This window comes from Bradyrhizobium sp. CCGUVB1N3 (assembly GCF_024199925.1).
Lineage (GTDB): Bacteria > Pseudomonadota > Alphaproteobacteria > Rhizobiales > Xanthobacteraceae > Bradyrhizobium.
Genome location: NZ_JANADR010000001.1, coordinates 6,810,274 through 7,733,019 on the forward strand (window position 1 = coordinate 6,810,274; position 922,746 = coordinate 7,733,019).

Annotated in this window: 790 protein-coding genes, 2 tRNA genes, 86 pseudogenes and 1 riboswitch (2 of these 879 cut by a window edge); of the genes and pseudogenes, 487 read left to right on the forward strand and 391 right to left on the reverse strand. The window is 61.0% G+C overall.

Features of this window, described 5'->3' with window-relative positions:
• The 4 genes from NLM33_RS32400 to NLM33_RS32415 all read left to right on the forward strand — a co-directional run.
• A protein-coding gene (locus NLM33_RS32400; protein WP_254102333.1) for an aspartate aminotransferase family protein crosses the window boundary here: on the forward strand, window positions 1-713 show its 3' portion. The gene continues 496 nt to the left of window position 1, outside the view; 713 of the gene's 1,209 nt are visible here — the last part of the coding sequence; its start codon lies off the left edge, out of view; it ends in the stop codon at window positions 711-713.
• Window positions 713-1,636 carry an ornithine carbamoyltransferase gene (gene argF / locus NLM33_RS32405; RefSeq protein ID WP_254102335.1) on the forward strand — a complete coding sequence of 308 codons (924 nt, stop codon included), beginning with the start codon at window positions 713-715 and terminating at the stop codon, window positions 1,634-1,636. Before NLM33_RS32400 ends, argF begins: the two co-directional genes overlap by 1 nt.
• 150 nt (window positions 1,637-1,786) lie before the next feature.
• Entirely contained in the window at window positions 1,787-2,794 is a 1,008-nt protein-coding gene (locus tag NLM33_RS32410) for an Hsp33 family molecular chaperone (protein WP_254102337.1), read from the forward strand.
• A gap of 180 nt (window positions 2,795-2,974) precedes the next feature.
• Entirely contained in the window at window positions 2,975-3,352 is a 378-nt protein-coding gene (locus NLM33_RS32415; protein WP_254102339.1) for a hypothetical protein, read from the forward strand.
• A gap of 185 nt (window positions 3,353-3,537) precedes the next feature.
• Here NLM33_RS32415 and apaG read toward each other — a convergent pair whose 3' ends face one another.
• Window positions 3,538-3,933, reverse strand: a complete 396-nt coding sequence (gene apaG, locus NLM33_RS32420; RefSeq protein ID WP_254102341.1) for a Co2+/Mg2+ efflux protein ApaG — start codon at window positions 3,931-3,933, stop codon at window positions 3,538-3,540.
• A 178-nt stretch (window positions 3,934-4,111) separates the two neighbouring features.
• On the opposite strand from apaG, the gene NLM33_RS32425 reads away from it, so the two are divergent.
• The 3 genes from NLM33_RS32425 to NLM33_RS32435 are packed head-to-tail and all read left to right on the forward strand — an operon-like array spanning window position 4,112 to window position 7,167.
• Window positions 4,112-5,371: an OpgC domain-containing protein gene (locus NLM33_RS32425; protein ID WP_254102344.1), complete on the forward strand. Its 1,260-nt coding sequence runs from the start codon at window positions 4,112-4,114 to the stop codon at window positions 5,369-5,371.
• A complete protein-coding gene (locus NLM33_RS32430) occupies window positions 5,371-6,150 on the forward strand; it encodes an SGNH/GDSL hydrolase family protein (protein ID WP_254102347.1) in 780 nt (259 codons plus the stop codon). The genes NLM33_RS32425 and NLM33_RS32430 overlap by 1 nt, the downstream gene beginning before the upstream one ends.
• 12 nt (window positions 6,151-6,162) lie before the next feature.
• Window positions 6,163-7,167, forward strand: coding sequence for an SGNH/GDSL hydrolase family protein (locus tag NLM33_RS32435; protein WP_254102349.1), 1,005 nt, complete (start codon window positions 6,163-6,165; stop codon window positions 7,165-7,167).
• A gap of 119 nt (window positions 7,168-7,286) precedes the next feature.
• On the opposite strand, the gene NLM33_RS32440 is transcribed toward NLM33_RS32435, so the two are convergent.
• Window positions 7,287-8,483 (reverse strand): O-succinylhomoserine sulfhydrylase, encoded by a 1,197-nt coding sequence (locus NLM33_RS32440; RefSeq protein ID WP_254102352.1) that lies wholly within the window; start codon window positions 8,481-8,483, stop codon window positions 7,287-7,289.
• Window positions 8,484-8,553: 70 nt separating this feature from the next.
• Window positions 8,554-8,633: riboswitch (SAM riboswitch) on the reverse strand.
• 79 nt (window positions 8,634-8,712) lie between these two features.
• Between NLM33_RS32440 and NLM33_RS32445 the strand changes: the two genes are divergently transcribed.
• From NLM33_RS32445 to NLM33_RS32455, 3 genes are all read left to right on the forward strand, one after another.
• A complete protein-coding gene (locus NLM33_RS32445) occupies window positions 8,713-9,849 on the forward strand; it encodes a 2'-deoxycytidine 5'-triphosphate deaminase (protein ID WP_371930007.1) in 1,137 nt (378 codons plus the stop codon).
• A gap of 201 nt (window positions 9,850-10,050) precedes the next feature.
• A complete protein-coding gene (locus NLM33_RS32450; protein WP_254102356.1) occupies window positions 10,051-11,106 on the forward strand; it encodes a hypothetical protein in 1,056 nt (351 codons plus the stop codon).
• 253 nt (window positions 11,107-11,359) lie between these two features.
• Entirely contained in the window at window positions 11,360-12,826 is a 1,467-nt protein-coding gene (locus tag NLM33_RS32455; protein ID WP_254102358.1) for an MATE family efflux transporter, read from the forward strand.
• Here NLM33_RS32455 and NLM33_RS32460 read toward each other — a convergent pair.
• From NLM33_RS32460 to NLM33_RS32480, 5 genes are all read right to left on the reverse strand, one after another.
• Window positions 12,823-13,317 carry a hypothetical protein gene (locus NLM33_RS32460; RefSeq protein ID WP_254102360.1) on the reverse strand — a complete coding sequence of 165 codons (495 nt, stop codon included), beginning with the start codon at window positions 13,315-13,317 and terminating at the stop codon, window positions 12,823-12,825. The two genes, NLM33_RS32455 and NLM33_RS32460, sit on opposite strands and share 4 nt — an antisense overlap.
• 227 nt (window positions 13,318-13,544) lie before the next feature.
• Window positions 13,545-13,937, reverse strand: a complete 393-nt coding sequence (locus NLM33_RS32465; RefSeq protein ID WP_254102362.1) for an SRPBCC family protein — start codon at window positions 13,935-13,937, stop codon at window positions 13,545-13,547.
• Window positions 13,938-14,087: 150 nt separating this feature from the next.
• Complete coding sequence (locus tag NLM33_RS32470; RefSeq protein WP_254102364.1) at window positions 14,088-14,447, reverse strand: VOC family protein; 360 nt, start codon at window positions 14,445-14,447, stop codon at window positions 14,088-14,090.
• Window positions 14,448-14,504: 57 nt separating this feature from the next.
• Complete coding sequence (locus NLM33_RS32475; RefSeq protein ID WP_254102367.1) at window positions 14,505-15,344, reverse strand: AraC family transcriptional regulator; 840 nt, start codon at window positions 15,342-15,344, stop codon at window positions 14,505-14,507.
• Between the two features lie 96 nt (window positions 15,345-15,440).
• Window positions 15,441-16,016: a methylated-DNA--[protein]-cysteine S-methyltransferase gene (locus NLM33_RS32480; protein ID WP_254106011.1), complete on the reverse strand. Its 576-nt coding sequence runs from the start codon at window positions 16,014-16,016 to the stop codon at window positions 15,441-15,443.
• Window positions 16,017-16,648: 632 nt separating this feature from the next.
• Between NLM33_RS32480 and NLM33_RS32485 the strand changes: the two genes are divergently transcribed.
• Both NLM33_RS32485 and NLM33_RS32490 read left to right on the forward strand, forming a co-directional pair.
• Window positions 16,649-16,894: a hypothetical protein gene (locus NLM33_RS32485; protein ID WP_254102369.1), complete on the forward strand. Its 246-nt coding sequence runs from the start codon at window positions 16,649-16,651 to the stop codon at window positions 16,892-16,894.
• Window positions 16,895-16,968: 74 nt separating this feature from the next.
• Window positions 16,969-17,871: a Uma2 family endonuclease gene (locus tag NLM33_RS32490; protein ID WP_254102371.1), complete on the forward strand. Its 903-nt coding sequence runs from the start codon at window positions 16,969-16,971 to the stop codon at window positions 17,869-17,871.
• A 278-nt stretch (window positions 17,872-18,149) separates the two neighbouring features.
• On the opposite strand, the gene NLM33_RS32495 is transcribed toward NLM33_RS32490, so the two are convergent.
• The 3 genes from NLM33_RS32495 to NLM33_RS32505 form a co-directional block, all read right to left on the reverse strand.
• Window positions 18,150-18,320 carry a hypothetical protein gene (locus NLM33_RS32495; protein ID WP_254102373.1) on the reverse strand — a complete coding sequence of 57 codons (171 nt, stop codon included), beginning with the start codon at window positions 18,318-18,320 and terminating at the stop codon, window positions 18,150-18,152.
• Window positions 18,321-18,382: 62 nt separating this feature from the next.
• On the reverse strand, window positions 18,383-19,369 hold the full coding sequence (locus NLM33_RS32500) for a hypothetical protein (protein ID WP_254102375.1): 987 nt from the start codon (window positions 19,367-19,369) through the stop codon (window positions 18,383-18,385).
• A 522-nt stretch (window positions 19,370-19,891) separates the two neighbouring features.
• Window positions 19,892-20,737 carry a hypothetical protein gene (locus NLM33_RS32505; RefSeq protein ID WP_254102377.1) on the reverse strand — a complete coding sequence of 282 codons (846 nt, stop codon included), beginning with the start codon at window positions 20,735-20,737 and terminating at the stop codon, window positions 19,892-19,894.
• A gap of 676 nt (window positions 20,738-21,413) precedes the next feature.
• Between NLM33_RS32505 and NLM33_RS32510 the strand changes: the two genes are divergently transcribed.
• Window positions 21,414-21,487: transfer RNA gene (locus NLM33_RS32510), tRNA-Gly, on the forward strand.
• A 21-nt stretch (window positions 21,488-21,508) separates the two neighbouring features.
• Here the strand turns inward: NLM33_RS32510 and NLM33_RS32515 are convergent.
• Entirely contained in the window at window positions 21,509-22,003 is a 495-nt protein-coding gene (locus tag NLM33_RS32515; RefSeq protein ID WP_254102378.1) for a DUF5615 family PIN-like protein, read from the reverse strand.
• Between the two features lie 349 nt (window positions 22,004-22,352).
• Between NLM33_RS32515 and NLM33_RS32520 the strand changes: the two genes are divergently transcribed.
• Complete coding sequence (locus NLM33_RS32520) at window positions 22,353-30,446, forward strand: RHS repeat-associated core domain-containing protein (RefSeq protein ID WP_254102380.1); 8,094 nt, start codon at window positions 22,353-22,355, stop codon at window positions 30,444-30,446.
• 389 nt (window positions 30,447-30,835) lie between these two features.
• The gene (locus tag NLM33_RS32525; protein ID WP_254102381.1) at window positions 30,836-31,129 is read left to right on the forward strand and encodes a hypothetical protein; all 294 of its coding nucleotides are present in this window, start codon (window positions 30,836-30,838) and stop codon (window positions 31,127-31,129) included.
• A gap of 149 nt (window positions 31,130-31,278) precedes the next feature.
• Here the strand turns inward: NLM33_RS32525 and NLM33_RS32530 are convergent, their stop codons facing one another.
• Window positions 31,279-32,352, reverse strand: coding sequence for a hypothetical protein (locus tag NLM33_RS32530; RefSeq protein WP_254102382.1), 1,074 nt, complete (start codon window positions 32,350-32,352; stop codon window positions 31,279-31,281).
• A gap of 152 nt (window positions 32,353-32,504) precedes the next feature.
• Window positions 32,505-33,692 carry a type IV secretory system conjugative DNA transfer family protein gene (locus NLM33_RS32535; protein WP_254102384.1) on the reverse strand — a complete coding sequence of 396 codons (1,188 nt, stop codon included), beginning with the start codon at window positions 33,690-33,692 and terminating at the stop codon, window positions 32,505-32,507.
• A 274-nt stretch (window positions 33,693-33,966) separates the two neighbouring features.
• On the opposite strand from NLM33_RS32535, the gene NLM33_RS32540 reads away from it, so the two are divergent.
• The 5 genes from NLM33_RS32540 (at window position 33,967) to NLM33_RS32560 (ending at window position 39,689) form a co-directional block, all read left to right on the forward strand.
• Window positions 33,967-34,209, forward strand: coding sequence for a hypothetical protein (locus tag NLM33_RS32540; protein ID WP_254102386.1), 243 nt, complete (start codon window positions 33,967-33,969; stop codon window positions 34,207-34,209).
• Window positions 34,210-34,218: 9 nt separating this feature from the next.
• Window positions 34,219-34,560, forward strand: a complete 342-nt coding sequence (locus tag NLM33_RS32545; protein WP_254102388.1) for a DUF3768 domain-containing protein — start codon at window positions 34,219-34,221, stop codon at window positions 34,558-34,560.
• Window positions 34,561-34,921: 361 nt separating this feature from the next.
• On the forward strand, window positions 34,922-36,463 hold the full coding sequence (locus tag NLM33_RS32550) for an ATP-binding protein (protein ID WP_254102390.1): 1,542 nt from the start codon (window positions 34,922-34,924) through the stop codon (window positions 36,461-36,463).
• A 62-nt stretch (window positions 36,464-36,525) separates the two neighbouring features.
• Entirely contained in the window at window positions 36,526-38,703 is a 2,178-nt protein-coding gene (locus NLM33_RS32555; protein WP_254102392.1) for a Z1 domain-containing protein, read from the forward strand.
• Complete coding sequence (locus tag NLM33_RS32560) at window positions 38,700-39,689, forward strand: PD-(D/E)XK motif protein (protein ID WP_254102394.1); 990 nt, start codon at window positions 38,700-38,702, stop codon at window positions 39,687-39,689. Before NLM33_RS32555 ends, NLM33_RS32560 begins: the two co-directional genes overlap by 4 nt.
• A 65-nt stretch (window positions 39,690-39,754) precedes the next feature.
• On the opposite strand, the gene NLM33_RS32565 is transcribed toward NLM33_RS32560, so the two are convergent.
• From NLM33_RS32565 to NLM33_RS32575, 3 genes are all read right to left on the reverse strand, one after another.
• Window positions 39,755-40,984: a DNA cytosine methyltransferase gene (locus tag NLM33_RS32565; RefSeq protein ID WP_254102396.1), complete on the reverse strand. Its 1,230-nt coding sequence runs from the start codon at window positions 40,982-40,984 to the stop codon at window positions 39,755-39,757.
• Between the two features lie 101 nt (window positions 40,985-41,085).
• Entirely contained in the window at window positions 41,086-41,490 is a 405-nt protein-coding gene (locus tag NLM33_RS32570) for a very short patch repair endonuclease (RefSeq protein WP_254106013.1), read from the reverse strand.
• A gap of 160 nt (window positions 41,491-41,650) precedes the next feature.
• A complete protein-coding gene (locus tag NLM33_RS32575) occupies window positions 41,651-42,385 on the reverse strand; it encodes a hypothetical protein (RefSeq protein WP_254102398.1) in 735 nt (244 codons plus the stop codon).
• 1,447 nt (window positions 42,386-43,832) lie between these two features.
• On the opposite strand from NLM33_RS32575, the gene NLM33_RS32580 reads away from it, so the two are divergent.
• The 3 genes from NLM33_RS32580 (at window position 43,833) to NLM33_RS32590 (ending at window position 46,846) form a co-directional block, all read left to right on the forward strand.
• Window positions 43,833-44,393, forward strand: coding sequence for a hypothetical protein (locus tag NLM33_RS32580; protein WP_254102400.1), 561 nt, complete (start codon window positions 43,833-43,835; stop codon window positions 44,391-44,393).
• A 12-nt stretch (window positions 44,394-44,405) separates the two neighbouring features.
• Entirely contained in the window at window positions 44,406-46,145 is a 1,740-nt protein-coding gene (locus tag NLM33_RS32585) for a hypothetical protein (protein WP_254102402.1), read from the forward strand.
• A gap of 122 nt (window positions 46,146-46,267) precedes the next feature.
• Window positions 46,268-46,846 carry a hypothetical protein gene (locus tag NLM33_RS32590; protein ID WP_254102404.1) on the forward strand — a complete coding sequence of 193 codons (579 nt, stop codon included), beginning with the start codon at window positions 46,268-46,270 and terminating at the stop codon, window positions 46,844-46,846.
• Window positions 46,847-47,343: 497 nt separating this feature from the next.
• On the opposite strand, the gene NLM33_RS32595 is transcribed toward NLM33_RS32590, so the two are convergent.
• The 3 genes from NLM33_RS32595 to NLM33_RS32605 form a co-directional block, all read right to left on the reverse strand.
• Window positions 47,344-48,054 (reverse strand): site-specific integrase, encoded by a 711-nt coding sequence (locus NLM33_RS32595; protein WP_256570567.1) that lies wholly within the window; start codon window positions 48,052-48,054, stop codon window positions 47,344-47,346.
• Between the two features lie 423 nt (window positions 48,055-48,477).
• Entirely contained in the window at window positions 48,478-48,687 is a 210-nt protein-coding gene (locus NLM33_RS32600) for a helix-turn-helix domain-containing protein (protein ID WP_254102408.1), read from the reverse strand.
• A gap of 84 nt (window positions 48,688-48,771) precedes the next feature.
• The gene (locus tag NLM33_RS32605; protein WP_254102410.1) at window positions 48,772-49,242 is read right to left on the reverse strand and encodes a hypothetical protein; all 471 of its coding nucleotides are present in this window, start codon (window positions 49,240-49,242) and stop codon (window positions 48,772-48,774) included.
• Between the two features lie 231 nt (window positions 49,243-49,473).
• On the opposite strand from NLM33_RS32605, the gene NLM33_RS32610 reads away from it, so the two are divergent.
• Together NLM33_RS32610 and NLM33_RS32615 are read left to right on the forward strand one after the other, a co-directional pair.
• The gene (locus NLM33_RS32610; RefSeq protein ID WP_254102412.1) at window positions 49,474-49,866 is read left to right on the forward strand and encodes a helix-turn-helix transcriptional regulator; all 393 of its coding nucleotides are present in this window, start codon (window positions 49,474-49,476) and stop codon (window positions 49,864-49,866) included.
• 17 nt (window positions 49,867-49,883) lie between these two features.
• Window positions 49,884-50,369 (forward strand): hypothetical protein, encoded by a 486-nt coding sequence (locus NLM33_RS32615; RefSeq protein WP_254102414.1) that lies wholly within the window; start codon window positions 49,884-49,886, stop codon window positions 50,367-50,369.
• A 161-nt stretch (window positions 50,370-50,530) separates the two neighbouring features.
• Here NLM33_RS32615 and NLM33_RS32620 read toward each other — a convergent pair whose 3' ends face one another.
• From NLM33_RS32620 to NLM33_RS32665, 10 genes are all read right to left on the reverse strand, one after another.
• A complete protein-coding gene (locus NLM33_RS32620; protein ID WP_254102416.1) occupies window positions 50,531-51,019 on the reverse strand; it encodes a hypothetical protein in 489 nt (162 codons plus the stop codon).
• Window positions 51,020-51,034: 15 nt separating this feature from the next.
• On the reverse strand, window positions 51,035-51,331 hold the full coding sequence (locus tag NLM33_RS32625; protein ID WP_254102418.1) for an H-NS family nucleoid-associated regulatory protein: 297 nt from the start codon (window positions 51,329-51,331) through the stop codon (window positions 51,035-51,037).
• Window positions 51,328-52,056, reverse strand: coding sequence for a hypothetical protein (locus NLM33_RS32630; protein WP_254102420.1), 729 nt, complete (start codon window positions 52,054-52,056; stop codon window positions 51,328-51,330). Before NLM33_RS32630 ends, NLM33_RS32625 begins: the two co-directional genes overlap by 4 nt.
• A gap of 4 nt (window positions 52,057-52,060) precedes the next feature.
• A complete protein-coding gene (locus tag NLM33_RS32635; RefSeq protein ID WP_254102422.1) occupies window positions 52,061-52,486 on the reverse strand; it encodes a phage N-6-adenine-methyltransferase in 426 nt (141 codons plus the stop codon).
• 159 nt (window positions 52,487-52,645) lie between these two features.
• Window positions 52,646-53,644 (reverse strand): hypothetical protein, encoded by a 999-nt coding sequence (locus NLM33_RS32640; protein ID WP_254102424.1) that lies wholly within the window; start codon window positions 53,642-53,644, stop codon window positions 52,646-52,648.
• A 50-nt stretch (window positions 53,645-53,694) separates the two neighbouring features.
• Window positions 53,695-55,509 (reverse strand): hypothetical protein, encoded by a 1,815-nt coding sequence (locus NLM33_RS32645; protein WP_254102426.1) that lies wholly within the window; start codon window positions 55,507-55,509, stop codon window positions 53,695-53,697.
• Window positions 55,506-56,462 (reverse strand): hypothetical protein, encoded by a 957-nt coding sequence (locus tag NLM33_RS32650; protein WP_254102428.1) that lies wholly within the window; start codon window positions 56,460-56,462, stop codon window positions 55,506-55,508. The genes NLM33_RS32645 and NLM33_RS32650 overlap by 4 nt, the downstream gene beginning before the upstream one ends.
• A gap of 792 nt (window positions 56,463-57,254) precedes the next feature.
• Complete coding sequence (locus tag NLM33_RS32655) at window positions 57,255-57,479, reverse strand: AlpA family transcriptional regulator (protein WP_254102430.1); 225 nt, start codon at window positions 57,477-57,479, stop codon at window positions 57,255-57,257.
• A 161-nt stretch (window positions 57,480-57,640) separates the two neighbouring features.
• Complete coding sequence (locus NLM33_RS32660; RefSeq protein WP_254102432.1) at window positions 57,641-58,774, reverse strand: integrase family protein; 1,134 nt, start codon at window positions 58,772-58,774, stop codon at window positions 57,641-57,643.
• A gap of 239 nt (window positions 58,775-59,013) precedes the next feature.
• Entirely contained in the window at window positions 59,014-60,006 is a 993-nt protein-coding gene (locus NLM33_RS32665) for an alpha/beta fold hydrolase (RefSeq protein WP_254102434.1), read from the reverse strand.
• Window positions 60,007-60,152: 146 nt separating this feature from the next.
• Here NLM33_RS32665 and NLM33_RS32670 point away from each other — a divergent pair, with 146 nt between their 5' ends.
• From NLM33_RS32670 to NLM33_RS32795, 26 genes are all read left to right on the forward strand, one after another.
• Window positions 60,153-60,617 (forward strand): GNAT family N-acetyltransferase, encoded by a 465-nt coding sequence (locus tag NLM33_RS32670; RefSeq protein ID WP_254102436.1) that lies wholly within the window; start codon window positions 60,153-60,155, stop codon window positions 60,615-60,617.
• Window positions 60,618-60,720: 103 nt separating this feature from the next.
• Window positions 60,721-61,773: a LacI family DNA-binding transcriptional regulator gene (locus NLM33_RS32675; protein WP_254102438.1), complete on the forward strand. Its 1,053-nt coding sequence runs from the start codon at window positions 60,721-60,723 to the stop codon at window positions 61,771-61,773.
• A gap of 82 nt (window positions 61,774-61,855) precedes the next feature.
• A complete protein-coding gene (xylB, locus tag NLM33_RS32680; RefSeq protein WP_254102440.1) occupies window positions 61,856-63,313 on the forward strand; it encodes a xylulokinase in 1,458 nt (485 codons plus the stop codon).
• The gene (xylA, locus tag NLM33_RS32685) at window positions 63,310-64,632 is read left to right on the forward strand and encodes a xylose isomerase (protein WP_254102442.1); all 1,323 of its coding nucleotides are present in this window, start codon (window positions 63,310-63,312) and stop codon (window positions 64,630-64,632) included. Before xylB ends, xylA begins: the two co-directional genes overlap by 4 nt.
• 12 nt (window positions 64,633-64,644) lie before the next feature.
• On the forward strand, window positions 64,645-65,409 hold the full coding sequence (locus tag NLM33_RS32690) for an ATP-binding cassette domain-containing protein (RefSeq protein WP_254102444.1): 765 nt from the start codon (window positions 64,645-64,647) through the stop codon (window positions 65,407-65,409).
• Window positions 65,409-66,491: an ABC transporter permease gene (locus tag NLM33_RS32695; protein WP_254102446.1), complete on the forward strand. Its 1,083-nt coding sequence runs from the start codon at window positions 65,409-65,411 to the stop codon at window positions 66,489-66,491. Before NLM33_RS32690 ends, NLM33_RS32695 begins: the two co-directional genes overlap by 1 nt.
• Window positions 66,492-66,585: 94 nt before the next feature.
• Window positions 66,586-67,518 carry a sugar-binding protein gene (locus NLM33_RS32700; protein ID WP_254102448.1) on the forward strand — a complete coding sequence of 311 codons (933 nt, stop codon included), beginning with the start codon at window positions 66,586-66,588 and terminating at the stop codon, window positions 67,516-67,518.
• Between the two features lie 152 nt (window positions 67,519-67,670).
• A complete protein-coding gene (locus NLM33_RS32705; RefSeq protein ID WP_254102450.1) occupies window positions 67,671-68,519 on the forward strand; it encodes an amidohydrolase in 849 nt (282 codons plus the stop codon).
• Window positions 68,520-68,727: 208 nt separating this feature from the next.
• Complete coding sequence (locus NLM33_RS32710; protein WP_254102452.1) at window positions 68,728-69,075, forward strand: hypothetical protein; 348 nt, start codon at window positions 68,728-68,730, stop codon at window positions 69,073-69,075.
• Window positions 69,072-69,230, forward strand: a complete 159-nt coding sequence (locus NLM33_RS32715; protein ID WP_254102454.1) for a hypothetical protein — start codon at window positions 69,072-69,074, stop codon at window positions 69,228-69,230. Before NLM33_RS32710 ends, NLM33_RS32715 begins: the two co-directional genes overlap by 4 nt.
• Before the next feature lie 49 nt (window positions 69,231-69,279).
• Window positions 69,280-69,585 (forward strand): hypothetical protein, encoded by a 306-nt coding sequence (locus tag NLM33_RS32720; protein ID WP_254102456.1) that lies wholly within the window; start codon window positions 69,280-69,282, stop codon window positions 69,583-69,585.
• 71 nt (window positions 69,586-69,656) lie between these two features.
• Window positions 69,657-69,845 carry a hypothetical protein gene (locus NLM33_RS32725; protein ID WP_254102458.1) on the forward strand — a complete coding sequence of 63 codons (189 nt, stop codon included), beginning with the start codon at window positions 69,657-69,659 and terminating at the stop codon, window positions 69,843-69,845.
• Between the two features lie 304 nt (window positions 69,846-70,149).
• Window positions 70,150-70,572, forward strand: coding sequence for a hypothetical protein (locus NLM33_RS32730; protein ID WP_254102460.1), 423 nt, complete (start codon window positions 70,150-70,152; stop codon window positions 70,570-70,572).
• Entirely contained in the window at window positions 70,569-71,837 is a 1,269-nt protein-coding gene (locus NLM33_RS32735; protein ID WP_254102462.1) for a DNA cytosine methyltransferase, read from the forward strand. The genes NLM33_RS32730 and NLM33_RS32735 overlap by 4 nt, the downstream gene beginning before the upstream one ends.
• The gene (locus NLM33_RS32740; RefSeq protein ID WP_254102464.1) at window positions 71,837-72,799 is read left to right on the forward strand and encodes a DUF1376 domain-containing protein; all 963 of its coding nucleotides are present in this window, start codon (window positions 71,837-71,839) and stop codon (window positions 72,797-72,799) included. Before NLM33_RS32735 ends, NLM33_RS32740 begins: the two co-directional genes overlap by 1 nt.
• A gap of 92 nt (window positions 72,800-72,891) precedes the next feature.
• Window positions 72,892-74,409 (forward strand): bifunctional DNA primase/helicase, encoded by a 1,518-nt coding sequence (locus NLM33_RS32745; protein ID WP_254106015.1) that lies wholly within the window; start codon window positions 72,892-72,894, stop codon window positions 74,407-74,409.
• 2 nt (window positions 74,410-74,411) lie between these two features.
• Window positions 74,412-74,933, forward strand: a complete 522-nt coding sequence (locus NLM33_RS32750) for a hypothetical protein (RefSeq protein WP_254102466.1) — start codon at window positions 74,412-74,414, stop codon at window positions 74,931-74,933.
• On the forward strand, window positions 74,933-75,136 hold the full coding sequence (locus tag NLM33_RS32755) for a hypothetical protein (protein ID WP_254102468.1): 204 nt from the start codon (window positions 74,933-74,935) through the stop codon (window positions 75,134-75,136). The genes NLM33_RS32750 and NLM33_RS32755 overlap by 1 nt, the downstream gene beginning before the upstream one ends.
• Window positions 75,133-75,309, forward strand: a complete 177-nt coding sequence (locus tag NLM33_RS32760) for a hypothetical protein (RefSeq protein ID WP_254102470.1) — start codon at window positions 75,133-75,135, stop codon at window positions 75,307-75,309. The genes NLM33_RS32755 and NLM33_RS32760 overlap by 4 nt, the downstream gene beginning before the upstream one ends.
• Window positions 75,310-75,316: 7 nt before the next feature.
• Window positions 75,317-75,928 (forward strand): hypothetical protein, encoded by a 612-nt coding sequence (locus NLM33_RS32765; RefSeq protein WP_254102472.1) that lies wholly within the window; start codon window positions 75,317-75,319, stop codon window positions 75,926-75,928.
• Between the two features lie 151 nt (window positions 75,929-76,079).
• A complete protein-coding gene (locus NLM33_RS32770) occupies window positions 76,080-76,322 on the forward strand; it encodes a hypothetical protein (RefSeq protein WP_254102474.1) in 243 nt (80 codons plus the stop codon).
• On the forward strand, window positions 76,319-77,086 hold the full coding sequence (locus NLM33_RS32775) for a glycoside hydrolase family 25 protein (protein ID WP_254102477.1): 768 nt from the start codon (window positions 76,319-76,321) through the stop codon (window positions 77,084-77,086). Before NLM33_RS32770 ends, NLM33_RS32775 begins: the two co-directional genes overlap by 4 nt.
• A 1,009-nt stretch (window positions 77,087-78,095) precedes the next feature.
• Window positions 78,096-79,415, forward strand: coding sequence for a site-specific DNA-methyltransferase (locus tag NLM33_RS32780; RefSeq protein ID WP_256570568.1), 1,320 nt, complete (start codon window positions 78,096-78,098; stop codon window positions 79,413-79,415).
• Complete coding sequence (locus NLM33_RS32785; protein WP_254102481.1) at window positions 79,412-79,903, forward strand: phage terminase small subunit P27 family; 492 nt, start codon at window positions 79,412-79,414, stop codon at window positions 79,901-79,903. Before NLM33_RS32780 ends, NLM33_RS32785 begins: the two co-directional genes overlap by 4 nt.
• Entirely contained in the window at window positions 79,881-81,461 is a 1,581-nt protein-coding gene (locus NLM33_RS32790; protein WP_254102483.1) for a terminase large subunit, read from the forward strand. Before NLM33_RS32785 ends, NLM33_RS32790 begins: the two co-directional genes overlap by 23 nt.
• A 98-nt stretch (window positions 81,462-81,559) precedes the next feature.
• Entirely contained in the window at window positions 81,560-81,757 is a 198-nt protein-coding gene (locus NLM33_RS32795; RefSeq protein WP_254102485.1) for a hypothetical protein, read from the forward strand.
• Between the two features lie 244 nt (window positions 81,758-82,001).
• Here the strand turns inward: NLM33_RS32795 and NLM33_RS32800 are convergent, their stop codons facing one another.
• The gene (locus tag NLM33_RS32800) at window positions 82,002-82,931 is read right to left on the reverse strand and encodes a ketopantoate reductase family protein (protein WP_254102487.1); all 930 of its coding nucleotides are present in this window, start codon (window positions 82,929-82,931) and stop codon (window positions 82,002-82,004) included.
• A 257-nt stretch (window positions 82,932-83,188) separates the two neighbouring features.
• On the opposite strand from NLM33_RS32800, the gene NLM33_RS32805 reads away from it, so the two are divergent.
• The 4 genes from NLM33_RS32805 (at window position 83,189) to NLM33_RS32820 (ending at window position 87,981) form a co-directional block, all read left to right on the forward strand.
• Window positions 83,189-84,190, forward strand: coding sequence for an ABC transporter substrate-binding protein (locus NLM33_RS32805; protein WP_254102489.1), 1,002 nt, complete (start codon window positions 83,189-83,191; stop codon window positions 84,188-84,190).
• 251 nt (window positions 84,191-84,441) lie between these two features.
• On the forward strand, window positions 84,442-85,431 hold the full coding sequence (locus NLM33_RS32810) for an ABC transporter substrate-binding protein (RefSeq protein ID WP_254102490.1): 990 nt from the start codon (window positions 84,442-84,444) through the stop codon (window positions 85,429-85,431).
• Between the two features lie 224 nt (window positions 85,432-85,655).
• Entirely contained in the window at window positions 85,656-86,648 is a 993-nt protein-coding gene (locus tag NLM33_RS32815) for an ABC transporter substrate-binding protein (protein ID WP_254102492.1), read from the forward strand.
• 349 nt (window positions 86,649-86,997) lie between these two features.
• Window positions 86,998-87,981, forward strand: coding sequence for an ABC transporter substrate-binding protein (locus NLM33_RS32820; protein ID WP_254102494.1), 984 nt, complete (start codon window positions 86,998-87,000; stop codon window positions 87,979-87,981).
• 152 nt (window positions 87,982-88,133) lie between these two features.
• Here NLM33_RS32820 and NLM33_RS32825 read toward each other — a convergent pair whose 3' ends face one another.
• On the reverse strand, window positions 88,134-88,484 hold the full coding sequence (locus NLM33_RS32825) for a hypothetical protein (RefSeq protein ID WP_254102496.1): 351 nt from the start codon (window positions 88,482-88,484) through the stop codon (window positions 88,134-88,136).
• A 305-nt stretch (window positions 88,485-88,789) separates the two neighbouring features.
• On the opposite strand from NLM33_RS32825, the gene NLM33_RS32830 reads away from it, so the two are divergent.
• Window positions 88,790-89,221 (forward strand): hypothetical protein, encoded by a 432-nt coding sequence (locus NLM33_RS32830; RefSeq protein WP_254102498.1) that lies wholly within the window; start codon window positions 88,790-88,792, stop codon window positions 89,219-89,221.
• Between the two features lie 246 nt (window positions 89,222-89,467).
• Here the strand turns inward: NLM33_RS32830 and NLM33_RS32835 are convergent, their stop codons facing one another.
• The 5 genes from NLM33_RS32835 to NLM33_RS32850 all read right to left on the reverse strand — a co-directional run bounded on the left by NLM33_RS32835 (window position 89,468) and on the right by NLM33_RS32850 (window position 92,632).
• Window positions 89,468-89,974, reverse strand: a complete 507-nt coding sequence (locus tag NLM33_RS32835; protein ID WP_254102499.1) for a hypothetical protein — start codon at window positions 89,972-89,974, stop codon at window positions 89,468-89,470.
• A 78-nt stretch (window positions 89,975-90,052) separates the two neighbouring features.
• The gene (locus tag NLM33_RS49330; protein WP_256570569.1) at window positions 90,053-90,184 is read right to left on the reverse strand and encodes a hypothetical protein; all 132 of its coding nucleotides are present in this window, start codon (window positions 90,182-90,184) and stop codon (window positions 90,053-90,055) included.
• 164 nt (window positions 90,185-90,348) lie between these two features.
• The gene (locus tag NLM33_RS32840; RefSeq protein ID WP_254102500.1) at window positions 90,349-90,513 is read right to left on the reverse strand and encodes a hypothetical protein; all 165 of its coding nucleotides are present in this window, start codon (window positions 90,511-90,513) and stop codon (window positions 90,349-90,351) included.
• Window positions 90,514-91,487: 974 nt separating this feature from the next.
• Window positions 91,488-92,096 (reverse strand): tyrosine-type recombinase/integrase, encoded by a 609-nt coding sequence (locus tag NLM33_RS32845; protein WP_254102501.1) that lies wholly within the window; start codon window positions 92,094-92,096, stop codon window positions 91,488-91,490.
• Between the two features lie 122 nt (window positions 92,097-92,218).
• A complete protein-coding gene (locus tag NLM33_RS32850) occupies window positions 92,219-92,632 on the reverse strand; it encodes a hypothetical protein (RefSeq protein ID WP_254102502.1) in 414 nt (137 codons plus the stop codon).
• Between the two features lie 1,052 nt (window positions 92,633-93,684).
• Between NLM33_RS32850 and NLM33_RS32855 the strand changes: the two genes are divergently transcribed.
• A complete protein-coding gene (locus NLM33_RS32855) occupies window positions 93,685-97,569 on the forward strand; it encodes a response regulator (RefSeq protein ID WP_254102503.1) in 3,885 nt (1,294 codons plus the stop codon).
• Between the two features lie 150 nt (window positions 97,570-97,719).
• Here the strand turns inward: NLM33_RS32855 and NLM33_RS32860 are convergent, their stop codons facing one another.
• A complete protein-coding gene (locus NLM33_RS32860) occupies window positions 97,720-98,070 on the reverse strand; it encodes a hypothetical protein (RefSeq protein WP_254102505.1) in 351 nt (116 codons plus the stop codon).
• 469 nt (window positions 98,071-98,539) lie between these two features.
• On the reverse strand, window positions 98,540-99,574 hold the full coding sequence (locus NLM33_RS32865; RefSeq protein WP_254102507.1) for a sulfite exporter TauE/SafE family protein: 1,035 nt from the start codon (window positions 99,572-99,574) through the stop codon (window positions 98,540-98,542).
• A 1,153-nt stretch (window positions 99,575-100,727) separates the two neighbouring features.
• On the opposite strand from NLM33_RS32865, the gene NLM33_RS32870 reads away from it, so the two are divergent.
• Both NLM33_RS32870 and NLM33_RS32875 read left to right on the forward strand, forming a co-directional pair.
• Complete coding sequence (locus NLM33_RS32870) at window positions 100,728-101,051, forward strand: HNH endonuclease (RefSeq protein WP_254102509.1); 324 nt, start codon at window positions 100,728-100,730, stop codon at window positions 101,049-101,051.
• A 4-nt stretch (window positions 101,052-101,055) separates the two neighbouring features.
• A complete protein-coding gene (locus tag NLM33_RS32875) occupies window positions 101,056-101,475 on the forward strand; it encodes a hypothetical protein (protein WP_254102511.1) in 420 nt (139 codons plus the stop codon).
• A gap of 27 nt (window positions 101,476-101,502) precedes the next feature.
• Here the strand turns inward: NLM33_RS32875 and NLM33_RS32880 are convergent, their stop codons facing one another.
• Window positions 101,503-102,828, reverse strand: a complete 1,326-nt coding sequence (locus NLM33_RS32880) for a transposase (protein ID WP_254102513.1) — start codon at window positions 102,826-102,828, stop codon at window positions 101,503-101,505.
• Window positions 102,829-102,997: 169 nt separating this feature from the next.
• On the opposite strand from NLM33_RS32880, the gene NLM33_RS32885 reads away from it, so the two are divergent.
• Window positions 102,998-103,282: a hypothetical protein gene (locus NLM33_RS32885; RefSeq protein ID WP_254102515.1), complete on the forward strand. Its 285-nt coding sequence runs from the start codon at window positions 102,998-103,000 to the stop codon at window positions 103,280-103,282.
• A 39-nt stretch (window positions 103,283-103,321) separates the two neighbouring features.
• Here the strand turns inward: NLM33_RS32885 and NLM33_RS49740 are convergent, their stop codons facing one another.
• From NLM33_RS49740 to NLM33_RS32935, 11 genes are all read right to left on the reverse strand, one after another.
• On the reverse strand, window positions 103,322-103,528 hold the full coding sequence (locus NLM33_RS49740; protein ID WP_371930008.1) for a DUF4314 domain-containing protein: 207 nt from the start codon (window positions 103,526-103,528) through the stop codon (window positions 103,322-103,324).
• Window positions 103,528-103,938 (reverse strand): DUF3085 domain-containing protein, encoded by a 411-nt coding sequence (locus NLM33_RS32890; protein ID WP_254102516.1) that lies wholly within the window; start codon window positions 103,936-103,938, stop codon window positions 103,528-103,530. The genes NLM33_RS49740 and NLM33_RS32890 overlap by 1 nt, the downstream gene beginning before the upstream one ends.
• A complete protein-coding gene (locus NLM33_RS32895) occupies window positions 103,926-104,093 on the reverse strand; it encodes a hypothetical protein (protein WP_254102517.1) in 168 nt (55 codons plus the stop codon). The genes NLM33_RS32890 and NLM33_RS32895 overlap by 13 nt, the downstream gene beginning before the upstream one ends.
• Window positions 104,094-104,134: 41 nt before the next feature.
• A complete protein-coding gene (locus NLM33_RS32900) occupies window positions 104,135-104,491 on the reverse strand; it encodes a hypothetical protein (protein ID WP_254102518.1) in 357 nt (118 codons plus the stop codon).
• On the reverse strand, window positions 104,488-104,844 hold the full coding sequence (locus NLM33_RS32905; RefSeq protein ID WP_254102519.1) for a hypothetical protein: 357 nt from the start codon (window positions 104,842-104,844) through the stop codon (window positions 104,488-104,490). The genes NLM33_RS32900 and NLM33_RS32905 overlap by 4 nt, the downstream gene beginning before the upstream one ends.
• 85 nt (window positions 104,845-104,929) lie before the next feature.
• The gene (locus NLM33_RS32910; protein WP_254102520.1) at window positions 104,930-105,067 is read right to left on the reverse strand and encodes a hypothetical protein; all 138 of its coding nucleotides are present in this window, start codon (window positions 105,065-105,067) and stop codon (window positions 104,930-104,932) included.
• A gap of 2 nt (window positions 105,068-105,069) precedes the next feature.
• A complete protein-coding gene (locus NLM33_RS32915) occupies window positions 105,070-105,384 on the reverse strand; it encodes a DUF3489 domain-containing protein (RefSeq protein ID WP_254102521.1) in 315 nt (104 codons plus the stop codon).
• Between the two features lie 105 nt (window positions 105,385-105,489).
• Window positions 105,490-105,912 carry a hypothetical protein gene (locus NLM33_RS32920; protein WP_254102522.1) on the reverse strand — a complete coding sequence of 141 codons (423 nt, stop codon included), beginning with the start codon at window positions 105,910-105,912 and terminating at the stop codon, window positions 105,490-105,492.
• Window positions 105,899-106,105 (reverse strand): hypothetical protein, encoded by a 207-nt coding sequence (locus NLM33_RS32925; RefSeq protein WP_254102524.1) that lies wholly within the window; start codon window positions 106,103-106,105, stop codon window positions 105,899-105,901. Before NLM33_RS32925 ends, NLM33_RS32920 begins: the two co-directional genes overlap by 14 nt.
• A 13-nt stretch (window positions 106,106-106,118) precedes the next feature.
• A complete protein-coding gene (locus NLM33_RS32930) occupies window positions 106,119-106,352 on the reverse strand; it encodes a hypothetical protein (RefSeq protein ID WP_254102525.1) in 234 nt (77 codons plus the stop codon).
• A 77-nt stretch (window positions 106,353-106,429) separates the two neighbouring features.
• Window positions 106,430-106,633: a hypothetical protein gene (locus NLM33_RS32935; protein ID WP_254102528.1), complete on the reverse strand. Its 204-nt coding sequence runs from the start codon at window positions 106,631-106,633 to the stop codon at window positions 106,430-106,432.
• 218 nt (window positions 106,634-106,851) lie between these two features.
• On the opposite strand from NLM33_RS32935, the gene NLM33_RS32940 reads away from it, so the two are divergent.
• The 6 genes from NLM33_RS32940 (at window position 106,852) to NLM33_RS32965 (ending at window position 113,588) form a co-directional block, all read left to right on the forward strand.
• Window positions 106,852-107,910, forward strand: a complete 1,059-nt coding sequence (locus NLM33_RS32940; RefSeq protein WP_254102530.1) for a phage major capsid protein — start codon at window positions 106,852-106,854, stop codon at window positions 107,908-107,910.
• Window positions 107,844-109,088, forward strand: a complete 1,245-nt coding sequence (locus NLM33_RS32945; RefSeq protein ID WP_254102532.1) for a hypothetical protein — start codon at window positions 107,844-107,846, stop codon at window positions 109,086-109,088. The genes NLM33_RS32940 and NLM33_RS32945 overlap by 67 nt, the downstream gene beginning before the upstream one ends.
• Window positions 109,066-109,683: a class I SAM-dependent methyltransferase gene (locus NLM33_RS32950; protein WP_254102534.1), complete on the forward strand. Its 618-nt coding sequence runs from the start codon at window positions 109,066-109,068 to the stop codon at window positions 109,681-109,683. Before NLM33_RS32945 ends, NLM33_RS32950 begins: the two co-directional genes overlap by 23 nt.
• Window positions 109,640-111,766 carry a phage major capsid protein gene (locus NLM33_RS32955; RefSeq protein WP_254102536.1) on the forward strand — a complete coding sequence of 709 codons (2,127 nt, stop codon included), beginning with the start codon at window positions 109,640-109,642 and terminating at the stop codon, window positions 111,764-111,766. Before NLM33_RS32950 ends, NLM33_RS32955 begins: the two co-directional genes overlap by 44 nt.
• A gap of 118 nt (window positions 111,767-111,884) precedes the next feature.
• Entirely contained in the window at window positions 111,885-112,169 is a 285-nt protein-coding gene (locus NLM33_RS32960) for a hypothetical protein (RefSeq protein WP_254102538.1), read from the forward strand.
• A gap of 3 nt (window positions 112,170-112,172) precedes the next feature.
• Window positions 112,173-113,588, forward strand: a complete 1,416-nt coding sequence (locus NLM33_RS32965; RefSeq protein WP_254102540.1) for a phage portal protein — start codon at window positions 112,173-112,175, stop codon at window positions 113,586-113,588.
• On the opposite strand, the gene NLM33_RS32970 is transcribed toward NLM33_RS32965, so the two are convergent.
• On the reverse strand, window positions 113,578-114,627 hold the full coding sequence (locus NLM33_RS32970; protein WP_254102542.1) for a hypothetical protein: 1,050 nt from the start codon (window positions 114,625-114,627) through the stop codon (window positions 113,578-113,580). The two genes, NLM33_RS32965 and NLM33_RS32970, sit on opposite strands and share 11 nt — an antisense overlap.
• A gap of 69 nt (window positions 114,628-114,696) precedes the next feature.
• Between NLM33_RS32970 and NLM33_RS32975 the strand changes: the two genes are divergently transcribed.
• The 28 genes from NLM33_RS32975 (at window position 114,697) to NLM33_RS33120 (ending at window position 138,222) form a co-directional block, all read left to right on the forward strand.
• Window positions 114,697-115,008 carry a collagen-like protein gene (locus NLM33_RS32975; RefSeq protein ID WP_254102544.1) on the forward strand — a complete coding sequence of 104 codons (312 nt, stop codon included), beginning with the start codon at window positions 114,697-114,699 and terminating at the stop codon, window positions 115,006-115,008.
• A complete protein-coding gene (locus NLM33_RS32980; RefSeq protein WP_254102546.1) occupies window positions 115,001-115,654 on the forward strand; it encodes a hypothetical protein in 654 nt (217 codons plus the stop codon). Before NLM33_RS32975 ends, NLM33_RS32980 begins: the two co-directional genes overlap by 8 nt.
• Window positions 115,647-116,036 (forward strand): hypothetical protein, encoded by a 390-nt coding sequence (locus NLM33_RS32985; protein WP_254102548.1) that lies wholly within the window; start codon window positions 115,647-115,649, stop codon window positions 116,034-116,036. Before NLM33_RS32980 ends, NLM33_RS32985 begins: the two co-directional genes overlap by 8 nt.
• Window positions 116,027-116,383 (forward strand): hypothetical protein, encoded by a 357-nt coding sequence (locus NLM33_RS32990; protein ID WP_254102549.1) that lies wholly within the window; start codon window positions 116,027-116,029, stop codon window positions 116,381-116,383. The genes NLM33_RS32985 and NLM33_RS32990 overlap by 10 nt, the downstream gene beginning before the upstream one ends.
• The gene (locus NLM33_RS32995) at window positions 116,383-117,069 is read left to right on the forward strand and encodes a hypothetical protein (protein WP_254102550.1); all 687 of its coding nucleotides are present in this window, start codon (window positions 116,383-116,385) and stop codon (window positions 117,067-117,069) included. The genes NLM33_RS32990 and NLM33_RS32995 overlap by 1 nt, the downstream gene beginning before the upstream one ends.
• The gene (locus NLM33_RS33000; RefSeq protein ID WP_254102551.1) at window positions 117,059-117,349 is read left to right on the forward strand and encodes a hypothetical protein; all 291 of its coding nucleotides are present in this window, start codon (window positions 117,059-117,061) and stop codon (window positions 117,347-117,349) included. Before NLM33_RS32995 ends, NLM33_RS33000 begins: the two co-directional genes overlap by 11 nt.
• A gap of 228 nt (window positions 117,350-117,577) precedes the next feature.
• A complete protein-coding gene (locus tag NLM33_RS33005; RefSeq protein WP_254102552.1) occupies window positions 117,578-118,066 on the forward strand; it encodes an NUMOD3 domain-containing DNA-binding protein in 489 nt (162 codons plus the stop codon).
• A 2-nt stretch (window positions 118,067-118,068) separates the two neighbouring features.
• Complete coding sequence (locus NLM33_RS33010; protein ID WP_254102553.1) at window positions 118,069-119,634, forward strand: phage tail sheath C-terminal domain-containing protein; 1,566 nt, start codon at window positions 118,069-118,071, stop codon at window positions 119,632-119,634.
• An 84-nt stretch (window positions 119,635-119,718) separates the two neighbouring features.
• Complete coding sequence (locus NLM33_RS33015; protein WP_254102554.1) at window positions 119,719-120,087, forward strand: phage tail tube protein; 369 nt, start codon at window positions 119,719-119,721, stop codon at window positions 120,085-120,087.
• Window positions 120,084-120,551 (forward strand): phage tail assembly protein, encoded by a 468-nt coding sequence (locus tag NLM33_RS33020; RefSeq protein WP_254102556.1) that lies wholly within the window; start codon window positions 120,084-120,086, stop codon window positions 120,549-120,551. Before NLM33_RS33015 ends, NLM33_RS33020 begins: the two co-directional genes overlap by 4 nt.
• 160 nt (window positions 120,552-120,711) lie before the next feature.
• Complete coding sequence (locus tag NLM33_RS49335) at window positions 120,712-123,321, forward strand: hypothetical protein (protein ID WP_256570570.1); 2,610 nt, start codon at window positions 120,712-120,714, stop codon at window positions 123,319-123,321.
• Window positions 123,318-123,878, forward strand: a complete 561-nt coding sequence (locus NLM33_RS33035; protein ID WP_254102562.1) for a DNA circularization N-terminal domain-containing protein — start codon at window positions 123,318-123,320, stop codon at window positions 123,876-123,878. Before NLM33_RS49335 ends, NLM33_RS33035 begins: the two co-directional genes overlap by 4 nt.
• A complete protein-coding gene (locus tag NLM33_RS33040) occupies window positions 123,875-124,543 on the forward strand; it encodes a hypothetical protein (protein ID WP_254102564.1) in 669 nt (222 codons plus the stop codon). The genes NLM33_RS33035 and NLM33_RS33040 overlap by 4 nt, the downstream gene beginning before the upstream one ends.
• Window positions 124,544-124,546: 3 nt before the next feature.
• Complete coding sequence (locus NLM33_RS33045; RefSeq protein ID WP_254102566.1) at window positions 124,547-125,686, forward strand: phage baseplate assembly protein; 1,140 nt, start codon at window positions 124,547-124,549, stop codon at window positions 125,684-125,686.
• An 11-nt stretch (window positions 125,687-125,697) separates the two neighbouring features.
• On the forward strand, window positions 125,698-126,513 hold the full coding sequence (locus NLM33_RS33050; protein ID WP_254102568.1) for a phage baseplate assembly protein: 816 nt from the start codon (window positions 125,698-125,700) through the stop codon (window positions 126,511-126,513).
• Window positions 126,514-126,516: 3 nt separating this feature from the next.
• Window positions 126,517-127,038 (forward strand): phage GP46 family protein, encoded by a 522-nt coding sequence (locus NLM33_RS33055; protein ID WP_254102570.1) that lies wholly within the window; start codon window positions 126,517-126,519, stop codon window positions 127,036-127,038.
• The gene (locus tag NLM33_RS33060; protein WP_254102572.1) at window positions 127,038-128,153 is read left to right on the forward strand and encodes a baseplate J/gp47 family protein; all 1,116 of its coding nucleotides are present in this window, start codon (window positions 127,038-127,040) and stop codon (window positions 128,151-128,153) included. The genes NLM33_RS33055 and NLM33_RS33060 overlap by 1 nt, the downstream gene beginning before the upstream one ends.
• A gap of 4 nt (window positions 128,154-128,157) precedes the next feature.
• Entirely contained in the window at window positions 128,158-128,880 is a 723-nt protein-coding gene (locus NLM33_RS33065; RefSeq protein ID WP_254102575.1) for a YmfQ family protein, read from the forward strand.
• 1 nt (window position 128,881) lies between these two features.
• Entirely contained in the window at window positions 128,882-129,577 is a 696-nt protein-coding gene (locus NLM33_RS33070; RefSeq protein WP_254102577.1) for a hypothetical protein, read from the forward strand.
• 12 nt (window positions 129,578-129,589) lie between these two features.
• On the forward strand, window positions 129,590-130,801 hold the full coding sequence (locus NLM33_RS33075; RefSeq protein ID WP_254102579.1) for a hypothetical protein: 1,212 nt from the start codon (window positions 129,590-129,592) through the stop codon (window positions 130,799-130,801).
• A gap of 10 nt (window positions 130,802-130,811) precedes the next feature.
• Window positions 130,812-131,420 (forward strand): DUF4376 domain-containing protein, encoded by a 609-nt coding sequence (locus NLM33_RS33080; RefSeq protein WP_254102581.1) that lies wholly within the window; start codon window positions 130,812-130,814, stop codon window positions 131,418-131,420.
• 3 nt (window positions 131,421-131,423) lie between these two features.
• Complete coding sequence (locus NLM33_RS33085; RefSeq protein WP_254102583.1) at window positions 131,424-131,801, forward strand: hypothetical protein; 378 nt, start codon at window positions 131,424-131,426, stop codon at window positions 131,799-131,801.
• On the forward strand, window positions 131,801-133,429 hold the full coding sequence (locus tag NLM33_RS49500) for a tail fiber domain-containing protein (RefSeq protein WP_305880495.1): 1,629 nt from the start codon (window positions 131,801-131,803) through the stop codon (window positions 133,427-133,429). The genes NLM33_RS33085 and NLM33_RS49500 overlap by 1 nt, the downstream gene beginning before the upstream one ends.
• Complete coding sequence (locus tag NLM33_RS33100; RefSeq protein WP_254102587.1) at window positions 133,426-135,108, forward strand: hypothetical protein; 1,683 nt, start codon at window positions 133,426-133,428, stop codon at window positions 135,106-135,108. Before NLM33_RS49500 ends, NLM33_RS33100 begins: the two co-directional genes overlap by 4 nt.
• Complete coding sequence (locus NLM33_RS33105) at window positions 135,108-136,397, forward strand: hypothetical protein (protein WP_254102589.1); 1,290 nt, start codon at window positions 135,108-135,110, stop codon at window positions 136,395-136,397. Before NLM33_RS33100 ends, NLM33_RS33105 begins: the two co-directional genes overlap by 1 nt.
• Window positions 136,398-137,750: a hypothetical protein gene (locus NLM33_RS33110; protein ID WP_254102592.1), complete on the forward strand. Its 1,353-nt coding sequence runs from the start codon at window positions 136,398-136,400 to the stop codon at window positions 137,748-137,750. It abuts the gene before it with no gap.
• Window positions 137,750-137,917, forward strand: coding sequence for a hypothetical protein (locus tag NLM33_RS33115; protein ID WP_254102594.1), 168 nt, complete (start codon window positions 137,750-137,752; stop codon window positions 137,915-137,917). Before NLM33_RS33110 ends, NLM33_RS33115 begins: the two co-directional genes overlap by 1 nt.
• The gene (locus NLM33_RS33120) at window positions 137,914-138,222 is read left to right on the forward strand and encodes a hypothetical protein (protein WP_254102596.1); all 309 of its coding nucleotides are present in this window, start codon (window positions 137,914-137,916) and stop codon (window positions 138,220-138,222) included. The genes NLM33_RS33115 and NLM33_RS33120 overlap by 4 nt, the downstream gene beginning before the upstream one ends.
• A gap of 56 nt (window positions 138,223-138,278) precedes the next feature.
• Here NLM33_RS33120 and NLM33_RS33125 read toward each other — a convergent pair whose 3' ends face one another.
• The 13 genes from NLM33_RS33125 to NLM33_RS33190 all read right to left on the reverse strand — a co-directional run bounded on the left by NLM33_RS33125 (window position 138,279) and on the right by NLM33_RS33190 (window position 147,874).
• The gene (locus NLM33_RS33125) at window positions 138,279-138,710 is read right to left on the reverse strand and encodes a hypothetical protein (protein WP_254102598.1); all 432 of its coding nucleotides are present in this window, start codon (window positions 138,708-138,710) and stop codon (window positions 138,279-138,281) included.
• Window positions 138,711-138,716: 6 nt separating this feature from the next.
• Window positions 138,717-138,890: a hypothetical protein gene (locus NLM33_RS33130; protein WP_254102601.1), complete on the reverse strand. Its 174-nt coding sequence runs from the start codon at window positions 138,888-138,890 to the stop codon at window positions 138,717-138,719.
• Window positions 138,887-139,204: a hypothetical protein gene (locus NLM33_RS33135; protein WP_254102603.1), complete on the reverse strand. Its 318-nt coding sequence runs from the start codon at window positions 139,202-139,204 to the stop codon at window positions 138,887-138,889. Before NLM33_RS33135 ends, NLM33_RS33130 begins: the two co-directional genes overlap by 4 nt.
• Window positions 139,205-139,267: 63 nt before the next feature.
• A complete protein-coding gene (locus NLM33_RS33140) occupies window positions 139,268-139,645 on the reverse strand; it encodes a hypothetical protein (RefSeq protein WP_254102605.1) in 378 nt (125 codons plus the stop codon).
• Entirely contained in the window at window positions 139,638-140,312 is a 675-nt protein-coding gene (locus tag NLM33_RS33145) for a hypothetical protein (protein ID WP_254102607.1), read from the reverse strand. Before NLM33_RS33145 ends, NLM33_RS33140 begins: the two co-directional genes overlap by 8 nt.
• A gap of 12 nt (window positions 140,313-140,324) precedes the next feature.
• Complete coding sequence (locus NLM33_RS33150; protein WP_254102609.1) at window positions 140,325-140,657, reverse strand: hypothetical protein; 333 nt, start codon at window positions 140,655-140,657, stop codon at window positions 140,325-140,327.
• 410 nt (window positions 140,658-141,067) lie between these two features.
• A complete protein-coding gene (locus NLM33_RS33160; protein ID WP_305880496.1) occupies window positions 141,068-141,790 on the reverse strand; it encodes a LuxR family transcriptional regulator in 723 nt (240 codons plus the stop codon).
• 88 nt (window positions 141,791-141,878) lie between these two features.
• Window positions 141,879-142,295 carry a hypothetical protein gene (locus NLM33_RS33165; protein ID WP_254102610.1) on the reverse strand — a complete coding sequence of 139 codons (417 nt, stop codon included), beginning with the start codon at window positions 142,293-142,295 and terminating at the stop codon, window positions 141,879-141,881.
• A 229-nt stretch (window positions 142,296-142,524) separates the two neighbouring features.
• Window positions 142,525-143,898, reverse strand: coding sequence for a site-specific integrase (locus NLM33_RS33170; protein ID WP_254102611.1), 1,374 nt, complete (start codon window positions 143,896-143,898; stop codon window positions 142,525-142,527).
• A 349-nt stretch (window positions 143,899-144,247) separates the two neighbouring features.
• On the reverse strand, window positions 144,248-144,613 hold the full coding sequence (locus tag NLM33_RS33175; RefSeq protein WP_254102613.1) for a nuclear transport factor 2 family protein: 366 nt from the start codon (window positions 144,611-144,613) through the stop codon (window positions 144,248-144,250).
• Between the two features lie 117 nt (window positions 144,614-144,730).
• A complete protein-coding gene (locus tag NLM33_RS33180) occupies window positions 144,731-145,081 on the reverse strand; it encodes a RidA family protein (protein ID WP_254102615.1) in 351 nt (116 codons plus the stop codon).
• Between the two features lie 212 nt (window positions 145,082-145,293).
• Window positions 145,294-146,211 carry a PHB depolymerase family esterase gene (locus NLM33_RS33185; RefSeq protein ID WP_254102617.1) on the reverse strand — a complete coding sequence of 306 codons (918 nt, stop codon included), beginning with the start codon at window positions 146,209-146,211 and terminating at the stop codon, window positions 145,294-145,296.
• Between the two features lie 4 nt (window positions 146,212-146,215).
• A complete protein-coding gene (locus NLM33_RS33190; RefSeq protein ID WP_254102619.1) occupies window positions 146,216-147,874 on the reverse strand; it encodes an FAD-binding dehydrogenase in 1,659 nt (552 codons plus the stop codon).
• 261 nt (window positions 147,875-148,135) lie between these two features.
• Between NLM33_RS33190 and NLM33_RS33195 the strand changes: the two genes are divergently transcribed.
• The 5 genes from NLM33_RS33195 (at window position 148,136) to NLM33_RS33210 (ending at window position 152,450) form a co-directional block, all read left to right on the forward strand.
• On the forward strand, window positions 148,136-148,657 hold the full coding sequence (locus tag NLM33_RS33195) for a hypothetical protein (RefSeq protein ID WP_254102621.1): 522 nt from the start codon (window positions 148,136-148,138) through the stop codon (window positions 148,655-148,657).
• A 190-nt stretch (window positions 148,658-148,847) separates the two neighbouring features.
• The gene (locus tag NLM33_RS49340; protein ID WP_256570571.1) at window positions 148,848-148,973 is read left to right on the forward strand and encodes a hypothetical protein; all 126 of its coding nucleotides are present in this window, start codon (window positions 148,848-148,850) and stop codon (window positions 148,971-148,973) included.
• A gap of 25 nt (window positions 148,974-148,998) precedes the next feature.
• The gene (locus NLM33_RS33200) at window positions 148,999-149,589 is read left to right on the forward strand and encodes an SCO family protein (protein ID WP_254102623.1); all 591 of its coding nucleotides are present in this window, start codon (window positions 148,999-149,001) and stop codon (window positions 149,587-149,589) included.
• Between the two features lie 93 nt (window positions 149,590-149,682).
• Window positions 149,683-150,609 (forward strand): transporter substrate-binding domain-containing protein, encoded by a 927-nt coding sequence (locus NLM33_RS33205; protein ID WP_254102625.1) that lies wholly within the window; start codon window positions 149,683-149,685, stop codon window positions 150,607-150,609.
• A gap of 197 nt (window positions 150,610-150,806) precedes the next feature.
• Window positions 150,807-152,450: a lysine--tRNA ligase gene (locus NLM33_RS33210; RefSeq protein ID WP_254102627.1), complete on the forward strand. Its 1,644-nt coding sequence runs from the start codon at window positions 150,807-150,809 to the stop codon at window positions 152,448-152,450.
• A 111-nt stretch (window positions 152,451-152,561) separates the two neighbouring features.
• Here the strand turns inward: NLM33_RS33210 and NLM33_RS33215 are convergent, their stop codons facing one another.
• Window positions 152,562-153,212 carry a helix-turn-helix transcriptional regulator gene (locus NLM33_RS33215; protein ID WP_254102629.1) on the reverse strand — a complete coding sequence of 217 codons (651 nt, stop codon included), beginning with the start codon at window positions 153,210-153,212 and terminating at the stop codon, window positions 152,562-152,564.
• Between the two features lie 188 nt (window positions 153,213-153,400).
• On the opposite strand from NLM33_RS33215, the gene NLM33_RS33220 reads away from it, so the two are divergent.
• Both NLM33_RS33220 and NLM33_RS33225 read left to right on the forward strand, forming a co-directional pair.
• Window positions 153,401-153,745, forward strand: a complete 345-nt coding sequence (locus NLM33_RS33220) for a DUF952 domain-containing protein (RefSeq protein ID WP_254102631.1) — start codon at window positions 153,401-153,403, stop codon at window positions 153,743-153,745.
• The gene (locus NLM33_RS33225; protein WP_254102633.1) at window positions 153,742-154,839 is read left to right on the forward strand and encodes a quinone-dependent dihydroorotate dehydrogenase; all 1,098 of its coding nucleotides are present in this window, start codon (window positions 153,742-153,744) and stop codon (window positions 154,837-154,839) included. Before NLM33_RS33220 ends, NLM33_RS33225 begins: the two co-directional genes overlap by 4 nt.
• Window positions 154,840-154,999: 160 nt before the next feature.
• Here NLM33_RS33225 and NLM33_RS33230 read toward each other — a convergent pair whose 3' ends face one another.
• The 4 genes from NLM33_RS33230 to NLM33_RS33245 all read right to left on the reverse strand — a co-directional run bounded on the left by NLM33_RS33230 (window position 155,000) and on the right by NLM33_RS33245 (window position 160,144).
• Complete coding sequence (locus tag NLM33_RS33230) at window positions 155,000-156,325, reverse strand: MATE family efflux transporter (protein ID WP_254102635.1); 1,326 nt, start codon at window positions 156,323-156,325, stop codon at window positions 155,000-155,002.
• Between the two features lie 258 nt (window positions 156,326-156,583).
• A complete protein-coding gene (locus NLM33_RS33235; protein WP_254102637.1) occupies window positions 156,584-156,889 on the reverse strand; it encodes a DUF6460 domain-containing protein in 306 nt (101 codons plus the stop codon).
• Window positions 156,890-157,196: 307 nt separating this feature from the next.
• On the reverse strand, window positions 157,197-159,110 hold the full coding sequence (locus NLM33_RS33240; protein ID WP_254102639.1) for an ATP-dependent DNA ligase: 1,914 nt from the start codon (window positions 159,108-159,110) through the stop codon (window positions 157,197-157,199).
• Complete coding sequence (locus NLM33_RS33245; RefSeq protein ID WP_254106020.1) at window positions 159,107-160,144, reverse strand: ligase-associated DNA damage response exonuclease; 1,038 nt, start codon at window positions 160,142-160,144, stop codon at window positions 159,107-159,109. Before NLM33_RS33245 ends, NLM33_RS33240 begins: the two co-directional genes overlap by 4 nt.
• A gap of 69 nt (window positions 160,145-160,213) precedes the next feature.
• Between NLM33_RS33245 and NLM33_RS33250 the strand changes: the two genes are divergently transcribed.
• From NLM33_RS33250 to pdeM, 4 genes are all read left to right on the forward strand, one after another.
• The gene (locus NLM33_RS33250) at window positions 160,214-161,140 is read left to right on the forward strand and encodes a class I SAM-dependent methyltransferase (RefSeq protein ID WP_254102641.1); all 927 of its coding nucleotides are present in this window, start codon (window positions 160,214-160,216) and stop codon (window positions 161,138-161,140) included.
• Between the two features lie 117 nt (window positions 161,141-161,257).
• Window positions 161,258-162,487 carry an ABC transporter substrate-binding protein gene (locus NLM33_RS33255; protein ID WP_254102643.1) on the forward strand — a complete coding sequence of 410 codons (1,230 nt, stop codon included), beginning with the start codon at window positions 161,258-161,260 and terminating at the stop codon, window positions 162,485-162,487.
• 358 nt (window positions 162,488-162,845) lie between these two features.
• Window positions 162,846-165,518, forward strand: coding sequence for a ligase-associated DNA damage response DEXH box helicase (locus tag NLM33_RS33260; RefSeq protein ID WP_254102645.1), 2,673 nt, complete (start codon window positions 162,846-162,848; stop codon window positions 165,516-165,518).
• A 66-nt stretch (window positions 165,519-165,584) separates the two neighbouring features.
• Window positions 165,585-166,283, forward strand: a complete 699-nt coding sequence (pdeM, locus tag NLM33_RS33265; protein WP_254102647.1) for a ligase-associated DNA damage response endonuclease PdeM — start codon at window positions 165,585-165,587, stop codon at window positions 166,281-166,283.
• A 138-nt stretch (window positions 166,284-166,421) separates the two neighbouring features.
• Here the strand turns inward: pdeM and NLM33_RS33270 are convergent, their stop codons facing one another.
• Window positions 166,422-167,285, reverse strand: a complete 864-nt coding sequence (locus NLM33_RS33270; protein ID WP_254102649.1) for a LysR family transcriptional regulator — start codon at window positions 167,283-167,285, stop codon at window positions 166,422-166,424.
• 108 nt (window positions 167,286-167,393) lie between these two features.
• On the opposite strand from NLM33_RS33270, the gene NLM33_RS33275 reads away from it, so the two are divergent.
• Together NLM33_RS33275 and NLM33_RS33280 are read left to right on the forward strand one after the other, a co-directional pair.
• The gene (locus NLM33_RS33275; protein WP_254102653.1) at window positions 167,394-168,320 is read left to right on the forward strand and encodes a DMT family transporter; all 927 of its coding nucleotides are present in this window, start codon (window positions 167,394-167,396) and stop codon (window positions 168,318-168,320) included.
• Window positions 168,321-168,332: 12 nt separating this feature from the next.
• On the forward strand, window positions 168,333-169,106 hold the full coding sequence (locus tag NLM33_RS33280) for an MBL fold metallo-hydrolase (protein WP_254102655.1): 774 nt from the start codon (window positions 168,333-168,335) through the stop codon (window positions 169,104-169,106).
• A gap of 136 nt (window positions 169,107-169,242) precedes the next feature.
• On the opposite strand, the gene NLM33_RS33285 is transcribed toward NLM33_RS33280, so the two are convergent.
• The 4 genes from NLM33_RS33285 to NLM33_RS33300 all read right to left on the reverse strand — a co-directional run bounded on the left by NLM33_RS33285 (window position 169,243) and on the right by NLM33_RS33300 (window position 175,935).
• Window positions 169,243-170,028 (reverse strand): TIGR02186 family protein, encoded by a 786-nt coding sequence (locus NLM33_RS33285; RefSeq protein WP_254102657.1) that lies wholly within the window; start codon window positions 170,026-170,028, stop codon window positions 169,243-169,245.
• Window positions 170,025-170,942, reverse strand: coding sequence for a sulfite exporter TauE/SafE family protein (locus tag NLM33_RS33290; RefSeq protein WP_254102660.1), 918 nt, complete (start codon window positions 170,940-170,942; stop codon window positions 170,025-170,027). Before NLM33_RS33290 ends, NLM33_RS33285 begins: the two co-directional genes overlap by 4 nt.
• 591 nt (window positions 170,943-171,533) lie before the next feature.
• Window positions 171,534-174,938 (reverse strand): hypothetical protein, encoded by a 3,405-nt coding sequence (locus tag NLM33_RS33295; protein ID WP_254102661.1) that lies wholly within the window; start codon window positions 174,936-174,938, stop codon window positions 171,534-171,536.
• Window positions 174,939-175,347: 409 nt separating this feature from the next.
• A complete protein-coding gene (locus NLM33_RS33300; RefSeq protein WP_254102663.1) occupies window positions 175,348-175,935 on the reverse strand; it encodes a PadR family transcriptional regulator in 588 nt (195 codons plus the stop codon).
• Window positions 175,936-176,118: 183 nt separating this feature from the next.
• Between NLM33_RS33300 and NLM33_RS33305 the strand changes: the two genes are divergently transcribed.
• The 4 genes from NLM33_RS33305 to NLM33_RS33320 all read left to right on the forward strand — a co-directional run bounded on the left by NLM33_RS33305 (window position 176,119) and on the right by NLM33_RS33320 (window position 182,079).
• Window positions 176,119-176,502 (forward strand): nuclear transport factor 2 family protein, encoded by a 384-nt coding sequence (locus NLM33_RS33305; protein ID WP_254102665.1) that lies wholly within the window; start codon window positions 176,119-176,121, stop codon window positions 176,500-176,502.
• Between the two features lie 104 nt (window positions 176,503-176,606).
• Entirely contained in the window at window positions 176,607-178,397 is a 1,791-nt protein-coding gene (locus NLM33_RS33310; RefSeq protein WP_254102667.1) for an acyl-CoA dehydrogenase C-terminal domain-containing protein, read from the forward strand.
• Window positions 178,398-178,452: 55 nt separating this feature from the next.
• A complete protein-coding gene (locus NLM33_RS33315; RefSeq protein WP_254102669.1) occupies window positions 178,453-179,661 on the forward strand; it encodes an acetyl-CoA C-acetyltransferase in 1,209 nt (402 codons plus the stop codon).
• 204 nt (window positions 179,662-179,865) lie between these two features.
• The gene (locus NLM33_RS33320) at window positions 179,866-182,079 is read left to right on the forward strand and encodes an FAD-dependent oxidoreductase (RefSeq protein ID WP_254102671.1); all 2,214 of its coding nucleotides are present in this window, start codon (window positions 179,866-179,868) and stop codon (window positions 182,077-182,079) included.
• Window positions 182,080-182,192: 113 nt separating this feature from the next.
• Here NLM33_RS33320 and NLM33_RS33325 read toward each other — a convergent pair whose 3' ends face one another.
• The 3 genes from NLM33_RS33325 to gstA form a co-directional block, all read right to left on the reverse strand.
• Entirely contained in the window at window positions 182,193-182,375 is a 183-nt protein-coding gene (locus NLM33_RS33325; RefSeq protein ID WP_254102673.1) for a hypothetical protein, read from the reverse strand.
• A 174-nt stretch (window positions 182,376-182,549) separates the two neighbouring features.
• Window positions 182,550-182,837, reverse strand: coding sequence for a hypothetical protein (locus NLM33_RS33330; protein WP_254102675.1), 288 nt, complete (start codon window positions 182,835-182,837; stop codon window positions 182,550-182,552).
• A gap of 311 nt (window positions 182,838-183,148) precedes the next feature.
• On the reverse strand, window positions 183,149-183,763 hold the full coding sequence (gene gstA / locus NLM33_RS33335; protein WP_254102676.1) for a glutathione transferase GstA: 615 nt from the start codon (window positions 183,761-183,763) through the stop codon (window positions 183,149-183,151).
• 125 nt (window positions 183,764-183,888) lie between these two features.
• Between gstA and NLM33_RS33340 the strand changes: the two genes are divergently transcribed.
• The 3 genes from NLM33_RS33340 (at window position 183,889) to NLM33_RS33350 (ending at window position 186,534) form a co-directional block, all read left to right on the forward strand.
• Window positions 183,889-184,377, forward strand: a complete 489-nt coding sequence (locus NLM33_RS33340; RefSeq protein WP_254102677.1) for a MarR family winged helix-turn-helix transcriptional regulator — start codon at window positions 183,889-183,891, stop codon at window positions 184,375-184,377.
• A gap of 99 nt (window positions 184,378-184,476) precedes the next feature.
• Window positions 184,477-185,847 (forward strand): glutamate--cysteine ligase, encoded by a 1,371-nt coding sequence (locus NLM33_RS33345; RefSeq protein WP_254102678.1) that lies wholly within the window; start codon window positions 184,477-184,479, stop codon window positions 185,845-185,847.
• Between the two features lie 108 nt (window positions 185,848-185,955).
• Window positions 185,956-186,534, forward strand: a complete 579-nt coding sequence (locus NLM33_RS33350) for a PAN domain-containing protein (protein WP_254102679.1) — start codon at window positions 185,956-185,958, stop codon at window positions 186,532-186,534.
• A gap of 215 nt (window positions 186,535-186,749) precedes the next feature.
• Here NLM33_RS33350 and NLM33_RS33355 read toward each other — a convergent pair whose 3' ends face one another.
• From NLM33_RS33355 to tldD, 5 genes are all read right to left on the reverse strand, one after another.
• A complete protein-coding gene (locus NLM33_RS33355; RefSeq protein ID WP_254095913.1) occupies window positions 186,750-187,721 on the reverse strand; it encodes an IS110 family transposase in 972 nt (323 codons plus the stop codon).
• Window positions 187,722-188,026: 305 nt separating this feature from the next.
• Window positions 188,027-188,593, reverse strand: coding sequence for a nucleotidyltransferase family protein (locus NLM33_RS33360; RefSeq protein WP_254106021.1), 567 nt, complete (start codon window positions 188,591-188,593; stop codon window positions 188,027-188,029).
• Window positions 188,594-188,601: 8 nt separating this feature from the next.
• Entirely contained in the window at window positions 188,602-188,940 is a 339-nt protein-coding gene (locus tag NLM33_RS33365) for an MmcQ/YjbR family DNA-binding protein (protein WP_254102680.1), read from the reverse strand.
• A 9-nt stretch (window positions 188,941-188,949) separates the two neighbouring features.
• Window positions 188,950-189,750 (reverse strand): signal peptidase I, encoded by an 801-nt coding sequence (lepB, locus tag NLM33_RS33370; RefSeq protein WP_254102681.1) that lies wholly within the window; start codon window positions 189,748-189,750, stop codon window positions 188,950-188,952.
• Window positions 189,747-191,174, reverse strand: coding sequence for a metalloprotease TldD (gene tldD / locus NLM33_RS33375; protein WP_254102683.1), 1,428 nt, complete (start codon window positions 191,172-191,174; stop codon window positions 189,747-189,749). The genes lepB and tldD overlap by 4 nt, the downstream gene beginning before the upstream one ends.
• A gap of 196 nt (window positions 191,175-191,370) precedes the next feature.
• Here tldD and NLM33_RS33380 point away from each other — a divergent pair, with 196 nt between their 5' ends.
• Window positions 191,371-191,658 carry a hypothetical protein gene (locus NLM33_RS33380; protein WP_254102685.1) on the forward strand — a complete coding sequence of 96 codons (288 nt, stop codon included), beginning with the start codon at window positions 191,371-191,373 and terminating at the stop codon, window positions 191,656-191,658.
• Between the two features lie 13 nt (window positions 191,659-191,671).
• On the opposite strand, the gene NLM33_RS33385 is transcribed toward NLM33_RS33380, so the two are convergent.
• The gene (locus tag NLM33_RS33385) at window positions 191,672-192,253 is read right to left on the reverse strand and encodes a hypothetical protein (RefSeq protein WP_254102687.1); all 582 of its coding nucleotides are present in this window, start codon (window positions 192,251-192,253) and stop codon (window positions 191,672-191,674) included.
• Between the two features lie 136 nt (window positions 192,254-192,389).
• Window positions 192,390-192,926, reverse strand: coding sequence for an invasion associated locus B family protein (locus tag NLM33_RS33390; RefSeq protein WP_254102689.1), 537 nt, complete (start codon window positions 192,924-192,926; stop codon window positions 192,390-192,392).
• A gap of 452 nt (window positions 192,927-193,378) precedes the next feature.
• On the opposite strand from NLM33_RS33390, the gene coxB reads away from it, so the two are divergent.
• The 14 genes from coxB (at window position 193,379) to NLM33_RS33460 (ending at window position 205,895) form a co-directional block, all read left to right on the forward strand.
• Window positions 193,379-194,218: a cytochrome c oxidase subunit II gene (gene coxB, locus NLM33_RS33395; protein WP_254102691.1), complete on the forward strand. Its 840-nt coding sequence runs from the start codon at window positions 193,379-193,381 to the stop codon at window positions 194,216-194,218.
• A 68-nt stretch (window positions 194,219-194,286) separates the two neighbouring features.
• The gene (ctaD, locus tag NLM33_RS33400; RefSeq protein ID WP_254102693.1) at window positions 194,287-195,912 is read left to right on the forward strand and encodes a cytochrome c oxidase subunit I; all 1,626 of its coding nucleotides are present in this window, start codon (window positions 194,287-194,289) and stop codon (window positions 195,910-195,912) included.
• Between the two features lie 64 nt (window positions 195,913-195,976).
• The gene (locus tag NLM33_RS33405; RefSeq protein WP_254102695.1) at window positions 195,977-196,915 is read left to right on the forward strand and encodes a heme o synthase; all 939 of its coding nucleotides are present in this window, start codon (window positions 195,977-195,979) and stop codon (window positions 196,913-196,915) included.
• Window positions 196,916-196,922: 7 nt separating this feature from the next.
• The gene (locus NLM33_RS33410; RefSeq protein ID WP_254102697.1) at window positions 196,923-197,087 is read left to right on the forward strand and encodes a CoxF protein; all 165 of its coding nucleotides are present in this window, start codon (window positions 196,923-196,925) and stop codon (window positions 197,085-197,087) included.
• Window positions 197,088-197,092: 5 nt separating this feature from the next.
• The gene (locus NLM33_RS33415) at window positions 197,093-197,743 is read left to right on the forward strand and encodes a cytochrome c oxidase assembly protein (RefSeq protein WP_254102699.1); all 651 of its coding nucleotides are present in this window, start codon (window positions 197,093-197,095) and stop codon (window positions 197,741-197,743) included.
• Between the two features lie 77 nt (window positions 197,744-197,820).
• Window positions 197,821-198,717, forward strand: coding sequence for a cytochrome c oxidase subunit 3 (locus NLM33_RS33420; RefSeq protein WP_254102701.1), 897 nt, complete (start codon window positions 197,821-197,823; stop codon window positions 198,715-198,717).
• An 81-nt stretch (window positions 198,718-198,798) separates the two neighbouring features.
• Window positions 198,799-199,185: a DUF983 domain-containing protein gene (locus NLM33_RS33425; RefSeq protein ID WP_254102703.1), complete on the forward strand. Its 387-nt coding sequence runs from the start codon at window positions 198,799-198,801 to the stop codon at window positions 199,183-199,185.
• Window positions 199,182-199,934, forward strand: a complete 753-nt coding sequence (locus NLM33_RS33430; RefSeq protein WP_254102705.1) for an SURF1 family protein — start codon at window positions 199,182-199,184, stop codon at window positions 199,932-199,934. The genes NLM33_RS33425 and NLM33_RS33430 overlap by 4 nt, the downstream gene beginning before the upstream one ends.
• Before the next feature lie 120 nt (window positions 199,935-200,054).
• Window positions 200,055-200,420 carry a nuclear transport factor 2 family protein gene (locus NLM33_RS33435; RefSeq protein ID WP_254102707.1) on the forward strand — a complete coding sequence of 122 codons (366 nt, stop codon included), beginning with the start codon at window positions 200,055-200,057 and terminating at the stop codon, window positions 200,418-200,420.
• A 152-nt stretch (window positions 200,421-200,572) separates the two neighbouring features.
• Complete coding sequence (locus NLM33_RS33440; protein ID WP_254102709.1) at window positions 200,573-201,217, forward strand: response regulator transcription factor; 645 nt, start codon at window positions 200,573-200,575, stop codon at window positions 201,215-201,217.
• A gap of 558 nt (window positions 201,218-201,775) precedes the next feature.
• The gene (gene thrC, locus NLM33_RS33445; protein ID WP_254102711.1) at window positions 201,776-203,194 is read left to right on the forward strand and encodes a threonine synthase; all 1,419 of its coding nucleotides are present in this window, start codon (window positions 201,776-201,778) and stop codon (window positions 203,192-203,194) included.
• Complete coding sequence (locus tag NLM33_RS33450) at window positions 203,191-204,480, forward strand: pitrilysin family protein (RefSeq protein ID WP_254102713.1); 1,290 nt, start codon at window positions 203,191-203,193, stop codon at window positions 204,478-204,480. The genes thrC and NLM33_RS33450 overlap by 4 nt, the downstream gene beginning before the upstream one ends.
• Before the next feature lie 45 nt (window positions 204,481-204,525).
• The gene (locus NLM33_RS33455; RefSeq protein ID WP_027521429.1) at window positions 204,526-205,113 is read left to right on the forward strand and encodes a GNAT family N-acetyltransferase; all 588 of its coding nucleotides are present in this window, start codon (window positions 204,526-204,528) and stop codon (window positions 205,111-205,113) included.
• Between the two features lie 101 nt (window positions 205,114-205,214).
• Window positions 205,215-205,895 carry a hypothetical protein gene (locus NLM33_RS33460; RefSeq protein WP_254102714.1) on the forward strand — a complete coding sequence of 227 codons (681 nt, stop codon included), beginning with the start codon at window positions 205,215-205,217 and terminating at the stop codon, window positions 205,893-205,895.
• A gap of 216 nt (window positions 205,896-206,111) precedes the next feature.
• Here the strand turns inward: NLM33_RS33460 and NLM33_RS33465 are convergent, their stop codons facing one another.
• From NLM33_RS33465 to NLM33_RS33485, 5 genes are all read right to left on the reverse strand, one after another.
• Window positions 206,112-206,597: an ATP F0F1 synthase subunit B gene (locus tag NLM33_RS33465; protein ID WP_254102716.1), complete on the reverse strand. Its 486-nt coding sequence runs from the start codon at window positions 206,595-206,597 to the stop codon at window positions 206,112-206,114.
• A gap of 5 nt (window positions 206,598-206,602) precedes the next feature.
• Window positions 206,603-207,169: a F0F1 ATP synthase subunit B gene (locus tag NLM33_RS33470; RefSeq protein WP_254102718.1), complete on the reverse strand. Its 567-nt coding sequence runs from the start codon at window positions 207,167-207,169 to the stop codon at window positions 206,603-206,605.
• Window positions 207,170-207,229: 60 nt separating this feature from the next.
• The gene (locus NLM33_RS33475; protein ID WP_018643436.1) at window positions 207,230-207,457 is read right to left on the reverse strand and encodes a F0F1 ATP synthase subunit C; all 228 of its coding nucleotides are present in this window, start codon (window positions 207,455-207,457) and stop codon (window positions 207,230-207,232) included.
• A gap of 53 nt (window positions 207,458-207,510) precedes the next feature.
• On the reverse strand, window positions 207,511-208,260 hold the full coding sequence (locus NLM33_RS33480) for a F0F1 ATP synthase subunit A (RefSeq protein ID WP_254102720.1): 750 nt from the start codon (window positions 208,258-208,260) through the stop codon (window positions 207,511-207,513).
• A 107-nt stretch (window positions 208,261-208,367) separates the two neighbouring features.
• Complete coding sequence (locus NLM33_RS33485) at window positions 208,368-208,742, reverse strand: AtpZ/AtpI family protein (RefSeq protein ID WP_254102722.1); 375 nt, start codon at window positions 208,740-208,742, stop codon at window positions 208,368-208,370.
• A gap of 346 nt (window positions 208,743-209,088) precedes the next feature.
• Here NLM33_RS33485 and NLM33_RS33490 point away from each other — a divergent pair, with 346 nt between their 5' ends.
• Together NLM33_RS33490 and NLM33_RS33495 are read left to right on the forward strand one after the other, a co-directional pair.
• Window positions 209,089-209,610, forward strand: coding sequence for a hypothetical protein (locus NLM33_RS33490; protein ID WP_254102724.1), 522 nt, complete (start codon window positions 209,089-209,091; stop codon window positions 209,608-209,610).
• A 149-nt stretch (window positions 209,611-209,759) separates the two neighbouring features.
• Window positions 209,760-210,224: a secondary thiamine-phosphate synthase enzyme YjbQ gene (locus NLM33_RS33495; RefSeq protein WP_254102726.1), complete on the forward strand. Its 465-nt coding sequence runs from the start codon at window positions 209,760-209,762 to the stop codon at window positions 210,222-210,224.
• Window positions 210,225-210,317: 93 nt separating this feature from the next.
• Here NLM33_RS33495 and NLM33_RS33500 read toward each other — a convergent pair whose 3' ends face one another.
• Entirely contained in the window at window positions 210,318-211,943 is a 1,626-nt protein-coding gene (locus tag NLM33_RS33500) for an MFS transporter (RefSeq protein ID WP_254106022.1), read from the reverse strand.
• A 345-nt stretch (window positions 211,944-212,288) separates the two neighbouring features.
• Between NLM33_RS33500 and NLM33_RS33505 the strand changes: the two genes are divergently transcribed.
• Complete coding sequence (locus NLM33_RS33505) at window positions 212,289-212,960, forward strand: response regulator transcription factor (RefSeq protein WP_254102728.1); 672 nt, start codon at window positions 212,289-212,291, stop codon at window positions 212,958-212,960.
• Window positions 212,961-213,103: 143 nt separating this feature from the next.
• Here the strand turns inward: NLM33_RS33505 and NLM33_RS33510 are convergent, their stop codons facing one another.
• Entirely contained in the window at window positions 213,104-216,613 is a 3,510-nt protein-coding gene (locus NLM33_RS33510) for a PAS domain-containing hybrid sensor histidine kinase/response regulator (RefSeq protein WP_254102730.1), read from the reverse strand.
• A gap of 398 nt (window positions 216,614-217,011) precedes the next feature.
• Window positions 217,012-218,241 carry a 5-aminolevulinate synthase gene (hemA, locus tag NLM33_RS33515; RefSeq protein ID WP_254102732.1) on the reverse strand — a complete coding sequence of 410 codons (1,230 nt, stop codon included), beginning with the start codon at window positions 218,239-218,241 and terminating at the stop codon, window positions 217,012-217,014.
• 349 nt (window positions 218,242-218,590) lie between these two features.
• Between hemA and aroQ the strand changes: the two genes are divergently transcribed.
• Window positions 218,591-219,022, forward strand: coding sequence for a type II 3-dehydroquinate dehydratase (gene aroQ / locus NLM33_RS33520; RefSeq protein ID WP_254102734.1), 432 nt, complete (start codon window positions 218,591-218,593; stop codon window positions 219,020-219,022).
• A 196-nt stretch (window positions 219,023-219,218) separates the two neighbouring features.
• Here aroQ and NLM33_RS33525 read toward each other — a convergent pair whose 3' ends face one another.
• The 4 genes from NLM33_RS33525 to NLM33_RS33540 all read right to left on the reverse strand — a co-directional run bounded on the left by NLM33_RS33525 (window position 219,219) and on the right by NLM33_RS33540 (window position 224,095).
• Window positions 219,219-220,280 carry an MBL fold metallo-hydrolase gene (locus NLM33_RS33525; RefSeq protein ID WP_254102736.1) on the reverse strand — a complete coding sequence of 354 codons (1,062 nt, stop codon included), beginning with the start codon at window positions 220,278-220,280 and terminating at the stop codon, window positions 219,219-219,221.
• A gap of 232 nt (window positions 220,281-220,512) precedes the next feature.
• Entirely contained in the window at window positions 220,513-222,654 is a 2,142-nt protein-coding gene (locus tag NLM33_RS33530) for a methyl-accepting chemotaxis protein (RefSeq protein ID WP_254102738.1), read from the reverse strand.
• Between the two features lie 165 nt (window positions 222,655-222,819).
• Complete coding sequence (locus tag NLM33_RS33535; RefSeq protein WP_254102740.1) at window positions 222,820-223,551, reverse strand: outer membrane protein; 732 nt, start codon at window positions 223,549-223,551, stop codon at window positions 222,820-222,822.
• 223 nt (window positions 223,552-223,774) lie between these two features.
• On the reverse strand, window positions 223,775-224,095 hold the full coding sequence (locus tag NLM33_RS33540) for a hypothetical protein (RefSeq protein ID WP_254102742.1): 321 nt from the start codon (window positions 224,093-224,095) through the stop codon (window positions 223,775-223,777).
• 122 nt (window positions 224,096-224,217) lie between these two features.
• Here NLM33_RS33540 and NLM33_RS33545 point away from each other — a divergent pair, with 122 nt between their 5' ends.
• Window positions 224,218-224,556 (forward strand): hypothetical protein, encoded by a 339-nt coding sequence (locus NLM33_RS33545; RefSeq protein ID WP_254102744.1) that lies wholly within the window; start codon window positions 224,218-224,220, stop codon window positions 224,554-224,556.
• A gap of 5 nt (window positions 224,557-224,561) precedes the next feature.
• On the opposite strand, the gene NLM33_RS33550 is transcribed toward NLM33_RS33545, so the two are convergent.
• The 4 genes and pseudogenes from NLM33_RS33550 to NLM33_RS33565 all read right to left on the reverse strand — a co-directional run bounded on the left by NLM33_RS33550 (window position 224,562) and on the right by NLM33_RS33565 (window position 229,788).
• A complete protein-coding gene (locus NLM33_RS33550) occupies window positions 224,562-226,181 on the reverse strand; it encodes an ABC transporter ATP-binding protein (RefSeq protein ID WP_254106024.1) in 1,620 nt (539 codons plus the stop codon).
• An 8-nt stretch (window positions 226,182-226,189) separates the two neighbouring features.
• On the reverse strand, window positions 226,190-227,029 hold the full coding sequence (locus NLM33_RS33555; protein ID WP_254102746.1) for an ABC transporter permease: 840 nt from the start codon (window positions 227,027-227,029) through the stop codon (window positions 226,190-226,192).
• Entirely contained in the window at window positions 227,026-227,997 is a 972-nt protein-coding gene (locus NLM33_RS33560; RefSeq protein ID WP_254102748.1) for an ABC transporter permease, read from the reverse strand. The genes NLM33_RS33555 and NLM33_RS33560 overlap by 4 nt, the downstream gene beginning before the upstream one ends.
• 242 nt (window positions 227,998-228,239) lie before the next feature.
• Window positions 228,240-229,788, reverse strand: a pseudogene (locus NLM33_RS33565) (ABC transporter substrate-binding protein).
• Window positions 229,789-230,007: 219 nt separating this feature from the next.
• Here NLM33_RS33565 and NLM33_RS33570 point away from each other — a divergent pair.
• The 6 genes from NLM33_RS33570 (at window position 230,008) to NLM33_RS33595 (ending at window position 235,196) form a co-directional block, all read left to right on the forward strand.
• The gene (locus tag NLM33_RS33570) at window positions 230,008-230,616 is read left to right on the forward strand and encodes a TetR/AcrR family transcriptional regulator (RefSeq protein WP_254102750.1); all 609 of its coding nucleotides are present in this window, start codon (window positions 230,008-230,010) and stop codon (window positions 230,614-230,616) included.
• Between the two features lie 254 nt (window positions 230,617-230,870).
• Window positions 230,871-231,533 carry a DUF3313 domain-containing protein gene (locus NLM33_RS33575; RefSeq protein WP_254102752.1) on the forward strand — a complete coding sequence of 221 codons (663 nt, stop codon included), beginning with the start codon at window positions 230,871-230,873 and terminating at the stop codon, window positions 231,531-231,533.
• Window positions 231,534-231,551: 18 nt separating this feature from the next.
• Window positions 231,552-232,124 (forward strand): DUF2147 domain-containing protein, encoded by a 573-nt coding sequence (locus NLM33_RS33580; RefSeq protein ID WP_254102754.1) that lies wholly within the window; start codon window positions 231,552-231,554, stop codon window positions 232,122-232,124.
• A gap of 189 nt (window positions 232,125-232,313) precedes the next feature.
• Window positions 232,314-232,793: a Fur family transcriptional regulator Irr gene (irr, locus tag NLM33_RS33585; RefSeq protein ID WP_254102756.1), complete on the forward strand. Its 480-nt coding sequence runs from the start codon at window positions 232,314-232,316 to the stop codon at window positions 232,791-232,793.
• Between the two features lie 157 nt (window positions 232,794-232,950).
• Window positions 232,951-233,856, forward strand: coding sequence for a helix-turn-helix domain-containing protein (locus tag NLM33_RS33590; protein ID WP_254102758.1), 906 nt, complete (start codon window positions 232,951-232,953; stop codon window positions 233,854-233,856).
• A gap of 95 nt (window positions 233,857-233,951) precedes the next feature.
• The gene (locus NLM33_RS33595; RefSeq protein ID WP_254102760.1) at window positions 233,952-235,196 is read left to right on the forward strand and encodes an acyl-CoA dehydrogenase family protein; all 1,245 of its coding nucleotides are present in this window, start codon (window positions 233,952-233,954) and stop codon (window positions 235,194-235,196) included.
• A 12-nt stretch (window positions 235,197-235,208) separates the two neighbouring features.
• Here NLM33_RS33595 and NLM33_RS33600 read toward each other — a convergent pair.
• Window positions 235,209-235,367 (reverse strand): annotated as a pseudogene (locus NLM33_RS33600) (cytochrome b/b6 domain-containing protein); the annotation flags it as partial.
• Window positions 235,368-235,518: 151 nt separating this feature from the next.
• Between NLM33_RS33600 and NLM33_RS33605 the strand changes: the two are divergent.
• Window positions 235,519-236,358 carry an alpha/beta fold hydrolase gene (locus NLM33_RS33605; RefSeq protein ID WP_254102762.1) on the forward strand — a complete coding sequence of 280 codons (840 nt, stop codon included), beginning with the start codon at window positions 235,519-235,521 and terminating at the stop codon, window positions 236,356-236,358.
• Window positions 236,359-236,364: 6 nt separating this feature from the next.
• Here the strand turns inward: NLM33_RS33605 and NLM33_RS33610 are convergent, their stop codons facing one another.
• Window positions 236,365-237,906, reverse strand: coding sequence for a winged helix-turn-helix domain-containing tetratricopeptide repeat protein (locus NLM33_RS33610; RefSeq protein WP_254102764.1), 1,542 nt, complete (start codon window positions 237,904-237,906; stop codon window positions 236,365-236,367).
• Between the two features lie 132 nt (window positions 237,907-238,038).
• On the opposite strand from NLM33_RS33610, the gene mddA reads away from it, so the two are divergent.
• Both mddA and NLM33_RS33620 read left to right on the forward strand, forming a co-directional pair.
• Window positions 238,039-238,824, forward strand: a complete 786-nt coding sequence (mddA, locus tag NLM33_RS33615) for a methanethiol S-methyltransferase (RefSeq protein ID WP_254102769.1) — start codon at window positions 238,039-238,041, stop codon at window positions 238,822-238,824.
• A gap of 214 nt (window positions 238,825-239,038) precedes the next feature.
• Entirely contained in the window at window positions 239,039-239,461 is a 423-nt protein-coding gene (locus tag NLM33_RS33620) for a GFA family protein (RefSeq protein WP_254102770.1), read from the forward strand.
• A gap of 88 nt (window positions 239,462-239,549) precedes the next feature.
• On the opposite strand, the gene NLM33_RS33625 is transcribed toward NLM33_RS33620, so the two are convergent.
• Both NLM33_RS33625 and NLM33_RS33630 read right to left on the reverse strand, forming a co-directional pair.
• Window positions 239,550-241,112, reverse strand: coding sequence for a winged helix-turn-helix domain-containing tetratricopeptide repeat protein (locus tag NLM33_RS33625; RefSeq protein ID WP_254102771.1), 1,563 nt, complete (start codon window positions 241,110-241,112; stop codon window positions 239,550-239,552).
• Between the two features lie 254 nt (window positions 241,113-241,366).
• On the reverse strand, window positions 241,367-241,756 hold the full coding sequence (locus NLM33_RS33630) for a BA14K family protein (protein ID WP_371930009.1): 390 nt from the start codon (window positions 241,754-241,756) through the stop codon (window positions 241,367-241,369).
• A gap of 318 nt (window positions 241,757-242,074) precedes the next feature.
• Here NLM33_RS33630 and NLM33_RS33635 point away from each other — a divergent pair, with 318 nt between their 5' ends.
• Window positions 242,075-243,331 (forward strand): aminopeptidase, encoded by a 1,257-nt coding sequence (locus tag NLM33_RS33635; RefSeq protein ID WP_254102773.1) that lies wholly within the window; start codon window positions 242,075-242,077, stop codon window positions 243,329-243,331.
• 10 nt (window positions 243,332-243,341) lie between these two features.
• Here the strand turns inward: NLM33_RS33635 and NLM33_RS33640 are convergent, their stop codons facing one another.
• Window positions 243,342-243,902, reverse strand: a complete 561-nt coding sequence (locus NLM33_RS33640; protein ID WP_254102775.1) for a hypothetical protein — start codon at window positions 243,900-243,902, stop codon at window positions 243,342-243,344.
• Window positions 243,903-244,140: 238 nt separating this feature from the next.
• On the opposite strand from NLM33_RS33640, the gene NLM33_RS33645 reads away from it, so the two are divergent.
• Window positions 244,141-244,596: a cupin domain-containing protein gene (locus NLM33_RS33645; RefSeq protein ID WP_254102777.1), complete on the forward strand. Its 456-nt coding sequence runs from the start codon at window positions 244,141-244,143 to the stop codon at window positions 244,594-244,596.
• Window positions 244,597-244,673: 77 nt separating this feature from the next.
• On the opposite strand, the gene NLM33_RS33650 is transcribed toward NLM33_RS33645, so the two are convergent.
• From NLM33_RS33650 to NLM33_RS33670, 5 genes are all read right to left on the reverse strand, one after another.
• Complete coding sequence (locus tag NLM33_RS33650) at window positions 244,674-245,729, reverse strand: amidohydrolase (protein WP_254102779.1); 1,056 nt, start codon at window positions 245,727-245,729, stop codon at window positions 244,674-244,676.
• Window positions 245,730-245,829: 100 nt separating this feature from the next.
• Window positions 245,830-246,354, reverse strand: coding sequence for a hypothetical protein (locus NLM33_RS33655; RefSeq protein WP_254102781.1), 525 nt, complete (start codon window positions 246,352-246,354; stop codon window positions 245,830-245,832).
• A 75-nt stretch (window positions 246,355-246,429) separates the two neighbouring features.
• On the reverse strand, window positions 246,430-247,242 hold the full coding sequence (locus NLM33_RS33660; protein ID WP_254102783.1) for an MBL fold metallo-hydrolase: 813 nt from the start codon (window positions 247,240-247,242) through the stop codon (window positions 246,430-246,432).
• Between the two features lie 92 nt (window positions 247,243-247,334).
• A complete protein-coding gene (locus tag NLM33_RS33665) occupies window positions 247,335-248,858 on the reverse strand; it encodes a permease (protein ID WP_254102785.1) in 1,524 nt (507 codons plus the stop codon).
• Window positions 248,855-249,607, reverse strand: coding sequence for an ABC transporter ATP-binding protein (locus NLM33_RS33670; RefSeq protein WP_254106027.1), 753 nt, complete (start codon window positions 249,605-249,607; stop codon window positions 248,855-248,857). The genes NLM33_RS33665 and NLM33_RS33670 overlap by 4 nt, the downstream gene beginning before the upstream one ends.
• A gap of 265 nt (window positions 249,608-249,872) precedes the next feature.
• On the opposite strand from NLM33_RS33670, the gene NLM33_RS33675 reads away from it, so the two are divergent.
• The 6 genes from NLM33_RS33675 (at window position 249,873) to NLM33_RS33700 (ending at window position 256,643) form a co-directional block, all read left to right on the forward strand.
• Window positions 249,873-250,748, forward strand: a complete 876-nt coding sequence (locus NLM33_RS33675) for a branched-chain amino acid ABC transporter permease (RefSeq protein ID WP_254102787.1) — start codon at window positions 249,873-249,875, stop codon at window positions 250,746-250,748.
• A gap of 5 nt (window positions 250,749-250,753) precedes the next feature.
• Window positions 250,754-251,905, forward strand: a complete 1,152-nt coding sequence (locus tag NLM33_RS33680) for a branched-chain amino acid ABC transporter permease (protein ID WP_254102790.1) — start codon at window positions 250,754-250,756, stop codon at window positions 251,903-251,905.
• On the forward strand, window positions 251,902-252,660 hold the full coding sequence (locus NLM33_RS33685) for an ABC transporter ATP-binding protein (protein ID WP_254102792.1): 759 nt from the start codon (window positions 251,902-251,904) through the stop codon (window positions 252,658-252,660). The genes NLM33_RS33680 and NLM33_RS33685 overlap by 4 nt, the downstream gene beginning before the upstream one ends.
• A 4-nt stretch (window positions 252,661-252,664) precedes the next feature.
• Window positions 252,665-253,453: an ABC transporter ATP-binding protein gene (locus tag NLM33_RS33690; RefSeq protein WP_254102794.1), complete on the forward strand. Its 789-nt coding sequence runs from the start codon at window positions 252,665-252,667 to the stop codon at window positions 253,451-253,453.
• A 72-nt stretch (window positions 253,454-253,525) separates the two neighbouring features.
• A complete protein-coding gene (locus tag NLM33_RS33695) occupies window positions 253,526-255,364 on the forward strand; it encodes a long-chain fatty acid--CoA ligase (protein WP_254102796.1) in 1,839 nt (612 codons plus the stop codon).
• A gap of 79 nt (window positions 255,365-255,443) precedes the next feature.
• A complete protein-coding gene (locus NLM33_RS33700) occupies window positions 255,444-256,643 on the forward strand; it encodes an ABC transporter substrate-binding protein (protein ID WP_254102798.1) in 1,200 nt (399 codons plus the stop codon).
• 205 nt (window positions 256,644-256,848) lie between these two features.
• On the opposite strand, the gene NLM33_RS33705 is transcribed toward NLM33_RS33700, so the two are convergent.
• Together NLM33_RS33705 and NLM33_RS33710 are read right to left on the reverse strand one after the other, a co-directional pair.
• Entirely contained in the window at window positions 256,849-257,964 is a 1,116-nt protein-coding gene (locus NLM33_RS33705; protein WP_254102800.1) for a lysozyme inhibitor LprI family protein, read from the reverse strand.
• Window positions 257,965-258,049: 85 nt separating this feature from the next.
• On the reverse strand, window positions 258,050-258,799 hold the full coding sequence (locus NLM33_RS33710) for a transglutaminase-like cysteine peptidase (RefSeq protein ID WP_254102802.1): 750 nt from the start codon (window positions 258,797-258,799) through the stop codon (window positions 258,050-258,052).
• 624 nt (window positions 258,800-259,423) lie between these two features.
• On the opposite strand from NLM33_RS33710, the gene NLM33_RS33715 reads away from it, so the two are divergent.
• The gene (locus NLM33_RS33715; protein ID WP_254102804.1) at window positions 259,424-267,553 is read left to right on the forward strand and encodes a FecR domain-containing protein; all 8,130 of its coding nucleotides are present in this window, start codon (window positions 259,424-259,426) and stop codon (window positions 267,551-267,553) included.
• A gap of 123 nt (window positions 267,554-267,676) precedes the next feature.
• Complete coding sequence (locus tag NLM33_RS33720; protein WP_254102806.1) at window positions 267,677-269,905, forward strand: CHASE2 domain-containing protein; 2,229 nt, start codon at window positions 267,677-267,679, stop codon at window positions 269,903-269,905.
• A 145-nt stretch (window positions 269,906-270,050) separates the two neighbouring features.
• Here the strand turns inward: NLM33_RS33720 and NLM33_RS33725 are convergent, their stop codons facing one another.
• Window positions 270,051-271,646 carry an ABC transporter substrate-binding protein gene (locus tag NLM33_RS33725; protein WP_254102808.1) on the reverse strand — a complete coding sequence of 532 codons (1,596 nt, stop codon included), beginning with the start codon at window positions 271,644-271,646 and terminating at the stop codon, window positions 270,051-270,053.
• 201 nt (window positions 271,647-271,847) lie between these two features.
• Between NLM33_RS33725 and NLM33_RS33730 the strand changes: the two genes are divergently transcribed.
• The 13 genes from NLM33_RS33730 to NLM33_RS33790 all read left to right on the forward strand — a co-directional run bounded on the left by NLM33_RS33730 (window position 271,848) and on the right by NLM33_RS33790 (window position 286,346).
• The gene (locus NLM33_RS33730) at window positions 271,848-273,506 is read left to right on the forward strand and encodes an ABC transporter substrate-binding protein (protein ID WP_254102810.1); all 1,659 of its coding nucleotides are present in this window, start codon (window positions 271,848-271,850) and stop codon (window positions 273,504-273,506) included.
• 218 nt (window positions 273,507-273,724) lie between these two features.
• Window positions 273,725-274,678, forward strand: coding sequence for an ABC transporter permease (locus NLM33_RS33735; protein ID WP_027521379.1), 954 nt, complete (start codon window positions 273,725-273,727; stop codon window positions 274,676-274,678).
• 210 nt (window positions 274,679-274,888) lie between these two features.
• On the forward strand, window positions 274,889-275,791 hold the full coding sequence (locus tag NLM33_RS33740; protein WP_254102811.1) for an ABC transporter permease: 903 nt from the start codon (window positions 274,889-274,891) through the stop codon (window positions 275,789-275,791).
• A gap of 3 nt (window positions 275,792-275,794) precedes the next feature.
• Window positions 275,795-276,856, forward strand: a complete 1,062-nt coding sequence (locus NLM33_RS33745) for an ABC transporter ATP-binding protein (RefSeq protein WP_254102813.1) — start codon at window positions 275,795-275,797, stop codon at window positions 276,854-276,856.
• Window positions 276,853-277,050 (forward strand): hypothetical protein, encoded by a 198-nt coding sequence (locus NLM33_RS33750; protein WP_254102815.1) that lies wholly within the window; start codon window positions 276,853-276,855, stop codon window positions 277,048-277,050. The genes NLM33_RS33745 and NLM33_RS33750 overlap by 4 nt, the downstream gene beginning before the upstream one ends.
• Window positions 277,047-278,462, forward strand: a complete 1,416-nt coding sequence (locus NLM33_RS33755; protein WP_254102817.1) for an amidase — start codon at window positions 277,047-277,049, stop codon at window positions 278,460-278,462. Before NLM33_RS33750 ends, NLM33_RS33755 begins: the two co-directional genes overlap by 4 nt.
• Window positions 278,459-279,436: an ABC transporter ATP-binding protein gene (locus NLM33_RS33760; protein ID WP_254102819.1), complete on the forward strand. Its 978-nt coding sequence runs from the start codon at window positions 278,459-278,461 to the stop codon at window positions 279,434-279,436. Before NLM33_RS33755 ends, NLM33_RS33760 begins: the two co-directional genes overlap by 4 nt.
• A 390-nt stretch (window positions 279,437-279,826) precedes the next feature.
• Window positions 279,827-280,096: a GlsB/YeaQ/YmgE family stress response membrane protein gene (locus NLM33_RS33765; protein ID WP_254102821.1), complete on the forward strand. Its 270-nt coding sequence runs from the start codon at window positions 279,827-279,829 to the stop codon at window positions 280,094-280,096.
• A 236-nt stretch (window positions 280,097-280,332) separates the two neighbouring features.
• Entirely contained in the window at window positions 280,333-282,084 is a 1,752-nt protein-coding gene (locus NLM33_RS33770; protein ID WP_254102822.1) for a type I secretion system permease/ATPase, read from the forward strand.
• Window positions 282,081-283,415, forward strand: coding sequence for an HlyD family type I secretion periplasmic adaptor subunit (locus tag NLM33_RS33775; protein ID WP_254102824.1), 1,335 nt, complete (start codon window positions 282,081-282,083; stop codon window positions 283,413-283,415). The genes NLM33_RS33770 and NLM33_RS33775 overlap by 4 nt, the downstream gene beginning before the upstream one ends.
• A gap of 209 nt (window positions 283,416-283,624) precedes the next feature.
• Window positions 283,625-285,115 (forward strand): AMP nucleosidase, encoded by a 1,491-nt coding sequence (locus NLM33_RS33780; protein WP_254102826.1) that lies wholly within the window; start codon window positions 283,625-283,627, stop codon window positions 285,113-285,115.
• Between the two features lie 156 nt (window positions 285,116-285,271).
• Entirely contained in the window at window positions 285,272-285,916 is a 645-nt protein-coding gene (locus NLM33_RS33785) for a lipopolysaccharide assembly protein LapB (protein WP_254102828.1), read from the forward strand.
• A 154-nt stretch (window positions 285,917-286,070) separates the two neighbouring features.
• On the forward strand, window positions 286,071-286,346 hold the full coding sequence (locus NLM33_RS33790; RefSeq protein WP_254102830.1) for a DUF1488 family protein: 276 nt from the start codon (window positions 286,071-286,073) through the stop codon (window positions 286,344-286,346).
• Between the two features lie 155 nt (window positions 286,347-286,501).
• Here the strand turns inward: NLM33_RS33790 and NLM33_RS33795 are convergent, their stop codons facing one another.
• On the reverse strand, window positions 286,502-286,984 hold the full coding sequence (locus tag NLM33_RS33795) for a CinA family protein (RefSeq protein ID WP_254102832.1): 483 nt from the start codon (window positions 286,982-286,984) through the stop codon (window positions 286,502-286,504).
• Between the two features lie 138 nt (window positions 286,985-287,122).
• Between NLM33_RS33795 and NLM33_RS33800 the strand changes: the two genes are divergently transcribed.
• The 3 genes from NLM33_RS33800 to NLM33_RS33810 all read left to right on the forward strand — a co-directional run bounded on the left by NLM33_RS33800 (window position 287,123) and on the right by NLM33_RS33810 (window position 289,811).
• A complete protein-coding gene (locus NLM33_RS33800; protein ID WP_254102834.1) occupies window positions 287,123-288,181 on the forward strand; it encodes an amidohydrolase family protein in 1,059 nt (352 codons plus the stop codon).
• A 23-nt stretch (window positions 288,182-288,204) separates the two neighbouring features.
• Entirely contained in the window at window positions 288,205-289,317 is a 1,113-nt protein-coding gene (locus NLM33_RS33805) for an amidohydrolase family protein (protein ID WP_254102836.1), read from the forward strand.
• 80 nt (window positions 289,318-289,397) lie between these two features.
• Complete coding sequence (locus NLM33_RS33810) at window positions 289,398-289,811, forward strand: Rieske (2Fe-2S) protein (RefSeq protein ID WP_254102838.1); 414 nt, start codon at window positions 289,398-289,400, stop codon at window positions 289,809-289,811.
• Between the two features lie 54 nt (window positions 289,812-289,865).
• Here NLM33_RS33810 and NLM33_RS33815 read toward each other — a convergent pair.
• Window positions 289,866-291,195, reverse strand: a pseudogene (locus NLM33_RS33815) (MFS transporter).
• Window positions 291,196-291,335: 140 nt separating this feature from the next.
• Window positions 291,336-292,229 carry a transcriptional regulator GcvA gene (locus tag NLM33_RS33820; RefSeq protein WP_254102840.1) on the reverse strand — a complete coding sequence of 298 codons (894 nt, stop codon included), beginning with the start codon at window positions 292,227-292,229 and terminating at the stop codon, window positions 291,336-291,338.
• A gap of 111 nt (window positions 292,230-292,340) precedes the next feature.
• Here NLM33_RS33820 and NLM33_RS33825 point away from each other — a divergent pair, with 111 nt between their 5' ends.
• Window positions 292,341-292,544 (forward strand): DUF1127 domain-containing protein, encoded by a 204-nt coding sequence (locus NLM33_RS33825; protein WP_254102842.1) that lies wholly within the window; start codon window positions 292,341-292,343, stop codon window positions 292,542-292,544.
• 70 nt (window positions 292,545-292,614) lie between these two features.
• Complete coding sequence (locus tag NLM33_RS33830) at window positions 292,615-293,238, forward strand: GNAT family N-acetyltransferase (RefSeq protein WP_254102844.1); 624 nt, start codon at window positions 292,615-292,617, stop codon at window positions 293,236-293,238.
• Between the two features lie 150 nt (window positions 293,239-293,388).
• On the opposite strand, the gene NLM33_RS33835 is transcribed toward NLM33_RS33830, so the two are convergent.
• Both NLM33_RS33835 and NLM33_RS33840 read right to left on the reverse strand, forming a co-directional pair.
• Window positions 293,389-294,219: an enoyl-CoA hydratase gene (locus NLM33_RS33835; RefSeq protein WP_254102847.1), complete on the reverse strand. Its 831-nt coding sequence runs from the start codon at window positions 294,217-294,219 to the stop codon at window positions 293,389-293,391.
• A gap of 119 nt (window positions 294,220-294,338) precedes the next feature.
• Window positions 294,339-295,040 carry an SDR family NAD(P)-dependent oxidoreductase gene (locus NLM33_RS33840; RefSeq protein ID WP_254102849.1) on the reverse strand — a complete coding sequence of 234 codons (702 nt, stop codon included), beginning with the start codon at window positions 295,038-295,040 and terminating at the stop codon, window positions 294,339-294,341.
• A gap of 245 nt (window positions 295,041-295,285) precedes the next feature.
• On the opposite strand from NLM33_RS33840, the gene NLM33_RS33845 reads away from it, so the two are divergent.
• Window positions 295,286-297,070, forward strand: coding sequence for an acyl-CoA dehydrogenase family protein (locus tag NLM33_RS33845; protein ID WP_254102851.1), 1,785 nt, complete (start codon window positions 295,286-295,288; stop codon window positions 297,068-297,070).
• Window positions 297,071-297,116: 46 nt separating this feature from the next.
• On the forward strand, window positions 297,117-298,205 hold the full coding sequence (locus tag NLM33_RS33850; RefSeq protein WP_254102853.1) for a Zn-dependent alcohol dehydrogenase: 1,089 nt from the start codon (window positions 297,117-297,119) through the stop codon (window positions 298,203-298,205).
• A gap of 198 nt (window positions 298,206-298,403) precedes the next feature.
• On the opposite strand, the gene NLM33_RS33855 is transcribed toward NLM33_RS33850, so the two are convergent.
• From NLM33_RS33855 to NLM33_RS33875, 5 genes are all read right to left on the reverse strand, one after another.
• Entirely contained in the window at window positions 298,404-298,757 is a 354-nt protein-coding gene (locus tag NLM33_RS33855) for a nuclear transport factor 2 family protein (RefSeq protein ID WP_254102855.1), read from the reverse strand.
• 183 nt (window positions 298,758-298,940) lie between these two features.
• Window positions 298,941-299,912 carry an iron exporter MbfA gene (mbfA, locus tag NLM33_RS33860; protein WP_254102857.1) on the reverse strand — a complete coding sequence of 324 codons (972 nt, stop codon included), beginning with the start codon at window positions 299,910-299,912 and terminating at the stop codon, window positions 298,941-298,943.
• An 88-nt stretch (window positions 299,913-300,000) separates the two neighbouring features.
• Entirely contained in the window at window positions 300,001-301,143 is a 1,143-nt protein-coding gene (locus tag NLM33_RS33865; protein ID WP_305880497.1) for an alpha/beta fold hydrolase, read from the reverse strand.
• A 165-nt stretch (window positions 301,144-301,308) separates the two neighbouring features.
• Complete coding sequence (locus NLM33_RS33870) at window positions 301,309-302,853, reverse strand: acyl-CoA synthetase (RefSeq protein WP_254102859.1); 1,545 nt, start codon at window positions 302,851-302,853, stop codon at window positions 301,309-301,311.
• A 176-nt stretch (window positions 302,854-303,029) separates the two neighbouring features.
• Window positions 303,030-304,202, reverse strand: a complete 1,173-nt coding sequence (locus tag NLM33_RS33875) for an acetyl-CoA C-acetyltransferase (RefSeq protein ID WP_254102861.1) — start codon at window positions 304,200-304,202, stop codon at window positions 303,030-303,032.
• 152 nt (window positions 304,203-304,354) lie between these two features.
• Here NLM33_RS33875 and NLM33_RS33880 point away from each other — a divergent pair, with 152 nt between their 5' ends.
• From NLM33_RS33880 to NLM33_RS33910, 7 genes are all read left to right on the forward strand, one after another.
• Window positions 304,355-305,014 carry a TetR family transcriptional regulator gene (locus NLM33_RS33880; protein WP_254102863.1) on the forward strand — a complete coding sequence of 220 codons (660 nt, stop codon included), beginning with the start codon at window positions 304,355-304,357 and terminating at the stop codon, window positions 305,012-305,014.
• 83 nt (window positions 305,015-305,097) lie between these two features.
• Window positions 305,098-305,856, forward strand: a complete 759-nt coding sequence (locus tag NLM33_RS33885; protein WP_254102865.1) for an SDR family NAD(P)-dependent oxidoreductase — start codon at window positions 305,098-305,100, stop codon at window positions 305,854-305,856.
• Between the two features lie 289 nt (window positions 305,857-306,145).
• A complete protein-coding gene (locus tag NLM33_RS33890; RefSeq protein ID WP_254102867.1) occupies window positions 306,146-308,017 on the forward strand; it encodes an AMP-binding protein in 1,872 nt (623 codons plus the stop codon).
• Window positions 308,018-308,117: 100 nt separating this feature from the next.
• Window positions 308,118-309,248, forward strand: coding sequence for an acyl-CoA dehydrogenase family protein (locus tag NLM33_RS33895; protein WP_254102869.1), 1,131 nt, complete (start codon window positions 308,118-308,120; stop codon window positions 309,246-309,248).
• A gap of 140 nt (window positions 309,249-309,388) precedes the next feature.
• Entirely contained in the window at window positions 309,389-310,633 is a 1,245-nt protein-coding gene (locus tag NLM33_RS33900) for an acyl-CoA dehydrogenase (protein ID WP_254102871.1), read from the forward strand.
• A 132-nt stretch (window positions 310,634-310,765) separates the two neighbouring features.
• Window positions 310,766-312,010 (forward strand): acyl-CoA dehydrogenase, encoded by a 1,245-nt coding sequence (locus NLM33_RS33905; RefSeq protein ID WP_254102877.1) that lies wholly within the window; start codon window positions 310,766-310,768, stop codon window positions 312,008-312,010.
• Window positions 312,011-312,146: 136 nt separating this feature from the next.
• Window positions 312,147-312,845 (forward strand): nitroreductase, encoded by a 699-nt coding sequence (locus tag NLM33_RS33910; RefSeq protein ID WP_254102879.1) that lies wholly within the window; start codon window positions 312,147-312,149, stop codon window positions 312,843-312,845.
• Window positions 312,846-312,905: 60 nt separating this feature from the next.
• Here the strand turns inward: NLM33_RS33910 and NLM33_RS33915 are convergent, their stop codons facing one another.
• The 5 genes from NLM33_RS33915 to NLM33_RS33935 all read right to left on the reverse strand — a co-directional run bounded on the left by NLM33_RS33915 (window position 312,906) and on the right by NLM33_RS33935 (window position 317,159).
• Window positions 312,906-313,139, reverse strand: a complete 234-nt coding sequence (locus tag NLM33_RS33915; protein WP_254102881.1) for a hypothetical protein — start codon at window positions 313,137-313,139, stop codon at window positions 312,906-312,908.
• Between the two features lie 182 nt (window positions 313,140-313,321).
• Window positions 313,322-314,107: an enoyl-CoA hydratase/isomerase family protein gene (locus NLM33_RS33920; RefSeq protein ID WP_254102889.1), complete on the reverse strand. Its 786-nt coding sequence runs from the start codon at window positions 314,105-314,107 to the stop codon at window positions 313,322-313,324.
• A gap of 12 nt (window positions 314,108-314,119) precedes the next feature.
• Window positions 314,120-315,229, reverse strand: a complete 1,110-nt coding sequence (locus tag NLM33_RS33925) for a cyclic nucleotide-gated ion channel (RefSeq protein ID WP_254102891.1) — start codon at window positions 315,227-315,229, stop codon at window positions 314,120-314,122.
• 159 nt (window positions 315,230-315,388) lie between these two features.
• Window positions 315,389-315,607: a hypothetical protein gene (locus NLM33_RS33930; RefSeq protein ID WP_254102899.1), complete on the reverse strand. Its 219-nt coding sequence runs from the start codon at window positions 315,605-315,607 to the stop codon at window positions 315,389-315,391.
• Between the two features lie 103 nt (window positions 315,608-315,710).
• Window positions 315,711-317,159: a TAXI family TRAP transporter solute-binding subunit gene (locus NLM33_RS33935; RefSeq protein ID WP_254102902.1), complete on the reverse strand. Its 1,449-nt coding sequence runs from the start codon at window positions 317,157-317,159 to the stop codon at window positions 315,711-315,713.
• A 405-nt stretch (window positions 317,160-317,564) separates the two neighbouring features.
• Here NLM33_RS33935 and NLM33_RS33940 point away from each other — a divergent pair, with 405 nt between their 5' ends.
• Both NLM33_RS33940 and NLM33_RS33945 read left to right on the forward strand, forming a co-directional pair.
• Window positions 317,565-317,912 carry a DUF3307 domain-containing protein gene (locus tag NLM33_RS33940; protein WP_254106031.1) on the forward strand — a complete coding sequence of 116 codons (348 nt, stop codon included), beginning with the start codon at window positions 317,565-317,567 and terminating at the stop codon, window positions 317,910-317,912.
• A gap of 125 nt (window positions 317,913-318,037) precedes the next feature.
• Window positions 318,038-318,436 (forward strand): hypothetical protein, encoded by a 399-nt coding sequence (locus tag NLM33_RS33945; protein ID WP_254102903.1) that lies wholly within the window; start codon window positions 318,038-318,040, stop codon window positions 318,434-318,436.
• Window positions 318,437-318,538: 102 nt separating this feature from the next.
• Here the strand turns inward: NLM33_RS33945 and NLM33_RS33950 are convergent, their stop codons facing one another.
• Both NLM33_RS33950 and NLM33_RS33955 read right to left on the reverse strand, forming a co-directional pair.
• The gene (locus tag NLM33_RS33950) at window positions 318,539-318,865 is read right to left on the reverse strand and encodes a YkgJ family cysteine cluster protein (RefSeq protein WP_254106032.1); all 327 of its coding nucleotides are present in this window, start codon (window positions 318,863-318,865) and stop codon (window positions 318,539-318,541) included.
• A gap of 23 nt (window positions 318,866-318,888) precedes the next feature.
• Entirely contained in the window at window positions 318,889-319,587 is a 699-nt protein-coding gene (locus NLM33_RS33955; protein WP_254102904.1) for a YafY family protein, read from the reverse strand.
• Window positions 319,588-319,700: 113 nt separating this feature from the next.
• Here NLM33_RS33955 and NLM33_RS33960 point away from each other — a divergent pair, with 113 nt between their 5' ends.
• Together NLM33_RS33960 and NLM33_RS33965 are read left to right on the forward strand one after the other, a co-directional pair.
• Window positions 319,701-319,964, forward strand: coding sequence for a hypothetical protein (locus NLM33_RS33960; RefSeq protein ID WP_254102905.1), 264 nt, complete (start codon window positions 319,701-319,703; stop codon window positions 319,962-319,964).
• A gap of 36 nt (window positions 319,965-320,000) precedes the next feature.
• Window positions 320,001-320,729, forward strand: a complete 729-nt coding sequence (locus NLM33_RS33965) for a glutathione S-transferase family protein (protein WP_254102906.1) — start codon at window positions 320,001-320,003, stop codon at window positions 320,727-320,729.
• 267 nt (window positions 320,730-320,996) lie between these two features.
• On the opposite strand, the gene NLM33_RS33970 is transcribed toward NLM33_RS33965, so the two are convergent.
• From NLM33_RS33970 to NLM33_RS34010, 9 genes and pseudogenes are all read right to left on the reverse strand, one after another.
• Complete coding sequence (locus tag NLM33_RS33970) at window positions 320,997-322,148, reverse strand: ABC transporter substrate-binding protein (protein WP_254102907.1); 1,152 nt, start codon at window positions 322,146-322,148, stop codon at window positions 320,997-320,999.
• 91 nt (window positions 322,149-322,239) lie between these two features.
• Window positions 322,240-322,659 carry a thioesterase family protein gene (locus NLM33_RS33975; protein WP_254102908.1) on the reverse strand — a complete coding sequence of 140 codons (420 nt, stop codon included), beginning with the start codon at window positions 322,657-322,659 and terminating at the stop codon, window positions 322,240-322,242.
• Window positions 322,660-322,671: 12 nt separating this feature from the next.
• Window positions 322,672-323,433 carry an SDR family NAD(P)-dependent oxidoreductase gene (locus NLM33_RS33980; protein WP_254102910.1) on the reverse strand — a complete coding sequence of 254 codons (762 nt, stop codon included), beginning with the start codon at window positions 323,431-323,433 and terminating at the stop codon, window positions 322,672-322,674.
• 25 nt (window positions 323,434-323,458) lie between these two features.
• On the reverse strand, window positions 323,459-325,342 hold the full coding sequence (locus tag NLM33_RS33985) for a feruloyl-CoA synthase (RefSeq protein ID WP_254102912.1): 1,884 nt from the start codon (window positions 325,340-325,342) through the stop codon (window positions 323,459-323,461).
• A complete protein-coding gene (locus NLM33_RS33990) occupies window positions 325,339-326,148 on the reverse strand; it encodes a crotonase/enoyl-CoA hydratase family protein (protein WP_254102914.1) in 810 nt (269 codons plus the stop codon). The genes NLM33_RS33985 and NLM33_RS33990 overlap by 4 nt, the downstream gene beginning before the upstream one ends.
• Window positions 326,149-326,517: 369 nt before the next feature.
• Window positions 326,518-326,976: a DUF3237 domain-containing protein gene (locus NLM33_RS33995; RefSeq protein ID WP_254102916.1), complete on the reverse strand. Its 459-nt coding sequence runs from the start codon at window positions 326,974-326,976 to the stop codon at window positions 326,518-326,520.
• Window positions 326,977-327,210: 234 nt separating this feature from the next.
• Window positions 327,211-328,530, reverse strand: coding sequence for a TRAP transporter large permease (locus NLM33_RS34000; RefSeq protein ID WP_254102918.1), 1,320 nt, complete (start codon window positions 328,528-328,530; stop codon window positions 327,211-327,213).
• A gap of 2 nt (window positions 328,531-328,532) precedes the next feature.
• Window positions 328,533-329,042: a TRAP transporter small permease gene (locus NLM33_RS34005; RefSeq protein WP_254102920.1), complete on the reverse strand. Its 510-nt coding sequence runs from the start codon at window positions 329,040-329,042 to the stop codon at window positions 328,533-328,535.
• A gap of 260 nt (window positions 329,043-329,302) precedes the next feature.
• A pseudogene (locus NLM33_RS34010) lies at window positions 329,303-330,190 on the reverse strand (TRAP transporter substrate-binding protein); the annotation flags it as partial.
• A gap of 88 nt (window positions 330,191-330,278) precedes the next feature.
• Between NLM33_RS34010 and NLM33_RS34015 the strand changes: the two are divergent.
• A protein-coding gene (locus NLM33_RS34015; RefSeq protein WP_254095161.1) for an IS3 family transposase occupies window positions 330,279-331,408 on the forward strand; the annotation gives its coding sequence in 2 pieces (ribosomal slippage) (window positions 330,279-330,531 and window positions 330,531-331,408; 1,131 coding nt in all).
• A 147-nt stretch (window positions 331,409-331,555) separates the two neighbouring features.
• Here the strand turns inward: NLM33_RS34015 and NLM33_RS34020 are convergent.
• A pseudogene (locus NLM33_RS34020) lies at window positions 331,556-331,687 on the reverse strand (C4-dicarboxylate ABC transporter); the annotation flags it as partial.
• Between the two features lie 260 nt (window positions 331,688-331,947).
• Here NLM33_RS34020 and pobA point away from each other — a divergent pair.
• Window positions 331,948-333,117 (forward strand): 4-hydroxybenzoate 3-monooxygenase, encoded by a 1,170-nt coding sequence (pobA, locus tag NLM33_RS34025; RefSeq protein ID WP_254102922.1) that lies wholly within the window; start codon window positions 331,948-331,950, stop codon window positions 333,115-333,117.
• 206 nt (window positions 333,118-333,323) lie between these two features.
• Window positions 333,324-333,743 carry a PaaI family thioesterase gene (locus NLM33_RS34030; protein WP_254102923.1) on the forward strand — a complete coding sequence of 140 codons (420 nt, stop codon included), beginning with the start codon at window positions 333,324-333,326 and terminating at the stop codon, window positions 333,741-333,743.
• A 133-nt stretch (window positions 333,744-333,876) separates the two neighbouring features.
• On the opposite strand, the gene NLM33_RS34035 is transcribed toward NLM33_RS34030, so the two are convergent.
• The gene (locus NLM33_RS34035) at window positions 333,877-334,761 is read right to left on the reverse strand and encodes a LysR family transcriptional regulator (RefSeq protein ID WP_254106034.1); all 885 of its coding nucleotides are present in this window, start codon (window positions 334,759-334,761) and stop codon (window positions 333,877-333,879) included.
• Window positions 334,762-334,880: 119 nt separating this feature from the next.
• Between NLM33_RS34035 and NLM33_RS34040 the strand changes: the two genes are divergently transcribed.
• A complete protein-coding gene (locus tag NLM33_RS34040) occupies window positions 334,881-335,507 on the forward strand; it encodes a pyridoxamine 5'-phosphate oxidase family protein (RefSeq protein ID WP_254102924.1) in 627 nt (208 codons plus the stop codon).
• A 258-nt stretch (window positions 335,508-335,765) separates the two neighbouring features.
• On the opposite strand, the gene NLM33_RS34045 is transcribed toward NLM33_RS34040, so the two are convergent.
• The 3 genes from NLM33_RS34045 to NLM33_RS34055 are packed head-to-tail and all read right to left on the reverse strand — an operon-like array spanning window position 335,766 to window position 339,309.
• Window positions 335,766-336,497, reverse strand: coding sequence for an ABC transporter ATP-binding protein (locus NLM33_RS34045; RefSeq protein ID WP_254102925.1), 732 nt, complete (start codon window positions 336,495-336,497; stop codon window positions 335,766-335,768).
• Window positions 336,494-338,263, reverse strand: coding sequence for an ATP-binding cassette domain-containing protein (locus NLM33_RS34050; RefSeq protein ID WP_254102926.1), 1,770 nt, complete (start codon window positions 338,261-338,263; stop codon window positions 336,494-336,496). Before NLM33_RS34050 ends, NLM33_RS34045 begins: the two co-directional genes overlap by 4 nt.
• Before the next feature lie 5 nt (window positions 338,264-338,268).
• Window positions 338,269-339,309, reverse strand: a complete 1,041-nt coding sequence (locus NLM33_RS34055) for a branched-chain amino acid ABC transporter permease (protein WP_254102927.1) — start codon at window positions 339,307-339,309, stop codon at window positions 338,269-338,271.
• A 174-nt stretch (window positions 339,310-339,483) separates the two neighbouring features.
• On the opposite strand from NLM33_RS34055, the gene NLM33_RS34060 reads away from it, so the two are divergent.
• The gene (locus NLM33_RS34060) at window positions 339,484-340,014 is read left to right on the forward strand and encodes a MarR family winged helix-turn-helix transcriptional regulator (protein ID WP_254102928.1); all 531 of its coding nucleotides are present in this window, start codon (window positions 339,484-339,486) and stop codon (window positions 340,012-340,014) included.
• A gap of 177 nt (window positions 340,015-340,191) precedes the next feature.
• On the opposite strand, the gene NLM33_RS34065 is transcribed toward NLM33_RS34060, so the two are convergent.
• Window positions 340,192-342,297 (reverse strand): bifunctional diguanylate cyclase/phosphodiesterase, encoded by a 2,106-nt coding sequence (locus NLM33_RS34065; protein WP_254102929.1) that lies wholly within the window; start codon window positions 342,295-342,297, stop codon window positions 340,192-340,194.
• Window positions 342,298-342,547: 250 nt separating this feature from the next.
• Between NLM33_RS34065 and NLM33_RS34070 the strand changes: the two genes are divergently transcribed.
• Genes NLM33_RS34070 through NLM33_RS34100 form a run of 7 tightly spaced genes read left to right on the forward strand, consistent with a single transcriptional unit; the run spans window position 342,548 to window position 349,949 of the window.
• Window positions 342,548-342,820 carry a helix-turn-helix domain-containing protein gene (locus tag NLM33_RS34070; protein ID WP_254106036.1) on the forward strand — a complete coding sequence of 91 codons (273 nt, stop codon included), beginning with the start codon at window positions 342,548-342,550 and terminating at the stop codon, window positions 342,818-342,820.
• A 34-nt stretch (window positions 342,821-342,854) separates the two neighbouring features.
• Window positions 342,855-344,855: a hydrogenase 4 subunit B gene (gene hyfB, locus NLM33_RS34075; protein WP_254102930.1), complete on the forward strand. Its 2,001-nt coding sequence runs from the start codon at window positions 342,855-342,857 to the stop codon at window positions 344,853-344,855.
• Window positions 344,852-345,808 (forward strand): respiratory chain complex I subunit 1 family protein, encoded by a 957-nt coding sequence (locus NLM33_RS34080; protein ID WP_254102931.1) that lies wholly within the window; start codon window positions 344,852-344,854, stop codon window positions 345,806-345,808. Before hyfB ends, NLM33_RS34080 begins: the two co-directional genes overlap by 4 nt.
• Window positions 345,809-345,811: 3 nt before the next feature.
• Window positions 345,812-346,474, forward strand: coding sequence for a hydrogenase-4 component E (locus NLM33_RS34085; protein ID WP_254102932.1), 663 nt, complete (start codon window positions 345,812-345,814; stop codon window positions 346,472-346,474).
• Window positions 346,471-347,910 (forward strand): hydrogenase 4 subunit F, encoded by a 1,440-nt coding sequence (locus tag NLM33_RS34090; protein ID WP_254102933.1) that lies wholly within the window; start codon window positions 346,471-346,473, stop codon window positions 347,908-347,910. Before NLM33_RS34085 ends, NLM33_RS34090 begins: the two co-directional genes overlap by 4 nt.
• A 2-nt stretch (window positions 347,911-347,912) precedes the next feature.
• Entirely contained in the window at window positions 347,913-349,421 is a 1,509-nt protein-coding gene (locus NLM33_RS34095) for an NADH-quinone oxidoreductase subunit C (RefSeq protein WP_254102934.1), read from the forward strand.
• Between the two features lie 3 nt (window positions 349,422-349,424).
• The gene (locus tag NLM33_RS34100) at window positions 349,425-349,949 is read left to right on the forward strand and encodes an NADH-quinone oxidoreductase subunit B family protein (protein ID WP_254102935.1); all 525 of its coding nucleotides are present in this window, start codon (window positions 349,425-349,427) and stop codon (window positions 349,947-349,949) included.
• 57 nt (window positions 349,950-350,006) lie between these two features.
• Here the strand turns inward: NLM33_RS34100 and NLM33_RS34105 are convergent, their stop codons facing one another.
• From NLM33_RS34105 to NLM33_RS34145, 9 genes are all read right to left on the reverse strand, one after another.
• Complete coding sequence (locus tag NLM33_RS34105) at window positions 350,007-351,290, reverse strand: glycerate kinase (RefSeq protein WP_254102936.1); 1,284 nt, start codon at window positions 351,288-351,290, stop codon at window positions 350,007-350,009.
• Between the two features lie 205 nt (window positions 351,291-351,495).
• Complete coding sequence (locus NLM33_RS34110) at window positions 351,496-352,725, reverse strand: ABC transporter substrate-binding protein (protein WP_254102937.1); 1,230 nt, start codon at window positions 352,723-352,725, stop codon at window positions 351,496-351,498.
• 271 nt (window positions 352,726-352,996) lie between these two features.
• Window positions 352,997-354,223, reverse strand: coding sequence for an ABC transporter substrate-binding protein (locus NLM33_RS34115; RefSeq protein ID WP_254102938.1), 1,227 nt, complete (start codon window positions 354,221-354,223; stop codon window positions 352,997-352,999).
• Window positions 354,224-354,339: 116 nt separating this feature from the next.
• Complete coding sequence (locus NLM33_RS34120) at window positions 354,340-355,566, reverse strand: ABC transporter substrate-binding protein (RefSeq protein WP_254102939.1); 1,227 nt, start codon at window positions 355,564-355,566, stop codon at window positions 354,340-354,342.
• A 20-nt stretch (window positions 355,567-355,586) separates the two neighbouring features.
• Entirely contained in the window at window positions 355,587-356,606 is a 1,020-nt protein-coding gene (locus NLM33_RS34125; RefSeq protein ID WP_254102940.1) for a branched-chain amino acid ABC transporter permease, read from the reverse strand.
• 2 nt (window positions 356,607-356,608) lie between these two features.
• On the reverse strand, window positions 356,609-357,487 hold the full coding sequence (locus tag NLM33_RS34130) for a branched-chain amino acid ABC transporter permease (RefSeq protein WP_254102941.1): 879 nt from the start codon (window positions 357,485-357,487) through the stop codon (window positions 356,609-356,611).
• A 13-nt stretch (window positions 357,488-357,500) separates the two neighbouring features.
• The gene (locus tag NLM33_RS34135) at window positions 357,501-358,214 is read right to left on the reverse strand and encodes an ABC transporter ATP-binding protein (RefSeq protein WP_254102942.1); all 714 of its coding nucleotides are present in this window, start codon (window positions 358,212-358,214) and stop codon (window positions 357,501-357,503) included.
• Window positions 358,211-359,008, reverse strand: coding sequence for an ABC transporter ATP-binding protein (locus tag NLM33_RS34140; RefSeq protein ID WP_254102943.1), 798 nt, complete (start codon window positions 359,006-359,008; stop codon window positions 358,211-358,213). The genes NLM33_RS34135 and NLM33_RS34140 overlap by 4 nt, the downstream gene beginning before the upstream one ends.
• A 66-nt stretch (window positions 359,009-359,074) precedes the next feature.
• Window positions 359,075-359,941 (reverse strand): IclR family transcriptional regulator, encoded by an 867-nt coding sequence (locus NLM33_RS34145; protein WP_254102944.1) that lies wholly within the window; start codon window positions 359,939-359,941, stop codon window positions 359,075-359,077.
• A gap of 131 nt (window positions 359,942-360,072) precedes the next feature.
• On the opposite strand from NLM33_RS34145, the gene NLM33_RS34150 reads away from it, so the two are divergent.
• The 9 genes from NLM33_RS34150 to NLM33_RS34190 all read left to right on the forward strand — a co-directional run bounded on the left by NLM33_RS34150 (window position 360,073) and on the right by NLM33_RS34190 (window position 371,757).
• Window positions 360,073-362,169, forward strand: coding sequence for a 3-hydroxyacyl-CoA dehydrogenase NAD-binding domain-containing protein (locus NLM33_RS34150; RefSeq protein WP_254102945.1), 2,097 nt, complete (start codon window positions 360,073-360,075; stop codon window positions 362,167-362,169).
• Window positions 362,170-362,392: 223 nt separating this feature from the next.
• Entirely contained in the window at window positions 362,393-364,078 is a 1,686-nt protein-coding gene (pimA, locus tag NLM33_RS34155) for a dicarboxylate--CoA ligase PimA (protein WP_254102946.1), read from the forward strand.
• Window positions 364,075-365,262, forward strand: a complete 1,188-nt coding sequence (locus tag NLM33_RS34160; RefSeq protein WP_254102947.1) for an acetyl-CoA C-acyltransferase — start codon at window positions 364,075-364,077, stop codon at window positions 365,260-365,262. The genes pimA and NLM33_RS34160 overlap by 4 nt, the downstream gene beginning before the upstream one ends.
• 137 nt (window positions 365,263-365,399) lie before the next feature.
• Window positions 365,400-366,590, forward strand: coding sequence for a pimeloyl-CoA dehydrogenase large subunit (pimC, locus tag NLM33_RS34165; protein WP_254102948.1), 1,191 nt, complete (start codon window positions 365,400-365,402; stop codon window positions 366,588-366,590).
• 131 nt (window positions 366,591-366,721) lie between these two features.
• Window positions 366,722-367,864: a pimeloyl-CoA dehydrogenase small subunit gene (gene pimD / locus NLM33_RS34170; protein ID WP_254102949.1), complete on the forward strand. Its 1,143-nt coding sequence runs from the start codon at window positions 366,722-366,724 to the stop codon at window positions 367,862-367,864.
• Window positions 367,865-368,279: 415 nt separating this feature from the next.
• Complete coding sequence (locus tag NLM33_RS34175; protein WP_254106038.1) at window positions 368,280-368,603, forward strand: endonuclease domain-containing protein; 324 nt, start codon at window positions 368,280-368,282, stop codon at window positions 368,601-368,603.
• 295 nt (window positions 368,604-368,898) lie between these two features.
• Window positions 368,899-370,401 carry a glycerol kinase GlpK gene (gene glpK / locus NLM33_RS34180; RefSeq protein ID WP_254102950.1) on the forward strand — a complete coding sequence of 501 codons (1,503 nt, stop codon included), beginning with the start codon at window positions 368,899-368,901 and terminating at the stop codon, window positions 370,399-370,401.
• A 7-nt stretch (window positions 370,402-370,408) separates the two neighbouring features.
• Window positions 370,409-371,002 (forward strand): N-acetyltransferase, encoded by a 594-nt coding sequence (locus NLM33_RS34185; protein ID WP_254102951.1) that lies wholly within the window; start codon window positions 370,409-370,411, stop codon window positions 371,000-371,002.
• Window positions 371,003-371,127: 125 nt separating this feature from the next.
• The gene (locus NLM33_RS34190) at window positions 371,128-371,757 is read left to right on the forward strand and encodes a glutathione S-transferase family protein (protein WP_254102952.1); all 630 of its coding nucleotides are present in this window, start codon (window positions 371,128-371,130) and stop codon (window positions 371,755-371,757) included.
• A gap of 156 nt (window positions 371,758-371,913) precedes the next feature.
• Here the strand turns inward: NLM33_RS34190 and NLM33_RS34195 are convergent, their stop codons facing one another.
• Entirely contained in the window at window positions 371,914-372,480 is a 567-nt protein-coding gene (locus tag NLM33_RS34195) for a YbhB/YbcL family Raf kinase inhibitor-like protein (RefSeq protein WP_027521665.1), read from the reverse strand.
• Window positions 372,481-372,898: 418 nt separating this feature from the next.
• On the opposite strand from NLM33_RS34195, the pseudogene NLM33_RS34200 reads away from it, so the two are divergent.
• Window positions 372,899-372,991 (forward strand): annotated as a pseudogene (locus NLM33_RS34200) (glutathione S-transferase family protein); the annotation flags it as partial.
• A 15-nt stretch (window positions 372,992-373,006) separates the two neighbouring features.
• On the opposite strand, the gene NLM33_RS34205 reads toward NLM33_RS34200, so the two are convergent.
• From NLM33_RS34205 to metF, 3 genes are all read right to left on the reverse strand, one after another.
• Window positions 373,007-374,014 (reverse strand): DUF3592 domain-containing protein, encoded by a 1,008-nt coding sequence (locus NLM33_RS34205; protein WP_254102953.1) that lies wholly within the window; start codon window positions 374,012-374,014, stop codon window positions 373,007-373,009.
• A gap of 482 nt (window positions 374,015-374,496) precedes the next feature.
• Complete coding sequence (gene metH, locus NLM33_RS34210) at window positions 374,497-378,357, reverse strand: methionine synthase (RefSeq protein ID WP_254102954.1); 3,861 nt, start codon at window positions 378,355-378,357, stop codon at window positions 374,497-374,499.
• Between the two features lie 3 nt (window positions 378,358-378,360).
• Window positions 378,361-379,293, reverse strand: coding sequence for a methylenetetrahydrofolate reductase [NAD(P)H] (gene metF / locus NLM33_RS34215; RefSeq protein WP_254102955.1), 933 nt, complete (start codon window positions 379,291-379,293; stop codon window positions 378,361-378,363).
• Window positions 379,294-379,397: 104 nt separating this feature from the next.
• On the opposite strand from metF, the gene NLM33_RS34220 reads away from it, so the two are divergent.
• The 3 genes from NLM33_RS34220 to NLM33_RS34230 all read left to right on the forward strand — a co-directional run bounded on the left by NLM33_RS34220 (window position 379,398) and on the right by NLM33_RS34230 (window position 381,876).
• Window positions 379,398-379,673 (forward strand): hypothetical protein, encoded by a 276-nt coding sequence (locus NLM33_RS34220; protein ID WP_254102956.1) that lies wholly within the window; start codon window positions 379,398-379,400, stop codon window positions 379,671-379,673.
• 7 nt (window positions 379,674-379,680) lie between these two features.
• Complete coding sequence (locus NLM33_RS34225; RefSeq protein WP_254102957.1) at window positions 379,681-380,700, forward strand: LLM class flavin-dependent oxidoreductase; 1,020 nt, start codon at window positions 379,681-379,683, stop codon at window positions 380,698-380,700.
• 234 nt (window positions 380,701-380,934) lie between these two features.
• A complete protein-coding gene (locus NLM33_RS34230; RefSeq protein ID WP_254098909.1) occupies window positions 380,935-381,876 on the forward strand; it encodes a transposase in 942 nt (313 codons plus the stop codon).
• A 39-nt stretch (window positions 381,877-381,915) separates the two neighbouring features.
• Here the strand turns inward: NLM33_RS34230 and NLM33_RS34235 are convergent, their stop codons facing one another.
• Together NLM33_RS34235 and NLM33_RS34240 are read right to left on the reverse strand one after the other, a co-directional pair.
• Window positions 381,916-382,773: a prephenate dehydratase gene (locus tag NLM33_RS34235; protein WP_254102958.1), complete on the reverse strand. Its 858-nt coding sequence runs from the start codon at window positions 382,771-382,773 to the stop codon at window positions 381,916-381,918.
• A 21-nt stretch (window positions 382,774-382,794) separates the two neighbouring features.
• The gene (locus NLM33_RS34240; protein WP_254106040.1) at window positions 382,795-383,535 is read right to left on the reverse strand and encodes a 3-deoxy-manno-octulosonate cytidylyltransferase; all 741 of its coding nucleotides are present in this window, start codon (window positions 383,533-383,535) and stop codon (window positions 382,795-382,797) included.
• A 219-nt stretch (window positions 383,536-383,754) separates the two neighbouring features.
• Here NLM33_RS34240 and NLM33_RS34245 point away from each other — a divergent pair, with 219 nt between their 5' ends.
• The 6 genes from NLM33_RS34245 to NLM33_RS34270 all read left to right on the forward strand — a co-directional run bounded on the left by NLM33_RS34245 (window position 383,755) and on the right by NLM33_RS34270 (window position 392,276).
• Window positions 383,755-384,306, forward strand: a complete 552-nt coding sequence (locus NLM33_RS34245; protein ID WP_254102959.1) for a cytochrome c family protein — start codon at window positions 383,755-383,757, stop codon at window positions 384,304-384,306.
• A gap of 223 nt (window positions 384,307-384,529) precedes the next feature.
• Window positions 384,530-386,431: an extracellular solute-binding protein gene (locus NLM33_RS34250; RefSeq protein WP_254102960.1), complete on the forward strand. Its 1,902-nt coding sequence runs from the start codon at window positions 384,530-384,532 to the stop codon at window positions 386,429-386,431.
• 14 nt (window positions 386,432-386,445) lie between these two features.
• Window positions 386,446-388,344, forward strand: a complete 1,899-nt coding sequence (locus NLM33_RS34255; protein WP_254102961.1) for an extracellular solute-binding protein — start codon at window positions 386,446-386,448, stop codon at window positions 388,342-388,344.
• A gap of 3 nt (window positions 388,345-388,347) precedes the next feature.
• A complete protein-coding gene (locus tag NLM33_RS34260; protein WP_254102962.1) occupies window positions 388,348-389,457 on the forward strand; it encodes a microcin C ABC transporter permease YejB in 1,110 nt (369 codons plus the stop codon).
• On the forward strand, window positions 389,457-390,635 hold the full coding sequence (locus NLM33_RS34265) for an ABC transporter permease (protein ID WP_254102963.1): 1,179 nt from the start codon (window positions 389,457-389,459) through the stop codon (window positions 390,633-390,635). Before NLM33_RS34260 ends, NLM33_RS34265 begins: the two co-directional genes overlap by 1 nt.
• Window positions 390,636-390,638: 3 nt before the next feature.
• On the forward strand, window positions 390,639-392,276 hold the full coding sequence (locus NLM33_RS34270; RefSeq protein WP_254102964.1) for an ABC transporter ATP-binding protein: 1,638 nt from the start codon (window positions 390,639-390,641) through the stop codon (window positions 392,274-392,276).
• A gap of 56 nt (window positions 392,277-392,332) precedes the next feature.
• Here NLM33_RS34270 and NLM33_RS34275 read toward each other — a convergent pair whose 3' ends face one another.
• The 4 genes and pseudogenes from NLM33_RS34275 to NLM33_RS34290 form a co-directional block, all read right to left on the reverse strand.
• Complete coding sequence (locus NLM33_RS34275; protein ID WP_254102965.1) at window positions 392,333-393,175, reverse strand: NlpC/P60 family protein; 843 nt, start codon at window positions 393,173-393,175, stop codon at window positions 392,333-392,335.
• Window positions 393,168-393,494 (reverse strand): annotated as a pseudogene (locus NLM33_RS34280) (leucyl aminopeptidase family protein); the annotation flags it as partial. The pseudogene NLM33_RS34280 and the gene NLM33_RS34275, both read right to left, overlap by 8 nt.
• Before the next feature lie 7 nt (window positions 393,495-393,501).
• Window positions 393,502-394,571, reverse strand: a protein-coding gene (locus NLM33_RS34285; RefSeq protein ID WP_254096555.1) for an IS630 family transposase whose coding sequence is annotated in 2 segments (ribosomal slippage) — window positions 393,502-394,085 and window positions 394,085-394,571 — 1,071 coding nt in all. Because the reading frame shifts where the segments join, the coding sequence is not laid out codon by codon here.
• 79 nt (window positions 394,572-394,650) lie between these two features.
• Window positions 394,651-395,712: pseudogene (locus NLM33_RS34290) on the reverse strand (M17 family metallopeptidase); the annotation flags it as partial.
• Window positions 395,713-395,929: 217 nt separating this feature from the next.
• Here NLM33_RS34290 and NLM33_RS34295 point away from each other — a divergent pair.
• Together NLM33_RS34295 and NLM33_RS34300 are read left to right on the forward strand one after the other, a co-directional pair.
• On the forward strand, window positions 395,930-396,133 hold the full coding sequence (locus NLM33_RS34295) for a hypothetical protein (protein WP_254102966.1): 204 nt from the start codon (window positions 395,930-395,932) through the stop codon (window positions 396,131-396,133).
• Window positions 396,134-396,320: 187 nt separating this feature from the next.
• Window positions 396,321-397,133, forward strand: coding sequence for a tetratricopeptide repeat protein (locus tag NLM33_RS34300; RefSeq protein ID WP_254102967.1), 813 nt, complete (start codon window positions 396,321-396,323; stop codon window positions 397,131-397,133).
• Between the two features lie 123 nt (window positions 397,134-397,256).
• Here the strand turns inward: NLM33_RS34300 and NLM33_RS34305 are convergent, their stop codons facing one another.
• The 10 genes and pseudogenes from NLM33_RS34305 to NLM33_RS34345 form a co-directional block, all read right to left on the reverse strand.
• Window positions 397,257-398,231, reverse strand: coding sequence for a type II secretion system F family protein (locus NLM33_RS34305; protein ID WP_254102968.1), 975 nt, complete (start codon window positions 398,229-398,231; stop codon window positions 397,257-397,259).
• A 10-nt stretch (window positions 398,232-398,241) separates the two neighbouring features.
• A complete protein-coding gene (locus tag NLM33_RS34310; RefSeq protein ID WP_254102969.1) occupies window positions 398,242-399,219 on the reverse strand; it encodes a type II secretion system F family protein in 978 nt (325 codons plus the stop codon).
• 13 nt (window positions 399,220-399,232) lie between these two features.
• Entirely contained in the window at window positions 399,233-400,702 is a 1,470-nt protein-coding gene (locus NLM33_RS34315; RefSeq protein WP_254102970.1) for a CpaF family protein, read from the reverse strand.
• Between the two features lie 20 nt (window positions 400,703-400,722).
• Window positions 400,723-401,991 carry an AAA family ATPase gene (locus NLM33_RS34320; RefSeq protein WP_254102971.1) on the reverse strand — a complete coding sequence of 423 codons (1,269 nt, stop codon included), beginning with the start codon at window positions 401,989-401,991 and terminating at the stop codon, window positions 400,723-400,725.
• Window positions 401,988-402,725, reverse strand: coding sequence for a CpaD family pilus assembly protein (locus NLM33_RS34325; RefSeq protein WP_254102972.1), 738 nt, complete (start codon window positions 402,723-402,725; stop codon window positions 401,988-401,990). The genes NLM33_RS34320 and NLM33_RS34325 overlap by 4 nt, the downstream gene beginning before the upstream one ends.
• A gap of 21 nt (window positions 402,726-402,746) precedes the next feature.
• Complete coding sequence (locus NLM33_RS34330; protein ID WP_254106042.1) at window positions 402,747-404,222, reverse strand: type II and III secretion system protein family protein; 1,476 nt, start codon at window positions 404,220-404,222, stop codon at window positions 402,747-402,749.
• A 191-nt stretch (window positions 404,223-404,413) separates the two neighbouring features.
• Window positions 404,414-404,551, reverse strand: a pseudogene (locus NLM33_RS49745) (Flp pilus assembly protein CpaB); the annotation flags it as partial.
• Window positions 404,552-404,678: 127 nt separating this feature from the next.
• Window positions 404,679-405,203, reverse strand: coding sequence for a prepilin peptidase (locus tag NLM33_RS34340; RefSeq protein WP_254102974.1), 525 nt, complete (start codon window positions 405,201-405,203; stop codon window positions 404,679-404,681).
• Window positions 405,204-405,301: 98 nt separating this feature from the next.
• A complete protein-coding gene (locus NLM33_RS49345; RefSeq protein ID WP_256570626.1) occupies window positions 405,302-405,436 on the reverse strand; it encodes a hypothetical protein in 135 nt (44 codons plus the stop codon).
• Between the two features lie 78 nt (window positions 405,437-405,514).
• Complete coding sequence (locus NLM33_RS34345; protein WP_027521689.1) at window positions 405,515-405,679, reverse strand: Flp family type IVb pilin; 165 nt, start codon at window positions 405,677-405,679, stop codon at window positions 405,515-405,517.
• A gap of 282 nt (window positions 405,680-405,961) precedes the next feature.
• On the opposite strand from NLM33_RS34345, the gene NLM33_RS34350 reads away from it, so the two are divergent.
• The 4 genes from NLM33_RS34350 to NLM33_RS34365 all read left to right on the forward strand — a co-directional run bounded on the left by NLM33_RS34350 (window position 405,962) and on the right by NLM33_RS34365 (window position 409,088).
• Complete coding sequence (locus NLM33_RS34350; protein WP_254102975.1) at window positions 405,962-406,789, forward strand: sterol desaturase family protein; 828 nt, start codon at window positions 405,962-405,964, stop codon at window positions 406,787-406,789.
• A gap of 148 nt (window positions 406,790-406,937) precedes the next feature.
• Window positions 406,938-407,747, forward strand: coding sequence for a Flp pilus assembly protein CpaB (cpaB, locus tag NLM33_RS34355; RefSeq protein WP_254102976.1), 810 nt, complete (start codon window positions 406,938-406,940; stop codon window positions 407,745-407,747).
• 148 nt (window positions 407,748-407,895) lie between these two features.
• Window positions 407,896-408,483 (forward strand): TadE/TadG family type IV pilus assembly protein, encoded by a 588-nt coding sequence (locus NLM33_RS34360; protein ID WP_254102977.1) that lies wholly within the window; start codon window positions 407,896-407,898, stop codon window positions 408,481-408,483.
• Between the two features lie 23 nt (window positions 408,484-408,506).
• Entirely contained in the window at window positions 408,507-409,088 is a 582-nt protein-coding gene (locus NLM33_RS34365) for a TadE/TadG family type IV pilus assembly protein (protein ID WP_254102978.1), read from the forward strand.
• Window positions 409,089-409,174: 86 nt separating this feature from the next.
• Here the strand turns inward: NLM33_RS34365 and NLM33_RS34370 are convergent, their stop codons facing one another.
• The 3 genes from NLM33_RS34370 to NLM33_RS34380 all read right to left on the reverse strand — a co-directional run bounded on the left by NLM33_RS34370 (window position 409,175) and on the right by NLM33_RS34380 (window position 411,463).
• A complete protein-coding gene (locus tag NLM33_RS34370; protein WP_011084262.1) occupies window positions 409,175-409,387 on the reverse strand; it encodes a cold-shock protein in 213 nt (70 codons plus the stop codon).
• 278 nt (window positions 409,388-409,665) lie between these two features.
• Window positions 409,666-409,956 (reverse strand): translation initiation factor IF-1, encoded by a 291-nt coding sequence (infA, locus tag NLM33_RS34375; RefSeq protein WP_254102979.1) that lies wholly within the window; start codon window positions 409,954-409,956, stop codon window positions 409,666-409,668.
• Between the two features lie 28 nt (window positions 409,957-409,984).
• Complete coding sequence (locus NLM33_RS34380; protein ID WP_254102980.1) at window positions 409,985-411,463, reverse strand: DEAD/DEAH box helicase; 1,479 nt, start codon at window positions 411,461-411,463, stop codon at window positions 409,985-409,987.
• Between the two features lie 504 nt (window positions 411,464-411,967).
• On the opposite strand from NLM33_RS34380, the gene urtA reads away from it, so the two are divergent.
• The 15 genes from urtA to NLM33_RS34455 all read left to right on the forward strand — a co-directional run bounded on the left by urtA (window position 411,968) and on the right by NLM33_RS34455 (window position 426,083).
• A complete protein-coding gene (gene urtA / locus NLM33_RS34385; RefSeq protein ID WP_254102981.1) occupies window positions 411,968-413,290 on the forward strand; it encodes an urea ABC transporter substrate-binding protein in 1,323 nt (440 codons plus the stop codon).
• 83 nt (window positions 413,291-413,373) lie between these two features.
• A complete protein-coding gene (gene urtB / locus NLM33_RS34390) occupies window positions 413,374-414,981 on the forward strand; it encodes an urea ABC transporter permease subunit UrtB (RefSeq protein ID WP_254102982.1) in 1,608 nt (535 codons plus the stop codon).
• On the forward strand, window positions 414,978-416,147 hold the full coding sequence (urtC, locus tag NLM33_RS34395; protein WP_254102983.1) for an urea ABC transporter permease subunit UrtC: 1,170 nt from the start codon (window positions 414,978-414,980) through the stop codon (window positions 416,145-416,147). The genes urtB and urtC overlap by 4 nt, the downstream gene beginning before the upstream one ends.
• A gap of 6 nt (window positions 416,148-416,153) precedes the next feature.
• Window positions 416,154-416,915 carry an urea ABC transporter ATP-binding protein UrtD gene (gene urtD, locus NLM33_RS34400; RefSeq protein WP_254102984.1) on the forward strand — a complete coding sequence of 254 codons (762 nt, stop codon included), beginning with the start codon at window positions 416,154-416,156 and terminating at the stop codon, window positions 416,913-416,915.
• 3 nt (window positions 416,916-416,918) lie between these two features.
• A complete protein-coding gene (gene urtE / locus NLM33_RS34405; RefSeq protein ID WP_027521699.1) occupies window positions 416,919-417,614 on the forward strand; it encodes an urea ABC transporter ATP-binding subunit UrtE in 696 nt (231 codons plus the stop codon).
• A 35-nt stretch (window positions 417,615-417,649) separates the two neighbouring features.
• Entirely contained in the window at window positions 417,650-418,480 is an 831-nt protein-coding gene (locus NLM33_RS34410) for an urease accessory protein UreD (protein WP_254102985.1), read from the forward strand.
• Between the two features lie 24 nt (window positions 418,481-418,504).
• The gene (locus NLM33_RS34415) at window positions 418,505-418,807 is read left to right on the forward strand and encodes an urease subunit gamma (protein ID WP_254102986.1); all 303 of its coding nucleotides are present in this window, start codon (window positions 418,505-418,507) and stop codon (window positions 418,805-418,807) included.
• A gap of 112 nt (window positions 418,808-418,919) precedes the next feature.
• Entirely contained in the window at window positions 418,920-419,225 is a 306-nt protein-coding gene (locus NLM33_RS34420; protein ID WP_212405934.1) for an urease subunit beta, read from the forward strand.
• A 3-nt stretch (window positions 419,226-419,228) separates the two neighbouring features.
• Complete coding sequence (locus NLM33_RS34425) at window positions 419,229-419,768, forward strand: HD domain-containing protein (protein ID WP_254102987.1); 540 nt, start codon at window positions 419,229-419,231, stop codon at window positions 419,766-419,768.
• A 37-nt stretch (window positions 419,769-419,805) separates the two neighbouring features.
• On the forward strand, window positions 419,806-421,521 hold the full coding sequence (ureC, locus tag NLM33_RS34430) for an urease subunit alpha (RefSeq protein ID WP_254102988.1): 1,716 nt from the start codon (window positions 419,806-419,808) through the stop codon (window positions 421,519-421,521).
• Window positions 421,522-421,650: 129 nt separating this feature from the next.
• Window positions 421,651-421,950, forward strand: coding sequence for a putative quinol monooxygenase (locus tag NLM33_RS34435; protein ID WP_254102989.1), 300 nt, complete (start codon window positions 421,651-421,653; stop codon window positions 421,948-421,950).
• A 12-nt stretch (window positions 421,951-421,962) separates the two neighbouring features.
• Window positions 421,963-422,586, forward strand: coding sequence for an urease accessory protein UreE (locus NLM33_RS34440; protein ID WP_254102990.1), 624 nt, complete (start codon window positions 421,963-421,965; stop codon window positions 422,584-422,586).
• Window positions 422,567-423,295 (forward strand): urease accessory protein UreF, encoded by a 729-nt coding sequence (locus NLM33_RS34445; RefSeq protein WP_254106044.1) that lies wholly within the window; start codon window positions 422,567-422,569, stop codon window positions 423,293-423,295. Before NLM33_RS34440 ends, NLM33_RS34445 begins: the two co-directional genes overlap by 20 nt.
• A gap of 167 nt (window positions 423,296-423,462) precedes the next feature.
• Window positions 423,463-424,086 carry an urease accessory protein UreG gene (gene ureG / locus NLM33_RS34450; RefSeq protein WP_254102991.1) on the forward strand — a complete coding sequence of 208 codons (624 nt, stop codon included), beginning with the start codon at window positions 423,463-423,465 and terminating at the stop codon, window positions 424,084-424,086.
• A gap of 338 nt (window positions 424,087-424,424) precedes the next feature.
• A complete protein-coding gene (locus NLM33_RS34455) occupies window positions 424,425-426,083 on the forward strand; it encodes an HWE histidine kinase domain-containing protein (RefSeq protein WP_254102992.1) in 1,659 nt (552 codons plus the stop codon).
• Window positions 426,084-426,366: 283 nt separating this feature from the next.
• Here the strand turns inward: NLM33_RS34455 and NLM33_RS34460 are convergent, their stop codons facing one another.
• A complete protein-coding gene (locus tag NLM33_RS34460) occupies window positions 426,367-426,915 on the reverse strand; it encodes a sigma-70 family RNA polymerase sigma factor (RefSeq protein WP_254102993.1) in 549 nt (182 codons plus the stop codon).
• Window positions 426,915-427,145, reverse strand: a complete 231-nt coding sequence (locus tag NLM33_RS34465) for a NepR family anti-sigma factor (RefSeq protein WP_254102994.1) — start codon at window positions 427,143-427,145, stop codon at window positions 426,915-426,917. The genes NLM33_RS34460 and NLM33_RS34465 overlap by 1 nt, the downstream gene beginning before the upstream one ends.
• A gap of 208 nt (window positions 427,146-427,353) precedes the next feature.
• On the opposite strand from NLM33_RS34465, the gene NLM33_RS34470 reads away from it, so the two are divergent.
• From NLM33_RS34470 to NLM33_RS34490, 5 genes are all read left to right on the forward strand, one after another.
• On the forward strand, window positions 427,354-428,160 hold the full coding sequence (locus tag NLM33_RS34470) for a response regulator (protein ID WP_254102995.1): 807 nt from the start codon (window positions 427,354-427,356) through the stop codon (window positions 428,158-428,160).
• 171 nt (window positions 428,161-428,331) lie between these two features.
• The gene (locus NLM33_RS34475; protein WP_254102996.1) at window positions 428,332-428,925 is read left to right on the forward strand and encodes a nuclear transport factor 2 family protein; all 594 of its coding nucleotides are present in this window, start codon (window positions 428,332-428,334) and stop codon (window positions 428,923-428,925) included.
• 129 nt (window positions 428,926-429,054) lie between these two features.
• Window positions 429,055-430,392: a site-specific integrase gene (locus NLM33_RS34480; RefSeq protein ID WP_254102997.1), complete on the forward strand. Its 1,338-nt coding sequence runs from the start codon at window positions 429,055-429,057 to the stop codon at window positions 430,390-430,392.
• 1,478 nt (window positions 430,393-431,870) lie between these two features.
• Entirely contained in the window at window positions 431,871-432,173 is a 303-nt protein-coding gene (locus tag NLM33_RS34485) for a hypothetical protein (protein WP_254102998.1), read from the forward strand.
• Window positions 432,174-432,465: 292 nt separating this feature from the next.
• On the forward strand, window positions 432,466-432,627 hold the full coding sequence (locus tag NLM33_RS34490; RefSeq protein ID WP_371930010.1) for a hypothetical protein: 162 nt from the start codon (window positions 432,466-432,468) through the stop codon (window positions 432,625-432,627).
• A gap of 14 nt (window positions 432,628-432,641) precedes the next feature.
• Here NLM33_RS34490 and NLM33_RS34495 read toward each other — a convergent pair whose 3' ends face one another.
• On the reverse strand, window positions 432,642-435,560 hold the full coding sequence (locus tag NLM33_RS34495; protein WP_254102999.1) for an FAD-binding and (Fe-S)-binding domain-containing protein: 2,919 nt from the start codon (window positions 435,558-435,560) through the stop codon (window positions 432,642-432,644).
• Window positions 435,561-435,818: 258 nt separating this feature from the next.
• Complete coding sequence (locus NLM33_RS34500; protein WP_254099478.1) at window positions 435,819-436,523, reverse strand: GntR family transcriptional regulator; 705 nt, start codon at window positions 436,521-436,523, stop codon at window positions 435,819-435,821.
• Between the two features lie 149 nt (window positions 436,524-436,672).
• Between NLM33_RS34500 and NLM33_RS34505 the strand changes: the two genes are divergently transcribed.
• Together NLM33_RS34505 and ggt are read left to right on the forward strand one after the other, a co-directional pair.
• Complete coding sequence (locus NLM33_RS34505) at window positions 436,673-437,854, forward strand: alanine--glyoxylate aminotransferase family protein (RefSeq protein WP_254106046.1); 1,182 nt, start codon at window positions 436,673-436,675, stop codon at window positions 437,852-437,854.
• A 453-nt stretch (window positions 437,855-438,307) separates the two neighbouring features.
• On the forward strand, window positions 438,308-439,894 hold the full coding sequence (ggt, locus tag NLM33_RS34510) for a gamma-glutamyltransferase (RefSeq protein WP_254103000.1): 1,587 nt from the start codon (window positions 438,308-438,310) through the stop codon (window positions 439,892-439,894).
• 194 nt (window positions 439,895-440,088) lie between these two features.
• On the opposite strand, the gene NLM33_RS34515 is transcribed toward ggt, so the two are convergent.
• The 7 genes from NLM33_RS34515 to NLM33_RS34545 are packed head-to-tail and all read right to left on the reverse strand — an operon-like array spanning window position 440,089 to window position 447,650.
• Window positions 440,089-441,951 carry an ABC transporter ATP-binding protein gene (locus NLM33_RS34515; RefSeq protein ID WP_254103001.1) on the reverse strand — a complete coding sequence of 621 codons (1,863 nt, stop codon included), beginning with the start codon at window positions 441,949-441,951 and terminating at the stop codon, window positions 440,089-440,091.
• Window positions 441,948-442,826 (reverse strand): ABC transporter permease, encoded by an 879-nt coding sequence (locus NLM33_RS34520; RefSeq protein ID WP_254103002.1) that lies wholly within the window; start codon window positions 442,824-442,826, stop codon window positions 441,948-441,950. Before NLM33_RS34520 ends, NLM33_RS34515 begins: the two co-directional genes overlap by 4 nt.
• Entirely contained in the window at window positions 442,823-443,764 is a 942-nt protein-coding gene (locus NLM33_RS34525; protein WP_254103003.1) for an ABC transporter permease, read from the reverse strand. The genes NLM33_RS34520 and NLM33_RS34525 overlap by 4 nt, the downstream gene beginning before the upstream one ends.
• Window positions 443,761-444,882 carry an FAD-binding oxidoreductase gene (locus NLM33_RS34530; RefSeq protein ID WP_254103004.1) on the reverse strand — a complete coding sequence of 374 codons (1,122 nt, stop codon included), beginning with the start codon at window positions 444,880-444,882 and terminating at the stop codon, window positions 443,761-443,763. The genes NLM33_RS34525 and NLM33_RS34530 overlap by 4 nt, the downstream gene beginning before the upstream one ends.
• Complete coding sequence (locus NLM33_RS34535) at window positions 444,879-446,258, reverse strand: FAD/NAD(P)-binding oxidoreductase (protein WP_254103005.1); 1,380 nt, start codon at window positions 446,256-446,258, stop codon at window positions 444,879-444,881. The genes NLM33_RS34530 and NLM33_RS34535 overlap by 4 nt, the downstream gene beginning before the upstream one ends.
• Window positions 446,255-446,566, reverse strand: a complete 312-nt coding sequence (locus NLM33_RS34540; RefSeq protein WP_371930011.1) for a (2Fe-2S)-binding protein — start codon at window positions 446,564-446,566, stop codon at window positions 446,255-446,257. Before NLM33_RS34540 ends, NLM33_RS34535 begins: the two co-directional genes overlap by 4 nt.
• A complete protein-coding gene (locus NLM33_RS34545; protein WP_254106051.1) occupies window positions 446,535-447,650 on the reverse strand; it encodes an FAD-binding oxidoreductase in 1,116 nt (371 codons plus the stop codon). The genes NLM33_RS34540 and NLM33_RS34545 overlap by 32 nt, the downstream gene beginning before the upstream one ends.
• An 87-nt stretch (window positions 447,651-447,737) precedes the next feature.
• Between NLM33_RS34545 and NLM33_RS34550 the strand changes: the two genes are divergently transcribed.
• Window positions 447,738-448,640 carry a LysR substrate-binding domain-containing protein gene (locus tag NLM33_RS34550; RefSeq protein ID WP_256570572.1) on the forward strand — a complete coding sequence of 301 codons (903 nt, stop codon included), beginning with the start codon at window positions 447,738-447,740 and terminating at the stop codon, window positions 448,638-448,640.
• 65 nt (window positions 448,641-448,705) lie between these two features.
• On the opposite strand, the gene NLM33_RS34555 is transcribed toward NLM33_RS34550, so the two are convergent.
• Entirely contained in the window at window positions 448,706-450,265 is a 1,560-nt protein-coding gene (locus tag NLM33_RS34555; protein WP_254103007.1) for an ABC transporter substrate-binding protein, read from the reverse strand.
• 340 nt (window positions 450,266-450,605) lie between these two features.
• Here NLM33_RS34555 and NLM33_RS34560 point away from each other — a divergent pair, with 340 nt between their 5' ends.
• From NLM33_RS34560 to NLM33_RS49750, 4 genes and pseudogenes are all read left to right on the forward strand, one after another.
• Entirely contained in the window at window positions 450,606-451,448 is an 843-nt protein-coding gene (locus tag NLM33_RS34560) for an IS5 family transposase (RefSeq protein WP_254099474.1), read from the forward strand.
• Between the two features lie 606 nt (window positions 451,449-452,054).
• Window positions 452,055-452,447, forward strand: a complete 393-nt coding sequence (locus tag NLM33_RS34565) for an SDR family oxidoreductase (protein ID WP_254103008.1) — start codon at window positions 452,055-452,057, stop codon at window positions 452,445-452,447.
• 472 nt (window positions 452,448-452,919) lie between these two features.
• On the forward strand, window positions 452,920-453,636 hold the full coding sequence (locus NLM33_RS34570) for a GNAT family N-acetyltransferase (protein ID WP_371930012.1): 717 nt from the start codon (window positions 452,920-452,922) through the stop codon (window positions 453,634-453,636).
• Window positions 453,637-453,731: 95 nt separating this feature from the next.
• Window positions 453,732-453,884: pseudogene (locus NLM33_RS49750) on the forward strand (transposase); the annotation flags it as partial.
• A 79-nt stretch (window positions 453,885-453,963) separates the two neighbouring features.
• On the opposite strand, the gene NLM33_RS34580 reads toward NLM33_RS49750, so the two are convergent.
• Both NLM33_RS34580 and NLM33_RS34585 read right to left on the reverse strand, forming a co-directional pair.
• A complete protein-coding gene (locus NLM33_RS34580) occupies window positions 453,964-454,449 on the reverse strand; it encodes a hypothetical protein (RefSeq protein WP_254103009.1) in 486 nt (161 codons plus the stop codon).
• On the reverse strand, window positions 454,446-455,267 hold the full coding sequence (locus NLM33_RS34585; protein ID WP_254103010.1) for a hypothetical protein: 822 nt from the start codon (window positions 455,265-455,267) through the stop codon (window positions 454,446-454,448). Before NLM33_RS34585 ends, NLM33_RS34580 begins: the two co-directional genes overlap by 4 nt.
• A gap of 568 nt (window positions 455,268-455,835) precedes the next feature.
• On the opposite strand from NLM33_RS34585, the pseudogene NLM33_RS34590 reads away from it, so the two are divergent.
• Window positions 455,836-456,084, forward strand: a pseudogene (locus NLM33_RS34590) (hypothetical protein); the annotation flags it as partial.
• Window positions 456,011-456,859 (forward strand): annotated as a pseudogene (locus NLM33_RS34595) (transposase family protein); the annotation flags it as partial. The pseudogenes NLM33_RS34590 and NLM33_RS34595, both read left to right, overlap by 74 nt.
• 341 nt (window positions 456,860-457,200) lie before the next feature.
• Here NLM33_RS34595 and NLM33_RS34600 read toward each other — a convergent pair.
• The 3 genes and pseudogenes from NLM33_RS34600 to NLM33_RS34610 form a co-directional block, all read right to left on the reverse strand.
• Entirely contained in the window at window positions 457,201-459,363 is a 2,163-nt protein-coding gene (locus NLM33_RS34600; RefSeq protein WP_254103012.1) for a prolyl oligopeptidase family protein, read from the reverse strand.
• Window positions 459,364-459,383: 20 nt separating this feature from the next.
• Window positions 459,384-459,521 (reverse strand): hypothetical protein, encoded by a 138-nt coding sequence (locus NLM33_RS34605; RefSeq protein WP_254103013.1) that lies wholly within the window; start codon window positions 459,519-459,521, stop codon window positions 459,384-459,386.
• A gap of 47 nt (window positions 459,522-459,568) precedes the next feature.
• Window positions 459,569-459,836 (reverse strand): annotated as a pseudogene (locus NLM33_RS34610) (insulinase family protein); the annotation flags it as partial.
• A gap of 632 nt (window positions 459,837-460,468) precedes the next feature.
• Between NLM33_RS34610 and NLM33_RS34615 the strand changes: the two are divergent.
• The 4 genes from NLM33_RS34615 to NLM33_RS49755 are packed head-to-tail and all read left to right on the forward strand — an operon-like array spanning window position 460,469 to window position 461,572.
• Window positions 460,469-460,585, forward strand: coding sequence for a helix-turn-helix domain-containing protein (locus NLM33_RS34615; RefSeq protein WP_254103014.1), 117 nt, complete (start codon window positions 460,469-460,471; stop codon window positions 460,583-460,585).
• Entirely contained in the window at window positions 460,570-460,827 is a 258-nt protein-coding gene (locus NLM33_RS34620) for a hypothetical protein (protein WP_254103015.1), read from the forward strand. Before NLM33_RS34615 ends, NLM33_RS34620 begins: the two co-directional genes overlap by 16 nt.
• A gap of 26 nt (window positions 460,828-460,853) precedes the next feature.
• A complete protein-coding gene (locus tag NLM33_RS34625) occupies window positions 460,854-461,216 on the forward strand; it encodes an SDR family NAD(P)-dependent oxidoreductase (RefSeq protein ID WP_254103016.1) in 363 nt (120 codons plus the stop codon).
• On the forward strand, window positions 461,117-461,572 hold the full coding sequence (locus NLM33_RS49755; RefSeq protein ID WP_371930147.1) for an SDR family NAD(P)-dependent oxidoreductase: 456 nt from the start codon (window positions 461,117-461,119) through the stop codon (window positions 461,570-461,572). The genes NLM33_RS34625 and NLM33_RS49755 overlap by 100 nt, the downstream gene beginning before the upstream one ends.
• Window positions 461,573-461,887: 315 nt before the next feature.
• Here the strand turns inward: NLM33_RS49755 and NLM33_RS34630 are convergent.
• Window positions 461,888-462,973: pseudogene (locus NLM33_RS34630) on the reverse strand (IS110 family transposase).
• Window positions 462,974-463,091: 118 nt separating this feature from the next.
• Window positions 463,092-464,159, reverse strand: a complete 1,068-nt coding sequence (locus tag NLM33_RS34635) for a YeiH family protein (RefSeq protein ID WP_254103017.1) — start codon at window positions 464,157-464,159, stop codon at window positions 463,092-463,094.
• A gap of 84 nt (window positions 464,160-464,243) precedes the next feature.
• Here NLM33_RS34635 and NLM33_RS34640 point away from each other — a divergent pair, with 84 nt between their 5' ends.
• The gene (locus NLM33_RS34640) at window positions 464,244-464,534 is read left to right on the forward strand and encodes a LysR family transcriptional regulator (protein ID WP_256570573.1); all 291 of its coding nucleotides are present in this window, start codon (window positions 464,244-464,246) and stop codon (window positions 464,532-464,534) included.
• 260 nt (window positions 464,535-464,794) lie between these two features.
• Here NLM33_RS34640 and metC read toward each other — a convergent pair whose 3' ends face one another.
• The gene (gene metC, locus NLM33_RS34645) at window positions 464,795-465,958 is read right to left on the reverse strand and encodes a cystathionine beta-lyase (RefSeq protein WP_254103019.1); all 1,164 of its coding nucleotides are present in this window, start codon (window positions 465,956-465,958) and stop codon (window positions 464,795-464,797) included.
• A gap of 716 nt (window positions 465,959-466,674) precedes the next feature.
• Here metC and NLM33_RS49760 point away from each other — a divergent pair.
• From NLM33_RS49760 to NLM33_RS34660, 4 genes and pseudogenes are all read left to right on the forward strand, one after another.
• Complete coding sequence (locus tag NLM33_RS49760) at window positions 466,675-466,827, forward strand: hypothetical protein (protein ID WP_371930148.1); 153 nt, start codon at window positions 466,675-466,677, stop codon at window positions 466,825-466,827.
• A gap of 714 nt (window positions 466,828-467,541) precedes the next feature.
• Entirely contained in the window at window positions 467,542-468,906 is a 1,365-nt protein-coding gene (locus NLM33_RS34650; protein WP_254103020.1) for an FAD-dependent oxidoreductase, read from the forward strand.
• Window positions 468,907-468,927: 21 nt separating this feature from the next.
• Window positions 468,928-469,932, forward strand: a complete 1,005-nt coding sequence (locus NLM33_RS34655) for an ABC transporter substrate-binding protein (RefSeq protein WP_254103021.1) — start codon at window positions 468,928-468,930, stop codon at window positions 469,930-469,932.
• 113 nt (window positions 469,933-470,045) lie between these two features.
• A pseudogene (locus tag NLM33_RS34660) lies at window positions 470,046-470,135 on the forward strand (ABC transporter ATP-binding protein); the annotation flags it as partial.
• Here the strand turns inward: NLM33_RS34660 and NLM33_RS34665 are convergent.
• Together NLM33_RS34665 and NLM33_RS34670 are read right to left on the reverse strand one after the other, a co-directional pair.
• Window positions 470,130-471,018, reverse strand: a pseudogene (locus NLM33_RS34665) (IS5 family transposase); the annotation flags it as partial. The pseudogenes NLM33_RS34660 and NLM33_RS34665 sit on opposite strands and share 6 nt — an antisense overlap.
• 572 nt (window positions 471,019-471,590) lie before the next feature.
• Window positions 471,591-471,779: a hypothetical protein gene (locus tag NLM33_RS34670; protein ID WP_245288299.1), complete on the reverse strand. Its 189-nt coding sequence runs from the start codon at window positions 471,777-471,779 to the stop codon at window positions 471,591-471,593.
• A gap of 1,208 nt (window positions 471,780-472,987) precedes the next feature.
• On the opposite strand from NLM33_RS34670, the pseudogene NLM33_RS34675 reads away from it, so the two are divergent.
• From NLM33_RS34675 to NLM33_RS34685, 3 genes and pseudogenes are all read left to right on the forward strand, one after another.
• Window positions 472,988-473,686: pseudogene (locus tag NLM33_RS34675) on the forward strand (group II intron reverse transcriptase/maturase); the annotation flags it as partial.
• Window positions 473,687-473,764: 78 nt separating this feature from the next.
• A pseudogene (locus tag NLM33_RS34680) lies at window positions 473,765-474,522 on the forward strand (IS5 family transposase).
• Between the two features lie 43 nt (window positions 474,523-474,565).
• Complete coding sequence (locus NLM33_RS34685; RefSeq protein ID WP_254103022.1) at window positions 474,566-474,991, forward strand: group II intron maturase-specific domain-containing protein; 426 nt, start codon at window positions 474,566-474,568, stop codon at window positions 474,989-474,991.
• A 48-nt stretch (window positions 474,992-475,039) separates the two neighbouring features.
• Here the strand turns inward: NLM33_RS34685 and NLM33_RS49355 are convergent, their stop codons facing one another.
• Complete coding sequence (locus NLM33_RS49355; RefSeq protein ID WP_256570574.1) at window positions 475,040-475,168, reverse strand: hypothetical protein; 129 nt, start codon at window positions 475,166-475,168, stop codon at window positions 475,040-475,042.
• A gap of 317 nt (window positions 475,169-475,485) precedes the next feature.
• Window positions 475,486-475,728 (reverse strand): annotated as a pseudogene (locus tag NLM33_RS34690) (segregation and condensation protein B); the annotation flags it as partial.
• 127 nt (window positions 475,729-475,855) lie between these two features.
• Here NLM33_RS34690 and zigA (NLM33_RS34695) point away from each other — a divergent pair.
• Together zigA (NLM33_RS34695) and NLM33_RS34700 are read left to right on the forward strand one after the other, a co-directional pair.
• A complete protein-coding gene (gene zigA / locus NLM33_RS34695; protein WP_254103023.1) occupies window positions 475,856-477,061 on the forward strand; it encodes a zinc metallochaperone GTPase ZigA in 1,206 nt (401 codons plus the stop codon).
• A gap of 23 nt (window positions 477,062-477,084) precedes the next feature.
• Window positions 477,085-478,062 (forward strand): hypothetical protein, encoded by a 978-nt coding sequence (locus NLM33_RS34700; RefSeq protein WP_371930149.1) that lies wholly within the window; start codon window positions 477,085-477,087, stop codon window positions 478,060-478,062.
• 29 nt (window positions 478,063-478,091) lie between these two features.
• On the opposite strand, the gene NLM33_RS34705 is transcribed toward NLM33_RS34700, so the two are convergent.
• Together NLM33_RS34705 and NLM33_RS34710 are read right to left on the reverse strand one after the other, a co-directional pair.
• A complete protein-coding gene (locus tag NLM33_RS34705; protein WP_254103025.1) occupies window positions 478,092-478,562 on the reverse strand; it encodes a hypothetical protein in 471 nt (156 codons plus the stop codon).
• Window positions 478,540-479,470, reverse strand: a pseudogene (locus NLM33_RS34710) (ISNCY family transposase); the annotation flags it as partial. The gene NLM33_RS34705 and the pseudogene NLM33_RS34710, both read right to left, overlap by 23 nt.
• 186 nt (window positions 479,471-479,656) lie before the next feature.
• Between NLM33_RS34710 and NLM33_RS49360 the strand changes: the two are divergent.
• From NLM33_RS49360 to NLM33_RS34730, 4 genes and pseudogenes are all read left to right on the forward strand, one after another.
• A complete protein-coding gene (locus tag NLM33_RS49360) occupies window positions 479,657-479,794 on the forward strand; it encodes a transposase family protein (RefSeq protein WP_256570613.1) in 138 nt (45 codons plus the stop codon).
• A gap of 12 nt (window positions 479,795-479,806) precedes the next feature.
• A pseudogene (locus tag NLM33_RS34720) lies at window positions 479,807-480,811 on the forward strand (ISL3 family transposase); the annotation flags it as partial.
• Window positions 480,721-481,164, forward strand: coding sequence for a transposase (locus NLM33_RS34725; protein WP_254103027.1), 444 nt, complete (start codon window positions 480,721-480,723; stop codon window positions 481,162-481,164). The pseudogene NLM33_RS34720 and the gene NLM33_RS34725, both read left to right, overlap by 91 nt.
• Window positions 481,165-481,315: 151 nt before the next feature.
• Window positions 481,316-482,292, forward strand: a pseudogene (locus NLM33_RS34730) (IS110 family transposase).
• 288 nt (window positions 482,293-482,580) lie between these two features.
• Here NLM33_RS34730 and NLM33_RS34735 read toward each other — a convergent pair.
• The 3 genes and pseudogenes from NLM33_RS34735 to NLM33_RS34740 form a co-directional block, all read right to left on the reverse strand.
• A pseudogene (locus NLM33_RS34735) lies at window positions 482,581-482,925 on the reverse strand (transposase); the annotation flags it as partial.
• Window positions 482,926-483,316: 391 nt separating this feature from the next.
• Window positions 483,317-483,475: pseudogene (gene tnpB, locus NLM33_RS49765) on the reverse strand (IS66 family insertion sequence element accessory protein TnpB); the annotation flags it as partial.
• On the reverse strand, window positions 483,472-483,714 hold the full coding sequence (locus tag NLM33_RS34740) for a hypothetical protein (RefSeq protein WP_254103028.1): 243 nt from the start codon (window positions 483,712-483,714) through the stop codon (window positions 483,472-483,474). The gene NLM33_RS34740 and the pseudogene tnpB (NLM33_RS49765), both read right to left, overlap by 4 nt.
• Window positions 483,715-483,778: 64 nt before the next feature.
• On the opposite strand from NLM33_RS34740, the gene NLM33_RS34745 reads away from it, so the two are divergent.
• Window positions 483,779-484,369, forward strand: coding sequence for a hypothetical protein (locus NLM33_RS34745; RefSeq protein WP_371930013.1), 591 nt, complete (start codon window positions 483,779-483,781; stop codon window positions 484,367-484,369).
• A gap of 171 nt (window positions 484,370-484,540) precedes the next feature.
• On the opposite strand, the pseudogene trbD reads toward NLM33_RS34745, so the two are convergent.
• Window positions 484,541-484,724: pseudogene (trbD, locus tag NLM33_RS34750) on the reverse strand (conjugal transfer protein TrbD); the annotation flags it as partial.
• Window positions 484,725-485,400: 676 nt separating this feature from the next.
• A pseudogene (locus NLM33_RS34755) lies at window positions 485,401-485,603 on the reverse strand (transposase); the annotation flags it as partial.
• Between the two features lie 585 nt (window positions 485,604-486,188).
• Here NLM33_RS34755 and NLM33_RS34760 point away from each other — a divergent pair.
• The 3 genes from NLM33_RS34760 (at window position 486,189) to NLM33_RS34775 (ending at window position 489,662) form a co-directional block, all read left to right on the forward strand.
• Window positions 486,189-486,518 carry a hypothetical protein gene (locus NLM33_RS34760; RefSeq protein WP_254103030.1) on the forward strand — a complete coding sequence of 110 codons (330 nt, stop codon included), beginning with the start codon at window positions 486,189-486,191 and terminating at the stop codon, window positions 486,516-486,518.
• 337 nt (window positions 486,519-486,855) lie between these two features.
• Window positions 486,856-488,772, forward strand: a complete 1,917-nt coding sequence (locus NLM33_RS34765; protein ID WP_254103031.1) for a DUF885 family protein — start codon at window positions 486,856-486,858, stop codon at window positions 488,770-488,772.
• 347 nt (window positions 488,773-489,119) lie between these two features.
• Window positions 489,120-489,662: an outer membrane protein gene (locus tag NLM33_RS34775; RefSeq protein ID WP_371930014.1), complete on the forward strand. Its 543-nt coding sequence runs from the start codon at window positions 489,120-489,122 to the stop codon at window positions 489,660-489,662.
• A gap of 97 nt (window positions 489,663-489,759) precedes the next feature.
• On the opposite strand, the pseudogene NLM33_RS34780 reads toward NLM33_RS34775, so the two are convergent.
• The 4 genes and pseudogenes from NLM33_RS34780 to NLM33_RS49370 form a co-directional block, all read right to left on the reverse strand.
• A pseudogene (locus NLM33_RS34780) lies at window positions 489,760-489,982 on the reverse strand (transposase); the annotation flags it as partial.
• A gap of 190 nt (window positions 489,983-490,172) precedes the next feature.
• Entirely contained in the window at window positions 490,173-490,433 is a 261-nt protein-coding gene (locus tag NLM33_RS34785; RefSeq protein ID WP_254103032.1) for a hypothetical protein, read from the reverse strand.
• A 792-nt stretch (window positions 490,434-491,225) separates the two neighbouring features.
• Window positions 491,226-491,657 (reverse strand): annotated as a pseudogene (locus NLM33_RS49365) (IS5 family transposase); the annotation flags it as partial.
• Complete coding sequence (locus NLM33_RS49370; protein ID WP_371930015.1) at window positions 491,555-491,947, reverse strand: transposase; 393 nt, start codon at window positions 491,945-491,947, stop codon at window positions 491,555-491,557. The gene NLM33_RS49370 and the pseudogene NLM33_RS49365, both read right to left, overlap by 103 nt.
• Window positions 491,948-492,543: 596 nt before the next feature.
• Here NLM33_RS49370 and NLM33_RS34795 point away from each other — a divergent pair.
• The gene (locus NLM33_RS34795) at window positions 492,544-493,374 is read left to right on the forward strand and encodes a nodulate formation efficiency C protein (protein WP_254103033.1); all 831 of its coding nucleotides are present in this window, start codon (window positions 492,544-492,546) and stop codon (window positions 493,372-493,374) included.
• Window positions 493,375-493,395: 21 nt separating this feature from the next.
• A complete protein-coding gene (locus tag NLM33_RS34800; protein ID WP_254103034.1) occupies window positions 493,396-494,013 on the forward strand; it encodes a hypothetical protein in 618 nt (205 codons plus the stop codon).
• A 10-nt stretch (window positions 494,014-494,023) separates the two neighbouring features.
• On the opposite strand, the pseudogene NLM33_RS34805 reads toward NLM33_RS34800, so the two are convergent.
• Window positions 494,024-494,316: pseudogene (locus NLM33_RS34805) on the reverse strand (IS3 family transposase); the annotation flags it as partial.
• Window positions 494,317-494,554: 238 nt separating this feature from the next.
• Between NLM33_RS34805 and tnpB (NLM33_RS49770) the strand changes: the two are divergent.
• On the forward strand, window positions 494,555-494,854 hold the full coding sequence (gene tnpB, locus NLM33_RS49770; protein ID WP_371930150.1) for an IS66 family insertion sequence element accessory protein TnpB: 300 nt from the start codon (window positions 494,555-494,557) through the stop codon (window positions 494,852-494,854).
• 3 nt (window positions 494,855-494,857) lie between these two features.
• The gene (locus tag NLM33_RS34810; RefSeq protein ID WP_254103035.1) at window positions 494,858-495,616 is read left to right on the forward strand and encodes an acetoacetate decarboxylase family protein; all 759 of its coding nucleotides are present in this window, start codon (window positions 494,858-494,860) and stop codon (window positions 495,614-495,616) included.
• A gap of 1,026 nt (window positions 495,617-496,642) precedes the next feature.
• Here NLM33_RS34810 and NLM33_RS34815 read toward each other — a convergent pair.
• The gene (locus tag NLM33_RS34815; protein WP_254103036.1) at window positions 496,643-496,846 is read right to left on the reverse strand and encodes a hypothetical protein; all 204 of its coding nucleotides are present in this window, start codon (window positions 496,844-496,846) and stop codon (window positions 496,643-496,645) included.
• 54 nt (window positions 496,847-496,900) lie between these two features.
• Here NLM33_RS34815 and NLM33_RS34820 point away from each other — a divergent pair, with 54 nt between their 5' ends.
• Window positions 496,901-497,662 (forward strand): glucose 1-dehydrogenase, encoded by a 762-nt coding sequence (locus NLM33_RS34820; protein WP_254103037.1) that lies wholly within the window; start codon window positions 496,901-496,903, stop codon window positions 497,660-497,662.
• Between the two features lie 38 nt (window positions 497,663-497,700).
• Window positions 497,701-499,464, forward strand: a complete 1,764-nt coding sequence (locus NLM33_RS34825) for an oleate hydratase (protein WP_254106056.1) — start codon at window positions 497,701-497,703, stop codon at window positions 499,462-499,464.
• 75 nt (window positions 499,465-499,539) lie between these two features.
• On the opposite strand, the pseudogene NLM33_RS34830 reads toward NLM33_RS34825, so the two are convergent.
• Window positions 499,540-499,890 (reverse strand): annotated as a pseudogene (locus NLM33_RS34830) (transposase); the annotation flags it as partial.
• A gap of 717 nt (window positions 499,891-500,607) precedes the next feature.
• On the opposite strand from NLM33_RS34830, the gene NLM33_RS34835 reads away from it, so the two are divergent.
• Window positions 500,608-500,823 (forward strand): cold-shock protein, encoded by a 216-nt coding sequence (locus tag NLM33_RS34835; RefSeq protein WP_254103038.1) that lies wholly within the window; start codon window positions 500,608-500,610, stop codon window positions 500,821-500,823.
• Window positions 500,824-501,901: 1,078 nt separating this feature from the next.
• Window positions 501,902-502,507 carry a hypothetical protein gene (locus NLM33_RS34840; protein WP_254103039.1) on the forward strand — a complete coding sequence of 202 codons (606 nt, stop codon included), beginning with the start codon at window positions 501,902-501,904 and terminating at the stop codon, window positions 502,505-502,507.
• A 79-nt stretch (window positions 502,508-502,586) separates the two neighbouring features.
• Here NLM33_RS34840 and NLM33_RS34845 read toward each other — a convergent pair whose 3' ends face one another.
• Window positions 502,587-502,910 (reverse strand): hypothetical protein, encoded by a 324-nt coding sequence (locus tag NLM33_RS34845; protein WP_254103040.1) that lies wholly within the window; start codon window positions 502,908-502,910, stop codon window positions 502,587-502,589.
• On the opposite strand from NLM33_RS34845, the pseudogene NLM33_RS34850 reads away from it, so the two are divergent.
• A pseudogene (locus NLM33_RS34850) lies at window positions 502,891-503,554 on the forward strand (Tn3 family transposase); the annotation flags it as partial. The gene NLM33_RS34845 and the pseudogene NLM33_RS34850 sit on opposite strands and share 20 nt — an antisense overlap.
• 40 nt (window positions 503,555-503,594) lie before the next feature.
• On the opposite strand, the gene NLM33_RS34855 reads toward NLM33_RS34850, so the two are convergent.
• Both NLM33_RS34855 and NLM33_RS49775 read right to left on the reverse strand, forming a co-directional pair.
• Window positions 503,595-504,257 (reverse strand): hypothetical protein, encoded by a 663-nt coding sequence (locus NLM33_RS34855; RefSeq protein ID WP_254103041.1) that lies wholly within the window; start codon window positions 504,255-504,257, stop codon window positions 503,595-503,597.
• A 309-nt stretch (window positions 504,258-504,566) separates the two neighbouring features.
• On the reverse strand, window positions 504,567-504,722 hold the full coding sequence (locus tag NLM33_RS49775; RefSeq protein ID WP_371930016.1) for a WGR domain-containing protein: 156 nt from the start codon (window positions 504,720-504,722) through the stop codon (window positions 504,567-504,569).
• Between the two features lie 449 nt (window positions 504,723-505,171).
• Between NLM33_RS49775 and NLM33_RS34860 the strand changes: the two genes are divergently transcribed.
• A complete protein-coding gene (locus tag NLM33_RS34860) occupies window positions 505,172-505,753 on the forward strand; it encodes a transposase (protein ID WP_254103042.1) in 582 nt (193 codons plus the stop codon).
• Here NLM33_RS34860 and NLM33_RS49780 read toward each other — a convergent pair.
• The 4 genes and pseudogenes from NLM33_RS49780 to NLM33_RS34875 all read right to left on the reverse strand — a co-directional run bounded on the left by NLM33_RS49780 (window position 505,659) and on the right by NLM33_RS34875 (window position 507,355).
• Window positions 505,659-505,904, reverse strand: coding sequence for a helix-turn-helix domain-containing protein (locus NLM33_RS49780; RefSeq protein WP_371930151.1), 246 nt, complete (start codon window positions 505,902-505,904; stop codon window positions 505,659-505,661). The two genes, NLM33_RS34860 and NLM33_RS49780, sit on opposite strands and share 95 nt — an antisense overlap.
• Window positions 505,905-505,958: 54 nt before the next feature.
• Window positions 505,959-506,481: pseudogene (locus tag NLM33_RS34865) on the reverse strand (IS21 family transposase); the annotation flags it as partial.
• 33 nt (window positions 506,482-506,514) lie between these two features.
• Window positions 506,515-506,958: a DUF1842 domain-containing protein gene (locus NLM33_RS34870; RefSeq protein ID WP_254103043.1), complete on the reverse strand. Its 444-nt coding sequence runs from the start codon at window positions 506,956-506,958 to the stop codon at window positions 506,515-506,517.
• Between the two features lie 49 nt (window positions 506,959-507,007).
• A complete protein-coding gene (locus NLM33_RS34875; protein WP_254103044.1) occupies window positions 507,008-507,355 on the reverse strand; it encodes a hypothetical protein in 348 nt (115 codons plus the stop codon).
• A 744-nt stretch (window positions 507,356-508,099) separates the two neighbouring features.
• On the opposite strand from NLM33_RS34875, the gene NLM33_RS34880 reads away from it, so the two are divergent.
• On the forward strand, window positions 508,100-508,306 hold the full coding sequence (locus NLM33_RS34880) for a cold-shock protein (protein WP_254103045.1): 207 nt from the start codon (window positions 508,100-508,102) through the stop codon (window positions 508,304-508,306).
• 1,365 nt (window positions 508,307-509,671) lie between these two features.
• On the opposite strand, the pseudogene NLM33_RS34885 reads toward NLM33_RS34880, so the two are convergent.
• Window positions 509,672-509,896 (reverse strand): annotated as a pseudogene (locus tag NLM33_RS34885) (acyl-CoA synthetase); the annotation flags it as partial.
• Between the two features lie 971 nt (window positions 509,897-510,867).
• Between NLM33_RS34885 and NLM33_RS34890 the strand changes: the two are divergent.
• Together NLM33_RS34890 and NLM33_RS34895 are read left to right on the forward strand one after the other, a co-directional pair.
• Window positions 510,868-511,548 (forward strand): hypothetical protein, encoded by a 681-nt coding sequence (locus NLM33_RS34890; protein WP_254103046.1) that lies wholly within the window; start codon window positions 510,868-510,870, stop codon window positions 511,546-511,548.
• A gap of 1,276 nt (window positions 511,549-512,824) precedes the next feature.
• Window positions 512,825-513,586 (forward strand): annotated as a pseudogene (locus tag NLM33_RS34895) (IS5 family transposase).
• Window positions 513,587-513,606: 20 nt separating this feature from the next.
• Here NLM33_RS34895 and NLM33_RS34900 read toward each other — a convergent pair.
• On the reverse strand, window positions 513,607-513,888 hold the full coding sequence (locus NLM33_RS34900; protein WP_254103047.1) for a LexA family transcriptional regulator: 282 nt from the start codon (window positions 513,886-513,888) through the stop codon (window positions 513,607-513,609).
• Between the two features lie 38 nt (window positions 513,889-513,926).
• On the opposite strand from NLM33_RS34900, the pseudogene NLM33_RS34905 reads away from it, so the two are divergent.
• Window positions 513,927-514,161: pseudogene (locus NLM33_RS34905) on the forward strand (helix-turn-helix domain-containing protein); the annotation flags it as partial.
• Here the strand turns inward: NLM33_RS34905 and NLM33_RS34910 are convergent.
• The 5 genes from NLM33_RS34910 to NLM33_RS34930 all read right to left on the reverse strand — a co-directional run bounded on the left by NLM33_RS34910 (window position 514,112) and on the right by NLM33_RS34930 (window position 517,376).
• A complete protein-coding gene (locus tag NLM33_RS34910) occupies window positions 514,112-514,468 on the reverse strand; it encodes a transposase (RefSeq protein WP_371930017.1) in 357 nt (118 codons plus the stop codon). The pseudogene NLM33_RS34905 and the gene NLM33_RS34910 overlap by 50 nt on opposite strands.
• Complete coding sequence (locus NLM33_RS34915; RefSeq protein WP_254103049.1) at window positions 514,377-515,438, reverse strand: IS66 family transposase; 1,062 nt, start codon at window positions 515,436-515,438, stop codon at window positions 514,377-514,379. The genes NLM33_RS34910 and NLM33_RS34915 overlap by 92 nt, the downstream gene beginning before the upstream one ends.
• 35 nt (window positions 515,439-515,473) lie before the next feature.
• Window positions 515,474-515,827, reverse strand: coding sequence for an IS66 family insertion sequence element accessory protein TnpB (gene tnpB, locus NLM33_RS34920; RefSeq protein WP_254103050.1), 354 nt, complete (start codon window positions 515,825-515,827; stop codon window positions 515,474-515,476).
• Window positions 515,824-516,285 (reverse strand): transposase, encoded by a 462-nt coding sequence (locus tag NLM33_RS34925; protein WP_254103051.1) that lies wholly within the window; start codon window positions 516,283-516,285, stop codon window positions 515,824-515,826. The genes tnpB (NLM33_RS34920) and NLM33_RS34925 overlap by 4 nt, the downstream gene beginning before the upstream one ends.
• An 833-nt stretch (window positions 516,286-517,118) precedes the next feature.
• Window positions 517,119-517,376 carry a hypothetical protein gene (locus NLM33_RS34930; RefSeq protein WP_254103052.1) on the reverse strand — a complete coding sequence of 86 codons (258 nt, stop codon included), beginning with the start codon at window positions 517,374-517,376 and terminating at the stop codon, window positions 517,119-517,121.
• Between the two features lie 775 nt (window positions 517,377-518,151).
• Between NLM33_RS34930 and NLM33_RS34935 the strand changes: the two are divergent.
• A pseudogene (locus NLM33_RS34935) lies at window positions 518,152-518,397 on the forward strand (transposase); the annotation flags it as partial.
• Between the two features lie 239 nt (window positions 518,398-518,636).
• Here NLM33_RS34935 and NLM33_RS34940 read toward each other — a convergent pair.
• On the reverse strand, window positions 518,637-519,026 hold the full coding sequence (locus NLM33_RS34940; RefSeq protein WP_254103053.1) for a transposase: 390 nt from the start codon (window positions 519,024-519,026) through the stop codon (window positions 518,637-518,639).
• On the opposite strand from NLM33_RS34940, the gene NLM33_RS49375 reads away from it, so the two are divergent.
• The gene (locus NLM33_RS49375) at window positions 519,020-519,151 is read left to right on the forward strand and encodes a hypothetical protein (RefSeq protein ID WP_256570576.1); all 132 of its coding nucleotides are present in this window, start codon (window positions 519,020-519,022) and stop codon (window positions 519,149-519,151) included. The genes NLM33_RS34940 and NLM33_RS49375 overlap by 7 nt on opposite strands.
• Window positions 519,152-519,167: 16 nt before the next feature.
• Here NLM33_RS49375 and NLM33_RS34945 read toward each other — a convergent pair whose 3' ends face one another.
• Window positions 519,168-519,356: a hypothetical protein gene (locus tag NLM33_RS34945; protein WP_254106057.1), complete on the reverse strand. Its 189-nt coding sequence runs from the start codon at window positions 519,354-519,356 to the stop codon at window positions 519,168-519,170.
• Between NLM33_RS34945 and NLM33_RS34950 the strand changes: the two genes are divergently transcribed.
• Window positions 519,312-519,617, forward strand: coding sequence for a hypothetical protein (locus NLM33_RS34950; RefSeq protein WP_254106223.1), 306 nt, complete (start codon window positions 519,312-519,314; stop codon window positions 519,615-519,617). The genes NLM33_RS34945 and NLM33_RS34950 overlap by 45 nt on opposite strands.
• Here NLM33_RS34950 and NLM33_RS34955 read toward each other — a convergent pair.
• On the reverse strand, window positions 519,609-521,063 hold the full coding sequence (locus NLM33_RS34955; RefSeq protein WP_254103054.1) for a GntP family permease: 1,455 nt from the start codon (window positions 521,061-521,063) through the stop codon (window positions 519,609-519,611). The two genes, NLM33_RS34950 and NLM33_RS34955, sit on opposite strands and share 9 nt — an antisense overlap.
• A 1,503-nt stretch (window positions 521,064-522,566) precedes the next feature.
• Here NLM33_RS34955 and NLM33_RS34960 point away from each other — a divergent pair.
• The 4 genes and pseudogenes from NLM33_RS34960 to NLM33_RS34975 all read left to right on the forward strand — a co-directional run.
• Window positions 522,567-522,737: pseudogene (locus tag NLM33_RS34960) on the forward strand (IS3 family transposase); the annotation flags it as partial.
• Window positions 522,738-522,872: 135 nt separating this feature from the next.
• Window positions 522,873-523,268 carry an ISAs1 family transposase gene (locus NLM33_RS34965; RefSeq protein ID WP_371930018.1) on the forward strand — a complete coding sequence of 132 codons (396 nt, stop codon included), beginning with the start codon at window positions 522,873-522,875 and terminating at the stop codon, window positions 523,266-523,268.
• Window positions 523,241-523,558 carry a hypothetical protein gene (locus tag NLM33_RS34970; RefSeq protein ID WP_371930019.1) on the forward strand — a complete coding sequence of 106 codons (318 nt, stop codon included), beginning with the start codon at window positions 523,241-523,243 and terminating at the stop codon, window positions 523,556-523,558. Before NLM33_RS34965 ends, NLM33_RS34970 begins: the two co-directional genes overlap by 28 nt.
• 1,235 nt (window positions 523,559-524,793) lie before the next feature.
• Entirely contained in the window at window positions 524,794-525,189 is a 396-nt protein-coding gene (locus tag NLM33_RS34975) for a hypothetical protein (protein WP_254103055.1), read from the forward strand.
• A 231-nt stretch (window positions 525,190-525,420) separates the two neighbouring features.
• Here NLM33_RS34975 and NLM33_RS34980 read toward each other — a convergent pair whose 3' ends face one another.
• From NLM33_RS34980 to NLM33_RS49785, 5 genes are all read right to left on the reverse strand, one after another.
• Window positions 525,421-525,660 (reverse strand): type II toxin-antitoxin system RelE/ParE family toxin, encoded by a 240-nt coding sequence (locus tag NLM33_RS34980; protein ID WP_371930152.1) that lies wholly within the window; start codon window positions 525,658-525,660, stop codon window positions 525,421-525,423.
• A 51-nt stretch (window positions 525,661-525,711) separates the two neighbouring features.
• The gene (locus tag NLM33_RS34985) at window positions 525,712-525,987 is read right to left on the reverse strand and encodes a type II toxin-antitoxin system ParD family antitoxin (RefSeq protein ID WP_254103056.1); all 276 of its coding nucleotides are present in this window, start codon (window positions 525,985-525,987) and stop codon (window positions 525,712-525,714) included.
• Window positions 525,988-526,079: 92 nt separating this feature from the next.
• Entirely contained in the window at window positions 526,080-526,568 is a 489-nt protein-coding gene (locus tag NLM33_RS34990; protein WP_254103057.1) for a UPF0149 family protein, read from the reverse strand.
• A 201-nt stretch (window positions 526,569-526,769) separates the two neighbouring features.
• Window positions 526,770-527,591, reverse strand: a complete 822-nt coding sequence (locus tag NLM33_RS34995; RefSeq protein WP_254103058.1) for a transposase — start codon at window positions 527,589-527,591, stop codon at window positions 526,770-526,772.
• Between the two features lie 38 nt (window positions 527,592-527,629).
• The gene (locus NLM33_RS49785; protein WP_371930020.1) at window positions 527,630-527,785 is read right to left on the reverse strand and encodes a transposase; all 156 of its coding nucleotides are present in this window, start codon (window positions 527,783-527,785) and stop codon (window positions 527,630-527,632) included.
• On the opposite strand from NLM33_RS49785, the gene NLM33_RS49790 reads away from it, so the two are divergent.
• On the forward strand, window positions 527,786-527,965 hold the full coding sequence (locus NLM33_RS49790; RefSeq protein WP_371930021.1) for a hypothetical protein: 180 nt from the start codon (window positions 527,786-527,788) through the stop codon (window positions 527,963-527,965). It begins immediately after the preceding gene.
• On the opposite strand, the pseudogene NLM33_RS49795 reads toward NLM33_RS49790, so the two are convergent.
• Window positions 527,926-528,402, reverse strand: a pseudogene (locus tag NLM33_RS49795) (IS66 family transposase zinc-finger binding domain-containing protein); the annotation flags it as partial. The gene NLM33_RS49790 and the pseudogene NLM33_RS49795 sit on opposite strands and share 40 nt — an antisense overlap.
• On the opposite strand from NLM33_RS49795, the gene NLM33_RS35005 reads away from it, so the two are divergent.
• From NLM33_RS35005 to NLM33_RS35015, 3 genes are all read left to right on the forward strand, one after another.
• Entirely contained in the window at window positions 528,317-528,859 is a 543-nt protein-coding gene (locus tag NLM33_RS35005) for an AAA family ATPase (protein ID WP_254103060.1), read from the forward strand. The pseudogene NLM33_RS49795 and the gene NLM33_RS35005 sit on opposite strands and share 86 nt — an antisense overlap.
• The gene (locus NLM33_RS35010) at window positions 528,852-529,373 is read left to right on the forward strand and encodes a hypothetical protein (RefSeq protein ID WP_254103061.1); all 522 of its coding nucleotides are present in this window, start codon (window positions 528,852-528,854) and stop codon (window positions 529,371-529,373) included. The genes NLM33_RS35005 and NLM33_RS35010 overlap by 8 nt, the downstream gene beginning before the upstream one ends.
• Window positions 529,374-529,617: 244 nt before the next feature.
• Window positions 529,618-530,352 carry a hypothetical protein gene (locus NLM33_RS35015; RefSeq protein ID WP_254103062.1) on the forward strand — a complete coding sequence of 245 codons (735 nt, stop codon included), beginning with the start codon at window positions 529,618-529,620 and terminating at the stop codon, window positions 530,350-530,352.
• A gap of 341 nt (window positions 530,353-530,693) precedes the next feature.
• Here the strand turns inward: NLM33_RS35015 and NLM33_RS35020 are convergent, their stop codons facing one another.
• Both NLM33_RS35020 and NLM33_RS35025 read right to left on the reverse strand, forming a co-directional pair.
• Window positions 530,694-532,373, reverse strand: a complete 1,680-nt coding sequence (locus NLM33_RS35020) for an outer membrane beta-barrel protein (protein WP_254103063.1) — start codon at window positions 532,371-532,373, stop codon at window positions 530,694-530,696.
• Between the two features lie 388 nt (window positions 532,374-532,761).
• Window positions 532,762-532,938 (reverse strand): hypothetical protein, encoded by a 177-nt coding sequence (locus tag NLM33_RS35025; protein ID WP_254103064.1) that lies wholly within the window; start codon window positions 532,936-532,938, stop codon window positions 532,762-532,764.
• Window positions 532,939-533,215: 277 nt separating this feature from the next.
• Between NLM33_RS35025 and NLM33_RS35030 the strand changes: the two genes are divergently transcribed.
• Window positions 533,216-534,025, forward strand: a complete 810-nt coding sequence (locus tag NLM33_RS35030) for a nodulate formation efficiency C protein (RefSeq protein ID WP_254103065.1) — start codon at window positions 533,216-533,218, stop codon at window positions 534,023-534,025.
• A gap of 1,095 nt (window positions 534,026-535,120) precedes the next feature.
• A protein-coding gene (locus NLM33_RS35035; RefSeq protein ID WP_254095161.1) for an IS3 family transposase occupies window positions 535,121-536,250 on the forward strand; the annotation gives its coding sequence in 2 pieces (ribosomal slippage) (window positions 535,121-535,373 and window positions 535,373-536,250; 1,131 coding nt in all).
• Between the two features lie 350 nt (window positions 536,251-536,600).
• On the opposite strand, the pseudogene NLM33_RS35040 reads toward NLM33_RS35035, so the two are convergent.
• Window positions 536,601-537,731: pseudogene (locus NLM33_RS35040) on the reverse strand (IS630 family transposase).
• A 38-nt stretch (window positions 537,732-537,769) separates the two neighbouring features.
• On the opposite strand from NLM33_RS35040, the gene NLM33_RS35045 reads away from it, so the two are divergent.
• The 3 genes and pseudogenes from NLM33_RS35045 to NLM33_RS35055 all read left to right on the forward strand — a co-directional run.
• The gene (locus tag NLM33_RS35045) at window positions 537,770-538,087 is read left to right on the forward strand and encodes a LexA family transcriptional regulator (RefSeq protein ID WP_254103066.1); all 318 of its coding nucleotides are present in this window, start codon (window positions 537,770-537,772) and stop codon (window positions 538,085-538,087) included.
• 511 nt (window positions 538,088-538,598) lie between these two features.
• On the forward strand, window positions 538,599-539,861 hold the full coding sequence (gene ltrA, locus NLM33_RS35050; RefSeq protein WP_254103067.1) for a group II intron reverse transcriptase/maturase: 1,263 nt from the start codon (window positions 538,599-538,601) through the stop codon (window positions 539,859-539,861).
• A gap of 142 nt (window positions 539,862-540,003) precedes the next feature.
• A pseudogene (locus NLM33_RS35055) lies at window positions 540,004-540,418 on the forward strand (transposase); the annotation flags it as partial.
• Between the two features lie 329 nt (window positions 540,419-540,747).
• Here NLM33_RS35055 and NLM33_RS35060 read toward each other — a convergent pair.
• Complete coding sequence (locus NLM33_RS35060; RefSeq protein ID WP_254103068.1) at window positions 540,748-541,866, reverse strand: IS110 family transposase; 1,119 nt, start codon at window positions 541,864-541,866, stop codon at window positions 540,748-540,750.
• Window positions 541,867-541,970: 104 nt separating this feature from the next.
• On the opposite strand from NLM33_RS35060, the pseudogene NLM33_RS35065 reads away from it, so the two are divergent.
• Window positions 541,971-542,929: pseudogene (locus NLM33_RS35065) on the forward strand (IS701 family transposase); the annotation flags it as partial.
• Between the two features lie 295 nt (window positions 542,930-543,224).
• Here the strand turns inward: NLM33_RS35065 and NLM33_RS35070 are convergent.
• Window positions 543,225-544,196 (reverse strand): hypothetical protein, encoded by a 972-nt coding sequence (locus NLM33_RS35070; protein WP_254103069.1) that lies wholly within the window; start codon window positions 544,194-544,196, stop codon window positions 543,225-543,227.
• Between the two features lie 28 nt (window positions 544,197-544,224).
• Window positions 544,225-544,887 (reverse strand): ParA family protein, encoded by a 663-nt coding sequence (locus NLM33_RS35075; protein WP_254103070.1) that lies wholly within the window; start codon window positions 544,885-544,887, stop codon window positions 544,225-544,227.
• A 320-nt stretch (window positions 544,888-545,207) separates the two neighbouring features.
• Between NLM33_RS35075 and NLM33_RS35080 the strand changes: the two genes are divergently transcribed.
• The 7 genes from NLM33_RS35080 (at window position 545,208) to NLM33_RS35110 (ending at window position 552,066) form a co-directional block, all read left to right on the forward strand.
• Window positions 545,208-545,984, forward strand: a complete 777-nt coding sequence (locus NLM33_RS35080) for an outer membrane protein (RefSeq protein ID WP_254103071.1) — start codon at window positions 545,208-545,210, stop codon at window positions 545,982-545,984.
• Between the two features lie 113 nt (window positions 545,985-546,097).
• Window positions 546,098-546,358, forward strand: coding sequence for a hypothetical protein (locus NLM33_RS35085; protein ID WP_254103072.1), 261 nt, complete (start codon window positions 546,098-546,100; stop codon window positions 546,356-546,358).
• A gap of 1,295 nt (window positions 546,359-547,653) precedes the next feature.
• Window positions 547,654-548,484 (forward strand): nodulate formation efficiency C protein, encoded by an 831-nt coding sequence (locus NLM33_RS35090; protein WP_254103033.1) that lies wholly within the window; start codon window positions 547,654-547,656, stop codon window positions 548,482-548,484.
• Window positions 548,485-548,505: 21 nt separating this feature from the next.
• Window positions 548,506-549,123 (forward strand): hypothetical protein, encoded by a 618-nt coding sequence (locus NLM33_RS35095; protein WP_254103034.1) that lies wholly within the window; start codon window positions 548,506-548,508, stop codon window positions 549,121-549,123.
• A gap of 381 nt (window positions 549,124-549,504) precedes the next feature.
• Entirely contained in the window at window positions 549,505-549,912 is a 408-nt protein-coding gene (locus NLM33_RS35100; RefSeq protein ID WP_254103073.1) for a hypothetical protein, read from the forward strand.
• 953 nt (window positions 549,913-550,865) lie between these two features.
• On the forward strand, window positions 550,866-551,366 hold the full coding sequence (locus tag NLM33_RS35105) for a hypothetical protein (protein WP_254103074.1): 501 nt from the start codon (window positions 550,866-550,868) through the stop codon (window positions 551,364-551,366).
• 403 nt (window positions 551,367-551,769) lie between these two features.
• The gene (locus tag NLM33_RS35110) at window positions 551,770-552,066 is read left to right on the forward strand and encodes a hypothetical protein (RefSeq protein WP_254103075.1); all 297 of its coding nucleotides are present in this window, start codon (window positions 551,770-551,772) and stop codon (window positions 552,064-552,066) included.
• Window positions 552,067-552,341: 275 nt separating this feature from the next.
• On the opposite strand, the gene NLM33_RS35115 is transcribed toward NLM33_RS35110, so the two are convergent.
• The 3 genes and pseudogenes from NLM33_RS35115 to NLM33_RS35125 form a co-directional block, all read right to left on the reverse strand.
• Window positions 552,342-553,001: an ABC transporter substrate-binding protein gene (locus NLM33_RS35115; protein ID WP_254103076.1), complete on the reverse strand. Its 660-nt coding sequence runs from the start codon at window positions 552,999-553,001 to the stop codon at window positions 552,342-552,344.
• Entirely contained in the window at window positions 553,002-553,337 is a 336-nt protein-coding gene (locus tag NLM33_RS35120; RefSeq protein ID WP_254103077.1) for a hypothetical protein, read from the reverse strand.
• A gap of 191 nt (window positions 553,338-553,528) precedes the next feature.
• A pseudogene (locus NLM33_RS35125) lies at window positions 553,529-554,558 on the reverse strand (IS110 family transposase).
• A 539-nt stretch (window positions 554,559-555,097) separates the two neighbouring features.
• On the opposite strand from NLM33_RS35125, the pseudogene NLM33_RS35130 reads away from it, so the two are divergent.
• Together NLM33_RS35130 and NLM33_RS35135 are read left to right on the forward strand one after the other, a co-directional pair.
• Window positions 555,098-556,365 (forward strand): annotated as a pseudogene (locus NLM33_RS35130) (IS256 family transposase).
• 599 nt (window positions 556,366-556,964) lie between these two features.
• Window positions 556,965-557,913 (forward strand): IS630 family transposase gene (locus NLM33_RS35135; protein WP_254096327.1). Its coding sequence is split into 2 segments (ribosomal slippage): window positions 556,965-557,306 and window positions 557,308-557,913, totalling 948 coding nucleotides; the frame shifts between segments, so codons are not numbered across the junction.
• A 12-nt stretch (window positions 557,914-557,925) separates the two neighbouring features.
• Here NLM33_RS35135 and NLM33_RS35140 read toward each other — a convergent pair.
• Entirely contained in the window at window positions 557,926-558,240 is a 315-nt protein-coding gene (locus NLM33_RS35140) for a hypothetical protein (protein WP_254103078.1), read from the reverse strand.
• Window positions 558,241-559,130: 890 nt separating this feature from the next.
• Between NLM33_RS35140 and NLM33_RS35145 the strand changes: the two genes are divergently transcribed.
• The 5 genes and pseudogenes from NLM33_RS35145 to NLM33_RS35160 form a co-directional block, all read left to right on the forward strand.
• A complete protein-coding gene (locus NLM33_RS35145; protein ID WP_254106061.1) occupies window positions 559,131-559,562 on the forward strand; it encodes a hypothetical protein in 432 nt (143 codons plus the stop codon).
• 1,755 nt (window positions 559,563-561,317) lie between these two features.
• Complete coding sequence (locus NLM33_RS35150) at window positions 561,318-561,464, forward strand: hypothetical protein (protein WP_254103079.1); 147 nt, start codon at window positions 561,318-561,320, stop codon at window positions 561,462-561,464.
• A 538-nt stretch (window positions 561,465-562,002) separates the two neighbouring features.
• Entirely contained in the window at window positions 562,003-562,302 is a 300-nt protein-coding gene (locus tag NLM33_RS35155; protein WP_254103080.1) for an HNH endonuclease, read from the forward strand.
• Window positions 562,303-562,341: 39 nt separating this feature from the next.
• Window positions 562,342-562,539: pseudogene (locus tag NLM33_RS49800) on the forward strand (HK97 family phage prohead protease); the annotation flags it as partial.
• Between the two features lie 134 nt (window positions 562,540-562,673).
• Window positions 562,674-562,913, forward strand: a pseudogene (locus NLM33_RS35160) (ISNCY family transposase); the annotation flags it as partial.
• Between the two features lie 205 nt (window positions 562,914-563,118).
• Here the strand turns inward: NLM33_RS35160 and NLM33_RS35165 are convergent.
• The gene (locus NLM33_RS35165; protein WP_254103081.1) at window positions 563,119-563,526 is read right to left on the reverse strand and encodes a hypothetical protein; all 408 of its coding nucleotides are present in this window, start codon (window positions 563,524-563,526) and stop codon (window positions 563,119-563,121) included.
• Between the two features lie 206 nt (window positions 563,527-563,732).
• Here NLM33_RS35165 and NLM33_RS35170 point away from each other — a divergent pair, with 206 nt between their 5' ends.
• From NLM33_RS35170 to NLM33_RS35180, 3 genes are all read left to right on the forward strand, one after another.
• On the forward strand, window positions 563,733-564,305 hold the full coding sequence (locus tag NLM33_RS35170) for a hypothetical protein (RefSeq protein WP_254103082.1): 573 nt from the start codon (window positions 563,733-563,735) through the stop codon (window positions 564,303-564,305).
• Window positions 564,306-564,469: 164 nt separating this feature from the next.
• Complete coding sequence (locus NLM33_RS35175; RefSeq protein WP_254103083.1) at window positions 564,470-564,706, forward strand: hypothetical protein; 237 nt, start codon at window positions 564,470-564,472, stop codon at window positions 564,704-564,706.
• A complete protein-coding gene (locus tag NLM33_RS35180) occupies window positions 564,696-564,968 on the forward strand; it encodes a hypothetical protein (RefSeq protein ID WP_254103084.1) in 273 nt (90 codons plus the stop codon). Before NLM33_RS35175 ends, NLM33_RS35180 begins: the two co-directional genes overlap by 11 nt.
• A 193-nt stretch (window positions 564,969-565,161) precedes the next feature.
• Here NLM33_RS35180 and NLM33_RS35185 read toward each other — a convergent pair.
• A pseudogene (locus tag NLM33_RS35185) lies at window positions 565,162-565,437 on the reverse strand (helix-turn-helix domain-containing protein); the annotation flags it as partial.
• On the opposite strand from NLM33_RS35185, the gene NLM33_RS35190 reads away from it, so the two are divergent.
• From NLM33_RS35190 to NLM33_RS35200, 3 genes and pseudogenes are all read left to right on the forward strand, one after another.
• A complete protein-coding gene (locus NLM33_RS35190; protein ID WP_254106225.1) occupies window positions 565,353-565,901 on the forward strand; it encodes a hypothetical protein in 549 nt (182 codons plus the stop codon). The pseudogene NLM33_RS35185 and the gene NLM33_RS35190 overlap by 85 nt on opposite strands.
• Before the next feature lie 736 nt (window positions 565,902-566,637).
• The gene (locus NLM33_RS35195) at window positions 566,638-566,859 is read left to right on the forward strand and encodes a hypothetical protein (protein WP_254103085.1); all 222 of its coding nucleotides are present in this window, start codon (window positions 566,638-566,640) and stop codon (window positions 566,857-566,859) included.
• A 1,411-nt stretch (window positions 566,860-568,270) separates the two neighbouring features.
• Window positions 568,271-568,773: pseudogene (locus NLM33_RS35200) on the forward strand (reverse transcriptase domain-containing protein); the annotation flags it as partial.
• On the opposite strand, the pseudogene NLM33_RS35205 reads toward NLM33_RS35200, so the two are convergent.
• Window positions 568,765-568,980: pseudogene (locus NLM33_RS35205) on the reverse strand (transposase); the annotation flags it as partial. The pseudogenes NLM33_RS35200 and NLM33_RS35205 sit on opposite strands and share 9 nt — an antisense overlap.
• Before the next feature lie 605 nt (window positions 568,981-569,585).
• On the opposite strand from NLM33_RS35205, the gene NLM33_RS35210 reads away from it, so the two are divergent.
• Window positions 569,586-569,939: a carboxymuconolactone decarboxylase family protein gene (locus NLM33_RS35210; RefSeq protein ID WP_254103086.1), complete on the forward strand. Its 354-nt coding sequence runs from the start codon at window positions 569,586-569,588 to the stop codon at window positions 569,937-569,939.
• Window positions 569,940-570,247: 308 nt separating this feature from the next.
• On the opposite strand, the gene NLM33_RS35215 is transcribed toward NLM33_RS35210, so the two are convergent.
• Both NLM33_RS35215 and NLM33_RS35220 read right to left on the reverse strand, forming a co-directional pair.
• Window positions 570,248-570,772 carry a LysR substrate-binding domain-containing protein gene (locus NLM33_RS35215; RefSeq protein WP_254103087.1) on the reverse strand — a complete coding sequence of 175 codons (525 nt, stop codon included), beginning with the start codon at window positions 570,770-570,772 and terminating at the stop codon, window positions 570,248-570,250.
• A complete protein-coding gene (locus tag NLM33_RS35220) occupies window positions 570,751-571,149 on the reverse strand; it encodes a LysR family transcriptional regulator (RefSeq protein WP_254103088.1) in 399 nt (132 codons plus the stop codon). The genes NLM33_RS35215 and NLM33_RS35220 overlap by 22 nt, the downstream gene beginning before the upstream one ends.
• A gap of 121 nt (window positions 571,150-571,270) precedes the next feature.
• On the opposite strand from NLM33_RS35220, the gene NLM33_RS35225 reads away from it, so the two are divergent.
• The 3 genes from NLM33_RS35225 (at window position 571,271) to NLM33_RS35235 (ending at window position 576,358) form a co-directional block, all read left to right on the forward strand.
• On the forward strand, window positions 571,271-572,209 hold the full coding sequence (locus NLM33_RS35225) for an MBL fold metallo-hydrolase (RefSeq protein ID WP_254103089.1): 939 nt from the start codon (window positions 571,271-571,273) through the stop codon (window positions 572,207-572,209).
• Window positions 572,210-573,788: 1,579 nt separating this feature from the next.
• Window positions 573,789-574,028 (forward strand): hypothetical protein, encoded by a 240-nt coding sequence (locus NLM33_RS35230; protein WP_254103090.1) that lies wholly within the window; start codon window positions 573,789-573,791, stop codon window positions 574,026-574,028.
• A gap of 941 nt (window positions 574,029-574,969) precedes the next feature.
• The gene (locus tag NLM33_RS35235; protein ID WP_254103091.1) at window positions 574,970-576,358 is read left to right on the forward strand and encodes a methyl-accepting chemotaxis protein; all 1,389 of its coding nucleotides are present in this window, start codon (window positions 574,970-574,972) and stop codon (window positions 576,356-576,358) included.
• 354 nt (window positions 576,359-576,712) lie between these two features.
• Here NLM33_RS35235 and NLM33_RS35240 read toward each other — a convergent pair whose 3' ends face one another.
• Window positions 576,713-577,153, reverse strand: a complete 441-nt coding sequence (locus tag NLM33_RS35240; protein WP_254103092.1) for a VirK family protein — start codon at window positions 577,151-577,153, stop codon at window positions 576,713-576,715.
• Between the two features lie 630 nt (window positions 577,154-577,783).
• Between NLM33_RS35240 and NLM33_RS35245 the strand changes: the two genes are divergently transcribed.
• Window positions 577,784-578,581, forward strand: coding sequence for a hypothetical protein (locus tag NLM33_RS35245; protein ID WP_254103093.1), 798 nt, complete (start codon window positions 577,784-577,786; stop codon window positions 578,579-578,581).
• A 1,632-nt stretch (window positions 578,582-580,213) separates the two neighbouring features.
• Here the strand turns inward: NLM33_RS35245 and NLM33_RS35250 are convergent.
• Window positions 580,214-580,600 (reverse strand): response regulator transcription factor, encoded by a 387-nt coding sequence (locus NLM33_RS35250; RefSeq protein ID WP_254103094.1) that lies wholly within the window; start codon window positions 580,598-580,600, stop codon window positions 580,214-580,216.
• Window positions 580,601-580,684: 84 nt separating this feature from the next.
• Entirely contained in the window at window positions 580,685-581,356 is a 672-nt protein-coding gene (locus tag NLM33_RS35255) for a response regulator transcription factor (protein WP_254103095.1), read from the reverse strand.
• A gap of 434 nt (window positions 581,357-581,790) precedes the next feature.
• On the opposite strand from NLM33_RS35255, the gene NLM33_RS35260 reads away from it, so the two are divergent.
• From NLM33_RS35260 to NLM33_RS35285, 6 genes and pseudogenes are all read left to right on the forward strand, one after another.
• Window positions 581,791-581,973 (forward strand): hypothetical protein, encoded by a 183-nt coding sequence (locus NLM33_RS35260; protein ID WP_084801912.1) that lies wholly within the window; start codon window positions 581,791-581,793, stop codon window positions 581,971-581,973.
• A 1,382-nt stretch (window positions 581,974-583,355) separates the two neighbouring features.
• Window positions 583,356-584,789 carry an MATE family efflux transporter gene (locus NLM33_RS35265; protein WP_254103096.1) on the forward strand — a complete coding sequence of 478 codons (1,434 nt, stop codon included), beginning with the start codon at window positions 583,356-583,358 and terminating at the stop codon, window positions 584,787-584,789.
• A gap of 343 nt (window positions 584,790-585,132) precedes the next feature.
• Window positions 585,133-585,567: pseudogene (locus NLM33_RS35270) on the forward strand (DJ-1/PfpI family protein); the annotation flags it as partial.
• Between the two features lie 3 nt (window positions 585,568-585,570).
• A pseudogene (locus tag NLM33_RS35275) lies at window positions 585,571-585,855 on the forward strand (transposase); the annotation flags it as partial.
• A gap of 254 nt (window positions 585,856-586,109) precedes the next feature.
• Window positions 586,110-586,397 carry a type II toxin-antitoxin system ParD family antitoxin gene (locus NLM33_RS35280; protein ID WP_254103097.1) on the forward strand — a complete coding sequence of 96 codons (288 nt, stop codon included), beginning with the start codon at window positions 586,110-586,112 and terminating at the stop codon, window positions 586,395-586,397.
• A gap of 7 nt (window positions 586,398-586,404) precedes the next feature.
• On the forward strand, window positions 586,405-586,761 hold the full coding sequence (locus tag NLM33_RS35285) for a type II toxin-antitoxin system RelE/ParE family toxin (RefSeq protein WP_254103098.1): 357 nt from the start codon (window positions 586,405-586,407) through the stop codon (window positions 586,759-586,761).
• Between the two features lie 70 nt (window positions 586,762-586,831).
• On the opposite strand, the gene NLM33_RS35290 is transcribed toward NLM33_RS35285, so the two are convergent.
• Window positions 586,832-586,896 (reverse strand) — tRNA-OTHER (locus NLM33_RS35290).
• A gap of 300 nt (window positions 586,897-587,196) precedes the next feature.
• Here NLM33_RS35290 and NLM33_RS35295 point away from each other — a divergent pair.
• The 3 genes and pseudogenes from NLM33_RS35295 to NLM33_RS35305 all read left to right on the forward strand — a co-directional run bounded on the left by NLM33_RS35295 (window position 587,197) and on the right by NLM33_RS35305 (window position 590,115).
• Window positions 587,197-587,523 (forward strand): HU family DNA-binding protein, encoded by a 327-nt coding sequence (locus NLM33_RS35295; RefSeq protein WP_254103099.1) that lies wholly within the window; start codon window positions 587,197-587,199, stop codon window positions 587,521-587,523.
• A 1,078-nt stretch (window positions 587,524-588,601) separates the two neighbouring features.
• Window positions 588,602-589,162 (forward strand): annotated as a pseudogene (locus NLM33_RS35300) (DUF932 domain-containing protein); the annotation flags it as partial.
• A 59-nt stretch (window positions 589,163-589,221) separates the two neighbouring features.
• A complete protein-coding gene (locus NLM33_RS35305) occupies window positions 589,222-590,115 on the forward strand; it encodes an ArdC family protein (RefSeq protein ID WP_254103100.1) in 894 nt (297 codons plus the stop codon).
• Here NLM33_RS35305 and NLM33_RS35310 read toward each other — a convergent pair whose 3' ends face one another.
• From NLM33_RS35310 to NLM33_RS35330, 5 genes are read right to left on the reverse strand one after another with little or no spacing between them, the layout of a single operon-like run.
• Window positions 590,116-590,574 (reverse strand): TetR family transcriptional regulator, encoded by a 459-nt coding sequence (locus NLM33_RS35310; protein ID WP_254103101.1) that lies wholly within the window; start codon window positions 590,572-590,574, stop codon window positions 590,116-590,118.
• Window positions 590,561-591,688: a hypothetical protein gene (locus NLM33_RS35315; protein WP_254103102.1), complete on the reverse strand. Its 1,128-nt coding sequence runs from the start codon at window positions 591,686-591,688 to the stop codon at window positions 590,561-590,563. Before NLM33_RS35315 ends, NLM33_RS35310 begins: the two co-directional genes overlap by 14 nt.
• The gene (locus tag NLM33_RS35320) at window positions 591,616-592,425 is read right to left on the reverse strand and encodes a hypothetical protein (RefSeq protein WP_254103103.1); all 810 of its coding nucleotides are present in this window, start codon (window positions 592,423-592,425) and stop codon (window positions 591,616-591,618) included. Before NLM33_RS35320 ends, NLM33_RS35315 begins: the two co-directional genes overlap by 73 nt.
• Window positions 592,426-592,429: 4 nt before the next feature.
• Window positions 592,430-594,196 carry a site-specific integrase gene (locus NLM33_RS35325; RefSeq protein ID WP_254103104.1) on the reverse strand — a complete coding sequence of 589 codons (1,767 nt, stop codon included), beginning with the start codon at window positions 594,194-594,196 and terminating at the stop codon, window positions 592,430-592,432.
• Complete coding sequence (locus NLM33_RS35330; RefSeq protein ID WP_254103105.1) at window positions 594,189-595,331, reverse strand: tyrosine-type recombinase/integrase; 1,143 nt, start codon at window positions 595,329-595,331, stop codon at window positions 594,189-594,191. Before NLM33_RS35330 ends, NLM33_RS35325 begins: the two co-directional genes overlap by 8 nt.
• Before the next feature lie 177 nt (window positions 595,332-595,508).
• Between NLM33_RS35330 and NLM33_RS35335 the strand changes: the two are divergent.
• The 7 genes and pseudogenes from NLM33_RS35335 to rfbC all read left to right on the forward strand — a co-directional run.
• Window positions 595,509-596,150: pseudogene (locus NLM33_RS35335) on the forward strand (DUF932 domain-containing protein); the annotation flags it as partial.
• 214 nt (window positions 596,151-596,364) lie between these two features.
• Window positions 596,365-596,617: pseudogene (locus NLM33_RS35340) on the forward strand (DNA-binding protein); the annotation flags it as partial.
• A 314-nt stretch (window positions 596,618-596,931) separates the two neighbouring features.
• A pseudogene (locus tag NLM33_RS35345) lies at window positions 596,932-597,906 on the forward strand (strawberry notch-like NTP hydrolase domain-containing protein); the annotation flags it as partial.
• Window positions 597,907-598,154: 248 nt separating this feature from the next.
• A complete protein-coding gene (locus tag NLM33_RS35350; RefSeq protein ID WP_254103106.1) occupies window positions 598,155-599,210 on the forward strand; it encodes a toprim domain-containing protein in 1,056 nt (351 codons plus the stop codon).
• Between the two features lie 473 nt (window positions 599,211-599,683).
• Window positions 599,684-600,271 carry a LuxR C-terminal-related transcriptional regulator gene (locus tag NLM33_RS35355; protein ID WP_254103107.1) on the forward strand — a complete coding sequence of 196 codons (588 nt, stop codon included), beginning with the start codon at window positions 599,684-599,686 and terminating at the stop codon, window positions 600,269-600,271.
• Window positions 600,272-600,316: 45 nt separating this feature from the next.
• Window positions 600,317-601,288, forward strand: coding sequence for a glycosyltransferase family 2 protein (locus NLM33_RS35360; protein ID WP_254103108.1), 972 nt, complete (start codon window positions 600,317-600,319; stop codon window positions 601,286-601,288).
• A gap of 179 nt (window positions 601,289-601,467) precedes the next feature.
• Window positions 601,468-602,040 carry a dTDP-4-dehydrorhamnose 3,5-epimerase gene (gene rfbC / locus NLM33_RS35365; RefSeq protein ID WP_254103109.1) on the forward strand — a complete coding sequence of 191 codons (573 nt, stop codon included), beginning with the start codon at window positions 601,468-601,470 and terminating at the stop codon, window positions 602,038-602,040.
• Between the two features lie 651 nt (window positions 602,041-602,691).
• On the opposite strand, the gene NLM33_RS35370 is transcribed toward rfbC, so the two are convergent.
• The 7 genes from NLM33_RS35370 to rfbB form a co-directional block, all read right to left on the reverse strand.
• Window positions 602,692-603,699: a glycosyltransferase family A protein gene (locus tag NLM33_RS35370; RefSeq protein WP_254103110.1), complete on the reverse strand. Its 1,008-nt coding sequence runs from the start codon at window positions 603,697-603,699 to the stop codon at window positions 602,692-602,694.
• A gap of 392 nt (window positions 603,700-604,091) precedes the next feature.
• Window positions 604,092-604,874, reverse strand: a complete 783-nt coding sequence (locus NLM33_RS35375) for an ABC transporter ATP-binding protein (RefSeq protein ID WP_254103111.1) — start codon at window positions 604,872-604,874, stop codon at window positions 604,092-604,094.
• Between the two features lie 2 nt (window positions 604,875-604,876).
• The gene (locus NLM33_RS35380) at window positions 604,877-605,641 is read right to left on the reverse strand and encodes an ABC transporter permease (protein WP_254103112.1); all 765 of its coding nucleotides are present in this window, start codon (window positions 605,639-605,641) and stop codon (window positions 604,877-604,879) included.
• Between the two features lie 157 nt (window positions 605,642-605,798).
• The gene (locus tag NLM33_RS35385; protein ID WP_254103113.1) at window positions 605,799-607,757 is read right to left on the reverse strand and encodes a glycosyltransferase; all 1,959 of its coding nucleotides are present in this window, start codon (window positions 607,755-607,757) and stop codon (window positions 605,799-605,801) included.
• A gap of 39 nt (window positions 607,758-607,796) precedes the next feature.
• On the reverse strand, window positions 607,797-608,669 hold the full coding sequence (rfbA, locus tag NLM33_RS35390) for a glucose-1-phosphate thymidylyltransferase RfbA (protein WP_254103114.1): 873 nt from the start codon (window positions 608,667-608,669) through the stop codon (window positions 607,797-607,799).
• On the reverse strand, window positions 608,666-609,559 hold the full coding sequence (gene rfbD / locus NLM33_RS35395) for a dTDP-4-dehydrorhamnose reductase (RefSeq protein ID WP_254103115.1): 894 nt from the start codon (window positions 609,557-609,559) through the stop codon (window positions 608,666-608,668). Before rfbD ends, rfbA begins: the two co-directional genes overlap by 4 nt.
• A gap of 7 nt (window positions 609,560-609,566) precedes the next feature.
• Window positions 609,567-610,610: a dTDP-glucose 4,6-dehydratase gene (rfbB, locus tag NLM33_RS35400; RefSeq protein WP_254103116.1), complete on the reverse strand. Its 1,044-nt coding sequence runs from the start codon at window positions 610,608-610,610 to the stop codon at window positions 609,567-609,569.
• Between the two features lie 1,385 nt (window positions 610,611-611,995).
• Between rfbB and NLM33_RS35405 the strand changes: the two genes are divergently transcribed.
• Entirely contained in the window at window positions 611,996-613,237 is a 1,242-nt protein-coding gene (locus tag NLM33_RS35405) for an O-antigen ligase (protein ID WP_254103117.1), read from the forward strand.
• Between the two features lie 469 nt (window positions 613,238-613,706).
• On the opposite strand, the gene NLM33_RS35410 is transcribed toward NLM33_RS35405, so the two are convergent.
• A complete protein-coding gene (locus NLM33_RS35410) occupies window positions 613,707-615,668 on the reverse strand; it encodes a glycoside hydrolase family 127 protein (RefSeq protein WP_254103118.1) in 1,962 nt (653 codons plus the stop codon).
• A gap of 2,404 nt (window positions 615,669-618,072) precedes the next feature.
• Between NLM33_RS35410 and NLM33_RS35415 the strand changes: the two genes are divergently transcribed.
• The gene (locus tag NLM33_RS35415) at window positions 618,073-618,708 is read left to right on the forward strand and encodes a Ulp1 family isopeptidase (RefSeq protein WP_254103119.1); all 636 of its coding nucleotides are present in this window, start codon (window positions 618,073-618,075) and stop codon (window positions 618,706-618,708) included.
• Window positions 618,709-619,120: 412 nt separating this feature from the next.
• Here the strand turns inward: NLM33_RS35415 and NLM33_RS35420 are convergent.
• Window positions 619,121-619,271: pseudogene (locus NLM33_RS35420) on the reverse strand (IS5/IS1182 family transposase); the annotation flags it as partial.
• Between the two features lie 263 nt (window positions 619,272-619,534).
• On the reverse strand, window positions 619,535-621,262 hold the full coding sequence (locus NLM33_RS35425) for an NEL-type E3 ubiquitin ligase domain-containing protein (RefSeq protein ID WP_254103120.1): 1,728 nt from the start codon (window positions 621,260-621,262) through the stop codon (window positions 619,535-619,537).
• Window positions 621,263-621,926: 664 nt separating this feature from the next.
• Between NLM33_RS35425 and NLM33_RS35430 the strand changes: the two genes are divergently transcribed.
• Entirely contained in the window at window positions 621,927-622,184 is a 258-nt protein-coding gene (locus NLM33_RS35430; protein ID WP_254103121.1) for a hypothetical protein, read from the forward strand.
• Between the two features lie 169 nt (window positions 622,185-622,353).
• Here NLM33_RS35430 and NLM33_RS35435 read toward each other — a convergent pair whose 3' ends face one another.
• The gene (locus NLM33_RS35435) at window positions 622,354-623,037 is read right to left on the reverse strand and encodes a septation protein A (RefSeq protein WP_371930022.1); all 684 of its coding nucleotides are present in this window, start codon (window positions 623,035-623,037) and stop codon (window positions 622,354-622,356) included.
• 88 nt (window positions 623,038-623,125) lie between these two features.
• On the opposite strand from NLM33_RS35435, the gene NLM33_RS35440 reads away from it, so the two are divergent.
• On the forward strand, window positions 623,126-623,725 hold the full coding sequence (locus NLM33_RS35440; protein WP_254103122.1) for a nucleotidyl transferase AbiEii/AbiGii toxin family protein: 600 nt from the start codon (window positions 623,126-623,128) through the stop codon (window positions 623,723-623,725).
• 742 nt (window positions 623,726-624,467) lie between these two features.
• Here NLM33_RS35440 and NLM33_RS35445 read toward each other — a convergent pair.
• Window positions 624,468-626,330, reverse strand: coding sequence for a trehalose-6-phosphate synthase (locus NLM33_RS35445; RefSeq protein WP_254103123.1), 1,863 nt, complete (start codon window positions 626,328-626,330; stop codon window positions 624,468-624,470).
• Window positions 626,331-626,892: 562 nt separating this feature from the next.
• Here NLM33_RS35445 and NLM33_RS35450 point away from each other — a divergent pair.
• Window positions 626,893-627,831 carry a DUF2493 domain-containing protein gene (locus NLM33_RS35450; RefSeq protein ID WP_254103124.1) on the forward strand — a complete coding sequence of 313 codons (939 nt, stop codon included), beginning with the start codon at window positions 626,893-626,895 and terminating at the stop codon, window positions 627,829-627,831.
• A 278-nt stretch (window positions 627,832-628,109) separates the two neighbouring features.
• Here the strand turns inward: NLM33_RS35450 and NLM33_RS35455 are convergent, their stop codons facing one another.
• Entirely contained in the window at window positions 628,110-628,316 is a 207-nt protein-coding gene (locus NLM33_RS35455; protein WP_254103125.1) for a hypothetical protein, read from the reverse strand.
• A 103-nt stretch (window positions 628,317-628,419) separates the two neighbouring features.
• On the opposite strand from NLM33_RS35455, the gene NLM33_RS35460 reads away from it, so the two are divergent.
• The 5 genes from NLM33_RS35460 to NLM33_RS35480 all read left to right on the forward strand — a co-directional run bounded on the left by NLM33_RS35460 (window position 628,420) and on the right by NLM33_RS35480 (window position 633,686).
• Window positions 628,420-628,680, forward strand: a complete 261-nt coding sequence (locus NLM33_RS35460; RefSeq protein ID WP_254103126.1) for a hypothetical protein — start codon at window positions 628,420-628,422, stop codon at window positions 628,678-628,680.
• 1,096 nt (window positions 628,681-629,776) lie between these two features.
• Entirely contained in the window at window positions 629,777-630,022 is a 246-nt protein-coding gene (locus NLM33_RS35465; protein ID WP_254103127.1) for a hypothetical protein, read from the forward strand.
• A gap of 826 nt (window positions 630,023-630,848) precedes the next feature.
• Window positions 630,849-631,274: a hypothetical protein gene (locus NLM33_RS35470; protein ID WP_254103128.1), complete on the forward strand. Its 426-nt coding sequence runs from the start codon at window positions 630,849-630,851 to the stop codon at window positions 631,272-631,274.
• A 557-nt stretch (window positions 631,275-631,831) separates the two neighbouring features.
• A complete protein-coding gene (locus tag NLM33_RS35475) occupies window positions 631,832-632,152 on the forward strand; it encodes a DUF736 domain-containing protein (protein ID WP_254103129.1) in 321 nt (106 codons plus the stop codon).
• A 715-nt stretch (window positions 632,153-632,867) separates the two neighbouring features.
• Window positions 632,868-633,686, forward strand: coding sequence for a calcium-binding protein (locus NLM33_RS35480; RefSeq protein WP_254103130.1), 819 nt, complete (start codon window positions 632,868-632,870; stop codon window positions 633,684-633,686).
• 383 nt (window positions 633,687-634,069) lie between these two features.
• On the opposite strand, the gene NLM33_RS35485 is transcribed toward NLM33_RS35480, so the two are convergent.
• A complete protein-coding gene (locus tag NLM33_RS35485) occupies window positions 634,070-634,582 on the reverse strand; it encodes an Mpo1-like protein (RefSeq protein ID WP_254103131.1) in 513 nt (170 codons plus the stop codon).
• Between the two features lie 525 nt (window positions 634,583-635,107).
• A complete protein-coding gene (locus NLM33_RS35490) occupies window positions 635,108-636,073 on the reverse strand; it encodes a LysR family transcriptional regulator (protein WP_254103132.1) in 966 nt (321 codons plus the stop codon).
• Between the two features lie 167 nt (window positions 636,074-636,240).
• Between NLM33_RS35490 and NLM33_RS35495 the strand changes: the two genes are divergently transcribed.
• The gene (locus tag NLM33_RS35495; RefSeq protein WP_254103133.1) at window positions 636,241-637,314 is read left to right on the forward strand and encodes an aromatic ring-hydroxylating dioxygenase subunit alpha; all 1,074 of its coding nucleotides are present in this window, start codon (window positions 636,241-636,243) and stop codon (window positions 637,312-637,314) included.
• Between the two features lie 10 nt (window positions 637,315-637,324).
• Window positions 637,325-638,332, forward strand: a complete 1,008-nt coding sequence (locus tag NLM33_RS35500; RefSeq protein WP_254103134.1) for a PDR/VanB family oxidoreductase — start codon at window positions 637,325-637,327, stop codon at window positions 638,330-638,332.
• Window positions 638,333-638,821: 489 nt separating this feature from the next.
• Here NLM33_RS35500 and NLM33_RS35505 read toward each other — a convergent pair whose 3' ends face one another.
• Entirely contained in the window at window positions 638,822-641,095 is a 2,274-nt protein-coding gene (locus NLM33_RS35505; protein ID WP_254103135.1) for a hypothetical protein, read from the reverse strand.
• A gap of 1,300 nt (window positions 641,096-642,395) precedes the next feature.
• Between NLM33_RS35505 and NLM33_RS35510 the strand changes: the two genes are divergently transcribed.
• Window positions 642,396-642,716 (forward strand): DUF736 domain-containing protein, encoded by a 321-nt coding sequence (locus NLM33_RS35510; protein WP_254103129.1) that lies wholly within the window; start codon window positions 642,396-642,398, stop codon window positions 642,714-642,716.
• Between the two features lie 105 nt (window positions 642,717-642,821).
• On the opposite strand, the gene NLM33_RS35515 is transcribed toward NLM33_RS35510, so the two are convergent.
• Window positions 642,822-643,076, reverse strand: a complete 255-nt coding sequence (locus NLM33_RS35515) for a helix-turn-helix domain-containing protein (protein WP_254103136.1) — start codon at window positions 643,074-643,076, stop codon at window positions 642,822-642,824.
• Between the two features lie 165 nt (window positions 643,077-643,241).
• Here NLM33_RS35515 and NLM33_RS35520 point away from each other — a divergent pair, with 165 nt between their 5' ends.
• The 3 genes from NLM33_RS35520 to NLM33_RS35530 all read left to right on the forward strand — a co-directional run bounded on the left by NLM33_RS35520 (window position 643,242) and on the right by NLM33_RS35530 (window position 644,448).
• Window positions 643,242-643,517 carry a DNA -binding domain-containing protein gene (locus tag NLM33_RS35520; RefSeq protein ID WP_254103137.1) on the forward strand — a complete coding sequence of 92 codons (276 nt, stop codon included), beginning with the start codon at window positions 643,242-643,244 and terminating at the stop codon, window positions 643,515-643,517.
• A 162-nt stretch (window positions 643,518-643,679) separates the two neighbouring features.
• Window positions 643,680-643,868, forward strand: coding sequence for a transcriptional regulator domain-containing protein (locus NLM33_RS35525; RefSeq protein WP_084801356.1), 189 nt, complete (start codon window positions 643,680-643,682; stop codon window positions 643,866-643,868).
• A 58-nt stretch (window positions 643,869-643,926) separates the two neighbouring features.
• Window positions 643,927-644,448, forward strand: a complete 522-nt coding sequence (locus NLM33_RS35530; protein WP_254103138.1) for a DUF2285 domain-containing protein — start codon at window positions 643,927-643,929, stop codon at window positions 644,446-644,448.
• Between the two features lie 636 nt (window positions 644,449-645,084).
• Here the strand turns inward: NLM33_RS35530 and NLM33_RS35535 are convergent.
• Window positions 645,085-646,287 carry a sulfotransferase gene (locus tag NLM33_RS35535; protein WP_305880498.1) on the reverse strand — a complete coding sequence of 401 codons (1,203 nt, stop codon included), beginning with the start codon at window positions 646,285-646,287 and terminating at the stop codon, window positions 645,085-645,087.
• 1,297 nt (window positions 646,288-647,584) lie between these two features.
• On the opposite strand from NLM33_RS35535, the gene NLM33_RS35540 reads away from it, so the two are divergent.
• From NLM33_RS35540 to NLM33_RS35575, 9 genes are all read left to right on the forward strand, one after another.
• Window positions 647,585-647,863 carry an AlpA family transcriptional regulator gene (locus NLM33_RS35540; RefSeq protein ID WP_254103139.1) on the forward strand — a complete coding sequence of 93 codons (279 nt, stop codon included), beginning with the start codon at window positions 647,585-647,587 and terminating at the stop codon, window positions 647,861-647,863.
• A gap of 91 nt (window positions 647,864-647,954) precedes the next feature.
• Window positions 647,955-648,200: a replication initiator protein A gene (locus tag NLM33_RS49805; RefSeq protein ID WP_371930023.1), complete on the forward strand. Its 246-nt coding sequence runs from the start codon at window positions 647,955-647,957 to the stop codon at window positions 648,198-648,200.
• Between the two features lie 154 nt (window positions 648,201-648,354).
• Window positions 648,355-649,101, forward strand: a complete 747-nt coding sequence (locus tag NLM33_RS49810; RefSeq protein WP_371930024.1) for a replication initiator protein A — start codon at window positions 648,355-648,357, stop codon at window positions 649,099-649,101.
• Window positions 649,098-649,556, forward strand: coding sequence for a DUF2840 domain-containing protein (locus NLM33_RS35550; protein WP_254103140.1), 459 nt, complete (start codon window positions 649,098-649,100; stop codon window positions 649,554-649,556). Before NLM33_RS49810 ends, NLM33_RS35550 begins: the two co-directional genes overlap by 4 nt.
• A complete protein-coding gene (locus tag NLM33_RS35555; RefSeq protein WP_254103141.1) occupies window positions 649,556-650,062 on the forward strand; it encodes a S26 family signal peptidase in 507 nt (168 codons plus the stop codon). Before NLM33_RS35550 ends, NLM33_RS35555 begins: the two co-directional genes overlap by 1 nt.
• A 212-nt stretch (window positions 650,063-650,274) precedes the next feature.
• Entirely contained in the window at window positions 650,275-650,973 is a 699-nt protein-coding gene (locus tag NLM33_RS35560) for a lytic transglycosylase domain-containing protein (RefSeq protein ID WP_371930153.1), read from the forward strand.
• A gap of 241 nt (window positions 650,974-651,214) precedes the next feature.
• A complete protein-coding gene (locus tag NLM33_RS35565; RefSeq protein ID WP_254103142.1) occupies window positions 651,215-652,945 on the forward strand; it encodes a DUF3363 domain-containing protein in 1,731 nt (576 codons plus the stop codon).
• Between the two features lie 91 nt (window positions 652,946-653,036).
• Window positions 653,037-655,013, forward strand: coding sequence for a conjugal transfer protein TraG (locus NLM33_RS35570; protein WP_254103143.1), 1,977 nt, complete (start codon window positions 653,037-653,039; stop codon window positions 655,011-655,013).
• 10 nt (window positions 655,014-655,023) lie between these two features.
• The gene (locus tag NLM33_RS35575) at window positions 655,024-655,473 is read left to right on the forward strand and encodes a CopG family transcriptional regulator (RefSeq protein ID WP_254103144.1); all 450 of its coding nucleotides are present in this window, start codon (window positions 655,024-655,026) and stop codon (window positions 655,471-655,473) included.
• Between the two features lie 807 nt (window positions 655,474-656,280).
• Here the strand turns inward: NLM33_RS35575 and NLM33_RS35580 are convergent.
• Entirely contained in the window at window positions 656,281-657,177 is an 897-nt protein-coding gene (locus NLM33_RS35580; RefSeq protein WP_254103145.1) for a LysR family transcriptional regulator, read from the reverse strand.
• A gap of 37 nt (window positions 657,178-657,214) precedes the next feature.
• Here NLM33_RS35580 and NLM33_RS35585 point away from each other — a divergent pair.
• Window positions 657,215-658,639, forward strand: a pseudogene (locus NLM33_RS35585) (PAS domain-containing protein); the annotation flags it as partial.
• Window positions 658,640-658,725: 86 nt separating this feature from the next.
• Here NLM33_RS35585 and NLM33_RS35590 read toward each other — a convergent pair.
• Window positions 658,726-659,205, reverse strand: coding sequence for a transposase (locus tag NLM33_RS35590; protein ID WP_254103146.1), 480 nt, complete (start codon window positions 659,203-659,205; stop codon window positions 658,726-658,728).
• 708 nt (window positions 659,206-659,913) lie between these two features.
• On the opposite strand from NLM33_RS35590, the gene NLM33_RS35595 reads away from it, so the two are divergent.
• Entirely contained in the window at window positions 659,914-661,167 is a 1,254-nt protein-coding gene (locus tag NLM33_RS35595; RefSeq protein WP_254103147.1) for an APC family permease, read from the forward strand.
• Window positions 661,164-662,297 carry a radical SAM protein gene (locus NLM33_RS35600; RefSeq protein ID WP_254103148.1) on the forward strand — a complete coding sequence of 378 codons (1,134 nt, stop codon included), beginning with the start codon at window positions 661,164-661,166 and terminating at the stop codon, window positions 662,295-662,297. The genes NLM33_RS35595 and NLM33_RS35600 overlap by 4 nt, the downstream gene beginning before the upstream one ends.
• A 377-nt stretch (window positions 662,298-662,674) precedes the next feature.
• On the opposite strand, the gene NLM33_RS35605 is transcribed toward NLM33_RS35600, so the two are convergent.
• The 3 genes and pseudogenes from NLM33_RS35605 to NLM33_RS35615 all read right to left on the reverse strand — a co-directional run bounded on the left by NLM33_RS35605 (window position 662,675) and on the right by NLM33_RS35615 (window position 665,067).
• Window positions 662,675-663,754, reverse strand: a complete 1,080-nt coding sequence (locus NLM33_RS35605) for a Ulp1 family isopeptidase (RefSeq protein ID WP_254103149.1) — start codon at window positions 663,752-663,754, stop codon at window positions 662,675-662,677.
• A 401-nt stretch (window positions 663,755-664,155) separates the two neighbouring features.
• Window positions 664,156-664,511: pseudogene (gene tnpB, locus NLM33_RS35610) on the reverse strand (IS66 family insertion sequence element accessory protein TnpB).
• Window positions 664,512-664,596: 85 nt separating this feature from the next.
• On the reverse strand, window positions 664,597-665,067 hold the full coding sequence (locus NLM33_RS35615) for a hypothetical protein (protein WP_254103150.1): 471 nt from the start codon (window positions 665,065-665,067) through the stop codon (window positions 664,597-664,599).
• A 40-nt stretch (window positions 665,068-665,107) separates the two neighbouring features.
• On the opposite strand from NLM33_RS35615, the gene NLM33_RS35620 reads away from it, so the two are divergent.
• Both NLM33_RS35620 and NLM33_RS35625 read left to right on the forward strand, forming a co-directional pair.
• Complete coding sequence (locus tag NLM33_RS35620) at window positions 665,108-665,419, forward strand: hypothetical protein (protein WP_254103151.1); 312 nt, start codon at window positions 665,108-665,110, stop codon at window positions 665,417-665,419.
• A 778-nt stretch (window positions 665,420-666,197) separates the two neighbouring features.
• On the forward strand, window positions 666,198-666,380 hold the full coding sequence (locus NLM33_RS35625) for a hypothetical protein (RefSeq protein WP_254103152.1): 183 nt from the start codon (window positions 666,198-666,200) through the stop codon (window positions 666,378-666,380).
• Between the two features lie 16 nt (window positions 666,381-666,396).
• On the opposite strand, the gene NLM33_RS35630 is transcribed toward NLM33_RS35625, so the two are convergent.
• From NLM33_RS35630 to NLM33_RS35645, 4 genes are all read right to left on the reverse strand, one after another.
• Window positions 666,397-666,567, reverse strand: coding sequence for a DUF1508 domain-containing protein (locus NLM33_RS35630; RefSeq protein WP_254103153.1), 171 nt, complete (start codon window positions 666,565-666,567; stop codon window positions 666,397-666,399).
• Window positions 666,568-667,081: 514 nt separating this feature from the next.
• Window positions 667,082-667,717 (reverse strand): hypothetical protein, encoded by a 636-nt coding sequence (locus NLM33_RS35635; protein WP_254103154.1) that lies wholly within the window; start codon window positions 667,715-667,717, stop codon window positions 667,082-667,084.
• A 136-nt stretch (window positions 667,718-667,853) separates the two neighbouring features.
• Window positions 667,854-668,270, reverse strand: coding sequence for a hypothetical protein (locus tag NLM33_RS35640; protein WP_254103155.1), 417 nt, complete (start codon window positions 668,268-668,270; stop codon window positions 667,854-667,856).
• 27 nt (window positions 668,271-668,297) lie between these two features.
• Window positions 668,298-668,495 carry an AlpA family transcriptional regulator gene (locus NLM33_RS35645; protein WP_254103156.1) on the reverse strand — a complete coding sequence of 66 codons (198 nt, stop codon included), beginning with the start codon at window positions 668,493-668,495 and terminating at the stop codon, window positions 668,298-668,300.
• Window positions 668,496-669,050: 555 nt separating this feature from the next.
• Between NLM33_RS35645 and NLM33_RS35650 the strand changes: the two genes are divergently transcribed.
• Together NLM33_RS35650 and NLM33_RS35655 are read left to right on the forward strand one after the other, a co-directional pair.
• Window positions 669,051-670,754, forward strand: coding sequence for a recombinase family protein (locus NLM33_RS35650; RefSeq protein ID WP_254103157.1), 1,704 nt, complete (start codon window positions 669,051-669,053; stop codon window positions 670,752-670,754).
• A 122-nt stretch (window positions 670,755-670,876) separates the two neighbouring features.
• Window positions 670,877-676,690: an AAA family ATPase gene (locus tag NLM33_RS35655; RefSeq protein WP_254103158.1), complete on the forward strand. Its 5,814-nt coding sequence runs from the start codon at window positions 670,877-670,879 to the stop codon at window positions 676,688-676,690.
• A 25-nt stretch (window positions 676,691-676,715) separates the two neighbouring features.
• On the opposite strand, the gene NLM33_RS35660 is transcribed toward NLM33_RS35655, so the two are convergent.
• Window positions 676,716-676,961: a hypothetical protein gene (locus NLM33_RS35660; RefSeq protein WP_254103159.1), complete on the reverse strand. Its 246-nt coding sequence runs from the start codon at window positions 676,959-676,961 to the stop codon at window positions 676,716-676,718.
• Window positions 676,962-677,593: 632 nt separating this feature from the next.
• On the opposite strand from NLM33_RS35660, the gene NLM33_RS35665 reads away from it, so the two are divergent.
• Window positions 677,594-678,100 carry a Spy/CpxP family protein refolding chaperone gene (locus tag NLM33_RS35665; RefSeq protein WP_254103160.1) on the forward strand — a complete coding sequence of 169 codons (507 nt, stop codon included), beginning with the start codon at window positions 677,594-677,596 and terminating at the stop codon, window positions 678,098-678,100.
• A 129-nt stretch (window positions 678,101-678,229) separates the two neighbouring features.
• A pseudogene (locus NLM33_RS35670) lies at window positions 678,230-678,586 on the forward strand (transposase); the annotation flags it as partial.
• A 479-nt stretch (window positions 678,587-679,065) separates the two neighbouring features.
• Here the strand turns inward: NLM33_RS35670 and NLM33_RS35675 are convergent.
• A complete protein-coding gene (locus tag NLM33_RS35675; protein WP_254103161.1) occupies window positions 679,066-679,206 on the reverse strand; it encodes a hypothetical protein in 141 nt (46 codons plus the stop codon).
• Window positions 679,207-679,947: 741 nt separating this feature from the next.
• Between NLM33_RS35675 and NLM33_RS35680 the strand changes: the two genes are divergently transcribed.
• Window positions 679,948-680,232, forward strand: a complete 285-nt coding sequence (locus tag NLM33_RS35680) for a DUF3892 domain-containing protein (RefSeq protein WP_027555922.1) — start codon at window positions 679,948-679,950, stop codon at window positions 680,230-680,232.
• A gap of 182 nt (window positions 680,233-680,414) precedes the next feature.
• Window positions 680,415-680,921 carry a hypothetical protein gene (locus NLM33_RS35685; protein WP_254103162.1) on the forward strand — a complete coding sequence of 169 codons (507 nt, stop codon included), beginning with the start codon at window positions 680,415-680,417 and terminating at the stop codon, window positions 680,919-680,921.
• Window positions 680,922-681,371: 450 nt separating this feature from the next.
• Here NLM33_RS35685 and NLM33_RS35690 read toward each other — a convergent pair whose 3' ends face one another.
• The gene (locus tag NLM33_RS35690; protein WP_254103163.1) at window positions 681,372-682,109 is read right to left on the reverse strand and encodes a hypothetical protein; all 738 of its coding nucleotides are present in this window, start codon (window positions 682,107-682,109) and stop codon (window positions 681,372-681,374) included.
• Window positions 682,110-684,132: 2,023 nt separating this feature from the next.
• Window positions 684,133-684,303 (reverse strand): annotated as a pseudogene (locus tag NLM33_RS35695) (transposase domain-containing protein); the annotation flags it as partial.
• A gap of 328 nt (window positions 684,304-684,631) precedes the next feature.
• Here NLM33_RS35695 and NLM33_RS35700 point away from each other — a divergent pair.
• The gene (locus tag NLM33_RS35700; protein ID WP_254103164.1) at window positions 684,632-684,787 is read left to right on the forward strand and encodes a hypothetical protein; all 156 of its coding nucleotides are present in this window, start codon (window positions 684,632-684,634) and stop codon (window positions 684,785-684,787) included.
• Window positions 684,780-686,855: a recombinase family protein gene (locus NLM33_RS35705; protein WP_254103165.1), complete on the forward strand. Its 2,076-nt coding sequence runs from the start codon at window positions 684,780-684,782 to the stop codon at window positions 686,853-686,855. Before NLM33_RS35700 ends, NLM33_RS35705 begins: the two co-directional genes overlap by 8 nt.
• Before the next feature lie 150 nt (window positions 686,856-687,005).
• Here NLM33_RS35705 and NLM33_RS35710 read toward each other — a convergent pair whose 3' ends face one another.
• Window positions 687,006-689,084 carry a recombinase family protein gene (locus tag NLM33_RS35710; protein WP_254097555.1) on the reverse strand — a complete coding sequence of 693 codons (2,079 nt, stop codon included), beginning with the start codon at window positions 689,082-689,084 and terminating at the stop codon, window positions 687,006-687,008.
• Window positions 689,065-689,256 carry a hypothetical protein gene (locus tag NLM33_RS35715; protein ID WP_254097554.1) on the reverse strand — a complete coding sequence of 64 codons (192 nt, stop codon included), beginning with the start codon at window positions 689,254-689,256 and terminating at the stop codon, window positions 689,065-689,067. Before NLM33_RS35715 ends, NLM33_RS35710 begins: the two co-directional genes overlap by 20 nt.
• Window positions 689,257-689,591: 335 nt before the next feature.
• On the opposite strand from NLM33_RS35715, the pseudogene NLM33_RS49815 reads away from it, so the two are divergent.
• Window positions 689,592-689,726, forward strand: a pseudogene (locus tag NLM33_RS49815) (transposase domain-containing protein); the annotation flags it as partial.
• A 108-nt stretch (window positions 689,727-689,834) separates the two neighbouring features.
• Here NLM33_RS49815 and NLM33_RS49820 read toward each other — a convergent pair.
• From NLM33_RS49820 to NLM33_RS35770, 11 genes and pseudogenes are all read right to left on the reverse strand, one after another.
• Window positions 689,835-689,969: pseudogene (locus NLM33_RS49820) on the reverse strand (transposase); the annotation flags it as partial.
• Between the two features lie 570 nt (window positions 689,970-690,539).
• Complete coding sequence (locus NLM33_RS35725; protein WP_256570614.1) at window positions 690,540-692,159, reverse strand: tetratricopeptide repeat protein; 1,620 nt, start codon at window positions 692,157-692,159, stop codon at window positions 690,540-690,542.
• A 142-nt stretch (window positions 692,160-692,301) separates the two neighbouring features.
• Complete coding sequence (locus tag NLM33_RS35730; RefSeq protein WP_254103168.1) at window positions 692,302-692,727, reverse strand: hypothetical protein; 426 nt, start codon at window positions 692,725-692,727, stop codon at window positions 692,302-692,304.
• Between the two features lie 242 nt (window positions 692,728-692,969).
• The gene (locus NLM33_RS35735; RefSeq protein WP_254103169.1) at window positions 692,970-693,668 is read right to left on the reverse strand and encodes a hypothetical protein; all 699 of its coding nucleotides are present in this window, start codon (window positions 693,666-693,668) and stop codon (window positions 692,970-692,972) included.
• 759 nt (window positions 693,669-694,427) lie between these two features.
• Entirely contained in the window at window positions 694,428-695,147 is a 720-nt protein-coding gene (locus NLM33_RS35740) for an energy transducer TonB (protein WP_254103170.1), read from the reverse strand.
• Entirely contained in the window at window positions 695,144-695,578 is a 435-nt protein-coding gene (gene exbD / locus NLM33_RS35745; RefSeq protein WP_254103171.1) for a TonB system transport protein ExbD, read from the reverse strand. The genes NLM33_RS35740 and exbD overlap by 4 nt, the downstream gene beginning before the upstream one ends.
• A 6-nt stretch (window positions 695,579-695,584) precedes the next feature.
• Window positions 695,585-696,382: a tonB-system energizer ExbB gene (exbB, locus tag NLM33_RS35750; protein WP_254103172.1), complete on the reverse strand. Its 798-nt coding sequence runs from the start codon at window positions 696,380-696,382 to the stop codon at window positions 695,585-695,587.
• Between the two features lie 34 nt (window positions 696,383-696,416).
• Window positions 696,417-698,840, reverse strand: a complete 2,424-nt coding sequence (locus NLM33_RS35755) for a TonB-dependent receptor (RefSeq protein ID WP_254103173.1) — start codon at window positions 698,838-698,840, stop codon at window positions 696,417-696,419.
• A gap of 124 nt (window positions 698,841-698,964) precedes the next feature.
• The gene (locus NLM33_RS35760; RefSeq protein ID WP_254103174.1) at window positions 698,965-700,149 is read right to left on the reverse strand and encodes a ParB/Srx family N-terminal domain-containing protein; all 1,185 of its coding nucleotides are present in this window, start codon (window positions 700,147-700,149) and stop codon (window positions 698,965-698,967) included.
• 190 nt (window positions 700,150-700,339) lie between these two features.
• Window positions 700,340-700,651 carry a hypothetical protein gene (locus NLM33_RS35765; RefSeq protein ID WP_254103175.1) on the reverse strand — a complete coding sequence of 104 codons (312 nt, stop codon included), beginning with the start codon at window positions 700,649-700,651 and terminating at the stop codon, window positions 700,340-700,342.
• 125 nt (window positions 700,652-700,776) lie between these two features.
• Window positions 700,777-701,625, reverse strand: coding sequence for a nodulate formation efficiency C protein (locus NLM33_RS35770; RefSeq protein WP_254103176.1), 849 nt, complete (start codon window positions 701,623-701,625; stop codon window positions 700,777-700,779).
• Between the two features lie 432 nt (window positions 701,626-702,057).
• Here NLM33_RS35770 and NLM33_RS35775 point away from each other — a divergent pair, with 432 nt between their 5' ends.
• From NLM33_RS35775 to NLM33_RS35790, 4 genes are all read left to right on the forward strand, one after another.
• Window positions 702,058-703,230, forward strand: a complete 1,173-nt coding sequence (locus NLM33_RS35775) for a hypothetical protein (RefSeq protein ID WP_254103177.1) — start codon at window positions 702,058-702,060, stop codon at window positions 703,228-703,230.
• A gap of 263 nt (window positions 703,231-703,493) precedes the next feature.
• A complete protein-coding gene (locus NLM33_RS35780; RefSeq protein ID WP_254103178.1) occupies window positions 703,494-703,730 on the forward strand; it encodes a hypothetical protein in 237 nt (78 codons plus the stop codon).
• Window positions 703,727-703,912, forward strand: a complete 186-nt coding sequence (locus NLM33_RS35785) for a hypothetical protein (protein ID WP_254103179.1) — start codon at window positions 703,727-703,729, stop codon at window positions 703,910-703,912. Before NLM33_RS35780 ends, NLM33_RS35785 begins: the two co-directional genes overlap by 4 nt.
• A gap of 410 nt (window positions 703,913-704,322) precedes the next feature.
• Window positions 704,323-704,631 (forward strand): hypothetical protein, encoded by a 309-nt coding sequence (locus NLM33_RS35790; protein WP_254103180.1) that lies wholly within the window; start codon window positions 704,323-704,325, stop codon window positions 704,629-704,631.
• Between the two features lie 65 nt (window positions 704,632-704,696).
• Here the strand turns inward: NLM33_RS35790 and NLM33_RS35795 are convergent, their stop codons facing one another.
• Complete coding sequence (locus NLM33_RS35795) at window positions 704,697-705,095, reverse strand: hypothetical protein (protein ID WP_254103181.1); 399 nt, start codon at window positions 705,093-705,095, stop codon at window positions 704,697-704,699.
• A gap of 378 nt (window positions 705,096-705,473) precedes the next feature.
• Between NLM33_RS35795 and NLM33_RS35800 the strand changes: the two genes are divergently transcribed.
• Window positions 705,474-705,842: a hypothetical protein gene (locus NLM33_RS35800; protein WP_254103182.1), complete on the forward strand. Its 369-nt coding sequence runs from the start codon at window positions 705,474-705,476 to the stop codon at window positions 705,840-705,842.
• Window positions 705,843-705,844: 2 nt separating this feature from the next.
• Here the strand turns inward: NLM33_RS35800 and NLM33_RS35805 are convergent, their stop codons facing one another.
• The 6 genes from NLM33_RS35805 to NLM33_RS35830 all read right to left on the reverse strand — a co-directional run bounded on the left by NLM33_RS35805 (window position 705,845) and on the right by NLM33_RS35830 (window position 709,243).
• Window positions 705,845-706,273: a hypothetical protein gene (locus NLM33_RS35805; protein ID WP_254103183.1), complete on the reverse strand. Its 429-nt coding sequence runs from the start codon at window positions 706,271-706,273 to the stop codon at window positions 705,845-705,847.
• Window positions 706,270-706,674, reverse strand: a complete 405-nt coding sequence (locus tag NLM33_RS35810) for a helix-turn-helix transcriptional regulator (protein WP_254103184.1) — start codon at window positions 706,672-706,674, stop codon at window positions 706,270-706,272. Before NLM33_RS35810 ends, NLM33_RS35805 begins: the two co-directional genes overlap by 4 nt.
• 7 nt (window positions 706,675-706,681) lie before the next feature.
• Window positions 706,682-706,942, reverse strand: a complete 261-nt coding sequence (locus NLM33_RS35815; RefSeq protein ID WP_254103185.1) for a hypothetical protein — start codon at window positions 706,940-706,942, stop codon at window positions 706,682-706,684.
• Between the two features lie 197 nt (window positions 706,943-707,139).
• Complete coding sequence (locus NLM33_RS35820; protein WP_254103186.1) at window positions 707,140-707,454, reverse strand: hypothetical protein; 315 nt, start codon at window positions 707,452-707,454, stop codon at window positions 707,140-707,142.
• Window positions 707,451-708,557, reverse strand: a complete 1,107-nt coding sequence (locus NLM33_RS35825) for an IS5 family transposase (protein WP_254103187.1) — start codon at window positions 708,555-708,557, stop codon at window positions 707,451-707,453. The genes NLM33_RS35820 and NLM33_RS35825 overlap by 4 nt, the downstream gene beginning before the upstream one ends.
• Window positions 708,558-709,090: 533 nt before the next feature.
• Entirely contained in the window at window positions 709,091-709,243 is a 153-nt protein-coding gene (locus tag NLM33_RS35830; protein ID WP_254103188.1) for a hypothetical protein, read from the reverse strand.
• A 115-nt stretch (window positions 709,244-709,358) separates the two neighbouring features.
• On the opposite strand from NLM33_RS35830, the gene NLM33_RS35835 reads away from it, so the two are divergent.
• The 3 genes from NLM33_RS35835 (at window position 709,359) to NLM33_RS35845 (ending at window position 710,781) form a co-directional block, all read left to right on the forward strand.
• A complete protein-coding gene (locus NLM33_RS35835; protein WP_254103189.1) occupies window positions 709,359-709,862 on the forward strand; it encodes a hypothetical protein in 504 nt (167 codons plus the stop codon).
• Window positions 709,855-710,031 carry a hypothetical protein gene (locus NLM33_RS35840; protein WP_254103190.1) on the forward strand — a complete coding sequence of 59 codons (177 nt, stop codon included), beginning with the start codon at window positions 709,855-709,857 and terminating at the stop codon, window positions 710,029-710,031. The genes NLM33_RS35835 and NLM33_RS35840 overlap by 8 nt, the downstream gene beginning before the upstream one ends.
• A 468-nt stretch (window positions 710,032-710,499) precedes the next feature.
• A complete protein-coding gene (locus tag NLM33_RS35845; protein ID WP_254106065.1) occupies window positions 710,500-710,781 on the forward strand; it encodes a helix-turn-helix domain-containing protein in 282 nt (93 codons plus the stop codon).
• A 451-nt stretch (window positions 710,782-711,232) separates the two neighbouring features.
• On the opposite strand, the gene NLM33_RS35850 is transcribed toward NLM33_RS35845, so the two are convergent.
• Complete coding sequence (locus NLM33_RS35850; RefSeq protein ID WP_254103191.1) at window positions 711,233-711,424, reverse strand: hypothetical protein; 192 nt, start codon at window positions 711,422-711,424, stop codon at window positions 711,233-711,235.
• Between the two features lie 371 nt (window positions 711,425-711,795).
• Here NLM33_RS35850 and NLM33_RS35855 point away from each other — a divergent pair, with 371 nt between their 5' ends.
• Together NLM33_RS35855 and ltrA (NLM33_RS35860) are read left to right on the forward strand one after the other, a co-directional pair.
• The gene (locus NLM33_RS35855) at window positions 711,796-712,197 is read left to right on the forward strand and encodes a hypothetical protein (protein ID WP_254103192.1); all 402 of its coding nucleotides are present in this window, start codon (window positions 711,796-711,798) and stop codon (window positions 712,195-712,197) included.
• Window positions 712,197-713,447, forward strand: coding sequence for a group II intron reverse transcriptase/maturase (gene ltrA / locus NLM33_RS35860; protein WP_254103193.1), 1,251 nt, complete (start codon window positions 712,197-712,199; stop codon window positions 713,445-713,447). The genes NLM33_RS35855 and ltrA (NLM33_RS35860) overlap by 1 nt, the downstream gene beginning before the upstream one ends.
• On the opposite strand, the gene NLM33_RS35865 is transcribed toward ltrA (NLM33_RS35860), so the two are convergent.
• Window positions 713,428-714,623 (reverse strand): IS3 family transposase gene (locus NLM33_RS35865; RefSeq protein WP_371930025.1). Its coding sequence is split into 2 segments (ribosomal slippage): window positions 713,428-714,371 and window positions 714,371-714,623, totalling 1,197 coding nucleotides; the frame shifts between segments, so codons are not numbered across the junction. The two genes, ltrA (NLM33_RS35860) and NLM33_RS35865, sit on opposite strands and share 20 nt — an antisense overlap.
• 203 nt (window positions 714,624-714,826) lie before the next feature.
• On the reverse strand, window positions 714,827-715,699 hold the full coding sequence (gene aepX, locus NLM33_RS35870; protein WP_254106069.1) for a phosphoenolpyruvate mutase: 873 nt from the start codon (window positions 715,697-715,699) through the stop codon (window positions 714,827-714,829).
• 837 nt (window positions 715,700-716,536) lie between these two features.
• Between aepX and tssA the strand changes: the two genes are divergently transcribed.
• From tssA to NLM33_RS35950, 16 genes are all read left to right on the forward strand, one after another.
• On the forward strand, window positions 716,537-718,132 hold the full coding sequence (tssA, locus tag NLM33_RS35875; RefSeq protein WP_256570615.1) for a type VI secretion system protein TssA: 1,596 nt from the start codon (window positions 716,537-716,539) through the stop codon (window positions 718,130-718,132).
• Between the two features lie 34 nt (window positions 718,133-718,166).
• Complete coding sequence (tssB, locus tag NLM33_RS35880) at window positions 718,167-718,658, forward strand: type VI secretion system contractile sheath small subunit (RefSeq protein ID WP_254103195.1); 492 nt, start codon at window positions 718,167-718,169, stop codon at window positions 718,656-718,658.
• A gap of 20 nt (window positions 718,659-718,678) precedes the next feature.
• Window positions 718,679-720,163 carry a type VI secretion system contractile sheath large subunit gene (gene tssC / locus NLM33_RS35885; protein ID WP_371930154.1) on the forward strand — a complete coding sequence of 495 codons (1,485 nt, stop codon included), beginning with the start codon at window positions 718,679-718,681 and terminating at the stop codon, window positions 720,161-720,163.
• Between the two features lie 15 nt (window positions 720,164-720,178).
• Entirely contained in the window at window positions 720,179-720,592 is a 414-nt protein-coding gene (tssE, locus tag NLM33_RS35890; protein WP_256570577.1) for a type VI secretion system baseplate subunit TssE, read from the forward strand.
• 4 nt (window positions 720,593-720,596) lie between these two features.
• On the forward strand, window positions 720,597-722,348 hold the full coding sequence (tssF, locus tag NLM33_RS35895) for a type VI secretion system baseplate subunit TssF (protein WP_254103198.1): 1,752 nt from the start codon (window positions 720,597-720,599) through the stop codon (window positions 722,346-722,348).
• Window positions 722,312-723,295, forward strand: coding sequence for a type VI secretion system baseplate subunit TssG (gene tssG / locus NLM33_RS35900; RefSeq protein WP_254103199.1), 984 nt, complete (start codon window positions 722,312-722,314; stop codon window positions 723,293-723,295). The genes tssF and tssG overlap by 37 nt, the downstream gene beginning before the upstream one ends.
• A 639-nt stretch (window positions 723,296-723,934) precedes the next feature.
• Window positions 723,935-725,686, forward strand: coding sequence for a type VI secretion system-associated FHA domain protein TagH (gene tagH, locus NLM33_RS35905; RefSeq protein WP_254103200.1), 1,752 nt, complete (start codon window positions 723,935-723,937; stop codon window positions 725,684-725,686).
• Complete coding sequence (tssJ, locus tag NLM33_RS35910; RefSeq protein WP_254103202.1) at window positions 725,683-726,189, forward strand: type VI secretion system lipoprotein TssJ; 507 nt, start codon at window positions 725,683-725,685, stop codon at window positions 726,187-726,189. The genes tagH and tssJ overlap by 4 nt, the downstream gene beginning before the upstream one ends.
• A gap of 84 nt (window positions 726,190-726,273) precedes the next feature.
• On the forward strand, window positions 726,274-727,638 hold the full coding sequence (gene tssK / locus NLM33_RS35915; RefSeq protein WP_254103203.1) for a type VI secretion system baseplate subunit TssK: 1,365 nt from the start codon (window positions 726,274-726,276) through the stop codon (window positions 727,636-727,638).
• Window positions 727,631-728,512 carry a type IVB secretion system protein IcmH/DotU gene (gene icmH / locus NLM33_RS35920; RefSeq protein WP_254103204.1) on the forward strand — a complete coding sequence of 294 codons (882 nt, stop codon included), beginning with the start codon at window positions 727,631-727,633 and terminating at the stop codon, window positions 728,510-728,512. The genes tssK and icmH overlap by 8 nt, the downstream gene beginning before the upstream one ends.
• A 13-nt stretch (window positions 728,513-728,525) precedes the next feature.
• Window positions 728,526-732,131, forward strand: coding sequence for a type VI secretion system membrane subunit TssM (tssM, locus tag NLM33_RS35925; RefSeq protein WP_254103205.1), 3,606 nt, complete (start codon window positions 728,526-728,528; stop codon window positions 732,129-732,131).
• Between the two features lie 268 nt (window positions 732,132-732,399).
• Window positions 732,400-733,338 carry a serine/threonine-protein kinase gene (locus NLM33_RS35930; protein ID WP_254103207.1) on the forward strand — a complete coding sequence of 313 codons (939 nt, stop codon included), beginning with the start codon at window positions 732,400-732,402 and terminating at the stop codon, window positions 733,336-733,338.
• Window positions 733,339-733,453: 115 nt separating this feature from the next.
• A complete protein-coding gene (locus tag NLM33_RS35935) occupies window positions 733,454-734,935 on the forward strand; it encodes a type VI secretion system Vgr family protein (protein WP_254103208.1) in 1,482 nt (493 codons plus the stop codon).
• Between the two features lie 22 nt (window positions 734,936-734,957).
• Window positions 734,958-735,317 (forward strand): hypothetical protein, encoded by a 360-nt coding sequence (locus NLM33_RS35940; protein WP_254103209.1) that lies wholly within the window; start codon window positions 734,958-734,960, stop codon window positions 735,315-735,317.
• A 188-nt stretch (window positions 735,318-735,505) separates the two neighbouring features.
• The gene (locus NLM33_RS35945) at window positions 735,506-736,018 is read left to right on the forward strand and encodes an Hcp family type VI secretion system effector (RefSeq protein ID WP_254103210.1); all 513 of its coding nucleotides are present in this window, start codon (window positions 735,506-735,508) and stop codon (window positions 736,016-736,018) included.
• Between the two features lie 214 nt (window positions 736,019-736,232).
• Window positions 736,233-736,532, forward strand: coding sequence for a hypothetical protein (locus tag NLM33_RS35950; protein ID WP_254103211.1), 300 nt, complete (start codon window positions 736,233-736,235; stop codon window positions 736,530-736,532).
• A 618-nt stretch (window positions 736,533-737,150) separates the two neighbouring features.
• Here the strand turns inward: NLM33_RS35950 and NLM33_RS35955 are convergent.
• Complete coding sequence (locus NLM33_RS35955; RefSeq protein ID WP_254103212.1) at window positions 737,151-738,584, reverse strand: hypothetical protein; 1,434 nt, start codon at window positions 738,582-738,584, stop codon at window positions 737,151-737,153.
• A gap of 323 nt (window positions 738,585-738,907) precedes the next feature.
• On the opposite strand from NLM33_RS35955, the pseudogene NLM33_RS35960 reads away from it, so the two are divergent.
• Window positions 738,908-739,028: pseudogene (locus NLM33_RS35960) on the forward strand (IS481 family transposase); the annotation flags it as partial.
• Window positions 739,029-739,196: 168 nt separating this feature from the next.
• On the opposite strand, the gene NLM33_RS35965 reads toward NLM33_RS35960, so the two are convergent.
• The 18 genes and pseudogenes from NLM33_RS35965 to NLM33_RS36050 form a co-directional block, all read right to left on the reverse strand.
• Window positions 739,197-740,972 (reverse strand): lipopolysaccharide assembly protein LapB, encoded by a 1,776-nt coding sequence (locus NLM33_RS35965; RefSeq protein ID WP_254103213.1) that lies wholly within the window; start codon window positions 740,970-740,972, stop codon window positions 739,197-739,199.
• A gap of 5 nt (window positions 740,973-740,977) precedes the next feature.
• Window positions 740,978-741,631: a DUF3540 domain-containing protein gene (locus NLM33_RS35970; RefSeq protein WP_254103214.1), complete on the reverse strand. Its 654-nt coding sequence runs from the start codon at window positions 741,629-741,631 to the stop codon at window positions 740,978-740,980.
• 17 nt (window positions 741,632-741,648) lie between these two features.
• The gene (locus NLM33_RS35975; RefSeq protein ID WP_254103215.1) at window positions 741,649-742,593 is read right to left on the reverse strand and encodes a hypothetical protein; all 945 of its coding nucleotides are present in this window, start codon (window positions 742,591-742,593) and stop codon (window positions 741,649-741,651) included.
• Between the two features lie 31 nt (window positions 742,594-742,624).
• A complete protein-coding gene (locus NLM33_RS35980; protein ID WP_063621679.1) occupies window positions 742,625-743,032 on the reverse strand; it encodes a DUF4150 domain-containing protein in 408 nt (135 codons plus the stop codon).
• A 3-nt stretch (window positions 743,033-743,035) separates the two neighbouring features.
• Window positions 743,036-744,112, reverse strand: coding sequence for a pentapeptide repeat-containing protein (locus tag NLM33_RS35985; RefSeq protein ID WP_254103216.1), 1,077 nt, complete (start codon window positions 744,110-744,112; stop codon window positions 743,036-743,038).
• Window positions 744,102-747,221 (reverse strand): DUF2169 domain-containing protein, encoded by a 3,120-nt coding sequence (locus NLM33_RS35990; protein WP_254103217.1) that lies wholly within the window; start codon window positions 747,219-747,221, stop codon window positions 744,102-744,104. The genes NLM33_RS35985 and NLM33_RS35990 overlap by 11 nt, the downstream gene beginning before the upstream one ends.
• Window positions 747,222-747,720: 499 nt before the next feature.
• Entirely contained in the window at window positions 747,721-747,891 is a 171-nt protein-coding gene (locus NLM33_RS35995) for a hypothetical protein (protein WP_254103218.1), read from the reverse strand.
• Window positions 747,892-748,261: 370 nt separating this feature from the next.
• On the reverse strand, window positions 748,262-749,335 hold the full coding sequence (locus tag NLM33_RS36000) for a Gfo/Idh/MocA family protein (protein WP_254103219.1): 1,074 nt from the start codon (window positions 749,333-749,335) through the stop codon (window positions 748,262-748,264).
• A 1,657-nt stretch (window positions 749,336-750,992) separates the two neighbouring features.
• Window positions 750,993-751,535 (reverse strand): hypothetical protein, encoded by a 543-nt coding sequence (locus tag NLM33_RS36005; protein WP_254103220.1) that lies wholly within the window; start codon window positions 751,533-751,535, stop codon window positions 750,993-750,995.
• Window positions 751,536-751,582: 47 nt separating this feature from the next.
• On the reverse strand, window positions 751,583-752,491 hold the full coding sequence (locus NLM33_RS36010) for a S1/P1 nuclease (RefSeq protein WP_256570578.1): 909 nt from the start codon (window positions 752,489-752,491) through the stop codon (window positions 751,583-751,585).
• Between the two features lie 127 nt (window positions 752,492-752,618).
• A pseudogene (locus tag NLM33_RS49380) lies at window positions 752,619-752,789 on the reverse strand (DUF4011 domain-containing protein); the annotation flags it as partial.
• On the reverse strand, window positions 752,717-753,463 hold the full coding sequence (locus tag NLM33_RS49825) for a transglutaminase-like domain-containing protein (RefSeq protein ID WP_371930155.1): 747 nt from the start codon (window positions 753,461-753,463) through the stop codon (window positions 752,717-752,719). The gene NLM33_RS49825 and the pseudogene NLM33_RS49380, both read right to left, overlap by 73 nt.
• A 694-nt stretch (window positions 753,464-754,157) precedes the next feature.
• Complete coding sequence (locus NLM33_RS36025; protein ID WP_254103223.1) at window positions 754,158-755,894, reverse strand: ATP-binding protein; 1,737 nt, start codon at window positions 755,892-755,894, stop codon at window positions 754,158-754,160.
• On the reverse strand, window positions 755,891-756,940 hold the full coding sequence (locus NLM33_RS36030) for an SIR2 family protein (RefSeq protein ID WP_254103224.1): 1,050 nt from the start codon (window positions 756,938-756,940) through the stop codon (window positions 755,891-755,893). The genes NLM33_RS36025 and NLM33_RS36030 overlap by 4 nt, the downstream gene beginning before the upstream one ends.
• A gap of 62 nt (window positions 756,941-757,002) precedes the next feature.
• A complete protein-coding gene (locus NLM33_RS36035) occupies window positions 757,003-759,639 on the reverse strand; it encodes an AAA family ATPase (protein WP_254103225.1) in 2,637 nt (878 codons plus the stop codon).
• Window positions 759,639-760,757, reverse strand: a complete 1,119-nt coding sequence (locus NLM33_RS36040) for a DNA repair exonuclease (protein WP_254103227.1) — start codon at window positions 760,755-760,757, stop codon at window positions 759,639-759,641. The genes NLM33_RS36035 and NLM33_RS36040 overlap by 1 nt, the downstream gene beginning before the upstream one ends.
• A 1,282-nt stretch (window positions 760,758-762,039) precedes the next feature.
• The gene (locus NLM33_RS36045) at window positions 762,040-762,321 is read right to left on the reverse strand and encodes a BrnA antitoxin family protein (protein WP_254103228.1); all 282 of its coding nucleotides are present in this window, start codon (window positions 762,319-762,321) and stop codon (window positions 762,040-762,042) included.
• Window positions 762,302-762,552 (reverse strand): annotated as a pseudogene (locus NLM33_RS36050) (BrnT family toxin). The gene NLM33_RS36045 and the pseudogene NLM33_RS36050 overlap by 20 nt, the downstream one beginning before the upstream one ends.
• A gap of 624 nt (window positions 762,553-763,176) precedes the next feature.
• Here NLM33_RS36050 and NLM33_RS36055 point away from each other — a divergent pair.
• From NLM33_RS36055 to NLM33_RS36080, 6 genes are all read left to right on the forward strand, one after another.
• A complete protein-coding gene (locus tag NLM33_RS36055; protein WP_254103229.1) occupies window positions 763,177-764,898 on the forward strand; it encodes an outer membrane beta-barrel protein in 1,722 nt (573 codons plus the stop codon).
• Window positions 764,899-764,985: 87 nt separating this feature from the next.
• Window positions 764,986-765,795: an IS5 family transposase gene (locus NLM33_RS36060; protein WP_254103231.1), complete on the forward strand. Its 810-nt coding sequence runs from the start codon at window positions 764,986-764,988 to the stop codon at window positions 765,793-765,795.
• 508 nt (window positions 765,796-766,303) lie between these two features.
• Window positions 766,304-767,647, forward strand: a complete 1,344-nt coding sequence (locus NLM33_RS36065) for an IS1380 family transposase (RefSeq protein ID WP_254094818.1) — start codon at window positions 766,304-766,306, stop codon at window positions 767,645-767,647.
• 816 nt (window positions 767,648-768,463) lie between these two features.
• Window positions 768,464-769,756 carry a pitrilysin family protein gene (locus tag NLM33_RS36070; protein ID WP_254103233.1) on the forward strand — a complete coding sequence of 431 codons (1,293 nt, stop codon included), beginning with the start codon at window positions 768,464-768,466 and terminating at the stop codon, window positions 769,754-769,756.
• Complete coding sequence (locus NLM33_RS36075) at window positions 769,753-771,126, forward strand: pitrilysin family protein (RefSeq protein WP_254103234.1); 1,374 nt, start codon at window positions 769,753-769,755, stop codon at window positions 771,124-771,126. Before NLM33_RS36070 ends, NLM33_RS36075 begins: the two co-directional genes overlap by 4 nt.
• Window positions 771,127-771,968: 842 nt before the next feature.
• Entirely contained in the window at window positions 771,969-772,478 is a 510-nt protein-coding gene (locus NLM33_RS36080) for a hypothetical protein (protein WP_254103235.1), read from the forward strand.
• Window positions 772,479-773,158: 680 nt separating this feature from the next.
• Here the strand turns inward: NLM33_RS36080 and NLM33_RS36085 are convergent.
• Window positions 773,159-774,841: a glycosyl hydrolase family 18 protein gene (locus NLM33_RS36085; protein WP_254103237.1), complete on the reverse strand. Its 1,683-nt coding sequence runs from the start codon at window positions 774,839-774,841 to the stop codon at window positions 773,159-773,161.
• Window positions 774,842-775,165: 324 nt separating this feature from the next.
• On the opposite strand from NLM33_RS36085, the pseudogene NLM33_RS49830 reads away from it, so the two are divergent.
• Both NLM33_RS49830 and NLM33_RS36090 read left to right on the forward strand, forming a co-directional pair.
• Window positions 775,166-775,444, forward strand: a pseudogene (locus NLM33_RS49830) (P-loop NTPase fold protein); the annotation flags it as partial.
• Window positions 775,445-775,673: 229 nt separating this feature from the next.
• The gene (locus NLM33_RS36090; RefSeq protein WP_254103238.1) at window positions 775,674-776,528 is read left to right on the forward strand and encodes a type IV toxin-antitoxin system AbiEi family antitoxin domain-containing protein; all 855 of its coding nucleotides are present in this window, start codon (window positions 775,674-775,676) and stop codon (window positions 776,526-776,528) included.
• Between the two features lie 3 nt (window positions 776,529-776,531).
• Here NLM33_RS36090 and NLM33_RS36095 read toward each other — a convergent pair whose 3' ends face one another.
• Together NLM33_RS36095 and NLM33_RS36100 are read right to left on the reverse strand one after the other, a co-directional pair.
• On the reverse strand, window positions 776,532-776,897 hold the full coding sequence (locus tag NLM33_RS36095; protein ID WP_254103239.1) for a hypothetical protein: 366 nt from the start codon (window positions 776,895-776,897) through the stop codon (window positions 776,532-776,534).
• 1,340 nt (window positions 776,898-778,237) lie between these two features.
• Window positions 778,238-778,537: a LexA family protein gene (locus NLM33_RS36100; RefSeq protein WP_371930026.1), complete on the reverse strand. Its 300-nt coding sequence runs from the start codon at window positions 778,535-778,537 to the stop codon at window positions 778,238-778,240.
• Here NLM33_RS36100 and NLM33_RS36105 point away from each other — a divergent pair.
• Together NLM33_RS36105 and NLM33_RS36110 are read left to right on the forward strand one after the other, a co-directional pair.
• Window positions 778,536-779,084: pseudogene (locus NLM33_RS36105) on the forward strand (IS630 family transposase); the annotation flags it as partial. The gene NLM33_RS36100 and the pseudogene NLM33_RS36105 overlap by 2 nt on opposite strands.
• Before the next feature lie 216 nt (window positions 779,085-779,300).
• Window positions 779,301-780,254: pseudogene (locus tag NLM33_RS36110) on the forward strand (IS481 family transposase).
• A 5-nt stretch (window positions 780,255-780,259) separates the two neighbouring features.
• Here the strand turns inward: NLM33_RS36110 and NLM33_RS36115 are convergent.
• Window positions 780,260-780,754 (reverse strand): annotated as a pseudogene (locus NLM33_RS36115) (IS110 family transposase); the annotation flags it as partial.
• 71 nt (window positions 780,755-780,825) lie between these two features.
• Here NLM33_RS36115 and NLM33_RS36120 point away from each other — a divergent pair.
• The 5 genes and pseudogenes from NLM33_RS36120 to NLM33_RS36135 all read left to right on the forward strand — a co-directional run.
• A pseudogene (locus tag NLM33_RS36120) lies at window positions 780,826-781,383 on the forward strand (IS630 family transposase); the annotation flags it as partial.
• Between the two features lie 621 nt (window positions 781,384-782,004).
• The gene (locus NLM33_RS49385) at window positions 782,005-782,130 is read left to right on the forward strand and encodes a hypothetical protein (RefSeq protein WP_256570579.1); all 126 of its coding nucleotides are present in this window, start codon (window positions 782,005-782,007) and stop codon (window positions 782,128-782,130) included.
• A 1,026-nt stretch (window positions 782,131-783,156) separates the two neighbouring features.
• Window positions 783,157-783,873 carry a tyrosine-type recombinase/integrase gene (locus NLM33_RS36125; protein WP_254103240.1) on the forward strand — a complete coding sequence of 239 codons (717 nt, stop codon included), beginning with the start codon at window positions 783,157-783,159 and terminating at the stop codon, window positions 783,871-783,873.
• Between the two features lie 35 nt (window positions 783,874-783,908).
• On the forward strand, window positions 783,909-784,364 hold the full coding sequence (locus NLM33_RS36130) for a hypothetical protein (protein ID WP_254103241.1): 456 nt from the start codon (window positions 783,909-783,911) through the stop codon (window positions 784,362-784,364).
• Entirely contained in the window at window positions 784,357-784,593 is a 237-nt protein-coding gene (locus tag NLM33_RS36135; protein WP_254103242.1) for a hypothetical protein, read from the forward strand. Before NLM33_RS36130 ends, NLM33_RS36135 begins: the two co-directional genes overlap by 8 nt.
• A gap of 487 nt (window positions 784,594-785,080) precedes the next feature.
• Here NLM33_RS36135 and NLM33_RS36140 read toward each other — a convergent pair whose 3' ends face one another.
• Window positions 785,081-785,401 carry an integration host factor subunit beta gene (locus tag NLM33_RS36140; protein WP_254103243.1) on the reverse strand — a complete coding sequence of 107 codons (321 nt, stop codon included), beginning with the start codon at window positions 785,399-785,401 and terminating at the stop codon, window positions 785,081-785,083.
• A gap of 2,034 nt (window positions 785,402-787,435) precedes the next feature.
• On the opposite strand from NLM33_RS36140, the gene xopAD (NLM33_RS36145) reads away from it, so the two are divergent.
• Window positions 787,436-793,306, forward strand: coding sequence for a XopAD/skwp family type III secretion system effector (xopAD, locus tag NLM33_RS36145; RefSeq protein WP_254103244.1), 5,871 nt, complete (start codon window positions 787,436-787,438; stop codon window positions 793,304-793,306).
• 75 nt (window positions 793,307-793,381) lie between these two features.
• A pseudogene (locus NLM33_RS36150) lies at window positions 793,382-793,527 on the forward strand (IS3 family transposase); the annotation flags it as partial.
• Between the two features lie 379 nt (window positions 793,528-793,906).
• Here NLM33_RS36150 and NLM33_RS36155 read toward each other — a convergent pair.
• The 3 genes from NLM33_RS36155 to NLM33_RS36165 all read right to left on the reverse strand — a co-directional run bounded on the left by NLM33_RS36155 (window position 793,907) and on the right by NLM33_RS36165 (window position 798,666).
• Window positions 793,907-794,932 carry an IS110 family transposase gene (locus NLM33_RS36155; protein ID WP_254103245.1) on the reverse strand — a complete coding sequence of 342 codons (1,026 nt, stop codon included), beginning with the start codon at window positions 794,930-794,932 and terminating at the stop codon, window positions 793,907-793,909.
• Between the two features lie 588 nt (window positions 794,933-795,520).
• Window positions 795,521-797,089: a S8 family peptidase gene (locus NLM33_RS36160; protein ID WP_254103246.1), complete on the reverse strand. Its 1,569-nt coding sequence runs from the start codon at window positions 797,087-797,089 to the stop codon at window positions 795,521-795,523.
• A 575-nt stretch (window positions 797,090-797,664) separates the two neighbouring features.
• Window positions 797,665-798,666, reverse strand: a complete 1,002-nt coding sequence (locus NLM33_RS36165) for an AAA family ATPase (RefSeq protein WP_254103247.1) — start codon at window positions 798,664-798,666, stop codon at window positions 797,665-797,667.
• A gap of 557 nt (window positions 798,667-799,223) precedes the next feature.
• Here NLM33_RS36165 and NLM33_RS36175 point away from each other — a divergent pair.
• Window positions 799,224-799,721, forward strand: coding sequence for a helix-turn-helix domain-containing protein (locus NLM33_RS36175; RefSeq protein WP_371930027.1), 498 nt, complete (start codon window positions 799,224-799,226; stop codon window positions 799,719-799,721).
• Window positions 799,722-799,883: 162 nt separating this feature from the next.
• Window positions 799,884-800,987: a Fic family protein gene (locus tag NLM33_RS36180; protein ID WP_254103248.1), complete on the forward strand. Its 1,104-nt coding sequence runs from the start codon at window positions 799,884-799,886 to the stop codon at window positions 800,985-800,987.
• A gap of 92 nt (window positions 800,988-801,079) precedes the next feature.
• On the opposite strand, the gene NLM33_RS36185 is transcribed toward NLM33_RS36180, so the two are convergent.
• A complete protein-coding gene (locus NLM33_RS36185) occupies window positions 801,080-801,496 on the reverse strand; it encodes a hypothetical protein (RefSeq protein WP_254103249.1) in 417 nt (138 codons plus the stop codon).
• A 1,556-nt stretch (window positions 801,497-803,052) separates the two neighbouring features.
• Here NLM33_RS36185 and NLM33_RS36190 point away from each other — a divergent pair.
• Window positions 803,053-803,436, forward strand: coding sequence for a hypothetical protein (locus NLM33_RS36190; RefSeq protein WP_254103250.1), 384 nt, complete (start codon window positions 803,053-803,055; stop codon window positions 803,434-803,436).
• A gap of 395 nt (window positions 803,437-803,831) precedes the next feature.
• Here the strand turns inward: NLM33_RS36190 and NLM33_RS36195 are convergent, their stop codons facing one another.
• From NLM33_RS36195 to NLM33_RS36225, 7 genes are all read right to left on the reverse strand, one after another.
• Window positions 803,832-805,199 carry a condensation domain-containing protein gene (locus tag NLM33_RS36195; RefSeq protein ID WP_254103251.1) on the reverse strand — a complete coding sequence of 456 codons (1,368 nt, stop codon included), beginning with the start codon at window positions 805,197-805,199 and terminating at the stop codon, window positions 803,832-803,834.
• A gap of 28 nt (window positions 805,200-805,227) precedes the next feature.
• A complete protein-coding gene (locus tag NLM33_RS36200; RefSeq protein WP_254103252.1) occupies window positions 805,228-806,475 on the reverse strand; it encodes an MFS transporter in 1,248 nt (415 codons plus the stop codon).
• Complete coding sequence (locus tag NLM33_RS36205) at window positions 806,472-807,413, reverse strand: sulfotransferase (RefSeq protein ID WP_254103253.1); 942 nt, start codon at window positions 807,411-807,413, stop codon at window positions 806,472-806,474. The genes NLM33_RS36200 and NLM33_RS36205 overlap by 4 nt, the downstream gene beginning before the upstream one ends.
• Window positions 807,414-807,442: 29 nt before the next feature.
• Complete coding sequence (locus NLM33_RS36210; RefSeq protein ID WP_254103254.1) at window positions 807,443-808,753, reverse strand: aminotransferase class III-fold pyridoxal phosphate-dependent enzyme; 1,311 nt, start codon at window positions 808,751-808,753, stop codon at window positions 807,443-807,445.
• A gap of 27 nt (window positions 808,754-808,780) precedes the next feature.
• Window positions 808,781-810,295, reverse strand: a complete 1,515-nt coding sequence (locus NLM33_RS36215; protein WP_254103255.1) for a GMC oxidoreductase — start codon at window positions 810,293-810,295, stop codon at window positions 808,781-808,783.
• 542 nt (window positions 810,296-810,837) lie between these two features.
• Entirely contained in the window at window positions 810,838-811,257 is a 420-nt protein-coding gene (locus tag NLM33_RS36220) for a gamma-glutamylcyclotransferase family protein (RefSeq protein WP_254103256.1), read from the reverse strand.
• Between the two features lie 346 nt (window positions 811,258-811,603).
• Window positions 811,604-812,470: a radical SAM/SPASM domain-containing protein gene (locus tag NLM33_RS36225; protein ID WP_254103257.1), complete on the reverse strand. Its 867-nt coding sequence runs from the start codon at window positions 812,468-812,470 to the stop codon at window positions 811,604-811,606.
• Window positions 812,471-813,878: 1,408 nt separating this feature from the next.
• Between NLM33_RS36225 and NLM33_RS36230 the strand changes: the two genes are divergently transcribed.
• The gene (locus NLM33_RS36230) at window positions 813,879-814,115 is read left to right on the forward strand and encodes a YopT-type cysteine protease domain-containing protein (protein WP_254106074.1); all 237 of its coding nucleotides are present in this window, start codon (window positions 813,879-813,881) and stop codon (window positions 814,113-814,115) included.
• Window positions 814,096-814,524 (forward strand): YopT-type cysteine protease domain-containing protein, encoded by a 429-nt coding sequence (locus NLM33_RS36235; RefSeq protein WP_254103258.1) that lies wholly within the window; start codon window positions 814,096-814,098, stop codon window positions 814,522-814,524. The genes NLM33_RS36230 and NLM33_RS36235 overlap by 20 nt, the downstream gene beginning before the upstream one ends.
• Before the next feature lie 710 nt (window positions 814,525-815,234).
• On the opposite strand, the gene NLM33_RS49835 is transcribed toward NLM33_RS36235, so the two are convergent.
• Together NLM33_RS49835 and NLM33_RS36245 are read right to left on the reverse strand one after the other, a co-directional pair.
• Complete coding sequence (locus NLM33_RS49835) at window positions 815,235-815,507, reverse strand: transposase (protein WP_371930028.1); 273 nt, start codon at window positions 815,505-815,507, stop codon at window positions 815,235-815,237.
• 369 nt (window positions 815,508-815,876) lie between these two features.
• A complete protein-coding gene (locus NLM33_RS36245) occupies window positions 815,877-816,923 on the reverse strand; it encodes an IS630 family transposase (protein ID WP_254103259.1) in 1,047 nt (348 codons plus the stop codon).
• Between the two features lie 407 nt (window positions 816,924-817,330).
• Between NLM33_RS36245 and NLM33_RS36250 the strand changes: the two genes are divergently transcribed.
• The 3 genes and pseudogenes from NLM33_RS36250 to NLM33_RS36260 form a co-directional block, all read left to right on the forward strand.
• Window positions 817,331-819,142, forward strand: coding sequence for a trehalose-6-phosphate synthase (locus NLM33_RS36250; protein WP_254103260.1), 1,812 nt, complete (start codon window positions 817,331-817,333; stop codon window positions 819,140-819,142).
• Between the two features lie 372 nt (window positions 819,143-819,514).
• Window positions 819,515-820,700 (forward strand): annotated as a pseudogene (locus tag NLM33_RS36255) (IS3 family transposase).
• A gap of 118 nt (window positions 820,701-820,818) precedes the next feature.
• Window positions 820,819-820,964 (forward strand): annotated as a pseudogene (locus NLM33_RS36260) (transposase); the annotation flags it as partial.
• Window positions 820,965-821,061: 97 nt separating this feature from the next.
• Here the strand turns inward: NLM33_RS36260 and NLM33_RS36265 are convergent.
• From NLM33_RS36265 to NLM33_RS36290, 6 genes and pseudogenes are all read right to left on the reverse strand, one after another.
• Complete coding sequence (locus NLM33_RS36265) at window positions 821,062-821,238, reverse strand: hypothetical protein (RefSeq protein ID WP_254103261.1); 177 nt, start codon at window positions 821,236-821,238, stop codon at window positions 821,062-821,064.
• Between the two features lie 126 nt (window positions 821,239-821,364).
• Window positions 821,365-821,840: pseudogene (locus NLM33_RS36270) on the reverse strand (transposase); the annotation flags it as partial.
• 289 nt (window positions 821,841-822,129) lie between these two features.
• Window positions 822,130-823,173, reverse strand: a complete 1,044-nt coding sequence (locus NLM33_RS36275) for an IS110 family transposase (RefSeq protein ID WP_254103262.1) — start codon at window positions 823,171-823,173, stop codon at window positions 822,130-822,132.
• 80 nt (window positions 823,174-823,253) lie between these two features.
• A pseudogene (locus NLM33_RS36280) lies at window positions 823,254-823,853 on the reverse strand (transposase); the annotation flags it as partial.
• Between the two features lie 421 nt (window positions 823,854-824,274).
• On the reverse strand, window positions 824,275-825,501 hold the full coding sequence (locus tag NLM33_RS36285) for an IS91 family transposase (RefSeq protein ID WP_254103263.1): 1,227 nt from the start codon (window positions 825,499-825,501) through the stop codon (window positions 824,275-824,277).
• 21 nt (window positions 825,502-825,522) lie between these two features.
• A complete protein-coding gene (locus NLM33_RS36290) occupies window positions 825,523-826,383 on the reverse strand; it encodes a tyrosine-type recombinase/integrase (RefSeq protein ID WP_254103264.1) in 861 nt (286 codons plus the stop codon).
• A gap of 575 nt (window positions 826,384-826,958) precedes the next feature.
• On the opposite strand from NLM33_RS36290, the gene ltrA (NLM33_RS36295) reads away from it, so the two are divergent.
• The 4 genes from ltrA (NLM33_RS36295) to NLM33_RS36310 all read left to right on the forward strand — a co-directional run bounded on the left by ltrA (NLM33_RS36295) (window position 826,959) and on the right by NLM33_RS36310 (window position 835,474).
• Entirely contained in the window at window positions 826,959-828,344 is a 1,386-nt protein-coding gene (ltrA, locus tag NLM33_RS36295) for a group II intron reverse transcriptase/maturase (protein WP_254103265.1), read from the forward strand.
• Window positions 828,345-828,989: 645 nt separating this feature from the next.
• Window positions 828,990-829,235, forward strand: a complete 246-nt coding sequence (locus NLM33_RS36300) for a TIGR02391 family protein (protein WP_254103266.1) — start codon at window positions 828,990-828,992, stop codon at window positions 829,233-829,235.
• An 882-nt stretch (window positions 829,236-830,117) separates the two neighbouring features.
• Window positions 830,118-831,878 (forward strand): HrpF/NolX family T3SS translocon protein, encoded by a 1,761-nt coding sequence (locus NLM33_RS36305; RefSeq protein WP_305880499.1) that lies wholly within the window; start codon window positions 830,118-830,120, stop codon window positions 831,876-831,878.
• 1,061 nt (window positions 831,879-832,939) lie between these two features.
• Entirely contained in the window at window positions 832,940-835,474 is a 2,535-nt protein-coding gene (locus NLM33_RS36310) for a Ulp1 family isopeptidase (RefSeq protein ID WP_254103267.1), read from the forward strand.
• A 57-nt stretch (window positions 835,475-835,531) separates the two neighbouring features.
• Here the strand turns inward: NLM33_RS36310 and NLM33_RS36315 are convergent.
• A pseudogene (locus tag NLM33_RS36315) lies at window positions 835,532-835,684 on the reverse strand (IS5/IS1182 family transposase); the annotation flags it as partial.
• Between the two features lie 24 nt (window positions 835,685-835,708).
• Here NLM33_RS36315 and NLM33_RS36320 point away from each other — a divergent pair.
• Window positions 835,709-835,837 (forward strand): annotated as a pseudogene (locus NLM33_RS36320) (IS256 family transposase); the annotation flags it as partial.
• Between the two features lie 518 nt (window positions 835,838-836,355).
• On the opposite strand, the gene NLM33_RS36325 reads toward NLM33_RS36320, so the two are convergent.
• Window positions 836,356-836,631, reverse strand: coding sequence for a DUF3892 domain-containing protein (locus NLM33_RS36325; protein ID WP_254103268.1), 276 nt, complete (start codon window positions 836,629-836,631; stop codon window positions 836,356-836,358).
• Entirely contained in the window at window positions 836,618-838,072 is a 1,455-nt protein-coding gene (locus tag NLM33_RS36330) for an IS4 family transposase (RefSeq protein ID WP_371930156.1), read from the reverse strand. The genes NLM33_RS36325 and NLM33_RS36330 overlap by 14 nt, the downstream gene beginning before the upstream one ends.
• Before the next feature lie 159 nt (window positions 838,073-838,231).
• Between NLM33_RS36330 and NLM33_RS36335 the strand changes: the two genes are divergently transcribed.
• From NLM33_RS36335 to NLM33_RS36370, 9 genes and pseudogenes are all read left to right on the forward strand, one after another.
• Window positions 838,232-838,372, forward strand: coding sequence for a hypothetical protein (locus NLM33_RS36335; protein WP_254103270.1), 141 nt, complete (start codon window positions 838,232-838,234; stop codon window positions 838,370-838,372).
• 152 nt (window positions 838,373-838,524) lie between these two features.
• Complete coding sequence (locus tag NLM33_RS36340; protein WP_254103271.1) at window positions 838,525-839,262, forward strand: type IV toxin-antitoxin system AbiEi family antitoxin domain-containing protein; 738 nt, start codon at window positions 838,525-838,527, stop codon at window positions 839,260-839,262.
• Entirely contained in the window at window positions 839,259-840,173 is a 915-nt protein-coding gene (locus NLM33_RS36345; protein ID WP_254103272.1) for a nucleotidyl transferase AbiEii/AbiGii toxin family protein, read from the forward strand. Before NLM33_RS36340 ends, NLM33_RS36345 begins: the two co-directional genes overlap by 4 nt.
• 207 nt (window positions 840,174-840,380) lie before the next feature.
• A complete protein-coding gene (locus NLM33_RS36350) occupies window positions 840,381-841,607 on the forward strand; it encodes an ISAzo13 family transposase (RefSeq protein ID WP_254103273.1) in 1,227 nt (408 codons plus the stop codon).
• Window positions 841,507-842,082, forward strand: a complete 576-nt coding sequence (locus tag NLM33_RS49840; RefSeq protein ID WP_371930029.1) for a DUF6650 family protein — start codon at window positions 841,507-841,509, stop codon at window positions 842,080-842,082. The genes NLM33_RS36350 and NLM33_RS49840 overlap by 101 nt, the downstream gene beginning before the upstream one ends.
• Window positions 842,083-842,310: 228 nt before the next feature.
• Window positions 842,311-842,440: pseudogene (locus NLM33_RS36355) on the forward strand (segregation and condensation protein B); the annotation flags it as partial.
• Window positions 842,441-842,931: 491 nt separating this feature from the next.
• Window positions 842,932-843,438 (forward strand): annotated as a pseudogene (locus tag NLM33_RS36360) (DnaB-like helicase C-terminal domain-containing protein); the annotation flags it as partial.
• A gap of 378 nt (window positions 843,439-843,816) precedes the next feature.
• On the forward strand, window positions 843,817-844,059 hold the full coding sequence (locus NLM33_RS36365) for a DUF6516 family protein (RefSeq protein WP_254103274.1): 243 nt from the start codon (window positions 843,817-843,819) through the stop codon (window positions 844,057-844,059).
• Window positions 844,060-844,062: 3 nt separating this feature from the next.
• Complete coding sequence (locus NLM33_RS36370; protein WP_057844126.1) at window positions 844,063-844,410, forward strand: transcriptional regulator; 348 nt, start codon at window positions 844,063-844,065, stop codon at window positions 844,408-844,410.
• Window positions 844,411-844,533: 123 nt separating this feature from the next.
• On the opposite strand, the gene NLM33_RS49845 is transcribed toward NLM33_RS36370, so the two are convergent.
• From NLM33_RS49845 to NLM33_RS36405, 7 genes and pseudogenes are all read right to left on the reverse strand, one after another.
• Window positions 844,534-845,004 carry a S1/P1 nuclease gene (locus tag NLM33_RS49845; protein WP_371930030.1) on the reverse strand — a complete coding sequence of 157 codons (471 nt, stop codon included), beginning with the start codon at window positions 845,002-845,004 and terminating at the stop codon, window positions 844,534-844,536.
• Complete coding sequence (locus NLM33_RS36380) at window positions 844,959-845,120, reverse strand: hypothetical protein (protein ID WP_254103276.1); 162 nt, start codon at window positions 845,118-845,120, stop codon at window positions 844,959-844,961. Before NLM33_RS36380 ends, NLM33_RS49845 begins: the two co-directional genes overlap by 46 nt.
• A gap of 56 nt (window positions 845,121-845,176) precedes the next feature.
• A complete protein-coding gene (locus NLM33_RS36385) occupies window positions 845,177-845,371 on the reverse strand; it encodes a hypothetical protein (protein WP_254103277.1) in 195 nt (64 codons plus the stop codon).
• Between the two features lie 65 nt (window positions 845,372-845,436).
• Window positions 845,437-845,580 (reverse strand): annotated as a pseudogene (locus tag NLM33_RS36390) (transposase domain-containing protein); the annotation flags it as partial.
• A 17-nt stretch (window positions 845,581-845,597) separates the two neighbouring features.
• Window positions 845,598-846,500 carry a Fic family protein gene (locus NLM33_RS36395; RefSeq protein ID WP_254103278.1) on the reverse strand — a complete coding sequence of 301 codons (903 nt, stop codon included), beginning with the start codon at window positions 846,498-846,500 and terminating at the stop codon, window positions 845,598-845,600.
• Window positions 846,501-846,514: 14 nt separating this feature from the next.
• Window positions 846,515-847,357, reverse strand: a complete 843-nt coding sequence (locus tag NLM33_RS36400; RefSeq protein ID WP_254099474.1) for an IS5 family transposase — start codon at window positions 847,355-847,357, stop codon at window positions 846,515-846,517.
• 36 nt (window positions 847,358-847,393) lie between these two features.
• Window positions 847,394-848,131 carry a leucine-rich repeat domain-containing protein gene (locus NLM33_RS36405; RefSeq protein ID WP_254103279.1) on the reverse strand — a complete coding sequence of 246 codons (738 nt, stop codon included), beginning with the start codon at window positions 848,129-848,131 and terminating at the stop codon, window positions 847,394-847,396.
• A 201-nt stretch (window positions 848,132-848,332) separates the two neighbouring features.
• On the opposite strand from NLM33_RS36405, the gene NLM33_RS36410 reads away from it, so the two are divergent.
• The 5 genes and pseudogenes from NLM33_RS36410 to NLM33_RS36430 form a co-directional block, all read left to right on the forward strand.
• A complete protein-coding gene (locus NLM33_RS36410; protein ID WP_254103280.1) occupies window positions 848,333-848,599 on the forward strand; it encodes a hypothetical protein in 267 nt (88 codons plus the stop codon).
• A 146-nt stretch (window positions 848,600-848,745) separates the two neighbouring features.
• Window positions 848,746-849,102 carry a tyrosine-type recombinase/integrase gene (locus NLM33_RS49850; protein WP_371930157.1) on the forward strand — a complete coding sequence of 119 codons (357 nt, stop codon included), beginning with the start codon at window positions 848,746-848,748 and terminating at the stop codon, window positions 849,100-849,102.
• A gap of 155 nt (window positions 849,103-849,257) precedes the next feature.
• The gene (locus tag NLM33_RS36420) at window positions 849,258-849,563 is read left to right on the forward strand and encodes a hypothetical protein (protein ID WP_254103282.1); all 306 of its coding nucleotides are present in this window, start codon (window positions 849,258-849,260) and stop codon (window positions 849,561-849,563) included.
• A 253-nt stretch (window positions 849,564-849,816) separates the two neighbouring features.
• A pseudogene (locus tag NLM33_RS36425) lies at window positions 849,817-850,611 on the forward strand (ISNCY family transposase); the annotation flags it as partial.
• A 234-nt stretch (window positions 850,612-850,845) separates the two neighbouring features.
• Window positions 850,846-851,028: pseudogene (locus tag NLM33_RS36430) on the forward strand (nickel transporter); the annotation flags it as partial.
• 117 nt (window positions 851,029-851,145) lie between these two features.
• On the opposite strand, the gene NLM33_RS36435 reads toward NLM33_RS36430, so the two are convergent.
• Together NLM33_RS36435 and zigA (NLM33_RS36440) are read right to left on the reverse strand one after the other, a co-directional pair.
• A complete protein-coding gene (locus NLM33_RS36435) occupies window positions 851,146-852,204 on the reverse strand; it encodes a murein L,D-transpeptidase catalytic domain family protein (protein WP_254103283.1) in 1,059 nt (352 codons plus the stop codon).
• Window positions 852,147-853,352, reverse strand: a complete 1,206-nt coding sequence (zigA, locus tag NLM33_RS36440; protein WP_254103284.1) for a zinc metallochaperone GTPase ZigA — start codon at window positions 853,350-853,352, stop codon at window positions 852,147-852,149. Before zigA (NLM33_RS36440) ends, NLM33_RS36435 begins: the two co-directional genes overlap by 58 nt.
• A gap of 241 nt (window positions 853,353-853,593) precedes the next feature.
• Between zigA (NLM33_RS36440) and NLM33_RS49855 the strand changes: the two genes are divergently transcribed.
• The gene (locus NLM33_RS49855) at window positions 853,594-853,728 is read left to right on the forward strand and encodes a hypothetical protein (RefSeq protein WP_371930031.1); all 135 of its coding nucleotides are present in this window, start codon (window positions 853,594-853,596) and stop codon (window positions 853,726-853,728) included.
• 657 nt (window positions 853,729-854,385) lie between these two features.
• Here the strand turns inward: NLM33_RS49855 and NLM33_RS36455 are convergent.
• Window positions 854,386-855,045, reverse strand: coding sequence for a hypothetical protein (locus NLM33_RS36455; RefSeq protein ID WP_254106076.1), 660 nt, complete (start codon window positions 855,043-855,045; stop codon window positions 854,386-854,388).
• 314 nt (window positions 855,046-855,359) lie between these two features.
• Window positions 855,360-856,258 (reverse strand): annotated as a pseudogene (locus NLM33_RS36460) (IS1380 family transposase); the annotation flags it as partial.
• A gap of 112 nt (window positions 856,259-856,370) precedes the next feature.
• Here NLM33_RS36460 and NLM33_RS36465 point away from each other — a divergent pair.
• From NLM33_RS36465 to NLM33_RS36480, 4 genes are read left to right on the forward strand one after another with little or no spacing between them, the layout of a single operon-like run.
• Window positions 856,371-856,832 carry a transposase gene (locus NLM33_RS36465; protein WP_254103285.1) on the forward strand — a complete coding sequence of 154 codons (462 nt, stop codon included), beginning with the start codon at window positions 856,371-856,373 and terminating at the stop codon, window positions 856,830-856,832.
• Window positions 856,829-857,182, forward strand: a complete 354-nt coding sequence (gene tnpB / locus NLM33_RS36470) for an IS66 family insertion sequence element accessory protein TnpB (protein ID WP_254103050.1) — start codon at window positions 856,829-856,831, stop codon at window positions 857,180-857,182. The genes NLM33_RS36465 and tnpB (NLM33_RS36470) overlap by 4 nt, the downstream gene beginning before the upstream one ends.
• A 50-nt stretch (window positions 857,183-857,232) precedes the next feature.
• Window positions 857,233-858,792, forward strand: a complete 1,560-nt coding sequence (locus tag NLM33_RS36475; protein ID WP_254106078.1) for an IS66 family transposase — start codon at window positions 857,233-857,235, stop codon at window positions 858,790-858,792.
• Window positions 858,793-858,821: 29 nt separating this feature from the next.
• Window positions 858,822-859,412, forward strand: a complete 591-nt coding sequence (locus tag NLM33_RS36480) for a UPF0149 family protein (protein WP_254103286.1) — start codon at window positions 858,822-858,824, stop codon at window positions 859,410-859,412.
• A 559-nt stretch (window positions 859,413-859,971) separates the two neighbouring features.
• Here NLM33_RS36480 and NLM33_RS36485 read toward each other — a convergent pair.
• Both NLM33_RS36485 and NLM33_RS36490 read right to left on the reverse strand, forming a co-directional pair.
• Window positions 859,972-860,829: a host specificity protein gene (locus tag NLM33_RS36485; protein WP_254103287.1), complete on the reverse strand. Its 858-nt coding sequence runs from the start codon at window positions 860,827-860,829 to the stop codon at window positions 859,972-859,974.
• A gap of 722 nt (window positions 860,830-861,551) precedes the next feature.
• Window positions 861,552-862,031 (reverse strand): GNAT family N-acetyltransferase, encoded by a 480-nt coding sequence (locus NLM33_RS36490; RefSeq protein WP_254103288.1) that lies wholly within the window; start codon window positions 862,029-862,031, stop codon window positions 861,552-861,554.
• 448 nt (window positions 862,032-862,479) lie between these two features.
• Between NLM33_RS36490 and NLM33_RS36495 the strand changes: the two genes are divergently transcribed.
• Window positions 862,480-862,875 (forward strand): helix-turn-helix domain-containing protein, encoded by a 396-nt coding sequence (locus tag NLM33_RS36495; RefSeq protein WP_256570580.1) that lies wholly within the window; start codon window positions 862,480-862,482, stop codon window positions 862,873-862,875.
• A gap of 231 nt (window positions 862,876-863,106) precedes the next feature.
• The gene (locus NLM33_RS36500) at window positions 863,107-865,728 is read left to right on the forward strand and encodes a PAS domain S-box protein (RefSeq protein WP_371930032.1); all 2,622 of its coding nucleotides are present in this window, start codon (window positions 863,107-863,109) and stop codon (window positions 865,726-865,728) included.
• A gap of 179 nt (window positions 865,729-865,907) precedes the next feature.
• Here NLM33_RS36500 and NLM33_RS36505 read toward each other — a convergent pair whose 3' ends face one another.
• On the reverse strand, window positions 865,908-867,497 hold the full coding sequence (locus NLM33_RS36505; protein WP_305880500.1) for an HrpF/NolX family T3SS translocon protein: 1,590 nt from the start codon (window positions 867,495-867,497) through the stop codon (window positions 865,908-865,910).
• Between the two features lie 851 nt (window positions 867,498-868,348).
• Between NLM33_RS36505 and NLM33_RS36510 the strand changes: the two genes are divergently transcribed.
• The 9 genes from NLM33_RS36510 (at window position 868,349) to NLM33_RS36545 (ending at window position 878,511) form a co-directional block, all read left to right on the forward strand.
• On the forward strand, window positions 868,349-868,534 hold the full coding sequence (locus tag NLM33_RS36510; RefSeq protein WP_254103291.1) for a hypothetical protein: 186 nt from the start codon (window positions 868,349-868,351) through the stop codon (window positions 868,532-868,534).
• Between the two features lie 232 nt (window positions 868,535-868,766).
• A complete protein-coding gene (locus tag NLM33_RS36515; RefSeq protein ID WP_254103292.1) occupies window positions 868,767-868,925 on the forward strand; it encodes a hypothetical protein in 159 nt (52 codons plus the stop codon).
• 123 nt (window positions 868,926-869,048) lie between these two features.
• The gene (locus NLM33_RS36520; RefSeq protein ID WP_254103293.1) at window positions 869,049-869,942 is read left to right on the forward strand and encodes a hypothetical protein; all 894 of its coding nucleotides are present in this window, start codon (window positions 869,049-869,051) and stop codon (window positions 869,940-869,942) included.
• Window positions 869,943-869,978: 36 nt separating this feature from the next.
• Window positions 869,979-870,518 carry a hypothetical protein gene (locus NLM33_RS36525; protein ID WP_254103294.1) on the forward strand — a complete coding sequence of 180 codons (540 nt, stop codon included), beginning with the start codon at window positions 869,979-869,981 and terminating at the stop codon, window positions 870,516-870,518.
• Window positions 870,519-870,520: 2 nt separating this feature from the next.
• A complete protein-coding gene (locus NLM33_RS36530) occupies window positions 870,521-870,964 on the forward strand; it encodes a M48 family metallopeptidase (protein ID WP_254103295.1) in 444 nt (147 codons plus the stop codon).
• Entirely contained in the window at window positions 870,945-873,065 is a 2,121-nt protein-coding gene (gene sctV, locus NLM33_RS36535; protein WP_254103296.1) for a type III secretion system export apparatus subunit SctV, read from the forward strand. Before NLM33_RS36530 ends, sctV begins: the two co-directional genes overlap by 20 nt.
• 1,993 nt (window positions 873,066-875,058) lie before the next feature.
• Entirely contained in the window at window positions 875,059-875,811 is a 753-nt protein-coding gene (locus NLM33_RS36540) for a glycosyl hydrolase (protein WP_254103297.1), read from the forward strand.
• A 170-nt stretch (window positions 875,812-875,981) separates the two neighbouring features.
• Window positions 875,982-876,116, forward strand: coding sequence for a recombinase family protein (locus tag NLM33_RS49860; RefSeq protein ID WP_371930158.1), 135 nt, complete (start codon window positions 875,982-875,984; stop codon window positions 876,114-876,116).
• Between the two features lie 835 nt (window positions 876,117-876,951).
• Window positions 876,952-878,511 carry a S10 family peptidase gene (locus NLM33_RS36545; RefSeq protein WP_254103298.1) on the forward strand — a complete coding sequence of 520 codons (1,560 nt, stop codon included), beginning with the start codon at window positions 876,952-876,954 and terminating at the stop codon, window positions 878,509-878,511.
• 432 nt (window positions 878,512-878,943) lie between these two features.
• Here the strand turns inward: NLM33_RS36545 and NLM33_RS36550 are convergent, their stop codons facing one another.
• The 3 genes and pseudogenes from NLM33_RS36550 to NLM33_RS36560 all read right to left on the reverse strand — a co-directional run bounded on the left by NLM33_RS36550 (window position 878,944) and on the right by NLM33_RS36560 (window position 881,165).
• Window positions 878,944-879,246 carry a prolyl oligopeptidase family serine peptidase gene (locus tag NLM33_RS36550; protein ID WP_254103299.1) on the reverse strand — a complete coding sequence of 101 codons (303 nt, stop codon included), beginning with the start codon at window positions 879,244-879,246 and terminating at the stop codon, window positions 878,944-878,946.
• Window positions 879,247-879,350: 104 nt separating this feature from the next.
• Window positions 879,351-879,923, reverse strand: a pseudogene (locus NLM33_RS36555) (prolyl oligopeptidase family serine peptidase); the annotation flags it as partial.
• A gap of 57 nt (window positions 879,924-879,980) precedes the next feature.
• Window positions 879,981-881,165 (reverse strand): annotated as a pseudogene (locus NLM33_RS36560) (hypothetical protein).
• A gap of 648 nt (window positions 881,166-881,813) precedes the next feature.
• On the opposite strand from NLM33_RS36560, the gene NLM33_RS36565 reads away from it, so the two are divergent.
• Window positions 881,814-882,155 (forward strand): hypothetical protein, encoded by a 342-nt coding sequence (locus tag NLM33_RS36565; protein WP_254103300.1) that lies wholly within the window; start codon window positions 881,814-881,816, stop codon window positions 882,153-882,155.
• Window positions 882,156-882,366: 211 nt separating this feature from the next.
• Here the strand turns inward: NLM33_RS36565 and NLM33_RS36570 are convergent, their stop codons facing one another.
• Window positions 882,367-882,684, reverse strand: a complete 318-nt coding sequence (locus tag NLM33_RS36570; RefSeq protein WP_254103301.1) for a hypothetical protein — start codon at window positions 882,682-882,684, stop codon at window positions 882,367-882,369.
• Between the two features lie 505 nt (window positions 882,685-883,189).
• A complete protein-coding gene (locus tag NLM33_RS36575; RefSeq protein ID WP_254103302.1) occupies window positions 883,190-885,640 on the reverse strand; it encodes an NEL-type E3 ubiquitin ligase domain-containing protein in 2,451 nt (816 codons plus the stop codon).
• A 465-nt stretch (window positions 885,641-886,105) separates the two neighbouring features.
• Here NLM33_RS36575 and NLM33_RS36580 point away from each other — a divergent pair, with 465 nt between their 5' ends.
• Entirely contained in the window at window positions 886,106-887,095 is a 990-nt protein-coding gene (locus NLM33_RS36580; RefSeq protein WP_254103303.1) for an Effector protein NopP, read from the forward strand.
• A gap of 940 nt (window positions 887,096-888,035) precedes the next feature.
• Here NLM33_RS36580 and NLM33_RS36585 read toward each other — a convergent pair.
• Window positions 888,036-888,731, reverse strand: a complete 696-nt coding sequence (locus tag NLM33_RS36585; RefSeq protein WP_254103304.1) for a secretin N-terminal domain-containing protein — start codon at window positions 888,729-888,731, stop codon at window positions 888,036-888,038.
• Window positions 888,732-888,936: 205 nt separating this feature from the next.
• Here NLM33_RS36585 and NLM33_RS36590 point away from each other — a divergent pair, with 205 nt between their 5' ends.
• The 12 genes from NLM33_RS36590 (at window position 888,937) to NLM33_RS36645 (ending at window position 899,539) form a co-directional block, all read left to right on the forward strand.
• Window positions 888,937-889,434, forward strand: coding sequence for a nodulation protein NolB (locus tag NLM33_RS36590; protein ID WP_254103305.1), 498 nt, complete (start codon window positions 888,937-888,939; stop codon window positions 889,432-889,434).
• 9 nt (window positions 889,435-889,443) lie between these two features.
• Window positions 889,444-890,313: a type III secretion system inner membrane ring lipoprotein SctJ gene (gene sctJ, locus NLM33_RS36595; RefSeq protein WP_254103306.1), complete on the forward strand. Its 870-nt coding sequence runs from the start codon at window positions 889,444-889,446 to the stop codon at window positions 890,311-890,313.
• A gap of 13 nt (window positions 890,314-890,326) precedes the next feature.
• On the forward strand, window positions 890,327-890,959 hold the full coding sequence (locus NLM33_RS36600) for a nodulation protein NolU (RefSeq protein WP_254103307.1): 633 nt from the start codon (window positions 890,327-890,329) through the stop codon (window positions 890,957-890,959).
• Complete coding sequence (gene sctL, locus NLM33_RS36605; RefSeq protein ID WP_254103308.1) at window positions 890,956-891,579, forward strand: type III secretion system stator protein SctL; 624 nt, start codon at window positions 890,956-890,958, stop codon at window positions 891,577-891,579. The genes NLM33_RS36600 and sctL overlap by 4 nt, the downstream gene beginning before the upstream one ends.
• A gap of 44 nt (window positions 891,580-891,623) precedes the next feature.
• Window positions 891,624-892,934: a type III secretion system ATPase SctN gene (gene sctN, locus NLM33_RS36610; RefSeq protein ID WP_254106081.1), complete on the forward strand. Its 1,311-nt coding sequence runs from the start codon at window positions 891,624-891,626 to the stop codon at window positions 892,932-892,934.
• On the forward strand, window positions 892,910-893,443 hold the full coding sequence (locus tag NLM33_RS36615) for a hypothetical protein (RefSeq protein WP_254103309.1): 534 nt from the start codon (window positions 892,910-892,912) through the stop codon (window positions 893,441-893,443). Before sctN ends, NLM33_RS36615 begins: the two co-directional genes overlap by 25 nt.
• 236 nt (window positions 893,444-893,679) lie before the next feature.
• On the forward strand, window positions 893,680-894,564 hold the full coding sequence (gene sctQ, locus NLM33_RS36620) for a type III secretion system cytoplasmic ring protein SctQ (RefSeq protein WP_371930033.1): 885 nt from the start codon (window positions 893,680-893,682) through the stop codon (window positions 894,562-894,564).
• Window positions 894,557-895,222, forward strand: coding sequence for a type III secretion system export apparatus subunit SctR (gene sctR / locus NLM33_RS36625; RefSeq protein WP_254103311.1), 666 nt, complete (start codon window positions 894,557-894,559; stop codon window positions 895,220-895,222). Before sctQ ends, sctR begins: the two co-directional genes overlap by 8 nt.
• 2 nt (window positions 895,223-895,224) lie before the next feature.
• Entirely contained in the window at window positions 895,225-895,500 is a 276-nt protein-coding gene (locus NLM33_RS36630) for an EscS/YscS/HrcS family type III secretion system export apparatus protein (protein WP_027522073.1), read from the forward strand.
• Between the two features lie 633 nt (window positions 895,501-896,133).
• Window positions 896,134-897,261 (forward strand): YopJ family acetyltransferase, encoded by a 1,128-nt coding sequence (locus tag NLM33_RS36635; protein WP_305880502.1) that lies wholly within the window; start codon window positions 896,134-896,136, stop codon window positions 897,259-897,261.
• Window positions 897,262-897,683: 422 nt separating this feature from the next.
• Window positions 897,684-898,505 (forward strand): type III secretion system export apparatus subunit SctT, encoded by an 822-nt coding sequence (gene sctT / locus NLM33_RS36640; RefSeq protein ID WP_254103312.1) that lies wholly within the window; start codon window positions 897,684-897,686, stop codon window positions 898,503-898,505.
• Window positions 898,502-899,539: an EscU/YscU/HrcU family type III secretion system export apparatus switch protein gene (locus NLM33_RS36645; RefSeq protein WP_254103313.1), complete on the forward strand. Its 1,038-nt coding sequence runs from the start codon at window positions 898,502-898,504 to the stop codon at window positions 899,537-899,539. The genes sctT and NLM33_RS36645 overlap by 4 nt, the downstream gene beginning before the upstream one ends.
• 45 nt (window positions 899,540-899,584) lie before the next feature.
• Here the strand turns inward: NLM33_RS36645 and NLM33_RS36650 are convergent, their stop codons facing one another.
• The 4 genes from NLM33_RS36650 to NLM33_RS36665 all read right to left on the reverse strand — a co-directional run bounded on the left by NLM33_RS36650 (window position 899,585) and on the right by NLM33_RS36665 (window position 904,146).
• Window positions 899,585-900,247 carry a CpaD family pilus assembly lipoprotein gene (locus NLM33_RS36650; protein WP_254103314.1) on the reverse strand — a complete coding sequence of 221 codons (663 nt, stop codon included), beginning with the start codon at window positions 900,245-900,247 and terminating at the stop codon, window positions 899,585-899,587.
• A 10-nt stretch (window positions 900,248-900,257) separates the two neighbouring features.
• Window positions 900,258-901,724 (reverse strand): type II and III secretion system protein family protein, encoded by a 1,467-nt coding sequence (locus NLM33_RS36655; RefSeq protein WP_371930034.1) that lies wholly within the window; start codon window positions 901,722-901,724, stop codon window positions 900,258-900,260.
• Window positions 901,725-901,752: 28 nt separating this feature from the next.
• The gene (locus NLM33_RS36660) at window positions 901,753-902,442 is read right to left on the reverse strand and encodes a response regulator transcription factor (RefSeq protein ID WP_254103315.1); all 690 of its coding nucleotides are present in this window, start codon (window positions 902,440-902,442) and stop codon (window positions 901,753-901,755) included.
• A gap of 574 nt (window positions 902,443-903,016) precedes the next feature.
• Window positions 903,017-904,146, reverse strand: a protein-coding gene (locus NLM33_RS36665; RefSeq protein ID WP_254095161.1) for an IS3 family transposase whose coding sequence is annotated in 2 segments (ribosomal slippage) — window positions 903,017-903,894 and window positions 903,894-904,146 — 1,131 coding nt in all. Because the reading frame shifts where the segments join, the coding sequence is not laid out codon by codon here.
• 2,385 nt (window positions 904,147-906,531) lie between these two features.
• On the opposite strand from NLM33_RS36665, the gene xopAD (NLM33_RS36670) reads away from it, so the two are divergent.
• Window positions 906,532-914,511, forward strand: a complete 7,980-nt coding sequence (gene xopAD / locus NLM33_RS36670; RefSeq protein WP_254103316.1) for a XopAD/skwp family type III secretion system effector — start codon at window positions 906,532-906,534, stop codon at window positions 914,509-914,511.
• A 1,267-nt stretch (window positions 914,512-915,778) separates the two neighbouring features.
• On the opposite strand, the gene NLM33_RS36675 is transcribed toward xopAD (NLM33_RS36670), so the two are convergent.
• On the reverse strand, window positions 915,779-916,033 hold the full coding sequence (locus NLM33_RS36675; protein ID WP_254103317.1) for a hypothetical protein: 255 nt from the start codon (window positions 916,031-916,033) through the stop codon (window positions 915,779-915,781).
• A 681-nt stretch (window positions 916,034-916,714) separates the two neighbouring features.
• Between NLM33_RS36675 and NLM33_RS36680 the strand changes: the two genes are divergently transcribed.
• On the forward strand, window positions 916,715-918,199 hold the full coding sequence (locus NLM33_RS36680) for a coproporphyrinogen-III oxidase family protein (RefSeq protein ID WP_254103318.1): 1,485 nt from the start codon (window positions 916,715-916,717) through the stop codon (window positions 918,197-918,199).
• Window positions 918,200-918,322: 123 nt separating this feature from the next.
• On the opposite strand, the gene NLM33_RS36685 is transcribed toward NLM33_RS36680, so the two are convergent.
• Entirely contained in the window at window positions 918,323-918,454 is a 132-nt protein-coding gene (locus tag NLM33_RS36685) for a DUF930 domain-containing protein (RefSeq protein ID WP_254103319.1), read from the reverse strand.
• Window positions 918,455-918,938: 484 nt separating this feature from the next.
• Window positions 918,939-920,318: an FAD/NAD(P)-binding protein gene (locus NLM33_RS36690; RefSeq protein ID WP_254103320.1), complete on the reverse strand. Its 1,380-nt coding sequence runs from the start codon at window positions 920,316-920,318 to the stop codon at window positions 918,939-918,941.
• An 854-nt stretch (window positions 920,319-921,172) separates the two neighbouring features.
• Here NLM33_RS36690 and NLM33_RS36695 point away from each other — a divergent pair.
• Complete coding sequence (locus tag NLM33_RS36695; RefSeq protein WP_254106084.1) at window positions 921,173-921,820, forward strand: DUF938 domain-containing protein; 648 nt, start codon at window positions 921,173-921,175, stop codon at window positions 921,818-921,820.
• Window positions 921,821-921,983: 163 nt separating this feature from the next.
• Here the strand turns inward: NLM33_RS36695 and NLM33_RS36700 are convergent.
• Both NLM33_RS36700 and metK read right to left on the reverse strand, forming a co-directional pair.
• Window positions 921,984-922,463, reverse strand: a pseudogene (locus NLM33_RS36700) (helix-turn-helix domain-containing protein); the annotation flags it as partial.
• A gap of 247 nt (window positions 922,464-922,710) precedes the next feature.
• A pseudogene (gene metK, locus NLM33_RS36705) lies at window positions 922,711-922,746 on the reverse strand (methionine adenosyltransferase); its annotated part runs 846 nt beyond the window's last position; the annotation flags it as partial.

The following is a 922,746-nucleotide window of genomic DNA, read 5'->3' on the forward strand; positions in this document are numbered from 1 at the left end:
GCGACCTCGAAGCCGTCAAGAAGGCGATCGGCCCGCAGACTGCCGGCATCCTGATCGAGCCGATCCAGGGCGAGGGCGGCGTGCGCTCGGCTCCTCCCGCCTTCTATCGCGCGCTGCGCCAGCTCTGTGACGAGCATGGCCTGTTGCTCGCCTTCGACGAGGTGCAGACCGGCATGGGCCGCACCGGCGAACTCTTTGCACATCGCCGCCTCGGCGTGACCCCCGACGTGATGTCGCTTGCGAAAGCGCTCGGCGGCGGCTTTCCGATCGGCGCGTGCCTTGCGACCGCCGAGGCCGCCTCCGGCATGACGCCCGGCTCGCACGGCTCGACCTTCGGCGGCAATCCGCTCGCCGTGTCCGCGGCGAACGCCGTGCTCGACGTCATGCTCAAGCCCGGCTTCTTCGATCACGTGCAGAAAATGTCGCTGTTGCTCAAGCAGAAGCTCGCCTCCGTGATCGACCGCCATCCTGATGTCGTCAGCGAGGTGCGCGGCGAGGGGCTTTTGATCGGCCTCAAGGCCGTGGTGCCCTCGGGCGATCTCGCCACGGCGTTGCGCAACGAAAAGCTGCTCACCGTTGGCGCCGGCGACAACGTCGTGCGCTTCCTGCCGCCTTTGATCGTCACCGAGGCGGAGATCGAGGAGGGCGTCGCGCGGCTCGAGCGTGCCTGCACGGCGATTGAATCCACTCTCAAGACGCCGGCGGCAAGCTGATGAGCAAGACGCCCAAGCACTTCCTGGACATCAACGAGCTGCCGCTGTCGGAGCTCAAGAGCATGCTCGCCGCTTCCTCCGCCATGAAGGCGAAGCAGAAGGCGCATCAGCCGGTCAGGCCGCTCGAGGGCAAGACGCTGGCGATGATCTTCGAGCGTCCGTCGACGCGGACGCGGGTGTCGTTCGATGTCGCCATGCGCCAGCTCGGCGGTGAGCCCATCATGCTCACCGGTGCGGAGATGCAGCTCGGCCGCGGCGAGACCATCGCCGACACCGCGCGCGTGCTGTCGCGCTATGTCGATGCCATCATGATCCGCATCCTCAATCACGATGCGCTGCTCGAACTCGCGGCCAACGCGACCGTGCCTGTCATCAACGGCCTGACGCGGCGTTCGCATCCCTGCCAGGTGATGGCCGACCTCATGACGTATGAGGAGCATCGCGGGTCGATCGAGGGCAAGACGGTGGCCTGGACCGGCGACGACAACAACGTTCTCGCCTCCTGGGCGCATGCCGCCGAACGCTTCAAGTTCAACCTCAACGTCGCGACCCCGCCGGAGCTCGCGCCGAAGAAGGCGATGCGCGACTGGGTCAAGGCGACGGGCGCCCCGATCATGCTCGGCACCGATCCGGAAGCCGCGGTGCGCGGCGCCGATTGCGTCGTCACCGACACCTGGGTCTCGATGGGCGACAAGGAAGGCGAGCATCGCCACAACGTGCTCAAGCCCTATCAGGTCAACGCCAAGCTGATGTCGCTGGCCAAGCCCGATGCGCTGTTCATGCACTGCCTGCCCGCCCATCGCGGCGAGGAGGTCACCGATGAGGTGATCGATGGTCCCCAGTCCGTCGTGTTCGACGAGGCCGAAAACCGCCTGCACGCGCAGAAGGGTATCTTGGCTTGGTGCTTTGACGCGGTGAAGTAATTCGACGCGGTGGCGTAGATCCGAAGCGTCGTCCTGGCGAAAGCCAGGACGACGCCGAATTTGCTGTATCGTTTGCGATCAAAACAGCGTCCGGGCTGCGTTGCCCCGCGCCCCTTCCATTTCATCTCCTCCGACCCCAGATAGAGCGCCATGGTCTCCCAATCCCCTGACATCAAAGCCGGGCCCGAAAGCCCGGTTCGCGCGCCGTCTTCCGTTCCCGTCGACGATGCGGTGCTGCCTTTCGAGGTCGATGCGCTCGACGTGCGCGGGCGCTTGACCCGGCTCGGGCCTGCGCTCGACGAGGTCCTCACCAAGCACGATTACCCCGCGCCGGTCGGCAAGCTACTCGGCGAGGCGATCGTGCTGACGACGCTGCTTGGCTCGGCGCTGAAATTCGAGGGCCGCTTCATCCTCCAGGCCCAGACCGACGGCCCGGTGTCGTTCCTGGTGGTCGACTTCAATGCGCCCGACCGCCTGCGCGCCTATGCCCGCTACGACGCCTCGCGGCTCGGCGAGGCCAAGGACTCCGGCTCGCTGCTCGGCCGCGGCCATCTCGCCATGACCATAGACCAGGGCGCGGATATGAGCCGCTACCAGGGGCTCGTCGCACTCGACGGTGGCAGCCTGGAAGATGCCGCGCATGAGTACTTCCTGCGCTCCGAGCAGATCCCCACCCAGGTGCGCCTCGCCGTCGGCGAGGAATGGCGCTCGAGCGACGGCGGCAAGCGCCGCTGGCGCGCCGGGGGCCTCTTGATGCAGTTCCTGCCGAAGGCTCCGGAGCGCGCGCGACAGGCCGACCTGCATCCCGGCGACGCGCCCGAAGGCACCACGCCGCACACGGTTGCCGAGGACGATGCCTGGGTCGAAGCGCGCTCGCTGATCGGCACGGTCGAGGACGTCGAGCTGATCGATCCCGATCTTTCCGGCGAGCGGCTGTTGTACCGCCTCTTCCACGAGCGCGGCGTGCGCGTGTTCAATCCGCATAATCTGAAAGCGGAATGCTCCTGCTCGCGCGATGCGGTGGCAGCGATGCTGAAGAGCTTTTCGCCGGACGATCGCGCCGCGATGGTGAAGGACGACAAGGTCGTCGTGACCTGCGAGTTCTGTAGCTCGGTGTACGAGTTCTCGCCGGATGAGGCCGGTGTCGAGAACGCATAGATTTCGTAGGGCGGGTTAGCCTTGCGACTGCGCGAAGCGCAGTTCGCTAGGCGTAACCCGCCACGCCTACGTGCCCCCGTAAAAGAATCCCACGAAAATCTCCCGCAATCCCGCGCGCTCTCTCGACGCGCGGCAATTTCCGCGTGTATCGTCGCTCGCCATTGGGCTTTGGGGGATACCATGCGAATTGTACTGAGTATCGTTGCGTCGTTGATGTCGGCGGGCCTCGCGCAGGCCGACAAGGTGGTTGCTTCGGGCCGGCCACTGATGCTCTATCAGGCTTGGTCGACCAATCCCGATTGCACCTCCGCCGGCGCCGTCGTCTTGCGAGTGGCTCAAGGTCCCGAGCACGGCCGCGTTGCGATCCGCCAGACCGGCGTCTTTCCGCGCTTTGCCGAAAGCAACGTTCGCAGCGCCTGCAACCGCCGCCGCGTCCCCGGCGTCCAGGCCATCTACACCTCCCAGCGCGGCTATCTCGGCTCCGACCTCGTGATCCTCGAAGCGCTGTTTCCGGCTGGACGGGGCGTGAAGGTGACGCTTCCGATACGGGTGATGTGACGGGTTCATCGGCTCGACTTTCACAATGGCGGCCGGCTACCCACACACGCGGTGCCATCGCCCGATAGATCGGGCGATCCAGTATTCCAGAGACGACAGTGATTGAATCGAAGAGCCGCGGCGTATTGGATGCCCCGGTCAAGCCGGGGCATGACAGCTGTGGTGTAATGATCAGCGCGAACGCCTTAGTTCAACACCCGCTTGCCGCCGTCCGGGCTATCGAGCGAAAACGTCGGCACGTCGATCTCAAAGCGCTCGCCGCTTTCGTTGACCATCTGGTAGCGGCCGGTCATGAAGCCCGAGGCGGTCGAGAGCGGGACGCCGGAGGTGTATTCGTAGCGCTCGCCGGGCCCGAGGATCGGCTGCTCGCCGATCACGCCTTCGCCCTTGACCTCCTGTTGCCGCCCCGTCGCGTCGGTGATGATCCAGTGCCGCGTCTTGAGCTGCACGGTCTCGTCGCCGGAATTGGTGATCACGATGGTGTAGGACCAGAAGTAGCGCGAGCGCTCGGCCGACGACTGCTCCGGGACAAAGTTCGGCTCGACGGTCACTTCGATCTGGCGGGTCACGGCACGGTACATGGTTGCCATCATAACGAAAACCTAGCCGGGAACCAATCGTGGCCCGCGGCGTCAGCGACATCGTGCCGCCCGAATTGGCACCGTAGTTACACCCCAATGTGATCCGGTCGCTTTGCGAGCAGGCCTCCGGCCCGGTACACTCCTCAAACGCCGCGATTTGCGCAAGGGTTTTGGCCCGATGACCATTGCCGACCAAGTGACGGGATCGCCGGTCGCGGGAACCGCGGATGCCAAGTCCGCCGTGGAGGCGAAGCCGCGCGCGGCGGCGCCCGCCATTACGCTGCCCGTCATCGGCGAGCGCGAGCTTCGGCTCGACCTCTTCCGCGGGCTGGCGTTGTGGCTGATCTTCATCGACCACTTGCCGCCAAACCTGCTGACCTGGTTCACCATCCGCAACTACGGCTTCAGCGACGCCACCGAGATATTCATCTTCATCTCCGGCTACACCGCAGCCTTCGTCTACGGCCGCGCGATGCTGGACTCCGGCTTCGTCATCGCCACCGCGCGCATCCTGCGCCGGGTCTGGCAGATCTATGTCGCCCACGTCTTCCTGTTCACGATCTTCCTCGCGGAAATCTCCTACGTCGCGACCAGCTTCGAGAACCCGCTCTACACGGAAGAGATGGGCATCATGGATTTCCTCAAGCAGCCCGACGTCACCATCGTGCAGGCGCTGCTCCTGCGCTTCCGGCCCGTCAACATGGACGTGCTGCCGCTTTATATCGTGCTGATGCTGGCGCTGCCGCTGATCCTCTGGTTGATGAAATGGAAGCCGGATCTCACGCTCGGCCTGTCGGTCGTGCTCTACGTGGTGACCTGGGAGTTCGATCTCTATTTTTCGGCCTATCCGAATGGGTTCTGGGCCTTCAACCCACTCGCCTGGCAATTGCTGTTCGTGTTCGGCGCCTGGTGTGCGCTCGGGGGTGCGCGGCGCATGTCGCGGATCCTGGCATCACCCGTGACGATGTGGATCTCGATCGCCTATCTGGCCGCGGCGTTCTACGTGACGCTGACCTGGTACCTGCCGCAGCTCTCCCACTTCATGCCGAAGCGGATCGAGCAGTGGATGTATCCGATCGACAAGACCGACCTGGACGTGCTGCGCTTCACGCATTTCCTGGCGCTGGCCGCGCTCACCGTGCGCTTCCTGCCGCGGGACTGGCCGGGCCTGAAATCGCCCCTCCTGAGGCCGCTGATCCTCTGCGGCCAGCATTCGCTGGAGATATTCTGCCTCGGCGTGTTCCTGGCCTTTGCCGGCCATTTCATCCTGGCCGAGGTGTCCGGCGGCCCGGGCATGCATGCGCTGATTAGTCTCTGCGGAATCCTGATCATGTGGGGGATGGCCTGGGTGATTTCGTGGTACAAGCAGGTGGCTGACAAGAGCGGTTCGAAAACCAAAAACGCCGTCGGCAACGCCGATTTGGCGGGAGGGGGCTGATGAAGGCGAAGGTTCTCCTGAGCCTGGTCCTGCTATGCGGTGCTCTCGCCGCGCCTTCTGTGCGCGCCGAGGATAATGCTGCGCCTCAAGCTCCCGCAGGGCCTGCGGCATGCGAGGTGCCGTCCTATCTGCTCGCCACCGAAAGCCAGATCCCGAGGGTCGCCGAAACGGTGAAGAGCGAAAAACCGCTCGAAATCCTGGTCATCGGCAGCCGGTCGACCACCATCCCGTCGTCGGAAGAAAGCTCCTATCCGGCCCGGCTTCAGGCGATCTTGAAGGAGAAGCTGCCGTCGGAACCGGTGCACGTCTCCGTAGAACTACAGAGCAAGAAGACCGCAGAAGAGGCCGCATCCGGCTTCGTTAAGCTGATGGAAGCAAAAAAGCCTACTTTGGTCATCTGGCAGACCGGGACCGTGGATGCTATCCGATCCATCGATCCCGATGAGTTCCGCAGTGCCGTCACGGATGGCGTTACTGCGCTGCAAAATGCGGGGGCCGACGTTATATTGATGAACTTGCAGTACAGCCCGCGGACCGAAACGATGATCTCGGTGCCGCCCTATCTCGATAATATGCGCGTGGTGGCGCAGGAGCATGATATCCCGCTGTTCGATCGTTTCGCGATCATGCGTCAATGGAATGATCAGGGTCAGTTCGACCTGTTCAATCCGTCGCGCGGACCGGAGTTGGCGAAACAGGTCCATGATTGCCTTGGCCGGGCGCTGGCGCAGTTTGTCGTCGATGCCGCCCATCTCGGTCCGGCCCAGCAGCAAAACTGAGGTTTAGCGTAAATGAGTTCTTTCCGCCCTTTTGGCCTGACGGCATGGCTGGCTGCGCCCATGGCGGCTGCGCTGCTGATGCCTGTAACCCTGTCGCCCGCCTGCGCGCAGGCTGTGGCCGTCGCGCCGACGGCCCCGCAGGCCGCTAGTCCGGCGCCCGGGCCGCAGACCACGACCCCTGCGACCAGCCAGCAGGAATCTCCCGAGCAGCGTGGCCTCACCGCGCGGGCCATCGACAAGGTCAAGCAGGTCGCCAAATCCGCCGGCGACATCTTTAGCCGCGTGCCGTGCCTGCCGCCCAAGGACGCGCACAAGGGTGGCGCGAAATCGATGGGCTCGCTGCCGCATGTCGCCAGCAAGCTGGTCGCGGGCAAGCCGGTCGTGATCGTCGCGTTCGGATCGTCGTCGACCGCGGGCTTCGGTGCGAGCTCGCCCGATTTCAACTATCCGAACCGTCTCGCCGCGCAACTGCACCGGCAATATCCGACTGCCGACATCACCGTCATCAACGCGGGTGTCGGCGGCGAGGACGCGCCCGAGATGATGAAGCGCCTCCAGAAGGAGGTGATCGACGTGCATCCGGATCTCGTGATCTGGCAGGTCGGGACCAACGCGGTGCTGCGCAACCTCGATCCCGGCGACACTGCAAAGCTCGTCGAGGACGGCATCACGCGCATCCAGGCGGTCGGCGATGCCGACATCGTGCTGGTCGATCCGCAATATTCGCCGCGCGTCACCGAGCGCCCCGAGAGCGCCGGCAAGATGGTGAAGCTGCTCGGCCGCGTCGCGGAGCTCCGCCACGTCGGTATCTTCCCGCGCTTCGAGGTGATGCGCGACTGGCACGAGAAGCAGGACATTCCGGTCGAGAGCTTCGTGATCTCCGACGGCCTGCACATGAATGATTGGGGCTACGCCTGCTTCGCGCAGCTCCTCGGCGACGACATCATCCGCTCCGTCGGCCAGATCAAGCTCGGCGTCAACGTACCTGCGAACGTGCGCACCTACCGGCCGATGTGAGCTCTTGTAGGGTGGGCAAGGGCGCGCTCTTCGCGCGCCGTGCCCACCATCTATCGGCAGTGAGATCGTGAATGGTGGGCACGCTGCGCTTTGCCCACCCTACGATTTTGAGTACGTGGCTACGCCTTCTCCAGCGCCGCGGTGAGATCCTCGATCAGATCATCGGCGTGCTCGAGCCCTGCGGAGAAGCGGATAAAGCCCTCGCTGATGCCGAGTGCGGCGCGGTCTTCCGGCTTCAGGCGCTGATGCGTCGTGGTTGCCGGATGCGTCACCAGGCTCTTGGCGTCACCGAGATTGTTGGAAATCTTGGCGAGCCTCAGCGCATTGAGCACGCGGAACGCGGCCTGCTTGCCGCCCTTGACCTCGAAGCCGACCAGCGTCGAGCCGCCGCGCATCTGCTTCTTCACCAGCGCCGCCTGCGGATGATCGGCGCGGCCGGGATAGATCAGCCGTGAGATCTTGGGATGGCTCGCGAGCACCTCGGCGACGCGGGCCGCGGTGTCGGTCTGCGCACGCACGCGCACGCCGAGCGTCTCCAGCCCCTTGAGCAAAACCCAGGCGTTGAACGGCGAGATCGACGGCCCGGTCTGGCGCATGAAGTTATGGATGTGCTCGGCGATGAAGGATTCCGACGACAGGATGATGCCGCCGAGGCAGCGGCCCTGGCCGTCGATATGCTTGGTCGCGGAGTAGACGACGACATCGGCGCCGAGCGCGAGCGGGCTCTGCCAGATCGGCGTTGCGAACACGTTGTCGACGACGAGTCGCGCGCCGCCCTTGTGCGCGATCTCGGCGATGGCGGGAATGTCGAGCACGTCGAGCGTCGGATTGGTCGGGCTTTCCAGGAAGAACGTCTTGGTGTTCGGCTTGACCGCGCGCTGCCACTGGTCGAGATCGAGACCGTCGACCAGCGTGGTCTCGATGCCGTAGCGCGGCAGCAGATCCTGCACCACGTAGAGGCACGAGCCGAACAGCGCCCGCGAGGCCACCACATGATCGCCAGCCTTCAAGGGCGCCAGGATCGCGGTCGTCACCGCCGCCATGCCGGTTGCTGCCGAGCGGGCGGCTTCGGCGCCCTCGAGTTCGATCATGCGCTGCTCGAACATCGCGATCGTCGGGTTGGAATAGCGCGAATAGATGAAGCCGGGATCCTCGCCCTTGAATCGCGCCTCGCATTCCTCGGCGCTCGCGTAGACGTAGCCTTGCGTGAGGAACAGCGCCTCGGACGTCTCGCCATATTGCGAGCGCAGGGTGCCGGAATGGACCAGGCGGGTTTCGGGACGGTATTGCGCGGCGGACGCCGGGGACTTCGACATAGGACCTCCAACGTGACCAGTTCGAAAATGGTCACAAAAAAACCGGCCTGGATATCTCCACTGGCCGGGATCACAGAGGTCCCCGGCCTGTTTAGCGATTTATTTAACGTGGCTGCAAGCCGGCCGGCTCAAATCACCACGGGATAAGTCATGCTCATATTCCGCCATGCCCTTTTCGTCAAGGCATCCATCGGATAGCGGTAAAACGTTCGTTTTTCCGCATTTTTGGATGCGTTTGACCCGAGATGAGGACCACCGGTTGACGTTCACGGTCGCCGCCGACGCCAATGGTATCCTGCCCGACCGCATGATCGCGGCGATGGCGGATGGCGGGCTGATCCTGCCCGCCTACGACTTCGTCGAGAGCCAGATCCAGCCGGCGAGCCTCGATTTGCGCCTCGGCGACATCGCCTACCGCGTGCGCGCGAGCTTCCTGCCCGGGCCCGGCGCCACCGTCGCGGAGCGCATCGACGAGTTGAAGCTGCACGAGTTCAGCCTCGCCGACGGCGCGGTGCTGGAGACCAATTGCGTCTACATCGTGCCGCTGCTCGAGAGCCTCGCGCTGCCGCCGGAGATCGTCGCGGCCGCCAATCCGAAAAGCTCGACCGGCCGGCTCGACGTCTTCACCCGCGTGATCGCCGACGGCACCCGCCGCTTCGACATGATCGGCGCCGGCTATCACGGCCCGCTCTACGCCGAGATCAGCCCAAAAACGTTTCCGGTGCTGGTGAGCGAGGGCTCGCGCCTGTCCCAGGTGCGCTTCCGCACCGGCGATGCCATCCTCAACATCGACCAGCTCGAGGCGCTGCATGCGACCGAGCGCCTCGTCGATATCGACGAGGCCGATCTCACCGGCGGCGTCGCCGTCTCCGTCGATCTCTCCGGCGAGAAGGGCGGCGGCTTCGTCGGCTATCGCGCCAAGCGCCACACCGGCGTCGTCGATGTCGATCGCCGCGCCGGCTACGCGGTCGAGGATTTCTGGGAGCCGATCTCGGCGCGTCCTGACGGCAGCCTCATCCTCGATCCCGGCGAGTTCTACATCCTCGCCTCCAAGGAAGCGGTGCAGGTGCCACCGGACTACGCCGCGGAGATGGTGCCGTTCGATCCCCTGGTCGGCGAATTCCGCGTGCATTATGCCGGCTTCTTCGATCCCGGCTTCGGCTATGCCGGCGCCGGCGGGCAAGGCGCCCGCGCCGTGCTCGAGGTGCGCTCGCGCGAAGTGCCCTTCATCCTCGAGCACGGCCAGATCGTCGGCCGCCTCGTCTACGAGAAGATGCTGGCGCGGCCCGACGCCATGTACGGCCAGCGCATCGGCTCGAACTACCAGGCGCAGGGCCTGAAGCTGAGCAAGCATTTCCGGGTGTAGCCGCTAGCCCACTCTCCGGTGTCGTCCTGGCGAAGGCCAGGACCCATAACCCCAGGGAGTGGTTTGGCGAAGACACTGGGTTGAGAGCTTCGCGCCACAACCGCTCCCTGTGGTTGTGGGTGCCGGGTCGCGCTTCGCTTGCCCGGGACGACAGGGTAAAGTGTTGCGGCTTCAACGATAACAACAAGCCGGGGAGCGAACATGGGCACCGCAGCGGACACCGCCGAACAGCAAGCCCAGTGGCAACGCTGGCGCGCCATCGCCGATCTCTATCACGCCTATTTCACCGGCCTGATCCTCACCGTGGTGACGCGGCGCGGCACGGCGGATGCGGCTGAATTCGTCTTCCGCGTGTTTCGCCGCCAGCAGCACGAGCGCTTCCTGCCTGGGCTCGACAAGCTCGGGCTCCGTCATCTGCCGCCGGCGGTCGCGGCCGCGCAATATCACTATCTCTCCAACTGGATCGGCGGCGTGCATGTCGAATACATGTATGAGAGCGACGCCAAGGCCTGGATCCGCTATCCGCCCCCGCGCTGGATCTGGAAGGGCCCCGCGATCTGCGGCATTCCCGGCGAAGTGTCGCGCGCGATGCTGCGCGGCTGGCACGCCAACAATGGCGTCGTGCTCGGTGATCTCAGGCTCGGCTTCGTCTGCACCAAGCAGAGCGTTGACGGCCAGGACGGGCTCGAAGGTTACTACTACCAGTACGATCATCCGCTCGAGCTCGACCAGCGCCTTGTATTCGCGCGTCATCTCGAAGCCCCACTATTCGATGCGAACAGTGCGCCGGCGCTGCCGGTCGCGAGCTGGCCAAAACCACGGCTCGAAAAGGCCTATCGTAACTATGCGATGGAATACGTTCGCACGGCCGCGCCGGTGATGGTGCAGTTGTTCGGTCCTGGGGATGCCGGATATCTGCTGCATCTGACGGGCAAGCTGATCGGCATGCAGAGTTTTGACGAGGTCGCGGCGGCGCTGGGGATGAGCCACGGTGGCGCGAAGGAGTTTGCGGCCTTCCTGAACGCGCTGCTCGCCGCGCAGGACGATGCGGCCGATCTTGTGCAGTCCGAACATGGCTTCGAGATCCGTCAGCGGAGCTGGACGTTGATGGACGACGTCGCCGATTATCATCCGGCTATGGCGAAGGTGCTGGAAGGATTGTGCGAAGGTCTCGCTGCGGGATGTGGGCGGCATATTGGCGTCAGGCTGAAAGCCGGTGCAGGCGGCAAGCCGCCGCTGGTGTGGAGCGTCGGCTAGCGAAGATTCGATCCGCGCACTCCACCTCACCCCGCTTGCGGGGGAGTAAAGTACCTTCCATGTGCCGAAATGCACTGCCGCAGGGGGCCTGTGCGCCGGACGCAGGTGGAATTGGCGCGTGGCGTGCTAACACGGGCCATTCATCGCGTTCGTTCATGGGTTGAATCCGGTCAATTGGCGGTGAACGCGATCATTTTCGCAAGACGCCGCGGTCAAATCGCCGTAGCGCTGCAAAGAGCTTTTCGGAGAGGAAATGTCCGACGTCGGCGTCGCCGAGCTTCCGGTCGATGAGGAGGAGCGTCCCGAGCCGCCGCCATCGCGGCCGGCGAGGCCTGGTGCGCCTCGCAGCGCGCTGGTCGACGGGCCGATCCTGCGCACGCTGCTCAGCCTCGCCTGGCCGAACGTGATCGGACTGTCCGCGGGCACCTGCGTGGTCATCGCGGAAACCTCCTATATCGGACGCTTAGGGGTGGAATCGCTCGCCGCGATGGCGCTGGTTTTTCCGTGCGTGATCCTGATGATGACGATGTCCGGCGGCGCCATGGGCGGCGCTGTGGCTTCCTCGATCGCGCGCGCGCTGGGTGCGGGCGACCGCGAGCGCGCCGGAACGCTTGCCGCGCATGCGCTCCTGATCGGCATCACCTTCGGCCTCGTCTTCATGCTGGGCATGCTGATCTTCGGGCCGCATCTGCTCGAACTGCTCGGCGGCCGCGGCAACGTGCTGGCGCAGGCGATCGCCTACACGCAGGTGTTCTTCGGCGGCGCGGTGCTGGCCTGGCTGCTCAATACCCTGGCCGGCGTGCTGCGCGGCACCGGCAACATGAAGCTGCCGTCGCTGTTGATGCTCAATTCGGCGGTGTGCCAGATCATTTTGGGCGGCACGTTGGGTCTCGGGCTTGGGCCGATCCCGCAATTCGGCATGCGCGGCGTCGCCGCCGGCGCACTGACCGCCTACACGATCAACATCGGCGTGATGAGCTGGTACCTGTTTTCCGGCCGCGCCCGCGTCGTGCCCAAGCTGGCCGGCTTGAAGGTCCAGTGGGCGATGTTCTTCGACATCCTGAAAGTGGGTGCGATCGCCTGCTTTTCGCCGCTGCAATCGGTGCTGACCATCTCGATCCTCACCCACATGCTGGCGAAATTCGGCACCGCGATCCTCGCCGGCTACGGCGTCGGCGCGCGGCTCGAATTTTTGCTGATCTCGATCGCGTTCGCGTTTGGCATTGCCTCGGTGCCGATGGTCGGCATGGCGATCGGCGCTGGCAAGATCGCCCGCGCGCGCCGCATTGCCTGGACGGCCGGCGTGGCCGCGTTTCTCGCCGTCGGCACGCCCGCGAGCCTCGTCGCCATCTTCCCCGATCTCTGGGTCAATATCTTTACCGACAGCGCGACCGTGCGTGCGACCAGCCATCAATATCTGTCCACCGTCGCGCCGTTCTACGCCTTCATGGGCCTCGCCACGGCGATGTATTTTTCATCTCAAGGCGCGGCCAAGGTGCTGGGGCCGGTGCTGGCACAGACCGCGCGGCTCGTGTTCATCGCGGTCTGCGGCTGGTGGCTGTCGACGCATGAAGCGACCGCGCAGAGCTTCTTCTGGCTTGCGGCAAGCTCGATGGTCGTGCTTGGAACGCTGTCCTGCTCCAGCGTCGTGCTGACGCGCTGGGGACCGCGCAAGACGCAGCCGGACATCCCGCCCGCTCTGTCGAGAGTCGCGGATTAGTGATGCCTGTGGCGGCGATGGCCGCCACCGCCGCCCATATTCGCGAGCCGCATCAGTTGCGGGATCATCGCCATCATGTCGCCGCCGCCCGAACCGCCGAGCATGCCCATGATGTCGCCGCCGCCCATGCCCATGCTGCCCATCGGCGCGTAGCCGCCATAGCCGCCGCCGAAATCGGCGCCACCAAGGCTACCAGTAGCAAGGCCACCACTTCCAAAACCGCCACCGCCCATCATGCCACCAAGGCTGCCGTTCTCCATCATGCGGCTCATCATCGGGCCCATGGTCTGCATCAGCATGGCAAAGCGGCGCTTGCCCATCCTCGCCTTCATCATCTCCAGCATCGGCGCCATCTGGGTCATCATGTCTTGACCGCCGGCCCCTCCGCCGCCACCGAGACCTGCGATCTGCGCGCGGGCCGGCGCGCTCGTGATGGAAAACAGCAGCAGCACCGCGGCCGCCTGGCAGATCACCTTGTCAGCACCTCTCATGGCTAGCTCCCTTGGCTTGCTCCCTGCATCCGTGGCGCCGCGGCGAGGCGGAGCCAAACGGACGCATGGGGCCATGGTTAGAGCCGGCGCGGGCAGGGCTCTGTGAAAATCGTCACAGAGGAACCGCCAAAGCACGATCCGGAAAAGTGCGCAGCGGTTTTCCGAAAGATCGTGCGCAAACAAAAAAGGCTAAAGCGCGATAACACTTCAGCCTAGGCCATCGCGCTTTAGCCCGGGAATGCCCTATTCATGGCGTGCACCGCCTCTTTCGTCTGCCCCTGGACGTAAGCAGCGAGCTCGTTCGGCAGCATGTCGATGGTCCAGACCAGCCGGCATTTCGCCTCGCCGTCGGCGATCACCTGAACCGAGGCGCTGTAATGCTTCAGCCGCTCGTTGTTGATCGCATAGACCAGCCGCTGCCGCGCCTCGTCGCAATCGACCAGCACCTCGCGCGCCACCGAGCCATTGGAGAAGGTCACGATGCGCGCATCGCCGTTGAGCTGGCACGCCGTGACGAAGCCCGGCACGAGACGCTCGTGCAAGGCACCGAAATCGCGCACCGCTTCCCACACTTTGTGAGCGGGGGCGTTGAGAGGAATGTCGTTGTGAATGGAGGCCATGAGGGGTGTCCTATGAGGGAGTCATTCCGGGGCGCGCGAAGCGCGAACCCCAATGCGCAATTGCGCATTGTGGAATCTCGAGATTCCGGGTCTGGTGCTGCGCACCGCCCCGGAATGACGGAGTATGTGGAGCGCGCGTTCGTCACGACCTCACGTGCAAACCGCTTCGACATTGTTGCCGTCGGGGTCGATCAGGAACGCCGCGTAGTAGGTCGGGCTGTAGTCCTTGCGCGGACCCGCGCCGCCATTGTCGCGTCCGCCGGACTTCAGGCCTTCGCTGTGGAATTTCTTCACGCCGTCATGGTCCTTGGCGCGGAAGGCGATATGAGCGCCGTCGGCCTTGCGTCCCTTGTTCAGATGCAGCCAGAGCGCCGGCTCGCCCTTGGGCCCGAAGCCGGCATAACCGTCGCCGCTCGAGCACAGCACATAGCCGAGGGGGCTGAGCACCGCGGTATAGAACCGCATGCTGGCGTCGAGGTCGGCAACGCGCAATCCGATGTGGTCATACATGATCGTCTCCATTCCAAAAGCGCACGCGTGGCGGCGCGCTGTCGGAGACGACCCTACTCAGTTGAGGGCAAGCTGCTCTTGGAAAATCTTGCGCATCCCGCGCGCGGCCTGGCGAAACTTCGTCGGCGATACACCGGCGGCGCGATGGAAGGTGCGGACGAAGTTGGAGAGGTCGCCGAAACCGACGTCATAGGCGATGTCGGTGACCGCGATGTCGTCATCGCTCAAGAGGCGCGCCGCGTGACGGAGCCGCGAGCGCACGAGATATTGATGCGGGGTGGCGCCGAGCACGCCGCTGAACAGGCGCAGGAAGTGGAACGGGCTAAGGCCCGCCTGCCGCGCGGCGTCGTCGAGGTCGATATCCTTTGCTGAATTCTTGTCGATCCACAGCGCGCTCTCCACCGCGCGGCGGCGGTCGCGCGCCGTCGGCGCGACCTGTTTGCGCACCTTGCCCGAGACCACCTCGACAAAGCGGCCCGCAAAAATCTGGCCGATCTCGTCGATGCCCAGATCGCTGTTGCCATCTGCTGCCGTCTGGGCCAGCTCGCCCAGCACCATCAACTCGGGCAGCGGCGGCGTGGCGCCGACCTGCCAGACTTCGCGCCGTCCGCCCAGCGCCTCGACGAGGTCCTCGCCGATGAAGAACGACAGGCACTCGTCGCCGCTGACGTGTTCGTGTGTGCAGGTGTATTCCTCGCCGGGATGGCCGACCAGCACCGAGCCCGCCACCAGCTCGAAGAAGCCGGCCCGGCAACGGCAGCCGAAGCTGCCTTCGCGGACATAAGCGAGCGAATGGCCGGTGCGGTATTCGGCAAACGGCTTGTCGTCCGGTCCCGCATCGCAGCGAAACCGCGACACCGTCATCGAAGGCGTCGTCTTCAGCGTGGTCGCTTCCATCCCACGTATCTAGGCATGATCCGGAAAAGTGTTAGCGGTTTTCCGATAAGATCATGCCCAAAAAAAAGAAGGCTAAAGCGCGAGTACCCTCGCGCTTTAGCTCGCGCGCGGCGGGGCAACGGGCAGCAGCACCTCGAACAGCGTCTTGCTGGCGACCGGATGGGCGCCCTCGAGCGAGAGCAGCCGGCGTTTCGAGATCACCCCGCCATAGGGCGAGATCCGGTCGGCGTAGTTCCCGACCTCGAGCACGCGATGGCAGGGCACGATGATCATGAAGGGATTTTTGCCGATCGCCTGCGCCACCGAATGCGAGGCACCTGAGGCGCCCAGCGCCTTGGCAATCTCGCCATAGGTGCGGGTCTCCCCGCGCGGAATGGCGCGGGCGAAGTCGTAGACACGCCGGTTGAATCCGGGCACGCCGCTCATGTCGAGGCTGATGTCGGGGAGATCGGCGGCCTCGCCATGCAGAAAGGCCGCGACGGCCTCGATCGCAAGCTCGGTATTGCCGGACGGCCGCTGCTCGCGCGCCTCGGGATGGACCTGAAAAATCCGGCGGCGGGTGTCGAGCTCCCGCGCCTCCGGCAATTGCACGGCCACGATCCCGGCGCCGCTCCAGACGATGCCGCAGCGGCCGATCGCCGTATCGAATATCAGGTAAGACCGCCCCACCATGTGCACGCCCCACTCATGCACGTCCTTAGCCCGGACGAAGATCATAACACCGCCACAATCCGGCGCACCTGGATTCTTGCCAAGGCGTTAACAAGCGTGAGGGCAGAGGCGCCAAAGCGCTTGGCGCGAGACGCCGTCTCGGCCAGGGATACTGTGGAGCACATCAAACGGGAAGACGAGCAGCTTACGCTCGGATTATCACGCCTGACTGCGTGAGCTGCGGCCACGCTGATGTACACCACCAATGGTGTGTTCGTCGTGAATGGGGCCGCTGCACAATCCGCCATAAAGGGCGTCGCTGCTAATGTCTCGGCTTCGTTTCCAATAGCAAAGACACTGATCGGCGACTGCGGAAATGGACATAAAGGACGGCCCGAAACGGAACTCGCTCCGCTCGCTCAACCCACACGCCTCAAGAACACTCTCGAACAGCTCCCTCCGGTCGCCATCATGAGAGCGTCCATGAGCCGCTAATTTTCCCGACAGCACTTAGCCGAATATTAAGGATGTCGCGCTATCCTCATTCTGCCCAAGTCCGGTTTTCCTAGCAGTTTTGAGGTTCTTGATGACGAATCAAAGCGAAAATGTCCAGTCACTGGACGTACAGTTTTTGGACATGCCGGAGCGCTCCCATGCTCGGTACTGATCTTCCTGACTGGCGCAGGCGCAACCGCTTCACCCAGGACGCGCTGCGGATGGCGCTGGGACTCGGCTCCCGGCAGACGATCATCACTTGGGAGAAATCGACCGAGAAACTTCCACGGATGGTGGAGCTGGCACTGCTCGCCCTGGAGCATCTGCCGGATCAGCGGAAAGTAGACGGCTACGCCTATACGCCTGCCGATTATGCCGAGCAGCGGGCTAGGCCGACATTTTGACAGCCATTAGCCAGATAGCCCGTGACGCAATCACCCGTTTTGCGGGTATGCTCCCGAATTGGGAGGGCCGGGGAATGGCTAGGAAGGCTGTGCCTGCATACGATGCCGGCGAGAAGGAAACTGTCGAGCATTTAACGAAGTTGTTTGAAGCTGCGAAGTTTGAAATCCAGCGTGAAATGGATCTCGGTGACCGCCCGCGCTGGGACCTGGTCCTCACGCGCCAGGAGTTAGGCCGTTACCGGCGGTTTGTCGTCGAGATTGCATTGACGAGGAATGCACGGGACCTCCCGGAGAAATTCTCCGGCACTATCGCCTATGCGCGGTCGCGGAAGGTCCAGGATGTTGACGAATACTGGCTCGTATCGAACCTCTCGCTGCCCGAGTCGCCCCGTATTCAAACCGAGCGCTATCCGAACGTTCGATTTTTCACCATCAAAGAGCTTGAGCGGATGCTCAACCGCCTCAATCCGAAGCCCCGAGGCGGCGGGAAGGCTAAGACCAAAATCGGCAAAGCCATCGAGGCCGACGAGAAATCGATCCTCCTCGCCATCGAGGCGTTGAAACTCCAAATCGAAGACAAGATTGCCAAGCTCCGAGACGAGCGGCCGAACGATCCCGACGCGATCAAGAAGTTGGACGCTTCAATTACGCAGTTCGAGGAAATTCACGCCGAGTTAGAGCGCATAAAGGCCGCGGTTCAGCAGTTCAAAAAGAACGAGGTGAAGGAGAAAGAGATCGTCGAGATCGTTCACGCCTTCAAGGATTCTATTGGTAAGTGGTGGAACAAGAACCACGACACGATTTATAGCAGCGCATCGAACAGTGCGTTTTTCATCGGAGCCACTGGGCTGCTGCACACCATCGGTGCTGACAGCGCGACAGCCTTAGCTATCGCCGGCTCGCTTATTGGTGGCGAGACGGTCGCGAAGGTGCTGAAATCATTGCCCCGTGGGTTGTTTACCAAACACAAAGACTAGGCTTTCTTTTTCTTTTCTAGTCGGTCTTTGGCAACGACCAAGAAGCTGCTCGCCATAGAAAACGCGACGACCACGAGCTGTGTTTCAGTCAGCTTGTCTGCGTCGCCTTTTCGTTCAGGGATTAGAGAATCCCGATAGGCGTTGCGGAGCTCACATTTTGGCCGCTATAACGCCTTCCTTGTGTCCATGAGCGACGGCGTTTCTGAGATCGTTGCCCGCCCGTAGGATTGTCCAGACATGCGGGTGAAGCTCGTCAATCAGCAGCTTTTCACCGATGTCTATCTTGCTTGCGAAGCTACGTTTCTTCCATCGACGGGACGCAGATCGTTCAAGACCTGCTCTGCCCCGAGGTGGGCCTTCAAGACAGTGACGATGCGCTCCTCGTACTTCTCGATGCGCTCCGTCATCTCCTTATGCGCTTGAATCAAGCGTGGATCGTCAGCCTTCATCGCTTCCCCCTGCCGATTATCGCGCGGCTAATGATGGGGCCTCTCCGCAAGGGGAGGCTTTTTCATTTGGCAGTTCGTTTCTTCACGGGCTTTTTCTTCCCCGCCCTGAGCTTCATGCTGATCTGCTGTTCAGCGGGCGTGAAGTCCAATACCTCGATGATCTTGTAGTGAGTCTCGAGGTGTTCATCGTTTGGCGGCGTGACTTCCATTTTCACTTTGTAGCGGTCGTTCATGAACGAGGCGCCGCGCTTCACCGCTTCCTTTGCGATGTTCGTTTGCCTGATGTCGGCGTAGATCGGTTTTTTCCGATACAGGAAGCGCCAGTTAGGCGCCTTGGGCTCGAACACCGGTCCATGAGAATACAAAACGGCAGTTACGACCTTTGGCTCTTCTTCGTCTTCCTCGACGAACTCGACGCCGCCAGGGTCTTCACACGAAGCAACAATCGCTTTGACATCGTTCTCTTTAAAGGTGACGAGCGGCTTGTCATCCTTCCGAAACTCAATCGCTTTGGCTTCCTTGTGCTCGATAGGCGTCAACGTGCCCTCGACAGCTTCCAAGACCTCGGGATTTTTTGAGAGCCGGAAAACGTCGCTGCCGATTTGGAAGGTGTTGTTATCGCCTTCGACCTTGATAACGACTGCACCAGGCGATTCCTTCACCTCTTGGGCTGATTCGACCTTCCGACCATTGCGCCATTTGAGATAGCCAAACAGCCCTGCCGCCGTTGTGCCGGCGGTGACGCCGACCTTCTGCAGAACATCGGCCGCGTGCTTAACGCCCTCGTCGTTCAGAAAGTCTTTGACCGTATCGAGGATGGTTTGAAGCGTCTCGAAATTTATAAGGAAGCACTTGTGCTCGAACTTTGAATCAACGAGCACCTTCATGGTTGCTCGGTTCTGATTGAACTCGGTATTGGCGGCGCGGAGGAGTTGGCCGAACGCCAGGAGCGCCGGAGCCAAAGCCTCCACATCCATGCTGTAGTTGTTGTCATCGTCGCCGACGTAGGCGACCTGGAACCGCTCTCGGTTCTGCTCACTGTCAGCCACCAAATTCCCCCACTACTGGTGGGGGTTACAATCATACATTGCGCAAAAACCGTCTACCCGCCCGTTTGACTCGGCCTGTGCGTGTTCGTTATCTGTTCTCACGGTCGAGACGACTGGCGAGGCTGGCAGCTCGGTTACCAATGCAATCCGAGCATCGCGGCGCGAATGTCGGGCGCGCTCTCGGCGTTGTCCAATGTAAATTTCTTGTCGCCAACGGCCGTGATGCGGTTCTCACAATTGGCATTATCGGAAAACTATGAACGATCAAGAAGACGCGGAAAGAAGAGCAGATGGATCAATCCAAAAAGTTAGTACAGGTCTCGCAAGAGACGATGGTGCGATTGCGATCATACTGACGAGTTTCCGGATTATATTCGTAACGAATACACTTCGTTTCGTCCGCTGTCCGCGTGCATGCGTAGCGTGGTATCGGGACAGCTCTCGGTTTCTTTGCCGCTGCCTTTGCGGCTTTCTTTACAGTCTTCGTCTTTCGCGCTCTTTTCTTGGCCATCCATCTCTCCCCTAGCGAAGGTTAGTTTTGATGTTGTTTGCAACAGCAAGGCCGATCTGCGAGGCAAGGTGAGAATTCAATGCTGCTTGTGACGGCCTTGCGACGGCTCTCGTGATAGCTCTGCCACTCGCGTCTCTTTCGACAACCAGTACTTCGTCTGTCGGACCAAACGTAATCGTCAAATCGTGTATTCGACCTCGATTTGCAGACAACAATGACGCGTCTTGATTGACGGAGACATTTGTTAGCTTCCAGCCAGGAGTTAGGTTGCCATCAGTTATGACTTCGAACTTAACCTCGTGAGATAAAACATCGTTTCCAAATGTGCTCTTCGGGGTGTCACGCTTGTAGTTCACTTGGCCTGTTACACCGACATCTAAAACATCGAAGAGCCATTCTTTCAGTTTTAGGTCACTTTGAAGCAACATGGGGCCATTGGTGCGCTCAACACAAATTCGATATTTCAAGAGTTCTTGAACGGTGAAAAACGAATTCAGCTTGTCGACTCTCGTCGCCTCCGATGATGCACTAAGCCCTGCATTGAGGTTAAACACGGCGGTTGCTGGGCTGGGCGGCAGCCAGGCAACGGTCGGGTTGACTGTGCCCTTCTCCGATACTTGGAGACTCAGTGCAATTTGGACTCCCCAGTTGTCGAGCAGAGTGTGCTTGCGATTTTTGTACAGAGCCCACACGGCTTGCTGAACTTCACAGTTGACGTTGCTTACAATGTCATGAACCAAAACTTGGCCTTCGGCCGGGCCTCCTGGAAATTCCTGCAGGCTCGGTACGACAGACCCGCAATTGATCAATGGCGTGGATAACGACAGAACAACGGCTGCTCGAAGATACACCTGCATTGCGGTCCCCCCTTCGAAATTTCGGAGACCCATCGAGCGGTATCGGTGCCGTGGCCTCTCCGGAATAGAATCTCGTATGCGGGAGCAATAGTCGTCGGGTGGATGCGCTCGCTGGTGCGCCTAGAACCAGGCCTCTCGTGGTGGTCTCCGAAGATCAGTGGCACACGCCCCGCCAATTGTCTCCGATTCCGCGGAGAGGAAAAGAGACCACCGTCGTCTATTGCAAAGACCAGCTCACATAGCGCTGACGAAAAATGCTCACTTCAAAATCTAGACCTTTCGCGCCCCCGCCGCGAAGCTTCAGGGGCTCAACCTTAGCGAGCCGATCCCAACTTGCAAGTGCGTCTGTCGATGATCGAGGCGTGAAATCGTTGCCTACAGCGCGGGGGTGGCGACTACCGCGGCGCAGCACGTCAAGAGTTCAAGGACGAGAATGAGGCGCGTCGGCAATCGCCCACTCGTGCGATTGATCTGAACAACGGGAAGGCTCCTTTGAGGCGGGTATTTTTTCTGCTTTCCCTTGCGGCTCCTATTGGTTGGCGGCTGGGCCACGGCCGAGATTGCAAAATGTCACTTGGTTTGCTCTAACTATCTGGTGTACGGCCCTCGCCGCCGTGCCAAAATCGTGCCAAGCCAATTTGGTTGGGTCGAAAAAACTAAGCAATCGCAAAGGATTGCGGGCGTAGTTCAATGGTAGAACACTAGCTTCCCAAGCTAGTTACGTGGGTTCGATTCCCATCGCCCGCTCCAACATCCCGAAAGTTTCTCGCGCTATTCTTCCCATTGCTCGGCGCCGTCTTTCGTCAATCTATATCGCTCGGTCGTTACTTGGCCGCTCGCGTTGCGGCGGCGAATAGTCATTTCGCCGTCGGGACTCACGGTCGACTTGGTCTTTGACCAGATTTGGCTCCCATGTCCGAATACTGTCAGCGCTGTCCGCAGTCCTCCCACCGTTGACTGCAGATCGCCGTTAGCCCCGGGGAGCACAACAACTCCTGGATTTCGATGCTCTGGAAGCAGCGTGTCGTCCAAGAAATCACTATCGTGCGTCCATATCATTCTTTTCTCTCGCCATGCGTACGCGGCGATCTCCGCATCATCTTTCCCAGCTAGCCCGACATCACCCGCAAACTCCACATTGCAGCCTTGGTCTCTCAGAAATTGGGCAACATCCGCACCGACGTTCTCGTCTACTAGGATGCGTGCCTTGCCCTTTAGCGCGTCTAGAACGCTCTTGGGTGCTTCCGGTAGTTCCTGCCACGGCATGATGCTCTCCCCATTGCGATCAACAGACTCGACGCAGATCGTTGCGTCCCAACAATTTCTGTGGTGTATCGCTTTTTAATGCAACTGTGGATAACTTTTCTTGACGACCGTGCGCGCGCGCATCTTGAGAATTTCTTGAGTTTTGTCATCTCGGATAGCCGAGAACTCAAATGTTTGCTTCATGAAAGCAAACTATCTCGGATAGCCGAGATGGTGCTTTCCGGAAACAGTTTCTAGGTCTGTCAACTTTTCTGAACATTTTTCTCGCGAAAAACGCGTTCGTTTTGCGGCTTGACAGATTTTAGCTCGCGTACACTTGCGGGCATAGCAATCTAAATTTCCAAACCGTATGGAGCTGGGGCAAACACTTTGGAACGTTCGGCTACTCGCACTCAAGAGGTTCGTTGCGGCTGCGCTCGCGATCTCATTTGCCCTTGCTCCAGTAAGCACTGCGCTCGCTCAAGAGGCCGGCACGGATACCGTAGCGACAGATACCGGAGCAACTACTCAAACAGCCGACCCGACGACACCGCCGCCAGCTCTATCGATCCCAGGTGTCGATTCGATTTCATCCAATGCTGAGAGTGATTCCGCGGCATCTTCCGCGGGTAGCGGCTCTCAAGTAGCCTCACCGACTGACGCAAAATCAACCGAGACTACAGATTCATCGCAGACTACCAACGCCAGTACGCAGTCGCTATCGAGCAGCTTTGGTGGTGGAGATCCAACCTCACCTGAGCCATCACTCTTCACCTTGCAAAATACGCGACCCAAGGCGGATGGACAGTCGGGAGCGCTCATCCAGAATATCGCCATTGACGTCCCGCCAGGCCGCAATGGCCTGCAGCCAGACCTGTCACTTCAGTACAACAGCCAACGAACAGAAGACAGCATCGTCGGGTATGGCTGGACGGTTACCATTCCATACATCAAGCGGCTCAACAAGACTGGTTCGCAAGATCTCTACAACACGCAATACTTCACTTCGTCCATCGACGGAGAACTAGCGACCACCTCAACGACGACAACCGCGTTTGGTGCGAAGGTCGATGATGGGCACTTCAATGCGTACTCGTTCGTCAACAATGTGTGGACGATGTATGACAAGAGCGGCACGCGGTACACTTTCGGCGCAAGCGATAACGCTCAGCAGAATGCGTCTGCGAGTTCGACCAAGATATATACCTGGATGTTGCAAGAAATCCGCGACACCAACAACAACTACGTACGGTACGTTTACGCGAAGGATAGCGGGCAAATATATCCGCTGAAAATCTTATACACCGGAAATGGTTCGACAGACGGTGTCTTCACCGTAACATTCGCGACCTCAACACGATCTGACGCCTACACGAACTATTTGCCGGGCTTCAAGGCTACCACCAATCACCGCATCTCGCAGATCACCGCGGCCGTAAACGGAAATGTCGTCCGTGAATATAACTTGTCATATACGACAGGAAACAACGGCAACCGCTCACTCCTCTCAAGCGTGCAAGAAAACGGATACGACGCCAATCATCAGAATCAGGTCTCATATCCGGCGATAACTTTCGGCTATATTTCGAGCACGACGGCGTTTGTCTGGCCGGTTGCAGGTCTTGGATCCGGCGCAGCTTCCGGGCACGTGATTGCTGATGTAAACGGCAACAGCATCAATGACGTTACGGCATTTGTATCGAATGGCGGAGCCCCGCCAACGCTCACTGGCACGGTTTGGCAAGAAGGCAATACAAATTCAGCGGCGAGCGTAACTCCACCTGAATTCTGGAGCGATACCCAAAGCGGCTGCGACGCACCAAGGCCGGACGAACGCGGCACGCGCTTTGTCGATGTGAATGCTGACGGAAAAGCCGACGTGGTGCAATCCATCATGGTAGCTAGTTCTACTCAGCAGCTGTTCTTGAATGCATATTCTACATCGACTGGGTATAGCTGGGTCGCGCAGGCGAGCACGAGTTGGAACGGGGTGCTTCCCGCATTTGCAAGCTTCAACACTGACAGTACGCGCACGACACTCGGCATTTTCGGCGACGTTAACGGCGACGGCTTGCCCGACTTTGAGCAGCGTGTAGATTCCGTATCGACCGGCGCCTACCTGGGAAACGGCTCAGCTTGGACTAGTGCTTCATCTACTAATTTCTCGCCAGCCCTAGCGATGCCTTGGCCGACCCCGACTGGCTACAATTCGCAGCTTGTCGATATCAATAGCGACGGACTCGATGATTGGGTGTCGTCGCAAAACGGCATAACGCAGGTCCAGCTGAACAACGGCACTGGATGGGACAGTGGTCCAGATCACACGTGGGATCTCGGGACGACAACGCTGTATCAGTCGCCCGATGACGCCACAACGTTTTACGATCGCGGCATTCGCTTTGTCGACATCAACGGTGACGGACTGATCGACGTGGTACGCTCGTATCAAATGACCCAGCCCGCGAACAATCTCGCGCCGCGAGCGGAGGTCGGCACTCTAAACTGGGTGTTTCTGAACGCTGGCACGGGCTGGGCTACCAGCACGCTGTATACGTTTCCGACACCAATTTCCCAGCCGCAGGTCGTTGGGGGAGCCTGGAGCGGCGTCGTTTGTCACAACGAATATGCAAACTTCACCGGCAATGGCCAGAATGCGCAAGATGTACTCTCTTCCATTACGTACCCGCAGGGCGGGACGACAACGATCGCATACTCAAAGACCGCACAGCAGGGCACTAACAACAATGAACTTCCTGTTTCTCTCCTGACGGTCTCCAGCATCACTACGAGCGACGGCTTGGGCACCACATATCGAAAGGACTACACGTATTCAGGTGGTCAGATGTACCTTAGCCAAGGCGTCCGCAATCGAAAGTTCGGTGGGTTCCTGACCGTCACGGAAACAGACCCGAATACGATCACGAAGACATACTACGACCAGGGCAATTCCGTTAGCACGTCAGTCGGAGAACAGAGCGACGGCTACGGACAAATCAATCATCCGTTCCGCATTGATGTGCAGAGCGCCGCCAACAATCAGTTGGTGAAGCAAACGTTCAGCCGTTGGGACGCGACATCAACCTTCGTTGGGAACACCACATTTGTAAACCTCGCGCGGCAGGTAACGCAGGACTACGACTCCGCGGGAGTAACGCATCGTGATACCGCAACAGACTATGCGTACTCGACGAGTACGGGAAACGTAACGACCATAACTCGCTATGGCGAAGTCACTGGCAACTCCGATGGGACGTTCAGCGACACCGGCTCGGACAAGAGCACGGAGACATTCCTGTATGCAGTTTCCACGACCACACAGGCGACCGGCCTGCCATATGACGATACGGTAGTCGACCAGAGCTCAAACAAAGTACGCGAGACACGCCACACGTACGACGGCCTCTCGCTCGGAAGCCTCACTAAAGGCAATGAGACAAAGACTGAGAATTGGATATCGAGCTCGACTTACGCCTCCAGTACCAAGGCATATGATGGCACCTACGGCCTGGTGACACAGTCGCGCGATCCGATAGGCAACCTTTCGACCTCTACGCTCGACACCAACAACTTGTATGTGGCAACGACGACCAATCCGCTTTTCCAGACCACAGGATATTCGTACGACTACTCGACAGGGAAGACAAAGACCGTCTTCGACGCCAATCGCCGCCTCTATGTAACCCTATACGATGGCCTGGGACGAATAGCGACGACAAGCATTCCCGACCCTAGCAGCGGCTCAACGGTGACGAAAACTACGTACGCTTACACGGACAGTTCAACACCTGGCTCGACGAGCATCACTCAGACCGACTATCTAAACGCTGCAACGTCCTCGGTAGCGTATACGTACTTCGATGGCCTCAACCGCAAATTACAATCTCGAAGGCAGGCGCAGAACAGCAACTACATCATCAAGGATTGGTCGTATAACAATGTAGGGCTGCTGCGCAGAGAATCACTCCCATATTTTGCAACGGGCGCTGCGCGAAGCAGTGCGACCACGAGCGCTGCGCTCTTTAGCACCTACACATACGACCCATTGCGGCGGGTCACGAATATCGCAACCGCAGTCGGAAGCACGACAAACTCGTACAACGCGTGGACGGTCTCGACCGTAGACCCACGAGGGAAAACGAAGGATTTCACTAAAGATGCATACGGAAATCTGGCTACCGTCGCTGAGCACATTGCAACGACCACAGCAACCACGACATATGCTTGGGATCTCAACAAGAACCTGACGAAAATTACGGACTCTCTCGGCAATGTCCGCAACTTCACCTACGATGGCCTCGGCAACAAGCTTACGGCGCAAGACCTCCATGCCACGGGTGACTCTTCGTTTGGAACCGCGACGAGCACGTACGATGTTGCAAGCAACGTAACGCAAACGGTCGACGCCAAGAGCCAGACAGTCAATTACACCTACGACGCCTTAAACCGCGTTCTCACGGAAGACTACACGGGCTCTGCAGGGACCGAAGTATCGTACGCATATGATGCCTGCCAGGACGGCGCGGGGAGATTGTGCGCAGCAACTACGACTGATGCTGTAACAAATCTGACCTATAACCCTGACGGCGCGGTAGCATCGGAAAAGAAGACCATCGACTCCATCTCGTACACGACCTCGTATGTGTATGATCGACAGGGAAATGTCACGGACATGACGTATCCGGACGGCTCACTCGTGAAATATCTGTTCGACAATAACGCGCTTCTCTACACTATTGCGAGAAAAGCGCCAGGCGGGCCAAAGTTCGTAAATGCAGTCATTTCTATCCAATACAGCCCGACCGGAGCACCAACATCCATTCTCTTCGGCAGCGGCGTAACGACGAATAAGACGTACGACGGCAACAATCTATACCGGCTCATCCGCATTAATTCCGTCGCCTCTACCACGCAGATCGGCGGAGGCAGTGGCGGCACAGGCCAACTCGGTGCCGCTCAAGACCCTCTCGGCACGCTGGCGCTTGCAGGTACTAAAGCAGTGGAGGTAACAGCGAAGGTTGCGGCTGCGATCCAGCCGCGCGTACTGCAGAAAGTAACGGCCGAGCCTATTGCAGTTGCTGGCGGCGCTTCGGTAACTCTGATTGCAACCACATCCACCACTACACAGCCGAGCATCCTCAGTAAGCTTACCGGTCAATCTGCAAAGCAAAGAGCCGACGTAAAAGGTCAAGAGCTCGCGAAAGTAGGCCCGCTGGCCCGCCTTACGCACGGCAACTACGACATCCAGATCGTCTCGATGGGCCACATCAAGGGCGGCGTCGTTGTCTTCGCTCGCGCATGGGATTCGAGTGGAAGGCAAATGGGATTTGGGCCCGACGGTAGCGTCGATATCGAACGCTTCCTCATCTACAATCCGCCGATCCTGGTGCCAGACGCTGCTGGACCTATTGCTCGCCAGCATACAAGCACCACGACGGGGGAAAATGATACGCAGCGCTTCCGCGAAGACCCGAAAGAGGCGCTGTTACAGACCCTCGACCATATCATCAGCGTCAAAGGCCTCAAATTCGGGCCGGAAAATATCGTCGCCGGAAAAGTCGGAAACACGACATCAACATTCTTCCCGGATGCCAACCCTGAAACGTCGTCGGTGGACGGGTCTGTCGGCCGATGTTCAATGTGCCATGGCGGAAGCAACGAAACATGGTCGGCACTAGTAGCCGGGACAGGAACGGATGCTAACGACAGCACATCGAACCAATACCTGGTATATGCGCGATGCGACAACACGAACACCAACTGCAACGAGCTCGATCGCGCGATCTTTGAGTTCGATACGTCCCCAATTCCGATTGGCAACTACATATCATCCTCCACGCTCTCCGTATATGGGCTAGAGAGCGGAGGCACTGCTGGCTTCATGACAGACGCAACGATAAGCGTCTACGGCGTAAGTCCTGCCTCGACCACGGCACTTACGGCGAGCGACTACCAGACATTCGGCACGACCGCATATAGCAGTACGACATTGCAGTTGGACACGACATGGAACGAGGCTGGCTACAACAATTACTCCCTGAACGCGGCAGGTATTGCGGCGATTCAGAAAGGTGCGGTCACGAAACTCGGCATGCGAAATGCCAACTACGACGCCGCAAATGTCGCTCCTTCCGTGCCGGGCATTCCTGCCTCAGTACACTTCGAAATCCAAACGGCCGATTTCGCGGGGACCACAGAAGACCCGACGCTCGTCGTGGAACACAATTCCAATAACACAGGAGCGCTTCAGGATCTGTACTACACGTACGACGCCGACGGAAACCCTGCGCAAATCAATGATCAATCGAATCACAATGGAGCGCGAGACGTCTTTTACACTTACGACGATGTAAACAGAATGACCTCCGCTTCTACCACAATTGCGAGCACCACGCCGTATTCACAGACATTCACGTACAACTTGATTGGCGGGTTCACTAACAAGTCCGATGTTGGAAACTACACCTATGCGGGCACCGGCAACGCAAACCCGCACGCGCCGACGACGATCAATGGTGTGACACAAACGTACGATAATAATGGCAACCTCACTTCTGCTGGCTCGCAGAAGAACGCTTGGGACTATCGTAACCGTGTGACCTCTGCCGGTAATGGCGCAGCGACGTCGACGTACGGGTATGACTACCAGAACCAACGCGTCCGCAAGGTATTCCAGAATGCGACGACGACCTACCCGAACAAATACATGATGAAGACGTCGGCCACGACAACTGACTACATCTACATGGGCGACACCATCATTGCCGAGATAGAAGCCGGAAGCGCATCGTCTACGGGGAGCGGCGGAGGAGGTGGAGGTGGCACTTCAACATCGACACCCGCCCTTGTGCAGAGCACCCTTGCGCATGGTGCGACATCGGCAACATTTGGAAGCGCAGTAACCAGCGGGAACCTAGTCCTCGTCGGCATCACTGCCTACAACCAAACGCTCGCGTCCAATCAGATCACCGACAACAAAGGCAACACGTATACGAAAGCCGCGGAAGCCATAAACGGCACCGACCATGCCGCCATCTACTACGCCAAAAACGTAACCGGCGGCTCTAGTTTCCAGGTCTCTTCCGGCGCAGTCGACGGCACCATCGCCATTCACGAATACTCAGGCATTGCGACTTCCACCAGTCCCTTCGTCGCATCCAGCACCCTCACCGGCACCTCCAACAAACCCCACACCAACGCTGCCGCCTCCACGGTAGGCAACTCGCTCTTCTTCTCAGTCGCATGGAGCAATACGAGCGGCGATACGTGGACGGCTGGTAACGGCTACGCGATCCGCCAGCAGGAGACCGACAACAACACCTACGAACGCCTCGCGACTGAAGACCAGGTCATCGCAAACGCGTCAAGCTCGGTTGCTTGGTACACAACCACATCAAATGATTCCTACGCTGCAGCCCTCGCCATCTTCAAGCCGCTGGTCACGACAGGCGGCGGCAGCGGAGGAGGAACAAGCACCACAACCTACGCCACCACAACCCGCTACTTCCTGCCTGACCACCTGAACAGTACGAATGTGGTGACCGACGCGAGCGGCACACCTATCCAAGTGCTCGACGCTTACCCGTACGGTTCAACCCGCATCAATCAGCAATTCAGTGGATATAACGAAGCGAAGCAATACGTCGGGCAGTACGCGGACCCCGAGACGAATCTCTCATATCTGCAGGCAAGGTACTACGATGGCAGTAAAGGAGAGTTCCTAAGTGAGGACCCGGTCTTCCTTGGTGACCCGCGGCAGCAAGTGCTTACCGACCCGCAGACCCTAAATAGCTATAGCTACGCGAACGACAACCCCATAACGAACAGCGACCCGACGGGGCGAGCTGGGGCTAGTGCTATACTTTTCCAAGGAGCGCCGTCAGCTGTCGCAGGTGCAGGGGCGTACTTGACCCCTCAAACCTTGGGCCTCTCCGCGCTCGTGGTCGGAGCGGGCTTTGGTGCTGTTTATCTAGCGGGCCGCCTAAGTGCGGAGGCCCCGTACCCCTATGGCACTCCAGGGTATTTCCAAGCCGCTACACTGGCGCGCGGCAACGCGGGTGGTACAGATTTTCAGCCTCCGAACATGCCGCCCAAAAATCCTTGGGGGAAGGCGATACTTACCGTCGGAGTTTCGATTGCAGCAACAGTGACGCTTGCGGATTATTGCGGCGACTGGTGCATGAATGCCATCTTTCCGGGAATAGTCCCGCGGGGCTTCGACCCAAATAATCCTAATCCGGTTGTTAGTCTTCCTGGCATGACAATCGGTGGAAGCCCTTCCGCTCACACTGCTTGCGGCACGCTTTGCTCTGCGCCGCAGCAGCCGAGAGCTTCCAGCAATTCCGCATCCGCACCGAGAACATCGTCAGGCTCTTCAGCGGGTGCATCTTCTGGCGGAAGCGGTTCGGGTGCAGGTACTTGGGGCGTAGTCGGTCCTGGGTCGTTCAATCCGTATATGCCGCACTAGGTATGCAAGGAAGCGAATTTCATTATCAATTAGCATTCAAATTATCTCTATGACCGTGTCTTCGTTAGTCGAACTCGTAGGGTCAATGGCAATGATCGTTATTGGCTCGTACCTGTTCATCCAGAATTATCGCTATTGGCAACGATATGGATTTCGCATCTATGTTTATGGGTTCACTGCTGGAGGAAGCTTCGCTCTCGTCGCGTGTTGGGTAATCATTTCGCGCTATCTTCTACCGGAGTTCTTTACACTAGACAGTCACACGGTAGATTTGTTGACTTTGTCGCGCCGCATCTTATTGCCCATCGTGCTCGTGTACTTCGCGGTCACAGGCTATTGGCAATATTTTCTGAACGAGTAGAAAGCTGCTCGTCCCGACACTCATGCGCATGGACTACAACTCATGGCAAGAAATCCAGAAGAACGAAGTCGTTCGCAAACGTCTTGCGAAAAGGATTGTGCGTGAATGCTTTCGCGATGGAGAGTTCGAGAATATTCATGCAAATGCTGTCGAGCTGGACGATGATGCAGTGCAGGCAATCATGACCGATGCTGTTAATCGCACGCATGTGTTTCTGTCGAAATTGTCCAACGCAATGGGCGACTTAATCGTCGAACGCCTCAAAGAACAGGACGACGTTCCAGACTGGGACGACCCGGAAGACGCAAACCTTTTCGGATGACCCCGGTCAAAGTTAATGCAGGCGTTGCCGTAGCTTCTTGATAATCGCTCGCAAATCGTCCGCGTACTCTTGAACTATTCGGCGCGCCTCTTCCAACCGCGACCCCGGCGCGCCTTGCCTCTCATGGTGTCTTGCACGCGACTGCTAAATCAAACGTTGCCTCTGAACTTTTGAATTTCGCTACTGATGGCGTTCAGATCTTCTCGGTTTAGGAATGGATTAAAGCGTGAGGTATCCCCCTTGCTCCAAAACTGGTAGCCGCGACGTTTCTGATAGTTCGCGAGCATGTCCATGTATTCGTCATCCAGCATCAAATTGACTAAGTCGCGCGCCGCTTCTTCCACTTTCGCCTGTGGGTTGTCCGAAAGATACTTTCGGCGTCCCCACCATTCTGATAATGACCCCCAAACGAGCAATGGATGTGCTGATTTCGCCAACGGCTCTATATGAGCTAGCTTCGCAGCCTCCTCAGAACTAGCATACATCGTGAGCATAATAAGCCGCTGGTACGGCGTCGGGTGCGTGCTAGTACGATCCTTCGCTTTATCCGCGCGAAGGTGGTCAAAGATCAGAAACAGAGATATGACAGCGATAGACCACAACAAATCGGGGTTAAGGCTTAGGTCAGCATGAACCTCAAGAGGATTGTCACGCCATTTCATCCGCCACCAATTCAAACTGGTAAAAGCAGCGAGATGATCCGCTTGAACCTCCAAACATCTTCTAATTCGCGCTTCTTTTTCGGAGATCGCGATAAGCGGAAGTTCTTCATAATACTCAGCGGCGAACTCGTCGCGCACCAAGTGTAGGTGACATAGTTTGATATGTCCCATTTCGTGGAAAAGAACAAAAAATTGCGCGCAAAGAGAAAGAGCTTGCGCTGCGCGGGAACGAACTTCACATTTGGGTGGACGTTCCACATCGTGTTGATCAATTGCCTCTTTTGAGGGATCTCCTATCTCGACAAATGCGTCGGGATCAGAAAGTAGAATGTCGAAGTAGCGCGAGAGGTAATTCGGCAGCCCGGAGAAAATGCCGATGAGCTCGACGCCTGCCTGCAGCGAGGCTATTGCATTGATATCGCGTCTATCAATGTAACCGAACAGGATTTCTCGGACGCCATCCTCATCGAGGCGTGTCACGGAACTAGTCGGCCCGTACCGCTGAAAGGATGCGCGAAAGACGCGTTCATCTTCAGAAAAATCGTCCCGTCCCTTACTCATAGCCGACCTCCTGGAGGACTTGAGGAATTGGATACGGATTTGCGACGCATGGTCGCAGAATTTTCCAGAAATATCAAACTTGTCAGTAGAAGACGATAATTTGTCCCACCGCTTCATGCGGCACGCGTCTTGAGCATACTCTTTTTAGCCAATCAGTTTGCGAACTGAGCCACCGAAGAGCTTGGCAGTGTTCGCGCGCTAAAGGGCCAGCTTGGCATGCCGTCGATCATGATCTTGATATAGATCGAGTAGTTCGGCAGCTGCACGAAATCTATGCTGTCGAACTCTTCTTGAAATTCCCTTACGAGATATGGAGCATCCTCTGGACCGACCCGGAAGGAGATGAACGTTCCGACATTGCCCAGTACCGAGTGTCTGATCTCTGGTGTCAGCTGGTGCAGGAATTGATGCGCGACAGCGAACCCAACGCGATACTTGCGAAGTTCTGAGAGCATATTGGCAAGCGCCAACGTCGTGAAGCTCTGGAACTCATCTATATAGATGAAGAAGTCGCGCCGCTTCTCTGCAGGAACGTCGACGCGAGTATACGCAGCAAGGCCCAGCGTAGTGACGAGAAGTCCGCCTAAGAGCGACGAACTATCCTCTCCGATGCGGCCCTTGGCCAAGTTTGCTATGAGCACCTTGCCTTCGTCCATGACCTGACGAACCCGGACCTCTTGCTTCGGAGTGGTCAGCATGCGCGCTAGCGCTGGATCGGCAAGGAACGCACCGACCTTGTTCTGTATCGGAGCACTCGCGTCGTTGCGATAGCCGGATGAGAACTTCTCAAACTCTTCTTCAAAGAAGCGGCGCACCGGCCGGTTCTGCACCGATCGCGCGATCTGTTTCCGGTAATCTTTATCCGTAAGCACGCGCAAGATGTCATGCATCGTCGCGGTTGGCTGCTCTAAAAGAGCCATGAGCACGTTGCGGAGTATATGCTCCATGCGTACGCCCCAGGCGTCCGGCCACATCTTCTTGAAGACTTCCATGAAGCCGGACGCGGCGAGCGCTACGTATTGCGGTGCGACATGCCTAAGCGGATTGTATCCCCAAGGCTGATTTACATCGCCGGCATTCAAGTAAATGAGATCGTTCTGGCGCGAAGGCGGGACGCGAGAGGCAACGTGCTCGGCTAAGTCGCCGAGTGGATCGATAAGGGCGAAGCCATTTCCATTCGCGAGATCTTGCAGCGCCATGCCCTCAAGCAGGTTGGACTTTCCGGTGCCGGTTTTTCCAATTGCGTAGAGATGCGCGAAGCGGTCCTCCCGCTTTATCCCAAAGACCCGAAGGTCGTTCCTAAAATCCACTCTTCCCAGATACGTGACGTCTCCAGACATCCCTTGAGTGTTTCAGTTTCTCGTTTCGTCGGCACGGATAGGGAATTTGCAGCAGGAGCACATTCTCGCGTCTGGTTCGAGACACGTTCAAAGACGATCATGCGGTCAGAGTTAGACAGTGCTCAGTCTCGCGCTCCGGCACCGCTTTGGAGCGGAGGTGTCGGTTGCGGGACGGAGCGGGTACGACGGAGCACCTTTAAGAGCTAACCCGATCGTTTCTCCGCCCCGCATTCCAGCACCTGAATTGTCGGTTGCTGGCAGCGAGGAGGAGTACATGTCTGACATCGTTCTTTCAGCAAGGGGCACAAAGCTCATGATTGTTTGCGAGGCAGAAGGCTTCGCAAGCATCGACGACTTATTTGTCTTGCTCGCAGCCGACAACTTGTGCCCGGCCATCTGCATGACCGAAGGATGCGATCACATCGAGCAATTGGAGGCCGATCAAGAGGAAGGCTACTGCGAGAAGTGCAGCGGCAACACTATGGTCTCCGTTCTTATCCTGGCCGGCCTCATTTAGGAGACGGCGATGGACGTAGAAACCAGAGACCGCAGCGTTCGTATCCGCGCCTTGAATGATGCCTTTCGGCAGACGTTCCAGGGTGGAAGGGTAATGATGACGAGCGGCGTGGCGGACCTTCCCGACGAAGTGAAGGCAGCGGTGCTACAGCTAGTCGCCTCGTTCAATCAGTTCACCGAAGACAATGATCCGCATGGTGAGCATGACTTCGGGAGCTTCGTGCTCGCGGATCAGAAGCTCTTTTGGAAGATCGACTATTACGATGAGCGCTGCGAGTTCGGCTCAGAAGACCCGAGCGATCCAAAATGCACAACCCGCGTGCTCACGGTGATGAGCGCAGACGAGTATTGAATAGAACAAGAAAGTGACCGCCTCCCGTCTAGACGCACCGGAGCAATGCTCCAGCAGGAGGAGTACCGTTGTGGGGACCATCGGATGGCCTGCCGGATCCTTACGGGTTAGGCGCCCGATCAGCGCGGATTTTCCTTGGACACTATGTAGTCCGGCCCTCATCTTCTGGGGGCCATTTTTTGCACCTCCGTAAATTTGCGGGTCCCATCAAGCCTCGCTCCTCGATATGCACAAGTGTGAGAGTGCTCGATGCTTCAATAGTTTAATACCGGGACGGCGATTCGCTCGGTAAATACCACGCAGCCGTGCAACTAGCGGTTGGTCGGGTATACTGCGTGGCATGGCTGGGGGAGAATCACTGATGTCGGCCAATAAGAAGGTCAACATTCGGCCGGGCGTGAGCGTTTTGTCGGTGCTAAGGCACCTCAACTACAGTCCTTGGTTCGCGCTGGCGGAATTCGTCGACAATTCGCTCCAGAGTTACGTGGAGAACAAGACGAAGCTTCACGAGCTGCATGGACCGGCCTGGAAGCTCAAAGTCTCCATTGACGTCGATACTTCTCATCCAGGCCGCATCACCATCAGGGACAACGCGGGTGGCATAGCCAGCGACGCATTTCCTCGTGCCTTCCGACCAGCGGTAATTCCGCCGGATCGGACGGGCTTATCCGAGTTCGGCATGGGTATGAAGAGCGCCGCATGCTGGTTCGCTCCCAGATGGCAGGTTCGCACAAAGGCGCTCGGTGAGCCTGTCGAGCGGACTGTTCGTTTCGATATTGCAATGATCGTGCGCGATGAGCTGGAGGAGCTCGACATCGACGAACGGCCAGCTACGGCAAACGAGCACTTCACCGAAGTATCTCTGGACGACTTGCACCACATCCCTGTGGGGAGAACACTCGGCAAGATCAAGGAACATTTGACCGACATCTATCGCGTGTTCCTTCGCGACGGAACCCTCGACCTGCGTTTCAACGGCGAAAGTCTGTCCTACGAGGAGCCGCCAGTGCTGACGGCCCCTTTTTATAAGGAGGCGGACGGCCCTGATATGATTTGGCGGAAGGAGATAGAATTTGAGTTTGGGCATGGTCTGTCGGTCCGCGGTTTCGCCGCGCTGAGAGATCCTGGAAACTACGCGCGATCTGGCTTTGCCCTATTCCGACGAGGAAGGCTTATCCAGGGAAGTGGCGAGGACGGCTATCGACCGCCAGTTCTCTTCGGCACTTCTGGCAGCAGCAGCTATGCTCGCTTGCGCCTGTTTGGAGAGCTGCATCTGGAAGGCTTCGACGTCAGTCACACCAAGGACGGATTCCGCTGGGACGAGAATGAGGAACCGTTTCTGGACCTGCTCAAGGAATATCTTGACCAGGACAGTTTTCCCCTGATGCGGCAGTGCGAGCACTATCGCTCGCTTGCATCAAAAAAAGATCGCACAAAGGCCGCCACTCAGGGTTTGACCAAGGCCAGTGACGCGATCGCATCATCCGTCGCAGATGTACTGCCTAAAGTAGCGGATCAACCGCTCGTTGATACGCAAACTACGCCGTTGACACTTCAGCCAACCCTAGCCAAACGGGAATTGAGCTTCAATTTCCGCGGCTCACCATGGCGAATCCGTATTGAATTGTCGGATGATCCGGCTGAAGGCGACTGGTTGTCAGTCAGCGATCTGGGAAGCGAACAGAGTGGCGCCCCTGATACAATCGACATTCGGGTCTCCATGACTCATCCTTTCATGGTCTCATTTGCGCAAACCGATCCTGAGGTCATAGACGCGCTGTTGCGTGTAGCAGCTGCGCTTGCCTTGGGTGAAAAGCTTGCTAGGCGTGCGGGGGTGAAATCGGCCGGCACGCTCCGTAGAAATTTGAACCAGATATTGCGCGAAGGATTGTCGCAGCCATGACTACTATGGGGAAGAAGAACGATATTGTCGCGACCTCCGCTGGAACTTCGCTGAAGCCTGGCATGAAGTGGCTGCCAGTAGAAGGTGAGCAAGCTGCAGGAGTCGCCAAGAGAAGCAAACTTCCTCCGGATGCTCAGAACAAGCTCGTCCAATCCTCCGCGGAAATCTTAGGCAAGGGCATCAACCCTAAGGCGGGGCCAGGCAGTGCGACTGGGTTAGTTGTCGGGCACGTGCAAAGCGGCAAGACGCTTTCTTTCACGACAGCGATCGGCCTTGCTCGGGACAACGAGTTTCCGCTGGTGATCGTCATTGCCGGCAATAAGGATAACCTACTCACCCAGTCTCACGAACGGCTCGAAAGAGACCTCGATGTCAACGGCGGCGAAGGACTGCCTGCCTGGAAGATGGAGAAGAATCCTCGAGCGCAGGAAAGCCAGTTTGAGCAGCTGATCAGGCAAGCCATCGACAACTGGCAGGACCCGACGCGAGACGCGGACGAGAAGTCGACCCTACTGCTCACGGTGCTGAAACAAAACCAACGCTTAGCGTCCCTGACGGCATTGCTAAGAAAAATGAATCTTCAGAATGTCCCAGCGCTTCTCATCGATGACGAGGCCGACCAAGCCAGCCTGAACACAAAGGTTCAGCGGGGCGAGGAGAGCACCACATACACGAGATTGCGCGAGTTGAGGGAAGCGCTTCCGTGTCACACCTTTCTACAATATACGGCGACGCCGCAGGCACCGCTGCTCATAAACATCGCCGACAACTTGTCGCCGGACTTCGTGCATGTGCTTGAACCCGGCGACGGTTATGTCGGCGGAGCCGCTTTCTTTGCTCCGAACAGCCCCTATATCAAGATCATCCCGCCCGGGGATCTTTTGCAGCCAAACGCACCCCTGCCAACGGAGCCTCCTCCGAGCTTGCTCGATGCTATGCGGGTCTACTTCGTGGGCCTTGCTGCTAGCCTGATCTCGAAATCTGGACGCCGCTCTATGTTGATCCATCCAGCGCGAGAGCGCGCAGCGCACCAGGCCGCTGCGGGCTGGGCGAGCGCGGCGAAAGACGAGTGGGCTAACGCGCTGAGCGCCGGTGAAAGCGATCTGGACCGCATCGAGGTCATACGAGATTTTCGTGAAGCGTACGCGGAGCTACAAGTCACCGAGAGCGGACTTCCGAGTTTTGACGAGATAATCCAGAAGTTGCCGCGCGCCCTCAGAAATACGACTGTGATCGAGTTCAATACACGCGGAAGACCGAAGACGCCGGAGATAAACTGGAGGCATGCCGAGGGTTGGATATTGGTCGGAGGGCAAGCTGTTGACCGAGGCTTCACAGTAGATTCGTTGACTGTCACGTACATGCCCAGAGGAATGGGGATGGGTAACGCCGATACATTGCAGCAGCGGGCGCGCTTTTTCGGCTACGCGAGAGCTCGAGGCTATTTTGGCATCTGTCGTGTCTATCTTGAGCAGACGCTGCGAGTATCATACGAAGACTACGTCGAGCACGAAGAACTCATGCGCAGTGAGCTTCGCCGAGTTGCGGAAAAGGGGGAAAGTCTCAGGACTTGGCGGCGCCGATTCATCCTTGATCCTAGCCTGAAGCCTTGCCGGCGCTCGGTGATCTCCGATCCCTACACGCGAGGCAGCATGGCGGGCGGCTGGACGCGGCAGATCGGAACCATAGTCGATTCGGAGATACGCGATGCAAACATGCGGCTGATGAATAAGCTCATGAGCGAGCTGAACCTAGTGGATGATACGAGCTATCCAGCGAGGTCTGCCGCGCAGCAACATCAGGTCGATCGCGACGTTCCGCTCCAAAGGATCTTCGATACACTGGTCGAGTATAGCTTTGAGGATCCGAGGGATACCGCGAGCTTCATGGGCCTACTGATGACGCTCGCTGAAGGTCTTCGTCAGGACAAGAACGCCACCGCTGCGGTCTACCGTATGAGGCCCAACGCACCCGGTGAGCGTAAAGTGAAGAACGCCGGCGGCGAGATAGACCAGTTCCAGCAGGGACCGACAAGGACGGCCGGTGGTGGAAGGAACTATCCAGGCGACGCATCCTTCGCAGCTCCGGACAAGGTGTCGCTCCAATTTCACGTGTTCGATCTCACGCTAGGCGGGAGCCCATTTGCGAGTTCGGTCCCCCTTATTACGGTGAATGTCCCAACGCCGTTGGCTGCTGCGTGGCTTGTCCAAGTGCAAAGCGGCCAGCAAGGCACTTCATGACCGAACGTCTCCGAACGTTGCTGAGTGAGATAGCGCCTTCCTCACGTGAGGGAGTTTTCAACGTTAGGCGGCTGGAGGACGGATCGGTATTTTACGCTGGGCGAGATCATCGGGGCTGCGCTGCGGTCTTGATAGAGACATCAGAAGGCGGTCGTACCGTGCCGCTTCGTCTGGCCGGAATCGAGGCGACATTTTCGACGCCATACCAGATCGTGGAGCCTGATACCTCGCCGAAAACGCAGATCATGACGTCGATTATCTGCATCAACCTGGAAGCTGAAGTAGTGGCGTATTTCGCCAACGTGATGGAATCGCTCCTTCCCCTCATGGGCAACAGACCGCCCAGCGGAAAGATCGCCGAAACAGTTCGGCAGCTTGTTGAACTCTTCCAAAGGCTTCGAGTTCCGGCACGTAAGTCGGTGGTAGGTCTGATCGGTGAGTTGAGCATCATCGATGCCGCAGCGGACACGACAGTTGCCGTTAGATCATGGAGAGCTGATCCTGATGACCGCTTTGACTTCGGGGCCGGCAAGGTGCGTCTCGATGTGAAAGCATCGAGCAATCGTCAACGATTGCATGAAGTATCATTTGATCAAGCAAACCCTCCTTCGGCGACCGCCGCAATTATTGCTTCCATCTGGATAGAGGCGTTGGGGGGCGGGGTGGCCCTCTCTGAGCTTCTGGCTACAATCGAAGGCAAGCTTGCGGGACGACAACAGGAGGTGCTGAAGTTTCGAACGGTTGTTGCTGATACGTTGGGCGATTCTTTGCCACAGGCAATGGACTGGCGCTTCGACAAGCAACTAGCGGACAGCTCGCTGCGCTACTTCGATGCAGCAATCATTCCTGCAATTCGCCCACCCCTACCTAAGGGAGTTTCATCAGCTCGATTCGTGTCCGACCTCAGCAGATGCAGCCCGGCTGAACTTTCCAGCTTGAGGAGATCATTGGACCAAGTGGAGCAAGGGCTCTTGCCCGCCGAGTGAACACCGACGTAGAAGACGGCGGCATCGCCTAACCGAAAAAAGAGATTGATCCCCGCAGAAGCAAATCAGCTTGAAAGCTCTACGCTTCGCAATCGGGCGCGAGGCCCCAGCGCGGTGCCAGGATGATCGGGGTGAGCGCCTTTTAATGAGAGATAAACGCTTCGCACCGGGGCGGCTGCGTGACGACGTGGGACGGAGCGTCGACGAGGAGGCATAAGCTCCAGCTTTTGCTCCCGCAAGGGCGCATCAAGCAACTGTCTGCGGATCTCCCTGGCCAGGACTTCGGCTAAGAGCGAAGGCACAGCGTTGCCTAACATCCGCTGGACTTGCGCGCGGTCGCAGTCGAACAGAAAATCATCCGGAAACGTCTGCAGACGCGCGAGCTCTCGTGCAGACAGCTTCCTGTTCGTCCAATGGAATGGGCCCGTAGCCGGTCCAGGCTGCGCTTGTACCGTCCACGACGGCTTATCCTTGGCGAGCTTCAGAAGAAAGCTCCAATAGCGTGTCCGCCATCCAAAAAGAGGAACCCCACCGCCGCGTGGGGTATGCCAGAGATAGTTTTGCCCTTCCGGAATGCTGGGAAGAAGACCGGCCCATTTGCCTGTTAGCTCGAGCTCGGGGACGTCTGGCCGTTGAGGAAGATCCCCAATCGCGTCCCATGACGTATGGAACGGCTTTAAGCCTAGCGGGAGTTGGTCGGCTGCATTCTCGCCGTGCGTTGGTTGGGGAAATTTGAACTCGCGACCGTCACGACTGGCAATCACGAAAATCCGCTCGCGCCGCTGCGGAACGCCATAGCTTGCCGCATCGAGGACAGCCCAGACCGGTTTGTAATTTGTCTTGGCGCTCTTGTTTATGTCTTGGATGCCATGCAGGATCCGATCCAGCCCCTCGCGCTTTCCCGAGTAAGCGAAGCCGTAGACATTCTCTAGGAGCAAGGCCTTCGGCCTCGTGTCCCTCACGATCCGCAAATACTCGTCGAGGGTATTAGCGTTCGGATCACTAAGTCTTGGAGCGTCACCATTGGCCCAGTATCCGCTTTTAGAAAACGGCTGGCAGGGTGGTCCACCGATAAGGACGTCTGCCTCTCCTGTCGCCAACCCGGCGGCCTTAAGCAATCGCTTTGATGAGACCCCTGCGATGTCTTCCTCGACCACCGTCCACCCTCGGTTAAGGCGGAGCGTTTGGCAGCAGATGGGGTCGATCTCGACGGCAACGCGCGTTTTGAAGCCGGCGGCCTCGAAACCGAGATCAAGCCCACCGGCCCCCGTGAATAGGCTTATAGCTTTAAGCATATGAATACGCCGTAGCCGTAGTGTACCAGATTTCGAATCGAGTATTGGTATTCAGTAAAGCACGATGAGACTCTTGCAAAGCCCCGTGAGAGCGGCTCAGGCTACTCATTCGGAGTTCTTGTGGACTTCTTGCGGAGGGGCCGCAAGAAACTGACGAGCCGGCGATTCAAGGTCTGCAAATCGGATACCTCGCACTCCCACACGGTCAACGTTGTCCAACCGAGCGATTTCAGTTCAGCCAGGTTCTTGGCATCGCGCATCTTGTTGCGGGTGAACTTAGGGACCCAGTAGTCAGGATTGGCAGCCGGCACCTTCCTTCCTGCCGGGCAGTCGCGCCGATGCCAAAAGCATCCGTGCACAAAAACGACCTTCCTGGAGCTTGGAAAGACAATGTCTGGTGTGCCCGGCAGATCGGATCGATGTATGCGGTACCGAAATCCGCCGGCAAAAAGCATCTTCCGGACTCTCAGCTCCGGCTTTGTGTCGGCTTTTCGAATTCGGGCCATTCGTTCGGAGAGGCTAAGCGGCAGTCGCTTCTTTGATTTAGGAACTCGCAATGCTCACTCCTGAATCAAAATGCCGCCCCAAATAGCGTAAGAGAGGCGGCATCGCGAGATGCCTAGATCGCAGAATAGCGATCAAGAGAAACATGGAGTCAAAAAGACATCACCGGTGCGGCTCAGGAGCGTAAGCAATCTGCTGCAGCGCTTTGTTCGCATCACCTCGCCCCTGATACGTTCCGAGTAAATCACCTTTGTCAGCAAGTTCCTTGATGCGATACAGTGTCCAGCGTTTGTCCTTACCCTGTATGATGCGAAACGCGCGGCCATTACGACGGCAGTAGAGCGCTTCTGACTTCTCGATCCGGGTCCAACCGCAGTCTGCGCCGGAGAGGAAGCGCTGCTCCAGCTTCACCCGTTCGTCTTCCTTCCAGTGACGATACTGCTCTTGCTGCTCGTTCCGGAGCCGTTCCTCTTCACGCTCTATATGCTCCTGCAGCGCACCGATGATTGCCCGCATCCCTGTTCCTTGGGACTTTTCGGCCAGGTACACCGCTAGACACCCCTCCTTGAGCTCGTCCTTTGGATAGGTTGTGTGTGGCTCCTCCCAGATCGCGCGCAAACGCTGCTCGACATCCGTTTTCGTTAGTGGGGGACCAGGCAATGTGTTTAGGAATGACTGGAGATCCTCTGTCGGTATCCAGCAAGGCGCTGCAGCCTTTGCGATCTCCTCTCGATCCGGTTCCCACTTCTTCCAAACTGAACTCGCCCTATCGAGCGCGTTCACGATATCTCGGGCAAGCTTATGAACGCTGTGCGGGTCTCGCAGATGCCGCAACGAGGGACTCTTGACGTAATCAAACAGCAGCGAGGCAACTGCGTATTGGCGATCAGGGGCCATCCAGCATTCCTCCACTTTGTGAGGTTGATGTTGGGCAAGTGCACGCAGAATCCGCTCTCAAGGACCCGCTACCACCCGAATGCAGTCACTGTCACCATCAATATGGTAAGTGCTAGATAGGTGTAGAACCAGTAATTCAGATCATCATGATATTGGCTGCACGTCTTTTGGCGAGCATTGAGATCTCCGAGTGCGACCTGAGCGTCATCCAAATACTTTCTCTTAGAGAGTGGATCTACGCTTACAAGCTCAAAGTCGTTTGTAATGCGATCTCTCATCGGTTGAAGGGCGGTGTGGCAGGCATATATCTTGTAGTCGGAGTAGTAGATCGTCCCACCTACGGCAATCAGCAACGTTGCTAAAAGGAACCTCGATAATTGGCTTCTGCGACTGCGTAGATCCATACTTCGATTGATGTGGGCAGTTTACCAAAGTTCGGCGCCGTCACCAACTGTCCTCAGACACGAACGGTTCGAGACCTAGACAGAGCCCAGTCTCGAAGACGCTGAACTGTGAAACGAAACGTAACAGGTAAATAGGATTGGGGGATTTGGAGTACTCGAAAATCACGAGTATCTCGAAGTGCGCGATCGGAAGATTTTCAATCTTCCGATAAGCGTCAACTTTCGAGAGATGCTCGTGGGTTTTTCAGAGAAAGACGTGTGAGCGATGCTGCCCTTACAATTAGACCCATCGATCAACACACAAACGCACGAGCGACTAGACGCGAGAAGTTGCCGCAGCATCATCACGCGTCTAGCCGCTCGCACGTTCGTGTTGCCGACACGTGTTTGGTTCTGGACCGCAACTTTTCGCGTCTATCCGGAGTCAAGCAACGTTCTAAGATCGACGAAAGCGGCATAGAACCGGACCTTCGACAGGTAGCGTTGGCAACATCAACACTGAGCCACTTGTTAGGGTGGCTAGGTCTCGATAGCTCCAAAAAAAAGCTGAGATGCGAAGCGCATTCGCGGCAGTGTGTTGAAGCCTCGCCCATGGGAGTTGAGCGCCGCTATTCATGCGCGCGCATGACCGAGATCACGCGTCTAAGACGAAAGTGATACTCCGTTCTGGGTAGAACATCTTAGGTTGCGCTACATCCTCCGATTGCATATCATCGAACGCGCGGGAGAAGCCAAATGAGAAGGCCAACGACCAAGTCCGCATTACTTGTCGTCTTATCCGTTTGCATTTTGATGCCCGCTATTGCGCTGCGAGCAGCTGAACATTGTGAGGACAAGTCCAGGCAGGAGAGCACCGTCGCTTCCGCTAATCAGGATCGACCTTGTAGCTTCAAATGTACTGTCAAGCGGACGGACAGCAATCACAGCGTCACAACATGTGATGCCGCGGCATCGCTGGCGACCGCAAACTGCAGCTCTCAGGACATCGACAAGACGATACAGAGCGCGTTGGCATCTATTCCGCGTTGCGAGGAGAAGAAACAATGATCGGAGCGGCAGGCGCTCGGACAGCACTGATTATTTCGTCACTTGCCATGTTCGCGACGAGCGCTAGCGCGGAGATCGTTGCTGGACACGCAAATTCGATCGACCCGTCCAAGGCGTCCCAGCTCGATACTTGTGTTAAGCAGACCTATGGCGAGTTTGTTACTCGGTCCGAGACCACCTGCGTTGGCAATCGCCATGAATACGGCTCTGGAAATACCAGTGACGACTCTTACAGCATTGACTATCAAATGGGACCAGATTTTCCCGGCTACAAATACATTCCGGGATCAGAAACAACAAGCTTTTACGGGCGATGCACTTTCGACATGAAGGGCACGGGCGTTCAATCAGACACGTCTTTCGTGTGCATTTGGCACACCGCCGGCTGCGGCTTCACTAAGGATGGTGGCTACATAAACGGCGCATGTTCTGTGAAGATGCATTATCTACCGCGCGATGGTGATGTCGCAGCAATCAAAGAATATTGTTTTGGCCTGATTGCGGGCATCCCTATCGCAAAACCGGTTTCTTATTCGAAAGGTTGTATTTTGCCCTAAAAGGAAAAGTCGATGAAGAATAGAGTTCGACTGTTCTGTCAGGTGATTCCATTCATCGCTTTAACGACCTCCGCGGCAGCGGAAACTGTCGGCTATATACCGAACGGAGGTGTTTACCTAGGTAAGGGGTTTGACCTGCTATTTCCGTCCAAGGTGTTTCCTCTGTGCCTCAAGGCCGGAGGCGAGTGCCAGACGGGAATTAAGGACGCCATTGTTTGTCTGACAACAAATGCCCAAGCGCCCGTACAGTTTGGTGAAACAACCGCGTTCTCCATCAAGCAAATACATTCGAAATCGGAATTCTTTCAGGAGGTAAACATATCAGCCTCCCTTTCTGCTTCTTACGGCCCGTTTTCCGGCAGCGGAAGCTTTTCTTCAAGCGCGCTTGACCAAATCAACCAGGACAGTCTCAGTTGGATGGTGTCTGCCAAAGGATATTACGGCTCCTTTGCATTAAGAAACCCCGAGGTAGATAGATCACTTTCTAGATTGTCTCCAGAACAGCTTGTGGCGAGATGCGGTCAACAATACGTCTCGTCGATTGAACGAGGGGTAGCGGCCGTTGCGCTGTTCACCGTATATAATTTGGATGAGCAGCATAAAAGGGTGATCCAAGCATCTATGAGTGCGGGATTCTCAACGGGCGCCTTCTCTGCAGCAGCCGGAGCGACCTTCTCCAGTGTGATGCAAAGTGCCCTTCAATACGGCTCGATGTCGATAAATGTCTTTACGATCGGTGGTGCTGGTGATCCGCAGTTGCAGGAGCTTGTTCAGGCGAACCCCACCGAACTAGACAAAATAAAGCAGATCCTTAAGGCATACGTCGGCACTCAAGATCCGGCACGTGCGGCAATCGTTGGGTTCAAGACCACGGGTTTCGGAAAGCTTATCAACAACGCTTCGATAGATCCCGATCAGTCCAACTATCTTTACTTTCTGAATTCCGCAAATGGCTACAGACTTAGCGTGCTGGACTATTTGACCAAAGTCGACAACCTGCTGCAGCGCCAAGCCGACTTCGATGCCACAACTGTGGCCAACGCGAAGACGTACCGAAATCGGTTGCTTTGCGAGCAGCAATATATCGACGCCTCGATCCAAGCATGCCGTTTGGCGACTGATCTGGTCCGTCGTGAGCTGGTTACGGCGAGAGACAGCTCCACTCGTCGAGCAGCGGGGTTAGCTCTCGACTACGGTGTTTCGGACGCAACGAGGGGCTTCCGAGCTTGCAGCAATGCACCAACCGGCACCGTGCAGTCCCTCGGGTGGTCGCGACGAGGAATCAACTCTTCTGTCGGAGCGTCGAGGCACAGTATCGCGCCCACTTGCGACGATCGAGTGAAGGCTATGCAACAGCAATTTGCGGCAATGCTGGAAGGTGCGAATTCTGGACGTGCGTGCATTGCGGAATGCGCATACGAGGCCAACGATGATTTGGTCGCAAGCGTTAGGGCGCTGCCGGAGCTGCCGTTTGAGATGACGTACTGGTATGATCCAGGCTCTTCTAGTTTTGGAGGCGCCACAAATCCGGGTCTCTACGTCGCGCTCAAAGGTGCGGCCAATGTGCATGAGGTCAGATTTTTTAAGGATCAAGACGAATCTGCGTTTGGGGCTCGAACAACCGGGGGCGCTGCAAATGTGGTGATCTTTGTCGATCTCACAAAGTTTACGGGCCACTCGGTTCGAGTGGAGGCGAGTACCGTTAAGGGAAACACTTATGTAATCGCGTTGCCTAACATCGCTCCGCTGTAGGAAGCCAAGCTTCTTCGTGACGCATGGCGTTCTACAACATTGAGGTCTTTTCCACCAGCTAGGTGCTCATCAGGCGAGGCGGAGTTGCAGGCCATCGAGCTCAACGCACAAAGGATAGGAGCATGGCCGACAAGAATACCAAGCTCACCTCAGTTCTGACACACGAGGAAATTGAGCAACAGCTTTCAAAGGAGCTTGGGCCGGCGGCGGCTGCCAATTTGCTCCTGGTCCCACAAGATGGAAGTGACGTGGCGACGCTTTCGTTCGATTGGTCAAAAGCAAAAGAGTATTACTCAGAATACTGCCCACAAGGAGCCGGTAACGACTGCCCCGACGGGGAATTTGCGCTCGATTGCACGCACTTTATTTGCCATGGTCTGTCCAAGAGCAAAGTGATTGTCAACCAACCGAGCGCTACGTGCACGAACGGTGTTTGCGTGCGCGTTGCCGAGCTAGCGGCAGCATTTAAGAACTCCGTTGCAAAATACTCTAACGTTAAGAAGATTGACGATTTGGCTCAAACGCAGGAAGGCGATTTCTGCTTCGTCGTAAGCTGGTTTGGGCTATCCAAAGATCATGCCATGGCGCTGGCTGATACGATCAGTCCGTCTGGCGGTAAGGTATATGGACATACCAATGCGCGGTGCGGCCAAAATGTCGATCTCACGGGACAGTCCTTGGTGATCTATCGGATCGTATGACACCTACAGCAGACTATCGCGAGAGGCGATCGAGCATGTGTGGGCTAAACGAAGCATCCTGCGCACGAATTCCGTCCGGCGACGCTACGTTCCAAGTTGCGGGGGTTAGTAGCGACTGATACGTGCGGCCAAGCATCCAAAGCGAGGATAGCTGACCAGGGCAGCACAAAGCCGCCCAAGAGGCCGCTTGTGTGTCTTCCATCAGTTTCGCTTATCCCGCTCCATGCTTGTAATCCGCCGTCTCAATCATATTCGGTTGACGACGGGTTGCCGTAAAACTGACAAAAGGCGATCTGTTCTAGTCTGTTGTTCGTCAAACAACTCAGGTCGATGTTAGCTCATACAACCTTCATTTAAGCCAATAATTGATGATAACCGCGCTCGATTTTTGGCCTGGTACACTTACGCCATACAGGGTTCGAGTCCCTGGCCGGCAGCAATCGATCGACGAGGGTTCCTGCTCTGATTTCACGGCTCATTCCTTTGACATTCTCAGGCTAGGCCGCTTCAGTCAGCAGTTGTTTCCGTTGCTCTTCGATCCACCGGTTGACCGTCGGTTGCCCAAAATCGTCACTTGGGACGCTCTTGGGGCTCAGCATTTCGATCGCTGCTTTCAGGGCCGACGGTGCCACGTGCGAGTACCGCAGGGTGGTCGTTATGCTTGCGTGGCCCAAAAGCACTTGCACGATATGCAGCGGTGTTCCTTGCAGGGCCAAGTGTGATGCGAAGGTGTGACGGAGCACGTGCCAGCTGGCGGCTCGCAAGCCAGCCTTCGTGCATGCCTGCTCCAGGCGCCGATTCACTCGACTCCCGTTGAACGGGTCTCCGTCGGCATCCACGAACACGTAACCTGCCTTCCTCCTCCGCGCACTGAGCATCTCGTAGACCTCTCCATCAAGAGGAATATGTCGCTCTCGGTTGTTCTTCGGTGTGTCGAGGACCTTCCGAGTATCACAATGTGAATGACGGATCGCGACACTTCGGTTTTCCCAGTCAATAGAGGTCCATTGAAGGCCGATCACCTCTCCACGACGCATACCCGTGCGCAGTGTAATCAGAATCATTTCGCGGACGACGCCCTGTGCCCGGGACAGAAGAGCCTCACATTCCGCTGGCGACAGATAGTCCGTTTGCGGAGGGCGGCACTTTGGCCATTTGATCTTAGGTGGAGCTCCAGCGAGTTCAAGCCATTCATATGCACAAGCCAAGCACTTGTTGAGTACCGTCAGGCGATTCTTGATCGTCTTGTTTGACGTGCCATCTCGTACCTGCAGTGCTTTAAACTGCTCAATATGATGCGCGGAAATCTCGCTTATATACTGCCTTCAGAAATATGGGACGAGTGTCTGACGCAGGATGCGCCTCTTTGCGCACTGTTCGGAAAACTTGTTGTTCGGCACCACATATTCTTCAAGCCAGTGCCACGCGAACTCCTCGAAAAGCTGGTCGCGGCGTGCTAGATCGTTGCTCGAGTCTGCTATCGGCTCTCCGCGAGAGAGCTTCTGTCTTAGAGTGATTTCGTACGTTAGGGCTCCTGTTCTGGAATTGTCGGGGCTTCGTTTCCTGTATCGCCTGTGATTGAACGTAAAATCGATCCACCACGAGTTTCCTATCTTTCGTACTGCCATACATTATTGGTATTCGTCGACTGAGCGCACGCGGCGCTTCTGCAGATATGCGTCAATGTCGCTTCGAATGAAGCGGACACATCCACCCACCTTGAAGAAGGGAATCTTGCGCTGCTGCTGTAGCCGCCGAACCGTCGGCACTGAAATCTTCAGTATGGTTCCGACTTCTGGGATCGTCAGCAGTTCCAACCCGGTGCGGTTCTCAATCGACATAGTTGTCAAAGAGCGGGATAAGCTCGGCAACTAAGGCCAAGAATACCGCGGCGTTATGGTTTTTGCGAATCGCTCCTTGCATACTCAATGTGGCGCGATAGCTAAGTCCCGCAAGTAAATCGCCCCAATTCGTTTTAGCAGGTCGACGCTGGTTCCGTTTCTAAAGGCGAACCTGTTCAGTTGTCGGGTAAACGCCATATCCAGGGAAATGTGATGAAACAACCGGAACGCACTGTCCCGAACGGTGTAGAGGTCCAGCGGCGCCATCGTCCGTAGCTGACCTGTTAGCTCGTCTCGGCGGCGATCAATATATGATTTGAGCCCACTGTCCCGTAGCAGCTGTTCCCCAGTTTCGGTCAGCGAGATGGGTGAGTGGACGTCAAAAGCGCGGGCTGAAATGTTTTCCGCTTTGATCGTGAGGTCGCGCACCGTATCCGCCAGCCACTCGAAATTCGTCTCGATGCGAGTGAAGCGGCCGTTAGCGTAGTAGGCGAGAGCAATGAGCGTTCCGATTATTCCGAAGAAGCATTCCCAATTTACGTTGATCGTAAGCATATGCCGCAACGATAGCGGCAGGGGGAGCGTACTTCCAGACGCGAGAATTTGCCGGGGCGCAGGTTCTTACCAGTTAGCCTTGTCGGACTCGATCCGGACTTTTAAAAAGCTTGACACCATCTCGGTGGCAATGCCCGGCTGAGGCACATGAAAGATACATGAAAGCGGCACGTCTACTTCTACGTGCGCGTAAAATTTCGCGTCTATTAGAGTCCGAAATAATGAGAGACCATGGCGCAGGTGCCCCTCGGGGCGCACCAAGTTATGGATCATCGGCTTATCTCATACGTTCGTCCTCTTCGTCGCCGCTGGGGCCTCACCCAGGCCGAATTCGCTTTTCTAATCGGCACCAAGACGGACGCTGCAGTTTCCAGGATAGAGGCGGTGAAGACATATCCGTCTCTCGCCCAAGCAATCGCCTGTTCAATCATCTTCGATACTCCGCCTCTAGAGCTCTTTCCCGAACTTTACGGCAAAGTCTACGAGTTCGTGCTTAAGCAGGCCGAGGAACTCTACGAAACGCTCCAGGGAGATCCTTCGACGAAGACGCGCGCAAAGCTCGATCTTCTAGAAGATGTACTCGCTCGCGCTCATCCGCTCATCCGCGATACTTCAAGCGTATGACGTACAGGTTCCTGGTAATGGCCATTCATCTGAATTCGCGGGGACTTGCATTTGTCATCTTTGAAGGCGAGCTGGCGCCATTGGATTGGAGCATAGTTGAGGCACGGGGAAGCGAGAGGCGGGAGAAGATCTTGGCTCGCATAGACGCCCTATTTGCGCGGTTCAGACCAAATGTGGTCGTCCTAGAAGCCATGTCGGAGGTAGCGCCGCGTCGGCCGCAGCGCATACGTAGCCTGAATGAAGCCATCATGGAGGCGGCAAAGAAATATGCGTTTCCGACTGTCTTCTTCTCCCGAGCCGCAGTCCGTCAGCAGTTTACACATTTAGGCACCGTGACAAAGGAGGCCGTCGCTATGGCGATAGCAAAGCATATACCTGCGTTCGAGCGTTTCCTGCCGGGCCCTCGCAAGCCTTGGGAGAGCGAGGATGCAAGAATGGGTATCTTCGATGCCGCGGCTCTTGCGTTGACCTTCTACCACACGCGGTTCCAATCTGGAGTCTAGCGGTACCGCCTCAATACGCTACAAGATGCCGATAAAGAGCATCTTCACGCGCTACTACTAGGCAAAAACTTGCCCCAGTGGTCTGTGGTAAAGAGCGGTCTTCCGGTGACTGTGCGCGATACCCCCAGGAAATTGAGGCTTTCCAAACGCCAGAATCGGCGTCAAGGGCTCTTTATCGCTTTTGCCAGAAACGGATTGACTGATTTGATGCCTCTCGTCGCCCGCTTCGCGTTCCGCACGGCCGCCTCCTGCTTCCTGATGCGGGCAGCTCGTGGTCCATACTGGATGCGCTCGTCTTCGCGACGCAGCGTCTCTTCATGCTTTTCGTAGGCTCGCTTGTCTTCCCCCGTGAGATGTGCCGTGTTGGGGGTGAGCTGGCGAATTGCTTCTTCTGGAATTACCGGCACGGCGGGTGATCTAGTGATTTGTGCATTGGAAAAGACGATGTAGCTGTCTCCTGAGCCCACTATCGTGTTGGAGTACACTATGCCGTCGTAGCCTTTTGACTGAAGCAGTTCGCGAATACCAGAGCCAGCAGGACCGATGTACCTATTCTCCGTCTTCACTGACTTGCCGACGCGGAAGGTGCGTTGCCAATAGTCGTAGAGGCGGCCGTTGATCCGCTTGGTGACCTTGTACCAAGAGCCCATGGCCGCCCTCTATTCTTAAGCCGAAAAATCTTCGAGGGAGTGACCCTCGTCGAGTTTCTCTTGGAGCCAACCAGGTCTCTTACCCTTGCCGGTCCAGCTATTGCCATTGCCGTCTGAATACCTCGGTGCGCCGCCCGTCTTCTTCTTCGCAGAGGTCGAGGGAAGAAGCTCGCTGGGGGTGAAGCCAAGGATCGAAGCTTCCTCGCGAAGCCGCTCCAATGCCTCATGCCGACGCTGCGCGATGAGCGAAGCCACTTCTCTACTGAGGGTGCGAAGTTGTTCGAATGTCAGTCCTTTGATGTCAGGGGTCATTGCTGTGGTTCCTTGTGGATGCGATGCTTCGATCCACCACTGGCGGGAAATCCGATGATGGTGGAGCGCTTGGCGCGGGAACAGAGCCCGCAATCGGCGCAGGTGACCCCATGCGTATTAGTCGGACAAATCACGACGGTACGGCCCTTCGGCGTCTTCGTGTTCTGTGTCGAGTTCGCAGGGAGAATTACGGTAACGGGTGCAATCTGCAGATTAGCAAGTTCGTCGGCGTGCGCGAGCGAATTGCCGCTGACATTTATAGTGAAGCCGTTTTCGTTAGCTTCCTTGATCGCTATGCGATTTGCAGCATTTGCGACAACGTCGTAATGCGTAAAGGTGAAGCCGCGTCGACCCTTATTCGCTTCGACAATTGCCCGCAGGGCCGTACGGTCTATCGTTACCGCGTCGTTACTCATCAGGTCGCCCGCGACGTTGTGCCGCCACAGTGATCCGGGCTCGAGAGAGCGGATCGCGAATAGAAGATCCTCAAAACCGAAGATGCGGATGTTGTTCATTATCCTGCGGCCAATCGCTGTCCTATCCAGCAGGGTCCAGAGAAAGCCGCCGATCGCACCGTGCTCGGCGTAACAAACGCCAGCGAGCGGGCCCCCGCCGTGCTTTCGAAAGGCACAGACCCGCGGACAGGTGAACCGCGGGCTCGTCGTGGCCATGATCGGCCCTGTAACCGGATTGGCAGTACGAGAGGTGATGAGAAACTTGTCCATCATTTTACCCTGGTGTGTAGATTGCGATGAGAGAGGGGAATGGCGCGGACTGAGTGCCGTGACCAAAGCGCACTCGGCCGCGCAGAAAGCGCAGCTTCGCTTTCCGGTAGACCCACTCATGGAACCAGCGCGTGTCAGTTCGCGCATGCGCGAGCATCACGACTAGGGCGCCATTCTCAGAAGCGAGAAAGCATTTGCGCGCCCATTCCCACATATGGCGGCCATACGGGGGATTGCAGAAAACGCGCTCTTTGCCCCAGTCCTGGAGAAGGCCGTTATCGTCCGAGGTGAAGAACTTGCGGCATTTGGTATTGAAGGGCGTGGCGCAGGGGTCGAGCGTGAAACGAAATTCGTTGTCGAGCTCTTCAAAGAGGTCGCGTGGCGTTGGCCACTCTTCCGAACGACTTGAATAAAGCGCGTCGTGCACCATAGAAGTGCATTTGAGGAGTGCACTTCCTCCGTGCAATCTGTCGCTATGCTGCAGCTCGCGTTGGCACGTTCTTAGTGGTGCTATATGAGAGGGAGAAATATTTTGAAAAAAAGTGGCGTGCCGTTCAACGTGCTGTTGGAAGGAGGATCTACCGCGAGCTCACTTCCAAAACTCCGCCAGTACGAAATCGCTGTAACCGAAGCGCTTTCCGGGCGCGGTGAATACGTAGTCGTCCCACGTAATGAATGAGCGTTCGCTGACCCAGTCTTTCCAATGGTAGTTCACAATGTACGGGCATTTCTTGCCGAAGGTCTGCTCTTGCAATTCCATCGCAGATTCCATGCGCGTCTTGTTGGTGAAGACGAAGAGTACGAGGCTATTCGGGAAGTTGTAGTGCGCGCGGTAGAGTTTGCCTTCGAACAATTGCTTATAGCCTTCATGCTTCTGCTTGATGTTACGGCGGCTCGCATGCGTAGTGGTAAGCGGCTCGGTGCCGCGATCGATCTCGTTGCCCAACAAGAAAAGCTCGAGTCCGCGATACTTCAGAAGGATAGGTGCCTCATCCGGACGCACATGGCCGCCCGGGACTTTGATCCTATGCGGGTCGGGCGCGTTGAGCGTCACATCCGGCACGAAGGTCTGTCGACTATCCTCGATCCAGCCTGCATCGCGTATCTGTGGCCATAACACTACCTCGAAGCCTGGGACCTTCGATGCGCCGAACTCGATGGAGGCTTTCACGAGATCTTGCTGGAGCTGGTGCGCGAATGGCTGCTTGCTACGGTGTGGGTGTGGCTCATCTGCGACCATGTCGCCGTGCTGGGTGCGCGAGTACACGGCGTGCTTGTATGGCACTTGATGCCGCTGCAGATACGGAGACGTTTTGTCCGTTCCAGACCCTTGCCAGCGCGCGAGGGTCGCAAGGCGTTTGGCGTGCCGAATGTAGTTCTTCTTCGGAACGACGAGCGCATGATGCACAGGGGCGGGGAGATAAGTATAGAGCTCGGGGTTGAGCTTCCTGATGCCGGCAATGTCGTCAGGTGTCAGGCGAAGCGGCCCAGTGTGCGCGTTCTCGCCATTGTATTCAAACTGGGAACGGTGTGTGCGTGCCATGGCGTTGAAAATAGGCGTGGCCCGATGGGCTGCCACGTTTCCCATGGCGCGGTATGTTGGGGATGACGCGGGAGGTTTGGAAAGATTGAGCGAAATTATTCTCGCGCCGGACGAACATGGTCGTCGTCCTTTATGGCGTCGTCCTGCTCCCGTACTGCGTCTTTGGGGGCTTCTGCGGAGCCGTCATCCTCGTATTGAGCGAACGGATTGCTTTCCTCTGCCTTCTCTTTCGTGAGGGGATCGCTGTATTGCGGAGCGATGTCAGCCGGAGTGTGTAGCTCCGGCATCCCCTTCAGCGCTCCATACGGGACTTTTACCACTATGCCTTTTTGCGTGACTGAGCGGACAAAGAAGCACCACTCAGCATAGCCGCGCGGCACGTTGTGAAGCCCAGTTATCGTTTCAAGCGGGACTTTTTGGTCTCGGAATAATGCGCTCGCTTCATCGTGGCCAAGCTGCCCCAGGATACGAATGCCCGTTGAGCCGAGGACTGCTGGCCGTACTTCTTTGGCGACGTGCTCCCAGAGCTGGGTAGCTGCGATGAATGAGCAATTGTATTTGCGGATTTCGGTCAAGATGTCGGCGATAATAGGCGACTGCATTATTACGGATGCTTCGTCGAAGAAGAGCTGTGCGAGATGTCGTTCGCCTGGATGAAGCGCATCACGGCGCTTTGCTGCGGCGTAATACTGGCCGATGATGTACAGGAAGAAGAGTCGCGTTCCTTCCCTGTCGAGCTGGTCGCTCGACTTCACTAACACTACCTTGCGCTCTTCGATCCATTTGGAAACCGTTATCGAATTGCGCTTCGCGGAGAACATGCGGTTGAATGTCGGATCATCAATCGTTGCTCCGACTTTCCACATGAGTGCTTCGCGAGTGTCGCTGAAACTGCCCGAGAACCAAAGTCGCTGGAAGAAGGCGCGATGAACGGGAGAGAGCTTTGCAAAGTACTTGGCAAACTGCGATTTCTCTGCCTTTGCAACAGGCTCGCTGATAATCTCGTGTAGTGTTACGAGCGTCGCTCCGCTAATTTCCCTCAGCAATGAGAATAGCGGCCGGACGCATCCCTCTTGCTTTGCCGTCAGCCCGCCTGCGAGCGATGAGATGAGAAAGCGGAACGTGTGAAGTGCATCGCGCTCGGGAGTGACGCCGTGGTCGAGGATGTTCAGATCCGGCGGATTTCTCGTGAGATCGATGGCGATTAGGCGGTCTGCTGGGATGCGGGTAAGCGCATCTTTATAGAGGTCACCGTGCGGATCGCAGAGAATGATGGCGCGCGGTTCTGGATCTTCGAGCGCTTCTCTTAAAAATAGTCCGGTGAGTTGGCTCTTGCCCCATTCGCTCGGAGCGAGAACAACGCAATGTGTTGGCCATCGGTCGCGCGGAATTTCAAACGCGACCTCTGTATTGAACAGAAGCTCGAACGGGGTCCCTTTCAGATACGCATAGGCTAGATCACCGGGTTCCATGTCTAGGCTGGTCGGTAGTGGTACGCCTTTGGTTCTCCGGCTGTAGGGCGTCAGGCCGTGAATGGCATTCTCGTTATCCTGGAGCTTTTTCCGTATTTCATAGCCCACATCTTCGACCTCGTAATAGAACTGGTACAGGATCTCGATAAGGACTTTCGGGACGTTTACCACTTCATAGAGCGGGATCGTCGGACCGCTGGTGCGGTTCTCGGGAAAGGCGTCCTTCTGCCGATATAGCTCCGGCATGTCGACTTTGTAGCTCTCGGGCAGTTGGCGATTGATGGCCTGGAAGATGCTGAGCAATGCGCTGGAGATTTTCGGATGCTCGGGAAAGTTCGCGCAGATGATGTCGTAATTGATGCACACATTGAAGGGCGGCAAGCGCCCATGCTTATGCTCTTCCAGGAAGCGGCCCAGCACTTCCTCGGTGTGGCTCATATCTCAATGCGCTCCCGCTCAGGGGTGCCACCTTTGGAGGAGCGCATATCATCGATACGAGAGCGGAAGACATGCAGGCCCTTTATCAGCTTCTCTTTTGCCGCTTCTGCTTCAGAGATATTAGGGAAGTCCCGATAGGCCGGCATCGTCTTGAGGCCATGACCTGGAAAGCTATCCTCGATCTCTGGGAATTCGACATTGGGCGATGAAAACAGTTCGTACTCTAAATACCCGGAGCGTTCCAAGAATTGCCAATCCTCCTTGCTAAGTTGGATATTCATATGCATCCGCCACCAATTGCCGCCACCGAAGAGCCGGTGCTTTTGCGTGCGCGGTGAGACTTCCTCGAAGGAGATATCGACTTTCATAGGGCCATGGTCAGGCGCGGCCTTAAGGCGCTGCATGTCGCGGACAACCGGGTGTACGAATAGGGCATAGACAAGGACGGCAGCAATGACGCCCAAGATGAGCAGTACCGTTTGCAGAAGGGGTTTTACATGTTCCTCCCACGCGGTTTTTACATCTTGCACGAACCCTTCCGGGCCTGGGTGGAATTCTGTAGCAGGTCGCGGCGGCTGTGATGGGGTCGGAGCACGGTAGTTTGGATCGCAGACAGATTGGTTATTACTGTTTTGCTGTAGGCAGCGAGCGAGTTGCTTTGCGGCCATTTCTTTCTCGATAGCCTTGATCTTCTCTTCTACCTGCTCCCGCTGCGCAGGGGTGATGTTCGCAGAAGAGTAGCCGAGAGCGTACTTGCAGGCGGGGTATTCAGAGCGATTGAGGCAAGCATTTAAATTCCGTTCGAAGTCTAGGTATTGGCCAAAGGCCGGTCCACAGAAGGCGGATAGGACGACTATGATGAATACAAACCGTGCCAGCATTGCCGCCCCCGATTGTGAACGATTGTCCAAAAGCCTCGGCGTACGCAGATCGGCAGAAAGCGGGAAGTACATCACAATTGCACGTTGCGGTCGATACGGCCGCTCACTCCTTGAGGAAATCAATCGAGGGAAGGTTTCGTGACGTGACAAAAGGCGGTGCTGAAGCCGTCTGTATCCGGGATACTACGGGGCGGGCGAGTTCAAACGTCCAATGTACAGCCGCGGAACAGGCGACCTTGTCGCCGTCCAGTTGCTGAAAGCCGTAGTGTTAAATGCGTCCGGGCGGCGCATGTAGGCCGATGGTGGCACGTCAGAGCAGCTCGGCAATCGCGCTATTTTGGATTTTGTTGTTTGAGAAATTTGAGAAACGGAAAAAGCAAAATCGGATTATTCCGGAAGAAAATCTGCGGGATTTCGTCGTGTGAATTTATCTGATTTCGGACGGAAGTATGCAGCCAGGCAGTAGGAACGGTATCCGCCGTCGTCACGCAAGTAAGAGCATTAGGTGCGTCAGCGCACTACGTAACCAAATATATATAGACAGCCTCCTCGTCTGTTAGTCCGACCTTGTTGTCGGACGGTTAGAACGGACGAGGAGCGAAGCCGGCGCGGTTTACGGAGGTGCAATGAAGATGAAGCCGGAGAGCGCCGGGCGCTATTTGGGTCACGTAGCCGTAGGAGAAGTGCGGCGGCGAATTGTCCTTAGTTATCAATGTACTCTTTGTTTCGTCGAAGAATTTTTGCGTGCCATCGCTATAACGCGGTCAGTAGCATGATGGCACGGCTGAGAGAGCCTCATGGTACGCGCGCTGGAGAGCCATGAAACGAGAAGAGCCCAGCGGTGGAACGCTGGGCTCTAGCTCCTCACTTGGAGGACACGTCGCGCGCTAGCGCTGCTGCGATCTGCTCGGCCATCCAGTTTCTGATGGAGCTCCAGAGGAATACTCGGCGCGAATTACGAAAGGGTCCCAGAGCAATGCTCGGCGGGAATGTTCCTTTGCGCTGACGCCGGGCAATTTCCGCGTAGCTCAGTTTCACCTTCGACCGGACTTCGGCTTTCGAGAGAAACGCATCATCATGTTCTAGCATCTGCACAGTCTCCAAAATTGGAGCTCTGCGCAGAGCAGGTTACGCCCACACGGACGCGGAACTAGATTACCGACGTTTCGGCTTTGGTTTCAAGAGCCTTATCACTTCCTGCTCCCGATCCATTAGCCTCTTCGCTAGGGGCCAATGGTGATGGGCTTTATTCAGCCTTCCGACGGTGAGGCGGTTGGGAATGTGGAATTTGCCATGATCGCAAACGGCGGCGTGAGAGCGGTAGAGCATAGCGGCTCGCCTATGATTTCTTCGAGATGCGCTTCGTACTTCCCGAACGCTTCTTTGATTTCCGGGAGGTATTTGTAGCGGTTGTAGATTTGCGCGAGCGGCGTGATCTCGCCGCTGGAAACGTGATTAAGGATTCGCTCGATGATATGAGGCGCAATACCCAGCATCGCAGCTCGGGTGGCCATGGTGCGGCGAAGGTCATGCAGTCTCAACCAATCCAGACCAGCGTTCTTCTTCATCTTATTCCAACTATTCCAATTCGGCCTCGTGCCTCCCGCAAATTTGTCGGCATAGTGCCTTGCAGCAACAGTTAAGGGTAGGACATGGGTCCTGCCGTTTTTGGTGACTTCGCCGGGAAGTGTGAGATTCTCTGTGATCCACTGCTTATCAATCGCTGAGGTCTCGCTCTTTCGAGTGCCGAGCAAGACGCACAGGCGGATGACCAGGCCGTACGGTCCAAGGCGTCCAGCCCTTTGCCATGCCTCTTTGAGCTCGGCATCGGTAAGTACCCTGTCGCGGGTCCTATCGCTTCCGGGGGCTTCTAACCCGGCAAGGGGAGTGGTCTTGGTGTAGTCGCGTAGCACGCACCAATTATAGAAAGCTCTGATAGCGCGATGCGCATGCAGTTGTTCGCTCGGCGTGCCGGAGAGCTTGTCGGTGATCTTGAGGATTTCGACTTTGGTCGTCTTGGTCAGGTTGGATACTTTGGGAAGCAAGTGCCGGCGCAAGAGGCGGTTCTGTTCGTATTTGTAGCGAGCGGAAGCGTCCAGCTGCTTGATGTATTCCTTAATGCGTTCTTCGGGATCCTGCGCGGCGACTATGCCGACGGTGCCGTCTATGATAGTGACAGCTTTCAAGCGGGCGGCCTTCAGAGTGATGGCGGGATACTTGCCGAGCATCTCAATGCGACGCTCGTTGCCGTGCATCACGAAGAAGGTCTTCTTGCGCTTGCCCACCAGGATGCCAAATCCAGGAAGGCCGGCGCAGAGATAGCGGGTCTGCTTTTTCGCAGAGAGTTTCGATAACGACAGGTCGGTGAAGGGAATGACGGGCATTTTATTCTCCGATTAGTCTCAAAGGGGCGCGTATTGAGACGGTCCTGCTAGAGAAGGCATGCGCCGTAAAAGTATGTAGCTTCAAAGGGTTGGATGTGAATTTGAAGCGATATGGCACAGCCTGAGAAGGCATCGATACTGCTTCCCAAGCTGCATACGAGGGTTCGATTCCCTTCGCCCGCTCCAAAGCTCTCTCGCCAGTTCAGCGCGTATGCTGAGCGCGGCTGGCTCGGCCGCCGTCAGCTCGGCAAACTCCGCAAGAACTCGATCATCGCCGCATTCACCTCGTTCGGCCGCTCCTGCTGGGTCCAGTGACCGCAGCCGGGGAGCATCTGGATGTCGCGCAGCAGCGGCACCGATTGTTTCATGTTGGCGAGGTGCTCGGCGGCGCCGGGGAATGCGATGACCATGTCGTGGTCGCCGGCGATGAAGAGCGCAGGGATCGTGACCTTCACGCCCTCGAAGGCCGCCATCAGCTCCCAGTTGCGATCGACATTGCGATAATAGTTGAGGGGGCCGCGAAACCCGCTGCGGGCGAACTCGGCGGCATAGAAGTCGAGATCGCTCGCGCTCAGCCATGACGGCAACGGTATCGGCACGTTCGGCAGCATGCCGTGCGTGCGCGACACCATGCCGACGCCGACGGTCCTGCCGGCGCTCGCGGCCCTGGCGCGGATCGCGGCGGCGCCTTCGCCCGATCCGCCATAGAGCATCGCACCGAGCGTTTTCCGCGGATCCTTTTCGAACTCCCCTTCGGCTGTGCCGGGCTCCTGGAAATACAATTGATAGAACTGCGCCTCCGCCGTCCGCGGCATCAGGCTCGTCGGGGGCGCCGGGCTGCGCGGCCGGAACGGCACACTGAGGATGGCGGCGGCGCGGAAACGATCCGGCCGCAGACGCGCCGTGTGCCAGGCGATGGTCGCGCCCCAGTCGTGTCCGACGATCACGGCGGTGGGGGCTTCAAGTGCGTCGAGCAGTCCGACCAGATCGCCGACCATGTGGAAGATCGTGTATTGCTCGATCGCCTCCGGCCGGTCGCTCTTGCCATAGCCGCGCATGTCGGGCGCAACGGCATGGAAGCCGGCCGCGGCCAATGCCGCGAGCTGATGGCGCCAGGAGTACCAGCTCTCGGGAAAGCCGTGGCAGAGCAGCACGAGCGGCCCTTCACCCTGCTCGGCGACGTTGAGGCTGATGCCGTTGGTCCTGATCATCCGCTGGGTTGGCTGGCTCATGTGACTGCCTCGCTCATGGGTTGCCGCGTGCGCGTCGGGCCGATCGAGGCATCCTAATCGGGCGTGCGAGGCGCGCAAAGATTCTAATATATTGGCCTCTCGGTTCCGGTGCGCGCCGCGCATCGCGCCAGGAGATGAGGAGTGACATGCAGATACGTACCGGCGACACCTATGATCCGCGCGTCATCGCGCTGCTCGACCATCACGTCGCGACGGCGCGGGCGCAGACCGCGCCGGGCAGCGCGCATGCGCTCGATCTCAGCGGCCTTCGCGCAGCCGATGTCGCCTTCTGGACCGGTTGGGACGGCGAGACGCTGGTTGCCGTCGGCGCGCTGAAGACGCTGTCGGCGTCCCATGGCGAGGTCAAATCGATGCATACGCTTCAGACCGCGCGCCGGCGCGGTTTTGGCGCGCTCATGCTCGGCCACATCATTGAAGAGGCCCGCAAGCGCGGCCTGGCGCGGCTGAGCCTGGAAACCGGGTCGTGGGATTATTTCAAGCCCGCGCACGCGCTCTATCGCGCGCACGGCTTCGTCCTCTGCGATCCGTTCGAAGGCTACGTCGAGGATCCCAATAGCCTTTTCCTGACGCTCGACCTGATCAGGCGCTGACACCCGCGGGTGGCCCGCGCCAACAACCGGGCGACCGGCTCTCACCAGCCTGTCCCTCAAAATGAGTTGCGTACCTCAGAAAACCTCTGCTAGCCTTCAGGCCATGAAGCAGGATGCGCCCGCCGCGCTGACATTGAGGGACATCGCAAGCCAGGCTGGCGTCAGCCTCGCCACGGTGGACCGCGTGCTGCACAACCGGCCCGGCGTGCGGCCGGACACGGTTCGGCGCGTCAAGGAGGCGATCGAACGCAATTCCTTCCAGCCGCATGTTGCCGCCGCCGAGCTCGCCCGCGGCCGCGCCCGGCGCTTTGCCTTCGTGATGCCCTCGGGACCGAACCTGTTCATGCAGCAGATCCAGTCCTATCTCGGCGAGATGACGGCCTGGCTCTCGGCCCGCCGCCTCGCGGTCGAGATGGTCCCAACCGACGTGTTCGATGCTTCCGTGCTCGCATCTTCGCTCGAAGCTCTCGTCGGCACGTATGACGGCATCGCCGTGGTGGCGCTCGATCATCCCGGCGTGCGGGCGGCGATCAACGATCTCGTCGATGGCGGGGCCAAGGTGGTGACGCTGGTCTCCGACGTGCCGTCGTCACGGCGCCACCATTATGTCGGCATCGATAACATCGCAGCCGGGCGCACCGCCGGCGCGCTGGTCGGCCGGCTTGTGGGCCCAAGATCTGATTTGAGCTCCGGCAAGGTCGCGATCGTCGCGGGCTCGCAGGGCCTGCGCGACCATGCCGAGCGCATCTTCGGCTTCAACCAGGTGATGGCCTCGGAGTTTGTAGAGCTAAGCGTGCTGCCGGTGCTGGAGGGGCGCGACGAGGACGAGCGCTCCTGGCAGCTATTGGCGCGGCTGCTCGCCAAACACCCCGATATCGTCGGCCTCTACAATGTCGGCGCGGGCACGCAGGGCGTTGCCAAGGCGCTGATGGAGTCCGGCCGCGACAAGCAGATCGTGTTCGTCGGGCACGACGTCACGGTCTTGACGCGCAAGCTGCTGCTCCAGGGGGTGATGGATGCGGCGATCTCGCAGAACCCCGGGCACGAGGCGCGCGCCGCCGTGCGCGTGCTGCTGGCACTGGCGCGCGGCGAGCCGATCTTGAGCGAACAGGAGAAGATCCGCATCGACATCGTGATGCGGGACAATCTGCCTTAGCCGGCAGAACGGATATGTGAGGACGGTTCGTGCGGGACAGGCGACGGAGATCGCCAGCCGGGCCGGAGAGGGAGGACGAAACGTGTTTCTCGGAATGGACATCGGCACGTCCGGTGTGAAAGCGGTGCTCATGAGCGAAGCTGGCGCGATTGTCGCGACGGCCGCGCGCGAGCTTGCGCTGTCGCATCCCGCGCCGCTGTGGTCCGAGCAGGATCCGGATGCCTGGGTCGAGGCCGCGATCGGCGCGGTCGACGATCTCGCTGGCACCCATCCCAGCGAGGTTGCGCTCACTCGCGGCATCGGGCTGTCCGGCCAGATGCATGGCGCGACGCTGCTCGGCGATGACGGCCGTCCGCTACGCCCGGCCATTCTCTGGAACGACGGCCGCTCGCATGCCGAATGCGCCAAGCTGGAGCGGCGCTGCCCGTCGCTGCATGCGATCGCGGGCAATCTGGCGATGCCGGGCTTCACCGCGCCGAAGCTCTTGTGGGTCGCCGGGCACGAGCCCGAAATCTTCAGGCGCGTCGCAAAAGTGCTGCTGCCGAAGGCCTATGTCCGCTACCGTCTGACTGGCGAGATGGTCGAGGACATGTCGGATGCCGCGGGCACGCTGTGGCTCGACGTCGGCCAGCGTCGCTGGTCCGCACTGCTGCTGCACGCCACGGGCCTCGATCTGCATCACATGCCGCGGCTCGTCGAGGGCAGCGAGGTCGCTGCGGTGCTGGCGCCGGAATACGCGCAGCGCTGGGGCATGGCGAAGAACGTCGTGGTCGCGGGCGGCGCCGGCGACAACGCGGCGAGCGCGATCGGGCTCGGTGCGATCGCGCCCGGCGATGCCTTCCTGTCGCTCGGCACATCCGGCGTCATCTTCCGCGTCACCGACCGGTTTGCGCCGGCGCCGGCTTCCGCCGTGCACGCCTTCTGCCACGCGCTGCCCGGCCTGTGGCACCAGATGGGCGTGATGCTTTCGGCCGCCGCCTCGCTCGCCTGGCTTTCCGACGTGATGGCGACGCCTGCGGCCGCGCTGCTTGCGCCGCTCGGCGAGAGCGTCGATGGGCCGAGCCCGATCAAGTTTCTGCCCTACCTCGATGGCGAGCGCACGCCGCACAATGATGCTGCGGCGAGCGGCGCCTTCGTGGGCTTACGCGGTGCCAGCGGACGCGATCAGATCGTCCAGGCCGTGCTCGAAGGCGTCGCCTTCGCCGCGCGCGACAATCTCGCCGCGCTCGCCAGCGCGAGCTCGGCGATTTCGGAGGTCGATCTCGTCGGCGGCGGATCGCGCTCGGCATTGTGGGCGCAGATCTGCGCCGACGTGCTCGGCATCCCCGTCCACCGCGTCGAGGAGGGCGAGGTGGGCGCGGCGCTCGGTGCCGCGCGGCTCGGCCGGCTTGCCGCCACAGGCGAAGAGCCCGCGCAGGTCTGCACGCGTCCGCGGCGCCTTGCGAGTTTCGCGCCGCGCGCGTCCGCTGTGGCCGCCTATGACGACGCCTATCATCAGTGGCGAAAACTGTATCCCGCGCTGAAGGAGTTCTCCCTGTGAACGCATCCCCAAATTTCTTCGGTGCGACCGCGCCGGCCGCCTATGGCGGCACGAACGCCAAGAGCCCGCTTGCGTTTCGCTGGTACGACAAGGACCGCATCGTCCACGGCCGCAGGCTGGAGGATCATTTGCGCTTTGCCGTCTGCTATTGGCATTCGTTCTGCTGGCCGGGCGGCGATCCCTTCGGCGGCGAGACGTTCCTGCGGCCCTGGCATCACGGCAGCGATGCGATGGCGATGGCGCGCGCCAAGGCCGATGTCGCTTTCGAGCTGTTCCGCCTGTTGGATGTACCCTTCTTCACCTTCCACGACGTCGACGCAGCGCCCGAGGGCGCTTCGCTCGCGGAGTCCGTCGCCAACCTCAATGCGATTGCGGATCTGTTCGAACAGAAGATGGCCTCCGCCAAGGTGCGCCTGCTGTGGGGCACGGCCAATCTGTTCACGAACCGCCGCTACATGGCGGGCGCAGCGACCAATCCGGATCCCGACGTCTTCACCTATGCCGCCGGACAGGTGCGCGCCGCGCTCGAGGTCACGCACCGGCTCGGCGGCCAGAACTACGTGCTGTGGGGCGGGCGCGAGGGCTATGAGACGCTGCTCAACACCGATATCGGCCGCGAGCTCGACCAGCTCGGCCGCTTCGTCTCGCTGGTCGTCGAGCACAAGCACAAGATCGGTTTCAAGGGCCCGATCCTGATCGAGCCCAAGCCGAAGGAGCCGACCAAGCATCAATACGATTTCGACGTCGCGACCTGCTACGGCTTCCTCCAGCGCTATGACCTCCTCAAGGACGTCAAGCTCAACATCGAGCAGAACCACGCCATCCTCGCCGGGCACTCGTTCCAGCACGAGGTTGCGCTCGCCGAGGCGCTCGGCGTGTTCGGCTCGCTCGACATCAACCGCGGCGATGATCTGCTCGGCTGGGACACCGACCAGTTCGCGATGAACGTGGGCGAGCTCGCGCTGGTGTTCCACGAGATGCTGAACCGCGGCGGCTTCACCACGGGCGGTCTCAATTTCGATGCCAAGATCAGGCGGCAATCCATCGACCCCGACGATCTGATCCACGCCCATGTCGGCTCGATGGATGCCTGCGCGCGGGCCTTCCTTGCGGCGGCCGATATGTTGGATGCGAGCGCGCTCACGGCGCCGCTTGCCGAGCGCTACCAGGGATGGGCCGGCAACGAGGGCCGCGCCATCCTTGCCGGCCAGCGCTCGCTCGCCGATCTCGCCGATCGCGCGCTCGCCCCCGGCTTCGATCCGCAGCCGCGGTCGGGCCGTCAGGAATATCTGGAATCCCTGGTCAACCGGTACGTCTGAGCGAGGCCGCTGATGACAAACGTTGAAGCAACACGGCAGCCGGTCCTTGAACTGACCGGGATCGGCAAGGAGTTCGGCGCCATTCGCGCGCTGCACGACGTCGACATGCAGGTCTATCCGGGCGAGGTGGTCGGCTTGATGGGCGACAACGGCGCCGGCAAGTCGACGCTGGTGAAAATCATCGCCGGCAATTTCCGTCCCAGCCACGGCGAGATCCGCTTCGACGGCAACGCCGTGCATTTCTACCGGCCGATCGACGCCCGCGCCGTCGGCATCGAGGTGGTCTACCAGGACCTCGCGCTCGCCGACAATCTGACGGCGGCGGCGAACGTCTTCCTCGGCCGTGAGCTCAAGCGCAAATTCGGCCCGATCTCGCTGCTCGATCACAAGGCGATGGCGGCGCGTGCGCTGGACCTGTTCGGCGAGTTGCGCTCGGAGACGCGGCCGCACGATCTCGTCAAGCAGATGTCGGGCGGCCAGCGCCAGGCGGTCGCGATCGCGCGGACGCGGCTGTCGAACGCCAAGCTCGTGATGATGGACGAGCCGACGGCCGCGATCTCGGTGCGCCAGGTCGAGCAGGTGCTAAGCCTGATCCACCGCCTGAAGGAGCAGGGCGTCGCGGTGATGCTGATCTCCCACCGCATGCCCGACGTGTTCGCGGTCTGCGACCGCGTCGTCGTCATGCGCCGCGGCGAGAAGCGCGCCGACAAGGCGATCCACGATACCAGCCCCGAGGAAGTCACCGCCCTCATCACCGGCGCGAAGGAGGCGGCGTAATGGCCATCCAGATGGAATCCCCGATCACCTTCACCAATGTCGGCAAGACACGATGGTGGCAGCGCGGTCTCTTTGCGACGCAGACCGGCTACGTCCTGCTTGCGCTCCTGGTGCTGCTCGCCATCATGCATTTTGCCAGTCCTTATTTCTTCACCGAAGGCAACATGCAGAACGTGGCGAAGAACTTTTCCTTCATCGCCATCGCAACCCTCGGAATCACCTTCGTCATCATCACCGGCGGCATCGATCTCTCGGTCGGCTCGATGATGTGCTTTTCCGCAATGATCACCTCAATGGTCATGACGGAGCTGTCGGCGCCAGGCGGACTGGGATCATCGCTGTTCGTCCATTTGGCCGCCGACGGCAAGACCGTCGTCGCCAATGTGCCCGGATTGATCCTTCTGGTCTCGGTGCTTGCAGGGCTCTGCGTCGCGCTGATCGTCGGGCTCGTCAACGGCTTCTGCATCGCGGTGCTCGGGCTGTCGCCCTTCGTCACCACGCTCGGCATGCTCTCGATCGTGCGCGGGCTCGCCTATGTCGTCTCGAACGGCCGCGGCAGCTTTCCGGGCGGGCCCGATGCCGATTACTTCTACGCCCTTACGTCGGGCGATGTGCTCGGCGTGCCCGCGCCCTTCATCTATCTGATGATCCTTGCCGTGCTGATGGCGGTCGTGTTGCACCACACGACCTTCGGCCGCCACGTCTTCGCGCTCGGTGGCAACGAGAAGGCGGCGGAATTGACCGGTATCTCGGTCGTGCGGGTGAAGGTCGAGGTCTACGTGATCTGCGCGCTCGCCGCGGGGCTTCAGGGCATCATCATCTCCGGCTGGCTCGGATCGGCGCCGGCGAACATGGCGACGTCCTACGAGCTCAACGTGATCGCGGCCGCCGTCATCGGCGGCGCCAATCTCGCCGGCGGCATCGGCGGTCCGTTAGGGGCCATCGTCGGCTGCGTGCTGCTCGAGGTGATCCGCAACGGCCTCGTGCTCGCGCAGGTCAACTCCTACTGGCAGCAGACGCTGGTCGGCGTGATCATCATCCTGGCCGTGCTGGTGGACCGCATCCGCTCGCGCATGGCCTGACAAGAGTTACTCCGGGAGGGCAACGAATGCAGCGTCTATCCGCCTTCCGGAGCCATGGTTTTCAAGAGGATAGGCGTAAAGTGGAGGGAACGTAATGAGGAAGATCCTGCTTGCCGGCATGGCCATCGCGATGATGGCGACCCCGGCATTTGCCCAGACCTACAAGTTTGCGGTCGTGCCCAAGGCGATGAACAATCCGTTCTTCGACGTGGCCCGCGACGGCTGCATGAAGCGCGCCAAGGAGCTCGGCAACGTCGAGTGCATCTACAAGGGGCCGATCGAGCACGAGCCGGCGACGCAGGCGCAGATCATCCAGGACTTCATTACCCAGAAGGTGGATGGGATGGCGATCTCGGTCGCCGACGTCGCGGCGATGACCAAGTCGATCGAGGCGGCGACCGCGGCCGGCATCCCCGTCATCACGTTTGACGCGGATGCGCCGGGCTCCAAGCGCATCGCCTATATCGGCACCAACAACAAGGACTTCGGCCTCGCGCTCGGCAAGCAGTTGCTCCAGCTCCGGCCCGAGGGCGGCAAGTACGCGATGGTGTCCGGTGGCCCCGGTGCCAAGAATCTTGCCGAACGAGTCGATGGCGTGCGCGAGGCGCTCAAGGGCTCGAAATGGGTCGAGGTCGCAGGCTCGCCGACGTTCTGCAATGATGATTCCACGCTCGCGATCCAGCAGATGGCGGACCTGCGCACCGCTACGCCGGACCTCGCCGCGATCGTGCCGGTCGGCGGCTGGCCGATGTTCGCGCCGGAAGGCTTCAAGGCTTTCGTCAACAAGAACAAGAAGGACATCGACTCCGGCAAGCTGACGCTCGTTGTCGCCGACACGCTCAAGATGCAGCTTGAGCTCCTGCGTGACGGCTATTCCAACGCGCTTACCGGCCAGCGCCCGTTCGAGATGGGTGAGAAGTCGATGGACGCCCTGCTCGCGATCAAGAAGGGCGAGAAGGTTCCGGAGATCATCTACACCGGCCTCGACCTCGTGACGAAGGACAACGTCGCGAAACTCTTGAAGTAGGAGTATTCTCAGCCCCAATACTCCTGCAATCCCTCTCCCGCTTGCGGATCTCGCAAGCGGGAGAGGTCAGGTTCGTCCGCCGCGCACGAGCAGACTGAGATGAAGCACGTGCGGCTTGCGGATCGTCGCCATCGCCGCGCGGAGTAGCAGGCATGATCATCGACGGACATCAGCACTTTTGGGACCCGGCACGCGCCGACTATCCCTGGATGGCAGCGACCGAACTCGCCCCGATCCGCCGCGCCTTCGGCCCCGCCGATCTTGCGCCGCTCCTGAAGCAGAACGGCATCGACGCGAGCATTTTGGTGCAATGCCGCTCCTCGGTCGTGGAGACCGAGGAGTTCTTGCGCGTTGCCGCCGCGACGCCCTTCGTCGTCGGCGTCGTCGGCTGGGTCGATCTGACCGACGCTGCGGTCGGCGCAACGCTCGACCGGCTGCGCAGCTTGCCGGCGGGCGACAGGCTGGTCGCCATTCGACACCAAGTCCACGACGAGGCCGATTCCGACTGGCTGCTGCGCGAGGACGTGCGGCGCGGTCTTGCAGCGGTGTTCGCGCATGATCTCACCTACGATCTCCTGGTCCGCACCCGCGAACTGGCGGCCGCGATCGCGACGGCGCAGGCCTTTCCGCAAGCGCGTTTCGTGCTTGACCACGGCGCCAAGCCGCCGATCGCCGACGGCTTCAGCCGCGATTGGGCCGATCGCATCGCCGCGCTCGCTGACTGCGGCAATGTCTGGTGCAAGATCTCCGGCCTCGCGACGGAGGCCCGCTGGAACGACTGGGACGCGGAGCGGCTATTTCCTTACGTCGAGCACGCCGCCAAATGCTTCGGCGAGGATCGCCTGATCTTCGGCTCGGACTGGCCCGTGTGCCTGCTCGCAGGGAGCTACGGTGAGATCAAGGGCGCGCTTGATGCGTGCCTGACGAAGCTCGGCGGGAATGTGCGCGAGAAGGCGTTTGGGGTGAATGTGAAGGCTGCGTATCGGTTGGCGGTTGGTTGAACCTTGCCGCGCGCTCCTCTTCCTTCTCCCCTTGTGGGAGAGGGACGTTTCCGCACAACGCTTTGACACGTCGGCAGAACTGCCGTTTACGGTATAACGCGGTACCGTAAATCCGGTACCGTATTTGGCTCCGAAACGGTATCGGAAAATATTTTTGGGAAAAGCCCCGCCCGCAAGCCCAGAAGGCCGATCCGGCCCCGAAACCGTTGTGCGGGTGGTTGCCCCGGGCTTCGTGGCTGGGTTCGAAAGCGACGGCACGGTGCGCTGCGCCGCGCCGATCCTCAAGGCGCTCGTCGGCATGACCGACGATGAGGCGCGCGCCTACATCAAGGCGAAAGGCTGGACGGCGAGCGTCATTCCGAACCAGCCAAGAATCCATCATCACTTCGCGGATTTCGGCGGCTGGCACGCCGGGAGCTTCGAGGTCCGGCACGTCGGCGGACGAAAGTTTTTCTACTATGACGACAACGCCGGACGGCGCGCCATCTCCGGCAAGATGTCGAAAGAACAGGCGCTCAAGGCGGCAGAGGAATTTCTCGGAGGACCCCAACGATGAAGCGGCCGAAGGATGACGGCACCACGCTTGGCGAGGCGCTCCGCCTCGTCTGGGACTGGAAGGAAGCAAACGACCTTCGCTACCTGTCGCCTAGGGCGAGCCGTGATCTGGCCGAGCGCATCGAGCGCGCTCTGCTGGAGGAACGCCATTCGTAAGCAGGCGACGCCCCTACATTAGTTGCCGGATCATCTGGCGGGGCGAGCTGTGACGGCGCGGATCATCGATCTGCCGCCCGATGTCCAGCCCGCGCCCGTCCGGCAGGTTTACAGCCAGTGCATTCTGGAAGGCCGCGCGTCGCGCGCCGTGAAGGTGCCGCTCAGTGAATGTCCGCCCTATGTGGACGAGGACATGGCGATTTGCTGGCGCATGGGCTGGCGCTGGGAGGATGAGGAGCGCCGCATGAAGGTCGGCGACCGCGTGGAAAAGATCGAGGGTTACAGGTGGCCGGGCGTGATCGTGGCCAGCTTCACCAACATCAAGGGCGAGGCGCGTGTCGTGGTCGAAGTGTGACGAGCCCGCCGTCGCTGGCGCGCTGCACATCTACGCACCCGAGCAACTGCGCGTGGTGCCAGGAGAGCGCAATGCAAAATGAGCAAACCAGCGGGCTGGTGCATGACATCTGCGAGCTGATCAACGGTGCCGAGCTGGGCCACGCTCAGAGCGCGCTCAGCCACGTCCTGATCACCATCAGCGTCGCCATCGGCTATCCGAAGGAACTGGCCATGCAGTCGTTCGAGGCGCAGCGGGATGACATCGCCCACCGCAGGTGAGCTGTCGCCTCGAGCAGCAGAACTTCGACACCTATACCCACATGTTTGAAGCCGCTCGCGCGAGCGGTGACTTCAACCTAATGGAGCGCGCTGCGGCTGAGGACCAGCGCGCGCTCAATGCAGAAAGCTCGGAAGCAGGAGCAGGGCGAGCACAATGATGGCGGCTAGGATTCCCCAGCCTCTTCCCTCGAACTCAAAGTGAGGACCCCGGAAGCGAAGGTGGGGGGGGGGGGGGGCACTCGGCGCGCCGACCGACGCAACGCCGCTGTCCGGCTCGGTGCGCTTTGCGCGCGAGGGCGCCTCGATGGGCGCCGTGTTTGCGGGCTGCCGCAATTGGCTGGGGCAGTTTCTCGATGCGCACAACGACGTCGAGCTGATCGTCTTTGAAGCGCCGATGGACCCGATGCTGTTCGTCGGGCGGCCGAGGCGCCCCGAGACCGCGCGGCAACTGATCGGACTCGCCGCCATCGTCGAGGAACGCACCTATGATCGCGGGTACGACGTGCGCGAGGCCCGCGTCACCGATATCCGCAAGCATTTCATCGGCGCCAACCTCAAGCGCAGGGCCGCGAAAGAGGCGACCATCGATACCTGCCACCGCCTGGGTTGGGCGCCGGCCGACGACAATGCCGCCGACGCGCTCGCGCTCTGGCACTATCAAGCCTCGATCCTCGATCCGAAGCTCGCGCTGCAGACCTCGCCGCTGTTTCGACGGAGGATCGCATGAGCCTGCGCTATCTCAGCGTCTGTAGCGGAATCGAAGCAGCCACCGTTGCGTGGCACCCGCTCGGATTCATTCCGGTCTGGTTCGCCGAGATCGACCCGTTCGCCCGCGCCGTGCTGCTGCACCATTACCGCAGCGTGCCGAACCGCGGCGACATCATCCGTTTCAGGGAGTGGCCCGATGCAGTTGTCGATGTTCTCGTCGGAGGAACGCCCTGCCAGTCGTTCTCGATCGCAGGACTTCGCGCTGGGCTGGCTGATCCCCGAGGCAACCTCGCGCTCGTCTATCTTGCGATTGCTGAGCGGTATTGGCCCCGCTGGCTGGTCTGGGAGAACGTCACCGGCGTCCTGTCGTCGAACGGAGGACGGGATTTTGGTGCCATCCTCGGAGGCCTGGTCGAACTCGGGTATGGCGTCGCCTACCGAGTGCTTGACGCTCAGTACGTGCGAGTGGACGGATTCCCCTTCGCTGTCCCCCAGCGGCGCCGTCGTGTCATCGTTGTCGGACATCTTGGAGACTGGCGACGTGCCGCAGCGGTACTTTTTGAGCGCGAAAGCCTGTGCTGGGATCATCCGCCGCGCCGCTCGCCGGGGCAAAGAATTGCCCCCACAATTGAAGCACGCGCTGATGCAGGCGGCGCAGGCTGGGGCACCGACTTCCTTGTCGATGGCGGTTTAGTCCCCGAGGTAGCCAATCCGCTGACCGCCCGGATGACGAAGGGCGTCAACACCACCATGGACGAAGGCCCGACGATGGTTGCCTTCAAGCCGTCGCACTTCACGCGCGGCAAGGATGGCGCGCCTTCCGACGTGTTTCCGCCGCTGTCGGCCGATGCCGACAAGGGCGACCAGGACGCGCTCGTCGCCTTCTCCTGCAAGGACTACGGCGCCGATGTGGGCGCCGTTGCGCCGCCGATCCGCGCGATGGACTTCGACAGGAGCCACGCCAACGCCGGCGGCCAGCTCGCCGTCGCCTTCGCCCAGAACCAGCGCAACGAACTGCGCGAGCTCGATGTCGCCGGGGCCGTCTCCTCGATCCGGCGCGGCGACGCCAAGAACGAGACGCTGCTTGCCGCCTGGAAAGTGCGGCGCCTTACGCCGCACGAATGCGAGCGCCTGCAGGGCTTCGCCGATGATTACACGCTGGTGCCCTATCGCGGTGGCCTCGCAGCCGATGGCCCGCGTTATCGCGCGCTCGGCAACAGCTTTGCGGTCAACGTCATGCGCTGGATCGGCCGGCGCATTCAGCTCGTCGAGGGAGTGGCGTGATGGTGACGTTCTACAAGCACCACATTCCCGATTGGATGGACGGCACCGAAGACCTCGATGACGGCCCTTATCGCGCCTATCACGTCGTCTGCCAGCTGATCTACCTCAACGAGGGACCGATCACGCTGCACGAAAAGGGAATCGCTGGCCGCTGCCACCAGCACGTTCTCGCGTTTCGGAAGAACCTTCGGGTCCTGATCGACGCCGGAAAGCTGCAGCTGATCGACGGCAGACTCCACAACAACCGCGCTGCAACCGAGCTTGAATCTGTCGTCGACCACCGGGCAACCTCGGCCAGAGGTGGTAGGGGTTCGGCCGGGGTTGCCAAGGGGTCCGCGAGGGGTTCGGCAGAGGTTCGCGATAGGTTTGATGCTGGTCCGCCGAATAACACGTTGAAAAATAACGATCAGGCAACAGTACCACTGTTCGACCAGCAACAGCATAAGACTAGAGAAGAGAAGACTAGAGAAGAGAAGACTAGAAAAGAATGCAGCGATCTCTCTGAATCCGCGCCTGACGGCGCGGGAATTCAAGAAACCAGGGTCCTCGGGAACTACGACTTCGTCTCCGACGACGGATCGGTCTTGATCCTCGCCGACGAATTCGAACAGCTCCAAGCCGAACTGCCATCGATCAAAAACATTCGCGGCGTGGTTCGCCACGCGTGCCGGACGTGGCTGGATACTTTCGAGCCTAGTGAGCGCAAGGACGGGCTGCTGCGCTGGCTTCGCAAGAAGCACGCCGAAAACGGGCAGCGGCAATCATCAGTCAAACGCGAAGACGCCAAGGAGGCCGCGCGCCGCGCGGTCGAGGCGGACATCGAGCGCCGCAAGCAGGCGGACAAGGCGCTCGCTGTGCGCGAGCGGCTTGCGCAAGAACGGCAACAGCGAAGGGAGGCGAACCATGCACAAGCCGGACCCGGAGGAGAACTGGCACCTCCTCACCCGCACGGGAGCCACTAAGCCGGGGACGTTCCGCTGCCCCATGTGCAGCCATCAGCGGAAGCACCACAAGTCGCAGAAGTGCCTGTCGGTCAAACAAGCGAGTGTCGGCGATGGTTTCATTTTCAAATGCCACCACTGCGGATTTGCAGGTTATGCAGTCGCGCCTGGCGGACAACGCCATCGAGTGGGCGCGCCTCGAGCGCAAGATCAGTTTAGAAACCTTGCGCAAGCTGCCCGTCGCATCCGGCAACGTGTTTTTTCCCGATTTGAACCGCCGTAGCGATGCGCTGATCTTCCTGTACCCGGAAGGCTGGAAGGCGCGTGCATTTCCGGAAAAGGCGTTCACGTCGCGCAAGGGAACGGCGCTGACGTTCTGGAACATCGAGGCGGTGCTCAATGGCCCGTTGAGCGACGTCTACATCGCCGAGGGCGAACTCGACGGCTGCGCGCTCGTCGAATCCGGGCTGCCGGTCGATCAGGTGCTGGCGGCGCCGGCGGCGAGCGGCGGCAGCTATCAGTACGTGATCGAGGCGCTGGAGAGCGGCCTTGCGAAGGCAAAGCGTGTCATCTGGTGCGGCGACCAGGACAGCGCCGGTCTGAAGCTGCGCGCCGTCATGGCGCAGCTGTTCGGCATCGCACGGTTCTATTTCGTCGAATGGCCCGAGGGTTCGAAGGATGCCAATGATCATCTGCGGACGGACGGCGCGCAGGCAGTGCGCGACCTTGTGCTCTATGGCTTGATGCCGTGGCCGACGAGCGGCCTGTATCGGATGAGCGAGCTTCCCGATCCGCCGCCGATGACGATCTGGACCCCGGGCTTCAACAGCTGGGGCCACCGCTGCAAGCTCGCGGCTGGCACGCTGTCGGTGGTCACCGGCCATCCCGGCATGGGCAAAACCACGGTCTTCGGGCAGGTCTGGTTTCAGGTCGTCCAGTATCACGAACTGGTCGCGTGCATCGCGAGCTTCGAGACGCGGCCGAAACCGCATCTGCGGCGCCAGCTGCGCACGCTGCTCAGCCGAAAGCTTGAATCGGTGATGACCGACAGGGAGATCGCTGATGCGGACCGCTGGATCAACGAGCACTACCTGTTCATGGCCCATCCGGAGCGGCGCCCCGATCTCGGATGGCTGCTGTCGCAGGCCGAAGCTGCCGTGCATCGGCACAGCGTGAAGATTCTGCAGATCGATCCGTGGAATCGGCTGGAGGCGAGCCGCGAGCCGCGCGAAAGCGAAACCGACTATATCGGCCGCTGCCTGCGCGAGCTGTACAACTTCGCCGTCGATCTCGACTGCCATGTGCAGATTCTCGCGCATCCGGCCAAGGCTGGCGACGGTTATCGCCGCAGCGATCCGCCCGAGCTTGAGCACATCCACGGCTCGAAACACTGGGACAACATGGTCGACCAGGGCTTCGTGGTGCATCGGCCGCAGTTGTTCAACGACCGCGGCGAACGCGAATTTTACACCGAGCTGCACCACAAGAAATCACGCTTCGAAGAGCTGGGCTACGCGACGAAGTTCGGCCTCGAATACCAGACTGACACCGGGCGGTTTGCTGAATGCGATCTGGTCAAAAAGAAATCGAAGCAGCAGGCAGCTGCGCCGCTGTTTGACGAAGGGAGGTAAAGATGGACTGCGTTTTGATCCGGCGGGACGACCCGCTGAAGTTCAACCCGCTGGAAGACGCGGTGCTGGAAGATATCGCACCGCCGATCTGGCACGGCCCGCATGTCGGCAAGCGTCTCGCCGAGGCCATGCGGACGCTGCGCAGTTTGCCGATGGGTGGCGTCGGCGGCTACGGCGGCAGCTGGCCGCCCTACGCTTACGAGTTCGAAGACATGCTGGCGCAGGCCGAGCAAGGCGAGCTCGAGAAAACGCAGCGGCTGCAGAATCGGGTGCGGCTGCTGCCGTCCTACGCCGACGTGACGCGCATGGAGGCGGCGATCTGCTGGCCTGCGCAGTATCTCGCGCGCACCAGCTGGCTCCTGGTCGCCGTCAATGCTGTGGCGTTTGCGCGCTCGATCGAGCGTGACGCGAGCTGGGTGGCCAACCGGCGCGGCGGCTTCGCCGAGACGTGGCGCGACCGCCATGATCGCGGCTGCGAGATCATCGCCGCTGGTCTCCGTGACGAATTGGCTCCGGTGTTCTGATGGAAGCAACGATCACGATAGACGGCCACACGCTGACAATGGGCCAGAGCATGTCGGTTCGCGTCGCCATCACCGCGTTCCTGATGGAGCTGAACAACGACAAGGAGTTCGCGGCAGACCTCGGGCAGATCGGCATCCAGTATCACGCCCGCCTGACCGAGGTGCTGCACCTGATCCACGAAGAGGCAAGGAGGAGCGAATGAGCTACGACTCGCGCGTCTATGATCTCGCCGAGCTGTTCCTCTCCGACGAGACGGCAAAAATTAACACGGAGGAAAACCGCAAGGCGCTCGCGCAGCATCTGCAGGACGAGCTGGAGCTTTTCATCGCCTATCTGCGGCCCGAGGCTGAACAGCAGAAGGAACATGGACATTGAGTTCGAATTGCCGCGCGGCGCCGAGCGCGAGTACCTGATCGTGTTTGGCGTGGCAGCGATCTACATCGCGACGGCGCCTTCCGGCGAACCGGCCATTGTCGGCGCCTCGCGCGATCTCGAACGGACGCAGCGGGCAATCCAGGCGAAGTGGCCCTCGTTCGAAATCACCGCTGCCTTCTGGGTCAGGGATCGCCATGCTGCGGAGAAGATCGCCTCGGCCGTGAACGCCAATTTGCGCCACAACACTGACGGCAGGCTTACAGCGCGCGGCGAAACTGCGGCGCGATTGATCGAAACTGTCGCTGCCGAGCGCGAAATTGTGCTGACACGCCACGAGACCGCTATGGAGCGCGTCCACGTCGCTGTTGAGCGCGTTGCGACGCAAATCAGCGAGTCAAATGCTTCGGGTGAGTTGGCCTGGTTCAATGCTGCCTATCGCGAGTGGCGTCTTGAAGCAAAAAAATTTGGCCTCGGAATGAGCTATGCTGAAGCGCGCGCGAGGCTTCGGAAAGAAGTCACCAAGCGTCTCATTCGGCTGAACAAACTCGATTTACGCGAAGACCTGTTGCCGAGCATCTTTCCAGCGTTGCCACAACATCGTCGAAAAAAATTTCGTTGACGCCCTGAAAAAAGGGGTGTCTGCTACGCGCACGCGCCCGAGGCCAGAGCCATGCGCTCGATCGGGCGGCGCCCGTAGTGAGACGAACACACCAAAACTTCTTGAGCCGATCTCGTTTCTGCGGGATCGGTTTTTTTGCGGACATTGCAGCATGAGGCAGCTCGCTGGTCGCGTGATCGCGCTCGCGGTCGGCGCCCTTGTCGTGCTGCACACGGTCGATGGGCGCGAGATCATCGTCAACCCGGCGCAGATCACGACCATGCGCGAGGCACACGACGCCGATGATCCAAACCGGGCGTTCACCGAGCAGGTACGCTGCATGATCAACACAGCCGATGGGAAATTCGTCACCGTGGTCGAAGAGTGCGAAGCCATCAGGGAGATGCTGAAATGAGCGACACGATCAACCCGCTCGCGGTCGATCTCTCGCACTGGGACCCGGCTGATGATTACCGCGCCGTGCGCAGCGCTGGCATTGTCGGCGTGATCTACAAGGCGACCGAAGGCCAAGGCTACACCGACGACACCTACGGTCAGCAGCAGCACGCTGCGAAGGCGGCTGGCCTGAAATGGGGTTCGTACCATTTCGCTGACGCCAGCGATGTTGGCGGCCAGATCGCGAACTATCTCGCCTTCGCTGCGCCCGATCCCGACGAGCTGTTCTGCCTCGACTGGGAGGACAACGGCGGCGACACCATGTCGGCCGACGACGCGAAGGAATGGATCAGCAAGGTCGAGGCCGCGCTGGGTCGTCCAGGCGAATGCGTGATCTATTCCGGCAACACAGCGAAAGAGCTGATCGACGGGCGCGATCCCTTCTTCGGCTCGCGGCGTCTATGGCTTGCGCAGTACGGGTCGGAGTGGGAGACGCAGGAAAGCTGGGCAGCGCCTTGGCTCTGGCAGTACACCGATGGCGTCTATGGACCGTCGCCGCATTCCATCAGCGGCATCGGTCCGTGCGATATCAACAGCTACGACGGGCCAGCGACCCAGCTGATCGAGCAATGGGCATCAGGATCGGCGCAGCCCATGCCACCGCCATCGCCAAGGCCGCAACCGAAGCCCGCCGTCACCATCGACGTTGCCGCGCCTGATGGGGTGCGCGTGCGTGTGCTGATCAACGGCATGCCGGTTGGACGATCTTTGCGGAAAGGCTGACCATGTGCTTCACGCTTGGATGGTTGGAACAACTGATCGTTTGGCTGATCGTCATCGTCGCCGTGGTGGCGATCATTAGGCTGCTGATCCCCTTCCTCGATAGCCTCACGTCCGCTGTCCTGACTGCTCGGAGGCAGCGGCACGCTTGGCTTTCCCCACCCAAGGTAGCCAAGTCGACGATCTGCCTCCGTATCCACCAGCGCCACCCTCGATCTGCAGGGGCTGCTAGCAAAGCGGTAGTAGATAGCTTCAACAACGGATAAAGTGATTCCGCTCAATAGCTTAGCGTTGATAAGCACCCGGTTTGGCAATACGGGAGGTCGAAATTGGTCATTGTGGGATGGCGGTCGACTGAGGATCAGGCTCAGCACAGTAGAGGCAATCCGAGCTCCAGCACATGCGAATGCGATAGCCTGGAGCAGGCGGCCACGTTTGTGATGGAAAAATTGAGTGATGCTGATCGGAAAACCGTGACGATCAGAGACGGCCTACGATTGGTTGAAATGCCTGAGATCGAGCAGATTTACCGCCGTGGCGGCCAAGCCTAAATGAACGGAACCAGCGATAGACGAACATTCCACGTTTGGAAGCTCGGGTTCCAAGGCGATGTCGGTTAGATCAGCTAAACCCTGCCTTCCGAACACCCGAAGTCACTTAGCAGCAAGCACTTGCATTGAAGTGCGCTTAAACCCTAGAAGTCTCGGGGAGATTTCATTCTCCGGGCGGGGGGGATAGGGAAAAAGGTAGCCCGCTAAAATTTCCGAGCGCGGCGGCGCCGCAATTTTAACGGCCGCGGTTAGCAAAAATCGCTCAAGAAAAGAATTTTCCCCGGCCGAAAACCGGCGAAGCTTCAAGGCTTTGGCCGAAAAACGGTAAACTCGGCAATTTCACTTAGCGCCTTCGCTGCTGCGGCAAGTGCGTTCCCGGTTTTCCCCGCCTGAAAGGGCCGCCGGAACCAGCGCCGCCGAAATAGAAAACCCTTCTATCCCCCTGAAAGATAGGACGCTCAATGGGTTACAGCCCCGGTTCCGAGCCGGTTCCCCCGGGCTTGCCCGGAACCCCTTGGCCAGCTGATCGGGTGGAGCGGCGCCCGATATCGGCCCTCGTGCCCTATGCCCGGAATGCCCGCACGCATTCGGAAAACCAGATCGCGCAGATTGCGGCCTCGATCCGCGAGTGGGGCTGGACGGCGCCTGTGCTGGTGGACGAAGCCGGGTCGATCATAGCTGGGCACGGGAGAGTCCTAGCTGCGCAGCGGTTAGGGCTGGGTGAGGTCCCGGTTATGGTGGCTCGCGGCTGGTCCGAGGCGCAGAAGCGCGCCTACGTGATCGCCGATAACAAGCTCGCCGAGAACGCGGGCTGGGACGAGGCGCTGCTGAAGATCGAAATTGCCGATCTTGCGGCCATGGGTTTCGACCTGCCGCTGGTCGGGTTTTCGGACCGCGATATCGCGCGGCTGTCGAATCCGTCCGGTGGGCTGACCGATCCCGACGCGACGCCCGTGTCGCAAGGGACGGTCATAACGCGGCGCGGCGATATCTGGGTGCTCGGTCGGCACCGCCTGGTTTGCGGCGACGCGACCAACGAGGCCGACGTTGCGCTCGCGCTCGGCGGGATCGCGCCGCACCTCATGGTTTCCGATCCGCCCTATGGCGTCGATTACGATCCGGCGTGGCGCAACCGGGTCCGCCGCAAGAACGGCACCCTCGTTGGCGCCCGCGCGCTCGGCGAGGTGACGAACGACGAGATCGCCGACTGGCGCGAGGCCTATGCGCTGTTCCCCGGCGACGTGGCCTACATCTGGAACGGCGCGCTGAAGAGCGCCGAGGTCGCGGATTCGCTGCTCGCGGTTGGCTTCGGGCTGCGCGCGCAGATCGTCTGGTCGAAAGAGCACTTCGTCATCGGCCGCGGCGACTATCACTGGCAGCACGAGCTGTGCTGGTACGCCGTGCGCAAGGGCAAGCCCGGGCGCTGGGCCGCCGGCCGCGATCAAGGCACCGTCTGGCACATCGGCGTGCCGAATGGCTGGGCGCAGGTTCGCGAAGGCCCTGACGGCCATCAGGGAATCCATTCGACGCAGAAGCCGGTCGAATGCATGCGGCGCCCAATCGAAAACAATTCCTCGGTCGGACAGGCGGTCTACGACCCGTTCGTCGGCAGCGGCACCACGATCATCGCGGCGGAAATGACCGGCCGCGCGTGCTGCTCGATCGAGATCAAGGAGGCCTACGTCGATATCGCGATACGGCGCTGGCAGAACTTCACTGGCGAGGACGCGCGGCTGGAGAACGGCCCGACGTTCGCCGAAAAGAGCGAGGCGATTCAATGACTGGGCGTCCGTTGCCGACGCAGCTGAAAGTGCTGCGCGGGAATCCAGGCAAGCGGCCATTGCCGAAGAACGAGCCGCAGCCGCTGATCGCGCCCAACGTGCCCGATCCGCCGCCGTTCATTTCGGGCTACGCGGCCGACGAATGGTGGAGCACCGGAGAGGAGCTGCACCGGCTCGGGTTGCTTACCAAGGTCGACGTGCAGCCGCTCGCTGCCTACTGCTTCGCCTATGCGCAATGGCGCATGGCGGCTGAGGCGCTTGCGAAAATGCAGGCCAACGATCCGGTCATGAACGGCCTGATCATCAAGACGAAGTACGGCGACGCTGCAGTCAATCCGCTGATCTCGATCGCGCGCAAGGCGGCGGCCGACATGGTCCGCTACGCCACCGAGTTCGGGCTGACGCCCGCAGCTCGCAGCCGGATCGCCGCCGGCGTCGGCGCCGAACCGGCAAGGCTGAGCAAGTTTGCAGGCCTCCTCGCAGGTTAGGCGCTCTGCGGACGGCAGGCGCCGCGCCAAGGCCGTCATTGACTTCATCGAACGCCTCACCGTGCCCAGCGGCACCGGCCAAGGCGCGCCGTTCAAGCTGCTACCGTTCCAGAAAGAGTTCATCCGCGACATTTACGAGCCGCACATCGATTTGAACCGTGCGGTGCGCCGCGCGATCCTCTCGATGGCGCGCAAGAACGGCAAGACGGCGCTGATCGCTGCCATCGCGCTCGCGCACCTCGTCGGCCCCGAGGCCATCGTCAACGGCGAGATTTATTCCGCTGCCAACGACCGCGACCAAGCGGGCATCGTTTTCAAATTCGCGCGGCAGATCGTCGATCTGGAGCCAGAGCTGCGCGAGGAAATCGAGGTGATCCCCTCGACGAAAACGATGGTCGCGCGGCGAACCGGCTCGATCTATCGCGCCGTCTCCGCTGAAGCGGGCACCAAGCACGGCTACCTGCCGAGCTTGGTGATCTATGACGAGCTGGCGCAGGCCAAGAGCCGCGATCTCTATGACGTGCTTGATACCTCGTTCGGCGCGCGCACCGAGCCGCTGTTCATCACGATCTCGACGCAGTCGAACGATCCCGAGCATGTGCTGTCGAAGCTGATCGACGACGGCCTGTCCGGTGTCGATCCGGCCATCGTCTGCCACCTCTATGCGTCCGATGATGATTGCGCCCTGGACAACGAAGAGCAGTGGGTCAAGGCCAACCCGGCGCTCGGCAAGTTCAGGGATCGCGAGGACCTCGTCGCGGCGATCCGCAAGGCGATGCGAATGCCCGCCGAGGAGCCGAAGGTCCGCAACCTGTTTCTGAACCAGCGCGTGTCGCCGGTCTCGTCGCTGATCAGCCGCGCCGAGTGGATGGCCTGCGCTGATGCGGTCGAGATCGCGCCCGGAGAGGACGTCTATCTCGCGCTCGATCTGTCGAGCGTCGTCGATCTCACTGCGCTCCTGGTCGGCTCGGTCGCGGAGCCAGCGCGGGTGCTGCCCTACTTCTGGAAGCCGCGCGATCTCATTCTGGAGCATTCGGCGCGGGACTTCGGCACCGGCAACCAGCGTTATCGCGAATGGGCCGAGGCCGGACACCTCAAGCTCTCGCCCGGGCGCACCATCGATCCCGAGGCGATTGCGCTGTTCATTGCCGAGCTGACGCAGCGCTATCGCGTCAAGGGCCTCGCCTATGATCGCTGGCGCATCAACGATCTGCTGCGCGAGTTCGACCGCATCGGATTGCAGGCGTTCCAGGACGGCGACAAAGGCGACGGCCTGCGGCTGGTGCCGTGGGGCCAAGGCTACAAGGACATGGGTCCGGCCATCGACGCGCTGGAGCTGACGATCATCGAGCGACGGCTCAAGCACCCGAACAACCCGATTCTGAACTGGAATATGGCTAACGCGGTAGCCACGATGGACCCGGCTGGCAACCGCAAGCTCGACAAGGACAAGGCGCGGTTTCGCATCGACGGCGCTGTGGCACTCGCGATGCTGCTCGGCCTGCGCTCGCGGGATCGCGCGTCCAGGCCCATCGATATCGAGACGCTGATCGCATAGGGGGCGAAAATGTATCTGAGCACGAGAGAGGGCCTGAAGGTCCTGCTGATCGTCGTGGTGGTTGCGCTTGTCATCGGCCTGATCGTATGGGCGGCGCAGTGAATCCTTCCGTCCTGCAGGTCTTTCCGCCGGTCCGGCTCACCGTTACCGGCAACGACTACGCCTACGAGGGCTGGCTCGCTTCCGTCGTGATCAAGCGCAGCGGCGCCATTCGCTACGTCATCGAGGACGATAACGGGCGGCTGTTCATCCACGACGCTGGCCAGATCGGACACGAGGAAGGATGGCTGCCTTGAAGGGCGATTTTCGAAGGCGGCCGTGGAAGCGCGTCGTGTTCGCGGCCGACTGCGAGGAGCACAGTAACTGCCCGGGCGGCATCGACTATGCCGAACGCGCCGCATCGGCCATCGCAAAGTTACCTTTGAGATTAGGAGCTGCAGATGTCGGCTTATGGTGGCGAAGCAGAAATCTTCTGTTCAATGAGAGCATTTCTGTTCATGACCCGAGGCGGACATGTCGAAGTGCTCTGGGATGCTTCGCTCAGTTGGCGTGGGCGTTACCCATCCGGTGCAGCTTGAGCATGGCATAGACCGCATTGTTGGCTGGCGTAGGAACGCCAAGCGGGCGCCCGAACTCCACCACCTTTCCGGCGAGCCAGTCGAGTTCGAGCCGGTTGCCGCGTTCGAGATCGTGCAGCATGGAAGCCTTGAAGGTCGGTGGCGAGGTTTCTGCGAATTTCATTCTGTCCTCGGCGAAATTCTCCGGTATCGGAACGCCCTTGGCGCGGCCCACCGCCACCACCTCGCTCATCAGGCTGTAAAAGAACGCTCGCGTATCCGGGTCCGCCAGGATTGGCCCCAGCGGCTGGCGAGTCGTTGCGGTCGCGCCCGATAGCCCAACGAGAAATACAAATTTCTGCCAGCGCTCCCGGTCAATCGCGTCGGATACCGAGATGTCGATCCCGGCCATATGAGCGGCGTCGGCAAAGGCTTTGAGACACCCATCGGGCTTTCCGTCGGTCCTCCCGCAGACCATGCGCGCGAACTGGCTCGTGTGGGTAACGACGCCAGGCGCAGACAGCACTGTAGCAATATAGGCACTCCCGGCGACCACATTGTCGGTGCCGAGAATTGGGGCGATCCTCTCCGCGCTATCAACGCCGTTTTGCAATGGGATCACCCGCGTGTGGGGTCCGACCAGGGGGAGGGACAGCCTGGCCGCCTTCTCGCTGTCCCAGAGCTTGACAGCGAACAGAACGATATCAACCGGGCCGACCGTGGTCGGATCATCGGTCACATTGGGTTCAGGCAAATGAAGATTGCCAAGCACACTCTCGACCCTGAGACCGTTTTTCCTGATTGCCGCGAGGTTAGAGCCGCGTGCGATAAAGAAGACATCGTGCCCTGCCGCAGCCATACGTGCTCCAAAATAACCGCCGAGGGCACCGGCCGCCATCACAGCGATACGCATGTCATCCTGCCTCCCTATAACGACACTCAGCCGATAGAGGATACCACGCGACGGACCCGGGTTCGATCCATTGAACGCCCGCTTCTGGCCCCATCGCGACGTATTGCACCGCCGCACGAGCCCGGTCGCTAAAGGCGCTATAGCAGAAATCGAGAGGCCGCTGTCTATTGCGAAGCGCGACGCTCATGACCCGATGCGAACACCTGTCCAGACGCTTCCTTTCTGATGTGCTAGACGAGTCTCACGAGGGTCTCCAGATGAGGCGGAGGGATTTCATCGCGGCTGTTGGCGTTGCCGGATTGCGTTCGTTTGCGGCACGCGGGCAGCAACCGACGAAAATGAAGCGTGTCGCAATGGTTCATGACACGATGAAGGCCGCTAACATGAGAATGGGCGGCGACGCGAACTATCAGATCATTTTCGAGGAGTTGAAGCGTCTCGGCTATGTCGAGGGGCAGAACCTAATCGTTGATCGATATTCGGCAGTGGGACGATTGGACAGCTTCCGCGACGTTGCGCGCGATGTCGTCAGCACACAACCGGATGTGGTCTTTCTCGTAACGGACGGGCTGGCCCGGGAGTTTCTAGCAGCGTCGAGCACAATTCCAATTGTAGCCCTGACCGGTGATCCAGTCGCTGGAGGATTGGTTTCGGGCCTTGCGCAGCCTGGCCGCAACATCACAGGCGTAAGTATCGATGCTGGGTATGAAGTCCAAGGTAAGCGCCTCGCGTTGTTCGGGGAAGCTATACCAAGACTGCGCAATGTCCGTCTTCTCGGGACCAAGTATAGTTGGGAAAGCGTTGGTGGTAGAGCGATTCGCGAGGCCGCGCAGAAGTTAGGAATATCTTTGCAATTTGCGGCTTTGGACGATCCCGCGAACGAGGCGGCCTACAGGCGCATCTTCAATTCGATGCGGCAATATCAAGTCGATGGAATTTTGTTCAGCAGCGACAGCCCCAACTACATCTATCGTTTTTTGCTGGTCGAATTAGCCAATGAGAGTCGGATACCGGCAATCGGTCAGTACCGCGATGCGACTGAGGCCGGAGGCCTGATGTCCTATTCGTACGATGTCAAAGGCGCGGTTCGCCGCATCGCGCAGCAGATCGCTGAGGTTTTGAACGGAGCGAAGCCGAGCGACATGCCGTATTTTCTGGAGGCTCGTTTCGAGTTGGTGATTAATCTCAAGACGGCCAAGGCGCTCGGCCTCGAAATACCTGCTGGGCTGATCGCCCGGGCTGACGCGGTGATCGAGTAGCCTCTCTTTGCTGCAGTGCATGAGTCCGGAATTGGCCCATCTCTGCCGATCTCCGACGTCAGCTTTGACGGCGAGTTTCGGAGGCATAGCGGACTCGTTATGCTCACTTGGAGTTTTGTCGAGATTGACCCATTTGCGACGTTGGCCGAGCGTTCCCGAGCGTTCAAGAGCTGTGTAGGAAACCAGACCCTGCTCCTGCAACTGTGCTAGTTTGCGCGGGTCAGGTGCCTTGCCCGGAGCGCGGAGCGGACATGAGACGGCGCGAGTTCATCACCTGTGTTGGCGCCGCCACCGTGGGGTGGCCGCTCGCAGCGCGTGCGCAGGAGAAAAGGCGGCGCATTGGGGTGCTATTGGGACGCTCGCCCGCCGACCCCGAAGGAAAGCAACAGGCCGAAGCACTCGAGCAAGGGCTAGCGCAGCTAGGGTGGAATCGGGATCGCAACGTTCTGGTTGAATACAGATGGTCTGGCGGCGATCCCGTGCGGACGCGGATGCTCGCGAAGGAACTGGTCAGTCAGCAGCCCGACGTCATCGTCGCTCAGAACACTGCCATCGTGACGGCATTACTCGGCGAGACACGCACCACTCCCATCGTTTTCGTGATGGTTACCGATCCAATCGCAACTGGCTTCGTTGCCAGCTTGGCCAAGCCCGGTGGCAACGCCAGCGGACTTGTCGATCTGGAGCCTTCACTTGCAGGAAAGTGGATAGATCTGTTGATGCAGATCGCGCCCCGGCTCGCGCGGGTCCATTGCATCTTCAACCCTGAGACTGCTCCGGGAGCCGGATCATATTACTTGCGCCCGCTGGAGCTGGCTGCAACATCGCTCGGTGTCGAGCCGATCGCTGCGCCGGTGCGCGACGCGGCCGGCATCGAACAAGCAATTGCGGGGGTTGCCAGCGAACCCAATGGAGGGCTCGTGGTGATGCCGGACATTTTCAATGGAATCCATCGCGAGTTAATAATCTCAACCGCGGCCCGCGACCGTGTGCCAGCAATCTATGCCTTCCGCTTCTTTGCTTCTGCCGGCGGACTGATGTCTTACGGTGTCGATGTCCTTGACTTGTATCGGCGAGCCGCGGCTTACGTCGACCGCGTCCTGAGGGGCTCGCAAATTGCGGATCTTCCCGTGCAACTGCCGATCAGGTTCGAGCTTGTCATCAACTTGAAAGCTGCAAGAGCGCTTGGCGTCGATGTTTCCCCGTCGCTGCTCGCTCAAGCCAACGAGGTGATAGACTAGATCCTGCCCAATGTCGCTTGCTGGTCCTTCGCGACATATTGCAAGGCCGCGTGATCTGGGTCGCTAACGGAGCATAGCGGAAATTGAAGGGCGGCCGTTTGTTGTCGAGGGCGACGCTGATGACCCGGACCGGTCATCAGCTGCTCAGTTTTGTTGTGATGCACAACGTGGCTCTCATTTAACGATGTGATAGCGTGTCGGTCTCGCTTGGAGACAAAAGCCGCATGAGGCGACGCGATTTCATGACGCTGGTCGGCGGCGCGGCGACTGCGTGGCCGCTCGCGGCGCGTGCGCAGCAAGCTCAACGCATGCGGCGCATCGGCGTGCTGATCGGCTTTGCGGAGACCGATCCGGATGTGAACTCTTGGTTCGCGGCTTTCCGGGGCGCGCTCGCGAAGCTGGGGTGGACGGAAGGCAGCAATTTTCAGATCGAACTTCGCTGGCCCAGCGATGATCTGGATAGGATGAAGGCATTCGCAAAGGAGCTTGTCGATCTGCGACCCGACGCAATCCTCAGTGTGACCACGCCCGTGACCAACGCTCTTGTCCGCGAGACGCAGACAATTCCAATCGTGATCGTGACCGTAGCCGATCCGATTGCCAGTGGTTTCGTCACGAACGTCGGACGTCCGGGCGGCAATGTTACCGGGTTCGCGCTTTACGAGCCCTCGATGGGCGGGAAATGGCTGGAACTGCTGAAGCGTATCGCGCCGGGCGTGAAGCGAGTGGCGCTGCTTTTCAACCCGACGACAAGCGTCCCGATCAAATTCTACATGGCTTCAATTCAAGCCGGCGCGTCATCGTTTACCCTCCAGGCGAGTGCTGCTCCGGTTCACGCCCAGGATGAGATCGAAGGCGTTATCGCCGCACTAGCGGGTAATCCAGGTGCCGGCCTTATCGCAATGCCGGACCTATTCAACACGATAAATCGTGACGTGATTATTGCGGCGGCGGCCCGCTACCGCATCCCCGCGATCTATTTCGTTCGCTCTTTCGCGGACTCAGGCGGCCTGATCTCTTATGGGCCAGATTTCGCCGAACAATATCCGCGGGCAGCAGGGTACATCGACCGCATCCTCAAGGGCGAGAAGCCAGGGGACCTTCCGATCCAAATGCCAATCAAAGTACCGTTGATCATCAACTTGAGGACGGCAAATGCGCTTGGCCTCGACGTGCCGCTGGGCCTGCTGAACGCTGCCGACGAGATTATTGAATAGGTGCGCGGTTTTTCCGCAATTGCTCACAGCCTGGTTCTGGGCCCTTCGCGTCATTTCGCGGGCGCGAAATAATCAGGTCGCTTTCAGAAATCGGACATCAAATAGCAGGCAGGACCGGTTAGCTCAGTCGAGAATGACCCTTTCCAGAAATCCAAGATGTCTCCTGGCGGATCGTACAGGGCATAGAAGCGGTAGTCAGCTTCTGCCTTCGCTTTCGCGTGCAACGCCGTCTGCAGTTTCTGAACACTCTAAGTGAAAATTGACTCTCGAACCCTATTTCGCAGGTCGCAAATCCCTGCTGTAATTGGAAAAAAGCAAGTCGCGCAGTTTTGGGCCTTGGGGAAAGGCAATGCGGCGACGTGATTTCATCGGCATTATAGGTTCGGCAGCTGCTTGGCCGCTAACTGCGCACGGGCAGCAAGCTGCGATGCCGGTGATCGGGTTTCTTCACCTCACGTCGCTCGAATTAACGCACGAAAATCTCGCCTCTTTTCGTCGGGGCCTGGCTGAAACCGGTTACATAGAGGGCAAGAACGTCGCCATCGAATACCGGTGGGCACAAGGCCGAAACGATCAGTTGCCGGCCCTTGCTGCCGAATTGGCCCGCGATCGGGTATCCGTAATCGTTGTACTGGAGAGCACACAGGGTGCTCTTGCAGCCAAAGCGGCAACCCAAACGATCCCTATAGTTTTTATGCAAGCTGCGGATCCAGTCCGTATTGGTCTTGTCGACAGTCTCAATCGGCCTGGCAGAAATCTGACCGGCATAAATTTGATGTGGGCCGAGGTGACTGGAAAGCGGCTTGAGCTGTTGCTCGAATTGGTACCTGCGGCCAAGTCGATCGCTTACCTCGGCAACCCGAGCAACCCCGTTTTTACCGAGGGCGAAACGAGGGAGCTGCAGGCTGCCGCCCGTGCCCATGGGTTACGCCTAGTGATTGTGAATGCAGGTCGCCCAGACGAGTTTGAGACGGCCTTCGCGGACATTGTTCGGCAAAAGGCCGATGCGCTCGTGGTGAGCAGTGCAGTTTCTCTTCTTACCCACCCCGATCAAATCGTGGCACTGGCGGCCCAGCATGCTCTACCAGCGATTTACGCCTGGCGCCCTTCGGTAGCTGTTGGCGGTCTTATTAGCTATGCTACGGGCCTCCCTAATGCTTGGCGGCAAGCCGGTGTCTACACCGGTCGGATTCTGAAGGGCGAAAAGCCGGCCGATCTGCCGGTCTTGCAGCCGACCAAGTTTGAACTTCTAGTAAACCTCAAAACCGCCAAAGCACTTGGGCTTATAGTCCCGCAGACTCTGCAAGTAGCTGCCGACGAGCTGATCGAATAGCCCGGAAGGTTCGTGCGGCGCATGAGTCCGAAAATGTGTTGGTTTTTGGACGCCGGCAATAACGAGACGTTCCGCACGCTCAACAGGCCGGCGTCCAAAAAGCGCCAAGGCACGAAGTCGCGGGAAGTTGGGCACCGGCTGGGCAGCGAGCGCTACGAGAATTTAATGCCGGCGCCGCTCGCGATGGTAAGCGCGAAGTACAGCAACGGACGGCGTGTGAATTGATCGACGGGTATTGCTTCGACAGGCGGCAACCCGGCAGAACGCTTCCACAACTTCTGCGTTTCGGCATGAGTGTTGCAAAAGAGTACTTTTAATGTTCTCGGCATGTGTAATTTCAAATAGTTGCGCGTGGCAGAAATGGCACATCCGACAACCACTGCGCGATTAATCGGTCGATCGATGTCCAGCGGCATGGCGTGAATCAATTTCTTGCGAGCGAAAATATCGACGGCACATTCAAGCAAACTGGTTGGCGCTTTCGTCAAGGCAATTTTTATCATTGCATTATCGGTGTGGCCGACGATGTGGATGGCCGCATGAGGATACGAGCCACGCGATCATGTGTTGCACGCCAACAGTACGCTGGTTGATCGTGTTGACCTGGCACCCCGCTAGCACTGTCCTCTCAACCGGCTACCGGCCTCTCGGCTCTTGCTCCCGCGCAGCGGGCTGGAGCGCAGCGACTTCGTGCGTTGACCCCGAGCGGACGTTCGGTGGCAAAGGTGTGAGACTGAACGCTTGCAGCACAATGGAAGCAGTGGTTTCTTCTGGGCGATACAAACTCGATGTTGAGCGGGGGCACGTCATGTCAAAAGTTATCTGGAATGTCTCTCTCGCAATTTTGCTGTTGGCCTCAACCTCTATTGCTGTTCGGTCAGAGGAACTCTGCTCGGTGGGCGTCCTGAAGGGCAGCTACATCTTTGCCGGGAGAGGTTTTATTGAAGCCGTCGAGCCGACGATACAGCGCGTTCACTATGGGGTTTTCATTTTTGACGGCGCGGGGAAGCTATCTGGCAAACAATCGTCCAGTCGCGGTGGCAAGATCGGCCGCGAAAAACTGGAGGGGACCTACACCTTGGATGCCGACTGCACGGGCACGCTCATTCTCGCCACGGTCGGGTATGGCAAGCCGGGGTTCGAGACCCATTGGGACCTCTACGTCACCGAGGACCATAAGCGCGGGCACATCGTTCGGATGGACGAAGGCAACATGGCGGTCCGCAGCTTTGAGAAATAATGTCGCAACTGCGGTAGGCCGGTTGACGGCAGCTTAGGGCACGAAACGGACTGGCTGGTGTGGCGGGCAATGTCGTTATTGAGTGAGGAGCGGAAAAGATCAGCTCTCATTGAGCATTTCCGGGTTTGACCTGAAGGCGACTCTGGCAGCAGCCGGTGGAAAGCGCTTGGATGCCCGCTGGCTGATCCTCGCAAATTCGATATCTGCCCAGTTCAGGCCTGGGGGGAAGAAGTGGAAAGGGGTCGATCAATTGAACCGACACAATTTTGGGGCCGCGCGTGGTGTTTCGTCAACCTCGCGAGCGCCCGAGGTGGCCGAGATCAACTGCATGACTTGCTCGACATTTTCTTGAACGCGTTGAGATTTTCCGCTCGCCAAATCGAGCTGAGTCCGCGCCCCAGGTACTTCAGTATCAGGCCTTCTTATGGAGATTATTTGTTCCACCTTGATATAAACCGGATCACCATCTGGTTCAGTCAATTCGATCCAAGGCTTCGTTCTGCCGGAGCCGCCACCTCGACAGAACGGGGCACTCGGTACGAACGGTGATGCGGCGAACGCCCCCTTCTCCTCTTCGTTGAATAGCTTCGCGGCATCATTCACAGCCCAAGTGCGGCCGTCGAACATCGTCGACATGGGGCGTTGCACGAATAAGCCATGACGGCCGGTCCGGTGATCGGTATCCGCCAAAACAACTGATTGAAGGCCAAAAACGAGCAGGGCGATCAACGCCGCGGAGACCGTGCGGGGCATTTTCCGTCACCTTGGTTGGAGCGTCTTTGTGCAAGGTTGATCACCTCAGACCGCTTCTTATTCCTGTGGTGCTCGGATTCAGGACCGGCGGTCCAGGTGATTAATCTCGGTCCAGCACATCGCCTGTTCGACGAGGGCAAAGTAATTGCCAAGCAATCTCTCGGCTTGCGCGCGGGTGACGTTCGCAAAATCGCAATTGACCGAAGCCATGGCAATCTCGGCGGCCACGAAAGCGCGGGCGATGTTGGCCTATTCGGTGATGGTCATAGGTCAAGCTCCTATCGATTGATACTTTCTTCTCGATCTAGCTCGCGAACTCAGCGCGGCGCGCGTACTTCGCTCGCCAATTTGGGCCGGGGCCACGCACAACGCGATCAATGGTTTGGCGTGGGATGCTGATTCCCAACTTTTTCACTGCCTGCCAGCAGTTGATCGTACAATCGGTCGATCTCGCGCGCCTGATCGGGCGAGACATCTTTCAGATGCAACGCCCTTAGCTCATCCTCGGTTGGCTGGTAATTGCGACGTGAATCGGCCATCGTCCACTGTGAAGTGGCGGGGCGCTCTCTGCGTTAGCGGCAAACGCAGTGGGAGTACAAAGCGCAATGGTCCTCACAACCAACAGCGCATAAACGAGGATGGCACGTCGAGTATTATCAGCTATCATTCGCGAGTCTCCGCGCCGAGGGGCTACGACGAAAGATGGAGCGGACACCGACAGGCTCGCTCTTCTTTCGAGATCGATTTGTCGCCGCCTTAGTCCAACAACATTATGTGATGGATGCGTCGCCGCGAGGCGCCGTCGGGCGATCTGCTGAGCGCGCGGGTCAATGTCAGAAGGCCTTCTTGAATTGCGCGACATAGTCGGGGCTCCCATAGACCCACATGGGCTCGTCACATTGCTGTGGACCTACGTCGTTCATGCAGGCCGAACTCCATGGCGGAGCTGCGATCTCGCGGCCTTCGATCCCGTATTTTTGCAGTCGACTGCCGACAGTCGGTCGAATACCGACATGCGCTCGATTGCTGCTTTTGTTGGTTCGCGCAAGAGTCGTGCCTTGGGTCGCAAGAGGTGGCACAAGCAATAGCGCCGCCAGAAGGTATATGGTCTTCATTGCTCGGCTTCCTTGATTGAGCTCTGCGGCGGGCGGAGGCATGAGCGTTTCTGAAAGGAAGACCGAAATTCGAGTCTGGATATTTCCCGATCACGCAAATGTTTGGCAGTGTCGCCATCTATCTCGACGAGGCAGACATCGCATGGATTCAGGGCAAGGCCGACCACTTCAGCATCGGCGAGACGGCGGCGGTTAGAAGATGCCATCGCCGCCGCGAGTACCGTCGTTCAGCCGCGAGGCAACACTGTGAGGTTTGATTGGCGCGCCTCGCCGCGTGGGTAAAATGATTGAGACCCTAGGCCTCCGTGCTATCACGATCCGACGCGACCCGACTTCGGCTTCTGGCCCAAACCGGCTGTTAGAGGACGGGCAGAGCATGTCCGCTCTGCCCGGGCATTTCAGACATCAACCTGTTCCGCTATTGCCAAGGCGTCATCGACCTCGATGCCGAGATACCTGACCGTGCTCTGGATAGCCCTGAGATTGCCCGTCCGCCGGTAGATCAGGGTAGCTTTCGTGCGTCGCAGTGAATGCGTCCCGAACAGCCTCGGGTCAAGCCCGACGCTTCCGATCCACTCCGATACGAGGCGCGCATATTGGCGGGTCGTCATGCTGGTGTTGGGACCACGACGACCCGTAAACAAGAACTCACCGGGCCTCTTGCTGGCGGCCTTTAGATAATCATCGATGGCTTGGCGGGTCTGCTCGCTCAATTCAAATCTGACGGGCCGCCCAGTTTTCTTTTGTCGAACGGTTGCACGGTCCGCCGTGTAACCGCAGGCAGCCACATCCTCGACCCGGATGGCAACGACATCACAACCGCGAAGCTTGCTGTCGATCGCCAGATTGAACATGGCAAGGTCACGCGTTCGGCCCTCAACCATTAGCCGCGTTCTGATGGACCAGACGTGTTTTGGCCGCAGCGGTGGCTTCGCGCCGATCAGCTTGCCCTTGTTCCAGGGCGTGCGGGTTGGGCTTTTCAACAGGCAGGCTTCGTTGTCTGACATGGTCGTACTCCTCTGTTACTGAGGATGACCATCATGCGCGGCTGATAGTCTGCTTTCCGGTCTTTCCGGTGGCAGATTTCGAAGATGGCGACCATCCCTCACCTTTGGCGAGGGGCCGCGGGTCAGGCTCGCACGCCAAAAATGATGTGCACGATGCGTTTGATTTCACTGAAACGCTTCGCGTTGAGGTCGAAGGTGACTTCGACGTATTTGTGATCCTTCCTGACGATCTCGAACGCGAGGCGTGTGGGTGTGAAGTCAATGAGCCGCAGGCGGTAGTGGCCGGTGTAGGTATCGTGATCGAGGGTCTCGATGTAGCAGACGCCGCCATCATCATCCTCGAACTGACGCTGAACGAGAAGATAGGGCTGATCGGGGGGCGACAAATCCAGGTCATCGTCGCTGGGGTCCTCGTTATCGAACGAGACCTGGAAATATTCACCGCCGGCCTCTCCGATGGACACATGTTTGGCATGGAGTCTCACTGGCGGTGGCCTTGCTTCAGTGACTTCCTTCGTCCGTATCTTGACCCCCATTGCCAGAAGGGCCACCTCAAGGCAACGGCCTCGCACGCATCCCGTAAGCCCGTTCACATTCCGCGTCGCCGAGCCTGCCTTTCCGTCCGGCCGACATTGGAGTGGAGCGAAGCCGGGCCGTCACTGCCATTACGTTCCGGCTAGCGTGACTTGCGCAATCAGCTTCGGATCGTCGCTGTTGCCGGTCCGGTCGACTCGCAGCGACACCGGCCGGCACGGCGAAATCATGTCAGCTTTCAGACGGTTGCGGTCATCCGAGAGGGATCACGGCGCCTGGGTCGGTCGCTCATGACCCATAGCGGAGTGCGCCAGGAAAGCTGGCAAAGAATAGGAGGTGAAAGTCCCCCATGGGGTAAGGACTAGCCATCCGCCCCGACCCCGAGTGATGCGCGGCGTCCCGCGAGGGCCGACGTGAAGCGTTCACAGGGGAGACCACGGGCCAAGTATTGAGCTGCGAAACGGGTCTAATTCCGAGGTGCCGATCTCGTTCCGTTGAAGAGAAGGCAACATCGTCCCATGGCGTAATGGCTTGCATGGGAAGAACCTCGCGCAGTCGGAGACCTTGTGCACGTGGAGAAGTTCTTTGCACGGAACCTGGGAGGTCTCATCCATACCCGGACTCGTGTGCCGGGTCGGCTCGGGAAGGCGACAAGCCGCACGCCGAGCATGTACGTGGATGAGAAGTCGGATGAGGCCATAGTACCTGTGAAGCGACTGAACAAGGGGAGGCAACTCTCGGCGGAAGTCGTGGAGGGAAGGGCCTCACCCAAGGGGAGCAGCCGTTAGGCGGCCGCGGTTCGGACACTGAGCCGAAATGCCGCGTCGATCCGAATGATGGCTGTGCGGCGGGCGACGAGCGTGACTAAATCGTTCATCGCACGACGTCTGACCCGAGGGAGGAGCCCGGTGCGTTAGCAGCGCCCGCCGGGATCTGTGCGGGGGGCGAGGAGAAATCCTCGTCCCTACCGCGACCTTATTACCCTGGACGAATGGAGCGGTGAGTCCTATTCTGCGCGAAATTGTACCTCGCGTTTTGACAGCGGGGTTACTTCATGATCGGCGTTGATCCCACAAGCCCAGCATGGCTCGCTGGTGGCGGCGAGATGGGCGCTCGGATGCGCGCCAAGGATTGGTCTGCATCACCACTTGGGCATCCGGAGACATGGTCGCAAAGCGTCAAAACGGCGGTCAGCATATGTCTCAACGCGCGCGTTCCGATCGCGCTCTGGCTCGGTCCTGAGCTGAGGCTGATCTACAACGACACTTACATTCCCTTTCTCGGCGAGACGAAGCATCCGGCAATGCTCGGCGCACCCGGACGCGAGGCATGGGGTGAGATCTGGGCGGCGATCGAGCCGATGCATGACGAGGTGGCGGCTGGAAGAGCGACCTCGGTCGAAGACGTGCAGCTGTTTTTCACCCGGAGGCTGCCGCGCGAGGAGGTCTATGTCAGCTGGGGCTACAGCCCAATCCTAGCGGCGGACGGCGTGACGATCGAGGGCACCTTCGATGCCTGCACCGAGACGACCGCGAAGGTCGTTGGCAAGCGGCGGCTCGCGACATTACGCGATCTCGGCGCCCGTTCGACAGAACAGCGGAGTGCCGAGGTCGCTTGCCGGGATGCGGCCGAGGTTCTGCGCGCCAATCCGCTGGATATTCCATTTGCGGCAATCTACCTGCTCGACGAAGAGGGAATGAGCGCGCGCCGCGTCGCCGGGACGCGATTGGATAATGGTTCGGCAGTCTTCCCCGAGAGCCATCCGGTCATCCACGGCAGCCTCGTGAGCGAGCCCTGGCCGCTGAGCCGAGTCGCGGAGACCAGCCGGTCGTGCCAAATATCCGATCTTCCCGGCACTGTCGGTGTCTTCCCCGCCGATCCATGGCCGGATCCGGTCGAGACTGCCTTTGTGCTTCCGCTGGCTGCACCGACCCAGCCGCGACCCGCTGGCTTCCTGATCGCCGGTGTGAGCCCGCGCCGCATCCTCGACCCCGACTACTACACCTTCCTCGATCTCGTTGCAGGCCATATCGCCACGAGCATTGCGGATGCGCGTGCTTTCGAAGCGGAACGCAAGCGCGCCGAGGCGCTGGCCGAGATCGATCGTGCCAAGACAACTTTCTTCTCCAACGTCAGCCACGAGTTCCGTACCCCGCTGACACTCATGATGAATCCGATTGAAGAAATCTTGGCAGAACCTCCTTCCCGGCTTGTATCTGAGCATCGCTCGCTTCTACATGTCGCTCACCGCAACTCTCTGCGCTTACTCAGGCTGGTTAATACCCTGCTTGATTTTTCCCGAGTAGAGGCCGGACGTATCCAGTCGAATTATGAACCGGTCGACCTTGCCGCGCTCACAGCAGACCTCGCCTCAAATTTCCGCTCGGCATGCGAACGAGCGGGCGTGGCTCTGGACGTGCGCTGTCTTTCATTCGGACAGCCCGTCTATGTCGATCGCGACATGTGGGAAAAAGTCGTTCTCAATCTCATCTCCAATGCATTCAAATTCACGTGGGATGGCCGGATCGAGGTCGCGGTCCACGCCGATGGTACCGACGCAGTGCTCGTTGTGAAAGACAGCGGTGTCGGCATTCCCGAAGCGGAGTTGCCGCGCGTGTTCGAACGATTCCATCGCGTCGAAGGTCAGCGCGGCCGCACTCACGAGGGCACCGGAATCGGTCTCGCGCTCGTGCAGGAACTGGTGCGCTTGCACTGCGGCGAGATTCGGGTCGAAAGCAAGGCGGGACTTGGTACGACCTTCATCGTGACGATACCATTCGGTCGAGATCATCTTCCCGCCGATCGTGTCCAGGGTTCACGTCCGCTCGCTTCGACGGCCATCGGCGCCGACGCCTTCGTCGAAGAAGCATTGCGCTGGCTGCCATCAGCTCAAGCGTCCGACATTTCCGAAACCATGGTCGACGACCTCGGTTCCCAAACGGACGTGGTCCCTGCCGAAGGTCAACGGTCGCGCGTGCTGATCGTGGATGACAATGCCGACATGCGCGAACATCTCATTCGACTGCTGGCAAAGTGGTGGGACGTCGAAGCCGCGAGCGACGGATTGGCCGCGCTCGAGGCCGCAAGGCAAAACATACCCGATCTCGTACTGGCCGACGTTATGATGCCGCGCCTCGACGGGATCGGCCTTCTAACCGCCCTGCGGTCCGACCCCAAACTGTCCGACATCCCAGTGATCCTTCTGTCGGCCCGGGCCGGAGAGGAGGCGCGGATCGAAGGACTGAACGTTGGTGCCGACGATTATCTCGTCAAGCCGTTCTCCGCCCGCGAGTTGGTCGCAAGGGTGCGGTCACACCTTTCGATGTCCCGGCGACTTCATGAAAGCGAATCTCGGCTCCAAGCTGCCGTCGACCTCGTGAAGCTTGGCCGTTACACTTGGAATCCGCAAACGAACGAGTTGCAGTGGGACGACACACTGAGGGCCATGTGGGGTCTGCCAGCAGGCGCACCGGTCGATTACGATGTGTGGCGGTCCTGCGTGCATCCGGACGATCTTGCGCGCGTTGATGCCGTCGTCCAGCAATGCGCCGACCCACGCGGCGACGGGGTTTACGATATCGAGTACCGGGTGATTGGAAAGATCGACGGCGTCGAACGCTGGATCGCGACCCGGGGGCGGACCAACTTCAAGAATGACGTGCCGGTTTCGTTTTACGGGGTGGCGCTGGATGTCACCGACTGCAAACGTATCGAGAAAGCGCTCGAGCGCCGCGTTGAGGCTCGGACGCGCCAACTGGAAGAAGCCAACAGGAAGCTGCGCTCCTCGATCGAGCAGCGGGAGATCGCGGAAGCCGAGGTCCAGCAATTGCAGCGGCTCGACGCGATCGGGCAGATCACTTCAGGGGTCGCGCATGATTTCAATAATCTTCTGACCGTGGTGCTGACAAATGCGCGCTTATTGTCACGAAATCTCCGTAACATCAGCGATCAAGAGGGTGCGGAACTGATTCGGACGGCAGCTGAACACGGCGTGAACCTCACGAAGCAACTTCTTGCCTTCTCGCGCAAGCAACGGCTCGAGCCTCAGGAGGTCGACCTCAACGCCAAGATCGTTGGAATGAACGATCTTCTCAGGGCCACGTTGAGAGGGACAATACAGCTACGGACTGTGCCGGCCACAAATCTGTGGCCTGCCTTGGTCGATCCGACCCAGCTCGAATTGGTCATCCTCAACTTGGCCATCAATGCCAGAGATGCCATGCCATCAGGGGGAGTCTTAACCCTCGAAACGTTTAACGCCGTGATGGACACTGTTGCGCTGAGCCCGGCCGGACCACGTCAAGGATCGTACGTGGGCGTTTCTGTACACGATACCGGGGTCGGTATTCCTGACGACGTGCTTCCCCGAGTGTTCGAACCATTTTTCACCACCAAGGAACCAGGAAGAGGCTCCGGCCTCGGACTGGCGCAAGTCTTTGGTTTTGCCAAGCAATCGGGAGGAGGCGTGGAAATCAAGTCGCGCGTTGGGGAGGGTACCTTGGTCAAGGTCTTCTTGCCTCGTGCCGACAGGTTGCCGAGCGACCGCGAACTGGCGGATGTCGATCAGGGTTCCAAGCCCGAAGAAGCAAGGCTGACCATCCTCGTCGTCGACGACGATCGTACCGTCCTCAGGAGCACAGGCAGAATGCTCGACAGCCTCGGATATCTGGCGGTTCCAACCGCGAGTGGACGGGAAGCGCTTCGGTTGCTTGAGAGCGAACCCAAAGTTGATCTCGTTCTCGCAGACTTTGCCATGCCTGAAATGACAGGCGTTGAGCTGGCGAAAACGATCCAAAGCACGCATCCGGCCTTGCCGGTCATCCTCATCACAGGCTACGGCAGTCACGAGGAACTAAAGGATTTAGGCGAAGCGCGAATACTTCAGAAGCCCTATACCGAAGGCGAATTGATGGGAAAGATTACAGAGGCATTGAACTAAGCGACCCATACCGACGTTTTGATTTCCGCTGTTGTGTTGGTTTTTGGACGCCGGCAATAACGAGACGTTCCGCACGCTCAACAGGCCGGCGTCCAAAAAGCGCCAAGGCACGAAGTCGCGGGAAGTTGGGCACCGGCTGGGCAGCGAGCGCTACGAGAATTTAATGCCGGCGCCGCTCGCGATGGTAAGCGCGAAGTACAGCAACGGACGGCGTGTGAATTGATCGACGGGTATTGCTTCGACAGGCGGCAACCCGGCAGAACGCTTCCACAACTTCTGCGTTTCGGCATGAGTGTTGCAAAAGAGTACTTTTAATGTTCTCGGCATGTGTAATTTCAAATAGTTGCGCGTGGCAGAAATGGCACATCCGACAACCACTGCGCGATTAATCGGTCGATCGATGTCCAGCGGCATGGCCTGAATCAATTTCTTGCGAGCCAAAATATCGACGGCACATTCAAGCAAACTGGTTGGCGCTTTCGTCAAGGCAATTTTTATCATTGCATTATCGGTGTGGCCGACGATGTGGCTGGCCGCATGAGGATACGAGCCACGCGATCATGTGTTGCACGCCAACAGTACGCTGGTTGATCGTGTTGACCTGGCACCCCGCTAGCACTGTCCTCTCAACCGGCTACCGGCCTCTCGGCTCTTGCCCCCGCGCAGCGGGCTGGAGCGCAGCGACTTCGTGCTGTGGCCCTTCGGGTCATTTCGTTGCCATGCAGTAAGCTGGTCGGTTTCGGGGAAGAGCAGACATCGAAGGGCAGCCGAAACCCGGAGAGCCGGTCGAGAATGACCCATCTCGGACATCTCACAAAAAGACATCTTCTCGCCCGGGTCGCGTCGGTGCGGGTGCCACCTGAGCCTTGCTGATCCAACGGCAGGCAGGGAAGCGTGTGTGCCCGCTCCCTGCAACCGTGCGACCGGTCGACCCGCAAAGGCGAGCACACGTTTCCAACTGTGCCGCGCTCTACGGCAAGCGAATCGGAGGCAAAACTGCAAAGGCGAGCATCGCGATAGCAAGGATCGCCACAACGTAACCGAGATCGATGTTAAGCCGAGCAAGCGGGTCGTAGGGAGGTTCGGTCGTGTCCGAAGCGATGCGATTATCCGGCCCACTCGGAGCGCCAGGCGTAAGCAAAGTTCTTTCCAATCGCCTTGAGGCCGCCCTCCGCGTGAAAAACATGTACAGCAAATAGCCGTCGATCAACAATGTGAGGACCAGGACGACGTAGGCCCAGGGGCTTTGCACCAAATTCAGCTCGATCAATACCCGGGAGAAGCCAAATCCCACGACCCACGCATCAAAGCTCATGCATATCCGACGAAACGTCTCCGCATCCAGATGGCGGATGACATAGGCGCCGAGCGGTACCCCAACCGCAACGCAGGGAACAAGCACCCATAAGATGTTCCCGCTTTCCGCCGTAAACAGGCCAAGCTGATAATAGACGATGGCGGTCACGCTCGATTCGGCCACGCGAACCAATGCGAGACCGGCCCGGAACTCGGTTTTGACCAGACCTTGGTTGTTGAACAGCATCGCCAGCGGCGGTCCCGAGATGGTGGTGACCGAATAGAGGATGCCCAACGCCGTTCCAAAGGGAAGACCGACCCACCATGTCTGCCGAATTGGTCTCCGAAATCCAGCTGCCTGAATCAGTATGAGGGGCAGAATGAGGGCGTAGGTGGCGAGTTTGATCCAGCCTGGCTGAACCGTCGCGAGAACCAAGGCTCCGATTCCGATGCCGGGCAGGAGCCCGGCGACGATTGGAAACACCCTCTTCCATACAGCTGCAACGCCGTTCAGATTGATAAAGAGAACGTAGAAGTTGGTGGCCACCTCGACCAGGACGACGGCGGGATTCAGGATGCGGTTTGCATAGAAAACGAGAGCCACCGGCACGGTGAGCGAGGAAAACCCATAGCCGAGCGCGCCGTTTACGAAGGCTGCAAGAAAAGCGATGCCAGCGAGAACGATCACCGCAGTATCAAGAGGAGGCATCGTTGGCTTCTCCAATACCGGCAAATGGTCCTTATCCTACCACTCCTAACGTTCGGCGTGCAGTTAGAACTCGGCGAGGCCGAGCCCGGCCCGCAATGTTTAGAGCCGCCTCGGTTGGCGGCCTCTTTCGTCTCGAATGTCACCTGTTGGCCCGATGGCGAAGTTCGGCTTGACTCCGAAATTGTCTGCTGATCGAAACAGACTGGAAGTGGGTAGGGCGCCTGTCAAACTGGCGCTCTTGACCCAACTCGGACATTCCTTGGAACAGCCACACCATCATACTTCTGCTTAACACTTGAGCTTGCGGAAACCGAAAGTTGACGCTTCCATGAACTAGCGGGTCTTTGGCGTGACACCTAGACTCCTCCAAGACTAGCCTCACGCCATCCACCGCAACGGGCCCCCGTCGGATGCAGCGCACTCGGCGGGGGTTTTTTGGTCAAATACGGCAATGCGCAACGGACGTGCAGCCGGACTCTGACAGGAACGCTGCTCGCCGGATGGACTGTGGATGACCTGCCCGCGTTGCTATGACACACGTTTTGTCTGCGAGGCCCATCCCGAACGGCCTTGGGAAGGAGGTCCGCGCGCATGCGGTTGTGGCGCGCCCGGTGAGCCCTGTCCGGTCTGCAATCACCCAGATGCTGATGCCGTTCCGAAAATGCCGGAGGGGTCCGTGGTCGACAACAAGAATGAGGACAGGGAATAGAACAATGCACTAAGGACCGCCGTTGTAAGCCGTCCATCAGGTCGACACTCCAATCTGTCGAAGCATGGCAATAGAGCAAGACTTTTACATAGTCACCTTCGACACGGACCGAGGCCCCTTCGCATGGCGCTGGGAGCTAAGGCGACGCAGTAGCCCCATGGGAGTGAGGATTGGCGCAGGCGGATACCAGTCTCAGACAGCAGCAGAGTTCGCTGGGCAGCGGGCTCTAGATGATTTCCTGAAGGCACTCGCCAGAGAAGAAAAACGGAGACGATAGACGTAAGCCGCTTCAGTTGACGGCCTCCTTAATTTCTAATGTCGCCTTTTGGCCCCAAGCGGCGGTTGAGGGATTTCTGCTATTCCGCCGCTGTCAGGGGAGCAGCAGACATCGAGCGAGCGGACCGCTCCCCACTCTCCACCCCACCTCTATCCAACCCGCCCGTGATGGACAAGTCCTCGACCCGGACGCGATGGCAGGCCTATTACAGCACCTCGTTCTGGCTTCGGCGCCGCAAGCTGCAGCTGAAGAACGAACCGCTGTGTCGGATGTGCTTGGCGCGCGGCATCGTCACGCCAGCCAAGGTCGCCGACCACATCGAGCCGCATCAGGGCGACTGGAATAAGTTCAAGCTCGGTGCGCTGCAGTCGCTGTGCTTTGACTGCCATGATCGCGCGAAGCGGCTGATTGATCTGCATGGCTACGGCCTGGACGTCGATGACGATGGCTGGCCGACCGATCCGAAGCACCCGGCGAACAAGATGAGGTGATGACGTGCCGATTCTGCACTGGCGTTGCGCGCACGGTGAAGCTCCAGCTGTCACGCTTCCGTGCTGGCCGGTTGTCCCGCTTTCGCCGCGCGACGACGCCGTCGACAGCAACACGGTCCGGATCGTCGGCGAAGGCGTCATCTGGTCCTTCGGCGAGGGCTGCTGGATCACAAAGCGGGTCATCTTTCCCCCGGGCGTGACGCTGAAGCAGAACCCGCCCTACCTGGAATTGCTGACCTTTGCCGACCGCTTCATCGACGTGCCCGCCATCGGCATCTATGCCTGCGACGGCGCCAGCCATTGGGGCGAGATACACTTCATGGAGACCGGCGCCAGGGAGCTTACGCGGCGGCTCGACGCTATCGAGGCGCGGCTGGCGGGGATCGAGGCCCGGGTGGGCAAAGAAAAAGCCCCGGCGCGATAGCCGGGGCTTAGCTCGACTTTGGCCGATTTATGCGGCGTAGGCGAGCGCGTTCTCCATCCGGTGCCAGATATGGCGCGGAATTTCTATGCTGTCACGGCGCGGCCGGGACATGAAAGAAATCTGATGAGCCCATATTTGGCGTCGAACGGCGGCGATCGCATCGCTAAAGGTCAGGGTGGCTTTTGGATACCAAGCTGCGGTTCTGGGCTTCAGCTTTCGTGCCTTGGCGAGGTCGTGGGTCCATAGAGTGATGATGGAGTAGAGGCCGAGCAAAATCGGGGTGGAGCGCAGAATGGCTTTGTCCGACCACTGGCGCTGGGTCTCGACACCGAGGTGAGCGCGAACTTCCTCGAAGGTGACTTCGACCTGCCAGCGACTGACGAACCAAGCGAGGATGTCGCGGGGATGAGCGTTGAGATCGGTCGCCAGGAAAGCCTGTGGGTCGAGTTCGCCGGTTGGGTCGCGGACGAGCAGCCAGCGGATCGGCACCGGCGGAACACCGCCGCGATACCACAGCGCAGTGCCGGTTGCGATCTCGACGGTGCGATTGGTTCGGCCGTACCAGAGACTGACCCGATAACGCGTCCAGGACACGTTGCGATCCTTGAGGATGGCAGAGAGTTTTTTGTGGGGCTTGCCTCGAATTGGAGGGCGGCCACGAGCTTTGCGCTTTGGTCGGGGAAATTCGAACAGGTTGGCATCGAGGCGCAGGCGGGTGACGACGCAGACGTGCTTGCGGACTGCGGCAAGGAATTCGATGGCCGCAAAGGCGCTGTCGGCGACCAGTACGATATATCGATCGGGCAACCAGCGGCGGATTTGCCGGGCGGCCTGGCGGGCCCAATCGAGCAGCGTCTTGGGCGAGCGCGATTTGCCGTCATAGAAGCGTTTGGAGGGGGCGAGCAGCGTGAGGAAAGGCAGCGCCATGACGCGATCGGCCCACGGCACGCGCACCAGCAACATGGCAGAAAGCCAGCGCAGGCCGCTGGCTTTGACGAAGTGCCCCTTGGAGGAGCGCACCGGATCGCGATAGATGCCGCGGGCGCTGATCTTGGGCCCCCAGCGCCGCTCAATGGTGTCATCGAGCCCGATCACCACCGCCTCGCCGGCCGGCACGAAGACCTTGATCAGCAGGAGCAGCAGGTGGCCTGCCGCGGCCCGCGACGACCACGCCACTCGGTTGAGGACGCGATGGAAAGTACAGAAATCGCGATCGCGCTCCCGCCCTAAGATGCGCAGCGCCGCCGTGACAGTGCGCCGGCCGGGCGCCAGGATAACGCCGGCGAGCAGCGTCAGAACATTCAGCCAAGTGGGGCGTGTGAACAGATCGGTGAAGACGGCAAGCCGGGCCACAAAACGCGGCGGCAGCGGATCGCAAGAGCGGGGGAGAAGGCGGGCGTGTTGCATCCCATCGGTAGAATCGGCACGATGAATCGCAGCAACCTCGTCCAGCTGCGACAAATTGAGTCGGCAAACCGATTCATCCTGGCCCGCGCGGCACCCATCGAGCACATTGAGCGCTATGGCAAAATCCGACCCAACGCTTGCCCAGATTGCTGCTCAGTTCACGCATCACGACATAGAAAAGAGCAGTGGCGGTTATTTAGTTATCAACCGTCGGACTTCAACTCCGGTCGCACGGCTGCGCCCCATTCCAGATACCGATCGCTTCGAGCTCTTCTACTGGTCGAACGTGAAGGGGCGCTGGACGACCTTTGGCAATATGGGGCGCATGAAACTCATGCTCACGAGCGCTCATGAAATCGTCGAGAACGATCCGATGTTCAGGGTTCCGCGTACAAGATGAACAAGTGTAAAATTGGCCAAAGTCAAGCTTAGGAGGCTTTCATATTTTCACTGCTTGATCGGGCGGGACAACGAGTCCGAGCGAGCGCCCGTTGTCCCAATTCACCGAAACATCCCACGCGTTTTGAAAGAACGTGGGGGTTCTTGCGACCGTGCCTTCCGATCCGGGCGGGATCGGATCGGGATCGTCGGCGCCCATCCGGACAAGCCGGATGCGGTCGCCAGCACCGAATGGTGGTGTTTGCATCAGCCCCTCACGATCTCGATGGTGCTCTGGGTGAAGTTCAGCGAGACGGTCTTGGCGCCGCTGTCGATCAGCTGCTTCAATTCCCGCGCCCACGGCAGCGTCTCGCCGAAGTCGTCGCCGCCAACCAGCGCATGCGCGGTGTCGTACCAATCCGGGTCGCGATCCGGGTGGCAGCCCTTGGCATAGGCGACGAAGGACGACTCGCCCTTGACGATATCGCGCGGCTGGCCGTTCGACATCAGGTAGACGCCCTGATCGTGAACCAGCAGAACCGCTGGCGCCTCGACCGGCTTGGTGATCGCCTCGAAGTTATCGTCGTAGTCGACCAGCTGCTCGCCCTGCGTTGGCGCGTTGATCGAGTGCTCGACGACGCGGCGAACGTCGGCCGCATCGAATGTCAATGTAGGCATTGCGCTATCTCCTCTTCGTCGTCGTTGATCGGTTCTCCGGTTGCCGCTGCGAGGGACTCCCGCAGGCTGTTTGTCAGCGCCTCGTGCTGTTTAAGCTCGGCTTCCATCCGCCTGAGCCATTCCAGCCGCGCCTTGAGGCGCGCGATCTCGTCCATTTTCCATTTCCCTGTTTCCCGGGCGGCGGGATTGCCGCCCCTCACGACCGCAGGCCCGGAAGGTCCAAAGGGGACCGCCGGGGCAACGGGCGCCGAGGGCAAGCCGGGGGTTCAGGCGCGTTTGATGAATTGCAGCACTCGCTCCAGTCATCGGTTTCGAGCAGCGCCTCGTCGGTCGTGAAGTGCCCCTCCGGGGCAAGCCCGTGCACCAGAAAGCGGGGACCGCCCTGACATTCGCGCAGCTGCGGATCGAGGTAGTCGATCCATACGCTGAAGCGATCATCAGGCGTCTGGAAGCTCGGCGCCGTATTGTTGTGCCAGCTGGTGTCGGTCCAGCCCGCCGGGATATCCGGCAACGTCGCCGGGTCGTAATCTGGAAACTCGGTCTGGTAGGTCATCGGCTGACGCCTTTGTTGTTGGCGATCATCGCGCGCACGGCGCCGCATACGGAGCCGACCGCAATCGGGTCGCGATCAACCGCCTGCATGTAGATCGGGTGGTCGACGAGAAAGGGACCGACGTAGGTTTTGTTGCCGATCATCTCGTCCCACGAAAAGCCGCTGCCCTCGATCACGTATGTCGACATGCCCTTCAGCGTGCGATCCTCCTCGGCCGAAAGGTTGCAAACGGTTTTCGCGGTGACGTAGACCACCGTCGCCATCGCGGCGTTGTCCTGCGCCTTGGTATTGGCCGCCAGCGCTGGGGTCGAAACCGCCAGCGCCGCTGCGGCGAGTAGTGCTTTGACTTTCATTTCCGTGCTCCATGTTGTGGGGCGACCATCGCCCTCACTGGCTCAAGCCCGGAAGCCGAAGCACCGGGCAAGAGCAGCGCGGGGATCATTCGCCGCTGGCGCGTTTGCGAGGCTTCACCAAGCGCGGGAGCGCGGCGATCAGCAGCGCGAAGCCGAATGGTGGCAGCAGGCAAGAAAGCACGATCAGGGAGATGGCGAGTTTCGTCGTCTTCCTCGCGGCCATCGTTACGCCAGCTTGTAGGTGGTGACGCCTTCCTCACGCGTGCGCTCGGCCTTCGCACCACCGGGCAAGCGGGTGAGCGCGGCGCGCAGCGTGTGCGCCTGCCAGCCCAGCTTCTCGCAGAGGCGATCAACCGTGGCGCCGTCCTTGAGCAGCGTCATCAGCTGCTCGGTCTTGGTGCCTGCCTTCGGCGCGGCGGCAACAGCGCGAGGCTTCTTGGCGGCGGCCGCCTTCTTGGCGCTGGCCTTCTTGCCGTTGGTCTTCTTGGCAGCCGCCTTCTTGGCGGGGGCCTTCTTCGCAGTCTTCTTCGTGGTAGCCATTTTCGGGTCTCCTGTTTGCGCGGCGACCGGAATGGTCCCGCTGTACTGCCCTAAGCCCGGAAGCCGAAGCGCCGAGCGGTTAGGGTTGCGCAGGAGAGCGCGCTGCTATCTCGGGTGGGTGATGACCCGGCTCTTGCCGTTTTTGCCGACGATCTCCTCGCGGTCGCGCAAGGCGGGCGCATTCAGTTCGAACTCGACAACCGTCAGGTCCTCGACGTACTCGCTCCACCAGTCGGCCTTGATCCGATACTGCTGGCCGTGCTTGATCAGTCCGGCGATCAGCGCACCGCGCGCATTCTCGACCGAGTCGCCCAGCGCTTCGAAATGAAAATTCCGGGTGTGCAGTTCGGCCTTATAGATCGTGCGCTGCGCGCGGCCCGCGTCGTAGGCTGCCTCCAGCGCGGCCTTGGCTGTCCAAACCGCAACGTCGCGGAAGTCGGCGCCGTCGCTGTTGCGAGTCTCCAAGGTTTCGAAGCCCAGCGTGTCCTTCGCGATGCTGGCCAGCGTCTCTTGTTTAGTCGTCGTCACGTTCAATCTCCTTCGGCTCGCCGATCCAAGTCACAACCGGCTCCTCTGCTGCGCGGCCCTGTTCCTGCGCCCAGCGACGGTCGCTGTAGCCTTCGGCCGCAAGCTGCTTGGCTTCGTCGGGGCTATCGGCCTCGATCTCGAACACCCAGTTCAGCTTGATGGTTGTCACCACCTCGATCTCGTATTTCGGCATGGCGCTGGGTCCTTCAGGCGACAATGTTGTTGGCAACGTGCCACTCGCCATCGCGCTGCTTGAGCACCGCTACGCGGAAGTTCGTGATGCGTTGGCCTGCTGTGTCGGGGTGCACCGAGTTCATCATGTGCACGTATTGGACGATCACCGCGTCCCCGAGCGAATTGGTCGACCAAACTTCGGTCTGACCCGTGAGATGGCTGTCCTTAATCAGGGCCGCGATGCGGGCGTTAGTCGGCATTGTCATTCGTTAGCTCCTTCGTTCCTTTCCACTGCCTTAAACCCGGAAGCCGAAGCGCCGGGTGAAAGGCCGATTTGTTGGAGCTATTCGGCGGGGTACTCGTTGAAGGCCAGCCAAGCCCGATAAGCGCGCTGCAGTTCGTCAAACCGCTTCACCGGCAATTGCGTGCCGTTAGGGATCGACGCGACGGCGCTGTAGCGATGGCCCACCGAGTTCTTGCCAATGGCGTAGGCCGCTTGCGCGAACCGCGCCCATTCGTTCTTCAAGTATTGGTCGACGGTAATCATCGGCCTTTTCTGCTGTTGCCCGGGCTTGCGGTTTGCTCCCCGGCGCAAAGGGACCATCGCTCTGGTGCCCGCGTACAGCCAGCATAATCGCAGCAATGGCACTGCTGAATTGGGCCAGAGCCAGCAATTTCAGAACAGCACCCACTGGTTTCAGAACGCCTGCGAGACGCGCGCCTCGCTGGATCGCAGCGCTGCGCGCGCTGCAGAAGGGAAAGAGCATGAAGCACGAAAGCCAGAGCGCGTTTCGCCGCGAACCGCGCGAGCCGGAAGTCAGCGGCAATCTGTTCACGCGCTCGCTCACCGCTCGCACGCTTGCAAGCCTGCGCCGCTGCAGCGTCGCCGATATCGCCGCGCAGATGTGGCCGAATGATCGCGCGCTGTTGCAGCATCTCGCGCGCGCGGCCTCGAACCCTGCGATGACGAGCGTGGCTGGCTGGGCCGCCGAGCTGGTGCAGAAGCGCACCGCAGATGTGCTTGAGGCGCTCGGGCCCGCATCGGGCGCTGCCGACGTGCTCAAGCAGTGCTTGGCGCTGGATTGGGATGGCGCGGGCCTGATCAGCGCGCCTGGATTCACTGCGTCGGCAGGCAACAGCGGCTTCGTCCAGGAGGGCCAGCCGATCCCGGTGCGGCAATTCGCTGTCGGTCCCGCGCAGCTACAGCCTTACAAGCTGGTGAGCATCGCCCCGCTCACGCGCGAGATGGTCGAGAGCAGCAACGCCGAGGCGCTGATCAGCGATGCGCTCGTGCGCTCGACCGGCCTTGCGCTCGACGTTGTGTTCTTCGGCAGCGCCGCAGCGACCGCAGCGCAGCCCGCTGGCATCCGCAACGGCATCGCGGCATCAGCGGCCAGCGCCAACACCGACCCGTTCGCAGCCGTGTTCGAAGACGTGGCCACGCTGATCAACGCGGTCGCGCCGGTTGGCGGCAAGGGGCCGTACATTATCGTCGCCGGTCCAGGCCGAGCGGTGAGCTTTGGTATGCGCATCGGCAGCGCCGAGAGCACGATCATCCCGGTGGCGTCGAGCGCGGTCGGCAACGATCTGATTTGCATCGCGCCGAAGGCCATCGCGGCGGCGCTCAGCGCCGATCCCGACGCAGAAACCGCGAACGCCGCAACGCTGGTGATGGACACCGCGCCCGGAGCCGCAGGCACGACAGGCTCGGGCGAGAAGGAGATGTGGCAGACCGACAGCGTCGCCGTGAAGGTGCGATGGCCGGTGACCTGGGCGCTGCGAGCTGCGGGCGCGGTCGCGTGGCTGACGCCGGCATGGAAGTGACGATGCAGATTGAGAGTTTTCTCGACGACCTGCCCGAACTCGACCCGGTCATCTATCACGAACTCACCGACTATGGCTGGCGCGGGCTGACGGCACAGGGCGAAGTGCTGGAAGTCAGGAGCAGCAACGGCCACGCGATCGAGGTGCCGAGCGAGATCATCGTGTCGTGCGGTGGTGAGCGCATCGGTCGCCGTGCGATCCGCAACGACCAGGCGGTCGACATCGACGACTACCTCGCGCACTTCAATGCCGTCGTCGCGCTCTATAAGGAAAACCGCGTCGACGAGGCGCTGATCGAGTCCGACGCGACGCTACGCGCGGCACCGACGCTGCGGGCCAAGTTCAACCGGGCGATGATCCTGCTGGCGTCCGGCCGCTGGGCCGAGGGCCTCGACGAATATTGGCAGTGCGAGCAGGACGCGCCGTTCATGCGGCCACAGGTCCGCGCCGCGCTCGATAGAGGCCTGCAGCCTTGGCGCGGCGAGGATTTGCGCGGCAGGCGGCTGCTGGTGCTGCACGCCCACGGCTTCGGCGACACCATCATGATGCTGCGCTATCTGCCGCAGCTTGCCGCGAGGGGCGCCGACGTTGCCTTGGAGATGCCGCCCGAGCTGCAACGGCTGACGAAGCGATGGCCGCACGCGAGCGACGGCGACTACTTCTGCCCGATCCTGCATCTGCTCCGCTTCCTGCACGTCGCGCCGCAGTCGGTCGATGGCAGCCCCTACATGGCGGTCGACGCCGAGCTCGTCGCGCGGTGGAGCATCCCGAAAGGCCGCAAGCGGATCGGCATCGCGTGGTCGATAGGCAAGCCGAGCGACGGCGATTATCCGCGCGAGATTCCGCTCGGTGATCTCGTTGCAGCGCTGGGCGACGCCGAGCTGCACAGCGTGCAGGTCCAAGGCGGCGCCGAGGCGAAGGCTCTGGGCGTCCAGGCTCACGAGTTCGACGACTTCGCCGATTGCGCGGCGCTGATGCTGCAGATGGACGAGATCGTCAGCGTCGATACCGCGGCGCTGCATCTGGCAGGCGCCATCGGTCATCCGCGCGTCTATGGCCTGCTCTCGCATTGGTCGAGCTGGCGCTGGGTTGCGCCTTGGTATTCGAACGTGCGGCTGTGCCGTCAGGCGGCCGCAGGCGATTGGGCGAGCGCCCTTGCGCAGCTTCACGGGCACTGATCTCGGCGTCGCGCCGATCAAGGGTCCGTTCAGCCGATACCTCAACGCGCACGAGACGGCCCTCCTGGTCGCGCTGGTCAAGAGCGTCGCGCCGAAGGTGGCGATCGAGTTCGGCTGCAATCTCGGCATCACGGGAGCGCGGCTGCTCGACAATGTGCCGACGCTGGAAAAGTACATCGGCATCGACGTGCCGCCCGATCATTTGCCGTCGCTGCAATGCCAGCGCGACGAAGTCCCGACCGTCGCGGGCTGTTACGCCGCTCACGACGAACGGTTCTATCTGCTGACGGCACGCTCGCAATTGCTGCGCACCGGGCACCTTGAGCCGTGCGACGCGGTGTTCATCGACGGCGATCACAGCGAAGAGGCCGTGCTGCATGAAAGCAGGCTCGCGCGACGCCTGATCCGAGGGGCCGGGATCATCGTCTGGCACGACTTCACCAATCCCGCCGTGGAAGTGACGCAGGCGCTCAACCGCCTGCACGACGAAGGCTGGCCGATCAACTGCGTCGAGAACTCGTGGCTCGCCTTCATGAGAGTGGAGAACGCCGATGAACAAGGTGATCAGGGGCGACCTCGAACCAGACGACAGTGAGTCCTACGAGGATTTCATGGACCGCTGCAGCGACGAGATCGGCGACGAAGACGTCTGCCAGATGATCTGGGACGAGAGCGGCAACGAGGAAATGGCCGCGAGCGGCGTCAAGCGCAAAACGCTCGCCAGCCAGGCCAGCGGCGGTCTCGAGTTCGTCCTCTCCGACGAGTCGCCGGATCGGATGGACGACGTCATTCTCAGCGACGGCTGGGATTTGAAGGCCTTCAAGAACAACCCCATCGCGCTGTTCAACCACCAGAGCAGCTTCCCGGTTGGCAAGTGGTCGAACCTCCGGGTCGAGAACAAGCAGCTGCGCGGCCACCTTGAGCTTGCGCCGTTTGGCACTTCCGAGCGCATCGACGAAATCAGGAAGCTGGTCGACGCAGGCATTCTGCGCGCCGTCAGCGTCGGCTTCAGGCCGCTGGAGGCCGAGCGCCGCGAAGGCACCGACTGGGGCACCACGTTCAAGCGCTGCGAGCTGGTCGAAACCTCCCTCGTCAGCGTGCCAGCCAACGCGAATGCGCTGGCCGTCGCAAAGTCTCTGAAAATTTCCCCCGCAACGATTGATCTCGTGTTCGCCGAGCAAGGCAAGAAAAGCACGGGCATCAAGCGGCGCGGGTTCACTGGCGAGCACGCCTCTCGATCTCGCACACGAAAGGGCAGCGCCATGTCTGGCCTCGCTCAACGCATTACCGACTTGGAGACGCAGATCGTCGCCAAGCGGGATGAACTCGAAGACCATCTCGACAAGATGGACGACACCAACGTCAGCGATTCCGATCTGGAAACGACCGGCAAGCTGAACGCCGATATCGCCCAGCTCGAAAAGACCCGAGCGGCGCTCGTCGACTCCGAAAAGCTGCTGGCGAAGTCGGTTGACAATGGCGGCAACGGCGGCACGCGCAGCCGTGCGCTCTCCACGACCGTGATCGTCGGCGGCGAGCGCGAGCGCATCGCCTCGCCTGCAATCATCGTCAACCGCAAGAAGGACCTCGATCTCCTGGACTACGTCGTTCGCGGCGCCACGGTGGCGGTTATCGCCAAGGTGACGGGCAAGAGCGTCGAGGAGACCCGGCAGCGCATCTACGGCGACGACGAAGGCACGAAGGCCATTGTCGAGATCGTCACGCGCGCTGCCAGCGCACCGGCCATGACCACGGTCACGGGCTGGGCGCAGGAGCTGGCGCAGACGACCTATGCCGATCTGATGCCGCTCCTGATGCCGAAGGCGATCCTGACCCGGCTTGCGCCGAAGGGATTGACGCTGAGCTTCGGCACCTCTGGCCGCATCGTCATCCCGACCCGCTCGCGCACGCCGTCGCTGGCTGGCTCGTTCGTCGGCGAAGGCATGGCGATTCCGGTCCGTCAGGGTGCGTTCACCTCGCAAACCCTGACGCCGAAGAAGATGGCGGTCATCTCGACCTGGACGCGAGAGATGGGCGACCACTCCGTGCCCGCGATCGAGGGGCTGATCCGTCAGGCGATTCAAGACGACACCAGCGTCGCCATCGACTCCGTGCTGATCGACGCCAACGCGGCGACCACGATCCGGCCCGCTGGCCTGCTCAACGGCGTGGCGGCAACCGGCGCGACGGCGGGCGGCGGCATCGCTGCTATCGTCGGCGACATCGTCGGCCTGATCAACGCCATCTCGGCCAGCACCATGGGCAACGTGCGCAATCTGGTCTGGCTGGCGAACCAGACCGACATGCTGCGTGCCTCGCTGCTGTCTGCGGCGAACACCGGCATCTTCCCGTTCCGCGACGAGATTCGCGGCGGCACGCTGGCGACGATCCCGATCATCGACAGCGCGACTGTCCCGGCCAAGACGCTGATCCTGGTCGACGCCGCCGACTTCGTCGTGGTCGGAGGCGAGGCTCCGCGCATGGAGATGAGCGATCAGGCGACGCTGCACATGGAGGACACCAATCCTCTCGATCTGGTCGCTTCCCCGAGCACGGTCGCTGCTCCGCAGCGCTCGCTGTTCCAGACCGACTCGCTCGCGCTGCGGATGGTGATGCCGCTGAACTGGCTGCAGCGCCGCGCCGGCACCGTCGCGTGGACGCAGAACGTGACGTGGTGAGCAATCGTCCGCGCCTTCCATCGTTAGCTTAAAGCAAAGCGGCATGGGTTCGCCCAGCGATGCGGAGTAGCGCCCGATTAGATGAGGGCGCGGACACCCTTCAACCGGAGATCAGATCATGACGACCAAACTTGCAGACGATCCGGCGACCGAAGCTGCCAAGAAGCAACTCGCCGAGGAGCAGAAGGCCACCGCGCAGTCGCGCGCCGAGTTTGCCGCACGCACGCAAGGCAAGCCGACGCCGACGCAGGAGGAGAACGACATCGTCGCGCTGGGCGGCCACGTCCTTGAGCACGACGATGACGGCAGCGCGCCCGATCCGCACCAAACCAAGAACCTTGAGGCCGAGAAGCCGCACGCGAGGCCGCAGAACTACCAGACCCGAGCGCATCGCGCCGAGTGACAGGTGGCGAACTGGCTGTCCCGCATCTCTCGGCTGATTGGAAAGGCCGAAGGCGAATACCGTCCCGGTCCATGGTATTTGCCGATAACGGGCGGCTGGCTGCCTGCCGACGTGGGCAAATTCACCAACTGGTGGCAGCTGGGTTACGACCCCATCGGCCTGTCGTCGCAGTCGGCGATGGTCGAGGCCTGCGTCTCGGCTTACTCCCAAACCGTCGCGATGTGTCCAGGCGATCACTGGCGGCTCAACAGCAAGGGCGGGCGAGATCGAGTGAAGAACTCGGCACTCGCCCGCTTGCTGCGCTATCCGAACGACTACCAGACGATCAGCGATTTTCTGCTCAACGCGGTGCGCTCGCTTTACCTCACCGGCAATTGCTATGCGCTGGCCCTACGCAATGATCGCTACGAGATCGACGAACTGCATTTGATGAAGTCGGAGCTATCGCGCCCTTTGCTCGCCTCGACCGGCGAGATTTTTTATCAGCTGTACGGCAACGACATCATTGCCAAGCGCATGAACGAGGAAACGCTCCTTGTGCCGCAGCGGGACGTGCTGCACATCAAGCTGCACACTCGCCGGGAGCGCTATCCCGTGCCGCTGATCGGCGAGAGTCCAATCCTCGCGGCCTATGGCGATATCGGCGTCGGCAACGCCATCGCGCGGCAGCAGCAGGCGTTCTACATGAACGAGGCGCGGCCATCGGCGGTGCTGTCGACCGATCTGGTGCTCGACAAGGATCAGGTGCAGGCGCTGCGCGACCGCTGGAATGATCAGGCCAAGGGATTGTATCAGGGCGGCACGCCGATCCTGACCGCTGGATTGAAGGTGCAGCCATGGGCGGTCGGCGGCAAGGATGCTGCGACAGCCGAGATGCTGAAACTCTCGAACGAGCACATCGCGCTGGCCTTCCGCATCCCGCTTCAGATCCTTGGCCTCGGCGGCGCGGCCTACAATTCCACTGAGCTGCTCATGCAGAGCTGGATCGCATCCGGCCTCGGCTTCTGCCTGAACCACGTCGAGGAAGCCATTGGCGTGCTGTTCCTGCTGAAAGGGCAGCCGGACGAATACGTCGAGTTCGATACGGCGGCATTGCTGCGGTCGGCGATGAAGGACCGTATCGAGGCGCTGGCGCGCGGCGTTCAGGGCGGCATCTTCGCGCCCAACGAGGCTCGCAATTCCGAGGGGCTTCCAGACGCCAAATTCGGCGACGAGCCGCGCGTGCAGCAACAGGTCGTGCCGCTGAGCGCGGCTGGCGCGATCCCGGCTGCGCCGCCGGCACCGTCCGCAGCACCACAGCCCGCACCGCACGCCGCACCATTGCCACCCAAAAAGGGCAATCGCGATGACCTTGCAAGAGAAGTCCGAAACCTATTTGAACTCACCGAGCGCATCGGAAGGCGGCGACTTACTCCTTGACGCCTGGCGGATCTGTCTCGCCGAGGCGCTGGAGAGGCAACAGCGCGAGTGGGGCCGTCTGCATGAACTGGAAGTGGCGCGATCCACTGCGATCATCAGCCAGTTGGAGGCGAAGATCGCGACCCTTGAAGCGCGGATTCAATCCCGGCTGGTCGAGCTGAAAGACGGTGAACCGGGTCCAACCGGGCCGCAGGGCGAGCAAGGTCCGGCTGGCGAGAAAGGCGAACCCGGCGACCGAGGCGAGCAAGGACCGGCCGGGATTGGATTCGCTGGCGAGCGCGGCGAGAAAGGCGAGCTGGGTCCGCAAGGCGAAAAAGGTTTCCCCGGCGAAGCGGGTCTTCCCGGTTCGCAGGGCGAGCGCGGCGAACCAGGAGAGCGAGGCCAAGATGGCAAGCGCGGCGAAATCGGCGAGCGCGGTGAACGCGGCGAGCGCGGCGAAACAGGCGAGCGTGGGCCGCAGGGCGAAAGCGGCGCGCCGGGACCGGCTGGCGAGCAAGGGCTTCGTGGCGAGATAGGTCCGCAGGGCGAGCGCGGCGAAACAGGCGAGCGTGGGCCGCAGGGCGAAAGCGGCGCGCCGGGACCGGCTGGCGAGCAAGGGCTTCGTGGCGAGATAGGTCCGCAGGGTGAGCGCGGCGAAACAGGCGAGCGTGGGCCGCAGGGCGAAAGCGGCGCGCCGGGACCGGCTGGCGAGCAAGGGCTTCGTGGTGAGATAGGTCCGCAGGGTGAGCGCGGTGAGAAGGGCGATCCCGGCGAGAAAGGCGACAGGGGCGATCCCGGTGAGATCGGCCCCGCTGGCGCCAAGGGCGCCCCCGGCGAGCGCGGCGAAAACGGCGAAGAAGGCAAGCAGGGCGAACAAGGCCCGCACGGAGAACCGGGTGAGCGCGGTGAGAAGGGCGACCGTGGCGAAAAGGGCGAGCGCGGCGAGTTGCCCATGGTCCGCGAATGGATTGCCGACGAGATTTCCTATCAGGGCGACGTTGTGGCGTGCGATGGCGGAACATGGCAGGCGCAGAAAGACACCGCGCAGAAGCCGCCGCATCGGGATTGGGTGCCTCTGGCTGTTGCTGGTCGCGCCGCTGTCTCTCCTGTGGTTCGCGGCACTTTCGATGTGGCTCAGAGCTACGACGCATTGAACATCGTGGCGCTGAACGGTTCATCGTTCATCGCGCGCTGGAACGATCCCGGCGAATGTCCCGGTGACGGCTGGCAGTTGATCGCGTCATGCGGCCGCGCTGGCAAACCGGGGCCGAAGGGCGAGCGCGGCGAACAAGGTCCGCGCGGATTGCCCGGGCCCAGCCTCGTGCGCGGCGAGATCGACCGCAAAACCTACACCATGAAGCTGATCATGTCGGATGGCAGCGAGGTGCAGCTGCATTGCCGCGGCTTCTTCGAGCAGTATCACGAGGAAAGCGATGGCTGACATTATCGTCAAGGTGCTCGATCCGGCCGACAGCTACGATCTCGCGTCGCTGGATGAGATCAAGACCCTGCTGGGCCTGCCAGCCGCCGACACCAGCGAGGACGAACTGCTTGGGATGTGGATCACGTACTATTCCGACGTGATCGCGACGCTGTGCAATCGCGTGTTCGCGAAAGAGAAGGTGATCGAGTCGTGGCGCGGCGACACCAAGCCGTTCGATACCGACAACGGCCGCGTGTTTCTCACCCACTATCCGGTTGTCGACACCGACATCGAGTCGATCACCGCGCCGGATGGCACCACGATTGATGCGGGCTACGAACTCGAGAATGCCAGCGGCAAGCTGCAGTTTTTCGACGCGACATGGAGCGAGCCGATCCGCATCACCTATACCGGCGGCTACGACTTGCCCGATGAAGCGCCGCCCGCGCTGAAGCAGGCACTGGCGCTGCTGGTGCAGAACGCGCGCATCTGGCAGTCGCGGGCGCTGACTTCGGGCGTGCGCTCGATCTCGCATCGGGAATCGCGGGTGCAGTTCTTCGACATCAATCAGGCCGTCGCCAAGATGGGCGGCGCTGGGCCGCTGGCGATGGCCAACGAGATGGTGAGCGGGCTGCTGTACAAATACACCCGCTTCTATGCTTGAGGTGAAGGTCGAAGGCCTCGACGAGCTTCTGAAAAAATTCGAGGCGTTCGACAAGCAGATCGAGGACCTGCACAAGGAAGTGCCGCAGCAGCTGGTCGAGTGGCAGACCGAGGATACGCGGCGGAAATATCCGAACATCAAAGTCGATGAAACCGAGGAGTCCGTCGAGGCATCGACGGAAATCTGGCCGCGCTCGCGGCTGGAGCTGGAGCCTGGATTCAAGCGACCGCGCCCGACCGTGAAGAAGGGGCCGACGATGGCCCGGATCAAGGGCGTTGGCCGCCCGCCGCCGTCGACACGGCCACTGCTGCGCACCGAGCTGTTCACCAAGCTGGTCGACCGGATGACGAGGGCTGTCAACGAGGCGATGAAATGGCCATAAACCTCGACGTGCTGCTGCAGGCGCCGATCTTCGATTTCTGGGCGGTTGATTGCACGTTCCTGCCGATCAAGTCGCAGCCGTCCGCTGGCAGCTATCCGGGGCGCGGCATCCTCGGCACCTATTCAACCGCCGTGCAGGCGCTCGACGGCTCGCTGTATTCCGATCAGCGCACCATCCTCGATATCCGCGAGAGCGAGTTCGCGGTGCTGCCGATCCAGAATGATCACGTCATCATCCCCCTGGACTGCAACGGCGTGCCGAAGGGTGAGTACCAGATCGTCGATGCATCAAGCGACGGCGGCGGCGCGACGATGCTGACCATCCGCAAGTACGAAACGATCATGTGATGGGCGTTACCGACACGCAGAGCTATTCGCACGTCATCCGCGACGTGTTGTTCGGCGCCCTGCAGGCAGACCCATTTTTCGTGAGCTATACCTGCCGCAAGAACAAGATGCTGGTCGCGCGGCCCGAGTGCCTGCCTTACCTCGGCGTCTACATCATCGACGAGACGATGACACCAGATGGCGACGGCAACGCCGGCGAGGTGCGCTTCATTCACGCCACGCGCATCGGCTTCTCGGTGATGATCGCCAACAACGATCAGGATGCCTGCGAGCTGCAACTCGACGCCGCGTTCTGGCGGATCATGAACCGGCTGTGGCCGGACGAGTACATCATGAACCTGCTGGACACAGAGAACCCGAACACCGGGCAGAGCAATCCCGACAACACCCGGATTGAGAGCATCGAGCGCGGCCTGCGCCGCTATGTCTGGGGCAACGCCGCCTTCAACAACGAAACCCCGCTCGGAGAGATGCAATACGACATCACCTGTCGGCATCGCACCTATTGGTCGCCCGGGCCGTTCGACGATCTGCTCACCATCGACATGAAAACCGGCATCAAGCCGGGTGACACCCAAGACGAGATGGACCAGCGGCAGCAGCTGCACCGCGTCTGCCAGTTCGACCCGTCAAGCTTCGCAGCGAAGCGGGAGTTCAAGCAAAGGAGCAAGACCAATGGCCGTTAGCAAAGCGTCGCTGCGCGGGCTGCGCATGAATGAGCGGATGCAAAAAATTCGGGAAGCGAACAAGCCGAGGACCGTTCGCGTCACGCCAGCGAACGACGACATGCGTCGATTGTTGAAGCATCCGCACGCTGGAGGCTTCGGCAAAGAAGGCTCAGCCGAATGGCCGGATGACCGCTTCACCCAGCGCCGCCTCGCCGATGGCGACATCAGGAGCGACGACGGGCCGCCGCACCACGAGCGACGATCTCACCGCAGGCAAGAGGACAACAGCGGCGCCTAATCAGGCGGCGCTTTCATTTTGGCCGCTATGGCTGATGTCAAGTGCGTTGTTTACTGGCTGTTCGATGAACAATGCATTTGCTTGTGGCGGCATGGGTATATCGGCATCACGAGCAATTGGAAGAAGCGACTAAACCGACATAGGCGTAACGGCTCGTTCCCACGCGGATTTAGCTGGAAGATTCTATTTCGCGGGCCAAAGAGTGTGTGCCGCAAATTGGAATGGCAGTTGCGACCGACGCGCGGCATTGGATGGAATCGCGGCGTTGGTGGCGGCCTTGCGCGGCTTGGTTATCGAGCGACCGAAACTGCAAAGCAAAATATGCGTGAGGCCGCGAAACGAAAACCGGCGATCTCAGATGAAACGCGCGAGAAGTTGCGGATCGCCAGCACGGGCCGAACAAATCGCGGTCGTATCGGTCGAAAACAATCCGAGGATTCGAAAGCCAAAATCTCTGCAGGCAATACGGGTAAGCGCAGGACCGATGAGACGGTCCGCAAAATGTCGGAGCGAATGCTCGGGCAGAAGCTTCACCTAGGCCATTCTCACAGCGAACGAACCAAGCAACTCATCAGAGCAAGGAAATCCGGCCTCGCGATTCATTCCGAGGAGGAGAAGTGCAAGCGTGCCGAACGCATGAAAGGCAACGCTTTGACGGAAGGCAAACCGTGGTCTGCCGCGCGGAGACTTGCGTGGCTGCAGCATAAGGAGACGTAGCCGTGCCCATCTCGTTCGCCAACATTCCCCAAAATATTAAAGTGCCGCTCTACTGGGTCGAAGTCGATCCCTCGATGGCGGGCCTGCCGACGATCAATCTGCGCGCGCTGCTGGTCGGCGTCATGAAGGGCGGCACCGCGACGCACGATATCGCCGTTCCGATTGGCAGCCAGGCGCAGGCTGATGCGCAATTCGGCGAAGGAAGCGAGCTGGCGCGGATGTTCAAGGCGTTCTTCGCCAACAACTTCGCCAACGAGGTCTGGGGCCTGCCGATGGCTGAGCCGACCGGCGCGGCTGCGGCGACCGGGACCATCGTCATCAGCGCGGCGCCCACCCAAGCTGGCACCATCCATCTCTACGTCGGCGGCGAGTACGTCCCGGTCAACGTGCTGACGACCGACACGCCGACGACCATCGGCGAGGCCATCGCGGATGCGATCAACTCCGACACGTCGCTGCCGGTTACGGCGTCCAATACGGCGGGGACCGTGACGTTGACCTCGGTGTTCAAGAGCGTGAACGCCAACGAGATCAACGTGTCGCTGAACTACTACGGCACGATTGGCGGCCAGCAGACCCCGGTTGGCCTCGGCATCCAGCTGCCTGCGACCGGCTTCCTTACGGGCGCCAGCGGCACGCCCGTGTTCACGACGGCAATCACCAACCTGGGCGAGGAGCCGTTCGAATACGTGGCCATGCCCTATACCGACTCCAACTCGCTGTTCGTGTGGGATCAGGAGTACGGCTTCACCGATCAGGGCCGCTGGGGCTGGGAGCGCGAGCTATTCGGCCATGTGATCTCGTCGAAGCGCGGGACCTATGCTGATCTGCTGTTGTTCGGCGACACGATGAACAGCGGCGTCGAGTCGATCATGGGTTTCGAGGTGGCGTCGCTCTCGCCGTGCTTCGAATGGGCCGCAGCCTATACCGCCAAGGCGCAGCGCGCCTTCATCAACGATCCGGCCCGCCCGCTGCAGGCGTTGACGCTGAACCAGATCAAGGCGGCGCCGATCCACCAGCGGTTCGACTTCGTCGAGCTGAACTCGCTCGCGTCCAACGGCATCGCCATCCAGAAGATCGGCTCGGATGGCCAGCCGATGATCGCCCGAGAGCAGACGACCTACCAGATGAACCTCTACGGGCAGCCGGACGATGCCTACGAGCTGATGACCACGCTGGCGACACTGGCGAAGCTGCTGCGCAATCAAAAAGCGGCGATCACCTCGAAATTCCCGAGGCACAAGCTGGCGAACGACGGCACCAAGTTTGGTCCAGGCCAAGCCATCGTCACCCCGGGCATCATCAAGGCCGAGCTGATCAACCAGTACCAGATGGATATGTACAACGGCCTCGTTGAGGACCTCGTCAACTTCAAGCGCAACCTGCTGGTGGAGCGCGACCCGAACGATCCGAACCGGGTCAACGTGCTCTATCCGCCCGACCTGATCAATCAGCTGCGCATCTTCGCCGTGCTCGCGCAATTCCGCCTGCAGTACGACCGCGGCATCGACACGCTGATCATTGGCCAGCCGCAGCCGCCGTTCAACGCGGCGTCCGGCGCGTCCTAACCGTTCCATCACATCACCGGCCTGCACAACCGCGCCAACCCTGTCGCGGCTTTCGGTGCTGGTCGACCGAAAGGAGACTGATCAATGGCCCAAAGGATTGCAGGCATCGCTTTTCTGACGGTGGACGGCACGCAGCTTGCGCTGCGCGGCAACTTCACCGTCAGCCCATCGCCGGTCGAGCGCACCATGATCGCGGGACAGGACGGCGTGCACGGCTATCAGGAGCTGCCGCGCGTGCCGTATATCGAAGGCGATCTCTCGACGATGCCGGGTTTCTATCTGGAAGACCTGCTCGCCGAGACCGACGTTACCGTCGTCGCGCAGCTTGCCAACAACATGCAGTACATCCTGACCGGCGGTACCTGCAAAGGCGGCTTCGAAAACAACACGCGCGACGGTCAGGTCCGCGTGCGGTGGGAGGGCGTGACCTGTCAGGAGGTTAGCCTCGCATGAACGTACAGCGAAAACGCGAAGGCTTCATCGACGAGCAGCAGCCGCAGCCGACCGCGAAGATTATCGACGCGACGCCGCAACAGCCCGAACCCGAGGCCAAGCCGTCGCGCACGATGCCGCCGCCCGATATCGAGGCCTCGCCCGCCGAGCTGCCGCCGATGTGGCAGGACGAATGGCCGCTCGTCATCAAGCTGCTGAACAAGCCGATCCACAACAACAGGGGCGAGCTCGTCCACGAGCTGAAGCTGCGGGAGCCGCGCGCGGGCGACATCAACCGCTACGGCAACCCGGTGCGGATCAATCAGGACGGCGACGTGGTCTGGGACGAGCGCAAGATGACCTACATGATCTCGGCGCTGTCCGACATACTCGCTCCATTCATCGAGGACATGCATCCCCGCGACTGGAACACAGCGGCGATGAAGCTCCGAAATTTTTTTCTGCCCGATCCACGGGCCTGGTAGGCGACGAGGACGACATCATCCTCGACTGCTATCGGCTGGCCCGCTGGTACCACGTCAGTCCGGACGTCTTTCTGTCCATGCCACTCAGCGAGGTTCGGATTCACATGAGCCGCAGTGCCGAGCTTGATCGCAGGCAGCAGCCAGTGAGCGACGACGAATAATGCCTACGGAGCAAGAAGAATTAAAGCTGATCGTCACGCTGGTCGACAACGCCTCGGCTGGCCTGGACAAGATCGTCGAGAAAACCAAGGAGATGGGCGGCCCTCAGATGAAAGAGGCGCACGCCAAGATGACCGAGGGCACGAAGGAGCTGAACAAGGCCTTCAAGGAAATCACTGGCGGCTTCGGCGATGCCTTCAAGGCCCTCGGCGAATTTCGCGGCGGTCTGGTTGCTGGCGTCGGTGGTCTGGCGATATTCGGCGCGGCGGTGAGCAGGCAAGTCGGCGAGATAGCGAAGCTCGCTGCCGAAATGCGCAGCCTCAATCAGGCGGCGCGCGCTATCGGCGTCGATCCCACGTCGATGAAAAACATCATCGATCAGTTCGAAGCCATCGGCGTCAGCGCGGATCAGACGAAAGCCAATCTCGGCAAGATGGCGGGAGCCGTCGCCGATCTCAGCCACGTTGGCAGCGCGCTGCGCCGGGACTTGATGCACATGGCGGGGTCTGACCCGGAATCCCGACGCGCCATGGACGAGTTTCTGACGAAAGTCACGCAGGCGAGGACGGAGGAAGAGCGATACAACGCGGTTGCTGCGGCGGCCGAAAAAGTTCGGCAGCACGCATACGAACAGCAGATCGCGAGAGGAGCAACCCAGCAGCAAGCGGAGATCGAAGCAGCCAATCGTCGGAACGAATTTGCCTCGCGCTTCTGGGACAGCACCATGGTGCAGATGCAGCGCCTGCAGCAGATGCACGAGGAGGAGCGCACATTCTGGAAGGAGCGCTACGACTCGGCAGAAAAGCTGGCAAACAAATTCGGCGAGATCAAAAGCACCTGGGGCGATATCGCCAACGTCGTGTCTGCACCGACGCAGATGATGCAGAACCTCAAGACGGTCCTCGATTACATCGCGCCAGCGCTTGAGCACATCAAGGATGCGTTGATATGGCTCGATAAATGGGCGTCGAAGCCATCGGCATTTGGCGGCAGCGGCAAGGACGACAACAAGATCGTGCCGATGTCGCCGAGCAAGGGCGCCGAAGACCCGTTCTGGCGGCGCTTCGGCGATTACTTCAACAAGGACCTCGGGCGCACCGACGAGGACAAGAAGAAAGCGCAGGAGGACAACACCAAGGCCCTCAAGGAGCTGAACGACGCGATCAAACCAAAGGTGCCGTGGGGCTATCGGCCGACGTCGGGCACCGGATTTGATCGCAGCATGGTGCAGAACGCCTCGTTCACGACGGGCGGCGGCGCCGGCGGCGGCGCTGGCGGCAATTACGGTTATGGGCCGTTCGGCGGCGGCGGTGGGTTCGGCGGCGTACCGGGCGGCGGCGGCTCGTATGGCGGTGGCGGCGGCGGCAGCTATGGCGGCAGCGGCAAGGGCGGCTATGGCGGCGGCGGTGCGCCGTATGGCAGCGACACTGGCGGCGATACAGGCGGCCCGCACTCCGGTCCCGCCGGCGATCCCAGCGTGCCGTCCGATATTCTGGCCAAGGCGAGATCTGTCGCGCTGCACGGCGGCCCTGGCGCTGTCGAGAAGTTCATGGCCAGCCAGGGCTATCCCAAGGCGGGCAGCTGGTGCGGCGAGTTCGCGGCCTCGGTCGTCAAGTCGGTTGGCGGCACGCCGCCGAAGGGCGCGGCCGTCGCGTCGAACTGGCGCAATTGGGGCACGCCGGTCGCCCCAGGAGACGTGCAACCTGGCGACATCGCGGTGGCCGATCGTGGCGTGCGAACCGGCGCGACGGGTAGTCACGTCACCATCGTCGAAGACGTTAACAAGAAAGCCGGGACGTTCAACGGGCTTGGCGGCAACCAGGGTCGCGGCTTCGAGTCCCAGTTTGCGCTGAAGGGGTACAGCTTCCGCCGCGCATCCGGCGACATGCCCAACGGGCAGACCGCTGGCCCCGGTGGCGGCAAGGGCGCGGGCGAGACGCCAGCAACAGCGGATGGAGCCAAGGGCGCTGGCGGCGTCGCCGATCAACGCGCGGCGATGATGGCCGAGGTCAACCAGGACCCTGCCACGAAGCAGTTGCTGTATCGGATGATGCGCTCCGAGGGTGGCGGCGCTCCCACCGTCGAAGCGCTGTTCAATCGCACGCAGATGATCCGGCAGAAGGTGCCGGGGTACAAGATCGGCGATGAATTGCGGAGCGGCTTCTATGGCCCGATCAACAGGGGCCAAACTGGCGGCCCTCTCAGCGAGAACGAGCGGGCGAAATACGACAAGACGCTGAGCGAAGTGGTTGGCGGCAGTGACTACATTCAGGGCCGCACCAATCAAGGTATGGCGTCCGACCCAGGCGCGAGGCTTCCGGGCCGCGTGCCGATCCCCGGCTCGCACGAGGTTTACAATTATTGGGAAGGCCGACGCAAAGGCGTCGACTTCTCCGTCGCTGACAGCGCGCGATTTGCGCGCGAGCAGCTCGACCGGCGCATGGCCGCTGCCAACAAGGTCGAAGGCTCGGGCAAGATCAGCGTGGACGTGAACGCACCGAAGGGCACCAAGGTCGATGCCCAGGGCGGTGGCATCTTCAAGGATGTTGAGATCAACCGGCAGACCCAGATGGAGCCTGCCCGCAAGGGTCCTGAGACGATATCGATATGACAACCATCTTCGAGATCACACCGGGCAAGCCGAGTTGGCGCGACGATTGGATTCGCGCGACCTATAACAATGCGCCCTTCCATTGCGAGGCCAACAGCCGCGAGAGCGGGCGGCGCATCGTCGAGCACCAGTTTCCGAAGAAAGAGTATCCCTATGCCGAGGACATGGGGCGCATGGCGCGCGAGTTCACCATCCGCGCCTATTGCATCGTCTACTCCCGCGACGATGACGATCTGTTCCGCACCGACTATCGCAAGGTGCGCGACCGATTGATTGATGCGCTGGAAACGGAAGGCCCTGGCACGCTTCAGCTGTCCACGCAGCCGCCGCAAACTGTGGTCGTGACGCGCTATCGCATGACCGAGGAGGAACGCTTCGGTGGCTTCTGCACGTTCGACATCACATTCCTCGAGTATGGTATCGATCCGCTGTTCGATCCCGGACAGGAGGACACCCAGGCGACAGTCGCAAAAGCTTCGCAGGCCGTGCGCGATCAGGTGCAGCGCACGCTTGCACCTCCGTCGCCATCCATCGGCACGAGAGCGATTGAAGCATGAAACGGGGCGATGCCAGCGAAGCGGCACCGCTCGTGGACCGCATGTTGGCGCGGCTGCTGTCATTCGTTCCGGCTAAGGGTCACGCTGGTAGCAACGCACGGACGGTCATCGGTGACACGAGGGCCAATGCCTACAAGCTGCTGTCCGACGACGCTATGGGGCCGCCGCTCGATGATTGCTTCGATCAGGCGCGGCAAGCAGGCATCACATGGCAACAGCTTGAGGACGTGCGCCAGCAGACCGCGCAGGAAGCGCCTCTCTCGCTCGGCGCGAAGCTGATCCAGAACGCGGGCATTCGTCTCTGCTTGGCAACGGAGGCCTACATCATCGCGGGTATGACGTTCATCAGCCGCCAGCAAGTTGATGCAATGAAGACTGCGCTATTGCAGCCGTTCGTGGATGCCGAGGAGATTGCCGCCGACGACATGGATCAGATGACGTTTCAATCTCTGATCACGCTGCACGGGGCGCTCACCAACCATCTGGTGCAGACCGCGATGCCGCTGCCGCGCATGCTCAACTATCAGTTCTTCACCCCGCTGCCGACCCTGGTCATGGCATACAAGCTTTATCAAGACGCCTCACGCGCCGACGAGTTGCGCGACGAGAACAAGATTGTGCATCCCGCCTTCTGCCCGATGCTGGGCGAGGCGCTGTCCGGTTGACCCATGCCGAAGCCCCAGGAAGTCGCTGTCCTCGTCGTCAACGGACGCAAATTCGAGGACTGGGAATTCGTCATGGTCCGCCGCAACTGGGGCGACTCCTACGCCTATTTCCAATTCAGCGCGGCCGAGCGCGACCCGATCTTTAAGAAGGGCGGCCAGTTTCCCGATTGGCAAAAGCTGCAGTTCAAGCCTGGCGATCTTTGCAGCGTCTACCTGGCGGGCTTCCTCGCGATCACCGGCTTCATCGAGGTGCGCCAGGTCGCCTATGACGCGAACAGCCACGGTGTGATGCTCATTGGCAAGAGCTACACGGCGCTAGGTGCCAAATCTAGCGTCGATACCAAGACCGGCAGCTTCGACAACAAGAACATCGTGCAGGTCGCGCAGGAGGTCTGGGCCCCTTACGGCGCAGGCGTCAAGGTGGTCGGCCAGGTCGATATGACGCCGTTCGACAAGCTGCAGAACAATACTGGCGAGCCGGTCTGGGACTTCTGCGAGCGCATCGCACGCGACCGGTGCGCGCGATTGGCCTGCGATGCCTTCGGCAACTTCCTGCTGATCGGCGAGCACACCGGCAACGTCGTCGGGGGACTGGTCGAGGGCAAGAACATCCTGTCGTGCCAGTGCATCATCGACAGCACTATGGTGTTCGAGACCTACGACGTTCGCGGCAGCTCGCAGGCCAGCGACGATCACAACATGACCGATGCCAGCGAGCAGCAAGCGGTCCAGAACACAAGCATCAAAAACGTTCTCTATAGCAAGCTGATCACGCCGATTGAGGAGTCGGTCAAGTCGCAAGGGGAGATGAAGCTGCGGGCGGATTTCGAGCAGCGCATCCACGACGGCCAACAAATCCAGGCGACCATCACCGTGCAGGGCTGGCTGCGCGAAGGCGTCGCGCTCTGGCAGGAGGGCGATCACGTCCACGTCTACTCGCCGATGGCGATGCTCAACGAAGAGCTGGCAATCCAGCAAGTCGTCTTCATGCAGGACGACAAGCGGGGCAGCGTGACGGTGCTCACCTGCGTCAATCCGGCGTTCCTGAACGCGCACCCGACCTACAATGTCGGTCCGACCAACACGTCAAACGCACCCAGCACTCCTAGTTCATCCTCGAACTCGTCGACCATCTCAGTTTGAAGGAAGCGCATATGCACCGTGCCACACCGCTCAACAGTTCGTTGCGCAGCTATTCCGCTGGCGGCGCGCGCGGCGTTGTCGATCAAGTCGATGACTCCAAGTTTTTGCAGGAGATGGCCGGAAACTTCATGCACAACGAGTCGCGCAAGGGCTGCGAGGCTCCGCAGAACTATGGTTTCACGTCCGTGGTGTTCGACGCCGAGAAGGATGCGCAGGGCAAGATCAAGTCCGCCGCCGAGCACTTCACCAGTTTCATGGGCGGCAGCCGCTCTTTCCCCATCGCGCTCATGGATGATCGCCGCCACCGGCTCTTTAAACTGGAGAAAGGCGACACCGCGATGTTTCGCGGACGCGGCGACAAGCAGCAATTCCACATGACGCAAGACGGCGGCTTCTGGACCGCTCCGCAGGACAAGACCGTTCGCATGCACCTGGTCCAGCAGGACAGCGAGAGCAATGCGACGATGGACCAGGGCGGCCAGGGCAGCGGTTCCGGTGGCTTGGGTGGCGGGGCTGGCGTCGCGGCATTTGACGCGAGCGGCGGCGGTTCGGACAGCCAGCAAGGCGGCCAGCAGCAACAGCAGAAGCGCGGACAGGAGGCGCTCTACAAGGATGGCAAGAAGTCGCCGTTGTTCGTCGAGGTCACAAAGGACAAGACGCGCATGGGCGGCAACCAGTGTCACCTCGCACTCGCCGATGGCAACACCTACCTGCATTGCCATACCGACAAGCAGGTCTACGTCGGCGCGGAAGCGGGCAAAGCGTCGTTCGATTATCTCGTCACGCTGTCCGGCCCGTGCGTCAACTCGCTCGGCAAGATCGGGTGACGCATGCCAGCGGGCTACAACGTCCCTGACATCCGGCTCGTCCAGAACAATGTCTTTCCGCAATACTCTGTCACAGTTGATTGGTCGCTGCTCCCCAATGGCACGCTTGACGATACCCAGGCGCTGGCAACGGCAGTCATCGTCGCGCTCGGCACCAACGCACTGGCTGGTCCGAACGACGATCTGCCCGACCCGGATTCCACCGACCGCATGGGATGGTGGGGCGATCTCGACGCGCAGGCGATCTGGGGCGGTTGGCCCATCGGATCGAAGCTATGGCTGCTCAGGCGATCCAAGATCACGCCAGCGGCGGCGCGGCAGGGCTCAACCCTGGTCGTGGTCGAGAACTACATCCGAATGGCGATCCAACCGTTCGTCGACCGCAAGATTTGTTCGGGTTTCGACGTTTGGGTCACTAGGGTCGATCCTCAACGCATTGATGCCTTGCTGCGCATTTATCGCGGGCCGCTGCCCGAGATTGAGTTGCGCTATGCCGTTCTCTGGGATGCGATGGTGAACCGCTGATGCCTTGGTCAACGCCAGCTCTCCGTGATGTTCGTTCGCTGGTTCGCGATGCGGTTAACGCCTCGCTGCCAGGGGCCGATGCGAACGTACCAAACAGCGTGTTGCGTGTGTTATCGGACAACCAGGGTGCGCTTTGTCATCTGACGCTGCAATATATCGATTGGCTGGCGCTGCAGCTGCTGCCTGATACCGCAGAGACCGAATGGCTCGACCGCCACGGGCAAATCTGGCTGGTCAACTCAGACGGCTCGACCGGCCGCAAGATGGCTACGCTGGCGCAGGGTACCGCTAGCTTCCAGGGCACCACGGGCGGCGGGCTGATCCCGACCGGCACCCTATTGCAAAGTGCGCTGGGGATTCCGCCTGGCTCGGACTCACCAAACACCGTCGTCAGTTACGAGCTGCTGGACGATGTCGTCGTCTCGACTGCTACGGCGTCCACCGGCAATATCCGTTGCCTCGATGCCGGATCGTTCGGCAACCTGCCGACCGGGTCCGTTCTGTCGATGCCACAAACCATCGCTGGCGCGAGCCAGTTCGCGGAAGTGCTTGAACTGAACGGAGGCGCGGACCCCGAGACCGACGACCAGCTTCGGGCGCGTATCCTGCGCCGCATCCGCCAGCCTCCGATGGGCGGCGCGGCTTATGACTACGAGGCGTGGGCGCTCGCGGTCCCCGGCGTCACGCGGGCGTGGTGTGCGCCGCTGGAGATGGGCATCGGCACGGTCACCATCCGCTTTATGATGGACGATCTGCGCGCCAGCAACGGCGGCTTTCCGCTTCCTGCCGACATCACTGCGGTCAAAGCTTACATCGACCAGATGCGACCGGTGGCCGTCAAAGATGTCTTCGTTGAAGCACCGATCCCCTATCCGATCAATCTGCGGATCTCCTATCTCGATTGGGACGACGGCTCGACACGCGCATCCATCACGCAAAGCCTGCTGCATGAATTCTTCGTCCGGGCATCTCCCGGTCAGCTCTGGTATCGGTCGTGGTCGGACGAAGGCATTGCCAACGGGGTTGGCGTCAACGCCTATGACCTGGTTGCCAGCGACACGCCAATGCCAGCACCTGGCTACATGCCGGTGCTCGGTGACATAACCTACGGTTAGCGCGATGTCTGACCGGCACATCCGCCGCGCCGGGAGCGACTATCGAGACGCCTTTCTTGAGCTGCTGCCCAACGGCCAGGCATGGCCGAAGCATTCCATCGACAGCGTGCTGTGGCAGGCCTGCGATGGGTTGTGCGACTACTGGGGTTTCGTTGATGGTCGCGCGGCCGATCTCTTGGAGACGGAGAGCGACCCGCGCCTGACGCTTGAGCTGCTGCCTGACTGGGAGCGCAATTGGGGCCTGCCTGACGAGTGCCTGAAAGACCCGCCGACCTCGCTCGCCGACCGCCGCGCGGCGCTGCTTGCTAAGATGACCTTGTTAGGCGCTCAGTCGCGCCAGTTCATGATCGAGGTGGCCAAGGCCTACGGCTACGACATCACGATCACTGAATATGCGCCCTACATGACCGGCGTTTCGCGAGTAGGAGATACTCGTTGGTACAACGAGGGCGATCCCGACCATTATCGCTGGTATCTCGGCCCGCCGGAGATGCGGTTTTTTTGGACCGTGCACGTCAACGCGACCAAGATGACCCGCTTCCACGTCAACAGCAGCCAGTGCGGTATCGACCGGCTGTTGAAGATCTGGCTGGCCGACGATCTCGAATGCATCCTCGACAAGATCAAGCCAGCGCAGACCAACATCATCTACGACTACTCGCCGATGGATTCGCTCGACTTCAGTCAGCGGTACAACACCGAATACCTCGCGCTCGGGATTATGTGAGATGGCCGACAACAAACAGATCAAGGATGGTCTCGGCAACCTCTTCACCATCCGCATGCACGACCTGACGCAGGTCCAAGACGGCAGCCTGCAGCGCTCGATGGTGTTCTCGACGTTGCTGCCAGTCGACTATACGAGCGGCGGTGCCTTTCAGCGCACCTCCAGAAGCAACATCATGGCGGCGGGTGCAGCCGCGCAGTCGCCAATCTACTCGTTCTGGTGGCCGTCAGCGACGACGCTGGCGCTGGTCCGGCGCATTCGCATCTCGGCATGGAGCGACAGCGTCGGTTTCACGGCGGGGCTGGCGATCTTCAATCTGCTGACGTTGCGCCAGTTTCTCGCCGAGATGACGCCCGGTCTGGTCAGCGACCTTACCGGCAATTCGGCCAAGCTGCGCACCTCGATGGTGACATCGCAGGCGTCAATCGTGCATTCGGACACCGCGCCATTGACCGGTGGCACCTACACCGCCGATCCCGGCGCGACCGATATCTGGGTCGGTAGTGTGGGGGCCAATGCTTTCACACCGTTTGCTGCCGCTCCTGTGAAGCTGTTCGAGAAGCTGCAGGGCGAGATGCCGTTGCTGTTTGCGCAGTACGAAGGGTTCATGATCACCGCCACGGTGCCAGCCACTGGCACATGGCGTTTTGCCGTCACGACCGAGTGGGATGAGCTTCCGCCGACCGCCGGATATTGAGGGGACATCACCGTGCAATACAATCAGCCGCTCGACCAACCGTCCAATCCCAACGCGCCCTATATCGACGGCAATCCGGCGGCGGGCATCCAAGGCTCCATCGTTCCGGCCGCCTCCATCGAGTACGATCAGCGCGAGGTCATCGAGGTCATCACCCGCGCCAATGTGCGCGGTTACTTCGACTTCTCCAACACGCCGTGCGCGATCCCGGCCAACTCCGATCTGACTCAACTGCGAAAGGCGATCGAAGGCTTCATCACATCGCAGAGTTGGATCATCGATAAGGTCTTGACCAAGACCGTGCATGGACCCGGAGCGGATTTCGCCGATCTGAACGCGGCGATTTATTGGCTGTCGCACTATCGGATCACGACCAAGGGGTTTGTGCACTTCAACATCGCTGGGGCCACGTCTGGCACGGCGCAGATGTTCACCTATACCCAGACGGTGAACCTCATCCATCCCGACCTCCTCTATACCGACTGGAATGGGGCTCCGTTGATCGGCGCACCGCCCAACGTGAATGACTTTCAATTCACCGGTTTTTCCAACAGGACGGTGGATGCCAACGCCCATCTGGCGATGCTTCGAACGAGACTGGGAACAGAGCTGCGCTTCGTGACCGGCGCTCAGTTTAACATCGGCTCCTCGACGTCACTCAGAACGCTATTGATAAGCAATGACGGCTCGACGGTCCAGCTCTTGGTGTTGAACGGTGGCATCCCCGGTCTCTACAACATGGCGGTCCACGGAGCGCAGGCCTTTGGCATCGTGCTCAACATGTGCAACGCGTGGACCAGCGGGACATGGGTGTCCGCCTCCGGCACGGTGAACGGTGACGCGTGGGAGTTGCAAGGTGATCTGAGCTTGGCGGCGACGCAGACGATTGGCGCTGGAAGTGCACACGGAATTACGATGCAGCCGGGCACATGCATCAGACAGGGTGGGGCCTTCAAGTGGGTCTCCAAAGGATGCGACACTGGCGTCGTTATGATCACTGGCTCATCCGCCTCGCTTCAGGGCTGTATGTTTCAGAACTGTGGGACCGGCATCAGTTGTGACAGCTCTTTTGCCAATGCTTACAGCTCATCCTATTCGGGCAACACGACCGACATCTATTGCGCCCACAGCGGTCACGTGGTCGCCGTTGGTGGCACCGGCATCACTTCCACTTCTCCGGCGCTCAACGCCCTCGGCAATGCCAATGGCATGATCAGCTACTAGGAGAGCAAAGATGCAACTGCTCTATAGCGTCAACGGTGTAGTCGTAGCCGTCCACGACAGCGCACTGAATGTGTCGTCGTCTAGCTATGGCACTGATGTTCGGATCATTCCATACGACCAACCGTTGAGCACGCTTGAGCGTATTGGACCTGAGCCAGAACCGCCTCCAGCAGTGCCGCCAGATGGGCGACCCACGGTGATGCTGCGGCCGGACACGCGGCCATATGCCGAGCCGCCACCGACGCCTGACATCTTGAAGCATTTCTCGGGTCAAGTGCGATGGGAGACCGCTACGGCTGGGATCATGATTAGTGGCGTTCCGGCCAATACTGATCGCATCAGCCAGACGTTGGTCAGCAGCCTCGCGCAGTACGCCGCCACCATCGATCGGAATGATCCAATAGATTTTACTCAGGCAGGTGTCGCGTACAGGATCACCGCGCAGGACGCCATCGACATGAATACCCAGATAGCGGCGCTGGTCCAGCAATGCCACACGATCGAGGCTCAGTGTCTAACCGATCTCAATTCCGGCTCCCCGACGATCCTGACTTATGAGGACGTAGAGGCGAGGTTCTCTGGTCTGCGCGCGAAGACCCTGCGCTTTGGAAAGCAGTAAGCGATGGCCGGTCCGTCCTACTACAGCGGTGTGATGAACATCGCGAAGAATGAGGATTGGATCGTCCCCTTCGTCTACGGCACGGTCGATCCAACCGGGGCCAACTTCACACCCATCGATCTCACCGGCTCGACCTTGAAGCTCGAAATCCGCACGCAAGAGATCGACCATGAAGCGTTGGTGTCGGTATTCTCGCCGGACGGCGGCATCTTCATCACCAACGCCGCGCAGGGCCAGTTTCAAATCCTGATCAATCGGCTGCATCTCACGCATCTCGCAGCGGGACAATACTTCACCGATCTCGTGCGGCTGATGCCGAATGGCTATCAGGAGCGCATCTGGGAAGGCACAGCCTATGTTGTTGAAGGGACGAGCCGCTGATGGCTGAGCCGCTGTTCGATCTCGCGGAAGGCACGCCGCGCATCACGCTCGCGACGTACGCACCGAGCGACACGCAGCTCGGCGTGCCGCAGGTCGGCCCGATGGGGCCGCAGGGTGCGCAGGGTGTGGCTGGACCTTCAGGACCGCCGGGGCCGCCCGGCGGATCAGGCGCACAGGGCTTGATGGGACCGCCCGGCGAGCAAGGACCGGTCGGTGCGACGGGTCCAACCGGGCCAAAGGGCGATCCCGGACCGCAGGGCGTGCCCGGCCCTCCGGGCGGCTTGGGCGAAGCGCCGACTGACGGCAAGAGCTATGGGCGCATGAGCGCAGCGTGGGCGCAGGTGCTCGGCATCTCTGGCGGCACTCTCACGGGTGCGCTGATCCTGAACGCTGACCCGACTGTGGCGCTCGGTGCGGCGACCAAGCAATATGTCGATACGCATCTGACCGGCGGCGGGTCCGTGCGCTATGACGTGGCGCAGAGTCTGACAGCGGCGCAACAGACGCAAGGTCGGCTCAATCTCGGCATCAACCAGACGACGCAGTTGCCCGCGAACTGCGATTTCAACACAATCAAGAACCCCGGTGCCTATCACACCCAAGACCAAAACTCCGCGAACGTGCCGGTCGGTGGGCGGCACTGGTATCTGCAAGTGTTCGTGTATTACGACGCGACGACCGGCTACACCTTGCAGCGCGTTACTTATCTCGATACCGCGCCCGCGATCACCTTCGAACGCATCCAGGCTGGAGGTGCGTGGCAGGCGTGGCGGCAAGTGCTCTACACCGACAATGGTCTTCCGCTGACTGGAGGCACCATCACTGGCGCTCTGACGGTCAACGGCGCGTTCTATGAAAATGGTGGGGAGTTCACCTCTAGAACGGCGTCTGGCAACCAAGCCCGCTTGATGGCACCGGGTGGCAACAACTCTGTGCTGCTCCGGAACGACGCCAGCAATTTTTACATCATGGCCACCAACAACGGTGACCCATGGGGTGGCTGGAATGCGCTGCGGCCATTCTCTTTCGATATGTCAAACGGCAACGTGAACTTGGGCCACAGCGTCAGCGTTGGCGGCAATTTAACGGTCAACAATTATCTGACGGTCAGTGGCGATTGCACGCACGGCGGCAGCATACAGATCAGCGGCGGCCTCACCGCCAACAGCAAGATCAATAGCGGCCATAGTTACTCGACCAAGACCGGCATTTCGGGCGGCTATCAGAGCTACGGCCAGAACGTTTCGTGGGACGGCACCTTTGTTCATATGTGGATTGATAATGTCGATATCGCGCTTTCTGGTACGCGGCCATCTGATCCGCGCCTCAAGCGCGAGGTGCAGCCGCTCGATGGCAGCGGGCTCGGTCGTGTCAAAGAGTTGAAGCCGGTCAGCTTCCGCTGGAAGGACGTCGGCATCTTCAAGGATGACGGCAAGCAGCACGTTGGCCTGATGGCCGACAACGTTCAAGATGTGTTGCCCGATGCGGTCGTTGGTTCGTTACGCGCATTGACAGCAGATGGCGACATCCAACCCGCGAGCATCGATGCGATGCCGCTGGTGGCGCTGCTGGTCAAGGCTGTGCAGGAATTGACCGCGAAGGTGGAAGCGCTGGAGGCCGCACGATGAGCATCCAGCCCGTCATTCTTCAGGTGCCGCAGACCGGACCCGCGGGGCCGCAGGGGCCTCCTGGACCGCAGGGACCTTCAGGACCGCCGGGGCCGCCCGGCGGATCAGGCGCGCAAGGGATTCCGGGACCGCAGGGCGATCAGGGTCCGGTCGGTCCGATTGGCCCGCAAGGCGTAAAGGGCGACCAAGGCGATACCGGCCCGCAGGGCGTGCCCGGCGAGGTACAGGAAGCCCCGACCGATGGTCAGACTTATGGGCGCAAGAACAGCGCGTGGATCGCCATCACCTCTGGTTCGACGGTCTATGTTTCCGACACGCCACCGACAGGCGCACCGGACAAGAGCCTGTGGTGGAATTCGACCAACGGCCTGCTCTATGTGCTCTACAACGACGGCGACAGCACTGCGTGGGTGGTGGCGTTCAATCCAGTCGCCGGAACGTCGGTGCCTGCCATCGCCGACGCCGCGCCGCCGACGACTGGCTTGCCTGGCTCGCTGTGGTGGAATTCGACGAACGGCACGCTTTACGTGCTCTACAACGACGGTGACAGCGTCCAATGGGTGACGGCCAATCCGAGCGCTGCGCTCACCGGGATGCTGCGCTATGACGTGGCGCAGACGCTGACAGCAGCGCAACAGGCGCAGGCACGATCCAACCTGTACGCTGCGCCGTTCGACGTGATGGCATTTTCAGGAATGCAAGTGAACGGCTCATGCGAAATTAGTCAGGAACTAGGCGCAGGATCGCGGACTTTTGCCGCTGGAAATGCTTACGCTATGGATGGATGGGCCGTTGGAGTGTCTGGCCCCGCTGTTGTATCAGGAGCGCAAGTTGCCGATCGGCCTCCGGGTTTTTTCAATTCGATTAAGATCACGGTGACGACGGCTGATGCAGCTCCTGCGGCGAGCGATGCACTGATTTTGTTTCAGACAATCGAAGGTTATCGGGTCGAACGACTGGCTTTTGGCACGGCCAGTGCTCAACCGCTATCAATAGGTTTTTGGACGAAGATACATCGTCCCGGCACTTATTCCGGATCGATCAGAAACGCGGCGCAAAATCGCTCCTATCCATTTTCGTTTGTGCAAAATGTCGCTGATGTCTGGGAATTCAAGACCGCAACTATTCCCGGCGATGTAACCGGGACGTGGGCTGGCTCAAACAATCCTAGCTTGCTCGTGATTTTCGCGATCATGGCTGGTTCAACTTATCTTGCTGCCGCAGGCGCGTGGGCCGCTGGAAACTACTACGGCGTAACAGGTACGGCCAACGGAGCCGCAGCAACGTCCGATATTTTCCAGATCACTGGCCTTGTCGTGTTGCCCGGCGTCGAGCTTCCATCAGCAGCGCGTGCTCCATTCATCATGCGGACCGCCGATCAAGAGCAGGTCCTAAGTCAACGCTATTACGAAAGGGTATTCATCAAATCCGTAACCAACGGCGGATATTTTGGCGGCACGTGGCCGCATAAAACCGCCAAGCGCACTACACCAACGTTCAGCTATACCGACAGCGTGGGAGCCGTTGGAAAAATCCAAACATCTGTTGGAGGAAATGGCCAAACGGTTACGGGCGGTGGCATAAGTTCAGATCCGATTTCTGTGAGTGCCGATTTAAACTATTCCGGTACAGCTGGCACTTGGGTTGCCTTCTGGGCGCAATCAGACGCGAGGATGTGATGGGCCTGAATTTTCCCAACGCTCCAACCGTCGGCCAGCTCTATCCGCAACCGGCCGTCGCTGGTGTGCCGGTGTTTCGCTGGAATGGTTCGGCGTGGGACACGCAGGGACCGGCGATGGACGGGTCGGTGCATTGGGATGCACCGCAGACGTTGACTGATCCACAACGCGCGCAGGCGCGAGCGAATGTGTTTGCAGCGCCGTTCGACGTGATGGCGTTTTCAGGAATGCAAATCAATGGCTCTGGCGAAATCAGTCTGGAGCGAGCGAGCAATTCCTTCGTTCCGGCGGTTGCTAGTACTGTTTACGTTCAAGATGGCTGGAAATTTTATTTTACTAGCGCACCTTTGGTGATGGGTTGTTTCCCTGCCAATGGTCCGGGGCCGCCGTTGGCAGGATTTTCGAATTGCATCTCGATCGACTGTTCGACTGGCAAGGCCACGCTGGCGGCGGGCGATCGAATCATTCTCGATAACATGATCGAAGGATACAGGGTGGCCCGGCTCGGCTGGGGCGCAGCGAACGCGCAGCCCGTCTCGATTGGATTTTGGGTGACAGCCACGATTCCCGGCACGATGGCGGTGACGATCACAAACAGCGCCGCTAATCGCGCCTATGTCAGCAACGTCGTCATCAACTCCGCCAACGTATGGGAGTACAAGACGCTGACCGTGCCGGGCGACGTGACCGGGACGTGGGACAGGATCAACGGCGCTGGCATGATCATCCGGTTCGGCTTCGGCTCCGGTTCGATTTACCAAGTGCCTGCTGGCGCGTGGAGTTCGACTTACGGCGAAGCAACAACAGCAACGACGAATTTTTTCGCCACGAACAATAACGCCGCTTCGATCACTGGCTTGATCGTCGTCCCCGGCAGTGAGCTGCCGTCCGCATCGCGTTCGCCGTTCATCATGAGAAGGTTCGATCAGGAATTGCTCGACTGTCAGCGCTACTATCAAAAGAGTTACGCCTATACGCAAATTCCCGGCACCAATATCGGCGGCAGCATCCAGACTGGTCTTGGCGTGCAGACCGCCAACGGCACTTCAAATCCATGGCTCGGATCGAGCTTTCTTCTGCCGGTGAGAATGCGAACTACACCGACCATGACGGTGTATGATTTGGCGGGAGCGCCGGGCAAGATTTCAGGCCGCGTTTCGAACGCGTGGGTGAGCGGGCAAACACCATCTGCTGGCCCGATCAATGAATGTTCGCTTTCTGTTACGGCTGGCAACGTCGCCAATATTGACGCCATCGCGTATCACTTCGTTGCGGATGCGAGGCTCTAGATGGGCATGAACTTCCCAAGCGCGCCGCTGGTAGGTGATACCTATCCGACGCCGCCAGTCGCAGGCTCGCCCGCCTACAAGTGGGACGGCAACGCGTGGCAACCGTTAGGTGCCGTGCCCAGCAACAAGGTGCCGGTGTACACGGACGGCTCCAGCCCGATGGCAGCGCAGCTCAGGTTGGTCGCGCCGCCAATAGCGGCCAACGATGCAGCGGCGAAGTCTTACGTTGACGGCGCGGTGCGCTGGGATAGCGCGCAGGCTTTGACGCTGGTGCAAAAACTCCAAGCGCGCCAGAACGTGGCCGCAGCACCGTTCGATCCGATGGCCTATTTGGGTTTGCAGGTCAACGGTTCGTGCGAGCAAAGTCAAGAGCGCGGCAACACCGCGTTCACCATGGCCGCTGGCGTGTGGCAATATATTCAAGATGGCTGGGAAGCCTTCTTTAGCACCGCTGGTTCGCTACGTTGCAGCGGCTTTCCGGCCTACACTGGTAGTCTGCCGCAGGGCTACATATCGAGTGTCCTGCTTCAAGCGCAGACTGGTCAAGCCTCGCCGGTCACGGCTGATCGCGCGATGCTCGGTCATCCTGTCGAAGCTCTTCGTTGGGCCAAGCTGGCTTGGGGCACGCCCCAAGCTCAGCCGGTTACGGTGGCGTTCTGGCTTAACACACAATATGCGGGCAACTTCGGCGTTGGCATCCAGAACTACACCAATCCACGAAGCTGCGTCGTGGATGTGCCTGTTGTGGCCGGATGGAATTATTGTGTAGCGACATTCCCGGCCGATACTGGCGGCAGTTGGTCTGGTGTCAATCCGGTGATTGCCTTCTGCCCCATCGGTGGACCCAGCGTCATGACGGCGGCACCGGGGACATGGGTTAACGGTGCCAACAATTATGTGACGAGCAATTCTGGCAATTTTTTCCCTGCCAATGGCAGCACACTCTGCATCACCGGGCTGGGAATTTTTCCGGGCTCAGAAGCACCCAGCGCCGCACGCGCGCCGTTCGTGCAAAAGGATTTCCAGCAGACCTATCTGGAGTGCCAGCGCTATCTCTATCGCTGGTCTAGCACGGCATTCATCCGGCTGGGCCTTGCCTTTTGCGACACGGCGACCACCGCGCAAATGGTGTTGTCATTGCCTGTTCCGATGCGAGTAACGCCAACCACGACGATTGCCAATATCGGGGGCAGCGGTGGCACGAACCCATTCACCAGCGGTGCCGTGCAGGCGATTTACGCCAACATCGCACATCTTGCTTTTCAATCATCAGGCTTGACGCCCGGTCAAGTCATCCAAGTCTATGCGCCTGCGAGCACGAACGGACTTCTCCAACTCGATGCGAGGATGTGATGGCAGACTATCGGCTGACGACCGAGGATGAAAACGGCCCGGTGATCCGCGAGGCTGATCAAGCTAGCATTCCGGCTGATCCCGCCAACTGCGACTGGATCGCCTATCAGGAGTGGCTGAAAGCTGGCAACAAGCCTGATCCTTACGCGCCGCTGCCACAGTCATGATCGATGACGACAATGAGCGGGGCGAGCGAGTCCCGGAACACATCCTCGGCGTCCTGAACATCCAGCAGGATGCGCAGAAGCACAACGTCATGAGCCTGTGGGCGATCTACGATCTGCCGGTCGATGGACGGCATGTCGCGCGGCGGTTCGAGGCCAGCGACAAGGGCGCCGGGACCCCGACGCTGACCGAAGACAGTTTGCACGGGCAGCTTGAGTGGCTGCGCAGCACCCTGCGGCTCGCCGGACTGGTGTGCATCCAGCGTGAGAAACAGGACGAAGGTCGGATCATGGAGACGTGGATGTAACCATCCTCCTGTAACTGCCTCCCTGAAGCTCGGCCCCGCTTCGGCGGGGCCTTTTTTTATTTGACCACGCGAAGGTGGCCACGGCGAACCAGCTCGACGGCTTCCGCATGCATCGCCTCGGCCTCGTCCCACGTCGAGCAGCGCTCCTGATAGTTGTCGTGCTTGCCGCCGAACACCATCGTCTCGAACAGGACCGGCGGATCGGCGCCGCGAAAATTGTGGTTCAACCCAAGGAAGACGGTCGAGACGTGAACGTCGCGGAGGAAGGTCTCATCAACGCGCCACGGGTCGACGCCGTGCTGTCTCTTGAGGCTGAAGCGCTCGGCCATGGCGTTGGCCCATTCGATGGGGCTTTCGAGCCTGACAGGCGTGTGGCCGATAAGGCGGTAGCAGCCAAGCAGATTTAACGCTTTTGACAGCGCGTCGACATGCTCGATCTCGATCCGCTCGATATGCGGGAAGTGGAGAATGTTGTCGTCGTCGGGCATCTTGGATCAGCTCCCTTCGCCACCCGGCTCCTTTTTCGGGAGGCGCTGCGCGGTCTTCAGCGCTTCCTGCAGCAACAGCAGGGCGTCGTCCGTCCTGCCGTGCCGCAGCCTCGACAGCCCGCTGACGAGCAGGCTATCGAGACGATCTGCGAGTTCGTCGATCTCTTCCTGCTCCGTCATTCCTCTTCCTCCAACCTCCCGAACTGGGCCAGCAGCGTGCGGCGCCGCTCGGCGCCGGGGCTAAGGTTCTGTGAAAGGTTCATCGTCCGCGCGACCTCCATAATCTGGGCGAGCTGGCTGTGGGCCTCCTGAAGCGCGTCGAGCAGCTCAGTGATGCTCGACATCGGCCCATTGAGAACCTTAACGGCCTTGCGCGTCGCCTCCTCCTGCCGACGGATCAGCGCGTCGTTCAAGGGTCGCTTCTCCGGAAAGGCGTGCGGGTCGATCTCGCGGGCCGCCTGGGCCACAGCTTCGTCTCGGTCGGTAGTCTTCATTTCCCCGTCCTCCTAGAACCATGTGCTTTGATCTCCTTTGATGAGTAAAATGCTCCCCCGCGATTATCGGCGCGCTCCTTTCTTGGCGTGGCCGTTGCGGCCTTTTTTCTTCGCCATCGTCTCCTTGTAGGCTTTCCACTCCCCGCGCGCCTGCGGGATCGCCGCCTCGTAATCCGGCTTCTCTGTGCGCACGAGGTCGTATCGAAAGCCCATCGCCGCTGCCATTTTGGCGAAGGTCGCGTGTTGCGGCCGCCTTGTTTTCCCGTTGATAAGATTTTTCACCGTCGAGGTCGCGAGACCGCCCAGCACGGCGAGGTCGCTCTCCTTGATCCGCTCCTTGTTGAAAATGCCCCGGTAGCGGTCGCATTCCGGATCGCGCTCGACAGCATTGTAAACGCGCGTCGCCCAGACCATGCGCGAGTTGTGACCGATCTTAACCATGGGCCGGCGCCTCGATTGCGGTGCCGTTCAGCGCCTTCGGCGCGAGCTTCGCCTTCGGCTTCTGCGCGGCCTTTCTTGCCTTGGCGAGCGGCATGTATTCGCCCGAGCCGGACGGCCCGGTGCGCTTGATCAGCTTCTGCTTGGCCATCTTGTCGAGGATCGGACTGACAGAGTGCGGGTTGCGGCCGTGCTCGCGGAACAGGTCTTTCAGTTGCGCGGTATTGAAGTGCTTGCGGCCACGGATGAAGCGGCGGATGTCCTCGGTGCCGCTCGATTCGTGCCCGCCTGGCTTGGCGTGCGCCAGCGCCTTCACGTCAGAGCGAGCGTAGTTGCTGCCAGCGAGCTTTTTCAGCAGACCTTTCTCGACCAGAACCTTCGCTGCAGTGTAGCAGGACGCAGGCGAGCGACTGTTAGCGCGGAAGTGCGCGACGGCTTCCTTGATCGGGAACGTCGGATGTTCCATCGTCCATTCGCCAAGGAAGTCCTCGGCCTTGACGTCGTGCTTCTTGTTGCCAGCGAAGGCGAGCGTGTCGGTCACCAGCTCATGGCCGACGACTTTCAGGCCCGCCTGCTCCATCTTGACGAGCATCGCGCCGAGTTCGGGCACTTCGCATTCGGAAATGACCCTGAATTTGTAGATTGCTGGTACTTGCTTTCGTGCTGCCATTGGCGGTTTCCCTCACTGTTGGAACTTCATGGTGGCCTTGCCGAGGGCGGCCTCGACCTCGGCGAAGCTGTGGCCGGCGCCCGCGCGCATCCCGGTTTTGATCTCGTGCCACTCGCCGCTCTTGTCGAATGGCGGCGCGAAGATCACCCAGGCGTCGCGTTCATTGAACCGGATCAACGCAGCGATGCCCTGCTCGGCGCGGCGGATAAGCCAGTGCCGCAGGGCGGGATCGCGATGGGCGTCGGGGTGCTTGGGATCAACCCAGATCTGAACGACCTGAATGTGTTGCGGCTCGCTGCCGTCGTCCGGCTTGATCGTGATGAAGTCCGGCATGAGATCGAGCACGTAGTGCGATCTATCGGGGCGGGACAAATCGGCGGCGTCGTCGTTGACGAGCCAGCGGCAATTCCAGAGCGCGCACTCACGCGGAAATCTCGCAGTGCGATATATCGTGCAGCCCTTGTGGAATTTCTGGAAGCGGCAGGCGGTGCCCGCAGGCTTCGAAAGCGAAACCACGGGGACCAATTTACAGCAAAGCTGACACTCACCGCATTGCCGCATGACAATGACGCTCACCCGATTAGACGTTCACCACACCACGGCTTGCTCGGCAGTTTTTGATTCTGCTCTTGGTTGCCGTTGATGACACTTCCCTTACGGAATTGTGGCTGTTGTGGGCCAGCTGTCCGCAAAGTTTTCGAAGTGCGTTTTTATTTGCGTATCGCAACTGTCGGAAGCGACAGTTGACACGCCGATCACGGCTCGATGAATCCATTGCGCCGCGCGATCGCTATCGCTTGCGTGCGGTTGATGGCGTCAAGCTTGCGCATGCTATTGCTGACGTGCCATCGGACCGTCCGCTCGCTGATGTGGAGTCGTCCGGCGATTTGATCCGTCGTCAGGAACATTGCCGCCAGCGTCAGTATCTCGCGCTCGCGCTCGTTCAGCGGGTTTTCGATTTCGACAGAGGCGCCGTCAATTTGCATGATGCGATCAAACGCATATTGCGCCGACAGGTGCAGCGCGGGCCAAAAATCGTCGGACAAATGAAATTCTGCGCCGCCAAACCAGATTTGCCCGAGCCGACCAAGGCGCCTTGAATTGACCGGAATCACAACACCGTCGACCAAACCAGCCTCGCGACATGCCTCCACAGCTTTGACTGCGCGAGGCTCGCGCTCGGGATCGAACGGCGCCTCCTTCTGCCAGCGAAAGGGAAAAAGCGCGGTGCGGACTTTACGCATCGCCGGATCGTCCTTGACGTAATCCTGCTCGGTGTAGTGCTCGATAAAGCCCGCAGGAAATCGCGAAGCCAACGTCACCTCATTGAAGCTTTCCGTGGCCGACGGGAGGAAACTGAGGCAATAGTGCGAAATGCCCTCATCATTCAGCATGCGCTCCAGCGCGCGCATGATTTCGTCCGCAGACGAGAGCTGACCAGCGTGCTCAAGAAAATAGTTCGCGCGGCGCCAAGGCATCAGAAAACTTTCCCAACATGATTGAGGCTGTTGTGGGCCAGCTGTCCGGAAATCTGAAGATGGGGGAAGTCCCCACTCTTGCCGATGTTTAATGTTTGCGCCTGACGGCTCGGATGTCGTCCGCTGCCTTCTCGACCATATCGGCCAAGCGATCCCAGTCGACGCGACCCTCCTTTACGATCAAGCCATAGAGGGGAATGCTGCCGTCCACAGCGTCGACAATTTCGGCTTTGACCAGGTAGTCGAGAGTGTCGCGCGCGACGCGGCGATCAATTGCCAGCTCTTTCGCAATCTGGCTGACGTTGAGCCGTTTGCCTTCGCCTTGCGGATCGTTTGCGGCGATCGAGAAAGCGACCAAGTGGTCGGTCGTCATCGCGGCGGGTGAGTGGTTGTTGCGCCGGTAGCCAGCGTGAATGAGGCGCACCCAGTCGATGGCCAATCGCGCGAGGATCGAGACCACCTTCAGCTTGGTGACGTAATCGGGCGTGCGAGGAGAGGCTTCCATTTGCAACCCTCCTTACGGTTTCGCGCCCGCGCCGTTCGCGCCCCACAGGCGCCCACACGCGCGTTTGGGCGCTCGCGGCGCCCGTACCTGCGTCAATTTGCGTAAACCCCTGTGTGGCCCGGAGTTTCCCGGTAAACGCGAAATAAAACGGCCACCGGGTAGCTGTTCCTATCCCGGGCCAAAAAAGCCCGCCAGAGCGGCGGGCTTGTGGTTTTGGCTTTGGGTTCCCTTACGCTGCGAACGGCAGGACCTGCGCGCCCTTGCGGATCGCGTCGAGCCGGTCGGCCCAGAACTGCATCAGCTCGATCCGCTCGGGCAACCTGTCGTCGCGGTCGTAGATCGCGCGGGTCGAGGCGTCGAGCCGATCCTGCTGCATCTCGACCAGCGCCGTCTCGAACCGGCGGCGCCCGCCAGCGACGCGCTCGCGGTTGAGCATGGTCGAGGCAGTCGAACGCCATCCGTGGCCACAGTGGGTGCCCTTATAGCCGAGATCGTGCAGCGCGTCGTTGATCGTGCCCTTCGCGATCCTGCCGCTCGACGCCTTGCGCTTGGCCGTGGCCGGACGATCCACGCCGGGAAACAGGAAGCGCGAGTGCCCGGTGATCTCCTTCAGCTCGCGCAGGATCGCGACCGCCTGCTTCGGCAGCGGCACGATATAGTCGTCCTTCGGTTTGTTGGTCGCGGCGCGCTCGGTCCGCATCTTGAGCTTGGCGAACGGCACGATCCAGAAGCCCGCGTCGAGATCGAACTCCTTCCATTCGGCCATCTCGAGTGTGCCCGGACGCACGAAGACGTAGGGCAGCAGCTGCAGCGCAAAGCGCACAAGCCTGCGTCGCCTTGGCGTACCCTGCGTGGCCAACGTCTCGTAGTCGTCGATCCGCTGCAGCAGATCGGCGAGGCCGGTCGCCTCGGTGATCGCGGGGCGGTTCTTGGTCTGGTGCGGCGCGAATCCTTCCGAGGCGCTGATGCCGTCGAAGGGCGAGACCAGCTGGTGCGGCCAGTGGTTGTTGGCGCGGCCCCAGCTGATGGCCTTTTGCGCCACTTCGATCAGGCGGCGCCGCGTCTCGAAATTGAAGTGCTTGAGCATCGGCTGAAGGTGGCGATAGGTGACCAGCTTGGTCTCGACGCTGCCGAAGCCAGCAATCTTGCCCTCGGGGCTGTCGAAGCCGTCGCAGAGATATTCGGCCATCTTCTTGTCGCGGCCGACGCTCGACGGCGCCATGTGCAGCCGCGTGTTGCGATAGGCCGTGATGGTATCAAGGAAGAAAGGGCCGCCGGGTTTCTCCTCGGGAGCGGCCTCGGCCTTGCGCCGCTTCTCGACCGGGTCGATCCCGGCCTTCACGTCCGCCTTGGCCTGCTTGAGCGCGGCAGCAGCGGCCTCGGCGTTGGTCTCGGGAAACGAGCCGATGGCGAACGTCCGGCGTGCGCCCTTGAAGGCATAGTCCCAGCGCCAGAGCTTTGCGCTGTTCGGCTTGACGAGGACGTAGAGGCCCTTGGCGATCTTTTGCTTGTAGCTCCTGGTCGCGAGGGGCTTCAGCTCCTCCACGGCCTTGTCGATTTCGGCAGCCGTCAGCCCCAAGCTGCCTTTCTTCCTGCGCGGCATTGCGTTGATCCTTTCCGGTCGGTACCGTGTTTCGGTACCGCGTTTTGCGTTGAAACCCCTCGAAAGGTTTCGAAGGGTTGTGAACGCCACATAACGAAATGTCCGGAGAGTTCAACATGTTGGCGGCCGGATTGAACGAATGCGGAAGCCAGCGAAACGTAAATAATGGCCTTCCTTATCCCCTTGTGGGAGAAGGTGGCGCGAAGCGCCGGATGAGGGGTTGCTTCCGCAAGCCCAACTGCACGAGAGTCGTGCGTGGAGAGGACCCCTCACCCCAGTGAGCCCCGCGTCTACGAGCGGAGATGCCCTCTCCCACAAGGGGAGAGGGCACAGCAGCGAGCAGTGCCCCTCACACGCCTGCGGGCACCTGATCCAAGAATCCCGTGATGCTCTTGATGCGGCCGTCTTTCAGCACGGCGAAATCGGTGCCCTTGATCGGGCTGTCGACGCCGTCGGGGCCGAGGCCCCAGGAAAAGCGCAGGTTCTCGCCATAGCCGTTGGGCTCGCCGATCAGCTTGAACCTGAACTCGGGAAAGCGCTGCTGCACGCCGGCGATCAGCGCGTCGACGCCGTCATGGCCGTCACCGCGCATCAAGGGGTCGACGTAGCTCGCATCCGCCGTCCAGTTCTCGCTGAGCAGTTCGCGCCGTTTGCCCGGCATGCGCTCGTTCCAGAGATCGATATAGCGACGGGCGAGGGTGATGTGGTCGGTCATGGTGGCCTCCTTCGAAAAGCGCCGGATGGTTCGGCTGTCCCTGACTATCGAAGGTTTGCGCGCGCCAATCGATTACCTCAGAGGTCATCGGCGCGCGCAATTTCGTCCAAGCGCGGCTTACTTCGCCGCAGTCACCATGATCTCGACGGTGTATTGCGGGGCGGCGAGCTTGGCTTCCACGGTGGCGCGCGCGGGTGTGTTGCCGGGCGACACCCAGGCGTCCCACACCGCGTTCATCTCCTGGAACGTCTTCATGTCGGTGATGTAGATCGTTGCCGACAGCAGTTTCGATTTGTCGGTGCCGGCCTTGGCGAGATGGCCGTCGATGGTTTTCAGGATGTCCTGGGTCTGCTTGGTCACGCTTTCGCCGGCGGCGTTGCTGGCGACGACGCCGGCGAGATAGACGGTGTTGCCGTGCACGACGGCCTGGCTCATGCGCGGGCCGGCTTCAAAACGTTGAATGCTCATCTGGATCTCCTGTTGGAATGGCGGCCCTGTCTAGCGCAGCGTCCTGTGCTCTGCCACCCCGGTGACGCATGCGTTGCCGGTGACGCATGCGTCGGCTGATGCATGCGGGGCTTAAAGCGCGATGAGATTGAGATTAATCGTCATCGTGCTTTAGGCTCTTGATTGCGCATGATCTTTTCGGAAAACCGCTTCGCACTTTTCCGGATCATGCTTTAAGGAAAGCGGCTGAAGAAGGCCCAGATCGTGTCGGCGCCGTCGATGTCGCCGTTCTGTGGGCCGAGCAGGCCGTTCGCGAGCTTTGGGAAATGCGCGTCGGGGAAATGCCCGGGCATGCGATGACCGCCGCCATTGACGCGATAGAGCATGACGTCGCGTCCTTTCGGACAGCGTGAGCCGATCTGCGTCACGTTGGACTCGTCGTGAGGATTCCTGTCGGGCAGATTGGTCGCCGCGGCATCATCGGCTTCGCAGCCATTGATGCTGCGCCAGAACGCCAGCGTCTTCGCGGTCGACCAGAAGCCGTCGGCGGCGAAATAGCTCGTGCCGCGGCCGCCGTCATAGGGGATCAACGGATCGACTGTGCCATTCATGATCAGCATCGGCAGCGGACGTGACGGATGGCAGGCGGCGGCCAATTCATCGGTGAGGTTCATGATCACGCTGGCGGCGGCCGCGAACAGATCGGCGCGGTTGCAGGCCAGCGTCATGGTCATCGCGCCGCCATTGGAGATGCCGGTGATGTAGACGCGGCGTGCGTCTGCCGTGCCGTCCTTCACGAGCTTGTCGACCAGGGCTGCGATGAAAGCGATGTCATCGGTGCCTTCGGGCGGTCCGCGGCCGGCGCGTCGTGCATCCGGCCGCGCATCGGCCCAGGCGTTGTTCAGCCCATCGGGAAACACCAAGGCAAAGGAGTCGCGCCTTGCGATCAGCGGCCAGGATGTCCGTGTCACCATGTCGGCCCCGCGCTGGGTCTTGCCGTGCAGCACGATGACGAGCGGCGCCGGCTTGGTCGGCGCCGGCATCATGATGAACGTGCGCGTCACGCCATTGACGTCGATCGTATCGGCCCGGGCGGGTGCGGCGAACAGCAGCACCGCAACCAGAACTGCAATGCCCACCCGCCACGACATCGGGCTACCCCACAGCCTTGGCCGCAGCGCGCCCGGCGTTGCGGCCGGAGAACAGGCAGCCGCCGAGGAACGTGCCTTCCAGCGAGCGGTAGCCATGCACGCCGCCGCCGCCGAAGCCGGCGGCTTCGCCCACCGCGTAGAGGCCTGGAATGACCTGTCCGCTCCCGCCGAACACGCGCGAGTCCAGATCGGTCTCGAAGCCGCCGAGCGTCTTGCGCGTCAGGATGTTGAGCTTGACCGCGATCAGCGGCCCGTGCTCGGGATCGAGGATGCGATGGGGGGACGCGGTGCGGATCAGCTTGTCGCCGATGTAGCGGCGCGCATTGTGGATGTTCATCACCTGCGCGTCCTTGACGAAGGGATTGGCGATCTCACGGTCGCGCGCCTCGATCTGCATCCTGACATGGTCTAGCCCGAGGAGATCGCTGCCGGCGAGCTTGTTCATGGCCGCCACGAGCTCGTCGAGCCTGTCGCGCACAATGAAGTCGACACCATGGCTCTTGAACGCTTCCACCGGCGCCGGCGCGCCCTTGTTGGTGGCGCGCCGCAACGTCATGCGCCAGCTCTTGCCCGTGAGATCCGGGTTCTGCTCGGAGCCTGAGAGCGCAAATTCCTTCTTGATGATGCTCTGCGTCAGCACGAACCAGGAATAATCATAGCCGGTCCCCATGATGTATTTGAGCTGGCCGAGCGTGTCCGAGCCAGGAAAAAGCGGCGCCGGCAGCCGGGTGCCCGTGGCGTCGAACCACATCGAGGAGGGGCCGGGCAGGATGCGGATGCCGTGGCGCGGCCAGATCGGTGACCAGTTCTGGATGCCCTCGACATAATGCCACATGCGGTCGCGGTTGATCAGCCGCGCGCCGATGCCTTCCGTGATGCCGATCATGCGGCCGTCGACATGCTCGGGCACGCCGGAGATCATGAATTTTGGCGGCTCGCCGAGCCGCTTCGGCCAGTTCTGCCGCACCAGCTCGTGATTGCCGCCGATGCCGCCGGAGGCGACGATCACCGCCTGCGCCTTCAGCGTGAATTCGCCGACCACGTTGCGCGAGGAGCTCTTGCCCCGTTCGACGTTATCAGGCGCGAGGATTTTTCCGCTCACGCCGTCGACGGTGCCGTTCGTGATATTCAACGCATCGACACGATGGCGGAACTTGAAGGTCAGCCGGCCGCTTCTGGCCGCCTCGCGCGCGCGGCGCTCGAACGGCTCGACGATGCCGGGCCCCGTGCCCCAGGTGACGTGAAAGCGCGGCACCGAATTGCCGTGCCCCATCGCGTCATAGCCGCCGCGCTCGGCCCAGCCGACCACCGGAAAGATGCGGTGGCCCATCGCGCGCAGCCATGATCGCTTCTCGCCGGCCGCGAATGCCACATAGGCTTCCGCCCATTTCCGCGGCCAGTGATCCTCGTCGCGGTCGAAGCCGGCGGTGCCGAGCCAGTCCTGCAATGCGAGGTCGAAGGAATCCTTGATGCCGAGCCGGCGCTGCTCCGGCGAGTCGACCAGGAACAATCCGCCGAACGACCAGAACGCCTGACCGCCGATCGATTGCTCGCCTTCCTGATCGACGACGATCACGCGCTTGCCGGCATCGGCAATCTCGGTTGCGGCAACCAGCCCCGACAACCCCGCGCCGACGACGATGACGTCCGCCTGCTCAGCCATTTGAGTTCCACCCCTGTAATCATCCGGATTGAAGTCAGCCGCCGTCGCTGAGATCAAGGGGACCGGCGTAAGAATCCGTTAACTTGTTCCACTTTGGGATTGGGACGGCCAAGGGATTGGCGAAGTGCAGCGCGGGCGCAACACCGGATTTGAATTTGTTTTGAGCTAGCCCACGCGCCTAGACAAAACCACGGTTACGACGGACGCTGGCGCCGCATCACCACCTGACATACAGATTCGAATGCGACTGGGGCGGGGGACATGAAGTTTCTGACGGGGTTGCTCGCAGCGGTTCTCCTGTTGGCGGGCATGGGGGCCTCTCACGCGGTGGTTCGTATCGCGGACGACCGTGGCGGCCGGATCGGAACCTATGTCGACAGATACCAGGACCTGCGCCAGTCCGGCGAGACCGTCATTATCGACGGGCTCTGCGCCTCGGCCTGCACCATCGTCCTCGGCGCCATCCCGCGCGACCGCATCTGCGTGACCTCGCATGCGACGCTAGGCTTCCACGCTGCCTGGGATTTCGGCACCAACGGCCGCGCCATCACCAATCCCGAAGCAACCCAGATGCTGTACGCGATGTACCCGTCGCAGGTAAGGCGCTGGATCTCGCAGCGTGGCGGCCTCACCCCGCATATGATCTTCCTGAGGGGCAGGCAGCTCCAGGCGATGTACAAGCCCTGCTACCTGGACGTGCAGGTCGCGCCTAACCGACCGTCGCGCCGAGTCCTCCCGCAAGCGGATGAACTGGAGTCCGCCCGGGGTCAGCTGCTCCACTGATACCATCAGCACGACCTGATCCGAGGAGCTGTTCCCTGGCTCGCGCGTGGAGCTTGCCCGGGCGTGGGCCAGCGCCTATCTGAGGGGCAGGGAACCGGCGCGTATCGCCCCGGTCATTGTCATGGCTCAACCACTGCAATCAGCACATCCGGTATCGGACAATTCGCCCACTGCCTTCAGGACGCCGTCCGTGCTGCTATTTGCGGGCGCAGGGCTTGGCGGTCTTGTCGTGCTCGCCGCGCTGGCGCTGTGGTTCCACTACGGCACCCAGGTGTTCTTCGAGGTGATCAGGGCCGGCCTGTCCGCCTGCTTCTGATCCGTAAAACGGGATTCTCTCCACGATGAGCCGGACTGCCCGCCCGCTGGTGATCGCGACCGCCTTCGCCGCAAGCCTCGTCGTCGGACTGCTCGTGATGTTCTGGGCCATGGGCGGCGTCAGCAAGGTGGCGCAGCCGGCGGCGATCGGCGGGCCGTTTGCGCTGACCGACCAGAACGGCAAGACCGTCACCGACAAGAGCCTGAAGGGCAAGCCGACCCTGATCTTCTTCGGCTATACCCATTGCCCCGACGTCTGCCCGACCTCGCTGTTCGAGATCTCGGAAGTGCTGCGCGCGATGGGCAAGGACGCCGACAAGGTGAACGCCTATTTCATCTCGGTCGATCCCGAGCGCGACACGCCGTCGACGATGAAGGACTATCTGTCGAGCTTCGATCCGCATCTGGAAGGCCTCAGCGGCGATCCCGCCGAGACCACCAAGGTGCTGACGTCCTACCGCGTCTATGCCAAGAAGGTCCCGACCAAGGACGGCGACTACACAATGGACCACACCGCGCTGATCTACCTGATGGACCGCGACGGGAGGTTCGTCGCCCCGTTCAACATGAAGCGCACGCCCGAAGAGGCTGCGATCGAGCTGAAGCGGTATCTCTGAGGCCTCGGACCAGTCGCAATCGGCGCTCGCGTTCCCGGCGGGATGGTCTATAAGGCCCTCCGATCCCAACGAAATCCCGCTAATCTCAAGCCGATGGCCCCATCGCAACAGGCGAAATCGCTCAAAACTGTCCGCCGCCTCCTGATCGGGCTGGCGGCGGTCGGTGCCTGCCTGTTATCGGCAGCGCCCGTCGCCCTTGCGCAGACCCCGGCCAAGCCGGCTCCTGGCGCGCCCCAGGCCGCGCCTCAAGCCGCCCCCCAGGCCGTGCCCGGTTTCTGGGATCCCCGGCGCCGGCCTGAACGGCCGGACCTGTCGCGCCTGACCGTGATCCGCTTTCTGACCGAGACCGATTATCCGCCGTTCAACTACACCGGCGCCGACGGCAATCCGGCCGGCTTCAACGTCGATCTTGCGCGCGCGCTCTGCGAGGAGATCAAGGTCACCTGCACGGTGCAGATGCGCCGCTTCGAGACGCTGGTGGATGCGCTCAGCTCGAACCGGGGCGATGCCATCATCGCCTCCATGGCGGTGAGCCCGCAGCTTCGCGTGCGCGCCGATTTCACCGATCCCTATTATCGCGTGCCGGCGCGCTTCGCCTCGCGCAAGGACGCGGTGATGCCGGAGATCCGTCCCGAATATCTCGAAGGCAAGAAGGTCGGCGTCATCGCGGGCTCCGCGCATGAGGCGTATCTCAAGGCGATGTTCACCGACGCCGAGCTGCACGGCTATCCCAATGACGAGGCCTTGCGCACAGCGCTTCGCCGCGGCGAGGTCGACTTCATCTTCGGCGACGCCATGTCGCTCGCGTTCTGGATCAACGGCACGGATTCCGGTGATTGCTGCGCCTTCTCCGGCGGTCCCTTCGTCGAGAGCCGGTTCTTCGGCGAAGGCGTCGGCATCGCCGTGCGCAAGGGCAACGATTTGTTGCGGCAGGCGCTGAACTGGGCGCTGTTCCGCGTATGGGAAAAAGGCCGCTACACCGATCTGTGGCTGCGATACTTCTCGGTGAGCCCGTTTTAGGTCCACGACCCGCTACCAGCCCCTCATCCTGAGGAGCTTGCGGAGCAAGCGTCTCGAAGGATGAAGGCCCGGCTCTCGGCCTCGCCCTTCGAGACGCGCGCAAAGAGCGCGCTCCTCAGGGTGAGGGTCTAACGTCGCTCCACAAAATTGCATTCTGCCCGGAAATCGCTATTTTCCGCGGCCCGGAGGCCCCCTGAATGTCCGTTATCGATCCTGCCGCCAGCCCGAGCGATCTTCGTGCGCTCGCCGAACAATCCAACGCCTGGCCGTTCGAGCAGGCGAAGGCGCTTGTCGCGCGGCTGAAGAAGAGCCCGAAGGACGAGGTGCTGTTCGAGACCGGCTACGGCCCGTCCGGCCTGCCGCACATCGGCACCTTTGGCGAGGTCGCGCGCACCAGCATGGTGCGTCACGCCTTCCGCGTGCTCACCGAGGACAAGATCAAGACCCGGCTCCTGGCGTTCTCCGACGACATGGACGGGTTTCGCAAGGTCCCCGACAACGTGCCCAACAAGGAGATGCTGGCGGCGCATCTCGGCAAGCCGCTGACGCAGGTGCCGGATCCGTTCTCCAACGAGTATCCGTCGTTCGGGCACCACAATAACGCGCGCCTGCGCGCCTTTCTCGACAGCTTCGGCTTCGACTACGAGTTCGCCAGTGCGACCGATTACTACACCTCGGGCCGGTTCGACGCGACGCTGCTGAAGATGCTTGCGGCCTACGACAAGGTGATGGCGATCATCCTGCCGACGCTCGGGCCGGACCGCCGCGCGACCTATTCGCCCTTCCTCCCGATCAGCAGAACCACCGGCGTCGTCCTCCAGGTGCCGATGATCCGCCGCGACGTCGCTGCCGGCACCGTCACTTACGTCGATCCGGACACCGGCGAGGAGGTCGAGACATCAGTCACCGGCGGCCATGTGAAGTGCCAGTGGAAGGCCGACTGGGCGATGCGCTGGGTCGCGCTCGGCGTCGACTACGAGATGGCCGGCAAGGACCTGATCGATTCGGTGAAGCTCTCGGGCGCCATTGCGCGAACGCTCGGGAGCACGCCGCCGGAAGGCTTCAATTTCGAGCTGTTCCTCGACGAGAAGGGCCAGAAGATCTCGAAGTCGAAGGGCAACGGCCTGACCATCGACGAATGGCTGCGCTACGCGCCGCCGGAATCGCTGTCGCTGTTCATGTATCGCGAGCCGAAGGCGGCGAAGCGACTCTATTTCGACGTCATCCCGCGCAACGTCGACGACTACCAGCAGTTCCTCGACGGCTTTCCGCGGCAGGATGCCAAGCAGCAGCTCGGCAATCCCCTCTGGCATATCCACAATGGCCATCCGCCGAAGGCGGACATGCCCGTCACCTTCCAGCTTCTGCTCACGCTGGTGTCGTCGTCGAATGCGGAGAATGCCGAGACGCTGTGGGGCTTCATCGGCCGCTATCGCCCCGGCGTGAGCCCGCAGACGCATCCGAAGCTGGACGCGATGGTCGGCTACGCCATCAACTATTATCGCGACTTCGTCGCGCCGACGAAGCAGTTTCGCGAGCCGACCGATGGCGAGCGCGCCGCGTTGCAGGACCTGCGCGATGCGCTCTCGCAATTGCCGCAGGATGCCTCGGCCGAGGACATCCAGAACGTCGTCTACGAGATCGGCCGCCGCGAGCCGTTCCTCGACCAGGTCAAGAAGGGCAAGGACGGCCGTCCCGGCGTGACGCTGGACTGGTTCAACATGCTCTACCAGGTCCTGCTCGGCCAGGAGAAAGGCCCGCGCTTCGGCTCCTTCGTCGCGGTCTACGGCATCCAGAACGCCGTCAACATGATCGACGGCGCGCTGGCGAGGAGCGCGTGAGATGAAGCCCGGATGGAGCGCAGCGAAATCCGGGAAGCACTATCTCCCCAGTGTCGTCCTGGCTTGCGCCAGGACGACAGCGGTAGTTGACACGCCCACGTCCGCGCCCCCTCACTGGCTCGCCCATACGATCCTTGCGATCCAGGCGACATCGGCGACCGCGAGCGTGCGCTCGTTCTGCGCGCCGTCGAGTGACTGCAATTCCAGCAACTTCGCCGTGCGGCGCTTCAGCGCCTTCACCAGCATCTCGCCGGCCCTCGTCTTCACCACCACGCGGTCGCCCTTGCGGATCGGCGTGCCCGGCGACACCAGGATGACGTCGCCGTCGCGATAGGGCGCGAGCGCATCGCCGGCGATCTCCAGCGCAAAGCTGTGATCGTCCTCCCCCGAGGGCAGCGCGACTTCGGTCCAGCTCTTGCCGGAGGGAAAGCCCTGCTCGTCGAAATGGCCGCTTGTCGCGGCCTGCGCGAAGCCGAGCAGCGGCACCGAGCGACCATCGCGTGCGCCGTCACCGATGAGTTGCACGAAGGTCTCGATCGAGGAGTCGGCCGCGGCGAGCGCCTTGGCGATCGATTCGGTCGAGGGCCAGCGCTCGCGGCCGTCGGAGGTCACGCGCTTGGACTTGTTGAAGGTGGTGGGATCGAGCCCTGCGCGCTTGGCGAGCCCCGACGGCGACAGCCCGGCGCGCGCCGCGAGCCGATCCAGGGCGCCCCAGATCTGCTCGTGGGTCAGCATCCTCTGCGCTTTGGCCTGTCTGATCATCCTCGATCCGGCCCGCCTAGGAAAACTAGCCTCAAATCAACCGGTTTTCCGTTTTCGGTGCAAGAGGAGGCAGGCAAGTCTTGAGTTCGAAAGTTGTGGCCTTTACGGTCGCGCCCGGGTTCTGGCCCGCTTGGGAGCGAAAACCCCAAGAGACTCAATGATCAAGCGCGAGCAGGACACCGCACCAGGTGGTCAAGATCTATAAAATTTGTGCCGCATCGGCCTGGCGGGAGGCCGAGCGGGAGGGTGTGTACCGGGGCAGCGCGGACGACGCACGCGACGGCTTCATCCATTTCTCCACCGCCGCCCAGGTCTCCGAGACCGCGCGAAAGCATTTCTTCGGGCAGCGCGCGCTGTTCCTGGTCGAGATCGACGGCGATGCGCTCGGCGACGCCTTGCGCTGGGAGCGCTCGCGCAACGACGAGCTGTTTCCGCATCTCTATGGCGAGCTCGATCTTGGTGCGGTGATCTCGATCATCAATCTCGCCATGCGCTCCGACGGCAATCACGACATTCCGGAGCTTGCCCCGTGATCCGCGCGTTCGATGCCCTCTCGCTGCCGGTCCTGCGCTGGCTCGATCCGGAGGATGCGCACCGCCTGGCGATCCAGGGCCTGCGCTTCCTGCCGCCGACCAAGCCGCGCGCCGACGATCCGAAATTGGCGGTGCGGGCCTTCGGCCTGAATTTTCCCAATCCGATCGGCATGGCGGCCGGCTTCGACAAGAGCGCGGAAGTGCCGGATGCGCTGCTCAGGCTCGGCTTCGGCTTCGTCGAGATCGGCTCGGTGACGCCGCGCCCGCAGAGCGGCAATCCGCGGCCGCGGCTGTTTCGCCTGGAGCGCGATGAAGCCGTCATCAACCGCATGGGATTCAACAATGACGGTGCGGCTATCGCGCTGCGGCGCCTTGCGGCGCGCGCAGAGAACGGCGGTATCGTCGGCGTCAATGTCGGGGCCAACAAGGACTCGCCCGATCGTGTCGCCGATTACGTCAAGCTGATCGAGACCTTCGCGCCGGTCGCGAGCTATTTCACCGTCAACGTCTCCTCGCCCAACACGCCGGGCCTGCGCAATCTCCAGGAGGGAGCGCTGCTCGACGATCTCCTCGCGCACGTGATCGACGCGCGCGAGCGGGTGCGCCAGAAGGCCGGCGACACGCCGGTGCTGCTGAAGATCGCGCCGGATTTGAGCCTCGCCCAGCTCGACGACGTCGTGCAGGTCGCCCGCGCGCGCAAGGTCGACGGCATGATCGTCTCGAATACGACGATCGCGCGGCCGAGCACGTTGCGCGAGCAGATGCGCGCCAAGGAGCAGGGTGGTCTCTCCGGCCGGCCGTTGTTCCGCCTGTCGACGCGCATGGTCGCGGAGACCTATGTGCGCGTCGAGGGTGCGTTCCCGCTGATCGGCGTCGGCGGCGTGGATTCCGGCGGCGCGGCGCTGACCAAGATTCGCGCCGGCGCGAGCCTGATCCAGCTCTATTCGTCGCTGGTCTATAAGGGCCTCGGCCTCGTCGACGAGATCAAGCGCGATCTTGCCTCGACGCTCCTGCGTACTGGGCGCGACTCGCTGTCCGAGATCGTCGGCGCCGACGCCGCGACGCTCACGGCCGAGGACTGGCCCGGGATGTAGGGTCTCGTGCCCCGGATGCAGCGCAGCGCGCCGCTCTTCGCGGCGTGGTGCGCTGCTGATCCGGGGCCCACAACCGCTGGGTCCCGGCTTTGCGTCGCGTCATTACCGGACGATGCTTCGCATCGCCGAGACATGCCGCGCCGCGTCCGGGACGCGATAGCTATGATCGCGGAAACGTCGCCCTGTACAGCGCCGGATAGCGCATTCCCTGCAACCCGCCGCGCGCGACGTAGAAGCCGAGCAGAGCGGTCCACAGTCCGGTATTGCCCAGAGATTGCAGCGCCCACCACGTGCCGAGAAAAATTCCGAGCGAGGCCAGCATCAGGTTGCGCATCTCGCGCGCCCAGGTTGCGCCGACATAGATGCCGTCGAAGCCGAAGGCGAACACGCCGGGCAGGGGCGCGAGGATAATGAAGACGAGGAAATCCCGCGCGCTGCGGCGGACCTCTTCGCTCGCGGTCATCAGGTCGATCAGCGCCGGGCCGAACAGCGCGAACAGCACCGCCACGGCGACCGAAAAGCCGACGCCCCAGCGCAGCACCAGCCGCGTCGAATCGGCAAAGCCGCGCGCGTCGCGGGCGCCAAAGGTGCGGCCGCAGAGCTGCTGTGCGGCGTTGGCGAGGCCGTCGAGGAAGAAGGCACTGACCAGCAGGAAATTGTTCAGCACCGCATTGGCCGCGAGCGTGACGTCGCCGGCCCGCGCGCCCTTGGCGGTGAAGAACAGGAACACGGTGATCAGCGCCGCGGTGCGCACCATGATGTCGGAGTTGACCGACAGCATCCGGATCAGCTTGGCGCGATCGAACAGCGTTGCGCGGGGAATGGTGAGGCCGCCTTCGGCGAGGCGCCGCGCCAGCATCACGCTGAGCAGGAAACCCGCGGCCTCCGCGATGACGGCCGCGATCGCAGCACCCGCAATGCCGGTGTCGTAGACCAGCACCAGCAGCACGGTGGCCGCCATGTTGATGAGGTTGATCACGATCTGCTGGAGCAGCGCCAGATTGGCGCGGGCGAGCCCCACCAGCCAGCCGAGCACGACATAGTTCGCGAACGCCAGCGGCGAGGACCAGATGCGGATCGCAAAATAGGCCTTTGCTGCCCGCGTGACGCCTTCGCTGCCGCCCATCAGGTTGAACAGCACGGCGCCGAGCGGCACCTGGAGCGCGATCAGCGCGACGCCGATCAAGCCGGCCACGATGAAGCCGCGCACGAGGATGGCGCTGGTCTCCTGCGTCTCGCCGGCGCCGAGCGATTGCGCGGTGAAGGCGAGCGTGCTCATGCGCAGGAAGGCGAACAGCCAGAACAGGCAGTCGAAGATCACCGACGCCATGGCGACGCCGCCGAGCAGCGCGGCGTCGTCCAGCCGCCCGATCGCGGTGGTCGAGACCACGCCGATCAAGGGCGTCGTCAGGTTCGCGACCATCGCCGGGCCCGCGATGGCGAACACCTGCCCTGTGGTGATCCTGGGATGAACGGGGGCGTGCATGGTCAGGTGCGTCTACCCGACCTCCGCGCCAAATGCACCAGCCGAGCCGGCATGGCGCCGTTGCATCGGCTCGTCGTCGGGGGAAGCGGTGAGTTGCCGACCCTCATGGTGAGGAGCGCGGAAAGCGCATCTCCGGACGATGCTGCGCATCGCCGGGCGAACCATGAGGCCTCGATTTTACCCGCGGCTATCCTTCGAGACGCCCGCTTTTCGCGGGCTCCTCAGGATGAAGGTTTGAGCTGTTTGTGACTCGGTCGTCTAGCGGCCGCGCGGCGCGCCGAACAGGCGCGACAGGAACCACACGGGGATCACGATGACGGCGCCAAGCAGGAAGTAGCGCCACAACCAGTTCACCGCGTCGAAGCCGAGGTCCCACAGCCGCTGGAACAAGAGGCGAATGCTATGGATGATATTCCAGGGATCGAAACCGATCGCGGCCAGCACGACGCCGACCAGGATCGAGAGCAGGACCAGGCGGAATGCGACCGCCAGCGGCGAGCCACCGAGAAAGCGGTTCAGGCCATCGCTGTGGCCGGCCGGCAAATCTCTGACGTCGTTGGCCATCTCAAAAAAACTCCTCAGCGGATTCGATCCCCATTATAGGGCACGGCGAGGCAGATGGGGAACCCGCGTTCCCCCGTCAATCGGCTTACGGGATTTTAATTCGGGCAAGCGGGGGACGCCTTGGTTGCGGGATGATCGTGCCGCACGCTCGGTGCAACCTCTCCCGCTTGCGGGAGAGGTCGGCGCGGAGCGCCGGGTGAGGGCTCTTTCCTCATTGAGAATCCCAATGCGGAGACACCCTCACCCCAACCCTCTCCCGCAAGTGGGAGAGGGGGCGCACTGCCTTCGTGGCCGCGATCGAACGCTTTCACGCCTCGACCTCCGCCGTCTCCGCCTTGAGCATTTTTTCCAGTGTCTCCAGCCGGTCCGCCTCGCGCGGCGGCTTGTCCCAGCGTAGGCGGCTGATGCGGGGAAAGCGCATGGCGACGCCGGACTTGTGGCGCGGCGAGCGCTGCAATCCTTCGAAGGCGACCTCCAGCACCAGCCCCTTGTCGGGCTCGTGCATGACATGGCGCACGGGGCCGAACTTTTCCGTGGTGTTGCGGCGGACGAAGCGGTCGATCTGGAGCAGCTCTTCATCCGTGAAGCCGAAATAGGCCTTGCCGACCGGCACCAGCTCGTCGCCGGCTTCGCCTTCGGTCCAGACACCAAAAGTATAGTCGGAATAATAGGACGAGCGCTTGCCGTGGCCGCGCTGCGCATACATCAGCACGGCATCGATGATGTGCGGATCGCGCTTCCACTTCCACCACTGCCCCTTCGGTCGCCCCGGCAGATAAGGCGCATCGCGCCGCTTCAGCATCACGCCTTCGACGGCTTCCGCGTCTTCGCCGGCGCCGGCGCTTGCGGGATCCGCGCGCGCGGCGGTGAGCGCGTCCCAGCTATCGAAAGCAATCGTTGGTGAGAGATCGATACGGGAATTACCGAGCTTCCTGATGAAGGTTTCGAGATGCCTGCGCCGCTCGGCAAAGGGCAGCTCGCGCAAATCGTTCTCGTCGTCGCCGAGCAGATCGTAGGCGCGCAGGTGGATCGGAAAATCCTTGATCAGTTTTGGCGAGACCACCTTGCGGTTGAGGCGCTGTTGGAGGACGTTGAAACTCTGCACGCGGCCGTCGCGCACGACGAGCAGCTCGCCGTCGATCGCGCCGGGCAGGTGTAGCGTCGGCACGAGATCCGGGAAGCTCCCCGTGATGTCCTCGCCGGTGCGCGAATAGAGCCGCGCCGTGATGTGTCCGCGATCGTCGCGGCCTGCGACCGCCTGCACGCGGATGCCGTCCCATTTCCATTCGGCGATGTAGTCGGCCGGATCGAGAGCGGCAAAATCCGCGTCCTCGATCGCATGTGCCAGCATCACCGGGCGGAATGGAGCCGGATCGCGGTTGACGGGCTTTTCCGCACGGCCCTCGAGCCAGGCGAACAAATCGAGATAGGGCGGGGCGAGGCCTGGCCAGATCAGCTCGATCTCGTGTGGATCCTTGTCGCCGAGCGCGGCCGCCGCGGTCTTGGCGAGACGCGCGGAGATGCCAATGCGCAGCGCGCCGGTGACGAGTTTCAACAACGCCCAGCGGCCGGTCTCGTCGAGCTCGTCGAGCCAGCGCGCAAGTTGCGCGGGCAGCTCGGTCTTGCCGAGGGTGCGCAGCGTGGTGACGACGTCGGTGAGGGTTGGGGGAGGCGGGTTGTTGTGAAGTCGGGAGGTCTCACTGCCATCTCGCCCGCGGCACCCCCCTCCCTGTCCCTCCCCCACAAGGGGGGAGGGAACGGTGAGGCTCATGCCTCCATCACGCGACGATACGTCGGCAACCGTGACGGCTTCGCTAACTACTGCTTCAGACTTGTTCTTCGACGTGTCGCTCCTGGGCTGCCCCGCGCTCCGCTGCGCTCCCTCCCCCCTTGTGGAGGAGGGCGGGGGAGGGGGGTGGCCCAGGAAAGATTGGTTGTCGTTGACGACTCCCTTCGGCCACATCAGCGCCACCGTCTCCGAGAGATCGCCGACATAATCGTAGGACAGTCCGAACAACACCGGATCGGTGCGCGCTGCAATCAGGTCGCGGATCAGGCCTGGCTTGGCGTGCTTGAAGCTCAGTGCGCCCGTCAGCGCGGCCAGCGCATAGCCGCGATCGGGATCGCCGACCTCGCGAAAATAGCTCGTGATCAGCCGCAGCTTGTTGTTGCGTCCGGGCTCGTAGGCGAGGCGGTCCAGCAATTCGGCGAAGCGGTTCATGCCTCGGCCTCGCCTGCAAGCGGCGTCTCGGTCTCCTCCTCATCGCCATAGCCGACGAGATCGAGCGGCTGGGCCCGCAATCCCTTAGTTCTGCACCAATGCACCAGCGCGTCTTCCTGGCCGTGGGTGACCCAGATTTCGCCGGCGCCGGTCGCAGCAATCGTCGCCGTGAGGCCGTCCCAATCGGCGTGATCGGAAATCACCAGCGGCAATTCCACGCCGCCCTGCCGCGCCCGCGCGCGTACGCGCATCCAGCCCGAAGCAAATGCCGTGACCGGATCGGGAAACCGCCGCGTCCAGATATCGGAGGTGGCGGAGGGCGGGGCCAGCGTAATAGTGCCAGCGAGATCGGCTTTCTTCGTGCCCTTCACTGGGCGCAGCTCGCCGAGCTCGACGCCGCGGCTCTGATAATAATGCGTGATCGTCTCCATCGCGCCGTGCAGGTGGATCGGCGCGTCGTAGCCCGCCTCGCGGAGCAGCGCGATCACGCGCTGCGCCTTGCCGAGCGAATAGGCGCCGACGAGATGCGCGCGCTCCGGAAACAGCGCCACGGAGGCGAGCAGCTTCCTCACCTCGGCGGACGCATCGCCGTGGCGAAACACCGGCAGACCGAACGTTGCCTCGGTGATGAAGACGTCGCAGGGCACCAGTTCGAACGGCGCGCAGGTCGGATCAGCTGCGTCCTTGTAATCGCCGGAGGCGACGATGCAGGTGTCCTGACAGGTCACCGCGATCTGCGCTGAGCCCAGCACGTGGCCCGCGGGGTGAAACTTCACCTTGACGTCGCCGAGCCGGATCTCCTCGCCATAGCCGATCGCTTGCGTCGTGCCGGCAAAATTCTCGCCGTAGCGCAGGCGCATCATGTCCAGCGTCTCCTGCGTCGCCAGCACGGCGCCGTGGCCGGCACGCGCATGGTCGGAATGGCCGTGGGTGATTACGGCGCGCTCGACCGGGCGGACAGGATCGATATGGAAGCCGCCCGGCCTGCAGCACAGGCCGGCAGCAGTTGGCAACAGGATGTCTTGCGGGCGCATTTCTGTCATATAGGCTGCGCCACCGCGTCCTTCGAGTCATCGGCCCGCATCGTCTTTCTGGTTCCAAAAATGCCCCTGCGCCTGTTCCTGTCCTCCGGCGATCTGATGGCCGACCGCCGTTTCGAGTTCGCGCGCGACCTCCAGCTCAAGGGGGATTTGCCGGCCGCGGCCGATCTGTTGGAGCAGGCGATCGAGCTCGCGCCGAACTTCACTTCGGCCTGGTTCACGCTCGGCGAAATCCGCGGGCAGCTCGGCGAGCGCGACAAGGCGATCGCGGCGTTTCGAGAAGCGCGCCGATCCGATCCCGGTGACCAGCACGGTGCCGGCCTGCATCTGATGCGGCTCGGTGACGAGCAATTATCGGAGATGCCCAAGGCCTATGTGCAGGCGCTGTTCGATCAATACGCGCCGCGTTTCGAGCATGCGCTGATCAACGATCTCGGCTATCGCGCCCCGTCACTGATCTTCAAGGCGGTGCTGGCGGCGCGCGTCGCGGCGAAGAAGCCGGCCTTCTTCAAGCGCGCGATCGATCTCGGCTGCGGCACGGGGCTCGCTGCCAGTGCCTTCGCCAAGCAGGTCGACCATTTCATCGGCATTGATCTTTCGCCCGGCATGATCAAGGAGGCGCGCGCCACCGGCCTCTATGCCGAGTTGGAAGTCGCCGACATGATCGAGGGCCTGTGCAGCGAACCGGACGGGAGCGCGAATCTAATCGTAGCTGCGGATGCGTTTGTGTATCTGTCCGATCTCGCGCCGGTGTTGATGGAGGCGAGACGGGTGCTGGCAGCCGGAGGTACGCTCGCCTTCACGCTCGAGACGCATGACGGCAGCGGCGTCATTCTCGGCGACGGATTGCGCTATGCCCATGCCGCGGAATATGTGCGCGGCGCCATCGCGAAGGCAGGCTTCAAGCTCCTGACGCTGGAGCCGGCCTCGCCACGCAACGAGAACAACGAGCCGGTGCGCGGCCTCGTCGTCGTTGCCGAGAAAACTTGAGTCTAGGCGCTAGGGTCGCTGCAAATTGAGCGGCATTGCGCCGCAACGTGCCGCCTTGCCACTTGCGATGCGCGCCCTGATGTCCGCACAATGCGCGGCATTAGGGAGACAACGCCAATGACAAAAAATCCATCGCGGCGCGATTTCAGCGTCGGCGCATTTGCAACGATCGCAGCCTCGACCTTGCCGGCGCCCTATGTCTGGGCGGCTGAGAAGAAATATGATGCGGGCGCCAGCGACACCGAGATCAAGATCGGTCAGACCGTGCCGCATTCCGGCCCCGGCTCGCTCTATGGCGTGCTGGGTCGCGTTGGCGAAGCCTATTTCCAGATGCTGAACGAGAAGGGCGGCATCAACGGGCGCAAGGTCAAGTTCCTCACCATGGATGATGCCTACAGCGCGCCGAAATGCGTCGAGGCGACGCGCAGGCTCGTGGAGCAGGAGGAGGTGCTCGCGCTCTACGGCTCGCTCGGCACCGCGCCGCAGACCGCCGTGCACAAATATCTGAATTCCAAGGGCGTGCCGCAGCTCCTGCTCAACACCGGCGCGTCGAAGTGGAACAATCCGAAGGAGTTCAAATGGACGATGGCGGGCCTGCCGCTCTATCCGACTGAAGCGCGCATCCTCGCCAAGCACGTTATCGGCGTGAAGCCGAACGCCAGGATCGGCATCCTCTATCAGAACGATGATTTCGGTCGCGACTTCCTCGGGCCGTTCAAGAAGGTGCTGGCGGATGCCGGCGGTACCGCGCAAGTGATCCTGGAGCAGACCTACGACCTGACCGACCCGACCATCGACTCCCAGCTCATCAATCTCTCCAAGTCGGGCGCCGACGTCTTCTACAACATCTCCACCGGCAAGGCGTCGTCGCAGTCGATTCGCAAGGCCGCCGAGCTCGGCTGGAAGCCGTTGCAACTGCTCTCCGCAGGCTCGACCGGCAAGTCGATTCTGAGTGCTGCCGGCTTCGAGAATGCATCCGGCATCGTCGCGATCCGCTATTCCAAGGACGCCGGCCCCGGCCCCTGGGAGAATGACAAGGACGTCGTCGCGTTCGACACGCTGCGGAAGAATTATCTCCCGAGCATCGATCCCGACAACACCACCGCCTATGCCGGTTACGGCCAGGCGGTGAGCATGGGCGAGATCCTGCGCCGCTGCGGCGACGAGCTCACGCGCGAAAATGTGCTCAAGCAGGCCGCAAACCTCAAGGGCTTCCATTCGCCCTTCTTCCTCGACGGCGTCGACTACAGCTACACGCCCAATGACTACACGCCGATGAAGACGCTGTTCATCTCGACCTTCAACGGCAAGGACTGGCAGGTCTCCGACAAGCCGGTGACGGAGTAGCGGAGCGGCTGCCCCTCGACGAAGTGCCGTAGGGTGGGCAAAGGCGCGTCAGCGCCGTGCCCACCATCTCTCGATGATCGCAACAGAAGAGGTGGGCACGCTTCCGCCTTCGCTCTACGAGCTACGGCGGACAAGTCGTTTTGCCCACCCTACAGGACTTCCTCTCCCTCTCCCCGTTTTTACGGGGAGAGGGTCGGGGTGAGGGCTGTATCCACGAATACGATGAGAGTTGGACTCGCGGAGGCCCCCCTCACCCGGAATTCAAGATGCGCTTGAATTCCGGCCTCTCCCCGCAGGCGGGGCGAGGCGAACAACCCACCCCTCGACGAACCCGTCCCCACGGCTTACCTCTATCGCCGTGCCGCCCCGTATCCTCACCGCATCGGCCGAGCCGGCCGCGCTGTTGCCCGACCGCTTCCAGAGATGGTTCGCGGCCCGCGGCTGGTCGCCGCGCACGCATCAATTGGCGCTGCTGGAAAAGGCCCGGGAGGATCGCTCCGCGCTGCTGATCGCACCAACCGGCGCCGGCAAGACGCTGGCGGGATTTCTGCCGACGCTGGTGGAGCTTTCTTCCGACGCCGACGCAAGACCACGATCGCCGCAACCAGCTCAGTCGTCATCACAAGCGCTGGCGCCCGTGGCTTACCCCTCTCCCCAGCCCTCCCCCACAAGGGGGGAGGGAGCGCAGCAGAGCGCGTTGAAGCGGGTGATCTCCACCGGCCGCGCCGTTCAGCGCACCGGCGGTCTCCACACCCTCTACATCTCGCCGCTCAAAGCGCTCGCCGTCGATATCGCGCGCAATCTGGAACGGCCGATCGCGGAGATGGGGCTGCCGATCAAGGTCGAGACCCGCACCGGCGACACGCCGGTGTCGCGGCGGCAGCGCCAGCGTCGCTATCCGCCGGACATTCTGCTGACCACACCCGAGCAGCTCGCCTTGCTGCTCTCGTCCGACGATGCGCCGTTCCTGTTCTCCTCGCTCAAGCGCGTGGTGCTCGACGAACTGCATGCGCTGGTCACCTCCAAGCGCGGCGATCTGCTCTCGCTCGGGCTTGCGCGGCTGTGGCGGCTTGCGCCTGACATGCGCATGATCGGCCTGTCGGCGACGGTGGCCGAGCCGGAATCGCTGGCGCGCTTCCTGATGCCGCAACCGGGCGGCAAGGCGGCCGCCGCTGACATCGTCATCGCCGGCGGCGCGGCGACGCCGATCGTCGAGATGCTGGATACAAGCGAGCGCCTGCCCTGGGCCGGCCACACCGCGCGCCATGCGCTGGCCGAGGTCTACGAGCTGATCAAGGCGAACAAGACCACGCTCGTCTTCGTCAACACCCGCAGCCAGGCCGAGATGCTGTTCCAGGATCTGTGGCGCATGAACGACGACGGCCTTGCGATCGCGCTGCATCACGGCTCGCTCGACGTCGCGCAGCGCCGCAAGGTCGAGGATGCGATGTCGGCGGGAAAACTGCGCGGCGTGGTCTGCACCTCCTCGCTGGATCTCGGCGTCGATTGGGGCGACGTCGATCTCGTCATCAATATCGGCGCACCAAAGGGCTGCTCGCGCCTGATGCAGCGCATCGGCCGCGCCAACCACCGCCTCGATGAAGCTTCGCGCGCGGTGCTGGTGCCGGCCAACCGGTTCGAGGTGCTGGAGTGCCGCGCCGCAATCGATGCGATCGCGGAGAATGCGCAGGATACCCCACCCTTGCGCATCGGCGCGCTCGACGTGCTGGCCCAGCACGTCCTCGGCTGCGCCTGCGGCGAGCCGTTCCTGAGCGACGAGCTGTATGACGAGGTGCGCACCGCCGCGACTTACGCCGATCTGTCGCGGCAGGATTTCGACGACGTCGTCGATTTCGTCGCCACCGGCGGTTACGCGCTTAAGACCTATGAGCGCTTCGCCCGCATCAAGCAAGACAAGCAGGGCCGTTGGCGTGTCGCCAATCCAAAGGTGCGGCAGAGCTATCGCCTCAATGTCGGCACCATCGTCGAGGAGCCAATGCTCAAGGTGCGGCTGGTGCGCTCGCGCTCGACTGGTACCGGCTCGACCGGCGTGATCGCGCGCGGTGGCCGCGTGCTCGGCGAGATCGAGGAATATTTCATCGAGGGCCTGAGCCCAGGCGACACCTTCGTGTTCGGCGGCGAGGTGGTGCGCTACGAAGCGCTGGCCGAGGACCAGGTCTACGTCTCCCGCGCCCATGACGCGGATCCCAAGGTGCCGTCCTATATGGGCGGAAAATTTCCGCTGTCGACCTATCTGGCCGAGCGCGTGCGCCGGTTGCTGGATGACAAGCGCGCGTGGGGTGACCTGCCGGAGCAGGTGCGCGACTGGCTGTCATTGCAAAAGGATGTTTCACGCGTGCCGGCGGTGCGCGAGCTGCTGGTCGAAACTTTTCCGCGCGGCAACAAACACTATCTGATCTGCTATCCTTTCGAGGGCCGGCTCGCGCACCAGACGCTCGGCATGCTGCTGACGCGCCGGCTGGAGCGCGCCCGCGCCCGGCCGCTCGGTTTCGTCGCCAATGAATATGCGGTTGCGATCTGGGGGCTGGGTGATGCCTCCTTCATGATCCGCAATGGCCAGCTCGATCTCAACGCGTTGTTCGACCCTGATATGCTTGGCGACGACCTCGAGGCCTGGCTCGCCGAGTCCGCGCTGATGAAGCGCATGTTCCGCAATTGCGCGCTGATCTCCGGCCTGATCGAGCGCCGTTTCACGGACGAGGACAAGAGCCGGCGTCAGGTGCTGTTCTCGACCGACCTCGTCTACGACGTCCTGCGCAAGCACCAGGCCGATCACATGCTGTTGCGCGCCGCACGCGCCGATGCCGCGACCGGCCTGCTCGACCTGCGCCGGCTGGGGGACATGCTCGCGCGCATCCATGGTCACATCACGCACCGGGAACTCGACCACGTCTCTCCGCTCGCCGTCCCGGTGATGCTGGAAATCGGCCGCGAGTCAGTTTATGGCGAAGCTGCAGACGAGCTCCTGGCGGAGGCCGCCGACGAGCTTGTCAAAGAGGCGATGTCGTAGACGACAACCATGAAAGCTTGGGGCGCAACTCCTGCCAAATCGTCTGTCAAGTCGGCGAGCCCGACCATGACGGAGCAGGCGGCCATTTCGATCACGTCGACGCGCACGCTTGAGATTGCGGGCGCATCGTTCATTGCCGATCTCTCCGGCGCGCTGTTCTGGGACGCGCAGCGCCTGCTCGTCGTTTCCGACCTGCATCTCGAGAAAGGCTCGAGCTTCGCCGCGCGCGGCGTGCTGCTGCCGCCTTACGACACGGTTGCTACGCTCAGCCGTCTTGCGGTCGTGATCGCGCGGCACGATCCGCGAATTGTGATCGCGCTCGGCGACAGCTTTCATGATCGCAGCGCCCACGAGCGGCTGTCGATTGAGGATCGCGGCGCCATGGCCTCGCTCCAGACCGGCCGCGACTGGATCTGGATTTCGGGCAACCACGATCCGGCATTGCCGCGCGATCTCGGCGGCACGGTCGCGGACGAAGTCGCGATCGGCCCGATCATTTTCCGCCATGAGCCGACCGGCGCACATGGCGAGATCGCGGGCCATCTTCATCCCAAGGCGCGCGTCACCGCCCGCGGTCGTTCGATGGAGCGGCGCTGCTTCGCCTCCGACGGGATGCGCGCCGTAATGCCGGCCTTCGGCGCCTATGCCGGCGGCCTCAGCATCCGCGATGAAGCGTTCGCACGCGTGTTCGGCGCTCGCAGCTTCACCGCACATCTCCTCGGCGACCGCCGCGTCCACGCCATCGCAGCGTCGCGGTGTTGTTGAGGTCCGCACTTCGTAGGGTGGGTTAGCGAAGCGTAACCCACCTCTTTCGCATCCGGGAGACAAACAGTGGTGGGTTACGCCGAGCGGACTGCGCCTCGCGCAGCCGCGGGGCTAACCCACCCTACGCATCCCACAAGATCACGCCGCCTTCGCCTGCACCGTATCGCAGAACTCGGCGAGCCGATCCGCCAGTCGCAACGTGGCTGGGCTGGCGTCCGGCGAGGCCATCAGCGCGACTTCGGTCTTGTTGATCGGCGCAAAGCCGTCCTTCGCCGTCAGCACGCGGTGATCGGACTGGATCGCCATCTCCGACAAAATGCTCAACCCCATGCCGGCGGCAACCGCCGCCTGGATGCCGGCGAGGCTCGATGACGTATAGGCCATGTGCCAGGGCCGGCCGGCGCTTTCCAGCGCATGGATGGCGCCGGCGCGATAGAGGCAGCCGAGCGGAAAACCGATCAGCGGCACCGACGACACGTCGGCTTGAATCGGATGGCTCTTGCTGGTCACCCAGTGCACCCGCTCCGGCCATACCGCGATCGCGCCCTTCTCGCCGGCCTCGCGCTTGAACAGCGCAAGATCGAGTTCGCCGCGTTCGAGGTCGCGGGACAGGTTCCTGCTCTGGTCGGCGCGCACGTCCAGCCGCAGGCCCGGATGCGAGCGCGAGAACGTTCCGAGCAGCTTGGCCAGCCGATAGGCGGCGAAATCCTCGGGGATGCCGAGCCGGATCGCGCCTTCGCTGCCCGGCTGGCTGAGCACGTCGCGCGCCTCCTCGGCAAGCGACAACAGTCGCCGCGCGTAGGACAAGAGCCGTTCGCCCGCCTCCGTCGGCCGCACGTCCTTGCCGTCACGGTGCAGCAGCATTTGGCCGACGTCCTCTTCCAGCCGCTTGATCTGCTGGCTCACCGTCGATTGCGTGCGATGGACGCGCTCGCTCGCGCGGGTGAAGCCGCCGGCATCGACCACCGAGACGAAGCTGCGCAAGAGCTCGAGATCGAGCATCGCCGCCTCCATTCATAAATCCACTAGATGGCAGTTAATCATTTAATTTTCAAATGACAAGGGAGCTCCCTAGATCGAGGGCTCAGGACAATCCCAAGAGAAACTGCCATGTCGCTCGCCCCCTCGATCGCCGTCCCCCGCAGCCGCTTCAATCCGCTGCCGCTTTACATCGGCCTGTTCTGCCTGCTCTGGAGCTTTGCCTTCGTCGCCGGCAAGATCGGCGTCACCGACTGCCCGCCGCTGATCCTGCTCGCGGCGCGCTTTTCGCTCGCCGGCATCCTGATCCTCGGCGTCTCGCCGCTGCGTCGCGATGCCTGGGACATGACCTGGCGCGACGCCGCAATGTTTGCCGTGCTCGGTATCGCCAACAACGCGCTCTATCTCGGCCTCGGCTATACCGGCCTGCAATCGGTCTCCGCCGGCCTCGGCGGCTTGATCGTCTCGGCCAATCCGGTGTTCACGGCGGCACTCGCCGCGCTGCTGCTCGGCGAGGGCATGACCTGGCGCAAGGCGAGCGGCCTCCTGCTCGGCGTCCTGGGGGTTGCCTTCATCGTCTGGCATCACCTCGCGGTCGGCACCGACAGCCTGCACGGAATCGTCTTCACGCTGGCTTCGCTCGCCTCCATCGTCGCCGGCACCATCCTGTTCAAGCTGTTCGCGCCGAAGGGGAGCTTGTGGATCGGCAACGGCATCCAGAACATCGCGGCCGGAATCGTGCTCACGCCGATCGCGCTCGGCTTCGCCGACATCCACGCAATTCAATTCACGCCCGGCCTCATTGGCGCCTTCACCTTCCTGGTGCTCGGCGGCTCGATCCTCGCTTATCTGCTCTGGTTCCATCTCCTGAAAGTGTGTGGCGCGACCGCGGCCAGCGCCTATCATTTCCTGATGCCCCCACTCGGCATGCTGTTCGCCTTTCTCGTGCTCGGCGAGCATGTCGAGGCGCGCGATCTGCTCGGGATCGTTCCGGTGGCGATCGGCATTTATCTCGTGACGCGTCCCGCCCAATCCGCAGCGATCAAGCCCGTCTCGTAACAGGAGTCCGTCATGCCCATTTCCATCACCCTGATCGGCGGCCCGACCGCGCTGATCGAGATCGACGGCTTCCGCCTCCTCACCGATCCGACCTTCGATGGCCCGGGCGCCTATCAACTGCCGCATGTGAAGTTGGAGAAGACGATCGGCCCCGCGCTGAAGGCCGACGCGATCGGCCCGGTCGATGCGGTGTTGCTCAGCCATGACCAGCATTCTGACAATCTCGACAATTCCGGCCGCGAGCTTCTGTTCAAGGTGAAACGCGTGCTGACGACGGAAGCGGGCGCAAGACGGCTCGGCGGTCACGTCGAAGGCCTTGCGCCCTGGGACACGACGCAAGTGAGGGATCGTGATGGCAACACGCTGACGATTACCGCAACTCCGGCGCGCCACGGTCCGGCCGGCATCGAGCCGCTGTCGGGCGACGTCATCGGCTTCGTGGTGTCCTCCAGCAACAAGGACAGCCGCCCGGTCTATATCAGCGGTGACACCACCTGGTTCGACGGCGTTGCGGAAGTGGCGCGCCGTTTCGATTGCGGCGTGGTGCTGCCCTTTGCCGGCGCAGCGCAGACGCGCGGGCCGTTCCATCTCACCATGGACACCAATGACACCATCGAGACCGCGCGCGCCTTTCCCGATGCGGTGATCGTGCCCGTTCATACCGAAGGCTGGGCGCATTTCCGCCAGAACGGCGAAGACCTGCGCAAGACCTTCGACGTCCTCGGCTTCGGCCCGCGCCTGCGCCTGCTCGAGCCCGGCGTGCCGACGGTGATCGAGGCGCCGTGATATCAGTTGTCATTCCGGGGCGATGCGAAGCATCGAACTATGGTGCGCAATTGCGCACCTGAGAATCTCGAGATTCCGGGTTCGGTCCTGCGGACCGCCCCGGAATGACGACGCGGAGGAAGCTCGGCTCCCCACCTCAATCCTTCCTGAACACGATCGACGCGGACCAGCCGCACATCAGCGCCAGGGCGGCGGTGACGAGGCCGTAGATCAATCCGTTCTGCCGCGCGCTGGTGGCGACGAACTGCTCGAAGCCGACCTTGACGATCTCGAACGCCGTCTCGGTCTTGGTCACGAGCGCACCGTTCGCGAACAATTTTATTTCGACCTCATAGGTCCCGATCGGCACCTCTGCGGGCAGCGGAATGCCGGTGCGGAACAGCGTTGGCGTCAGGAACGTGACCGCGGACGGATCCTCGCGATAGAGCCCGCGCTGCGTGCGCAAGCGGATGAAGGCACTGCGGAACGCGTCGTCCGGCACTACGTCGGCATAGTCGGTGCCGACACGCTGGGTCAGCAGCACGTTGTTGAGCCCGATCTGCTGGCGCCGCGCGATCTCGGGCGAGGTGACCTGATCGAAGGGGCGATTGGCGAACAACGCGAGATAGCTCGGCACCTGCAGGAATTGCCGGTAGTCGGTGTTGATCCAGATGCCGAACTTTCGTTCCTTGCGCCGCGTCACCATGTCCGCGCGCGGGCCCAGCACGGTGACGACGAGATCGTAGGCGTTGCGATTCGCCGGCGTCGCCGCGTCCCTCTCCACCGAGCCGAACAGCACCAGCTCCTCGCCGGAATAGTTCGGCGTCACGGTGACGCGGTGGTTGGAGACCGACACGATCAGCCGCTCGGCGCGCGCGGCGCCGCCGGGCAGCAGCATCAGGAGAGCCGCCAGGAAATTGGCGATGAATGCGCGCGCGATCATCCCGTCACTCCGATCTCGCGGATGGTGAAGAGGTCTTCGGGGCGGAGCACGAGCTCGACAGCGAAGCGCAAGCCGACGGCGAGGATGAGCAGACCCAGGAGCAGCCGCAACTGCTCGCCGCGGATCCTCTGCCCGGCGCGCGCGCCGAACTGTGCGCCGGTGACGCCACCGACCATCAGGATCAGCGCCAGCACCGCATCGACCAGATGATTGGTCATTGCATGCAGCATGGTCGCGAACAGCATGGTGACCAGCGTCAGGATCATCGACGTCCCGATCACTGTCGAGGTCGGCACCCGCAACAGATAGATCATCACCGGCACCAGGATGAAGCCGCCACCGATGCCCATAACCGCGCCGATGAAGCCAATGACGATGCCGACCACGACGATGGGGATCACCGACAGATAGATCTTCGAGCGCTTGAAGCGCATCTTCAGCGGCAGGCCGTGGATCCAATTATGGGTGCGCCGGAGCGGCACGGCACCGCGTCGGGTCCGCATCATCGCGCGCAGGCCTTCGGAGAACATCAGGCTGCCCACGGTCGTGAGCAGCACCACGTAGGAGAGCGCGATCATCAGGTCGAGCTGGCCGAGCGCGCGCAGCTGCGTGAAGGTCCAGACGCCGAGCGCGGTGCCCGTCACGCCGCCGCATAACAGCACGGTCGCGAGCGCCGGATCGATCGCGCGCCGCCGCCAATAGGAGATCGCGCCGGAGAACGAGGACGCCGCGATGTGGCTCGCAACGGAGGCGACCGCGACGGCGGGGGTGATGCCGATGAAGATCAGAAGCGGCGTCATCAGGAAGCCGCCGCCGATGCCGAACATGCCGGAGACGAAGCCGACCGCGGCGCCCATCGCGAGCACCAGGAACACATTGACCGGCAGATCAGCGATGGGGAGGTAAAGCTGCATCGGGCACGTTCCGGCGAGACGGACCAAGCATGATCCGGAAAAGTGTGACGCGGTTTTCCGACAAGATCATGCTCAAATAAGAATCGGGAGCATGATGATTTCAACTTGAAATCATCGTGCTCCATTTGCGGAATGCTCGCGGGAGGGCGGAACGATTGCCGCGTCCCTCATTAGCCGAATTCGCCCGACGGCGGACCAGGAATTTTCCAGCGTGCGGCGTTTTTCGCCCGTGATCCGATCAGGACCGCTCGGCGTGGTGAATAGTTCAGACTAACGCGAGCCGATCCTCAGGGCTTGCCGACGGGATCGGTGATTCGCCATGGCCTGGTCGGGCGCGAGCCAGCGCACGTCCCTGGTTTGCGACATGGCCTCGGCCTCGAATGGTTCGAGACGCGACGCAAGCGGCGCTCCTCACCATGAGGGTCTAAGATCTTGCCGCGAAAAATGCCCTCATCCTGAGGAGCCCGCTCAAAGCGGGCGTCTCGAAGGATGGGCCGCAAGGAAAGCGCTCAAATGTGATTGCCCTGGCCCGCAAGCGGGAGAGGTTCATCGAGTCCGCGGTTAGATGGAGCTAGGTGGGCTCTTGATGCCTTAATGCGCGGCCGAGGCCTGGCGTTTGGTCGCGACAGGCTTGGGCGCGGGCTTGGTGCTGGCCTGCGCGGGAGCGCTGTCCCAGCCGCCTGCGGGGGCTGCGACGTTGACGGCGTCGTCCGGCTGCGGCTCGGCGCTGAACGTCTGGATCGCGAGCTTGGCAGCGGCGAGCGACTGCGGGTCGAGGCGCTTGGCAACGTCGTCGCGCTTGGTCGCTGCATCGGAGTCGCCCTGGGCGGCAGCCAGGCTGAACCATTTGTAGGACTCGGCAAGGTTCTGTTCGACGCCGATGCCGCGAGCATAGAGGATGCCGAGATTGTACTGGCTGTCGGCGACGCCGCGATCGGCGGCCTTGCGGAACCACTGCGACGCGCTCTTGTAATTGGCGCCGCGTCCGCCGCCGTCGGCGTCGAGCACCGCGAGGTTGTGCATGGCCTTGGCGTTGCCGCGCTCGGCGGCCTGCGTGTAGTAGCGGCGGGCGATGTCGGCGTCCTTCTTCACCCCCAGGCCCTTCTCATAGAGCGTGCCGAGCCGGAAGGTCGCGAGCACCACGCCGGCCTGCGCCGCGCGGTCATACCATTTGACGGCTTCCTCGTAATTCGCGGCCACGCCTTTGCCTTCGGCAAAGCGCAGGCCGATCTCGTAGGCCGCGGTCGCATCACCCCTCATCGCGGCGGCGCGTAAGCCCGGACCGCCGATGCCGTCGGCCAGCCGCTCGCTTGACGGCACCTGGACGGTGCCGAGCCGCGTGCGCGACGGCGTCGTCGGGATCGCGCCGGTGATGTCGCTATTTCCAGTTACCGCCGGTGGGGGCGGGATCTCGACCGACGCGGTGCTGCCGGAGTTGGCGGGAACGGCATTGTTCAGGGATTGCCGGCCGAGCGGGGTCGGCGATGTCATCGACGGCGTGACCTGCTCGGGCACGGCGGGTTTCATGCTGCTCTCGGCGGGGGCAGGGGCTTGTGGCGCGGGCGCGCTTGCGGGGCTCTCCATCGCCGGCACCGGCGGGGCGCTGCCGCCGCCCTCGAGCAGGTTCATCGCCATCTTGAAGGTGCCGAGCACGATCACGACCACGCTCGCGCCGACCAGCAGCGAGCGGATCTTCGAGGTGATGGTCGAGCCTTCCTTGCCCTTGTCCTTGACAGCGCCGCCCGCGGCAGCCTTGCCGCCACGGCCGGGCTTCTCGGGCTGCGCGGCTGCGGCCTGTGCGGCCCGGCGTGCGGCGGCGATGAAGCTCGACGACGACACGGGCTCCTTTGGCGGGGCGGGAATTTCGCTGATCGCGCTTTCGGACGCGGCAATGCGCTCCGAAGGCGTGGCAGCGCGCCCGCTCGGCCGCGTGCCCGGCTCCAGCGGATGATCGGGCGGAAGCTCGGGCGCGATCGCAGCGCGCGCAGGCGCAGCATGCGGCTCCAGGATTTCGCTGATTGCGCGCGGCGGCAAGGGAGGCATCGCGGGCGGGGCCGCCAGCACCGGCGGCGGAGCAGCCGGCGTTGCGGCGTGGAATTCGCGCGGCGCGGCGACGAAGGCCGCCTGCGCCGCGGCCGGATTCGGCAGATCGGGCTTGAGGTCGGCTCTGGGCGGCTGCTGCGGCATCGCGCTGCGCGCCGGTTCGGCCGGCATCGCCGGTGCGTCGAACGCTTGCGGCGCGGCCTGGGGTGGCGAACTGCGCACCGCGCGCAGATCGCCCTCGATCATCGAAAGGCGATCGACGACATGGCCGAGCGTGCTGTGCACGGCTTCGAGCGAATCCTGCGTGTGGCGGTTGGTCTCGGCCTGGCTGAAGCGGATGTCGGAGAGCTCGCGCTTGACGAGGTCGACCACGCCGGAATCGGATGGGGGTGCCGAGCTGCGGCTTTCGGCAAGCGCGGCATAGGTCGCCTGCTGCCGCTCCAGATGCCGCAGGATGTCGTGCAGCCCGTCTTCGACGCGGCTCAAATTGCCGTTGCGCGGATCGGAGGCAGCCTCGATCCGCTCCAGGAGATACGACACCCGCTGCTCGAGATGCGCGAAGGTGGAGGCGGAGTCGCCACCGACCTGCATGCGGTCGAAGCGATCGGACAGCGCGCGGATCGCGTTCTCCAGATGCTCGGTGCTTTCGGACGGCGCAGGCCGCTCGCGTGTCTCCAGCGCAGCCGTGAGTGCGGCGATGCGCTGCTCCAGCGCCGCAAAGCTGTCGTTGCTGGGGGCAGAAGGGCGGGTGATCTGGTCGACCTTGGACGACAGCAGCTGCACGTCCTCGGACAGCCGTGCCAGCGCGTCGTTGGAGGCGACATTGGAGACGATGCCGCGCAGCGCCGAGATCGCGCCTTCGAGCTGCTGCACCGTGCCGGGATCGTCGTTGGCGCGCAGGATCAGGTCGAGCTTGCCGCCGAGATTGCGGATCGCCTCGTCGTAGCCGGTGAGCTGCTCGGCCGGCGTCAGCGTACGCAGCACCTGCTTGATTTCGGACAGCGCGCGCTCGACACCGGCGAGCGCCTGGCCGTCGGTGTTGGAGGTGCGCGTCTCGTCGATGCGACGATGCAGCGAGCGGATCTCGTTCTCGATCGATTCGATCGCGCGGCGCGGCATCGCCTCGGTGATGGCGTGGCGGATCTCCGCAAGCTCGTTGCGGAACGCCGTGATCGACTGCTCGATGTGATCGGGGCGCTGCAGCGCCTCGATCTGGCTCGTGATCTTGAGGAGATGCCGCTCGAGCGCCGAGAAGTCGGCACCCGGCTGTGGAGGCGCATAGGCGGGGGCAGTTGGCGCCAAGGGAGGTGCCAGGGGAGGCGCCAAGGCGGGCGCTACGTGCGCGGCGGGTGCAATCGAGGGCGCTGCGCGCGGCGGCATCTGCCGGGGCGCAAAGCTGTCGAGCTCGTTCTGCCGCGCGGTGATTTCGGCCACCGCCACGTCGAGCGAGGCGGGACTGAGCGGCGGCGCGTTGCGATAGACCTGCGCTGCCGCGCGCTCGACCATCTCGGCCTGGCGCTGGCGCGTCTCGACCGGAGCAGTCCGCGGCGCCTGCGCCTGCGGCCGCGAGATCTGCGACAGCCGTGCGTCCAGCCGTGAGATCGCATCGTTCAGCTGGCGCGCGACGCCCTGCTCGCGCGACGTGTCTTGTCGTGAAGCGTCTTGCCGCGAAGAGTCCTGGCGCGGCGCGGGTTTTGAAATCCGTTCGATCTGCTGGGTGATCGCGTCGAGCCGCTGGTGGATGTCGGCGACGTCACGGCTTTCCTGACTCGGTGCTTGCGGGACTTGCGGACGCTGCTCGTAGGATGCGCGGAAGTTCGGCGGGGTGGTGTCGCCGAGGGTGGAGTTCAGCCAATCGTTGAGTGACATGCCGGCACGGCGCGCAGCGGCTTCGGCCCGCTCCCTGACGGATGGATCGATGCCGTCAACACTCCACGATACGCGCGAATTCATGACTTCTGTCCGGTTCCGACTTCGGCACCCCACCCGATGCCTCCAGCTTTCCCGCGCGTCCCAGTTGCAGAGACAATTCCATTCGGCGCGGGTCGTCTGCCTCAAAAACCGACTTTTCTCTGTTACGGTAAATAACGGGTTAAGGAAGCCGTCGCCGCTGTCTTAAAGTTGGGCGCGGGGGACCTGTGGCCGCATTGTGGGTGCACTCCCTCCCCCGCAAGCGGGAGAGGTTGATCGAGTCCGTGGCTCGCTTCCGGTTGCCACATTCACCCGTGTCATGCCCCGCGCAGGCGGGGCATTCAGTACGCCGCGGCTTATCGATTCAATCACGACCGTCTCGGAGTACTGGATCGCCCGGTCCAAGCCGGGCGATGACGGCGGAGTGAGTGGCGGAGCGTCGCGCTTTTGCTCAGCCCTTCTCGCGCTTGCCCTCGTCGATCGGCACCACCGTGCCGCGCGCGTTCATGGTCGACAGCGCCTCAAGCGCTTCCTCGCAGAAGTCGGCCACCATCTGCTCGTGCCGGGCACCGAGGCGGAGCAGCAGCAAATTGCCGAGGTCGAGCATGCCCGATGCCTCGCCGTCCGGAAAGCGCTTCTTCAGGATGCGCTCGTAGTTGGCATGGCGGTCGCGGTGGTGCTCCAGGCGGGCCATCAGATCGGTGCGCAGGGGCTCGATGTCGATGCTGTCCAGCGCATGGAGGCGGACCAGGAGGTCGTCCTTGGTCGAGGCCGGGGTGCTCGGCCGCGCGGCCCAGTGCCGCAGCGCTGTTCGTCCCTCCTCGGTAAGCGTATAAACCAGCTTGTTGGGCTTGCCGGACTGCACGACCTCGCGGCCCTGGATGTAGCCGCGGTCACGCAGCTTGGAGAGCTCACGATAGATTTGCTGATGGTCGGCCTTCCAGAAGAAGCCGATCGAGGAGTCGAACGTCTTGGCGAGCTCGTAGCCCGTCATCGGACGTTCCGTCAGGCATGCGAGAATTGCGTCGCCCAGTGCCATGACACGGCTCCCTTAAGACGTACCCGACCAATTGACTTGACTTTATGCATATCCGCGCATATGCGTCAATGTGCATATGACGGTAGGCCGGTTGCCGGCCGGCGTCGGCCTTCGCGCTACTTTGCATGGGGTTGTTTTCAAGCTTTTTGCCAACGCCTTTTCATGAAGGGAGGCACCCTGAGAATGACCGGCCTCGATTCCTGGTACGGCTACATGAAGTCCCATAACCGCGCCGCGCTATGGGACCTACTTCATCCCGATGCCATCTTCGAAAGTCCCGTCGTGCACACGCCGCAACGCGGGCGCGACATCACCTTCAAGTACCTGTCGAGCGCCGAGAAGGTGCTCGGCGGCCCCACCTTCACCTATGTCGGCGAGTGGAAGAGCGCGAGCGGTGCCGTGCTCGAATTCAAGACCATGATCGACGGCATCGAGATCAACGGCGTCGACATCATCACCTTCGACAATGACGGCCGCATCACGCATTTCAAGGTCATGGTGCGTCCACTCAAGGCCATCAACATGCTGCACCGCCTGATGGCGGAGCAGCTCGCTACTCAATCATGACACTGCCCTGCGGTAGCGGAAACGGTTAGACTCGCGACAAAGACTGCGCCGCAGGGCGTTTTCAAGAATACCACCACTTAACGGCCCCATGCCGGGAGAACGCCATGCCGATCTACAAAGCCCCCGTCGAAGACGTGAACTTCCTCTTCAACGACGTCTTCCAGATCGACCGCTACGATAATCTGCCGGGCTTCTCCGACGCCTCGAGCGACGTGCGCGAGGCGATCCTGGGCGAAGCCGCCAAGCTCGCAGAAGAGGTGCTCCAGCCGCTCAATCGTGTCGGCGATCTCGAGGGTTGCAAGCGCGCAGACGACGGCAGCGTCACCACGCCGAAGGGTTTCAAGGACGCCTTCAAGCAGGTCGCCGAAGGCGGCTGGCTCGGCCTTTCCGCGCCGACCGAATATGGCGGCCAGGGCCTGCCGGTCACGCTGAGCCAGGCGGTCAACGAATTCCAGTGCTCGGCCAACATGGCCTTCTCGATGTATGGCGGTCTCACCATGGGCGCGACCGCGGCGCTGCTGGTCCATGGTACGCCCGAGCAGAAGAAGACCTACGTGCCGAAGATGGTGGCTGGCGAATGGACCGGCACCATGAACCTGACCGAGCCGCATTGCGGCACGGATCTCGGCATGCTCCGCACCAAGGCGGTGCGCCAGGCTGACGGCAGCTTCAAGATCACGGGCACCAAGATTTTCATCTCCGCCGGCGAGCACGATCTCGCTGGCAACATCATCCACCTCGTGCTCGCGCGCATCGAGGGTGCACCCGCCGGCATCAAGGGCGTCTCGCTGTTCGTGGTGCCGAAGTTTCTGGTCAACGCCGACGGCTCCGTCGGCGCGCGCAACGGCGTGGTCTGCGGCTCGATCGAGCACAAGATGGGCATCCACGGCAATTCCACCTGCGTGATGAACTACGACAACGCCACCGGCTGGCTGATCGGCGAAGAAAACAAGGGCATGCAGGGCATGTTCGTGATGATGAACGAGGCCCGCCTCGGCGTCGCCGTGCAGGGTCTCGCGCAGTCCGAGGTTGCCTACCAGAACGCGGTTGCCTATGCCCGCGAGCGCATCCAGGGCCGGGCGCTCACTGGTGCGAAGGCGCCGGACAAGGCGGCCGATCCGATCATCGTGCATCCCGACGTGCGCCGCACGCTGCTGTCGATCCGCGCCTTCAACGAGGCCGCGCGTGCCTTCGTGGTGTGGACCGCGCTGAAGAGCGACGTCGCCCACCGCTCCGAGGATCCCAAGGACCGCCAGGCCGCCGACGATCACATGGGCCTGATGACACCGGTGCTGAAAGGCTTTCTCACCGACTACGGCTTTGCCAACGCGGTGCAGGCGCAGCAGATGTATGGCGGCCACGGCTACATCGCCGAGCAGGGCATGGAGCAGTTCGTGCGCGATGCGCGCATCGCCATGATCTATGAAGGCGCCAACGGCATCCAGGCGCTCGATCTGGTCGGCCGCAAGCTGCCGCGCGACGGTGGCCGCGCCATCATGGCGTTCTTCGGCGAGGTGATGGGCTTTGCCAAGGAGAACGGCGGCGACGAGGCGCTGAAGCCGTTTGTCGCGCCGCTCTCGACCGCGCTCGGCCATCTCCAGCAGGCCACCACCTGGCTGATGCAGAACGCGATGGCGAAGCCGGACAATGCCGGTGCCGCCGCAACCGATTATCTGCATCTCTTCGGCTTCGTCGCGCTCGGCTACATGTGGGCGCGGATGGCGAAAGTCACCCAGGCCAAGATTGCCGAGGGCGGGGCGACGCCCTATCTCTCGACCAAGCTCGTCACCGGCCGCTTCTTCATGGAGCGGATGCTGCCGGAAACAGCGGCCAACCTCGCGCGCATCCAGGCCGGCTGCGCCACCGTCATGGAACTGCCGGCGGAAGCATTCTAAGCCAGCTTCCGTCGCCAGGTCCCAATCGCATTGAACATCACATCAGGAGGGCGTCATGCCTGAGGCATTCATCTACGACCACGTTCGCACGCCGCGCGGCCGCGGCAAGCCGGATGGCGCGCTGCACGAGGTTACCGCGCTGGCGCTCGCCACCGTCCCGCTGCAGGCTCTGAAGGAGCGCAACAACCTGCCCGTGGACTCCGTCGACGACGTCGTGCTCGGCGTGGTCGATCCCGTCGGCGAGGCGGGAAGCGACATCGCGCGCTTCGCGGCACTCAAGGCCGGTCTCGGCGAAGCCGTCCCCGGCGTGCAGATCAGCCGCTTCTGCGCCTCCGGCCTCGATGCCGTGAATTTCGCGGCAGCCCAGGTCATGAGCGGCCAGCATGAGCTGGTGATCGGCGGCGGCGCCGAATCCATGAGCCGCGTCGGCATCGGTGCCTCCGGCGGTGCATGGCCGATGGACCCCTCGATGGCCGTGCCGGCCTATTTCATGCCGCAGGGCGTCTCGGCCGATCTGATCGCCACGAAGTACGGCTTCTCCCGCGACGACGTCGACGCCTACGCGGTGCAGAGCCAGCAGCGCGCCGGCAAGGCCTGGGACGAAGGCCGCTTCAACAAGTCGGTGGTGCCGGTGAAGGACATCAATGGCCTCACCATCCTCGCCAAGGACGAGCATATGCGGCCCACCACGACCATGCAGTCGCTGGCGCAACTCCAGCCGTCCTTCACCATGATGGCACAGATGGGCGGCTTCGATGCGGTCGCGGTCCAGTCGCATCCGGAGATCGAGCGCGTGAATTACGTGCACCACGCCGGCAACTCTTCCGGCATTGTCGACGGAGCCGGCGCCGTGCTGCTCGGCAGCAAGGAGGCGGGAGCAAAGTACGGCATGAAGCCGCGCGCCAAGATCCGCGCCTTCGCCAATATCGGCTCGGAGCCGGCGATGATGCTGACCGGTCCGGTCGACGTCACCGAAAAGCTGTTTGCGCGCTCGGGCATGAAGAAGTCGGACATCGACCTGTTCGAGCTCAACGAGGCCTTTGCCTCCGTCGTGCTGCGCTACATCCAGGCCTTCGAGATCGACAATGCCAAGATCAACGTCAATGGCGGTGCGATTGCACTCGGCCATCCGCTCGGCGCTACCGGTGCGATGATCCTGGGCACCGTGCTCGACGAGCTCGAGCGCACCAACAAGTCGACCGCGCTGGTGACGCTGTGTATCGGCGGCGGCATGGGCACCGCGACGATCATCGAGCGGGTCTGAATTCTTCCCCTCTCCCCTTGTGGGAGAGGGTGGCGCGAACACGCGAAGCGGGTTCGCGACGGGTGAGGGGTCTGTCTCCGCGGATACAGACCCCTCACCCCCTCGCTTCGCTCGGACCCTCTCCCACAAGGGGAGAGGGGAAGACGAGATCACAGTTCAACCGCCGCGCCTGACATCGGCTGCCGGCACCGAGGAGCAACCAACATGGCTTACAAGAATTTCAAGGTTGAGACCGACGCCGACGGCATCGCGCTCGTCACCTGGGACATCCCGGGCCGTTCGATGAACGTGCTCGACGAGACCTCGACCAGCGAGCTCGACGCGATCGTCAAGGAAACCACGGCGAATGCGGCCGTGAAGGGCGTCGTCATCACCTCCAGCAAGGAGGCGTTCTGCGCCGGCGCCGATCTCTCGATGCTCGAGGGCATGAACCAGGCCTACGCAAAAGTCTTCAAGGAGCAGGGCGAGACGGCCGCGAACCAGATGCTGTTCGACCAGAGCCGGCGCTTCTCGCAGGTGCTGCGCTCCATCGAGACCTCCGGCAAGCCGTGGGCGGCCGCGATCAACGGGCTGGCGCTCGGCGGCGGCTTCGAGATCACGCTGTGCTGCCACTATCGCGTGGCGGCTGAGAATCCCAAGACGCGCCTCGGCCTGCCCGAGGTCAAGGTCGGCCTGTTCCCCGGCGCCGGCGGCACGCAGCGCGTGCCGCGCCTGGTGCCGCCGCAGGATGCGATGACCATCCTGCTCAAGGGCGATCCCGTCGCGCTCGACAAGGCCAAGCAGCTCAACCTGATCCACGCCATCGTTCCCGCGGCCGATCTGATCAAGGCGGCGAAGGACTGGATCAAGGGCGGCGGCAAGGCGGTCGCGCCCTGGGACGAGAAGGGCTTCAAGCTTCCCGGCGGCCCGGTGTTCTCCAAGAACGGCATGATGATGTTCCCGGCCGGCAACGCCATCTACCGCCGCGAGACCTACGACAACTATCCGGCCGCGCGCGCGATCATGAGCTGCGTCTATGAAGGCCTGCAGTTGCCGATCGACGCCGCGTTGCGCGTGGAGTCGCGCTACTTCACCTCGGTGCTGCGCTCGAAGGAGGCGGCCGCGATGATCCGCAGCCTGTTCCTGTCGATGCAGGAGCTCAACAAGGGCGCGCGCCGTCCGAAGGACGTGCCGCCGACCAAGGTGAAGAAGATCGCCGTGATCGGCGCCGGCTTCATGGGCGCGAGCGTCGGCTACGTCTCGGCCCGCGCCGGTCTCGACGTGGTCCTGATCGATCGCGACCAGGAGAGCGCCGACAAGGGCAAGGCGCATGCGCAGAAGGTGATCGAGGAGCAGATCAAGAAGGGCCGCGCCAAGCCCGCGGATGCCGAAGCGCTGCTCGCGCGCATTACGCCGACCGCTGATTATGCTGCGCTGAAGGACGTCGACCTCGTCATCGAGGCGGTGTTCGAGGACCGCAAGGTCAAGGCGGAGACGTTCGCCAAGGCGCAGGAGTATCTGAAGCCGGATGTGGTCTTCGCCTCCAACACCTCGACGCTGCCAATCACCTCGCTGGCGGAAAGCTTCAAGGACCAGGGCAAGTTCGTCGGCATCCACTTCTTCTCGCCGGTTGAGAAGATGATGCTGGTCGAGATCATCCTCGGCAAGAACACCGGCGATCTCGCGCTGGCAACGGCGCTCGACTATGTCCGCACCATCGGCAAGACGCCGATCGTCGTGAACGACAGCCGCGGCTTCTTCGCCAACCGCTGCGTCGGCCGCTACGTCGCCGAAGGCAACGAGATGTTCCTCGAAGGCGTCCCGCCGGCGATGATCGAGAATTGCGCCAAGATGGCCGGCATGCCGGTTGGCCCGCTCTCGCTGTCCGACGAGGTCGCGCTCGACCTCGGCCTGAAGATCATGAAGGCGACCGAAGCCGATCTCGGGCCCAATGCGATCAACCCTGATCAGAAGAAGCTGATGGTCGAGATGGTCGAGAAGCAGGGCCGCCTGGGGCGCAAGAACAGCAAGGGCTTCTACGACTATCCGGAGAAGGGCAAGGGTCAGAAGAGCCTGTGGCCGGGGCTGTCGGCGCTCCAGCCGAAGCAGCTCGACCCCGACACGCTCGATGTCGAGGAGCTGAAGCAGCGCTTCCTGGTGGTGCAGGCGGTGGAAGCCGCGCGCACGGTGGAGGATCACGTCATCACCGATCCGCGCGAAGCGGACGTCGGCTCGATCCTCGGCTTCGGCTTCGCACCGTTCACCGGCGGCACGCTGTCCTATATCGACTTCATGGGCACGAAGAAGTTCGTGGAGCTCTGCCACAGACTGGAAGCCAAATACGGCTCCCGCTTCACCCCGCCAAAGCTTCTCGAAGAGATGGCGGCGAAGGGCGAGACCTTCTACGGCCGCTTCGCCCCGAAGAAGTCGGCGGCTTAAGACTCCGCTGTCGCTATGTAACGAAAGGCCGGATCACCGATCCGGCCTTTTTGCTTTTCGACTGCTCATTCCACGCAGTTCTCTCAACCAACGGTCAGCAGTCCGGCCACACCTCAAGTTTTTGCCGACTTGTGGCGCGATTCCCACACATCTTTGACGGGAAGATGCCATAATCCGGGCGGGCCTGCGTTGCGTAAGGGGCACACGGCTTTTTGCGTGCCGATCTCGGCACTTCTCTTGCTTTTGAAAGTTATTGCACGTTTTGCCAGTTCATCCGGCAAGACGACGATCTGCAACGAAGGTCTTCCTGAATGCGCACTCTATCCCACGAGAGGAGAGCGGTTGGTCACGGCCTGACCGCGAAATACTCTTTCATGGCCTTGCTGGGCCTGTCGCGTCGAATGATCGCGCGCCTGCGCCGCAAGGGACCGTTCTGGGCAGGCCTGGTACTGCTTGTCCTTGCCGCGGATTTATTGCTTGCCTGGCTTGCCTGGATCGCCGTCGATTTCGTCGTGAAGTAACAACTCGCGTTTGCACAGGAAGAAGATTGCCGCCAGATAGGCGAGCTGGGCAACGACAAGGCAGGCGGCAATAGCGAACACGCCGCCAACGGGTCCAAAGCCGGCGGAACGAACAACGACCGCCGCCGAGATCGCGATCACAACCGAGACCGGGATCAGAGCTTGGACCTTGAACGTCAGACCGGTCGCCATTCCCATCATCGTGCTCAGCACAAGCAGGATGAGAATAATCGTCAACTTCAGCTCCAATTGAACGCAAATCAAATACCAGCCGAAGTTTGACCTGATCCTTGGCAGTAACAAGGCAGCATTGCTTACGCTCAAGGAGTGAGCGGTTCGTAAGTCAGCACGGCGCCGATAAGACCATCTGGTTCCGTGCGTCGCGAGGGTGAAGTGGTATTGGCGTATAGTCGAGCTGGACGCCGCGGAGGGGCGCTTGCAACACCCGCAAGCAAAGTTCCACGCTCGGATCCGGCGACATCAAATTCAGGAAAAGAAAAAGCCGGATTGATCATCCGGCTTTTTGTGTTTGCGCGTGGGTGAGATCCTCACGCCGCCTGCGCGAGCCCTTCGCGCTTCAAGGCTTCCTGCACCTTCGGCCGCGCAGCGACGCGCGCTTTGTAGGCGAGGAGGTTGGTGAGGGCTGAGAGGTCGAACTTGAGCCGCTCGGCCCAGGTCAGCATGGTGAAGAGATACCCGTCGGCCACCGTGAACTGCTTGCCCATCAGGTAGTCGCGCCCGGCAAGCTGGCCGTCGATGTATTTCAGCTTGCCCATCACGCGTTCCTTGAAGAAAGCCTTGGCATCGTCGGCCAGCACCGGCGAGAATAGCGGACCAAAGCTCTTGTGCACCTCCGAGGTGAGGAAGTTCAGCCACTCCAGGAGCTTGTAACGCTCGGCGCTGTCGCGCGCGGGCGCCAGGCCCTTGGCCGAGGCCTGATCGGCGATCATCTGGACAATGACCGGGCCTTCGGTCACGATCTCACCGCTATCAAGACCGAGCGCCGGCACCTGGCCCTTCGGGTTGACCTTCAGAAAATCCTGACCGTCTTCGAGCTTCTTGGCGCGGATATCGACCTTGACGAGTTCGTAGGGCAGGTCGGCTTCGAGGAGGGCGATGTGGGGGGACAACGAGCACGCTCCCGGCGAGTAGTAGAGTTTCATGGAATTTTCTCCTGCCGATGGTTGGTGGGGGCGAAAGAATGCCTACATGCATCTGCATGGAATAGTCAAGATTGATGCAGGTGCATCAAGTGCGCTAAGAACAGGCTACTAGCTTGAGCGGGACCATGAAACGCAAACCATCGACCGAGGCGACGTCCGCCTGGATCCGCCTGATGCGGGTGCAGAGCCGCGTGCTCGATTGCGTGGAGCAGGACCTGAAGAAGGCCGGCTTCCCGCCGCTCGCCTGGTATGATGCGCTTCTGGAGCTCTCGCGCGCGCCCTCGGGCGAACTGCGGCCCGTGGAGCTCGAGCGCCAGATGCTGATCCCGCAATATTCGACCTCGCGGCTGATCGACCGCCTGGTCGACGAGGGCCTCGCCGTGCGCCGCGAATGCAAGATCGACAAGCGCGGGCAGTTCGTCGAGATCACCGAAGCCGGTCGCGAGTTGCAGAAGCGGATGTGGGGTGCCTATTCCGCCGCAATCGAGAAGTATGTCGGCTCAAAACTGTCCGATGCGGACGCCGTCAAGCTCAGCGGTCTGCTCGACCGTCTCGGTTGCTCCTGCGGCGAGATGAAGCTGCCGGTCGCCAACGAAAGCACACCGTTGCGATGATCCCGCAGCAAAACAACATGTCCACGCAACCGGTGGGTTCGCGGACCATCCCTGTCACCCGCGCGCGTTCGGTCGAAGCGCTTTTGATTAGAGTTTGATATGGCGCGAGACCAGATCGATATGACGCCGCTGCAATCGCGCGACGAACTCGTCGCGTGGTTCGAGGCCGGCTGCAAGCCGGTGGACGACTTCCGCATCGGCACTGAGCACGAGAAGACGCCGTTCACGCTCGAAGGCCGCCGTCCGGTTCCTTACGAAGGCGCACGCGGAATCGGCGCGCTGCTCGAAGGCATGAAGCTCCTGCTCGGCTGGGAGCCGATCATGGAGAAGGGCAACATCATCGGTCTTTACGACGTTACCGGCGGCGGTGCGATCTCGCTCGAGCCGGGCGGGCAGTTCGAATTGTCCGGCGCGCCGGTCGAGACCGTGCACCAGACGCAGAGCGAGCTGATGGCGCATCTGGCGCAGGTGCGGGAGATCGCGACCCCGCTCGGCATCGGCTTCCTTGGTCTTGGCATGACGCCGTCCTGGTCGCGCGCCGACATTCCAGTGATGCCGAAGGGCCGCTACAAGATCATGACCAACTACATGCCGAAGGTCGGTAAATACGGCCTCGACATGATGTACCGCACCTGTACGGTGCAGACCAATCTCGACTTTTCCTCCGAAGCCGACATGGTCAAGAAGCTGCGCGTCTCGCTCGCGCTTCAGCCGGTCGCAACCGCCTTGTTTGCCAATTCGCCCTTCACCGAAGGCAAGCCCAACGGCTTCCTGTCCTTCCGCTCGGAGATCTGGCGCGACACCGACAATGCCCGCGCCGGGATGCTTCCCTTCGCCTTCGAGGACGGCATGGGCTTTGAGCGCTATATCGACTATGCGCTCGACGTGCCCATGTATTTCGTCAAGCGTGGCGATGACTACATCGACGTGTCGGGCTCTTCCTTCCGCGCCTTCTTCGACGGTCGCAACAACAACCTGCCGGGCGAGCGTCCGACGCTGTCGGACTGGGCCAATCATCTCTCGACCATCTTCCCGGAAGTGCGGCTGAAGCGCTACCTCGAGATGCGCGGCTCCGACGGTGGTCCCTGGGGCCGGCTGCCGGCGCTGTCGGCGTTCTGGGTCGGGCTGCTCTATGACAACGCCTCGCTCGATGCTGCCTGGGATCTGGTGAAGCACTGGAGCGCGCATGAGCGCCAGGCGCTACGCGACGATGTGCCGCGCTTCGGCTTCAAGGCCCGGATCAAGGACCGCTATCTCTTCGAGATCGCCAAGGAATGCCTGGTGCTGGCCCATGCCGGCCTGCGGCGCCGCGGCCGGATCGACCAGCTCGGCCGCGACGAGACCCGCCATCTGGAGCCGCTAGACCGCATCATCGATTGCGGACGCACGCCGGCCGAGGAGATGCTTGAGAAATTTCACGGCGCCTGGAAGGAATCCGTGGAACCGGCCTACGAGGACTACGCGTTCTAGCTCAGCCGGAACAGCGGCGCGCCGCCGTTCATCGCCCGTACAGGTTTGCGGCGATCAAATGACCGGCTGAAAAACTCAAGCGCGCTCAGTAACTCGAAAGCTGTTCTGATGGGGAAAGGCCGCCTGCCTGGGGCCTTGATGACAAGGGTCGTGGCACAGGGTATGGCGTGGGTCATGCTGCTGGCGGTCCTGCTTGCCATCGTGCCGGCGAGCGCCCAGACCGCATTCGACAGGCCCGGCGGCGATTATTTCAACACGCCCGTGACCTCAGGCGATCCTGAGGACTGCGCGCTCCTCTGCGAGCGCGACCGCCGCTGCCGGTCCTGGAGCTTCAGCTATCCCGACGTCGAGGGCGCGCCTGCAGTATGCTGGCTGAAGAACACCGTACCGCCGCGCACTCCCGCCAATTGCTGCATCTCCGGCGTCCGCGGCGCGGGCGTGATCGAGCCGCGCGTGGAGGGCGTCGAGACGTCGATCGACCGTCCCGGCGGGGACTTGCGCAATTTCGAACTGAAGGCCGACGAAGGCGAGGAGGCCTGCAAGGCCGCCTGCATCGCGGACAACAAATGCCGCGCCTTCACCTTCGCCCGCCCGGGCTACACGGGCCGCGAAGCGAAATGCTTCCTGAAGAAGGAAATCAAGCCGCCGCGCAGGAAGGCGGGGTTTACGTCGGGCGTGGTGCGGTGATGCCCAGGTGCGTAGCGCCGTAGCAACCATTAAAGCGACGTCCGATTGCCGGGAGGATGACGCCGTGCTCGTGGCCGTCAAGGCGTGGCCTGGCAGCGGCGGATGTGAGGCGGGGCCGGCACGACGGCCAGCCTTGACGGCCGCTGTGCGCGGCGTCATTTGCGAGGGCAGGTCGGGACGAAGAAACGGTGCTTCGGCCGAACAAAGAAACGCGATCAGGTGGCGGGCACGCTCGCGATTTTGGGCGGTTCGGCGAGCCACGGCGTTCCGCGTGCGACGACGGCGTTGATGACGACGAGCAGCTTCCTGGCACAGGCGATGAGCGCGCGCTTGTGGCCCTTGCCGGCGGCGATCAGCCGGTTGTACAGGGCCATGAGCTGCGGATTCCAGCGGAATGATGCCGGTAGAGCCGCGGTGTAGAGCGCCCGGCGCAAGCGTTCGCGCCCGCCTTCGATGTGACGGACGCCAACGTGATCGCCGCTGTCGTTGTCGTAAGGCGCAAGCCCGACGAGGGCTGCGGCTTGCTCGCGCGTGACCTGGCCAATCTCGGGCATCCTGATCAGGATGGAAACCGCAGTCGGAAGGCCGCTGCCGGCGACGCCGTAGATCAGATCGAGCCGTTCGGCGAGATCGCGATGCTTGCGGATCGCTGCCACCAGAGCCTTGAACTCGGCTCGTTTGTGCCTGGCCAAGAGAGCAATCTGCTCCTTCCAGAGCTTCTGGATACGCGCGTTGCGGCAGCTCTCCAACCGGTTTTTGAGCTTTGCAATATCCTCTCCGATCTGCTCGATCATTGTCAGATGCTCGGCAAAGGGCCCCAGCCGAGGATCCGGAGCGGGGTGGATCTTCTTGGCCGCGGCGGTGCAGGCTGCAATCAGCGCTGCATCGATCTTGTCATTCTTGGCCCGCTGCAGGTGGAACATGGCAAAGGCGCGCACCTGGACCGGCTGAAAGACCACGACGACAAAACGTTTGCGTCGCAGCTCGGCGACGACCGCCCGCTCATAGCCCCCGCTCGCCTCGATCCCGACCCGTTTGACCTTCCGGCGCTGCAACCATTCCACCAGCACCTTGTAGCCTTCCGGTGTGTTCTCGACCTGCAACGGCTCCGAACAGCCATCGACTGCCACGTCAAGTTTGCGCTTGCCGGTATCGATCCCGGCACAGATCGTGATACGCTTGGCCATCTTCCTCGACCCTCCCTTGTGATGCGAACCTGAAGTTCGTTCAACCATGCGGGTCCCGATGAAGTGCCGATCGCGATCTTGCTACGAAACGCAGCCCTCAAGGCTTCGGTGGGCATCGATCCGATCGATCGGCGGCCCAGCTCGGGTGGCCGCCCGGGCTGGGCCATTCCTCACGGAACCAGGCCATTGTAATCCGGCGCGCTAATACAAGGGTGGGCAAAGGCGCACTTTCGCCGTGCCCACCATCTTTCCACGCGTGCAACAGAAGTGGTGGGCACGCTTCGCTTTGCCCACCCTACGGTATCTCACTCCGCCGCAATGATCGTGAGCTCGGGCCAAAGCGCTTTCCATCGCTGGGTCTTCGCCGCGTAATTCGCCGCGGAAAAATTCGCACCCGGATTGGGACGTGCGATCAACGCGGCGATATCGTCGAATCCATGCGGCGCATAGACGTCGTAGCTCTCGCGAGCACGCCGGATGCCGATCTGCGTGTTCCGTGTCAGGAAGCGGTCGATGCCATCGGTCGAACGGGTCAGCGGCGGATAGGGCAGGCCGTGCTTGTCGGGGTACCACAGATGCACGCGCGCCTGGTTGCGCGCTTCGATCTTGGCGCCGAGATGCGCAAGGCTGGCCGCCAGCTTGCGGATTACCGTGTCTTCCGCCTCCCACGAGGTGTCAGGGTCGAAATAGAACACGTCGTAGTCAGCGATGCCGTGATCGATCGCGCGCCCCGTGATTGCGTTCCACGCCGTCTGCACCAGGCATCCCGACACCAGCCAGGCATCCGGCAATGCAGGCTGCGCGAGCGCGTCGGTGATCGCGACGTTGATCGGATTCTTCAGGGCCAGGGCGAGAAACGCGTCGCGGTCCATCGCGATCATCAACCCGCGTCATACTGCGCCCGCGCCGATTTGGACGCGAGGATGCGCCAGCGCCGTCGCAGGAACGGCTCGACGTCGGCGCGCTTCGCCTTCGACAGGCGGATCAGCACCATCGGATAGTCGGCATAGTGATCGGTGAAATAGAACAGCTTTGGCCGGCTCTCGACCAGCATCGCGCGCTCGTCGATCGGCACATCCGGCAGCACCAGGCTGTCGCCGTCCTCCTTCAGGCGCGCCAGCATCTTCTTGCGTACCTTCAGGGCGGGCGTGCCGTAGGAGGTGCCGTCCTCGACCTCCGGCCACGTCAGCACAAATTTTCTGACGTCGTCGAAGGTCACGCGATCGGCCTAGCGAACGGCGGTGAAGAACCGCGCCATCCGGAAGCCCGACAGCCAGGTCCACATCGGCTGACTGCGCATGCCCAGATCCCAGGAGCCGAGCACGGCATCGGCGCGGCCGACGAGATTGTCGATCGGCAACAGCCCAACACCGCCGGAGCGAAGGGGCACGCGGCTGTCGGCGGAGTTGTCCCTGTTGTCGCCGAGCACGAAGAGATGCCCGGCCGGCACCGTCACTTCCGGCGTGTTGTCGAGCGGACCGTTGTCGCGCATCTTGAAGATGAGATGCGACACGCCGTTCGGCAGCGTCTCGACATAGCGATAGGCGGGTTCGCTGCCACCGCTGTCGTCCTCGGCTTGGCCGAGGCCATCCGGCTTCAGCTCGGCGGGACGGTCGTTGACGAAGAGTTGGCCCTGCCGCATCTGGATGCGGTCGCCGGGCAGACCGACCACGCGCTTGACCCAGGCCTGCGAGCGGTCGCCGGGCCAGCGGAACACGACGACGTCGCCGTGCTTCGGCGTCTCGGCGAAGACGCGGCCGGTCTCTGGCAAATTGATCTGGATCGGCAGCGATGAGGTGCCGTAGCCATAGGGGAATTTCGAAGCGAGCAGCGCGTCGCCGATCAGCAAGGTCGGCTCCATCGAGCCCGAGGGCACGTAGAACGGCTCGGCCAGCGCGCCCTTGGCGATGAACACGGCGGCGACGATGCCGGCAAGCTGCACCAGCTGTCCGCGCCAGCTGCTGCTCTTGCCGCTGTTCTTGCCGCTGCTATTGGGCTTGGTTGCTACAGTCATTTTCTCAACACTCATGCGCCCGTACCACCCACCGTAATCCGTTCCATCAGAAGCGTCGGCTGGCCGACGCCGACCGGCACGCCCTGGCCGTTCTTGCCGCAAGTGCCGATGCCGGTATCGAGCGCGAGATCGTTGCCGATCGCGCGGATGCGATGCAGGTCGGTCGGCCCGTTGCCGATCAGCATGGCGCCCTTCAGCGGCGCGCCGATCTTGCCGTTCTCGATCTTGTAGGCCTCGGTGCACTGGAAGACGTATTTGCCCGAGGTGATGTCGACCTGGCCGCCGCCGAAATTCGCGGCAAAGACGCCGTTCTTGACCGAGGCGAGGATCTCGCCCGGCTCGCGGTCGCCCGCCAGCATGTAGGTGTTGGTCATGCGCGGCATCGGCACGTGGGCGTAGCCCTGGCGGCGGCCGTTGCCGGTTGGCTTCATATTCATCAGGCGCGCGTTCTGGCGGTCCTGCATATAGCCGACCAGGACGCCGTCATCGATCAGCACCGTGCGGTTGGTCGGCGTGCCCTCGTCATCGATCGAGAGCGAGCCGCGCCGCGAGGCAATGGTGCCGTCGTCGACCACGGTGACGCCCTTGGCCGCCACCTGCTGGCCCATCAGGCCGGCAAACGCCGAGGTCTTCTTGCGGTTGAAGTCGCCCTCCAGGCCGTGGCCGACCGCCTCATGCAGCATCACGCCGGGCCAGCCGGCGCCAAGCACCACGTCCATCTCGCCGGCGGGCGCCGGCACGGATTCCAGGTTCACCAGCGCCTCGCGCAGCGCGCCGTCAGCCGCGTCGCGCCAGTTCCTGGTCTCGATGAATTCGGCATAGCCGGCGCGGCCGCCATAGCCCTTGCTGCCGCTCTCCTGACGATCGCCCTGGCCGGCGACGACGGAGATGTTCACGCGCACCAGGGGGCGGATGTCGCGATAGCTCTCGCCGTCGGGCCGCAGGATCTCGACGACCTGCCAGGTCGCGCCGAGGCTGACGCTGACCTGCCGCACCCGCGGATCCTTGTCGCGCAAATAGGCGTCGATCTCGGCGAGCAGCTTGACCTTGGCCTCGAAGCCCGGCGCATCCAGCGGATTGTCGTCAGCATAGAGCCGTACATTGGTGTGCGGCGGCGGTGCGGCAAAGCTTCCCGAATAGCCGCCGCGGACTGCTGCGACAGCATCGGCGGCGCGGATCAGCGCCGGCAGCGAGACGTCGGAGGAATGCGCGTAGCCGACCGCGTCGTCCTTCACGGCGCGCAGGCCAAAGCCTTGCGAGGTGTCATAGGTCGCCTGCTTCAGCCGCCCATTGTCGAACATCAGCGCTTCGGTCTGGCTGTATTCCAGGAACAATTCGCCGTCGTCGGCGCCCGAAAGCCCGCGCGTAACTTCGTGGCGAACCTGGTCGCGGTCGAGATTGGCGCGGTCGAGCAGGGAGGTCGTGGCGGGATTGGTCATTGGCGATCCATTATCGGGAGATGTGGGGCAAGATAATGGTTTCAAAAGCGTTCGGCGAGGGGGCCGGCCGTCACATTACCGAAACGACATGGTTGCGATCGCACCCTGCCATCCCTTCGGATGCCCTCGTCTTAAGCCGGTTTTCAAGATTTTCAGCCTATACCGGCGCGCTCTTGTGTGAACCGGCGGCCAAAGCATGTGGAATTCCCTGCTTGCGTTCTGGGACCAGTATCACGGCCTGATCATCGGCTTTGCCGTGCTGGCTCTGGTCCTGTTCGTCAACCAGCTGATCTACCGCCGTGGCTGGAAATCCTATCCCACGCGCGAACAGTACGTCGCGGCCCATCCAGGCAGCGCGACGACGGGCGGCGTCGTCTGCGCCAAGTGCCGGCAAAAGGCCGCGGGAATGGCCGTCGCCAGTGCAGGCCGCATCTACCGCTGCACCTGGTGCGACACGGAGCTTTATCGGGTCGACAGGGCGTAGGCTGTGACTATCGCTAATTCCTCGTTTGCCCGCGCGTGGGCATCTGAGGCTTTTCAATCGACAACAGCTCTGCGTCCACAGCCAGACGGCAGCTGGTAGTATATCTTTTCAGCGTATCGGCGCACCACTCATACCACTTGAACTCTTCAATGATATCCTTGCCGATCAGGCGCTTAGCTTTATCATTCCCAAAAAATGTTACCGGAACGATCTCAAAGTCTTTTCTGTTGCCGTGAAGTGCAATTGAGCACGGGGCGTGGACCGCATTGTTGCGTCGGTCCGCGAGACTATTTGTCTCATGCAACAAGTCGTTGATTGCGGCCGTCACGCTTGGACGTTTGGCTACCCAATCCGTCTCCTGTGCTCTGGCGTCGATTGCGCCTTTCAAGATGTCGCGCTGACTTCGATCGCTCTTCAGTTTGTGCCAGATTGCCATCCCATGATGCAGCTCTAGCCCTGTGACCGAGCAGAAGAGCTTACCCAGCTCCTCGTGCAAGTGATTCCACGAATGCGCTACCCTTCCGAGGGCGGTAAAATAAGGTTCGAGAGCGGCGGTGGCAGCATCGACTTCGCCTTCGCTCGGCAAGTTAACCATCTAAGTGCCCCACCTTCTCAAGCTCTCGCTCGGGCGTTAGGCGCGATGCAACCGAAGCCTCAGGCCGAAGAGAGTCGCCATCTGGAGTTTTTCGCAGTTTTCTGGCCGCAATCGATGCCACCAGCGCCAAGCCGCCCTACGGCAACTTGTCATACCCCTCGCCCAGGCCGTTCAAGCTGAGCGGGAAGCCGATGCCTTCCTCGGGGGTTTCGAAGATGATGAAGGTCGCGGTCTTGGCCGAGCGGAGCTGGCCGAGCAGCTTGTCGTCCATCACGACCTCGGCGACGCAGCCGTTGGGCAGGCAGCGGACGAAGCCGGCGCGGCCGACGTCCTGATTGTCGAGCTTCAGGCCGAGGCCGGAGGGCAGCAGCACGCCGAGCGGCGCGACCACCCGCATCAGCCGGCTCTTCTGGTCGGCCGTCTTGAGCACGATCACGGTCAGGCCGGCATTGGAGCGGTCCTCGGCGACGACGCTCTGGATCAGGGCGCATTGCTCGGCCTGGGCGCCCGGCGGGGTGTCGCAGCGGATCTGCCAGTCGCCATGGACCGAGCGCACCGCGCCTTGCGCGTGTGCAAGGCCCGGCACGAGGAGGACGGCGGCCACCAGGAGACAAGCCAGCGCGCCAAAATGGCGGTAAGGAGCGGGTTTCGCCATGCGTGTCGAAAGCCCCATGGGGTCGATCCCTCTGTTCACAACCTGCTTGGGCGGCTTCGCTTCCACTCAGGTACGGAAATGACGGCGGCTTGAAGGCGGATCCCAAGCAGCCAACAGGCAAATCTCGCGCCGCGCCGGTCGCCTTTTCCCGCGCGAATCAGGCGCCTGCGGGGGCGACGGGGCAGTGCCTACAGCGGGCAATCCTGCTGTCAAGCCGCGACACTCCCGGGACCGGCAATTTTGTCTGAAATATCTTGCGTGTGATGGCTGGCAGACCGGGCTCAAGACTGCATTGCGATACATCAAGAATTATGGTTTGAGAGGCTTGATTTCGGCGTTCTAGCGATCTGGCCCCAATTCCTCTTAGAGGTATTCTTGCGCGGCGGTTTGTCGGACGGGCGGATCGAATAAGCGTTCCCCAAAAATAGGGGAGTGCATTGGGGTGATTTCGTAAGGGGAGCGCGAACGGCATGAAGATGTCGATGGGCCCGGTGGGCCGGCACTTGCTGGGATTGGCCGTAGCGGGCCTGACGCTGGCTACGGGCGGCGCTGCGTTTGCCGAGCTTGGGCAGCCGGAGCCATGGGAATGGCACCTCCAGGCCTCCGGCTCGCCGGTGATGGACAATATCGTCTGGTTCCACGATTTCCTGTCCGTACTCATCATCGTGATCACGCTGTTCGTGCTCGCGCTGCTGGTCACGGTGGTCGTGAAGTTCAATGCGAGGGCCAATCCGGTGCCGTCGCGGACCACCCACAACACGCTGATCGAGGTGGTCTGGACGTTGGTGCCGGTGCTGATCCTGGTCGGCATCGCGGTGCCGTCGTTCCGCCTCCTGTTCCTCGAGCTCGACGTGCCGAAGGCGGACCTGACCATCAAGGCCACCGGCAAGCAGTGGTACTGGTCCTACGCCTATCCCGACAACGGCAAGTTCGAGTTCGACTCGCTGATGGCGCAGGACAAGCAGCCTCGCCTGCTCGGCGTCGACAACGAGATGGTGGTGCCGGTCAACAAGGTGATTCGCGTTCAGACCACCGGCGCCGACGTCATCCACGCCTTCGCGTTGCCGGCCTTCGGCGTCAAGATCGACGCGATTCCGGGGCGGCTCAACGAGACCTGGTTCAAGGCGACCAAGACCGGCATGTATTACGGCCAGTGCTCAGAGCTCTGCGGCAAGGACCATGCCTTCATGCCGATCGCGATTCGCGTGGTCAGCGACCAGGAATTCGCCTCCTGGGTTGAAACGGCGAAGAAGAAATATGCGAGCGGCGGCACGAGCACTTACGCCTCCGCGGCCGGCCCGGCGCAGTAAGCGCCGGTTCAGGGACGAAAGGGCGGGACCTCTCGGGGTCCGAACGGGACGCAAGGCAGGATTTGAAAATGGCAACGAGTGCACCGACACACGGCGATCACGCCCAAGACCACGCACACGACGATCACGGCCATCCGACCGGATGGCGGCGCTACGTCTATTCGACCAACCACAAGGACATCGGCACGATGTACCTGATCTTCGCGGTCATCGCGGGCATCATCGGTGCGGCGATGTCGATCGCGATCCGTGCCGAGCTGATGTATCCGGGCGTGCAGATCTTCCACGAGACCCACACCTACAATGTGTTCGTGACCAGCCACGGCCTGATCATGATCTTCTTCATGGTCATGCCCGCGATGATCGGCGGCTTCGGCAACTGGTTCGTGCCACTGATGATCGGTGCGCCGGACATGGCGTTCCCGCGCATGAACAACATCTCGTTCTGGCTGCTGCCGGCCTCCTTCGCGCTGCTCCTGTGCTCCTCCTTCGTCGAGGGTGAGCCGGGCGCCAACGGCGTCGGCGCGGGCTGGACCATCTACGCGCCGCTGTCGACCTCGGGCCACCCGGGACCGGCGGTCGACTTCGCGATCCTGTCGCTGCACCTCGCCGGTGCCTCGTCGATCCTCGGCGCGATCAACTTCATCACCACGATTTTCAATATGCGCGCGCCGGGCATGACCCTGCACAAGATGCCGCTGTTCGTCTGGTCGATCCTGGTGACGGTGTTCCTGCTGCTGCTGTCGCTGCCGGTGCTCGCCGGCGCGATCACCATGCTGCTCACCGATCGCAACTTCGGCACCACCTTCTTCTCGCCGGACGGCGGCGGCGATCCCGTGCTGTTCCAGCACCTGTTCTGGTTCTTCGGTCACCCCGAGGTGTACATCCTGATCCTGCCCGGCTTCGGCATGATCAGCCAGATCGTGTCGACCTTCTCGCGCAAGCCCGTGTTCGGCTATCTCGGCATGGCCTACGCCATGGTCGCGATCGGCGGCATCGGCTTCGTGGTGTGGGCGCACCACATGTACACGGTTGGCATGTCCTCGGCGACGCAGGCCTATTTCGTCGCCGCGACCATGGTGATCGCGGTGCCCACGGGCGTGAAGATCTTCTCGTGGATCGCCACCATGTGGGGCGGCTCGATCGAGTTCCGCGCGCCGATGGTTTGGGCGGTGGGCTTTATCTTCCTGTTCACCGTCGGCGGCGTCACCGGCGTCGTGCTGGCGAATGCCGGCGTCGACCGCGTGCTCCAGGAGACCTACTACGTCGTCGCGCACTTCCACTACGTGCTGTCGCTCGGCGCGGTGTTCGCGATCTTCGCCGGCTGGTACTATTGGTTCCCGAAGATGACGGGCTACATGTACAACGAGGCACTCGCGAAGTTGCACTTCTGGGTCACCTTCATCGGCGTCAATTTGGTGTTCTTCCCGCAGCACTTCCTCGGCCTGTCGGGCATGCCGCGCCGCTATGTCGACTATCCCGATGCGTTCGCAGGCTGGAACTACATCTCGTCGATCGGCTCCTACATCTCCGGCTTCGGCGTGCTGATCTTCCTCTACTGCGTGTACGACGCGTTCGCCCGCAAGCAGGAGGCAGGAGCCAATCCCTGGGGTGCAGGCGCAACCACGCTGGAGTGGACGCTGCCCTCGCCGCCGCCCTTCCACCAGTTCGAAGTGCTGCCCCGCGTGCAGTAAGCAATCCTTCGTCGCGGCGCCTTTTACGGGCGCCGCGGCTCAATCAGCAAGCGAGTAGGTTTAAGTGTCGGTTCTCGATCAGAACGCCATCGATATCAGGGTCTCCGAGGCGGAGGTCGGCGACTACATCGCGCTTTTGAAGCCGCGGGTGATGTCGCTCGTGATCTTCACCGCGCTGGTCGGGATGATGTTGGCGCCGGGACATTTCCATCCCGTGCTCGCGATCACCTCGCTGCTCTGCATTGCGGTCGGCGCCGGCGCCTCCGGTGCACTGAACATGGCGCTGGAAGGCGACATCGACGCCAAGATGTCGCGCACGGCGAACCGGCCGATCCCGCGCGGCCGCATCACCAAGCCCGAGGCGATGACCTTCGGCATGACGCTCGCCTTCTTCTCGGTGATGACGCTCGGCATCCTCGTCAACTGGATCGCGGGTGCGCTGCTTGCCTTCACCATCTTCTTCTACGTCGTGATCTACACGCTGCTCCTGAAGCGCTGGACCGCGCAGAACATCGTGATCGGTGGTGCCGCCGGCGCGCTGCCGCCGGTGGTGGCCTGGGCCGCCGTAACCGGCACGGTCGACGTCGAGCCGCTGCTCCTGTTCCTCATCATTTTCTTCTGGACCCCACCGCACTTCTGGGCGCTGGCGCTGTTCCGCTCCGACGATTACGCCCGCGCCGGCATCCCGATGCTGCCCAACGTCGCCGGCCCCGATGCGACGCGGCTGCAGATCCTGCTCTACACCGTCGTCCTGATCGCGGTGGCTGCGGTGCCCTGGGCGCTCGGTTATTTCGACTGGATCTACGGCGTCACCTCGCTGGTGCTCGGCGCCGGCATGCTGGTGCTCGCCATCAACGTCTATATGCGGCGTGAGCGCAGCCAGTCGCTGCGCGCGACGCGCAAATTGTTTGCTTTCTCCATTCTTTATCTGTTCGCGCTGTTTGCGACCCTGCTTGCCGAGGTCGTGTTCCGCGCCCTTGCTCCGATGGTAGGGGGCGCATGACGCCGGCATGCCCGACAAACCCGAACCAGATGGAATCGTCCTCACCGAGGCGCAGAAGAAGAGCCGCCGTCAGCGCTCGATTGCGATCGCACTCGCGCTCGGCGTGCTCGTGGTGTTGTTTTTCGCGGTCACCATGGTCAAGGGACCAGCGGTGCTAGTCCGGCCATTGTAGGAAAGATGGATCAGAAGCCGACCATATCGCGGGATGAGAGCCGGAGGGCCACGAAGGGTCGTGGTCTTTTTAGTGGTCTTGGCCGCGACGCGCTGGTCGCCTCGATCTGCGGCGGCGTGGTCGCGCTGATGGTCGGTGCGTCCTATGCGGCGGTGCCGTTCTACAACTGGTTCTGCCGCGCCACCGGCTTCAACGGCACGACGCAGGTCGCGACCTCAGCGCCGGCGACCGGTCCGATCGCGCGCAAGATCGCAGTGCGCTTCGATTCCAACGTCGCGCCGGGCTTGCCCTGGAAGTTCGAGCCGGAGCAGACCGAGATCGAAGTCAATATCGGCCAGGTCACGACCGTCTACTACACCGTGACCAACCAGGCCGCGCGCACCACCGCAGGGCAAGCGGCCTACAACGTCGCGCCGCTGACGGTCGGGTCTTATTTCCAGAAGATCAACTGCTTCTGCTTCACCGAGCAGACCATGGCGCCGGGCGAGAAGCGGGAGATGCCCGTGGTGTTCTACGTCGATCCGTCGATCGTCGACGACCATGACAATGACGGGCTGGGCACGATCACGCTGTCCTATACCTTCTATCCGGTGCGCGAGCCGGCGGCGAAGCCGCTCGCAGCCGGCGAGGACGACAAGCGCAAAGGCAATCTTTGATCGCCGGGCTCACATCCGGGGATTGGAATTAAAGGGGATAAGTGCCTGACGGGCACGGGCTAAGGAGAGAGACGGAAATGGCGACCGCGCAAGGCAAGCATCACGACTATCACCTGGTCGATCCGTCTCCGTGGCCGGCCGTCGGCTCGGTCTCGGCCTTCGTCATGGCATTCGGCGCCATCGCCTGGATGCACCACATGTTCGCAGCCGCGCCGATCATCTTCGGCATCGGCACAATCGGCGTGCTCTACACGATGGCGAGCTGGTGGGGCGACGTGATCAAGGAAGCCCAGTACAAGGGCGACCATACCCGCGTGGTGCAGCTGCACCACCGCTACGGCATGATCCTGTTCATCGCCTCCGAGGTGATGTTCTTCGTCGCCTGGTTCTGGGCCTTCTTCAATGCGGCGCTGTTCCCTGCCGACCCCGTCCACGCCACCCGTGATGCCGTGTTCGGCTGCGGTCTTGGCACCCAGATGGGCGCCTGCAGCGTGCCCGGCACTTGGCCGCCGCACGGCATCGAGACCTTCGATCCCTGGCATCTGCCGCTCCTCAACACGCTGATCCTGCTGACCTCCGGCACCACCGCGACCTGGGCGCACCATGCGCTGCTGGAGAACGACCGCCAGGGCCTCAAATACGGTCTGATCCTCACCATCCTCCTGGGCGCGACCTTCACCTGCGTGCAGGCCTTTGAGTACAGCCACGCGGCGTTCTCCTTCGCAGGCAACGTCTACGGTGCGACCTTCTTCATGGCGACCGGCTTCCACGGTTTCCACGTGCTGGTCGGTACCATCTTCCTCATCGTGTGCCTGGCGCGCGCCTATGCCGGTCACTTCACGCCGAAGCAGCACCTCGGCTTCGAGTTCGCCGCCTGGTACTGGCACTTCGTCGACGTGGTCTGGCTGTTCCTGTTCATCTGCATCTACGTCTGGGGACGCGGCGCCGAGACCATGGCCCACGGCGCGCATTAACGCCTCGTCGATCGTGATATAAGGGGGCGGCCTCATCGGCCGCCCCTTTTGCTTAAGGTGTCGAGAGGGGAAGGAAAGTGCATGACCGAGTATCCTCCCGCGACCGTTCTTCAGAGCGCGATGCGCGGGCTTGCCTGCAAATGCCCGCGCTGCGGACAGGGCAAGCTCTATGCGGGCTTCCTTACGCTCGCTCCGTCTTGTGAGACCTGCGGCCTCGACTACGCCTTCATCGACGCCGGCGACGGGCCGGCGATCTTCATCATCATGCTGGCCGGCGCCATCGTGGTGGCCTGCGCGCTGATCGTCGAGGTCAAGTACCAGCCGCCGTTCTGGCTGCATGCGGCGCTGTGGCTGCCGCTGATTCTGGTCACCACGCTGTTGCCGCTGCGGTCGATGAAGTCGCTGTTGATCGCGCTGCAATTCCACCACAAGGCGGCGCCGGGCCGGCTGGTCGATCGCGCGAAATGAACGGGATCGCGATGCGCCGCGGCGTGGCGGGTTTTGGCCTGTTCACGCTCGCCATGATCGCGGCCTTCATCGCGCTCGGTGTCTGGCAATTGCAGCGTCGCGTCGCCAAGCATGAATTGATCGCAGCGCTGACCGAGCGGCTTGCGGCTTCGCCCGTCGCGCTGCCGGCGCCCGCACAGTGGAGCATGCTCAACGCGGCCACTGACGAGTTTCGCCGCGTCAGCTTCACGGCGACCTATGCGCCGCTCCCCGACGCCATGGTCTACAGCTCCGGCTCGGCCGTGCGCAAAGATGCCTCCGGTCCCGGCACCTGGGCCTTCCTGCCGGCACGGCTGCCGACCGGCGAGATGATCGTGGTCGATGCCGGCTTCGTCGAGAACACGATGCAGGATCGGTCCGTCGAGGATCGTGCGGTAACGAAGCTCGTCACCGGCGGGCAGGTCGCGCTCACCGGGTACTTGCGTTTTCCGGAAGAGGCGGGCTGGCTCACGCCAGCGGAGAACCGCACCAAGCGGCTGTGGTTCGTGCGCGATCAGCATCTGATGGCGAGCGCGCTCGGCTGGGGCGCGGTCGCACCGTTCTATATCGATCTGGAACAGCCTGCGCCGGAGAACGGCATCCCGCGTCCCGGACCGCTCGACGTGCATCTGAAGGATGACCACCTGCAATACGCCATCACCTGGTTCACGCTCGCAGGTGCGGTGCTGATCGCATTCGGCGTGTGGGTGAGGGGACGGCGGCGGAACTGATCCGCCGCGGTTTTTTGACGCGGAACCCGGAATCTTCCGGGCTTTACCATCCAGTGTCCATTCGCGACTGTGGCCGTAAGCCACCAAACGAAATTCGCGTGGGCAGATCGGGATGGATGCGTGAGTGATTTCGACCAGATGGGCATTGTCGTCGACTGGCTGGACGCCTGTCGCAAGGGCGACCTCAGGTCGCTGATCGATCTCTATACCGATGATGCGAGCCTCGAATGCCAATGCGGGGGCACGCATCTCTACCGCGGCCGCAGCGAGCTCGAAGCCTATTGGGGATCGCGGCTTGGCGCACTCTCCTCTGTCGGATTCGGGCTCGAGGACATCAGCCCCGCGCCGCAGGGTGTCGAGCTCGAATATACGATCGCCGGCTCGTTGCGTATCCGCGCCAGCTTCGGCTTCAGCGCCGATGGCAAGATCTCCCGGACCATCTGCGCGCCGGCCCGGCAGAATCCGATGGACTGCTCTGCGTGCTAGCGGCATGGCCCCGCGCCGCCAAATATGCAGACGGGCGCAGCCAAATGCACGCAGCGGTGTTCCCCATTTAGTTAAATTCTAACACCGGTCGTATTTTCACTCTTTCCATTTATTCCCGCTGGCTTATCTGTTTTGGAAAGCGAGCCAGAACAATGCAAGACATCGTCAAGCCGGCCACGCGGATATTGATCGTCGACGACCATCCGGTCGTCGTATTCGGTTGCAGGTCGCTGTTCGCGTCAGATCACTCGATCCGGATCGACGAGGCCAGTGACGCAAAGTCCGGTCATCGCGCCTTCGTCAGCAAGCGCCCCGACATCACCCTCATCGACATCAGCCTCCCCGACGTCTCCGGCTTCGAGCTGATGCGCCGTATCCGCAAGGATGATCCAGGCGCAAAGATCATCATGCTCAGCGCCAACGACGATCCGGCCTTCGTGGTTCGGGCGGTCGAGATGGGCGCGCAGGGCTACGTCTCCAAGGGCGACGACACCAAAATTCTGGTCAAGGCGGTGCGCAAGGTCGCGGCCGGCGATAATTTCATCTCGCCGCAGCTGGCGGAGGCCGTGACCTTTTCCGGCGCGGCGATCAAGGCCAACCCGGCTTCGCAGATGACACCGCGGGAACTGGAAATCCTGCGGCTGCTCGGGCGCGGCGACAAGATCGTCGAGGTCGCCGAAGCGCTCGGCATCTCCTACAAGACCGTCGCCAACACCACGTCGCTGTTGAAGCAGAAGCTTGGCGCGAAAAACCACTCCGACCTGATCCGGATCGCGGTGGCGATCGGAATGAACTGAGCTCGGTCGTCCGCACTGGACGGCCACGCACCAAAAGCGCGATGAGATCGGATGAATCGTCATCGCGCTTTAGGTCATTGTTTGAGCACGATCTTTTCGGAAAACCGCCTCACAGTTTTCCGGATCATGCTCTGGCAGCGGGAAAAGGTAGCAGGCGCGTCACGCCGAGCTGCACAGCGGGTTGCGATCCGCGATAATCGGCTTGGTACGATCGGGAAAAGCTGGAACGTTATCCGGCGCAAACCGTTTTTGCCTTGACGATGGGATGACACCCGACCAAAAAACGCACGGCGAATGATTTGACGAGGCCTTGGTTTGCGATCCGGCCTCCGAACGCGGATAAATCAGGTCTGCACACGTAACGACAGACCCTTCCAGGAGAGGGCTGCGGCATCGCCGCAGCCCTTTTTCTTGCGCCACCTTAAGCTGAGGCGACACGGGAAGCGGTTTCCCGATCCTGCAAAACGCTCTATGGTGCCGCCCAGCTTGCTACGGCAAAACAAAGTAACTTCATTAAAATCAAAGGTTTAGGCGAACGGCCGGCCTTTGGAGGGCGGTTTGACTCGATATATCTCCACCCGGGGCGAGGCCCCCGAGCTTGGCTTCTGCGACGTGATGCTGACCGGGCTTGCCCGCGATGGCGGGCTCTATGTGCCGGTCGACTGGCCGCAGCTCTCGCCTGAGACGATCGCAAGCTTCTTCGGTCGCCCCTATTGGGAGGTTGCGGTCGAGGTGATCCGCCCCTTCACCGGCGGTGAGATCTCGGATGCGGATCTCGGCCGCATGGCGAACGAGGCCTACGCCACCTTCCGCCACCCGGCCGTGGTGCCGCTGCGCCAGATGTCGCCGCATCAATTCGTTTTGGAGCTGTTTCACGGTCCGACGCTCGCCTTCAAGGACGTCGCGATGCAGCTGATCTCGCGGCTGATGGATCACGTCCTCGCCAAGCGCGGCCAGCGCACCACCATCACGGTCGCGACCTCGGGCGACACCGGCGGCGCCGCCGTCGAGGCCTTCGCGGGCCTGGAGAATGTCGACCTGATCGTGCTGTTTCCGCACAACCGCGTCTCCAACGTGCAGCAGCGCATGATGACGACGACAGGTGCCGCCAACGTGCACGCGCTCGCCATCGAAGGCACGTTCGACGATTGCCAGGCGCTGGTGAAGGGGATGTTCAACCATCACCGCTTCCGCGACACGGTCGCGCTGTCCGGCGTCAACTCGATCAACTGGGCGCGCATCGTGGCGCAGGTTGTCTACTACTTCACCTCGGCGGTCGCGGTCGGCGCGCCGGCGCGGCAGGTCGATTTCACGGTGCCGACCGGCAATTTCGGCGACATTTTCGCGGGCTATGTCGCCAAGCGCATGGGGCTTCCGGTGCGCACCTTGCGCATCGCCGCCAACGTCAACGACATCCTGGCGCGCACGCTCAAGACCGGCATCTACGAGGTGCGTGAGGTCCATGCGACGGCCTCGCCCTCGATGGACATCCAGATCTCATCGAACTTCGAGCGGCTGATGTTCGAGGCGAGCCGGCGCGATGCGGCCGGCGTGCGCCGTCTGATGGACTCGCTGAAGCAGTCGGGCCGCTTCGTGCTGACCGACGTCACGCTCGCTGCGATCCGCGAGGAGTTCGATGCCGGCCGCGCGGACGAGACCGAAACCTCGGCTGCAATCCGTGCCGCCTGGCGCGAGGCCGGCGAGCTCGTCGATCCCCATACCGCGGTGGCTCTCGCCGTTGCCGATCGCGACACCACGGACACGACGGTGCCCAACATCGTGCTGTCCACCGCGCATTCCGCCAAATTCCCCGACGCGGTCGAGGCCGCCTGCGGCATACGGCCGCAATTGCCGGCCTGGCTCGACGGCTTGATGACCAAATCCGAACACATGAAGGTGATGAAGAACGACCAGGCCGAGGTAGAGCGGTTCGTGTTGTCGGTCAGCCGGGCCGCAAAGCAGGGAGTTGCCGGATGAGCGTCGAGATATCCAAGCTTGCCTCCGGCCTCACCGTCGTCACCGACAACATGTCCCATGTCGAGACCGCCGCGCTCGGCGTCTGGGCCGGCGTCGGCGGCCGCGACGAGAAGCCGAACGAGCATGGCATTTCCCATCTGCTCGAGCACATGGCGTTCAAGGGTACGACCCGGCGCTCCTCGCGCGAGATCGTCGAGGAGATCGAGGCGGTCGGCGGCGATCTCAACGCCGGCACCTCGACCGAGACGACGTCCTACTACGCGCGGGTGATGAAGGCCGACGTGCCGCTGGCGCTCGATGTGCTCGCCGACATCCTCGCCAATCCCGCCTTCGAGCCGGAAGAGCTCGAGCGCGAGAAGAACGTCATCGTGCAGGAGATTGGAGCTGCGCAGGACACGCCCGACGACGTCGTGTTCGAGCATCTCAACGAGCTCTGCTATCCCGACCAGCCGATGGGCCGCTCGCTGCTCGGCACCGCCAAGACGCTGCGCGGCTTCAACCGCGACACGCTGCGCGGCTATCTCACCACGCATTATCGCGGCCCCGACATGGTGGTGGCCGCCGCAGGCGCGGTCGATCACCGTCAGGTCGTGGACGAGGTCGAGCAGCGGTTTGCAAGTTTCGAGGCGACGCCGGGACCGAAGCCGGCGCCTGCGATGTTCGGCAAGGGCGGGGCGAAGGTGGTGCATCGCGAGCTCGAGCAGGCGCATCTGACGCTGGCGCTGGAAGGCGTGCCGCAGACCGACCAGTCGCTGTTCTCGCTCCAGGTCTTCACCAACATCCTCGGCGGTGGAATGTCGTCGCGGCTGTTCCAGGAGGTGCGAGAGAAGCGCGGGCTGTGCTATTCGATCTACAGCTTCCACGCGCCCTATACCGATACCGGTTTCTTCGGGCTCTACACGGGCACCGATCCGGCGGACGCGCCGGAGATGATGGAGGTCGTCGTCGACATCATCAATGATTCGGTGGAGACGTTGACGGAAGCCGAGATCGCGCGTGCGAAAGCACAGATGAAGGCGGGCCTCTTGATGGCGCTGGAGAGCTGCTCTTCGCGCGCCGAGCAGCTCGCGCGGCACGTGCTGGCCTATGGGCGGCCCCAGACGGTGCAGGAGCTGGTGGCCCGAATCGACGCCGTCAGCGTCGAATCGACGCGTAATGCGGCACGAGCGCTATTATCGCGGAGCCGCCCTGCGGTCGTTGCATTGGGCAGCGGCAGGGGTCTGGACACGGCGGTGTCTTTTGCGGAAGGATTGACCCGGGCGCGGGCCAAGGCGAGGCTCCATTAGGAGCTGTGCCGGAAGGGCTCACGTTGCGCCCCCGGGAAGCATCACATGGCCCTCTTCCGCTTGCCATCCAGTGGACCCGCCGCCCTCGCCCCGCGTGGCAACGGGCTGCTGTTGCGTGCGCCGCAGATGTCGGACTTCCTGCAATGGGCGCATCTGCGCGAGGGAAGCCGTGACTACCTGACCCCTTGGGAGCCGATCTGGCCGTCCGATGATCTCACCCGCTCGGGCTTTCGCCGGCGCCTGCGCCGCTATGCCGAGGATATCGCGGCGGACCGCTCCTATCCGTTCCTGATCTTCCGGGAACTCGACAGCGCCATGGTCGGCGGCATTACGCTAGCCAATGTCCGCCGCGGCATCGTCCAGGCAGGCACGATCGGCTACTGGGTCGGGCAGCCCTACGCCCATCGCGGTTACATGACGGCGGCGCTGCGGGTGCTGCTGCCGACCCTGTTCGGCGAGCTCAACCTGCACCGGGTGGAGGCCGCCTGCATCCCCACCAATGCGCCGTCGATCCGGGTGCTGGAGAAATGCGGCTTCTCCCGTGAGGGGCTGGCGCGCCGCTATCTCTGCATCAACGGGGTCTGGCAGGACCATCTGCTGTTCGGCCTGCTGCACGAGGATTTCCGCGGCTAACCAAGCCGAAAGTCCCATTGTGTTGTCTCGTTAGTTGCCTTGGGTTCGCCGATATTGGCGATATAAACCCCAACAAGCCGGCGATCCGCCGGGACATTGTCATGGAGTATGGTCCCTTGAAGGTGAGAGAGGTTCGGTCGTCGCAGACCGCGCTGCGGCGAGGTCCGGCGATCGTGCTGGTATTGTCGATTGTGTTCGCGGCGGCTTCGCCGGCGGCGGCGCAGTCGCTGACTGACCGCTTCAAGAGCCTGTTCGGCGGGTCCTCGGACGAGCCGCCGGCCCAGACCACGACGCCGGCGCCCGGCCAGCCGGCCGACGCCCAGTCCGAGATCGATTGCCCGCCGGTCACGGTGCGCGCGGGTGCGTCCACCTATGCCGTGGCCGCCCCCGGCAAGCAGGCGGTCGGCAACGACGTGCGCTACCAGGCCTCGATCACCAAGATGGCGCGCGAATGCGTCCGCAACGGCAGCGAGATCACCGCGCGGATCGGTATCCAGGGCCGTATCGTCGCGGGCCCCGCTGGTGCGCCGTCGTCCGTCGAGATTCCGCTGCGCGTCGCGGTCGTGCAGGGCGGCATCGGCGAAAAGGTGATCGGGTCGAAGGCCTATCGCACCACGGTGACGATGTCCGAGGACGGCAGCGTGCCCTTCACCTTCGTCGCCGAGGACATGGCCTATCCGATGCCGTCGGCCGCGGTCGCTGATTCCTACGTGTTCTATGTCGGCTTCGACCCGCAGGCGTTGTCGGGATCGTCGAAGCCGGCGCCGAAGAAGAAGAAATGATTCTCGTGCCCCGGACGCGGCGCAGCGCGTAGCGGTGCGCCGCAGAGCCGGGGCCCAGTGCCTCTCTCGCCGCGTGGGTCCCGGCTCTGCATCGCGTCATTTCATGCCGCGCCGCGTCCGGGACACGAGACCTGTTCGGTCACATTCATCTGTGCTTCCCAACAAAAAAGCCGGCGCTCATCGCGCCGGCTTTTTTGATTTGTGAGGAAGCTCGCCTCAGTTCAGCTTCTGCCGAACCTCGGTGATGCCCTTGGCGAGCAGGTCGTCGGCGACCTGGCCCTTGACCGACTGCGACAGGATCGTGGAGGCGGCCTGGACCGCGGCCTCTGCGGCCGCGGCGCGGACGTCGGCGAGCGCCTGGGCCTCGGCGAGCGCGATCTTGCTCTCCGCGGTCTTGGTACGACGGGCGACGAAGTCTTCCATCTTGGCCTTGGCCTCAGTCGCGATGCGCTCGGCTTCGGACTTGGCGTTGGCGATGATGTCGGCGGCCTCGCGTTCGGCCGAGGCAGTGCGCGCCTTGTAGTCGGCGAGCACCTTGGCGGCTTCCTGCTTGAGGCGCGTCGCGTCGTCGAGCTCGGCCTTGATGCGGTCGGCGCGATGATCGAGCGCTGACATTGCCGACTTGAAGATCCCGAGATAGCCGAACACGACCATCAGGATCACGAAGGCGACGGCGACCCAGGTTTCAGGATCGAAGAACATATCGACTAACCCTTCAAGGACGCATCAACGGCGGCATTGACCGACGCCGCATCCGGAATGACGCCGGTGAGCTGCTGCACGATGGTGCCTGCCGCATCGGCCGCGATGCCGCGGACGTTGCCCATGGCGGTGGCGCGGGTCGAGGCGATGGTCTTCTCCGCCTCGGCGAGCTTTTTCGCCAATTGCTCTTCCAGCGTCTTGCGTTCGGCTTCCGCCTGCGCGTTCGACTTTTCGCGGGTCTCGTTGCTGATCGCCTGTGCGCGCGAACGCGCCGAAGCGAGCTCGCCTTCATAGGCCTTCAGCGCCGCGTCGGACTGGTCCTTCAGCGCCTGCGCCTCAGTGAGGTCGCCCTCGATCTTGTTCTGACGCGCTTCGATCGCACCGCCGACCTTCGGCAGGGCGAGCTTGGACACGATCACGTAAAGCGCGACGAAGAAGATCGCGAGCGACACCAGCTGCGAAGCAAAGGTGCTGCTCTCGAACGGCGGAAAGCCGCCGCTGTGATGACCGCCGTCGGCTTCGGTGTGGGCGTTGGTCGCTGGACCTTTCGCCCCGCCATGACTCTCGGCCATGGAGTACTCCTGTTGCTGTCACGCGCCGCTTCGGATGAAGCGGCGCGAAAGAAGTCGTTCTCAGAAAACGAACAGCAGAAGCAGCGCGATCAGCAGCGAGAAGATGCCGAGCGCTTCGGTCACGGCGAAGCCGAAGATCAGGTTGCCGAACTGGCCCTGAGCGGCCGACGGGTTACGGACGGCTGCAGCGAGGTAGTTGCCGAAGATCACGCCCACGCCGACGCCCGCGCCGCCCATGCCGATGCACGCGATGCCCGCGCCGATAAGTTTTGCTGCTGCCGGATCCATTTTAGACTCCTTGGAAGAAAGATTGGGTTGTGGGTGGAAATTCCCCGGACCGCTTAGTGTCCCGGATGAATGGCGTCGTTGAGGTAGATGCAGGTCAGGATCGCAAACACATAGGCTTGCAGGAACGCGACCAGAATCTCGAGAGCGTACAGCGCGATCGTGAGCGCCAGCGGCAGCACGCCGCCGACCCAGCCGATGGCGCCGAGGGAGAAGCCCAGCATGGCGACGAAGCCCGCGAATACCTTCAGCGCGATGTGGCCGGCCAGCATGTTGGCAAACAGACGAATGCTGTGCGAGACCGGCCGCAGGAAGAACGACAGGATCTCGATGAACATGACCAGCGGCAGGACGTAGCCCGGGACGCCGTGGGGAACGAAAATCTTGAAGAACTTCACGCCGTTCTTGGCGACGCCGTAGATCAGCACGGTGAAAAACACCAGCAGCGCCAGCCCTGCGGTGACGATCAGATGGCTCGAGATCGTGAAGGTGTAGGGAATAATGCCGACCAGGTTCGAGACGCAGATGAACATGAACAGCGAGAAGATCAGTGGGAAGAACTTCATGCCTTCCGCACCGGCCGTCGAGCGGATGGTCGAGGCGACGAACTCATAGGAGATTTCGGCGACCGACTGGAGGCGGCCCGGAACCAGCTGCGTGCCGCTGGCAAGCATCAGGATCGAGATAATGGCGACGGCCACCAGCATGTAGAGCGATGAATTGGTGAAGGCGATCGTTTGATTGCCGATATGGCCGATCGTGAAGAGAGGCTCGATGTTGAACTGGTGGATCGGATCGATTTTCATCAGCGCGGCATCTCTTGTCTGCCGGGCGAGCCGGCTGGTCTCGGTCAACCGGCCGGGCCGGCCCGTACCGGCGAGGCCGGCACGATCAAATCCTCTGGCAGGAGGGGCTACGAACCATTGCGCCTGTTTGGACCCGCGCCCGCCGATCTCACCACGTTCACCACGCCGGCCACGAAGCCCAGCAGCGTGAACACGATAAATCCGAAAGGCGACGTCGACAGCAAGCGGTCGAACCCCCAGCCAATCCCCGCTCCGACAATGACCCCGGCGATCAACTCGGAGGATAGCCGGAAACCAAGCGCCATCGCCGAGGCTCTGGCCGCTCCGTCTCCACCTTCACCTGCGGGTTGCTCGGTCTTGCTCCTGCGGTCGCGAATTTCGGACAACCGCTGATTAAGACTTCCGAGCCTTGCGGAAAGCGCAGCTTCCTCAGGCGATTCATCGCCATTTCCATTCTCGCCGTGTCTCGTGCCTTGAGCCATGAAACGAAGACCCAAAACGCCGCGGTTGAATGAAAATTACGCCGCCACCCTCGAAAGCCGCGCGGACCATACTGACCGCACATAATCAAGTCAAGCCAAGTCACGATTGCGTCGTTTTCATCTATCTATTTGATATTACTTGCGATAACGCTGCGTTCCACAGCGCTGCGCACAGCGTGACGCCGCACCGCAGCAGCTGGCGCCGCAATCGGCGGGTCTTGCCCGGATATGGTCGCCCTACCGGTATCGAACGAGCTGCGGAAATCAGCCGTCCCGCCGGCGCGTTTTTCGCGCGCGGGGTGTAGGATTGCGGGCGGGTCACATCATTTTCCGACGGAGCAGCGCCATGAGGTCAGCGACGTCATCCACAGCATCATGGTTTTCGACGGCCTTCATCGCCGTGGCTATCACGGCGGGCGGCGGTCTCGTTGCCGCGCAATCGGCGCCCGACAGCGAGAACGGCCGCTACACTATGACGCCGACCCCGGACGGCGTGTTGCGGCTCGATACCCGTACCGGGATCGTGTCCACCTGCTCGAACAACGGGGCGGGATGGGCCTGCTACGCCGTGCCCGACGAGCGCTCTGCACTCGACGCCGAGATCGGCCGCCTGCAGGCCGAGCTTGAGAAGCTGCGGGCGCAGTTGGCCGCCGGGCCGCCCGTGTCCGGCAAGATCGAGGACGCGCTGCCGAAATCCGACTCGCTGAAGAAGGCCGAGCCGAAGGTCGCGGAGAACAACCGCAAGATCGAGGTCCCGCTGCCGAGCGATCAGGACGTCGACCGCGTGATGTCGTTCCTGGAGCGCGCCTGGCGGCGGTTGATAGAGATGGCCAACCGCGTGCAGAAGGACGTGTCGGGGAAGATTTAGGACCCGCTAGCGTGCCCGCGCGTTGTCCTTCGTAGGGTGGGCAAAGGCGCGAAGCGCCGTGCCCACCATCTTTCGACGATCGGGACAGACAAGGTGGGCACGCTTCGCTTTGCCCACCCGACAGCAGTGTCCGAATTGAAAGAGTTTCGATGACATCGACGACCCGCTCCGCGCCATCGACCGTGCAGGCCACCACGATCAGCACATCGTTGCTGACAGTGCGCACCTCAGGCCGCGGCTTCGTCGACCTCACCGCGGAGGCTGCAGAATTCGTGCGCGACGTCCACGCGCGCGAGGGCGCATTGACGCTGTTCATCCGTCATACCTCGGCCTCGCTGACGATTCAGGAAAATGCCGATCCCTCCGTGCTCGTCGATCTCTCCACGGCGCTGTCGCGGCTCGCGCCGGAAAATGCCGGCTGGGTGCATGACACCGAGGGACCCGACGATATGCCGGCGCATATCAAGACCATGCTGACCGGGACATCGCTGCAGGTGCCCGTGCAGAACGCCCGGCTCGCGCTCGGCATCTGGCAGGCGATCTATCTGATCGAGCATCGTGCGCAGCCGCACCGGCGCGAAATCGTGCTGCAATTCATCGGCCAGGCGAACTGACCGGCGTGGGCTGACAAAACAAAACCGGCCGCGGATTTCGCGGCCGGTTTGCGTTTGGCTTGCGCCGGCGGCAGGCGCCGGCAGCTTGCGCGATCAGGTCGCCTTGATGTCGACGTCCTTGGTCTCCGGCAGGAACAGGAAGCCGACCACCGCGGTGATCACCGCGAACACGATCGGGTACCAGAGGCCGGCATAGATGTCGCCGGTCGAGGCCACGATCGCAAACGCGGTCGCCGGCAACAGGCCACCGAACCAGCCGTTGCCGATGTGGTAGGGCAGCGACATCGAGGTGTAGCGGATCTTGGTCGGGAACAGCTCGACCAGCATTGCCGCGATCGGCCCGTACACCATGGTGACGAAGATCACCAGGATGAACAGCAAGCCGATGATCGCAGCCACCTGCGGACGGAAGATGTCGAACGGATGTGCCATCTTGACGATGCCGGCGTCGCCCGCCTTGGGATAGCCGGCCGCCTGCACCGCCGCGAGGACGGCCGGGTTGCTGTCCTTGGCGTTGGCGTAGGGCACTTCCTTGCCGTTGACGACGACCTTGACGCCGGAGCCGGCCGCGCCGGGCATCGTCACGTATTTGACCGACGACTGCGACAGGAAGGCGCGTGCGGTGTCGCAAGGTGCGGTGAAGACGCGGGTGCCGACCGGGTTGAACAGGTCGCCGCAGCCCGCGGGATCTGCCCACACCTCGACCTTGCCCGATTCGATCGCCTTTTCCAGCGCCGGGTTGGCGTTGGTGGTGATCATCTTGAAGATCGGGAAGAAGGTCAGCGCCGCGATCAGGCAGCCGCCGAGGATGATCGGCTTGCGGCCGATCTTGTCCGACAGCGCGCCGAACACGACGAAGAAGCCGGTGCCCAGCAAGAGCGACCAGGCGATCAGCAGGTTCGCGGTGTAACCGTCGACCTTCAGGATCGATTGCAGGAAGAACAGCGCATAGAACTGGCCGGTGTACCAGACCACGCCCTGACCCATGGTGCCGCCGAGCAGAGCGAGCAGCACGAGCTTGCCGTTCTGCCAGTTGGCGAAGGCCTCCGTCAGCGGCGCCTTGGAGCTCTTTCCTTCATCCTTCATCTTCTGGAAGATCGGCGATTCATTGAGGCGGAGCCGGATCCAGACCGAGACGCCAAGCAAGAGCACCGAGACCAGGAACGGGATGCGCCAACCCCACTTGGCAAACTCGGCTTCACCGGTCGCGGTGCGGGTGAACAGGATCACCAGCAGCGACAGGAACAGGCCCATCGTCGCCGTGGTCTGGATGAAGGAGGTGTAGTAGCCGCGCTTGCCGTTCGGCGCGTGCTCGGCGACGTAGGTTGCCGCACCGCCATATTCGCCGCCGAGGGCGAGACCCTGGGCGAGGCGCAGCGCGATCAGGATCACCGGAGCCGCGAACCCGATCGTCGCCGCGTTCGGCAGCAGGCCGACGATGAAGGTCGACAGACCCATGATCAGGATGGTGACGAGGAAGGTGTATTTGCGGCCAACGATGTCGCCGACGCGCCCGAACACGATGGCGCCGAACGGGCGCACCAGGAAGCCTGCCGCGAAGGCCAGCAGCGCGAAGATGTCACGGGTCGCTGGCGGATAATCCGAGAAGAATTGCAGGCCGATGATGCCGGCGAGCGAACCGTAGAGGTAAAAATCGTACCACTCGAAGACGGTGCCGAGCGAAGAGGCGAGAATGACGAACCGTTCGTCCTTCGTCATGCCTCCTGCGCCAGCACGGGACACAGTCATTGTCGTCATGTTGAATTCGCTCCCCGAAAATCGTTTCCTCGCTCCCTGCGGATGTCCGGACGCAGCCGGGCAGCCTCTGGGCTTGCCCCCAAGGTAACATCGCCGTGAAACCGGCCCCAATACGACTTTCGGCCTTTCGCACTGACGCGTGGCTGACGGGTGCTGGCATGCAATGCCGCGTGAGGTAGAAGATCGGGATTAACCCCTTTGCCGCAAAGGGATAATGTGGGCTTGCATGCCACGGCCGCTCGGGGAAGAATTGACCCGCCGGTGCCTTGGCTTGTTGGCCCCGATCACAACGACAGCAAGAGATCGATGAACGCTCCCGCAACCCGCCTCGTCATCGCCGATGACCATCCCCTGTTCCGCGATGCGCTGCGCCAGGCCGTGGCCGGCGTTCTGACCTCGGCGAGGATCGAGGAGGCCGGATCGTTCGAAGATCTCACCAAGCTCCTGGAACAGGACTCCGACGTCGACCTGGTCCTGCTCGACCTGTCGATGCCGGGAATCTCGGGATTTTCCGGCCTGATCTATCTGCGTGCGCAATATCCGGCGATCCCGGTGGTCATCGTCTCGGCGTCCGACGACAGCGCCACGATTCGCCGCTCGCTCGACTTCGGCGCCTCCGGTTTCATTCCCAAGCGGTTCGGCGTCGAGACCCTGCGTGACGCCATCCTGAAGGTGATGGACGGCGACGTCTGGGTGCCGCCGGATATCGACCTCAACTCCGCCGCCGATCCCGACATGATGCGGCTGCGCGACCGCCTGGTGACGCTGACGCCGCAGCAGGTGCGGGTGCTGATGATGCTGTCGGAAGGTCTCCTGAACAAGCAGATTGCCTATGAGCTCGGCGTCTCCGAGGCGACCATCAAGGCCCACGTCTCCGCGATCCTGCAAAAGCTCGGCGTCGAAAGCCGCACCCAGGCCGTGATCGCCGCCGCCAAGATCGCCGGCGGCCAGTGGAAGCAGGGCACGCCGACCACTTAAGCTATTGCTGGTCCCGTCATCCTGAGGCGCTCGCGCAGCGAGCCTCGAAGGATGAACGGCCCTAGTCGGGCCGTCGTGCTTCGAGACGGCCGCTACGCGGCCTCCTCAGCATGACGGATCGGGTAAAGGCAGCGGCCCTTCGTTCACTCCGCAGCCACCATCTGCTGTGTGCGCCATTGTCCGAGCAGCGCGCGGAGCGAGGCCGGCTTCACCGGCTTGTTCAAGACCGCGATCTGCTCCTCACGCGCGGCGACCTGCACGGCCGGGCTGCGGTCGGCGGTGATCAGGATCGCCGGAATATTGTCGCCGAAGCGGCGGCGGATGTCGCGGATGGCGGCAATGCCGTTGCCGCGGTCGAGATGATAGTCGACGAGCAGGCCCGTCACGTTGCGGCCGGCCGCCTCGATCGCGCTGATCGCGCCCTCGGGATCGGCGACCGCGATGACCTCGGCATCCCAGGCCTTCAGCAGCGTGCGCATGCCGTCGAGGATCGCCGCATCGTTCTCGATGCACACAATCAGCGCGCCGGCAATCGGTGTGCGTGCGAGCGGCGTCGCGCTGGTCACGGCCGCGGTATGGGTCGCAGCCTTCGCGGTCGGCACCGTCACCGAGAACATCGAGCCGCCGCTCGTATTGGCATCGATGGCGATGCCGTGCTTGAGCACGCGCGCCAGGCGTTCGACGATCGACAGGCCCAGCCCCAGGCCGCGCGCGATCCGCGCGCCCTGTTCGAGGCGGTGGAATTCCTTGAAGATCTCGCTGCGTTTCGCGGCGGGGATGCCGACGCCGGTGTCGTAGACGCAGACTTTCAGCGATTGTCCATGGCGGCGGCAGCCGACCAGCACGCGCCCGCGCGGGGTATATTTGATCGCGTTGGAGATCAGGTTCTGGAGCAGGCGCCGCAGCAGCAGCCGGTCGGATTTGACCGCCAGCGAGCAAGGCATGAAGGTTAGCCTCAAGCCCTTTGCGCGTGCAATCGGCGCGAACTCGATCTCAAGCGACCGCATCAGGTCACCGATCTTGAAGCTCGAGATCGAGGTCGTCATCGCGCCTGCATCGAGCCGCGAGATGTCGAGCAGCGCGCCCAGGATCTCCTCGATCGCCTGGAGCGACTCGTCAATGTTCTCGACCAGCCGCGTCTCCTCGCCGCCATGCTGGCGCTCGACCAGGCTGGTGGCGTAGAGCCGCGCGGCGTTCAGCGGCTGGAGGATGTCGTGGCTCGCCGCCGCGAGGAAGCGCGTCTTGGAAATGTTGGCGTCTTCGGCGGTGCTCTTCGCCTGCGCCAGCTCCGAGTTCAGCCGCGTCAGCTCCTCGGTGCGGTCGCGCACCCGCTTTTCCAGCGTGGCGTTGGCGCGCTCAAGTGCCTCCGCCGCCTCGAAGGACGGCGTGACGTCGGTGAAGGTGATGACGAAGCCACCGCCGGGCATGCGGTTGGTCAGGACCTCGATGACCATATGGCGGTCGGGCAGGCGCTCCAGATACGGCGCGCTGTCGGTCGTATAGGCGACGAGCCGCCGCGCCAGCATCGCCTCGTGATCGTCGACTTCCGCAGGGTTGCCGGCGCCCATGAATTCCAGGATCTCGCGCAGCGGCGTGCCGAACTGGATGAAATGCGGCGGCACGCTCAGCAACTCGCCGAACTGCCGGTTCGAGCAGATCAGCTGCAAATCCTCGTCGAATACGGCGATGCCCTGGCGGACATGGTTGAGCGCGGTCTGGAGGATCTCGCGGTTGAAATGCAGTGCCGCATGGGAATCGTCGAGCAATTTTAGCGCGGCTTTTGCCGACACGGTCCGCTTACGCAGCAGCAGCGACATCACGAGCCGCGAGGAGGCCGCCCCGATCGAGGAGGCGATCATATGCTCGGCATGCTGCAACAGCTCGAAATCGGCCGGCGCCCCGGCTTCGAGCCGCACGTTGCGCCGCGCCGCAAAGGCCTCAAAGGATTGCCGCGCGCGGTCGGGCCCGAGATATTGCGCGACCGTGCTCTGGATGTCCTGCACGGTGACGGTGGTGCGCCAGCGGCGGAAATTCGGTGCGATCGGCGCGAGCGTATTGGGGACGAACAGGTCGCCCTGCACGAGCTCGATCGAGCTCGGCTGGCGCGCCAGCGAGAGCAGCACGTAGGTGAGGATGTTGAGCGACAGCGACCAGGCGACGCCATGCAGCAGCGGCGGCAGGTCGGCGCCGAACAGCGCCTGTGGCCGCAACGCCTCGATGCCGAACGGGCCGTGCTGGAGCAGCAGGATGCCCGAGGTCGAGGAGTCGAGGAAGCTCGGCAGGAACAGCGTGTAGAGCCACACCGCGAAGCCGATCAGCATGCCGCCGATGGCGCCGCGCGCGGTGGCGCGCCGCCACAACAGGCCGCCGAAGAAGCTCGGTGCAAGCTGGGCGATGGCGGCAAAGGACAGGAGACCAATTGCCGCGAGCTGGGTGTTGCCGAGCGCGCGATAATAGAAATAGGCCATCACCATGATGGCGAAGATCGCGAGCCGCCGCGAGCGCAGCAGGAAGTCGATGAAGTCCGTCGCGCCGGTGCGGCCCTCCGGCCGCCGCTTCAGCACCAGCGGCACCACCAGGTCGTTGGAGACCATGATGGAGAGCGCGACGCATTCCACGATCACCATCGCGGTCGCCGCCGACAATCCACCGACGAAGATGGCGACGCTGAGCAGGTCGTTGCCGCCCTCCATCGGCAGCGCCAGCACGTACATGTCGGGGTCGATCGCGCCGAACGGGAAGGTCACGAGACCGGCGAGCGCGATCGGGATCACGAAGACGTTGATGGCAACGAGATAGAGCGGGAACAGCCAGCGGGCGCGGCCGACCTCGGCATCGGACGAGTTCTCGACCACGCTGACGTGGAACTGGCGCGGCAGCAGCATGACCGCGCAGAACGACAGCAGCGTCATGGTCAGGAAGTTGCCGATCGAGGGCGAATAGTTGATGGCGCGCACCGCCTCCGGCGTCTTCATCGCGCGTTCGATCAATTCGTGCGGCGAGAACATCCAGAAGGTGACGAAGGCGCCGGCGGCGAGGAACGCCACCAGCTTGACGATGGATTCGGTCGCAACCGCGAGCATGAGCCCGTGCTGGTGCTCGGTGGCGTCGGTTTGGCGCGTGCCGAACAATACGGCGAAGGCGGCCATCGTCAGCGTCACCATCAGCGCCATGTCGCCGAGGATCGGGATGTGGGAGAAGGCCTGGTCTTCGCTCAAGATGGTTTCGAGCGAGGAGGCGACGGCCTTCAGTTGCAGGGCGATATAGGGCACCGAGCCGATGATCGCGATCAGCGCGACCGTCGCCGCCACCGCTTGGCTCTTGCCGTAGCGCGCGCCGATGAAGTCGGCGATCGAGGTGATGTTCTGTGCCTTGGCGAGCTGGATCACGCGGCGGAGAATGCCGGTGCCGATCCCGATCATCAGGACCGGACCGACATAGATCGCGAGGAAGTCGGTTGAGGTGCGGGTGGCGAAGCCGACCGAGCCGAAGAACGTCCAGGACGTGCAGTAGATCGCCAGCGAAAGCGGGTAGATCAGGCCGGAGGCACGGCCGGCTCGCGCCTTGGAACGGCGGTCGCCATGGCTCGCCACCAGGAACAAGAAGCCGATATAGCCGAAAGCGGCTGCGATCACGCCCCAGTCGTGCAGCATTGCTGGGGGACCTCTCCCTTGCGTCGCGGCGAAAGCCGCGTCCGAACTCATTTTCCGAAGGGAATCTAACGCTTAAGCGTGCCGCAAGCGACAGCCATTTTTCCGGTTGTCGCAGGAACCATCATCGTCGTTAAGCCAGCGCGCTGGTCTCGAGACGACTGAGAGAGTCCCCGTGTGGCACCCCCTCCCTGACCCTCCCCCACAAGGGGGGAGGGAACGGCGAGAGCAGCGCCCGTGGCACGGGAGAGGAGACGAGCTCGGCGCCAGGTATTTGCGTTTAATCGATGTGAGGTGAGCATAACCGTCTCGCTCCCTCCCCCCTTGCGGGGGAGGGCTGGGGAGGGTGGTAGCCCCGGGGAGGGTGAGAATTGGATTCTCGGGCGCTGCAGTAGCGCGACTTACTCCGCCGCCAGCGACTTCTGGCGCAGCGGCAGGCCGAGGCGGTCCCAGACCTGGAGCAGGGCTTCGGCGAGCTGATCGATCAAGCCGTCGTCGTGATAGGGCGAGGGCGTGATGCGCAGCCGCTCGGTGCCCTTGGCGACGGTCGGATAGTTGATCGGCTGGATGTAGATGCCGTGCTCTTCGAGCAGGAGGTCGGAAGCCTGTTTGCACTTCTCGGGATCGCCGACGAACAGCGGCACGATATGGGTGTCGCTCGACATCACCGGCAGGCCGGCGGCATCGAGGATCGCCTTGACGCGGGCGGCGCGGTCCTGGTGGCGCTCGCGCTCCCAGCTCGAGGTCTTCAAATGCTTGATCGCGGCGGTCGCGGCGGAGCAGATCGCCGGCGGCAGCGCGGTGGTGAAGATGAAGCCCGGGGCGTAGGAGCGCACGGCGTCGATGATCTGGCCGTTGGCCGCGATATAGCCGCCGAGGCAGCCGAAGGCTTTCGCCAGCGTGCCTTCCAGGATGTCGATGCGATGCATCACGCCGTCACGCTCGGCGATGCCGCCGCCGCGCGGGCCGTACATGCCGACCGCGTGGACTTCGTCCACATAGGTCATCGCGCCGTATTTCTCGGCGAGGTCGCAGATTTTTGCGAGCGGGGCGACATCGCCGTCCATCGAATACAGGCTCTCGCAGGCGATCAGCTTCGGCCGATTCGGGCCGGCGGCCTTCAAGAGCGCTTCGAGATCGGCGAGATCGTTGTGGCGGAACACGATCCGCTCGCAGCCGGACTGGCGGATGCCCTCGATCATCGAATTGTGGTTGAGCTCATCCGACAGGATCAGGCAGTTCGGGATGAGTTTTGCGATGGTCGCGATGCCGGTCTGGTTCGAGACGTAGCCGGAGGTGAAGAGGAGAGCTGCCTCCTTGCCGTGGAGATCGGCGAGCTCGGCTTCGAGCTGCACCAGCGGATGATGCGTGCCGGCGATGTTGCGGGTGCCGCCCGCGCCGGTACCGACCCGGGTCGCGGTCTCGACCATGGCGCCGACCACCTTCGGGTGCTGGCCCATGCCGAGATAGTCGTTGGAGCACCAGATCACGACGTCGCGCTTGCCCTTGGGCGAGTGCCACACCGCATGCGGAAACCTGCCGGCCATGCGCTCGAGATCCGCGAACACGCGATAGCGCCGTTCGGCGTGGAGGCGGTCGAGGGCGGAAGAGAAGTACTGGCTGTAATCCATCGGCAGACCTGCAGCGGAACTTGAGGGCCCAAGCGGCTAATCTTCTTAGAGCTTTTCAAGCTCTAATGTCTATGCGCCAGCCCACATTTGGCAATGCGACCGGCAGGACCATTCATAGCGGCCGAGGATCAGCAATTATTGATGTGGATCAACCAGCTAGCGCCTTGGTGTCCCGGCCGGGGACGGGCGCCGCGAGATGCGCTGCCGCGCCGGGGGCTGCACGGACATTTTGTCCAAGGCGGTTCGCCGTTCATGATCCTCGGAGCTGGCCGAGCCGGATGTCCGGCCTGTTGCCCGAAAGCGGGCAGGGCCGCCAACTCGGCGAAGCGCTTTTGCAAAGGGAGGCCCCATGAAACGCGTGATGATCCTGAACGGCCCGAACCTCAATCTCCTCGGCGTGCGCGAGCCGCACATCTACGGCACGACGACGCTTCCCCAGATCAAGGCGAGTTGCGAAGAGGCCGCTTTGAGGCTCGACCTCACGGTTGCCTTCCACCAGTCCAACCACGAGGGCGTGCTCGTCGACCTGATCCAGTCGGCGCGGCAGGATGCCGATGCCGTCATCCTCAATCCGGCCGGCTTCTCCTTCACATCCGTCGCGATCATGGACGCGATCAAGACGTTCGAGGGACCCGTGCTGGAGGTGCACGTCTCCAACATCCACGCCCGCGACGAATATCACCGTCACTCCAAGATTTCGTTCGTCGCGACGGGCGTGATCTGCGGGCTCGGGCCGTACGGCTATATCGCGGCGATGCACGCGATCGCGCAGATGAAGTGAGGCGGGGCCGCAGCGAAGGTCTGCTCCCTCGCCCCGTTCTTACGGGGAGAGGGTTGGGGTGAGGGGCGCTTCCACAATCACGGCGGCAGTTGGACTCGCGGAGAGTCCCCCTCACCCGAATTTGCGCGTCGCGCAAATTCGACCTCTCCCCGCAAGCGGGGCGAGGTAAGGGACATCGCCATTCAGAGTTTGAAGCTCAGGTCGTCCTGAACTGCAGCACGCCGTCCTTCTCTTCGGCGGTCAGCCGTCCCTCGACCAGCATGTAGTTGACGTGGGCGATCAATTCGCCCGCGGCAAAACCCATCTGGTGGGGGTCGAGCACGTGCTTGTGGAACACGACAGGCACGAGCTGTGACGAGGTCTGCGGCACTTCCCGGCAGGCTTCCGCGATCATGCGGCAGCGCTCCTCGTGATGATCGGCAAGCTGCTTGATGCGGGTCTTCAAGCCGTAAAACGGCACGCCGTGGCCGGGCAGCACCAGCACGTCATAGGGCAGCGTCGTGGTGAGGCTTGCCAGCGAGGCCAGATATTCGCCGAGCGAGTTCTGGTCGGGCTCGACTGCCCAGACGCTGACGTTCGGCGAGATCTTGCTCAGCACCTGGTCGGCGGAGAGGAACAGCTTGTCGTCGGCGCAATACAGCATCACCTGGTCGAGCGCATGACCGCCGCCGGTGATCACCTTGAAGCGGCGCGGGCCGATCACGACCTCGTCGCCATGCGAGATGCGCCGATAGGACGCCGGCAGCACCGACACGCGCTTCAGATATTCCTGGCCGCGGCCGAGCAGCTTGTCGGTCAGTGTCTCGTCCATCCCATGGCGGCGGAAGAACAGCCGCTGCGCGTTGCGCCGCTCCTCGGTGCCGCGGTTCTGGTGATAGACCGATTGCAAATATTCGACCTGCGACATTTCGAGCGGACAGTCGAACCGCTCGACGATCCAGCCCGCGAGCCCGACATGGTCGGGGTGCGAATGGGTGACGATCAGGCGCGAGATGTGGACGCCCTTCAGCGGCCCGTCGAACAGCTTCGTCCAGGCCTCGATCGTCTCCTCATTGCCGAAGCCGGAGTCGATCATCGCATACCCGTCGCCATCGGCGAGCAGGTAGATGTTCACATGGTTGAGACGGAACGGCAGCTTGAGCCGTACCCACAACACGCCGGGCCGCACCTCCACGACCTCTTCGGGGCCGGGGTGCTGTTCCCAGGGGTAGCGCAGGGCCTCGGCCGAGGACTGCACGCTGTCGCTCTTCGAATGCATGGACACTATCGGTACCCGCACATCGAGCGGGACGCCAGCCGAAAAACCACGTGGGGCGGCGTTCGCATGGCCGTCATTCCGCCCGTAATTTTCCGTAGCCCGGGTTGCGCGCGGTGCAATCCGGATACGCATGCACCGTCATTCCGGGGGCGCGCGCAAGCGCGAACCCGGAATCCCGAGGTTGCTGTGGGAGATTCCGGGCTCGGTGCTGCGCACCGCCCCGGAATGACGATCAGGCCGCGCGGATATTGCTGAGGAACGCGTCGATTTCCCCGCGCAGCACGTCGGCCTCGCGGCGCAGCGCATCGGAGGCGCCCAGCACCTCCGTCGCCGCGGCGCCCGCCTCGGCCGAGGCCGTGGAGACGCCGACGATGTTGCTGGAGACCTCGCTGGTGCCACCGGCGGCGTGCTGGATGTTGCGGGCGATCTCGCGCGTCGCGGCACCCTGTTCCTCGACGGCGGCGGCGATCGCCGTGGTCACGTCGTTGATCTCGCCGATGATCTGGCCGATGCCCCTGATCGCGCCGACCGCAGAGGTCGTGACCTGCTGCATGCTGGCGATCTGGGTGCGGATCTCGTCGGTGGCTTTCGCGGTCTGGCTTGCAAGGCTCTTCACTTCGGAGGCGACCACGGCGAAACCGCGGCCGGCTTCGCCGGCGCGCGCCGCTTCGATCGTGGCGTTGAGCGCGAGCAGATTGGTCTGCGAGGCGATGGTCTGGATGAGATCGACGACCACGCTGATGCGGCTCGCGCTGTCGGCGAGGCCCTGCACGGTCGCGTCAGTTGCCCCGGCCTCGTGGACCGCCTTCTTGGCGATCTCGGCCGAGGTGACCACCTGGCGGCTGATCTCGGCAATCGACGACGACAATTGCTCGGTGCCGGCCGACACCGTCTGCACGTTGACCGAGGTCTCCTCGGCGGCCGACGCCACGGCGTTGACCAGCGCATTCGACTGGTCGGCCGTCGACGACATGCTCTGGGCGGTCGTCTGCATCGAATTGGCCGATTGGGCGAGGCTGTCGAGGGCCGTGCGCACCGTTCCTTCGAACGATCCGATCTGCGCTTCCATGCGCGCGGCGCGCTCGGCCTTGGCGGCGCGGTCCTTGTCCTGCTCGCTGGAGAGCGCGCGGGCCTCGATCATGCTCTGGCGGAACACCTGGAGCGTATCGGTCATGGTGCCGATCTCGTCACTGTGTTTGGTGCGGACGATCTCTGCGTCGAGGTCGCCGGCCGAGAGCAGCTGCATCGCGCGCTGCAGTCCCCCGATGCGCCGCAGGATGTTGCGTCCGACATAGAGCCAGACGAACAGCGCCGAGCCGACCAGGGTCAGCGCGCCCAGCGCCAGCATGACTATGGTGGCGAATGAAATCTGCCTGCGCGCCTGGAAGGTCGAGTCGTTGGTCTCCTTCTGCACGCCTTCGACCAGTTGTTGCACGCTGATGCCGAGGCCGACATTGAGCTTGCGGGTTTCATCGAGCACGGTCTGGCCGTAGTCGGTGGCGTCGAGCTCCTTCTCGCGCAGATTGAACACGCCGGTTTTCCCGGTGCCCAGCGCAAGCAGCTTTTCGGCCGTCTCGCGCAGCATCTTGCTGCCCTGATTGTCCGGCAGCAGGTCGAGGTTGGAGCGCAGGCGTCCCTGCGCCGTCTTGAATTCCTTCTGGATGTCGTCGAGCTTATCGGCGGTGTTGGCCGAGAGCGCCGCGCTCATGTCGGCGGCCGCGAGATTGCCGCTGGCGACGACATTGCCGAGCTGGCCGACGGTCTGCGCCGCTTCGGTGGCGTCCTCGGCCGACAGGTTCGCCGAGCCGAGAATCGCGTTCACCTGGGTCTGCGCATTGAGCATCGCGGGGCTTGCCGCGCCGACGAAATCGCCCTGCGCCTTGCGGAGCGCATCGTATTGCTTGTCGTGAAGGGCCGCGACGTCGAGCCGCTCGCGCGCGGCCGAGGTCAGGCTTTGCGCTGCCTCATTGAGGTTCTTGATGGTGTCGTTAAGTCCCGTGACGACCGTCTTGTCGGCGCCGAGCTCGATGATCTCGCCGAGCTTCTGCTGGACCTGCTGCTGCAATTCCTTGAGCTTCTTGGTGCGCTCGTTCAGCGCGTCATCGCTCGGCGCGGCGAGCAGTGCCGGTCCCTGTGCCGCGAGGCTCGCGCTCAGGGCGGATAGTTGCAGGCTTGCGGCGAGACGCGGAATGTCGCGTCCGCTCAGATCGACCATGCGCTCGCCGAGATTTTGCAGCACATAGCCGGCTCCCGCCGAGATCACGAGGCCCATGCCCGCGATCACGGCAAAGGCGGCGAACAGGCTGCCGCGCACGCCCCATTTCGGCAACGAGACACGAGGCCTTGATCTGCCCAGGCCCACACGGATCGCCATCAGAATTCCCCCACGCCGATTACTTTATATTTTGCGGGCGGCAGTATCGGGGTAGCGAGTTAAAAAATCGCAAGTGCCGCAATTGCTTGCGCTCTTTCCACACGACGAAAAAAGAAGGGCCGGCGAGATGCCGGCCCTTCCCGCAAGATCGGTTGTGGTTAGCGATCAGTAACGCGCGGCCATCGGGGCGCCCCAGTTGAAGCGGTAGTTGACGCCCGCCTTCACGGTGTGATCGTCGGTGGTGAAGCTGCCGGCCGGCACGAGCGCGGCCGGAGCGGTGAAGGTGGCGCTGCCGAAATTGTAGTACTGGTATTCAGCCTTGGCCGACCAGCTCGGGGCGAACATGTATTCGAGACCGGCGCCGACCGTGTAGCCGTTGCGATGATCGCCCGAGATCGCGAACGCGACCGGCGCGCCGCCGAGCGCCACACGCTCGTTGTTGTCCGAATAGGCGTAGCCGCCCTTCACGTAGATCAGGCCCGGACCCCAGGTGTAGCCGACGCGGCCGGTGATCGAGCCGAGCCCACGCTGGTCGTTGGTGTAGGCATAGCCGCTCGGGAACACCGCGCCGACGCTGCCGGAGAGCCAGGAGTACTGGCCTTCGACGCCGACCACGAAGTTCGGGTGGAACTGCCAGTCCGCGCCGACCTGGAGACCGCCGAGGAAGCGGCCGTTGCCGTTGTTGCCGGTGGTGAGGCCGTTGAAATTGCTGTCGCTCGAGAACGCGCCGCCGAGATGCGCACCGAGATAGAAGCCGGTCCAGTTGTAGATCGGCGCGGCATAAGCCGGCGCAGGCGCCTTGTTGTAATAGGGGCGGGCGCCGAGATCGGCACCGACGGCGGGCGCGGCGGCGCTTAACGAGAATAGCGCAACGGTCGCGAACAGAATCTTCTTCATCGTCTCTAACTCCAACACTTCATTCCCGGCAGGCGCGCTTTCCGCGCCGTCGTTGCTTTCGCAGATAGCGGGCTTTTGACTAAAATGCTGTCACATGCGTGGCACAGTCGCCGCCAAGCCAACCTATTGGCGGGCAAATGCGTTTCGTGCTTAACAGGGCTTTAAGAAACGGTGAAGGATGGCTTAACGCGCAGCGTTTGTGGAGACGATTGGCCGCTCTTCCTCAAGCCAAACGCCTGCGTACTTCCTCGCGCATCTGCTCGCGAAACTTTTCGCGTTGCGCGGGCCGGTCCTTCTCGGCGATGGTGTGGCGATCGAAGATGTCGAACTTGTCGAGGATCGGATAACGCTCGCTCGCCATCGCGAGCACGCCGAGCACCTTGGCCGCCGATGCACTCGGGCCGCGCACCTCCCAGCGCCGGATCGTCACGGTCCCGCTCGCAGCCGGCAGGCCGCACAGCTTCGCCATATCCGCGACCGTGAGCTCCCGGCCGATCGCCTCGGACAGGTCGACGCGCAATTGCTTCAGTTCGGGGCCCGTCATGTCACCTCGGTTAAGCGAAGTCGATGAGGTGAATGCACTAGCGCTGATTCGGGTCGATCCGAAGGCGGGCGCGATCGTGCTAGTCTCTCGCCGCCGGTCGAGCGTCAGCGAGGGGAATTCGCATGCCTGTGTTCAAGCTGCCCCTGTCGGGGGATGTCGTGCAGTCTATTTATCCGTCGTTCTTCAGCCCCACCGGCAGCCAGTTCGGGCTGGTCAACATCACGGTCGGGCAATCCTCGGCGCCCGAGGTCGAGAGGGACGTGCTGTCGGATGTCGGCAGCTACGGCAGGCAGATCGGCCAGATCGCGGACGCGCTGCTCGCGGTCATCGAGCATTTGGAAGGCGATGCCGATGGTACGCTCAAGCGCGACCAGGCGATCAAGGACTTCAAAACGATGCTGCACGCGGTGGTTAAGGTCAAGAAAGGCCACGGTCGCGAGGCGCGTCGTCCGCGCGACTGATCGCCTCACGTCGCCGGCGTGCGCTCCTTCTGTCCCGGCACGGCGGCGAGCAGCTCGCGGGTGTAGCTGTGCTCGGGCGCCGCGAAGAGCTGCGCCGTCGGCTTCAACTCGACGATAGCGCCGCGCTGCATCACCGCGATGCGGTCGCAGATTTGCGCCGCGACGCGCAAATCGTGGGTGATGAAAAGCATCGAGAGGCCGAGCCGCGTCTTCAGGTCTTCCAGCAGCCTCAAGACCTGCGCTTGCACGGAGACGTCGAGCGCCGAGACCGCCTCGTCCGCGACGATGATCTCGGGCTCGAGCGCGAGCGCCCGGGCAATGCCGACCCGCTGACGCTGGCCGCCGGAGAATTCGTGCGGAAAGCGCTCGAGCGCGCCCGCATCCAGGCCGACCAGCTTGAGGAGATCGCGCGCGCGGTCGAACGCCACCTTCGGCTCTGTGCCGGCGGCGATCGGGCCGTCGGCGATGATGTGGCCGATCTTGCGCCGCGGGTTGAGCGAAGCGAACGGATCCTGGAAAATCATCTGGATGCGGTGGCGCTCGGCGCGCAGCGCCCTGCCGGCAAGCGACGTCAGATCGGTGTCGCCGATTCGCACCGTGCCGCGATCCGGCTCGATCAGCCGCATCACGAGCCGCGCCACGGAGGATTTGCCGGAGCCGGATTCGCCGACGAGACCAAGCGTCTCGCCTTTGAGAATGCTGAAATTGACCTCGCGCGCCGCGTCCACTCTGCGGTCCTCGCGGAACCAGCCGCCCGAGGTGACATAGGTCTTGTCCAGCCCGATCACTTCGACGGCCTTGGCCCGATCATCGAGCGGCGTTCGCGCAGGCGGATCCATCGAGGGCACGGCCGCGAGCAGCGCCTTGGTGTAGTCGTGCTGCGGTTTGGTGAAGACGGCCGTGGCCGGGCCTTCCTCCACCACCTTGCCATGGCGCAGCACCACGACCTGGTCGGCGATATCGGCGACCACGCCGAAATCATGGGTGATGAACATCACCGCCATGTTGCGGTTGCGCTGGAGGTTGCGGATCAGCTTCAGGATCTGCGCCTGCGTGGTGACGTCGAGTGCGGTGGTCGGCTCGTCCGCGACCAGCACCGCGGGCTCGAGCGCCAGCGCCATCGCGATCATCGCGCGCTGGCGCTGGCCGCCGGAGAGCTGGTGCGGATAAGCCCGAACGATGCGTTCGGGGTCGGGCAGGCCGACCTCGCGCGCCAGCGACACCGCCTTGGCGCGGCGCTGCTTCGGCGTCAGCAAATCATGCGCCTCGAACATCTCCGCCATCTGGTCGCCGATCCGCATCAACGGGTTGAGCGCGGTCATCGGCTCCTGGAAGATCATCGCCAGGCGCCGGCCGCGCAAATCGCGCCAGCCGTCATCGTCGAGCTTCAGGAGATCGCGGCCCTCGAACTGGACCTCGCCGGCGGTGACGCTGACGGTGCCGGGCAGCAGCCCCATCAGCGCATGCGCGCACATCGACTTGCCGGAGCCGGACTCGCCGACGACGCAGACGATCCTGCCGGGCATCAGATCGAGCGAGACGCCGTCGACGGCGAAGGGCCGCTCGGCGCCCTTGGGCAGCGCGATCCGCAAATCCTTGATCGAGACGACGGGCGGGGCGGTCATCATCATCGTCATCGCCCCTCGCGCGACAGCCGCGGATTGAGCGCGTCGTTGAGGCCCTCGCCGATCAGATTGAGGCCGAGCACCGAGATCAGGATCGCGATGCCGGGAAACACGGTGATCCACCAGGCCTGCCGGATCACGGTACGGCCGGCGCCGACCATGTAGCCCCAGGAGATCAGGTTGGGATCGCCGAGGCCGAGGAACGACAGCGAGGATTCCAGCAGGATCGCGGTTGCGACCATCAGCGAGGCCAGCACGATCACGGGCGACAGCGCGTTGGGCAGGATCTCGCGCCAGATGATCCAGCCATTGCTCTGGCCGGTGACAACGGCGGCCTGGACATATTCGCGGGTGCGCAGCGACAGCACCTCGCCGCGCACCAGACGCGCGACCGGCGGCCAGCTCACCACCGCGATCGAAGCCACGATCGAGTAGATCGACGGCTGGAGGATCGCGACCAGCACGATCGCGAGCGCAAAGCTCGGAATGGTCTGGAAGAGCTCGGTGAAGCGCATCAAGACGTCGTCGACCTTGCCGCCGAAATAGCCGCCGATGGCGCCGATCGGCACGCCGACGATCAGCGCGACCAGCGTCGAGACGAGGCCGACCAGCAGCGACACGCGCGCGCCGAAAATCAGGCCGGCGAACACGTCGCGCCCGAGCGCGTCGGTGCCGAGCGGCACGGTCGAGAGCGTGAAGGGCGGCAGGAACGGCCGCTGCACCATGCGCCACGGCGAGTTCGGGAACAGCAGCGGGCCGAACACGGCAACCGCGATCGCGAGCAGCAGGATGATCAGTCCGATCAGCCCGCTCGGGTTGCGCAACATCGAGGCTAAGAACTGCTTCATGCGGCGAACTCGATGCGCGGATCGACCAGGCGGTAGACGAGGTCGGTGATGAGGTTGAAGATCAGCACCATGGCCGAGCAGATCACGAAGACGCCGAGCAGGAGGTTGTAGTCCCGCTGCAGCAGCGCGTCATACATCAGGCGTCCGATGCCGGGCCAGGCGAACACGGTCTCGGTGATCACGGCGCCGCCGATCAGCGTTCCCGAATGCACGCCTGCGAGCGTGACGACCGGGAGCAGCGCATTGCGCAGCACGTGGCGGCGCTGGATCACTGCGTCGGAAAGGCCCTTGGCGCGCGCGGTCTTGACGAAGTCGAGCCGCTTCACCTCCAGCATCGAGGCACGGGTCATGCGGGTATAGGTCGCCATGAAGAACAGGCCGAGCGTCATCGCCGGCATGATCAGATGTGCGGCGACGTCGAGCACGTGGGCAAAGCCCCGGTAGTTGCCGCCGACGGTCTCGAAGCCGAAGCTCGGCAGCCAGTCGACGGTGACCGAGAACAGGAGGATGCCCATCAACGCCACCCAGAAGATCGGCGTCGCATAGAAGATCAGCGCGAACACGGTGACGGCGGTATCGAGCCAAGTTCCGGCGAAACGCGCAGCTAGCGTGCCGAAGAGGATGCCGAGCGCAAGCGAGATCGCGAAGGCCGTGAGCGTCAGCAGCAGCGTTGCCGGCAGCCGCTCCAGGATCAGCTTCGCGACCGGCGCCTGCTGGCGGAAGGAGAAGCCGAGATCCAAGGTCACGACGCCCCTGACGTAGATGAAGAGCTGCTCGGGCAGCGGCTTGTCGAGGCCGAACTTCTCGCGCAGCTGCTTGACGAAGACCTGGTCGCTGGCCCCGGCCTCGCCCGCCATCACGATGGCGGGGTCGCCGGGCGCAAGCCGGATCAGGAAGAAATTGAGGACGACGATCGCAAGCAGCACGATCACGCCCTTCACGACACGCTGAGCAATGAAGGAGAGCATATCTATAGCGCAGTGAGATTGAGTCGGATGTTGCCGCGACGGCGGTGCACTCCCTCTCCCGTTTGCGGGGGAGGACAGGGGTGGGGGTGTCTCTGCGGAGAAGGCCCCTGAGTGGAGAGAGCCCCCACCCGCCGCACTGCGCGCGGCGACCTCCCCCGCAAGCGGGAGAGGTGCAGCGAGTTTGCGGCTCGATCGGAGCTCATGCGGCGACAGTCATGGCAGAGGTCAGGCGCAAATCATCACTACTTGTCGAGCCATGCGTCCTTGAAGCCGTCGTTGACGCCGATCGCCGTGGTGATCAGGTCCTTGACCTTGCAGCGGGTGATGGTCGGGAATTGCAGCTCGAGCTGCCATGCCACCGGCACGTCGTCGACCAGGATCTTCTGGGCCTTCTCGTAGATCTCCTTGCGCTTGGAATCCGGGGTTGCCACCGCGCCGTCGGCGAACAGCTTGTCGATCTCCGGATTGGAGTAGCCCTCGACATTGTTGAACACCTGGCCCTTGGCGATCGCGCTGGAGACGTAGTTGCGCCCTACCCCGAGCGCGGGATCGCCGTACTGGTAGAGATAGGTGAAGGCGATGTCGTAGTCCCAGTCGGAGATCTTCTGGTTGCCGCCGGCGACATCGGTCGCGATCGTCTCGATGTTCATGCCGACGTCCTGGAGGTTCTGCTTCACGGCCTCGCCCCAGCGCTGCCAGGTCTCGCCATAAGCGAGCGGCAACAGGCGGATCTTCTCGCCGTTGTAGCCGGCTTCCTTGAGCAGCGCCTTGGCCTTGGCCGGGTCGTAAGCGTATTTCGGCACGTCGTCGGTGTAGAACTTGATGGTCGAGGCCGACGGGCCCGTCGCGACCTTGCCGAGACCGTTCCAGATCACGTCTTTCGCGAAATCGCGGTCGATCGCATACATGATCGCCTGGCGCACCTTCTTGTTCGCGGTCGGACCCTGGCGGTTGTTCAGCCACAGCCATGACAGCGGCGAGAAGAATTCCCAGCCCGCGCCGGTGACGCAGGTGTCCTTCAGCTTGGACAGCCGCGGCACGTCGAAATTTTCCACGGAGCCGCCAGGCAGCACGTCGACCTTGCCGGTCTCATACGCCACCGAGCGCGCGGCGGCATCGGGAATGATCTGCCAGTAGATTCTCGTCGAGATAGGGTTTTCCTTTCTCGTAATAGTTCGGATTCTTCACCAGCCGAATGAAAGAGCCCTTCTGCCACTCCTTGAACATGAAGGGGCCGGTACCGACCGGCGCGTTATTATAAGGGTTGGTCTTCCAGTCGGTGCCCTCATAGAGATGCTTCGGCACCATCGGCATCGAGCCGACCTCGAAGATGCCGAGGAACGGGCCGAACGGCTGCTTCAGCGTGAACACCACGGTATAGTCGTCCGGCGCTTCGACCTTGTCGACCTGCACGAGGTTGTTGCGGGCGCGCGCGTGAGTCTGCTTCAGCATCTCGATCGAGAAAAGTACGTCGGCGGAGGTGAAGGGCTTGCCGTCATGCCAGGTCACGCCCTTCCTGAGCTTGAAAGTGTAGGTCTTGGCGTCTTCGCTGACCGCCCAGCTCTCGGCGAGCTCCGGCTGCGGCTCGAGCTTGGGGCTGTAGCGGAGCAGGCCCTCGAAAATATTGCCCGACACCATCTGGACCGGACCGTTCTGGACCATCGCAAGCATTAGGCCGGGGGGCTCGGGCTGGATCACCGCGTTGATCACGCCGCCCGTCTTGGGCTCCTGCGCCGCCGCGGCCGCCACACCGATGCTCAGGAGGAGACCAAGCAACACTCGTTTCGACATGTCTTTTCTTTTCTTTCCTAGGCGACACCCGCGAGCGCGCACGCGTCATCGTCGCGCGCAAGGCTGCGGCCGGCCCATCCAAATCCCCATCCATCGTCGAGGCTCACAGGTCCCGTTCCGCGCTGCAAGATGAAAGTCTCGACAGTCGTCGCACAAAAAATGTACAGCGCGATCCTGTTTTCACTTGATTCATCTCCCTGTCACGGAGACAAGTCCGCCATGGACAACGCCACCCGCTCGGAACGATCTCGCAACGCTGCGCTGGAAGCGGCGATTGCCATCATTGCGCGCGACGGACCCGGCCGGCTGACGCTCGACGCCATCGCGCGCGAGAGCGGCCTGAGCAAGGGGGGCGTGATGCACCAGTTCCGCACCAAGGAAGCGGTGCTCAAGGCGCTGCTCGAGCGGCAGATGGCGCATTTCGAGGAATTTTCGACCCGTTATATGGCGAAGGTGAGCGCGACTTCCGCGAACCCCGCGCTCGCAACCCAGCTCGCGACAGTCCGCGAAGCGGCCGCGTCGCCGAATTCGGCGGCGCTGGCGCTGGTTGCGGCCATGGTCGAAAACCCCGGCCTGATGTCGTTGCCACGCGATCGTGAGATGAAGAGGGTCGCGGCCATCAAGGCTGAGGCCGCCGACCCGGATCTTGCATTGCTGCGCTGGGCCGCTGCACGCGGACTGCTGCTCAGCGGTCTGTTCGGCATGTCTCCGCTCAGCAAGGAGGAGCATCAGCGCCTGTTCGCGCGCCTGCTCGACGACAGCCAGTGGAGCGCGCTGGAAAGGCCTGCCAAGCCGCGCGCCGCGAAGGCGGCGCGCAAGCGCGCCTGATTCGCCGTTAACAATCCTGCTTCGATCGCCTCATTAACCTCTGTCCGCGACCAAAGGCGTCAGCCGTATTTCCATGCTTTACAAACCGTCTAGTCGGTTTTATAGAAGGAAGCACTGAGAGCCGGCCCAAGGCGTCGGATCATGGCCCCGGAAGATGCCTTGGGTCGGTAATTGTGAGCACCGCAGCCGCGTTCTTGTCCCGTACGCGGCTGCGGTCGCCGCTGCCTCTCGTTGCGCCTTAAGAGGAGTATGGAATGGATCGCTCGATCGCCATGCGCGGTCTGGTAACGCTCGCGCTGTGCGCCGTTGTGGTCGGCTGCGCCAGCGTGACGCCGGTGCCCTATTCGGAGATGGCGTCGTCGGCCTACATGGCGCCGGACAAGTCGGACACCTCCGGCCGCGTGCCCTACCGCTACTCCACGCAGGTCGACTGGCGCACCTACAATAAAGTCATCCTCGACCCCGTCACGATCTACCGCGGCAGGGATCACCAGTTCGGCGACATGTCCGACAAGGACAAGGCGACGCTCGCTGCCTACATGCAGAACCGCTTTGCCGACAGGCTTCGCGGCCGCTTTGCACTGGTGAACGCCCGCGGCCCGAACACGCTGCGCGTGCGGCTGACCTTGACCGGCGCGGTCACCAACACGCCGGTGCTTGGCACGCTGTCGCGCTTCGATGTCGCGGGCGCCGTCTATAACGGCGTGCAGGCCGCACGTGACGGCGAGGGCACGCTGACCGGCTCGGTCATCTACGGCGTCGAGATCTTCGACGCTTCGACCTCGCGCCTGCTCAGCGCTTACGTCACCAAGCAATACCCGAACGCCTATGACATCAAGGCGAGCGTCGGCTCGCTCGCCGCTGCCACGGCCGGCATCGACAAGGGCGCCGACGCCTTCATGGCGCAACTGAATTGAAGTGAGAGAGGCCGAGAGATGAACATCCTTCTTCGCATCGTCGTCCGCGTCGCGATCACCGTCGTGCTGATGATCTTCGACGGCCGCGCCGGCGCGATGAGCCCCGCCGATCCCGCCGGCACATGGCTCACCGAGGACGGCCGCGCCCGCATCCGGCTCGAGCGCTGCGGGGTGGGCCGCGACCGCATCTGCGGCTTTATCGTCTGGATGAAGACGCCGCTGGATGCACGCGGCCAGCCGCTCCGCGACAGCGAAAATCCCGATCCCGACAAGCGCGCCCGCGCGCTGCTCGGCCATCAGCTCATCATGGGCCTCGAGGCGACACCGGATGGCCGCTTTGCAGGCGAGATCTACAACGCCGAGGACGGCAAGCGCTATTCCGTCTCGCTGTGGCGCGAGGCCGCCGACAGACTGAAGCTCAAGGGCTGCCTGATCAGGTTCTTGTGCCAGACCCAGACCTGGCAGCAGACCCTCGACGTCCAGTCCGGCCAGCTCGTCGGCCTGACCGGCGACGTCAACGGTCCCCGCGCCGACAAGGAATGGGCCGCCGCCTCGCCGCCGAAGCCGACGCAGGTGAAGGCCACGAAATAAGGACTTTGCCTCGGCGGCCGCTCGCCCGTCCGATGAAGCGTCGTGCGCTGCCGCAACAAGCCCGTCATTGCTTCGCTGCGCTCGCAATGACGGAATGGCTGCAGTTGCGTGCTGGTTCGTTAGACGGCCCGTCCGCTGAATTTGATCCGGATCAAAGCGGAACAGCCATTTCTGCGATCCGATTGCAACATGGATAACCTCCCGAACGTCTTCACGGGCGATGCCATCGAAGCTGAGCTTGTGACGGAATGCGATGCGCGCGACCTCGGCCTTGCCCGCTGCGTGCAATTGCTGCGCGATGCCGGATTGAGACCGACGCGCCAGCGCGTGGATCTGGGGCAGCTCCTGTTCCTGAACGGCCACCGGCATGTCACGGCAGAGCTGCTGTTCGAGGAGGCGACCGCGGCGAACATGCGGTTGTCGCTCGCAACCGTCTACAACACGCTGAACCAGTTCACCGAGGCGGGCCTGTTGCGCCGGATCGCAGCCGATGGCCTGAAATCGTTCTTCGATACCGACACCAGCGTGCATCCGCACTTCTACCTCGAAGGCGAGGACATTCTGGTCGACGTCTCCGAGGGGCTCAGTTTCACGAAGATGCCGGAGGCGTTGCCGGGGCACGATATCGTCCGCCTCGACGTCGTCGTGCATCTTCGCAAGGCGAAGTAGGCGATATCGCCGTCCGCCCCGCCGGCGCTTCCTCGATTTGACCGGCTATCAGCTCGACGGTATGGTTTTGCCCGCCGGCGTCTAAACAGAATTCATGTCTGCAGCTTCCTCCAATTCAGGGCGCGCGCCCATGGAATGGTCAGCAAAACCCTTTCGCGTGGATGAGCCTTTCGGTAGCTGGGCCGACGATCTCGCCGCGGCCTTCGTCCGGCTCGAGCCGCAGAAGCTTGCCGACCGTCCCTTCGAAGGCTCGATCGCGCGCAGCGCCGCCGCGCCGATCCAGATCTCGCTGGTGAAGGCCACGAGCCACCGGGTGCTTCGGCTGCGCAGCCATATCGCGCGCAGCTCGGACGATCTCTGCTTCGTCAATCTCCAGCTCGACGGCCTGGGCCGCACCATGCAGCGCGGTCACGAGCAGGTCTCTACGCCCGGTGATCTCGCGGTCGCCGATACCACCGAGCCGTTCGAGATCGCCAACGTCCGCGACTTCCGCCTCTATTGCTTCGCCGTCCCGCGGCGGCTGCTGCCGCAAAGCTTCTCCGACCGGCCGCGGCTGGCGCTGTCGCGAACCGAAGGCGGCCGCGCGCTCTCGCGCACGCTCGCAAGCTATGCCGAGCTGTGCCTCGCCGCGCCCGCTGTCGCCGCGCAGAGCGGTGCGCATGTCGTCGAATTGATCGCACATGCGCCGGCGCTGATGGCTGATCTGCCTGCCGCGCGCGTCCACGCACCGGTGCTGCTGCCGATGATGCTCGACCATATCGACCGCCACAGCGACGATTCCGAGCTCGATGCCACGCAACTCGCGGCGCGCTTCCGCTGCTCAGAGCGCTACGTGCACCGGCTGTTCGCCACCACCGGTCGCTCCGTCGGCGAGCATGTCAACGACCGGCGGATCCTGGCCTGTGCGCGCAACCTGCTCGACGTGCGGCATGGTGAGAAGACCATCGCCGAGATCGCCTTCGAGGCCGGCTTCAGCGACATCTCCCACTTCAACCGCCTGTTCAAGCGCCAGCACGGCCTCGCCCCGCGCGAGTTCCGCCGCACCATGGGGAACGGCGGCTAGTTCACTCTCGTCCAAGAACTCGGGCGCTGCCGTCCAAGATTTTCCGTGCCCGCATCGCGCACCCTCGCAGCCGACCGCAGCGAGGGAGACGTTCAATGGCGATCGATTTCACGCTATCACCGGCGCAGCGCGAGCTGCAGCTTCAGTCCCGCAAATTCGCGAAAGATGTGCTGGCCGAAGCGCGCAAGGCCGAACGGCTGGTAACGCCCGAGGAACGCTTCCTTGCGACCCGGCCGACCTATGAAGCCATGGTCGCCGCCGGCTATTTGCGCCAATGCATCCCGCAGCCCGCTGGCGGCGACAATGCCGGCCTCGTCGATATGGCGATCATGGCGGAGGAATTTTACGCGGTGAACCCGAGCGTGACGCTGACCATGCTCGGCACGGTACTCGGTCTGCTGCCGCTGCTGCTCGGCGGCACGCCGGAGCAATGCGGCCGGCTGCTTGCGCCGTTCCTCAAAACGAGCGGCGCGCCACTTGCGGGTTTCTGCTCGTCCGAGCCCGGCGGCAGCGCCAATGCGGCCTCGCCCCCGCCAGGTGAGGGCGTGCGCACCACCGCAAGACTCGTCGGCGACAATTGGGTGATCAATGGCCGCAAGAAATGGGTGTCCTCGGCCACCGGCTGGAATCGCACGGGTGCCGACGTGCTCTGCGTGGTGTGCCGGACGAGTGCGAACGCGCCGCCGGAGCAGGGCGTGTCGATCATCGCGGTCGAGGGACCGTCGAGCGGCATCGTGTTCGAGCGCGCCATCGACGCGATCGGCCATCGCGCGCATCTCGTGCCGCAGTTCGGCCTGCGCGAGGTCACCGCGCCGCGCGAGAATCTTCTGGGCCAGGAAGGCGCAGGCCTGATGCTGGCGTCCGCTGCCTTCACCGGCACCGCGGCGCTGGTCTGCATCTTCGGCGTTGCGCTCATGCGCGCCGCCTTCGATTACGCGCTGCATTTCGCCCGCACCGAGAAGCGCGGCGGCGTGCATGCGGTCATCGAGCATCAGGCGGTCGGCTATGCGCTGGCCGATGCCAAGACTACGATCGAAGCCGCGCGCTATTTGAGCTGGCGCGCCTGCCACGCGCTGGATACGCAATCGCCCGGCGCCGATGAGCTCGCGATCCAGGCCAAGATTTTCGGCTCGGAGGCTGCCGTCCGCGTCATCACCGACCTGATGCGCGTCGTCGGCATCGACAGCTACGACAATGAGGCGCCCTTCGGCCGCCTGTTGCAGGACGCGCTCGCGCTGCCGATCTTCGACGGCGGTAACATGGGCATCCGCCGCCGCCAGCTCCACGCGATGCTGATGCGCAATGACTACGATCCGCTGACCGCGTGCGGCGGGGTGTGACAGGTCGGCTGGTCAGCCCCGCGACCACGGCAGCATGCGCTTAAGGGTGCGGTCGCGCAGCACGTAGTGGTGAAGAAGCGCGGCGGCGGCATGCAGGCCGACCAGGATCAGGAGCGCGTTGGCGAGCGCCTCGTGCACCTCCCTGAGGTCACGGGCGAAGGCCCGGTCGGCCGTCCGGAGCAGCCATTGATGCAGGTCAATTTCGCGAGGGTGTCGCGTTCATCATTGCGGGCGAAGCGCAATGGCGATGGCACTGTTCGGCGCCGCCTGCCAAGATGCGTCAGATCGCCAAAAACAGTTTCAACAACCAGATCGGTGGATCATGAATGATCAGCCTTTTCCAGGACCCGGCCTACGTCCGCTGCGCCTGCAGATCGGCGCCCAGAACATCGCAGGCTTTGAGAGCGCAGGCACCGGCCGCCCGATCCTCCTGATCCACGGTAACTCGTCTTCGTCCCGGATCTGGCAGAAGCAATTGCAGGGGCCGCTGGGTGCAAAATTCCGCGTGATCGCGATCGACCTGCCGGGCCACGGCGCGTCGTCGCCGCCGCCCGATCCGGAAGCCGACTATTCAGGCCCGGGCTATGCGGCCGTCATCGCCGCGATCGCCCGTGAGCTCGATCTGAAAAACGCCGTGGTGGTCGGTTGGAGCCTCGGCGGCCATGCCGTGCTCAATGCGGCGGCTGCGCTGCCGATGGCCGCCGGCCTGATGATCTTCGGCACGCCGCCGGTCGGCAAGATGCCGGACGGCTTTTCCGGCTTCAAGAGCCTGTCGGCCACGGTGTTCACGCCGAAGCCGGGCGAGGCCGAGATCGAGGAATGGACGAAATCGGCCTTCGCGCCCGGCTATGCGCCGATTCCCGATTTCGTCGTCGCGGACTTCCGCAACACGGACGGCAACGCCCGGGGCTATCTCGGCGCCCACGTCCAGGCCGGCCACATCTCCGACGAGGCCGAGATCGTCCGCAATCTCAAAATTCCGCTTGCGATCGTCCACGGCCGTGACGAGCAGATCGTCGATCTCGGCTATCTCCAGCGACTGGCGGCGCCGACGCTGTGGCGCGGCGAGGTGCAGGTGATCGACGGCGCCGGCCATGCGCCGCAATGGGAGAAGGCGGAAGCGTTCAACAAGGTGCTCGACGAATTCGCATCGAGCGTTTGATCTTCCTCAGCTCAACCCCGCCCTTCGAAATCCCTCCAGATAGTGCTCGCGATCCGCTTCGCTCCGCCAGGGCAGTTGCGTCGTGATCCAGGCGAGTGAGATGTTGGGTTGGGTGCGGCGCAGCTCCCGCAAGGCTGATGCGGCGAGCTCCTGATCGCCGGCCATTCCGGCCGAGACCGCGAGCACGCGATAGGCGCCGGTGAGATCGCCGCGGTGGCGGATCGCCTCTCGGGCCAGTGCGATCGCCTCGTCATAGCGGCGCTCGGTGAAGCGGGCATAGCCGGCGATCCCGTAGTAGATCGCGAGCGACGGATCGCGCGGACTGAGGCGGATGGCCTTTTGCGCCGCCTCGAACGAGCAGCTCGAACGGCCGGCATAGGACAGCGCCAGCGCGTAATAGCCCTGCGCCAGCGAGAAATTCGGGTTGAGCCTGAGCGCCTGCTCGAACTCCGACAGCGCGTCGTCGAGCCGCCGCGTCGAGAAGTAGACGCTGCCGAGCGCGGTATGCGCCCAGGCATCCTCATGGTCGCACTTGACCGCCGCGAGCGCGGCGGCCTCCGCGACCGGTGCCGCGGTCGCAAGCTCCGCCCAGCCGAGATGCACGCCGAACATGTGGCTTGCCGCCAGCATCGACTGGGCCTGGCCGTAGTCGGGATCGATCGCGATGGCCTGCGCGAGCAGCGCCTGCGCCATCAGATGATCCTGCCGCGTCACGCGCCAGTAGTGCGACAGCCCTCGCATCACGAGATCCCAGGCGTCCAGGCTCGCCGGCTGCTTGCGCCGGGCGTGAAAATTCTCCGCCGCGTAGATCTGCGGCTCGACCGCCGCGACGATCGCGTTGGTGATCTCGTCCTGAACGGCGAAGACGTCGCCGAGCTCGCGATCGTAATGCTCGGCCCAGATGTGGCTGCCGGTGACGGCATCGTTGAGCTGTGCAGTGATCCGCACGCGGCCGCCGGCTTTGCGCACGCTGCCTTCGACGACATAGCCGACGCCGAGTTCCTCGGCGATCTGCCTGATATGGACGGCGCGTCCCTTGTAGGTGAAGGACGAGTTGCGGGCGATCACCAGGAACCAGCGCACCTTCGACAGCGCGGTGAGGATGTCCTCGGCGATCCCGTCGCAGAAATACTCCTGCTCGGGATCGTCGCTCATGTTCTCGAACGCCAGCACCGCGATCACCGGGCGCTCGGGCGCGCTCCGTGGCGCCCTCGTCTCGGCTGCAGGCGGCGCCGGCGTCTCGTCCAGGACGTCGCCGACGAAGCGAAAACCCTTGCGCGGGATGGTCTTGATCAGCCGCTGCGCCGCGCCGTCATCGCCGAGCGCCTTTCGCGCCGCGTTGATGCGGCTATTCAGCGCAGAGTCCGAGACGATGCGGTTGTCCCAGACCTGGCTGATCAGGTCGTCCTTGGTGACGACGCGGCCCCGCTGCGTCACGAGGTGCACGAGCAGATCGAAGACCTGCGGCTGCAATGGAACCGGAGCGCCGTCACGCGTCAGCTCGCGCAGGTCGCTGTCCAGCACATGATTTTCAAAGCGAAATCGCACGTCTGTTGGTCTCAAGCAAAAATCAGCGTCGTCTCAGGCGAAAATCAATCGTCCGCAAAAGTTCTGGCACGTCCAATGCGGCACGGTGCAGCGACCAAAGAAGTGCCGACTCCCGGCACAACGGAGCTACATATGAGCCAAGTTCATTCCGACGTGCATATCAGCCCGGATGTCGCGGGCTCCAAAGTCTTCAGGTTCATCGCCTTTCTGTACGGAGTTGCGGCCTATCTCGTATTTCTCGTGACCATCCTCTATGCCATCGGCTTCGTCATGGGCCTGGTGGTGCCGAAAAGCATCGACACCGGAACCGACTCGTCCGCGATCGAGGCCGTCACCATCAATCTGCTCCTGATGGCGCTGTTTGCCGTTCAACACAGCGTGATGGCACGGCAGCAGTTCAAGGCGTGGTGGACGCAGTTTGTGCCAAAGCATGTGGAGCGCAGCACCTATGTGTTGCTGGCGAGCCTGTCGCTGCTGCTGCTGTTCTGGCAGTGGCGGCCGCTGCCGGCGATCATATGGGACGTCCAGGACCCGGATGTTGCCGCGACCATCGTCACGCTATCCTTTGCCGGCTGGGTGCTGGTCTTCACCTCGACCTTCCTGATCAATCATTTCGAGCTGTTCGGCCTGCAGCAGGTCACCCAGCGACTGGTCGACAAGCAGGCCTCGCCGCCGCGGTTCAGGACGCCACTGTTCTACAAATTCGTCCGCCATCCGCTCTATCTCGGCTTCATCATCGCAATCTGGGCCGCGCCGACGATGACCGTGGGGCATCTGCTGTTTGCATCCGTGATCACGCTCTACATCCTGCTCGGCATCATGCTCGAGGAGCGCGACCTCGTCGCGCTGTTTGGCGACGAGTACCGGCAATACAAACAGCGCGTATCGATGCTTATTCCCTGGCGCCGGTCGGCGTGATCAGCTCTTCGCCTCTCCCCGCCTGCGGGGAGAGGCCGGAATTCGAGCGAAGCGCGAATTCCGGGTGAGGGGGAGCTTCCGCGAGTCCGGCTGTCAACGTGAATGCGGAAGCAGCCCCTCACCCCAACCCTCTCAGCGCGAGCGAAGCTCGTCGCGGCCCCGTAAGAACGGGGAGAGGGAGACGAGGCATTCATCATCCAAGGAGAACACCGAAATGAAACACGTCGGAAACTGCTTCTGCGGCGCAGTCGCGATCGAAGTGACGGGCGCGCCGGAGGCGATGGGTTATTGCCATTGCCGCTCCTGCCGCTCGTGGTCGGGCGGACCGGTCACTGCGTTCAGTCTGTGGAAGCCGGAGGCTGTGCGCATCACTGAAGGCGCCGATCACATCGCGACCTACGCCAAGACGCCGCTCAGCCAGCGCAAATATTGCCGCAAGTGCGGCGGCCATCTCATGACCAGCCATCCGCCGCTCGGCTTGATCGACGTCTTCACCGCCGCCATCCCGACGCTGGCGTTCGTGCCCGCCGTCCACGTCAACTACGCCGACACCGTGCTGCCGATGCACGACGGCCTGCCCAAGCTGAAGGATTTTCCGGCAGAGTTCGGCGGCAGCGGCGAGATGATGAAGGAGTAGGCGAGACGGCACGGAAGTAGCCAAGCAGCGCGCTGCGTTCCCTGCTCCCCTTGTGGGAGAGGGGGCGCGGTCAATGCGGCCCCGACTTCTACTGCAATCCCGCCCGCCGCAAGCCCTCGAGATAATGCTCGCGATCCTCGGCGCGCTGCATCGGCAGCTCGCTGGTGATCCAGGCGAGCGAGACGTTGGGCTGGGCGCGACGCAGGCCCTCGAGTGCGGAGGCCGCCAGCTCGCGATTGCCGAGCATGCCGGCGGCGGCCGTCAGCGCGCGATGCGCGCCGACGAAATCGCTGCGCTGCCTGAGCGACTCGCGCGCGAACTGGATCGCTTCCTCGTAGCGATGGCCGATGAACTGCGCATAGGCAGCGACCCCGCAGTAGATCGCCGAGAAGGGATCGCGCGGGCTCAGCCGCAGCGCGCGGCGCGCGGCCGCATCGCCGTCTTGCCAGCGGCCCGCATAGCACAGCGTCACGCCGTAGAAGGCATGCGTCATCGCGAAATTGGGATTGAGCCGCAGCGCCAGCTCGAATGCGGCAATGGCGTCGTCGAAGCGTCGCCGGAACAGATAGGTGTAGCCGAGCCCGTGATGGGCCCAGGCGTCGTCGCGGTCGGCCTCGACCGCGGCGAATGCTGCGCGCTCCGCGACCGGCAGCGTGGCCGCCATGGCGGCCCAGCCCATATGGGCGCCGAACATGTGGCTGGTCGCAAGCAGGCCGAGCGCCTTGCCGTAGGCCGGATCGATCGCGATCGCCTTCTCGAGCAGCTGCTGGGCTACGACATTGTCGCCCCGCGTGATGCGCCAGTAATGCGACAGCGCGCGCATGACGAGATCCCAGGCATCCAGACTTCCCGGCGGTTTCTGCTGGGCGCGAAAGCTTTCGGCGGCGTAGAGCTGCGGCTCGATCGCGGCGACGATGGCGTCAGTGATCTCGTCCTGCACGGCGAAGACGTCGGCGATGCTGCGGTCGTAGCGCTCGGCCCACAGATGGCTGCCGGTTGTGGCGTCGTTGAGCTGCGCGGAGATGCGTACCCGATCGCCGCTCCGCCTGACGCTGCCCTCGACGACGTAGCGCACGCCGAGCTCGCGGGCGATCTCGCCGATGTGCACCGCGCGGCCCTTGTAGACGAAGGAGGAGTTGCGCGCGATGACGAAGAACCAGCGCAGCTTCGACAGCGCAGTGATGATGTCCTCGCTGATCCCGTCGGAAAAGTAATCCTGCTCGCGGTCGCCGCTCATATTGGTGAAGGGCAGCACGGCGATTGCAGGGCGATCGGGCAGCGGCAGCGCGGCCGGGGCTTCCCTGGCCTGGCCGGCCGGTTCGGCCGGGCTGGCCTGGCCTTTCCGCATCTCGACGTCGCCGACGAAGCGAAAGCCCTTGCGCGCGACGGTGCGGATCAGCGCCTGGCTCGCGCCCGAATCGCCGATCGCCCTGCGCGCGGCATTGATCCGGCTGGTCAGGGTCGATTCCGAGACCGAGCGCCCAAGCCAGATCTTGTCGATCAACTCGTCTTTCGTCACCACGCGGTCGCGATTCCGCATCAGGTGAACGACGAGATCGAACACCTGCGGCTCGACTGCGACGGGAACCTGATCGCGGCTCAGCTCCCGCCTGTCGGTGTCAAGTAGATGATCGCTAAACAGAAACTGCACTGCGACGACTCTGGCCTCACGACAAAATCAGGCATCTGAAACGGCAATATCAATTGGGTATGGATTCTATGAGTCCATCGAAGCGCACTCCTGGTTCATCGCAATCACGACGGTTGCTCTGAACTGGAGAGATGCCAGCTATGTCGCCGATGGGCGGCGCGGACGATGGAACCGGGGGAGGGGGTGTTCAGGATCTGCGCAGGGTGGGCAAAGGCGCAATTGCCGCGCCCACCCGGGCGGTTACGGCGAGGTGGTCACGGACACGGATGACGGCGGCCGTCATTGCCGAGAAAGGTGCCGCTGTTCGGATCAAAGGACCGGTAGCGCTGCACGCAATAGGCGACCGCATCGTCGGCAGGTGGTGCTGCATAATAGGCGGGCGGCGGAGGCGGATAGCCTGGACCATAGTAATAAGGTGCAGCGAGTGCACCGCCGATCAACGCGCCGGCGGCGAGGCCGCCGACGAATGCGCCGCCACCCCAGCCGCGATGTCCGTACCAGCGGACCTGCTCGACATTTGCGGATTGCGATGGTGCGACCGCCAAAGGATGGCCGATCGGCGCGGCGGACGCCGGCGACATCGCGCCGGCCGCGAGGCTTGCAAGCAGCACGGCTCCAGCAACAGAACGAAACGACTTCAACATCAAGGTCTCCTCGTCATGCGAAGGCGATCGACGCCTCACGCTAGAGGTAAAGCAACCTGCCGGTGCCGATGGATTAAAGTTTCGACAGGATGACGGCTCGTAGCGACTGCGCTGAAGCAGCCGCGCCACGATCGCGGCGCCTATCTCACCGAAATATGCCCCTGGCGTTGCTCAATCGGGCCGCCGGCGCGGCAACGTGTTGAAAACCAAGATGCGTGAAACTGCGTATCTCGGCTCACGGGGCGCAATTGGCTCGCGCACTTGCGCCGTGCGATGCTAGACTTAGATGGAACAGAGCCCGTCAGCAGAGGATCCGGCATGACCGATCAACGCAATACCTCAACTCCCATCGATCCCGCAAAACTCGACCGGCTGGCCGAGGTGGCGGTGAAGGTGGGCCTGGGCTTGCGGCCGGGCCAGGATCTGCTGCTGACCGCACCGGCGATCGCGCTGCCCTTGGTACGCCGCATCGCCGTGCACGCCTACAAGGCCGGCGCGGGCATCGTCACACCGATCCTGTCGGACGAAGAGATGACGCTGGCGCGCTACCGCCACGGTCACGACGATAGTTTTGATCGCGCTGCCGGCTGGCTCTACGAGGGCATGGCGAAGGCGTTCTCGGAGAATACGGCGCGGCTGGCCATCGTCGGCGACAATCCGATGCTGCTGTCGGGCGAAGATCCCGCCAAGGTGGCGCGAGCCAGCAAGGCCAATTCCATGGCCTACCAGCCGGCGCTGGAAAAGATCGTGAATTTCGACACCAACTGGAACATCATCGCCTATCCGAGCTCGTCCTGGGCGAAGCAGGTGTTTCCCGATGATCCCGAGGAGATCGCGATCGGCAAGCTCGCAGATGCGATCTTTGCCGCGTCCCGCGTCGATCGCGAGGATGCGATGGCGAACTGGGCGCAGCACAATGCGGTTCTGCGCGAGCGCACGGACTGGCTGAACGGCAAGCGTTTCCGCGCGCTGCAATACTCCGGTCCCGGCACCGATCTGACCATCGGCCTCGCCGATGGTCATGAATGGGAAGGCGGTGCCTCGCTCTCCAAGAACGGCATCAGCTGCAACGCCAACATCCCGACCGAGGAAGTCTTCACCACGCCGCATTGCCGGCGCGTCTACGGTCACGTCGTCAGCTCGAAGCCGCTATCCTATCAGGGCACGCTGATCGACAACATCGCCGTGCGCTTCGAGGACGGCAAGATCGTCGACGCAAAGGCCTCGCGTGGCGAGGAGGTGCTGAACAAGGTGCTCGACACCGACGAGGGCGCGCGGCGGCTCGGCGAAGTGGCGCTGGTGCCGCATTCCTCGCCGATCTCGCAGAGCGGGCTGTTGTTCTTCAACACGCTGTTCGACGAGAACGCGGCCTCGCACATCGCGCTCGGCCAGTGCTATTCGAAGTGCTTCGTCAACGGCGCCAAGCTGACGCCGCAGCAGATCGCGGCGCAGGGCGGCAACCAGAGCCTGATCCACATCGACTGGATGATCGGCTCGGCCGAGACCGACATCGACGGCATCTTGGCCGACGGCAGCAAGGAGCCGGTGTTCCGCAAGGGCGAGTGGACGAAATAGGCTGCGAGCCTCACGCCGCCGCGTTGCGCAGCATCGGATTCCTGTCGATCGTGAAGCGGTTGAACAGCGTGGTGAACGGACTCCCGTCGGTCGCGCGCACGATGGCGTCGGACGCGGCGACCGCTTCATAGAGCGCGCCGACGGGATCCTCTAGCGCGGGAAGGTCGAACGCGTCACGGATCGTGTCGCGCGCGTCGTTGACGTCGTCCTCGTCGTCGAGCGTCGCCTCCAGCGCGACCGCCGCGCGCCGCATCTCCTCGAGGTCGCCGCCGGCGGAGAACTTGAGGATGTCGAGCCAATAGGGACAGGCGACGACGATCTGGATGAAGTCCTCGAATGTTGTTGCGATGATCCCGGCGCGGCCCTCGGACGACGCATAGAGCACATGGCTTGACGGCAGCAGCACGAACGTGCCGCCCGCGCCGTCGCTGCCGACCTGCCGGGGCGCCTCGATGCCGTCGATGGAGAACCAGTCGGGCGGCCCGTCGACGGCATCAAGGGAGACGTCGAGAGCCGCGAGCTGCTCGGCAACCTCGCTATTGGCGCTGACGGCCTCGGGGAAGAGGGGCATCGGACAGGCTCCTTCCTGGTTGAATTCCGCGCATTTTGTCGCACCCCGCGAAAGGCGGGTTCATATGCGCGGAATCCGCTGCAAATCGGCGCGTTAGGCGCGCCGCACATGCAACTTGCGGCTGATTGTCCGGGCCCGCGTAAGGAAGAATTAAAAAACGGCCTCTAGCGTCATCGCACTGTTTGAAACGGCCCGGGGCCTGGGCCAGCCAGTCATATTCTATTTCCAGAGGATGCCGATGTCGCGCGCATTGATTGAAACCGGAAGCTGTGCCGTCGATCTGGAGCTGCGGCCGATCGAGCCGTCCTGGATCATCGAAGGCAATCCGGTGTCGCGGTCGCATATCCTCTCGACCAGCGCCGACGGCACCGCCTCGACCATCATCTGGTCCTGCACCGAAGGCCGCTTCAACTGGTACTACGATTTCGACGAGACCATCATGATCCTGGAAGGATCGATCGTGCTCGAGAGTGAAGGCATGCCGCCGAAGCGCTACGGCGTCGGCGACGTGATCTTCTTCCGCGACGGTGCGCATGCCAAATGGCACGTTGAGGGCCACGTCAAGAAGATCGCCTTCTGCCGCAAGACCAATCCGGCACTGATCGGCTTCATGGTCCGTGTCGTCAACAAGCTGAAGCGGATGTTCTTCTCGCCCGGCGAGCGTCGTCCCGCAACCCTCATGGGTGCCGGCTAACGCCAAGTTCTACCAAGGCGCTTCCCAGCGAATGGCGTCGAAAGGGGTCGGGACTGACGTCCCGGCCCCTTCTCATGTCACGACGGCAGTTCGAGCCGGTAGAAATTGGTCGCCGTCTGCGAAAACAGAGCCGTCTTCTCGGCTTCGCTCAGCGGCGCCGCGATGCGCTTGAAGGCATTGAAGATCACCTGGTAGCTGCACTGGCCCTTGTCCGGCGGAAAATTGCTCTCGAACATCGCACGCTCGGCACCGAACGCCTCGATGCAGGTCTCGACATAAGGCCGCCACGCCGCCGCAAGCTCCTCGGAAGACGGTGGCCTTTCGTGTAGATGGAAGTCATAGCCGAGCAGGCACATCGCAAGTCCGCCGAGCTTGACCACGACGTTCTCGCATCTCGCGATCTCCTGGATTGCGGCCCGCCACACCGGAAACACCTCCTCGCGCCTACCTGTGAACCGGCCGGTGCCGGCCGGCCCGCCGCAATGGTCGAGCACGATCTTGGTGTCGGGAAAGGCGCGCGCCAATTCGGTCAATTCGCCGATCTGTGGATGAAACAGCCAGGCGTCGAAGCTCAGGCCCAGCGGCGCGAGGCAGGCAAAGCCTTGGCGGAAGGTCGCGTCCTCCAGCAGCCCCTTCGGCCGGTTCGCATACATGCCGGCGACGACCGGATCCTCGTCCCAGGCGGAGGAATGCCGGATGCCGCGAAAGCGGCCGTTGCCGGCGGCGATCTCCGCCTCCAGCACCTGCTTTGCCGCATCGCCCAGCAGGAGATTGACGTGGCTGACGATGCCGGCACAGATCGCGGCCTTGCCATAGCCGCCGCTCGCGCTCATCGCGGCGACGCCGCTCGCGAACTCGACCTCGCCGACGGGGCGGAAGGCCTCAGGCCCGTGCGCGCGGTACATCGAGCGGCAGTCGACATAGACGGTCGCAATGACGTTGTGACCGGAGGCAATGTCGGCTGCCATTTCCTCGATCAAATAGCGCTGTCCGCCACGATCCCAGAGGTGGTGGTGGGGATCGACGATCGGCCGCGAGGGATCGATGATCTCTTCCTGGTGCAGCGCGAGCCAGTCCTCGCGCGGGTCGGCAAAGAGCCCGCTCTTGTTGGCGGGCACGCTGCTCGCGGCCATCGGCATTCGCTCCCCTGATTGTCGTTGCCGATAAGGCTAGCATCCGGGGGCGCTGCGCGGCAGCGCGTGTTGCGCAACCGCGCCCTTCGGCGAGAGCGCATCAGGCCGCCTGGCGCCGCCGCGCCTTCACTTCCACCACCAGCCGCCAGTCCGGAGCCGTGGCCGGCTTGGCTTCGCCGCGCCAGCGGAACGCATTTTCGGTGATCTCCGTAAAGCTCCAGCGTGACAGGTCGCCGTTGTCGGTGGTGCCTTCCTGCACGATGTCGGCGCCGCTGCGACGGCCGATCTGCTGACGGAACACGCTGCGGCCGGGATCGAGCCAAAAAATCCGCCAGGCGTCGACGGTCGGATCGTACACGCGCAACGTCGTGCCGTACCAATTGCCGGCGATCGGGAACGGTGGTGCGCCGGCGGGGCGAGGGATCATCCAGATATCCTGGACGGCCCGGCCCTCCAGCACCCAGCCGAAATGGATCTCGCCGGCCGCGCGATGGGTGGCGCCGTCAGGCGCGTGCGCGGTGATCTCGGCATCCCAATCGCCGATGAACTGGCCGTAAAGCCTTAGCGCTTGCGCGTGCTCGGGGTTGGGCCCGTCGGCGTGCAGAAATCTGACAAAGTCGGTCATGTCGGCCTCCGTTTCTGCGGAGATACCATCACGCGCAGACGGCAACCGGCTTGGAGAAAATTGCGCGGGAGCCCCTCACACGCCGTCGAGGATGATCACCGTCGGCGTGCCCGGCAGCGAATCCCGCGAGATGCGCAAGGAGCGTTCCAGGCGCCGGTCGATCTGGAAGTCGCGGCCGATCCGGCGCATGAAGTCGTCGAGCGGCGTGGCGAAACGGTGCATCGGCAGCACGACCGAGGCTCGCAGGCGTTTCGTGATCTCCGAGATGCCGTCTAGCGACATGGTGTAGGTGCCATCGATCGGCACCATGACGATGTCGAGCCGGCCGATCTGGGCAAAATGGCTGTCGTCGAGCTTGTGGTGGAGATGGCCGAGATGGCCGATGCAGAGGCCCGCGACCTCGAAGATGAAGATCGAATTGCCGTCGCGGATCATATCGGTGCCGGCATCGTCGCCGAAGTAGCGGCGGATGTCGGTGGTGACGTTGCGGATGAAGGTGTCGCCGATGCGCTCGGAAATCACCGCCGGCTTGCCGTCCTCGCCCCAGCCATGCAGCACATGGGGAATGCGCTTGTCGGGATATAAGGAGTAATGCGTGCTGTGCGCCCGGTTCATGGTGGCGACGTCGGGCAGCCGGCCGACCTGATAGGCGCCGCTATAATCGGTCGCGATGCGTAAGCCGCCGGGCGTGTCGATGAAATAGGTGGAATGGCCGGCATAGGTGATCTCGACCTCGGCGGCATTCGCCGCTTGCCGAAAGGCGACCGGCAGCGCGCGCGGCGCCGCGTTGGCCATTGCCAGGCACTCGCTGCGCTGTGGCTGTTGGGCCGTCGCAGGCGCGAGGGAAGCGCCGAGCAGTGTGAGGATCGCGGTTAGGAGTCGCCACATAGATCCGTCCCCCATGACGTCGGGGAAGTCTAGCGTGCAATTCCGCCTGCGGCCAACGGCAGCCGATCAACAGCGCGTCAGTGTCGCAGGCGTCACTCCCGCCGCGGGCTGAACCTCCAGGTGACGGCGACGAGGCCTGCGGTGATCAGGCCGCTGACGAGGCCGGCTAGGGGAAGCGCGAGCAGCAGCGCGGCGGTGGCTGCCCAGCCGATCGAGGAAAAAGCCTCGGCGAAGGTCGCAAGGCGCGACGAGGTCTGGCGGCGGCGGAATTGGCTGCGCCGCGCCTGCACGCGGAACCAGAGCTGGATCGCGGTGGCCGACGCCGCGCTGACGATGATCGCGCCTGCCGTGATCGCCGCCTGGAGCGGCGAGGTAAAGCCAAGTGCTGCGATCAGCGGAGCGAAGATGGCGGCAATCGCGATCAGCACGACCTCGATCTTGGCGCGGATGGCGCGTGAGGGCGACAGCGGGGCGGTCGCGACGAGATCGGGGGCGTCCTCGCCCGAAATCGTCAGCCAGGCGAGACCGCCGGCAAGCTGTCCTGCGGCCATCACGATGACGGGCGAGATCAGCACCAGCGCTGCAGAGCTGCCGGCAAAGCTCCGCCACAGCAGAAGCGCCGGCGGCACCAGATAGAGCAGTTGCATCAAGGTTTGCGAGATCAGCCAGGGATCGCGCCACAGCAGCATGAACTCCTTGCGCCGCAGCGCCTGGGCACGCGAGCCAGCGCGGAAAGGCCGCTCGCGCGGGGTCTGACGGCCGGTCGTGCCGCGGGCGGCGGCGTCGATTGCGGTGTCGGCGAAGCGGCCCGAGAACAGCGCCATCACGCCGCCCAGCATGACGAGGCCGAGCGCGAGCAGCAGCGCCAGCGCCTCGTTGTCGCCCATCACGGCCCGCGCAGGCCACCAGACGATGCTGTCGACGTCGGGCGCATGGCTGGCCGTGGCATCCGAGGTCAGCACCGCGAAGCGCGATAGCGTGCCGTAGGAGATGATCGCGGCGATCTGGAGCGCGATGACGAAACCCGCGCCGATGATCGCGGCGAGGATCTGCGCGATGAAGCGGGTCCGCGCCGGGCCGATCAGCCGGAACAGCAGGATCGTGATCGCGATCGCGATGGCCGCGGCCGACAGCCCCATGGCGATGACCACGCCGAACGCCGCGAGCCATCGCGGCCCGCCCCAGATCACCAGCACGTCGATGAAGGGCGTGGAGAACAACAGCGCCATCGCCGTGATTGCGAGCGCAATCGCGGCGATGCGCACCGAAAACAGGTTGGTGAGCGTTGCCGGTGACGACATGATGAGATCGAGATCCGCGCGGACGTAAAATACCCGCGTCACCGATTCGATCGCCTGCGACAGCATCAGCGCCCAGGCGAGCGCGATCGTCGCCGTGATCACGATCAGCGACGGCTTGTCGAGCGGCAATCGAAGTCCGGCGAAGCGGCTGATCACGGCCCAGGCCGGCAGATGCAGGAGCGCGGCAAAGACGACCAGGCCGATCACGGCGGCGCGCTTCCGCTTGCGCTGGCCCGTCATCATGGCGAGCCATTCGCGCCAGGCGAGCCTGAGCTCGTGGCGGGCAAACCACGACAATGCTGTCGCCGAGTTCATGCGGCGGCAGCCTCCAGCGTGACCAGCGCGATGAAGAGATCCTCGAGACTGGTGTCGGTGTGGCCGTTCTGCTGGCGCAGTTCGGCGAGCGTGCCTTCGGCAACCAGACTGCCTGACGCGATCACGCCGATCCGGTCGGCCATGCGCTCGGCGACCTCGAGAATGTGCGTGGTCATGATCACGGTGCAGCCGGCGCGGACGCGCTCGGCCAAAAGGCCCTTCACATGGCGGGCGGAGACGGCGTCGAGCCCGGTCAGCGGCTCGTCGAGAATGATGAGGCGGGGGTCGTGCACCAGCGCGCCGGCAAGCGCCACCTTCTGGCGCATGCCCTTGGAAAATCCCTCGCAACGCTCGTGGCGGTGCGGCGCAAGGCCGAGCGAGTTCAATAGCTCCTGCGCCACAGGTTCCGAGACGGTGGGCGCAATGCCCCAGAGGCCGGCGACGAATTCGAGATATTCGGGCGGCGTCAGCTTGTCATAAATCATCGGCTCGTCCGACACCCACGCCATCACCTGCTTGGCGGCCACGGGATCGGCCAGTGCATCGATGCCGAAGATCGACACCGCGCCGGCATCGGGCCGCAGCAACCCTGCGACCATGCGCAGGGTGGTGGTCTTGCCGGCGCCGTTGGGGCCGACCAGCGCGTAGAATTCACCGGCGTGAATGGTGAGATCGAGGGAATCGACCGCCAAACGGTCAAAACGCTTCGTTAACCCTCGTACGCTCAGCGCCGAGCTGTCCGGTTTCATGACGGCCACACCATACGGTTTCGCATCGCTCGCGACCTTGATCTGAAGATGTTTCGGCACGGTGAATCATCCTGCCACAAATTCCGTCATCCGGCACGGTTGCATCCGCCTCTCCCTTTATTGACAGCGCTTGGCGGTTCAGGCTGAATTGTGCCGGGCAAATGACGCTTTTCCGCGACTCACATGATCGCGTAGCGACTGGACAGAAGATGCGACGAGACGGCCGCCAAGAGCCGCAAGATCGCATCGGGGAGGATGCTCGGCGATGCTGGACTTCGTTCAGCAGCTGGTCAGTGGCATTGCACTCGGCTGCGTCTACGGCCTGATCGCGCTTGGCTTCGTGCTCGTTTACAAGGCAACCGAGGTCGTCAACTTCGCCCAGGGCGATCTGATGATGCTGGGCGGCTTCTTCGCCTTCACCTTCATCGGCATGATGGGCCTGAACTACTGGGTCGGCTTCGCCGGCGCGGTCGCCGCCATGGCGCTGTTCGGCATGCTCGCCGAACGCATCGTGGTGCGGCCGATCCTCGGCTACCCGCAATTCTCCATCATCATGGCAACCATCGGGCTCGGCTACTTCCTGCGCTCGATCGCGGGGATGATCTGGGGCACCGACGACTTCAAGATCGAGACGCCGTTCAGCCAGGGTGTGCTGCGCATCGGCGCGCTGGTACTCGCCTATGACAAGCTGTCCGTGATCGCGGCAACTGTCATCCTCTGCGCGCTGTTCTATGTCTTCTTCAACAAGACCACGCTCGGCACTGCGATGCGCGCCAGCTCCGAGAACATGCTCGCGGCCTACTACATGGGCATTCCCGTGAAGCGTATCGTGTCGATCGTGTGGGCCATCAGTGCGGCGGTCGCGACCTGCGCCGGCGTGCTGCTGGCCCCGATCACCTTCATTCACTCCAATGTCGGGCTCGTGCTCGGGCTGAAGGCCTTTCCCGCCGCCGTGCTCGGCGGCTTCGGCTCGATACCGGGCGCGGTCGTCGGCGGCGTCTTGATCGGCGTGATCGAGAGCATGGCCGGCTTCTATCTGCCGGAGGGTTGGAAGGACGTCGCGCCCTACTTCGTGCTGCTGGCGGTGCTGCTGCTCAAGCCCGAAGGCCTGTTCGGCCTTCACGTCCGCAAGAAGGTCTGAACGCCATGCGCTTCCTGTTCAAGACCGACTACGAGGACGACATCCGACTGTTCCCGCATTCGGGCTACCTGGTCTCCTACGGGCTCCTGATCGCGGTGCTGCTGGTCGCGCCCTACGTGCTCTCCAGCTATCTGATGAGCCAGCTCGTCTTCGTCTGCATCTATGCGACCGTCGGCGTGGCGCTGCTGATCCTCACCGGTTTCACCGGGCAGGCTTCGCTCGGGCATGCTGCGTTCCTCGCAATCGGGGCCTACACAGCCGCCTATTTGCAGAAATACAACGTGCCGTTCCCGGTCTACTTCCTTGCCGCAGGGCTCCTGACCGGATTGATCGGCGCGCTGGTCGGTTTCCCTGCGCTACGCCTCCAGGGCATCTATCTCGTCATCGCCACGATCTCCTTTGCCTTCATCGTCGAGGAAATTCTGGCGCGCTGGGAAAGCGTCACCAACGGCAATGAGGGCATGCGCATCAAGGCGCTGTCGCTGCTCGGCGCCGGCGTGCCGCGCGACAGTCCGACGTTCTATTTCCTGTGCCTCGCCGTCTTGATTCTGACCATCGTCGGCACGCTCAACCTGTTGCGCTCGCCGACGGGGCGGGCCTTCGTCGCGATCCGCGACTCCGAGACGGCGGCGCGCAGCATGGGCGTCAATGTCGCGCTCTACAAGGTAAAATCCTTTGCGATCTCGGCGGCGATCACCGGCTTTGCCGGCGTGCTGTTCGCGCACAAGCTCTCCTTCATCTCGCCGGAGATGTTCACGCTCCAGCTCTCGATCGAGTTCATCATCGTGATCCTGATCGGCGGCACGTTCAGCCTGCACGGCGCGGTGTTAGGGGCGATCTTCATCGTGATGATCGATCCGTTCCTGACCTACCTCAAGGACGACATGCCGGGCATCATTGCCGGCATCGCCGCGACCTTCGGGGCGAGCGCCGACAGCGCGGCGAACGTCCAGTCGAAAGTCGCAGCCTTCGCCTCGCTCAACGGCCTGAAGGGCGCGATCTACGGCATCATCATCGTGCTGTTCGTGCTGTTCGAACCGCTCGGCCTCTATGGCCGCTGGCTGAAGATCAAACTCTTCTTCCAGCTCTTCCCGCTCTACAAGCGCGCGACCTTCAAACGCCAGAAGATCTACGTGAAGTCGGAGCGGAACCGATGAGCTATTTCCGCGCCGATAACCTGTCGCTGCATTTCGGTGGCCTCAAAGCGGTCGACGCGGTCTCGTTCGCGGTCGAGAAGGGCGAGATCCTCTCCATCATCGGGCCGAACGGCGCCGGAAAAAGCTCGATCTTCAACCTGATCTCGCGGATCTACCGCCCGACCGCGGGCCGTATCTATTTCGAGGACCAGGACATCACGGAACAGCCGCCTTACGACATCGCAAGGCTCGGGATCGCCCGCACCTTCCAGAACATCGAGCTGTTCGAGAATGCGACCGTGCTCGCGAACCTCTTGGTCGGGCGTCACCGTCACTCGACGACGCAACTCTGGCAGGAATTGCTGTTCCTGCCGAGCGTGCGCGCGAACGAGAAGCTGCACCGGCGCCGCGTCGAGCAGGTGATCGAGTTCCTCGATCTCGAGCCCTATCGCGACAAGCTGATCTCGGGTCTGCCCTACGGCGTGCGCAAGGTGATCGAGCTTGCCCGCGCGCTCTGCTCCGAGCCGAAGCTGATCCTGCTCGACGAGCCCTCGTCGGGGTTGAATGTCGAGGAGACCGATGACATGTCGTTCTGGATCCGCGACATGAAGAGCGAGCTCGGCATCACCGTGCTGATGGTCGAGCACGACATGTCGCTGGTCAACCGCGTCTCGGACCGTGTGATCGCGCTGAACTACGGCCGGGTGCTGGCGATGGGCTCGCCGGCCGAGGTGCAGCAGCATCCCGACGTCGTCGCCGCCTATCTCGGAGCCTGACGCGATGGACGCCGCCGTTTCGCCCGACATCATCCTGAAGCTCTCCAATGTCGAGAGCTACTACGGGCCGATCATGGCGATCCGCGGCATCTCGCTCGAGGTGCAACGCGGCCGCATCGTGACGCTGCTGGGGGCCAATGGCGCGGGCAAGACCACGGTGCTGAAGACCATCTCCGGCATCCTCGATCCGCAGAAGGGAACGATCGAGTTTCTGGGCAGGCCGATACAGCGCATGGAGGCCGACAAGATCGTCCGTCTCGGCCTCAGCCACGTACCGGAAGGGCGCGAGGTGTTTCCGTTCCTCTCCGTGCGCGAGAACCTGATGATGGGCGCCTATCCGCGCAGGGATCGCGACGGTGTCGCGGAGGATCTCGAACGCGTCTATGGTTATTTTCCGCGGTTGAAGGAGCGCCTCAACCAGCCGGCCGGCCAGCTCTCCGGTGGCGAGCAGCAGATGCTCGCTATCGGGCGTGCCCTGATGAACCGGCCGACGCTGCTGCTGCTCGACGAGCCGTCGCTTGGCCTGTCGCCGATCCTGGTGAAGGAGATCTTCACGATCATCCGCCGCGTCAACGAGGAGCAGGGCATGTCAATCCTGCTAGTCGAACAGAATGCCAAGGTGGCGCTGGAAACGGCGCATTACGGCTATGTGCTGGAGATCGGGCGTGTCGTCATGAACGACACCTGCGACCGCTTGATGCATTCCCAGGACATCCAGGAGTTTTACCTTGGTGCCAAGGAGGCCGGCGCGCGGGGCGAACGGCGCTGGAAAAAGAAGAAGACGTGGCGTTAAATGAGGTTCCCGACATAGACCGCCGGCAAAGATAGGCAGCGCGAGGGGACGAAGCGACAAGGAGGAAGTGGCATGGCCCGACCGGCGGTGCTGACGGTCGCTGACACGATCGCGAGGAGCTTTCTGCGCGCCGCGGAGACGCGCGGGGACAGGCCCGCGATCCGCGAGAAGAAGTTCGGCATCTGGCAGCCGACAAGCTGGCGCCAATGGCTGGAGATCTCCAAGGAGATCGCCTATGCGCTGCGCGCCCGCGGCTTCGTGCCCGGCGACGTCGCCTCCATCATGGCCAACGCCGTGCCGGAATGGGTCCATGTCGACATGGGCATTCTGTGCGCCGGCGGCGTCTCCTCGGGAATCTATCCGACCGATTCCTCCGCGCAGGTCGAATATCTCGTCAACGATTCCGTCACCCGCATCGTCTTCGCCGAGGACGAGGAGCAGCTCGACAAGATCCTCGCCTGCCGCGCCCGGTGTCCGACGTTGCAAAAGATCATCGTGTTCGACATGGAGGGCCTGAGCGGCTTTACCGACGATATGGTGATGTCGCTGGACGAGTTTCGCGCGCTCGGGCGCAATCACATGGTCGGCCGTGAGCCGCTCTGGCAGGAAATGATCGACAGCCGCGGCCCGGGCGATCTCGCCATTCTCGTCTACACGTCGGGCACGACAGGCCCGCCCAAGGGCGCGATGCACTCCAACCGCAGCGTGACGCATCAGATGCGCCACGCCAGCGATTTCATTCCGGCGAGGGAGGACGACGACCGGCTGATCTTCCTGCCGCTCTGCCACGTCGCCGAGCGGGTCGGCGGCTACTATATCTCGGTGGCGCTCGGTTCGGTGATGAATTTTGCCGAAAGCTCGGAGACCGTACTGGACAATCTGCGCGAGGTGCAGCCGACCGTCTTCCTCGCGGTGCCGCGCGTTTGGGAGAAGTTCTATTCCGCGATTACCATCGCGTTGAAGGATGCAACGCCGTTCCAGCAATGGGTCTATCGCCGCGCCATCGACATCGGCTTCCTCATGACCGATCGCCGGCTCGAGGGCACAGCGCCGTCGCTCGCGCTCAGGATCGCGAACCGCTTCGCCTATTGGCTGGTGTTCCGCAACATCCGCCGCATGATCGGGCTCGATCGTTGCCGCATCGCCTTCACCGGCGCTGCGCCGATCTCGCCGGACCTGATCCGCTGGTATCTCGCGCTCGGCATCGACATGCACGAGGTCTACGGCCAGACCGAGAATTGCGGGGTCGCGACCATGATGCCATCCGACCGGATCAAGCTCGGCTCGGTCGGCAAGGCTGTGCCCTGGGGTGAGGTCAGTCTCTCAGCCGATGGCGAGATCCTGATCAAGGGCGACTTCCTGTTCATGGGCTATTTGAACCAGCCGGAGAAGACGGCCGAGACCATCGATACGCGCGGCTGGCTGCACACCGGCGACGTCGGCACCATGGACGATGAAGGCTTCGTCAGGATCACCGACCGGATGAAGGACATCATCATCACCTCCGGTGGCAAGAACATCACGCCGTCGGAGATCGAGAACCAGCTCAAATTCTCGCCCTACATCTCCGACGCCGTCGTGATCGGCGACAAGCGGCCGTATCTCACCTGCCTCGTCATGATCGACCAGGAGAACGTCGAGAAATTCGCGCAGGATCACGACATCCCCTTCACCAACTATGCGAGCCTGTGTCGGGCGATGGAGATCCAGGGCCTGATCCAGCGCGAGATCGAGGCGGTGAATTCCAATTTCGCCCGCGTCGAGACCATCAAGAAATTCTACCTGATCGAGCGCCAGCTCACGCCGGAGGACGAGGAGCTGACGCCGACCATGAAGCTCAAGCGCAGCTTCGTGAACAGACGCTACGCCGACGAGATCGACGCGATGTATCGCGAACGCGCGGTGGCGTGAACGAGCCATTCCGAGGAAAGCGAAGGAGCGACGGGCCCCGCTCTTCGCGCAGCACGGGCCTTGAGGAGAGGAGACGTCGATGTCGAAATCGTTTCGGGCGTTCAGCCTTGCGGCGGGCGCGGTGGTGCTCACCTGTCTGCCGGCCGCCGCGCAAACCAGGTTCACCAATGAAGGCATCTCGGCCAACGAGATCGTCATCGGCACCCATCAGGATCTGTCGGGCCCGATCAAGGGCTGGGGCGTGCCCGTCGCCAATGGAATGAAAATGGCGGTCGAGGAGATCAACGCCGCAGGCGGCATCAACGGCCGCAAGATTCGACTGGTCGTCGAGGACAGCGGCTACGATCCGAAAAAGGCAGTGCTGGCCTCTCAAAAGCTGATCGAGCGGGACAAGGTCTTCGCTATGGTGGGACCGATGGGATCGCCGACCGTGCTCGCGGCGCAGGACATCCTGTTCGACGCCGGCGTGCTCCAGCTCTTCCCCCTGTCGGCAGCCGAGTTCACCTTCAAGTTCGATCCCGCCAAGCCGCAGGAGCGGCTGAAGTTCAGCAATCTGCTGCCTTACGTCGAGAGCACGCGGGCCGCGCTGAAATACATGATGGAGTCGAAGAGCTTCCAAAAGCCCTGCATCATGCACCAGGATGACGAGTACGGTAAGAACGTGCTCGACGGCTTCAATCAGCAGCTCGCCGCGATGAAGGTGCAGCCGGCTTCGGTGACGAGCTACAAGCGCGGCGCCTCCGATTTCAGCGCGCAGGTCGCCAAGATGAAGTCGGACGGCTGCGATCTCGTGGTGCTCGGTACCGTGATCCGCGAAACCATCGGCGCGATGAGCGAGGCGAAGAAGCTCGGCTGGGACGTCACCTTCCTGGGGGCTACGCCGACCAACGTGCTGGAAGTGCCGGCCCTCGGCAAGGACGCGGTCGAAGGGCTCTACGCGGCGAGCCAATTCGAGATTCCCTACGAGGACACGGCCAAGGAGAAGGTCAAGGAGTGGCTCGCCAGCTACAAGAAGATGTTCGGCGTCGATGCCAATACGCAGGCGATCATCGGCTACAATACGGTGACGACCTTCGCCTTCTATGCGCAGAAGGCGGGCAAGGAGTTGACCGGCCAGAAGATGCTTGATGCGCTGGAGTCAGGCGACAGGTATCTCGACATCTTCAACTCGCCGCCGACCAAGTTCTCCAAGACCGATCATCTCGCCAACACCGTCACCCAGGTGCAGCAGGTCAAGGGCAGCCGCTGGGTGCTCGTGAAGGACAATCTGATGTTCTGATCTTCGCCTCTCTCCGCGCGGATGGTGCACCCTCTTCCCTTGTGGGAGAGGGTGGATTCGATGCGAAGCATCGAAGCCGAGTGAGGGGTCTCTCTCCGCGCGTGAAACTCTAGCGGTGAACTCGTGGAAGCACCCCCTCATCCGGCGTGCTACGCGCGCCACCTTCTCCCACAAGGGGAGAAGGAAGAAAGAGCGGCGGCGCGTCTCACGATCCCCCGCCCGCGACGCCGGACTCCACCGGCGCCAGCTCGTCTTCCCTGCAGCGCCAGCCGTCGGCGGCTTTCTGGAAGGCGAAGGTTCGCTGGATCCTGAGCCGGCGCGTCACATTGAAGCTTTCCCGGGAGTTCTGCCTGGCCGCAGCGGCCGGTTGCGCCTTGCCGGACCTGGGGTCCCAGCAGGTGCCGGTGCAGGTCGATGCGACCGGGCTGCAGGTGGTGAAGGGCGACAGCACGACCATATCGATATCGGCGGTGACCTTCGCCTCCTGCTCTTCGACGTCGCTGCCGGTCGCGAACACACGACTGATGCGGACGAAGCCGCCGCAGGAATTGGCCGCATGGATCTTGGCGACGCAGAAGTCGGCGGCATCGGTATCAGGCAGCCGTGCAGCGATCTGGCGGCCGAACACCCGCTTCGGATCGCCCTTGGCACCAAGGATATCGGCGGTCTTCCGTCTCAGATATTCGGCGAGACAGCCTTGCGCGGACGACAGCTCGGCGAGCGGCACGTTTTCCTTGCCGACGAGGTCGCATTTGCGATCGCGCTCCCTCGTCCAGCGGCCGTATTCGGCGAAGGCAAAGCGGGCTTCGGTCGGGTTCAGCTTGCCGATCAGGCCGAGGACCTGGCCGTTGAGCTCCTCCTCCGCCAGCGCCAGCTCCGGGTCGCTGCAGATCAGCGCGCCGGCCGCCGTGTTGGCCGCGAGGCAATCGAAATCGGGGTCGCGCAGGATCGCGGCGCGCTCCTCGGTCTCCCTCAGCAGGCAGGTCTTGACGCGATCGATGTCGTCGGTGCGGACCGCGGTCTGGCCGAAGATGCCGCAGCTCAGGTTGCGCTGCCGGATCCACAGCGCGTTCTCCTCGATCGCCGGCAGACGGTCCGGCAGGCGGGAGAGCCGCGCCTCGATGGCCGTGCCGAGCTTCTCGGCCGCTGCGGCAAGCTCGCCGTCGCCGCAAAACAGCTGACCCGCGGGATCGCGCTGTTGCTCGCAGTGGTTTTGTGTAAAGAGCGGCAGCTTGTCGGCGATCGCTAGATCATTGGCCGCCTGCGCGCGGGCAGGCGAGATCAGCGACACCGCAATGATCGCCAGCACGAACGCCCGCATTCCACTTGTCCCCGGAGCCCGCATGATAGGTCATGCTAGCTTCCCGCGCGGCGCGGCGAAACCGTGAATGTGGAGCTTAGAGCTGTTAGCGTGCCGCGATCACCGCCGGGCGGTCGCTCTGCGGCGCCGCGACGAGAGCCGGCTCGTCGACATATTTCAGCACCGCGGACTGATAGAGCACGAACAGCGGCTGATAGGTCCGCGCCGTCTCATCCTCGACCATGGCCATGCGGCGGTTGTCGAGCATCAGCCAGTGGCCGTCGAGCCTGGCAGCCGCGACCGCATGCTCCTCGGCGACTTGCGTGTCGCGCACGAAAACGATGCGCAGATCCTCCGGCGCAACGCCCGCGAGGCGAAGCGCGGCGAGCTTGGCGATCGCATAGTCCTCGCAATCGCCGGCGCCGCGCTGGAAGGTGGCGAGCGGCGAGCTCCAGACATCATCAGTGCCGTCGCTGGCCGCCTTGATCGCGAGATTGATGGCGCGGTTGGCTTCACCGAGGCGGGCGCGGCCTTCGCGGCTACGGGCCTGGTCGACGATGGCGAGCAGCTTCAATGCGGCGGGCGAGGCGCAGTTGTCGCGATCGCCGTCGCACAGCGCGAGCTGCACCATCTCGTCGTCGAGCTTGTCCTTCAGGTGAAACCACTTGTCGCGGACGCGACCTGCGGAGATCGCGAAGGCGAACACGCCGAACGGTTCGGCGGATTTCCGCACGAGGACGGCGGACCCGGGCGACAGCAGCGTGCCGGCGCGTAGGTCGGCGGCCGATCCGAGCAGGATCAATCCGCACAAGAGCAGGACTGCGCGCCAGGCGCGCGAGTGAGCAACGGTCTCCATCTGACTTCCCCTGTCCAGCATCGGCAGGACACCCCTGACCCGCACGTGCCGGCTTTGTTTCTGGTGCGGAGACAGTGAAGGAAGGGCCGTTTTGTTCTGCTTAACGCGCCCGGCAGGGGTCCCAAAACCGCGGAACAGGCTGAAACCGGTCTCTCCGGTTTACGTAAAATTTTACCCGCCAGGCCCGGGAAAGGCGGCGGCTGCCGCGAAATGGAACCAATTGCAGGTTGAGCTTGAGTCAGCAGCCGAATCTGCTGCTTATGACTAATGGCGGGCTTATTCCGCCAGTTCTGTTAGCCAAGTCACAGTTAAAGCTCCGTATTTGCCACAGTATGTTGCAGGGCACTGCAAAGAACAGATGACGTAAGTATCTGTGCGCGGGTTTAAACATCGGAATACTTGGAGTGATTGGATATGTCGCCGATTTGGTGGGGCTGTACCTGTAAATATTCCAGGGATTACTTTTGCTCCTCTGCTCTCCTGCCGTCTCTTCCCGGTTATGTTGGGGTGGCCGTCTCGATTCGCGTAGGAAATAGACGGTTCCGCTAAGGACTTGGTAATGATATGCAAGCATAGGCAGCAGATACTCCTTTAAATATTAACCCTTTTTGCGGTGCTTCCCCGTTGAACTACGCTGGCAAATTTGACGCCGCGCTCTCCTTGCATGGCCAGGGTTTCCACGCGCCCGCCCATGACCACGTCGATACATTTTCCGTCTTGGGTCATGGGCACGCGCCGCAGGGCGCGTTCGTTGTTCCCGATCCCAATCTCCTGTTCCATGGCGACTTCAAGCGCGCAGGCGTCGATCTCGTGCTGTCCAATGACGGACACGAGTTCGTCATCCACGATTACTTCAAGGGCGAGAAGCGCGCCGCGATCGCCTCGCCCGATGGCGCCCATCTCACCGGCGACATCGTCAACGCGCTCGCCGGCAACGTCCAGTACGCGCAGGCGGCGTCCGGCGCCGCCGCCGCGCAGGTCATCGGCCATATCACCAAGCTGACCGGCAGCGCGACGGCGGTCCGCAACGGCGTCTCGATCATCCTGAACAACGGCGACAACGTCGAGAAGGGCGACGTGCTATCGACCGGGTCGGATTCGACCCTCGGCGTCACCTTCATCGACGGCACCGTCTTCGGCCTTTCCTCCAACGCGCGAATGGTGCTGAACGAGATGGTCTACGACCCCAACGGGTCGAGCAACTCGTCGCTGCTGAGCCTGGTCGCGGGCACGATCACCTTCGTCGCCGGCGAGACCGCCAAGCACGGCGACATGAAGATCGATACGCCGGTCGCCACCATGGGCATCCGCGGCACCGCCGTGCTGACGGAGATCAGCTTCTCGGTTCCGTCGGGCGGCGGCGATCCGCAGCCGCAGGCGAATTTCCAGGTGCTGGTCGAGCCGGACGGCACCACCGGCTCCTACATCCTGTTCGACAAGGTCACGCTGCTGCCGATCGCCACCGTCAACCAGGCGGGGCAGATGATTCAGATCAGCGGCGGCAACGTCTCGGTCACCAACGCGCTGCTGTCGCCGGACGTGCAGAAGCTGATCACGGACGTGTTCTCGCTGAAGTTCACGGACAACAACACCAACACCAAGCTGACGAACAACTCGACCGATTCGATCACGCAGGATGCCAACCTGGTGGTGATCAAGACGGCGGACGGCGCGACGGCGCAGGCGACTTTCGTCAACACGGTCACCAGCGGCAGCGGGCCGTCCACAGCCACCTCCGACAAGTCATCGACCTACAGCCGTATTCCCGGCGCGCCGGACGCACGCAGCCTCGACCTCACCGGCAACGTGAAGACGGCGTTCGCGCTCACCGAGCTCGACGGCAAGACCGGCGATACCACCGATCTCGACGTGATCGGCGGCAAGGTCACCTTCTTCGACTTCAATCTCGGTGACCGGCCGACGGTGAAGGTGAACTTCGCGTCCTTCACCTACCAGAACGCCAATCACGACGACGTCACCGCGGGATTGTCGGACCTGCAAAAGGCCGACATTGCCGCGACCGAGGCCAAGATCACCGTCGTTGCCGCCTCCGACAATAGCAACACGGGCTCGGCGACCTGGACCTACAGCGTTCCGGACAACGCCTTCGACTTCCTTGCCGCCGGCGAAACGCTGACGCTGACCTACCGGGTCCGTGTCGACAACAATTTTACCGCCCTCAACGAAACCGCCTTCATCGACATCACCGTCACGGTCACCGGCACCAACGACACACCGGTGATCACCTCGAGCGTTCCGACCATCACCTTCGAGGGCGGCACCAGCGTGCCCGGCGGTCCGCTCACCTCAGAGGTGCCGACCTCGGGAACGCTGACCTTTACCGATGTCGATCTTACCGACACCCACAAGGTGTCGGTGAAACTGACTGGCGCGACCCTGCCGGACGGCAGCACCGTGCCGCCGGGACCGCTGGCGACCTTCGAAAAGGCGATGTCGGTTGCGATCGATACCGACAGCACCGGGACGGGTGACGGCGTCATCGACTGGTCGCTCGCCGATCTGCCCGTCTACCTCGCCGACTTCATTCCGAAGGGCGAGGTCCTGACACTGACCTACACCGTGACGGTCACGGATTCGCAGGGCGCGACCACGACCCAGACCATCACCGTCACCATCAAGGGCACCGACAGCCCCGCGGTGGTGTGGGTCGCGACGAGCGATGCCGGCTCCCCGCCCGGCGGCTTCTGGAAGGACGCCGCCAACTGGGAAACAGGCACCGTGCCGACGATCGATGACGACGTCATCGTCATCACCGATCAGCTGCACGGCCTGACGCCGTCCTATCCGGTCACGATCGACGAGGCGGCGTTCGCCAAGTCGCTGACCATGAACGATTTCGACACGTCCGCCGGGCATGCGGCGCCGCAGGTCATCAACCAGAGCACACTGACGATCGCAGGAGCGCTCAATCTCAGCGCCGACTCGATCCTGACCAACTCCGTAGGCGCCACGATTTCCGTCGGCGGCAAGGCGGAGATCCTGGACACCAGCGTGCTGACCAATTCCGGCACCCTGACGCTCGCGGGCGGCGGCGATTTCGCGGCGGGCACCTCGATCACCAATGCCGGCACGATCGAGCTCTCCGGCGGCACGCTCAAGATGCTGGCCGAGATCCACAATGCCGGCGGCACGTTCAAGGTCGATGCCGGTGCGACGCTGGACGTCGACGGCGGCACCATCGACAGCGGCAAGCTGACCATCGGCGGCACGTTGGTGCTGGAGGGGACGAGCGTCCTGACCAATGGCAAGCTGGACAATTCCGGCGCCGTCACCGTCACGGGGACCGTCGCCCTCGACAAGCAGACCGTCGACAACGATTCGACGATCGAAATTCAGGCCGGTGCGACGTTGACGCTGGACCAGGGGATCGCGGTCGCCAATTCGTCCGGCACCATCACCGTCGACGACCATGGTGTGCTGGTCCTCAATCAGGCCGAGGTCACCGGCGGCACGATCAACAATTTCAGCGGCGCGCTCGGCGGCAGCATCGACGTCACCGGCGACAGCAGCATCGACGGCGGCGCTACGCTCAACAAGGGCGCCGTGACCGTCGAAAGCGATGTCACGCTGACGCTCGACGATGCGACGGTGTCCGGGACCTCGATCACCGACAACGGCACCCTGAAGATCAACGCCGGCAAGACGCTGACGCTGAACGGTGCGAGCATCGCCGGCGGCGCGCTCAGCGTGTCCGGCACGCTCTCGTCCAGCGGCGCCAGCACGGTTACCAATAGCTCCATCACCAACAACAATCTGATCGAGGCGATCGGCGGCGTGCTTGCGCTCGTCGCGACGAGTTCGGCCACGATCACCAATGCCGGCACGCTGCAGGCCAATGGCGGCGAGCTCGACGTCAATGGCGAGGCGGTCACCAATACCGGAACGCTGGCGGCAATCAACGACGGCACGCTGAAGCTGATCTCGACGACGGTCACCAACACCGGCGCTACGGTTTCGGTGGACGCGGGCTCGGCGCTCGATCTCGTCGGCGCGACCATCAACGGCGGTACGCTGACGCTGTCCGGCACGCTGGTCTCGACCGGCATCAGCGCCATCAACGAAGCCGACATCAGCAACACCGGCACGATCGACGTCACCAGCGGAACGCTGACGATCGACCCTGCGGTGCTGCACACCATCACCAATCAAAACCTCATCGAGGCGAATGGTGGCGTGCTCGACATCTCCGGCGATCTGATCATCAACGCCGGTACGCTCGAGGCGATCAACGGCGGCACGCTGAAGCTCTCCGCCGTTACGGTCACCAATACGGGCGGAACGGTAACGGTCGACGGCACCTCGAAGCTGTATCTGTCCGGTGTCGAGATCGACGGCGGCCACCTCGGCAATGCCGGCCATCTCTACAGCGTCACGGGCGGCAACATCGTCACCGCCGTGGTCACCAATACCGGCATCATCGAAGTGCAGGCCGGCACGCTCGATCTCGCTGGCGGCCTCAGTGGCGCCGGCGCGCTGATCATCGACAACGGTGCGACGCTCGAGCTTGCCGGCGCGACCGCCCAGACTGTCACCTTTGCCGGCGGCAGCGCTACGCTTGAGCTCGACAATGTCGCGGGCCAGAGTTTTACCGGCACCATCGCCGGCCAGTCCTCGTCCGGCGGAACGTTCACCGTCACGGGTGCTGGCGACATCACCACCGCCAGCGGTGTTGCGCTCGACTTCACGGCGTCCGGTGGCACGATCGGTGCTCCCGCCGACATCGTGCTCACGCCGACCGGCGCGCTGACGGGCGCGGCTAACGGCATCTTCGTCACCCAGAGCGGCGTTGGCGACATCTCGCTGACGGCGACAAAGGACATTACGGGCCAAAGCGGCAACGGCATCTGGCTGCGCGACAGCGCAACCGGGTCCGGCGACATCACCGTGACCAATCTCACCGGCAAGGCGACCGGCACGGGCGCCAATTCAGTTGGTCTGCTCGTTGAAAATCTCAACAAGGCCAACGATGGCGATATCACGATCGAGCAGCTCGGTGGCGCCGCGGGCGGTGCCTACGGCATCGACGCCACCACCCATGGCGATGGCGACATCAGCGTCGAAGCGGGCGGCAACGTCACCGGCAGCACGGTTTACGGCATCCGTGCGCGCAGCTACGGCAGCGGCAGCGAGACCGTCACCACGGATGCAGGCACCGTCGTCAATTCCGGCAGCTCCGGCATCGTCGCGGTCAACCGGGCAACCTCGATCGATGCGGCCGACGACAGCACGATCACAGTCAATGCCTACGGTACGATCAATTCCGGCAGCAGCCTGAACCAGAGCGGCAATACGCCAGGCGGTATCCAGGCCGGCTACAACGGCGCCACGACTGGCTCGGTGGCCAACACGGATGTGAACGGCAGCGTCATCATCAACAACTACGCCAACATCACCTCCGGCGGCCACGGCATCCACGCCTTCAACTACGGCAATGGCGACATCACGGTGAACGATGGTGCCGGCACCACCGTGACCGGCGCAGTGGCCGGCATCAAGGCGGTGGCGCTCAGCGGCGGCACAGGCGATGTGACGATCAACATCGGCGCCGATGCTCATGTCACGGGAACATCCGGCTACGGAATCGATGCCTACAGCCTCAACGCCGGCGACATCAGCGTTGTGATGTCCGATGGCGACGTCCTCAATTCGGGCAGCGTCGGAATTGACGCAGTCAATGAGGCGACCGCGATCGGCAGCGACGTACAAAGCACGATCTTCGTCAGCGCGCACGGAACCATCCATTCCGGGTCAACCACGACCCAGAGCGGCAATCCGCCGGCCGGCATCATGGCGGGCTACACGGCGGGCGGAAGTGGTCAATTCGGTAACGCCGTCTATGGTGACGTCACCGTGGAGAGCGACGCCACGATCACTGCGGATGCAGGCCTTGGCATCAACGCCTTCACCTGGGGTGTCGGCGACGTCACGGTGACGGCCGACAAGGGGTCGTCGATCACGGCCGCCGGCACCGCGATTGGTGCCTTCGACCATGGTGGCGGCGACGTCAGCGTCACCAATGAAGGCTCGGCGACCGGCTTTGTCGGACTCTCGGCCGTTGCCACCGGCGCCGGCGACATCACCATCGTCAATGACGGCGATCTCACCGGCACCGGTGCGGTCGGCATCGTCGTCACGCAGAACAGTGACGGCGCGACCGGTTCGACCCACATCACCAACACCGGCTCGGTCGTCGGCGCGGACGGCCACGCCGCGATCGTCGTCCAGGAGAACACCACCGGCACCGCGCTGATCGACAATTCCGGCACCATCGGGCCGGATGACGCGGGCAGCGTGACGTCCACGACCTATGCCATCGTGGAGACCGGCGGCCACGTCACGATCAACAACACCGGCGACATCAACGGCAATATCTCGGTCGCCAGCGCGACCTTCAACAATGAGCTAGGGGGCACCTGGACGGTGTCCGGATCGAGCTTCTTCGGCGCCCTGTCCACCTTCGGCAATGCCGGCGAGATCGATCTGCACAACGGCGCCTCGATCTCCGGCGCGGACGGTGCGGCCTTCGCCATCACCAATTCCGGCGAGATCGAGAGCTGGGGCTCGACCTCCATCAGCGGCGCCATCACCAACACCGGCAGCATCAAGATCGACAGCGGCACCATGACGCTGTTCGGCTCGCTGTCCGGCTCCGGCTCCGTCACCATCGACGCCAATGCGACGCTCGACGTCAAGGCCACGGTCGCACAGACCGTCACCTTCTCGGGGAGCGGCGCCGAGCTCCAGATCGATACCGCGAGCTTCGGCGGTTCGGTCGCGGGCTTTGCCGCGACCGACAAGCTGGACCTGTCGACGATCACCTTCGACGGCGGCACCACCGTGACCTACGACGCGGAGACCGGCAACCTCGTCGTCAGCGATGCCTACGGGCACAGCATCACGGTGAAACTGGTCGGCGACTACAGCAACGCGCATTTCGCCGGCAGCGACGACGGCACCGGCCACACGCTGATCACGCTGAATGCGGCTGACGACTCCAACGTCGATGTGTGGACGGGGAGCGTCAACCAGAGCTGGAACAATGACGGCAATTGGTCGCTCGGTCACGCGCCCACCGCGACCGAGACCGCAATGGTCGATACCGAGAGCACGGTCTATCTGAACCTCGACGACAACGGCAGCGTGATCGGCGGGCTGTCGCTCAGTAGCGTCACCGAGCTCGACATCACCGGCACCGGCTATAACCCCGAGTACGAAAGCGTCGGCAGCTACCTGGTGGTGAACGGCACTCTCGTCAATCACGGCCATATCGACGTCGCCGACACCTATCTCGACGCTCTGCAGCACGTCGTCAACACCGGCACCATCGACGCCGACGGACGATATGGGATCGTGAGCTTCGGCAACCTGCCGGGCAGCACCATCGACAACGCCGGCGGCACGCTGGAGGCCGACGATGGCGGGCATATCGCCTTCTTCCACAACACGATCAACGGCGGAACGATCGACCTCGTCGGAGAGGACTCGGTCGCGTTGCTGCGCGCCTCGATCGTTAACGGCACGACGCTGAACGCCGACACGAGCTCCTATTTCGAGGTGCTGGGCACCACGACCTTCAACGGCACCGCGAGCACCATGTCGGTCGACGGCGACATCCATATCGACGTCAACGGCAAGCTCGTCCTCGAGGGCACCATCAACGACACCGGCTCGGTGGCCAACCACGGCGTTCTCGTCGCCGATACCGGTGCGGCGACGATCCTCGGCGATCTCACCGGCTCCGGCACCGTGCAGATCATGAGCGCGAGCGTCGAACTCGGCGGCACCTCCGATTCCGCGATCCAGTTCGCAGGCTCCGGCGTCGGCACGCTGCATCTGGACTCGACGTCGCACTTCACGGGCACGGTGACGGGCTTCAGTTACGGCGACAATATCGACCTCGCGGGCATCGACCCCAAGAACGTTTCGCTGGTCTCGACCGAAGGCGGGCTCCAGGTCCATTACGGCACGGGCGACGGCGACTACTTCACCATCACCGGCGGTTACGACGAAACCGGCTTCAGCACGAGCAGCGACGGCAGCGGCGGCACGGAGCTCGTCTGGAGCCACCAGTCGCCGGTGATCGACACCACGCATTTCACCCACGTCCACGACGAGGCGACGAATACCGACACGGTCACGGGTCTGTCGGTCTCGGGGTCCTCGACCGAAACCTACACGGTGACTGCGGAGACCGAGGGCGCGAAGGAAGGCAGCAGCGTCACCCCGACCTCCATCGATGGTGCGTCGCTCGACCAGGTCAACACGGCTCTCCACAGCGTGACCTACGATCCGGGCGCCACCCCGCCCGATGTCGACATGATCACCTTCAAGGTGACCGACAGCCTTGGCGCCAGCGACACCGTCAACTTCATCTTCGACGAAGGCGGCTCGAACCCGGTCACGCTGACCGGCACCAGCGGCAAGGACGTCATCTTCGCCACCGAGTCCAGCGACACGCTGATCAGCGGCGGCGGGCAGGATCAGTTCGTGTTCGGCCCGGCATCAACGACGGACGCCGTCCAGCACACCGTCTACGGTTTCGATACGACCCAGGACAAGATCGACCTGCGGCAGTTCGACGCCATCAATTCGGTCGCCGACCTCACCATTACCCAGCAGAACGCCGATACGCTGATCACGCTGGACGATCACGAGACGATCCTGCTCAAGAACGTGGCCGCCGGCAACCTCCACGCCAGCGATTTCATCGTTACCAACCACGGCACGACGTAGCGCGGGCCTCGCTCTCCCGCTGCGGGCAGCAAAAAATCCCCGGATCGTCGCTTGAGGCCATGGCCATTTGCGTCCTGACGATCCAAGATTGAACCCGATCGGGTTCCGGGAAGTCCAACGGGCATGAAGCGGCTCAGGATATGGCGGCGGTGGTTCGCGCGCAGGTTCGGCTATGCGCGGCTGGTCTGCCTTGTGCTGCTCGTCGGCTTCGCAGCCGTGCGCCTCGCCGACTGGAGGCTGGTCGAGGAGGTTCGCGTCCGGACCTTTGACTGGTACCAGCGCATCGATCCCCGCGAGAAGACCCAAAAGCCGGTCGTCGTCGTCGATATCGACGATCGGACGCTGAAGGCGGTTGGCCAGTGGCCATGGCCGCGAACCAAGCTCGCCGAGCTCACCACCGATCTGACGCGGCTCGGCGCCGCCGCCATCGGCTTCGACGTGATGTTCCCCGAGCCCGATCGGCTCAATCCCGATCTTGCGGTCGAGACCTTCCGCAATCTGGACGAGGCGACCCGCGAAAAGCTCAGGGCGCTGCCGAGCAACGACCAGGCGTTTGCCGAGGCGATCAAGGGCTCCCGCGTCGTGCTCGGCGAGACCGGTCTTCCGGCCAGCAACTCGGAACTCGATGAGAAGCTTCCGCAGACCGGGTTGGCAACCCTGGGTGAGGATCCGCATCCTTTTCTGTTCGAATTTCCCGGCTTGCTGCGAAATATTGCCGTTCTCGAGGCTGCCTCTGCCGGCCGCGGTTTGCTGACCATCAAGCCCGAGCGCGACGGCATCGTCCGGCGGCCGCCGATGATCACGCAGGCCCAGGGCGTGATTCTCCCGTCGCTGAGCTTCGAGATGCTGCGGGTGGTGTCCGGCTCCAACACGATGCTGGTCAAGGCCGATCGCGAAGGCATCCTCAGCGTCGGCGTGCCGCGCTTCCCGATCCCGACCGACAAGAACGGCCTGCTCTGGGTGCATTTCGCCCACCATGATCCCTCGATCTACGTCTCGGCGGTCGACGTGCTGGAAGGACGAGTAGCGCCAGACAGGATCGCGCAGCGGCTGGTGCTGATTGGCACCTCGGCGGCGGGACTGAACGATATCAAGACGACGCCGGTCGACCCCGCTGTGCCGGGCGTCGAAATCCACGCCCAGATGCTGGAAAGCGCGATAGCCGGCTCGATCATCTCGCAGCCGAACTACGGCCTCGCGATCGAGTTCTTCGCCGCCATGATCTCGGGCATTCTGGTGATCATCTTCGCTCCGAAGTTCGGGCCGGTCACGCTGGTCGGCGTCGGCGCGCTGTTTGCTTCGGTTTTGATCGGCTTCTCCTGGTACTATTATTCGCATTATCGCCTTTTGATCGATGCCACCTATCCGATGGCCTCGACAACCGCGATCTACCTGACCCTGGTCTTCGCGAGCTTCGTCCGCGAGCAGCAGCAGCGCAAGCAGATCCGCGGCATATTTGCGCAATACATGTCTCCCGTTCTGGTCGAGCAGATGGCGCAGTCGCCGGAAAAGGTCGTGCTCGGCGGCGAGGAGCGCGAGATGACGATCATGTTCTCCGACGTGCGCGGCTTCACCACGATCTCGGAGAGCTACAAGCACGATCCGCAAGGGCTGATCGCGCTGATGAACCGCTTCCTGACGCCGCTCACCGACGTGATCATCGAAGGGAAGGGCTACGTCGACAAGTACATGGGCGACGCCATCATGGCGTTCTGGAACGCGCCGCTCGACGACAAGCAGCACGAGATCAACGCCTGCGAGGCGGCGGTTGGCATGTTGGAGAAGCTCGACGAGGTCAACAAGGAGCGCGAGCAGGAAGCCGCCGATGGCGGCCACGTCTACATCCCGCTCAATGTCGGCATCGGTCTCAACACCGGCATCGGCGTGGTCGGTAACATGGGTTCCGACCTGAAGAAGAACTATTCCGTGCTGGGCGACAGCGTCAATCTCGCCTCGCGGCTGGAAGGGCAGACCAAGGACTACGGCTTCCCGATCATCGTCGGCTCCAAGACCGCGCTCGCCGCCAAGGACAAGTTCGCGGTCCTCGAGCTCGACTTCATCATGGTGAAGGGCAAGACCGAGCCGGAGGTGATCTACGCCATCGCCGGCCGCGAGGACGTGATGCATTCGGGAGCCTTCCAGCGCCTGCGCAACATCACCATCGAGATGCTCGCCTGCTATCGCAGTCGCGACTGGCAGGGCGCGCTGGACGCGATCGAGCGCGGCCGCAGAAGCGAGGACGCGGACACGCTGGAGAAGCTGTTCCGCCTCTACGAGGCGCGCATCAGGAATTACCAGACGAGCCCGCCGCCGGACGACTGGAACGGCGCCTATGCGCTGCTGACGAAGTAGCGGGGCGCGGCAGCATATTCAGATGCCGTAGGGTGGGCAAAGCGAAGCGTGCCCACCACTTGCATGAACGATGCTGAACGATGGTGGGCACGGCGCAAGTGCGCCTTTGCCTACCCTACACTGCGTGGCGCAGCTTGCGCCCGCCTTACTCCACCCCGATCGTCGTCAGATCCTGGAACCAGTGCTGCGCCTGCACGAACTGCTTGATCCTGGGCGACAGCGCATGCGGGTTGGTGTCGTGGACGACCCAGACCAGCGCGGCATCGTCGACGATCTGGGCGTGCGCCTGCGCCAGCAGCTCGTCCTGCTTGCCGGTGTCGAACGTCTGCTTGGCTTCGTCGATCAGCGCATCGACCTTCGGGTTCTTGTAGCCGCCCCAGTTGACGCCGACCGGCGCGATCTGGCCCGAGTGGAAGAAGCGCACGATGGCGTAGAGCGGGTCGGAGGTGACGTAGGCGATGTTGTTGGCGGTAATGCCGGCGTTCATCTCGTCGGCCGCGCCCTTGCGCCAGTGGGTGTAGAGGGTCTCGAGCTCGACGACCTTGAAGTCGATGTCGATGCCGATCTCCTTGAAGCTTTGCTGCAGGAATTCGTTCATCGGCAGTGACAGCATCTGGCCGGTGCCGCCTTGCGCGATGATGAAGGTGGTCTTGAGTGGCTTGTCCTTGCTGTAGCCGGCCTCCTCGACCAGCTTCTTCGCGGCAGCGAGGTCGTACTTCAGTTCAAACGTCGGCTTGCCGAACCACGGGCTCGACGGGTCGACCTGGCCCTTCGCAGGCTTCGCAAGCCCGTTCATCAACCCGACCACCGCGTCGCGGTCGATTGCGAGATTGAGCGCCTTGCGCAGGCGGATGTCGGTCCAGGGCGAGCCCGGCAGCACGCTGAGGTGATAATTCCACACATGCGGCGTGACGTTGTCGACGATCTTCATGCCGGCGGCCTTGAGCTGCGGCACGGCGTCGGGGGCGGGCGTCTCGATCAGATCGACTTGTCCGGCCAGCAGCGCGTTGGTGCGCGTCAGCGCTTCCGGCATTGGCACCAGCACGAGCTTGTCGACCTTCGGAATCCGCTTCTTGTTCCAGTAGTCCGGATTCCTCGTCAGCTCCGCGAGCTCGCGCGGCACGAGCTTCGTGAGCTTGAACGGGCCGGTGCCGGAGGGCTGGCTTGCAAACTTGTCCCAGTCCTTGCCGAGCTTTTCATATTGCGCCGGGCTCGACACCAGGAACCAGAGCATCTGGTAGGGGAAGAAGGAATCGACCGTCTTGGTGGTGATCTCGACCGTATCGTCGTCGATCTTGGCGTAGCTCGCGACGGAAGGAAGCCGCGTCTTCACCTGCGCGCTCTGCCGCTTGTCGAACTGCGGCGCCTTGTCATTGAGCACCTTGTCTAGATTCCAGATCACCGCGTCGGCGTTGAAGTCGCTGCCGTCGTGAAACTTCACGCCCTTGCGCAAGGTGAAGCGCCATTTGGTCTTGTCGGTGTCGTCGACCTTCCATTCGGTGGCGAGCCCCGGCACCAGCTTGCCCGGCCGTTCCGCGACGTCCATCTCCCACGCAACGAGCGGATCGTAGATCGTGTAGGCCGTGAACTGATAGGCGCCGGCGCCGCGATCGGGCTGGCCAGTGGTCAGCGGAATATCCGCCATCGAGATGCCGTAACGCACTACGGTCTCGGCGCGTGCCGGGATTGCGGAGAACGCCAGCGCAAGCACGGCGAGACCGATCGAGATTCGATTGCGCATGACCAAAGCTCCCAACGAAAAATCTGGGGCCGAACTTGCAATCTTGATGCCAGAATAGGCAGCGCAGTGCCTCTAGCGGCGCAGCATCACAAGGACTTGTCGTCGCAGGGGCAATTTGCAGAATAAGTTCCCCCATTGGCATAGCCATTGCATAAGCTTGCATCAAAAATAATCATCGAAAGCCGGAAAAGGATTGAGGCGATGCTTATCGAAAAAACCACCCGCGCAGCATTGATTGCGGCGCTGGCGCTCACGACCGCAGCCACCTGGCCGCGCGCGGCCAGTGCCGAAACCGTGCTGCGCATCGGCATGACCGCTGCCGATATTCCGCGCACGCTGGGCCAGCCCGACCAGGGGTTCGAAGGCAACCGCTTCACCGGCCTCACCATGTACGACGCACTGACCATGTGGGACCTCTCCTCGGCCGACAAGCCGAGCGTGTTGATTCCTGGGCTTGCGACCGAATGGAAGATCGACGAGACCGATCACAAGAAGTGGACTTTCAAGCTGCGCCCCGGCGTGAAATTCCATGATGGCAGCGACTTCAACGCCGATGCTGTGGTGTGGAACGTTGACAAGGTGCTGAACAAGGATGCCCCGCAATACGACCCGAGCCAGGTCGGCCTCACCGCCTCGCGCATGCCGACGCTGCTGTCCGCCCGCAAGATCGACGACCTGGCGGTGGAGCTGACCACCAAGGAGCCGGACAGTTTTCTGCCGATCAATCTCTCCAATCTGTTCATGGCGAGCCCTGCGAAATGGCAGAAGCTTTATGACGCCGCCAGCGGCGCTGATGCGAAGGCGAAATCGGCCGCCGCGTGGGAAGCATTTGCGCGCGATGCCTCGGGCACCGGTCCGTGGAAGATGACGAGTTTTACGCCGCGTGAGCGGCTGGAGCTCGCCAGGAATGAAAACTACTGGGACAAGGCACGCGTTCCGCATGTCGACCGCATGGTGCTGTTGCCGATGCCGGAGGCGAACGCGCGCACCGCGGCGCTACTGTCGGGGCAGGTCGACTGGGTCGAGGCGCCCGCGCCCGACGCGATTGCCCAGATCAAGCAGCGCGGTTTCGTCATCTACTCCAACGAAGAGCCCCATGTCTGGCCGTGGCAGTTCTCGCGGGTCGAAGGCTCGCCCTGGAACGACATCCGCGTCCGCAAAGCGGCCAATCTCTGTATCGACCGGGAGGGCCTGCGAGACGGCCTGCTCGGCGGATACATGGTGCCGGCGACCGGGACCTTCGAGGCCGGCCATCCCTGGCGCGGCAATCCGACCTTCCTGATCAAGTATGACAAGCCGGCCGCGCTGAAATTGATGGCAGAGGCGGGCTATGGTCCCAACAAGCACGTGGCGGTCAAGATCCAGACCTCGGCCTCGGGGTCCGGCCAGATGATGCCGCTGCCGATGAACGAATATCTCCAGCAGGCGCTCGCCGAATGTTACTTCGACGTGCAATTCGACGTCATCGAGTGGAATACGCTGGTCAACAACTGGCGGCGCGGTGCCAAGGATGCTTCCGCCAACGGCTCCAATGCGGTCAATGTGACCTATGCGGCGATGGATCCGTTCTTCGCCCTGGTGCGCTTCCTGCAGTCGTCGATGGCGCCGCCCCTGTCGAACAATTGGGGCTACATCAACAACCCCAAATTCGACGAGCTGGTCACCAAGGCGCGTCAGACCTTCGACTCGGCCGCGCGCGATGCGGCACTCGCCGAGCTGCACGCCGCATCCGTTGACGACGCAGCCTTCCTCTACGTCGCCCATGACGTCGCCCCGCGCGCCATGAGCCCCAAGGTGAAAGGCTTCGTGCAGCCGAAGAGCTGGTTCGTCGACTTCTCGCCGGTGTCGATGACGCCGTGAGGTGCTAGCAGTGTACTCGGTGCACCCTCTCCCCTTGCGGGAGAGGGTGGCCTCGCGAAGCGAGGCCGGGTGAGGGGTTCTCTCCGCGGATGACCCTCTCTCGTTTGAAATGACTCTACTCGCGGAGAGAACCCCTCATCCGGCGCGCTCAGGAGCGCAATTGCGCTCCAAAGCGCGCCACCTTCTCCCACAAGGGGAGAAGGAAGAAGAGAGACAACGTGCTCGCCTATATCGCCAGACGCATCGTCTATGTCATCCCGATCGTCATCAGCGTGGCGCTGGTGTGCTTTCTGCTCGTGCACATCACGCCGGGTGATCCGCTCGTTGCCGTGCTGCCGGCCGATGCGTCGCAGGAGCTCGCGGCGCAGCTCCGCGCGGCCTACGGCTTCGACCGGCCGCTGCCGGTACAGTTCGGCCTCTGGCTCTTGCGCGCGCTGCACGGCGATCTCGGTAATTCCATCGCGACGGGGCGTCCCGTGCTCGCCGAGGTAATGCGCGCGGTCGGCAACACCGTGACGCTCGCGATTGCGGCGGCCATCATCGGCTTCACGATGGGGATCCTGCTTGGTCTGATCGCCGGCTATTTCCGCGAGACCTGGATCGACAAGCTCGCAACATCCTTTGCCATCGCCGGCGTCTCGGTGCCGCACTATTGGCTCGGCATGCTGCTCGTCATCATCTTCTCGGTCGAGCTGAACTGGCTCCCCGCGGTCGGGGCCGGCCCCGGCGGCTCCGGCGCATGGGCCTGGGATTGGGCGCATCTGCAATATCTCGTGCTGCCGGCGATCACGACGTCGGTGATTCCCATGGGCATCGTCACCCGCACCGTGCGCGCACTCACCGGCGACATCCTCAGCCAGGATTTCGTCGAGGCCCTGCGTGCAAAGGGCCTGCGCGAAACTGGCGTGTTCCGCCACGTCATCAAGAATGCCGCGCCCACCGCGCTTGCGGTGATGGGCCTCCAGCTCGGCTACATGCTCGGCGGCTCGATCCTGATCGAGACGGTGTTCTCCTGGCCGGGCTCGGGCTTCCTGCTCAACTCCGCGATCTTCCAGCGCGACCTGCCGCTGTTGCAGGGCACGATCCTGGTGCTTGCGCTGTTCTTCGTCTTCCTCAACCTGCTGGTCGATATTGCGCAAGCCGCGATCGATCCGCGCATCAAGCGGGGCTAGCGGGATGAGTCTAGCTGCGGCCCGGAGAGAGGTGCGCTCCCTCCCCCGCTTGCGGGGGAGGGTTGGGGAGAGGGTGTCTCCCCAAGCGATGGCCTCCAAGAGGAGAGAACCCTCACCCGCGCCTACGGCGCGACCTCTCCCGCAAGCGGGAGAGGTGCACTGCGTCCTTGGCGTGCACCGATTGAACCAAGACCAGCCGGGAGCTAGCCGATGAGCGAGCTTCCGTTGTCAGCCACCAGCGACGCCGCGCTTCAGGCCGCGCCGGCGACGAAGGCGCGCGGCTATTGGGCGACCGTCGGCCGCCGCATCCTGCGCGACAAGGTCAGCATGGCCTGCGCGCTGGTGCTGCTGTTGATCTTCCTCTGCGCGCTGCTCGCACCGTGGCTTGGCCTCGAGGACCCCTACAAGGGCTCGATGATCCGCCGCCTGCGCCACATCGGGACGCCAGGCTATCCGCTCGGCACCGACGAACTCGGCCGCGACATGCTGGCGCGGCTGATCTATGGCGGACGTCTCTCCCTCGTCATCGGCATTCTGCCCGTGATCCTCGCCTTCGGCATCGGCACCTCGCTCGGCCTCGTTGCCGGCTATGTCGGCGGCAAGCTCAACACCGCGATCATGCGCACCGTCGACGTGTTCTACGCCTTCCCCTCGGTGCTGCTTGCCATCGCCATCTCCGGCGCGCTCGGAGCCGGCATCCTCAATTCCATCGTGGCGCTGACCATCGTCTTCGTGCCGCAGATCACCCGCGTCGCCGAAAGCGTCACCACCGGCGTGCGCAACATGGATTTCGTCGAGGCTGCACGCGCCTCCGGCGCGGGTCCAATCACCATCATGCGCGTGCACATCCTCGGCAACGTGCTCGGCGCGATCTTCGTCTATGCGACCAGCCTGATCTCGGTCTCGATGATCCTGGCCGCCGGTCTCTCCTTCCTCGGGCTCGGCACAAAACCGCCGGAGCCGGAATGGGGGCTGATGCTGAACACACTGCGCACCGCGATCTACGTTAATCCCTGGGTTGCAGCATTGCCCGGCGCGATGATCTTCGCGGTCTCGATCTGCTTCAACCTGCTCTCGGACGGCCTGCGCAGCGCCATGGACATCAGGAACTAGGACATGAGCGAGGCGAACCTTTCCGTCGAGACGCTCGTGCCGGTCGAGGATCGCGGCGGCGTGGCTCAGCCGCTGTTGAGGGTGAACGGCCTGACCAAGCATTTCCCCGTGCGCGGAGAGCTGTTCAGCGCCAAGCGCACGGTGCGCGCCGTCGACAACGTCTCCTTCTCCGTTGCCAAGGGCGAGACCGTCGGCATCGTCGGCGAATCCGGCTGCGGCAAGTCGACCACCGCGCGGCTCCTCATGCATCTGATGCCGCGCGATGCCGGCGACATCATCTATGACGGCATGACCGTCGGCCAGGCGCTCAGCTTGCGCGAGCTGCGCCGCGGCATGCAGATGGTGTTCCAGGATTCCTATGCCTCGCTCAATCCGCGCCTGACGATCGAGGAATCGATTGCCTTCGGCCCGAAGGTCCACGGCATGGCGGACGGCGCGGCCCGTGCGCTCGCGCGCGAGCTGCTCGGCAAGGTCGGCCTGCGTCCGGAGAATTTTGCCAACCGCTACCCGCACGAGATCTCCGGCGGCCAGCGCCAGCGCGTCAACATCGCGCGGGCGCTGGCGCTGTCGCCGCGGCTGGTGATTTTGGACGAGGCCGTTTCCGCGCTCGACAAGTCGGTCGAGGCGCAGGTGCTCAACCTGCTTGCCGACCTCAAGCGCGAGTTCGGCCTGACCTATCTCTTCATCAGCCACGATCTCAACGTCGTCCGGTACATCTCAGATCGCGTGCTGGTGATGTATCTCGGCGAGGTCGTCGAGCTCGGCCCGGTCGATGCAGTCTGGGACGCGCCCGCCCATCCTTATACGCGCGCGCTGCTGGCGGCGATGCCGTCCTCCGATCCCGACAAGCGCACCGAGACGCCGCCGATCTCGGGCGATCCGCCCAACCCGATCGATCCGCCCTCCGGCTGCCGTTTCCACACCCGCTGTCCGTTCGCGGAGCCGCTCTGCGCAAATGCTACACCAAAGCTCACTGCGCTCGATACAATGGGCCACGAGGCCGCCTGCTATATGGCGATACCGGGATCGGGCCACAGCCGCGCGCCGCAAGAGGGAGCCGCATGACGAGACCGACTGCAAAGGACATCAAGGCCATGGCCGAGGTGGCCGGAGTGCCCGTGGACGAGGCGACCGCGACCCGTATCGGCACTTCCATGGGGCCGGTGTTCGACGGCTTTGCGACTATCGCCGGCACTCTGCCGATGGACCTCGAGCCGTCGCTCTATGTGCTCGCGCAAACCACCAGGGTTCCGGCATGAGCACCGAGCCCGCTTTGATGACGCTGACCGAGGTCGCACGCGCGATCGCGATGAAGCAGGTGTCCTCGCAGGAAGTGACACGTGCGCTCTTGCACCGCATCGCAGAGTGGCAGCCGCATCTCAACGCCTTCATGGCGATCGAATCAGAGGCCGCGTTGAAGGCCGCTGAAGAGGCCGACGAGGCGCTCGCCAAGGGTCAAGTGCGCGGGCCGCTGCACGGCGTGCCGCTCGCGCACAAGGACATGTACTACGACGCGGGCAAGGTCGTGACCTGCGGCTCGCTGATCCGCCGCGACTATGTCGCCACCACGACGTCGACGGCGCTGCAGCGCCTGAAGGATGCCGGCCAGGTCCGGCTCGGGTCGCTGCACATGGCCGAGTTCGCCTATGGGCCGACCGGCCACAACAGCCATTATGGTCCGGTGCGCAATGCCTGGAATGTCGCGCATATCACCGGCGGCTCGTCGTCGGGCTCGGGCTCGGCGGTCTCCGCGCGGCTGACCTTCGCCGCGCTCGGCTCCGACACCGGCGGCTCGATCCGCATGCCCGCGAATTTCTGCGGCGTCACCGGGTTGAAGGTGACCTGGGGCCGCGTCAGCCGCGCCGGTGCGATGCCGCTGTCGCAATCGCTCGACACCGTCGGCCCGCTGGCGCAGACCGCGGAGGATTGCGCGCTGCTGCTCGCGCTGATGGCGGGGCCTGATCCCGAGGATCCGACCGCGAGTGCCGAGCCCGTGGCCGATTACGTTGCCGCGACGAAAGGTTCGCTGAAGGGCCTCAAGATCGGCGTGCCCGCATCCTTCTATGTCGACGATCTCGACGGCGAAGTGGCGCGTGTGCTCGACGAGACCATTGCGGTGCTCAAGCGCGAGGGTGCCGACATCGTCAAGGTCGAGCTGCCGGATCAGCGGCAATTGTCGGCGGCGAGCCAGCTCGTGCTGGCGGTGGAGGCCGCCGCCTTCCACAAGCGCTGGCTGATCGAGCGTCCGCAGGACTATGGCGCGCAAGTGTTGATGCGTCTCCAGAACGGGCTTGCGGTCCCCGCCATCACCTATCTCGAGGCGATGCGCTGGCGCGGACCTGCGCTTGCCGCCCATCACGCGGCCACCGCCGGCGTCGATGCGGTGATCGCGCCGGTCTCGCCGGTGCCGGCGCCGACGATTGCCGAGAGCGATGTCGGCGGGAATGCGAATGCGCCGGCGGTGTTGCAGCAGCTGACGCTGTTCACGCGTCCGGTGAATTATCTCGGCCTGCCGTCGCTGGTCGTGCCGTCGGGCTTCACCAAAGGTGGCCTGCCGGTCGGCATGCAGCTCATCGGGCGCGCATTCGATGAAGCGACCCTGCTCACCATCGGCGCAGCGTTCCAGCGCGCCACCGACTATCACGCCAGGGTGCCGAAGCTGCCGTCATGACCAAGCTCGTCGAGATTTCAGGCCTCAACATCCGCTTCACCGGCGAGCGCACGGTCTATGCCGTGAACGATCTCGATCTCTCGCTCGGTGACGGCGAGGTGCTGGGCCTGCTCGGCGAGTCCGGTTCGGGCAAGAGCGTGACGCTGCGTGCCCTGATGCGGCTTCTGCCGAAGAAGCGCACGCAGATCACTGGCTCCGTCAACGTCATGGGCCGCGACGTGCTCGCCATGGGCGAGGAGGATCTCTCCGCGTTCCGCGGCCAGACGGTGTCGATGATCTTCCAGGAGCCCGCGCTCGCGCTCGATCCGGTCTACACCATCGGTGCGCAGATCGCCGAGAGCGTGGTGCGTCACGAAGGTAGGAGTTACGCGGAAGGCAGGGCGCGCGCGCTGGACATGCTGGAGGTCGTCCGCATCCCCTCCGCAAAGCGCAGGCTCGATGCCTATCCGCACGAAATGTCCGGCGGCATGCGCCAGCGTGCGATGATCGCGCTGGCGCTCGCCTGCCGGCCCAAGATCCTGCTCGCGGACGAGCCGACCACCGCGCTCGATGCCACCGTGCAGATCCAGATCCTCTTGCTGCTGCGCGAGCTGCAACGCGAGTTCGGCATGTCCGTCATCTTCGTCACCCACGATATCGGGGTGGCGATCGAGATCTGCGACCGTGTCGCGGTGATGTATGCCGGCCAGATCGTGGAGCAGGGGAGCTTGCGCGATATCGTGCGCGCGCCGGTGCACCCGTATGCCAAGGGCCTGCTCGCCTCGACCATTCACGGCGCCAAGCGCGGCGCACGACTCGAGACCATCCCCGGCACGCCGCCCTCGCTGAGCCAGAAACCGCACAACTGCTCCTTCGCCCCCCGCTGCGCCGTCGCCCAGCCGCAGTGCCTGGAGCAACTGCCTGCGAATGTGGAGGTGGGACCGGGCAGGGCGGCGAGGTGTGTGCTGGCGGAGGCGGCGACGGTTACGTCGTAGCTTGCTGGTGTCGATCTGAATTTGTCGATGTGAACTGAAGTAGCCCCCCGGGCGCGCTGCGCTCCCTCCCCCTTGTGGGGGAGGGTTGGGGAGGGGGGTAGCCCCGGGAGAGGTCTGAGTTCGTGGCTACCCCCCTCCCTGCCCCTCCCCCACAAGGGGGGAGGGAATGAGAGAGCGGTGTGCTCCTGACCTCGAAAATCTCAAGCACAAGGACCGAGTTGCCGCGTTTCACCGGGCGCATCCTGCCAAAGGCCAGTTCTACTTTGCATGGGGTTGTTTTCGACCTTTTTGTCGGAGTGAGGCCTTCGGGGAGAAGTGACGAATATTCAGTTCCCATTCATCCCCGACAGGGTTCCATGCGCCCCCATTCACGGAGAGGGACTTCGACTTATGTATATTTCTGGCCAAAGCCTGATCGTCATCCTGTTCGTCGGCCTGGTTGCCGGCTGGCTCGCTGGCAAGGTGGTACGCGGAAGCGGGTTCGGCATCATCGGTGACATCGTGATCGGCATCGCCGGCGCGTTTGTCGCGAGCTTCCTGTTCCCGCGGCTCGGCATCCATCTCGGCGTCGGGCTGATCTCGGAGATCATCTACTCCGCGATCGGCGCCATCATTCTGCTTTTGGTGGTCCGCCTGGTGCGCGGCGGCGGGCGGCTCTAGCAATCCGTTGTGAAAAACCGGCTGCCGCGGTGGCAAACTCATCGCGGCAGCCGCAAAACCGTGAAATTTCCGGATTTGCGCCGCAACGCGGCTGCGCTAGAGGTTTTGAGCCAGATTGTTGATCGACTGTCGTGCATTGGACGATCGCCACAAACGCGATATTAATCGGGGGCGAGTACCCCAAATTTAGTTTGTGAAATCAGGGGTTTTACCCCTCATCCGATGAGAAGCGACTGATGGCAGCGGTTCCCGGCTTCCGCCGTTCCGAGCTCGGTGACGCCTTGCGCGCCTGCCGCGCTGTGTTTCTCGGCGTCGGCCTGATGAGCTGCATGATCAACCTGCTCTATCTGACCGGGTCGATCTTCATGCTGGAGGTCTACGACCGGGTGCTGCCCAGCCGAAGCATCCCGACGCTGGTCGGCCTGATCATCCTCGCCGGCGGTCTCTACATCACGCAAGGCGTTCTGGACCTGATTCGCGGCCGCATCCTTGGCCGTATCGGCACCGCGCTCGACGAGGCCCTGAACAAGCGGGTGTTCGATACCATCGTGCGCCTGCCGCTTCTGGTCGGCAGCCGCAACGAAGGCCTCCAGCCCCTGCGCGACCTCGACAACGTCCGTTCCTTCCTCGGCGGCATGGGACCGAGTGCGTTCTTCGACCTGCCGTGGCTGCCGCTCTATCTCGCCATCTGCTTTGCGTTCCACGTCATGATCGGCGTCACCGCTCTGGTCGGTGCGATCATCCTGGTTGGCCTCACGCTGGTGACGGAGTTCATGTCCCGCCGGCCCGCGCGCGAGGCGACGAGCCTCGCCGCACAGCGCAACGATCTCGCCGCCTCCAGCCGCCGCAACGCCGAGGTGCTGGTCGCGATGGGCATGGCCGGCCGGCTCAACCAGCGCTGGAGCGAGGCCAACGAAAAATATCTCGCCGGCAATCAGCGCGCCAGCGATGTCGCCGGCGGTCTCGGTGCCATCGCAAAAGTTCTGCGCATGATGCTGCAATCGGCCGTGCTCGCGGTCGGCGCCTATCTCGTCATTCATCAGGAGGCGACCGCCGGCATCATCATCGCGGGCTCGATCCTCTCGGCGCGCGCGCTAGCGCCGGTCGATCTTGCGATCGCGCACTGGAAGTCCTTCGTCGCCGCGCGGCAGAGCTGGCAGCGGCTCAGCCGCCTGATGGAGCAGATTCCGGCCCAGGTGATGCCGACCCAGTTGCAGGCGCCCTCGAGCCGCCTCGCGGTTGAAGGCGTCAGCATCGTGCCGCCGGGCGATCAACGCCTCATCGTGCAGGACGTGACATTCGTGCTCAATGCCGGCATGGGCCTCGGCGTGATCGGCCCGAGCGGTTCGGGCAAATCGTCGCTGATCCGTGCGCTGGTCGGCGTCTGGCAGCCGGTGCGCGGCAAGGTGCGGCTCGACGGCGCGGCGCTCGACCAGTGGGCCTCGGACGTGCTCGGCCGCCACATCGGCTATCTGCCGCAGGACGTCGAGCTGTTCGGCGGCAGCATCGCGCAGAACATCAGCCGGTTTGATCCCGATGCGACCTCCGATGCGATCATCTCCGCTGCGAAAGAGGCCGGCGTGCATGAGATGATCATCAAGATGCGCGAGGGTTACAACACGCAGGTCGGCGAGCAGGGCACGGCATTGTCCGCCGGCCAGGCGCAGCGCGTGGCGCTGGCGCGCGCGCTCTACGGCAATCCGTTCCTGATCGTGCTCGACGAGCCCAACTCCAACCTCGATACCGAAGGCGACGAGGCCTTGACCCGCGCAATCCGCGCCGCGCGCGAGCGCGGGGCCATCGTCGTCGTCGTGGCGCACCGGCCGATCGGCGTCGAGGCGGTCGACCAGATCCTGGTGCTGCGCGACGGCCGCATGCAGGCCTTCGGCCCGAAGGAGCAGGTGCTCGCGCAGGTGCTCCAGCCGCGCGTCGCCCCGCCGGCACCGCCGATCAAGATCGTCAGCGAAGGCGGGGTGGCCAAACCATGAGCTCGATGACGATGGCGGGCACCAAGCCCGCGGCAAAGAGAAGCGTGCGGCAGTCGATCAGGTTTCACCTGCTGCTCGGCCTCGGGATCGTGCTGCTGCTCGCGGGCGGGCTCGGCGGCTGGGCTTCGACCGTGCTGATCTCCGGCGCGCTGATCGCGCCGGGGCAGATCGTCGTCGAATCCAACGTCAAGAAGGTGCAGCATCCGACCGGCGGCGTGGTCGGCGAATTGCGCGCCCGCGATGGCGACGTGGTCAAGGCCGGCGATATCGTGGTGCGGCTCGACGACACCGTCACCAAGGCGAACCTCGCCATCGTCACCAAGAACCTCGACGCCGGCCAGGCGCGCGCGGCACGGCTGCAGGCCGAGCAGCGCGGTCTCTCCAAGATCGAATTCCCGCAGGCGCTGCTCGAGCGCGCAAGCGACCCCGACGTGGCGACGCTGCTCGCCAGTGAAGGCAAATTGTTCGACGTCCGCGTCAATGGCCGTGCCGGACAGAAGGCGCAGCTTCGTGAGCGCATCCAGCAGCTCAACGAGGAAATCGAGGGCCTCAAGGCGCAGGAGACCGCCAAGGACAAGGAGATCGTGCTGGTGCAGCAGGAGCTCACCGGCGTCCGCGATCTCTATGACAAGCACTTGGTGCAGCTCTCGCGCCTGACCACGCTGGAGCGCGACTCGGCCCGTCTCAACGGCGAGCGCGCGCAGTACATCGCCTCGCGCGCCCAGGCCAAGGGCAAGATCACCGAAACCGAGCTCCAGATCATCCAGGTCGACAAGGACATGGTGAGCGAGGTCTCCAAGGATTTGCGCGAGACCAACGACAAGATCGGCGAGCTGATCGAGCGCAAGGTCACCGCCGAGGATCAGCTCCGCCGTGTCGACATCCGTGCGCCGCAGGACGGCATGGTGCTGCAATCGACCGTGCATACCGTCGGCGGCGTCGTCACCGCCGGCGATACCCTCATGCTGATCGTGCCGCAGCAGGACGATCTCCAGGTCGAGGCCAAGGTCAATCCGACCGACATCGACAAGCTCCAGGTCGGCCAGAAGACGCTGCTGCGCCTGTCCGCCTTCAACCAGCGCACCACGCCGGAGCTCAACGGCGTCGTGAGCCGCGTCTCGCCCGACGTTACCACCGACCAGCGCACCGGGCAGAGCTATTACACCATCCGCGTCTCGATGCCGCCGGCAGAGGTCGCCCGCCTCGGCGAGGTCAAGCTGATCCCCGGCATGCCGGTCGAGGCCTTCGTGCAGACCGGCGACCGCACCATGCTGTCCTACCTGATGAAGCCGCTGCACGACCAGCTGATGCGGGCGTTCCGGGAAAAGTGAGGCGAGCGGTATCGCGGGGCGCGCGAAGTGCGAACCCGGGATCGCGTGCCGCAGGTTCGGTCTCGTAGGGTGGGCAAAGGCGCAAAGCGCCGTGCCCACCGATTTCTCTCCTCATAATTGACATGGTGGGCACGCTTCGCTTTGCCCGCCCCACGCCCTACATTCTTGGTATAGTTCGAACGCAAGCAGCTACCTCCAGCGTCAGACACATGCATCACGCCCCGATCCAGACCCCGCCGGCGATCGCCACCGAAGCCTTCACCGATGCGAGCCTTGCGGTAGCCCGCCTCGAAGAGATCTACGAGCGCAACACGAAATTCCTGCGCGATCACTTCGAAGCGTATCTCAACGGTAGTCCGCCGGCGACGCGCGTACGCGCGTTCTATCCGTTCGTCCGCATCACCACAGCGACGCATGCCCGGCTTGATTCGCGCCTCGCCTATGGCTTCGTTGCCGGACCGGGCGTGCACGAGACCAGCGTGACGCGGCCGGACGTGTTCCGGACCTATCTGACCGAGCAGATCGGCCTCCTGATCAAGAATCACGGCGTGCCGGTCGAGATTGGCGAGTCCTCCGAGCCGATCCCGATTCATTTCGCCTATCGGCGGGACATCAACATCGAGGCGGCGATCAGCACGGGCGATACGGTCGGCACGCGGCTGATGCGCGACGTGTTCGACACGCCGGATCTCGCCACCATGGATGATGCGATCGCCGACGGCACGCTCGCGCTGCCACCCGGAGCGCCGGAGCCGCTGGCCCTGTTCCGCGCGGCGCGCGTCGACTATTCGCTGCGGCGGCTCTATCACTACACCGGCACCGATCCCGAGCACTTCCAGAATTTCGTGATCTTCACCAACTACCAGTTCTATGTCGATGCCTTCGTGCAGCTCTGCCAGCAGCGGCTCGCCTCGGGCGAGGACGGCATCGATGCCTTCGTCGGGCCGGGCAACGTGATCACCCGCAACGCGCGGCTCGGCGGCGGCACGAGCGGGGTGGCGCCGGAACGCGCGCCGCAGATGCCGGCTTTCCATCTCGTCGAGCCCGGCTATCAGGGCATCACCCTGATCAATATCGGCACGGGCCCCTCCAATGCGCGGAACGTCACCGACCATGTCGCGGTGCTGCGGCCTCATGCCTGGCTGATGGTCGGGCATTGCGCGGGCCTGCGCAACACGCAGCGGCTCGGCGACTACGTGCTGGCGCATGGTTACGTCCGCGAGGACCACGTGCTCGATCAGGAGCTGCCGCCCTGGGTGCCAATTCCGGCTCTTGCCGAGGTGCAGGTCGCGCTCGAGGAGGCGGTCGAGGAGGTGACGGGATTGTCCGGCTTCGAGCTCAAGCGCCTGATGCGAACCGGAACGGTGGCGAGCGTCGACAACCGCAATTGGGAGATCAGCGGCGCTTCGGTCATTCACCGTCTGTCGCAATCCCGCGCCGTTGCGCTCGACATGGAATCGGCGGCGATCGCCGCCAATGGCTATCGCTTCCGCGTTCCCTACGGCACCCTGCTGTGTGTCTCGGACAAGCCGCTGCACGGCGAGATCAAGCTCGCAGGGATGGCGAGCGCGTTCTATCGGCAGCGCGTCAGCCAGCATCTCGAGATCGGCCTGAAGGCGCTCGAACGGCTCAAGCATCAGGAATCGGAGCGCCTGCACTCGCGCAAGCTGCGCAGCTTTGCCGAGGTCGCGTTTCAGTAGCTTCAGCGTCTGATGCTGGCGCGCGATTAGGGCAGCGAAACTGTCATACGCGGCACTGACGTCTGCGTGAGCGCGCATACCGTCCGGAATATTCACCGGAGGAGCAGGGTTTACACGTCGTCCGGGGCTCCCTTGACCAAGGCCACAGGAGCAGACATGAGCAATCCTCTGATCAGGTACGTCGTGCTGGGAGCATGTGTGGTGGCGCTGTTCGCGCTGCCGGCATTCGCCCCGGTCTTTGCGGCAGGCGGTGGTGGTGGCGGAGGAGGAGGTGGTGGAGGTGGAGGCGCCGGGGGTGTTGACCCCTTTGCGAGCACTTCCGCAGGCCAGAATCGGAATACGCCGGCGCCGTCCTATCCGAATCGCTTCGGCACGAAGGCCACCCAGAAAGGCAAGAAGCCCAACAATCAGTCGAGCATCGGCGACCCGGCCTTTGCGGCTGCCTATCGCGTAGCCTACGACACGATCTACGAGCGCAACGAGTACGCCTCCGCGATCGCGCAGCTGAAGGTGCTCGGCCGCGACGACAATCCGAACGTCGCCAATCTCATCGGCTATTCCTACCGCAAGCTCGGCGACTACAAGCAGTCGCAGGTCTGGTATGAGCACGCCCTGGCGATCGATCCGAACCACGTGCTGACCTGGCAGTATTACGGCCTGTGGCAGCTCGAACAGGGCAATCGCGAGCAGGCGATGTATCACCTGGAAAGGATCGCGGCGATCTGCGGCACGAGTTGCGAGGAATACAAGTCGCTCGCGGCAGCGCTGGACAAGCCGACGGGCACGGCGCTGGTGTATTGAAGGGCTGCCTCGGGCAGTTTAGTGCCGCCTCCGTTTCTCGCGTTCCGCTAAGAGCGCCTCCCTTTCTTACCCTCCACTTCGACGGGAGGGTAAGAGTGACAAGCCGAAAAAATTTCCGCATTGTCCCGGCCGGGGGCGCGACCGGGACAATTGGATGCCGCTGACGCGCGACAAGATCATCGGCCATGACCTCGAACGTCTGGCCTTCCGCTTCACCATGCTGAATGATGGCGAAGAAGTGACGTGCCAGATCAGCGATGCCGCGATGGATGAGCTCGCGGGTATGCAGGGCACGGAGAGCAGCGCGCGCCAGGCGCAATTCCTCTCGCTGCGCGAAACCATCGAACGGATCGCGTCAGACCTCTACGACGATGCACCGCGCTTCAGGGGATATGTGGTGCGGATCTTTACCAAGCATCTGGGCAGATAGCGTGAGCACTCTCGCCGTCATCCTGAGGTGGCCGCGAAGGACGACGGACCGGCTGCATCCGCCGTTCATCCTTCGAGGCTCCCCGCGCAATGCGTTGCATCGCGCGGCTTCGCACCTCAGGATGACGGAGCAAATGGTGCGGAGGATTTGAAAGGTCACTCGTCCAAATTCGTTAGCAGCAATCGCAGCGCCGTCGCGGCAAACATTTGCATGTTTGCGAAGCGGTCGTTGCTGGCCGTCTCCAGCGTCATCACTTCGGTCGCGGGGCCGGCGATCGCCATGCAGCTATGGCCGGCGGCGTCGCCGTAGCGATTGCCGGTCGGGCCCGCCGCGCCGGTCTCGGACAGGCCCCAGTCGCAGCCGAAACGCTCGCGCATTCGTTCGGCGAGCAGTGTTGCGTAAGGCTCGGACGAGGAGCGAAAACCCTTCATGCCGTCATCCGAAATACCCATCAGCACGCGCCGCGCATCGCGCGTATAGACCACCGCGCCGCCGAGAAAGTAGGACGACGCGCCGGGCACCGCGAGCAGGCTAGCGGCAATCAGGCCGCCTGCGGAGGATTCCGCCACCGCGATGGTCTGTTTGCGCGCAATCAATTTGGCCGCGACCTGCTCCGCAATCCCCACGAGATCTTTCATCTTGCCTCTCACTCCCGACTAACCCGGCTGCGCTGTTCTAGCATATGACAGCGGCGCTGGCCGAGTTGCAGGCGGCGGGCAGGCCTGCTTGAATGGCTGCAACAAGCGGCGCGGACAAGCGCGTGAAGAGGAAGCGTCATGACGTTCCTGATCGCCGGCGGCGTGGACTGCGACGTGCACCCGGCGGTGCCGCATCTCACCAGCCTGCTGCCGTATCTGAACGATTACTGGCGCGACCAGGTGACGACGCGCGGCATGGTCGATCTGGTCTCGCAGTCCTATCCGCGGAATTCGCCGATCACGGCCCGCCCCGATTGGCGTCCGGAAACCGGAAAGCCGGGATCGAATCTCGGTGACATGCAGCGTCATGTGCTCGATCCCTTCGCGCTCAGCTACGCCATCTGCAACCCGCTCTACGGCGTGCAGCTGGTGTTTTCCGAAGACATGCAAAACGCCTTCTGCCGCGCGCTGAACGACTGGCTGGCGAAGGAATGGCTCGACCGGGAACCGCGGCTGCGCGGCTCGATCGTCATTCCCCTTCAAAATGTCGAGAAGTCGGTGGCCGAGATCGAGCGCTGCGCGGCGGACAAGCGCTTCGTGCAGGTGCTGATGCTCGTCATGGGCGATACGCCGCTGGGAAAGCGCGCGTTGTGGCCGATCTATGCGGCGGCGGAGCGGCTCAATCTCGTCGTCGGTGTCCATGCCGGTTCCGCCTATCATAATCCGCCGACAGCGGTGGGGTGGGGCTCCTATCACATCGAGGACTATGTCGGGCAGGCGCAGGCGTTCCAGATCCAGCTCACCAGCCTGATCGTCGAGGGTGTGTTCGCCCGCCATCCGCGGCTGAAGATGGTGATGCTGGAATCCGGCATCTCGTGGCTCGCGCCCTATCTCTGGCGACTGCACAAGTTCTGGCGCGGCGTGCGAATGGAGACGCCCTGGGTTGATCGCGCGCCACTGGAAATTGTGCGCAGCAACATCCGCTTTTCGTTGCAGCCGTTTGACGCGCCGCCGGATCCGGCGACATTAATTCGCCTGTTTGATCATATGCAGTCCGACGAATTAGTCCTATTCTCCACGGACTATCCGCACTGGCAATTCGACGGCCAGGACGCGCTGCCCGAAGGTCTCACCCCCGATCTCGTGCGCAAGATCATGATCGACAATCCGCACGCAACCTACCCCCGCCTGACTTAGCCGCTGCCAAAGGAGGCAAGGCGATGAATATCCAGTTCCGCGAAGCGACCGAGTCCGCATCTGCCCTGACCACCAAAACCGCAATTGCGGACTGCGATATCCACCCGGCGCGCGCGACCCGAACCGAACTCTATCCCTATCTCGCCAAACGTTGGCAGCATCATCTCGACGTCTACGGCGTGCATGCCTATCAGGGGATGATGGAGGGCCCGCCCTATCCGAAAGCCCAGCCCAACGCTTCGCGCCGCGATGCCTATCCGCCGGAAGGCGGCCCGCAAGGCTCTTCGCTCTCCTTCATGCAGCAGCAGCACCTCGATCCCAACAATGTGCAGCTGGGGGTGCTCAATCCGCTCGGCACCGGGCAGGGCATTCGCAATCACGAACTCTCGGCGGCGCTGTGCTCGGCGATCAACGACTGGCAGATCGACAAATGGACTTCGAAGGACAAGCGGCTGAAGGCCTCGATCGTCGTCGGCAATGAGGATGCGATGACGGCGGCTGCGGAGATCCGCGAGCGCGCAGGCGACAAGAACTTCGTTCAGGTGCTGCTGCTCAGCCGTAATGTCGAGCCGATCGGCCAGCGCCGTTACTGGCCGATCTATCAGGCCGCGGAAGAGGCCGGCCTCCCGGTCGGCGTGCACGCCTTCGGCTTCGGCGGCAATCCGATCACGCCCTCGGGCTGGCCGAGCTACTACATCGAGGAAATGGTGGGACATTCGCAGTGCCAGCAATCGGCGCTCGCGAGTCTGGTGCTCGAAGGCGTGTTCGAGCGCTTCCCGAAACTGAAGATGGTGATGATCGAGGCCGGCTTCGGCTGGACGCCGTCGCTCGCCTGGCGGCTCGACAAGGTCTGGCAGCGGCTGCGCAGCGAGGTGCCGCATGTGAAGCGGCCGCCGTCCGAATATATCCGCGAGCAGGTGTGGTGGACGACGCAGCCGATGGAGGATCCGGAGCGGCGCGAAGACCTGCTCGACGTCATCAAATGGATCGGCTGGGACCGGCTTCTGTTCGCGACCGACTATCCGCACTGGGACTACGACGAGCCGTCGCGCGTGCTGCCGCCCGGCGTCAGCGAAACCAACCGCGAGGCGTTTTACCTGGGCAATGCGCGGAAGCTTTATGGGATCACCGCATGATCCGAAAAAGTGGGAAGCGGTTTTTCCTCGCGACAAACGCGGAACGCGTTTGCGCGGAGATCATGTGGAAGACATAAGGCATGGCGCGACACGTGATCGCGCCGGTGGATGAACTCCCGCCCGGCACGCGCAAATTTCTGGAGATCGACGGCAGGCCGATCGCGGTCTTCAACATCAAGGGCGAGTATTTCGGCCTCTTGAATCGCTGCCCGCATCAGGGCGCGGCGCTGTGCGAGGGACCTCTGATCGGGCTCGCGCAATCCAAGGATCCGGGCGAGATCGAGTACAGCAAATTGGGGGAGATCATCCGTTGCCCCTGGCACGGCTGGGAATTCGACGTGCGCACCGGCCAATCCTACTGCGACCCCCGCCGCTTCCGCGTCAAGGCGTATCCGGCTCATGTCGAGCCGGGCGCGAGCGTCGTGAAGGGGCCGTATGTCGCCGAGACGATCCCCGTCAAGGTCGAGAGTGACTACGTGGTGGTGGAGCTTTAGCACCATTGTCATTCCGGGCTCGCCTCTTCGAGGCGCCCCGGAATGACAATATGGTTAGTGACCTGCAACCGGCTCCGCCACCGGATCGTACGTTGCCACCGCCTTGCCGCCGCCGCGATAGACGGTCGAGGCCGCGATGATGCCGAGCACGGCGGCGAACATCAGCCAGAAGCCCGGGGACGCCTTGTCGCCTGTGCGCTCGATCAGCCAGGTCGAGGCGAACGGCGTGAAGGTGCCGAACAAGGCGGCCGCGAGTGCGAAGGCGAGCGAGAAGCAGGGTGCGCACATGCGCCGGCACGATCTCGACGAGCGCACCGAGCATGGTGCCGCTGTAGACGCCGAAATAGAACGAGAACATCATCTCGACCGCGAGCAGCTTGCCGAAGGTCGGCGCGGCCACCAGCCAATGCAGCGCCGGATAGGCTGTGACCAGCGACAGGCAGGCGATGGTGAGCAGCACCGGCTTGCGGCCGATGCGGTCCGACAGTGCGCCGCCGACCGGATTCCAGATGAAGTTCGTCACCGCGACCAGCAGCGTGACCAGCAGCGCATCCTGCGTCGACAGCTTCAGCACCGTCTTGCCGAAGGTTGGCGTGTAGACCGTGACGAAATAGAACGTCGTGGTGGTGAGGATCGCGATCATCATGCCGAGGATGACGATGCGCCAGTTGGCGAGGGCCGACGAGAACACTTGCGCGGCGGTCGGATGCTTCTTCATCGCCAAAAATTCCGGCGTCTCCTGGAGCGTCCGCCGCAGGAAGAAGATCAGCGGAATGATCAGGCAGCCGACGAAGAAGGGAATGCGCCAGCCCCAGTTGGCGACGGTGTCGGCCGGCATCAGCTCGGAGAGGATGTAGCCGAGGATCGATGCCACGAAGATCGCGACCTGCTGGCTCGAGGACTGGAACGAGGTGTAGAAGCCGCGATTGCCCGGCGTCGAGATCTCCGCAAGGTAGACCGACACACCGCCGAGCTCGACGCCGGCGGAGAATCCCTGGAGCAGGCGGCCGAGCAGAACGATGATCGGCGCGGCGATGCCGATCGTCGCGTAGCTCGGGCAGAACGCGATCACGACCGTGCCCGCCGCCATGATCGCGAGCGTGACGATCAGGCCCTGGCGGCGGCCGATGCGGTCGATATAGGCCCCTAACACGATCGCGCCGACGGGGCGCATCAACGCGCCGAGCCAGAACACGCCAAAGGTGTTGAGCAGCGAAGCCGTCTCATTGGCTGCGGGGAAGAACGCCTTGCCGATCGCGGCGGCATAGAAGCCGAACAGGAAGAAATCGAACTGTTCGAGGAAATTGCCCGACGTCGCGCGCAGGATCGCGCCGATGCGCGACTTGATCTCGGGTGGATTGGTTGAAGTGGCCGGTCCAGCCATGACGCTTGCTCCCTGAAGATGTAGCCGGACCGGAACTCATTTTCACGGCAGGCGACGGATCGTGCTGCGACAATCTGTCTTACCCCTCTCGCACGAGGTTGCGGGAGTCAACCGATTTCGCCGCCGAAGTTGATGATTTTTCAGGCTTTATTCTGCGCTGCAGCGACCAACCAGTCGCGGAACGCGACCAGTTTCGGCGCCTCGCGGCGGCCGTCTGGTGCGACCAGGTAGAACCCGGCATCGGCGGGAAGTGCGATCCGGAAGGGGACCACGAGGCGGCCCTTGGCGATATCGTCCTGGACGTAGGTAGTCCGCCCCATCGCCACCCCCATGCCGTCGATCGCCGCCTGCACTGTCATGAGCGTCATGTCGAAGGTGATGCCGGGCTGCTTGGAAATGCTGGTCGATAGTCCCGCAGCCGTCAGCCACAGCCGCCAGTCGTCGCCGTTGTTGGTGTGCAGCAGCACGTGGTCTTTCAGGTCCTGAGGTGCGCGCAGCGGCTTGTCGCCCCTGAGCAGCGAGGGGCTGCACACCGGGAACAGCTCGTCCCGCATCAGCCACTCGGCGCGTACGCCCGGCCATTGGCCGCGGCCGTAACGGATCGCGGCATCGACATTGTCGCGCTGGAAATCGACCAGGCTGGTCGATGTGGTGATGCGGACGTCGATGCCGGGATGCTGCTCCTGGAAATTGGTCAGCCGCGGCAGCAGCCATTTGGCGGCGAGCGAGGCGATGGTCGAAACGGTCAGCACCTTGTCGTCGTCCTTGCGAAGCAGCCGGTCGGTCGCGAGCCTGAGGTCGTTGAAGGCGGCGCGGACGCCGGGAAGGTAGTCTCGCGCTTCGGGCGTCAGCGCCAGGGCGCGGTTCTGGCGCACGAACAGGCGGATGCCGAGCTCCTCCTCGAGCCTGCGGATCTGATGGCTGATCGCGGTCTGCGTCACGTTCAGCTCGGCCGCAGCCAGCGTGAAGCTGAGGTGGCGCGCGGCGGCCTCAAACGCCCGCAAACCGTTCAGGGAGGGCAATCTGGCAGTCATTTGGCAGCAGGATGCATGAGCTTATTTCATGCGAAAGGGTTCAAATTGTCGTTTGTCGAAACGTCAGGCAAGGCAGATATTGCGTGTGGAAGTTAGCTCCAGGAGCTGAAAATGTCTACGCTCACCGACAATTCGATGACAAATCATCATGCGCCAAGCTTGCTGTACCAGATCGGGGAGACCCTCCATGTCTGGCACGAGCGCTACCGCACCCGCAAAGAGCTGTCCCAGTGGACCACGCGTGATCTCCAGGACGTCGGTCTCTCCTGGGGTGACATTGCCTTCGAGGCTGAAAAACCCTTCTGGCGGGCCTGATTGGCCGCCCGGCCGGCGCCGCCTCAGAAGAGGGGCGCCGGCGGTCCCTTTCTCGCCGCGGGAGACTCCCATGAGCACGCTGCGCCTGGATGATCTCAAGCAATATTCGGACACGCTGCGCACCCGTCACGGGGACGCGCTCACGCTGCGCTTCGTCGAGCCGCGCGACACGGAGGAACTCCAGCACTATTTCCGCTCGCTGTCGTCCCGCTCCCGCTACAACCGTTTCTTCGGCGCGTTGAGTGAGCTGCCGAAGGCGCTGCTGCACGACTTCACCCATGTCGGCGAGCGTGAGCGCTTTAGCGTAATCGCGACCATGATGGTCGATGGATTCGAGACCGTTGTCGGCGAGGCGCGCTACGCCTTCCACGCCGAGACATCGGCCGTCGAATTCGGCCTGTCGGTCGACGACCGCTGGCAGGGCCACGGCATCGGCACGGCGCTGCTCAAAAATCTCGAATGCCGCGCGGCCGCCTTTGGAGCCGAGCACATCTTCGGCGACACGCTGCGTTCTAACGCTGTGATGGTGTCGCTGGCCCGCAAATCCGGCTTCGCCTTCGTCAATCATCCCGACGATTGGAAGCTGGTGCGGTTCGACAAGGAGATCGCCATCGAGCCGAAGGACATTCCCTGCGCAAGCTGGCGTCTCGCCGCTCTTTCCCGTCAGGCCGAAAGCCCCTCAGCCACAGCCTGACCGTACTCGAAGCCCGGTTCTGGTGAGCCAGAACCGGGCTTGTTTTTTGCCCAGATCACGCGGTGGCAGCGCCGGTAAAGTCGGTCGAGGTCGCGACCGTCAGCCCGGGCTACGAAATATCGAGCGCTTCCGAATGAACGGCGGAGCCCGTTACTTGCCCGTGAACACCGGCTTGCGTTTATCGATGAAGGCCTGCACTGCCTCCTTGTGGTCGGCCGTCGTGGTCAGGCGGATCAGCCGTCCGGCCTCGTGGTCGCGGGCGGTCTCGAAATCGAACAGCAGGGCCTCGTCGAGATTGTCCTTCATGTAGCGCAGCGCGAGCCGGGGGCCCTCGGCCAGCGATCTGGCCAGCGCGAAGGCATCCTCTTGTAATTTGTCGTCCGGCACGACGCGATTGACGAGGCCGATCGCCTCGCACCTGATGGCATCGACCTTGTCGCCCGTGAACATCAATTCGCGCGCCCGCGCCGTGCCGACGAGACGCGTGAGCAGCCAGGCGATGCCATAGTCGCCGCTGAGCGCAACGCGGGCATAGCCGGTGGTAACGAACGCCGATTGTGCGGCGATACGGATGTCGCAGGCCATGGCGATCGCAAGGCCTGCGCCGACCGCGGGGCCGGGCAGCGCCGCGATGGTCGGTTTGCGCACGGACACCAGCGCGCCGGTGAGCAACCGCTGCCGCTCCTGCAAATCGGCGACCCGGTCGTCGAAGGACATTTCGAGCTTGGCCTTGTCGCGATGCACGCCCATGCCCTTGACGTTGCCGCCGGCGCAGAAGGCTTGTCCCGCGCCGGTGATCAGGAGCGCGCCGACATTTTGATCCTCGCCGCAGGTCCGGATGATGGTGCGTAGCGCCGGCGTCAGCGTGTCCGACAGCGAATTGCGCGCCTCGGGCCGGTTCAGCGTGATCACCGCGACGCGGTCGCGAATGACGCAGAGGAGTTCGTCGGTGCCGGTGTCGATGATGGTTTCGGTGGTCATGCTTGCCTGCTCCCGTAGGGTGGGCAACGCGCAGCGTGCCCACCACTTCTGCATTCCGTGTTGATCATGAGAGGTGGGCACGGCGCTGCGCGCCTTTGCCCGCCCTACGGCAGTTCACTTCAAAACTTCTCCACCCAGGGTCGCAGCTCCATTTCCCAGGCCCAAGCGCTGCGCGGCTGTTGCAGGACGTTCCAATAGCTCTGCGCGATCGCATCGGGATCGAGCATCGAATCCGGTCTGTCCGGCGCCTCCGTGCGCGCTGCGCTGCGGATGCCGCCGTCGATGACGAAATGGGCGACATGGATGCCCTGCGGCGCCAGCTCGCGCGCCATGCTCTGCGCAAGCCCGCGCAGCGCGAACTTGCCCATCGCGAATGGCGCGGACTGCGCATAGCCCTTCACGCTCGCGGACGCGCCCGTGAACAGGATCGCGCCGTGCCTGTTGGGCAGCATGCGTTTGGCCGCCTCTTGCGCCACCAGAAAACCGCCGAAGGCGCTGACCGTGATCGACTGCGCGACATCGGCTGCGACGAGCTCAACGAACGGTCCGCGCGTCCGGCCGCTGGCGTTGTAGACCACGACGTCGGGCGTACCGATCTCTCGCGCGACGAGGCCGAACAGGCGCTCGACCTCCTCCGGTTTGGTTGCGTCGCAGACATAGGCCTTCGCGCCCGTCTCGCCGCAGAGCGCGCCGAGTTTTTCGATCTTTCGCGCGGCGAGCGCCACGCGCAGGCCTTGCGCAGACAACAGTCTTGCCAGCGAAGCGCTCAGGCCCTCGCCGGCACCGACGATGAGCGCAATGTTGTACTTGGGATGTTCCATGGTGCGATCCTCTGGGGAGCAGGAACAGCGGATCTATGCATGCTTCGCTCGAGCGACCAGCCGTGTCCACTGAGGCGGCCGATCACAATTCCGCAGGGCGGTCCAGGCCATCGCCACGCTCATGCCTCCCTGACGATTTGCGGCTTTATCCGCATCCTCGCCTGGAGCATGATCGACATCATCCCAAGCAGCAAGCACCAAAGCGGCGGAAAATGCCGCGGGACGGAAACGAAAAGAGGTCGATCATGCACAAGCCGGGCACGTCGCAGCAGGAAAGCGCCGCGGCCGAGCAGTCAGGCCTGCTTGCGCCCGATACTACAGGCATGAATTTCTACCGCGCCGATCCGACGTTGACGGACCTGTTGCGCATCCATTTGCCCGATCCGCTCTTCCGTCACATCGAGCCGCATCTCGACCGTCTCGGCGAGCTCGCCGGCGGCACTCTCGACGAATGCGCACGGCTCGCCGACCGGCATACGCCGGTGCTGCACCAGCGCGACAAGTTCGGCCGCGACGTGCAGTGGATCGAATATCATCCGGCCTATCGCGAGCTGGAGAAGGCTGCGTTCGGCGAGTTCGGCATTCACGCGCTGTCGATTCGCAAGGGCATCATGGGCTGGCCGGACAAGTATCCCGTCGTGGCCAAGCACGCCTTCACCTTCCTGTTCAACCAGACCGAATTCGGCATGGGCTGCCCGATCAATGTCACCGATGGCTGCGCCAAGCTCTTGGCGAATTTCGGCAGCGAGGCGTTGAAGGCAAAATATCTGGACGGCCTGACCCAGACCGACATGAGCAAGCTGACGCAGGGCGGCCAGTTCATGACCGAGAAGGAGGGCGGCTCGGACGTCGGCACGCTGACGACGCGCGCGGTGCAGGACGGCGATCATTGGCGGCTCACCGGCGAAAAATGGTTCTGCTCGAATGCCGACGCCAAAGTCGTGATGCTGCTTGCGCGCCCCGAGGGCGCCGGCCCCGGCACGCGCGGCGTCGGCCTGTTCCTGATGCCACGCTTCCTCGACGACGGTTCGCAAAACCACTACCGGATCGTGCGGCTGAAGGACAAGCTTGGCACTCGTTCGATGGCCTCGGGCGAGATCAAGCTCGAAGGCGCAATCGCCTATGCGGTCGGCAAGCTCGACCGCGGCTTCGTGCAGATGGCGGAGATGGTCAACTCCTCGCGGCTCTCGAATGGCGTGAAGTCGACGGCGCTGATGCGCCGCGCCTACCACGACGCGATGACGGTCGCGACCAACCGCGTGGTGTTCGGCAAGCGCATCATCGACCTGCCGCTCGGTCGGCGGCAGATGATGAAGATCCTGCTGCCGGTCGAGCAGGCGCTGTCGATGAGCTTTCTCACCGCCGACGCGCTCGACCGCGCCGAAGCCGGCAGCCAGGATGCCGCGGCGCTGCTGCGCATCCTCACGCCGACGCTGAAGTTCCGCGCCACGCGCGATGCGCGAAAGGTCTGCGGCGATGCGCTCGAGATGCGCGGCGGCATCGGCTATATCGAGGAGTTCGCCACATCGCGGCTGCTGCGTGATGCCCATCTCGGCTCGATCTGGGAAGGCACCGGCAACATCGTCGCGATCGACGCCTTGACCCGCGCGGTCGGCCGCCACGGCGCGGAGGCCGCGCTCGCGGCCGATCTGCACGCCCGGCTCGACGACAGCCCGACCGTGCCGCAAGCATGGCGCGATCGCCTGCGCGGGCTCACCGATCGCGCGGTCGGCTTCGCGCGCGAGGTCGCTGATAGCGCCGACAACGAAGCCGATGCGCGGCGCGCCACCAGCCTGCTCTATCATGTCGCAAGCGCCGTCGCGCTTGCATGGGAATCGCATCGCATCCACGAGATGCGCGGCGATGCGCGACGACTGCTGTTGTCGCGGCTCGTGATCGATCATCGGGTATCGCCAAGCGATCCGTTCCGACTCACGGAAAATCCAACCCAACAAGCCATCGTGTCGCTGCTACTGGGCGTCCGTACGGCTGCGATGGCCGAGGTTGGCGAACTGATCTTGGCAGCGTAGGCTGCGCCTCGCGTATAAACCAAAGAAAAGCGATAGGGAGTGCCCGATGAAGGCTGCCGTCCTCTACGAAGTCAACAAGCCACTCGTCATCGAGGATGTTAGCCTGCCGAAGCCGGGCCCGCGCGAGGTCCTGATCCGCACCGCGGTCGCCGGCCTCTGCCACTCCGACCTGCACTTCATGGAAGGGCTCTATCCGCATCCGCTGCCCGCGGTGCTCGGCCACGAATCGGCAGGCATCGTCGAGCAGGTCGGCTCCGATGTGACCTATGTGAAGCCGGGGGATCACGTCGTCACCTGCCTCTCCGTGTTCTGCGGCACCTGCGACAACTGCACGACGGGACGCACGGTGCTCTGCACTGACACCACGGTGAAGATGCTGCCGGGTGTCTCCGATCGGATGCAATGGTCGAAGCCGGAGAAGCTGCACCAGTTCCTCAATCTGTCATCCTTCGCCGAGCAGATGCTGGTGCATGAGAACGCGATCGTCAAAATTCGCAAGGACATGCCGCTCGAGCTTGCTGCGCTGATCGGCTGCGGCGTGATCACCGGCTATGGCGCGGTCGTGAACACCGCAAAAGTTCAGGCTGGCGAGACCGTGGCGGTGATCGGCTGCGGCGGCGTCGGCATGGCCGCGATCAACGGCGCCGAGATTGCGGGTGCCGGTCGCATCATCGCGATCGATACCAACCCGGCCAAACTCCAGCTCGCGACCAAGCTCGGCGCCACCGACATCATCAATCCCGCCGACGGCGACGTGGTGAAGCAGGTGCGCGACCTCACCAATGGCGGCGTGCATCATTCCTTCGAGGTGCTCGGTCGCAAGGAAACCGCGGAGCAGGCGTTCGGCATGCTCGCCTCCGGCGGCACAGCGACGATCGTCGGCATGATCCCGTTCGGGCAGAAGATCGAGCTTCACGGCTTCGACTTCCTGCGCGAGCGCAAGATCCAGGGCTCGTCGATGGGCTCGAACCACTTCCGCGTCGACATGCCGCGCCTGGTCGAGTTCTACCTGCGCGGCCGCTTGCACCTGGAGGACTGGATCTCGGCCAAGCTGAAGCTTTCCGAGATCAACGAAGGCTTCGCCAACATGAAAGCCGGCAAGACGCTGCGCAGCGTGATCATGTTTGATAGTTAGGCAACGATCTCTAGCGTCGCTCCTCAGTCAGGCGTCATCGCCCGCGAAGGCGGGCGATCCTGTATTCCAGAGGCGACGACGAATACGGAGAGGCTGCCGCGTACTGGATGTCCCGCCTTCGCGGGGCATGACAGCGGAGATTGTGTGGGCGATGTGCTCGCCTCACCGTGATACGTTGCCCTCGCGGCATCACCCGCCTCACCGCGACACGTGCGCCGACACCGCGAGCCATTTTCCGTTCTGCCTGGCCCAGCAGTCGGTATAGCGGCCGGTGGCCTGCTGGCCGTCCGCCGTGGTGTAGCTGGTGGCGCCGTGGATGATGGCGAAGTCGCCCATGATGCGAATTCTGACGTCGTGCTCCCTGAGATTCCGGATCGCGATCGGCTGCGCCGTCTGCCTCAAAAAGCCGGCGCGGTCGACCAGCGTCTTGTCGGGATTGGTGCAGTAGAACTCGGGCGCCAGGATCTCGTCGAAGCGCTTGACGTCGCAATTCTGCACGGATGCGACGTAGTCGCGGTTGAGCGCGGTGAGCTGTCCCAGATCCTTGCTCATGTGGTTCCTCTACTTTCCGCGGCGCGAAAGCGCGAACCCGCAATCCCGAACTTGTCAGCGTCATTTCGGGTTCAGCCCTGCCGGCCGTTCCGGAATAACGCGCTGCTGTCTAATCATCTAACATGAACGGCGGTATGAAGCCGCCGAATTCCCGCTCTTCGCGAGCGATGACCGAGAGCGACGCTACGCCGCCCCGATCAATATTCCGACTCCGAGCACGATGGCGCCGCCGAGCACGATCTGGAACACCGCCTGCAGGAAAGGCGTATCCATGTAGCGCGCGCGGATGAAGGCGATCGCCCATAATTCGAAGAACACGACGACGCAGGCGATCGCGGTCGCGATCCAGAACGCATTGGGCCAGGAGTCCGGGACGAGATAGGGCATGGTGTGGCCGAGGCCGCCGAGCGTCGTCATCAAGCCGCAGGTGACGCCGCGCAGCCAGGGCGAGCCGCGACCGGTGAGCGAGCCGTCGTCCGAGAGGGCCTCCGCAAAGCCCATGCTGATGCCGGCGCCGATCGAGGCGGCGAGCCCAACCAGAAACGTCTGCCAGTTCTGATGCGTGGCGAAGGCGGCTGCGAACAGCGGTGCCAGCGTCGAGACCGAGCCGTCCATCAGGCCGGCGAGGCCCGGCTGCACATATTGCAGCACGAACATGCGGCGGCGCGTGCGGTCTTCCTCTGCGCGCACGTCGGGCTTGAGAATCTCGTCCGTCAGCTTGGCGGCGGTGTTCTCGTGATGCTTCTCCTCCTCGGCGAGATCGCCGAGCAGGCGGCGCACGCCGACATCCTCGGCCTGCTCGGCGGCGCGCGCGTAAAACCGCTCGGCCTCGAGCTCCATGGTCTCGACCTCTTTCCGGATCGTGTCGAGCGGCAGGTTCTTGGTCAGCCAGATCGGGCGGCGGCGCAGGAAGCCCCGGACGTCATCGCGGCGGATCGGCGGCAGATGCGGGCCGAAGCGTTCTTCGTAGAGCTGAAGCAGGCGATGGCGGTGGCCGCGTTCCTCCTCGGCCATCTGCTCGAAGATCTTGGCCGAGTCCGGATAGCGCTCCTTCAGGTCCTCGGCGAAGGTCATGTAGATGCGGCTGTCTTCCTCCTCGGAGGAAATCGCAACCGCGAGCACCTCTCGCTCGGTCAGATCGGCAAAATTCTTCACGGACGCGTCCCAGTCAATTTAGAATGGTTCTAAATTGTTATAGAGCGCGCCGGTTTCGGGGTCAAATCATGCTGCGTGAGGCTTGGTCTCAGCGGGTCTTGGCGAGAAACGCGATCAACAGCCGGCTCACCTCGGCGGGCTGCTCCTGCTGCACCCAATGTCCGGCGCCGTCGACGAGATGGCAGCCGAGCATGTTGGTACAGGCGAGGGCCTGCATCGCCTCGAACACGCCGGGGCGCTGATAGGTGCCCCAATCCTGCTTGCCGGAGATGAAGCAGGACGGCACGTCGATCGTGCGGCCCGCGAACAGTTGCAATTCGTTATTGAAAGCGCCCGACGTGCCGCAGCGATACCATTGCAGCCCGCCCTGGAATCCAGTGCGGCCATATTCGGCGCTGTAATAGGCCAGCTCGCGATCCGGCAGCCACTGGTTGGCGGCGATCTCGGCTCGCGAGGGCATCTCCTTCGCGACCGTGTGCGACATGGTCTCGTCGAGATCCATCACGTAGTAGGTCGGCAGCTTTGCGAGCTCGCCTGCGGACCAGGATTTCAGCGGATAGGGCTTGTTGTCTTTCCAGTCCGCGCTCTTGTGATGATAGTAGGCGCGCAGAAAATCGTGCACGCCCTGTGGCGCGCGGTGCATGTCGGTATTCGCCTCGCGTGTCGAATAGTACCACTGGTAATGCTTGCGCGGCCGCGGCAGCGCGACCAGCTCGCGGTGCACCGGATCATCGCTCGGCGGAGCCGCCGGCTTGTCGACTGCGTTGAACGGCAAGGGCGGCGGCCCGCCGAACGGCGCGCTCATCATCGCCACGGAGCGGAACACGTCGGGCCGCATCAGCGCGCACCAGGACGCAACCGGACTGCCGAAATCATGCCCGATCACGTCGACGTGCCGGTAGCCGAACGCCGACACCAGCCCGAGCGCGTCGTGCACCAGGTTGAACAGCCGGAAGGGCGCGAGATCGCCGTCGTAGTCCGCCTGCCATCCGGTGGTGCGCCCATAGCCGCGCTGGTCCGGCGCGATCACGTGATAGCCGGCCTCGCTGAGCGCCGGCATCACCTTGCGCCAGGAGAAGGCGAGCTCCGGGAAGCCGTGCAGTAGCAGCACGCAGGGCCGTCCCCGCGTCTCGAAGCCGGCTTCGAGCACGTGCATGCGCAGGCCGTTGATGCCGTCGACGTAGCGCGAGCGGATGCCGGCGGGCAGAGGGATGTCGGGGAGAGATGTCATGGCGCGTCTCGCTTTCTCGTGCCCCGGACGCAGCGCGGCATGCAATGACGCGCTGCTGAGCCGGGGCCCAGCCCGTCGACACTACACAAGAAATCATCGTGGGTCCCGGCTCTGCGGCGCACCGTGAAGACACGCTGCGCCGCGTCCGGGACACGAGAGGCGATCCTAAATCTTCGCCGCCGTCTTCGGCCAATACCTGTCGCGCAAATGGCGCTTGACCAGCTTGCCGGTGGGAGTGCGCGGCAGCTCGGCCTCGAAATCGATCGAGCGTGGGCATTTGAGGGCGGAGAGGCGGGTCTTGCAGTAGGCGATCAGGTCGGCTTCGAGCTCCCTGCCGGCGCGACTCATGTCGTGCGGCTGCACGACCGCCTTCACCTCTTCGCCCATCTCCTCGTTCGGTACGCCGAACACGGCGACGTCGGCGACATCGGGATGGCTGATCAGCACGTCCTCGGTCTCCTGCGGATAGATGTTCACTCCGCCCGAGATGATCATGTAGGACTTGCGGTCGGTGAGATAGAGGAAGCCGTCCTTGTCGAGATAGCCGACATCACCGAGCGTCGACCAGCCCTTGGCGTTATAGGCCTTCTTCGTCTTCTCGGGATCGTTGTGATAGGTGAAGACTGGCGCGTCGGCGAAATACACTGTGCCAATCTCGCCAACCGGCTGCTCCTCGTCGTTCTCGTCCAAAATCTTGATCTTGCCCACCACCGCGCGGCCCACGCTGCCGCGGTGCTCGAGCCATTGTGTGGAGTTGCAGACGGTGACGCCGTTACCTTCCGAGCCCGCGTAGTATTCGATCAGGATCGGCCCCCACCATTCGATCATCTTGGCCTTGACGTCGGCCGGGCAGGGAGCCGCGGCGTGGATCGCGCCCTTGAGCGTGGAGACATTGTACTTCGCGCGGGTCTCGTCCGGCAGCTTGAGCATGCGCACGAACATGGTCGGGACGAGTTGCGACTGCGTCACCTTGTATTTCTCGACCAGCTTCAAGAACTCCTCGGCGTCGAAATGCTCCATGATGATCGAGGTGCCGCCGAGCACGATCGCCATCATGTTGAAACGCAAGGGAGCTGCGTGATAGAGCGGGGCGGGTGACAGATAAGTGGTCCCGGGATTCATGCCGCACATGTCGGCGCAGAGCACGCGCAGGAAGGCGTTTGGCTCGTCGATGGACTTGCCCTCGAAGGCCTTCTTGATGCCTTTCGGGCGGCCGGTCGTGCCCGACGAATACAGCATGTCGTAGCCGGCGACCTCGTCCGCGATCGACGTCGCCGGCTGAGCCGCGGCTTCCTTGTCGTAGGAGCGGAAGCCGGGCAGCGGCTCATCCATTATGTAGAAGATGGGCTCGCCGGCTGCGCCCTTGATCAACCCCTTGATCTGGTCGGCGCATTTCGGCGTGGTGATGACGACCTTGGCGCCACAGTCTTTGACGATGTAGTCGATCTCGTCCTGCTTCAGATAACGGCTGATCGCGGTGTAGTAGAGCCCGCTGCGCTGCGCGGCCCAGCAGATCTCCATGAAAGCGAGGCGGTTCTCCATCAAGAGCGCGATGTGATCGCCGGCCCTAAGCCCCAGCGAGCGGAAGAGCTGCGCGCCCTGGTTCGAGAGCTCGTCGAGCTCGCGATAGGTGATCGCCTTGCCGGTTCCGGCCATCTGATAGGCGATCTTGTCGGGCGTGGTGCGGGCGTAGACGGAGGGGTGAGTCATCGCGGAGGTCCCAAGGCAAATGAGATGTCGTCCCGGCGAAGGCCGGGACCCATAACCACAGGGCGTAGTTTAGCGGATAATCGTCGTTCGGTACTGCGACCAACCACGGTCGATGGACTTCGCGGTATGGGTCCCGGCCTTCGCCGGGACGACACCGTTAGTGTGGCCGCAACGGCTTACAGCCGCTCCACGATCGTGACGTTCGCCATGCCGGCGCCTTCGCACATGGTCTGGAGGCCGTAGCGCTTGCCACGTTGCTTCAGCGCATGGACCAGCGTCGTCATCAGCTTGGTGCCGGAGCCGCCGAGGGGATGGCCGAGCGCGATCGCGCCGCCATTGACGTTGAGGCGGGCGGGATCGGCGCCGGTGGTCTTCAGCCACGCGGTCGGAACCGAGGCGAAGGCCTCGTTGACCTCGAACAGGTCGATATCGTCGATTCCCATGCCGGTCTTCTCCAGCGCGCGCTTGGTGGCGTGCAGCGGTGCGTCCAGCATGATGACGGGATCGCCGCCCATCATGGTCATGTGATGCACGCGCGCGAGCGGCTTGACGCCGAGCGATTTGAGGCCGCGTTCGTTCACCACCATCACGCCGGAGGCGCCGTCGCAGATCTGGCTGGCGCTCGCCGCCGTCAGCCTGCCGTTCTCGGCGATCAGCTTGACGCTCCTGATGCCATCGAGGCTGGCGTCGAAGCGGATGCCTTCGTCGATGTGATGGGCGTCCTTCGAGCCGTCGGCACGGGTGATCTCGAGCGGCACGATCTCGTCCTTGAAATGGCCTCCTTGCGTCGCCGCAATCGCGCGCTGATGGCTGTTGTAGGAGTATTCGTCGAGTTCATCCTTGGAGAGGCCGTACTTCTCGGCCATCATCTCCGCGCCGGTGAACTGGCTGAACACGATGTTCGGATAGCGCTGCTCGATGCCCGGGCTCTTGTAATGGCCAAAGCCGTTCTTGGCCGCGAGTTGCGAGGAGAGGCCCATCGGCACGCGCGTCATCGATTCCACGCCGGCCGCGATCACCACGTCCATCGCGCCGGACATCACGGCTTGGGCAGCGAAATGCAGCGCCTGCTGCGAGGAGCCGCACTGCCGGTCGATCGAGGTGCCCGGCACGCTCTCCGGCAGTTTCGAGGCCATGATCGCGTTGCGCGCGACGTTGTTGGACTGCTCGCCGACCTGCATCACGCAGCCCATGATGACGTCCTCGACCTGCGCCGGATCGACCTTGGCGCGGTCGACCAACTCGTCCAGCACTTTTGCGGCGAGATCGGCCGGATGCCAGCCGGCGAGGCGGCCCCCCTTGCGCCCGCCGGCGGTTCGCGCGGCGGCGACGATGTAAGCCTCGGCCATCTCGGTTTCTCCCTGAATTCTTTTGAATGGTTGGTTGTCGGGGGCGGATTAAAGGGGTCGACGATGATTTAGTCAATCGATCAATTAACTCTTGTGGGGAGGCGCTGCATGCGCTTATCTGCGCGCCTCTCGAGGCCAGATCAGGGATCTCCGTGACTACCAGCGTACCGAGCAGGCTTCCGAGCGGCAAAAATTCTACGGCGGAGAAGCTGCTGGTGGCCGCGAGCGAGCTGATGATCGAGCGCTCCTCGATCGAGATTTCGCTCAGCGACATCGCCCAGAAGTCCGGCGCCAACGCCGCGCTGGTCAAATATCACTTCGGCAACAAGGACGGCCTGTTGCTGGCGCTGCTCGCGCGCGATGCCGGGACCGAGCTGTCGAACCTCGAATATCTCCTGGTGCAGCCGATCACGCCGACCGCGAAGCTGAGGCTGCACATCGGCGGGATCATCCGCGCCTATCACCGGTTCCCCTACATGAACCGGCTGATCCACTATCTCCTGCATGAGAGCACGGCAGAGTCTGCCGACGAGGTCTCAAAATTCTTCGTCGCGCCGCTGCTCGACTTTCATCGCCGTCTGCTCGCCGAGGGCGTCAGCCGCGGCGAGTTCCGCGTCACTGATCCCGTGCTGTTCTACACCAGCCTGATCGGCGCCTGCGATCACCTGTTCTTCGGCCGGCACGCGATGTCTCGCGCGACCGGCGTCGGCCCGGTCACCGACGAAGTCTGCCGGCAATACATCAAGCACATGGAAACGCTGATCTGCGGCGGCATCCTCACGCAAGCCGAGGAAGCAGCCGCGGCCGGATAATCGGCCCAAAACGTTCAAGAGAGACGTTCAAGTCCAAAGACGTTCAAGTCCAGAGAAGAAACGCCCAAGGAAAGGTACTAGCGATGCAGTTGAAGGATGTTGCCGTTCTCATCACCGGCGGTGGCTCGGGCCTGGGCGCCGCGACCGCCCGCGCCATGGCGGCCAAGGGCGCCAGGATCGGCGTGATCGACCAGAGCAAGGAGAATGCCGAGAAGGTCGCGGCGGAAGTGAAGGGCGTCGCGCTGCATGCCGACGTCACCGACGAGGATGGCATCAAGGCGGCCATCGCCAAGGCGGAAGCCGCGCACGGCATTGCGCGCGTGCTGATGAACTGCGCCGGCATCGGCGGCTCGCAGCGCATCGTCGGCAAGGATGGCGTCTATCCGCTGGCGAAATTCGCGCGCATCATCAACGTCAACCTGATCGGCACCTTCAACTGCCTGCGCCTGTTCGCCGAGCGTCTCGTCACGGCAGAACCCATTGGTGAAGAGCGTGGCGTCATCATCAACACGGCGTCCGTTGCGGCCTATGAAGGCCAGATCGGCCAGATCGCGTATTCGGCCTCAAAAGGCGGCGTCGTCGGCCTGACGCTGCCAGCCGCGCGCGACCTTGCGAGCCAGAAGATCCGCGTCAACACCATTGCGCCCGGCCTGTTCTTCACGCCGCTGCTGATGGGGTTGAGCGAAGAGGCACTGAAGAGCCTTGGCTCCCAGGTGCCGCATCCCTCGCGTCTCGGCGATGCCGCCGAATACGGCGCGCTCGCCGTGCACATCGTCGAGAACGCGATGCTCAACGGCGAGACCATCCGCCTCGACGGCGCCATCCGCATGGCGCCGAGGTAAGGCTCTTCTTTCCTTCTCCCCTTGTGGGAGAAGGTGGCGCGCTTTGGAGCGCAATTGCGCTCCTGAGCGCGCCGGATGAGGGGTCTCTATCCGTGGAGACAAACCCCTCACCCAAGTGAACTTTTGGCTCACAGCGATCATGCCCTCTCCCACAAGGGGAGAGGGCACAGCAATCGGCACCTCGTTCCGCAGGTGCAGGAAGATCACTTCCTCGATAAGCGAAAGCCTGTCTATATCAAGCGCTGAACGAGAATGATCCGCAAAGGACAATAATTCCGGGAGACGCAAAATGAGTGGGAGTGCGGCGGCGATGATGACGAAGCCCGCTTTTCGCAAGATCGAATGGCTGCCGCGCGACATCGACGTCGAGCGGCGCGACGACGGCACGGTGGTGCTGAAGTCGCGCATTCCGCTGCGGCCTTACGAGGCGCACATTCCCGCCTCGCTTGCGAAATGGGCGAGGGAAGCGCCCGAGCGCATCTGGCTCGCGCAGCGCGGCGGTCCCGATCGCACGTGGCGCAAGGTCTCCTACGGCGAAGCCAAGCGCACGGTCGATGCGCTGACGCAAGGCCTGCTCGATCTCCGCCTCGACGGACGGCCGGTCGCGATCCTCTCCGGCAATTCGATCGAGCACGCGCTGATGACGCAGGCCGCGATGCAGGCGCGCTCTCCGGCAGCGCCGGTGTCGCCGGCCTATTCCTTGATGAGCCACGATCACGTCAAGCTGAAGTATCTGTTCGACTTGATCAAGCCGGCTGTCGTGATGGTGCAGGATGGTCCGACCTTCGGGAAGGCGCTCAGGGCGATCGACCTCACCGGTGTCACCGTTGTTCACGTCGCTCGCGCCTGCGAGGGCATCAAGAGCGTCAGTTTCGCTGAGCTCGCGGCAACGCCCGTGACGCCCGATGTCGACGCGTCGATCGCGAAGATTACGCCGCAGACCGTCGGCAAGCTCCTGTTCACCTCCGGCTCGACCGGCATGCCCAAGGCCGTCATCAATACTCAAGCGATGATGTGTGCGAACGCGGCGATGATGATGCAGGTGCGGCCGCGCGACCCGAACGGTCCGATCTCGACCATGCTGGACTGGATGCCTTGGAATCACACCATGGGCGGCAATGCCGCGTTTCATCCGATCCTGGTCGATGGCGGCACGCTCTATATCGACGATGGACGGCCGATGCCGGGCCAGTTCGAGGAGACGCTGCGCAATCTGCACGAGATCTCGCCGACCTATTACGCCAACGTGCCGGCGGGTTACGCCGCGCTTGCTGCGGCGATGGAGAAGGACGACGCGCTTTGTCGCTCGTTCTTCAAGAACCTCTCCATTATGGCCTATGGCGGGGCGCGGCTGCCGGACGACCTCTACGACCGCATGCAGGCGCTGGCGGTGAAGACCACCGGCGAGCGCATCGTGTTCTACACCGGCTGGGGCTCGACCGAGACCGCGCCGACCTCGACCGGCACCTATTGGGACACCGAGCGCGTCGGCCTGATCGGCCTGCCGTTCCCCGGCGTCGAATTGAAGATGGTGCCGTGCGGCTCGAAATACGAATTGCGCCTCCGTGGCGTCAACGTCACGCCGGGCTATTTCGGCCAGGCCGAGCTGACCAGGAAGATGTTCGACGAGGAAGGTTTTTACTGCATCGGCGATGCCGGTATCTTCGTCGATGACAGGGATCCCGTGCAGGGCATCATCTTTGCCGGGCGCGTCGTCGAGGATTTCAAGCTCACCACGGGTACCTTCGTGCATGTCGGCTCGCTCCGCACCGACGCGATCGCCGCCGCGACGCCGGTCGTGCATGATGCGCTGGTTGCCGGACAGGATCGCGCCTGCATCGGTCTGCTCGCCTGGCCGAACCTGCATGCCTGCCGCCAGCTCGTCGGCAATCCGGAGCTGAGTTTTGAGGATGCGGTGAAGCACCCCGAGGTGATCGCCTGCTTCAGGCGCGGGCTGGAGACGCACAACAGGGAATGCGAAGGCGCGAGCAGCCGCATCATTGCCCGCGCCATGCTAATGGTCGAGCCCCCCTCGATCGACGGCAACGAGCTGACGGACAAGGGCTACATCAACCAGCGTGCCGGCGTGGAGCGCCGTGCCGCGCTGGTGGAGCGGCTGTATGTCGAGAAGCCGGATGAAGGCGTGATCGTGCTGCGATGATCGTGCAACTCTCTCCACTGTCATTCCGGGCTCGCGACTTCGTCGCGCCCCGGAATGACGGCCACTATGAATGAGAACGAATAAACAAGGGTAGGCCGCCATGAACTTCGATTTCTCTGACGACCAGAAACAACAGCTCCGCGATCAGGCGCGCAAATTCCTCGGCGAAAAATGTCCGCCCAAGGCGGTGCGCGTCGTGCTCGATGGCAAGTCGCCTTATGACAAGGAGCTATGGAAAGGTCTGGCAGAGATGGGCTTCCTCGGTGTCGCTATCCCCGAGGAGTTCGGTGGTGCAGGTGCCGGCCATCTCGAGCTTTGCGTGATCGCCGAGGAGATGGGCCGTGCGAATGCGCCGGTGCCGTTCTCCTCGACCGTTTATCTGGCCGCCGAAGCGTTGCTGATCGCCGGGAGCGAGGCGCAGAAGACAAAATGGCTGCCTGCGATCGCCTCGGGCGAGGCGATCGGCACGTTGGCGCTGTTCGAGGGCACGGGCAACCCGTCGCCGAAGAACATCAAGCTTACCGCTTCCAATGGTCTGCTCAACGGTGTGAAGAAGCCGGTGCCGGACGGCGCGATTGCCGATTTCGCGATCCTTGCTGCGCGCACGGGATCGAGCGGCCGCGATAGCGATATCTCGTTGTTCCTCGTCGACCTCAAGGCCGGCGGCGTCGAGGCCAAGAGCCTCACCAATCTCGATCCGACGCGCGGCCAGGCCGAGCTCACCTTCAAGAACTGCAAGGCCGAGCCGCTGGGCGCGGCCGGCGAAGGCTGGAGCATCCTGACCCAGGTGCTCGATCGCGCCGCGGTGCTGATGGCCTTCGAGCAGGTCGGCGGCGCCGATCGCGCGCTGGAGATGGGACGCGACTACGCGCTCGACCGCATCGCCTTCGGCCGTCCGATCGGCTCGTTCCAGGCCATCAAGCACATGTTGGCGGACATGTATGTCTCGGCAACGTTGGCGCGCTCCAACAGCTATTACGGCGCCTGGGCGCTTTCGACAAATGCCGCGGAGTTGCCCGAGGCCGCTGCCGCCGCGCGCATCAGCGCGACGCAGGCGTTCCAGCATTGCGCCAAGAACAACATCCAGGTTCACGGCGGCATGGGTTTCACCTGGGAGTTCGACTGCCACATGTACTACCGCCGCGCCAACGTGCTCGCGCTGGGGCTCGGCAGCCTATCGTATTGGGAAGACCAGCTCATCGACCGCATGCGCAAGAAGAACGCGGCTTAACACGCCGTTCGTGTCCCGGACGCGATGCAGCACGTAGTGCTGCTTCGCAGAGCCGGGACCCAGGCTGCAATGGACCCCGGATCTGCAGCGCATCACTTTGTGCTGCGCTGCGTCCGGGGAACGAACCGAGAGATACTAAGATGAACTTCGACGACACCCCGCAGGAAGCCGCGTTCCGCGCCACGGCGCGAGCCTGGATCGCCGCGAATGCGCCGAAGCAGCATGAGGACGAGCTCCGCAAATCATCGCTTGGCCGCACGCAACTGAAGAACGCCAATATTCTCGACGTCGCAAAAGCCTGGCAGAAGAAGAAAGCGGATGCGGGCTGGGCCTGCCTGCACTGGCCGAAGGACTATGGCGGCCGTGGCGCCTCGCCGATCGAGCGCGTGATCTGGCAGCAGGAAGAGGGCGTATTCGGCAAGCTCTCTGCGATGTTCATCATCGGCCATGGCATGTGCGGGCCGACGATGATGGCGTTCGCGCGCGAGGAGCATAAGCGCAAATATCTGCCGCCGCTTGCCTCCGGCGAAAAGGTCTGGTGCCAGCTCTTCTCCGAACCGGCCGGCGGCTCCGACGTTGCGGGCCTGCGCACCCGCGCCGAGAAGGACGGCGACGACTGGGTGATCAACGGCCAGAAGATCTGGACCTCAGGCGCGCATTATTCCGACTATGGCATCCTGCTCACCCGCACCGATCCCAACGTGCCCAAGCACAAGGGCCTCACCATGTTCTTCCTGGACATGAAGAGCCGAGGGGTTGAGGTGCGGCCGATCAAGCAGGCCAACGGCAATTCCGACTTCAACGAAGTCTATTTCACCAATGTCCGCATTCCCGATCACCAGCGCCTCGGCGAGGTCAATGACGGCTGGAACGTGTCGCTGACCACGCTGATGAACGAGCGGATGTCGATCGGCGCGGGCGTTGCCACCGGATTCCCGGAGCTGTTCGACTATTGCTCGAGCCTGATGCTCGACGGCGGTCCTGCGATCGAAGACCGCAGCGTGCGCTCAAAGCTTGCAAACTACGCGGTGAAGGCGAGCGGCTTGAAATACACCAGCATGCGCGCGATCTCGGCGCTGTCGCGTGGCGAGCGTCCGGGGCCGGAAAACTCCATCGGCAAGCTGGTCGCAGGCTCCATGATCCAGGAGGTCGCGATGTACGCGCTCGACCTGCAAGGTGCGGCCGGCGTCGTCAGCGGCCCCGAGGACGCCGAAGTCGCAGGCCGTTTCCAAGCCATGCTGCTCCGCGCCCCCGGCACCCGCGTCGAGGGCGGCACGGACGAGATCATGCGCAACATCATCGCGGAGCGCGTGCTGGGCCTGCCCGGCGACATCCGCGTCGACAAGGACGTGCCGTTCAACAAGATCCCGACGAAGGGAAGATGAACTCGAATCGTAGAGTGGGCAAAGGCGCGGAACGCGCCGTGCCCACCACTTCTGTTGCGAATATGTCAAGGTGGTGGGCACGCTTCGCTTTGCCCACCCTACGCAGACTGAGCAAGGATTGAGAGGTCGGCCATGAATTTCGACGACACGCCGCAGGAAGCCGAGTTTCGCGCAACCGCCCGCAAATGGGTCGCCGCCAACGCGCCGAAGGAATTCGAGGAGGAGTTGTCAAAATCCTCGCTCGGTCGCATCCGGCTTGCCAAGCACGACATGGTCGAGGTCGGCAAGGCCTGGCAAAAGAGGAAGTCGGAGGCGGGTTGGGCCTGCCTGCACTGGCCGAAGGACTATGGCGGCCGTGGCGCAACGCCGATCGAGCGCGTGATCTGGCAGCAGGAGGAGGGCGTCTACGGCAAGCTGACGCAGCCGTTCCAGATCGGCGAGGGCATGTGCGGCCCGACCGTGATGGCCTGGGGCAGTGAGGAGGCCAAACGCCGATATTTGCCAAAACTGGCCTCGGGCGAGGAGATCTGGTGCCAGCTTTTCTCCGAGCCGTCAGCCGGCTCCGACGTCGCAGGGCTTCGCACCCGCGCGGAGAAGAAGGGCGACAGCTGGGTCGTCAACGGCCAGAAGATCTGGACCTCGGGTGCGCATTATTCCGACTACGGGCTCCTGATTGCGCGGACCGATCCCAACGTGCCCAAGCACAAGGGCCTCACCATGTTCTTCCTTGATATGAAGAGCCCGGGCGTCGAGGTGCGGCCGATCAAGCAGGCCAACGGCATGCAGGAGTTCAACGAGGTCTATTTCACCGACGTGGTGATCCCGGACAGCCAGCGCCTGGGCACCGTCGGCGACGGCTGGAACGTGTCGCTGACCACGCTGATGAACGAGCGCATGTCGATCGGCTCGCGGCTTGCGACCGGCGTGCCGGAGATGTTCGAGTTCTGCTCGAACCTGATGCTGGAGGATGGCCTTGCGATCGACGATCCCGCCGTGCGCTCGAAACTCGCGAGCTGGGCGGTGAAATCGAACGGGTTGAAATATACCAGCTACCGCGCCATTTCGGCGCTGTCGAAGGGCGAGCGTCCGGGCCCGGAAAACTCCATCGGCAAGCTGGTGTCGGGCATGATGCTCCAGGACATCGCGGCTTACGCGATGGACCTGCAAGGCGCGGCGGGTGTTCTCACCGGTGCCGACGAGGAGACGGTTCACGGCCAATTCCAGCAGATGCTGCTGTCCTCGCCCTCGATGCGTATTGCGGGTGGCACCGACGAGATCTTGCGCAACATCATCGCCGAGCGCGTGCTCGGCCTGCCCGGTGACATCCGCGTCGACAAGGACGTGCCGTATAACAAGATCCCCACGAAGAGGCGTTGAAGATTCTCGTGTCCCGGACGCGATGCAGCACGCAGTGCTGCTTCGCAGAGCCGGGACCCAGGCCACAATAGGCCCCGGCTCAGCAGCGCATCACTTCGTGCTGCGCTGCGTCCGGGGCACGAGAGCGAGTTAAGCGATGGACGCTACCGTTAATCAAAAAGACCGCATCGGCGTGCTCGAAGAGCTCCTCAACGAGCGCTATTCGGTGCGCGCCTTCCTGCCGAAGGAGGTCGATCGCGCGACCATCGCGCATGTCCTGACGACGGCCCAGCGCACCGCATCCTGGTGCAACAGCCAGCCCTGGCAGGTCGTGATCGCCAGCGGGGAGGCCAAGGAGCGCTTTCGCAAGGCGATCTACCAGGAAGCCTCCCGCGGCCTCGGCGACGATTACGATTTCACCCCGCCGCGCGAGTATGTCGGCGTGTATCTGGAGCGCCGCCGCGAGAGCGGCTTTCAGCTCTACAACACGCTGGGCATCGCCCGCGGCGACAAGGCCGCCTACGCAAAACAGGCGCTGGAGAACTACAACTTCTTCGGCGCGCCGCATATCGCGATCATTCACACCAACGAGCCGCTCGGCATTTATGGAGCGATCGATTGCGGCGCCTATGTCTCGAACTTCATGCTGGCCGCGCAGGCGCTCGGTCTCGGCACGATTCCGCAGGCCGCGCTTGCGCGCCATTCCGGCCTGATCCGTCGGCATTTTGATCTGGCCGATGACCGCCGCGTCGTTTGCGGCATCTCGTTCGGCTATGCCGACCATGCCCACAAGGTCAACAGCTACCGCACGTCGCGGGCAAGCCTGGCTGACACCGTGACCTTCGTGGACGAATGACCTTCGCACGACGAAAGCCCCGATCGTCATGATCGGGGCTTCGTTGTCGGACGCTGTCGCTTAGTAGATGCCGTAGCCGCAGACGTTCACGATGCGCACGCGTGGACCGTGGCGGGTGGGCACGACGCGTTCCTGGTAGCAGCCGCTCACGCCGGTGTTGACATAGATGCCACCAAAGCCCCAGCCGGGACCCCAGTGATGATGAAAGCCGTGGGCCGAAGCAGCGCTGGGCGCGAGGGCGGCAATGCCGAGCGAACCGGCGGCGACGAGACCAAGGGCAAGCTTGCGAAACATTCTCTTCTCTCCAGTGTGGCACGAGGCCGTTGTTGTGTCCCTGCATCTCGGTCGGCATGACTCCGAAACGCGTTCATTCGCGCCGGCAGGAATCGTGTTTCAGGATTGTTTCGTGAGGAGAGGAAGACGTTGGCCTCAGGCTTTCCGCGTCGTGAATGCTGCTTCGTGCGACGGGCCTTTTCTCAAAACCGCGGCGGCCGCTTCTCGGCAAAGGCCTTGATGCCTTCCTTGATCTCGTCGCCGCGCATGCTTTCGCGATGGCGGCGGTCGGTCGCCTCCCCGTCGAGCGCGCCGCGGGCGAATTCGTTGATCGCGCGCTTCATGCCGCGCATCGCGATCGGTGCGTTGCCGGCGAGGATGTTGGCGAGCTTGTCGACCTCCTCGTCGAGAAGCTCCGGCGCCACCATGGCGGTGAGATAGCCGATCCGCAGCATCTCCGGCGCGCTGATCTTCTGCGCGGTCAGGAACAGCATTTTGGCGTTGTCGACGCCGAGCCGGGTCACATAACGCCTGATGCCGCTGGCGTAGTAGTGAAGGCCCAGCCGTGCCGCCGGCATGAACATCTCGGCGGTGTCGGCGCCGATGCGGAAGTCGCAGGCGAGCGCGAGGTCGGTCGAGCCGCCATAGACGCCGCCGTTGAGGCGGCAGATCGTGGGCACGCCCAAATCCTCCAGGCGGTTGACCACGACCTCGAACGCCGAGCCCGCGCTCTGCTGCTCCCTGGCGCTCACCGCGCGCTCGGCCACCGAATTGAGATCGTAGCCGGCGGAGAAGGCGCGCCCGGTGCCGGTCAGCACCAGCACGCGGACCGCAGCATCGGCCTCGATCCGGTCGAACAGTTTCATCAGCTCGCCGAGATCTTCAGCCTGCAACCGGTTGAGATGCCTGGGACGGTTGAGGCGGATGGTGGCACGCGCGCCGTCGATGTCGAGCAGGGGCGCGCTGGCGGTCTCGGCCGCATCCGACATTGCTGTCTCCATTTACTTGTTTTCGAGCGCGCGGCGTTTGGCTTCGGCATCGATGGTCTCGGCGAGATCGGGATGCCGCGCCATCAGCACGCGGAAATCAACGAGGTCGAGCACGAGCAGCCGCGAGACCTTCACGGTCGTGACGTTGGCGCCGCGCAAATTGTTGCCGAGAAGCGCCATCTCGCCGAAGAAGGCGCCTTCGCCGAGTGCCACCTTCTTGCCGGGCAGATCGACTTCGACCTCGCCGGAGGCGATGAAATACATGCAGTCGCCCTGCGCGCCCTTCCTGATGATCATGGTGCGGGCAGGCAGGTCCATGGTGCGCAGCATATGGGTGACGTCGGCGATCGCGGAAGGGCCGAGCGCGGCAAAGAACGGCACCTTGCTGACGGTCTCCCACGTCTTGAGGAAATTGTCGCGGCGGGTCTCTGCTGCGAAGCCCGTCGCCAGAATACCTGTCCAGAGGCCGAACACGCCAAGGCCCGAGATCATCACCAGCGCGGCTACCATCCGCCCGAGCGGCGTCACCGGCACGACGTCGCCATAGCCGGTCGTCGTCAGCGTCACCACCGCCCACCATAGTGCCGACGGCACGCTGCCGAAGGTCTGGGGCTGCACGTCACGCTCCAGGAAATATTCAGCAACGGAGGCGAGGAACACCACCATCAGGAAGATCACGAGCACGCTGAGCAGCGGCCCCGATTCCAGCACCAGCACGCGGCGAAGCTGCCGCAGGCCCGGGATGCCCGGCACGACCTTGAGCACCCAGAGCACGCTGAGGAGCCATGCCGTCTTGGGTTCGACGCCCAGCACCAGCGCAACGGGCACTGCCAGCGCCCCAATCGCATCGACCAGCCCGCTCGAGGACAGCATGTAGAGCGCCAGCCGCTGCTGTCTTGCCATATGGCGCAGCCGGACCAGCCATTCGAACACGAAATAGGCCAGGCACGCCCACAGCAAGGCATTTGCCCCGTGATGCGCGGCTTGATAGGCCGGGTCGACCGTCAACAGCATCATGGTCACGACGCCGACCATGACCGCGACATAGGCCGCCGTGGTCATGTTCCGGCCGGCCGTCGCGGCCACGAATTTCGCCAGAGCGGGGATCAACGGCTTGGACATACGGGATTGCGGTCCGGTCTTGGCTGGATTGCCCGTCCCGGTTGGGACCGACGCGCCAAAGTGCCTGCGCGGGCGGGGGCCGTCAACGACAGGACGCTGACAGCGTTATCGGCGTCCGCCATGCAAGCCGCAATCCTGGGGTCGGATCGGCCGAGACCGTTACTTGAAATGCGGCGGCTCGTCGAAGCCGCGGCGGCTTGAGAAGAACAGCAGCGCCATCAGCCCGACGCCGACGATCACCGAGAAACCCGCGCCCAGCGCGAGCGCCACGTAACCTTCGGTCGGAATCGGCTCACCGTCGACGGACAGGGCGGAGTAAGCGAAATAACCGACGCCGGCGAGCATCGCGAGCAGGATGATGATGAGCAGTGAACGCATGGCCGATCTCCGGTTGCGCGGAGCATCAACGGTTGCAGGTCAAGTCGGTTCCAGGTGCGCGATGCCGCGCGCGGGTTCCCCGCGTCACGTGCGCGGCCGGGCCTCACGCGCTGTGTGCGGTCTTCACCACCACCACATTGGTGTCGTCATGCGCAGCCACCTCGCGCGCTGAGGCGTCGGTTTCGGCATCGCCAGCGTGCCGCTTCAGATGCTCGCGTCGCATGCCGATCTCGTCCCGGACGAATTCATAGCCGAGCTTGAACGTATCGAGCCCGTCGGTACTGATCGTGCCGTCCCTCAGTCCCACCACCGCTCTGCGCAGGATCGCTTCGAGCTCGTCCGCCAGGCACTCGAGCTCGTCGAGCGAATGGGCATGCTCGATGCGCTCGCCGACATCGAGGATGGCCGTGGACAGTTCGCTGGCCTTCTCCGGTGCGATCCTGGTGATCTTGGCGTAGATCGCCGCGAAGATCGAGCCGATGACGCTGAGCGCGCCGGCGCCCAGATACATCATGTCGCTGTATTTTTCCATGAACGACTTGGTGTCGTCGTTGATGTAGTCGGCCGCGCCCTGGTGCGCCATGACAAAGGCGTCCTTGTCGACGGAGGCCGGCTCGATCCGGGTCGCGAACCCGCTTTCGAGGCCGAGCCCGGACTTGTTCTCGTAGACGATGCGCGCGAGGTCGCCTGCGGTGGACAACGACATTTTCGACTGTGCGACCAGCAGCCATTCGAGCCCGATCGTGTCGAGATCGTCGTCGGGAATCTCCGGCGAGGTCGACAGCGTGCCCGCCGTCAAGGTCTCCTCGGAAATGCCGGGAATCTTGCGCGCCAGCGCCTTGGCCTCGTCGATGGCGTTCAGTGTGAAGCCGCCGCGCTTGGCGACCTGCTCATAGGCCTTGTCGCGGACCGCCTTCGAGGCGTGGACGACGGCGATCACCGCGGAATAGCCGCTCGCGGGCGCCAGCAGCTTGTCGAGTGTTACGCCCTGCGGGGCCATCTGCACGCGTGCCGCAGCGTCCGGCGTGTCGGGGACGTCGAGGATGCTGCGGACAAAGGCGAGCGAAGAGTCGTTCTCGGCCAGCACCGCGACCTTCTTCTTCTTCAATTCCGCGAGCGACTTGACCTTCTTGTTGCCGGGGCCGAGCAGCAGCACGAGATCATGCTCGAGGATGGCGAGCGCGCGCGCCCGCGACGGCACCTTGCCGTCGGTACGCAGGATGGCGAGGTCGGCCTGCTTGCGGTCGAATTGCGCAATCGCCTTGGCATTGTCAGGATTGTTGACGATCTTGATCCGGAACCGAGAGGCGTCATTCTTAAGCACTGTTGCGAGCTTTTTGGCGAAACGTGCCTCGTCGCTGTTGGGATCGCCGACTGCAAAGGTCAGGGTTTCCGAATTATGCAGCATGGCCCGGCCGCCCCAGACGGTGGCAAGCGACAGGATCAAGGTCAGCACGACATACAGCATGACCTGCTGCTGATTGGTCTTGATCACCTTCGGGCGCGACGGTGGGGGCTGCTCGGTCGATGACATCTGGCCTTCAGCACTCATGGCTGGCCTTATCCCGCTGCCAGGCGACGGCCGTCTTGCCGGCAAGGGCCGCCCGAAAATTCGTAAACACCTGAAAAAAGAACGATAATTCTCTGCTTGGGATGATAGCTAGCTCTCCGGCGGCAGAATGCAAATTTCGAGCCGCGGGTAACGTTACCGCGAGGAGAGGCGGCGGCGATCGGTTCCTATATCGTCGTTCGGTCACACCTTGCGATTTCCGGTTCCTTCCGGGGTGCATTCCGCCGCGAGAGATGTCATAAAAGCGCGATCTCGGCGATTTGGCCGGGGCCCAAGAAGAAGTCGCACTGAACGCTCCATTTTTTCTTCCACGTTCAATGAGGGCGTCCAGCTTTGTCGTTTCCACCCATGTCATCGGCGGTTCCGGTCGAAGCGCTCATTGGCTGGATGCTGCTGCTCACATTCAAGCACATCATCGCCGACTTCGTGCTTCAGACCGCCTGGATGGCGCACGGCAAGGACCAGAAGCATGGCTGGGCCCTGCCGCTCCTGGTGCACTGCCTGGTTCACCTTGCGGTTGCGCTACCGCTGATCCTGATAGTCGCGCCAAAATTCTGGTTCGTCGCCCTGATCGATTTCGCGATCCACATCACGGTCGACCGGGCCAAGGGGTTTGTCTCGGCCAATTTCGGCGTCAACCAGGAGCACCCCTGGTTCTGGACCCTGATCGGCGTCGACCAGGCGCTGCACCATCTCACCGGTTTTGGGCTGTCGATCTTCATGGCGGCGAACTGAGCCCGCAGGCTTCGGCGGCGTTCCGATTCGCAAGTGCGGAGAAAGACCCCGGGACACTCCGGCCCGTGTGGTTAACCTTTCGTTAGAGAATTGCGCAGCATCTTCGGCATACGAGGAGAATCGCAATGTTTTCAAGCCGAGACGCCTACGAAAGCGATTTCTGCCCGGTCCGCGACGAGCTCCTTGGCGAGATGTATCGCGCCAGCGAAAGCGGTCTGCCGAGACTGGTTGAGAGTGTTGCCCCCGAGGCCCGCGCCAGGCTGGCCCTGTTTTGCTACCGCCGCAGCCATCTGCATTCGCTGGCGGTCGCGATCGCGGCGAGCTGCACGGAGCGCGAACTGATCGAGAGCGGGGGGCGCGTCGGCTCCACGCTTTACGCGCTGTCGCGTGAAGGCACGGCCAAGGCATCGCCGTCGCCGTCGGGCAGCCGCAAGCCGATTACGCTGTCGACCAAGCCGCTCTCGGTGCTTGCGCCGCTCGAGGACGAGCTCGACGACGATCTCGCTGAAGCCGTTCCAGCCTGAGCTCTCTTTGTTGGCGCATGATCTCCGCGCCAACGTGTCCCGCGTTTGTCGCGAGGGAAAGCCGCTACGCACTTTGCGCTAACGCGGCCCTTCGGGTCCGGATCATGCGCTGGCCTCGATCACCGGCAGTCCGAACTTCCGCCGCGCCATCGCGCATTCGGCATCGCCGGGCATGCAGGTGCGACACACCTCCGGCCGCACGGCATAGATACCGCAGACGGTTGCATCCCCGATCTTTCCTTTCAGTGCCGAACAGCGATCGCCGTCGCAGCGCATGCCCGATTGCCGCTCGTTGACCAAGGCTTGCGGGATGGCTGCGAGTTCCTCCTCGCTCTCGATCGAGAAGCGCGGCCAATTCGCCGAATAGGCGCAGCAGGCGCCGCAAGCCTGGCAGAGCTGCGACAGATCGGTCGTGGAGTTCTGGTCCATGTCGCTCAAGTGGTCCTTGTCGCTCAATTGTCCTTCGGCGGTCCCCAGACCAGGCTCTGCCGCCACTTGGCGCGCAGCACGTCGCGCCGCTCCGGATATCTCTCGTCGAGATAGGTCGCATCCACCACACGATCGGTGCGGAAGCTGCGGAAATCGTTGCGCAGTTCGCACCAGGCTGCGAGCAGTCGCACGGCTTCGAGATAGCCGACCGCAATTGGCCAGATCGTGCGCTGGCTGTCGCGGCCCTGCTCGTCGCGATAGCGCAGCGTGATCTTCTTGCCCTCATGGATTTGCGTGCGCGTGCGCACCATGTCCATGCGGTCGGGTTCACGATTCCAGCTTGGTCGCGCGCGGCTTGCCGGCTCCAGGACGAAGGGACGCAGGCGCTCGGGCACGGTGTCGGCGATTTTCGCCATCAGATCCTCGGCGGCGCGCGCCAGCGCCGTGTCGGCGTGGCCGGCAACCCATTGCGCGCCCAGCACCGCCGCCTCAATCTCGTCGGGCGTCAGCATCAAGGGCGGCAGGTCAAAACCCTTTTCGAGGATGTAGCCCATGCCGGCCTCGCCGCGGATCGGCACGCGCTGGCCGATCAGCGTTGCGATGTCCCGATAGACGGTGCGCTTGGAGGTTTCGAGCTCGGCCGCGATCGTCTCCGCCGTCAGCGGTTTACGGCTGCGCCTTAAGACCTGGATGATCTGAAACAGCCGGTCGGCACGTCTCATGACACGTCTTCCGATTTGGCGCCGTTCAAAAACCGGCGCGCGGATGCTGACAGGATGTTGGCAGCAGGGGAGTTCTATACCGGGACAACACTTCGAATGAAGAGGATTTGTCCATGATGCTTCCCACCACCTTCAGCCAGGCGGGCCCGCTGTGGCGGGTGCAGGCCTTGCTGCAAACCTTCACTCTTGGCCGTCTCGGCGCGTTCGATCTCATGTTCGTCGACCTCCGTCTCGCGATCGTCGCTCTCATCGCGCGCTCGCTGCTCGGGGCTGCGGACGCCGTGGTTTGCCACGTCATGGGCCGCGCCTGGCAGGGGGCCCGCTTCACGCAGGATATCACGGCTGCTGCCACCACGGTGGCAGCAGCCGGTCGATAGGTTCCAACAACTGTTTCGGGGATCAGGAGCAATAGCATGATCACGCTTTACGGCTTTGGCATTGGCTTCGGCCTGCCGGAAATCAGCCCCTTCGTCACCAAGACGGAGGTGCAGTTGAAGATGGCAGGACTGCCCTATCGGAAGGAGCGGGCGATGCCGCCAGCTTCGCCCAAGGGGCAATTGCCGTTCATCGACGACGACGGCGAAGCAGTTGCCGATTCCACCTTCATCCGGGCGCATATCGAGCGCCGCTATGGTTTCGACTTCGATGCCGGCCTGTCGTTGCAGGAACGCGCCCAGGCCTGGGCGTTCGAGCGCATGATCGAGCATCACGTCTATTGGGGACTGGTCGGTGCGCGCTGGGTGGATCCGGTCAATTTCGCCAAGGGCCCGGCGCATTTCTTCGACGGCGCGCCGGAGCACAACCGCGAGAAGCTGCGCGAGGATGCGCAATTCCGCGTCGCCGAGAACTATCTGCTGTCAGGCCTTGGCCGGCACGCGCCCGATGACGACGTCGATCTTGCCGTGCGTTCGCTGTTTGCGCTGTCCGTGCAGCTCGGAGACAAGGCTTATCTGATGAGCAACAAGCCGAGCGGTGTTGATGCAACGGCCTTCGGCGCGCTCGGCGGAATTTTGACGCCGTTCTTCGAATCCAAGCTTCGCGAGCGCGCGGAAGAGTTTCCGAACCTCACCGCCTATGTCGACCGCATGATGGATCAGTACTATCCGGAGTTCGCCTGGACGAAGCTCCGGGAGGCGGCGTAAGGCGCATATCGCTTCCACAGGTTGGCTGCACCTCTCCCGCTTGCGGGAGAGGTCGGCGCGAAGCGCCGGGTGAGGCCTTTCTCCACGATGGGATTTGTTCCGGATATCTCGAACGATCCCCTACGCGGAGGCACCCTCACCCCACCCCTCTCCCGCATGCGGGAGAGGGAGCGCGGCAACCCCGGGGCTGCAACTCGGTTGTAAGCCAAAAAAAGAAAAGAGCCGGCCCTTGAGGGCCGGCTCTGATCGCCTTCGAGTGATGGGCTCTTACTTGACCAGCTTGTACTTGCCGTTCGTCACAGTGAGCAGGATGCGCGAGCGCTCGTCGAGGCCGTAGCGGTCCTTTTCGGTGAAGTTGTAGACGCCCTGGCTCGCGGCCAATTCCTTTTCCGACAGCAGGGCCTGGCGGATCGCCTCGCGGAATTCCGGCGTGCCGGGCTTGGCGGTCTTCAGCGCCGTCGGAATGATGCGCTTCAGGAGCTCGAACGCGTCGTAGGAGTGGCCGGCGAACTGGCTGCGGCTGTTCGGGCCGTACTTGGCTTCATAGGCGGTGTTGAGCGCGAGGCCCGGCTTCTTGGTCTGCGCCTCGTCCGGCTGGTCCTCCGGATCCATCACGGGTCCTGAAGCCATCAGCACGCCTTCCGCCGCCTTGCCGGCGATGCGGATGAAGTCCATGCTCGCCGCACCATGGGTCTGGTAGATCAGGCCCTGATAGCCGCGCTCGCGCAGCTCGGTCTGCGGCAGCGCGGCCGCGGTACCGGACGCGCCGACCAGGATCGCGTCGGGGTTGGCGGCGACGAGCTTGAGCACCTGTCCGGTCACCGACGTGTCGGGACGCGCGAAGCGCTCCTCGTCGGCGATGGTCATGCCCATCGGCCCAGTCTGCGCCTTCAGGTCGTTGAACCAGAGGTCGCCATAGGAGTCGGAATAACCGATATAGCCGACCGTCTTCACGCCCTTGGCCTTCATGTGGTCGTACAGCACCTTGCCTACGATCGGGATCGGCTGCGGCATCGCCACCGACCACTTCATGCGCTCGGGGGTGATCGGGAAGGGGGCGAGGCCGAAATGCGGAATGCCGGCTTCGTTCGCGACGTTGGAAACCGCGATCGTCGGCGGCGTCAACGCCGAGCCCATGATGATGTCGGCCTTGGATTCCGTGACGAAGCGGCGCGCATTGGTGGTCGCGGTGGTCGGATCGCCGCCGTCATCGAGCACGATCACCTTCAGCGGCACGCCGGCGATTTCCTTCGGCACGAACTCCAGCGCGTTGCGCTCGGGAATGCCGAGCGCCGCGCCCGGGCCGGTCGTGGTGGTGGTGATGCCGATGGTGATTTCGTTGGTCTGGGCCATCGCGGGCAGGGCCGGCAGGGCCAGTGTTGCCGCTGTTATCGCGACGCTCAAGTAAAACCGTTTCATTTATTCCTCCCTTAAGGTGTGTCTTTGAAAGCAGACTTTGTGATCGAATTCAGCCCCGTCTTTGGGCGGTGCGGCGATTTAGCTCCAGAATCTAATTGCCCACGAATTTGGCCACCATCTCCGGCGGAAACGGTGCGGATTTCAGCCTGTCGGGATTGGCCGGGTCGCGGCCGACGAGAACGCGGGTCTCGAAGGCCTCGATTGCCAGAGCCTCGCCCTTGTAGACGTTGTGCTTCACCTCGAAGCTCGAGCGCTTGATGCTCTCGATCTTCGTTTCGATGGTGATCCAGTCGCCATGGGTCGACGGGATGTAGAACTTCGCCCGCGTGTCGACCATGGGAATGCCGACCAGTCCGTATTTGTGGACCAGGTCCTGTTTCGAGAAGCCGGCCTTCTCGAACAGGACCGAGGTCGAATCGTCGAACATCGAGAAATAGCGCGGGTAATAGACGATGTTGGCGGGGTCGCAGTCACCCCACTGGATCTGAACGTCGCGCCGGTGAAAGAACATCCGTGATGGGCCCTACTTCGGCGCCATGCGCAGCGAGCCGTCGAGCCGGACCACCTCGCCGTTGAGATAGGCATTCTCGACCATGTGCAGCGCAAGCGCTGCGAACTCGTCGGCGCTACCGAGGCGGCGCGGGAACGGGATCGCGGCAGCGAGCGAATCCTGGGCCTCCTGCGGCAGGTTGGCGAGCAGCGGCGTGAGGAACAGGCCGGGCGCAATGGTCAGCACGCGAACGCCGAACTGCGCGAGTTCGCGCGCGATCGGCAGCGTCATGCCGACGATACCGCCCTTGGACGCCGAATAGGCGGACTGGCCGATCTGGCCATCATAGGCTGCGACGGAAGCGGTGTTGATGATGACACCGCGCTCGCCGCTCGCCTGCGGCTCGAGCTTGGACATCTCGGTGGCGGCAAGACGCAGCATGTTGAAGGTGCCGATCAGGTTGACCTTGATCACCTTGTCGAAATCGGCAAGCGCCATCGGACCATCGCGGCCGACCACGCGCTTGGCAACACCGATGCCGGCGCAGTTGACGAGCACGCGGGCCGGGCCGTGGGCCTTGGCGGCCGCCGCGATCGCGGCTTCGGCCGAGGCGGCGTCGGAGACGTCGCAGGTCACGGCGACGCCCTTGATCTCGGCCGCAACGGTTTCGGCGAGCTTGGTATTGAGGTCGCAGACCGCGACCTTGGCGCCCTGCGCCGCCAGCTTGCGTGCGGTCGCCGCACCCAGTCCCGATGCGCCGCCGGTGACGATGGCTGCCTGATCCTTCAACAACATGGCGTTCTCCTTTGGCGGATTGTTTCTAGGCGACCGATATCACACGGTCCGATGGATTTGCAGCATAGAGCTCGTCAATCAGCGCGGTGCGGTGCTCGAGCACGGCGCGCTGGTTGATCGAGCCTTTGTCGGTGACCTCGCCCTTGTCGATCGAGAGCGGCGTGTCCAGAAGGATCGCGCGGGTGATCCTGGTTGAGGAGCCGGTGGCCGAGCCGAGGAACTGGGTGAGGCGCTCGCGGAACGCCTCGCGGACCAGGCGGTCGCGCGCGGTGACGACGAGATCGTCGGCCGGCAGCGTCGGATTGATCAAGCGGCAGCCATCGAGGTCGAGCACCACGAGCGCGGAAATCTCGTCGCGGTTGATGCCGGCGATGACGACGTCGCGCACCAGCGGCGCGCAGGCCGCTGTGAGGCGCGCCCGCAAGGGGCCGACGCTGACCCAGGTGCCGCTCGCGAGCTTGAAGTCCTCGCTGACGCGGCCGTCGAAGTCGAAGCCGGCATTGAGGTCATCCGGGTCGGCGGGCTTCAGCGCATCGCCGAGCTTGTAAAAGCCCTCCTCGTCGAAGGATTTTGCCGTGACTTCGGGCTGGCGCCAGTAGCCAGGCATGACGTTCGGGCCCTTGCAGCGAACTTCCAGCTTGCCGTTGTTCGGCACGAGCTTGGCGTCATTGCCGGAGACGGGCAGGCCGACATGGCCGGAGCGGCTGGTGCGTGGATTGACCGACATGAAGAACGGCGCGGTTTCGGTGGCGCCCAGTCCCGTCAGCATCGGGACGCGATAGCCCTTCTCCTTCACCGCGAGCTCGTCGAGGCTGTTCCAGACGAAGGGAGAGAGCGCCGCGCCGGAGAAGAACATCGCGTGCAGGCGGTCGAAGAATTTTGCACGCAGGCCCTGGTCGTCGCGCAAGTACGGCAGTAGCGACTCGTAGCCTTTGGGCACGTTGAAATAGACTGTCGGCGAAATCTCCTGGAGATTGCGCACGGTCTCCTCGATGCCGCCGGGCACCGGCTTTCCGGCATCGAGATACATCGAGCCGCCGTTGTAGAGCGTCAGGCCGATATTGTGATTGCCGCCAAATGTGTGGTTCCAGGGCAGCCAGTCGATGATGACCGGCGGCTCGTCCTTCAGGAACGCCAGCGTCTCGCGCAGCATCACCTGGTTGGCGCAGATCATGCGCTGGGTGTTGATGACCGCCTTGGGATTGCCTGTCGAGCCTGACGTCAGCAGGAATTTTGCGATCGTGTCGGGGCCGATTCTGTCGTGCTGCTCATCGAGCGCAGGATGGATCGGCGTCGCCATGAGGTCGGCGAGCAGCGTGACGTCGCGCCCCGGCACGGTGCCATAGGACGCGGCGATCTCGGTGCCGAGCGAGACGTTGATGGCAAGCGCGTCCGCAAACTTGTCTGCGTCCTCGGCAAAGACGAGGCCCGGCGTCAGCAGCTTCATCAGATAAGAGAGCTTGCCGTAGTCCCTGGAGACCAGCGAATAGGCCGGCGAAACCGGGCAGAACGGCACGCCGGCATAGTATGCGCCGAAGGCAAGCAGCACATGGTCGATCGAATTGCCGGAGAGGATGACGACAGGCTTCTCCGCCGACAGGCCGCGCTGGATCAGGCCGGAGGCGATGTGCCGGCTCGCGGTGAGCAGCTCGGCATAGGTGATCTTGCGCCAGCCGCGGCCGCCTTCGCGCTCGGCCATGAAGACGCGATCCGGCGTGGTCTTCGCCCAATGATGCAGGCGGTCAGTGATGCGAACCGGATAGTCGCCCAGCGGCTGTTCTGGCCGCAGGTAAATCGTGCCGTCATCGCGCCGTTCGATGTTGACGACGGGATCGCCGAACGAGATCGGCCGCAGCGGGGAGGAGCTTGCGCCGCGCTCCGTGGTGGAAGAGGACGGCTTCGCGCTCATGACTTTGGCTTCACCTTGGCGGTCTTGTGCTCGAGGAACTCGCGGATCCGGCGCTTGGCTTCCTTGTCGCTCTGGGCGACCGTCGCCATCAGCGATTCCATCAACAGGCCGGCCTGCGGATTGGCCTCTGCGATCATCGGCAGCGCCTGGAGGACGGCAAAATTCGTCAGCGGCGCGTTGGAGGCGATGCGCGCGGCGAGCTCGAGCGACTTCGTCAGCGAGCCACCTTCCTCGGTCAGATATTGCGCAAAGCCGTAGGAGGCGCCTTCGGTCGCGGGATAGACGCGGCCCGTCAGCATCATGTCCATCATTCGTGCGACACCGATCAGGCGCGGCAGCCGCACCGAGCCGCCGCCACCGACGAAGATGCCGCGCTGGCCTTCCGGCAGCGCGAAATAGGTCGAGGGCTCGGCGACGCGGATGTGCGCGGCGCAGGCCAGCTCCAGTCCGCCGCCGATCACCGCACCCTTGAGCGCCGCGATCACGGGGACGCGGCTGTACTGGATGCGGTCGAACACCCGATGCCACATCTGGGAGTGCAGAAGGCCGCCGGTCGCGTCATGGTCGGTCAGCTCGGAAAGGTCAAGGCCGGAGGAGAAATGGTCGCCGATGCCATGGATGACGACCGCGCCGATGTCGTCCGGCAGCGTCGCAAAGCAGTCGCCGATCTCGTGAATGATGCCGTCATTGAGCGCATTGCGCTTGGCCGGCCGGTTCAGACCCACGGTCAAGACCCTGTCCGCCCTCTCGATCTTGAGCAGCGCATCAGGTCCCGCGGCTGCGGTCTCGGCGTTTCCCTGTGTCATTTGCGTCCTTTTCAGAATAGTTATGTTGTATAACGAATTTCCGGAGAGTCAACAAGGGAGACGGGCCGCTGGGGGCGGGTGATCAGGGGCGGGTAAGGGAACGCCCCATACTCGCCGTCGTCCCGGCGAAGGCCGGGGACCCCCGCGCGAGCGCTTGCGCTCGTCGAGATAACCCCTGGGAGACGTTTTGCGAAGGCTGGTGGCCCGAGTTTTCCCGAACAACTCGATCCTGTGGGTATGGGTCCCGGGCTCGCGCTCCGCGCGCCCCGGGACGACGAGCGCAGTGTGAGGCGCCGCTATTGCCACACCCTCCGTCATTGCGAGCGAAGCGAAGCAATCCAGGAATGTCGTCGCGGAGGAGCGCCCGCCTCACATCACCTGATGCACGTCGATCACCACGCGGTCTGCGTGGCGCGCGGCTGAGGCCACGAAGATGTGCTGCATCAGCCAGCGGTACTTCTCGTGCCCGGTCTCGAACTTCGGCACGGTGCGGAAGTAGATCAGCGCGGGATCGACGGGCTCGCCGCGCTTGAGTTTTTGCAGCAGCTCGACGGGCCCGAAGCGGATGCCCTTGTTCTCGACATAGACAGTGGCGCCGTCGTCGGTCTCGAAGGCGTATCTGGCCTCCAGGTCGATCAGCTCGTTGGGGCGGATGATCTGGAAGTCGGCACCGAACGGCAAGACCTTGCCCTCGATCGCGCCATGCACCTCGCCTCCGATGATCGGGATGATGCGGCGGACACCGATGCCGGTCTCGCCGGCGGTAATGACATCGCCGATGCGCGCGGTGATGGTGAAGACGTATTTGGTTACGAGGGCAGTGCTCATAAATCACCTCTGACATGATGCGACGAACAGGCGCTGCTTTTCCTTCTCCCCTTGTGGGAGAAGGTGGCGCGCGTAGCGCGCCGGATGAGGGGTTGCGTCCACAAACTCTATTGCGCGAGATGCGTGCGCGGAGAGAGACCCCTCACCCGTCTCGCCGCTGCGCGGCGAGCCACCCTCTCCCACAAGGGGAGAGGCGAAGATAGCTCGCCGCGTGACGAGCAGCGCGATCATTCCCTAATGCGCCATCATCCGGGTCGGCAGCCAGGTTGCCAGCAGCGGGAAGGCGATCAGGATCACCAGACGCACCAGGTCGGTGGCCACGAACGGGATCACGCCTTTGAAGATGGTGGAGAAGGAGACGTCCTTCACCACGCTCTTGATGACGAAGACGTTCATGCCGACCGGCGGGTGGATCAGGCCGAGCTCCACCGTCATAACGATGATGACGCCGAACCAGATCGGATCGAAGCCAAGATGCGAGATCACGGGGAAGATGATCGGCACGGTGAGGATGATCATCGCCATGGCGTCCATCAGGCAGCCGAGCACGAGATACATCACCATGATCAGCGCCAGCACGCCGTAAGAGCCGAGGCCGAGGCCGGTGAGGAATTCCGTCACCTTCTGCGGGGTCTGCGTCACCGTCAGGAAATAGCCGAAGATCAGCGCGCCGATCAGCACCGTGAACACGGCGGCCGCGGTACGCGTTGCCTGCAGGAGCGAGGCCAAAATCTTCTCGCGGTCGAGCCGCCCGGTAAGCACGCCGATGATGAAGGCGCCGGTGGCCCCGACGCCGCCGGCTTCCGTCGGCGTGAAGCGCGGCAGGAACGGCAGGCCGTAGAGGCCGCCGATGACGAAGAGGAACAGCAGCACCGGCGCCCAGATGTCCTTGAGGCCCGCGAAGCGCTCGTTCCAAGGCAGCTTCTTGCCCTTTGGCAAGAAGTCCGGACGGAAGTATCCGATCAGGCCGATGGTGATCATGTACATGGTCATCGCGAGCAGGCCCGGGATGATGCCGGCGATGAAGAGCTTTCCGATGTCCTGCTCGGTGATGATGCCGTAGACCGCGAGCACGGTGGACGGCGGCAGCATCGCACCCAGCGTGCCGCCGGCCGCGATCACGCCGGTGGCAAAGGATTGCGGATAGCCGAAGCGGCGCATCTCGGGATAGGCGACGGCGGAGAAGGTCGCAGCGGTCGCGACGGAGGAGCCGCAGATCGCGGCAAAGCCACCGCAGGCGCCGACGGTTGCAATGCCGAGGCCGCCGCGCAAATGGCCGACGAACCCGTTGGCAGCGCGGAACAGCTCGCGGCTCATGCCCGAATTGCTGACGAAGGAGCCCATCAGCAGGAACATCGGGATCACGCCAAAGGTGTAGTCGGTGACCGTTCGCATCGAGGTCTGGCCGACCAGTTTCAGCGCCGGCGTGGCGCCGACGAGATAGGAGAAGCCGGAGACGCCGACGAGGCCCATGGCCATACCGACGGGCACGCGCAGCAGCATCAGGAGAAATAAGGAAACGAAGCCGAGTACGGCGACGGCATCGGTGCTCATGATTACTCCGTCGCCTTCAGCTTGGGATCGTGCATTTCTTCGGGATGGAAGATCAGCCGGTAGGTGCGGATTGCGATCAGCAGCACCGCGGAGACGTCGCCGATCCAGGCGATCGCGAAGAACGGCCAGGTCGGCATGTGCATGTCGAAGGTCTGCACATTGTCGTTGTAGGTGCCGCGCACCTTGTCGAACAGCGTCCAGGTCTGCACGGTGACGACGAACAGCAGCACGAGCGTTGCGAACACGTCGATCCAGCGCTGATAGCGCGGGCTTGAATTGGCCCAGATCAGGTCGACGGTGATGTGCGTGCCGCGATAGGAGGTCGCGGCGATCCCCCAGAAGATCAGGATGCCGAGCAGCATGCGGCCGATGTCGAAGGAATCGGGGATCGCATAGTTCAGCGTGTTGCGCAGCAGGACAGAAACGAAGATGTCGAGCGCGACAAGGCCGACGAAGCCGGCCGCGATCCATTCGATCGTATCGATAAAGCGATCCATCCAGGCGCGCTTCATGGGGTGGTGATCCCTTTGCGTGATGTCATTTGCTTGCGTCCGGTCCTGCCGCGCACTCCAGCTCGCCCCGCTTGCGGGGAGAGGTCGGAATGCGCGCGTGAGCGCGGATTCCGGGTGAGGGGGACTCTCCGCGAGTCCATCCGTCACCATCTTTGCGGAAGCGGCCCCTCACCCCAACCCTCTCAGCGCGAGCGAAGCTCGTCGCGCCCCCCGTAAGAACGGGGAGAGGGTGGGGAAGAGCTTACCGCAGCATCGCAGCGTCACTCCGCCAGCGCGTTGTACTTCTTCAGCGAGGCCTTCAGCTCGGCGAGCGCCGCGTCCGGATCAGTGCCGGTCTTCTTCACGCCATCGCCCCAGGTCTTGACCAGCGGCTCCGCCGCCTTCTTCCAGGACGCGGTCTGTTCCGGGTTCAGCTTGTAGACCTCGTGACCCTCTTCCGCCTTGATCTTGTCGATGCCGGCATCCTCGAACTTGCCCCAGTGCTCGCCGACCACGCCGGCCATCTCGGTCGTGCAGTTCTTGTCGATCGCTGCCTTCTGCTTGTCGGACATCGCGTTGTACTTGTCCTTGTTGATGACGAAGACGAAGGTCGTGACATAGAGCGGCGCCTCCATGTCGTACTTCGTCACTTTGTCGATGCCGAACAGCAACAGCGAGCCCCAGGGAAAGGTAACGCCGTCGGCGACGCCGCGCTCGATGATGTCGCGCACCTCAGGCGCAGACGACTGCACGTTGGTGCCGCCGAGCGCGGTGACGAAATTCGCCATGGTGGCGTGGGCCGGGCGGATCTTCAGGCCCTTCACATCCTCCGGCACCACGATCTTCTTGGTGCGGGAGTGGAAGGAGGAGGGAGAATGGACGAAGGCGAGGCAGTATTTGACGTCCTTCATCTCCTTCTCGGCATATTTGCGATACCAGGCATCGAGCCCCATCGAGCCTCCCTTGGCGTCCGAGACCAGGAACGGCAATTCGCCGGCGCCGACGATCGGGAAGCGCCCGGGCTGGTAGCCGGGATTGACGTAGGTGACGTCGGCGATGCCGTCGCGCGCCATGTCGTAATGGTCGAACGCCTTGCCGAGCTGCTGCGCCGGGAACACCTTGCTCTTGATGGTACCGCCGGAGTCCTTCTCCACCGCGGCAGCCCAGTCAGAGCTGGCTCCGCAAATTCGGACAGTAGCTTGAGTGGATTTTCTGCCTGAGAGCGGCGAGGCTTCTTGCCGCGAATCAGGAGCGAAGATGACGAAGAGGAGTCGCCGGACGCATTCTCCGGCATTCAAGGCAAAGGTGGCTTTGGCGGCCGTGAAGGGGGAGAAGACGTTGGCCGAGCTGGCGCAATTGTTTGATGTCCATCCGAACCAGATCACGACCTGGAAGACCCAACTCCTGGAAGGCGCCGCCGGAGTGTTTGGGCAGGACAACGGACCGGCCGAGGCGCCGGTCGATTTGAAGGCGTTACATGCCAAGATCGGCGAGCTTGCGTTGGAGAACGATTTTTTGTCCGGCGCGCTCACCAAGGCGGGCCTGCTGAGCGCAAAGCGATGATCGACCGCGACCATGATCTGTCTGTCGTGCGCCAGGCGAAGGTCCTGAACCTTGCCCGCAGTACGGTTTACTATGAACCTCGGCCGGTTTCGGCCGAGGACCTTGTCTTGATGCGCCGGCTCGATGAGCTGCACCTCGATTATCCCTTCGCAGGGGCGCGCATGCTGCGATCGCTGTTGCAGCGTGAGGGCATGCAGATTGGCCGCCGCCACGTCGCGACGCTGATGAAGCGCATGGGGATCGAGGCGATCTATCGCCGTCCGAACACGAGCAAGCCCGCACCGGGCCACAAGATCTACCCGTACCTATTGCGCGGATTGAAGATCGAGCGGCCGAACCAGGTCTGGGCAATGGACATCAGCTACATTCCGATGCGACGTGGATTCGTCTACCTCGCGGCGGTCGTCGATGTGTTCAGCCGACGGGTGTTGGTCCATCGCGTATCGATCACGATGGAGACGATATTCTGCGTCGAAGCGCTCCAGGAGGCGTTGGCGAAGCACGGCAGGCCCGAGATCTTCAACACGGATCAGGGTAGCCAGTTCACCAGCCTCGACTTCACCGGCGTGCTGCTGGACGCGAACATCGCCATCAGCATGGACGGCAAGGGTGCCTGGCGCGACAACGTGTTCGTCGAGCGGCTGTGGCGCACTGTCAAATACGAGGAAGTCTATCTGCGTGCTTACGACAGCGTGCTCGAGGCGCGAGCATCGATTTCCAAATATCTGGCGTTCTACAACCGAGGACGTCCTCACTCGAGCCTTGACGAACGCACGCCCGACGAGGCTTACTTCGGCGCGCAAACGATGGTGACGGCCGCATGATCGTCGCCAACGATTTTGCTGCGGCTCTGGTCGGGCTTACGCCCTCCCGACGCCACAGCAAAATCGTAAAGCCCCGCCTTCAGCATAACCCGGCAGGAATCCACTTAATTTTCGCGGGGCGCTGTCCAAACAACCGGGGCCAGCTCTGTCTTCCAGCGACTTCTGGAGCGGATGCGAGGCTGGCACCCAGTGCGAGATCTTCAGGTCGAAATTTTTGTCCTGCGCGAAGGCAGGCGTCACGCTTGCTGCCAACAGCAACGCCAGACAGGCTTTCCTCATCGCTCGTCTCTCCCTGTTCTTGACCGCAGGCTTCTTCGGCCCGGTCTCGTTAGTTAACATGTTATATAATTGGATCGCCGGTTCAAGCCGGAACTGGTAGCGCGGCTGCTTTCGTCTCGCGGAAAGCCGTTGCCCGGATATGTCGCGCTGCGGCGAATGCACTCCCTTTAGCTCAAACGTTATATGTTATAATTATCGCGCGCGGACGACCGCGACAAGCAAGCTCGCGCCGCACCCTACAGGATCGGGAGGAGCAAGTATTGCGGACAAAAGTCGCAATCATCGGTGCTGGGCCGGCGGGACTGCTGCTTGGCCAATTGCTGCATAGTTACGGCATCGACAATGTCATTCTCGAGCGGCAGAGGCCGGACTACGTGCTCGGGCGCATCCGCGCCGGCCTTCTTGAAGAGGGAACTGTGGCGCTGCTCGACGAAGTCGGCGCGGGAGGGCGCGCGCATGCCGAGGGTCTCTTGCATGAGGGGATCGAGCTTGCCTTTTCCGGCCGCCGTCACCGCATCGACATGAAGGCTGCGACCGGCAAGACAGTCATGATCTACGGCCAGACCGAGGTGACGCTCGATTTGATGAATGCGCGGAAGGCGGCCGGGCTGACCTCGATCTATGAGGCCAAGGACGTGCAGCCGCATGATTTCGACGGCAGTCACCCGCGCGTAACCTACATCAAGGACGGTGTCAGCCACGAGGTTCTCTGCGACTTCATCGCCGGCTGCGATGGTTTCCACGGCGTCAGTCGCGCCAGCATCAAGCCATCCGCCATCGAGGAGTTCGAGCGGGTCTATCCGTTCGGCTGGCTCGGCATCCTCTCGGATACGCCGCCGGTCAGTCACGAGTTGATCTATTCCAACCACGCCCGCGGTTTTGCGCTCTGCACCATGCGCTCGACCAAACGCAGCCGGCATTACGTTCAGTGCTCGCTCGACGATCACGTCGACCAGTGGCCGGACGATCGCTTCTGGGACGAGTTGAAGCGCCGGCTCGACCAGGAGGCGGCCGACAGCCTCGTGACCGGCCCCTCGATCGAGAAGAGCATCGCGCCCTTGCGCAGCTTCGTCGCCGAGCCGATGCGCTTCGGCCGGATGTTCCTGTGCGGGGATGCCGCCCACATCGTGCCGCCGACCGGCGCCAAGGGGCTGAACCTTGCGGCGTCGGATGCGCATTACCTCGCAACCGCTCTCCGGGAATATTACGACGAGAAGTCGAGCGCGGGGATCGATGCCTATTCCACCATAGCGCTGGCGCGGGTCTGGAAGGCCGTGCGCTTCTCCTGGTGGATGACCTCGATGCTGCACAAATTCCCCGACACCGGCACCATCGGCGCGCGCATCCAGCTCGCCGAGCTCGACTACGTCACGCAGTCGCAGGCCGCGATGACCTCGCTGTCGGAGAATTACGTGGGGCTGCCGTTTTAGCTTGTAGGGTGGGCAAAGCGACAGCTTGCCCACCACTTCTGTCTCAGTCGCGGAGAGATGGTGGGCACGGCGCGATGCGCCTTTGCCCACCCTAGGGGCCAGCAATCGTTTCAATCGCCTCCGCAAATGTCGTTTAAAACTTTGTAGGTGATGCATCCGTCACGTCCATCGCGTTCAATGGTGGCAACCAACGACGCGAGATGCACATGACCGCCACCGCCATCCCTGACGGCTTCGAGCCGCATTTCCGCAAGAGCCCGCTCACCGATCCCTGGGAGCCGCTTTATTCAAAGCGCACCGAGAAGGCCGTTGTCGTCGGATTGCGGCTGGCAAAGCCGCACACCAACGCGCGCGGACGCATTCACGGTGGTCTCATCGCAGCGCTGGCCGATGCCGCGATGGGCTATAGCTGCGCGCAGGCAACGGGCTGGACGACGTCGTTCGTGACGATCTCGCTCGCCGTTGATTATGTCGGCGCCGCCGAGATCGGCCAGTGGTGTGCGGTCGAGAGCGAGGTGATCAAGACCGGCAGCACGATCTGCTTCGCGCAATGCCTGATCAAGGCTGACGACGCCGTGATCGCGCGGGCCAACGGCACGTTCCGCGTGGTGCCGAAGAAGGAGTGAACGGTCTCGTGTCCCGGGCGCGGTGCGGCGCGAAGCGCTGCTCCGCAGAGCCGGGACCCATGCGTCCGCGAAGAGATGGGCCCCGGCTCAGCAGCGCATCACTGCGTGCTGCGCTGCGTCCGGGGCACGAGAGCTACCCAAGCCGCCAGTTCGTCGTCTCCACCACGAGATCGATGAACGCGCGCACCTTGGCCGAGAGCAGCCGCGAGGTCGGATAGACGATGTGGATGGGCAGGGCAGGCTGCTCGAATTTCGCCAGCACGATTTTCAGGCGCCCGCGCCTCAAGCCCTCGGCGGCCTGATAGGCCAGCACGCGCGTCACGCCGCCGCCGGCTTCGGCATATTGCAGGGCCGCATCGGCGCTGTTGCTGATGAAGCGGGGAGATGGCGTCACCTCGATCTCGCGGCCGTCGCGCAGAAAGCGTCGATCGGTCGTCGGGCCGAACTGGATGGTCTGATGCTCGAGCAGGGCCTCCGGCGTCTTCGGTTCGCCGTACCGCTTCAGATAGCCGGGCGAGGCCACGACGATGCGCCGCATCTCGCCGACCTGACGCGCGACCAGAGACGAGTCGGCGAGATGGCCGATCCGCACCGCGGCATCGACGGCGTCCTCCACGAGGTTGACGAGATGATCCGACAGCCTGAGTTCGCAGGCGACTTCGGGATAGCGCTTGAGATAGGCGGTCATGACCGGCCCGACATGGAGCCGGCCGAACCCGACCGGTGCCGACACCACGAGACGTCCGCTCGGCCGGTTGCGCTCCTCCCGCGCCGAGCCGTCCGCCTCCTCGACATCGGCGAGGATCCGCCGCGCACGCTCCAGATAGCGCGTGCCGACGTCGGTGAGAGTCACGGAGCGCGTGGTCCGCTGCAACAGCCGCGCGCCGAGATGCTCTTCCAGCGAGGCGATCATGCGGGTCACCGCCGACGGCGACAGCCGCAGCTTGCGCGCCGCCGGCGCAAAGCCACGCAGCTCGGCGACGGTGACGAAGACGTGCATGGCCTCGAGCCGGTCCATGGTCATTATTGCATATATCGCAATGATGAAGTGTCAAGCGGGCTGATTGTTCTAGACGTAAGAGGGCGCATTTTAGCGGTCAAAGGACGCGAGAATGCGCCAGCTCTGGAGATACTCCGATGCCGTCCGCCCACGCCTACGCCAGTGACGTCGCTTTCACTCCGGCAGTCAAATCGATCCAGACCCGGAAGGGCTCGCGCGAGGCGTATTCCCACGCCGAGCAGCGTGGTTGGCGCACCGAGGTCGACGAAAATCTCGCGGCGTTCCTGGCCGATGCCAGTAGTTTCTATCTCGCCACGGCCTCAGCTGACGGCCAGCCCTATATCCAGCACCGCGGCGGCCCGAAGGGCTTTTTGAAGGTGCTGGACAAGCAGACGCTCGCCTTCGCCGACTACGCCGGGAACCGGCAGTATCTCACGCAAGGCAACCTCTCCGAAAATCCCAAGGCCTATATCTTCGTGATGGACTACGCCCATCGCCGCAGGGTGAAGATCTGGGGCGAAGCGCGCGTGGTTGAGGACGATCCAGCGCTGACGCAGTCACTGATGCCAGGAGGCTACAAGGCGCGCCCCGAGCAGGTCATCGTGTTCAAGATCGCGGCCTGGGACACCAACTGCCCGCAGCACATCCCGCAGAAATTCGACGCGGCGGACGTGGCGTCAGCGCTGGCGGCGCGGGATGCAAGGATTGCGGAGCTCGAAGCCGAGGTGGCGGCGCTGAAGGGGCAGGCGATGGCGGTGGGCTGAGGCGCCACGTTGAGTCTAGCGCAGCACAGGCGCTGCATTTCCCTCTCCCCTTGTGGGAGAGGGTGGCTCGCCGCGTAGCGGCGAGACGGGTGAGGGGTTCTCTCCGCACGTTCGTTCTGTACTTGAATTCGCGGATGCAACCCCTCATCCGGCGCCATAGCCGATGCGGAGCATCGGCGTTCTTGAGAACGGCGGCCGAAGGCCGCCTATGCCACCTTCTCCCGCAAGGGGAGAAGGGAAGAGGAGTTCGCGGCAAGCCTACAGCGCGCTGGCGCCTTCGTGCTGGAAGCCGAGATAGCTCGCCGCGACGCGTTCGTTGGCGGCGATGTCGCTGGCCTTGCCGCTGAGCACGAACTCGCCGAGCTCCATCACGTAAGCCTTGTCCGCGATCTTCAGCGCGGCCTGCGCGTTCTGCTCGACCAGCAGCACCGAGACGCCGCTGGCGCGCAGCTCGGTGACGATGCGGAAGATGTCGGCGACGATGATCGGCGCCAAGCCCAGGCTCGGCTCGTCCAGCATCAGCAGTTTCGGCTCTCCCATCAGCGCACGGCCCATGGCGAGCATCTGCTGCTCGCCGCCGGAGAGCGTGCCGGCGAGCTGCTTGCGTCGCTCTTTCAGTCGCGGGAACAGCGCGTAGACGCGCTCGATCGAGCTCTTCGCCCTGCTCTTCTCGATGCGGAAGGCCCCTAACTCCAGATTGTCCTCGACGTTCATGGTCACGAACAATTCGCGGTGCTCCGGCACGAGGCCCAGCCCCATCGCAACGCGGTCCTCGATGTCGAGCCGTGCGAGGTCTTGCCCGGCAAAGGCGACGCGGCCCTTCAGCGGCAGGATACCCATGACAGCCGAGAGCAGCGTGGTCTTGCCGGCGCCGTTGGCGCCGACGATGGTGACGATCTCGTCTTGGCCGACCTCGAGCGAAACCGAGCGGACCGCCTCGACCTTGCCGTAGGCGACATGCGCGTCGGTGACTGACAACATAGCGCTCATGCCGCCACTCCGAGATAGGCCTTGATCACTTCGGGATTGGTCTTGATCGTGGCGGGCGTGCCTTCCGCGATCTTGGTGCCGAAATCGAGCACCACGATGCGGTCGGCGAGATTCATCACGAAGCCCATGTCGTGCTCGACCAGGAGGACGCTCATGCCGCCGTCGCGCAAGTCGCGCAGCAGCTTTGCGAGCTGCTGCTTCTCCATGTGGCGTAGGCCGGCCGCCGGCTCGTCGAGCAGCAGCAGCATCGGATCGACGCACAACGCGCGTGCGATCTCGACGATGCGCTGCTGTCCGAGCGAGAGCGAGCCTGCAAGCTGATGCATCTGTTCGCCAAGGCCGACGCGCTCGATCTGGCGCGCGGCTTCCGCCAGCAGCCGGGCCTCGTCAGCGCGGTCGAGCCGCAGCATCGAGGCAATCGGTCCCGAGTGGCCGCGCAGATGCGCGCCGATCGCGACGTTTTCCAGCACGGTCATGTCGGGCACCAGCTTCACGTGCTGGAAGGTGCGGGAAATGCCGAGCTTGACGATCTCCTGCGGCGGCGCCCTGTCGACCTTCTTGCCGAGCACCGAGATCGAGCCCGAAGTCGCCGACAGCACGCCGGTGATCAGGTTGAACGTCGTGCTCTTTCCGGCGCCGTTCGGACCGATCAGCGCGACGATCTCGCGGGCCTGCACATCGAAGGAGACATTGTTCACCGCGATCACGCCGCCGAACTGTTTTCGTGCTTTTTCGACCTGGAGCAGCACGCTTGCCTCGCCGGGCGCGCGGACGCGCGCCGGCAGGGTCAGCGAGGTGTCCGGCTTCCTGCCGCCAGCCTTCTGCGGCAGGAACGACATCAGCCACGGCCAGACGCCGCCGGGCGCAAGCTGCAGCAGCGCCACCAGCATGATGCCGAACACGATGGTCTCGACCTGTCCGGAGCCGGGCAGGATGAGCGGCAGATAGCTCTGCAGCACTTCCTTCAGGACAACGACGATCGCCGCGCCGAGCACGCCGCCCCAGACATAACCGGCGCCGCCAACCACCGCGATGAAGAGATACTCGATGCCGGCCTGCGCGCCGAACGGCGTCGGATTGACCGCGCGCTGGAGATGCGCATAGAGCCAGCCGGAGAGACCTGCGAGCACCGCGGCATGAATGAACACCAGCATCTTTGCGCGCGGCGTCTGCACGCCAAAGGCTTCGGCAGCGACATGTCCACGCCTGAGCGCGCGGATGGCGCGGCCGGTGCGGGAATCCAGCAGGTTCATGGTGAGCAGCGCCGAGACGATCACCGCAACCCAGATCGCGTAATAGATCGAGCCGGGTGAGAGCATTTTGAACGTGCCGATCGACAGCGGGGGGATCGCGGAGATGCCGTCGTTTCTCCCCAAGAATTCGAGCTTGCTGAAGAGATAGAACAGTCCGAGCCCCCAGGCGAGCGTGCCGAGCGGCAGATAGTGGCCCGACAGGCGGACCGTGACCAGCCCGAGCAGCACCGCGAGCAGGCCACTGACCAGCAGCGAGAGCGGCAAGGTCAGCCAGGGCGACAGGCCATACGCCGTCGACAGCACCGCAGTGGTGTAGGCGCCGAAGCCGACGAAGGCCGCCTGTCCGAACGAGGTGAGGCCGCCGACGCCGGTCAGCAGCACGAGGCCCATGGCGACCAGCGCGGTGAGGCCGATATTGTCCAGGAGCACGATCCAGAATGGCGGCATGCCGGGAATGAACGGGATCGCCGCCATGAGAATCGCGAAGACGAGAATGGGGAGCCGGTCGTTCATCGTGCTCAGTCCTTCTCTTCCTCGACCGCGGGGGCTGCGAGCGAGCGCAGCAGCAGCACCGGGATCAGCAGCATGAAGACGATGACCTCCTTGTAGTTGCTGGCATAGAAGGACGAGAACGCCTCGACGATGCCGACAAAGAGCGCGGCGATGGCCGTCAGGGGATAGCTGACGAGGCCGCCGATGATTGCTGCGACGAAGCCTTTCAGGCCGATCAGGAAGCCGCTGTCGTAATAGAGAGTTGTAATTGGGACGATAAGTATGCCCGACAGCGCGCCGATGACGGACGCCAGCAGGAACGCGATCTGCCCCGACAGCGAGGTCCGGATGCCGACGAGCCGCGCACCCAGCCGGTTGACGGCGGTCGCGCGCAGCGCCTTGCCGTAGCGTGTGAAGCCGAAGAACAGCCAGAGGCCGACGATGAAGGCGATGGTGATGCCGTAGACCGTGATGCTCTGGCCGGTGAAGCGCAACGCGCCGAGCGTGAAGGCCGTCGACAGCACCGCCGGTCCGCGCTGGCCTTCGGCCCCGAAGAACAGAAGGCCGAGGCCCTGCAGCGCAAGATGGACGCCGACGGAGGCGATCAGCAGCACGAGCACCGAGGTGTGGGCCAGTGGCTGGAACACGATGCGATAGAGCGACACGCCGATCAGCGCGACGATCACGAGCGACAGCGCCATCGAGATCGCAACCGGCGGCTTCTGGCCGGCGAAGTAGAGGGTCACCGCCAGCACGATTCCCGGCAGCACGATGTTGGTGAGGAAGGTGCGGAGGATCAGCCGCCCGTGCAGCGCTTTGCGCGCCGCGAACAGGTCGAACACAAAGGCGACGATGCCCATCGCGAGCGCAAGCTTGGCCGTGCCCGGCATCTGGCCGGAGGCGAGCGAAGCATAGGTCAGCGCGCCATAGGTGACGAATTCGCCTTGTGGAATCAGGATGACGCGGGTGACGGCGAACACCAGCACCAGTGCCAGTCCGAGCAGCGCGTAGATCGCGCCGTTGGTGATGCCGTCCTGGACCAGGAACAGCAGGATGGTGGTATTCAAGACCGGACGCTCCCCCTTAAGATCCGGACCGATCCCCCTTTCGCGGTGGATCGTCCCTCACAGCCATTGAAAATCGCTGACGATATTTGATATGGTCAATAACAATTATCGAATATAACTTCAAGGGCCGGGGAACACCGGGCCTAAATCTAACGGGATTGCGAGCAACAGGCGATGACCGTTTCCAAAGCGGCGGAAAAATCGGCGGAAGCAACCACAAAGGGCGCGGAGGCGGCCAGGGCGCGCAAGGACGCGAGCGAGGAGGCCGGCGAGGCCCTTCAGCTTGGCGAACTCTCCGGACAGCTCGGCTACGTGCTCAAACGTGCCCAGCTCAAGGTGTTCGAGAATTTCCTGCGCTGCATGGCCTCGCTCCAGCTCACGCCGGCGCAGTTTTCCGTGCTGCTGCTGGTCGAGAAGAATCCCGGCCGCAATCAGACCGAGATTGCCTCCACGCTCGGCATCCTGCGCCCGAATTTCGTGGCCATGCTCGACAACCTCGAGAGCCGCGACCTTTGCGCGCGGATTCGCTCCACCAACGACCGCCGCTCGCACATCCTGGTCCTGACCGACAAGGGCAAGGCCGTGCTCGGCCGCGCCAAAAAGCTCGTCGCGACAAAGCACGAGGCGCGGCTGAACGAGCTGTTGGGCGGGGCCAACCGCGAGTCCCTGATCGCGATGCTCTCGAAGATCGCCAACGAGTTCTGAACAATCTCGTCACGTTGAAACTCGGCACTCGCCGCGCGGCCCCCTGCGCTCCCTCCCCCACAAGGGGGGAGGGAACACACCTGCCGTGCTGAGAGAGATTCGTTTCCCGAACGCTCGGCAAATTCATGTTCGCGCTTGATCCAAAGGCGAATGCCTTTGCAGCATGATCGAAGGCGATTACGCCGCAGCGATCCGGTCAGGCAAGGTGGGCGCTTCCGGGGACAGGAAGCGGCGTTCGATTTCGGCTGCGGGCAGGGGGCGGCTGAACAGATAGCCCTGCATCTCGGTGCATCCTTCCGCCGCGATCCGGTCGAGCTGCTCGCGCGTTTCGACACCTTCCGCCGTCGCCGTCATTCCCAACCCGCTTGCGAGCGCGGCAATCGCCCGCACGATGTTGAGTGATCCGGTATCGGTGGCGACGTCGCGCACGAAGGAGCGGTCGATCTTGATCTTGTCGAACGGGAAACATTGCAGATAGGTCAGCGACGAATAGCCGGTGCCGAAATCGTCCATTGCGATCCGGATCCCGAGATCGCGCAGCCGGTGCAGCGTGGCGAGCGTCCCCTCCTTGTCCTGCAAGAGGACGCTCTCGGTAATCTCGATTTCGAGCCGGCTGGCGTCCAGCCCCGCGGCGGCGAGCGCGCCAACGATCACCTCGGCAAGACCGGCGTAGCGGAATTGCACGGCCGATATGTTGACGGCGACGTGGAGGTGCTTTGGCCACCGGCTGGCGGTCATGCAGGCCTGCCGGATCACCCACTCGCCGATCGGCACGATCAGGCCGATCTCCTCGGCAAGCGGAATGAAGCTGTTGGGAGGGATCAGTCCGCGCTGCGGGTGCTGCCAGCGGATCAGCGCCTCGAAGCCGCTGATCGCGCCGCTGTCGCTCTTCACCAGCGGCTGATAGTGAAGCTCGAATTCGCCGCCGGCGAGCGCCTTGCGCAGATCGAGCTCCAATGCGCGGCGGCTTTGCACCTGCTCCTCCATGGCCGGCTCGAAAAAGCGGTACATGCCCCGGCCGTCGCTCTTGGCCCGGTAGAGCGCAAGGTCGGCGTTGCGCAGCAATTGCTCGGGTGTCGCTCCATCGGCCGGCGCAATGGCGATGCCGACGCTTGCTCCCGCGATCGTCTGCTGCGCGTCGATCTCGAACGGGGCGCTCATCTGCCCGATAATGCGCTGCGCAAGCGTGCCTGCTTCTCTCGCCTCGCTGATCGGGGTCTGCAGGACGACGAATTCGTCGCCGCCCATCCGGGCGATCGTGTCGCCCGGACGTACGAGGCGGCGCAGACGCTCGCTCACGCCCTTGAGCAGGGCGTCGCCGGCATGATGGCCCAGCGTGTCGTTCACCGACTTGAACTTGTCGAGGTCGATGTGATGCACGGCGAACATCTGGTTCGTCGCGAACGCCTGCTCGAGCCGCTGGTTGAGCAGGGCGCGATTGGCAAGGTCGGTCAGCGCATCGTGATGCGCCATATGCGCGATTCTGAGCTCGGTCCGCCGCTGCTCAGTGATGTCTTCGTGGGTCGCTACCCAGCCGAGGTCCGGCATCGGGCGATGGCGGATCTTGAAGGTGCGCCCGTTTCGCATCTCGACGATACTGTCGACAGGCTCGGCCGAAACCACGACGCCGGTGCGCCATTTCATGTACTCGGCCCGTGACATCGCGGGCACGCTGCCGGCCTCAAAGCGCATGTCGACGATGTCCGACAGGGGCGTGCCGGGACGGACGCGCTCGGGCGGCAGTCCGTACATGTCGATGAAGTCCTTGTTGCACACGATCAGCCGGTGATCGGCATCGAAGAAGCACAGCCCGTGCGACATATTGTTGATCGCGATGTCGAACTGCATGTTGCGCTGTTGCAGCCTTGCGCTGAGCTCCTCGCGCTCGGTGATGTCTTCGTGGGTGGCCATGCCGCCGCCGTCCGGCAGAGGGTGGATGGTATAGGCGATGATCCGCCCGTCCGCGAATTCCTGCACCGCCCGTTCGCTGACGATTGTGCGCTCCGTGCGGGCGCGAACATAGTCCTCGGCCTCACCGCGGACCTTCAATCCGAGCTTGAGCCGATGCTGGATCAGGTTGCTGACCGGCGTGCCCGGCCGCACCTCGTCCGGCGCAAGGCCGTACATGTCCATGTAGCGCTGGTTGCAGTAGATGACTTCGCGGCTCCGGTTGAACAGGATGATGCCGAGCCAAAGATTGTTGACGGCCTGCTCGAGCAACCCGCCCAAGGCGAGCGAGCCGAGCGGGCCGCTCTCGGCGGCCTGCCTGTCGCGATCCTGCATGTATGTTCGCCCCCTTCAAGCGCGGAAGGCATTAGAGCAGAGGCTGGTGAATCGTCTTCACGATCTGCCTCCCGCACAGGCAGCTTCCTGAAGTTGCAGCGAATTTCACGTTAAGGGGCGCGATGAGATTGCACCAGGCAAGGCGATCGCTTCCTGATGCGCAGTGCAGCATAACTGATGCTTGATACATCAGTATAGATGTAATATGATTGCTTTATCAATCATGGCACTTGCCATGGAGGCGCTCTCAGTGATTACCGCCGCGCAGCTTCGGGCCGCTCGGGCCCTGCTTGGGATCGACCAGCGCGAGCTGGCACAGCGCTGCTCGCTGTCGCTGCCGACGATCCAGCGCATGGAGGCCTCCGAGGGCGTCATTCGCGGCAATGTCGATTCCCTGATGAAGCTGGTCGAGGCGCTCGCGGCGGCGGGCATCGAGCTGATCGGCGAGGGCGTCCCCTCGATCGGCGGTGGCCGCGGCGTGCGGCTGAAATCTCTGCCCAGCGCCGGCGAGGACAACAAATGACGACGCGCGCACAACTCGCAATCCGGGAGCTCTGATGATCTCGGTGGCGCTATGGTCGGTGGCACTGCTGCTGGCGCTGGCGCCGGTCGGGATCGCGCTGTCGACGCGCCCGCGCGGTTCGGTCGCGATCTATGGCGCCTGCTTGGTTGTCACTGCTGCGCTCTGCGTCACCGCGCTCCTTCACTTGCTCGATCCCGCGCATCTGGTGTTGAGCACGACGCTGCCGATCGGCCTGCCCTGGCTGGGGGCCCACTTCCGTCTCGATGCGCTGTCGGCGTTCTTCCTGGTCGTGATCAATCTTGGTGGCGCAGCCGCGAGCCTGTTCGCGCTCGGCTATGGCGCGCATGAAGAATCTCCCGGCCGCGTGCTGCCGTTCTATCCGGCCTATCTCGCCGGCATGAACACCGTCGTGCTCACCAACGACGCCTTCAGCTTTCTGGTGGCATGGGAGTTCATGTCGCTGACCTCATGGGCGCTGGTGGTGGCGCATCATCGCGAGGCGGACAACGTTCGCGCCGGCTATGTCTATCTCCTGATGGCGAGCTTCGGCACGCTGGCGCTGCTGCTGGCCTTCGGCCTGCTCGCCAATGGTGCCGGTTACGATTTCGATGCGATCCGCGCTTCGCATCCCTCGGCCGCGCTTGCCGGCATGGTGGTGATCCTCGTCCTGCTCGGCGCCGGCTCCAAGGCAGGCCTCGTGCCGCTGCACGCCTGGCTGCCGCTTGCCCACCCCGCCGCACCCAGCCACGTCTCGGCCCTCATGAGCGGCGTGATGACCAAGGTCGCCGTCTACGGTTTTGTCCGCATCGTCTTCGATCTGCTGCCGGAACCCGAGTGGTGGTGGAGCATGGTGGTGCTGCTCGTCGGCGGCCCTACCGCGACGCTGGGCGTGCTCTATGCGCTGATGCAGCGCGACATCAAGCGCGTGCTGGCCTATTCGACCATCGAGAACATCGGGATCATCTTCACCGGCCTCGGGCTCGCGCTCGCCTTCAAGGCGCAGGGGCTCGACTGGGTGGCGGCGCTCGCCTTCACCGCGGCGATGCTGCACGTCTTCAATCACGCGCTGTTCAAGAGTCTTCTGTTCTTCGGCGCCGGCGCGGTGCTGGAAGCAACCGGCACGCGCGACATGGAGAAGCTCGGCGGGCTGATCCATCGCATGCCGCGCACGGCCTTCGCGATGCTGGTCGGCTGCGTCGCGATCTCGGCACTGCCTCCGTTCAACGGTTTTGTCTCGGAATGGCTGACGTTCCAGGCGATCCTGCTGTCGCCGCAACTGCCGTCCTGGGGCCTGAAGCTCGCCATCCCCGCGGTCGGCGGCTTGCTGGCGCTGGCGGCGGCTTTCGCTGCGGCCTGCTTCGTCAAGCTCTACGGCATCAGCTTCCTCGGCCGTCCCCGCTCCGACGTCGCGGCGGGCGCGCACGAGACCGATCGCTTCTCGCTGGCCGCGATGTTTGCGCTTGCCGCCCTTTGTCTCGTCGCCGGCATCCTGCCCGGCCTGTTCATCGATACGCTGGCGCCGGTGAGCAAGGCCATGGTCGGCAATGTCATGCCGCACCAGACGGGGCTGGAGTGGCTGACGATCGTGCCAATTGCCGAAAGCCGCAGCTCCTATAACGGACTTCTGGTGTTCCTGTTCGTCGCGTTCAGCGGCACGGCAGCGGCGTCCGCGATTCATCGCCTCGCCTCCGACCGGCTGCGCCGGGCGCCTGCCTGGGACTGCGGTTATCCTGATCCCAATCCCGCCATCCAGTACTCGGCCTCGAGCTTTTCGCAGCCGATCCGCCGTGTGTTCGGCAGCGTGATCTTTGCGGCACGCGAGATCGGCGAGATGCCGCCGCCATCCTCGTCCGCGCCGGCACGGCTCACCGTCGAGCTGCATGATCTGATCTGGGAGGCGCTCTACGCGCCGATCGCGAAGGCGATCGGCTTCGCCACCGAGCACATCAACGTCCTCCAGTTCCTCACCATCCGCCGCTATCTGACCCTGGTCTTCGTGGCGCTGATCGTGCTGCTCCTGGTGGTGGCGCTATGAATGCGCTGCGCGACATCCTCTCGCAAGGCGTCCAGATGCTGCTGGTGCTGCTGCTGGCCCCGTTGCTGACCGGCTTCGTGCGCAAGGTGAAAGCGCGGCTGCTCCGCCGGCGGGGGCCACCGGTGCTCCAGCCCTATCGCGACCTCGTCCGCTTGATGCGCAAGGATGTCGTGCTCGCGGACAACGCCTCCTGGCTGTTCCGCGTCATTCCCTATCTGATGTTTGCCGGAACCTGGGTCGCGGCCACGCTCGTGCCGACCTTCGGCAACGGCCTGTTGTTCTCCTGGACCGCCGACCTCATCGCCATCATCGCGCTGCTCGGCAGCGCCCGCTTCTTCCAGGCGCTTGCCGGCATGGATGTCGGCACCGCTTTCGGCGGCATCGGCTCCAGCCGCGAGGTGATGATCGCGTCGCTCGCCGAGCCCGCCATCCTGATCACTGTGTTTTCCATCGCCATGATTGCGGGCTCGACCCAGCTTTCCAACGTTGCGGAGTTCATGGGCTCGGACGCAGTTGGTTTGCGCGTGTCGCTGGGCATGGCGTTTGTCGCGCTGACCATCGTGGCGCTGGCGGAGAACGCCCGTATCCCCGTCGACAATCCCGCCACCCATCTCGAGCTCACCATGGTGCATGAGGCCATGGTGCTGGAATATTCCGGTCGCCATCTCGCGCTGGTCGACCTGTCGTCGCAGCTCAAGCTTCTGCTTTACGTTTCACTGATCGCCTGCGTGTTCGTGCCCTGGGGTACGGCAACCGCCGATGCGAGCGTTGCGCCGCTGGTGCGTGGCGCGCTGCTCTATCTCGGCAAGCTTGCAGTGCTTGGTTTCCTGCTCGCGCTGTTCGAGACGTCGATCGCCAAGATGCGCGTCTTTCGCATCCCTGAATTCCTGGGGGCGGCGCTGATGCTGGCGCTGCTTGCGACCCTGCTGCGCTTCGTGTCGGGGAGCCTGTAAGAGATGAGCAGCCTGCAATTCGACATCGCCCACCTGCTCGCCGGCTCGCTCGTGCTGGCGAGCTTCATGCTGCTTTATCAGGACCGGCTCTATGCGCTGCTCAACGTCTACGCGCTACATGCGACCGTGCTGGCGCTGTCGGTGGCCTGGCAGGCCTACGTCCAGGCCGCGCCGCATCTCTATGTCACCGCGCTGATCGCCCTCGTCTTCAAGGCCATCATCATTCCGGTGGCGCTGCACCGGATCATCAGGCGGCTCGGCATTCACCGCGAGATCGAGAACGTGATCGGGATCGGGCTCACCATGATGGCCGGCATCGGCCTCGTCGCGCTGTCGATGGTGGTGATGCTGCGGGTGACGCCGGGCGCCGATGCGCTGGCGCGCGAGGATCTTGCCTTCGCGCTGTCGGTGGTGCTGCTCGGGCTTTTGATCATGGTGACGCGGCGCAACGCCGTGAGCCAGGTGGTCGGCTTCATGTCGCTGGAGAATGGCCTCGTGCTGGCGGCGACCGGCGCCAAGGGCATGCCGCTGGTGGTCGAGATCAGCGTCGCCTTCTCGGTGCTGATCGCCTTCATCGTGATCGGCATCTTCCTGTTCCGCATCCGCGAGCGCTTTGACAGCGTCGACGTGCAGGCGCTCGACCGCTTCAGGGGAGAGCGGCGATGACGATCGACGCGCTGGGTGCCATCCTGCTGATCCCGGCCGTCTCGGCCGCGCTGCTGGCGATCCTGCCCGGCTACCTCTTGACGGCCAAGCTCAACGTCGTTGCGTCGCTCGCGACCTTCCTCACCTCGCTCTCGCTGTTCGTGATCGAGCCGACCTCGGGGCAATATCTGCTGCTCGACGACCTCAACAAGGTCTTCATCGTGCTGACGACCTTTGTCGGCTTCACGACATCCGTGTTCAGCGCGAGTTACATTCACCACGAAATCGAGAGCGGACGGCTGACGCCGGCCTTCCTGCGCTTCTATCACGCGATGTACCAGACGCTGATGTTCGCGATGAACCTCGCGCTCGTCGCCAACAATATCGGCCTGATATGGGTTGCGGTCGAGGTCGCGACGCTCACGACCGTGCTGATGGTCGGCATCTACCGCACCCATGAGGCGCTGGAAGCCGCCTGGAAATATTTCATCCTCGGCAGCGTCGGCATTGCGCTGGCGCTGTTCGGCACCATCCTGATCTATATGGCGGCGCGGCCTGCGGTGGGTGAGGGGCTCGACGGCATGGTGTGGACCGTGCTGGTGCAGCACGCCGCCGCGTTCGATCCGGCGCTGCTCAACGTCGCCTTCGTCTTCCTGCTGCTCGGCTACGGCACCAAGGTCGGCCTCGCGCCGCTGCACGCCTGGCTGCCCGACGCGCATGCCGAAGGTCCGACGCCGATCTCGGCGGTGCTGTCGGGTCTCCTGCTCAACGTCGCGCTCTATGCGTTGTTGCGCTTCAAGATGATGCTGGCGGTCAATTCCGCGGCGATTGCGCCGGGGCCGCTGATGGTGACGATGGGCCTGATCTCCGTGATCTTCGCGGCGCTGATGCTGTATCGCCGCCGCGACATCAAGCGCATGTTCGCCTATTCCTCGATCGAGCACATGGGCATCATCGTCTTTGCCTTCGGAATGGGTGGGCCGCTTGCGAATTTCGCCGGCCTTCTGCACATGACCATGCATTCGCTGACCAAGTCGGCGATCTTCTTCGCGGTCGGCCACATCGCACAGGTCAAGGGCACGCAGAAGATCGCCGACATCGGCGGGCTCACGGTGACCAACCCGGTGCTCGGCTGGGGCCTGATGCTCGGCGTCATCGCCATCGTCGGCCTGCCGCCGCTCGGCATCTTCATGAGCGAGTTCCTGGTGGTCAGCTCGACCTTCTCCCGCGCGCCATGGCTGACCGCGATCCTGGTGCTCGGGATCATCATCGCGCTCGGCGGGCTCTTGCTGAGGGTCGGCGTCGTGATGTTCGGCGAGCCCAAGGGCATGACCGCACCGGCGGAGGCCTCCTACGTGCCGATGTTCACACACCTGGCGCTGGTCGCGACGGCCGGCATCTATCTGCCGCCGGTCCTGGTAACCGGCTTCACGAACGTCGCAAAGCTGCTGGGATAGCGATGGGCATCCTCGACGGCATCCCCCATGTTCGCGCGGTGCCGTCGCACCGGCCCTGGCCGCGTGTCGTCGTGACGGAGGCGGGCTGGCAGGCCGCGATCAACCAACTGGCCGCCGGCCGTCTGACGCTGCTCGGCTTCTGGGGTGAGTCGTCCGCGGTGCACATCGCTCTGCTCGATGACGCCGCCACCGAGATCGCGGTCGTCACCTACGAATGTGCGGCGGGTAGCTTTCCCAGCGTCGCCCGCCAGCATCCGCCCGCGCTGCGGCTGGAGCGTGCCATCCACGACCTGTTCGGGCTCACACCAACCGGCGGCGACGATACGCGGCCGTGGCTCGATCATTACGTCTGGGGCAAATCGTTCCCGCTTGGCAGCCGCAACGCGCCGCGCGAGGTGGTCCCGTATCGGTTTCTGCCGACCGAAGGCGAGGCGCTGCATCAGGTTGCGGTGGGACCTGTCCATGCCGGCATCATCGAGCCCGGTCATTTCCGCTTCACCGCCAATGGCGAGCATGTGGTGCGGCTGGAGCAATGGCTGGGCTACACCCACAAGGGCATCGAGTCACTGATGCCGGGTGCGGGCGTTCAGGCCGCGGCAAAACTCGCGAACCGCACCTCCGGTGACAGCGCGGTCGCCTACGCCTTTGCCTTTGCGCGCGCCGTGGAGGCCGCGCTTGACATCGAGGCGCCGCAGCGCGCGACCTGGTTGCGGGCGCTGATGGCGGAACTGGAGCGGCTCGCCAACCATTTCGGCGATATCGGCGCGATCTGCAACGATGCATCCTTCGCGCTGATGCATGCCCAGACCGGCATCTTGCGCGAGCGCTGCTTGCGTGCCGCGAATGTCGCGTTCGGCCATCGCCTGATGATGGACGTCATCGTGCCCGGCGGCGTGACGTGCGACATCGCGCCGGACGGCGTTGCGGCACTGCGGACGCTGCTTGCCGAAATCAACAAGGTGTTTCCGCGCCTGATCGAGCTCTACGACAACACGGCGTCACTTCAGGACCGCACCGTCACCACGGGCATCGTGAAGACGGAGTATGCGCGGCAGTTCGGCGCCGGCGGCCATGTCGGCCGCGCGTCGGGGCGCAATTTCGACGCGCGGCGCGCGCTTGCCTACGCGCCCTACGATCGCTTGTCGTTCGAGGTTCCAGTGCTTGAGGCGGGCGATGTCAATGCGCGGGTCTGGATCCGCATCCGCGAGGTCGAGCAGAGTGTCGCGTTGATCGCGCAGATTCTGGACCTGATGGCGCCGGGCGAGATCATGCGCGCGCTGCCGGCTGGGCGCGGTGAGTGCGAAGGCCTGGCTGTGACGGAGGCGTTTCGCGGCGACGTGCTGGTCTGGCTGAGGCTGGACACCGAGCTGCGTGTGCAGCGCTGCCACCTGCGCGATGCCTCGTGGTTCCAGTGGCCGCTGCTGGAGACCGCGATCGAGGGCAACATCATCGCTGACTTCCCGCTCTGCAACAAGTCGTTCAACTGTTCCTATTCGGGCGTGGATCTCTGAGCCATGCGCAAGACCCTGCTTGAAAGTCTCACCCACGGCTCTCTGACCGAGCCCGCCCCGGCGCCCGACGAGAGCGCGCTGGCTGAGCTTGCCAGCAAGGTCGACCGCGCCGCGCAGGCACGACTCGGCCGGTCGCTCGCGATCCGCCAGGTCGATGCCGGCTCCTGCAATGGCTGCGAGCTCGAGATCCACGCGCTCTCCAACGCCTTCTACGACATCGAACGTTTCGGCCTGCGCTTCGTCGCCTCGCCGCGCCACGCCGACGTACTGCTGGTCACGGGACCGGTGACCAAGAACATGAGGCAAGCGCTGGAGCGGACCTGCGACGCCACGCCCGATCCGAAGTGGGTCGTCGCCGTCGGCGGCTGCGCGATCGATGGCGGCATTTTTGGCGGCAGCTACGCCTGCGTCGGCGGCGTGTCCGAGGTCGTTCCGGTGGATCTGCACATCAAGGGCTGCCCGCCGACGCCGACGGATTTATTGAAGGGCCTGCTCGCGCTGCTCGAGCATGTCGGCGGGAAGAGGTGAGCTGCGCCCACACATTCCGTCATTGCGCGCCTCGCAATGTCAGGGGAGAGCCGTGGCTCAATCGACCAAAATCACCCTGATGTCGTTTACGTTCGTCAGCGTCGGCCCTGGCAGCAGCAGGTCGCCGGTCGCGGCGAAGAACGCCGTCGCGTCGTTGTTGTCGAGATAGGCCCGCGGCTCCAGCGCCAGCGCCTTCATCTTCGCAAACGTCGCCGCGTCGATCAGTGCGCCGGCGGGGTCGGTGGGCTTGCCGGCGCCGCCATCGGCACCGTCGGTGTCGCCGGCGAGCGCAGCGACGTCGGGCGTGTCCTTCAACAGGCCGGCGAGCGCCAGCGCGTATTCCTGGTTAGGGCCGCCTCGGCCATTGCCGCGCACGGTCACCGTGAGCTCGCCGCCGGAGAGGATGGCGGTACGTTTGCCGGCGGCGCGCGCCTTCAAGGCCAGCTTCGCATGCTCGGCGGCGACCTCGCGCGCCTCGCCTTCGAGATCGGCGCCGAGATCGATCACCTCATAGCCCGCATCCTTCGCGAGCTTGACTGCAGCGTCGAGCGACTGCTTGGGCCGCGCGATCAGTTCGAAATGCGCGCGCGCAAACGCGGCATCGCCGGGTTTGCAGCTCTCGTTGCCGGGATCATCCAGCGCACGGCGCACGGCGTCGTCGATGTCGAGCTTGTATTTCGCGACGATCGCGCGCGCGTCAGCCAGCGTAGTCGGATCGGGCACCGTGGGGCCGGAGGCGATCGCGGAGGGCTCGTCATGCGGCACGTCGGAGATCGCGAGCGTCACGATCTCGGCGGCATTTTTGCCGGCGCGCGCCAGCCGCCCGCCCTTGATGCGCGACAGATGCTTGCGCACGACATTCATCTCGCCGATCGGCGCGCCCGACCGGAGCAGCGCCTTGTTGACCGCCTGCTTCTGCGCAAAGCTGATGCCGTCCACCGGCGCGATCCAGTTCGCCGAGCCGCCACCGGTGAGCAGCACCAGCAGCAGATCATCAGGACCGGCCTCGCCTGCGAGCGCGAGCGTGTCGGCGGCGCCCCTCAAGCCTGCTTCGTCAGGCACGGGATGGCCGGCCTCGACCACCCTGATACGCCGCGTCGGCACGCCGTGGCCGTGGCGGGTGGTGGCGATGCCGACCAGTCGCTCCGGATCGAGCTTGAGCGTGTCGAGATAGTGCCGCTCCGCGGCCGCGGCCATCGCGCCTGCGCCCTTGCCGGCGGCGAGGCAGATCACGCGGCCCCTCGGCGCGGGGCGCAGATGCGGCGCCAGCACCATTTCGGGATGGGCGGCGCCGACGGCGGCGTCATAGAGGGCACGGAGCAGGGGGCGTCGGTCGGTCATGGCGATGCTTTCGTCAAGGAGAGGCGGTTTCCGGCGACCTCGCCGGAGTTCGCCGCATACTTGCCTAGCGCATCGCCGCGCAAAGCGTAAGCGGGCTTGCCGATCATTCGATTATGCAATTGCGTGATGATAATCGAAAGGCAATGAAAAGCCCCCCGCGAGGCTCTCGCGAGGGGCGTTCTCGTAGCTCAGATCTGCCGGACGGCTAGCCGCCGACGTCGGCGCTAATGACGTCGCCGAACAGCTCCCACTTCTCGCCCTTGAACCTCTCAAGCTGGAGCTGGCTGATCGGCGCAAAGTCGGTCGGCGAGGTGTTGATCTGGATGCCCGGCAGCAGCACCTCTGTGCGGAAGTTCTTCAGGCCCGCGGCCTGCTTCATGACGTTCTCCCGCGTGAGATTGTCGCCGCACTGCTTCAACGCCTGTACCAGGGTCTGCGCCACGCCGTAGCCGACGATGGTGCCGTGGTCGAGCCTGTCCCCGTCAGGGAAGTACTTCGTCATGAAGGCGAGGAATTCCTTCATTCCGGCGTCGTTGGCCCATGTCGGATCCGACACGTCCTTCAGGTAGTCGGCGGAGATGATGTCCTGCGAGTTCTCGAAACCAGCCGGCTTGAGCACGGTGCCGACCGAGGCCGAGACGTTGTTGAGGAAGTGCAGCGGCTTCCAGCCGATCTCGGCGTTCTTCTTGATCGCTTGTGCCGCGAATTTCGGCGTCGTGATGTTCATGAAGACGTCGGCGCCGGTCGATTTCAGCTTGACGATGTGGTTGTCGATCGTCGGCTCGGAGGTCTCATAGCTCTCCTCGGCGACGATCATGCTCGCCGCCTTCGCGCCGAGGCCGTCCTTTAGGCCCTTGAGATAGTCCTTGCCGTAATCGTCGTTCTGGAACAGCACTGCGATCTTGGCGTCCGGCTTGTTCTTCAACAGCCACTTCGCGTAGATCTGCGTCTCGCTCTGGTAGTTGGGCTGCCAGCCCATGGTCCAGGGGAAGTTTTGCGGATCGTTCCACTTGGTGGCGCCGGTCGCGACGAAGAGCTGCGGCACCTTCTTGGAGTTCATGTATTTCTGGATCGCCGAGTTCGGCGGCGTGCCGAGCGAGTTGAAGACGAACAACACCTCGTCGCTCTCGACGAGCTTGCGTGCCTGCTCCACCGTCTTCGGCGGCGAATAGGCGTCGTCATAGGAGATGAAGTTGATCTTGCGGCCGTTAATGCCGCCTTCCTCGTTGATCTTCTTGAAATAGGCGGCCTCGGTGCGGCCGATGATGCCGTAGGCGGACGCCGGTCCGCTATAGGGCATGATGTTGCCGATCTTGATCTCGGTATCGGTCGCGCCGGTATCGTATTTCTTCTGGGCTGATGCAGTGGAGGTCGAGGCCGCGAACAGCGCAAGCGCGACTGACGCGGCAGCAAGTTTGCCAGTGACAGCGGGCATTCCAGTCTCCCTAACTTTCTTGGTGTGTGTGCGTCCTTTTTCTTGTCGTTGGTTTCTTTGCGACGCGGTTGCAATTGAATACGATTTGCGTTGCAGCATCAAGAAAAAGCCCCTGTGGCGGCGTCACAGGGGCTGCTCCTTTAGTAGTCATCCGTCTGATGGAGGTCCGCGAACCGGTTGCAGTTGCGAGATGGCGGCACGCGTTAACCAAGCTGTTGGAAGTTGCGACATCCGTCGCTACCGATTATCGGTTGCGCTGCTTCCGTGCACCCTAATGGCCGAGCTCACTGGAGATGACGTCGCCGAACAGCTCCCACGACTTGCCTTTGAAGCGCATCATCTGGAGCTGCGCGATCGGCGCGAAATTGTCCGGCGAGGTGTTGATCTTGATGCCGGGAAGCAGCGTGTCCGGCGCGAAGTCCTGCAAGCTCGCCGCCTGCCTCATGACGTTCGCGCGCGTGAGATCGTCGCCGCACATCTGAAGAACCTTCGCCAGCGTCTGCGCCGCGCCGTAGCCGAACGCGACGGCGGCATCGAGCCTGTTCGCCTTGGGATCAAACTGCGCGAGGAAATCGTAGAACCTCTTCATCCCGTCGTCGGCGTTCCACTGCGGGTCGGAGCCGTCCTTGACATAGGTCGCCGAGAGGATGCCCTGCGACACCTCGAAGCCGGCCGGCTCGATCACGCCGCCGACCGACGCCGAGACGTTGGAGATGATGTGCATCGGATGCCAGTTGATCTCGGCCGCCTTCTTGATCGCCTGGGCCGCGAATTTCGGCGTCGTGATGCTGATCAAGACGTCGGCGCCCGAGGCCTTCAGCTTCACGATGCGCTCGTCGATCGCGGGTTCGGAGGTATCGTAGCCGTCCTCGAGCACGATCATCGAGGCCTTCGGCCCGAGGCCGTCCTTTAGGCCTCTCAGATAGTCCTTGCCGAAATCGTCGTTCTGGTAGAGCACGCCGATCTTGGCTTCCGGCTTCTCCTTGATGATGTATTTGGCGTAGATGCGCGCTTCGCTGGCGTAGCTCGGCTGCCAGCCCATGGTCCATGGGTAGTTCTTCGGATCGTTCCATTTGGAGGCGCCGCTCGCCACGAACAATTGCGGCACCTTGTTCTCGTTCATGTACTTGCGGATGGCGCCGTTGGTGGAGGTGCCGAGCGATCCGAAGATCAGGAGCACCTCGTCGCTTTCGACGAGCTTGCGGGCCTGTTCGAGCGTCTTCGGCGGCGAGTAGGCATCGTCGTAGGAAATGAACTTGATCTTGCGGCCGTTGATGCCGCCTTCCGCATTGATCTTGTTGAAATAGGCCGCTTCGGTCTTGCCGATCACGGCATAGGCCGAGGCCGGACCGCTGTAGGGCATGATATTGCCGATCCTGATCTCGGTGTCCGAGGCGCCGGTGTCATATTTCTTTTGCGCCAGAGCGGTTCCGTTCGTTGCAGCGCACAAGACGAATGCAGCTGACAGGGCCGCGAACTGAAGACGGACGGCAGTCATTGCTCCCCCACCCGGTTGGATCGGCTTTGCATTGAACAAGATTGGCGCCGGCCGTCAACAAAAAGCCCCCGCGATCGCTCGCGGGGGCTTGGGCCTAATGCCGCTGCGTCAGCCCATCATTCGGGAGCGACGTCGCCATTAATGATTTCGCCGAAGAGTTCCCACTTTTCGCCCTTGAAGCGTTGCATCTGGAGCTGGCTGATGGGGGCGAAATCGGTCGCGCTGGTGTTGATCTTGACGCCGGGCAGCAGCGTATCGGGCGCAAAGTCCTTGAGGCTCGCCGCCTGCTTCATGACGTTTGCGCGGGTGAGATCGTCGCCGCACATTTCCAGTACCTTCACGAGCGTCTGCGCTGCGCCGTAGCCATAGACGACGAAGCTGTCGTTCTTGTCGGTGCCCGGCATGTACTTGTCGACGAACTCCGACCACTTCTTCATGCCGGGGTCATCGTTCCACTGCGGGTCGCCGGCGTCCTTGCCGTAAGTGGCAGACAGGATGCCTTGCGAGTTTTCAAGGCCGGCGGGCTTCATCACGCCACCGACCGAGCTCGAAACGTTGGTGACGATCTGGAGGGGCTTCCAGGAAAGCTCGGCCACCTTCTTGATGGCCTGGGCGGCGAATTTCGGCGTTGCGTAGATCACGAGCACGTCGGGATTGGCAGCCTTGAGCTTGACGATATGGCCGTCGATCGACGGCTCGGACACCTCATAGCTTTCCTCCATGATGATGTTCGAGGCCTTGGCGCCGAACCCGTCCTTGGTGCCCTTCAGGTAGTCCTTGCCGAAATCGTCGTTCTGGTAGAGCACCGCGACCTTGGCGTCGGGCTTCTCCTTCAACAGCCACTTGGCATAGATCTGTGCTTCGCTCTGGTAGGAGGGCTGCCAGCCGATGGTCCAAGGGAAGTTCTTCGGATCGTTCCACTTGGTGGCGCCGGTCGCGACGAACAGCTGCGGGATCTTCTTGGCGTTGAGATATTTCTGGATCGCTGTGTTGGAGGGCGTGCCGAGCGGGTTGAACACGGCCAGCACCTCGTCGCTTTCGACGAGCTTGCGGACCTGCTCGACCGCCTTCGGGGGCGAATAGCCGTCGTCATAGGTGACGAAGTTGACCTTGCGACCGTTGATGCCGCCCTTGTCGTTGATCATCTTGAGATAGGCTTCTTCGGTCTTGCCGATGACGCCGTAGGCGGAGGCCGGACCACTATACGGCATGATGTTGCCGATCTTGATCTCGGTGTCGGTCGCGCCGGCATCGTATTTCTTCTGGGCGAGAGCTGCGCCGGAGGTGATCGTCGCGACCGCCGTTACAACTGCGGCAGTTCCCAGTATTCTTGCAAACAGCAATTCAGTCTCCTTTAGACGTTTCAGTTCTTCTTGAGTTTGCCAATCAACTGTTGGCTGACGATCGCAACCTGCCTTGCGCCATGCGGCACCAGGAAGATGACGAGGAACAGGAGCACGCCGAACACCGCGCCGGAGAGGCCTTTTGAGATGCTTTCCGCCATGTTCGGTACGAAGATGATGAAGGCTGCGCCGACGAACGAGCCGGGCAACCAGCCGACGCCGCCGACGACCATGCCGAGGAACAGCGAGATCGCGAGCGTGATGTTGTAGCTGTCGGGCGCCACGAACTGCACGGCGATCGCGCTGAGGCCGCCGGCGACGCCGGTGATGCCGGCGGAGACACCGAAGGCCAGCGTCTTGTACAGCGCGACATTGACGCCCATCGACGAGGCCGCGATCTCGTTGTCGCGGATCGCCATGAAGGCGCGGCCCGAGCGGGAGCGTAACAGGTTCACCGAGAAGATGTAGATCGCGAGCGTGACGACGAGCGTGAAGTAATAGAGCCACATGTCCTGGCCCATCGGCAGGCCGAACGGGGCGTCCGGCTTGGTGACGACGAGGCCCTGGACGCCGCCGGTCCAGTGCTCGAGGAAGTTCAGCTTCAGAAGTTGCGGCATGGCGGTCGCGAGCGCAAACGTCGCGAGCGCGAGATAGACGCCGGAGAGCCGCAGCGCCGGCTGGCCGAACAGGAAGCCGAAGCCGAAGCAGATCACGCCGGCGACCGGCAGCGTCAGCGCATAGTTGACGTTGAACTGCTCCATCAGCACCGCGGTGACATAGGCGCCGACGGCATAGAAGGCGCTCTGGCCGAGCGAGAACTGGCCGCTCCCGCCGGTGAGAATGTTGAGCGCCAGCACCGCGAGCCCGTAGATCAGGAGCATTGTCAACTGGAAGATGATGAAGTTCTTGGCGAACAGCGGAACGATCAGGAACGCTGCGAGCACCACCAGCGAGGTGGTCGTGCTCAGCGTCATGGCCCGCTTCGGAACGGCCTCGACCGCCTCGTGGCCTTCGGCAACGACTTCTTCTGCTGCGCTCATGATCAAACTCGCTTGACGATGTGCCGGCCGAACAGGCCAGCGGGTTTGACGACCAGGACGGAGATGATCAGCGCGAGCGCGATCGGAAGCTTCAGCTCGTTGCCGACGCCGGGGATGTAGGTGCCGGCGAGGTTCTCGAAGATGCCGACCAGGAAGCCGCCGACCACCGCGCCGAACGGGCTCGACAGGCCGCCGAGCACGGCCGCGGCGAAGCCGTAGATCAGGACGCCGCCCATCATGTTGGGCTCGAGGAACACCACCGGTGCGATCAGCATGCCGGCGATCGCGCCGATCGCGGAGGCCATGCCCCAGCCGAGCGCGATCATCCAGCTCGTGTTGATGCCGACGAGGCGCGCGGATTCAGGCAGCGAGGCCGCCGCCCGCATGGCAAGTCCGATCCGCGTGTACTGGAAGAAGAAGAACAGTCCGAGCAGCAACAGCAGGGTGACGCCGATCATCCCCGCCTGATGGGTCGAGATGAGCTGGCTGCCGAGAAACGGTGAGGAGCCGAACGGGGTCGGATATTGCTTGATGGTGAAGTCCCAGATCAGGCCGGCCGACGAATTGATGATGGCAAACAGCGCGATGAAACCGGCGACATTGGTCAGGATCGGCGCTTTGGCGAGCGGCTTGAACAGGATGCGCTCGATCGCGATGCCGCCGACGAAGGCGAACGCCAGCGTGATCACGAAGGCGGCCCAATAGGGCACGCCCCATTGCATCAGCTGCCAGGAGATGAAGGTCGCAAACATCGCCATCTCGCCTTGCGCGAAGTTGAGATGGTCGATCGCCTGGTAGATCATGACCACCGCGAGCGCCATGCAGGCATAGATCGCGCCGGTCGCAATCCCGGCCAGGACCTGGTTGGTGAAAAGCTCCATCGTCCCGGCTCCCTCAGTAACCCAGATAGGATTTGCGGATGTCTTCGTTGTTCGCGATGTCCTTGGCGTTGCCCGACATCACGATACGGCCGGTCTCGATCACATAGGCCTGGTCGGCGAGCTCGAGCGCGAGCTGCGCGTTCTGCTCGACCACCAGGATCGTGACCTTGTCCTCGCGATTGATCTTGCCGAGGATCTTGAAGAGGTCGCGCACGACCAGCGGCGCAAGCCCGAAGGACGGCTCGTCCAGCAGCATCAGGCGCGGCCGCAGCATCAGCGCGCGGGCAACCGCGAGCATCTGCTGCTCGCCGCCCGACAGCGTTCCCGCCTGCTGGGTATGCCGCTGCTTCAGGACCGGGAAATGCGCGTACATGCGCTCGATGTCGGAGACGATGCCGGCATTGTCCTTGCGGGTAATGGCCCCGAGCTGAAGATTTTCCTCCACCGTCATGTTGGTGAAGGTGCCGCGGCCCTGCGGCACATGCGCGATGCCGAAGCGCACGATGTTCTCGGTCGAGCGGCTGGCGAGCGGCTTGCCGTCGAACTCGATCGCGCCGGTGGAGCGCACCATGTTGCAGATCGCGCGCAGCGTCGTGGTCTTGCCGGCGCCATTGGCGCCCAGCAGCGTCGTCAGCGAGCCCTCGTTGAGCGAGAAGGACAGGCCGTGAAGGGCCTGCACCTGACCGTAATAGGCGCGCAGGTCCTTGACGTTGAGCAGCATCGTCATTGGTCCTTGCTCCCGAGATAGGCCTTGATGACGTCGGGATCCGCCTGCACCTGGGCGGGCGTGCCTTCCGCGAGCTTCTTGCCGAAATTCAGCGCCACGACATGGTCCGCAATCGACATCACGAGGCCCATGTGGTGCTCGACCAGCAGCACTGTCATGTGGCGGTCGTCACGGATGCGGCGGATGAGGTCGCCGAGCACGTAGACCTCTTCATGGTTGAGGCCGCCGGCCGGTTCGTCGAGCAGCAGGATCTTTGGATCCGCCGCCAGCGCCCGCGCCAATTCGACGCGCTTCTGCGTGCCGAAGGGCAGGCCGGAGACGGTGGTGTGGGCGACGTCCTCGAGGTCGAGATAAGCAAGGATCTCGTGGACCTTCTTGTTGACGCTCGACTCGCTGCGGCGAACCCAGGCGAGGCGAAGCGAGTCGCTGATGATGTCGCTGGAGGTGCGCGCATGCGTGCCGACGCGCACATTGTCCATCACCGACAGGTTGGGGAACAGCGCCACGTTCTGGAAGGTGCGGCCGATCCCGATCTCGGCGATCCGGTGCGGCGGGCGCGTCAAAATGCTCGCGCCTTCCAACAGGATGTCGCCGGACGAGGGCTGGTAGAGCCGGGAGAGGCAATTGAACAGCGTGGTCTTGCCGGCGCCGTTGGGGCCGATGAGCCCGAGGATCTGGCCCTTGTGCATGTCAAAGGACACGCCGTTGAGCGCGACGATGCCGCCGAACACGACGCTGACGTCGCGAACCGCGAGCAGAGGAGAATTCCCCTGCGCGAGCTGTACCTGCGTCATCTCGTCTCGCCTACGCCGTTGAGTGGGTCGGAGGGCGACACGAAGTGCCCTCTGCAACGACGATGGCTATCTGATCCCCTCGGCCACACGCGCAACTTTTCCTCCTGATTTCAGCTTCTTGCCGGCTTCTTTTTTGAATTGCGGCGCTATTCCGCCGAGCGCCGCTTCGATGTTCCTTACCATCGCCAAGAGACGTGGTCCAATGTCGGCGATCAAACGCTCTTCCGTGAAGCGGAATGCGGGCGCGCCGCAATTGAAAGCGTAGGGGCCGGTTCCGTCGTTCAGCCTGAGCGCGACGCCCGCGGCGCCGATGTCGTCGTGCCAATCGCCGACCGAAATAGCAAAGCCGTATTTCGCGACGGTCTCGCCGGAGCGCTCCAACCCATCGCGCAATTTCGGCCAGCGGCTGCCGTAATGTTCGCGCAGGTCGCGCAGGAGCGAAGCGCGTTCCTCTTCGTCCAGCGCCCAGAAATAGGCGCGCCCCATCGCACTGGTTGCAATCGGTACGCGGGAACCGACGTCAAGTTGAACGCCGACCGTCTCGCTGCCCCGGCTCTGCCCGAAATAGATCATGCTCTGGCGGTCGCGACCGCCGACCGCGACCGCGCCTCCCGTGGCGCGCATCACTTCCTCGCGAAACGGCTCGGACAGATGTCGAATGCCGAGATTGGCGAGCGCCGCATAACCGAGCGCCAAAGCGGCGGGCGCGAGCTGGTACTTCTCGAAGCGGGGAACCGGTGTAAGATAACCGAGCTTCGTCAACGTATAGGTCAGCCGCGACACGGTTGGCTTGGGCAAATTCGTGCGGGCCGCGATCTCCTGATTGCCGAGAAGCCCGTCGTTGGGTTGGAATGCGCGCAATACATCGAGCCCGCGGGAAAGCGCGACGACGAAGTTCCGATCGGTCGCTGGTTTCTTTCCTGTACGCTTCATCCCTGATCTGCTTCTTGCGCGGAGTCGTTGACAAGCCACGTGCTTCAAAATAACCCTGCCGTCAAGATGCGGAATTAAATTCCGCACTGCGAAATTGAAACAAAAGTAAATCCTTAACTGGAGGGTATGCCGTGAGCGAAGTGGTCAAGCTTGAGCGTCATGACGAGATCGGGGTCGTCACGGTCAACAGCCCTCCGGTGAACGCGCTCAGTGCGGCCGTCCGCGGCGGAATCCTGGAATGTGTCAAGCAGGCGGTCGCCGATCCCGCCATCAAGGGTATCGTGCTGACCTGCGCGGGCCGCACCTTCATTGCCGGCGCCGACATCACCGAGTTCGGCAAGCCGCCGAAGCCGCCCGCGCTCAACGACGTGCTCGCGGAGATCGAGAATTCGCCGAAGCCGGTGGTTGCCGCGATCCACGGCACCGCGCTCGGCGGCGGCCTCGAGGTTGCACTTGCATGTCATTTCCGCGTCGCAACCAAGGAGGCCAAGCTCGGCCTGCCCGAGGTGAAGCTTGGTCTCCTGCCCGGTGCCGGCGGTACCCAGCGCCTGCCGCGCGCGGTCGGCCCGGAGCTCGCGGTCAAGATGATCGTCGGCGGCGATCCGATCGGCGCGACGGAGGCGCTGAAGCACGGCCTGATCGAAGAGATCATCGAGGGGCCGGCGGCCGGCGGCGAAGCCTTCGTCCGCAAGCTGCTCGCCGAGAAGCGTCCCTTACGCCGCCTGCGCGATGACGACAGCAAGATCGCGGCGGCCAGGGCCGATCGCTCGATCTTCACCAATGCGGTCGCCGCCATCACCAAGAAGTCGCGTGGCCTGGAAGCGCCATTCGCGGCTGCCGACGCCGTCGGCTACGCGATCGACCTGCCGTTCGACGAGGGTCTCAAGAAGGAGCGCGAAGGCTTCCTCAAGCTCCTCACCAGCGACCAGTCCAAGGCACAGCGCTACGCCTTCTTCGCCGAGCGCGAGGCCAACAAGATCGCCGGCGTGCCTGAAGGCACGAAGTCGCGTCCGGTCGAGCGCGTCGCCATTCTCGGCGCCGGCACCATGGGCGGCGGCATCGCGATGTCCTTTGCCAATGCCGGCATTCCCGTCACCCTGATCGAGACCGGCGAGGAGCAGCTCAAGCGCGGCTTGGGAATTATGCAGAAGAACTGGGAAGCGACCGCGGCACGCGGCGGCATCCCGGCGGACGCGCCCGCCAAACGCATGGCGCTGATCAACGGTGTCGTCGGCATCGAGAATGTCGGCAATGCCGACCTCGTCATCGAGGCCGTGTTCGAGACCATGGCGGTCAAGAAGGAAGTGTTCGGCAAGCTTGATCAGTACGTCAAGCCGGGCGCCGTGCTCGCCTCCAACACCTCGTATCTGAACATCGACGAGATCGCGAAGGCGACCAAGCGTCCGCAGGACGTGCTCGGCATGCACTTCTTCTCGCCGGCCAACGTCATGAAGCTGTGCGAGATCGTGCGCGCCGACAAGACCGCGCCGGATGCGCTGGTGACCGCCGTCACCATCGCGCGCAAGATCGCGAAGGTGCCGGCCGTGGTCGGCGTCTGCGACGGCTTTGTCGGCAACCGCATGCTGGCGCAGCGTGGCAAGCAGGCGGAAAAACTGCTGTTCGAAGGCGCGCTGCCGCAGCAGGTCGACGCCGTCGTGACCAAGTTCGGCATGCCGATGGGGCCGTTCGCGATGGGCGATCTTGCCGGCCTCGACATCGGCTGGCGCTCGCGGAAAGATCGCGGCATCAAGTCGGAGATCGCGGACGCGCTGTGCGAAGCCGGCCGTTTCGGCCAGAAGACCGCCAAGGGCTACTACAAGTACGAAGCCGGCTCGCGCGCGCCGCTGCCCGATCCCGAGGTCGAGAAGCTGATCGACGAGACGCTGCTGCGCCTCGGCCGCAAGAAGCGCGTCGTCAGCGATGAAGAGATCCTCGAGCGCATGATGTACCCGATGATCAATGAAGGCGCGAAGATCCTGGAAGAGGGAATTGCGGCGCGTCCGTCGGATATCGACGTGGTCTGGCTCTACGGCTACGGCTGGCCGATCTATCGCGGCGGCCCGATGTACTGGGCCGACACGGTTGGCCTGAAGCACATCGTCGATCGCCTGTCGGTCTACGCCAAGGAGACCAACGACCCGAGCCTCGAGCCCGCGCCGCTGCTGAAGAAGCTCGCGGCCGAAGGCAAGACGTTTGCTTCGCTAGCAGCCGAGTCGAAAGCGGCGTGATGGGGCTTGGTCCCTACCACGGGCAGCACTCCGTTCCGGGGACTCTCTCTCCGTTCCCTCCCCCCTTGTGGGGGAGGGACAGGGAGGGGGGTAGCCCCAGGCGACGTCGGCGTTCGTGGCACCCCCTTCCCCAACCCTTCCCCGCAAGGGGGAAGGGAGCCCCTCCGCTTGTGCCCACCTCACGCGACATTCTCGCGACCGCTTTGCAGAGCATCGATCGCCTATGACCCATCCCGGCGAACAGTTTTATCCCGAAGGCGTGCATTGGGACGACGCGATTTCCCAGGGCACGGTGCCTGATCTCCTCTCGCAAGCCGCCGCCGACCACGGCGGGCGCGCCGCGCTCGAATTCCGTGATCGTCCGATCAGCTACGGCGAGCTCGACGCGATGGCGGAATCCGCCGCCGCTGCCTTCCTGCGTGCCGGCTGTGGCAAGGGCGCTTCCGTCGCGCTGTTTCTCGGCAACACGCCGGACCATCCCGTCAATTTCTTCGGCGCGATGAAAGCGGGTGCGCGCGTGGCACATCTCTCGCCGCTCGACGGCGAGATCGCGCTGTCGCACAAGGTCTCCGATTCCGGTTCGCGCGTGCTGTTGACTTCCAACCTGGCAGCGCTGCTGCCGACCGCGCTGAAATTCCTGGACAAGGGCCTGATCGACCGCTTGATCGTCTGTGAGGACGACCATTGGGGCAAGGTCGGCACGCCGCAGGCCGCAATCCCCGCCGATCCCCGGATCATCACTTTCAAAGCTTTCGTCGACGGCGCGGTCAAACCGGCGCAATGGCCGGTCGTCACGGCCGACGACGTCGCGCTGTTGCAATATACCGGCGGCACCACCGGCCTGCCGAAAGGCGCCATGCTCACGCATGGCAATCTCACCTCGGCCGTGTCGATCTATGACGTCTGGGGCAAGCCGGCCCGCGCCGCGCGCGGCAACGTCATCGAGCGCGTGATCTGCGTGCTGCCGCTATTCCACATCTACGCGCTCACTGTCGTCCTCTTGTCCTCGCTTCGCCGCGGCAATCTGATCTCGCTGCACCAGCGCTTCGACGTCGAGGCGGTCATGCGCGACATCGAGGTGAAGCGCGCGACCTACTTTCCGGGCGTGCCGACGATGTGGATCGCGATCGCGGCGCTCCCCGATCTCGACAGGCGCGATTTCTCCTCGCTTGTCACCATCGGCTCCGGCGGCGCGCCGCTGCCGGTGGAGATCGCGAATTTCTTCGAGCGCAAGGTCGGCAAGAAGCTCAAGAGCGGCTGGGGCATGACCGAGACCTGCTCGCCAGGCACTGGCCATCCGCCCGTCGGCCCGGAAAAGCCGGGCTCGATCGGGTTGATGCTGCCCGGCATCGAGCTCGACGTGGTGTCGCTCGACGATCCCACGAAAGTGCTGCCGCCGGGTGAGGTCGGCGAGATCCGCATCAAGGGCCCGAACGTCACCAAGGGCTACTGGAACAAGCCGAAGGAGAGCGCAGAGTCGTTTGCCGACGGCCGCTTCCTCACCGGCGATATCGGCTATCGCGACGCGGACGGCTATTTCTTCCTGGTCGACCGCAAGAAGGACATGATCATCTCCGGCGGCTTCAACGTCTATCCGCAGATGATCGAGCAGGCGATCTATACGCACCCGGGCGTGCACGAGGTCATCGTCATCGGCATTCCCGACCAGTATCGCGGCGAGGCGGCAAAGGCTTTCATCAAGCTCAAGGCGGATGCAAAGCCGTTTTCGACCGACGATCTGCGCACCTTCCTCACCGGCAAGGTCGGCAAGCATGAGCTGCCGGCCGCCGTCGAATTCGTCGACGAGCTGCCGCGCACGCCGGTCGGCAAACTGTCGCGCCATGAATTGCGCCAGCAGCAGAAACCATCTCAATCCAGCCAACAAAGCACTACAGGAGTCCGCTCGTGACCGACGCCGTCATCGTTTCCACCGCCCGCACGCCGATCGGCAAGGCCTATCGCGGCGCGCTCAACAATACCGAGGGCGCGACGCTGCTCGGTCACGCCATCGGCGAGGCCGTCGCGCGCGCGAAGATCGATCCCAAGGAGGTCGAGGACGTTGTGATGGGCGCCGCCCTCCAGCAGGGCTCGACCGGCGGCAACATCGCGCGCAAGGCGCTGCTGCGTGCCGGTCTGCCCGTCACCGTCGGCGGCACCACGATCGACCGGCAATGCGCCTCGGGCCTGCAGGCGATCGCGCTGGCCGCGCGCTCGGTGATCTTCGACGGCGTCGAGATCGCGGTCGGCGGCGGTGGCGAGTCGATCTCGCTGGTGCAGAACGACAAGATGAACGGCTTCCACGCCCAGGATCCGGCGCTGCTCAAGATCAAGGGCGAGGTCTACATGCCCATGATCGACACCGCCGAAATCGTGGCCAAGCGCTACGGCATCTCGCGCGAGAAGCAGGATGAGTATTCGCTGGAGAGCCAGCGCCGCACCGCGGCGGCGCAGCAGGCCGGCAAGTTCAAGGATGAGCTCGCGCCGATCGCAACCAAGATGGCCGTGGCCGACAAGGCGACCGGCGAAATCTCCTTCAAGGACGTGACGCTGTCGCAGGACGAGGGTCCGCGCCCCGAGACGACCGCCGAGGGCCTCGCAGGCTTGAAGGCCGTGCGCGGCGAAGGCTTTAGCGTCACCGCCGGCAATGCCAGCCAGCTCTCGGACGGCGCCAGCGCCTCCGTGATCATGAGCGACAAGGAAGCGGGCAAGCGCGGCCTGCAGCCGCTCGGCATCTTCCGCGGCTTCGTCTCGGCCGGCTGCGAGCCCGACGAGATGGGCATCGGCCCGGTCTTCGCCGTGCCGCGCCTGCTCAAGCGCCATGGCCTCAAGGTCGACGACATCGGCCTCTGGGAATTGAACGAGGCGTTTGCCGTGCAGGTGCTCTATTGCCGCGACAAGCTCGGCATCGACCCCGACAAGATCAACGTCAATGGTGGCGCGATCTCGGTCGGACATCCCTATGGCATGTCGGGCGCACGGCTGACCGGCCACGCCTTGATCGAAGGCCGCCGCCGCAAGGCCAAGTACGCGGTCGTCACCATGTGCGTCGGCGGCGGCATGGGCGCGGCCGGGTTGTTCGAGGTGTTGCAGTAGTCGTCGTCCCGGCACAGGCCGGGACCCATACTCCGCAGCAGGAGTGTGGCGCACAAATGGTAATGGCCTTCGTAACAACGGCGGCCGTTGGTTATGGGTCCCGGCCTTCGCCGGGACGACGAGGGCAGGAGGATCCGATGGATCTCGCATTCACGAATGAAGAGCAGGCGTTTCGCGAGGAAGTGCGACAGTTCTTCCGCGACAACGTGCCGCCGGACACGCGGCGCAAGCTGGTCGAGGGCCGCCACCTCTCGAAGGACGAGATGGTGACGTGGTGGCGCATCCTCAACAAGAAGGGCTGGGGCGTCAGCCACTGGCCGACGCAGTATGGCGGCACCGGCTGGACCAGCGTGCAGCACTACATCTTCAACGAGGAGCTGCAGTCCTATCCGGCGCCGCAGCCGCTTGCCTTCGGCGTCAGCATGGTCGGTCCGGTCATTTACACCTTCGGCAATGAAGAGCAGAAGAAGCAGTATCTGCCGCGCATTGCCAACGTCGACGACTGGTGGTGCCAGGGCTTCTCCGAGCCGGGCTCGGGCTCGGACCTCGCCTCGCTGAAGACCAAGGCCGAGCGCAAGGGCGACAAGTGGATCATCAACGGCCAGAAGACCTGGACCACGCTGGCGCAGCACGCCGACATGATCTTCTGCCTCTGCCGCACCGATGCGAATGCGAAGAAGCAGATGGGCATCTCCTTCATCGTGTTCAGCATGAAGTCGAAGGGCGTCACGGTGCGTCCGATCCAGACCATCGACGGCGGCGTTGAGGTCAACGAAGTCTTCTTCGACGACGTCGAGGTGCCCTACGAGAATCTGATCGGCGAAGAGAACAAGGGCTGGGACTACGCAAAATTCCTGCTCGGCAACGAGCGCACCGGCATTGCGCGCGTTGGCGTCTCCAAGGAGCGCATCCGCCGCATCAAGGAGCTGGCGTCCAAGGTCGAGTCCGGCGGCAAGCCGATCATCCAGGATGCCGCCTTCCGCGAGAAGCTGGCGGCGTGCGAGATCGAGCTGAAGGCGCTGGAGCTCACGCAGCTCCGCGTCGTCGCCGATGAGGGCAAGCACGGCAAGGGCAAGCCCAATCCGGCGTCCTCGGTGCTCAAGATCAAGGGCTCCGAGATCCAGCAGACCACGACCGAGCTGCTTATGGAGGTCATCGGCCCGTTCGCCGCGCCCTACGACGTGCACGGCGACGACGGCTCGAACGAAGCCATGGATTGGACCGCCCAGATCGCGCCGAGCTACTTCAACAACCGCAAGGTCTCGATCTACGGCGGCTCCAACGAGATCCAGCGCAACATCATCGCCAAGGCGGTGCTGGGGCTCTAGACGACTGTCATTCCGGGGCGCGCGAAGCGCGAACCCGGAATCTCGCGCCACAACCTCTGGATTCCGGGTTCACGCGCTCGCGCGTGCCCCGGAATGACGAAGCAAATTCCGGGTACGAGGAAGCAAAGAAGATGGATTTTGATTTGACCGAGGAGCAACGGCTTCTCAAGGACAGCGTCGACGGCCTCTTGACCGATTCTTACGATTTCGAGAGCCGCAAGAAATACATGGCCGAGAAGGGCGGCTGGAGCAAAGCCGTCTGGGGCAAGCTCGCCGAGCAGGGCCTGCTCGGTCTGCCCTTCGCGGAAGCCGATGGCGGCTTCGGTGGCGGCGGCGTCGAGACCATGATCGTGATGGAAGCGCTCGGCAAGGCGCTCGTGCTCGAGCCGTATCTCGCAACCGTCGTGATCGGCGGCGGCTTCCTGCGCCATGGCGGCTCGGATGCGCAGAAGGCCGCGCACCTGCCCGGCATCATCGACGGCAGCCAGACGCTCGCGTTTGCGCAGCTCGAGAAGAACTCGCGCTACGACCTCTTCGACGTTGCCACGTCGGCGAAGAAGAAGGGCAGCGGCTGGGTCATCGACGGCGAAAAATTCGTCGTGCTGAACGGCGAGAATGCCGACACGCTTGTCGTCACCGCCCGCACCAAGGGCGACCGCCGCGACACAAGCGGCATCGGCGTGTTTCTCGTGCCGGCGAACGCCAAGGGCGTTGCCAAGAAGTCGTATCCGACGCAGGACGGCCTGCACGCTGCCGACATCACCTTGACCGGTGTCGAGGTCGGCGCGGATGCGGCAATCGGTGACCCCGAGGATTCGCTCGCGCTGATCGAGCGCGTCGTCGATGAGGCCCGCGTCGCGCTCTGCGCCGAAGCGGTCGGCCTGATGGATGAGTCGCTCAAGACCACCGTCGAGTACATCAAGACGCGCAAGCAGTTCGGTGTCGCGATCGGCTCGTTCCAGTCGCTCCAGCATCGCGCCTCCGACATGTTCGTCGCCGCCGAGCAGGCCCGCTCGATGTCGATGTTCGCGACCATGGCTGGTGATTTCGAGGACGCCAAGGAGCGCTCCAACGCGGTCGCCGCCGCCAAGGTGCAGATCGGCAAGTCGCTGAAATTCGTCGGCCAGCAGTCGATCCAGCTCCACGGCGGCATCGGCATGACCATGGAGGCGAAGATCGGCCACTACTTCAAGCGCCTGACCATGATCGAGAACACTTTTGGCGACACGGAATACCATCAGCGCCGCGTCGCGGACGCGGGCGGGTTGATCTAGTCACACGATGACTGTCATGCCCCGGCTTGACCGGGGCATCCAGTACCCCGCAGCGGCAGTTCATTCACGCAACTTCTGCCTCCGAGTACTGGATCGCCCGGTCGAGCCGGGCGATGACGACTGAGTGAGAGGAATCCGCGAGGCACCGCCGCGGTGGTGATGCCGCCGTTGATCACGATGGTCTGGCCGGTCGTGAAACTCGAAGCGTCTGGTCAGCCGTACGACTTGCAATTGTATCGATGTCGCGCTTCACTCCACCCTCCCCTGGAGGGGGCCGAGACGAGCGTAGCTCGCTCGTGGGTCGCTCGCGCGAAGCGCGAGCGGGGTGGGGTGAAGCCGCAAAGATGGCTCAACATCGATTCGACGCGCTGCCGCGAAGAGACTGAGAGCGAATACCACGCCGCACGAACGGATCCTGTGGCGTGCTCTCAAGGAGCTCCCGATCGAAGGGTCGCACTTCCGCCGACAAGCGCCGATCGGTCCCTACATCGTCGACTTCTTCTGTCCAGCCAAGCGTCTCATCATCGAGCTCGATGGCGGACATCACAACGAAGACGATACGGCGAGCTGTGATCGCGAACGCCAACTCTGGCTTGAGAACGAAGGATATCGTGTCATCCGGTTCTGGAATTCGAAGATAACGGCCGATCTGACTGCGGTGGTCGAGCGCATCTATGTCGAGCTTTATGGGTCGCGCGATGCAGAAGCGATCAAATTGAAGCATGGCCGCCGGAAGTAGCCTTCGGCTCGGATTCTTTCCCTCCCCAGGAGGGGGAGGGTCGATCGCGCGAAGCGCGAGCGGGGTGGGGTGATCTCTCCGTTTGGGCACTGTTCGATGCGGAGAGACTGTCACCCCAACCCGCTGCGCATTGCGCTTCGCTCCATGCGAAGCGACCCACGAGCGAGCTACGCTCGTCTCGGACCCCTCCAGGGGAGGGTAGGGCAGAGCCAGCTTGACCTTCCCGCCCCAATCCGCTCCCTTAGCCGCGACACAAGAACCCTCCCGGGACACGGGAAAGCCCAAGGTAGCCTCCATGTCTTTCGTCCTCGCCATCGATCAGGGCACCACCTCCTCGCGCGCCATCGTGTTTCGCAGCGACATTTCCATCGCGGCCAAGGCACAGCAGGAGTTTCCGCAGCATTTCCCGGCCTCGGGCTGGGTCGAGCATGAGCCGGAGGACATCTGGACTTCGACCGTGATGGTCTGTCGCGACGCGCTCCAGAGCGCCGGCGTCACGGCCAAGGACGTTGCCGCGATCGGCATCACCAACCAGCGCGAGACCACCGTGGTGTGGGATCGCGCCACCGGCCAGGCCGTGCACCGCGCCATCGTCTGGCAGGACCGCCGCACCGCCGATATCTGCTCGAAGCTGAAGGCCGAAGGCCACGAGCCCCGAATCTCGCAAAAGACCGGCCTGATCATCGACCCCTATTTCTCCGGCACCAAGGTCGCCTGGATCCTCGACAACGTCCCCGGCGCCCGTGCGCGGGCCGCACGCGGCGAACTGATGTTCGGCACGGTCGATTGCTACCTGCTCTGGCGCCTGACCGGCGGCAAGGTGCACGCGACGGATGCCACCAACGCCTCTCGCACGCTGCTGTTCAACATCCACACCGGCCAATGGGACGATGAGCTGCTCGAGCTCATCGGCGTGCCACGCTCGATGCTCCCCGAAGTCAAGGATTCCTCCGCCCGCTTCGGCGAAACCACTCCCGACCTGTTCGGCGGCGCTATACCGATCTGCGGCATCGCCGGCGACCAGCAGGCTGCGACCATCGGCCAGGCCTGCTTCCGTCCGGGCATGATGAAGTCGACCTACGGCACCGGCTGCTTTGCCTTGCTCAACACCGGCACCACGCCGGTGGCCTCGAAGAACAAGCTGCTGACCACCATCGCCTATCAGCTCGGCGGAAAACGCACCTACGCCCTCGAAGGCTCGATCTTCGTTGCCGGCAGCGCGGTGCAATGGTTGCGCGACGGTCTCGGCATCATCAAGCACGCGGCCGAGACCGGGCCGCTTGCGGACCAGTCCGATTCCATGCAGAGCGTCTATCTCGTGCCGGCCTTCGTCGGCATGGGCGCGCCATACTGGAATCCGCGCGTGCGCGGCGCGCTGTTCGGCCTGACCCGCAACACCGGCCCGGCCGAGCTCGCCCATGCCGCGCTGGAGAGCGTCTGCTACCAGACCTTCGACCTCTGGGCCGCGATGCGCGCGGACTGGCCGAGCTCGGAGACGGCGAGCGTGGTGCTGCGTGTCGACGGCGGCATGACCGCCTCCGACTGGACCATGCAGCGCCTCGCCGACCTCCTCGATGCGCCGGTCGATCGCCCGGTGATCCAGGAGACCACGGCGCTGGGCGCAGCCTATCTCGCCGGCCTCAACGCCGGCGTCTATCCCGAGCCGACGCAATTCGCCGACAACTGGCGCCTCGAGCACCGCTTCAAGCCGAACATGAGCCAGGCGACGCGCGAGCGGAAGCTTGCCGGCTGGGCGCGCGCGGTGAAGGGCGTGCTGGCGAGCGACGAGGGGGAGTGAGCGGCGAATGCTCCTCCCCGACGGCTATTCCGACGTGCCCAACGGGAAGATCGCCGCGGTCGTCACGCATCTGGAGATGACTGCGCGGCCGCCGCTGCGTGACGATCCGGCCGGCGCCTGGACGTTGCGCCGGGTCGAGCAACCCGGTCTCGACTGGTTTCGTGCACTCTATGCGCGGGTCGGCGAGGACTGGCTGTGGTTCTCGCGCCTGCGCATGCCGGATGCGGAGCTCGCGGCGATCGTGCAGTCGCCGCGCGTCGAGATTTATGCGCTCGTCAATGACGGCCGCGATGAAGGCCTGCTCGAGCTCGATTTTCGCGCAGCGGGTCAATGCGAGATCGTGTTCTTCGGCGTCACCGCAAAACTCATCGGCACCGGCGCAGGCCGCTGGCTGATGAACCGCGCGCTCGAGCACGCCTGGTCACAGCCTGTGAGGCGCGTCTGGGTGCACACCTGCACCTTCGATCACCCCTCAGCGCTCGCCTTCTACCAGCGCTCCGGCTTTCGCGCTTTTCGCCGCCAGATCGAAATCGCCGACGATCCACGCCTCGACGGCACGGTGTCGCGAGCGGCGGCGAGGCATGTGCCGATCATCGAGTGATCACGTCAGGATCCATGCTTGTTGCATCCGGTGCAATGCTCCCTTTCCAAGATTTGCCTTGTCAGCCGCGCGCATTGGCGATGAACTGGCCGGCCCTGCCGGGTCACTGAGAAAGAGCGCAAACCATGTTCCTGATCGGCCAATATGATTCCCCGTTCGTCCGCCGTGTCGCGATTGCGCTGAAGCTTTATGGCATTGCCTTCGAGCACAGGCCGTGGTCGACCTTCGGCGATGCCGACAAGATCGCGCCGTATAATCCTTTGCGCCGCGTGCCGACGCTGGTGCTCGACGATAGCGAGGGACTGATCGAGAGCACGATCATCCTCGATTACCTCGATGATCTCGTTGGGCCAGAGAAAGCGATGCTGCCGCGCAGCGGCGTCGAGCGGCGGCGGCATTTGCGCATCTGCGCACTGGCGGGCGGTCTCGGTGACAAGGCGGTCAGCCTGCTCTACGAGCGGGTGTTGCGGAAAGAACAGCTCGCGCTGTGGGTCGAACGCTGCCAGGCACAGATCGCAGACGTGTTGAAGGTGCTGGAAGCCGAGCGCGCGAAGATCACGACGCCGTATTGGCTCGGGACGCGCATCGGTCACGCCGACGTCGCGCTCGCCTGCGTCGTCCGCTTCACCCGCGAAGCCCATCCGCAGCTGTTCGATCCTTCGCGCTATCCGGCACTCACGGCGCATTCCGAGCGCTGCGAGGCGCTGGCGCCGTTCAAGGAGATCGTGCAGCCGCTGGCACCGCCGAAGGGGTAAGCGAGCGGAGGTTCGTAGGGTGGGTTAGCCCTGCGGCTGCGCGAAGCGCAGTCCGCTCGGCGTAACCCACCACTTCTCTCAATGCGCGGAAAGCAAAGGGGTGGGTTACGCTGACGCTAACCCACCCTACGCGCCTGGCGAACCCTCCGCGTCCCGTCACCGGCCGTAGAGACCGGTCAGGGTAGCCTTTCCGAGCGTATGGAAGTGCAGATCGAAACCGACCAGTGCCGCGGATGCTGAATGGTCCTTGGCGTTCGGAAGCTTATCGACGTCAACTGCGAATACGGTGATCTGATAGCGGTGCGGCTTGTCGCCAGGCGGCGGACATGGTCCGCCATAGCCGTCGCTGCCGAAGTCCGTACGGCTCTGGATCGCCCCTTTCGGCATCAGCTTCTTCTTTGGATCGCCGGCCCCCTTGGGAAGCGCAGTGACGGATGGCGGAAGATTGAAGACGACCCAATGCCACCAGCCGCTGCCGGTTGGCGCATCAGGATCATGGATCGCCACGGCGAAGCTCTTGGTGCCCGCCGGAGCACCGCTCCAGCTCAAGGCCGGAGAGGTGTTGTTGCCGGTACAGCCAAAGCCTTTGAATACGTGTTCGCCGGCAATGGTGGCGCCTTCGCTGATGTCCGGACTGCTCAGCGTGAGGCTCTGCGCACCAGCTTCGCCCGCATGAAGCAGGAGCACACAAGCTGCTGCAAATGAGAATGCAAACCTTGTCATCGGAAGCACCTCTTCAACAATGAGCTCAGAGATCGGAAAGTAGCGCCCGAGGAACTTGGATTCAATCAGTCTGCGCCGTTGCTCTCGATGCTGCGGCGCAAATAGGCGGGCGGGTGCGCTCTTGCGCCCCGGAATGACGGGGCGGAGATGCGATCCCGGTGACGAACGCTTCGGGAGTCCATCTTGCGCGGTTCGCAATGGTTACATAATGCCGGTGATTTGCCCGACGCGTCAAGTTATTTCGGGAAATGCGTAGTCGGTCGGCTCTGCAATTTTCTACTTTGCATGGGGTTGTTTTTCACTTTTTGGTCGGAGAGGCGTCGGCGCATCTCTAACCGTGCCCACCCTCCCGGCTGTCATGATGGTCGGAACACTGTTCATCCACACCGTCGTCCTGGCGAAAGCCAGGACCGCCGCGCGAGCGGTCAGCCTGCTCTACGAGCGCGTGCTGCGGAAGGAGCAGCTTGTGCTGTGGGTCGAACGTTGCGAGGCGCAGATCGCGGACGTCTTGAGCCGTCAAGCGCCGCTACGCAAACCCGACCTTGATCAGGATCGTCAGAAAGATGCCGCCGACGATCGCACAAACCGCGGCGCCGATCAGCGGACCCAGCGCGCCTTCCCGGCTCGCAGGCTCCAGCACGGCACGTCCCGGCTGGTCCGGATCGTAATAGACTTTGACATTCTGCCCGGGGTGATGTTGCGCCGCAGCCTTTTCCGCGACCTCGCGCAGCCCGGAGATCATGGTGCCGCCCCAATTGACTTCGGTGCCGATGAAGTCGCGCTTGCCGACCCTATAGGCGTAGCGCAGGTCGACCTGATAACGATGTCGGAGCTTGCTGGTCGTCGACTTGTCGTCATCATCGCCCTTCTCCTCGATGATCTCCTCGATCACATCGCAACGGGTAATCCTGCCCGCCGCGGTCGGCCAGCGCAGGCTGGCGCTCGCAAGCCGGCGCGTCCTGACATACTCGGCGACGCAGAACACGCCGCCCAAGAGCACGATGATCGGCAGCGCGAACACGAACAGCGGAACGCCATGATCAGCGTAGAGCACGCGACCCGCGAGCGAATGCGCGGTCAAAGTGGCGGCAATGAAGCCGAACACGATCGTGAACGCCACGAGCGCCGCGACGTTCTGCGCTGCGGCCGGCTCCAACAGCGCCTCGGTCGGGTGCTTCGGATCGACATGGACGTCGACATGGGCGCCGACCGGATATCGTCCGGCCAGTTTTTCGGCGAGCACCCTTGTCGTGATGGTGATGCCGCCGACAAAGACCTTGTCGCCTTCCAGCTCCTGGCCGCCGACGTGATAGCGATAGCGGATGATGGGCTTGGCATCGTTCTGATCGTCCGAGGCGTGCGTCGCCGGCCGATCGACCCTGGAGACCGTGATGATGCCCTCGACCTTGTCCCAGCTCCGCGCGGCCTGCATCCGGCCCCACATGCGGACCAGATTGAACAGCATCAATCCAAACAGCAGCACCGAGATGCCGGCGGCAATCTGCGTCCACATCAATTGATGGGCATCCAGCATCTTATTTCCCTGCTCCCCGACGGCGACCGCCATTGGTCGCGGCAAGCGCGCGTTGCGTTCACGGCGCTGCTGCGGCGAAACGCGCCGCGAAAAATGCGAAGCCGTGCCCGCTGTTTGTGAATTGGCGCAGAGCGTTCTCGGCCCTCGTCCTTGCGAGTGCAGCGAAGGAGATCGTGCAGCCGCTGCCGCCGCCGAAGGGGTGAAGCTCGGTCATTCCGGGGCGCGCCTCTTGGCGCGAGCCTGGAATCCATTTGTCAGAACGACGCGTTGCACGATGGATTCCGGGCTCGCGCTTCGCGCGCCCCGGAATGACGGCGATGGGCGAGGCGAAGAGCGCCAGACTGGCGCAGTGGGCGATCCTGAATTGATACAGGTGTTTTGCCCGACGGAGCAAGCAGCGCCACGCGTGAAATTTGTCAATCTTTTCAACCCCATTCTACTTTGCATGGGGTTGTTTTCATTTTTTGTTTTGGAGGCGGAGCCTACCCCGCCCCCGCGCGCTTCTTCTGCCAGACGAGATGCACGGCGCAGGTGCAGCCGGGCGGATGCGAGGCGAGGTCCTTGGACGTCTCGTCATTCGCGGGTGTCGCGGCGAAGGCTGCCTTGTCGGCCCCCTGCTGCACCGGGATGTAGTTCAGGATCGGCGCGAGCCAGCGCTCGGTTTCCGCGATCGTCATGCCCTTGCGCGCCGCATAATCCTCGACCTGGTCGCGCTCGATCTTGCCGACGCCGAAATAGAAGCTGTCGGGATGGCTGAAATAGAGCCCGCTGACGGACGAGCCCGGCCACATCGCAAAGCTCTCCGTCAGCTTCACGCCGGCCGTGTTCTCCGCATCGAGCAGGGCGAATAGCGTCTTCTTCTCGGTGTGATCGGGCTGTGCGGGATAGCCGGGCGCCGGACGGATGCCCTGATATTTTTCGAGGATCAGCTCCTCATTGGTCAGCGCTTCGTCCGGCGCATAGGCCCAGAACTCGCGGCGGACGCGGGCGTGCATGCGCTCGGCGAAGGCTTCGGCCAGGCGATCGGCCAGCGCCTTGCAGAGGATCGAGGAATAGTCGTCGTTGGCCTTCTTGAAGCGGTCGGCGACCGCATCCTCGCCGATGCCGGCGGTGACGACGAAGCCGCCGACATAGTCCGGCACGCCCGTACCCGCAGGCGCAATGAAGTCGGACAGCGCCGCGTTGAATCGACCCTCGCGCTTCTCGAGCTGCTGCCGCAGCGTGTGCAGCGTCGCAATCTTCCTGGTCCGATTCTCATCGGCGTAGAGCACGATGTCGTCGCCCTGCGCGTTCGCCGGCCAGAAGCCGATCGTGGCGCGCGCTTGGAACCATTTCTCCTTGACGATGAGGTCGAGCATCTTGCGCGCATCGTCATAGAGCGAGCGCGCGACCTCGCCAACCTTGGGATCACTAAGGATCGCGGGGAATCGTCCTGCGAGCTCCCAGGTCTGGAAGAACGGCGTCCAGTCGATGCAGTCGACGAGCTCGGCAAGGTCGTAATCGTCGAACGTCCTGGTGCCGAGGAAGGTCGGCTTCACCGGCTTTGTCGCGACGAAATCGACCGGCACGCGGTTGGCGCGGGCATTACTGAGCTTCAACCGCTTCTTGTCGGCCTGCGCGCGCAGATGCGCTTCCGAGATCTTGGCGTATTCGGCCCGCACCTCGGCGGCATAGGCCTCGCGCTTCTCGGGCGAGAGCAGCGAGGAGGCGACGCCGACGGCGCGGCTCGCGTCGTTGACGTGCACGACGGGTCCGGCCTTGTAGTTCGGGTCGATCTTCACCGCCGTGTGCACGCGGCTCGTGGTGGCGCCGCCGATCAGCAGCGGCAGCTTCAAGCCTTCGCGCTGCAATTCGCCGGCAAAGAACGCCATCTCGTCGAGCGAAGGCGTGATCAGGCCGGACAGGCCGACGATGTCGGCCTTCTCCGCCTTCACGGTCTCGACGATCTTGGCGGCCGGCACCATCACGCCGAGGTCGATGACCTCATAATTGTTGCACTGGAGCACGATGCCGACGATGTTCTTTCCGATATCGTGGACGTCGCCCTTCACGGTGGCGAGCACGATCTTGCCGGCGGACGAATTGGTGTCGCCGCCAATGCCGCTGGCGAGATTGCGCGCCTTCTCCTCCTCCATGAACGGCATCAGCCAGGCGACCGCCTGCTTCATGACGCGCGCGGATTTCACGACCTGCGGCAGGAACATCTTGCCGTCGCCGAAGAGATCGCCGACCACGTTCATGCCGGCCATCAGGGGGCCTTCGATCACGTCGAGCGGGCGCGAGGACGCCTTGCGGGCTTCTTCGGTATCCTGCTCGATGAACTCGGTGATGCCATGCACCAGCGCGTGCGACAGCCGCTTCTCGACCGGCCATTCGCGCCAGGCGAGATCGGCTTCCTTGCTCTCGGTCTTCTTGCCGCGGAATTTTTCGGCAAGCGCGAGCAGCCGCTCGGAGGCGCCGGGATCGCGATTGAGGACCACGTCCTCGCAAGTTTGCCGCAGCTCGGGATCGATGTCGTCATAGACGATCATCTGTCCGGCATTGACGATGCCCATGTCCATGCCGGCCTTGATGGCATGATACAGGAACACCGAGTGCATGGCCTCGCGCACCGGCTCGTTGCCGCGGAACGAGAAGGACAGGTTGGAGACGCCGCCCGAGATGTGCGCGCCGGGCAGGTTCTGGCGGATCCAGCGCGTCGCTTCGATGAAGTCGACGCCGTAATTATTGTGCTCCTCGATGCCGGTCGCGATCGCAAAGATGTTGGGATCGAAGATGATGTCTTCCGGCGGGAAGCCGACGCGGTTCACCAGGATGTCGTAGGCGCGCTTGCAGATCTCGGTCTTGCGCGCGAACGTATCGGCCTGGCCGACCTCGTCGAATGCCATCACCACGACAGCCGCGCCGTGGCGCCGCGCGATTTTCGCCTCGTGGATGAACTTCTCCTCGCCTTCCTTCATCGAGATCGAGTTGACGACCGGCTTGCCCTGCACGCATTTCAGGCCGGCCTCGATGACGGAAAATTTCGAGGAATCGACCATCACCGGCACGCGGGCGATGTCGGGCTCGGCGGCGACGAGGTTGAGGAAGGTCCGCATCGCGGCTTCCGAGTCCAGAAGGCCCTCGTCCATGTTGACGTCGATGATCTGCGCGCCGTTCTCGACCTGATCGCGCGCGACCTGGAGCGCGGCCGTGTAGTCGCCGGCCGTAATCAATTTACGGAAGCGGGCCGAGCCCGTGACGTTGGTGCGCTCACCGACGTTGACGAAGGGAATCGCATCCGTGAGCACGAACGGCTCGAGGCCGGAGAGCCTTAAGCGCGGCTCGATCGCCGGCACGAGGCGCGGCTTGTGCGGGGCGACGGCGGCCGCAATCGCCGCGATGTGCTCCGGCGTGGTGCCGCAGCAGCCGCCGACGATGTTGACCAAGCCATCACGCGCGAACTCGCCGACCAGATGGGCCATATATTCCGGCGTCTCGTCATACTGGCCGAACTCGTTGGGCAGGCCGGCATTGGGATAGGCGCAGACCAGCGTGTCGGCGACGCGGCCAATGTCTGCGATATGGGCGCGCAGATCTTCCGCGCCGAGCGCGCAGTTGAAGCCGATGGTGACGGGCTTTGCGTGCTGCACCGAATTCCAGAACGCCTCCGGCATCTGTCCCGACAGCAGGCGGCCGGATTTGTCGGTGATGGTGCCTGATACCATCACGGGCACATCGATGCCGCGCTCTTCCGTGATCTCGGCGATCGCATAGAGCGCCGCCTTGGCGTTCAGCGTGTCGAAGATGGTCTCGACCAGCAGGAGGTCGACGCCGCCGTCGAGCAGGCCCCGGATCTGCTCGCCGTAGGACTCACGCAGGTCGTCGAAGGTGACGGCGCGGTAGCCGGGGTTTGCGACATCAGGCGAGATCGAGGCGGTACGGTTGGTGGGGCCGATCGCACCGGCGACGAAGCGCGGCTTGCCGTCCTCGGCCTCGACACGTTTGGCGGCGTTGCCGGCGAGGCGGGCGCCTTCACGCGCCATCTCGTAGACGACTTCAGCGAGGTCGTAATCGGCCTGCGCGATCGAGGTCGTCGAGAACGTGTTGGTCGCGACGATATCGGCGCCGGCACGCAAGTAGGCGGCGTGGATGTCCTCGATCGCCTGCGGCTGGGTCAGGATCAAAAGGTCGTTGTTGCCGCGGAGGTCGCGGTGGAAATTCTTGAAGCGCTCGCCACGGAAGGCGGCCTCGTCGAATTGCAGGCCCTGGATCATCGTGCCCATGGCGCCATCGAGCACCAGGATACGCTCGCGCGCGGCGGCGAGCAGGGCAGTACGCTTGGCAGACACGGTCACGGTCATCGGTTACGCCGCCTTCTGCGCGCTCTTGGCGCGGATGCCGAGCAAATGGCTGATCGCGAACACGAGATCGGCGCGGTTCATGGTGTAGAAATGGAAGGTGTCGACGCCGTGCTTCGCAAGCTTGTGCACCTGTCCGGCGGCTACCGTCGCTGCGACGAGCTTGCGCGTCTCAGGATCGTCGTCGAGCCCATCGAACTTCTCCGCAAGCCAGTTCGGCACGCTCGTGCCGGCGCGGGTGACGAAATTGCGGGCCTGCTTGAAATTGTGCATGGGCATGATGCCCGGCACGACCGGAATCTCGATGCCGCGCGCGCGGACGCGGTCGAGATAGCGGAAGTAGAGGTCGTTATCGAAGAACACCTGGGTGATCGCGCGCGTCGCGCCCGCATCGACCTTGGCCTTCAGCGTGTCGATGTCGGCGTCGAAGTCACGCGCTTCGGGATGCTTCTCCGGATAGGCGGATACCGACACTTCGATGTCGGCATGGCGCTTCTTGATGCCGGCGACGAGTTCGGCCGAACCCTGGTAGCCGTCTGGATGGGTGGCGTAGGGCGTGCCGATGCCGCCGGGCGGATCGCCGCGCAAGCCGACGATGTGGCGGACGCCGACCTCGTGGTAGCGGTCGACGATCTCGTCGATCTCGCCGCGCGAGGCGCCGACGCAGGTCAGGTGCGCGGCCGGCAGCAGCGAGGTCTCCTTCAGGATGCGCGCGATGGTGGCGTGGGTGCGCTCACGGGTCGAGCCGCCCGCGCCATAGGTCACCGAGACGAATTTCGGCTCGAGCGGCGCGAGGCGGTTGATGGTCTCCCACAGGTTCTTCTCCATCTCCTCGGTCTTGGGCGGAAAGAACTCGAACGAGATCGCCGGACGCCTGGCGAGGTGCCCGTCTTGCCCATTGTCTTGCCCGTTACGGGCAGGCGTCGTCGGCTCGGTCATGGCACCACTCACTTCAGGTCTCTTCGCAACTGCGGCAGATTTAGCTTGGGAGGCGGTAAGATAAGCCAAATGGGGCCTTCCCGACAGCCCATCGGCGATGGGAAATGGCCCACTATCGTCATAGAGATCTGTATTTCTGTGCCTTAAGCGATTTCGGTGGGAAGTTTATTTATGCTATTAATGTATATAATATCAATATGTTAATTAATATTTTGGATTTGCTGACCGCTAAAAATTGGGTTGGGCAATGTGAAAAGAAGGTGATGGTGGCTTACAGAATCCCACTGACCTCCAGCCAAATCTCCGGCCGTCTCGCCCCCAGCACACGTCAGCTCTGCTCCATCGGGCCATTGCCGCCCCGCTGCTGCGCACTACCTTGAACCGGCCATGATCCCGCTCTCAGTCCTCGATCTCTCCGTCGTCACGTCCGGCACGAAGCCGGCGGCGGCCTTGCGCAACAGCATCGATCTGGCGCGCCATGTCGATCAGCTCGGCTATGTCCGTTACTGGCTTGCCGAGCACCACAACCTCGCTTCCGTCGCGAGCCCGGCGCCCGATGTCATGATCGGGCAGATCGCGGCGGTGACGAAGCACATCCGCGTCGGCTCCGGCGGCGTGATGCTGCCCAACCACGCGCCGCTGGTGGTGGCCGAACGCTTCAAGATGCTGGAGGCGTTGTTCCCCGGCCGTATCGATCTCGGCCTCGGCCGCGCGCCCGGCACCGACGGTGCCACGGCGTACGCACTCAGGAGCCGGCTCGACCGCCGTGAGGGCGACGATTTCCTGGAGCGGCTGCACGAGCTGATCCTGTGGGAGACCCGCGAATTCCCCTCAGGCCATCCCTATAACAACGTCGTGGCAATGCCCGACGACACGCCCTTGCCGCCGATCTGGCTGCTCGGCTCCAGCGATTATTCGTCGGAACTGGCAGCCCAGGTCGGCATGGGCTTCGCCTTCGCGCATCATTTTGCGAGCCATGATGCGATCGACGCGATGGTGCATTATCGCAATCGTTTCCAGCCGTCCGCCTGGCGTGCGACGCCGCACGCGATCCTCGCGGTGGCAGTCGTCACGGCGGGTACCGACGAGGAGGCGGAAAAGCTCGCCTCGTCCTTCGATCTCAATCGCCTGCGCCGCGATCGCGGCCAATATTTGCCGCTGCCGAGCGTGGACGAGGCGCTCGCCTATCCCTACTCGGACGCCGAGCGCGCCTCGATCGCCCGCAACCGCTCGCGCCTGTTCGTCGGGAGCCCGGCGACCGTGCAGCAGAAGCTCAAGCCGCTGCTCGACGCGAGCAAGCCGGACGAATTGATGGTGATCACGGCCGTGTATGACCACGACGCGCGGAAGAAGTCGTATTCGCTGCTGGCGGATGCGTTCGGGCTTACGGAAGAACAGGCAGCGTAGAAGCTATCGTGCCCCGGACGCAGCGCAGCATGCAATGATGCGCTGCAGAGCCGGGGCCCATAACCGTGTGGGTCCCTGTGTCTTTGAAGTCTGTCAGGATGGGTTGGGCGGGAAGCCGTTGGGTCCTTGGCGCTTGACGCCGTGAGCCGGCTCGGCCTCCCGCCCGTTCCATTACCAACCTGAACAGTTGCACGAGGCTGCGGCAACAGACCTCGCATCACAGGGACAGGCACCGTGATCATACCCCTTCGTTACGTCGGAATCGACGTCTCCAAAAAACATCTCGATATCTTTGATGAAGCTGACGGTGTGCCCAGGCGCATCGCCAACGCGGCACAGGCCATCACACAGCAGGTGACGCGTTGGCGATGCGATGCGCTGATCGTCTTCGAGGCCACGGGTACCTATGACCTCGCGCTTCGCGAGGCCCTGGATCAGGCCGGTGTCCGCTTCGCCCGGATCAATCCGGCTCGAGCTCGCGATTTTGCGCGGGCCAGCGGCCAACTTGCCAAAACCGACCCGATCGATGCACGGATGCTGGCGGCCTTTGGCCGGGTCATGCAGCCGGCAACTGAGCAGGCCGCCAATCCCGCCCGCAACGCCTTGTCGAGGCTTGCAAAACGGCGGGATCAGCTGGTTCTCATGCGCGCACAGGAGAAGAACCGGCGCAGCGAGGCTGACGACCGCGCCATGGCCGAACGGATCAGCCGCCTTATCGAGGTTCTCGACGACGAGGTTGCCGAGATCGAAGCCGACATCAAGGCGCTGACCAAGGCCGAGCCGGAGATCGCGGACGATGCAAAGTTGATGCGCTCGCTGCCGGGTGTGGGTCCCGTGGCTTGCATGCAGCTCATCGCGAAGATGCCGGAACTCGGACGTGTTGGTGCAAAACAGATCGCGGCACTCGCGGGCCTTGCCCCCTTCAACGTCGACAGCGGCGCCTTCCGTGGCAAACGCAAGATCGCCGGCGGTCGAAAGCGCGTTCGTGACGCCCTCTACATGGCTGCCCTCAACGCGGTTCGCCGGGCCGATCCGTTCAAGGCCTTCTACGCACGACTGCGACAGGCCGGCAAACCAGCCAAGCTCGCTCTCATTGCCGTCGCCAGGAAGCTCCTAACCGTCCTCAACGCCATGATGCGCGACAGGAAGCCCTACCTGCAGACCGCGCCGACATAACAGTTGCCGGCTCGCGCTTCGCGCGTCCGGGACACGCGATTAATCCATCTTCTCGCTGAACGTCGCGCGGAAGGGATGGCCGGGATAGACGCCGACGATGCGGAATTCTCGCGAGAAGAATTTCAGCTCCTCGAGCGCGAAGGCGAGCCCCTTGTCGTCGGGATGGCCGTCGACATCGGCGTAAAACTGCGTGGCGAAGAAATTGCCGTCGACCATGTAGCTCTCGAGCTTGGTCATGTTGACGCCGTTGGTGGCAAAGCCGCCGAGCGCCTTGTAGAGCGCCGCAGGCAGGTTGCGCACCCGGAATACAAAAGAGGTGACCAGCGGCCCCGAACCCTGCTCGGCCCATTTCGCCTCGCGCGCCAGCACCACGAAACGTGTGGTGTTGTGGGCCTCGTCCTCGATGTCCTCGGCCAGAATGTCGAGGCCGTAGATCTTTGCGGCAAGCCGCGAGGCGATCGCGGCGACGCTCTTGTCCTTGCGCTCGGAAATGTCGCGCGCGCTGCCGGCGGTGTCGGCGGCCACGATCGGCTTGACGCCGAGCTTGCGGATCATGCGCCGGCACTGGCCGAGCGCATGCACATGGCTCTCCACGCTCTTGATGTCTTCGAGCCTGGTGCCCTTCACCGCCATCAATTGATGCCGGATCGGCAGAAACCACTCGCCGATGATGAAGAGGCCGGAGGCCGGCAACAGATGGTGGATGTCGGCAACGCGCCCCGCCACCGAATTCTCGATCGGGATCATGCCGAGATCGGCCTCGCCCGAGGAGATCGCCGACAGCGCATCCTCGAAGGTCGCGCACGGCATCGGCTCGGCGTTGGGAAAGGCCTCGTCGATGGCGATGTGGGAATTGGCCCCAGGCTCGCCCTGGAATGCGATTTTCATCTTGCTCATGTCGGGCCTTGTAACAGCGGCTCAGGATTTGGAAAGGATGCTGCGGGCGGTCTCGAGGTCCGCCGCAGTGTCGACGCCGCGGGGGACGGTATCGACGATGGTGAAGTCGATGCGCATGCCGGCCTCGAGCGCCCGGAGCTGCTCCAGCTTCTCCTGCAATTCCAGCGGCGAGGGCGGCAGCGAGACGAACCGCTCCAGCGCCGCGCGGCGGTAGGCGTAGAGGCCGATATGGTGGTAACGCGGTCCGTCTCCGGTGGGGGCGGTGGCGCGGGTAAAATACAGCGCGCGCATCCGCCTACCCCCGAGCGAGGTCCCCACCGCCTTCACCACGCTGGGGGCGAGGTCCTCCTCCTCGGTATGGATTTGCGAGGCCAGCGTCGCGATGTCGACGGCGGGGTCGGCGAGCGGAGGCAGCACGTCGCGGATGTTTTCGGTTGAGATCGTCGGGAAATCGCCCTGGAGATTGACCACGATCTCGGCTGTGCCTTGCGGATCGAGCTTCTGCATGGCCTCATGGATGCGGTCCGACCCCGACGGATGCTCGGGCCGGGTCAGCACGGCGACGCCGCCATGCGCGGTGACCACATCGGCGATCTCCTGCGTATCGGTTGCCACCGCAACCCGCCCGATGGCGGCAGCTTCCGCGCGCCGCAGCACGTGCACGATCATCGGCTGCCCGGCGATGTCCTTCAGCGGCTTGCCGGGCAGGCGAGTGGCCGCCATGCGGGCTGGGATCAGCACTAGAATGCGGGGGTCGGTCATGGGGTCAAGGGCCTGGAAACGGGCGTTTTCCGCACCGAAAAATGGGGTGGGGATGGGAGGAAAGCGGGGCCGTTTATACGGGTTGCCAGACCACGGGCAAACCGATATCTCAATGTCAAAACTCGGGGGAACGATAAGGAACATTTGATTCTCCCGAGGCACGTCCTGGCGGCCGCTTGGGCCGCTTTATCCTTCTTGCGGTGTGGGGCCTGGCCGGAAATGGACTCTTTCGAACTCAACAAGATCCTCGGTGCCATCCTCGGCACCTGCCTCGTTGTCCTGGTGACGAGCTTCACCGCCCAGTCGCTGTTTGCTGCGAAACCGCCGGAGAAGCCCGGTTTCGAGATCGCCGTGAAGGAAGAGGCCGGCCATGGCGCCGAGGGCGGCGCTGCGGCGGCGCCGTCGGAGCCGATCGAGAAGCTGCTCCAGACCGCCTCCGTCGAGAAGGGCGCCTCTGCCGCCAAGAAGTGCGGCGCCTGCCACACCTTCGAGAAGGGCGGCCCGAATCGCGTCGGCCCGAACCTCTATGGCGTCGTCGGCCGCGCCCGCGCCTCGGAGGCTGGCTTCAACTACTCGGCCGCGATGAAGGCCAAGGGCGGCGAGTGGACCATCGACGATCTCAACAAGTTCATCACCAACCCGAAGGGCTTTATCTCGGGCACCGCGATGGGTTTTGCCGGCATTCCGAAGGATTCCGAGCGCGCCGACGTCATCGCCTATCTGAACAGCCTGGCCGATAGCCCGAAGCCGCTGCCGACCGCGGCGAAGTAAAGATCGCCAAAAGATTAAGCTGACACAGCGGCCAGGCTCGAAAAGCCTGGCCGTTTCCTTATCTACCGCTTGGCCGCCTCGCAGCGTTGTTATCGGGGCGTTTCGCCGCAGCGAACCACCCCCTTGGGCTTCCAAGATGAGGAAAAAGCAACATAATCGGTCGAAACCTTGCCGTATATTGGGGCCTTAAAGGGGTAACCTCCTTCAAGACAGGGACGTTCATTTGGCCATCACCCGACGCGATCTTCTGCTAGCCGGCGCTGCGACTGCTGCGCTTCCCGCCTTCGGCTCCGCCGCGGGTGTTCCGATCATCGGTGCCGCGCAGGCGCAATCGGCCGGTGAACTCCCCTGGCGCCATGGTCTCTCCCTGTTTGGGAACGTCAAGTACCCGGCCGATTTCAAGCGGTTCGACTATGTCAATCCGGAGGCGCCGAAGGGCGGCGTGGTTCGGCAGATTGCGATCGGGACCTTCGATAACTTCAATTATGTGGTCTCGGGTGTGAAAGGCTCGCTCGCAGTGCCTGTTCCTCTCATCTACGACACGCTGACGACGAGCTCGTTGGATGAGGTATCGACCGAGTATGGATTGCTGGCCCAAGCCGTCAGCCACCCCGACGATTTTTCATTCGTTGTCTATCGATTGCGTCCGCAGGCAAAGTGGCACGACGGACAACCGGTCACCCCAGAGGATGTGATCTTTTCGCTCGATGTGCTGAAGAAGAACCATCCGTTCTATGCGGCCTATTACCGGCATGTTGTAAGTGCCGAAAAGATCGGTGATCACGACATCAAGTTCACCTTCGATGCGCCCGGCAATCGCGAACTGCCGCAAATCGTTGGACAGCTCGTTATTCTCCCGAAGCACTGGTGGGAGGGGGCCGACGCGCAAGGCAGAAAGCGCGACGTCACCGCGACGACGCTCGAGATTCCGCTAGGCTCCAGTGCCTACAAGATCAAGGAGTCCGTCGCCGGCCGTAGCGTCGTATTGGAGCGGGTGAGGGACTATTGGGCGCGCGATATCAACGTCAATGTCGGGCGTAATAATTTCGATGAATTGCGCTACGAGTTCTTCCGGGACGCGACCGTGGCGATCGAGGCCTTCAAGGCCGACCAGGTGGACTGGCGCACTGAAAACAGCGCGAAGAACTGGGCCACTGCTTATGATTTCCCCGCCGTGTCCGAAAAGCGCGTGATCCTGGAAGAATTCCCCAATCGCAGCTCAGGCGTGATGCAGGCATTTGTGCCGAATCTGCGCCGCGCCAAGTTCAGCGATCCCCGGGTGCGACGGGCGCTCAATTACGCGTTCGACTTCGAGGAGATGAACAAGCAGATTTTCTATGGTCAGTACAAGCGCATCGGCAGCTATTTCGATGGCATTGAGGACCTGATGGCTACCGGACTGCCGCAGGGGAAGGAACTCGAGATTCTTGAACCCTTGCGCGGCGAAGTTCCGCCCGAGGTCTTCACGACCCCCTACACCAACCCGGTTGGCGGCAGCCCGGAATCAGTGCGCGACAATCTGCGTGAGGCGCTGCGTCTGCTGAAAGAGGCCGGCTACGAAGTGCGTGATCGCAAGCTGATTGATACCAGGACCGGCTCACAGCTCGCCCTCGAATTGTTGAGCCAGGATCCGGCCTTCGAACGGGTTACCCTGTTCTACAAGCCGTCGTTGGAGCGGCTGGGCATCGCGGTCACCGTGCGAACCGTCGACCCGATCCAATACGAGAACAGGCTTCGCGATTGGGATTTCGACATCGTCACCAACTCTTGGGGAGAGTCGCAGTCTCCCGGCAACGAGCAGCGCGAAGCCTGGGGTTCCAAGGCCGCCGACGCGGCTGGTTCCCGCAACATTGCCGGAATCAAGAATCCCGCCATCGACAAGTTGATCGAAGGGGTGATCTTCGCGAAAAGCCGCGACGATCTCGTCGCCGCCACTAAGGCGCTGGATCGTGTCCTCCTGTGGAATCACTATGTCGTGCCGCAGTGGACGTATTCGAAGGTGCGCACGGCGCGGTGGGATCGTTTCGGCCGGCCAGCGGAATTGCCCAAATACGGCCAGTCCGGTTTTCCCTTCATCTGGTGGTACGACGCAGACAAGGCGGCGCGGATCGCAAAGAAGTCGTGAAGGACATTGTTCGCATGGCGCAGCTTTCACGTCGGCATGTGCTGGCCGTAGGCGCTGGCGGTGCCTTAAGCGCATCGCTCGGTCCGTCCTGGCTGCGCCGTGCGGCGGCATCGGAGATGCCGGCCGAGATGCACGGCATCTCAGCGTTCGGCGATCTCAAATATCCGTCCGACTTCCACCATTTCGACTACGTCAATGTCGATGCGCCGAAGGGCGGCACGTTCTCGCTGATTCCGGCTGTGCGCGCCTACAACCAATCCTATTTCACGTTCAGCTCGCTCAACGCCTTCATCCTCAAGGGCGAGGGCGCGCAAGGTATGGACCTGACCTTCGTTTCGCTGATGGCGCATGCCGGCGACGAGCCCGACGCGATGTACGGCTATGCCGCCAAATCGGTGCAGATCTCGCCCGACAAGCTCGCCTATCGCTATAGGATCCGGCCCGAGGCGCGGTTCCACGACGGCTCGAAGCTGACCGCGCATGACGTCGCCTTCTCCATCAATACGCTGAAGGAGAAGGGCCATCCGCTGATCCAGTTGCAGATGCGCGACGTCAAAGGCGCCGAAGCGCTCGATGACGTCACGGTGGTGGTGAATTTTGCAGAGAAGCGCGCGCGCGACGTGCCGCTTTATGCGGCGGGCCTACCGATCTTTTCGAAGGCCTATTACGCGACGCGGCCGTTCGACGAATCGTCGACCGACGTTCCGCTGGGGTCTGGCCCCTACAAGGTCGGGAGATTCGAGATCAACCGCTACATCGAGTTCGAGCGGGTGAAGGATTGGTGGGCGGCCGATCTTCCCGTTTGCCGCGGCTGCAACAATTTCGACATCGTGCGCTACGAGTTCTACCGCGATCGGGACGTTGCGTTCGAGGGCTTTACCGGCAAGAACTATCTTTACCGCGAGGAATTCACCTCACGCATCTGGGCGACGCGCTACGATTTCCCCGCCGTCAAGGACGGCCGCGTCAAGCGCGAACAGGTGCCGGACCGCACGCCGTCGGGTGGCCAAGGCTGGTTCATCAACACCCGGCGCGACAAGTTCAAGGACGTCAAGATTCGCGACGCCATGAACTGCGCGTTCGATTTCGAGTGGACCAACAAGACCATCATGTACGGCGCCTATGCGCGCACAATCTCGCCGTTCCAGAACTCGGACCTCGTTGCACAGGGCATGCCCACGGCCGAGGAATTGAAGCTGCTTGAGCCTTATCGGGGGCAGGTCCCCGACGAGGTGTTCGGCGAGCCCTACGTACCACCGGTAACGGACGGCTCAGGCCAGGACCGCACGCTGTTGCGCAAGGCACAGCAGTTGCTCCAGGAGGCAAAGCTTCCGGTCAAGGACGGCAAGCGTCTCCTGCCGAACGGCGATGTCTTTACTGTCGAGTTCCTGATCGAAGAGCCGTCGTTCCAGCCGCATCACGCGTCCTTCATCAAGAACCTGAACACGCTGGGGATCGAGGCCAGTTTGCGCCTCGTCGATGCCGTTCAGCATCGCGCGCGCGTCGAAGCCTTCGATTTCGACGTTACAGTCGAACGCATCAGCATGACGCCGACACCCGGTGACAGCCTGCGCACCTATTTTACCGCACAGGCCGCAGCGACGAAGGGATCGTATAATCTGGCAGGCGTCGCCAGTCCGGCGATCGACGCGCTGGTGGAGAAGGCGATGGCGGCCAATACGCGCGATGAGCTGACGGTCGCCTGCCGCGCGATCGATCGCGTCTTTCGTGCTGGGCGCTATTGGGTGCCGCAATGGAATAACACCAGCCACCGGCTGGCCTATTGGGACATGTTCGATCACCCGGAGAAGTTGCCGCGCTACCAGCTCAGCGATTATTCCAGCGACGTCGGCGAGCGGACCCTGTGGTGGTTCGACGCCGCCAAGGCCGCCAAGCTCGATCAGGCGAAGTAGCTCATGAGCGCCTATATCGCCCGCCGCATTCTCCTGATGATCCCGACGCTGCTCGGGATCCTCTTCATTTCCTTCGTCGTGGTGCAATTCGCGCCGGGCGGCCCGGTCGAGCGCGTGATCGCGCAGCTCTCCGGCGCCGACACCGGCGGCACCTCGCGTATCTCGGGTGGCGGCGACTTCGCGCAGCGCGCGCCGGGACAGCTCGGCGCCGGCGCCGACGCGGTCAACTCGAAATACCGCGGCGCGCAGGGGCTCGATCCCGAGTTCATCAAGAAACTGGAGCAGCAGTTCGGCTTCGACAAGCCGGCGCCCGAGCGCTTCCTGATGATGGTCTGGAATTTCGCGCGGTTCGATTTCGGCACCAGCTATTTCCGCACCGTCAGCGTCATTCAGCTCATCAAGGAGAAACTGCCGGTCTCGATCTCGCTCGGCATCTGGCTGACGCTGATAACGTATCTGATCTCGATCCCGCTCGGCATTCGCAAGGCGGTCAAGGACGGTGCGCGGTTCGACACCTGGACCTCGGCGGTGATCGTGCTCGGCTACGCGATTCCCGGCTTCCTGTTCGCGATCCTCCTGATCATCCTGTTTGCCGGCGGCTCCTTCTTCAACTGGTTCCCGCTGCGCGGGCTGACGTCCGACGGCTGGTCGCAATTCCCCTGGTACTGGAAGATCCTCGACTATTTCTGGCACCTGACCTTGCCGCTGATCTCGATGGCGCTCGGTGCGTTTGCGACCATGACGTTTCTCACCAAGAACTCGTTCCTGGACGAGATCCGCAAGCAATACGTCATGACTGCGCGGGCCAAGGGCTGTAGCGAGCGCCAGGTGCTCTATGGCCACATCTTCCGCAATGCCATGTTGATCGTGATCGCGGGCTTCCCCGGCGCCTTCATCAGCGCCTTCTTCTCCGGCTCGCTTCTGATCGAGACCATCTTCTCGCTGGACGGGCTCGGGCTGCTCGGTTTCGAAAGCGTTCTCAACCGTGATTATCCCGTCGTGTTCGGCACGCTCTACATCTTTTCGCTGATGGGTCTCGTGGTCAATCTGATCTCCGATCTGACCTATATGTGGATCGATCCCCGGATCGATTTCGAGGCGCGGGAGGTCTGATGTCGGTCACCGCGCCCACACCGATCGAGACCAAGACCACATCGCCGGTCGGCGAGGTCGCGCCGGCGCCGCGCAAGGCGTTCGCCCCGTCGCCGCTCAACCAGCGGCGCTGGCAGAACTTCAAGGCGAACCGGCGCGGCTACTGGTCGTTCTGGATCTTCATGGTCCTGTTCGTGGTCTCGCTGTTCGCCGAATTGATCGCCAACGACCGTCCCTTCATGATCAAGTTCGACGGCCGTCTCTACTGGCCCGCCTTCGTCACCTATTCGGAGACCACCTTTGGCGGTGATTTCGAGACCGCGGCCGACTATCGCGATCCCTACTTGCAGAAGCTGATCAAGGACAAGGGCGGCATGATCGTCTGGCCGCTGATCCGCTATTCCTACGACACCCACAATCTCGACCTGCCGACGCCCGCGCCGTCGCCGCCGACCTGGATGCTGACGGAGGCGCAATGCAAGCCGGTGGTGGAGAAGAAGGGCCTGAAGAGCTGCCGTGATCTCGAATACAACTGGCTCGGCACCGACGACCAGGGCCGCGACGTGGTCGCGCGGCTGATCTACGGCTTCCGCATCTCGGTGCTGTTCGGCCTGACGTTGACCATCGTTTCGTCCGTCATCGGCATCATCGCCGGCGGCGTGCAGGGCTATTTCGGCGGCTGGATAGATCTGTTGTTCCAGCGCTTCATCGAGATATGGAACGCCATACCCTATCTCTATCTGCTGCTCATCATATCGGCGGTGCTCCCGCCGGGCTTCTTCATCCTGCTCGGCATCATGGTGCTGTTTCACTGGGTGGCGCTGGTCGGCCTCGTGCGCGCGGAGTTCTTGCGCGGGCGGAATTTCGAATACATCCAGGCTGCGCGGGCGCTCGGGGTCTCCAATGCCGTGATCATGTTCCGCCACCTGCTGCCGAACGCCATGGTCGCGACGATGACGTTCCTGCCGTTCATAGTCTCCTCGTCGGTGATGACGCTGACGGCCCTCGACTTCCTCGGCTTCGGCCTGCCGCCCGGCTCGCCGTCGCTCGGCGAGATGCTGGCGCAGGCCAAGGCCAACGTGCAGGCGCCGTGGCTCGGCTTCTCCGGCTTCTTCGCCGTCGCGATCATGCTGTCGCTCCTGATCTTCACCGGCGAAGCAGTGCGCGACGCCTTCGATCCGCGCAAGACGTTCAGGTAAGCGATGGACGCGATCAACCAACCCCTGCTCAGCGTGCGCGACCTCTCGGTGGCCTTCCACCAGGGCGGCGGCACGACGCTCGCCGTCGACAAGGTGTCGTTCCAGATCAAGCGCGGCGAATGCGTGGCGCTGGTCGGCGAATCCGGCTCCGGCAAGTCGGTCAGCGCGCTCTCGGTCATGAAGCTCCTGCCCTATCCGAACGCCTCGCATCCCTCGGGAAGCATCCGCTTCAAGGGGCGTGAGATCCTGAACCTCTCGGAACAGGAGATGCGCGGCATCCGCGGCAGCGACATCTCGATCATCTTCCAGGAGCCGATGACCTCGCTCAATCCGTTACACACGATCGAGGCGCAGATCGGCGAGATCATCCAGCTCCACAATCCGACCAGCAATGCGCTGGCGCGCAAGCGGACGCTGGAGCTGCTCACCCAGGTCGGCATCCCAGATCCCGAGACCCGGCTCGCGAGCTATCCGCACCAGCTCTCCGGCGGCCAGCGTCAGCGCGTGATGATCGCGATGGCGCTCGCCAACGAACCCGACCTCCTGATTGCGGACGAGCCGACCACGGCGCTCGACGTCACGGTGCAGGCGCAGATCCTGGCGCTGCTCGCCGAGATCCGCTCGCGCCTCGGCATGAGCCTGCTCTTCATCACCCACGACCTCGGCATCGTGCGCCGCATCGCTGACACCGTCTGCGTGATGAACGGCGGCAAGATCGTCGAGCAGGGCCCGGTCGAGCAGGTCTTCAACAGTCCCAAGCATCCCTATACGCGCGACCTGCTCGCGGCCGAGCCGAGGCCGGATCCGGCGCCGCCGCAGCCGAACGCGCCGGTCGTGATGTCGGCGGACGCGCTAAAAGTCTGGTTTCCGATCAAGCGCGGCTTCCTGCGCAAGACCGTCGGCCACATCAAGGCGGTCGACGGCGTCAGCGTCGCCGTGCGCAAGGGCGAAACGCTCGGCGTCGTCGGCGAGTCCGGCTCCGGCAAGACCACGCTCGGGCTGGCGCTGTTGCGTCTGATCTCGTCGAACGGCCGCATCGTCTTCCTGGGGAAAGACATCCAGGGCCTGCGTTTCAAGGAGATGCGCCCGTTCCGGCGCGACATGCAGGTCGTGTTCCAGGATCCGTTCGGCTCGCTCAGTCCGCGCATGTCGGTCGCCGATATCGTCGGCGAGGGCCTCTCGGTGCATCAGCCAAAACTGTCGCGCGAGGACAGCGAGGCGCGCGTCATCAAGGCGCTGGAGGATGTGGGCCTCAATCCGGAGACGCGCTTCCGCTATCCGCATGAATTTTCCGGCGGCCAGCGCCAGCGCATCAGCATCGCACGCGCGATCGTGCTCGAGCCCGATTTCGTCGTACTGGACGAGCCGACCAGCGCGCTCGACATGCTGTTCCAGGCGCAGATGGTCGATCTGCTGCGCGAATTGCAGCGCAAGCGCAATCTCACCTACATGTTCATCTCGCATGACCTTCGCGTCGTAGCCTCGCTCGCCAGCCATCTGATCGTGATGCGCGGCGGCAAGGTGGTCGAGGAAGGGCAGGCGGCGGAGCTGTTCAAGAACCCGAAGACAGATTACACGCGCGCGCTGTTTGCGGCGGCGTTCCGGCTGGAGACGGCAGGGAATGGGGCGGTGGCGACGTAGTTGCTGTCATTCCGGGTTCGCGCGTTGGTGCGCGTGCCCCGGAATGACGCTCTGGGTTAGAGCCGCTTGATCGCGACGACCTCGCTTCCGGCCTGCTTGATCCGCGCGATCGCGGGCTCGGTCGCCTCGATCACCGCCGCCATGTGATGCGCGTTGGCGTGGACCATGGTGCTGCCGTCGCGCACGATCGCGACATGGCCCTTCCAGAAGATCAGATCGCCGCGTTGCAGCCTGGTCCTCTCATGCAGCCCCAGGGTTCGTCCCAGACCCGCCAGTTGCATGTCGCTGTCGCGCGGGCAGCCGATGCCAGCGGCGGTCAGTGAAACCTGGACCAGCCCGGAGCAATCGATGCCCAGTGAGCTCTTGCCGCCCCAGAGATAGGGCGTGCCGACGAAGCGCTCGGCCACGGTGACGAAGTCCGGCTCGCGGTGGTCGAGAGCGACGAGGTGCGTCTTCGGCAGATAGTGTCCCTCGCGGGTAATCGCGAAGGGGCCATCGTCGCGTGTCACGGCAACCTTCGACCCCATCACGAGCGTTTCGGATGGCGGCAGCTTGATCGACGGGCCGGGAAAGGCAAAGGTCCGGAGCGCGCCGACCCTGTGTGTTGGCGCAGCCGCGGGCTTGGCGAGCGCCGCATCGGGAATCCAGCCGACATAGCCGTCGCTTACGAGCTGGCCCCAGGCCCAGCCTTCGCCGTTGCGATCGTAGACCGTGATGCGCTCGCCGCGCAGCGCCTCCGACATCAGCATCGCGTTCGACGACGGCTGTTCGCGCAGCGGCGCGATCGCCTCGATCACCTCGAACTCCTCGCCGGTGACGAAGCGCTCCGCCTGCACCTTGCCTTCGAGATATTTCGCCGCGATGTCGCCGCGCGCCGGGGTCAGCCGCTTGTCATGCATAGCGTTCGCTCAGCAGTAGGTAGAGTGCGCGCGCGGCCTGGCATTCGCCGCCCTCGGGTCGCGCGGGTTTCGCCGATGGCGTCCAGGCGTAGATGTCGATATGCAGCCAGCTCTTCGCCTGCTCGACGAAACGCTGCAGGAACAGCGCGCAGGTGATCGAGCCGGCGAAGGTGCCCGATGGCGCGTTGGTAATATTGGCCGTCTTGGAGTCCAGCCAGGAATCGTAAGCCGGCCATAGCGGCATGCGCCACAACGGATCGTTCTCCCTGACGGCGCAGCGCGCGACGTCGGCAGCAAGCGTCTCATCATTGGTGTAATACCAATCCTCATAATGATCGACCGATGTAAGCCCAATCGCGGAGCCCGATCGACATGATCTTCCACGGCTGCGCGATGAGGGTGTTCCAGGCGTAACAGCAGTGGTCGACGATGTCGTCGTAGGATTTGAAGACGCGGTTTGACAGCCAATTTTGGCGCATGAACTGCCAGATGTTCTCCTGGCTGTTCAGCTCGGGCGAACGCGGCGGCAATGGCAGCAGCGAGATGTTGTGCGGAACGCTCAGCTGCTTCGCTCCGTGCCATCCAGCCTGATCGAGGATGATGATGGCGTGGGCACCATGGCTGACCTTGGTGGATATCTCATCGAGATGAAGCTGCATTGCTTCGGTGTTGCAGAAAGGTAGTACCAGAGCGGCGCCAGTTCCGAGTTCAGGACATACGGCACCGAACAGGTACGTCGATTGCGTACGCTGGTCATGGGCTGCCCGCGGCCGCGATCCCTTTCTGGCCCAGCGATAGGTGAGCTTATTCTTCTGGCCCACCCGCATCTCATCCTGGAACCACACCTCTACCGGCGTGTCCGGCGCAAGGCTGCTGCGGATGTCCTCCACGCTGGAGTGGAAGTTTTTTTATATGCCTCGATCGCATCGGGATCCTGCTTGTAAGCTCTCGGCCGGGCGCTGACGTGTGAGAAGCCGAGGTCCTTGAGGGCGCGATAGACCGTGTCGTCTGATACCGAGATGCCAAACTCCTCGTGCAGCCGCATGATCAGGTCACACGCCCGCCAGCGCACCACGCCATGGATGGCCGGGATCGGCCCTTCGTCCACGATCTGCGCCAGAAACGCCCGATGCTCCTCGTTGAGCTTCGCCGGCGCACCTGGCGCGGGGACATTGATCAAACCATCCGGCCCTTGCTCGTTGAACCGGATCACCCAGTCGCGTAGCGTCTGCCGGTCCATCCCGCCGACCTTGGCGGCCTCCGTGCGCGAGGCGCCATCGAGCACCGCAGCAATCGCCAGAAGCCGCCGAACCTGATCGCTGTCCTTCGCCCGCCGCGCTAACCGGCGCACCTCAACCGCCGTCAAATCCGTCCGAACCGCAATCGGCTGGCCCATGGCAACTCCCTCCAATTGCCATGTTGAATCATCGACCCGCTGATTTGGAAAGCCCCACCGTGAGTCACCACCTCAGCGGATTAGTATAAAAGGGCGGTAAATCCGGCCCCAGCGCGACGCGCGCCGCGCCGGTCAGCGTGCCCAGGTCGATCAGCAGATCGGGCTTCTCCTCGTCCGCCAGCGCCAGCGCGTCAGCGAGCACCAGGCGGCCCTCGGCATCGGTGTTGCCGATCTCGACCGTGATCCCCTTGCGCGAGGGGAAGATGTCGAGCGGCCGGAAGGCGTTGCCGGCGACCGCATTCTCCACGGCGGGGATCAGCACGCGCAGCCGCACCTTGAGCTTGGCGCCCATCACCATGCGCGCGAGCGCCAGCACGTTGGCGGCACCGCCCATGTCCTTCTTCATGATCAGCATGCCGCTCGACGGCTTCAGGTCGAGCCCGCCGGTATCGAAGCAGACGCCCTTGCCGACCAGCGTGACCTTGGGATGCGCAGGGTTGCCCCAGGTGATGTCGATCAGTCGCGGCGCGCGGGTCGAGGCCATGCCGACGGCATGGATCAGCGGAAAATTCTGCGCCTTCAATTCGTCGCCGATGATGCAGCCAAAGCTTGCGCTGAACTCGGCGGCAAGCGCCTGCGCGGCCGCCGCGAGTTCCTCCGGCCCCATGTCGTTGGCGGGGGTGTTGACGAGATCGCGCGCCAGACACGCAGCTTCCGCAATCCGCGAAATCTCAACAGCGTCGACCCCGTCGGGCGGCACCAGCCTGACCTCGGGCGCATCCGCCTTGCGGTAACGGGCAAAGCGGTAGCTGCCGAGCGCAAAGGCGAGGGCGGCGAGGCGCGTATCGTGCGGCGCATTGGCGAAGCGATAGGTGCCCGGCGGCAGCAGCCCCGGCAGGCTGCCTGCCCGGAACAAGTCGCGCGATCGTGCGGCCTCGTCCTCGAGGCCGAACAGCACCCCTGCGATCGCGCCGTCCGGCGCGGGCAATGCGAGATATGCGCCCGGCTTTCCGGCAAAGCCGTTGGCCGCTGCGAACTGGCGTTGCGGCGGCGACAGCGTCTCGGCGACCTGGTCCCAGCTCGATTTGGTCACGAAGGTAATGGGAACGGCGGCAGACGACGTTTCGAATACGGAAGGCATTGGCGGGTCCGGCCCAAGATGGTTCAGATTGGATGACAAGAGACTTTGCAGAGTTTCGCGGCACCTGCAATCGGCTTCGCCGTCACCCCGGCGCGCCCCCGCGAGCCGCTACTCGCCTCGCCGTCACCATGCTAGGTTCCGGCAAAACGCGCCCGCGGCGTCGGTGCCTGCGGGTCCAAGAGCGGGTCCAAGGCGAGCCGTGCCGGGAGGGAATGCAATGGAATTTCTGTGGAGCGTGGTCGCGTTTTTCGGCCAGGCCATCGAGGCGGTCTTCGCCTATGTCGAGCATCATCACTGGATCTTCGCATTCCTCGCCGGCGGCTACGTTTTCTATCTCCACGACCGCGCGGTCCATGCGCGCTTCGACGCGCTCGACAAGCGCCTCGACGAGGTCAGGAAGCGGCTGGCCATGGAATATTGAGCCGCGCCTCGTGGCACCTTCGGCGATTCGATCGCGCAGCTACGAAGAGGCGACACCAAATCCCGGAAGTGACCTCGACGCGGCGCCGTCGGCCGGCGCGCCATGGCCCGCGTTAACCGGCCGTTAGGGTTAACAGTCTATTGCTGGCGCGTTCGGCTCGATCAAACGGCTCGAGAGTCAAAGCGTCATGCGTCAGCGGTTTTGTGTTGCCCGGCTTCTTGCGTCCAGCTCGCTGGTAGCGGTCTTGGCCGCAAGCCTAGGCGGGTGCCAGACCATGGCCGACATCACGGGCTCGGTGACGCCGCGCGCAGAAGCCGCCGCGCCCGCAGATCCTGCCCGCGCCGCCGACATCTATGGCGAGCGCTACCGCGCCAATCCCAAGGATCCCGATGCCGCGCTCGCCTATGGCCAGGCGCTGCGCGCCAACGGCCAGCGCGCGCAGGCCGCCGCGGTGCTGGAGCAGGCAACCATCGCCCATCCCGGCAACAAGCCGCTTCTGGCGCTCTATGGCCGCGCGCTCGCCGACAACGGCAATTTCCAGCAGGCCTTCGACGTGCTGTCGAAGGCGCACTCGCCCGACAATCCGGACTGGCGCCTGCTCTCCGTGCAGGGCACCTGCCTCGACCAGATGGGCAAGCACGAGGAGGCGCGCCGCTACTATGTCAGCGCGCTGAAGATCACGCCCGGCGATCCCGGCGTCCTGTCCAATCTCGGCCTCTCCTACATGCTCACGAAGGAGCTGCCGCGGGCGGAAGAGACGCTCCGGCAGGCCTATGCCTCGCCACGCGCCAGCGCGCGGGTGCGGCAGAATCTTGCACTGGTGGTGGGCCTGCAGGGACGCTTCGCGGAAGCCGAGACCATCGTCAAGGCCGACCTGCCGCCGGACGAGGCCGCGGCCAACGTCGCCTACCTCAAGGAAATGCTCAGCCGCAACGACGCACCGCGCAGTCAGACCAAGCGCATGCCGGTGCCGGTCGCTTCCCTCAGCCAATCCGAATAGCTGGCCAAAGCCGGACGAGTTCTTGTTGAATCGGTGCGAGCCGAGGCACGCCTCGGCTCGCATTTGATTTCACAGTGTTCTGGGCTTGTTCGACGCGGGCCGGTGTGCGGCCCGCGCGAGCCGTCAGTGCAGCTCGGAGACCTTGATGCCGGTCGGTCCGAGAATGACGACGAACAGCACCGGCAGGAAGAACAGGATCATCGGCACCGTCAGCTTCGGCGGCAGCGCGGCGGCCTTCTTCTCGGCTTCGTTCATGCGCATGTCGCGGTTTTCCTGCGCCATCACGCGCAAGGAGTGGCCGAGCGGGGTGCCGTAGCGCTCCGCCTGCTGGAGCGCGAGGCAGACCGATTTGACGCCTTCGAGGCCGGTACGCCGCGCCAGGTTCTCATAGGCCACCTTGCGGTCCTGCAAGTAGGACAGCTCGGCCGTGGTCAGCGTGAATTCCTCCGAGAGCGCGATCGACTGGCCGACGATCTCGGTCGCGACTTTCCGGAACGCCATCTCGACCGACATGCCGGACTCGATGCAGATCAGCAGCAGGTCGAGCGCGTCGGGAAAGGCGCGCTTGATCGAAAGCTGGCGCTTGGAGATCGCGTTCTTCAGGAACAGCATCGGCGCCTGGAGGCCGAGATAGGCGGCGCCGACGCAGATACCGACCTTGATCGGCAGCGACTGCTGCATATGCGCGATCAGGAACACGTAGAGCATGGAGCCGACGAACAGCACGAGCGGCGTCACCATGCGGGCGAACAGGAAGGTGATGTAGGGCGCCTGGCCGCGATAGCCTGCCATCACGAGCTTCTCGCGCGCGGCTTCCTGCGCCAGCCATTTGGTGAGGTTGAAGTCCTCGACCACCCTGGAGACGAGCTGCTTCGGCGTCTGTCGCAGCGAGACCTTCTCGGACTTGGCGAGCCGGTCGCGCTCGCGCTGCCGGATGCGCTCGCGCTCGCTTGCCACCGATTTCATGCGCTTGGCAAGACCTTCGCCGGCGAACAGCGGCATCACCAGCGTGTAGACGGTGGCACTGGCGGCGATCGCCGCCAGCAGCATCGTCATGAAGTGAACGTCGTGCAGTTTCGTGACGAGGAGATCGACCATACTGGCACCGTCAGAAATCGAAGTTGATCATTTTCTTCATCACCATGATGCCGATCGACATCCAGACGACGCAGCCGACCAGCATGAGCTGACCGGTGGGATGGGTCCACAGCAGCGAGATGTATTGCGGGGTCGTGAGATAGACGAGGAACATCACGATCGGCGGCAGCGAGCCGATGATGCCGGCCGAGGCCTTGGCCTCCATCGACATCGCCTGGATCTTTTCCTTCATCTTCTTGCGGTCGCGCAGCACCTTGGAGAGGTTGCCGAGTGCCTCGGAGAGGTTGCCGCCGGATTTCTGCTGGATCGACACGACGATGCCGAAGAAGTTCGCCTCCGGCAACGGCATGCGCTCATAGAGACGCGAGCAGGCCTCACCCAGCGGCATGCCGATCGCCTGGGTCTCGATGATCGCCAAAAATTCGCTGCGCAGCGGCTCCGGCGAATCGGCCGCGACGACCTTGATCGATTCGAACAGCGGCAGGCCGGCCTTGATGCCGCGGACGATGACGTCGACGGCGTCCGGGAGCGCTGCCAGGAACTTGTTCTCGCGGCGCTTCTTCAGGAAGCTCAGCATCCAGCGCGGCAGGCCGAAGCCGCCAGCGAAGGCAAGGCCCACGGCCCCCAGCAATCCGCCGCCAACGAACATGGCGAGGAAGAAGAACACGCCGCCGAGCGCGGCCGAGACGATCCAGAATTTCTGCGGCGTCCAGTCGAGCCCGGCCTGCGACAGCCGCACATTGAGCGGAACGCTCTTTTCCTGAAGGCGACGCTGCTCGAGATCCTTGAGCGTGCTCTCGACCTGCTCGCGGCGCGAGCGCTGGCTTTTCTCGGCCTGCCGTGCCGCGACCGGCTCGGCGCGCGCGACGGAGGCGCGGCGGTTCTCTGCCTTTCGCTCGCCGGACAACAGCGGATAGAGGAAAACCCAGGCGACGCCGCCGACGGCGGCGGTGGCGAGAAAGGTGAGGGCGAGGACTTGCATCTTCATGGTGCGTTACCGCTCACGTCTTAGCCGCCACTTCCGCCGCATCGAGCGCGGCGGCAAGGCGCTTCTCCTCGCCGTAATAGCGGGCGCGCTCCCAGAAGCGGGGGCGGCCGATGCCGGTCGAGCGATGCCGTCCGATGATCTTGCCGTTGGCGTCCTCGCCCACGAGGTCATAGAGGAAGATGTCCTGGGTGATGATGGTGTCGCCTTCCATGCCCATCACCTCGGTGACGTGGGTGATGCGGCGCGAACCGTCGCGCAGGCGGGCGGCCTGGATGATGACGTCGATGGAGGCGCAGATCATTTCGCGGATGGTGCGCGAGGGCAGGGAGAAGCCGCCCATCGTGATCATGGATTCGCAGCGCGACAGCGCCTCGCGCGGATTGTTGGCGTGCAGCGTGCCCATCGAGCCGTCATGGCCGGTGTTCATGGCCTGCAACAGGTCGAAGGCTTCGGGTCCGCGGACTTCGCCGACGATGATGCGTTCGGGGCGCATACGCAGGCAGTTGCGCACCAATTCGCGCATCGTGACCTGGCCTTCACCCTCGATGTTGGGCGGACGGGTTTCCAGCCGCACCACGTGAGGCTGCTGGAGCTGGAGCTCGGCCGCGTCCTCGCAGGTGATCACGCGCTCGTCGTGCTCGATGTAGTTGGTCATACAGTTGAGCAGCGTGGTCTTGCCCGAGCCGGTACCGCCGGAGATCAGCACGTTGCAGCGGCAGCGGCCGATGATCTGGAGGATCTCGGCGCCTTCAGGGGTGATCGCGCCGAACTTGACGAGCTGATCCAGCGTCAGCTTGTCCTTCCTGAACTTGCGGATGGTGAGCGCGGGGCCGTCGATCGACAGCGGCGGCACGATGGCGTTGACGCGGGAGCCGTCGGCGAGACGGGCGTCGCAGATCGGCGAGGATTCGTCGACGCGCCGGCCGACCTGGCTGACGATGCGCTGGCAGATGTTGAGGAGCTGCTGGTTGTCGCGGAAGCGGATGCCGGTGCGCTGGATCTTGCCGCCGACTTCGATGAACACCGTGTTGGCGCCGTTGACCATGATGTCGGCGATGTCGTCGCGCGACAGCAGCGGCTCGAGCGGACCGTAGCCGAGCACGTCGTTGCAGATGTCGTCGAGCAGTTCCTCCTGCTCGGCGATCGACATCACGATGTTCTTGATCGCGATGATCTCGTTGACGATGTCGCGGATTTCCTCGCGCGCGGATTCGGAGTCGAGCTTGGCGAGCTGGGCGAGGTCGATCGCCTCGATCAGGGCGCCGAAGATGGTCGCCTTGACCTCGTAGTAGTTGTCCGAGCGGCGGCTCTCCATCGGCGGAGGCGGCGGAGCCTTGATCGGCGCCAGCGGCGGCGAGGCGATGGCCGGGGGCGGCGGCGCGCGCGAAACACTCGGCGCCGGGGCCTGGGCAGGCTCTGGCGACACGGCGCCGGGCTTGGGGGCCCGAAGATCAGTGTCTGTTCCGCTACGCTTACCGAACACTTAACGACTCCATGCGGCGGCTATTTTCCGCGCAACTTCTCAATCAGGGGTGAAAGGAACGACGACTTTTGTTTCTTGGTCTCGCTGCGGCCGGTCAGGCGCTGGGCGATCTGGAGGAACATGTCGATCGACTTATGGTTGGCCGAGATTTCCGCGATCATCTGGCCGTTATTGGCGGCCGAGCCGAAAGTCTGGGGCTCGAACGGGATCGAGGCGATCGGCTGGCTCTCGATCGCCTTGGCGAACTCGGTGGCGGCGATTTCGGGGCGTTTGGGGACGCCAACCTGGTTCAGGCAGTACAGTGGCGGCCGATCGTTCGGCCGGGCCGCTTTCAAGAGGTCGAACAGGTTCTTGGTGTTGCGCAGGTTCGCAAGGTCGGGCGCGGCCACGATCAGGATGTCGTCCGCCCCGATCAAGGCGCGCTTGGTCCAGCCCGTCCATTGGTGCGGGATGTCGAGCACGATGCAGGGCATGGTCGAGCGCAGCGTGTCGAACACCGCGTCAAAGGCGTCGGTGCCGAAATCATAGACCCGGTCGAGCGTGGCCGGCGCAGCCAGCAGGCTCAAATGGTCGGTACATTTCGACAGCAGGCGGTCGACGAAGGCCGTATCGACGCGGTCCGGCGAGAACACGGCATCGGCGATGCCCTGCGGCGGATCCTGGTTGTAGTCGAGCCCGGCGGTGCCGAAGGCGAGATCGAGATCGGCGACCACCGCGTCCATGGCGAGGTCGCGCGCGATCGCCCAGGCGACATTGTGGCTGATGGTGGAGGCGCCGACGCCGCCCTTGGCGCCGACGACCGCGATGATGCGGCCGACCGCCTTGGCTTCCGGCGCCGAGAACAGATTGCAGATCGATCGCACCACGTCGATCGGGCCAACCGGTGCCAGCACATAGTCGCTGACGCCGCGGCGTACCAGCTCGCGATAGAGCATGACGTCGTTGATGCGGCCGATCACGACGACGCGGGTGCCGGCATCGCAGACTGTCGCAAGCTGGTCGAGCCCGCCGAGCAGGTCAGCCCGCCCGTCGCTCTCCAGGACGATCACGTTCGGTGTGGGCGCGGAGCGATAGGCTTCGGCCGCAGCCACGATGCCGCCCATCTGGATCTTCAGATGAGCCTTGCCGAGGCGGCGGTCCTCGCCGGCCGACTGCACGGCGGCGGCGGTCTCCACGGTCTCGCAGAACGCCTGGACCGAGACGCGCGGGGCAGGTGCAATATGCTCCTCTGCCGGCGGCGGCGCGCCCTGCGGCTGCTCTTCGTGAGTCTGGCGAGCGTAGCTGATCATTTGCCGGTGTCGCTGAGTTTGGCCTTTTCGGCCTCGGGATAGGTGGTCGCCGTCGTCATGCCCTTGCGATATTTCTCGAAGGCTTCACTGCGGCGGGTGGTGTAGGCCGGCGTTTCAGGCCGCGGCTGCTCGAGATCCGACGGATTATCTATCATTGCAGCCATGTTGCGCTGATAGCTGCAGCCGAAATTGTAATAGGACTTGTTCTCGAACCATCGCGGGTTCTTGGCGGAAGGACCGAGATCTTCCGGCCATAGCCCGCAGGGACCCGCGATCGCGGCGATCCTGGAATAGGTCAGGCGGATCGGCGGCAGGAAGCGCTGGTCTTCGGGGTGATAGCGGCGCACGATGACGCCGCGCGGCGGCAGGCCGGCGGCAGCCAGTATGGCCTGGATTTCCCGCAGCGTTTCCGCAGCCGGGCGCGCATTGGGTGTGTCGGTCGGCACGTCGATATGGATCGCACCGGTGCCCTCATGCGTCCAGGTCGACGCCAGGCCCATGACGTCGGCGCGCTGGGCTGCGGTCAGGCCGCCGCGCGCGTGGCCGACGAAGACGACGATGGAGCGGTTCTGCTCCTCGATCGCGATCGGGTGGCGCTGCTTGTAATCCTCGGGAATGGAGGCGGTGACCGCCTCGTCGGTATGAGTGCAGGCGCCGAGCGCGATCGCAATGCCGACGAGCGCGCCGCTGACGCGAAGGGCGCTGTTGCGATTCTGGGGTGATCTGGTGGTCATTCTCGAAGTCCCCGTTCCGCCTCAGTCCGTGATGAAGCCGTAGGTGCCGCGGTAATTCCGCGCGGGATCGACCCGGCCCGGCACGCCATAGATGCGGTTGATGTTGCCGAGCAGCTCGGCCTGTGGATCGGAAGGCGCGGCAAAGCCGTCATCCGGACGCGACAGGTCCTTCTGCGCGACGGCGCGCACGATGTAGGGCGTCACCAGAACCACCAGCTCGGTCTGGTTATTGACGTAGTCGCGGCTGCGGAACAGCGTGCCGAGCACCGGAAGCTGCATCAGCCCGGGCAAGCCGCTGATCGCCTGCTTGGTCTGCTCCTGGATCAGGCCCGCCATCGCCATCGCGCCGCCGGAGGGAATTTCCAGCGTGGTCTCGGCCCGTCGGGTCTTGATTGAGGGCACCGTCAGCGAGTTCACCGTGCTCGAGGTGACCGCCTGCGACAGCGTGATCGAATTGTCGTTGGAGAGCTCCGAGACCTCGGTCATGACGCGCAGGCTGATCTTGCCTTCGGTCAGGACGACCGGCGTGAAGTTGAGCGAGATGCCGAACTTCTTGAAGCTGATCTGGGTGGTACAGACGTGCGTGGTCGGATCGCAGGCATAGCCCGCCGGCACCGGGAATTCACCGCCGGCGATGAAGGTCGCCGACTCGCCCGAGATCGCGGTCAGGTTCGGCTCGGCGAGCGTGCGGATCACGCCCGCGGTTTCCATCGCGCGCAGCGTCGCCTGCACGGAGGGGGTCGAGCCGAACTTCGTGTCAAGGCTGTTGCCGGACACCAGGTTGCGGCCCAGGGCCGTGAACGGGTTGGAGTTGGTGAAGTTCACCACCGCGGTGCCGTAAGCGAGATTGGCAGAGAGGTCGATGCCGAGCTGCTTGATGATGTTGCGCGCGACTTCGGCGACCGTCACCTTCAGCATGACCTGGTCGCGGCCGCGGACCACGATGGAGTTCACCACCTTGTCGGCGCCGCCGGCAAGGCGCGCGGCGAGGTCGTTGGCCTGCTGGGCCTCGATCGGGTTGGCCGCCGTGCCGGTCAGGATGACATTCTCGCCGAGACCGTCGATCTGGATATCCGAGTTGGGCGAGACCTGCTTCAGCGCGGCGCGGATGCCGTTGAGGTCGCGCTTGACCGCGATGTCATAGGCCGCGATCTGCTGGCCGGCGGAATCGAAGAACACGATGTTGGTCTGGCCGACGGCCGCACCGATGATATAGGCGCGCTGCGCCGAGCGGACCACCGCGTTGGCGATCTTGGGATCAGCGACCAGCACGTCCTTGATCTCACGCGGCAGGTCGATCACGATCGACTTGCCGACGCCGAGCGACAGGAAACGCGCGTTCATCTGGCCGTCGGCCGCGATCGGCGCCGCGTTGCGATAGTCGGCGGCGATGACCGGGGTGAGCGCCGGATTGAGCGTCAGTGCGAGCGCGCCTGAAAACGACAGGGCGCGGACCATGCTGGTCCGCAGCGCCGCCCGATTGCCCCTGCATTTCATATCGAAAGCCCCCATCGTCACTTCTATGCAGTCATCTGGCTCGGAATGCCGAAGCGAACGATCGAGACGCTCTCGCCGCGCCTGCGCGCCGGCTCGTTCTCGTTCTCGTTCTTGGCTTTGACGTCGGCGATACTGCGCAGCGACAGCGTGCCGGTCTGGCGCGCACGTAAAAGCGTCTCGGTCTGTTCCGGCTTCAGTTGCAGGACATTGACGGTCGGAAGCTGAGCGGTCGGAGCAGGCGCCGGGCTGTCGGACCCGCTCGCCGGGTATGCGGCGATGCCGCCGGCACCGATAGCAACCGTCAGGACGACAATGCGTGCGGTATTCATTACGCTTCACTTTCCACAAGACGCCGCGACGCTGCCGCCGCCGTGATGGCAGTTGACCAGCTAAACGTCAAAGCATGGTTAATGAGGCGTATCTAAATCGCCTTAACGCCGGGTTTATCCGGAGTGTTCAGCGCAGCGCGAGGTGAGCGAGATCAATCGCTTTCACCCATTCCGTCTCCGGATAGACCATCAGCGCGCCGATCGCGAGCGCGATGCCGTAGGGGATGTCGCCCTCCTTGGCGTGCAGCCGCGCGAGCCAGGCCTGTCCGGCAAGTCCGTAAGGCAACGGCCATTGCCGAAACTGGAGTAGCAGCAGGGTCAGCGCGCCGCCGAACAGCGAGGCGTAGAGCAGGAAGTTCATCAGATGGGTAAAGCCGAACCAAAGCGCGACCGAGGCTGCGACTTTCGCGTCGCCGCCGCCGACCCAGCCCATGGCAAAGCAGCCGAATGCGACGACCAGCATCAGGGCACCGGCGCCGACATGGGTCAGCATGTCGTAAGGTGCCATGCCACCCGCCAGCGCAAGGACGAAGAAGCCGGCGACCAGCGCCAGCGATACCCGGTTCGAGATGGTCATCGTGAACAGGTCGCTCGCGGCGGCGAAGGCTATCAGGGCCGGGAAGAGCAGAAGGCGCGCGAGGTCGAGGATCATGATCTGCTTCTCAAGGGCGCGCTGGCCGGCGCGGGATCGGAGCTCGCGGGATTCTAGCCGTCAGTGCTAAACAAACCTGAAACGGGATGCGGCGGAGATCACCAGATGCTGGCGATCCGGGCCGCGAGCGCGACCAGTGCGAGCAACAGCGCAAGGCAGACCCAATAGGTCGGCGCCTCGCTATGCGCGGAAGCTGCCGTCTCGAACACGGCATCGGCTCTGGTTTTACGCAACGCCACTGGAACTCAAGGCTTTCCGGAAAGACAAAGCCCCGGACGTATCCGGGGCTTCTGCTGCAACTGGTCGGGCGCTTACTTCAGCGAGCTGCTGATCGAGCCGAACTTGGAGTTCAGCGAGGTGCCGAGGTTGTTGACGACGGTGATGATCGCGAGCGCGATGCCGGCGGCGATCAGGCCGTACTCGATGGCGGTGGCGCCGGATTCGTCCTTCACGAAACGCGCAATCAGGTTCTTCATGAGTAAAACTCCATGTGGGTGTGGGTGGCTTCGTTCGGCGCAATTCTCTAGCGTTGCGAGGATGAGAGCTCAGCCGTTGCGGTACGGTTAACCTGATCACGGAAACTCGATCGTGGCGTGATGCTTTTCACCAGAGTCAATTTCCTCTTAAGGCGCTCGCCCGAATTCGCGGCACTTGCGGCCGGCGGAACGAAAAGTCGCCGATATGCGGAAGCGGCTTCACGCTCCCTTAAATTTCGAAGCGTAGGCGTAAAGCCGAGACAGATGAGAAGTGAGACGCTGATGTCGAGCCTGCCCATGGACGTCGCCCTGATGCTTGGCGAGACCATCGCAAAGGTCATTCCCGTTACCGCGGCGCTCGCGGTGGTCTTCACGGTGCTCGAGCATTTCTGGGCCTGCAATCCCGGCGTGCCATGGTGGCGCAAGCGCGAGATCGTCACCGACATCTGCTACTGGTTCTTCGTGCCGGTGTTTGCGCGCACGATGCGGATCGGGCTCTTGATCGTGGCTGCCGGCGTCGTCTTCAACATCCACGATCCCGACGAGCTGATCGCCTTCTACGACAACGGTCACGGTCCGCTCTCGGAGCTGCCGCTCTGGGCGCAGGCGGCGCTGTTCCTCATCCTGTCGGATTTCATGCTGTACTGGCTGCACCGGCTGTTTCACGGCGGCGGCTTCTGGAAGTACCATGCGATCCATCATTCCTCGGAGGAGCTGGGCTGGATCTCAGCGGCGCGCTTCCATCCGGTGAATCTCGTGCTCGGCACGATCGGCGTCGACGTCGTGCTGCTCACCGTCGGCATCTCGCCGAACGTAATGATCTGGCTCGGGCCGTTCACCACCTTCCATTCGGCGTTCGTGCACGCCAATCTCAACTGGACGTTTGGACCGTTCAAATACGTGCTGGCGACGCCGGTGTTTCACCGCTGGCACCACACCTCGCTCGAGCAGGGCGGCAATACCAATTTTGCCGGCACCTTCCCGCTCTGGGACATCCTGTTCGGGACCTTCCGGATGCCGGCGAACGAGCTGCCGCAGGACTATGGCAAGGACGAAGCGGAGATGCCGAGCGAGATCGGCGGCCAGCTCGCCTATCCGTTCCGCCACTAGATCGGAGCCTCGCGCGCCCGCCGGAAAAGGCGGGCCGCAGCCGCCGTTCGCCCGAGTTGGATCGGCTTCATTAACGTCACTTTGACGTCTGGCCAGCTATGTTCCTGAACGGCGGAGAACCCGCTCGGGGTAGTGTGAGAGTAAAGTTATGAAGCCCGCCCGTTTTATTGTCCTAGCGATCGCCCTCATAGCCGGCGCCCTCGCGGCTTATCTCGCAAGCAGTTCGTCGGACAGCGGTGCTCCCCCGCCTCAACCAGTCGCCCAATTGCCGACCGTTGATGTTCTCGTCGCCAAGACCGACATCGGATTGGGACAGACGGTCGGTCCCAACGAGCTTCAGTGGCAGACGTGGACGCAATCCACCGCCAGCGGCAGTTTTATTCGTCGCCCCGATCGTCCCGAAGCAATGACGCAAATTACAGGTTCGATTGCGCGTCAGCCGTTTGTCGCCGGCGAGCCGATCCGAGAGCAGAAACTGGTCAAGGCAGACGGCTCCGGCTTCATGGCGGCCATCCTGCCTTCGGGCAAGCGCGCCATTTCGACCGAGATATCTGCTGAGACAGGCGCAGGCGGCTTCATATTGCCGAATGATCGCGTGGACGTGATTCTCACGAAGCGCGAGAAGCCGACCAATACGGATGGGCCTCAGACCGACACCATTTCGTCGCAAGCCATTCTGACCAACATACGTGTTCTTGCGATCGATCAAGCCCCCAAAGAGAAGGAGGGGCAGAATGCAGTTGTGGGCAGGACCGCCACCCTGGAGTTGACACCCAACGAAGTTGAACTGCTGGCAGCATCGCGTCAGAGCGGCACTCTATCCCTCGCATTGCGCAGCATTGCCGATAGCAACAAGAATGTCGTAGCTGAGAACGACACCAGCAACCTCATTACTGTTTATCGGGGTGCCACCTCCACGGAGGTGCTCAACTGCAAGCCCTCGTGTGGCCGAAAATAGCTTCCATCCGGGCCGCGCGTCGCGATCGGACATTGGTTTACGCGCCGCTAACGCCACGCGCCGTGATCCGCCGACCCGGCGAACACTTAAACAATCGCTTTTCTCTATGCGACTGGCAGATGATCGCTGCCGCCTGGGATTTTCTGCGATGCCATCGCCTACCGTCTGGAAGTTTTCGATCCTCAGCATGACGCAGCGGTTTCGCCGCAACCGCCGCGGTTCTGCGGCGGTCGAGTTCGCGCTGGTCGCGCCGATCTTCTTCGCGCTGCTGTTCGCAATCATCGAGACCGCGATCATGTTCTTCGCAGGCCAGGTGCTCGAGACTGTCACGCAGGATTCCGCGCGCTCGGTCCTGACCGGCCAGGCGCAGTCCGGCTCGGTGTCGACCTGCGCGGTCTCCGGCGTGGCGGCGGCGTGCACGCAGACGACGTTCAAGAATTACGTCTGCACCCAGATCCCGGCGCTGTTCTTCGATTGCAGCAGTCTCTACGTCGACGTCTCGAGCTATTCGTCGTTCTCGGCGGTCACGCTGCCGAGCCATATCGATTCGGCCGGCAATTTCGATACCAACATGAGCTACAGCGCCGGCAGCGCCGGCGACATCGTGGTCGTCCGGCTGTTCTACCAGTGGCCACTCTACGTCACCGGGCTCGGCTACAACCCCTCGAATCTCGCAGGCAACAAGCGCCTCCTGGTCGCGACGGCCGCCTTCAAGAACGAACCCTACTCCAACTGATGCCAACGGATCCGAGCGGACCCATGCAGGCGATTGCGAACATCTGGCGAAACGCCGCCTCCTCCGCGCGCGATTTCGGCGCCGACAGCCGCGCGCTGGCGGCGACCGAGTTCGCGGTGATGGTGCCGCTGATGCTGGTGTTGTTCTTCGGCACCATCGAGGTTTCGTCGGGGGTGGCGATCGACCGCAAGGTCACGATCATGGCGCGCACGCTGTCCGACCTCACCTCGCAATCGACGTCGGTCGGCGACACCGACATGACCAACTTTTTCGCGGCGTCCTACGGCATCATGACGCCATACTACAACAGCACGGTTACCTCCGCGACGATCAGCGAGCTCTACGTCGATCCCACGACCAAGGTGGCGCGCGTGCAATGGAGCAAGGGATCCTCGGCGCGGTCGCAGGCCTCGGTGGTGACCATCCCCTCGACGCTCGCGATCGGCGGCACCTATGTGATTTTCAGCGAGGTCAGCTACGTCTACACGCCGACGATCGGCTACGTGCTCACGAGCTCGATCACGCTGAGCGACGTCGCTTATTCGCGCCCGCGCCAATCGACTTGCGTTTATTACAGCTCGTCGACGAGCTGCACGACGTACTGAGCTCGCTTGATTTTCGGACATGAAAAAAGGCCGTGCGCAACGCACGGCCTTTTCGTTTGCTTAAGTCCGCCTGGCGCGGGCCAGCCTTAGCCGGCCGAGCGGAGGTTGTCGGCTGCCGACTTGCCGGAGCGACGATCGGCCACGATCTCGTAGGAGATCTTCTGGCCTTCGCGCAGCGTGCCGAGGCCGGCACGTTCCACGGCGCTGATGTGCACGAACACGTCCTTGCCGCCGTCGTCGGGCTGGATGAAGCCAAAACCCTTGGTCGCGTTAAACCACTTCACGGTTCCCATGCTCATGGGGGTAGTCCCTTCTCAGATACACAGTGTCGATGCCCGCTTTCGCGGACGGGTTAGATCGAATTTCTGGAAGGGTCGTCAGCGTGTCTGAACCGGCTGTACCGGTGGATGCTAATGTCGTCCGGCCGAAAATCGATTAATTCATTTTATTGGAAAGGGGGTCTCAAAACAATCCTGACGTGCACGATTTTTTGATCTGCCGCTGGTGGCGGCAGATCTTGTGCAGGTCGGTATTTTAGTTCCATCCCGCGAGCGCGGCACGGGGCAGGCGGTGAGGCCTAGCGGCGGCGGAACTGGCCGCCCCGCTGGGCGCCACCCCGAGGGGGACCACCGGCGGACGCGGGACGTTCGTCCTTGTGACGGAAAATCAGCCGTCCCTTTTCCAGGTCGTAGGGCGACATCTCCACCGTTACACGGTCGCCCGCCAGCGTCTTGATGCGGTTCTTCTTCATCTTGCCGGCGGTATAGGCGACGATCTCGTGCCCGGCGTCGAGCTGCACGCGGTAGCGCGCGTCGGGGAGGATTTCGGTGACCAGTCCTTCGAACTGGATCAGCTCTTCCTTAGCCATGATTATCTCCAGGTCGTGGGACGGCTAGTTAGCGCGAATAGGGTTTGCGGTTGGGCCGACCGTTCGGACGACTCTCGCGGCGTAAAAACGCAACGCCTTGTATCCCATCAGAATGGCCGGCGCCATGCGCGGGACGCTGTTCCGGCCGATCGTTTGGTGAGGAATTCGACTTACCACCGGAACGGCGGCGGCGAGACCCCTTTGAGGCCTTGTGGCCGTCGCCGGGCCTGCCATCCACATGTCGCCCGTCGCCATGCCGGCCATCGCCATGCCGCGCGCCCTGCGGGCGCGGACCAGGGCGGCCCGGACGATGCTGCTTCGCGGGAGCAGACGGGGCGTGCGCCGCCTCGCGGCCGGCGTCAGTGCGGTGATCCTCCCGCGGGAGCGCAACGCGGATCAGGCGCTCGATGTCGCGGAGGTAGCTGAGCTCCTCGCCGCCTGCGACCAGCGAGATCGCGGTGCCGTCGGCGCCGGCGCGCGCGGTGCGGCCGATGCGGTGCACATAGGTCTCGGGCACGTTGGGCAGGTCGAAATTGATGACGTGGGTGATGCCGTCGACATCGATGCCGCGGGCGGCGATGTCGGTGGCGACCAGCGTGCGGATTTCACCGGAGCGGAACTGCGCCAGCGTCCGCTCGCGATGGTTCTGCGACTTGTTGCCGTGGATGGCGCTGGCGGCGATGCCAGCCCTCTCAAGCGTCTTCACGACCTTGTCGGCGCCGTGCTTGGTGCGGGTGAAGACCAGCGCGCGGTTGATCGGCTCGTCCTTCAGGAGCTTGGTCAGGAAGGCAGGCTTGGCCGAGAAATCCACCTGGATGATGCGCTGGCGGATGCGTTCCGCCGTCGAGGACACCGGGGTGACGGCGACGCGCGCCGGATCGCGCAGCATCGAGTCGGCAAGCTCGGCGATGTCCTTCGGCATGGTGGCCGAGAAGAACAGCGTCTGGCGCCTGATCGGCAGCTTGGCGACGATTTTGCGGATGTCGTTGATGAAGCCCATGTCGAGCATGCGGTCGGCTTCATCGAGCACCAGGAACTCGACGCTGGAGAGCTTCAGCCCGTTGCTCTGGACGAGGTCGAGCAGGCGGCCGGGGGTAGCCACCAGCACCTCGACGCCCTGCATCAGCGAGCGGACCTGGCGGCCCATCGGCACACCGCCGATGGCGAGCGTCGAGGACAGGCGGATGTGGCGGCCATAGGCGTTGAAGCTGTCGAGGATCTGGCCGGACAGCTCGCGGGTCGGCGACAGCACGAGCACGCGGCAGGTCTTGGGCTGCGGCTTGACGCGGTTGTCCAGCAGGCGGTGCAGGATCGGCAGCGCGAAGGACGCGGTCTTGCCGGTGCCGGTCTGGGCAATGCCGACGACGTCGCGCCCGGTCAATGCGAGGGGGATGGTCTGGGCCTGAATGGGGGTCGGCGTGACGTAGTTTTCTTCTTTGAGGGCACGCGAAATGGGATCGGCCAGGCCGAAGTCCTGAAAGGAAGTCAAAAGAGGGGCTCTTTCCATGTCAAAAGCGAGCGCCCACGCTGTTCCGCGTGGCGTGCGCAAGGGTGTCGAGAAGACACCTGCGTGTTTGGGGTGTCGGATTGCTTGATGAGAGGGGCAAGCCAGAGACCCAAACGGGCTTAAGAACACGCGGCTCGCTACGACCCGTCGATCATTCGGATGATTCGGGTCTCGGACCCTCATATGGAACATCCCGGGGGCGCTTTCAAGGCGGCGCGGCCGCAGCCTGGCATTGCGGTGCACGAATAGTTATGCCGGAAATTTAGACAGTGAGCATTTTTTGATTAAAAAATAGACCGGATGCCGCATAAGCATACATTTTTATTGCCCAATATTTGGGCCGATCGAGCGTGTCAAATCCCGGGTTCCGGGTAAAATCTTTTTACAAAACAGTTAGTTATCCGCATTCACGCCCATGGCATGGTTCTTGCGATTCCGTTAATCGCTGGCGGCCGTGGGGCCGTTCGCAGCGTTTTCACGTCTGCGTCAGGGAGATGATAGCTCATGCTTACTAAATCCACTCACGATATAGCGGCGTCATTTAGCCGCCGCGGCTTGCTCGCCGCGACCGCCGGACTGATGCTGGGTCTGGCTTCCATTACCGGCGCAAAGGCCGCAGACGACACCATTAAGGTCGGTGTGCTGCACTCTCTCTCAGGCACCATGGCCATCAGCGAGACCACGCTGAAAGACACCATCCTCTTCCTGATCGACGAGCAGAACAAGAAGGGCGGCGTGCTCGGCAAGAAGCTCGAGGCCGTCGTCGTCGACCCCGCTTCGAACTGGCCGCTGTTCGCCGAGAAGGCGCGCGAGCTGATCACCAAGGACAAGGTCGCCGTCGTGTTCGGCTGCTGGACCTCGGTGTCGCGCAAGTCGGTGCTCCCGGTCTTCAAGGAGCTGAACAACATCCTGTTCTACCCCGTGCAGTACGAGGGCGAAGAGTCCGAGCGTAACGTGTTCTACACGGGTGCTGCGCCGAACCAGCAGGCGATCCCCGCCGTCGACTACCTGATGAAGGACGAGAAGGTGAAGCGCTGGGTGCTCGCGGGTACCGACTACGTCTATCCGCGCACCACCAACAAGATCCTGGAAGCCTATCTGAAGTCCAAGGGTGTCGCCCAGGAAGACATCATGATCAACTACACGCCGTTCGGTCACTCCGACTGGCAGACGATCGTGGCCGACATCAAGAAGTTCGGCTCGGCCGGCAAGAAGACCGCGGTGGTCTCGACCATCAACGGCGACGCCAACGTTCCCTTCTACAAGGAGCTCGGCAACCAGGGCATCAAGGCCAAGGACATCCCGGTGGTCGCGTTCTCGGTGGGTGAGGAAGAGCTCGCCGGCATCGACACCAAGCCGCTGGTCGGCCATCTCGCCGCCTGGAACTACTTCGAGTCGATCAAGACTCCGGCGAACGAGAAGTTCATCAAGGAGTGGCAGGCCTACACCAAGAACCCGAAGCGCACCACCAACGACCCGATGGAAGCGCATGTGATCGGCTTCAACATGTGGGTGAAGGCGGTCGAGAAGGTGAAGTCGACCGATCCGGACAAGGTGATCGATGCGCTTCCCGGCATCGAGGCGCCGAACCTGACCGGTGGCACCTCCAAGATGCTGCCGAACCACCACATCACCAAGCCGGTGTTCATCGGCGAGATCAAGGGCAACGGCCAGTTCGACGTGGTCTGGAAGACCCCGAGCCTCGTTCCGGGCGACGCCTGGTCGAAGGAGCTCGACGGCTCCAAGGACCTGGTCGGCGACTGGGTCGAGAAGAAGTGCGGCAACTACAACGTCAAGACCAACAAGTGCCTCGGTTCGGGCTCCTGATCCCGGTTTGACGTGATATGACGACACGGAGAGGGCGGCGATCCCGCCGCCCTCTCCACCCATTTCTGCCGGGGTAATTCACAGTGCTCGCAAAATTGCCAGCCCGTCTCTGCACGCTTGCGCTTTCGTTTTTCCTGATCGCGTTCGCGCTGCCGGCCTTGGCCGGTCCGTTCGAGGATGCGGTCGCCAAATTCGCCAACGACGATTTTTCCGACACTGAAGAAGCGATCGGCGTGGTCGCGAGCAGCGGAAATCCGCTCGCTCTTCCGATCATCAGCGCGCTGCAGGACGGCCGTCTGATGGCCGATCCGGACAGCAAGAAGGTTTATGTCACCGGCGCGGACGGCAAGTCGATCGATGCCGCAACCGGTCAGTCCGTCGCGAGCGTTCCCGACAGCGCCAGCGCGGTTCGTCTCAACAACCGTCTGCGCCGCAGCGTTGATGCCGCGCTCGGCAGCCTGACCCTGATGTCGCCCGATCTTTCGACGCGCATGCAGGCCGCGCAATCCGTCTTCAAGTCGCACGAGGAGAGCGCGCTCGAAGCCGTCGACAACGCGCTCGCCAAGGAAACCAGCAAGTCCGTCAGGACGGTGCTCGGTGAAGCCCGCGCGGCGATCCTGCTGTTCAAATCCGACGCCACGGAGGTCGAGAAGCTCGAAGCCGTCGCCACCATCAAGGCCAGAGGCGACCAGGAAGCGCTGGCGCTGCTGACCGGCATGGGTGACCAGCCGGCTTCGGTGACGAAGGCCGCGGCAAGCGCGATCGGCTCGATCCAGAGCTCGCTCGCGGTCTGGTCCACGGTGCAGAACGCCTGGTACGGCCTCTCGCTCGGCTCGGTGCTGCTGCTTGCTGCGATCGGCCTCGCCATCACCTTCGGCGTGATGGGCGTCATCAACATGGCCCATGGCGAGATGGTGATGCTGGGCGCCTATACCACCTTCGTCGTGCAGGAGGTGATCCGCACCCGCTATCCCGCATTGTTCGACTATTCGCTGCTGATCGCCGTGCCGCTCGCCTTCCTGGTGTCTGGCGCGATCGGCGTCTTGATCGAGCGCAGCATCATCCGCTTCCTCTACGGCCGCCCGCTGGAGACGCTGCTCGCGACCTGGGGCCTGTCCTTGGTGCTCCAGCAGGCGGTGCGCACCGCATTCGGTCCGACCAACCGGGAGGTCGGCAACCCCTCCTGGATGAGCGGAGCGTTCGAGCTCGGACAGATCACCATCACCTATAACCGGCTCTGGATCCTCTGCTTCACGCTTGCGGTGTTCGCGATCCTGCTTGCGATGCTGCGCTACACTGCGCTCGGCCTTGAAATGCGCGCGGTGACTCAGAACCGCCGCATGGCGGCCTCAATGGGCATTGCCACCTCGCGCGTCGACGCGCTGACCTTCGGCCTCGGCTCCGGCATTGCCGGCATCGCCGGCGTCGCGCTGTCGCAGATCGACAATGTCAGCCCCAATCTCGGCCAGAGCTACATCATCGACAGCTTCATGGTCGTCGTGTTCGGCGGGGTCGGCAATCTCTGGGGCACGCTGGTCGGCGCCTTCACGCTCGGCATCGCCAACAAGTTCCTGGAGCCGGTCGCCGGCGCCGTGCTCGGCAAGATCGCGATCCTGGTCCTGATCATCCTGTTCATTCAAAAGCGCCCGCGCGGCCTGTTCGCGCTCAAGGGCCGTGCGGTGGAAGCATGACCCCTCACATGCTCACGCGATCGCTGGACCGCGGCGCGACGATGTTTCTCGCCGTCGTCGCCGCCTGCGGCATCCTGATTCCGCTCTCAAACCTGCTGTTGCCTGCCGGCTCGTTCTTCCAGGTGCCGACTTATCTGGTCGCGCTTTGGGGCAAGTATGTCTGCTACGCCATTCTAGCGCTCTCGATCGACCTGATCTGGGGCTATTGCGGCATCCTCTCGCTCGGCCACGGCGCGTTCTTCGCGCTCGGCGGCTACGCCATGGGCATGTACCTGATGCGGCAGATCGGCACCCGCGGCGTCTACGGCAATCCGATGCTGCCCGACTTCATGGTGTTCCTGAACTGGCAGAAGCTGCCCTGGTACTGGTACGGCTTCGACATGTTCTGGTTCGCCGCGCTGATGGTGCTGTTCGTGCCCGGCCTGCTCGCCTTCTGCTTCGGCTGGCTCGCCTTCCGCTCGCGCGTCACCGGCGTCTACCTGTCGATCATCACGCAGGCGATGACCTATGCGCTCTTGCTCGGCTTCTTCCGCAACGATTTCGGCTTCGGTGGCAACAACGGCCTGACCGACTTCAAGGATATCCTTGGCTTCAACGTGCAGGCCGAAGGTACCCGCGCCACGCTGTTCGCGCTCAGCTGTCTCGCCTTGATCGCCGGCTTCCTGATCTGCCGGGCCATCGTCACCTCAAAGCTCGGCAAGGTGCTGATCGCGATCCGCGACGCGGAATCGCGCACGCGCTTCCTCGGCTACCGCGTCGAGTCCTACAAGCTGTTCGTGTTCACGGTGTCGGCCTGCATGGCCGGCGTCGCCGGTGCGCTCTACGTGCCGCAGGTCGGCATCATCAACCCGAGCGAATTCGCGCCGGGCAACTCGATCGAGGCGGTGATCTGGGTCGCGGTCGGTGGCCGCGGCACGCTGATCGGCGCAGCGCTCGGCGCCGTCGTCGTCAACTACGCCAAGACGTTCTTCACCTCAGGCGTGCTGGCGCCGTATTGGCTGTTCATGCTGGGCGCGCTGTTCATCCTGGTGACGCTGCTGCTGCCAAAGGGCATCGTCGGCACCTTCAATTCGTGGTGGGAGCCGTTCAAGGCAAAGCGCCCGGCGGAAACCACCGAGAGCGCGGCGCGTGAAGACGGCGTCAGCGAACCGAAGATGGCGGAGTAGGCGGATATGAACGTCATGGACACCCGCGCGACCTCCGCGATGCTCTATCTCGACGGCGTGCACGTCTCGTTCGACGGGTTTCACGCCATCAACAATTTGTCGCTCACGCTCGCGCCCGGCGAAATGCGGGCCATCATCGGGCCGAACGGCGCCGGCAAGACCACGATGATGGACATCATCACCGGCAAGACCAAGCCGGACGAAGGCACCGTGCTGTTCGACGGCGTCACCGATCTCACGCGCCTCGATGAGACCCGCATCGCCGAGCTCGGCATTGGCCGCAAATTCCAGAAGCCGACGGTGTTCGAGAGCCAGACGGTCGAGGACAATCTCCTGCTCGCGCTCAACGTCGACCACTCGGTTCGCGGCACGCTGTTCTGGCGCGGCAGCAAGGCGGAATCCGAGCGCATCGACAAGGTGCTGGAGACCATCCGCCTCACCGATGCGCGAGGTCGCCTCGCCGGCAGCCTCAGCCACGGCCAGAAGCAGTGGCTGGAGATCGGCATGCTGCTGGCGCAGGATCCAAAGCTCCTGCTGGTCGACGAGCCCGTCGCGGGCATGACCGACGTCGAGACGCATCTCACCGCCGAGCTCTTGAAGGAGATCAACAAGAACCACACCGTGATGGTCGTCGAGCACGACATGACCTTCGTTCGCGAATTGGGCGTGAAGGTCACCTGCCTGCACGAGGGCTCGGTGCTTGCCGAAGGCACCATCGACCAAGTCTCGTCCAACGAGCGGGTCATCGAAGTCTATTTGGGACGCTGAGCGATGCTTGAGGTCAAGGACATCAACCTGTTCTACGGCGCGGCCCAGGCGCTGCGCGGGGTCTCGATCGCGGCCGAGCCCGGCAAGGTCACTTGTGTGCTTGGGCGCAATGGCGTCGGGAAGACCTCGCTGCTGCGCGCCATGGTCGGCCAATATCCGATCTCCTCGGGCGCGATCGTGTTCGACGGCAGCGACATCACGGCGCTGAAGCCCTATGAGCGGGCACGCAAGGGCATCGGCTTCGTGCCGCAGGGCCGCGAAATCTTTCCGCTGCTGACGGTCGAGGAAAATCTCAAGACCGGCTTCGGCCCGCTCAAGCGCGACGAGCGCTTCATCCCCGATGACGTGTTCTCGCTGTTTCCGGTGCTGCAATCCATGCTCGGCCGTCGTGGCGGCGACCTCTCCGGCGGCCAGCAGCAGCAGCTCGCGATCGGCCGCGCGCTGGTGATGCGGCCGAAATTGCTGCTGCTCGACGAGCCGACCGAGGGCATCCAGCCGTCGATCATCAAGGACATCGGCCGCGCGATCTCTTATTTGCGCAACCTCGGCAACATCGCCATCGTGCTGGTCGAACAATATCTCGACTTTGCCTGCGAACTCGGCGACAGTTTTGCCGTGATGGATCGCGGCGCGGTGAAATACACCTGCGACCGCACCAATCTCGATCCCGGCGAGATCAGCCGCCAGATGGCGCTGTAAGCCTTTCATTCTGCCGCGACCGGCTGGGGAGGCGGATGCGCAGCGACGTTTCAGCCACGTCCAGTGTTTTCGAGGCCAACCGCGCCCGCGGCGCGGTGCGCTTCGACGTCCATGCGCGCGAGGGCGTGACGCGGCGTGGGGCGTTGCACGAATCCGGCTCCTTGCGCGTGCGCTTTCCTTCGCCGGAAGGCGAGGGGCTCTCCGGCGTGTTCGTCAACACCGCCGGTGGGGTTGCCGGCGGAGACCGTTTTGACATCGAGATTTCGGCAGGCGAGGGCTCGCGCCTGACGCTGACCACGGCGGCAGCCGAGAAGGTCTATCGCGCGCCCGGCAAGGCGGCAGAGCTCAATATCGCCCTGAAGGTCGCCGCAGGCGCGCATCTCGGCTGGCTGCCCCAGGAGACGATCCTGTTCGATCGCGCCCGTGTCCATCGCCGCTTCGACATCGCACTCGATGGCGCGGCCTCGCTCCTGCTCTGCGAGATCGTGGTGTTCGGCCGCACCGCGATGGGCGAGCGCATGGAGCAGGGCGAGTTCGTCGACCGCTGGCGGATCTCTCGTGGCGGCAAGCTGGTTTTCGCCGAAACTGTCAGGCTCGACGGCAATATCGGCGCCAAGCTCGCTCGATCTGCGGTGGCCAAGGGCGGCGCGGCGATCGGCACGGCCCTGATCGTGCCCGGTGACGAGGCATTGATCGGGCGCATCCGGGAAGCTTCGGAATCATTCTCCGGCGAGGTCGGGATATCCGCCTGGAATGGCTTTGCAATGGCGCGGTTCTGTGCCCAAGATGCGGCGCGCTTGCGCGCCGACATGATGGCGGTGCTGGCGCGCACCGGCGCCACGCTGCCGCGGCTGTGGCTGAATTGACGAACTCACGAACAGAGATTTTGCATGAACCTGTCTCCCCGCGAAAAGGACAAGCTTCTGATCTCGATGGCGGCCATCGTGGCGCGGCGCAGGCTCGAGCGCGGCGTCAAGCTGAACCACCCGGAGGCGATCGCGATCATCTCCGATTTCATTCTGGAAGGCGCGCGTGACGGCCGCACCGTGGCCGAGCTGATGCAGGCCGGCGCGCAGGTTCTGACCCGCGACCAGGTGATGCCGGGCATTCCCGAGATGATCCACGACATCCAGGTCGAAGCGACGTTTCCGGACGGCACCAAGCTCGTCACCGTCCACGAGCCGATCAGGTGATTCAAATTCGTCATTCCGGGGTGCCCGCAGGGCGAACCCGGAATCCAGAGATTGTTGATCGAGATTCCGGGTTCTCGCTCTGCGAGCCCCGGAATGACGGAGGAAGGCAAACATGATCCCCGGCGAACTCTTCATCAAGGACGGCGAGATCGAACTCAATGCCGGCCGCAAGACCGTGACGCTGACCGTCGCCAACACCGGCGACCGTCCGATCCAGGTCGGCTCGCACTATCATTTCTTCGAGACCAATCCGGCGCTGAAATTCGATCGCAAGAAAGCCCGCGGCATGCGCCTCGACATCGCCGCCGGCACCGCCGTCCGCTTCGAGCCCGGCCAGACCCGCGACGTCCAGCTCGTCGCCCTGGCCGGCAAGAAAACCATCTACGGTTTTCGTGGCGACGTGATGGGGAAGTTGTGAGGCATGCGGCCGCCCGTCCGGTTCATTTCAGAAGCTGCCGAAGTGGCCGCGCGCCGGCATAAGAGCATGGTGCGCAAGGGGCGGGGCAACGAGCCCTACGTAAATCACCTTGCCGAGGTCGCAAATCTGCTTGCGATCGCAACTGACGGCGCGGATGCCGAACTCGTTGCAGCCGGCTGGCTGCACGATACGCTCGAGGACACCGAGACCACGACCAAAGAGCTCTCGCTAAGATTCTCTGATCGTGTGGCCTCCCTCGTCATCGAATGCACAGATGACATGAGTCTGCCAAAGGCCGAGCGGCGGCGGCGACAAGTCGTCGATGCGCCGAAGAAGTCGGACGACGCCAAGCTCATCAAAATTGCCGACAAGATCAGCAATGTCGAGGCTCGTATTCGTTCCAACCCGACCGCTGAGGAGCGCGTCGATCTGATCGAGTACACGGACTGGGCCGAGCAGGTCGTCGCGGGCTGCCGCGGCGGCAATGCCTACCTCGACGAGAAGTTCGACGACGCGGTGGAGCGAGCGAGGGCCTCGCTGTGAGCGCCATCAAAACATTCAAACGCAAACGGGGCTTGTGATGTCCGTCAAAATAAAGCGTTCCGTCTATGCCGACATGTTCGGCCCGACCACCGGCGACAAGGTGCGGCTCGCCGACACCGATCTCATCATCGAGGTCGAGAAGGATTTCACCACCTATGGCGAGGAGGTGAAGTTCGGCGGCGGCAAGGTGATCCGCGACGGCATGGGGCAGTCGCAGGTCACCAACAAGCAGGGCGCGGCCGACACGGTCATCACCAATGCGCTGATCGTCGACCACTGGGGCATCGTGAAGGCCGACGTCGCGATCAAGGACGGCATGATCGCAGGCATCGGCAAGGCGGGTAACCCGGATATCCAGCCTGGCGTGACCATCGTCATCGGCCCTGGCACCGACGTGATCGCGGGCGAAGGAAAAATCCTCACGGCCGGCGGCTTCGACAGCCACATTCATTTCATCTGTCCGCAGCAGATCGAGCACGCGCTGATGTCGGGCGTCACCTCGATGCTGGGCGGCGGCACCGGTCCCTCGCACGGCACCTTTGCCACCACCTGCACGCCGGGCCCCTGGCACATGGGCCGGATGATCCAGTCGTTCGACGCCTTCCCGGTCAATCTCGGCATCTCCGGCAAAGGCAATGCCTCGCGCCCTGCTGCGCTGGTCGAGATGATCAAGGCCGGTGCCTGCGCGCTCAAGCTGCACGAGGATTGGGGCACCACGCCGGCGGCGATCGACAACTGCCTGTCGGTTGCCGACGACTATGACGTCCAGGTCATGCTGCATTCCGACACGCTGAACGAGTCGGGCTTCGTCGAGGATACGATCAAGGCGTTCAAGGGCCGCACCATCCACGCCTTCCACACCGAGGGCGCCGGCGGCGGCCACGCCCCCGACATCATCAAGGTCGCGGGCCTGAAGAACGTGCTGCCGTCCTCGACCAACCCGACGCGGCCCTTCACGCGCAACACCATCGACGAGCATCTGGACATGCTGATGGTGTGCCACCACCTCGATCCCTCGATCGCGGAAGACCTCGCGTTTGCCGAAAGCCGCATCCGCAAGGAGACCATCGCGGCCGAAGACATCTTGCACGACCTCGGCGCGCTCTCGATGATGTCCTCGGATTCGCAAGCCATGGGCCGGCTCGGCGAAGTGATCATCCGCACCTGGCAGACCGCCGACAAGATGAAGAAGCAGCGCGGGTCGCTGCCGCAGGACAAGGGCAAGGACAACGACAATTTTCGCGTCAAGCGCTACATCGCCAAGTACACGATCAACCCCGCGATCGCGCACGGCGTGTCAAAGCTGATCGGCTCGGTGGAGAAGGGCAAGCTCGCCGATCTCGTGCTGTGGTCGCCGGCCTTCTTCGGCGTCAAGCCGGACTGCATCGTCAAGGGCGGCACGATCGTCGCTGCCCCCATGGGCGATCCCAACGCCTCGATCCCGACGCCGCAGCCGGTGCATTACCAGCCGATGTTCGGCGCCTTCGGCAAGGCACGCACGGCATCCTCCGTCGTCTTCACCTCGAAGGCAGCGGTCACCGGGGGCCTTGCGCGAAAGCTCGGCATCGACAAGAAGCTCTATGCCGTGCAGAACACCCGCGGCAAGATCTCCAAGAAGAGCATGATCCACAACGACGCCACGCCCGATATCGAGGTCGATCCGGAGACCTATGAGGTGCGCGCCGACGGCGAGCTTCTCACCTGCGCGCCCGCCGAGGTGCTGCCGATGGCGCAGCGGTATTTCATGTACTGAAATTACCCTCAACTTCACTGCCCTCGGAGCCTGTCCGAGGGCGGATTTTCCGGTTTTGCGTCTCGTCGTGCTTGGTCTAATGTCGCGCCCGGTATCTTGAAGCCAGAAGAAAAGCCGGGAGGATTTCTCGTGATCTACGTCGTTGCCACCTTGACCATCAAGCCCGAAACGCACGCCGAATTCATTGCCGCCGCCACCGCCTGCATCAAGGAGACGCGGAAGGAGCCCGGCAATATCGCCTATGATTTGCACGAGAGCGTCACCGATCACACCAAGATGGTGTTCGTCGAGCAGTGGGAGAATGCCGAGGCGTTGGTGCCTCATCGTGCAGCCGAACACATGAAGACGTTCGGCCGGGTCGCGGTAAAGTGCTTCGCGGCGCCGCCGAAGATCGAAGTGATCACGCCGGAAAAAGTCGAGACACGGTAACAGGATAAAACCATGATCCGGGCGACGCAGGTCAAGGGGCAGCACCGCTTCACGGAAGCAGCGGCGGATACGGTCGTGCTCGATTTCGACGACCGGCACCGCCGCCGCATGGCGATGACGGGCACGCGCGGGCTCGAGTTCCTGCTCGACCTCGAAAACGCCGTCGCGCTGCGCGGCGGCGATGCGCTGGTGCTGGAGGACGGCCGGCTGGTCGAGGTGGTCGCCGCTCCCGAGCCGCTGCTCGAGATCCGCGGCCACGATCCGCACCATCTCATCCGCGTCGCCTGGCATCTCGGCAACCGGCACCTGCCGACGCAGATCATGGCCAAGAGCCTGCGTATCCGAAAGGATCACGTCATCGAGGCGATGGTAAAGGGTCTTGGCGCGCGGGTGATCGAGATCGAGGCGCCCTTCGATCCCGAAGGCGGCGCCTATGCCGACGCCGGCCACGCGCACGCTGACGATCATGGGCATGACCATGCGCATCATGATCACGGGCACCACGATCATGATCACCACCATCACGATCATGCCGCGCATGACCACCATGATCACGGTCACCATCATCACCACGATGAGCATTGTGACCATCCCGACCATCACCACGGCCACGGCCATGCTCATGACCACAAATGAGCCGGCTGGTGCCGGCCGCCTGACCGAGCGTGAGGCGGCGGCGCTGTACCGGCTGATGACGTGGCTGTCGCCGGCGTTTCCCGTCGGCGGCTTCTCCTACTCCAGCGGCATCGAATGGGCGGTGGAGGCGGGCGACATCATCGACACGGCGACGCTTACGAACTGGCTCGACGCGATGCTCGGCGATGGCGCGGGCTTTTGCGATGCGATTTTCCTGGTGCAGGCGTTTCGCGCAGCGGAGGCGGGCGATGAGGCCCGCTTGCGTGACATCGCGGAGCTGGCGACCGCCTTCGTGCCATCACGCGAGCGACAGCTCGAGACCACGGCGCAGGGCCGCGCCTTCATCGACATCGCGCGAGCGGCCTGGAATGCGGATGGGCTGGATGCGATGGTCGCGCACTGCGCGGGGCCGCTGATCTATCCCGTCGCGGTCGGCGTGGTCGCTAGCGCCCATGGCGTCCGGCTCGAGCCCACGCTGCATGCCTTCCTGCACGCGCTGGTCTCGAATTGGATTTCGGCGGCAAGCCGGCTGATCCCGCTCGGCCAGACCGACAGCCAGCGTGTGCTCGCCGCGCTTGAGCCCGCCGTTGCCGCGACCGCCGCGCGCGCGTTGAGCGCGACCTTGGACGACCTCGGCAGCGCGACGTTCCGCGCCGATCTCGCAAGCCTGCGGCACGAGACCCAGTATACGCGGCTGTTCAGGTCGTGAGCGCCAAGGTGTTTAACCGATCGTCGTCGTCCCGGCGAAGGCCGGGACCCATAACCACATATCTTCGTGGCTATGGAGAGATGCGGCCACAGCCCATCGCATCAACTGAGTTCGGTGGCTATGGGTCCCGGCCTTCGCCGGGACGACTTTAGGAAAGAGCGAGCCATATGTCGAAATCTCACGGCCCCCTGCGTGTCGGTATCGGCGGTCCGGTCGGATCGGGCAAGACCGCGCTGATGGATCTGCTCTGCAAGTCCATGCGCGAGCGCTATGACATCGCGGCGATCACCAACGACATCTACACCAAGTGGGATGCAGAGTACCTCGTGCGCTCGGGCTCACTGACGCCGGACCGCATTGCCGGCGTCGAGACCGGCGGCTGTCCGCATACCGCGATCCGCGAGGATGCCTCGATGAATCTCGCCGCGGTCGCCGATATGCGCGCAAAATTTCCCGGTCTCGATCTGGTGCTGATCGAGTCCGGTGGCGACAATCTCGCTGCCACTTTTTCCCCGGAGCTCGCCGACATTACCATCTATGTCATCGACGTGGCCGCGGGCGACAAGATACCGTCCAAGGGTGGGCCGGGCATCACGCGCTCCGACCTCCTGGTCATCAACAAGATCGACCTCGCTCCGCATGTCGGCGCCTCGCTGGAGAAGATGCAGACTGACGCCAAGCGGATGCGGGGCGAGCGGCCCTTCGTCATGACCAACCTGAAGAAGAGCGAGGGACTCGACCGCATCATCGGCTTCATCGAGGCCAAGGGTGGGCTGAAAAGGGTGGGCTGAAAAAGGGCGGGCTGACGAGGACGGGTTGAAGGGCAGGTCCGGCGCCCGGCGACATCAGCCAAGTCTGACACGACTGTTAGTATCTGCCCGTTAATATCTGCGGCAAAATGTGTCTCCGCGGAACCAATGGTCGCCATGGTGATTAACTTACTCGGTGCCCGGAGCGCTGACGCCTCGGCTGGCGGATTAAGCATTCCGGTCAACCCAAGTTGCGTCCCGATGGCTCCTCCTTCATTATCGTCTTCCGTGGGGTTTCACTCTCTTTCGGCAATTGGCCGTTCGAGCGGCGTTCAGATGCTCCGTGTTATTCGCCAGCCTCTCATCTTCTGAGTAAACGAGTGGTCCGGCTGGGATTCATCATCGGTTTTATCGCGCTGCTCGGGATACTGCTCTCCGGGCTCGCGGCCTATCGCGTCCACGATCAGGAGCTGGCGATCGATCGTATCGCGCTGGCCCGCGCGATCGACGTTCATGCGAGCCTGGTGCAGGACCGCTTGACCGAACGCGAGCTTCTGGCGCGCGTCGCCTCCGGCCTGTTCCGTACGCCCGCCGTGATCAAGCCGAACATGCTGGAGCCGCTGCGCTCTGCCATCTATGCATTCAAGACCGATTTCGTTGTCGCCTCCTGGATCGCCCGGCTCAAGCCGGCGGAACTGGGCGCGGCGCAGGCGGCGCTCAGCTCCGCCGGCTTTCCCAATTCGGGCATCCGCAACTACGACGACACGCGGCTCGACACCACGAAGATCACCCAGCCGATCAACGTGCTGATGGACCTCGAGCCGCGCAGCGAGGAGACCAAGGCGCTGCTCGGCCGCAGCTACGATCAGGACGGCGTGCGCGGCGCGATGCTGGCGCGCGCCATGGCCGAGAAGAAATCGGTCGCCTCCGATCCGGTGCCGCTGCTCCGTCCGAACGGACCCATCGGCATCATCGTGGCGGCGCCCGTCATTCCGGAAGGCGCGACGGAGCCTGCCGGGTTCATCACGTTTTCCTACGAGCTCGCTTCGCTGATGCTGACCAATGACGACATGTCGTTGTTCTCGGTCGCATTGCGCGACCCGCGCGCGACCGGCGGCGAGCTGATCGCCAACGACCAGGGCGTCGTCAGCGCGCGGACCATCTCGCAGGATGGTCCACAGCCCTCCTCGACGCGCTCGGTCAGCTTCGGCGGCCGCGACTGGCAGCTCAGCTACTTCGCCAAGACCAATTCGGCGCGGCGCGCCGAGCAGACCGCCGTCATCGTCGCTGCAATCGGCTTCGCCATCACGGCGATGGTGTGCGGACTGTTCGGTTATGTCGCCTACAACAACTTAAGGCTAAGCCGCGAAATCCAGGTGCGGATCGGTTTCGAGCGCCGGCTGACGGCCGTCATCGACGAGCTCAATCATCGCGTGAAGAACATTCTGGCGGTGATCCAGTCGATCGTGACGCGCACGCTGCGCCACGGCTCCGACATCGACGTCGCGCGCGAACTCTTGATCGGGCGCATCCACGCGATGTCCAACGTGGTTTCGCTGCTCAGCGAAAGCCAGTGGCAGGGTGTCAAGCTGAAAGGCCTGTTCGAGGCGCGCGCCATCCCGCATGCCGATCGCATCGCCATCAGCGGGCCCGACATCGCAGTCAGTGCGCGCGCCGCGCAGAGCCTGTCGCTGCTGTTCTTCGAGCTCGCCTCGCATTCCGACGAGGGCCTGTCGCTGGTCGGCAAGCATCCGCACATCACCGCGAACTGGACGGTGACGGGCGAGGAGCCAGATACGGTCTTCCATTTCCGCTGGGAGGAGTTCAACACCAGCGAGGCGACACGGCGCGCCGATTCCGATTTCGGCCTGATCCTGCTCGACCGCGTCGCGCCCGAAGCGCTCGGCGGCAGCGCCAAGCGCTACTTCACCGATGCGTCCTATGTCTACGAGCTGACCGCACCGATGGAGACCGTCGTCGACATGACCGAGCGCGACCGCACGGAGCAGTTTTCCGCGCCGGTCAGGCCAGTGCGGTAGCGATTGATATCAGTGAAGCCGGCAACACTCACCCTCCCCTGGAGGGGGAGGGTCGGCTCACATTGAGCGAAGCGAAATGTGAGACGGGGTGGGGTGACAGTCTCTCCGCGGATGTAGTGCCCGCGTGGAGAGATCGCCCCACCCCGCTTTGCATGCCGCTTCGCTACATGCAAAGCGACCCTCCCCCTCCAGGGGAGGGTGAGTGATCAATCGCATACGCATGCGAAGGCGGCCACGGAAGTGGCCGCCTTCCCTTGCCCATCATTCCGACCGAAGCTGTCCGTCAGCCGCCGCTGCCGCCGATCACGGCGCGCACGGTCTCATCGGGGCCGAAATCTTCGGCGCCGTCGACATACAGCAGTGCTGCGAGCTTCGAGCGCGCGCGGTTGACGCGGCTCTTGATCGTGCCGACCGCGCAGCCGCAGATCGAGGCCGCGTCCTCATAGGAGAAGCCGGACGCACCGACGAGGATCAGAGCCTCGCGCTGGTCCTGCGGCAGCTTTTCGAGCGCAGTGCGAAACTCCTCGAACTCGAGATGCGCATTCTGCGACGGCTGGGTCTTCAGCGTCTTGGCATAGTTGCCTTCAGCATCCTCCACCTCCCGCCGCCGCTTGCGATAATCGGAGCGGAACAGGTTGCGCAGGATGGTGAACAGCCAGGCCGGCAGGTTTGAGCCGGGCTGGAACGAGTCGATGTTGGCGAGTGCGCGCAACAACGTCTCCTGGACCAGATCGTCGGCTCTGTCGGCATTGCCGCTCAGTGAGATGGCGAAAGCGCGCAAGCTTGGGACTGCCGCCAGGATGTCGTCGCGCAGGGATTCCGTGAGAGGCATTAGTCCCTCCCATTGTTGTCGTTGGATCCCCCATTGGTTTGATCTTGGGGTGTCCCTCCCGGCGCATCAAGCTTCTTGATCAGCTCGGCGAACCGCTCGGGAACCCCCTGCCGCACGACGTCGTCGTACATGGCGCGCAATTGATGGCCGATCCGGGATTGGATTTCCGGTGTCAGCCCTCCCTTGCCGGGGGTCGTGTTTCTGCTGGCTTGAGATTTGAGATCTTTCATGACCTGTTCCACGTTTCCCCGAGTTAAGTCACTGTCAAATCGAGAAATTTTCTCAACCGGGAGCCGTTCCCTAGTAAGGCCTAATGCGAACTTCGGCGAAAAGTTCCAGACTGAACGGAACTTTTCTTATGCTCAGGCGTAATCACGCCAGCAGGGGAACCCGGGCCGCCCCTGGCCGATGTCTGGCCCAAAGACGAATGGAGTGGGGATGTCCCGATCACAGCTTGTTGCTGAACACTTGCCGTTGTTGCGTCGGTACGCGCGTGCCCTGACGGGCAGCCAGCCGTCCGGCGACGCCTATGTCGCAGCCATGTTGGAAGCCATGCTCGGGGATCCGGCGGTGCTCGATGAGGGCCATGGACCGCGCGCCGGCCTGTTTCGGCTGTTCACCCAGATCTGGAATTCGGTCTCGCTCAACGATGATGCGGAGGTGACGACGCTGCCGATGCCGCCGGAGCGGCGGTTGTCGAACATCACGCCGCTGCCACGCCAGGCCTTCCTGCTGCTGTCGCTCGAGGGATTTTCTGAGGAGGAAGTCGCCTTCATCCTCGGCACCGACGTCGGCGAGACGCGCAGGCTCGCGGACGCTGCGGGCCGCGAGATGGCGGCGGAGATCGCGACCGACGTGCTGATCATCGAGGACGAGACCTTCATCGCCATGGACCTCGAGAGCCTCGTGAAGAATCTCGGGCACAACGTGGTCGGCGTCGCCCGCACCCATGCAGATGCGGTGGCGCTCGCCAAGAACAAGCGGCCCGGCCTGATCCTCGCCGACATCCAGCTTGCCGACGGCTCCTCGGGCCTCGATGCGGTCAACGAGCTCCTGCGCACCTTCGAGGTGCCGGTGGTGTTCATCACCGCTTATCCGGAGCGCTTCCTCACCGGCGAGCGGCCGGAGCCGGCGTTCCTGATCTCAAAGCCGTTCCAGCCCGCGATGGTCTCGGCGGTGGCGAGCCAGGCGCTGTTCTTCCAGCGCAACTCGCGCAACCGCACGCCCAAAGCGCCGGCGGCGTAACGAAGCGGCGGCGTAGGACATAGAACGGAGTGACGAACTGATCCGGCGCGCCGACATGTGCGCGCCGGATTTTTCTTGTTCGTCCGGCGCGCTTGACGGCCGCGGAATTCGTCCTCCATAGGTGATGGAAACGGTCGCGAGGCGGCCGCGATTTGTCTGGAGAATTTGCCCATGCTCGACCAGTCGCAGCTCGATCGTCTCGCCATCCGCGATCTCCTCGAGAACTGGGTGGTGTGGCGCGACGCCGGTGACTGGGAGCGCTTTGCGACCGTCTGGCACACCGAGGGGTGGATGTCGGCGACCTGGTTTCAGGGACCGGCCGCGGACTTCATCCGGGTCAGCCGCGAAGGCTTTGCCAAGGGCGTGCGCATCCTGCACTTCCTCGGCGGCACCAGCATCGATCTCGCCGGCGAGCGCGCCATCGCGCAGACCAAGATGACGATCTCGCAACGGGCGCCGGTCCACGAAGTCGTCTGCGACGTGGTCTGCACCGGGCGCTTCTACGACTTCCTGGAGAAGCGGCAGGGCAAATGGGGCATCGTTCGCCGCCAGCCGATCTACGAGAAGGACCGGCTCGATCCGGTCGATCCCGCCGCGGTCCTCCGGCTCGACGCGGAGCGTCTGGCCGCGCTTCCCGAAGGCTACCGTCACCTCGGCTACATGCAGGAGCTGATTGGCTACAAGGTCAAGCGCGACATGCCGGGCCTGACCGGCGCCGAGGTCGAGAAGCTTTATTTGGAAGGGCGGGAGTGGCTGGCGCATTGACCGCAGAAAAAAGTAAGGCGCGACTGGCATCACCACGTCAGTTATGGAATTCCGCGCGCGTCCTCAATCGTTCGCTACGGCCTTCTAACGTGTTGTAAGTTATGCTATAATCGTCTCAACGGAAATCCGTTGCCGTTCACGGTCGTTCGCCGCAATCCGCTGCAATCCGTGTTCAATGGTGGGGCGGATGGTGGGGCGGTTATGGCCAAACGACAGTTGCACAAGCTCTCCGCGCGGGAAGCGGAGACCATCGTCGAGCCCGGGCGCCACGGCGACGGGGGCGGGCTTTACCTCGCGATCGAGACGGGTGCACACGCACGACGGCAATGGATTTTCCTGTACCGCGTGCGCGGCACCGGCAAGCGCAGAGAGGTCGGGTTGGGCCCCGCCAAGGGCAAAGGCAAGGACGGCATCTCGCTCGCGGATGCTCGACTCAAGGCTGCCGATGCCCGCAAGAAACTAGCCGAAGGCAAGGACCCGTTGGCTGAACGGCGCGCCGAAATGCAGGCGACCACCACGTTCGGAGAATTCGCGGACGACTTCCTGACATCGATCAAGGCCGGATTCAAAGGCAAGAATACGCTCGATGACTGGACACGAGACCTGAAGGCGCGATGCAAGCCCATCCGAGGCATGGAGCTCACCAACATCACAGTGAACGACGTGCTGGGGATTCTGTCGCCCATCTGGATGACGATCAACCGCACGGCCCGCGAAACGCGCAGCCGGATTGAGCGCGTGCTTGACGCCGCCGAGGCCAGGGGCTTTCGGTCCGGGAAAAACCCCGCGATGTGGAAGACCTTGAAGCCGCTCTTGCCAAAGTCGAAGCGGTCGAAGCGTCATCATAGGGCTGCGCCCTACAAGGACATCCCTAGCATCGTCCAGATGCTGCAAGCCAAGCACGACGGGGCCGATACAACGGTCAATCTCGCAGCTGAATGCATCATCTTGACGGCGGTGCGGACCGGCGAGGCTCGATTGATGCGCGTGCGCGAGGTGAACTTCGCAGAGCGGCTTTGGACCATCCCGGCGGAGCGGATGAAGACAGAAGACCACCCCGAAGGCCAAGATTTCGAAGTACCGCTCTGCGACCGCGCAATCGAAATCCTGAACGCCGTCATCCCAAAGAATGCGGCTCGCGATGCCTACATGTTTGCCGGACAATGGTCAAAGGACCATACGAAGCCGCTAGGCATGAATGCCGTGCTCCACGCGCTCAAGGCGGTTTATCCCGCGATGACCACGCATGGCTGCCGGTCCAGCTTCCGCGATTGGGCGGGTGACGAAACGCGTTTCGAGCGAGAAATTGCGGAAATGGCATTGGCCCACAAGGTGGGCGATGAGACAGAGCAGGCCTACCGCCGTGGCAATGCCTTGAAGAAGCGGCGGCACTTGATGGACGCTTGGGGCCGATACGTCGCAAGCGGTTCTAACGTGATCCGATTTGCTCGTCGGGAGTCAATATAGCTCCTCTCGGCATCAGCACCGGTTTTCGGCTTAGCAGCCATCATTCGATTGCGAGCGAATGGACCGCTCGCATGAAGCGCATAGCAAATCTCGTGACTGGCTTGCTAGATCATTCCCCCGGCACATACCAGAGCATCACCGAAGTATCCCCGCACCCTCCCATGGCTCTCGAGTAAGCAGCCGCCGACCAACTGACTTTCCGACATCAGATCAGCTATTGCCACAATCACTCGTGAGGCGGATCCGGACGACGCATGTGCGAGGTTGGATCCATCCGATACCGGACACCAACCAGCACGCGGCGCTGGTGCCGGGCTAGTAGTTGCGCTTCCGAGAGCAGCTTGCCCGTAATCCCGACGATCTTACGGGTGTGAGCGTACTGGCGCGGCCGATATCGCTGCCGTCGGTGAATGAGCTCAACCATTACTGTCCGGGCCGAGCTCTCCCGACTGAGGCTTCAGCCTTTGAGTGCAAGCAGACGGCGAGTTCTCGTCCAAGGGAAGCGCGTGCATGACGAAGGCCGGCCTGACGAAACAGGCCTTGCACTGCAATCTGGACAAGTAGCTCGACTTAGAACAGACCGGGGCTCAGATCTAACCCATACGTCATTGCAGCCGTTAGCGAGAGTAGTAGGCCGATCCCGCAAAAGATAACAAGCGTTTTAAGTGTTTCAACATCAACGTTCGTTCCGGTCGTGCGGGATAGGACCTTAGCTATTTCCGCAATCATTGCTCAACTCCGAAGGGCGACGCAGTTGTCGTTCTTGTAGGCCAAATTTCAATCAGCTTAGTTGGTTTCGAGCCCGGCAAGTTCGTAGACACCGCGAACGCCTGCCGACGGCCCGACTTGAATTGCCTTGTTCGTTTGAGGAAATTGCACACCAAGACGAAGAAGCCCCCTCCGGCGCCCGATGAAAATTAGAACGGTTCCTGTGTTCGCACTATGCGTTTTTGCGTTGGCCGTGCAGTATTTGTGCTCTGAGTCAGGTGTGGCGCGGGAATGCGTCATTGGCTTTAAGCTCGGCGAATGGGCGCGCAATGCTTAGGCGGCCTGCAAAACGCAGCAGCTCAAGCATCTCAATCCTATAATCGTTTGCGTCTTCATCGCCGCGAGGCGGCGAGCGGCCCCCTGATCGTGCCGGAAAAATGCATTTGTTCATAGCAACAGCAGGAATAGTGCACTCGATTCAAATAATAATCTATGTGTTGGCCGGACAGGCGGTGACGGCAGCGAGCGCTGCTCTCACTCTGCGATGCAATCGAGCGCGATGCATGTCCAATCACGACCTTGTCTCGGGAAGTCTCCTGGCGCTGACGGCGTCTGGCATTGCGCTCCTTTGCTCTAGTCCGCTCGCCTTTGCCTTGATTTAAAGCCAACATACCGACTGCCTTTGACGCGGCAGGAAATGATTGGCGCTCGGCCACGCAGCAGAGCCTCAAGGGCGCAGGCAGATCACCTGAAACTGCACGAGTTGTTCGATGATCTCTGGTGAGTCGGTTGCAATGAAGAGATACTATTTTGATATCCGCGACGGTAGCCAATTCATCCGTGACGATGAAGGAGTAGAGCTGCCGGACATCGAGTCTGCACGGCACGAGGCGAGCGCAGCGCTTTCGGAAATAACCCGCGAATGGGGGAGAGGCGGGCCCCAGCATCAAATGGCTGTTGAGGTTCGCGATGATCGTGGCCCAATCTTCAAGGCAAGATTTAGCTTCGTGATCGAAGAGCCCGACCTGATAGCCCCCGATTGGATTCGAAATGCAGTTTCGGACGCCGATTGACCGTCGAATTCGCGGATCTATAAGTACGCTCGTGCAGCCAAGGCCCATCCCAGGGCCTCCTCGATCTGAGACCTCAGGCGATCGAGCACGTCCTTCCATGACGCTCTTAAGTCAAGTCGGCGTTGTCGCCAACGTCAAGCTTCACCAAAAGCCTGAAGCGGCTTTCCATCTCTGATGCCCAGGAACCGCGCCAGCTATTGGGACCGTAGGCGTCAATTATTAAGCGTCCTTGCCCGGCTCGTCGCGCCTAAGCTGTTGCTGCTTGTATTCTGCTTGGACGGCAGGATCTTTCGTGTTGGTGATCACCATTGCTTCGATGAGAGACTACGAAGAACTTACCAAGCGGTTGTTCTTCGAAAATCACAACGTCAAGCATTTCAAGACCATGGTGGTCATGGATCGCGTCAAGGCGTCGATGGGCCTAAAGTTGCCCACCGACAAGACGACGACGTAGATCGCCCGCTTCGATCAATCGTCGAGCGCCATTGCCAGCACGCGCGCGACGTGAACGGCTTCTCGGGCGGCCCCGTCCCAGATCTGATGGCGACAACTTGTGCCGTCTGCGACGACGAGATCCTCAGGGTCTGCCTGACGAACGGCGGGGAAAAGAGACAATTCGCCCATGGCCATCGAGATATCGATCGTGGCTGCCGCGTAGCCGAATGCCCCGGACATGCCGCAACAACTGGACTCGATAGGCTTGACGTCGAGTCCCGGGACAGCCCGCAACGTTTTCTCCACCGCTCCCATCGCGTCGAACGCTTTTTGATGGCAATGACCATGCAGATGCACGGTCCGTCCGCCTTGGTCCCGGAAAGACAAGGTTGTAGCACCTGTGGCGAGATCGTCGGCCAGCAATTCTTCGATCAGCCTTGCCGCCTTGGCCAGCGGCGCAACGTCTTCCTTCGGCAGGAGGGCGGCAAACTCGTCACGGAACGTCATCAGGCATGAGGGTTCAAGCCCCACGATCCTCGCTCCCCTCGACACGAATGGCGCCAGCGCTTCCGCAGTTCGTCTCGCTTCGATGCGGGCCTCCTCAACAAGGCCTGCCGAAAGGAACGTTCGTCCGCAGCACAATGGCCGACCGCCGTCCCTTGCGGTGACATGATGCATCCGGTATCCGCCGGCCTGCAGCACTTTTTCAGCAGCTTCCAAGTTCTCGCGTTCGAAGTACCGATTGAAGGTGTCGCCGAAGAGCACGACGTCGCGCCCGTCTCCCACGACGTCCGATGGGGCAGCTGCACGGCGCCTGTCGCGCCAAGGGGAACGCCACACAGGCAATGTGCGTCGGGCGGAAAACCCCAGCCAGCGTTCGGTTAGCCACGCCAAGCCAGGTATGCGGTCGCGCAAATTCATGAAAGGGGCGAGCTTTGCAGCAAGTGGTGCATAGCGCGGCAAATATGCGATCAGCCACTCCTTGAGCGGCAGACCATGCCGACCATGGTAGTGGTGCAGAAATTCGATTTTCATCCGCGCCATGTCGACGCCCGTGGGGCAGTCACGCTTGCAACCCTTGCAGGAGACGCAAAGGTCCAGTGTTTCCTTCATCTCTGGAGAGGTTAGGGCTTCCGGGCCAAGTTGTCCGGAGATCGCGAGCCGCAACGTATTTGCCCGGCCTCGGGTGAGGTGTTGCTCTTGCCGCGTGACGCGCCAGGACGGACACATCGTGCCTCCCGCCATCTTCCGGCATGTACCGTTGTTGTTGCACATCTCGACGGCGCCGCCGAAGCCGCCCCATTCTGACCAGTCGAGAGCTGTCTTCGCGGGAGCAGAGGCGCGGTATTCCGGCGGAAAGCGCATCAAGCTGCGATCGTCCATGTGATAAGGCCGGACGATCTTGCCTGGATTGAACCGGTTCCCGGGGTCGAACGCGTCCTTGACCTCCTCGAAGGCGCGTGTGAGCGATCCGCCAAACATCGGCTCGATGAAATCTGAGCGGGAGATGCCATCTCCGTGTTCGCCTGAGAACGACCCTTTGAATCGTCTCACAAGGTCGCAAGCTTCTTCGGCGATGGCTCGCATCGCCTTGACGCCCTCTTCGGTCTTCATGTTCAGGATGGGACGAACATGGAGGCAGCCGACGGACGCGTGGGCATACCAGGTTCCGCGCGTGCCGTGCTTCTCGAATAGGGCCGTCACCGCATCCGTGTAATCGGCCAGGTGCTCCAGAGGAACGGCACAATCTTCGATGAACGAGACGGGTTTCCCATCCCCTTTCATCGACATCATGATGTTCAGACAGGCTTCTCGAACTTCCCAAACCCGCTTCTGTCGCTCTGGTTCGATGACCTCGACCACCGCATCCGCAAAGCCGTGGTCGGCCATGCATTGATCCAGTCGTTTCAGATCTTTTTTCAGTTCCGAGAGATTATCTCCAGCGAACTCGACCAGGAGGAGGCAGTTCGGTTTTCCTCTCGTGATATCGTTGAGAGTGCGGATGAACAGCGGGATGTCGGCGCCGAGAACCAGAACGTTGTTGTCGACGAGCTCGACCGCCACGGGATTTAGTGCGACGAGATGCTGGGTCGTCTCCATGGCAGCCCGAAAGCTCGGGAAGTGGCAGACGCCCATGACGCGATGCCGGGGCAGCGGCGAGAGGAGCAGTGTCGCTTCCGTCGTGATTGCAAGAGTGCCTTCCGAGCCGACCAGCAGGTGGGAGAGGTTGGGCCGGACCGCCAGCAATTCATCGAGGTTATAGCCGCCGACGCGACGCTGGACCTTCGGAAAGATGGTCTCGATCTCGGATCGATGGCGCTCGGCCAGCGCGAGCATCCTGTTCATCAAATCGCGGGTGCGCGAAGATGAGTTATCGCCGATCGGTCGATCACTTAGCGTGAAGGATTCGCCGTCATTGAACATGGCCTTGAGTGCGATGACATTGTCGACGGTCTTGCCATATCTGAGCGAGCGCGCTCCGGAAGAATTGTTGCCCGTCATCCCGCCGATCGTGCAGCGGCTCGCCGTCGACGGCTCGACGGGGAAGAACAGGCCGTCTTTCTTGACGAATGTGTTGAGTGCCTCGAGAACGATCCCGGGGGCGACTGAGATCGAACGGGCCGTGGGATCGTACTCGCGGATCGCGTTGAAGTAGCGGCTCAGGTCGAGCACGAGGCCATTGCCGATCGGTTGGCCATTCTGAGAAGTGCCGCCGCCACGCGCGATCACGGGGATTCCGTGTTCGGCTGCAATTGTCAGTGCCGCCGCGATGTCTGCCTCGGTTTTTGGGAAGGCGACGCCTTGGGGCATGATCTGATAGATCGAGGCGTCCGTCGCATACCGTCCGCGGGTGAATGCATCGAAGCGGACCTCACCCTCCAATGCGCGAGAGAGCTGTCTCTCGAAGGCGACATCGTGCCGGTAGGGGCCTGCATATGCGGTCTGGTTCATGTCGCGCCTTCATCATGAAGCCCAGAGACGAAGGAATGGGTGAATCACCGACGGGAATGGGCCCTGTCTGGCCTCGGTCCCCCATCCGCACTGCCCGTGTCCGTCCCTGTTGGGTTCGGTACCGCGCCGGCTTACGATCAGTTGGCGCGTCGGCAGGACACTAGAACGAAACAATTTTGCATGCAATATTGAATTGGATATCGCAGAATATGCCGACACAATGCCGGATGTGGGCCAAGTGCTCGACAGGAGGGCGCCTTAAGTCTGTCCCTGCGCGGCCTTTCGCTTGTTTCTGAGGTGAGCGAACAGAATGTTGGCCAATTCGCCTCCGGATCGGCGGCGGAGCGCGTCCAGGATGGCCTCGTGTTCGCGCATGGCCTCCCCCCAGCGATCGCGATCTCTGGCCAGATTGGCCGTATAGCGAACCCGGCGGATCCGGCCAGACAGGTTGGCGTAAGTCGCCGTTAGGCTGGGATTTCGAGCGGCCGCCAGGATCTTTTGGTGGATGGCCTGATTGCTCTGGAAGTATTCGTGCATGTCCCGCCGAAGATAATCTCGGTACATATCGTGGTGAATCTGCTCAATTTCGGCGATTTCCTCGTCCGTTATGCGCTCGCAGGCCAGTCGACCTGCCAGCGCCTCGAGACCTCCCATGAGGTCGAAGAGGTCCCGGATGTCGTCGGAGCTCAAGGCGCGGATGCGCGCGCCGCGATTGGGGAGCAGTTCGATCAGCCCTTCGGCGGCCAGCACCTTCAGGGCTTCGCGGAGGGGAGTCCGCGAAATGTTGAACTGCTCGCATAGGGTTCGTTCGGGAACGCGTGCTCCGTCGGCGAGATTGCCTTCGACGATGAAATCCCGAAGCTTGCCAAGCAGTTCGTCGTGCAACGAGGCGGGGCCTTTGTCGTCCCCGTGAGCTGCTGGGGTTGTCTGATCTTCGGATGGTTCAAGCGCTGTGTCGGTCATCTCTTATCGGTAAGCCCGCCGGGAGAAGTTGTCGAGGCTCCATAGTCATATTTTGAATTCCAAAATTGGATTGACTTCCAAAAAAATGAATGCAAAAGAGAGCGGGGCGCACCGCTGGTCAGCGCTTAGCCCATTTGGAGGAAGTCATCATGCAAGGTCGCCACTTTTTGCAGATTCCCGGACCTAGCCCGATACCCGACCGCATCCTGCGCGCGATCGCGATGCCCATTATCGATCATCGGAGTGCCGAATTCGCCGAGTTGGGGAATTGCGTGCTCGATGGCTGCAAGGACGTGTTCAAGACGAAGCAGCCCGTCATTATTTTCCCCTCGTCCGGCACCGGTGCCTGGGAAGCTGCCATCGTCAATACCTTGTCGCCGCGCGACAAGGTTCTCATGGTCGAGACGGGGCATTTCGCAACGCTTTGGAAACAGATCGCTACGCGTTTCGGTCTTGAGGTCGACTTCGTCCCCGGCGACTGGCGCCATGGCGCCGATCCAGCAGCAATCGAGGCAAAATTGCTGGAGGACAAATCCCACAGCATCAAAGCGGTGATGGTTGTCCATAACGAGACCTCCACGGGAGCGACCAGCCGGATCGCCGAGATCCGACAGTCTATCGATGCAGCGAAGCATCCGGCATTGTTCATGGTCGACACCATCTCCTCGCTCGCCTCAGTCGACTACCGCCACGATGAATGGAAGGTTGACGTGACGGTCTCCGGATCTCAGAAGGGATTGATGCTTCCTCCTGGATTGGGCTTCAACGCGATTTCTGAAAAGGCGTTGACTGCGTCGAAGGACAACAAGATGCCCCGGTCCTTTTGGGACTGGCAGGAGATGCTGAAGCACAACAATGCAGGGTTCTTTCCGTACACTCCTGCCACCAACTTGCTTTTCGGGCTGAAAGAAGCGCTCGAGATGCTGAAAGAGGAGGGGTTCGACAACGTCTTCGCCCGACACAAGCGTCTCGCGACGGCGTGTCGCGCCGCGGTCGAAGCGTGGGGCCTTGAAGTGCTCTGTCAAAATCCGGCCGAGCAGTCGCCCGTTCTGACCGGGGTCTTGATGCCACCGGGCCATGACGCCGATCGCTTTCGCAAGATCACGCTCGAGAAGTACAACGTCTCGCTCGGCTCCGGACTGGGCAAGGTCGCCGGCAAGGTCTTCCGCATCGGTCATCTCGGCGAATGTAACGAGCTCAGCTTGCTCGGAGCGTTATCCGGAGTGGAGATGGGTCTGACGGCTGCTGGGGTGCCTCACCGCGGAGAAGGTGTTGATGCCGCGATGGCCGTTTTCGAGGACAAGCAGCGGATCAATCGAGCGCAGCAATAGTCGTCGGCTTGCGGCAGAGATCCCTGCGCTCCTTTCCATGATCGAACGGGATCTCGCAAGGCGGCTTTGTGACCTGCGGCCACATTCTGCAACATTCTTGCAAGGTGGGAGCGCATTTGGATGCGTTTCCCACCGTCAAACGTAATACCGATAGGTTCGGATAAGCAGTGCGCTGGGTCATTGAGAAATCGAATGCAGACGATCCTCGGTGCTCAAGCTCAGTTTCCTGGACAGCCGCGTTTGTCTCCTTTCCTCCCAAACTTGCCGGGGCTTGTGTCCCGGCTTTTTTTGGGGGGAGCGATCAAGGTTCGGCGGCCACAGGTCATTGAGTGGCCAGCAGCCAGCTAATCCGAAACCGCTTTCAAACGGCGGCTGCGATCACTCGGCTCGGATCTGAAAGATCCGAGGGAGATGAGTTGGACAAATTTCCTATCGAGCGGTGTCGGTGCTGACATGAGAAATTTCGAAACGCCGGGACGTTCCGAAGCATTCGGCGTCAACGGAATGGCCGCGACCCCGCACCCGCTAGCCACGCTGGCCGCAATCGACGTGCTCCGCGAAGGCGGCAACGCCATAGATGCAGCTGTGGCGGCTGGAGCTGTGCTTGCTGTCGTTGAGCCAACCCAGACCGGCGTGGGTGGAGACTGCTTCGTTCTGCTGAAGCGGGAAGGGCAGCCGATCATCGCGCTCAACGGATCCGGAGCGGCGCCGTCGGCCGCGAGTGTCGAACGGCTAACAGAAGCCGGCGTAACGACGCTCGACCCTGAGAGTGCGCACGCGGTTACTGTTCCAGGTGCCGTGCGAACGTGGGCCCGGCTGGCCGAGGATCATGGAACGCGTGATCTCGCGCGTCTCCTTTCACCCGCCATTGCCGCTGCGGAAAATGGCTATCCTGTCGCTGAGCGGCTGGCGAGGGACTGGGGGAGGCAGGTGCCGAAGCTCTCTCGTCTGGCCGCTACGACTTCGGTCTTTCTCCCCCGCGGCGAAACGCCGGCCCCCGGCGATTTGCACACGCAGCCTATGCTGGCCCGCACCCTTCGGGATGTCGCCGCAAAGGGGGCCGACGTGTTTTACGAGGGATGGATTGCAGAGAGCATCGTAAAGGCGCTGCGCTCGCTTGGTGGCTTTCATACCGTCGAGGATTTTGCTGCCTTCCGGCCGCGCTACGAGAGGCCGATATCCGCGTCCTACCGTGGTTTCGAACTGTGGGAATGTCCGCCGAATGGCACAGGCGTTGCTGCTTTGGCCATGGCAAGTCTGCTCGACCGTTACAATGTCGCCGACTTCGCTCCGGTATCGGTGGAGCGCTACCATCTCTTGGCCGAGATCGCGCGCATTGGCTATGCGGAGCGCGACGCCTTCGTCGCCGATCCCGATACCGGGCATGTGCCAGTCGAGCGCATGACCTCATCAGCCCGCGCCGACATCCTCTCTCGCCGGATATCATTGAGCGGGCGGCTGACCGACATCACGCCGATCACAATGCCGGAACACAAAGATACGGTGTTCCTGTCAGTCGTGGACAAAGATCGTACCGCGGTTTCATTCATCAACTCCGTCTTCGATGATTTCGGCAGCGGCATCGTGGCACCCGAATGCGGGGTCTTGCTGCACAACCGCGGCTTCGGCTTTGTGCTCGAGCCCGGCCATCCCAACGTACTCGCGGGTGGCAAGCGACCAATGCACACCATCCTGCCTGCCATGCTGACGCGAGGCGGCGAATGCGTCTTATCGTTCGGCGTGACAGGAGGGCATTTCCAGCCCATAGGACAGATCCAGGTCCTGTCGAACCTTCTTGATCACAAAATGTCGGTGCAGGAAGCGATCGACCAACCGCGTATCTTCGCACGCGGCGACGTGCTGGACGTCGAAGCGACCGTTCCGGCCAAGATTGTCGAGGGGCTTCGTGCGTTGGGGCATCTTCCTACGCGAGTGTCAAATCCACTCGGAACAGCCCAGGCGATATGGATCGACCGCAAACGTGGACTTCTCAGAGGTGGGGCTGATTTCCGTCGGGATGGCATCGCCCTTGGCTATTGAGATCAGATGTTTTCCGCTGCGGGTGCAACCCCGGTGTAATGTTTGAGTTGATGCTTCGATAGGGAGATTGCGCCGGAGTTTAGGGGCGCCGACCAGCGCCGCCTCTGAGCTTGTGCGAAATTCGGTCGCGTTCGTTTGACACGAACTTCCAGGCACGCGGTCGCATTCGACACGACGCGTAGAACAGGGTGGCCTCAATCGGCTTCGTTCACCCTGACCAGATGCCCCTCCGACACTTCCCGGTACTTTCTTGCAGGTGGTTCATATCCGATCGGTCTGACCGGGCTCCTCAATTCGTCACCGGCGATGCCCCGCCGGATCCTGCGCCGCGCGGGATCCGGCACCGGTACCGCCGCCATGAGCTTTCTTGTGTAGGGGTGTTGCGGATTTTCGAACACAGCCGCGCGCGGCCCGATCTCAACGATCTCGCCGAGATACATGACCGCCACACGGTGGCTCACCCGCTCAACAACGGCCATGTCGTGGGAGATGAAGAGGAAAGCCAAATTGAGGCTCTGCTGCAAATCGAGCAACAGGTTGCAGACCTGCGCCTTGATGGACACGTCGAGTGCCGACACCGCTTCATCGGCAACGATGACTTTCGGATCCAGCATGAGCGCACGGGCGATCGCGATGCGCTGGCGTTGCCCGCCGGAGAATTCATGAGGAAACCGCCGCATCATATCTGGCGACAACCCGACCTTTTCCATCAAGACTGCAGCCTTGTCGCGAGCTTGTACGCCTGAGCCAAGCCGATGTTGAATAAACGGCTCGACCAGCGCCGATCCGATGCTCAGGCGCGGGTTGAGCGAGGCATACGGATCCTGGAACACCATCTGGATCGAGCGTCGCATTTTGCGAAGTGCGGAATGGTCAAGCTTCATCACGTCCTGACCATCAACCACCACACTTCCGCCCGTTGGCTTCACCAGTCGCGTAATGGATCTGCCGGCGGTGGACTTGCCGCATCCCGACTCCCCTACCAGCGACAGCGTCTCGCCCTCGAGCAGATTGAAAGACACGTTTTCAACTGCATGTACCGCCCCGGCTTTGCGGCCGAACAGCCCGGAGCGGATATTGAAGCGCATCGTCAGGTCTTTGACGTCGAGGATCGGCGCCTTGCTTCTAGCGACTGTATCGGCGACGTCGGGAAGCACCTGTTGTTCGCCAGTCTTCGTGTCCAGGATCGGGAAACGCAGCGGCAGCTTCCGATCGCCCATCGAACCGAGGCGCGGTACGGCCGAAAGCAGCGCGCGCGTGTATGGATGCTTCCCGCGGTGGAAGATGTCGGCCGTCGCGCCGGTTTCGACCGCATCTCCACGAAACATGACGATGGTTCTGTCAGCCAATTCCGCCACGACACCCATATCGTGAGTAATGAAGAGGACCGACGTTCCTTCCTCTTCCTGTAGGGTCTTGATCAGGTCGAGAATCTGGCCTTGGATGGTCACATCCAGCGCTGTCGTCGGCTCGTCGGCGATCAGGAGTTTCGGCTTCGACGCGAGCGCCATCGCGATCATCACGCGCTGGCGCATGCCTCCGGAAAATTGATGCGGATATTCGTCGTATCGACCCTTGGCGTTCGGAATCTGAACCTTTTCAAGCAGCCTGAGGACTTCGGTTCTGGCGTCAGCCTTGGAAATATCCTTATGGACAGTGAGTGCTTCGGCGATCTGCTTGCCGATGGGGATGATCGGGTTGAGCGAGGTCATCGGCTCCTGGAAGATCATCGAAATCTCGTTGCCGCGGATCTGGCGCATGTCCTCTTCCGGAAGAGACAGCAGATTTCTTCCGGACAGCAGAACCTTGCCGTCCACGCGGCTTGATCGGGGCGCCAGCAAGCGCATGATCGAGAGGGAAGTAACGGATTTGCCCGAACCTGATTCACCGACGATCGCCATCGTCTCGCGTGGCGCGATGTCGAATGAAATATTGCGGATGACGGTTTTCCAGCCATCATCGACCTTGAACGAGGTCGTGAGATCGCAAACGGAAAGGACGGGGGGCGCGGATGTTGCAATTTGCCCGGCGGCGGCCTCTTGAATGGGCGACGTCATTGCGCGCTCCTTGTTTTCGGGTCGATCGCGTCGCGCAGCGCGTCACCAAGAATGTTCAGGGCGAGTACGGTCAGAAGGATGGCCAGCGAGGGAAAGACAACCAGCCACCAGGCACTCAGGATGTTCTCGAAACCCTCACGGATCATGCCACCCCATGTCGCGGTGGGCGGTCGAACGCCGAGCCCGATGAACGCCAATGACGCTTCGGTGCGAATGGCGGACGCCATCCAAAGCGAAGCGACAACGACAATGTCGGACAGGATGTTCGGAAGAATATGAACCCCCATGATCCGGGACGGCGAAAAGCCAAGCGAGCGGCCTGCCTCAACGAATTCGCGCCGCTTCACAGCGATCGTCGGAGCTCGCGCCACACGGGCAAATGGAGCGGTTTCGGTGATGGCAATCGCAATAATCAGGTTTTCGAAGCTGGCGCCGAGCATTGCTGCGACCATCAGACCCAACAGCAGCGTCGGAAACGACAGCATCACGTCGACGATACCCATCACGATCTGATCGAACACACCGCCGATATAGCCCGCCAGGATCCCGAATGCAGACCCGATCACCATTGCGATCAGTACGGAAAAGAAACCGATCGACAGCGATATGCGTGCTCCGTAGAGCAGCCGCGAGAGGACATCGCGTCCGTAGCTGTCCGTTCCCAGCCAGAACTGGGCGGAAGGCGGGCTTAGTCGATGAAGAATATTCTGCTTCAGCGGATTGAAGGGTGAGACGAGCGGCGCGAAAACGGCGAGCAGAATGATCAGTGTCAGAAGGCCGATGCCGAGCCACGAAAAGCGGTTGCGACGGAATGCCGTCAAGACCGGGTTCGGCTGCCGCTTCGGTGCGGCCTGAGAAACAATAGTGTCGGTCATTGGGCAAGACCCACTCTGGGATCGACGATGGCGTAGATGAGATCGGTGACCGTGTTCACGATGATGACAAAGGTTGCGAAGACCACCATCAGTCCTTGAAGCATCGTGTAATCACGGGATTGCAGAGCACCCAGGATGAGCTTGCCGAGCCCCGGACGTGTGAAAACGATCTCGGTGAGCACAGAATTTCCGATGAGGGTCCCGAAATAGAGGCCTACCACCGTCACGATGGGTATAAGAGCATTGCCAAGAGCATGCCGAAAAATGAGGCTTCGCGGGCGAACACCTTTTGCACGGGCGGTGCGAATATAGTCTTCGCCCATGACATCGAGCATCGAGGAGCGTGTTACGCGCGCGATATAAGCGGTCATGATCAGCCCAAGGTTCAGGGCGGGGAGCAATAGATTCCGAAGATGATCGATAGGGTCGCTGGTGGCGCGGCTCATGACGGGCAGCCAATGCAGCCAGACTGCAAACGCCAAAAGCATCAGGATCGCCGAGACGAAGCCGGGGAAGGATAGGCCTACAAGCGATAGAATACGGCTGAGATAGTCGGGCCACTGGTCTCGACGCACAGCGGCTGTCACGCCTAACGGAAGACCGAGTAGTGTTCCGATCAGCATCGCTGCTGCGGCGAGTTCAAGTGTATAAGGAAGGACGAGGGTTACCTCTTCGAGCACCGTGCGACCGCTCACCATCGAGCGACCGAAATTTCCGGTCAGCATGTCCGACAAAAAATGTAGGTATTGGACCCCGATCGGTTGGTCGAGGCCTAGCTGCACCCTCAGCGCCTGAAGCGCCGCGCCGCTTGCTCTATCACCGAGCATGGCAATTGCGGCGTCGCCGGGAACAAGGCGCACCAGTACAAAAACCATGGTGAGCATGGCGATCAATGTGGGGATCGCGAGCAAAAGTCTTCGGATCGCATAACCTATCATGCGGCCACCCTTTCTATGGAGACGCGGCTTGCGCAGAAGGCATCGAGATTGTGATTGGTTCGACCCTGACAGATCAAGTCAGCGACGACCCGTCCGACGGATGGAACGAGCTGAAATCCATGTCCGGAAAAGCCGAAGACATGTATCAAGCCCTCGACCTGCTGCGAAAAGCCGATGACTGGACGGTGGTCGGAGGTCATCGCTTCCATACCCACCCATGTTCTGACGATCCGTACGTCTTCCAGCTCGGGAAATACGCGGATCGCTGCTTGCACCGATGCTGCCAGCGCGACGACGTCGACGGTGGCCGATTGCCGATCTGCTGCCAGTTTCCCTTGAGAACCGCCTCCAATGAGAAATGTCCCCTGAGAGGTCTGTTTCAACGACAGCTTCTTGCCGAATGACGCTACGACGGGCTTGATTCTGGGGGCGGAACGTTCCGTCACCACCATCATAGAGGTGCGGATCGCATGCTGCAGCGGATCACCGGCAAGTTCAGAAACATGATCCGCCCAGGCACCGGCCGCGTTGACGACAGTCTCAGCCTCGAAGACGCCACGCGACGTCTCGGCTCGCCAACCGGTCGCGGATCGGGTCAAGGCCGTCACGAGGCATTCTTCGGTGATATTTACGCCGGCCCGGATGGCTGCATCTCGAAAGGCCCTGATGGTTCGATGCGGATCGGCCGAGCCGTCGCTGGACACCCATGCGCCACCCAGGCAATGGGCGGATATGCCTGGCACAAAGCTTCGTATTTCATCGGGACCGACCATCTGCTCATGGAAATGGCCCATGGCTTGAAGCCGCTTGATACGCATCTCAATCTTCGTCAGCGACGGCTCGTCTTCGGCAACTTGCAATTGGCCGCAGGCGACGAAGCCACAATCGTCGCCGACGAGACGCTCCATGTCCTGCCAGTCCCTGGCAGCCTCGAGGCTGAGAGGCAGTTCGGCAACGTCCCGACCGAGGGTGCGCACACCGGCGGCTGTTGCGCCCGAAGCATGTCGTCCGAGAAAGTGTCGCTCGACGAGCTGAACAGTCGCACCTCGCCGCGCGGCGTGAAGGGCGGCGGAAAGGCCGTGCAGACCGCCTCCTATAATCAGGACGTCGGCGCTCATGTCGCGCCCTCCGCTTTTTCCAACGATGCGATCTCTCCAAGAGTGACCGGTTTCAACGGCGGACGAATATGGAAGAAACGGACCTCGCTGACCGGAAGATCATGGACCTCTGCGAGTAGCGCCTGAACCGTGTAGCCGCACTGGCGCCCTTGGCAGGGCCCCATTCCGCAACGTGTCGCAGCCTTTACCGCGCTGGGATCGGCGGGGCAGGTGCGTGCGGCGGCTCGAATAGCGCCGGCTGTAACTTCCTCGCAGCGACACGCGATGACGTCATCGGCGAGCCGGGTCCGCGGAGGGGGATACATGGCATCGAGGAACGGTCGCAATGCGAGCGCTCGCTCACGGCGTCGATCGAGAGGCACCCTCTGTCGAAGCCTGTCTGTTTCGGAGGAAATCCCAAGCCGGCCAGCGATGCCGAGTGCAGCGATCTCTCCGGAAATGGTCGCGGCCAGCCAGCCGCCGATTCCGCTCGCATCACCGGCCACGAAAAGACTTTTGCGGCTGGTTTCTCCCCACCGGTCGAGCTTCGCCGCCAGATATCCCTGTTCGTCGTTCCAGTGATGGGCGCAGTCCAACGCCAGCGTTTCGTGAATGCGCGGCACGACACCCTCGTGAACCAACAGCACGTCCGCTTCGACGCGATGGCGTTTTCCCTCCACCTCCCAGGTCAGATGCTCGAGGCGCTCGTTGCCTTCGGCTCGCAAGTCTGAGAAGCCCCGCACCATCACGCCGCTGCGCTTGATCCCGCGAAGCCATCGCAGGCCTTTGAGCAAGCCGTCAAAGTCACGCCAGGCCCCGGGGAGACGGCTCAAGGCGGACAGGCGGGGAGGGGTCGAAGTGTCGAGAAAGCCAGCAATGCGACCCCCGAGGTCAAGAAGCTGGGTTGCATAGAGGAGCGGCAACGGCCCGGCCCCGGCAATCCAGACTTTGCCCTCGGGCAACATCCCTCCGGATTTGAGAAGGATTTGCGCCGCCCCCACGGTCATCACGCCCGGCAGGGTCCAGCCTGCGAACGGCACTGGCCGTTCCTGGGCTCCGTTGGCAAGCAATACCGCGCGAGCTGCGATACGCCGGGCTTTACCCTCGGCAGTCAGAAAAAGATTCCAGCCGTCTTCGATCTGCCAGACCTGTGTCGACGGCATGTATTCAGCGCCGGACGCCCGAAAGGCAGCCGCGAGTGCCTGTCCCTTCTGATAGTCTTTGCCGAGCGCCGGGAAAACAGGACTACTGGTATTCCGCTCGATCCCTCTGAATATCTGTCCGCCCGGCGAAGGTTGTTCGTCGATGACAACTACGGAAGCGCCGAGCTCGCGCAGGCGAATAGCAGCGCTCATACCGGCTGGACCCGCGCCGACGATCGCGACATCGTAACTCATCGTGATATTTCCCGCGGCCCGCGCTGGCTTTCAATTCGCATCCCGGGTCGGACCGGAACGAGACATCCTTGAGTGGAAGCAATTCCGTCCACGATCGCCAGACACTCGAAGCAAACGCCCATTTGACAGTAAGGCAGCCTTGGCGTCCCGCCGACCGGCGACCTACGGCCCGCACCGGGAACGCGCAGAAGCACGCTGGCAACCGTCTCGCCGTCCCAGGCGGGCGTCTCCACGCCATTCACGAGCACGGTCATGTCGGACCGTTTGCCGAGCTGTTCACGCACACTTTTGAACATCGAATCTTCCATTTGAAAAAGCGGCCAGGTCGGTCGACAGCCTTCCTTCAAGCATTGCTGGAGCGACGATCGCAGCGTGAACCGCCGCAAGCGTCACCCCTGAGTGGCAGGCGGCAGCAAAGAGACCGGGATGGGCTGCGGATTCGGCGTAGATCGGAGAACCATCGGGAGGCATGACTCGAAAGCCGCTCCATTGACGGACCAGCTGCGCCGACGCCAGTGCCGGAATAATCCGTGTTGCCCGAAGGGCGAGCGTCGTCGCCGATGCAACGGTTACCCCCCGATCGGTGGCGTCTTCCTTTGTCGCGCCGATCATGACGGTACCGTCGGCCGTCTGTCGCAAGCCACTGCCGGGATAAGGCAGGAGTGGCTGAAGCCGTTCGGTGACGAGAAGCTGACCGCGCTCGGAGCGCAGCGGGATTTTGAAGCCGATAGGATCGGTCAGGGCAGGCGTCGCGAGACCTGCGGCAACCACAACGCGCGGCGCGGCATAGGTGCCAAGAGCCGCTTTCACGGTAAATCCACTCGTTCCGGGCTCGATCGATTCCACGGTGTTGCGAAAAAGGATCTTTCCACCTGCGGCGACTATGCCGCGCTGGAGGGCGGCCAGAAGCTGCAATGGGTTTACGTGACCATCGGCCTCACAATAACTGGCGCCGACAACCTCCGGACCGAAGCCGACAGCCGGCATCATTCGTTCGAGCTCGCGGCGATCGACCATTCGCGTGTCGTTCCGCGGCACGTAGTTGTGCGTCCGCTTATTGAGCGCCTCGCGAGCTTCGTATTCAGCCTCGCTCAAGCAATAAATCATGCCGCCAGGTCGGGAATAGTCGACCCGCATCCCGATCGTTTCGGTCAACTCGCGAAGAAAGGCCGGCCATAGGTCCGCACTTTGACGGCTCAGTTGATGGTAAGCGGGTGCGTTCGATCCCTTTCCCTGAACCCAAACAAGACCAAAATTAGCCCGTGCCGCGCGCATGTCCTGATCTTCTCCATCAAGGACGATGACTTCTTGTCCCCGCTTGGCGAATCCATAGGCAAGTGCGGCTCCAACAACGGCTCCCCCAATAACGATAACGTCCGCGTCCACCCTCATCTCCATTGGTTATTGTCGAGCCTAGGAAGCGAGTGTAGAAAGTCAAAGTCGTTTAGTTCGATGACGTATTCGCTAGGGTTATAACTAATGAGGGATCCAAGCCTGAGGCAACTTGAGGCACTCATGGCTGTCGTCGAAAGTGGCACCGTCAGCCGCGCTGCTGAGGTCCTAAGAATCTCGCAGCCAGCAGCAAGCAAGCTCATCCAGGATCTGGAAGCAGATACTGGGCTGCAGCTGTTCGAGCGCGAGAGTGGCCGACTGGTGCCGACCGGGCGCGGAATGCGTCTGTATGAAGAGGTCGAGCGCATTTTCGGCGGCGTGCACCAATTGGCTCGCGCCGTGGATGCAATCCGGCGCGAGGAGCATGGCCACCTGCTGATCGGCACTATGCCGGCATTGTCGGGCCCATTCATCACCCGCGTGGTTGCGGGATTCAAAGAGCGGCATCGGGATGTTTTTGTTTCCATCGAAGCTCGCAGCTCCCAGTTTCTGACGGAAGCCGTCCTGCTTCGTCGTGTCGATTTGGCTCTCGTCATCAGCGGCCTGGAACATTCGTCCGTTCAGGTCGACCGCGTAAAATGTCCGCCGGCCGTGGTGGCGCTCCCTCTGGGACACAGGCTTTCCGATCTGTCAGACCTGTCTCCGATCGATCTCAAGGATGAACCCTTCATCGCATTCGCGCCGACGGGAACGATGCGCAGCAAGGTCGATGCCGCCTTTGAAAGGTTCGGCCTGAGGCCAAACATCGCCATCGAGGCAACGACCGCCCCGAATGTCGCCGAGCTGGTTGCGGCCGGATTGGGCGTGACCGTAGCCGACCCTTTGGCCCTAGAGCACGTTGCCGGTCGGATCACATCAAGGCCGTTTACGCCGGTCATCGACTTCGACTACGTGCTGATCCGTCCGATCCGTGCGAGAAAGAGCGATCTGGTCGCTGATTTCGCGGCAGAAGTACATGCCGCAGCAAAGACGCCAAAACTCACAGCATAGAGAAAACTCGCCGACCTTGAGCAATATCGGAACTGCCTCCGGTCAGGTCAGTCGGGGAAAACCGGTCAGCGGTTGATCGTTGTTTGCTCGGTAATTGGGGGTGCCAGGTTCAAGGAGCCCTTGAGTTCGTAACCGTAGTTTAGACTTTTGCTATGGACCCAGACCTGCATCAGGCTGAACAGAGGCACGCCGCACACCTGGTCGTAGATTTTCTTCTGAGCGGCGGACCAAAGTTTCAAACGTTCTTCGTCCGTCGTGGCTTTTCGCGCGGCCGTGATATCGGCATCGCCGGCGTCGCAATGTGCGAAGTTCGTCACCGCAGTGGGCTTTCCGATCGACGCATCCGAGTGGTAAAATTGGCTCAGATAGCTGTCTGCGACGGGGTAACGGGCGGCGCCGTAAAAGACCACATCGCTCAGATCCTTGCGGATTTGTTCGTGATAGGTCGGATGATCAACGATCTGCATTTGCAGGTTGATCCCCGCTTCTGCCAACTGGGCCTGAATGACCTCCATGATAGGCTGCTGAGCGGAGTTGGATGAGACGACCGCCGACAAGGTTAAACCGTTCTTGAAGCCGGCCTCCGCCAGCAGCTTTTTCGAAGCTTCAGGATCGTAATTGTAGCTCCAGTTGCAGTCTTCGCCGAGATAGTCGTTCGGCACGACCGAGCAGCCCTTCACGGCCACCCCTGCGCCGACGAACTGGACGATCTGGTCTACATCAATCGCGTGAGCGATCGCTTCACGGACCTTGACGTTATCCAAAGGCTTGCGGGCCATGATTATGAAGACGGTGCGATATTCGCCTGGGGCGAAAATATCGACCGCGACATTGTCCCAGGCTTTCGCCTGATCGACCCAGCGCTGTTCGCGCTTACCGAAAATCAGGTCGAGCTCGCCTGATCTGAAGGCAAGTTCACGGCTTGAATCCGAGGGAATGAGATCGACCCTGATGTCGTTGATTTTTGGGGCACCCCGGAAATAGCCAGGGAATGCTTTGAGATAGACCGACTGCTGCGTAACAGCCTTGTCGAACATGAACGGGCCCGTCCCGATCGGGTTTGCCTTGAATTTGGCGCCGAGCGCTTCGATGGCTTTTTTGCTGACAATGTTTCCGCCATGGTAGTTGGCGACGAGGCCCAGGAAGCCAGCAACGGGCTCGCTCAGCATGATGCGCACGGTCAACGGATCAATCGCCTCGATTGATTTGAAGGCGGCATAGTCGCTCGAGTAGGACGAGGTTTCGGGGTTCTTCGCACGCTGCAAGGAGAAGACGACATCGTCAGCTGTCAACGAACCGTAGTCGCGGTGGAATTTGACATCCTTGCGAAGCTTGAACGTCCAGACCAGGCCGTCATCGGAGCTTGTCCAGCTCTCCGCCAGATCGGGTTCGATCTTGGTCGGGTCGGCGCTGCCGGGAACGAAGCGGACGAGGCCGTTGAAAACCCAGGATACGATCGTCATGTCCTGGGTGTTGCTCGCCCTCGCAGGATCGAGCGTTGCGATGTCAGCGGCGCTTACCCCCACCCGGAGCGATGCCGCGTCAACTGTTCCCGTCGATGCGAGACCCAAAAGCGCCGAAGCTGCCAATACAGCAAACATGCTTTTCCCAATCTTGTCGGCCAAGTTCCCCTCCATTCCTTATTTTTCTGACCGAGTTAATTGGAGTCTCCTATAAGTATCAAAGTCGATATTTTTGTAGGTGTATTCTGATGAATTATAGTTCGCCCTTGACCAGCATTCGAACTGCACCTCTTGGAGAGAGCGCTCGGGGCCTCGCAGGGGTCGCGCTTCCAGTCCGGATGGGACAGGAGTGGCTCGCTGCCCGGTCCGAGGATATCGGTGAACTCGCAGCTGGCTCGGGACCGACGAGGCGAAAATGCTGAGTGTCCGACCGAAAAATAAGTTGAGTGATATCAGCGAGTTCTGATTCCATTGGTGTTGCGAAGCATCAAAGGGATCGAGAATGTGGACTGATATCACTCGGGCACAGTTTGCCCGAGAGGAGCTGCGTTTGCCAAGCGACTTGACGGATGCGGAATGGGTCGTGCTGGAGAGGTTGCTTCCTGTGCGGGCCAAGCGCGGGCGGCGCCCGAAATGGAGCTATCGGGACATCGTCGAGGCAGTGCTCTATCTGCTGCGCGGCGGGTTGCCGTGGCGCATGCTGCCGCCCACTCTGTTTCCACCAATGACCACGGTGCAGTACTATTTCTACCAATGGCGGGACAGCGGATTGTGGCAATCGATCAACCACGCACTCCTGATGCTGGCGCGCGAGGCGATCGGCCGGGAGGCCTCGCCGACGGCTGGTGTGATCGACAGCCAATCGGTCAAGACCACCGAAGGTGGCGGCCCTCGCGGCTACGACGCGGGGAAGAAGATCAAGGGTCGAAAGCGCCACATCGTCACCGACACCCAAGGGCTCCTGGTCGGCGCGATCGTTCACGCTGCCGACGTCCAGGATCGCGATGGCGCGCCAGATGTCCTGTGCAGCATTCGCTACCGCTTCCCCTGGCTGCGCCATATCTTCGCCGATGGCGGCTATGCCGGCGGAAAGCTCAAGGCGGTGCTGGGAAAGATCGGCCGGTGGACTGTCGAGATCATCAAGCGCTCCGATGCCGCACAGGGCTTCGAGGTGCTTCCGCGCCGCTGGGTGGTCGAACGAACCTTCGCCTGGCTCGGCCGCAACCGCAGATTGGCCAAGGACTTCGAGCGAACCATCGAAAGCGCAACTGCCTGGCTCTTCCTCGCCTCCGTCCAACTCATGACAAGGCGCATCGCAGCCATAAAAACAGCAATGCAATTTTGAGTCAGACTCTGAAGCAAAAAGAGCTCGCCCCCTAGCCGCCCATTCTCGCGACCAAGACTCCTCCGCGATGATGAAGGCGTCGGACCATCACGTCGGGGGGGGGGGCGCTTGCATTCGGCATGCGCCGGATCGTTGTCGCTCCGCGCGCCGAGATGGGCGTGCAGATCATGACCTTGGCGTCGATGGTCGCGCGGCGTGCGTCTGCTCGATCTTCTCCGGCGCGAAGCATCTTGAAGGTTGCGCAACAGGGTCCACCGGAGAGCGCCGATGCGACTCCGGACGCGAGGGCGCTCGCGCGTGAGGCCTAAAAACGCTTCCGGCGTTTGCAACGAGGATATCGACGCGGCCAGTGTCACACGCTCGGCCTCGATCACTTCGCAACCTTAGAACGAGCAAAAGCTGCTGCTCGCGCCGGCGCGACCAGATGAAGCCGAAATGGATGATCGACAACTGCGGCCTCGCAAACCGCGAGAAAGATCCAGAGGCCATCCCACTGCAGCTCCACGTTCACTCCTCGGGTTGGTCCACGCCATCCATTTCTGTATGCCGACGTAGGAAATTAGACGATTGCCATTCTGTCCGTCCAAGGCAAAAGGAGCGCCAGAAATGGAGGAAAGCAAATCAAGCTCCATGAATAGTGCGGTTCACATCGGGTGCGCCAAAGGACGAAATAGGAGGCGAAATATGGGTAAACTAGGTGGTAAGGTTGCTGTCATCACCGGCGGCAGCGACGGAATGGGACTGGCGACAGCCAAGCTGTTCGCACGCGAGGGCGCGAAGGTCATCATCACCGGGCGCGATCAGGCGAGGCTCGATGCCGCGGCGCCGAGCATCGGAAATGGCGCCGACGCGATCGGCTGCGATATTTCGAAGATGGCGGACATTGAAGCACTGCGTGCGTTTGTCGAGAGAAAGCACGGCCGTGTCGACATCATCTTCGCGAACGCCGGTGCGGCGCGACCGAACATGTTTGAATACATGTCGGAGGAAGATTCTTGATCAAGCGCCACTTATGCCGAAAATGTCTGTGCTCGAACATTCAAAGGATAGCCTCACCGAGGCCCGCAGTTGGCACGCGTTTTGAACGAGAGACCCCATCTAGAACAGCTCACTGGAGTCCAGATGTTATCACATCAGGCCATTGCTGATCTACGGCCTCAACGTGCGAGGCTTGCTAACTGCCCGGCGACAAAATCGGGAGCACGATTCAGGCGCAACTGTCCTACCGAGCGTAGACCCGCGATTTCCTCTCATCGCAAACTAGAAAAAGTCCCTGTGTCGCTCGCTACGAGCGGCGGTTGCAGGCTGCCGACGCTCGACGCGGACAAGCCAGCCTGTCTTAGGAAGGGTGTGATGACGCTCCTAGACCCAGGAAGCACCTAAGCTCGGCAAGAAGATGCAGAAGGTTAACCCGCTGACGAGCTTGGTCCCCAAGGATCGTTAACGCGACCGTCTGAGAAAAAAGAAGAGCTTGAAACAGAAACTAGATGCAGTCGACGAAACCTCCATTGGTGCGCTCTTCTGCGCACGTTCAAAGGGACTCGTCGTCCGTTCTAGCTTTGCAACTCTGACGCCCAGATTGAGACTTGGAACAGACATCATGACAGCGGAGACGGACATCAAATCTGCGCACGCAAAGATGCAGGCGACCACCGTCTGGACACTGGTGCTCGGCTTTGCCGCAGACCCGTTGGCTCGATGGAGCTGGCCTGCTCCAGACCAATATCTTACGAGCATGCCTCAGTTCGTTGAGGCCTGCGGCGGACGAGCATTCGAACATGGCACGGCATACGTGACGGGAGGGGGGCACGCCGCGGCGCTCTGGCTGCCGCCCGGCGTGGAGCAAAATGAGGTGGCACTCGACGCAATTATGGCTCACTCCCTACGTCCGGAGATCAGCGAAGATATGGCGCAGCTTCGGCTTGGAATGACCGAACATCATCCACCCGAGCCACATTGGTATCTGCCTCTCATTGCTACCGATCCGAACTGGGTCGGACAGGGGCTTGGCACATTGCTGATGAAGCACGCTCTCAGGCGATGTGATTCGGAGGGCACTGCCGCCTATCTCGAAAGCTCAAATCCGGAAAACATTCCCTTTTACCAGCGCCACGGCTTCAAGGTCATTGGTGAGATACAGCATGGTGATTCGCCGCGGCTAACGCCAATGTTGCGAACAGCCCATTGAGTGGAATCCGGCGAAGAGAAGTTTCGCATGCTCCAGTCCACTTTATGTCGGATTGGCCTTTTTACTGGCCGCCGAGATCCGCATGCTGCGCAACATCATGCTTTGTCGATCGGCGATCCCAGGCCCACGTCGAACATTCGGTGGCGACGCTGGTGGGGCAACGGATATTCGCCATCGCTCTCGGCTACGAGGACCTCAACGACCATGAGACGCTGCGCCACGATCCATTGATGGAGAAAACTCAGGAGCCCGCCGACCACGTTGAGGCAACGCCACGTGTCAGACCGAGAACCTCCCCCTTCAGGCTCCACAGTTGGTCGCAACCCATTAAACAGCAGGTAGCTCGACCGCGCCATCACGCCTTGTGAGACTGATCCCCGCAACGGCTAGCGCACGCGTAAACTCCTCGTGAGGATAGTAATAATGTTGGAATTGCTCAAAACTATCGAGGCGCTTCACCAGAGCATTTGCACTGATCTTTTCGTTGCCGAATTCGCCGTGCATATTGTCGATTATAGTTTGGCGTACTTTGGGCTCTACATTTCGCAATGCGTTAACCAAATATCCTCCCGGCCCGGTTCTTACTTCTGTGGACGTATAAGCGCCTGCGACTTTTACCGCCTCGATATGAGACGCCATCGAAACACGACAGGTGGGGAATACCCAGACGTTTAGATCCGATAAGGCCAGGAGATAAAGTGCAGCGAAGAATGAGAAACATTCCTCTATGTCTAAGAGTTGCTCGGGACGATTATCTGTCTCAGGCGTTGTTATTTTATTCCAAGTGGGCATGCCGATAATCAACGGCCTCACGGGGCATACGTCGTGCAAAGATACCTTGCGTGGTGCACGGTCGCCAACACGTCAAACGCAACGTCTTTGTTTAGACCGAGCATTGCTCCTGCTGAAAGATTTAGACCAGCTCTGGCTGCTCGATCCTGACTCTGCAGCCTGAATAAGAAACCATTACCATTCTTCACAACACGGAAATCATCGTCGATTCCGTACGCTTTTGGCCGGCGCGAAATATGTTGATTATACACAGCCTCATCGTATGTCTCTTGCCACATTATCATTCCGTCAGCGCCGCAGGCAGCCAGCGTCTGATATTGCGTTTCCGTAAGTGCCATTGTGCAAAACAACAGCTGACGAGCACTAGTTGGAGGGACAAGCGATCTCAGCCTCCGCAGGAGAACTGGAAGAGCATCACGGACAAATCGAATGTCGTCGCCACCAACTAGTTCGATATCCTCTATGCCCTTCTCAAGCAAATATCGAGCTTGAATATCAACGATTTCCTCATCAATTGCTAGACGGCCCATTTGCGTATTGTCGGCGCGCCAGCCGCAAAAATCGCAGTTGGATGCACATCGATTGGTGACTTCCACGGGAGACAGCGTGGTAACAGAGCGACCATACTTCCGCGTCCTGATACTGGCAGAACAGTCAAGAACCGCCGCCTTAATCTTCTCAAAATCGGGCGAGTTGATCGCACCAATGAACTCACTAAGCTCCGTAGGTAATAGAGGACGATGTTGCGCTTGGTCTAATATGTAAGCGGCCTCCTTGAGGGTTATTCCGACAGCTGCACTGGACGTCGTGCGCAGTTCATCAACTGGTACTTGGTACATATCGTCATCTTATTCTTCGGTGTTGGTATTCTTCGGTGTTGGTATTCTTCGGTGTTGGTATCCTTCGGTGTTGGTATCCTTCGGTGTTGCCCTTTATTTTTATGGTATTTGACCTCAGCCCCCACAGTCTCCTGCCAAAAGTGATAGGCCCCCTCCTTGGGAGCGGCGAAGACCGAAAGCGGAAGGCCGGCAAAACATGTTTGTGCGAGCGCGTTTGACGAGCTCGCTGCACGCGGTGAAACCTTGCTTGAAGAACGAGGGCTGGTCTTCGACGTGCTGCAACACTCGGTGATGGTAGTAGCGATGGTGATGTGTCACGGCGAAGGTCCAGCGGGCAGAGCAGCGCAGATTGCTCTCTTCACTCGATTCTCCTGATTTTCTGCTTGGGATGCGATTGATTGGATAGCGGTACGACGACTCCACCTGGTTTAGGGGGGCGGGATGAGCGAGACTCGCGCTTGGATTAGACAACGCGAGGGACACTCTTTCCATGCATCAAGACAGACATGATGCCGACTCCTATCAGCGGATCGAAGTGATTACGGGGGAGAGGTGACGGCGCAGTTGGAGCGATGCGGAGAAGGCGCGGATCGTGGTCGAGAGCGCCGATCCGGAGACGAGCATTTCCGAGGTCGCGCGGTGCAATGGGGGCAACCGTCAATCGGCGTTCAAATTTGGCTCTGACTCACTTTTGATGCAGTTTGAGAGATGTCTGGCGCTTTGGTTGGGGGAGAATCAGCGCCATGCAGCAAGCACTCCACCGCTCCAGTCTGGTGCCGCGTGGGTTTGTTGTAGAGAGTGCGTACTACGAAGGTGATAAGGCCGTTATTGCGGTCCGGGCGTCCGGAAGCGTTGGTCTGTGTCCATCGTGCGGTATAGTTCTCGACGTGTTCATAGCCGATCTCGGCGACGCGTGACCGATCTGCCGCTCGCAGGGCGGGTCGTAGAGCTCTTGGTGATCGCCCGCCGCTTCCGCTGCGACGCAGTCTTGTGCGGGCGCCAAATCTTCACTGAGCGTTTCGCCGAGGAGGTTCTGGCGCCGTCGGCGCGAAGGACGGCGAGGTTGGACTCTATCGTCCATCATCTCGGTCTGGCGCTTGGTGGCCGACCGGCAGCCGGCTCCGCAAAACGGCTAATGCTGCCGGTGAGCAAAGACACGCTCCTGCGCGTAGTGCGACGCCGCAGCCGTCCCCCAGCTGACCCGCTCAGGGTCATCGGCATTGACGATTGGGCCTGGCGGCGCAATCACCGGTACGCCAGCATCATCTGCAACCTGGAGAGGCGTCGGATCGTCACGCTGCTGCCGGACCGGCGCCCGCGACCGTGGTGGAGGATATGGCGAAGCGGCAGCAACGGCCCTGCCGCGCGCTGTTCAGGTCGCAGATCGTTGGCATCTAATGGAGAGCGCCAGTCGAGCTTTCCTCGATGCCGTCCGCAAATCGATGCGCCAGATACGCACCGTCATCGGTGCGGCCACGATCGATCCCAAGCTGTTCACAGCCGCCGAGCGCCTCCAGTATGAGGGCTATTTGCGCCGCGAGGAGACCAATGCAGCCATCCTGGCTCTGTCGAAGCACGGCCTCCCGGTGCGGGCCGGGGCGGCCGAACCGTCCCCCGGTCAGCCTCGAGATCTCCCGGTTTCCGCGCGAGGAACGTCCATACATGCCAGGGTCTGCGACCACGCCGGGACGTCCAGGTGCTCGCGTTATCGCACCCGTCCGCGTCGCCTTCCGCTCTGAGTACAGCATCGGCTCCCGGAATAATCTTCTTTCGCGGCTCAATGGCTGGCCTGCATGCTCCCCTGCCGACGCTTCGCCACGCCCTCACGGACGCTGCCGCACGGCTCGGGGCCGATGTGGGACGCTACTCCTTTCATCGTGTTGGACTCTCACCATCTACTCCTTGCCGGCCTCCCGGCGCACACGCAGTAAGACTAAGGACGACCGAAGCCTGGTGGCAGGCGCATGTAGAGATTCTTGAGCGAAAAGGCGAGCCGATCCGCAGCCTCATTCGCGACCGAGGATCGCCTCGTCCCCGCCCCATGTCCGGCCTTCATCTGCACCTCGAGCAACACCGGCTTATCGGTGGCGGCCAACGCTTGCAGGCGCGCGGCGAACTTCAAGCTGTGCATGGGCGCGACGCGATCGTCAGTTTCTGCCGTCCCGATCAGTATGGCCGGGTATCGGCGGCCTGGCTGGATGTTATGATAGGGCGAATAGCTGCGCAGGATCGGGAACATCTTGGAATCTTCCGGATCGCCGTATTCCCGAGCCCAGAGCCGCCCGTTGTTGAATTGAGGGAAGCGCAATAGGTCTAGGACAGCCACAGCCGGGAAGGCGACAGCGAAGAGGTCGGGACGTTTCGTGATCGTCGCGCCGATCAACAAGCCCCCATTGCTGTAACCCAGCGCCGCCAGTTTCCGAGGGTTAGTGTAGCCAGCGCCCACGAGGTATTCGGCCGCATCGATGAAGGCGTCGAACACAGCCGGTTTGTTCTGCAACATGCCTGCCCGGTGCCAATCCTCCCCGTACGTGCCGTCCCCCGGCAACTGGGGGAAGGCAAAAAGGCCCCCCATGTCAATCCAGGCGACTTGCTCGGGGCGGAAGTCCGGCGGAAAGGTCAGGCCGAAGCCGCCGTAGCCATAGAGCAACGTCGGCGTTGCGCCTTTCACCAAGCCGCCCTTCCTGTAGGCGAGGAACATTGGGACGCGCTTGCCATCCCGGGTGGTGTAGAAAGTCTCTTCCACGACGTAGTGGGCAGGATTGACCGGCATTCGTGGCCGCCGTACGGGCGCAACCCTGCGAGTCGCGATATCGTAACGATAGACGCTGAAGGGCGTCGCGAAGCTCGTGTACTCGAAGTAGACTGTAGACGCGTCCTCAAGCCCGGCGAAGCCGCGCGCTAGGCCGGGACCAGGCAGGCTGACCTCGCCGTCCTGCACCCCGTCTTCACGGAAGACACGAACCCGCGACTTCCCGTGATGCAAGTAGTGCGCAAAGAACCGCTCCCCGCCGCAAGTGACCGCGAGCAGGGGATCTGTGGTCTCCGGGATGATGATGCGTGGCGGGTCGCCCAGGCGGTCGAGGTCGAAGGCGACCAGACGGCGGTTGGGCGCGCCTTCGTTGGTCAACACGTAGAACACCGCACCCTGGACAGCCACGAACCGATTACTGGCGAGCTGGTCCTGCTTCCCAATGAAGATCGGTTTGAATCCGTCCTTCGGCCGAGTCAGGTCTTCGAAGAGTAGCGTCGCCCCACCACCTTCGAACCCTGAGTTGACGATGAGGTAGCGACCGTCGGCAGAGACCGATCCGATGAACATGTGGTCCGGGTTGGCCTTGTTCTCATACACGAGTCGATCTTTGGCCTGGGGCTCGCCGAGCCGGTGGTAATAAAGCTGCTCGCCGACGTTGGGGGCGCGGAATTCTTCATCCTTCGGCGGCTTCGGGAAGCGCGTGTAGTAGAATCCTTGACCAGCGTAGTCCCAGGCAGCCGCGCCGAACTTGTTCCAGCGCACCTCGTCAGGGAAAACCTTGCCGGTCGCAGTATCGATAACCCGCCAAGTGCGCCAGTCGGAACCTCCGTCATGGAACGCATAGGCTACCAGCCGGCCAGTCCGCTCATAGGCGACGGCAGCGAGTGCGCTAGTCCCGTCCTTGCTCCACGAGGCCGGGTCAATGAGTTTCACGGGCTTTGAACGGTTGCTCCGGACGATCCAGAGCGCGGCCTGTTGATCACCGGGGCGCCGGCGGAAGAAGAATTTGCCTCTGTCCCGACGCATGGGTGCGCTCACCGTCTCGATATTGAGGAGGGCTTCGAGCCTGCGGTGGATCGCACGACGCTCAGGCACTCTTGCCAGATATCTCCTCGTCAGACGGTTCTCCGCCTCGACCCAATTGCGTACTCGGGGCGCGGTCCGAATGTCGTCCTCTAGCCACCGGTAAGGGTCCTCCACTTGGGTCGACCCATACCGATCGATCCTCGGAGCGGCGGCCGCGAAGGGGTAGCGCAGCGCGTCAGCCCCCGAAGCCGGACCGGTGCAGGCCAGGGCGGCGACGGCCGCCCCTATGGCCAATTGTCGGAGGCGGCGGGGCATACGCACACTTTGCTCATTTCTCAATCCGTACGCTCGTCAGTGAGATAGAAGAATTCAAGCGGGTCGCGCATCGTCGCCTTGGAGAAGTTAGGGGCGAAGCACAGCGCATCAAGCAGCGTCCAAGAGAGGCTCTCTTGTTTCTCTTCGAGAACAGTCATGGAGGTGGCGAGTTCGATTGATGGAGCGCGACTAGCCGTAAGGCACTTCAGTTCGACTTCGGCGCCGGCGCTGCGGCCGGCTGCGCCGCGGCCTGCGGGGCGCGGCCGACGACGACAGTCAGAAGGCCCTGGTCCCACAGCCGCTTTGCGGCCGGCCTGGCGCCGTCCAGCGTCACGGAATCGACGATGGCATTGCGCTTCTCGATATAGTCGATCGGCAGCTTGTCCTGCCGATATTGCAGTAGCGCCTAGGCGAGCTTGGAGGAGCTGTCGACTGCCAGCATCTGCGATGCCCTTGAGATAGGACTTCGCCTCGTAGCGAGATCCCATATCACCTCTCAAACACACGACGCTCGCGCCATCTGCAACGCAGCTCGAACGAGCGTCGTCGTGGCGTCGCTTCCACGCTGCGTGTGGTGTGCAGGATCTAGGCCAGCGGGTGCGATGCGCATCCCGGCGGTTTTTCGATCGCGATGTTGTCTGCCAGACAAGGCCTGTGGTGATAGGAACAAGCCGCACGTCTGTGGTCGAACACAAACGCATGCTGTAGGCCGGGACCGCGGATCGCTCGCGGCGGCACGCAACGGCGCCGGTGCGCCCCCAGACCATTGAGCACTGGTCCCCTCGAGCATGAAACGTGGCGGACCCACAACCCAGGACAAGCCCGTATGGTGCGCCGGTCTTCCGATGTCACTCTCGTCAGAGACGCTGGGTGCGCCGACGGACGATTTGAAGGCGAACGCCAATTCAGGTTCGACGCAAGGAGACCTAACGCGCTTGCGCTCTCTCCGTCCACAGGGCAACAAAGGGAGGCCGATGATGAGCACGAAGAAGAAGCTACCCGCCCATAGGCCGCGGCTCCGGGAATATATTCGCCGATCTCGGTCCTGCCGAATGCCGAGGAGCACCAGCTCAAGGCCGCTCTCGTTGTTCAGCCGAAACGACTGATGACGGACCGGGAGATCACGCAGACCGAAGCCGCCAAACTGGTCGATTTGAAGCAGCCCAACCTGTCCAAGCTGCTTCGGGGCACTTCAAGCTGGTTTCAGTGGAAAAGCTGCTAGGCCAGCAACAAGGCGTGATCCGCAAGGACGAAGACGCCGGCAATATGGCGTTATTCCTCCTCGGCGCCCACGCCCAGACCATCCGCCACATGCTGGCAACCGACTCATTCCAAGATGCGAAGTTGAAATACGTACTGCGGCTGCTCATCGAGGGTATGGTGGTCCGATCGATTCCGACGAAAGCAGCAGCTGTACGGCGCGCAAGAACTTCTTCCAAAACCAAATCGAAACGGCGGACGTAAATTTTCACCATCGGCGGAGCAGAGTCATGAAGGTTAGCAAAGGGCAGGTAGCGGTCATCACCGGAGGAGCTAGCGGCATCGGTTTTGCGTTGGCTCGAGAGTTGGCTCAACGCGGGTTGCGCATCATGCTTGCCGATGTCGAAATTGGCGCATTGAAGTCAGCCGAGCACCAGCTCGTGCAAGACGGCTTTGAGGTGGGTTCTGAACTAACGGACGTAACGGACTACAACTGGACTTTCGGCGTGAATTTGTTCGGTGTCGTTCACGGATTGCAGGCTATGGTCCCACGCTGGCGCTTGGAGAGGGGCACGTTGTTAACGTTGCCTCACTTGCCGGACTCGTCTCGGTTCAATTTAATTCGGCTTACGCCGCGTCCAAGCATGCAGTAGTTGCACTATCCGACAGCCTCGCAGGCGAGTTCGCCGCTCTTGGACTTCCGATAAAGGAATCGGTCGTCTGTCCCGGGTTTGTCGCAACACGCATATTTGAATCCGAGCGCAATCGGCCTGACCATTTGCGCGCCGCCGCTAGGACGCCGCCTGAATTGGCGGAAAGACTACGAGCTGCATTCGCGGAGCGCGTCTGGAATAATCCCATGTCACCTACCGAGGCCGCGTCGCGCATAGTCGCGGGCATCGAACGTGATGAATTCTACATACTCACCCATCAAGAGCAGAATGCGGCTGTGCTTAGCCGGCTGGCAGCGGTGGAAGGTGCGGTAAGGTCTTCGTGCCCGACATCCTGACACCGGATTCATGGCAGAAGGACTGCCTCGCGGCGTCGGCTTTATAGGTACACGCCCTTCTGCAATGGACCCGATGATGTCAAGCCTCCCGAGTGAACGTCACTCCGCCGAGCTCATGCTTCTGTCCGTGGTCAACGCCTAGCCGCCACATCATGCTGTCAGAGGGAGCGGTGAGCCTATCTAGGTACGCGTGGTTCGTCAGATGACGGCCACTGGGCGTGTAACGGCTTCACCGGATCCACCGTCCCGGCGACGGGACTTCGGGCACCGGGCTTCAGTTCAGCCCGGTTGCGTTCTTAATCTCCTCGACGTGTTCTATGCTGCGATTGGCCCCGCGTCTCCCCATCGGTAAGTTGTGCCGTCGACCCAGATCCGATGCAGGATCGCAGCGAGCTTGCGCGCCAGAGCGACTTTTGCGCGCTTCGAGCCTCGCCGCTTGGCGACGTCCATCCCCCAGCGCTTGAGTTTTGAGAACCGCGTGATGCGCGATAGCAGAACGTTGGCAGCCTCATACAAAACCGTGCGGACTATCTCGTCTCCGGCCAGCGTGATTCCGCCCGTGACATCCTTTTCCCCAACTGGTATTTCTTTTGGTATGAGCCCAAACAGCGCGCCTGCCGCCTTCGATTTTGCGATGCGATGGGGGTCATCAATCGCCGATTTGTAGGTGATAGCTACCAGGGGACCGACGCCTGGCACGGTCATCAGCCGGCGACAGACCGCATCGTCACGCACAGTTGCCAGCACAGCCTTGTGTAGCCTTCCGCACTCTGCCTTTAAAGCGGATCATGCCGAAAGCATCGCTGTAACAATGCGCTCCAATGTCGCCTGACCTGCAACTAACTCCCGGATCCGCGCTTCGAAATTCTTCCGTGTCACCGGGCCAACCTTCAGCCCAAAACCACGCAGTATCCCGCGGATACTCAACTCCACATCGATCAGTCGCCCAAGAAGCGGTTTGCGTGCGATCAGGAGGGCCCGGATCTCCTGCGCATCGACTGATTTTGCGTGTACCGGCCGGAACCGTCCCATCCGGATCAATTGGGCGATCTCGCCGCATCCTTGCGATCAGTCTTCACCGTCATCGCAGACAATGCGGCCCTCACATGCCGCGTTTCCAGCAGGACCGTTTCGTATCCTGCTCCTTTAGCCCCGCATGCAGCCATTGCGACAGTGGCCCAGCCTCCAGCCCGATCCGCTTCACTGCAAAGCCAGGCGTCTTAAAAAATTCAATTAAGGCGTCGGGTTCGCTCGCGACCTTCGCCTTCTTCAGGATGAGGTGCGAACCATGTTCATAGTCTCGTGGCGCGACTTCGCCGGACCGACGATTTTATCCTGGCCATCCACAACGCATACGCTCTTTAGTTCCAAAGACACATCGATTCCGGCATACTGTTCCATGGCTGTCCTCTGTCTCCAGATGCTTGGGGCCGACTCACCGTCGTGACCCCGTTTCATCATCTATCGGGGGACAGCCACCATCATCCCCCCTTGCTCGGAGCAGGGCCCATTACGGCATCTAGGTCGGTATCACGTAGCGAACGAGACAGAAGCTGACCGCGATCAAGAAGATGAGCGACAACGTTACAGCGGCCGTCACTCGGGCTCCGACCTGTCCGACGACGCGAAGATCCACGCCCAGGCCGAGCGCGGCCATCGACAGGACCGTCAAGACGCTGGCGATGTAGCGGATAGGCGAGATGAAGTTGTCGGGAATCAAAGATAGAGACCGCAATGCCGCCAGCGCGAAAAACACGATGATGAACCAGGGGACTGCTTCGAAGCGCTTGCGCTTCGACGGTCTCGCCGCCCCGTCAGTGCGCAGGCCTCGTGCCAGGTAGGCGATTGAAGCGACAACCGGTCCTAGCATCATCACTCGCACCAGCTTGACGACGGTACCGATCTGGGTGCTGACGAGGCTTGCCGGCATTGTAGCCGCCAACACTTGCGGTACGGCGTAGACGGTCATGCCCGCCAGTATCCCGTATTGAACCTCCGAAAGAGCAAACAGCGGTATCAGCAGGGGCAATCCGAGAACAACGATGACACCCAAAATAGCGGTAAAGGCGATCGAGGAAGCAATTTCATCGGAGTTCGCACCGATCAGAGGCGCCACTGCGGCAATAGCCGAGTTTCCGCAGATTGAGTTTCCACAAGCGACTAGAATGGCAAGACGGTTTGAAAGCCCCAGAGATCGGCTTACCGCGTAGCTGATCACGATGGTCAGAATGACAACGCAAACGGTCGCCACCAGTAGAATTGGACCAGAACCTGCAATCGTCGAGAACGTAATCGAGGCACCTAGCAATGCGACAGCAACTTCCAGCAGTTGCTTCGCGCTGAAGGCGATGCCTGCTCGCCAGCGTGTGCCCGGCGTCCAAAAGGTACGAATAGCCGTTCCGACGAGAATGGCGATCACGATCGCTTCTAGGTAGGGATGACCAAAGCTCGATTCCTGTGCCATCTGAAGACTGATCGCTACTGCAGTCACTGCAGCGCAGAGGACTATCCCGGGAAGAACTGATGCCGCTGAAATGGCTGAAACAGCTGGCGTGGACTTCTTGGTGCCATCGACTTGATCCGACATCTCGTTTCCTAGAGAGAACAAAATATGCGTGGCGCGAGCGATTTTGGAAAGTATCAATTTGTCATGAGCCGATAATGGGGAATTATGGCCCTCAACCTTCATTTGCTTCGGATGTTCGTGGCGATAGCCCGAATGGGCAGCTTTTCTCGCGCCGCTGAAGGAATGAATCTAAGCCAACCGGCACTGTCAAAGGGAGTGCGGGACTTCGAACTCCAGGTCGGCTGCCGGAAGTTGATTGTGTCTGAACATCATGATTTCGCTTGCTTCTTGAACTGCAATCACTGCTGCAGCACAAAGATCATCGATTGCATTAACGGTACGAACCGATCGAAGCATGCAGTAGATCGCGATGCCTTCGTACCGTTCTTGCTGTGAGGCGCGGCAAAGCCGCCGTTGGGAAAATGGTGCTGCGCGCAATCCACGAGATCATGCCAGTATCGCCGCAAATTCGGGTAAAAATGCTAACGCCAGCTGTAAGCGAGACTATCTGAACCTCATTACCGCTCCTTGGTTTGCTTGGCCTCGGCGCGACGTCTTGCGAAGGAGTGAAATGTGCTCGAGTTCGCGGCAACGACAACGGGGCGCCACGAAGCGAGTTTTGCGGCGGAACGACTCGTCGCCGATCCACTGCCAGCTCATATTGCACAGGCCTCCGCCGCTCGCATGGCCGCGAGAGCCTTTGTGAGGTCGGCAATGAGATCGGTAGGATCCTCAAGGCCAATATGCAGCCGCACCAGAGTGCCCGACAATGGGAATGGGCGGTCAGTACGCGTGAAGCCGGCCGGTAGGGCAAGGCTCTCATAGCCTCCCCAGCTCGAGCCGATCCCGAACAGCTCCAGCGAATCCATGAAGGCGGTCAGCCCGAGCTGAGAACGGGAGGCAAGCTCGACGCCAAAAAGTGCAGAGGATCCACTGAAGTCGCGTGACCAGAGCGTGTGCCCCGGATCGTCGGGCAGGCCGGGATGCAGTACGCGCAGTACGTCCGGCTGTGTTTGAAGCCAGCGCGCGACGGTGAGCGCACTCTGCATCTGGTGGCGCATGCGCACACCGAGTGTGCGCATGCCCCGTAAGACCAGATAGCAGTCATCCGGACTGGTCGAATAGCCCAGGTCCGCCACGACGTCGCGAATTGGTCGCCACCACTCCTCGGTCGTGGCGATGGTGCCCATCATCACATCGGAGTGGCCGCAGAGATATTTGGTTGCGGCCTGGATCGAGATGTCGACCCCCTTAGCGAGCGCGTCGAAGAAAAGCGGACTAGCCCAGGTGTTGTCGAGCAGGACGGGAATCGATCTTGCGTGCGCGGCTTTCGCGATGGCGGGTATGTCCTGCACCTCGAAGGTGAGCGAGCCGGGGCTTTCGCAGAATACGGCTCGCGTATTGCCACGAAACAGCGTGGCGATTCCGTCGCCGATCAAAGGGTCGTAATAGGTCGTCTCGACGCCGCTTCGCGCCAGCAAGCCATCGCAGAAGGCGCGCGTAGGTCCGTAGACCGTATCCACCATGAGGAGGTGATCACCGGCCTTAAGGACGGTGGTCAGAGTGGCCGCAATAGCAGCAAGCCCAGACGGCAGCACAATCGCGCGATGGCAGCCCTCGAGCTTCGTGATTGCCTGCTCGAGCGCGAATAGTGTGTCAGTGCCATGCATACCGTAACGAAGTGCCCCGAACCGGTCGGCGCGCGTCGCGTCGAAGGCGGCAAGATCCTTGAACAGGATTGTGGAGGCCCGCGATACCGGGGGGTTGACGGGACCGGTGGCGGCACGGCCGCTTCGGACGAGCAGCGTATCTTTTTTCATGGCGCAAACCTTGGAGTAGAGGAAGTCAATCAGCCGCGCGCGACGAGAGGCATCGGTTATCCTGCGAAGAGGCTAGTTCAGACTCAAGAAGTCGGCTTGATGTGGAGGCCGATATTCGTGGCACTCGGTGAGTGTCGTCTCGCATTGGTGCGGGACGCTCGTCACATGACTAAGCTTAGAGCCCAGGCTTCACAATCCAAATTTGTTGACGATACTCATAAGACAATTTGTTGTAGGTCTTAAGTGCCGGACATCGCTGTGCCAAAGCCTCGATCAGCCGCCGATTGCTCGCGCCGGGAGCTTTGACGAGGCGGTCTCATGTGTGCAGCGGCCGCATTCGGTGATGGCAGACACGCAAACTGATGAGGCCAAGCCACGACGAGTGTGACAGCTCCTCGATTGCGCGAAGTTGCTCTAGTTAATCAACAGGTCTGAAATTCGGGAACCACTCGTTCAATACCGTAAGCGGCAAAGAGACCCAACCTAGCGCAGTGGGTGAGTGATGGGCTATCGGCTGCTGAGTTTGTGATCTGAGCTTCTATGTCTGCGCCTAGTTCTGGAACTAAAACCTTCTATATGATCGAAGCGGTCGCCGAACGTCTAGAGGGAGCGCCGCGGCAGCTTCGCCGACGCTGGTCGGACGAGTTCTAGACGCAAGTTGTGACAAGGGGCTGGAGCGTGGCGCGAGCGTATCGGCCATCGCCGACCGGATCGGCATCCACCCGTCGCAGCTGTTCGCTTGGCGTCGTGATGCTCGGGCTGAGCAGCTTTATCGCTCGTGGCACTCGGATTGCGATGGTGCGGTGGCTTCTGTGGCAGGCGCAGTGATCGAGATTGCCATTGGCGAGATCGTCGTGCGCGCCGATTGACAAGCGGCCCACACGGACCGCTTGTCGTTTTGTGAATTGCGTCGGGCTCTCGTCAGCTTTTGGAAAGCTAGCCCGAATATAGAACCATTGAGGTTAGGGCGCGTGGTAGGGACAGCGCTATCTATCCAGAAGGGTCAGCGCCGAGTCGCGTCGCTGCTAACCTCAATTAGCAGCGCGGACGCGGTAGGGACAGCGCCTGATCCATTGCCCCCAAACCGACCCGGCGCCGAATCGCGCCTGCGCTGCTTTCAGTCCCAGACTGATCGTCAAGCCACTTGCGACGGCCAGCTCTGGTGGCTGTGCCAGTGAAGTTTTTCTGGGCGGATATATCCGACGGTCAGCTTCTGCCGCTTGAGGCTGGGGCCGTTGAAGTTAGCGTAACTTCGGGAAACGGAAGGTTGCTGTGGGCTCATATGCTTTCAATCCATTCGATGCAGGTTGGCGGCAGGCGTACGATGCCATGTTTCAACGGCAGGAAGTGGAACGGGACCCCCGGGGGGCGGTCATCAGGTGCGGGCTTTAAACTGAGCGGCTGCGCTCAAAAGGCGTGGTCGTGAGGCGTTGGATCAAGGGTGCATCTCAAGAGTGCATCTTCGGTCAGTTCCGCCGAATGGGATCAATCGTCTTGTGGCGCCACAGGGCTTTACATCGTCGATCCCTTTGTCGAGATAGCAAAAATGCCCGCCTTGGGCCTCAAACGATCGGGTTATCGTCTTGCAGCAAAAATCCATTCGGGAACCTGCGCGCCAGGTGCCGCTCTACGGCGAATATGAAGTGGTCGTGCTCGGTGGCGGGCCGGCCGGCATTGTTGGGGCCGCTTCAGCGGCGCGGGCAGGGCGGCGAACGCTCCTGATCGAGCGCTACGGCTTCCTGGGTGGCATGGGCACGGCCGCCGGCGTCACCAATTTCTGCGGCCTGCACGGCAATGTCTACGGCAGTCATCACCGTCTCGTCCACGGCATGGCCTCCGAGCTGCTCGCGCGGATCGATCGGCTCGACGGCCTCAACAAGCCGCATCTGATCCTCGGCAAGGTCTTTGCGCAGGCCTATGACACCGCGGCCTACAAGATCGCGGCCGACGATCTGCTCGCGAGCCACAAGGTCGATATCCTCTTCCACGCGCTCGGCGCCGGCGTCGTGATGGGCGATGCGCGCCGTATCGATGCGCTGATGGTCGAGACCAAGGCGGGACGGCAGGCGGTGCGAGCCGAGATCTTCATCGATTGCTCCGGCGATGGCGATCTCGCGGTCTGGGCCGGCGCGCCTTTTGAAGTCGGCGACGAGCACGGTCATCCGCTGTATCCATCGATGATGTTCCGCCTCAATGGCATCGATCCCGACAAGGCCGGCGAAGCCTGGCGCACCATTCCACAATTGATGGAAAAGGCGCTCGCCGCTGGCACGCACAGCTTTCCACGCAAAAGCGCGATCGTGCGGCCGCAGCGCCATGGCATCGAATGGCGGGTCAATTTCACGCAAATTGCGCGCGAGGACGGCCACGCCATCAACGGCATCGAGGCCGACGATCTCACCCGCGGCGAGATCGACGGCCGCAGGCAGGCGCTCGCCGCCTTCGAATTCCTGCGCACCGTGCCGGGCTTTGAAAAATCCTACATCGTCGATCTGCCGCCTCAGCTCGGCATCCGCGAGACCCGCCGCATCAGGGGCGGCTATCAGCTCAGCGGCGAGGACGTGCTCACCTGCGCCTCGTTCGAGGATTCCATCGGCGTCAATGGCTGGCCGATCGAGGCGCATGTGCCGGGCGACGTCGTCTTCACCTTCCCGCCGATCCCGGAATCGCGCGGCTACAACGAATTGCCGTATCGCATGCTGGTGCCGGAGGGCGTAGACAATCTCCTGGTCGCCGGCCGCTGCGCCTCCATGACCCATGAGGGCCAGTCGGCGGCGCGTGTCTCCGGGGCCTGCTTCGTGATGGGGGAGGCGGCCGGTTCCGCGGCAGTGCTGGCGCTGTCGGGCAACCATGTCCCGCGTGACATCCCGGTTGCAAAATTGCAGGAAACATTGAAACAACAGGGCGTCTTCATCGGGCGGGACCAGACCGTGCCAGAGGGCCTGTAAAGAAACGACGGAGGAAGCCGGATGGGTTGGGTTGCGCGGTTCGCGGGTGTGGGCTTGTTGGCGCTGACGACGATTGCAGCAGCGCAGGCCGAGGAGGCGCTGAAGGCCAAAGTCGGCGTGCTCCGGCTGTCGTCCTCCGCGCCGGTCTTCATCGCACAGGACAAGGGCTATTTCCGCGACGCCGGCCTCGATATCGAGCTGAAGTTCTTCGATGCGGCGCAGCCGATCGCGGTCGCCACCACCTCGGGCGACGTCGATTTCGGCGTCACCGCCTTCACCGCGGGTCTCTACAATCTCGCCGCCAAGGGCACGCTGAAGGTGATCGGCGGCATGAGCCGCGAGAAGGCCGGCTATCCCCTGATCGGCTATTTCGCCAGCAACAACGCTTACGCGGTCGGGCTGAAGACGCCGAAGGATCTCGCCGGAAAACGTGTCGCGATGACGCAGGTCGGATCATCCTTTCACTATTCGCTCGGCCTGCTCGCCGACAAATACGGCTTCAAGCTGTCGGACGTGAAGATCGTGCCGCTGCAATCACTGTCGAATGCGGCGGCCGCGCTGAAGGGCGAAACCGTCGACGCCGCGCTGCTTCCCATCTCCACCGCACGAAAGCTGATGGACGAAGGCGGCGCGAAATTCCTGGGCTGGGTCGGCGACGAAACGCCCTGGCAATTGGGCGCCGTGTTTGCTTCGCCCAAGACGCTCGCCAACAAGGCGCTGGTGACGAAGCTGCTTGGCGCGCTCGCCAAGGCCGATCGCGAATATCACGACGTCATCCTCGCCGCGATGAAGGACGGCACCGTACCGATCAACGACAAGACCAGGCCGCTGCTCGAGATCATCGCAAAGTACACCAACCTGCCGGTCGAGCAGGTGGTCGGCAATTGCGCCTATATCGATCCGGACGGCAAGCTGGACGTGAAGAACGTCGACAACCAGATCAAATGGCTGCAAGCGCAGGGCTTCGCCGACAAGGGCTTCGACGCGGACGCGATCATCGACAAGGACTACGTGAAGGCGGATTGATTTTTCTCGTCATTCCGGGGCGATGCGAAGCATCGAGCCCGGAATCTCGAGGTTCCGGGTCTGGTCCTTCGGACCATCCCGGAACGACGGAGTTGGAAGACGGATGACACCGAATGGACCTGATCGCCAACCACATCACCCATCGCTTCGGCGAGCTTGCTGTGCTCGACGACGTCTCCTTCACAGTCGGTGCGGGCGACGTCGCGCAAGGAGTGACCGTCGTAAGGGTTGTCGGGCAGCGACCTAGCGTGCGGCCTTGCCGATGCACTCCACCTCCGGGGCATGAAAAGAATAGAGCTTCCAGCCGTGCTGGCGCTGCTGTTGCGAGCGGATCTGGCTGGCTCGGCCAAGCGGGAGTGCGAACGCCTCCTCCAGTGCTGGCTCGTCCTCGATCTTGCGACGGATGTCGCGGATGATCCGGCCCAGCCGGCTGCGCAGGATACGCAACTGCCGCTGATGCCGCCCGAATTGTTTGGCATGAGCGTAGCGACCCGCCATCATCGCGGCTGCCTTGGCCACGCGAGAATAGGATTGCCGCAGCCTGACGCCGTGCTGTCTCGCCAGGCGGTTGAGACCCCTGATGGCCGCATGCAAGAGCTTGGCATCAGTCGGAAAGGTGATGGCCTTCGGTTGCACCGTGGTGTCGACCGTGACGCGCTTGAGGTCCTGGCCGCGTAACGCGCCGGCCGCGTGCGCCACCCGCAGGCTCTCGGCCAGCAGCAACTCCAGCTTGTCGCCGAGCCGCTTGCGCCAATGGCTCAGGTCCGAGCGCTCGTGCGGGAAGGTGTGCTGGAAGAACTCTTCGCCGGTGAAGAACTGGAAATACGGATCGTGGACCCAGCGCTCGCACACCCCCTCATCGGACAGCCCGTAAATGTGCTTGAGCAGCAAAAGCCCGATCATGAAGCGGGTCTCGATCCCGGGCCGGCCGTTCTCGCTGTAGAGCGGAGCGATCTCGCCGTCGATCCAGTCCCAATCGACCTTGCCGGCGAGCAGAACCAGCTCGTGCTTCATGTTGATGATCTGGTCCAGCCGCGCCCGGAACAGGTCATTCGATCCCGTGGTCTTGTGCTTCTTCGGCCGCATCGTCTTCTCCGATGCACCACAGAATCATGGCCCGCAGCAAAAGGAAATCCAAAAACCAATTTGCAGGGTTTGGAAGCCTCAAGCCCCAAATCCCTGCAATCTCAAACGCCACCAAAACCCAAAAACAGAGTCCAGCTCAATCGCTTAGAGGCTTGTTCACGGGCGACTCGGTGACGGCCGCGACCTCCGGCCGCGGCTCTTGCAGCATGCGCTTGTGCAGCTTCTCGGCACAATCTTGCCGCTCCTCGTTCGACGGCAGCGGCATGTCGGCAGAGATTTGACTCGTATCTGTCCCTTTCGTCTCGTTCCCTTGACCTGGACAAAGCCAACGCCTGTCGGCCCCAAAAGCGCGTCGACGAAAGCCTTGTCAACTTCATCAACGGACGCAAACCCTTCAATGGTCGTCTTGTTGATCTGCAATTGCATGGCCACCGTGCGGGGATGGTGGCCGTGCAAGTCCCTCGAAATCCGCCAGCCAACTCGGTCATAGCTGATGCTGCCGGGGACTAAGTCCTAACAGTCCCATGCATAGCAACGCTCAGTGGGAACGCTTCGCGTTCGGATCACCAATCTCATTTGGTGGCGCCTGCTCCGGCGCGGTCGATGACCCAGGCCACCATGTAGCCCTTGGCCTGCTCAGCCTGCACGTGCCGGAGGGCCTCAGGGTAGGTTAGTAAGGGCTCCTGCGCCGGGTAGACGGCGCGGTCGGTCGGGGTGACAAAGTGATGGCAACACACGCGGTAGTCTTTAGCCTCGAACATCGGAATCCTCCTCTCGTCTCAAGTTGCGCAGCCATACGCTCGCACTTTCAAGTACTGCCCTTCCACAGAGAATGCGGCCTTTAGAAGACTACGTGCTTCTTCAACACTCTCTATAAGGCTGGTTCGGCCTGCCAGACAGAGATCGGCGATGTCTACATCGCGCGCTTGATTTTCAGCAGCACCCGCAAAGAAGTGCCGGGGTGTGTGTCATTCCAAAAATTCATCGTGTCGGGACTTCGATTTCCTGTTCGTCCGCACCTGCTCTGTCAAGCCTCAACCTTCTTGAACATTGCGACTCTAAGCCGTTGCCTCATGTTCGACTTTTTCAATCATCCAACAACGAGTGCAATTTAATCCACACGTCCATTCGCTCGATGGCGACTGAGCATGCTAGATCCCGACGGTCGCCGCACCTACTAGGATTGGTTGGCGTTCACACAACGCCGCGAGCTGTGAACCTAAAACCCACGCTTGGCTGTGGTACACTTGGAAAGTCCCTAGTCTTACTGAGTGTGCGCCGGGAGGCCGGCAAGGAGTAGATGGTGAGAGCCCATTACGATGAAGGAGTAGCGTCCCACTCGGCCCCGAGCCGTGCGGCAGCGTCCGTGAGGGCGCTGGCGAAGCGTCGGCAGGGGAGTCATGCAGGCCAGCCATTGAGCGTGTGCTGCAGCAGCGTAGGAAAGGAGAGTTCGAGATGAACGCCTAGCCATGTGCGTAAGTTGCGCGAAAAGATGGGGTGGGCCCCCCGGGGTCGGCGTACAGGCGCGGGCCTCAAACGAGTCCAAGCGGCTGCGCTCAAAAGGCGTGGTCGTGAGCGTTGGATCAAAAGTCCGAAGAGAATTCGGGCAGGTGAGCGTTCGCGAGACGAATGAAAATGAACCCTCGATGACGCGTCGAAAGCCGGTGAACGTTGCTAAAACCAGAAGCGCTCAATCTTCTGGGATATGCCTATCGGCAACCTGACTACTGGGTAGGCAGCAACCGGCGTAGAGGGGGCGTGAAGCGGATGCAGGCTTTCGCGTGGAACTGCAGGAACCAGACTCTGGATGCCAAGGGAGAAACTGAAGCGACCAAAATCGCGAGGCGAGAGCACCAATGCCAAAGTCTGGGGCGGGCCGACTCGTAAGAGCTTTGAAGGCTCTGTAATGGGGGCCGGAGCAAAGGGGTCGGAACAGGACGGTTGTGATCATGGACCAACTGGAGACAGGATGAATACAACGATCACGACAAACAAGCCGTTTAGCATCGATAAGAGAAGTGTTGTTCGGGCTTATAAGGCGGTTAAATCCAAACGTGGTGCGGCTGGCGTGGACGGGCAGACGCTCGGGGGTTCGATAAAGATCTGAAGGGCAATCTTTATAAGATCTGGAATCGGATGAGCCGGGCAGCTACTTTCCTCCGTCGGTGCGTGCAGTCTCCATTCCGAAAAAGGGGGGAGATGGCGAAAGGATTCTGGGTGTTCCGACCGTCAGCGATCGCATCGCGCAGATGGTCGTTGCGCAGTACCTTGAACCGATTCTTGATCCAATTTTTCTTCCAGACTCCTATGGTTACAGACCGAAGAAATCGGCCCTGGATGCTGTGGGTGTTACGCGCGAGCGGTGCTGGAAGTATGATTGGGTTCTTGAATTCGACATCAAAGGACTATTCGACAACATCCCGCACGATCTTTTGCTCAAAGCGGTTCGAAAGCATCTGACGTGCAAATGGCTTCTGCTCTATATCGAAGATGGCTCAAGGCCCCCATGGAAAAGGACGGAGTGTTGATCGAGCGAACTCGCGGTACCCCTCAAGGGGGCATGGTTAGTCCGATTCTTTCCAATCTTTTCTTGCACTATTGTTTCGACCTCTGGATGACACGGCAACACCCTGACCTCCCATGGTGCCGCTATGCAGATGACGGCCTAGGGCCGATCGACATTCAGGATTCCCAAGCGGTTTGATCGCTGATTCATAGAGCTCCGTGATTCGACACGGAGCGGATGATGGCGGTGAAGCGATACGAGTTGAACGAGACGCAATGGGTGAAGATTTCGCCATTGCTGCCGGGCAAGGCTGGCGACCCAGGACGGTCGGCCGGGGATAACCGCCTGTTCGTGAACGGATGTTTGTGGGTGTTAAGGTCGGGCGCGCACTGGTGCGACCTGCCGGAGCGGTACGGCAAGTGGAAGACCGTGCACCGGCGCTTCAGCCGCTGGTGCCATGCGGGCGTCTGGGAGCGGGTGTTCGCCGCGCTGACCGCCGATCGCGACAACCAGTATCTGATGATCGACAGCACCATCGTTCGCGCCCACCAGCAGGCCGCAAGCGGAAAAGGGGGGCCAAAGATCAGGCGCTGGGGCGTTCCCGAGGCGGACTGACCACCAAGATCCATATGCTGGCCGATACGCTCGGCCGTCCGCTCCGCTTCATCGTCACGGCTGGGCAGGTTAATGACATCACCCAGGCGCCTGCACTACTCGACGGCCAGAGCGGCGATGCCGTACTCGCCGACAAAGCCTATGACAGCAACGCCCTGCGTGCGATCATCGCGGCAATCGGCGCAACGGCAGTGATCCCGTCAAACCGCACCCGCAGGATCATCATTCCGCACGACGCCGACGCCTACAAACAGCGCAACCGCATCGAGCGCTGCTTCTGCCAGCTCAAGCACTTCCGACGCTTGGCAACCCGTTACGACAGGCGAACCGACAACTTTACCGGCTTCATCCATCTCGCAGCCGCAATGATTTGGATGCAATGAATGTCGATCGGTCCTAGTCCACTGCCGGACTGAGCAGGAAGCGATGGCCCTAAGGGCCGATCTTCAGGTTCGGCTCATGGAGTGCGGGCTGGAGATGCATCCCGTCAAGAGCAAGATCGTCTACTGCAAAGACAGCAACCGACGAAGCGAATATCCGAACGTCAGCTTCGACTTTCTCGGGTATCGCTTTCAGCCCCGCCGGGCAGAAAATACACGGAGCAAGCAAGTGTTCTGTAATTTTCTCCCAGCGGTCAGCCCGTCAGCGTTGAAGTCTATGCGGTCGGCGATTCGGGAATTCGACATCCGCCAAAGAACCCAGGTGTCGCTGGCAGACATCGCCCGTGAGATCAATCCGCTCCTTCGAGGGTGGATTGCCGCCGAGATGGCCCTCTCGGTTCTGGCCTATAATCTGACCCGAGCAATGAACATCCTCGGGATCAGGCCGCTGATCGACGCGATCGCGGCCTGAGGCCGGCCCAATTTTGGCTTCAAGACTGACGGCCCTATAAAGCCGTTTTTACACGGACAAGACCCGTCGCTGACGTGCGCGAATGATGCCGGTATCGACGGCCTTGTTGAGCGCAGCCGCCGACCGGTTCAGCACGTAACCTGCTTCCGTGAGAGTCAACGCTTGGGCGGAAGACATGCGGACCTCCATCGGTAACTCACCCTCAATTTGGGGATGAATGAGATCGGCAAGATGCAGCGTTAAAGAAATTCCCCAGGCGTGGCCATCGCCCCCGCCCGTCGTTCTTGTCCTCATTGGCACACCCGCAAAATCGAATTGGGACACCGAATAAAAACGCCACCTGCTTGAAATTGCGGGCGGCGCTTATCGAGCCTCGGGAGGGTGATGCAAAATCCCGGCTCCCATTAGTCAGCACAACCTATGCCAAGGTTTTATGTCTCGGGGCGGGACACTTGCGGGTTGGGGATAGAATCGGAAGAGGCCGCCCACTGAGGCTAGCCTGTCTCTGTCCAACCTGCAGCTTTTTCGTCATCGTCATGCTCTTCATCTGCCGGCAAGGGATCCGGCAACTCTCCCGCCAACATCTTGTCCTTGCTGAGCAGGCCGGCGTCCTCCAGCGTGTCCATGTCCGGCAGATCGCGCAGCGTCGCCAGGCCGAAATGCACCAAAAACCCCTTGGTGGTGACGTAGGTGTAGGGCGCGCCGGGTTGCGGGCTGCCACTTGCGATGAAGCCTAGGCAGTCATGCGCCTTGACAGGCGAATTGAGGTCGACAAATGTAATGTTATAACATTACGTTTGTGGGCTCCCCGTATGCTACTCCACCGCTCTCACCCTATCTCCTTGAAAAGGCTCTTCGATCTCCATGCAAAAACTCCCCGTCACCGTCTTGTCCGGTTTCCTCGGGGCTGGAAAGACCACTTTGCTGAACCACGTCCTGAACAACCGGCACGGCCTGAAGGTGGCAGTGATCGTCAACGACATGAGCGAGGTGAACATCGACGCGGATCTGGTTCGCGATGGCGGTGCGAACCTGTCCCGGACCGATGAGAAGCTCGTCGAGATGACCAACGGCTGCATCTGCTGCACGCTGAGGGACGACCTTCTGAAGGAGGTGCGCGCCCTCGCCGAGAGCGGCCGCTTCGATTATCTCCTGATCGAAGCCACCGGCATCTCCGAGCCGCTGCCGGTGGCGGCAACCTTCGACTTCCGCTCCGAAGACGGCGAAAGCCTCTCCGACGTGGCACACCTCGACACCATGGTCACCGTGGTCGACGCCGTGAACCTGCTCAAGGACTATTCGTCGACCGACTTTCTGCAGGATCGCGGCGAAGCACTGGAAGGCGACAGACGAACGCTGGTCGACCTGCTTGTGGAGCAGATCGAGTTTGCTGATGTGGTGGTGCTCAACAAGGTCGACGAAGCCACGGAAGCTCAGCGCGAAGCGGCGCGCAAGATTATCCGCTCGCTCAATCCGGAGGCCGATATCATCGAGGCAAACCACAGCCGTGTGCCCTTCGATCGCGTACTCGACACCGGCCGCTTCGACTTTGAGAAGGCCCAGCAGCACCCGCTCTGGTACAAGGAGCTCTATGGCTTCGCCGAGCACGTGCCCGAGAGCGAAGAATACGGCGTGACGAACTTCGTCTACCGCGGCCGCAGGCCGTTCGATCCCGCCAAGTTCGACCAGTTCATCAAGCAGCCTTGGCCGGGTGTCGTCCGGGCGAAAGGTCATTTCTGGCTGGCGACCCGGCCGCAATGGCTCGGCGAGATCAGCCAGGCGGGTTCGATCATGCGAACCGGAGCATTGGGATTCTGGTGGGCGGCCGTTCCTGCCGAACGCTGGCCCGACGATCCCTTCTGGCGCAAAAATCTGCGGAAGCACTGGAACGAGATCTATGGCGACCGCCGCCAGGAAATCGTATTCATCGGCGTCGGCATGGACGAAGGGGCGATCCGCGCGCGGCTCGATGCCTGCCTCGTGCCGGGCAGGCCTGCAATGGATGTTGCCGAATGGGCAAAGCTGCCAGATCCATTTCCAGCCTGGCGACGCGCCGATCAGGCCGCCTGAACGGCAGCCGTGGCGGCGATCCGTTGCGGGCTAGACTGGCCGTGCTCGGGCGGTTCGCGCTCGGCGTGACGATCGCCGCTTGGCTTGCGGCTGGAGCCTTGGCGGTGGAACAGCCGTCGGAAACTCCGGCCTGGTTGAAGAACCGTGTCGGAGACGGCGAGGGACAGATCGCCCCAGTGGTCCTGCAGAGAGCGCGCGCTCTCTACCTGCGAAAGGTCGCGGCAGCCGTCGTCAAGAACCCCTGCTATTTCGCCATGGACGCGACGCGGCCGAGCGATGGCGGATTGGGAAAGCGCTTCTACGAGATCTGCGAAGCCGACCGGTCATTTCGCGCGATGTCCGCGGGGCACGGCAGCGGCCGCAATATCAAGGGCGCGGTGAATTTCGCGAACGGAAAGGAGTGCGCGAAAAATTTCGGCAATGCACTGGACTCGAATCTGACGACCGGCGGCGCCTATGTGACGGCCGAGACGAAAACCTCCTTCAAGGGTTACTTTCGCAACGCCGCGAAACGGGAGGCCGTCCTGATGCGCTCGTTCGTTCAGTTCGATGGCGAGGGAGAGACCGCCAATGCCAGGGAGCGTGCGATCGGCGGACATCCAGCCATCGTCCTGAAGGGCATCCATTATCGAAGCATGCCGCGCAGTCCATATGCCAATGTGAATGGCTGCGTTCCGGTCGGAACCCTCGTGGACTATGCGAGCGGACGCAGCAATGGATGCACGAGCTGGTCGCGATCCGACGCAGAACAGATCATTCCGCTGCTCGATGAACCGACGACAGTCTACATCTACCCGGAATCGCAGGACATCAAGGCGGTTGCGCAAGCCGTTTCGGCGCGCCGATCGTTTTCGTCCAATGGCCCTTATTGGAACGCCCTTTGCCTGAAGCAGATCGGCGCTCCGAAATTCTGGTCGAATGAGATACTCGAACCGATCCTCGCTCGTTACGGCCGGGATCCTGAGCGGCCCGCGAGCCCCGTGCCGACTTGCAGGCCGTAACCTCTTCTCTGCTTCCTTCGTCTCGGGCATCACCGCGAGAACATCCAGAGTTGCTCCGTTGCCATGTAGCCGGCTAGCAGCAGGGGACCGAAGGCAACAGTCGCCACCGACGCCGCGACCTCGAGCGCCCGGATCGCGAGCATGCCAAAGCCGGCCTGAGCCTTGGCAACACGGCCGGCGATGTCGCGCGCGCTGACCGCAAGCGTTGCGATCGCCGCGACGGTCACCGCCGTGCCGAGACCCATCAGCAGTGTGGCGCCGACGCCGGTCCAGAAGAGGTCTTGTCCAAAGAGCAGGATGATCGCGCCCGAGCACAGCCCGACCGCGACGACTGCGGAGAGACCGCGCTGCCAGCCGCCCGTGCCGGCAAGTTCGGCCGGTTCAGGCCCGTGCGCGTGTCCCCGGGCAGATTGCTCCCGAGTGCGATCGGTTGCCTCATTTATTTTGCTCCCGGCCTCCTCCGCTGGCGTCTGCCAATCATTGGGTCGTGTTGACCTCATGCCCCAGCGTTTCCTCCGCAGGAACGAACAAATAACGCGTTCGCTTGCTCGCTGCGCCAGGATTTGAGCCGACGTTGAAGCGTTCGAAGAAGCTTGTTCGGATAGGCTCCGGGATATTCCACCTGCAACCGGGAGAGCAGTTCGCTACCAGTCCGCCAGGGCTCGGCTTCAAACCATTTTCGCAAATCTAGCGTTGCCCGGATGAGGGGGGCGGGACGACGCCCGCCTCTTTTCGGTTTCACGATTGGCCGATCCGTCGGTCGCATAGCTCCGCCCTTCCAGGCGGTTCGTAGGCTTGCCAGGAAGAAATCGATCGATTGCGATGCCGCAGCAGGATGGGCGATTGGCTGGGTATCCGCGAGCGTCGCGAGGCGTTCCTGCGCGCCGCGGATGTCGCGCAACAACGCGACCGGGTCGAGAGCGGCGGGCGTCGGCGGCCAAGCGCTGGTGTGGCGTTGCCGGCGCGCTGTATGTCTTGCGCACACGAGCACCGTCGCGCTGCTTGGCCATCAATTTGAACGAGGGTTGGAAGAAGTTCACGAACAGTCGCGCCGATCGATAGAGTTCAGCCAGCAGCTTGGCCGCTTCCAGGCCCTCGAACCGACGATAGCCGACCATCCTGCGCACGACGGCGCCGTTCTTCTGCTCGACGAACGCCTGGTCGTTCTTCCGGTAGGGCCGGCAACGCGTGAAGACGATGTTGGCCGCATCGCAGTAGGCTTTCAGCGTCTCGTTCATGAACACGGTGTCATTGTCCGTTCGAGGCCGACCAGCGCAAAGGGCAATTGTTTGCGCAATTCCGTCAACACCGTGCTCAACAGCGTTTGTTCGCGCACGATTAGAGGAGCGCACTCAGTCCAGCCGGTAGCAATGTCGGTGAGCACGAGGGTCTGGATGAAGCTGCCGCGCGGCAATTAGGGGTTCTTCCGCATATTTGGTGCAGGTTGCGGGATTCACGGAAGGCTCGAATAAGGCCATAAGGTCGGAAGCGCAGTCGACGTCCGTGATTCGCCTTGCTCCATGCATTCCGCTCGCTGGTTTCTCCCGAGCTTTCGATTGTCCAGATTCTTCCCCAGGCCGATAAGGTGGTGCTCGTGGCTCGGTCGAAGTCAGCGGTCTCGTTCTGTCCCGGTTGCGGCCGCCAGACGCGCCGCGTCCACAGCCATTACGTGCGACGCTTATCCGATCTGCCGTGGCAGGGTCGGGTTGTCGAGATCCGGCTTCACGCGTGACGGTTTCGATGCGCGAATTCGCAATGCTCGCGTCGCATATTTACTGAGCGGTTGCCAGAAACGGTGCGGCCGAAAGCGAGACGCACGTCCCGGCTCAGCGAAAGCCAACTGGCGATCGGCTTCGCGGTCGGCGGGGAGCCGGGTGCGCGTCTGTCGCGCAGGCTGGCCATGCCGGCCAGCGGCGACACGCTGCTGCGAATGATCCGCGCAGCCGAGTTCAGTTCGCCAGGAGCGCCGCGTGTAATCGGCATCGACGACTGGGCGTGGCGCAAGGGGCTGCGCTACGGGACCATCATCTGCGATCTGGAACGCAATCGCGTCATTGATCTTTTGCCGGACCGAAATGCCGATACGGTCGCGTCTTGGCTGGGAGGCCATCCAGGCATCGAGGTGATCGCGCGCGATCGTGCCGGCATCTATTCTGAAGGTGCCCGTCGCGGCGCTCCCGATGCAACGCAGGTCGCCGACCGTTTTCACCTTCTCCAAAATTTGGGTGAAGCGCTGCATCTGGCTGTTGGCCGTCATCGCAAGGCGATCGGTGCTGCTGGAAAAGCCATGATTGCCGAGATGGTCGAAAACGACAAAGCCAAGCCGGAACCAGAGCCTGCAACGAAACTTGATGCCCTGTGCCGCTCGCGGCGCAGCCACCGCAGTTCACTCTATGTCGAGATCCTCGATTTGCGCGCCGCCGGCCTGTCGCCGCGCGGGATCGCGCCGCGGATCGGCATGAGCGTGAGGACGGTCGAACGGTGGCTTGCTGGGGGCGGTGAGCCTGAGCACCGGCGGCCACCCGCGGACTCTGTCCTCATTGATCCTTTTCGAGATTATCTGGAAAAGCGCTGGGAGGAAGGTGAACGGCGCGGTTTGCAATTGTGGATCGAAATCAAGCTCCGCAGCTTTGAAGGCAGCAAAGCGACCGTCTACCGGTGGACTGCTGCCCGGCAGCAGGGTTCATCGACGGCTGCGCCAAATGTGCGCTGGCGACTGCCTCGCGCCGCAACTGTGCATGGCTCCTGAGCAAAGAGCCTACATCGCTCGATGAGCAGACCGAGCGGTTCCTTCATCACCTCTATGAGAATGCGCCGGAGCTTTCGAGTGCCGGTGAGCTCGCTCGACGGCTCGCGGCATTGATACGGGGTGACGATGACGCGGGTCTCGATCAATGGATCGAGGATGCTTCGACCAGCGAACTGGCCTCGCTCGCACAAGGCATCGGCCGCGACATTGCAGCTGTCCGCGCAGCCATCACCCAACCCTGGAGCACCAGCCCCGTCGAGGGACAGATCAATCGTCTCAAGACGATCAAGCGCCAAATGTATGGGCGTTCAGGATATGCACTGCTCAGAAACAGGCTGCTTGCAGCCGCCTGACGATGCATAATGCGCACGATGAAAAGCAAAGGGACCTGCACCAAATATGCGGAAGAACCCCTGATTGCCGCGCTCTTCCGACCCAGATCGCCGCGCTATAGGTTGCGCCGGATGAGCCGGTGCCGAGCCTCAAGCATGGGGAGCGGGCCTGATGAACAATAGCATTTTCGTAGGGCTGGATGTGCACAAGGCGACAATTTCGGTCGCAGTGGCGGAAGGGATACGCGGCGGTGAATTTCGTAACTTGGGGATCATCCCTAATCGCGCCGATCAAATCGACGAGCTGGCGAAGAAGCTTGGCAAGGGTGAGTGGCAGGTCAGTTTTTGTTACGAAGCCGGACCCTGCGGATATGGCGCCTGCATCGACAACTGACGGGACTGGGGCACAACTGCATTGTGGTGGCCCCTTCGCTGATCCCGATGAAGGCCGGGGATCGGGTAAAAACCGACCGGCGCGATGCGGCGATGTTGGCCAAGCTGCACCGGAGCGGCGAGCTGACAGCGGTGTGGGTTCCGGATGCGGCGCATGAGGCCATGCGCGACTTGGTGCGAGCCCGCGCCACGGCGATGCGTGTGCTCGGCAAGGCGCGGCAACATCTTCAAGGCTCCTGCTGCGACATGGGCGCATCTATGCCGGGAAGAAGGGGTGAACTCTGGCTTATCGTCGCTGGCTCACCACGGTGCGCTTCGATCGCCCGGCGAGCCAAATCGTTCTGCAGGACTACATTCATGCCGTGACCGACGCTGAAGCCCGTGTGGACTGCTTGACCAAGCGGATCGCGGAGCTGGCGCCACAATGGTCGAGCATTCGATTCGAGCGGCGCAATCATCCGACGCGGCGGCATCACCAAGGCCGGCAACGCTCTGGCCAGGCGGGCTCTGATCGAGGGGGCCTGGACCTATCGCATGCAAGCCCGCGTCAGTCGCAAGCTCCATGACCGTAACGAGCGCCTGCCGCAAGCTATCCGCGATATCGCCTGGAAGGCCCAGGTCAGGCTGTGCGCCCGCTATCGCCGCTTGTCGGCGGCCGGCAAACCCAAGGTGATCGTCACCACCGCCATTGCACGCGAGATGGTCGGCTTCCTGTGGGCGATCACTCGTCAAGTCCAACTCGGGCCGGCCGCCTGAAAGAACGCTGCTCGACCATATCTGGTGCCCAGGGCAGGAGGCAGGGCGCGGTGGGGAATCCTCGCGGCTGTTATGAGCCGGCACTGCCGACGCTCGCTCCTAGACCGAGGCAGCCCCAAGACGAAACCACGGTCATGCGGTAGCCAACCCGCGCATGAGAGCTTGATCAACCGTCGTCTTTGGCCCTGCCTCCTACCGTACCGTGGGCACCTTCGAAGTCCAGCGTCCGGGCGCTCAGCCGGAAGCGGCTCCGCTTGATCGAGTCCCTTGACAGCAATCAAGCTAGAACAGCCGGTCGCGATTCTTGGAGAAGGTCGAATGATCCCACACCGGATCGTCCACGCCCAGGCCGACAAACCAGCGGAATAGCAGGTCGAACTCCAGCCGCTCCATCAATTGTCGTTCCGAGCGGATGCCGTAGAAGGCCTGCAACAACATCGCCCGAAGCAGCCTCTCCGGTGCAATCGAGGGCCGACCAAAGTCCGTGTAAAGCCTCGCAAATGCTGTCGATAGATCGCTCAGCGCAGCGTTTACGATTTCCCGGATCTTCCGTAGCGGGTGATCTGGGCGAACTCGCGCTTCAATATCCACGTAGCTGAACAACGATCCAGACCGCTCGTCCGATCCCCGCATCCTGGTCTCCCGATTCAACCATCGAGAGAATCACGTCCAATGGCATCTCGCCAGAGACTTCTTCAGCCTGCTAAATCGTCAGAAACGGCCGGATTGACGAGCGCTCTGCTTGCCCGAGCGCTCGCTTTCGCTGGTCGGGAACCACCTGACATCTAATTATGGCCGGAGAACACGACATTGGTCAACTACAAGAATTTGCAGTTGGCGGAGATCAATCTAATCCGAGAGAATAAGCAGAGCCTCTAATAAGCTGCTCTTGCAGAGCCGGTGGGTGGCAGAAGACTTGCTTAAGGCACTTAAGGCAGTCGGATCCGCTATAGTGAGGCAAAATGAACTTGAATGCAGACGAGTTAATCTGCCGAGCCGTTGGCGCTGTCGGGTCCGCGCAGTCCTTATCCATGCGCTTGCTGCGGAACACGAAGACGTCACCGCAATACGGGTTCGCACGCAGCGCTTCGCTCACCAGCGCCGACAGCGTGTGCACCGACTTGCGGAAATCGATCGGCTGTGTCGCTAACACCACCTTGAGGTCGGACCGTAACGCAATCACCGGCAACCCCGGAGCGCCGCCAGCACCGTCGACAGCGTCGCCAACTCCACGCCCGGCTCGACGCGGATGCGCGCTCCGCTCACCTCGATCTCGATCACCCCGCAGACCTTGGCCGAGGGCGCGGCGATCTCCCAAGCCTTCGTCTGTGCCGGCGAAGCATGCTCGGACTCGCCAGCTGTCTCGCCACCGCTTCCGGCGCCAATTTGAATCAGCACGAAGTTCGGCGCCTTGCCGGCCACCGCCGCCGCAACTTGGCGTCGCCACGGTTAGTCAACGGAGACGATCATGCTAGAGCAGAGCAGCGTGCATTTCTATCTGAATTGGGCCAAGGAGCGGATCGACGAGATGGATGCCGCACTAGGTTCGTTCGAGATCAAAGCCGGCAAGGCCAAGGCCAATTCCAAGATCAAGGCCGACCAGATTGTCGCTGATCTAAGGAGATGCCGCGACGAATTCCAGGCGGAGATCACGGCGCAAACGCAAGCTGGCGAAGCGGCTTGGGCGCACACCAAGATGGATCTTGAAAAGCAATGGAACAGCTTCGAGACGCAGATGAAGGCCTACTTCGAAAACGCCGGCAAGCAGATCGAACAGCAGCAGTCCACGTTCAAGGACATAGCCGGGGCGCAGGCAAGGGCCTGGCGCGAGGCCGCGGACAAGTTCCGTGAGCTGGCGGGCAAGATGGCAGTATCCCACACCGGCGAGTTCGAGGCCACACTCAAGCAGATGAAGGCCGATGCGACCACAGCGGACGCGCGTCTAGAGACGCTGAAGCAGGCGGGCGGCGAGTCCTGGTCGGTGCTGAGCGCCGCCTTGGCGGAATCCCGCAAGGCGTTCGATCAGGCCAACCAGGCAGTCTGGCATGCGTTAAAGGGCTCTGGTGCGAAGAGCTGAAGGTTGCGTGTCTTTAGAGACTGGTCCGGCAAAATACCAGCCCGCCATCAATGAGTCGTCCAGCAGGACGATTCCGTTCGCGACGAGTCCGGCGTAGTGTAAGGCACGAGATCGGCGAAAGACGGGCCGGAATGACGGAAGGAGCGCAGCGCGACCATTGAAGCGGGACCTTTAGTAGCGGCGCCAGGGCGTCGAGGTCCGCCCGGTAGTACGCGGAATAGGAGATGTGGCGGGCATAGACCCGCCGCATCATGGGGGCCGCCTTTGCTATCATCCGCAGGGCTGCCACGACAACGATCCAGAGCACAGCGCCAAGGACTGCCGCATACCAGGTGAGCACGACGAAGATCAGGATACCCACCATTCCTGGTAGGTGTCAGGACCGTCGGAATGTCGCATGCTGGAAGCTACAGCGTAGCGCTGTTGTATTACGGAGACGAGCCGATGCTCAGACTGCACGCGAAGCTGATACACTGAGTTGTCACTGGATCAAAATAGGAGCAGGGTCCCTTCAACGGAGGCGGATCGTGACCTACACTATCACGTGTCATCGAACGGAGTACGTCCGAAAGTATTTCTCCGTTCAAAGGTCGAGCGCGAGAGAAGCCCTGTCTAAGGCAGAGTTTCTCGAAATGTCTGACATACAAATTGATTGCATTGATACTCCTGCGGACCGACGTATTGACATGCGTATGCTCCGGACGTTGGCTGAAAGAGAGCGTGCCTAAAGCTCTCCGCCGTTTTTGCGCGGTCGCAGGCCGATCGGCACGCCACGTATGCGAATAACAGAGGAAGAACGTCCACATCTCTACGGCAGAGGAAGGATATCCATTCCCCATCGGGCAAACGAACCCAGCGCGGCCCGGACGTGCAGCGTTGTCAAACCCGATTGGTTCTCCTGGTTGAGCTTTCCAGTTTTCGCCCTCTCAGCGGGTCGGTGGTGCAGGATATCGCACCGAGTTACGATGAACGCTCGCGCTCACAATGCATCAAGGCCGAATTGTCATCCGCTTGAGCTCCGCCTTGCACCGCATCAAGCGGGTCCGTCTGATGAGCAGTTCGGATGCCGGCGGTGTCGCGTCCCAGCCATCATCGGCGATGAAATGGTGTGCACCTGATCGTAGTTGCTCGTTGCAAGGCGTTCCGCCATCGGCTGAACGCCTTTGCGGTCACCAGGACCGATCAATCCCGAAACGCACAGCGGCCACATCGGCTGCGGGGTCTTATGACCCAACCCAATAGATCCGCGACTTCAGGACGGCAGCTCCGTCGAGCCAATAAAGCCCGCGGACATAACCATGTATAGGCGGTTTCGGCTTATGCGGGCGCCGCGACTGGAAAAGATGCCCCCGCCGCGCAATTTAAAACGGACTCACGAGAAACAGCGCGTAGACGATGTTGTGGTCTCGAACAGAACGTCCTAAGGTTGTCGACCGTCCCGCCTTTGTCAACGGTCTAGTGTCGCATCGTAACGACACAATCGCTTTCAACGTCAGGCTGAATTGGCTCGCTCACTTGCTTCCACAAATTCGCCTCTAAGTTGCTTTACAGAAACCACATGGAATGCGGTTGGAAATCTCGCATGAGGCTCGTACGTGTGATCATCGGCTTGGTTCTCCTGGCCGCGGCTGTACGTCATCATCGGTGAGCACTTCGCTGGAACTTCGGCAGACGCCACGGTAAATGCTCGACTTTACGTCGTGCGAGCCCCAATTGACGGCCGGGTAACGCTTGCCGTCAGAGTATTGGGGCGCGCATTAATGCCGGGGAACTCGCGGCCGAAGTCGCCGATGAGCGCTTCGACACCGCTCGATTTCTTGTGCTTGAGCGCGACCGGGACAATCAACACATCGAACTCAAACGGATTGCCGGCCAGCGTGACGCGCTATCGCGGTCAAGAGCCGGATTTGGTGCGCAGTCCACCGACTATCAGCGTGGCATGATTCGGCAGATCGAGGCGCGGATCGCCGAGACGAAGGCGACGCAGGATACAGCAGCCGCACGCCTGCGCGAGGCGGACGTCGAATACAAGCGCGCCAATGAATTGAACAATCGCGGCGTTCAGACAGCAGCCAACCTGGATCGGGCGCGCGCGACTTTCGACGTCGCGCAGCAGGAATTGGAGAGTGCGCAGCAGCGGGTCACTTGATCAACCCTCGTCTTTGGCCCTTCCTCCTGGGCACCTTCGAAGTCCAGCGTCCGGGCGTAGCCCATGCTGTTGACCAACAAGGGGAACGTTCAGTAATACGTCTTGCATCTCCAGCATCCCACAGCCCCCGCTGACAGTACCTCGCCCATTTGCATGACCAGCGCTTTGACCGTGAAGCAACCATCCCTGGGAGGTGCCTGCAGGACTTCCCGGCGATACAGCTTAGCGGCACTCACCATCCCTGGGGAGGGGTGGTCCGCTTTGCAGAGAGAGAAGGTGGGGCTGGCCGTTGAACTAGCGGCGCGCGATAGAGCAGTGCTCCTCACAGACCGGTGGAGTGCCGATTGCTCAGGCAAAGGACGGCGCCCACTCTGGTGACTTTACGGGCTGCCAACAGTGGCATGAAGAAGGCCACCGGGAGGATTTTCATGCTTCGCAGGACATTCATTGTTGGCGCGCTCGCCGCCTCAATCTTCCGAAACGAGCTCTGGCTCAGCCTCCCGCCGCCTCTTCGGACGCCATTCCCGCGTCCACGGAGGATGCACGGCTGAACGCCTTTTTCGAGGAAGCCTCGATCGGGCAGCTTCGCTTGAGCCCGGAAACGATGACCTACCACGGGATGAAGGAGCGCTATGGCGAGCTCGGCGACTATACCGAATCCTCTCAGCACAAGGTGATGGCGCTGCTTGAGGAGCAACTCGTCCGCATGAAGCGCGATTTTAACCGCGCGACCCTGAGCGACAATGCGAAGCCTTCCTACGACCTGTTCGAAAAGACTGTCGAAAGGGGGCGCATCAACATTCGTTGGTACTGGCAGGGCTATGCCGTAACCTCCAACGGCGGCCCGTTGGATGGCGTGCCGTTGCTTATGATCAACGGCCACCGGATCGATACGGTAGCGGACGCCGAGGCCTACGTCGCGCGCCTACGAGCCGTGGAGCGGGTGGCGGGTGAAGCATCCGCCGACCTCGACGAGCGGACAGCGAAGGGCTTTCTGCCGCCATCTTTCATCTTCGTCCGCGTGGTCTCGGATACGCAGAACCAGCTCAAAGGCGCTCCCTTCGACGCTGGCCCCGACCATCCCGTCTTCGCTGACCTCAAGATGAAGCTCGCGGCCCTGAAAGCAGCTCCTATTGTCAAGGTGAAGCTGCAGGCCACGGCCGAAGCCGCCTTGAGAGGCCCATGGCGGCGCGGCTATACGCGCTACATCGCCTCGCTGCAAGCGATGGCGGACAAGGCCACTGGCAGAAATGGCGTCTGGGCCCTTCCGGACGGCGCGGCTTATTACGCGGACATGCTGAGGCTTCAGACCACAACTGACCTCACGCCCGAACAGGTGCATCAGACCGGGCTTTCCGAAGCCGCTCGCCTTCGCGCCGAGATCGAACAGCTCAAGAGCAAGATCGGCTTCGCGGGCACATTGGAGGCGTTGTTCGACCATGTGAGAACCGATCCGCAGTTCCAGTACGCCAATACTGCTGCTGGTAAGGCGCAGTGTCTAGCCGACGGACGAAAGATCATCGCCGACTACATGACGTTCGCTCGCACGCAGTTTCACAGACTGCCCAGGTTGCCGCTTGAGGTCCGGGCCATCGAGCCTTTTCGCGAAAAGACTGCGTCGGCGGTGCCCACCTATCAGCCGGGCGCGCCTGACGGCTCGCGGCCAGGTATTGTTTATTTCAACTTGTCCGACATGACACAGGTGCTGAAGCCGCATATTCCTGTGTCCTGCTACCATGAAGGTGCGCCACGCCATCATTTCCAAATCGCGCGGACGCTGGAACAGACTGACCTGCCGACGTTCCGACGCAACGCGTCCTTCACAGCATATACGGAAGGCTGGGCCGTCTACTGCGAGAAACTGGCCAAGGAAGCGGGCATGTACCAAGATCCCTACGACGACCTCGGCCACCTGGCCTTCGAGCTCTGGCGCGCCGTGCGGCTTGTGGTCGACACCGGTATCCATGCCCAGCGGTGGGACCGCGACCAGGTCGTCGACTATATGAGGAAGAACACCCTGAACACGGACCGGGATATCCGGGCCGAAGTCGACCGCTATTTCACCCACCCCGGACAAGCCTGCGCCTACAAGATCGGGCAACTGAAGATCTCTTCACTTCGGCAACGAGCGGAGACGAAGCTGGGCAGGACGTTCGACATCCGGGATTTCCACGAAGCTGTATTGGCCGTGGGCAGTCTACCGTTGGACGTGCTGGAAACCGAAATCGAAGCCTACATCGCCCGCAAGGCTTAATCGCTGAGTTCACGCATGCTCGGCTTGTCCGTCATCAGATAATTTGAGACTGATCAGGTTTTTCGAGAAGGGAGGCTCTGGCTCATCAGGCGGGCTAGAGAGTTTAAGCGGCCTGCAGCGATGCTCCAAGCGGCTGTTTGCGATCGTGGCCTGCTTAATGCAGCTGCGTTCGGCGAGGATGGTCTGCGCTCTGCCGAAGTAGACGTCAGCCGGCGTGGGGTTGTCGATGCTTTCGTGATAGCGGACGTGACTATAAGGCTCGACGAAGACGTTGATACGACGCTGCGCTGGGAAGTGACGGCGTTGGAATTGCGTTATACTGCGGGCATCTTGCCGAACACATCCGTGTGGCCGCCCGGCATGGGAGTTCCAATGGCAACCTCGCTTTCGCAGGCGTCCAGGACGAATCCAGGCTTGATGCATTCGGCCTGTTCACGGGCCAAGTCGGCTATGCCTGGAATAACGTGCTGCTCTATGTGAAAGGTGGGGCAGCGGTCGTCCGCGACAAATACCGGGTCTTCGATTTTACGTCTGGGCTGAACATCGACAACGGCAGCGAAGCTCGTTGGGGCGGCACGGTAGGGGCGGGCCTTGAATTTGGCTTCGCTCCGAACTGGTCCATCGGTATTGAGCACGATCACCTGTTCATGGGGTATCGGGACGTGGACTTCTTCTTTTCACCCGGATTTCGTGGGTGGTCCGCCGGGCGCCTTTGCAGGGACTGCCCGTATCGGTCAGGACGTCGATATCGGTTTGGTCCGCGTGAACTACCGCTGGGGTGGCGCGGTCGCCGCGACATACGGATCATCGCCAGAACAGAAACGTTCCATCGCACTGAGAGCTTGACAATCCTTGGCACGTTGCGCCTCTCTCAAGCTCGCAATCATTGATGTAGGTCATTTTCAGGAACGACGTGAGGATGTAGGAGCCACGAGCGAATATGAGGTTCCACATTGCATCATCTCGGTTCGACATTCCGGAAAAATTGTCGAGCACGTTGCTGACTTTGCGGCACCAGCACCGCTGGTGTTGCATCCTGGGGAAGATCTCGTCGAGGGCCTTCCAGAACCCCAAAGCGCCGCCGGCGACCGCCACTTCGGGAGCGATCCACAGGCCGCGCTGCTTCACATCGATCAAGAGACTCACGCCAGCGCTGGGCGCTCTCGCGGGCGCCCACCTGGAAGCCGACTAATTCCTTGCGGCCCGCCGGCCTCCGCAAGACGGTCGGGCAGCTCGGCACAGCCGCGGCGCAATCCGATATGACAAGCCGGCTGGCGGCTATCCAGCGTTCGTCAAGCTTTCATCTATCCGCAGCTAACGTGCTCACGAGTCCGCGCTGTCCCGGCCGCCACGCCCCTTTTTCCAGCTCTCACCACTTGTCGGAACTAAAGTGAGCGGAATCATATTGCACAATAATCCACTTGTTGATGGTTACCGGACTTCGCATCTCGCGCTCGGCCGCGGGTCGCCTCGAATGCAAGCTCGGCGACTCCTATATCTGGAAACGTGCCTTGCAGGGTCGTATAGGGAAGGTGGTACCATACGTTGTTACTTCCGAGCACCCAAGCCTGCCAGCCGTGCGCCACGGCTTGTTTCAAGAACACAGGGTGGGGTGCCGCTAAAGCTTCTTCCAAGTCATACGAGCACAGATAATTTGCCATCATGGCGCCCCTTCACCGAATTGCCCACCAGCAAGCAATCACGATCGCGGAATAAACGAGCACAGCGCCAATTGCTAACGTGATTTCCATCGCGTAGCTCCCGCTTCAATTGCGTGACCCGCCGCCCACCAGATGGTGTATGTAAAAGAGGAAGTCTCCGGCCAATCGACTATCTGGACGCGATTGCGGTAGCGCACCGGTGATGTGGCACTCATGGTCGAAGTCGTAACCGTTTGCTATGTCCCCGGTTGCGCGGACACTGATCCTGCTGTACCTGCGACCTTCATGTTCGTACACGCTGAGGACTTCGCGATCGAGCGCATGCGCGAACGCAATCGCCGCGGAAGCCGCTCGGACATGTTGCTCCATGTTGCCTCGCAAGCACGAATAGGGCGGACCCGAAATGGCCGTGTAACATCCCGGGCCGCCCTCAGCATCGCAGGCCCTGCGAGACCGGCGATGCTCTCCCGCGAGTGAAGCAAGGAGCATGCCGCCTTCACTGCGCTCTGCTCGATCCGCTTTCCTGGCCGGGCCGCTTCAACACCCGAATGGTTGCAGCCTGGCGCGCACGTTGCGTACCCCTAAGTTGCGTACCCCAAAAAGAGAGCAGCGCGGGCGCGACGGGACTGTCCGCGGCGAGAGGACGCTGCCCCTGTCCGCCCGCGCTGCCCGAGAAATTAGCGGTCACATGACTCCACACCCGAGGTCGAATGAGGAGGCGCTGAGTCACACGCCCCTAACTTCACGAGTCAACGATCGCTGAGCTACGATGCTGACCAGGGTTCGGACTCGTTAAATCCACCATACAAGAGCGGCGACGATGCAAACAGAGGCGAGATAGTTTCGAGCGAGTCGGTCGTAACGGGTGGCGATGCGCCTGAAGTCCTTCAATCTGTTGAAGGCACTCTCGATGCGCCAGCGAAGCTTGTAGAGCCGCTTGCTGAACCTGAACGGTTGCTTTCGATTGCTGCGGTTAGGAATGACCGGTCTGGTTCCACGTTCATCGAGCTTGTCGCGCAATTCGGCGCTGTCGTAGGCCTTGTCGCCGAGCATGCGTTTCGATGGCTTCACGCGGCGGATAAGGCGCTGCGCGACCGGGCAATCGTGGGCTTCACCGCCGGTCAACAGGATGGCGATAAGTCGCCCTTTAGCATCTGCGAGTGCGTGGATCTTCGTGTTGCGCCCTCCGCGCGAACGGCCAACAGCCTGCTTTTGCTCCCCCCTTTTCCGCCCGCCGCCGAATGGTGAGCTTTAACATGGGTGGAATCGATCATCTGCGTATCCAGCGACCGGCCGTTTCCGGCAAGCTCTCGGAACAGATGTTCCCAAACTCCGCGGCGAGCCCAGCGTACGAACCGGTTATAGATTGTCGTCGGCGGGCCATAGGCTTCCGGGCAATCGCACCAGCGGCAACCGCTCTTGAGCACATGCGCGATCCCGCTGATGACGCGACGATCGCTCTTTGCCTCGAACATCCGTCGGCAAATGCGGTTCAATCCGCTCCCACTGTTCATCACTCAGCCAGAACAGATTCCTGCTCATGAATACGATATCTCGCTCAAAACGAATCAATATCGCATTGTCAAAGCAGAAGGATTAGTGAGTTCTGACCTTAGTCACGGGAGGTAGCAGCCCCGAGGCAATCCGAGTCTTGCACCGTTCGTGCCAAGAAAAGATCCACAGTTCGCATCTTGTTTTGCATCGGATTTGGCAGCTTTTCGACATGCCATGTCTTAGTATCGACGCCGGCTTCGACTGATGTCCGCTCTTCGGTCGCTTTTGTGGACTGAGCGGATGAGGCGAATTTGTGATGCTCGGCTCCGACGGGGATGGCATTCCACCCACAGCTCGGGTCGCACCGGGCACGGCTTGTGTTCGTCCGCGGGATCGGCCAGCGTTGCCAGATAGCGCTCGATTTCGGCGGTTGGGACTAGAACCCGCGCGCCGTAGCGCTTCCTGAAACTTCATTCGACCTTCCAGGCCAACCCGGAACGTGAGTCGTCCAGGCGGCCGGCATCGTGAGCTCCCAATTCTGGGAGGCGCTTCGCGCGTCTTATCGCGATACAAATCGGAAGCGGATATAGGGGCGAGCTGCGTGAGGTAAGAGAAAATGACCGATAAGCGCTTGCTTTGGTTTTGGTCCTGTCTCTCCCTCGGTCTCTGGTTCACTGTTGACCTACGGATATTGCCGGGCGGGCTGGCCGGTCAGGGCGATGACGTGCGTGCGGAAGATAACGCCCTGATCGACCAGGTTCGATCAATTTGGCGAGCGCAGGATGGCGAGACGGCGGAGCAAATCTTCGCCAAGGTCGCGAAGGTCGCACACTTCGTTCCCAAAGGATGGGAGCGTGGCCGAAAGACCGACGCAGGCGAGCCGGTTGTGCTCTCGTGGGCCAGACACCGGACTGATAAAGCAGAGGACGACTCTACGGTGACCTGGGAGGTGGGACGCGATGGCACAGTGACACTTGTGACGCCGTCTGCAAAACCGATGGAACTAGGCTGGCGGGCGTTCGCACTCTCACTTCTTGCTGACGAGGCCACAAGCAACGAAACGGGAGTGAACCGGCGCTTTCTACATGATCCCGCTAACTTTAACTTCGTGACGACAGCGCAAGGCAAGCTGGGGGATCTTCTACGGCGCGGTCGCTGCATTATTGGCGATGGTGTTAAGATGCACTACCTGCCGACGCTGGACGAGCAACAAACGGTCAAGGACGGCTTGTGGCGCGTTCAGCTTTCGGTCGACTGCGATGTTCAGGGGGCTGGTTATTCTACCCGCGATGTCATCATTTTCGAGAAGCGCGAGGGGCAAGATTGGGAGCCGCAATCGTTCCTAGCCAAGCGTCTCGCGACATATGCCCCAGAGTCTTTGTTTGATTTTGCGGAACCGAAAGATCAGGAACCGTTCGATGCGGCGCGGAAGGCGTTGGCAAAATGACACTGGCCGAGGCTCCATGCCATGGCGGATGATGATGAACGTGAAGTTGCGGCGTGGCTGCTCAATGTGTTTCCGCTCCACCAAATCCCTGTTGGGTTGGCACAGAGGTCGACTTTGGACCAGCCAATGACGCCCTTGATAATCATTAGCGATTGGTTCGAAAAACAGGACACAGAAGTACAAGTTGACATCGCTGGCATGGCGGCGTTTTTGATGTTCGACGGTGCTGACCTTGTCGATCTCGGCAGCCACAAGCAGGTAGAGTTTCTCCGACATTGGTTGAGCGAGGTGGGATTGCAGGCCCATACGATCGTTGGCCGTGTTTTGACGTTCCGAGTCTGTTTTGAGTATTTCGCGGAAGGCAGGTTTACCGACTTCGGGTGGAGGCTCTCCGAAACGGCCCTGCGTAAAGTCGTCGAAGAGGCTGAGCGCGCCGCGAATTTGGATACTATGCGTCTTGCTTCTAATGCCCGAAGAATGCTTGATGGTTTGCCAGCCCGCAAAGGCATGTGGATCGAAGTCGGGAAGTCGTGGCGAGAACTGGCCGACGCGTGCCTGACGTGTAGCGCTCTCAGGGATTGGACCTCCTCGCAGACGGAACAGCCCCGCACAGTGGCTGGGCGGGGTAGCCGTGGATGAAAAATCATAAGCGACTTGGATAGCGAACGCAAACATGGCAGATCTCCTTGATCCGATTTTGGAGGGCAGCCTGGCCGGAGCGATGCGACCTGTAATGGTAGGTCGATCGGTCGAGTTCGAGGGCTTCATCGATACTTGCCACTCACCGCAAACCTCGTCGACGCGCTTGCGCTTCCGACCAGGCTTCACAGCTTTCGGCGGATCACGTCCCGCAGCATCTCCTTGTCGAGGCTGAGATTGGCCACCAGAATCTTCAGCTTGGTGTTCTCATCCTCGAGGTGACCGCCGCATCTCGGTCGGCAGCCCAATTGGGCCGCTAGTACTACCAGAGTTGATAGTTGATCGGACCATCGTGACGGCTAGGTTCGCGAGTAGGTTGCGGCAACGCACAGTGCTCGCAGAGAAGCGAGTCAGCGGAGAGTTGCACATGCTCACAGCCAATGAAATTGCGGACGCCAAGCGAGCGCATCCTTTAAAGAACTTCATCGAGACTTGGGGCGGAAAGTACATTGCATCGTCCGACGTGGAAGTGGCGGCTGAAATGCATCCACGAATCCGAGGCACATACCCCCTCACTTTCGCCTTACGCTTCCTTCCGATCGTCGTCTTGCAGACATCGCCGACACGAGAACGCAGGACTATCTGCTTGCGATGGATCACATTATCCAAACGTACGCTCGGATCGAGGAACCGTAGAGCGGTGCTCCAAGCGCGCCGAGATCGCGTGAAGGTCCTGACCTGGGACGGAAGCGGCCTTGTTCTTTACTACAAGAGAATCGAGGGACAGTTTACCCGCCGCGAATTTCACCAAGCGCCCGCAGGACGCTCACCCGGAGGGTAAATAATGGCGGAAATCAGAGGTATTCCGTTCGACGCGCCCCTTTATCATGGGGATGAAGAGCATGACGGCGCGTTTCTTAGCTGCCAAGCTGTACAAGCCATCTTTACGATTGCGAGCGAGGTGGAGGGTCTATTGCCAAGGCAGCTAACACCTGCCGCAAATCCTGCAGTCGGTGTTGTGGGTATAGCATGCTACGGCTCAAGCATCGTCGGACCATATATGGAGCAGTACTCCGGAATCGAAGTTCGTGATCCTGGTGGGGAGACCGGCTTCTATATTCCCTACATTTATGTAACCACAAACGATGCAGCCCTTGCGTCGGGACGCGAGACTCTCGGTGCGCCGAAGAAACTTGCACACATTGCGTTGACCCGCGAAGGTGGCCTGATTCAGGGGACGCTCGAGCGGCCGACAGGCAAACGTCTGCTGACCATCACTGCTCAACCAGACTCTCGCTTGAGAGCGGCGGCACGACAGATGTATTCGACACACACCAACTTCTATTCGGTCAGACATTTGCCCCCCGTTAATCAATCCGGGAAAGGCACGGTAACACAGCTTGTAAAATGGTGCACAGACCGGACTTTCCGACGAGACGAGTGGGGCGAAGAAGTACTATTTACCGGCCCGGTTTCACTAACTTACGACTCACCCTCAGTAATCGACCCGGTGCACAATTTGGGGCTTGGCAGAATCATACTTGGCACGTACGAGGAGTACGATTCCAGGCTCCGAGCGATCGATCTCCTTTCGAACGAGTAAACCGCTGTTGTTGAAGCGGCGCTTCGGCCATGAACAGCGGGGCGGCTTGAGAGGATAGGAGTCGGGATCACTCCTTCCTTGGCGCTCGGAAGGAAGCCTGCAGTCCCTGGGGCCCGCTTGAACTGCGCTTCGCTTGTTGCGTCCCGTCTCAAACAATGTCCGGTTGGACCTCTAACGTCGGAAATGTGACACGACGACCGACTTCGTCGCTGTGACTCGGAAGGAGTAGTGGCCAGAGTTAATGCTCAGGACTCATTGATTGAGATAGAAGGCCGACGGAAGGTGCGATGAAGATCGCCGAGAAGAACGTGTGAGCAACATGGGGCGGTAGGCGTAGGCGGTGGCGAGGCGTCGGCATCGAGCATCCGGCGTGCGCCATTGTGGTCGCTCATCTGACCTTCTGAGAGCAGCATGACGAGCGGCTTGGAGGTTCGCAGCTGTTCGGTGCACCTCAGATGGGTGGAATCGATCCTGATGCGCACTGGCTTTGGTCCTTCCGCCCGGCTGCCAGAGATCCGATCGAATATGCCGAGTCGGCTCTAGTGTGTGAAGCGCTTGTGGAGTGTTTTGTGTGGGTCCTTTTGGCACGTCCTTCGACCGTAGATCGTTGCGAATGACATAAACGATGCCACTGACAATGCTGCGGTCGTCGATTTTCGGCGCGCCATGCGCTAACGGAAAACACGTCAACATGTGCGCCATCTGACGGCCGCTGAGCAGAAACAAATCACGCATCATGGCCTCCGAATCCGGAGACCTTGAATGGCGCATCTATCAAAATTTATAGACCCTGAGCCTGCCTGCTCCTGGCATGCGCTTTGCTGGTGTTGGTTTGTCGCACGATCTTTTGGCAGCGCCGTGCCAAGGTAAGAAGAAGCAGTAGAGCATGGGAAGGACATCCAATACTGCGGCAAAACTCCGAAGCTGTTCGAGGCTGCACTGACTCTGGCGGGAGCATCCCGCCGCATCCGAATTTGTCGCGGCTCACTCGCCGACTATCGGCCCGTTGAAAACGAGTTCTCATCTTCACCAATCGCGTCGGAGTGCGCCATGTACTTTGTGTTTTCTTCCTGCGTCGATCAGGCCATTTGCTTCTTTCTCGGTATCGCCGGCTTGGCGGCGGTGCTCGTCGTCATCCGATGGCTCCGCGAATTTACGACGATTGACTTCGACGCAAAGCTCCGAGTTCGCGGCTGTCGAAGGCCGCACGATGCGCAGCGCGTCTTCCAAGGCGCCCCGATATTGCATCGACACTGATCGAAGCCCCCGGGCGAGGACAGTGTCATGGGACGCGTGAACCAAAAAGTCATTCTGGTGACTGGTGCGGCGCGGGGGATGGGAGCGGCCCATGCCCGTTTTCTGGTTTCGGAGGGTGCTCGAGTCGTCGTCACCGATGTCCTTGATGCAGACGGAGAGGCTCTCGCCTTCGAACTGGGTAATGCCGCCATCTACATGCACCAGGATGTTAGCGATCCGAAAGCGTGGGCGACCGTGGTCGCGGCAGCAGAGGCCACCTTCGGTACCTTGCATGGACTCGTCAACAATGCGGGTATCGCCAGCATGGCTCCAATTGAGCAGTTCCCACTCGAGCAATGGAATAGGACCCTGGCAGTGAATTTAACCGGCGTATTCCTCGGCATCCAGGCCGCCCTACCAGCAATCAGGCGCGCGGGCGGAGGTTCGATCGTCAACATCTCATCGGTCGAGGGACTGCGGGGTAGCCCTGGCCTTCATGCTTACGTCGCCTCCAAGTTCGGCGTGCGGGGTGTCACCAAGTCTGCCGCGCTGGAGGGAGCGGTCTCCGGAGTGCGTGTCAACTCAGTTCATCCTGGTCTCGTCGCGACGGCGATGAGTGAGAGCTTGGATCCGGCTCTTTTTCCAATTCCAATGGGACGGGCAGCCGAGCCGCTGGAGGTGTCCCAAGCGGTCGCATTCCTGCTTAGCGACGATTCCAGTTACATGACCGGTGCCGAAATAGTCCTCGATGGCGGCTTGACGATCGGCGTCCCGCATAAATGTGCTGCGCTGGAGGATCTGTTTTCGTGACATCAATCGGCGCGCTGGCCAATCGGAGGGGACACGCCATGTATTATAGCAGTGGAAACTACGAAGCCTTTGCCCGTCCTCGCAAGCCCGATGCGGTCGACAAGAAGACTGCTTGGTTCATCGGTGCTGGTCTAGCGACGCTCGCCGGCGCGGCCTTCCTCATTCGCGATGGACATATGGCCGGTAACCGGATCAAAATTCTCGAACGGTTGAATCTGCCGGGCGGAGCGCTCGACGGGATTAAGCAGCCCGAAAAGGGATTTGTCATTCGGGGTGGCCGGGAAATGGAAGACCATTTCGAGTGTCTATGGGATCTGTTCGGGTCGATCCCATCACTGGAAGTGAAAGGCGCCAGCGTGCTCGATGAGTTCTATTGGTTGAACAAGGATGATCCGAACTATTCGTTACAACGAGCGACAGTGAATCGGGGGCAGGATGCGCATACCGATGGTCTTTTCACCCTGACCGGCAAAGCGCAGAGAGAGTTGATCGCCATCTTTCTTGCTAATCCTCGGGATATGGAAAACAAACGCATCGATGAAGTCTTTGGGCAAGATGTTCTGAGCAGCAATTTCTGGCTTTATTGGCGCACAATGTTCGCCTTTCAAGAATGGCATTCCGCGCTGGAAATGAAGCTGTACCTGCATCGATTCATCCATCACATTGGCGGGCTCCCGGATTTCAGCGCACTGAAGTTTACAAAGTACAATCAATATGAATCCCTCATTCTACCACTCTGCGATTGGTTGGCGAAGAGGGGTGTCGTCTTTCAATTCGGTGTTGAAGTCACTGATATCGATTTCGAGATCCGGCCCGGATACAAGCAGGCCACACGCATCAACTACAATAGAGACGGTTGCAACGGCGGAATTGATCTTCGCGCGGACGATCTCGTCTTTGTGACGATCGGCTCTTTGACGGACAATTCCGACGCCGGCGATCATCACACGCCCGCTAGAATTTATGAACGTGCTGCCCCAGCATGGGATCTCTGGCGGCGTATCGCGACAAAAAGCACGGATTTCGGCCGGCCTGACATTTTCGGCGGAAACATCAGTGCGACCAAGTGGGAATCTGCGACTATCACGACCTTAGACACTCGCATCCCAAACTATATTCGTAAGATCGCCAAACGCGATCCATTCAGCGGCAAAGTTGTCACAGGAGGCATTGTTACGGTGAAGGATTCGAGTTGGCTGCTCAGTTGGACGGTGAACCGCCAGCCGCACTTCAAGCATCAGCCAAGAGACCAAATTATCGTTTGGCTCTATTCTCTCTTCGTCGACAAGCCCGGTGATTTCATAAGGAAACCGATGCAAGAGTGCACTGGCGCGGAGGTTACGCAGGAATGGCTTTATCACCTTGGTGTACCCGTTGCGGATATACCGCAACTCGCCGAGACGGGCGCAAAAACGGTTCCCGTCATGATGCCCTACGTTACCTCCCTTTTCATGCCGAGGCAGGCTGGCGACAGGCCAGATGTTGTACCAAAGGGTGCTACCAATTTCGCTTTCATAGGTCAATTTGCCGAGTCGGCCAGCCGAGATTGTGTATTCACAACCGAGTATTCTGTTCGCACCGCAATGGAGGCTGCCTACACGCTTCTCAGCATCGAACGCGGGGTCCCGCAGGTGTTCAACTCGACATACGACGTTCGCGAGATCTTTGCCGCAGTCGCTCGACTGTGTGACGGCAGCGACGTTCAGGTTGAACCAGCGGTTCTGCGCCAACTATTGCTGAAGACGGTTGAAGCTACTGACCTTGGAGGACTGCTCGATGAGCATCACTTGATCTCCAATTGACGAGAAAATGCGGCGTGGTCAGTTGCCTCATTCAGGAGGACACCGTTCTTTACCAGGCTAGGGTGGGCAATCAAGCTTGAACAGCCGGTCGCGATTCTTGGAGAAGGTCGAGTGATCCCACACCGGATCGTCCACGCCCAGGCCGACAAACCAGCGGAATAACAGGTCGAACTCCAGCCGCTCCATCAATTGTCGTTCCGAGCGGATGCCGTAGAAGGCCTGCAACAACATCGCCCGAAGCAGCCTCTCCGGTGCAATCGAGGGCCGACCAAAGTCCGTGTAAAGCCCCGCAAATGCTGTCGAGAGATCGCTCAGCGCAGCGTTTACGATCTCCCGGATCTTCCGTAGCGGGTGATCTGGGCGAACTCGCGCTTCAAGATCCACGTAGCTGAACAACGATCCAGACCGCTCGTCCGATCCCCGCATCCTGGTCTCCCGATTCAACCATCGAGAGAATCACGTCCAATGCCATCTCGCCAGAGACTTCTTCAACAGCCTGCTAAAGGATTTGCGACCTTTCGTGTCTGACCAGATGCTGCGATTTGCGCGTTTGGACTCAATCCGACAATTTGACGGCCACGTAACAAGATCCTTAAAGCGATCCCCAGCAATTCCGTCCGCAGAGCTTCGATCGCGAGTTGGCACGCGACTTGCTGCGGCATGACGTCATCACCGTATCCGGTCCCGACTACCATCCGGTGATGCAGGGCAGACCCGATGTCTCTAACGGGCCCGTCCGCTCGACGATGCATGCTGGCGTGTTGCGTAATGAAACCACATGTTAGAGCCGCAGCGGCTGCAACCGCATTTGCGCACGGACTTCGCCGCGATGTTGTGAGCGTCTACGAGCATGAAACTCGTGGTTACAGCAGGACAAGTGTCTCTGTACGCGGGAATAATGCGAACGGATTCGACTACGATCACAACTGTCGCATCAGTGGCTCGTTACCTAGCATGCAGCACCATGGAACAGGGGCACGCTTACAGCTCGTCCCGAAGCGCCTCGGGACGTACATCGGCTTCGATCACGACACCGCATCCTACTTTACAGTGAAGATTAGCTGCGGTCGCATCTGCCTGTTTGATCGTCGGGAAGGAACGCACTTTACGTTTACTGTGTGGTCCTGATCACGGAGAATAGAAGTGAAGATAGGCAAAGTGATTTACTGGAATCGCAACCGCCATTTCGGTTTCATTCGGTACGACGACGGCGATGACGATCAATTTGTTCACGCGTCGATTGACACCGATACGCTCTACGTTGGTGATGTTGTTCTCTTTGAAGTCGCTCGCGACAGGCGAAGCCGTCGCGAGCACGCGGTGAACATCATGAGACAGAACTCGCCGGTGCGGGAATGATCGCTCGAAGCCAGCTAATCTTATTGAGCCAGAGTGTCGCAGTCCTTGTCGATACCGATCATAATTTTGAGCATACACTCACTTTTCAGCATGGGAAGGCTGAGATGGGTCTGACAAAATCACGGGACGTGACGTCGTGGTTGTCGACGTTATAATGAGGGCCTTGCGTGAGACATGCGGGACGAGCCAGACCGCTTCGCACGGGCTGATGGGGTCAAGCCAGATCGAGGAATCCGATCCCATCGAACAGATTGCGCGCGGAGGTGTTGGCACTAGCGTTCCCCGGAAACCGGCTTGGCCTCGACAAAAGCTTGTCGGAAAAGCGTTACGGAGATCATGAGGTGCGCATCCGGGTCAGGCAGGACAGAGCGCTTGGCGAACAGCCCATCAAGGAAGCTCGGATCGCGAGGGAAAAGGCGGAGCACCTACCCCGGGCAAGGAGCGTGAGGACCTTCTGAAGAAGGTTCACGAAGCTGATGTAGCCGCCCGCATAGCCGAATGGCTGAACTCACAGGGTCTCGAGGCCCCGACCTAGTTCCGGCGCGCCGACATGCCGGCGTGCGTCGGTGAGAACAGGTTCAACCGGAGAGAAGCTGGTGGGCGTAGCTGATGATCGTGGGATGCCGGGATGATCTGCGAGAGGATGGTCGCGCGAATGCACGGAGACCGCGCGCGCTCGGGGACCGCCGTTCCGCGGCGTAGAGCCGTCCCCTTAAGGGACTTGCCCAATCCTCATTATTGAATACTAGGAAGCTGTCTTCCTATATCTGGCGCAGAGGCGACGCAAATGGCCGCCTTTCTGCGGCGAGCGCCGGAAACTCAACAGCGCGACATAGGCAGCCGAATAACGAAACTGGAGCAATGAAGTCTCTCTGCCACTAACGCCCCAACCTGCGTCTCCGCCAGTAGCTTCGCCTTCGAACTTTTTCGGATAAAGCTGAGACAACCGAACGCGAGCAACGAACCACCGAACGCCGCACACGACCCTACCGATCAACAGAGCGAACGGTTTACAGCGTCATCCTTTGTCAGGGCACGCGCTCAGCTTGCCGCAACGCTGACCGGTGCGAACTTGGAAATGCTTAGGAACGAGATCGGACTGGCGGGGCAGCAAGTAGCACGGTGGGAATCAGCAGACACGATCGAGGGTGACGGTATTTTCCACGACGTGGTCGCATCGTCGTATGTGGAACTGCAGCGTTTTCAGAACGCGGACGGCGATTGCGAGCCACACAGGAACCCGCAGAAGAGTGCAATATCGTACGTGCATGACGCGGCGCGCCAGTATTCTTCTGTTGGTCATCATCTGGAACGATATCCCAAAGGACTGGCGCACGAGGCCGGGTGGCATATGCGCGGTCTGACGAAATCTTCTTTTGTGTCATTGGCCAAGGATGGCTCAAATCTGCCCAGTTCGCAGGACCCTTGGGCGAGGAGAATCGCCGAAAGCACGGCAAGGTTGCACACCTACATGGTACCCAGGGCGATGATCTGGACGCCCCAAGGGATCATGAGCAGCATTCGGCTCGGGGCGAACGAAATTAGCGGTTCGGCTGCACGCCTCCTGAGCAAGCTGAGCGAAATACCTACCCAAGAGACCGAGGTCTTGTTTCTGGGCGCCAATCTGGGTGACTACCGGACCGCCAGCGAACCAAATCCGTACAGGGGCGCGCCAGGTGAATAAAGGACCGTGCCGCCATCTGCGCTGGAGTTGTGCGGCGGTCTTGGACGTTGCAGCGAACGCTGAAAGGAATGCGCTGGCCTCAAATAGTCGCCCGTTCTTTAATCGCGGGCACGGTGTCAACCCCGATCGACAAAAATAATCCGCTGCCGGGTTCGTGGTTCTTTCCGCGGTCGTCTCTATGCAGGAGCGCCGCATGATGGCGTTCAAGAAGTGCGACATCTCGATGTTGAGAGCGCGGTGCGTTACCGCCCGCAGGGGCGACTTCGAGATTGCCAACACCTTCGTCCCGGCAGGGACGCATGTTCCGCCGAAGGCGGATCTGGATTGGTTTAAAACTGGATCGTGCGGCACGCGTCTCTACTTGGAACTCGGTGCCATCGGTCCAGATGGCGAGGATGCGCACCCTCCACGCCCGTTCAGAAACCTATCGCGCCGCTCAGGCCTGCATCACCGACGCACACACCTGTCACCCGCATTCCCGCCTGTGTGGGGGCAACGGAACGACTGCGTCGTCCGACGGGCAGTTCTTTCGCGCCAGCGACCGAGCGGCAAAATGCAGCGACGCCAATCTGCACTATGGCAGCGAACCGGGATCGAAGTTTTACAGCCACCTGTCGGACCAGTACGGCTATTTCAGCATCCTGCCCATCAGCCCGACGGAAAGTGAAGCGACCTATGTGCTGGATCGAATATTCGACCAGGACACGATCTTCGATATCCATGACACTGGCGGGGCGAGCGATCATCTCTTCGGGCTATTCGCCCTTGTCAGAGCTTCGCCCCGCGTCTACGCAACCTCTAGTATCGAAAGTTCCACATATTCGAGAAAGGCGATGCTTACCCGGCGCGCTAGCGAACCACATCGGCGCGCCGATCAACACTACATTGATCCTCGACCATTGGGATGACCCGCTCCATTTCGCAGCGTCGATCACGACGCGCTCCGTCGTTCCCTCGACGAAGGCAGCGCACAAACTCAAGCGTGCGGTGTTCTTCCACGAGCGCGGCGAAATCCGTGACCGGTCATTCGAGAACCAGGCATTCCGCGATCGTGAGCCGATCGACGAGTAAATTGCGCAGCCTGCAATCAACAATCTTCAGCATCTCCCGTTTCGGCGCGCGAAGTTGATTTTCTCCGATGAATAAAGCGCCGATAAAAAGCCGGACGATCGGCCTCAGCGACGGCGGGATGCGTGGGCGACCATTTTGGCCGCGTCGGAACGGTAATCGCGGCCAGGGGCACCCACGCTCGTTCGAGCGTCACCGGATCGCGCAGCTGAGCGACCGTCTCGGTGCGGATGTCCAGCCACTCGAACGAACGACCGTGGACGGCCACAAGTTGAGCAGGCCGGAGCGTGGCAAAATGATCTCGACGGGAAACCCTTATCACTCGACAGACTCGACTTGGGTTGTCGCGCAGGTTCAAGATGATCTGGCCTACCTGTTCAACTACTGGAAGTAAGAGCTTGATAGTCATAGGCGCCTGACCGTTTCGTCGCAGCACAGAGCGCTGGAGGATGACACTTCCACCAATTGAGGGCGAGGTTTCTCTTTTCAGAACGGCATGGCCCCGATGTTGTTGCCTGGCGTTCAAACTTCGCCTGGGGAAACCGAAACCCTGCAACTCAATCTCCCTCGCAACAGGGCCGATGTGGTCCGTTATCCCGAGGCTTTCGTTCAGCGCGTTCGAGAGCTCGCTCTCAATCATCACGACGACGAGATCGTGGCCCTTCTGCGCGGAGAAGGTCATCGCAGCTCTACGGGCAAGCCGCTCACGGCGGGTACCATCAAATGGTTACGATACAAGCACCGCATTCCGGCCCCGCTCCCTTCCAAAGGAAGCCTCAACGTTCGGCAAGTGCAGGAACGATACGGTGTCAGTCTCTATGTCGTCCATTATTGGATCGAACGCGGCGTCGTCTCCGCAATACATCGCAAGCCGAATGCACCCTACGTGATCACAATCGACAACGAACTGGATCAACGCCTCCGCACTTGGGTCGCCAGCTCGGCCCATCTCCATCGATCCCCAACGCCAATTGTATGAGGTGCATTATGCCTACCGCGTCGGGATGCCTAGCGGACGCAGCTTCTTGCCGCTTGCCTTACCGCGCCTCTGCTTGGCAGGTTCCGGCCGTTCGAACGCTTCGACAGCCTCTGCACTGCCGTCGAAGGTCTGTACTATGGTCTGACCATTCGTGCCGATCGGCCCCAATTGCGGATCAGCGAAACTTCTCTAAACAGGGTCGGCTTCGCGGATAGCTCGATGCGGCGATGCTGAATCGAAGATCAGCGATCCGCAGCGCTACTCTGCAAGGATTGGCAAGTTTTCCGGATCGCTTGCAGAATAGGGCTTTCACCCACGATTGCTTGGTCTGTCGCCGGGTCTAGAGCCTTTGCGCCCGAGGCACGTTCCCTTTCGAGTGCACAAAGGGCAGCCGATTCCGTGGTTATTGCGGGCTCAATCCAATCCTTACGAGGATCTGGCAACAACAGAGAGGACATGACGGCCAGAGCTATGAGTACGACAAGCTAGAACTCGGTAGACTGCAACTGCTCTCCAGATGCCTATAATGTCAGCGAGCAAAAGCATAACACTGAGAGCGCCTAAGCCCCAAGACACGACTTTCATCCAGTACATGCGAAACTCTCGAACTGGCCGAATTGAATAATGCCGCCTACGTCTCGCTGGCGGGCGATGCGAAGATGCCGGGCAAGATCCAGCTGGCATATTGTCTCGTTCACGCACGCCGTAACTTCGTGAGGGTGCACAAGACGACGAACTCACCCTTCGCCGCGGAGGTCATCGAGCGCATCGCAGCCGTCTACGCGATCGAGGAGAGGATCCGCGGTCTCGACGCTGGGGAACGCCGGGCGGTGCGGCAGGCCGAGACGAAGCCGCTGATGGAGGCGTTGAAGGCCTGTCTGGTCGCCGTGAAAGACGGCATCTCCCGGCAGTCGAAGCTCATCAAGGCGATTGATTACATGCTCGAACGCTGGCCGAGCCTGACGGCATTCCTGGACGACGGGCGGCTCGAGCCGTACACCAACACGGTCGAACGATCAATCAGACCGATTGCCATCGGAAAAAAGAACTCATTGTTCAGCGGCAGCGACGAGGGCGCTTCATACTACTCATCTGTCTATCTCCTTAGAATTGAAGGCATTTCTGGTTGGCGTCGCAAGGCGGCCGACCGCGGCGCGATCGCCTGCGAGAGGCATCCTGGCGTACGTCTGGTCGCGTGAGATCAGATTGTTTGATGATCCATGTCGAGCCCTTGCATAAATGCTGCGCAGGCAATCGCCCCTCAATGATCATGCGACGTATGGTCGATGGACTGACGTCGAGCATCTCCGCTGCTTCGATTAACGAGAGCTCTCTACCATCGCGTCCCACGATTGTTCGAAGCGTTGGCGCTCGCGCGCGGCGAAGGACGTTACGCCCGCGTACCGCTGTCGACTCGCCTTGTCTCGTTGGCGCCGTACCGTAGTGACCCATTAGCGCAGCGTAGCGCTGTGTCAGATTCTCCCGCGCGTCGGCCGCGCGATTACGGAACGCCGCCGAGCGCCCACGGAGCGTTCTGCAAGCCCTCGGCCAGGGCAACGAAGTTTTCGCCGCCGAGCCCGACATGGGCATACTCGAAGCCGGAGAACCCCAGCCGGAAGTGATAGAGCCGGTGATTGAGCGCCTTACTCGCGAAGCTAGTGCCGAGCGCGCTTGTGTCGGTAAAGTCCGACAGACCCAGCCGACCGGGTTCGTGTTCCTGGCGGAAGATCACGTCCTGTTCGGGGCCGTTGAACGCCCGCCAAGCATTGATGCGGCGCTCCAGCGTGCGTCGGATGTTGGGGGTAAGGTCGGGTGCCGTCGGCGCAGCCTTCAGGATCGGGCTGATCTCGGCGTCCCAATAGGGTACGAGCGGATCGGGCCGTCGTCGACCTCTCGGCGCCTTCTTCTGTGACGGCAGCCGCGAGTCGTCGTTCTCACCTTGATCGCCGCCGCCCATCGTTCATGCGATGGCTGGAGACACCAGCTTGACCGGCGCGGCTTCGATCTCCTGCCAATCGCTGTGACCGCTGCGATAGCAGTAGGAGGCGATTCCCGATTGCCAGTTCGGGAGCAGGGTCATGCGCAGATCGACGTTCGGCAGAATCTGCGGTCCAAGCCCGCCATGCGTCGGCCAGTGGATTGGCGGGTAGCCAGTAAGGAGTACTAGAAGTAGTGCCGGAGCCGGCGGGAGCGTCGGCAGCTGGCTGTAATTGCCTTGCAGGGAGGTGGTGACATCGAGCGGCGGATTAACAGCTTGGGTGATGCTGCCGAAGCCTTGGATCCGCCTGTTCGGCGTGTCGACAACCAGATCCAGCTTGAAGATTCTGCCTCCGGGGCGGCTTTCGCCAATCTGATAGCAGGCGTGAAACAATCCGACGTGGTCTTTGGTTGTCGTATCCGGCATAGAGCTATCCTTTCCTATTTAAGGGGATTGATCGGGTGATCGGCTGTGGTCATCCGGCCAACTGCCGCACGTAGTCGTCAGATTCTTCCGCCGGGATCGCCTTCACCGGAATCAGGCGCGTGCCATTGCTACCGGACACGACGATTTGCGGCACATAATGGCCGGGGAAGCTGCCCTTGACCGCAAAGGGCGTGGACCCTTCACCGAGCGGTCCCGTCCAGCCCATCACGTCGATCTTCAGGCCGCCGACCCAATGCGGATCGCGCACTAGGGCAATTCCTGTCGTGAAGTTCGGCGCATCACCCTCAACCTCGACCAGAAATAGTCCGAATCCGTCGGGTCCGTGGATGAAGCTGGCTTTTGCCGTGTTAAACGGCTCCGTCTGATAGAAACCCATGATTCTCCTCCTGCTGAGCTGGCGACGCCGCGCAACCATCCCCGCCGCCTAATGACCAGTGCGGCGCTGGGCTGGTGTCCGCCGGCGGCCGCAAACGCGTTCACTCCAGCAGGGATCAGGGACCTAACTAGCAATGAGTGTGCCACCTAAAAAAGTTGCGCAGTGAAAGCTTTAATGGCGACAGAAAGGTGCAGTCTTGCTGGTGCGAGCCCCGCGGCTCAGCGTCGAGTTGCGGATATTGTGTCATCGACCTGACACGGATGAATACGACGACACCGGCGTCAACCTTCTGCGCGACCAGCCTAAGACAACCCGGTTATATGCGAGCTAATCGGGTCGAGCACATTCAACTGCCGCACACGGCGCTCGCATCATGCCGTTGCAGAACCTCGCGGCAATCGCCGATTCACATTCGATGTCATTCATCGAGAACTCGGCGTTCTGTGCTGGTCTCGAAGACGTACCGATCTGATCCGGAGCGGCGGGTGATGGGAGCCCAGTGAGGCGAACCGGACGTTTACCGATCCCGCCGTGTGATGCCTTCGAGTAATCGACACTGATCGAGCTAGCCTGAGAATGTTAGCAGTCGCGCACGGTTGTCAGCTTTGCGTCCATTGACGTCGACCCGATGCTCACCATCACTGTGGGATCAGCATTTTCGGTCCGGCACGCCAATTGCTCTGTTTCTCGGCACCATTACCCACCCGCGCTCGGACTGGGCGCAGCGGCAAAGGACGTGATCGTATGGCAACAGGTACTGTGAAGTGGTTCAATGATCAAAAGGGGTACGGATTTATCGCTCCAGACGACGGCGGAAACGACATTTTTGTCCACATTAGCGCCGTAGAACGCGCTAGACTCTCTGGGTTGGCAGAAGGCCAAAAGATTTCTTATGAAGTCAAAGTCGACCCCAAGCGTGGCAAGAACAGCGCTGAAAACCTGCGGGTCTGATCACGCCCGCCGCGTTGGACTGACGGTTGTTCGCCGTCTTTTGCGTCTATGTCCGTGTCGGGCTTTTGATGGTAGGTGCAGTAGAGCCACGGCAGCACGGTTTGCAGGTTCGTTGTCCGCGCTTTCGGGAGGAGCTTGAGCAATTCGGGTTTGTAAGGCCGAGCGCAACCGTGGGCACGAAAACCCAAGGGATCACGAACTATTCCTCATCGACCAACGTGTCTTCCGTCAGCGTCGAGCCTTGAACCGTTTACGAGCGCGCGCGGTTTCGTCGCGCTTCGAGTAGAAAATGACTGTTGCAAACGCTTGGGTTGTATGCAACCTTAGGGTTGGGCCTCAGAAACCCAAGGAAACCCGAGCAAGATGGCATCAGTGGCCATCAATGGGCCAGCGCTCTAACAGCCCCGTTCGGTGAGACGGTGCGCCCATGTCCAAGGGGCACGCCCCCCAAGAGCACATTGGCTGTTCGCGATTGCGGTTTCTGAACCCCGGCAGCCAGTCCGCTACCGGTATCAGAGCTAAAAGCAAAATCCATGAATCATCAGCGAATCTCGCGCCGCGCCGTGGCGATCGCTCGCGTCTGCAGCCTCGAGGTGTTGCACGACAACGAAACATCTCAACAGAGAGCCGACCGGTTGCTGGCGCCGCACAAGCGGCGTAACCGTTCTCCGTCGTCAAATGATTTGAGGCTAATTAGGCGGCTCGGGAAAGGAGGGGCTGGCTCCTCAGGGGTTAGAGTTTAAGCGGCCGGCACTCGTTGCTGCGAGCGACGGTTTGCATTTCATCGGCGCCATCCTGCTCGAGCAGCGCCCATATGTGGCCCCCCAAAGCGCCTTCCGAGCCGCAAAGCGTTTGCCCCCAGGGAAAAGCTTCCTTTGGGCAGTGTTTCGGGGACCTGAGAGAGCATTGTGCTGGGGGCATCAACAGGATCGCGACGCCGCAGCCGCATGCGCCGGCGACAACACCACCTGCCATGGCGGTTTTACCTCTTGTGACAACACGGCAACGAGAACCTCTACGTCTGTGTGAGCTCTCGTCGAATTATCGACCAGGACACAATTCTTGGCGCATTTAGTTTCAGCTGCCCATTCGCTTGCACCAGAATCTTTCAGCAGGCGGACCAAGCAGGACAAATCCCTGCGACCGCGGAACCGTCGTTGCCACGAGTTGCTTCTTTGTTCAGGGGGACGCCCATAAGTGCGCCCCCTAGCAAGTCTGAGGACATGTGCTTCAATCCGCATGTCGGAGCGTGCCGGCGAGGCGTAATATCCCCCAGGCAAAAATCCCGGTGAGCATCGGAGGCCTGAGATGGCGACGCGCGAGCTGAAACTGGTCGGCTGGGGCTATGTAGACGACGAGCTGACGGCCCGACATATACTCGCGGCAATAGGCGATGATCTCGACCTCGGTCGCCTTGGTGCCGTCCTTCAGCTCGATGAAGGCGCAGGGCACTTCACCCCATTTAGGATCGGGTTTTGCGCCGACGGCGCTGACCAGCACGGCCGGGTGCTTGTAGAGGATGTCCTCGACCTCGAAGGAGGAGACGCTCTCGCCGCCGGAGATGATGATGTCCTTGGGGCGGTCCTTGATGAACTTTCTTCAGGCGCGCAACGCCGGCGGCGACAAGCGCGAGCAAGGTGATCCAGAGGCAGGTACTGAAGACGGCCGACATCAGCTTACGCATAGGCTCGCTCGCCGATCAAACGAGGCCGCCGCGCCGAATATGTTGGCGCGACGACTTTCGCCTTGGGGTGGACCCGCGAAAGGCGGCGTCTACCAAGCTCCGGCCGCGGCGGCATAGCCGTCCAGCCAGAGGTCGTCGAGAGTGTAGGAAGGTCAGACGGAAAGGAAAGGTATGGCGCAACAGTCGATGAGACGGGATCGGGAAAGCCAGTTCCTCCCACAGTGCCCCAAGTTCGAGCACGCTTCTGTGATTTGGCCTCCGATCCGCGAACTCCCATACGGGCCCGCGAACGCATGACCGGTCGCATCAGAGGCCGGACAGATGTCAGCACCCGACTACGCGCAGAACCTCACGAAAGATTCTACTTGCACTCACGGGGGCGTCCACCGATGGTGGACCTTTGGTGAAGGCAGCGAGTGGGGGATCGGCTTCGAAACAGTTACCATGACAGTCGCAGTCGTGACGGCGGTCATCGCAATTTTGGCTTTAAACGTTGCCCAGTGAGTTCGGTAGTCAGTTGGCAATCGCATTGCAGTTTCACGAGAAGCCGGTGTGGCCGAGGATATCCGTCGAACTCTACGAGGCACGTTTGGTCGGCATTCGGCGAGAGCTTGAAGCTTATTTTGGAGAGGGCGTTTAGTGCCGGCGGCCCGCAGCGCGCTTCAGGGCCTATTCACGCATCAGGCTAAGTTTTCGCGCCGCGTGTTCGGGGCGCAAAGGTCACAACAAAGCCTGATATCTGGGCAGATTGCGCTGCTCGCTGAGAAAGCGCTCGTGAGGGCACGTTTTTCAGTTATTCGAGGGAGGCAGGCGGGTGCTAAAGCAATGGGGATCTCTGCTTCGCGGTCACGAGTTTGATCTGCAAGATTGGCGGGGCATGCTCAAGCCGCCATTTGAACCTTGGATCGAGGTGCACGGGCAAGATACGATCCTGCGGTCCAACTCGTTCGACGAGCTTACATCGACGGATGAAGTGCGCGATCGTGCTGTTGCACATATCGAGCGTTTGAACGGAGCCATGTTCGTCATGATGCAGGGCCAACCGCTTCAATTCTGGGGCGTTGTCGAATTCGCATCCGATGGCACGATGCATCGGACCCTGTTTGCCGAGAGGAACGATACCATCCGAGCGAGAATGCACGCGTCTGCCCTCGTGATAGGGGCGGATGGCAAGGAGAAGCCTCCGGCACCTCCAACCCAAACGGAGGTCCAGAGATGGGCCGCCATCGCTGACAATGATGATCTGCTGGAAGATGCCTTGATCTATTTCGGCCGGGTGTCAGCGCCGGGTCAACCACACCCGCCAACCTTTTGGTTCGATATCTACAAGGCGCTAGAATGTCTGGTTGAGCGGTTTGGAGGAAACAAAAAGCGTGAGGACACATTTTTTGCGCTCGATTGGGTTCCTCCACAGGTCGAACGCCTGAAGCAGACTGCGAATTGGTCGAGGCATGCGCGGCGAAAATATAAGAAGCCATCACAGCCAACAACTGAGCAGGAAGCCATAGAGTTGATGGTGCGGCTGCTCCGAAAGGCGTTCGAAAACGTAGGTCCGTGAAAAGGATTTCGTACCGTCGATCGCAAGATCGAGGCCAGCCTTGTATTCAAGCGGCGGTCAGGCGATGAGCACATCGGACATGGAAGTGTAGGATGCGGTTGCTGACCACCTCGCCGCAGAAGCATCGCGCAACCCCTTCCGGCCGCTGTGATGGGCGGCGGCAGCGCCAAACCGTGCATTTGGTCTTTCCACGCCGTCCAGTCACGCCGACGCCGCCACGCCTCGATGATGCATGCTGCCGATGGGTCGTTGAAGCGTTTCGATGTGCCGGCACCGACCAAAACGGAACTCTAAATCTGTACCGTGCGTTCTTGGACGCCGATCTGCCGGCGCCACAGATGCGCATGGGGTCGCCTCTAATGCAAGCTCGGCAACTGCTATATCTGCAGACGTGCCCTGCAGGGTGGTATATGGAGGGCGGTACCAGAGGTTGTTGCTGCCGAGTACCCAAGCCTCCCAGCCGTGCGCCACGGCCTGTTTCAAGAACACGGGGTTGGGGGCCGCGAAAGCGTCTGCCTTGAAAGCTTCTTCCAAGTCATACGAGCACAGATACTTTGCCATGGTGGTGCCGCTTCACAGAATTGCCCACCAGCAAGCAATCACGATCGCGGAATAAACGAGCACAGCGCCGGTTGCTAACACGATTTCTACTAACGTGACTTCCATCGCTCAGCTCCCACTTCGATTGCGAGACCCGCCGCCCACCAGACGGTGTATGTGAGAAAGGAATTCTTCCACCAATCGGTTATCTGGACGGCATTGTCTGTCACTCTCACTGCCAAATGGTTTGAGGTATAGTCAAAGCCCCTGCAGAATCGTTGGCGCTTTGGTCTTAGCAGCCAAGCAGCCAATAGGTCTTAGCAGCCAATGTGTCTCCGCACCGAAATGATATATGCTTGGTAGCGCCCCGGTGATGTGGCACTCATTGTCGAAGTCGTAACCGTTCAACGCAATCGCCGCGGAACCCTCGCGGGCATCAACGGGACGGACCCGAAATGGCGTTGAAAACATCCCGGGGCCGCTCGCAGCCCCTGCAAGACCGCCGATGCTCACCCAGCGAAGCAAGGAGCGTGCCGCCTTAACTGCCCCCTCGTTCCGTCTGTTTTCCTGATTGGCCCCGGCCGCAAATGGTCTGAAACCTGACGCGCCTGCTACATACTCCTAAGAGCAGCGCAGGCGCGACAGGGGGATGTCCCGATCGCTGTTGAACTAGGGTTTGTACCTAATTAGCAAACTGTGGTTCCCTCGCACCGATTGATTCGACACGGGGACTTCGATGCGCGCAGGACTGTTTTGGCTCAACGACAAGCAGTGGACTCGGACAAAGCCGCATCTGCCAACGAACCAGACCGGACCGGAGCGCGATGATGATCGACGCATCGTCAGCGGTATCATTCACATGCTTCAGTCCGGTGCACGCTGGCGCGATTGCCCGCCCGATTATGGTCCTTACACGACGATCTACAATCGGTTCAATCGCTGGGCCAAGCGTGGACATTGGCGAATGATCTTTGAAGCGCTCGCCCGCTGCGGCAAGGATGGCGTGACTTTGTCCATCGACTCTACTTCGATCAAGGCGCATCGCTCGGCGAGCGGCGGAAAAGGGGGGAGCATGAACAGGCGATCGGCCGCTCGCGCGGCGGGCGGACCACGAAAATTCACGCGATGAGCGCCCCTGATTGCAAACCTTACGCATTTCATCTCACTCCAGGCCAGGAAGCAGATATTGCGGCGGCGCCGGCCCTTTTGAAACTCGCGCCGCCCATGTCCGCCCTCATTGGCGACAAAGGCTACGACGGCGACGGCTTTCGCGCCCAAATCCTCGATCGCGGCGCGAAGCCTGTCATTCCAAACAAATCCAATAGAGTGACCCCTCCACAGCTTCAGCAAGCGCGCCTACAAAGGGCGCAATGTCATCGAGCGTTGCTTCTGCCGGCTCAAGGATTTCCGGCGGGTCGCAACTCGATATGACAAACTCGCCCGGAACTATTTGGCTGCCGTTCACCTCGCCGCGATCGTCGCCTACTGGATAAATTGAGTCTGAACCCTAGTAGTTCATCACAGTGATTTTGACGTTTTGATGCCGAGCCATTGGAGGATGGGCAAGTTTTCGGGTGGCAAGAGGATCTCGATGCTTCGTGCGACGCCAGGCTTGCGACGAATGAACCCGTTGCGTTCGAGGGTGACGATCATCTGGTGAACTGACGGTGGGCTGACGCGGAAGTGGCGCTGGATGTCGGCCTCGGCGGGCGGCTGTCCGAACATGTACGAATAGGTATGGATGAAAGCGAGATAGTGCCCCTGTTTCTCGGGGAAGTGCACGCCTGATTTTTGACTCATAGCTGGATTCGTCCCGGCCTCCGACAAGGAGGCGAAGCGTGAATGTACGTTATCGGGTGGAATTGAGCCAAGTCGAACGGGACGAACTGACGGCGATGCTCGGCGGCGGCAAGCATGCCGCCCGCAAACTCAAACGGGCTCAGATTGCTGGCGGCCGATGGGGACAGTTCTGACGCAGAGATTGCCCGAACCGTCCGGGTCAGCCTCTCCACTGTCGGCCGGATCAAGCGCCGCTTCGTGGAAGGCAATCTGGAGCGGGCCTTGAGCGAGGAAACAGCGTCAACCCATCCCAGTGATTGAGTGCATAGTTGATCGCCTCCGCCAGCTTCGACTGCGAGAAGAGCTGGCCGACCATCTCGGTCAGTCGCGCCTTGAGCGCCGCCATCAGCAGTGCGCTCCTGGTGCGGCGGGCGGCAAGTCGCTGCTCGGCACTGCTGCCGCGGATCTCCGCCTCGATAGCATAGACCGCCTGCAGGCGTTCGATCACCTCACGCGCGAATGGCGACTGCATCGTCGTAGACCTCGACGAATTTGCGTCGGGCATGGGCGAGACAAAAAGCCAGCTGGATCGCGCCGCCATGACCGCGGGCAAGCGCCTTGTAGGCAGCATAACCATCCACCTGCAGAATGCCGGAAAAGCCCTTCAGTTGTCCGGCGATCTCCTCCGTGCCGCGGCCGTCGGCGAACACGTAGGCAACCGCCGGCGGCGATGGGCCGCCCCATGACCGGTCATCCATGGCATGTGCCCAGAACTGGCAGATGCGGGTGCGATGTCGTCCGGGATCGAGCACCGGCATTGGCGTCTCATCGCAGAACACGCGCGGCGAGGCCTGGATCGTGCGCAACTGAAGCTCATAGAGGCTCCTGAGCCACCAGGCCGCACGCTTCACCCAGCCGGCCAGCGTCGTCCGGTCGAGATGGACACCCTGGCCGACCAGAATTTGTACCTGTCGGTACAGCGGCAGATACCAGGCGAACTTCGAGACCACTACGTGGCTCACGAGTGCGGTCGGGGCCATGCCGCTCTCGATCGGGCGCGGCAGCACCCTCGCTTGGACCACACCATCGGTGCAGCTGCGGCAGCCATATTTGGGACGGATCGTGCGCAGCACCCGCAGGATCGCCGGGATGATGTCCAGCACCTCGCTGACGTCCTCGCCGATCTTGTGGAGCTGACCCCGGCAGCACGGGCACGCCGTCGCCTCCGGCTCCAGCCGCTGCTCGCAGCGCGGCAGGTGCTTTGGGAGTGCGCCGATGTTGCGGCGCGCCTTCTTGCGCACCTTGCCGGGCGGCTTCGCCGCAGGCGCATCGTCGTTGGCCTGCACCGGCAACGTGGCGTCGGTCTCGAGATCGCCCAGCTCAAGCGCGAGTTGCTTGTCCACGAGCACCGCAAGTCGCTCCGAGCGCTTCCCGAAGATCATCTCCTTGAGCGTCTGCATCGCCACACGCAGCTTCTCGTTCTCTGCGTCAAGCGCGAGCACCATCTCGGTCAGAGCTGACGGATCGGTCGGGAGAGCATCGGGGCGAATCGCCATGACCAGACGATACATCCGCGCGCCACAGGCTCCAGCGAAATCCCCACCTCTCAGCCGACAACGGCCGGCTGCTTCACAGGCTTGGGTGAGACACGCGTCCACTCGAGGCCATCGAGCAGCATCGCAAGCTGCGTCGCACTCAGATGCACCACGCCGTCGCGGATCGGCGGCCAGGTGAAGCGTCCCTCGTGCAACCACTTCGTCACCAGCACCATGCCGCTGCCGTCCCACGCCAGAAGCTTCACTCTGTCCATGCGCTTGCTGCGGAACACGAAGACGTCACCGCAATACGGGTTCGCACGCAGCGCTTCGCTCACCAGCGCCGACAGCGTGTGCACCGACTTGCGGAAATCGATCGGCTGTGTCGCTAACACCACCTTGAGGTCGGACCGTAACGCAATCACCGGCAACCCCGGAGCGCCGCCAGCACCGTCGACAGCGTCGCCAACTCCACGCCCGGCTCGACGCGGATGCGCGCTCCGCTCACCTCGATCTCGATCACCCCGCAGACCTTGGCCGAGGGCGCGGCGATCTCCCAAGCCTTCGTCTGTGCCGGCGAAGCATGCTCGGACTCGCCAGCTGTCTCGCCACCGCTTCCGGCGCCAATTTGAATCAGCACGAAGTTCGGCGCCTTGCCGGCCACCGCCGCCGCAACTTGGTGTCGCCACACCGTGAGCAGCCCGCGGGAAACGTCATTGCGCCGCGCCACCTCGGAGATGTTCGCACCCGCCTCAAAGCTCTCCGCCACGATCCGGGCCTTCTCTTCGCCCGTCCACCGTCGCCGTCGGCGCTCCCCAGTGATCACCTCGACGCGACGATAGGAGTCACCTTCCTGCCTGGCATCAAGCATGGCATTTGCCATCGCTCCACCTCCACCGATCAGCTCATGCCAAGCTGTATTGCAGGCGAGCAAGAATGACGAGGTGGGTGCCTCATGCCGGTTACCAACAAGGCGCCGATTTCGCTGTTGAATGGCTCATCGCGCCCCAGTCGGCATGAGCCTAACCCCCGGAAAATTCCAGCACCGGCTGGCCTAGTTTCGGGGAGCACTTCAAAAGGCCCCGAAGTGGCAGCTCACTGGCTGGCTCTCTTTCGTTGGAGTCAAAGTCTGGCTGGGCTTCGGATCGGGTGACCAACCATTTTTCCATTATGACCTTGATCCCAAGCTCCGCCCTTGTTGCGTTGAGAGCAGCGACCGCTTGCGTTCGTTCGAGGACGATCCCTGCAAGGTAGTGCTCGGAAGAGTAACAAAGAGTATTGTGATCATGGTCCAAAATCCATGGAGACCATCCGTGCTCGATGGCTTTATTTGACGAACTCTTCGTGCGCGTCTGGTTTGGCCTCTTTCAAATCGTACGAGGCAATAAATCTCGAAGTCTCGGCATCGTATTGCTCCGCTCTGCGGCGCACGCGTGGACTGGAGGCAGCGCGTGCACGACTCGGCGTCGGGAATCAGGTCGACGCTGTCCCGCTCGCGCTGCCAGTCAAGTTGGCGGCGATGACTCGGCGCTCGCGTTGGACCCTGAAAGCGCTGTCCCTACCACACGCCGCAAACTTCGGTGGCAAGCCTTCGTCTCTGGACCTGACCACCTTGCCCCTCGAGAGGCTCAATTCTCAAGGGCGCGCGCAAGGAGTATCGCGAAGAAGTGCTGCAAGCACCTACCAGAATTGGTTGGTACCGATCTCATGTTGGCTTCACTGCTTCTCTGCGGGCGCATCGCCTTCGGCTGACGGGGCGGGCGGTGGTGATGACGGCATGTCCACCGGTGGTGTCGCAGCAACGCAATCGCCTGCCCAGATCTTCGTGCCTCTGACCGTCCCAACTAGTTTACAACCCAGCGGCGCCTGCGGCTTAACATGAGTGGATGGCATCTTTGCTGCTCCGGGTGGAGCAGCTTGAGCAAAAGCGCCGCTCGCAAGAAACAGCGTGATTAGCGCAATCAGCAGCTTCATGGTCAGTCACCTCAAATCGTAGCCGATGCACGGCCTGAGCGCGCGTTATCCTCTCGCCGCTCTTCGCAATCCATGCGTCGATTGCAGCTCGGCTTCATGCCACCGCTCGCCGATCTGGACGCCCTTACCTGTTGTCGGCAAGCGACCGCGCTTAGTTTTAGCGGTTACGCGAATTGGCTTTTCATAATTATTGTTACCGTAAAACCAGGCCGAAGGGAAGTTGGCGCTTCCCTCAACCACGAAGGGCACTTCACATGATCGAGGGGCCTGATCCGCGTGTTAGCTAGGTGTACTACCAGCGAATCCGACTTCCACTGCAGCGTCTGCCATTCTCAGGAATGATCCATATCGTCCGGCATACTCGGCACACTTCCGCTGCGCACCGAGACCACAGTGGACCTCTCAGGTTCCTTGATACTTCCTTCTCCGAACGTGCCGTGCGCTCTGACCCCGCCGCAGTCTCTAGCCACCTCGCCTTTGACGGTGACCTACTTTTGCCTTCCAGCCATTACGACGCTGTCGGCCTGCGGATTCTTATCTTTACGAGGCTGACCCCGCTTCACTTGCGTTACGGCCCGCGCGTCGCTCTGCCTACGCTTAGCTCATGTCGTTACCTCCATAAGCCCAAGGCTCGATTCCCGGTGGGGTGGCTCTCCCCCTTGCCGAGGCGGGAATTTCACCCGCTGGAAGCATCAGGCTTGGCCTGACGCACTATAATCCAGATTGAAGTTCGCTCTGGCCCATATGAGGACCAGAGCATGAAGCGAGCCGCTTTATGGAAGAGCAGATCATCGGGATTTTGAAGGAGTACGAGGCTGGCGTGTCGGTTGCCGATCTGTGCCGGAAGCACGGTGTCAGTGACGCCAGTATCTACAAATGGAAAGCCAAGTTTGGCGGGATGGAGGTCTCGGAGGCCAAGCGGCTGAGGACGCTGGAGGACGAGAACACGCGGCTGAAGCGGCTTTTGGCCGACGCCATGCTGGACAATTTGGCGTTGAAGGACCTCCTGGGAAAGAATGTATGGTCCGCCCCGTCCGTGCAAGGGTTCGTAACAGCAAAAATGACGCTTCCAGTTGCATAAATGTATCCGGCCTCTCGCGAGTGGACTGCTGTTGCAGCCAGGCCATGATGAGATCCGCGCACGCCGTTCCCAATAAATGGTTCGGGCACGAAGCCCGCTTTTTTGCACAGGGCTTCCGGCATGTTGATCCACTGTTTCGTCATCACTGTTCCCGAGCCTTGCAATCGAAGCCAGAAGCGTCAGGTGAAAGCAGGATCTCTGCGTTCGTAGAGAGCTCCGGGCTTGTTCAAGACCACCCAGACAATGCGGGCCATCTTGGCGGCTAGATCGACAACGGCCTTGTTCGGATGCATCCGAGCCTGGAGCCCGTCGAGCCAGCTTCCCAAGCGATCGCGTGTCCGGTCCAGGTGCCGGAAGCAGGATCGCGCGCCATGCACTAAAAGCTTTCTCACATAGCGATTGCCGCGTTTGCTGATGCCAAGTAACATCTGTTTTCCGCCGGTCGAGTGTTGTCTGGGCACTAATCCCAGCCAGGCAGCAAGGTCGCGGGCCTTGCGAAACTGCAGCCCATCACCGATCGCGGCAAGTACGGCGGTCGCACCCAATGCGCCGATGCCAGGGATTGTCATCAGCCGCGTGTGACGTCCTCTCGATCGGCGACCGCTTCGATCTCCTGTGTCACTTCTCGGATCCGTTCTTCGAGGCGGCGGAGATCGGCGAAGAGATCTCCGACCAGGCGACGCATCACTGGTGACAAATCGTTTTCTTCGTCATTCAAAGCGCGCGGCAACTCGAGTTTTGAATATTCCGGCACCCTGACGCAACGGTATCCCGTACTCGAGGCAGAAAGCTCGCATCTGATTGATCAGGCGTGTCCTCGAGCCGACCATCTGGTCACAGATTCGATGCAGCGCTTGAAGATCGACCTGGTCCGCCTCCTTTACGGCGACGAAGCGCATTGTCGGTCGCGTCGCGGCCTCAGCGATCGCCTCGGCATCGAGGTGATGGCGGGGCAGTACACCATCACCGAGGCGCGCGAGAAAGGCGGCCTCGGCACCGCCGAGATAGAGTTCTACGAGTCCGGCGTGCCGGTCTTCCAGACGGTCTTCAATGACACGCAGGGTGCGATCCAGAACTCGGCGAGCGCCGTCGAGCGGCTGACCGCGCAAACCATGATAAGGAGCCTGCGTCGTGATAAAGCAGGTAACCATTCAAAATGATCCCACTCCGCCGCCAAGCATGATCACGACGGCCAACGCGACGACCGACGGAACGATGCCGACCATGAAAATATCGAAATAGCTGTCGTGGTGGGTCATGCCGCAGATCGAGAGCAGGCTGACCACCGCGCCGTTATGCGGCAAAATGTCAAGCGTGCCTGAGCCGATCACCGCGACACGATGCATCAGAGCGGGGTCGATGCCAGTTTGCGCCGCGATCTCGGCATAAGTCTGGCCGAGTGCGTCGAGCGCGATCGTGAGGCCGCCCGACGCCGAGCCGGTCAGCGCCGCCAGGACATTCGTTGCAACCGCGAGAGAAACAAGGGGGCCGCCCTCGATTGCCAGCACCCAGTCGCGCACGGCTACGAACGCGGGCAGCGCTGCAATGACAGCGCCGAAGCCGACGAGACTTGCAACGCTCAGCGCCGGCAGTACGGACGCATTCGCGCCGGCATCCATGGTCTGCCGAAGCGCCGGCAGCCGAGGCCAGTTGAGAGCCATGACGGTTATGATGGCAGCGGTCAACGCGATCGCAACCGACCAGACGCCGGCGACGGCTGAAATCGACGTGGCGCCCCAGCGCTCCTCGGCAAGGTAGGAGAAATCAAGCCTCGGGAACACGCCAAGCGACATCAGAAGATTGACGGCGATGACGACGACCAGCGGCAGGATGGCGTTCAGTGCGGGCGGCGGCTTCTTGCTTCGGCGTCCATGCTGGATCTCGGCAGGATCGAACTCGCGGGCGGTGGTCGCACGTTCACGCAACAGCTCATCATCCGGCGTGCGCTCGGTTGCCGCCAGTGCCTCCTCGCCATAACCTTCGCCGGCGGCGCGAGCAGCCCCCTCAGCCCGTCGCAACCACCACAGGCCGATACCGAGCATGACAAGCGATGCAACGATGCCGTGGCCGGGCGCCGCAAAGGGCGTCGTGCCGAAAAACGGCATCGGGATCATGTTCTGGATCGAGGGCGTTCCCGGCAACGCGGACATGGTGAAGCTTGATGTGCCTAGCACGACGGCCGCCGGCAGCAGGCGACGGGGAATTGAGGCAACACGGAATAGCGATTGCGCCATCGGGACGATGACGAAGAAGGCGACGAAGAGGCTCACCCCACCATAGGTGACGAGCGCCCCCGCCAGCACGACGGCAAGGATCGCGCGGCGCTCGCCGAGGCATCTCGCCATGAAGGCAGCCGCGGAGGCGACTGCGCCGCTGTCATCCATCAGCTTGCCAAAGACGGCGCCGAGCAGGAAGATCGGAAAGAACTGCGCCAGGAAGCTGGCGGCGCTCACCATGAAAATCTGGGTCCAGTTGGCAAGCAACGGCTGTGCGCCGATCGCGGCCGCCACCAGCGCCGCGATCGGCGCGAGCAGCAGGACGCTCCAGCCGCGAAACGCAAAGAAGATGAGCAGCGAAAGCCCAATGAGGATGCCCAGCAGTCCCATTTAGCACTCCGTGAACAGGATATTCAGGAGTGGAGTATCCAGATCGGCCGTCGAGCGCTTGCCGATATCCGTGCCAAAAGCGTCAATGAACTCGCTTGCTGCGAGCCATCCTTCCGGGCGGATCTCCGGATTCTAGATCAGCCCGGTGTTTGCAGCGGGTTTCCGTCGACGAGCAGCAGACCTGTAAACGCGCCCTCGCTGACCGAACCGAGCTTACCGAGATAAGGACTGCGCGAGGCCCGACAGCGCCAACGGCTCGACAGATTAACTCTTCTGCATTCAGGTTCATTTTGCCTCGCTATGGCGGATTCGACTGCCTTAAGCAAGTCTTCTGCTGCCACCGGCTCTACAACAGCTGCTTATTCTCTCGGATGAGATTGATCTCCGCCACCTGCAAATTCTTGTAGTTGACCAACGTCGTGTTCTCCGGGCCTGAATCGATTTCAGGCCTGCACTAGTAGTCATGAGCACAATCAAGACTGAGAGAACGCTGAGGCGATGTCGCCGCCATAAGCAGAAGCGATGTCGCCACTACAAGCAATCGCCAGTTGGCTGGAGTTGGTGATGATTTCATTGTTCGATTGGCGACAGAATCAGGGGCGGGGCAACTTCATGCACCGATAACGCGGAGACTGCGCTGTGCTGACGTCGCGTCGACCTGACCGACATCTCCAGGACAATAACGTGGGGGAAGCAGCCCATTGTTTTTCATTCAACGGAAGTCTTCCACTTCACATACAGCACCTGGGAATGATTGGCGCCTCTGCCAGCTGCCCACCATCAAATCTGCCAACATCCCAGATTCGGTGACGACATCTCGAATATTCGCCGGGGCACGCAACTCTATCAACTGGCGAGCAGCGCTGCGGATCACAGCGGTTGCGGTCTTCGCGTGGTCAGGCCCGAGCGGTTCCCGACCAGCGAAAGCCAGCGCTCCGGCGAGCAGAGCGCTCGTCAATCCGGCCGCTCCTGATGATTTAGACACAGATTACAGATCCGTTAACGCTCACTCATTCCCGGCCGGATATTGTCGCGTGACGGACTTGGACTTCCAAAGTGTCGAGTTGGGCTCGAACTACGCAGACGTTGTTTACAAGTTTGGCTGCGCCGGCACTCTCATGTCAAGCGAGATCCAGGAGGGCATCAAGTTTCACGTGTTTACGTGGAATGACGGGCAGGTCTTGGTGCTCTTCGCTAACGGAAGACTTCTGATCGCATCACAGTCCGGCTCCTAATGCGACATTATGTGATGTTGGCGAGCATTTTTTCTGCGCATTGGACGCAACCCGCAAAATGCAGGAGGCGGGTATCGTCGGATGCTCGACCTAGGTCAATGGCGTCATCATGCCTGGCCGGGCGTGCCTAACGCCGCGACAAGAGCTGCCGCTACTGTCGCTTGCGCCAGTCTTTCACGCATCCACTCCTACCTGCCACCGAAATGGGAGCGACGTGACTCGGTGCTTGGGGCGTCGCGTGCACGCAAGCGCTGTCCCTATCCCGCGCCGTTACGTCTCGATCAAGTACACCGAGCGCCTGGCTGGTATCGAGCCTTCCGTCGGCAGTATCGGAGATCCCTATAACAATGCGCTCGCCGAAAACATCAACGGTCTTTACAAGGCCAAGGTGATCCATCGGCGCGGGCCATGGCGCACCTTCGAGGCCGTCGAGTCCGCCCGAACGGTTCACCGGCGTCATTTCCGACGTGAAACAGCTCGCGCGTAAAGAGAATCCAGAGCGTTCTTTCTATTCGGCCCTCCAACTCCGGAGACAATCAAAAATTGAGGTGTTGCTCCTTCCCTGCTGCGATGATTGCAACTCGATCGCTCGCCCTTTGTCGCCTGGGTGGCGGCGTTGGTCAAGGTGAGCGCCGGCGTCATAGCCATCGGCGGCAAGACCTCACGCCGCTCGGGCTCGAAGAAGAACTCCAAGAAACCGATCCATATGGTTTCGGCCTTTGCCGCCCGGCAGCGGCTGGTGATGGGGCAAATCGCCGTCGCCGAGAAGTCCAACGAGATCGTCGCCATTCCGGCCCTGCTCGACATGATGGCCATCGAAGGTGCCATCGTCACCATCGACGCCATGGGCAGCCAGCGCCATCGCCAAGAAGATCAACGACGAGAAGGCCGACTACATCATCGCGCTCAAGGGCAATCAGGGAACTGCACGAGGACGTCAAGATGTTCGCCACCAAGCAGAAAGCCATAGACTTCAAGGATTCCGCACCATGCGCGAGACGGGCGGCAAAATCGAGCCGGAAATCCGGAAATCCGGAAATCCGCACTCTCCTCGTCGTCGGGGCAACAGCCGTCTTGCGAGTCGTCCGAAACGACGCTCAGGCGCAGCCGCGGCTGAAAGCGCTTCTCGCCATTCGGCCCTTCAAGGTTGCAGCGGTTGCGCAGGCCAACAAGACGGCGCGGACCATCTGGGCGCTTCTGAACAAGGGCGGAACCTATCGGCGTCCCGCACCACTGGCGATTGCCGCGGTCGCCGTCTGACGGAGGCAGTGACCGGCAAAACGAGCCGACCGGCGCAGGCCGGCAGAGGGCAAGGTGCAACAACAGGCGATGAACCCATGGGACGAAATCCCAAGACGAGTGAAGCTGCTGGCCCCACCGCGCTCAAGCGCGCATAGCTGATTTAGCTCTTCGTTCCGCGGATCTCATCAAGGCCAGCGGCCATTGCCGCGCGCAAAGGCCGGACATATGACCGCACCGTTCCAATGTGTGAAATCGACTGAAAAAGCTCTTGCCACGCTGGCCGTTCCACATATGGGCGCTGCTCGAGCAGGATGGCGCCGATGAAATGCAAACCGTCGCTCGCAGCAACGAGTGCCGGCCGCTTAAACTCTAACCCCTGAGGAGCCAGCCCCTCCTTTCCCGAGCCGCCTAATTAGCCTCAAATCATTTGACGACGGAGAACGGTTACGCCGCTTGTGCGGCGCCAGCAACCGGTCGGCTCTCTGTTGAGATGTTTCGTTGTCGTGCAACACCTCGAGGCTGCAGACGCGAGCGATCGCCACGGCGCGGCGCGAGATTCGCTGATGATTCATGGATTTTGCTTTTAGCTCTGATACCGGTAGCGGACTGGCTGCCGGGGTTCAGAAACCGCAATCGCGAACAGCCAATGTGCTCTTGGGGGGCGTGCCCCTTGGACATGGGCGCACCGTCTCACCGAACGGGGCTGTTAGAGCGCTGGCCCATTGATGGCCACTGATGCCATCTTGCTCGGGTTTCCTTGGGTTTCTGAGGCCCAACCCTAAGGTTGCATACAACCCAAGCGTTTGCAACAGTCATTTTCTACTCGAAGCGCGACGAAACCGCGCGCGCTCGTAAACGGTTCAAGGCTCGACGCTGACGGAAGACACGTTGGTCGATGAGGAATAGTTCGTGATCCCTTGGGTTTTCGTGCCCACGGTTGCGCTCGGCCTTACAAACCCGAATTGCTCAAGCTCCTCCCGAAAGCGCGGACAACGAACCTGCAAACCGTGCTGCCGTGGCTCTACTGCACTCACCGGATGCTGGCGCCAGCCGGCCAGGACGTCATTGATAATGGTTTCCCCGAAGAGATCCTTGTTGATGAACGGCCGAAGGGGTGGAGCGCCGCGTCCCACTCCTCTCCCATCTGATCCTGAATTTCCTCAGTGTTGTAGGGCCCCTAGGACATGCTGAGTGAGGGAGACACGAAGCCGGGCCGGGCCATCCTTCTGTCCAGCAACCAGGAGGCGGATGCCTTGTTCAACTTCGGCGACAAGCAAGCCGAGATCGTGCTGCACGCCACGCTCCACACGGACGGCGCCGACTCGCCCGACTTCGACGCCGCCCGCGACCAGACCGGCATCGGAGAAGAGGCTCGCGACGAGACCTTCAGCAAGCTGATCGAGAACGGCGTGCACTTCGGGGTGCCGACCTGGAGCTCCGAGGAGGGCGCCTCGGGTCCTCGACAACGTGCGTCGGAAATTTCTCGAGAAGCATGCACGGCTGATCGAGTTCGCGGCCGCGCTACGAAGGAAGCGCCCACTCGCCGGCCTCGCTCGGCGGGTTTCAGAATCTTCGCTGGCTTCGCTGTCTCATGCGCCAAAAAGTATTGCGTCGAGCGGGGCGCTATCGAAGGTAGAACGAGCTGCTGATTTTCGTCCGGCTTTCCTGTTTTCGATAGTGAGGTTAGAGGCGTGGCCTGTTGGCGTGCGTTTCCGATAGGTCAACTTTATGTGGGGGAAAGCCGATGTTTGGTCGAAAAGATCATGGAGATGCCCAGGCGCAGTTCGACTGCCATCGGCCGTTCGCAGGCGATGATCGAGGATTCTTCCGCATATTTGGTGCAGGTTTCTTTTGCCTTTCATCGAGCGCATTGTGCATTGTCATCCTTGTAGGTCGTCCTCAAAATTGCGCCCCGCATAGCCGATGGTAACGATTTCCACTTGAGTTTTCAGGACGCGGAAAGCGATCGTGACGCGACGTTCAAACCCGATTGTGCGCAGGCCGGGCAGAATATCGTCGCGACGCGTGCCACGCTTCGGGAACGTCGTGAGGGCCATGCAGGCTTCCTCGATACGATCGATGTAGCCGCCCGCAACTCTGTAGCCGGACCGCTCCGCGATGTACTCTAGAGGCCGACCAAGCCGGCTTCCGCTTCCGGACGGAAAACGACCTCAAGCGCCAGGCTTGGCGGCCTTCGTGTTTCTTGCATGGCGTGTGCGCAGGCGCTTGAACACGTCGGCTGCTGGGACGCTCGACCGGGGGTCCTTGATCGAGGCCTGGACCTTGGCGCGCAGGTAGTCGTCCAGTGCGGCATCCTGGCGGTCAAGGGCGCGTAGGGCCGAGCGCGTGACCTCGCTGGCCGACGCGTACTCGCCTGACTTCAGGCGGGCCTCAAGGCTTGCGATCTGCGGGCCGAGGGTAACGGTGATTGGCTTGCTGGTGCGCATATCAGTTCTTTCCTTCGCGTCCTTATACCACATTCTGTGACAGTGTCACACATCGTTCCTGATTGGGTGTGGCAGGAACCCCACGCCCGAGGCTACAGCCGTACTCCGGCGGCAAAGGTGACGGCGTGGCGTAACCGGTATGAGCTCCCACGTCCGCGATGATCAGCGGTCGCGTGTGTAGCGGATCGGCATCTAGTACTGGCGCAGCGCCTCGACGGCGCTGGGATATCGAGGTAGGCGTTACGGAGAAAATCCTCGGTTTCACGCCCGCTTCGTGGCGGTCCGAGCAGCGGACGGCCCTGATCGTCGCGACAGTGCAGCAGGATGGGCAGCAGCAGGCCGTGATTGACGTTGTTGGGGTCGAGCAACGGCGCCCACACCGACATCCTAAGCCGCATCGCGGCATAGAAACCCTCGCACCAGGGACGCGGATCGACGTCGCCATTGGGGGTGTGCCGGTGTATCGGCTCGAACCGATCGGGGGCGGTCGAGAGGGGGTTGCTGATGTCGTTGTGGCGCAGCGCGACGGCGGAGATCGCGGCGAACTCCGGCGTGCCCGCCATGGTTGAAAGCGTCGGCATCGATCGCGAGCTGCGGGCAGAGCCAATCGAGCGGGCTCATCGACACCGGTCCGGCTACGATCGCGGCGGCATAGCCGTCTAGCATGGGAATGCTGGTGGCGGCAGGATGGCGATCGACGCGAGCCTGGAGCCATCGCTCGAGTTCCGCAAGCGGCATCGCGGCTGACGCCATCGACGATGGTGCTTTATGGCGACGTGGGCTCATGCCGCCGCCTGCGGTGTGCGCCGGCGCGCCGCCTTCCAGTTCCAGGCGAGTAGCTCGTGCAGCTGATGGCTCTTGGTTCGCCCGGACACGATGCGCTCCAGCACATCGGTCAGGTAGGCCTGCGGGTCGAGCTCATGGAGTTTTGCAGTGTTCAAGAGCGATGCCAGGATCGCCCAGCTCTCGGCGTCGCCTTCGCTGCTGCTGAACAATGAGTTGCGTCTTCCCATCGCAATCGGGCGCATGGAACGCTCGACTGTGTTGCTGTCAACCTCGACATGGCCGTCGCGGAGAAACAGCGTCAAGCCGTCCCAGTGATTGAGTGCGTAGTTGATGGCCTCCGCCAGCTTCGATTGGGAGAGGAACTGGCCGACCATTGCGGTCAGGCGCGTCCTGAGCGCCTCCATCAATGGAGCGGACCTGGTGCGGCGGGTGGCCAGCCGCTGCTCGGCACTGCTGCCGCGGATCTCCGCTTCGATGGCATAGACCGCCTGCAGGCGCTCGATCACTTCGCGAGCGAACGGCGACTGGGTCGTCTTGTACACCTCAACGAATTTGCGTCGGCGTGGGCGAGACAAAAGGCGAGCTGGATTGCGCCGCCATGATCGCGGGCGAGCGCTTTGTAGGCGGCATAACCGTCGGACCTGCAGAATGCCGGAAAAGCCCGTCAACTGTCTGGCGATCTCCGCCGTGCCGCGGCCGTCGGCGAACACGTAGGCCACCGCCGGCGGCGAGGGGCCGCCCCATGACCGGTCATCCATGGCATGCGCCCAGAACTGGCAGATGCGCGGACGATGTCGTCCGGGATCGAGCACCGGCATCGGCGTCTCGTCGCAGAACACGCGCGGGGCAGCCTAGATCATCCGCAGCTGGAGCTCGTAGAGGCTCTTGAGCCACCAGGCGGCACGCTTGATCGAGCCGACGAGTGTCGCCGGTCAAGCTGGATGCCATGGCCGGCCAGGATCTGCACCTGCCGGTACAGCGGCAGATACCTGGCGAACTTCGAGACCACCACGTGTGGCTCACGAGTGCCGTCGAGGCCAAGCCGCTCTCAATCAGGCGCGGCAGTACCTTCGCCTGGATCACGCCATCGGTGCAGCGGCGGCAGCCGTACTTGGGACGGACCGTCCGCAGCACCCGCAGCATCGCCGGGATCACGTCCAGCACCTCGCTGACGTCCTCGCCAATCTTGTGAAGCCGGCCTTGGCAGCACGGGCACGCGGTCGCCTCCGGCTCTAGCACCTGCTCACAACGCGGCAGGTGCTTGGGCAGCGCACCGATGTTGCGGCGCGCCTTCTTGCGTGGTGGCTTGCCGTGCGGCTTTGCCGCAGCTGCATCGTCGTTGGCAGCTGTAGGCGGCGTGATGCCGGTCTCAAGATCGTCCAGCTCAAGCGCGAGCTGCTCGGCCACGAGCGCGGCAAGCCGCTCCGAGCGCTTCCCGAAGATCATGTCCTTGAACGTCTGCATTGCTACGCGCAGCTTCTCGTTCTCAGCGTCAAGCGCGAGCACCATCTCGGTCAGAGCTGCCGCCGCTCTCGGCCCCAATTTGGATCGGTACGAAGTTCGGCGCCTTGCCGACCACAGCCGCAACCTGGCGTCACCACACCGTGAGCAGCCCGCGGGCAACGCCATTGCGCCGCGCCACCTCAGAGATGTTCGCACGCTCCTCAAGGCTCTCGGCATCCGGGTCCTCGTGATCGATCCCTGGAATGAGATCGAGCACGCGCGCAAGCGCGAGGAGTCCACGCACGAGTACATCGGCCGCGCCATCCGCATGCTGAAGCGGTTCGGTCGCCGGTACGAGGTCGCGGTGATCGTGCTCGCCCATCCGACGAAGGACGTTTACGAGCGCGGCAAGCTGCGCACAGCGACGCTGTACGACATCGATGGCTCGGCGCACTGGTTCAACAAGCCCGACCATGGGCTGGTGATCGAGCGCGATCCCATCAAGGCCGAGACCATGGTGCACATCTCCAAGGTCCGCTTTGAGCAGACCGGCTATCGCGGCGCGATCCGGATGAGCTTCGATTCCGAGACGCAACAGTTCAGTCAACTTCAGGAAACCCAAGGGGAGCTGGCCTATGAGTGACGTGCTTCTGATCCGGCGCGAGCCGATGAAGTTCAATCCGCTGGAAGACCTGGTGCTGGAAGACGACGCCCCATCCACCTGGGACGGGCCGCATGTCGGCAAGCGGCTGACCGAGGCGATGCAGACCTTGCGGCTGCTGCCGATGCCTGGCGTCTGCGGCTACCGGCCTGGCTGGCCGCCCTACGTCTACGAGTTTGATGATCTGGTCGAGCAGCACAAGCAGGGCGAGCTGGAGCGGACCCAGCAGTTGCAGAACCGCACGCGGCTGTTGCCCTCCTATCGCGATGTGACGCGCATGGAGGCGGCGATCTGCTGGCCTGCCCAATACCTGGGGCGGCTCGCACACCTGGTCGCGGCCGTGAATGCCGTGGCGTTGGCGCACGCCCTGGAGCGCGATGCCGGATGGGTCGCGGCGAAGCGCGGCGGCTATGCCGACACCTGGCGGCAGCGCCACGACCAGGGCTGCGAGATCATCGCGCGCAGATTGCGCTACGAGCTGGTGCCGGTGTTCTGATGAAAGCGACGCTTCCAGCAAAGCTTGAGGACGGTAGGGTCCGGAGCGGCCCGCTCGCCAGCAAGGCAGCCTGGGGGCCTTATGGGGCTTTCTTCGTGCAAGGACCGGGCAGCTGCGAGCGGAAAATCATCGCCTCTGGCGGTGACGAGCCCGGCTGGGAGCACGTGTCGGTCTCGACCGAGCGCCGCCCGCCGAATTGGGCCGAGATGTGCTTCGTGAAAGATCTGTTCTGGGAGCCCGAGGAATGCGTGATACAGCTGCATCCGCCGCGCTCGGACTACATCAATTGCCATCCGCATTGCTTACATCTGTGGCGGCCAGTCCATCACGACATCCCGCGGCCACCGTCGATCTTGGTGGGGCCGCGATGATCGCCTTCGAAATTCCCCACGGCGCGGACCGCGAATATCTGATCATCTTCGGCGTGGCTGCGGTCTACATCGGCACCAGCCCGATTGGCGAGCCGTGCATTGTTGGCGCAACGCGCGATCTCAATCTGACCCTGCGCGGCATGCAGCGCAAATGGCTGCGGTCGGAAATCTCGTGCGCCTACTGGGTCAGGGACCGCGACATAGCCGACACAATCGCTGCCGAGGTCGATGGCCTGCTGCCGCGTGACCAGGACGGGCGGCTCGCGGTGCGCGGCGAGGTCGCAGCGTGGCAGATCGAGAGGGTCGCTCGCGATTGGCATGTCCCGCTGACAAATCACGATGCGGCGATGGCGCGCGTGAAATCAGCGGTCAGGCACGTCCAGGAGGTGATCGACGCTGCGAACGCGACCGGCCAGCTTGCCTGGTTCAACGCCGCCTATCGGGCCTGGCGTCTCGACGCGAAAAAAATCGGGTCCGGCATGAGCTACGCGGAAGCGCGGGCACGGCTGCGCAAGGCAGTCACCAAGCGGCTGATTACGTTAGACGTTCTCGATTGCAGCGAAACGCTGCTCCGGGAGATATTCCCTGCGCTGCAGGATGCTCGTTGAAAAACTTACGTTGAGGGCTTGAAAATTCGGGATCGTTCAGCGCGCGCAACCCCGCCCATATTCCTTGGCCGCGCGATCCATCCGCCGCCGATTGACGTTGAAGGCTGAGTCCAAGCCTGCGCCGTGATTGCAACACAGGTCCATGCCAACTCTATGCGCTCTCGGATCGAGGCCGTCGTTTTTTCTAGTTTGCGTCGTATCGGTGGAATCCAGCTTGTGGCTCGGATGAGGTTCCCCACATGCCAATTTACTCGGCGCCAAACTGGCGCCGGGGTCGGTGTCGATGTCAATACCAAAGCGTCAGGATGGCACTAACAGGCCCTGGATGTTGGCTAATCTTTTCAATCGAACCTATAGGACGCCTGAAAGAACGTACCCCAGCGCTCCATGCTGAATTTCGAAAACTGAGTTCCAGTGATTCCCACGCCAATACAGCCTGTGCATGTTGTTTTGCTGTCCTTGTTGGTCCACATTGCCCAGTAGCGCCCGCCGACGCCGACGCTGAAATTCTTGGTGATGAAGTAGGACAACACGCCTTCAATCTGGACGCCCCCGCCTCCATTCCCACGTTGTTCATCGAAGGTGGTTGTCGGGCGAAAGAGATGATGGTCACGCCCTCTGAAATCGATCCAGGGCAGATAAGCGACGTCCGTGCTCAAACGCCAACGCTCGGTGAGCATGGTTTCGGCGCTGAGGCCGAGCCGAGGTGCATTCCACTGAGTATTCTGGCTGCCAACGACCCTGTCGTCGCCGGGTGGCAAGCATCTCATCGCCGGGTTGGCGATCTGTACACACCCCCTCGAGTCGGAACTCTGTTCGTAGTAGGTCCAGCCGATAAATCCGCCGACCTTGTAGTTGGCGCCGCGCAAGAAATCGTAACCGGCATCGGCCGTGTAATAGGTGAACCTCCCGTTTGCCTGGCCGGATATATTGTTGACATAGGACAGCGGCCCCGTCCCCCCCGGAATGCCCCAATCTTCATTGTTTATGTTTCCTTTGTTGAAGCGTCCGAGGCCAATATTGCCCTTCAGGAATACTCCCCGCGGGCTGTCAACACGACCAAATGCTTCCCCGGAAAGCCCGTCGAGGCCGTGGTAGGTGAGCCTTGATATAAGAATGTTAGGATCTGTTGGCACAGCGCCAACGTTCCATTGGAATCGTCCGCGGCTGAGCCAAAGCCGCGGTCCGCCTTCAAACGACCAGCCGGCCGCGTAAGCAATCGGCGGCGTGCCGGCAGGCGCTTTCGCGTACAGCGGCGCATCGGACCATTGTGTCGCCCAAGGGGCGGCGCCAAAATGGTAGTTCAATCCGATCTTTCCGACGTGATAGTCGCTGGACAGGCTCGTTGTGTTCGCTGGCAGAATTGCGAACGGTGGATTTTGCACCGTCGGAGGGGTCGCGACACTCGGGCCGCGGACATGCAGATAGTCATACTCGACTTTGACCGACCATGCAGGGGTAAGCGCTTGCTCGACGCCTAGCCCGATGGTACCACCGACCCGGCCATAGTCGAAATGGGTTTTCCCCTGTGGCCCCCCGTTTTCAAAATTGTTGACGACGTCGCCGCGATTGTTTTGCCAGGCAACGCCTCCCTTGAGATAGGCCAGCGTGTGGCCCAGCGCGCCAAACGCGTAACCGACGCGACCGGTCCCGGTGGCAAAGACGTTGGGACCAGCCTGGCAGTTTGCGCTCACGACAAAGCCGGACGCCGCGAGGCAAGTATTTGTGCCCTCGGAGACAGCCCCGCTTGCATCGAGTTCGACGCCAAACACCCAGCCGTCCTTCTGCCAGTTGTAGCCGATCTGGCCGCCTGCGAGAAACACTGGGGTATCGACGACGCCCCCATAAATTGACGGACCGTACGGATTGCTGAAGGAGGTTCGGCCGTGGCCGTCGCCGACGTGCCCGCCAATATAGCCTCCCGACCAGTTCCACACGGCAGCAGGCAGTTTCACTTCTGGCGCAAGGTCTGCTGCATTCGCTGCACCCCTTGCAACGAGCCCAATTGTACCGGCTATCAAGAGAAGAACTCCAGATCGCATCCAACACTTCCCTGAATGTTCTCGGCCATAACCGAGCGTCCTTGTTGTCGCCAGCAAACCGTCGGGACGGCGGACCAGACGCTAGCAGCGACGCGCGCCAAGTCGTGAACCGAGCAAGTTATGTACCGAAGTGAATTTGCGGGTTATGGAGGCACTTCGTAGTGGCGTGTAGCGTGAAATTCCTGACATTGGTCTCAAGACCGACAGCCGGCGCAGCCAGTGTGCCCACAATGCGCTTGTCTCCCTCGACTACCGGGACCAAGCGCTCAAGATCGAACTGTTTGAATTGAACAAGGCCCGCGCCCGGCAAGAGCACGGCTGTTGATGCCTCACGGCTGCCGAGCTTGCACAGATGGCGGTGTTCGCCTTACCGAAGTTCAAGCTCTCTGATTGCAAGGGCCGCAATTTCAGCCGGGTCACGGACAACGGTTTGTGCAATCTTGATGATCGTCCTCGCGATCATCTCCGTTAGCGGATCGTCACCATCCTTCACGCAAAGGATATGGAGCGCTTGCTTGTAAGCCGCCGTGATGCGGCTGACCATTTCAGGCTCCATCGCGGCGTCTCGAACTAATCGTTGAATAATGCCCATCTCTCAACCGGAAATTCGGCATCGTCTCCCTCCCGCCTGAGACGAACCATGAACGCTTCCCCCGAACGGAGTTCACCGAGAGAAGCAATGCTACAGCGTGAAATTTAGTAGTTCATCGCCCGATGGGCGCTCCAGACGCCATCTACCAACCCTGATAGGTGCGTCTTGTGTGTCTTCGGAGATACGATGCGACGCGGATATAAGGGCTGACAGCGTGGGATAAGAGAAAATGACTGATAGACGTGGCCTTTGGTTCGGTCTCGGGCTCGGGGGCTGTGTCGGCCTTATGTTTTTGACCGGCGGGCTAGCCGGTAACGGCGGTGGCTTCCGTGCGGATGACAAGCCTTCAATCGACAAGGTTAGATCAACCTGGCGAGCGCAGGATGGTGAGACGGCGGAGGAAATCTTTGCCAAGGTCTCGACGGTAGCCCACTTCGTGCCCAGGGGATGGGAGGCTGGCCGAAAGACCGACACTGGCGAGCCCGTTGTCTTTTCATGGGCCAAACACCGGTCTGATAAAACGAAGGACGAACATACGGTCACTTGGGAGGTGGCACCCGATGGCACAATGAAACTTGTGGCTCCGTATACGAAACCGATGGAGTTAGGCTGGCAGGCGTTCGCACTCTCTCTTGTTTCTGACGAGGTGGCGAACGACGAAAAGCGCGCGAACCGTCGCTTTCTGCATGATCCCGCTAACTTCAATTTCGTGACGACCGCACAAGGCAAGCTGGGCGATCTGCTGCGGCGCGGTCGCTGCACTATTGGCGAGCCGGTTGGAGTGCACTACTCACCGCAAATAGACGGGCAGCAAAGCGCGGAGGGCGGCCTGTGGCGCGTCGAGCTTTCGGTCGGTTGTAATATTCCCGGACTTGGCGACGGAGTCATCATTTTCGAGAAACGCGAAGACCAAGATTGGGAACCGCAATCCTTCTTCGCCAAGTTTATCGCCACGTCCGCACCCGGCTCTTGGTTTGAGCTTGCAGACCCGAAAGAGCAGGAAGCATTCGAGCCGACCCGAAAGACAATGCCAAAATGAACGCAGAAATCAAGCTCACGGTGCGAGCCGTCGATCATGGACACCGAAGACGAACAGATCCCCGCTAGGCGGATACATGTCACCGCGCGCAGAGAGCCGGACGCGAGAGGATGTCATCCGATCGTTCGAAGCGAAGAAACTCTCGATGGAACACCAAGACGCTTCGCGCGAAAGATCGGCTGGCGTCATCAAAGCGGCAGAGTGTCAAGCACGAGTCGCGCCGAACCGCGTCGCTGCTTGCCTCAATTGCGGCGGGGATGCGGTAGAGCGTCTGATCCATGCCCCAAGCTGACCGGCACCAAGTCGCGCCCGGTGGCAGCTATAGCAGGGAAGATCGAAGATCAGCTTGCGCGCAAAGCGCGAGGTCGCATCAGCGCTGGCCGAGCGTTATCGGACGGGCGGTCGGTCGGCTCGAGAAGGGGCGGATGACGAGCTTTGCGCCGTCACGGTATGGCATCGCAAGCATGGCTATCCGGGCATCATCGGTGGACAGGTCATCGGAATCGGCCCGATCGCGGCTGTGGCACACGCGCAGACAGGAGGCACCGCGGGGTGACTCGGCGCCTTTGGTAGCGAAACCCCGACGCTGTCCCTAATACGCCCGCGCTGCCAGCGGCTTTGACTCGGCGCTCGCTTAGTGGCCCGCTTGAAAGCGCTATTCCCACCACGCGCCGCAAAAATTCGTGGCCAGCCTTCGCCCTTGGATTGGCAAGGCTGACCACCTCGGCCCCCCGGCGCTTGGGGTGGTGCGCAATCCGCGGGGCGCCGCCAAGTTGTATCGCGGAGTGAAGACTGCAAGGCACTTACCTGGATTGGTGGCCGCCTAATCCAACCATTGGTCTATGCTGGTGCTTCAGGACTTGCACATTTAGGGCACATTTAGGAGAGACTAGAATGGCTAAACGCGCACGCATTCGCTGCGTCAACAAGACGGAGAGAACGAACCCTCGCGAAAGAATCACCCATGTTGGGGGAGCAAACCCCAAAGGGACGCCGTGGAAGCGATCAGAGCTGGCTCCGCAAATTCGGACAGTAGCTTGAGTGGATTTTCTGCCTGAGAGCGGCGAGGCTTCTTGCCGCGAATCAGGAGCGAAGATGACGAAGAGGAGTCGCCGGACGCATTCTCCGGCATTCAAGGCAAAGGTGGCTTTGGCGGCCGTGAAGGGGGAGAAGACGTTGGCCGAGCTGGCGCAATTGTTTGATGTCCATCCGAACCAGATCACGACCTGGAAGACCCAACTCCTGGAAGGCGCCGCCGGAGTGTTTGGGCAGGACAACGGACCGGCCGAGGCGCCGGTCGATTTGAAGGCGTTACATGCCAAGATCGGCGAGCTTGCGTTGGAGAACGATTTTTTGTCCGGCGCGCTCACCAAGGCGGGCCTGCTGAGCGCAAAGCGATGATCGACCGCGACCATGATCTGTCTGTCGTGCGCCAGGCGAAGGTCCTGAACCTTGCCCGCAGTACGGTTTACTATGAACCTCGGCCGGTTTCGGCCGAGGACCTTGTCTTGATGCGCCGGCTCGATGAGCTGCACCTCGATTATCCCTTCGCAGGGGCGCGCATGCTGCGATCGCTGTTGCAGCGTGAGGGCATGCAGATTGGCCGCCGCCACGTCGCGACGCTGATGAAGCGCATGGGGATCGAGGCGATCTATCGCCGTCCGAACACGAGCAAGCCCGCACCGGGCCACAAGATCTACCCGTACCTATTGCGCGGATTGAAGATCGAGCGGCCGAACCAGGTCTGGGCAATGGACATCAGCTACATTCCGATGCGACGTGGATTCGTCTACCTCGCGGCGGTCGTCGATGTGTTCAGCCGACGGGTGTTGGTCCATCGCGTATCGATCACGATGGAGACGATATTCTGCGTCGAAGCGCTCCAGGAGGCGTTGGCGAAGCACGGCAGGCCCGAGATCTTCAACACGGATCAGGGTAGCCAGTTCACCAGCCTCGACTTCACCGGCGTGCTGCTGGACGCGAACATCGCCATCAGCATGGACGGCAAGGGTGCCTGGCGCGACAACGTGTTCGTCGAGCGGCTGTGGCGCACTGTCAAATACGAGGAAGTCTATCTGCGTGCTTACGACAGCGTGCTCGAGGCGCGAGCATCGATTTCCAAATATCTGGCGTTCTACAACCGAGGACGTCCTCACTCGAGCCTTGACGAACGCACGCCCGACGAGGCTTACTTCGGCGCGCAAACGATGGTGACGGCCGCATGATCGTCGCCAACGATTTTGCTGCGGCTCTGGTCGGGCTTACGCCCTCCCGACGCCACAGCAAAATCGTAAAGCCCCGCCTTCAGCATAACCCGGCAGGAATCCACTTAATTTTCGCGGGGCGCTGTCCAAACAACCGGGGCCAGCTCTATCCATCGATCAGGCTATCAAAGATATCGAGAGCGACGAATGGGAGTTCTATGTCGAAGAAAACGGCCGCAGGGTTGATGTGGTGTGGGCCACGCACGAGGGGCACAAGTACGTTAAGACGGAAGGCGGACGACGTTCAACCCAACAATCTTCTTCTGCTCGCTAACTGTCCGTGACATCGCGTCAGCTCAGCTAGTGGTTCATCACTGTGGTTTTGACTCTTTGGGGGCAACCGGATAGGCGCGGTTGCGTTTGGCGCGAGCTTTGTCGGTTGTGAACATCCATTTGATGCGGTCTCGGACTTTGTTTCGCTGCCGTTGCCATGCTGCGATCTCTTTTCGAAGCCTTTTGGGATCGTCGATGCGACGGCCGAGACACTGGCGCTGCAGCACGCTGATCTCGCACTCGACCATATTGAGCCAGCTGGCGTGTTTCGGGGTATAGTGGAACTCGAGGCGGCGCAGGATGCGACGGGCCGCCTCCGCAGGCGCAAATGCCTGATATAGCGCGCCGGCGGTATGGATCGACAGATTGTCCTGCACGACCCGGATGCAGGCGGCATCGGGATAATGGACGTCGACGAGCTCACGCATGCAGTGGGCGTAGTCTACGGCGGCGCGGCGCTCGGTGACCTGGACGTTGCGCCAGCCACGATGCGGATCGAAGGTGACGAAGAGATTGACGGTACCGTTGCGGCGATATTCGTAATCGGATCGCTCTCTGTCCCGGTTGGGCAGGGATCGGCTGGCGCACCTCGCCGATCAGCTGGACGGGGGGGGCTCGTCGAGGCAAACCAACGGCCGGTCCGGATCCGGCGTCTCGGCGTAGAGATCGAGCACGTCCTCCATGCGGGCGACGTATTCGCCGTCGACCTGGGAATGCACCGCATGTCCCTGCGCCAGGGCTTGAGATCGTTCTCGGTGAGCCGGCGGCGCACGGTTTCGCCCGACAGGCTGTCGTGATCGGTGAGCTTGACCATCGTGTCGGCCAGCAGTGTCAGCGTCCAGCGTTTGCGGCCAGCTGGCGGCTTGGCGCATGCGGTCGCCACCAGCAGGGCCTCCTGCTTGCCGGTCAGCTTGCGCTCAGCGCCCGGACGCGGCTCCTCGCTCAAGGCCCGCTCCAGATTGCCTTCCACGAAGCGGCGCTTGATCCGGCCGACAGTGGAGAGGCTGACCCGGACGGTTCGGGCAATCTCTGCGTCAGAACTGTCCCCATCGGCCGCCAGCAATCTGAGCCCGTTTGAGTTTGCGGGCGGCATGCTTGCCGCCGCCGAGCATCGCCGTCAGTTCGTCCCGTTCGACTTGGCTCAATTCCACCCGATAACGTACATTCACGCTTCGCCTCCTTGTCGGAGGCCGGGACGAATCCAGCTATGAGTCAAAAATCAGGCGTGCACTTCCCCGAGAAACAGGGGCACTATCTCGCTTTCATCCATACCTATTCGTACATGTTCGGACAGCCGCCCGCCGAGGCCGACATCCAGCGCCACTTCCGCGTCAGCCCACCGTCAGTTCACCAGATGATCGTCACCCTCGAACGCAACGGGTTCATTCGTCGCAAGCCTGGCGTCGCACGAAGCATCGAGATCCTCTTGCCACCCGAAAACTTGCCCATCCTCCAATGGCTCGGCATCAAAACGTCAAAATCACGTGTGCTGCAGAAGTTGACGAACGAGGAGAAGTTGAAATGACTTAGCCTAATTGAAGACGAGCTGTGCGATTGATGAGGGTAGGCCCCTCGGGATCGGCTTTCAGGAGCGGGTCTCAAACCACTTCAAGCTGCTGCGGCCAAAATCCGTGGTGGTGAGCGTTGAAGACAAAGCGCGGGGAAGACCCCGCGCAGGTATGTGTCCGGGAGACGAATGAAAATGAACCCTTCGATCACGCGTCGTTATACTTTCAAGTACCGTCAAAACCAGGGGTGGTGATTCTCCTGCGATAAACCTGTCGGAGGCCTGATGACTGGACAGGTGGCGGTCGGCGTAAAGGGGGCGTGAACCGGATACAGGCGATTGCACGGAACTGCAGGAACCAGTTCTCCGATGCCAAGGGAGAAGCACAAGCGGCCAAAACCGCGAGGCGAGAGTACCGATGCGGATAACTGGGGCGGACCGACCCGTACGAGCGTTGAAAGTCTGTAATGGGACTGGAGCAAAGGGGTCGGGTCAGGCGGTGGCATTCACCGAAACAACTGGAAACAGGATGAACTCGACGAATGCGACAAACAAACCGTTCAACATCGAGAAACGTCTCGTGTACGAGGCGTACAAAGCGGTCAAATCCAACAAGGGCGCGGCCGGAGTGGACAAGCAGACGATCGACGAATTTGAGAAGGCTCTGTCAGGAAATCTGTATAAGATCTGGAATCGAATGAGTTCGGGAAGCTACTTTCCCCCACCGGTGCTCGCCGTCTCCATTCCGAAGAAGACTGGAGGCGAACGGATTTTAGGTGTGCCCACTGTGAGCGACAGAATCGCGCAGATGGTGGTCAAGCAGGTCATTGAGCCGATTCTAGAACCAATCTTTCTTCCAGACTCCTACGGGTACAGGCCGAACAAATCGGCGCTGGATGCTGTAGGGGTCACGCGACAGCGGTCCTGGAAGTATGACTGGGTGTTAGAGTTTGACATCAAGGGTCTGTTCGACAACATCGACCACGATTTGATGCTCCGGGCTGTCCGGAAACACATAACGTGCAACTGGGCTGTGTTGTACATCGAAAGATGGCTCAAGGCGCCCATGATGAAGGAAGACGGAGCCATCATCGAGCGAAGCCGCGGTACCCCGCAAGGGGGAGTGGTCAGCCCGACTCTGGCGAATCTTTTTCTCCATTACGCGTTTGATCTCTGGATGACGAGGACGCACCCCGACCTCCCGTGGTGCCGTTATGCAGATGATGGACTGGTGCACTGCCGTACCGAGCTAGAAGCAGAAACCCTCAAGGTTGAGCTTCAAGCCCGGTTGGCAGAGTGCCATCTGGAGATGCATCCAACGAAAACCAAGATCGTCTACTGCAGAGATGGGAATCGCAAAGGCAACTACCCGAATGTCAGCTTTGACTTCCTCGGATTTTGCTTTCGCTCCCGTCAGGTAATGAATTCCCGAACCAACTCGCTGTTTGGAGGATTTACTCCAGCAGTCAGTCCATCGGCAATGAAGACCATGCGGGAAACGATTCGGGCCTTGAACTTGCGCCGGCAGACACACCTGTCCTTGCAGGACCTAGCCTCAGAGATCAATCCTCTCCTCAGGGGATGGATTGCATACTATGGGCGCTATACTCGGTCGGCACTGTATCCCTTCCTTCGATACGTCAATCAGACGCTCGTGGCGTGGGCGGTGCGGAAGTTCAAGCGCTTCCGCCGCACTAAAGCTGGTGCGAGTCAGTTCTTCCTAAGACTCGTCAAGGAAAGTGCGGAACTCTTTGTGCACTGGCGACTCGGTATGACTGGGACGTTTGCCTGATGGGAGCCGGATGACGGGAGACTGTCATGTCCGGTTCTGCGAGAGCCCCGGGGTGAAATTCCGCGGGGCTACTCCCCTGTGATGAACTAAGCACTACCTTGGCAGATTTTGAGCGACACGGGATTCCCAAATCAGTTTTTCTGTGACTCATGGGTGGTCGGCTTTTGGAGGGGCCGACGATGGGTGGCATGGCATCGGATTGGAAGGAGGAGCTTGGACGCCTTCTCAAGCCGTTTCTGGCTCGATTGGGTTACAAGGCGCGGCGACGGATGTGTCCGCTCTACGTGTCGGGGCTGATCGGTCCTGGCGATCGCAAGAGCATTCAGCCGATGGCCGAGCGGCTTGCGCTTGGTGACTACGATCAATTGCACCACTTCATTGCCGACGGTGTCTGGGATGCGGGGCCGCTGGAGCTAGAATTGCTTGCTCAGGCGGATAGGCTCGTCGGCGGCCACAATGCCGTGCTGGTGATCGATGACACCGCGCTTCCCAAGAAGGGAACCCATTCGGTGGGTGTTGCTCCACAATATGCGTCGGCATTAGGCAAGACCGCCAACTCTGATGTTCGTTGTCCAGGGTCATCGGCATGAGAGTGCGATCTCCGTTTATGCCGGAGTTGCCAATTGGATGATTGCTGCGCAGCGCAGGAGGCAGAGCCGCTGAGACGACGGTTTGCAGACTCTGATACGCGGGTTGGATACCGCATTTCCGTTTGTTCGTCCGGGGCTGCCTCGATCTGCCAGCGGGCATCGACAATGTCGGCCACACAATTGGTGCGAGAGTTCCCCAACCGGGGCTCTGCCCCCAGCGATGCGCAACAATGATGTCGCTCCTGAGAGTTCTCCTGTTGAGGTGGAAGGGAAGCGGTGGCTAATTCGGCAAGCGATCAGGTTGCGCTGTGCGGCTCCACCTCTCGGCCGATAGCCCAGAGGAAGGCGGCCATTTCCCGGGCGATGGCCACGGTGACGACTGCCTGGCGTTTGCCACGTGCCATCAGCTTGCGATAGCGAGCGCAGAGTCTGACTTGGGCTTTCCAGGCGATGTTGCACACCGCTTTCGTCAGGCCGGCCTGCCGCTCCTGCAGCAGACGGCTCATCCGGGCGGGAAAACGGTAAGTCCAGGCGCCCTCAATGAGCACGCGGCGCGCCCGGCCATTACCAGCTTTGGTGATGCCGCCGCGCCGGATGCGTTCCCCGGTGGAGTTTTCGCAGGGCACCAGGCCGAGATACGCCATCAGTTGGCGCGGGCTGTCGAAGCGACGCACGTCGCCGATTTCGGTGACGAAGGTGACCGCGGTCAGGAAGGCGACGCCGCGTAGCGCCTGGTAGGCTGCGATCACTGGAGCCATGGACCATGAGCTCACCGCCTCGGCAACTTGTTCGTCCAGGCGCTTGAGCCGGATCTCGGCGGCCTCGATCGCTTGGCGATACTCAGCCAGCACGAGATACTGCGCCGGATGCTCGAAGCGTTGCTCGCATAGCCATCGTGTATGCGCCTTGGTCCACCCTTGACGGCCGGTGAAGACCCGGCCGTGACGCAGCAGGAAGGACTGCAAGTGCTGACGGGCCCGCCGCAGATCTTCCATCGCGGCTTCTCGGGCACGCACCAGTTCTCGCACCGCCTCGTGCTCCGGATCCGGTACCCAGACTGCGGTCAGCTCTCCCGCACGATGCAGCTTGGCCAGGGTCAGCGCATCACGACGGTTGGTCTTGACCCGTTCTCCAGGCCGCTTTGGGATCAGTGATGGCGCAACCACGATGCAGTCGTAGCCAAGCCGTGTGATCTGACGATGGAGACCGTAGCCGGTTGGGCCGGCTTCGTAGCAAAAGGCGAGGTCCCGGTGCCTTTTGGCGAGCTTCGTAACCAGTCGCTCCACCGCATCAGGTGCGCTATCGATCTCACCGGTGAAGCGCACGTCGCCATCGCGTCCCGCCTCGGCCACGGCTGCCGAGATCTTTAGCTTCGATGTATCCAGTCCCACGTAGATTTTGCTATCCTGCCGCACGGCTCGTCCTCCTATGCGAGAGGCTCGGTGCCGGCCCACCCGGCGCAACCCTCGCTCATCGCATACTGCGGACGAGCCACCTCTCTGACAACGAACATACGGTCTGCCAGACCTTGGTATCGCTGACGCTTGCGCAAGACGAAGTCCCGGTCATGTTGGCATTGCGGTTGTTTCTTCCTGAGAGTTGGACTGGCAGTCGGGCTCGGTTGGAGCGAGCGGGTGTTCCGGCCGAATATCGAGCGGCACAGACGAAGCTGGAGATGGCCCTGACGGAGATCGATCGTGTCATCGCGGCGGGTGTGCGCTTTGGCTGCGTGCTGGCGGATGCCGGTTACGGAATGAGCGCGCCGTTCCGCCACGGGCTCACGGCTCGCAAACTTATCTGGGCGGTCGGTATTCCGCGTCACCTCAAGGCTTACCGTGCCGAGGTGCAGATGATCCGGCCGGTTGCTCGGCGCAGCGGTGCTCGTCGGCGGCACGTTCCTGACATTCTACCGATAGCGGCCGAAGACATACTCGCCGACGCCACATGACGGACTATCAGTTGGCGCACCGGCACGAAAGGAAAGCTCAAGGCTCGTTTCGCTGCTATCCGCGTGCGGGTAGCCGACGGACCACGACAGCGGATCGGGGACAAGGACCCGCAACATCTGCCAGGGGACGAGGTTTGGCTCATTGGCGAACACAGGCCCTCAGGAGAAAAGAAATACTACCTCGCCAACCTGCCGGCGAAGACTAACCTGCGCACCTTGGCGGCTGCTATCAAGGCGCGATGGGTTTGCGAGCAGGCTCACCAGCAGTTGAAAGAAGAACTCGGTCTCGATCACTTCGAGGGGCGATCCTGGCAAGGCCTTCACCGCCACGCGCTTATGACGATGATCGCTTACGCCTTCCTTCAACATCGCCGGCTCGCAAGCGCGGGGCGGAAAAAAAGAATCAACGGCCCACCGCCTCAACCAAGCTTGCCGGCCGTGCGCCACGCCATCCTCGAACACTTCGCTCGACTGTCGCCCCAGCGATGCCCATTTTGCCGAAATTGGATTTGCAACGAGCAGCGGCGTGAGTAAGTCTACCAAGGTAGTGCTAGTCGCGCCCGGGAGCAGTCATAAAAAGAAGCTGGCTTCCTTGAAGTACAGGCAGGCATTCTTAAAACGGAAGCGGCTTACGTCGCTTTGTGGCGCATCCTTTATATTCTGTTCGACGCGGCGCGCGCTCGCTGCGGATGCGGTCATGCAAGTGATGGGCCGCACGGCGGTGAAGGACGATAGGGAAAGCTCGGACAAAGTTGCCCGGCGGCCCTCGCAGGGACCACGGCCGTAATCAAATCGGACGCCAAATGCCCGCCGCCCTGCTTAGCTTTACATTTCTGGATCTGAAATGCGGGTCAGCATCTTCACGTGCGGTCCCGCCCGTTTGAAGATCGGCTCCCAAAAGGCATAGGCCGTCTCGGCGAAACTCGCGCTTATGGCGTACTTCGTGAGCGCCCCCCGATATGCGGCCTGTCGCCGGCAGCCCTGCCCCTCGACTAGGTGCCAGATGAATTGAGCGACCTGGCGCGTGTACGTGCTCGGACGGCCTCGGTGGTTGGGTACGATCTCAAGCCGCATGGTCCCCGTGTCGCGCGTCTCCGGTTCGGTGATATTGGCAAGCCAGATGAAGATTGATGGATCAATGCTCGCGGCATAGCCGTCGCGCTTGAGCTGCTGATTGATCATAGAGAACGCACTGGCGGCTTCTCTGAAGCATTCGCTCAGGATGAAGTTCGCCTCATTCTCCAGCTTGCCGCTCCGAAGATCGTCCAGCAATCTGACCGCCTCGTCAGTGAGCCGCCGCATATATCGCAGTTGCAGCTGCCCCGCGCTGTCGGCTGGTTCCTTCTGCAAAATCAACTCGGCCGCATCCGCGCGAAACTCCGTTGCGGCTTCTTTGAGAACGGTCAGAAAATTGCTTTCAAGACTGGAACCGCCGATGTCTTTCGGCGCCGCTTCGCCTCCCACTCGCGTTTCTACGAGGTCCTTTGCATGGTCCAACGCAGCATTCAGGCTGGCTTTGATGTTTGCAACAGCTCTGTTTTGATAGTCCTCGGCAATCTTCACCATCATCTCGGTGGTAGTGTCGGAATCTAGGAGTTCTTCCTTGCGCGGCGCCGCCACATTCCGAGATTCAAGCACCGCAACGGGGCTCGGAGCCGTCGCTTGCCTTGCAAGGATTGTTTGATCAGACGTCTTCTCACCTGTGTGCTCCGATCGCGGATTGGAAGCAGCAATCCCGCTGGACAACACAAACAGGCCCTCGTCAACGGCTCGGCTCGCCGCCGCGGTAAGCTCCACCAGCGAGCGTCGCGTACAGCGCGTATGGCTAGCACGCCGCCTCTTTTGCGTGTGGCTCATGATCTAACGACCCCTCGACAAGCGTTTTCAAGACCCAGCGCCACAGCTCACGAACTTCCTCCGAGGCTCTTCCCTCTTGTGCAAACTCGGTCACGCCTAATCCTACCCCAAGCGCGTCCTGGTGATCATTGCGCTGTCCGACATAGGGAAGCGCAAGCACGCCGAGCGAATGGAGCGACGTTGCAGCCTCACTCAAGCGGCAGCCCCGCGGTGGCGTCTGATTGAGGACGAAAGCAAATCGGCGATTGAGCCTACGAATAGCAATCAGCGTCGGTATCGCAGCTTCGATGTCGGCCGGACTCGGACGCACCGGGATCATGCAAAGATCGGCCCTCGCGATGGCGCGCATGGCCAGTGCATTGTTCGTGGCGGCGGTATCGATGACCGTAAGCCAGATTCCCTCAGCTTCAAGGCTGACGAGCGCCCCTTCTATTTCGGCGGGATCGGAGACCCGAACGACCCGCGGATAGGGATGGCCGCGCCGCTCGTTCCATTTTGAAATCGTGCCTTGTGGATCCGCCTCGACAATTGCGACGCGCTCCCCGTTCCCCATCGCTGCGACTGCAATTCCGACCGCCAGCGTGCTCTTGCCGCTTCCGCCTTTTTGGGTGACCAGAGCAAGGACATACATCTCCTGCGCTTCCCGGATGACAACGACATGAAACGCACGAGTCGTCGAAAAATTTAGCCTACCAATCGGTGACCTACCACTCCCCACCGTGAATCGCATCAAGAGCGAGCGCGGAACTCACAACCAAATCATGGCTCGGTTAGACATTTTCAGGTCAAGCCTTTGATGATTATTTGGCAGACAGCATCCACTGCCGACACGACTGCTGCTCAGACCCTCAGTCAACTACCACACTTCGGAGTTGATGGAGAAGATAATCACATGGCAATCCTCGTCCAATACTCCGTCAGGGAAAGTCGATACGAAGTTGGGTTTAGAGAATGAAAAAAGTCCTGCTGGGCACGATAGCCTTCATCGCGCTGGCCGCTCCTACCTCTGCGGCTGATCTTGCCGCGCGGCCCTACGTCAAAGCGCCGCCCCCAACGGCCATTCCAATGTATGATTGGAGCGGCTTCTACATCGGCATCAATGGCGGCGGCGGCTCCGCGCATCAATGTTGGGACGTGGTCAACACCGGCGGCGTGGTCGTCGCTCCGCCCGTTGGGATGGGGTGCCATAATGCGACGGGAGGCACGGTCGGTGGTCAAATCGGCTATCGCTGGCAAATAGCAAACTCGGTGTTCGGCTTGGAGGCGCAGGGCAACTGGTCCGATTTTAAGGGATCCAACACCAACCTCGCTTTCGCAGGCGTCCAGGATGAATCCAAGCTTGATGCATTTGGCCTGTTCACGGGCCAAGTTGGCTATGCTTGGAATAACGTGCTACTCTACGTGAAAGGCGGAGCAGTGGTAGCTCGTGATAAGTACCGGGTTTTCGATTTTGGGTCTGGGCTAACCATCGACAACGGCAGCGAAACTCGTTGGGGTGGCACGGTAGGGGCGGGCCTTGAATTTGGCTTCGCTCCGAACTGGTCCATCGGTGTTGAGTACGATCACCTGTTCATGGGGCATCGGGACGTGGACTTCTTTTTTTCACCCGGATTCGTGGTTGGTCCGGCGGGCGCCTTTGCAGGGACTGCCCGTATCGGTCAGGACGTCGATATCGGTTTGGTCCGCGTGAACTACCGCTGGGGTGGCGCGGTCGCCCCGACATATTGATCTTCGCCGGAACGCGAGCTCTATCATACGGAGAGCTAGACAATCCTCGGCGCATTTTTCGTAGAGACGATCATCCGTTAAGCAGTACTATGTCCAAACTTCAGGGCACGTATGTGAATGACAACATCGCAGCGAAATTCGTAATTGATCAGGCCAACGATTCGAATGGCCAGATCACCTCGGCTTCCATCAGCTATAACGGCCACAACCATCCTGCGATCGGTCACTACCATTTCAAGAACAGCACCGGACCAGCCATGGTCAAGCGTCTTCCAAGTCATACGAGCACAAATACTTTGCCATCGGCTTCACCGAAGTGCCCACAAGCAAGCGATCACGATCGCGGAATAAACGAGCACAGCGCCAATTGCTAACGTGATTTCCATCGCGTAGCTCCCGCTTCAATTGCGTGACCCGCCTCCCACCAGATGGTGTATGTAAAAGAGGAAGTCTCCGGCCAATCGACTATCTGGACGCCATTGCCTGTCACTCTCACCGAGAAATGGGTTGAGGTGCAATAATCAAAGCCGCTGTAGAATCGTGGGCGCTTAGGTCTTAGCAGCCAATGTGTCTCCGCGCCGAAGTGGTATATGCTCGGTAGCGCACTGGCGATGTGGCACTCATTGTCGAAGTCGTAACCGTTTGCTATGTCCCGGGTTACGCGGACATTGATCCTGCTGTACCTGCGGCCTTCATGTTCGTACACGCTGAGGACTTCGCGATCGAGCGCATGCGCGAACGCAATCGCCGCGGAAGCCGCTCGGACATGTTGCTCCATGTTGCCTCGCGAGCACGAATAGGGCGGACCCGAAATGGCCCTGTAACATCCCGGGCCCGCCCTTAGCATCGCAGCCCCTGCAAGACCGGCGATGCTCTCCCTAGTGAGGCAAGGAGCATGCCGCCTTCACGGGGCTCTGCTTGATCCGTTTTCCCCTTCGGCCCGGCCGCGTCAACACCCGAATGGTTGCAACCTGACGCGCACGTTGCGGACCCCCCAAAGAGAGCAGCACGGGCGCGACTGGACAGTCCACGGCGAGAGGACGCAGTCCCTGTCCGCCCGCGCTGCCCGAGAAATTAGCGGTCACATGACTCCGCACCCGAGGTCGAATGAGGAGGCGCTGAATCACACGCCCCTACTTCACGAGTCAACGATCGCTGAGCTAGATGCTGACTAGCCACGGGGAGTAGCAGCCCCAGAGCAATACCGAGTCCTGCACCCCTCGTGCCAAGATCAGATCGACAGTTCGCAGCATGCCTGCGTCGGATTTGGCAGCTTTTCGACATGCCATGTCTTAGTATCGACGCCGGCTTCGACTGATGTCCGCTCTTCGGTCGCTTTTGTGGACTGAGCGGATGAGGCGAATTTGTGATGCTCGGCTCCGACGGGGATGGCATTCCACCCACAGCTCGGGTCGCACCGGGCACGGCTTGTGTTCGTCCGCGGGATCGGCCAGCGTTGCCAGATAGCGCTCGATTTCGGCGGTTGGGACTAGAACCCGCGCGCCGTAGCGCTTCCTGAAACTTCATTCGACCTTCCAGGCCAACCCGGAACGTGAGTCGTCCAGGCGGCCGGCATCGTGAGCTCCCAATTCTGGGAGGCGCTTCGCGCGTCTTATCGCGATACAAATCGGAAGCGGATATAGGGGCGAGCTGCGTGAGGTAAGAGAAAATGACCGATAAGCGCTTGCTTTGGTTTTGGTCCTGTCTCTCCCTCGGTCTCTGGTTCACTGTTGACCTACGGATATTGCCGGGCGGGCTGGCCGGTCAGGGCGATGACGTGCGTGCGGAAGATAACGCCCTGATCGACCAGGTTCGATCAATTTGGCGAGCGCAGGATGGCGAGACGGCGGAGCAAATCTTCGCCAAGGTCGCGAAGGTCGCACACTTCGTTCCCAAAGGATGGGAGCGTGGCCGAAAGACCGACGCAGGCGAGCCGGTTGTGCTCTCGTGGGCCAGACACCGGACTGATAAAGCAGAGGACGACTCTACGGTGACCTGGGAGGTGGGACGCGATGGCACAGTGACACTTGTGACGCCGTCTGCAAAACCGATGGAACTAGGCTGGCGGGCGTTCGCACTCTCACTTCTTGCTGACGAGGCCACAAGCAACGAAACGGGAGTGAACCGGCGCTTTCTACATGATCCCGCTAACTTTAACTTCGTGACGACAGCGCAAGGCAAGCTGGGGGATCTTCTACGGCGCGGTCGCTGCATTATTGGCGATGGTGTTAAGATGCACTACCTGCCGACGCTGGACGAGCAACAAACGGTCAAGGACGGCTTGTGGCGCGTTCAGCTTTCGGTCGACTGCGATGTTCAGGGGGCTGGTTATTCTACCCGCGATGTCATCATTTTCGAGAAGCGCGAGGGGCAAGATTGGGAGCCGCAATCGTTCCTAGCCAAGCGTCTCGCGACATATGCCCCAGAGTCTTTGTTTGATTTTGCGGAACCGAAAGATCAGGAACCGTTCGATGCGGCGCGGAAGGCGTTGGCAAAATGACACTGGCCGAGGCTCCATGCCATGGCGGATGATGATGAACGTGAAGTTGCGGCGTGGCTGCTCAATGTGTTTCCGCTCCACCAAATCCCTGTTGGGTTGGCACAGAGGTCGACTTTGGACCAGCCAATGACGCCCTTGATAATCATTAGCGATTGGTTCGAAAAACAGGACACAGAAGTACAAGTTGACATCGCTGGCATGGCGGCGTTTTTGATGTTCGACGGTGCTGACCTTGTCGATCTCGGCAGCCACAAGCAGGTAGAGTTTCTCCGACATTGGTTGAGCGAGGTGGGATTGCAGGCCCATACGATCGTTGGCCGTGTTTTGACGTTCCGAGTCTGTTTTGAGTATTTCGCGGAAGGCAGGTTTACCGACTTCGGGTGGAGGCTCTCCGAAACGGCCCTGCGTAAAGTCGTCGAAGAGGCTGAGCGCGCCGCGAATTTGGATACTATGCGTCTTGCTTCTAATGCCCGAAGAATGCTTGATGGTTTGCCAGCCCGCAAAGGCATGTGGATCGAAGTCGGGAAGTCGTGGCGAGAACTGGCCGACGCGTGCCTGACGTGTAGCGCTCTCAGGGATTGGACCTCCTCGCAGACGGAACAGCCCCGCACAGTGGCTGGGCGGGGTAGCCGTGGATGAAAAATCAATAGGCGACTCGATATGCGAAGTCCGGCGATGTCTGCTCCCCGCCGCTATCAGGAGCATAGCAGACGCTGGATGCGGTGTGATTTGAAAACTGCCGCCCATGCCAGCTTTGGCGGTACTCCACTTGTGGGGTCGATGCTAATCTTTGAGCCGTTGATCGTGAGAAAAAGCAACTGATGCGACAATGCCGATGTGAGGGGTTCCGGAGGCTTGAATTCTTCGCGATGATCTCGACAGGACAGGGGCGGACGTCCTCATCGCCGAATGCCGCGCCACACAACTCACTGCATAGTTAGGATTATTGCATGGAATGACCAAGGGCGTGGATCGAGCCTCACCCTGCCTCATCGAACCGACTAAAGGATTTTCGATCGCATGCTCACCGCCCAGCAAATCGCCGAAGCCAAAAAGCACGTCCGCTATCAGCGACAGAACAATGTCCACGAACATGACGACTGCATCAGGATCGCCTACGAATGGCTCGATGCGCAAACCACGACCAAAGGAGCGTTGAAGCGAGCGTACCCAATTAAACAGATCATCGAAAGATGGGGCGGCAGATACATTTCATCTGCGGACGTGGAAGTTGCGGCCGAAATTCACCCGCGGATCAAAGGACGGTATCCTCACTTCAATATCAGTTCTCGCCTTACATTACCCCGTGATGGTCGGTTGGCAGACATTCAAGAGGCGAGAGCGCAGGGTTTCCAGCTTACGACGCACCATATTACCCAAACGTATTCTCGGATCGAAGCCGAATTGGAGGCTCGCAAGGAGCGATAGGTCATCTTTGGGACCCGCTTAATGAGCAAGATTGGGGGGAGAGCTGACCTCTCTTCTCGCCTACTCAATCCGCATGGCAACGGATACCAGCGTTAGAACGTAGATTAACGCGAGGCGCCTGGCTAGGAGGTAAGCCGCTGCTCGACCGACGATGCGTAGGTCAATGCCAACGGCCATTGCCCCGCGCGCCGCGTCGTGTCCTGCGAAAGCATCCGCACGTACGCCGCAAGATGAGAGAGCGACAGGTGGGTGCATTAGCAGCCACTCCCTGCGACGGCACAAGGGTGCGAAGCGCACTACTCGCTTTGGCGATCGCTATTTCGGAGTCGTGCTTTTCGAACTGATCGAGCTCGGCGAAATTGAGACCTGCAAATCCGGCTGCTCGCGCAAGATCATTGTCCGCAATGCTCGATCCGCCAAGGTGGCAACTCGTAATAACGAAGGAGAGAGAACCGGCCTATCAGTTGTCATAGGTGTGGGAGCGAGAACGAAGCGGTAATTGTGAACGTGGAGAAATCGCAAGTTCTACGTTTACAAGTACGTGCGCGAGCCCCGGCCGGGCAAATGGGCCTTTGCGTCGAAGCACTCGAAGTTGGAGGACGCCGAAGCGGCGGCGCGCAAGCTGTGCCCACGGCGCGTAGACGTCTGCACGGAACCAAGCATCGAACTACGACGTGGCTTCTTCGGCTCCGCGATGGGGAGCTATTGGTCCGCAATGATCGCGCGGAAGAGACTAGGGTACAGCCGATGAAGACACACCGGCCCTCATTCTTGATATCCTTCGCCAGGTCGGCGTGTACGACGTAGGCACCGTCCAAATGCTCAGTCGTTTTTGGCGTCGGCTACGACGACGGCGACGAGGAATGCCGCTTGGCCGCCTACTAGGCGAGCGTGACATAATCGCAGTATCAAAAGGCGACCCCGAACGAACGCGAAGGCGCAGCCAGCCCAGGATGACAGAAGCCGATCTCATCGCGATGGAAGCGAGTGTGTTGCTTCATCGGGTCGCCGACTTGGAGGTCGCGTTGCACTTCTATGGGGATCCGAGGCGCTATGAGGGGCCCCATCAACCCATCGACGGCGAGCCCGACAAATACCAGCCTAAGGATGCGTCATGCCTTTGGGACGTGGCGAGCGATGGGGGCCGAATCGCACGTGATGCGCTGAACGGCACAGCACTGTCGAGCGCAGTGGCCGCTGGCATGTCGACATTTCAGGCTGAAAGTACGGTCGTTAGGGCAGAGATGCGCTTTGACACTTCGCTATGGGAGCGCGAGCACGGTAAGAAGCCAAGCGGGAAGCGCAAATGGCGCTTCCGGATCGTCTCGCCCCACAATACAGTCGCGGACTATGAATTCACAGTCAGCGCTGCACTGACCTTCCCCTCCGCGTGCCGAGTTGCGATCGAGAGGGCCCGGCAGCGCCATTCGGATCGAATTGTGGTGTTACCGTAGGTAGAAGCGCGCCGATGGTCCCGACAAGATTGAGGCACACAACGCCATTCACCGCCACCGCAAGCCCACAGCGCAATTGTCGACGCGATGCGTCCATATAGGAGGACCACCCGTCGTTTAGCTCCACTTGAAACCGTCCCGGCGAAATAGGCGAACATTCCCTTTCCGCCAGCGTGGTTCCCAAGGCCAAAAAGTCGGGTCGGGATGAGCGAAGCGCGGACGAGGTTGCGCTAGGCACTCACCAAACGACTGATTACGTTAGACGTTCTCGATTGCAGCGACGCGCCGTCGCCTGATGTTTTCCCGCTGCTGAAGGAAAGCGCCTGATCAGAATTTACGTTGACGTTGCGAAAAATCGGGTCCATTCATCGCGCGACGGCGAGCGGGCCAGCCGGTTGCACAGATGACAATCAACCAGCAGCTCAAACGTATAGTGTTGGAGAAGCAGGCGACTGCGCTCCTACGCGGAGAGGGGCTTGCACCCGCCGGGCCGATTGGATTGATCGGAAAGCTGAAGCGTCGGGAGGCGGATAGCAATCTGGTCAAGCGAAACCGCCGCGAGACCGTCGTCGAACTTCGCTTTCTGTATCAGCAGCTCTCGAAGGCAGCCCGCAAGACGCTGGCCAGCCGCTTCAAACAGCAGCGCATCGGCGATCCGACGCTCGACTGGAATGACTGGCTGGCCAGAACTTTACGTTGACGGATGAGAGCAAGCCTGCGCTTGATTGCAGCATGCTCGATGTTAGCGCCGAGCGCTCTCGGGTCGAGGCCGTGGTTTCATCTTACACAGAGACTTGGCCGGCCCGGCTAACGGACGCCGGTTGTGTTTTCCGCACCGAGGGATCGACTGTTACTACGACCCCTGCTCATAATTTCGGTCAGGTCCGCTCTGCTCCTAAAACGACGTGGTTGCTACGAAGCAGCGAATTGATGCGATGGGCCGCAACCGAACTCATGAATCGCACCAATTGCCTCCTATTCGATCACCTCGTCGGCGAGTTGCTGAAGCTGCCACGGTATTTCGAGGCCAAGTGTCTTCGCGGTCTTGAGATTGATGATAAGCTCAAACTTGTTGGGCCGTTCGATAGGCAATTCGCTCGCTTTTGCACCTCGCAAAATGCGATCAACAAAGTTCGCCGCACGCCTAAACATCGCAGGAAGGTCCGCGCCGTAGGCCGTCAGCCCGCCAGCTTTAGGAAACGAGGTGAAGCCACTGATCATCGGCAAGCCGCCCTTCAAAGTCAGATCGACAATCAGTGCACGCTGTATGAAAATCATTGGCGGGGTGAGGACGATTAACCCTTGTGCCTGCTCTTGCAGGGCGCGTTCGATGGCGCCATTGATGTCACTCGCTTGCCGGACCGGCAACGATAGCGGCTTCACACCCGACGCTTGGATCGCCGCTTCGGTCGCGCGAAACTGTGCTGTTCCGAAATTTGCGTCCCAGAGAACCGCGACATCGGCGAGGCGCGGCATCGCTTCCTTGAGAAGCTCGATCTGCTTGCCACCCAGTTCAGGAAGGCCTGGAAATAGGCCAGTAAGATTACCTCCCGGGCGAGCAATACTTTGTGCCCATCCGTTGGCTAGCGGATCGTCTTCCAGATCAATGCCGACGGTCGGAATGACACGTGGCACTCATGACGGCGACGACCGCAGGCGGGGTCGAAGCAAAAATAACGTCGCATTGTAAGTCGACAAACTCGCGAGCAAATTCGTCACGCGTTCTGAGCTTGCGCCATGGATCCGCGTCTCCAGCATCACTGTTTGACCAGAGACATATCCCAACTCGCGAAGTCCTTCGATAAATGCTTGATGATTCTCCAGACTGCCACCTCCCATAAAACCGATCTTTGGCAGCAGCATGCGCTCAGACGGCTGGGATCGCGCTGCAGGCGCCCACATCTGTGGACGCCCCGCTGGATGCAAGAAGAATCTTTCGATCAGGTGTTGCGCGTAGTCGGGTGCTGACATCGGTCCGGCCTTTATTGCGACCGTCAGATGTCGCGGGCCCGTATGGGAGTTCGCGGATCAGATCCAAATCACAGCAGCGTGCTTGGAAGCACCTGGGCATGTACTGGTTTTCCTGACCCTGTCTCATCGACTGTTGCGCCGTACCTTCCGTTTGACCTTCCTACCTCCTCGACGACCTCTGGTCGGGCGGACTAAGCGATTAAGCCGCTTGCGACCGGAGCTTGGTAGACCCCACCGTTGACTGTCAAAGCCCAAACGGTACAGCCATCTTGTTGGCAAAAGCGACGACGACAAGCATGGGCGGCCTACGAGCGAGCATGCGCTCCAGCCATGTCCCTTGTGATGCACCGCGTCGGCGAGCCAGCTTCACCACCGCACTGGCCCGATGATGAGGAGACGCCGCAGCGTTCGCTCACCCATTGTGGATATTTGGCCGAGCTTCTGTTTTCCACCAGTGGAACGTTGCAGCGGCGTCAACCCCGACCACGCGGCGAAATCCCGGCCACGTTTGAAGTTTTCAGGGGCAGGCGCTAGCGCCATCAGAGCTGTCGCCGTGATTGAGCCGATGCCAGGAATCGTCATAAGCCGTCGAGCAACTTCCTCTTCTCGGGCTCGTCGCGCGATCTCAATATCGAGCTGTTTGATTTGCTCTCCCAGCATCCCCAGCATCTTGACCAGGATATCGAGCGCCGGTTGCGCCGCCGTTGGCACGCTGCTCCCGGAAGCTTGCGCGTGCTCAACCAACGCGGCGACATTGGACGCCCCCTTTGCAACGACCATGCCGTATTCGGCGAGGTGACCTCGCAACGCGTTTATGATCTGAGTACGTTGTCGGACTAAAAGATCGCGAGCGCGAAACACGACCGCGCTTGCCTGCTGGTCCTCACTCTGCGCGGCGGCAAAGCGCATAGTGGGGCGTTGGGCCGCTTCGCAAATCGCCTCTGCATCGGCCATATCGCTTTTCTGGCGCTTTACAAAGGGCTTTACATAGGCGGTGGAATCAGCCGCACTGTGTGACCCAGCTTGCCAATCTCACGAGCCCAGTAGTGGGCGCTGGCGCAGGCTTCCATCGCTACCAGGCACGCTGGCTGCCGGGCAAAGAAAGCCAGCACTTTGTCACGACGCAGCTGTTTGCGGAAAACCGTCGCCGCCAGCGTCTGCGCCATGTGCCTGAAAAACATGTTTCGCCAAGTCTAGTCCAATCGTGCTAACTTCCTTCACGGACGCCTCCTCTTTTGTGACGGTTCAACATCCCTCACACTTTGGCATATCGATGCCGTCGAGGGGTGTCCACCCCATCACACAGCAACAGCAGCAGACAGGGTTTCTCGCAGCGTGATAGAAACGGATCAGGAGCGGTCAGTTTCCAACTAACAAACCGGTTCAAGCGGTCCCGCTCCGCGGGTCCATTTCAGGGCGTGGGCAGCTAGGAGGCTGCGGCATTGCGATGATGCGGCGGAAGCAGCAATTTCAGTGCTGGCAGCGGAACCCAGCGTTCATACGCCGCCACTTGTCAGTCCACGACGCACGTGCAGGGTGTGTTGCGTACATTCTATGCCGGTGTCACAGGATCAGCAGCGGGAGCAGGCGAAGACTGCGTTCCTTAGTGCTTTGCAGGCTGGCAATGGAAGCCGTTCTGCTTAGAGCGCAGGGGCCTTGCCTAGGAGCTATGGCCGAAACTGGGTGATGACGGGTTGAGAGAGGCGGCGTATCGAGGCGGGTGTCCAGCCTGCCAGATCTCTCAAGGAGAGCGATACGCGATGACCGAGACTACCAACGTTCTTGCTTTTCGTCAGCCCTCCACGGTTGACGATCCACTGACCGATATCCTGCGCGCTGGGGCGCGTGAGCTGCTTGCCAGGGCGGTCGAGATCGAGGTCGATACGTTTCTGGCCAGCACGTCCGAGCCGACACTGCCCGACGGCCGGGCCCGGCTGGTCCGGCACGGCTATGGACCGGCGCGGCAAATTCAGACCGGCATCGGCCCGGTGGAGGTCGCCCGGCCGAAGGTTCGGGACCGCGGCGCCTGCGGGGCCAATCGGATCCGCTTTAGCTCGGCGATCCTGCCGCTGTGGGCGCGGCGCACCAAGAGCCTGGATGCCCTGCTGCCAGTGCTCTACCTGCGCGGCATCTCGACTGGCGACTTGCAGGACGCGCTGTCGGTGCTGCTCGGCAAGGATGCGCCGAACCTGTCGCCGTCCGTGATTGCACGCCTGACGGCCGACTGGCAGGCCGAGTACGAGCGTTGGCAGCGACGTGACCTGTCGGCGCGGCGCTACGTCTATCTATCTCTGGGCCGATGGCGTTTATTTGCAGGCCCGGATGGAGGATCACAACGAATGTATCCTGGTGCTGGTCGGTGCGACGCCGGAGGGCCGCAAGGAATTGGTCGGCTTCCAGGTGGGCGCCCGCGAGAGCGCCCAGAGTTGGCGTGAGCTCTTGATCGATGTGAAGCAGTGCGGCCTGCGGATCGCTCCTGAAGTGGCGGTCGGTGACGGCGCGCTGGGGTTCTGGAAGGCCCTCGACGAGGTCTTCCCCGGCACGCGACACCAGCGGTGCTGGTGCCACAAAGTCAGCAACGTGCTCGACAAGGCCGCCAAATCCGTCCAGGGCGCGATGAAGAACGATCTGCGGAACGTCTATCTGGCACCGAGCCGGGCGAACGCCGAAACCGCGATCGACACCTTCGTCGAGAAATACCGTGCCAAATACGGGCCTGCGGTCGAGTGCTTGATCAAGGATCGTGAGGCGCTGCTCGCGTTCTTCGACTTCCCCGCTGAGCATTGGGTTCATCTGCGCACCTCGAATCCGATCGAGAGCGTGTTCGCCCCGGTGCGGCACCGGACGGTTCGAACGAAAGACGCTCTCGCCGAAATCCGCGAAGCTGATGGTGTTCAAGTTGACCGACGCCGCATCGAAGACCTGGCGCCGACTGAAAGGAACAAATCAGTTGCCGAAGGTCATCGCCGGTGTAAAGTTTACTGACGGCATCGAGGTCACTCCGACCGCTGAAAGCCACGCCGCCTGATCAGGCCGCGTCACCCAGAATCAGCCATAGCTCCTTGCCTAGAGTTCTCTATGACAATGCCGATGTAGGTGGGCGTTTTAGGAAAAGTAAAAGACTGATTATCACGCACTCGAAGCGGTCAAGCGCGCTTGCCGAACTCAGCGCCCCGAAGACGATCCTTGATCTGCCGAAACCGTTGACGCGCATGAAATGGCCAGCGTGTCGGCGTTGGCTTGGCCGGTGCAGAAAACTTGTGCTCGATCAACTTTACGGTTCATCTTCTAAGGAAATATTGCATCAGAGGGCGAGTTTATACCGTCTTCCAGCCTCGAACTTTCTCGAGAAGTGCGCCCGCTTCCTTCGAGTGCTTATGAAAAACACTTTTTCGCGCCGCCTTTCACAGCGCAATGGTAGAGATTATCCGTCGGTGTAATGTTTATGCCCTTTTCGGTCTTGATCTGCTCGATCAATCGCCTCGCGCCACGCCAGGTGGGAAATCCAAGCTGTTGGCTAGCTGCTAGAGCATTCGGCGGCTGAGTTGAATCGATTGTGATGGCCGGGGGGATTCCCGAACTGCCGCGAATATGAGTCGCTGGGCTCCACCAGATTTGGGGGCTCAGATGAAGGGAAAAGCCTATTCGAACGATCTTCGCAGCCGGCTTGTGGCGGAAGTGGCGGCTGGGACGTCGCGACGGGAAGCGGCACGGATGTATCGGGTGAGCGCCTCGTCAGCGGTGCGCTGGACTGAGCGGAACGATGCGACCGGCAGTGTCAGCCCGACGCCGCGCGGTGGCAGAAGCCGGTCTCCGTTGGAGCCGCATCGAGCCTGGTTGCTGGAACTCAACGCCAAGGAACCGGATCTGACCTTGGTAGAATTGGCGCAGCGCATACAGCAGGCGCTGGGGCTGCAGACGACGGAGGGCTCGATCCGTCGCTTCTTCAAGCGCCATGGCATCAGCTTCAAAAAAAAGCCTGCACGCCGCCGAACAGGATCGGCCCGACGTTGCTCAGGCGCGTGAGCAATGGCGGGTCCGCCAAACAGGCCTTGATCCCAAGAAGCTGGTCTTTGTCGACGAGACTGGGACCAATACCAAGATGGTCCGTGGCTATGGACGCTGTCCCAGAGGCCAGCGGCTGATCGGCCAGCAGCCTTGGGGACATTGGAAGACAACCACCTTTACCGCTGGCTTGCGCTGCGACGGCATCAGCGCTCCCTGGGTCTTGGATGGCCCCATGAATCGCGACGCCTTCCTCACCTATGTTGAGGCAGTGCTCGCTCCCACCCTCGCGGCGGAAGACATGGTGGTGATCGACAACCTGCCAGCTCACAAAGGCGAAGAGGTGAAGAAAATCATCCAGGCCAGGGGCGCAACGCTGGTCTTCCTGCCGCCTTACTCACCCGACCTCAACCCCATCGAGATGCTCTTCGCCAAGCTCAAGGCTCTCCTGCGCAAGGCCGCCGCGCGAACCCGCGACGCACTCTGGGACAAGATCGGCGAGGTACTTGATGCCTTCTCAGCACAGGAATGTGCAAACTACTTTCGACACGCAGGCTATGCGTCAACTTAAGTGACGAATGCTCTAGCCCGTCTTCTCTCTTTCGTTGGAGTCAAAGTCTGGCATGGCTTCGTATCGAACGACCAGCCATTTTTCCATTATGACCTTGATCCCAAGCTCTTTTTCCGTCTCCGCCCTTGTTGCGTTGAGAGCGGCGACCGCGTGCGTTTGATCGACGAACGACCCATGCAAGGTAGTGCTAGGAAGAGTAAAAAGGGTAGTTTGATCATGGTCCAAAATCCATGGAGACCATCCGTGCTCGATCGCTTTATCGGCGAAATCTTCGTGCGCGTCTGGTTTGGTCTCTTTCAGATCGTACGAGGCAATAAATCTCGGCATCGTATTTGCTCCGCTCTGCGGCGCACGCGCGCGGACTGGAGGAGGCCGCGCGAACGCGACTCGGCGTCCGCGGCGTAGTCGGACGCTGTCCCTACGCGCCCGCGCTGCCAGGCACAGGCCGCGTCGGGGTGAACGTCCACGGGTATGCCCTCACATTTTATTATCGAAGAATGGTCTCCGTTGCACCTACCAGGATTGGTCGGCAGCGTACACGGCCACCACGCACACTCCAACTAGGTGCCAGCGCTGCCGATTAGCGAAATTCACCCAGTCCCCGAATTTTCTGCAACGGCGTCATCAGCTGATCCACACTCGACATCTGTCACAAAATAAGGGAATAGCAAAAAAAACAGCGCGGACGTGACGCCAGTCAGAGATGCGAGAATCCGACGCTGTCCCTACCACGTCCGCGCTGCCAGCGAAGTTTGCGACGATGACTCGGCGCTCGCGTAGTGGACCAAACCCTGAAGCGCTGTCCCTACCACACGCCGCAAACTTTGGTGGCCAGCCTTCGCCTCTGGATTAGCGAGACTGACCACCTTGGCTCCCCGGGAGGGCTGAATTCTCAGGGGTGCGAGCAAGAAGTAGCGCGGAGACGTGCCGCAAGCACCTACCAGGATTGATTGGTGCCGATCTCCCGTGGCCTGGGGCAAATGCGCCATGGCGACTGAATTCGATTCGATTTTTGATGTGATTGAGCATCACCGCGAGCTTTCCGCGCAATACGATGCCGCGGTATCCATATCCGCCAAACTAGGCTAGTGACGCGAATCTAAAGTTCGCCACATAATGTCTGCTGAGCTTTGTGACAGAAGTCGGCGATGCCTCGTTTTGTAACCAGAGCGAACTGGCGTAGAATGAGCCAATGCATCGTGAAACGGTACGACCTCGTGACCTCTCAGTGGCAATATCAAGTTAGGTTTGATGTCCGCGATACTGCGGTAGCGGAATCAATACGTCGAAATTTTCGCGATCCGGCACTGAGGCCTCTATTCGATATACTCACGGCGCATGGCGCGGCACCGAAATGTCAGTTCGACGCCTTTGCGGAGTATGTCGCCGCGGCAGAGCAAAACGGCGTCAAAAGTTATCCGCTCTATCGGTGGACGAAGGCAACAATCGAAGATCCGACGAAGAAGGAAAAATATTTGAAATCCTTTACGCTCTACGTGGATGATCAAGAGGTCTATGAAAGGGAGATTGCTGACGCGCTAGAAGCGGACTTGCAGCCGGTCGCCCGTAGCGGGATCATCAATCAAATATCTAAGTTCGACAGCAATCCTGCCAGCAATCCCCAACCGCCAGAACGCTCCCGCGAGTGAGGCTAGCTCACTATGCGGGCGAGTTGAGACGAACGCACCTCGCCCATCGCGACGTTTTGTGCTGGGCGTATAGGTACCTCACACCCCGTTTCGCCTTTACGGAAGAAAGACAGCTGGTGCAGATCGGGGTGACCAGTGTGGCTTGGCGCAGTAAGGTTCATACAGAACTTTAGCTGGCATACCTCTTCCACGCAGCCCAACAGCAAGACGGAAGCCATTGATCTCATCACCTGCAACGGTCCTCCGTTGTCACGGGCTAGGTAAAATTATCAGAGCCGCGTGCAAACAGCCCGTCCCTAGGCTCTAAGTGGGCCGGGGGGCAGGGAAGTTCCTATCAACCACTCAGATCTCGAGCGCGGCGGCGCTTTCGTTTTGACCGCCGCAAATTGTCGAAAACGGGCAGGAAAAATATCCCATGTGCAGGTTTGGAGCCTCTCACTGTCGCGACGGCTTAGCGGCCCGGATCGCGAATGCCCCCCCAACCGGACCCGGCAATCAAACTCAGCGAGCAAGTGGAATGTATCGACCCTGACCGTCGAAGATTGGGGATGTGGCTGCTCCACCAGCATTTGCCATTTGGTCAAGGACCCGGCGCATAACGGCGGCGCATTCCGCCGGTCTCGTTGGGACGGTCTCAAAGGTCACGCCATCGAAATGATACTGGTCCCCGAAAGGATGACTGAGGTGGTCGTACCATTTGGGATCGTGGGCGTCGCGTACGAGATGAACGCGCGCCCCCAGTAACCTCGATGAGACAGACGAGGAGTGCATACGGGGGCTCGACGCCAACCGTCGTAAGATCATTCAAGCTGCCGCGGCTCGTGCTCTTGTAGTCGATGGTGCGGCATTCGGCTGCGCCAGCCGCAATGAAGGGCGGTGCGTGGCTTCGTGAGCGGTGTCGGCCCGTGGCCCGCCCTGTCATTTCGCGCGATGCGGAATTTAGTCCCTATCGGGAGACCGACATTGAGTGAGACCAACTGCAACCATGAAGTTTCTCGCAGCAGATATCCTCAACAGGCGCGGTCGCGCGTACCCCGCTTGTTCGGCAGGCCCCAAAGGACCCGCCCCCCGCCTCCATCTATCTTCGGTCGCGCCGAGCCGTATGGCCGATGGGTTGGCCGTCTTCGAGCACAGTGTAGTCGTTGGGCGATCAGGCGGGCGTGCATTTTGGCGAAGTGATTTTCTGCTCGCAGGTCATTCCGAACTTGCCTTACGGTCAAGATATTTCTGGACCAACGGAAGTTCCGCTATTGCCTCCTTCACGGCGTCCAAACCGCTATACAGATATCCACTTCCACTAGCATGAGCATTGCGTAAACGTTGAACTACGTAGGTATTCATCCAACCCGGTACACGGCGTCTCCACCACTGATTGCCATCGAATGCGGTTGGAAAATCCTTCTGTATCTGGTCGAGGAGAAGGGCTGCCTCAAGAGCCGGCAAGAGTTTGCCCTGATTTGGGTGTGCAAGCTGACCACCGATGCAGTCAAGAGCCTCCGCAAGGCGGAAAATGCCACGCTTGAGGATTTCATCATCAACATACGCCAGCTTAAGTTGGCTACTTGTGTAAGGCAGTTCGTTTGTTCTGTACGACGATGGCCGCCGAAATCGAAGCAGGCCAGCGCGAACCAGTTCACACCAGCGCGAACCAGTTCACAATTGTCGCGGTCTAGTCGGACCCAATAGTCAAACACCTCACGGAGTTTTTGCATTCGAACGTCATCCGCAAGACCGGCGAGACCAATCTCAACCACGATGGACCCGGCTGGCAATCGCAAGCTCGACAAGGACAAGGCCCGGTTTCGCATCGACGGCGCGGTGGCGCTCGCCATGCTGCTCGGCCTGCGCTCGCGCGACCGCACCACGATGAAGCCGGTCGATATTGAAGCGTTGATAGGCTAGGTGTTCATGCCAGCGAAGATCAATCTCACTGGCCAGCGGTTCGGGCGACTGGTGGTTCGGATCGAGGTCGGTAGAACCCGCGGAGGCATCTGTTGGCTCTACGAGTGCGATTGCGGGGAGCAGATCGAAGCGATCAGCGGTCATCTCCGACGCGGCACGCGCTCATGAGGCTGCTTGAAACGGGATCAAGCCGCGCAGATCGGACGCCGGAAACGTCCCCGTCATGGACATGCTGGCCGCCATCAAAAGACGCGAGTCTATCATAGCTGGGAGGCGATGATCCAACGGTGCACGAACCCGCGCACGAAGGCCTTCAAAAACTACGGCGGGCGCGGCATCACAATCTGCGACCGCTGGCGTCGGAGCTTCGAAGCCTTCCTGGCCAACATGGGCGAGCCGCCCGGTGGCCATACGCTCGACAGAAAGAACAATGACGGCTGCTACGAGCTTGACAATAGCCGTTGGGCAACGCGAGCCTCGCAGAATTTAAATCAGCGGCCACGAGCGGCGCTGATCGGATGAGCAGGCCCAGCAGCGAGTGGAGGCACTTCTACGACACGGGCTTCTGGCACGCCGCCGCAAGCTGCAGCTTCAGGCGCATCCGCTGTGCAAATTCTGCCTGGATCGCGGCCTCGTCGCTATCGCGACCGTTGCCGACCACGTCGAGCCGCACAAGGGCGACTGGAACAAGTTTGCGCTCGGCGAGCTGCAATCGCTATGCAAAGCATGTCATGACCGAACTAAAAGGGTGATCGAATTGCGTGGTTACGGCCTTGATATCGATGATGACGGCTTCCCAACAGACCCGAACCATCCTTTCAATAAGAACTCGCGATGAGGGCTAGGCGCGTCGAGAACAAGCAGCTCCGGGGCCAGCTTGAGATGGCCCCCGTTCGGCACGTCCGAGCGCATCGGTGAAATCAGGAAGCTGATCGACGCGGGCATCCTGCGCGCCGTCAGCGTCGGCTTCAGACCCCTCGAAAGCAAGCAGCGCGAAGGCAGCGATTGGGGCGTGACCTTCGTTCGCAGCGAGCTGGTCGAGACCTCGCTGGTCTCGGTGCCAGCCAATCCAAACGCCTTGGCCGTGGCCAAGTCGCTGAACATCTCCCCGCAAACGATGGACCTCCTGTTCGCCAAGCACGGCAGCATGGACGCGAGGACCAGGCGTTGCGGGATCACTGGCGAGCAAGCCAATACATCTCGTAATCGAAAGGGATGGCATTCCACAAGAAGTGCAGGCTCACGGTCGAAGACATGGTCAAGAGCCACTGGATCTATCGCAAGCTGCGCAACTTCCGCGCCGGCATCGAAGCCAACATCTCGTGCTTGAAGCGAGCCTTCGGCCCGGGTCGCTGTACCTGGCGCGGGCTCGCGCACTTCCAGGCCTATGTCTGGTCGTCGGTCGTCGCCTACAACATGGCGCTATTGGCCAGGTTCGCTAGCGTCTGACCCCACTCAACGGCATCGGCCCCGACGCTGCTGTTCGCGGCGCGCTTCGACACGCCCGCCGCAAATGAAAAACGCAAAAATGCCCGCAATCTTCTCGCGAACTGTCGTTACCAATGACTTGCTCCGGCCAAATTGCGGCCATGCACCAGCGCTCCCGCCCGATCAAGCGCGGAAAAATCCCGTTTATGGACGGACACTAGCTAAGCTAGGGCACCCATTGCCACTCGCCGATTTTCTCCGGAATGCCCATCTTGGATGGGTCCCCTGCGAAGGGCCACGCGCATCTGCCATTGGTTAAATCTTTTGCCGCAGCAGCCGGTGAAGCGTAGAGCCCCAACGTCTTGTCATCGAACACAAGAGCGAAGCCTCTCCGAGTGGGAAATATCTGAGCTTGCCCTGCGTGTGTCCTAAAGACCCATTTCGCCATTTGCTGTTTTCCGCCGTCTAGCGACCGCGATTCGACGTAGTTTAGTTTGGCCATGCAGGGTGGCATTGGGTAGGTGCCCCAATAGTCGTCACTACCTTCCAGACGCCCTAGCGCTTTTTCCAGGAAGATCTCGTATAGATCGGAATGGGTTCCTTTTAAGTTATAGTTGGTAAGGTAGCTTGGCATAGCGCAAGGCGCTCCATGATTGGCCCTCTCCGCTGCGAGCCCGAAGCGCCGTCACCGCGACGGATGTTCGGAAGCTAAGCACATAGCCGATTTTCGTTACCTACAAATTCTTGTAGTTGACTAGCGCGATCTTCTCTGAGCCAAATCGCTTTCAGCGCCTACCCTACCAGTCACGAGCACAATCAAGACTGCAAGGAGCTAAAGCGATGTCGCCAATAGAAGCAATCGTCAGTTGGCTAGAAGCGCAAGATCTGGACCTGCAACTCGATATCGCGTCATTCGGCTCATTCTTGATATTCGAGGATGGCGACGATCCCTCCCTTAGCATGCGAGAGCGGCTCGAAGCTCTTCGAAAATGGTTGAACGAACCCGAATTGGACTCGGAAGCCGCCGCAACCCGCGCTCTGACCTTCCGTATCTCCATCGATTACTTCATCGAGGGTAGATCTACCGGCCACGGATGGAAACAAATCGAGGCGAAGCTGCGCAAGACCCTGGAAGAGGCTAAGCGCGTCGGGAAGTTCTCGGCTGCACGCAAGGCGCAAAGGATGCTTGAGCTTTTGCCCGCACGACAAGAGAGATGGCATGAGGTGGCGAGATCCTGGAATGAACTGGCTTCGACTCGCCTGAATCTCGAGGCTCTCACTGATTGGAGCGACAAGCGCTCCCGCCTGAAAGTTATTTCAAGTGCCGAGACTCCTCCATTGGTTCCCATCGCGTCGGCCTTCGACGTGCCCATCAATGAAGGTAGCTCCCCGCACGGTACGGAAGAATGTTGAGCTAGCAGCGCGGGCGGTAACGGCGGAGCCCTTTGTCAGCCTGGAAGCGCTCAACGCGTTGTCGTCGCTTCTCGATTCAATGGTCAAGAGCGCGGCATCATCATTGAATGAACCGCTTTCCGGTGCATGCGGAGTCTCTCACGACCAGAATCGGGGAGAGGCTCATGGCAAGCACGACGGCGATATCGGCGAACCCGGTTCGGCGCAACCGGCGGTTCGGCATGCATCAGATGGACCTGTTCGCGGGTGGCATCGCGCACAGCGCCGTTGGGGTTCCAGAGTGGCGGGAGCTGCCGAAGGAGGCGCAGGATGCGCTGGTGAACCTGGTGACGCAGTTGGTGCTGGACCATGCGCGGCTGAGCGCAACGCTCGCGAAGAGGGAAGACGGTCATGATCAGTGACAAGGTCCGCCCTCACCACCTTGAGCGCAAGGCGATCCTCCATGTGCGTCAGTCCTCCGCCCATCGGGTGCTGCACAATCGTGAGAGCAACGCGTTGCAATACGCGATGCGCGACCGATTGACGGCGCTGGGGTGGTCTAAGATCGAGGTGATCGACGATGATCTTGGACGTTCCGCTGCCGGCTGCGTCCAACGCGCGGGCTTCGAGCGGATGGTGGCTGAAGTGTGCCTCGGCAAGGTCGGCGCAATCTGTCCGCGGTAGCTCTCGTGCTTCGCCCGCAATAGCCGGGATTGGCAACAGCTGATCGAGATGTGTCGCGTCGTCGACACGGTGTGCTGGTTGACCAGGAAGCTGTCTATGCTCCGCGGCACGGCAACGACCGACTGCTTCTGGGGCTGAAGGGAAGCCTCAACCAGTATGAGCTGGATCTTTTGCGCTCGCTCTCGGCTCGCTACTCCAAGCCGCCACTACGCGTCGCGGCGCTGCGTCGTAACTCACGGGAAATGGTCGAAGCAGATCGACTAAGACGGCGCCCGATCTCGCGCCGCGAAAGGCCCTGAACGCGAAGAAGTGCAATCTCCTCGCGTTCCGCAAAAGAGAGATACCGCCCGCATGGCGGCTTGGCTGAAGATCTGAACGTCGCTGGTGGCATTCCGCCTGCCTTTCGGAACAATCTGGTTCCCACAGCCTGCGACGTACCAGCTGTTAGCGCAGCATCCTCGCTGGTCATTCCCTGAGCAATCCCCAACCAGAACCGTTGAAGTTCAGATCGCCCCGCAACTGGCGGCCTTTCGGGGGACGGTAACGGCGCCCGTCCAGATCGCAGTGATCGTCGCTTTCGAATGCCCATCGCAACCTCCAAGTCTGGTGTTGCGACGATCGATTGAATCCGCCGAGCATCACCGCGGGCTTTCCGCGCAACACGATGCCGTGGTATCCATATCCGCAAAACTTGTCGAAGGACCTGAATTTGATGCTGCCGACGCAATCAGCGAGAAAGCGAGGTTGGCTCTCGAGGAGTACGCAGATGTGCTCATCCACTCCAAACCCACAACGCTTATGGGCGTCATCGCTCTGAGCCGTTACGTCGCCAGTCTACCGGCTTGGCTGCTGTCTGATGAATACGATTGGCATCAACCGTTTCTGAGGACGCTAGCGGACGCGCTGGACGAGATCAGTGTAGAATTGGGGTGAGTTCCGCAAGGAGCAGCGGTAGTGACAAAGGTCGGCCAAGGAAGAACCCTTTTTCGTTTTGTGAATTGCGTCGGGCTCTCGTCAGCTTTTGGAAAGCTAGCCCGAATACAGAACCGTTGAGGTTAGGGCGCGTGGTAGGGACAACGCTATCTACGCAGAAGGTCGGCGCTGAGTCGCGTCGCTGCCAACCTCAATTGGCAGCGCGGACGCGGTGAACAGCGCCTGATCACAATAGGCTCCCCAAGCTGGATGATCCGGCGCCAAGTCGTGCCCGCGCTGCTTCCGATCCCAGACTGATAGCCAAGCCACTTGCGACGGCCAGTCCTGGTAGTTGTGCCAGTGAAGTTTTCCTGGACGGATACGTCCGACGGTCAGCTTCTGCCGCTTGAGGCTGGGGCCGTTGAAGTTAGCGGCGCGCGTGGTAGGGACAGCGCCTGTATCTGACGGTTGGGCGCCGAGTCATGCCGCCGCTAACTTCCTTCTTGGGGGTGGAATGGACGCTTGCGATCAGCGACTCGAGGGCTGAGCTATGGCGAAAAAATCCCGCAAAGCCAAGGCAACTGGGCTTGCTCTCACCCGCCGGCGCAACATCGCCAAACGGCGCCGAGAGTGGCAAACTAGGCGGGAAGGTCAGCTACGCAATGACGATGCAGCATTCCCCCTGCACATGAACCGCCGTCTCCTGTGGCTAGCGAATGAGTGGCATTTGCCGTCACCTCCTTGGGTCGGGCGGACCATGAGTGCAGAACTCGCTTCCTACTGTCTCGGCCATGGCATCAGCATGAATTGGCTGATCACGGGCGAGCTCTTGGACCTGCAGCAGATGCTTCAGGCGCGACGGATGGGCAAGGCCGCGGCCAAGCCGGAGAGCTCCAGCGAGAAGCTTGCACGCCTGTCGGAAGCTCAGATCAAGGTCATCGACATGATCATGGACCAGCTCATGGCGAGGCAGCCATGAAGCGCCGGCGCAGATCTCAGAAAGCCCGCAACAGGCAGCGGCTGGCAGCACACGCCCGCCGGCTGAGGCGGTGAACGATGAGGCCCGCCAGCGGAACCTGGCGGGCCTTTCTCATTGCAAAACAATGGCTTTGTAGAGGTCGTCGACCCGAGCCGATTTTCGTCGGCTATCGCTCGGTCAATCGCTTCGACCTTGGCGGCCTGCAGGGTGACAACATCTGCCGTGCCGCTATGTTTGTGCTCGCATGTGAGGCCTTGTGGCCTCAGCGGTTTCACGACACGGCGACGCTCCTAGACGAAGGCTTCCCGTATTTTGATTAGATCAGTCTTGAAATCGGTCATGCAAGCTGACCTCAATAACGCGGCGTGCGCGTGCCGGTCGAGCCAGTGTAGGGATTTAAGTTGCCGCTCGTACCGAAATTATCGCGCTGGGTGCCGTTCGGATTCGTAGCAACATAGGGTGCCACGTAGGTGCCGTTGCTGAGGGTGTATCCGGACGATGTGTGCGTGCTAGGATTCGATCCAGTGCCGCTGAGATATTGCGCTTGAGCGGCGGGAACCGCGCTGCGTCAGCGCAGCAGTCAAAACGAGCGTTTTCATTCCCAATAACTCCCAAATGGTTTTAGCAATAACCAGATGCAACCACGTTGTAGAGAGTCGGTCGAGTCCGACCAATGGATAAGGTGGATCATCGTACCTTCCTAGTCTTACTGAGTGTGCGCCGGGAGGCCGGCAAGGAGTAGATGGTGAGAGTCCATTACGATGAAGGAGTAGCGTCCCACTCGGCCCCGAGCCGTGCGGCAGCGTCCGTGAGGGCGCTGGCGAAGCGTCGGCAGGGGAGTCATGCAGGCCAGCCATTGAGCGTGTGCTGCAGCAGCGTAGGAAAGGAGAGTTCGAGATGAACGCCTAGCCATGTGCGTAAGTTGCGCGAAAAGATGGGGTGGGCCCCCCGGGGTCGGCGTACAGGCGCGGGCCTCAAACGAGTCCAAGCGGCTGCGCTCAAAAGGCGTGGTCGTGAGCGTTGGATCAAAAGTCCGAAGAGAATTCGGGCAGGTGAGCGTTCGCGAGACGAATGAAAATGAACCCTCGATGACGCGTCGAAAGCCGGTGAACGTTGCTAAAACCAGAAGCGCTCAATCTTCTGGGATATGCCTATCGGCAACCTGACTACTGGGTAGGCAGCAACCGGCGTAGAGGGGGCGTGAAGCGGATGCAGGCTTTCGCGTGGAACTGCAGGAACCAGACTCTGGATGCCAAGGGAGAAACTGAAGCGACCAAAATCGCGAGGCGAGAGCACCAATGCCAAAGTCTGGGGCGGGCCGACTCGTAAGAGCTTTGAAGGCTCTGTAATGGGGGCCGGAGCAAAGGGGTCGGAACAGGACGGTTGTGATCATGGACCAACTGGAGACAGGATGAATACAACGATCACGACAAACAAGCCGTTTAGCATCGATAAGAGAAGTGTTGTTCGGGCTTATAAGGCGGTTAAATCCAAACGTGGTGCGGCTGGCGTGGACGGGCAGACGCTCGGGGGTTCGATAAAGATCTGAAGGGCAATCTTTATAAGATCTGGAATCGGATGAGCCGGGCAGCTACTTTCCTCCGTCGGTGCGTGCAGTCTCCATTCCGAAAAAGGGGGGAGATGGCGAAAGGATTCTGGGTGTTCCGACCGTCAGCGATCGCATCGCGCAGATGGTCGTTGCGCAGTACCTTGAACCGATTCTTGATCCAATTTTTCTTCCAGACTCCTATGGTTACAGACCGAAGAAATCGGCCCTGGATGCTGTGGGTGTTACGCGCGAGCGGTGCTGGAAGTATGATTGGGTTCTTGAATTCGACATCAAAGGACTATTCGACAACATCCCGCACGATCTTTTGCTCAAAGCGGTTCGAAAGCATGTGGCGTGCAAATGGGTTGCTTACCCAACTGACCGCAATATTGCCGCGCAATGCCGACCGAATGCCGCCCCTTCTCAGGAAAGCCCGTATCATCGATGATCCAAGCTTCAATCTCTCCGTGACGTTCGATGGCCGGCAGTACTAATTCACGGATCTTGCCCAACACTTGCTGATCCGACCAGTCGCCTTGACCGACAAGATGCAACAAGGCCTGATGTTGTGCCGCCATCTCCCTACGAACTGCTCTCGAGCACTGATATCAAAACCAAAGCGCTCGGGCACGACGGCGGATTTCACTTCAAAAAAATTGAACGGCCCAGTGAATATATCTCGTTTGCTTGATTCAAAAAATCACGCGATGCTGGCGGTCAGGAAATAGAAGAAAGCAAGACCCCCAAACCAAACGAGGTGCGGTCTGGGATACGCAGCGACCATATTTCCCGAGCCATGCGCGTGCCTTTTGCGGATCGGTTGTCCGATGGGCAGCTGTGTCTGGTCGGCGGGCCTCACGCAATCCATTACAACGCAGGGATCGCGTTGATGTTTGGGCGCGCGGTCTAAAAAGACAATTGGCTTTATGGCAAGTCTGGCCTGAGCGGCTCTCGCAACCCACAGCACGATAGCACAAACTGTTTCTCAGTCAGAGTTTACACTGGGACTATGGCTCTCAAGCGTATCGCGATGTGCCGCGACGCGATGGCCGGAGCGGAAACGCACGGATAGTTACTTGCACGGCGATCGCGCGCGGAAACTGTGGCGCGTTTGTTGACAGCTTCGTCTCATATGATGTGACGATGTTCTGAAGAGCAGAAGAGAAGAGGAGAATGCATGTTAGACTGGCTGAAGTATCGCGCTAGCGTGAAATCGCGGGTTGGCGACTTGTCCAAGCTCGCGCCGGAAACGGTCAAAGGATATCTGGTTCTGGCCAATTCCGGCGATAAAGCACAGCATCTCGACGCGAAGACGCGCGAGTTGATCTCACTTGCTGTTGCGGTCACCACCCGCTGTGATGGCTGCATCGCCAGCCACGTTGAGGCTGCGATGAAGCATGGCGTGTCGAAGGCTGAGATTGCCGAGGCGCTGGGCGTCGCGATTGCGATGAATGCAGGCGCGGCGCTAGTCTATACAGCTCGTACCCTGGATTGCTTCGATCAGATGTCCGGTACGAACGCTGCTGCATAGACAACGGCACGTTTCTTCCCTGACTAGTTGAATTGTCGCCCGGTTGGAGGCCATCCGACCGGGCGCTGTCTTAGTCAGCATTCAGGCCGCGCAACCAAACCTATCCGGTAGGCGACCAGCGACGATTCTCCCGGGGAACGAAGACAGTGTGGCGCTTTCCGACCCTATGGCCGTGCACGGGAGACCAAGGATGCGAAAGTGTCAGTATTCTCGGACGAACTCTAACACTTTTGAGCCTCTCGCGCTTGAATGTTTGGCTAAGACGTCCCTGTTCTCTCTTACCTGCCTTGGATCGTTGGTATCACTATTCAAAGTTTGCTCGCGCCCTGGGTCTTCCTCAGATCGGTAAATTCCTGCTTGAGCAGATCCACGACGATTCTGACCTTGGGGAGATCTGCCATACGTTTGTGGCGGATGATCGTGAGTTCTGCGCGGAGCGAGGCTGGAAGCTCGAGCTTGAGCTCCACGAGCTCGCCCGGTCGCTTGAGCCGATGGGACGTCTTCAGAAGGACCATCGCGCCGACGCCGGCCTGGCAGGCGGCGACCTGCACGCTGTAATCGTCAGACGTAAAAGCTGGCCGAAAGTCCGGGATCCTGGCCGCGAGCTCCGGATTCGGGCTCGTCATCTCACGCTCTCCCGCCCATGCGATCCAGTCGAGGTCGCGAAAACCGTATTTCGCGGGCAGTCTCCGCGCGTAGTCCCTGCTCGCGTAGGCGCCGATCGGAACGACAATTTCATCGACTGTGATCAGATCAGGATCATCGGCCGAGTATCTCCTGAGCGCGATGTCCGCCTCGCCGAGCGAGAGATTCAGGCGTTGTGTGCTCGGCAAACCTCGAGCGTGATGTGTGGATGCTTTCTCTTGAGCGTTTCCGCGATCGGAGCCAGGAAATCGAAGGCGTACGATGGTATCGCCGCGATGCGTACGCGGCCGCTCACGGGTGAGTTCTTCGCATCCAGTGAACGAGTAGCTTCCATCGCCCATTGCGCCATGCCTTGGGCTGCAGGAAGCAGCCTCGCTGCAGTTTTCGTCAAGGTGATGCCCTGGTTCTTGCGGACGAAAAGCGGCTCGCCGAGCCCGTACTCCATCTCCGCAATCCTCCGGCTCAGAGTGGGTTGGCTCACCTTCAGGTGCCGCGCGGCACCGCTCAGGCTCCCGGCATCGCAAACGGCGAGAAAAATGCGGAGGTCATCCCATTGTAAGTCCACGTTCGCTCCTCAGGCTCGTCCGGGCGGGGCCATCCATTTCTGTATGACGACGTAGGAAGTTAGGCGATTGCCATTCTGCCTGTCCAGGGCAAAAGGGGCGACAGAAATGAGGAAAACAATCATGCTCCGTAAATCAGGTCTCCTTGTCATTGGCGCCCTTACGATCGTCGCGCTTTCGGCGTGTACGCAAACGTCGCATCCATCAAAACCCGCCGCTCTGGGCAAGCCGATCAGCTCGGCGTCCATGGAAGCCTTGATCGATCAGCCGGGACCGATCGAGCTCAAGACGGTCGTCGGCGCGGATTGGATCGCCGATCTTTCGGGACTGCTCAATCTGAACGATCCAAAAGCCGTTCAGGCCGGTCTCAAGGACCACGAGGAGCCGATCAAGATCTATACACATGTCGTGCGACATCCGACGCAAGGATTTTTCCTGGTCGACACCGGGGTTTCAACGCGGCTGGTGGAGGATCCTGAGGGCCTAGGGGTCGGATGGGTGCTGAGAAAATTTGCAAAAATCCAAAGGATGCAAGTCCGGCAAGACACATTGTCGGTCATTAAATCGGAAGGCGTTCCTCTCAAGGGCGTGTTCATGACCCATCTCCATCTCGATCATATCTCCGGGATGCCGGACGTTCCAAAGGACGTTCCGATTTACACGGGTCATGGTGAGCCTGAGTATTCGCGCCTTGTGCATATGGTCGTTCAGGGGACGGAGGATAGCCTCCTTGAAGGAAGGCCCGCACTCCGGGAGTTCCAGTTCTCGAAAGACCCGGATGGAAAGTTCGAAGGGGTGATCGATGTTTTCGGTGACGGTTCGTTCTTTGCGATCCAGACCCCGGGACATACTCCGGGCCATGTCTCCTATCTCGCCCGCACACCAACAGGTCCGGTGCTCCTGACGGGCGACACTGCCCACACGCGTTGGGGGTGGGAGAATGACGTCGAGCCTGGGACCTACACTGACAACCGGGAAAGCGAACGGAAGAGTTTGCTCGCCTTGAAGGCCTTGAGTGAACGCCACCCGAAGATGACCGTGAAATTGGGGCATCAGCCCTGAGTCCGAGCCTGGATCAGAACTCTCAGTGCAATGGTATTCATGAATGCTAGGACCTACCGCACATTTATTAGAAGCGGTAGGTCGGATGCGCTCGAGGAAATTAGTGTGGGGCTGCCCAGCGCCAGCTGAGCTGCTCAGCGGCCGCCGGCGCGGAGCTTTGCTCCCGCGCATTGCCCCAATCGCTCGGGAGGACGGCTGGGGATCTTGGAGGACTCGGTCGCAATGTCCTGAGCCGCTGAGCGACGGCGTTTTCGCTTCTCTCCAGCAGGATTGAAATCCGCCTTGGGGTTTCATTGTTCGAAGCGAGATCGAGAAGGCGTTTTTCGTCTTCTTTGCTCCATGGCCGAGACCTGTTCCTAAGCATTCTGCACTCAATCGAACTAGCCGAGCAGAGCGCTCAGGCCGAAACGATGTACCATGTCGCACGCCACGCCCCGTGCAGGCGAGTCACCTCGCAATGAGCCCGTTTGATGAAAGCGCGCTCGAACCAAAGGCCGGTACCGAATGAATGAAGAGGCAAAATCCAAAGATGCAAGCGAGATAGCCTATTCACGGCCCCAAGATAGCGTTGCCGCCGGCGAACGCAAGGAAAGCTCCTGCCATGACGCTATTGCGAATACCCTTGACCGAGGTGGTCATGTGCCAAAGAGGAGGTGCAATGTTAGCGCCGCAGCGATGGCGATAGTCAGCGTAGCGGGGCTGTCACGCGCAGTCTTTCCGCTCGATCGGCAATATGTGAGCGGGCTTTCGCCCTGGCGTCCAGAGCGCGCGGACAGTGCGATTCGGCGGCCGCTGAGCAGTGAACTTCAGCCAGGGCAACGGGAAGGCGCTCGCGCGTTGTAAGATTTCGTTGGGTGGGATGTTCGGACGTGGCATTTCGTTTTCCCACAATGATCAAGCGAGTGACGGGAGCTTGAACGAAAGTCTTTCGGTGGAACACACCGACGGTGACCTTTATTTGAAGGCGCTCGGAATGGCGTCCGTGGGACGGTGGAATGGCAGCTCGTGCAGGAGGCCGGCCAATGCCGCCTAAGTCGAAAGACTTCGACGTTTGCTGGAGTGATTCCGATCGACATGTGCGTGGATCCGCAGCGCGGCTTGCTTACACGATACGCAAGGCTGCTCGCCGTATGTTTCGAGCATTCACGGTTGCGGGAGCAGGGTATCGCCGAACGTCGGCGTGACGACTCGGCTTTCGAACTCTGGCTTCACGGCCGCTTATTAGGTGCGGAGATCAGTCTGGTACCAGCGCAAGCATATGCCGGTTTGATGAAATAAATCGAAAAGGGCGCTCAGACGCAGGATTAAAGCGTCATTCGACAAGCCGTCGCAACAATCAATACCAGTCATCGTCTATGTATTGGGCCTAGCCCGGCGAGCGGGATCCGGCACACCGCGCCCTTGGCGAAGCACGACTTTGAAATGGAGAAACGAACTCGGAAAGTGGGGCGAAATGTATGCTGGCTGCCGGACGTTTCTCCGATGCGGCGTGCGCTCTAAACAGCCAAAGCGTTTCTCTGCAAGATCTTTTGCTGCTGCTCGAAATCAAAGAGGACATGGGTCTTCAGGAGTGACAACGATGCTCGATGAAGACCTGGCTCGAATTCGGGCTCATCGCAACAACATACACCGGTGTCGACGAGTGCTAGAAACAAGACTGTCGGACGTAGAACGCCAGTTCATCGAAGGACGCCTTGCAGAGGAGCAGGCCGCGCTCCATTCTCTTTTTGCCAAAATCTTCCCGCTCACATTTTCATTTCCGAAAGAACCGACCGGCTCCCCGAAACCTCAGGGCGGGCAAGGTTGCGATCGTGCGTAAGTATTGAACCCAATTCGGACCGTGTTCCAGCAGCGTCAGACCGGTTTGGTCAATGAAGCCGCCGGTGAAAAAATAGAGCGGGTCGGTACGCATTTCAAATGGCCGGACACCGTTTTGAAGTTCGACGGGCCGCAGTCGCGCTATATCCGCTCGCTCGGTTTGGGGCCGCAGTCCATTGCGTCCCAATGCTGTTCGGGGAGCCTGTCTAACTCCGTTACGTAGGTTGCGATCGCCTTTGTGATGTCGCTCTTGATGTTCTCAAAAGCAGTCGCGATCATTTGCGGCTTCAGGCGCGCCCGGGCCTCGGTGCGGGGGCGGACGCTCGACGTGGCCATGCTGAAGACAACGTTCGCAGCACTGTCCGATGGACGGCGATGATGATTCGCCCTCGTTCACGCGCGCGCGGGTGATGTATCCGAACAGCTGCAGGATTTTCACTCGCAGATCGAACGAGCGATGGCGTGCGGGCACCCTTGACGGAACGCTATGCGTTATTCGACGCGCCACTTGCTTCTTTGTGCGAGCATCACCGCAGAGTCTTGGAGACATACGCACGACGTCGCATTGCTTTGCACGGCGGCGGAACCGCTCGCTCAATAGCTCCGATCCGATATACCTAGGTATAGGCGGGTATACTTTGGTATATGAACGCCACGCGCAAAGTATGCGTAGGCGTTGATGTGCGCCTCTGTCGCCGAACGAGCAACAGACAAATTCGTCCAGAGTCATCAACGCGTCGACTGCGGACAGTGCGGGTGTTGGCATTTAGCCGCGCCTCAATTTTGATCGCTTCCCAAGCCCTTCGTGTCTTCGATTTCGTCATGAGGGTTCGCATGGAGCAAGCCGATCTGTACGGATAGGTCGCCCGGCACTGAAAGAGAGTTTTAATCGAGATTCGATACAGCCACTTGACTTGGGTTCATCCGCATTTGGGGGCTTCGATGTGGCATAATCGAATATCAAATCTCGCGCTGGCGTTGTCTATCCCGGCAGCAACCGTCGCTGCCAATGCGGATGCGTTGTCAATTCACTTCTGGAGCGGGCTGCTTGTCGGTGGATTAATGTTGGTTGTTTCCTTCGCGACATCGACGCGAAGGAAGACCGCAGCACCGACCTTAGACGATGTGATGGCCATTAACGCCTTTGAGTCCATCAAGGATGGTATCGCAGTTTTTGACTCCGACAAGTGCGTCCTGAGCAACGATGCTGCAGCTCACATCCTTGGGTTTTCCAATTGGAAAGAGATGCGAGGGCTGGCACTTGCCGAGCTTTCGGTTGATCCGCAGCCGAACGGTAAGAGCGTTGCGCAGATGTTCGAAGAGACCAATAAAATCATCATGCAATCAGGCCATATCGCGATCGAGTGGTGGCTCCGCCGTAAGGATCAGACTTCCATTCCGGTCAGGACAAGTCTTGTGGTGTCTCAATTCGAAGGCCGCCCGATAGTCGTGTGTGGTTGGCAGGACATAACTGACCTGGTCCGTATGCGCGAGGAGCGGTTGAGCCTAGCTAAGAATTTCGAAAACGACGTGTCGCGTGTTGTCGATGTTTTGGCCGGCTCCATGCGTCACATGCAAACAGTCTCATTGGCAATTACGGCCTCCACAGACGATGTCTGTCTTCGTACTGAAGCTATGACCGGGATAGTGAAAAAGACCGAAGAAAACTCGACTGCCATGTCGTCAGCTGCCCAAGAATTCTCGGCCTCAATCTCGGAGATCGGTAGGCAAGTTTCGACCGCGGCGGACATTTCGCAAACTGCCCGCATTAAGACGGTGCACGCTGAGGCAACACTAAGTGAGCTTGTTGCGTCGGTGACAAAGATCAGTAGCGTCGTCCAGCTTATCGAGGGAATTGCATCGCAAACCAATTTGCTGGCGCTCAATGCGACTATCGAGGCCGCGCGAGCAGGCGAAGCGGGCAGAGGCTTTGCAGTGGTGGCGAGCGAAGTGAAGAATCTTGCTGCTCAGGCGGCAAACGCGACGAGCGAGGTCGATGTTCAGATACTTGCCATTCAGGAAAGGGCGAGACTGGCGGCTGCCGCGATGGCTGACACCGCTGAGATAATAGATAAGATGCGCGAGATCTCGCGCAGCATATCGGCGGCGATAGAGCAGCAATCGATTGTTACGAATGACATCTCAAAGAGCATCACACACATCAGTGCTGATATGCGAGAGGCATCCCGAGATATTGACCGACTGAGTGATGCATCGCGCGCCTCCGGCTCATCGGCTGACCAAGTCGTCGACAACGTCCAAGAGTTGAACAACAATATCGGTTCGTTGCAGGGACAGGTGAGCGATTTTCTGGTCAAGATACGAGCGTAAGTGCGGTGCACGCATCGCTTGTCAGTTTCATGAGATCGCGCGCTTCTCGCTGCTCGTCGCTCAACTTCCAACCACAGCGACCGGCCACGTGTGACCGGCCTCTATCGGATCCCTGTATGCGCCGAAAACGCTATTTTGATGGGAGTGCGAGGCGAGGCTTGGCCTGAACTCACGGTCGGCGGGTGATCGCGCCGACGCAAGTTCTTCGTGTGGCGACCCACTACCAGAAGACGACCGGAAACCAACTGGTCGCCGCACGTTCGCAACTACCATGTTGGCTCCGATGAGGTGTCCACACGGCGTTGATCGGCGGTGGCAAAAGCGCACCACGCATCGTGCGAGTATTTCTTCGGATTACCAGACGAACTTCGCGCCGTCCGGCAGTTCGCAGACAAAATCACCCTGGTTCACGACTTCGGCCGCCCCGGCCGCCAGCTTGGAGGCCCGCACCGTGAGCTTGCCTTCGCGGCTGAGGCTGTGGCGAATGTATTCCGTAACCGGGTGTCCGGAGATGTCCACGGTTTGATGCGCATTGGCGAAGCTGATGCCGCGCTGGTCGCTCACCCTGAAGGCGCTGATAGTCAACCCGCCCTGCACGGCCGGCCCGGGCTTGCCGCCATCGACAGTGGTACAGCGGCTGAGGTCCAGTATGAGCTTCACATCCTTGCCGCCCTGCAGGGCACTGAGCACTTCGGCGTATTTCGGCGAGGGCTCATCGGCCTTGGCGATCGTGCTCATGCTGGCAGCCATAAACAAGGACAACAGGATCGGCAGGCGTCTGCCACTGAACTGCATATACTCTTCTCCTTCAAAACAACCACGGGTTGGGCAGGCAGCACCTTTCCCGATGTCGTTCTCGCAAGCAGCTCGGCGGATTCTAGACATCAGACAGGTCGCGCTTGGACAACAACATGTGGCGCAAACGCACGCAAGCGGTCGCGAAGGCTAACCTAACGTCACAAACTCGTACGGAAGGCTTCCGAAGTGGGGTGACGACTTGTGGCGTCCTCCGCGGGCTCTTCTGGTTCGGCTGTAGCGTTTCGAAAGGACGAGCCGTAATGCGAGGAAGACTCATACAGTCGAGAGGCCAGGTGAGGGCTCTTATAAGAGTGAGCGGAAGAGTTTCGGACGAGTCGTCAATCAAGAAATGCGGCGACGACTCGCTAGCTTATTGGTTAGGTGGCCACGTAGACGTCGGTGCCGCGCAATCCAAATCAAGGCCATGCGCCGTCACGGCGGACCGTGTTTGGACGGAGAAACTCTAATCTACACGGCAAGCTGCGTCTGAAGCACGGAACTATTGTTTCTTGCTCTTGCCGGCGAATAATTTGTTCTCCGGTCGTCGCGATGTGCGAAGGGGCTTGAATCGAGCGTGGCGTCAAGTTGTAAACAACGCGGGAAAACGCTGGCCATGAGACCTCAAAAATGACAAAATCGTTTCTCGTCATGCATCTTGACGCGGGATCGACTGCAGGCAGGACTGCGGAATTCACGCCATGGCTTGACTGGGCCAAGCCCGCGCTCCGGGCGGCCGCGTTCGTTGTCTCGTCTATATCTGCTATTGCGCCGTACGCCACGCAGGCTGCGCCCGCGACCGACAGTCTGAATTGGTCATCCAGTACCCAATCGAACGGCGCTTCCGCCGTCACCGCCAAGCAGTCGATCTTGCCGTTCTGGGACACTTGGATCGGCGCCGACATGACTGTGGCGCGCCAGCCCGCCACGATGTTGGATTTGCTGGCGGAGAAGGCCGCTAATGGCGGAAACGTGCCGCAATCCTCCGGCAACATCTGGGCTGTTGCGACCGCGCCCGGCGCAGGTGTCATCTGGGACAAAACAGTGGTGGAGGCGCGCGTCGATCCGGGCGCGGAGAGCAGCAAGATCGGCGCCTCGCTCACCAGGGCGGTGCCGCTGCCCAACGTACACTCGCTGACCTTGCAGATCGACTGCAACGTGCTTCAGCAGGGGAAGATGTCGCCCTTCGGCATCGGCGGACAGGTAAGCAATTACGAGACCCATCAATCGGCCAAAGTCACAATCGGAAGGATCGGCACCAGCTTTGTCGTCGGCCAGAGCATGTCGACCACTGACGATAAATGGCTGCGCACCTTTGGCGCAGAGCAGAAGCTTTTCGAGGGTGTCACCATCGCGAGCTCAATCGGGGAAACCGCGCAAGGCACGACCAACATGAGCTTGACGGCGGGATTCAAGAAGAGCTGGTGAGGCGTCGACGAGTTTTTGGAGTGGTGACCTTTCCGAGGTCAGCGCGACGACTTCATGTTCATCGATGAGCGCGTTTCGCCTGGTGAAACGGCAACGCCGCCCGCTTGAAATAACGGCGGGCGGCGTTACTCAGGACGCGGGAGGGTGGTGCAAAATCCCGGTAAACAATGGGTCTGCACGTCCTGTGCCAAGGTTTATGTCTCGGGCCGAGATACCCGCGCGAGGGGTTTGGATAAGGAAGCCGCACGTGGCCAAGCTCCATCTGACTTTACCAGTCACTCTGTCCTCGGACGGAGATGCTGATCATCATATACGAAAGGTTTCGCGCGCGTGCGCTCTGAGGACGAGATGCGAGCCGACGAGACGCAGCTGCGGCCGCTCGGTTTTGCATCCCTTCCTGCCGTTCGGTCGGTGAAATAAAGAGTGGGGCGGCACCGACGTCTGGATCGGGAGATGCGCCGAGTCCGCCCCAGCATCACCTGGGAGGTGGTGATGCGGCTTTGAACGTAGCAAACAACCCGACGCTGCAGCACCTGCAGCTATCTCATGCCAGGATGGCCCCGATGAGGCTTGAATCGCACGCGGCGTGAAGTTGCACGTTGTGAGCTTTTATGTGTCTGTCTGAGCAGACATGAAAGCCGCGCAAGATGACGATAACGAGAAACAGGTAGGCAGGTTCGACGTAGCGAAAGTGATCGCCGGGGATCGAACATCAGTCAGCCGTTCCACGATCGATCCTGCCCCTTCTCCCACCCGCTCAACCTCGGCCTGCCGTGTCTGTGCAAAGTCGATAGTGCATCCGACTTTATCCTCGATAGGATCCGGCTGCCAGCTCTCGATCCTCGTTCTGAGTCTGACAGCGCTTCACAAAGTGTGAGATCCAAAACACCGGGCGATTGTCCTTGCGAGCTCATGCGAAGCGCAATCACGCGCTCAATGCACGTGAGGCGCGTTGGCACGGCCCTTGCTGTTTCTCGCGGTGGGCCAACAGAGGCCGATTTGAAGGAGCTGAACATGAGCAGCACGACAGCATCTTGGGCTTACGGAGAGAAAGCGCCGATGCCTCGCCGAGAACAGAGCACGTCAAAAGAAGTTCGTGGCTCTTTGACCAGCGGTGGTTTTGGGACCCTGCCGCCGGATACGAAAGTTGCGGCTGGAGCGGCCAGGGTGGGTGAAGAAATCGGGCGCAGCACTGCGGCCTAAGCAGGGCCGCAACTGCAGTACCGCTGACCTCGCCTTGCCCCTTGACGGCAGGGCGAGGAAGCGCCTCCACGTTGCATCTCGGGGAACTTGGCAACCGTATGCGGTTGCTCATTCGTCACGTAGGGAAGGATTACCTCATCGGCGAGATAAACAATCCCCAGGGGAGCGCGGTGATGTCTTGTGCATAGTCATTGCAAAGCAATGGAAAATACTGCGATTTCGGGGGAGATCCGGTGGGGATTTGAGAGCGCGCGCATGGATCCTTGTTTCATGTGGCCCTTGGTCGGCCCCGCGCTCAACACCTTTGCCGATCTCGCTCATCATGAATGGCTGCGTGACCGGATGGTCATCGCAGAATGTGGCCGATCAACAACGCCGTTGATTTCAAGATAAACTGGAACCAGTGAAGTGGTGGACACGGCTGAGGCGTCATCCGCTTGGACCGTCCGATCCCTCCAGAGCAATCTTTACGCATTTGATCAAGGCTTGCGTGACAAGCGGTTTGGCAAGAAACCCGATCGCGCCGGCCTTGATCGCGCGGGCGCGCACTGCATCGTCCGGAAAGGCCGTGATCAAGATGAAAGGCATGTGATGGCCCAGGCGGCGCACGTGCCTGAGCAGGTCAAGTCCGCTCATCGCCGGCATCTGGATGTCCGAAATCACGCAGGACGCCTCGTGCAATTCCGCCGATTGCAGGAATTCAAAGGCGGAGGCAAAGGTTTGGACGCTATATCCGCACGACGTCAGAAGGTTGGTCGTTGCGGCGCGAACGGATGGATCATCGTCGATGACCGAAATGACAGGTGGCGTTGACAAGATGACTGCTCATGATCGGGGAACTACTTGCCGCGGCTGCGGCCGCACGAAAGTGGGGGCACGGCATAGGATTGAAAAGCATACTTAGGTTTGTACGTCGCCCTTCGGGCGGGAGATTCCGAGCGCTTCACTCATTTTTATCAGGTCAGCCAGCGACTTGGCCCGCATTTTGCGCATGACCTGCCCGCGATAGATCTTGACCGTAATTTCCGCAAGGCCAAGCTCGCCCGCCACTTGCTTGTTCAACAGGCCAGATGTGACCAGGGGCAGAATATCGCGCTCGCGTGGCGTTAGGCTTTCGAAGCGGGATCGCAGGTCGGAGACCGTTTTCTCAAGGTCGCGCCGCTTGCGATCTCTTTCGATCGCGGCCTGGACCGCGTCGAGCAGGTCCTGCTCGCGTACCGGCTTGGTCAGGAAGTCAACCGCACCGCTCTTCATGGCCTGGACGGTCATGGGAATATCGCCGTGACCTGTGATGAAGATGATGGGAGTGTGGATGTTAGCCTTAGCGAGATCGGACTGGAGCTCGAGGCCGCTCGATCCCGGCAGACGGATGTCGAGCACGAGGCAACTCGGCAGCTCTGGCGGGTCGGCTTGCAAAATTTCGGCTGCAGAGCCGAAAGCCTCGACCTGGAGGCCCACCGATTCGAACAGATTTGTGAGAGCCTCGCGCATCGAAGCGTCGTCGTCGACGACCAGGACGATGGCGTCATCAGGACGTGTGCGCGACCGCATCTCTTGCGAGAGCTCACTCATGATGCATCCTCTGGCTGCAAGCGCGGGACGATCCTAAATGTCACGCCGTATCTCCGGTTAGAAATCGAAAGAAAGTGCCTTGATGCCGGCCACAACTGTCTGTGCGGCCGAATTCGCCAATTTCGTAGGCAGCCAGGCCTGATCGCAAAACTTCCCATATTTCGACTATATGGACGATTCGTTTGCGGCAAAAGGACGATGCAGGCCCGACTGGGCTCCTGTTGTTGGCGGTCGAAGGGTCTTGCTGCTCTGGCGCAAGCGGCTACGGTTTGGAGGGCGCGAATTCCGCGGGGCCCCGACCGGTACTCTGAAGCCCGCGGAAATTCCCCGCTGCATCATGCTTGTGCAATATGGCGGTCGTCGGCGCTGGCGAGGCCCGGCCGACTCAGGTTAAGCAGCCGTCATCGATCAGTCCAACGCGCTGAAGGAATGAAATGGTCGCTGCCGCTCCAAAACTTCCCGCTTCCGGTTTTGCTCTCGAAGTGGATGGTCGATTGAAAGCTGAATTTGCGACCAAAGACGGGGCCTGGGCCGGAGCGAAGGAGTTAAAGCAGCGATTTCCCAGGCTTCAGGTCAGAATTTATGATGCTCAGACAAAGTCCAGAGAGGAAGTCTAGCTTTCGCGCCTGACTTTCCCGCTTTCGTTTTTTGCTGCGCGTGCGGCTGGCCGCATCGGGCCTCATATAAACCGAGCCGCGTCGCGTCTCGGTACCGGCTTCGATCCCGCGCGCTCAAGGTTGTGTCCCTCGCCGAAGGCACTCGGGTCCCGGGGGGCCGGCGGGTTCCGCGTCGGCGTATGTAGGGGCGCGCCTGCCGGTGCCTTTTTAAGCGATTTTGAGGACTGTCGTCGATCCTTGCGTCCCTCCAACGGGTGACGCCGTCCTGCGCGCCTGCGGCTGCCGCCCTGGTGGGGTGCCGCGCCTAGCGCTTTCTCTTGCACCACACCGATACATTCTCCCGGCCGCGCTGCAGCTCCACGTGTCAAGGAAGACCAGCGAGGCGGCAAATTGGATTCTCCGCTTTTTGTCGGATCCCTGCCGACAGAGCTGAAGAGAAGAAGGTTGCGGCCCCGCGATCTTGCGCGAACTCTTTTTTTGTTCGAGAGCAGAGTGGGACCGGTGGAGGGGTTTCCGCGACTGTTTGAGGGCGGGCCGAAAGCGAGCCTTGCGAGGCTCCTCGCCGATCGCCGCGGAGTATCGAACGATCAAAGCTATCGCTCTCCTATTCTTTCTCAGGCGACATGGTCTTCAACACAGCGGGTGCTGAGCCAGCCCAATATTCGACGCATGAAGGCTGACGCTTCAAGCCATTGGCGAAAGAGCATCGTGCGGCGCCCTTTGCAGGCTCAAAAGATCCGACCGGTCGATGCCGAAGAGAGGACAGTGTTGGGCCACGCCTGAACGGTTTGCCTCAAACCACTGCAAGATCGAGATCACGTATCCCTGATGGCGGCTGTCGGATTTCTGACGTGCTGTCAGAGCCGCGACACGTCCGCTTCAGCGGATCGCCTTCTAGTTCAAGGCTTTCGCGTTGGCACGAGCTTTGAAGAGAGAAACTCGTTCAGGACGGAAGTTCAAGGATTCACAGTGACCGACGATATCAATTACCCGTATGCGAGGAACGTGACTTCGGGACATTTAACGCCGCTACCCTTTTGGCTGCGCGCTCTTGCGAGATTTTCCGGCTAAATCGAGCACGCCGGGATCCAATTCGCACCGATACCCGTGTGCGATGTTGATGATCGACCATTTCGGTGTGTCGGCCAGCAGCCGCATCTCCCTCACACGAAGGCGGTGCCGCTGGCGGAAGTGACGGAGCTGCTCTCATCAGTCGGCGAGCAGCGGGCGGCCCTCGAACTCAATGCGGATATATCGCGCGCAATCGCTGATGTGAGCTCGCCTCAGTAGTCATCGCGAGTTTTAGGGCAGGGAAGCGAATTCTCTTCTCTCTGACGCAGAAATTGTGGGGCCGGCAAAACAAACCGGACAGCGTTATTTCTATGGACAAACTCGTCGAAAAGCCCCAGCTGACCTTCCAGGACAAACGGACGACATGGGGGAAATACCATCACTTCGCTGTCGAGCTTGCCGAAGTTGCGAAGCTCGCATGGCCGATGGTGTTGACGCAGCTTGGGCAGGTCGCGATGATGACGACCGACCTTGCCTTGATCGGGCGCATCGGTCCTGAGGCGCTTGCTGCAGCAGCGCTGGGGGCCACGATCTTCCTCATTGGCTTCACTCTTGGCGTAGGTTTGCTGGCGCCGATCGCGCCCCTGGCAGCCCAGGCGTTCGGGGCGGAGGATCTTACCGCGGTAAGACGCACGCTGCGCATGGGACTCTGGGCGGCGCTGCTGCTATCGCTCCCGATCACGGCATTCGCGTTTCACGGTGAGCAAATACTGCTCGCTTGCGGCGAAGCGCCCGACGTGGCGCGGCTTGCACAGCAATACCTGTTCGGACTAGCCTTTGGCGTGGTGCCGGCACTGTGGTTTCAAGGTTTCCGCAACTTCATGGCCGCGGTCCACCGGCCGCAGCCGGTGTTGTGGATTACGCTTGGGGCCATTCCCTTCAACGCCCTCATGGCTTATCTCTTGATTTATGGGAGGCTGGGCCTGCCGCCGCTTGGCCTGTTCGGGGCCGGTCTTGCAAGCACCTTCGTGAACTTTGCGATGTTGCTGGCCGTTCTGTGGTTTACCACAATGCGTCGCCCTTTCCGAGATTATCACGTCCTTGCGCATTTCTGGCGTTTCGATTGGCCCTTCATGCAGCGGTTGATCGTGACCGGGATTCCGATCTCACTGATTGTTTTGCTGGAATACGGATTGTTTTCCGCCGCGGGGCTGTTGGCCGGACTGGTCAGCGTCAGCGCACTCACCGCCCATCAGATCGCATTCCAGGTCGACTTGATGTTGTTCGTGGTTCCACTAGGCATCAGCACGGCGGCGGCCGTGCGCGTTGGCCATGCAGTCGGCCGCGGTGACGGTCCCGGCGTCAAAAGGGCAGGGCTGATCGCTCTACTGCTCGGCATTCTGGCTGCTGCACTGCTGACGATCGCGGTCGTCGCGATGCGTTTTCAGATTACCGGTCTTTTTCTGGACCAGACGGCTGACGGCACCAGCGCGACGACAGAACTGGCGGCAAACCTCCTTTTGATCGGCGCGAGCTTCTTTATCAGTGATGCCGCACAGCACATTGCGGCGGGCGGTTTGCGCGGACTGAAGGACACCCGCATCCCGCTACTGTTCGCCTGCATAGCCAATTGGGCGATCGGCTTCACCCTTAGCTACGTGCTTGGTTTGAAGATCGGGCTTGGCGCCATTGGTATCTGGATCGGATTGTCAATTGGGACGACCGTCTACGCGGGCTTTCTCGTTTTGCGTTTCCTGCTGCTGGCGAGCAGGTTTGCCCTTCAGAGGTGTCCGTCAATCTCGTAAGTCAGGTTATTGCCAGTCAAATGCTCGGGACCATCAACAAGGTTGGCTTAGCTCGCACTATTACTTGTTGTGGCGCTATGATGTCCTGCGTCGCATTTGCCGCGAGGGAAAACCGCTCCGCACTTTCAGCCCAACGCGGCCCTTCGGGTCCGGATTAGGTGTTTAGTCCACGGTATTCTATCCCACAACTTGCTCATCTTTGCGCGCACACTCCGACGGCAGCGTGCGCGAGCCGCTCGCTCGACTGCGTTAACCGGTTAACACCAAGTCCCGTCCGCCGGCTGTATCCTTGCCTTGGGCGCCCAAAGAGCGAGCGCTGGAAGCAATGAGGGGAGGCTAATGCATGAGCGGCAAACGCATTCTGATGATCGTCGGGGATTTTGGTGAGGACTACGAAACAATGGTCCCGTTCCAGGCCCTGCTCGCCGTCGGCCACACGGTACATGCCGTCTGCCCCGGCAAGGCCGCAGGTGACACAATCGCGACGTCGATCCATGATTTCGAGGGCCAGCAGACCTACAGCGAAAAGCGCGGCCACAATTTCACGATCAATACAACATTCGCCGAAATCGATTGCTCAACTTACGACGCGCTCGTGATCCCGGGGGGCCGGGCTCCCGAATACCTTCGCACCGATGAACGGGTGATCGAGCTGGTGAGATACTTCCTCGATGCCGAGAAGCCCGTCGCCGCAATCTGTCATGAGGCGCAACTCCTTGCAGGCGCCGGCGTGTTGAAGGGGCGCACCTGTTCGGCCTATCCGGCCTGCCGCGTCGAGACGATCCGGCCGAAGAAGCACAAGACCACGGGATCGAATGACCTGTTCCGGGCGCGGCTGGACCAGATCATCAACATGAAGCACGAGCTGGTTCTGCTCGCCGGCAAGGTCGATTGGGACTGGATCGACGGGGAGATCGCACCGCTCTACAGCGAGAACGGCCGGCCCGGGATCGAGACCCGCTTCATGATCGGGCTTTTGCTGCTCAAGCACATTTATGGGCTGTCCGATGAGGGGGTGTGCGAGCGCTGGGTCCACGATCCATATTTCCAGTTCTTCACCGGCGAATGGTTAGGCAGAATGGCGTCAATCGATGGCGGTTGCCGCAGCTCGCCTGGGAAAGAACAAGCTACTTTAATGGGAGCGCCACGGCCGATGAAGATGGGCACTACTGCTTCGCCGTGGCGCTATGATGGAGCAGCCGAAACTGCGAATGACGATTCCGCGCGGTGGTTGCCAAGTGCACGCGCCAACATTCCGGTTGAGGCGATCCGGATCATGGCATATTATGCCATACGCTCCACTTTCGAACAAGGACGCCAATGCCCACAAGAAATGTCGTGCTGACCGAGCGTCAAGCAGAACTCCTTGAGACCCTCGTCAAGTCCGGCCGCTATCAGAACGCCAGCGAAGTGCTGCGCGATGGATTGCGGCTCGTGGAGCAACGCGAGGCGGAGGATGTGGGCAAGCTGAAGGCCTTGCGGGCAGCGGCTCGCGCCGGTGCAGGCGCGCTGGATCGAGGAGACTTCAAAGAATTTGGAAGTATCGAGGAGTTGCAAACCTTTTTGAATGACCTCTCGGAGAAGGTCATCTCCCGAACCGCCGAATAAAGCCCTCATGGCCGACCAGAGATGGCGCGTTCGTCTCGGTGCTGCCGCGGAAGTCGACTTTGCCAACATCCTCAAATGGACCACTGAGAATTTTGGCGCGCGACAATCTCGCGTCTATCGGGACATCCTTGTTCAGGCGATTGGCGAACTTGCTGACGGTCCCAATGTAGCGGGCTCCAAGGCCCGGGACGAGATCATGCCAAGCCTTCGCACGCTCCACGTTGCGCGGCGTAGCCGTCGGGGGAGCCATTTCCTGATGTACCGGGTCGCGCCGAACAGCACGATCGAAATCGTGCGCATCCTTCACGACAGAATGGATTTTCGACGCCACGTCCCGTCTGACCCCGACGAGAGCGCCGAATAGAGCTGTCGTATCGCAGGGAACGCCGGCGCGCATCTGGATGTGCCAGCGCGCTCTGGCGTAGAATTGTAATTGGCGCGCCCGACACGATTCGAACATATGAACCTCCGGAGCTCAATCCAGTTGAGCTACGAGCGCATGCTTGCACGCGGTTCTCGCAAGCGTGAAGCGACGAACGGTCTCTCACAAGCCTTTGAGTTTCAGACCTTTTCAAGGGCGGGGAATCTATCCCAGCCGACGTAAGAAGTAGGCGGGATGTCGCGAACACCTCGAACGGATCCTTGTATTTTGCCTTCCAATAGGTTTTAAGCCCGTCACCTCATGACCTCGGCGTGAACGAAAAGCGATTCGTGCAGTTTTGCCGTGCTCGAACAAAAGCAACCAAGCCAGCGTAGTTCACGCATTTGAATCGATTTGCGGCTTTCAAAGGAATCCACTATGGCCAAGATGACCAAGAACCAGCTCATTGACGCGATTGCTGAAGGAACTCAGATTTCCAAGAGTGACATAAAGGCCGTCATCGAGCAGATGGCAACTGTAGGCTACAGAGAGTTGAACCAGTCCGGTGAGTTCGTCATTCCGGGCTTCGTAAAGATGTCGGTCGTCAACAAACCCGCCACTGAGGCCCGCAGCGGAGTGAATCCGTTCACGAAGCAGCCGATGCAATTCGCGGCCAAGCCAGCCAGCAAATCGGTTAAAGCGTCACCGCTCAAGGTTGCTAAAGACGCAGTGCGGTATGAAGAGGCTCCCGCTCTCACGGGCTAAATTGCAGTTGGACTGGACGGACCGGGGCATCGCCGCTCGACGGAAGCACTGGAGGCCACGGTGGATAGCCTCGCAAAGCGAGGTGCGTACTTGGCCTCAAAGGCCAGCAAAATGCAGCTACTCGGAGGTCCGGATACGCTCGCGAAGCAGGTCGAGGAGCGGGTGCAGCGATGGATTGCAGTTGGGGGCCGCCAATATCCGAAGCGGAAGTGACCCGGCCGACAACGGTAGAAATCGATGTAGCGGCCGGCCACGCTGTTTCCGAGCAGTCGCCCGTCGGTTTCTCATGACGATCGTAGGTAAGAAAGAAACCAAACGATAGCGATCGAGTCGTTGCCCAGACAGATGCATCCATTGTCATCCACAGAGTCGGCCCGGAGGAATTGAGGCTTCTGGTGAACTGCCCGAAGCATAACAGCGAAGATGCGCGAAAGCTTTACATACTTCGCCGCGATCTGTTCGAGGATGATTCCCGATCCCGACTCCATTCGTCCAGCAACAGGCAAGCCCTTTCGCCAATATCGACTGGGCCGAGAACGTGATGCTGACGAATGGCAACGTGAAAACCGATCTCCGGACAGTTCAGAATTTCGGACCCGGATCGCCGCTGAAGGGGGAGCAGTGGCCAAGAAGCAAAGCATTCCTAGGCGGCTGTTCAATACCGCGCGTTCGACAATCGCACATTGGATATGATCAATCTCTTTTATGCCGATCCGAGCACGTTCAATGATCCGCTCGACACGCGGCCATCGCTTTGCTGATTCCGCATGCGGACCTTCGTCGGCGCGCATCATATCGCTCCAAAAACGCGCGATGTATTCATCGACGGGCTTTGCTGGTCAGCACCCCATGGTTTGTCGTGTCCCTGCGGGACCGGGCTGTCGGCTGGCGCGGAAAACCCGGCTTGAGCCGGGTTTTCACCCATAAGCTTTCATCCCTGACAGAAGCTGCGGCGGCAGCGGAACTTCGTCGGCTTCGGCGACAGACGATGCAGGAGAGGAAGAGTGGAGCGGTGTTGGCCATGACGGGTTGAGGGCCGGAGGAGAGTCTTCCGGCGCCCGTCATGGAGATTGCCCCCATGAATACGCAGGTTCTTGATGCCCACCGCGATACAAGCGGCGGCTACAGAGTGGATGTAAGTCGCGGCGAGCGCGTCGATCGGGTGTCCTCGGAGTGGTTTTCCCGTCCCGCTGATGAGCGTTATCTCTCGCTCAACGAACTGGCCCGCACGGTGCGCGAGCGCACGGACCGCAGCAGGACGCGCGTGGTCGAAAGCGCGCTCATCCATGTGGAAGCAAGCCGTACCGACCCCGAGCGCTTGGCGCTGATGCTGCCCGGCTCGGACAAGCCAGTCGCGCCGACCCACTGGAGCTTCGGCCAGCTTGCAAGCCAGGTCGGCGCTCCATCCGCTTACCTACGACAGCTCCCCGCGGCACTCGCAGGCATCAACCTGCAATATGGTCTGACCGCCAATCGCGTCGAACAGATCAAGACGCTCGAGACCGAGGATAGCCGCGTTGAGCTGCGCGCCGTCACCGGCCCCGACTACGGGCGGATCTATGACCACGAGTTGGTCGAGGCCGTGCAGCGCATCGCCGGCAATGGCACGGGCGATACGCGGTGGAAGGTGCCGGGCTTAGGTCATGTTGCAACTGTATTCTTGAACGCTGAGACCTCCTGCGCAGGGAGGGCCTGATCATGGCGTTTCGAGATCGGGCCGATGTCTACGGCCGCATCACCGCCGAGATCATCGCGGCAATCGAGCAAGGTGCCGGCGAGTGGTGCGCGCCATGGTTCCACAACGGGACGAGCGCTGCCCGTCCGACCAATGTCGCTTCCGGCAAGCGCTACCGAGGCATAAACACGTTGGCCCTTTGGCACGCAGCCATGGCCGGCGGTTACGCTGATGGCCTATGGGGTACTTATCGGCAGTGGCAGAACGTCGGCGCGCAGGTACGCAAGGGAGAGCGCTCGACGACTGTGGTGTTGTGGAAGCAGATCGCTTCGTTCGAGTCGGCCGACGACGATGACAGTGATGATGGTGGCCACCGCCGGATGTTCGCCCGGGCGTTCTCGGTGTTCAACGTCGCTCAGGTGGACGGATATGCGCAGCCGCAGGCGGACGTCCTGTCGGAGAGCGAGCGCCTAGCGCATGCCGAGGCATTCATCGCCAACCTCGGCATCAAGACCGTCTTCGGCGGTTCGGAGGCTTACTACCTCCCGTCATCGGACACGGTGTTCATGCCGGACTTTGCTTCCTTCCGCGATGCCGCGTCTTTCTATGGGGTCTGGACGCATGAGAACGGACACGCCTCAGGGGCAAAGCACCGGCTTGACCGCGATCTCTCGGGCCGGTTCGGCTCGGCTGCCTATGCTGCCGAGGAATGCTGTGTGGAGATTCTCAGCGGGCTTATCCTTGCCGATCTGGGCATCGCCCACCATCCACGTGCCGATCATGCAGCGTATATTGCCTCGTGGATCGACGTGCTGAAGGATGATTCCCGCGCCATCTTCACGGCAGCCAGCAAGGCGCAGCAAGCGGCCGACTGGATGCACGCGCAGCAGCCAGCACAGCTTGAATCGGCAGCCTGATCAACGGTTGCGGGCGTTCGGCTTCGTGCCATGCAGATGCACTGGAGACCGCAACGCCCGCAGTTCCGCATCAAGTTTCGCGGCCCTTCTCTCGACGCGCGCAGTTGCCAGTTCTGCGTCCTGCGCGCACTTGAGCAACCTCGCGTTCTCGGTTGCTAGCCCGCGAACCTGCTCCCTCAACTCGATTGCGACGGCGCGCCAGTCCGTTTCTGGCGCTTCTTTTGGTGCCGCGGCAGCGTCGACCCGAGACGAAGCTGCTTGAAGCAACTCAGCAATGACATCGCGATGATTGACGTAGATCGCATTGCGTCCAATGCCCGCTTCACGCGCAAGGTTGGCGACGGATAGCTTCGCGTTTCCCTCCCGCGCCAACAACCGCGCCAACGCTGCGCGCAGGCGATGGGCAGTCGCATCCCGGCGCTTCTGCTGGGGCGTGATGCCCGTCTTATCGGCGGGCATCATCGCTCTCCCCATCCAGCCCCCGGAGGATTCGGTCACATTCGAGAATGCGCTCTTGGGCGAGTTTCCGGCTTTCACCGTCGAGGGCAGGATGCTCAAGCAACTGAGTATTGCGTACCTGCCGATCTTTCCACACGGCTCTATGGCGCTCGCTCACGGCGAAGTTGGCGCAGCGAGCGCATACACTCTGTGTTCGCAGGACTTCATTCGGACCATGGTCATCACCCTGACAGGCGGAATGCTCGCGACGATAGAGGCAGTAACCCCAGTCACACACGCCGAGCACCATCCCGCTGTCTTTCAGGATGAAGTCAATATATTCTCCGAGGTCGCCATCACGCGTGCGGCCCCGGAATGGTGACCGCGACGCGATCATGCGCCCGGCATGGCCTGACAGATTTGATGCCGTCAGAAGATCCTCCAGCGCTGCCCGTGTTTCCTTCAGGATCTCGTCGTTGATCAATTCGGCGAGTTCGAAGTCCGTACCCACATAAGCGGAATCGGTCATCACCCGGCTGACGTGCCCAAGATGCTCCTGGAGGGCATGAAGGCCTGTTCTGTCCCGCTTGCCAATGAAGCGTGCGAACGTCTTCCTTCCCTGATGCGCGTTCAGATGCCAAGGTTTTCCTTGATGGAGCGGCAGGTCGAGCATCTTTCGGAAGCTGCTGTTCAATCGAACGCCGAAGGTGCCGCTGTGCGGGATGCGGATCCGCCGTCGCAGCAAGGTCCGATCCCGCGTCAGCATCCACAGATTGCTTGTCTCAAGCTTCTTGCGGATCGGGGCTGACAGCCGCTCCAGTACGTCGACGGCGCGGACCACGGGTTCGGGTGCGATCCAGCGATGGGGCTGGCCACCATCGCCTGTCGCCATCTTGTATATCCGTCCGTGCAGATAGGTGACCTCCTGGCCATCAGGACCGATATGGCGCTCTATGCACCCTGCCTCGAGCCCGAGGATTTCCGAGACGCGGGCGCCAACGAGCCAGGCGATTACGACGAAGCAGGCATCATAGATGCGCTCGATCAAGGCGTGGACGTCCTTCAACTGGACGACCGGTGCGTGCCAGGGACAGTCTTCATTCGACAAGGTGGAGAACGAGAAGTCGTCGAGCATCTGCCGAGCTTGCTGTTCCCCCGCAGACGTCGGCCTGTCGTCAAGCCGGTAGGCATAGGCAACCGCCGCCAATCGCGGAGCGTTATCACATCCTCGGCCGCTGTGCCGATGAGCCGCAATGCACCGCCGATCAGCGCCGTTGCCACCTTGTCCGGTGTATAGGGGAGGCGTCGACCCTCTCGATCGAGACGGGGAAGTCGGGGGCCGCACTCATCCAGGAACCGCCGAAGATCATCGGGAACGCCGTCGACCAGTTTCTCCCGTTGAGCATGGAGGCGCACCAACGTAGACAGATACCCAGCCCGGGTGGCAAGCGACAGCGCTTCGCCCTTCCGCCCCGGTCGTTCCCTCAGCGTGGTTATGAACTGGGCGGCAGCATCAGCATCAAGCTCATTGAAGCGGTGATACCCTTCACTGACCATCCAGCAGACCAGAACGCGCATCTGGTTGAAGATCGAGATCAGGGAGCCAGGTCCAAGCCTTCGCTTGCCCGCCGGCGGGTCTGTTCTGAGCGACCACAGGAAGCATTTGACGGCCTCGCGCAGCACAGTCCATGCAGGGTCGCTGAACCGGCTGCCGTCAGGAAGTTCGAACGTCCAATCGATCGTTCGACTACAGTCGGTCACGCCTGGCCGGGTGAGGTCGAGGCGCCATGTGTCGTCATCCCAGCTCGAGGTCGAGGAGATCGAGCGCGGCAGGACTGAAGCAGTTCGTCGGTTCACTGCAACCTGAACCATCGTTTCACTCCAGCGCCAGCAAGGCGGGCAACGAAGGCATCAGGGCGCGCGCGTCACCATGAAGTTCGGTAGGGAAGTCGGGCAGGATATTCTCGACCAAAAGATCGTGGCTGGGCTTATAGATCACCGCCCACCGTTGCGGGTCGAGGCGCGTGCGCGCCTTCTCCAGTTGCTCTATCGTCAGAAGGATGCGCGCGAGATGCGCGGCATCGAGCGGTACAACCAAGCCGGGGCAAGACAGGCATCCGCCGAAGTGCGGGCAGAGCTTTTCCCCACCAGCCGTTGGATCGGAACAGCGATGGCCAAATGCCTCCGCGGCCGCCGGCGATGCAGGAGTACTTTTTCCGGACGCGCCAGGGGTGCCGAGGATCCAGGACAACATCATCGTTTGCAGTCTGGAGATAGTTTCGTGCTCGAGCGTTCGGCTTTGATCTCCCCTGATATAGCGATCCGTCTGTTCCGGACTGCCATGATTGAGCACGGTCTGCGCTGCCCGCACGTCGCCGCCCGATGCCAGATAGTGCTCGATGGCGACGCTGCCCCGGAACATCCTCGTGTGGAAGCTCGGCAGTGTCACGCGCGGCTGATCGGGATGATCAGCGTTCCACGCATCGATACGCCGGTTTGCACGCTCGACAAAGCGAGCCATGGCGCCTTCAAGGGTCGTGCGCTGGACGACGCTGATGTCCCGACCTGGCCTGCGCATCAGGAACAGCTGATCCCTTTCGCTCGCCGGTGCGCGCGCCGCCAGCGGCGCGGTCATTCTCAGCAGTTTGTCGATGAGGTTGGGCACCGCATAGCGCCGCCGGCGATCGAAGGACCGGCGCTGCGCCCGTTTAACGAGGTGTCCGGCACGGCCCTTCTGCCAGTCGATCATCGTCCGATGTTCGATCAAGGGATGAGGCTCGATGCAATCGCGGTCGATGAGCCGAAGTGCCTCGGCGTTTCCCGCCGTCTGGATCGCAATGGCTATGAAGAAGGGTGCCAGACAGTCGGGCGTCGCATGAAGGTGGCGTTCGAACCTGTCGTGCCCACCATGAAGATGCAACCTGCGACCGAACCAATCCGGCAAGGTACGACGCGATGGCATCACGCCACGACCGATGCGATGGATTTCTCGCAGCATCGCTTCAAGTCCATCAGGAGCGCCAGTTGTTGCCGAGGCTGCTAGGAGTCGCTGCCCTTCCTCGAACAGCGCCCACGCGTCGTCGATTTCTTCATAGCAGGCCCGCAAGATAGCCTTGAGCTGCGAGCCGGACAGCCGGCGACCTTCCTTCGACGCATGCCGTCCGGGGAACGGGTTAAAAGGGAAGGATGGCCGGACCGGCAGCAGATCGGATCGTCGCCTCGCTATCCACTCGGTCAGAAGTTTGACCGGCTGATAGCGATTGTGACGCAGGCCCAGAGCGCAGGGTTTCCCGGTTCGTGAAGGCAAGGCGTCCAGCCACAATATGTATCGGCCAAACAATTCGGTCGTTAAATCGGAAGGAGCCCGAACACTGCCGCCTTCAGCCAGGAAGCGGGCAAAGAACTTGAGTGCGTTCCAGCATTGGTGACGCGTGGCAGGTGACGACGCCGCATGATGCCCACGGAACGCCTCGGCATAGGGAGCAACAAGTTCGGCGGGGAGATTGAGTTGCCCCAGCTCGAACCGCTGCACTGCCGCGCCCCACGGGTCTCGGAACAGTACGATGGACCCGTTTTCGATCGCCACCGTTGGCTGGGCCTCATCCGATAGCCGACGGTCGATGCGACGGCGCTCACTACGCATCGTCGATCACCCGTCCGTAGAGATATTCGATCGCTTCGCCGATCTCCTCTCCATGCAATTCGACGCAGCGCAGATAAATTGCGGTCGTCTCGATCGAGGCATGCCCAAGCAGAACCTGGAGGACCTTGAGTGGATTGATGTCGGGATTGCGTTGCGCTTCTGCTTGCAGCCGCACCAGCATGACCATTGCGAAGGCGTGCCGGAGCCAGTGGACAGAGCCATCCAGCCCCGCTGTGGCAAAGCCGCGTGCGAACGCGGCCGACAGGCGGGCTTTGGTGATTGGCGCGCCACGCTTGTTGAGGAACAGCGTATTCGGCGGCGCGTAGCTTGAATCTCGCCGCCGCAACCGCGCTATGAGCGCCGCGCGATCTTCTCCGATATACCAGTTGGTGCGGTCGACGAGTCTCAGCGGTGGATAGATTGTGCGCCTTCGGCTCCCCTTCGTGACGGTGAGTGGGATCCCCACCAGCGGGTGATCCTCCTTGTGCAGCCTGTCGCTGCGGGGCACCTGATCCACGGTGAGCGCACACAGCTCCATTCGACGCATGCCGCTGGTCACAGCCCATTCCGCAATCATCCGATAGGGCATGTCGAGAGCTGCCAGCAACCGGTGAAGATCGCGGACGCGCAGCGGTCGAGGCAACGTTTCATATTCCGCGATCGTCAGCATATTTCCCGGCGCGGGCTTGCCCGCTGCGTGTGCAAGGAAGCCCTTTGACGCAGTTCTGACCGCCGGTGCGTCCCGATAGCTGAACGGGAGCTCGTCAATCATCTTGCGGCGATGCGCCCAGGCATAGAAGCGGCAGACCGACCGGACCCTGTCATTGATGGTCGATCGGGCAAAAGGCCTTCCTGTATATGGGCTCGGCCCCTCAAGCATCCTGTTCCGGTACGCCAGAATGGTACCTTCATCGACCTTGTCCCAGGACAGATCCGATTGCTCGAGCGTGTCGAACCAGTCGTAAAGATGCTCGCCATAAGTCCGGATCGTCTCCGGCGAGTGCGCCCGTAACTCAGCCTGCTCGATCATGTACGCGAAGGCAGGCTCGATGATCCGCATCTGATTGGACAGGAGAACGGGAAAATTGGGCGGGATTGGTGGATAGCCAGGAGCAGCACGCACGATCATCGCCATATCGCGCCTCCAACGGACTTTGGATTGGCGCCGCGCCGGGAAAACCGCTCCGGGCTTCGGCTACGCCTCCGCCCTGCGCGGCTTTCCCGGCGCAACGCTACCTGGAGATGCTTGATTCGGGCGTCTGCACGACTGTCTGATACAATACTATCAGGACAGTTCGGTGACGCGATCTATCCGGGCGTGCTCGACTGGTCAACCGGGATCTACAATCCCCGTGTCGACATTTCCAAGGACACGACCACCCTCTATGGATCGGACAGGGACGTCTTCCTTTTCCTCGTCGATGACCTCAACCCGATCGAAGCTGGTCGTCTCCGGGACGGCTCGCCTGACCTCTATTTCCGCGGCTTCTACTGCTGGAACTCGGAAGTCGGGGCGAAGACGCTCGGCATGGCGAGCTTCTATCTCCGTGCAGTTTGTCAAAATCGTAATTTGTGGGGCGTGGAGGACTTCGAGGAGATCACCATCCGCCATTCCAAATACGCAGCCTCCCGCTTTGCTCACGAGGCCGCTCCGGCGCTGCTGAACTTCGCCAACTCCTCACCCATGCCATTCGTCAATGGCATTAAGACCGCCCGCGAGCGGATCGTGGCACGCAGCGACGAGGATCGCACCGAGTTTCTGCGCCGCCGCGGCTTCTCCAGGGCCGAGACAGGCAAGGTGATCGACGCGGTGCTGGCGGAGGAAGGCCGTCCGCCTGAAAGCATCTTCGATTTTGTGCAGGGCATCACCGCCGTCGCGCGCGACAAGCCGCATCAGGATGCCCGCCTGGACATGGAGGCCAAAGCCAAGAAGTTGCTCGACCGGGTGGCGTGATTTTCGCGACGCCGGGCATTTTCGGATCTTAATGCTCGGTGCGTCCGCGCTTTTCCGATGCTCGGATTTTAGTTGTGCTTTCTCTCGAAAAGACCGGAATGCGACGCCGTCGCGGGCGGACAATCCCGCGACGGCTTTCGGCGGAGGCCCGTCGGCAAACTCGCAGTTGCGTGCAGCACAGAAAGTGCACCGCAAGATACTGCTGCAGAATGTCGGGGGCCGCCGTTATCGCGCGCTTGGACTCCTGGTGAAGCAGAAGCGCCTTCCGAAGACCGCGTCGGTCCCCTGCATCGTCGGTGATGCGATCACAGAGATCAGCGCGGAAGAGGCTCAGCTCGCCGATATCGTTCATCGCGTCGCGCCTCATCCCATCGGGCCAGTTTCGTGCGCCCCAGACGTTGCGCGAACAAGGCTGTTCCGAGCGAGACATCGCGGCTAGCTTCTTCGTTTCCGTCGACATGGTCAAATAGCAGCTCCGGCTCGCGGCAGTCTGTCCGGCAGCGCGCTTTGCCGTGTTCGCGCGCGAGCTCGGCGTTTCCAGTGCTCGATGAGCTGCAGAGGCACGATCTCGTGTGCGTCCGCGCGCCGTGGCCCTGCCAGGGCGATCCGTTGTTGCAGCTTACGAACGCGATGCGCGAGGCCCGTATCGCCTGGTGGCCCGGCGTGAGGGCGGCCGCGTGACAAGAGCTGAGAGGGCCGCCGTGACGGGTTTGAGCCGGCCTGGTCCAGAGAGAGCGCCAGCCGGCTCGACCTGTTTCTGCTCTCCGAAAGAAATCCTGCCATGACCGAATCTCTCGCCGGCGGCGCTGTCGCCGTGCCGGTATCGATGCGTGCCGCTGCAAATATCACCTCCGCCGTCGTCAGGGCTGCGCGGCAGCTCTTGACGGACCTCGAACGCGACCGTCGTATCGATGTCGGTGTCCTGCGCAGCGCTATGAAGGCTGCCCTTGGTGCCTCGGATGCGGACGGCGCCTGGAACTGGAAGACCGCCTATGACACTTGCGAGGCGGCGACCGTTCTATTTGTTCGCAAGTTTGGTCCGGTCATGCGGTCCAAGCCTGGTTCGACGGTCGCGATGCTGCCCCTGCTCGCGAGAATCGCAAATTATCTGCAGATCCATACGCGGCGTTCCGAGGACTGTCAGGCGCTTCAGCTATTCTCGACCCCGATCCCGCTCGGGCTTGCGGCATGCACCGCAGCCGGCATTACGCCGGCTGACCGCATTTTGAAGCCCTCCGCGCCGACCGGTTTGCTCGCCACCTTCGCCGAAAAATTGCAGTCGATCCGCATTCCCGGATCGTGCGCACATCTGATCAAGCTCGTGCAATCCGCCGCGGTGGCGTCCGCCGCGTCACCGAAGCCGAACGACCGTCCGCACCGGCCGTCAAGTCTTATGGCCGATGGTGTTCTCTCGGACGCCCGGCTCGGCGCAGGCAAGGGGCCGCAGGTCGCCGGTATCCTGCTCGACAATTGGCTCAAGGGCCGCCGCCGGGCGGTCTGGATCAGCAAGCCTGCCGAGCTGATCGAAGATGCGCAGCGCGACTGGTCCGCGCCCGGCATGGCGTGGCTGCTTGTGAGACCGCTGTCGCGTTTCCGTCAGGACACCCCGATCCGGCTTTCGGAAGGCGTCCGATTTACCACCTACGCTACGCTGCCCACCGACGAACGCGACGAAATGCTTTCGCGTGTAACGCAGATCGTTGAATGGTTGGGCTCCGACTTCGACCGAATGATCGTCTTCGAGGAGAGCTACGCCAAGACCGTTTTCGAGCTCGCCGAAGATCTTCAGCTCCGCCGCGTACGAGTGATGGGTGTAAACCGCACTGAAGTCTCCGGGTTCAACGGCACGATGGGGGACCATCCCAAGTCCTACGGCCGTTTCCGCGAGATCATCTCCTGGAAGCTGCGCAGGTTCGTCCCGGCAGATGCGATCCGACCTGGGATCCGCGCCCAGATGCGGGAGCGCAATCCGCTTGGGCGGGTCGCTGAACGCGAGGCCGCGTGATGGGACGCCCGCTTTCCGAACTGGCACATCGTCTCGCGCGTGAGGCCGAGGCGGTGTGCCGCTATTATCTCTCCAACGGCCGGCGCCAAGGCCGCTACTGGATGGTTGGTGATGCCCGCAACACGCCGGGACGCTCGATGTTCGTGCGACTGATAGCCTCCCCCAGGGGGCCCGCCGGCAAATGGACCGACGCTGCAACCGGTGAGCATGGCGACCTGCTCGATATCATCCGCGAAAGCTGCGGGCTTGTTGATTTCCGTGAGGTTGCCGGGGAGGCACGGCGTTTTCTCAACTTGCCTCGTTCGGCCCCAGCGCCATCCTCGAAGGTTGCGCACAATAAAGCACTGGCGGTTTCGCCCGAGGCGGCCGTGCGCCTCTTCGCCATGTCGCAGCTGGCAGCCGGAACTCTCGCCGAGACCTATTTGCGTGGCCGGGGCATTGCCCCTTTCTGCATCGATAGTGAGCTGCGCTTCCACCCGCACTGTTACTACCGATCCGATGAGGATACCGAAACAGAGATCTGGCCGGCATTGATCGCTCGCGTTACGGATCTAAATGGTCGGATGACTGGCGTGCATCGCACCTGGCTTGATCCTCACGGCTTCGATCGCGTGCGCCTCGGAAAAGCGCCAATCGACACGCCCCGACGTGCCATGGGGGATCTGCTCGGTAACGCGGTCCGATTCGGTGCCGCCGATGAGGTGCTTACGGCGGGAGAGGGGATCGAGACGATGCTCTCGCTCCGCTGCGCGGCTCCGACGATGCCAATGGCTGCTGCGCTTTCTGCAAACCATCTTGCCGCCCTGCAGCTTCCGCTGGCGCTACGTCGCCTCTACATTGCACGCGATGCCGATGCCGCAGGCGATCTCGCGGTAGCGGCCCTGACGGAGCGCGCCATGCAGGCCGGTGTTGAGGCGATTGCCTTATCGCCGCGACTTTCAGACTTCAACGAGGACCTGCGAACGTTCGGCCTCGGCGCGCTGCGAGCGTCACTGCGCATCCAACTCGCGCCGCAGGATGTCGTTCGCTTCATGCGCCGGGGAACGGCCAGGTAACAGATGTTTGTTCTGCCGTCCTGACCGATCTGGTAAGGCCCATCCCCGACAGAGCCGCGCCGGCTTCAAAAAGGTGATCTCTGCGCCGCAGCCCAAAGCCCGTTCGCATCGTGGATTAGTCCAAGGCTGATAAAGCGGCACGCGCGGGAGTAAGTCGGTTCTGTTGCACAACCAAGGTCCAGCACTCATTCTTGAAGTGACCTTGCCTCAGCTGCTGCAAATTCTCTCGGAGTTGGCGAGGCGTACATCGGAACGGGTAGGGAATAGTGGAACTCGCGTCGTTGTTCCGGAATGGGAAGCTTTATTCTCGCTGGGCGGCAGATCGGACAGGGATCCGCCAATTGTCGGAAATCACTTGAACCGCACCTTACGTCAGGTTGTAGGCACGCTTGGAGACTTGCTCATGACCAACGACGCGTAGAGTTGAAATGCTTGATTTGTGCGCAGGAAGAGCCGCGTTCCATCAGTCCTCCATGAACGCGGAGGAGTATTCGAGCATCATCAGCGTGCTCGACGTTATCAACTGTCCGGCCATTTGGATGGATCGCAACGGCTCGGTGCTGGCTGTGAGCGCCAAGGCTTCAAAGCTGTTTGACGGCGAGCTCTTCGTGCGGGGGCGACGTCTTTACGTCACCGATTACCAATCGCGCATGAAATTGGAGGAGTTGCTGAATCGGGTCCGTTTGGCGTCCTGCTCGCAAGAGATTTTCGCTTCGCAAGTCGTAATCCATCGTTCGGATCGTCGACCGATCATTATCGAAGCCGTCTGGCAAGACTGGACCTGCAAAAGCTCGACTTGTGACACCGGCGCTCTTCTTCTCCTGACGGACCTGAATGAGACGCCTGTCATTTCTCAAATTTCTCTTATGGAGATATTCGGCTTGACTCGCGTTCAAGCGCATCTTGCACGACTCCTCGTCATGGGAAAATCGCTCAAGGAAATCGCCCGCGAAATGAACATTTCCGCGGGAACAGCTCGCAATCACCTCAAAGCCGTTTTTGTGCGGACCGCGACCAAGCGACAGGGCGAGTTGATCTCGCTGTTGTCCCGCCTTCGATAGTGCTGCGAATAATGGTGTGAGCAGCTTGCATCTTGGGCCGCCTTTATGAGAAATAGCCGACCGGATTTCGTTGTTGCAAGCGATCGCAACACGTACAGCCCACACGTAGCTATCCTGCTCGCTGTTAGGAATGGCGCACGTTTCCTGTGTGAACAACTCCAATCATATGCGGAGCAGACCCACCTAAACTGGTCCGTCCATGTCTCGGATGACGGATCCAGCGATAGAACCCGCGATATCATTCAGGACTTCGCGGGCGGCGTGCCGCAGGAGGTGACCCTGCGCTGTGGCCCTCGCACAGGAGCTGCGGCCAACTTCTTAAGTCTGTTGCGCGATGGCAAAATTGAGGCGGATTATTTCGCCTTCAGCGATCAGGATGACATTTGGTATGCCGAAAAGCTCGGCCGGGCGATCAACATGCTGCGCACTGTGCCGCGCGACCAGCCCGCACTCTACTGTTCGCGAACTGAACTGATTGATGAAGCAGGGCGCCATCTTGGATACTCGACCGCATTTAAACGTCCTCCGAGCTTTCGAAACGCGCTCGTCCAAAGTGTCGGCGGGGGAAACACTATGGTGTTCAATCCGCTTGCCGGCGATCTGCTCCGGCATGTGCCCGATGAGATCGTTGTCGCCCATGACTGGATGACTTATCTTACGGTCTCTGCAGCAGGCGGGATGATCTTCTATGATCAGACCCCTTCGGTGAGATATCGTCAGCATCGGGACAACTTGGTTGGGTCAAATCTGGGCTTTCAAGCCGCCGTTCATCGCGCGAAGAAGATCCTTGCGGGTCAGTGGCGAGGCTGGAATTCCCTCAATGTCAGGGCACTGACGCACCACCTATCACACCGCATGACAGAGGAGAACATGGGTGTTCTCGAGAGATTCGTTGAGATGCGCCTAGCGGAAAGCCTCCCGCGACGTTTGTGGAACTTGTGGCGGTCCGGAGTTTACCGGCAGACGCCGCTCGCAAATCTCGCAATGCTGGCGGCTGTGATCGCGAACAAGATTTGATGATCTGCTTCCGACGTGAGCTTAGGCGCTTGCAGCCAAATGTTGTTCGGCCATCACCTCGAAGCCGCCTCCCTCGTATCTGATCGGCCTGCCTACTCGCCTTCGTTTGCTAATCGTAGCGCTCACACGCTCCATGGTGAAGACTGCGGTCGTATTCAATACCATCGAAAGGAAGTCACATGACGGTCGAGATCCAGTCTCTTGCCATCGCGGAGGTGAAGCTCATCCGGTCACCGAAATTCGGCGATCATCGAGGCTTCTTTTCTGAGACCTGGAATAAGCGCGCCTTGCGGGAAGGTGGTCTTGATCTTGATTTCGTGCAGGATAACCACTCGTTCTCGGCTGCGACAGGCACCGTGCGAGGGCTACATTTTCAGATCCCACCGCGTGCGCAAGCAAAGCTTGTGCGTGTGGTACGCGGCGCCATCTTTGATGTTGCCGTCGATATACGCGACAACTCACCTACCTATGGTCAGCACGTGAATGCTATGATTTCGGCCGAGACAGGGAGCCAACTTCTGGTACCTGCAGGCTTCGCGCATGGCTTCATGACGCTCGAAGAGAATACGGAGGTCCTTTACAAGGTCACCGATTATTACGCTCCAGACTGCGATAGGGGCATTCTTTGGAGCGATCCCGACCTCGGGATCGAGTGGCCGCTACGCCGTGCGCGTGCAGTTCTTTCGGACAAGGACAGCCGGTATCCGCGCCTTAGGGACTTGACAAATGTAAGCTCCGAAGCGCGGGTTTGACATCAGCCCACCAGCCTTCGCTTTGGAACAACCAGCCAGGTACCTGCAGCGACAGCACAGTGCCTGGTCTGGTGTTGATTGGCCGTCGATCACCCCCTAGCATGGCGCATGTATGCTCGTGGCGTGAGCGTCATCTCAAATCCTAGCGAAGAGAGCACCTCTCAGCCTGACCGCTTGACTTCCGAGCCTACCGTGACCGGTCCCCGAGCACGTAGCCGCTACGATCTATCGGTACATCGACGCGACCAATTGAGCCCGGTCGCGGCATCTTCCAGGAACCGGCGTGTTGCGCGGGGCAACCGCCGATACATGTTAGTTCTAACCGACCAGGATGCATACAGTTTGGCGGGTTTGGCAGCGCCCAGCGGGCGACAGGCTGTCGACCGTCAGGGCAGCGACTTTCGGCGTTACGGCTGAGGCCATTCCTTATAGTCCAGCCAAAGATGATTGCTGAACCTTGCAGCAGAAGGCCTATCCCCGAGAGCGACCAAAAATTGCTCATGTCTTGGATGGAGTGACGCGGTTATTTGCCCTGCTCGTTCAGATGTGTGGGACCCGCGCAATAGAGTGCCCCCCGTTTCATGAGATCATCAACCGTTGCGATCTGCTCAGAGACTGTCTTCGCTGCTTCGTGGATCACCGCGCCTGCCTTCACGACGCACGAGCCCGGATCAGTCCTGTCAGACAGTGCCTGATACCGACACCTACATAGCCGATTATCGGATCGCGCAGCAAAGTGCCCATCGAACGAAACATCAAAGCATGTCGCTTCCTCAAGTGCGGCAGGATCGCTCCGATGTCGGTAAGGACACGGTTGATTGCCTCGCGGTCACCGCGGCGAACAGCCGTTACGTATTCGCCGTGCAGGTTTGCGTAGAACCGCGGCGCGATCAGGTCACGGACGAAATACCGATTCTGACGAGGATTGTCGGGAAAGGTCGTCGCAAGCTTGTATGCGTAGATCATACGGGACTTCGCCATGCGCGGGCTATACGATGTCGAGCCTGGATAGATACGCCATTTCGAAAGAGGTTCGTCAAGATAGACGTGATCGTATCCGGCGCGAAACAGCCGTAGAAACAGGTCATCGTCCTCATAACCGGATAGCCTTTCGTCGAATCCACCGACGGCCTCGAATGCTCGGCGCGAGATGAGTGAGGCTGATGGCAGGATGAACATGTCCCTGGCCAGACAGTCGATAATGCTTTGTTTCGGGTGTTGAGCGGGCACCCCATCCAAATAGCGCTTTGTGACCATTCCGCCGCTTTCATCGATTTCATCAAGGTTGCTGTAGACCCAGCCAAGCGGAATTCCGCGCTTCTTTTGGAATGGCTTGGACAGCCTCTCGAGGTGATGAGGATGCCAGACATCATCCTGATCAAGCAGGGCAATCAGACGACTTTTGGAGTGGGAGACGCCGAAATTTCGAGCAGACGATTGACCGCCGTTCGGCTTGCGAAGCAGCCTGATCTTCGGATGTACCATCGCCAGGCTCGCGACGATGGCCGCTCCATTATCGGTTGAGCCGTCGTCCACAACCAGAACCTCGCTTGGGGGAAGGGTCTGAGCCAGCACGCTCGCGACAGATTCTTTGATGAACGTGGCGCCATTGTACATCGGAATAATAGCCACGATCGAGAGATCATCGGACGCGCCCATGGGAACTCCTAGTTGTCAACCTGCAGTGAAGGGGATCTAATCTAACCTTGAATCTATCGCAATCCGGGTGCCGAACAAGTTGGCGACAGCGCTGTGCGGAAGTTGTATCGCCGATACAGATCGGCGCTCCCTCAACGACCAAGACACGTAGTCGTCCGACATACGCAAGCAGACCACCCCGACCGCGCCATCTGGGCGCTGGTGCATCCTGCGCCGCGCATTGTCGATCTCTCCTACGGCGATGTGCTGATCGCTGACGTGCATCAAAACGATCCGGTGTCGGATGTCGTCGCGCTCGCGCAGCTGGCGCCTCATCCCCAACGCATCTGCGTCGACAATCCGGCCCACGCGGGGCGAGGGAAGAGCGCGTCCCGAACAGACGCTAGCAAGTATCAAGTACCACGGGCACAGATCTCCGCGTATGCTTGTAGGACAGCCTCAATTTCACCAAACATCTGGATTTGACCGCGCTCCATCCAAATGGCTTTCGTGCACCACTGCCGACAAATTTCGAAGCTATGAGAAGCAAGCACCAGGATGCTGGCTCGTTCGACGAAGGAAGCTACACGGTGCTGCGCTTTGGCAAGAAAAGCTGCATCGCCAGCCATGATCCACTCATCCATCAATAGGATTTCCGGCGAGAAACAGGTTGCCACGGCGAACGTCAATCGCGTCATCATACCCGATGAATAGGTGCGTACCGGGATGCTCAGATAGTCACCGAGCCCGGTAAAATCGCCAATGTCCGCCATGTGCGATTCTATCTGGCTCGAGCTTAGCCCAAGCAGCATGCCCCGCAGCCGGATATTGTCATATCCGCTCAAGTCAGCATCGATTCCCAAGGCGATATCAAACAGAGGTGAAATTCGGCCACGGGACGTCACGTTCCCGCTTGTCGGTTGGTAGACTCCGGCCATTGCTCGAAGCAAGGTTGTCTTACCGGCCCCGTTAGTTCCGATGAGAGCGATGCGATCACCGGCGGTCAACTGGAAAGACACGTTTCTGAGCGCCTCAACGACGATCCGATGGCTGGCATCTGTTGCAAGCTGGCCGCCTGTGCCACGAAACAACAGATGCTTCTTGAGTGAGCGCGAACCTGTTTGGTAGATCGGAAAGGAAACGCTTACATCGTCAAACGCAAGCAGAGGCGTCCGGTCAGAGGCTGATGTAACCATCTTTAAATCCAATACGCGATTCGGCCGCGGAAGCGCGAAAGCAGATAGACTGATACGCTGATGTTGAGGATGGTGATCAATACGACTGCACAGTAGTTTTCCGTTGAAGGCATCTCTCCCAGGAGCGGCGCGCGCGCCACCTGCAGCAGATGAAAGAACGGATTGAATCGGGTGATAAAGGCGTGTCCCCTCAGTGCGTCCGGCCGCCAAAAGATCGGTGTGAGAAAGAACAGAATTTGGACGAGCGAATTGATGACTTGCGGAATGTCGCGAAATCTCGCGGAGACCATTCCAATTGTCAGGCTTGCAAAGATCCCATTCACGACAATGGCCAAGAGGCCAACGATCGCTAAAAGCGCAACCGATCCGGGCCAAATTCCGAAATAAATAACAACGCCCAAATATACGATGAAATTGTGTGCAAAAATGATCAGCTTGGTCCAGTTGAAACGAAAAACATAGACCGAGAAAGGCAGGCTAATTTGCTTGATGTAGCACTCAGAGCCGGTGAACAGCGTCCCGCTCTCAGTCAAATAACTCGCCATCAACGTCCAGACCAACATGCCGGAACAGAAAAACGGAATAAATCGGTCGACTTCCTGCTGAAAGAGCTCCGCATATACCACGCCCAAAGCGATGACCATGACGCCCATGCTGGCGGTCAACCAAAACGGGCCCAGAACGGAGCGCCGATACCGCTGGACGATCTCGTTCCAGCCCAAGGACCCCCAGAGCCTCCAATGGGTCAGACCATCCAGGAAATCCAAGCGGGCACTCTTGAAGCCTCGCGCGGTAGTCGTTGCCGGGAGGCGGACGTGCTGACTTCGATCAACAGACAATGGATGCATCGGCTTGCTCGGTTACTTCGCGGCGTGCTGAGTTTGTCTCAAGTTTGCAAAGACTTGAGGTCTGAAGCCGGTTGCATCAATCATGCAGTCGGTCCGCGGCGGTGGATCCGGATGCGATGCGCGCTTGAACTGGGGTCTCTTTGCTGAAGGGCTGCCCAATCACCGAATGATCACGCGCCGCTAGTTGATCTTGCCACGGCTTCCGGCGTCGCGGAGGAAACGCGAGTTCAAAGGATGTTGTCGCGTCATTGACGAGATTGTCGTTGTGAAAGGGATCGCGCGACAGCTCCAAGCTCCATGTTTTGAGCATATGGGCGGCCTCGGCTCGCACATCTTTCGAATTGTCTATGTGCGCGTCGGAGTTTTCGCGCCCGGATTGATGATGATAGAGCTCCGCATGCGGGGTCCAGATGTTCCGGTACCCGCAGCGTCTGACCTTCAGACAGAGGTCAACGTCATTGAACGTAACGGGCAGGTTGATGTCATCCAGTCCGCCGACCTGTTCGTACACCGATCTTCGTACAAGAAGACAGGCTCCAGCTACGGCGGAGACTTCGGAAACCAGCGCGTTCCGACCGAAATACCCGGCCGCATTTCGGCGCAATCGATCATTGAACGGATTGGCAATACCGGGCAAGGCGAGCGCCAACCCGCCATGTCGAACACGACCATCCGAATGGACCAGCTTGGCCCCAACTGCACCCACATCGTCTCGAACGGCCCATGAGACCATTTCGGAAAGCCAACCCGGATTGATGACCTCGATATCATCACTCAACAAACCGAGTATTGCTCCGTTTGCCTGACGGGCCGCCATATTGACCATTGCAGAATAGTTGAACGCCCCCCTGTAGGTGAGGGTACGAACGTGGGGATCGCCGCTGAGCTTTTGAAGCAGCGATTGGCGTTCCGTGGATCGGCTTTCGTGTTCGACCACAAGAAGCTCGACGTTGGGATAGTCGGTCTGCTCAAGGACATCTCTTGCGCGAGCGGCAGGCAAGCCTGTTCCGACGAGCATTGGGACGATGAGTGTGACGGTCGGCGCAGTTGTTGGAGGCTTTCGGCGAACACGCACCCAACGCGGCAAAACGGGGTGTGATTCCGCGACGGCGTTCTCACGACCTCTCTGCAGGTGCTCGTCGATGGCCCGTCGAGCCGCTTGAGCGCACCGCGCGGGTGTTGCTTCGGAGAACGACCTCGCTCCAAAATCGCGACGCCAGTGATAAAGCACAGTTGGAATGTGGTGAATTCGATCAGGGGAGCTGGATTCAACACATCGCAGTGCGAGATCGTAGTCCTGACTACCTTCAAAGCCCAATCGAAATCCGCCAACACTCTCCAGGAGAGAGCGCCGATAGACTCCCAAATGACTAATGAGGTTGTGGCCCAAGAACAGTTCTTTGTTCCAGTCCGTCTTAAAATAGGGTGTTTGACGGCGACCTCGCCGATCGATCTGATCTTCATCGCTGTATATGATGTCGAGATCGGAGCGGTCATTGAGCGCCACGACAACTTCATAGAGGGCGTGGGAAGCCAGGACGTCGTCGTGATCCATCAAGGCGACAAACTCGCCTTGAACGAGCGATAGCGCAGAATTGGAGGCGGCCGAGATGTTGCCGTTAACGGCTCGCCTGACCAGCTTGATTCGAGGATCTCTCGTCGACTCTTCCAACAAGGCTCGTACATGCCGATCTGGCGATGCATCGTCGGCAATGCACAGCTCCCAGTTAGGGTACAATTGCTCGCGAACGCTTTCAATTGCCGCACGGAGAGCCCAGGTCGGTGGGTTATAAACCGGCATAACGACGGACAATAGCGGCTTGTGTCGTAAGAGCTCTACATGGCGACGGATTGCGTCAACATCTGACGGGGTTAGCGTGTCATATTGTTGAACCCACTTCTGGTATTGTCGCGTTTGCTGTTGGTTCGTAGTCTTGAATAGACGTTTGAGCGGCGAGCGCATCCAGTTCGGCAAGCGCTGCGCGCGCGACCTCAAATAGTCGAGGTGCTCATTTGAAGCGAGTTTGTGGAACACTTTCTTGCAGTCTCTCTATGCTGACCCAATGTTCCAATGTCAGCTATGGCCATCGGCAACGCCAACGATGTATCGCGCGTAGTCACCTTTTCCTAACGTTCCGGCAAGCCGGATCAGTTGGTCGCGATCAATGAATCCCTGTCCGAAGGCGATCTCCTCTGGGCACGCAATTCTGAATCCCTGACGTCGCTCGAGCACGGAAACAAACTCCGCCGCGGTGAGCAGGCTGTCGGGCGTTCCGGCGTCAAGCCAGGTGAAGCCGCGACTCATGTGCTCGACAGTAAGCTGCTCCCGATCGAGGTAAGCCCTATTCAGATCGGTGATCTCGAGCTCGCCCCGAGCCGACGCCCGTATGCCGGCTGCCAGATGGACAACCTGCGGGTCGTAAAAATAAAGTCCTGTCACGGCAAAGTTGGACTTTGGTTGTCTTGGCTTCTCCTCAAGGGAACTGGCCTTGCCGCTCTCATCAAAAGTGATGACGCCGTAACGCTCCGGATCCGAGACCTGATAGGCGAACACGGTGGCGCCGATTGTGCGTGCACGTGCGTTCGCAAGCAGCGCAGGAAGACCGTGCCCAAAGAAGATATTGTCGCCTAGGATAAGCGCTGAATTGTGCCCTTCGACAAACGTCGCACCAATAATAAAGGCTTGCGCCAACCCCTCAGGCTTTGGCTGCGCCTTGTATGACAGTGACATCCCCCATTGAGTGCCATCTCCAAGAAGGGACTGGAACAACGGCAGATCGTGGGGCGTCGCTATAATTAAAATGTCTCGAATACCTGCGAGCATCAGGGTTGTAAGGGGGTAGTAGATCATTGGCTTGTCGTAGACCGGCAGAAGCTGCTTGGATGTCACTGCCGTCATTGGATAAAGGCGAGTACCGTTCCCACCGGCAAGGATGATTCCCTTCATAGTCCTTTCTCCTCATGCGAAATGCGATCCAAGCAGGCCGAGATGGATGATGGTGTCGGTGGCAAGCTGATCTCGAAAAGTGAGCGCAATCGTTCTGTGGACAGCTGTGAATTGGCTGGCCGTAAGGCCGCAGTCGGATATTCAGCGGACGAAATGGGTTCGACTGCGGCCGAGGGACCCGCTCGTTTCGCGCTTTCGCTAAAAATCAGACCGGCAAATTGATGCCACGTCATAGCTTCTAACCCGGCGAGGTGGGTAACCCCGCTATATTGCTGCTGCCAATGTCTCAACCTTCTGGCGATTGAGACGATCGAGGCGGCGATGTCGGGCGCATAGGTCGGGCAGCCCCGTTGATCGTCCACCACGCGAACGCACTCTCGTTCCGCGCCGACCTTCAGCATCGTGCGAAGGAAATTGTGCCCGAACGGCGCATAAATCCAAGATGTCCGCAAGATCACGTGGCGAGGATTGGCGGCGGCGACAGCAAGTTCGCCCTCCAGTTTGGAGCGTCCATAAGCGCCTTGCGGATTGGGTTGGTCCGTCTCTACGTAAGGGCCCGGCTTTTTGCCGTCGAAAACGTAATCAGTGGAGAGATGAATGATAGTCGCACCAATCGCGTTTGCCGCTTTCGCGACTTCGCCGGCCGCGTCGCGGTTTATGGCATAGGCTTGATCGGGTTCCGTCTCCGCCCGATCAACAGCTGTGTAGGCAGCTGGATTGATCACGATATCCGGCCTGAACGACGTAATTGCTCTGGCCACGGATTGGGGCCGCGCGAGATCGAGCTCGGGCCGGCTCGCAAAACCAATCACCAAGTCGCTCACGAACGCAGCCAACTCTCTGAGGGACCTCGATACTTGTCCCTTCGTCCCGATCACGTAGAGGCGCACGATGTCCTCATTCTCTTACAAGACCGAGGCGTTCACCGGCATATGTCTTCTCTCTTAGAGGCTGCCACCAATGTTGGTTTGACAGGTACCAACGGACCGTCTTCGCCAGTCCGCTCTCAAACGTTTCTTGGGCCCGCCAACCCAACTCATTTTCGAGTTTCGAGGCGTCGATAGCATAGCGGCGGTCGTGACCCGGCCGGTCCGGCACGAATTGGATGAGCTCGTGATGTGACCGATCAGTTGGACGCAGGAGGTCCATCCACGAGCAAACCTGGCGCACCACATCGATGTTCTGGCGTTCATTTCTTCCGCCGATATTGTACGTCTCGCCCGGTCGTCCGCCCTTCAAAATAAGGCCAAGCGCGCGCGCATGGTCTTCAACGTGGAGCCAATCGCGAACATTCGAGCCAGTCCCGTATACGGGAAGCGGCTGGCGATCCAAGGCATTGAGGATCATCAACGGGATGAGCTTTTCCGGGAAGTGATAAGGGCCGTAGTTGTTCGAGCAATTCGAAACGATCACCGGCAAGCCGTACGTTCGATACCAGGCCTTCGCGAGATGATCTGATGCGGCCTTGGTCGCAGAGTAAGGAGAGCTTGGATCGTATGGCGCAGCTTCAGTGAATAGTCCGTGCTCTCCGAGCGAACCATAGACTTCATCAGTCGAGACGTGGACAAAGCGAAAGTCTGGCACTTCTTGAGATAAGACGTGTCGCCGGGCAGCTTCGAGCAAGGCGAAGGTCCCGATCACATTGGTCTGCACGAAGACATCAGACCCTGAAATCGATCGATCAACGTGGCTCTCAGCGGCCAAGTGAACCACGCCGTCGGGGCGATATTTCGCAAACAGAGCGTCGACGGCCTCCTCGTCACAGATGTCCCGCTGCTCAAAATGATAGCGCGGATTGTTGGCAATCGGTGCCAATGACGCCAAGTTCCCCGCATAGGTGAGTTTGTCCACCACGACCACTTCGTAGCCGAGCTCTAAAACGAAATGACGGCAAACCGCCGACCCGATAAAGCCGGCGCCACCCGATACGAGAATGCGCATTCAATTGCTCAAGCTTCGGCAGCTGAAAGGCGGGATCATGCCAGCCCGTCTTGTCTGCCATTGTCCTTTGACACCGGGAACCGCTCCGCGGCATCCTGCAATCGACCTCGAAAGCGGGATCATCTCGAGCAACGGCGCGATCGCACCGAAGTGATGAGTTCGTCGGTTAGCTTGCATATCCCGGCCGTCGGTATCGATGTCCGTACCCATGCGGGAAGCTTTGAGGGAGCGCCAGTCCCATTTGAGATAGGCGGGTTTGTTATTGTCACGACACAGCGTTCGCCCAGGATCGGCTACTCGGCCTATCGGAAACAGTTCGTCAGCCGAGGTGAAGCGTGAAGTCTGCGCGGCCCAAGGTCTACGCTATGTAGGTGTGTCTCAAACGCGCCACGATCATGAACGGCTTAAGGCGAGCCGCGTGCGCCTTTCGTGCTCTTGGCTATCATCTCGGTTGCTCCTCTGCCGTGAATCACGTGGAACAGCGGTTCTTGCCGGTACGCTAGCAATGGTGGGCTGGCCAACATCACCGCAGCGCGCGTTCGCCCGAAATGGACTCGAAATAGGACCGCTCAATGCAAAAGGCGCTTGCTCATTGAAGGCGCCCTGATTGTTGCGCGAGGGGGGCCGAGGCACGACGTGCCCTGGGCTTCACAGGGTGACTGATGTTCAACGGATTATATTTGTGAACTGGTTGAGCTTACGCCCCTCGCGAGAGGAACCGCGGCAGGTGGATGCCATCCCAAATGGGACGCGCGGGGCGTTTATTCCACTGCTATGTGCCGAGCTGGGAGTCCTAGACCAGCGTGTGGCCTCGCTGCGCCGATCGAGGGCAATCCCGTTGAGCGATTGGCAGGAGCGGGCAGCTGGAAGCGCCGACGTCCATGACCTGAGAATGACGCCACCTGCGCGCTCTTGGAAAAGGGCCTCACGTTTGCTTGACATCGCGGGCTCGACAGCAGGGCTGGCAAAGACAAGGAAGGCCGTCAGCTCGTGGATTTGCCCTCACGAAATCTCACTGGATCATCTTCCGCACCTCATCGACACAGAAAGAGCCTTTCCTTTCTGAGTTTCCTGCTTTTCTGAGTTTCCTGCTTGGGAAATCGTGCAACAGCTAGCCGGAATTTGGCGGTGACAGAAATTGAAACCGCCTGTTTCGCGCTTCCTTCCAGGGAAACAGGGTCGAACCAATTGCGACATGGCGATCGATCCGCTTCATAAGCCTCAGCGCGACCGCAGTCGGCCGCAATGGGGCACGGGTACTCTACATGCAGATAATGTCAGCTGTTCTACTTTGTTCTCGGCGATTTGTGACCGAGGCATCGCTCGCCTGCACAACGTGGAGCGGCCCAGAGGTCGGCCGTGCGGACAGCCTGAGGTTGCGGAATGTGGACATCGTCGTACTTGCGCTTGTGGCCGGACTACCCTGGTCGACGAGCCTAACCAGCATACTTGGAATCGTACTCATCTTTGGCATTTTGACAACGGTCCGCACCGAGCGGATGCTCGCAACTATCAGTCATCCCGCCGGCGCGCTGCCGCTCGCGCTCGTATTGCTAGCGGCGATAGGGGTAACCTGGGCAAGCGGAGTGCCTTGGCCGGAGCGGCTCAGTGCTTTGGGAAAAATGACCAAGCTACTGTTGCTCCCGCTCCTGTTGTTCCATTTCCAATCCAGTCCGCGCGCCAAATGGATGTTCGCAACCTTCGTAGGCTCGAACATGGTTCTGCTGGTCTACTCCTTCGTTGCATCGGCAGTGCCGGAATTGGCGATTGTTCAAAGAGTGGGTGGCCACGGCGTTCCCGTGAGAAATTACATTGACCAAAGCCAAGGGTTTTCGCTTGTTGCGGTGGCGTTGGCAGGCCTGGCATTCGAGGCTGCGTCTCAGCAGAAGCATTATCGGGTTGCGGCTCTGGGTGCGGTCAGTCTCCTATTCTTTGCCAACCTTGCCTTCATCAACGTTGCCCGAACGGCGTTCTTCTATTTGCCGATACTGCTGGTCCTCCTGACAATACGTTACTCAAGCCGAAAAACTGCGTCGGTGGGGTTTATCGGAGTCTGCATCTTATGCGGGGCATTGTGGCAGACATCTCCCAATCTCCAACGAAAAGTCTCTGCCATTTTTATAGAGGTGGCTGCATTCCAGCCAGATGCCGAGTTCGGAGAGAAAGAGCCTTCGGCAGCTGAAAGGCTCGAATTTTGGCGCAAGTCGTTTCAGTTCATTGAAAGAGTTCCGGTCCTGGGTCATGGGACTGGTTCGATCCGACGCCTTTTCGAGCAAGAATCGATTGGGCGAACTGGAATATCGGCCCTGGTTGTGAGCAATCCTCACAATCAGACGCTGGCTGCCGCGGTGCAATGGGGCAGCGTTGGAATCCTCCTCGTCTGGGCAATGTGGATAGCGCACCTACGGCTGTTCTGCAGCACGGCCCTGGTCGCCTGGATCGGAATGCTTGCGACAGTGCAGAATATCGCAAGCTCGATTTTCAATTCGCACCTGATGGACGCGTACGAAGGCTGGCTTTACGTATTGGTGGTCGGGATTGCGGGCGGAGAATTGTTGCGGATTGAGAGTCGTAAGCCGGCCCCTTTGGATTCCGCCATCGCGCTAGGTTCGCGCAATGTCGAGTAGGCAAAATCTATCCGCATCCGCGTCACGTCCAAGTATCTTTACGATTTCTGGGACGCTCCGGCGTGCTACCTGTTCATTTCAAGAATGCTCTGGCGGAACGCTCTTCAAGATGGCCATCGGTCAAGTGTGCTTAAGCCCTGCACCTCCAGTTTACTCTGCAGGATGTCGCGCGCTCCGTATGCCCAGCTGCAATCAAGGCGCGCTGAATGCGATCCTTCGATTGGCCATGCTGACGCCCGTCAGCTTCTCAAAGGCTGACCGCTTCCAACGCCGTCTTGGAGGTCGACGGAATTGGAAACGCTAAAAGGCCGAAACTCGAGTTGAGACATCGGCCTAGCCGTCGCTCTTGAAGGTCTGCTGCCTTGCATGCGACGGACCAGCCCATGCCGGCTCTCAACCAATGCTCTCCCCCTCGGCCAAGTGTGCTTCAAACAGCTACCGCTCTTGCAGCTACCGCTCTGGGCCCCGGTTACCACTCATTGATCCAGATTCGCATTTCGCCTTCGCCACGGTTGGCCCAGCTGAACCACGGAATGAATGTCAACCGCTGCGGTTGCCGCTGTCCAGGCACCTCGTCGTAGTGATAAAGCGGTGCTTCCTCAGAGAGCATATGCTGCAAACGGAACCCCTCGGCCTGCAGCAAAATCTTGCGGGCAAAGAGGCCCTTGCCTTCAACAAGCGAAAACCGGCTGTCTGCATCCAGCCAAATATTGTGTAGCTCCGGCCCATTGTCGGCTTCTTCCAGACAGTAAACCAGAGGACCACGCTGAATAGCCACTTTGCCGGCCAAATGGCGAAGTTGCGGATGACCGTACACGCGGCGCGCTTTCATGGGCAGCAGCAATTCGACGCGATCGCCTGGCCGCCACGTGCGCTGAATGTGCAAATACCCTTTGCGCGACTCGCAATTGACCGGTTCGCCGTTCAGCCTGGCCTCTGGCGCGCCGCACCAGTCCGGCAGGCGCAGGGCGAGGGTATGGGTGATGGGCTGCTCGGATTCCACGGCGATCTCCACCTGGTCCTCCCAGGGATAGTTCCCGCTGATGCGCAGGCGCAGCGTATGCTCTCCGACTGGTAGCGCCAAGCTATTGCCAATGTAAAGATTGACATAGAGCGCGTCGGAGCGTGGCGTATAGATGTAGTGACCAATTGATGTGAAAAGGCGCGCGATGTTCGGCGGACAGCAGGCGCACCCGAACCAGGGCTGGCGTACCGGCGTGACATGACTGTAGATGCGATTGGACCGCAGCGATTTGGGGTGAACTTCAAGCGGATTGACATAGAAGAAATGACGTCCATCCAACGCAATGCTGCCCAGAACGGTGTTATAGAGCGCACGCTCCATCACATCGGCATAGCGACCGTCCGCCTCCATCTCCAGCATCCGGCGGGCGAACATCATCAGACCAATCGAGGCGCAGCTTTCCGAATACATGGTATCGTTCGGCAGATCGTAGTCGCTGCTGAATGCTTCGCCTGTGCTTTGCGAGCCGATACCGCCGGTAATATAGATCTGCCGCTGCACCATGTTTTGCCATAGCCGGCGGCAAGCTTGGCGTAGCTGCTCGTTCTGGTTCAAACGTGCCAGATGGGCAACCCCAGTCATGAGGTACACAAACCGAACCGCGTGACCTGTTGCAGTCCGCTGCTCCGAGACCGGCAGGTGCGCCTGACTATAGGCTTTATCTTTGACCACCCAAGGCGTTGCAAGTGATTTCCGGTGACCGGAACGCTTCTCATATTCTATGTCATAGAAGTGCGGCTCGGTGCCGCGTTGCTCGACGAAATAATTCGCGAGTGTGAGATATCGGCGCTCCTGCGTCACTTCGTAGAGGCGCGTCAATGCAAGTTCGATTTCTGGATGGGCATCATAGCCCTGTAGTAACTGATAGCGCTCCGGGCCAAAAACCACAGCGATGTGGTCAGCCAGCCTGCAAGCGACGTCCAGCAGGCGCCGTTTGCCAGTCGCACGAAAGAAAGCGATACCCGCTTCGATCAAGTGGCCGGCGCAGTAAAGCTCGTGGCATTCACTGAGATTGCTCCAGCGCTCCCCCGGCGCTTTTACCGTGAAATAAGTGTTGAGATAACCATCGCCGCACTGGGCGGCCGCAATCAGGTCAATCAGGTCATCGGCGGTTTTCTCCAGTTCTGGATTGGGTGTTTGGCACAGGGACCAGGCGACCGCTTCCAGCCATTTCGCCACGTCACTGTCCTGAAAAACCGTGCCGTAGAACTCGCCCTTTGCTCGGTTGGCGGCGATCCGGAAGTTTTCAATCGCATGGCTCGGTGGGACTTCGGCAATACGATCGTTCAGCGCCTCCCACTGATGAGGAATCGTCACCTCCCTCACCAATTGCTGGTATTTTCCAATGAGCGGATCGGTGATCCGTAAGTCATGGAGATTTACTTCCGTAACCATCGGACCATCCATCTCGCTCTCCTTCGTGTCGGGTGCACGGGCGCATAGCTCACGAAAGCCCACGCCAGATCTCATCGCCATGATTGCCGGGTGCGAATTGGCGGCCCCAGCACGTTCTGCATGCTGTGGTCAGCTCACGCGCCTTCCGCGTCGTCCAAATTCCGGCGTGACGAGAAATTGAAGCGTCCCGTCGGGCATGTCATCTGAGTGAACGCACCCTCTTCAAATAGAATGGGACGTTCTATGACGCTCGACGCGAACGACATTGTCGATCTTCCTACATCACGCTGACCAGCACGCTATCAAGACAGCAATTTCTGTGCCGGGAACGGGCGCAGATCGTTCGTCCGAAACTAACATGCCCTCGACCTGGTGCGGGTTCAACGCGGATTCTGCGCCCCACGCTCGGCCCAGAGGCTGTATCAACAGACCGTAGCGCCTTGCGATCTCCTTCGCGTGACAGCGCCAAGGCCGCCTCGGCCATGCCGATTTTTTCGCGAGCAAGCGTCACGCCGCCCTCAGCCGTTGGGCGCCTACCAGCCGGTGATGACGCGATCAAAGAGTTGTCTTTTGCGTTCAGGGAGCCAGGACGCCGCCCTGTGGTGTGCCAGTGCACGTGCGTCCACTGACCCAATCTTCCTTGTAGCCCACTTCGGCTCATACTCCGGGCGCGTTGCAGCCGCTTCGCGGAGTCGACGACGGGGTGCGCATGAGAAGTGTGGCGACCGCGTCACTCACCGGCCGAAAGGCTCGTCAGCCTCTCGACAGCTAGTCCATGTAGGCACCGTGATTCGGATTGACTTCGGACAGGAATGTTAGTGTGCCCCCAGTTAATTTCGTCCATCCAGATTCTTGGCAAGCGTGGGATGCCATGTTTCAAGAGCAAGAGGTGGAACGGGACAGGCCCGAAAGCTTCGAGCAGCACTTGCACGGGACGCTCCGAGCCGACGCTCTCGTTTCTGGAGGGGCTTCCCCTCAAGACCGATATTGGCCGCATCTATCTGACAAAGATCGTCGCTACATCGAGGGCGCGGCACAGGAGTTTGCGCGCCTGGGGCTGCGACCGGGGACCGTTACTAATTATGCTCGAGCACTTCGTAGATTGGGGAATCATCTCGGGGAACAGGGCCAAACGATTCTTGGAGTCGAGCACGGTTTTTTAGTCGCTCACGCCGAAAAGGCTTTCCCGCGTGACCCGCAAATGGTTCTCGCGCTAAACGCCCTTCGGGCGTATCGCGATCCCGGTGCTCCAAATAGGAAACGTCCACGTAACGAAATCTCTGTGGAAGATGCGAGGCTCATCGACGAGGCGGTCCGGGCTGATGCTACTTGCCGGAATCTGAAGCCAAGAACAAGCGAGGGTTACGCTATGGCTCTTTGCCGCTTGGGAATGCATCTCAAGGAGCAGGGCCATACGATCGCTGGAGCCGATGGCGACTTCCTGGTCGCCCACGTTAAAAAGTGTTTCCCGCGTGACGCGGAAATGGGTACCGCGTTGAACGCGCTTCGGAAGTATCGCGACCCCGGTGCTCCAGTTAACCAGCGCCCAGTTATGGAAGTCTCTGAGGAAGACGCGCGTCTCATCGACAGCGCGATCCTGGCCGCTACTCCGCGCCGGGGATGGAAACCGAGCACCGTCGAAGTGTATGTTAGGAGCTTGCGCAAGCTCGCGGACTCTCTCGGGCCTCAGCAAACGATAACTGCAATCGATCACAACTCTCTAGTCGCTCACGTCAATAAGTCATTCCCGAATAGCTGGACGATGAAGACGGCGTTGGTAGCCCTTCGTGAGTATCGTGAGCCCAAAATTTTACCTGATCTCGGGCCCCGAGGTCGTCGCCCCTCCGGGGAAGGCGGGCATGTTACCGATGATGTGGCCCGTTCCAGCGGGCGCCCAACAGAGAACAGGGACTCGATCGATTCTCGGCTTCTAACCGCTCCACGGTCATCAGCCGACGATATCCCGGAGTTCAGGGGACAATGGGGGGACCCTCACGCGGCGCTCGGGGCATCCCCGGCGGAACAAGGGCAGGTCCCCGCGGGGGCGCAATTTGCCGATTACGATCAGGAGCAGCTTTGGCGGGATGTGGAGCAAGCCGGATCGCGGGCGACGGCCGGGTGGGACGGTTCTTGGTCGGGACCGTCGTTGCAATCGGATCAAACTGCCGGGTCGCAAACGGTCAGTTACGACCAGGATCAGCTTTGGTGCGAGGTGGACCAAGCCGGAGGGCGGCCACCTGCCGCGTTGGGCGCGCCCCCCTGGTCGGGGCTATCGTCGCAGTCGGATCAATCTGCGCGCTCCGAGGCAACTTGGTCGCCACAGATACCGCCCAGCTTTGATTGGAGTCTATTTCCCGACGGGACGCCCGCTTGGTCGCCGTCCATTTGGCAGGACCTGCGAGATGATGCACATGATGTGTCGGCGTTTCCGAGCACAACCTCCGATGCGTTGGAAGCGCCGTCCCCCGATCGCAGCGGGCGGGTGCTCGGCGCTGGGGAATGGCTGGGCGACCAGCATATCCTGCGGGATTACGAACTGCTGATGCAGGACTTGCAGCAGAACGATCCGGACCTTGCCGCCCGGACGCGGCTCGTCGATCCCCTCATCGCCCACTATCAACTGCGCCTGGGACTTGCGAGCGTGATGCTCGCCGCCTTCCAGCGCATTGTAAATGTCGGTGGTAACGATACAGCCGACTTCCTGTTCATGCCAGTGAGCGACGCCAGTGCTTCGGATCCTGTTCGCCGCGGCACCCACTGGTCGCTGCTGCTCGTTGACCGTCGCGAGCGGGCAAGTCCAGTTGCCTATCACTACGACTCTCACCGGGGACAAAACGATGAGCTTGCAGAAAGACTCGCACTACGGCTGCGTGCGCGCCTTGAGTCCGTCCGCATGACCCAGCAGCGGAACGACTATGATTGCGGCGTCTTCGTGGTGGATGGCACGCGGACGCTGGTTAGCCGATTGTCGGAAAGATGGCGGCCGGCCGAGCTGCACCTTGACAACCTCATCGTCGATCGGCTGGCACTGCGAAACCGACTGGCGGGTTGACGTCAGCCTCTACTGATAGAGCTGGGCTTGGAGCGGCTCTCGCCGAGACCTGGGCTTACGGCACCGGTCCCTTGTCGCTGAAGCCATGGTCGGGCCGCAGCCGTCCACCGAAACTGATGCGTCACGACCGTCAGATTAGCCGGCCACGGTCAAAGCGCTCGCGATTGGGCCTGCCGGCCAAAGCTTGGCGCACCATCGCGTGGCGCAAGGAGCGAACGAAAAACTGAGCTCGCGCTTTGATGGCGTGCGGGTCCGTGCGGGCGTACCGTGATTATTGGCAAACCTCCCGATGATTGCAGCAATGATTGCTGCATCGAATGGTACGCATCCGACGACGGTCCGTGGGTAGGCCGTTTTGGAAGGTTGATCGCGCTTAAGCGGCGCGACCAGTCATGGAAACCGAGCTGCGAAACCCTGCTTTGCAAATCGAACTGAAGCGCTCATTCAGGATGTTCCAGTCGATCAGCGATGCCAAACCGCACCAGCGGATGACCCATGTCGATGATCTGATCGAGCGCCGGAAGCAACAGGTTTTTCTGGCGATCATCCCGCGGCTTGCTCATCGCATTCCCCAATGTCGACGACGCCGTCAGGGAATCACGAATCGCCCAAAAGAAAAATCCTAAAACGCAAGAAAGCGAGGTCCAACACCCCGCCTTCCTGTAAAATCGAATACTATATCAAGACCAACCCTGCTTATTTCTCAGGTCAATCCGCATTCTTCACCGACGACTCATCCGGCGCCGCCCCGTCCTCCCAAAGATCACGATTGCGACGGAGTCACGTGGAAGCGGACATCGTCAACCGTTTGCAATCAACGAACGCTTCACAGTTCGATGCCGCGATCGCTGAGCACCTGGTGCAGGACCTCACTTTTGATCTCGCGGGCGATTTCTTTAATGATCTCGGCTCCGAGCCCCCGTTCGGCATCGAGATCGCCTATCAGACCACGCTCCGCGAGCCCCTGGTTCAGGCGGGTTTGAAACTCCTCGCCCGACGCCTCGGCGAGCCGCGCCTGCATCTCGGCATGGTCTTCGGGGGCGATGCGCCTCATAACCGTCTCCCACGGTTGCCAGCTCGTTGCCAGATAGTCCGTAAAGCCCGTCGTCTCCTGGCTCCGCACAGAGGTCTCGGCGCTGGCAATGTCTTCCTCGTTGACGTGAGAGACATTCAAGAAGCGCATGTCCGGGGCGATGTGCCGGAGCTCCAGCGGCTCGCGCAGCTGCGTCTGGTAGGCAAGATAGACCTCGATCTCGTCGACCTCGGCGTCCGGGTCGGCAAGGCGGAGCGAATCGACCCTCTGGCGCGCGATCCTGTCCAGCGCTTCCAAGCGGAACATGACACGGCCATGCTGGAGCAATTCGTCGAGCCGACCGTCATAGGCGCCTTCTTCGACGTCAGCGTTCACGCGTGCGGTCTGCATGCGGTTCCAGGTCAAAGTGATGCGATCCTCACAGCTCATGCTTGCTTCGGAAGCCAGCTCGAAGAGCTGCTCGCGCAATGGCGGCCTTGCCATCCCCTGCCGCAGATCCTCGATCACCGCCTGCCGGAACGCGTCATTGCTATAGTTCACAGTGCCCCGGAGCCTGTCGAGGAAACGTGCATAGTCCTGGGCACCCGGCTCCAGGGCGAATCGTTGCCAGGCGGCTACCGCCGCCGGCTCGCCCTCCAGCCAGTCCGCGACAACCTCGTGCAGGGGCCGCGGCTCAACTTCCTCCGCGCCTTCGTCCATCGAGAGAAAGATCTGCGGGCCAGCATAGTCCCCGGCGTGCATGGCTGCCGACAGGTGGGTCACCACCGGCTCAGGCAGCGGATTATTTTCCAAATCAACGCTGGACTCGCGACCTAGGTGCGTCAGCAGGGTGTCGGGAACGCTGGTCAGCTGATTGTTGCGGGCGCCGAGCCAGAGGAGCTCGGCGGGGAACGTCTCGGGCAGGTTGGTCAGCCCGTTGTGGCCAGCGCTCAGCCATTCGAGCCCTGCGGGGAGGGGCTCGGGCAGATTGGTAAGCTGATTGTAGTCGACGTTCAGGCGCTGGAGCCTGGCTGGCAAGTCGGGCAGACTGGTCAGCCGGTTGCCGCTGGCATCCAACTCGCGAAGCGTTGGCGGAAGGGCGGTCAGATGCGTTAGCTGGTTATTGTCGACCATCAGGCGCCGGAGCCGGGGTGGCAGGCCTGCGGGCAGGCTGGTCAGCCTGTTGCTGATGGCGTAGAGCCGCCGGAGATCGGTCGGAAGGGGGGCGGGCAAGGCGGTCAGGGACAAGGAAGATAGATCCAGACTCTCATGGACATCGCCCTGCTCCCGCCAATCACTGGTTCGACTAACCGCCTCTTGCCGGTTCTCGCCTTCTGCCTGCCTCTCTTCGGCAGCCCAACCCGCCAAGATCTGATCCTGGGACGAGCCGGGGTCGGCGGCAGATACCCGCGTATTCGTCAAGGCTTCGGCCCATCGCGCCGCGGCGGGAGACCCAGGTTCGGAGGTTTCGGAATCGGACGTTTCGATCTCGGAAGATTCCGAGGCGGCGCCGGCGCCAAGCTGCACCTGTTCTGTATTCATCGAGGCCGTCTCTTCGGTAGCCAAATCATTAAGGGAATGCGCCGGAGCGGCGCTGTTCGAAGCTCGCGGCTGTCACCGCTGGTGGTGATCACCACGACTGATGAAGCAGGCGAATAAAAGATCGGCTCCCGTCAAACACCGCCCAACACGTTTCTCCATTTTACCCACCGAGCAGTGCTGCCAGAGATAGCGCGTCCGCACCAAATCTCAGTTTCCAATCGCTTCAGATTGCTAAAGGGATCCATCATTCCCCTCTGCCAGATCTGAGCTGATCAGGCCGGGCCTGTCTGTCCAGATCGAGACGTTCTCATGCTCTGACCGGTTTTGCTGTCGATAAGCTGACAAACCCCATAACGATCCCAAATTGCACGGATGGAACTCTCGAAGATTTCGAAGCCAGCAGTCCGCTGAAGAAAAGCCGGCAACTGTCAATCAGAGCTTCGAGCTGACAGGTGCCGATGGCGGCGTGCCGGCAGCTTGCGCTCACGGTTGGCGAGCTTGGTGCGCTTTGGGGGGCGCGGCCGGCCTCGCGCTGTTCGGCCCGCGCCAGCCAGACGGTGCGGACGAAAGAAAAGAAAAGCAAGGGATGCACGTCTGAACGACAACTGCTCGACTTGATCGAGTCCACTCCGCAGCACGGGCGCGCCGGGCATGCGATGCGGCAGTGACGGTCGCCCGCTTGTCGTTCTTCAATGAGCAGAAGCTCATCATGCGAAAGAGCGCCGTGACTTCCGTTGTTGCACGGCCATCGTTGGCGACCTCCTCCACAATATTGCGCCGATTGCTAGAGGTGACCCGCTCCCCCCAAATTCCAGTGCACGACTTCCAGCGGACGCTCATTCTATCGGCGCCGTTTCACGAGGCGCAAGACATCAGCTCGCCGCTGCCGAATCAGCAATGCTGCAGCGAATTGCAGCATTGACGCATCTATATCTGCGAATCGAGGCTCATAACGGGCAACGCCGAACGGACATGCAAGGCAGGAACTTCGCCGGGACGGTGACGCCGGATGCTTCCTGCTTTGTGCACCGCTTTGTTTCGATTCTGATCCAATCAGTCTTAGGATCATGCCGAAAGCTATGCCGCTTGATTCAATGTTCGCCGGTCGGTCCAATCGAATCGTGTTCGCCTGGCACACCCTCGACATCTTTCGATTCGGGCAATTGCTGGTGGACTTGGACAGGAGATGATTGAGCGGAACGCGACACAGGCGCGGCATGGTAGCGCTTGGTCAGCGGCATCAGACCGGTCGCGAAGAGCAGACTCAAGATCGTTACGCCGAACACCCTGAAGGTCACCCAGACATCCGTACTCTGGGTTCGCCAGATGACCTCGTTCAAGATCGCCATGCCTGCGAAAAACGCCGCCCAGAGGAGGGTGAGGATACGCCAGCCCTTCGGTGTCAGATTGAAAATGTGATCCAATAGCACCACAATGAAGGAGCGGCCAAACAGAAGTCCACCGCCGAGAACCGCCGAAAGCAGTGCGCTGACGACTGTTGCATCGAGCTTGATGAACGTCTCGTCATGCATCACCAGCGTCAGCGTACCGAATACCAGCACGCTGACGCAGGTGATCAGCGCTGTGATCGGCATGTAACCCTTCACCACGAGGGAGACGATCTCTGCCAGGACAGTCACCCCCATGAATGCGGCAGTAGCCGCGAACAGCTGAAATTTCGCGTTCACACCATAGAAGACGATCAGCGGACCGAGCTCGGTTAAGAAGAACATCTTACGCGGTGAGTCTTGTCCATGAACTGCGTTTGTCACCATTTCAAATCCATCTTTCGTACCCGCATAACGCTAAGACATAGAATATGCAATTTAATGTTGCGTAGGCAGGTCCCGCTCTTCGCATGGCATGCTTGCATTAACCGCAGCCTCGGTTCGGCACGCTGCTTGCCTCGCAACAGAAGCGGAGGGGCTAAATCTTGCAATCCAAAACGTGCTCACGATCAAGCCGCAACGGTCATTTTGGGACAAGATCATCATTCTTCACGGACAGCGGCACTGGTTTCAAAACAGAGACGAACTCTACAAGGATGGGCAGCGGCTCTCGCGTCACTCTTACGACGTCTATCTGCTCCTCGCTTCAGAACATGGCATGAGTGCGATGGCCGATCTCGAGCTCGCGAAGAGCTGCGCTGATCACCCTCGTCCTTATTTCGATCGAAAGCCTCTCGACCTCGATCTGGCTACTCCCGGGACGTTCGGCATCGCGCCACCCGAGGGCATGCTCGGCCCCCTGGAGGAAGATTACGACAAGATGGACGGCATGATCTTCGGAGAAATCCCACCGTTTCAAGACATCATCGAACGAATCGCAGAAGCGACCTTGAACAATCGACCGAAATCCGGAAACGAGAAGGTCGGACTCGGCCATCCTGCGAGATCGAACACCCGAATAGGCCGCCGCCGCCGATCAGCACCGGCAAGCCGCGCTCTCCTAGCCAGAGCATGATTTGGACACGTGTGAAGCGGCGTTCCCTGGCGACGCGCGCGGCGCGTTCGTGCGGAAATCATAAGAGTCCGAAGTGCGAAGACCACGCTCCCAATCTCACTGCGCTTTAGGCATGCCGATCGCGCTGACCGCCATTGCGGGGGCGCAAGGTGAGCACGGCCCTGCGGCTGCTCTGAATCGGCACGAGCCTGCCGATCCTCCCAATGGCATGATCGCGGGAAGCGGGGGTGCGGACTGGCTTTGTGGGCGCGTCCGCCAATGGCGGCCCGGGCTTTACTCGCTGCGCTCGCCGAGCCTTGGGTCTTGGCCCCTTCGGGTAGCAATCCCTCGCGTAAGACATCCTGAGCTCCTCGCCGGGGACACTCGGGAAAGGGGCCCGCCGGCATGACGAAGTATGCCGGCGTCGCTATCACTGCCCCTGTCCCGGGTGCCCTTTTAACCGGTCTCCTCGCGGCACTCGGTCCCGCGTGCCGCCTTCGGCGTCGCTATGCTCACGCTCTTGCGGGTGCCATTTTCAATGAGGCGATGCGCCCCTGGCGCACGCCTGGCCCCAGGCGACAGTCTCGTCATCGACCACAGAATGACACATCGCGCTTTTGTGACTCTCTTGCTCGCGCTTGCAACTCCTTTCGTTTTCGAGGCGGAGGGTCAGCGCAATTCCACGCATCGATGGCAAAGCCGATCCCAGGTAAAAATGCAGCTGGAGTGCTGAGGCATCTTTCAGTTTTGACCAAGGACGATCCTATTGCTCGATCGATCCTTCGGTCGCGCCTCCCATTTGGTCTACACCATTGTTCGGCAGCACCCAAAGTCGATCCTGTGTGTGCGTCAGCGAGCCCGCTAACTCGTCAAAGGCCGTCTTCATATCGGCATAGGCAGCCTCCTTCAACTCGACATCGGCCGGATCCACCCCCACGTAGGCGGCCGCCTCCGTTAAATAGTCCGGGTGCTTGGGCATTTGAATCTCGTTGGTCCAGCCTAGACCGAGATATGGGAAGTGATCGGCCGGCAGGGTGACCCGGCTGTCGTCCAGCTTCGCAAGGTAGTCCGCCGCCCAATCGTGGATTGTATAGGCTTCAAGTTTGTCCATCATCGACCGCCAGCGCTTGATACGCTCATCGCGCGGCATCTCTGCCGCCTTGGATATCGCGACTGCGATGTCTTCCGGGCGGTTCGGATCTATGAGCAGTGCTTCATCCTCATTGAACCCTTCAGCCGCACCGGCAAACTTCGACAAAACCAGAACGCCGGGATCGTCCGGATCTTGTGCGGCAACATATTCTTTTGCCACCAGATTCATGCCGTCGGCCAATGGCGTCACAACACCAACGTCCGCGGCGCGGTAAAGACGGGCGAGTGCAGCCTGGCTGAAGGGTTCGTTCTTGTAGTGGACCGGTTTGAAATTGTCCGTGCTATGCTCGGCATTGACTTGGTTGATCGCTTTCTCGACATCTTTGCTATACTCCTGATACGCTTCGATGTCGGCGCGTGAGGGGGGCGCGATCTGCAGGAGCGAGATGCTGCCCGGATTGGCCGCCAACACGTGGTTGAAGGCTTCGACCCGCTTGTCGATACCCTTGGTATACTCGAGCCGGTCGACGCCGATCGCAAGCTTGGGGCCACTGAGCTGCTCCAGCAAAGACGAGATTTTTGCTTCCTCCTCAGCAGGAAGCTCTGCAGGAAGATGTTCTGTGAACTGCTTCGGATCGATACTGATTGGAAAATTATGACATCGCGACTGGCCACGCTCCGTGAGCACTACGCCATCCTTGCTCTCCAGCCCGAGATGTGACTTCAGACAGGCAAGGAAATTGCTCACGTCCCGTTTTGTCTGAAAGCCGATCAGATCGTACTCCAGCATCGATTTCATCAGTTTACGATGATTGGGCACTCGTTCGATCATGTCAGGCGTCGGCCATGGCGTATGGAGGAAGAAGCCGGTCGGCCGGTCGACGCCGATTTTATGCAGATCAGCCGCGAGCGGAATCAAATGATAATCATGCACCCAGAATGCGTCCCGATCCCGCAAGTTGAACGCCACCTGCGCGATATGGTCGTTGATTGCGCGATAGCTTTCATAGTCACCTTCCTCGCCCGAGATGCGGTCGGCGAGGGAGTGGAGCACCGGCCACAGCATCGAATTCGAAAAACCTCGATAATAGCCACGATGGGGCCCTTTCGGCAGATCGAGCCTGGCCACGTGACCTTCGCCAATCTTCTCGAGCGACAGGGACCGGTCAATCTGATCGCTCCGCTTGTCCGACGAGCCTATCCAGATCGCGCCGGAGCGTTCCACGACGGGCTCGAGGGCCGCGGCAAGCCCCCCGGTCTGGGCTTTAGTGGGGTCGAAGGGCGAAACGCGGTTCGAAATGACGACAAGCTTCATGTCTGATTGCTGGGCTGTCGCATTGCGGTTGACCTCGGACTGCACCGAGACACCAGGACCGGCAGCACCTGTATCGCCTTGTGGCTCTTGTCCCGGTGGTGGCGCGCTCAGTTGCTGGTCGAAGACCGCCTGATCCATTCGTTCATGTTGCTCAGTGGCGAATGATGTACTATCGGGAACCGACGCTGCTGCGTTGAGTGTGTCAGAAATTCGATCCATTCCGTATCTCCGTTTTGATACAGCCTCGCAGAGTTTCCTTGTCAGCTAGCAGGCATAGCTTTCTGGAAGCTGACGAGTGTTGGAGCCAGTGCCCCCCTCGTGTCCTTTCGCCATCTTCACGCTTCTTGCTCCACATGTGGATGCCGGTATCGCACTGAAGCGCCTGCTACGAGAGCTGATCTCGTTGATCCGCTCCAAAATGAAAGCCGCCGCGCAATTCATGCGTCCGGTCGCGTTTCGATGTCGGTTCAATGCGGATGATCTTAGCGATGCTCGTCATGATCGCCCCTGTGGGGTCGCCGCGCGGATAGAGCCGCCCCCCTTGCCTTCTAGAAGGCGATCGAACGGCAAGCGGTACGGGCCGGCAATGGCAGCGACACAGCTATTTTCCGCCGGCGCGTTCCGCGCCTTTGCATCGCGAATCAAAATAGCTGTGCCTCTGCCATCCTCCGCTCTGCTTCGGCCCTCCGCTTTGCTACGGGTGCTGTTCCGTTCCGCTCGCCGTCATGTGATCGCCACGAAGGCCGCGATGGGCGCGGCCGATCCGACAAAGGACCTCACCATGACGACCGACAACGACGACCCTCAATTCGAGCCGCTCTTTGCTTCGTCCCCGACCGATCACGTTCTCGCCGAACTTCAACTCTTCGGATATCGTCCCTTGCATGACGAGCCCGATCCACGGCTGCTTCCCGATAGCATGGCGATCACCGGCGCCGTCGCCGATATCTTCGATGCGCTCGTCTCGACGTTGAATGACACGCGCCTGGAACCTGACCTCGAGGACTTGCTCTGGTCGACCGTCAATCTCTTCCATCGCGCAGCGGGCCGCATTGAACACGAGCTCGACGCCAACGAGCAGGCGCAGCAGAAGAGCCAACGCGAGCAGAACGGCTCGGAGGTACGATCCGTCGAGCTCGAACGACTCATCGCCCAGGGCATGACGCTCATCGAACGCCGCAACGCCATGGAGCTCTTTCGCGACCAGGCTGCCGAACGCTTCGAAGTCCACACCGGTTCGCCTTGGCGGCCGCGCTCCGGGTCAATGGTCAGCCATCGTACCCTCACCGCCGCGATGATCGACAGCCGCGATTTTCTCGCTGCCAGGCGTAGGGCCGAAACCGAGGTGTTGTTCCCACCTGGGCCAAAGGTCGCACTCACCGGTGGGCTCGAATTCAACGACGTTTCGCTCGTCTGGGATCGCCTCGACAAGGTCCACGCAAAACATCCCGATATGGTTCTCCTGCACGGCGGCTCACCGAAAGGCGCCGAATTGATCGCTGCCAAATGGGCCAGCCATCGCAAGGTGCCGCAGATCGCCTTCAAGCCGGACTGGACGAAACATGCAAAGGCCGCACCATTCAAGCGTAACGACGCGATGCTCGACATCATGCCGATCGGAGTCATGCACTTTCCGGGCACAGGCATCCAGGACAACCTCGCCGACAAGGCGAAGAAGCTCGGTATCCCGGTCTGGAAGTTTGGCAAGGACGGCGCGTGAGCGCCGTCCTGGTTGACGCTGAAAGCTATGGCATGGCACGCTGAAAGGATCGATGGCGCAGGGGTCGATGGTGCATCGAGACACCGAGCCGGTGGGTCGGTCCTCTCCGTTCCTTGTTCGCTTCCTTGGAGTTCCACTATTCACGCGGACAGTGATCCAGAAAGAGTGCTGCTCCGGTCGTTGCCGTGCCGAAAAAAGCGCGCGCATAACGGGCGCCAAGTCATCCCGGCGGTATCTATCAATTATTTTCCAGCCGGCCTTTGATTTGGATCGCCTGTCTAAGCTTCCGTGTACGAAATAGCGAGATTTTCGCAGATCGACGCAAACGCCTTTTTCGCTTCGGCGTCCTCGAAGCAAAAGCGCACCCCTTTGTCACCACGCTCGATCCACCAGTCCGCCTTGTGTCCTTTGGAAACGCGGGATGCCTCCTCGCGCAACTGATCCAGTACTCTTCCGTAAGCACGCACAATCACACAGTTTTCCATCTCAACGCTCATTGCAGGAAGGTAACACAGGCCAAGAAACACACACCAAGAAACACACGCCAAGCAACACACGCCAAGCAACACATATCCAGAAGGCGCTGCCATGACAAATGTGAATCGTTGGCCGGCCACCGCCCGCTGTATCCTCGGACATGATGTCGACTCGGCGCATGTTTTCCTCGCGCGCTCCGGCTTTTACGTTGAGTTCCTGCACCTGCCGATGGAGGCGAGCGAAGAATTTCTGCGACGTCTTGTTATTATTTTTTGGTCGGATGTGCAGCTTTTGGTGCGCGCTCGGCTGGGCGATTTCTACAAAATGCGATGGATCCGCAAAGGTGCGATGCTGGTCGCGTTTTCCCCGTGATGGTTTCGAATGTCTACTGGAGTTGGGCGAACGATTGTATGGCCGGCCTATTTGCGCTTGCTGCCTGCGTAATCGTGGACCGTCTGATCAAGTGCGCAATGATCCGCCGTGCCTATGCCGAGATGCGTAGGCTCTACGGCGCCGAATGGGGAAACGGATAGGCAGCTGCCACCATCCGGCGAAGGCGAACAGCGGCCGCGAGCTTACGAGAGCAAGCCAGGCCAACCTGATCGTCGGATCCGGCTCTGTCGCGTATTCGGCAAAGCTGTTGGCCGGTACCGCGAAAGCGGTTGTTTCGGATTCCGCCAGGCGCGCCAGTTGCGAACGAGGCGGCATCGCCGACGTTTGTTACCGGTGCGCCGGTTCCAGTTTGTGCTCACGGCAAATCACCTCCCGCATCATCACGACCTCGCGCCCGCCGGAACCGACGTTGCGGATGACGAGCGCCAACTCATCCCATAAGCGCGTGCGCGTCCGCCGCCAGCCTTCAAGATGAGTGAGCTCTGGTCTTTCGAATCGCAACCTACGTAATGATACGGAGGTCGGCCGTCGTACTTTCTTGATCTGCGAAATGCATCGTCGCCGACATGCCATACAGACCAATCTACGATCCACACCTCTGGCGCAGTCGTGCGCTCGCAACGCGTCTCAAAGCGGATTTGCTCAGCCCCGGCAAACCCAGAGACAGGCTCCTAAAAGTCGCCGAGGAATACGACAAGCTAGCCCGGTACGCAGAACGGTGCGACGCGCACACAACCGACCAAGATTCGGATTCGTGTCACGATTTCTGATCGTTCTTTCGCTGTCTTGACTGAATCCTCGAGCGACTCGCTTCGAGCCAAGACGGATGCCTTAGACAGATACCTTGGACAGATGCCTTGGACGGATGCCTTGGCCTGATCTTTGCCAGTTGCTTTCCCCTGCCAGCACTTGTTCGTCCGCGGATGTCGGGGTCCTTCGGCGAAATCCTCCGCATCATTCGCGTTGCCAATCCACAACGTACGCGCACCATCGGCGCGCCGATGGTTCGGAATGCACACACTTTTGCCGATAATCGATCTCAAAAAGTCGAAAACGACCAGAGAGGCAAGCAGTATTGATTCAGGCCGAAAAAAGCGTGGTCGAGCACATGCTCGCATCGTTGACAATCAGCGCGCTGCAGAGCCGGGCCGCTCCAACCCACGAACAGGTGATGCATCATTTGGAGCTTGCGTACGAAAGAGCGGGTCTGATCCCGACGCAGGCATCTGCGATCCGGGTACTGGAGCGTATCTCACGTGAGATCAACAAGGCCGAGACGGTGTTGGAGTTCATCGGCCGAGGCGAGGGGCACCCACACTGAATTGACGCACGAGGCTCCCTCACGCCTCGCTCATCACACGATCTGAGTGACGGAAGGAAGCAGGATGTCGGTCCAGCTCGCGGTCTGACTAGCCCATCCTGTCTTTGATCTGTGCAGCGATGCCAATCATTGTGCCTTCGATACCGTTGCGAGGGAGCCTAAGGGAGCTGTTGCGAAACCGGCATCCCTCGGCCGCAAGGGCGGGGCACGATCACAGCGCGATTTTCGATCGGATGCTTTTCCGTGTTCGGCGCGCAGGATCACAAGTGGCGAGCAGCGCCTCGCTATCGTCGATCGGCCCTTTTCATCACCTTGTCGTGTTTGACGCACCAGCCAAGCGGGCGCTGCAGGTGAATGCAGAGCTTTCGTCGGTCTCATGTCAATCGTCGATGGGGCGAAGATCCGTTCGAACGAGACGCTTCGTTCCTGTCCAGCGCTCGAGCTCGCCAAAACGCTGATGTGGTGCCAGACGCATCTGGCGAGTAGCGGCACTTGCGGAGGGTGAAAGGGGTTTCTAACTCCGCAAACGCTATCGGGCTAGAACGCGATCCGGTTTGGAAGTTCGCCAAGGACCGCTCGCAAGTCCGCTTTGGTCGATTCCAACCAGAATCGGACGCAACGGGCGAATTGTCCTCGAGACCTCAATCGCTACAAAACCTGCATCTCCATATGATGCGGAGTTTGCGCCGCGATTTGATCACGTTTTGGTTCTATACAATCAGTCGCGCCGTGGTGGTGGTGGAAGGCGCAGTCCGTACTCTCTTGAGCGGGAACCACCACCGTGCTTGCCCTTGGACTTGCCCTCAATCTCGTTGGGCTCGGCCTCTTGTTCTGGCTGATCTTTGCTCTCGCAGTCTATGCCCTCCCATTCTTTGTTGCGGTCAGCGCCGCTGCAATGGCATTGGAGCGCGGCGCCGGGATGACTGGCGCGCTCATTGTCGCCATCATCAGTGCCGCCTCGATGCTCGCCATTGGTCAATTCGCCCATTCTGTGGCGCGGCCGATCATCTTGCGCGGCATGATTGGCGGAGTATTTGCCATTCCGGCAGGAATTTCTGGATACCATGTCATGCTCGCCTTATCGCAGATCGGCGTATCCTCGCCGTTCTGGCGTGAGGCCTTCGCATGCGTCGGCGCAATCTTCATCGCCTCGAAGGCCTGGACGCAGATCACTGTCTTGAGCGGGCCAGATGCGGCGCCGAGCAGGTTGACCAATTCTGCGTCAACCGGCTCTCTCGTCCGCGACGCCTGAGGAAATCGTCCCTGGCCGCTACATCTGGGTTGCTTTTCCTCTGTGGGTGCCGAGGCCTCATTGCAGGAGCTTTTCGGGGAAGGGCGGACTTCGTCGCGCTCAATCGGACTCTGCCAGCCTCATTCGGCCCTGACACGGGCCAGTGGGAGGGGCTTGGTTGCGGCTTTTTGCCTGGCGGCAATGTCGCCTTTTCCCGCACGCTCTTTCTTTCTCTGCGCCGAAACCTGCCGCCTTCTTGTGTTGCAAAGCGAGGTCTGCCACGTCTTTTCCCGCTTAAGTCTGTGTTCAGCGCTCGGACGCACCTCGCCTCGTTGGCTTGATCTGGCCGAAGACCGGCTGCGCCTCGATCGTCTGAGACGCAATGCCGCCGGTGAGACTTTCTTCCCCTGGGCTAACGCCCATTCCTCGCGAGACAAGAAAGTCTCCCCGCCGGCATCCTCCGCCTAACGCTCCGGCCCGCGGAAAGACGCGGGTGCGTCGCCGATCGTCTTCGGCTGTCAGATCGCCATCGAGGCCGCGGTGGTCGCGGGGCTCGACACAAACCAAGGAGAAGTGACATGGCTACCATCGGTTCTTTCAAGAAGGTCGGCTCCGATTTCCAGGGCGAGATCGTCACGCTGAGCCTGCAGGCCAGGGGCGTCCGCATCGTCGCCGAGGCCAACCGCTCAAACGAGAACGCTCCCAGCCACCGCGTCTATGTGGGCCGGGCAGAAATCGGGGCGGCCTGGTCCAAGCGCTCCGAGGAAGGCCGCGACTACCTCTCGCTCAAGCTCGATGACCCCTCGTTCAACGCGCCGATCTACGCCAACCTCTTCGACGATGAAGACGGCGAAGGCTGTACGCTGCTCTGGTCGCGGCCGCGCAAGACCGGCGAGTAAGCCTCACAACACCTACGCCCCGCCCGATCTACTCGGGCGGGGCGTTCTTTTGGGTAGAGCGCACCCAAGTCGCGTGCGAGAAGGGCTTATGGCCAAGAATAAGGTTGCCATCGGCGAGCATCGGCGGCATCGGCTGGCCGGTACTACGTCTTGCGCCCGAAGCGAACGGGGCAGGCGGACCACGAAAGCGCGGCCGAAAACGATCAACGAGGCCAAAGGCACGTTTCGTCTCTCAAGAACCGGAACAATCTAACGGCGACTGAGATGTCCGGCCATTCAGGCGTTAGGCATCAGGTCGCCCGCTCCGCTCTCTGGGCTTGGTTTCCGGTTCTTGGAGACCCAAGGGAGACGACATCAGTTCTCGGTTCATAAATTCTGCGAGCTTTATCGCGCGATTATTCGATTGACGCATCAAGGAATGTAGAAACTTGCCCACCGAGAACGTCACCATCAGCATGATGGGGCGAGGTTTCGCCCTCGCGCGCGCCTTTGGTTGCAGCAGTTGTCAATCACGAGCATTCGACTCTCATTGATGAATGGTGACGGACCCTAGATGACGGAGAACACGTGCAAGTCTAAGCCCGTGAGGCGCATATGAATGCATTCGCAATGTAAATGATATCCATCAACACAATCGATTTTCTTTAGTCGTCCTAACGAGGAATACGAAGGCATCGGGCAGCGACATGGGGGTGAATCCTAAGGAGCATTTGCGATGGAAAGGTTTATCTGGGGGAGCTCGAGTGACAATAGCCTCTTCGGCGGCAGCGGCGACGATCTGATGATGGATCCCCGCGGCAATGACTGGATCGACGGGGGGGCTGGCAACGACTCCATCTCGGCCGGCGAGGGCAATGACCGGGTCTTCGGTGGTGCCGGTAATGACCAGGTCTTCGGCGAAGAGGGCAACGACTATCTCTATGGCGGCGACTACGGCGGCAATAACCGCGACCAACCGCGCATCATCGGTGTAGACAATGACAAGCTCTACGGCGGCCCCGGCGATGATGTGCTCTTTGCCGGTGACGGCAGGGATTTTCTGAGCGGTGGCTCCGGCCACGACACCTTTGTCTTCCAGTTCCACGACCCGATCCCCGGGCTCGACCCGAAGTACGGGCCGGATCCGGACAATACCAGCATCTGGGATTTCGATCCGGCGCAGGACACTCTCGCCTTTGATGCCGTGGGTCTCTATAACGACGGATCCAGAGCGAACTTCGTCAACCACGCCAGTGAGCAGCCGGGCTATCCGGTTGACACGTTTTACAGCGGCCCGGCCTTCGGTGCCAATGGCGAACACGTGGTGGTAATCACTGATCGGTCTTTCGCCTCCGGTACTCAGGCGGCGAGTGCGATCTCCCACGAGAGCGCCGGCGACATCATCGTCTACCACGACTACCAGACCCAAACCGCGAATTTGGCCTTTGTCACGTCCGCGAACCACGTGGACGAATTCGCCCATCTGGGCAGCTTTCAAGGTGTGGCCGATCTGGCCCATCTGCACCTGACCGCGTCAGACTTTACCTTCGTCTGATCGAGCCACGTCCCGCCATCTCGGCGGGACGCTTTGTGCCATCACTCCTCTGGCGCAACAAGGATGCTGCCGCACCTCGATGAAGATGATTTCAAATTTCAATGTTGCGCTCACGATCTGTCTCGAAAGCACCAAGATACCTAAGATCGGAGCGTAGCTCGCTCAACAGCCACGGCATCATACCGAATCTACGCCAACGTCTGCGTCGTGGATCAATCATCGAGCCCGGGCTGGCTGAACGCACCACAAAGCAAATCCAACGAGGTGTTCACACTTCGCGGTCGGGGTAGAAATCTATATCCGTACCTTCACCGACCTGCAGCCACAAAGCCGTAGTCCTTCAAACGGGCCCTTGCGAAACGACGGTGGCAAGAAAGCATGGTTCACCGGGAAGAGGTCGGGCGACGCTTCCCGACGATGATGCCGAGATCGCGCCGAAAGCCGAGCGCGACAACCAACTTCGCCACGACAAACATGGGTCCGACCAACAGGTGGGTCGGATTGTCGATCATTGCCGGCCGCCGGCGCTCGAACACCAAGTGCCCAATGATCAGCAATGCAACACCGAGCACAATTATGGCGGCAGTAAGCGACCACATCCCGACGGTCGTCACATGGTTGAGGATCACGGCGGCTGCTGCACGCAATGCGATCACAGCGGGAAGGATCGCGGCGCCAAGCTCGAAATCGAGCGCGAGCCAAAAGATCAGCACAGGCGTGAGCGCGATGGTCGCCACGCTGATCTGGATCTCGTATAGTGTGATGACCCAAAGACTGAGCGGAAGACTGGCAGCCAGGAACAAGAACAGGATGCCGAAGACGTGCATCGCGCAATTGTAGGGATCGCGACGATACTCCACGTAATCGGCGAGCAGCCGACGGAATGAGGAGTTCATCGCGCGCTCGCCTTGCTCGTTATGTCCGCGGCCACAGCGCAATTCATCGTTTGCCAAACGCATATGCTGGCCCACTGTCGAAAACATCTCCTGCGTAAGCGCAGGAAAGCCTCACGTCAAATCTACCAAAAACATCATACTTGGTAGATTCGTATAACCTGCTCTCTCGATGCTTGAACCTGTTCGATGGCGAAGACGGCGAACGCCGAACGTGCGTTTCGTGGTGGCCGGGCAAGACCGAGGAGCAAGACCGAGGAGTATGTGTGGTGCGCCCCTTCGATCCGCAGGAAGCAGCGCTCTTTGAACCGCGCAGCATGACACCGGGGACATCGAGTTTTCTCGTTTCGATCCGCGCGGCGTAACGACCAGAACTCGTCCGATTGGAACTCACGAGGCCGATCGAGCTGCCGGGAACTGTTCGCCGCGCAAGGGCCATCGGCACGTCGGCGGCTTCGTGAGAATAGAGGAGGGGGGAACGAAAATTCGAAAGCCGCGGAGAGACCGACGTGCCGGCGGGCAGGCAAGTCAAGTTCTCGCATCGGCGCTGCCGCGGTTGCGTCCGGACGGCGTGGCAAGAACGGCCTTGTATGGCAGAGCGCCGGCAATTCGAGCCATGAGTTGCCGCAGCCACCGGTGGGCGGCGGAATGATGCGTCCGGGACGTCCAGGTCATCCCGATCTGAAACGGCTCGGGGAAAGGACACGACGTGGCCACGACGGATTTGGCGATGTTCGAAGCGATGCGACTTGGCACCGTCGAAATCAGATCCGTGCTGGGGAGAATGTGGGTGAGATCAGAAATGCTCGGCACGGTGACCACCTGGTTGAGCGAGAGGCCGCGTTCATCCAATCCTCTGAGATAACCTGATCGCCAGGTGCCGCCATAAGTGACGACGGCGTGGCCCGCCTTGACATAGTCGTCGACACGCAGCCTCCTGCCGGCGAGCAGATGGCTGCGGTGCATGACGCACATATAGTGGTCATCCAGCAGATGGCGATGATAGAGGCTATCCTCATGCACGTCGTAGGGGCCGAGGAGAAGATCGGCTTCGCCGCGTTTGAGATACGCGATACCTTTGGCGCGCGCCGTCTTGATCTCCAGCAGCAGGCGCGGCGCCCGACGCCTGATCTCGGCGATGGTGCGCGGCAGAATGATCGAGCGTTCGTAATAGTTGCAGGCGATTGTCACCCGCCCGGACGCGCTTGCGGGATCGAAATCCGTCGGCTGCATCAGGCCCTCAAAACCTTCGAGCAGGCGGCTGGCACATTCGACGATCTCGATGCAGCGGGGCGTTGCTGCGATGCCGCCGCGCTGGCGCACGAACAGCTTGTCGCGGAACGCCGCGCGTAGCCGATCCATGGTGTAGCTGATCGTCGATTGATTGGTGCCGAGTGCTTCGGCGGCCTTCGAAAACGACCCCAGTTCCGACACCAGGCGCAAGGTACGGATCGCGGCAAAATCAATCGCGAATGGATCCCAATCCTTTGCCATCTCCTCAAGACTCTCCCGGCGAAAAACGATGCGATATCGAAAGAGTAGATAAGGGATATCAACTCTGTCCGATTGTTCGACAACCATTGCCAACGCAATCTGCTCGAAAGTGGGAGTTAAGACGGCAAGCCCGCGACCATCGACCGAACCATGGAGATAGCTGCCCGATGAACGCACCCAAACCCTTTCCGCTCAATGCCTGGTACGCGGCTGCATGGTGTCACGAGATCGCCCGCGAGCTTTCCGCCCGCACGATCTGCGGCAAGAACGTCGTGCTCTACCGCCGCACGGATGGCGCGATCACAGCGCTGGAGGATGCCTGCTGGCACCGGCTGCTGCCGTTGTCGCTCGGACATCTCAAGGGCGATGACGTCATGTGCGGCTATCACGGGCTGGTCTTCAATTCGGCCGGCCGCTGTTCCTACATGCCTGCACAGAAGACGATCAATCCGTCAGCTTGCGTGCGTGCCTATCCGGTCGCTGAGCGACATCGCCTGGTCTGGCTCTGGCCCGGCGATCCTGCGCTTGCGGACCCCGATAAAATTCCGGATTTTCACTGGAACGGTGGCACACAATGGGTTGGCGAGGGTGGCACGTTCTATCAGTTGAAATGCGACTATCGCCTGGTCGTCGACAACCTCATGGACCTTACGCACGAGACCTATGTGCACGCCGGCAGCATCGGCGACGAGGCGATCACGGCTGCGCCCTTCGATGTGACCCACACGGACAACACGGCGACGATGACGCGCTGGATGATCGACATCGAGCCGCCCCCGTTCTGGGGACGTCAGCTCGGACGGCCGGGCCGCGTCGATCGCTGGCAGATCGTGACGTTTCAGGCACCATCGGTCGTGGTCGGCGACGTCGGCGTCGCCCTGACAAATACGGGCGCGCCGCAAGGCGATCGTTCGCACGGCGTCAGCGGCGCGTTCTTGGCGGCGATCACGCCCGAAACCGAGACGACCTGCCACTATTTCTGGAACTTCGTCCGAAATTATCGGAAGGATGATGTGGAACTGACGAGAGCGCTCCAGCTCGCCCACGTCAATGGCGGGGCAGGCGTCTACGATCAGGATCACAGGATCTTGGAGGCGCAGCAGGCCGCCATCGACAAGAACCCGCGTTCGCCTTTTTACGATCTCAACATCGATGCGGGCGCGCTCTGGGCACGGCGGCTGATCGACCAGATGATGGCCGGCGAACAGGGCGGCGTGATCGAAGACGTTGCAGCTGAATAAGCGAAAAGTCATGGCCAAGCCGATGGAACGGATAAGTGCACGTCTTCGCGCCACGCGCGATCTCACGCCCAACGTCCGTCTTTTCGAGATCGAGCCGGATCGGCCGTTGATCAGGATAACACCTGGCAGTCACATCGACGTCGTCGTGCCGATTGACGGGCGGCCGCAGCTGCGTAGCTATTCGCTGGTAGGACCTTGCGGGGACGGGCTTTATCGCATCGCCGTCAAGCGGGTCGCTTCCAGCCGGGGCGGGTCGGCCGGCATGTGGCACCTCAAGACGGGCGAACGGTTCACGATCTCCGAGCCGAGGAACAGCTTTGAGTTGAGCTATGGCCGGCCCGAATATTTGCTGCTGGCCGGCGGCATCGGCATTACGCCGATCTACACAATGGCGCTGGCGCTGAAGCAAACGGGCGCGAAGTTTCGCCTGCTTTATGCAGCGCGCAGCCGTATCGACCTGGCGTTCGCGGAAGAACTTGCCCGCTACATCGGCGAACGGCTCCAGATCTTTGTCAGTGAAGAGGGACAGCGCATCGATATCGCCGGCGAGATCGCCAAGCTGGATCCGCGCGGCGAGCTCTATGTGTGTGGCCCATTCGGGATGTTGGAGGCGGCAAAGCGCTTGTGGCGCGAAGCGGGCAGGCCCGCGCCGCACCTCCGCTATGAGACGTTTGGCAATGGCGGCAACATTGCGGATGCGCCGTTCAAGATCAGGATTCCCAGGTTGGGTCTGGAAATCGACGTCCCTGCCAATCGCTCCATGCTAGAGGCGCTTGAAGATGCTGGCGTCGAGATGATCTTCGGTTGCCGGCGCGGAGAATGCGGCCTCTGCGTCCTGCCGATCTTGGAGCCGTCTGCCCAAGTCGATCATCGTGACGTCTTCTTCAGCAGTGAAGAGCGCGCGATGAACAGCAAGCTCTGCACCTGTGTCTCGCGCGCGGCCGGCGGTAGCTTAACCGTCGATACGCCCGATCGAACGCAGATCCGGCGTCATGGCTCTGACGCCAGCGTGGTCTAGGACGTGGCGCCGCAAGACCGCCATACTCTGTTTGACCTTCTCACACTTCGAGGCGTCGCGGCAGAACGAGCCGCGGTAGCTAGAACTCAATAAATTCCGTCTCTGGCCATCAATGCGGTTGCGTGGACATCTTGTTGGCGACGGCAACGATCACGAGAATGGGCGGTCCGCGATTCAGCATGCGCATGAGCCGCACATTTGGCGAGCCTTTGCCCATTGCCCAACGCACCGCCCCGCTCGCTGCAATCGGCCCAATTCCCGGCCGTCATCAGGGGCTTGGCTTCGGCAACATGGCTTTGGAACTGCTCTTCGGAGCTATCCTCGCGAGATCTGGCCGTGCGTTCGGCGGCGAGCGACAGGACTTCGTCTCGGAAGCTTTCAGTCTACTGGCTGCTGAAGGCCAGCGACCTGATCACGGCTCCCTGGCTCCGGACTTCGGAGGTCTCACTGATGGTGTCACCACTGGGCGCTCTACGTGAGACGCACCAACTACAATTGTCGAGCTGCCTGCGTCGACCAGTGCTCCGCTTCAGCAAACGGATAGCCTGGGTGGTCGCTAAGCGCCGTGGTCAACAAGGACTTACAGAACCCAGGCGTGAGCTTGCCGCGGTGAACCACGACGTTCTCATGACCCGTCGCGGCCTGGGCGTTCTGCCACTGCCGATTGTAGCCGCGCTGTTCATTGGACTTGACGTGGCAAGCGGAGAAGTCGGCGTCATCAAGCGTCGCCAACTGCCGCGCGTGTACCGGCTGCTTCGTATGGATGTGCACCCACATCGGATTCGGAATTGCACCATTGCGCAGCGCCCTGGGTTGCAGCTTGATCTCAAACAGCGCCCCTGGCTCACCCTTTAACGCGCGCGGTACATCCGCAGGCGCCAATTCCTCGGCCGCCCGCAAGTGTTCAAGGTATTTCTGCGACGGAAAGGCGTAGGTCTTCATGCAATCAATCCTCGTCGTGGCCTTTCGCTCGTTCAAAGCCTTGGCCAGCCCCTGGGCCTCGGACCCCATCACCTTGAGCCGGACTATTTTGTCGTGCACTTCGCGCAACTGCACAGGCGTGAGTAGACCGCGCCGGCGAGGCTCCTCCAACGCGGCCACACAGGCCTGCATCTCCGTGGCCTGGGTCTGCAGGCGCTTGACCACGGTGTCCACGACGTGGTCGGCGTCCTCGGTTTTCATCTGGCGCACTTGCGAGGCGGTCCTTTGCTGACCAGCCAGATCAAACTGCAAAAGTTCGTCCAAACGCTTGAGGAGTGGCGTCAGTGCCTCCATCGAGGGCGGGGCCTGCCAGATTGCCAAGTGCGTCGCCGACGATGATGCGTTCGCATGCGCCTCCTCTGCGCTCACGAGCTTCTTCGTTCCTAGATCCGAGAGCACGAGAACCTTGGCTGCTGGCGCCGTCTCGGACGTAGCGACCTGCGGCTGCGTCCGCCCGGCCGCCGAACTCCCGGCGCCAGCGGCCGGCGTGCGCTTGCCTTTCCCCTTCCTGCGCGCTGTTGTGCCTTCCGCCACTGCAGCATCGCCGGTCGTGTTGGTCGGTATCGCAGCCCGAGCGTCGGCCGGCGGTGCAATGTTGGCTGCGGTCTTCGGCTGCAGTGCCAGGAAGCGCATCGCCTCGTCCGCAGTGACCCACGCGCCTTCCACGATCTTACCCAAGAGCTCCAGTGGGAGATCGGCACCTGTTCCGACATCGCTTAGCTTGGCACCGATGTCATGCAACGCCGACGCAAACTCCGAAAGCCGCTCCATGACTCCTTCCAGAACTGCACAGTGCTCTGCATCGAGTGCGCGTCCTTTGCTGTTTAGAACGGCATCGGCCGTCGAGACGAATGCAGGAAAAACATCCTCGATGAAGGTTCCCAGCAGACGCACCCGCCCGTTCTCACCCATAAGGATTTCCCTCAAGGCTGGTTCGAACGTGCTCGCCTGCGGCTCAATCATGACCTGCGCGAGAGCGATCCGCGATTGCAGATGCATGCACTTCGTATTGAGTGCCCAGCCGGTGTGCAGCCGCAGTGCCGCCTCTTCGGCCTGCCGCATATCGGCCGTTGTACCTGGTAGGTTGGCGGTGGCGGCGCAGACTGACTGCATCCGTTCCGAGCGCAATGCCTTCTTTCCCCACCACGTCATGCAGGCCGCATAGCGGTCCGCCACACTGGAAACCGCTCGGCTCAGCTGGTCGGAGGGAGCGTTGGATCGGCGCATCCGGTCGAGCACGGTGGCCGCACTCTTTCTGCTCTGCTCCAAGGTGTAGATAGTCTGGGTGGCCAGCGTGTTGCATTGGTCCGCCGCTTGGAGCACCTCGTCGCGGAACCGGCGAGCCCGATCATCGGACAGAACCCTGCGCGCCACATGCGGGGGCAGGGTCGTGCGGTAGTCCAGAACTTTTGCGCCTGCCTTGACGAGCTGGTCGATCCGCTCTTGCGCCTCCGACGAGTTCCGCAACACTTGCGTGGCTGCACTACGGCAAGTGTCAAGTTCCTCAAGCAGGCCGTCCATTTGTCGCTTTGCTGCCTCGATCTCGTCGCCTGTCGCCGAAATGGGGACCTCCGTACCCGGAGTTCGCGGCTGGCTGGGCACCGGCGCCGTTCTGTCTTGAGGCCCAGAGCGCATCCGCTCCAAGACGGAATCGAACGATTGGCTACCTTCCCCAGCGGCAAGATCTGATTCCGAGCGCGAACTGCTCGATCCCGACGTGCTGTCCGCTCTAGCAGCCTCAACCTGCGACTTGAAAGGCCGCACCCGGCCAATGCGCGTCATATCCACCTCCGATCCAGGCGATAATGCGAAGCCTATCAAGATAGACCGCCTGGCTGACCATTAGCTGACGAAAAGCATTCTCGCGGATGCACAAAAAAGAATCCGAATCATCGTGGCCTCCAATTCCATGGAAGATCCCGTGGTCTTGAGTCTTCTGCCCGGCAGACACCGCGTCCTGATCGCAAGCAGGCCATCAGTTCGCGGCGCAGCACTGCCGGCGCTGAACGAAGCCGGACTGGTGTAGCCCCCGGCAGGTACTGGACGTACGTACGGCGGAGTGCCAGTGGTGCCGTCGCGCTCCAGTTGGCCGCGCGGCGTTCCCGTTCACGAGGATGTTCGATCGAAGACCTGGCGGTTCAGCGCCGCCCTTTCACAGCCGCTGCCCGGATGCGAACCAGTTCGTGATAAGTTGAGGCTTGATCGCAGCGGCAAATAGGTCATCCAGTTAAGCTGTGGTCGGTCAGCCATCATCTAAATCGGGACCGTGCGCGATGTGCTTTCGCAGGTATCTGGAACATAGGCCAACTGCACCTCGCGAGCAGTCGGGGCCTGGCGAGCCCCTCAGCCGCATCGTCGAAGACCTGCCGCGCCTCGTCCAATTGGGTGACCGCTCTCGCAACCCACATCAAGTAGCCTCGGCCCGATTGATGGAGGTCGATCCTCGAGGTTGCTCGGTCGAAATCTGGCAGCAAGCTCATGAGCGCTCGATGTGCGGCCGCTTGCGCAGTTTTCCGAATTTGCGACAGCGGCAAGAGCTTCGCGATCATCGCCGTACCGCCTTGATGGCTCTCTCTTCAAGACAGAGATCGTCGCTCAATGGCTGCTTCCTGTTACTTCGTGGCGCTAGCTCAGACCGACGGCTCCAGGCGGCCCTCCGTGAGCGGTCGACGTAGCTGCTTGGTCGCAACCGCTGCCCAACGGCAATGTCGCCTTTTCCCGCACGCTCTTTCTTTCTCTGCGCCGAAACCTGCCGCCTTCTTGTGTTGCAAAGCGAGGTCTGCCACGTCTTTTCCCGCTTAAGTCTGTGTTCAGCGCTCGGACGCACCTCGCCTCGTTGGCTTGATCTGGCCGAAGACCGGCTGCGCCTCGATCGTCTGAGACGCAATGCCGCCGGTGAGACTTTCTTCCCCTGGGCTAACGCCCATTCCTCGCGAGACAAGAAAGTCTCCCCGCCGGCATCCTCCGCCTAACGCTCCGGCCCGCGGAAAGACGCGGGTGCGTCGCCGATCGTCTTCGGCTGTCAGATCGCCATCGAGGCCGCGGTGGTCGCGGGGCTCGACACAAACCAAGGAGAAGTGACATGGCTACCATCGGTTCTTTCAAGAAGGTCGGCTCCGATTTCCAGGGCGAGATCGTCACGCTGAGCCTGCAGGCCAGGGGCGTCCGCATCGTCGCCGAGGCCAACCGCTCAAACGAGAACGCTCCCAGCCACCGCGTCTATGTGGGCCGGGCAGAAATCGGGGCGGCCTGGTCCAAGCGCTCCGAGGAAGGCCGCGACTACCTCTCGCTCAAGCTCGATGACCCCTCGTTCAACGCGCCGATCTACGCCAACCTCTTCGACGATGAAGACGGCGAAGGCTGTACGCTGCTCTGGTCGCGGCCGCGCAAGACCGGCGAGTAAGCCTCACAACACCTACGCCCCGCCCGATCTACTCGGGCGGGGCGTTCTTTGACGCCAGCAGAAAAAATGGCCCAGACCGCCGGATTGATCCGCAATCGATCGGATTTATGAATTTCGCTTCGCGATCTTGGGACGTGCTTTGCAAAATTCTTCGTCAGGCAAGACAAGGTCGACGTGACTGACGCCCAGCGTGCTTGCGAGCTCGAACAGCGTCACTACAGTCGGATTGCGCTGACCACACTCCAACTTGCTGATGTATTGTTGAGTGAAGCCGGAGGCCTCGGCGAATTTCTCCTGCGTGAAGCCCTTCCGCTTCCGCAGCTTTAAGAAATTCCGGCCCACCAACTGGCGCATGTCCATCTGCGCAAGTTGCGTCTTTACATACTAGGAGGTTTATCGCCTATAATATGTATTCTCGGGTTGGGACCGAACCAGGGAATAGAGCTAAGGTGCGACCTTCAGCGAGCAAGCCCCGCGCGTCGAGTCGCCACCGACACGTTTGTTCTCATACTTTGCGGGATTCTCATGCAAACGCCTCTTGACCCCGATGTCGCGGACTTGGCGCCCACAGATGCGGCGCTGACGTCATATGATGAGCAGCATCTGGTGACGTATTGGCGGCTCCTCGATGCCGAGGCCGATGGCGCTGATTGGAGCGAAGTAGCCAGGATCGTGTTGCATATCGATCCGGATCGCGAGCCAGGGCGCGCTCGCAGTGCATTCGACAGCCATTTGGCACGCGCAAAATGGATGGCGGACCAGGGCTACCGCGACCTGCTTCGCGTTGGCGCTCCCAAATAGCAAAAAATCATCGTCTGGATTGCATAAGGAGAAAGAATTTCTCCCGTTGATGGCGTGATCGACTATGTGCATCACGCGTGATGCACAATTCGTGGCTTCCATAACAACCCCAGGCTTTATAGACACTGCGCCGCAATTTCGATTTTGCGGGAGATCACAGCAGTGTCTAAATTCGACTGGCGCTCACCGGCGTCGTATCAGAGCGTCAAAGATGGCGAGACGTCGGATTTCGCCTGGGAAATCCTCCGTCGCAATCCCAAGTATCAAGCTGACTATCGGAACACGGTTTCGAAACACGGGCAGGTGACTCCGGAATTTCGGAGGAGATGGGGCCTCTGCTTTCGCTCATGACCCGCAGAGGTCCTTTCATCAGCAGGCCATCTTCTGGGCGCCGGAGGCTTTACCGGCGGTGTTACCGATCGTTCGGAGCGCTTCCGGCTCGGATATCGTTGCCGCTGCGCTTGCGCTTGCCGAACCTGCATCGGACAGGATCAGAAAGGCAGCGGATGGTTGGCATGTTGTATTGCGCATTCACGGAGCCAAACATCATCTGTGGCTGAAACAGGCCCCGCAGTTCGGTGCCACTTATGCATTCGAACTGCCGCCTGACGCGTTTGAGATCCGTGCCCATGCCGCAAATCGGTTGTTGCGTGCGATCAACGGTCGCCCGACAGGACCTCCGTTTCATCATCTATCGGTACAACGACGTAAGCGATTGGCGCTGGCGCTGCGCGCGCTCGATGGATGCATGGATGGCGCCTCCTATCGTGCCATCGCCGAGGTGTTGTTTGGTTCAAGACGCGTCTCCGAGCGCGCCTGGAAAACCCACGACCTGCGCAGCCGAGTTATTCGCCTGGTTAAGGCGGGTTTGGCGCTGATGCGCCGCGGCTATCGTGCCTTGCTCCGTCCTGCGTCTCGCAAAAAATCGTGAGGCGAAAATCATTGCTCAACCTGCGAGAGGAGTTCTTTAAAGCATGATCCGGACCCGAAGGGCCGCGTTAGCGCAAAGTGTGAAGCGGTTTTCCGTCGCGACAAACGCGGAACGCGTTTGCGCGGAGATCATGCGCAAACAATAACCTAAAGCGCGATGACGATTCATCCTAATCTCATCGCGCTTTAGTGCCATCGTGACGGAACCTGGGATGCAAGTCTTGGCGTGTTGCGGAGCCATCGCTGGGTGCCGCGACACGCTGCGGGTTCATTTCGCTTGCAGTAAGCAAACGTCAGCTCTGACGCCAGACTGGCTGGACTGGGTAGGTCGGCCGAGGTCAAGACCTCGGACGCGCTGAGGTTCCCTGAAATTTAGCGAGCTCAATTGTAGAAGAGCGGCTTGTGCATTGCCTATGCGCCTGGCGCTCGGGAAATTCTGACGAGAGCAAGCGAGCAATCGTTCTGACCTGTACCGGATACCTCGGCCATCTCTGTCTCAAATCTCGCAAGCGGTTCTCTAATGTCAGTTTTCTTGCGCATGATAGCTGGAGCGGTGTCTCAGATTGCGATCTGAAATGACGAGGTCTGCCCGAGCCGCATGATCTTGCCCCCGCAATGTCATCATGCTGGCACGCCTTCACGAATGGCCTCCCGCCAGCGCATCTCGATCGGCCTTCGTAGCCGTGAGTTCCTCATTCAACTGCGCCGCGATCGAATTTGCCATCCGCAAATTCTCTTCCTTCTTGGTCGCGGCCAGACGTTGCGCTTGCTGAAATACCGAGGGCCCGAAAGCCAACGAGGAGTTTTCCTCAGCTTGCCGACCAATACTGTCCAGCTCGGCGCCATCAGCGGGGATGTCGAATGGCCTCCCTGTCTTGCCGTCCAGAAAATCCCAGCAGGTCCGAAACAAGTGGCGATAGCCTTCCGTTGCTTCTGGCCCCTTATCAACGACGCCGGCTTGCTTTGCGAACTGAAGGTCCTGCTCATAGCCGAGCTCTATCAAGAGCTTCGCCCCAACCAGGTTCGTCACGACCTGCATCTCTTCGATGCTCAAGTCAGTTTGCCAAGCCTGCACTGAGCGTTCATCGACGGCCTTTCTCTCCAGGATCTTGCGATCCCCGAAAGCGCTGGACCGGAGATAGTCCGTTTGCCCCATCGGCGCCGATCCCATCTCGGTCGGAGTGTAACCAAGGCCGGCAAGCACGCGCCGAATTTCCTCGTCGGAGTGCGCCACAAGGACCTCGTAATGTACCACCTGCGTCTGAGGTCGACTGCGGTACGCTGCCAACGCGGGCAGGCCCAGAACGAGGTCGGCGAGAGAAGATGCGATTGCGGGCGTGGGCTGGCCCAACGCAATATCGGCGAGACACGATGCGATCGCGGACGGAGAACTTGCGGCCAGGAGAGGGACGCCCCACGTCGATTTCAGTGATGCGGCAATAGCGTAGGGGTTACGCATGAGAACGAGTCGCGGTGCCTCCGGATAGAGGGAATCCAAGAAGTCGAGCACCGTCCAATAGCGCGGCGTCTTGTCGATGAGGGTGCGTTTGCCTGCAGCGGCCAAATACCGGCCATAAGCTGCATCGGCAAAAGCGCGGGTAACGATCGTTCGATCTATTCGTCCCAAGAACTCCGAGGTTGCGGTGTGAACCAGTGATGCGCCGGCTGGGTGACGGTGGTCGACTTTACCGAAGGCCTCAAGTGCCAACATGAGCCAGGGCTCAGGCGGAGCCAAAATATCCGGGTGCCGCTGAAGCAAATGCGCTAGCAGCGTCGTCCCCGAGCGCGGAAGACCGAGAAGAAAGCACAGTGCAGGCGAATGGCTTGCATCGTGGTTCATCATTCAACATCCCATCCTTGGCCAGACCGAGCGTCCGTCCTGAACCCTTCGTCCGGTCGAAAGAAACATCGCCAGCAATGGTGATCCAGATGGGTTTCAACCATCCCCATCCTGAAGTGACGTGTCATCCGCGAGGATGACATCATGCCGCGACAACCATCCGATCACATTGTGGTCGCGCTCTGGCGTATTCGCTGCATGATCACCACTGCGGGCTTCGGATCGACGCAAGCGCGGCACGTCCGATTAAGGCATTGCGTACAGAGATTGTTGGTAGTTCAGCGTTGTTGCGGACAGATTGCATCTTGTATCGCTCCCAATTGCAGCGGATCTCGAAGACGAGCCTATCCATGTTTCGCACGATCTGGGTGCCATGAACTCAATCCAGTAAGCCAGCCACAGCACTGGACCCGCAATCTGCTGCGACCAATTTCCTTGCGAGGTCAGAGCTTTCAAAGCATCGCTCAGTCGCACGGAGCTAAGCGGTATAGAGAGCCTCTGAAAACCCATAACGTGGTTTATTGGAAATAGGTGGCTGCGCGACAGAGGAAGTCCGTCGCTTCGAGCCGGCACGATGCCGTTCACGTCGCTAGCCAAAGAAGACGGTCGCAATGGGCAGGTGTCGGCCGATGCTCGCCGCAAACGTTAGAGTGCTTCCCAGAAGCCTTGGCAAAGATGATAATCGGTCCATTTCGGTGTTTGCCAACCTGACCCGCATTATCCGCCACGCTTGAGATCGGCGGAAATCAATAGTTTTGATCGAACACATCCAGAGCGTGGATTGATGCCGTATCGTTCAACGACCCCCGTATCTGAAAGAGACACGGCAATCAGTTCTGTGCGCGTTATCCAGTCAAGCTGCCGCTCGATGCAGCTTTCGATACCGGCGCAGACGCCTTATATCGTCCGTGGGCGCACAATCGCGCGCCGCCCACCTGGACCTCTGTTCATTTACCCCAGCGCCGCGAAGGTTTGAGGTTGATGCTGCGAGCCGTCGAAGGACACATCGATGCCCACCGCTCCATCGCACAATTGGTGTTCGACCTCGAACGATTCCTCAGCGCGCCTCTAAACCCACGAGCGACCCAGCTGACTATCGCTTTGCGTCACCTGTTTGGGCTGAGGTGCGGAGATCGACGGATGGTGCTCTGCCTGTCATCTCGCAAGGAACGGAGCAGGGGTGCCGAAAATCATCCCCGCATCTTCGGCATCCCCTTAAGTGCTTCTACTCCGCCATCATGCTCGTCGGCGCGCGATCAGACGCGCGAGCCCTCCAGATGAGCACGGAGCCCCTCAAATGCCCGACCCGACCGCCGGCTTGCCGCCGCGATACTTACGAACCCCCGAAGCGGCACGCTTTCTCGGCCTGTCCGGCCGAACTTTGGAAAAGCATCGCACCTATGGCACCGGGCCGACCTATCGCAAGCTCGGTGGGCGCGTTGTTTATGCGCTTGAAGACCTAAAAGCCTGGGTGGACCGCGGAGCAAAGAAATCAACCAGCGATCCCGGCATAGGCACGGTCTTGCCTGCAAAGCGGCATGGACCCACTCCGTATGCGGGCAAGGAGCGGCGCTGATCCATGTCGAACAACACATGCTCTGCTTATCGCCAACGTCACTCGGAGCGCGGTCAACTCAGATCTGTTTCGCTCATTGTCCGGCGATCTCATGCCGCGCGATGCGCCAGACCTGACGGCATGTCCGATCTTCTCGCCCAAAAAGTCGAAACGGATTGTGCCGATCGAGCTCCGCGCCGGGACAATCATGACTCGTATGGAGCCTGTGCAGGAACATGGCATGGAGCCGATTTGGGATGCGGGCGTTGTGACCTTGGCCGCTTTGCAGATTACCGAGGCTCGAGAAGCCGGCTTGAAACCATCCGGGTTGATGAAACCACCTCATACGAGATCCTGACCTACTTAGATCGCGGCTCCAGCCTGCGCGACTGCGAACGTCAAGGCAGCACTCGGCCGGCTGCAATCAGTAAGGTCATGAACGCGATTTGTCGGCCGACCGAGCGCCGCCAGCATCGCTTCTCCGGATCAACACATGGAAGGAAACGGCAGATATGCACCGCCATGCCTGCGGAATCGAGCTGATCTTACCGAATTGGCTCTACACTGGGGTTTTCGATGATGCCCCCGTGTTGACGATGGACCGAGCCAATTTCGATTTGACTGGCGGATTTGAACGCTGGCTCTTTCGCCCCGTGCGAAAATATGGCTGCCGTCAAACGTGCGGCTGCAGCTTTGATTTTGTGCACCTCCACGCCAAGTCGAGCAGCCGATCCTCGCTCAAGCACTTTACTTACGACCTGCGCCAGTTCGTCCCTCGACGGACTTCACCCGGGTATCGGCTTGTCATTACGCGCGACACTGACGCTGAGGAGCGATCGAACTTCGCGCCACTTCAGGTCCGTCCCCCTTGCAGAAAGGCTGCGAAGGTACGGGCGCATCTCAAAGCCGGAGGAAGGCCTGCAAATTGCATCGTGCCATCACGGACCAGAACTGTCGTGCCATCGGCGACCGCAACTTCGTACTATCGGGAACGGAATTCACTGCCAAGGGTTTGCTGTGCGATCGCTTTCCGCTCCCCTAACTCGGCTAATCCCAAATCCCTCGGATTGCTTATAACGGATCAGATCCGTTCGTCTGCGATCGGCAAGGTAACCGCCGCGAAAATCCAGGAGCGGCGCCGACCTCCATCTCGCGACAGCCACTCAGCTGCAGCCAACGTTATTGCTGCCGTTGGCCGAAAGATAGGCGCCTGTTGGCGCGGACCAGAGACGTCTGTGAACAAAGGAAGCGTCAGATGAGCGATGTCACAACTGTCGAACTCTTGTGGATCGAAGGGCGGTTCGAGAACCGAATTCGGTTCGGCCGGCCCGTATCGGAAAAGATCATTGACCGCCACCGCCGCGTTCTGTCATTTGCAACCGGCAGCATTTTCGCTTTCGTGCGCTGGACGTCCAACGAGTTTGGAACCGTTCTGTCCCGCATCGACATCTTGCGCGCTGCAGCGCCCCGGCAGCGATATTCGACCGTCCCTTGGGTCAATCCCGGCGGGGAGAGCCTGATGCGATTGTCAGGTTGGACAAAGGTCGAGCGCGCACTGCAATTGATCGATGCGGTGGAGGCACTTGATATCAATCCTGCAGATGCTGCGCCAGAGTACTGGCATCACGTTCACAACCGTCTCTCTGTCAACGAAAGCCCGCGAAGCTACACCCGTGCGCGCCATCAGGCTTGGCTGCGAAAACGGGGGCTCTGATGGGCCGGCTATCAATTATGCTTGCGATCTGCGGATCGGCAGCTCTCGCGTTGTTCTCGGACAGAGAGGCGCCGCCATCGTACATCTGGAATGCTTCAGAAAGTGTTCCGATCGGCTTCTATCGTCTGCAACCAGCGCGACAATTGACCGTCAATGAGCTCGTGGCGGTTCGGCCGTCCGAGCCACTTGCGAGCTTCCTGGATTTAAACGGTTATCTGCCGACCGGTGTTCCCATGCTCAAGCGCGTCCTGGCGCTGCCGGGACAAACCGTTTGCAGAACTGGCCTCGTCATCTCCGTCGACAACATCCAGATGGGACTGGCGCGGGAGCGCGATGCACGTGGCCGGCCGCTGCCGGTTTGGCTCGGATGCCACCTCATAGCGTCAGATGAAGTCTTTCTCATGAACTGGCAGTCGGCGGACTCCTTTGATAGCCGCTACTTTGGGCCAATTCCAGCATCCGCCGTGATCGGACAAGTGCTCCCCGTGTGGACAAAGGGAGACTAATCTTGCTGAGGCTACCTCGTGGCTATGCAATCTCGCCGGTCGATGGATCGCCGCACCTTCACTCCATCCCGGCCAGATTCTTGAAGACGATCGTGCGCGGTGCGTGTCTGCGATGGCCTCGTACCCGGTGGCCGAACCCGCTACCCGTCGCCTTCGCGAGCGCAAACGGCTGCGTTTCAATCCCTACCATGGCGGTCTGCGTCTTGGGAGTTGTGTTGGTCCTCGAATTGTACTCGAACGCTTGGGCTGAGACCGCAATCCCGGCCCCCGGCTCCCATTCGCTCAGCTCCCTGGATGTCGATCCATATACCGCCTTCGTCGCCGAAGCTTCCCGCCGATTTGCGATCCCGGAGCACTGGATCTGTGCTGTCGTGCGGGTCGAGAGCAGCGGCAACGTGGGCGCCGTATCCTCTCGGGGAGCGTTGGGCCTGATGCAAATCATGCCCCAGACCTGGGTTGCCTTAAGTATTCGCTACAACCTCGGTGTCGACCCCTTTGACCCCCGCGACAACATTTTCGCAGGCACGGCCTACCTTCGCGAGATGCTCGACCGGTTTGGATCTGAAGGATTTCTCGCAGCTTACAACGCCGGTCCAGAGCGGTACGAAGCGTATCTGGCTACGGGGCGACCACTACCTCGGGAAACGCAGGTTTACGTCGCCAGGCTCAAAGGATTGGTTGGCATCAAACGGGACGAGGTTGCGAGTTTGGCCATCCGACGCACTCTTCCCTGGCGGCAGGCAGCACTATTCTTTGATCGCTCCGACGGCGCGTCGGTCAATGCCAGATCGAAATCGGCTCTGCATTCAATGAACAGCCCGAAAGATCTCTCCAACCTGGGAATGCTTGCCTTCGTACCTGACGCGACCAAGCTCTTTGTGCAGCGATCAACCGAAGCGGAGTCCCGATGATCGCAATCGCATTTCGTCGCGTGTTGTCGAAGTTTGTCGCGCGTTGGAGAGTGCTGGGGAGGGAGCAGGGAATAGCCGACCGCGGATGGCAGGATAAAAGCCGCAAGGTGCGGCCGGTCGGTCGGGTGAGAATTGCCAGTAAATTCAGATACGCTCCAAACATTGCGAACATCTGCCACAACTTGTCATTTTCGCCACAACACTGTCTTGGCTCGGCTTTCTGCACATTGCGGAGACCAAGATGACGCGTAACGATGATTTCCGCATTCGCCCTGGCCAAATACGTTCGACACCCTGGCCGCGGGCAAAGCCCTTCTTGGCGCAAGCGCTCCAAGCCGCGCAGAAGGCCGGCGGTCTTTCACGTCGTGCCGGCGGTCGTGGCGGTGGGCGCTTTGGGCGTGGGCGCGCTGCGACCCTTAGCGCCAACCGGCTCCTGCAAGAACGAGGCCGCGGTGCCATGGTCAAGGCGCGTGTCGTGCGGCGGATGCGCTCGCCAGGCAGCCTGCGGGCCCATATCAGTTACCTGCGGCGTGACGGTGTTACCCGTGATGGATCGCGTGGCGAACTATTCGATGCTGCCGGAGATGGCGCAGATGACCGAGGCTTTGCTGAGCGCTGCGAGAACGATCGGCATCATTTCCGCTTCATCGTCTCGCCGGATGACGCCGGCGAATTGGGAAGTTTACGGAGCTTTACGCGCGAGTTGATGGATCAGGCCTCACGCGATCTCGGTACGCGGCTCGACTGGGTCGCCATCGACCATTGGAACACTGAGCATCCGCATATCCACATCCTTGTGCGCGGCCGCGCCGATGATGGCTCCGACCTTGTGTTCAGCCGCGATTATATCAGCAAAGGCCTGCGGGCCCGCGCAAGTGATCTCGTCACGCGCGAGCTTGGTCCCCGATCGGAGCTTGAGGTTCGGCGCGGCCTTGAGGCAGAGGTTGCGGCCGAGCGCTGGACGCGGCTCGACCGCACGCTTGCTCGGGAAGCGGGACGGACGGACGGGGTGATCGATCTGCGGCCAGAGCGCGGCGGCGGGTCCGACGCATTGCGCGAGATCCGGATTGGCCGGATGCGGACGCTCGAGCGGCTGGGGCTCGCTGAGCCCGCCGGTCCCGCGCGTTGGGTTCTCGCCCCTGATACGGAGCTGCGCTTGCGTGCGCTTGGGGAACGCGGCGATATCATCAAGCGGCTGCACAAGACACTCGCGAAGGATGGCGCATCTCGTTCACCATCCTCCTGGGCGCTCGAAGGCGAACGTCATGGCGAACCCATCATCGGCCGCCTTATCGCCCGTGGGCTCGATGATGAGCTCAAGGGATCGGCATTCGCCGTTGTCGACGGGATCGACGGGCGTGTGCATCATCTCAGGCTCCCCGACATCGATGCGGCCGGTGATGGCCCGGTTGGCGGCATTGTCGAGCTGCGTCGCTTCGAGGATACGAGGGGCCGGCAGCGGATCGCGCTTGCCGTTCGCTCAGATCTTAATCTCGACCAGCAGGTGGCTTCGGAAGGGGCGACCTGGCTCGACCGGCGCCTGGTCGCTCGTGAGCCCGTCGCTCTTGCACGCGGCGGATTCGGCGCCGAGGTCCGGACCGCGCTCGATCGCCGGATCGATAAACTGGTAGAGCAGGGGCTTGCCCGCCGGGATGGCGACAAAGTCACATTAGGCCGCAACCTGATTGGCACTCTGCGCAAGCGTGAGCTCGATACCGTGGGCCGGCGCTTGGCCTCCGAAACAGGGCTGGCGCAGGTCCCCGCCGAGGCGGGAGAGACGATCGCAGGCGTTTACCGCCAAAGGGTCTCGCTCGCCTCCGGTCGCTTTGCCATGATCGACAACGGGCTAGGCTTCCAGCTCGTGCCCTGGACACCGTCGCTCGAGCGTGAATTGGGCAAACAGGTCAGCGGCATCGCAGGTCCCGGCGGGGTCGACTGGAGTTTTGGGCGCAAGCGCGACCTTTCGCTCTAACCCGCCGATCTCTTCGCCATGCTGCGCGACACCGCGACCTCGAAAGGATCGCCGTTGAATGGCGCCCTCGCGGTGCGCATCAATTCTGGCCATGCCCGCGACGAAGATTCTTTGGGGTCAACTGCTCTTTGTCTCGATGGTCGTGCTCGCCTTCCTCTGGGCGGCCACCGAATGGACGGCCTGGCGTCTGGCTTTCCAGCCGCAGCTCGGGCCCGCCTGGTTCAGGATCGCGGGCTGGCCTGTCTACCAACCGGCTGCCTTCTTCCTTTGGTGGTTCGCGTTCGACGCCTATGCCCCTGCCATCTTCGTCGAGGGAGCGTGCATCGCCGCAAGCGGCGGGATCGCATCCGTGGGCGTTGCCATCTTCCTTTCGGTGTGGCGGGCAAAGGAAGCTCAGCATGTGACAACATATGGGTCGTCCCGTTGGGCGGATGCGCGGGAGGTTCGCCGTGCGGGACTTCTGGGGCTAGATGGTGTGGTGCTCGGTCGCTTTGAGGGCCGTTACCTCCGGCACGATGGACCCGAGCATGTCCTGTGCTTTGCCCCGACCCGTTCCGGCAAAGGTGTCGGCCTCGTCATTCCGACACTGCTGACCTGGCCGAACTCCACGATCGTTCACGACATCAAGGGCGAGAACTTCCAGTTGACCTCCGGATGGCGCGCCCGCTTTGGGCCAGTGCTGCTCTTTGACCCGACCAATCCGGCGAGCGCTGCCTACAACCCACTGCTCGAGATTCGCCGAGGCGACTGCGAGGTCCGCGACGCCCAGAACATCGCCGACATTCTCGTCGATCCCGAAGGCGCGCTCGAGCGTCGCAATCACTGGGAGAAGACCAGCCATTCCCTTCTGGTCGGGGCAATTCTCCATGTCCTCTACGCGGAACCAGACAAGACGCTTGCCGGCGTTGCCAACTTCCTGTCGGACCCTTTGCGGCCGATCGAAACGACCCTGAACGCAATGTTGGCGACGCCCCATCTGGGAGAGCGTGTCCATCCGGTCGTGGCTTCGGCGGCACGCGAGCTCCTCAACAAGAGTGAAAATGAACGTTCCGGCGTGCTGTCGACCACAATGAGCTTCCTAGGTCTTTACCGCGACCCCGTGGTTGCCCGGGTCACGGGGCGGAGCGACTGGCACATTCGCGATCTTGTCGAGGGACCGCGACCGATCTCGCTTTACCTTGTGGTGCCACCGTCCGACATCGCCCGGACAAAGCCCCTGATGCGGCTCGTGCTCAACCAGATCGGGAGGCGGTTGACCGAGAGCCTCGATACCGACAGGCGGCGGCAGAAGCTGCTCCTGATGCTCGATGAGTTCGCAGCCCTCGGCCGGCTCGACTTCTTCGAGAGCCAGCTCGCCTTCATGGCAGGCTATGGCATCCGCAGCTTTCTGATCACCCAAAGCCTGAACCAGCTCGAGCGCGCTTATGGGGCGAACCACGCGATCCTCGACAATTGCCATATCCGCGTTGCCTTCTCGACCAACGACGAGCGTACAGCCAAGCGCGTGTCGGACGCACTCGGAACCGCAACCGAAATGCGCGCGATGAAGAACTATGCCGGGCACCGGCTCTCGCCATGGCTCGGCCACCTGATGGTCAGCCGCCAGGAAACATCACGTCCGCTGCTCACACCCGGGGAAGTCATGCAGCTCTCGCCCAGCGAGGCCATTGTGATGGTTTCCGGCGTGCATCCCGTGCGCGCCCACAAGGTCCGCTACTACGAAGATCCGCAGTTCCAAACTCGCTTATTGGGCCCGTCGCGCAACGTTCCAGTCGGCTTGGTCTCGCAGCCCGACGATTGGTCGGCCCAAACACCGATTCCGCCCTCGATCGATCTGTTTACCGCGTTGAAGCGCGACGTCCGCGATGGGAATGGTGGCATTCGACGCGAGCCTGAACTGCCGCAGCAGGAGGAGGTCGTGATCACGGCGCCGCGCGCCGACAACGAATTCGACGCCATGCTTGATGATGGCGATGCTGATGCCGCGCAAGCGACGGCCCTGAACCGTTCGATGCAGGGGCTCGCACGTTCGGTCAGCCTCGACCCGGACGATAAGATGGGCCTTTGAGGGTGGCGCGATGAAGAAGGCCCAGCTCAGCATCTATCTCGATCCAGAGATCTTCCGCAGCCTTGACACATTCGCAAAACGTCAGGGCAAGCCCAAATCGCTGGTTGCTGAGGCAGCCATTGCCTCCTTCTTGTCTCCCGATGAGTCCGAGCGGCGGGAGGCAGCGATAGCCAAGCGGCTCGACCGGATCGTGCGGGTGCTCGAGCGCCTTGAGCGTAATGACAGTGTTACGCTGGAAACGATTGCTTTGTTCATCCGATTCTGGTTGACGGCGACCCCTGCATTGCCGGAGCAGTCGAGCGCTACGGCGCGCGCCAAGGGCGCTGAACGCTACGATCGTTTTGTCGAAGCGCTCGGACGGCGGCTCTCCAGCGGATCGAGCGTTCTTAAGGAAGTCAGTCTCGAATCGGATGAAGCTGGAAGCCTTGCTCCGACAGAGGACAAAGCCGGCCCCACCTGATCAACTCGCCGCTTCCTTGTTTCGCTACGCCAGACTGCGATCGCCATCGTCAATCAGTTGAAGAACCCTCGCTGATGTCCTTCTGCCATTTCGGTGCCGCGAAACCGCCCGACTCAGCCAAGCACTCTGTGAGCGGCTCGAGGTCGCCGCCGACCGTCCGAGCGTCGGCAAAGCGTAATCGTAGAAGCCGCCCTCGAAGGTTTTCTGAAGCCTGCACGCGCCAGGTTCGACCGCCTCGGCGCCATGTACAGATGATGGTCGAGACCGTCGCGCTACCGCCCGCTATCATCTCGAGGTCGTGCCGCCGCTGCCAGAATATCGGCCGCGCGAGGCAGTTCTTCTCGGCGACGAGCGCTTCAAGGGGCCGAACGGGATATCGGCACGTCGGATGGACAAACGCGCTGATGCAGGAGACGATGGCGCGTCTCAATCCCGCAAACCGTGCACGTTTGGAGCTCGCTGAGGTTGAAAACAACCGCCAGAAGCCTCCTGCCCGGGCGAGCTCATCGCGGAATGGTGGGCATTCAGCCAATATTGACAATCAGGCCAGGCCTTCCAGTGATTATCGTCAATCGCGATTTCCTGCTTGAGCCTTATAACTTGGGACGTGCTCAGTCGAGGGCGCGTCCGCCTAGCCGCATCCACCATGCGGGTGATTGCATGAGCAATTTGAAGATAGCTGTCATCGAGGATGATAAACGAACGACAAGAACTAATAGGTTGCCGAAAGCGACCCTCGTGGCTTATGCGAAATTCTTGCTCGCGTGTGGGACCATCGATCGAATTCTGACGCGGCCCGACGCGACGTTAGGCGGCTTCCCGAATTGCGGTCCTTCTACAAAGCCGAGCGACCCATCGACAAAACTCACGCGCTATTTCGGGATTGTCACTGCGGTCGACGGCATAGGCCCGATATTGCATGCCGCTGGGAGTACGCGATCCAGGTATCACATGCAGGACGCCCTCACGCACGAGATCGCTGACAGTGATTTCAGGTGCTACCAGCAGGCAACGTCCCGTTATGACGGCCGGTAGAGCAAGGTAATTGTGATCATAGCGAGCCCCCGACTTTATGTCTTTTGCGCTCAAGTTCCATGTGGGCAGTATGTCGGGTCGGGATGTGATGTTCAGAATTGGCATTGAACGAACAGTTGAGAGTGTTTTTCCAGCCATGTGATTTGGAGAGCCCACGCACACGAGTTGCTCATTGTAGATTTCCCAATCGTCGGCCGGTTCAATGACGGAAAGATAGCGAGTAATCAAGACGTCGAAATTGTCGGAGGATGTCGGCGGAGATAATGAACTGATTACGTCCACGATTAAGCCACCCTTCTCAGCAGAGAAAGCTTCCGGATTCGGAATCAGAAAGGAGTAAGCGAAGGTAGAAAGTGACGTGCGGACCACAATCCGATTGGCCCCCGGTCCGCTCCGGCGCCGCATTCTCTTAGCGGTGAAGCACACTGTATCAAGCGGTTCGGCAACGGTGTTCACGAATAGCCTTCCGAATTCCGTCAATTCGCTCTGCCGACCTCGCCGTTGCACGAGATCTGTACCAAAGTATTCCTGCAACACAGCCAGATAGCGGCTGACCGAGCTCTGTGTTGTCCCTAATGCGGTGGCCGCACGCGTTACGCTTCCTTCTCGCGCAATGGTCACAAACACCCGGATTGCATTGAGGGGCACTTCATCGTGTTCGGCAGCCATCTTCTGCTCCAGTAGCTTCGGGAATGTCCGCTAGGCGGAGTTCAAGAGGATCGCAAAGGACGGCCGCGAGGTCTGGATCGAAGCATCCTACAATCCGGTGCTCGGCGGTGACGGTAAGACGGTGATGGTCGCTAAGATCGCGACCGAGATCACCGCGAAGAAGATCCGCAGCATGACGGACGCCTCGAAAATTGCCGCGATCGGTCGCGCGCAAGCCGTCATTGAATTCCGGCTCGATGGCACGGTCGTCACCGCCAACGACAATTTCTGCAAGGCACTCGGCTATTCGCTCGCCGAGATCGAGGGCAAGCATCACAGCCTGTTCATGTCGCCGGCCGAACGTGACAGCGCGGCCTACCGCGAGTTCTGGGCCAAGCTCAACCGCGGCGAATACCAAGCCGGCGAGTTCAAGCGCATCGGCAAGGGCGGCCGCGAGGTCTGGATCCTCGCCTCCTACAATCCGCTGCTCGACGACAACGGCAAGCCTTTCGGCGTGGTCAAGTTCGCGACTGATGTCACCGCGGAAAAACTAAAGAATGTCGACCTTGCCGGCCAGCTTGCCGCGATCGACAAGGCTCAGGCGGTGATTGAATTCAACATGGACGGCACGATCATCACCGCAAACGAGAACTTTCTGCACACGGTTGGCTACTCTCTTGCCGAGATCAAGGGCAAGCATCACAGCATGTTCGTTGAGCCTACGGAGCGCGACGGCGCGGCCTATCGCGAGTTCTGGGCCAAGCTCAACCGTGGCCAGTACCAGGCGGCCGAGTACAAGCGCATCGGTAAGGGCGGCAAGGAGGTCTACATCCAGGCCTCCTACAATCCGATCCTCGATCTCAACGGCAAGCCGTTCAAGGTCGTCAAATATGCGACCGACACCACCAAACAGGTGCTGGTCCGCCTGGGCAATGAACGGGTCCGCGGCATGATGGAGTCGGTTGCCGCAGGTTCCGAGGAGCTCAATGCATCGGTGCGTGAGATCTCGGAGGCCATGACCAAGTCACGCGAGACCGCGATGAGTGCGGTGGATCAGGTCGCCGCCGCCGATGCACAGGCCCAGCGCCTCACTGAGGCCGCGCAGGCGATGAGCGGTATTGTCGAGATGATCAACAACATCACCGCGCAGATCAACCTGCTCGCGCTCAACGCCACGATCGAGTCCGCGCGCGCGGGCGAAGCAGGCCGCGGCTTTGCCGTGGTCGCCTCCGAGGTCAAGAGCCTCGCCAACCAAGCCAAGCAGGCGACCGACAAGATCGACGCCGAGATTGGTAGCCTCAACGGTATCTCGGGCGACGTTGTCGGTGCGCTGAATTCGATCAAGCAGGCCATCAACAATGTCAGTGAGTATGTGACGTCGACTGCCGCTGCCATCGAGGAGCAGAGCACAGTGACGAACGAGATGTCGATCAGCATGCAGCGCGCCGCTGCGGAGGCGGCAGCGATGACCAGCCGGGCTTGATCGTGAAGGATCGCCAGACCGGCAACATCATCCCCTTCATTCAGCGAAAGCTGCCAAACTCCGCAATCAAATGCGTTTTGCGAGCTTCACACCCACGCGCGCAGGACCGACCATTGCTTCGCGATCCTGAGATGCGAATTTGCAGCTTCGTAAAGGGCGTGACGCATCATTGTGCCGCCGCACTTGCTGATATTACCCGACCGATCGATCTCTCCGGACTGATAAACGCAAGGGATTAGTCCCAGGTGAGCCGCCACTGCCCGGGAGTCCTTGAATCGACGGGGATCGTCGATTGTTGCCTTGAAGGACAGACTTACGATCGGTCCCACGCCGGAGATGGTCATCAAACGTTTGCACAGACCGTCTTTGCGCGCCACTCGCGAAAGCTGACGGTCAAGCATAGCCTTCTCGGTTCGCATCGCGTTGCGTACTTCCAGAAGAGGTTCAATTGCCATTCGCAGATCCGGCGCATCTGCCAGCATGGCTTCGACCTTACCGCGAACAGTTTTTTCTTGAGATAGGCTTTGCGCGCCTTGGCCTGATGAGCCCTGCGCCAGGACGACCATGCGAGGATGTGGGCGTGCGGGATGCGCCGCTGGGCTAGCTTCAGAGCGATGCGCAGGATTCTCACCGAATACTTCTGCGGGCATCGTCGATGGTTATCAAATCAGACGCCGACCAGCTAAGCCCTGGGCAAGCTTTGCGCTCAGTCCCACAGAGCTGTGGTCTCAAAGCGACCCTCACTGTCAACTTGCCGACATCAAACTTCGAAGCGTGGGACATCATACAGGGTCATCAGAGTGATCCCATTATCCGGAGGTGATTTTCTCATTTGGCACGCCCCCTGCAGGGCTACCCGCAAATGCTCTCCACCATAGAGGAGAAGTCATCCATGACAGGCCCGCCCAACATCGGCCCCGGCGCGGCAGAGCCGTCACCGCAGAGATCAGACGCAACATTGATGCCTACGATGACGTCACACACAGCCCGTTGCTTGGATCATGCCTTCTTGGAGAAGCCCAGTGGCCGCAATACATGATCGCCGACAACAACGAGGATGCTTCTCTACAGTGTCCTCTGCGCTTCAACTGATTTGCGGCACGGTTCGAGTTTTCTTCGTCCAGATCCTGGGGGCCGTCCATTGGTCTCAGGCTTAGGCGAGCGATGCCTCCGCTTTCGTACCGGCAATGACATCGGCAGGATCAAGAGGCGGTAAATGTGAGGGTCGCGGTGATCGTGACCTACGGCGAACGCCCTCTCTTCTGAGGATTGACGTGAAGGATGAGCTTCAGAGCGAACTCAAGGGACACCTGGGACTTATCTCAGGTCTTTTGCTCATAGTCACGATGATCCTTGGATCCGGGATTCTTGTGATCCCGGGACTTGTATTCGAAAAGCTCGGCAAGGATGGCATCTACGCTTGGTTAGCCTGCTCGCTACTCTCTGCGCCGATCCTGATAACAATGGTTATTCTAGGTAGTACATATCCGAGCACTGGTGGGGTAGCATACTTTGCCAAACTTGCATTTGGCCGGTACCTAGAATGGCTGGTAGCGCTACTCTTTTTTGGAGCGGCGGTATTGGGGTTGCCATCTATCGCGATTGTGGGGGCGACCTACCTACAAAAATTGACCGGCTCCAGAGTGGATATTCATGTCCTTGCCGCCCTATTCATTTTGCTTGCTGCCTGCTTTGCTCTGTCCAGTAGCGAGACACTCTCTGGTAGCGTAAGGCTCGTGGGTGGCTCGTCATTATCTCTCTTGGTGGGCGTGCTCGTTGTCCTGCTCATGCTAGCGGTGCGGACTAACGGTGTCCGATTCAGTGGCCCGACAAATCTTTCGTCGATTGCAGAGCAGATTCCATTGATCTTCTTCTCTTTCGCCGGTTCGGAGACTGCGTCCCACTTGTCCGCGGACTTTCGCGATCCTAGAAGGACTTTTGGCCCAGCAATGTTCCTTGCGTTCATTCTGGTCTGCTGCGTATACATCGGCAGCGCAGCGCTCGTGCATGTCTCCGACATCAAATCAAACTTTGATGCACCAGTATTTCAGGCTGCTGTGCAAGTCGCGCCAGCTGCACCATGCTGGCTGGTTCCAGTGCTCGGTACATCGCTGATCGCAGCCAATCTCTTCGGATCAGTTGTGGCCGTCTCGCGGCTTGTTCTTTACCTTTCCGGGCAAGGCTTTCTTCCCGCCAGCCTCGGTTACTTGCGCAATGGCACTCCCCGCAACAGTGTATATTTCGTGGCTGGGTCTCTGATCGCCGTCGTGGTCGCCGATCAGATTCGGTTGCTAAATATCGAAATGATGTTCCGCATGGCCGGAATGAACTTGCTTGCCATTTACGTCATTTCGGCGATGGCGCTGGCTAGGTTACGGCGGGGACTAGTTTCGTGGCTCCTTGCTGGCTTGATTGTGAGTTTCTCCGCGCCGATCTTGCTTAGCGCCACGTCTTCGCTCGTTTATATTGCATCTACTGCCCTCATTGCCTATTTTTCGAACCGCAACAATCGAACGAGATTGTTATGAATCAACGTCATATCAATAAGATGTTCAGGGCCGTCTCTATGAAGGAGGGCCTGCTACCTGTGAAAGTCACGCCGGTCTATGAAAAGAAGATCAAGGAAGAAGTTGCGGCGCTGGGCAATCATCTGGGGCCACTTCACCGACTGTCCTTTCCAACGCAGGACAGGATTTCATTGAGGGCACCTAACGAGGTAAAGTATTTCGTTGATGACAGATCAAATGTACGTGGACGCGCCAACAAAACCTCCATAGTGCGACAGTACGCAGATCGCGCACTCTTTCTAACTACCTCGAAGTGCTTTGGGAGCTGTCAGTATTGCTTCCGCACGGACATGCTTGGCGAGAACGCTTTAATTGACGAGCCAAATGAACAAGATGCGGACCTGCGCTGGCTGATTGAGTACCTTCGCAGCCAACCAGAAGTCACTGAGGTGATCCTGTCTGGTGGAGATCCGTTGATGCTGCCAGCATCGCGGCTGGAGGCAATCATCGAAGCAATTCGATTGGTTCCATCGGTTAAGTCAATCCGAATTCATACAAGGGCGATCGTGTATGAACCAAAAGCGCTCTCTGCAGAGAAGATCGGTATCCTTGCGAAAAACGGCCTTCGCGTCACCTTTCACGTCGTGCACCCATACGAAATCTGCGAAGAAGTCTCCGAAAAGATCGCCGATCTTCGACAGCACAAGATTAGGCTCTACAATCAATTTCCGCTGCTGCGAAACACCAATGATCATCAAATAGTACTTCATCGTCTGCTAGAAAGGCTCGACGAGATGGGCGTGCGCAATCTATCAATCTTCATTCCGGATCCTATCAACTTCTCCGCGGCGTTCCGCGTGCGTTTGGGTCGCGTCTGGCACATTGCAGATCAACTTAGCCTGTTTTCACCATCATGGATCAACTCGACGCGCTTTGTGTTCGACTCCAATCGTGGAAAGGTGAGGCGAGAACATTATACCGAGACGAACAGCGAGACCGATGTCGCCATCTTCGTGCGTGACGGAAATTCAATTCCCTTCCCAGATTTCCCTGAGCATCTCGATGTCCCAGGAGAGCTCGAAGTCATGCTGTGGAAGGAAGCTGGGAGAGGCGTTCATCGTCGGCTAGCCCGGCAGGCCGGCACCGAGTAGCGGCGGGTCTCAGAAGCTTTTGCAATTCCGTCCTGAGCGAACCGTTATCGCCAAGGAAGCTCGTGATTATCGCGGGCATGAATGTTTTGGCGTAAAGTTGAGCGGGTGGCCGGCATGGCGACTGAGAAGATGCATAAAGGCCAACTGCGATCTGCCGTTCTCCTCGCGAAACGGATGAAGCCGGATGCTCAAGCTTCTTGAATAACTGATCCATGCTTGAGGCGATGTGCTCGGGGTAGCAGAACCAGTTCCCTCCCTTTGCTGTGTGGACGGTCCGGTGCTTCCCGGCCCACGTATAAACGTCCCGGAACAGATGATGATGGACGCTTTTATAATGCGCTGACGTAAAGCGCCCTCTCGAACTCGGCGTCGCAACGCTAAGGTGCACGACCGCTGAGTCGATCTTGCAATGCCTTCCGACGGACGACGAGGTTGTCGAGGTGCAACAGCAGCTCATCATCAGGTCGCTGTCTCTGCGCCAATCGTCCAACCAGCGCCCGCGTGGCCTCGAGCACAAAGACGCCGCAATCATAATTGTTCTGCTGCTGAGCTATGCGCGCTGGCTGTAGTCTGGCACCTAACCTTCCTGAGAGATGTTCTGCAATGGAGCTGTTAGATCCTCCGAAGGAGTCGTAGTGATAGGCAATCATCCCTTCCGGTGCTCGGCGATCAATGAGCAGCAGCGACCAATGTTTGCCGCGGCGAGCGGGGTCCGCAGCGCTGGCATCGCTCACTGGCAGGAACAGGAAGTCGGCTGTATCATTCTCGTGCTCGTCTTCGACGACCGCCTGCAGGGCTGTCAGAAGTTCGAACTCGGACTCGGTCCAGCGCAGCAGGTGGGCCATGGCAGGCCGCACGAACCGCGTCCGCGCGGCCAGATCCGGATTGTCGGTCTGCCATTCTTGCTCCAGGAGCATGTAATCCGCCGTGATATGCTGGTCACCCAGCCATTCCGTGGCGCCGAGCTTCAGCCGACGCTGCGGCGGGATGCCAGATCCGGACGCCTGTCTATCCGGTTGGCCCAGACGTACGGTCGACTTTTTGCGACGACTCCCCTTGAAGGCTTTGCCAAGCCCTAACTTAAAACACCACCACCGTCCGAAGCATTTGCCATCCGACGTCCGTGTCGCAGACCTCTCCGCCCCGGTCGATGACGATGTCTTTTCCGCATTTTTCGGGAAGTCTTCGATGAACGCCCCTACGGGTTCGTGAGATCGAAGTCCGCGTCCAGGAATGAGCGTAACGCGAAGTCCAAGCGGATTGTTTAGAGTCGCCTCCTTTGTCCCTTGCCCGAGCTTCGTCGTGTAAGGCCGACCATGGATGTAAAAATGTGTCTGCGGCCGGAGCGGTGTCGCCGGCAAGACGCACTTTCTGTGGAGTGAACCGATCAGGGCATCGGGCGCCGATTGGCAACCATGATCCCATCCCAAGCCGACGATATGTGTGAAGTCTTCCACTGGCACGGTAGCCTGTATGTCGACCGCGGAGTGCGATACTTGGAATGGCAGTTCCAAGCGGCTCAAAGCGCCCCTTAACCCTGGAGGCGAAGGTCGCGCAGGATCGCCGAAGGCCACGGATGGCTCTGCACTTACCGACCGCGATGGTGACATTGGCAACGTCCTCGTAAAGGTCCCGTCGCGGGATTGGCTGAAATTGAAGGGACATAGTCTCCGCTCGCACGCCGAAGATCAAGCTCTTCAATGTGACGATCTCTGCGCGCAGATCGTCGTTCTCCGCCTTCGAAAGCCAGCACCATCTCGGCGAGAGCCCGCAGGGTCAGAGGGGAGATCTTCAGGGCGAAGCGCCATATCGCAGAGCTACACGAACACACTCGCAGTCGCCGGCAAAACAAGACGATTCAGGCAACTTTCGTCGGCCGCTTCGTCACCTTCGGGACCACACGCGACCACTCCGCAAGACCTTCGATCAGCATCGCCAGTTGCGCCCCCGTCACCAGCATCGTGCCCTCGCGAACAGGAGGCCAGGCGAAGCCCTATCCTCGAGCCACTTCGTCGCTAGAACTATTCCCGAGCCGTCAAAAACGAGAAGCTTCAAACGATCCGACCGCTTCGATCGGAAGACATAAACGTCGCGGTGTAGGGCTTTGCCGCTCAACCCCTCCGCCACCAGCGCGACCAGGCCATGAACTCCTTTGCGAAAGTCAATCGGCTGCGTCGCGACGAACACACGGACCATTGGACCGAACGAGATCATCGCGTCGACCTCACCGCCGCCAGCACGCGCTCCAGCGTCGCGGCGTCGACGCCGAAGGGCACGCGCAGCGTCGCGCCCGCGATCATCACCTCGACCGCTCGGCCGGCCCCGTCAGCACGCGAGGCTTGCCGATCGCATTCGGCCGAGCCTCGACGGCGTCGTCGAGCCTGACCTGTACGAACTGCGGCGCTTCACTCGACACGAGCCGCGCCTGGCGCCGCCACACACTGAGCAGTCCCCGGTTAAACCCGCAACATGGAAAGGAGATTCGCGACGATCTCCGCGCAGGTCTGGTCCATGCCATTAACTCGCGATCCTGGCCGGGGACAAACACCACGATGACGACGGTCGAGCGGCATTGGCGGCGCACGAGATTCTGAACGCCGCTGGGCGCGCCGGCCGCGCCGGTCATTTGGCAAACGGCATCGTGTTGCTCATTCCCGAGCCTATTGCGACCTTCGACACGCAACTGCGACCGGTCCAGGTGGCGCTCGACAAACTGAGAAACGTGTTGCCCGCCGATGACAAAATGCGTTGCTATCGCAGACCCGATCACCCGCGTTCTCGATCGAATACAAGCGGGGGATACGAATAGCTTGGACGTGCGGTATTTCGTGAGCCGCATTCAAGCGGCGGAAGATCCCGAGCAGGCGGCGGCCAAGGCTCTTACGTTGGTTCGCAGGTCGTTTTCCAAGTACCTCGCCGAGCGGCAGAACGCGATGCAGGCGTTCGAGGAGAAGGTGACGGCGCTCCAAGCAGTCATCGCAGAGGGAGCGGATGCGAACGTGGACGTTTACGCGATTGCCGCGTCCCACGGACTTACGGCCGAGCCACTGACCGCAGTGCGTGCGCGCATGGAGGAACCAAACAAGGTGGGCCGCCAACGGCTGCGGAGTTCGCGAAATTGAAGGGCGCGCTGTCGCTCTGGTTACAAGGCAGACCTTACCGAGAGATAGAGGCGCGGCTGGGTGTCGCGGCGGCGGTAGTAAAATGCTGCCCGCGAGCTCGCGACTTGATCTTGAAGCTCGCTAACAGGCGCCTCTATTTGGTCTTGAGCGCTGTGGGCGAGATAGCCAAGCAATTGTATGCCGACCGTGAGATCGCTCCGCCGCAGCCGTCAGTGTTGGAAACACTCGCTGCAGCTGTCCGCAAAGGACTCGATACGCCCCAAAAGGTTGCATATGACCAAGCGTCGGCCACTTCGCGTTCACGCGTTCGCACACACGCGAGTTTCGCACAGGACATACCGAATCCGCCCGATCTTGCAGGTCACCCCTACGAGGTAGTCCTGGATCAGATTCAGACGAGAATCATGTTCGCGGGGATCAGAAATGTGACGCCGACCTGAAGGTTTAAGCCCGGCGGCGGTCGCAAAGACCCCCGGTCGCGCCCTCGGCTATCCAGCCCGGTCACAGAACGGAAAGCCTAACTCCTGGAACGCGGCGACGGTCCTCCTCGCGCGGCAGTCGCGGTCGAACTAGGTGCGATTGATCAACCGCGCCCCAGGATGTATCTATGAGACATCCCTCGCGTGTAAGTCTCGATCGGCCAGACTTCGGAAAATCAATGGGTTGCGCTGGATCTGGTAGCGGGGGAGCGCTACGAACGGTCCCCCACCCAATTCGAGCCATTGTTTTCAAAGACTTACCGGGTGGCCTAGCAAGGGGCTGGCGCACTTCCCGCCGCATGGTCTCCGAAGGACCCACCGCGACCATCGTGCAGGCAGCACGCCTGCCCGTTGATTACGTGAAGGCCCTGTTGAACCACAACGACAAGGGCGTGACTGGCGCGTACGCCCGGTGGCATATGTTCGATGAGAAGCGCGAAGCGACTAATGCTATCGCGGAGCACATGGGCGGCCTTCTCTGAGATCATCCTCGCGGCGTTACTCCCGCACGGGAGTATTGGCGTCCGTACTCTTCACAAGCTCAATGGCAGCAAGGCAATCAACTTTGTTGTGATAGCCCTCGCCGGAATTGGCGATTTTGCGTTCGTTCCCCGCGTGCAACGTCCAACGCCACTGTTTACCCGCGTCCTGGTACAGATAGAAGTACATGGCCTCGACCTCCCGAGTTGTTTCCGCGCACATCTGCGACAAATAGGGGGAAACCGCAAAAAAAAAGCAGCGCGGACGTGACTCGGCGCCAGTCAGAGATGCGCGAGAGAGTGCCCGACGCTGTCCCTACCACGTCCGCGCTGCCAGCGAAGTTTGCGGCGATGACTCGGCGCTCGCGTGAAGCGCTGTCCCTACCACGCGCCGCAAACTTTGGTGGCCAGCCTCACCCCTTTGGACTAGCAAAGCTGACCGCCTTGGCCCTCCGAGAGGCTCAATTCCCAAGGGGGCTACTAAGTAGTATCGCGGAGAAGTACCGCAAGGCATCAACCAATCCTGGTAGGTGCAAGGGAGACCATTCGCCGATACAACTTGAGGGGAGTCATTCTCGCATCACCGGCAGGCCACGGAGAGCTGATCTGCGCTCGGTGCATCGAGATCATGTTTCGTCGAGAGATCGCGAAGCTACCGCGTGAGAATTGAAACGGGGCAGCGCCCGTCACCTTGGGCCACCGATTTATTCCGATTTGCCTGCTCTGACCGCGTCCAGCGCGAGCGCGAGCCTAGCTTGCAGGAAGTTCGCCTGCCGCACGAACTCGAGACTCTCAGCCTCGTTTGGCATGTCTGCCTCTCCGTGAGCTATCGCGTTCCTCGCATTTCTCAAGCTTCGGTAAAGAACGATCAAATCCTTTGTGACGTAGCCCCGACGCAAGAGCATCTCCATTAGCGTCACGCCCCTCGCCTTAATCCCGAGCGCGTCTCCTAGCTCATTGAGCACTCGTTCTGTTTCTTCAAATGCGGCAAATACAGTTCGAATCGATAGCGTCCGACTCGACGTCATTTCTACAAATCTGTCGAAGTTGGCTGACCATAATCCGCCGGTCATAGCAGCTTCGGCCGCGCTCTTCTCTAAGTGAAGCTTTGACTCATCTGGCGGCGGAAGTGGGGGCGGCGGCCCCTGTGACTCTTCGATTATGTCCGTTCCTCTAGAAAGCAACTGTCCGAACTTCACGGTCGCGCCGCCGAAACTTAGCTCTAGAACACGCTCGGCTAGCGAACCTAAGTGCTTGCGGACAGCGAATGCGATGACGAGCACAACAGCAGGCCAAATCAAATGGCCTATCATGCTGTCAATGAACTGAAGCCAATTCATTTAGCGATTGCCCCATGCCTTGTTCGCGTCATCCGAGCACTCGCCCGGCTTGCCGCTATACCATATCTTCCTTTTTCGAGCGCGAGCCCGCCACGAACCAACGCGTTCGTCGCTTTCGCTCCGCAACGATAATCTCCTACGGCTGAACACTGCTCTTCGCGACTTCACCGATAAAGAGATAGGTGTGAATGACAGCCAATCGAGCTTCCTGTTCCGACACGTCAACGTGGACGCCCTTACAGGTCTTTTCATAAATCGCGTCGAGGCGGGCAGCCAAATGCTCGATGCCCGACGCAATTACCTCCTGGGACCCAGCACTCTCTTGCTCAGCTACGTACGCTAGTAGTCGGTTCTTGTATTGCTCAACGCCAACCTTTCTAGGCTTACCTGAGGCATCGAAACCGGCTTGCTTCAATGCGGCATCTGCTTCCTGCTCACGGCGCTTCGAAGCGGTCGGAGCAATCGTTAGCGGCGCGGGTGACGATGTCTCACCTCCGCGAGCCAGGGTCTCGCGGTCGTCAAACAGCGACCGTGCACTGTAATAGTTCGGCATAATGGCGTCTCGAATATAGCGGGGCTGTTACTGGCTATTCCGGGTGTCGTGCGCGTCGAGGTCTGCTTTTCGCCAACGCGTCTTTCCGTTGACCAGTGACGGGGCAGGAAACCCACCCGCGTTCACCGCACGAATGATCGTCGATCGTCCGACCGGGTAGCGCCTGAGCACTTCGTCAAAGTCGGCGTATTCTTTGAGCGCTTCCGCGCTCAGGATTTTACTCATGAGTTCTCCTTCGCCCGGGCGCTAGCCGCTCGGGGCGTGTTGTCTCTTCAAGATTGCTGTTGATCCGGCAGGACCGGGACGGGGCTTAAAGACGCGGTCGACTAGGTGCCCGTCCAGCGCTCAGCGCCGATACATCTGTGGCCCACCGCAATGGTCGTGCGACCGGATGAATCCCATCGCATTTCGACCATGCTCAGAGTATTTCACAGCACGTCAGAAAAGCTCAACTTAATGGACAGGCGTTTTGGGGCTTTTTGGACAGCCGGGCCAACTTTTTTTCCCAGGAAGCCCCCCCTGAATGCCCGCGGTTTGTCCATTAAGTTGACGATTTCCAGAGAGCCGTCGCTTAGTGGGGGGCGATATTTCACCCCCGGCAGGCGATGGCAGCAGAGCCCCTACAAAACTGTGGACGGACCACGGCAGGTTTACCCGCCCCCCAGGGGCGAGGTAAGCTTGACCCTGACGTGCTCGCGTTCGTGGAGGCCCTTGCCCGGTACGCGGCTCGAAAGGACCATGAGGCCCAATCCAAGGGACCGCCCACGGGGTTGAACTGAGATGCTTCGCGCCGCGATCTACGCCCGCTTCTCTTCCGAAAACCAGAATGAGAATTCGATTGAAGATCAGATCGCGCTCTGCCGAGAGCTATGCGAGCGCGAAGGGCTGAAAGTCGTTGGGACCTTCGAAGACCGGGCAATCTCTGGCAGCTCAATCGCCAACCGCCCCGGTTTCAAAAAGCTGATGCGGACGGCGGAAGCAAAGGGCTTTGATGTTCTGGTCGCTGAGGACATCGACCGCATTTCTCGCGATCAAGGCGATTGGCACAACGCGCGAAAAAGATTCGAATTTCTCGGTATCACGGTTCACACCGCCACGGGCAAGGTCACCAAGCTTGACGGTGCGCTTCGCGCGCTCATGGGCGAGATGTTCATTGAGAACCTTGTGCTGCACACGCGTCGCGGCATGGAAGGCGTCATCCGCGACGGCAGGCGCGCAGGCGGCAAGGCGTACGGCTACCAGCCTATGCCCGGCAAACCGGGCGAGCTTCAGATTGTCGAAGAGCAAGCGGCAATCATCCGCCGCATCTTCAAAGAGTACATTGAAGGTCGCACTGTGCGCGACATCGCGGGCCGCCTAAACAAGGATGGGGTTGCGCCTCCCAGCGGCCTGCGCTGGAACGCGTCGACGATCCAAGGCAGCGCACAGCGCGGCAACGGCATCTTGCAAAACGAAATCTACATCGGGCAAATCGTCTGGAACAAAGTCAGCATGGTCAAAGACCCGACCACTGGCAAAAGACTCTCGCGTCCCAATCCCCCGGCAAAGCACAAGCGGGCTGAAGCGTCCCACCTCCGCATTATCAGCGATGAGACGTGGGCAGCCGTGCGCGCTAAGCGCCGCAGCATCGTCAAGCCGACCATGCATCGCGTGCCTCGTTTGCTTAGTGGCCTGCTCCGCTGTCCCGTCTGCGGGGGTGGGATGGGCTCTGTGGGCCTGCATCGTGGCGAGCCGCGCGTACAGTGCTCGACCTATCGCGAGAGCGGATCATGCACGAATAGCCGCATGGTCAACCGCAATAAGATCGAAGCGGCCGTGCTCGAAGGGCTGCGCGAGGTTCTGAAGGACCCCGGGTACTGGAAGCACTATCTCAATGTCTACAACGATGAACGCCGCCAGCTTGCCAGCGGAGCGGCCAGGGACCGCGCCAAGCTCGAAATCCGAGCCGGGCAGATCAAGCGTGAGACTGAGCGCTTCGTGGACGCAATTGCCCAGGGTGCTCCGGCCGACGTAATCGCGCCGAAACTGAGAGCCTTAGAGACTGAAAGACTGTCAATCGAAGAGCAGCTCACCGCCGCGAACGACAAGGGTAAGCCGGTCGCGGTCCACCCGGCCGCGATTAAGAACTATTTGGACGACATTGCGGCTATGCGTAGCTCGCTCGACGACCAAGACGCCAGTGAGCGCCCCGAGCTGATCGCGCCCCTTCGGCGGCTCATTCATAGCGTAGTGGTACACGCCCAGCCGGGCGTTAAGGGGGCCTTCGACGTGGAGATAAAGGGCCGTTTGCAGGAACTGTTGGGGGCACCGTTCTTGAAGCGTGCCGTGGGTGGGGAAGCGTTGGTAGCGGGGGAGCGCTACCGCCTTTCCCACACCAGCCGAACCTACGGTATCTCATCCAATCGACGCACTCACGAACGATTTCTCACTGACGCGGCAGTCGCCAGCGAACTACGAGTTTCTTCAATAGCCGATCTGGGCTAAGCTGCTGCAGGCCTTGGAGCTGGCCAGTTCGTACCCGACGATAACATCCAACTTCGCGACGGAGTACTGCACTGAAAGCGCCCATTCAGTTCGGTGCTGAGTGCGATGAGCACCTAGAAGTCTTGTGGGAGGACGGCGAGCGCATCTTGTGCCGAGGCATTGGACGCGCAGATCGCGATTGCGCCGGCATACTTGCCGTCCTGCCTGCGGCCGAGCATCCGACGCCGGCGACCCTTGATCGTTTCGCCCACGAGTACCGCTTAAAGGATAGGCTAGACGCGGCATGGGCGGTGCGGCCGCTGGAGCTGGTGCGCGAGCACGGCCGGATGATGTTGCTGCTGGAGGATCCGGGCGGCGAGCCGCTCGCCGTGCTGCTCCGCGGGCCTGTCGAGGTGGAACGCTTCCTGCGCCTCGCGATCGGCCTCGCCACGGCTCTGGGCAAGGTCCACCAACGTGAGCTTATCCATAAAGACCTCAAGCCCGCCAATATCCTCGTGAACTGTGCGGATGGCCGGGTGCGGCTCACCGGCTTCGGCATCGCCTCCCGACTGCCCCGCGAGCGCCAGACGCCCGACCCGCCCGAGGTGATCGCCGGCACACTCGCCTATATGGCGCCCGAGCAAACTGGACGGATGAACCGTTCGCTCGACGCCCGCAGCGACCTCTATGCGGTGGGCGTCATCCTGTACCAGATGCTCACCGGCGTCCTGCCGTTCACCGCCACGGAGCCGATGGACTGGGTGCATTGCCACATCGCCCGGCGGCCGACACCGCCGGCGGAGCGGGTTCCCGGCCTGTCCGCGGCCTTGTCAGCCATCGTCATGAAATGCTTGGCCAAGAACGCAGAGGACCGCTACCAAACCGCCGCCGGTCTGGCGGCCGACCTGAAGCGCTGCCTCGCCGAATGGGAGGGCGTCGGCGACATCACGCCCTTCGCCCCCGGCGCGGCCGATATCCCCGACGTGCTGCGCATCCCCGAGAAACTCTACGGCCGCGAACGGGAAGTGGCGGAACTGCTGGCGGCCTTCGAGCGGGTGGTGGCGGGCGGCCCGCCCGAACTGGTGCTGGTGTCGGGCTATTCCGGCATCGGCAAGTCCGCGCTGGTCAACGAGCTGCACAAATCCCTGGTGCCGCCGCGCGGCCTGTTCGCCGCCGGAAAGTTCGACCAGTACAAGCGCGGCGTCCCATACGCCACGCTTGCGCAAGCTCTCCAGAGCCTTGTCCGCCCGATCCTCGGACAGAGCGAGGCCGAGCTTGGCCACTGGCGGGACCGCTTTCAGGAGGCCTTGGGCCTGAACGGCGCGCTTATTGTTAATCTTGTCCCGGAGCTCGAGCTGGTCATCGGCAAGCAGCCGCGGGTTTCGGATCTCTCGCCTGAAGAAATGCAGGCGCGCTTCCAAACTGTGTTCCGGCGGTTCCTCGGCGTCTTTGCTCGGCCTGAGCATCCGCTGGCTCTGTTTCTCGACGATCTGCAATGGCATGACACAGCAACGCTCGACGTCCTTCAGCATCTGGCCACTCATCCGGACGTTCGACACCTCTTTCTCGTGGGCGCCTACCGGGACAATGAGGTCGGTCCGACCCATCCGCTCATGCGGATGCAATCAGGGATTCGCAAAGGCGGGGGCGCGATTCATGAGATCGTCTTGAAGCCCTTGGCCCTGGACGATGTCGGCCGGCTCATCAGCGATACGATGCGCTGCGATCGAGCGCGCGCTCAGCCTCTGGCGGAGCTGGTGCAGGAGAAGACCACCGGAAATCCGTTCTTCGCCATCCAGTTCGTCTCCGCGCTGGCCGGCGAGGGCCTCATTGTCTTCGACCCCGGCGCCGCGGCCTGGACCTGGGATCTGGCCGGCATTCGAGCCAAGGGCTACACCGATAACGTCGTGGAATTCATGGTCGGCAAGCTCAGCCGCTTGCCCGACGCCACCCAGGAAGCCTTGAAACAGCTGGCGTGCCTGGGGAACAGCGCCGACATCGCCACCCTCAAAACGGTTTACGAGACATCGGAAGGGCCGATCCATGCGGCCCTTTCGGAGGCCATTCGCGCGGGGCTCGTCCTGCGCCTGGACGACGCCTACAAGTTCCTCCACGACCGCGTTCTGGAAGCCGCCTACGCGCTCATCCCAGTCGCGTTGCGCCCCGAAGTCCATCTGCGGATCGGCCGCCGCCTGGTCGCGGGGATGCCTGAGCAAGAGACCCGCAAGAAGATCTTTGATCTGGTCAACCAGTTCAACCTTGGCTCTTCACTGGTTTCCGATTGGGCCGAAAAGCAGCGCGTGGCCGAACTCAACCTGCATGCTGGAAAAAAGGCCAAGGCTTCGACAGCCTACAACTCCGCCTCCAGCTATCTCTCCGCCGGCGCGGCATTGTTGGCTGAGGAGGGGTGGCGGGCCTGCTACGCATTGACGTTCGGTCTTTGCCTCGAACGCGCCGACTGTGAGCTCCTCCGCTCCAACTTCGAAACGGCCGCGCAACTGATCGAGGAGTTGCTGCGCAAAGCCCGGTCAAAGATCGATCGGGCGGAAGCCTATCGGTTGGAGATGGTCCTCCGATTGATGCAAGGCGACAATTCCTCGGCAGTCCGAACTGCGCTCGAATGCTTGCAAATGTTCGGGTTGGAGTTGCCGGAGCGGCCGGCTGAGGAGCAGGTTCGGGAAGAGTATGATGGCGTGCTGCGAGACATCGGCGAGCGATCGATAGGGAGCCTTATCGATCTGCCCCTGACGGACGATCCGGAGATGTTTGCCGTCATGAATATTTTGGCGGCCCTCTGTCGTTCAGCCTACTTCAGGGACACCTATCTCTGCCAGATGGTCGCCTGCAGGATGGTGCATCTATCTCTGCGACACGGCACAAGCGAATCCTCGACGATAGGCTACGCATGGATGGCCATTCTCGGCCCGGTCTTGCATCATTACAAAGAGGGGGAACAGTTTGGCCAACTAGCCATCGATGTCGCCGAAAAATATGCCTTCACGGCTCAAAAGGTGGGGGCATATTTTTCGATGCAGATGGCGGTTCTCTGGACTCGACCGATTGGAACCGCCCTGACTTGCCTCGATACGGCTCTGCGATACGCCGAGGAAACAGGCGAGAACATTTATGCCTGTTACAGCCTGGAGCATCGCCTAACGGATCTTATTGCTCGTGGCGATAATCTTGAGCAGATCTGGCTTGAATTGGTAAAGTCGCTGAATTTCGTCAGGGGCCTCAAGTTTCGCCATGTCATAGCTATTATCTCTAGCATGCAGCCTTTCATTCAAAGTCTTCGCGGCGATCCGCCGTTGGATGAGGCGGAAATCGAAGGGCGCGCGCTAGAGGGCGGAATCGCCGTCGTCATTGGTTATCATTGGATTCTCCAACTCCAGCGGCAATTTCTTCTCGGCAGCCCGGCGGCGGCGCTTGAGCATGCCGCGAAAATTAAACCGATTCTCTGGTCGGTTCGCTGCCATATCCAATCGGTCGACTACTTCTTCTACCATTCACTCGCGCTCGCCGCGGTGTTTCGCCAGACCCCGCAAGAACAACAAACCGAAATCCGCGCGGCGCTTACGACAAACCTCGATGTGCTTCGGCAATGGGCCGAAAGCTGCCCCGCGACCTTCTCGAACAGATACTTGCTCGTGTCCGCCGAGATCGCTCGTCTCGAGGAGCGTGAACTGGAATCCGAGCGGTTCTACGAACAGGCCATCCGTTCGGCGCGTGACAACGGCTTCGTGCAGAATGAGGCGCTCGCTTACGAACTGGCCGCGCGCTTCCACGCCGCGCGTGGCTTCGATGATATCGCGCATCTCTATCTGCGGAACGCACGCGACAACTACGCGCGTTGGGGGGCCGACGGCAAAGTGCGGCAACTTGAGGACACGTTCCCGCACCTCAGGAAGGAGAGGCCAGAGCCCGGCTCCATTAGCACGATAGGGGAACCGGTCGAAAATCTCGACCTCGCGACCGTCATCAAGGTTTCGGAAGCGGTGTCGAGTGAGATGGTGCTGGAGAAGCTCATCGACACGCTGATGCGCACGGCCGTTGAACAGGCAGGTGCTGAGCGAGGATTGTTGATTCTGTCGCAAGGCGCCGAGCCGCGCATCGGGGCGGAAGCCACGACCAGCGGCGACACGGTTATCGTACAATTGCGCGAGGTACTCGTGACGGCGGCGGTGCTTCCGGAATCGGTTCTCCACTACGTGCTGCGAACCCGCGAATGCGCCATCCTCGACGATGCCACGGTCCAGCCTCCGTTTGCGACGGACCCCTATGTTGGTCAGCGCCAGGCTCGTTCCATTCTCTGCTTACCTTTGGTCAACCACGCCAAGCTGGTGGGCGCGCTCTACCTCGAGAACACATTGACGCCCCATGTTTTCGCGCCGGCGCGAGTAGCGGTACTGAAGCTGCTCGCTTCACAGGCGGCGATCGCGCTGGAAAACGCGCGGCTGTACCGCGATGTCAGCGAACGCGAAGCAAAGATCCGACGCCTCGTCGATGCCAACGTCATCGGAATCACCATCTGGCAGCTTGGAGGTCAGATTCTGGACGCCAATGATGCGTTTCTCCGCATCGTGGGATATGACCGTGAGGATCTCATCTTGGGCCGCCTGCACTGGACCGACCTTACGCCGCCGGAATGGCTCGAGCGCCAAGAGCGATTGTGGATCCCGGAGCTTAAGATGATCGGGACGGTGCAGCCGTTCGAGCAGGAGTATTTCCGCAAGGGCGGCAGCCGTGTGCCCGTGTTGATCGGCATGGCTGCCTTTGACGAGCAACGAGAGCAGGGCGTCTGCTTCGTCGTCGACCTGACGGAGCGCAAGCGATCGGAAGAGGCACAACGTGAGAGCGAGGAGCGCTTTCGTACCCTCGTCCAATTCTCCTTCGACGTGTACTGGGAATCCGATGCGCAGCACCGCTTCACCCGCCAGGAGTTCGGCGCAGGTTTTGCCGACGCTCCGGCGCCTGGCTATGAAATCGGTAAGACGCGGTGGGAAGTGCCCTATTTGGAGCCTGATGCGGACGCCTGGCGCAAGCACCGGGAGGCGCTCGATGCCCACCTGCCGTTCCGGGATTTCGAGCTGGCGCGGCCTACGCCGGACGGCGACAAGCGCTACGCGTCCATCTCCGGGCTGCCGGTCTTCGACAAAGCGGGGCACTTCGTTGGTTACCGCGGCGTTGCGCGGGACATCACTGAGCGCAAGCGCGCTGCGGAGGCCTTGCGGGAGGTGCAGAAGGAGCTAACGCACGCGAACCGCCTCGCCACCATGGGCGAGCTCACGGCCTCGATCGCCCATGAAGTGAGTCAGCCGATCGCCGCGGCATCGATGAATGCCGATGCCGCCCTGCGATTCTTAGGTAGAAACCCGCCGGAGGTTGAGAGAGCCAGGCAAGTGCTCGGCTGCCTTGTGAAGGACAGCGATCGGGCCAGCGATATCATCGGCCGGATTCGCGATCTCGTCAAAAGAGCACCGCCGCGGAAGGATCGCTTGGACATTAACGAGGCGATCCGGGACGTAATTGAGCTCAGCCGTAGCGAGGCGCTGAAGAACAGCGTCTCGGTGCAGACAGAACCCGCGAAAAATCTGCCACTCGTCGAGGGCGATCGCGTCCAATTGCAGCAAGTGGTCCTCAACCTGATTCTCAATGCTATCCAAGCGATGGGCCCGGTCGCGGATGGAAGCCGACAGATGGTCATCACCACCGCTGAGGTCGAGCCTGAAAGCGTTCAGGTCGCGGTGAAGGATTCGGGACCAGGATTGGTCCCCGGCAGTCTCGAGCGCGTCTTCGAGCCCTTCTACACGACCAAGCCCGGCGGTCTGGGAGTGGGACTCTCGATCTGTCGGTCGATTGTCGAAGCACATGGCGGTCGCTTGTGGGTGACCGCCAACGCGCCCCGTGGCGCGATCTTCCATTTCACGGTGCCTGCCCACCCGGGCAACGCGTCTTGATTTGGTTGCCGGACCTCTGATGTCATCATCGGTAGCGGATCTGATTCCAGCGATGGCCGAGCAGCGACAGAATGATGATCAGCCCGTTGAAGAACTGGACATAGAAGTCGCTCAGGCCGACGCCGACAATGCCGGCCTGGATGATGTCCGTAGGCTTATCCGAAACGCTGGCTTGGATCCCGGCCTCAGGCAAGCGATCCCGACGCCAATCAAAAGACTTGGCTGATCCATTAACGACGACATCCGTATGGACGGCTTCGTAGGGCGACAAGAACGAATGGAGTCGGAGAGTTCGCCTCTTCGGAATCGCATTGCGGTTGCCAGCAGGATCGCCAACTCATTCGATGCGGCCTGCGCTCGGCTCAAAATGCCGTGGCGTGGCTACGTCCCAAGTTAACGAAAGCTGATTTCGTAGAATGCAGGCTGCACCGCGCCTCCGATGCGTGGAAGCGACGCGCGACAAGGGTCGACTGTGGCGAATGTAGTGCGAGTGAGCCGGCAGTAGTCGTCCGTCGCCCGTGCGCAACGCCTCAAGCCGCGCCCGGTGTGAATGCTGATCGAACATTGCCCCCCCATCGGCGTCGTCGAGACCCTTTCAGGCCGTTGATTTCATTGATTTGAGATGACGGGACCCCTATGCTGATCATGGTCGAGACCCCACGCCGAAACACAGCTATTGTTCATCAGGCCCGCTCCCCATGCTTGAGGCTCGGCGCCGGACCATCCGGCGCAACCCTCGATGGAGCTTGTCGCGGGGCGGGCCGCCCGTCACCTCAGAGGGCAAACATAGGGTCTAGAGAGCTTATAGAGGTTCACCAACCTGTGAATGTATTGTTGATCTATATCAACCAGTTTCCGTCGTCTTAGGTGCAGCGTTCCGTCATGGCAATCCAGGAGTTTGCGATGATCAAGAAAATAGCCGTTGCAGCAGCTGCGGTTCTCGTAACAGCGTCACCCTTAGCGTACGCGGCAGAGACGTCTTCCTCTGTCGGAGTGACGCATCCTAGCGTTACCGACCTGAACGCCTTGACGGATGTGCGTGTGGCAACAATCAAGGCTGCCTTGCAGCTAACACCCGACCAGGAAAAGTACTGGCCGGCCGTGGAGGATGCCATACGGGCCAGGGCAAAAAACCGGCAAGCTCGATGGGAACGGGTGGCGGAACTGCGCGATAGCAGCTCGCCGGAAGCTCTGCACGAACGCAATCTGGTTCAGCTGATGCAGCGTCGGGCTGAGTCACTAAGCCAACGTGCTTCAGATCTCAAGAAGCTCGCCGATGCTTGGGAGCCACTCTATAAGACGTTAAGCCAGGAGCAGAAGAAGAGGATGGCTTTCGTGACACTCGTCGCCACACGCGGAATACGAGATAGGATTGAACATCGTATCGATTCCGAAGATGATGACGAGTAAAAGACTAGCCTGTCATATTCATCAGCGGATTGTTGAGAGGCTGGCGTGCGTGGCGTAAGCCGCTGAGGTGGCGTAGGATTCGGTTGCTGACACCCACCCTCCGCGCATGCGGCCGCCGCCACACTCGCCATGACCGACAATACGAGTCTACCGTTCTCATTTCCAGCCGTTTCCCGCAAGAAGATCACAGCCGCGTTTGACGGCGGCAGGTTGACGTCGGATGGTGGCGTCATGCTTCTGGCCATGGCGGACCAGCGCCTCGGCTTGGCCGCGAAGTTGTCCTGCGTATTTCCCGAGCGGCGCGATCCGGGACGCATCGTGCACAGCCTTGGGAATATGATCCGCGCCCGCATCTTCGCCATCGCGTGCGGCTACGAGGATGGCAATGATCTCGATCGGTTACGCGGCGATCCGGCGTTCAAGCTGGCCTGCGGCCGGCTGCCGGACACTGGCCGTGATCTGTGTTCGCAGCCGACGCTATCGCGCTAGGTAACGTGGCGTTCGCCGTCGGCTTTGAGTCATAAGGACGCTCCGAACGGGGATTTCTGGTTCATCGTAGCGAAGATGGAGCAGAGATCCGCGCCGGAAAAGTGCCGGCATCCCAAATCTTGAAAGACATTGGCCAAGCCCGTCGGCAACGCGTGACCGAGGAGAAAATCCGTTATCGTGAAGGAAGGAAAAAATCTTCGAACTGCGAGGGCTTCATCGCCTCGATGTAAACGGCTAACCTAAGGAGTTTCTCAAAGTAGGCAAGCCTCGCTTCGATGCGGCTAACGCAATTGGCCGCGTCATTGCGCTCCAACCCGTACCGCCCTGTCTTGGGAAAGGCCGTATCCAAGCTTCAATCTCTCGCGTGGGGCTCGATTGGCAGCACGAGCTAACGGGCCTTGGTCAGTACTTTCTGGTCCGACCAGTCGCCTTGCCCAACAAAATGCAATAACGACTGGTGTTGCGCTACTGTTCTCTCAGGACCGGTGATCGCCGACGGCGGTCCCGTCGCAGGATTGGTTGGAATTGAGGGTAGCGTACGGGCCGAAATGCTCGCCATTGAGCGCAACCATCCACTGACCTTTGTGGAGCGTGACGAAGTATTGAAAACGAGCCATCAATCTTCCTCCGGCATCGCCACTATGATCGATAGATTTGAAGGGGGGCTGGAGCCTTGCAACCTGACGCGGTCGTCTCAACTACCAGACTTGGTGGGGGCAGAGATGGCCTTTGCAGTGCAAAGTGTAGCAGGCTGAGCGCTCGATGGTGGAGCTGAAAGCGCGTCGGCTTGCTAAGGACCGCTCAGATGCAAGCGGGCGGCCGAGGAGACCGATCGGAATCGGCCGATGGATAAGGCGCTATTGATCGCGTGGGCATGCACTCTAATCGTCCTGGTACTGTTCGTCGCGCTGTACCTTCCGTGGGCGTGAGTGGGGGATGGCGGCGACGTGGCGCCGGCGGCGATCGATGAGGCGCTTGCTCGCGAAATCGCCGTCCGTCACCTCCTGGGACGGAGGCAGCGGAGGTGACACGGCGCCTTGGAGGAGTGCGAACCCGACGCTGTCCCTACCGCACCCGCGCTGCCAGCGAAGTTTGCGGCGGTGACTCGGCGCTCGCGTAGTGGCGAGACCAGACCCCTGAAGCACTGCCCCTACCACGCGCCGCAAACTTTAGTGGCCTTTGCCCTTGGACTAGCAAAGCTGACCACCTCGTTTCCCCGAGAAGCTCAATTCCCTAGGATGGTACCTATTTGCATCGTGGAGAAGTACCGCAAGCACCTATCAGGATTGGTGGCCGCCTAATCCAACCGTTGTGGACTAGGCTGGTCCTCAGCCTTTTGCCAGATTCAGGAGACGTGAATGGCCAAACGCGCACGCATTCGCTGCATCAACACGACAGACAGAAGGAACTCTCACGAAAGACTCTCACATGTTGGCGGGGTAAACCCCGACGGAACGCCGTGGAAGCGATCCATCGATCAGGCTATCCGAGACATCGAGAGCAACGAGTGGGAGTTCTATGTCGAAGAAAACGGCCGCAGGGTTGATGTCGTGTGCGCCACGCACGAGGGGTACAAGTACCTCAAGACAGCGGCGGACGACATTCATCCCGACAATCTTCTATTGCTCGCTGAGTGTCCGTGACACCGCGACTGACAGCAGCTCAGCCAACTGCGCCCGGTACGCATTCTTTAGGAAGAAAGCTAGCTTCGATGAAGTACAGGCAAGCACTCTTAAAGCGGAAGCGGCTTACGTATGTTTGTGGCGCAGCAATCATAATCTGTTCGATACGGCCCTCGCTCGCCGCGGATGCACTGGAAGCCGTCATGCAAGTGATGGGCTGCACGGCCGTGAACGACGACAAAGATCGCTTATTGTGCTTCGACAAAGCCGCCGCAACGCTCAAGGCCGCTGGCGTTCTCGTTGGACCGGAAACGGCGAACACCAAAGAAATCGTTACGAACTTCAGCCCTAACGATTTCAAGGTCGTTGATCCAGACGACCTTCATGTCGCCCCCGGAAAGTTCATTGGGAAGCCTATCGAGATTCGAAACGTGAGCTGCTTCTACGCCGATAGGGGCGATTATCGCTGTGCGTCTTCCCGCGGGATGATTACGGTAGTTTTCGCAAAGTCTATCGAACCAGCGGCGGAGCGGGAAGCATTGGAAAATGACTGCGGCACCATCAAGAGGATTGAGTCGCCCGCCTGCCGAAGGAATATTCGAATCGTTCCTGCCGACTACGCCGAAGATTCGCCCAGCGCCTTTGCGAAGCGCATTGTTGTGATGGTGAAGAGAATTGAAGTTCTACCGGCGTCCCGACCAAAGCGCTAAAGTCGCACCACGCGCGCCGCTAACTTCACGGGCACAACTACCAGAACTGGCCATCAGAAGTGGCTTGACGCCAGGGACCGGAAGCAGCGCGGGCGCGACTCGGCGCCGGATTCCAGCTTTGGGGAGCAATAGATCGGGCACTGTCCCTACCGCGCGCCGCTGACCTCGACGGTTCTGTATTCGGGCTAGCTTTCCAAAAGCTGACGAGAGCCCGACGCAGTTCACAAAACGAAAAGTGGCCGCTTGCCGTCGAGACTGTCTCTGATGCGGCTTTTGACGATCATACATTCGATCGTCCCTAACCACGCGACCGAAATGCCGCTTCAATCGCGATGAGGTCGGCTTCTGTGATCCTCGATTGGTTGCATATTGCGTTGCTCCATCGGGTAGTCGACTTGGAGTGCGCGTTAAGCGCTAAGTGGTAACGTGGAGATAGCGCATGTTCTACGTTTACAGGTACGCGCGCAAGCCCCGGCCCGGTAAATGGGCCTTTGCGTCGAAGCACGCGAAGTTGGAAGACGCCGAAGCGGCGGCGCGCAAGCCAAGCATGAGCGGGGAGTGAATCCGCCTCGTCAGCATAGCCGCGACGTTCAGCGCGCTGAATACCAGTGCGCCGCCCTCCATGGACAAGCGTACCGAGGGATGTCCCGCATAGGGGGAGTAGGCGATCAGCGCGACGGCTATGTCCATCGTTAAGAACAGGCCGATCCATATCAGCCATGCGCGCGCATCGGAACGCTTCTCAACCTCGTCTGACGGCTGGTTGTAGCTGAGTAGCCCAACGAAGAGCAGAATCGACATCACAAGACGCGACGCTGGCCCATAGAGCAGAAACAGCCAAATATTGCGGTGTGCCATCCCGGTGAAGGCGCCGTGCGGCGAATAGATCAGCACGAAACCGAGAAAACCCAGCGTCAACCAACGCAACAGAGGTTCGCCTGAAGACTGGTAGCAACGCCACGTCACATAGGTGACGAACAGTCCTTCGAGGGTGGCGACGGCAATCGCGAATTCGTGGAACAGGTGATTTTCGAAGGTTAGCGTAGGATCCTGATGGAAATACAGATAGGCGGTGAACTGGGCGGGCATCAGGGCGAAAGCGATGAGGAGAAGGCGCATATACGCCTGTGTGACCAGCCGGAGCGCCTTGGTCGGTTCGTGTACAGCAAGACTGGTGTTCATATGCATATACCGTCTCCCATGATGACCTGCGGTCGTTTCATGGACTCTTGAACGTCTCCGAGGGATACTCTGTCCCAGAGCACCGTTGGTCCCTGCTGTACTACCCAAATGAAGGAGCCATGGAGCGTCGCGGTCGGAAGGCCATATATGCCAACGCGCGCGGTCACCACTGCGCCGGTGCTTTCCGTCCATCTGCTGCACCCCGTCGAACAGTCGGCGGCGTCGATAGGATCCGCCTTGTCGTCCAGGATGTGCCCAGGTCCCGCCGCTGGGATCAGCAGACCGTTGGCTACATTTGGCTACATTTATGTGTTCGAGCCCATCACGTTCAGCCTATCCGCTCCGCTGACAGTCAGCGTGTCGCGTGTGTGTTCAGCAGATGGTCCCAGCTGCTGCCGCGAGTTGTTACGGTCTGCGGGGCGTTCGAAAACGCACAATTGGAAGACGAGATAATCACGAGCCCGTTGAGGAAAGGTTCTGTGTATGACCGTACTCATCCGTCTGCCCGCCGCCCGCGCCGCGGCGACATCGGTCCGCTACTGGTTCGGCTCCGAACCAACACGTTTGATGAGCAACGCCGTAAGCGTCAGCACACTTGGATTGACAAGTGTCTTGTAGACCATCTGAGGCCTCCTTCGTGTGGAATATGCCCGCATTGCACACCAAGGCCGTTAGCATACGTAAGCCTGTTGAGTTAGCCGCCTGCCAAACCTTGTAGGATTCTAACGCAACGAGATCTGCCGGCAAGCGCTACACTTGCGATGCTGGTACGCAACTTGCTGGGCTATGACGACATCACCGAATTCCTTTCCGGCCACCATCCACCCGCGGTGATGCAGGGCGGCCTCGCCTCAGGCGGGTCCGCTCGCTCAAAGGTGCATGCTGGTGTGTTGCGTAATGAAACCACATGTTCGAGCTGCTGCGGCAGCAACCGCATTTGCGCACGGTCTTCGCCGCGATGTTGTGGGCGTCTACGAGACTGAAACGCGTGGTTACAGTAGGACGTCTAGCGTCTCTGTACGCGGGAATAACGCGAACGGATTCGACTAGGATCACAACTGTCGCTTCAGCGGCTCGTTACCTAGCTTGCAGCACTATGGAACGGGGGCGCGCTTGCAGCTCGCTCCGAAGCGCCCTCCGAAGCGCCTCGGAGTGTACATCGGCTTCGATCACGATACCGCATCCTACTTTACGGTGAAGGTCAGCTGTGGTCGTACCTGCATGTTCGATTGCCGGGAAGGAGCTCACTTTACGTTCACTTTGTGGTCTTGATTAACTGAGAGCTGGAATGAAGACAGGCAAAGTAACCTTCTGGATGACGATGCTCAATCGTTCCGCTCCAGACGCGCCGCCAACCCTCGCGGTTGACCGCGACTGGAATGGGCGTGCTCGATCGCCTCGTCAACGACAAACCAAAAGCGAGACAGAAAACGCTCTCGCACAATCTCATCAAGATCGCCTAGCTCGGCAGTCATCTCGCCAGCGCCAGCGATCCGCCCCCCCGGCAATACGGTCTTTTGGCGCGGGCTGTCGCGCCTCACCGACATCGCGGTGGGCGCGACGGTCAGTCGGAGAAGAAATTGATACGCACGTTCAGATCAGCATCTGCATGATTTGGAGCGATGGGGCATCTTTGACCAGTGAGATGAACAAACTCGGGTCAGGGATTGTGTGCTCGGCCAGCCGCTACGCTCGGTGGCCAAGCCTGCTCGAGTTTCATCTTTTCGAGCATAAGATCCGTGACAAGTTTGCGCAGGCGCCGGTTCTCGACTGCGAGTTCTTCCAATGCACGACGCATTTCATCTATGCTAGGGGGAGGCGAACTCGTGCCCGCGTTACGCCCCTCTGAAGATTGCCCCTCGTCGTTGCTGAGCGGCAGTTTGCACCAACGATGGAGCGTCATGATGCTCACGCCAAGCGTCTTGCAAATGGCCACCTGCGAACTGCCTCCTCCGGCCAGTTCATTTGCCTGAGCGAGTTTCAGTTTGATCTCTTGATGAGAATGTTTGTAAGCGGCAAGCTGAGGCCGTCAGGTGGCGTGGTTCCATGGCATAAGCGCGTCGATTTGGCTACTCGGCCAACCGTTGGCGATACGTTGAAGCGTTAGGGTGAGCCAGGCGAACGGATCGACGTGGTTCATCTTCGCTGTCTGCAGCAGTGTGGCGACGCTCGCCCAGGTCCGTCCGCCGCCATCCGGGCCGGGGCCATAGTGCCGGGTTTCTGACATTCGAAGCCGTGATCACCTATCCGTTCCACCCGCTGGTTGGCCGGATGGTCCTGGTGACCGGCGACCATGAGCACGACGGTGTTCATTATTTCCTGATTCGGCAACCGCATGGCGGCTCCTTCCAGGTGCCAGGCTGGATGTTCGATCCGTCGGCATGTTCGACAGAGATTGTAACGATTCCCCGCCTTCCCGTCAGCCAACTCCTTCAACTGCGTAATCTGGTTGATCATCTCGTACACTGTCGTCCGGAGGAAGAAAGCCCCCGGAGGATTCGGCGATGAGAAGGCAGTGTCGTACGCAAATGGATCTGTTCTTTCCCCTAACCCAGCCCAGCGACATGATTGGCACCGAACGCCAGAAGGCGTTGGCCCTTCTGCGAGCATTGCTGATGGAAGCGGCGACGAAGCCGGCCAACGAGCCTGCAGCCAACGGCAAAAAGGGAGCAGGCAATGAATAAGGTCACGCCCGCGCACCTGGCTCGCGCCGCTTTCGTGTATATCCGCCAATCCACAGCGTATCAGGTCGTCAACAATCTCGAGAGCCAACGACGCCAGTATGGCTTGGTCGAGCGTGCGCGGCAGCTTGGTTGGGAAGACGTTCAACTCGTCGACGATGATCTCGGCCGATCCGGTGGCGGAACGGTCCGACCGGGCTTCGAGAAGCTACTGGCCGCGATTTGCGAAGAACGGGTTGGCGCCGTGGTATCGCTCGAGGCATCACGCCTTGCCCGGAACGGCAGAGACTGGCACACTTTGCTGGAGTTCTGCGGCCTGGTCGGCACACTGATTGTCGATGAGGAAGCAATCTATGATCCACGCTCACCCAATGACCGGCTGTTGCTTGGTATGAAGGGCACCATGAGTGAGATGGAGTTGTCGATCTTCCGGCAACGGTCCCTCGAGGCAATGCGCCAAAAGGCGCGACGGGGCGAACTCCATTTGACCGTCGCCGTCGGCTACGTGAAGACGGATGACGACCGTATCGAGAAGGATCCTGATCGACGCGTCCAGGACGGCATCTTGCTCGTCTTCCGCAAATTCGGCGAGCTCCAGTCAGTCCGGCAGGTGCTGCTTTGGTTCAGGCAGGAGAACGTTCTCGTTCCAGCGATTGTGCAAGGTCGCGGTACACGCCCGGTCGAATGGAAGCCACCTGTCTATCACACACTGCACCACATGCTGACGAATCCGGTGTACGCCGGTTCCTACGCCTATGGCCGGCGAGGGACACGCGTGACGATCAAGGGTGGCCGCAAGCGGATCATGCGCGACACGCTTCGGCGCAATTGGAAGGATTGGGAGGTTTTGATCCACGACCATCATGAAGGCTACATTGCCTGGACTGAGTTCGAGAGGAATCAGCACCTGATCGCCGACAACGCCAATGGGAAGAGCTATATGGGTCGCGGCTCCATAAGGCGCGGCGAGGCCTTGCTGCCAGGATTGTTCCGTTGCGCGCGCTGTGGCCGACGCCTGCATATCCAGTATACTGGAAAGGGCGGGAATACACAGCGATATGCCTGCCGCGGCGCGTTCGGCACCAAAGCGGCCGACAACTGTATCGGCTTTGGCGGCATGCGGGTCGATCGCGCTGTCGCCCAAGAGGTGCTCGATCGACTACAGCCTCTTGGGATTGAAGCGGCGCTAGCCGCAATGGAGGCCCAGAGCGTGCATCATTGCGACAAGCGTAAGCACATCGAGAATGCAATCCAGCAGGCTCAATACGAAGCCGCCCGGGCACGGCGGCAGTACGATGCCGTCGATCCCGATAACCGGCTGGTCGCCAGTGAGTTGGAGCGCCGTTGGAACGAGAAGTTGGTTCAACTGCGCGACCTGGAGGTCCAGCTCGAGACCCTCAAACAGAGGCAGTACACCCCAGCGCTTTCCGCCACGGATCACGCGAGGCTGATGACGCTCGGCAAGGATTTGACCAAGGCGTGGAATAGTCCCGGCGCATCCGTCGAGACACGCAAGAAGATCATCAGGCTGCTTGTCAAAGAGATCATCGTCGATGTCGTGGGCGATACATTGGCGCTCGTCATTCACTGGCAGGGCGGCGACCACACCCAGTTGACGGTCAAAAAGAACAAGATCGGACAAACGCGCTGGACGGTCGAAGCCGATGTCCTCGATCTCGTTCGCGTATTGGCGAGGCAATTATCGGACACGGCAATCGCTGCGATCCTCAATCGGTCCGGCAAGCTAACTGCACATGGTGCGAGTTGGACGCGATCCCACGTCTGCAGTCTCCGGAACACCAACGGCATTCCTGTCTACCGCGAAGGTGAACGAGCCGAGCGCGCCGAAGCTACGTTGGATGAAGCCGCCGACATTCTGAAGCTGAGCCGCACGACGGCCTATCGGATGGTCAGCAGTGGGACCCTTCCGGCCCGGCAGCTGTGCGGCGGAGCGCCCTGGATTATCCAGCTTGCCGACCTGCAGCGAGACGCTGTGTGCCGCGAAGCCGATGCCAGACGATCACGTCGCCCGATATCTCGAAATCCGCAGCAAAATCTCCTTCCTTTATAAGGGCATCACCAGATGAGTAGTATGAAGCGCCAACGTCACTACCAGCGAAGAGACTATTTTTTCTCTTATGCAAAGATTTGCATAATCGCAAAAATGCACTGTTCGCGGGGCATGACGAGGGCGCTTCATACTACTCATCTGTCTATCTCCTTAGAATTGAAGGCATTTCTGGTTGGCGTCGCAAGGCGGCCGACCGCGGCGCGATCGCCTGCGAGAGGCATCCTGGCTTACGTCTGGTCGCGTGAGATCAGATTGTTTGATGATCCATGTCGAGCCCTTGCATAAATGCTGCGCGGGCAATCGTCCCTCAGTGATCATGCGACGTATGGTTGATGGACTGACGTCGAGCATCTCCGCTGCTTCGATTAACGAGAGCTCACCTCGCTCCTGGCGTTCCCCCTCACGATAACGAGCGATCTCGCGGGTTCTGCGCAACGAACATACGCTGGTTCTCGTCCAGGATGCCCCGTGCGGGGTTGTTTTTCCGGAGCGATTAAGCAAGGCGGCGATCGAGTAGTCAGGCATTTGACGTGCGAGCATGCGCACAAGATCCACTACCTCGGTGTCGGTCGTCCAACGCGTCACGCCGACACGGTTCTTCTTAACTTTCAAGCGGGTGTGATCGCCACCTTGCCAATGGATGATGAGGTCCAGATGCTGATTGTCCTGATCCACGTCAACGATGATTTCCGACAGCACTGTACGCAGGATCTTCTTCTTGATCTCCGACGTAACACCGGGGCGTTGCCAAGCTCTATTCAGATCGTCCCCGAGCTTAAGCAGCGCTTCGCGATCGCCGGCGCTAAGTCCAGGAGAAGGCGAACTGGTCAAACCCTCGATTTCTCGCTCAATTGTACGCACAGCTTGGATGCGCTCGTTCCAGCGACGCTCGAGTCCACCAGCGACGTGACGATTGTCGGGGTCGACCGCGTCATATTGGCGATACGCTCGGTTTGCTTCGTACTGCGCCTGTTCAAGAGACCTTTGGAGCTGAAGCAAGTTTTCCGAATGTTCCGCGTCCTGAGTTTTCATTGCATTCAGCGCAGCCTCAACGCCAAGTGGTTGAAGCCGCTCCAGCACCTCTCGCGCCACCATCCGATCGAGGCGCATTCCACCGAAGCCAAGACAAGCTGCGACGGCTGCCTGGGTGAAATCTCCGCGGCAGACATATCTCAGCGTGTCGCCGCCTCGACCTGAGTACTGAACGTATAACCGCCGACCACATCGCGCGCAGCGCAAAAGCCCAGGGAGAAGTGCCTCGCCGCGTCGGACGGCGCCCCGACCCAGATAGCTCTTGCCGTTGGCATTGTCTGCAATGAGACGCTGGTTTCGAATAAACTCATCCCAGGAGATGTAGCCCTCGTGATGGTCGCGGAGCAGCACGTCCCAGGCTTTCCAATCTCGTTGGGGATTTCGCTTTACCTTCTTCCGACCGTTCTCGATCGTCATCCGGACACCCCGTCGTCCGAACACGTAGGCACCGGCATACACAGGGTTGGTGAGCATGTGATTCAACGTTGTGTAGCGTGGTGTACGCCATTCGATTTTCGGATCGTTCGAACCTCCAACGGCGAAGGGTAGCGCGATCTTCTCCTGGAGCAACCAGAGCAAGACCTGCCGGATCGATTGGAGCTCCACAAACTTCCTGAAGACGAGATCCAGCGCCTCGCGGACACGTACGTCCGGGTTTTTCTCGATTCGATCATCCTTCGTCTTCACATACCCGACCGCGACCGTCGTGAAGTGCTCGCCGCGCCGGGCCTTTTGTTTGACGGCTTCGACTGATCGCTGTCGAATGACGCTGAGCTCCAGCTCGCTCATCGTACCCTTCATCCCCAAGAGCAATCGATCGTTAATCGACCGAGAATCATAGACGCCATCTTCGTCGATAATGAGCGTGCCGACCAAGCCGCAAAATTCCAACAACGTGTGCCAGTCTCGACCGTTTCGAGCGAGGCGGGAAGCCTCGATTGAAAACACCGCACCGACGCGCCCCTCGCAGATTAACGCCAACAGCCGCTCAAATCCACGTCTTGCAACGCCGCCGCCGGACTTGCCGAGATCATCATCAATAACCTCGACATCGCTCCAGCCGAGTGCACGAGCGCGAGCCTCAAGGCCGTATTGCCTGCGTTGGCTCTCCAGGTTGTGGACAACCTGGTCGACCGAGGACTGTCGAACGTAGACCACGGCGCTGCGCGCCAGGTGATCAGTGGTGATCTTCGTCATGATCCACCTCCTGACTTGACTGGGCGGGTGGGGCAGACACCTTTGCTACGGCTTCGTTGAGCAGAAGCGACAGCAACTTTGCGGCCTCGGCTTGCACCGCCGGAGGTAGATGCTCCGCTCGCGCTGTTTCGAACAGATCCGGTTGCTGCCTCTTTTGTATCGTCTTGGACAAGGGCTCCTCCCTCAGCGGGAGGCGATTCCTCCCAACGCGAGGTTACGAGGACGTCAAGAAATGTCCGAAGCTCAAGAAGCCGGTCTACCGGTAGAAACGGATCAGCTACAATTTTCGTCGATGCTGCTTCGGGCTCCGTCATCCATGCCGGCAGAAGATGGAGACGACCGTTCTCGCGGCGAACTGTGAAGTGGCGACGGCCATCATGGATTTGTTCGCTGAGAATGACCAGGTCTCGGCCGGCGTCGGGATGGAATGGATATGTTACTCGAACTTCGTTGCTTGAAATCCCTGCATCATGCAGCCCCTTCGGATGAGGGCGCGGAGAACTGGGCCTCTGCGGCGTCGAACCGCAGGCCTATCTGACCGACGTCCTCACCAGACTCGTCAACCTCTGACCGTCCTCGCGTCTGGACGAACTCATGCCCTGGACGTGGAGCGCCGAGCAAGCTAACGGCCTCGCCGCTTGATGAACTCGCTTCCTGGATCGCGACCGCTCCAGCAGGCCTCGTCGCCACCGGCTCTGTGCCTTCCGGCAGCTTTAACAACCCGTCGCGCACCGCCTTACGCCAGGCCGACAAATGCTGCGGCGACAGATCGTGGCGCCGCGCGACGTCCGAGACCATCGCGCCCGGCACAAAGGATTCCGAGACAATCCGTCTCTTGACCTCGTCGCTCCAGCGCCGCCGGAAACTGCGATGCGTCGACAACACGCTCGATCATCTATGCAAACCGCCCTCGTCAAGACGGAACTCATTTTGCCGATCTGCTCAACAGCAACAAGGTGCGGGAGAGACGCCGCTTACGTCCGAAGCTAGATCGTCGCAAGTTCTCCACCTCAGCGCCAAAAACGGGAGGGGGGTGAATTTGATCAGGATAGGGCGACAGTCCCGCACGATCGTGGGTAACAACTTTGATCCCTGGCCGCCGCTTCAGCCAGCTGCGCTGGGGTGGCTCCATTCACCGACAGGCCCCCATTCACACAGATCGTGGAATTGCGGACCTGCCAAAGCTGGGCGGCGGCGATCAGGCTAAGCACACTCCGTCTCGTCTTCTTCGTCATCATCCGCTCCATACTAGCTGTTAGCTGCTCTATGTGATTGCCGAGGCCTCCCAGTTACTATCCAGCATAGTACCGGCCAAATAGAAACGCCGCGCAAAATGCCGGGCGTTTCTATTGGCGGTTGACGGAGCGGTCGCCTTCCAACTTAACTGAGGGTCCCAAAAACGGGCCATCTCGCTTTGTCTTTGAGCAGCCTTCCAGATGCGATCGAGGGAGCACGTTACTCCAATCCGCTCGTTGACGCGTGCAGCAGTGCCTCCAGTTTACGCCCACCTTGCTCGATCGCCTCAGACCAATGGCCGAGCCGTTCCTGCGCCACGACTTCGAACGACGGGTACCACAGTGGCTTTCCGCCAGCCTGGGCCCAATACCAGGGATAACCGCATGGCACGAAAACCACGCCGGCGACTCCGAGTGCTCCGGCGATATGGACGGCGAAGCTGTCGGGCCCAACCACGGCGTCGAGATTGGCGATCGCTGCGATCAATTCCGCAGGGCGCTCGATATGCACACCGGCATCGATCGGGTGACGCCATCGCTTCATGTCGTGGCGTTGCGCTCCACTCATCAAACTGATCGACGTGACGGAGTGTGGAATCACAGCGGCGACCTGCTCCATCGATAGGCCGAGGGCGCTGCTCTCCCATAAGATTCCTACCAACGGCCTTGCGAACACGGCCAAAGCATCGCGCCACTTGGCGAATAGCTCGGCATCGGGACGCAGGTACGGAACGCCATCTGCAATGGTGCCGGCGTCGATCGACAGAATGCGCAATAGCGATTGCAACGGCGTAGCTGAGAGTCCAGGTCTCGGCTCGTCGATAATCACCGGCTCAGCGAGGTGGGCAAGAAGAGCCCGATAACGTGGCTCCGCGACCACATGCACATCTTGCTGGCTCGTCAGCCGGCGCAAGAGGCGAACGAGCGCCACGAACTCGAGTGCGCCGGTCGTCGGGGGGACGAGTATCCGCGTCACAGGCTCTAAGGCGGTCGGATCGGGTGACGGGAAGCGACCGAGCGTCAGTTCGAGCGTTTTCTGTAAAGACTTCGCTGCTTCATTCTCTGGCAGCGCCTGCGCGACGCGGTCGACAAGCTTGAGGGCTTCATCGAACCGGCCAACGAGTTGCAGGACACGCACCAGAGCAATCGCGGCGGAGTGGTCCGATTTTCGAGCGCGAACGAATTCCGTCAGTTGCGCAATGCCTCGGTCCATTTCACCCTTGGCAATCGTAACGCGGGCCAAGATTTCGCGGGCACCAACATGAGCCGGCGCATAGGCCAGTAACTTCTCGCAGGTCGTCTCCGCTTGCGACCAGCGCCCTGTTGCGGCGCGGCAATAAGCCAGATGCAAGAGGCCGTCTGTATCGAGTGGGGCGCGCAGATGCGCGCGTTCGGCAAGGTTGAGCGCCTCGTCGAATCGGCTTCGTTCGAGCATAAGGGCCGACAAATGGCCCAGCGCATCAGGATCGTCTGGAGCAATCTCGAGCGCACGAAGCAGGACAGTCTCAGCCGACGAAGTGTGGCCTAAGGCGAACTCGATGGCTCCGAATTGAAGGAGAGCGCGCGTATTGCCTGGCTCGTTGTCGACAACGGTCTCCGTCATCGCGCGGGCATCCGTAACGTTGCCGTGGCTCAACAGGGCTCGAGCGAGCGCTAGCTTAATCGCACCGTTGCGCGGGGCGAGAGCAACCGCGCGTTCGAGGCAGATCATCGCCTCCTCAGCGCGGCCGAGCAATTGGTGGGCGATACCGGTGTTCGGGGTAAATGGTCGCCGCTTCAGCCAGCATATCGAACGCAAACTCGGTCTGTCGCCGCGCAAGCGCCAATGTGGCCCTTGCATTGAGCGTATCCGGATCGCTTGTGACAGGGACCTCCTCCAGTAGCGCTTCCGCCTCCTCGATACGGCCGGCGGCAATAAGCTCCTGGGCCGTTCTAACCCGGTCCTGCCAGCTCGGAGCGGACATGCCAACGGACGGCATCGGCTACGCAACCGTGACGCGTTTGCCGTCGCGACGGAGAGCCGCGCTCACCGCGGCGACCTTGATGTGGGCGATCTCAGAAGCAATGCCAGTAAGCCCAATGGCTCGCGTTTCGGTCTGCAAAACGTCGATGCGCTCAATCAACGTGGCACGGTCAACTACCTTTACGGTGAGCGACCCGGTGCTCGCTTCCTGGGGCCGCGCCGAGGATCGGACATGATCCGCGATTAACGTGTAGAGTTTACCGATCCAGGTGCCTTTGTTCGCGAGTACCGAAAACAATTTGGCCTGCAGATCGACACTATCGGCGCAAAAGGAGGGGCGCTGACGCGCCGCAAGAGTGATGGTCTTGGCTTCAATCGAAATGGTGTGACCTCCGAGTAGGCCGACCACAGGACCGTTGGAAGCCGCCCGCTCGAGCACGGTCACGACAAAAAGCTTGATCCACGTTGGTAGCGAGCAAAACATGTCCTGTGGCAAAGGTCAGGCGAGGGATATCCGACAGCTACCGTCAATTGTGCCGAGTGCTAGCGAATTCGACGTCCACCGCAATGCGCTGACTGACACGACACGGGCCGTGTTATGTTCGCCTTCTAGCAAGCGCTCGGCTGTCGATAAAATTTGAGCGTTTGTGGCGCGGATCGTCATCGTCATTCTTGCTCTCTGGTCAGCTACAGGAAGATTGTCTGGTCCTTTTGTATGACTTCCTTCTTACCGGTGCGGGACATGTTCTCTGCTGCTTGGATGACAAGCTCGTGCTGCGCCGTGCTTAACTTGCCCTGCCTCACGGCTTTTTCTGTAACGGACACGCTGGTCTTGCAGATCTTGCTGTCGCGGCCGACCACCTTCAGGTCTTCATCGGGTACGTATTTGAAACTGCTTGTTTTGAGAATTGTTTGACTACTATCAGCCGACTTGAAGTCGGGTCCCAAAACACACTTAATCGATTCGCCGATCACTTGCTTGACGTCGTGGCCTCTGACAATGTTGAGGTTGTTGCCAACCGTGACAGATTGCGCATCGCCCAGATTAAATAAACATGATCTTGAAATCTTATAGGTGAACGCTTCTCCAAAGAAGACTGATACGTTCCTGGCCATCGTCAGCTGGGTAGTCGCGCCGCGCATACAGGTGAGTTTTGTTCCGTCGAAGAATTCCTCGGTGTTGCCCATAATCCGCTTTTCGGTGTTGCCAGTGGTCGTTTCTACTTTGTCACCTTTATTGACCAACTTGACCCGGTTCGAAGCCGTCAGGATGATGTCCGCGGACGTCACAGCGCTACCAGCAGTGATTGACACGCCATTCTCGGCGGAGATCTCATAGATGCCCTTTGGCACCTTGTGCTGGACGTTTCCGTTCGTGACCTCCACCGGCTTTCCGGCTGCTGTGAAGCGCAATTATAACCCGATCAGCTTGAGGGCACGTCGATGCCCCGGGGACAGGACAAAATTCTCCACGTTGCTCAGGCAGGGCTGCCCATTGCTGGTGGATGCGTGCCATGTCGACGCCTTTCTCGGGTCCTGGCGTGCGTACCGATGAATTCCGAAGGAGATCGCCTACATGTCCGCGCCACAAACACCCACATTTTGTCGACGGCTGAGCGCTTGCTAGCTCGTTTCCTGGGGCCGCGCCGAGGATCGGACATGATCCGCGATTAACGTGTAGAGTTTACTGATCCAGGTGTGTCCGGCGGATCGCCCGACACCTGGCCGTCGCGATCGATGGTCTGGCTGGGCGCGACGTACTGCCCGCGCTCGTTCATTTCCGCCTTGTGCTCGTCCTCGATGATGCCGCCACAAATGGGGCATTCGAGATACGCCTCGCGGGCGCTGCCATCGGCGAGACCTTGAGCGGATAGCGCATCAGATCGAAGCGCGGCACGACTCGCCGCGGTGCGGGCACGGCCAGCACCAGTGATGCCGGGTGCCTTGCTGCCAGAGTTGCCAGATCGGGCTTTCGATATCTTCCGACACGGCAACGTTTCAAAAAATCAGGTTCGATTTTTTGTCCTCGATCGCTTGTGCTCATTTACGCCATCGCTAAGGACGGTCATGCCACTTTGCTGACCGCGGTCCTGATCGAAAAACTCCACAACCTATTCAATCAATCGAAGCAAAAGAAGTGGGACGTCAGCGCGCGAAGCTAACCGGCGCGAGAAAGCTGTCCTGCGCACCCGGCTTGGCGGCGGGAAAAACGGGGAATGGGCTGGCGCGACGCAGGGTTTCGATCGCCTCACGGTCGAGCGCGTTGTTGCCGGAAGACTTGGTTACCACGCTCGTTACCACCTTGCCGTCGCGGTCCAATGCGAACTGCACGACCACTGTGCCGGCAGCGCCATGTGCGGCCGACGGGTAGCGTTTGAAGCGTTGCAAGTGCCCGAATACCAGCGCGTTATAGGCGTTGGCGCTGGCTTGGGTGAACTCCCCAATATGCTCGGTCTTCGGCGGCGCGCGCGTCTCGGGCGCCGGCGGCTGGGCCTGTGGTTTCGGCGTCTCGATCTCTTTCGGAGTCGCCCGCGGCAGGGTGATGTCGGCCTGTTGCTGCGGCGGTGGCGGTTGCTCGGTCTTTTCCGCCTGCCGCTCTTTCGGCAACTGCCTCGGACCCTCCTCGGCCTGCTTCATGGTTGGCCCGACCGCGATGTCCTGGTCCTGACGCTCGGGCGAAGAGGCGTCGACAGGGGCGACCGTCACCGCAATCGCAGGAACGATGTTCGGTTCAGCCGGCCTGCGAGCATACCAGAGCGCAATCGATGTCACGATCGCCAGATGCGCAAGCAGGATCAGAAGGGCCGCGAGAATCCAGCGCGAGAAGCCGCGATCATCCGGCAGGTACAGCGTGTAGGCCGTCATGGCTTTGCCGCCGGGATTTCCAGCCCAACCAGGGCAAGCTTGAGGTATCCACCATCCCGCAACGTGTTCATCACCTCCATCAGCTCGCCATAGCTCAGCGACTTGTCGGCGCGCACGAAGATGGTCGCGTCCTTGTGATGATCTGTGGCCGCGTCCAGTGCGCCCGGCAACGCATCACGCGCCACGACGGTCGCGCCAACCGCAATGGTCTGATCCGGCTTGATGGTGACAAAGACCGGCTTGTCCTGGCGCGGCTGCTCCGGTGCCGTGCTAGCGGGCAGATTGACGCCGATGTCCACGGTCGCAAGCGGCGCGGCGACCATGAAGATGATGAGCAGCACCAGCATGACGTCGATGAAGGGCGTGACGTTGATCTCATGCTGGACTTCGAGATCGTCGCTGTCCACGCGTCTACCGAGACGAATTGCCATGGCCCCTTACTCCGCCGCGTGCGGCATCGCTGCGCGGGCGCCGCGCTGACCGCGGCTGATCAACAACAGCAACTGCGCCGAAGCGTCGCCGAGCAGCGTGCGATAGCCGGCAATCACGCGCGCCAGGTGGTTGTAGATCACGACCGCCGGAATGGCGGCGACGAGGCCGAAGGCCGTGGCGAGCAGCGCCTCGGCGATGCCGGGCGCCACGACAGCGAGATTGGTGGTGTGGGATTCGGAGATGCCGATGAATGCGTTCATGATGCCCCACACCGTGCCGAATAGGCCGACAAAGGGCGCGGTGGCACCAATCGTGGCCAGAATGCCGACGCCGCACGAAATCTGCCGCGTCATCGCCGCCTCGACGCGCTCCAGCCGCAACGCGACGCGCTCCTTGAAGCCGTCATCGACGATGCCGGCGGACACTTCGGCTTCGCGCACGGTAGAGAGGATCAATTGCGCGATGGCGTCACGGTCGCCGTCACAGGCGTCAACCGCCTTCGCCAGACTTCCTCCTGCGTCCAACATCCTGATCCGGCGTTGTGCGCGTGTCCTGGCGACGCGCAACTCGATGGTTTTGGCGAGCCAGACGGTCCAGGTCACGAAGGAGGCGAAGGCAAGACCGATCATCACGGCCTTCACCACGATGTCGGCGTTCAGGAACATGCCCCAGGGCGACAAGTTGCGGGGCAGGAGCGGATTGGGCGACTGGGCGAGCGCGGATGTCGTTGCCAGCGTAAGGCCCAGCCAGAGGCTGGCGCCGCCGAGAGCCGTCGCGCGCAGTAATGTCTTTGATCGATGCATGGAGCGCTGATCTCTGTTTTGCATGGTGTGCCGTTCAGATCTTTTGCGAAAGGCCGACGAAGAAGCCGCGCCTCGGCCCGAATTGCGGCGCGAACACTCCGATGCCGGACCCGTCCCTGATTTCGTAGATCTTGTCGAAAACGTTCACGACGTCGAACCGGACTGTGGTCGGCTTGTTCGATGAGGCGAGATAGAAGTCGTGCGATAGGCCGACATTGACCTGAGTGTAGGACGGCACGTGGTCGGTATTGGCGAAGCCGGAACGAAGTCCGCTGCCATAGATCATGGATGCGGTAAACTTTGTGTCGTACCACTGATAGGAGGCACCGGCCGAAGCCGTCACCCACTGGCTATGGTCGGTGTAGACATAGTGGGTGGCGATGTAGGCCAGCTCATCCGGATCGAACAGGAACTGGTTCGAGACGACACTGGTGCCGATCTGGCGCGCCCAGGCCACGTTGCCGTAGAGCTTGAGATTGCCATTGGTATAGCTCGCCTTGAATTCAAGGCCGATATTGTTCGCCTTGGCATAGTTGAAGCCGTCGAACACATAGGCTTGGCCGAACTGCCCGTCATCGAGCAGATCACGCGCCAGCTTGACGTAGCCGTCGAGGCCGACTTCAAGGCCGGGAATTGGCCAGATCTTCTGAACCACGCCGGCATCGAAGACGTGGGCCCGTTCCGGCAGCACCGGATCGTTCTGGGTGACCACGGGCGCAGCCACCGTGCCCTGGAACAGTGCAATGTTGGTCGGCGCCGCAATCACCTGCTGCGGCGGTGTGAAGGTCCGCGCGTAGCCGATATGGACGGTGGTGCCGTCCTGGGGCACCCAGGTCAGGCTGATGCGCGGGCTGAACTGGTTGGCATCGACATATTGCCACATCTGGTCGAAGCGCAGGCCCACGTTGAGGGTCAGGTTATTGGTGATCTTCCATTCGTCCTGCACATAGGCACCGAACAGCCAGCCGAGCTTGGGACTGGAATCGAAAATGGTGACAGGCGGAAGCGGATTGCCCGTGGTCGGGTCGAGCGCCTGTCCACCATTCACCGGATCGGCCGGAAATGTGGTGTTAATGCCGGTGACCAGGGACCGCTCGGCGCTCGTGGTGAACCCGAACCGCAGCGTGTGCGCGTCGGCGACGCGCCAGGCAGTATCTTCCTGGATGCCGTTGATGTAACTCTGACGATACACGCTCGATGAAATGCCGTTGATGAGCAGGTCACCGGTCGGGTCGGGCCAGAAGTGGAGGTGGCTGTAGCGGTTGAAATAGGAAATCTGATAGTCGATGCCTTCGGCCGAATGCTGATAGGCGAGGACGTTGAAGTTGTTGATCTCCTGCTGCCGCTCGTTGAGAAGCGCCGAATTGAAGCTGGTGATGTTCCCGAACTGGAAGTTGGTCGCCTGTCCAGGATTGTTGGGGATCTGATACAGCGCGTTCGAGACGCCGCCGATATAGGTGAGGCGGCTGTTCGGATCGAGCACCGTCGATACGTAGGCAAAGCCTTTTTCCTGTTGCGTGCGGTCGTGAATGGACTCATTTGCGGGCGTCGGATTCTCGATGCCGAGGTTGTTGTAGAGATAGCGGCCCGACACGTAATATTGCGTTTGTCCGACAGTTCCGCCGTATTCGGCGAACGGCGTGATGGTCTGGTGGCTGCCGCCATAAACGCTGACCTTGCCGGAATTGTCGAACGCGTCCGCCTTGGTCGTAATATCCAGCACGCCGGTCGTGCGCAGGCCATATTGCGCTGGCAGCGCGCCCGTCAGCAGGGCCATATTGCCGACGATACCCGTGTCGAGGATTTGCCCGAAACCGCCGACACCGTCAGGCAGCATAATGCCGTTGATGCGGTACTGCAGATTGGCGTGCTCGTTGCGGACATGCAACTCGCCGCCTGCCGCCGAATCCTGCGTCACGCCGGGGAGCTGCAACAGTGCCTTGTCGAGCGTGGTGTTGTTGCCCTGCGGCAGCGCCTCGATTGCCTGACGGCTGACTTCATAGGAGTTGGCGCCGACCGGCGCCAGGATCGTGCGGCGCGCAGCATCGAGCTTTGCGCTCTGCTGGGCTGTGACCTGGGCCTCAGTCGGCGCGGGCGGTTGTGGATTGGTCGCGACCCGGGTCGGCGGCGGTGTGCGCGGTTGCCGCCGCTCGACCGGCGCGGCCACGCGGGTCTCCGGCAATACGTTGGGGCCGGCCGGCTGCGTTTGTGCTGTGGGCGCCTGCTGCTCGGGCGTTTGCGCCGGTGGCTGCGATGGGGCCGGCGTCGCCGTGCCTTGTGGCGGAGCCGGTTCCGCCGTTGGCGAGGCGGAGGGCTGTGGCGCAGGGCTCACGGCCGGTTCTTGCTGGGTGGCATCGTTCTGGGCGAGCGCGCTCGCGCTCGCGACGACCACGAGCGTCAGCGATGAGGCCGACAGCAGAATCCTGCGAAAGGCGTATAGGTGGCTGGCGCGGTCCATTTCCTGTTCCTGACTGAGCGCCTGCCCGCGACGCGAATGGCGTCGCGGGCTCCGGAAGGAGCTTCGGCCCTATGGCCCGTGCGCGCCTTTGGCGCGGCGCTGGCGACGGATCGAAGCAGCGATGTCAGGCGAGCGGAGGTCCGCGCGATTCAAACGCAGCACGCGGATCGCCCGCCAACGGCGTGCCTTTACCCGACCAGCGGACACCATTTCTGGCGAAGTGATCCGCACGGTTCTTCCCGGTCACTTGCGCCATCTTGTGCACCACGGTGACGTCCGGCGCGCGCAAAAGGCTATGGTTCTTCCGGATCGCTGTCAGGACGAAGCCCGCCGCGCGATAGATCGTCCCGTCGCCGCACTGGCACCCATCCGCGAACGAGATCACCCATTCGATCTGCGGATACGTCTTGCGGATCATCCGCAGCGCGATCCCGAACGCGCGGCCTTCCGAGTTGCGCGGGAGCGCATCGGTGAAGACCAGCCGGTTAAGTTCGAGAAATTCGTGCCATCCGGTATCGCGCACCAGCCCTTGGATGTTCGACTTGTCCATCGAGGGCCTGAAGGTCATCGCGCCTTCCAGCCGGCCATCAGAAAGACGCCGAGCGCGAGATAGGCGTTCTGCACCGTCTTGTGGCTGTAGTGCTGCCGGATGATTAGCCGCGTCGGCATCGCGGCGCGAGATCGGCGCGACGAGGATGTCCTTAGCTCTCGGTGACATGCCGCGCCAAGTATTCGTCGCAGATGCGCGGGAGCGTATTGCCCTGCGGCGATCGGTTCGGGTCGTTCGGATCGCACGGCTTGATCGCCCGCGTTGACCATCTCCCATTGCTCGCCGTACCGTCATGTCGCGATATGGAGACCGATCGCCTTCCGGCAATTCCGGCATCGCTTCCAGCGCGGCCACGTCGATCGATAGCTTCGTAAGCTCGTCCTCGGTGATGCCGGTCAGCGCAAGCTCGAAGCCGCCCGCCAACAGATCGTTCAATTCGAGCCGCAGCATGTCATCGTCCCAATCGCTCGCGTCAGTGAGCCGATTGTCGGCGATGACATAGGCGCGCTTCTGATTTTCGCTCCACCCGCGCGCCACGATGATGGGCACCTCGGCGATCCCGAGCAGCTTTCCCGCCGCAAGCCGCCCATGGCCGGCGAGCACCATGGCATCATCCGCCGCCAGGATCGGCATGGTCCAACCCCATTCGCGGATTGACGCGGCGATCTGCCCGATCTGCTCGGACGTATGTCGGCGCGAATTGCGCTCATAGGGTCGTAAACGGTCAATCAACCATGTTTCCACGACCGGTCTGCTCACCAGTGCATCCACGATTACCGCCTGTAGAAGCGTTTATGGCCCGAGACTGCCCTGTTTCATGAGGTTTGCGAGAACCGGGGGCCGAAAAGCGGGGGCGCCAATATCAGCGAAGCTGGCGACTCTGGCGATTGCGGCCCCGACAACCCGGATATGCGCCGACACATTGAGCATCAACGCGGCGACTTCACATTCAATCATCGTCGCCCCCCGAATTATCGACAGCGCAAGCGAACGTTTTGCTGCCAGTTCCGGTACGGATAAAAAGCGCGGGCTTGTCGTTATCAACGCCTCCTAGATTGGAGCTATTGTAGCAACGCTGGCGTCCGATCCCAACCACGCTTTGGACCGTTGCGACCAAGGCCTCCATTGCGGCAGCTTGGCGCTGCTGCGCGAGCACGCTACGCTCTTGCAGCTTGAGGGCCGCCTCGGCGAGCCGTGTTTGCCTCTCTGCGGTTTTGACGACGCGAAGCCGCTCTTTCGCGCGAAGCGTCTCGGCGTCCACGTCTAGGGGGGCCTCGGCTTCGAGCAACCGGATGCCGCGCTCTCGCGCCCGGTCTCTGCGCGCGCGATCGCACGTATCAGCCTATCGTCAACCTGTTCGTCTTTGCTAACCACGATCGACGGCTTTCATTTTGCCAATGGTTTTTGGGCCCCCTCGAATGCTTCCTCGTCTTTCGGGTCGGCAAGTTCGGGGGCATACGTCGTGAGAAGCTTGCCGAAGAACGATTGTGGCTCCCAATCTTGCCCTTCGCGCTTCTCGAAAATGACGACTCCGTCACGGGCGAAATCACGAAGTCCGGGAAGATTGCAACCGACCGAAAGCTCGACGCGCCACAGGTCGCCCTTCGCGGCTTGCTGCTCCTCTACCTTCGGCGAATAGTGCACTCCAACCGGATCGCCGATAATGCAGCGGGCACGCCGCAGAAGATCGCCCAGCTCGCCTTGCGCGGTCGTCACGAAGTCGAAGGTAGCGGGATCATGCAGAAAACGGCGGTTCACGCCCCCTTCCTTGTTTGTTGCCTCGTCAGCGACAAGCGAAAGTGCGAACGCCTGCCAGCCTAGCTCCATCGGTTTTGCATACGGAGCAACAAGTTTCACTGTGCCATCGGGTGCCACTTCCCATGTGATCGTATACTCGCCCTTTCCTTTCCCAGACCGGCGTTTGGCCCATGAAAAGACAACGAGCTCGCCAGTGTCGGTCTTTGGCCCACGCTCCCATCCCCTGGGAACGAAGTGGGCTACCTTGGAGACTTGGGCGAAGATTTGCCTCGCCGTCTCACCATCCTGCGCTCGCCAAGTTGATTTAACCTTGTCGATTAGGGCGTCGTCCGCGCGGACACCATTGTCCTTACCGGCCAGCCCGTCGGGCAAAACCAGCCATAGACCAAGGCCGAGACAAAGCCCGAGACCGATGCCGAACCAAAGTACGCGCCTTGCAGTCATTTTTTCGGCTACCTCACGCAACCGGTCGCTCATCTCCGTGTCGGATCGTATCCCCCAAAGAGATCAGCGACGCACCTATCAGAATTGGTCGGTCACCATGCCGCCGGTCGCTTTCCCGTGAGCAAGGAGTTGAGGTCTCGTCACCAACTGCGCTCTCCGATGTACTCCGTTGCCCCTGTTGTCGGGTTTGTCGGCTCCGAAACACGGTGAAGTTCGGTCGGCGTAGCTGCGTTCGCGGCTAGACCGTTGAATAACGTGAAAAACTGCCTTCCTAGGGCGCTTCCTGCACGATTGGCACGACTCTTGAAATCTTGTTGGCAGCAGGGCCTGTCGACCAGCATCGCCGATTGCTGCTCACTTGAAAGGGAGACGACAATGAAAAACCGATATGTCAGGCCCTTGGCCGCGTCCATAGCCATTACGTGTGACGCTTCGTAAACGCTAATGCGAGAGTTCGAGACAAGCATGTCCAAGATCACGCGTCGTAACGCCCTGGCTCTCGGATTTTCGACATGTATTCAAGTGACGACCGGGCGCCCGTCGCGAGCCACCGCCCCAGACCGCATCCCCGACCTCGACCGAATGGGAAATTCGTATTTGAGCGAAGGTACGACGGACGCGAGCCTAAGCCTCCAATCTGTCGGTTCGATAAAAGCGCTGATGGTGTTTGTCGACTTCGCTGACGCACCCGGCGCCTTCGGGAGCACGGAAGGGGTGGCCGATCATCTCACTGGGAATGGTAAGGCTGAAAGTTGGTTTCGGGACCAGTCGCACGGGCGCCTCAGCTTGGAGATATACCGAATTTCCGGCTGGCGCCGCATGCCTAAACCATCGACCAGTTACACGGGCTCGGACAAACGCTTCACCTTTCAACAGCACAAGGCCTATATCACGGACGCGGCGGCACTGTTTCCCGAACTCGATTTCCGCACTCACCCGTTGTTATTTGTTGTTGGCGCGAAGACCGATGCGATTGCCATTTCACCGACATTCATTGCCCCGCAAGCCAATGCTCCCGTGACCTTGACCGGGCCCGTTCGCTGGGGCGTTACGTTCGGCAAGGACAGCTATACCAACAACCACATCAACATGTGCCATGAGGTGTGCCACACCCTCGGTTTGCCTGATCTCTATCATTTCGCGCCATTCGGATTTACGACCGGCGCCTGGGACATCATGTGCGATATTTTTCGGGGCACGTCGCTTATCGGCTGGCACCGCCACAAGCTTGGCTGGCTCGCAGACGAGCGCAAGGTTTATCTGGCGCGCGGGCAGTTCGAGGCGGTCCTCACACCGTTACCGGGCAGGACAGGAACCTCGATGATTGTCGCGCCGGCCGACGGTACATTGAATCCATCGAAAGTGTACGCGCTCGAACTTGCACAGCCAATTCAGGGACGTGATGGCACCACCACCGGCGACGGTGTTCTTGTTTACAGCGTCGATGCCAGTGTGCCGACCGGCAAAAGTCCAGTGAGAATCGTGCCGGCCAAAACGACCACGAGCCCCATCTACGGAGAATTGTTTGAAGCGCCGTTTTCCTCAGGTTCAACCCTCGATGACCCGACGTTGCCGTTCAGCCTTTCAATCAAAGCCAAGTGCACAGACGGCTACGCCGTCGCCCTGAAGATGCGTTAGGCGGGACGTTTCCCCGGAGGCAGGCTTAAGGCTATCCAAAGTCACGCTCAAAGCTGCCGCCGTCCGAACTGCGCCGCTTTTGTTCGCCTTCTCTGCGACTATGCTGGATAGTCGTACTGGCAAGTCTGTCCGATTATTTGAGTGCCAATGCGGACAGCGAATTTGGGACGATTAATCGCGTCCGCCAGACCGTAAGGGAATGTTTGGTAAGGGCCCGAATCGGCGTTCGTCCACGTCCGCCTGGGGAGTTACGGACATCTGACATGAGCAAAATTGAACGACAGGTTGCGGACTTACTGGCTGTTGAGTTGGCAAAGCTTACGCGCCAGCAAGATCGAGAGCCGACTCGCTGGGAATACGCACACAGCTTCGGCGCCGCCTGCGAGAAGTTTGGCTTTTGTCCCGACGACCAGTCCGCGCTTCGTATCTTCACGATCGCATCGAAGGAGATCCGCAAGGCTCGCCGCATCGCCGACGTGATTGCGGCGATGGCGCGATGAAGCGGGTCCAGATCGCGGGCATTCGGGCGCTCACCTGTACCATCAACGCGCTGACGGCATTCCTGCTGCGTCACCAGGTTGCCGCCCGTCACTTTTGGGTCTTTGTCTTCGCCTCGGCGACGGCACTTGCGATTTGGGGTGTCGGGCTACTGATCGTGCGGTTCTTCGGGGTGCACGCGTGAAGAAGCCAGTCTCGAGACCGTGTCCGACGCCATGGTGTGGCACGGGGAACCACGCCGGCGCCGTGCGCAGAATGCCGCTGACGCCCTCGATCATCGTGTCTCGCACGTCCGCTGCGGTCGGGCCCACCAACGCGATGTGGCTGACGGTTTGGGCGAGCTCATTCGTCACGTTCGAGCCGACCCACGTCTTGCCCATGCCTCGGCCGCCGAGCAGGCCCCAGCCATGGGTCCAATTGGCAGGCGGCAGCTGTTCAGGGCGAGCCTTTGCGTGCCAGCCACCGTCGGCGAGCGTGGCAGCCAGTTGTGTGGCGAGGCTAGACATTGCCACGCCGCTCCTTCGCACGGTATTTGAAAGCAGCAACGGTGCGCCCGCGTTGACCTTGCCGAGTTTGTCGGCGGTGGGGAGCTGCATGAGCCCGGTCTGGACCGACAAGGGCCTGGCATGGATAGAGAGCTTCGACAACATCGATCTCGTCAGGCTGCACGCGACGCTTGTCGAGCTCGGGCTTGAGGATCGGCTCGAGCGCGTCATCCGCCGGAGGCTTGTGGAGATTCTCGGCTCGCCTGTGCCCATACTGCCGAAACCAAAGCCGAAGCCGAAGACGCGGGAGAAGCCGCCAAACATCTCTGAGAAGGCATGGGCTGAGGTCGTGGCCATGCAGAAGAAACCAAAGCGGAAGACGGTATGCGCCCCTAATGCTTTGGCTTGCTTCGTTTGATTTTGATCTCAACGTCTGAGCCAAGTGTGCGCACGAAGTAGAGGAGCCGCTCAAGTGAGAACCCCTCAAATCGCCACCCTCAAGGGCGGGCCTGCGGGTGCGGCCTGCGCGGCTGGGCAAGCCATAATGGCCGGTTGCTTATTCCGGCAGGCCCAGTCGTGGTAGGCCACCCAACCTTGAGCCGTCGTCCCTATAGCAGCAACGCCGGTAAAGACCGCGACGACGATTGCGATTGCCGTCTGCGCCCAGGTGAGATCCAGCCGTTGCCCGATGATTTCAACCGGCCTACCATTCCAATAGAGGCGCCCGTTAAGGTCGATACCGAGTCCGTCCGCTTCCCCCGTCGAAATCGGTCTCACATTTTTTGGCCACTTGGATTTATCGATGGTCTGAAGCGGGACTCGCCGCAGCTCTTCTTCACGCTCCGTATTCAGCCGAGCGACTCGCTCTGCATCTGACTCCAACGTCACTTCTCCTTCGCCCTCAGCCCCTTGATCTCGACGAGCCGAGTCGCGGCTAACCTCCAGCGCGGGCGCGTTAGGGACGACGGCACCTGATCCTTTGCCCAAGCGGATCCGGCGCTGAGTCGCGTTCGCGCTGCTTCCAAGCTGCTAGCCCGTCCCCCCTCTTTCGTTGGAGTCAAAGTTTGGCGTGGCTTCGTATCTAGCGACCAACCATTTTTCCATTATGACCTCGATCCCAAGCTCTTTTCCCGTCTGCGCCCTTGTTGCGTCGAGAGCCGCGACCGCTTGCGTTTGATCGACGAACGACCCGTGCAAGGTAGTGCTCGGAAGAGTAACAAGGGTAGTTTGATCATGGTCCAAAATCCATGGAGACCATCCGTGCTCGACAGCATTAAAGACGAACTCTTCGTGCGCGTCTGGTTTGGTCTCTTTCAAATCGTACGAGGCAATAAATCCCGGCATCGTGTTGCTCCCGCTCTGCGGCGCTCGCTGGACTGGAGGAGGCAGCGCGAGCGCGACTCGGCGTCGGCAAGATCAACGCTGTCCCTACCGCGTCCGCGCTGCCAGGCACAGGCCGCGCGGGGTTGCAAGTCCACGGGTATGCCCCTCGAGTTGTTATCGACGGATGGTCTCCATCGCACCTACCAGAACTGGTTGGCGCCTGTTCAATGCGAGCGGCAATTCGAAGGACACCTCAATCACCGCGGTTCGCCTTCAGTGATCTGGCGCATCGTGGCGAAGAACTGAGATCAGCGAGGTAAGGCCAAATTGGCCGTAGAGGTAATCCAGATACCTCCCGCGTCCAGCTCTTCTGATTCTGTGACCACCGTAGTTTCTATTTTGCCAGGTCTAAGTCTTACTTGTTGAAGCAAGACTGGCGCGCGAACCAGCATTTTTGGTCGATGGGGATTGTTCGCTTGTGGCATCGTTTCGATCGGTATTTCGACTACTGCGGGCGGCATACTGGGCGGGGTAACTCTTAAGGCCATTTTCTTGAAGGGATTCTTCTTAGGTGTTTCAGCGGAAAAATAAAAAACCAACTGTGGGATGATGAGCTCGTCATTACTCGGAAGGGTGATGTCGCTCGTATAAACTCCCTGCAAAAATGCCTTGCCGGTCAAGCCGAACAGAACATCATCGCAAACAACGACGTATGCTCTACGCTCAATCTTCGTCATGCCAAGACAAACCCTTTTGGAGCAGCCACGGCGGAGGTTGCCCCTGAACTGGCCGAATTTGCGGATGCTGTGGACGTGGCAGTATTCGCCGCCGCGGGAATGGGGGGCGGAGCGGGTGGAGTCGAAACGATGGCTGGTGCGCTTGGCCCTAAAACGTGATTTGTTCGGGACTCTGCTGGATCAAAGATTCGTATCTCGATTTCGTGTTCTAGACCCCAGACCATATCGGCAATCGTTTCCTCGGTCATGTTCACGCGACCGGTCAGCCTTCGGTTGATAGCTGATCGATCCACGCCAAGCTTCTCAGCCAAGAGGGATTGATTGAGTACGCCAGCCTCATTTTTCTTGGCATAAGCTTCCCGCAGCTGTCCTTCGATCTGACTGGACAGCTTCAGGAACATCTGGCGTCTAGGGCTTGGGTTTCGGCGGGAAGACGGCAAGGATATCTCCTAAAAGCACACGCTGCTGCAAGTTGTGCGATTTGATGAAGGCGAGCACTTGGTCTCGCTTTAGATTGTTTACGTTCCCTTTGGCCTTGTCCTTCGTTTCGGCTTCAAGCGCGCCTGCTACGATTGCGATGCAATCTTTTTTCGGTGCCCACCCATAGAGACGGGTCTTTGCTGGATGCAATTTCCAGACGCCTTTGTTCGTCGGCATCATGCGTTTCAAATCGCTGCCCCCTGGCCTTTTTGAGCATCGTATGTCGCAAAACAGTTGCTCTATGTGCTCGGCCAAGGTTCTGCCGCCGGTCATTAACTTCGGATCATCTAGCCCTTCCGTGTTGTCGAACCACTCCCAAAAGGACGGAGCGATCCAGAGTTGCCGGATGGGCTGTCTCGTTTCCCAGTCTGGGAGTTCGTACAGCTCTAACAGGCCGTTGAAGAAGTAGCCAATCGGCGGGCGATAAAGGGAATGTCGTCGCCGCCTTCGAGGCATATCTCACCTTCAAGCGAGCCATCGGCGAGCTCTTCTGCCCAACCACGGCCTCTTGCGGGCTCCATCTCGTCGTTGCCGTCCCATGTGAACTCGACGGCGTCACCTTCGCAACGGCCATATATTGCCCCCGTGAGGCAATCGAGGGCGAACTCGCCGCCTTCGTTTGTGAACAGAATGTAAGAGCCCGACCCAGCCATGTCGTGATCGGGCGTTTCCACGACAGGCCATTTGCCCCGCACGCTCATGGTTGCACCGCCAGCAGCTTGGGCAGACGGATCAGGTTGTAAGCCGCAAGCGCCAACGTAAAGGCGGCGTCCACGCGCTCGCGCCCCCGCAGCTTTACCTTGGCCAGACCGGCGGAACTCTTGATCCACCCGAACACCTCCTCAATCCGCTTGCGGCAGCGTTGGCTGATCTCGTAGCCGGCATGGCGGGTGGTGCGGGCGTCAACTGCAGTCTTGCGCGGGATGCCGGCCTTGCTGAGGTGTCCGTTGATCGCGATATGCGGCGTCACCGATCGTTCTCTCAAGTCGTGCACGAACTGCGTGACGTCATAGGCCTTGTCCGCGCCAAGCGTGATCCGCCGGCTTGTGGGATGGCGACTATCAATCAACGCCAGCGCCGCCTCTCGTTCGGCAGTGCCGGTGGCCTGGCTGACGAAGCCGCCGACCGCCAGGCCATGGCGGTTCTCCATCAGAGCATGCCCCATGTAGCAGAGCTTGGCCGGCCGTCCGTCGCCCTTCTTGTACAGTCGAGCCTCCGGGTCGGTCGTGCTTTGGTGCGTCTCGTTTGAACGCTTCTCCTTGTGGAAGCTACGCTCAGCGTTGCGTCCCGGCCCCTCACTGTCGTTGTCGTCTCCGTCCTTCCTACGAAAACTCTTGATCGAAGCCCACGCCTCGATCAGCGTGCCGTCCACCGAGAAGTGATCGCTCGACAACAGCCGCTTCACCTTTGGCTGAGCCAGCACCGCCGAGAGGAACTTGACGGCGATCTCACCCTCTAACAGCCGGTCGCGATTCTTGGAGAAGGTCGAATGATCCCACACCGGATCGTCCACGCCCAGGCCGACAAACCAGCGGAATAACAGGTCGAACTCCAGCCGCTCAACCAATTGTCGTTCCGAGCGGATGCCGTAGAAGGCCTGCAACAACATCGCCCGAAGCAGCCTCTCCGGTGCAATCGAGGGCCGACCAAAGTCCGTGTAAAGCCCCGCAAATGCTGTCGAGAGATCGCTCAGCGCAGCGTTTACGATCTCCCGGATCTTCCGTAGCGGGTGATCTGGGCGAACTCGCGCTTCAAGATCCACGTAGCTGAACAACGATCCAGACCGCTCGTCCGATCCCCGCATCCTGGTCTCCCGATTCAACCATCGAGAGAATCACGTCCAATGCTATCTCGCCAGAGACTTCTTCAACAGCCTGCTAAACCGCTGGCCCTAAGATCATCCTCTATTGTTGCCATATAAGTCAACAACTCTGAACATCAAATGAAGCTGAAGATTAAACTTCCGCAGGTTGTGACCAAATAACAGCACTACGTAGGGGACGAAAGCGGGAAACCCTCTTTTCCCAACAATCCATCAACTACAGGCGCGCCGAAGCTCCCCACGGGGATAGATTTCTTAAAACACGGGAGGGCGAGTGAAGGTCACTGGCGCACGGCCTAGGGTATTTTGATGCGCAAAGCAGCGTCCCCGCCAGGTGTAATCCGGTAGCTCCTGCCGGTACTCCCACGCTCAATCCAGCCCTTGGTCACCATATTTAGGATGGTGCGGCGGCCGGTTGGTCCAAGAGCTCTCAGCGTCAGTTCGCGGCCGGACCGCAGTTTCTGCAGCACGTCTCGCTCAGGGCTGGTCGGTAGATGACTCGGGCGGGCTGGCATCTATTTCTTCGCCCGAAGCCCGAGCTCGACGAGCCGGCGGATTGCTTCCGCCCGGGGCGGCAGATCAGGCTGCCTGCGACGCCACTCGTCCACCATCTTCAGGAAAGACGCCGGAACGCGCATTTCGAACCGTTCTGTTTTTTCATCCACCATCGGCTTGACCGTATTGTACGTACATTGTAATATACGTATTGTACGGTAAAACCAAACGGCCCGCAACGGTGGTGATGACACCGCAACGGGCCTGACCTTCAGCAAGGAGTCGACCATGCCCAAGGCTACCCGCGTGTTACCACGCCATGACCTCCCACGTCTCGAAATGCCCAAGACAGCCACGCTCGATCCGGTCGTCGAGCTGTCGCGTCAACTGCTCGACGCCTGGTACACCAATAAGGCCCAAAGGGATGATGAGGCCATCACTCAAATGAACCAATGGCATGGGGCGCTGGAGGAGCTCATTTCTTTCACGACAGCCCAGACTCCAGCCGGCGCCCTGGTGCAGCTTGCGCCGGCTCTCAATGTGGTGGAACACGACATCGAAAATCGGTCTCAGGGCCCTGAGGAGGGCGAGGTCGATGCAGACGCATTGAAGATCAAGCGCCTCGTGCGATCCGCGATGCAAGCCATCCGCAACGCGTTTCCTGACGGAATGGATCGAGACGTCATCGCGCTCTTGAACATTTACGTCGCCGGTCCGGAATGGAGCGACCGCGCTCAAGCATGGGCCGCGGTCGGGCGCGAACGGCTGGCGCTGGAGAACCGCCATGAATGATCTGATTGTCACGGCGTTCAACAACGTTCTCGACCGCGAGGCGGCAGAGCAGGCCGAGATTCGCGAGGAAATCCGTCGGCACGGGACTTGTTGGGCAGCGCGCGAGATCTGGAGTTTGCGCCGGCAGGTTCGGGCGCTGCGCAAGCGGCTCGAGAGTCCGGCCGCCTGATCATCCCGACGGCACCGATAAGAGCCCGCCCATTCGGCGGGCTTTTTCTTGCCCTCCGTGAACTACATCACACGCGCGACCGCGATCGTCTGCTATTCACGACGCGTCCCCAGCCTTAGCCCGTCGCGTCCCCGGCGGGCTTTTTTATGTGTCCTTCGTTTTCCGGACATAGTGTGGATACGAAAAACGGACCTGGTGGAAAGCGCCCCGCTATAGCCGTAAGTATTTGAGTCTGTTTTGAGTTTGGTGAGCGCGCTGGGGCTCGAACCCAGGACCCCGTGATAAAAAGTCATGTGCCAACGCATTCTTGATGGGGCGGGCGAAGCATGACTGCGGCGTCTCAGTCGCAACCAGCGCTTCCTTCAACCGACGAAGTCGCCAGCTTCCGCAAAGGCACCTAACTGTGTTGCTAATGGTGGGGTTATAACCAGTGGTTTGACCGCCCGAGCTAATGGCATGCTTTGCCGCATGAAAACTCGTGCACTTGTTGCCTGCAACGTGCGTCTGATCCGTCTGAAACGCGGTATTTCGCAAGAGAGATTGGCTTACGAGACCGGGATTGACCGCTCCTACATCGCCAGTCTTGAGCGGCAATCGAAAAACCCGACGATTGATCTTCTCGACCGCATCGCCGAAAGGCTGGGCGTTCATGTGTCCGAATTCTTTGTTCGGCCATCGAAACGTGCAGGGACTCCCAAGACCTTGCCTAAAGGTCGCAAGCCACCCCGTCCGCATCGTAGGAAGGAATAGCTATCATGCGTCGGTGGGAGATAGTGATGTGTCGTTTGCTCCAGCTGGCAATCGCCACTGCTGTTGGCTCCGTTGATGACGGCCAACGACAAGGCACTAATGGTCCCAGTGGTGCTGATGCCAGGGAGGATGAAGTTGCCCGCAGTGTTCATGTAGCCAGTGGTGGTGCCGCCAGTGGTGAAGCTTTACGTAGCCGGTGGTGTTGGCGGTGACCTTGGTGGTGCCGCAAGCCATGCGGTGCTGGACGGATGAGGCGTGGACTGCGGCCATAGGCGAGGCCGAAGGGCGGCACCGCGCGTGCGCTATGCTACCATTTCCACGTATCGGGGCTCGTGGCGGTAACAAGCACCCCGATTCCGTAGCCGCAGATGGTGACAACGGCATAGGTGTCCCCGTCGTAACAGTTCAGCTGGTACTCCTGAATCGTTCTGACCAGCGCCAATAATCCCGGTTACCGCTGGACGGGAAAAACTGCTTTCGCGGCGAACCCCTGCCAGCCGTTGACGTCGAGCTTGATCTCGTTGCCGCCGCTCCTCCACAAAACGTGGCCCTTCAGCTTTTCATTGGTCAGATTCACCACGAAGAATTCGTGCCGTCCGCCGCCCTTCATTGCTCCCTTTTCGCCTTCTCTTTCCTTACTCATCACCGGCCCTCATGGCTCCCCTCCGCGCGAACGGCAGATTCGCCGGAGTCTGCTGACGTGATCCCGCCGTCTCAACTATCTGATCTGGTGGGCTGGCAGCCACATCCGGCCCGCAGTTCGCGGATACCGGCAACCCTTGTAGAGGTGGGTCGGGCACCAGTTCCTGGCTTGCTCGCGGGCATAACCACGCGGCCAACTGGTAGGGGATGGTGCGCCACGACGGCGCGAAGAAGGAGGTAGATCAATTGACCTAAAGCCTTCAAGCAGCCTTGCTGTGCAAGAGATGAGGGTAGGCCCCTCGGGCTCGGATTGCAGGATCAGAGTCCAAACCACCACAAGCTGCTTCGACACAACGGTCGAGGTGGTGAGCGTTGTTGGAAAAGGCGGGCGCAAGCCCGTCAGGTAAGCCTCAGGAAGGCGAGCGGAAGCGAACCGCCGATGAAGCATCGAAAACCAGTACAGACGTTGTCGAAACCAAGGGTTCAACCCTTCCTTGGGAGCAAGCCTATCGGGAGCCTGGTTACTGGATGGGTGACGACCGGTGTAGAGGCGGCGCGATCCTGATGGCAGGCTCTTACACGGAACGTGGGAATCTGGGTCGTGATGCCAAGGGAGAACCTGAAAGCGGCAGCACCGCTGAGGGGAGAGTACCGATGCACGGCGCAGGGGCGGACGGGTTCGCAGTAGTGATGAAGCCTGGTAATGCAGGTGGAGCGAAGGGACCCGATCATCTGGCCAACGACAACAGCCAACCCGCAATGGGGATGAACTGATGTCCGAGGCAAAGCCGTATGATATCTCCAAGCACCTTGTTTGGCAGGCTTGGAAACAGGTCAAAGCAAACCAAGGGGCCGCGGGCGTGGATGGCGTCTCCGTCGCGGCGTTCGAAAAGGACCTGAAGAGGAATCTCTACAAGGTCTGGAATCGCATGTCGTCGGGGACGTATTTTCCACCGCCTGTTCGTCTCGTGGAAATCCCCAAATCCGATGGCAAGAGTGTCAGGAAACTCGGCATTCCCGCCGTCGGAGACCGAGTGGCCCAGACAGTCGCAAAGATGGTCATAGAAAAGGAAGTGGAGCCAGTCTTCCACCCCGACTCTTACGGCTATCGGCCCGGACGCTCTGCGCTCGATGCGGTGGGGAAGGCGCGCGAGCGCTGCTGGAAATTCGATTGGGTCATAGACTTGGACATCAAGTCGTTCTTCGATACGATTCCATGGGACCTGATGGAAAAAGCTGTAGCCCACCATGTGGAATTGGGCTGGGTTCGTCTCTACGTCAGACGGTGGCTGCAAGCCACCGTGGAGCGGAAAGACGGGACCCGCGACGAGCGAACACGAGGAACCCCTCAGGGTTCTGTCGTCTCGCCCGTACTCTCCAATCTCTTCATGCATTATTGTTTCGATGCATGGATGCAACGGACCTTCTCACACCTGCGCTTCGAAAGATTCGCTGATGATGCGATCGTCCATTGCAGGAGTGAGGAGGAGGCCAAAGCCGTACTGGGAGCGATCCGTAATCGCCTTGCCGAGTGCGGTCTGGAACTCCACCCGGAGAAAACCCGGATCGTCTACTGCAAGGACAACAATCGGAGCGGGGGGTACGAGCAAATCACGTTCGACTTCCTCGGCTACACGTTCCGGCCGCGCAAAGCTCGGGACAGCAAGGGTGAGAAGTTTGTCAGCCTCGCACCGGCCATCAGCCGCAAGGCAGCCAAGGGAATCCGGCAGGCTATCCGCGAATGGCGGGTGACAAGCAGGAGCAACCAAACGCTGGAAGACCTAGCCAAACTGATCGACCCTGTCGCGAGAGGATGGCTGAACTACTACGGGCGGTATTACCGCTCGGAGTGCGTCAACGTCCTTCGTCACGTCAACATGGTGCTCACCCGGTGGGTGATGGGGAAATATAAAAGGTTCAAGCGCCGGAAAACTGCGGCCATATACTGGCTAGGACGTCTCGCAAAACGAGCGCCAAGCCTGCTGTATCTGTGGAAAGTCGGCATCAGACCAACGGCTGGATGATAGAAGCCGGATGAAGCGCGAGCTTCACGTCCGGATTCGTGAGCGCCTGGGGGTGAAATTCCCCCGGGCGACTCGACCGTAGCCGGTCGTCCGTTGCGGTGAGGTGGGCGGCATAGGCCGCGGGGGTCAGGTATTTCAACGATGAGTGAGGGCGTCGGAGATTGTAGTCGGCGATCCAGTTAGCGATCTTGCCGCGGGCGTCGTCGAGGTCGAAGAACAGGGTCTCGTTGAGCAGCTCATCGCGCATGCGCCCATTAAGGCTTTCGATGAAGCCGTTCTGCATCGGCTTGCCGGGCGCGATAAAGTGCCAATCGATAGCGGCATCCTTGCACCAGGCGAGCATGGCATTGCAGGTGAACTCTGTGCCATGATCGGACACGATCATTCCCGGCTTGCCGCGTTGTTCGACGATTGCTGTGAGTTCGCGGGCGACGCGCCGTCCGGAGATTGACGTATCGGGAATCGCCCCCAGACATTCCTTGGTCACGTCATCGATGATGCTGAGGATCCGGAAGCGCCGGCCGTTGGCAAACTGGTCGTGGACAAAGTCCAGTGACCAGCGCGCGTTGGGCTTGGCCTCCATTAGGATCGGGGCCCGGGTCCCTACAGCCTTGCGGCGGGCTCGCCGCTTGCGGACGACGAGTCCTTCCTCCCGATAAAGCCTGTAGATCCGGTTGATCCCCGATGGCTCACCCTCCCGCCGCAGCAGGACGAACAGCCGGCGGTAGCCGAAGCGCCGCCGCTCGTTGGCGAGATCGCGCAGCCGGCCCCGCAGTTCTGCCTCTGGAGGGCGGCTCGAGCAATAGCGGATCATCTTCCGATCCGCGCCGACGATCGAGCAGGCCCGCCATTCCGACAGGCTCATGACAGCCTGCAGATGCGCGACAGCAGCGCGCTTGGCGGCGGGCCCTACCATTTTTTTGAAAGAAGCTCGCGAAGGGCGGCCACATCGAGCATCTGCTCAGCCAGAAGCTTCTTCAACTTCGCGTTCTCCTCTTCCAAGGCCTTCAGTCGCTTGGCCTCGGAGACATCCATGCCGCCGAATTTGGCCCTCCAATTGTAGATTGTCGCCTCGGAGATCCCGTGCTTGCGAGCCAGGTCAGCCGTCTTCGCCCCAGCCTCATGCTCCTTCAATATCGCGATAATCTGCTCTTCCGAAAACCTTGCTCGCTTCATCTGTCCGTCCTTCTGTGGGCCGGACTCTAACTCCATTTGGAGGAAATACGCAGTGGCAGGTCAGTCGCACCATCTAATGGTATCCCCAATATCAGGGGGGCAAATACGTGCTTCGCCGAAGAGCGCACTGGAGCATAATGGTAAGGCAGACGGTTGCATGGCTGTGGTCCTTCGAGAATCAGTATATGTGTGGGTGAAAAAAGCTATCGCTGTAGGTCAACGGCGGGCGGCAGATATCGCGCTTCCGCACGTGCGAGTTCGTCGTACCCCAACAGATCGAAGACATCCTCAAGCGTGGCGACGCTTGGTTCAATGGTGGCAATGCCCTCCTCAGCGATAATGCGGCCGCAGACGTGCCGCATTGCCGCTATTGCAGCCCGCATGGAGTGATTGGCCCAAATCACGGTGGAAATGCGGGCATCCCGATATGCCGAGACGGGAGTTCGGTAGTATTTCGTTGGAACGATGACGACCGGCAGCCGATTCTGCCAGGCACTGACAAACGAAAGGATCTCGTCCGCGCTGCTCTTTCGTGAGTGGATAAGGATCGCATCGGCTCCCGCGTCAGCGTAAGCGTGAGCGCGCAAAATTGCTTCGTCCATTCCATGGCCGCCGATCAGGGCTTCGATCCGCGCAACGAGGATCAGGTCATCCGCGACTGTATCCTTCACGGCCCGCAGACGGCCGGAGAATTCAGTGATGTCAGCGAGCGGATGGCGTTCGCCAACAAATGAGTTCATTTTCGGAAAACAGCTGTCCTCGAGCGCGACGCCAGCCGCGCCACGCTGACGAAGCTTGCGCGCCAGGAGGCGTGCATTATTGAAGTTCCCAAAGCCGCCATCGCCGTCAACGAGCACAGGAAGAGCGGTCGAGTCCACGATGCGCTCGACCACGTCGACGACATGGCTCCATGAAGCTTCGTTGGCATCGCGGTAGCCGAGAGAGCAGGCAATCGACAGGCCCGACGCCCAGAGACCCTTGAATCCTGCGCGTTTGGCGATCGCGCCGGAGAGTCCGTCATGCGCTTCCATGAGGAAGGAGAGCTCGTTATTGGAGCAGACCTGAGCGCGCAGCATTTCTACGGACGAAGAGACAGCCCATTGGTGGGGGCCGTTATCGAAGACATATTGTGGTTGATGTTGCATGCCGAAATCCTTGCAGGTCACGTTCGACCTGCCGACGTCATCAACCGAAAGGTGACATATCTCTGTCATGTAGATCAATTGCTAGCGTTGGTAGTTGACTGAGACGCGAAATTGCTATGTCGCAGTCGAATTGATGCAGGGCGTCGCTGCTGCCGCCCTGGCAGTTATGATACGTGCGATCGTTGGTGGGTAGAATTCAAAAGACTCGCGTTCGATCGGTGTCAATTTGCCCACCGAGTCTGTGGTCGCTGCATCAATGTTGATCGTGGCAGTCTTCGCATAGTTGCGGCCCCCCGCCGCGCGCTAAGCCCCTAGGCTCATCGCATTGTAGGCCCCTTTGGTTGCTAAGACCGTTCGAGTGGTCAAACTAACCCGACGGGGCTGTTCCCGTCGACCGGGATCACGACGGCACCTCAAGTTGCACAATAGTTGTCTGAAACAGTGTTTCAGGAGCATAGGCACTCTGAGCGAGCACCTGCGAGGTCGAGATCAAGCGTCTCTGATGCCGACTGTCGAAGTTGCGACAGGCTGTCGGGGAAGACACGTCAGCTTGAGAAAATATTCTTACAAATCAAGCCTCTCGCAATTGGCACAAGCCTTGAACGATGGATATCATCCAGCATCGCCTCCTTAACGAGTCGGAGTGATGGCTTACATTATTGGCGCCTCTCAGTTCACTAAATGCGGCGGGTGTGAATTCGATCGCTCCAGCGTCGCTATGCGCCTAGACGCGCGTCCGCGCACGAGTTTTTCACCGTGATCGAACACGTGGGCATAGCGGTTAGTGCCGCCACCGATGCGCGCGCGTTCTGCGGCGCCGCACCTGTGCCGGGCGCCTTGCCTGCCGGCGCTGACGTACGTGATGCGGCCGACTTTGAGCAGCTCGAAGCCGAGGTGCGGCGCATGGATGCCGACGGACCAGCAGCGGTCGATTGGCGGAAAGTCTGTAAGCTGTCGCTTCATCTCCTGGCGAACCAGTCAAAAGACATTCTGATTGCCTGTTGGGCTGTCTATGGTCTCTTTCGCATCGAGGGATATCAGGGTCTTGCCGTGGGACTAGAAATCTTGCGCGGCATGATAGGCGTACATTGGGAAGGGCTTTATCCTCCGATCAAGCGGGAACGTGCACGGGTTGGCGCGGTCGATTGGCTCGTCGGTCGCCTTGGTCCGGCTGTGGCCGAAACTGCGGCGACTGAAGCCGATTATCCGGCGGTGCTTGCCGCCTATGAAGCGCTTGATGATCTGGATCGCCAGTTCGGCGAGAAATTGATCAACGAGCAGGTTGCCTTGGGCGAGCTTTTCCGGGCGCTGAAACCGCATTACGAGGAAGCCAAACGCGCGGCCGCCGAGGCCGCGGGTCGCATGGCCGACGCGGTCGGTGCTGCCGAGGAGACCTCGGCCGCGCCGGCGGAGGCTGCGCCGCCGGTTGACGGGGCTCAACGGGCGGCACCACCTCTGGCGGTCCTGGGCGGCGTCGATGGCGACTGGGCCGAGTTCACGCTGCGTTTGCCCGATATGCTCCGGCAGGCAGCCGCCGCCATGCGCGTCGCATCGCCGACAAACCCGAAGGCCTATCTGCTCAATCGCGTCGGCTCGTGGATGCGTTTTGACGCGCTTCCGCCCGAGTCGGGTGGGCGCACCGCGGTGTTTCCGCCTGGCGATAGCATCGTCGCGTTAGAAGCAAAGGTGGGGGCCGGTCAGCACGCCGAGGTCGTGAATTTGGCCGAAGAGATCGCCTGGACGGGACCGTTCTGGCTCGACGCTCACCGGCATGCAGCCGAGGCGCTGGAGCAAATGGGGTCGTCATTCGAGACTGCGGCCACGGTGGTACGCGGGGCGGTAACCATGCTGGTTACACGCTATCCGCGGATCTTGGAGTTTCATTTCAACAACGGTAGGTCGTTTGCAGATGACGAAACGCGTGCCTGGGCCGCCGCGGTGATAGACGTGGCGACGAGCCCTGATCCCGTCGAGGAGGCGGTCGCTGACGCATACAAGCTCATCGGAGGCGGACAGCCGCAGGCGGCGCTGGAGAGGCTGTCGCGTGCGCTGGATGGCGCGACCGGCGAACGTGCGCGTTTCGTTGGCCAGCTTGCGCAAGCACGTTTCTGCGTCGACATCGGATTCGTCACGACCGCCGTCCCCCTGCTCGAGCACATTGAAGGGGTTGTCGCTAAGCGCGACCTGGAAAGTTGGGAGCCCGCGCTTGCGCTTGAGGCTGCTGAACTGCGCTTCCGCGCAATGACCCATTCCGAGTCGCAACAGATGATCGACGAGCCTCGCCGTCGCCTCGCGCTGGAGCAGATCCGAATTCGAGCAGCACGGATCGACATCGCACGGGCGAGCCGCCTCGGTCGCGGCTGAGTTCGTCAAAGCCAAAGGATTAACGGGAACTGGTATGGCACAGGAAAGCTCGGTCGCTCCGAAGGAGCGCGTTAATATCCGCTTCAAGCCGGCAACCGGCAACCTCAAGGAGGATGTCGAGCTGCCGCTCAAGCTGATGGTTTTGGGCGACTTCACCGGACGGGTCGATGATTGTTCCATTGAGGACCGAGAACTCGTCGATATCAACAAGGACAACTTTAACGAGGTCGTCAAAGGTAAGAAACTGAGCCTTGACATTTTGGCTGAGAACAAGCTCGACGAATCGCCTGAGGCCGGCAAGCTGTCAGTAACGCTGAAGTTTGAAAGCCTCAAGGATTTCGAGCCCGAGCGTGTTGCGCAACAAATCACAGAAGTTCGAGCGTTGACCGAATTGCGGGCCGCCCTGATTGCTCTCAAAAGCCCGCTTGGCAATGTGCCGAACTTCCGTAAAGCCATCCAGAACTTGCTCGAAGACGACAGCGCTAGGCCGCGGCTACTTGGCGAGCTCACCGGCAAGCCGGAGTAAGTGGCATGAGCGAGGGTGCTATGACTGACGCAAGCGCGCAGCAAACCGCCGAAGTCACTACTATGACGACTGAGCTTTCGCTGCTTGATCAGGTTCTCGTCGAAACCAAAATCACCCCACGCGACGAGGGGTACGACATCGCCCGCCGGGGTGTTGCGGCTTTCCTTGCCGAGCTCGTCAAACCGGGGCGGGCCGATGGGAAGGTCAACAATGCGCTCATCGATCAGATGATCGCGGAGATCGATCGCAAGATCTCGGCTCAGCTCGATACCGTGCTGCATACCGAAGAGTTCAAAAAGCTCGAGGCGGCATGGCGCGGCCTCAAGTTCTTGGTCGACCGAACCGATTTTCGTCAGAACATCAAGATAGAACTTCTCGGCGTCTCCAAGGACGAGCTGATCACCGACTTCGAAGACAGCCCGGAGATCGTCAAGTCCGGTCTGTATAAGCTCGTCTACACAGCCGAGTTTGGCCAGTTTGGCGGCCAGCCCGTCGCAGCCATGATATCGGCCTACGAGTTTGGCAGTTCGAGCCAAGACGTTAAGCTCATGCGGTACATGAGCGCGGTGGGCGCCATGTCGCATTCGCCTGTCATCGCTTCAGCCGGGCCTGAGATGTTCGGCGTCGAAAAACATGAGGAGATCGCCAATCTCAAGGACCTCCAATCGATTTTCGAGGGGCCGAAATATGCCAAGTGGAATTCGTTCCGCGAAAGCGAGGACGCTCGCTATTTCGGCTTGACGCTACCGCGGTTCCTTCTGCGCTTGCCCTATGGACCGGAGACGGTTCCAGTAAAGAGTTTCAACTATCAGGAAGCTTCGGATGGCGAGACAAACAACTATCTGTGGGGCAACGGCGCCTTTGCTTTCGCAACCCGCCTGACCGAAAGCTTCGCCAAGTACCGCTGGTGTCCAAACATTATCGGCCCACAGTCAGGTGGGGCGGTGGAGGACCTCAATCTGCATACCTTTGAATCGATGGGGCAGTTGCAAAGTAAAGTACCTACGGAGGTCCTCATCTCGGACCGGCGCGAGTTCGAGCTTGCAGAGCAGGGCTTCATTGCCCTGACCATGCGCAAGGGCTCGGACAACGCCGCTTTCTTCTCGGCCAATTCCGTGCAGAAGCCGAAGTATTTCGGCAATACTCAGGAAGGGAAGGCAGCCGAGCTCAACTACAAGCTTGGTACCCAGCTGCCCTATATGTTCATCATCAACCGGTTCGCACACTATATCAAGGTGCTGCAGCGTGAAAACATCGGCTCGTGGAAGAGCAGGGAAGAGCTGCAGAGCGAGCTCAACAACTGGATCCGCCAGTATGTTTCCGATCAGCAGAATCCGTCGGCAGATGTCCGCTCGCGCCGTCCCTTGCGTAAGGCGGAGATCCACGTTGAAGATGTCGAAGGTGAGCCGGGCTGGTATCGCGTCGGCATATCCGTCGTCCCGCACCTGAAGTACATGGGCGCGGATTTTGCTTTGACGCTAAAGGGCAGGCTTGACAAGCAATGAAGGGGTCGGCAGTCGATGTTCGACCGCAGTCTTATTGAGCGCTTGGAAGAAGCAGCCGTGACCAGGGTCCCATCGCATCATCTTTCGTTCGACCGCCTCCGAGCGAGCATTCTGGACAATCTGCGCCGGATCTTGAACTCGCGCCAGGGCTGCTGCGAGACGCGACCCGACTACGGCTTGCCAGATCTAAACGACGCGATCGGCCAGGGAGTTGACGCGGTTCGCGCGGTCGCTCGCATGCTCAAGCAGGAGATCGAGGCGTTCGAACCTCGATTGAAAAATGTTTCGATCCGCTTTCATGCCGATCCCGACAAGCCGTTACAGCTGACGTTCCAAGTAACCGCAATGGTGAACGATAACGACCAGGTCGAGCACGTCTCGTTTGACACGATCTTGAGCGACGACAGGCACGTCCTCTTGAGAGGCTAAAGCGGTGGCCATCAACCCGTATTACGAAGATGAACTGTCCTACTTGCGCGAGCTCGGCCGCGACTTCGCCCAGACTAGTCCCGAGCTCGCTCCCTTTCTCGGGCGTGATGCGACCGATCCGGACGTCGAGCGGCTCTTGGAAGGCTTCGCCTTCCTCGTGGCGCGGCTACGTCAGAAGCTCGACGACGAGTTCCCAGAACTTGTCCATGACCTGTTGCGGATGGTATGGCCACAATATCTCCAACCCCTGCCGCCCATCACGACGCTGGCGTTTGCCGTGAAGCCATCGGCGAGCGCCGTGAGCGTGAACGTTCCTGCCGGCACGAGCATCCGCTCGCGTCCGATTGAGGGAACCAGTTGCGCGTTTGTCACCTGCTATCCCATTGACGTGCTGCCGCTGGAGATCAATGACATCGAGCTCGAGAACCGGACGAGTTCGGCTCGCCTTACCCTGGCTATCAAGGCAACCGGTCGGCAAAACCTGTCATGTCTTCGGAAAGGCCGGCTCCGGTTCTTCTTTTCGACTGAGCGCGAGCCGCAAGTAGGTCGCTATCTATTGACCTGGCTGTGCCGTCACGTCACGGTAGCGACGGTCACCGTGGGAGATCAACAGGTCGTTGCCGCAATTGGGCCAACACAAATCGCGCCAGTCGGCTTTGGCGATGACGAGGCGGTTTTGCCTTGGCCGCCGAACGGGTTCTCGGGATTCCGGATCGTTCAAGAGTATCTGACTTATCCCTCGAAGTTCCTCTATGTCGAATTGTCCGGTCTCGACCCGGTCGGAACCAAGACGGAGAGCGAGTGCAAGCTCAGCATCGAGTTTCATCGTCCGTTCCCCGCGCAATTGCGCTTAAGCAAGGATCAGATTCGCTTGAATTGCGCGCCAGCCATCAATGTCTTCGCTCACGAGGCGTCGCCGATCCGCCTGGAGCGGAAGAAAACCGAATACCGTGTGCTTTCGTCGGGGGGACCGAACTTCAGCATCCGTTCTGTCGATCGCGTGACCGGCCATAGGCAAGGACATCCCGAACGTATCGAGTTTGAGCCATTCGATCTGTTGCGCCACGATCTACCCGGGGCCGGTCGCAACCGGGCTTACTTTCGCGACCGCATTCGCCCGGCAGTGATCGGCCGGGGCATCGATCACTATGTGAGTTTCGTTGATCGGCTCGACATCACCCAACATCCGCCGATCGATGTCGCCTCGCTTCAATTGACCTGTTCCAATGGCCCCATCGCCGAGCGGCTACCGGTTGGTGCGGTGGATCAGCCTTCCTCCGACACGCCTCGCTCGGTCACCTTCTCCAACATTACCGGGGTGGTTGCAGAGGTGCCGCCACCGATCAATGACGGCCTGTTGCGGCGCTTGACGGCCAATCTGGCGCGCAATTACGGCTCCATGGTCAATATCGATACGCTGCGGACCGTTATTTCCAGTTACGATTTCCGTGCGGTGCACGATCTTCAGGCGCGCCGTCGCCTGGAGCTGTTGCTCGAGGGGCTCGACCGGTTCGTGACCACCGATACGGATCATGTGGTGCGCGGTGCCCCGATCCGGATGCGCAACATCGAACTCCTCGTGGCTGACAGCAAGATCGGTAGTGAAGGCGAATTGTTCCTGTTCGGCTCGGTACTCGACGCCTTCCTCTCGACCTTCGCCGGTATCAACATGCTGCACCGGTTTTCGGTCCGCGGCACGGAGAGCAACGCGCACTACACATGGCCAGCGAGAAGCGGAACGATCACGCCGCTTTGACTGCGCCTGACGATGTCAAGGAGCTTGCGGCTTACGGATTTTTCTCGCTCGCAGCCCTACTTGAACGGCGCTTCAGCGATGCTCCTCCAATCGGATCAACCGACGATCCTGCGCGTGAGGCGGTGCGCTTCCGCGCGGCGCCGATGCTCGGCTTTCCCGCCGATGAGATCGCGGAGATCAGGCAAGTCAAGGCCGGCGAGCGGCTGGAAGTATTTGTCAATTTCCTGGGGCTGCACGGCCCATCGTCGCCGCTGCCCCCCTTGTTCACCGAACGGGTGATGCACGGGGACGGCACGGGAGCGCTCGGCCAATTTTTTGATTTTTTCAATCACCGTCTGATTAGCCTGTTGCTGCGAATTTGGAAATACTATCGCCACCATTTGCGGTTCGAGGAGGGAGCAACCGATGCGATATCGGTGTTGGTCGGTGCGCTTTTTGGGCTCATGCCCGCGGAAAACACAGCTGGTGAACGGGAATGGCGGGCCCGGTTGCTGCCTCATGCAGGTCAGCTTGCCTTGTCCAGCCGATCGGCACCGCTCGTAGCCGGCGTCATTTCCAACCATTTGGACATTCCGGCCCGGGTTGAAGAATTCATTTGGCGCGAAATCGAGATTCCGCCAGAAGCGCAGTGGCGTCTGGGTAACCCTGGTATTCAGCTCGGCTTTGATACTCTTGCTGGCGAGACAATGCCGGACCTAGTGGGCAAATTTCGGCTTTGCCTCGGTCCGCTCAGCAAGCAGCAGTTTTTGTCGCTGCTGCCCGCTCGCGAGACCCACACCATCCTTTGCCGTCTTATAAGTGCCATGTTGCGCGAGCCGCTGGCCTGGGACCTCAAGCTAGAACTGGCGCCCGGAGAGATGCCGGAATGGGCTCTCGGTAGAGGAGAATTGGGCTGGACGACGTTGGTCGACCCTTTCGAGGCGACAGAGAGCTCAGTTCTCTTGTGATCGTCTTCGCAACTTCATTCGTCAGGTTCGATTTATTGAGGTCCGGCGCGTCCGCTTCTGGCAGGCCCTCGTCCTTTGATGCATTGAAAGGACGAAGCCAGATGGTAGATGCGCAGGCATTCAGCGACTGCCCAAGTGCCCTCTGCCGAGCCCGCACGGATCGGCTACACCGGCGAGATCAAGTGAAGGGGTCGTGTCGGAGCTCAGCCCCATGTTGACGCTTGTCCAGTATCTGACAGTCGTAGCGCCCCTGTCGCGTTCAGAACGCCGGCCGTTGTTTGCGGCGCCCCATTTTTCAAATGCCAATCAGTAGCTTGAAGAGTGAGAAGCGTTGGCACGGCGGTTGCTAACAGGATGCCGCTAAGAGAGGGGTTTAAATGCAGGCGGACACGCAGGACAAGCGATGCTCTTCTTCTCTCGCACCTATGTGCCGCGTTCCCGAGAGGGAAAAATCACTGCTTCCTTCACCCGCCTGAGAGTGCGCGAAAAGCGAATGTGCGTGCGTATCGGCCGATCGACCTCACAATGTGGTGCAAGGAACAGGTGCAAGGGAGGTAGCTACGTTGGCGCCTCGCACAAGTCTGGTCTGGTGGGCGCATACGAAAGGCGCGCTGAAGAGTAAAGTCGAACAAGGCTGGGATGCATCTTATACTCGGAATTATCGGAGCGAACGCGCAAGCCCTGGGCCGAAACGCAATTCAGGCGTTCGGACCGGAAGGTGGCATTATCGGGCGGGGAATTGGCTGCAACTGGCAGCTTCCGGATCCAACCAATACTCTATCGGCACGTCATGCGCAGATCGCATTCAACGGTATCGGATTCTCCGTCACCGACACCAGTACGAACGGCGTCTACATCAACACGATCGACGCGCCGTTGGGGCGTGGCAATACGGCGCCGTTGGCCGATGGCGACACATTATACATGGCCAGCTATATCATCTCGGTCATGATCGAGCACGATCCTGACGAGAAACGCAAGCAGCTCGGCTTAACGAGCTCGAACGCCGTGCGTATCAGTGGCGGAACGCCGGCCGTGCCGTCGCCTTCGCTCGGTGAGGAGTTTCCCGATGTGCCCCTTACGGCTGCCGGGCTGTTGGGTAGGCATGCAGATCTTCCACTCAATCCGTTAATCGCGATCGACGGGTGCCAGTCGTCCTCCCATTCAGCTGCGCAAGAGAAGCGACAGGCGGTCGTTTCACCACAGGTGCGTGATCTCTTGTGTCTTCTTGAAGACGAGGTTCCCGGCAAGGACGAGGGATCGGTCGAGCCGGATCTGCTGGCGGACTCGTCTCGGATGGCGCGATGCTCAAGCGCGGTTGACGCGGAGATGCCGCCCACGCATGCGCGACTGCGCGAACCTCCTTTTCCGTTGCCGCAGGCTGAGACCTCATTTGACGAGCCATTGCGTCGGCCGCCTACACTATTCAAGGAAAGCTGGGCCGCACAATCGACCGGCCATCCTGCACCGATCATTCCAGAGGGCCTCGAAATTGGCGATCTGTTGCCGGGGGGTAGCTCGTTCGGAGTGGCGCCGCCCGCATCGCCACGAAAGACGAATTGGCGCTTCGACGCACGAAGCGCCCCGTTTCAGGTCGCGCCCAATCCGCTCAGTCCCGCTTCTGCCGGCCGCGGGCCATTGAGCGCTCCCGGTGCATCGGACGTTCGTCCCGGAGAGCGCGGGCCTGACGGGGCGGGGGTCATGAATGAGCGGGTTGCGCGGAGGCCGATCGACGCTTCGCAGGTTTACGACGCGACGGCCATTGCAGCCTCGCTTTCCCCCGCAGGGGCGCCGGCGGAATCAGATGAACTCCAAGAGTTCTGGAGCGCACTGGGGATCGATCCGGGGTGTCTGCCGTCGGCGCAGCGCCGGGAGGTCCTTACTGAAGTCGGCCGCACGGTCACAGAAATGGCCAACGGCCTGCAATCGCTTCTGGCTGCGTGGACCTTAGTCAAACACGAACTCCAGATTGAGCCAGCGCGGAAACGCGCTGACGACAACAATGCATTCAAGTTCATGAAAAGCGGTCATAGCGCGCTGCGCGAGGCGCTTGCGAAGCATCACGCTTTTCTCCCGCTTTCCCAATCAGTCCGTGAAGGGTTCTACGACATCCAGGCGCATGAGGTCGCGGCCATAGCGGCGATGCGCGCGGGGGTCACCAATCTCCTGACACATATGAGCCCGCAACGGATCGAGAGTGATGACACCAGGAAAGGCCTCTTTGGCACCCGCAACAACAAGGCCAAGCTATGGGATCGGTTTGTCGAGCTGCATGCATCGATGGTCAATGACATTGATCAGGCTGTGCGCACCCATATCGCAGAAGAGTTTGCGAGAGCCTACGACTCGCGGCTTTCGGCACTTGGCCCAAGCAAGCGGAAGGCGCCATGATGGTGTCGCCGTACAAACTTCAGCGGCTATCTCTCGTGAGCGGAGCATTGCTGATAGCGGCCGTAGGAGCCAGCTGTTCGATCGATAAGAGCCTGAAGACAACGCCGATCAAATTCGTGATCCAGACCGATCTGCTCGTCAATCAGAACGCGCGCGGTGAGCCGTCGCCTGTTGTCGTACGCATTTATGAGCTGAAGTCGACAACCAATTTCGACCGGGCGCAGTTCTTCGAGCTGTTCGACAACGACGCCAAACGCCTCGGGCCCGACCTGGTGGCTAAGCGCGAGACTGAACTCAAGCCTGGCGAGAAATACGATTTCGAGCGCAACACGCCCATTGATACTCGCTATATCGGCGTGATCGCCGGTTTTCGACTGGGCAACGACGCGCAATGGCGATCGACGGCCGAAATCAAACCCGACCGTGACAACACGATTTTGGTGAAATTGTCGGCGCATGCGATCAGCGTTGAAGCCAGCCAAAACTGGTGGAAGGTCTTCTGATTGCCTCTGTCGCCGTCATGGCGAGGTCGTGAGCAGATCCCGAGTTTTAGAGTTCACAAAGCGACTTGGCAAAGCGACTTGGCGATGTCTGTGACGAGTAAACCGATCTGGTCGGAAGGCATGTTGGTGCGGCCGCAGCACTTGCAGCAATACGACCGCTGGGTCGAGCAACTGCTCGAGAATCGCGTCGGCTGTCTGATCGCCCACGGTTGGGGCGTTCGTAAGATTGCCTTTGATCGCAGCTGCCTCGCGCTCGGGCAGGTCGTCCTTACCGAACTCGAAGCCATTATGCCGGACGGCACGGCGCTTCGATTACCTGAGTACGGTCAGCTTCCACCTGGACGAACGCCTCCAGCTGCGGCGAAGAACCTGCGGGTGAAGATCGCTGTAGCGCGGCGCCGGAAAGCCGGCAACGATCTCTCTCCCGGGGATTCACCTTTGAGCCGCCATCGTCAGGAGGTCCTGCAGGTCCGAAATGCGACTGCGCCTGAAAAGCCTCCCGTCGACATCAATGTTGCAGCGCTGACAACGCATCTTGTGTTCGACAGTGAGGAGCAGGACGAGTTGATCACGATGCCTATCGGTCGGATCCACGAGATCGACGCGGCCGGCGCCATTACGTTGATCGACACCTACCTCCCGCCGGCCCTCGATATCCACGCGGTCCAACCGCTGATTGCGCTATTGAACGAGGTCAGGTCGTTGCTTCGGACCCGCGCTGAGGCTCTTGCCGCGCGCGCCGATCCGTCACGCTCGAGGGCAGATGGCGCGGGACTGATCGATCTCGTCACCTTATCCATCGTGAACGGCGCCGAAGCCGTTTTCGACCATTTCGCAGCGACGCGCGGGCATCATCCCGAAACGCTTTTCCGCGCGCTGCTCGGCCTTGCAGGACAACTGTCGAGTTTCGCCGGCGACCGCCGCACACCCGCAGATATGCCTGCCTATTGTCATGAGGATCTCGAAACCGGCTTCACAGCTCTGGTACGTATCCTGCGCGAGCTCTTGTCCGTCGTGATTCAGGGCGCCGCGATATCGCTGCCGCTACAGGATCGCGGTTACGGCATCCTAATCGCTCTCATTGCCGACCGCGCCTTGTTTCAGGATGCTCGCTTCGTTCTTGTAGCGGTGGCGAGTGTGGCGACAGAGACGCTGCGCATCCAGCTTCCGGCGCAAATGAAGGTAGGCTCGGTCGAGCAGATCCGAGATCTCGTCAATCTTCAGCTCCCCGGTGTTCCTATTCGCGCGCTGCCCGTGGCACCGCGCCAGATACCCTACATCCAGAGCGCCGTCTATTTCGAGCTCGATCAGTCAGTGGAGCTGTGGCGCACCCTGCCGCGATCGGCGGCCTTCGCTTTTCACGTTAGCGGTGACTACCCGGATCTGCATCTCGAATTCTGGGCTATCCGCGGAGAACGTTTAGCTAACCAGGCTGAAACACATGGATGAGCCGACAGTCATTGGACGCAGACCGCTCGCTCCGACCCCTAATATTATACGCGGCCAATCTTCCGTTCGCGTTCCGTCCGGGGGCGCCGCAGCGAGGTTTCCCGTTACGCCAACACCAGCAGCTGAACCCGGCGAAGTTGGGATCGCCAATCATGCCGAAATTGTCGCGCAGTGTCTGTTCGAGCCAACCGCACTGGAAGACACCTTGGTTGCGGCCGCAACACCGATCCTATTGATCGTCGCGCAGCTTCGCATGGTCGAGAACGCCGATATAGGGGCGATGCGCCGTGGAACTGTCGAGCAAATTCGTCGCTTCGAAGAGCGTGCCGTCAAAAATCAGGCCCGCCGCGGCGATGTGAGCGCCGCGCGTTACCTCATATGCGCGCTGGTCGACGAAGCTGTGATGACGACGCCATGGGGCAGTGAAAGCGCCTGGAGCGACAACAGTCTGCTCAACCAGTTCCACAACGAGACCTGGGGCGGCGAAAAGGTCTTCCAGATCGTCGAGCGTATCCAGGCCGAGCCGGCAAAATACCTCGCACTGCTAAAGCTCGTCAATGTCTGCTTGCTGATGGGCTTTGAAGGCAAATATCGCGTCATGCAAGGTGGCCGCGAGCAGCTTGAAGACCTGCGCGCGGAGGTCCATCGCCTTTTGGGCGAATACACGACCGCGCCGCCTGCTCAACTGTCGGGCGAATGGCGCGGCATCAGAGCGCGCACCGGTGTGCGCAAGTACGGGCCCTTGTGGATTGCCTTCGCCGTCGCCGCCTCCGTAATGCTCATCGGCTACACCATTTTCCGTTGGCGCCTCGGAAGCCAATTGGCGGCTGTCGAGCAGTTGATCGAGTCGATCGGCCGCTCGGGACCGCTTTAGGGGGAGACGCTACGTGTTCGGCGCACAATTGGCGGTACTCTTCTCGGTTCGAGGCATCGTTACGCTGGTCTGCTTGCTCGCGATCAGCCTGCTCATCTGGTTCGGCGGTCCTTATCTCGTCGTGTCCGAGCAACGTCCGCTCGACCAGATGACCGTTCGGGCCGCCGCGATCGTGAGCCTTTTCTTCGTGGTCGTGCTCGTCACGCTTGCCCGTTACTGGCTGGCGCGTCGCACTAACCGACGCATCATCAAGTCACTGATGGCGAGCGAGGGCCTGATCGGGCATGCCGACAACAGCCGGGAGGAAGTCGAACTCATTCGCAGGCGTTTCGAGGACGCACTGAAGGTCCTGCGTGATACGGTCTTCGCGGGCAAGCGCGGACCAAATTATCTGTTCGAGTTGCCCTGGTACATCATCATTGGCCCACCGGGCGCGGGCAAAACGACGATTTTTCGCAACTCCGGGCTCGAGTTTCCGCTCTCCCGGCAGCTTGGCGTCGAGCCGGTCGCGGGCATCGGCGGCACACGAAACTGCGATTGGTGGTTCGCAGAAGATGCAGTCTTGATCGACACGGCAAGCCGTTACACGACGCAGGACAAGGATGCCGAGGCCGACCGTGCGGCCTGGCGCGGCTTTCTCGATCTTCTCCTGACACATCGGCGGCGGCGGCCCATCAACGGTATCCTGGTTGCGGTCAGCTTGGCCGATCTCTTGTCGCCGGACGAGCCGGTGAGGCGGCGGCACACCGAGGCCATCCGTTCGCGGATACAGGAGCTGCTGAAGACGTTTCGGATGCGCATTCCGGTTTATTTGCTGGTGAACAAATGCGATATGGTGCCTGGCTTTACCGAATATTTCGACGATCTCGACCAGCAAGGCCGTGCCCAAGTCTGGGGCAAGACGTTTCCTCTCGGGCCGTGCAATCGTATCGGCGACGCCGTGAGTCTGGAGATGCAGGAGCTTGCGGAGCGGCTTGAGGCGAGACTGGCCCTTCGCATGCACGATGAACGTGATCTCAACCGGCGGGGACTCATGTATGCGTTTCCGAAGGAGTTCTGGGGTATCCGGAGCGCAATCGCCGGCTTCGTTGGTGAGGTCTTCCGATCGCGCCGCTTCGAAGTAGAGCCGATGCTGCGTGGCGTCTACTTTACGAGCGGCACACAGGAGGGAGAGCCGATCGATCGCGTGATCGATGCGATTGGTCGGAACTTTGGTTTGCGGTTGCCCCGGCGCATGCCGACTGTTGGGCCGGGGACGGGGTTCTTTATCAAGCAGCTGCTGACCGAAGTGATCTTTGCCGAGCAGGGACTGGTCGGCCGCAATTTAAAACTTGAGCGCCGGCTCGCGCTGGTACATGGCGGCGGGCATATCATGGCGATGGTGCTGACGGTGGCTGCCTTCACTGTGTGGTATAGTGCCTTCACTCGCAATGAGGCGCGTATCGACCAAACCAGAGCGACTGCGCAGATTGCAGAGGCGCGCCTCCTGGAGACGCGCGGGCCGCTCGACCTTAAGGCCGTCCTGCCAACACTCAATGCAGCGCACCGGCTACGACTGGCGGCTGGGGAAGACAGTTGGTTCGCCTGGCTTGATGGTCTCGGCATCTCGGCGACTCCTGTGCTCGCGCCAGCTGCCCAAAATGCCTACGACCGCATTCTGCTCAATCGCCTGCTGCCGGTTTTCGCGGGCAGGCTCGCCATCCGCATCGATGCCCTGTTGCGCGCCGGCAACGACGCTTTGCTGGATCAGGTCAAGCAGGTGTTCCGTACCTATTGGATGCTGAGCGATCCCGGACATTTCGACCGCGGCGAAGTCGAGCACGCTGCGCGCAATGAAGTCGCGCACACGTTTGCGCTCGACCCGACGTCGGCGGGCGAGCTGAACCAGCATTTTGCGCGACTTATCGAGTTGCTGCCGAAGCCCATCAGTGTCGACCAGCAATTCGTGGGAACGGTACGCTCCCGGCTGAGCAAGCGTCCGGTCGTCGAGCAGGTCTACGCCCGCCTCCTCCGCGAAGGCGCGCAGAACACGCGCCTGCGGCCGATCGATTTGATTGGTCTGATGGGCTCAGGCCAGCTTGAGATCACCCAGATGCCCGCCTTGCAGATTGCCTTTCCCGCCATTGACGAACAGGAACCGGTTGGCAATGCTGCCATGATCCCGGGGATCTTCACGCGCGAGGGTTTCCTCAATTTCGTGCTGCCGAACCTGCCGCTCATCGCCCGAGCAGAGCAGAACGCCGACTGGCTACTCGCTGGCGCCCCGATCGACACGGCAGATATTCAACAGATCGCTCTCAAAGTCATGGATCGGTATGTCAACGATTATATCCGTGTTTGGTCAAATGCCCTGAGCAGTATCCACGTTGTCAAGTTTGACGATTTGCAACGCGGCTCAGCGATCATGCGCGGATTGGCCGGTTCTCAAAGCACGCTCCAGCAGGTCGTTTCGCTCGTGCGCGACAATTCGAATTTGCTGCCGCCAGGGGAGCAGACCTTGGCCAAGGCCGGAGATCCTGGCACCATCGCCGGGCCTTCCTCGGCGGCCGTCAGTCATGCCGCGGGTGCTCTGTTCCGTGCTGCGTTTGGCGACGCACCTTGGCCGGGAACGCGGATCACCGAAGCGTTCCGGCCTCTGGCCCAACTGGCCACAGACGGGGCGTCTGGACAGTCGACGGGCATGGATCATATCCGTGGTCTCTTCGGCGGTCTTTATGCGGCGATGGCCAACATCGTGGCAGCACCGGATCCGAACCAGGCCGCGTTTCAGCTCGTTCAGCGACGCGCCAAGGATCCGAATAACGATGCTTTCGGTGCCCTGCGCGCCGACTCGGCGCTGCGACCGGAGCCGATCCGCACCATCATGAACGAGACGGCCCTTCAGACGTGGAGCTCCTTGCTCAAGCGGGCGCACGACCATGTCGATACGGTTTGGACGCACGAAGTGATCCCGGTCTGCCAGGGCATCATTTTTCAGCGCTATCCAGTGTTTGAATTGGCAAGCGAAGACATGAGCCTCAAGGATTTCGGTGATTTCTTCCGTCCCGGCGGCATCGTCGATGACTTTTCTCAGAAATACCTTTCGCCGCTTGTCGTCGACCGTCGGACCGGCCTTGCACCGGCGACCATCGATGGCGCAGATGCACCAATCCGCGCGGATGCATTGATACAATTTCAGCGCGCGCGCCAGATCCGCAATGCTTTCTTCGGCAGCCCCGGGTTCGCACCGGCAGTGAAGTTCAGCATCAAGCCAGTCTACCTCAGCCCCAAATTGATGGGCGCGACGTTCGTCCTGGACGGCAAGGAAATCGCCTATCGTCACGAGGCGCCGCGTGCCTACGAGTTCGAATGGCCGACCCGAAGCGATGCAAGTATCGCTTCCATTACGCTTACCGCGGCGGATAAAACCGAGGAGAGGATCGAACGCTCCGGCCCCTGGGCACTGTTCCGGCTCCTCGACGCGTCACAACTGGCCTCAGGTGGCGCTTCGGATCGGTTTGCCATGACGATCGGTAAGCCGGATGGGACCAGCGTGACCTACGAGCTGCGCGCGGCAAGTGTGAGCAATCCGTTCAGCTTGAGTGTCCTTCGTTCGTTCCGGTGCCCGGATAGCCTATGACCAGCGGGCGTCGGCGTTCGTTTCTGTATCTGCGGGAAGAGTCCGGCCAATGGCGCCTCGTTGCACCGAGGCATCAGCGGCTCAACCTATCCTTGGAGGCGCCCCATCAGACGCAAGGCGATCGCAGGCCGTCGGGCTACAAGCAAAGCTCGCAATTGCGTTTTGAAATCGATGCCGCGAGCTCGGCGCTCCGCCTACTTTGGGCTTGCACCAGGGGAACAACCGGTGATGTCCGTGCAATCGTTGCCCGCTCGAGCGAGGATCCACTTTGAACGCGTCCTCGTTGGGGTCGGTCGCGCCCCTGGGATACCTGCTCGGTGGCCGTTTCGACCTGGTGGACGTGATCGGCGTCGGCGGCATCAGCACCGTCTATCGCGCGATCGATCGGATCGGTCTGTGGGCGCGCGAACCAAATCCCGAAGTTGCAGTGAAGGTCATCCGACAGCACCCGACCATGCGCCAGGAATTGGTCGAGCTGCTGCATCGCGAGGCGCGTCTCTTGCGTAAGGTCGTACACCGGAATTTGGTGCGCATTTATGACTCCGACTACGACGGCAAGTACCATTACCAGGTGATGGAGCTCCTCGAGGGCCGCTCGCTAGCCCAGATCCTGATTGAACATCAGGGTCGTCCACTCTCACCCGCTGCTTCCTTTCGTATCATCGGCGCTGCAGGGCAGGGGCTCGCCCATATGCACCGTTTCGGAATGGTCCATGGCGACCTGAAACCGGGAAACATCTTCATGACGTCAAGCGGAGCAGTCAAAATTCTGGACTTTGGTGCGGTGCTTGCGCGCGAGGAGACGACGCGAAGCGATAGGGCCGCGGCAGTGTCCGATCAGATCGCTCTTATGACCCCCGCCTATGCATCGCCAGAGATGCTGATGGGCGAACCGCGTGCGGAAAGCGATGATGTCTATTCTCTTGCTGTGGTGGCCTATCTGGTGCTGACCGGCACGCATCCATATGCGCGACGGCCGGCTGATGAGGCGCTCTACGAGAATCTGACACCCGCGCCGCCTTCGACCATTTCAACGGCGCAATGGCGGGCACTCGCCTCGGGTCTTGCCCTCAACCGCCGCGACCGAATCCAGACGGTCGATGAGTTTGTCCAGGGTCTGACCCGGCCGCCTTGGTTTTACCGCGTGTGGGGCGGTGCGCGCCATGCGGCTGTCGTAAAGCGTGTAAGGAGGCAAGATACTATGTGATCATTTCCAATGCTTGGAAATTGCGAGCACACGCTTGCCGTCTCTGATGGCAGCTCGCTCGGCGGTAACAGACACGAGCTTCTTGGCTCTGCAAGCGTTTCGAGGTGGTGTACCGATGGCCGAATATAATCTCAGCATGAGTCTGGACATTCTCAGTAAGCCAGAGCTCGAGCTCGACGTGCAAGGCTTCGAAGGCACAGAGTGCATTTCGCTGCCATTCAGCTATCAGGTTTATGCCACGACATCGAGCAATGCAGATATCGGCTCAATGATCGGTGAACGCGCCAGGCTGACGGTCAAAACCGCATGCGGGCGATGGATCGCCTCGGGCCTCTGCGCCCTGGTAGAGGAACTGGACCCAACAATAACCGAACTTCGGGTGCTTCAGTTCGTTTTACGCCCGCGCTTCTCGGTCACCGAACTCTCCGTAGCTAGCCGCGTTTACGGCCCTGGCCAGCCGGTCGGCGTGGATGACATCGTCAAGCAGGAGCTGAACAGGGCAGCCATCAGCATTCCGGCGGAGTTCAATCTGGATAGCTACCCAAAGCGAAATTACGTCGCGCAGTACAATGAAAGTGATTTCAATTTCATTTCGCGCCTTTGCGAACGGAACGGAATTTTCTATTTTTTCAAGCAGGAAGACGACGGTGAGACCGTCGTCTTTGGTGACAAGAACCTGGCATTTCCCAAGGTCCAATTCGGCGCCAGCGCGGCCATCCTGTATTCGCACCAACGCGACCGCGGCACGTCCCGCCGTGTCGACGAAAGCGCAATTCTGTCAGTCCGGCAACGCCGCGTTCTCTCGACAAAGACGATCAAGCTCCGCGATTACAACGAAACGGTGCCTTCCGTCATATCCGTGGATGAAGAGGTCGGGCAAGGTGGCGGCTTCTTGGGGCAGGCCGAACGGTTCGGCGGGCATTTTGCTTCCGAAGGAGAAGCGATCACGCTTGCCAAGATTCGTGCGGAGCAAATTGGCGCTAGTCAAACGATGTACATCGCCCATAGCGATGCGCCGCAGCTCCGCGCAGGACGCATTTTCGCACTGCAGGGCCATCCGCGGTTCGATGGCGAATATCTGGTCGTCGCGGCAGATCACTCGGCCTACCGGCCGGCGCCGACCGGGTTCAACGCGTTGCCGCGGGACGGGCGCGCCTACTACAACATGGTCCACTGCATCCGGTCGGACGTACCTTACCGTCCAGTCGCTATGACGCCTGTGCCGCCGGGCGTCGGCCTCTACAGCGCCAAGATCGATGGAGAGGCGTGGAATGAGCGGGCCGAAATCGACGACCAAGGCCGTTACAAGCTGCAGTTTACGTTCGCCGACGACACGGCGTCGAAAGGACTTGGCAGCGACTACGTCAGAAAGCTCGAGCCTTATGTTGGCCCGAGTGAAACCGGGCTCCATTTTCCCCTGGTCGCCGGAACGGAAGTTCTTGTCGGCTACATGAACGGCGATATTGACCGGCCGGTGGTGGTCGGCGCGGTGCACAATCCCGATATGAAGGGAGTAGTGACCTCCGAGACACATTTGTTTAATCGCATCAAGTCGCAGTCAGGCGCCTCTATCGAGATATTCGATGGGTCTGTGTGATTTCTTCATCTCGTAGCGATTTATGACTGTCTGGCGACCCGCGACCCGCGAGATCGATCCGTTAGAAGAAGCGGTCGCCAATGCAGCGCGCACAACCATCCTGCCAACCCCGACGATTAACGTTCCGCCGCCGTCGTCCGATGGCATTCGCTCACAACTGCTTCGCGACGGACGCGAATTGCGCCTGCTGCTATCTACGCAGTATCTAACGCTGCAGCAACGAGGTCCTCGTACAGTGGTTATCTACGCAGTGCGGGGCAATGCAGTCGTCGACAAACGCATCGGTTATCGGGTGACGGGGCAGGCTGTGCTCGACGTTGCCACGCGTGCGTTTCTCGATGTCGAGTGTCGACTTGAGTCAGCAGGCTCTGTCATGCTGTGAGGGATCGCTGTACTTGCGCAGAGAACCTAGCGGGGACGGTGCGCCGGAATCTGCGCAGCGTTCTTTGACCGGCATATCCAAAAGATTGGTAAATACAAACGATCTCTGTGCCGACGACATTTGGCACGGATGTTGCGATGTCTGTCGCGTCAGTTCGTGCTGGCACATATCAGACAATGGAGGCAAAAGTGGCGCTTGAAGCTTACATAACGATCAAAGGCAAGAAGCAGGGCGACATCTCCAAAGATGCGTCCAAGCCTGATAGCATCGGGCAAGTCGCCAAGAGCGACGCCGACAACCAGTCAAAGATCACCGTCGTTGCCTTCACCAGTGGAATCATTGTCCCACGCGATATGACGAGTGGTGTCGCCACCGGTGCGCGCAATCATCAGCCGGTGGTCTTCACCAAGTTCTTCGATCGTGCCTCGCCGCTGCTCTGGCAGGCGCTGGCCACCAACGAGGTGCTTGAAGAGGTGGTGTGCGAGTTCTACCGCGCCGACCCAGGCGGGATGCCGAAGCCGCAAAACTTCTTCAAGACGACCTGGAAGGACGCGACCTTGATCGAAGGCAAGGCTTCTCTGCCACTGACGATCAACCCGCAGAACAACTTCTTCCAAAACATGGAAGACTGGTCGTTCACCTACAAAGAAGTGAAATGGGAACACGTTCCCGGAAGTACCACCGGCGAAGACAAGTGGTGAACGACTTCGGTCCCCAGGCCGCTGTGTGGCGGCGGCGATAGCTTTGTGAGTTCCAGCTCCGCTCGTGCTCCGCCCTTTTGGGGGCGTCTTTGCCGCGCCATGGCTGGGGACAGCAAAGGACGAACGCGGCGATAGCCGCGGTCGATCTCGAGTCGTTGCTTGCGCGGCTTAATGTCTGTAGCCAGGGGTAGCCTCGCTTCGGGGAGCGTTTGGTATGGCCGGTGATTTCGGACTCGGGGTGCGGCACGCATGGCAAGGCTCCGCGGCTGATTTCATCATCGCTGACGAAGAGGCATCGTCGGACTATGGCCATTTCGATTCTCTTCAATCGAAACTGACAGGCTTTGTGAGTGAGGTGAGCGCAGTTCCGTTCCGGCAGCTGATGCGGCTATTGCGCGGAACGGCAACTGTTCGCGCGCGAACGACAGTTGACCGTGTCCTGCTTCTGACGGCGGTTCTGTTCGACTTGGAACGCGGGACGCCGTCTGGCGTGTGCGAGGCGCTTCAAGCTTAACAATTTCGGTAGATCTCGTTTGCGCGGCCCTTGCTTTTGAGATGTTCCCAAAGTGGTTGGGCGCGGAGGACATCCTTGAGTCGGAGATGGACTATGACGGACAGTCCGCCGCACAAGAAGCAAAGCAGGGCCGTCCGACAGGTCTTCTGACCAACATGAGGCGCTCGACCTCGAGATTGACGCTGCACTTATTTCCCACTTCGAACGGAAGCCAAAAAGGGGCGACCTCGCCGGAAATCATGTGCGATGGGCGGCAAGGTCCAGCAGATGGATTTGCAAGACCGGAAGGTCACCAAAGGCGCTTAACCAACTGAATGCCGATGTGTAGGCCTCTACCAAGGAGCGACGGGCTCTTTGGGGAGGAGGTTCTTACGCTCGAAAGAGCGTTGACCCGCCCACGGCCTGGTAGTCGCGTAGCCGATTCGAAGAGCTGAGTTGCACCATCCGACACGCCTCCGAGCCCCACCTGCACCCACCATCGCAAGGGGGCGGTCGGTCCTCAAGGACGCTTCGTGCCGCGCCGCGGTCGCCTGCGGCCATCCTTGACCGCCGAACGCGCCTTGCACCGAGCAAGGCAGGTCGAGACGGCTGCGCCTGTGTTGCGTGAGATGATTTAGATCAGGTATCTGTTGGCCATTGTTGCGCGAACGGCTGTGATTCCGGGACGTGTGCGATGCGCGCTCCCGCTGACTCGCCCGGTTCGAGTTTGATTTGTGGGACAAGGATAATGTTATTGCCGCTTCGCGGATTGTTTCCGGTCACGACCCCATTCGCCGGATCCAACTGCGCGGTGTAGGGCTGGCCGAAGATGTACATATGTGTCGACTGGAACGGCGTCGTCGGCAGAAGGCCGTTTTTCGTCAGTTCGGCGATCAGGATGTCCGGGGCCGCTTGGCGGCCATGCTGCCAGCCCAAGTCAACAAGATGTCCATACTCCGCCACGGGCCTCCCTCCGCCGAAACCCGAGGACGGGAGCTCCACGAGCGACTGGGCAGGCACCTGGGCCGAGCTGCGCTGCGGAGTGTCTACCCCGGCGGAGGAATCCGCTTGCTCGAGGATGAAGCTCCGAAGCTTTGTCAGCGCGGGTCGGATCGATGGGTCACTGGACGAGACCTTGAATTGATCAGCATCCTCCAACAGCTCATCGCGGTGAAGTCGGCGTGCGATCGGCGTCTTGTCGTTGTCAAAGAGCCAGTCACTGAACCGACGCAGCGCCGTTGCGTACACGCGGACACTCGCCGACTTCATATTCAAGTCTGTTGTTGCCCCGTATTTGTCAATAAGATCGTCGTCCTCGTCGTATTTTGCCTTCCTTAGACCGCCACTCACGGTTTTCCGTGGCGCGGCTTCCGTAAGCCATTTCACCGCCCTTTTGAGGGTAGCAACGGCGTCGGGGTCAACTTTTTGACTTACCGCATAGGCCTGCGCATCGTCATGCAGCTGATCGAGCTGACCGGCCATTTCCGGCTTACCAGTCTGGCGACGCCAGGCGGAGAATTTCTTGAGCTCGCCTATCTGTTGCGCCACGACGCCTTGGCTCCGGCCAGCCGTATTGGCTTGGCTTCCGAAGTCGGAAATAAGCCACTCATCCGGAAGGGGCGCATTCAGATCCAAGTCCAAACCGCGATTGCTCGACTCGGATGGCAACGATCCGAGACTGCCGATGGCGAAGGACGACACGGCCGCGGTTGAAGACGATGCCCCGGTGATTTGCTGCGAACTGCCCTCACCGGTGTGCCCCCCTGCTGGCTCACGATGTTGTTCCCGAAGCAGCGCCAATGCGGGGCAGATCGCGCTGTTCTGGAATTCACGCTTGAACTGTTCTGCATCGTCCGTAAGCCCATCATGGAAAAGTCGGCTAGTCATGGGCTCCTTCTTGCCCTTCTTGAGCCAGTTACTGAACCTGCGAAGAACACCTGGGTACCCGACGTATCTCATCGGATGCAGACGCATAAGTGTTTCCCCAAAATCGGAGATCAGCGCATCGTCCGCATCAGGGAGCTTGTTCGGAGGGTTTTGCTTTTGCTTTTTAGCCTGCGGATTGCCCGTCATAATCCCACTCCGATGCGGCAAGGAGGCACTCAGGCTCACTCAGGGTTGCATCTTGATAGCAAGGGCCGTGCCAGCGTTGTCCGGCCTGTTCAAGGGGCTTGTCGCGGCAGCCAATGAACGCCAGACCTCTCCTACGCGCCGATCGCTTGAAACCTTCGGACCGCCCATAAGCGGCGCGTTAGATCTCGCTGTCGCGATCTGGGTATCTGACATGCGCGGCGTCGAGATCAGGAAAGACGGCAAGTGCGTGAAGCTGAATGCAAACAGGGGCCTGGTCTTGCAGATAAAGGGCGAGCGCACGGCGAGTTCGAGAGCGAGTGACCGGCGCGCAGGATACCTTCTATGTCGGCAACACGAAGGGCGTTCGGCAGATCTATCAGCAGACCTTTCATGGACTACAGTAAGGTGGCGTTTGCCAAGCTGTATGACCGCAAGGCGCCGGTCGTTACCCGGCGCCAATCTCCAGGATGAGCGGGAGCGCGCTAGGGGGCTTCTGCCGGGCCAGCCTGTCCGCGGCACTCTCTCATGTCGGAGTTAGGCGTTTGGCGAATGTCTGCAGCACGCAAATCGAAAATGGTGACCTCCGGTTACGCTCTGGACGGCGCAAGCCGCTCAATCGATCGCGTGCGCGTGCAATAGCGCGGCGAGCCGGCGCCGACCTTCGTCGATCACCCCGGACCAATTCCCGAGCCCTTCCTGCACGACGACTTCGAACGATGGGTACCAGAGCGGCTTTCCGCTGCCCTGGGCCCAGTACCAAGGGTAGCCGTTTGGCACGAAGACAACGCCGGGAACTCCGAGCGAACCGGCAATATGGACTGCGAAGCTGTCGGGTCCAATCACCGCGTCGAGATTGGCGATCGCTGCAATCAATTCCGCTGGGCTGTCGATATGCACACCAGCATCAATAGGGCGGCTCCATCGCTTCATGTTGTGCCGTTGCGCGTCGGTCATCAGACTGATCGGCGTGATGGAGTGGGGAAGCGTAGCGGCGATCTGTTCCATGGTTAGACCGAGAACACCACCGTCCCACACGATGCCGACCAATGGTCTTGCAAATCTGGCCAGAGCGTCTCGCCATTTGGCGAATAACCCCGAATCGGGTCGCAGATAAGGGATGCCATCGGCAATGTTGTGCGCATCGATCGCCAGTATACGCAGTAACGATTGCAGCGGGGTGGTGGAGAGTCCAGACTTTGGCTCCTCTGAAATGACCTGCTCAGCTAGGCTGGTGAGAACTGCCCTGTAATGTGGCTCCGCAACGACTCGCACACCTTGCTGGCTCGCCAGCCGACCCACAAGACGAACGAGCGCCACGAATTCGAGCATGCAAGTCGTCGGCGGTACAAAAACCAAAGTCACAAGGGCCAAGGCGACCGGCTCGGGCGTCGGGAAGCGACCGAGCGTCAGTTCAAGGGTCGTCTTCAAACAGCTTGCCGTTTCATCGTCAGGGCAGGCGTGCGCGACGTGGCTGGCAAGCGTGAGGGCGTCATTGAACCGGCCGACAAACTGCAGGGTGCGCGCCAGAACAAGCGCGGCGGAAAGATCTGATTTGTGGGTGCGTACGAACTGCGTGAGCTCCGTAATGCCCCGATCCACCTCACCGTTTGCGATCGTGACGCGGGCCAGGATTTCGCGCGCGCCAAGAAGGGTCGGCGCATAGGCAAGCAACTTCTTGCAAGCGGCTTCCGCTTGCAGCCAGAGTCCAGTCGCGGCGCGGCAATAGGCCAGATGCAGAAGCCCGGCCGTATCGAGCGGGGCCCGCAAATGGGCGCGTTCCGCAAAACTCAGCGCTTCGTCGAAGCGGCTCTGTTCGAGCAAGAGCACCGACATGTTGCGCAGCGTATCGGGATCGTCCGGGGTAAGTTCCAGGGCGCGAAGCAAGGCCGCCTCGGCCGATGGGTAGTCGCGCAAGGCGAGATCGATGGCTCCAAGTTGGAGGAAGGCGCGCGCATTGGCAGGCTCGTGCTTTAGAGCGCCTTGCGTGATCGCGCGGGCTTGCGTAATGTCGCCGCGGCACAGCAAAGCATGAGCGAGCGCGAGCTTGATGTCTTCGTTGTGCGGGACGAGTGCCGACGCGCGTTCCAGACAGATCACCGCCTCGTCGAAGCGGCCGAGCAATTCGTGGGCGATGCCGAGATTAGTAACGAGGCCGGAGTGCTCAGGATAGAGGGTTGCCGCTTCCGCCAGCATCTCGAACGCAAACTCGGTCCGCCGCCGCGCGAGCGCCAGCGTCGCCTTTACGTTGAGTATGTCAGGATCGTTGGCTACGATACGGATATCGTTCAGTAGCGCCTCTGCCTCATCGAGACGGTTGGTTGCAATGAACTCCTGCGCCGTTCTAAGGCGGTCTTGCCAGGTTGGAGCCGGAAAGCCGGTGGTCAGCATGCGCGCTATGCAACCGTCACACGTTTGCCGTCGAGGCGGAGGTCCTCGGTCACGGCAATGACCCTACTGTGAGCCGTCTCGGAGGCAATGCCGTTCACTTTAATCACCTGGGTTTCGGTCTGAAGCGAGTCGATACGGTCGATGATAGCGATACGCTCGACTGCCTTTACGGTAAGCGAATCCGCGCTCGCTTCCTGGATGCGCGTCACGCTGCGGAAACGGTCCGCAATCAACGTGTAAAGCCTGCCGATCCAGCTGGCCCTGTCCGCGAACACGGCAAACAGCTTAGTCCGCAGATCGATAGTGTCGGCGCGCAGGGACATTCGCTGACGGCCGGCGATAGCGATGGTGTCGCCCTCAATCGATAGATTGCCACCTGCGGGCAAAGCGAGGGTCCCGCAACTTGACCTCGGCCGCTCGAGCACAGCCAGAATGAAGACCTGCCTCGCATCGCTGAAGATTAGCACGAGGTCCTGAGGAATCGGTCGTACCAGACAGCCGAAAGCTACCACCGCCGTATGACGAGCGCCGGCGACTTCCACCACCGACGCTGTGCCATTGTCATCGATTGCCACGATACGGGCAGTGTGATGCCCAGGATCAAGCAGGCGCTCGGTTGGCGCCAAGAGCTCAGCGTTGGTGCGGAAGGCCACTGTCATATTCTCACTCCTGCTGGCTACAGGTACAGCAGCGTACGCCAGTTTTGGGTGTTATACCGGCCGGTTGCGCTTTCGACCTCGCATACTCTGTCGACAACCTGGTGCTGATCGGAGCTCATTTGACCGATTTGCACTTGTGCGTCTGCTACTTGCACGCGCGTTTCGCACCACGTGCCGTCGAGCTTGACCCTTTTCACGTCAGCATCGTCTACCACCTTGAGATAGGTCTCCTTGACATAACGGATATCAGAATCAGCGACCTGTACGTTGTATCCACCGATGATCCTGGTCATGTTGCCTGTCACCTTGTTGAATTCGTTGCCGATCGTGAGCCTATTTGCAAAGAAGTACCTGATCGAGCAGTTGCCGCCACAGCTGATTGAAAGATTGTAGCCAAGGTTGACGGAAATCGCCCCGCCGAGGGACGCCGCCACACTGAGGCCCACAGCCGCGGTAACGTTTGCGCCTTGAACGCAGGTCACTCTGGCACCGTTGTAGATTTCCATAGCCGAGCCGTTTGTGGTCCGTGTCGAGTTGCCGTGAGTGGTCTCCGACACGTCGCCCTTGGTGGTCTGCTCGTAATGCGAGGCGGTCAAGCTGATGTTGCCCGCGGTTCCGTCGGCACCGGCGCTGATCGATACGTCGTTCTGGGCCGAGATCTCATAGGCGCCGTTTAGGACCTTATATTTGGCGTCGCCGTTCCTGACCTCGGTCGTGTGGCCGCGCCCGATTCTCATGAGCGAAGCGCCCTCAGCGGTTACCTGGAAGTCCCTCTGGGTGAAGGCAAGTATGCCAGCGTGGTCGCTTTCATGCTTGGTCGAATTGTTGTCGCTGGTTGAGATGAGGTCGGTAACAATCTCCTCCTCGCCGACCGAATAAGCGCCGAGCCGCAGATAGCTCGAGCTCGTCAGGGGAGAGTTTGGTGTTTCTGGGACGAAAAATCGGGCATAGGCATTCGACATAATCGGCTCCTCGGTCATTCGGATGGGTGCTTTAGCGTAGCGCCATGAATCGTGTTTGAGACGGTGATATCGACAGTCCGAATGTGTTCGGGCTGGAACCGTTCTGCTTGGTTGGCATCGCCATCTTGGTCGCCGGCGGGCCACCGATGAACAAATTGGTCGATCCCTTCATGGCGCGACCTGGACCCATGACCGTGCCGGACATGACGCCGAGGGCCACGCCCGCGTTGTCACCCGTCGATATCGCGCGCACCGTCTTCATGTTGTGCGCCGGCATACACATGAGCAGGCAACGAGATTGGCTGGGAATGCTTGTCGTGTTCAAATTGATATTCGGATAGGGGGTGGGCACGACGGCGGGACCGGCCGGTGTGTTGCATACGTCGGGAAAGCCGAGATCCTGCGCCGACATGGGGCCGTTGGCATTGACGTAGGGCATGGTTCAGAGCTCTCCATTGAACGGGGTCACGAAACTCGCATCGTAGAGTTCGGCAACAGCGCGTTCAGGCACCGTCGGCAGGGCGCTGCCACGCGCGCCGACGAACAGGCTGCCGGTAGTCGATGTGCAATGGAAATCGGTGCGTAGAAAGCGTGTGCCGGAGAAGTCGCTGCCATCGGCCTTAGCATGGTGCATCAGCGCATAAGGCATCCTTGCATCGCGAAACGAGGTAGACTTGGCGGATGCACGTGTAAATACGGCCATCTCCAATGTTGTGTTCGAGAGATCGCAGCTGTCGAGGCGCGCTTCCTGGAAGATGCATTGCTTCAAATCGGCGCTTCGCAGGTTGGCGGCTCGCAAGTCCGCCTTGTCGAACAGCGTATTCGAGGCGGTGGCGCGTGAGAGGTCGGCGCCAACGAGGCTGGCGCCTGACAAAATCGAGCCAGAGAGGTCTACGCCCGACAAGTTGACGCCGTCCAGCCTTGCCCCGCTCAAGTTCGCGCGCATCAGCGTCAGACCTGTGAGGTCTCGCTCGGACAGATCGCATTCCGCCAACAGGATAGTGTCGCATCGCATATTTGCGAGACTAGCGCTGCGCAAATCGGCCTGCGTGATGGCTGCGTTCGTGAGTGTGGTGCCGTCGAGTACGAGATTGGCCAGGTCGCATTCCATGATGGCGCTTTGTGACAAGGTGGCGTCACGCAGGACGGCGCAGGCCAAGACACAGCGCATCATTGTCGCTTGAGTGAGCCGCGTCTCGCTGAAGTCGCCACGGCTGAGATCCGATGACATCAACGTCGACTGGATAAGATTAGCCCCTCGCCAGTTGGAATGGCCTGCGCAGCAATTGATAAACGTGCATTTGTCGAGGCAAGCGTCGGCGAATAAAGCGCTGCTGAAGTCGCAGTCCTGAAAAGTCATGCCAGTCAGGGAGGTGCCGCCGAAGTTGCTGTTGCGAAAGGATGAGCTCAGCACGAGGCCATCGTTCAGGGATAGTCCAGACAGCGTCTCGCCATCGAGATTGACTTGGCGCACCGGGAGGCGGTGGGCGATTGATTGCAACAGCAGATCAATTGACATGGCGAGGGACCATAAGGACGGTATGCTCGATATTGGCGTTGCTCAGGTCAACGGCGTCCAATGTCGAATCCATCAGATCGGCACCATAGAGATTTGCATCGCGCAAACTGGCGCCGGCCAGATCCGCCTGATTGAGATGTGCCTCGAGCAGGTTGGCGGCATAAAAGTCGCAGCCGCGCAGATCGTCGCCGGTGAAGACCGCACCTTTCAGCGAGGTCATTCGGAAGATCGCGCGCACCAAAGTTGACTTCCCGAAATAGACACCGTCAAGCCGCGCCATGCTGAAGTCGGTGCCGCTGATGTCGGCGTCCTGAAAGGAAAGCGCCTCAGCGCTGCTATGGTCGAAGCGGGCATCGCGAAGATCGATTTCACCGACGAAGCTGACCTGGTCAAATTTGGAGGCACTGAAATCGAGTTGCGGCGCTGCCACTTTGAGGAAGCAGGTTTGCTCCAGGCGAGTGCCGGAAAAGACCGCACCACACAGCGACAAGTCCATGAATTGTGTTTGCTGGAGGAGGGCACCCTGCCATAAGCTGTTATCCAGGGCGGCTCGAATGAACCCGCATTGATGTAGCTGCGCAGAGCGGAATGTGGCCCCGATCATTGGCAGGTGCAACATTTGTAGATTAGCGAGACGGGCGCGATCGAAGGACACACCCACCATTCGTGCTCCGAGAACATGAGTACGTACAAGCCTGCCGCCTGCGAAGCGCGCCCCGCGGCAGTCGGCTTCACCAAGATTGGCGTCAGTAAGGTCGCTCGCGCTTAGATCAGCGTTGACGAGCACCGCGCCGGCAAGCGTGGCCTTCATAAGTGTTGCCCCGGCAAGGTTAGTCCCGTTCAGCTTGGCGCGTTCGAGAAAGGCGCCGGAGAAATCAGCTTTGGCGAATTGCCTGCCCGACAGGTCGGCGCCGGCAAGATCGCGGCCAGCGAGCGAGCGGCCGCGGCTGTATTCCTCCTCCACGACCTCGCCCAGCGCGCGTGCCACGGCTGGAGCCAGCGCCGATTGAGGTTCGAGCGGCTTGGGTGAGGCCAGCCTGACCGCGGCCATGGCGGGCGAGAGCTGACCTTCGGCGCGATCGATCTCGGTCTGCAGGCCGGTCAGGGCCTCCTTACTTTTCCGGACGGCCTCATCCAGCGCCGCTTCGGTCGTATCGGCGAGCTGCGGTTGATCGGTCCCGACGAATGCCTCGAACGGCGCACGACCATCGCTGGCTAACGAGGGCAGGGTGCCTCTGAGCGCCGCTTCGGCATCGGTGAAGACCGTGCGCAGACGCTGCACGGATTCAGTGGGTGCACCGTTGTTCTCGATCTGCGCTGTGATCTCGTCAATGGTCGGTGGCCGCGGCGGCTGGCACTTGACGCGCTGGGCTTCCTTTGGCAGCGCAAGTGAAGGGACGTCGGGCAGTGAAAAAGCGTCGTCCGATAACGAGGCTCTTATCGACTCAAGCGGTCTGCCAGCCGGCAGGCCGAAGAAGCGAGCGTGCGCAAGTTCGAATTGCTGATGCTCGTCGACTGGCCGTGTTGCTGCGCCAACAATCCCGCCACGCCAGTCCTTTGCCCGCGCGAGCTTGGCTTCGAACTCGTGCACGAGGGTCGGATCAACTTCCGGCGGCAAGATAGGCAATGGCTGGACCTGCTCAAAGCTTGCATCCATCGCGTGCGCAGCGTCCATGCTGCCGATCGCGGCAAGCAACGTGTCGATGTCGCCCGACACAGCACCCCCGCCGGAAATCCTTTCATACGCCTCGCGCATGGGCTCGCATTGAGCAGCAAGCTTGTCGACATCGGACACGGCCTTGGACTGGACCGTCTCTACGGCGTCTAGAATCTCGGCCAAGTCGACTTCGCCGCTCTCGAGTTCCTCGGGCAACAATTCGGGAATAGTTGACGGTTCGATGGGCGAGGTCTCGAATGTAGGGCGCAGCGCAGGTGGAAGATCGATACGTGCGAGTTCTTGATCGAGCGCCCAGCGCCTTGAGGCCTGCTGGCGCTCTGCACGCAATTCGGCCAATTCTGCTCGCCGTACTGCGCGGCGCTCGTGCTCGGTAGACGAACGCGCGGGCGTGAGTTGATGTTCCGAAAAGGCGTATCGCGCGGCGGTTTTCGGGTCGAGGCGCAGCCGCCTGACATCCAGATAATGATCTATCGACCGCGCGGGATCGCTCTGCCGCTCGTAGGCGACCATAATGTCGGCAACGTCGCCGCCGTCGATTTCCTGCACGGCAGTCGCGGCGCGGTAGATCATAATGCCGCGGCGAGCACCGGCCAACAGCCACAGCGTGTCGATGCGCGTCTGCAGTTCGCTGACAGCACGCTCTGGAGCGCTCCAACCGAGGAAGCATCGCACGCGAAAGGTGGGCAGCTGGCCTTCGATCAATGGATCTTCCGAGGAGAAGTTTTGCAGCGCATAGGGTTCTCCGCCGCAAAGAAAGCCGCCCAGGCGCTGGTCCAGCGGTGCGAACAGAAAGAGGCGCGGATCGACATCAAGCGCCAACGCGGGAGCGGCTGATTTCAGCCACGCCGCGTCATAAGTGCCAGCGTGTCGCAGGCGCTCCTTATCATCGAGGGCCATTGGTCCGAACGCTGCGGGTCGCGCCGCTGTCTCGATGAACTGAACCGCGTACTCGGGATCTTCCAGGTTGGGTAGGGCCACCACTTCGCCGGCCAGGCTACGGCGAAGAGCCTCGTGGCCCGTGCCGGTCGGATTCGTCGGATGTCCGGCCCCGCCGAATGCGCGCTGACGCATTAGCGGCATCTGCCGGAAAGAGTTGGCAGCTGTTGGTCGCCAGCCGGCCGCCGTCATCTGCCAATAGCGATCGCCCGTCACCAACAGGCGCTTTTGTATCGGTCCGAGCGACCAGCCCAACATCATGCGCTGGATCGGCCGTCCCTCGGGCGCTGCCGCATGTCCACCGATGAGCACTTCCGCTTGCGGCTTGGGCATGCCGATATCAAGCGGGCTGCCGGGCGGAAGTTCTTTCGCGCTCATGACCCAAAGTTCCTGCTCGCCCTCCAGGCGGTCAGCGCAGGGGTTCGCGAGGTCGAACATCGCCAAGGCGGAAATGATGAGGCTTGCCCCGCGAGGACGTCGCTCGAATTTGGTCAACAGACCCAGCGTTCGGGGCTTTATAAGAATGGGCATGAGAGCGCCCCGGTAAATGTCCCACTTCGCAATCCTATTTCTCCGGCGTGACAGAGTTGCGAATTGATCTGTTGCCTACGGCGCGGTGAATTGACGCGTGTGGCAGCCGCCCGCTCGGGCAGAGCCATCGTTGTGCTACACGTCAAGTTCGAATTGCCAGAACGTTCAGCTCACAAGGTTCGACGCTCAGTTAACGAGTTCTCCTTGCCGAATACGTCAAATCGATCCAGACCACTAGGACCAATGTTTGCGAACGGCTTGTCCGAATCCGCTTGGGGGCGAAAGAAAGACTGCTCGTGAATTTGTTCTCATAGGACGAAAAGACAGTGCACGTAACGCAACCGGCGGCGGTTGCAGGAACAACGCAAGCTCTTCGATCGTATCCAAGGCGATCCAGTCATGGCGAAATCGGCGACCTCCGAGGATAAAGCGACGCTTGATCACGATCGAGGAGGTCCTCGCATCAAGCCTGATCGGCTTTGTGATTGAGTACAGCAATTTCCATTCCAATGGCTGCTGCGACAATCGTGGGAAACGAAGGCGTTTCGTGCGGAAACAACCACTGGTCCGTGTCCAGTTTCCGACGAACGCACAACGCCTGACGTACCCGAAACACGACGATGGTCTGCCGCATGCGAATTCCTTCAAGATGACATCAGGAGCTTCAGTAGGGCAAACGTCGTCGGCACGTCGCTGCAGGCGAAGACGGTAAGAACGTTCGCACTTGCTCTCCTCGCGTTCAGCGGTTGGCCTGGCGGCGACTTCGATGTGTCCACGCCGGCGGTATCACGCGATGGACTGAGACTAACTGCTTGTGACTGCGGGCTTACAACGGACGATGAAAACATGATGGCAGCGCCCACCACACTTCGAGGCCAGGCAGCAAACAAGCGGGTCGCACGCCGGACACGGCAGCTCGGCCTCTACCACGGCGCGGAGATTCGGCGAGGGCTGGATCTATGCAGGTCGAACGCGTTTCGCCCGCGTTGATTACAGCAGTCTCCTCAGAGCACCAGTCGTCGATCGGTTGCAGGGACAAATCGCACCATGTCGGGCGTTGGATGGCGGGCACGTGGACGGGATGTGATCGTTTGCGGTTGCCCGGTCAGGACGGCCGTCTCAATGGCGAGCAGTGCGCGCAGGTCCGCCAAGCCTTCCTCGCCATCGGCTTCGGGCGGCGTTCCAGCTTTGATGCAATCTGAAAAGTACTGCACCTGCGCGGCAAAATGGTCGATGTGCGGAAACTGGGTTTCGCCGGCCTCGCCGTCGCGGCGCAGTCGCAATTTTGTTGCCGTCTCGAACCTGAAGCCGGGGTCGAGTTCGAGATCGCCCGCCGTTCCGACGACCCGATAATTGTCGACGGTAGCCGCCCCGAAGCTGGCGACGAATTGGGCCAAACCGCCTGAAGGAAAACGCAGCAAGGCCGCAACCGACGCTTCGACCTCGCCGAATCGCTGGTCATCGATCGGTCGGTGCGCCATTGCCACGGCCTCGATCGGCTCTTCAGCAAAGATATGACGCGCCGCGTTGACGCAGTAGACCCCGACGTCCTGGAGCGGTCCACCCCAACTCGCAGCTTTGAGTCTGTGGTTTCCTGCCGCCGTCTGGAAACTGAACACCGATTGAAAGAAAAGCGGTCGGCCGATCGCGTCGTTGCGGATATGGTCGAGCACCGCGACGGTTCCGGGTTCGTTGTGGAGGCGGTAGGCGGTCATCAGAAGCACGCCGGCCTCGCGCGCAGCGGCGATCATGGCGAGGGCATCTTGTTCGTTGGTAGCCAGCGGCTTCTCGACCAAAATGTGCTTGCCAGCGCGAGCCGCCCGAACAGCGTAGTCAGCGTGCAAGTGGTTGGGCAGAGCAATATATACCGCGTCGACGTCGGAGCCTCTCAAAAGGGCATCGTATCCGTCATAGTTGACGACCTGACCAACACCATGGAAATCCGCCAGTCGCGCGGCCTTGTCTCGATGACCGGTTACGATTGCGGTAGCCTTCGAGTTTGCGGCCTGTCCGACTCCCGGCAAGAAGGCCTGTTGCGAAATCGAGCCAGCGCCGACGACTGCATACCTGATCATCATTTCCTCTCCGAGGGCTCGTGTTGGATCGCGTTCGAGGCTGGTCGGATTCCCTCCAACCTCGTTCGCTTCTGGCAGTCATACAGCGGAGACGAGGTCGTATCTGAGGGTTGCCACCCCATCCGGTGACAGCCTTGGACCCTGTACTCATTTCATCTCCCTCCTGACTTCCCATCAGATGACCGAGTTGGTGGAGTAGCCGTTAGGCTGCGGCCAGATCGAAACGGACCTGCCGCATTGCGCCTGAAATTGCGAATGCGCTGTCACAGCTGGCTCTCTGTTGCGGCAATGATTGCCAAGTCGCAGGAACATCAGAACCCAAAAGGTTGGCGAGGGCGGACATTCACGGTCGAGCAATTGCCGTGCCAGTAAAGACCTTGTGCAAAACCTTGCTTCGAACAGGGGCGACGCATAGTTGAGCCTCCACGCAAATGTCGCAAACCCAGCACCCCAGAAGAAAGCCCGGGCACGGTGTGTTTCGGCATGCAAGAACGCGGCCGTTTCCGGGGTGATCGACATCCGAGAAGGTTCCTTAATGGCTTCCGTCGAGTCATGGAAGTCGAGGTTGGATGATGGTGATGGAGACGATAGGATCATCCGCCGCGATAAAATTGTGCTCCTGTGGTTACGACATTGATGGTGCTGCCATTCAGAACAGAGTCTCTTTGCGTCGTATAACATCATGCGTTGATGGCACGTATGGGAGGTGCGATGAAACGATCAACAATCGCCGACCTCGCGCAGGCCTGACTAAGGCTGTCGACCGTAAACCGGCTCTGCATGCTACCGGCACGGTGCGGTGTGAAACCGTCAAGTGCATTCTGAAAGCAACAGAAAGAATTGGCTTTCACGGATTGGGCGCGCTGCGCGAGCGCAGGAGGAACACTTTGTGCCGCCAGAGTTTGGCTTTCTCATGCAACCGGCCGCTTTAGCAGTTGTAAGGCGCCGGAATTGTCGCTGTCGCCTCCCGGTATCGAAGCGAATGTTCCGATCAAGAGCACCCACGCCCCTGAAGCCGTCGCTGCGCCGTGAGCCGGATAGGCCTTGTGGGATCCGACAACAAGGCGGTCGGACAGCGGCTTGGTTCATCGGCCAGACAGTCTACGAACCCGGCAAGATATTTCATTGGACCAACCGATACGGCTCAACCCTGGCGGTCGGCCACGATCAGCATCGGCGCGATGCGATGACTGGCTGGCTTGCACCAACACGGGCACGATGATCAGCTTGTATGGCGTGATTATGCCTCGAATAGATGTCCTCGCGCTGCCGTCTGCGGCCACGGCCATGCGTGACCAATGCGCGGTCTCAAGCAGTTGTCCTAGCTGTCGGCAATCAGTAGATCATGCGTTAGCAAAAGCTCATGCGTTTGCAGTTACCGCGGGTAAGTCAACGCATGACGCTCGGCCCAAGGGAGCTGCGGTGCAGGCCGTCGATCCGGTACGGGAAAAACGCCGGTGAACGATGGGCAAGCTGCTGGAAGGACTGTGATTCAGTAAAGATGCTTGACACGTCAAAATGAACCACTGTGGTGTGAATCGCCCAAACTAGACCGATGAGGGTCGCCAGATTCGTCCGGGCCGATCTGCCAGCCATCGCCGCAAATAGAACCGCTTCGCGCGCCCGCCCCGCGGTAGATATGCGTGGAGGAGCGGCGGCCTTAGTTCGGCAAAGCCTGCTCGATGGCCTTGCGAACGGTGCCGACGTCTTCCTTCACCGCCGTCGGCCGTCCGGGAGCCAGGCCGAAACCGAGGTAGCTGCCGGCGCCCGGGTTCGCCGCGGCCGGGTATTCGCGCGATAGCCAGCCGATCGCGGAGGCTCGCATCCAGACTTTGTCGCCGGAAAGCAGCGTGAACTGAACGAATTGGTCGCGGCCCGCAAGCTTGAGGACGTCGTCCACGGACTCTTTCACTGGCATCAGGTTTGCGAACATGCAGAGCACCTGCGTAAGCGGCGGTTTCGGACCGTTCGACGACAGCTCGGCCGGCACCGGAAAGAAGATTTGCGGCGAAAGGCGCAAGGTTTCGGCGTCGACGCGAAATTCGCTGGTCGGCAGAGCGACGACGGCCGTAATTTTCTTCGCGTCAAAGAAGACAGGCGTCCCGGTGATTGGCGTCAATTGGGCGAGCGGCGACGCTGCGAAGACAGGCTCGACCAGGAACGACGCTACGGATACCACGATAGCCGCAAAATATCTTTTCATTGTTCGATCCTCCAATTCTGCATCTCGCCGGTGGTCGGCAAAAAAAATCACTTCAGCGCGTTGTCGATCAGATTGGCCAGTCTGGCCGCAGCCAAGGCGGCCCGCGCTCGGGCCACGTTCTTGGCATTGGTCTCGTACTCGCGCGTTAGGAAGACCGGGTTCTTTCCCGCGCCGACCGGCGGCGCATACGCGAACTGTTTCGCAAGATCTGCGCTCTCCTGAGCCCATACGGCGGGATCGGCAATCTGCGCCTCAGCTTGGCTGACGCCGACGCTCGACAATCCGTCCTTATCGTCCGCGTCGAAGATCGCGCCATAGGGCGAAGAATAGCCACCGAAGATCGCGTCCCAATAGGCATGCAGCGCCATGCTCCAGCCGCTCGCCGGAATCACGGACTCGGCGTTGCCGCCAGCGTCGCCATCCGGGATCTGGACCGTGTACCGTGCGGCCGCGTGGAGAGGCTGGTGGGCATCGCCGACGAGATGCAGGATCCAGACGAGATCGTACGAACGCACGTCGTCAGATGCGCCCGACGATGCGGGCAGGGCCGCGGTCAGGAGCTTGAGCTGCGTGACGAAGTCGACCGGATCCACGGGGGGCAGGGGCGTCCCGTCTGGACTGAAATCGATGTCCTTGAAGTGCCAGAATGCGTGCTGGTTGTGGTCCGAATAGCCGATGTTCTGTCCCGCCGTGGGGCTCGTGACGGCGTCGCGCGTGTAGCCGTATTGTTTGGTCTTGATGTCGTCGGCCCACGTGGCGGCGTGAACGAATGCGTACATCTTGGCCGTCTTGTCGTCGGGCGCGCCCGCCGTCCACTTAGCGTAGTCCCCGTTCAGCTTCAGCAAGGCGTCGGCCTTGTCCCGGACGGGATCGGACAGTCGCTTGTAGGCCAGATAGGCGATCTGCATGTGCCCCTCGTCCCACCATGCGCGGGCGGGAGATGATCCCCGCGACATCGACACCTTTGGCGTCCTGTGGCAATTCTCCTTCAAGCTCCGGTATCGACAGGTCGAAATCCTGCTTCAGCATCTGTAGCAATGTCGGATTGAATCGTGCCTCGTCCTCGTGTAGCGCCAGCCGAAATCCGGAACGCACACTTTTGCGTTCAAGCTGAACCGGAACGAGGATCAGCGGTGCGCGGTAAGGCCCCGCGCCCTCCTGTGGTGTCCACTTAAGGAAGCCTAGGCACAGATACAGGATATTTGCGCCGCCTTCCTCAAAAGCGAGGCGGGAGGCGCGGTAGAGATCGGTGAGGCGTCCGTCAAGCTCAGTCTCCGGAACGAGGGTGTGCAATTCGCCGCGGGCCATCGCCTCGAGAAATCTTCATCCACGAGCCACACGCCAACGAAAGCATGGCCTTCGGTCAGGACCAGCACCGGATTGAGGCCTGCCTGTTCGAGACAGGACGCATAGAGAAGCGCCAGATCAAGGCAGGTGCCGACCTTGCGAGAAAGGATCTCGCTCGGTCCGCGAATTTGCTGGCCCGACCGTTCGAAACTCTTCGGAGGAAGAACGTAGGCGATCGAGTGGGAAACGAGCGCCGCCCAAAGAGCGTCGGCGATCTCCCAGGCTCTAGCCTTGGTCTTCTTGCGATACCCGTCCATCGCGTCGTCGCGTCCCGCCGTGGCCAGCTTGCTCGAGGCTTCCCGCAAGATGACGTCGACGCTGGGATCTGTGGGTCTGACGAAGGCCGCCAACAGTTCGGGCGCGGCATTGACACCGCCCCAGTGCGACGGCGGCAGCAGATTGACCTCGCTGGCATTCTCGACAAGAGTTTCGCCAGCCGCTTCCACACGGATGCGCAACTCGGCTCGTCTCGAGGCATTGATAGCTGCTAAGAATGCCGGGTCCAGTTTCAGATCCAGGCTACGGATATGGTGTGTCGCCCCGGCCGCGATTTGTTCAATATGCCAGACCCCCGGCGTCATGAACGCGGGTTCTGACGTGAGGTGCACCGAAAGCTCCCTCAGGTCGCGGCCTTCACGATTTTCGAGCGCCAGTTCGCGGATAATCGGGACCGCGTTCTGATAAAAAGCAACATTGATGTTGTCCGCGGCGGTGCAAACTACCTTCAGCGTTCCGCCCACCGATCCCCCAGCCCGTGCCTGCTCCAACCTCTGCCCCCAAATGCTACGTTACAAAAAACATCGCAGGATTGATAAAGATGCCCGCGTACCCTCCTTTTTGGCACGCTGCGCACCAATGTCTTCACGCAATTAGCAATATAGGCTGGGTCACTTCTGCAATTCGAGAGTATTCCGGAGTTGTGCATCGGAAAATGGAATAACGCGCTCCTCCGGGAATGCGCCCGCCAAGGACTATGGGCACTAGCTCGCCTCGTGAGCGGAAACGCGCATCGCAGCAACAAAATCAATCGATTAGAAGATGTTCCGTACGTTCTGGACGCAGGTCCCAGAAATCCCGCTGTCAAGCAGCTAATCTCGGAACTCGGTATTCGACCAACCGCAAGAGGGTTGTTGCGAGCCCCACGATTCGAACTTCTCCTGGCCGACGATCGCGGCAGCCAATGGAAGTTGCCCGCAGATAGGCGACCCGAAGTGAAACGGGTGACGGGCGCGATAAGCGGCGTGGGCTGCCTCCGTAGCTCGGTTTGACCCAACGCTATTTGACGAGCGTCTGACGGCGCCAACTCTCCACGGCCTTGTCGAGCGCGGCTGCAGCCCTTGGATCCGCCCAGCGGTCCCAAAACTCAATCGTGCCGCTAAGCGGTTCGTTGGTCGGCTTTGCGATCCGGATGCGTGTAGGTAACAAGATCGCATCGCCAACCACGAGGGCCTCGCCGGTGTCGAGCGCGGGCAGCAGATCACCAAAACCGCCCAGGCTATCGGGCAGCAGGCGGCGTACCACCGTCTGATCGTCACCATTGGTCAAGCGCATGGCAATCAAATTGTTGCACTGACTGACGACGGTGCGATTCACTTCGGCGGGCCGCTGGCTGATGACGACAAGCCCAACGCCATATTTTCGGCCTTCCTTGGCAATGCGCTCAAAGGTCGCGATCGCATTCTCGGCGGCGCCGGAGGTCGCGTCCTGGGGAATATAGAGATGCGCCTCGTCGCAGAACAGCGCCACTGGATGACGCGCCCCCTGCGGACTCCACTGCTGCACATGAAAGACCATACGGGCAACCATGCCGACGATTAGCGGCAGAATGTCCGAGGGTACTTCGGAAAAGTCGATCACCTTTACCCCGCCGCGGCCTCCCTTGGCAGCTCGTCCGCCTAGGAGCAGCGTGACTGCTTCATCGAGCCACTCATAGCCATCGGCGACGCCCGCTGCCGGAAATAAGAACCCGAGTCGACGATCTGTGCGCTTGCCTTCGAGGCGCTGAATCAAGCGGCTGAGCTTCCCGTGAAAGTCGCCCTGCTTTTCGGCCCTGACGCCTGGCACCATTTCCGTATTCAGACGATCGAGTTCCGCGAGCACCGATGCCATCGCAAAAGGGACGGGGCTGTCGATCGTGAAGTTGGCGAGGACATCAGTGTGGCCCCCTGCAGTCAGGAAGCTGGTCTTCGCATCGACGATCGCACGGGACATAACCATGGCCTGATTAGGCGCGTTTTGGTCGCTGCGGTCGACGAACATCGAGACTAGCGCTTCGTAGCTCATCAGCCAGTAGGGAAGGTGAAGCACGCCGTCAGTGAGGCCTTTGTCCGCATCAATATCGCCCGGACCCGCGACTCGAAGATGCACGAAACCGTCGCCGGCCATGGACGCATATTCGCCATGCATGTCGAACACGATAGCGTTTGCGCTTTCAAGCTCGGCCACTTGTTCCAGGAGACGCGCTGTCGTCCAGGATTTACCGGAGCCAGTACTGCCGACGACGAGGGCGTGGCGCTGGAAAAGCCTGTTGCCGTTGACGAAAGCCTGCGCGTTGGGATCGAGAGTGTAAGCGCCGAGCGACAGACGCTGAGCTCCCCCAGTCACCTCAGAGATGACGCCCATGAAGCGGGTCAGCCGTTCGCCCTCAAGTGCGAAACAGCATGCATCGATTTCCGGAACCGTTTCGAGCGTACGCCGGAATACGTTGGCCCGCGTCCCGTCCCGGTCGAGCAGAGTTCCAATCAACGTGATGCGGACCAGATTAACCTCGGGATGAGCCTCGTCGGCACGCTCCACGTCGGCCACTTTCGCCTCCTCGAGCGCGGTGCGCGTGATTTTGTGGATAACGCCAATCAGCTTGTGGCCGGCCAAGCTGCTTTGGAGCGCGACCAGCCGATTGACCTGTAGTGCTCGCAATGCATCGACATCATCGACGCGAACAATCACGGTGGCGGTATCGACCGATTGGACACGTCCGAGCGCCTCTGCATCGGCAAAGTCGAGCATGCTCATGCGGGTATTCCTGTTATGTGGTCGAGAAATCGGTCGAGGCGCCACAGCGGCTTGTCTAGGTCGAATCCTGCTGGCGCATCGTGCGTATATGCGCGAGCGCCTGCGGCGCTGTCTTCGATGGCGAGATAGCGGCGGCAACGGCCGCCGGTCAGAAAGGCCTTGGCGCTGACCGTCAGCTCCTTTGTGATCACGACCAGCGGTATGGAATTATAGTCGCAACGCTCAATAAGCTTGGTCTGGACATGCTCATCATTAAAACCGTAGCCGACGCAGAAATAAGAGCGGGCATTCTCTAGCGCGTCGTCGCTGCAGCTCAGGATTGTGCGGAACGGCTCGCCATGGGTCAGGCGGTACTTGTCAATTCCCGGCGTGATCATGAGCGGCGTATAGGCCGCCGGGATTGGGAGGGCGCTTCTCACGCCAACGATCTGGTTGGCTGCGTCCTGGAACCAATCGAGGGAGCCATGGACCTTCCAGATCGCCACCGTGCGCGACGGCCGCCCGTTCACGGTGACACGGGTATTGGGCGCCCGCGCCCGGGTCTGCAGATAGCCATGGTTGAAGCCCGTGAACGTGCTAACATCGGCCGCGTCGGCGGCGTATTCCGCGAGCCGGTCATAATTGGGCGTGACGACATGGATCGTCGTGTGCGTGCTGTCGAAGAGGTGCCGATAAAGCCTGGTTAGCGGCAAGGTGTGGCGATCGGCCAATAGCGATGCGAGGACAGCCAGGTCGGAAGGCAGCAGAAATTCCCGTGTCGCGCCTGCAATGAACTGGGTTTGGCGTTCGGTAGGACGTACCGCCTGTAGCGCGCTTTCAAGATCGGTGCCGGCCTTGAGATGACCAATGAACGACGTCCATTCGGCATTCTCTTCAGCTGTCCATCTAGAGGGAAGCGACGCGGCAGACAAATGCTTTGCCAGCGCTCCCATTCCCGGCACACCATGCGCCGCCGAGGCGCCACTCCCGAGGATGATCACTGGGGTGGCGCTCAGCGCGCTCTGGGCAAATTCCTGCGCGATCTCGGCCTTGCTCTTGGCCGCCATGCATTTCTTCCTTGATCCGACTGAGTGGGCTGCGGCGATCCGCTGAGATGCGCTTTGGGCTATCATGCAAGCATGATCCGGTTAGCCTCGAGACCGCGGTAGGCGCTGGTGCGGCAGCTCAAAATGATGATCTGCATGCGCTGGGCGGCTTCGGTCAATATCTCCAGCATGACTTCGAAGCGATCATCATCCGCAAACACCAGCGCGTCATCGAGCACAAGCGAGGCAGGTTTTCCGTTCTCGATGAGTAGGTCCGCAAAGGCGATGCGCGTGAGGACGGCAAGCTGTTCCTGGGTCCCCTTGCTGAGATCATCGGTGGCTTCTTCGCGGCCGGCGCGCAACAGCTGCATCGGACGGAGATCCTCCGCGAATGTGATCGATGCATTGGGCAAGAGCCGGCCGACGAAGGGCGTGACGCGCTGTGTGATGGGTGCAAGAAGACGACGGGCGGCTTCGCGTTGTGCTTCGCGGATGGTCTCCGCGAGCATCGCGAGCATCTCGGCTTCCTCCTTCAGCCGGGCATGTGCTGCGGTCGCAGCCTCCGCGAGCTCGGCGGCGGCTGCCGCCCGGCTGGTCGGCCCCGTGCCGCCGAGCGTCTTGGCGCGTTCTTCGAGCTGGGCGATTTCGCTCACAAGAACAAGCCTGTCAGTGGCCAGTCGCTCGCCTCGCTTGCGTAGATTGTCGCGACGCTGCACCAGCACGGTCTCGTCGAGTCCTTCGACGGCGCGCCGCGCTTCGTCGCGAGCAACGATCGCACGCGCTTCGGTTGCCTTTGCAGCCGCCAATGCGGCGCCGAGTGCAATATCGTCGAAAGCTTCGAGCTCGGTCGCGAGTTGGTCACCGAGCCGTGAAACGTCTGCTACAGCGCGCTCGACCTGACCCGCCAGGCGAACATGGGCGAGCTGCGCCTCCTGCAGCGTCTCGAGCGCAGCCTGGCGACGACCCTCGGCTTCTCGTTCAGCGGTGCGCGCGGCCCGCCAGGCTTCTTCGAAATCGCCTTCAGTTCGATCGGTGCCATCCTCGGCGAGCTGTGCTGGCCGGTCTGTGGCTGCGAGCGCGCCTCGCAGCGAATCCAGGCCTGCGGCAATGCCGAGCTCCGGATCCTCGGGACAGGAGGCCGCAAGTCGAGCCGACAGCACAGAGACCGCTTGGGTCGCTTCCACACGCGCTCGCGCCGTCTCCTTGGCGGTGATTGTATCGGTACAGCCGACCTCGGCGAGAAACGCGGCGAGATCCTGTTCTACTGCACGAAGTCGGGCTTGTGCAGGGGCTCCAGAAGCAGGCGGCGTAACCGTCACGCTTCCGATACCTTCGAACACGAGAGTCTGGGTGTCGGTCACGAAGACGCGACTGCTGCCCTCTACCAGAGCGCCGTTCAGGCGAACTTGCGGCGCCGTCTGCAGCAAATCGATCTTGATGAGGGCCGCGCCAGCGGTGGCGGCCGCTTTGGCTTCGACGAGGGTCTGTTCGAGCTCCTGCAACCGCGCGCTCGCTTCCAGCGTCATCCGAATCGCCGCGACTTCGCCGCGACGCGCCTGGAGCTCGGCTGCAATCCTTTCGGCGGCCTCGAGGCGGGCAAAGGCTGCGGCAAGCGCGCGCTGGCGCATTCGCGCAGTTCGCGCTTGTTGCGCTGAAAGCCTGTCTTCCTCGGCCATGCGCAAGGCGACCCGAGCGGTCTCGAGTGTTGCGGCCGCCTCACTTTCGGCCTGCTCGGCCGATCCCTGAACGGCGTCATGATCCGCGGCGACCTGACGTACGGTCGCTGCGGTCCGCTCGGCGCGCTCCAATTGGTCGCGTAACTCGCGCCGAGATACCTCACGGGCTTCCAATCGCACGCGTTCGCCGGTAGCTTCGCGCAGCATTGCTTCGGCAGTGCGCAATGCTTGTCCCGCGGCCTTCGCGCGATCGATATCGGCCTCCAGTTGGGCGAGACGTTCGCCCTGTTCGGGATCCTCGAGTTCGCGAACTAACCGCCGTTGCTCGTTACGCTTCGACTCGAGTCGATTGAGCACTGTATCGAACTGCTCCAGCTCGGCCTGTGCAACGCGCGCCTCTTCGCAGGCGGCAGTTGCTCTTTCCTGAGCCTCAAGGAGGCGGCGGGCGGGGCGGCCCGTCGGGGTGTGAAAATCAGCGAGATTTCGTTCAATGGCCTGCAGCACCGTAGTCGTACGCTGGCCGCCGGTTACAACGCCGACCTCGCTGGCCAGAACCTCCTCAAGCGTCCGGCGGGCACCTTGCCCCGGGACTCCAAACACGAAGGACTGGCCTTGCTCTACCCAAAGCAACCCTAGCGCCCCGCGACTATCATCGTCGGCGCCGCGATTGCCAGCGCGAGCGAACCCAAGCAGCGCTTGCAGGCGTTCCTCGGCTTCGTCGCCAGTCGCGCGCCCATTGGGCCCTTCGAGCTCCACCGAAGCGTTCTGGAGGAAGCGTTTGCGCAGCCTCCAGACATCGCCCCTGATCTCGAAAGTCAAATCGACAGAGGGCGCTACATCGTCGCCATGCGGCCGAAACGAACGAATGCGATCGCTTCGCGATCCATGCCGTTCGAACAACACGGCTCGCAATGCCTCAAGCGCTGTCGACTTGCCTGCTTCATTTTGGTCGCACACCAGGTTCAAGCCGGCCTTGAAGCCGGCCAGCCGGATCGGCCGGCGAAACTTTCGGAAATTATCGATAGCGAGGTCGCGGATCAGCATCAGTGTGCCTCCGCGCGGGCGGCTCGGCGCTGTTCGACATAAAGGCGCTCGAGCGCGGCGGCAGCGCGCTTGGCGAGCACGCCGCCTTCCGCAGACAAGGCCTGCAGGCGTTCGGCAGCCACGTGCAGCACGCCATGGGCATCGATGTCAGCGAGGTCCGTATCGCTCGGACGCGCATAGAGATCGTCGAGATTGAGGTCAAGCCAGCGCACTTCGTGAGCCAGCTCTCCTTCGAGCCGGTCGCGTAGAACCACTCGCTCTGCGAGTGTGAGAAGGCCAGATAATTTAAGACGCAAGATAAGGTTTCGACGCTCGACGGCAGGGGCCAGACCGGCGAGCAAGACGTTCAGGTCGGCCGCGCTGCTGAGCGACCAAGTTTCTGCTCTCCAATGGTAGCGCCCGGTCGATAGGTCCGCTACGCTTGGCCTTTCGAAACCTAGGTCCACGCAAAGCGCGACGCCGCTCACCTCGCGGCCGAAATCATCAGGTTCAGGCGTTCCAGAATAATAGGTGTTGGGATCGATTTCGTGCCGGCTGTGCCAGTCGCCGAGCGCAAGATAGGTGAGGCCGGACCGGCGCGCTCGATCCGGCGCAATCAGGTTTCCAGCCGTTTCGCGGGAACCGAAATCTCGGATTGGACCATGTGCGAGACCGATGCGCTTCGCGCCCGCGGGGGTTTCCGCGAAATCGAACCATGCAGTCGGGTCTTCTAGCGCCCGCTTGAACTGCAGCGGGGCAGGGAGCAGCCAGAATCCATCCTTGAGTTCGAGAGGCCGTGGTTCGAGGCACACGGTTACAGTGTCGGGCACCTCGCCGATGAGACGGCTCCAGAGACCGTCGGCACGCGCCGGATCGTGATTGCCCGGAAGCAGGACCCAACGTATGTCTGATGCGGCTTTCATTCGCGTGAGCGCCTGACGATAGACGCGGTCACCTGGTTCTGGACTATCGAACACATCGCCAGCCACCAGCACGATTTTGGCGCCTTCGCGACGCGCCGCGGCGGCAAGCGTGTCAATCGCATCGAGACGCGCTTCGAATAGAGCGGTGCGAGCTTGGTCGGGCACTCGTCCAAACGGCTTACCGAGCTGCCAGTCCGACGTGTGTATGAACCGCATCAACTTCCCTCGCCCAAATCCTGATCAGTGCTATCGTGCGCCTAGCGGAAAGCATGAAACATTATCCCCTCCAGTTCTCTATTGAAGGGGAGGGCTCCGGCCGTGCTTTTTGAAAGGTCAGCTAAGCGCTGGTCCGCTCAGCCGGTGAACTGCTTGTGCCGCGGCAAAACCCATCCGGATCCCGCGGCGATGCTTGTCGAAATCGTAGTGCACTCGATAATTCCTTTCTCAGTATGCAACGCTCTTATTCCGTACCTGGTGATCGAGCAAGCGAATCCCTGTGGGTGCACCGCTTCCGCGTCAAGCGGCAATGCGCTGCCAGCAGCGGACAATCAGATAGCTGTCCAGATAAAATAGCCAAACCATCGTGCGCCCGACCAAATTGGGTGCGGTGATCACCAGGTCGCCGGAAAGGTCCACCCGTTTCCCTCAAGCCGCACTCGATAATGTCCGTTCTTGTTGCCTCAATCCACGTCCGAGCTCACCGTATGGAGCCTGATCTCCTTTATGATCGCGAGCTTATGGGGATGTTCGAATGACGATCTGCCATAAATGACGCTGCATCATATTCGCCGTCGAGAAGTTTTTCTCGCGTCAACTCCCACCCAGGCGTTTGGAAGGCTGCTTCAATAGCCGCTATTGCGCAGTATTTCTGCAACGTAGAGTCGGCAAGGGGCGCGCCTGGAATGCGTCTGACGCTGCCGCCAACCCTACTAAGCAGCACCTTCTCGGGTCCTCCGCACGTTCCTGCGCAGGCGGCTGCAAGGACCAACTCGGTTACGCGAATCGGTTAGAATCTGTCTCCCACCAGCGTCGGCATCGTCTCCATGACCGGCTCACGCCGGGCTCCACGCAAGCGCAACTGCAAGGGGCAGTTGGAGTAGCGGGTTTCCACCCGCCAAATCATGGAGAACCAAAATGGGAGATGATCCCAATTCGGAGCCAAAGCGCGTGCACGTGAACGCGTACACACGACTACGCCTTGGACGCCGTGAGCACGTTTGTGAGCACTGGCGTTCTTGGCCGCGTCAACTCGACTTTGGCTTTTGAGGTCGGACGGCAAAACTGGCCAGCCGACAGCGTAGGGGAGCGGAGTTGCCCTCCGTCTCAAGAGAGGCGAAGCCCGGCTTTCTGTCGGGCTTCGCTGCTTTGCTGCGGTTCTTTGGTTTTGCTGAAGGCCGTACCTTCGGCGTTTTGCCTTAATGGGAGTGAGGTGGATCTTAGCGCGCCTTGCAAATCCGCGATCGGATTGCTCCCGCGCTCCTGTCAAACGACGGATCGGCTATCGAGCCTTTCGTTTAACAATCTTCACAAGCGCTTCGTCGATTCTGCTCTGCCAATTGGGGCCGCCAGCCTTGAAATGATCTAGAACAACGGGGCTGAGCCGCCGCGAAACCAGCTTCTTCGTAGACGCCTTATTGGGGCCGCGGCCCGTTCGCATCGTTGGGAAGACCTCGTGGATGGCTTTTGCCTTTGCAAAGTCGCGTTTAGTCCATTCGGGGTTATCGCTTACAGCACGCATATCGCTGGCGGTATAGCGCTTCTTAGCGACGATTCGCTTCATAGAGCTCCCTTTCTGCTTTACTGGCTGGGCGCATGCTGATGATGCTGACGGCCTCCTTGCCGTACATCGCGAAATAACGCCGCGAATATTCAGGCCGATTGCGCGATAACGGTCTCGCTTGGCTTCCAAGACGACGGCCGTATCGAAGAACTTCTCGTTGAGATCGGCGAAATCCATCCCGTGCTTGTCGAGATTGGCGAGCCGCTTTGGTGCGTCCCAAATGATCTTCACGAATTATTTCGTAGCTAGGATAGTAGGACGTCAGGAGCAAGACGTGGCCGTATTTCGGCGGACCTGCATTGCAGGTCGGGCAAGGTACATCAATCCTATCGAGGGCGCGGCTGAGGCCAAGTACAAACGCTTTCGTCATCCGGACGATCCCAACTTCCCTGGGACGTATCACATACATTCGGCCCCCTGTGTGTTGCTGTTTGCGTTGGCGGCAGGAGTGGAGATCGACTGGCTTCGTATGTGGCCAGAACGCGACATGCTTCAGCAAATCAACTCGGGATCTCTATCCGGGCAGAGCGGCCTACTTGAGGGCTGCGTGATCCATATCTTGTAAGTCAACAGCACGTCTGCCGCTATCGTCACCGGACGATTACAGAGCGTCCCCCTATCCATCCGCTGGATGCCGAGCGTCAAGCGCGCGCGGTATGACCGACATCAGACGCGGACTTGTTTCAAAGATCATCGGTCTTGTTGCGAAGGCGACATCACTGACGAGCAACTGCAGGGAATGCGAGCCGCGTGCGATGGCCTAGATCCTGCACAACATTCGCCCCGTGGAAGCAGTGCGAGATCATTCGGCCTTCGTTGCAAGATGGCGCGCGCGTTGTGTGTTCGTGAGGTGATATGAGATCTGAACTTTTGTTTTGGGGGACGGCAACAGCTGCGCTCGTTGCAAGCGGGGTCGTCAATTCGGCAGATTTTAAGCCGGCAGTAAAGCTCCCGCCTGTCTTATGGAGCTGGACTGGAGGATATTTCGGCGGGCAGGTCGGCGGGGGCTACGGCCGGACATCATTTAGTGATCCCTACGGTCCCTCGATCTATGGCGACGTGGTCGAAACCCCTGTATTCCTGGCAGGAGCGCAGATCGGTTACAATTGGCAGAGGGACCATTGGGTCTTTGGCCTTGAATTGGATGTCAGCGGCGCCATCTCGGACGGTGCAAACACCTGTCTTGCCGCTTCCGGTGTTCTCGTGAGCGCAAACTGCAACGCAAGTCCGGACGTCTTCGTCACCGGGACCGGCCGGCTGGGTTATGCCTTTGGCCCGCAGGGCCGCACGCTTGCCTATTTCAGAGCAGGTGTGGCCTGGCAACACAACCACGGCGATATCGCCAACGGTAACGAGTTTCGTAGCAAGCCTTACCCCTCCGGATGGGCGCCACAGAATGCAACCCATTTTGACTATGGTCGTTTCGGAGGCATCATCGGCGCGGGTGTCGAACACGCGCTCACGCCGGCGTGGTCGGTCAGTCTCGAATATGATTATCTGAAGTTCGGCGGACCAAGTGTGGCAACCCCTTCGACGCTAGAATATCCACCCTTGGCAACGGTGCCAGCTAACACCACTCACCTGTCCAGCGGCTACCAGATCGGCAAGATCGCTCTGAACTACCATTTTGATGCCGATGCATTGACGCCGCGATGGCCCGATACGCCGCTCTATCCGATAAAGCCGACCTTTAGCGCGCCGTCTATTCCCTTCGCCGCAGGCTGGTCGCTTGAAAGCGGCACACGGCTCTGGCTGAGCCGAGGAAAATTTCAATGGGAAAATGGTCCGCCCGGTCTTGTGTCGAGGCTGACCTATCACAAGCTGGATGGGATTTCCGGTGAGTTGTTCGAACGGGTTGACAGCCCCTGGGGGATCTTCCTGAAGGGCAATATCGGATTCGGGCTCTTTAACAGCGGGAATGAGAATGATGAAGATTGGGGCTTAGTTCCGGACGCCGGCGATCCCATGGCCTATACCAACACGATTTCGGGTCAGGCGAACGGAAAGTTCATGTACTACACGGCCGATGCGGGCTATGATTTTTTGCGTGGGAGCACGTACAAGATCGGTGGATTCACCGGCTGGACCTATTACGGCCAAAAGTCTGATTCGACAGGATGCGTTCGGATCGCGTCGCTTCAATGTCTCGCGCCGGGCGATCAAAGGACAATTGGCAGCCAAGATACCAACTGGAATGCGCTGCGCATCGGCCTCAACGCTGAGACCATGTTTCTCGATCGTTGGCGCGTGAGCGCCGATGTCGCTTATTTGCCCTGGACGGATTTCCAGGGGCGCGACAATCATCTGCTGCGCGACTTCACGACCTTCATCGATCATCGCGGGAGTGGTGGCCATGGGGTACAAATAGAAGGCCTTCTATCGTACTTCATCACCAGCAATTTCAGCGTCGGCGTCGGCGGCCGTTACTGGGCGATGTGGAGTCCGAGAGATAGTGAGCAATTCGCCACCCACGCCGAGCAGGCGCGCACCTTTCCCGTCACCTCTGGGCCCTACCTTGCGAACTATCGCATGGAACGATGGGGCACGTTCCTGCAGGTCTCCTACAAGTTTCACTAAACTCGTTCCCTCCTCGCTCTACGGGTCGAAAGGCACCGACTAGAGGCTGTTAGGGACTGATTAACCATAGAGGTTGAGGTTTGCGGGATGTCGATTCCCCGCGAGCCTTATCCTTCTGACGTTTCCGATGATGAGTGGGCGCTTGTTGCGCCCTATCTGACACTTTTGCCTGAGGACTCCTCGCAGCGGACGCACGCGCTTCGCGAGGTTTTCAACGGCCTGCGCTACATCGTGAAGACCGGCGCGCCCTGGCGCTGGATGCCGAACGATTTGCCACCGTGGGAGATCGTTTATCAACAGGCGCAGCGGTGGTTGCGCGCGGGTTGTTTTGAGGCCCTGGCCGAGGATCTGCGCGTCATCCTGCGCCTTGCGGCTGGACGACCTGCGCAGCCGACCGCCGCCATCATCGACAGTCGAACTCTGCGCTCGACACCCGAGAGTGGCGCCCGCGGCGCCTACGACGGAGCCAAACGCAAGAAAGGGTCGAAGCTACATCTGGCCGTCGATACGCTCGGCCATCTTCTGGCGCTACATGTCACGCCCGCCAACAGCGACGATCGCGCCGAGATTGGCCGGATCGCCAAGGCGATTCAGGCAGAGACTGGCCAGAGCGTTGAAGTCGCCTTCGTTGACCAAGGCTACACAGGCGACAAGCCTGCAACGGCGGCTGCAGAACACGGGATTGCCCTCGAGGTCATCAAGCTGTCGGAGGCCAAACGAGGCTTCGTGCTGCTCCCAAGGCGATGGGTCGTCGAACGATCCTTCGCGTGGGCCACACGCTTCCGAAGACTTGTCAAAGACTACGAGCGATGTGCTCAGACCCTCGCCGACCTTCACCTCATCGCCTTCGCATGCATCATGCTCAAAAACGTCGCTAAACTCGCTGCTGGTTCATAACAGCCTCTAGAGGACGACCATCAAAGGCGAAAGCTTAGGTTCCGTGCCTCGAGTCGGCCGGAGGCTGCAAACTGCAAGCTTTTGAGCCGTCAAAGCTCAAAGGCTTGCATCGTTATGACGGGAGGCCAGGCGCTGCCGGCGGCTAGAATGATGTGCTTTTGCCGACAGATCTGCCATTACGCTCCCTACATCCTAAATGCGTGATTGGCCTTTGATAAAATGGCGTTCGATCACGGTCAGATGCGGCAACGGCGAATCGCGCGTCGATTTCTCTATTGCAAGCTCCTGGTCTCAAGATCGTTCTGCCCTCGCGCCACAGCCGCCAATTTCTTCGCTCGCGCAAGCTTAAGCGTTGTGAAACGTCGATTGCAGCTATCTGCAGCCTAGCCCGTCTTATTCGCGAGAGGGCGCCTGAGAGGCTGGCGAGCGTGGTGTAAAGCGCTGATGCGGCGTAGGATTCGGTTGCGAAGCCAACCCCATCACCTCAACCGCGAACGCCACGCCCGCCATGACCGATGATACGATTCTGCCCTTCTCGTTTCCAGCCGTTCACGCCAAGAAAGTCACAGCTGCCTTCGATGGTGGACGCCTAACCTCGAATGGGGGCGTGATGCTTCTGGCGATGGCCGAGCGGCGTCTCGGTTTGGCCGACAATTTGGCCCGGGTGTTCCCGGATCGGCGCGATCCGACGCGGGTCGTGCACAGCCTTGTCGATATGTTCCGCGCGCGCATGTTCGCGATCTGCTGCGGCTACGAGGACGCCGACGACCTCGATCATCTGCGGTCCGATCCCGCATTCAAGCTGGCCTGCGGACGGCTGCCGGACAGCGGTCGCGATCTGTGTTCCCAACCGACGCTGTCGCGCCTGGAGAATGCTCCGCGCCTGCGCGACGTGATCCGACTGACCTACACTTTGGTCGACGCATGGATGGATAGCTACCCGCGCGAGCCGGCATCCGTCACGCTCGACATCGATGATACCTGCGATGTCGTCCACGGCCATCAGCAGCTCTCGCTGTTCAACGCTCATTATGACGAACGCTGCTTCCTGCCGATCCACGTCTACGACACGGAGAAGAGCCGGCCCGTGGCGGTCGTGCTGCGGCCCGGCAAGACGCCGGGCGGCGTCGAGGTGCGTGCCCATCTGCGCCGCCTGATACGGCATATCCGGACGCGGTGGCACAAGACGCGAATTACGTTCCGTGGCGACGGGCACTATGCTCGGCCGGAGGCCATGACGTGGTGCGAGAACAACGGCATCGACTACATCTTCGGTCTGTCCGGTACCAAGCCTCTCGCCAGAAAAGTCGACGAGGTCGCCGACGACGTTCGCACGCGACGCGCCATCGAGAACCTGCCTGTTCTGCGCGGCTATACCGAGACGCGCCACAAGGCAAAGTCCTGGGATCACGAACGGCGCACTGTCGCCCGTATTGAGGCGACGATGCTCGGCCTCGACATCCGCTTCGTCGTCACCAGCCTCGATGTCGGCTCGGCCGAGTGGATCTACGACAGCCTGTATTGCGCGCGCGGCCAAGCCGAAAATCTGATCAAGCTGCATAAGACGCAGCTCGCCTCCGATCGCACCAGTTGCCGTTCGGCGCTCGCCAACCAGGTCCGTCTCGTTCTCCACACCGCCGCTTATTGGTTGATGCTTACCGTGCGCGGCGCCATTCCCAAAGTCCGGGAATTGGCCACTGCCGAGTTCGCGACGCTGCGTCTTCGTCTCTTGAAAATCGCAGCCCGGGTCATCGAAACCGCGAGCCGCATTCGCCTTGCGTTCGCCGCGGCATGCCCCGAAGCCGACCTCTTCCGCAGCTTGCCCGGCGCGCTGCTCCCGCTCGGTCCGTAACCGACCGGGCCTGCGCCCGCTCACCCGCCCATTCCTCCAGCGCGTACAAAACAGCTTGATGTAGAACCCGGTGACAAAACGCCGGACGGTCACCCACGCCAGCCGCCAGCCCCCGTCAGACGTCAAGAACGACCGTGCTCTCGTGAATAGATCGGGCTAGACCGCCGAACTGACCACAAACCGATCAGCGGCATCCCGCGGGGACCTTGCACAAGTTCTCGAACTGGCGCTGATCGCGGCCACCCATGCACTTGGTCATCTCATTCCAGAAAGTGGGCAGGCCAGCAGCGCGCTGGGCGGGTGCAACTGTGATTCGCAAGACGGAGTCTCTCGATAGCCGCACCTGTTCCAACGCGCGCACCGTGTCCGATGTATGACGATGTGTGAAGATGCTGACAGGCTGCTTAGGGCGATCACGTTGCAGTTCAAACAGTTTCTCCTTTGGCACGACTAATGCTTTGGGTTCGTCGGCGACGCGCCTGGCCGACGATATCCCCTGAAGCAAGGGGATCTGTCGATTAACCAAAAGCATGGAGCATCCGACAGATGACTTCGATCATGACCACATTCCTGATACAGAACCAATCGCGATGGCGCTTGCAAAAAGCCAGGCCGATCCAGCGGTTGACGAACCGTTTTGAAAACAATGCCGCGCCCCTTCGACGGCGCGATCGGGCTTTCGTTTCGAAAAATCTATCATGGCTGCTGTCAAGATTTCCGACGACCTCATCGCGATCGGTCGTTTGCCTTCTGGCGCGGGTCCTGACGTGCGCCTTCGTAATAGCCGGCGTATCAGACGAGAGTCTTGCGAGCGCCATGCGACTCACCAGCTTTGCGCTTGGTAACGGCCTGCAAGTGGTCGTGATCCCGGACCATCGCACACCGGTGGTGACGCAGATGATCTGGTACAAAGTAGGCTCCGCAGATGAGGCGCCGGGCAAATCCGGCCTCGCCCATTTTCTCGAACATCTCATGTTCAAAGGCACGGAGGAGCACGCGCTCGGTGAGCTATCGCAGATCGTGCATCGCGTCGGTGGAAACCAAAACGCCTTCACGTCCACTGATTTCACGGCCTATTTTCAGCGCGTCCCGCGCGAACAACTGTCGACCATGATGGACCTCGAGGCCGACCGGATGACTGGCCTGGTTCTGAAGGACGAGAACGTGCTAGCCGAGCGCGACGTCGTGCTCGAAGAGCACAACATGCGGGTTGCCAACAGTCCCGAGGCGCGGCTGTACGAGCAGATGGAGGGAGCGCTCTACCTCAATCACCCCTATGGACGGCCGATCATCGGTTGGCGACGAGAAATCGAAAAGTTGGATCGCGAGGACGCGCTCGCCTTCTACCGCCGCTTTTATGCACCGAACAATGCGATCCTGGTGATCGCTGGCGACGTCGCAGCCGCCGACGTGCGCCTGCTGGCCGAGTACAATTTCGGCTGGATCCCGGCCCGGCCCGCGATTCCCGCACAACGCATCCGTCCCCAGGAGCCGGAGCCCGCCGGCCCGCGCACCGTCACGCTGTCCGATCCGCGCGTCGAGCAGCCGAGCGTGCAGCGCATTTATCTCGTGCCCTCAGCCGCGACCGCGGCGCCCGGCGAGAGCGAGGCACTCGAGGTGCTCGCGCATTTGATGGGGGGCGGCAGCAACTCCTATCTCTACCGCGCGCTCGTCGTCGACAAACCGCTCGCGGTCTCCGCCAGCGCCAGCTATTCGAGCATCTCGCTCGACCCGAGCCAGTTCTCGATCGCGGCCTCGCCCAAGCAGGGCGTCAGCTTCGCGGAGGTCGAGCAGGTCATCGACAACGTGATCGCCGACATCGTGCAGAACCCCATCCGTGCCGAGGATCTCGAACGGATCAAGAGCTGGCTCATCGCGAGAGCGATCTACGCCCAGGACAGTCAGGCGGTGCTGGCGCAATGGTACGGTGGCGCGTTGACGACGGGCCTGTCCATCGAGGACATCCGCAGTTGGCCCGATCGCATCCGCGCCGTGACTGCCGACCAGGTGCGCGCCGCCGCGCAAAAGTGGCTCGAGAAGAAGCGCTCGGTCACCGGCTATCTGATCAAGGACACCACCACCTCCAAGCGCGAGGAGAAGCGTTCGTGAACCAGTCCTTCCTTTGCACTCGACGCACTGCGCTCTCCCTTGCAGGCGGACTCGTCGTCTCGCTCGCGGCGACCGCGCCGTCGTTCGCCGCTGCCAAGATTGAGCATTTGGTCTCGCCGGACGGCATCGAAGCCTGGTTCGTGCAGGATGCGACCGTGCCGCTGATCGCGATGGAGTATTCCTTTGCCGGTGGTGCGTCGCAGGATCCCAAGGAAAAGCCGGGCGTCGCCAACCTCGTCGGCGATCTTCTCGACGAAGGTTCCGGCGATCTCGATTCCAAGACCTTCCATGAGCGGCTCGATCGCCGGGCCATCGAGCTCTCCTTCAGCGCCGGCCGCGACACGTTCCGCGGCAGCCTGCGCATGCTCCGCGACAACAAGGACGAGGCTTTCGACCTGTTGCGGATGGCGCTGACCTCACCGCATTTCGACACCGCCGATGTCGAGCGTATCCGTTCCGAGGTGATCTCCGGCCTGCGGCGCCGCACCACCAATCCGACGGCGCTTGCCGGCCGCAAGTTCCTGGAGATCGCCTTCGGCGATCATCCCTACGGTCGGCAGACCAGCGGCACGCTGGAAAGCGTGCCGACCATCATGGTCGCCGAGATGAAGGACTATGTCGGCCGGGTGCTTGCGAAGGATACCTTGAAGGTCGCGGTCGTCGGCGACGTCGATCCGGATACGCTCGCCAAGCTGCTCGACCAGACCTTCGGCGGCCTGCCGCCCAAGGCAAAGCTGACGCTGATTGCCGACGTCGAGGCGGCCAAGCCGCCGCAGCGCGCCTTCGTCCCGCTCGATGTGCCGCAGACCGTCATCATCTTCGGAGGGCCCGGCGTGAAGCGCAGCGATCCGCACTTCATGGCCGCCTACGTCGTCAACCACATCCTGGGCGGCGCCGGGCTGTCCTCCCGGCTCTATCGCGAGGTACGCGAGAAGCGCGGGCTCGCCTATTCGCTGTATGAATCGCTGCTCTGGATGGAGCACTCGGCCGTCTTCATCGGCAACACCGGCACGCGCGCCGACCGCGCCGGCGACACCATTGACGCCATCGAGAAGGAGGTGCGCCGCCTCGCCGAGGAAGGACCGACGCAGAAGGAGCTCGACGAGGCGAAATCCTATCTCAAGGGCTCGCAGATGCTGGCGCTCGACACCTCCTCCAAGCTCGCGCAGGCGCTGCTGCAATATCAGCAGGACAAGCTGCCGATCGATTATATCGAGAAGCACAATGCCATCGTCGATGCCGTGACGCTGGACGACGCCAGGCAGGCCGCAAAGCGGCTCTGGAGGCAGGGCTTGTTGACCGTAGCGGTCGGCCGCGCCCCGCAAGCCGCGGCGCAGCCGCTTGCCGCACCCGCGACGAACTCGAACTGAACTGCCTTATGGCTAGTAGCGCTCCATAAATCGAACTCGCCGCCTCCATGACTGTGCACGAAGAGAATCAAAAACATCTCCTCTTACACGCGTTGTTTGATGCGCTGCGCTTCGCTGCTAACCTCTTAAGAGACGGCGATGCGCGACCCGCTTGAATTCTCCTAATGGGTATTCGACCCAGATTGTCGGTATATCCGTTCGGCGAACTCGGTGCGTTCCGATGCTCTCGCGGCCTTGCTTGACTAGGCTGTTCACCCGCTCGCCCGGCCGGGAGAGGAGCAGTTGCAGACAGTCGCTGCCCTCAACAAGGTCCTTGCGCACGACGCCCGCTAGCATCGGTCGCTTCAGGGTAGTCCGGCGGACATAGGCGATTTTCCGCAGATATCTGCGCAAAGTATCGTTTTTCGATACTTTGCGCAAACGACTATGGGCAAATCCGTTGTTTTGACATTGTCGGTGTTTCAATCGCTCAAGTTGTCTTGCTCCTTCGGCGGAAGCGAGGCCTCGTTCGCCTTTTTGTCTCCGTTACGCATCATGCGCGTTCTTTGCCGATAAATTCCGGGTTGTTGAGTCGGATATAGTTGTCTGATTGGACGCGAGTGCCGCCTCTCTCGCACCGTCAGCAGGTTTCAGTCATTCATCCCGTGGTCGAAGGATTCCTGGTGCTGCCACCAGCAGCATCAAACTTTGCATGGCAGCTGGCACTTGCGTGCCTATCGGTCGGATCAGCCCTGAATGGTCCGTTGCCGGAGTGAGGAGCGCCAACGCGTCAAATGCGCTTGAATCGGTCGTAGCGTCAAGTTGTACTCTATTCCGGAGGCATATCCGCGAAGCATACGCAAATGAAAAAAGCCCTTCTCACTGTTGTACTATGTTCCGTTTTCGGTTTGCTCGGGCTGAACGCGGTTGCACTTGCGGACTCTACCCGACGCTATGATTGCACCATAGACGGGACGGATCGAGAGCCGGTAGGCGATCGGAATGGGCACATCATTGTCAGCCTTCAATACACCTGTCGCGTCGCGGATGGGCTGTTGAAGGACGCGGGAATTACGGGAATATCGGTCAGCGAGTGGGACGGTGAGAAAGGGAAGTACCTGGCTTCTCTCGACGTTCACCGCGCGCTCGAAGGATTTGCAGTTGGCCAGCTCTTGGAGGGGATCGGCTCCTCAGTCATGGAGAACAACAGGACCGCTGGCATCGCAGCTTCGGGTAAGACGGCGTTCAAGTTCGCATCCGGCTCGTTGGCAGCTCTCTCCGGAAAGACTGTCAAATTTACGACCATGCCCGCCGGTGCTCGTCGGTTCGAGATGGAGTTCACAGATTGGCCTGAGGCTGCTCAACCGAAATGACGCCGCGCCGCGGCAGCACACGTCACGTCATTTCCGAAGTCCCGGCTACGGTATGAATGGCGGGACGCCTTGCTCGACGACGATAGCGAATCGCAAGCAGGTAGTTGATGTTCTGCCGATCCAAAGCAACTTGTTAGTGAATGCCAAAGGGGCGAACAGATAGTTCTTCGCAACAAATCCGCTGCCTGAAGCACTTGAGAGCGGCTCATACGATGAGTTGATGATCAAGGTGAAACAACAGCGCTTTCCATGGCATCGGGCTTTGGAGCCACTCCCGCGAGTTTCTCGTCTATGCATATCGCGGGTCGAGATCCAGTCAATTCGAGTGACGATCCAAGCACGCTTTATCCTTAACCCTGCACAATCGGTGGCCGCTCGGAGCGAATTCGCAGTTATCTCTTTGCAACCAGCGCGCATTCGCCAGCGCCGGTCGCAGAGAGCTCAACGTATGCTCCCCGATTCTTGTTCACACGTGGGAGTTTCGTGGGATTCTAGGGGGCTCCTTGGCAAAACTCATGTGCATCCGGCAGTCAAAGCTCCAGGCAATCTGGTAAGCCACGGCCGAGCAGGCAATAGCGGCCCTATAGAAGGCTATCGGCTTCGCTTTCGACAAATTTACGCCGGCAGAACCCGCAACCTCTAAAGGCAGCAGGATGTGATCTTGAGTAACAGGACTTCCTCTAGCGTGGGATGTTGGCTTCGCAGTTATAATATTGTCCGGAAAGCCCCATTTTTCTGCAAGCCTCCTTTAGTACGTCCTTCGGACTAGCCCAGTTCGGTTTCCATTGATCTCGATCGAAGCGGACGTTTTTGTATAGATCCCACATGATGATCCCTGACCGAGAATGCTTGATTGTCTCATCTATAATCTTCGTCAGATCATCTCTGGTAAGTGGCAGATTCCCGCTTGCTGGTTGTCCCACTTCAAAGCCGACCGTAATCGGTGGCGTGATCAGGAGCTTGCGGGGCTGAATTGAGGCTCGAGCGCCTGTTCTCGATCCTGAGACTTTTGCGTTCAAGTCTGCAAACTTCGAGTCTGCCGGCAGTCCGTTGCCATTTTTGAGCCAAACCGCGGACTGCGCATAGTAATAGTTTGCTTGTCCTACGAGATCGCATGGAATGTGAGTCCCGGGACGGGTGCGCTCACAGTCCAGTTCACCAAGATCGTAGGACATAATGCCGACCTGGCTTAACTTGTCGATCTCCGCCTTGTGGAGCAGGGCGGTGTTGTAGATCAGGCCATAAAGATTGCCGCCCCGCCATACACCTCCATAAATGCCCGAGTTCGGAGCGACAGTGTCCCAATTGGCCGACATATTCGGGATCCCACCGTTGGCAGGGGCTGCAACGCTGAGCTTCAAGGATCGATTGATGCTTGTGATCGCGTTGTCCAGCGACTTCAGAATCGCAGCGAACTTCTCGACCGTCCACGGCATAGCGCGTGGAAGCTTGTCGCTGTCAGGATCGAGTTTCATGGCGTCGCCAAATACGTCAGCTCCGATGCCAAGTTTCATCAAGGCCTTGTCGTCTAGCATCTCCGCTTTCATCGCATCATTGGTCGGTGCGGGTGGTGTGATCTTGTCGGGAGTCAACGTCCAAGACTTGGCATTGATGTCGGCGTGCCAGAACTCTTCATAATCGACATCGATGCCCGTAACCCCAAGATCATTTGCGAGCGCAACGATGTTCTTGTATGCGCTGTCCGCGTCGCTTCCTATGATGCCGCTTTCAAATTGAGGACGAGGTATTTCAGTCGAAGGGTTCGGAAAGGTATCATACACTTCATCCTCGGGGCCGCATGAATTGCTCTTTCCTGCCGTCGCATCGTAGATCTTGGGATAACAACTGAAATTCCATCCGCCGACTGCTATGGAGGTTTCCACGCCGTGGGCTCTTAGATCGGCGACGATCCTTTTCAGAGTCTCGAAATCGGCTTTCGGATCTCTGTTCTCCGTAGAAACAGTCTTGGTTGTGCCTTTGTCACGGCTACAGGTATAACCAAAAAGTCCCGTGCAGGTCAGATCGTTCGATGTGTATTTGGTCAAACTGGGCTGCACGAACGACAGCACGAGGCTGTTGAAATTCGTCTGATCGTGCTCGATCTTCTCGCTGAGCTCCTTGAGATTTTCCAAACTCGCGTAGTAGTCCGGCGTGCCTTTTTCTGCTCCGGGGCCCGTCAGGTAATATGCCGAAATTGTGGGCGCCGCGAGCCCATTGCCTGCAAGGCAAGATGTAAGCGTGATCGACAACAGAGCCTGCCGCAATGTTCTGCTGCCGTTCATCATTGTTTTTCCTTTTGACAAGATCGACGGCTGTCCTGCTGCCGAGCGTTGAAGCCTGTCGTTAATGGCGAGCTTCTGCATTTGTTCAGATCCGGCGAAGAAGTGCTCAGGGGCGCCGCAACCGTTGGCGAGGAGAATCCTCGCTCTAAAGGCTCGCGGTGGCGCTCATAGTGGTCGCGATGGGTGGAACAGAATTGACCAAGCACTTGTCCCTGCAGTTCGCAAGAATGTCTCCCCCTGAAATGGATTCTCTTTGGAAATGATGCGGCTATTCGAAGGCCTCAAGACGGTTAGGAGAAACTGGCGGGGCACGGAGCTACATCCGCTTCGGGAGGGCGCTTTCTCTGCTGACGCTCCGATCACCAGTGCGGATCGCGTCGGCAGGGGGATTCCGCACGGGCACTCGCGCGCGTTCTGTATCGTCATCGCGGCAGCGAAAGCCTGGTCGTCGCATTGCGCGGGGAGTGGGGTTCAGGAAAGACCTCAATCAGGAACCTCGTTGTCGAGGCGCTTACACCTCCGGGTGAGGCCAATATGCAAGTCGTAACTTTCAATCCCTGGCAATGGGGAACTGACGACGCAATTACGCGTGCGTTCTTCCGCGAAATCGTAGTGGCGCTCGGCGACGCTGAACAATCCGTTTTTTGCTCGCCGACGAGCACCCGAGTTTCGTCGATACGCTAAGAAGCTGGAATCTCTCTCGGGCGGCTCAATAGAGTGCCGGAACACCGCGGAGGTGAGATTTGTCGATGAAACCGATCCCTGAATTGGCCAGGGTAATGGGGGCTGCAAGACAAAATCCGGGGCGCTGGCGGTCTAGGTTTAATAATCATTCGATATATCAAGTTATGCTTGATTTTTGGTTTGTTTTTCGAACTAGACCGAAGTTTGATAATGTGCTATTATATCAATCATGGATAGACAAAGGGGTCAACTCTTAAACCAGCTCGATAAGCTTCTTCCGGAGGGGCTGGTAGTGGATTCCGCTTGGCTCAAGCGACACGGCTACTCAACTCAGCTCCAGCATCTCTATGTGCAACGTGGCTGGCTCGAACAGCCAGCTCGCGGGGTCTTTCGGCGGCCACGCTATGAGCTGAGCTGGCAGCAGGTGGTGATATCCCTGCAAGGCATCCTGAATTATTCACCGCTCGTGGTGGGTGGACGGACGGCGCTCGAATTGCAGGGATACGCCCATTACCTTTCGCAAGCGACGAGCCGCGTTCATCTCTACGGACCGAAAGCGCCACCATCGTGGGTGGACAAGCTGCCGCTGACGGTCAAATTCATCTACCACAACGATCAGCGGCTGTTCAAAAACGATCCCGTCGCGAAGGGCATAGGCAGCGTCCGCTGGAATGTCGAAACCGGAAAGATGCTGGACGTCACGGCCTTCCGGGGAGGCGACGTCACTCAACTGAATTGGGGACAATGGGACTGGCCTCTGACCCTGTCTACGCCCGAGCGCGCCGCTTTCGAACTGCTCGACGAATTGCCCAACAACGAGACCTTTGAACAGGTCGATGCACTGCTCGGTGGCCTTGCCAATCTTCGCCCCGTTCGCTTGCAAAAGCTCCTGAAAGATTGCGCCAGCGTGAAGGTCAAGCGTCTCTTCTTCTATTTCGCCGATCGTCACAACCATGCCTGGCTCAAACGGCTCAACAAGGAAACCGTCGATCTGGGACACGGTAAACGCATGCTCGTCAAAGGTGGGGTTCTCGATCCGACCTATCAGATAACGGTACCGGGGGAGCTTGATGGCGTTCGCTGACATTTACAAGAAGCAGGTCGCGCTGTTACTGCGCGCCCTCCCATGCCGAACCGCCGGTTGCGCCGAACCGGGTTCGCCGATATCGCCGTCCTGCTTGCCATGAGCCTCTCCCCGATTCTGGTCGTGAGAGACTCCGCATGCACCGGAAAGCGGTTCATTCAATGATGATGCCGCGCTCTTGACCACTGAATCGAGAAGCGACGACAACGCGTTGAGCGCTTCCAGGCTGACAAAGGGCTCTGCCGTCGGGCTGCAACCGCGAGCACATGCCGCGCGGTCGAACATCCAGGATGGGATCTCCAGAAAACGCTGCGTCACCGATCCATCCAGCGTGCAGCGGAAAACAACGCGGTCCGCCTTGTCGATCACGGCATGGACGAAAACCTCGCGGCCTGCCCAAGGGTGAAGCCGGTACAGAACCTCACGGCATACGGTCCCGTGGGCGTTCTCAAGCCTTGTTGTACAACGACCGACGTCCACATTCGAGTCTTGACGACATGACCCCGGATCAAGCCTACTTCAACCTTCCGCCGCTCCGCGCGGCGGCCTAACCCCAGCAGAGGCTCCACTTATCGACGCGGAATTTTTGTTCAGACAACTGGGACCAGTTCAACGAACGCGTGGGCCCTCGATCGTTTCTTGCAACCCGGCCCTGTAAGGTACGCCGTGGATATAAAAATGCGTCGGCTGTCCCGTGCTCGGCCAGAGGCCCACGGCTTTCAGCTCATCTTCGAGATAACGCGGAAGCGACCTTTCGCGGTGCTCCCATCCCCCGGGAATGAGAGGCCCGATATCCGCGAGCGGCTGACGGGATGCTCCACCGGCCGAGGATCCGCCAGGATCGTGGACCGGCTGAATAATAACTTGTCTGCCTAGCGGATTGTTTACGGCCGGCTCCCACGCTCGGCTATCGAACGATGCCGTGTAGGGCCGAGTGTAAAGAGACAAATTCGTCGGCAACTGCAACGGCCTCGGTAGGAGCCCTGCTCTGTCCAGTGCTCCGATCAGGACGCCGGGGGCCGGTTGGCGGCCGAGATTGAATTGCGAGGGATCGAATTGCAGGGGAAGGAGATGTCCGAAATCACGCGGCGGCGGCCAAGCCGGTAGGGCGGCTGCCGGAGCGGATGATTGTTGCGACAGGCTTAAGGAAGACGGCATGCCTTCCCAAAAGTTCGCGAGGTCCCAACTGTCGGCGGGCAGCTGGCCAGCTTGGTCCGCTTCCTGCCAGAGCTCCTCCGGATCGACATCTTGCAACGGCGAAAGGGCTGCCTGTTCTCCCATCTGCCAGGAGCCGACCGCGCCCGAAGCACCGTCCCCGAGGTTACTGTTGCCGGACTCACGCGTCATATCCAGGCCGATAGGCGGCGTAGTCGCTGTTCGCTGGTTGGAACGAGCTGCATCATCGATGATATGTCCGCCTTCTGCCGTGGAACCGTGATGTGGAGGCCCGCGATCAGCTAATGTGTTTGAGCCACGATACTTACGAAGCGCTTGCAAGGCGGCTCTCAGGTGGTAGGCACCCGGTGATACCCTGTGGGCGTGATCGACCAGCGAATCGTGATCGAGTGCAGTAATCGTTTGACCTGGCCCGAGAGAATTCGCCAAGTTACGCAAAGCGCGATTATACCGCCGGGCAGTCCCGCTGAGCCACCCTTGGTGCCTAGTCTAGTGGCTCTTCACAGTGATTTTGACTGGTTGGGTTCGGGCGGTCAGATTAACTCCGGCAGAGTTTTGGGATCGACGAGGAGTTCGATACTGCGAGCCGTCCTTGGCAACCTTTTGATAAGGCCTGCTGTCTCGAGCGATCGTACCATTTGGTGAACCGAAGGCGGGCTGACGCGGAAATATTCCTGCATGTCGGCTTCTGCCGGAGGCCTTCGATGCAGTCTCGTATAGAGGTGGATGAAGGCGAGGTATTGACCCTGCTTGGGCGTGAAGGTTTTTGCCGAAGGACTCACGCCGGCCATCCGATTCAGTTGTTCGTGCGTGCCTCTCAGGGAGGCAGCCATGAATGTACGCTATCGGATCGAACTCAGCCAAGTCGAGCGCGGCGAACTCAAGGCGCTGCTCACCGGCGGCAAGCATGCGGCCCGCAAGCTCAAGCGCGCCCAGATTTTGCTGGCTGCCGATGCCGGGGCCGGTGACGAGGAGATCGCCAGGAGCGTCGGCGTGGGCGGCTCGACCGTGTACCGGACCAAGCGCCGCTTCGTTGAAGGCAATCTGGAACGGGCGCTGAGCGAGGAGCTGCGGCCCGGGGCGGAACGCAAGCTCACGGGCAAGGAAGAAGCTCTGCTGGTGGCGACCGCCTGTGCGGCCCCTCCAAGGGGGCGTACCCGCTGGACGCTCGATCTGCTGGCGGGTGCACTCGTCAAGCTCACCGAGCACAAAAGCCTGTCGCGCGAGACGGTCCGGCGACGTCTGGCGGAGAATGATCTCAAACCCTGGCGCAAGGACATGTGGTGCATTCCGCAGGTCGATGGTGAGTTCGTCGCCCGAATGGAGGACGTGCTCGATCTCTATGCCGAGGCACCCGATCCGGGCAGGCCGGTGGTTTGCTCACATGGGGATTGAGTGTGTCAAGGTGGTTGGTCAGCTCTTTGTTCGATGGCAGGCCAGCTCTTCGTCCCGACCTTGGAGCTTTGGAGATGGCGCGCGCAGATCAGCGATCAATTGTGGGGTTCGGTGACATCGTTTCACTTTCTTGCTTTTGTTTTTGACTGTGGGATTGTGGGCAGCGCGGTAGCGCTGTCCGTCAAATCCACACGCCCCTCGATGCTTCGCGTGAAGATGCGCCTTGGCTGGATCAGGCTTTACGAGGCAACGGGCGACGCTCGTCTGTCGACGCTGCGGCATTTCGCGTCCGACCTTGCGCAAATGGTTGCGCCGTTTCCAGGAAGCCGGCGAGGTTGGGCTGGTCGAGCGCAGCCGCCGGCCGCTGCGCCAGGCGAAGCAGAAGGTCTTCGAGCCCGAGGAGTCGTTGATCCTGTCGCTGCGGCGTGAGCGCAAGCTCGGGATCAAACAATTGCGCAACGAACTGATCCGCTACCACGACGTTGCACTCTCGCTCGACACGCTGCATCGCGTGTTGTGTCGCCACGGTGAGCAGGTACTGAAGCGGCCGTGCCGCAAGATGAAGGGCACAAAGCGCTACACGCGGCCAGTTCCTGGCGACCGGGTGCAGATGGACGTCTGCAAGATCGCGCCGGGCGTTAGTATACGGCGATTGACGATTGCTCCCGCTACAAGGTGCTGGGCGTTTATCGCCGACGCACAGCGGCCAACACGCTGGACTTCCTGGAACGCCTCATTGAGGAGACGCCGTTTCCGATTCAGCGCATCCAGACCGATCGCGGCCGCGAGTTCTTTGCCGAGGCTGTGCAGCAAACGCTGATGGACTGGGCGATAAAGTTCCGTCCCATAAAGCCGCGCTCACCGCATCTGAATGGCAAAGTCGAACGGACTCAAAGGGCAGACCTCGAGGAGTTCTGGTCAACGGTCGATCCGAAGGCCGCCGACATCGAGGATCGGATTGCCGAATGGCAACATCATTGGAATTGGCGCCGCCCGCATACCGCACTCGGCGGTGGCACGCCGGTCGATCGCGTCTGCGACCTGACGAACATCACCCCGTTCACAGACCAGGTGGAATCCCGCTTCGACCCTACAAAAGAGCGGATCAGAATCCCAGACTATCGCTTTGATCAGGCGTTCGCTGCGCTGAAATGATGTGACCGCCGCTCACGGCAAATCCGGCGGCGGTCCTCTTCTTCCGGAGAGGGAGCAACGACCATCGCACAGACCCGCGGCTCGCCGCGCTTGTAGGCCAAAAGCGCCCGCAGCAGCGTCTCGCCATCCAGCCTGTCCGTCTTGGCCCGCCTGCGTCGGCGCGAAGTCGCGATCGAGGCCGGATCCACCACGTGGCTCTCGATGCCCTCCTGCTGCAGACTGCGGTGAAGCCAGAACCCATCCAGCCCCGCCTCCTGGATCGTGATGATCGGATAGCTCTCACCCGTTCGCGCCTGCGCCTTGCGCTTTAGCTCTGCGAACAGCTTCAAGAGTTCCGCAATATCGCCGGCCTTCACGCTGTGTTTGGACATCTTCTCGCCCTTGCCGGGCGACAGCGAGGTAACCAGCCAAGTCGAACGGCTCAGTTCCATCGACACAAAAATTGCGCCAAACTGCGTGCGGATAGCGGCCGGTCCGTCGGAATGATGATCGAGCAACATCGTCGTCTCCAGGTTGAATGGATTCAGCAACCTCAGTCTGGCCTCAGACCTCGTCGCTATCCACTCCCCATGGAATCTTCGACGAAAGCCCCGTGCAGCTCATCGGCGAGGTCCGTCAGCCAATTCCGCCAAGGCCCGGCCGGCCCGAACGTTACGATTACGAATACCATCGCAATGGGACGGTCAATCTGTTCGTTCTCCTCGACGTGCATCGCCCCTGGCGGAAGGTCAAGCTCACCGAGCGCCGAACGGCAAAAGACTATGCCCAATGCATGCGCGACCTCGTCGACATCCATTATCCCGATGCCGAGATCATCCGTGTCGTGCAGGATAATCTATCGACCCACTCCGCCGGCGCCCTGTATCAAACCTTCCCGCCCGCCGAAGCACGGCGCATCCTGCGGCGGATCGAGTTCCACTACACCCCCAAGCACGCGAGCTGGCTCAATATGGTTGAGATCGAAATCGGCGTCCTGCGGGGACAGTGCCTCGACCGCAGGATCGACAACACCATCCGCACGGCCGAGGATCGCGAGCTCAAGGCGCGGTACAAAGTCGACGAGATTGAGTCGACGACGCTTGAGGGCGCGTTGGGGGCGCTCAAGCTCACCCGCAAATATACAATGTGAGCTGCCGCGGTCCGCTTTTTTTGACCCGCTACCTCGCAACGAATGGAGCCCGGGCGTGGCGAATGCCTTCACTGCCTGCCACGCCCGACTAACTCGACCAGTGCGCCGATTGCGAACATGAAGCCAAACAAAAGGAACCCAGCCAGCGCTCCCACAAGAACGCCGTCGCCGCGCAGAAAGCCCCATCCCGTTCCGACCGCGCCGAAGATGCCGCCAACTTTGACCAGGTCAGGAAGATCCGCCTTGGTCTATTTGGCTCTGCTCATGTGAATCTGCCCCCGGTCGATCCCTCAGGATATCCAAAGCTGTTGACCTGCGCGACGATCGGAATCACCTCAGCGATCGTCTGCCGGCCGGCCCTCTTCCTTTAGCCGCCGCCACCGAAGCGGCTCGCGTGAAGAACTGCCGCCGTGATGTAGCCGCGGCGGTCCCTTGCGTGGTAAATACGCTACCAGCGTTGGTCATTTGAAAGCCCTTTCAAGTGATCGATGTTAGAGCCGGAGCGAGGTGCCCGCCTTGCCCCGGCTTGCTTTCATGATATCATGACATATGCGCAAATCAACTCGTGATATCACGAAATTAGCAAAGAAGAGACCTTCCGAAGCCGGCGAGGCGGTGCTGGTGCGGCTGCAGCCAGAACTGGCAAAGCCGCTGGATGATTGGCGCCGAGTTCAGGACGATCTTCCCGGACGGCCTGAGGCGATCCGGCGGCTCGTCGATATCGGGCTGAAGGCGAAGGCGAAATAATCTCTGGGGACGGACCATGAAGCCGCTAATCGGACTTGTCGCGCTACTGCTTACGACCAGCGCGTTCGCTCAAACTGCTCCGCCGAGAGCCGCTAAGAGGCCGCCAGTTCAGGCAAAGCAGCAAGCCCCGATGGGTTGCAAGTTGGTTGGCACGGTCAGGGGCACTAAGCTTTGGGCGGGCGACTGTACTGCTGCGCCGGAAGCTCCGCTGCCCGCATCACCGGCTGAACCGCCCAGCGACGCCCCCGCAGAGAAGCAGTGATTGGCATCGTCTGCTCGCTGGTGCTGCCCATTGTGGTGGGGATACCCAAAGATCGTTTCCCGGTTGCCATTTTTTCCCAATATGGTGGCGTTGCGCTCGGGTGGGCGCTCCAAGAGCGAGCGGCTCCGTCGCCAGCCCCGCCGTCTGCTTTGCACGCGCTGTAAGGTGGCTGGCGGCGAGGACCGTCAATGGATTTGCCAGAACGCCTATTGATTGGGTTGTTTCTATGCGCGGTCGTTTCCGCGCTTTGGATGGTTGGCTAGGAGGTAACGCGCCGATGTCCGATCGAGAAATCGAGCATGAAACCGCCGTGAAGCAACTCCTAAGGAAGGCAGCAAGGCGAAGGCGTCCAAGTCAGCTCTACTCAATCGTCCCGCACGGCCAAGAGACTGATGCAAACCGTGAGTTCGCATCGCGTCGCGAGCCGAACGGCCTCGTATGGTTTTTCTTGTTCTTGCCAGCGTTTGTGATTGCCTACGCAATTTGTGTGAAGATGGGCGCGATTTAGGATGACCATCCCGCCGGCTTGTGGGTTTTCGGCGAACGAAATGAGCCGGGTAAATGTCTAGCTCGGGCGAAATTCAGGATCACAGCCGTCGTTTATTCCAGAAGCTAGTCGCGGCTGGCCGCCCATGCGTCGGGAACGCTGCGGGCACAGAAGCTGCCCCAGGAATAGACCGTCCATTTCTGCAGCGGTTTGGCGATAAGGCGGCCCAGCCGAGAAGGTCGCTGAGGTCGCGCTCCCCTTTTCCGGGAGGCGCCGCATGACAGCCTTCGCCACATTCCTCGGCGAGAAGGTGGAGCGTTACATCGAGCTGCGCCACCCCCTCGGCTACACCTTCAACAAGCAAGCCGCACGCTGCGGGCTTTCGTTCGCTACGTCGGGCGCTCTCGGTGGGATGCGCCCGCCACCCGGACAATGGCGCTGGACTTCGTCCTGTCGTTCGGCGGCGCCGGCAACAGTCGCGCCGTTCGTCACGGCGTGCTCCGCCGATATTACGAGTACCTCGCCGTCCACGCCCCCCGGGACAGAGGTCTTGGAGTGCAGAGCCTTCCCTAGGTCCAGGGCGATTCCGCCGCCGCGCATCCTAAGCGAGGCTGAGCTGGCGTCGCTTGTCGACGCATGCAGCTTCATTTCGCCCAGGATCCCTCTCAGGGGCCGCACGATGGCGATGCTGATCGGACTATTGGCCAGCACGGGCGAAGTGGTCAGGCTTGGTCGCGGCGACGTCGATCTGACCAACGGGGTCGTCCTCGTCCGCAAGACCAAGTTCCGTAAAGACCGCCTGGTTCCTGTTCACCCCACGACCCAGGCAGCCCTTCGTCGATACGCCCGTGAGCGCGACGCCGTGTTTTCCAGGCCCAAAGACGAGGCCTTCTTTCTCAGCTCGCGAAGCTGCCGTCTGTCAGCGGCCGGCCTGCAAAGCAACCTCGCGAAGGCCCGCAAGCTCATGAAAATCATTGAAAAGCGATCAATCTAAGCGTTTAGATTGTAAGAACTGGGTGGGGCTCGCTGATGGCGAAGAATCCGAGACAAGTCCTTCAGGACATTAGAAAAACGCTCAATGGAGCGCCTGATGCAGGCACGCTGCGCGACATCCGGGCCACACTGGACGAGCCTGGGTTTCTTGCCGAAATGGCTGAGTTTCTCAGGGGAGCCAATGATCCGGATACCAAGGCCGAGATATTGAGCGATCTGATCGCAATTTCCCGCCACTGCACCGACAAGGGCGCCGAACGAAAGAATCAACTTACGAACGTCAGATATGGTATTGGAGGTGGAACAGCGCTCGCAGCCTCGGGCTTGATTGGTTTGGCAGCAGGCGCGCCTATCTTATTGCTGGCGGTATTTTCGGGTGTCTGGATTGCCGGGATTGCGGTACGGGCAACCGGGACATTGAGCGAGGAAGAGCAAATCTACACTGATATTGGCGCACGAACGGCGAAGATGCGGGAGAAGTTCGATGTATGAAGTTCAGAGGTGGCTTTACGACGGGTCGATTAGTAGCGTCCTGTCGATATTTGCGGCTCTGCTCAGCGTCGCCGCCGCTGCTTACGTCACGTTCATTCTCAAACGACTCACCAAAAGAGATTCATCCGCCCGGGAAAAATTGCGTTCGGAGATGGACGAATGGATGTCGAACGTGCGGCAAAGCTATGCAAAAAATATCCCTCTAGGCGGACCAAAGACCAGAGGCTGAAGATCGCCACGATTGGCGTGGGGCCGCCGGATGATCATCCCGGCGACCTTTTAATTTTACGGTAATCTTCTCGCGCCTTAAATGCGCGATAGCACAGATCATCACTTATGAAGCCATCGACTGTGTGGGCAAGCCGTTCCCGAAGTTCTTCCCCTGTCCTGATCCGCAGCACTGGGCTGATCAATCAAGGGTTTCATCAACGCGGGCCGCGTGGCTTGCTTTAAGAGAAGGGTTGTTGAGGCAGTAGTTCCTCCTCGGGAGAAAAGGAGGGGCCTCGGACGGCAGGTCACCTTGATATTCTGGTGACAGTTAAGCGGCGTGAGACACCACTCGATCAAAGGCAACGAGGGAAGTGCGCGCACCTTTCAAAGCGCGGCGAACGCGACGGCGGACACGAGCCGTCGGCGCGCTTCTGATAACATCCCGTAATCATCAATTCTGACGTCGTCCCGTGACGAACTCTACTCGGCCCGCTCCGACGCAGCCCTTAGACTGCCCGGTACTGGAAAGTTACGTCTCCCGTTCTCGCGTCGTGGTTCAAGCGCTCGTGCATTTCCTTGCTGGCCTTGAAAACCGGAAGGCGCCTCTTGTCGACTTGCACGAGCTCACGCGTTCGCGGGTTTCTGCCCGTGCGAGCCTGCCGTTGCTTCGTGGAAAATACTCCGAAGCCACGCAGCTCAACCCGATCGCCGCGTACGAGCGCAGCAGCGATCTCGGCGAGGATTGCGTTCACGGTATTTTCGACATCGCGCCGACAAAGGCTCGGTTTTCGGTCGGCGATAAGCTGAACGAGCTCGGACCTAATCATCGACGCTAACGTCCACAGATTTTGTGCGCGATCATTTCCTCGAATGCGCTAGCCTGGCGCGGGATCAATCCGATCCGCGGGCCGCCCGCTAGCTCATTCGATACCGCTCGTCGCTGCCTTGGCTCCAACCTACGCTCTTATCAGCAAGAATCGATTCGAAACTCTCTTCACTCCAAGGTCGGTATTGATGCGCATCCCCTCGGATCTGATCCGCGATCGACGTTCGCGCCGTGTAGGTATGGTCATGATTTCCAATGCCTACAACCTGACGCAGCGTGAGATCAAAGCTATTTCCTTTAAGCGAGGCAGCTAGACTGAGCCGGAATCAATCCACGGCGGACGTTGAATGAGCGCGGCCAGCTTATCAAGCCTTGAGAAGCCATCTGGACGTTGTTCCGCCATCTCGATCGATAGCGCTAATTGATCACAAAAGACGATGTCAGACTGGCCGAACTGCCCGCTAGAAGTTGTCGCGCTCCGCCACGCATCCCAAGCCGACGTGTACTGATTGGTCAGCGACACACGCGAGGAAATTCGTAACTCTGGAGCTTTCGTCTGCTGTGTGACCAGGGCTCTGACGGCCAGGGCTCTGACGGATCGAGCAGCCAAGCGTCTGGTCGAATGGATTGTCGTGACTGATGGACCAAAGATCGGAATCGACGGGCAGAAGGAGGGTAATGCTCGGCAAGTTGCGGATCGGGGGCTCCCATTCGGTCAGCTCTACGTCAGACAAGACCGATATAGGTGGCCGAGCCGGCATGAGTTTCGAATTCGTGAGAGCAGGCAGCCCAGTCCCTCTAAATCGGGAGTTGGATTATGAGGGGCATTGACGAGCGCGGGAATTCGCTCGGTTCGGAACGCGCCAACGAAGGTGGGGGCGCCGACGGTTCTCGCGCAGGAGCCGCGCGTGCCCCCGGCGAAGAGACCCGATCATTCGATTCTGCTGTGGAGCGGATCCGCTCAGAGCTTCAGGATTCAGGCGCTTCCAGATCGCGTATCGCGCAACCCGCCAGCGGTGCGGACCGGTTTGCCGGTCCCCCCATCGGCGCGCATCGTATCTTTGGCGCTGCGCTGCAGGGCGCAATGGGTGGAAGCCGTCGTCGTTTCCGCTCCTTGCCGGAATCCAGTTCGTCGCGTTCTGATGAGGAGCTCTGGCGTGACGATCCGGCGGCCGGAAGCTCGCAAGCAAGCGCGCGCCCGCAGCACACGCAATCCGTCTCCAATCGGCGTGGCGGACCAGAAGGAGGGCGCGTGCACGATGTGCCATCGCAGGTCGTCCAGGGTTCAGGCTCGCAGCGACCCTGTCGACCTGACAGTGGCGCACCACGTGGCGAGGCGGACTCCTTGCCCTCGGATGGCGAGCCGTGGCGCGCCGATCGAACGGCCGAAAGCTCGCAAAGAGCGGCGCTTCCGCCGGATACGCAATCCGTGCCCGAGCGAAGTGGCAGGCTAGGAAGGTGGCGCATGGGCGATGTGCCTGCGCAGCCAATCCCGCGAGACGGCTCGGAATCGCAACATGGATCTTACAGAGGCGCGCCAAATCGGGAAGCAAGTCTGTCGCGTTCGGATGGCGATCGGTGGCACGCCCATCGAGCGGCCGAAAGTTCGCAAAGAGTCGCGCTGCCGGCACATCGCCAATCCGTCTCCGACCCAAGTGATGTACCAGAAAGGCCGCGTATCAACCATGCGACTGTGCAGAACGTCCAAGCCGCAATATCGGAAAGGCATTTTAGACGTTCAGATAAACTGAATGCGGCGCTAAGAGAAATCGCCAGAGCTCGCAACATCGGTGCTTTCTCACGTAAAGTGGTGCATCACAACGGGCGGCTGCAGGGGGAGGACCTTTCAGAATTTCTGCAAAACGCGGCTGGCCATTTTGATGCTCGGTTTGTGGCGCAGTTGCAAGCAAATATCCGATCGTCATGGGGGTACGCCACGACTTGCAACGCGGTGAGCCGGGACCCGGGAGGTCAGGCCGGCATAAGAGCTTGTCGAGCCCTGGCGGCTCGGGTATCGCGGCTTGACAAGGCGCTCTTGACGCAGGTTGACCCTCGGGCCTTTTCCCTTTTCGCATCATCGTTCGGTCGGCATCCCCGGGCAACGGAATGCCGCGACGGAACGGTCAAAATCGCAGAATTTTGTCGCGATGAAAGCGGGATACTTCAGAAAGCCGAAAGTCAAGATCTGGCATTACTGGTGAACGGCTTTAGCAAGTGGCCGGAAGAGGCGACCTGTCGCGACGCCACACTCGCAATCGCCGGTGAGGTGCGTCATCTCCGGCTCTCCGATTTTACACTGCAGCACCTGGCGAACCTGGTGAACGGTTTCAGCAAGTGGCCGCAAGCGGCGGACTGTGGCGATGCCACCGTCGCGATCGCCGGAGAGATCGGTCGCCGCCTGCTCTCCGATTTTACACCGCAGGACCTGGCAATCATGGTGAACGGTTTCAGCAAATGGCCGGAAGCGGAGGCCGGTGGCGAGGCCATCGTCGCAATCGCGAGTGAGATCGGTCGCCGCGGGCTCTCCGATTTTACACCGCAGCACCTGGCGAACCTGGTGAATGGCTTCAGCAAAAGGCCGGAAGAGGCGGTTCATCGCCAAGCCACAGTCAAAATCGCCACAGAACTCTCTCGCCGCGCCGACGAGCAAGGGCTCTCTCGGTTTACTCCGCAGGAGCTGGCGAACTTGGTGAACGGGTTCAGCAAATGTCCGGACGATGCGGACTATCACAGAGCGACAGTCACAATCGCCGATGAGATCCGTCGCCGCGGGCTCTCCGATTTAACACCGCACGACCTGGCGAACCTGATAAACGGCTTCAGCAAGTGGCCGGATGAGGCGGATTGTCGCGAGGCCATCGTCGCAATCGCCGGTGCGATGTCTCTCCGCCGGCTCTCCGTTCTTACTCAGCAGCAGCTGGCGAACCTGGTGAACGGCTTCAGCAAGTGGCCGGAAGCGGCGACCTGCCGCAAGGCGGCGATCGCAGTCGCCGGTGAGGTACGTCGTCGCCAGCTCTCCGATTTTACGCCACAAGCGCTGGCGAACCTGGTGAACGGCGTCAGCAAGTGGCCGGAAGCGGCAGCCTGTCGCGAGGCCACGGTCGCAATCGCCGCTGCGATTCTTGGCCGCCGGCTTTCCGATTTTACTCCGCAGCACCTGGCGAACCTGGTGAACGGTTTCAGCAGATGGCCGGACGAGGCGGCCTGCCGCGAGGCCATCGTCGCACTTGCCGCTGCGATGCCTCTCCGCCAGCTCTCCGATTTCAATCCGCAGGAACTGACGAACCTGGTGAACGGCATTAGCAGGTGGCCGGACGAGGCGGCGTGCCACCAGGCAATAATAGACATTGCGCGCAATCTCGGTACGAGAGGCCGACGCTTCGGTGCTTTCACAACGCCTGAGCTCAGCATGATTGCCAATGCCCTCGGGCGAAGTGTCACGAGGGAGCATGACACTGGAGAGATCAAAGAGACCGCTCTGCTGAGCGATCGGCTCCATCAGCTGGCGCATCACCTTCACTATGCGACGGATCGCCTGGAGCAGGCCAATGTTCTGAGCATCGCCAACATTTTCAAGGCATTGGCAAAGGCCCGGCTGTTCGACGATCTCGGTTTGCTCGCATCGACAGGGCTCAATCGCCTTACGGAATTGAGCCGTGCCCCTGGTTTTGCCACCGGGAACAACCTCGAAACCGTAGGCAATCTGTGCGCAGCTCTGCTGCCGCTGGCCCGCAGCTCGCAGAAGCCGCTGCGCTGGCACCGCAGACAGGCTCTAGGCTTGCTGAACGATCTGCAATCAGTCGTGGAGCAGAAGATCGAGGCGCATCGCGCAGCAAGCGAAGTGGAGCGGACCCGTGGGCCGTTCGCGACCCGCCGTCCCGCGCTGTCGATCTATCAGGTGCTCAAGGCCCGCGCGGTCCTGGAGACTCTGTACCGACGGCCGCATGTCGAGGGCAAGAAGTCCGACTTGGGGATGAGGCAGCAAGAGCTGCGGCGCGGGACCAGGGAGATCCTGGCCGGCGCACGCGACCTCATCCAACGCGATCTTTCCAACATGAGCTGGAATCTGATCGCGCAGATCGAGGCGGAAAGCCCGGTCGATGTGCTGGACCCCTTCGTGGCCCAGGAGGCGCCGAGGATCCAGGCGCAACATTCTGCGGCAGTGTTCGATGTCCATCAGGTGTTGCGAACCATGGATCACGAGCCGAGGCCCCCGCAGGGGGACGCGGGACTGATGCAGTTGCCGGTGGTGGACCTGCAGGGACGGCGAGTGGCCACGGAGCCCGAGACACGGTATTCGATTTTTCATCGCCTGACGTCGGGGGCGTTGCCGGTGGTCGCGGTACAGCTGCCCGCAAAGCCGAGCGCCTTCATGCTGGCGCGCACGGTCACTGTCGAGGGGGTGCCATACCGCATGGACCTGTTCGGCGGCAGCAAGTTAAAACCACCCAAACCGACCGTGTCGCAGATCGCCGCCCGCGCGCCAGGCGAGCAGCCTGCCGCGTCTTCCGGAGGGAAGCTGCTGGCCATTCCCTATGCCGACACCGCACCCGGCACGGCGTTCGAGCAGCTGTCACGCGCCTGGGCGCCCTTCAAAGAGGCCTATTATTACACTCAGCGCAGGGGGTTTGCAGCACCACCGGCGATTAAAGATCTAGGGCCTCACGACTACGCGCTGGAGGGCACCTTCAACCTGTTGCTGCTGCCGGACCGCCCTGCCACCGAGGAGCATCCCTTCAAGCTGATTGGGCCGCAAGGCCCGATTGCCCTGCGCCCCCATGACGGCTGTGGCTTTATCAAGGCCTCGCTGGCCGAGCGCATGCCAGCGGTCTGCCGGGCCGGCCACCGGGAAGGTTCCGATCGGATGCATGCCTTTGGTGAGGGAAGGCGATCGTCGCTGCCCGCCTCGGCGCTACAGCATTATCCGCGCAGCGCGCAGGTGGCGGATGAGGCGCGCGAGAAGGCCATGAATTGGCTTGAACACAGGCAAGAGGAAAAGTTGACGTCTGAAGAGCTGTTTCGCACCGTGACGGCCGGACATATCGATGGTCCCGGCGCAGTCGCCGTACCGTCCGATGATGGCTGCCTTCATGTGCCGACGCTCAAAAGCGACACCTTGACGGGAACGAGTGGCGTGCTGCTCGGGCGGTCCCCCTATGACAAGCCCAACTTGCGCCCGTTCGAAGCCGAGCGAGTGAGGTCGGCGGTTGATGGCGATTCGACTGCCGCGTTCCTGGATCAGTGCGTGGCCATGCAATACAGTTTTAACGTCGCCCAAAAGTCAGCCGAGCACTTGTCAGCTGACGATCCGACGTTTTTTGCCAAAGGCATTCTGATCGTGGTGCCGGACGAGATGTGGCCGGCCAACCACGCCGGCCACGGCCTGGTCATGTCTGCCGAGGACGTCAAGTCCCATTCGAACTGGACCAAGCGCAAGGACCGCGTGGCGGAGGACACGCCGGTCGACTGCGTCGGCATCCTGCAGGCGACCGAGCTGTTCGCCCCGGGCTCGTTGGTGGCCATTCCGATCGGTGAACAGAAGAAGCTTGACGGTGACTTCGACGGGGACACCGCCATTGTCATCGCCGACCGGCCGCAGCTTTATGAGCATGTCCGGCAGTTCGATCAGGCCGTGCACGCGCGCGGACTTCGCTCGCTCAAGCCGCCAAAGTCGCATACCCCGGCAATTGAGGGCGAGAGCTACCACTTCAGTCGCGCCAGCCAGATCCTCGCTGCGACACAGGATGTCTTGGAAATGTATAGCTGCCTGCAGCGAGACTTTTTGGCCCAATCGCATGATGCCCGACACTGGTTTGCCGAACGTGCCGTATTTGGGACGTTCGAGGGCATTCACGACGAGCTCAAGCGGGATATCCGGGCCCTGTTGAACCAGGACCAGGTGCGTGGCCAGGATATCCAGGACAAGCTCGAGCGGGCGAGGGACGAGATCGAGGCTGCAGACCATCCGGTCGCCGGCGAAGTCGCCGAGCTGCTCATTTCCGACCTCGAGGCGTGGGCCGCCAGCGCGGATCAGCAGGTCCTGTCCGAGGGAGTTGAAAGCGAGAGCGACCCAACGCTGACGCTGAGCCCAGCGCTCTCTGAGCTTTTCCCGGAGCTGGCGGAAACCTATCCGGCAACGCCTGACCCACGCCATAGAGTCCAGGCCTTGCTCGACCATTATCCTGCGCGCATCGATCCCCGCCCGGATGGTTACAACGCGGACGACCTCCTACAGAGCGCAACCAACCTCCTGAGCCTCGGCATCAAAGTCGGGACCGACGCCTATAAATCAGACACGGGTGCTCGCATCTTCATGAAGAAGGGCCAAACGCTCCAGCGGCTCCTGCAACGGACGCCGGGTCTGCAGTCCGTGCCCTACAGCAAGGGACTGGCGGCGACCCTCAACCAGGGCCGGTTCGATGCCGATGCGACCTTGGAGGATCTGAAGGACAATCCCACGCTGGCGGCTTCAATCATGGAAGCCTCGATCAAGCTTGCCGTGGAGAAGCAGATTCTGCCCGCCCCTTCTGGCCGACAGCCTGCCGCCGAGGATTCCGCCGTGACCGTCACGCTGACCCGCTCCGAGGTCTCGGAGCGCGCCCAAATGGAGGCTGACCGCGCTCGGGCCAAAGAGGAGAAAATCACCGCAACGACACTCTGGGTTGTTGGAATCCTCAGGAAAGCAACCGTCCAGGTGAATATGCCCCATCTCGATCGCAGGTTGAGATCAGAGAGCTCCATCAGGGATCAGCTCACCGGCATGAGCGTCCCATCCGGCGGCGCCGCACAGCTGATCAGCAACGCCGTCCGCCATGTCTTCGAAGTCCCTGACATGGATTTTACCCGCGCCTTCAAGACGGCCATGCTGGCGTTCGAGGAGCGGGGCTACGTCGAGGTCAGCACGACCAACTGGTTCAGGATGCGCAATCCAACCTTCGTCGGCATCAAGACCGTGCTCGCCACCCCGGAGGATTACCGCTTCGAGGTGGAGTTCCACACGCCAGACAGCTACCAGGCCAAGATTGACAATCACGATACCTACAAGCAGCTGGATAAGCTTCGCAAGCAAGCGAGCGGCGATGCTCTGGAGCAAGGTAAGGCGGAGGAGCTCACTCAGAGCGTGCGAGCCGTCTGCAGGGAGGTCGCAATCCCTGATGGCGCCAGGAACATCCCCCATTGGGGCGGTGAAGCGGGTCTCAGAGGCGCCGCCAGCGCAGCCTTTGGACTGCGCGCTGCCGAAGAACAAAAAAGAAGGCCAGAGAGGTCGGGCATTGCAAAAGAGATTGTCGCTGCTCTCGGTGCGCGACCCATCGTGCTCGTCGGCCTGCCCGGCGCCGGCAAATCCACCATCGGCCGGTATCTCGCAAGACGACTGGGGCTGCCCTTCATCGATTCCGACAAACAGATCGAGCAGGCCACCGACATGTCGATATCGAAGATTTTCGATGCCAAGGGCCCGCAGTGGTTCAGGGACAGCGAGGCAAGCCTGATCACGCAATTCGTTGAGAAAGGGAACGTGGTGCTGGCAACCGGCGGCGGGGCGTTCGAGCGCGAGGAAACGCGGCGCCTCATTCAGGACAAGGCGGTGTCGATCTGGCTCGACACCAACCGAGACGAGATATGGAAGCGCCTTGCAAAGGACACCAGCCGTCCGTTGCTGCGGATCGACAAGGCGGAGGATAGCGACGTCGCCGAGAGCTCCAACACGTCGGTCATCAAGAAGCTGCGCTTCGAAGAACTCGTCGCGCAGCGCACGCCCCGCTATCGCCAAGCCGATCTCTCCGTCGTTCCGCGCGAAAAGCGGGACAACAAGAACGCAGATGCATGCGTGCAGGCGCTGCACGCGTATCTTTGCGAGCAGGGCGCTCCGGACCAGAAACGCCCTGGAGATCAACTACAGGTATAGCGCGACGATCGAGGTAGGAAGCCCGTATTGCCCGCATGTAGAGGATCATTGACGCTCGCGGCGGTATGGCAGGCCGAGATCTTCAATACCGACCAAGGCAGCCAATTCACCCGTGCGGCCTTCACTGGCGCGTTGGCCGGCGCAGGGATCAAGATCTCGATGGATGGCCGCGGTCGTTGGATGGACAACGTCTTCATGCGCGGCTGTGGCGGTCGCTCAAGCTGTCAATCGGCCCTTTAATTGCGGGTTGTTGTCAACTCTCTTCTTGAAGCCATTCGGCAAAGTGGTAGCGCTCGGCCCGACGGAGCAGGTCGGGGTTGCGCAGACGGGGCGAGCGCGGCTGGTGGATCTATAGCCAGCTCGTAGTAGTGGGCCGATTAACTGTCACCTGGTTTCAATGCGATCAGTTGCCCGTCGCTGGGGTCATGGTCCTTTCCGAGGTCGCAAGCGCCTCATGATGATGTCCGGATCGGGTGCCTCATCGTTTGCAACGGGGTGCGGACGAGCCGCCACCAGCCGATTGACCGAGGTCACCACGACCACCGTCCCAGCGGGACATCGCCAGCCCGGCGGACCGGGCCAGGAACTTGCAAAATAAGGTCAGGCCGGCGCGTTGCCCCAGTCGAATGATGTGCCGTCGACCCAGATGCAGTGGAGGATGACAGCGATCTTGCGGGCGATAGCGACCTTTGCCTTTTTCATGCCGATCCGCTTCGCAAGTTTCATTCCCCAGGCTTTGAGGGAGGACCATTTCTTTGTTCGATAAAGCAGAACGGTCGCCGCCTCGTAAAGGTAGGTTCGGAGGAGCCTGTCGCCCCATCGGGATATCTTGCCATTGGTGTCAGTTTCACCAGATTGGTTGCGCCGAGGTGTGAGGCCGAGATAGGCGCCGACTGTCGAGGCCGATCGGAAGCGAGACGGGTCATCGATCGTATGGCGGAACGTCAAGGCGGTGACCACGCCGACACCAGGAACTGTCATCAGGCGACGCGTCGTCTCGTCCGACTTCGCCAATCGGCGGACCTCGTCGTCAAATTTGCTTTGCTGCTGGCAGATGTGCTCATGAATCGACAGGAGCGGCGCGATCACGCTGAGGAGTTGATGATCTTCGCCCAATAGCTCGCCGACCTGGTTACGGAACTGTTGGCCAATGGCGCGAGGGAATAGCAACCCACATTCCTTGATCAGACTGCGGACCTGGTTCTCGATATCCCGGCGTATGGACACAAGGCGGAATCGCGCGACGAGGATAGCTCGAACCTTCTGGCTCTCCTCACTCTTGATTTTGACTTCTCGATACCAACCAACCCGCACCAGTTCGGCAAGGCCCCGAGCATCGTTCTGATCGCTTTTGTTCATGCGGACCGACAGTGCTGCGTGTGCATGCCTTGCATCGATGCAAACGACGGGGAGTTCGACCCTACGAAGCTCATGCCAAAGCCAGCTCGCCATTGCGCCCGTCTCAAAGCCGATACGCTCCGCCAGTGGCGCATGTTTACGAAGTAACTTTGACAGATCTCCAGGATGAGACTTGGCCTTTCCTTCAAAAATTGCTTCACCAGTCTCATTGACTACGCAAACCGCAGTCTCTCTCTGCGAGACATCTAGCCCGACGTATTGCCGCATGACAGCTCCTCCGAATCGCTTGATTGCGAGAGATGGACGATAACGGAGCTCTCGTGCCCCGAGCGCTGACCGCAATTACGTCATCGTTTGCAAATTTGCCCCCCGTCGGACGGCGGGCTTTGCTGGTAGCGCTCGTCTCGTCGGAGTTGGCCGGGATACACAGGACCATCCCCGCCCGTTCAATCGCATTACGCGATGTGACGTTCTCAGACTGGCGTTTCAACAACGATCGGGACCGGCAGCCCGATTGAAGTCCGTACCGGGGTGTAGATGTCTAGCTCCGAATTGCGGGCTTTGAGCGTCACGATGAAGCAGTACCGTGACTTCCGATTACAGATTTTTGCGGAAGCCCGATTGCGCCACCAACCATTCACCGGCTTTATGCAGAGCAGGGTTCGATTCAGGAGCTCGATTGCCGGACCGGCCCAAACATCACAGTGGAGAGACCCTGCAGAGATACTGTCCTCTCCCAGCATCCATCGCTGATCGGAAGGGGCACTTGCGGCAGGCCTCCGATGAGGGTGTTCTCGCTCCGTAGGGGTCACGCGCAGTTTGAACTGCCGTGCCGTCTCGTTCTTTCGTTGATGGTCAAAACGCAGGCCGTGATGACTGGTAACGCTGGGCGTCCACGTTCGCGGAGAGGCCAGGATTTGGTTCAACGAAATAGGACAGCGTTATTTTCATTTCTACAATTTCGTTCTCCAGTTCCTCGAGCATCTCGGAAGGGAACGGCAGAGTGTAGTAGTGGCACTCGTTGAACTTTCTGCCCTTGTTCATCTTGAATGGCTGAATTTCCGCTTGCGCAAACAAGGCGAGGTGATTGCTTGCCGAAGCATTGGCCCGGTCAAAGCTCGGTACGCCGTACCCGAAGCGCCGCACCAGTTCATAGCGGGCTCTCTTCGAGGTCGTCTCGCCCAGCGTTTTCAACATCGGTTCGGTCCATTCGGCACTATGGATCATCATCGCGCGGATGGTTTCCGGCCAATACTCAGGGTGTGCCGCGGCCAAACGAGCGGCCATTCGTGCCGCTTGCGCGGTTGCGGCACTCGTCGCGTCAAACGAAACCAGTGGTAGCTCGGCGTCCTTGCCTGTCGTCAACAGCGAGAGCGAGCCTAGCGTCAGCATCTCCGTTAGGGCCGGATTTGTAGCGCGATTGCCAGCCTCCAACACGAGTTCTGGCTTGATCGGAGATAAGCCGTGAGGCCAGGTAACGCTGGTGCGACTGTGTGGACTAAGCTCCCCAGCGGAAGCAATAGGCGTCCAGTCTTCATAGCCATCATCCATCACATCAACGAGGTCGGTGTAGCCGCCTACCGTGAGGGCATTCCACGCCTGCGCGGGATCTTCTATGGGGTAGTCGTCCTGGGGGCGCCGGCGCGCGTAGTCCATTTCGGCGGGCACGTTGCCCGCGGACAAAACTACCAAGCGCTTCGGGCGGTTATCTTCGTTCTCCTCCTCCTCCTCCTCCTCCTCCTCCTCATCATCATCGTCAGCAATCATGCGCCCAATGGCCGCTTGATCGATCGCGGCGCTCCATGCAGATGCAGTCGATCCTGAAACGTCTCTATTGGTCACCGCCATGCAGTAAACGCGAGGGCGATCTGGATTTTCAATCTCCGGAAGCGCAATCGCCGCCTGAGTGAGGACACCGTAACTCTGAGGTTTGTTCGGATCAAAGCCAGCGGGCGGAAGAAATTTCACCGATTCAAGTCGATGCGCGAGCGTTCGCTCCGATCGATCGCCTAACGATGCAGTGAGATCACCGTGAAGCGCCATTCCCGCCATTGCGGTACCGTGACCGGAGGGGTGTTGATCGTCTTTACCCCATTGCTTTTCAAGGCTGTGCAGATCTGAAGGCGTTAAAGCGGGCTCTATGAGGGCGTGTCCACGGTTTACGCCGGTATCGAACACACAAACGGCCGGGGAGTCGTTTCCTGGCCAGACGATCCGCTCGGCAAGACCGTCGACCCACGCTTGTTGGTCGCCGGCGACTTCGCCAGTGAAGAATACGGGGTTATCGCTGGCCCTGCGAAGCTCGGCTATGGCGCCGGTTGCGAACAACATGAGTTCAATAGTCGTGCGCGTGGTCAGGACAGGGAGCACCACGACCTCAGGAAAGTAGAGGCGCCGATCTCTTTCAGCGGTGCGGACATTCAAGCGGGCGCAGAGATCTTCGATCTCGGTTTCGCCATCCCTATGGCACCACAGCGCCCACCAGATTTGGGAATGAGGCGCGGGCGGCAGGGCATTCGAGGCATCGGTCCAAAACGTCTCTAGGCGGGCTCTCCGGATCGCTTCAATCGACTCGACCTTGGCCTGATTCTTTGGGTTTCCGTCCTTGGTATGCTGAGTCAGATAGTCACTAAGAATGTGCTCGAGTACGGGGCGGGCATGGTCGGGACGTAGAGAGCGATAGTGCGGGTGTTGGCATCGGTGAGTTTTGCTGCGCTTCCTCGAATGTCTTGCTTTTTCAGATCCAGTGCATCCGGCGGGGTATTCCTCCTCAGTTCGACTTCGACAAATGAGCCGGTCGGAGGAGCTATCCGAGTATCCGTTGGTCGCGATACATCTGCCGCTTCCAACGCAACACGCAATTCATTTTGGAGGCGCTGACCGTGAGCTTCACGCTCTCGGACGGCGGAGGATCCGAATCCTTGCTCACCAACATATTCGTGGTCGGATGAAAGAGCAGAAATATCAATGTGCGGAAGATTGTACCTTGGTGGCATCCATTACGATCTTTCAGAATCAAGAAATGCCGTCCGCATGGCATGTCGCTCCTGCAAACGGTCAACAATATCTTCGGTGGTCAATTGCCTACGTTCGTCCAAAATGGCCATTTTGACGACATCATCCGCTGCCCTCACAATTTCAGATTGGCTCAATCCTTCCGCCGAGCGGATGATCTGCTTCCAGTCGGCACGAGCCGCCTTTATGGGGGTAATATTTGCGAGAACAAGCTGTTTGATTTGCTCGGAGGTCGGGGCATCGAACTCAAGGACCTGATCGTAACGCCGAAGCAATGCACGGTCGAGCAACGAAGGATGGTTCGTTGAGCAGATTATGAGACTGTCCGTAGAGTTTCCTTCCTCCATGAATTGAAGAAAGGAGTTGAGAACACGGCGCATTTCGGCAACGTCGTTCGTTGCTGTGCGCTGACTGCCCACCGCGTCAAACTCGTCAAACACATAGACGCCGCGCTTTCTTGCGGTCTCATCGAAGATCAGCCGCAACTTGGCGGCCGTTTCGCCCATGTACCTTGTGATCATGCCCTCCAAACGAATGATGAAGAGGGGCAGATGAAGTTCTCCCGCCAATGCCTCGGAAGACATTGTTTTTCCGGAGCCGGGCGGGCCAACGAAAAGTATCCGACGATTGGGCGTCTTACCGTGTTCACGCAGCCAATCGCGCTTACGCTGCTGACGCAAAATGTCCACGAACCTCGCCGTCAATCGCTCGTTCAGGACGACGTCCTTAAGTTTGAAGCGCGGGTCGCGCATCTCCAGGAGACCTTCGAGACCGCCTCGCGGAGCCGCAAAAGGAATGGGTACGGACGCGCCTCTGGAATCCCTTGCCCGGGCCTTGTCTATTTCTGCGCGCAGCTCTTGTGCCGTCTCGCGTCGTCCCTGCCTTGCTTCGGAGGCGGCAACTTGGAGCGCAATCGAATAGAACGCGTCATCGTCGCCTTCAGCGCGGCTCCGCAGCATAGCCAGTATTTGCTTGGCGTTTGACAACGTCGTTCCTCTCGTCGTGCGAATCCTACTTTACCTCTACGCTCAATGGTTGAAAATGCGCACATTGAAGTTGCAGTAGGCTAGTGTGTTCGTTTGGTGCGGGCGGCCGGACTCGAACCGGCACAGGCCTTGTGGCCCCACGGATTTTCGTACCACTTCGGCTTTCGCCGCCGCCCATCGGGCGTTCGTGGTCTGGACTATCCCTTCACCCTGGCGTTTGTCCGCTGTAGGTGCTGCCCGTCTAGTCTCTACACCTTCCCCCTGGCGGGGGCTTGGCTCGAGATTGCCAGCGAAGGTTTCCCCGACTTTGAGCAGTTCTGCTCCTGGGGTTTCCCCCAGGGCACTCAATGGCTTAAGTCCGATGCGTCTACCAGTTCCGCCACGCCCGCATCGATTCATCTATACGGCGCATTTGCCCGACGGGCAAAGAGAATACATCCGATTCCGCACACGGTTTGAGCAGCGTCACCGTGAAGTGGCCCGGTCTCGATGAGCGTCAAAAGCTGGCGGATGCGGTTGATTGACGTGAGCCCACCGCAGGCTCAGACTCAAGCTCAATGGCACTCACGCGGGATTTCAAGAAGACGATAAAGGCGCGAGCCGCGCGCGATCCTGCCTTTCGCAGGGCGCTGCTGGAGGAGGCCACCGCTACGCTCGGATGCGGCAACATATTCGCTGACCTTGGTCTGCCGGACGCGGACAGCTTGCTTCCCAAAGCAAACTTGGTCCGTGAACTTCGGCAACTGATCAAGACAAACAAGCTGATTGGCAGCGCCGCAGCCAAGCGCCTGGGCATCACGCAGAGCGATCTCTCCGAACTCCTCAAAGGCCATACGCAGACTTACTCCGTCGCGCGGTTGCGAAAGATGGTTGCCGCCATGGCGGGAGCCGGGTTTGTTGTTGGCAGAGAAAACTTTGAGAAGATCTGCGCGGTTGAGGGGATCAAGCTCACCGCTGAGATGAAGGAGAGGTTTGCCGAATTCGACCGAAAGGGTCTTTCGCCGGCCGAACGGCGCCGGGAGATCATCAAGGCCTATGGGAAAAAGAAGGGCTAGTTTTTGCCGGTTTGGATTTGGCAACAAGCTGCTGAAATGATGATACTTAAATCCGCTTTGGAGGTATGATTTGCCGGTTCTTTTGCCGGTTGAGTTATGAAGACACTTGCTATAGCTCACTTTATGGCCAATATTGAGTTATAGAAAGAAAGTCTATAGCTCATGCACTGGAACTGGGAAGACCCCCGCTGGCCACAATTTTCTTATGATTCCAAATCCTTAGACAAGCCAGAGGCCGATTTCCTGCTGCGCTCTGGGGAGTTCATCGGCGCCTTCAAGCACGTCAGCCAGGACGAACAGACCAACCTGCGCATTGAGCTCATCAGCGAAGAGGCTCTCAAGACCTCGGAGATCGAGGGCGAGATCCTCAACCGCGACAGCGTGCAGTCTTCCCTGCGTTATCAGTTCGGCATCGCCAAGGACCAATCGGGCGTGCCGGCCGCCGAGCGCGGCATCGCCCAGATGATGGTCGACCTGTATCGCAAGTTCGCCGAACCTCTCACCCACGAGACGATGTTCGGTTGGCACAAGATGCTGATGGCGGACAGCCGCTCCATTCAGGTGATCGGCGGCTACAGGCAACACCCTGATCCCATGCAGGTGGTGTCGGGGCCCATCGCCCACCGTAAGGTCCACTTCGAGGCGCCGCCTTCCGAGCGCATGGCGAAGGAGATGGAGGTGTTCGTCACGTGGTTTAACGAGACGGCTCCGGCCAGCGCGCGCGCGCTGCCCGCGCTGACGCGTGCCGGTCTTGCCCACCTTTACTTTGTCAGCATCCACCCGTTCGAAGACGGGAACGGCCGCATCGCCCGCGCCTTGGCCGAGAAGTCGCTGGCGCAGAATCTCAATCAGCCCACGCTGATTGCGCTGGCCTATACCATCGAGCGCAAGCGCAAGGCTTACTACGACGCGCTGGAGCACAACAACAAGTCGGTCGAGATCACCGACTGGCTCGTCTACTTCGCCGAGACCGTTCTTGAGGCCCAGGACAACACCAACAAGCGCGTTGAGTTCTACGTGGCCAAAACCAGGTTCTACGAGCGCCTGCGCGACCAACTGAACGATCGGCAGCAGAAGGCCGTTGCTCGCATGTTCAAGGAAGGCATTGATGGATTCAAGGGCGGCCTAAGCGCCGAAAACTACATCAGCATCACCCGTGCTTCCCGTGCCACCGCTACGCGCGACCTGCAAGACCTTGTTGCCAAGGGTGCGCTCACCCGGACGGGTGAGCTGCGGCATACGCGGTACCATTTGAAGTTGGATTAGCCCCTGTCGCCTGTCGACGCGCCGTGGCTATAAAGCGGTTACAGGTGGATCAGCACACGGTTTGCCGCGGCGGCCCCCATGCCGTGTAGGGGTCACGCCGGCGAATGTTGCGGCTTACGCCGGCTGTAGTTTGAGCGCGGCTGGAGTTTCCGCTTAGTCGGACCGGATTTGGTCGGTTCGGCTTTGCGGTCTTCCGGAGCCTTGTCTTCTGTGATCTTCGGCAACCGTTTGACGTTGATCGCTGCCGCGCTCAGTTGGTTCTTGATGTGAGAGGCGTAGAACTTTTCGATCATCTCCACGCTGGTGCGGCAGTTCTTGGCGATCTGGTAGATGTCGGCGCCTTCCATCAGGCGCAGACAGATGTAGGTGTGTCGCAGGCTATAGGCGGTGCGCCGCTGTCCCTCACGGTCGAACTTGAGCCCTTCCTCTTCGAGGACCCTGTTGAAGAGCTCGTGCTGGTAGCTGGGAAACGGGCGGTCTGTCGGTTTTGGCTTGTTGCGCTTGCGCAACCTGAAGAAAGGCGCAACCGCATGCTGGGCATGCTCTTGCAGTAGCCGACGCCGCGCTTGCCCCGCACCTCGATCTCGAGAATGCGCTGGTTGGTTTCCTTGTCCATCACGACGGTTACGTCACGATACTCGAGACGGTTAGCCTCGTCCGGCCGCAGGCCGGTATTGGCCATGAAGATCACGTAGTCATGGAGCTGCTCGCACGCATGGCGCTAACGTTCGTTGATGGGGTTCTCCGCGCGCCGCGTGGTCGCCAGGTAGAGCTTTCTGTATTCAAGCGGCGAGAACCACGCGCGGTGGGAGATCTTGCTCTTGCTGCGATAGGGCTGAGACATGTCTGGCAAGTGAGAGAGCCAGCCATGGCGGAGGGCAGTCTTGAGCGACTGCCGGAGGGCCACCATTTCCTGGTGGAGGGTGTTGCGCGCGGGTGATTTGCCGCGCGCTTCCTTTGATTTCTCGATGCGGTCGATCCGGTACTCTTGAATGGCACCCGAGGTGACCTGAGACAGCGGCTTGTCGCCGAAGAAGGGTATGAGGTATTTGCGGATACGGCGTTCGTGGCCGCCGACGTAGATAGGGCTGCGCTGACCTTCGGTGATGACGGGAAACTCCCGTAGAAACTGCTCCGCAGCGTCCTTGAAGGTTTCTCTGCATTCGCCGGGACGAGTTTTTTGAGGTCGCCGCGAACGTGCTTGCCACGAAGCTCAAGGTACCATTCCTCGGCGAAACGCAGCGCGCTGGTTATTCCCTCCATCTTGGTGCTGGCGCGATAGTTACGCTGCCCGACGTAGGCGGCGGCCTGCCAGTATTTGTGCCGCGCCGGTGTACATGGTCCCCTCATGATGGCCGACAAGAAGCTTAAGCAGGCACGAATTCCGCGCTCTGTATCGGCAAACGCCGCCGGAGAGTGAGGCTTACCTAAATATTGCAATTGCCAAAGCACGGCGCGAGGAGGCTGCAACAGCAGCCCGATGACGTGCCGGAAGCGCTGCCCGGGTTAAAGCGCTAGAGAGGGGGCACCCGCTTGCGCAGTGTGGAGGGTCAGGCGCGTAGGTATGCCTGACTGGCTCGCTCGCTCGCTCGCTGTAGATGACACAGCGATCGAGAAAGAGGCCAGGGGTGGACGGCGGACCGGTCACCAAAAGTGGCCCACCGGAACAGCTGTTCCAAAAAGTGGGTCAATTAGAGGCAAATTGTTAAGTGATTTCAAAGGCCAATTGCGCTGTTGGCGCTTCCTAGCGGAATCGCAGGCCGCAACGACCTTTCATCGTGGCTAAGCGCTTGGCCGCGTTCCAATCGCAGCGGCGCTCAAGTATGAGCGAGCGCCCCCTGACGACCGCCCGGGCCACTGATCGTCGAAGGAGCTTGAATCGGTCGCGGCGTCAAGTTGTACGTATCAAGCAGAGGGTACCCCACGAAGGCATAAGCGGATGAAGACATCCTTTCTCGCGATCGTACTATGTTCCGCTTTGGGTTTGCTCGGGCTGAGCGGGGGAGCGCGTGCGGACACAATCCGGCGCTATGACTGCTCGACAGACGGGGTTGATCGAGAGCCAATGGGCGATCGGGATGAGCGCGTCATCATCAGCCTTCAATATACCTGTCGCGTGGCCGACGGGCCATTGAGAGATGCCACGATCACGGCGATTTCGGTCAGCGAGTTGGATGGTGAGAAAGGGACGTCTTTAGCGTCTCTCGATATTCACCATGCGATCGACGGATTTGCAGTTGGACAGCTTCTGGAGGGAATCGCCTTCCTAGTCATGCGGGATAATAGACCTCTTGGCATAGCAGCATCCGGTAAGATGGTCTTTAAGTTCGCATCCGGCTCATTGGCGGCGCTGTCAGGAAAGGCAGTCACCTTTACGACCAAGCCGCTTGGATTTGGTCGGTTCGAGATGGAGTTCTCAGATTGGCCTGAAGCCGCTCAACCGAAGTGAGCCGGCCTCGCTCGGCCGGCTGGCTTTCTGGACGCAGTCACACCGCGTGGACCATGTGGAATCGCGGCTCGAACGTCTCTTTTGCTCTCTGTGGGAATCTTTGCGACGTTTTGATGAGCAATAGTCGCGTCCTAGAAAAAGAAGACATCAAGGGCTGCATCGCTGAGCGCGGCGCCCACGCTCCATGCCTACGGGGCGAGGGCCGGGCGCCGGCCAATGTCCGTGACCTCGCCGCTCACAAGGCTTCCATGATCGTGGATGTTGCGCTGAGCGATCGTGCTGAACGGTCTCTTCGCGATGGCGCACATCACTCCAACGCAGCTACGGTTGGACGTCCCTAGGACACCGGTTTTCGATCGGCAAACGTGAGAGTTTTTTGTACGCCGGTAGCAAAGTCAGTCGTCCATCACGACCGGCCGCGATAATGCACCGCTGATCCCGTTGGCCAGCCTCGCGACTTCGGCGAAATAGCGGTCCACCGCGCTGCGGGCGCTCGGCGTGCCGGGGTGACGGAAATTCAAGCAGATTCCATCGTGCGACCGGCTGACCCACACATAGACCTCCTGCGGGTCGCTGCTGCGGCTTATCAGAAATCTCGTTCGCCAGCGCGCCCAGCTATCCGATCCGGGAACCACCCGATCGTCCATATAGGAGACCATAAAGCGATCCCGCAATGCAGCGCCTAGCACTTCCATCGCCTTGGAAAAAGGCACCTGCGCGGTTTCATTGGCCCGCTTCAGTTCGAGCCTAACGGAGCGCAGTAGATCTGGGAACGTGTCGGACACCGGGAAGCTTACCGGGCTCATCCCGACATACCACCCAACCGAGTTCTTCCATCGCGTTGCGTTTCGCGTGTGAAAAGGAGCGACGGAGTGGAATTTCTTTTGCTTGCCCAGCGCTTTCCCCGCCAAGGCCAGGCACGCAAACATGCCTGCCATGGTATGGCCGCCTTGGGCGCGGCACGCCCGATCGAACCTCACTGCGCTTTCCGCGTCAAATAGCCAGATCCGTCTGGTTTGCTGCAAGGCGGCGCCGCCGCCCAGTGCACCGAGTGACACCGGAAAATCGGGCAGTTGACCGCCGGTGGCCGCAATCAGCTCGCGCCAGTGTCCGATCACCGGATCCCCGTCGGTCAGATCGCTCACACGGGCGCGCTCGGAGACGGCGTACTCCAGATAGCTGTGCGCCGGAGCCAGTCGCGGGGCCACGCCCTGAATCGCCGCGGAGTAGAGTTCCCTGATCTCGTAGGGTACCGAGGCCATTGAGTAGGCGTCCGTCACCGAGTGGTCGGAGGCGACGACGAGAGTGGTGCATTCGGGCCGGCTGATTGTTGCGAAGACATACGGTGGCCAGCTCAGCGGTTTCGTTTCGGTATCGAACACTTCTTCTAGCGTCCGGGCCAATTCGTCCGGATCGGCATAGTCACCGAGTTCGACCAGATCGAGTGCTGCCGCGCCCGGGCCGACCGTCGCAAGGTGGATCGCGGTGCGGTCCTTATCGAAGCGGCAGCGTAGTGCCTCGTGCCGGTCGACCCAGCCAAGGATCGCCCAGCTCAGTGCTGCCGTATCGACCTCGCCCGACCATTCAAACGCGACACCCAGCCAGGCTGGCCGGCCATTCTCGAAACAGCGAAGGTGTTCCTCCTGAACATAGGACGGGCGACGCGGGTCCGGGCGCCATCTGGCCGTGCCGGGCACGCTGATGCGCCACAAGGTTAGCCGGCCCGGCCACAACTCGAGGTCCCCGAGCTCGTAGATCTCCATGCGCAGTCCTGCCGGCCAGTCCGTGGTATCAGAGATGCAAGCTGTGGGTGCGGCGCAGAGGCGATCGCCAGATCCACAGCATGGAGGCCGCGCTCAGCGCGCTGCTGGCCACTAGCGCAGTCCGTAGACCAGGCCCGGCGCCGACCGCACCGCCAAGCAGCGCGCCTAGCGGCGCAAGCCCCCACACCAGGCTGCGGATGCTCGCGTTGACGCGGCCCAGCACACGAGGCGGAGCCAGCGCGTATCGAACGGAGACCTGGTGTACGTTGTAGATCTCTTGACCAAACGACAGCACGAACTGGGACAGCGCCACACAAATGACTGCCACCGGCCGCGGCTGCGTGAGCAGTGCTGCCAGGGTCATGCCTGCGCCGCTAAGCGCCAAGGTAACCATCAACACAGGCCCAAGGCCGATCGCGCGGCCGGCCCATGCTGCGGTGGCCGCGCCCCCAATACCACCCAGTGCGCCGATGCTGAGAACCACGCCCGTGGTCCAACCGTCCAAACCAAGATGTTGGGTCAGATAAAGCAGAAAAACCGCAGAGTAAGCGTTGTAGCAGAAGATGAAGCTGCCGGTCGCAAACGTAACCGCCCGCAGAATCGGGTTGCCAAACACGGTCGTCAGTCCTTCCGCGATCTGACTGATGACCGAGCTCGATCCAGTTGCCGGCGGTTCGGCCGTGCGTGTCGGCACCAGCGGCAGCAAGACGGTGGCCAGCACGAACGAGGCCGAGTCGGCGAGAATCGCGGTTGGCGCGGAGAACGCGCTGACCAGCCAGCCTGCCAGAAACGGACCGACGGTCACCACGCAAGATCTGCTGAGTTGCCAGGAGCTCTGCGCTCTGACGAGTAGAGCACGATCAACGACGGTTGGCACGCACGCCAGATAGGCGACTTCGCCGATCACCGCAGCCGTCCCGACAAGCGTAGTTGCCGCACACAGTTGGACCATTCCGAGCCAGCCAAGACTGGCGAGCAGCGGAATGGTTGCGAGCGTTACTGCCATCACTAAATTGGCAGTCAACAGGATGCATCGGTGTGGCAGGCGGTCCACGATCACCCCGGCAAGCAGGCCAATGACGAGGTTCGGCGCCCGGCCGCAGGCAAGCAACAACCCGGTCTGCGCCGGGCCCGCTCCCAGCAGAGTGATCGCCGTCAGCGGTAGCGCCAGCACCGTCACTTCGGATCCCAATTCCGACACAGTGCGCCCGACGAGCAGCCCTAAGTAGCCGCGCGGTAATCCGCGAGATGGGGGGGAGATCTCGGTGGGATTCATGCGTCGATGGTGGGGCTCGGGGTCGACAGATAACCCAACCGGGCCAATTCGCCGCCGGCGATGCGCTCGAATTCCGCGACTTCCGCGAGCGTCAGATCCTGCCTGTACCGGCCAAGGCGGCCTGCGTGCAGCGGTTTGCCCGCGGACTCGGCTGCCGGATGGCCGTGCGGCCTTTCGAACAGCGCGTGCTTTTGCTCGGCGTGCCGCAGCACGGCTTCATCCCAGGGTAGCTGCAGGTGATCCAAGATCTGCATGAGGCTGGGACGGGGGCTTGTCACCAAATCCTCATAGCGCACCTCGAGATAGCGCGCCGGTGGCGCGAGGAGATGCGGCAGAGATACGACTTCAAGCCAGCTGTGCGCGGCCTCTGCCACAGTTCGGTAACCCCAATCTGGCACGGTTTTCAAATGCGAGGCGGCAAGGTCCCGACCATCCCGGACGATGTGCACGAAGTGCGCATCGGGCCATAGCTGTGCGAAGACGTCGATTTGCGTGATCTTGCGTTGGAGCTTCAGTCCCCAGCGCCTTGCCCCTGTCCGTACCTTACGGAACTCGCCGATCTCGTTGATCAGCCTGCATCTGTCGGCGAACGAAATGATATCGCCCGCCGTCTCGTCCATCACCTTGGTAACAAGCTTGCGCACATCATCGAAGTTCAGGCCGAACCGCTGGCATTGCACCACGAAGTGCGCGCCGTCATACCAGAACGGGTCGATCGCACTTTTGGTGGTGCCGCTGACCCGGGAATCGTTAGCTGCGAGCAGGTCGGTCGCTCCTAGAATGTGCGGCCCAAGGTCCGGCGGTTCTAGGAAGTCGATCTCCGGCCCGACCACCAGATCGGCATGGGAGTCCAGCACGACGCTCAACAAAGTGGTGCCGGATCGATTCTCGCCACCGAGCAGCACCGGCGAGGTGGAGAACAGGTCGGCCTTAGGCATGGGAGTGTCCGCTGCTCGACTGCTGGTATTCATGGATGGCTCGCGGCGGTGACCCACCGCCGGACGGTGTCCGGCGTTGCGATGAAGTGATCACCGGCGAACCGCACCGCAGCGGCGATCGGATCCGGATTGTCGCAAGTAGCGTCTACCCGGGCCAGTGACGCCGTCAGAGCCTGTCCGGCGGCATCAATCGCACCTCGCACGTCGGCATCGGAGAGCGCGGCGGACGGCATGAAACGGCCGCCGTACTGCATGAGGAAGCCGCGCGACCACATCTCCTGGAAGAATGTGTGACCGAGCTCGGCATTGGCAAACACGACGTCGAACATGGTCGGCCATGCGAACGCGCTCGCCTGAACCTGATGGCGGGCGAAGACCTCGTTGAGGCCATTGATGAGGTCCTCGCCAAACTGGTGCATCCGGGCGAGCGCGGTGCCGTCGCTCAGCGCGTCGAGGGTGCTCAGGGCGGCAGCGAACGGGGTGATCTCGCGTTGATAGGTGTTGCCCATGTATGTCTTTTCGGCGGCGCCAATCACGTCTGCCCGACCAGCCACCGCCGATAGCGCCATGCCGTTGGCCAGTCCCTTGCTGAGTGTGATCAGGTCGGGCGCAAGCCCGATCGCGGTGTGATAGCCGCCGCGGCGATAGCGGAATCCCGTCATCACCTCGTCCAGGATGAGCAGGGCACCGCATTGGTGCACGAGATTTTGCAATTCCCGGTGATATTCGGGCGGAAAGAAGTTGACCTCGGGAGTGATGATCGCAGCAGCGACGCGCTGCGCTCTGGTCAGTCTCTTGAGCAGGTCAAGGTCGTAATGGAAGTCGATACTGCCCAGGTCCCGGTCGGGTAGTCCCATCCCCGGACGGTCCTGCAAGTGCCAGTCGTGCCAACCGTGATATCCACTGGTAAGCACCAGGTTCACACCGGTATGTGAACGAGCAAGGCGGACTGCGGCGGTCGTGGCGCAGGAGCCAGTGCGGAAAAATATCGAGCGCTGCGCGAGCGGGAATATCTCCGCTAGCCGCTCGGCAACCTCGATCCGATGCACGGACAACGGCCCGGGCAGGATGCCGCCGGTGCGGCGCAATTCTGCAGTCACATGATCGACGACCGGTTGATATCCAGCTCCAAGCGGCGCAGACCCGCTACAGGAGGTGAGATCCACGTATTGCCTTCCATCGACATCAAAGACATGCGCACCGGAGGCATGGCTCATGACGAGGGGAAAACGCCGATTGAGATCCCATTTCTCCGACGCAGTGATCCGCAACGCGCGGCGCAGTGCGGATTTGTGCGTATCCGTCGTGGCCAACGTGCCGTGGGGTGTGCTGGTGAACATCAACGATTCTCCGATCGTCGCGGCCTGTCAGGCCAGCTGCGTGAGGATTCTCCGAGCGATCCGCAGCGCGTTCGCTTGAATGGTGAAGGTCGGGTTGACGCCTCCGGGATACGGGAAGAACCCGCCGTCCGCGACGTAGAGATTGTCGATATCGTGCACGCGACCCCAGCGGTCGACTACGGATTCCTTTGGATCAACCCCCGCTCGACAGCCGCCATGCAGATGGCCGCTACCGAACTGATAGTTGGAGTCCTCGTAATCGATCTCTTTCACGCCTGCCTCGGTCAGCACGTCCGATGCGCGTTGGGACAAATAGCCGAGACGGCGCTTGTCCAGCGGATGGGTGCGGTATTCAAGAATGATGTTGGGTAGACCGAGCCGATCGCGACTGTTGGCCAGTCGAACGGCGTTGCTGCGCATGGGCTGATCGGCCGCCAGGAAATGCACTCTTAGCGGCACCTGTCCCTCGCCGGCCGCACGATCTGCTGGACTGGCTTCGTAAATAAGTCCGCCGAGGCCAGAGGGCGCATCATTGTCGAGATAGTGATCGGTCATCGCAACAGTGGAGAGCGGTCCGCCGGACGAATGCAAAGGCAGCCGATTCATTGTGATGGTGCCAGAGACGTAGCCGCTGATCTTGAAACAGATGCCCCTGCCGACCATGCCCGTGGCGTTGCCGATGCCGTTGGGGGCTGCTCGCTGCACTGAGCGTAGCAGCAAGGCGGCAGATTGAATCGCGTTGCCAGCGAGCACCATGCAGCGGGCATGGATCCGTGCGCGTTGCCGGGTGACGGTGTCCAACCATTCGACCGTATCGGCGCGGCTGACGCTGCCAAGTTCGATATGCACAGCTTTGCTGCCCGAGCTGACCGACAGGGCGCCGGGTGGCAGGCAGACGTCGGTGAATGGTGAGTCCGCATCGGCACGCGCGCCGCTTGGACACGGGTGTTCGTTGCACGGGCCGCACCAGTCACAGGCCGGCCGGCCGCGGTAGGGAACCGAGTTGATCGCCAGCGGGGTCGGGAACGGCTGCCGGCCTAGGCGTCCGCCCGCCGTAGCGATCAATCTGCCCTGCAAGCTATATCTGTGCGGTGGCAGCACTGCGGGATCACTGGGCGGTTCGAGTGGATCCGCGCCAGCCAACCTCGCGACCCCGATCCGCTGTTCGAGCTCCTCGTAATAGGGACGCAGTTCGCCGTAGTCGATGGGCCAGACCGGGTCGAGCGCGTCGGGGGCGACATGCGCTCGTGCGTCGAAATCAACCTTGCGATATCGGAATGCGATGCCGGCGTAGAGTGTCATTCCACCACCGAGCGTCGACACGGTCCACGGCCAGCCGATCGACCTCAATGTACCGGTCGGGGAGCGCACCAGGGCGGTGTCATTATCATTTTGGACCGTCGCCAGTGAGGCGCCAGTGGGAAGCTTCAAGCCCGCTTCGAGGACGTGTACCCGGAATCCGTTTCTGGCGATCTCGTGGGCAACGATCGAGCCGCTTGCACCACTTCCGACTACACAAACGTCAACGGCGTTGGACGTCATTGCCCCACCTGTGGCAAGGGACATCGGCCATGCCTCATGGCGACGTGCCCATAAAGGACAGGTCAAGACGGCTAATGAGAGCTGTCAGCGCCAGCGTCGAACGTACGCCTAGTCAGACCGTCGCGACCTACTTTGAAACTCGTACAATATGACGTTCCGTGCGATTCAAGTCCCTTGAGCGCGCTCGCGTGAATGAGCGTGAGCATGTTCAAATCCACCGAAGCAGCGAGCTAAGAACTTTGAAAAAGAACGGTACCGCCAATCCTAAAGCACTTGGTCAATAGGGCGGGCGGCCAGCGGCGCTGAACGTCATCTCATTGTCGCTGGAATGGAAGCTCAACGAGAGTTGAGCACGGCCTTTGGCACCTTCAGTAAGGACGATCACGCAAGGCGGTAGGCGGTAGGCGGGGATATTGCACTGGTTTAGGGCCGGTCCCCCGATTGCGGCTCATGTTAAGCGATGAGGCTCAGCGCCTCAGCGCGATGTGTCCGGTCGCGATTGCCATTGGCGCAAGCCCCCTCGCGAGGTGCCATCATAACCCTTATTCGTCCTTGCCAATGCTGGCCACGTATAACTCCGGCAAGCCGACCTTCCGCGCGATCGCCCGCAGATCAGCTACATAGCCCGGATCGGTCGTCCTGTCGTCCGGGATCGTTGGAAGATTGAAGCAAAGCGCCAGCTCTGCCGTGCCGTCGGCAAGTCGGGCGAGGACAGGCTCGGGTCGATAAGCTACGACGCTCGGCTCTGAATAGAGCCGATCTAGTCCGGCACGGGTGAGAGTAGCGATTGTGCCGTAAACCCGCCCGTTATGATAGGCCACCAACGTTGCACGGTTTGATAGCCTCAGCGCAAACCGCTCGAGATAGGCCCTTCTGAAATCGGCCGGACGAAGACCTTTTGTCATCAAGCCTTCCGGGTCCATGAACAGGCCATAGAAGAAAACCGTCACTCGCTTTGCCATCGAGAGATTCTACCCGTTCCGAAAACCGATCGGTGCATTTGGCTCGTCCCGGACGCCCTTGTGGAAACTCGGTCATTGCCTGGCTGTTAGAGTGCCCGTGCTGAAAAGTCCGCATGCCGAATGCATGCGCGTCGATTAGCCTCAATAGATTGAGTAGGGCTTGCAGAGTAAAAAACTTCCGCCTACGAACGTCGTGACCGATGACCTGATGAATTTGGCCACAGCTGTTGACATGCACGAGCCAGAACGGTCCAAACAGAGCAGCTGGGTCGGGCGGAGTCTAGCTTTGAGCGACGCGTTTTCGCGCGAGTTGTGCGCCAGGGCAGGGCGTCGGTTCGCTCACAAATCAGCATGCCGATGCCGTTGGCTTAGCGAATTCACATATCCGGCAGAGAAGAAAACCGTCCTCTCCGTTCATGCGATCGACAATCTTGCGGAAAGTCGGTCCTTTGAAGAGATCTTGATATTCATCGCGGAGAAGATTGCCCAGGATGTGGCGTCGCTCAAAATCCATGCAGCAGAGGGTGACGTCGCCGTTTGGGAGAAGAACATTACGATGTTCTCGTTCGTCGACACATGTTAGTGCTCCGACGATCGGCTGTCGTGCCTCAACGATCTTTGGATCGACGCTTCCACCCCTGCTGCTCAGCGGACGCGAACGAACCAGCGCTTGCTCGGGGATTATGTCGACAAGCTCGGGATGAACCTCACCCATGACTATGAACAGCATCGATGGAATGTCTGCGTCGACCAGTTGACGCATCAAATCGACATACTTGCGCCTGACCAGGCGACTGTTCATGTAGGTGCCGTCATCAAACACGTGCACCAGGAAAACTCGGAATTGCAGCGCTTGCAAGCGTCGTAGATTCCGCTCGTTCATTCCTGCGAGTGTCGTGAAAATTCGGATGCCATGGCCAGCTGCGTAGGCATGCTCAACCATTTCGGTGCAAGCCGGATTGAGCCAGGGCTCTGAGTACCCGGCAAAGCTGATGTCGACAGCTGCTGGTACGTGCGAAAGGCACCTCTTGAAATCTTCGAGACGAAGATGCTTTGCGTGGGACACGGCTCTTTGCCGTTCGGCGAACTTGTCCTGAGGACAATAAGAACATCGGACGACGCAGCCTGTGGTCGTCGTTATCTCCAGGACCCTGCCGCCAAGAGGGATTGCAGCGCGCAGGTTCTGTATATTCTCCGGGTATGATTCAATCATTTGCAGGGTTCTCCGGAATGGCCGGAACAAAGAGCGTTCCGACGCAGGACCGCCGATTTGCGTTCTTCATGAGGGCTTACTCATGCACGTTCTCGGTCGTGCATGTTCTCGGATGACTGGGCGATAAAGGCGACAGAGCTCACGACGAAACGATGGTTGGATCGAGATATCCCACCTGGTGCGGCTTTCCTCCCGCCCATCCAATTGAAATCCCGGCAGGGGCACGGATCTGCCGGAGCAAGCGCACCGAGCCCGGGACCAACTCAATGTCGAGATTTCTGCGAGTTCGGTAACCGCCGGCGCAAAATCCACTCCCCAGTACGCCGGCATTGGTCATTGTTCTCTCAGTCCTCCCACCTCTTGCGATAGAAATTGGCCATGCCATTGAAGCTCGCACCAGTGGGCAGTCAATCGGCTGAATTGTCACAACCAGCGTTGGTCCGGGTTCATGCGATCGAGATCGTACAATGTAACGTCACGTACGATTCAAGCTCTCTCGAGAGGGGGCGGAATGGAGCGCGCACTCGATCCATTAAGCCTGACTACTTCGCCGTTGGTATGGCGATCGACAACGATGAATAGACCCAGGTGGGCCTGATTGCATCTTCTGGACTGAACCTTAATCCGGTGATGAGACGACCCTTGCAGGTGTGAGATTTTATGCACCTATCAGCGTGGCGCAATTGCGAGACTTCGCGCGCATCATTAGGCGCTTCGTCGAATCTTCCGGCTCCCGCTAGCTTGCTCGCCGAAGAAGCGGCGGATGATGCGCTTCAAATCGACCCGAAAAGTACAGTGCTTCTTTCTGTCGACGATCCATCGCGAACCTGCTTTGCCATCGCTTGACTGCAAGCATCTATCGAGGTCCCAGGGATCGTCTGCCTGACATGGGCCGCCATCACCACGGGTCGCGCTCGCCGCCTGTATACGATGCTGCTACCGTCCAAGCTCCGTCGGATGCTCGGTCGCGCGACGATACCCTGCTTCATGCTCTGTCTTCGCCATGCTCTGTTAAGCTGAGCAACGCCTGCCCGTCAGCTTGGGATCAGCTTGTGTGAGTATCATTCGCAGCCGGACCTAAGCAGCCTCAGTTCTCTGCGAAGAGACTTGACGCCGAAGGGAAGCGAAAATCACCATGCACAATCGAATCAGTGGCCCATCCACATTCCTCAACCATGCTCACGAGCCGACTCAGTCGATGGACAGCGACCGCTTTCGGCAAACATTGGCGGGCATGTCGTCCCGATCGGTGCCAGATCCCCATGCAACTTTGTCTTCGGCGCCAACACGGCCGTATTCGCTCGTTTCCCAACCTCCTGTCATGGAATTCGAAAGGCTACCATTTGGCAGAACCAGGCAAAATCTCACCTCGCGGAGGAGGCTGCCACCCGGGGAGTTGCCCGACAAAATGGGGTGCTGCGTCAGCACGCCACAGGCCACGGATCCACATGATCCCGGTACATCCTCTACGGCGAGGCCGATCACCCCCCTGTTCGACTACAGGACGGCCGAATTGCACGAAGCAAATGTAGACGGCATCTGCGTCGGGTTGACTGCGGAGTGGCTCCGCAATCTCCACAACAGCCCATCAACTCGAATGAGTGCGCTAACACCCGGATCACAAATTGTACTATTCAGCTGCTGAGCGGCAGGAGGAGTATCAAGACGGCAAGGACCAGTTGCGACTCGAGGGATTGGGAGATTCTCAGGCAGACTTAGAGGCACAAAACAGCATGTTGCGGCGAGCAGGCCTGAGACCATCCGGAAAGGAGAAGGTCTACCAATTCGGCGAGCATTCGAGCGTCTCGCGCATGCTTGGGAAGATCACCAACGACGGATCGGAGTATTTGCTCACTTTGTATTTCGCCGAAGGAGGCTCACACACAGTTGCAACAGCGGCGCAGGGTGGAAGAACCACACTCTTTGATCCTAACTATGGAGAATTTACTGTTCACTCAGAGGAGATGGAGGACTTGTTCCAAAGCCTCGCCAATCGTTACAGGGACCCCAACGGGCGGCATTTGGCGACAGTCACCACACAGAAGATGGAATGAGTCGGGCCTGCAAGCTCGTGGCATGTTCCGCGTGGTGACAACCACGGCACAGCCTCGTTCCGTCAAAAATGCGGCAATCGACTCCGTGCGTACATCACGGCTGCCGGTTGCGGAAGGCGGAGCGCTGGGCGTTGGGTGAGAGCCGGCGCTGGCTGCGAGTTTGAGCGGTGCGATTGGGGATAGCCGGTACGGGCGGTTGTTAGTTTGCGCGGGTGACCTCGTGGCAGAGGACGCGTCGGCTTTAATCGTTGTCCGGCGCCTTTGTGCCCTGCCGAGCTAAGGCGCCTACGCGTGGGTTCCTTTTGGGCGTTGTTACCTTCCAATGGGCGGTGAAGTGCTCAGCTGGCTCGGCCTAGAAAGCGATCAGCATCTCGTTGTCGCGCCGCGCCCGAGGTGGTAAGCGTATCGCGGCTGTGCATCGGCTACCCTTCTGTTGCGGATGTCCGGACTACAATTCCATGGCGGGGTCATGTGGTCGACCACAGCTCGATAGACTGAGCGGTGCCTGCGGTCGCGGGAGTGACAGAAGTTTTGTGTAAGAGCGCCTCTGTGAGAAGTTTGCGGGGGCAGCGGACTGACCCCATGGGGTCAGTCCGCTGAGCCTGCAAAGCGCTCGCCCAACTGGATCGCACATTGGCCCATCGCGGCCGTCCATGCAACCGGTCGTCGCCAATGGATGCGTGGATTTCTGATGGCGAAGTAAAGTAGCTTCATCGCCGCCTCGTCGTTGGAGAACTGCCGCGCGTCTCGATGATCTTGCGCAGCGAACGGTTCAGCGCCTCGACCACGGTGGTGGTGTCGATCATTTTGCGGATCTCCGGCGCAAAAGCGAAGAACGGAATGACGTGCTCCCATGCCCGCCGCCAGGCCGCCCCTTCGCTGAATTGTGCTTCCCCACTCGGCTTCAAAGTCCTCCGAGCCTGAGCAGAGCGGCATCGGCACTCTCGGCAAGATAGATCGCCTTGATCGAGGGCAGGGTCCACGGCATCTGCTGTCAGATCTCGCAGGTAAGACGCGCGACCTTCGTGCTATCTACCTGTCGCATCTACGGCCGCAGTCTCTAGGTGACATTGGGCTTCAAGCTTTGTGGCTTCCTCGCCCGGATGCGGACGCTTCGTATGTGCTTCCTGTTCGTCATGCCGGTACTTTGATTACAGCTTCCTGCGGATCTCGCTTCGTGACGATGCCCTTGCTGTTCGGCTAACGGTTCCTATCACCAAGGTCCATCGAGGACTCACACCTCCAAGTCATCGACCGGAAACCACTTCGGTCAAATCGCGCCAAGTTCAACGAGTCAAAGCCTCCATGTCGAGTCGAGGTACTCGGTCTGCGTTTTGGTGGTTCGAATCATATCAAGCGGCCTCGGCGAGCTTGTAGGACCAGGTGTGGATGACTGGACACCGATTGACGTCGTCGATGCCGGCCATGATGCGCTCCTTGAGTTCGTGTTTTGAGGTCACCCGGATGTGGCGCAGGACGGAGCGAGCGAATTTGGAGAAGAAGCCCTCGATGAGGTTGAGCCAGGAGCCGTGCTTGGGCGTGAACGTAAACTCGAAGCGACCTGCCGGTTGTGTATCGAGCCAGGCTCTGGTTTCTTTCGAGATGTGTGCGGAGTGATTGTCGAGAATCAACTTGATCGCGGTACCGGCCGGATAGGCAGCATCGATAAGTTTGAGGAATTCGATGAACTCGCGGCTGCGGTGGCGGTCTTTGACGAGAGCGTGGACCTTGCCGGTCAGCAGATCGATTCCAGCCAACAAGCTGAGCGTGCCATGACGTCTATACTCAAAATCGCGCGCAAAGGCCGGATAGACGCCTGGCACAGGGGGCAAATCCGGCGCCGTCGTCGCGATCGCCTGGATTCCCGGCTTCTCGTCGTAGGAGACGATCGCCACCCGCTTGCCCGATTTCTTCGACCTGGCTGCGCTCTTCTTCAGGATCTGGACCTCGCGATAGACACACAGGACCTCCGCCATTTTCTGCTCGAACTCGGCATCGCGACGCTCCAGATAGTAGCGCACCTTGTGCGGCTTAATTTCCTCTTGGCCGAGAATCTTGCACACCGTGCCCTGGACCAGGTTGGCAACGCATTGGTGTCCCGCCGACGGGCCATGCTCACGCGCATGGCGTGCCAGCAGCCGCGTCGTCCACAGCTCGTGCGGGTAGCCGTGCTCCTTGGCCTTGTCGCACGCCAAAGACACCAGCCAGGCCTTGGCCTCCGGCGTGATCACCGGCTCCTTGCCCGGTCGCGGTCGGTCGTCGAGTGCCGCCAGCGCACCATAGGCTACCGCCCGCTCGACGCAGCGGTGAACCGTCTGATGATGCACACCAAGTCTTCGTCCCACGGCAAAGAACGACGGGTTCTCGCGATAGGCCAGCAGCATTGCTGCCCGCGACACCCGGCTCGCCGACTCGGTTCGAGACCGCGAAAGAGCCGTCAACGTTTCAATCTCCTTCTCAGTCATCGCCAACTCGACTGCTTGCCGCCATGTTGCCATGATACCAACCCTCGTTCGGACAATCTCAAAACGAGGAATCCACGAACACCCTTCCAGTTCCGTGCCGGCTTCATGGAATCGGTCGTCTAGCGTCCCAATCAGGTTCTGCTGTGGTCCGCCTCCGACATCGGACGATATCCCTCAGTTCTTGGGTCACGAGCGTATCCCGGACGCACCGTGGAAGAAATCAACGTCGCGGCTCGCTTTCAGACCCGTCAGCTTCTCGAAAGAAAACTGTCATAATATCAGAAGTGCAGATCGGACACTCGCTGTTCCGATCACAAAGCTCGTCAAACGGAGGACCTGGGATGGACACGAATATCAACCCGCTGGGCCCCAATCGCGCCGAAACGTCGCATCCCATGATGGAAGAGCAATGGGCGCAGCAAGCAACCTTCGAGCGCCACTTGAGCGAGCCGCAACAGAGTAGACGTCGTCAAGCCGGTGCAGGATCCTCGCGTCGCATATTGTCTGCGGATCAGGCGGATCCCACGGACATGGCGACCCAGGGACGACATATGAACCTTGTCCTCGTCTCGAACCGAGTTGCGGATGGCAAGCCGAATGAGCCGGCGACTGGTGGGCTTGCCGCGGCCCTACTCCCGGTGGTTGAGGATTCCGGCGCCGTTTGGATGGGTTCATCGGGTGATCCCAGTCAGAACTCGGGCGATCCCAGTCAGAACAAAGCGTCCGTCCACGAGCTCGGAAATGGCGCGCTGGTGAAACTGGAGCTGCCTGAGGCCGAATATGCGGGCTACTACGACGGCTTTGCAAATTCGACGCTCTGGCCCGCACTGCATTCCCTCAGCGAGCGGATCTCGGTTTCGAATTCTGACCGCAATTATGAAAGCTATCACACGATTAACGAGATCATGGCGAATGCGTTGCTCAAGTTTGGCGACCGAGATGCGTTCTGGGTGCACGACTATCAATTGCTGGTACTCGGTGCCAAGCTGCGTGAGAAAGCTATCGACCGGCCAATCGGATTCTTCCTGCATACGCCTTGGCCGGGGCCAGATGTATGGCAGCGAGTGCCTCACCATGATGAGCTCATCGAATCGATGATGGCGTACGATCTTTTAGGCTTTCACACCGAGCGGGACTGTCGGAATTTCCTCGATTGTGTCCATTCCGATCTTGGTCTGAGAAGCAAGGACGGTGTGGTGGCGTCCAGCCGCGGTCTCACCCGCTGCAAGGTATTTCCGATCGGCATTGATGCAGATCAGTTTGCCCAGTACGCTGCAGAGTCAACATCGAATTCCAAAGTCGCCTCACTGCAGAGCGGCCTGAATGGCGAGAAGCTTGCGGTTGGCGTCGACCGGCTCGATTATACGAAAGGTCTCCACGAGCGGATCGAGGCTTTCGATCAGCTGTGGACCGAGAGGCCAGGCAGCATCTCGCTCTTGCAGGTAGCAACGCCAACGCGCGCCAAGATTGAGATGTACAGCAAATACCGAGACCGGTTCGTCGAAGACGCGAATGCGCGTCATGCTACGGACGATTGGATTCCGATAAGACATCAGGTTGAGGGCGTCAGCCAGAAGGTGCTCGCTGGCCTCTATCGCGCCGCGCATGTTGCTGTGGTGACACCGATACGTGATGGCATGAACCTCGTTGTCAAAGAATATGTCGCTGCGCAAGATCCGAATGATCCCGGCGTGCCGGTTCTGTCGAAATATGCAGGCGCAGCCGACGAACTCAAGGAGGCATTGCTCGTTGATCCGAAGGACATCTCCGGCATAAAGCGCGCGATCTTAGAGGCCATGGAGATGCCCCTCGATGAACGCCGCTCACGCTGGGAGGCGATGATGAAGACGCTTCGAGAAAATTCACTCCAAAACTGGTCGGCCAATTTCGTTGGGGAATTGGAGAACAGCCGCTTCGTCGCGAGGGTGCCTCCGAATCGGCTCGGCAATATCGGCCTTGGCAGGACCGCCGAGACCCAATTTCCGAGCGAAGTGCTGGAACGTGCCCGTGACGTGCTGATGCGCCCATTGAGTAGAACCCCGCCTCCGACTGCGTTTGAGCAATCGACAAGCTCGTATCTCGGTGGACAGTCAGATCCGGCAGACTCGGAGTATGATGCGGAAGCCTCCTCCAGAGCATCTCCGACGCGCTGACGAGCCCGATCGTACTGATCGCAATCGCGTCGACCACGTACAGCGGGCCGTCGCGGCTGGTCGCTTCGCTCGATCGTATCAGTGCGGGCGCGCAGCCTGATCAAGCGCTCTAACGATCCCATTTGAGCACTTGGAGTTGAGGCCGGTCCCTGCCGGGACATTTTCGGTGCGACGAAAGTGTGTCCCTTTCTTCCGGGCGGCAGCTGGCTCTTTTATTCGTATGGCGATATGAAGGAAACGGCTGTTGATTAACGGTTGCTGACGACGTTCGCTTCAACCTGATCAAAGATGGAGATCTCTGAACCCTTTTGACCTGCCACTGCGTATTTCCTCCAGATGGAGTTAGAGTCCGGCCCACAGAAGGACGGACAGATGAAGCGAGCAAGGTTTTCGGAAGAGCAAATTATCTCGATATTGAAGGAGCATGAGGCTGGGGCGAAGACGGCTGACCTGGCTCGCAAACACGGGATCTCCGAGGCGACAATCTACAATTGGAAGGCCAAATTCGGCGGTATGGACGTCTCCGAGGCCAAGCGACTGAAGGCCTTGGAAGAGGAGAACGCAAAGCTCAAGAAGCTTCTGGCTGAGCAGATGCTCGATGTAGCGGCCCTTCGCGAGCTTCTTTCAAAAAAATGGTAGGGCCCGCCGCCAAGCGCGCTGCTGTCGCGCATCTGCAGGCCGTCATGAGCCTGTCGGAGCGGCGGGCCTGTTCGATCGTCGGGGCCGACCGAAAGATGATCCGCTATTGCTCCAGCCGCCCTCCAGAGGCAGAGCTGCGAAGCCGGCTGCGCGATCTCGCCAACGAGCGGCGCCGCTTCGGTTACCGTCGGCTGTTCGTCCTGCTGCGGCGGGAGGGTGAGCCGTCGGGGATCAACCGGATCTACAGGCTTTATCGGGAGGAAGGACTCGTCGTCCGCAAGCGGCGGGCCCGCCGCAAGGCCGTGGGGACCCGGGCCCCGATCCTGGTGGAGGCCAAGCCCAACGCGCGCTGGTCACTGGACTTTGTCCACGACCAGTTTGCCAACGGTCGGCGCTTCCGCATCCTCAACATCATCGATGACGTGACCAAGGAATGTCTGGGGGCGATTCCCGATACGTCAATCTCCGGACGGCGCGTCGCCCGCGAACTCACGGCAATCGTCGAACGACGCGGTAAGCCGGGAATGATCGTGTCCGACCATGGCACCGAGTTCACCTGCAATGCCATGCTCGCCTGGTGCAAGGATGCCGCCATCGACTCGCACTTCATCGCGCCTGGCAAGCCGATGCAGAACGGCTTCATCGAAAGCCTCAATGGGCGCATGCGCGATGAGCTGCTCAACGAGACCCTGTTCTTCGACCTCGACGACGCCCGCGGCAAGATCGCTAACTGGGTCGCCGACTACAATCTCCGACGCCCTCACTCATCGTTGAAATACCTGCCCCCCGCGGCCTATGCCGCCCACCTCACCGCAACGGACGATCGGCTACGCAACCCGACCAGCTCCGCCGATCGTCCGTTGCTCCACCCGCGCCACTTGGCGTACAAAACCCCGAGACTCTAACCGTCGCTGGATGAAAACTCAGTGGCAGCTCACTTTTACCGAAGCCTTTCCGACCGAGCTGCTCTCACGAAGCATGATTGCCAGAAGCGGCGCATTTGCGGTGGTGAGTCAGGCTCTGTATCCAACAGGGGCTTGCGATCTGGAGCCCCTGCGGGATCTGCCAGAGGTATTCGGCCCATATGCCACTTGCTACAACCGCTTCGTTCGCCGAGAGGAGGGCTGGTGTCTGGGGGCGCATCATAGACGCACTTGCTTCTGCCCATGATGCCGCTGCCAGATGATCGAGCGATGCAGGCTCTTTGCTCAGGAGCCATGCGGGGGAGGCCACCGCACATTTGGCGCAGCCGTCGATGAGCTTTGCGCGCGGGCGGCCGTCTATCGGTAGACGGTCGCTTCGCTGCCTTCAAAACCGCAGAGCTTGACCTCTGTCAACAATTGGCGACGCGCGGCGTCACCCTCTTCCCAGCGCTTTTCCAGATAATCTCGGAAAGGACCAACGAGGACGGATGCTGCGGGTCGCTGCCGGTGCTGCAGAGTCACCGCCTGCAGCAAGCAAGCGCTCGACTGTCCTCACGCTCATGCCGATCCGCGGCGCGATCCCGCGCGACGACGGGCGGTCGCGTGCAAGTCGAGGATTTCGCCATAGTCGTTTGTGAAGAACGTTTCTGAGCAGCGTTTTTACGCAAGGTGTGGTTGCGATAGGCGGCGACAGAGTATCCATAACAGGCCGCGTAAAAGTTCCGCGAGCCAGCGTCGGAGCAGGCTGAAGTTGTAGCCGGCGGCGGCGAGCACGGCGTTGATGCGGTCGCCGTCGCGGCCCTTGAGATGGTTACGGCGCATCCGGTGGTCGTCCTTGAGATGGCCAATCACAGGCTCGACGGCGGCGCGACGCCGCATCTCGCGACGGATCGCTTTGGTGACACGGCGAACTTGGCCGCTGATCCAGACCTTGAACCGGTCGGATAGTTGTGGCCACGGTAGCCCTTGTCGCCGTGGATGCGGCGCGCTGCAACACCTGTGAGCTTTTCGAGGTCGGCGATGACGGGACCGAGCGTGTGGCCGTCATAGGGATTGCCGTGCAGGGCCTTGGCATGCAGCACAAACTGCCCGCCTTTGGGCGCGGTGGCAGGCGTGGCAAGCGAGACTTTGCAACCAATCTATGGACCACGCCCGCGTTGCAAGAGGAATCAACAAAAGGATGTAGCGGTCTGCGCCAATCTATCCGGCTTCAATTTGAGGCTGTCGCCTCGAGCCAATATGGATATCCGCCCACTCCTGTCCTCAATAACTCGACGGCCTCGACAAGGGGCCCATGGCTGCGAACCAGGCTTCAGAAGTGTCGGTGGAACCGTTTCTCCATTCGTCCTTTCCGTCTCGCAAACCTCGGCGGGATATTGTGCCCTTCCGATTGAGATCGTGGATCCTTCTTCCCGGTCGTGTGTCTTAGGCGGTCTGGCCTAAGAAATTGGCGTCGTAGTCACGGCCCTTTGCGAGCATGCTCCAGGCCATGCGCGCGAGTTTTGCGGCCAAGGCGACAACCAGTACATTCGAGTGGAGCCGCTTGGACGCTGCTTCCAACCAGGCTCCAAACCCGTGCCTGGACCAAGTCTGGCGCCTCAGAAGCACGGCTCTGGCCCCTTGAATGAAGAGCGTTCGCAGGTACCGGTTGCCGCGCCTCGATATGCGGCCGAGAATGGTTCGATCGCCGGTCGAGAATTGTTTCGGTACCAGACCAAGCCATGCCGCAAAGTCGCGGCCCTTGCGAAAAGCATCGCCAGTCCCGATCGCGGCGAGCATCGCGCTTGAGATGATCGGTCCGACGCCCGGCGCAGTCATCAGCCGATGACAGTGTGCATGCTGCTCGGCGAGCTCGTTGATTTCTTTCGTAATTGATGTAACCCGCCGGTCGAGATAGCGCCAGTCCTCGACCAAGTCCTGAACGAGCTGAACTACTCGAGGCGACAGGTTATCCGAGGGCATTGAGAGAAGCTGAGGAAGCGCCAATCGGAGTGCTGCCGCTCCCTGCCGAACCGGCAGCCCTCGCTCGAGTAGAAAGCCCCGGATTTGATTGATGACCGCTGTTCGCTGCGTCACCAGTCGACTGCGCACTCTGTGGAGCGCCTGCAAATCGAGCTGCTCCGTCGATTTCAATGGGACGAATCGCATTGTCGGGCGCTGAACGGCTTCGGCGATGGCTTCAGCGTCACGGAAGTCATTCTTGTGACCCTTGAGGTACGGCTTCACATATTGTGCTGGCAAGAGCCGGACTTGATGGCCTAATTTTTCGAGCCTCCGACCGATGTGGTGTGCTCCTGCACAAGCCTCCATTCCGATCAGGCAGGACGGAACATTGGCCAGCGACTGCTCCAGCTGATTTCTCGATCGCTTCTTGCGTAGGGCGATTGCTCCCATAGCATCGAGCCCCACCACATGGAATGTGTTTTTCCCTAGATCGATGCCAATCGTGACAATGTTCGTAGTGGACATGGCTTGTGCTCCTTCTCTTGCCGGGGCTTCATGTTGCCGCTGAGAGCGGGCGTGGTCCATGCCATTAACTCGTAAGGTGCCCGCCCTACCATGATGGCGGCGCGCTTGGCCACGCGCAGATAGCTCTGGCGCAGTTCGACGCTCTCGCGTTTGGCCAAATCGACCAGCTTCTCGATCGCCCGGTGCATAAGCCGCCCATCGCTCGGATGCGCGATCGCCTTCTCTTGGACGGTGGTGTCCACAACGACCCGCTCGAGATATTTGGTCGCGATCGCCCCAGTTCGGTGCGCCACCGAGAGGCTTTCTTGCAATAGCGCAGCGATCTGCTCCTCACCCAGCCGCTGGCGCCAGCGGGTCAGCGACGAGCGATCGAACGGCAGGTCGTGCCGGAACACCACCTCGCCGCAAAAATACTGAAAAGACGGGTTCTCGACCCACCTGTCGCACAGTGCCTCGTCAGAGAGATTGTGCATGTGCTTGAGGATGAACAGTCCGGCTACCAATCGTGTCGGCAACGGTGGCTGCCCCGGCCCGAGGCGACAGACCGAACTGAAGCGTCCCGCCAGGAAGTCCCAATCGATCTCCGCCGCCAGACGCACCAACGGATGGCGAAGGTTGATGATCTTCTCCAGAGATGGACGAAACAGATCGTCCTGACGATCGTCGCGCGGATGGCTCATGGGTTCTCCCCAACAGCGAATCTCGCCGTCAAAGGAATCACGAAGTCGCCAAATCCGGAATCTGGAGGGTTCTGTGAGGTCGCGCTCACGCGAGGGCGCGGCAGGCGCTTATGACGCGACCTCATTGAAGCCGGATTGAACGAAGGCGCGGGAGGCTATGCGCGGTTTTGCAGCTATGGGGATTGTTTGAGATCGCAATGCCCGATGTGCTGGCCCGGCGCGTGAGGCAAAGACACGGGATGTGCGCATCGAGGAAGAGTTGAGATCAGACGCGCTTCGCCGGAGATCGCGATAGGCGTTTTGCTGCATCGGACCGTTGTTGTCGCGCAGTGTGACAGCACGGATTCGACATCGTCCGCGATGATCGAGACGTTGGGAGCGAAATGACGAATGATGATCGTCGTGCACGGCATGACTTGGCTCACGATGTGTCGCATCGGAACGGTGATGTTCGAGGGCTGGGGCGTCTGAAGCTATGTCGAAAGCGCTCAATGATGCGCATGACGCCACCACAATCGGGACAGGCAGGAACCTCGGCCCACGTCAGGGCTTCCGAATCCACAGGCGACGGCTCGCCATCGTTTGATGCTGTCCGCTCACGCTCGAGAAGTTTGCGGCAAAGGGCGAGTTTGGCAGCGCGATGGCCGTTGGCCATGAAGCCGAAGTGGCGGATGCGATGGAAGCCATCGGGCAGCGTGTGAAGAAGGAAGCGGCGGATGAACTCGTCGGGCTTGAGCTTCATGATCTTTGTCGCGCCGTTCTGGCGGTAGTCCTTCCAGGTAAAGGCGACGTGATCTTCGTCGAGGGCGACGAGCCGGCTGTTGGCTATTGCAACGCGATGGGTATAGCGGCCGAGATAGGCCAGCACCTGCGCGGGGCCGCCGAACGGCCGTTTGGCGTAGACGACCCAGTTGATGTGTCGCATAGCGACGAGGTGAGCTGCGAAGGCAGCAGGCTCCGCCAGGGATGCGAGATCGCTGAAGAAGTTCAGGGTGCCAGCGTCGAAGGCGGAGGTCAGACGTTCGAGGAACAGGCGTCTGAACAGCCGGGCGAGCGGTTTGATGGCCAGGAAGAAGTTTGGTCGGCTGACGATCCAGCGCGCGCCATCGGGCGAGAGGCCGCCACCCGGAACGACGCAATGGACGTGGGGATGATGCATCAGCGCCTGCCCCCAAGTGTGGAGGACGGCGACGACGCCGATCTCGGCACCGAGCCGGCGTGGATTGGCGGCGAGTGTCGACATCGCCTCGGCGGCAGCTTTGAACAGGATCGCATAAACGATGGCCTTGTTCTGAAAGGCGATCGCGGCGATCGGAGCCGGCAGTGTGAAAACGACGTGGAAATAGGGGACCGGCAGCAGGTCGGCTTGACGCGCGGCGAGCCACTCGGCCCGGGCTGGCCCCTGACACTTCGGACAGTGCCGGTTGCGACAGGAATTATAGGCGATCCGCGTCATGCCGCAGTCGTCGCAAGCCTCCATGTGGCCGCCGAGCGCCTCGGTCCGGCACGCCACGATCGCGCTCATCACGCGCCGCTCGACCCGACCGAGATGACCGGCACGGTCACGACGATAGGCGTCGCCATGCCAGCGCAGGACATTGGCGATCTCGATGGCGGGTCTGGGTGGGCGGACGTCGGGGCGAGCCATAACCCGCATCCCGACGCGCTGTCATCCAGATGGCGTAACTTCCAGCGATAGGCGGTCGAGCGGGCTCTGCGTCGCCCGGATCGTATGGGTGGCAACCTGCGTGTAGCGCGCCGTCGACGACAAATTGTTGTGCCCGAGAAGAACCTGGATGATCCGGATGTCGGTTCCCTTCTCGAGAAGATGCGTCGCGAAGCTGTGGCGCAGCGTGTGCAGCGTGACGCGCTTGGTCAGGCCCGCAGCCTTCACCGCCGACCGACAGGCGGCGTGCAACACGATCTGATCGATCGGATGATCTTCGTCACGACCAGGGAATAGATAAAGCCGCGGCCGGGCGAGCCGCCAGTACGTGCGCAGGATGCCCAGCAGCTGGGGCGACAGCATCACGTTGCGATCCTTCGCCCCCTTGCCGTGGCGCACCTGGATGACGCCGCGGGCGCTGTCGATGTCTTCGATCCGCAGTCCCGCAACCTCCGAGGCCCTGAGTCCGGCCGCATAGGCCGTGGTGAGCGCGGCGCGGCTCTTCAGGCTGGACACGGCCTCGAGGAACTGAACCACTTCGTCGGCGCTGAGCACGACCGGCAGCTTGCGCGGTTCTCGCGCATAGGGAATGCGCTCCGGGATCAGCGCCTCGCCGAGCGTGACGCCGTAGAAAAACCGTAGCGCACAGACGATCTGGTTCAGCGCCGGCCATGAGATGCCGGTCGAGACCAGATGCACCTGGAAGGCGCGGACGTCTTCCAGCTCTAACCGGTCAGGCGATCGGCCAAAATAGCGGCTGAACTTCGAAACCGCGCTGATGTAGGATCGTTGCGTCGCCGGCGACAGATTGCGGACGGTCATGTCTTCGATCATGCGGCGGCGAAGAGGGCTCAAATCGGCCATCTCGATACTCCTGGCTAAGGGGGTGGGCTCCAACACCCACATCCTCTCAGCCAGGAGGCGATCTACGCCACCTTGCCTCTCACGCCGCGGTAGCGGCTTCGTTGTGTGCCGGGCATGTTCAGTAGCTCGGAGGTGAAAGTCCTCCACCAACCTGATGGAGGTGAAGGGTAGTGATGCGCAAGGGCTGTCGCCGCGAGGCGGAGTCTGAAGGAAGCGCGAAACAAAGGCGCGAGCCGATGAACAAAAACCGGATACGAGGCGCAAGCGTCGGACGAGCGGGCAACGAATCGCGAAGTCCATATCCATCAACGACGCGAAGCGTAGATCCGGCGGTTGTGCGCCGAAGGCGACTGAGCTTACCCCGGGAGATCTGCCGCGTGTCGCCTCTGGCGACTGAGGTGGCCGAAAGACCATCTGACCGCGAGGCAGAAGTCAGCAGAGGGCATATCAGGTCAAGCAGTCGGCAAGGCTATTGAGGCACTCCAAGGCCGAAAGGCGGAGCAACGGATAGGCTGAGCCGGAAACGATGGCCGAAGGCCCGAACGATTGAGAGTGGCAAATAGGATTGGCAACTCATGAGTGGAAAGCGGCAGAAGACCCAGTACGAGCTGGCCTTGGCAACCGAGGACAGGGGTGAAACCCGTGGCCGCGGATGCGAAGGGACCGAACCACTCGTGGCGAAGCCAAACCCCGAAAGCCCGGCTTTTGCGAAACCATTGATGGAGGAGGTGTGCGCCCGAGGAAATCTCGAAATAGCGTGGAAACGTGTGCAAGGAAACAAGGGCGGCCCCGGCGTTGATGGGATGACCATCGAAGACGCCAAAGGCTACCTGCGTCAGCACTGGCCAAACATTCGATCCCAGCTGCTCGAGGGGACCTACCAGCCGCAACCGGTCAAGAGGGTCGAAATACCCAAGCCGGACGGCGGGGTCAGAAAGCTCGGCGTGCCATGCGTCGTCGACAGACTGATCCAGCAAGCCTTGCTGCAAGTTCTCCAAGAGCGATGGGACCCGACGTTCTCTGAGTACAGTTACGGCTTCCGACCGGAACGCTCCGCTCATCAAGCGGTGGCCCAGGCGCAGCATTACATCGCCGAGGGCTACAACATCGTGGTTGATCTCGATCTCGAAAAGTTTTTCGACCGTGTCAATCATGACAGCGTGATGGGGCGCGTCGCCAAACGGGTGACCGACAAACGCGTGCTCAAACTCATCCGGGCCTTTCTCAAGGCCGGGGTGATGGAGGATGGTTTGGTCCGACCGGTGGAGGAAGGGACCCCGCAAGGGGGCCCGCTCTCGCCCCTCTTAAGCAACCTCGTGCTCGACGACCTCGACAAGGAGATGGCCCGACGCGGTCTCCGTTTCTGCCGTTACGCCGATGACTGCAACATCTATGTTCGCAGCTACCGCGCCGGTGAACGGGTCATGACTTCAGTGAGCCGGTTCCTGACCCACAAGCTGCGGCTGAGGGTCAACGAGGCGAAAAGCGCGGTGGCACGCCCGGAGGAGCGCAAGTTCCTGGGATTCAGCGTCTCGAACGACGGAGGCGAGAGGCGCATCGCGCCAAAGGCCCTCGATGTGTTCAAGGCGCGGATTCGGGACATGACCCGCCGGACGCGCGGGGTCAGTCTGTCGCGGTTGGTCGAAGATCTAAAGCCATACCTCATCGGCTGGCGCGGATACTTCGGCTTCTGCCAGACCCCCGTGGTGCTCACGAACCTGGAAGCATGGATCCGCCGAAGATTACGCATGTATCTTTGGCGGCAGTGGCGGAACGGGCACAATCGCTTTAAGGAACTGCGCCGTCGTGGCGTCTCAAAGATCCAAGCAGCGACTACCGCCAGTTCAGCATCGACGGGGCCCTGGCGCATGTCAGGACATCCGGTGATCCAGAAAGCCCTGCGCAACCACGCGTTCGATCAACTCGGGCTTCCCCGACTCTACGTGCCCGCCGAAGCATAACTCGGTCGAACCGCCATGGTACGGACCCGTATGCCTGGTGGTGTGGGAGGGGCGGTGTCGTGAGGCACCCCCCTATCCCGATCAATCCAAAAACGCAAGAAAACCAACACCTACCCACGGCTTTCTTGCACAATCGAATACTTGCTCACGTCAAATCACAGCGACAGATCAATCGCTTCCGAATTCTTCACGACCGACGCCATAGAGTGAACGGCGACGGTTGCGCCGCGTGCTGCGCAGCTGATGAATATTTGTAGAGGCTCCAAACGAGCGCACATTGCAGTGAGCATCATCTCATCAGCGGACGACGAGGGCGTAACGCCAACTCGGCAGCTCGGACTTCGAGACGACATCGACCCTCATCGAGAGCCGACGCAGCTTCTGCTTGCATCCTATTTGTCAGCGACAATCATTTGTTTGATTTCGGTCAACCCGAATGTCGTTTTGCTTACGTGACGGGGGCCAACGTTGCCGTGTACGGCACGCTACAAATGGTGAAATTCGTCTGCTGCCGGTCCTCGTTCGGCAACACGCCCATGCAGTGCATGCCCCGCATGAGCTCCAGATGCGCACGTCGGTCGCGGTGCAGCCAGCCCGGGACGTACATCATTAGATCCGGCGCGGTCGGCGGCGCGGAAGGCATGTATGGAGTCCCAAAAATCGATGCCACGGCGCCTTGCAGCGTGGTACCGACGTCCCTTGCCGGGAGTTTCGCGGGCGCGTGCACATCTCTTTAGCGGCGCCATCGATTCTTATAAGAACCCGCATTCGCATCGCAATGTTGCACTGGATGATCCGGAAGAAGTCGCCGAAATCGTCATGCTCGCAAATAATTTGCTCCGTATTATCGATGCGCGCGCCATCGTAGTTGGTCGATCCCGTGGCCGCTGAGCGACCCCGCTCGGCGCATCCGATACACGGACCGGTGCCGCGCGGCAATTTGGGTGGAAGCGCGTATCGCGTGACATGTTGCATGGACGCAAGTGGATGAATGCGTGGCGGCGCTGCATGCCAACCTATGCGACCAGCCGCGAGCCGCTCAAACCTCCACTATCGTGGAAGTCGATGATCGTGCCGGCAAAGCGTGCGAAATTCGCTTGATGTCGCACTCGCCATCCCCCTTCAACACGGCATCGTGCCCGCGCCTGAGCTGACCAGACACATCGAGAGCACGCTGCAGCTTCCGGCAGAACTCATGGATTTGCCATCGTCATTGGTGGCTCGCTTTCAGACGCGTCAGCTTCTCGAAAGCTAACCTCCCTAACATGAGAGCCTGGGTCTCTAGACGGCGCTGTCGCCTATTGACCGTAACGGAAATGAACGTCGGGCCTGGCGCGCAGGACATCGTGGCGACATTTTTGGTGAGCCGCCAGGCCGTGGCCAGGTCCCGATCAACATTTCCATCAGGTCTTGCGTGTTGTTCGTCGTGAACACGGCGGCGCCACAAGGTGAACTTGTGACGGTCATCAATGTCACATCCGGGGATGCACTATGTCGTTCAGCAACCTTTCGCCAGCCAGCAGCGGAAATCAGCCTCAGCCGGCGTTTACCCCCGGGGCCACGTTGGCTCTGGGACCTTCTGCGCAGACGCCGGGCCTGACCCAGCAAAGCGCAATTTCGAACTTTGGATTGCAAGGCAGTTGAGTGAGCGCCTTACGAAATGAACAGTCACTCAAAGGTCGACGTAACCCAAAAGTTCGGCATCCTTCTGACCGATAGGTTGGACTCGGGCTTCCTCAAACGACCTCCACCCTCACATCCGAGGATAATGCTATGCAGCTCAACACCTCTTTGTCATCCGCCAGTGCGGTTCCAGCTCTGTTCGTGCTTGGTCCGGAAACCACGGCCGTGGGTCCTTCCGTGCAGCCGCCCGGTGAGCAAGGCGACCCCTTCGAGGCCATGTTGTCCAGTTGCGCGCGGGAAGCCAAATCCGAGCTGCCGTCCCCGCCACCGGAGCTGCTGAACCCAAAGCTACCTGTGCCGGAGGATCCCTTGGATCTGCTGCCGGCGAATGTGAAGGCGGCGGTTAAGGCCGCGGAGGAGGGCGCTCCCGCGCCGGAAATGTCGAACGTCACGTGGATTGACGGCACGCTGACCAATGCCGAGTTGCAGATCGTGGCAGTGCTGAACCGCCACAAGGATCAGTTGCCCCTCTGGTGGGGACACATCACGCCCACCGACTTCGATCCATCAGTGCCGCCGGATCTGAAAGCCGCAATCCAAGGATTGCACCAGGACCGCAAGCTCTTCGCTGCGCTCGGAGGGACATCCGACTGGAGGTCCTATAGAGTTGCCGATCGTTTGTCCAGCTTCTGCAGCAATCATCCGCAAGTTGCCGCATTCCAGGAGCAGCAGGCGCACAGCTACGAGCAGAACTACATCCCCTCCGATGGTACCGGAAATGGCCAACCGTCAGTCATGACCGTGAACGACGCAATGCGCGAGCTTTACCGGTATTCCGACTACCTGCCCAAGAATCTGAGCCTGGCTGATTTCCAACAGATCGTCGACGGCAACGCCCAAACTGGCAAGACCCCGCCGCAGGTGATCGCGGCGGCTCAATACTTCCTCGACCACCCGGATGCCTGGAAGCAGCTGTACGGTGGTGCGATTGATCAGGTCCACAAAGAGGATTTCCTTCAAGTCGCTTCATCGTCGATGGGCCTCACGCAAACCGAGCTGAACACGCTCGACACGATCAACAAGAATCAGGGCGCCTTCTTTGGAGGCGGCGTGCTGACCCGGGACAAGCTGGCGAGCATGGCCGAGGACAAGAGTCTTGATCCGAAGGTACGGCAAGCGGCCTCGCAGCTGCTCTCGGATCCGCTATTGTTCGCACTGCTGAACAATTCGATTACGGGCTACAAGACCCATCACAAGTTCTTCGACTTCGGTGGCGGACATAGGGTCGATTCCGGTAACATCAGCAACAACGACTTCACGAACTTCTACAGCAACATGTCGGCTGCGAACCGCACCGTTCAGCAGACGAAAACCCATGTTCCCAAAACCGAGGCCGAGCAGTCCGCGGTCGCGGACATGATGATGGGCGTGGCCGACCAGCCCGATATCAAGTCTGTGAAGAAGAATGGCGGGGCGCTCAAGCACGCACTCGACGACGCGAAGCCCATACTCGACGGCGTGCTCAATGTCGAAGCGAAGGCGACTGACTGGGCCGCCACAGCGGTTGGCGCGCTTGGCTTCATTCCGGGCCTGGGCCAATTGGCCGATCTTGCATCAATGGCCCTCGAATTCGAGTCAGCAACGACGACTCTTCTCCACACCGCCATTAGCGGGGGCAATATGGACCATGCGCTGGAAGAGTTCGGCCTCAGTGTTGCGGCGCAGGCAATTGGCTGTATCTCCGGGCCCGAGGTCAAACTCGCGATGCGCGAGGGGCTAGCGAAAGAACTCATTGAAAGGGCCGCGAATGCCGGGGTCGACTTGGCGGTTTCGCAGGCGCAATCCCATGCGGAGGACTATTTGAATAACCTGAAGGAGCGCCTCGAGGCCAGTCCCATGCAAGCCGCATAGGCTCCGAGTCAGGTTGGCACGACGGCATCGTCGCAGAAGGTGGCCTGACGGGCGCACCTAGGCGGTCTCAACGTGGAATTCTGGCATCTTGTATTCGGGCGATCCCAACTTCAGTCCGATGTACCTCATGTCGTGTTTTCGAGCAGAAGGGTGCCAACACTGTTGCCTTCCGATAGAGCGAATGCCTCTTTCGCAGCCTCCGGGTTGTCGTGAGTGCAAAACCACAGCATGGATCCAGGCCTCTTGTGATGGGGCTCGTCGCATGGCCGCACTTCTGGCGCATCGGCCACCTAGTGCTAAGGAGGGCCAGGGAGTTCTTCTGCGGCAGCTAAGGCTGGGCGGTGTGAGCAATGCACGAGCTTGGAGCGTGCGCTCGACGACTGTCCTCAAGTTCTGGCTGCCGACCTCGGCGATCGGCTTTCTGAAGCTGGCGTCGTTGCGGTCAGTGCACCCGAGTTTAGCTCTCGGCGGCTATGAAGATTAACCGATTAACCTCACCTAGGGAGAGTGGTGTGGAACCGAGCTATAACGATCGGAATCATTGGATGCGTTGGTACGCTGAGCAGCATGAGCTGCAGCGTGCGCGGCAAGAGTCGGACAATTTGTCTGTGGATCAAGCTGGCTTTGAGCAGCAGTTGAGCAAGCTGCAACTCCGCGCATGTGAGGAGAGCTCCGCTGAGCTGAGTTCACCCGACACTCGAGCCGCGGAGGGGCATGGAAGTATCCAGCGTACTGTCGACGGTGGTTCGATACGGACGCCGTCCCGATCCAACTTGCAGGACAACGGATTCAGCAGGACGCGCCACAGCGTAGACCTGCCGCGAGCTCACCTTCGTGGTTCGGCTGTGGAGGGATCGCGCTCTGATCTGCGTGAGAGGCTATTCAACAGCACGCGCTATACGGCACCGTCGGAACCGGAGGTTGTCGCGCGGACGAGGGATAAGAGGAGTGGAGGGCTGTGGTCGCGTGTTAAGTCGGGGCTCGGCAAGGCCTTCGGGGGGAGCCGTCGCGAAAAGTTCTCCGGCGGCTCGGGCCCCGACGCGATGTCTTCAGAGCTTCGGATGGATTTCGTCAAGCGTGGTCGCTCCGCCGGCGAGGACATGCATCCGGAAGACGAGCGCTGCATTGGGCAGTTCGCGGAAGCAGTCCGAGGGTACGAAATTCTACCTGACGGTAGCCTCGGCAGAGGGGACGGAAGGGTTCCCGAGCCCACCCTCACGGACAATCAGGGCGTTCTTACCGCGTTTGCTCGTTGGCTTCGAGCACAGAACAGGGATCCGATGGCTTCTCGGCTGTTTAACGATCCAGAGTCATTAGCCGCTGATATCGAGGATTACAGGGCAAGCGGGGGCGACCATCGTGAGCGTCTCAAGTCGGCACTGTCTCATCTGCGGAGACTCTCGCCTGATGGGCAGGAACTCCACGCCGTCGGCCCCGGGCCCCGCCTGATGGGACGCTTCAAAAATCATCCTTATCCCGACGACACCCGCATTATCGATGCCGTTGTCAATGAAGCTCTGAGCAACGCTGGACCCGACCCGACTCCAGAGCAAAAAAGCCGCGTCTCAACGATGGCCACCAAGCAACGTAGGTTTAGTGATTGGCTCCAAAGGGAGGCTAGGGGCAGCATAGTGAGCCGAATCAGCGGAACTGAACAGCAGCAACTGTCGTTGAGAGCAGATCAAACAGACTTCTACAAAGCCACAAGACAGACCGTCAGTCTCGATCAGATTCGGAAGTACCGAGGCCTGGGCCCCGGGGTCCAAAAACTGAATCCGTATGCGGACGACGCCCGCATCATCGATGCCGTGGTCAAGGAAGAGCTGAGCAAACTCGAATCCGACTTGCCCGCCCAGAGAAGACGTGCCGTGGATACTGCCAGCGGGCGACGCAGGTTCAGTGATTGGCTCAAAGCGGGAGATAGGGGGAGCATAGTGAGCCGTCTCATTGGCAGCGATCAGCAGCGACAGTCGTTGAAACTAGACGTGAAGGACTTTGCCAAGACCGAGGGAAAACCCGTCCTGCGTCTGGATCAGCTTCGGCAGTACCTAGGCGCCGAGTCCGCATCGAAATCGGCCCCTTTTGATCCTTATCCAGACGACGCTCGCCTTATCGAGGGCCTGGCTCACCAAGAGCTAACCAAGCTCGGAATGGATTCGACTAGACAGAGAGATAACGCCCTGAAAATTGCCAGCAAGCAACGCAAATTTAGTGATTGGCTCCGCCAAGGCGGTCGGGAAAGCATAGTAAGCCGAGTCAACGGCAGCGATGTGCAGAAATGGTCGTTGAAAGTAGACTACCGGGACTTCGTCGAAGCAGTCGGACAATGCTCAGTGAGCCTCGATAGGCTTGGGCAGTACCTACAAGTCGTCGAGGCGAACGCGGCGCTCGGGTTGTCTCCTGAGCAGACAGGTGGGGAGCCGCCGCCTGCCGGGACGAGTTCAATCTGGTCGCCACGATTGCGATCCGACTTTGAGGCCAGTGAGTGGCCAACGCGGGAAGGTTCGTCAGGACAGGCCGGTCGGCAGGAAAGTGCCGGGTCGAGCTCAGCCTGGTCACCGCGAGTGCCGTCCGACTTTGATGCGAGTATGTGGCCAAGTCCGGAAGGTCCATCAGCCCGGTCATCAGAAATATACGGCGGTCTTGACTCTCTGGTTGATTTGCCGTCCACAGCGCACGAGACGCCGGACGATGCGTATTATCCGCCGGAGCCGAACCGCGCCGCCAGATCGCCGTTCATGATGGGGCCATCACGCGCATCTGAGTTGCTAGAAGATATCGGTTATCTCGTCGGCGAGGATTGGCAGCACGGATCTCAGCCGGTGTCAGACCTCCTGATCGATGTACTCGATAACAAAATGCTCATGCCTAGTTCGCACAGCGTTCCAAAGTCGGTCTCTATCAACGGTGAGACCTACTCGATCGAGTTGGGACAAGGGCGCCGCGATGCTTACTTCGTCCATCATCCTCGCCAATCCTCGGCTTCGGATGCCCACATACGCGCTTCGGTAGGCTCGCTCGTGCTCGGTCCCAGGCAATGGCTGCGCGACCAGCATATCCTGATGGATTACAGGCTGCTGGAGCAGGAGTTGCAGAGAGACAATCCGAATCTCGCTGCTCGCACGCGGCTCGTGGATCCCCTGATAGCCTTTCAGCTGGGCCACGCCGTCGACAGCGACGCGCTAGCCGCATTCCATCGCATTGTCGTTGATCGTAACGGTAATGATTCTGCTGACTTCCTGTTCTTGCCGGTGAACGATGCCAGCGCTACGGACCTTAATCGCCGGGGCACCCATTGGTCGCTGCTGCTGGTTGACCGTCGCGATCGCGAAGGCCCGGTTGCCTATCACTACGACTCCTCCGGGGGGCACAATGATCAACCTGCCGCATGGCTGGCAGCACGGCTGGGTGCCAACCTGCAAGACGCCAGCATGCGTCAGCAGAGGAACGATTATGATTGCGGCGTCTTCGTAGTGGATGGCACGCGGACGCTGGTTGGGCGATTGGCGGGAACACGGCAAGCAGACCTGCGGAACCTCGACAATCTCGTCGTCGATCGGCAAGCGCTGCTAACCCGTATATCTCACGAAGTTTAAGCGCATCGGGGCAGCGAATCAGGGAAAGTTGTTTTGCGAAAACACTTCCACTTGATTCTAGGTCGTGTTGACGGTTCTAATCCAGAGCATCGCTGCGGCGATGCTTAGCATCGATAGGTAAGCTCTGGCAGTCTTTTCGTAGCGGGTAGAGACGCGACGGAACTGTTTGATGCGATTGACACAGCGCTCGACGAGGTTGCGATGCCTGTAGGCCTCAGATCATATTTGATCTGGCTCATCGGCGCGATCCTGCTCGAGCAGAACGATGAGTGGGCTGTCCAGCGCGCCCGCTACATGAGGCTGGAAACCATCACGCCGTTGAGCGATGATCCGACCGTCAGCCTACAGGCAATCGCCAGCTGACCAGCTCGGCTCACGCCGGCGAACGCGGTGACCCGCCGCCAGCTACACCACGCCGTGGGACACGATCCCATGCGCACGACAAATTGGGTGCCGACTAACGTCGCCGCTAACTTTCTACTGGTGGCTGGAACAAACCGAAATTACCAACGGGACAAAGCTTCGCTGGCGAACGCAGGCGTTCGGGGCGGATAAAATGCACCAACCAGATCGACCCACGTGGTCTTACACAGCCCGACGCAGCAACCTACTGCGGCTGCTCCGAGGCCGCGTTCGACGCATGGGTCAGGAAGGGTATAATCATCCCCGTGGGGGCGCACTCTCCGCCGTGCAGCCCATCACTTGCCTGACCGCTTGCACCGCATCCGCGGCGAGCGCGGCCGCGTCGAAGTGAACATAAAGGCTGCGCCGCAAAGCGACGTAAGCAGCCTCCGTTTTAAGAATGCTTGCCCGTACTTCGAGGAGGCCGGCTTTCTTTTGAATGACTGCTCCCAGGCGCGATTAGCTGAGCTGACGCGATGTCACGGACAGTTAGCGAGCAGAAGAAGATTGTTGGGTTGAATGTCGTCCGCCGCTGTCTTGATGTACCTGTGTCCCTCGTGCGTGGCCCACACGACATCAACCCTGCGGCCGTTTTCTTCGACATAGAACTTCCATTCGTCGCTCTCGATATCTTTGATAGCCTGATCGATGGATCGCTTCCACTGCGTCCCGTTGGGGTTTACTCCCCCAACATGTGTGATTCTTTCGTGAGGGTTCTTTCGTAAGCGGCGTGTCGCCCTTTCAATTACCCACAATTTTGGGTCCGATCGTGGCGCCCAGCTCGATGTCGGTTAACCGCGATAGCCCGCGCCAGATCACGGTATTTCCTGGAGGCGGATCGCTTGCACGCGCTAAGTACCCTCCAAGCTGCGCGATCTTGACGACATAACGCGAGAGCGTGCTTCGTCGAGAGCGATCGCCACCTCTGTCTTTCACCAAGTGATCAAGAAGCCTGATTTCGGGATCTGTCAGCGCCGTCTGCGGTAGGGTATTCGGCGAGGAACGATTGAGCATCGTCATCCAGAAGACACGCCAACTCACAATGCAAAATACCGCGATCAGATTGACCAGACGCTCAGCGGTTCGCAATTTCGACTCCTCCGCCTTGCAGCCCGATTTGAGGATCTTATGGAAGACTTCGATCTTCCACCTCAACGCGTACCATCCGAGCTTCTCAATAGCGTCCTTGCGCGATTGGACCGGGAGATCAGTGAGGAGCTTCCACTCGATCTTCTTTCGCCGCTTCGGCGTTCCCCGCTCTTGAGCATGGATCACGGTTAGAGTGAGTGCGGGATATTTCTTCTGCTTGCCGATCGGCGGCAGAATTCGAAGCTTGCGGAAACGAATTTCGAGAAGCGCTTCATCCGGATCGCCTTTGTCGTCCTTGACCTCGATCCGATGTAGGCCTTTGACCGTAACCTCGTCCATTTCGTCGGCGATTGTATGATTGCCGTCTCCGGCAAGCCGATCAACACAGGTTCGCACCAGGAAATGCGTTCCAACCTCCTCGGCGAGGCAAAACAGCTCATAGATGTCGCTCTCGCGATCACCGATATGAACACATCGTCCAGGGGCCGCGAGAAGGTCGGTCGATTGCCGTAAATTCTCCAGCCAGCGGATGCTCTCCTTCTGCTCGATCGGAACACGTGTCGGATTGATCTTTCGCTTCAGCGCCGTCGTCCCCTTGAACTTCTTGCGTGTCCAGAACTTGATTGCCGTCAGTCCGAGCGGTAGCCCCTCGGTCGTCACGGCGAGGCTCGAATGCATCAAGGATGCCGCACTGTGTACGCACCGCTGTAGGACCTCCTCTGGTGTTCCAAGGCCGGTCAAGCCCCTAAAGCCAATCAGTTCCGGCCTGTCGCGCTTGAAGCTGAATTCCGTCGTGTCATGGAGCACAAGGATCGGCCCCTCCGTCGTCGTCACGCGACCGCGCGTCGCCTCGAAATGACCGCAAAGAATATCCGCCTCGTTGACCCGCTCGTTGGACAAGAAGCGATAGGCGGCCTTGGTGTTGGCCCAATCCTGACAAACCAGCGGGATGCTCTGACCCATGTCGCTCCCGATTTGTGCGAGCAGTTTGCCGAACCGGCGGCCAAGCCGCTCATCCTTAAACTCGCATCCCGCAACTTCCCGATCAACCCACGTCTCGATACCGGTCCTCGATCGCGGAGCACGCGCCTTCGCGCGCTCCTTCATTACCAAGCCCATCGAGCACCCCGCGCTTCCGAATCAAGTGCTCAACAAGGAATCACAACAGATTCTGCCGATTCAAGATTTTGTCCCGGGAGCGTCGTCTAAATCGGCCGTCAACTGTGGGTAATTGAAAGTAGAAAGGAGCGCTTACAAATCAATCGCATGGCCCGCGGCGAGCTGTCCCAGTTTTTCGGCAAGAAGGTCATCCTCGATCGCAAGGGCGGCTCGATCCCTTCGCGGGAGGATTTCTGGATAGGTGCTCCCCTAATCTCGGCGCTCACGCATTTGGACCGCTTGGCCTGATTATCTGATCGAGCGCCTGACGATGTCTGCTTCCAGTTCCGCACCCCAGGCAGGCTCACTGTTTAGAAAAGGATAGATTATCGTAATTTAGCTACGATCCACGATTCGAATCTAAACTTGCCGATTTTTGGAATTGTTCCTAATATCGTAGTATGGCTACGACTCAAAGAGATAAGCTAAACCGGCTCTATTCCCATCTCGCACCGGGGACGCCGCTGATCTCCGAGGACCTCGCCGCACTTGGGATATCGGCGGATCTGGCCGTCCATTATGTCCGGGCGGGCTGGTTGGAACGGCTGGCGCGTGGGGTCTATTGTCGCCCCAACGATCCGCCCGCATTGCATCCGAGCCTGGCGTTGCTGCAGCGAAGCTTTGAAGGCCTGCATGTCGGCGGCAAGTCTGCGCTTGACTGGCATGGCATCCGCCATTACGTGGCCCAGCAACCCGTCCTTCATCTCTATGGCTGGAAGGCGGGGCGTCTCCCCGAGTGGTTCACCCAGCGCTTTCCAGCCGAGTATCACCGCAAGCGGCTGTTCGAGGAGCGCCCCGACGCGCTCCTGCAGGTCCGGCCCTTCGAGAACCGCAAAGGCGCACCATTCGTCTCGGCACCGGAGCGCGCACTACTGGAGGTTCTGAGCGAAGTTGGTGTTCGTCAGCCGCTGCAAGAAGCGCGCGAACTGGTTGAGAGCAGCTACAGCTTGCGCGCCGACGTGCTCGGCGACCTGCTCAAGAGATGCGCCAGCGTCAAGACCGTGCGCCTCTGCCTGCAGCTCGGACACGAGCTTTCCCTGCCGTGGATGGGTAAGCTCGATCCATCCCAGTTGCCTAAGGGCAGCGATCGGCGATGGGTGTCGCGCTCGGCTGACGGGCTTCTGGTGCTCAAGCCGTGAATCAGACCTATCTCGACAGCGCCCGATTGCTGACGCGAGTCGCGCCGCTGGTGCTCGTCGATGACACCTTCGCGCTCAAGGGCGGCACAGCGATCAACCTCTTCGTTCGCGACATGCCGCGGCTCTCGGTCGATCTCGACCTGGTCTTTCCCGATCACACGCTGCCGCGCGACGAGGCGCTCAAGCGCATCAACGAAGCCATTCGCCAATCCGTTGCACGCCTGAACAAGCGCGGCTTTCGAACCCACGCGCCCGCTTCGACAGATGTAGGCGAGATCAAGCTGCTGGTGCGACAGGGGGCCATCGAGGTCAAGATTGAGGCCAATTTCGTTATGCGCGGCACCGTCAACGCGGTGCGCGTGGCGTCGCTGACGCAGAATGCACGTGACACGCTGCAGGCGGATCTCGAAATCCCGGTCGTTTCGCTCGAGGACGTGTATGGCGGCAAGCTCGTCGCTGCGATGGACCGCCAGCATCCCCGCGATCTGTTCGACGTCATGCAGCTCTTCGCCCACGAGGGGATCACGGCCGCCATCCGCCGTGCCTTCGTCGTTTACCTCGCGAGCCATAACCGGCCTGTGCATGAGGTGCTGTTTCCGTCCATGCGCGACATCCGCCAGGAGTTTGAGCACAATTTCATCGGCATGACCGCCGAGCCCGTCGAGCTCGGCGCGCTCCTGGCCGCGCGCGAGCGAATGGCGCACGAACTCCAGCAGGAGCTGACGGCGGATGAGCGCCGGTTCCTGTTGTCATTGGTCGCTGCTGAGCCAGAATGGAACCTGCTGGGCATCCCGCATCTGGAGCAACTCCCGGGCGTCCGGTGGAAGCTGCAAAACCTCGAGCGATTGCGGAAGGCCAATACCCAAAAATTCGCCGAGCAGTCAGACGTGCTCGCGCGACTATTGGAATAAGTTTTGGACTTGACCAATAGCTTGGTCGGTCAAATTGACCGAGACCTAAGGGGAGAACATGGGCAGACCTCGCGATATCACCAAGAAGGGCCGGATTGCAGCGAATTCACTGGTGCATCGACTTAGAACCCGTTGATCATTTACCGGATCGGATTTTTCCGTTCGGGGGATTCCCACGGTGACTCGCAGCTTATATAGAATCGCACGGTGATTGACGATGCGGCGATCAAATTGCGCTATGCAGCGCTCGACCCGGTGCTGGATGAGCGCGGGCGACGTCGGTTTGCGGCCGCTGAGGCGTTGGCCGCTGGGCGTGGCGGGGTCACGGCGGTCGCGCGGATCACGGGCATAGCGCGCAGTACGATCGACCGCGGACTAGCGGAGTTGCGCGGCGAGGCAGAGCCCGACGCGGCGCCCGATCGGGTGCGCCGGAAGGGTGGCGGACGCAGGCCTCTGGTCGTCACGGATCCAACGCTGCTCACCGATCTCAAAGACTTGGTAGAACCGACGACGCGCGGCGATCCGACGGCGCCGCTGCTGTGGACCGCCAAGAGCCTGCGCAACCTGGCCGCCGGGCTTCGTGAGCTTGGCCATCGTATTGGTCACAATGTGGTGGCCGATCTTTTGCGCGATCTGGGGTACAGCCTTCAAGCCAACCGCAAGACCCGCGAGGGGACGAACCATCCCGACCGCAATGCCCAGTTTGGGTACATCAATAGAAAGGTGAAGCAAGCGCTGGCCGCGCGGGAGCCGGCGATCTCGGTCGATACCAAGAAGGAGCTGGTCGGCGATTTCAAGAATGGCGGCCGCGAGTACCGTCCGAAGGGTCAGCCCGAGCCGGTGCGTGTGCACGACTTCATCATCCCGGAGCTTGGTCGGGCGGCGCCCTACGGCGTCTATGACATTGCCGACAATGCCGGCTGGGTGAGTGTCGGCATCGACAAAGACACGGCAGGCTTCGCGGTCAACTCCATTCGCCGCTGGTGGCAGACGATGGGGCGCGCGCGCTATCCGCACGCGACAAAACTTCTGATCACCGCCGATTGCGGCGGCAGCAACGGTGCCCGCGTCCGCCTTTGGAAGCGCGAGCTGCAAAACCTGGCCAATGAACTCGGCATTGCCGTCACGGTCTGCCATCTGCCGCCCGGCACCAGCAAATGGAACAAGATCGAGCATCGCCTGTTCTCGTTCATCACACAGAATTGGCGCGGCAAGCCACTCGTCAGCCACCAAACCATCGTCCAACTGATCGCCGCCACGACCACCGATACAGGCCTAAAGGTGCAATCCGAGATCGACCCCAACACCTATCCGGCAGGCATCAAAGTCACTGATGACGAAATGGACGCCATCAACATCCTCCGCCATAAATTCCACGGCGACTGGAACTACACCACAAGGCCGCAAACCTCAGTTCGCAGCGATAGTTCCTGAACAAGCCCTAAGCGGGTTCTCACTCCCTTTCTTCGGCGTGCAATGGACGCCTCCCGCTGACGAGCGTGAGATTGTCAGAGGGCTCCTCACCGCTATGGAGGATCGGCGCGTCCTGTTTGTTCCCTATCACCTGGAGGTTGTCTCCCAGGTCACGTCCTCTGTGCTCGAGATGCGAAAAATCTTGACGAAGGTTCTGCAGGCTCTGCCCGAGACGTCGCGTGCGGCAGGTTCCACTCGCGCGATGCGCACAGCGTGTCGCCGCTTCCTTGAGGAGCCCACGCCCGATTTTCGCAACCTGACGCGATGGCTCGGCGCGAGGCATGCAGACGATGAAGAGGGGAGTCCGTCCTTCTTCGTCGCATTAGGTGAGCTGCGGGCGACGTTCGGAACGCACATCGCGGCCCTCGCACACCAGTATGGCCTCGATGTCGAGCCAGATCTCGCGTCGGTCCTCCCATCGACGGACGAATCGTAAGGAAGGCCAGACTGGTATCGAGGACGAGCGCGTCTTGAGCGTCACTCTGTCAGCTCCCGCGATCTTTCGAGTTGAAAAGAAGGTGTCGATTGCGCCGGTCAGGGCGGTTCGCATCCGGTCCTGTACTTCGGTCGACCGGCCGGCCGACTTTCCGATTGTACGGGCTCTGACATGGGACGGCGGGCGCGACCGTAAGAGGATCTCGACACCGAGTTCGCAGACCCGCCGGTGGAGTTGCGCTGGCGCGAATGGATGGGTCAGGTCGAGGCCGTGATCTTCGACTCGCCCGAGCCAGTGACGCGAGCGATCCCGACGCGCGTCGTCGCTCGCGACTGCAGATCTCGATCTGATCATCGACACAAGTGGCTTGGAGCAGTCGACGAATCGGACCTCCGTCTGAGCGGCGCTACGCTTTCGAGAAACGGCGCGGCGCGGAGATGTTGAAGCGACCCGATCCGGAGAGGACAGCAGCTGGATATAGACGGCCCCGGGACAACATCCGTGGCGCCGTCACTGTTTCTAACGTCGCGCTTGAAATGAACGTGCGTGAGTCTTTCTGTAGGAGAAAATTGTCTCGCGACGCCAGTTCCGCGAAAGAAATAACTACCGGTGCTTTTTGAGTCGTCGTTTCGCGAACGTCTGTATGGGCGAGAGTTTTAAAGCGCGCCGCAACAAACAAACCGTTTGTCGCGAATCTAGAAAATGAGTTTTCAGACGCGATGAAAAAGAGTTGATCCTGGACTCGCAAGCTCGTTTCCTCTCTGAGAGTCTTGAGCGTCAATCAATGGTGATTGAGAGGAGGGGAACGCCGATGATTGGCAGTACTCTCGTCGATGAAGCGGGAGGTATCAGACCGGCGCTCTCTCTATCAACCAACTGGCCGCCCGGGCCCGCGGCCTGAAGCGACCGCGCGGACTTGATCTGATCGTCGTCGATTACATTCAGCTTATGCACAGCACGACCTCTCGTGCCTCGCAAAACAGGGTGCAGGAGGTAAGCGAGATTACGACCGGTCTCAAAGCGCTCGCGAAAGAGTTGAACGTGCCGGATATTGCGTTGTCGCAGTTGTCCCGCAACGTCGACAACAGAGATGAACGGCGGCCGCAATTGTCAGATCTGCGCGAGTCTGGATCGATCGAACAGGATGCGGACGTGGTGCTCTTCTTGTATCGCGAGGAATACTACCTAAAGGGCAGAGAGCCGGTGCCCGGCACCGATGCTCGTTTCAAATGGGAAGCGGAGATCGATACGGCGCGGGGCAAAGCCGAAATCATTATCGGCAAGCAGCGCCACGGTCCGACCGGTACGGTCAACGCATCGTTTCAAGCTGAGGTCACACGATTTGCAGATCTCTCCATCGGAGAAATGACGGTTCGGTCCCGCAATCGCAAGTCTTCGCCATGGTCCTTGATCGCTACCGCGCGAACGTGTGGCTTAGGATTGAGGGGCAGCCTCAGACCCCAATCTGGTAGGAGGAGAATCAAGAGTCTATTGCTCTGATCAGACTCCGGACCCCACGCCGTTTTCGCAGGTTGAGCTCGAGATCGCTGATGCGGAAGCGCGGATAACGCGCGATAGTCAGTATGACTACCCACGAGGGCGATACTTCCCCTCGCGGAAAACAAACAAATCCTCCGGAATTGTCAGGCATTGATGTATTCATTGACATCAAGGTCTTGTTGATGTAAAATATTCCATCAATGGTCAAAGCACGTAAGATCACGCGAACCCGGGTTGTCGTCGGCCCCGGCTTTGCCGAGCTGGTTGTGTGAAGTTCCCGAGCCCGTTTCGGGCAGTCCGCACAGCTACAAATACCGGCTCGCCTATGTAGTGAATGGCGTCTGCCGCGTGCGGTACGACAATGAGCGAGGCAAGGGCGATCATCGCCACCTGGATGGCAAGGAAAGCACTTATACGTTTCGTGGGCTGGAGCGGCTGCTGGCGGATTTTTGGCGCGACGTGAATAAACGGAGATAGAGCATGCGGACGGTTATCTTGGGCGTCGAGACACAAAGCGACCTGACGCGCCGCATCCTGGCGACTGCGCACGGGCAGCGTAAGGCTGGGGACGATCGAATTTCATTCGAGAGCGTCAGCGACCTTTGGCGGGTGCTGGCGCCCAAGCGTATGGAGATCGTGCGCGTTATGACCGGAGCCGGCCCGTTGACGATCCGAGAAGTTGCGCGTCGGGTCGACCGTGACTTTAAGGGGGTTCACTCCGACGTGACGCTGCTACTGGGCGCAGGGATTTTGGAGCGAACGGAAAGTGGGGGCGTGGAATTTCCCTATGACCGCGTGCATGTCGAGTTCGACATGATGGCGGCGTGACGTCGCTGCCTATCGCTACTGTCACCAGCACACATGTGAGATGTATAGGAGGGCACTGCGAGGAACTGATGACGTCGTTCAGGTACCGCGCCAAGCGTAAGCCGGCGAAGCCAAGTTGTTGTGTTAAGAGTGGTGTGGCCCGATCATAGTAAGCTTGGTCCAGCGTATCACCATCGACCCAGATATTACCGGCGATCGCTTCATTGTGCGCATCCTCCGCCCACATGACCGGATTGCCTTCGTGTCAATCTTCGCGACATCGCTGGTCAGCCAGCCTGCCTCAAGATCATCGACGAAAGTCGGCCAATTGTACTCCATCGCGCGTATCAGCGTCGTGTCCCACATCTTGTGAAGATTGTCGGGAGGCGTCGAGCAGTGGTCCGCCGTGCAGGTCTTGCCCTTGAGCTGGATCACCTTAATGGCAATCCCGTTGCCGCCGCTGCTTTCCCAGATCGCGTGAAACGGCTGATGAATGTCGCCGACGAAGTGAACGGCGAACTTGAGGGCTCGAAGCTGTTGATCGCCGGCGGTGCAACGCAGTTCATTCTTTAAGCGCCCAGCGCATCCCGCGCCTCCTTCGGCAACTCCCGCCACTCTGGAACCCCAACGGCGCTGTGCGTGATGCCACCCGCGAACAGGTCCATCTGATGCATGCCGAACAGCCGGTTGCGCCGAACCGGGTTCGCCGGTATCGCCGTCCTGCTTGCCATGAGCCTCTCCCGCTTCTGGTCGTGAGAGACTCCGCATGCACCGGAAGGCGGTTCATTCAATGATGATGCCGGGCTCTTGACCACTGAATCGCGTTGAGCGCTTCCAGGCTGACAAGGGGCTCTGCCGTTAGGCTGCAACCCCGAACACATGCCGCGCGGTCGAACATCCAGGATGGGATCTCCAGAAAACGCTGCGTCTCCGATCCATCCAGCGTGCAGCGGAAAACAACGCCGTCCGCCTTGTCGATCACGGCATGGTCGAAAACGTACGCATTCGGCCAGCACCCCGGGCGGACGCGCCGGCCTGCCGTGGCGCTCAGGCGGCAGCCGCTTTGGACTGTCGGGTCGCCTTCCAATTCCACTGGAGCTGGTCGGCGACTCTGTTGACAGAGTAATCTGGAAGTCTGGCCAGCACGTCAGCGAGCCAGGCTTGCGGATCGACGTCGTTCATCTTGCAGGTTTATGCGGCCCGCCGAACTATGCCGAACGGGTCCGGTATGGCACGTCGGGCGCCGCTTCTCGAAGCGCAGCCTCCATGCCTTGAACTGTTTCTCGTACGACATCCTCAATCTGAATTTCCCCAACCCCTAAGAACACGGCCGGGGCGCGGCTAGCTGGTCCAATCGGCGGTGACGGCGGTAGTCCGTGCCGCAAAAGCACCCAGTCCATTGCCAAGCGAGCGGTTCGTCCGTTGCCATCCTCAAAGGGATGCAGACTGGCCAGCCGCTGATGGACCTGAGCCGCGAACTCCACCACAGCCATCGGATCACTGGATGTCAAGTCACGCTCGTTGCCTGCGGCCCAATCGGCGAAAGCGGCCATTTCTTTGGAAAGTGTTTGAGGTGGCGGATATCTCTTGGCAGTCCAAGTATCCTCGTCTGCAGCCTGCACAAGCACCTTTCGCAGAGCGCCGATGTGCGTAGCCTCATCCGCATTTCCCAGCAATATACGATTTAGTTCAAAAATGCCTTCTTTCGTGAATGGGGAATTCTTCTTCGCCCACTCCTGCACTTTGGCTGCAGCATGCTGCCATGAAGAAGCGATTTCATGATTCTCCGCCAATGTTGTGGAGGCGGAACACCGCAGCTTGTTAATGCGGAAGCACGCATCGGCGGATAACTCACTTCCGACTTGACTCCATCTGCGTTTTATTTCCTCACATGTTCTAGACAAAGACAAGCGCTCCGGATGCTCTAACGCCGGAGGCCGGAATATCCGGGACATGAGTGCCAGCTGTGTCCCTGTAACGTAGACCGCCAAATTTCTAAGGTTCATGTCGGGAAGATTGCTCAATTCACTATTTGATGCCAAATCTAACGTCGAAAGATTTTGAAGATTTCCCAGTGTGCTGGGTAGCAGTCGCAGTTTGCAGCCTGCCAAGCTAAGAGTCTGACTCAAAATTGCATTGCTGTTTTTATGGCTGCGATGCGCCTTGTCATGAGTTGGACGGAGGCGAGGAAGAGCCAGGCAGTTGCGCTTTCGATGGTTCGCTCGAAGTCCTTGGCCAATCTGCGGTTGCGGCCGAGCCAGGCGAAGGTTCGTTCGACCACCCAGCGGCGCGGAAGCACCTCGAAGCCCTGTGCGGCATCGGAGCGCTTGATGATCTCGACAGTCCACCGGCCGATCTTTCCCAGCACCGCCTTGAGCTTTCCGCCGGCATAGCCGCCATCGGCGAAGATATGGCGCAGCCAGGGGAAGCGGTAGCGAATGCTGCACAGGACATCTGGCGCGCCATCGCGATCCTGGACGTCGGCAGCGTGAACGATCGCGCCGACCAGGAGCCCTTGGGTGTCGGTGACGATGTGGCGCTTTCGACCCTTGATCTTCTTCCCCGCGTCGTAGCCGCGAGGGCCGCCACCTTCGGTGGTCTTGACCGATTGGCTGTCGATCACACCAGCCGTCGGCGAGGCCTCCCGGCCGATCGCCTCGCGCGCCAGCATCAGGAGTGCGTGGTTGATCGATTGCCACAATCCGCTGTCCCGCCATTGGTAGAAATAGTACTGCACCGTGGTCATTGGTGGAAACAGAGTGGGCGGCAGCATGCGCCACGGCAACCCGCCGCGCAGCAGATAGAGCACTGCCTCGACGATGTCCCGATAGCTCCATTTCGGGCGCCGCCCGCGCTTGGCCCGCACAGGAAGCAACCTCTCCAGCACGACCCATTCCGCATCCGTCAAGTCGCTTGGCAAACGCAGCTCCTCTCGGGCAAACTGTGCCCGAGTGATATCAGTCCACATTCTCGATCCCTTTGATGCTTCGCAACACCAATGGAATCAGAACTCGCTGATATCACTCAACTTATTTTTCGGTCGGACACTAAGGTTCTCAAGCGCTTCGCAGTCGCCTATTTCATCCGGCAGTCCACGTAATGAGTTGAAGGATAGTGAAAGCGTGGTTAGGTTCTTTAACATCCCAATACTATGAGGCAGCTCGACAATTGAGCAAAGGTCCGCAATGAGCTCCGTCAAATGCTTGCACTGCGAAATTTCGTTGGGCAACTGGGTGAGCGCGGCGTTCTCCGAAATATCCAAGCGGCGCAGGTGATGAATCCGATTGAGCCCAGGGGGCAGCTGGGACAAATTCAGGTCACTTAAATCTAAGTCCGTCCCACCTTCGTCAAAACAGCGCAGGATATGATCCATGGCCGCTTGCCTTTGCTCGCGTGATTGCGACGCGTTTGCTTCATTTGACGTCGATGGAGCGCAACACAGTTTGCTGCGAAAGAATGACGATTTGTTTTTCGTGGGTGCTTGATTGCACCACGCTTGAAGTTCCGAGCGCAATGCGCCGGACGATTCCGCTTGATCCGTCTGCCGGCCAGAACTGGCTCGCGACATACTTGAGTGTACGTCGTCCTGAGCGCCCCCTGAATGTTGCATCGCTTGATCATCACTTAGCTCCATGCCCGCAATCGTTTCTGCAAAGCGAACGGCATCTTCTGAGTCTCTCGATTCATCTGCCTCGCTAGCGCTTATGGACTGCGTGGATGAGGCAACGATTCGACCGTACATCAGATTCCTCGCCTATCGCCAAATTGCACGTTGTCGAGCGAGAGCCTATGCAGATTAGCTGACCTTAACCTGACGCACAGGCGCCCAAGCATGTGTCCGCGCTTACACGCGACGGCTTGGTTATCGCAATAATTCAAGCGCGCGCTTCACCAACTCTGAGTGGTGATCAGCGAGGGGTACGACTGCTGGGGACGACACCATTTGACCATTGCTCAGCCGGCAGATCAGTCAAAGGGAGGCTGGACGGCCAACGGAAATCCCGGCGAACGAGATCTTGCGGTACACAAGGATGGCATAACGCTGACCGTCATGGGGGCGGTGGTCTGCGGTCGGCCGATCAGGCAGGAGTCGATGCAAAAGCAGCTGACCAGCCACTTTCAAAAGCTGTTCGCCTATGATCATTGCATGGTCTTTTTTCACCTGACCTACGCCTACATCAAAGATGTGGAGGAAGTGATCGAATATTGAAGGAGGTGGCGGAAAAGGCGGCTCCTCCTGCATTCAAGTATAAGATTCGCGAGGACATCAAGCGGTCGGAATCGCGGCCGTCAGGCTTTGTCGCCGAATACGAGCGTCCGCATGCGCCAGTCAAGGTCGTATTCCTTGTTCTAAACATGCAGCAGGAAGCGAGGTGCGAGGCCGCTCTGTTGTTGCTGGCCAAGCTCGGCCTGCGAGCCGACGATGTTGCAACGCTCACCCTCGACGAGATCGACTGGCGCGCCAGCGAGATACTCGTTCGCGCCAAGGGCCGACAGCGTGCACGAATACCGATACCGCCTGACATTGGCGCGGCTATTGTTGCATATCTGCGCAATGGCCGCCCAAAGTCGTCGTGCCGACGGCTGTTCGTCCGCACACTCGCGCCACACGTCTGCTTTGCTTCCGGATGCGCGGTCACCATGATCGCCAAGGCCGCCCTTGATCGCGTTGGAATCGAAGGTTGCGCCCACCGCGGCGCCCATATCTTCTGACACAGTCTCGCTACCGAGCTTCTCCGATCTGGGGCGACCTTGTCGGAGATCGGACAGTTGCCGCGGCACGAGAACCACGACACCACCCGGATTTACGCGAAGGTCGACATCAATGCGCTGAGAGCATTGAGTCTGCCCTGGTCGGGAGGCGTGCAATGACCGATCTGCGCTCCGCAGTCGATAAGTACCTGAGCATGCGCAAGAGGTTGGGGTACAAGTACGAGCACCGGATGGGCATGCGTATATCCGAGGCGATGGGCCTGGAGTGTGATGACGTTGATCTCGAGGCTGGCGTGCTGACGGTCCGGCTGACCAAGTTCGGTAAGTATGCCGCAGGCTCGTGCCATTGCATCCGACGACGAGAACCGCGCTGCGCGACTACGCCCACCGGCGCGACGCGATGCTCGGGTCAAGCTGCTGCTCGACCTTCTTCGTTGCCGAACAGGGAGGCCGCTTGCTGAACCAGTACGTTCATCGCGTCTTCTGGCGGTTGTCCCGAGAGATCGGGCTGCGGCGACCAGGGTGATCGTACCGGGCCACGCGTGCACGACTTCCGGCATCGCTTCGCCATCCAGACGCCGCTCGACTGGTATCACAACAACTCCCAGTGCTCTCCACTTACCTCGGCCACGCCTGCGTGCGTGATGCCTATTGGTATCTCTCCGCCTGCCCCGAGTTGATGGAAGAAGTTATACGCTTCCACCCGAATTGCCGCGCGGCAGCTTCATCCAGACCCTCGTGCTCACCGACATTGCTACCGGCTGGACGGAGTGCGCTCCTCTGATCGTGCGCGAACATACGCTGTTGAGTACGGTGTTGACGGAATTGCGCAAACAATTGCCCTTTGCGCTGGTCGGCCTCGATACGGACAATGACACCGTGTTCATGAACGAGACGCTGAAAGCCTACTGCGATGCGGCCACCATCGTCTTCACGCGCTGCTGGCCCTACCGGAAGAGCGATCAGGCGTTCGTCGAGCAGAAGAACGGCGCCGTCGTACGCAGGATGGTCGGCTATCGTCGGTTCGAGGGCCTGGAAACGGCCAAACCAAGAAATCTATGCCGCTCTCGACCCGGTCGGGTTGTTGCGCGACATCCGCGGCGCGCAGGAACGCCTCGCGGCGCTCGCGGATACCCAGCCAATCGCCCATCCTGCTGCGGCAGCGCAATCGATCGATCTCTTCCTGGCAAGCCTACGAACCGCCTGGAAGGACGGAGCTATGCAACCGACGGAGCGGCCAATCGTGAAAGCGAAAAGAGGCCGGCGGCGTCCCGACCCGCTCATCCGGGCAACGCCAGATTTGGGAAAATGGTTTGAAGCCGAGCCTTGGCGGACTGGTAGCGAACTGCTCTCCCGGTTGCAGGCGGAATATCCTGGACCTATCCGAACAAGCTTCTTCGAACGCTTCAACGTCGGCTTAAATCCTGGCGCAGCGAGCAAGCGAACGCGTTGTTGTTCGTTCCTACGGGGGAAACGCTGCTGGGGCATGAGGTCACAACAACCCAATGATGTGGCAGACGCCAGCGGAGGAGGCCGGGCGCTCCGAAACCCTGGCCATCTCCGCACCCGGCCTCCTCCTCAACCCAAGCCGGGAGCAAAATAAATGAGGCAACCGATCGCACTCGGGAGCAATCTGCCTGGGGACACACGCGCGGGCCTGAACCGGCCGAACTTGCCGGCACGGGCGGCTGGCAGCGCGGTCTCTCCGCGGTCGTCGCGGTCGGGTTGTGCTCGGGCGCGATCATGCTGCTCTTCTTTGGACTGGCGCAAGACCTCTTCTGGACCGGCGTCGGCGCCACACTGCTGATGGGTCTCGGCACGGCGGTGACCGTCGCGGCGATCGCAACGCTCGCGGTCAGCGCGCGCGACATCGCCGGCCGTGTTGCCAAGGCTCAGGCCGGCTTTGGCATGCTCGCGATCCGGGCGCTCGAGGTCGCGGCGTCGGTGGCGATTGTTGCCTTCGGTGCCCTGCTGCTAGCCGGTTACAGAGCAACTCTGGATGTTCTCGCGGTGATGCCCGCGACGAAGGAAGCGGAGAAGAGGTTACGGCCTGCAAGTCGGCACGGGGCTCGCGGGCCGCTCAGGATCCCGGCGGTAACGAGCGAGGATCGGTTCGAGTATCTCATTCGACCAGAATTTCGGAGCGCCGATCTCCTTCAGGCAAAGGGCGTTCCAATAAGGGCCATTGGACGAAAACGATCGGCGCGCCGAAACGGCTTGCGCAACCGCCTTGATGTCCTGCGCTTCCGGGTAGATGTAGACTGTCGTCGGTTCATCGAGCAGCGGAATGATCTGTTCTGCGTCGGATCGCGACCAACTCGTGCATCCATTGCTGCGTCCGCTCGCGTAGTCCACGAGGGTTCCGACCGGAACGCAACCATTCACATTGGCATACGGACTGCGCGCCATGCTTCGATAATGGATGCCCTTCAGGACAATGGCTGCATGTCCGCCGATCGCACGCTCCCTGGCATTGGCGGTCTCTCCCTCGCCATCGAACTGAACGAACGAGCGCATCAGGATGGCCTCCCGTTTTGCGGCGTTGCGAAAGTAACCCTTGAAGGAGGCTTTCGTCTCGGCCGTCACATAGGCGCCGCCGGTCGTCAGATTCGAGTCCAGTGCATTGCCGAAATTTTTCGCGCACTCCTTTCCGTTCGCGAAATTCACCGCGCCCTTGATATTGCGGCCGCTGCCGTGCCCCGCGGACATCGCGCGAAATGACCGGTCGGCTTCGCAGATCTCGTAGAAGCGCTTTCCCAATCCGCCATCGCTCGGCCGCGTCGCGTCCATGGCGAAATAGCAGGGGTTTTTGACGACGGCTGCCGCGACCTTTCGCAGGTAGAGAGCGCGCGCTCTCTGCAGGACCACTGGGACGATCTGTCCCTCGCCGTCTCCGACATGGTTCGTCAACCAGGCCGGAGTTTCCGACGGCTGTTCCACCGCCAAGGCTCCAGCCGCAAGCCAAGCGGCGATCGTCACGCCGAGCGCGAACCGCCCGAGCACGGCCAATCCAGCCCGCAACGGATCGCCGCCACGGCTGCCATTCAGGCGGCCTGATCGGCGCGTCGCCAGGCTGGAAATGGATCTGACAGCTTTGCCCATTCGGCAACATCCATTGCAGGCCTGCCCGGCACGAGGCAGGCATCGAGCCGCGCGCGGATCGCCCCTTCGTCCATGCCGACGCCGATGAATACGATTTCCTGGCGGCGGTCGCCATAGATCTCGTTCCAGTGCTTCCGCAGATTTTTGCGCCAGAAGGGATCGTCGGGCCAGCGTTCGGCAGGAACGGCCGCCCACCAGAATCCCAATGCTCCGGTTCGCATGATCGAACCCGCCTGGCTGATCTCGCCGAGCCATTGCGGCCGGGTCGCCAGCCAGAAATGACCTTTCGCCCGGACGACACCCGGCCAAGGCTGCTTGATGAACTGGTCGAACTTGGCGGGATCGAACGGCCTGCGGCCGCGGTAGACGAAGTTCGTCACGCCGTATTCTTCGCTCTCGGGCACGTGCTCGGCGAAGCCATAGAGCTCCTTGTACCAGAGCGGGTGCTGCTGGGCCTTCTCAAAGTCGAAGCGGCCGGTGTCGAGTACGCGATCGAAGGGCACACGGCTGTGGTTTGCCTCGATGATATCGGCCTCCGGATTGAGCGAGCGGATAATCTTGCGCGCCGCTTCGCGCTGAGCTTCCGTGGCGTCGTCGACCTTGTTGAGCACCACCACATCAGCAAACTCGATCTGCTCCACAAGCAGGTCGACCAGCGTTCGTCTGTCGTCTTCCAGTGCCTCGCCGCGATCCTGCAGAAAGTCGGTCGACGAATAGTCCTTGAGTAGGTTCACGGCGTCGACCACGGTGACCATGGTGTCGAGGCGTGCCACGTCGGAGAGGCTTTCGCCGTCTTCGGAGCGGAAGTCGAAGGTTGCCGCCACTGGCAGCGGCTCGGAGATGCCGGTGGATTCGATCAGGAGATAATCGAAGCGGCCGCTCTCGGCGAGGGCGCGCACCTCCTTCAGAAGGTCGTCCCTCAGCGTGCAGCAGATGCAGCCGTTGGTCATCTCGACGAGCTTCTCATCGGTCCGGGACAGGTTCGCACCGCCATCGCGAACCAGATCCGCGTCGATGTTCACCTCGCTCATGTCGTTGACGATCACTGCCACCTTCAGGCCGTGCCGGTTGTTCAGGACGTGGTTCAGCAAAGTGGTCTTTCCAGCCCCGAGGAAACCGGACAAGACGGTGACGGGGAGTATTTGCATGGAGATCGAAGAGCCTTTTTCAAGGAGATAGGGTGAGAGCGGTGGAGTGGCACACGAGGAGCCTGCTAATGTAATGTTATAACATTACATTGATCGACCTCAATTCGCCTGTCAAGGCGCATGACTGCCTAAATTAGGCTTCATCGCAAGTGGCCCGCGCAGCCCGGCGCGCCCTACACCTACGTCATCACCAAGGGGTTTTGGTGCATTTCGGCTGGCGACGCTGCGCGATCTGCCGGACATGGACACGCTGGAGGACGCCGGCCTGCTCAGCAAGGACAAAATGTTGGCGGGAGAGTTGCCGGATCCCTTGCCGGCAGATGATGAAGAGCATGACGATGACGAAAAAGCTGCAGATTGGACAGAGACAGGCTAGCCTCAGTGAGCGGCCTCTTTCGATTCTATCCCCAACCCGCAAGTGTCCCGCCCCGAGACATAAAACCTTGGCACAGGTTGTGCTGACTAATGGGAGCCGGGATTTTGCATCACCCTCCCGGGGCTCGATAAGCGCCGCCTGCAAGCTATTTCAAGCAGGTGGCGTTTTTATTCGGTGTCCCAATTCGATTTTGCAGGTGTGCCAATTCGGACAAGGACTGACGGGCGGGGGCGGTGGCGACGCCCGGGGGAATCTTCAACGCTGCACCTTGCCGATCTCATTCATCCCTAAATTGAGGGTAAGTTACCGATGCAGCGAGACCGAACTTTGGACCACTCGAAACTAGAGTTTTACGACTCTAAACACGTTGGCGGGCTGGATGCGCCGACGTGATTCTGCAGCAAAATCGGCGGTCGATTGCCGATCGCCCCGTGAGGCCTTTCCTCACTATACAACAAGGCTTGAGAACGCCCACGGGACCGTGTGCCGTGAGGTTCTCCAGAAACGGGCGACAGGCGCTTTCGTTGACGTAAAGTCAGCGCGCAACCTGTCTCGAGCGTTACCACCGTCAAGAAAAGAACGAGAGGCCAATTGACATCAATCTGCAATTAAAGGGTCGAATGGCACATCCAGCTACCCCGTTGGATGCAGCAGATATCACAATGCATGTTGGACCCACACATTCGGCTCCACGTAAACTCCATAATTCTGCTCAACCGATACAAGTACCGGTGCCAATGCACCCTCGACCTCTGCCTGGCCCGAACAATTGAAGGCTGCCCCTGTCCATTGCGTCCACTCCGCGATGGTCCCAACGATGGTCATGGAGTAGGGAGCGATCTTCAATATCTTGCCTCCGGCGCGGACGTGAGTTCGCAACCACGTGTCCGTTGGCAAACCGTCGGCACGGTGCAATGTGACATACTCGCGCATTGCCTTCCGCGAGTCGAGTTGCTTTTGGCTGGGCCGGACAGGGGCAAACATTTCTGCAAAGCCCATTTTCTTCGCGCACGCCTTCAAGGCATTCAACATCGCCAGTGCATTGCCAATGCCCCTCGCCTTGGGGACAAGGGCGATTTCGAGCGCGCTTATCGTCGTCGGCCTACGTCCAACAAGCCTGTCTTCGTGAGCCCAGCGGATAACCTGGTCCCAGCCGCCGTCAGGCAATTCGGAGCGGCCCTCGATGTTGAAGGCAAATGGAACACCAAAAGCGCGCCCGACGATCTCGCCATCGAGAAGTGCTCCAAAGGCGTAGTCGAGGTAATCGAAAAACACAGATCGCGCAAAGTAGAGCTCTGACGTCGCGTCATGTCGCATGAACTCGGGCCACACCTCCTCCAAGTCATTCGAAAAGACCAATGGGATCAGATCTGGTCGTTCCCGCAATGAGAATATCTGTATCTTCATTCTTCGTAACACCATTGCAGCGAGCACGAGAGCTTGTCTTAGAGACTCTGCAACCAGATTTCTAGCTCGTCTTAATCATGAGTGCCGGGCGGGCTGCTGGAACATTTCTGGTCGGGAGTGAAGGCGCGCGCGAACGCTACGGGCTTTTTCGCCGCTTTTCGACCGGACTTCCTGAACGCGTTGGAGGACGGCGGCGGGGATGACCGGGGCTCATGCCCCGAGCGTCAGGACGCTTGCGGGACCAGAGCGTTTGCCGCGCCGCGGAACAGGTTGGCGTCGGCGCACGCTGCAGCGAAGGCCAGACGTACGCGGGTGGCGGTCTCGACGACACGGGCTGCGATCTTGAGAAATGTGAGCCTGATGGTGTTGAATTCGGCGGTTGCCAGATCACGCGGCTTCGGGATGGCGTCGCGCATGGCGAGGATGAGCCAATAGGCGGCGGCGTGGACGAGGCGGACCAGGTTGGCGATCGCCGAGCGGCAGCTGGTGCGATCGGAGGCGGGCTGGGTCTTGTGCAGCTTGATTAGGTTCTCGGCCTGTCCGCGTGCCCGGTAGAGGCTATCATAGATCCACCCCGCCGTGCTGATATTCAGGCTGGTGACGACGTGGCGGATGTCGAGCCCTTGTTGGGGTGCTTCGATGCGGGCGATGACGCGGCGCTCACGATGCCAGGAACCTGCCGCGTGGCTGGTCTCGGTGTAGCCGCGAACCAAGATCTTGTTCGCGACCGCACGTTCGGTTCGAACTGCATCACCGACCTCGTTGACCTTTCTGGCGAGCGGCTTTGTGCCGGCCAGCGCGAAGATGTAATCGACGCCGTTTTGCTCGCAAAAAGTCATCGCCTCGGGGCAGGCGTAATGGCTGTCGCCGCGGAAGGTGATACGCGTATCGGGCCAGCGCCGGCGAATGCGCCGAACCAGGCGGCGCAGATGTGCCGCACCTCGATGCCGCTCGGCGTCTTGCCGGGGCGCAGCATGACCGCAACAGGCCGGCTGTGCTCGGTGTCGTAGACGTGGATCGGCAGGAAGCAGTGTTCGTCATAATGGGCGTTGAACAGCGAGAGTTGCTGACGGCCATGCACCACGTCGACCGTGTCGTCGATGTCGAGCCTGATCGCGCTCGGGTTCGCGCTTGCCCTCGTCGGACAAGCGTAACCGGCATGAGGCACCCACCTCGCCATCCTTCGGCTCGGCTGCAATACAGCTTGGCATGAGCTGATCGGTGGAGGTGGAGCGATGGCAAATGCCATGCTTGATGCCAGGCAGGAAGGTGACTCCTATCGTCGCGTCGAGGTGATCACTGGGGAGCGCCGTCGGCGACGGTGGACGGGCGAGGAGAAGGCCCGGATCGTGGCGGAGAGCTTTGAGGCGGGTGCGAACATCTCCGAGGTGGCGCGGCGCAATGACGTTTCCCGCGGGCTGCTCACGGTGTGGCGACGCCAAGTTGCGGCGGCGGTAGCCGGCAAGGCGCCAAACTTCGTGCCGATTCAAATTGGCGCCGGAATCGGTGGCGAGACAGCTGGCGAGTCCGAGCGTGCTTCGCCGGCACAGACGAAGGCTTTGGAGATCGCCGCGCCCTCGGCCAAGGTCTGCGGGGTGATCGAGATCGAGGTGAGCGGAGCGCGCATCCGCGTCGAGCCGGGCGTGGAGTTGGCGACGCTGTCGACGGTGCTGGCGGCGCTCCGGGGTTGCCGGTGATTGCGTTACGGTCCGACCTCAAGGTGGTGTTAGCGACACAGCCGATCGATTTCCGCAAGTCGGTGCACACGCTGTCGGCGCTGGTGAGCGAAGCGCTGCGTGCGAACCCGTATTGCGGTGACGTCTTCGTGTTCCGCAGCAAGCGCATGGACAGAGTGAAGCTTCTGGCGTGGGACGGCAGCGGCATGGTGCTGGTGACGAAGTGGTTGCACGAGGGACGCTTCACCTGGCCGCCGATCCGCGACGGCGTGGTGCATCTGAGTGCGACGCAGCTTGCGATGCTGCTCGATGGCCTCGAGTGGACGCGTGTCTCACCCAAGCCTGTGAAGCAGCCGGCCGTTGTCGGCTGAGAGGTGGGGATTTCGCTGGAGCCTGTGGCGCGCGGATGTATCGTCTGGTCATGGCGATTCGCCCCGATGCTCTCCCGACCGATCCGTCAGCTCTGACCGAGATGGTGCTCGCGCTTGACGCAGAGAACGAGAAGCTGCGTGTGGCGATGCAGACGCTCAAGGAGATGATCTTCGGGAAGCGCTCGGAGCGACTTGCGGTGCTCGTGGACAAGCAACTCGCGCTTGAGCTGGGCGATCTCGAGACCGACGCCACGTTGCCGGTGCAGGCCAACGACGATGCGCCTGCGGCGAAGCCGCCCGGCAAGGTGCGCAAGAAGGCGCGCCGCAACATCGGCGCACTCCCAAAGCACCTGCCGCGCTGCGAGCAGCGGCTGGAGCCGGAGGCGACGGCGTGCCCGTGCTGCCGGGGTCAGCTCCACAAGATCGGCGAGGACGTCAGCGAGGTGCTGGACATCATCCCGGCGATCCTGCGGGTGCTGCGCACGATCCGTCCCAAATATGGCTGCCGCAGCTGCACCGATGGTGTGGTCCAAGCGAAGGTGCTGCCGCGCCTGATCGAGAGCGGCATGGCCTCGACCGCACTCGTGAGCCACGTGGCAGTCTCGAAGTTCGCCTGGTATCTGCCGCTGTACCGACAGGTGCAAATTCTGGCCGGCCAGGGTGTCCATCTCGACCGGGCGACGCTGGCCGGCTGGGTGAAGCGTGCGGCCTGGTGGCTCAGGAGCCTCTATGAGCTTCAGCTGCGCACGATCCAGGCCTCGCCTCGCGTGTTCTGCGATGAGACGCCAATGCCAGTGCTCGATCCCGGACGACATCGCCCTCGCATCTGCCAGTTCTGGGCACATGCCATGGATGACCGGCCATGGGGCGGCCCCTCGCCGCCGGCGGTCGCCTACGTGTTCGCTGACGGCCGCGGCACGGAGGAGATCGCCGGACAGTTGAAGGGCTTTTCCGGCATTCTGCAGGTGGATGGTTATGCTGCCTACAAGGCGCTTGCCCGCGGTCATGGCGGCGCGATCCAGCTGGCTTTTTGTCTCGCCCATGCCCGACGCAAATTCGTCGAGGTCTACAAGACGATGCAGTCGCCATTCGCGCGTGAGGTGATCGAACGCCTGCAGGCGGTCTATGCGATCGAGGCGGAGATCCGCGGCAGCAGTGCCGAGCAGCGGCTTGCCGTCCGCCGCACCAGGAGCGCACCGCTGATGGCGGCGCTCAAGGCGCGACTGACCGAGACGGTCGACCAGCTCTTCTCGCAGTCGAAGCTGGCGGAGGCCATCAACTATGCGCTCAATCACAGGGACGGGTTGACGCTGTTTCTCAGCGACGGCCGCGTCGAGGTCGACAGCAATACGGTCGAGCGTTCCATGCGCCCGATTGCCATGGGAAGACGCAACTCATTGTTCAGCGGCAGCGAAGACGGCGCCGAGAGCTGGGCGATCCTGGCGTCGATCGTGAACACGGCAAAACTCCACGATCTCGATCCGCAGGCCTACCTGGCCGACGTGCTGGAACGCATCGTCTCCGGGCGAACCAAGAGCCATCAGCTCCACGAGCTGCTCGCCTGGAGCTGGAAGGCGGCCCGCCAGCGCATCGCACAGGCTGCAGCATGAGCCCACGTCGCCCTAAAGCTTCATCGTCTATGGCGGCCGCCGCGATGCCGCTTGCGGAGCTCGAGCGATGGCTCCAGGCTCGCGTCGATCAGCATCCTGCCGCCACCAGTCTCCCCATGCTCGACGGCTACGTCGCCGCGATCGTGGCCGGACCGGTGTCGATGAGCCCGCTCGACTGGATCTGCCCACTGCTCGCCATCGATGCCGATGCTTTCAACCACGGCGGCACCCCGGAGTTCGCCGCGATCTCCGCCGTCGCGCTGCGTCATAACGAGATCAGCCAGGTCCTTTCTACCACGCCTAACCAGTTCGCCCCGATGCACCGGCGTCAACCCAATGGCGACGTCGATCCGCGACCATGGTGTCAGGGATTCTACGCCGCGATGCGGCTCAGGCTGTCGGCTTGGGCGCCATTGCTGGACGCCAGCAACGTCAATCACCGTCTGCTTCTGCCTATCCTGCTGCACAGTCGCGACGATCAGGGCGGTCCGCTACTCGGACCGCCACGGACCGGCCGCGAGTCCCGAGACTTTCTGCGCAACGCCCACCACGATATTCCAATGACCGTCGAGGCCTTGCGCCAGCACTGGATGCCGATCCGCTACGCACGCGCCCGCTGATCACCACAGATGTGGGACCTCATACCGGTTACGGACAAGCGTAGATGTGCTCGAGCAGCAGCCCGATGACGAACCGTCTCTCGGTCTCCGGCCGCTCCTTCTGGCAGCAGACGGTGCGATCTCGTGATCGACCCAGTCCCAGTCGAGTCTTGCCGCCAAGCTGCGCCAGCACATGCTGGACAATGATGCAGCCTGCCTCGATCGCCTTCCAGTCGTCTTCGGTTGCTTCGGTCGCATCACTTCCGTTGCGACGAGGGAATCACGATTGCTGACTCGAGGCTACCTTGAGAGTGGACTCGCAGGCTTTTGAGGCGTCAACTCTCGAAAGCCCGCAATCTCAAACCCACCAGCGTGCCAAAAACCGAATCCCGCTCAGCGGTTTGCACACTGTTCCACGGACGACACATTATGCGAAGCGATCGATGCGCGGGATCTTGCATCGTCACGAGTGATGGTACCTGCCACTCGCTGGGGGCTCGCACCACCGCCGCTTAAACGGCGAGATAGCAATCACGTTCAGGTGCGACCTCGTCGTTGCGCCCGACTTCACGGGCAATACTCAGCTGAAAGTAAGAGCGCGCTCAAGATACCAAGAAGGGTCATCGCCAGTCGAGTCTGTCTCTACGCTTGCTTCACTCGAATTCGCCTCGACACCTGCTTCAGTATCGCTATCATCGCCTTCAGCCTTTGAAAGATACAGTGCAGGTTTGTCTGACCGCTGCCATTCATTGTCAGCGTTCTTCGTCCACTTTTCGGGATGCTGGGTCGGATCAAGCACCCAGTGATTGCGACCCATATGAACGAACCCCATCTCCGCTAGACGGGGTTCCATACCTCCTATGGCAGGACGTGACATGACCAACGGCTGATCGCCGTCTTGCCGAAGTTGATGTTCCAGCAGAATATCGCCTGCGTTCTCGACAAGCGGATGGCTAAGCCGAAGATCTACAACGGACGTGAACTCATTGCGCCCGAATTGTTGCTGAAGCCGGTCCCCTCTAACAATCATCTTGCCTCCTGCTCTTAGAAGCCCAACAGTTGTGTCCCCCAATCGATAGCGGAAAAATCGCGCCTGCGTCGCCGCATTGTCTGCCGTGCTGGCGTAACCTCTAGCGACCATTGCCGCGCGCTCAGCTTTTGTGGATACAAAATCCGTGTACTCTTGTGGATTATCGGCGATGTATTTGATTTCGTCGCCGAAGAATTCCCTCACTTCTCTGTCAAAGGTAGATTTTGCGATCTCCTCAATGGGTGGGGCGGAAACGAGAGAGTATGGCCGCGTGTTAGCCGACGACGAACTGCCTGGCTCCATGCCTGCAAGGGTTCGTTCAAAGCGCTGGCTATCGCCTGACTCCCCTGATTCATCGGTCCGGCTGGCGCCTGCGGATTGGCTGGCTGAAATGCTGTGGCCATACATCAGATTCTCGCTCCTATTGGCAGATTTGTTACGACGGAGCTCTTGGGAGCTCTTGCCGTTCAGGCATTGCGGACCAGATACAACCTCCAGCTGACCGTAATCTGACACACGCAGACCTCACGCATCTGTCCCCGCACTTGGCGGACCAGGCGATCGCGATCGTGGCAACACGCCCGACTCGAGCATCTCACCTCATCAGCGAGCGTAAGATCGCCAAGAACGCGATGATGATATCATCACCAGCAATACGAGTAGGCTTGGACGCAATCGAGTTTTTGACGTCAGGCCCGTCCTAATCACGCAAGCGTACCGTTGCTTGTTCGTCTGAGCGGAGGGTGTGTCGCATGGCAACCGATGAACCAGCCCGACCGACCGCCCAACGACGTAGATCTGCTCCATCAGATCTGCGTTACTTATTGAGCCACGGCGTCGTTCCGAACCGCCCCGTTGCCCAAGACACCACATGTCCAGGTTGGCGTTTGGGAACCTCAGGGGCCATCCGCTGCATGACAGAGCTGAACAGTTGGCCGCCCTGTCCAGCAGGATCGCGCATCCTTCCATGCCCTCAGCGCTCTCGGCTCTGGATTCCGCGATGTTCGACGTCCCAAGTCGATCAATGCCGGTCAATCTGCGCGCCGGCTCGAAACCTCTGACGGAGCGACAGGCGCATCAACTGGCGATTGCCGCACACGATCGGCGGCTTGAACAGTACCCGCTGCAGATCATGTTGGTTCAAGGACCATATAGTTTGCCCGTGCATCATAGCTTGCGAGCTTCTGGTTCAAATCCGCGTCATCGAGCGTTCGGAACCCGTGCCTCTCCCAGAACTTCGCTGAATTGCTGACGGCGACCAGCGAGAGGTTGGGAAAGCCGGCTTTTGCCGCGTATCTGACCAGCTTAAGCACGACCTCGGACGCCGCACCGTTGCCGCGCGCTTCCGGCAACAACGCGATGTCGTGAATATAGTAGGTCGATGCAGGCTCGGGCACGGCGCCCACAAGCACATTCAGCGCGGGAGGCTTATTGAAGTGCCAAGGATGGCTGACGATATAGCCGGCCAGGCCGTCCCGCGGGCGCTCAAGCACAAAACATCCCTCAGGGTACAGCTCCAGCCGCTCGGAGAAAACGACCTCATCCTCTGGGTAGTTCAGGTGGACGCGATCTGCGATGGCGCGAACTTCAGGAAGATGGTCAGGCTCCATCGCTCGCCACGGCATGCAAAAGTACTTTCAATGAACCTTTAGACAACCACTAGCACCAAAATCCTATCCAGGACAGACCGGGTCCGGCGCTAAGCTACTCAAACCGTGTAACAACTGTGTTCTCTTCTTGCGCGATTGGGGCCGTGTCGAACTGGCCGTGGCGGAATTGATAGAGGCATCGGACTTAGCCAATGAGTGTCCTAGGGCAAGCCCCACGTTCAGACGTGCTCAACGTCGGGGAAACCTTCACGGGCAATCCCGAGCCAAGCCCTCCCAGGGGCAGGGTGTAGAGACTAGCTGGATTCGCAATAGATTCGCGTCGCTGTGCCAAGGATGGAGGCAAGCAGCGACGGAGTCCCCAATGGCGGTCCAACAACTTGCCCTCTGATATTGAGCGACGACGAGCGCGCCGGACTGACGTCGTTGACGATGCGGCGGAACGGCGCAGGTGCGGGCTCTAAGAGTCCGGATCGTGCTGACCTGTGCGGAAGGTGGTCAGAACACGGAAGTGACGGCCAAGCTGGGGCTGGACCGGCAGACCTTAGGCAAGTGGCGGCGGCGTTTTATGGAGCAGCGCGTGGCCGGACTGCACGACGAGCCGCGCTCCGGCGCGCCGCGCACGATTGACGATGCCCGCATCGAAGCCGTGATCGTGAGAACGTTGGAGAGTTGGCCTGAGAGCGCTACTCATTGGAGCTCTCGCGACATGGCGAAGACCAGCGGCCATCCATCGGATCAACCGCGATTGGATTCGCCCCTTCTGCCGGCTCCGAGGCAATCCAGCTGCAACATGGGGCTTTTACCATCGCGGAGAAAGGCGAACGGCGTGAATACCAAGACTTAATTGTCCGATGAGAGCGTTCGATATTAATAGGTTTAAGAGGACTATACGAAGGTTTGTAATACACCTTCCTTCGGCTGTGCAGTTCAGTCGCCGATCTCGAAACCGCTCAGGAGCACCTATCGGGGTCGAAATGAATTGCTGTATTTTTGCTCAATTGTTAACCTCTCCCGCTCGAAAGGCCGGACCGCTACAAGCATGTGTAACCAGCTCACCACGTTCGGACGTTCAGCGATGCAGCTGGTTTTCGGAAGCGTTGCGCTAGCTGCGGTGACGCTCATGTCCTTGTATATTCACAGCCCTTTCGCAGCGACGGCGTTCGCCTATCTCGTTGTGATATTGCTGTTTTCGCTGATGGGCGGCTTCATCGCATCGTCGGTGCTTTCTATCGTCTCTGTCGCTGCGTTAGCCTACTTGTTTACGTCCCCCACGTTCAGTCTCCGGACCGATGACCCTCAGGACTTTTTGGTGATTGTCACCTTCCTAACCGCCTCAATTGTCGGAACGCACCTGATCGGAAAAGTCCGCCACGAAAGAGAGGCTGCGCGTGAGGCCGTAGCCAAGCTACGGCACAGAGCGGCCGATCTGCATGACCGCGAGAAGCGCTGGCGTGCAATCTTTGAACATAATCCAGTCATGTACTTCATGGTCGATGAAGCCGGAACGGTCCTCAACGTCAATACTTTCGGCGCGACTCAACTCGGCTATGCTCCTGCGCAGCTGGTCGGCCTATCCGTGCTGAATGTCTTTCTGAAAGAAGATCGTGAGGTCGTTCGCAAACGTATCGGGCAGTGTCTTACAAATATCGGCCAATCGCACACCTGGGACATCCAGAAGATCAGGAAGGACGGTTCGGTGCTGTGGGTGCGCGAAAACGCCAAAGCCATGCTGTGGGCCGATGACAAGCCCATCGTCCTCATTGCCTGCGAAGATATCACCGAGCAGAAGCGGACTGAACTTGCTCTGCAGCGGAGTGAAGCCTATTTGGCCCAGGCGCAGGAATTGAGCCATACTGGCAGCTTCGGCTGGAACGTCGCCACCGGCGAGGTCGTTTGGTCTAAGGAGGTTTTTCGGATTTTCCAATACGATCCGGAGACGAAAGTGACACCGCAACACGTCCTTAACCGCGTCCACCCAGAAGATAAGGCTGCCGTCCAAGAGACGCTAGATCGAGCGTTTCAAGGCCAGGATTTCGAGCATGAATACCGACTGCAGATGCCCGACGGGTCGGTAAAGCACATTCACACGCTGGCACGGGCCACGAAAACCGCGTCTGGCGATATCGAGTTCGTCGGGGCGGCGACGGACATCACGGCAGCCAAGCAGACGGAACAGCAGTTGCGCCGTAGCGAGGCCTATCTGGCCGACGCGCAGCAGCTCAGTCGCACGGGCACTTGGTCCTGGGACTGCCGTCGTCACTGTTTTGCGTATCGCTCCGCCGAAGTCAGTCGTCTGTTTGGCTTCGATCCGGACGAGCCTGTATCGCTTGAGGCCATCCGGTCGCGTATTCATCCAGATGACTTGGCGCCGCAGCAGGAAGTGCAGCGTCAGGCTATCGAACAGAAGGCAGGTAACTTCGAGTATGATTTCCGAATCCGTCTTCCCGATGGCACGATAAGGCACATACACTCAGTTGCGCACGCCGTGTTGGGAAGCGATGGCGACACCGTCGAACTCATCGGAACGCATATGGATGTCACCGAGCAACACGCAGCCAGGGAACGGTTGGAAAACACCCTTGCCGCGCTGCGTGAGAGCGAGCAGCGCTTTCGTGACTACGCCGAAACTGCTTCCGACTGGCTCTGGGAGACCGGGCCGGACCACCTGGTCACCCACTTATCGGAGCACGCCAGCGCTACGGGCATCATGGCCACACGGCTCATCGGCTTGCCTCGCTGGGAAATTGCGTGCGACGTCGACGAAGACCCCGAGAAGTGGCGGCAGCATCGGGCGACGCTAGACGCACATCTGCCGTTTCGTGATCTCGTCTATCGCGCTGTCAATAGGACCGGGACTCCGATCTACGTCCGGACCAGCGGCAAGCCGTTTTTTGATGTAAGCGGCAACTTTCTCGGCTACCGAGGCGTCAGCACCGACATCACCGCGAAGATCCGCGCAGATCAGGCCGAACAAGAGCTGCGGAAGGCACAGGCGGATCTTGCGCATGTATCGCGCGTGACGACGCTGGGGGAACTAACAGCCTCCATCGCCCACGAAGTAAACCAGCCGCTCTCCGCCATTGTCAGCAACGCCGATGCGTGCCTCGCTTGGATGGGGCACGAAATTCCTGAGCTTTCCGCCGCGCGCAGATCGGTGGAGTGGATCGTCAAAGACGCGATCCGGGCAAGCGAGGTGATCCGCAGGGTCCGCGCACTTGCGAAGAAAGGCGAGATTGAGATGGTATCGCTCGATGTCAATGACGTCGTTAAGGAGGCCATCACGTTGGTGACACGTGAGCTGGTCAATCACCAAGTGACCTTGCGAACCGAGTTGACCCCAATGCTTCCCACGATTCTTGGTGACCGGATTCAGCTGCAACAGGTGATCATCAATCTGGTGACGAACGGGATCGAGGCCATGCAAGCGGTTGACGATCGAGCGCGCGGACTGGTGATCCAATCATCCAGGGACGGTGAGGGGCGCGTGCAGCTCTCCGTGACCGATTGCGGCGCCGGGATCGCTGAGGAAGATAGGGATCGCATCTTAGATCCGTTCTTCACCACCAAAACGAGCGGCCTTGGAATGGGGCTGTCGATCTGTCGTTCGATCGTGGAAGCTCACGGAGGGCGCCTGTCAATCGTCCGCAACCAAGGGCCGGGCGCGACCTTTCAATTTGCCCTGCCGATCGTGTCGTGACTGGACGCTTTGACGCGCTCGCGAAAGCAGGAAGGCCGATGGGCGACACGATCGTCTTCATGGTCGGGAAGACGCCTCGATGCGTCATTCGAATGTTGGAACAGTTGATGCAAGGTCATGGCTGGTTTTCGATGTGTTTCCCGATGGCGACGATGTGGTCATTCAAGGCCGACAGTGGCTTACGCCGGCTCGGTTTCAAGCCTCGTCTTCAGGTCGTCCAAATAGTTGTCCGCATAGGATTGCGCTTGCGAGACCGTCAGGTCGATTCCGGTCGTCGCGGCCCCTTCCATCACTGTCTTCATTAGCCCTTCGCGCATCGCGAATTTGACCTCGGGCCCAGAGATGCAGCCAACGGCCTGCGCCGCGACGTTGAGGCCAGCTTCTTCGAGCGCTTGCTTCATATTGCCCCCGCTAATGGCGGTGTGCAAAAGGTTCGCTGCTTGCGACTCGCACTCGATCACCATTGATGCTGCATCGGCCAGTTCGCCCAGCCCCGGAATGAAACCGAGCAAACCGACCGCCGTGGCGGTCCAATCAAGCACCTTCGAGCCCACTTTGGCCACGCCGTCGAGCGCATGCATGAGGGCCCCGCCGTTCTTCTTGTGAGATTTAATGTCGGGCTGGTCGGCCACGCCTGCCATCATGTCCGCGACAGCGCTCTGATCGGCAACGGTCTTGGGGAGGTGGGTCTTTGTCTGCTGGACGGTGTGGTTCGCAGCCGACATGTTGCTGTAGAAGTGCGTAAAGTCGTTGCTGCTGATATTGCCGGAATCGACCGTATGCCCGCCGCCGAAGTCGAAGAACTTGTGATGGGTCTTGTAGCCCGTAATCGAATTGTTTAGCAGGCCGAACAACACGGGATCAGAGAGCAGCTGTGACGCCGCTTGTCGTACCTTCGGGTCGAGAGTTTTGTCGCCCACCATGCTCGCCAACTTCTCTCGTGTCAGGACGCCGCCCCCGAAGAAGGCATCCTGATTCTTGTTGATCGTGCCGAGCGTGTCCAGCTCGCTTTGCGAGAGGTTCATCGACGACGAGGCGACTTGCAGGAAGTCTTCCTTGTGGACTTTATCAATCGCGCCACCGTACAACTGCTTCCAGTTGTCCGGATGGTCGAGGAAGTATTGGGCCGCCGCGATCACCTGGGGCGGACACTTGCCGGATTGGGCGTTGCCGTCGACGATCCCCTTGAAATCGTCCAGGCTCAAATTCTTGGGCAGGTAGTCAGAATACTTGTACAGCTCGCGCAATGCATCACTCAAGGTCATGACCGACGGTTGTCCATTCCCGGTGCCGTCGGATGGAATATAGTTCTGCTCGTAGCTGTGCGCCTGCTGCTCCTGGAATGTAGCAACCTGCGAGTGGCTGTCGGAAAACTCGGACAGATCCTTGTCCTTGATCTTGCCTCCGCAGCGGCCGTCGCCTTGGGAGCCAATCGCGTAGAAGAGCTCTGGGTCGCGCCGCAATCCGTTGATCGCCTCCTTCAGATCCGGCGGCGTCGACGGATCGTTGGCCTTGTCTGCCAGCGAGTCCCAGCTGAGCGGGCATTGGTCCTTGTGCCGGTTCAACACTGCCACGATCTGCAACTCGGCAATGGTCAGCGTGCCGCCATTCCACGTGATCCTCGAGCTTGGCACCGGAGCGGTCGGTAGATCTGCAGGCTCAGCCGTCGCCGATGTGCCGCTTGAGGAGGGAAGGGGCTCGCCCCGCTCCATTGCCTCGATCGCCGCCTTCACCTGCGCGGGCAGGTGGTCCAGCGGATCCTCTGGCATAGGCAGCTTTGGGTGCAGTAGGTCCGGTGACGGGGGGGGCGCGTCGGCTTGGTCGTCCCGCGCGCAAACGGACACCATTGCCGCGAATGTCGAAGGTTCCCCTTGCCGAATCTGGTCGGGCGTGTGCGCGGAAGGTCCTAACGCCGACAGAGCTGGATTTGCACTGGCTGGTAGCGAAAAGTTATTGAGCTGCATGTGAGTACATTTCCATTGCGGTCAACGGGCGGGATCGGCGGTTAGAGATCAAGGCTACGTGATAGGCACACAAGCTTTCGACAAGCTGACGAGTCTCAGAATCAAAGAAGGCTTGCGCAGCGCCGCGCGGCCATCTTGATTTCTCCAGGCGGCGCTGAGTGTTCGTCTCCGGCCGCGCACATGCGGCATGACGCTCGCCTGATGTGGCATGCTGGAAGCATAAGGCCCCTCCGGTCATCCAGTTGCAAATGACCATCGTCGAGGAGCCGCAAACAACATCACCACCGAGTCTCGCGTCGGCATTTCCGACTGCGCGTGGTTGCGTCTGCGCCTCGCCATTCACCATCGAGCGCGCGATTCGCAAATATGACGATGTGTGAGCATGGCAATGTGTGAGCGGATCGAGCGAAGTCTGTCGGGCGCTCGTCGGAGATGTTGTAGAGCCTAAAAGGCGCGGCCGAGAACGCGCGCGGTGGCGGATCCCGCATGTACCCGCGAATCCGTCCTCTCACCTCGGCGGTGAAGTTGAATGAGATAGTTTCCCGATCCGTCCTTCGACGTCAGCTTCTCGACAGCTAATCCCGTTAGCGTAAGCAACGTGGATCGCTCGGTAGGTGATGCCACCTTTCTGATGGAACTAAAATGAGAGGCACCAGATGGCAGGCGCAATCGAAAGCGTGGTTCGTACCACTTCTGATAGTGGCAGCTCGCAGTCTGCAGCTGATCGTCAAAACTTAGAATCGGCTTTTGGTTCGGTTCTTAACATGGTCGCGATTCAGTGTGTGGAGCGAAACATGGCAAATCTTCACGAAGCCGTATCTGAAACAGATGAGGATTCCTGACGTCGAAATCTCCGACGTCAGGGGTGTGTCGCCATTCGTGGCGGCAGGTTCAAAACAGAAGGTGAGCGATATGACGAAAATAACTAGTGCCAGCTCTTCTCATGCTGACCATGACAACCATGACAGCAAGGTTGATAACAAGACTGCTACCAAGCCCGGAGATTCCGGTGGCGGGGCCCCAGCGCCTGGCGCTGCGCCTGGGGCTGGGGCTGCCGCATCTGGGCCTGGGGCTGTGCTCGATCAGGTTGGTGGGGCGGCGACCTTCGAGGCGCTGATCGCACAGTTGAAGGCTGTTAATCAGCAAGCCATGGTGCAGGACATGCGGTTGCGTGCGCTGTCGACCGAGCTATCGAGTGAGAGGAAGGCGGCGAGCGAGCGGGCTAGCGGCTGACCCTGGAAGGCGGGGCGAGTCTTCGCTCCGCTTTTTCCGTCGTGGCGGCGATGTGAGGCGCGCAGCCTGGCAATGCGCCGTGCCGCAATCGCCTGTCGTGCTCCTTGGTTCGGAGGATTGTCCGTGGATGAGGCTGCTGCCTCCTTGCATTTCGAGGTGCTATCTGGGCTTTATGCCGGTCTAAGCGGAAAGGCGGCTGCCGGAGCGAGCCTTATCGGTAGTGGCCTTGACGCAGATATGGTCTTCGTCGAGCAAGGGCTTGAGCCGCATCACCTTCGTATCGCGCTTGTTGGGAATTCAATCGAGATTGAGGCTCTTGCAGCCGTAAGCGCCCCAGAGGGCGAAGAGGATATCGCCGCAGGTGGACGCGTTGTTCTTTCTCTTCCCGGCGTCGTTCGCGCAGGCGCGATGTCAATTCGCTGGTCGATCCAGAACGCAGTTGAGGTTCGCTCGACCAGCCTATCGCGCGCTTCGATCTCAGCGCTCGCCATCGTGCTGCTCGCCTTTCTTGGTCTAGGCGCTCTCTCGACCGTTTTCTTCAAGGCCAGCGGAAGTGCACCGAGCGCCATTGCGCCGCCTGCCGCCGAGCTTGTGCCCAAGCTGGGCATGAACAGACCTGATGATCGGCGAGCTCAGGCCGCAGCCGAAGTGCTGAAACAGGAAGTTGATAAGGCCGGCCTGCTCGATATCAGGGTCGGTTCTGGGCCGGGTTTTGTGAGCGCTGAGGGAACAGTAACGCCCGCAGCGGTTACGAAATGGCAGGAGCTCCAGCAATGGTTTGATGGTCGTACAAACGGTGCGGTGGCACTGGTGAACGGAGTCGTGGTCAAGGAGGACAAGCAGCCATCCGCAATCGCTGTCGAAGCTGTTTGGCACGGAACCGAGCCCTATCTCCTTATCGGTGGACAGAAGTATTTCGTCGGCGCTCTGTTGGCCGACGGATGGGCGGTCAATCGAATCGAGGAGGGGCGTGTGCTGCTAAGCCGCAATGGCCGTTTTGCTGCCATCCCCTATTAGACTTTCCGGACTCGAAGGAAGGATAAGGAGAGCGTCATGTCAAAGCTGTCCCACTACGATGTCGGGCCTGGCAGTGTTTCGCAGCGGCCAAACGAGGACCATCATGCGCCGGTCATCGGGCCGACCATTTTCCAACCCAACAAGATTGACATCGACAGTGCTTGCACTGGTGGTGAGAAGGAGCCGGCGTCGATCTGGCGCGAGCTGAACGCATCGTATAAACCGCCGGATGTAGCAATAAAAGCCATAGGGGAGGCCAAAGATATTGATGCAGTCGGGCGCGTCAGTCTCAACGAGATACGCACTCGCAATTACGAGATCGAGCCGCCCGCGGTGGCGGCGTCGCTCTATGGGCGCGGTATCGCGCATGATCTGCTCTCCTTCGTCACGCCAAGGCTGCGTCATCCGGACATGCTGCGGGCAGAGCGGTATGGCATTCTTTTGGAACGTCTCGCCCATAAGCTGGCGGCCGCGCCTGCGGATTCGATGGCGCACGAAGGTGTCGTCGTCCTGCAGCAGGGACTGCTGTGGTTGGCGCTGCTTCGGCAAAACCGGAACAGCTTGATCGAAGTCTAATAATGTCCAACTCCGATGGAGCTCAACGGACGACAGATGTTTCCAAATCCGATAACGTCTCGCTGAGTGCCGGACAGGAACGCGATTTGCTTTGTGCCCTTTCCTATCTGTATCTTGCATGTGGGCAGAGCGCAGAATGCCTGGCTCTCTTGCGGCTCATCGTCCGCGACGACTCTCAAGATGTCGATCTGCTGCGGATTCTCGCCTACGCCCTCATCTCGGAAGGCCTCGGCGATGAAGCGCTGCCGATCCTGGATAGGCTGGACGCACTTGATGATGAATCGTCTTCGCGCGCCTCTTTGATGCTCTTGCGTAGCCATGCGCTGCGGCGGGCCGGCCTCATAGACGAGGCACGCGCGGTTTTCCAAAACTATGTTTCGTTGCGTGACAGCAACGGCCCTATCAACCAACGATCGGAAGGTCCCCATGGCCAGCGTCCTGCGTAACATCATTGCGGGCGCGTCGGCCAGCTCCGATTTGATGGTTGCGTTGGCACTGCTTCTGACGGTCAGCATGATGATCATGCCGATCCCGATAGTGGCGATCGATACGCTTATCGGCTTCAATCTGGGTTTCGCCATATTGCTGCTGATGGTTGCTCTCTATATCAGCACCCCGCTTGATTTCTCGTCCTTGCCGGGCGTCATCCTGATTTCCACGGTATTCCGCCTGGCGCTCACCATCTCGACGACGCGGCTGATCTTGGCTGAGGGGGATGCCGGCAGCATCATTCACACGTTCGGTGATTTCGTCATATCGGGAAACATCGTCGTCGGCATTGTCATATTTTTAGTCGTGACCATGGTGCAGTTCATCGTCGTCGCCAAGGGCGCTGAGCGCGTGGCGGAGGTGGCGGCGCGCTTCACGCTCGATGCTCTGCCAGGCAAGCAGATGGGGATCGATGCGGAGCTGCGCAACGGCCATATCGATCAGAACGAAGCCCGCAGCCGGCGCGCTACATTGGAGAAAGAAAGCCAGCTTTATGGGGCTATGGATGGCGCCATGAAGTTCGTAAAGGGCGATGCCATCGCAGGCTTGGTGGTCATCTGCATCAACATGCTGGGCGGGATCACCATCGGCCTGCTCTCCAAGGGCATGTCTTTCGAGGCGGCGCTGCATCAATATACCTTGCTGACGATAGGTGATGCGCTCATTTCACAGATTCCCTCGCTACTGCTCTCGATTACAGCCGGGACGATCATCACTCGTGTCAATGGGGTTGTAAGGCTCAATCTTGGTACCGACATCGTTAACCAGCTCACGGCCAATCCGCACGCATTGCGGCTATCTGCCTGCGTCCTGGTCGTCATGGGGGCCATTCCGGGTTTCCCGCTCCCGGTCTTTCTCCTCTTGGCCGCAGTCTTTGCGGCAGCGAGCTTTGCCGACGGTGTGATCCAAAGCGCCAAGAAAAGCGCCGATGTCTCTCGCCCGGCTCCCGAACAGTCTAACAAGCAAACCGTGCCTGCGGGGGCACTTCCCGTCGCGGTGTTCCTTGCGCCCAGTCTGACACGGCCGATCGACAAGGACGAATTGCAACAGCATATTGAGCGCGTTTCGGGTCTTGTCTCAGCTGATCTTGGCATCACGATTCCGCGCATCCCGGTTGAGGTTGACGAGCGCTTGCCGGAGTTGCAGTTCAGGGTGGATGTCGAGGGCGTGCCGGTCGATCAGGGTTTGATTGATCCAACGCAGCTTTTACTCCGCGACGATCCGGCCAATATTGAATTGAGCGGCATCCCGTTTCGGCGGGAGGCGGAGACGGATCAAATCTGGATTGAACAGAGCAACGCACCGGCTCTCAAAGCAGCCGGCATCGGGCATCATCGTCCCATTGAAATCCTGGCCTTGCGCGTCCATTCAGCGTTGACCCGCTATGCACAGTGCTTGGTGGGTATCCAGGAGACGCGCCAATTGCTGGCGCGGATGGAGACGGAATATTCGGATCTTGTGAAGGAGGTCTTACGTACGACGCCGATCCCCAAGGTCGCCGACGTCTTACGGCGCCTCCTGGAAGAGGGTATTCCGATCCGGAACACGCGGCTGGTCTTGGAGGCATTGGCCGAATGGAGCGGACGTGAACAAAACGTCGTCTTGCTCACGGAATATGTTCGCTCCGGCCTGAGACGGCAGATCTGCCACCGCTATGCCAACGCACACCGTGTCGTGCCGGTCTTTATCATCGAACGTCAAACCGAGGATATTGTTCGCAGCGCGGTGCGTGACACTCCCAAAGGGCCCTACCTGGTTTTGACGGACGGGCAAAGCGAGGCGCTGCTGTCAAAAATGCGTCAGATCCATTCGAACGCAGTCCGAGGTCAGATCCAGCCCGTTATCCTTGCTTCGATGGATATAAGGCGCTTTGTCCGCGGTTTTCTCACCCGCAATGGGATCGATCTTGCTGTTCTATCCTATCAAGACCTTGCCTCGGACTTCACAATTCAGCCGGTTGGATCCATCACACTCGCAGCTGCGAAGGACAAGGCTCCGTCGGAGGAACTTAGCAACATGCTCGTTGCGGACGATTCACAGGCGCAGCAGTCGATATAAGATGGACCGAATGAATTCACGTCGGAAAGCAGTTCGGTGGCGCTTGGGCTCATTGTGTCTGCTCTCGTTCTCAGCTCTCCTTTCCATTCTAGGGCTCGGCGGTTGCGCCAGCTGGGATAGACCAGCTCTTCAGGTGCAGGAGACGACGCCGCCAAAATTGCTTGGTGCAAAAGATATCGATCAAGCCATGCGAGAACGCATTGAGTGCGCGGTCGGCCAGAATCCAGACCAGGAGCTTTGCGCGACGCGCTGAAGCAGAAAAGCGTGGATTTGTTGGACTGCTGGAACATCTTTTCAAGTTAATCTAATTGTCGCGGTGTCGCGCTTCGGCGTTACCGTTAGGGTGATGGCGGCCGGACGACATCTCGCTTCAATGATAAGGAGCGCTTCAGACGATCAGACATCAACGGCCGCCCCCATCGCGGATCCAGCAACGCCATGAAATTGGAAGTTGACTATCCCTCAGTTTGCCCAAGAGCCTAATCTAAATCCTGCCGAGATATAGGGCGAACGGAAGAGCACCCGGCGAGCGTGTAGGTATTGGGCCGCGTGTCACTGCGAGGGCCCGCCATCGTGCCGGCAGGTCAAGCGGCGGCTGAAACAGGCCTTTTCTTCGATGTGATCGAAAATAATAGGCAGCATTGCCCGAAATACGATGCTGCTGTCTCGTTATCCGCTGGAACTGGACCCCCAGGTCGAACTTGACGCTACCGGCGAAATCGGGCGACGACGAAGGTTGACTTTCGATCAGCGCGGGGGCGTGTTTCCGTTCAAAGCCAATCGCGATGGCACGCGTAGTTGCTCTAAGTCGCTACGCCGCGAGCAAGGTATGGCAGCTGTCTAAACAGGACCGGCTCAGGTCTTTTCGGTAAGCGTGGCGGATTAATTGCAGACATCACTGTGGCGCAAGCGCTCGTCACGGTAGCTGATCAACGCGCCTTACCCGTTTCGATGACGCGGACGAGATGATGGAATGAGGACCGCCGACCGGTAGGGCGCCCGAGTTGTACGAAATCGCCGCCAGTTGCCCGCCAGCGTCTGCAATCTGACACGACACGCGATTACCAGTGCCGGCAGACACTGCACTTTTCGAACCGGCACGCCGTTTGCTTTGTTCGCGGCACCATCACCAAACCAACGCTCCAGCGGTGATGTTCGGGGGCGGGCGCCATGGCCATCGGCGTCCCGCCCCTGACTTAGCCGTCAGTCGCACCTCGAGCAAACTTTCGATGCCATTTCGGAGCAGTCCAGTTCCAACCTCCGAAAGAGCCGCGACTACCCGAGAGGAACCGATTTAGCACGTGACGGTGTCGATCTCGGTCTCGGTCATTGCCATTTTTCACCCGCCTTGCGCGATTCTGGCCGCGGATTTGCCAACGGAAGTAGGTCAGCAGCGCAACTGCAATTTCATGAGTCACAGACGTGAGGCTTTTTGTCGGGCCGACGACACGTGATCGAAAATCGCCGGGAACGCGCCTTCGGACTGCTGGCATCGAATTCTGCACATCACAAACTGTCAATCGACGTGCAAAACGTATAGCCCCCCCGTCTGGATCGTGCCTTCCAAACCGCGCTTCGTATACTGCAAAGCTCTCATGTACATTATTGTTCGTTCCTGCAGAGAAAGCGCTGCTGGGGCACGAGGGCACAACAACCCAATGATGTGCCAGGTGCCAGCGGGGGAGGCCGGGCGCTCTGAAACCCCGCCCATCTCCGCACCCGGCCTCCTCCTCAACCCAAGCCGGGAGCAAAGTAAATAAGGCAACCGATCGCACTCGGGAGCATCGATCTGTGAGGCAATACGCGGTCCACCTTTCTCCTTGCACGGGTCAGCTTCTCGAAAGCCAAGCTTCGTAGAATTCGAACCTGCCTTCAGATGAGGCCACCAAAGACTGAACTGCTCACCCATTCCAGGATACCCCGCTGGCAGAAAGAGGAAGAGAGCACTATGGATTTTAATCGGATAAACGGTGCCGGCTCGCCAGAGTCCCCAATGGGGTACGTTTACTCACAGGAGGAACATGATCTTTTTAGCCAGGCTGTGAATAATGTGAGGTCATCGTTGACCGCCCCCATGCCGGCACAAAATCTGATTTGGAGGTCGAGCGATCCATACGGGAACTTTTCACGCGATGGCAATACCTGGAACAACGACGTGTGGGGCAGTGGTGCAGGGCCTCAGACCATTTCGGTGCATGAAGCGAACCGATGGAGCGTGTGGTCGAACCAGCCTGAAACTGGTGGCATCAAGAGCTATCCGCACGAGGCTGTCCATATCGGAAAGCCGCTCAGTGCAATCAACACTTTGACCTCGACCTTCAATCAGCACGTTCCTAAAAGCGGGGCCTGGGACACTGCCTATGATATTTGGGACAGCTCAAACCAGCAAGAGATCATGATCTGGACAAACTACACCGGAAACTCGGACGGTAGCGGCAACGTTAAGCCCATTTCGTATAAATACGCCCCTTCCGGGGCGTCGATCCCGGTCTATCGCAATGTCGCTGTAGGAGGGACGACCTGGAACGTGTTTGAAGGGAATAATGGTCACAACGTTATCTCGCTCGTGCCTATTTCGAAGAGCAATAGCGGGACAGTGGATATCAAAGGCATCCTAGAGTGGATCAAGTCGAAGGGTTACTTCGGCGACATAAACGTCGGTAGCGTCCAATACGGCGTCGAGATCACCTCATCGCCAGGCGGAATGAACTTCAACTTCGACAATATGACCGTGACCTCGAAGTGAAGATTCGTGGGACGGGGTGATCTGTGCTCATTGTAAGCGACGCCGGCTAACGGTCTCAGCCTGCGGCTTACGACGTCTGAGACCGGCGTGTCATTCGGCCTGCAAATGATTGCCCCCTTAGCCAGAAGACCGGCGTCCCCCTCCGATGGGACGCCCCCATTTACACAAAGATCCACCAGGTCCTCACCAACCCGTTCTATGCCGGCGTTTATGTGTATGGCCGCACCCAGCAGAGCTATTCGATACGGGCGTCGAATCCGAAAACGCATCAAACAACGCGGCCGCGAGCCGTGACCGGTCTTTAAGGGGGCGGATTCAATCGGTCGTCGCAGCACTCTGAAGTGGGAGGTTGCGATAAGCATTCGAACGCGGCGATCGGCACGATCTGGACGAGCTCCATTGCCATCGCCAGGACAGGCCGCCTGTGGCGGGGCGTGATGAACAGAGCGGATTCTGGCGGGGGATTGCCGCGGTGACGGTGTCGATCTCGGTCTCGGCCATTGGCATGTTTTAACCCGCCTCGCGCTATTCTGGCCGCGGTTTTGCCAACGGAAGCAGGTCAGCAGCGCAACTGCAATCTGATGAACTACAGACGTGAGGCCTATTGTCGGGTCGACGACACGTGATCGAAAATCGCTGGGAACGCGCCTCGGGACTGCTCGAATTCTGCACGTCACAAACTGTCAATCGACGTTCAAAACTTATAAACCCCCGTCTGGATCGCGCCTTCTAGCCGCGCTTCGTATGCTGCAAAGTTCTCAATGTACGTTTCGCTCATGAACGCGCGTAGCCGCGCCGGCGGGTCTATACATGTTGACTCGCTCCAGGTTTGTCCCACAAGCCGGCGCCCAAGGGCTATGAGGCCATCCATGAACCACGTCTGGGCGGCAAGATGCGGGTTTTCTCGATGCAATTCGTGCGCCGGGAGCTCCTAATCCGTGTGGATGTGCTCGTCGGCAAGCGATTGCCATCTGCAAGCACAGGCCCGCTGCTCTGGCGCTGCTGCCGACAGGCGGGACCCAAGGATAGCGAATACTACCGGACTTAGTAGGCCTGTAATTTCTCGACTATCAGCTAAGTGAGTAGGGCTGGGAGACACGCCTCGTGCACGCAAAGAGCGGCCGGAAGGGGAGAAACTCGATGCAGTTTGATTTGACTGCGCTGCGCCGCGCCTGTCTTGTGCTGGCCCTGTTTGCCTGCGGCGTGATGGGGAGCGCTTGGGCAGACGATCGGCCGCAGCGTCCCGATGCCGCGACGCCTGCCGGCCAGAAAGGCGGTCCCGGCGCACCGTCCGGCCAAACGCCGTCTGTGGCCGAGCCGCATCGTCTGCCGCCGGACTCCACCACCAGGCAAACGCTCGAGCTGCCCGGGCGGACGCTCGCCTTCGCCGCGACCGCAGGCTCCATTCGCCTGTTCGACGACAAGGGCGAGCCGCAGGCCGAGATCGCGTATACCTCGTATCAGCTCGACGGCACCGACCGTGCCACGCGTCCGGTGACGTTCTTCTTCAACGGCGGGCCGGGCGCATCGTCGGCCTGGCTGCAACTCGGCAATGCCGGTCCGTGGCGGCTGCCGATCAACGCCGACGAGGTCACGCCATCGACTTCTTCTGAGGTGAAGCCAAACGCCGAGACCTGGCTCGATTTCACCGACCTTGTCTTCATCGATCCGGTCGGGACCGGCTATAGCCGTTTCGTTGCGACCGGTGAGGATGTCCGCAGGCGGTTCTTTTCCGTGGACGGCGATGTCAGCGCGCTCGCGCTGGTGATCCGCCGCTGGCTCGAGAAGCACGACCGCCTGCTATCGCCAAAATATGTCGCGGGCGAAAGCTATGGCGGCATTCGCGGGCCGAAGGTCGTAGCCCAGTTGCAGATGCAGCAGGGCGTCGGCGTCAAGGGCCTGATCATGATCTCGCCCTTGTTCGACTACCGCGAGTTCAACGGCACGAGCCTTCTGCAATATGTCGCAACGCTGCCGAGCTATGTTGCGACCGTGCGCGAAGCCAAGGGGCCGGTGAAGCGGGCCGATCTCGCCGATGTGGAAGCTTATGCACGCGGCGAGTTCCTGGCCGACCTCGTCAAAGGCGAGGCGGACAGGGAGGTGACTACGCGTCTGGCCGACAAGGTCGCCACACTGACCGGCATCGACCAGGCGGTGAGCCGCAGGCTCTCGGGCCGCTTCGACATCGGTGAATTCCGCCGTGAACTCGACCGCAAGAACGCCAAGGTGACCGGCGGCTACGATGCCTCTGTGCGCGGCTTCGATCCCTATCCGGATTCCGGCGCCTCCCGCTTCGGCGATCCCTCGGGCGACACGCTTCAGGCGCCGCTGACCAGTGCCGCCGTCGATCTCCTCACGCGCAAGCTGAACTGGCGGCCGGACGGCTCCTATGAGGTGCTGAACGGCGCGGTTTGGCGGGGGTGGGATTTTGGCGGCAGACCTCCCGAGTCGCTGTCGGAGCTGCGCCAGATCCTTGCGACGGACGCGAAGATGAACGTGCTGGTCGGGCACGGCCTGTTCGATCTTGCCACGCCTTATTTTGCCTCGAAGATGTTGCTCGACCAGTTGCCGGCCTTTGCCTCGGTGCCGCGGGTCAAGCTCGTGGTCTTTCCAGGCGGCCACATGTTCTACTCGCGCGAAGGCTCACGGCAGGCGTTTCGCGCAGAGGTCGAAGCGATGATCAGGCCGGCGGCGAACTAGGTCACAAGCAAGTTCGGGTTCGCGCGCGTATCGTAGATCAGCGGCTCTTAGTGCGAGACCGCAACTGAAATCCTAGCCCCATATGATTGCTTCCGAGAGTCCCGGCTACGACCGATCTTGCTCGCGGCCCGCAGGCTTGCGGAGAACTCCAAACTCCGCGCGCTCCGGGAACAGCCAGCTGCACCTCACCTTACGAATTCCTGCGGGCGGTCGGTCGTATTCCGGCCGGCGCCGTGATGCTGGAGGGCTCGACCTATGTCGCGAAATGCGCAATCGCCGCTTCAGCGAACAAGATGCGGTCACGGGCAAGCTTTCGAGAAGCTGACGAGGCCCACCTTCCCCGAAGGCGTAGGCGTGGCGTCGCTCGCGCCAAAGCGCCAGTGCACTGGAGCGGTCTCAGCGGTTCAGACAATTGCCGCATGCACTTGTCGCTTAACGACCTTTCTTTTCGACCGCACTCAATCCAAGCCGCCCAGATGCATATGTATATTCCAGGGCCGCCCGCCGTGCGTCTTCGATGAGATTGGCGGCGGCACTATGCCCCCCGTCGAGATTCTCATAGTAGAAATAGGGCTGGCCTAGCCCAGCGAGCCTTGCGGCTGCCTTGCGGCCAGGGGCCGGATGAACGCGGTCGTCCTTGGTGGAGGTGAGAATGAAGGGGGCCGGGTAGGTCTGGCCCGGCACCAACTTCTGATAGGGCGAGTAGGCCTGGATCCATTCGCGCTGCTCAGGCAAGGCGGGATCGCCATACTCGGCGGTCCAGGAGGCGCCGGCGGCCAGGTGAACCGAAGCATGTCGAACAGCGGCACCTGCACGATGGCGGCATTGAAGAGGTCAGGTCGTTGGGTGATTGCGGTCCCAACCAGAAGGCCTCCTTGGCTGCCGCCGACTACGCCCAGCCGGCGCGGAGACGTGATCTTCCGGCGGATCAGGTCCTCAGCAACGGCTATAAAATCATCCCATGTGCGCTGCTTCGTTGCCCTTTGGGCGGCCTCGTGCCATCGCGGCCCGAATTCGCAGCCGCCGCGCAGGTTCGCGACGACATATGCATAGCCCTGCTCGAGCCGGAGCCGTCCCGTAAGCCCCGCATAAGACGGCAGAAGCGGAATCTGAAATCCCCCATAGCCATAAAGAAGGGTTGGAGTCGATCCGTCACACCTTGCGCTCTTGGGTTGCACCAGAAAGTAGGGAATGCCGGTGCCGTCGTGCGACGTCGCCTCGAACTGCTCCACGACATGTCTAGACGCATTAAACCTGGAAGGTGTCGTTCTCAGTGTCTCGAGGCGTTCGGTTGCAGCGTCGAAGTACCAGAGCGACGTCGGCCGGAGAAAACTGGAGACGGTGAACATCACCTCGTCCGTTTCATTCGATGCAGCAGAAAGACCGACACTCGCATTCTCCGGAAGTGGGATCGGCGTGACTAGCCAGGTGCCCTGATCGTACTTGTAGACGAACGCCTGCTCTGAACATTATCGAGTCGTCAGGATCAATAGGTTCCTGGTTGCTCTGAACCCGCTGAGAGCCTGCCGAGGCCCGGACTGGAAGACGAGCGTGGGTCTGGCGCGCAGCGGATCCTGCTTCCATTCGGCCAGGTCATACGAGATGATCGAGCCGGCTGCGAACCGGGCGTCGCCGGACGGCGGCGTCCAGTCTTCGTTTAGCGTCACGAGCAGGCGGCCACTGGCAATGCCGCCAATGTTCGCCTTTCTCGGCAGATTGAGCTTGATCGGCCGCTCAGGCCCGAAAAGGACATACTCATTTTCGAACGAGCTGATGGCGCGCACAGCGCCGGTCGCATGGACGGTGCCGTCACTGTCGCGCAGCACCAATGGCGCGGTCCCGACATCGGTCAGCTCGCCGCGAAAGACCTCGCGCGCTTGAGCGAGCGGCTGAGCACGCTTGAGCTCCTTCACGACGAACGGGTAGCCGGCCTTCGTCATGGTCCCGTCGCCCCAATCTCGTGCAATCAGGATCGTATTGTTATCTACCCAGCTGACGTTCTGCTTTCCCTCCGGAAGATCAAAGCCGGTCATGGCGAAAGTCTTGGCGTCGAGGTCGAACTCGCGCACGAACACGGCGTCCTTGCCACCATCGGAAAGTCTGAGCAGGCACAGGCGCTCTTCCGGCGGCAGGCAGCTGCCGCCTTTGAAGACCCAGTTCTTCTTCTCCGCGACAGCCAGCGCGTCCATGTCGAGGATGGTGTCCCAGCGCGGGTCTTGGGCGCGATAGCTCTAAAACGTGGTACGCCGCCAGATGCCGCGCACGTGGTTCTCGTCCTGCCAGAAATTGTCGAGACCGCGCCGTGCGAAGGAAACGTACGGAATCCGGTCCTTGGCCTGGAGAATGTTGAGCGCCTCCTCGTAGAAGCGTTGATAGCGGAAATCTGATTGGAGCACACTGAGCGTCTTGTCGTTTTCAGCGCGAGCCCAAGCCAATGCGCGCGGCCCTTCGATCTCCTCGAGCCAAAGAAAAGGATCGTTCGCTTTCGTCGCAGCCGGCAGCGTCTGGGGCAGTACCACGCGCATCAAACAGATCATGGATAGCGACGCTGCGAGGAGGCGGAGCGATTTTTTCATGGGAAATGTCCTGAACAGGGGCGCTAGCCTCACTCGCGTGTGTTGCGAGGTGGCCGGAAGCCGACGGAAGATGTGCATTCGGTTTTTCGAAGAGCGGACATGCGGAGAGAACCGCGTCCGCCGGCGCCCCGAACGATGCAATCAACGTGCCGCTTGAAATTGGAGGTACTCACCGGTCGCTTCGCACTGCATGCCGGCGTCAAGTTCTGGACAATGGTTCCAAAGCTGACGCTGTTCGGACGAAGGAGCAGGGTCGAATGACGACGATTTCGCAAACACGAATCACCTGCTCCCTCTTCCGCACCCCGATGGATCTGCAGCGCGCACGATATCTGCCGAGCCGCGTTACCTTTATGGGCGCTCCGCCCCGCCGGCATGGGATGCGCTGCTGTCGTAGGTGTACTCATGACCGAGATGCATTTTGAGAACCTTGCGCGGCATACGAGGCGCGGTCGGGAAGGCGCGATGCAGACGGGCGCACTCGCGACCGCGCATTGTGTTACCTCGGCTCGATGCGTGCTCAGGACGCAGATTGAAACCTGCCTCGATCCCACCCGCCGGATGATTTCGAAGTGGCTTGAGCGAGGAGTTTGATCCCTTTTCGTGCTGCTGGCGGGCACCAATTCCTGTGTCCCTGACGCGTGGCGTGTCAATCAGCACTGGAACGGATCCTTACGGGATCCAAAAGCTCCATGCCCGACAAGCTACAGGAGGCGCTCGCAGAGCATGCCAAACTCAGGCAACCTGGCGTTCAAGATCGCGGTCAATATTGTTCCGCATCAAACGCGAATGCTGAATCTGGCGCACGCGAGCTCAATGCTCGGACTGATGGGCAAGAAAAAGGGCCGCTTGATTGACAAGCGGCCCAAGTCTAGGGAGGAAACGCCCAAGGAGGGCAGCGGCAGCGCGAGACGCTACCGCACTGCAATAATACGCGACCGCACTGCACAAGCAAGTCTTTTTCGCCAAGTCTCTTTCGCCAAGTCTGTGCGAGGCACCATCCACGCCGGTCGCCTCAATCACCTGCGCTCGATGACTAACGCCATGTCGGTAAACCGATCCGTTTAGCGTCTCGCCGGCAATTGTTTTGCAACTCTGAGCTCGCGTCCGAGCCGTTGAAATCCGAGCGACCCATAGAGGGCTTTCCTACCGGCACGCTTGTGATGGGGCCATGTGGTGCTCACTGTCGAGGACGTCGAAGCATTGCTGGCATCGCGACCTGCTGGGCGTCAAGGTGCGGGACGTCGGCTTGAGGCGTATGGACTGTACCTGTCCCACGTCAATGTTCGCAAATCATAGCTTTGCAATCGTCGGCTCGGGAAAGAAGGCCTTTCATCATTTCATGGTCGAGGGCGACGGTCTTGACGACGTCGGCTAAGGCTGCAGATTTCGCCAGATCGAGCAACGATGCATGACAACACTCTAAGGCACCAGCGCGATCCTCGCGCGAATGACGCCGCACCGAGGCTTGATCTCGAGCTGCGCAGTCCTGGCCATCGATTTTGGAGCGCTTGCGATTATTGATGGCTATGTTGACGTTCGTGTGAGCGCCGTCGCGAGCGTTGGGATCGTGTTCGCGGCACTCGCAGTCCAGCATATTACATTCACGAACTGGTTTTCTCGGGCTCGCCCGGCCGGGCAACGCGGGCACAGATGTCGCGTTCCTGACTTCGGTGATGTCGGCGTTCGCGTTGGTGGGCTTCGCAGCGAGTGGGTTTATCGCGGCGAGATTCGGCTACGGGGTCACGCTGATATTGCCGGGCCTCGGCTATGCTTTCTCGGCCTTGCTCGCTGCGGCATTGCTTCGCCAATATGACACCGCGGTGCCTGGCGAGGGACTGATGCTCGGGCGCACGCAGCAGAGTGGATTTGCGACCAGAAGCGTTTTGGATTCCCCAATCAGGCCGGTTCTGATCCAAGCTTCCTGCTGGCGAAGGAAGCCCGCAAAGCCGACATCACGTCTCTGCCGACCATCGCAGGTTCGATGCAGGTCCACTCCATTTGCGCGGCGCCGAGATCCGCGGCCACGACATCCTGAGAGCCTTCATGGCGGTCCAATCGGCAAAACAGCATGGACAGCCCCTTGCAACTGGATGGCCGCTTCACAGCTCAAGCCCGTGGTCCGCGAGCACCTGACGCGTCAGCGCGCCCTTGATCTCGCGAGCGATCTCGTCACGGACCTGGACTCCGAACTGCCGCTCGGCATCTCTGTTGCCGATCAGGTCATGATCGGCAAGCCGTTGCTGGAGGCGGCTGTCGAACTCTTCGCCCATCGCTTCGACGAGCCGATCCTGCATCTGTGCATGGGCTTCGGGGACGATCCGGCTCATCACCGTCTCCCAGGGCTGCCACCGGGTTGCCAGATAGTCGGCGAACCCCGTCGCCTCCTCCTCGCGCACCCGCGTCTCGGCCGTGCTGAGATCGTCGTCGGTAACCCATGAGACGCCGAAGAAGCGCATGTCCGGGGCGATGTGCCGTAGCTCAAGCTTCTCGCGCAGCTTGACCTGATAGGCGAGATAGACCTCGATCTCGTCGACAAAGCGGAGCGAGTTGACCTTCTCCCGGGCGATTCCCTCGAGCGCGCCCAGGCGGAACAGAATGCGGCCTTGTTCGACGAGATCACCGAGCCGATGGTCATAGGCGCCGCCCTCGACGTCAGCGCTCAGACGTGCGCTCTGCATGCCGTTCCAGGTCAAAGTGATGCGATCCTCGCAGCTCTCGCTCGCCCCGAAGGCCAGCTGAAAGTACTGCTGGCGCAATTGCGGCCTCATCGCCGCCTGCTGCAGATCTTCGATCACTGCCTGCCGGAACTGGGGATTGCCAGAATTCACGGTGTCCCGCAGCCTGTCGAGAAAGCGCGCGTATTCGGGAGCACCCGCCTCCTCGGCGAAGTTCTGCCAGGCGGCCAATGACTCGGGCGCCTCGTCGAGCCAGTCCGCCACCATTTCGGGCAGCGGCCGCGCCTGAGTTTCCGCGATTGCCTCGTCCATCGAAAAGAAGACCCGAGGACCGACATAGCCTGGCGCATTCATGGCTGCTGCCAGATTCGTCCGCACCCGCTCGGATAGCGGATTATTCTCCAGATAAGCCATACACCCAGAACCCAGCTGCGTTAGCAGGGACTCCGGCAGGCTGGCCAGCCGGTTGTCGCGCGCCTCGAGCACCTGGAACTCGGCCGGGAGGGTCTCGGGCAGACTGGTCAGCCGGTTGCCGCTGGCATGAAGCCTCTGGAGCTCAGGCGGGAGAGTATCGGGCAGGCTAGTCAGCTGGTTGTCGCGGACGAAAAGCAACTGGAGCTCGGAGGGGAGGCTCTCGGGCAGGCTGGTCAGCCGGTTGCCGTCGGCTTCGAGCTCCTGAAGTTCGACCGGGAGGGTATCGGGTAGGCTCATCAGCCGGTTGCCGCCGACGGCAAGTAACTGAAGTCCAGCCGGGAGGGTCTCAGGCAGGCTGGTCAGCCGATTGCCGCGGACATCGAGGTCCTGGAGCTCGGCCGGCAGGGTTTCTGGTAGGCTGGTCAGGTGGTTGCTGCCGACGGCGAGTGTCTGTAGGCCCTCCGGAAGTGTTACGGGCAGGCTGGTCAGCTGGTTGCCAGCGATGGCGAATGACTGAAGGGCCGCCGGCAGGATGTCAGGCAGACTGATCAGACGATTGTTGCCGACTTCGAGCGTGCGGAGTTCGGCCGGAAGGGTGTCGGGCAGGTGCATCAACTCGTTGTCGCTCACATTGAGCATCCGCAGATCGGAAGGGAAGGCGGCGGGCAAGGTCGTCAGGCGCAGGTATGACAGCTCCAGCCGTGCATAGACGTCGCCGGCCTCTCCCCAGGCTTTGATTCGTCTTACCGCTTCTTGCCGCTCCTCGTCTTCTGTCTGCCCCTCCTCGCCAGCCCAACTGTTCAGGATATCGTCAAGCTGCGATTGCCGGAGGATGGGGTTTTCAACGTTCTTCGGTTCGCCGGTAGGGCCGGCGGGAGAGGCCCGCCCGTCGCTCGAGGCTTCGTCCCACTGCGCCGCTGCCGGGGTGAGCCAGTGCCCCTCTGAAGTATTGCCATCGCCCGACCGAGGCTGTCGGTCGAGGCTCGATGCCTCGAGATTGTGGTTCCAAGGAGCTGTGGGGGTCGTTGGCCACTCATCATCGGCCTGCGCCCACGAACACTCCTCCTGATCGACACTATGCATCGGCAAGTGGACAGCTGAATCCGTGCCGTGCCAATAGTCCGTCAGACCGAAACTGCTGGCTGGCAACCGGCCACCGCGATTGGCGGCCGCAAAAACCACATGCTGATTGCCCCCCTGTTCAGAGGAGGCGGGCGGATTCGAGGGCAACCGCGAGGCGCCTTCCCCGACGTGGTCTAGCCAGTCCGCATCTCGGTTCGACACAACATAAGGATGCTCGCCGCGACGATTTGGATTGCGGGGCGGGCGCTCGCGCAGGTGCAACTCGTTCAGGTGCTGCTGAAACCCCGTTTGGTCCACGCGAGACTGTTGCAGCTCGTCGTGGTCCGTCCCGGCGAAATCCGGGGCCTCGAATGGGTTGACATTGTTGAGCGGATCCATCCCATTCTCCTTTGGCAGATCCGAACAGTTAACGCTGGACCCAGATCGACACCTTCTCGCTAAGAGGCTTAGCTTTCGAGAAGCTGACGAGGAATCCGAATGACAGCTACTGTCTTGCCGGGTCTCTGCCGGACCGTTACCGCTTAACTGCCCGCGCTGCAGCTCGACATACCTTTGCCGGACCGTGCCGGCATTTCGAGAAGCCGACTTCTATAGCCTCTCTCAAGAACGTCCGCGCTTGTGCGCGCCGGCAACGTTCATGTTGAAAAACCGCGATTTCGGTAACATCAGCCAACAGGACATCACCGGCTAAATCGAGCGCCACTCCCGCGAGGTGATGGTATGACGAGGTGCAGGTGCAAGTAAGCCTCTCGCGGCAGCGCCAGGGAATCAGAGATTGCGCAAAATTTTGCAATCTGTCACTCCAGTTCGATAGCCAGCACCGCGAACCCTGTCCTGCAACCCATGACACGCGAGCCGCGTGCATCGCCGTTGTCGAATGCCCGCCACCTAGAAGCCGATGCAGATGCTCACCTAGCGCGTCAGCTGGCGCGACTATCAATCTCAGCCCACCTGAGCAGCAGCCTGAACGCGCTGCCACGCAACTTCACCGACACGAGGAAAATTTCCATGTATGGCCGAATCCATGGCTCATCCAGCCAGTTCAGCAACGATAGCCACGCTGATGAGGCGGGATATTCGGCAGATAGCCACAGCTTCTTGCAAGCGCTTGAAAACATCCACTTGGAATCGAACTCACACGCTGGTTCGTCTTCGTCGCGGGCGTACTCCCTGGTCGACCGCCCCCCTGTCGTGGAGCTCTCAAAGCGCTCATTTGCTGAACAGGCAAAGGCTTACCATGGTGATGAGATCAAGCATATTGCCGCGAACCCACAAGAGTACTCGCCTCACATATCCGACAAGGCCAAGCGCACAAAAAAGGTCGCTAAGAAATACGGAACCACGCAATACGATACCGCGAACGCGCGCTATTTCAGCTATCAGCTCGGCAACAAGAGTGTCGGTCTTCTGAGAACGGAGGGCGGATTTGCGATGCGCGACGTGTTCGCAGGAGAACAGTGGCGGAAATCGTTCCCCGGACGAAACGAAGTCACGTCCACTGTTGATCTTCAGATTGTTCATCCGCTCGTCGATAACGCGGGCGATATCCTGCTGGAACATCAGCTTCGGCTCGACGGCGATAACGCGTTGCTCCATTCTCGTCCTGCCAATCGAGAAGCCAGAGCCCGCTCGCTGCAGTTGGGCTTTGTTGATGTGGACGACGATAACATGGTGCTTGATCCCACCCAGCATCCCGAAAAGTGGATCAAAAATCCGGACGATGAATGGCAGCGGGCGGACAAACCGGGCCTATACTTATCCAAAGCTGAGGACAGTGATAGCCAGAGTGAAACACCGCGCGTCCAGTCCGAGGATGAGTATGACTTTATGTAGGGACTAGGGATCGCTCTGGGATTCCTGGCAGACCAGTCGCGATGGAGAGGACCGAGCCGGCAAACTTGTCGGTTGCTCATTGAAGGCGGCTTGCTAAACGGTCGTTCGACGGTATCGGCACCATTCGGCGCTCGGTTGCCGTCGCCCGGTTTTGCCCACCGTGGCGGCGAGGCGTGAGCCTCTCTTTTCGGTAGAAGAGACAGATAGCTCTTCCGCTTGAGCAGAACGTGCAGGCCTCGCTAACCAAACTGGCGCCTGCGCGATCATCCTTATGTATTCGCACTGGCGACATCATTCGCCCGTTTCGTGTGGTGTCTGTCGGTCATGCGGCAATGGGCCTGCCTGTCGTTCGGTTCTCGTCATCGGGATCCCGCGAAATTCCCCTCCCGCTTGTCTCAAAATGGGAGGCTTGAGTGCGGTCGGCGCATAAAGATATTGGTCGAGTCCGCTATTTCCGGTGGCGTGTGACGATCCTCATCGAAAATAGCTGATTTGGCGATGTGAGAAATCTTAAGGTGCCAATCTCACTGCATCACCTCGTGGATTGTGAATGGTTGCCGCAAGGCCTGTCATCCAAAGGGCGCAACGGGTCGGCCGGCGCCGACGGCATGAGGTGACGAACGGCCAGGCGAACTTAAAAAGGCCGATCCTGACAACCTCTTGGCTTGGACCAAATCCCGGCGGAGAATCGCGCCGCCAGTGCAACGGCACTTCAGCCTGGGCGGATGGTTGCCGAACGGCGACCGGCCATCCCGATACTGGAAGACAAGGTGGCGCAGCGGCAATTCGCCTGTCTAGAGCCGATTTACGAGACGCGTTGCCATCCTTGTACGGTGTCTGACCGGGACGATCGGTCCAAGCTCCCTGCACAACCCAGCGTAACGGGCTCATTGAGGGGGCGGCTGCTGAACAGGAATTAGGCAACAAGCGCGCCTCAATATCATCTTTGGCCCGCCGTGTGCGCGGGCAAGGCGCCGTCCTGGCGCGGGGTATCTGAAGAAGAGGGGCTTTCAGTTCGCCCATCTCGAACAACCGTCGCTGAGGACCCGCGATATAGCATCAGCACAGAGTCCCGCGACGGCATCTGGGGGGAGCGTGGTCGCGCCTGCGCCTCCGCCACAAGACCATTGAGCGTCTGTTCCACGAGTGCGATGAAGCGTGGCGGACCGGAGGCAAGGACGAGGCCATTTCCCGGTGCCGGTCTCAAGATGTAACGCTCGTCAGAAATGTTGAGCGTATCCAGGGTCGCCTTGAGCGCGTCGAAGCTGATTGAAGTTAGAAGAAGCAGACGAGTTTGCGCTTCTTTTGCGGTAGACACGTAAAGCATGAGCCCATCGTAATACCATTGAAGATTGTAGAGCTGCGTCAGATGATCGAGGAACTCGCGCGGTGGCAGATCCGGCATGTGCCCGCGAATCCGTCCCTTCACCTCGGCGCTGACGGTGACTCTGATATTGAGGTTGTTGCCGAATTCCTGCAACGCGGCAGAAAGCTCCTGATCCAGAACCGTATAGCGATAAGCGGTCGAGGGTAGCGACAGGGATGCGCCGAGCGCCATCTGTATTCCGCTTGAAACGAAAACGCCGAAACAGAGGACTCCGTTCAAAACGTAACGGATAATGAATCGAATGAGCATTCACGGGTTCTCTTTGACCTAAACCAACAGGAGTAACGTTGCCTAAACGTGAACGCGAAACGTGATCTTTAGATGACCATGAACGGGCGAACTCGTCAGCTTTTCGTCAGCTGGCCTCTCTAGAACGTTGAACCGTTAATGGGCTTGAGCGGCTGGTCGCATCACATCTCGAAGAGAGCGAGGTCGAAGAAAGCGAGGTCTTTCCATGATGATGTTAGGCGCTGCGCCGATGTCTCACACTCTAACCGAAGGTCTGTCCAAGACCTGTTCGGCAACAGCGGTCGACCAACAGGCCCAGTTTCAACAGAGTCTTTTGCAAGCGGCTTCAGTTCAAGACACTGCGCCGCCAGTGGCAGGGCCTCCAGTGACAGAAGTGGCGCCAGTTCCGCCGACATCCGAGGTATCACGTACAACAACGCAGGCGAGCCCGCTCGGCGATCGCATCCTCCAGAATCTTTCGTCGATGTATCGGGTCAACGCAGTTCCAAAAGGTGCGGAGCCTGGGCCGGCGTCGGAGCCCCTTTTGCTGAAGCCGGGCGCGGCAGAAACACGTGAGCCGGTCGCCCCTCATGGCCCAGGTGATTTCGAAGCGATGATGGCGAATCTGAAGGATGTTTCTGACGGCGTCATTCAGGTTACGCTCATTTCAAATGGTATCGGCAGCCTCGGTTCATCTCTGAACAAGCTGATGTCGGCCGGCTGAGTGGGGCGAATGATTGGTTCAATCTGTTGTCGCCAAAGCGGCCAGGCTCGTCCATCCAACAAGCGATTTCGCGTTGTGGCCCTGCTGCCGCTGCTGCTTCTCCTTGTCGGTTGCAAAGCCGATCTCTACACCAAAGTGCAAGAGCGTGAGGCGAACGAGATGCTTGCGGTCCTCCTCAAGAACGGGATCGATGCGGTCCGCGTTGCTGCTAAGGACGGGACCAGCACGATCCAGGTCGAGCAGAATCAGATTGCCTCCTCAATCGACCTGCTGAATGGAGAAGGGTTGCCGCGCCATGCTTTCAAGAGTCTCGGCGAAGTGTTCAATGCGGGGGGGCTGATTGCCTCGCCGACCGAGGAACGAGCCCGTTACGTCTATGCGCTGAGCGAGGAATTGTCGCGCACGATCAGCGATATCGATGGTGTCCTCTCTGCACGCGTCCATGTTGTTCTGCCGAAGAATGAGCTGTTACGACGTGACACCACGCCATCCTCAGCGTCGGTTTTCATCCGGCATGACTCGAGGGCAAATCTCTCAATTCTGCTGCCGCAGATCAAGATGCTCGTCGCCAACAGCATCGAGGGCTTATCCTATGACAAGGTGGCTGTGGTTTTCGTGTCGGTCGAACGGCCTGCACTGGAACCGCGGCCGGCGCCTGCAGCCGGTTTCGCCCAAGCATCAGGATTGATTTCAACGCCGTTGCTTGCGGTCGGCATGGGTCTCGGCGGCTCTGTATTCGGCGTACTATCCTACGTCTTGCTGAGCGCTCGTATGCGTCAGCGCAGGCAATCAGCTCACAAAGTGGGCACGGGTGGAGGACGTTCGGGTGTGTCCGCCATCGAGGCCGTGCGCAAAGCGATCAACGTTAATGCGGCGTAGTGTGGGTTCCGATATGGTGAGACCGAAGCCATCCGCCGAGCGGCATCGTCCGCTCAAATTGCCCTCTGTAGGTGTTCGTGAGCTTGCCGCCTCGATTCATCCGACCCGCCTTGCCGCACGTCTTGACACGAACCTCTCGGCTGCGACGTTGCTACGGCTGCAGAAGAGTCCCAGGCTGCAGCTAAGATTGCCGGGGTTGCTGCTCGGCAATGACATGGACTTGAACGGAAGTGACTTCGGGCCAGACCCTCTCTTCGGACGTGATCCGAGCAGGGCTGCTCGGCTCGCTGGCGGTATCTGGCATGCCCGTTCGCTGACAAGGCTGATTTCAAAGCACGATGTCACTATTCTGATCGGGCGCATCGGCACCGAGGTGCAGGCTTTCGGAATCCGACATGCAGCGCATGCGGTTTCGACCGGAGTTATTGCCGATCCGGAGCAACTTGCGCAAGAGATTGAGGACGATGGACATGCCTGTCTCGGCGCTTGGCTCGATGAAGTTTCCGCGCTTGATCGACGCCGCGTGCTTCTACGCCTAGCTATCGGAACGGCTGCGGATAATCCTGCCACTGAACACCGCGATGGTGCAGGCCGATTGTTTTCCCTGGTGTTGGCCCAATTGGCGACGGAGGCCCCAGCGGGATGATGGCCGACGACTCCGCGCCGCCCAACACTCCGCACATCCGCCCGCTTGGGCCACTGGTGGCGGCAAGCGATCTTAAGATCTGGCAGAACGCCGTCGAGGCGTGTGCCGCAGCAGAGCGGCATCTAGCGCGGGTTCGCACCTGGGCGCGCAGAGCTTATCAGAAGGAGCGAGCGCGCGGTCATGCCGAGGGGGTGAAGGCCGGCACCGAGGAAATGGCACAACTGATCGCTCAGGCTGCCTCGGAACTGGCACGACGAAAAGCCGTTCTGGAGGAGGAGTTGTCGGCGCTTGTGATGGACATCGTAACCGACCTATTGGGCGCGTTCGACCCCGGCGAGATGCTGGTGAGGACGGTTCGTCACACGATGCTGCAAAAATATGGTGGGGCGGAACTTTCTCTTCATGTGTCCCCCATGGATGCAGATGCGCTTACGCGCGAATTTGCTACCTGCGACGGCCGGGAAGGTCGGCCGGCGGTCCGAATCATTCCGGATCCGGCGCTGCTTCCGCACGAATGCGTGCTGTGGAGCGAATTTGGCAATATCAATCTCGGACTTGACGCGCAGCTTCGCGCCCTGCGCTCGGGTTTTGGGTTAGATCATGAGGCAGGCGAACAGTGACGGCGCCGGGACCAAACTATGCCGGCCCTGATGGAGAGGAGACCCTGCACGCGGCGCTGGCGCGTCTTCGATCTAGAGCAGGGCATGTGGACACGCGTGCCGTACGCGGACGGATCACGCGGGCGATCGGCACGCTCATCCATGCGGTCTTGCCGGATGCTCGTATTGGAGAGCTGTGTGTCCTTCAGGATCCCCGCACCGGATCCTCGCTTCAGGCCGAGGTGATCGGTCTGTTGCACGATGGCGTGTTGCTGACGCCCATTGGTGACCTGCAAGGCATGTCCAGCCGCGCAGAAGTCGTTGCCACCGGACGGATGCACGAAGTGCCTGTCGGCCCCGATTTTCTTGGCCGGGTGATCGACAGCTTCGGCCGTCCGCTCGATGGCAAGGGCGCAGTCAAGGCCACGGAAACTCGCCCCCTGCGCGGCAAAGCGCCAAACCCGATGACGAGACGTATCATCGAGCGCCCCCTGCCACTCGGCGTTCGCGCCATGGATGGTCTTCTGACATGCGGCGAGGGCCAGCGGATCGGCATTTATGGAGAGCCTGGTGGCGGCAAGTCGACGTTATTGTCGCAGATCGTAAAAGGCGCGGCCGCTGACGCCACCGTGGTTGCGCTGATAGGCGAGCGTGGACGCGAAGTGCGTGAATTCATCGAGCGGCATCTTGGGGAGGCGGCGCTTCGCCGCACGGTCGTCGTCGTTGAGACCTCCGATCGCTCAGCGATGGAGCGGGCGCAATGTGCTTATACGGCAACCGCGCTCGCCGAATATTTTCGCGAACAAGGCCTGCGCGTCGTTCTGATGATGGATTCATTGACGCGATTTAGCCGCGCCATGCGCGAAATCGGTCTGGCTGCCGGTGAGCCACCGACCCGCCGGGGCTTTCCTCCCTCTGTCTTTGCCATGCTGCCAGGTTTGCTGGAACGCGCTGGCATGGGGGAGCACGGCTCGATTACGGCCTTCTATACCGTGCTTGTAGAAGGTGACGGCGCGGGCGATCCAATCGCCGAGGAAACGCGCGGTATTCTCGATGGTCATATCGTTCTCTCACGATCTCTTGCGGCACGGGGGCATTTCCCCGCCATCGATGTGCTGTCGAGCCGTAGCCGCATCATGGATGCCGTCGTATCTGCGCCGCATCGCCAGGCAGCATCCTTGTTCCGCGATCTGCTCTCCCGCCATGCAGAGGCGGAATTCTTGATCAAGGTTGGCGAATACAAGCAAGGCAGCGATTTGCTGACGGACCGAGCTATCGCCTCGATCGACGATCTGCGCGAGCTTTTGCGCCAGGGTGAAGACGATGTGTCTACTTTTGAGGAAACCGTTACATGGATGTGCCGTCTGACCGCATGAGTTGCATTCACGCTTCGAGATTGCGGCACGTGAAGGACATGCGTGAGCGTAGTGCTCGTAGTGAGTTGTCCAATATGGAAGCCAAACGTCATATCGCGACCTTAGCCGCGGAGCACGCATGGCAGGAACTTGCAATTGCAGAACAGCACCACGCACAGGCGGAGGCCGAGGTTTACCAGCAGTTGACATCGCTCGGTACCTTGTCCGTCGTCGAACTGGATCGTTGCGAGCTCACCCTTGAGAGGCTCGCAATTGAGATCACGTCGAAACGCCAGGCGCTTGAAGACGCGCGTATCGCTCAAAAGCAGGCCGAGACAGCGGCATCGGAGAAGCGGGCGCACTGGGCCAAACGCTCCGCCGCGACTCATAAATGGCGACAAATCGAGACCGACGTTTGGCGTGCGGCCGATACCCATTCGGAAGCGACAGCTGAGCTAGAGGCCGATGATGAAGTCTTGCTTCGCTATGGGAGCGGCTTGCTCACGGCGGTGGCGGAAAGTTCAATTTGATGACAACAGCTAGTCCTGTTGGGCTGCAAAGGTGCTGTCCTGTAGACCCAGCTCCTGCAAGTCGTGCGGACGAGTACGCCAAGTACGAGCCGTCCCAGATTCTGACCCATACTCTCGTCTCGTGGCTCAATACAATCGCGGTGCTCCGCACGTCTTTGCGAAGTAACCTTGGCGATAAGCCGCTATCGGTGCGCGTGGGTCGACTTGTGTGGCAGCAGGAGCCTTCCGCTCCCTCGATGCTCGACTGCGTTTGGGGCGTTGGAGATGATGCGATTGTCTTGTCGATTCCGTATGCGCTTGCCGAGGCGTTGATCTCGACAGTGCAGAGCGGCAGTAGCCTAGCTCTATTTTCCGAGCCAAGTCGTTCGCTCGTTCTCGAACTTGCGCTCGAACCGCTACTCGCTCGTCTGGAGATTGAGACACAGCAGAAACTGCAACTTCTCCATGTCGGAAAGGCCGAGACGAAAGGGCCGTATATCGAATTCGACATCGTCTATGGCCCGGTCAACGGCAAAGGTCGCCTGTTTCTTTTCTCGCCCCTTGATGGGCCGATACCGCCGGCGTTCCGCGCCTTAGGCGAGCTGCTCGCCAAGTTGCCGCGAGAGATGCGCAAGCTTTCCACAGAGCTACCCATCATCGTTGCAGGAGAGATCGGCGCGCTCCGCGCTTCAGCCTCGCTTCTTCGCAAGACAAGTGCAGGCGATGCTTTGTTGCCAGAGGTCATGCCATTCGCTCATGGCCAGATCATCCTTACTGCGGGTCGGTTATGGACCGCGGCAGATGTCGCCGGCAACCGCCTGATCCTGTGCGGACCATTTCATTCGCGACCGCGCCCCCTGGAGTATGCGCATATGACGACACAACCCGGTCAACTGCAGCCGCCCTCGGAAGCCGATCTCGAGGATATCGAGATCTCGCTTGTCTTCGAATGCGGCCGCTGGCCGATCACGCTGGGAGCATTGAGGAGCATCGGCAAAGGACATGTGTTCGAACTTGGCCGGCCGGTCGACGGCCCGGTCGATATCTTTGCAAACGGGGTGCGCATCGGACGTGGCGACATCGTCCGTATTGGGGACGAGCTCGGCATCAGACTGCGTGGCGGGTTAGCGGGCAATGACTGACATTCAACCAGCAATCCTGGCGCTTCTTGTCATCACGGCCGGGCTCGGCCTCCTGGTCTTCGCCGTCGTCACGACCACGGCGTTCATAAAGGTATCTGTCGTTCTCTTCCTTGTTCGCAATGCACTTGGGACCCAATCGATACCTCCGAACATCGTTCTATACGGCGCCGCATTGATCCTCACCGCCTTCACGAGCGCCCCCATCTTTGAGCAGAGCTACGATAAAATCGCCGATCTGCAGCTGCGCTATCAGACGCTTGAGGATTTTGTAACCGCTGCGAAGGAGGGGCAGGAGCCGCTGCGAGGCTATCTCAAGAAGTTCACCAATGGAGAACAACGAGACTTTTTCCTGTCCTCGACCGAACGTGTCTGGCCAGAGGAGATGCGCGGCAAAGCCACGGTCGATGATTTTGTTATTCTTGTCCCATCTTTTCTAATCTCAGAACTCAAGCGTGCCTTCGAAATCGGATTTCTACTCTATCTCCCCTTTATCACGATCGATCTGATCGTAACGACCATTCTGATGGCCCTGGGCATGTCAATGGTGTCTCCGACAGTGATATCTGTTCCTTTCAAGCTCTTTCTATTCGTGGCCATTGATGGCTGGTCGCGTCTCATGCACGGGCTCGTGCTGAGCTATACAACGCCTGGAGGTTGAGCATGGATGAGACCACTATTCTCACTCATATGAGCCGATCGCTGGTGCTTTTCATGATCTGGGTTCTGCCTCCACTCATTGCAGCGGCGGTCGCCGAAACCGTCATCGGCATCATCCAGGCGGCAACGCAGATCCAGGACCAGACATTGCCACTCACCGTGAAGCTTCTGGTCATTGTTGGGATTATCGGTCTGTTTTCTCCGGTCCTGAGCGCCCCGCTTATCGAGCAAGCCAAGCAGATCTTCACTGACTTTCCCGCGCTCACGACCGGTTACTAGTACCTCGTCACAGAGGTTTTGACACTTTGAGCTCGGCCTGATTTGGCGATAGGTTTTGGGTAGGTACGGCCCATTTTGTGCGCGGGCTTTCTCGGTTGTGAACATCTATTTTGTCCGGGGCGCGTTCCACTATTGCGCAACTCTCAGGATGAGAGCGTGTCACCTTGATCGTCGCCGCCCACAACGTGTTGATCGAGGGTATTTGCGGACCAGAAGCGCTGATCTCATTCTCCACGATGAGATCCAGCTGGCGCGCTTGGGGCCGTAGTGGAACGAGACCTTCCCCCTGTGCCAAAGGCTGTTCACATCCAAGATCACGAACACGCTCGCGGTGCCCTTGTGCCGTACTCACAGTCGTAGTGCTCGATCTGCCCCGATTTGGGTCTGATCGGCGGGCGCATTTCGCCGATCAGTAAGCATGAACTCCAATCGAGGGCAGCGTCACTTCTGCAATAACCGCTACTTTCTGCCCTCGTCAGCTTCTCGAAAGCTAACCATCGTAGTTTGACAATGTTGGATCTCTCGGTGGCGATACTGCCTTGAGCATCATGCAACAGCTCGAACGGATATTCAACCGAGCTACGTCAAACAGCTCGGAATAGTGTGTTTCTCGCAGGTGAGATGAGGATAGAAATGGGCGGCTGCATCTCTCGGCTGAGCGGAAGTCATGACACCTCTCAGCACGATCAATACGTTCAGGAGACCGAATTTGCCGCTCACGTCCGGTCCTTACGGCCAAGCCAGTCTCGATCCATTCAACGCCAGTCGCCAGGGTCATCTCGCCCCACCGACGACGTGACGACATCGAGCGCTGACGAGGCCCCACGCATTGGCGAGAAGCTCCAATTGCTCTCCCAAACGCTGCAGCGTGCGAGGCAAGCGCAACTTTCATCTGGACTGATGGAATACGGTCAGCAGGTCGCTTCCTATTTGTCTGCCAACAAACAGCCTGACGACCAACTCCTGTCGTTGGACATTGACAATTTTCATCAATTGGCGGCCAGCTATAACCAACGCTCCTCGGACCTTAACCTTAGGCACATAGATTCGCCCGCCCAGTTTCTCGCTGCGCTGGTCCACCAGTCCTCAGATTGCGCCTGGCGCGCTGTCGTGCGACTGAAGGACGGTGAAATGCACCACGTTTCCGCCGATGTTCGGATGCGCGCGGGTGCAGCTCCGACCATCATCGTGATGGAGCCTGCCAACCTTTATACGTTCATAACTTTCTATCTTGGACTGCGGCAGCAAACGATACAACAGCTTGGAACGGAGCCGAAGTGGGCCTTTATCGATGTCGGTGCCCAGAAGTCTGCTGCAGACTGCGTAATGTTTAGTATGCAGTTTGCGCTAGCAGCATACAGGCATGCGCAAACCTTCGACCAGTGGCATGACAACCTTTATCGGCATGGAACGATAGCGGACATTAGTGGCGATCGCAGCGCCTACATGCCTTCGCCCGACGCCATGCTGGAGTTTGCACAAATCAACCTGTTCCACGGGGAGAGGTTTCTTCCGGCATTGTTTTACAAGCACTCGCACTCCAGCGGAGCAATTGAAGACGTCGCAGCTCATCAACCCCGCATTAAAGAAATAGACTTGAGCACTAGCAGGCGAGCCCCAAAAACGGAGCCATTGAGCGAACGCCTCGAAGCTTTTGCCGTTAGACGGGACTCCCGCCAGTATAGCGCATCTATAGAGACGTCGAGAGCAACAAAAATCCGCACCGCGCTGGACGGGATGCTACCCGATAGCCCAACATAGGCCGCGGGGAATCACTCTCGATAGTCGGCGCTAGAGAACTCGTTCTCGGCTGGGCAGGGGCTCACCGTCTCGCACGACAGGCTCTCATGCGCGGTCAGTTTGACCATTTGCGTGCCAGCAGCACCAACGGGAGCGGCCGGCTTGGAGGATTCGAGCAGGCGTTTGTCACCAGCAGCGCTTCTTCCTTGCCCGTGAGACCCCCGGTCCGAAAGCGAGATGCAGGACTATACTATTTTCGCGTCAGCCCCCTTGGTTCACCAAATGGTGCTGATGCTGGAACCAACTGGCGTCATCAGAAGGCAGCCGAGGACAGCTCGCAGCATCGAGGCCCTCACTGATCCCAAAAGCCTCCTGGAGCCAATCTGACTGCCCTGGACGCAACCCGTCAAAATCACTGTGCAGAGCCACCAGCAGCCGTCGCCATGTATGATTTGTCAACCGCCGAGACTCAAAGTCTGATCCAGGCGGCCATTGAACTCGTCGTTGCTGCCGGCCTTGGTGCGGCCCGCCCCGCGGGCATTATGCTGGTGCTGCCCGTATTTACGCGTCCGCAGATCGGCCGGCTGATCCGCGGCTGCCTGGCTGTTGCGATCGAACTACCATACTTGACGCAAGTCGCCGATGGCCTGAAGGCGCTGGATCCGGACACACGTCTGCTCAAAATCACACTACTCGGTCTTAAGGAGGCGTGTGTCGGACTGATGATCGGTGCCCTGCTCAGCATTCCACTCTGGAGCCTTCAGGCCGTCGGCGAGATTATCGACACGCAACGAGGCATCAGCAGCGTGGTCACGCCCGCCGATCCCGCGACGCGCAGTCAGGCTTCGGCGACGGGACTGTTTATCGGTATCACCGCGATCACGATCTTCGTCGTATCAGGGGGGCTGCAAACCATGATCAGCGGGCTTTACGGCAGCTATCTGATCTGGCCGGTTTATCAGTTTGGACCCACGCTGAGCATGCAGAGGACAATGGAGTTGTGGGGTGTGCTCGACAGCATCATACGTACCACCCTCCTGGTCTCTGGGCCTGTGGTGGCTTTCCTGTTGCTGGTCGACATATCAGCGCTCTTGCTCGAGCGCTTTGCGCCGCAATTGAACCCGAAGGATCTGACTTTAACGATCAAAAATATCGGCTTTGCGATCATCATGGTCACTTACGCGGTATATCTCATCGAATACATGCAATCGGAAATCACGCAGTCGGGCCGCGAGCTGGAGAGGCTTGAAAGGCAACTGAAATGAGCGACACGAGCGAAGAGAAAACGCACGCCGCCAGCGACAAGAAGCTAAAAGACGCGCGCAAGAAAGGAACGGTTCCGCACAGTACCGATCTCGTCAAAGCCGTCAGTGCTTGCGCCGGTCTCGGCTATCTCTGGCTGGAAGCGAGTTCCATCCAGGGCAAGTGCCGTGAAGCGCTCATGCTGACTGACAAGCTGCTGAATCAGCCGTTCAATATTGCGGTCGATCTGGCGCTCGGCGTCTTGCCCGAACTTGCCCTCCGAATTGTTGGCCCGCTCCTTGGGAGTGTTGTCATCTGCGCAATTCTGACGGCAGTCCTGGCCAATGGTGGACCGGTGTTCTCCACGGAGCCGATGACGCCGAAATTCGAGAACATTGATCCCATCAAAGGGTTGAAGCGCATCGCTTCTTTGCGTTCCCTCGTCGAGCTTGGCAAGAGCTTGTTCAAGCTCGTCTGCCTCGGCGCGATCTTTCTCCTTGTCGTTGTCGGCGCGTGGAGGACACTGGTCTATCTGCCGGTTTGCGGCATGGGCTGCTTCGACTTCCTCTTCACAGAAGTGAAACTGTTGATCGGAATTGCCTGCGGCGCGTTTCTGATCGTCGGATTGATCGATCTCCTCCTCCAGCGCTGGTTGTTTTTGCGCAACATGCGCATGACTGAGAGCGAGATGAAGCGCGAGCACAAGGAGCAGCAAGGTAATCCGGAGCTGAAACGGGAACACCATCGTCTCCGGCGGGAGCAGGCGAATGAGCCCCCGCTCGGCGTGCATCGCGCAACATTGATCTTGACTGGGGGAAAGATGCTGGTCGGGCTGCGCTACGTCCGTGGCGAAACCGGCGTGCCGGTCCTGGTTTGCCGCGGTGAGGGCGAAGCGGCTTCGCGACTCTCGGATGAGGCGCGAGCCCTTCGTCTCAGTATTGTCGATGACCACGGCCTGGTCCACGAGCTTATCCGTAAGACCAAGCTTGGCAGCCCCATTCCTATGCAGTATTTCGAATCTGTCGCAAGAGCACTCCTTGCCACCGGCCAAGTCTAGTTCGTGTTGCGAAAGACGTCGCATGACGAGTGGGGACGTTGATCGCTACCGAGACGGCTGTGCGGCCTGGGTTCCGCTTGAGGTGGGATCTGATGATACCTTGTTGTTAGCTGTGCCCAAGTTGCTGCTATTGCCTGTCGCGAAGCTTTTATATGTGGCAACGGGAATGGCCGCACGATTGCCATCACTCGGCATAACGGCCTGATTGTCGAGCAAGTCGTGCGGATCGTTGACCATCCCGGCCAGATTATTGCGGATCGAGCAGCCAAGCGTCGGGTCGAAAGAATTGTCGTTCACTGAAGGGCCGACGATCGACATCGACGGACAGACCGGAGGGTATGCCTCATACGTAATCGCCTCGATTCGCGCGGCAGAGCCATCGCGCCGGTCGATGGATGGGCCCAAGAAGCGGATATTGTAAGGGTCGACGCCCATTGCGCGGGCCTCACTGGCTATCTGCGCTCCGAGCCGAGGTGAGCCGGTGATATCGAGATGGAGCGCGTCACGCCGACCGCGACTGGTACTGGCTATGAAATACCGCAGGCGCTGCCGCTCAGTCCCTCGAAGGCTCTGTAACAGCAAGACGTTCCTCTCCGGTTGAACCAGGATCGATTGCGCAGTCGGCTCGGGGTAGATCGGCGCGGTGCTTGTGCAGCCACCTAGACTTACCGTCAGAGCGATCAGGGGGCGCACGATTCGAAATGTCATTGGTCGATCCTCATTCGATGATATGGCCGCCACCCCGTGTCGTGCTTGGTACGCTGGTCGGGGGAGCACCGCGACCAGGCGGGCGAGTTGCCATCGTGTTCGTCAGACTTCGCGCGAGGTCTGAGGGCGGTGCGATGCGGTCGGTGGGGGCACTCATCGGCCTCGTGTTCGATCGTGGCCGCACGACGTAGGGCGTGACGATAATCACGAGTTCCGTCTCCTCCTGTTGAAATGAGGATGAGCGAAACAGCGCACCAAGAATCGGCACGTCGCCGAGCCAAGGGAAAGTCGTAATATCAGTGCTGAAGTTGCGCCGAATGAGCCCACCGATTGCAAAGCTTTGGCCGCTGGCGAGCTCGACGACCGTGTTGGCACGCCGGGTGGAGAGAGCCGGCACGGAGATGCCGTTGATGGTGACAGCACCTTGTGTCGATAGTTCGCTGACTTCGGGCTTCACGCGGATGTTGATCTGATTGTTACTGAGAACGGTCGGCACGAACTCCAGGCTGACGCCGAAGTGACGAAACTCGACGGAGACCTGCCGATTGTCCTGCAAGACCGGAATGGGAAATTCGCCGCCGGCCAGGAAGCTGGCGGATTCGCCGGACATTGCGGTGAGGTTCGGTTCAGCAAGTACGGAAGCGAGGTGCTCGTGGGCCATTGCATCGAGTACGGCGCTGACGTTGACATTGCCAGTGTTGACTCCGATCCTTGCCGTACCGCCGCCCTGCGCCGCGCCGTTACCGCCGCCACTGCCACTGACCAAGCCGAGCGTGAAAGGGCCAGCTTGACCGGAAGCGGAGAGGTTGACGCCGAGCTCCTTCATGGCGCTCCGGGAGACCTCCGCCACGCGCACGCTCAGATTGACCTGCAATGACCCAGCCACCTGGATCTTGTTGACGACGAGCGCGCCGGCGCCGAGAAATTGCTCAGTCACTTTCATTGCGCTATCGACGATCTCCGCATTGGGCGCCGTACCGCTAAGGATGGCGCCGCGCGGGGTATAACTGACCTGGATCGGATAGTCGCCGACCTGTGCTTTCAGCGTGGCGCGCAAATCCTCGATCGGCTGCGTGACGACAACACGCAGCTCAGCGAGAGCCTCCCCGTTCTCGTTCAGTGCGAACAAGCTGGTCCGTCCCGATTTTTTGCCAAAAACGAAGATGGTATTGTTCGACGGCGCCTGATAGTCCGCGATCGTAGGATCGGCGACAAAGATGCTCGCAGCTGGCGCGGGCAGATGAATTGTCTTACCGAGCGAAGAGGAAAGGGTCAGTGTCCCGCTAATGCCGTCAGGAGCCGTACGCGGCGGCCCCCCTCCATCATTCCGCTTGATCTGAGCTGCGGCCGCGAGCGGGCATAGCAGAACGACCACGCACAAAAGATGCGAAAGACAAGGAAGAAAGGCGGATAAAAGGGCGCTCACAGCGATCGATACGCGACGGACGCCCGCATGCTTATCAAAAACGATGTTCAAGACAGTCTTTTCTTTCAAGTTCGATTGACTACGCGGCCGACGCCGCGCCTTTTAATTCAAGGACGTAGCCGATCCCGCGCGCGGTTTTGATCCGTAGCGTTGCGCCGGACTGACTCAAATGACCGCGTAAACGATAGATTCCGACCTCAAGCGCATTGGTCGAAACCTCGTTGTCAAACGCATAGAGGCCATCCTCCAATGACGCGCGCACGACGGTGCGGCCTGCGCGGCTGAGCAGATGCTCAAGAATGCACACTTCGCGGCGCGCGATCTTCAGCGGCCGACCATTAACGGAGGCCTGCCGACCGATCGGATCGAATCTTAGATTGCCAAAAGTAACGACGGGGGCCGTCATTTGCGTTGATCGGCGCAGAGTGGCGCGCATCCGTGCGATGAGTTCATCCGTAGACACGGGCTTGGGCAGGAAGTCGTCCGCACCGCCATTGAAAATCGCGATCCGCCTACCGAGCTCGTTAAGGCTGCTCATCATCACGGCAGGCATCGAATATCCGTCGCGCCTCAACTGCTTCAGCCACTCCAAGCCGTCTCCATCCGGTAGAAGCAGCTCGAGGAGAAGGATGTCATAGCGGGCACAACCAAAGGCGGCGGCGGCCTCATCGAGCGTGCACGTTACGTCAACGGCAAAACCGCAGTCCGAGAGCGCTTCGTGTACAACGCGAGCTGGGGCCGTCTCATGATCAACCAGTAGCGTTCGCATGTCATCACCTCTTACCAAGTCATGCCAAAACACTCAGCAGGTCATGTTCGAACATGACGTCGAGCGAAATTGAGCAGTCCGGCTTTCGTGTAAGCGTTTGCAGCCGGAATAGACGAAGAAGAACGGTACTAACCAATCGCGCACTTGATCCGATCCAATGTCAGCTCGACTCGCATTTTCGACAGCCTCATCTGGCTCGCATGCATCCTGGTGGACCTCCAGTCTGGCCTTGCCTCAGAGGCATCGACCGCAATCAATCAAACGCATCGATAGGATGGTAGAACCCTCGCTCATCGCCGCGACAATTTTGGCAGTTGTCAACGACATCAGGGGGGCAATATGATTGCGAGCACACGTGATGGTGAAATCGATTGTTTGGATGAAATGCATTCACATTCCGGATCGGTGATGTTGTTCCCGGAGGCTGAGAGCTGGCCCCGGTTGTTTGGACAGCGCCCCGCGAAAATTAAGTGGATTCCTGCCGGGTTATGCTGAAGGCGGGGCTTTACGATTTTGCTGTGGCGTCGGGAGGGCGTAAGCCCGACCAGAGCCGCAGCAAAATCGTTGGCGACGATCATGCGGCCGTCACCATCGTTTGCGCGCCGAAGTAAGCCTCGTCGGGCGTGCGTTCGTCAAGGCTCGAGTGAGGACGTCCTCGGTTGTAGAACGCCAGATATTTGGAAATCGATGCTCGCGCCTCGAGCACGCTGTCGTAAGCACGCAGATAGACTTCCTCGTATTTGACAGTGCGCCACAGCCGCTCGACGAACACGTTGTCGCGCCAGGCACCCTTGCCGTCCATGCTGATGGCGATGTTCGCGTCCAGCAGCACGCCGGTGAAGTCGAGGCTGGTGAACTGGCTACCCTGATCCGTGTTGAAGATCTCGGGCCTGCCGTGCTTCGCCAACGCCTCCTGGAGCGCTTCGACGCAGAATATCGTCTCCATCGTGATCGATACGCGATGGACCAACACCCGTCGGCTGAACACATCGACGACCGCCGCGAGGTAGACGAATCCACGTCGCATCGGAATGTAGCTGATGTCCATTGCCCAGACCTGGTTCGGCCGCTCGATCTTCAATCCGCGCAATAGGTACGGGTAGATCTTGTGGCCCGGTGCGGGCTTGCTCGTGTTCGGACGGCGATAGATCGCCTCGATCCCCATGCGCTTCATCAGCGTCGCGACGTGGCGGCGGCCAATCTGCATGCCCTCACGCTGCAACAGCGATCGCAGCATGCGCGCCCCTGCGAAGGGATAATCGAGGTGCAGCTCATCGAGCCGGCGCATCAAGACAAGGTCCTCGGCCGAAACCGGCCGAGGTTCATAGTAAACCGTACTGCGGGCAAGGTTCAGGACCTTCGCCTGGCGCACGACAGACAGATCATGGTCGCGGTCGATCATCGCTTTGCGCTCAGCAGGCCCGCCTTGGTGAGCGCGCCGGACAAAAAATCGTTCTCCAACGCAAGCTCGCCGATCTTGGCATGTAACGCCTTCAAATCGACCGGCGCCTCGGCCGGTCCGTTGTCCTGCCCAAACACTCCGGCGGCGCCTTCCAGGAGTTGGGTCTTCCAGGTCGTGATCTGGTTCGGATGGACATCAAACAATTGCGCCAGCTCGGCCAACGTCTTCTCCCCCTTCACGGCCGCCAAAGCCACCTTTGCCTTGAATGCCGGAGAATGCGTCCGGCGACTCCTCTTCGTCATCTTCGCTCCTGATTCGCGGCAAGAAGCCTCGCCGCTCTCAGGCAGAAAATCCACTCAAGCTACTGTCCGAATTTGCGGAGCCAGCTCTCTGGATCGAAATCGCCTCATCGCGATCGATGCTTTGATGAGCGAGCGGTGCAGCCTCACGGCCGCAGGTTTGATGGCTGATGAGCGGTGATTTCGGCCGATTTGCATCGTTGCGCTCCCAATTTGCGAAGCCCCTCGCGCCGGTAGACTTTTGCGTGCGGACCAGCGGACTTAACCGTTCGGCCACGCGAGCCCGTGCGCGGTTAGCTCCTGCTACATCAAAGTCTCGATCGCCGCGTGGACGACCTATCGTCGGGTTTGCAAGGCCATTAACTTGCTCGGTCTTTATCGCTTCGAGCCAATCTCTCTCGCTGCAAAGGACAGACCCTCGATGGGCACCGAAACTTCGCCAGACCCGACATTCAGTCACGTCCGATACGCTGGCGGCGATGCACCCGTCGGGCGCCGAACCATTGGCGAGCGCATTTCGTATCTTTCGTTGTGACGCATGCCACTTAGGCGGTTGAGTTGCCTACGTTCCACTGATTTTGGCCAATGGATACGAAGGTCAGAGATCGGACTTTGATTGATCTGCCTTCCCAATTCGAGACGCAACTTCAAGCCGGTTGGCGCGCCGGCGAACCGCTCGTCCGGTTTGGGCTGCAAGTGGGGCAGAGCTGATACGGCGTCAAGGTCGCATAGGCTATGCCGGCAGCAGGGGCTTGGGTGGCGTGGCCAAGAAGCTTGAGGGATTAGAGGGAGGCGAGCTTGGAGCATTTGAGACATTCTATCTGTCGTGAAGTTGCGAGGGCCGGAGACCGCCGCGACTTAAGCTGTGATACGTCCTGTACCTGTTTCGAATCGTACAATCTGACGCTCCGTCCGATTCAAGCCCCTATGAGCGCTCGTAGCTTGGCTATATCAAGCGCACATGCCTCCAGATGGGGTGACGATATTGGAATTTGAGAAAGCGCAGCTGCTCCGAAAGGCGTCTTGTCCGAACCGAGCAATTTTCCTGGCTATGAGCATCGTGGTTCCATCGCCTCTCGATGGGAAGAGGGTGCTCGTCAAGCACGCAATGTCTTCTGCCCGGGGTGGCAAGCTTACCTGAAGACGTAGATTTCGCCTCCTCGTCCGATGCGTCTTGCTGCGGTGAATCTTTTGGCCGTCGTCGGTCCGCGGCTGCGCAATCAGTGATCTCGTTCACGGGACGCTTGACCTGCGACGACGAACCAAGTGGCCTTCTTGACAAGGTCGGGTTTGAGAGGACAGCCAAAGACTTTGTCGTTTTTTCGCGTCTGCAATAACATGGCATGGTTCAGCCGAGTGGCTTGTACACGAGCTTTCGTCACGAAAGCATGTCCTCCAGCGCCGCGCATTGATGCGGGGGCGATCGTTCAATCGCATAAAGGAGGATTTCAGAAGCGGTCATGTGGCTGGACACGTCGCTCAGTGGCAACAAACTGCTTGATAGACTTCCTTTCGGCTTGGTCTTGCTTTCGGCTGGGTCTTGCCGACAGACCGGTCGTTCTGATGCCATGGCCCGAGGAGCCAGCGCTTGGGCCGCTAGCCGTGAGTGTCCGCAGCGAATTCGTCAGCTTCTCGTCAGCTCGCCCCTTTAGCTCTGTGCCGCCTTCAATAGACAGCTAGGATCATCCATTTTGCAGTGAGAATTCTCCAGCCTATGGCCCTCCAACCGATATGCTCCAACGCGTCGTCGTGGAGGGTATTGGCGGGCATCTCCAAACTCAGCAGGGTCTTTCGCGCGAAATTGTTCGAGCCGAGATCATTGAGTGAGAAGTTCTGATCCGTCGTTCGACGTTCATCAGCTGACACCAAAAATCAACTTCACGGAATGCTGCAAGCCCGGCAGAGCTAGTCGCGCTGTCGGGCGGCAATGAGCGTCGAATCCAGCTTACCTCGAACATCGAAGCGGGCGAGCAAATGTATCTGTCCTTGCGACAGATGCACCCTTGGCGATGAACGACGGTGCTCGCTTCTGTTGCTCGAAACACCCTTATCCAGCCATCCGTTGTGTGCGCAGCAGCGTTAGCATCGTCATTTGGTGCTCCTGCGCTCCTAGCAGCCGCCACGACGGATCGGCCCAGCACGCAGCTAGGGCGATAAGCATTATCGCTCGCGCATTCGCATCCTCTTGGGAGACACGGCATGAGAGACGTCACCAGACGTAGGAACGCACGGATTTCGGACTTCGAAACGGGCTTAACCGCTCGGGATGATGAATCTCAATTCGCGTCTCGGCGCGGCGATGGAGCTAGCGGAAGGTTCGGAGCTGTGCTTGCGCGGATGCACTCTGAGCCTCAAGATGCAGATGCTCCCTCAACACGCACCCCGTCCGTGCCTGGTGATGATCGTTGCGATACCCTTGCCGATCCTAGCCTTGACGCACACAGAACCGGAGCGGGTGCGCCGTACGCAGCCAATGGCGGGCGCGAGCGGTCCGCGGGACACAAGCGTGGCGCCCAAACTCGGAAGCCAAGCTCCTCTCGTTCCGGTGTCGATCCCTTCGACGCCGATCTGCGGCCGGAAAGCTCGCAAACAGGTGCGCTGCAACTGCGCCGAGGCGTGTCGGGACGGGACGCGGAATGGGGAACGCATCGTGCCGGCGATAAAGGAGGTCATAGCGTCCACGATTGGCGTCATACCACTTATCGCAACGCGCAAGAACCGGAAGGCGGCTTAACCCATTCTCGCCTTGCGGATCGGCGAGATAACGGAGCCACCGAAAGCTCGCGAACGGGCACACTTGCGCCGCACGCGCAATCGGCCTCGCTGCTTCCCTCCAGGGCAGGTAAGCGCCGCTTCGACGAGCTGGCTGAGCACCGCCCGCATGCCGCGACTTCGGAACGGTATGGACGTGCAGAGCTCGAGAGTGGAAAAGTTCGCGCAGCGATCGAGACCATTGATCGGGCTTGTCGCGCGCATGACTTCAATCAATTCTCTCGAACCGTGGTCGTCCATACACAACAGAATAATCCCAAGCAGTTGAAGATGCCTGGGCTGGCAGCTTTTCTGCAAAAGGCCGCGACTCTTTTCAAGACTGAATTCGTCCCGCTATGGGAAGACAACCTCCGCTACCAGCAATCGTGGGGCTACGCTACGACCTGCAATGCAGTGAGCCGGGAGGCCGGAGGTCAAGCGGGTATAGACGCTTGCAAGGCCATGGCAGCGCGACTGTCAGGACTTGATGACTCCCTCATGAGGAAAGTCGACCTCAAGGCTTTTTCCCTTTTTGCGACTTCATTCGGGCGGCACACACAATCGAGTAGGTGCCGCAATGGAACAATCAGGATCGCCGAGTTCTTTCGCGATGATCATGAAGCGCTTCAGGAGCTGAACGAACAGAGTCTCTCGTTGCTCGCGAACGGATTTAGCAAGTGGCCGGAACGGGCGGAGTGTCGGCAAGCCACGGTCGCGATTGCGAGCGAAGTCTCTCGCCGCGCACGCGGTGCGGGGCTCTCCCATGCCACTCAGCAGCAACTGTCCAACCTGGCAAACGCCTTCTGCAAGTGGCCCGACGAGGCGAAGTGCTGCCGGGCGAGCGTCGTGATTGCCGATGAGGTGTCTGGTCGCGCACACCTTTCCGATTTCAATCCGCAGGCACTTACGAACCTGGCGAATGCGTTCTGCAAGTGGCCGGACCGAACGAGCTGCAGGCTCGCGACGATCGCCATCGCCAGGGAGGTTGCCGGGCGCCGGCTGGGTAATTTTGAGCCGCAGGGCCTGGCGAACCTGGTGAACGGCTTCGACAAGTGGCCGGACGAGCGGCCTACCCGGCGAGCGGCCGTCGCAATTGCCGGTGAGATCTGCCGCCGGGACATCTCTGCGTTTACGCATCAGAACCTGTCCCTCCTTGCAAACGGCTTCAGCAAATGGCCGGACGAGGAGAACTGTCGCGCGGCCATAGTGGCAATCGCCGGGGAGGTCCTCCGCCGTGGGCTCGGCCATTTCACGCCACAGGCATTGGTGAACCTCGTGAGCGGTTTCAGCAAGCGGCCCGAGGAAGCGGACTGTCGCGCGGCCACAGCGGCAATCGCCGGCGCGGTCCTGGGCGGGCGACTGCGTGGTCTTACTCCGCAGGGCCAGACCGTCCTGGTAAACGGCTTCAGCAAATGGCCGGAAGATGCGACCTGTCGTGCGGGCACCGTGGTCATAGCCTCTGAGGTTCTTGAGCTCGCCCGCCGAACCGACGGTCTTTCTGACTATCCTGCACAAGACCTCGCTGTGGCGGCAAATGGTTTCAGCAAGTGGCCGCATGAGAGGGGCTGTCGTCAGGCAACCGTCGCGATTGCCGACGAGATCCTCAGGCTTCCTGACCGCCTTTCTGATTGTACGCCGCAGGAACTGGCCAGTCTTGCAAACGGTTTCAGCAAGTGGCAGGCAGAGCCGGCCTGCGGCGAAGGCATAGGCGCAGTCGCCCGAGAGACCCTTGGCCGTGCCGACCGCGACCGTCGGCTCACTGGCTTTACCGAGCAGTCGCTTTCGAACCTGGCGAACGCTTTCAGTAAATGGCCAGACCAGAGGCTTGTGCTTCAAGCCACGATCGCAATCGCCGGTGAGGTGCTCAGCCGCTCCGATCGGCTTTCGGCTTTTACCCGCCAGCAGTCCGCGAACCTCGTGAACGGCTTTTGCAAGTGGCCGACTGATGAGAGCTGTCGCCGCGCAACAGCCGCGATCGCCCGCGAGCTATGCGACCGCAACAGGCTATCCAGTTCTGATAGCCAGGGGCTGGCGAACCTGCTGAACGGCTTTGGCAAGTGGCCTGCAGACGAAGACTGCTCCGAAGCCGCCGCCGCGATCGCTCGGGAGATCCTCAGCCGGCGCCGCCTCTGCGATTTTACTCCGCAGCAACAGGCTGACTTGATGAACAGCTTCATCAAATGGCGTGGAGAGACTTCGTGCACCCAGGTGATGGTACACCTTGCGCGGGACCTTGGTCGGGGAGGTGAGCGGTTCGCCGCTTTCAACACACCTCAGCTCAGCATGATCGCCAATGCTGTGGGACGAAGTTTCATGAGGGCGGAGGAAGGTGGAGAGATTGCTGACGCCACTTTGCTCAAAGACCGGCTGCAGCAGCTGGTTCATTACTTGCACTATGCAAATGATCGGCTCGAGCAGGCCGATGTCTTGAGCATAACCAACATCTTCAAGGCGATTGGAAGGGCCCGGCTTTTTGACGAACTCGGTCTGCTCGCACCGACAGGCTTGACTAGGCTCGAGGAATTGCTTCATGCCTCGGGCTTTGCCCGCGAGAACAACCTCGAATCCATGGGCAATATTTGTATCGCTCTGCTGCCGCTGGCGCGCAGCCCGCAGAAGTCGATGCAGTGGCACCGGAGGCAAGCTCTCAACCTGCTCAATGATCTGCAACCAGTATTGGAGCAGAAAATAGCGGCATATCTAGCGGCAAACACAGCCGAGCGGCGGACCCAGAGTTCGTTTTCGGCCCGCCGTCCCGCACTCTCGATTTTTCAGGTGCTCAAGGCGCGTAAGGTCCTAGAGACTTTGTACCGTCGGCCGTATGTCGAGGGCAACAAGTCTGATTTGGCGATGCGTCGGCAACAGCTGGAGCATGTGACCAAGAAGATCCTGGCGGACACACGAGCCCTGATCGAAGGCGATCTTTCCAACATGAGCTGGAATCTGATCGCGCAGATCGAGGCGGACGATGTGGTTGATGCGCTCGACTCATTCATGTCGCTCGATGAGGGCGCGATCCAAACTCAACATCCCTCGTCCGTCTTCGATACGCACCAGGTGTTACGAACCATGGATCACGAGCCTAGACCGCCGCAGGGCAAGGCAGGACTGATGCAGTTGCCAGTCGTGGACATGCAGGGGCGCCGACTGCCCACCGCACCCGAGACGCGATACTCGATGTTTCATCGCTTGACCTCGGGAGCGTTACCGGTCGTCGCGGTGCAACTACCGAAAAAGCCGAGCCCCTTCATGTTGAGGCGCGTGTTCTGTGTCGATGATGTGCCCTACCGGATGGACCTGTTCGGCGGAAGTAAGTTAAAGGCACCGAAACCAACCCTGTCGCAGATTGCTGCCGTCGCTCCGGGCGAGCAAAGACCCGCGGCTTCCGGCGGGAAGCTGTTGGCGATTCCGTATGCCGACACCGCACCGGGCACGGCGTTCGAGCAGCTATCGCGCGCCTGGGCCCCGTTTAAGGAAGCATATTATTATACTCAGCGCAGGGGGTTTGCCGCGCCACCTGTCATCAAAGATCTTGGCCCTCATGACTACGCCCTGGAAGGTGCCTTTAAGTTGTCGCTGCTGCCGGACCGCCCTGCCGGCGAGGAACATCCCTTTAAGCTTATTGGACCAGACGGGCCGATCGCTTTGCGCCCGCACGATGGCTGCGGCTTCATCAGGGCCTCGTTAGCCGAGCGCATGTTAGCTGTTCGCCGAGGTGGTCAGCAGGAAGGTCCTGATCGGCTACTTGCCTACGGTGAGGAAAGGAAGGCGTCGCTGCCCGCCGCGGCGCTGCAATTTTATTCGCGCAGCGAGCAAGTGGCGCAGGAAGTAAGCGAGAAAACCAGGAGCTGGCTTGAGAGAAGAAAAGGGGAGCCGCTGAGTTCGGAACAGCTGTATCGGACCGTGACGGCCGGACACATCGAAGCGCCCGGCGCGATCGCCGTGCCCTCCGATGATGGCCATCTGCACGTGCCCAAGCTCAAGAGCGATACGTTGGCTGGGGCGGCTGGCGTGCTGATCGGCCGCTCGCCATATGATAAGGCAAACCTGCGCCCGTTCACAACCGAACGCGTAAAGACGGCATCTGAAGGTGATTCCACAGCGGCGTTCCTCGATAAATGCGTGGCGTTTCAATACAGCTTTAATGTTGCCGAGAAGTCAGGTGCTCAACTGGCGGCCGACGATCCGACCTTTTTCGCAAAAGGCATTCTGATCGTGGTGCCTGATGAGGTGTGGCCGGCCAACTATCGAGATCGCGGGCTGGTGATGTCGGCTGAGGACGTGAAGTCCCATTCGAGCTGGACCGAGCGCAAGGACCGTGTGACGGTGGACACCTCACTCGATTGTGTCGGCATGCTCCAAGCCACCGAGGTCTTCGCTCCCGGGTCCCTGGTTGCCGTCCCGCCCGATGAACAGAAAAAGCTTGACGGCGACTTCGATGGGGACACCGTCATTATTATCGGGGACCGGCCGCAGCTTTATGAGCATGTCCGGCAGTTTGATGCCGAGGAGCAGGCTCGCGGAGTCCGCTCACTCAAGCCGCCAAAGTCGCATACCCCGGCGATCGAGGACGGCAGGTACCAATTCAGTCGTGGCAACCAGATCCTGGCAGCCACGCAGGACACCTTGGAAACTTATAGCACTCTGCAGAGAAACTTTCTGGCTCAATCCGATCAAGCCCGGCGCTGGTTTGCGGAACGGGCCATCTTTGGCATCTACGAGGGCGTTGACCACGAGTTCAGGCAAGAGATCCGTGACTTATTGAACCGGGAGGAGACGAGCGGGCAGGATATTCAGGCGACGCTCGAAAGGGCGATGCGCGAGATCGACGTCGCAGAGCACCCAATCGCTCGCGAGGTCACCGAATTGCTCGTGGCCGACTTAGAGGCGTGGGCTTCGAGCGCGGATGCGCCGGTCCCGGTCGAAACAGAAACCGCCACCGATCTCGACCCTGGGCTGAGCCAAACGGCTTGCGAGCTTTTTCCGGACTTGGCGGACGCCTATCGGACCTCCGCTCACCCGCGAGAGCGCGTCCAGGCCTTACTCGATCAATATCCTGCGCGTATCGATCCACGACCGGATGGTTACGAGCCGGACGACATCGTACAAAGCGCAATCAACCTCCTGAGCCTCGGCAACAAGGTCGGGACCGACGCCTATAAATCCGATACAAGTGCCCGCCTATTCCTTAAAAAAGGCCAACACCTTCAGCGCCTCCTGCACAAGACGCCGGGCCTGAAAGCCGTGCCCTATATCAAAGGCGTAGCTGCCACGCTCATGCATGGCAGGTTCGATGTCGATACGTCCCTGGACGATCTGAAGGACAATCCGACGCTAGCGGCTTCAGTCATGGAAGCCTCAATCAAGCTCGCTGCCGACAAACACATCCTCCCTAAGTCCTCCGCTCGACTGCTCCCCACGGATGATTCCGCTATGGCGATGACTTTGACCAGCGCGGAGGCTGCCGACCGCGCCGGGGCGGAGTCTGCCAGGGCCGTAGAAGAAGAGAACGACATCACCACGGCGACCCTTCGGGTCGCCGAGATACTCAGGCGGGCGGATATCGAGGTGAGCATGCCTCGTTTAAATCGTTGCTTGAGATCAAAGGGGTCAATGACAGACCAACTGACGGGAGCGATCATCAAGTCTGACGGCAACACCCAGCTGATCAGCAACGCCGTTCGTCATCTCTTCGAAATCCCTGGCAAGGATTTCACAAATGGTTTCAAGAAGGCCATGTTGGCGTTCGATGAGCGGGGCTACGCCGAGGTCAGCACCAGGAATTGGTTCAGGATGCGAGATCCAACCTTCCTCGGCGTCACCACAGTGCTGACCACGCCGGACGGCTATCGCTTTGAGGTAGAGTTCCATACGCCACAGAGCTTTGAAGCCAAGATTGCCAATCACGATACCTACAAGGAGCGAGGCAGGCTGCGGCTGCGAGCGAGTGGAGATGCTCTGGACGAGGCTACGCAACAACTCGCCCAGCGCGCGCGGGAGGTCTGTAAGGGCGTGCCGATCCCGGAGGGCGCCAGAGAGATTTCCCACTGGGGAAACGAACTCGACGCTCGATCAGCTGCCGGCGCCATCTTTGGCCCGCGAGCTGCCGAACGGTCAAGAATGCCCGAGAGATCACTGATCGCAAAAGAGGTTGTCTCTGTTCTGGGCTCGCGGCCGGTTGTGCTTGTCGGACTACCAGCCGCCGGAAAGTCCCGCATCGGCCCTGCTCTCGCACGACGACTGGGGCTCGCCTTCGTCGACACGGACAAGAAAATTGAAAGGGAGACCGGTATGGCGATTACGCAAATTTTCGCCGCCAAAGACAAAGGCAAGCAGTGGTTCAGAAACCGCGAGGCGAGCTTGATCGCGCAGTTGGTCGCGAAAGGGAACTTAATCCTTGCAACCGGCGGTGGCTCGTTCGAGCGCGAGGAAACGCGGCGCCTCATCCTAGATAAAGCGGTCTCGATCTGGCTCGATACCGACCGCGGCGAGATTTGGAAGCGCCTTGCAAATGACACTAGCCGGCCGTTGTTGCGGATCGACGAGGCGGAGGAGACCTCGGGCGAGGGGAGTGCGACCAAGGCGGCCATCAAGAAGGAGCTCTTCGAGGAAATCGTCAAGGAGCGAATTCCGCAGTATCGCCAAGCAGATATCACGGTCGTTCCGCCCCATAAGAGGAACGACAACAAGAACGCGGATGCGTGTGTGACGGCGCTGCACGGCTATCTCTGTGGCGGTGCCGGGGAAGAAGCGTTGTTGGCCAGCTCGTTTCAGGGGCTTCCCACAGCGTCAAACCCTCCGAGCACAGAAGCTTCGGTTCGGCTCAAGGAGCAGAGGCTGGGACCCGCAGCACCATCACCTGCGAGCGCTCCGCGGTCAGACGTCTACGGAAGCGTTGGGTCCGTGGTTGATTTGTCGTCGACACAGCAGAAGATGCCTGATGATGCTCATGATCCGCGGGTTCTTCCGCGCAAAACATCCGATGGTCAGGTCGCTTCTTTGGATCCGACAGCCTCGCTCCACGCCAGCTTGGTACCTGGCGCCACGGAATGGCTGGGTGACGAGCATATCGCGGCGGACTACGCGCTCCTTAATGAGCAGTTGCAGAGGGACAATCCGGGTCTGGCGGCCGAGATGCGGTTCGTTCAGCCGGCCCAAGCCCATCTGCTGCGCTTGACCCCGAGCCCGAGCGGCTGGCTGGAAACTTTCCAGCGGATCGTACATGATCGGGATGGTAACGACACCGCCAGGTTCCTGCTCGTGCCAGTGAGCGATGGTCATGCTGATGACGAAGGCACGCATTGGTCGCTGTTGTTCGTGGATCGCCACGCGCCGGAGGGAGCGCTTGCGTACCACTACGACTCCGCCGGGGCACACAACACCACAGTTGCAGAACAACTCGCAGCAAGACTCGGCGTCCGTCTGCAGGTAGCCCGAATAACCCGGCAGCAGAACGGTTATGATTGCGGCGTCTTTGTCGTGGACGCCACGCGGGCGCTGGTGAGACGATTGGCGCAAGGAGAGCGGCCAGGACGCGAGCCGCTGCACCTTGACCACCTCGTCGCCGATCGGCCGGCGCTCCAGGACCGACTTGGAGCTGATGCCGGCTTAGGCTGATGAAGTTGGCTCGAACAGCCCTCGCCGACACGAGGATGGTGGGCTCGCCTGAACGAGCCGGCCAAGGCGATCCCCTCGCTTTGCGATTTGAGGATCTGCCGATACGTCGGCCAAGATGCGCCCTCTTTCCAAGTCGTTGGCAGGCCGGCGAGCAACACGTCGATCGGCGGGTCGCCGCAGGAGTTGATCCGCCGCCGGCCGTACCCCGGCGGTCTTTAAGATGCCGTTGGGGTGCGTCATCGACGGACCTTTCTCCCGCACAGACGACTTCGCTGCCGGCCAGAAGCATGATCCGGACCCGAAGGGCCGCGTTAGCGCAAAGTGTGGAGCGGTTTTCCCTCGCGACAAACGCGGAAACGCGTTTGCGCGGAGATCATGCTCAAACAACAACCTAAAGCGCGATGACGATTCATCCTGATCTCATCGCGCTTTAGCTTACCTTACCGGGGGTATCGATCAGCCTCCACATTTTGGACGCCGACCCCCTTAAAGCTTGGGGCGGCAATGTTTTGCTCTGACGCAATCTTGGAGCAGCCCCCTTGTTTCTGCGCCGATTCATTTTTCTTGGATCAGATCGATTTTGCCAGGGCCGTACATTTGCCTGCCTGCCTGCCTGCCTGCCTGCCTGCCTGCCTGCCTGCCTGCCTGCCTGCCTGCCTGCCTGACGAGCGCGAGGCAGATGATCTGCTCCTTTCGTCTGTCTGTTGGACCAAGATGAGGTCATCGCGGCCGAATCGCCGCTTCATCACTCGAGCCGCCATGGGCCGAATGAGACAACGAGACTGGCGCGCCGAACGCGCTCCATCCACACTCCATTCTTCGACGTCGCGCGCGACGGTGACCTCAAAATCGCAGCTATCGACCCCCAGGAATAGCCGGACAAGCGCGAGGCTTGCAGTCTAATAGGAAAGGGTCTTGGAGGTTGTGATGCGCGTCGGGAGTTGCAGATCGTGCCGGTCACTGAGCGCATTCTTCGTTAGCGTCAAGCATTCGACCAAGCGTGCAAGGCCAAGAAGAGGCATGGGCCGCATAGAACCTTGCGGTCAATGGTAGCGCATCCTTGCTCTGGTTGAAAGAGAAGGTCAGTAGCCATGAGAACTTTGAAACCATCGACGCGCTCTCTTCGACGTGGCGTGATCATTTAGACAAGCGGAAGCGAGAGTTCGTTTGGTGTGGAATGGTGTGTGTTCTATTCTCGGTCTTCTGGGAAGAGTTCTTCTACGTCCTGAACACCTCGGAAAAAGTTCTCCTCTGTGTGGCCTTGGGACTAGCTTTCGGCAGATTGCGAATATGTGAAACCAGCAGAGCCGGAGCCGTTGCTGGTCGTTGCAAGATACGAGTTCACCTGCATCAAGCGCAGCCATTTCAGACGAGTCTTCCTGCAAATCCGCTTTGCGGACGCCGCATCATGAGCGTGATCGCTGTGAGGCGGCTCGCGGTGATCAGCACCGTGCACGCACCCGCTCGGCATGCCCGCCAGCGCCAGACGGGTGTCAACAGGCGGGCTCCAGCGGTTCTCCATCAGCTGATCCCGGATGAAGCGCAGCGTCGCCTGCCTGCCATGGAGCGGAGCGAAAGAAACTCGGCTGACAAGAGGAACACTCAGGTCGTCCTAACCTCGCGGTTCTGGAGACATTTGCGGGGTGGATGTCCGTGTCCGCGCTTAAGTGAGACCGTCATCACGCGACATTTTCCAGCTGTCGTGTTTCAATCGTGTTCGGCTCTAGACGCCGATGTCCAGAACCGAACACAGCGCGCAAGTCTATGCCGATGCGGTGCGAAGCCGATAGTTTTCGTTCTACTTCACGCAAGCCTCGTAGGACGTTTTTGATGGCACGCCAATTGCTGGACACGGAGAAGAATGAGCAGCACGTTGTGCTCCCACTGTCCAGGATTTGAAATGTGCGTGTTCGACCGGTCGTAAATCAATGCGATGGACGCTGCCTCCTTGAGTGCGGTCCCGCTGGAGGTTCGCTCCGGCATGCTGGTGCCGCTGTCGTTGTCCGTGCCGAACTATGACTGTTGGTGTCGCTGAAGTGAATAGCAACGCAGGATATGATCTGGATGGAGCCGAGGCAACCACTCTGTGTGCTCGCGCGAATTGCACCGCGCCTGTATCGACACCGAACCGAAGGTCGCCCCTCTGACGCCTGTGTATCGTCGCGCCCTGCCTTCGTACGATAGCTAAAGGAGACAAAAAGACATGCGCGCGCCAAGCTATTGCGAGGCTCTAGAGTTCGCGATCGACCGCTCGTACGACATCAACCTCGACATGCTGAGGGCTCGAAAACTACACCTTGACACCTACAATGATTACCTTGTCGGTACCTATCCACCTCTCAAAGCAATGGGTGAGCTGAATGCCGAAAGGCTGTTGAGCGAGATCACATCGTCGATCGATCTCTACTTTCACATCCCCTTCTGCAATCAGTATTGCACCTTTTGTCACTTCGCCAAGGAAATCAATCCACGTCCCGGGCGAGTGGAACGTTACCTGGCGGCTCTCGATAAAGAGATGAGTTGGTCGGACGCGGCGCTCGCCGGCCGATCTATCGAGACAGCTTTCTTTGGCGGCGGCACCCCGTCAATGCTGACAAATCCACAACTCAAAACGCTATTTGACATGATCAAACAGCGCTTTGATCTATCGAAGTCCGAAGTCAGCTTCGAATTGCATCCCTCTCTTGCAAAGCAGGTGGATGCCGCAGATCGCATTTCCACTCTGCTCAGTAATGGCGTAAACCGCTTCGTGCTGGGCGTTCAAAGTCTTGATCAAAACATTTTGCGCATATTGAATCGCGGTCACGGTGTGGGTGAGGTGAGTAAGCTCGTCAAATTGCTGAACAAGATGGGGGTTCAGAATCTATCGCTGGACCTCATCTATGGATTGCCGCAGCAAACGCTGCGGAGCTGGTACGACTCGCTCATCGGTCTATTGAATATGGGAGTGGAGAAATTCAACATATTTCCATTGTTGTTCAAATCGACGGACCCCATAGCTCGCCATTTGAGCAGAGGGCGATATCAATTCGCCGGGGCGAAGGAGCGCATCATCATGCATTTCATGGCGGAGCACATCCTCACGAGACTTGGCTATCGCCATGGTCCGATCTTCTTCTGGACCAAGAAGTCGCAGCCGCACTCCATTCAGCAGTGCCGCAAATACGATTCATGGAACGACAATAATCTGATCCCGTTTGGGGTTGGCGGATTTGGCTACGTGAGTCAGTGCCAGTTCTACAACGAGGCAGATTTAGGTCGCTACTTGCTTAGGGTCGAGCGTGGCGAGAAACCAGTGTGGAAGGGTATCGTCCTGTCGCAAGACGACCTGATGCGCAGAACGGTGATGCTGGCGTTGCGAAGTAGCGGAGTGTCGCTCTTCCGTTTCGAGAGGGAATTTGGCGTGTCCATGGAGCAATACTTTCGTCGCGAGCTCAAAAAGCTAAGTGAAGCGGGGCTCATCAGTATTTCAAACGAAGGCGTGCTCTCGCTAACCACTGCCGGCATCATCAATTCCGGAGCGGTGTCGCTGCAATTTTTCTCCAACCATGTGCTTGAGCGGGTCGCACGCACCGACAGCAGGATCTTAGATAAACGAAGTGATCTTATCGAGAAACACGACTACTCGCCGGCCGCCCGATATGGGGCGACCGCCGAAATGCAAGCTGTTTTTAGCCAAGGCCGGTGAGTGCGCGGTGGTCCTAAGCTACTAAATAGTGCTGATCTCAGCACTGGCGCCCCGAGCGCGTAGTTGAATGACCGGATTTTGAGGCCGTCGTCGCTCGTTTCGGGAACGATACGCGATGTGGTATTACGCGCCGCTGCTTCGCAACGCGGCTCCGCCGGCGGCTATGGCATGGCCGCGAATGACCGGTTCGGCGAACGCATAGGCGACGAATTCATCCGGCCGAAAGCCCTGGTGCTCGCGGCCGATCGCTCCCATCGCGCGTGCATCGCAGGCGCTGCTCAAGTCGCGTTTCGAAAGAAAGCGTCAATATCTTCTCTTCGGTAGACTTGGCCCCATGGGCAATGCGAGGCAGGCGAGAAGGATCAGGTAGACGGATAGGTGTCGTCTCATGATTCAAGTTTGTTATGGCGGTTGGCGGCGGTCGCATCGGTGGAACGGCGTGCTGCCGACAGAAATTCGTGCCACGATCACGAATCTCTGTGTCAGCCCCATCTTTGAAGGCTCGGCAACATGACGGCTGTTCCTGACGGCTTTGACCATCAAGGCAATATCCGACAGCTAAGCGCTCCCTTCCGAAAGCAGCCGTCAAGCAGAGCAGTTCAGGTAACACCTGAGGAATCGGGCAGCTCTCTGGCAGCTCACGTTGACGCCCGCAGGAGCTGGTTCGAACTACCGTTCCCGCTTTTTGATCCATGTAGATGGCCGCCTTCACTCGGCGAGCGTCAGCAGTCTGACGCTTTCATGCGGTTCGCGTTGATGCGTCGCCGCCGGTATCGGCGAGGAGGGCTGCAAGCGCCGCACATTGGCTGCGAATGTCGGGTATCGCGTTGATCTCCCAAAAGGCCGCGCGCGTGAGCGGACCCACCGCGAAGAGGTGGCGCGAAGTAGCGCCAGCGCGGCTGATGACCCCACAATTTCGATCAGTCTCAATGCCAATGCAGAGCGGATCGACACGGCATAGGCCACGGTCGAATAGACTGCGCACTGCCGGATTGAGCGTCGCGCGCGGATCTTTGACGATGCCGGTGCAATCGACGACCGCGCCAACCTGGATGTCGAGAGGATCGGAATGCCCCCGCAGGCGGTACTTGACTCTCGCGCCGGTATTGTTGGGCTCGATGCTGGTCACCTTTGCTGCCATCAGGGCAAGCTGACCTCTGTCAAGCACCTCGGCAATGCGCGCTTCGACTTCCGGAGCCATCCGATGCCGATGCACGTCCCACCAAGCGCGTGCGTGTTCGAGAAAGCGGCGTTTCGATGTCTGCGAAAGCTCATGCCACAGCCGCTGGGTGTAGGGCCGAAGGCCGTCGATGACGCTGCGCCAGTCGCCGCCTTGCGCCGCATTCCGGTCTATGTGGTCGCGAAGCCAGCGCAGCAGGTGATTAATGCTGGCGCCAAAGGGAACTTCCGCCTCCTCAATTCGCAAAGCATCGATGTGGCGGTGGGGTTTTGCGAGCAGACCGCGCCGTGATATCGCGATGATAAATCCACGATGGCCGTCGCGCAGCAACGATAGGACGTAGTCGACCATGGTAAGCCCCGTGCCGAGGATCAGTACGGTTGCCTCGGTGTCGATGTGAGCGGCCGACGGTGGCGCCCAGGGATTCGCATGAGCCGGCAGGTTGGCCCTCGTATCATGTCCGGTTGCGAGAACGACGTTGTCGGCCATGAGCGATCGGCCATCATCCAGCTTGACCGACACGCCGGCCGGACCCTCGTTAATATCGACGCAAGTCGCGTGCAGGATCGACAGACGCCGTGCGTCCGTCGGACCGGAAGTCTGCTGCTCAAGCAAACTGGCCATATAGTCGCCATAGATGCGCCGCGGCACGAAACAATAGGGATCGGGACACAGCGACGCGTCCGCGCTATGCGCGTTCAGCCAACGCCAGAAGTGATCTGGTTGGTCGGGTAGCGCGCTCATATTCGAGACGCGTACGTTGAGCAGGTGATCGGGGTTGCCCGTGTGATAGGCAATACCGCGTCCGATATCGGGACGTTGCTCGATCAGCGTGAGGCGTAGATCGCGAGTCGGCCGATGCAGCAATTGATAGGTCAGCAGGACGCCGCTGGCGCCGCCGCCGATGATGATTACGTGCCGCCTACTGGAACTCGTCATGTTATCACTCTACCGATCAACAGCTGGCACCACTGTGCGGTGCCAGGGCGGCTATTCTCTGAAATCTCATGATACGAGGCATCACCATCGATGTGGGGGGCGCAGGTGTCGCGCGCTGCTCAAAATCGCGCGCCTTTGACCTAGATATAGCCGACAGGTGCGAGCAATGCGGTTCAAGTAGGAAATTGTCTTGTAATTGTCATGTTGGTCGGTAGCTGCAGTGTTCAACTAGCCCAGATTATTTCCGCAATCGTTGAGTCATTCGACCAAGCTGGCAAAGCCAAAAATATATGCATATGGGTAACATAGAGCCCCCTTTTTCCAGTTCTCTCGATGATAGCAGGTCCTTGCTCTGGTCGAGAGAGAAAGTCGGCGGTTGGCGTAACTTTGAAATCATCAACACGCCCTGATCTCTTTTGTGGGAAGTCGTTATCGAGGCAAGATCGGAGAGAAAAATTCATTTTGCGTGAACCGTGTTGCCGAAGACGTTCAGCCTTCGACCTGGCGAAAGGTGTTTTGAATGCTCAGTGGGCGTCTCCGCTATCGTGACCGTTGCGGTTTCACGATCACGTCACCGGCGCGAACGGAAATGATCGAACAGTCGGTCAAGCCGATCATACACGTCCCCGTCCAGCGCCTCGGTCAGATGATAGCCTTCCCCTCACTACCGGGTCCACGCGATGATTTGGGCCGAAAAGTGGAAGAGTGAGTTTGTCGCCGGCCGAGCGACTTAGGTCGCCGCATCGACCGCGCCGTGACTAGCCGCAGGTCTCTGGGTGGCTAACTTGCTCGAACTTGATCTCGCTGCTACCGAAGACCTCTTGCTAGAGTACGGAAAGCTGAGGAATACGCGAATGTCCGGCCCAAGACCTGATATCGATCCGCATCCGCTCAGCCCTTATGTTGCCTGGGCGGGCAACCGCAACAAGGATCCGATCCTGAAAACGTTCGAAGAATTCTTTCCCACGCAAGGTGACGTGCTTGAGCTGGCGACAGGCGCTGGATTGCATATCAACTACTTCGCGCCTCATTTTCCGAACGTGCGATTTCAGCCCTCCGACTACGATCGAGACGTCTTTGCGTCCATCAAAAGATGCCGCGCCGGAGCCGGCAACAAGAACGTTGCCGATCCCATTCTCATTGATCTCACTGTCCCTGCGACTTGGCCAGGCGCCGATGAGCGGCTTTATGACGTCATCTTCGTCATCAACATCTTCCAGGTTGCGCCGGTCTCGATCGCCGATGGTGTCGCTGCGCTTGGCGCAAAACTTCTGAAGCCATCTGGTTTCGTGGCCATCTATGGTCCCTTCAAACTTGACGGGAAATACACCACGCCATCGAACCTGGCCTTCGACAGGGAGATTCGGGCGGCCGGTGTACCCGGATGGAGTCTCAAAGACGTACGGGACCTTCAGAGAGCGAACGAGAAGTATGGATTGACGCTCGATCAGAAGTTTGACCTACCAGCCAACAATTTCGTTCTGCTCTTCAGCAGATCCTGAAGGAGATGGCGCGGCCAGTCCTGGAACTTTCTACGCTGGCGCGTTGCGGAGCCAATTCGGTTATGTCAGAGCGATGATCCCGCGTGCCTGCAGGCAATTTAGCACCGTATCAGCCAACCGCTCTGGTTGCAGGCCTAGTGTCTTCAAATGGACCTCCGGCTCACTCGACGAATAGCGGACCGCTCGACAGCTTGAATGTCTGGCTACGGTGCGGCTGCAACCCGAACGCCGCCCACATTCGGCGGATCGTGGTGTGGGAAAAGCCGGTTTCCGCAGCCATCGAGCGGATCGACCAGTGCGTCGCGTCGGCTGGCGTCGTCCGCAACGTTCGTTCGATCACCGCGGCAACCTGATCGTCGTTGATGGTGCGAGGGCGGCCAGGGCGGGCCTCGTCGAGCAGGCCATCGCAGCGATCCTTCAAAAATCGGCGGCGCCATTTGCCAACGGTGTGCTCATGGAGCCCGAGTTCGGTAGCCACGGACTTGCTTGGCAGGCCATCCGCACACCGCAGTATCGCGCGGCACCGCTCAGATAGCGACCGGGTAACACGATGACGACGAACTTGCCTCTCCAAGTACGTCCGCTCCTGCTGACTCAGCACCAACGGCGCGGTCGGCCGTCCTCTCACACCTGCATTCGCCACAAGCGCTCTCCTTCAGAGCCCCCAGCGATCTTTTATGCGACGAACTTCTATTCCAGATGACTAGCTGTATGGAACATAATTCACGCCGCTGCGTTATCGCAGTGCAAGAGAATGACCGCCGCTCATTGCTCGTCGATCGGGGCGCCTCAGTGCATTCCGAACTCGTTAGCAGCGCGCCACAATTTGTTAACCGCGTGGTGCGGTGCAGAGGGGCGGCTTTTCGAGTGATGAAATTCCACCCTTCCTTCACGTAGCGCGCAGCGTAAGCCGCCGAACGGTCGAC

Excerpts from the sequence above, each read along its gene's own strand:
- argF (WP_254102335.1), top strand. The coding sequence starts at position 713 with ATGAGCAAGACGCCCAAGCACTTCCTGGACATCAACGAGCTGCCGCTG.
- NLM33_RS32410 (WP_254102337.1), top strand. The coding sequence starts at position 1,787 with ATGGTCTCCCAATCCCCTGACATCAAAGCCGGGCCCGAAAGCCCGGTT.
- NLM33_RS32415 (WP_254102339.1), top strand. The coding sequence starts at position 2,975 with ATGCGAATTGTACTGAGTATCGTTGCGTCGTTGATGTCGGCGGGCCTC.
- apaG (WP_254102341.1), bottom strand. The coding sequence starts at position 3,933 with ATGTACCGTGCCGTGACCCGCCAGATCGAAGTGACCGTCGAGCCGAAC.
- NLM33_RS32425 (WP_254102344.1), top strand. The coding sequence starts at position 4,112 with ATGACCATTGCCGACCAAGTGACGGGATCGCCGGTCGCGGGAACCGCG.
- NLM33_RS32430 (WP_254102347.1), top strand. The coding sequence starts at position 5,371 with ATGAAGGCGAAGGTTCTCCTGAGCCTGGTCCTGCTATGCGGTGCTCTC.
- NLM33_RS32435 (WP_254102349.1), top strand. The coding sequence starts at position 6,163 with ATGAGTTCTTTCCGCCCTTTTGGCCTGACGGCATGGCTGGCTGCGCCC.
- NLM33_RS32440 (WP_254102352.1), bottom strand. The coding sequence starts at position 8,483 with ATGTCGAAGTCCCCGGCGTCCGCCGCGCAATACCGTCCCGAAACCCGC.
- NLM33_RS32445 (WP_371930007.1), top strand. The coding sequence starts at position 8,713 with ATGCGTTTGACCCGAGATGAGGACCACCGGTTGACGTTCACGGTCGCC.
- NLM33_RS32450 (WP_254102356.1), top strand. The coding sequence starts at position 10,051 with ATGGGCACCGCAGCGGACACCGCCGAACAGCAAGCCCAGTGGCAACGC.
- NLM33_RS32455 (WP_254102358.1), top strand. The coding sequence starts at position 11,360 with ATGTCCGACGTCGGCGTCGCCGAGCTTCCGGTCGATGAGGAGGAGCGT.
- NLM33_RS32460 (WP_254102360.1), bottom strand. The coding sequence starts at position 13,317 with ATGAGAGGTGCTGACAAGGTGATCTGCCAGGCGGCCGCGGTGCTGCTG.
- NLM33_RS32465 (WP_254102362.1), bottom strand. The coding sequence starts at position 13,937 with ATGGCCTCCATTCACAACGACATTCCTCTCAACGCCCCCGCTCACAAA.
- NLM33_RS32470 (WP_254102364.1), bottom strand. The coding sequence starts at position 14,447 with ATGTATGACCACATCGGATTGCGCGTTGCCGACCTCGACGCCAGCATG.
- NLM33_RS32475 (WP_254102367.1), bottom strand. The coding sequence starts at position 15,344 with ATGGAAGCGACCACGCTGAAGACGACGCCTTCGATGACGGTGTCGCGG.
- NLM33_RS32480 (WP_254106011.1), bottom strand. The coding sequence starts at position 16,016 with ATGGTGGGGCGGTCTTACCTGATATTCGATACGGCGATCGGCCGCTGC.
- NLM33_RS32485 (WP_254102369.1), top strand. The coding sequence starts at position 16,649 with ATGCTCGGTACTGATCTTCCTGACTGGCGCAGGCGCAACCGCTTCACC.
- NLM33_RS32490 (WP_254102371.1), top strand. The coding sequence starts at position 16,969 with ATGGCTAGGAAGGCTGTGCCTGCATACGATGCCGGCGAGAAGGAAACT.
- NLM33_RS32495 (WP_254102373.1), bottom strand. The coding sequence starts at position 18,320 with ATGAAGGCTGACGATCCACGCTTGATTCAAGCGCATAAGGAGATGACG.
- NLM33_RS32505 (WP_254102377.1), bottom strand. The coding sequence starts at position 20,737 with ATGCAGGTGTATCTTCGAGCAGCCGTTGTTCTGTCGTTATCCACGCCA.
- NLM33_RS32515 (WP_254102378.1), bottom strand. The coding sequence starts at position 22,003 with ATGCCGTGGCAGGAACTACCGGAAGCACCCAAGAGCGTTCTAGACGCG.
- NLM33_RS32520 (WP_254102380.1), top strand. The coding sequence starts at position 22,353 with ATGGAGCTGGGGCAAACACTTTGGAACGTTCGGCTACTCGCACTCAAG.
- NLM33_RS32525 (WP_254102381.1), top strand. The coding sequence starts at position 30,836 with ATGGACTACAACTCATGGCAAGAAATCCAGAAGAACGAAGTCGTTCGC.
- NLM33_RS32530 (WP_254102382.1), bottom strand. The coding sequence starts at position 32,352 with ATGAGTAAGGGACGGGACGATTTTTCTGAAGATGAACGCGTCTTTCGC.
- NLM33_RS32535 (WP_254102384.1), bottom strand. The coding sequence starts at position 33,692 with ATGTCTGGAGACGTCACGTATCTGGGAAGAGTGGATTTTAGGAACGAC.
- NLM33_RS32540 (WP_254102386.1), top strand. The coding sequence starts at position 33,967 with ATGTCTGACATCGTTCTTTCAGCAAGGGGCACAAAGCTCATGATTGTT.
- NLM33_RS32545 (WP_254102388.1), top strand. The coding sequence starts at position 34,219 with ATGGACGTAGAAACCAGAGACCGCAGCGTTCGTATCCGCGCCTTGAAT.
- NLM33_RS32550 (WP_254102390.1), top strand. The coding sequence starts at position 34,922 with ATGTCGGCCAATAAGAAGGTCAACATTCGGCCGGGCGTGAGCGTTTTG.
- NLM33_RS32555 (WP_254102392.1), top strand. The coding sequence starts at position 36,526 with ATGAAGTGGCTGCCAGTAGAAGGTGAGCAAGCTGCAGGAGTCGCCAAG.
- NLM33_RS32560 (WP_254102394.1), top strand. The coding sequence starts at position 38,700 with ATGACCGAACGTCTCCGAACGTTGCTGAGTGAGATAGCGCCTTCCTCA.
- NLM33_RS32565 (WP_254102396.1), bottom strand. The coding sequence starts at position 40,984 with ATGCTTAAAGCTATAAGCCTATTCACGGGGGCCGGTGGGCTTGATCTC.
- NLM33_RS32570 (WP_254106013.1), bottom strand. The coding sequence starts at position 41,490 with ATGGCCCGAATTCGAAAAGCCGACACAAAGCCGGAGCTGAGAGTCCGG.
- NLM33_RS32575 (WP_254102398.1), bottom strand. The coding sequence starts at position 42,385 with ATGGCCCCTGATCGCCAATACGCAGTTGCCTCGCTGCTGTTTGATTAC.
- NLM33_RS32580 (WP_254102400.1), top strand. The coding sequence starts at position 43,833 with ATGATCGGAGCGGCAGGCGCTCGGACAGCACTGATTATTTCGTCACTT.
- NLM33_RS32585 (WP_254102402.1), top strand. The coding sequence starts at position 44,406 with ATGAAGAATAGAGTTCGACTGTTCTGTCAGGTGATTCCATTCATCGCT.
- NLM33_RS32590 (WP_254102404.1), top strand. The coding sequence starts at position 46,268 with ATGGCCGACAAGAATACCAAGCTCACCTCAGTTCTGACACACGAGGAA.
- NLM33_RS32600 (WP_254102408.1), bottom strand. The coding sequence starts at position 48,687 with ATGTCGATTGAGAACCGCACCGGGTTGGAACTGCTGACGATCCCAGAA.
- NLM33_RS32605 (WP_254102410.1), bottom strand. The coding sequence starts at position 49,242 with ATGCTTACGATCAACGTAAATTGGGAATGCTTCTTCGGAATAATCGGA.
- NLM33_RS32610 (WP_254102412.1), top strand. The coding sequence starts at position 49,474 with ATGGCGCAGGTGCCCCTCGGGGCGCACCAAGTTATGGATCATCGGCTT.
- NLM33_RS32615 (WP_254102414.1), top strand. The coding sequence starts at position 49,884 with ATGGCCATTCATCTGAATTCGCGGGGACTTGCATTTGTCATCTTTGAA.
- NLM33_RS32620 (WP_254102416.1), bottom strand. The coding sequence starts at position 51,019 with ATGGGCTCTTGGTACAAGGTCACCAAGCGGATCAACGGCCGCCTCTAC.
- NLM33_RS32625 (WP_254102418.1), bottom strand. The coding sequence starts at position 51,331 with ATGACCCCTGACATCAAAGGACTGACATTCGAACAACTTCGCACCCTC.
- NLM33_RS32630 (WP_254102420.1), bottom strand. The coding sequence starts at position 52,056 with ATGGACAAGTTTCTCATCACCTCTCGTACTGCCAATCCGGTTACAGGG.
- NLM33_RS32635 (WP_254102422.1), bottom strand. The coding sequence starts at position 52,486 with ATGGTGCACGACGCGCTTTATTCAAGTCGTTCGGAAGAGTGGCCAACG.
- NLM33_RS32640 (WP_254102424.1), bottom strand. The coding sequence starts at position 53,644 with ATGGGAAACGTGGCAGCCCATCGGGCCACGCCTATTTTCAACGCCATG.
- NLM33_RS32645 (WP_254102426.1), bottom strand. The coding sequence starts at position 55,509 with ATGAGCCACACCGAGGAAGTGCTGGGCCGCTTCCTGGAAGAGCATAAG.
- NLM33_RS32650 (WP_254102428.1), bottom strand. The coding sequence starts at position 56,462 with ATGTACTTCCCGCTTTCTGCCGATCTGCGTACGCCGAGGCTTTTGGAC.
- NLM33_RS32655 (WP_254102430.1), bottom strand. The coding sequence starts at position 57,479 with ATGCTAGAACATGATGATGCGTTTCTCTCGAAAGCCGAAGTCCGGTCG.
- NLM33_RS32660 (WP_254102432.1), bottom strand. The coding sequence starts at position 58,774 with ATGCCCGTCATTCCCTTCACCGACCTGTCGTTATCGAAACTCTCTGCG.
- NLM33_RS32665 (WP_254102434.1), bottom strand. The coding sequence starts at position 60,006 with ATGAGCCAGCCAACCCAGCGGATGATCAGGACCAACGGCATCAGCCTC.
- NLM33_RS32670 (WP_254102436.1), top strand. The coding sequence starts at position 60,153 with ATGCAGATACGTACCGGCGACACCTATGATCCGCGCGTCATCGCGCTG.
- NLM33_RS32675 (WP_254102438.1), top strand. The coding sequence starts at position 60,721 with ATGAAGCAGGATGCGCCCGCCGCGCTGACATTGAGGGACATCGCAAGC.
- NLM33_RS32690 (WP_254102444.1), top strand. The coding sequence starts at position 64,645 with ATGACAAACGTTGAAGCAACACGGCAGCCGGTCCTTGAACTGACCGGG.
- NLM33_RS32695 (WP_254102446.1), top strand. The coding sequence starts at position 65,409 with ATGGCCATCCAGATGGAATCCCCGATCACCTTCACCAATGTCGGCAAG.
- NLM33_RS32700 (WP_254102448.1), top strand. The coding sequence starts at position 66,586 with ATGAGGAAGATCCTGCTTGCCGGCATGGCCATCGCGATGATGGCGACC.
- NLM33_RS32705 (WP_254102450.1), top strand. The coding sequence starts at position 67,671 with ATGATCATCGACGGACATCAGCACTTTTGGGACCCGGCACGCGCCGAC.
- NLM33_RS32715 (WP_254102454.1), top strand. The coding sequence starts at position 69,072 with ATGAAGCGGCCGAAGGATGACGGCACCACGCTTGGCGAGGCGCTCCGC.
- NLM33_RS32725 (WP_254102458.1), top strand. The coding sequence starts at position 69,657 with ATGCAAAATGAGCAAACCAGCGGGCTGGTGCATGACATCTGCGAGCTG.
- NLM33_RS32730 (WP_254102460.1), top strand. The coding sequence starts at position 70,150 with ATGGGCGCCGTGTTTGCGGGCTGCCGCAATTGGCTGGGGCAGTTTCTC.
- NLM33_RS32735 (WP_254102462.1), top strand. The coding sequence starts at position 70,569 with ATGAGCCTGCGCTATCTCAGCGTCTGTAGCGGAATCGAAGCAGCCACC.
- NLM33_RS32740 (WP_254102464.1), top strand. The coding sequence starts at position 71,837 with ATGGTGACGTTCTACAAGCACCACATTCCCGATTGGATGGACGGCACC.
- NLM33_RS32745 (WP_254106015.1), top strand. The coding sequence starts at position 72,892 with ATGGTTTCATTTTCAAATGCCACCACTGCGGATTTGCAGGTTATGCAG.
- NLM33_RS32750 (WP_254102466.1), top strand. The coding sequence starts at position 74,412 with ATGGACTGCGTTTTGATCCGGCGGGACGACCCGCTGAAGTTCAACCCG.
- NLM33_RS32755 (WP_254102468.1), top strand. The coding sequence starts at position 74,933 with ATGGAAGCAACGATCACGATAGACGGCCACACGCTGACAATGGGCCAG.
- NLM33_RS32760 (WP_254102470.1), top strand. The coding sequence starts at position 75,133 with ATGAGCTACGACTCGCGCGTCTATGATCTCGCCGAGCTGTTCCTCTCC.
- NLM33_RS32770 (WP_254102474.1), top strand. The coding sequence starts at position 76,080 with ATGAGGCAGCTCGCTGGTCGCGTGATCGCGCTCGCGGTCGGCGCCCTT.
- NLM33_RS32775 (WP_254102477.1), top strand. The coding sequence starts at position 76,319 with ATGAGCGACACGATCAACCCGCTCGCGGTCGATCTCTCGCACTGGGAC.
- NLM33_RS32780 (WP_256570568.1), top strand. The coding sequence starts at position 78,096 with ATGGGTTACAGCCCCGGTTCCGAGCCGGTTCCCCCGGGCTTGCCCGGA.
- NLM33_RS32785 (WP_254102481.1), top strand. The coding sequence starts at position 79,412 with ATGACTGGGCGTCCGTTGCCGACGCAGCTGAAAGTGCTGCGCGGGAAT.
- NLM33_RS32800 (WP_254102487.1), bottom strand. The coding sequence starts at position 82,931 with ATGCGTATCGCTGTGATGGCGGCCGGTGCCCTCGGCGGTTATTTTGGA.
- NLM33_RS32805 (WP_254102489.1), top strand. The coding sequence starts at position 83,189 with ATGAGGCGGAGGGATTTCATCGCGGCTGTTGGCGTTGCCGGATTGCGT.
- NLM33_RS32810 (WP_254102490.1), top strand. The coding sequence starts at position 84,442 with ATGAGACGGCGCGAGTTCATCACCTGTGTTGGCGCCGCCACCGTGGGG.
- NLM33_RS32815 (WP_254102492.1), top strand. The coding sequence starts at position 85,656 with ATGAGGCGACGCGATTTCATGACGCTGGTCGGCGGCGCGGCGACTGCG.
- NLM33_RS32820 (WP_254102494.1), top strand. The coding sequence starts at position 86,998 with ATGCGGCGACGTGATTTCATCGGCATTATAGGTTCGGCAGCTGCTTGG.
- NLM33_RS32825 (WP_254102496.1), bottom strand. The coding sequence starts at position 88,484 with ATGATAAAAATTGCCTTGACGAAAGCGCCAACCAGTTTGCTTGAATGT.
- NLM33_RS32830 (WP_254102498.1), top strand. The coding sequence starts at position 88,790 with ATGTCAAAAGTTATCTGGAATGTCTCTCTCGCAATTTTGCTGTTGGCC.
- NLM33_RS32835 (WP_254102499.1), bottom strand. The coding sequence starts at position 89,974 with ATGCCCCGCACGGTCTCCGCGGCGTTGATCGCCCTGCTCGTTTTTGGC.
- NLM33_RS49330 (WP_256570569.1), bottom strand. The coding sequence starts at position 90,184 with ATGGCTTCGGTCAATTGCGATTTTGCGAACGTCACCCGCGCGCAAGCC.
- NLM33_RS32840 (WP_254102500.1), bottom strand. The coding sequence starts at position 90,513 with ATGGCCGATTCACGTCGCAATTACCAGCCAACCGAGGATGAGCTAAGG.
- NLM33_RS32845 (WP_254102501.1), bottom strand. The coding sequence starts at position 92,096 with ATGTCAGACAACGAAGCCTGCCTGTTGAAAAGCCCAACCCGCACGCCC.
- NLM33_RS32850 (WP_254102502.1), bottom strand. The coding sequence starts at position 92,632 with ATGGGGGTCAAGATACGGACGAAGGAAGTCACTGAAGCAAGGCCACCG.
- NLM33_RS32855 (WP_254102503.1), top strand. The coding sequence starts at position 93,685 with ATGATCGGCGTTGATCCCACAAGCCCAGCATGGCTCGCTGGTGGCGGC.
- NLM33_RS32860 (WP_254102505.1), bottom strand. The coding sequence starts at position 98,070 with ATGATAAAAATTGCCTTGACGAAAGCGCCAACCAGTTTGCTTGAATGT.
- NLM33_RS32865 (WP_254102507.1), bottom strand. The coding sequence starts at position 99,574 with ATGCCTCCTCTTGATACTGCGGTGATCGTTCTCGCTGGCATCGCTTTT.
- NLM33_RS32870 (WP_254102509.1), top strand. The coding sequence starts at position 100,728 with ATGGACAAGTCCTCGACCCGGACGCGATGGCAGGCCTATTACAGCACC.
- NLM33_RS32885 (WP_254102515.1), top strand. The coding sequence starts at position 102,998 with ATGGCAAAATCCGACCCAACGCTTGCCCAGATTGCTGCTCAGTTCACG.
- NLM33_RS49740 (WP_371930008.1), bottom strand. The coding sequence starts at position 103,528 with ATGCAAACACCACCATTCGGTGCTGGCGACCGCATCCGGCTTGTCCGG.
- NLM33_RS32890 (WP_254102516.1), bottom strand. The coding sequence starts at position 103,938 with ATGCCTACATTGACATTCGATGCGGCCGACGTTCGCCGCGTCGTCGAG.
- NLM33_RS32895 (WP_254102517.1), bottom strand. The coding sequence starts at position 104,093 with ATGGACGAGATCGCGCGCCTCAAGGCGCGGCTGGAATGGCTCAGGCGG.
- NLM33_RS32900 (WP_254102518.1), bottom strand. The coding sequence starts at position 104,491 with ATGACCTACCAGACCGAGTTTCCAGATTACGACCCGGCGACGTTGCCG.
- NLM33_RS32905 (WP_254102519.1), bottom strand. The coding sequence starts at position 104,844 with ATGAAAGTCAAAGCACTACTCGCCGCAGCGGCGCTGGCGGTTTCGACC.
- NLM33_RS32910 (WP_254102520.1), bottom strand. The coding sequence starts at position 105,067 with ATGGCCGCGAGGAAGACGACGAAACTCGCCATCTCCCTGATCGTGCTT.
- NLM33_RS32915 (WP_254102521.1), bottom strand. The coding sequence starts at position 105,384 with ATGGCTACCACGAAGAAGACTGCGAAGAAGGCCCCCGCCAAGAAGGCG.
- NLM33_RS32925 (WP_254102524.1), bottom strand. The coding sequence starts at position 106,105 with ATGCCGAAATACGAGATCGAGGTGGTGACAACCATCAAGCTGAACTGG.
- NLM33_RS32930 (WP_254102525.1), bottom strand. The coding sequence starts at position 106,352 with ATGACAATGCCGACTAACGCCCGCATCGCGGCCCTGATTAAGGACAGC.
- NLM33_RS32935 (WP_254102528.1), bottom strand. The coding sequence starts at position 106,633 with ATGATTACCGTCGACCAATACTTGAAGAACGAATGGGCGCGGTTCGCG.
- NLM33_RS32940 (WP_254102530.1), top strand. The coding sequence starts at position 106,852 with ATGAAGCACGAAAGCCAGAGCGCGTTTCGCCGCGAACCGCGCGAGCCG.
- NLM33_RS32945 (WP_254102532.1), top strand. The coding sequence starts at position 107,844 with ATGGCCGGTGACCTGGGCGCTGCGAGCTGCGGGCGCGGTCGCGTGGCT.
- NLM33_RS32955 (WP_254102536.1), top strand. The coding sequence starts at position 109,640 with ATGAACAAGGTGATCAGGGGCGACCTCGAACCAGACGACAGTGAGTCC.
- NLM33_RS32960 (WP_254102538.1), top strand. The coding sequence starts at position 111,885 with ATGACGACCAAACTTGCAGACGATCCGGCGACCGAAGCTGCCAAGAAG.
- NLM33_RS32970 (WP_254102542.1), bottom strand. The coding sequence starts at position 114,627 with ATGCGGCGGCTTCTGCGCGGTGTCTTTCTGCGCCTGCCATGTTCCGCC.
- NLM33_RS32980 (WP_254102546.1), top strand. The coding sequence starts at position 115,001 with ATGGCTGACATTATCGTCAAGGTGCTCGATCCGGCCGACAGCTACGAT.
- NLM33_RS32985 (WP_254102548.1), top strand. The coding sequence starts at position 115,647 with ATGCTTGAGGTGAAGGTCGAAGGCCTCGACGAGCTTCTGAAAAAATTC.
- NLM33_RS32990 (WP_254102549.1), top strand. The coding sequence starts at position 116,027 with ATGGCCATAAACCTCGACGTGCTGCTGCAGGCGCCGATCTTCGATTTC.
- NLM33_RS32995 (WP_254102550.1), top strand. The coding sequence starts at position 116,383 with ATGGGCGTTACCGACACGCAGAGCTATTCGCACGTCATCCGCGACGTG.
- NLM33_RS33000 (WP_254102551.1), top strand. The coding sequence starts at position 117,059 with ATGGCCGTTAGCAAAGCGTCGCTGCGCGGGCTGCGCATGAATGAGCGG.
- NLM33_RS33015 (WP_254102554.1), top strand. The coding sequence starts at position 119,719 with ATGGCCCAAAGGATTGCAGGCATCGCTTTTCTGACGGTGGACGGCACG.
- NLM33_RS33020 (WP_254102556.1), top strand. The coding sequence starts at position 120,084 with ATGAACGTACAGCGAAAACGCGAAGGCTTCATCGACGAGCAGCAGCCG.
- NLM33_RS49335 (WP_256570570.1), top strand. The coding sequence starts at position 120,712 with ATGCCTACGGAGCAAGAAGAATTAAAGCTGATCGTCACGCTGGTCGAC.
- NLM33_RS33035 (WP_254102562.1), top strand. The coding sequence starts at position 123,318 with ATGACAACCATCTTCGAGATCACACCGGGCAAGCCGAGTTGGCGCGAC.
- NLM33_RS33040 (WP_254102564.1), top strand. The coding sequence starts at position 123,875 with ATGAAACGGGGCGATGCCAGCGAAGCGGCACCGCTCGTGGACCGCATG.
- NLM33_RS33045 (WP_254102566.1), top strand. The coding sequence starts at position 124,547 with ATGCCGAAGCCCCAGGAAGTCGCTGTCCTCGTCGTCAACGGACGCAAA.
- NLM33_RS33050 (WP_254102568.1), top strand. The coding sequence starts at position 125,698 with ATGCACCGTGCCACACCGCTCAACAGTTCGTTGCGCAGCTATTCCGCT.
- NLM33_RS33055 (WP_254102570.1), top strand. The coding sequence starts at position 126,517 with ATGCCAGCGGGCTACAACGTCCCTGACATCCGGCTCGTCCAGAACAAT.
- NLM33_RS33060 (WP_254102572.1), top strand. The coding sequence starts at position 127,038 with ATGCCTTGGTCAACGCCAGCTCTCCGTGATGTTCGTTCGCTGGTTCGC.
- NLM33_RS33065 (WP_254102575.1), top strand. The coding sequence starts at position 128,158 with ATGTCTGACCGGCACATCCGCCGCGCCGGGAGCGACTATCGAGACGCC.
- NLM33_RS33070 (WP_254102577.1), top strand. The coding sequence starts at position 128,882 with ATGGCCGACAACAAACAGATCAAGGATGGTCTCGGCAACCTCTTCACC.
- NLM33_RS33080 (WP_254102581.1), top strand. The coding sequence starts at position 130,812 with ATGCAACTGCTCTATAGCGTCAACGGTGTAGTCGTAGCCGTCCACGAC.
- NLM33_RS33085 (WP_254102583.1), top strand. The coding sequence starts at position 131,424 with ATGGCCGGTCCGTCCTACTACAGCGGTGTGATGAACATCGCGAAGAAT.
- NLM33_RS49500 (WP_305880495.1), top strand. The coding sequence starts at position 131,801 with ATGGCTGAGCCGCTGTTCGATCTCGCGGAAGGCACGCCGCGCATCACG.
- NLM33_RS33100 (WP_254102587.1), top strand. The coding sequence starts at position 133,426 with ATGAGCATCCAGCCCGTCATTCTTCAGGTGCCGCAGACCGGACCCGCG.
- NLM33_RS33105 (WP_254102589.1), top strand. The coding sequence starts at position 135,108 with ATGGGCCTGAATTTTCCCAACGCTCCAACCGTCGGCCAGCTCTATCCG.
- NLM33_RS33110 (WP_254102592.1), top strand. The coding sequence starts at position 136,398 with ATGGGCATGAACTTCCCAAGCGCGCCGCTGGTAGGTGATACCTATCCG.
- NLM33_RS33115 (WP_254102594.1), top strand. The coding sequence starts at position 137,750 with ATGGCAGACTATCGGCTGACGACCGAGGATGAAAACGGCCCGGTGATC.
- NLM33_RS33120 (WP_254102596.1), top strand. The coding sequence starts at position 137,914 with ATGATCGATGACGACAATGAGCGGGGCGAGCGAGTCCCGGAACACATC.
- NLM33_RS33125 (WP_254102598.1), bottom strand. The coding sequence starts at position 138,710 with ATGCCCGACGACGACAACATTCTCCACTTCCCGCATATCGAGCGGATC.
- NLM33_RS33130 (WP_254102601.1), bottom strand. The coding sequence starts at position 138,890 with ATGACGGAGCAGGAAGAGATCGACGAACTCGCAGATCGTCTCGATAGC.
- NLM33_RS33135 (WP_254102603.1), bottom strand. The coding sequence starts at position 139,204 with ATGAAGACTACCGACCGAGACGAAGCTGTGGCCCAGGCGGCCCGCGAG.
- NLM33_RS33140 (WP_254102605.1), bottom strand. The coding sequence starts at position 139,645 with ATGGTTAAGATCGGTCACAACTCGCGCATGGTCTGGGCGACGCGCGTT.
- NLM33_RS33145 (WP_254102607.1), bottom strand. The coding sequence starts at position 140,312 with ATGGCAGCACGAAAGCAAGTACCAGCAATCTACAAATTCAGGGTCATT.
- NLM33_RS33160 (WP_305880496.1), bottom strand. The coding sequence starts at position 141,790 with ATGCCTTGGCGCCGCGCGAACTATTTTCTTGAGCACGCTGGTCAGCTC.
- NLM33_RS33165 (WP_254102610.1), bottom strand. The coding sequence starts at position 142,295 with ATGGAAGCCTCTCCTCGCACGCCCGATTACGTCACCAAGCTGAAGGTG.
- NLM33_RS33170 (WP_254102611.1), bottom strand. The coding sequence starts at position 143,898 with ATGCCGCGCAGGAAGAAAGGCAGCTTGGGGCTGACGGCTGCCGAAATC.
- NLM33_RS33175 (WP_254102613.1), bottom strand. The coding sequence starts at position 144,613 with ATGACCGACCACATCACCCTCGCCCGTCGCTATATCGATCTCTGGAAC.
- NLM33_RS33180 (WP_254102615.1), bottom strand. The coding sequence starts at position 145,081 with ATGAGCATTCAACGTTTTGAAGCCGGCCCGCGCATGAGCCAGGCCGTC.
- NLM33_RS33185 (WP_254102617.1), bottom strand. The coding sequence starts at position 146,211 with ATGTCGTGGCGGGTGGGCATTGCAGTTCTGGTTGCGGTGCTGCTGTTC.
- NLM33_RS33190 (WP_254102619.1), bottom strand. The coding sequence starts at position 147,874 with ATGGCTGAGCAGGCGGACGTCATCGTCGTCGGCGCGGGGTTGTCGGGG.
- NLM33_RS33195 (WP_254102621.1), top strand. The coding sequence starts at position 148,136 with ATGAAGTTTCTGACGGGGTTGCTCGCAGCGGTTCTCCTGTTGGCGGGC.
- NLM33_RS33200 (WP_254102623.1), top strand. The coding sequence starts at position 148,999 with ATGAGCCGGACTGCCCGCCCGCTGGTGATCGCGACCGCCTTCGCCGCA.
- NLM33_RS33205 (WP_254102625.1), top strand. The coding sequence starts at position 149,683 with ATGGCCCCATCGCAACAGGCGAAATCGCTCAAAACTGTCCGCCGCCTC.
- NLM33_RS33210 (WP_254102627.1), top strand. The coding sequence starts at position 150,807 with ATGTCCGTTATCGATCCTGCCGCCAGCCCGAGCGATCTTCGTGCGCTC.
- NLM33_RS33215 (WP_254102629.1), bottom strand. The coding sequence starts at position 153,212 with ATGATCAGACAGGCCAAAGCGCAGAGGATGCTGACCCACGAGCAGATC.
- NLM33_RS33230 (WP_254102635.1), bottom strand. The coding sequence starts at position 156,325 with ATGCACGCCCCCGTTCATCCCAGGATCACCACAGGGCAGGTGTTCGCC.
- NLM33_RS33235 (WP_254102637.1), bottom strand. The coding sequence starts at position 156,889 with ATGGCCAACGACGTCAGAGATTTGCCGGCCGGCCACAGCGATGGCCTG.
- NLM33_RS33240 (WP_254102639.1), bottom strand. The coding sequence starts at position 159,110 with ATGAACCGCTTCGCCGAATTGCTGGACCGCCTCGCCTACGAGCCCGGA.
- NLM33_RS33245 (WP_254106020.1), bottom strand. The coding sequence starts at position 160,144 with ATGCGCCCGCAAGACATCCTGTTGCCAACTGCTGCCGGCCTGTGCTGC.
- NLM33_RS33250 (WP_254102641.1), top strand. The coding sequence starts at position 160,214 with ATGCCCCTGCGCCTGTTCCTGTCCTCCGGCGATCTGATGGCCGACCGC.
- NLM33_RS33255 (WP_254102643.1), top strand. The coding sequence starts at position 161,258 with ATGACAAAAAATCCATCGCGGCGCGATTTCAGCGTCGGCGCATTTGCA.
- pdeM (WP_254102647.1), top strand. The coding sequence starts at position 165,585 with ATGACGGAGCAGGCGGCCATTTCGATCACGTCGACGCGCACGCTTGAG.
- NLM33_RS33270 (WP_254102649.1), bottom strand. The coding sequence starts at position 167,285 with ATGCTCGATCTCGAGCTCTTGCGCAGCTTCGTCTCGGTGGTCGATGCC.
- NLM33_RS33275 (WP_254102653.1), top strand. The coding sequence starts at position 167,394 with ATGTCGCTCGCCCCCTCGATCGCCGTCCCCCGCAGCCGCTTCAATCCG.
- NLM33_RS33280 (WP_254102655.1), top strand. The coding sequence starts at position 168,333 with ATGCCCATTTCCATCACCCTGATCGGCGGCCCGACCGCGCTGATCGAG.
- NLM33_RS33285 (WP_254102657.1), bottom strand. The coding sequence starts at position 170,028 with ATGATCGCGCGCGCATTCATCGCCAATTTCCTGGCGGCTCTCCTGATG.
- NLM33_RS33290 (WP_254102660.1), bottom strand. The coding sequence starts at position 170,942 with ATGCAGCTTTACCTCCCCATCGCTGATCTGCCGGTCAATGTGTTCCTG.
- NLM33_RS33295 (WP_254102661.1), bottom strand. The coding sequence starts at position 174,938 with ATGAATTCGCGCGTATCGTGGAGTGTTGACGGCATCGATCCATCCGTC.
- NLM33_RS33300 (WP_254102663.1), bottom strand. The coding sequence starts at position 175,935 with ATGGCACTGGGCGACGCAATTCTCGCATGCCTGACGGAACGTCCGATG.
- NLM33_RS33305 (WP_254102665.1), top strand. The coding sequence starts at position 176,119 with ATGACCGGCCTCGATTCCTGGTACGGCTACATGAAGTCCCATAACCGC.
- NLM33_RS33310 (WP_254102667.1), top strand. The coding sequence starts at position 176,607 with ATGCCGATCTACAAAGCCCCCGTCGAAGACGTGAACTTCCTCTTCAAC.
- NLM33_RS33315 (WP_254102669.1), top strand. The coding sequence starts at position 178,453 with ATGCCTGAGGCATTCATCTACGACCACGTTCGCACGCCGCGCGGCCGC.
- NLM33_RS33320 (WP_254102671.1), top strand. The coding sequence starts at position 179,866 with ATGGCTTACAAGAATTTCAAGGTTGAGACCGACGCCGACGGCATCGCG.
- gstA (WP_254102676.1), bottom strand. The coding sequence starts at position 183,763 with ATGAAACTCTACTACTCGCCGGGAGCGTGCTCGTTGTCCCCCCACATC.
- NLM33_RS33340 (WP_254102677.1), top strand. The coding sequence starts at position 183,889 with ATGAAACGCAAACCATCGACCGAGGCGACGTCCGCCTGGATCCGCCTG.
- NLM33_RS33345 (WP_254102678.1), top strand. The coding sequence starts at position 184,477 with ATGGCGCGAGACCAGATCGATATGACGCCGCTGCAATCGCGCGACGAA.
- NLM33_RS33350 (WP_254102679.1), top strand. The coding sequence starts at position 185,956 with ATGGGGAAAGGCCGCCTGCCTGGGGCCTTGATGACAAGGGTCGTGGCA.
- NLM33_RS33355 (WP_254095913.1), bottom strand. The coding sequence starts at position 187,721 with ATGGCCAAGCGTATCACGATCTGTGCCGGGATCGATACCGGCAAGCGC.
- NLM33_RS33360 (WP_254106021.1), bottom strand. The coding sequence starts at position 188,593 with ATGGACCGCGACGCGTTTCTCGCCCTGGCCCTGAAGAATCCGATCAAC.
- lepB (WP_254102681.1), bottom strand. The coding sequence starts at position 189,750 with ATGAGTGTTGAGAAAATGACTGTAGCAACCAAGCCCAATAGCAGCGGC.
- tldD (WP_254102683.1), bottom strand. The coding sequence starts at position 191,174 with ATGACCAATCCCGCCACGACCTCCCTGCTCGACCGCGCCAATCTCGAC.
- NLM33_RS33380 (WP_254102685.1), top strand. The coding sequence starts at position 191,371 with ATGTGGAATTCCCTGCTTGCGTTCTGGGACCAGTATCACGGCCTGATC.
- NLM33_RS33385 (WP_254102687.1), bottom strand. The coding sequence starts at position 192,253 with ATGGTTAACTTGCCGAGCGAAGGCGAAGTCGATGCTGCCACCGCCGCT.
- NLM33_RS33390 (WP_254102689.1), bottom strand. The coding sequence starts at position 192,926 with ATGGGGCTTTCGACACGCATGGCGAAACCCGCTCCTTACCGCCATTTT.
- coxB (WP_254102691.1), top strand. The coding sequence starts at position 193,379 with ATGAAGATGTCGATGGGCCCGGTGGGCCGGCACTTGCTGGGATTGGCC.
- ctaD (WP_254102693.1), top strand. The coding sequence starts at position 194,287 with ATGGCAACGAGTGCACCGACACACGGCGATCACGCCCAAGACCACGCA.
- NLM33_RS33410 (WP_254102697.1), top strand. The coding sequence starts at position 196,923 with ATGCCCGACAAACCCGAACCAGATGGAATCGTCCTCACCGAGGCGCAG.
- NLM33_RS33415 (WP_254102699.1), top strand. The coding sequence starts at position 197,093 with ATGGATCAGAAGCCGACCATATCGCGGGATGAGAGCCGGAGGGCCACG.
- NLM33_RS33420 (WP_254102701.1), top strand. The coding sequence starts at position 197,821 with ATGGCGACCGCGCAAGGCAAGCATCACGACTATCACCTGGTCGATCCG.
- NLM33_RS33425 (WP_254102703.1), top strand. The coding sequence starts at position 198,799 with ATGACCGAGTATCCTCCCGCGACCGTTCTTCAGAGCGCGATGCGCGGG.
- NLM33_RS33430 (WP_254102705.1), top strand. The coding sequence starts at position 199,182 with ATGAACGGGATCGCGATGCGCCGCGGCGTGGCGGGTTTTGGCCTGTTC.
- NLM33_RS33440 (WP_254102709.1), top strand. The coding sequence starts at position 200,573 with ATGCAAGACATCGTCAAGCCGGCCACGCGGATATTGATCGTCGACGAC.
- NLM33_RS33450 (WP_254102713.1), top strand. The coding sequence starts at position 203,191 with ATGAGCGTCGAGATATCCAAGCTTGCCTCCGGCCTCACCGTCGTCACC.
- NLM33_RS33455 (WP_027521429.1), top strand. The coding sequence starts at position 204,526 with ATGGCCCTCTTCCGCTTGCCATCCAGTGGACCCGCCGCCCTCGCCCCG.
- NLM33_RS33460 (WP_254102714.1), top strand. The coding sequence starts at position 205,215 with ATGGAGTATGGTCCCTTGAAGGTGAGAGAGGTTCGGTCGTCGCAGACC.
- NLM33_RS33465 (WP_254102716.1), bottom strand. The coding sequence starts at position 206,597 with ATGTTCTTCGATCCTGAAACCTGGGTCGCCGTCGCCTTCGTGATCCTG.
- NLM33_RS33470 (WP_254102718.1), bottom strand. The coding sequence starts at position 207,169 with ATGGCCGAGAGTCATGGCGGGGCGAAAGGTCCAGCGACCAACGCCCAC.
- NLM33_RS33475 (WP_018643436.1), bottom strand. The coding sequence starts at position 207,457 with ATGGATCCGGCAGCAGCAAAACTTATCGGCGCGGGCATCGCGTGCATC.
- NLM33_RS33480 (WP_254102720.1), bottom strand. The coding sequence starts at position 208,260 with ATGAAAATCGATCCGATCCACCAGTTCAACATCGAGCCTCTCTTCACG.
- NLM33_RS33485 (WP_254102722.1), bottom strand. The coding sequence starts at position 208,742 with ATGGCTCAAGGCACGAGACACGGCGAGAATGGAAATGGCGATGAATCG.
- NLM33_RS33490 (WP_254102724.1), top strand. The coding sequence starts at position 209,089 with ATGAGGTCAGCGACGTCATCCACAGCATCATGGTTTTCGACGGCCTTC.
- NLM33_RS33495 (WP_254102726.1), top strand. The coding sequence starts at position 209,760 with ATGACATCGACGACCCGCTCCGCGCCATCGACCGTGCAGGCCACCACG.
- NLM33_RS33500 (WP_254106022.1), bottom strand. The coding sequence starts at position 211,943 with ATGACGAAGGACGAACGGTTCGTCATTCTCGCCTCTTCGCTCGGCACC.
- NLM33_RS33505 (WP_254102728.1), top strand. The coding sequence starts at position 212,289 with ATGAACGCTCCCGCAACCCGCCTCGTCATCGCCGATGACCATCCCCTG.
- NLM33_RS33510 (WP_254102730.1), bottom strand. The coding sequence starts at position 216,613 with ATGCTGCACGACTGGGGCGTGATCGCAGCCGCTTTCGGCTATATCGGC.
- hemA (WP_254102732.1), bottom strand. The coding sequence starts at position 218,241 with ATGGATTACAGCCAGTACTTCTCTTCCGCCCTCGACCGCCTCCACGCC.
- aroQ (WP_254102734.1), top strand. The coding sequence starts at position 218,591 with ATGAAACGCGTGATGATCCTGAACGGCCCGAACCTCAATCTCCTCGGC.
- NLM33_RS33525 (WP_254102736.1), bottom strand. The coding sequence starts at position 220,280 with ATGCATTCGAAGAGCGACAGCGTGCAGTCCTCGGCCGAGGCCCTGCGC.
- NLM33_RS33530 (WP_254102738.1), bottom strand. The coding sequence starts at position 222,654 with ATGGCGATCCGTGTGGGCCTGGGCAGATCAAGGCCTCGTGTCTCGTTG.
- NLM33_RS33535 (WP_254102740.1), bottom strand. The coding sequence starts at position 223,551 with ATGAAGAAGATTCTGTTCGCGACCGTTGCGCTATTCTCGTTAAGCGCC.
- NLM33_RS33540 (WP_254102742.1), bottom strand. The coding sequence starts at position 224,095 with ATGACGGGCCCCGAACTGAAGCAATTGCGCGTCGACCTGTCCGAGGCG.
- NLM33_RS33545 (WP_254102744.1), top strand. The coding sequence starts at position 224,218 with ATGCCTGTGTTCAAGCTGCCCCTGTCGGGGGATGTCGTGCAGTCTATT.
- NLM33_RS33550 (WP_254106024.1), bottom strand. The coding sequence starts at position 226,181 with ATGACCGCCCCGCCCGTCGTCTCGATCAAGGATTTGCGGATCGCGCTG.
- NLM33_RS33555 (WP_254102746.1), bottom strand. The coding sequence starts at position 227,029 with ATGAAGCAGTTCTTAGCCTCGATGTTGCGCAACCCGAGCGGGCTGATC.
- NLM33_RS33560 (WP_254102748.1), bottom strand. The coding sequence starts at position 227,997 with ATGCTCTCCTTCATTGCTCAGCGTGTCGTGAAGGGCGTGATCGTGCTG.
- NLM33_RS33570 (WP_254102750.1), top strand. The coding sequence starts at position 230,008 with ATGGACAACGCCACCCGCTCGGAACGATCTCGCAACGCTGCGCTGGAA.
- NLM33_RS33575 (WP_254102752.1), top strand. The coding sequence starts at position 230,871 with ATGGATCGCTCGATCGCCATGCGCGGTCTGGTAACGCTCGCGCTGTGC.
- NLM33_RS33580 (WP_254102754.1), top strand. The coding sequence starts at position 231,552 with ATGAACATCCTTCTTCGCATCGTCGTCCGCGTCGCGATCACCGTCGTG.
- irr (WP_254102756.1), top strand. The coding sequence starts at position 232,314 with ATGGATAACCTCCCGAACGTCTTCACGGGCGATGCCATCGAAGCTGAG.
- NLM33_RS33595 (WP_254102760.1), top strand. The coding sequence starts at position 233,952 with ATGGCGATCGATTTCACGCTATCACCGGCGCAGCGCGAGCTGCAGCTT.
- NLM33_RS33605 (WP_254102762.1), top strand. The coding sequence starts at position 235,519 with ATGAATGATCAGCCTTTTCCAGGACCCGGCCTACGTCCGCTGCGCCTG.
- mddA (WP_254102769.1), top strand. The coding sequence starts at position 238,039 with ATGAGCCAAGTTCATTCCGACGTGCATATCAGCCCGGATGTCGCGGGC.
- NLM33_RS33620 (WP_254102770.1), top strand. The coding sequence starts at position 239,039 with ATGAAACACGTCGGAAACTGCTTCTGCGGCGCAGTCGCGATCGAAGTG.
- NLM33_RS33630 (WP_371930009.1), bottom strand. The coding sequence starts at position 241,756 with ATGTTGAAGTCGTTTCGTTCTGTTGCTGGAGCCGTGCTGCTTGCAAGC.
- NLM33_RS33635 (WP_254102773.1), top strand. The coding sequence starts at position 242,075 with ATGACCGATCAACGCAATACCTCAACTCCCATCGATCCCGCAAAACTC.
- NLM33_RS33640 (WP_254102775.1), bottom strand. The coding sequence starts at position 243,902 with ATGCCCCTCTTCCCCGAGGCCGTCAGCGCCAATAGCGAGGTTGCCGAG.
- NLM33_RS33645 (WP_254102777.1), top strand. The coding sequence starts at position 244,141 with ATGTCGCGCGCATTGATTGAAACCGGAAGCTGTGCCGTCGATCTGGAG.
- NLM33_RS33650 (WP_254102779.1), bottom strand. The coding sequence starts at position 245,729 with ATGGCCGCGAGCAGCGTGCCCGCCAACAAGAGCGGGCTCTTTGCCGAC.
- NLM33_RS33655 (WP_254102781.1), bottom strand. The coding sequence starts at position 246,354 with ATGACCGACTTTGTCAGATTTCTGCACGCCGACGGGCCCAACCCCGAG.
- NLM33_RS33660 (WP_254102783.1), bottom strand. The coding sequence starts at position 247,242 with ATGTGGCGACTCCTAACCGCGATCCTCACACTGCTCGGCGCTTCCCTC.
- NLM33_RS33665 (WP_254102785.1), bottom strand. The coding sequence starts at position 248,858 with ATGAACTCGGCGACAGCATTGTCGTGGTTTGCCCGCCACGAGCTCAGG.
- NLM33_RS33670 (WP_254106027.1), bottom strand. The coding sequence starts at position 249,607 with ATGAAACCGGACAGCTCGGCGCTGAGCGTACGAGGGTTAACGAAGCGT.
- NLM33_RS33675 (WP_254102787.1), top strand. The coding sequence starts at position 249,873 with ATGCTGGACTTCGTTCAGCAGCTGGTCAGTGGCATTGCACTCGGCTGC.
- NLM33_RS33680 (WP_254102790.1), top strand. The coding sequence starts at position 250,754 with ATGCGCTTCCTGTTCAAGACCGACTACGAGGACGACATCCGACTGTTC.
- NLM33_RS33685 (WP_254102792.1), top strand. The coding sequence starts at position 251,902 with ATGAGCTATTTCCGCGCCGATAACCTGTCGCTGCATTTCGGTGGCCTC.
- NLM33_RS33690 (WP_254102794.1), top strand. The coding sequence starts at position 252,665 with ATGGACGCCGCCGTTTCGCCCGACATCATCCTGAAGCTCTCCAATGTC.
- NLM33_RS33695 (WP_254102796.1), top strand. The coding sequence starts at position 253,526 with ATGGCCCGACCGGCGGTGCTGACGGTCGCTGACACGATCGCGAGGAGC.
- NLM33_RS33700 (WP_254102798.1), top strand. The coding sequence starts at position 255,444 with ATGTCGAAATCGTTTCGGGCGTTCAGCCTTGCGGCGGGCGCGGTGGTG.
- NLM33_RS33705 (WP_254102800.1), bottom strand. The coding sequence starts at position 257,964 with ATGCGGGCGTTCGTGCTGGCGATCATTGCGGTGTCGCTGATCTCGCCT.
- NLM33_RS33710 (WP_254102802.1), bottom strand. The coding sequence starts at position 258,799 with ATGGAGACCGTTGCTCACTCGCGCGCCTGGCGCGCAGTCCTGCTCTTG.
- NLM33_RS33720 (WP_254102806.1), top strand. The coding sequence starts at position 267,677 with ATGAAGCGGCTCAGGATATGGCGGCGGTGGTTCGCGCGCAGGTTCGGC.
- NLM33_RS33725 (WP_254102808.1), bottom strand. The coding sequence starts at position 271,646 with ATGCGCAATCGAATCTCGATCGGTCTCGCCGTGCTTGCGCTGGCGTTC.
- NLM33_RS33730 (WP_254102810.1), top strand. The coding sequence starts at position 271,848 with ATGCTTATCGAAAAAACCACCCGCGCAGCATTGATTGCGGCGCTGGCG.
- NLM33_RS33740 (WP_254102811.1), top strand. The coding sequence starts at position 274,889 with ATGAGCGAGCTTCCGTTGTCAGCCACCAGCGACGCCGCGCTTCAGGCC.
- NLM33_RS33745 (WP_254102813.1), top strand. The coding sequence starts at position 275,795 with ATGAGCGAGGCGAACCTTTCCGTCGAGACGCTCGTGCCGGTCGAGGAT.
- NLM33_RS33750 (WP_254102815.1), top strand. The coding sequence starts at position 276,853 with ATGACGAGACCGACTGCAAAGGACATCAAGGCCATGGCCGAGGTGGCC.
- NLM33_RS33755 (WP_254102817.1), top strand. The coding sequence starts at position 277,047 with ATGAGCACCGAGCCCGCTTTGATGACGCTGACCGAGGTCGCACGCGCG.
- NLM33_RS33760 (WP_254102819.1), top strand. The coding sequence starts at position 278,459 with ATGACCAAGCTCGTCGAGATTTCAGGCCTCAACATCCGCTTCACCGGC.
- NLM33_RS33765 (WP_254102821.1), top strand. The coding sequence starts at position 279,827 with ATGTATATTTCTGGCCAAAGCCTGATCGTCATCCTGTTCGTCGGCCTG.
- NLM33_RS33770 (WP_254102822.1), top strand. The coding sequence starts at position 280,333 with ATGGCAGCGGTTCCCGGCTTCCGCCGTTCCGAGCTCGGTGACGCCTTG.
- NLM33_RS33775 (WP_254102824.1), top strand. The coding sequence starts at position 282,081 with ATGAGCTCGATGACGATGGCGGGCACCAAGCCCGCGGCAAAGAGAAGC.
- NLM33_RS33780 (WP_254102826.1), top strand. The coding sequence starts at position 283,625 with ATGCATCACGCCCCGATCCAGACCCCGCCGGCGATCGCCACCGAAGCC.
- NLM33_RS33785 (WP_254102828.1), top strand. The coding sequence starts at position 285,272 with ATGAGCAATCCTCTGATCAGGTACGTCGTGCTGGGAGCATGTGTGGTG.
- NLM33_RS33790 (WP_254102830.1), top strand. The coding sequence starts at position 286,071 with ATGCCGCTGACGCGCGACAAGATCATCGGCCATGACCTCGAACGTCTG.
- NLM33_RS33795 (WP_254102832.1), bottom strand. The coding sequence starts at position 286,984 with ATGAAAGATCTCGTGGGGATTGCGGAGCAGGTCGCGGCCAAATTGATT.
- NLM33_RS33800 (WP_254102834.1), top strand. The coding sequence starts at position 287,123 with ATGACGTTCCTGATCGCCGGCGGCGTGGACTGCGACGTGCACCCGGCG.
- NLM33_RS33805 (WP_254102836.1), top strand. The coding sequence starts at position 288,205 with ATGAATATCCAGTTCCGCGAAGCGACCGAGTCCGCATCTGCCCTGACC.
- NLM33_RS33810 (WP_254102838.1), top strand. The coding sequence starts at position 289,398 with ATGGCGCGACACGTGATCGCGCCGGTGGATGAACTCCCGCCCGGCACG.
- NLM33_RS33820 (WP_254102840.1), bottom strand. The coding sequence starts at position 292,229 with ATGACTGCCAGATTGCCCTCCCTGAACGGTTTGCGGGCGTTTGAGGCC.
- NLM33_RS33825 (WP_254102842.1), top strand. The coding sequence starts at position 292,341 with ATGTCTACGCTCACCGACAATTCGATGACAAATCATCATGCGCCAAGC.
- NLM33_RS33830 (WP_254102844.1), top strand. The coding sequence starts at position 292,615 with ATGAGCACGCTGCGCCTGGATGATCTCAAGCAATATTCGGACACGCTG.
- NLM33_RS33835 (WP_254102847.1), bottom strand. The coding sequence starts at position 294,219 with ATGACCACCGAAACCATCATCGACACCGGCACCGACGAACTCCTCTGC.
- NLM33_RS33840 (WP_254102849.1), bottom strand. The coding sequence starts at position 295,040 with ATGGAACATCCCAAGTACAACATTGCGCTCATCGTCGGTGCCGGCGAG.
- NLM33_RS33845 (WP_254102851.1), top strand. The coding sequence starts at position 295,286 with ATGCACAAGCCGGGCACGTCGCAGCAGGAAAGCGCCGCGGCCGAGCAG.
- NLM33_RS33850 (WP_254102853.1), top strand. The coding sequence starts at position 297,117 with ATGAAGGCTGCCGTCCTCTACGAAGTCAACAAGCCACTCGTCATCGAG.
- NLM33_RS33855 (WP_254102855.1), bottom strand. The coding sequence starts at position 298,757 with ATGAGCAAGGATCTGGGACAGCTCACCGCGCTCAACCGCGACTACGTC.
- NLM33_RS33865 (WP_305880497.1), bottom strand. The coding sequence starts at position 301,143 with ATGACATCTCTCCCCGACATCCCTCTGCCCGCCGGCATCCGCTCGCGC.
- NLM33_RS33870 (WP_254102859.1), bottom strand. The coding sequence starts at position 302,853 with ATGACTCACCCCTCCGTCTACGCCCGCACCACGCCCGACAAGATCGCC.
- NLM33_RS33875 (WP_254102861.1), bottom strand. The coding sequence starts at position 304,202 with ATGGCCGAGGCTTACATCGTCGCCGCCGCGCGAACCGCCGGCGGGCGC.
- NLM33_RS33885 (WP_254102865.1), top strand. The coding sequence starts at position 305,098 with ATGCAGTTGAAGGATGTTGCCGTTCTCATCACCGGCGGTGGCTCGGGC.
- NLM33_RS33890 (WP_254102867.1), top strand. The coding sequence starts at position 306,146 with ATGAGTGGGAGTGCGGCGGCGATGATGACGAAGCCCGCTTTTCGCAAG.
- NLM33_RS33895 (WP_254102869.1), top strand. The coding sequence starts at position 308,118 with ATGAACTTCGATTTCTCTGACGACCAGAAACAACAGCTCCGCGATCAG.
- NLM33_RS33900 (WP_254102871.1), top strand. The coding sequence starts at position 309,389 with ATGAACTTCGACGACACCCCGCAGGAAGCCGCGTTCCGCGCCACGGCG.
- NLM33_RS33905 (WP_254102877.1), top strand. The coding sequence starts at position 310,766 with ATGAATTTCGACGACACGCCGCAGGAAGCCGAGTTTCGCGCAACCGCC.
- NLM33_RS33910 (WP_254102879.1), top strand. The coding sequence starts at position 312,147 with ATGGACGCTACCGTTAATCAAAAAGACCGCATCGGCGTGCTCGAAGAG.
- NLM33_RS33915 (WP_254102881.1), bottom strand. The coding sequence starts at position 313,139 with ATGTTTCGCAAGCTTGCCCTTGGTCTCGTCGCCGCCGGTTCGCTCGGC.
- NLM33_RS33920 (WP_254102889.1), bottom strand. The coding sequence starts at position 314,107 with ATGTCGGATGCGGCCGAGACCGCCAGCGCGCCCCTGCTCGACATCGAC.
- NLM33_RS33925 (WP_254102891.1), bottom strand. The coding sequence starts at position 315,229 with ATGTCCAAGCCGTTGATCCCCGCTCTGGCGAAATTCGTGGCCGCGACG.
- NLM33_RS33930 (WP_254102899.1), bottom strand. The coding sequence starts at position 315,607 with ATGCGTTCACTGCTCATCATCATCCTGCTCGCGATGCTCGCCGGCGTC.
- NLM33_RS33935 (WP_254102902.1), bottom strand. The coding sequence starts at position 317,159 with ATGAGTGCTGAAGGCCAGATGTCATCGACCGAGCAGCCCCCACCGTCG.
- NLM33_RS33940 (WP_254106031.1), top strand. The coding sequence starts at position 317,565 with ATGCTGCTGCTCACATTCAAGCACATCATCGCCGACTTCGTGCTTCAG.
- NLM33_RS33945 (WP_254102903.1), top strand. The coding sequence starts at position 318,038 with ATGTTTTCAAGCCGAGACGCCTACGAAAGCGATTTCTGCCCGGTCCGC.
- NLM33_RS33950 (WP_254106032.1), bottom strand. The coding sequence starts at position 318,865 with ATGGACCAGAACTCCACGACCGATCTGTCGCAGCTCTGCCAGGCTTGC.
- NLM33_RS33955 (WP_254102904.1), bottom strand. The coding sequence starts at position 319,587 with ATGAGACGTGCCGACCGGCTGTTTCAGATCATCCAGGTCTTAAGGCGC.
- NLM33_RS33960 (WP_254102905.1), top strand. The coding sequence starts at position 319,701 with ATGATGCTTCCCACCACCTTCAGCCAGGCGGGCCCGCTGTGGCGGGTG.
- NLM33_RS33965 (WP_254102906.1), top strand. The coding sequence starts at position 320,001 with ATGATCACGCTTTACGGCTTTGGCATTGGCTTCGGCCTGCCGGAAATC.
- NLM33_RS33970 (WP_254102907.1), bottom strand. The coding sequence starts at position 322,148 with ATGAAACGGTTTTACTTGAGCGTCGCGATAACAGCGGCAACACTGGCC.
- NLM33_RS33975 (WP_254102908.1), bottom strand. The coding sequence starts at position 322,659 with ATGTTCTTTCACCGGCGCGACGTTCAGATCCAGTGGGGTGACTGCGAC.
- NLM33_RS33980 (WP_254102910.1), bottom strand. The coding sequence starts at position 323,433 with ATGTTGTTGAAGGATCAGGCAGCCATCGTCACCGGCGGCGCATCGGGA.
- NLM33_RS33985 (WP_254102912.1), bottom strand. The coding sequence starts at position 325,342 with ATGAGCGCGAAGCCGTCCTCTTCCACCACGGAGCGCGGCGCAAGCTCC.
- NLM33_RS33990 (WP_254102914.1), bottom strand. The coding sequence starts at position 326,148 with ATGACACAGGGAAACGCCGAGACCGCAGCCGCGGGACCTGATGCGCTG.
- NLM33_RS33995 (WP_254102916.1), bottom strand. The coding sequence starts at position 326,976 with ATGAGCACTGCCCTCGTAACCAAATACGTCTTCACCATCACCGCGCGC.
- NLM33_RS34000 (WP_254102918.1), bottom strand. The coding sequence starts at position 328,530 with ATGAGCACCGATGCCGTCGCCGTACTCGGCTTCGTTTCCTTATTTCTC.
- NLM33_RS34005 (WP_254102920.1), bottom strand. The coding sequence starts at position 329,042 with ATGAAGCGCGCCTGGATGGATCGCTTTATCGATACGATCGAATGGATC.
- NLM33_RS34030 (WP_254102923.1), top strand. The coding sequence starts at position 333,324 with ATGACCGCCACCGCCATCCCTGACGGCTTCGAGCCGCATTTCCGCAAG.
- NLM33_RS34035 (WP_254106034.1), bottom strand. The coding sequence starts at position 334,761 with ATGGACCGGCTCGAGGCCATGCACGTCTTCGTCACCGTCGCCGAGCTG.
- NLM33_RS34040 (WP_254102924.1), top strand. The coding sequence starts at position 334,881 with ATGCCGTCCGCCCACGCCTACGCCAGTGACGTCGCTTTCACTCCGGCA.
- NLM33_RS34045 (WP_254102925.1), bottom strand. The coding sequence starts at position 336,497 with ATGAGCGCTATGTTGTCAGTCACCGACGCGCATGTCGCCTACGGCAAG.
- NLM33_RS34050 (WP_254102926.1), bottom strand. The coding sequence starts at position 338,263 with ATGAACGACCGGCTCCCCATTCTCGTCTTCGCGATTCTCATGGCGGCG.
- NLM33_RS34060 (WP_254102928.1), top strand. The coding sequence starts at position 339,484 with ATGACCGTTTCCAAAGCGGCGGAAAAATCGGCGGAAGCAACCACAAAG.
- NLM33_RS34065 (WP_254102929.1), bottom strand. The coding sequence starts at position 342,297 with ATGCAGGATCGCGACAGGCAGGCCGCCGAGAGCGGCCCGCTCGGCTCG.
- hyfB (WP_254102930.1), top strand. The coding sequence starts at position 342,855 with ATGATCTCGGTGGCGCTATGGTCGGTGGCACTGCTGCTGGCGCTGGCG.
- NLM33_RS34080 (WP_254102931.1), top strand. The coding sequence starts at position 344,852 with ATGAATGCGCTGCGCGACATCCTCTCGCAAGGCGTCCAGATGCTGCTG.
- NLM33_RS34085 (WP_254102932.1), top strand. The coding sequence starts at position 345,812 with ATGAGCAGCCTGCAATTCGACATCGCCCACCTGCTCGCCGGCTCGCTC.
- NLM33_RS34090 (WP_254102933.1), top strand. The coding sequence starts at position 346,471 with ATGACGATCGACGCGCTGGGTGCCATCCTGCTGATCCCGGCCGTCTCG.
- NLM33_RS34095 (WP_254102934.1), top strand. The coding sequence starts at position 347,913 with ATGGGCATCCTCGACGGCATCCCCCATGTTCGCGCGGTGCCGTCGCAC.
- NLM33_RS34100 (WP_254102935.1), top strand. The coding sequence starts at position 349,425 with ATGCGCAAGACCCTGCTTGAAAGTCTCACCCACGGCTCTCTGACCGAG.
- NLM33_RS34105 (WP_254102936.1), bottom strand. The coding sequence starts at position 351,290 with ATGACCGACCGACGCCCCCTGCTCCGTGCCCTCTATGACGCCGCCGTC.
- NLM33_RS34110 (WP_254102937.1), bottom strand. The coding sequence starts at position 352,725 with ATGCCCGCTGTCACTGGCAAACTTGCTGCCGCGTCAGTCGCGCTTGCG.
- NLM33_RS34115 (WP_254102938.1), bottom strand. The coding sequence starts at position 354,223 with ATGACTGCCGTCCGTCTTCAGTTCGCGGCCCTGTCAGCTGCATTCGTC.
- NLM33_RS34125 (WP_254102940.1), bottom strand. The coding sequence starts at position 356,606 with ATGAGCGCAGCAGAAGAAGTCGTTGCCGAAGGCCACGAGGCGGTCGAG.
- NLM33_RS34130 (WP_254102941.1), bottom strand. The coding sequence starts at position 357,487 with ATGGAGCTTTTCACCAACCAGGTCCTGGCCGGGATTGCGACCGGCGCG.
- NLM33_RS34135 (WP_254102942.1), bottom strand. The coding sequence starts at position 358,214 with ATGACGATGCTGCTCAACGTCAAGGACCTGCGCGCCTATTACGGTCAG.
- NLM33_RS34140 (WP_254102943.1), bottom strand. The coding sequence starts at position 359,008 with ATGACGCAGGTACAGCTCGCGCAGGGGAATTCTCCTCTGCTCGCGGTT.
- NLM33_RS34145 (WP_254102944.1), bottom strand. The coding sequence starts at position 359,941 with ATGAAGCGTACAGGAAAGAAACCAGCGACCGATCGGAACTTCGTCGTC.
- pimA (WP_254102946.1), top strand. The coding sequence starts at position 362,393 with ATGACCCATCCCGGCGAACAGTTTTATCCCGAAGGCGTGCATTGGGAC.
- pimC (WP_254102948.1), top strand. The coding sequence starts at position 365,400 with ATGGATCTCGCATTCACGAATGAAGAGCAGGCGTTTCGCGAGGAAGTG.
- pimD (WP_254102949.1), top strand. The coding sequence starts at position 366,722 with ATGGATTTTGATTTGACCGAGGAGCAACGGCTTCTCAAGGACAGCGTC.
- glpK (WP_254102950.1), top strand. The coding sequence starts at position 368,899 with ATGTCTTTCGTCCTCGCCATCGATCAGGGCACCACCTCCTCGCGCGCC.
- NLM33_RS34185 (WP_254102951.1), top strand. The coding sequence starts at position 370,409 with ATGCTCCTCCCCGACGGCTATTCCGACGTGCCCAACGGGAAGATCGCC.
- NLM33_RS34190 (WP_254102952.1), top strand. The coding sequence starts at position 371,128 with ATGTTCCTGATCGGCCAATATGATTCCCCGTTCGTCCGCCGTGTCGCG.
- NLM33_RS34195 (WP_027521665.1), bottom strand. The coding sequence starts at position 372,480 with ATGACAAGGTTTGCATTCTCATTTGCAGCAGCTTGTGTGCTCCTGCTT.
- NLM33_RS34205 (WP_254102953.1), bottom strand. The coding sequence starts at position 374,014 with ATGCTGGATGCCCATCAATTGATGTGGACGCAGATTGCCGCCGGCATC.
- metH (WP_254102954.1), bottom strand. The coding sequence starts at position 378,357 with ATGACCGTGACCGTGTCTGCCAAGCGTACTGCCCTGCTCGCCGCCGCG.
- metF (WP_254102955.1), bottom strand. The coding sequence starts at position 379,293 with ATGACCGAGCCGACGACGCCTGCCCGTAACGGGCAAGACAATGGGCAA.
- NLM33_RS34220 (WP_254102956.1), top strand. The coding sequence starts at position 379,398 with ATGGCCCACTATCGTCATAGAGATCTGTATTTCTGTGCCTTAAGCGAT.
- NLM33_RS34225 (WP_254102957.1), top strand. The coding sequence starts at position 379,681 with ATGATCCCGCTCTCAGTCCTCGATCTCTCCGTCGTCACGTCCGGCACG.
- NLM33_RS34235 (WP_254102958.1), bottom strand. The coding sequence starts at position 382,773 with ATGAGCAAGATGAAAATCGCATTCCAGGGCGAGCCTGGGGCCAATTCC.
- NLM33_RS34240 (WP_254106040.1), bottom strand. The coding sequence starts at position 383,535 with ATGACCGACCCCCGCATTCTAGTGCTGATCCCAGCCCGCATGGCGGCC.
- NLM33_RS34245 (WP_254102959.1), top strand. The coding sequence starts at position 383,755 with ATGGACTCTTTCGAACTCAACAAGATCCTCGGTGCCATCCTCGGCACC.
- NLM33_RS34255 (WP_254102961.1), top strand. The coding sequence starts at position 386,446 with ATGGCGCAGCTTTCACGTCGGCATGTGCTGGCCGTAGGCGCTGGCGGT.
- NLM33_RS34260 (WP_254102962.1), top strand. The coding sequence starts at position 388,348 with ATGAGCGCCTATATCGCCCGCCGCATTCTCCTGATGATCCCGACGCTG.
- NLM33_RS34265 (WP_254102963.1), top strand. The coding sequence starts at position 389,457 with ATGTCGGTCACCGCGCCCACACCGATCGAGACCAAGACCACATCGCCG.
- NLM33_RS34270 (WP_254102964.1), top strand. The coding sequence starts at position 390,639 with ATGGACGCGATCAACCAACCCCTGCTCAGCGTGCGCGACCTCTCGGTG.
- NLM33_RS34275 (WP_254102965.1), bottom strand. The coding sequence starts at position 393,175 with ATGCATGACAAGCGGCTGACCCCGGCGCGCGGCGACATCGCGGCGAAA.
- NLM33_RS34295 (WP_254102966.1), top strand. The coding sequence starts at position 395,930 with ATGGAATTTCTGTGGAGCGTGGTCGCGTTTTTCGGCCAGGCCATCGAG.
- NLM33_RS34300 (WP_254102967.1), top strand. The coding sequence starts at position 396,321 with ATGCGTCAGCGGTTTTGTGTTGCCCGGCTTCTTGCGTCCAGCTCGCTG.
- NLM33_RS34305 (WP_254102968.1), bottom strand. The coding sequence starts at position 398,231 with ATGGTCGATCTCCTCGTCACGAAACTGCACGACGTTCACTTCATGACG.
- NLM33_RS34310 (WP_254102969.1), bottom strand. The coding sequence starts at position 399,219 with ATGAAGATGCAAGTCCTCGCCCTCACCTTTCTCGCCACCGCCGCCGTC.
- NLM33_RS34320 (WP_254102971.1), bottom strand. The coding sequence starts at position 401,991 with ATGATCAGCTACGCTCGCCAGACTCACGAAGAGCAGCCGCAGGGCGCG.
- NLM33_RS34325 (WP_254102972.1), bottom strand. The coding sequence starts at position 402,725 with ATGACCACCAGATCACCCCAGAATCGCAACAGCGCCCTTCGCGTCAGC.
- NLM33_RS34330 (WP_254106042.1), bottom strand. The coding sequence starts at position 404,222 with ATGAAATGCAGGGGCAATCGGGCGGCGCTGCGGACCAGCATGGTCCGC.
- NLM33_RS34340 (WP_254102974.1), bottom strand. The coding sequence starts at position 405,203 with ATGATCCTCGACCTCGCGCGCCTTCTGCTCTTCCCGGCCCTGATAGCC.
- NLM33_RS34345 (WP_027521689.1), bottom strand. The coding sequence starts at position 405,679 with ATGAAGAACCTGATTGCGCGTTTCGTGAAGGACGAATCCGGCGCCACC.
- NLM33_RS34350 (WP_254102975.1), top strand. The coding sequence starts at position 405,962 with ATGTCGAGCCTGCCCATGGACGTCGCCCTGATGCTTGGCGAGACCATC.
- cpaB (WP_254102976.1), top strand. The coding sequence starts at position 406,938 with ATGAAGCCCGCCCGTTTTATTGTCCTAGCGATCGCCCTCATAGCCGGC.
- NLM33_RS34360 (WP_254102977.1), top strand. The coding sequence starts at position 407,896 with ATGCCATCGCCTACCGTCTGGAAGTTTTCGATCCTCAGCATGACGCAG.
- NLM33_RS34365 (WP_254102978.1), top strand. The coding sequence starts at position 408,507 with ATGCAGGCGATTGCGAACATCTGGCGAAACGCCGCCTCCTCCGCGCGC.
- NLM33_RS34370 (WP_011084262.1), bottom strand. The coding sequence starts at position 409,387 with ATGAGCATGGGAACCGTGAAGTGGTTTAACGCGACCAAGGGTTTTGGC.
- infA (WP_254102979.1), bottom strand. The coding sequence starts at position 409,956 with ATGGCTAAGGAAGAGCTGATCCAGTTCGAAGGACTGGTCACCGAAATC.
- NLM33_RS34380 (WP_254102980.1), bottom strand. The coding sequence starts at position 411,463 with ATGGAAAGAGCCCCTCTTTTGACTTCCTTTCAGGACTTCGGCCTGGCC.
- urtA (WP_254102981.1), top strand. The coding sequence starts at position 411,968 with ATGCTTACTAAATCCACTCACGATATAGCGGCGTCATTTAGCCGCCGC.
- urtC (WP_254102983.1), top strand. The coding sequence starts at position 414,978 with ATGACCCCTCACATGCTCACGCGATCGCTGGACCGCGGCGCGACGATG.
- urtD (WP_254102984.1), top strand. The coding sequence starts at position 416,154 with ATGAACGTCATGGACACCCGCGCGACCTCCGCGATGCTCTATCTCGAC.
- urtE (WP_027521699.1), top strand. The coding sequence starts at position 416,919 with ATGCTTGAGGTCAAGGACATCAACCTGTTCTACGGCGCGGCCCAGGCG.
- NLM33_RS34410 (WP_254102985.1), top strand. The coding sequence starts at position 417,650 with ATGCGCAGCGACGTTTCAGCCACGTCCAGTGTTTTCGAGGCCAACCGC.
- NLM33_RS34415 (WP_254102986.1), top strand. The coding sequence starts at position 418,505 with ATGAACCTGTCTCCCCGCGAAAAGGACAAGCTTCTGATCTCGATGGCG.
- NLM33_RS34420 (WP_212405934.1), top strand. The coding sequence starts at position 418,920 with ATGATCCCCGGCGAACTCTTCATCAAGGACGGCGAGATCGAACTCAAT.
- NLM33_RS34425 (WP_254102987.1), top strand. The coding sequence starts at position 419,229 with ATGCGGCCGCCCGTCCGGTTCATTTCAGAAGCTGCCGAAGTGGCCGCG.
- ureC (WP_254102988.1), top strand. The coding sequence starts at position 419,806 with ATGTCCGTCAAAATAAAGCGTTCCGTCTATGCCGACATGTTCGGCCCG.
- NLM33_RS34440 (WP_254102990.1), top strand. The coding sequence starts at position 421,963 with ATGATCCGGGCGACGCAGGTCAAGGGGCAGCACCGCTTCACGGAAGCA.
- NLM33_RS34445 (WP_254106044.1), top strand. The coding sequence starts at position 422,567 with ATGCTCATGACCACAAATGAGCCGGCTGGTGCCGGCCGCCTGACCGAG.
- ureG (WP_254102991.1), top strand. The coding sequence starts at position 423,463 with ATGTCGAAATCTCACGGCCCCCTGCGTGTCGGTATCGGCGGTCCGGTC.
- NLM33_RS34460 (WP_254102993.1), bottom strand. The coding sequence starts at position 426,915 with ATGCCTCTCACGGAATCCCTGCGCGACGACATCCTGGCGGCAGTCCCA.
- NLM33_RS34465 (WP_254102994.1), bottom strand. The coding sequence starts at position 427,145 with ATGAAAGATCTCAAATCTCAAGCCAGCAGAAACACGACCCCCGGCAAG.
- NLM33_RS34470 (WP_254102995.1), top strand. The coding sequence starts at position 427,354 with ATGTCCCGATCACAGCTTGTTGCTGAACACTTGCCGTTGTTGCGTCGG.
- NLM33_RS34475 (WP_254102996.1), top strand. The coding sequence starts at position 428,332 with ATGCTCGACCAGTCGCAGCTCGATCGTCTCGCCATCCGCGATCTCCTC.
- NLM33_RS34485 (WP_254102998.1), top strand. The coding sequence starts at position 431,871 with ATGATCTCTGGTGAGTCGGTTGCAATGAAGAGATACTATTTTGATATC.
- NLM33_RS34495 (WP_254102999.1), bottom strand. The coding sequence starts at position 435,560 with ATGAACCAGACCGCATATGCAGGCCCCTACCGGCACGATGTCGCCTTC.
- NLM33_RS34500 (WP_254099478.1), bottom strand. The coding sequence starts at position 436,523 with ATGACCGACACAGCGCTTGAACCATCCGAAGATCAGACAACCCCAGCA.
- NLM33_RS34505 (WP_254106046.1), top strand. The coding sequence starts at position 436,673 with ATGCAAGGTCGCCACTTTTTGCAGATTCCCGGACCTAGCCCGATACCC.
- ggt (WP_254103000.1), top strand. The coding sequence starts at position 438,308 with ATGAGAAATTTCGAAACGCCGGGACGTTCCGAAGCATTCGGCGTCAAC.
- NLM33_RS34515 (WP_254103001.1), bottom strand. The coding sequence starts at position 441,951 with ATGACGTCGCCCATTCAAGAGGCCGCCGCCGGGCAAATTGCAACATCC.
- NLM33_RS34520 (WP_254103002.1), bottom strand. The coding sequence starts at position 442,826 with ATGACCGACACTATTGTTTCTCAGGCCGCACCGAAGCGGCAGCCGAAC.
- NLM33_RS34525 (WP_254103003.1), bottom strand. The coding sequence starts at position 443,764 with ATGATAGGTTATGCGATCCGAAGACTTTTGCTCGCGATCCCCACATTG.
- NLM33_RS34530 (WP_254103004.1), bottom strand. The coding sequence starts at position 444,882 with ATGAGCGCCGACGTCCTGATTATAGGAGGCGGTCTGCACGGCCTTTCC.
- NLM33_RS34535 (WP_254103005.1), bottom strand. The coding sequence starts at position 446,258 with ATGAGTTACGATGTCGCGATCGTCGGCGCGGGTCCAGCCGGTATGAGC.
- NLM33_RS34540 (WP_371930011.1), bottom strand. The coding sequence starts at position 446,566 with ATGGAAGATTCGATGTTCAAAAGTGTGCGTGAACAGCTCGGCAAACGG.
- NLM33_RS34545 (WP_254106051.1), bottom strand. The coding sequence starts at position 447,650 with ATGAGGGTGGACGCGGACGTTATCGTTATTGGGGGAGCCGTTGTTGGA.
- NLM33_RS34550 (WP_256570572.1), top strand. The coding sequence starts at position 447,738 with ATGAGGGATCCAAGCCTGAGGCAACTTGAGGCACTCATGGCTGTCGTC.
- NLM33_RS34560 (WP_254099474.1), top strand. The coding sequence starts at position 450,606 with ATGTGGACTGATATCACTCGGGCACAGTTTGCCCGAGAGGAGCTGCGT.
- NLM33_RS34565 (WP_254103008.1), top strand. The coding sequence starts at position 452,055 with ATGGAGGAAAGCAAATCAAGCTCCATGAATAGTGCGGTTCACATCGGG.
- NLM33_RS34585 (WP_254103010.1), bottom strand. The coding sequence starts at position 455,267 with ATGTACCAAGTACCAGTTGATGAACTGCGCACGACGTCCAGTGCAGCT.
- NLM33_RS34600 (WP_254103012.1), bottom strand. The coding sequence starts at position 459,363 with ATGCCCCGCCGCCTCCGACAATTGGCCATAGGGGCGGCCGTCGCCGCC.
- NLM33_RS34605 (WP_254103013.1), bottom strand. The coding sequence starts at position 459,521 with ATGACTGTTCTCGAAGAGAAACAAGAGAGCCTCTCTTGGACGCTGCTT.
- NLM33_RS34615 (WP_254103014.1), top strand. The coding sequence starts at position 460,469 with ATGACGGACCGGGAGATCACGCAGACCGAAGCCGCCAAACTGGTCGAT.
- NLM33_RS34625 (WP_254103016.1), top strand. The coding sequence starts at position 460,854 with ATGAAGGTTAGCAAAGGGCAGGTAGCGGTCATCACCGGAGGAGCTAGC.
- NLM33_RS34635 (WP_254103017.1), bottom strand. The coding sequence starts at position 464,159 with ATGTCGGATCAAGTCGATGGCACCAAGAAGTCCACGCCAGCTGTTTCA.
- NLM33_RS34640 (WP_256570573.1), top strand. The coding sequence starts at position 464,244 with ATGGCCCTCAACCTTCATTTGCTTCGGATGTTCGTGGCGATAGCCCGA.
- metC (WP_254103019.1), bottom strand. The coding sequence starts at position 465,958 with ATGAAAAAAGATACGCTGCTCGTCCGAAGCGGCCGTGCCGCCACCGGT.
- NLM33_RS34655 (WP_254103021.1), top strand. The coding sequence starts at position 468,928 with ATGGGTTGGGTTGCGCGGTTCGCGGGTGTGGGCTTGTTGGCGCTGACG.
- NLM33_RS34670 (WP_245288299.1), bottom strand. The coding sequence starts at position 471,779 with ATGTTCGAGGCTAAAGACTACCGCGTGTGTTGCCATCACTTTGTCACC.
- NLM33_RS34685 (WP_254103022.1), top strand. The coding sequence starts at position 474,566 with ATGGCCCTAAGGGCCGATCTTCAGGTTCGGCTCATGGAGTGCGGGCTG.
- NLM33_RS49355 (WP_256570574.1), bottom strand. The coding sequence starts at position 475,168 with ATGTCTTCCGCCCAAGCGTTGACTCTCACGGAAGCAGGTTACGTGCTG.
- zigA (WP_254103023.1), top strand. The coding sequence starts at position 475,856 with ATGCAAAAACTCCCCGTCACCGTCTTGTCCGGTTTCCTCGGGGCTGGA.
- NLM33_RS34705 (WP_254103025.1), bottom strand. The coding sequence starts at position 478,562 with ATGAGGTCAACACGACCCAATGATTGGCAGACGCCAGCGGAGGAGGCC.
- NLM33_RS34785 (WP_254103032.1), bottom strand. The coding sequence starts at position 490,433 with ATGGCAAATTATCTGTGCTCGTATGACTTGGAAGAAGCTTTAGCGGCA.
- NLM33_RS49370 (WP_371930015.1), bottom strand. The coding sequence starts at position 491,947 with ATGAACAGTGGGAGCGGATTGAACCGCATTTGCCGACGGATGTTCGAG.
- NLM33_RS34795 (WP_254103033.1), top strand. The coding sequence starts at position 492,544 with ATGACCGATAAGCGCTTGCTTTGGTTTTGGTCCTGTCTCTCCCTCGGT.
- NLM33_RS34800 (WP_254103034.1), top strand. The coding sequence starts at position 493,396 with ATGGCGGATGATGATGAACGTGAAGTTGCGGCGTGGCTGCTCAATGTG.
- tnpB (WP_371930150.1), top strand. The coding sequence starts at position 494,555 with ATGCATCCACGAATCCGAGGCACATACCCCCTCACTTTCGCCTTACGC.
- NLM33_RS34810 (WP_254103035.1), top strand. The coding sequence starts at position 494,858 with ATGGCGGAAATCAGAGGTATTCCGTTCGACGCGCCCCTTTATCATGGG.
- NLM33_RS34820 (WP_254103037.1), top strand. The coding sequence starts at position 496,901 with ATGGGACGCGTGAACCAAAAAGTCATTCTGGTGACTGGTGCGGCGCGG.
- NLM33_RS34825 (WP_254106056.1), top strand. The coding sequence starts at position 497,701 with ATGTATTATAGCAGTGGAAACTACGAAGCCTTTGCCCGTCCTCGCAAG.
- NLM33_RS34840 (WP_254103039.1), top strand. The coding sequence starts at position 501,902 with ATGCTTAGGAACGAGATCGGACTGGCGGGGCAGCAAGTAGCACGGTGG.
- NLM33_RS34855 (WP_254103041.1), bottom strand. The coding sequence starts at position 504,257 with ATGACCTTCTCCGCGCAGAAGGGCCACGATCTCGTCGTCGTGATGATT.
- NLM33_RS34870 (WP_254103043.1), bottom strand. The coding sequence starts at position 506,958 with ATGCCGGATACGACAACCAAAGACCACGTCGGATTGTTTCACGCCTGC.
- NLM33_RS34875 (WP_254103044.1), bottom strand. The coding sequence starts at position 507,355 with ATGGGTTTCTATCAGACGGAGCCGTTTAACACGGCAAAAGCCAGCTTC.
- NLM33_RS34880 (WP_254103045.1), top strand. The coding sequence starts at position 508,100 with ATGGCAACAGGTACTGTGAAGTGGTTCAATGATCAAAAGGGGTACGGA.
- NLM33_RS34890 (WP_254103046.1), top strand. The coding sequence starts at position 510,868 with ATGCTCAAGCCGCCATTTGAACCTTGGATCGAGGTGCACGGGCAAGAT.
- NLM33_RS34900 (WP_254103047.1), bottom strand. The coding sequence starts at position 513,888 with ATGAGTCAAAAATCAGGCGTGCACTTCCCCGAGAAACAGGGGCACTAT.
- NLM33_RS34910 (WP_371930017.1), bottom strand. The coding sequence starts at position 514,468 with ATGGCGGCGCGATCCAGCTGGCTTTTTGTCTCGCCCATGCCCGACGCA.
- NLM33_RS34915 (WP_254103049.1), bottom strand. The coding sequence starts at position 515,438 with ATGTATCGTCTGGTCATGGCGATTCGCCCCGATGCTCTCCCGACCGAT.
- NLM33_RS34925 (WP_254103051.1), bottom strand. The coding sequence starts at position 516,285 with ATGGCAAATGCCATGCTTGATGCCAGGCAGGAAGGTGACTCCTATCGT.
- NLM33_RS34930 (WP_254103052.1), bottom strand. The coding sequence starts at position 517,376 with ATGAAGCTGCTGATTGCGCTAATCACGCTGTTTCTTGCGAGCGGCGCT.
- NLM33_RS34940 (WP_254103053.1), bottom strand. The coding sequence starts at position 519,026 with ATGACAATCCCTGGCATCGGCGCATTGGGTGCGACCGCCGTACTTGCC.
- NLM33_RS34945 (WP_254106057.1), bottom strand. The coding sequence starts at position 519,356 with ATGCGCTTCGTCGCCGTAAAGGAGGCGGACCAGGTCGATCTTCAAGCG.
- NLM33_RS34955 (WP_254103054.1), bottom strand. The coding sequence starts at position 521,063 with ATGGGACTGCTGGGCATCCTCATTGGGCTTTCGCTGCTCATCTTCTTT.
- NLM33_RS34970 (WP_371930019.1), top strand. The coding sequence starts at position 523,241 with ATGTTCGCCACCAAGCAGAAAGCCATAGACTTCAAGGATTCCGCACCA.
- NLM33_RS34985 (WP_254103056.1), bottom strand. The coding sequence starts at position 525,987 with ATGCGCACCAGCAAGCCAATCACCGTTACCCTCGGCCCGCAGATCGCA.
- NLM33_RS34990 (WP_254103057.1), bottom strand. The coding sequence starts at position 526,568 with ATGCCGACGCTTTCAACCATGGCGGGCACGCCGGAGTTCGCCGCGATC.
- NLM33_RS34995 (WP_254103058.1), bottom strand. The coding sequence starts at position 527,591 with ATGCCGGTGCTCGATCCCGGACGACATCGTCCGCGCATCTGCCAGTTC.
- NLM33_RS35010 (WP_254103061.1), top strand. The coding sequence starts at position 528,852 with ATGAGTGACGTGCTTCTGATCCGGCGCGAGCCGATGAAGTTCAATCCG.
- NLM33_RS35015 (WP_254103062.1), top strand. The coding sequence starts at position 529,618 with ATGCGTGATACAGCTGCATCCGCCGCGCTCGGACTACATCAATTGCCA.
- NLM33_RS35025 (WP_254103064.1), bottom strand. The coding sequence starts at position 532,938 with ATGGTCAGCCGCATCACGGCGGCTTACAAGCAAGCGCTCCATATCCTT.
- NLM33_RS35030 (WP_254103065.1), top strand. The coding sequence starts at position 533,216 with ATGACTGATAGACGTGGCCTTTGGTTCGGTCTCGGGCTCGGGGGCTGT.
- NLM33_RS35045 (WP_254103066.1), top strand. The coding sequence starts at position 537,770 with ATGAGTCAAAAATCAGGCGTGCACTTCCCCGAGAAACAGGGGCACTAT.
- ltrA (WP_254103067.1), top strand. The coding sequence starts at position 538,599 with ATGAACTCGACGAATGCGACAAACAAACCGTTCAACATCGAGAAACGT.
- NLM33_RS35075 (WP_254103070.1), bottom strand. The coding sequence starts at position 544,887 with ATGTATGTCCTTGCTCTGGTCACCCAAAAAGGCGGAAGCGGCAAGAGC.
- NLM33_RS35080 (WP_254103071.1), top strand. The coding sequence starts at position 545,208 with ATGAAAAAAGTCCTGCTGGGCACGATAGCCTTCATCGCGCTGGCCGCT.
- NLM33_RS35090 (WP_254103033.1), top strand. The coding sequence starts at position 547,654 with ATGACCGATAAGCGCTTGCTTTGGTTTTGGTCCTGTCTCTCCCTCGGT.
- NLM33_RS35095 (WP_254103034.1), top strand. The coding sequence starts at position 548,506 with ATGGCGGATGATGATGAACGTGAAGTTGCGGCGTGGCTGCTCAATGTG.
- NLM33_RS35100 (WP_254103073.1), top strand. The coding sequence starts at position 549,505 with ATGCTCACCGCCCAGCAAATCGCCGAAGCCAAAAAGCACGTCCGCTAT.
- NLM33_RS35105 (WP_254103074.1), top strand. The coding sequence starts at position 550,866 with ATGACAGAAGCCGATCTCATCGCGATGGAAGCGAGTGTGTTGCTTCAT.
- NLM33_RS35110 (WP_254103075.1), top strand. The coding sequence starts at position 551,770 with ATGACAATCAACCAGCAGCTCAAACGTATAGTGTTGGAGAAGCAGGCG.
- NLM33_RS35120 (WP_254103077.1), bottom strand. The coding sequence starts at position 553,337 with ATGTCAGCACCCGACTACGCGCAACACCTGATCGAAAGATTCTTCTTG.
- NLM33_RS35140 (WP_254103078.1), bottom strand. The coding sequence starts at position 558,240 with ATGCCGAGATTTATTGCCTCGTACGATCTGAAAGAGACCAAACCAGAC.
- NLM33_RS35150 (WP_254103079.1), top strand. The coding sequence starts at position 561,318 with ATGGACCCGGCTGGCAATCGCAAGCTCGACAAGGACAAGGCCCGGTTT.
- NLM33_RS35165 (WP_254103081.1), bottom strand. The coding sequence starts at position 563,526 with ATGCCAAGCTACCTTACCAACTATAACTTAAAAGGAACCCATTCCGAT.
- NLM33_RS35170 (WP_254103082.1), top strand. The coding sequence starts at position 563,733 with ATGTCGCCAATAGAAGCAATCGTCAGTTGGCTAGAAGCGCAAGATCTG.
- NLM33_RS35175 (WP_254103083.1), top strand. The coding sequence starts at position 564,470 with ATGGCAAGCACGACGGCGATATCGGCGAACCCGGTTCGGCGCAACCGG.
- NLM33_RS35180 (WP_254103084.1), top strand. The coding sequence starts at position 564,696 with ATGATCAGTGACAAGGTCCGCCCTCACCACCTTGAGCGCAAGGCGATC.
- NLM33_RS35195 (WP_254103085.1), top strand. The coding sequence starts at position 566,638 with ATGAGTGCAGAACTCGCTTCCTACTGTCTCGGCCATGGCATCAGCATG.
- NLM33_RS35210 (WP_254103086.1), top strand. The coding sequence starts at position 569,586 with ATGTTAGACTGGCTGAAGTATCGCGCTAGCGTGAAATCGCGGGTTGGC.
- NLM33_RS35225 (WP_254103089.1), top strand. The coding sequence starts at position 571,271 with ATGCTCCGTAAATCAGGTCTCCTTGTCATTGGCGCCCTTACGATCGTC.
- NLM33_RS35230 (WP_254103090.1), top strand. The coding sequence starts at position 573,789 with ATGCTCGATGAAGACCTGGCTCGAATTCGGGCTCATCGCAACAACATA.
- NLM33_RS35235 (WP_254103091.1), top strand. The coding sequence starts at position 574,970 with ATGTGGCATAATCGAATATCAAATCTCGCGCTGGCGTTGTCTATCCCG.
- NLM33_RS35240 (WP_254103092.1), bottom strand. The coding sequence starts at position 577,153 with ATGCAGTTCAGTGGCAGACGCCTGCCGATCCTGTTGTCCTTGTTTATG.
- NLM33_RS35245 (WP_254103093.1), top strand. The coding sequence starts at position 577,784 with ATGACAAAATCGTTTCTCGTCATGCATCTTGACGCGGGATCGACTGCA.
- NLM33_RS35255 (WP_254103095.1), bottom strand. The coding sequence starts at position 581,356 with ATGAGTGAGCTCTCGCAAGAGATGCGGTCGCGCACACGTCCTGATGAC.
- NLM33_RS35260 (WP_084801912.1), top strand. The coding sequence starts at position 581,791 with ATGGTCGCTGCCGCTCCAAAACTTCCCGCTTCCGGTTTTGCTCTCGAA.
- NLM33_RS35265 (WP_254103096.1), top strand. The coding sequence starts at position 583,356 with ATGGACAAACTCGTCGAAAAGCCCCAGCTGACCTTCCAGGACAAACGG.
- NLM33_RS35280 (WP_254103097.1), top strand. The coding sequence starts at position 586,110 with ATGCCCACAAGAAATGTCGTGCTGACCGAGCGTCAAGCAGAACTCCTT.
- NLM33_RS35285 (WP_254103098.1), top strand. The coding sequence starts at position 586,405 with ATGGCCGACCAGAGATGGCGCGTTCGTCTCGGTGCTGCCGCGGAAGTC.
- NLM33_RS35295 (WP_254103099.1), top strand. The coding sequence starts at position 587,197 with ATGGCCAAGATGACCAAGAACCAGCTCATTGACGCGATTGCTGAAGGA.
- NLM33_RS35305 (WP_254103100.1), top strand. The coding sequence starts at position 589,222 with ATGGCGTTTCGAGATCGGGCCGATGTCTACGGCCGCATCACCGCCGAG.
- NLM33_RS35310 (WP_254103101.1), bottom strand. The coding sequence starts at position 590,574 with ATGCCCGCCGATAAGACGGGCATCACGCCCCAGCAGAAGCGCCGGGAT.
- NLM33_RS35315 (WP_254103102.1), bottom strand. The coding sequence starts at position 591,688 with ATGCTCGACGACTTCTCGTTCTCCACCTTGTCGAATGAAGACTGTCCC.
- NLM33_RS35320 (WP_254103103.1), bottom strand. The coding sequence starts at position 592,425 with ATGGTTCAGGTTGCAGTGAACCGACGAACTGCTTCAGTCCTGCCGCGC.
- NLM33_RS35325 (WP_254103104.1), bottom strand. The coding sequence starts at position 594,196 with ATGCGTAGTGAGCGCCGTCGCATCGACCGTCGGCTATCGGATGAGGCC.
- NLM33_RS35330 (WP_254103105.1), bottom strand. The coding sequence starts at position 595,331 with ATGGCGATGATCGTGCGTGCTGCTCCTGGCTATCCACCAATCCCGCCC.
- NLM33_RS35350 (WP_254103106.1), top strand. The coding sequence starts at position 598,155 with ATGGGACGCCCGCTTTCCGAACTGGCACATCGTCTCGCGCGTGAGGCC.
- NLM33_RS35355 (WP_254103107.1), top strand. The coding sequence starts at position 599,684 with ATGAACGCGGAGGAGTATTCGAGCATCATCAGCGTGCTCGACGTTATC.
- NLM33_RS35360 (WP_254103108.1), top strand. The coding sequence starts at position 600,317 with ATGAGAAATAGCCGACCGGATTTCGTTGTTGCAAGCGATCGCAACACG.
- rfbC (WP_254103109.1), top strand. The coding sequence starts at position 601,468 with ATGACGGTCGAGATCCAGTCTCTTGCCATCGCGGAGGTGAAGCTCATC.
- NLM33_RS35370 (WP_254103110.1), bottom strand. The coding sequence starts at position 603,699 with ATGGGCGCGTCCGATGATCTCTCGATCGTGGCTATTATTCCGATGTAC.
- NLM33_RS35375 (WP_254103111.1), bottom strand. The coding sequence starts at position 604,874 with ATGGTTACATCAGCCTCTGACCGGACGCCTCTGCTTGCGTTTGACGAT.
- rfbA (WP_254103114.1), bottom strand. The coding sequence starts at position 608,669 with ATGAAGGGAATCATCCTTGCCGGTGGGAACGGTACTCGCCTTTATCCA.
- rfbB (WP_254103116.1), bottom strand. The coding sequence starts at position 610,610 with ATGCGCATTCTCGTATCGGGTGGCGCCGGCTTTATCGGGTCGGCGGTT.
- NLM33_RS35410 (WP_254103118.1), bottom strand. The coding sequence starts at position 615,668 with ATGGATGGTCCGATGGTTACGGAAGTAAATCTCCATGACTTACGGATC.
- NLM33_RS35425 (WP_254103120.1), bottom strand. The coding sequence starts at position 621,262 with ATGAATACAGAACAGGTGCAGCTTGGCGCCGGCGCCGCCTCGGAATCT.
- NLM33_RS35435 (WP_371930022.1), bottom strand. The coding sequence starts at position 623,037 with ATGGTGACAAACGCAGTTCATGGACAAGACTCACCGCGTAAGATGTTC.
- NLM33_RS35440 (WP_254103122.1), top strand. The coding sequence starts at position 623,126 with ATGCTTGCATTAACCGCAGCCTCGGTTCGGCACGCTGCTTGCCTCGCA.
- NLM33_RS35445 (WP_254103123.1), bottom strand. The coding sequence starts at position 626,330 with ATGGATCGAATTTCTGACACACTCAACGCAGCAGCGTCGGTTCCCGAT.
- NLM33_RS35450 (WP_254103124.1), top strand. The coding sequence starts at position 626,893 with ATGACGACCGACAACGACGACCCTCAATTCGAGCCGCTCTTTGCTTCG.
- NLM33_RS35455 (WP_254103125.1), bottom strand. The coding sequence starts at position 628,316 with ATGGAAAACTGTGTGATTGTGCGTGCTTACGGAAGAGTACTGGATCAG.
- NLM33_RS35460 (WP_254103126.1), top strand. The coding sequence starts at position 628,420 with ATGACAAATGTGAATCGTTGGCCGGCCACCGCCCGCTGTATCCTCGGA.
- NLM33_RS35475 (WP_254103129.1), top strand. The coding sequence starts at position 631,832 with ATGGCTACCATCGGTTCTTTCAAGAAGGTCGGCTCCGATTTCCAGGGC.
- NLM33_RS35480 (WP_254103130.1), top strand. The coding sequence starts at position 632,868 with ATGGAAAGGTTTATCTGGGGGAGCTCGAGTGACAATAGCCTCTTCGGC.
- NLM33_RS35485 (WP_254103131.1), bottom strand. The coding sequence starts at position 634,582 with ATGAACTCCTCATTCCGTCGGCTGCTCGCCGATTACGTGGAGTATCGT.
- NLM33_RS35490 (WP_254103132.1), bottom strand. The coding sequence starts at position 636,073 with ATGGCAAAGGATTGGGATCCATTCGCGATTGATTTTGCCGCGATCCGT.
- NLM33_RS35495 (WP_254103133.1), top strand. The coding sequence starts at position 636,241 with ATGAACGCACCCAAACCCTTTCCGCTCAATGCCTGGTACGCGGCTGCA.
- NLM33_RS35500 (WP_254103134.1), top strand. The coding sequence starts at position 637,325 with ATGGCCAAGCCGATGGAACGGATAAGTGCACGTCTTCGCGCCACGCGC.
- NLM33_RS35505 (WP_254103135.1), bottom strand. The coding sequence starts at position 641,095 with ATGACGCGCATTGGCCGGGTGCGGCCTTTCAAGTCGCAGGTTGAGGCT.
- NLM33_RS35510 (WP_254103129.1), top strand. The coding sequence starts at position 642,396 with ATGGCTACCATCGGTTCTTTCAAGAAGGTCGGCTCCGATTTCCAGGGC.
- NLM33_RS35515 (WP_254103136.1), bottom strand. The coding sequence starts at position 643,076 with ATGGACATGCGCCAGTTGGTGGGCCGGAATTTCTTAAAGCTGCGGAAG.
- NLM33_RS35520 (WP_254103137.1), top strand. The coding sequence starts at position 643,242 with ATGCAAACGCCTCTTGACCCCGATGTCGCGGACTTGGCGCCCACAGAT.
- NLM33_RS35535 (WP_305880498.1), bottom strand. The coding sequence starts at position 646,287 with ATGAACCACGATGCAAGCCATTCGCCTGCACTGTGCTTTCTTCTCGGT.
- NLM33_RS35540 (WP_254103139.1), top strand. The coding sequence starts at position 647,585 with ATGCCCGACCCGACCGCCGGCTTGCCGCCGCGATACTTACGAACCCCC.
- NLM33_RS49805 (WP_371930023.1), top strand. The coding sequence starts at position 647,955 with ATGCCGCGCGATGCGCCAGACCTGACGGCATGTCCGATCTTCTCGCCC.
- NLM33_RS49810 (WP_371930024.1), top strand. The coding sequence starts at position 648,355 with ATGCACCGCCATGCCTGCGGAATCGAGCTGATCTTACCGAATTGGCTC.
- NLM33_RS35550 (WP_254103140.1), top strand. The coding sequence starts at position 649,098 with ATGAGCGATGTCACAACTGTCGAACTCTTGTGGATCGAAGGGCGGTTC.
- NLM33_RS35555 (WP_254103141.1), top strand. The coding sequence starts at position 649,556 with ATGGGCCGGCTATCAATTATGCTTGCGATCTGCGGATCGGCAGCTCTC.
- NLM33_RS35565 (WP_254103142.1), top strand. The coding sequence starts at position 651,215 with ATGACGCGTAACGATGATTTCCGCATTCGCCCTGGCCAAATACGTTCG.
- NLM33_RS35570 (WP_254103143.1), top strand. The coding sequence starts at position 653,037 with ATGCCCGCGACGAAGATTCTTTGGGGTCAACTGCTCTTTGTCTCGATG.
- NLM33_RS35575 (WP_254103144.1), top strand. The coding sequence starts at position 655,024 with ATGAAGAAGGCCCAGCTCAGCATCTATCTCGATCCAGAGATCTTCCGC.
- NLM33_RS35580 (WP_254103145.1), bottom strand. The coding sequence starts at position 657,177 with ATGGCTGCCGAACACGATGAAGTGCCCCTCAATGCAATCCGGGTGTTT.
- NLM33_RS35590 (WP_254103146.1), bottom strand. The coding sequence starts at position 659,205 with ATGGTCGTCCTGGCGCAGGGCTCATCAGGCCAAGGCGCGCAAAGCCTA.
- NLM33_RS35600 (WP_254103148.1), top strand. The coding sequence starts at position 661,164 with ATGAATCAACGTCATATCAATAAGATGTTCAGGGCCGTCTCTATGAAG.
- NLM33_RS35625 (WP_254103152.1), top strand. The coding sequence starts at position 666,198 with ATGGTCTCCGAAGGACCCACCGCGACCATCGTGCAGGCAGCACGCCTG.
- NLM33_RS35630 (WP_254103153.1), bottom strand. The coding sequence starts at position 666,567 with ATGTACTTCTATCTGTACCAGGACGCGGGTAAACAGTGGCGTTGGACG.
- NLM33_RS35635 (WP_254103154.1), bottom strand. The coding sequence starts at position 667,717 with ATGAATTGGCTTCAGTTCATTGACAGCATGATAGGCCATTTGATTTGG.
- NLM33_RS35640 (WP_254103155.1), bottom strand. The coding sequence starts at position 668,270 with ATGCCGAACTATTACAGTGCACGGTCGCTGTTTGACGACCGCGAGACC.
- NLM33_RS35645 (WP_254103156.1), bottom strand. The coding sequence starts at position 668,495 with ATGAGTAAAATCCTGAGCGCGGAAGCGCTCAAAGAATACGCCGACTTT.
- NLM33_RS35650 (WP_254103157.1), top strand. The coding sequence starts at position 669,051 with ATGCTTCGCGCCGCGATCTACGCCCGCTTCTCTTCCGAAAACCAGAAT.
- NLM33_RS35665 (WP_254103160.1), top strand. The coding sequence starts at position 677,594 with ATGATCAAGAAAATAGCCGTTGCAGCAGCTGCGGTTCTCGTAACAGCG.
- NLM33_RS35675 (WP_254103161.1), bottom strand. The coding sequence starts at position 679,206 with ATGGCTCGTTTTCAATACTTCGTCACGCTCCACAAAGGTCAGTGGATG.
- NLM33_RS35680 (WP_027555922.1), top strand. The coding sequence starts at position 679,948 with ATGGCCAAACGCGCACGCATTCGCTGCATCAACACGACAGACAGAAGG.
- NLM33_RS35685 (WP_254103162.1), top strand. The coding sequence starts at position 680,415 with ATGCAAGTGATGGGCTGCACGGCCGTGAACGACGACAAAGATCGCTTA.
- NLM33_RS35690 (WP_254103163.1), bottom strand. The coding sequence starts at position 682,109 with ATGCATATGAACACCAGTCTTGCTGTACACGAACCGACCAAGGCGCTC.
- NLM33_RS35700 (WP_254103164.1), top strand. The coding sequence starts at position 684,632 with ATGGATCTGTTCTTTCCCCTAACCCAGCCCAGCGACATGATTGGCACC.
- NLM33_RS35705 (WP_254103165.1), top strand. The coding sequence starts at position 684,780 with ATGAATAAGGTCACGCCCGCGCACCTGGCTCGCGCCGCTTTCGTGTAT.
- NLM33_RS35710 (WP_254097555.1), bottom strand. The coding sequence starts at position 689,084 with ATGACGAAGATCACCACTGATCACCTGGCGCGCAGCGCCGTGGTCTAC.
- NLM33_RS35725 (WP_256570614.1), bottom strand. The coding sequence starts at position 692,159 with ATGCAAGGGCCACATTGGCGCTTGCGCGGCGACAGACCGAGTTTGCGT.
- NLM33_RS35740 (WP_254103170.1), bottom strand. The coding sequence starts at position 695,147 with ATGACGGCCTACACGCTGTACCTGCCGGATGATCGCGGCTTCTCGCGC.
- exbD (WP_254103171.1), bottom strand. The coding sequence starts at position 695,578 with ATGGCAATTCGTCTCGGTAGACGCGTGGACAGCGACGATCTCGAAGTC.
- exbB (WP_254103172.1), bottom strand. The coding sequence starts at position 696,382 with ATGCATCGATCAAAGACATTACTGCGCGCGACGGCTCTCGGCGGCGCC.
- NLM33_RS35755 (WP_254103173.1), bottom strand. The coding sequence starts at position 698,840 with ATGGACCGCGCCAGCCACCTATACGCCTTTCGCAGGATTCTGCTGTCG.
- NLM33_RS35770 (WP_254103176.1), bottom strand. The coding sequence starts at position 701,625 with ATGAGCGACCGGTTGCGTGAGGTAGCCGAAAAAATGACTGCAAGGCGC.
- NLM33_RS35775 (WP_254103177.1), top strand. The coding sequence starts at position 702,058 with ATGTCCAAGATCACGCGTCGTAACGCCCTGGCTCTCGGATTTTCGACA.
- NLM33_RS35780 (WP_254103178.1), top strand. The coding sequence starts at position 703,494 with ATGAGCAAAATTGAACGACAGGTTGCGGACTTACTGGCTGTTGAGTTG.
- NLM33_RS35785 (WP_254103179.1), top strand. The coding sequence starts at position 703,727 with ATGAAGCGGGTCCAGATCGCGGGCATTCGGGCGCTCACCTGTACCATC.
- NLM33_RS35790 (WP_254103180.1), top strand. The coding sequence starts at position 704,323 with ATGAGCCCGGTCTGGACCGACAAGGGCCTGGCATGGATAGAGAGCTTC.
- NLM33_RS35805 (WP_254103183.1), bottom strand. The coding sequence starts at position 706,273 with ATGACGAAGATTGAGCGTAGAGCATACGTCGTTGTTTGCGATGATGTT.
- NLM33_RS35810 (WP_254103184.1), bottom strand. The coding sequence starts at position 706,674 with ATGTTCCTGAAGCTGTCCAGTCAGATCGAAGGACAGCTGCGGGAAGCT.
- NLM33_RS35820 (WP_254103186.1), bottom strand. The coding sequence starts at position 707,454 with ATGAGCGTGCGGGGCAAATGGCCTGTCGTGGAAACGCCCGATCACGAC.
- NLM33_RS35825 (WP_254103187.1), bottom strand. The coding sequence starts at position 708,557 with ATGCGGGGATCGGACGAGCGGTCTGGATCGTTGTTCAGCTACGTGGAT.
- NLM33_RS35830 (WP_254103188.1), bottom strand. The coding sequence starts at position 709,243 with ATGGTGGATGAAAAAACAGAACGGTTCGAAATGCGCGTTCCGGCGTCT.
- NLM33_RS35835 (WP_254103189.1), top strand. The coding sequence starts at position 709,359 with ATGCCCAAGGCTACCCGCGTGTTACCACGCCATGACCTCCCACGTCTC.
- NLM33_RS35840 (WP_254103190.1), top strand. The coding sequence starts at position 709,855 with ATGAATGATCTGATTGTCACGGCGTTCAACAACGTTCTCGACCGCGAG.
- NLM33_RS35845 (WP_254106065.1), top strand. The coding sequence starts at position 710,500 with ATGAAAACTCGTGCACTTGTTGCCTGCAACGTGCGTCTGATCCGTCTG.
- NLM33_RS35850 (WP_254103191.1), bottom strand. The coding sequence starts at position 711,424 with ATGAGTAAGGAAAGAGAAGGCGAAAAGGGAGCAATGAAGGGCGGCGGA.
- ltrA (WP_254103193.1), top strand. The coding sequence starts at position 712,197 with ATGTCCGAGGCAAAGCCGTATGATATCTCCAAGCACCTTGTTTGGCAG.
- aepX (WP_254106069.1), bottom strand. The coding sequence starts at position 715,699 with ATGCTGCGCGCTCAGGTCTGCTCCAATAACGAGCTCTCCTTCCTCATG.
- tssB (WP_254103195.1), top strand. The coding sequence starts at position 718,167 with ATGGCACAGGAAAGCTCGGTCGCTCCGAAGGAGCGCGTTAATATCCGC.
- tssC (WP_371930154.1), top strand. The coding sequence starts at position 718,679 with ATGACTGACGCAAGCGCGCAGCAAACCGCCGAAGTCACTACTATGACG.
- tssE (WP_256570577.1), top strand. The coding sequence starts at position 720,179 with ATGTTCGACCGCAGTCTTATTGAGCGCTTGGAAGAAGCAGCCGTGACC.
- tssG (WP_254103199.1), top strand. The coding sequence starts at position 722,312 with ATGGCCAGCGAGAAGCGGAACGATCACGCCGCTTTGACTGCGCCTGAC.
- tagH (WP_254103200.1), top strand. The coding sequence starts at position 723,935 with ATGCATCTTATACTCGGAATTATCGGAGCGAACGCGCAAGCCCTGGGC.
- tssJ (WP_254103202.1), top strand. The coding sequence starts at position 725,683 with ATGATGGTGTCGCCGTACAAACTTCAGCGGCTATCTCTCGTGAGCGGA.
- tssK (WP_254103203.1), top strand. The coding sequence starts at position 726,274 with ATGTCTGTGACGAGTAAACCGATCTGGTCGGAAGGCATGTTGGTGCGG.
- icmH (WP_254103204.1), top strand. The coding sequence starts at position 727,631 with ATGGATGAGCCGACAGTCATTGGACGCAGACCGCTCGCTCCGACCCCT.
- NLM33_RS35935 (WP_254103208.1), top strand. The coding sequence starts at position 733,454 with ATGGCCGAATATAATCTCAGCATGAGTCTGGACATTCTCAGTAAGCCA.
- NLM33_RS35940 (WP_254103209.1), top strand. The coding sequence starts at position 734,958 with ATGACTGTCTGGCGACCCGCGACCCGCGAGATCGATCCGTTAGAAGAA.
- NLM33_RS35950 (WP_254103211.1), top strand. The coding sequence starts at position 736,233 with ATGGCCGGTGATTTCGGACTCGGGGTGCGGCACGCATGGCAAGGCTCC.
- NLM33_RS35955 (WP_254103212.1), bottom strand. The coding sequence starts at position 738,584 with ATGACGGGCAATCCGCAGGCTAAAAAGCAAAAGCAAAACCCTCCGAAC.
- NLM33_RS35965 (WP_254103213.1), bottom strand. The coding sequence starts at position 740,972 with ATGCTGACCACCGGCTTTCCGGCTCCAACCTGGCAAGACCGCCTTAGA.
- NLM33_RS35970 (WP_254103214.1), bottom strand. The coding sequence starts at position 741,631 with ATGACAGTGGCCTTCCGCACCAACGCTGAGCTCTTGGCGCCAACCGAG.
- NLM33_RS35975 (WP_254103215.1), bottom strand. The coding sequence starts at position 742,593 with ATGTCGAATGCCTATGCCCGATTTTTCGTCCCAGAAACACCAAACTCT.
- NLM33_RS35980 (WP_063621679.1), bottom strand. The coding sequence starts at position 743,032 with ATGCCCTACGTCAATGCCAACGGCCCCATGTCGGCGCAGGATCTCGGC.
- NLM33_RS35985 (WP_254103216.1), bottom strand. The coding sequence starts at position 744,112 with ATGTCAATTGATCTGCTGTTGCAATCAATCGCCCACCGCCTCCCGGTG.
- NLM33_RS35995 (WP_254103218.1), bottom strand. The coding sequence starts at position 747,891 with ATGCGGCAGACCATCGTCGTGTTTCGGGTACGTCAGGCGTTGTGCGTT.
- NLM33_RS36000 (WP_254103219.1), bottom strand. The coding sequence starts at position 749,335 with ATGATGATCAGGTATGCAGTCGTCGGCGCTGGCTCGATTTCGCAACAG.
- NLM33_RS36005 (WP_254103220.1), bottom strand. The coding sequence starts at position 751,535 with ATGAAAAGATATTTTGCGGCTATCGTGGTATCCGTAGCGTCGTTCCTG.
- NLM33_RS36010 (WP_256570578.1), bottom strand. The coding sequence starts at position 752,491 with ATGTCGCGGGGATCATCTCCCGCCCGCGCATGGTGGGACGAGGGGCAC.
- NLM33_RS49825 (WP_371930155.1), bottom strand. The coding sequence starts at position 753,463 with ATGACGCCGGGGGTCTGGCATATTGAACAAATCGCGGCCGGGGCGACA.
- NLM33_RS36025 (WP_254103223.1), bottom strand. The coding sequence starts at position 755,894 with ATGAGCATGCTCGACTTTGCCGATGCAGAGGCGCTCGGACGTGTCCAA.
- NLM33_RS36030 (WP_254103224.1), bottom strand. The coding sequence starts at position 756,940 with ATGGCGGCCAAGAGCAAGGCCGAGATCGCGCAGGAATTTGCCCAGAGC.
- NLM33_RS36035 (WP_254103225.1), bottom strand. The coding sequence starts at position 759,639 with ATGCTGATCCGCGACCTCGCTATCGATAATTTCCGAAAGTTTCGCCGG.
- NLM33_RS36040 (WP_254103227.1), bottom strand. The coding sequence starts at position 760,757 with ATGCGGTTCATACACACGTCGGACTGGCAGCTCGGTAAGCCGTTTGGA.
- NLM33_RS36045 (WP_254103228.1), bottom strand. The coding sequence starts at position 762,321 with ATGAAGCGAATCGTCGCTAAGAAGCGCTATACCGCCAGCGATATGCGT.
- NLM33_RS36055 (WP_254103229.1), top strand. The coding sequence starts at position 763,177 with ATGAGATCTGAACTTTTGTTTTGGGGGACGGCAACAGCTGCGCTCGTT.
- NLM33_RS36060 (WP_254103231.1), top strand. The coding sequence starts at position 764,986 with ATGTCGATTCCCCGCGAGCCTTATCCTTCTGACGTTTCCGATGATGAG.
- NLM33_RS36065 (WP_254094818.1), top strand. The coding sequence starts at position 766,304 with ATGACCGATGATACGATTCTGCCCTTCTCGTTTCCAGCCGTTCACGCC.
- NLM33_RS36070 (WP_254103233.1), top strand. The coding sequence starts at position 768,464 with ATGCGACTCACCAGCTTTGCGCTTGGTAACGGCCTGCAAGTGGTCGTG.
- NLM33_RS36080 (WP_254103235.1), top strand. The coding sequence starts at position 771,969 with ATGAAAAAAGCCCTTCTCACTGTTGTACTATGTTCCGTTTTCGGTTTG.
- NLM33_RS36085 (WP_254103237.1), bottom strand. The coding sequence starts at position 774,841 with ATGCAGAAGCTCGCCATTAACGACAGGCTTCAACGCTCGGCAGCAGGA.
- NLM33_RS36090 (WP_254103238.1), top strand. The coding sequence starts at position 775,674 with ATGGATAGACAAAGGGGTCAACTCTTAAACCAGCTCGATAAGCTTCTT.
- NLM33_RS36100 (WP_371930026.1), bottom strand. The coding sequence starts at position 778,537 with ATGGCTGCCTCCCTGAGAGGCACGCACGAACAACTGAATCGGATGGCC.
- NLM33_RS36125 (WP_254103240.1), top strand. The coding sequence starts at position 783,157 with ATGACAGCCTTCGCCACATTCCTCGGCGAGAAGGTGGAGCGTTACATC.
- NLM33_RS36130 (WP_254103241.1), top strand. The coding sequence starts at position 783,909 with ATGGCGAAGAATCCGAGACAAGTCCTTCAGGACATTAGAAAAACGCTC.
- NLM33_RS36135 (WP_254103242.1), top strand. The coding sequence starts at position 784,357 with ATGTATGAAGTTCAGAGGTGGCTTTACGACGGGTCGATTAGTAGCGTC.
- NLM33_RS36140 (WP_254103243.1), bottom strand. The coding sequence starts at position 785,401 with ATGATTAGGTCCGAGCTCGTTCAGCTTATCGCCGACCGAAAACCGAGC.
- NLM33_RS36155 (WP_254103245.1), bottom strand. The coding sequence starts at position 794,932 with ATGCGGCAATACGTCGGGCTAGATGTCTCGCAGAGAGAGACTGCGGTT.
- NLM33_RS36175 (WP_371930027.1), top strand. The coding sequence starts at position 799,224 with ATGGCACTCACGCGGGATTTCAAGAAGACGATAAAGGCGCGAGCCGCG.
- NLM33_RS36180 (WP_254103248.1), top strand. The coding sequence starts at position 799,884 with ATGCACTGGAACTGGGAAGACCCCCGCTGGCCACAATTTTCTTATGAT.
- NLM33_RS36190 (WP_254103250.1), top strand. The coding sequence starts at position 803,053 with ATGGGCGATCGGGATGAGCGCGTCATCATCAGCCTTCAATATACCTGT.
- NLM33_RS36195 (WP_254103251.1), bottom strand. The coding sequence starts at position 805,199 with ATGGAGATCTACGAGCTCGGGGACCTCGAGTTGTGGCCGGGCCGGCTA.
- NLM33_RS36200 (WP_254103252.1), bottom strand. The coding sequence starts at position 806,475 with ATGAATCCCACCGAGATCTCCCCCCCATCTCGCGGATTACCGCGCGGC.
- NLM33_RS36205 (WP_254103253.1), bottom strand. The coding sequence starts at position 807,413 with ATGCCTAAGGCCGACCTGTTCTCCACCTCGCCGGTGCTGCTCGGTGGC.
- NLM33_RS36210 (WP_254103254.1), bottom strand. The coding sequence starts at position 808,753 with ATGTTCACCAGCACACCCCACGGCACGTTGGCCACGACGGATACGCAC.
- NLM33_RS36215 (WP_254103255.1), bottom strand. The coding sequence starts at position 810,295 with ATGACGTCCAACGCCGTTGACGTTTGTGTAGTCGGAAGTGGTGCAAGC.
- NLM33_RS36220 (WP_254103256.1), bottom strand. The coding sequence starts at position 811,257 with ATGGCAAAGCGAGTGACGGTTTTCTTCTATGGCCTGTTCATGGACCCG.
- NLM33_RS36225 (WP_254103257.1), bottom strand. The coding sequence starts at position 812,470 with ATGATTGAATCATACCCGGAGAATATACAGAACCTGCGCGCTGCAATC.
- NLM33_RS36230 (WP_254106074.1), top strand. The coding sequence starts at position 813,879 with ATGGGGTGCTGCGTCAGCACGCCACAGGCCACGGATCCACATGATCCC.
- NLM33_RS36250 (WP_254103260.1), top strand. The coding sequence starts at position 817,331 with ATGGACACGAATATCAACCCGCTGGGCCCCAATCGCGCCGAAACGTCG.
- NLM33_RS36275 (WP_254103262.1), bottom strand. The coding sequence starts at position 823,173 with ATGTCCACTACGAACATTGTCACGATTGGCATCGATCTAGGGAAAAAC.
- NLM33_RS36285 (WP_254103263.1), bottom strand. The coding sequence starts at position 825,501 with ATGGCTCGCCCCGACGTCCGCCCACCCAGACCCGCCATCGAGATCGCC.
- NLM33_RS36290 (WP_254103264.1), bottom strand. The coding sequence starts at position 826,383 with ATGGCCGATTTGAGCCCTCTTCGCCGCCGCATGATCGAAGACATGACC.
- ltrA (WP_254103265.1), top strand. The coding sequence starts at position 826,959 with ATGAGTGGAAAGCGGCAGAAGACCCAGTACGAGCTGGCCTTGGCAACC.
- NLM33_RS36300 (WP_254103266.1), top strand. The coding sequence starts at position 828,990 with ATGGAGTCCCAAAAATCGATGCCACGGCGCCTTGCAGCGTGGTACCGA.
- NLM33_RS36305 (WP_305880499.1), top strand. The coding sequence starts at position 830,118 with ATGCAGCTCAACACCTCTTTGTCATCCGCCAGTGCGGTTCCAGCTCTG.
- NLM33_RS36310 (WP_254103267.1), top strand. The coding sequence starts at position 832,940 with ATGGATTTCGTCAAGCGTGGTCGCTCCGCCGGCGAGGACATGCATCCG.
- NLM33_RS36330 (WP_371930156.1), bottom strand. The coding sequence starts at position 838,072 with ATGAAGGAGCGCGCGAAGGCGCGTGCTCCGCGATCGAGGACCGGTATC.
- NLM33_RS36335 (WP_254103270.1), top strand. The coding sequence starts at position 838,232 with ATGGCCCGCGGCGAGCTGTCCCAGTTTTTCGGCAAGAAGGTCATCCTC.
- NLM33_RS36340 (WP_254103271.1), top strand. The coding sequence starts at position 838,525 with ATGGCTACGACTCAAAGAGATAAGCTAAACCGGCTCTATTCCCATCTC.
- NLM33_RS49840 (WP_371930029.1), top strand. The coding sequence starts at position 841,507 with ATGACGAAATGGACGCCATCAACATCCTCCGCCATAAATTCCACGGCG.
- NLM33_RS36370 (WP_057844126.1), top strand. The coding sequence starts at position 844,063 with ATGCGGACGGTTATCTTGGGCGTCGAGACACAAAGCGACCTGACGCGC.
- NLM33_RS36380 (WP_254103276.1), bottom strand. The coding sequence starts at position 845,120 with ATGGCAAGCAGGACGGCGATACCGGCGAACCCGGTTCGGCGCAACCGG.
- NLM33_RS36400 (WP_254099474.1), bottom strand. The coding sequence starts at position 847,357 with ATGTGGACTGATATCACTCGGGCACAGTTTGCCCGAGAGGAGCTGCGT.
- NLM33_RS36405 (WP_254103279.1), bottom strand. The coding sequence starts at position 848,131 with ATGTACGGTCGAATCGTTGCCTCATCCACGCAGTCCATAAGCGCTAGC.
- NLM33_RS49850 (WP_371930157.1), top strand. The coding sequence starts at position 848,746 with ATGCAGCAGGAAGCGAGGTGCGAGGCCGCTCTGTTGTTGCTGGCCAAG.
- NLM33_RS36420 (WP_254103282.1), top strand. The coding sequence starts at position 849,258 with ATGACCGATCTGCGCTCCGCAGTCGATAAGTACCTGAGCATGCGCAAG.
- NLM33_RS36435 (WP_254103283.1), bottom strand. The coding sequence starts at position 852,204 with ATGGGCAAAGCTGTCAGATCCATTTCCAGCCTGGCGACGCGCCGATCA.
- zigA (WP_254103284.1), bottom strand. The coding sequence starts at position 853,352 with ATGCAAATACTCCCCGTCACCGTCTTGTCCGGTTTCCTCGGGGCTGGA.
- NLM33_RS49855 (WP_371930031.1), top strand. The coding sequence starts at position 853,594 with ATGGACACGCTGGAGGACGCCGGCCTGCTCAGCAAGGACAAAATGTTG.
- NLM33_RS36455 (WP_254106076.1), bottom strand. The coding sequence starts at position 855,045 with ATGCGACATGACGCGACGTCAGAGCTCTACTTTGCGCGATCTGTGTTT.
- NLM33_RS36465 (WP_254103285.1), top strand. The coding sequence starts at position 856,371 with ATGGCAAATGCCATGCTTGATGCCAGGCAGGAAGGTGACTCCTATCGT.
- NLM33_RS36475 (WP_254106078.1), top strand. The coding sequence starts at position 857,233 with ATGGCGATTCGCCCCGATGCTCTCCCGACCGATCCGTCAGCTCTGACC.
- NLM33_RS36480 (WP_254103286.1), top strand. The coding sequence starts at position 858,822 with ATGGCGGCCGCCGCGATGCCGCTTGCGGAGCTCGAGCGATGGCTCCAG.
- NLM33_RS36485 (WP_254103287.1), bottom strand. The coding sequence starts at position 860,829 with ATGTATGGCCACAGCATTTCAGCCAGCCAATCCGCAGGCGCCAGCCGG.
- NLM33_RS36490 (WP_254103288.1), bottom strand. The coding sequence starts at position 862,031 with ATGGAGCCTGACCATCTTCCTGAAGTTCGCGCCATCGCAGATCGCGTC.
- NLM33_RS36500 (WP_371930032.1), top strand. The coding sequence starts at position 863,107 with ATGCAGCTGGTTTTCGGAAGCGTTGCGCTAGCTGCGGTGACGCTCATG.
- NLM33_RS36505 (WP_305880500.1), bottom strand. The coding sequence starts at position 867,497 with ATGCCAGAGGATCCGCTGGACCACCTGCCCGCGCAGGTGAAGGCGGCG.
- NLM33_RS36510 (WP_254103291.1), top strand. The coding sequence starts at position 868,349 with ATGGCAGGCGCAATCGAAAGCGTGGTTCGTACCACTTCTGATAGTGGC.
- NLM33_RS36525 (WP_254103294.1), top strand. The coding sequence starts at position 869,979 with ATGTCAAAGCTGTCCCACTACGATGTCGGGCCTGGCAGTGTTTCGCAG.
- NLM33_RS36530 (WP_254103295.1), top strand. The coding sequence starts at position 870,521 with ATGTCCAACTCCGATGGAGCTCAACGGACGACAGATGTTTCCAAATCC.
- sctV (WP_254103296.1), top strand. The coding sequence starts at position 870,945 with ATGGCCAGCGTCCTGCGTAACATCATTGCGGGCGCGTCGGCCAGCTCC.
- NLM33_RS36540 (WP_254103297.1), top strand. The coding sequence starts at position 875,059 with ATGGGGTACGTTTACTCACAGGAGGAACATGATCTTTTTAGCCAGGCT.
- NLM33_RS36545 (WP_254103298.1), top strand. The coding sequence starts at position 876,952 with ATGCAGTTTGATTTGACTGCGCTGCGCCGCGCCTGTCTTGTGCTGGCC.
- NLM33_RS36565 (WP_254103300.1), top strand. The coding sequence starts at position 881,814 with ATGCCAAACTCAGGCAACCTGGCGTTCAAGATCGCGGTCAATATTGTT.
- NLM33_RS36570 (WP_254103301.1), bottom strand. The coding sequence starts at position 882,684 with ATGCTGGACTGCGAGTGCCGCGAACACGATCCCAACGCTCGCGACGGC.
- NLM33_RS36575 (WP_254103302.1), bottom strand. The coding sequence starts at position 885,640 with ATGGATCCGCTCAACAATGTCAACCCATTCGAGGCCCCGGATTTCGCC.
- NLM33_RS36580 (WP_254103303.1), top strand. The coding sequence starts at position 886,106 with ATGACACGCGAGCCGCGTGCATCGCCGTTGTCGAATGCCCGCCACCTA.
- NLM33_RS36585 (WP_254103304.1), bottom strand. The coding sequence starts at position 888,731 with ATGCTCATTCGATTCATTATCCGTTACGTTTTGAACGGAGTCCTCTGT.
- NLM33_RS36590 (WP_254103305.1), top strand. The coding sequence starts at position 888,937 with ATGATGATGTTAGGCGCTGCGCCGATGTCTCACACTCTAACCGAAGGT.
- sctJ (WP_254103306.1), top strand. The coding sequence starts at position 889,444 with ATGATTGGTTCAATCTGTTGTCGCCAAAGCGGCCAGGCTCGTCCATCC.
- NLM33_RS36600 (WP_254103307.1), top strand. The coding sequence starts at position 890,327 with ATGGTGAGACCGAAGCCATCCGCCGAGCGGCATCGTCCGCTCAAATTG.
- sctL (WP_254103308.1), top strand. The coding sequence starts at position 890,956 with ATGATGGCCGACGACTCCGCGCCGCCCAACACTCCGCACATCCGCCCG.
- NLM33_RS36615 (WP_254103309.1), top strand. The coding sequence starts at position 892,910 with ATGGATGTGCCGTCTGACCGCATGAGTTGCATTCACGCTTCGAGATTG.
- sctQ (WP_371930033.1), top strand. The coding sequence starts at position 893,680 with ATGCTCGACTGCGTTTGGGGCGTTGGAGATGATGCGATTGTCTTGTCG.
- sctR (WP_254103311.1), top strand. The coding sequence starts at position 894,557 with ATGACTGACATTCAACCAGCAATCCTGGCGCTTCTTGTCATCACGGCC.
- NLM33_RS36630 (WP_027522073.1), top strand. The coding sequence starts at position 895,225 with ATGGATGAGACCACTATTCTCACTCATATGAGCCGATCGCTGGTGCTT.
- NLM33_RS36635 (WP_305880502.1), top strand. The coding sequence starts at position 896,134 with ATGGGCGGCTGCATCTCTCGGCTGAGCGGAAGTCATGACACCTCTCAG.
- sctT (WP_254103312.1), top strand. The coding sequence starts at position 897,684 with ATGTATGATTTGTCAACCGCCGAGACTCAAAGTCTGATCCAGGCGGCC.
- NLM33_RS36645 (WP_254103313.1), top strand. The coding sequence starts at position 898,502 with ATGAGCGACACGAGCGAAGAGAAAACGCACGCCGCCAGCGACAAGAAG.
- NLM33_RS36650 (WP_254103314.1), bottom strand. The coding sequence starts at position 900,247 with ATGACATTTCGAATCGTGCGCCCCCTGATCGCTCTGACGGTAAGTCTA.
- NLM33_RS36660 (WP_254103315.1), bottom strand. The coding sequence starts at position 902,442 with ATGCGAACGCTACTGGTTGATCATGAGACGGCCCCAGCTCGCGTTGTA.
- NLM33_RS36675 (WP_254103317.1), bottom strand. The coding sequence starts at position 916,033 with ATGGAGAACCGCTGGAGCCCGCCTGTTGACACCCGTCTGGCGCTGGCG.
- NLM33_RS36680 (WP_254103318.1), top strand. The coding sequence starts at position 916,715 with ATGCGCGCGCCAAGCTATTGCGAGGCTCTAGAGTTCGCGATCGACCGC.
- NLM33_RS36685 (WP_254103319.1), bottom strand. The coding sequence starts at position 918,454 with ATGGGAGCGATCGGCCGCGAGCACCAGGGCTTTCGGCCGGATGAATTC.
- NLM33_RS36690 (WP_254103320.1), bottom strand. The coding sequence starts at position 920,318 with ATGACGAGTTCCAGTAGGCGGCACGTAATCATCATCGGCGGCGGCGCC.
- NLM33_RS36695 (WP_254106084.1), top strand. The coding sequence starts at position 921,173 with ATGTCCGGCCCAAGACCTGATATCGATCCGCATCCGCTCAGCCCTTAT.